The 902,822-nt window shown below is 66.0% G+C and carries 893 protein-coding genes, 17 tRNA genes, 3 other RNA genes and 9 pseudogenes (2 of these 922 running past the window's edge); 465 read left to right on the forward strand and 457 right to left on the reverse strand.

Annotated features, from left to right (window positions below):
• The 9 genes from secY to guaA all read left to right on the forward strand — a co-directional run.
• Nucleotides 1-256, forward strand: the end of a protein-coding gene (secY, locus tag FHY50_RS01160) for a preprotein translocase subunit SecY (RefSeq protein ID WP_140046582.1). Its footprint begins 1,118 nt before the window's first position; the window shows 256 of its 1,374 coding nt (coding positions 1,119-1,374); its start codon lies beyond the left edge, outside the window; its stop codon occupies nt 254-256.
• A gap of 33 nt (nt 257-289) precedes the next feature.
• The gene (locus FHY50_RS01165) at nt 290-946 is read left to right on the forward strand and encodes an adenylate kinase (RefSeq protein WP_140046583.1); all 657 of its coding nucleotides are present in this window, start codon (nt 290-292) and stop codon (nt 944-946) included.
• A gap of 220 nt (nt 947-1,166) precedes the next feature.
• Complete coding sequence (gene rpsM / locus FHY50_RS01170) at nt 1,167-1,535, forward strand: 30S ribosomal protein S13 (RefSeq protein ID WP_140046584.1); 369 nt, start codon at nt 1,167-1,169, stop codon at nt 1,533-1,535.
• A 92-nt stretch (nt 1,536-1,627) separates the two neighbouring features.
• Entirely contained in the window at nt 1,628-2,017 is a 390-nt protein-coding gene (rpsK, locus tag FHY50_RS01175) for a 30S ribosomal protein S11 (protein ID WP_140046585.1), read from the forward strand.
• A gap of 101 nt (nt 2,018-2,118) precedes the next feature.
• Nucleotides 2,119-3,186, forward strand: a complete 1,068-nt coding sequence (locus FHY50_RS01180; RefSeq protein WP_140046586.1) for a DNA-directed RNA polymerase subunit alpha — start codon at nt 2,119-2,121, stop codon at nt 3,184-3,186.
• Nucleotides 3,187-3,339: 153 nt separating this feature from the next.
• Nucleotides 3,340-3,762: a 50S ribosomal protein L17 gene (gene rplQ / locus FHY50_RS01185; RefSeq protein ID WP_140046587.1), complete on the forward strand. Its 423-nt coding sequence runs from the start codon at nt 3,340-3,342 to the stop codon at nt 3,760-3,762.
• An 80-nt stretch (nt 3,763-3,842) separates the two neighbouring features.
• Entirely contained in the window at nt 3,843-5,996 is a 2,154-nt protein-coding gene (locus FHY50_RS01190; protein ID WP_140046588.1) for a prolyl oligopeptidase family serine peptidase, read from the forward strand.
• 200 nt (nt 5,997-6,196) lie between these two features.
• Nucleotides 6,197-6,625: a hypothetical protein gene (locus FHY50_RS01195; protein WP_140046589.1), complete on the forward strand. Its 429-nt coding sequence runs from the start codon at nt 6,197-6,199 to the stop codon at nt 6,623-6,625.
• A 50-nt stretch (nt 6,626-6,675) separates the two neighbouring features.
• Nucleotides 6,676-8,232 carry a glutamine-hydrolyzing GMP synthase gene (guaA, locus tag FHY50_RS01200; protein WP_140046590.1) on the forward strand — a complete coding sequence of 519 codons (1,557 nt, stop codon included), beginning with the start codon at nt 6,676-6,678 and terminating at the stop codon, nt 8,230-8,232.
• Between the two features lie 11 nt (nt 8,233-8,243).
• Here the strand turns inward: guaA and FHY50_RS01205 are convergent.
• From FHY50_RS01205 to FHY50_RS01215, 3 genes are all read right to left on the reverse strand, one after another.
• Nucleotides 8,244-8,317, reverse strand: a tRNA-Gly gene (locus tag FHY50_RS01205).
• Between the two features lie 59 nt (nt 8,318-8,376).
• Entirely contained in the window at nt 8,377-9,162 is a 786-nt protein-coding gene (locus tag FHY50_RS01210; protein WP_140046591.1) for a 3-hydroxybutyrate dehydrogenase, read from the reverse strand.
• A 22-nt stretch (nt 9,163-9,184) separates the two neighbouring features.
• Nucleotides 9,185-10,327: a patatin-like phospholipase family protein gene (locus FHY50_RS01215; protein ID WP_140046592.1), complete on the reverse strand. Its 1,143-nt coding sequence runs from the start codon at nt 10,325-10,327 to the stop codon at nt 9,185-9,187.
• A 125-nt stretch (nt 10,328-10,452) separates the two neighbouring features.
• On the opposite strand from FHY50_RS01215, the gene ypfJ reads away from it, so the two are divergent.
• Nucleotides 10,453-11,340, forward strand: coding sequence for a KPN_02809 family neutral zinc metallopeptidase (ypfJ, locus tag FHY50_RS01220; protein WP_140046593.1), 888 nt, complete (start codon nt 10,453-10,455; stop codon nt 11,338-11,340).
• The gene (locus FHY50_RS01225) at nt 11,337-11,786 is read left to right on the forward strand and encodes an acetyltransferase (RefSeq protein WP_166745464.1); all 450 of its coding nucleotides are present in this window, start codon (nt 11,337-11,339) and stop codon (nt 11,784-11,786) included. Before ypfJ ends, FHY50_RS01225 begins: the two co-directional genes overlap by 4 nt.
• Here FHY50_RS01225 and FHY50_RS01230 read toward each other — a convergent pair.
• Together FHY50_RS01230 and FHY50_RS01235 are read right to left on the reverse strand one after the other, a co-directional pair.
• Nucleotides 11,783-12,766 (reverse strand): NADP-dependent oxidoreductase, encoded by a 984-nt coding sequence (locus FHY50_RS01230; protein ID WP_140046595.1) that lies wholly within the window; start codon nt 12,764-12,766, stop codon nt 11,783-11,785. The genes FHY50_RS01225 and FHY50_RS01230 overlap by 4 nt on opposite strands.
• 142 nt (nt 12,767-12,908) lie before the next feature.
• Nucleotides 12,909-13,898, reverse strand: a complete 990-nt coding sequence (locus tag FHY50_RS01235) for a DUF2171 domain-containing protein (RefSeq protein WP_140046596.1) — start codon at nt 13,896-13,898, stop codon at nt 12,909-12,911.
• Nucleotides 13,899-14,129: 231 nt separating this feature from the next.
• On the opposite strand from FHY50_RS01235, the gene FHY50_RS01240 reads away from it, so the two are divergent.
• Nucleotides 14,130-14,205 (forward strand) — tRNA-Ala (locus tag FHY50_RS01240).
• A gap of 179 nt (nt 14,206-14,384) precedes the next feature.
• On the opposite strand, the pseudogene FHY50_RS14510 reads toward FHY50_RS01240, so the two are convergent.
• Nucleotides 14,385-15,482, reverse strand: a pseudogene (locus tag FHY50_RS14510) (tyrosine-type recombinase/integrase); the annotation flags it as partial.
• Nucleotides 15,483-15,792: 310 nt separating this feature from the next.
• On the opposite strand from FHY50_RS14510, the gene FHY50_RS01250 reads away from it, so the two are divergent.
• A complete protein-coding gene (locus tag FHY50_RS01250; RefSeq protein WP_140046597.1) occupies nt 15,793-16,392 on the forward strand; it encodes a helix-turn-helix domain-containing protein in 600 nt (199 codons plus the stop codon).
• Nucleotides 16,393-16,611: 219 nt separating this feature from the next.
• The gene (locus FHY50_RS01255; protein ID WP_140046598.1) at nt 16,612-17,601 is read left to right on the forward strand and encodes a hypothetical protein; all 990 of its coding nucleotides are present in this window, start codon (nt 16,612-16,614) and stop codon (nt 17,599-17,601) included.
• Between the two features lie 40 nt (nt 17,602-17,641).
• Here the strand turns inward: FHY50_RS01255 and FHY50_RS01260 are convergent.
• The 9 genes and pseudogenes from FHY50_RS01260 to FHY50_RS01295 all read right to left on the reverse strand — a co-directional run bounded on the left by FHY50_RS01260 (nt 17,642) and on the right by FHY50_RS01295 (nt 24,681).
• A pseudogene (locus FHY50_RS01260) lies at nt 17,642-18,767 on the reverse strand (IS3 family transposase).
• Nucleotides 18,768-19,689: 922 nt separating this feature from the next.
• Nucleotides 19,690-20,319, reverse strand: coding sequence for an SOS response-associated peptidase (locus FHY50_RS01265; RefSeq protein ID WP_140046599.1), 630 nt, complete (start codon nt 20,317-20,319; stop codon nt 19,690-19,692).
• A 55-nt stretch (nt 20,320-20,374) separates the two neighbouring features.
• The gene (locus tag FHY50_RS01270) at nt 20,375-21,037 is read right to left on the reverse strand and encodes a JAB domain-containing protein (protein ID WP_166745465.1); all 663 of its coding nucleotides are present in this window, start codon (nt 21,035-21,037) and stop codon (nt 20,375-20,377) included.
• Nucleotides 20,965-21,378: a hypothetical protein gene (locus FHY50_RS14105; RefSeq protein ID WP_166745466.1), complete on the reverse strand. Its 414-nt coding sequence runs from the start codon at nt 21,376-21,378 to the stop codon at nt 20,965-20,967. The genes FHY50_RS01270 and FHY50_RS14105 overlap by 73 nt, the downstream gene beginning before the upstream one ends.
• Nucleotides 21,379-21,404: 26 nt before the next feature.
• Nucleotides 21,405-21,764, reverse strand: coding sequence for a hypothetical protein (locus FHY50_RS01275; RefSeq protein WP_140046601.1), 360 nt, complete (start codon nt 21,762-21,764; stop codon nt 21,405-21,407).
• A complete protein-coding gene (locus tag FHY50_RS01280; RefSeq protein ID WP_140046602.1) occupies nt 21,730-22,311 on the reverse strand; it encodes a helix-turn-helix domain-containing protein in 582 nt (193 codons plus the stop codon). The genes FHY50_RS01275 and FHY50_RS01280 overlap by 35 nt, the downstream gene beginning before the upstream one ends.
• A gap of 22 nt (nt 22,312-22,333) precedes the next feature.
• Nucleotides 22,334-22,513 carry a hypothetical protein gene (locus FHY50_RS01285; RefSeq protein ID WP_140046603.1) on the reverse strand — a complete coding sequence of 60 codons (180 nt, stop codon included), beginning with the start codon at nt 22,511-22,513 and terminating at the stop codon, nt 22,334-22,336.
• A 31-nt stretch (nt 22,514-22,544) separates the two neighbouring features.
• Nucleotides 22,545-22,904: a hypothetical protein gene (locus FHY50_RS01290; RefSeq protein ID WP_140046604.1), complete on the reverse strand. Its 360-nt coding sequence runs from the start codon at nt 22,902-22,904 to the stop codon at nt 22,545-22,547.
• A 10-nt stretch (nt 22,905-22,914) separates the two neighbouring features.
• Complete coding sequence (locus FHY50_RS01295; protein ID WP_166745467.1) at nt 22,915-24,681, reverse strand: DUF262 domain-containing protein; 1,767 nt, start codon at nt 24,679-24,681, stop codon at nt 22,915-22,917.
• A 966-nt stretch (nt 24,682-25,647) separates the two neighbouring features.
• Between FHY50_RS01295 and FHY50_RS01300 the strand changes: the two genes are divergently transcribed.
• The 7 genes and pseudogenes from FHY50_RS01300 to FHY50_RS01325 all read left to right on the forward strand — a co-directional run bounded on the left by FHY50_RS01300 (nt 25,648) and on the right by FHY50_RS01325 (nt 30,183).
• Nucleotides 25,648-26,037, forward strand: coding sequence for an antitoxin Xre/MbcA/ParS toxin-binding domain-containing protein (locus FHY50_RS01300; protein WP_140046606.1), 390 nt, complete (start codon nt 25,648-25,650; stop codon nt 26,035-26,037).
• Entirely contained in the window at nt 26,018-26,731 is a 714-nt protein-coding gene (locus FHY50_RS01305; protein ID WP_140046607.1) for an RES family NAD+ phosphorylase, read from the forward strand. Before FHY50_RS01300 ends, FHY50_RS01305 begins: the two co-directional genes overlap by 20 nt.
• Nucleotides 26,732-27,161: 430 nt before the next feature.
• Nucleotides 27,162-28,508, forward strand: coding sequence for an anti-phage deoxyguanosine triphosphatase (locus tag FHY50_RS01310; protein ID WP_140046608.1), 1,347 nt, complete (start codon nt 27,162-27,164; stop codon nt 28,506-28,508).
• A 146-nt stretch (nt 28,509-28,654) separates the two neighbouring features.
• Nucleotides 28,655-28,786, forward strand: a complete 132-nt coding sequence (locus tag FHY50_RS14500) for a DCC1-like thiol-disulfide oxidoreductase family protein (RefSeq protein WP_337250262.1) — start codon at nt 28,655-28,657, stop codon at nt 28,784-28,786.
• A 47-nt stretch (nt 28,787-28,833) separates the two neighbouring features.
• Nucleotides 28,834-28,932, forward strand: a pseudogene (locus FHY50_RS14515) (DUF393 domain-containing protein); the annotation flags it as partial.
• 88 nt (nt 28,933-29,020) lie between these two features.
• A pseudogene (locus FHY50_RS01320) lies at nt 29,021-29,512 on the forward strand (DUF427 domain-containing protein).
• A 143-nt stretch (nt 29,513-29,655) separates the two neighbouring features.
• A complete protein-coding gene (locus FHY50_RS01325; protein ID WP_140046609.1) occupies nt 29,656-30,183 on the forward strand; it encodes a hypothetical protein in 528 nt (175 codons plus the stop codon).
• Between the two features lies 1 nt (nt 30,184).
• Here FHY50_RS01325 and FHY50_RS01330 read toward each other — a convergent pair whose 3' ends face one another.
• The 4 genes from FHY50_RS01330 to FHY50_RS01345 all read right to left on the reverse strand — a co-directional run bounded on the left by FHY50_RS01330 (nt 30,185) and on the right by FHY50_RS01345 (nt 35,963).
• Entirely contained in the window at nt 30,185-33,550 is a 3,366-nt protein-coding gene (locus FHY50_RS01330; protein ID WP_140046610.1) for a TM0106 family RecB-like putative nuclease, read from the reverse strand.
• Between the two features lie 100 nt (nt 33,551-33,650).
• The gene (locus tag FHY50_RS01335; RefSeq protein WP_140046611.1) at nt 33,651-34,133 is read right to left on the reverse strand and encodes a ubiquitination-like system serine protease family protein; all 483 of its coding nucleotides are present in this window, start codon (nt 34,131-34,133) and stop codon (nt 33,651-33,653) included.
• The gene (locus FHY50_RS01340; RefSeq protein WP_140046612.1) at nt 34,130-35,326 is read right to left on the reverse strand and encodes a ThiF family adenylyltransferase; all 1,197 of its coding nucleotides are present in this window, start codon (nt 35,324-35,326) and stop codon (nt 34,130-34,132) included. Before FHY50_RS01340 ends, FHY50_RS01335 begins: the two co-directional genes overlap by 4 nt.
• The gene (locus FHY50_RS01345) at nt 35,301-35,963 is read right to left on the reverse strand and encodes a multiubiquitin domain-containing protein (RefSeq protein ID WP_140046613.1); all 663 of its coding nucleotides are present in this window, start codon (nt 35,961-35,963) and stop codon (nt 35,301-35,303) included. Before FHY50_RS01345 ends, FHY50_RS01340 begins: the two co-directional genes overlap by 26 nt.
• Nucleotides 35,964-36,184: 221 nt before the next feature.
• Between FHY50_RS01345 and FHY50_RS01350 the strand changes: the two are divergent.
• A pseudogene (locus tag FHY50_RS01350) lies at nt 36,185-36,373 on the forward strand (DUF1330 domain-containing protein); the annotation flags it as partial.
• Nucleotides 36,374-36,685: 312 nt separating this feature from the next.
• Here the strand turns inward: FHY50_RS01350 and FHY50_RS14275 are convergent.
• The 5 genes from FHY50_RS14275 to FHY50_RS01375 all read right to left on the reverse strand — a co-directional run bounded on the left by FHY50_RS14275 (nt 36,686) and on the right by FHY50_RS01375 (nt 41,653).
• Nucleotides 36,686-37,756: a CBS domain-containing protein gene (locus tag FHY50_RS14275; protein ID WP_166745468.1), complete on the reverse strand. Its 1,071-nt coding sequence runs from the start codon at nt 37,754-37,756 to the stop codon at nt 36,686-36,688.
• Between the two features lie 438 nt (nt 37,757-38,194).
• On the reverse strand, nt 38,195-38,755 hold the full coding sequence (locus tag FHY50_RS01360; protein WP_243846666.1) for an SRPBCC family protein: 561 nt from the start codon (nt 38,753-38,755) through the stop codon (nt 38,195-38,197).
• A 92-nt stretch (nt 38,756-38,847) separates the two neighbouring features.
• Nucleotides 38,848-39,609: an enoyl-CoA hydratase/isomerase family protein gene (locus tag FHY50_RS01365; RefSeq protein ID WP_140046615.1), complete on the reverse strand. Its 762-nt coding sequence runs from the start codon at nt 39,607-39,609 to the stop codon at nt 38,848-38,850.
• Nucleotides 39,610-39,835: 226 nt separating this feature from the next.
• On the reverse strand, nt 39,836-40,618 hold the full coding sequence (locus tag FHY50_RS01370; RefSeq protein WP_140046616.1) for an NAD(P)H-dependent oxidoreductase: 783 nt from the start codon (nt 40,616-40,618) through the stop codon (nt 39,836-39,838).
• A 27-nt stretch (nt 40,619-40,645) separates the two neighbouring features.
• Nucleotides 40,646-41,653 carry a zinc-dependent alcohol dehydrogenase family protein gene (locus tag FHY50_RS01375; RefSeq protein WP_140046617.1) on the reverse strand — a complete coding sequence of 336 codons (1,008 nt, stop codon included), beginning with the start codon at nt 41,651-41,653 and terminating at the stop codon, nt 40,646-40,648.
• A 119-nt stretch (nt 41,654-41,772) separates the two neighbouring features.
• Between FHY50_RS01375 and FHY50_RS01380 the strand changes: the two genes are divergently transcribed.
• From FHY50_RS01380 to FHY50_RS01395, 4 genes are all read left to right on the forward strand, one after another.
• A complete protein-coding gene (locus tag FHY50_RS01380; RefSeq protein WP_140046618.1) occupies nt 41,773-42,669 on the forward strand; it encodes a LysR family transcriptional regulator in 897 nt (298 codons plus the stop codon).
• A 434-nt stretch (nt 42,670-43,103) separates the two neighbouring features.
• Nucleotides 43,104-43,520, forward strand: coding sequence for a secondary thiamine-phosphate synthase enzyme YjbQ (locus FHY50_RS01385; RefSeq protein WP_140046619.1), 417 nt, complete (start codon nt 43,104-43,106; stop codon nt 43,518-43,520).
• 228 nt (nt 43,521-43,748) lie between these two features.
• Nucleotides 43,749-44,366: a hypothetical protein gene (locus FHY50_RS01390; protein ID WP_140046620.1), complete on the forward strand. Its 618-nt coding sequence runs from the start codon at nt 43,749-43,751 to the stop codon at nt 44,364-44,366.
• A gap of 146 nt (nt 44,367-44,512) precedes the next feature.
• On the forward strand, nt 44,513-44,914 hold the full coding sequence (locus FHY50_RS01395) for a hypothetical protein (protein WP_140046621.1): 402 nt from the start codon (nt 44,513-44,515) through the stop codon (nt 44,912-44,914).
• Nucleotides 44,915-45,167: 253 nt separating this feature from the next.
• Here FHY50_RS01395 and FHY50_RS01400 read toward each other — a convergent pair whose 3' ends face one another.
• Nucleotides 45,168-46,778, reverse strand: a complete 1,611-nt coding sequence (locus FHY50_RS01400) for an alpha-N-arabinofuranosidase (protein WP_420030869.1) — start codon at nt 46,776-46,778, stop codon at nt 45,168-45,170.
• 35 nt (nt 46,779-46,813) lie between these two features.
• Here FHY50_RS01400 and FHY50_RS14110 point away from each other — a divergent pair.
• Nucleotides 46,814-47,019: transfer RNA gene (locus FHY50_RS14110), tRNA-Ala, on the forward strand.
• A 12-nt stretch (nt 47,020-47,031) separates the two neighbouring features.
• On the opposite strand, the gene FHY50_RS01410 is transcribed toward FHY50_RS14110, so the two are convergent.
• From FHY50_RS01410 to FHY50_RS01420, 3 genes are all read right to left on the reverse strand, one after another.
• Nucleotides 47,032-47,478 (reverse strand): CHRD domain-containing protein, encoded by a 447-nt coding sequence (locus FHY50_RS01410; protein WP_166745469.1) that lies wholly within the window; start codon nt 47,476-47,478, stop codon nt 47,032-47,034.
• A gap of 55 nt (nt 47,479-47,533) precedes the next feature.
• A complete protein-coding gene (locus tag FHY50_RS01415; RefSeq protein WP_140046623.1) occupies nt 47,534-47,737 on the reverse strand; it encodes a hypothetical protein in 204 nt (67 codons plus the stop codon).
• Between the two features lie 72 nt (nt 47,738-47,809).
• The gene (locus FHY50_RS01420) at nt 47,810-48,019 is read right to left on the reverse strand and encodes a cold-shock protein (protein ID WP_140046624.1); all 210 of its coding nucleotides are present in this window, start codon (nt 48,017-48,019) and stop codon (nt 47,810-47,812) included.
• A gap of 218 nt (nt 48,020-48,237) precedes the next feature.
• Between FHY50_RS01420 and uvrB the strand changes: the two genes are divergently transcribed.
• On the forward strand, nt 48,238-50,436 hold the full coding sequence (uvrB, locus tag FHY50_RS01425) for an excinuclease ABC subunit UvrB (RefSeq protein WP_140046625.1): 2,199 nt from the start codon (nt 48,238-48,240) through the stop codon (nt 50,434-50,436).
• A 155-nt stretch (nt 50,437-50,591) separates the two neighbouring features.
• The gene (locus tag FHY50_RS01430; RefSeq protein WP_140046626.1) at nt 50,592-51,380 is read left to right on the forward strand and encodes an SDR family oxidoreductase; all 789 of its coding nucleotides are present in this window, start codon (nt 50,592-50,594) and stop codon (nt 51,378-51,380) included.
• A 105-nt stretch (nt 51,381-51,485) separates the two neighbouring features.
• Here FHY50_RS01430 and FHY50_RS01435 read toward each other — a convergent pair whose 3' ends face one another.
• Nucleotides 51,486-52,121 carry a peptidylprolyl isomerase gene (locus FHY50_RS01435; protein ID WP_420030870.1) on the reverse strand — a complete coding sequence of 212 codons (636 nt, stop codon included), beginning with the start codon at nt 52,119-52,121 and terminating at the stop codon, nt 51,486-51,488.
• A gap of 10 nt (nt 52,122-52,131) precedes the next feature.
• Nucleotides 52,132-54,387 carry an NADP-dependent malic enzyme gene (locus tag FHY50_RS01440; RefSeq protein ID WP_140046627.1) on the reverse strand — a complete coding sequence of 752 codons (2,256 nt, stop codon included), beginning with the start codon at nt 54,385-54,387 and terminating at the stop codon, nt 52,132-52,134.
• A 117-nt stretch (nt 54,388-54,504) separates the two neighbouring features.
• Between FHY50_RS01440 and FHY50_RS01445 the strand changes: the two genes are divergently transcribed.
• The 3 genes from FHY50_RS01445 to FHY50_RS01455 all read left to right on the forward strand — a co-directional run bounded on the left by FHY50_RS01445 (nt 54,505) and on the right by FHY50_RS01455 (nt 58,960).
• A complete protein-coding gene (locus FHY50_RS01445) occupies nt 54,505-55,257 on the forward strand; it encodes an SDR family oxidoreductase (protein WP_140046628.1) in 753 nt (250 codons plus the stop codon).
• A gap of 84 nt (nt 55,258-55,341) precedes the next feature.
• Entirely contained in the window at nt 55,342-57,921 is a 2,580-nt protein-coding gene (mutS, locus tag FHY50_RS01450) for a DNA mismatch repair protein MutS (RefSeq protein WP_140230974.1), read from the forward strand.
• A gap of 169 nt (nt 57,922-58,090) precedes the next feature.
• Nucleotides 58,091-58,960 (forward strand): class I SAM-dependent methyltransferase, encoded by an 870-nt coding sequence (locus FHY50_RS01455; protein ID WP_140046629.1) that lies wholly within the window; start codon nt 58,091-58,093, stop codon nt 58,958-58,960.
• Nucleotide 58,961: 1 nt separating this feature from the next.
• Here FHY50_RS01455 and FHY50_RS01460 read toward each other — a convergent pair whose 3' ends face one another.
• The 6 genes from FHY50_RS01460 to aceA all read right to left on the reverse strand — a co-directional run bounded on the left by FHY50_RS01460 (nt 58,962) and on the right by aceA (nt 64,743).
• Nucleotides 58,962-59,552, reverse strand: coding sequence for an NADPH-dependent FMN reductase (locus tag FHY50_RS01460; RefSeq protein ID WP_140046630.1), 591 nt, complete (start codon nt 59,550-59,552; stop codon nt 58,962-58,964).
• Nucleotides 59,553-59,936: 384 nt separating this feature from the next.
• Nucleotides 59,937-60,476, reverse strand: a complete 540-nt coding sequence (locus tag FHY50_RS01465; RefSeq protein WP_140046631.1) for a hypothetical protein — start codon at nt 60,474-60,476, stop codon at nt 59,937-59,939.
• A complete protein-coding gene (locus FHY50_RS01470; RefSeq protein ID WP_140046632.1) occupies nt 60,473-61,021 on the reverse strand; it encodes a hypothetical protein in 549 nt (182 codons plus the stop codon). Before FHY50_RS01470 ends, FHY50_RS01465 begins: the two co-directional genes overlap by 4 nt.
• Before the next feature lie 32 nt (nt 61,022-61,053).
• Nucleotides 61,054-62,097: a hypothetical protein gene (locus FHY50_RS01475; protein WP_140046633.1), complete on the reverse strand. Its 1,044-nt coding sequence runs from the start codon at nt 62,095-62,097 to the stop codon at nt 61,054-61,056.
• 60 nt (nt 62,098-62,157) lie between these two features.
• Nucleotides 62,158-63,270: a glycoside hydrolase family 5 protein gene (locus FHY50_RS01480; protein ID WP_243846669.1), complete on the reverse strand. Its 1,113-nt coding sequence runs from the start codon at nt 63,268-63,270 to the stop codon at nt 62,158-62,160.
• A gap of 177 nt (nt 63,271-63,447) precedes the next feature.
• A complete protein-coding gene (aceA, locus tag FHY50_RS01485) occupies nt 63,448-64,743 on the reverse strand; it encodes an isocitrate lyase (RefSeq protein WP_140046634.1) in 1,296 nt (431 codons plus the stop codon).
• A 158-nt stretch (nt 64,744-64,901) separates the two neighbouring features.
• On the opposite strand from aceA, the gene FHY50_RS01490 reads away from it, so the two are divergent.
• A complete protein-coding gene (locus tag FHY50_RS01490; protein ID WP_140046635.1) occupies nt 64,902-66,278 on the forward strand; it encodes a helix-turn-helix domain-containing protein in 1,377 nt (458 codons plus the stop codon).
• A 64-nt stretch (nt 66,279-66,342) separates the two neighbouring features.
• Here FHY50_RS01490 and FHY50_RS01495 read toward each other — a convergent pair whose 3' ends face one another.
• Complete coding sequence (locus FHY50_RS01495) at nt 66,343-67,041, reverse strand: energy transducer TonB (protein ID WP_166745470.1); 699 nt, start codon at nt 67,039-67,041, stop codon at nt 66,343-66,345.
• A 202-nt stretch (nt 67,042-67,243) separates the two neighbouring features.
• On the opposite strand from FHY50_RS01495, the gene FHY50_RS01500 reads away from it, so the two are divergent.
• Complete coding sequence (locus FHY50_RS01500; protein WP_140046637.1) at nt 67,244-69,106, forward strand: ABC-F family ATP-binding cassette domain-containing protein; 1,863 nt, start codon at nt 67,244-67,246, stop codon at nt 69,104-69,106.
• A gap of 69 nt (nt 69,107-69,175) precedes the next feature.
• Nucleotides 69,176-69,625, forward strand: coding sequence for a hypothetical protein (locus tag FHY50_RS01505; RefSeq protein ID WP_140046638.1), 450 nt, complete (start codon nt 69,176-69,178; stop codon nt 69,623-69,625).
• A 46-nt stretch (nt 69,626-69,671) separates the two neighbouring features.
• On the opposite strand, the gene FHY50_RS01510 is transcribed toward FHY50_RS01505, so the two are convergent.
• On the reverse strand, nt 69,672-70,628 hold the full coding sequence (locus FHY50_RS01510) for a serine hydrolase domain-containing protein (protein ID WP_140046639.1): 957 nt from the start codon (nt 70,626-70,628) through the stop codon (nt 69,672-69,674).
• 114 nt (nt 70,629-70,742) lie between these two features.
• Between FHY50_RS01510 and FHY50_RS01515 the strand changes: the two genes are divergently transcribed.
• From FHY50_RS01515 to FHY50_RS01630, 24 genes are all read left to right on the forward strand, one after another.
• Nucleotides 70,743-71,069, forward strand: coding sequence for an Mpo1-like protein (locus FHY50_RS01515; RefSeq protein ID WP_140046640.1), 327 nt, complete (start codon nt 70,743-70,745; stop codon nt 71,067-71,069).
• Nucleotides 71,070-71,161: 92 nt separating this feature from the next.
• Nucleotides 71,162-72,154 (forward strand): cysteine synthase A, encoded by a 993-nt coding sequence (locus FHY50_RS01520; RefSeq protein ID WP_140046641.1) that lies wholly within the window; start codon nt 71,162-71,164, stop codon nt 72,152-72,154.
• Nucleotides 72,155-72,198: 44 nt separating this feature from the next.
• Entirely contained in the window at nt 72,199-72,546 is a 348-nt protein-coding gene (locus FHY50_RS01525; RefSeq protein ID WP_180345082.1) for a hypothetical protein, read from the forward strand.
• Nucleotides 72,547-72,849: 303 nt separating this feature from the next.
• On the forward strand, nt 72,850-73,335 hold the full coding sequence (locus FHY50_RS01530; protein WP_140046642.1) for a division/cell wall cluster transcriptional repressor MraZ: 486 nt from the start codon (nt 72,850-72,852) through the stop codon (nt 73,333-73,335).
• Nucleotides 73,332-74,297 (forward strand): 16S rRNA (cytosine(1402)-N(4))-methyltransferase RsmH, encoded by a 966-nt coding sequence (gene rsmH, locus FHY50_RS01535; RefSeq protein ID WP_140046643.1) that lies wholly within the window; start codon nt 73,332-73,334, stop codon nt 74,295-74,297. Before FHY50_RS01530 ends, rsmH begins: the two co-directional genes overlap by 4 nt.
• Complete coding sequence (locus FHY50_RS01540) at nt 74,276-74,860, forward strand: hypothetical protein (RefSeq protein ID WP_243846671.1); 585 nt, start codon at nt 74,276-74,278, stop codon at nt 74,858-74,860. The genes rsmH and FHY50_RS01540 overlap by 22 nt, the downstream gene beginning before the upstream one ends.
• On the forward strand, nt 74,857-76,560 hold the full coding sequence (locus tag FHY50_RS01545; protein WP_243846673.1) for a peptidoglycan D,D-transpeptidase FtsI family protein: 1,704 nt from the start codon (nt 74,857-74,859) through the stop codon (nt 76,558-76,560). The genes FHY50_RS01540 and FHY50_RS01545 overlap by 4 nt, the downstream gene beginning before the upstream one ends.
• A complete protein-coding gene (locus tag FHY50_RS01550; RefSeq protein ID WP_140046644.1) occupies nt 76,557-77,972 on the forward strand; it encodes a UDP-N-acetylmuramoyl-L-alanyl-D-glutamate--2,6-diaminopimelate ligase in 1,416 nt (471 codons plus the stop codon). Before FHY50_RS01545 ends, FHY50_RS01550 begins: the two co-directional genes overlap by 4 nt.
• Nucleotides 77,969-79,366 carry a UDP-N-acetylmuramoyl-tripeptide--D-alanyl-D-alanine ligase gene (locus FHY50_RS01555; RefSeq protein ID WP_140046645.1) on the forward strand — a complete coding sequence of 466 codons (1,398 nt, stop codon included), beginning with the start codon at nt 77,969-77,971 and terminating at the stop codon, nt 79,364-79,366. Before FHY50_RS01550 ends, FHY50_RS01555 begins: the two co-directional genes overlap by 4 nt.
• Entirely contained in the window at nt 79,366-80,436 is a 1,071-nt protein-coding gene (gene mraY, locus FHY50_RS01560) for a phospho-N-acetylmuramoyl-pentapeptide-transferase (RefSeq protein ID WP_140046646.1), read from the forward strand. The genes FHY50_RS01555 and mraY overlap by 1 nt, the downstream gene beginning before the upstream one ends.
• The gene (gene murD, locus FHY50_RS01565) at nt 80,433-81,728 is read left to right on the forward strand and encodes a UDP-N-acetylmuramoyl-L-alanine--D-glutamate ligase (RefSeq protein WP_140046647.1); all 1,296 of its coding nucleotides are present in this window, start codon (nt 80,433-80,435) and stop codon (nt 81,726-81,728) included. Before mraY ends, murD begins: the two co-directional genes overlap by 4 nt.
• Nucleotides 81,725-82,948 (forward strand): FtsW/RodA/SpoVE family cell cycle protein, encoded by a 1,224-nt coding sequence (locus FHY50_RS01570; protein WP_140046648.1) that lies wholly within the window; start codon nt 81,725-81,727, stop codon nt 82,946-82,948. The genes murD and FHY50_RS01570 overlap by 4 nt, the downstream gene beginning before the upstream one ends.
• The gene (murG, locus tag FHY50_RS01575) at nt 82,945-84,081 is read left to right on the forward strand and encodes an undecaprenyldiphospho-muramoylpentapeptide beta-N-acetylglucosaminyltransferase (protein WP_140046649.1); all 1,137 of its coding nucleotides are present in this window, start codon (nt 82,945-82,947) and stop codon (nt 84,079-84,081) included. Before FHY50_RS01570 ends, murG begins: the two co-directional genes overlap by 4 nt.
• A complete protein-coding gene (gene murC / locus FHY50_RS01580) occupies nt 84,078-85,496 on the forward strand; it encodes a UDP-N-acetylmuramate--L-alanine ligase (RefSeq protein ID WP_140046650.1) in 1,419 nt (472 codons plus the stop codon). The genes murG and murC overlap by 4 nt, the downstream gene beginning before the upstream one ends.
• A complete protein-coding gene (locus FHY50_RS01585; RefSeq protein WP_166745471.1) occupies nt 85,493-85,687 on the forward strand; it encodes a hypothetical protein in 195 nt (64 codons plus the stop codon). The genes murC and FHY50_RS01585 overlap by 4 nt, the downstream gene beginning before the upstream one ends.
• The gene (murB, locus tag FHY50_RS01590; RefSeq protein WP_244935272.1) at nt 85,684-86,610 is read left to right on the forward strand and encodes a UDP-N-acetylmuramate dehydrogenase; all 927 of its coding nucleotides are present in this window, start codon (nt 85,684-85,686) and stop codon (nt 86,608-86,610) included. The genes FHY50_RS01585 and murB overlap by 4 nt, the downstream gene beginning before the upstream one ends.
• Before the next feature lie 31 nt (nt 86,611-86,641).
• A complete protein-coding gene (locus FHY50_RS01595; protein ID WP_140046652.1) occupies nt 86,642-87,589 on the forward strand; it encodes a D-alanine--D-alanine ligase in 948 nt (315 codons plus the stop codon).
• The gene (locus tag FHY50_RS01600; protein ID WP_140046653.1) at nt 87,586-88,497 is read left to right on the forward strand and encodes a cell division protein FtsQ/DivIB; all 912 of its coding nucleotides are present in this window, start codon (nt 87,586-87,588) and stop codon (nt 88,495-88,497) included. Before FHY50_RS01595 ends, FHY50_RS01600 begins: the two co-directional genes overlap by 4 nt.
• Before the next feature lie 23 nt (nt 88,498-88,520).
• Entirely contained in the window at nt 88,521-89,780 is a 1,260-nt protein-coding gene (ftsA, locus tag FHY50_RS01605) for a cell division protein FtsA (RefSeq protein WP_140046654.1), read from the forward strand.
• Between the two features lie 109 nt (nt 89,781-89,889).
• Nucleotides 89,890-91,338 carry a cell division protein FtsZ gene (gene ftsZ / locus FHY50_RS01610; RefSeq protein WP_140046655.1) on the forward strand — a complete coding sequence of 483 codons (1,449 nt, stop codon included), beginning with the start codon at nt 89,890-89,892 and terminating at the stop codon, nt 91,336-91,338.
• A gap of 264 nt (nt 91,339-91,602) precedes the next feature.
• Nucleotides 91,603-93,459: an SPOR domain-containing protein gene (locus FHY50_RS01615; RefSeq protein ID WP_140046656.1), complete on the forward strand. Its 1,857-nt coding sequence runs from the start codon at nt 91,603-91,605 to the stop codon at nt 93,457-93,459.
• Nucleotides 93,411-94,622 (forward strand): deoxyguanosinetriphosphate triphosphohydrolase, encoded by a 1,212-nt coding sequence (locus FHY50_RS01620; RefSeq protein ID WP_208402857.1) that lies wholly within the window; start codon nt 93,411-93,413, stop codon nt 94,620-94,622. The genes FHY50_RS01615 and FHY50_RS01620 overlap by 49 nt, the downstream gene beginning before the upstream one ends.
• 91 nt (nt 94,623-94,713) lie before the next feature.
• The gene (locus FHY50_RS01625; RefSeq protein ID WP_140046657.1) at nt 94,714-96,099 is read left to right on the forward strand and encodes a DUF1800 domain-containing protein; all 1,386 of its coding nucleotides are present in this window, start codon (nt 94,714-94,716) and stop codon (nt 96,097-96,099) included.
• A gap of 3 nt (nt 96,100-96,102) precedes the next feature.
• Nucleotides 96,103-97,257, forward strand: a complete 1,155-nt coding sequence (locus FHY50_RS01630; RefSeq protein ID WP_140046658.1) for a DUF1501 domain-containing protein — start codon at nt 96,103-96,105, stop codon at nt 97,255-97,257.
• 96 nt (nt 97,258-97,353) lie between these two features.
• Here the strand turns inward: FHY50_RS01630 and FHY50_RS01635 are convergent, their stop codons facing one another.
• From FHY50_RS01635 to FHY50_RS01690, 12 genes are all read right to left on the reverse strand, one after another.
• On the reverse strand, nt 97,354-98,778 hold the full coding sequence (locus FHY50_RS01635; protein ID WP_140046659.1) for an aldehyde dehydrogenase family protein: 1,425 nt from the start codon (nt 98,776-98,778) through the stop codon (nt 97,354-97,356).
• A 74-nt stretch (nt 98,779-98,852) separates the two neighbouring features.
• Nucleotides 98,853-99,461: a flavodoxin family protein gene (locus tag FHY50_RS01640; protein ID WP_140046660.1), complete on the reverse strand. Its 609-nt coding sequence runs from the start codon at nt 99,459-99,461 to the stop codon at nt 98,853-98,855.
• Between the two features lie 58 nt (nt 99,462-99,519).
• Nucleotides 99,520-100,194 carry an orotidine-5'-phosphate decarboxylase gene (pyrF, locus tag FHY50_RS01645; protein WP_140046661.1) on the reverse strand — a complete coding sequence of 225 codons (675 nt, stop codon included), beginning with the start codon at nt 100,192-100,194 and terminating at the stop codon, nt 99,520-99,522.
• Nucleotides 100,191-100,571: a lipopolysaccharide assembly protein LapA domain-containing protein gene (locus FHY50_RS01650; RefSeq protein WP_140046662.1), complete on the reverse strand. Its 381-nt coding sequence runs from the start codon at nt 100,569-100,571 to the stop codon at nt 100,191-100,193. The genes pyrF and FHY50_RS01650 overlap by 4 nt, the downstream gene beginning before the upstream one ends.
• 102 nt (nt 100,572-100,673) lie before the next feature.
• A complete protein-coding gene (locus FHY50_RS01655) occupies nt 100,674-102,962 on the reverse strand; it encodes a patatin-like protein (RefSeq protein WP_140046663.1) in 2,289 nt (762 codons plus the stop codon).
• Nucleotides 102,963-102,978: 16 nt separating this feature from the next.
• Entirely contained in the window at nt 102,979-103,671 is a 693-nt protein-coding gene (locus FHY50_RS01660) for an endonuclease/exonuclease/phosphatase family protein (RefSeq protein ID WP_140046664.1), read from the reverse strand.
• Nucleotides 103,668-105,020, reverse strand: a complete 1,353-nt coding sequence (locus tag FHY50_RS01665; protein ID WP_140046665.1) for a sensor histidine kinase — start codon at nt 105,018-105,020, stop codon at nt 103,668-103,670. The genes FHY50_RS01660 and FHY50_RS01665 overlap by 4 nt, the downstream gene beginning before the upstream one ends.
• Before the next feature lie 13 nt (nt 105,021-105,033).
• On the reverse strand, nt 105,034-105,753 hold the full coding sequence (locus tag FHY50_RS01670; protein WP_140230980.1) for a response regulator: 720 nt from the start codon (nt 105,751-105,753) through the stop codon (nt 105,034-105,036).
• 108 nt (nt 105,754-105,861) lie between these two features.
• Nucleotides 105,862-106,380, reverse strand: coding sequence for an EF-hand domain-containing protein (locus tag FHY50_RS01675; protein WP_140046666.1), 519 nt, complete (start codon nt 106,378-106,380; stop codon nt 105,862-105,864).
• 115 nt (nt 106,381-106,495) lie between these two features.
• A complete protein-coding gene (locus FHY50_RS01680) occupies nt 106,496-107,266 on the reverse strand; it encodes a thioesterase family protein (protein WP_140046667.1) in 771 nt (256 codons plus the stop codon).
• Nucleotides 107,263-108,780: a class I adenylate-forming enzyme family protein gene (locus tag FHY50_RS01685; RefSeq protein WP_140046668.1), complete on the reverse strand. Its 1,518-nt coding sequence runs from the start codon at nt 108,778-108,780 to the stop codon at nt 107,263-107,265. Before FHY50_RS01685 ends, FHY50_RS01680 begins: the two co-directional genes overlap by 4 nt.
• 74 nt (nt 108,781-108,854) lie before the next feature.
• Complete coding sequence (locus FHY50_RS01690; protein ID WP_140046669.1) at nt 108,855-109,547, reverse strand: glutathione S-transferase N-terminal domain-containing protein; 693 nt, start codon at nt 109,545-109,547, stop codon at nt 108,855-108,857.
• A 131-nt stretch (nt 109,548-109,678) separates the two neighbouring features.
• Between FHY50_RS01690 and FHY50_RS01695 the strand changes: the two genes are divergently transcribed.
• The 4 genes from FHY50_RS01695 to FHY50_RS01710 all read left to right on the forward strand — a co-directional run bounded on the left by FHY50_RS01695 (nt 109,679) and on the right by FHY50_RS01710 (nt 116,338).
• A complete protein-coding gene (locus FHY50_RS01695; protein ID WP_140230981.1) occupies nt 109,679-110,893 on the forward strand; it encodes an acyl-CoA dehydrogenase family protein in 1,215 nt (404 codons plus the stop codon).
• A 27-nt stretch (nt 110,894-110,920) separates the two neighbouring features.
• The gene (locus FHY50_RS01700; protein WP_140046670.1) at nt 110,921-111,994 is read left to right on the forward strand and encodes an acyl-CoA dehydrogenase family protein; all 1,074 of its coding nucleotides are present in this window, start codon (nt 110,921-110,923) and stop codon (nt 111,992-111,994) included.
• Nucleotides 111,995-112,168: 174 nt separating this feature from the next.
• Complete coding sequence (locus FHY50_RS01705; protein WP_140230982.1) at nt 112,169-114,967, forward strand: TonB-dependent receptor; 2,799 nt, start codon at nt 112,169-112,171, stop codon at nt 114,965-114,967.
• Nucleotides 114,968-115,039: 72 nt separating this feature from the next.
• Nucleotides 115,040-116,338: a spinster family MFS transporter gene (locus tag FHY50_RS01710; protein ID WP_140046671.1), complete on the forward strand. Its 1,299-nt coding sequence runs from the start codon at nt 115,040-115,042 to the stop codon at nt 116,336-116,338.
• Nucleotides 116,339-116,632: 294 nt separating this feature from the next.
• On the opposite strand, the gene glnA is transcribed toward FHY50_RS01710, so the two are convergent.
• The 4 genes from glnA to FHY50_RS01730 all read right to left on the reverse strand — a co-directional run bounded on the left by glnA (nt 116,633) and on the right by FHY50_RS01730 (nt 120,857).
• Nucleotides 116,633-118,045 (reverse strand): type I glutamate--ammonia ligase, encoded by a 1,413-nt coding sequence (glnA, locus tag FHY50_RS01715; protein WP_140046672.1) that lies wholly within the window; start codon nt 118,043-118,045, stop codon nt 116,633-116,635.
• 96 nt (nt 118,046-118,141) lie between these two features.
• Nucleotides 118,142-118,480 (reverse strand): P-II family nitrogen regulator, encoded by a 339-nt coding sequence (locus tag FHY50_RS01720; protein WP_140046673.1) that lies wholly within the window; start codon nt 118,478-118,480, stop codon nt 118,142-118,144.
• A gap of 131 nt (nt 118,481-118,611) precedes the next feature.
• Complete coding sequence (locus FHY50_RS01725) at nt 118,612-119,517, reverse strand: HpcH/HpaI aldolase/citrate lyase family protein (RefSeq protein WP_140046674.1); 906 nt, start codon at nt 119,515-119,517, stop codon at nt 118,612-118,614.
• Complete coding sequence (locus FHY50_RS01730) at nt 119,514-120,857, reverse strand: UDP-glucose dehydrogenase family protein (protein WP_140046675.1); 1,344 nt, start codon at nt 120,855-120,857, stop codon at nt 119,514-119,516. Before FHY50_RS01730 ends, FHY50_RS01725 begins: the two co-directional genes overlap by 4 nt.
• Nucleotides 120,858-121,299: 442 nt before the next feature.
• Here FHY50_RS01730 and FHY50_RS01735 point away from each other — a divergent pair, with 442 nt between their 5' ends.
• The 5 genes from FHY50_RS01735 (at nt 121,300) to FHY50_RS01755 (ending at nt 127,300) form a co-directional block, all read left to right on the forward strand.
• Entirely contained in the window at nt 121,300-122,703 is a 1,404-nt protein-coding gene (locus tag FHY50_RS01735; RefSeq protein ID WP_243846674.1) for a putative bifunctional diguanylate cyclase/phosphodiesterase, read from the forward strand.
• Nucleotides 122,696-125,200: a tetratricopeptide repeat-containing sensor histidine kinase gene (locus tag FHY50_RS01740; protein ID WP_244935273.1), complete on the forward strand. Its 2,505-nt coding sequence runs from the start codon at nt 122,696-122,698 to the stop codon at nt 125,198-125,200. The genes FHY50_RS01735 and FHY50_RS01740 overlap by 8 nt, the downstream gene beginning before the upstream one ends.
• Nucleotides 125,201-125,265: 65 nt before the next feature.
• Complete coding sequence (locus FHY50_RS01745) at nt 125,266-125,658, forward strand: response regulator (RefSeq protein ID WP_140046676.1); 393 nt, start codon at nt 125,266-125,268, stop codon at nt 125,656-125,658.
• 47 nt (nt 125,659-125,705) lie between these two features.
• Complete coding sequence (locus FHY50_RS01750) at nt 125,706-126,557, forward strand: diacylglycerol/lipid kinase family protein (RefSeq protein ID WP_244935274.1); 852 nt, start codon at nt 125,706-125,708, stop codon at nt 126,555-126,557.
• Nucleotides 126,554-127,300, forward strand: coding sequence for a metallophosphoesterase family protein (locus FHY50_RS01755; RefSeq protein ID WP_140046677.1), 747 nt, complete (start codon nt 126,554-126,556; stop codon nt 127,298-127,300). Before FHY50_RS01750 ends, FHY50_RS01755 begins: the two co-directional genes overlap by 4 nt.
• 3 nt (nt 127,301-127,303) lie before the next feature.
• Here FHY50_RS01755 and FHY50_RS01760 read toward each other — a convergent pair whose 3' ends face one another.
• The 6 genes from FHY50_RS01760 to FHY50_RS01785 all read right to left on the reverse strand — a co-directional run bounded on the left by FHY50_RS01760 (nt 127,304) and on the right by FHY50_RS01785 (nt 131,531).
• The gene (locus FHY50_RS01760) at nt 127,304-128,053 is read right to left on the reverse strand and encodes a class I SAM-dependent methyltransferase (RefSeq protein ID WP_140046678.1); all 750 of its coding nucleotides are present in this window, start codon (nt 128,051-128,053) and stop codon (nt 127,304-127,306) included.
• A gap of 153 nt (nt 128,054-128,206) precedes the next feature.
• Nucleotides 128,207-128,767: a 30S ribosomal protein S9 gene (gene rpsI, locus FHY50_RS01765; RefSeq protein ID WP_140046679.1), complete on the reverse strand. Its 561-nt coding sequence runs from the start codon at nt 128,765-128,767 to the stop codon at nt 128,207-128,209.
• Nucleotides 128,767-129,246 carry a 50S ribosomal protein L13 gene (gene rplM, locus FHY50_RS01770; protein WP_140046680.1) on the reverse strand — a complete coding sequence of 160 codons (480 nt, stop codon included), beginning with the start codon at nt 129,244-129,246 and terminating at the stop codon, nt 128,767-128,769. The genes rpsI and rplM overlap by 1 nt, the downstream gene beginning before the upstream one ends.
• Nucleotides 129,247-129,389: 143 nt before the next feature.
• Entirely contained in the window at nt 129,390-130,181 is a 792-nt protein-coding gene (locus FHY50_RS01775; RefSeq protein ID WP_140046681.1) for a hypothetical protein, read from the reverse strand.
• Nucleotides 130,162-130,479 carry a divalent-cation tolerance protein CutA gene (gene cutA / locus FHY50_RS01780; protein ID WP_140046682.1) on the reverse strand — a complete coding sequence of 106 codons (318 nt, stop codon included), beginning with the start codon at nt 130,477-130,479 and terminating at the stop codon, nt 130,162-130,164. The genes FHY50_RS01775 and cutA overlap by 20 nt, the downstream gene beginning before the upstream one ends.
• On the reverse strand, nt 130,476-131,531 hold the full coding sequence (locus FHY50_RS01785) for a COX15/CtaA family protein (RefSeq protein WP_140046683.1): 1,056 nt from the start codon (nt 131,529-131,531) through the stop codon (nt 130,476-130,478). Before FHY50_RS01785 ends, cutA begins: the two co-directional genes overlap by 4 nt.
• A gap of 164 nt (nt 131,532-131,695) precedes the next feature.
• On the opposite strand from FHY50_RS01785, the gene FHY50_RS01790 reads away from it, so the two are divergent.
• Genes FHY50_RS01790 through dxs form a run of 3 tightly spaced genes read left to right on the forward strand, consistent with a single transcriptional unit; the run spans nt 131,696 to nt 134,523 of the window.
• On the forward strand, nt 131,696-132,043 hold the full coding sequence (locus FHY50_RS01790) for a MerC domain-containing protein (protein WP_140046684.1): 348 nt from the start codon (nt 131,696-131,698) through the stop codon (nt 132,041-132,043).
• Between the two features lie 43 nt (nt 132,044-132,086).
• Nucleotides 132,087-132,545, forward strand: a complete 459-nt coding sequence (locus FHY50_RS01795) for a Fur family transcriptional regulator (protein WP_140046685.1) — start codon at nt 132,087-132,089, stop codon at nt 132,543-132,545.
• 52 nt (nt 132,546-132,597) lie between these two features.
• Nucleotides 132,598-134,523, forward strand: coding sequence for a 1-deoxy-D-xylulose-5-phosphate synthase (gene dxs, locus FHY50_RS01800; RefSeq protein WP_140046686.1), 1,926 nt, complete (start codon nt 132,598-132,600; stop codon nt 134,521-134,523).
• Here the strand turns inward: dxs and FHY50_RS01805 are convergent.
• Nucleotides 134,520-135,380, reverse strand: coding sequence for a class I SAM-dependent methyltransferase (locus FHY50_RS01805; RefSeq protein ID WP_244935275.1), 861 nt, complete (start codon nt 135,378-135,380; stop codon nt 134,520-134,522). The genes dxs and FHY50_RS01805 overlap by 4 nt on opposite strands.
• 52 nt (nt 135,381-135,432) lie before the next feature.
• On the opposite strand from FHY50_RS01805, the gene FHY50_RS01810 reads away from it, so the two are divergent.
• The 5 genes from FHY50_RS01810 (at nt 135,433) to FHY50_RS01830 (ending at nt 137,810) form a co-directional block, all read left to right on the forward strand.
• Nucleotides 135,433-136,152: a ComF family protein gene (locus FHY50_RS01810; protein ID WP_140046687.1), complete on the forward strand. Its 720-nt coding sequence runs from the start codon at nt 135,433-135,435 to the stop codon at nt 136,150-136,152.
• A 33-nt stretch (nt 136,153-136,185) separates the two neighbouring features.
• A complete protein-coding gene (gene grxC / locus FHY50_RS01815; RefSeq protein WP_140046688.1) occupies nt 136,186-136,443 on the forward strand; it encodes a glutaredoxin 3 in 258 nt (85 codons plus the stop codon).
• A gap of 5 nt (nt 136,444-136,448) precedes the next feature.
• On the forward strand, nt 136,449-137,276 hold the full coding sequence (locus tag FHY50_RS01820; protein ID WP_140230987.1) for a carbon-nitrogen hydrolase family protein: 828 nt from the start codon (nt 136,449-136,451) through the stop codon (nt 137,274-137,276).
• Complete coding sequence (locus FHY50_RS01825; RefSeq protein ID WP_140046689.1) at nt 137,273-137,698, forward strand: DUF1178 family protein; 426 nt, start codon at nt 137,273-137,275, stop codon at nt 137,696-137,698. The genes FHY50_RS01820 and FHY50_RS01825 overlap by 4 nt, the downstream gene beginning before the upstream one ends.
• A 35-nt stretch (nt 137,699-137,733) precedes the next feature.
• A tRNA-Arg gene (locus FHY50_RS01830) sits at nt 137,734-137,810 on the forward strand.
• Nucleotides 137,811-137,925: 115 nt separating this feature from the next.
• Here FHY50_RS01830 and FHY50_RS01835 read toward each other — a convergent pair.
• Together FHY50_RS01835 and FHY50_RS01840 are read right to left on the reverse strand one after the other, a co-directional pair.
• Nucleotides 137,926-138,195: an SWIB/MDM2 domain-containing protein gene (locus tag FHY50_RS01835; RefSeq protein ID WP_208402860.1), complete on the reverse strand. Its 270-nt coding sequence runs from the start codon at nt 138,193-138,195 to the stop codon at nt 137,926-137,928.
• Nucleotides 138,196-138,338: 143 nt separating this feature from the next.
• Nucleotides 138,339-140,981 carry a TonB-dependent receptor gene (locus FHY50_RS01840; protein WP_140046690.1) on the reverse strand — a complete coding sequence of 881 codons (2,643 nt, stop codon included), beginning with the start codon at nt 140,979-140,981 and terminating at the stop codon, nt 138,339-138,341.
• A gap of 228 nt (nt 140,982-141,209) precedes the next feature.
• Between FHY50_RS01840 and folE the strand changes: the two genes are divergently transcribed.
• On the forward strand, nt 141,210-141,836 hold the full coding sequence (folE, locus tag FHY50_RS01845; protein ID WP_140046691.1) for a GTP cyclohydrolase I FolE: 627 nt from the start codon (nt 141,210-141,212) through the stop codon (nt 141,834-141,836).
• Nucleotides 141,837-141,860: 24 nt separating this feature from the next.
• Here the strand turns inward: folE and leuA are convergent, their stop codons facing one another.
• Nucleotides 141,861-143,525, reverse strand: coding sequence for a 2-isopropylmalate synthase (gene leuA, locus FHY50_RS01850; RefSeq protein WP_140230989.1), 1,665 nt, complete (start codon nt 143,523-143,525; stop codon nt 141,861-141,863).
• 283 nt (nt 143,526-143,808) lie between these two features.
• Between leuA and FHY50_RS01855 the strand changes: the two genes are divergently transcribed.
• Nucleotides 143,809-144,210, forward strand: a complete 402-nt coding sequence (locus tag FHY50_RS01855; RefSeq protein WP_140046692.1) for a BLUF domain-containing protein — start codon at nt 143,809-143,811, stop codon at nt 144,208-144,210.
• 17 nt (nt 144,211-144,227) lie between these two features.
• Here FHY50_RS01855 and FHY50_RS01860 read toward each other — a convergent pair whose 3' ends face one another.
• The 6 genes from FHY50_RS01860 to miaA all read right to left on the reverse strand — a co-directional run bounded on the left by FHY50_RS01860 (nt 144,228) and on the right by miaA (nt 150,231).
• Nucleotides 144,228-144,851, reverse strand: a complete 624-nt coding sequence (locus FHY50_RS01860) for a YceI family protein (protein ID WP_140046693.1) — start codon at nt 144,849-144,851, stop codon at nt 144,228-144,230.
• 109 nt (nt 144,852-144,960) lie between these two features.
• Nucleotides 144,961-145,647, reverse strand: coding sequence for a hypothetical protein (locus FHY50_RS01865; RefSeq protein WP_140046694.1), 687 nt, complete (start codon nt 145,645-145,647; stop codon nt 144,961-144,963).
• Between the two features lie 151 nt (nt 145,648-145,798).
• The gene (gene ilvC, locus FHY50_RS01870) at nt 145,799-146,818 is read right to left on the reverse strand and encodes a ketol-acid reductoisomerase (protein ID WP_140046695.1); all 1,020 of its coding nucleotides are present in this window, start codon (nt 146,816-146,818) and stop codon (nt 145,799-145,801) included.
• Between the two features lie 109 nt (nt 146,819-146,927).
• On the reverse strand, nt 146,928-147,443 hold the full coding sequence (gene ilvN / locus FHY50_RS01875) for an acetolactate synthase small subunit (RefSeq protein ID WP_140046696.1): 516 nt from the start codon (nt 147,441-147,443) through the stop codon (nt 146,928-146,930).
• A 2-nt stretch (nt 147,444-147,445) separates the two neighbouring features.
• A complete protein-coding gene (locus FHY50_RS01880) occupies nt 147,446-149,209 on the reverse strand; it encodes an acetolactate synthase 3 large subunit (RefSeq protein ID WP_140046697.1) in 1,764 nt (587 codons plus the stop codon).
• A 77-nt stretch (nt 149,210-149,286) separates the two neighbouring features.
• Nucleotides 149,287-150,231 carry a tRNA (adenosine(37)-N6)-dimethylallyltransferase MiaA gene (gene miaA / locus FHY50_RS01885; RefSeq protein ID WP_420030871.1) on the reverse strand — a complete coding sequence of 315 codons (945 nt, stop codon included), beginning with the start codon at nt 150,229-150,231 and terminating at the stop codon, nt 149,287-149,289.
• On the opposite strand from miaA, the gene serB reads away from it, so the two are divergent.
• The 3 genes from serB to FHY50_RS01900 all read left to right on the forward strand — a co-directional run bounded on the left by serB (nt 150,224) and on the right by FHY50_RS01900 (nt 153,400).
• Nucleotides 150,224-151,105 carry a phosphoserine phosphatase SerB gene (serB, locus tag FHY50_RS01890; protein ID WP_140046699.1) on the forward strand — a complete coding sequence of 294 codons (882 nt, stop codon included), beginning with the start codon at nt 150,224-150,226 and terminating at the stop codon, nt 151,103-151,105. The two genes, miaA and serB, sit on opposite strands and share 8 nt — an antisense overlap.
• Nucleotides 151,106-151,388: 283 nt before the next feature.
• Nucleotides 151,389-152,387, forward strand: coding sequence for a PQQ-dependent sugar dehydrogenase (locus tag FHY50_RS01895; protein ID WP_244935276.1), 999 nt, complete (start codon nt 151,389-151,391; stop codon nt 152,385-152,387).
• Between the two features lie 143 nt (nt 152,388-152,530).
• On the forward strand, nt 152,531-153,400 hold the full coding sequence (locus tag FHY50_RS01900; RefSeq protein WP_166745473.1) for an alpha/beta fold hydrolase: 870 nt from the start codon (nt 152,531-152,533) through the stop codon (nt 153,398-153,400).
• Nucleotides 153,401-153,468: 68 nt separating this feature from the next.
• Here the strand turns inward: FHY50_RS01900 and FHY50_RS01905 are convergent, their stop codons facing one another.
• A complete protein-coding gene (locus FHY50_RS01905; RefSeq protein WP_140046701.1) occupies nt 153,469-154,476 on the reverse strand; it encodes an SPOR domain-containing protein in 1,008 nt (335 codons plus the stop codon).
• 172 nt (nt 154,477-154,648) lie between these two features.
• Between FHY50_RS01905 and FHY50_RS01910 the strand changes: the two genes are divergently transcribed.
• From FHY50_RS01910 to FHY50_RS01920, 3 genes are read left to right on the forward strand one after another with little or no spacing between them, the layout of a single operon-like run.
• Entirely contained in the window at nt 154,649-155,359 is a 711-nt protein-coding gene (locus FHY50_RS01910; protein WP_140046702.1) for a ParA family protein, read from the forward strand.
• 10 nt (nt 155,360-155,369) lie between these two features.
• Nucleotides 155,370-155,897: a hypothetical protein gene (locus FHY50_RS01915; protein ID WP_140046703.1), complete on the forward strand. Its 528-nt coding sequence runs from the start codon at nt 155,370-155,372 to the stop codon at nt 155,895-155,897.
• A gap of 14 nt (nt 155,898-155,911) precedes the next feature.
• Nucleotides 155,912-157,231 carry an SPOR domain-containing protein gene (locus tag FHY50_RS01920; protein WP_140046704.1) on the forward strand — a complete coding sequence of 440 codons (1,320 nt, stop codon included), beginning with the start codon at nt 155,912-155,914 and terminating at the stop codon, nt 157,229-157,231.
• Between the two features lie 4 nt (nt 157,232-157,235).
• Here FHY50_RS01920 and FHY50_RS01925 read toward each other — a convergent pair whose 3' ends face one another.
• From FHY50_RS01925 to FHY50_RS01945, 5 genes are all read right to left on the reverse strand, one after another.
• Entirely contained in the window at nt 157,236-158,513 is a 1,278-nt protein-coding gene (locus FHY50_RS01925; protein WP_140046705.1) for an MFS transporter, read from the reverse strand.
• Nucleotides 158,510-159,823, reverse strand: a complete 1,314-nt coding sequence (locus FHY50_RS01930) for a dicarboxylate/amino acid:cation symporter (protein WP_140046706.1) — start codon at nt 159,821-159,823, stop codon at nt 158,510-158,512. The genes FHY50_RS01925 and FHY50_RS01930 overlap by 4 nt, the downstream gene beginning before the upstream one ends.
• 17 nt (nt 159,824-159,840) lie before the next feature.
• Entirely contained in the window at nt 159,841-161,277 is a 1,437-nt protein-coding gene (locus tag FHY50_RS01935; RefSeq protein ID WP_140046707.1) for an AMP nucleosidase, read from the reverse strand.
• A gap of 99 nt (nt 161,278-161,376) precedes the next feature.
• Nucleotides 161,377-161,742 (reverse strand): hypothetical protein, encoded by a 366-nt coding sequence (locus FHY50_RS14115; protein WP_180345084.1) that lies wholly within the window; start codon nt 161,740-161,742, stop codon nt 161,377-161,379.
• Between the two features lie 120 nt (nt 161,743-161,862).
• On the reverse strand, nt 161,863-162,345 hold the full coding sequence (locus tag FHY50_RS01945; protein ID WP_140046708.1) for a peroxiredoxin: 483 nt from the start codon (nt 162,343-162,345) through the stop codon (nt 161,863-161,865).
• Between the two features lie 157 nt (nt 162,346-162,502).
• On the opposite strand from FHY50_RS01945, the gene FHY50_RS01950 reads away from it, so the two are divergent.
• The 9 genes from FHY50_RS01950 (at nt 162,503) to trxA (ending at nt 176,010) form a co-directional block, all read left to right on the forward strand.
• Nucleotides 162,503-163,021 carry a YqgE/AlgH family protein gene (locus tag FHY50_RS01950; RefSeq protein ID WP_243846932.1) on the forward strand — a complete coding sequence of 173 codons (519 nt, stop codon included), beginning with the start codon at nt 162,503-162,505 and terminating at the stop codon, nt 163,019-163,021.
• Between the two features lie 122 nt (nt 163,022-163,143).
• Entirely contained in the window at nt 163,144-164,565 is a 1,422-nt protein-coding gene (gene ahcY / locus FHY50_RS01955; protein ID WP_140046710.1) for an adenosylhomocysteinase, read from the forward strand.
• 205 nt (nt 164,566-164,770) lie between these two features.
• The gene (locus tag FHY50_RS01960) at nt 164,771-167,101 is read left to right on the forward strand and encodes a sensor histidine kinase (protein ID WP_420030872.1); all 2,331 of its coding nucleotides are present in this window, start codon (nt 164,771-164,773) and stop codon (nt 167,099-167,101) included.
• On the forward strand, nt 167,098-167,541 hold the full coding sequence (gene tsaE, locus FHY50_RS01965) for a tRNA (adenosine(37)-N6)-threonylcarbamoyltransferase complex ATPase subunit type 1 TsaE (RefSeq protein ID WP_140046711.1): 444 nt from the start codon (nt 167,098-167,100) through the stop codon (nt 167,539-167,541). The genes FHY50_RS01960 and tsaE overlap by 4 nt, the downstream gene beginning before the upstream one ends.
• A complete protein-coding gene (locus tag FHY50_RS01970; RefSeq protein WP_140230992.1) occupies nt 167,538-168,506 on the forward strand; it encodes an aminoglycoside phosphotransferase family protein in 969 nt (322 codons plus the stop codon). Before tsaE ends, FHY50_RS01970 begins: the two co-directional genes overlap by 4 nt.
• A complete protein-coding gene (locus FHY50_RS01975) occupies nt 168,503-169,264 on the forward strand; it encodes a nucleotidyltransferase family protein (protein WP_244935277.1) in 762 nt (253 codons plus the stop codon). Before FHY50_RS01970 ends, FHY50_RS01975 begins: the two co-directional genes overlap by 4 nt.
• Nucleotides 169,257-172,223, forward strand: a complete 2,967-nt coding sequence (gene addB, locus FHY50_RS01980) for a double-strand break repair protein AddB (RefSeq protein ID WP_140046713.1) — start codon at nt 169,257-169,259, stop codon at nt 172,221-172,223. The genes FHY50_RS01975 and addB overlap by 8 nt, the downstream gene beginning before the upstream one ends.
• On the forward strand, nt 172,207-175,638 hold the full coding sequence (gene addA / locus FHY50_RS01985) for a double-strand break repair helicase AddA (protein WP_140046714.1): 3,432 nt from the start codon (nt 172,207-172,209) through the stop codon (nt 175,636-175,638). Before addB ends, addA begins: the two co-directional genes overlap by 17 nt.
• Nucleotides 175,639-175,689: 51 nt before the next feature.
• Nucleotides 175,690-176,010, forward strand: coding sequence for a thioredoxin TrxA (trxA, locus tag FHY50_RS01990; RefSeq protein WP_140046715.1), 321 nt, complete (start codon nt 175,690-175,692; stop codon nt 176,008-176,010).
• A gap of 39 nt (nt 176,011-176,049) precedes the next feature.
• Here the strand turns inward: trxA and FHY50_RS01995 are convergent, their stop codons facing one another.
• Both FHY50_RS01995 and FHY50_RS02000 read right to left on the reverse strand, forming a co-directional pair.
• On the reverse strand, nt 176,050-177,144 hold the full coding sequence (locus FHY50_RS01995; RefSeq protein WP_140046716.1) for a hypothetical protein: 1,095 nt from the start codon (nt 177,142-177,144) through the stop codon (nt 176,050-176,052).
• Nucleotides 177,145-177,390: 246 nt separating this feature from the next.
• The gene (locus FHY50_RS02000; protein WP_140046717.1) at nt 177,391-178,008 is read right to left on the reverse strand and encodes an SOS response-associated peptidase family protein; all 618 of its coding nucleotides are present in this window, start codon (nt 178,006-178,008) and stop codon (nt 177,391-177,393) included.
• A gap of 194 nt (nt 178,009-178,202) precedes the next feature.
• Here FHY50_RS02000 and FHY50_RS02005 point away from each other — a divergent pair, with 194 nt between their 5' ends.
• Entirely contained in the window at nt 178,203-179,351 is a 1,149-nt protein-coding gene (locus tag FHY50_RS02005) for an AAA family ATPase (RefSeq protein WP_140046718.1), read from the forward strand.
• The gene (locus FHY50_RS02010) at nt 179,348-180,064 is read left to right on the forward strand and encodes a DUF4435 domain-containing protein (RefSeq protein ID WP_140046719.1); all 717 of its coding nucleotides are present in this window, start codon (nt 179,348-179,350) and stop codon (nt 180,062-180,064) included. The genes FHY50_RS02005 and FHY50_RS02010 overlap by 4 nt, the downstream gene beginning before the upstream one ends.
• 138 nt (nt 180,065-180,202) lie before the next feature.
• Here FHY50_RS02010 and uvrA read toward each other — a convergent pair whose 3' ends face one another.
• On the reverse strand, nt 180,203-183,163 hold the full coding sequence (uvrA, locus tag FHY50_RS02015; protein ID WP_140046720.1) for an excinuclease ABC subunit UvrA: 2,961 nt from the start codon (nt 183,161-183,163) through the stop codon (nt 180,203-180,205).
• 159 nt (nt 183,164-183,322) lie between these two features.
• Between uvrA and FHY50_RS02020 the strand changes: the two genes are divergently transcribed.
• From FHY50_RS02020 to FHY50_RS02055, 8 genes are all read left to right on the forward strand, one after another.
• Nucleotides 183,323-186,130 carry a DNA methyltransferase gene (locus FHY50_RS02020; protein WP_244935278.1) on the forward strand — a complete coding sequence of 936 codons (2,808 nt, stop codon included), beginning with the start codon at nt 183,323-183,325 and terminating at the stop codon, nt 186,128-186,130.
• Nucleotides 186,127-187,008, forward strand: coding sequence for a restriction endonuclease (locus tag FHY50_RS02025; protein WP_140046722.1), 882 nt, complete (start codon nt 186,127-186,129; stop codon nt 187,006-187,008). Before FHY50_RS02020 ends, FHY50_RS02025 begins: the two co-directional genes overlap by 4 nt.
• Nucleotides 187,008-187,580 (forward strand): septal ring lytic transglycosylase RlpA family protein, encoded by a 573-nt coding sequence (locus FHY50_RS02030; protein WP_140046723.1) that lies wholly within the window; start codon nt 187,008-187,010, stop codon nt 187,578-187,580. The genes FHY50_RS02025 and FHY50_RS02030 overlap by 1 nt, the downstream gene beginning before the upstream one ends.
• A gap of 116 nt (nt 187,581-187,696) precedes the next feature.
• On the forward strand, nt 187,697-189,937 hold the full coding sequence (locus FHY50_RS02035; protein ID WP_166745474.1) for a M10 family metallopeptidase: 2,241 nt from the start codon (nt 187,697-187,699) through the stop codon (nt 189,935-189,937).
• 66 nt (nt 189,938-190,003) lie between these two features.
• The gene (locus FHY50_RS02040; protein WP_166745475.1) at nt 190,004-190,834 is read left to right on the forward strand and encodes an energy transducer TonB; all 831 of its coding nucleotides are present in this window, start codon (nt 190,004-190,006) and stop codon (nt 190,832-190,834) included.
• Nucleotides 190,835-190,887: 53 nt separating this feature from the next.
• Entirely contained in the window at nt 190,888-192,084 is a 1,197-nt protein-coding gene (locus FHY50_RS02045) for a dipeptidase (RefSeq protein ID WP_140046726.1), read from the forward strand.
• A 29-nt stretch (nt 192,085-192,113) separates the two neighbouring features.
• Nucleotides 192,114-192,521 carry a DUF3597 domain-containing protein gene (locus FHY50_RS02050; RefSeq protein WP_140046727.1) on the forward strand — a complete coding sequence of 136 codons (408 nt, stop codon included), beginning with the start codon at nt 192,114-192,116 and terminating at the stop codon, nt 192,519-192,521.
• Nucleotides 192,522-192,649: 128 nt separating this feature from the next.
• Nucleotides 192,650-194,575: a hypothetical protein gene (locus FHY50_RS02055; protein ID WP_140046728.1), complete on the forward strand. Its 1,926-nt coding sequence runs from the start codon at nt 192,650-192,652 to the stop codon at nt 194,573-194,575.
• Between the two features lie 84 nt (nt 194,576-194,659).
• On the opposite strand, the gene dmeF is transcribed toward FHY50_RS02055, so the two are convergent.
• Both dmeF and FHY50_RS02065 read right to left on the reverse strand, forming a co-directional pair.
• Complete coding sequence (dmeF, locus tag FHY50_RS02060; RefSeq protein ID WP_140046729.1) at nt 194,660-195,562, reverse strand: CDF family Co(II)/Ni(II) efflux transporter DmeF; 903 nt, start codon at nt 195,560-195,562, stop codon at nt 194,660-194,662.
• An 11-nt stretch (nt 195,563-195,573) separates the two neighbouring features.
• Nucleotides 195,574-195,849, reverse strand: a complete 276-nt coding sequence (locus tag FHY50_RS02065; RefSeq protein ID WP_140046730.1) for a metal/formaldehyde-sensitive transcriptional repressor — start codon at nt 195,847-195,849, stop codon at nt 195,574-195,576.
• 90 nt (nt 195,850-195,939) lie between these two features.
• On the opposite strand from FHY50_RS02065, the gene FHY50_RS02070 reads away from it, so the two are divergent.
• On the forward strand, nt 195,940-196,284 hold the full coding sequence (locus tag FHY50_RS02070) for a PilZ domain-containing protein (RefSeq protein ID WP_140046731.1): 345 nt from the start codon (nt 195,940-195,942) through the stop codon (nt 196,282-196,284).
• A gap of 4 nt (nt 196,285-196,288) precedes the next feature.
• Here FHY50_RS02070 and FHY50_RS02075 read toward each other — a convergent pair whose 3' ends face one another.
• From FHY50_RS02075 to FHY50_RS02085, 3 genes are all read right to left on the reverse strand, one after another.
• Nucleotides 196,289-197,059: an energy transducer TonB gene (locus tag FHY50_RS02075; RefSeq protein WP_140046732.1), complete on the reverse strand. Its 771-nt coding sequence runs from the start codon at nt 197,057-197,059 to the stop codon at nt 196,289-196,291.
• 231 nt (nt 197,060-197,290) lie between these two features.
• Nucleotides 197,291-197,740, reverse strand: a complete 450-nt coding sequence (locus FHY50_RS02080; RefSeq protein WP_140046733.1) for a vgr related protein — start codon at nt 197,738-197,740, stop codon at nt 197,291-197,293.
• Nucleotides 197,741-197,750: 10 nt separating this feature from the next.
• Nucleotides 197,751-198,188: a copper chaperone PCu(A)C gene (locus tag FHY50_RS02085; RefSeq protein ID WP_140046734.1), complete on the reverse strand. Its 438-nt coding sequence runs from the start codon at nt 198,186-198,188 to the stop codon at nt 197,751-197,753.
• Nucleotides 198,189-198,343: 155 nt separating this feature from the next.
• Here FHY50_RS02085 and dnaK point away from each other — a divergent pair, with 155 nt between their 5' ends.
• Both dnaK and dnaJ read left to right on the forward strand, forming a co-directional pair.
• Nucleotides 198,344-200,260 (forward strand): molecular chaperone DnaK, encoded by a 1,917-nt coding sequence (gene dnaK, locus FHY50_RS02090; protein WP_140046735.1) that lies wholly within the window; start codon nt 198,344-198,346, stop codon nt 200,258-200,260.
• A gap of 118 nt (nt 200,261-200,378) precedes the next feature.
• Nucleotides 200,379-201,494 carry a molecular chaperone DnaJ gene (dnaJ, locus tag FHY50_RS02095; protein ID WP_140046736.1) on the forward strand — a complete coding sequence of 372 codons (1,116 nt, stop codon included), beginning with the start codon at nt 200,379-200,381 and terminating at the stop codon, nt 201,492-201,494.
• Between the two features lie 48 nt (nt 201,495-201,542).
• Here the strand turns inward: dnaJ and FHY50_RS02100 are convergent, their stop codons facing one another.
• From FHY50_RS02100 to purB, 3 genes are read right to left on the reverse strand one after another with little or no spacing between them, the layout of a single operon-like run.
• The gene (locus tag FHY50_RS02100; RefSeq protein ID WP_140046737.1) at nt 201,543-204,128 is read right to left on the reverse strand and encodes an HWE histidine kinase domain-containing protein; all 2,586 of its coding nucleotides are present in this window, start codon (nt 204,126-204,128) and stop codon (nt 201,543-201,545) included.
• A complete protein-coding gene (locus FHY50_RS02105) occupies nt 204,080-204,673 on the reverse strand; it encodes a biliverdin-producing heme oxygenase (protein ID WP_243846685.1) in 594 nt (197 codons plus the stop codon). The genes FHY50_RS02100 and FHY50_RS02105 overlap by 49 nt, the downstream gene beginning before the upstream one ends.
• The gene (gene purB / locus FHY50_RS02110; protein ID WP_140046738.1) at nt 204,670-205,980 is read right to left on the reverse strand and encodes an adenylosuccinate lyase; all 1,311 of its coding nucleotides are present in this window, start codon (nt 205,978-205,980) and stop codon (nt 204,670-204,672) included. Before purB ends, FHY50_RS02105 begins: the two co-directional genes overlap by 4 nt.
• A gap of 237 nt (nt 205,981-206,217) precedes the next feature.
• Between purB and FHY50_RS02115 the strand changes: the two genes are divergently transcribed.
• On the forward strand, nt 206,218-206,715 hold the full coding sequence (locus FHY50_RS02115) for an EF-hand domain-containing protein (protein ID WP_243846687.1): 498 nt from the start codon (nt 206,218-206,220) through the stop codon (nt 206,713-206,715).
• Nucleotides 206,716-206,807: 92 nt separating this feature from the next.
• On the opposite strand, the gene radC is transcribed toward FHY50_RS02115, so the two are convergent.
• On the reverse strand, nt 206,808-207,503 hold the full coding sequence (gene radC, locus FHY50_RS02120) for a RadC family protein (RefSeq protein WP_140046740.1): 696 nt from the start codon (nt 207,501-207,503) through the stop codon (nt 206,808-206,810).
• A 128-nt stretch (nt 207,504-207,631) separates the two neighbouring features.
• On the opposite strand from radC, the gene FHY50_RS02125 reads away from it, so the two are divergent.
• The 14 genes from FHY50_RS02125 to FHY50_RS02190 all read left to right on the forward strand — a co-directional run bounded on the left by FHY50_RS02125 (nt 207,632) and on the right by FHY50_RS02190 (nt 222,551).
• Complete coding sequence (locus tag FHY50_RS02125) at nt 207,632-210,823, forward strand: intermembrane phospholipid transport YdbH family protein (protein ID WP_244935279.1); 3,192 nt, start codon at nt 207,632-207,634, stop codon at nt 210,821-210,823.
• A gap of 20 nt (nt 210,824-210,843) precedes the next feature.
• A complete protein-coding gene (locus FHY50_RS02130; protein ID WP_140230995.1) occupies nt 210,844-211,029 on the forward strand; it encodes a YnbE family lipoprotein in 186 nt (61 codons plus the stop codon).
• A 1-nt stretch (nt 211,030) separates the two neighbouring features.
• Complete coding sequence (locus tag FHY50_RS02135; RefSeq protein ID WP_140046741.1) at nt 211,031-211,417, forward strand: YdbL family probable chaperone protein; 387 nt, start codon at nt 211,031-211,033, stop codon at nt 211,415-211,417.
• A gap of 258 nt (nt 211,418-211,675) precedes the next feature.
• Complete coding sequence (locus FHY50_RS02140) at nt 211,676-211,993, forward strand: AtpZ/AtpI family protein (protein WP_140046742.1); 318 nt, start codon at nt 211,676-211,678, stop codon at nt 211,991-211,993.
• Between the two features lie 47 nt (nt 211,994-212,040).
• Entirely contained in the window at nt 212,041-212,820 is a 780-nt protein-coding gene (locus FHY50_RS02145; RefSeq protein ID WP_140046743.1) for a F0F1 ATP synthase subunit A, read from the forward strand.
• A gap of 49 nt (nt 212,821-212,869) precedes the next feature.
• On the forward strand, nt 212,870-213,097 hold the full coding sequence (locus FHY50_RS02150; RefSeq protein ID WP_140046744.1) for a F0F1 ATP synthase subunit C: 228 nt from the start codon (nt 212,870-212,872) through the stop codon (nt 213,095-213,097).
• A gap of 58 nt (nt 213,098-213,155) precedes the next feature.
• Nucleotides 213,156-213,650, forward strand: coding sequence for a F0F1 ATP synthase subunit B family protein (locus FHY50_RS02155; protein ID WP_140046745.1), 495 nt, complete (start codon nt 213,156-213,158; stop codon nt 213,648-213,650).
• Nucleotides 213,643-214,284 (forward strand): F0F1 ATP synthase subunit B family protein, encoded by a 642-nt coding sequence (locus FHY50_RS02160; RefSeq protein WP_140046746.1) that lies wholly within the window; start codon nt 213,643-213,645, stop codon nt 214,282-214,284. Before FHY50_RS02155 ends, FHY50_RS02160 begins: the two co-directional genes overlap by 8 nt.
• 190 nt (nt 214,285-214,474) lie before the next feature.
• Nucleotides 214,475-214,795 carry a DMT family transporter gene (locus FHY50_RS02165; protein WP_140046747.1) on the forward strand — a complete coding sequence of 107 codons (321 nt, stop codon included), beginning with the start codon at nt 214,475-214,477 and terminating at the stop codon, nt 214,793-214,795.
• 46 nt (nt 214,796-214,841) lie between these two features.
• Nucleotides 214,842-216,764, forward strand: coding sequence for an excinuclease ABC subunit UvrC (gene uvrC, locus FHY50_RS02170; protein WP_140046748.1), 1,923 nt, complete (start codon nt 214,842-214,844; stop codon nt 216,762-216,764).
• Nucleotides 216,765-216,839: 75 nt separating this feature from the next.
• Nucleotides 216,840-219,632, forward strand: coding sequence for a DUF3857 domain-containing protein (locus FHY50_RS02175; RefSeq protein WP_140046749.1), 2,793 nt, complete (start codon nt 216,840-216,842; stop codon nt 219,630-219,632).
• A gap of 8 nt (nt 219,633-219,640) precedes the next feature.
• Nucleotides 219,641-220,372: a DNA repair protein RecO gene (gene recO, locus FHY50_RS02180; RefSeq protein ID WP_140046750.1), complete on the forward strand. Its 732-nt coding sequence runs from the start codon at nt 219,641-219,643 to the stop codon at nt 220,370-220,372.
• A gap of 32 nt (nt 220,373-220,404) precedes the next feature.
• Nucleotides 220,405-221,451, forward strand: coding sequence for a 3-isopropylmalate dehydrogenase (gene leuB / locus FHY50_RS02185; protein WP_140046751.1), 1,047 nt, complete (start codon nt 220,405-220,407; stop codon nt 221,449-221,451).
• Nucleotides 221,448-222,551 (forward strand): glycosyltransferase family 2 protein, encoded by a 1,104-nt coding sequence (locus FHY50_RS02190; RefSeq protein WP_140046752.1) that lies wholly within the window; start codon nt 221,448-221,450, stop codon nt 222,549-222,551. Before leuB ends, FHY50_RS02190 begins: the two co-directional genes overlap by 4 nt.
• Before the next feature lie 3 nt (nt 222,552-222,554).
• Here FHY50_RS02190 and FHY50_RS02195 read toward each other — a convergent pair whose 3' ends face one another.
• Nucleotides 222,555-223,814, reverse strand: a complete 1,260-nt coding sequence (locus FHY50_RS02195; protein ID WP_140046753.1) for a phospholipid carrier-dependent glycosyltransferase — start codon at nt 223,812-223,814, stop codon at nt 222,555-222,557.
• A gap of 83 nt (nt 223,815-223,897) precedes the next feature.
• Here FHY50_RS02195 and FHY50_RS02200 point away from each other — a divergent pair, with 83 nt between their 5' ends.
• From FHY50_RS02200 to FHY50_RS02225, 6 genes are all read left to right on the forward strand, one after another.
• Complete coding sequence (locus FHY50_RS02200) at nt 223,898-225,106, forward strand: trans-sulfuration enzyme family protein (protein ID WP_140046754.1); 1,209 nt, start codon at nt 223,898-223,900, stop codon at nt 225,104-225,106.
• Nucleotides 225,106-225,504 (forward strand): Co2+/Mg2+ efflux protein ApaG, encoded by a 399-nt coding sequence (gene apaG / locus FHY50_RS02205; RefSeq protein ID WP_140046755.1) that lies wholly within the window; start codon nt 225,106-225,108, stop codon nt 225,502-225,504. The genes FHY50_RS02200 and apaG overlap by 1 nt, the downstream gene beginning before the upstream one ends.
• On the forward strand, nt 225,501-226,292 hold the full coding sequence (locus FHY50_RS02210) for a LysR family transcriptional regulator (RefSeq protein ID WP_140046756.1): 792 nt from the start codon (nt 225,501-225,503) through the stop codon (nt 226,290-226,292). The genes apaG and FHY50_RS02210 overlap by 4 nt, the downstream gene beginning before the upstream one ends.
• 65 nt (nt 226,293-226,357) lie before the next feature.
• Nucleotides 226,358-226,705: a TM2 domain-containing protein gene (locus FHY50_RS02215; protein ID WP_140046757.1), complete on the forward strand. Its 348-nt coding sequence runs from the start codon at nt 226,358-226,360 to the stop codon at nt 226,703-226,705.
• Nucleotides 226,706-226,740: 35 nt separating this feature from the next.
• Nucleotides 226,741-227,241: a GNAT family N-acetyltransferase gene (locus tag FHY50_RS02220; protein WP_337250276.1), complete on the forward strand. Its 501-nt coding sequence runs from the start codon at nt 226,741-226,743 to the stop codon at nt 227,239-227,241.
• Between the two features lie 72 nt (nt 227,242-227,313).
• The gene (locus FHY50_RS02225; RefSeq protein ID WP_140046759.1) at nt 227,314-228,813 is read left to right on the forward strand and encodes a CoA-acylating methylmalonate-semialdehyde dehydrogenase; all 1,500 of its coding nucleotides are present in this window, start codon (nt 227,314-227,316) and stop codon (nt 228,811-228,813) included.
• Between the two features lie 91 nt (nt 228,814-228,904).
• On the opposite strand, the gene FHY50_RS02230 is transcribed toward FHY50_RS02225, so the two are convergent.
• Nucleotides 228,905-229,234, reverse strand: a complete 330-nt coding sequence (locus FHY50_RS02230; protein ID WP_140046760.1) for a GIY-YIG nuclease family protein — start codon at nt 229,232-229,234, stop codon at nt 228,905-228,907.
• Nucleotides 229,235-229,294: 60 nt separating this feature from the next.
• Here FHY50_RS02230 and FHY50_RS02235 point away from each other — a divergent pair, with 60 nt between their 5' ends.
• The 6 genes and pseudogenes from FHY50_RS02235 to mmsB form a co-directional block, all read left to right on the forward strand.
• Nucleotides 229,295-230,194, forward strand: a complete 900-nt coding sequence (locus tag FHY50_RS02235) for a polysaccharide deacetylase family protein (protein ID WP_244935280.1) — start codon at nt 229,295-229,297, stop codon at nt 230,192-230,194.
• Nucleotides 230,191-230,754 (forward strand): hypothetical protein, encoded by a 564-nt coding sequence (locus FHY50_RS02240; RefSeq protein ID WP_140046762.1) that lies wholly within the window; start codon nt 230,191-230,193, stop codon nt 230,752-230,754. Before FHY50_RS02235 ends, FHY50_RS02240 begins: the two co-directional genes overlap by 4 nt.
• Entirely contained in the window at nt 230,751-231,899 is a 1,149-nt protein-coding gene (locus FHY50_RS02245) for an acyl-CoA dehydrogenase family protein (RefSeq protein ID WP_140046763.1), read from the forward strand. The genes FHY50_RS02240 and FHY50_RS02245 overlap by 4 nt, the downstream gene beginning before the upstream one ends.
• Nucleotides 231,896-232,933, forward strand: coding sequence for an enoyl-CoA hydratase/isomerase family protein (locus FHY50_RS02250; RefSeq protein ID WP_140046764.1), 1,038 nt, complete (start codon nt 231,896-231,898; stop codon nt 232,931-232,933). Before FHY50_RS02245 ends, FHY50_RS02250 begins: the two co-directional genes overlap by 4 nt.
• Nucleotides 232,934-233,071: 138 nt before the next feature.
• Entirely contained in the window at nt 233,072-233,848 is a 777-nt protein-coding gene (locus tag FHY50_RS02255; RefSeq protein WP_140046765.1) for an enoyl-CoA hydratase, read from the forward strand.
• Nucleotides 233,841-234,749: pseudogene (gene mmsB / locus FHY50_RS02260) on the forward strand (3-hydroxyisobutyrate dehydrogenase); the annotation flags it as partial. The gene FHY50_RS02255 and the pseudogene mmsB, both read left to right, overlap by 8 nt.
• 9 nt (nt 234,750-234,758) lie before the next feature.
• Here the strand turns inward: mmsB and FHY50_RS02265 are convergent.
• A complete protein-coding gene (locus tag FHY50_RS02265; protein WP_140046767.1) occupies nt 234,759-236,393 on the reverse strand; it encodes an alkaline phosphatase family protein in 1,635 nt (544 codons plus the stop codon).
• 78 nt (nt 236,394-236,471) lie between these two features.
• Between FHY50_RS02265 and FHY50_RS02270 the strand changes: the two genes are divergently transcribed.
• The 5 genes from FHY50_RS02270 to FHY50_RS02290 all read left to right on the forward strand — a co-directional run bounded on the left by FHY50_RS02270 (nt 236,472) and on the right by FHY50_RS02290 (nt 242,499).
• Nucleotides 236,472-238,529 (forward strand): protein-disulfide reductase DsbD family protein, encoded by a 2,058-nt coding sequence (locus FHY50_RS02270; protein ID WP_140046768.1) that lies wholly within the window; start codon nt 236,472-236,474, stop codon nt 238,527-238,529.
• A gap of 36 nt (nt 238,530-238,565) precedes the next feature.
• Entirely contained in the window at nt 238,566-239,171 is a 606-nt protein-coding gene (locus FHY50_RS02275; protein ID WP_140046769.1) for a redoxin domain-containing protein, read from the forward strand.
• 79 nt (nt 239,172-239,250) lie between these two features.
• Complete coding sequence (locus FHY50_RS02280) at nt 239,251-240,744, forward strand: circularly permuted type 2 ATP-grasp protein (RefSeq protein WP_140046770.1); 1,494 nt, start codon at nt 239,251-239,253, stop codon at nt 240,742-240,744.
• A gap of 22 nt (nt 240,745-240,766) precedes the next feature.
• Nucleotides 240,767-241,702, forward strand: a complete 936-nt coding sequence (locus tag FHY50_RS02285; RefSeq protein WP_180345128.1) for an alpha-E domain-containing protein — start codon at nt 240,767-240,769, stop codon at nt 241,700-241,702.
• Nucleotides 241,702-242,499: a transglutaminase family protein gene (locus tag FHY50_RS02290; RefSeq protein WP_140046772.1), complete on the forward strand. Its 798-nt coding sequence runs from the start codon at nt 241,702-241,704 to the stop codon at nt 242,497-242,499. The genes FHY50_RS02285 and FHY50_RS02290 overlap by 1 nt, the downstream gene beginning before the upstream one ends.
• A gap of 40 nt (nt 242,500-242,539) precedes the next feature.
• Here the strand turns inward: FHY50_RS02290 and FHY50_RS02295 are convergent, their stop codons facing one another.
• Nucleotides 242,540-243,325: an arginyltransferase gene (locus tag FHY50_RS02295; RefSeq protein WP_140046773.1), complete on the reverse strand. Its 786-nt coding sequence runs from the start codon at nt 243,323-243,325 to the stop codon at nt 242,540-242,542.
• Nucleotides 243,326-243,577: 252 nt separating this feature from the next.
• The gene (locus tag FHY50_RS02300; RefSeq protein ID WP_140046774.1) at nt 243,578-244,822 is read right to left on the reverse strand and encodes a threonine ammonia-lyase; all 1,245 of its coding nucleotides are present in this window, start codon (nt 244,820-244,822) and stop codon (nt 243,578-243,580) included.
• 77 nt (nt 244,823-244,899) lie between these two features.
• Here FHY50_RS02300 and FHY50_RS02305 point away from each other — a divergent pair, with 77 nt between their 5' ends.
• Genes FHY50_RS02305 through FHY50_RS02315 form a run of 3 tightly spaced genes read left to right on the forward strand, consistent with a single transcriptional unit; the run spans nt 244,900 to nt 247,766 of the window.
• Nucleotides 244,900-245,244 carry a hypothetical protein gene (locus FHY50_RS02305; protein WP_140046775.1) on the forward strand — a complete coding sequence of 115 codons (345 nt, stop codon included), beginning with the start codon at nt 244,900-244,902 and terminating at the stop codon, nt 245,242-245,244.
• 9 nt (nt 245,245-245,253) lie between these two features.
• The gene (locus FHY50_RS02310) at nt 245,254-246,120 is read left to right on the forward strand and encodes an NAD(P)-dependent oxidoreductase (RefSeq protein ID WP_140046776.1); all 867 of its coding nucleotides are present in this window, start codon (nt 245,254-245,256) and stop codon (nt 246,118-246,120) included.
• Nucleotides 246,117-247,766 carry an amidohydrolase gene (locus FHY50_RS02315; protein WP_244935282.1) on the forward strand — a complete coding sequence of 550 codons (1,650 nt, stop codon included), beginning with the start codon at nt 246,117-246,119 and terminating at the stop codon, nt 247,764-247,766. Before FHY50_RS02310 ends, FHY50_RS02315 begins: the two co-directional genes overlap by 4 nt.
• Before the next feature lie 97 nt (nt 247,767-247,863).
• Here the strand turns inward: FHY50_RS02315 and FHY50_RS02320 are convergent, their stop codons facing one another.
• The 4 genes from FHY50_RS02320 to FHY50_RS02335 all read right to left on the reverse strand — a co-directional run bounded on the left by FHY50_RS02320 (nt 247,864) and on the right by FHY50_RS02335 (nt 251,852).
• A complete protein-coding gene (locus tag FHY50_RS02320) occupies nt 247,864-248,724 on the reverse strand; it encodes a cupin-like domain-containing protein (RefSeq protein ID WP_243846688.1) in 861 nt (286 codons plus the stop codon).
• Nucleotides 248,714-249,853 (reverse strand): GNAT family N-acetyltransferase, encoded by a 1,140-nt coding sequence (locus tag FHY50_RS02325; protein ID WP_166745476.1) that lies wholly within the window; start codon nt 249,851-249,853, stop codon nt 248,714-248,716. Before FHY50_RS02325 ends, FHY50_RS02320 begins: the two co-directional genes overlap by 11 nt.
• 250 nt (nt 249,854-250,103) lie before the next feature.
• Nucleotides 250,104-250,823 (reverse strand): response regulator transcription factor CtrA, encoded by a 720-nt coding sequence (ctrA, locus tag FHY50_RS02330; RefSeq protein WP_140046779.1) that lies wholly within the window; start codon nt 250,821-250,823, stop codon nt 250,104-250,106.
• Nucleotides 250,824-250,922: 99 nt separating this feature from the next.
• Complete coding sequence (locus FHY50_RS02335; protein WP_140230997.1) at nt 250,923-251,852, reverse strand: LysR family transcriptional regulator; 930 nt, start codon at nt 251,850-251,852, stop codon at nt 250,923-250,925.
• Between the two features lie 97 nt (nt 251,853-251,949).
• On the opposite strand from FHY50_RS02335, the gene FHY50_RS02340 reads away from it, so the two are divergent.
• Nucleotides 251,950-252,672 (forward strand): pirin family protein, encoded by a 723-nt coding sequence (locus tag FHY50_RS02340; RefSeq protein WP_140046780.1) that lies wholly within the window; start codon nt 251,950-251,952, stop codon nt 252,670-252,672.
• A 57-nt stretch (nt 252,673-252,729) separates the two neighbouring features.
• Nucleotides 252,730-253,332: an NAD(P)H:quinone oxidoreductase gene (gene wrbA, locus FHY50_RS02345; protein ID WP_140046781.1), complete on the forward strand. Its 603-nt coding sequence runs from the start codon at nt 252,730-252,732 to the stop codon at nt 253,330-253,332.
• A gap of 129 nt (nt 253,333-253,461) precedes the next feature.
• Here wrbA and rplA read toward each other — a convergent pair whose 3' ends face one another.
• The 7 genes from rplA to FHY50_RS02380 all read right to left on the reverse strand — a co-directional run bounded on the left by rplA (nt 253,462) and on the right by FHY50_RS02380 (nt 260,037).
• Entirely contained in the window at nt 253,462-254,157 is a 696-nt protein-coding gene (rplA, locus tag FHY50_RS02350) for a 50S ribosomal protein L1 (RefSeq protein ID WP_140046782.1), read from the reverse strand.
• 4 nt (nt 254,158-254,161) lie between these two features.
• Nucleotides 254,162-254,593: a 50S ribosomal protein L11 gene (gene rplK, locus FHY50_RS02355; protein ID WP_140046783.1), complete on the reverse strand. Its 432-nt coding sequence runs from the start codon at nt 254,591-254,593 to the stop codon at nt 254,162-254,164.
• A 182-nt stretch (nt 254,594-254,775) separates the two neighbouring features.
• Nucleotides 254,776-255,312 (reverse strand): transcription termination/antitermination protein NusG, encoded by a 537-nt coding sequence (gene nusG / locus FHY50_RS02360; RefSeq protein WP_140046784.1) that lies wholly within the window; start codon nt 255,310-255,312, stop codon nt 254,776-254,778.
• A gap of 21 nt (nt 255,313-255,333) precedes the next feature.
• Complete coding sequence (gene secE, locus FHY50_RS02365; RefSeq protein ID WP_166745535.1) at nt 255,334-255,531, reverse strand: preprotein translocase subunit SecE; 198 nt, start codon at nt 255,529-255,531, stop codon at nt 255,334-255,336.
• Between the two features lie 186 nt (nt 255,532-255,717).
• A tRNA-Trp gene (locus tag FHY50_RS02370) sits at nt 255,718-255,793 on the reverse strand.
• A 55-nt stretch (nt 255,794-255,848) separates the two neighbouring features.
• Entirely contained in the window at nt 255,849-258,206 is a 2,358-nt protein-coding gene (locus FHY50_RS02375) for a putative bifunctional diguanylate cyclase/phosphodiesterase (RefSeq protein ID WP_140046786.1), read from the reverse strand.
• A 79-nt stretch (nt 258,207-258,285) separates the two neighbouring features.
• Complete coding sequence (locus tag FHY50_RS02380) at nt 258,286-260,037, reverse strand: fatty acyl-AMP ligase (RefSeq protein WP_140046787.1); 1,752 nt, start codon at nt 260,035-260,037, stop codon at nt 258,286-258,288.
• A 136-nt stretch (nt 260,038-260,173) separates the two neighbouring features.
• On the opposite strand from FHY50_RS02380, the gene FHY50_RS02385 reads away from it, so the two are divergent.
• The 5 genes and pseudogenes from FHY50_RS02385 to FHY50_RS14330 form a co-directional block, all read left to right on the forward strand.
• The gene (locus FHY50_RS02385; protein ID WP_140046788.1) at nt 260,174-260,722 is read left to right on the forward strand and encodes a regulatory protein RecX; all 549 of its coding nucleotides are present in this window, start codon (nt 260,174-260,176) and stop codon (nt 260,720-260,722) included.
• A 111-nt stretch (nt 260,723-260,833) separates the two neighbouring features.
• Entirely contained in the window at nt 260,834-261,385 is a 552-nt protein-coding gene (locus tag FHY50_RS02390) for a cold-shock protein (RefSeq protein WP_244935283.1), read from the forward strand.
• A 4-nt stretch (nt 261,386-261,389) separates the two neighbouring features.
• Entirely contained in the window at nt 261,390-261,893 is a 504-nt protein-coding gene (locus tag FHY50_RS02395; RefSeq protein ID WP_140046790.1) for a DUF192 domain-containing protein, read from the forward strand.
• Between the two features lie 60 nt (nt 261,894-261,953).
• Entirely contained in the window at nt 261,954-262,346 is a 393-nt protein-coding gene (locus tag FHY50_RS02400) for an NADH:ubiquinone oxidoreductase subunit NDUFA12 (protein WP_140046791.1), read from the forward strand.
• A 247-nt stretch (nt 262,347-262,593) separates the two neighbouring features.
• A pseudogene (locus FHY50_RS14330) lies at nt 262,594-262,827 on the forward strand (DUF2155 domain-containing protein); the annotation flags it as partial.
• A 35-nt stretch (nt 262,828-262,862) separates the two neighbouring features.
• Here the strand turns inward: FHY50_RS14330 and aat are convergent.
• The 6 genes from aat to FHY50_RS02435 all read right to left on the reverse strand — a co-directional run bounded on the left by aat (nt 262,863) and on the right by FHY50_RS02435 (nt 267,526).
• Nucleotides 262,863-263,630: a leucyl/phenylalanyl-tRNA--protein transferase gene (aat, locus tag FHY50_RS02410; protein WP_140046792.1), complete on the reverse strand. Its 768-nt coding sequence runs from the start codon at nt 263,628-263,630 to the stop codon at nt 262,863-262,865.
• On the reverse strand, nt 263,627-264,352 hold the full coding sequence (locus FHY50_RS02415; RefSeq protein WP_140046793.1) for a ParA family protein: 726 nt from the start codon (nt 264,350-264,352) through the stop codon (nt 263,627-263,629). The genes aat and FHY50_RS02415 overlap by 4 nt, the downstream gene beginning before the upstream one ends.
• Nucleotides 264,353-264,471: 119 nt before the next feature.
• Nucleotides 264,472-264,855, reverse strand: coding sequence for a hypothetical protein (locus FHY50_RS02420; protein WP_140046794.1), 384 nt, complete (start codon nt 264,853-264,855; stop codon nt 264,472-264,474).
• A 94-nt stretch (nt 264,856-264,949) separates the two neighbouring features.
• The gene (locus FHY50_RS02425; protein WP_166745477.1) at nt 264,950-265,432 is read right to left on the reverse strand and encodes an OmpA family protein; all 483 of its coding nucleotides are present in this window, start codon (nt 265,430-265,432) and stop codon (nt 264,950-264,952) included.
• A 26-nt stretch (nt 265,433-265,458) separates the two neighbouring features.
• A complete protein-coding gene (locus FHY50_RS02430; protein WP_140046796.1) occupies nt 265,459-266,064 on the reverse strand; it encodes a hypothetical protein in 606 nt (201 codons plus the stop codon).
• 58 nt (nt 266,065-266,122) lie between these two features.
• Nucleotides 266,123-267,526 (reverse strand): Y-family DNA polymerase, encoded by a 1,404-nt coding sequence (locus tag FHY50_RS02435; RefSeq protein WP_140046797.1) that lies wholly within the window; start codon nt 267,524-267,526, stop codon nt 266,123-266,125.
• Nucleotides 267,527-267,792: 266 nt separating this feature from the next.
• On the opposite strand from FHY50_RS02435, the gene map reads away from it, so the two are divergent.
• Entirely contained in the window at nt 267,793-268,563 is a 771-nt protein-coding gene (gene map, locus FHY50_RS02440; RefSeq protein ID WP_140046798.1) for a type I methionyl aminopeptidase, read from the forward strand.
• A gap of 81 nt (nt 268,564-268,644) precedes the next feature.
• On the opposite strand, the gene FHY50_RS02445 is transcribed toward map, so the two are convergent.
• Together FHY50_RS02445 and FHY50_RS02450 are read right to left on the reverse strand one after the other, a co-directional pair.
• Nucleotides 268,645-269,442, reverse strand: a complete 798-nt coding sequence (locus FHY50_RS02445; RefSeq protein ID WP_140046799.1) for a DUF2189 domain-containing protein — start codon at nt 269,440-269,442, stop codon at nt 268,645-268,647.
• 86 nt (nt 269,443-269,528) lie between these two features.
• On the reverse strand, nt 269,529-270,011 hold the full coding sequence (locus FHY50_RS02450; RefSeq protein ID WP_140046800.1) for a TspO/MBR family protein: 483 nt from the start codon (nt 270,009-270,011) through the stop codon (nt 269,529-269,531).
• A gap of 52 nt (nt 270,012-270,063) precedes the next feature.
• Between FHY50_RS02450 and FHY50_RS02455 the strand changes: the two genes are divergently transcribed.
• Genes FHY50_RS02455 through FHY50_RS02470 form a run of 4 tightly spaced genes read left to right on the forward strand, consistent with a single transcriptional unit; the run spans nt 270,064 to nt 273,798 of the window.
• Nucleotides 270,064-271,038, forward strand: a complete 975-nt coding sequence (locus tag FHY50_RS02455) for a magnesium chelatase ATPase subunit I (protein WP_140046801.1) — start codon at nt 270,064-270,066, stop codon at nt 271,036-271,038.
• Nucleotides 271,035-272,717: a magnesium chelatase subunit D gene (locus FHY50_RS02460; RefSeq protein ID WP_140046802.1), complete on the forward strand. Its 1,683-nt coding sequence runs from the start codon at nt 271,035-271,037 to the stop codon at nt 272,715-272,717. Before FHY50_RS02455 ends, FHY50_RS02460 begins: the two co-directional genes overlap by 4 nt.
• Nucleotides 272,714-273,613, forward strand: coding sequence for an alpha/beta fold hydrolase BchO (gene bchO / locus FHY50_RS02465; protein ID WP_140046803.1), 900 nt, complete (start codon nt 272,714-272,716; stop codon nt 273,611-273,613). Before FHY50_RS02460 ends, bchO begins: the two co-directional genes overlap by 4 nt.
• A complete protein-coding gene (locus tag FHY50_RS02470; RefSeq protein WP_140046804.1) occupies nt 273,610-273,798 on the forward strand; it encodes a hypothetical protein in 189 nt (62 codons plus the stop codon). The genes bchO and FHY50_RS02470 overlap by 4 nt, the downstream gene beginning before the upstream one ends.
• Here FHY50_RS02470 and FHY50_RS02475 read toward each other — a convergent pair.
• Together FHY50_RS02475 and crtD are read right to left on the reverse strand one after the other, a co-directional pair.
• Nucleotides 273,745-274,674 (reverse strand): hydratase, encoded by a 930-nt coding sequence (locus tag FHY50_RS02475; protein WP_243846690.1) that lies wholly within the window; start codon nt 274,672-274,674, stop codon nt 273,745-273,747. The two genes, FHY50_RS02470 and FHY50_RS02475, sit on opposite strands and share 54 nt — an antisense overlap.
• Nucleotides 274,575-276,134, reverse strand: a complete 1,560-nt coding sequence (gene crtD, locus FHY50_RS02480; protein WP_140046805.1) for a 1-hydroxycarotenoid 3,4-desaturase CrtD — start codon at nt 276,132-276,134, stop codon at nt 274,575-274,577. Before crtD ends, FHY50_RS02475 begins: the two co-directional genes overlap by 100 nt.
• A 76-nt stretch (nt 276,135-276,210) precedes the next feature.
• Here crtD and FHY50_RS02485 point away from each other — a divergent pair, with 76 nt between their 5' ends.
• From FHY50_RS02485 to FHY50_RS02545, 13 genes are all read left to right on the forward strand, one after another.
• Nucleotides 276,211-277,311 carry a methyltransferase gene (locus FHY50_RS02485; protein WP_140046806.1) on the forward strand — a complete coding sequence of 367 codons (1,101 nt, stop codon included), beginning with the start codon at nt 276,211-276,213 and terminating at the stop codon, nt 277,309-277,311.
• A 104-nt stretch (nt 277,312-277,415) separates the two neighbouring features.
• Complete coding sequence (bchC, locus tag FHY50_RS02490; RefSeq protein WP_140046807.1) at nt 277,416-278,345, forward strand: chlorophyll synthesis pathway protein BchC; 930 nt, start codon at nt 277,416-277,418, stop codon at nt 278,343-278,345.
• A complete protein-coding gene (locus FHY50_RS02495; protein WP_140046808.1) occupies nt 278,342-279,325 on the forward strand; it encodes a chlorophyllide a reductase iron protein subunit X in 984 nt (327 codons plus the stop codon). Before bchC ends, FHY50_RS02495 begins: the two co-directional genes overlap by 4 nt.
• Nucleotides 279,312-280,835 carry a chlorophyllide a reductase subunit Y gene (gene bchY / locus FHY50_RS02500; protein WP_140046809.1) on the forward strand — a complete coding sequence of 508 codons (1,524 nt, stop codon included), beginning with the start codon at nt 279,312-279,314 and terminating at the stop codon, nt 280,833-280,835. The genes FHY50_RS02495 and bchY overlap by 14 nt, the downstream gene beginning before the upstream one ends.
• Nucleotides 280,832-282,274: a chlorophyllide a reductase subunit Z gene (bchZ, locus tag FHY50_RS02505; protein WP_140046810.1), complete on the forward strand. Its 1,443-nt coding sequence runs from the start codon at nt 280,832-280,834 to the stop codon at nt 282,272-282,274. The genes bchY and bchZ overlap by 4 nt, the downstream gene beginning before the upstream one ends.
• Before the next feature lie 139 nt (nt 282,275-282,413).
• Nucleotides 282,414-282,647, forward strand: a complete 234-nt coding sequence (pufB, locus tag FHY50_RS02510) for a light-harvesting antenna LH1, beta subunit (protein ID WP_140046811.1) — start codon at nt 282,414-282,416, stop codon at nt 282,645-282,647.
• A gap of 14 nt (nt 282,648-282,661) precedes the next feature.
• A complete protein-coding gene (pufA, locus tag FHY50_RS02515) occupies nt 282,662-282,844 on the forward strand; it encodes a light-harvesting antenna LH1, alpha subunit (protein WP_140046812.1) in 183 nt (60 codons plus the stop codon).
• Nucleotides 282,845-282,988: 144 nt separating this feature from the next.
• Entirely contained in the window at nt 282,989-283,828 is an 840-nt protein-coding gene (pufL, locus tag FHY50_RS02520; protein WP_140046813.1) for a photosynthetic reaction center subunit L, read from the forward strand.
• A gap of 11 nt (nt 283,829-283,839) precedes the next feature.
• A complete protein-coding gene (gene pufM / locus FHY50_RS02525; protein WP_140046814.1) occupies nt 283,840-284,814 on the forward strand; it encodes a photosynthetic reaction center subunit M in 975 nt (324 codons plus the stop codon).
• A complete protein-coding gene (pufC, locus tag FHY50_RS02530; protein WP_140046815.1) occupies nt 284,811-285,968 on the forward strand; it encodes a photosynthetic reaction center cytochrome PufC in 1,158 nt (385 codons plus the stop codon). Before pufM ends, pufC begins: the two co-directional genes overlap by 4 nt.
• 49 nt (nt 285,969-286,017) lie before the next feature.
• Nucleotides 286,018-287,280, forward strand: a complete 1,263-nt coding sequence (locus tag FHY50_RS02535) for a DUF3422 family protein (protein ID WP_140046816.1) — start codon at nt 286,018-286,020, stop codon at nt 287,278-287,280.
• A gap of 293 nt (nt 287,281-287,573) precedes the next feature.
• Entirely contained in the window at nt 287,574-287,951 is a 378-nt protein-coding gene (locus FHY50_RS02540; RefSeq protein WP_140046817.1) for a cupredoxin domain-containing protein, read from the forward strand.
• Nucleotides 287,952-288,038: 87 nt separating this feature from the next.
• Nucleotides 288,039-288,686, forward strand: coding sequence for a TMEM175 family protein (locus tag FHY50_RS02545; RefSeq protein WP_140046818.1), 648 nt, complete (start codon nt 288,039-288,041; stop codon nt 288,684-288,686).
• A gap of 167 nt (nt 288,687-288,853) precedes the next feature.
• On the opposite strand, the gene hemA is transcribed toward FHY50_RS02545, so the two are convergent.
• The 14 genes from hemA to bchF are packed head-to-tail and all read right to left on the reverse strand — an operon-like array spanning nt 288,854 to nt 304,146.
• Nucleotides 288,854-290,074, reverse strand: a complete 1,221-nt coding sequence (gene hemA / locus FHY50_RS02550) for a 5-aminolevulinate synthase (protein WP_140046819.1) — start codon at nt 290,072-290,074, stop codon at nt 288,854-288,856.
• A 14-nt stretch (nt 290,075-290,088) separates the two neighbouring features.
• Entirely contained in the window at nt 290,089-290,868 is a 780-nt protein-coding gene (gene puhE, locus FHY50_RS02555; RefSeq protein ID WP_140046820.1) for a putative photosynthetic complex assembly protein PuhE, read from the reverse strand.
• Nucleotides 290,865-291,968, reverse strand: a complete 1,104-nt coding sequence (acsF, locus tag FHY50_RS02560; protein ID WP_140046821.1) for a magnesium-protoporphyrin IX monomethyl ester (oxidative) cyclase — start codon at nt 291,966-291,968, stop codon at nt 290,865-290,867. The genes puhE and acsF overlap by 4 nt, the downstream gene beginning before the upstream one ends.
• On the reverse strand, nt 291,965-292,255 hold the full coding sequence (locus FHY50_RS02565) for a hypothetical protein (protein WP_140046822.1): 291 nt from the start codon (nt 292,253-292,255) through the stop codon (nt 291,965-291,967). The genes acsF and FHY50_RS02565 overlap by 4 nt, the downstream gene beginning before the upstream one ends.
• The gene (gene puhC / locus FHY50_RS02570) at nt 292,252-292,719 is read right to left on the reverse strand and encodes a photosynthetic complex assembly protein PuhC (protein WP_140046823.1); all 468 of its coding nucleotides are present in this window, start codon (nt 292,717-292,719) and stop codon (nt 292,252-292,254) included. Before puhC ends, FHY50_RS02565 begins: the two co-directional genes overlap by 4 nt.
• A complete protein-coding gene (puhB, locus tag FHY50_RS02575) occupies nt 292,716-293,348 on the reverse strand; it encodes a photosynthetic complex putative assembly protein PuhB (protein ID WP_244935284.1) in 633 nt (210 codons plus the stop codon). The genes puhC and puhB overlap by 4 nt, the downstream gene beginning before the upstream one ends.
• Nucleotides 293,345-294,121, reverse strand: a complete 777-nt coding sequence (puhA, locus tag FHY50_RS02580; protein WP_140046824.1) for a photosynthetic reaction center subunit H — start codon at nt 294,119-294,121, stop codon at nt 293,345-293,347. Before puhA ends, puhB begins: the two co-directional genes overlap by 4 nt.
• A gap of 13 nt (nt 294,122-294,134) precedes the next feature.
• On the reverse strand, nt 294,135-295,562 hold the full coding sequence (locus FHY50_RS02585) for a BCD family MFS transporter (RefSeq protein ID WP_140046825.1): 1,428 nt from the start codon (nt 295,560-295,562) through the stop codon (nt 294,135-294,137).
• Complete coding sequence (gene bchM, locus FHY50_RS02590; RefSeq protein ID WP_140046826.1) at nt 295,559-296,245, reverse strand: magnesium protoporphyrin IX methyltransferase; 687 nt, start codon at nt 296,243-296,245, stop codon at nt 295,559-295,561. Before bchM ends, FHY50_RS02585 begins: the two co-directional genes overlap by 4 nt.
• Nucleotides 296,242-297,126 (reverse strand): ferredoxin:protochlorophyllide reductase (ATP-dependent) iron-sulfur ATP-binding protein, encoded by an 885-nt coding sequence (gene bchL / locus FHY50_RS02595; RefSeq protein ID WP_140046827.1) that lies wholly within the window; start codon nt 297,124-297,126, stop codon nt 296,242-296,244. The genes bchM and bchL overlap by 4 nt, the downstream gene beginning before the upstream one ends.
• Before the next feature lie 11 nt (nt 297,127-297,137).
• Nucleotides 297,138-300,809 (reverse strand): magnesium chelatase subunit H, encoded by a 3,672-nt coding sequence (locus tag FHY50_RS02600; RefSeq protein ID WP_140046828.1) that lies wholly within the window; start codon nt 300,807-300,809, stop codon nt 297,138-297,140.
• Complete coding sequence (bchB, locus tag FHY50_RS02605) at nt 300,799-302,355, reverse strand: ferredoxin:protochlorophyllide reductase (ATP-dependent) subunit B (RefSeq protein WP_140046829.1); 1,557 nt, start codon at nt 302,353-302,355, stop codon at nt 300,799-300,801. The genes FHY50_RS02600 and bchB overlap by 11 nt, the downstream gene beginning before the upstream one ends.
• A gap of 4 nt (nt 302,356-302,359) precedes the next feature.
• Nucleotides 302,360-303,640 (reverse strand): ferredoxin:protochlorophyllide reductase (ATP-dependent) subunit N, encoded by a 1,281-nt coding sequence (locus FHY50_RS02610; protein WP_140046830.1) that lies wholly within the window; start codon nt 303,638-303,640, stop codon nt 302,360-302,362.
• On the reverse strand, nt 303,637-304,146 hold the full coding sequence (bchF, locus tag FHY50_RS02615; RefSeq protein WP_140046831.1) for a 2-vinyl bacteriochlorophyllide hydratase: 510 nt from the start codon (nt 304,144-304,146) through the stop codon (nt 303,637-303,639). The genes FHY50_RS02610 and bchF overlap by 4 nt, the downstream gene beginning before the upstream one ends.
• Nucleotides 304,147-304,367: 221 nt before the next feature.
• On the opposite strand from bchF, the gene FHY50_RS02620 reads away from it, so the two are divergent.
• The 7 genes from FHY50_RS02620 (at nt 304,368) to FHY50_RS02650 (ending at nt 310,961) form a co-directional block, all read left to right on the forward strand.
• Nucleotides 304,368-305,264 (forward strand): cobalamin B12-binding domain-containing protein, encoded by an 897-nt coding sequence (locus FHY50_RS02620; RefSeq protein WP_166745478.1) that lies wholly within the window; start codon nt 304,368-304,370, stop codon nt 305,262-305,264.
• A 30-nt stretch (nt 305,265-305,294) separates the two neighbouring features.
• Entirely contained in the window at nt 305,295-306,731 is a 1,437-nt protein-coding gene (gene ppsR / locus FHY50_RS02625) for a transcriptional regulator PpsR (RefSeq protein ID WP_140046833.1), read from the forward strand.
• Nucleotides 306,732-306,801: 70 nt separating this feature from the next.
• On the forward strand, nt 306,802-307,704 hold the full coding sequence (gene chlG, locus FHY50_RS02630) for a chlorophyll synthase ChlG (protein ID WP_140046834.1): 903 nt from the start codon (nt 306,802-306,804) through the stop codon (nt 307,702-307,704).
• Nucleotides 307,701-309,035: a BCD family MFS transporter gene (locus FHY50_RS02635; RefSeq protein WP_244935285.1), complete on the forward strand. Its 1,335-nt coding sequence runs from the start codon at nt 307,701-307,703 to the stop codon at nt 309,033-309,035. Before chlG ends, FHY50_RS02635 begins: the two co-directional genes overlap by 4 nt.
• A complete protein-coding gene (locus FHY50_RS02640; protein ID WP_140046835.1) occupies nt 309,032-310,231 on the forward strand; it encodes a geranylgeranyl diphosphate reductase in 1,200 nt (399 codons plus the stop codon). The genes FHY50_RS02635 and FHY50_RS02640 overlap by 4 nt, the downstream gene beginning before the upstream one ends.
• Nucleotides 310,228-310,719 (forward strand): TspO/MBR family protein, encoded by a 492-nt coding sequence (locus FHY50_RS02645; RefSeq protein ID WP_140046836.1) that lies wholly within the window; start codon nt 310,228-310,230, stop codon nt 310,717-310,719. Before FHY50_RS02640 ends, FHY50_RS02645 begins: the two co-directional genes overlap by 4 nt.
• A 35-nt stretch (nt 310,720-310,754) precedes the next feature.
• Entirely contained in the window at nt 310,755-310,961 is a 207-nt protein-coding gene (locus tag FHY50_RS02650; RefSeq protein WP_243847045.1) for a hypothetical protein, read from the forward strand.
• Nucleotides 310,962-311,031: 70 nt separating this feature from the next.
• Here the strand turns inward: FHY50_RS02650 and FHY50_RS02655 are convergent, their stop codons facing one another.
• The 3 genes from FHY50_RS02655 to FHY50_RS02665 form a co-directional block, all read right to left on the reverse strand.
• On the reverse strand, nt 311,032-311,556 hold the full coding sequence (locus FHY50_RS02655; protein WP_140046837.1) for a c-type cytochrome: 525 nt from the start codon (nt 311,554-311,556) through the stop codon (nt 311,032-311,034).
• A gap of 187 nt (nt 311,557-311,743) precedes the next feature.
• Nucleotides 311,744-313,795 carry an NAD(+) synthase gene (locus tag FHY50_RS02660; protein WP_140046838.1) on the reverse strand — a complete coding sequence of 684 codons (2,052 nt, stop codon included), beginning with the start codon at nt 313,793-313,795 and terminating at the stop codon, nt 311,744-311,746.
• A 42-nt stretch (nt 313,796-313,837) separates the two neighbouring features.
• Nucleotides 313,838-314,482 (reverse strand): murein L,D-transpeptidase catalytic domain family protein, encoded by a 645-nt coding sequence (locus FHY50_RS02665; protein WP_140046839.1) that lies wholly within the window; start codon nt 314,480-314,482, stop codon nt 313,838-313,840.
• Between the two features lie 164 nt (nt 314,483-314,646).
• Between FHY50_RS02665 and FHY50_RS14440 the strand changes: the two genes are divergently transcribed.
• Nucleotides 314,647-315,423, forward strand: a complete 777-nt coding sequence (locus FHY50_RS14440) for a L,D-transpeptidase family protein (RefSeq protein ID WP_208402866.1) — start codon at nt 314,647-314,649, stop codon at nt 315,421-315,423.
• Nucleotides 315,424-315,441: 18 nt separating this feature from the next.
• Here FHY50_RS14440 and FHY50_RS02675 read toward each other — a convergent pair whose 3' ends face one another.
• Nucleotides 315,442-317,730, reverse strand: coding sequence for an FdhF/YdeP family oxidoreductase (locus FHY50_RS02675; protein ID WP_140046840.1), 2,289 nt, complete (start codon nt 317,728-317,730; stop codon nt 315,442-315,444).
• Between the two features lie 133 nt (nt 317,731-317,863).
• On the opposite strand from FHY50_RS02675, the gene fdhD reads away from it, so the two are divergent.
• Nucleotides 317,864-318,667 carry a formate dehydrogenase accessory sulfurtransferase FdhD gene (gene fdhD / locus FHY50_RS02680; protein WP_140046841.1) on the forward strand — a complete coding sequence of 268 codons (804 nt, stop codon included), beginning with the start codon at nt 317,864-317,866 and terminating at the stop codon, nt 318,665-318,667.
• Nucleotides 318,664-319,188 carry a molybdenum cofactor guanylyltransferase gene (gene mobA, locus FHY50_RS02685; RefSeq protein WP_140046842.1) on the forward strand — a complete coding sequence of 175 codons (525 nt, stop codon included), beginning with the start codon at nt 318,664-318,666 and terminating at the stop codon, nt 319,186-319,188. The genes fdhD and mobA overlap by 4 nt, the downstream gene beginning before the upstream one ends.
• Before the next feature lie 5 nt (nt 319,189-319,193).
• Here the strand turns inward: mobA and FHY50_RS02690 are convergent.
• Nucleotides 319,194-319,270, reverse strand: a tRNA-Arg gene (locus tag FHY50_RS02690).
• Nucleotides 319,271-319,330: 60 nt separating this feature from the next.
• On the opposite strand from FHY50_RS02690, the gene FHY50_RS02695 reads away from it, so the two are divergent.
• Both FHY50_RS02695 and FHY50_RS02700 read left to right on the forward strand, forming a co-directional pair.
• Nucleotides 319,331-320,062 (forward strand): queuosine precursor transporter, encoded by a 732-nt coding sequence (locus FHY50_RS02695; protein WP_140046843.1) that lies wholly within the window; start codon nt 319,331-319,333, stop codon nt 320,060-320,062.
• Between the two features lie 2 nt (nt 320,063-320,064).
• The gene (locus FHY50_RS02700) at nt 320,065-320,394 is read left to right on the forward strand and encodes a hypothetical protein (RefSeq protein WP_208402867.1); all 330 of its coding nucleotides are present in this window, start codon (nt 320,065-320,067) and stop codon (nt 320,392-320,394) included.
• Here the strand turns inward: FHY50_RS02700 and purQ are convergent.
• From purQ to FHY50_RS02735, 7 genes are all read right to left on the reverse strand, one after another.
• Nucleotides 320,377-321,042 carry a phosphoribosylformylglycinamidine synthase subunit PurQ gene (gene purQ / locus FHY50_RS02705; RefSeq protein ID WP_140046844.1) on the reverse strand — a complete coding sequence of 222 codons (666 nt, stop codon included), beginning with the start codon at nt 321,040-321,042 and terminating at the stop codon, nt 320,377-320,379. The genes FHY50_RS02700 and purQ overlap by 18 nt on opposite strands.
• Nucleotides 321,039-321,269, reverse strand: coding sequence for a phosphoribosylformylglycinamidine synthase subunit PurS (purS, locus tag FHY50_RS02710; protein WP_140046845.1), 231 nt, complete (start codon nt 321,267-321,269; stop codon nt 321,039-321,041). The genes purQ and purS overlap by 4 nt, the downstream gene beginning before the upstream one ends.
• A 65-nt stretch (nt 321,270-321,334) precedes the next feature.
• Nucleotides 321,335-322,690: a surface lipoprotein assembly modifier gene (locus tag FHY50_RS02715; protein WP_140046846.1), complete on the reverse strand. Its 1,356-nt coding sequence runs from the start codon at nt 322,688-322,690 to the stop codon at nt 321,335-321,337.
• Nucleotides 322,687-323,898 (reverse strand): transferrin-binding protein-like solute binding protein, encoded by a 1,212-nt coding sequence (locus FHY50_RS02720; RefSeq protein ID WP_140046847.1) that lies wholly within the window; start codon nt 323,896-323,898, stop codon nt 322,687-322,689. Before FHY50_RS02720 ends, FHY50_RS02715 begins: the two co-directional genes overlap by 4 nt.
• An 88-nt stretch (nt 323,899-323,986) precedes the next feature.
• A complete protein-coding gene (gene purC, locus FHY50_RS02725) occupies nt 323,987-324,766 on the reverse strand; it encodes a phosphoribosylaminoimidazolesuccinocarboxamide synthase (RefSeq protein ID WP_140046848.1) in 780 nt (259 codons plus the stop codon).
• 80 nt (nt 324,767-324,846) lie between these two features.
• Entirely contained in the window at nt 324,847-326,049 is a 1,203-nt protein-coding gene (gene kynU, locus FHY50_RS02730) for a kynureninase (protein ID WP_140046849.1), read from the reverse strand.
• Nucleotides 326,046-326,957, reverse strand: coding sequence for an alpha/beta hydrolase (locus tag FHY50_RS02735; RefSeq protein WP_140046850.1), 912 nt, complete (start codon nt 326,955-326,957; stop codon nt 326,046-326,048). Before FHY50_RS02735 ends, kynU begins: the two co-directional genes overlap by 4 nt.
• A gap of 47 nt (nt 326,958-327,004) precedes the next feature.
• Here FHY50_RS02735 and parC point away from each other — a divergent pair, with 47 nt between their 5' ends.
• Nucleotides 327,005-329,254 (forward strand): DNA topoisomerase IV subunit A, encoded by a 2,250-nt coding sequence (gene parC / locus FHY50_RS02740; RefSeq protein ID WP_140046851.1) that lies wholly within the window; start codon nt 327,005-327,007, stop codon nt 329,252-329,254.
• A 62-nt stretch (nt 329,255-329,316) separates the two neighbouring features.
• Complete coding sequence (locus tag FHY50_RS02745; protein WP_140046852.1) at nt 329,317-331,026, forward strand: putative bifunctional diguanylate cyclase/phosphodiesterase; 1,710 nt, start codon at nt 329,317-329,319, stop codon at nt 331,024-331,026.
• Here the strand turns inward: FHY50_RS02745 and FHY50_RS02750 are convergent.
• The 4 genes from FHY50_RS02750 to FHY50_RS02765 are packed head-to-tail and all read right to left on the reverse strand — an operon-like array spanning nt 330,996 to nt 333,874.
• Nucleotides 330,996-332,180: a CCA tRNA nucleotidyltransferase gene (locus FHY50_RS02750; protein WP_140046853.1), complete on the reverse strand. Its 1,185-nt coding sequence runs from the start codon at nt 332,178-332,180 to the stop codon at nt 330,996-330,998. The two genes, FHY50_RS02745 and FHY50_RS02750, sit on opposite strands and share 31 nt — an antisense overlap.
• Nucleotides 332,168-332,764, reverse strand: a complete 597-nt coding sequence (locus tag FHY50_RS02755; RefSeq protein ID WP_140046854.1) for a CoA pyrophosphatase — start codon at nt 332,762-332,764, stop codon at nt 332,168-332,170. The genes FHY50_RS02750 and FHY50_RS02755 overlap by 13 nt, the downstream gene beginning before the upstream one ends.
• Nucleotides 332,761-333,318, reverse strand: coding sequence for a DUF1285 domain-containing protein (locus FHY50_RS02760; protein ID WP_140046855.1), 558 nt, complete (start codon nt 333,316-333,318; stop codon nt 332,761-332,763). The genes FHY50_RS02755 and FHY50_RS02760 overlap by 4 nt, the downstream gene beginning before the upstream one ends.
• 37 nt (nt 333,319-333,355) lie before the next feature.
• A complete protein-coding gene (locus tag FHY50_RS02765) occupies nt 333,356-333,874 on the reverse strand; it encodes a GNAT family N-acetyltransferase (protein ID WP_140046856.1) in 519 nt (172 codons plus the stop codon).
• A 100-nt stretch (nt 333,875-333,974) separates the two neighbouring features.
• Between FHY50_RS02765 and FHY50_RS02770 the strand changes: the two genes are divergently transcribed.
• Both FHY50_RS02770 and FHY50_RS02775 read left to right on the forward strand, forming a co-directional pair.
• Nucleotides 333,975-334,361, forward strand: coding sequence for a dihydroneopterin aldolase (locus FHY50_RS02770; RefSeq protein WP_244935286.1), 387 nt, complete (start codon nt 333,975-333,977; stop codon nt 334,359-334,361).
• Entirely contained in the window at nt 334,358-335,104 is a 747-nt protein-coding gene (locus FHY50_RS02775; RefSeq protein WP_140046857.1) for an SDR family oxidoreductase, read from the forward strand. Before FHY50_RS02770 ends, FHY50_RS02775 begins: the two co-directional genes overlap by 4 nt.
• On the opposite strand, the gene FHY50_RS02780 is transcribed toward FHY50_RS02775, so the two are convergent.
• Nucleotides 335,094-335,954 carry a hypothetical protein gene (locus FHY50_RS02780; protein ID WP_208402869.1) on the reverse strand — a complete coding sequence of 287 codons (861 nt, stop codon included), beginning with the start codon at nt 335,952-335,954 and terminating at the stop codon, nt 335,094-335,096. The two genes, FHY50_RS02775 and FHY50_RS02780, sit on opposite strands and share 11 nt — an antisense overlap.
• A 226-nt stretch (nt 335,955-336,180) precedes the next feature.
• On the opposite strand from FHY50_RS02780, the gene FHY50_RS02785 reads away from it, so the two are divergent.
• From FHY50_RS02785 to FHY50_RS02805, 5 genes are all read left to right on the forward strand, one after another.
• The gene (locus FHY50_RS02785; RefSeq protein WP_140046858.1) at nt 336,181-336,855 is read left to right on the forward strand and encodes an energy transducer TonB; all 675 of its coding nucleotides are present in this window, start codon (nt 336,181-336,183) and stop codon (nt 336,853-336,855) included.
• Nucleotides 336,856-336,920: 65 nt separating this feature from the next.
• On the forward strand, nt 336,921-337,739 hold the full coding sequence (locus tag FHY50_RS02790) for a MotA/TolQ/ExbB proton channel family protein (protein ID WP_140046859.1): 819 nt from the start codon (nt 336,921-336,923) through the stop codon (nt 337,737-337,739).
• 103 nt (nt 337,740-337,842) lie between these two features.
• Complete coding sequence (locus tag FHY50_RS02795) at nt 337,843-338,328, forward strand: ExbD/TolR family protein (RefSeq protein WP_140046860.1); 486 nt, start codon at nt 337,843-337,845, stop codon at nt 338,326-338,328.
• A 28-nt stretch (nt 338,329-338,356) separates the two neighbouring features.
• Complete coding sequence (locus FHY50_RS02800) at nt 338,357-338,782, forward strand: ExbD/TolR family protein (protein ID WP_140046861.1); 426 nt, start codon at nt 338,357-338,359, stop codon at nt 338,780-338,782.
• A 145-nt stretch (nt 338,783-338,927) separates the two neighbouring features.
• Nucleotides 338,928-339,290, forward strand: coding sequence for a tetratricopeptide repeat protein (locus tag FHY50_RS02805; protein WP_140046862.1), 363 nt, complete (start codon nt 338,928-338,930; stop codon nt 339,288-339,290).
• 42 nt (nt 339,291-339,332) lie between these two features.
• Here the strand turns inward: FHY50_RS02805 and dcd are convergent, their stop codons facing one another.
• A complete protein-coding gene (gene dcd / locus FHY50_RS02810; protein WP_140046863.1) occupies nt 339,333-339,884 on the reverse strand; it encodes a dCTP deaminase in 552 nt (183 codons plus the stop codon).
• A 106-nt stretch (nt 339,885-339,990) separates the two neighbouring features.
• Here dcd and FHY50_RS02815 point away from each other — a divergent pair, with 106 nt between their 5' ends.
• Nucleotides 339,991-340,350 (forward strand): DUF4440 domain-containing protein, encoded by a 360-nt coding sequence (locus tag FHY50_RS02815; RefSeq protein ID WP_140046864.1) that lies wholly within the window; start codon nt 339,991-339,993, stop codon nt 340,348-340,350.
• A gap of 3 nt (nt 340,351-340,353) precedes the next feature.
• Here the strand turns inward: FHY50_RS02815 and FHY50_RS02820 are convergent, their stop codons facing one another.
• Genes FHY50_RS02820 through FHY50_RS02830 form a run of 3 tightly spaced genes read right to left on the reverse strand, consistent with a single transcriptional unit; the run spans nt 340,354 to nt 341,953 of the window.
• The gene (locus tag FHY50_RS02820; RefSeq protein ID WP_140046865.1) at nt 340,354-340,806 is read right to left on the reverse strand and encodes a cytidine deaminase; all 453 of its coding nucleotides are present in this window, start codon (nt 340,804-340,806) and stop codon (nt 340,354-340,356) included.
• Entirely contained in the window at nt 340,803-341,474 is a 672-nt protein-coding gene (locus FHY50_RS02825) for a GH25 family lysozyme (protein WP_140046866.1), read from the reverse strand. The genes FHY50_RS02820 and FHY50_RS02825 overlap by 4 nt, the downstream gene beginning before the upstream one ends.
• Nucleotides 341,471-341,953 (reverse strand): UPF0262 family protein, encoded by a 483-nt coding sequence (locus tag FHY50_RS02830; RefSeq protein WP_140046867.1) that lies wholly within the window; start codon nt 341,951-341,953, stop codon nt 341,471-341,473. Before FHY50_RS02830 ends, FHY50_RS02825 begins: the two co-directional genes overlap by 4 nt.
• Before the next feature lie 93 nt (nt 341,954-342,046).
• On the opposite strand from FHY50_RS02830, the gene FHY50_RS02835 reads away from it, so the two are divergent.
• On the forward strand, nt 342,047-343,564 hold the full coding sequence (locus tag FHY50_RS02835; protein WP_140046868.1) for a replicative DNA helicase: 1,518 nt from the start codon (nt 342,047-342,049) through the stop codon (nt 343,562-343,564).
• Nucleotides 343,565-343,579: 15 nt separating this feature from the next.
• Here FHY50_RS02835 and FHY50_RS02840 read toward each other — a convergent pair whose 3' ends face one another.
• The 7 genes from FHY50_RS02840 to FHY50_RS02870 all read right to left on the reverse strand — a co-directional run bounded on the left by FHY50_RS02840 (nt 343,580) and on the right by FHY50_RS02870 (nt 350,492).
• A complete protein-coding gene (locus tag FHY50_RS02840; RefSeq protein ID WP_140046869.1) occupies nt 343,580-344,347 on the reverse strand; it encodes a phosphoadenylyl-sulfate reductase in 768 nt (255 codons plus the stop codon).
• The gene (locus FHY50_RS02845) at nt 344,340-344,762 is read right to left on the reverse strand and encodes a DUF934 domain-containing protein (RefSeq protein ID WP_140046870.1); all 423 of its coding nucleotides are present in this window, start codon (nt 344,760-344,762) and stop codon (nt 344,340-344,342) included. The genes FHY50_RS02840 and FHY50_RS02845 overlap by 8 nt, the downstream gene beginning before the upstream one ends.
• The gene (locus FHY50_RS02850; protein ID WP_140046871.1) at nt 344,755-346,386 is read right to left on the reverse strand and encodes a nitrite/sulfite reductase; all 1,632 of its coding nucleotides are present in this window, start codon (nt 346,384-346,386) and stop codon (nt 344,755-344,757) included. The genes FHY50_RS02845 and FHY50_RS02850 overlap by 8 nt, the downstream gene beginning before the upstream one ends.
• Nucleotides 346,387-346,404: 18 nt before the next feature.
• Nucleotides 346,405-346,701, reverse strand: a complete 297-nt coding sequence (locus FHY50_RS02855; RefSeq protein WP_140046872.1) for a DUF2849 domain-containing protein — start codon at nt 346,699-346,701, stop codon at nt 346,405-346,407.
• Nucleotides 346,698-347,486: a uroporphyrinogen-III C-methyltransferase gene (gene cobA / locus FHY50_RS02860; RefSeq protein WP_140046873.1), complete on the reverse strand. Its 789-nt coding sequence runs from the start codon at nt 347,484-347,486 to the stop codon at nt 346,698-346,700. Before cobA ends, FHY50_RS02855 begins: the two co-directional genes overlap by 4 nt.
• A gap of 129 nt (nt 347,487-347,615) precedes the next feature.
• Nucleotides 347,616-349,031 (reverse strand): succinylglutamate-semialdehyde dehydrogenase, encoded by a 1,416-nt coding sequence (gene astD / locus FHY50_RS02865; RefSeq protein WP_140046874.1) that lies wholly within the window; start codon nt 349,029-349,031, stop codon nt 347,616-347,618.
• 84 nt (nt 349,032-349,115) lie between these two features.
• Nucleotides 349,116-350,492: a protein adenylyltransferase SelO family protein gene (locus tag FHY50_RS02870; protein WP_140046875.1), complete on the reverse strand. Its 1,377-nt coding sequence runs from the start codon at nt 350,490-350,492 to the stop codon at nt 349,116-349,118.
• Nucleotides 350,493-350,510: 18 nt separating this feature from the next.
• Here FHY50_RS02870 and FHY50_RS02875 point away from each other — a divergent pair, with 18 nt between their 5' ends.
• From FHY50_RS02875 to FHY50_RS02885, 3 genes are all read left to right on the forward strand, one after another.
• A complete protein-coding gene (locus FHY50_RS02875; protein WP_140046876.1) occupies nt 350,511-351,386 on the forward strand; it encodes an alpha/beta fold hydrolase in 876 nt (291 codons plus the stop codon).
• Entirely contained in the window at nt 351,386-352,522 is a 1,137-nt protein-coding gene (locus tag FHY50_RS02880; protein ID WP_140046877.1) for a glycosyltransferase, read from the forward strand. Before FHY50_RS02875 ends, FHY50_RS02880 begins: the two co-directional genes overlap by 1 nt.
• Before the next feature lie 63 nt (nt 352,523-352,585).
• A complete protein-coding gene (locus FHY50_RS02885) occupies nt 352,586-353,989 on the forward strand; it encodes an NAD(P)H-dependent flavin oxidoreductase (RefSeq protein ID WP_140046878.1) in 1,404 nt (467 codons plus the stop codon).
• On the opposite strand, the gene FHY50_RS02890 is transcribed toward FHY50_RS02885, so the two are convergent.
• The 3 genes from FHY50_RS02890 to FHY50_RS02900 all read right to left on the reverse strand — a co-directional run bounded on the left by FHY50_RS02890 (nt 353,986) and on the right by FHY50_RS02900 (nt 355,884).
• Nucleotides 353,986-354,510 carry a PilZ domain-containing protein gene (locus tag FHY50_RS02890; protein ID WP_279588171.1) on the reverse strand — a complete coding sequence of 175 codons (525 nt, stop codon included), beginning with the start codon at nt 354,508-354,510 and terminating at the stop codon, nt 353,986-353,988. The genes FHY50_RS02885 and FHY50_RS02890 overlap by 4 nt on opposite strands.
• 97 nt (nt 354,511-354,607) lie before the next feature.
• The gene (locus FHY50_RS02895; protein ID WP_140046880.1) at nt 354,608-354,802 is read right to left on the reverse strand and encodes a hypothetical protein; all 195 of its coding nucleotides are present in this window, start codon (nt 354,800-354,802) and stop codon (nt 354,608-354,610) included.
• Between the two features lie 83 nt (nt 354,803-354,885).
• Entirely contained in the window at nt 354,886-355,884 is a 999-nt protein-coding gene (locus FHY50_RS02900) for a 2-hydroxyacid dehydrogenase (protein ID WP_140046881.1), read from the reverse strand.
• A 97-nt stretch (nt 355,885-355,981) separates the two neighbouring features.
• Between FHY50_RS02900 and FHY50_RS02905 the strand changes: the two genes are divergently transcribed.
• Nucleotides 355,982-356,452, forward strand: coding sequence for an SH3 domain-containing protein (locus FHY50_RS02905; RefSeq protein WP_140046882.1), 471 nt, complete (start codon nt 355,982-355,984; stop codon nt 356,450-356,452).
• 10 nt (nt 356,453-356,462) lie between these two features.
• Here the strand turns inward: FHY50_RS02905 and FHY50_RS02910 are convergent, their stop codons facing one another.
• Nucleotides 356,463-358,199, reverse strand: coding sequence for an SLC13 family permease (locus tag FHY50_RS02910; RefSeq protein ID WP_140046883.1), 1,737 nt, complete (start codon nt 358,197-358,199; stop codon nt 356,463-356,465).
• 123 nt (nt 358,200-358,322) lie between these two features.
• Here FHY50_RS02910 and FHY50_RS02915 point away from each other — a divergent pair, with 123 nt between their 5' ends.
• Both FHY50_RS02915 and FHY50_RS02920 read left to right on the forward strand, forming a co-directional pair.
• Nucleotides 358,323-359,105 (forward strand): prepilin peptidase, encoded by a 783-nt coding sequence (locus FHY50_RS02915; protein ID WP_140046884.1) that lies wholly within the window; start codon nt 358,323-358,325, stop codon nt 359,103-359,105.
• A gap of 17 nt (nt 359,106-359,122) precedes the next feature.
• A complete protein-coding gene (locus FHY50_RS02920) occupies nt 359,123-360,532 on the forward strand; it encodes a coniferyl aldehyde dehydrogenase (protein WP_140046885.1) in 1,410 nt (469 codons plus the stop codon).
• Here the strand turns inward: FHY50_RS02920 and FHY50_RS02925 are convergent.
• Both FHY50_RS02925 and gntA read right to left on the reverse strand, forming a co-directional pair.
• Complete coding sequence (locus tag FHY50_RS02925) at nt 360,529-361,146, reverse strand: DUF1989 domain-containing protein (protein WP_140046886.1); 618 nt, start codon at nt 361,144-361,146, stop codon at nt 360,529-360,531. The genes FHY50_RS02920 and FHY50_RS02925 overlap by 4 nt on opposite strands.
• On the reverse strand, nt 361,101-361,799 hold the full coding sequence (gene gntA / locus FHY50_RS02930) for a guanitoxin biosynthesis heme-dependent pre-guanitoxin N-hydroxylase GntA (RefSeq protein WP_140046887.1): 699 nt from the start codon (nt 361,797-361,799) through the stop codon (nt 361,101-361,103). Before gntA ends, FHY50_RS02925 begins: the two co-directional genes overlap by 46 nt.
• Nucleotides 361,800-361,963: 164 nt before the next feature.
• On the opposite strand from gntA, the gene FHY50_RS02935 reads away from it, so the two are divergent.
• Nucleotides 361,964-364,090: a malate synthase G gene (locus FHY50_RS02935; RefSeq protein ID WP_140046888.1), complete on the forward strand. Its 2,127-nt coding sequence runs from the start codon at nt 361,964-361,966 to the stop codon at nt 364,088-364,090.
• Nucleotides 364,091-364,121: 31 nt separating this feature from the next.
• A complete protein-coding gene (gene alaS / locus FHY50_RS02940) occupies nt 364,122-366,770 on the forward strand; it encodes an alanine--tRNA ligase (protein ID WP_140046889.1) in 2,649 nt (882 codons plus the stop codon).
• Nucleotides 366,771-366,937: 167 nt separating this feature from the next.
• On the opposite strand, the gene edd is transcribed toward alaS, so the two are convergent.
• From edd to FHY50_RS02970, 6 genes are all read right to left on the reverse strand, one after another.
• Complete coding sequence (gene edd / locus FHY50_RS02945) at nt 366,938-368,758, reverse strand: phosphogluconate dehydratase (RefSeq protein WP_180345130.1); 1,821 nt, start codon at nt 368,756-368,758, stop codon at nt 366,938-366,940.
• Nucleotides 368,758-369,462, reverse strand: a complete 705-nt coding sequence (gene pgl, locus FHY50_RS02950; protein WP_140046891.1) for a 6-phosphogluconolactonase — start codon at nt 369,460-369,462, stop codon at nt 368,758-368,760. Before pgl ends, edd begins: the two co-directional genes overlap by 1 nt.
• A 145-nt stretch (nt 369,463-369,607) precedes the next feature.
• Nucleotides 369,608-371,065: a glucose-6-phosphate dehydrogenase gene (zwf, locus tag FHY50_RS02955; RefSeq protein ID WP_140046892.1), complete on the reverse strand. Its 1,458-nt coding sequence runs from the start codon at nt 371,063-371,065 to the stop codon at nt 369,608-369,610.
• 97 nt (nt 371,066-371,162) lie between these two features.
• On the reverse strand, nt 371,163-372,104 hold the full coding sequence (gene argC, locus FHY50_RS02960; protein WP_140046893.1) for an N-acetyl-gamma-glutamyl-phosphate reductase: 942 nt from the start codon (nt 372,102-372,104) through the stop codon (nt 371,163-371,165).
• Nucleotides 372,101-372,403, reverse strand: coding sequence for an SH3 domain-containing protein (locus FHY50_RS02965; protein ID WP_140046894.1), 303 nt, complete (start codon nt 372,401-372,403; stop codon nt 372,101-372,103). Before FHY50_RS02965 ends, argC begins: the two co-directional genes overlap by 4 nt.
• A 7-nt stretch (nt 372,404-372,410) precedes the next feature.
• Complete coding sequence (locus tag FHY50_RS02970) at nt 372,411-372,737, reverse strand: MarR family transcriptional regulator (RefSeq protein WP_140231006.1); 327 nt, start codon at nt 372,735-372,737, stop codon at nt 372,411-372,413.
• A gap of 250 nt (nt 372,738-372,987) precedes the next feature.
• Between FHY50_RS02970 and secG the strand changes: the two genes are divergently transcribed.
• A complete protein-coding gene (gene secG, locus FHY50_RS02975; RefSeq protein WP_140046895.1) occupies nt 372,988-373,389 on the forward strand; it encodes a preprotein translocase subunit SecG in 402 nt (133 codons plus the stop codon).
• Nucleotides 373,390-373,495: 106 nt separating this feature from the next.
• Nucleotides 373,496-375,133, forward strand: a complete 1,638-nt coding sequence (locus FHY50_RS02980; protein ID WP_140046896.1) for a CTP synthase — start codon at nt 373,496-373,498, stop codon at nt 375,131-375,133.
• Between the two features lie 84 nt (nt 375,134-375,217).
• Here the strand turns inward: FHY50_RS02980 and FHY50_RS02985 are convergent, their stop codons facing one another.
• Nucleotides 375,218-375,691 (reverse strand): Hsp20 family protein, encoded by a 474-nt coding sequence (locus FHY50_RS02985; protein ID WP_140046897.1) that lies wholly within the window; start codon nt 375,689-375,691, stop codon nt 375,218-375,220.
• Between the two features lie 215 nt (nt 375,692-375,906).
• On the opposite strand from FHY50_RS02985, the gene FHY50_RS02990 reads away from it, so the two are divergent.
• Nucleotides 375,907-378,360 (forward strand): TonB-dependent receptor, encoded by a 2,454-nt coding sequence (locus FHY50_RS02990; RefSeq protein WP_243846693.1) that lies wholly within the window; start codon nt 375,907-375,909, stop codon nt 378,358-378,360.
• Between the two features lie 305 nt (nt 378,361-378,665).
• Here the strand turns inward: FHY50_RS02990 and FHY50_RS14120 are convergent, their stop codons facing one another.
• Nucleotides 378,666-378,803, reverse strand: a complete 138-nt coding sequence (locus FHY50_RS14120) for a hypothetical protein (RefSeq protein WP_166745479.1) — start codon at nt 378,801-378,803, stop codon at nt 378,666-378,668.
• Between FHY50_RS14120 and FHY50_RS02995 the strand changes: the two genes are divergently transcribed.
• Genes FHY50_RS02995 through FHY50_RS03010 form a run of 4 tightly spaced genes read left to right on the forward strand, consistent with a single transcriptional unit; the run spans nt 378,802 to nt 381,791 of the window.
• Complete coding sequence (locus FHY50_RS02995) at nt 378,802-380,052, forward strand: lipoprotein-releasing ABC transporter permease subunit (protein WP_140046899.1); 1,251 nt, start codon at nt 378,802-378,804, stop codon at nt 380,050-380,052. The two genes, FHY50_RS14120 and FHY50_RS02995, sit on opposite strands and share 2 nt — an antisense overlap.
• A complete protein-coding gene (locus FHY50_RS03000) occupies nt 380,045-380,719 on the forward strand; it encodes an ABC transporter ATP-binding protein (protein ID WP_140046900.1) in 675 nt (224 codons plus the stop codon). Before FHY50_RS02995 ends, FHY50_RS03000 begins: the two co-directional genes overlap by 8 nt.
• The gene (locus FHY50_RS03005) at nt 380,716-381,315 is read left to right on the forward strand and encodes a GNAT family N-acetyltransferase (RefSeq protein ID WP_140046901.1); all 600 of its coding nucleotides are present in this window, start codon (nt 380,716-380,718) and stop codon (nt 381,313-381,315) included. The genes FHY50_RS03000 and FHY50_RS03005 overlap by 4 nt, the downstream gene beginning before the upstream one ends.
• Nucleotides 381,312-381,791 (forward strand): glutathione peroxidase, encoded by a 480-nt coding sequence (locus FHY50_RS03010; RefSeq protein ID WP_140046902.1) that lies wholly within the window; start codon nt 381,312-381,314, stop codon nt 381,789-381,791. The genes FHY50_RS03005 and FHY50_RS03010 overlap by 4 nt, the downstream gene beginning before the upstream one ends.
• Here FHY50_RS03010 and FHY50_RS03015 read toward each other — a convergent pair.
• The 3 genes from FHY50_RS03015 to FHY50_RS03025 are packed head-to-tail and all read right to left on the reverse strand — an operon-like array spanning nt 381,788 to nt 384,200.
• Nucleotides 381,788-382,681 carry a type II secretion system minor pseudopilin gene (locus FHY50_RS03015; protein WP_140046903.1) on the reverse strand — a complete coding sequence of 298 codons (894 nt, stop codon included), beginning with the start codon at nt 382,679-382,681 and terminating at the stop codon, nt 381,788-381,790. The two genes, FHY50_RS03010 and FHY50_RS03015, sit on opposite strands and share 4 nt — an antisense overlap.
• Nucleotides 382,678-383,232, reverse strand: a complete 555-nt coding sequence (locus FHY50_RS03020) for a type II secretion system protein GspJ (protein ID WP_140231007.1) — start codon at nt 383,230-383,232, stop codon at nt 382,678-382,680. Before FHY50_RS03020 ends, FHY50_RS03015 begins: the two co-directional genes overlap by 4 nt.
• A 2-nt stretch (nt 383,233-383,234) precedes the next feature.
• Nucleotides 383,235-384,200 (reverse strand): ABC transporter substrate-binding protein, encoded by a 966-nt coding sequence (locus tag FHY50_RS03025; protein ID WP_244935287.1) that lies wholly within the window; start codon nt 384,198-384,200, stop codon nt 383,235-383,237.
• Between the two features lie 56 nt (nt 384,201-384,256).
• Here FHY50_RS03025 and FHY50_RS03030 point away from each other — a divergent pair, with 56 nt between their 5' ends.
• The 6 genes from FHY50_RS03030 (at nt 384,257) to FHY50_RS03055 (ending at nt 393,290) form a co-directional block, all read left to right on the forward strand.
• Entirely contained in the window at nt 384,257-384,988 is a 732-nt protein-coding gene (locus FHY50_RS03030; protein ID WP_243846695.1) for a type II secretion system protein N, read from the forward strand.
• Nucleotides 384,989-385,070: 82 nt separating this feature from the next.
• Complete coding sequence (gene dnaE, locus FHY50_RS03035; RefSeq protein ID WP_140231009.1) at nt 385,071-388,571, forward strand: DNA polymerase III subunit alpha; 3,501 nt, start codon at nt 385,071-385,073, stop codon at nt 388,569-388,571.
• 117 nt (nt 388,572-388,688) lie between these two features.
• Nucleotides 388,689-390,281: a long-chain fatty acid--CoA ligase gene (locus FHY50_RS03040; protein WP_140046905.1), complete on the forward strand. Its 1,593-nt coding sequence runs from the start codon at nt 388,689-388,691 to the stop codon at nt 390,279-390,281.
• Nucleotides 390,282-390,372: 91 nt separating this feature from the next.
• A complete protein-coding gene (locus tag FHY50_RS03045) occupies nt 390,373-390,684 on the forward strand; it encodes an FtsB family cell division protein (protein ID WP_243846697.1) in 312 nt (103 codons plus the stop codon).
• Between the two features lie 109 nt (nt 390,685-390,793).
• A complete protein-coding gene (gene pdhA / locus FHY50_RS03050; RefSeq protein WP_140046906.1) occupies nt 390,794-391,846 on the forward strand; it encodes a pyruvate dehydrogenase (acetyl-transferring) E1 component subunit alpha in 1,053 nt (350 codons plus the stop codon).
• 1 nt (nt 391,847) lies between these two features.
• Nucleotides 391,848-393,290 carry a pyruvate dehydrogenase complex E1 component subunit beta gene (locus FHY50_RS03055; protein ID WP_140046907.1) on the forward strand — a complete coding sequence of 481 codons (1,443 nt, stop codon included), beginning with the start codon at nt 391,848-391,850 and terminating at the stop codon, nt 393,288-393,290.
• Nucleotides 393,291-393,310: 20 nt separating this feature from the next.
• Here the strand turns inward: FHY50_RS03055 and FHY50_RS03060 are convergent, their stop codons facing one another.
• The 3 genes from FHY50_RS03060 to FHY50_RS03070 are packed head-to-tail and all read right to left on the reverse strand — an operon-like array spanning nt 393,311 to nt 396,404.
• On the reverse strand, nt 393,311-393,967 hold the full coding sequence (locus FHY50_RS03060) for a TadE/TadG family type IV pilus assembly protein (protein ID WP_140046908.1): 657 nt from the start codon (nt 393,965-393,967) through the stop codon (nt 393,311-393,313).
• Nucleotides 393,967-394,530 carry a TadE/TadG family type IV pilus assembly protein gene (locus FHY50_RS03065; protein WP_243846698.1) on the reverse strand — a complete coding sequence of 188 codons (564 nt, stop codon included), beginning with the start codon at nt 394,528-394,530 and terminating at the stop codon, nt 393,967-393,969. The genes FHY50_RS03060 and FHY50_RS03065 overlap by 1 nt, the downstream gene beginning before the upstream one ends.
• Nucleotides 394,531-394,547: 17 nt before the next feature.
• Nucleotides 394,548-396,404, reverse strand: coding sequence for a pilus assembly protein TadG-related protein (locus FHY50_RS03070; protein ID WP_140046910.1), 1,857 nt, complete (start codon nt 396,402-396,404; stop codon nt 394,548-394,550).
• Between the two features lie 108 nt (nt 396,405-396,512).
• Between FHY50_RS03070 and FHY50_RS03075 the strand changes: the two genes are divergently transcribed.
• Both FHY50_RS03075 and FHY50_RS03080 read left to right on the forward strand, forming a co-directional pair.
• Nucleotides 396,513-397,181 carry a squalene/phytoene synthase family protein gene (locus FHY50_RS03075; protein WP_140046911.1) on the forward strand — a complete coding sequence of 223 codons (669 nt, stop codon included), beginning with the start codon at nt 396,513-396,515 and terminating at the stop codon, nt 397,179-397,181.
• 59 nt (nt 397,182-397,240) lie between these two features.
• Nucleotides 397,241-397,705, forward strand: coding sequence for an EF-hand domain-containing protein (locus FHY50_RS03080; RefSeq protein WP_140046912.1), 465 nt, complete (start codon nt 397,241-397,243; stop codon nt 397,703-397,705).
• 8 nt (nt 397,706-397,713) lie between these two features.
• Here FHY50_RS03080 and trmFO read toward each other — a convergent pair whose 3' ends face one another.
• The 5 genes from trmFO to moaA all read right to left on the reverse strand — a co-directional run bounded on the left by trmFO (nt 397,714) and on the right by moaA (nt 402,359).
• Nucleotides 397,714-399,078 (reverse strand): methylenetetrahydrofolate--tRNA-(uracil(54)-C(5))-methyltransferase (FADH(2)-oxidizing) TrmFO, encoded by a 1,365-nt coding sequence (gene trmFO / locus FHY50_RS03085; RefSeq protein ID WP_140046913.1) that lies wholly within the window; start codon nt 399,076-399,078, stop codon nt 397,714-397,716.
• Between the two features lie 4 nt (nt 399,079-399,082).
• A complete protein-coding gene (locus FHY50_RS03090) occupies nt 399,083-400,300 on the reverse strand; it encodes an amino acid aminotransferase (protein ID WP_140046914.1) in 1,218 nt (405 codons plus the stop codon).
• 67 nt (nt 400,301-400,367) lie between these two features.
• Nucleotides 400,368-400,442, reverse strand: a tRNA-Asn gene (locus tag FHY50_RS03095).
• Between the two features lie 69 nt (nt 400,443-400,511).
• The gene (locus tag FHY50_RS03100) at nt 400,512-401,291 is read right to left on the reverse strand and encodes an NAD kinase (RefSeq protein WP_140046915.1); all 780 of its coding nucleotides are present in this window, start codon (nt 401,289-401,291) and stop codon (nt 400,512-400,514) included.
• Nucleotides 401,292-401,336: 45 nt separating this feature from the next.
• Nucleotides 401,337-402,359: a GTP 3',8-cyclase MoaA gene (gene moaA, locus FHY50_RS03105; protein ID WP_140046916.1), complete on the reverse strand. Its 1,023-nt coding sequence runs from the start codon at nt 402,357-402,359 to the stop codon at nt 401,337-401,339.
• 105 nt (nt 402,360-402,464) lie between these two features.
• Here moaA and FHY50_RS03110 point away from each other — a divergent pair, with 105 nt between their 5' ends.
• The 3 genes from FHY50_RS03110 to FHY50_RS03120 are packed head-to-tail and all read left to right on the forward strand — an operon-like array spanning nt 402,465 to nt 405,291.
• Nucleotides 402,465-404,444, forward strand: coding sequence for a putative bifunctional diguanylate cyclase/phosphodiesterase (locus FHY50_RS03110; RefSeq protein WP_243846700.1), 1,980 nt, complete (start codon nt 402,465-402,467; stop codon nt 404,442-404,444).
• On the forward strand, nt 404,441-404,890 hold the full coding sequence (locus FHY50_RS03115) for a YybH family protein (RefSeq protein ID WP_140046917.1): 450 nt from the start codon (nt 404,441-404,443) through the stop codon (nt 404,888-404,890). The genes FHY50_RS03110 and FHY50_RS03115 overlap by 4 nt, the downstream gene beginning before the upstream one ends.
• Nucleotides 404,890-405,291, forward strand: coding sequence for a hypothetical protein (locus tag FHY50_RS03120; RefSeq protein WP_140046918.1), 402 nt, complete (start codon nt 404,890-404,892; stop codon nt 405,289-405,291). Before FHY50_RS03115 ends, FHY50_RS03120 begins: the two co-directional genes overlap by 1 nt.
• Nucleotides 405,292-405,296: 5 nt before the next feature.
• On the opposite strand, the gene mfd is transcribed toward FHY50_RS03120, so the two are convergent.
• Nucleotides 405,297-408,758 carry a transcription-repair coupling factor gene (gene mfd / locus FHY50_RS03125; RefSeq protein ID WP_140046919.1) on the reverse strand — a complete coding sequence of 1,154 codons (3,462 nt, stop codon included), beginning with the start codon at nt 408,756-408,758 and terminating at the stop codon, nt 405,297-405,299.
• Nucleotides 408,759-408,786: 28 nt separating this feature from the next.
• The gene (locus FHY50_RS03130) at nt 408,787-409,053 is read right to left on the reverse strand and encodes an FAD assembly factor SdhE (RefSeq protein ID WP_140231013.1); all 267 of its coding nucleotides are present in this window, start codon (nt 409,051-409,053) and stop codon (nt 408,787-408,789) included.
• 70 nt (nt 409,054-409,123) lie between these two features.
• Here FHY50_RS03130 and recG point away from each other — a divergent pair, with 70 nt between their 5' ends.
• On the forward strand, nt 409,124-411,184 hold the full coding sequence (gene recG, locus FHY50_RS03135; RefSeq protein WP_140231012.1) for an ATP-dependent DNA helicase RecG: 2,061 nt from the start codon (nt 409,124-409,126) through the stop codon (nt 411,182-411,184).
• A gap of 43 nt (nt 411,185-411,227) precedes the next feature.
• Nucleotides 411,228-411,668, forward strand: a complete 441-nt coding sequence (locus FHY50_RS03140) for a DMT family transporter (protein ID WP_140046920.1) — start codon at nt 411,228-411,230, stop codon at nt 411,666-411,668.
• On the opposite strand, the gene FHY50_RS03145 is transcribed toward FHY50_RS03140, so the two are convergent.
• Together FHY50_RS03145 and tyrS are read right to left on the reverse strand one after the other, a co-directional pair.
• Complete coding sequence (locus FHY50_RS03145; RefSeq protein ID WP_140046921.1) at nt 411,665-411,982, reverse strand: PilZ domain-containing protein; 318 nt, start codon at nt 411,980-411,982, stop codon at nt 411,665-411,667. The genes FHY50_RS03140 and FHY50_RS03145 overlap by 4 nt on opposite strands.
• 103 nt (nt 411,983-412,085) lie before the next feature.
• Nucleotides 412,086-413,312, reverse strand: coding sequence for a tyrosine--tRNA ligase (gene tyrS, locus FHY50_RS03150; protein WP_140046922.1), 1,227 nt, complete (start codon nt 413,310-413,312; stop codon nt 412,086-412,088).
• Nucleotides 413,313-413,387: 75 nt separating this feature from the next.
• Between tyrS and FHY50_RS03155 the strand changes: the two genes are divergently transcribed.
• Genes FHY50_RS03155 through FHY50_RS03170 form a run of 4 tightly spaced genes read left to right on the forward strand, consistent with a single transcriptional unit; the run spans nt 413,388 to nt 418,327 of the window.
• On the forward strand, nt 413,388-414,584 hold the full coding sequence (locus FHY50_RS03155) for an exo-beta-N-acetylmuramidase NamZ family protein (RefSeq protein ID WP_140046923.1): 1,197 nt from the start codon (nt 413,388-413,390) through the stop codon (nt 414,582-414,584).
• 49 nt (nt 414,585-414,633) lie between these two features.
• Entirely contained in the window at nt 414,634-415,812 is a 1,179-nt protein-coding gene (locus FHY50_RS03160; RefSeq protein WP_140046924.1) for a hypothetical protein, read from the forward strand.
• A gap of 35 nt (nt 415,813-415,847) precedes the next feature.
• Nucleotides 415,848-416,960 carry a DUF2336 domain-containing protein gene (locus FHY50_RS03165; RefSeq protein ID WP_140046925.1) on the forward strand — a complete coding sequence of 371 codons (1,113 nt, stop codon included), beginning with the start codon at nt 415,848-415,850 and terminating at the stop codon, nt 416,958-416,960.
• Nucleotides 416,957-418,327, forward strand: coding sequence for a sensor histidine kinase (locus tag FHY50_RS03170; protein ID WP_140046926.1), 1,371 nt, complete (start codon nt 416,957-416,959; stop codon nt 418,325-418,327). Before FHY50_RS03165 ends, FHY50_RS03170 begins: the two co-directional genes overlap by 4 nt.
• Here the strand turns inward: FHY50_RS03170 and FHY50_RS03175 are convergent.
• Genes FHY50_RS03175 through gltX form a run of 3 tightly spaced genes read right to left on the reverse strand, consistent with a single transcriptional unit; the run spans nt 418,324 to nt 421,280 of the window.
• Nucleotides 418,324-418,536: a hypothetical protein gene (locus tag FHY50_RS03175; protein WP_244935288.1), complete on the reverse strand. Its 213-nt coding sequence runs from the start codon at nt 418,534-418,536 to the stop codon at nt 418,324-418,326. The genes FHY50_RS03170 and FHY50_RS03175 overlap by 4 nt on opposite strands.
• The gene (locus FHY50_RS03180) at nt 418,526-419,809 is read right to left on the reverse strand and encodes a citrate synthase (protein ID WP_140046927.1); all 1,284 of its coding nucleotides are present in this window, start codon (nt 419,807-419,809) and stop codon (nt 418,526-418,528) included. Before FHY50_RS03180 ends, FHY50_RS03175 begins: the two co-directional genes overlap by 11 nt.
• A gap of 19 nt (nt 419,810-419,828) precedes the next feature.
• On the reverse strand, nt 419,829-421,280 hold the full coding sequence (gltX, locus tag FHY50_RS03185) for a glutamate--tRNA ligase (RefSeq protein WP_243846702.1): 1,452 nt from the start codon (nt 421,278-421,280) through the stop codon (nt 419,829-419,831).
• Between the two features lie 27 nt (nt 421,281-421,307).
• On the opposite strand from gltX, the gene FHY50_RS03190 reads away from it, so the two are divergent.
• On the forward strand, nt 421,308-423,476 hold the full coding sequence (locus FHY50_RS03190; RefSeq protein ID WP_243846704.1) for a ComEC/Rec2 family competence protein: 2,169 nt from the start codon (nt 421,308-421,310) through the stop codon (nt 423,474-423,476).
• Here the strand turns inward: FHY50_RS03190 and lexA are convergent.
• The 6 genes from lexA to FHY50_RS03220 are packed head-to-tail and all read right to left on the reverse strand — an operon-like array spanning nt 423,470 to nt 428,226.
• On the reverse strand, nt 423,470-424,153 hold the full coding sequence (gene lexA, locus FHY50_RS03195; RefSeq protein ID WP_140046930.1) for a transcriptional repressor LexA: 684 nt from the start codon (nt 424,151-424,153) through the stop codon (nt 423,470-423,472). The two genes, FHY50_RS03190 and lexA, sit on opposite strands and share 7 nt — an antisense overlap.
• Nucleotides 424,154-424,207: 54 nt before the next feature.
• Nucleotides 424,208-425,389: a molybdopterin molybdotransferase MoeA gene (locus FHY50_RS03200; RefSeq protein WP_140046931.1), complete on the reverse strand. Its 1,182-nt coding sequence runs from the start codon at nt 425,387-425,389 to the stop codon at nt 424,208-424,210.
• Nucleotides 425,386-425,856 carry a cyclic pyranopterin monophosphate synthase MoaC gene (moaC, locus tag FHY50_RS03205; protein WP_140046932.1) on the reverse strand — a complete coding sequence of 157 codons (471 nt, stop codon included), beginning with the start codon at nt 425,854-425,856 and terminating at the stop codon, nt 425,386-425,388. Before moaC ends, FHY50_RS03200 begins: the two co-directional genes overlap by 4 nt.
• Nucleotides 425,853-426,638, reverse strand: a complete 786-nt coding sequence (gene trpC / locus FHY50_RS03210) for an indole-3-glycerol phosphate synthase TrpC (protein ID WP_140046933.1) — start codon at nt 426,636-426,638, stop codon at nt 425,853-425,855. The genes moaC and trpC overlap by 4 nt, the downstream gene beginning before the upstream one ends.
• Entirely contained in the window at nt 426,635-427,630 is a 996-nt protein-coding gene (trpD, locus tag FHY50_RS03215) for an anthranilate phosphoribosyltransferase (RefSeq protein WP_140046934.1), read from the reverse strand. The genes trpC and trpD overlap by 4 nt, the downstream gene beginning before the upstream one ends.
• Nucleotides 427,627-428,226, reverse strand: a complete 600-nt coding sequence (locus FHY50_RS03220; RefSeq protein ID WP_140046935.1) for an anthranilate synthase component II — start codon at nt 428,224-428,226, stop codon at nt 427,627-427,629. Before FHY50_RS03220 ends, trpD begins: the two co-directional genes overlap by 4 nt.
• A gap of 103 nt (nt 428,227-428,329) precedes the next feature.
• Here FHY50_RS03220 and FHY50_RS03225 point away from each other — a divergent pair, with 103 nt between their 5' ends.
• Nucleotides 428,330-428,737, forward strand: coding sequence for a hypothetical protein (locus tag FHY50_RS03225; protein WP_140046936.1), 408 nt, complete (start codon nt 428,330-428,332; stop codon nt 428,735-428,737).
• A 4-nt stretch (nt 428,738-428,741) separates the two neighbouring features.
• Here FHY50_RS03225 and FHY50_RS03230 read toward each other — a convergent pair whose 3' ends face one another.
• Nucleotides 428,742-430,250: an anthranilate synthase component I family protein gene (locus FHY50_RS03230; protein ID WP_140046937.1), complete on the reverse strand. Its 1,509-nt coding sequence runs from the start codon at nt 430,248-430,250 to the stop codon at nt 428,742-428,744.
• A complete protein-coding gene (locus FHY50_RS03235; RefSeq protein ID WP_140046938.1) occupies nt 430,247-432,193 on the reverse strand; it encodes a peptidylprolyl isomerase in 1,947 nt (648 codons plus the stop codon). The genes FHY50_RS03230 and FHY50_RS03235 overlap by 4 nt, the downstream gene beginning before the upstream one ends.
• 152 nt (nt 432,194-432,345) lie before the next feature.
• Here FHY50_RS03235 and tpiA point away from each other — a divergent pair, with 152 nt between their 5' ends.
• Together tpiA and FHY50_RS03245 are read left to right on the forward strand one after the other, a co-directional pair.
• On the forward strand, nt 432,346-433,092 hold the full coding sequence (gene tpiA, locus FHY50_RS03240) for a triose-phosphate isomerase (RefSeq protein WP_140046939.1): 747 nt from the start codon (nt 432,346-432,348) through the stop codon (nt 433,090-433,092).
• Between the two features lie 116 nt (nt 433,093-433,208).
• A complete protein-coding gene (locus FHY50_RS03245) occupies nt 433,209-433,790 on the forward strand; it encodes a hypothetical protein (protein ID WP_140046940.1) in 582 nt (193 codons plus the stop codon).
• Between the two features lie 156 nt (nt 433,791-433,946).
• On the opposite strand, the gene FHY50_RS03250 is transcribed toward FHY50_RS03245, so the two are convergent.
• The 10 genes from FHY50_RS03250 to FHY50_RS03295 form a co-directional block, all read right to left on the reverse strand.
• Nucleotides 433,947-436,445 carry a M10 family metallopeptidase C-terminal domain-containing protein gene (locus FHY50_RS03250; protein ID WP_166745481.1) on the reverse strand — a complete coding sequence of 833 codons (2,499 nt, stop codon included), beginning with the start codon at nt 436,443-436,445 and terminating at the stop codon, nt 433,947-433,949.
• Between the two features lie 550 nt (nt 436,446-436,995).
• Nucleotides 436,996-437,355 carry a hypothetical protein gene (locus FHY50_RS03255; protein ID WP_140046942.1) on the reverse strand — a complete coding sequence of 120 codons (360 nt, stop codon included), beginning with the start codon at nt 437,353-437,355 and terminating at the stop codon, nt 436,996-436,998.
• Nucleotides 437,356-437,439: 84 nt separating this feature from the next.
• On the reverse strand, nt 437,440-437,799 hold the full coding sequence (gene csgH / locus FHY50_RS03260) for a curli-like amyloid fiber formation chaperone CsgH (protein WP_140046943.1): 360 nt from the start codon (nt 437,797-437,799) through the stop codon (nt 437,440-437,442).
• Nucleotides 437,800-437,826: 27 nt separating this feature from the next.
• Nucleotides 437,827-438,618: a hypothetical protein gene (locus FHY50_RS03265; RefSeq protein ID WP_140046944.1), complete on the reverse strand. Its 792-nt coding sequence runs from the start codon at nt 438,616-438,618 to the stop codon at nt 437,827-437,829.
• A gap of 23 nt (nt 438,619-438,641) precedes the next feature.
• Nucleotides 438,642-439,289 carry a hypothetical protein gene (locus FHY50_RS03270; protein ID WP_166745482.1) on the reverse strand — a complete coding sequence of 216 codons (648 nt, stop codon included), beginning with the start codon at nt 439,287-439,289 and terminating at the stop codon, nt 438,642-438,644.
• Nucleotides 439,290-439,383: 94 nt separating this feature from the next.
• The gene (locus tag FHY50_RS03275; protein WP_140046946.1) at nt 439,384-440,772 is read right to left on the reverse strand and encodes a hypothetical protein; all 1,389 of its coding nucleotides are present in this window, start codon (nt 440,770-440,772) and stop codon (nt 439,384-439,386) included.
• Nucleotides 440,773-440,841: 69 nt separating this feature from the next.
• Nucleotides 440,842-443,835 carry a hypothetical protein gene (locus FHY50_RS03280; RefSeq protein ID WP_140046947.1) on the reverse strand — a complete coding sequence of 998 codons (2,994 nt, stop codon included), beginning with the start codon at nt 443,833-443,835 and terminating at the stop codon, nt 440,842-440,844.
• 251 nt (nt 443,836-444,086) lie between these two features.
• Nucleotides 444,087-445,073 carry a CsgG/HfaB family protein gene (locus FHY50_RS03285; RefSeq protein ID WP_140231015.1) on the reverse strand — a complete coding sequence of 329 codons (987 nt, stop codon included), beginning with the start codon at nt 445,071-445,073 and terminating at the stop codon, nt 444,087-444,089.
• Complete coding sequence (locus FHY50_RS03290; RefSeq protein WP_243846706.1) at nt 445,073-445,555, reverse strand: curli assembly protein CsgF; 483 nt, start codon at nt 445,553-445,555, stop codon at nt 445,073-445,075. Before FHY50_RS03290 ends, FHY50_RS03285 begins: the two co-directional genes overlap by 1 nt.
• A gap of 342 nt (nt 445,556-445,897) precedes the next feature.
• Nucleotides 445,898-446,512, reverse strand: a complete 615-nt coding sequence (locus tag FHY50_RS03295) for a helix-turn-helix transcriptional regulator (protein WP_140046948.1) — start codon at nt 446,510-446,512, stop codon at nt 445,898-445,900.
• 239 nt (nt 446,513-446,751) lie between these two features.
• Between FHY50_RS03295 and FHY50_RS03300 the strand changes: the two genes are divergently transcribed.
• The 4 genes from FHY50_RS03300 (at nt 446,752) to FHY50_RS03315 (ending at nt 452,456) form a co-directional block, all read left to right on the forward strand.
• Nucleotides 446,752-448,254, forward strand: a complete 1,503-nt coding sequence (locus FHY50_RS03300; protein ID WP_140046949.1) for a DUF389 domain-containing protein — start codon at nt 446,752-446,754, stop codon at nt 448,252-448,254.
• Nucleotides 448,255-448,285: 31 nt separating this feature from the next.
• Nucleotides 448,286-448,678: a hypothetical protein gene (locus FHY50_RS03305; protein ID WP_140046950.1), complete on the forward strand. Its 393-nt coding sequence runs from the start codon at nt 448,286-448,288 to the stop codon at nt 448,676-448,678.
• A 141-nt stretch (nt 448,679-448,819) separates the two neighbouring features.
• The gene (locus FHY50_RS03310; protein ID WP_243846708.1) at nt 448,820-451,066 is read left to right on the forward strand and encodes a TonB-dependent receptor; all 2,247 of its coding nucleotides are present in this window, start codon (nt 448,820-448,822) and stop codon (nt 451,064-451,066) included.
• Between the two features lie 4 nt (nt 451,067-451,070).
• Complete coding sequence (locus FHY50_RS03315) at nt 451,071-452,456, forward strand: PepSY-associated TM helix domain-containing protein (protein WP_140046951.1); 1,386 nt, start codon at nt 451,071-451,073, stop codon at nt 452,454-452,456.
• A gap of 33 nt (nt 452,457-452,489) precedes the next feature.
• Here FHY50_RS03315 and FHY50_RS03320 read toward each other — a convergent pair whose 3' ends face one another.
• Nucleotides 452,490-454,133, reverse strand: a complete 1,644-nt coding sequence (locus FHY50_RS03320) for a ShlB/FhaC/HecB family hemolysin secretion/activation protein (protein WP_166745483.1) — start codon at nt 454,131-454,133, stop codon at nt 452,490-452,492.
• 160 nt (nt 454,134-454,293) lie between these two features.
• On the opposite strand from FHY50_RS03320, the gene FHY50_RS03325 reads away from it, so the two are divergent.
• From FHY50_RS03325 to FHY50_RS03350, 7 genes and pseudogenes are all read left to right on the forward strand, one after another.
• Nucleotides 454,294-456,102 carry a FecR domain-containing protein gene (locus FHY50_RS03325; protein WP_140046953.1) on the forward strand — a complete coding sequence of 603 codons (1,809 nt, stop codon included), beginning with the start codon at nt 454,294-454,296 and terminating at the stop codon, nt 456,100-456,102.
• Between the two features lie 61 nt (nt 456,103-456,163).
• Nucleotides 456,164-458,464 (forward strand): GGDEF domain-containing phosphodiesterase, encoded by a 2,301-nt coding sequence (locus FHY50_RS03330; protein WP_140046954.1) that lies wholly within the window; start codon nt 456,164-456,166, stop codon nt 458,462-458,464.
• 258 nt (nt 458,465-458,722) lie between these two features.
• Nucleotides 458,723-460,618, forward strand: a complete 1,896-nt coding sequence (locus FHY50_RS03335; protein ID WP_208403024.1) for a CocE/NonD family hydrolase — start codon at nt 458,723-458,725, stop codon at nt 460,616-460,618.
• Between the two features lie 66 nt (nt 460,619-460,684).
• Nucleotides 460,685-460,912, forward strand: a pseudogene (locus FHY50_RS03340) (tryptophan 7-halogenase); the annotation flags it as partial.
• Nucleotides 460,912-461,202, forward strand: a pseudogene (locus tag FHY50_RS14340) (LacI family DNA-binding transcriptional regulator); the annotation flags it as partial. The pseudogenes FHY50_RS03340 and FHY50_RS14340, both read left to right, overlap by 1 nt.
• Nucleotides 461,203-461,236: 34 nt before the next feature.
• Nucleotides 461,237-461,419, forward strand: a complete 183-nt coding sequence (locus tag FHY50_RS14345) for a substrate-binding domain-containing protein (RefSeq protein ID WP_243846710.1) — start codon at nt 461,237-461,239, stop codon at nt 461,417-461,419.
• Between the two features lie 146 nt (nt 461,420-461,565).
• Nucleotides 461,566-462,696, forward strand: a complete 1,131-nt coding sequence (locus FHY50_RS03350) for a cytochrome-c peroxidase (protein ID WP_166745484.1) — start codon at nt 461,566-461,568, stop codon at nt 462,694-462,696.
• Nucleotides 462,697-462,701: 5 nt separating this feature from the next.
• Here the strand turns inward: FHY50_RS03350 and FHY50_RS03355 are convergent, their stop codons facing one another.
• From FHY50_RS03355 to FHY50_RS03420, 13 genes are all read right to left on the reverse strand, one after another.
• On the reverse strand, nt 462,702-464,348 hold the full coding sequence (locus FHY50_RS03355) for a hypothetical protein (protein ID WP_140046957.1): 1,647 nt from the start codon (nt 464,346-464,348) through the stop codon (nt 462,702-462,704).
• Nucleotides 464,349-464,462: 114 nt separating this feature from the next.
• Nucleotides 464,463-465,269 carry a ThuA domain-containing protein gene (locus FHY50_RS03360; RefSeq protein ID WP_244935289.1) on the reverse strand — a complete coding sequence of 269 codons (807 nt, stop codon included), beginning with the start codon at nt 465,267-465,269 and terminating at the stop codon, nt 464,463-464,465.
• A gap of 813 nt (nt 465,270-466,082) precedes the next feature.
• On the reverse strand, nt 466,083-466,685 hold the full coding sequence (locus FHY50_RS03365; protein WP_140046958.1) for a hypothetical protein: 603 nt from the start codon (nt 466,683-466,685) through the stop codon (nt 466,083-466,085).
• A gap of 8 nt (nt 466,686-466,693) precedes the next feature.
• Nucleotides 466,694-467,890 (reverse strand): M48 family metallopeptidase, encoded by a 1,197-nt coding sequence (locus FHY50_RS03370; protein WP_243846712.1) that lies wholly within the window; start codon nt 467,888-467,890, stop codon nt 466,694-466,696.
• The gene (locus FHY50_RS03375) at nt 467,887-468,645 is read right to left on the reverse strand and encodes a hypothetical protein (RefSeq protein WP_337250263.1); all 759 of its coding nucleotides are present in this window, start codon (nt 468,643-468,645) and stop codon (nt 467,887-467,889) included. The genes FHY50_RS03370 and FHY50_RS03375 overlap by 4 nt, the downstream gene beginning before the upstream one ends.
• Before the next feature lie 853 nt (nt 468,646-469,498).
• A complete protein-coding gene (locus tag FHY50_RS03380; RefSeq protein ID WP_140046959.1) occupies nt 469,499-470,548 on the reverse strand; it encodes a 5-methylcytosine restriction system specificity protein McrC in 1,050 nt (349 codons plus the stop codon).
• A gap of 3 nt (nt 470,549-470,551) precedes the next feature.
• A complete protein-coding gene (locus FHY50_RS03385) occupies nt 470,552-472,792 on the reverse strand; it encodes an MrcB family domain-containing protein (RefSeq protein WP_166745485.1) in 2,241 nt (746 codons plus the stop codon).
• Between the two features lie 1,396 nt (nt 472,793-474,188).
• Nucleotides 474,189-475,355 (reverse strand): site-specific integrase, encoded by a 1,167-nt coding sequence (locus tag FHY50_RS03395; RefSeq protein WP_140046961.1) that lies wholly within the window; start codon nt 475,353-475,355, stop codon nt 474,189-474,191.
• Between the two features lie 594 nt (nt 475,356-475,949).
• Nucleotides 475,950-477,155, reverse strand: a complete 1,206-nt coding sequence (locus FHY50_RS03400; protein WP_166745486.1) for a VapE domain-containing protein — start codon at nt 477,153-477,155, stop codon at nt 475,950-475,952.
• Nucleotides 477,156-477,688: 533 nt separating this feature from the next.
• Nucleotides 477,689-478,072, reverse strand: coding sequence for a hypothetical protein (locus FHY50_RS03405; RefSeq protein ID WP_140046963.1), 384 nt, complete (start codon nt 478,070-478,072; stop codon nt 477,689-477,691).
• 79 nt (nt 478,073-478,151) lie between these two features.
• Nucleotides 478,152-478,523, reverse strand: coding sequence for a hypothetical protein (locus FHY50_RS03410; RefSeq protein WP_140046964.1), 372 nt, complete (start codon nt 478,521-478,523; stop codon nt 478,152-478,154).
• Nucleotides 478,524-478,622: 99 nt separating this feature from the next.
• Nucleotides 478,623-479,228, reverse strand: coding sequence for a DUF4230 domain-containing protein (locus tag FHY50_RS03415; protein ID WP_166745487.1), 606 nt, complete (start codon nt 479,226-479,228; stop codon nt 478,623-478,625).
• Nucleotides 479,229-479,245: 17 nt separating this feature from the next.
• A complete protein-coding gene (locus FHY50_RS03420) occupies nt 479,246-479,779 on the reverse strand; it encodes a DUF4352 domain-containing protein (RefSeq protein ID WP_140046966.1) in 534 nt (177 codons plus the stop codon).
• Nucleotides 479,780-479,917: 138 nt separating this feature from the next.
• On the opposite strand from FHY50_RS03420, the gene FHY50_RS03425 reads away from it, so the two are divergent.
• Nucleotides 479,918-480,145, forward strand: coding sequence for a helix-turn-helix domain-containing protein (locus FHY50_RS03425; protein WP_140046967.1), 228 nt, complete (start codon nt 479,918-479,920; stop codon nt 480,143-480,145).
• Between the two features lie 192 nt (nt 480,146-480,337).
• On the opposite strand, the gene FHY50_RS03430 is transcribed toward FHY50_RS03425, so the two are convergent.
• From FHY50_RS03430 to FHY50_RS03455, 6 genes are all read right to left on the reverse strand, one after another.
• Nucleotides 480,338-480,682 carry a hypothetical protein gene (locus tag FHY50_RS03430; RefSeq protein WP_140046968.1) on the reverse strand — a complete coding sequence of 115 codons (345 nt, stop codon included), beginning with the start codon at nt 480,680-480,682 and terminating at the stop codon, nt 480,338-480,340.
• Nucleotides 480,683-480,811: 129 nt separating this feature from the next.
• Nucleotides 480,812-484,216, reverse strand: coding sequence for a DEAD/DEAH box helicase family protein (locus tag FHY50_RS03435; protein ID WP_140046969.1), 3,405 nt, complete (start codon nt 484,214-484,216; stop codon nt 480,812-480,814).
• On the reverse strand, nt 484,213-485,157 hold the full coding sequence (locus tag FHY50_RS03440) for a hypothetical protein (protein ID WP_140046970.1): 945 nt from the start codon (nt 485,155-485,157) through the stop codon (nt 484,213-484,215). The genes FHY50_RS03435 and FHY50_RS03440 overlap by 4 nt, the downstream gene beginning before the upstream one ends.
• Before the next feature lie 2 nt (nt 485,158-485,159).
• Complete coding sequence (locus tag FHY50_RS03445) at nt 485,160-486,341, reverse strand: restriction endonuclease subunit S (protein ID WP_140046971.1); 1,182 nt, start codon at nt 486,339-486,341, stop codon at nt 485,160-485,162.
• On the reverse strand, nt 486,338-487,879 hold the full coding sequence (locus FHY50_RS03450) for a type I restriction-modification system subunit M (protein WP_140046972.1): 1,542 nt from the start codon (nt 487,877-487,879) through the stop codon (nt 486,338-486,340). The genes FHY50_RS03445 and FHY50_RS03450 overlap by 4 nt, the downstream gene beginning before the upstream one ends.
• Nucleotides 487,880-488,177: 298 nt before the next feature.
• Nucleotides 488,178-488,253 (reverse strand) — tRNA-Thr (locus FHY50_RS03455).
• Between the two features lie 172 nt (nt 488,254-488,425).
• Here FHY50_RS03455 and FHY50_RS03460 point away from each other — a divergent pair.
• Nucleotides 488,426-489,676 (forward strand): PAS domain-containing protein, encoded by a 1,251-nt coding sequence (locus FHY50_RS03460; protein WP_166745488.1) that lies wholly within the window; start codon nt 488,426-488,428, stop codon nt 489,674-489,676.
• Between the two features lie 84 nt (nt 489,677-489,760).
• Nucleotides 489,761-494,386, forward strand: a complete 4,626-nt coding sequence (locus FHY50_RS03465) for an NAD-glutamate dehydrogenase (protein ID WP_140046973.1) — start codon at nt 489,761-489,763, stop codon at nt 494,384-494,386.
• On the opposite strand, the gene FHY50_RS03470 is transcribed toward FHY50_RS03465, so the two are convergent.
• From FHY50_RS03470 to serS, 7 genes are all read right to left on the reverse strand, one after another.
• Nucleotides 494,387-495,778 (reverse strand): leucyl aminopeptidase family protein, encoded by a 1,392-nt coding sequence (locus FHY50_RS03470; protein ID WP_140046974.1) that lies wholly within the window; start codon nt 495,776-495,778, stop codon nt 494,387-494,389.
• Nucleotides 495,779-495,887: 109 nt separating this feature from the next.
• The gene (rimO, locus tag FHY50_RS03475; protein WP_140046975.1) at nt 495,888-497,222 is read right to left on the reverse strand and encodes a 30S ribosomal protein S12 methylthiotransferase RimO; all 1,335 of its coding nucleotides are present in this window, start codon (nt 497,220-497,222) and stop codon (nt 495,888-495,890) included.
• Nucleotides 497,223-497,262: 40 nt separating this feature from the next.
• Nucleotides 497,263-497,622, reverse strand: coding sequence for a DMT family protein (locus tag FHY50_RS03480; RefSeq protein ID WP_140046976.1), 360 nt, complete (start codon nt 497,620-497,622; stop codon nt 497,263-497,265).
• A complete protein-coding gene (locus FHY50_RS03485) occupies nt 497,619-498,644 on the reverse strand; it encodes a potassium channel family protein (RefSeq protein ID WP_140046977.1) in 1,026 nt (341 codons plus the stop codon). The genes FHY50_RS03480 and FHY50_RS03485 overlap by 4 nt, the downstream gene beginning before the upstream one ends.
• Entirely contained in the window at nt 498,644-499,714 is a 1,071-nt protein-coding gene (locus FHY50_RS03490; protein WP_140046978.1) for a M23 family metallopeptidase, read from the reverse strand. The genes FHY50_RS03485 and FHY50_RS03490 overlap by 1 nt, the downstream gene beginning before the upstream one ends.
• Before the next feature lie 10 nt (nt 499,715-499,724).
• On the reverse strand, nt 499,725-500,489 hold the full coding sequence (gene surE / locus FHY50_RS03495; protein WP_140046979.1) for a 5'/3'-nucleotidase SurE: 765 nt from the start codon (nt 500,487-500,489) through the stop codon (nt 499,725-499,727).
• A 27-nt stretch (nt 500,490-500,516) separates the two neighbouring features.
• Nucleotides 500,517-501,797, reverse strand: a complete 1,281-nt coding sequence (gene serS, locus FHY50_RS03500; RefSeq protein ID WP_140046980.1) for a serine--tRNA ligase — start codon at nt 501,795-501,797, stop codon at nt 500,517-500,519.
• Between the two features lie 94 nt (nt 501,798-501,891).
• Between serS and FHY50_RS03505 the strand changes: the two genes are divergently transcribed.
• From FHY50_RS03505 to FHY50_RS03520, 4 genes are all read left to right on the forward strand, one after another.
• Complete coding sequence (locus tag FHY50_RS03505; RefSeq protein ID WP_140046981.1) at nt 501,892-502,332, forward strand: host attachment family protein; 441 nt, start codon at nt 501,892-501,894, stop codon at nt 502,330-502,332.
• Between the two features lie 64 nt (nt 502,333-502,396).
• Nucleotides 502,397-503,029: a hypothetical protein gene (locus tag FHY50_RS14125; protein ID WP_166745489.1), complete on the forward strand. Its 633-nt coding sequence runs from the start codon at nt 502,397-502,399 to the stop codon at nt 503,027-503,029.
• A gap of 705 nt (nt 503,030-503,734) precedes the next feature.
• Complete coding sequence (gene dksA, locus FHY50_RS03515; protein WP_140046983.1) at nt 503,735-504,205, forward strand: RNA polymerase-binding protein DksA; 471 nt, start codon at nt 503,735-503,737, stop codon at nt 504,203-504,205.
• A 67-nt stretch (nt 504,206-504,272) separates the two neighbouring features.
• On the forward strand, nt 504,273-504,599 hold the full coding sequence (locus tag FHY50_RS03520) for a PilZ domain-containing protein (protein WP_140046984.1): 327 nt from the start codon (nt 504,273-504,275) through the stop codon (nt 504,597-504,599).
• Nucleotides 504,600-504,632: 33 nt separating this feature from the next.
• Here the strand turns inward: FHY50_RS03520 and FHY50_RS03525 are convergent, their stop codons facing one another.
• Nucleotides 504,633-504,788, reverse strand: a complete 156-nt coding sequence (locus FHY50_RS03525; protein ID WP_140046985.1) for a YdcH family protein — start codon at nt 504,786-504,788, stop codon at nt 504,633-504,635.
• Between the two features lie 152 nt (nt 504,789-504,940).
• On the opposite strand from FHY50_RS03525, the gene FHY50_RS03530 reads away from it, so the two are divergent.
• Nucleotides 504,941-505,138, forward strand: coding sequence for a YdcH family protein (locus tag FHY50_RS03530; protein ID WP_140231023.1), 198 nt, complete (start codon nt 504,941-504,943; stop codon nt 505,136-505,138).
• Between the two features lie 71 nt (nt 505,139-505,209).
• On the forward strand, nt 505,210-505,668 hold the full coding sequence (locus FHY50_RS03535; protein ID WP_140046986.1) for a DUF1465 family protein: 459 nt from the start codon (nt 505,210-505,212) through the stop codon (nt 505,666-505,668).
• A 17-nt stretch (nt 505,669-505,685) separates the two neighbouring features.
• Here FHY50_RS03535 and FHY50_RS03540 read toward each other — a convergent pair whose 3' ends face one another.
• Both FHY50_RS03540 and FHY50_RS03545 read right to left on the reverse strand, forming a co-directional pair.
• Nucleotides 505,686-506,645 carry an NAD(P)H-dependent flavin oxidoreductase gene (locus FHY50_RS03540; protein WP_140046987.1) on the reverse strand — a complete coding sequence of 320 codons (960 nt, stop codon included), beginning with the start codon at nt 506,643-506,645 and terminating at the stop codon, nt 505,686-505,688.
• Between the two features lie 44 nt (nt 506,646-506,689).
• Nucleotides 506,690-507,214, reverse strand: coding sequence for a gamma carbonic anhydrase family protein (locus FHY50_RS03545; protein ID WP_140046988.1), 525 nt, complete (start codon nt 507,212-507,214; stop codon nt 506,690-506,692).
• Nucleotides 507,215-507,386: 172 nt separating this feature from the next.
• Here FHY50_RS03545 and FHY50_RS03550 point away from each other — a divergent pair, with 172 nt between their 5' ends.
• On the forward strand, nt 507,387-507,998 hold the full coding sequence (locus tag FHY50_RS03550; protein WP_140046989.1) for a superoxide dismutase: 612 nt from the start codon (nt 507,387-507,389) through the stop codon (nt 507,996-507,998).
• A 4-nt stretch (nt 507,999-508,002) separates the two neighbouring features.
• Here FHY50_RS03550 and FHY50_RS03555 read toward each other — a convergent pair whose 3' ends face one another.
• From FHY50_RS03555 to mtaB, 3 genes are all read right to left on the reverse strand, one after another.
• Nucleotides 508,003-508,638, reverse strand: a complete 636-nt coding sequence (locus tag FHY50_RS03555) for a septation protein A (RefSeq protein WP_140046990.1) — start codon at nt 508,636-508,638, stop codon at nt 508,003-508,005.
• Nucleotides 508,639-508,744: 106 nt separating this feature from the next.
• The gene (gene ftsY, locus FHY50_RS03560) at nt 508,745-509,677 is read right to left on the reverse strand and encodes a signal recognition particle-docking protein FtsY (protein ID WP_140046991.1); all 933 of its coding nucleotides are present in this window, start codon (nt 509,675-509,677) and stop codon (nt 508,745-508,747) included.
• The gene (mtaB, locus tag FHY50_RS03565) at nt 509,674-510,903 is read right to left on the reverse strand and encodes a tRNA (N(6)-L-threonylcarbamoyladenosine(37)-C(2))-methylthiotransferase MtaB (RefSeq protein ID WP_140046992.1); all 1,230 of its coding nucleotides are present in this window, start codon (nt 510,901-510,903) and stop codon (nt 509,674-509,676) included. Before mtaB ends, ftsY begins: the two co-directional genes overlap by 4 nt.
• Before the next feature lie 27 nt (nt 510,904-510,930).
• Between mtaB and FHY50_RS03570 the strand changes: the two genes are divergently transcribed.
• Nucleotides 510,931-511,509, forward strand: a complete 579-nt coding sequence (locus FHY50_RS03570) for a DUF924 family protein (RefSeq protein WP_140046993.1) — start codon at nt 510,931-510,933, stop codon at nt 511,507-511,509.
• Here the strand turns inward: FHY50_RS03570 and FHY50_RS03575 are convergent.
• Nucleotides 511,484-513,124: a putative bifunctional diguanylate cyclase/phosphodiesterase gene (locus FHY50_RS03575; protein WP_140046994.1), complete on the reverse strand. Its 1,641-nt coding sequence runs from the start codon at nt 513,122-513,124 to the stop codon at nt 511,484-511,486. The two genes, FHY50_RS03570 and FHY50_RS03575, sit on opposite strands and share 26 nt — an antisense overlap.
• A gap of 218 nt (nt 513,125-513,342) precedes the next feature.
• On the opposite strand from FHY50_RS03575, the gene ffh reads away from it, so the two are divergent.
• Genes ffh through rimM form a run of 3 tightly spaced genes read left to right on the forward strand, consistent with a single transcriptional unit; the run spans nt 513,343 to nt 515,894 of the window.
• Nucleotides 513,343-514,830: a signal recognition particle protein gene (gene ffh / locus FHY50_RS03580; protein ID WP_140046995.1), complete on the forward strand. Its 1,488-nt coding sequence runs from the start codon at nt 513,343-513,345 to the stop codon at nt 514,828-514,830.
• Nucleotides 514,831-514,866: 36 nt separating this feature from the next.
• Nucleotides 514,867-515,415 (forward strand): 30S ribosomal protein S16, encoded by a 549-nt coding sequence (gene rpsP / locus FHY50_RS03585; protein ID WP_140046996.1) that lies wholly within the window; start codon nt 514,867-514,869, stop codon nt 515,413-515,415.
• The gene (rimM, locus tag FHY50_RS03590; protein WP_140046997.1) at nt 515,415-515,894 is read left to right on the forward strand and encodes a ribosome maturation factor RimM; all 480 of its coding nucleotides are present in this window, start codon (nt 515,415-515,417) and stop codon (nt 515,892-515,894) included. The genes rpsP and rimM overlap by 1 nt, the downstream gene beginning before the upstream one ends.
• Here the strand turns inward: rimM and FHY50_RS03595 are convergent.
• Nucleotides 515,891-516,799, reverse strand: coding sequence for an NAD(P)/FAD-dependent oxidoreductase (locus tag FHY50_RS03595; RefSeq protein ID WP_140046998.1), 909 nt, complete (start codon nt 516,797-516,799; stop codon nt 515,891-515,893). The genes rimM and FHY50_RS03595 overlap by 4 nt on opposite strands.
• Nucleotides 516,800-516,839: 40 nt before the next feature.
• Between FHY50_RS03595 and trmD the strand changes: the two genes are divergently transcribed.
• Nucleotides 516,840-517,571 (forward strand): tRNA (guanosine(37)-N1)-methyltransferase TrmD, encoded by a 732-nt coding sequence (gene trmD, locus FHY50_RS03600; protein ID WP_140046999.1) that lies wholly within the window; start codon nt 516,840-516,842, stop codon nt 517,569-517,571.
• A gap of 1 nt (nt 517,572) precedes the next feature.
• Entirely contained in the window at nt 517,573-517,965 is a 393-nt protein-coding gene (gene rplS / locus FHY50_RS03605; protein WP_140047000.1) for a 50S ribosomal protein L19, read from the forward strand.
• 81 nt (nt 517,966-518,046) lie between these two features.
• Here the strand turns inward: rplS and FHY50_RS03610 are convergent, their stop codons facing one another.
• From FHY50_RS03610 to FHY50_RS03620, 3 genes are read right to left on the reverse strand one after another with little or no spacing between them, the layout of a single operon-like run.
• Nucleotides 518,047-519,549 carry an efflux transporter outer membrane subunit gene (locus tag FHY50_RS03610; protein ID WP_140047001.1) on the reverse strand — a complete coding sequence of 501 codons (1,503 nt, stop codon included), beginning with the start codon at nt 519,547-519,549 and terminating at the stop codon, nt 518,047-518,049.
• Entirely contained in the window at nt 519,546-522,737 is a 3,192-nt protein-coding gene (locus tag FHY50_RS03615) for a multidrug efflux RND transporter permease subunit (RefSeq protein WP_140047002.1), read from the reverse strand. Before FHY50_RS03615 ends, FHY50_RS03610 begins: the two co-directional genes overlap by 4 nt.
• Before the next feature lie 6 nt (nt 522,738-522,743).
• Nucleotides 522,744-523,958 (reverse strand): efflux RND transporter periplasmic adaptor subunit, encoded by a 1,215-nt coding sequence (locus FHY50_RS03620; protein ID WP_180345087.1) that lies wholly within the window; start codon nt 523,956-523,958, stop codon nt 522,744-522,746.
• Nucleotides 523,959-524,257: 299 nt separating this feature from the next.
• Here FHY50_RS03620 and FHY50_RS03625 point away from each other — a divergent pair, with 299 nt between their 5' ends.
• The 3 genes from FHY50_RS03625 (at nt 524,258) to FHY50_RS03635 (ending at nt 528,084) form a co-directional block, all read left to right on the forward strand.
• Nucleotides 524,258-526,528 carry a S9 family peptidase gene (locus FHY50_RS03625; RefSeq protein WP_140047003.1) on the forward strand — a complete coding sequence of 757 codons (2,271 nt, stop codon included), beginning with the start codon at nt 524,258-524,260 and terminating at the stop codon, nt 526,526-526,528.
• A gap of 63 nt (nt 526,529-526,591) precedes the next feature.
• Nucleotides 526,592-527,617 (forward strand): aspartate-semialdehyde dehydrogenase, encoded by a 1,026-nt coding sequence (locus FHY50_RS03630; protein ID WP_140231025.1) that lies wholly within the window; start codon nt 526,592-526,594, stop codon nt 527,615-527,617.
• A gap of 2 nt (nt 527,618-527,619) precedes the next feature.
• Complete coding sequence (locus tag FHY50_RS03635; protein ID WP_166745490.1) at nt 527,620-528,084, forward strand: GFA family protein; 465 nt, start codon at nt 527,620-527,622, stop codon at nt 528,082-528,084.
• Between the two features lie 13 nt (nt 528,085-528,097).
• Here FHY50_RS03635 and FHY50_RS03640 read toward each other — a convergent pair whose 3' ends face one another.
• From FHY50_RS03640 to FHY50_RS03650, 3 genes are read right to left on the reverse strand one after another with little or no spacing between them, the layout of a single operon-like run.
• Entirely contained in the window at nt 528,098-529,678 is a 1,581-nt protein-coding gene (locus FHY50_RS03640; RefSeq protein WP_140047005.1) for a DHA2 family efflux MFS transporter permease subunit, read from the reverse strand.
• A gap of 1 nt (nt 529,679) precedes the next feature.
• Complete coding sequence (locus FHY50_RS03645; RefSeq protein WP_140047006.1) at nt 529,680-530,741, reverse strand: HlyD family secretion protein; 1,062 nt, start codon at nt 530,739-530,741, stop codon at nt 529,680-529,682.
• Nucleotides 530,734-531,183, reverse strand: a complete 450-nt coding sequence (locus FHY50_RS03650; RefSeq protein WP_140047008.1) for a MarR family winged helix-turn-helix transcriptional regulator — start codon at nt 531,181-531,183, stop codon at nt 530,734-530,736. The genes FHY50_RS03645 and FHY50_RS03650 overlap by 8 nt, the downstream gene beginning before the upstream one ends.
• Before the next feature lie 71 nt (nt 531,184-531,254).
• Between FHY50_RS03650 and FHY50_RS03655 the strand changes: the two genes are divergently transcribed.
• The 8 genes from FHY50_RS03655 to FHY50_RS03690 all read left to right on the forward strand — a co-directional run bounded on the left by FHY50_RS03655 (nt 531,255) and on the right by FHY50_RS03690 (nt 536,868).
• Entirely contained in the window at nt 531,255-531,698 is a 444-nt protein-coding gene (locus FHY50_RS03655) for a GFA family protein (RefSeq protein WP_140047009.1), read from the forward strand.
• Nucleotides 531,652-532,452: an alpha/beta fold hydrolase gene (locus tag FHY50_RS03660; protein ID WP_140047011.1), complete on the forward strand. Its 801-nt coding sequence runs from the start codon at nt 531,652-531,654 to the stop codon at nt 532,450-532,452. The genes FHY50_RS03655 and FHY50_RS03660 overlap by 47 nt, the downstream gene beginning before the upstream one ends.
• A 219-nt stretch (nt 532,453-532,671) precedes the next feature.
• A complete protein-coding gene (locus FHY50_RS03665) occupies nt 532,672-532,965 on the forward strand; it encodes a hypothetical protein (RefSeq protein ID WP_140047012.1) in 294 nt (97 codons plus the stop codon).
• A 149-nt stretch (nt 532,966-533,114) separates the two neighbouring features.
• The gene (gene rpsU / locus FHY50_RS03670; RefSeq protein WP_140047014.1) at nt 533,115-533,321 is read left to right on the forward strand and encodes a 30S ribosomal protein S21; all 207 of its coding nucleotides are present in this window, start codon (nt 533,115-533,117) and stop codon (nt 533,319-533,321) included.
• Between the two features lie 104 nt (nt 533,322-533,425).
• The gene (locus FHY50_RS03675; protein ID WP_140047015.1) at nt 533,426-534,049 is read left to right on the forward strand and encodes an FKBP-type peptidyl-prolyl cis-trans isomerase; all 624 of its coding nucleotides are present in this window, start codon (nt 533,426-533,428) and stop codon (nt 534,047-534,049) included.
• Nucleotides 534,050-534,236: 187 nt separating this feature from the next.
• Complete coding sequence (locus FHY50_RS03680; protein WP_140047017.1) at nt 534,237-535,742, forward strand: cytochrome ubiquinol oxidase subunit I; 1,506 nt, start codon at nt 534,237-534,239, stop codon at nt 535,740-535,742.
• Complete coding sequence (gene cydB, locus FHY50_RS03685; RefSeq protein WP_140047018.1) at nt 535,739-536,746, forward strand: cytochrome d ubiquinol oxidase subunit II; 1,008 nt, start codon at nt 535,739-535,741, stop codon at nt 536,744-536,746. The genes FHY50_RS03680 and cydB overlap by 4 nt, the downstream gene beginning before the upstream one ends.
• Nucleotides 536,746-536,868, forward strand: a complete 123-nt coding sequence (locus tag FHY50_RS03690; protein WP_140047020.1) for a DUF2474 domain-containing protein — start codon at nt 536,746-536,748, stop codon at nt 536,866-536,868. The genes cydB and FHY50_RS03690 overlap by 1 nt, the downstream gene beginning before the upstream one ends.
• 76 nt (nt 536,869-536,944) lie before the next feature.
• Here FHY50_RS03690 and trpS read toward each other — a convergent pair whose 3' ends face one another.
• Genes trpS through secB form a run of 3 tightly spaced genes read right to left on the reverse strand, consistent with a single transcriptional unit; the run spans nt 536,945 to nt 540,084 of the window.
• Nucleotides 536,945-537,949, reverse strand: a complete 1,005-nt coding sequence (gene trpS, locus FHY50_RS03695; protein ID WP_140047022.1) for a tryptophan--tRNA ligase — start codon at nt 537,947-537,949, stop codon at nt 536,945-536,947.
• Between the two features lie 11 nt (nt 537,950-537,960).
• Nucleotides 537,961-539,520 (reverse strand): murein biosynthesis integral membrane protein MurJ, encoded by a 1,560-nt coding sequence (gene murJ / locus FHY50_RS03700; protein WP_140047023.1) that lies wholly within the window; start codon nt 539,518-539,520, stop codon nt 537,961-537,963.
• A gap of 21 nt (nt 539,521-539,541) precedes the next feature.
• Nucleotides 539,542-540,084 carry a protein-export chaperone SecB gene (gene secB, locus FHY50_RS03705; protein WP_140047025.1) on the reverse strand — a complete coding sequence of 181 codons (543 nt, stop codon included), beginning with the start codon at nt 540,082-540,084 and terminating at the stop codon, nt 539,542-539,544.
• Between the two features lie 180 nt (nt 540,085-540,264).
• Here secB and FHY50_RS03710 point away from each other — a divergent pair, with 180 nt between their 5' ends.
• The 3 genes from FHY50_RS03710 (at nt 540,265) to FHY50_RS03720 (ending at nt 542,835) form a co-directional block, all read left to right on the forward strand.
• The gene (locus FHY50_RS03710; protein ID WP_140047026.1) at nt 540,265-540,930 is read left to right on the forward strand and encodes a Tim44/TimA family putative adaptor protein; all 666 of its coding nucleotides are present in this window, start codon (nt 540,265-540,267) and stop codon (nt 540,928-540,930) included.
• Nucleotides 540,931-540,935: 5 nt separating this feature from the next.
• Complete coding sequence (gene mltA, locus FHY50_RS03715) at nt 540,936-542,174, forward strand: murein transglycosylase A (protein WP_140047028.1); 1,239 nt, start codon at nt 540,936-540,938, stop codon at nt 542,172-542,174.
• Between the two features lie 115 nt (nt 542,175-542,289).
• Nucleotides 542,290-542,835, forward strand: coding sequence for a Smr/MutS family protein (locus FHY50_RS03720; RefSeq protein WP_140047029.1), 546 nt, complete (start codon nt 542,290-542,292; stop codon nt 542,833-542,835).
• On the opposite strand, the gene dapE is transcribed toward FHY50_RS03720, so the two are convergent.
• Nucleotides 542,832-543,974, reverse strand: coding sequence for a succinyl-diaminopimelate desuccinylase (dapE, locus tag FHY50_RS03725; protein ID WP_140047031.1), 1,143 nt, complete (start codon nt 543,972-543,974; stop codon nt 542,832-542,834). The genes FHY50_RS03720 and dapE overlap by 4 nt on opposite strands.
• A gap of 132 nt (nt 543,975-544,106) precedes the next feature.
• On the opposite strand from dapE, the gene FHY50_RS03730 reads away from it, so the two are divergent.
• Nucleotides 544,107-544,550, forward strand: coding sequence for a hypothetical protein (locus tag FHY50_RS03730; protein WP_140047033.1), 444 nt, complete (start codon nt 544,107-544,109; stop codon nt 544,548-544,550).
• A gap of 10 nt (nt 544,551-544,560) precedes the next feature.
• Here the strand turns inward: FHY50_RS03730 and FHY50_RS03735 are convergent, their stop codons facing one another.
• From FHY50_RS03735 to FHY50_RS03780, 10 genes are all read right to left on the reverse strand, one after another.
• Nucleotides 544,561-545,229, reverse strand: coding sequence for a glutathione S-transferase (locus FHY50_RS03735; protein ID WP_140047035.1), 669 nt, complete (start codon nt 545,227-545,229; stop codon nt 544,561-544,563).
• Between the two features lie 165 nt (nt 545,230-545,394).
• The gene (gene yihA, locus FHY50_RS03740) at nt 545,395-546,039 is read right to left on the reverse strand and encodes a ribosome biogenesis GTP-binding protein YihA/YsxC (RefSeq protein WP_140047036.1); all 645 of its coding nucleotides are present in this window, start codon (nt 546,037-546,039) and stop codon (nt 545,395-545,397) included.
• Entirely contained in the window at nt 546,036-547,739 is a 1,704-nt protein-coding gene (yidC, locus tag FHY50_RS03745; protein WP_140047038.1) for a membrane protein insertase YidC, read from the reverse strand. The genes yihA and yidC overlap by 4 nt, the downstream gene beginning before the upstream one ends.
• Nucleotides 547,740-547,761: 22 nt before the next feature.
• A complete protein-coding gene (yidD, locus tag FHY50_RS03750) occupies nt 547,762-547,974 on the reverse strand; it encodes a membrane protein insertion efficiency factor YidD (RefSeq protein WP_140047040.1) in 213 nt (70 codons plus the stop codon).
• Nucleotides 547,971-548,237 carry a ribonuclease P protein component gene (gene rnpA, locus FHY50_RS03755; RefSeq protein WP_243846717.1) on the reverse strand — a complete coding sequence of 89 codons (267 nt, stop codon included), beginning with the start codon at nt 548,235-548,237 and terminating at the stop codon, nt 547,971-547,973. Before rnpA ends, yidD begins: the two co-directional genes overlap by 4 nt.
• Nucleotides 548,238-548,293: 56 nt before the next feature.
• Complete coding sequence (rpmH, locus tag FHY50_RS03760) at nt 548,294-548,428, reverse strand: 50S ribosomal protein L34 (protein WP_140231026.1); 135 nt, start codon at nt 548,426-548,428, stop codon at nt 548,294-548,296.
• 90 nt (nt 548,429-548,518) lie between these two features.
• Entirely contained in the window at nt 548,519-549,268 is a 750-nt protein-coding gene (gene arsH, locus FHY50_RS03765) for an arsenical resistance protein ArsH (protein WP_140047041.1), read from the reverse strand.
• Nucleotides 549,265-550,299, reverse strand: coding sequence for an ACR3 family arsenite efflux transporter (gene arsB, locus FHY50_RS03770; protein ID WP_140047043.1), 1,035 nt, complete (start codon nt 550,297-550,299; stop codon nt 549,265-549,267). Before arsB ends, arsH begins: the two co-directional genes overlap by 4 nt.
• Nucleotides 550,296-550,658 (reverse strand): arsenate reductase (glutaredoxin), encoded by a 363-nt coding sequence (arsC, locus tag FHY50_RS03775; protein WP_140047045.1) that lies wholly within the window; start codon nt 550,656-550,658, stop codon nt 550,296-550,298. Before arsC ends, arsB begins: the two co-directional genes overlap by 4 nt.
• Nucleotides 550,655-550,996, reverse strand: a complete 342-nt coding sequence (locus tag FHY50_RS03780; protein ID WP_140231028.1) for an ArsR/SmtB family transcription factor — start codon at nt 550,994-550,996, stop codon at nt 550,655-550,657. Before FHY50_RS03780 ends, arsC begins: the two co-directional genes overlap by 4 nt.
• 121 nt (nt 550,997-551,117) lie before the next feature.
• On the opposite strand from FHY50_RS03780, the gene FHY50_RS03785 reads away from it, so the two are divergent.
• The 7 genes from FHY50_RS03785 to FHY50_RS03815 all read left to right on the forward strand — a co-directional run bounded on the left by FHY50_RS03785 (nt 551,118) and on the right by FHY50_RS03815 (nt 558,929).
• Entirely contained in the window at nt 551,118-552,287 is a 1,170-nt protein-coding gene (locus FHY50_RS03785; protein ID WP_140047046.1) for an isovaleryl-CoA dehydrogenase, read from the forward strand.
• A gap of 1 nt (nt 552,288) precedes the next feature.
• Entirely contained in the window at nt 552,289-553,890 is a 1,602-nt protein-coding gene (locus FHY50_RS03790; RefSeq protein WP_140047047.1) for a carboxyl transferase domain-containing protein, read from the forward strand.
• Between the two features lie 11 nt (nt 553,891-553,901).
• Nucleotides 553,902-554,369: a nuclear transport factor 2 family protein gene (locus FHY50_RS03795; protein WP_140047048.1), complete on the forward strand. Its 468-nt coding sequence runs from the start codon at nt 553,902-553,904 to the stop codon at nt 554,367-554,369.
• Nucleotides 554,366-556,279, forward strand: a complete 1,914-nt coding sequence (locus FHY50_RS03800) for an acetyl/propionyl/methylcrotonyl-CoA carboxylase subunit alpha (RefSeq protein ID WP_140047050.1) — start codon at nt 554,366-554,368, stop codon at nt 556,277-556,279. The genes FHY50_RS03795 and FHY50_RS03800 overlap by 4 nt, the downstream gene beginning before the upstream one ends.
• A gap of 263 nt (nt 556,280-556,542) precedes the next feature.
• Nucleotides 556,543-556,992, forward strand: coding sequence for a MaoC family dehydratase (locus FHY50_RS03805; protein ID WP_140047052.1), 450 nt, complete (start codon nt 556,543-556,545; stop codon nt 556,990-556,992).
• 11 nt (nt 556,993-557,003) lie between these two features.
• Complete coding sequence (locus FHY50_RS03810) at nt 557,004-557,783, forward strand: SDR family NAD(P)-dependent oxidoreductase (RefSeq protein ID WP_208402877.1); 780 nt, start codon at nt 557,004-557,006, stop codon at nt 557,781-557,783.
• A complete protein-coding gene (locus tag FHY50_RS03815) occupies nt 557,784-558,929 on the forward strand; it encodes an acyl-CoA dehydrogenase family protein (RefSeq protein ID WP_140047054.1) in 1,146 nt (381 codons plus the stop codon).
• A gap of 6 nt (nt 558,930-558,935) precedes the next feature.
• Here FHY50_RS03815 and trhO read toward each other — a convergent pair whose 3' ends face one another.
• The 6 genes from trhO to FHY50_RS03845 form a co-directional block, all read right to left on the reverse strand.
• Nucleotides 558,936-559,871 carry an oxygen-dependent tRNA uridine(34) hydroxylase TrhO gene (gene trhO, locus FHY50_RS03820; protein WP_140047056.1) on the reverse strand — a complete coding sequence of 312 codons (936 nt, stop codon included), beginning with the start codon at nt 559,869-559,871 and terminating at the stop codon, nt 558,936-558,938.
• A gap of 30 nt (nt 559,872-559,901) precedes the next feature.
• A tRNA-Glu gene (locus tag FHY50_RS03825) sits at nt 559,902-559,976 on the reverse strand.
• A 60-nt stretch (nt 559,977-560,036) separates the two neighbouring features.
• On the reverse strand, nt 560,037-561,410 hold the full coding sequence (locus FHY50_RS03830) for a class II 3-deoxy-7-phosphoheptulonate synthase (RefSeq protein ID WP_140047057.1): 1,374 nt from the start codon (nt 561,408-561,410) through the stop codon (nt 560,037-560,039).
• Between the two features lie 82 nt (nt 561,411-561,492).
• Complete coding sequence (locus FHY50_RS03835) at nt 561,493-562,428, reverse strand: NAD(P)-dependent oxidoreductase (RefSeq protein WP_140047059.1); 936 nt, start codon at nt 562,426-562,428, stop codon at nt 561,493-561,495.
• 82 nt (nt 562,429-562,510) lie between these two features.
• Nucleotides 562,511-563,938 (reverse strand): cysteine--tRNA ligase, encoded by a 1,428-nt coding sequence (cysS, locus tag FHY50_RS03840; protein ID WP_140231029.1) that lies wholly within the window; start codon nt 563,936-563,938, stop codon nt 562,511-562,513.
• Nucleotides 563,939-564,106: 168 nt separating this feature from the next.
• Nucleotides 564,107-565,717, reverse strand: coding sequence for a phytoene desaturase family protein (locus FHY50_RS03845; RefSeq protein ID WP_140047061.1), 1,611 nt, complete (start codon nt 565,715-565,717; stop codon nt 564,107-564,109).
• Nucleotides 565,718-565,832: 115 nt separating this feature from the next.
• Here FHY50_RS03845 and FHY50_RS03850 point away from each other — a divergent pair, with 115 nt between their 5' ends.
• From FHY50_RS03850 to FHY50_RS03860, 3 genes are read left to right on the forward strand one after another with little or no spacing between them, the layout of a single operon-like run.
• Nucleotides 565,833-567,995 carry a TonB-dependent receptor gene (locus tag FHY50_RS03850; RefSeq protein WP_208402878.1) on the forward strand — a complete coding sequence of 721 codons (2,163 nt, stop codon included), beginning with the start codon at nt 565,833-565,835 and terminating at the stop codon, nt 567,993-567,995.
• A complete protein-coding gene (locus tag FHY50_RS03855; RefSeq protein WP_140047062.1) occupies nt 567,995-568,528 on the forward strand; it encodes a hypothetical protein in 534 nt (177 codons plus the stop codon). The genes FHY50_RS03850 and FHY50_RS03855 overlap by 1 nt, the downstream gene beginning before the upstream one ends.
• 11 nt (nt 568,529-568,539) lie before the next feature.
• Nucleotides 568,540-569,964: a PepSY-associated TM helix domain-containing protein gene (locus FHY50_RS03860; protein ID WP_208402879.1), complete on the forward strand. Its 1,425-nt coding sequence runs from the start codon at nt 568,540-568,542 to the stop codon at nt 569,962-569,964.
• Between the two features lie 30 nt (nt 569,965-569,994).
• Here the strand turns inward: FHY50_RS03860 and FHY50_RS03865 are convergent.
• Nucleotides 569,995-570,068, reverse strand: a tRNA-Cys gene (locus FHY50_RS03865).
• 158 nt (nt 570,069-570,226) lie between these two features.
• Here FHY50_RS03865 and FHY50_RS03870 point away from each other — a divergent pair.
• The 9 genes from FHY50_RS03870 to FHY50_RS03910 all read left to right on the forward strand — a co-directional run bounded on the left by FHY50_RS03870 (nt 570,227) and on the right by FHY50_RS03910 (nt 579,481).
• Complete coding sequence (locus FHY50_RS03870; RefSeq protein WP_140047066.1) at nt 570,227-570,895, forward strand: protein-L-isoaspartate O-methyltransferase family protein; 669 nt, start codon at nt 570,227-570,229, stop codon at nt 570,893-570,895.
• A gap of 15 nt (nt 570,896-570,910) precedes the next feature.
• Entirely contained in the window at nt 570,911-572,413 is a 1,503-nt protein-coding gene (locus tag FHY50_RS03875; protein ID WP_140047068.1) for a TolC family outer membrane protein, read from the forward strand.
• 22 nt (nt 572,414-572,435) lie between these two features.
• Complete coding sequence (locus FHY50_RS03880; RefSeq protein ID WP_180345088.1) at nt 572,436-572,939, forward strand: DUF2497 domain-containing protein; 504 nt, start codon at nt 572,436-572,438, stop codon at nt 572,937-572,939.
• A gap of 80 nt (nt 572,940-573,019) precedes the next feature.
• The gene (locus FHY50_RS03885; protein WP_140047070.1) at nt 573,020-575,812 is read left to right on the forward strand and encodes a valine--tRNA ligase; all 2,793 of its coding nucleotides are present in this window, start codon (nt 573,020-573,022) and stop codon (nt 575,810-575,812) included.
• Between the two features lie 78 nt (nt 575,813-575,890).
• Nucleotides 575,891-576,682, forward strand: a complete 792-nt coding sequence (locus FHY50_RS03890; RefSeq protein WP_243846719.1) for a hypothetical protein — start codon at nt 575,891-575,893, stop codon at nt 576,680-576,682.
• A 46-nt stretch (nt 576,683-576,728) separates the two neighbouring features.
• An RNA gene (ffs, locus tag FHY50_RS03895) (signal recognition particle sRNA small type) lies at nt 576,729-576,822 on the forward strand.
• Between the two features lie 331 nt (nt 576,823-577,153).
• Entirely contained in the window at nt 577,154-578,782 is a 1,629-nt protein-coding gene (locus FHY50_RS03900) for a DNA polymerase III subunit gamma/tau (RefSeq protein ID WP_140047071.1), read from the forward strand.
• Nucleotides 578,779-579,102, forward strand: a complete 324-nt coding sequence (locus tag FHY50_RS03905; RefSeq protein ID WP_140047073.1) for a YbaB/EbfC family nucleoid-associated protein — start codon at nt 578,779-578,781, stop codon at nt 579,100-579,102. Before FHY50_RS03900 ends, FHY50_RS03905 begins: the two co-directional genes overlap by 4 nt.
• Before the next feature lie 97 nt (nt 579,103-579,199).
• On the forward strand, nt 579,200-579,481 hold the full coding sequence (locus FHY50_RS03910) for a hypothetical protein (protein ID WP_140047075.1): 282 nt from the start codon (nt 579,200-579,202) through the stop codon (nt 579,479-579,481).
• 51 nt (nt 579,482-579,532) lie between these two features.
• Here FHY50_RS03910 and mtgA read toward each other — a convergent pair whose 3' ends face one another.
• The 3 genes from mtgA to FHY50_RS03925 all read right to left on the reverse strand — a co-directional run bounded on the left by mtgA (nt 579,533) and on the right by FHY50_RS03925 (nt 582,258).
• Complete coding sequence (gene mtgA, locus FHY50_RS03915) at nt 579,533-580,255, reverse strand: monofunctional biosynthetic peptidoglycan transglycosylase (protein ID WP_140047077.1); 723 nt, start codon at nt 580,253-580,255, stop codon at nt 579,533-579,535.
• An 89-nt stretch (nt 580,256-580,344) separates the two neighbouring features.
• A complete protein-coding gene (gene rpoH / locus FHY50_RS03920; protein WP_140047079.1) occupies nt 580,345-581,247 on the reverse strand; it encodes an RNA polymerase sigma factor RpoH in 903 nt (300 codons plus the stop codon).
• Between the two features lie 60 nt (nt 581,248-581,307).
• Nucleotides 581,308-582,258 carry an RluA family pseudouridine synthase gene (locus FHY50_RS03925; protein WP_140047081.1) on the reverse strand — a complete coding sequence of 317 codons (951 nt, stop codon included), beginning with the start codon at nt 582,256-582,258 and terminating at the stop codon, nt 581,308-581,310.
• An 18-nt stretch (nt 582,259-582,276) separates the two neighbouring features.
• Between FHY50_RS03925 and FHY50_RS03930 the strand changes: the two genes are divergently transcribed.
• The 12 genes from FHY50_RS03930 to FHY50_RS03985 all read left to right on the forward strand — a co-directional run bounded on the left by FHY50_RS03930 (nt 582,277) and on the right by FHY50_RS03985 (nt 592,700).
• Nucleotides 582,277-582,774: a M67 family metallopeptidase gene (locus FHY50_RS03930; protein WP_140047082.1), complete on the forward strand. Its 498-nt coding sequence runs from the start codon at nt 582,277-582,279 to the stop codon at nt 582,772-582,774.
• The gene (locus tag FHY50_RS03935; RefSeq protein ID WP_140047084.1) at nt 582,771-583,415 is read left to right on the forward strand and encodes a histidine phosphotransferase family protein; all 645 of its coding nucleotides are present in this window, start codon (nt 582,771-582,773) and stop codon (nt 583,413-583,415) included. The genes FHY50_RS03930 and FHY50_RS03935 overlap by 4 nt, the downstream gene beginning before the upstream one ends.
• A gap of 54 nt (nt 583,416-583,469) precedes the next feature.
• The gene (locus FHY50_RS03940) at nt 583,470-585,788 is read left to right on the forward strand and encodes a chemotaxis protein CheA (protein WP_140047086.1); all 2,319 of its coding nucleotides are present in this window, start codon (nt 583,470-583,472) and stop codon (nt 585,786-585,788) included.
• On the forward strand, nt 585,785-586,240 hold the full coding sequence (locus FHY50_RS03945) for a chemotaxis protein CheW (RefSeq protein WP_140047088.1): 456 nt from the start codon (nt 585,785-585,787) through the stop codon (nt 586,238-586,240). The genes FHY50_RS03940 and FHY50_RS03945 overlap by 4 nt, the downstream gene beginning before the upstream one ends.
• A gap of 60 nt (nt 586,241-586,300) precedes the next feature.
• Nucleotides 586,301-586,666, forward strand: a complete 366-nt coding sequence (locus FHY50_RS03950) for a response regulator (RefSeq protein WP_140047090.1) — start codon at nt 586,301-586,303, stop codon at nt 586,664-586,666.
• Nucleotides 586,667-586,709: 43 nt separating this feature from the next.
• Nucleotides 586,710-587,762, forward strand: a complete 1,053-nt coding sequence (locus FHY50_RS03955) for a chemotaxis protein CheB (protein WP_280524728.1) — start codon at nt 586,710-586,712, stop codon at nt 587,760-587,762.
• Nucleotides 587,759-588,619: a CheR family methyltransferase gene (locus FHY50_RS03960; RefSeq protein WP_140047092.1), complete on the forward strand. Its 861-nt coding sequence runs from the start codon at nt 587,759-587,761 to the stop codon at nt 588,617-588,619. Before FHY50_RS03955 ends, FHY50_RS03960 begins: the two co-directional genes overlap by 4 nt.
• 60 nt (nt 588,620-588,679) lie before the next feature.
• Nucleotides 588,680-589,369: an N-acetylmuramoyl-L-alanine amidase gene (locus FHY50_RS03965; RefSeq protein WP_140047094.1), complete on the forward strand. Its 690-nt coding sequence runs from the start codon at nt 588,680-588,682 to the stop codon at nt 589,367-589,369.
• A gap of 11 nt (nt 589,370-589,380) precedes the next feature.
• Nucleotides 589,381-589,756, forward strand: an RNA gene (gene rnpB, locus FHY50_RS03970) — RNase P RNA component class A.
• 80 nt (nt 589,757-589,836) lie between these two features.
• Nucleotides 589,837-591,804, forward strand: coding sequence for a hypothetical protein (locus tag FHY50_RS03975; protein ID WP_140047096.1), 1,968 nt, complete (start codon nt 589,837-589,839; stop codon nt 591,802-591,804).
• Nucleotides 591,805-591,852: 48 nt separating this feature from the next.
• The gene (locus FHY50_RS03980) at nt 591,853-592,389 is read left to right on the forward strand and encodes a J domain-containing protein (RefSeq protein WP_140047098.1); all 537 of its coding nucleotides are present in this window, start codon (nt 591,853-591,855) and stop codon (nt 592,387-592,389) included.
• Nucleotides 592,386-592,700: a (2Fe-2S) ferredoxin domain-containing protein gene (locus FHY50_RS03985; RefSeq protein WP_244935292.1), complete on the forward strand. Its 315-nt coding sequence runs from the start codon at nt 592,386-592,388 to the stop codon at nt 592,698-592,700. The genes FHY50_RS03980 and FHY50_RS03985 overlap by 4 nt, the downstream gene beginning before the upstream one ends.
• Before the next feature lie 24 nt (nt 592,701-592,724).
• Here FHY50_RS03985 and FHY50_RS03990 read toward each other — a convergent pair whose 3' ends face one another.
• The 10 genes from FHY50_RS03990 to FHY50_RS14130 form a co-directional block, all read right to left on the reverse strand.
• The gene (locus FHY50_RS03990; protein ID WP_140047102.1) at nt 592,725-593,129 is read right to left on the reverse strand and encodes a SufE family protein; all 405 of its coding nucleotides are present in this window, start codon (nt 593,127-593,129) and stop codon (nt 592,725-592,727) included.
• Nucleotides 593,130-593,180: 51 nt separating this feature from the next.
• The gene (locus tag FHY50_RS03995) at nt 593,181-593,432 is read right to left on the reverse strand and encodes a hypothetical protein (RefSeq protein ID WP_140047103.1); all 252 of its coding nucleotides are present in this window, start codon (nt 593,430-593,432) and stop codon (nt 593,181-593,183) included.
• Between the two features lie 14 nt (nt 593,433-593,446).
• Nucleotides 593,447-593,701, reverse strand: a complete 255-nt coding sequence (locus FHY50_RS04000; RefSeq protein ID WP_337250264.1) for a hypothetical protein — start codon at nt 593,699-593,701, stop codon at nt 593,447-593,449.
• A 49-nt stretch (nt 593,702-593,750) separates the two neighbouring features.
• On the reverse strand, nt 593,751-593,873 hold the full coding sequence (locus FHY50_RS14445; protein WP_279588141.1) for a hypothetical protein: 123 nt from the start codon (nt 593,871-593,873) through the stop codon (nt 593,751-593,753).
• 8 nt (nt 593,874-593,881) lie between these two features.
• Nucleotides 593,882-594,154, reverse strand: coding sequence for a hypothetical protein (locus tag FHY50_RS04005; protein ID WP_140047107.1), 273 nt, complete (start codon nt 594,152-594,154; stop codon nt 593,882-593,884).
• Between the two features lie 14 nt (nt 594,155-594,168).
• The gene (locus tag FHY50_RS04010; RefSeq protein WP_140047108.1) at nt 594,169-594,471 is read right to left on the reverse strand and encodes a hypothetical protein; all 303 of its coding nucleotides are present in this window, start codon (nt 594,469-594,471) and stop codon (nt 594,169-594,171) included.
• A gap of 27 nt (nt 594,472-594,498) precedes the next feature.
• A complete protein-coding gene (gene pspC, locus FHY50_RS04015; protein ID WP_140047110.1) occupies nt 594,499-594,879 on the reverse strand; it encodes an envelope stress response membrane protein PspC in 381 nt (126 codons plus the stop codon).
• 3 nt (nt 594,880-594,882) lie between these two features.
• The gene (gene pspB / locus FHY50_RS04020; RefSeq protein ID WP_140047112.1) at nt 594,883-595,185 is read right to left on the reverse strand and encodes an envelope stress response membrane protein PspB; all 303 of its coding nucleotides are present in this window, start codon (nt 595,183-595,185) and stop codon (nt 594,883-594,885) included.
• Nucleotides 595,186-595,189: 4 nt separating this feature from the next.
• Nucleotides 595,190-595,858 carry a phage shock protein PspA gene (pspA, locus tag FHY50_RS04025; protein ID WP_140047114.1) on the reverse strand — a complete coding sequence of 223 codons (669 nt, stop codon included), beginning with the start codon at nt 595,856-595,858 and terminating at the stop codon, nt 595,190-595,192.
• A 68-nt stretch (nt 595,859-595,926) separates the two neighbouring features.
• Nucleotides 595,927-596,064 carry a hypothetical protein gene (locus FHY50_RS14130; protein WP_166745493.1) on the reverse strand — a complete coding sequence of 46 codons (138 nt, stop codon included), beginning with the start codon at nt 596,062-596,064 and terminating at the stop codon, nt 595,927-595,929.
• Between the two features lie 177 nt (nt 596,065-596,241).
• Here FHY50_RS14130 and pspF point away from each other — a divergent pair, with 177 nt between their 5' ends.
• Nucleotides 596,242-597,234: a phage shock protein operon transcriptional activator gene (gene pspF / locus FHY50_RS04030; RefSeq protein WP_140047116.1), complete on the forward strand. Its 993-nt coding sequence runs from the start codon at nt 596,242-596,244 to the stop codon at nt 597,232-597,234.
• A gap of 89 nt (nt 597,235-597,323) precedes the next feature.
• Here the strand turns inward: pspF and FHY50_RS04035 are convergent, their stop codons facing one another.
• The 7 genes from FHY50_RS04035 to FHY50_RS04065 form a co-directional block, all read right to left on the reverse strand.
• Nucleotides 597,324-598,598, reverse strand: a complete 1,275-nt coding sequence (locus FHY50_RS04035) for an MFS transporter (RefSeq protein WP_140047118.1) — start codon at nt 598,596-598,598, stop codon at nt 597,324-597,326.
• Nucleotides 598,599-598,729: 131 nt separating this feature from the next.
• A tRNA-Lys gene (locus FHY50_RS04040) sits at nt 598,730-598,805 on the reverse strand.
• Nucleotides 598,806-598,898: 93 nt separating this feature from the next.
• Entirely contained in the window at nt 598,899-600,023 is a 1,125-nt protein-coding gene (rodA, locus tag FHY50_RS04045) for a rod shape-determining protein RodA (protein ID WP_140047120.1), read from the reverse strand.
• Complete coding sequence (gene mrdA, locus FHY50_RS04050) at nt 600,020-601,960, reverse strand: penicillin-binding protein 2 (protein WP_140047122.1); 1,941 nt, start codon at nt 601,958-601,960, stop codon at nt 600,020-600,022. Before mrdA ends, rodA begins: the two co-directional genes overlap by 4 nt.
• On the reverse strand, nt 601,957-602,463 hold the full coding sequence (mreD, locus tag FHY50_RS04055) for a rod shape-determining protein MreD (RefSeq protein WP_140047123.1): 507 nt from the start codon (nt 602,461-602,463) through the stop codon (nt 601,957-601,959). The genes mrdA and mreD overlap by 4 nt, the downstream gene beginning before the upstream one ends.
• On the reverse strand, nt 602,460-603,344 hold the full coding sequence (locus FHY50_RS04060; protein ID WP_140047125.1) for a rod shape-determining protein MreC: 885 nt from the start codon (nt 603,342-603,344) through the stop codon (nt 602,460-602,462). Before FHY50_RS04060 ends, mreD begins: the two co-directional genes overlap by 4 nt.
• 8 nt (nt 603,345-603,352) lie before the next feature.
• Entirely contained in the window at nt 603,353-604,393 is a 1,041-nt protein-coding gene (locus FHY50_RS04065; protein ID WP_140047127.1) for a rod shape-determining protein, read from the reverse strand.
• Nucleotides 604,394-604,542: 149 nt separating this feature from the next.
• Here FHY50_RS04065 and mutL point away from each other — a divergent pair, with 149 nt between their 5' ends.
• Complete coding sequence (mutL, locus tag FHY50_RS04070) at nt 604,543-606,372, forward strand: DNA mismatch repair endonuclease MutL (protein ID WP_140047129.1); 1,830 nt, start codon at nt 604,543-604,545, stop codon at nt 606,370-606,372.
• A 270-nt stretch (nt 606,373-606,642) separates the two neighbouring features.
• Here the strand turns inward: mutL and rplI are convergent, their stop codons facing one another.
• The 4 genes from rplI to FHY50_RS04090 all read right to left on the reverse strand — a co-directional run bounded on the left by rplI (nt 606,643) and on the right by FHY50_RS04090 (nt 608,555).
• Nucleotides 606,643-607,272 carry a 50S ribosomal protein L9 gene (rplI, locus tag FHY50_RS04075; RefSeq protein ID WP_140047131.1) on the reverse strand — a complete coding sequence of 210 codons (630 nt, stop codon included), beginning with the start codon at nt 607,270-607,272 and terminating at the stop codon, nt 606,643-606,645.
• Nucleotides 607,273-607,283: 11 nt separating this feature from the next.
• Nucleotides 607,284-607,508, reverse strand: coding sequence for a 30S ribosomal protein S18 (gene rpsR / locus FHY50_RS04080; RefSeq protein ID WP_010543816.1), 225 nt, complete (start codon nt 607,506-607,508; stop codon nt 607,284-607,286).
• Entirely contained in the window at nt 607,508-607,927 is a 420-nt protein-coding gene (rpsF, locus tag FHY50_RS04085; RefSeq protein ID WP_140047133.1) for a 30S ribosomal protein S6, read from the reverse strand. Before rpsF ends, rpsR begins: the two co-directional genes overlap by 1 nt.
• A 178-nt stretch (nt 607,928-608,105) precedes the next feature.
• Nucleotides 608,106-608,555: an RcnB family protein gene (locus FHY50_RS04090; RefSeq protein WP_140047134.1), complete on the reverse strand. Its 450-nt coding sequence runs from the start codon at nt 608,553-608,555 to the stop codon at nt 608,106-608,108.
• A gap of 174 nt (nt 608,556-608,729) precedes the next feature.
• Between FHY50_RS04090 and fabD the strand changes: the two genes are divergently transcribed.
• Genes fabD through fabG form a run of 3 tightly spaced genes read left to right on the forward strand, consistent with a single transcriptional unit; the run spans nt 608,730 to nt 610,876 of the window.
• Nucleotides 608,730-609,665 (forward strand): ACP S-malonyltransferase, encoded by a 936-nt coding sequence (gene fabD / locus FHY50_RS04095; RefSeq protein ID WP_140047136.1) that lies wholly within the window; start codon nt 608,730-608,732, stop codon nt 609,663-609,665.
• Between the two features lie 39 nt (nt 609,666-609,704).
• A complete protein-coding gene (locus tag FHY50_RS04100; RefSeq protein WP_140047138.1) occupies nt 609,705-610,136 on the forward strand; it encodes a GxxExxY protein in 432 nt (143 codons plus the stop codon).
• Complete coding sequence (gene fabG / locus FHY50_RS04105; protein WP_140047140.1) at nt 610,136-610,876, forward strand: 3-oxoacyl-[acyl-carrier-protein] reductase; 741 nt, start codon at nt 610,136-610,138, stop codon at nt 610,874-610,876. Before FHY50_RS04100 ends, fabG begins: the two co-directional genes overlap by 1 nt.
• On the opposite strand, the gene FHY50_RS04110 is transcribed toward fabG, so the two are convergent.
• Nucleotides 610,830-612,056 carry a glycosyltransferase family 87 protein gene (locus tag FHY50_RS04110; protein ID WP_140047142.1) on the reverse strand — a complete coding sequence of 409 codons (1,227 nt, stop codon included), beginning with the start codon at nt 612,054-612,056 and terminating at the stop codon, nt 610,830-610,832. The genes fabG and FHY50_RS04110 overlap by 47 nt on opposite strands.
• Before the next feature lie 133 nt (nt 612,057-612,189).
• Here FHY50_RS04110 and FHY50_RS04115 point away from each other — a divergent pair, with 133 nt between their 5' ends.
• The 3 genes from FHY50_RS04115 to mltG all read left to right on the forward strand — a co-directional run bounded on the left by FHY50_RS04115 (nt 612,190) and on the right by mltG (nt 614,901).
• Nucleotides 612,190-612,426 carry an acyl carrier protein gene (locus FHY50_RS04115; protein ID WP_140047144.1) on the forward strand — a complete coding sequence of 79 codons (237 nt, stop codon included), beginning with the start codon at nt 612,190-612,192 and terminating at the stop codon, nt 612,424-612,426.
• Nucleotides 612,427-612,546: 120 nt separating this feature from the next.
• Entirely contained in the window at nt 612,547-613,809 is a 1,263-nt protein-coding gene (fabF, locus tag FHY50_RS04120) for a beta-ketoacyl-ACP synthase II (RefSeq protein ID WP_140047146.1), read from the forward strand.
• A 123-nt stretch (nt 613,810-613,932) separates the two neighbouring features.
• The gene (mltG, locus tag FHY50_RS04125; RefSeq protein WP_140047147.1) at nt 613,933-614,901 is read left to right on the forward strand and encodes an endolytic transglycosylase MltG; all 969 of its coding nucleotides are present in this window, start codon (nt 613,933-613,935) and stop codon (nt 614,899-614,901) included.
• Nucleotides 614,902-614,951: 50 nt separating this feature from the next.
• Here mltG and eda read toward each other — a convergent pair whose 3' ends face one another.
• From eda to FHY50_RS04145, 4 genes are all read right to left on the reverse strand, one after another.
• Nucleotides 614,952-615,560, reverse strand: coding sequence for a bifunctional 4-hydroxy-2-oxoglutarate aldolase/2-dehydro-3-deoxy-phosphogluconate aldolase (eda, locus tag FHY50_RS04130; protein WP_140047149.1), 609 nt, complete (start codon nt 615,558-615,560; stop codon nt 614,952-614,954).
• A complete protein-coding gene (gene glk, locus FHY50_RS04135) occupies nt 615,557-616,525 on the reverse strand; it encodes a glucokinase (RefSeq protein ID WP_140231034.1) in 969 nt (322 codons plus the stop codon). Before glk ends, eda begins: the two co-directional genes overlap by 4 nt.
• A 19-nt stretch (nt 616,526-616,544) precedes the next feature.
• Nucleotides 616,545-618,329, reverse strand: a complete 1,785-nt coding sequence (locus FHY50_RS04140; RefSeq protein WP_140047151.1) for a cation:proton antiporter domain-containing protein — start codon at nt 618,327-618,329, stop codon at nt 616,545-616,547.
• Between the two features lie 178 nt (nt 618,330-618,507).
• Nucleotides 618,508-619,728 carry an NADP-dependent isocitrate dehydrogenase gene (locus FHY50_RS04145; protein WP_140047153.1) on the reverse strand — a complete coding sequence of 407 codons (1,221 nt, stop codon included), beginning with the start codon at nt 619,726-619,728 and terminating at the stop codon, nt 618,508-618,510.
• Nucleotides 619,729-619,883: 155 nt separating this feature from the next.
• Between FHY50_RS04145 and FHY50_RS04150 the strand changes: the two genes are divergently transcribed.
• Nucleotides 619,884-620,612 carry a phosphatidylserine decarboxylase gene (locus FHY50_RS04150; protein ID WP_140047154.1) on the forward strand — a complete coding sequence of 243 codons (729 nt, stop codon included), beginning with the start codon at nt 619,884-619,886 and terminating at the stop codon, nt 620,610-620,612.
• A gap of 5 nt (nt 620,613-620,617) precedes the next feature.
• Nucleotides 620,618-621,421: a CDP-alcohol phosphatidyltransferase family protein gene (locus FHY50_RS04155; protein ID WP_140047156.1), complete on the forward strand. Its 804-nt coding sequence runs from the start codon at nt 620,618-620,620 to the stop codon at nt 621,419-621,421.
• On the opposite strand, the gene FHY50_RS04160 is transcribed toward FHY50_RS04155, so the two are convergent.
• A complete protein-coding gene (locus FHY50_RS04160) occupies nt 621,357-621,593 on the reverse strand; it encodes a hypothetical protein (protein WP_140047158.1) in 237 nt (78 codons plus the stop codon). The two genes, FHY50_RS04155 and FHY50_RS04160, sit on opposite strands and share 65 nt — an antisense overlap.
• 266 nt (nt 621,594-621,859) lie before the next feature.
• Between FHY50_RS04160 and rpsB the strand changes: the two genes are divergently transcribed.
• From rpsB to FHY50_RS04225, 13 genes are all read left to right on the forward strand, one after another.
• Nucleotides 621,860-622,705 (forward strand): 30S ribosomal protein S2, encoded by an 846-nt coding sequence (rpsB, locus tag FHY50_RS04165; RefSeq protein ID WP_140047160.1) that lies wholly within the window; start codon nt 621,860-621,862, stop codon nt 622,703-622,705.
• A 96-nt stretch (nt 622,706-622,801) separates the two neighbouring features.
• Nucleotides 622,802-623,734 carry a translation elongation factor Ts gene (gene tsf, locus FHY50_RS04170; RefSeq protein WP_140047162.1) on the forward strand — a complete coding sequence of 311 codons (933 nt, stop codon included), beginning with the start codon at nt 622,802-622,804 and terminating at the stop codon, nt 623,732-623,734.
• A 112-nt stretch (nt 623,735-623,846) separates the two neighbouring features.
• Nucleotides 623,847-624,581 carry a UMP kinase gene (pyrH, locus tag FHY50_RS04175; protein WP_140047164.1) on the forward strand — a complete coding sequence of 245 codons (735 nt, stop codon included), beginning with the start codon at nt 623,847-623,849 and terminating at the stop codon, nt 624,579-624,581.
• 10 nt (nt 624,582-624,591) lie between these two features.
• Nucleotides 624,592-625,149 carry a ribosome recycling factor gene (gene frr, locus FHY50_RS04180; RefSeq protein ID WP_140047166.1) on the forward strand — a complete coding sequence of 186 codons (558 nt, stop codon included), beginning with the start codon at nt 624,592-624,594 and terminating at the stop codon, nt 625,147-625,149.
• Between the two features lie 5 nt (nt 625,150-625,154).
• Entirely contained in the window at nt 625,155-625,901 is a 747-nt protein-coding gene (locus FHY50_RS04185; RefSeq protein ID WP_279588174.1) for an isoprenyl transferase, read from the forward strand.
• Nucleotides 625,898-626,689 (forward strand): phosphatidate cytidylyltransferase, encoded by a 792-nt coding sequence (locus FHY50_RS04190; protein WP_140047168.1) that lies wholly within the window; start codon nt 625,898-625,900, stop codon nt 626,687-626,689. Before FHY50_RS04185 ends, FHY50_RS04190 begins: the two co-directional genes overlap by 4 nt.
• Nucleotides 626,686-627,843: a 1-deoxy-D-xylulose-5-phosphate reductoisomerase gene (locus FHY50_RS04195; protein WP_140047170.1), complete on the forward strand. Its 1,158-nt coding sequence runs from the start codon at nt 626,686-626,688 to the stop codon at nt 627,841-627,843. The genes FHY50_RS04190 and FHY50_RS04195 overlap by 4 nt, the downstream gene beginning before the upstream one ends.
• Complete coding sequence (locus tag FHY50_RS04200) at nt 627,840-628,973, forward strand: M50 family metallopeptidase (RefSeq protein ID WP_140047171.1); 1,134 nt, start codon at nt 627,840-627,842, stop codon at nt 628,971-628,973. The genes FHY50_RS04195 and FHY50_RS04200 overlap by 4 nt, the downstream gene beginning before the upstream one ends.
• Nucleotides 628,974-629,037: 64 nt before the next feature.
• Nucleotides 629,038-631,863, forward strand: a complete 2,826-nt coding sequence (gene bamA / locus FHY50_RS04205) for an outer membrane protein assembly factor BamA (RefSeq protein ID WP_140047173.1) — start codon at nt 629,038-629,040, stop codon at nt 631,861-631,863.
• The gene (locus FHY50_RS04210) at nt 631,863-632,492 is read left to right on the forward strand and encodes an OmpH/Skp family outer membrane protein (protein ID WP_140047175.1); all 630 of its coding nucleotides are present in this window, start codon (nt 631,863-631,865) and stop codon (nt 632,490-632,492) included. The genes bamA and FHY50_RS04210 overlap by 1 nt, the downstream gene beginning before the upstream one ends.
• A complete protein-coding gene (gene fabZ, locus FHY50_RS04215) occupies nt 632,489-632,965 on the forward strand; it encodes a 3-hydroxyacyl-ACP dehydratase FabZ (RefSeq protein ID WP_140047177.1) in 477 nt (158 codons plus the stop codon). The genes FHY50_RS04210 and fabZ overlap by 4 nt, the downstream gene beginning before the upstream one ends.
• A gap of 90 nt (nt 632,966-633,055) precedes the next feature.
• Nucleotides 633,056-633,286 carry a 50S ribosomal protein L31 gene (gene rpmE, locus FHY50_RS04220; protein ID WP_140047178.1) on the forward strand — a complete coding sequence of 77 codons (231 nt, stop codon included), beginning with the start codon at nt 633,056-633,058 and terminating at the stop codon, nt 633,284-633,286.
• 61 nt (nt 633,287-633,347) lie between these two features.
• Nucleotides 633,348-633,680, forward strand: coding sequence for a PilZ domain-containing protein (locus tag FHY50_RS04225; protein ID WP_140047180.1), 333 nt, complete (start codon nt 633,348-633,350; stop codon nt 633,678-633,680).
• An 11-nt stretch (nt 633,681-633,691) separates the two neighbouring features.
• On the opposite strand, the gene FHY50_RS04230 is transcribed toward FHY50_RS04225, so the two are convergent.
• The 20 genes from FHY50_RS04230 to FHY50_RS04315 all read right to left on the reverse strand — a co-directional run bounded on the left by FHY50_RS04230 (nt 633,692) and on the right by FHY50_RS04315 (nt 644,516).
• Nucleotides 633,692-633,781: transfer RNA gene (locus tag FHY50_RS04230), tRNA-Ser, on the reverse strand.
• Between the two features lie 61 nt (nt 633,782-633,842).
• Entirely contained in the window at nt 633,843-634,955 is a 1,113-nt protein-coding gene (locus tag FHY50_RS04235; RefSeq protein WP_140047182.1) for a site-specific integrase, read from the reverse strand.
• Nucleotides 634,956-635,393: 438 nt separating this feature from the next.
• Nucleotides 635,394-636,020, reverse strand: coding sequence for an HNH endonuclease signature motif containing protein (locus FHY50_RS14520; RefSeq protein WP_140047184.1), 627 nt, complete (start codon nt 636,018-636,020; stop codon nt 635,394-635,396).
• Entirely contained in the window at nt 636,010-636,177 is a 168-nt protein-coding gene (locus FHY50_RS14135; protein WP_166745495.1) for a hypothetical protein, read from the reverse strand. Before FHY50_RS14135 ends, FHY50_RS14520 begins: the two co-directional genes overlap by 11 nt.
• A 181-nt stretch (nt 636,178-636,358) precedes the next feature.
• The gene (locus FHY50_RS04245) at nt 636,359-637,462 is read right to left on the reverse strand and encodes a DHH family phosphoesterase (RefSeq protein ID WP_140047186.1); all 1,104 of its coding nucleotides are present in this window, start codon (nt 637,460-637,462) and stop codon (nt 636,359-636,361) included.
• Nucleotides 637,452-637,685, reverse strand: a complete 234-nt coding sequence (locus tag FHY50_RS04250) for a hypothetical protein (RefSeq protein ID WP_140047188.1) — start codon at nt 637,683-637,685, stop codon at nt 637,452-637,454. The genes FHY50_RS04245 and FHY50_RS04250 overlap by 11 nt, the downstream gene beginning before the upstream one ends.
• A complete protein-coding gene (locus FHY50_RS04255; RefSeq protein WP_140047190.1) occupies nt 637,652-638,131 on the reverse strand; it encodes a hypothetical protein in 480 nt (159 codons plus the stop codon). Before FHY50_RS04255 ends, FHY50_RS04250 begins: the two co-directional genes overlap by 34 nt.
• A 7-nt stretch (nt 638,132-638,138) precedes the next feature.
• Nucleotides 638,139-638,570 (reverse strand): hypothetical protein, encoded by a 432-nt coding sequence (locus FHY50_RS04260; RefSeq protein ID WP_140047192.1) that lies wholly within the window; start codon nt 638,568-638,570, stop codon nt 638,139-638,141.
• Nucleotides 638,567-638,965 carry a recombination protein NinB gene (locus FHY50_RS04265; protein ID WP_166745496.1) on the reverse strand — a complete coding sequence of 133 codons (399 nt, stop codon included), beginning with the start codon at nt 638,963-638,965 and terminating at the stop codon, nt 638,567-638,569. The genes FHY50_RS04260 and FHY50_RS04265 overlap by 4 nt, the downstream gene beginning before the upstream one ends.
• A complete protein-coding gene (locus tag FHY50_RS14540; protein ID WP_140047195.1) occupies nt 638,952-639,356 on the reverse strand; it encodes a DUF968 domain-containing protein in 405 nt (134 codons plus the stop codon). The genes FHY50_RS04265 and FHY50_RS14540 overlap by 14 nt, the downstream gene beginning before the upstream one ends.
• A complete protein-coding gene (locus tag FHY50_RS04275) occupies nt 639,356-639,976 on the reverse strand; it encodes a phage replication initiation protein, NGO0469 family (RefSeq protein WP_140047197.1) in 621 nt (206 codons plus the stop codon). Before FHY50_RS04275 ends, FHY50_RS14540 begins: the two co-directional genes overlap by 1 nt.
• Before the next feature lies 1 nt (nt 639,977).
• Entirely contained in the window at nt 639,978-640,664 is a 687-nt protein-coding gene (locus FHY50_RS04280; RefSeq protein ID WP_140047199.1) for a hypothetical protein, read from the reverse strand.
• A complete protein-coding gene (locus FHY50_RS14140; protein WP_166745497.1) occupies nt 640,661-640,834 on the reverse strand; it encodes a hypothetical protein in 174 nt (57 codons plus the stop codon). The genes FHY50_RS04280 and FHY50_RS14140 overlap by 4 nt, the downstream gene beginning before the upstream one ends.
• Before the next feature lie 253 nt (nt 640,835-641,087).
• Nucleotides 641,088-641,705, reverse strand: coding sequence for a hypothetical protein (locus tag FHY50_RS04285; protein WP_140047201.1), 618 nt, complete (start codon nt 641,703-641,705; stop codon nt 641,088-641,090).
• Nucleotides 641,706-641,895: 190 nt separating this feature from the next.
• Complete coding sequence (locus tag FHY50_RS04290; RefSeq protein ID WP_140047202.1) at nt 641,896-642,231, reverse strand: DUF6197 family protein; 336 nt, start codon at nt 642,229-642,231, stop codon at nt 641,896-641,898.
• Nucleotides 642,228-642,497 carry a hypothetical protein gene (locus tag FHY50_RS04295; protein WP_140047204.1) on the reverse strand — a complete coding sequence of 90 codons (270 nt, stop codon included), beginning with the start codon at nt 642,495-642,497 and terminating at the stop codon, nt 642,228-642,230. Before FHY50_RS04295 ends, FHY50_RS04290 begins: the two co-directional genes overlap by 4 nt.
• Nucleotides 642,494-642,865 carry a hypothetical protein gene (locus FHY50_RS04300; RefSeq protein ID WP_140047206.1) on the reverse strand — a complete coding sequence of 124 codons (372 nt, stop codon included), beginning with the start codon at nt 642,863-642,865 and terminating at the stop codon, nt 642,494-642,496. The genes FHY50_RS04295 and FHY50_RS04300 overlap by 4 nt, the downstream gene beginning before the upstream one ends.
• A 293-nt stretch (nt 642,866-643,158) precedes the next feature.
• Complete coding sequence (locus FHY50_RS04305) at nt 643,159-643,434, reverse strand: hypothetical protein (RefSeq protein ID WP_140047208.1); 276 nt, start codon at nt 643,432-643,434, stop codon at nt 643,159-643,161.
• Between the two features lie 108 nt (nt 643,435-643,542).
• Complete coding sequence (locus FHY50_RS04310; RefSeq protein WP_140047210.1) at nt 643,543-643,845, reverse strand: hypothetical protein; 303 nt, start codon at nt 643,843-643,845, stop codon at nt 643,543-643,545.
• The gene (locus FHY50_RS04315) at nt 643,842-644,516 is read right to left on the reverse strand and encodes a LexA family protein (RefSeq protein ID WP_140047212.1); all 675 of its coding nucleotides are present in this window, start codon (nt 644,514-644,516) and stop codon (nt 643,842-643,844) included. The genes FHY50_RS04310 and FHY50_RS04315 overlap by 4 nt, the downstream gene beginning before the upstream one ends.
• Between FHY50_RS04315 and FHY50_RS04320 the strand changes: the two genes are divergently transcribed.
• From FHY50_RS04320 to FHY50_RS04510, 41 genes are all read left to right on the forward strand, one after another.
• Nucleotides 644,515-644,742, forward strand: coding sequence for a helix-turn-helix domain-containing protein (locus tag FHY50_RS04320; protein WP_140047213.1), 228 nt, complete (start codon nt 644,515-644,517; stop codon nt 644,740-644,742). The two genes, FHY50_RS04315 and FHY50_RS04320, sit on opposite strands and share 2 nt — an antisense overlap.
• Nucleotides 644,739-645,041 (forward strand): hypothetical protein, encoded by a 303-nt coding sequence (locus FHY50_RS04325; protein WP_140047215.1) that lies wholly within the window; start codon nt 644,739-644,741, stop codon nt 645,039-645,041. The genes FHY50_RS04320 and FHY50_RS04325 overlap by 4 nt, the downstream gene beginning before the upstream one ends.
• Nucleotides 645,038-645,358, forward strand: a complete 321-nt coding sequence (locus FHY50_RS04330; protein ID WP_140047217.1) for a hypothetical protein — start codon at nt 645,038-645,040, stop codon at nt 645,356-645,358. Before FHY50_RS04325 ends, FHY50_RS04330 begins: the two co-directional genes overlap by 4 nt.
• 175 nt (nt 645,359-645,533) lie before the next feature.
• Nucleotides 645,534-645,722, forward strand: a complete 189-nt coding sequence (locus FHY50_RS04335) for a hypothetical protein (protein ID WP_140047219.1) — start codon at nt 645,534-645,536, stop codon at nt 645,720-645,722.
• A gap of 68 nt (nt 645,723-645,790) precedes the next feature.
• Nucleotides 645,791-646,198, forward strand: a complete 408-nt coding sequence (locus tag FHY50_RS04340) for a helix-turn-helix domain-containing protein (RefSeq protein ID WP_166745499.1) — start codon at nt 645,791-645,793, stop codon at nt 646,196-646,198.
• A complete protein-coding gene (locus tag FHY50_RS04345; protein WP_140047223.1) occupies nt 646,195-646,968 on the forward strand; it encodes a DNA methyltransferase in 774 nt (257 codons plus the stop codon). Before FHY50_RS04340 ends, FHY50_RS04345 begins: the two co-directional genes overlap by 4 nt.
• A complete protein-coding gene (locus FHY50_RS04350) occupies nt 646,965-647,129 on the forward strand; it encodes an SANT/Myb-like DNA-binding domain-containing protein (RefSeq protein WP_140047225.1) in 165 nt (54 codons plus the stop codon). The genes FHY50_RS04345 and FHY50_RS04350 overlap by 4 nt, the downstream gene beginning before the upstream one ends.
• The gene (locus FHY50_RS04355) at nt 647,126-647,812 is read left to right on the forward strand and encodes a hypothetical protein (protein ID WP_140047227.1); all 687 of its coding nucleotides are present in this window, start codon (nt 647,126-647,128) and stop codon (nt 647,810-647,812) included. Before FHY50_RS04350 ends, FHY50_RS04355 begins: the two co-directional genes overlap by 4 nt.
• A complete protein-coding gene (locus tag FHY50_RS14145) occupies nt 647,809-647,979 on the forward strand; it encodes a hypothetical protein (RefSeq protein ID WP_166745500.1) in 171 nt (56 codons plus the stop codon). The genes FHY50_RS04355 and FHY50_RS14145 overlap by 4 nt, the downstream gene beginning before the upstream one ends.
• Complete coding sequence (locus tag FHY50_RS04360; protein WP_140047229.1) at nt 647,976-648,329, forward strand: RusA family crossover junction endodeoxyribonuclease; 354 nt, start codon at nt 647,976-647,978, stop codon at nt 648,327-648,329. Before FHY50_RS14145 ends, FHY50_RS04360 begins: the two co-directional genes overlap by 4 nt.
• Nucleotides 648,326-648,622, forward strand: coding sequence for a helix-turn-helix domain-containing protein (locus FHY50_RS04365; RefSeq protein ID WP_140047231.1), 297 nt, complete (start codon nt 648,326-648,328; stop codon nt 648,620-648,622). The genes FHY50_RS04360 and FHY50_RS04365 overlap by 4 nt, the downstream gene beginning before the upstream one ends.
• Nucleotides 648,619-649,452 (forward strand): hypothetical protein, encoded by an 834-nt coding sequence (locus tag FHY50_RS04370; RefSeq protein ID WP_166745501.1) that lies wholly within the window; start codon nt 648,619-648,621, stop codon nt 649,450-649,452. The genes FHY50_RS04365 and FHY50_RS04370 overlap by 4 nt, the downstream gene beginning before the upstream one ends.
• A 67-nt stretch (nt 649,453-649,519) precedes the next feature.
• The gene (locus tag FHY50_RS04375; protein ID WP_140047235.1) at nt 649,520-649,834 is read left to right on the forward strand and encodes a hypothetical protein; all 315 of its coding nucleotides are present in this window, start codon (nt 649,520-649,522) and stop codon (nt 649,832-649,834) included.
• Between the two features lie 166 nt (nt 649,835-650,000).
• A complete protein-coding gene (locus tag FHY50_RS04380; RefSeq protein WP_140047237.1) occupies nt 650,001-650,573 on the forward strand; it encodes a hypothetical protein in 573 nt (190 codons plus the stop codon).
• A gap of 208 nt (nt 650,574-650,781) precedes the next feature.
• Nucleotides 650,782-651,189 carry a terminase small subunit-like protein gene (locus FHY50_RS04385; RefSeq protein WP_140047239.1) on the forward strand — a complete coding sequence of 136 codons (408 nt, stop codon included), beginning with the start codon at nt 650,782-650,784 and terminating at the stop codon, nt 651,187-651,189.
• The gene (locus FHY50_RS04390) at nt 651,161-652,471 is read left to right on the forward strand and encodes a PBSX family phage terminase large subunit (RefSeq protein WP_140047240.1); all 1,311 of its coding nucleotides are present in this window, start codon (nt 651,161-651,163) and stop codon (nt 652,469-652,471) included. The genes FHY50_RS04385 and FHY50_RS04390 overlap by 29 nt, the downstream gene beginning before the upstream one ends.
• On the forward strand, nt 652,472-654,631 hold the full coding sequence (locus FHY50_RS04395) for a portal protein (RefSeq protein WP_140047242.1): 2,160 nt from the start codon (nt 652,472-652,474) through the stop codon (nt 654,629-654,631). It begins immediately after the preceding gene.
• A complete protein-coding gene (locus tag FHY50_RS04400; protein WP_140047245.1) occupies nt 654,624-654,974 on the forward strand; it encodes a hypothetical protein in 351 nt (116 codons plus the stop codon). Before FHY50_RS04395 ends, FHY50_RS04400 begins: the two co-directional genes overlap by 8 nt.
• A 48-nt stretch (nt 654,975-655,022) precedes the next feature.
• Nucleotides 655,023-656,003, forward strand: a complete 981-nt coding sequence (locus tag FHY50_RS04405) for a hypothetical protein (protein WP_140047247.1) — start codon at nt 655,023-655,025, stop codon at nt 656,001-656,003.
• Nucleotides 656,004-656,059: 56 nt separating this feature from the next.
• Complete coding sequence (locus FHY50_RS04410; RefSeq protein ID WP_166745502.1) at nt 656,060-657,022, forward strand: DUF5309 domain-containing protein; 963 nt, start codon at nt 656,060-656,062, stop codon at nt 657,020-657,022.
• Nucleotides 657,023-657,090: 68 nt separating this feature from the next.
• Nucleotides 657,091-657,621 carry a hypothetical protein gene (locus FHY50_RS04415; protein ID WP_140047249.1) on the forward strand — a complete coding sequence of 177 codons (531 nt, stop codon included), beginning with the start codon at nt 657,091-657,093 and terminating at the stop codon, nt 657,619-657,621.
• 15 nt (nt 657,622-657,636) lie between these two features.
• Nucleotides 657,637-657,948: a hypothetical protein gene (locus tag FHY50_RS04420; RefSeq protein WP_244935293.1), complete on the forward strand. Its 312-nt coding sequence runs from the start codon at nt 657,637-657,639 to the stop codon at nt 657,946-657,948.
• Between the two features lie 9 nt (nt 657,949-657,957).
• Entirely contained in the window at nt 657,958-658,614 is a 657-nt protein-coding gene (locus FHY50_RS04425; RefSeq protein ID WP_140047252.1) for a phage adaptor protein, read from the forward strand.
• The gene (locus tag FHY50_RS04430; RefSeq protein ID WP_140047254.1) at nt 658,607-660,022 is read left to right on the forward strand and encodes a hypothetical protein; all 1,416 of its coding nucleotides are present in this window, start codon (nt 658,607-658,609) and stop codon (nt 660,020-660,022) included. The genes FHY50_RS04425 and FHY50_RS04430 overlap by 8 nt, the downstream gene beginning before the upstream one ends.
• Nucleotides 660,019-660,597: a hypothetical protein gene (locus tag FHY50_RS04435; protein WP_140047256.1), complete on the forward strand. Its 579-nt coding sequence runs from the start codon at nt 660,019-660,021 to the stop codon at nt 660,595-660,597. The genes FHY50_RS04430 and FHY50_RS04435 overlap by 4 nt, the downstream gene beginning before the upstream one ends.
• Before the next feature lie 325 nt (nt 660,598-660,922).
• The gene (locus FHY50_RS14150) at nt 660,923-661,168 is read left to right on the forward strand and encodes a hypothetical protein (RefSeq protein ID WP_166745503.1); all 246 of its coding nucleotides are present in this window, start codon (nt 660,923-660,925) and stop codon (nt 661,166-661,168) included.
• Complete coding sequence (locus FHY50_RS04445) at nt 661,165-661,530, forward strand: hypothetical protein (RefSeq protein ID WP_140047260.1); 366 nt, start codon at nt 661,165-661,167, stop codon at nt 661,528-661,530. The genes FHY50_RS14150 and FHY50_RS04445 overlap by 4 nt, the downstream gene beginning before the upstream one ends.
• Before the next feature lie 97 nt (nt 661,531-661,627).
• A complete protein-coding gene (locus FHY50_RS04450) occupies nt 661,628-662,203 on the forward strand; it encodes an HNH endonuclease (RefSeq protein WP_140047262.1) in 576 nt (191 codons plus the stop codon).
• Nucleotides 662,204-662,323: 120 nt separating this feature from the next.
• Complete coding sequence (locus FHY50_RS04455) at nt 662,324-662,884, forward strand: hypothetical protein (protein WP_140047264.1); 561 nt, start codon at nt 662,324-662,326, stop codon at nt 662,882-662,884.
• Nucleotides 662,884-663,456 carry a hypothetical protein gene (locus tag FHY50_RS14155; RefSeq protein WP_166745504.1) on the forward strand — a complete coding sequence of 191 codons (573 nt, stop codon included), beginning with the start codon at nt 662,884-662,886 and terminating at the stop codon, nt 663,454-663,456. The genes FHY50_RS04455 and FHY50_RS14155 overlap by 1 nt, the downstream gene beginning before the upstream one ends.
• Nucleotides 663,457-663,460: 4 nt before the next feature.
• Nucleotides 663,461-663,799, forward strand: a complete 339-nt coding sequence (locus FHY50_RS04460) for a transglycosylase SLT domain-containing protein (RefSeq protein ID WP_166745505.1) — start codon at nt 663,461-663,463, stop codon at nt 663,797-663,799.
• Nucleotides 663,799-666,360, forward strand: a complete 2,562-nt coding sequence (locus FHY50_RS04465; RefSeq protein ID WP_140047268.1) for a TrbL/VirB6 family protein — start codon at nt 663,799-663,801, stop codon at nt 666,358-666,360. The genes FHY50_RS04460 and FHY50_RS04465 overlap by 1 nt, the downstream gene beginning before the upstream one ends.
• 122 nt (nt 666,361-666,482) lie before the next feature.
• Nucleotides 666,483-666,809 (forward strand): hypothetical protein, encoded by a 327-nt coding sequence (locus FHY50_RS04470; protein WP_140047269.1) that lies wholly within the window; start codon nt 666,483-666,485, stop codon nt 666,807-666,809.
• Nucleotides 666,810-667,266: 457 nt separating this feature from the next.
• Nucleotides 667,267-669,798, forward strand: a complete 2,532-nt coding sequence (locus FHY50_RS04475) for a hypothetical protein (RefSeq protein ID WP_140047271.1) — start codon at nt 667,267-667,269, stop codon at nt 669,796-669,798.
• Between the two features lie 164 nt (nt 669,799-669,962).
• Complete coding sequence (locus FHY50_RS04480) at nt 669,963-670,460, forward strand: hypothetical protein (protein ID WP_140047273.1); 498 nt, start codon at nt 669,963-669,965, stop codon at nt 670,458-670,460.
• A gap of 3 nt (nt 670,461-670,463) precedes the next feature.
• Nucleotides 670,464-670,892, forward strand: a complete 429-nt coding sequence (locus FHY50_RS04485; protein ID WP_140047275.1) for a hypothetical protein — start codon at nt 670,464-670,466, stop codon at nt 670,890-670,892.
• A 5-nt stretch (nt 670,893-670,897) separates the two neighbouring features.
• Complete coding sequence (locus tag FHY50_RS04490) at nt 670,898-671,557, forward strand: hypothetical protein (protein ID WP_208402886.1); 660 nt, start codon at nt 670,898-670,900, stop codon at nt 671,555-671,557.
• Nucleotides 671,554-671,889, forward strand: a complete 336-nt coding sequence (locus FHY50_RS04495) for a hypothetical protein (RefSeq protein WP_140047277.1) — start codon at nt 671,554-671,556, stop codon at nt 671,887-671,889. The genes FHY50_RS04490 and FHY50_RS04495 overlap by 4 nt, the downstream gene beginning before the upstream one ends.
• 11 nt (nt 671,890-671,900) lie before the next feature.
• Nucleotides 671,901-672,086: a hypothetical protein gene (locus tag FHY50_RS04500; RefSeq protein ID WP_140047279.1), complete on the forward strand. Its 186-nt coding sequence runs from the start codon at nt 671,901-671,903 to the stop codon at nt 672,084-672,086.
• Nucleotides 672,074-672,472, forward strand: coding sequence for a hypothetical protein (locus FHY50_RS04505; RefSeq protein ID WP_140047281.1), 399 nt, complete (start codon nt 672,074-672,076; stop codon nt 672,470-672,472). The genes FHY50_RS04500 and FHY50_RS04505 overlap by 13 nt, the downstream gene beginning before the upstream one ends.
• The gene (locus tag FHY50_RS04510) at nt 672,456-672,674 is read left to right on the forward strand and encodes a hypothetical protein (protein WP_140047283.1); all 219 of its coding nucleotides are present in this window, start codon (nt 672,456-672,458) and stop codon (nt 672,672-672,674) included. The genes FHY50_RS04505 and FHY50_RS04510 overlap by 17 nt, the downstream gene beginning before the upstream one ends.
• 388 nt (nt 672,675-673,062) lie before the next feature.
• Here the strand turns inward: FHY50_RS04510 and FHY50_RS04515 are convergent, their stop codons facing one another.
• The 6 genes from FHY50_RS04515 to FHY50_RS04540 all read right to left on the reverse strand — a co-directional run bounded on the left by FHY50_RS04515 (nt 673,063) and on the right by FHY50_RS04540 (nt 674,972).
• Nucleotides 673,063-673,260, reverse strand: coding sequence for a hypothetical protein (locus FHY50_RS04515; protein ID WP_140047285.1), 198 nt, complete (start codon nt 673,258-673,260; stop codon nt 673,063-673,065).
• A gap of 14 nt (nt 673,261-673,274) precedes the next feature.
• Nucleotides 673,275-673,601: a hypothetical protein gene (locus FHY50_RS04520; RefSeq protein WP_140047287.1), complete on the reverse strand. Its 327-nt coding sequence runs from the start codon at nt 673,599-673,601 to the stop codon at nt 673,275-673,277.
• 4 nt (nt 673,602-673,605) lie between these two features.
• Nucleotides 673,606-673,824: a hypothetical protein gene (locus tag FHY50_RS04525; RefSeq protein ID WP_140047289.1), complete on the reverse strand. Its 219-nt coding sequence runs from the start codon at nt 673,822-673,824 to the stop codon at nt 673,606-673,608.
• 14 nt (nt 673,825-673,838) lie between these two features.
• Nucleotides 673,839-674,195: a hypothetical protein gene (locus tag FHY50_RS04530; RefSeq protein ID WP_140047291.1), complete on the reverse strand. Its 357-nt coding sequence runs from the start codon at nt 674,193-674,195 to the stop codon at nt 673,839-673,841.
• A 121-nt stretch (nt 674,196-674,316) separates the two neighbouring features.
• Nucleotides 674,317-674,598, reverse strand: coding sequence for a hypothetical protein (locus tag FHY50_RS04535; RefSeq protein WP_140047293.1), 282 nt, complete (start codon nt 674,596-674,598; stop codon nt 674,317-674,319).
• Between the two features lie 2 nt (nt 674,599-674,600).
• Nucleotides 674,601-674,972: a DUF2493 domain-containing protein gene (locus tag FHY50_RS04540; RefSeq protein ID WP_140047295.1), complete on the reverse strand. Its 372-nt coding sequence runs from the start codon at nt 674,970-674,972 to the stop codon at nt 674,601-674,603.
• 257 nt (nt 674,973-675,229) lie between these two features.
• Between FHY50_RS04540 and FHY50_RS04545 the strand changes: the two genes are divergently transcribed.
• From FHY50_RS04545 to mazG, 10 genes are read left to right on the forward strand one after another with little or no spacing between them, the layout of a single operon-like run.
• Complete coding sequence (locus FHY50_RS04545; RefSeq protein WP_140047297.1) at nt 675,230-676,273, forward strand: lytic murein transglycosylase; 1,044 nt, start codon at nt 675,230-675,232, stop codon at nt 676,271-676,273.
• Nucleotides 676,257-677,201: a septal ring lytic transglycosylase RlpA family protein gene (locus FHY50_RS14160; protein ID WP_166745506.1), complete on the forward strand. Its 945-nt coding sequence runs from the start codon at nt 676,257-676,259 to the stop codon at nt 677,199-677,201. The genes FHY50_RS04545 and FHY50_RS14160 overlap by 17 nt, the downstream gene beginning before the upstream one ends.
• A gap of 28 nt (nt 677,202-677,229) precedes the next feature.
• Entirely contained in the window at nt 677,230-678,396 is a 1,167-nt protein-coding gene (locus tag FHY50_RS04555; RefSeq protein ID WP_140047299.1) for a D-alanyl-D-alanine carboxypeptidase family protein, read from the forward strand.
• Nucleotides 678,393-679,016 (forward strand): dTMP kinase, encoded by a 624-nt coding sequence (gene tmk / locus FHY50_RS04560; RefSeq protein ID WP_180345089.1) that lies wholly within the window; start codon nt 678,393-678,395, stop codon nt 679,014-679,016. Before FHY50_RS04555 ends, tmk begins: the two co-directional genes overlap by 4 nt.
• A complete protein-coding gene (locus tag FHY50_RS04565; RefSeq protein WP_140047302.1) occupies nt 679,013-679,990 on the forward strand; it encodes an AAA family ATPase in 978 nt (325 codons plus the stop codon). Before tmk ends, FHY50_RS04565 begins: the two co-directional genes overlap by 4 nt.
• Before the next feature lie 41 nt (nt 679,991-680,031).
• Nucleotides 680,032-681,591, forward strand: a complete 1,560-nt coding sequence (gene metG, locus FHY50_RS04570) for a methionine--tRNA ligase (protein ID WP_140047304.1) — start codon at nt 680,032-680,034, stop codon at nt 681,589-681,591.
• Nucleotides 681,592-682,368, forward strand: a complete 777-nt coding sequence (locus FHY50_RS04575; protein WP_140047306.1) for a TatD family hydrolase — start codon at nt 681,592-681,594, stop codon at nt 682,366-682,368. It abuts the gene before it with no gap.
• Nucleotides 682,365-683,129, forward strand: coding sequence for an MBL fold metallo-hydrolase (locus FHY50_RS04580; RefSeq protein ID WP_140047309.1), 765 nt, complete (start codon nt 682,365-682,367; stop codon nt 683,127-683,129). The genes FHY50_RS04575 and FHY50_RS04580 overlap by 4 nt, the downstream gene beginning before the upstream one ends.
• A complete protein-coding gene (locus FHY50_RS04585; protein ID WP_244935294.1) occupies nt 683,126-683,746 on the forward strand; it encodes a retropepsin-like aspartic protease family protein in 621 nt (206 codons plus the stop codon). The genes FHY50_RS04580 and FHY50_RS04585 overlap by 4 nt, the downstream gene beginning before the upstream one ends.
• 48 nt (nt 683,747-683,794) lie before the next feature.
• Nucleotides 683,795-684,535 (forward strand): nucleoside triphosphate pyrophosphohydrolase, encoded by a 741-nt coding sequence (gene mazG, locus FHY50_RS04590; protein WP_140047311.1) that lies wholly within the window; start codon nt 683,795-683,797, stop codon nt 684,533-684,535.
• A gap of 2 nt (nt 684,536-684,537) precedes the next feature.
• On the opposite strand, the gene hflX is transcribed toward mazG, so the two are convergent.
• The 7 genes from hflX to dusB form a co-directional block, all read right to left on the reverse strand.
• On the reverse strand, nt 684,538-685,824 hold the full coding sequence (gene hflX, locus FHY50_RS04595; protein ID WP_140047312.1) for a GTPase HflX: 1,287 nt from the start codon (nt 685,822-685,824) through the stop codon (nt 684,538-684,540).
• Nucleotides 685,821-686,387, reverse strand: a complete 567-nt coding sequence (gene hfq, locus FHY50_RS04600) for an RNA chaperone Hfq (RefSeq protein WP_337250265.1) — start codon at nt 686,385-686,387, stop codon at nt 685,821-685,823. Before hfq ends, hflX begins: the two co-directional genes overlap by 4 nt.
• 50 nt (nt 686,388-686,437) lie before the next feature.
• Nucleotides 686,438-687,814: a nitrogen assimilation response regulator NtrX gene (ntrX, locus tag FHY50_RS04605; protein ID WP_140047316.1), complete on the reverse strand. Its 1,377-nt coding sequence runs from the start codon at nt 687,812-687,814 to the stop codon at nt 686,438-686,440.
• A 1-nt stretch (nt 687,815) separates the two neighbouring features.
• On the reverse strand, nt 687,816-690,083 hold the full coding sequence (locus FHY50_RS04610) for a sensor histidine kinase (protein ID WP_140047317.1): 2,268 nt from the start codon (nt 690,081-690,083) through the stop codon (nt 687,816-687,818).
• Between the two features lie 70 nt (nt 690,084-690,153).
• A complete protein-coding gene (gene ntrC / locus FHY50_RS04615; RefSeq protein WP_140047319.1) occupies nt 690,154-691,596 on the reverse strand; it encodes a nitrogen regulation protein NR(I) in 1,443 nt (480 codons plus the stop codon).
• Entirely contained in the window at nt 691,593-692,681 is a 1,089-nt protein-coding gene (locus FHY50_RS04620) for a two-component system sensor histidine kinase NtrB (protein WP_343751167.1), read from the reverse strand. The genes ntrC and FHY50_RS04620 overlap by 4 nt, the downstream gene beginning before the upstream one ends.
• A complete protein-coding gene (dusB, locus tag FHY50_RS04625) occupies nt 692,657-693,655 on the reverse strand; it encodes a tRNA dihydrouridine synthase DusB (RefSeq protein ID WP_140047321.1) in 999 nt (332 codons plus the stop codon). Before dusB ends, FHY50_RS04620 begins: the two co-directional genes overlap by 25 nt.
• 90 nt (nt 693,656-693,745) lie before the next feature.
• Here dusB and FHY50_RS04630 point away from each other — a divergent pair, with 90 nt between their 5' ends.
• Genes FHY50_RS04630 through FHY50_RS04640 form a run of 3 tightly spaced genes read left to right on the forward strand, consistent with a single transcriptional unit; the run spans nt 693,746 to nt 696,012 of the window.
• Nucleotides 693,746-694,897, forward strand: coding sequence for a bifunctional 2-C-methyl-D-erythritol 4-phosphate cytidylyltransferase/2-C-methyl-D-erythritol 2,4-cyclodiphosphate synthase (locus FHY50_RS04630; RefSeq protein ID WP_140047323.1), 1,152 nt, complete (start codon nt 693,746-693,748; stop codon nt 694,895-694,897).
• A gap of 22 nt (nt 694,898-694,919) precedes the next feature.
• The gene (locus FHY50_RS04635) at nt 694,920-695,480 is read left to right on the forward strand and encodes a hypothetical protein (protein WP_140047325.1); all 561 of its coding nucleotides are present in this window, start codon (nt 694,920-694,922) and stop codon (nt 695,478-695,480) included.
• Between the two features lie 4 nt (nt 695,481-695,484).
• Nucleotides 695,485-696,012, forward strand: a complete 528-nt coding sequence (locus FHY50_RS04640; protein ID WP_140047327.1) for a CinA family protein — start codon at nt 695,485-695,487, stop codon at nt 696,010-696,012.
• Here the strand turns inward: FHY50_RS04640 and FHY50_RS04645 are convergent.
• Both FHY50_RS04645 and lipA read right to left on the reverse strand, forming a co-directional pair.
• A complete protein-coding gene (locus FHY50_RS04645; protein WP_140047329.1) occupies nt 695,946-696,434 on the reverse strand; it encodes a type II toxin-antitoxin system RatA family toxin in 489 nt (162 codons plus the stop codon). The genes FHY50_RS04640 and FHY50_RS04645 overlap by 67 nt on opposite strands.
• Before the next feature lie 2 nt (nt 696,435-696,436).
• Nucleotides 696,437-697,375 carry a lipoyl synthase gene (gene lipA / locus FHY50_RS04650; protein WP_140231040.1) on the reverse strand — a complete coding sequence of 313 codons (939 nt, stop codon included), beginning with the start codon at nt 697,373-697,375 and terminating at the stop codon, nt 696,437-696,439.
• A 65-nt stretch (nt 697,376-697,440) separates the two neighbouring features.
• On the opposite strand from lipA, the gene FHY50_RS04655 reads away from it, so the two are divergent.
• On the forward strand, nt 697,441-698,073 hold the full coding sequence (locus FHY50_RS04655) for a carbonic anhydrase (RefSeq protein ID WP_140047330.1): 633 nt from the start codon (nt 697,441-697,443) through the stop codon (nt 698,071-698,073).
• 3 nt (nt 698,074-698,076) lie between these two features.
• Here FHY50_RS04655 and eno read toward each other — a convergent pair whose 3' ends face one another.
• Nucleotides 698,077-699,354, reverse strand: coding sequence for a phosphopyruvate hydratase (gene eno / locus FHY50_RS04660; RefSeq protein WP_140047332.1), 1,278 nt, complete (start codon nt 699,352-699,354; stop codon nt 698,077-698,079).
• A 148-nt stretch (nt 699,355-699,502) separates the two neighbouring features.
• On the opposite strand from eno, the gene FHY50_RS04665 reads away from it, so the two are divergent.
• The 5 genes from FHY50_RS04665 to FHY50_RS04685 all read left to right on the forward strand — a co-directional run bounded on the left by FHY50_RS04665 (nt 699,503) and on the right by FHY50_RS04685 (nt 701,505).
• Entirely contained in the window at nt 699,503-700,039 is a 537-nt protein-coding gene (locus FHY50_RS04665; protein WP_140047334.1) for a hypothetical protein, read from the forward strand.
• A gap of 20 nt (nt 700,040-700,059) precedes the next feature.
• The gene (locus tag FHY50_RS04670) at nt 700,060-700,419 is read left to right on the forward strand and encodes a phage holin family protein (protein WP_140047336.1); all 360 of its coding nucleotides are present in this window, start codon (nt 700,060-700,062) and stop codon (nt 700,417-700,419) included.
• Nucleotides 700,416-700,691 (forward strand): hypothetical protein, encoded by a 276-nt coding sequence (locus FHY50_RS04675; RefSeq protein WP_140047338.1) that lies wholly within the window; start codon nt 700,416-700,418, stop codon nt 700,689-700,691. Before FHY50_RS04670 ends, FHY50_RS04675 begins: the two co-directional genes overlap by 4 nt.
• A gap of 54 nt (nt 700,692-700,745) precedes the next feature.
• Nucleotides 700,746-701,207 (forward strand): hypothetical protein, encoded by a 462-nt coding sequence (locus tag FHY50_RS04680; protein WP_140047340.1) that lies wholly within the window; start codon nt 700,746-700,748, stop codon nt 701,205-701,207.
• Nucleotides 701,208-701,286: 79 nt separating this feature from the next.
• A complete protein-coding gene (locus FHY50_RS04685) occupies nt 701,287-701,505 on the forward strand; it encodes a DUF4170 domain-containing protein (protein WP_140047342.1) in 219 nt (72 codons plus the stop codon).
• Nucleotides 701,506-701,508: 3 nt separating this feature from the next.
• On the opposite strand, the gene FHY50_RS04690 is transcribed toward FHY50_RS04685, so the two are convergent.
• From FHY50_RS04690 to carA, 4 genes are all read right to left on the reverse strand, one after another.
• Nucleotides 701,509-702,147: a rhomboid family intramembrane serine protease gene (locus FHY50_RS04690; protein WP_140047344.1), complete on the reverse strand. Its 639-nt coding sequence runs from the start codon at nt 702,145-702,147 to the stop codon at nt 701,509-701,511.
• 5 nt (nt 702,148-702,152) lie between these two features.
• On the reverse strand, nt 702,153-702,629 hold the full coding sequence (gene greA / locus FHY50_RS04695) for a transcription elongation factor GreA (RefSeq protein WP_140047346.1): 477 nt from the start codon (nt 702,627-702,629) through the stop codon (nt 702,153-702,155).
• Nucleotides 702,630-702,709: 80 nt separating this feature from the next.
• Nucleotides 702,710-706,033: a carbamoyl-phosphate synthase large subunit gene (gene carB, locus FHY50_RS04700; RefSeq protein ID WP_140047348.1), complete on the reverse strand. Its 3,324-nt coding sequence runs from the start codon at nt 706,031-706,033 to the stop codon at nt 702,710-702,712.
• 385 nt (nt 706,034-706,418) lie between these two features.
• Nucleotides 706,419-707,594 carry a glutamine-hydrolyzing carbamoyl-phosphate synthase small subunit gene (gene carA, locus FHY50_RS04705; RefSeq protein WP_140047350.1) on the reverse strand — a complete coding sequence of 392 codons (1,176 nt, stop codon included), beginning with the start codon at nt 707,592-707,594 and terminating at the stop codon, nt 706,419-706,421.
• A gap of 142 nt (nt 707,595-707,736) precedes the next feature.
• On the opposite strand from carA, the gene FHY50_RS04710 reads away from it, so the two are divergent.
• The 6 genes from FHY50_RS04710 (at nt 707,737) to FHY50_RS04735 (ending at nt 715,054) form a co-directional block, all read left to right on the forward strand.
• Nucleotides 707,737-708,192, forward strand: coding sequence for a GatB/YqeY domain-containing protein (locus FHY50_RS04710; RefSeq protein ID WP_140047352.1), 456 nt, complete (start codon nt 707,737-707,739; stop codon nt 708,190-708,192).
• Nucleotides 708,193-708,254: 62 nt separating this feature from the next.
• Entirely contained in the window at nt 708,255-710,123 is a 1,869-nt protein-coding gene (gene dnaG / locus FHY50_RS04715; protein WP_140047354.1) for a DNA primase, read from the forward strand.
• Nucleotides 710,124-710,136: 13 nt separating this feature from the next.
• Nucleotides 710,137-712,167, forward strand: coding sequence for an RNA polymerase sigma factor RpoD (gene rpoD, locus FHY50_RS04720; RefSeq protein WP_140047356.1), 2,031 nt, complete (start codon nt 710,137-710,139; stop codon nt 712,165-712,167).
• A gap of 330 nt (nt 712,168-712,497) precedes the next feature.
• Complete coding sequence (locus tag FHY50_RS04725; protein WP_140047358.1) at nt 712,498-713,382, forward strand: nitrogen regulation protein NR(II); 885 nt, start codon at nt 712,498-712,500, stop codon at nt 713,380-713,382.
• Between the two features lie 87 nt (nt 713,383-713,469).
• Nucleotides 713,470-714,144 carry a DUF6975 family protein gene (locus tag FHY50_RS04730; RefSeq protein ID WP_140047360.1) on the forward strand — a complete coding sequence of 225 codons (675 nt, stop codon included), beginning with the start codon at nt 713,470-713,472 and terminating at the stop codon, nt 714,142-714,144.
• 61 nt (nt 714,145-714,205) lie between these two features.
• Nucleotides 714,206-715,054 (forward strand): AAA family ATPase, encoded by an 849-nt coding sequence (locus FHY50_RS04735; RefSeq protein ID WP_140047362.1) that lies wholly within the window; start codon nt 714,206-714,208, stop codon nt 715,052-715,054.
• Nucleotides 715,055-715,063: 9 nt separating this feature from the next.
• Here FHY50_RS04735 and FHY50_RS04740 read toward each other — a convergent pair whose 3' ends face one another.
• The 3 genes from FHY50_RS04740 to FHY50_RS04750 form a co-directional block, all read right to left on the reverse strand.
• A complete protein-coding gene (locus tag FHY50_RS04740) occupies nt 715,064-716,128 on the reverse strand; it encodes a class I SAM-dependent methyltransferase (RefSeq protein ID WP_140047364.1) in 1,065 nt (354 codons plus the stop codon).
• A 146-nt stretch (nt 716,129-716,274) separates the two neighbouring features.
• Entirely contained in the window at nt 716,275-716,499 is a 225-nt protein-coding gene (locus tag FHY50_RS04745; protein ID WP_243846723.1) for a helix-turn-helix domain-containing protein, read from the reverse strand.
• Between the two features lie 5 nt (nt 716,500-716,504).
• Nucleotides 716,505-716,966 (reverse strand): DUF2975 domain-containing protein, encoded by a 462-nt coding sequence (locus tag FHY50_RS04750; protein WP_166745507.1) that lies wholly within the window; start codon nt 716,964-716,966, stop codon nt 716,505-716,507.
• Nucleotides 716,967-717,122: 156 nt separating this feature from the next.
• On the opposite strand from FHY50_RS04750, the gene FHY50_RS04755 reads away from it, so the two are divergent.
• Genes FHY50_RS04755 through FHY50_RS04765 form a run of 3 tightly spaced genes read left to right on the forward strand, consistent with a single transcriptional unit; the run spans nt 717,123 to nt 720,376 of the window.
• Nucleotides 717,123-717,713 carry a CHAP domain-containing protein gene (locus FHY50_RS04755; RefSeq protein WP_243846725.1) on the forward strand — a complete coding sequence of 197 codons (591 nt, stop codon included), beginning with the start codon at nt 717,123-717,125 and terminating at the stop codon, nt 717,711-717,713.
• 29 nt (nt 717,714-717,742) lie between these two features.
• Nucleotides 717,743-719,158, forward strand: a complete 1,416-nt coding sequence (locus FHY50_RS04760; RefSeq protein WP_140047371.1) for a hypothetical protein — start codon at nt 717,743-717,745, stop codon at nt 719,156-719,158.
• Nucleotides 719,159-719,197: 39 nt separating this feature from the next.
• Nucleotides 719,198-720,376 carry a vWA domain-containing protein gene (locus tag FHY50_RS04765; RefSeq protein WP_140047373.1) on the forward strand — a complete coding sequence of 393 codons (1,179 nt, stop codon included), beginning with the start codon at nt 719,198-719,200 and terminating at the stop codon, nt 720,374-720,376.
• 1 nt (nt 720,377) lies between these two features.
• Here FHY50_RS04765 and FHY50_RS04770 read toward each other — a convergent pair whose 3' ends face one another.
• Complete coding sequence (locus FHY50_RS04770) at nt 720,378-720,671, reverse strand: Hpt domain-containing protein (RefSeq protein WP_140047375.1); 294 nt, start codon at nt 720,669-720,671, stop codon at nt 720,378-720,380.
• Between the two features lie 82 nt (nt 720,672-720,753).
• On the opposite strand from FHY50_RS04770, the gene FHY50_RS04775 reads away from it, so the two are divergent.
• Nucleotides 720,754-723,054: a coiled-coil domain-containing protein gene (locus tag FHY50_RS04775; protein ID WP_140047377.1), complete on the forward strand. Its 2,301-nt coding sequence runs from the start codon at nt 720,754-720,756 to the stop codon at nt 723,052-723,054.
• A gap of 9 nt (nt 723,055-723,063) precedes the next feature.
• On the opposite strand, the gene FHY50_RS04780 is transcribed toward FHY50_RS04775, so the two are convergent.
• The 31 genes from FHY50_RS04780 to tkt all read right to left on the reverse strand — a co-directional run bounded on the left by FHY50_RS04780 (nt 723,064) and on the right by tkt (nt 752,850).
• Nucleotides 723,064-723,327, reverse strand: coding sequence for a DUF1467 family protein (locus tag FHY50_RS04780; RefSeq protein ID WP_140047379.1), 264 nt, complete (start codon nt 723,325-723,327; stop codon nt 723,064-723,066).
• A gap of 4 nt (nt 723,328-723,331) precedes the next feature.
• Nucleotides 723,332-724,969: a ribonuclease J gene (locus FHY50_RS04785; protein ID WP_244935297.1), complete on the reverse strand. Its 1,638-nt coding sequence runs from the start codon at nt 724,967-724,969 to the stop codon at nt 723,332-723,334.
• Between the two features lie 54 nt (nt 724,970-725,023).
• Nucleotides 725,024-725,800 (reverse strand): type III pantothenate kinase, encoded by a 777-nt coding sequence (locus FHY50_RS04790; RefSeq protein WP_140047382.1) that lies wholly within the window; start codon nt 725,798-725,800, stop codon nt 725,024-725,026.
• A 21-nt stretch (nt 725,801-725,821) separates the two neighbouring features.
• On the reverse strand, nt 725,822-726,526 hold the full coding sequence (locus FHY50_RS04795) for a biotin--[acetyl-CoA-carboxylase] ligase (RefSeq protein ID WP_140047384.1): 705 nt from the start codon (nt 726,524-726,526) through the stop codon (nt 725,822-725,824).
• 8 nt (nt 726,527-726,534) lie between these two features.
• Nucleotides 726,535-727,980: an NADH-quinone oxidoreductase subunit NuoN gene (gene nuoN / locus FHY50_RS04800; RefSeq protein WP_140047386.1), complete on the reverse strand. Its 1,446-nt coding sequence runs from the start codon at nt 727,978-727,980 to the stop codon at nt 726,535-726,537.
• Nucleotides 727,980-729,563, reverse strand: coding sequence for an NADH-quinone oxidoreductase subunit M (locus FHY50_RS04805; RefSeq protein WP_140047387.1), 1,584 nt, complete (start codon nt 729,561-729,563; stop codon nt 727,980-727,982). The genes nuoN and FHY50_RS04805 overlap by 1 nt, the downstream gene beginning before the upstream one ends.
• Nucleotides 729,560-731,620 carry an NADH-quinone oxidoreductase subunit L gene (gene nuoL / locus FHY50_RS04810; protein ID WP_140047389.1) on the reverse strand — a complete coding sequence of 687 codons (2,061 nt, stop codon included), beginning with the start codon at nt 731,618-731,620 and terminating at the stop codon, nt 729,560-729,562. The genes FHY50_RS04805 and nuoL overlap by 4 nt, the downstream gene beginning before the upstream one ends.
• 7 nt (nt 731,621-731,627) lie before the next feature.
• The gene (gene nuoK, locus FHY50_RS04815) at nt 731,628-731,933 is read right to left on the reverse strand and encodes an NADH-quinone oxidoreductase subunit NuoK (RefSeq protein ID WP_140047391.1); all 306 of its coding nucleotides are present in this window, start codon (nt 731,931-731,933) and stop codon (nt 731,628-731,630) included.
• A complete protein-coding gene (locus FHY50_RS04820; protein ID WP_140047393.1) occupies nt 731,930-732,541 on the reverse strand; it encodes an NADH-quinone oxidoreductase subunit J in 612 nt (203 codons plus the stop codon). The genes nuoK and FHY50_RS04820 overlap by 4 nt, the downstream gene beginning before the upstream one ends.
• A gap of 53 nt (nt 732,542-732,594) precedes the next feature.
• Nucleotides 732,595-733,080, reverse strand: coding sequence for an NADH-quinone oxidoreductase subunit NuoI (gene nuoI / locus FHY50_RS04825; RefSeq protein WP_140047395.1), 486 nt, complete (start codon nt 733,078-733,080; stop codon nt 732,595-732,597).
• On the reverse strand, nt 733,077-734,135 hold the full coding sequence (gene nuoH, locus FHY50_RS04830; protein ID WP_140047396.1) for an NADH-quinone oxidoreductase subunit NuoH: 1,059 nt from the start codon (nt 734,133-734,135) through the stop codon (nt 733,077-733,079). Before nuoH ends, nuoI begins: the two co-directional genes overlap by 4 nt.
• A 328-nt stretch (nt 734,136-734,463) precedes the next feature.
• A complete protein-coding gene (gene nuoG / locus FHY50_RS04835; RefSeq protein ID WP_140047397.1) occupies nt 734,464-736,464 on the reverse strand; it encodes an NADH-quinone oxidoreductase subunit NuoG in 2,001 nt (666 codons plus the stop codon).
• A 165-nt stretch (nt 736,465-736,629) separates the two neighbouring features.
• Nucleotides 736,630-737,373, reverse strand: coding sequence for a hypothetical protein (locus tag FHY50_RS04840; protein WP_140047398.1), 744 nt, complete (start codon nt 737,371-737,373; stop codon nt 736,630-736,632).
• 112 nt (nt 737,374-737,485) lie between these two features.
• Nucleotides 737,486-738,790: an NADH-quinone oxidoreductase subunit NuoF gene (gene nuoF / locus FHY50_RS04845; protein WP_140047399.1), complete on the reverse strand. Its 1,305-nt coding sequence runs from the start codon at nt 738,788-738,790 to the stop codon at nt 737,486-737,488.
• Nucleotides 738,791-738,952, reverse strand: coding sequence for a hypothetical protein (locus FHY50_RS14165; protein WP_166745508.1), 162 nt, complete (start codon nt 738,950-738,952; stop codon nt 738,791-738,793).
• Nucleotides 738,949-739,620, reverse strand: coding sequence for a complex I 24 kDa subunit family protein (locus FHY50_RS04850; protein WP_140047400.1), 672 nt, complete (start codon nt 739,618-739,620; stop codon nt 738,949-738,951). Before FHY50_RS04850 ends, FHY50_RS14165 begins: the two co-directional genes overlap by 4 nt.
• Nucleotides 739,621-739,800: 180 nt before the next feature.
• On the reverse strand, nt 739,801-741,036 hold the full coding sequence (locus FHY50_RS04855) for an NADH-quinone oxidoreductase subunit D (protein ID WP_140047401.1): 1,236 nt from the start codon (nt 741,034-741,036) through the stop codon (nt 739,801-739,803).
• On the reverse strand, nt 741,036-741,875 hold the full coding sequence (locus tag FHY50_RS04860; RefSeq protein ID WP_140047402.1) for an NADH-quinone oxidoreductase subunit C: 840 nt from the start codon (nt 741,873-741,875) through the stop codon (nt 741,036-741,038). The genes FHY50_RS04855 and FHY50_RS04860 overlap by 1 nt, the downstream gene beginning before the upstream one ends.
• A complete protein-coding gene (locus tag FHY50_RS04865; RefSeq protein WP_140047403.1) occupies nt 741,872-742,423 on the reverse strand; it encodes a NuoB/complex I 20 kDa subunit family protein in 552 nt (183 codons plus the stop codon). Before FHY50_RS04865 ends, FHY50_RS04860 begins: the two co-directional genes overlap by 4 nt.
• Nucleotides 742,414-742,788 carry an NADH-quinone oxidoreductase subunit A gene (locus tag FHY50_RS04870; RefSeq protein ID WP_140047404.1) on the reverse strand — a complete coding sequence of 125 codons (375 nt, stop codon included), beginning with the start codon at nt 742,786-742,788 and terminating at the stop codon, nt 742,414-742,416. Before FHY50_RS04870 ends, FHY50_RS04865 begins: the two co-directional genes overlap by 10 nt.
• Nucleotides 742,789-742,897: 109 nt before the next feature.
• The gene (locus tag FHY50_RS04875; protein WP_140047405.1) at nt 742,898-743,719 is read right to left on the reverse strand and encodes an inositol monophosphatase family protein; all 822 of its coding nucleotides are present in this window, start codon (nt 743,717-743,719) and stop codon (nt 742,898-742,900) included.
• Nucleotides 743,720-744,097: a hypothetical protein gene (locus tag FHY50_RS04880; protein ID WP_180345091.1), complete on the reverse strand. Its 378-nt coding sequence runs from the start codon at nt 744,095-744,097 to the stop codon at nt 743,720-743,722.
• Nucleotides 744,098-744,101: 4 nt separating this feature from the next.
• On the reverse strand, nt 744,102-744,665 hold the full coding sequence (gene efp, locus FHY50_RS04885) for an elongation factor P (RefSeq protein WP_140047407.1): 564 nt from the start codon (nt 744,663-744,665) through the stop codon (nt 744,102-744,104).
• A 37-nt stretch (nt 744,666-744,702) separates the two neighbouring features.
• Entirely contained in the window at nt 744,703-745,317 is a 615-nt protein-coding gene (locus FHY50_RS04890) for a M23 family metallopeptidase (protein ID WP_140047408.1), read from the reverse strand.
• A gap of 4 nt (nt 745,318-745,321) precedes the next feature.
• Nucleotides 745,322-746,383: a L,D-transpeptidase family protein gene (locus FHY50_RS04895; protein ID WP_243846728.1), complete on the reverse strand. Its 1,062-nt coding sequence runs from the start codon at nt 746,381-746,383 to the stop codon at nt 745,322-745,324.
• A 75-nt stretch (nt 746,384-746,458) separates the two neighbouring features.
• Entirely contained in the window at nt 746,459-747,148 is a 690-nt protein-coding gene (gene thiE, locus FHY50_RS04900; RefSeq protein ID WP_140047409.1) for a thiamine phosphate synthase, read from the reverse strand.
• A 48-nt stretch (nt 747,149-747,196) separates the two neighbouring features.
• Nucleotides 747,197-748,084 (reverse strand): fructose bisphosphate aldolase, encoded by an 888-nt coding sequence (locus tag FHY50_RS04905; RefSeq protein WP_140231042.1) that lies wholly within the window; start codon nt 748,082-748,084, stop codon nt 747,197-747,199.
• Between the two features lie 103 nt (nt 748,085-748,187).
• Nucleotides 748,188-749,387, reverse strand: coding sequence for a phosphoglycerate kinase (locus FHY50_RS04910; protein ID WP_140047410.1), 1,200 nt, complete (start codon nt 749,385-749,387; stop codon nt 748,188-748,190).
• The gene (locus FHY50_RS04915; RefSeq protein WP_140047411.1) at nt 749,384-749,842 is read right to left on the reverse strand and encodes an MOSC domain-containing protein; all 459 of its coding nucleotides are present in this window, start codon (nt 749,840-749,842) and stop codon (nt 749,384-749,386) included. Before FHY50_RS04915 ends, FHY50_RS04910 begins: the two co-directional genes overlap by 4 nt.
• On the reverse strand, nt 749,839-750,843 hold the full coding sequence (gene gap, locus FHY50_RS04920) for a type I glyceraldehyde-3-phosphate dehydrogenase (protein ID WP_140047412.1): 1,005 nt from the start codon (nt 750,841-750,843) through the stop codon (nt 749,839-749,841). The genes FHY50_RS04915 and gap overlap by 4 nt, the downstream gene beginning before the upstream one ends.
• A gap of 36 nt (nt 750,844-750,879) precedes the next feature.
• On the reverse strand, nt 750,880-752,850 hold the full coding sequence (tkt, locus tag FHY50_RS04925) for a transketolase (RefSeq protein ID WP_140047413.1): 1,971 nt from the start codon (nt 752,848-752,850) through the stop codon (nt 750,880-750,882).
• A 146-nt stretch (nt 752,851-752,996) separates the two neighbouring features.
• On the opposite strand from tkt, the gene FHY50_RS04930 reads away from it, so the two are divergent.
• From FHY50_RS04930 to FHY50_RS04940, 4 genes are all read left to right on the forward strand, one after another.
• On the forward strand, nt 752,997-753,206 hold the full coding sequence (locus FHY50_RS04930) for a hypothetical protein (RefSeq protein WP_140047414.1): 210 nt from the start codon (nt 752,997-752,999) through the stop codon (nt 753,204-753,206).
• 1 nt (nt 753,207) lies between these two features.
• Nucleotides 753,208-753,510 (forward strand): cell division protein ZapA, encoded by a 303-nt coding sequence (locus tag FHY50_RS04935; RefSeq protein WP_140047415.1) that lies wholly within the window; start codon nt 753,208-753,210, stop codon nt 753,508-753,510.
• Between the two features lie 11 nt (nt 753,511-753,521).
• A non-coding RNA gene (ssrS, locus tag FHY50_RS14545) (6S RNA) lies at nt 753,522-753,679 on the forward strand.
• A gap of 28 nt (nt 753,680-753,707) precedes the next feature.
• Nucleotides 753,708-753,917 carry a DUF2842 domain-containing protein gene (locus FHY50_RS04940; RefSeq protein ID WP_140231043.1) on the forward strand — a complete coding sequence of 70 codons (210 nt, stop codon included), beginning with the start codon at nt 753,708-753,710 and terminating at the stop codon, nt 753,915-753,917.
• A gap of 59 nt (nt 753,918-753,976) precedes the next feature.
• On the opposite strand, the gene FHY50_RS04945 is transcribed toward FHY50_RS04940, so the two are convergent.
• Together FHY50_RS04945 and FHY50_RS04950 are read right to left on the reverse strand one after the other, a co-directional pair.
• Nucleotides 753,977-754,053: transfer RNA gene (locus FHY50_RS04945), tRNA-Asp, on the reverse strand.
• Nucleotides 754,054-754,096: 43 nt separating this feature from the next.
• The gene (locus FHY50_RS04950) at nt 754,097-755,266 is read right to left on the reverse strand and encodes an AI-2E family transporter (protein ID WP_244935355.1); all 1,170 of its coding nucleotides are present in this window, start codon (nt 755,264-755,266) and stop codon (nt 754,097-754,099) included.
• A gap of 123 nt (nt 755,267-755,389) precedes the next feature.
• On the opposite strand from FHY50_RS04950, the gene FHY50_RS04955 reads away from it, so the two are divergent.
• Entirely contained in the window at nt 755,390-756,856 is a 1,467-nt protein-coding gene (locus tag FHY50_RS04955; protein ID WP_140047417.1) for an FGGY family carbohydrate kinase, read from the forward strand.
• 67 nt (nt 756,857-756,923) lie between these two features.
• The gene (locus FHY50_RS04960; RefSeq protein ID WP_140047418.1) at nt 756,924-757,250 is read left to right on the forward strand and encodes a PilZ domain-containing protein; all 327 of its coding nucleotides are present in this window, start codon (nt 756,924-756,926) and stop codon (nt 757,248-757,250) included.
• Nucleotides 757,251-757,256: 6 nt separating this feature from the next.
• On the opposite strand, the gene FHY50_RS04965 is transcribed toward FHY50_RS04960, so the two are convergent.
• Nucleotides 757,257-759,026, reverse strand: coding sequence for a class I adenylate-forming enzyme family protein (locus FHY50_RS04965; protein ID WP_140047419.1), 1,770 nt, complete (start codon nt 759,024-759,026; stop codon nt 757,257-757,259).
• A gap of 133 nt (nt 759,027-759,159) precedes the next feature.
• Between FHY50_RS04965 and FHY50_RS04970 the strand changes: the two genes are divergently transcribed.
• From FHY50_RS04970 to FHY50_RS05000, 7 genes are all read left to right on the forward strand, one after another.
• Nucleotides 759,160-760,389, forward strand: a complete 1,230-nt coding sequence (locus tag FHY50_RS04970; RefSeq protein ID WP_140047420.1) for a serine hydrolase domain-containing protein — start codon at nt 759,160-759,162, stop codon at nt 760,387-760,389.
• Between the two features lie 107 nt (nt 760,390-760,496).
• The gene (locus FHY50_RS04975) at nt 760,497-762,524 is read left to right on the forward strand and encodes a 3-hydroxyacyl-CoA dehydrogenase NAD-binding domain-containing protein (protein ID WP_140047421.1); all 2,028 of its coding nucleotides are present in this window, start codon (nt 760,497-760,499) and stop codon (nt 762,522-762,524) included.
• A 141-nt stretch (nt 762,525-762,665) separates the two neighbouring features.
• Nucleotides 762,666-763,979 (forward strand): amidase family protein, encoded by a 1,314-nt coding sequence (locus tag FHY50_RS04980; protein ID WP_140047422.1) that lies wholly within the window; start codon nt 762,666-762,668, stop codon nt 763,977-763,979.
• On the forward strand, nt 763,973-765,157 hold the full coding sequence (locus FHY50_RS04985) for an acyl-CoA dehydrogenase family protein (protein ID WP_140231044.1): 1,185 nt from the start codon (nt 763,973-763,975) through the stop codon (nt 765,155-765,157). The genes FHY50_RS04980 and FHY50_RS04985 overlap by 7 nt, the downstream gene beginning before the upstream one ends.
• 93 nt (nt 765,158-765,250) lie before the next feature.
• Entirely contained in the window at nt 765,251-766,378 is a 1,128-nt protein-coding gene (locus FHY50_RS04990) for an acyl-CoA dehydrogenase family protein (protein WP_140047423.1), read from the forward strand.
• Nucleotides 766,378-767,268: an acyl-CoA thioesterase gene (locus tag FHY50_RS04995; protein ID WP_140047424.1), complete on the forward strand. Its 891-nt coding sequence runs from the start codon at nt 766,378-766,380 to the stop codon at nt 767,266-767,268. Before FHY50_RS04990 ends, FHY50_RS04995 begins: the two co-directional genes overlap by 1 nt.
• Before the next feature lie 37 nt (nt 767,269-767,305).
• On the forward strand, nt 767,306-767,707 hold the full coding sequence (locus tag FHY50_RS05000; RefSeq protein ID WP_140047425.1) for a DUF4174 domain-containing protein: 402 nt from the start codon (nt 767,306-767,308) through the stop codon (nt 767,705-767,707).
• Here FHY50_RS05000 and FHY50_RS05005 read toward each other — a convergent pair.
• Genes FHY50_RS05005 through FHY50_RS05025 form a run of 5 tightly spaced genes read right to left on the reverse strand, consistent with a single transcriptional unit; the run spans nt 767,704 to nt 772,990 of the window.
• Nucleotides 767,704-768,783, reverse strand: coding sequence for a TonB family protein (locus tag FHY50_RS05005; protein ID WP_140047426.1), 1,080 nt, complete (start codon nt 768,781-768,783; stop codon nt 767,704-767,706). The two genes, FHY50_RS05000 and FHY50_RS05005, sit on opposite strands and share 4 nt — an antisense overlap.
• A gap of 49 nt (nt 768,784-768,832) precedes the next feature.
• Nucleotides 768,833-769,636, reverse strand: a complete 804-nt coding sequence (locus FHY50_RS05010) for an SDR family NAD(P)-dependent oxidoreductase (RefSeq protein ID WP_140047427.1) — start codon at nt 769,634-769,636, stop codon at nt 768,833-768,835.
• Complete coding sequence (locus tag FHY50_RS05015; RefSeq protein WP_140047428.1) at nt 769,633-770,676, reverse strand: phosphotransferase family protein; 1,044 nt, start codon at nt 770,674-770,676, stop codon at nt 769,633-769,635. Before FHY50_RS05015 ends, FHY50_RS05010 begins: the two co-directional genes overlap by 4 nt.
• Nucleotides 770,673-771,758 carry a Zn-dependent alcohol dehydrogenase gene (locus FHY50_RS05020; protein WP_140047429.1) on the reverse strand — a complete coding sequence of 362 codons (1,086 nt, stop codon included), beginning with the start codon at nt 771,756-771,758 and terminating at the stop codon, nt 770,673-770,675. Before FHY50_RS05020 ends, FHY50_RS05015 begins: the two co-directional genes overlap by 4 nt.
• A complete protein-coding gene (locus FHY50_RS05025; protein ID WP_140047430.1) occupies nt 771,755-772,990 on the reverse strand; it encodes an acyl-CoA dehydrogenase family protein in 1,236 nt (411 codons plus the stop codon). Before FHY50_RS05025 ends, FHY50_RS05020 begins: the two co-directional genes overlap by 4 nt.
• A 152-nt stretch (nt 772,991-773,142) precedes the next feature.
• Here FHY50_RS05025 and FHY50_RS05030 point away from each other — a divergent pair, with 152 nt between their 5' ends.
• Entirely contained in the window at nt 773,143-774,387 is a 1,245-nt protein-coding gene (locus FHY50_RS05030; RefSeq protein ID WP_140047431.1) for a TetR/AcrR family transcriptional regulator, read from the forward strand.
• Here the strand turns inward: FHY50_RS05030 and FHY50_RS05035 are convergent.
• From FHY50_RS05035 to aspS, 3 genes are read right to left on the reverse strand one after another with little or no spacing between them, the layout of a single operon-like run.
• Nucleotides 774,384-774,800 carry a VOC family protein gene (locus FHY50_RS05035; protein ID WP_140047432.1) on the reverse strand — a complete coding sequence of 139 codons (417 nt, stop codon included), beginning with the start codon at nt 774,798-774,800 and terminating at the stop codon, nt 774,384-774,386. The genes FHY50_RS05030 and FHY50_RS05035 overlap by 4 nt on opposite strands.
• On the reverse strand, nt 774,790-775,578 hold the full coding sequence (locus FHY50_RS05040) for a polyphosphate kinase 2 family protein (RefSeq protein ID WP_140047433.1): 789 nt from the start codon (nt 775,576-775,578) through the stop codon (nt 774,790-774,792). Before FHY50_RS05040 ends, FHY50_RS05035 begins: the two co-directional genes overlap by 11 nt.
• Before the next feature lie 15 nt (nt 775,579-775,593).
• Entirely contained in the window at nt 775,594-777,393 is a 1,800-nt protein-coding gene (gene aspS / locus FHY50_RS05045; RefSeq protein ID WP_140047434.1) for an aspartate--tRNA ligase, read from the reverse strand.
• 176 nt (nt 777,394-777,569) lie between these two features.
• Between aspS and rnd the strand changes: the two genes are divergently transcribed.
• Together rnd and FHY50_RS05055 are read left to right on the forward strand one after the other, a co-directional pair.
• The gene (gene rnd, locus FHY50_RS05050; protein WP_140047435.1) at nt 777,570-778,745 is read left to right on the forward strand and encodes a ribonuclease D; all 1,176 of its coding nucleotides are present in this window, start codon (nt 777,570-777,572) and stop codon (nt 778,743-778,745) included.
• Nucleotides 778,742-779,041 carry an I78 family peptidase inhibitor gene (locus FHY50_RS05055; protein WP_140047436.1) on the forward strand — a complete coding sequence of 100 codons (300 nt, stop codon included), beginning with the start codon at nt 778,742-778,744 and terminating at the stop codon, nt 779,039-779,041. Before rnd ends, FHY50_RS05055 begins: the two co-directional genes overlap by 4 nt.
• Here FHY50_RS05055 and FHY50_RS05060 read toward each other — a convergent pair whose 3' ends face one another.
• Genes FHY50_RS05060 through FHY50_RS05075 form a run of 4 tightly spaced genes read right to left on the reverse strand, consistent with a single transcriptional unit; the run spans nt 779,042 to nt 784,639 of the window.
• The gene (locus tag FHY50_RS05060; protein ID WP_140047437.1) at nt 779,042-780,541 is read right to left on the reverse strand and encodes a Ppx/GppA family phosphatase; all 1,500 of its coding nucleotides are present in this window, start codon (nt 780,539-780,541) and stop codon (nt 779,042-779,044) included.
• A complete protein-coding gene (locus tag FHY50_RS05065; protein WP_140047438.1) occupies nt 780,538-782,718 on the reverse strand; it encodes an RNA degradosome polyphosphate kinase in 2,181 nt (726 codons plus the stop codon). The genes FHY50_RS05060 and FHY50_RS05065 overlap by 4 nt, the downstream gene beginning before the upstream one ends.
• Nucleotides 782,715-783,353 (reverse strand): P-loop NTPase family protein, encoded by a 639-nt coding sequence (locus FHY50_RS05070; RefSeq protein ID WP_140047439.1) that lies wholly within the window; start codon nt 783,351-783,353, stop codon nt 782,715-782,717. The genes FHY50_RS05065 and FHY50_RS05070 overlap by 4 nt, the downstream gene beginning before the upstream one ends.
• Nucleotides 783,350-784,639 carry a heavy-metal-associated domain-containing protein gene (locus FHY50_RS05075; protein WP_140047440.1) on the reverse strand — a complete coding sequence of 430 codons (1,290 nt, stop codon included), beginning with the start codon at nt 784,637-784,639 and terminating at the stop codon, nt 783,350-783,352. Before FHY50_RS05075 ends, FHY50_RS05070 begins: the two co-directional genes overlap by 4 nt.
• A gap of 65 nt (nt 784,640-784,704) precedes the next feature.
• Here FHY50_RS05075 and purM point away from each other — a divergent pair, with 65 nt between their 5' ends.
• The 3 genes from purM to FHY50_RS05090 are packed head-to-tail and all read left to right on the forward strand — an operon-like array spanning nt 784,705 to nt 786,738.
• On the forward strand, nt 784,705-785,811 hold the full coding sequence (gene purM / locus FHY50_RS05080; protein WP_140047441.1) for a phosphoribosylformylglycinamidine cyclo-ligase: 1,107 nt from the start codon (nt 784,705-784,707) through the stop codon (nt 785,809-785,811).
• Nucleotides 785,804-786,373 carry a phosphoribosylglycinamide formyltransferase gene (purN, locus tag FHY50_RS05085; RefSeq protein WP_140047442.1) on the forward strand — a complete coding sequence of 190 codons (570 nt, stop codon included), beginning with the start codon at nt 785,804-785,806 and terminating at the stop codon, nt 786,371-786,373. Before purM ends, purN begins: the two co-directional genes overlap by 8 nt.
• A complete protein-coding gene (locus FHY50_RS05090) occupies nt 786,358-786,738 on the forward strand; it encodes an MmcQ/YjbR family DNA-binding protein (protein WP_140047443.1) in 381 nt (126 codons plus the stop codon). Before purN ends, FHY50_RS05090 begins: the two co-directional genes overlap by 16 nt.
• A 94-nt stretch (nt 786,739-786,832) precedes the next feature.
• Here the strand turns inward: FHY50_RS05090 and ndk are convergent, their stop codons facing one another.
• Nucleotides 786,833-787,255 (reverse strand): nucleoside-diphosphate kinase, encoded by a 423-nt coding sequence (ndk, locus tag FHY50_RS05095; RefSeq protein ID WP_140047444.1) that lies wholly within the window; start codon nt 787,253-787,255, stop codon nt 786,833-786,835.
• Nucleotides 787,256-787,375: 120 nt separating this feature from the next.
• Between ndk and FHY50_RS05100 the strand changes: the two genes are divergently transcribed.
• The 6 genes from FHY50_RS05100 to FHY50_RS05125 are packed head-to-tail and all read left to right on the forward strand — an operon-like array spanning nt 787,376 to nt 792,741.
• Nucleotides 787,376-788,014 (forward strand): phosphoribosylanthranilate isomerase, encoded by a 639-nt coding sequence (locus FHY50_RS05100; RefSeq protein ID WP_140047445.1) that lies wholly within the window; start codon nt 787,376-787,378, stop codon nt 788,012-788,014.
• Between the two features lie 39 nt (nt 788,015-788,053).
• On the forward strand, nt 788,054-789,283 hold the full coding sequence (gene trpB, locus FHY50_RS05105; protein ID WP_140047446.1) for a tryptophan synthase subunit beta: 1,230 nt from the start codon (nt 788,054-788,056) through the stop codon (nt 789,281-789,283).
• A complete protein-coding gene (gene trpA / locus FHY50_RS05110) occupies nt 789,280-790,077 on the forward strand; it encodes a tryptophan synthase subunit alpha (RefSeq protein WP_140047447.1) in 798 nt (265 codons plus the stop codon). The genes trpB and trpA overlap by 4 nt, the downstream gene beginning before the upstream one ends.
• On the forward strand, nt 790,074-790,934 hold the full coding sequence (gene accD / locus FHY50_RS05115) for an acetyl-CoA carboxylase, carboxyltransferase subunit beta (RefSeq protein ID WP_140047448.1): 861 nt from the start codon (nt 790,074-790,076) through the stop codon (nt 790,932-790,934). The genes trpA and accD overlap by 4 nt, the downstream gene beginning before the upstream one ends.
• A 13-nt stretch (nt 790,935-790,947) precedes the next feature.
• Nucleotides 790,948-792,255 (forward strand): bifunctional folylpolyglutamate synthase/dihydrofolate synthase, encoded by a 1,308-nt coding sequence (locus tag FHY50_RS05120; RefSeq protein ID WP_140047449.1) that lies wholly within the window; start codon nt 790,948-790,950, stop codon nt 792,253-792,255.
• 30 nt (nt 792,256-792,285) lie between these two features.
• Entirely contained in the window at nt 792,286-792,741 is a 456-nt protein-coding gene (locus tag FHY50_RS05125) for a DUF6628 family protein (protein ID WP_244935298.1), read from the forward strand.
• Here FHY50_RS05125 and FHY50_RS05130 read toward each other — a convergent pair.
• The 4 genes from FHY50_RS05130 to mutM form a co-directional block, all read right to left on the reverse strand.
• Nucleotides 792,738-794,081 carry an AmpG family muropeptide MFS transporter gene (locus FHY50_RS05130; protein WP_140047450.1) on the reverse strand — a complete coding sequence of 448 codons (1,344 nt, stop codon included), beginning with the start codon at nt 794,079-794,081 and terminating at the stop codon, nt 792,738-792,740. The two genes, FHY50_RS05125 and FHY50_RS05130, sit on opposite strands and share 4 nt — an antisense overlap.
• Nucleotides 794,082-794,212: 131 nt before the next feature.
• A complete protein-coding gene (gene dnaA, locus FHY50_RS05135) occupies nt 794,213-795,616 on the reverse strand; it encodes a chromosomal replication initiator protein DnaA (protein ID WP_140047451.1) in 1,404 nt (467 codons plus the stop codon).
• Between the two features lie 431 nt (nt 795,617-796,047).
• Nucleotides 796,048-796,311: a 30S ribosomal protein S20 gene (rpsT, locus tag FHY50_RS05140; RefSeq protein ID WP_140047452.1), complete on the reverse strand. Its 264-nt coding sequence runs from the start codon at nt 796,309-796,311 to the stop codon at nt 796,048-796,050.
• 101 nt (nt 796,312-796,412) lie between these two features.
• The gene (gene mutM, locus FHY50_RS05145; protein WP_140047453.1) at nt 796,413-797,225 is read right to left on the reverse strand and encodes a bifunctional DNA-formamidopyrimidine glycosylase/DNA-(apurinic or apyrimidinic site) lyase; all 813 of its coding nucleotides are present in this window, start codon (nt 797,223-797,225) and stop codon (nt 796,413-796,415) included.
• Between the two features lie 92 nt (nt 797,226-797,317).
• On the opposite strand from mutM, the gene FHY50_RS05150 reads away from it, so the two are divergent.
• The 9 genes from FHY50_RS05150 to FHY50_RS05190 are packed head-to-tail and all read left to right on the forward strand — an operon-like array spanning nt 797,318 to nt 804,532.
• A complete protein-coding gene (locus FHY50_RS05150) occupies nt 797,318-798,049 on the forward strand; it encodes a class I SAM-dependent methyltransferase (protein ID WP_140047454.1) in 732 nt (243 codons plus the stop codon).
• Entirely contained in the window at nt 798,046-799,581 is a 1,536-nt protein-coding gene (gene ubiB, locus FHY50_RS05155; protein WP_140047455.1) for a 2-polyprenylphenol 6-hydroxylase, read from the forward strand. Before FHY50_RS05150 ends, ubiB begins: the two co-directional genes overlap by 4 nt.
• Nucleotides 799,578-800,705, forward strand: a complete 1,128-nt coding sequence (locus FHY50_RS05160; protein ID WP_140047456.1) for a DUF2079 domain-containing protein — start codon at nt 799,578-799,580, stop codon at nt 800,703-800,705. The genes ubiB and FHY50_RS05160 overlap by 4 nt, the downstream gene beginning before the upstream one ends.
• The gene (coaBC, locus tag FHY50_RS05165) at nt 800,702-801,880 is read left to right on the forward strand and encodes a bifunctional phosphopantothenoylcysteine decarboxylase/phosphopantothenate--cysteine ligase CoaBC (RefSeq protein WP_140047457.1); all 1,179 of its coding nucleotides are present in this window, start codon (nt 800,702-800,704) and stop codon (nt 801,878-801,880) included. Before FHY50_RS05160 ends, coaBC begins: the two co-directional genes overlap by 4 nt.
• The gene (locus tag FHY50_RS05170) at nt 801,867-802,619 is read left to right on the forward strand and encodes an alpha/beta hydrolase family protein (RefSeq protein ID WP_243846730.1); all 753 of its coding nucleotides are present in this window, start codon (nt 801,867-801,869) and stop codon (nt 802,617-802,619) included. Before coaBC ends, FHY50_RS05170 begins: the two co-directional genes overlap by 14 nt.
• Entirely contained in the window at nt 802,616-803,062 is a 447-nt protein-coding gene (dut, locus tag FHY50_RS05175) for a dUTP diphosphatase (protein WP_140047458.1), read from the forward strand. The genes FHY50_RS05170 and dut overlap by 4 nt, the downstream gene beginning before the upstream one ends.
• The gene (locus tag FHY50_RS05180) at nt 803,059-803,460 is read left to right on the forward strand and encodes a hypothetical protein (RefSeq protein WP_140047459.1); all 402 of its coding nucleotides are present in this window, start codon (nt 803,059-803,061) and stop codon (nt 803,458-803,460) included. Before dut ends, FHY50_RS05180 begins: the two co-directional genes overlap by 4 nt.
• On the forward strand, nt 803,457-804,215 hold the full coding sequence (locus tag FHY50_RS05185; protein ID WP_140047460.1) for a HesA/MoeB/ThiF family protein: 759 nt from the start codon (nt 803,457-803,459) through the stop codon (nt 804,213-804,215). The genes FHY50_RS05180 and FHY50_RS05185 overlap by 4 nt, the downstream gene beginning before the upstream one ends.
• Nucleotides 804,212-804,532 (forward strand): DsrE family protein, encoded by a 321-nt coding sequence (locus FHY50_RS05190; protein WP_208402892.1) that lies wholly within the window; start codon nt 804,212-804,214, stop codon nt 804,530-804,532. Before FHY50_RS05185 ends, FHY50_RS05190 begins: the two co-directional genes overlap by 4 nt.
• A gap of 20 nt (nt 804,533-804,552) precedes the next feature.
• Here FHY50_RS05190 and FHY50_RS05195 read toward each other — a convergent pair whose 3' ends face one another.
• Nucleotides 804,553-804,996, reverse strand: coding sequence for a (deoxy)nucleoside triphosphate pyrophosphohydrolase (locus tag FHY50_RS05195; protein WP_140047461.1), 444 nt, complete (start codon nt 804,994-804,996; stop codon nt 804,553-804,555).
• A gap of 13 nt (nt 804,997-805,009) precedes the next feature.
• On the opposite strand from FHY50_RS05195, the gene FHY50_RS05200 reads away from it, so the two are divergent.
• Complete coding sequence (locus tag FHY50_RS05200) at nt 805,010-805,216, forward strand: Flp family type IVb pilin (RefSeq protein WP_140047462.1); 207 nt, start codon at nt 805,010-805,012, stop codon at nt 805,214-805,216.
• 122 nt (nt 805,217-805,338) lie between these two features.
• On the forward strand, nt 805,339-805,512 hold the full coding sequence (locus FHY50_RS05205) for a Flp family type IVb pilin (protein ID WP_140047463.1): 174 nt from the start codon (nt 805,339-805,341) through the stop codon (nt 805,510-805,512).
• 63 nt (nt 805,513-805,575) lie between these two features.
• Here FHY50_RS05205 and FHY50_RS05210 read toward each other — a convergent pair whose 3' ends face one another.
• Genes FHY50_RS05210 through FHY50_RS14170 form a run of 4 tightly spaced genes read right to left on the reverse strand, consistent with a single transcriptional unit; the run spans nt 805,576 to nt 809,379 of the window.
• Complete coding sequence (locus FHY50_RS05210) at nt 805,576-806,523, reverse strand: acetyl-CoA carboxylase carboxyltransferase subunit alpha (RefSeq protein ID WP_140047464.1); 948 nt, start codon at nt 806,521-806,523, stop codon at nt 805,576-805,578.
• A 12-nt stretch (nt 806,524-806,535) separates the two neighbouring features.
• Nucleotides 806,536-807,441, reverse strand: coding sequence for a tyrosine recombinase (locus FHY50_RS05215; protein ID WP_280524716.1), 906 nt, complete (start codon nt 807,439-807,441; stop codon nt 806,536-806,538).
• Complete coding sequence (locus tag FHY50_RS05220; protein WP_140047465.1) at nt 807,438-809,261, reverse strand: hypothetical protein; 1,824 nt, start codon at nt 809,259-809,261, stop codon at nt 807,438-807,440. The genes FHY50_RS05215 and FHY50_RS05220 overlap by 4 nt, the downstream gene beginning before the upstream one ends.
• Nucleotides 809,242-809,379 (reverse strand): hypothetical protein, encoded by a 138-nt coding sequence (locus FHY50_RS14170; protein WP_166745510.1) that lies wholly within the window; start codon nt 809,377-809,379, stop codon nt 809,242-809,244. The genes FHY50_RS05220 and FHY50_RS14170 overlap by 20 nt, the downstream gene beginning before the upstream one ends.
• 82 nt (nt 809,380-809,461) lie before the next feature.
• On the opposite strand from FHY50_RS14170, the gene FHY50_RS05225 reads away from it, so the two are divergent.
• The 3 genes from FHY50_RS05225 to FHY50_RS05235 are packed head-to-tail and all read left to right on the forward strand — an operon-like array spanning nt 809,462 to nt 811,291.
• Complete coding sequence (locus tag FHY50_RS05225; RefSeq protein ID WP_140047466.1) at nt 809,462-810,001, forward strand: shikimate kinase; 540 nt, start codon at nt 809,462-809,464, stop codon at nt 809,999-810,001.
• Nucleotides 810,002-810,011: 10 nt separating this feature from the next.
• The gene (gene aroB, locus FHY50_RS05230; RefSeq protein ID WP_140047467.1) at nt 810,012-811,118 is read left to right on the forward strand and encodes a 3-dehydroquinate synthase; all 1,107 of its coding nucleotides are present in this window, start codon (nt 810,012-810,014) and stop codon (nt 811,116-811,118) included.
• Nucleotides 811,118-811,291 carry a DUF2256 domain-containing protein gene (locus tag FHY50_RS05235; RefSeq protein ID WP_140047468.1) on the forward strand — a complete coding sequence of 58 codons (174 nt, stop codon included), beginning with the start codon at nt 811,118-811,120 and terminating at the stop codon, nt 811,289-811,291. The genes aroB and FHY50_RS05235 overlap by 1 nt, the downstream gene beginning before the upstream one ends.
• A gap of 64 nt (nt 811,292-811,355) precedes the next feature.
• Here FHY50_RS05235 and FHY50_RS05240 read toward each other — a convergent pair whose 3' ends face one another.
• The 6 genes from FHY50_RS05240 to FHY50_RS05265 all read right to left on the reverse strand — a co-directional run bounded on the left by FHY50_RS05240 (nt 811,356) and on the right by FHY50_RS05265 (nt 816,177).
• Entirely contained in the window at nt 811,356-811,667 is a 312-nt protein-coding gene (locus FHY50_RS05240) for a DUF423 domain-containing protein (RefSeq protein ID WP_180345136.1), read from the reverse strand.
• A 35-nt stretch (nt 811,668-811,702) separates the two neighbouring features.
• A complete protein-coding gene (locus FHY50_RS05245) occupies nt 811,703-813,466 on the reverse strand; it encodes a cation:proton antiporter domain-containing protein (protein ID WP_243846732.1) in 1,764 nt (587 codons plus the stop codon).
• A 14-nt stretch (nt 813,467-813,480) separates the two neighbouring features.
• Nucleotides 813,481-813,921, reverse strand: a complete 441-nt coding sequence (locus FHY50_RS05250) for an iron-sulfur cluster assembly scaffold protein (RefSeq protein WP_140231049.1) — start codon at nt 813,919-813,921, stop codon at nt 813,481-813,483.
• Between the two features lie 75 nt (nt 813,922-813,996).
• Nucleotides 813,997-814,533: a CvpA family protein gene (locus tag FHY50_RS05255; RefSeq protein WP_140047471.1), complete on the reverse strand. Its 537-nt coding sequence runs from the start codon at nt 814,531-814,533 to the stop codon at nt 813,997-813,999.
• An 11-nt stretch (nt 814,534-814,544) separates the two neighbouring features.
• The gene (gene radA / locus FHY50_RS05260; protein WP_140047472.1) at nt 814,545-815,918 is read right to left on the reverse strand and encodes a DNA repair protein RadA; all 1,374 of its coding nucleotides are present in this window, start codon (nt 815,916-815,918) and stop codon (nt 814,545-814,547) included.
• 40 nt (nt 815,919-815,958) lie between these two features.
• Nucleotides 815,959-816,177: a hypervirulence associated TUDOR domain-containing protein gene (locus tag FHY50_RS05265; RefSeq protein ID WP_140047473.1), complete on the reverse strand. Its 219-nt coding sequence runs from the start codon at nt 816,175-816,177 to the stop codon at nt 815,959-815,961.
• A gap of 93 nt (nt 816,178-816,270) precedes the next feature.
• Between FHY50_RS05265 and FHY50_RS05270 the strand changes: the two genes are divergently transcribed.
• The 4 genes from FHY50_RS05270 to FHY50_RS05285 all read left to right on the forward strand — a co-directional run bounded on the left by FHY50_RS05270 (nt 816,271) and on the right by FHY50_RS05285 (nt 819,723).
• On the forward strand, nt 816,271-817,422 hold the full coding sequence (locus FHY50_RS05270; RefSeq protein WP_140047474.1) for a glycosyltransferase family 4 protein: 1,152 nt from the start codon (nt 816,271-816,273) through the stop codon (nt 817,420-817,422).
• A gap of 30 nt (nt 817,423-817,452) precedes the next feature.
• Complete coding sequence (locus FHY50_RS05275; protein ID WP_140047475.1) at nt 817,453-818,769, forward strand: replication-associated recombination protein A; 1,317 nt, start codon at nt 817,453-817,455, stop codon at nt 818,767-818,769.
• Nucleotides 818,770-818,908: 139 nt separating this feature from the next.
• Nucleotides 818,909-819,628, forward strand: coding sequence for a hypothetical protein (locus FHY50_RS05280; protein ID WP_420030873.1), 720 nt, complete (start codon nt 818,909-818,911; stop codon nt 819,626-819,628).
• Between the two features lie 19 nt (nt 819,629-819,647).
• Nucleotides 819,648-819,723, forward strand: a tRNA-Thr gene (locus FHY50_RS05285).
• 66 nt (nt 819,724-819,789) lie between these two features.
• Here FHY50_RS05285 and FHY50_RS05290 read toward each other — a convergent pair.
• Nucleotides 819,790-819,866 (reverse strand) — tRNA-Arg (locus tag FHY50_RS05290).
• A gap of 82 nt (nt 819,867-819,948) precedes the next feature.
• On the opposite strand from FHY50_RS05290, the gene FHY50_RS05295 reads away from it, so the two are divergent.
• A complete protein-coding gene (locus FHY50_RS05295) occupies nt 819,949-820,455 on the forward strand; it encodes a hypothetical protein (RefSeq protein ID WP_140047477.1) in 507 nt (168 codons plus the stop codon).
• A gap of 2 nt (nt 820,456-820,457) precedes the next feature.
• On the opposite strand, the gene FHY50_RS05300 is transcribed toward FHY50_RS05295, so the two are convergent.
• Genes FHY50_RS05300 through FHY50_RS05335 form a run of 8 tightly spaced genes read right to left on the reverse strand, consistent with a single transcriptional unit; the run spans nt 820,458 to nt 829,139 of the window.
• A complete protein-coding gene (locus FHY50_RS05300; RefSeq protein WP_140047478.1) occupies nt 820,458-822,689 on the reverse strand; it encodes a fused MFS/spermidine synthase in 2,232 nt (743 codons plus the stop codon).
• Nucleotides 822,690-822,695: 6 nt separating this feature from the next.
• Nucleotides 822,696-823,232, reverse strand: coding sequence for a GNAT family N-acetyltransferase (locus FHY50_RS05305; RefSeq protein WP_140047479.1), 537 nt, complete (start codon nt 823,230-823,232; stop codon nt 822,696-822,698).
• Nucleotides 823,229-824,218 carry a porphobilinogen synthase gene (gene hemB, locus FHY50_RS05310; RefSeq protein ID WP_140047480.1) on the reverse strand — a complete coding sequence of 330 codons (990 nt, stop codon included), beginning with the start codon at nt 824,216-824,218 and terminating at the stop codon, nt 823,229-823,231. Before hemB ends, FHY50_RS05305 begins: the two co-directional genes overlap by 4 nt.
• 39 nt (nt 824,219-824,257) lie before the next feature.
• A complete protein-coding gene (locus FHY50_RS05315) occupies nt 824,258-825,706 on the reverse strand; it encodes an ATP-binding protein (protein ID WP_140047481.1) in 1,449 nt (482 codons plus the stop codon).
• 43 nt (nt 825,707-825,749) lie between these two features.
• Nucleotides 825,750-826,613, reverse strand: a complete 864-nt coding sequence (bla, locus tag FHY50_RS05320) for a class A beta-lactamase (RefSeq protein ID WP_140047482.1) — start codon at nt 826,611-826,613, stop codon at nt 825,750-825,752.
• Nucleotides 826,613-826,948, reverse strand: a complete 336-nt coding sequence (locus FHY50_RS05325) for a 2Fe-2S iron-sulfur cluster-binding protein (protein ID WP_140047483.1) — start codon at nt 826,946-826,948, stop codon at nt 826,613-826,615. Before FHY50_RS05325 ends, bla begins: the two co-directional genes overlap by 1 nt.
• On the reverse strand, nt 826,945-828,033 hold the full coding sequence (locus FHY50_RS05330; protein ID WP_140047484.1) for a cysteine desulfurase family protein: 1,089 nt from the start codon (nt 828,031-828,033) through the stop codon (nt 826,945-826,947). The genes FHY50_RS05325 and FHY50_RS05330 overlap by 4 nt, the downstream gene beginning before the upstream one ends.
• Nucleotides 828,030-829,139: a cysteine desulfurase family protein gene (locus tag FHY50_RS05335; protein ID WP_140047485.1), complete on the reverse strand. Its 1,110-nt coding sequence runs from the start codon at nt 829,137-829,139 to the stop codon at nt 828,030-828,032. Before FHY50_RS05335 ends, FHY50_RS05330 begins: the two co-directional genes overlap by 4 nt.
• 95 nt (nt 829,140-829,234) lie before the next feature.
• Here FHY50_RS05335 and FHY50_RS05340 point away from each other — a divergent pair, with 95 nt between their 5' ends.
• Nucleotides 829,235-829,891 carry an alpha/beta hydrolase gene (locus FHY50_RS05340; RefSeq protein ID WP_140047486.1) on the forward strand — a complete coding sequence of 219 codons (657 nt, stop codon included), beginning with the start codon at nt 829,235-829,237 and terminating at the stop codon, nt 829,889-829,891.
• Nucleotides 829,892-830,122: 231 nt separating this feature from the next.
• Here FHY50_RS05340 and FHY50_RS14175 read toward each other — a convergent pair whose 3' ends face one another.
• Both FHY50_RS14175 and FHY50_RS05345 read right to left on the reverse strand, forming a co-directional pair.
• Nucleotides 830,123-830,290: a hypothetical protein gene (locus FHY50_RS14175; protein ID WP_166745511.1), complete on the reverse strand. Its 168-nt coding sequence runs from the start codon at nt 830,288-830,290 to the stop codon at nt 830,123-830,125.
• A 9-nt stretch (nt 830,291-830,299) separates the two neighbouring features.
• A complete protein-coding gene (locus FHY50_RS05345; RefSeq protein WP_244935299.1) occupies nt 830,300-831,277 on the reverse strand; it encodes a threonine ammonia-lyase in 978 nt (325 codons plus the stop codon).
• 149 nt (nt 831,278-831,426) lie between these two features.
• Here FHY50_RS05345 and FHY50_RS05350 point away from each other — a divergent pair, with 149 nt between their 5' ends.
• The gene (locus tag FHY50_RS05350) at nt 831,427-832,656 is read left to right on the forward strand and encodes a type III PLP-dependent enzyme (RefSeq protein WP_420030874.1); all 1,230 of its coding nucleotides are present in this window, start codon (nt 831,427-831,429) and stop codon (nt 832,654-832,656) included.
• Nucleotides 832,657-832,780: 124 nt separating this feature from the next.
• Here the strand turns inward: FHY50_RS05350 and FHY50_RS05355 are convergent, their stop codons facing one another.
• The 3 genes from FHY50_RS05355 to FHY50_RS05365 all read right to left on the reverse strand — a co-directional run bounded on the left by FHY50_RS05355 (nt 832,781) and on the right by FHY50_RS05365 (nt 835,920).
• Entirely contained in the window at nt 832,781-833,227 is a 447-nt protein-coding gene (locus FHY50_RS05355; protein ID WP_140047489.1) for a hypothetical protein, read from the reverse strand.
• A 122-nt stretch (nt 833,228-833,349) separates the two neighbouring features.
• Entirely contained in the window at nt 833,350-834,522 is a 1,173-nt protein-coding gene (locus FHY50_RS05360) for a carboxynorspermidine decarboxylase (protein WP_140047490.1), read from the reverse strand.
• Nucleotides 834,523-834,714: 192 nt separating this feature from the next.
• Nucleotides 834,715-835,920, reverse strand: a complete 1,206-nt coding sequence (locus FHY50_RS05365) for a saccharopine dehydrogenase family protein (RefSeq protein ID WP_140047491.1) — start codon at nt 835,918-835,920, stop codon at nt 834,715-834,717.
• A 136-nt stretch (nt 835,921-836,056) separates the two neighbouring features.
• On the opposite strand from FHY50_RS05365, the gene FHY50_RS05370 reads away from it, so the two are divergent.
• Nucleotides 836,057-837,031, forward strand: a complete 975-nt coding sequence (locus tag FHY50_RS05370; protein WP_140047492.1) for an alpha/beta hydrolase — start codon at nt 836,057-836,059, stop codon at nt 837,029-837,031.
• A 68-nt stretch (nt 837,032-837,099) separates the two neighbouring features.
• Here the strand turns inward: FHY50_RS05370 and FHY50_RS05375 are convergent, their stop codons facing one another.
• The 12 genes from FHY50_RS05375 to FHY50_RS05430 form a co-directional block, all read right to left on the reverse strand.
• Complete coding sequence (locus FHY50_RS05375) at nt 837,100-838,986, reverse strand: XrtA/PEP-CTERM system amidotransferase (RefSeq protein ID WP_140047493.1); 1,887 nt, start codon at nt 838,984-838,986, stop codon at nt 837,100-837,102.
• A 4-nt stretch (nt 838,987-838,990) separates the two neighbouring features.
• Nucleotides 838,991-840,523 (reverse strand): exosortase A, encoded by a 1,533-nt coding sequence (gene xrtA / locus FHY50_RS05380; protein WP_140047494.1) that lies wholly within the window; start codon nt 840,521-840,523, stop codon nt 838,991-838,993.
• Nucleotides 840,520-841,716 (reverse strand): TIGR03087 family PEP-CTERM/XrtA system glycosyltransferase, encoded by a 1,197-nt coding sequence (locus FHY50_RS05385; RefSeq protein ID WP_140047495.1) that lies wholly within the window; start codon nt 841,714-841,716, stop codon nt 840,520-840,522. The genes xrtA and FHY50_RS05385 overlap by 4 nt, the downstream gene beginning before the upstream one ends.
• The gene (locus tag FHY50_RS05390) at nt 841,713-842,783 is read right to left on the reverse strand and encodes a FemAB family XrtA/PEP-CTERM system-associated protein (protein ID WP_140047496.1); all 1,071 of its coding nucleotides are present in this window, start codon (nt 842,781-842,783) and stop codon (nt 841,713-841,715) included. The genes FHY50_RS05385 and FHY50_RS05390 overlap by 4 nt, the downstream gene beginning before the upstream one ends.
• Nucleotides 842,780-843,637, reverse strand: a complete 858-nt coding sequence (locus tag FHY50_RS05395) for an XrtA system polysaccharide deacetylase (protein ID WP_140047497.1) — start codon at nt 843,635-843,637, stop codon at nt 842,780-842,782. The genes FHY50_RS05390 and FHY50_RS05395 overlap by 4 nt, the downstream gene beginning before the upstream one ends.
• A 13-nt stretch (nt 843,638-843,650) precedes the next feature.
• Nucleotides 843,651-844,697 (reverse strand): ExeA family protein, encoded by a 1,047-nt coding sequence (locus FHY50_RS05400; protein WP_140231050.1) that lies wholly within the window; start codon nt 844,695-844,697, stop codon nt 843,651-843,653.
• Between the two features lie 25 nt (nt 844,698-844,722).
• Entirely contained in the window at nt 844,723-846,327 is a 1,605-nt protein-coding gene (locus FHY50_RS05405; RefSeq protein WP_244935300.1) for a hypothetical protein, read from the reverse strand.
• On the reverse strand, nt 846,324-847,235 hold the full coding sequence (locus FHY50_RS05410) for an AAA family ATPase (RefSeq protein ID WP_140047498.1): 912 nt from the start codon (nt 847,233-847,235) through the stop codon (nt 846,324-846,326). The genes FHY50_RS05405 and FHY50_RS05410 overlap by 4 nt, the downstream gene beginning before the upstream one ends.
• Nucleotides 847,236-847,246: 11 nt before the next feature.
• Entirely contained in the window at nt 847,247-848,794 is a 1,548-nt protein-coding gene (locus FHY50_RS05415) for an XrtA system polysaccharide chain length determinant (protein ID WP_140047499.1), read from the reverse strand.
• A 10-nt stretch (nt 848,795-848,804) separates the two neighbouring features.
• Nucleotides 848,805-849,422, reverse strand: coding sequence for an XrtA/PEP-CTERM system exopolysaccharide export protein (locus tag FHY50_RS05420; RefSeq protein ID WP_140231052.1), 618 nt, complete (start codon nt 849,420-849,422; stop codon nt 848,805-848,807).
• A 127-nt stretch (nt 849,423-849,549) separates the two neighbouring features.
• Nucleotides 849,550-850,782 (reverse strand): pyridoxal-dependent decarboxylase, exosortase A system-associated, encoded by a 1,233-nt coding sequence (locus FHY50_RS05425; protein ID WP_140047500.1) that lies wholly within the window; start codon nt 850,780-850,782, stop codon nt 849,550-849,552.
• Nucleotides 850,779-852,287: an AMP-binding protein gene (locus tag FHY50_RS05430; RefSeq protein ID WP_140047501.1), complete on the reverse strand. Its 1,509-nt coding sequence runs from the start codon at nt 852,285-852,287 to the stop codon at nt 850,779-850,781. Before FHY50_RS05430 ends, FHY50_RS05425 begins: the two co-directional genes overlap by 4 nt.
• 56 nt (nt 852,288-852,343) lie before the next feature.
• On the opposite strand from FHY50_RS05430, the gene FHY50_RS05435 reads away from it, so the two are divergent.
• From FHY50_RS05435 to FHY50_RS05450, 4 genes are read left to right on the forward strand one after another with little or no spacing between them, the layout of a single operon-like run.
• A complete protein-coding gene (locus FHY50_RS05435) occupies nt 852,344-853,342 on the forward strand; it encodes a GNAT family N-acetyltransferase (protein WP_140047502.1) in 999 nt (332 codons plus the stop codon).
• Between the two features lie 36 nt (nt 853,343-853,378).
• Entirely contained in the window at nt 853,379-853,651 is a 273-nt protein-coding gene (locus tag FHY50_RS05440) for an acyl carrier protein (protein ID WP_140047503.1), read from the forward strand.
• Nucleotides 853,652-853,661: 10 nt separating this feature from the next.
• Nucleotides 853,662-854,357, forward strand: a complete 696-nt coding sequence (locus FHY50_RS05445) for an alpha/beta hydrolase family protein (protein ID WP_140047504.1) — start codon at nt 853,662-853,664, stop codon at nt 854,355-854,357.
• The gene (locus FHY50_RS05450; RefSeq protein ID WP_140047505.1) at nt 854,345-855,130 is read left to right on the forward strand and encodes a hydrolase 1, exosortase A system-associated; all 786 of its coding nucleotides are present in this window, start codon (nt 854,345-854,347) and stop codon (nt 855,128-855,130) included. The genes FHY50_RS05445 and FHY50_RS05450 overlap by 13 nt, the downstream gene beginning before the upstream one ends.
• Before the next feature lie 39 nt (nt 855,131-855,169).
• On the opposite strand, the gene trxB is transcribed toward FHY50_RS05450, so the two are convergent.
• The 5 genes from trxB to FHY50_RS05475 all read right to left on the reverse strand — a co-directional run bounded on the left by trxB (nt 855,170) and on the right by FHY50_RS05475 (nt 859,465).
• Nucleotides 855,170-856,141 (reverse strand): thioredoxin-disulfide reductase, encoded by a 972-nt coding sequence (gene trxB / locus FHY50_RS05455; RefSeq protein ID WP_140047506.1) that lies wholly within the window; start codon nt 856,139-856,141, stop codon nt 855,170-855,172.
• 110 nt (nt 856,142-856,251) lie between these two features.
• Nucleotides 856,252-856,328 (reverse strand) — tRNA-Met (locus FHY50_RS05460).
• Nucleotides 856,329-856,385: 57 nt separating this feature from the next.
• Nucleotides 856,386-856,916: a 2'-5' RNA ligase family protein gene (locus FHY50_RS05465; protein WP_140047507.1), complete on the reverse strand. Its 531-nt coding sequence runs from the start codon at nt 856,914-856,916 to the stop codon at nt 856,386-856,388.
• Nucleotides 856,913-858,856 carry a potassium transporter Kup gene (locus tag FHY50_RS05470; protein ID WP_140047508.1) on the reverse strand — a complete coding sequence of 648 codons (1,944 nt, stop codon included), beginning with the start codon at nt 858,854-858,856 and terminating at the stop codon, nt 856,913-856,915. The genes FHY50_RS05465 and FHY50_RS05470 overlap by 4 nt, the downstream gene beginning before the upstream one ends.
• Before the next feature lie 138 nt (nt 858,857-858,994).
• A complete protein-coding gene (locus FHY50_RS05475; RefSeq protein WP_140047509.1) occupies nt 858,995-859,465 on the reverse strand; it encodes an Lrp/AsnC family transcriptional regulator in 471 nt (156 codons plus the stop codon).
• A gap of 129 nt (nt 859,466-859,594) precedes the next feature.
• Between FHY50_RS05475 and ald the strand changes: the two genes are divergently transcribed.
• Nucleotides 859,595-860,707 (forward strand): alanine dehydrogenase, encoded by a 1,113-nt coding sequence (gene ald / locus FHY50_RS05480; protein ID WP_140047510.1) that lies wholly within the window; start codon nt 859,595-859,597, stop codon nt 860,705-860,707.
• Nucleotides 860,708-860,744: 37 nt separating this feature from the next.
• On the forward strand, nt 860,745-860,963 hold the full coding sequence (locus FHY50_RS05485) for a DUF3072 domain-containing protein (protein WP_140047511.1): 219 nt from the start codon (nt 860,745-860,747) through the stop codon (nt 860,961-860,963).
• Nucleotide 860,964: 1 nt separating this feature from the next.
• Here FHY50_RS05485 and FHY50_RS05490 read toward each other — a convergent pair whose 3' ends face one another.
• The 3 genes from FHY50_RS05490 to FHY50_RS05500 form a co-directional block, all read right to left on the reverse strand.
• Nucleotides 860,965-861,609, reverse strand: a complete 645-nt coding sequence (locus tag FHY50_RS05490) for a tetratricopeptide repeat protein (RefSeq protein ID WP_140047512.1) — start codon at nt 861,607-861,609, stop codon at nt 860,965-860,967.
• A gap of 11 nt (nt 861,610-861,620) precedes the next feature.
• Nucleotides 861,621-862,670 carry a Glu/Leu/Phe/Val family dehydrogenase gene (locus FHY50_RS05495; RefSeq protein ID WP_140047513.1) on the reverse strand — a complete coding sequence of 350 codons (1,050 nt, stop codon included), beginning with the start codon at nt 862,668-862,670 and terminating at the stop codon, nt 861,621-861,623.
• A gap of 27 nt (nt 862,671-862,697) precedes the next feature.
• Nucleotides 862,698-862,774, reverse strand: a tRNA-His gene (locus FHY50_RS05500).
• Between the two features lie 95 nt (nt 862,775-862,869).
• Here FHY50_RS05500 and FHY50_RS05505 point away from each other — a divergent pair.
• On the forward strand, nt 862,870-863,541 hold the full coding sequence (locus FHY50_RS05505) for a prolyl hydroxylase family protein (RefSeq protein ID WP_140047514.1): 672 nt from the start codon (nt 862,870-862,872) through the stop codon (nt 863,539-863,541).
• A gap of 151 nt (nt 863,542-863,692) precedes the next feature.
• On the opposite strand, the gene FHY50_RS05510 is transcribed toward FHY50_RS05505, so the two are convergent.
• Nucleotides 863,693-865,294: a phosphoenolpyruvate carboxykinase gene (locus FHY50_RS05510; protein ID WP_140047515.1), complete on the reverse strand. Its 1,602-nt coding sequence runs from the start codon at nt 865,292-865,294 to the stop codon at nt 863,693-863,695.
• Nucleotides 865,295-865,455: 161 nt separating this feature from the next.
• On the opposite strand from FHY50_RS05510, the gene FHY50_RS05515 reads away from it, so the two are divergent.
• The 8 genes from FHY50_RS05515 to FHY50_RS05550 are packed head-to-tail and all read left to right on the forward strand — an operon-like array spanning nt 865,456 to nt 870,977.
• On the forward strand, nt 865,456-866,166 hold the full coding sequence (locus FHY50_RS05515; protein WP_140047516.1) for a response regulator transcription factor: 711 nt from the start codon (nt 865,456-865,458) through the stop codon (nt 866,164-866,166).
• Nucleotides 866,135-867,709, forward strand: a complete 1,575-nt coding sequence (locus FHY50_RS05520; RefSeq protein ID WP_140047517.1) for a sensor histidine kinase — start codon at nt 866,135-866,137, stop codon at nt 867,707-867,709. Before FHY50_RS05515 ends, FHY50_RS05520 begins: the two co-directional genes overlap by 32 nt.
• Nucleotides 867,710-867,740: 31 nt before the next feature.
• Nucleotides 867,741-868,175 (forward strand): HPr kinase/phosphorylase, encoded by a 435-nt coding sequence (locus FHY50_RS05525; RefSeq protein WP_140047518.1) that lies wholly within the window; start codon nt 867,741-867,743, stop codon nt 868,173-868,175.
• Nucleotides 868,172-869,092 (forward strand): RNase adapter RapZ, encoded by a 921-nt coding sequence (gene rapZ, locus FHY50_RS05530; RefSeq protein ID WP_140047519.1) that lies wholly within the window; start codon nt 868,172-868,174, stop codon nt 869,090-869,092. Before FHY50_RS05525 ends, rapZ begins: the two co-directional genes overlap by 4 nt.
• Before the next feature lie 37 nt (nt 869,093-869,129).
• On the forward strand, nt 869,130-869,537 hold the full coding sequence (locus tag FHY50_RS05535; protein WP_140047520.1) for a PTS sugar transporter subunit IIA: 408 nt from the start codon (nt 869,130-869,132) through the stop codon (nt 869,535-869,537).
• Nucleotides 869,534-869,806, forward strand: coding sequence for an HPr family phosphocarrier protein (locus FHY50_RS05540; protein WP_140047521.1), 273 nt, complete (start codon nt 869,534-869,536; stop codon nt 869,804-869,806). Before FHY50_RS05535 ends, FHY50_RS05540 begins: the two co-directional genes overlap by 4 nt.
• A gap of 4 nt (nt 869,807-869,810) precedes the next feature.
• Nucleotides 869,811-870,614 carry a TrmH family RNA methyltransferase gene (locus FHY50_RS05545; protein ID WP_140047522.1) on the forward strand — a complete coding sequence of 268 codons (804 nt, stop codon included), beginning with the start codon at nt 869,811-869,813 and terminating at the stop codon, nt 870,612-870,614.
• 12 nt (nt 870,615-870,626) lie between these two features.
• On the forward strand, nt 870,627-870,977 hold the full coding sequence (locus FHY50_RS05550; RefSeq protein ID WP_140047523.1) for a COG3650 family protein: 351 nt from the start codon (nt 870,627-870,629) through the stop codon (nt 870,975-870,977).
• A gap of 23 nt (nt 870,978-871,000) precedes the next feature.
• Here the strand turns inward: FHY50_RS05550 and FHY50_RS05555 are convergent, their stop codons facing one another.
• From FHY50_RS05555 to recR, 3 genes are all read right to left on the reverse strand, one after another.
• Entirely contained in the window at nt 871,001-872,392 is a 1,392-nt protein-coding gene (locus FHY50_RS05555; RefSeq protein WP_140047524.1) for a DNA recombination protein RmuC, read from the reverse strand.
• 95 nt (nt 872,393-872,487) lie between these two features.
• Nucleotides 872,488-873,015 (reverse strand): peptide deformylase, encoded by a 528-nt coding sequence (gene def, locus FHY50_RS05560; protein ID WP_140047525.1) that lies wholly within the window; start codon nt 873,013-873,015, stop codon nt 872,488-872,490.
• 31 nt (nt 873,016-873,046) lie between these two features.
• The gene (gene recR, locus FHY50_RS05565) at nt 873,047-873,643 is read right to left on the reverse strand and encodes a recombination mediator RecR (RefSeq protein WP_140047526.1); all 597 of its coding nucleotides are present in this window, start codon (nt 873,641-873,643) and stop codon (nt 873,047-873,049) included.
• A 54-nt stretch (nt 873,644-873,697) separates the two neighbouring features.
• On the opposite strand from recR, the gene fmt reads away from it, so the two are divergent.
• Complete coding sequence (fmt, locus tag FHY50_RS05570; protein ID WP_140047527.1) at nt 873,698-874,612, forward strand: methionyl-tRNA formyltransferase; 915 nt, start codon at nt 873,698-873,700, stop codon at nt 874,610-874,612.
• Nucleotides 874,609-875,358: a tRNA pseudouridine(38-40) synthase TruA gene (gene truA / locus FHY50_RS05575; protein WP_140047528.1), complete on the forward strand. Its 750-nt coding sequence runs from the start codon at nt 874,609-874,611 to the stop codon at nt 875,356-875,358. The genes fmt and truA overlap by 4 nt, the downstream gene beginning before the upstream one ends.
• On the opposite strand, the gene FHY50_RS05580 is transcribed toward truA, so the two are convergent.
• The 8 genes from FHY50_RS05580 to FHY50_RS05615 all read right to left on the reverse strand — a co-directional run bounded on the left by FHY50_RS05580 (nt 875,300) and on the right by FHY50_RS05615 (nt 885,046).
• Entirely contained in the window at nt 875,300-876,541 is a 1,242-nt protein-coding gene (locus tag FHY50_RS05580) for a class I SAM-dependent RNA methyltransferase (protein WP_140047529.1), read from the reverse strand. The two genes, truA and FHY50_RS05580, sit on opposite strands and share 59 nt — an antisense overlap.
• On the reverse strand, nt 876,532-877,914 hold the full coding sequence (locus tag FHY50_RS05585; RefSeq protein WP_337250266.1) for an NAD(P)H-hydrate epimerase: 1,383 nt from the start codon (nt 877,912-877,914) through the stop codon (nt 876,532-876,534). Before FHY50_RS05585 ends, FHY50_RS05580 begins: the two co-directional genes overlap by 10 nt.
• Entirely contained in the window at nt 877,911-878,315 is a 405-nt protein-coding gene (locus FHY50_RS05590; RefSeq protein WP_208402895.1) for a hypothetical protein, read from the reverse strand. The genes FHY50_RS05585 and FHY50_RS05590 overlap by 4 nt, the downstream gene beginning before the upstream one ends.
• The gene (ilvD, locus tag FHY50_RS05595; RefSeq protein ID WP_140047530.1) at nt 878,296-880,017 is read right to left on the reverse strand and encodes a dihydroxy-acid dehydratase; all 1,722 of its coding nucleotides are present in this window, start codon (nt 880,015-880,017) and stop codon (nt 878,296-878,298) included. The genes FHY50_RS05590 and ilvD overlap by 20 nt, the downstream gene beginning before the upstream one ends.
• 9 nt (nt 880,018-880,026) lie before the next feature.
• Nucleotides 880,027-880,761, reverse strand: coding sequence for an N-formylglutamate amidohydrolase (locus FHY50_RS05600; RefSeq protein ID WP_140047531.1), 735 nt, complete (start codon nt 880,759-880,761; stop codon nt 880,027-880,029).
• A 202-nt stretch (nt 880,762-880,963) separates the two neighbouring features.
• Complete coding sequence (locus FHY50_RS05605) at nt 880,964-881,791, reverse strand: 4-(cytidine 5'-diphospho)-2-C-methyl-D-erythritol kinase (protein ID WP_140047532.1); 828 nt, start codon at nt 881,789-881,791, stop codon at nt 880,964-880,966.
• Nucleotides 881,788-883,377: a tetratricopeptide repeat protein gene (locus FHY50_RS05610; RefSeq protein ID WP_140047533.1), complete on the reverse strand. Its 1,590-nt coding sequence runs from the start codon at nt 883,375-883,377 to the stop codon at nt 881,788-881,790. The genes FHY50_RS05605 and FHY50_RS05610 overlap by 4 nt, the downstream gene beginning before the upstream one ends.
• 7 nt (nt 883,378-883,384) lie before the next feature.
• Nucleotides 883,385-885,046, reverse strand: a complete 1,662-nt coding sequence (locus tag FHY50_RS05615; protein ID WP_140047534.1) for an electron transfer flavoprotein-ubiquinone oxidoreductase — start codon at nt 885,044-885,046, stop codon at nt 883,385-883,387.
• A 116-nt stretch (nt 885,047-885,162) separates the two neighbouring features.
• Between FHY50_RS05615 and FHY50_RS05620 the strand changes: the two genes are divergently transcribed.
• Genes FHY50_RS05620 through moaB form a run of 3 tightly spaced genes read left to right on the forward strand, consistent with a single transcriptional unit; the run spans nt 885,163 to nt 888,159 of the window.
• Nucleotides 885,163-885,873 carry a uracil-DNA glycosylase family protein gene (locus FHY50_RS05620; RefSeq protein ID WP_140047535.1) on the forward strand — a complete coding sequence of 237 codons (711 nt, stop codon included), beginning with the start codon at nt 885,163-885,165 and terminating at the stop codon, nt 885,871-885,873.
• Nucleotides 885,870-887,642, forward strand: a complete 1,773-nt coding sequence (locus FHY50_RS05625) for a lytic transglycosylase domain-containing protein (protein ID WP_140047536.1) — start codon at nt 885,870-885,872, stop codon at nt 887,640-887,642. The genes FHY50_RS05620 and FHY50_RS05625 overlap by 4 nt, the downstream gene beginning before the upstream one ends.
• Nucleotides 887,632-888,159: a molybdenum cofactor biosynthesis protein B gene (moaB, locus tag FHY50_RS05630; RefSeq protein WP_140047537.1), complete on the forward strand. Its 528-nt coding sequence runs from the start codon at nt 887,632-887,634 to the stop codon at nt 888,157-888,159. Before FHY50_RS05625 ends, moaB begins: the two co-directional genes overlap by 11 nt.
• A 3-nt stretch (nt 888,160-888,162) precedes the next feature.
• Here the strand turns inward: moaB and FHY50_RS05635 are convergent, their stop codons facing one another.
• The gene (locus tag FHY50_RS05635) at nt 888,163-888,498 is read right to left on the reverse strand and encodes a VOC family protein (protein WP_140047538.1); all 336 of its coding nucleotides are present in this window, start codon (nt 888,496-888,498) and stop codon (nt 888,163-888,165) included.
• A gap of 55 nt (nt 888,499-888,553) precedes the next feature.
• Here FHY50_RS05635 and FHY50_RS05640 point away from each other — a divergent pair, with 55 nt between their 5' ends.
• Nucleotides 888,554-889,624: a PA0069 family radical SAM protein gene (locus FHY50_RS05640; RefSeq protein WP_140047539.1), complete on the forward strand. Its 1,071-nt coding sequence runs from the start codon at nt 888,554-888,556 to the stop codon at nt 889,622-889,624.
• A gap of 11 nt (nt 889,625-889,635) precedes the next feature.
• Here the strand turns inward: FHY50_RS05640 and FHY50_RS05645 are convergent, their stop codons facing one another.
• Nucleotides 889,636-890,076, reverse strand: a complete 441-nt coding sequence (locus tag FHY50_RS05645) for a DNA polymerase III subunit chi (protein WP_140047540.1) — start codon at nt 890,074-890,076, stop codon at nt 889,636-889,638.
• 71 nt (nt 890,077-890,147) lie between these two features.
• Here FHY50_RS05645 and FHY50_RS05650 point away from each other — a divergent pair, with 71 nt between their 5' ends.
• Nucleotides 890,148-890,663, forward strand: a complete 516-nt coding sequence (locus tag FHY50_RS05650; RefSeq protein WP_140047541.1) for a DUF421 domain-containing protein — start codon at nt 890,148-890,150, stop codon at nt 890,661-890,663.
• Nucleotides 890,664-890,673: 10 nt separating this feature from the next.
• Here the strand turns inward: FHY50_RS05650 and FHY50_RS05655 are convergent, their stop codons facing one another.
• Entirely contained in the window at nt 890,674-892,137 is a 1,464-nt protein-coding gene (locus FHY50_RS05655; protein WP_140047542.1) for a leucyl aminopeptidase, read from the reverse strand.
• Nucleotides 892,138-892,297: 160 nt separating this feature from the next.
• Here FHY50_RS05655 and FHY50_RS05660 point away from each other — a divergent pair, with 160 nt between their 5' ends.
• The 4 genes from FHY50_RS05660 to rsmA all read left to right on the forward strand — a co-directional run bounded on the left by FHY50_RS05660 (nt 892,298) and on the right by rsmA (nt 897,797).
• On the forward strand, nt 892,298-894,547 hold the full coding sequence (locus FHY50_RS05660) for an LPS-assembly protein LptD (protein WP_244935301.1): 2,250 nt from the start codon (nt 892,298-892,300) through the stop codon (nt 894,545-894,547).
• Nucleotides 894,548-894,649: 102 nt separating this feature from the next.
• Nucleotides 894,650-895,984, forward strand: a complete 1,335-nt coding sequence (locus tag FHY50_RS05665) for a peptidylprolyl isomerase (RefSeq protein WP_140231055.1) — start codon at nt 894,650-894,652, stop codon at nt 895,982-895,984.
• Complete coding sequence (gene pdxA / locus FHY50_RS05670; RefSeq protein WP_140047544.1) at nt 895,981-896,982, forward strand: 4-hydroxythreonine-4-phosphate dehydrogenase PdxA; 1,002 nt, start codon at nt 895,981-895,983, stop codon at nt 896,980-896,982. Before FHY50_RS05665 ends, pdxA begins: the two co-directional genes overlap by 4 nt.
• Nucleotides 896,973-897,797, forward strand: coding sequence for a 16S rRNA (adenine(1518)-N(6)/adenine(1519)-N(6))-dimethyltransferase RsmA (rsmA, locus tag FHY50_RS05675; RefSeq protein ID WP_244935302.1), 825 nt, complete (start codon nt 896,973-896,975; stop codon nt 897,795-897,797). Before pdxA ends, rsmA begins: the two co-directional genes overlap by 10 nt.
• A gap of 19 nt (nt 897,798-897,816) precedes the next feature.
• Here the strand turns inward: rsmA and FHY50_RS05680 are convergent, their stop codons facing one another.
• From FHY50_RS05680 to FHY50_RS05695, 4 genes are all read right to left on the reverse strand, one after another.
• Nucleotides 897,817-898,329 carry a hypothetical protein gene (locus FHY50_RS05680; protein WP_140047545.1) on the reverse strand — a complete coding sequence of 171 codons (513 nt, stop codon included), beginning with the start codon at nt 898,327-898,329 and terminating at the stop codon, nt 897,817-897,819.
• Nucleotides 898,330-898,364: 35 nt separating this feature from the next.
• Nucleotides 898,365-899,540, reverse strand: a complete 1,176-nt coding sequence (locus FHY50_RS05685) for an RsmB/NOP family class I SAM-dependent RNA methyltransferase (protein WP_140047546.1) — start codon at nt 899,538-899,540, stop codon at nt 898,365-898,367.
• A gap of 6 nt (nt 899,541-899,546) precedes the next feature.
• Nucleotides 899,547-901,004 (reverse strand): IMP dehydrogenase, encoded by a 1,458-nt coding sequence (gene guaB, locus FHY50_RS05690; protein WP_140047547.1) that lies wholly within the window; start codon nt 901,002-901,004, stop codon nt 899,547-899,549.
• A gap of 94 nt (nt 901,005-901,098) precedes the next feature.
• Nucleotides 901,099-901,914, reverse strand: coding sequence for an HpcH/HpaI aldolase/citrate lyase family protein (locus FHY50_RS05695; RefSeq protein WP_140047548.1), 816 nt, complete (start codon nt 901,912-901,914; stop codon nt 901,099-901,101).
• Between the two features lie 41 nt (nt 901,915-901,955).
• Here FHY50_RS05695 and FHY50_RS05700 point away from each other — a divergent pair, with 41 nt between their 5' ends.
• Nucleotides 901,956-902,822, forward strand: the 5' portion of a protein-coding gene (locus FHY50_RS05700) for an SPFH domain-containing protein (RefSeq protein WP_140047549.1). The gene runs 114 nt beyond the window's last position; 867 of the gene's 981 nt are visible here — the first part of the coding sequence; its start codon is at nt 901,956-901,958; its stop codon lies off the right edge, out of view.

Genomic DNA, 902,822 nt, shown 5'->3' on the forward strand with positions numbered 1-902,822 from the left:
GAACACCGAGACCTATTTCGATTACGTGCTGACCCGCATCACCGTGATCGGCGCGGCGTATCTGACGGTGATCTGCCTGTTGCCCGAATATCTCGTCTCGGCGATGTCGATCCCCTTCTATCTGGGCGGCACTAGCCTTCTCATCGTCGTCAACGTAACGATGGATACGGTGACGCAGATCCAGTCGCATTTGCTGGCACATCAGTATGGCGACCTGATCAAGAAGGCGAAGCTCAAGGGCGGCCGCGCGCGCTGAGGCGCGGGGTTAGCGACGAACGGGGGAGGGCGCGTGGACATCATTCTCTTGGGGCCGCCGGGAGCGGGCAAGGGCACCCAGGCGAGCCGGCTCGAGGACGAGCGCGGCATGGTCCAGCTGTCGACCGGCGACATGCTGCGCGCGGCGGTGAAGGCCGGCACGCCGACCGGCGTCCAGGCTAAGGCGGTGATGGAAGCGGGCGAACTGGTTTCCGACGCGATCGTGTCGGGGATCATCGGTGAGCGGCTCGACGAACTGGGCAGCGGGCCGGGGCTGATCTTCGACGGGTATCCGCGAACCGCGGCGCAGGCCGAGGCGCTGGACGGGTTGCTGACGGCGCGCGGGCGCAAGCTCGATCAGGTCATCGAACTGGTAGTCGACGAGGACGCGCTGGTCGAGCGGATCACCGGGCGCTTCACCTGCGCCAAATGCGGCGCCGGCTATCATGACGTCTTCAAGCTGCCGATAGTGGCCGGGGTGTGCGATGTCTGCGCATCGACCGAGTTCAAGCGCCGTCCCGACGACAATGCCCAAACCGTGCGCACCCGGATGGCCGAATACCGCGCCAAGACCGCGCCGATCCTGCCGGTCTACGAGGCGCGCGGGCTGGTGCGGCGTGTCGATGGAATGGCCGATATCGGCGAGGTGACCGCGGCGATCGAGGCGATATTGGACGGCAGCGCGCGCTGAGATATGCGCTTTGCCGAAATGGTTCCACAAATCATGGTTGACACTGGCCGCATCGCTTGACAGCGGCCTCGTCTCAGCCTAATTGACGGCTCTTCCGAAACCCCGGTCGTTCCGGCGGCGCTATTTCGCGTCCGCCGATTCCGTGCGTTTCGGAATAGCAACGCTACGAGATGGGGCTCGCTGCCATGCGGTGCCTCGTGGAGCTGGGAGAAAATATTTCATGGCACGTATCGCGGGTGTGAACATCCCGACCAACAAGCGCGTTGTCATTGCGCTTCAGTATATCCACGGCATCGGCCCGGCCAAGGCCAAGCAGATCACCGACACGCTGGGCATCGTTCCCGAGCGCCGGGTGCAGGACCTGACCGATCAGGAAGTCCTGCAGATTCGCGAGACGATCGACGCGACCCACACGGTCGAGGGCGATCTTCGCCGCGAAACCGCGATGAACATTAAGCGGCTGATGGACCTGGCCTGCTATCGCGGGCTGCGCCATCGCAAGGGCCTGCCGGTCCGTGGCCAGCGCACGCATACCAATGCGCGCACTCGCAAGGGCAAGGCCAAGGCGATCGCCGGCAAGAAGAAGTAAGCGCGGCGCGCGAACTTCTCCGCGGGAGGCCGGTTTGAGGTTGAGTGCCTCCCGGTCTTCGCATCAGGATATCAAGGTCAGGATATACTCCAATGGCACGTGAACCGCAGCGCCTTCGTCGGCGCGAACGCAAGAACATCACCGCAGGCGTCGCGCATGTGAACGCCAGCTTCAACAATACGATGATCACCATCACCGACGCGCAGGGCAATGCCATTTCCTGGTCGTCCGCGGGCATGATGGGGTTCAAGGGATCGCGCAAGTCGACCCCCTATGCCGCGCAGGTCGCAGCCGAGGACGCCGGGAAGAAGGCCGCTGAGCACGGCGTCCGCACGCTCGAGGTCGAGGTCAAGGGTCCGGGTTCGGGCCGCGAGTCGGCGCTGCGCGCACTGCAGTCGGTGGGATTCCAGATCACGTCGATCCGCGACGTGACGTCGATCCCGCATAACGGCGTTCGCCCGTCGAAGCGCCGCCGCGTCTAATCCAGCGATTGGACGTCGAGGCGGGGCCGGCTGCGGCGTCGCCTCAAAACGCATTTCCGGCGGGAGCCTCCCACTCCTCCCGTCCAACCTAGGGGAAGCCCGTGTCCGTCAACGCTAAGAATTGGCAGGAACTCAAGAAGCCCAGTGGCCTCGAGAAGAAGTCCGGCGGCGATCCCAAGCGCAAGTCGACCTTCGTTGCCGAGCCGCTCGAGCGCGGCTTCGGCCTGACGCTCGGCAATGCGCTGCGCCGCGTGCTGCTGTCGTCGCTGCAGGGTGCCGCCGTTACGTCGATCAAGATCGAGAACGTCCTCCACGAGTTCAGCTCGCTGGCGGGCGTTCGCGAGGACGTCACCGATATCGTCCTCAACGTCAAGCAGATCGCGATCCGCATGCAGGGCGAAGGCCCGAAGCGGCTGCAGCTTTCCGCGACTGGCCCGGCCGAGGTCAAGGCAGGCGACATCGCCGTTTCGGGCGATATCGAAGTGATGAACCCCGAACTGGTGCTGTGCCATCTCGACGAAGGCGCGACGCTGAACATGGAACTGACCGCCGATGTCGGGAAGGGCTATGTCCCAGCCGCGGGCAACCGTCCGGCCGACGCGCCGATCGGCCTGATCCCCGTCGATGCGCTGTATTCGCCGGTGCGGCAGGTGTCGTACAAGGTCGATCCGACCCGCGTCGGACAGGACCTTGATTACGACAAGCTGACGCTGACCATCGAGACCGACGGCACCGTCACGCCGGACGACGCGCTCGCCTACGGTGGCCGCATCCTGCAGGACCAGCTGGCCCTGTTCGTCCACTTCGACGATTCGGCAGTGACGCGTTCGGCACCTGCGGCGATCGGTGGCATGCCCCAGGCTGCACCGGAAGCATCGGGCGACACCGCGACGATCAACCGCTATCTGCTCAAGAAGGTCGACGAGCTCGAGCTGTCGGTGCGCAGCGCCAATTGCCTCAAGAACGACAACATCATCTATATCGGCGACCTGGTCCAGAAGACCGAAGCCGAGATGTTGCGCACGCCGAACTTCGGGCGTAAGTCCTTGAACGAGATCAAGGAAGTGCTGTCGTCGATGGGGCTGCGGCTGGGGATGGAAATCCCGGGCTGGCCGCCCGAGAATATCGAGGAAATGGCCAAGAAGCTCGAGCAGGAGATCATGGGGTAATCGCAGCGGACCAGCGCAAGCTGATCCGCGCCGCGGCCGATGATAACAAGCTGGATTCCCGCCTTCGCGGGAAGGACGAGAATGGGTGGGCCGCGTCCCCACCAGGTCTGGGGTTTCCGTGAAACGGCCCCTTAACGAACGAAGGAAATTTCCATGCGTCATAAAGTCGGCGGCCGAAAGCTGCAGCGTACCTCCGCCCATCGCGCGGCTCTGTTCCGCAACCTGTCGGCAGCGCTGATCAAGCACGAGCAGATCACCACCACCGTCGCTAAGGCCAAGGAACTGCGGCCGTGCGTCGAAAAGCTGGTGACGCTGGCCAAGAAGGGCGGGCTTTCGAACCGCCGCCTGGCGCACGCACGGCTGCTCGACGATGTGCAGCTGGTCAAGCTGTTCGACGTGCTGGCGACGCGCTATGCCGACCGCGCCGGCGGCTATACCCGCATCATCAAGGCCGGCCCCCGCGCGTCCGACCAGGCGCAGATGGCGATCATCGAGTTCGTCGATCGCGACGTCAGCGCCAAGGGCCAGGATTCGGGTCCGGTGATGGGCGACGAGGAGTATGAAGACGCGGCGTGATTGCCACCGTCGTTCGACCGCTTGAGACAAAGGCCGTGCCCGCATAGGGTGCGGCCTTTATCGTATCCGAAGGACGACCCATGCGCCTCGCTTCGCTGTTGCTGCTGCCGCTCCTGTTCGCTGCGCCGATCGCAGCCACCCCCGTGACCGAGGATCCTACCAGCCCGATGCCAATGCCGTTGACCTATCCGACCACCGAGCGCGGCGACGTGACCGAAACGCTGTTCGGCGAGGCGATCGCCGATCCCTATCGCTGGCTCGAGAACGACGTCCGCAACGATCCCAAGGTGGCGCAGTGGGTCGCTGCGCAGAACCGCGTGACCGACGCCTATCTCGATACGCTGCCGGGGCGCGATGTGTTCAAGGCGCGGCTGACCGCGTTGTTCGATTACGAACGGTTCGGACTGCCCGAAGCGAAAGGCGGCCGCTATTTCTATGCGCACAATTCGGGGCTGCAGAACCAGGCGGTGCTGTATGTTCGCGACACGCTGGCAGGCGAAGGCCGCGTGTTGATCGACCCCAACACATGGTCGAAGGACGGCGCGACGGCATTGGGCGAATCGCAGCCGTCGGAGGATGGCACAAAGCTGCTCTACACCATTCAGGACGGCGGCAGCGACTGGCGCACGGTCAAGGTTCTCGACGTGGAGACCGGAAAGCCGCTCGAGGACGAGCTGAAATGGGTCAAGTTCTCTGGCTTTGCCTGGGCGAAAGACGGATCGGGCTTTTTCTATTCGCGCTTTCCCGAACCGGCAGGCGGGCAGGAGTTCCAGGCGCTCAACGAGAACCAGGCGGTCTATTTCCACAGGCTCGGCACGCCGCAGAGCGCCGACGTGCAATATTACGCGACGCCCGAAACGCCCAAGCGTGGGCACAGCGCGGGCGTCACCGACGATGGCCGATGGCTGGTGATCTATACCACCGAGGGGACCGACAACAGCAACGAGGTCACGCTGATCGACCTGGAAGATGCCGACCGGACCCCGCGCAAGCTGATTTCCGGCATCGACCATGAATGGAGCGGCGTCGGCAATCAGGGGACGACCTTTTACTTCCTGACCAACAAGGACGCGCCGCGTTCCAAGATCGTCACCATCGACGTGGCGCAGGCGAACCCGGTACCGCGCGACCTGATCGCGCAGGACGACGCGGTGCTGCAGGGCGCCGGGATCGTCGGCGGGACCATCATTGCGTCCTATCTGGTCGACGCCAAGACCGAGGTGCGGCGCCATAGCCTCGACGGCAAGCCGCTCGGTGCGGTGGCGTTGCCGGGGATCGGCACCGCGGCGGGGTTCGGCGGCGATCAGGACGATGCCGAAACCTTCTTCGCCTTCACCAGCTTTGCGACGCCGACGACGATCTATCGCTACGACGTCAAGACCGACCGGGCGACGCCGTGGGCCACGCCCGACGTCGATTTCGATCCCGCGCTCTATGACGTCGCGCAGCGCTTCTACGAATCGAAGGACGGCACGCGGGTGCCGATGTTCGTGGTCAAGCGCAAGGACGTCACCGGCCCCGCGCCGACGCTGCTGTACGCCTATGGCGGGTTCAACATCTCGATGCTTCCCGCGTTCAGTGCTTCGCGGGTGGCGTGGATGGAGCAGGGCGGCGTGCTTGCGGTCGCGAACATTCGCGGCGGCGGCGAATATGGCAAGACGTGGCATGACGGCGGTCGGCTCGCCAACAAGCAGAACGGCTTCGATGATTTCATCGCGGCGGGCGAGTATCTGATGGCGCAGGGGATCACCGGCAAGGACCAGCTGGCGATCCAGGGCGGATCGAACGGGGGCCTGCTGGTCGGCGCGGTCGTCAATCAGCGGCCCGACCTGTTCGCGGCGGCACTGCCCGCGGTGGGCGTGATGGACATGCTGCGCTTCGACCGCTTCACCGCCGGGCGCTATTGGGTCGACGATTATGGCTATCCGTCGAAAGAAGCCGATTTCAAGGTGCTGCGCGCCTATTCCCCCTATCACAACATCGCGTCGGGCAAGGTCTATCCGGCAATCCTCGCGACCACGGCGGACACCGACGACCGGGTCGTGCCGGGGCATACGTTCAAATATACCGCAATGCTGCAGGCGTCCGATATCGGTGACAAGCCGCATCTGGTTCGCATCGAGACGCGCGCCGGGCATGGGTCGGGCAAGCCGACCGACAAGGTGATCGAGGAGACCGCCGATCTGTGGGCTTTCGCGGCGAAATGGACGGGTCTGGAGGTTACCGCTCCGTGACGGCGCAGCGACCGCGAAAGGCCGAGGGTTTGAGTGTGATGCGGATGATGGTGTCGTCCGCCGCGCTTCTGCTTGCCGCTTGCGCGGACGATAGCGGGCCCGCGAACAACGCGTCCGAGGCAGAGCCGGTCGCGGACGCCTCGCCGCCTTCGCGTCAGGAACAACCGCCTGCGCCGACTTTGCCCGCGCCGGGTCCGGTCGTGGTGCCGCCCTCCGACAGCGACGGCGATTCGAGCGCGACGACGGGCGGCGACGGATCGGCGGTAATGCTGGTGGCGCTGCAGCCGGAGGACACGCGCGGGCTGGAGGGCGAGCTCGGCTGCGACTTCGTCCGGCGCAGCGGCGATACGGTCTTCATCGCCCTGGGCTACGTCGCCGATGCGGGCAAGGCGCAAGGCGTGTACCGGGTCGGCGACAGTTCCGAGAAGGTCGTGATGACCCGCCCCGGCGGATTTAATGCCATGTCGGCGGGAGGCACGTTCGCAGGGCGCGGCATGACGCTTACCATCGAACGCGGCGAGGCGATTCCGACCGACAGCGAACAGACGTCGCACATGGCGACACTGCGCGCGCAGCGCGGCGACGGGGCCGAACGCAGCTATGACGGCAGCTGGACCTGCGGTCCCTGACCGCATCCGAAACCCTTTCCCCGCTGGCATGGCAAGGCTATGCGCGAGCGATGCAGACGCCATCGCACTCCATCCTGATCGTCGACTTCGGTAGCCAGGTCACCCAATTGATCGCGCGGCGCGTGCGCGAGGCGGGGGTCTATTCCGAGATCGCGCCGTTCACCACCGCGGCCGACGCGTTCGAGCGGATGCAACCGGCCGGCGTCATCCTGTCGGGCAGTCCGGCATCGGTGCTCGACGACAGCAGCCCTCGCGTGCCGCAGGCGATCTTCGACAGCGGGCTGCCGCTGCTCGGCATCTGCTACGGCCAGCAGGTGATGATGGAACAACTCGGCGGCCAGGTGACGCTGGGCGACTCGGGCGAGTTCGGTCGTGCCTTCATCGAGATCGGCGATGGCTGCGTGCTGTTCGACGGGCTGTGGCGCGAAGGCGAAAGCCATCAGGTCTGGATGAGCCACGGCGACAAGGTCACCGAGCTCGCGCCCGGCTTCCGTCCGGTCGCTGCGAGCGCGGGCGCGCCATTCGCGGTCATCGCCGACGATGCGCGGCGCTATTACGCGATGCAATTCCATCCCGAAGTCGTACACACCCCCGACGGCGGGCGATTGATCGCCAATTTCGCGCGGCATGTTTGCGGGCTTCCCGGCGACTGGAGCATGGCCGAGTTTCGAGATGCCAAGATCGCCGAAATCCGCGCGCAGGTCGGAAGCGGCCGGGTGATTTGCGGGCTGTCGGGCGGAGTCGATTCGGCCGTCGCGGCGGTGCTGATCCACGAGGCGATCGGCGAGCAGCTCACCTGCGTGTTCGTCGATCATGGCCTGATGCGCAGCGGCGAGGCCGATCAGGTCGTTTCGCTGTTCCGCAACCATTACAACATCCCGCTGGTGCATGTGAATGCCGAGACGCTGTTCCTGAGCGGGCTGGCCGGCGTCACCGACCCCGAGGCCAAGCGCAAGTTCATCGGCAAGACCTTCATCGACGTGTTCGAGGACGAAGCGCGCAAGATCGGCGGCGCCGAATTCCTGGCGCAGGGCACGCTCTATCCCGACGTGATCGAGAGCGTCAGCTTCACCGGCGGGCCGTCGGTGACGATCAAGAGCCACCACAATGTCGGCGGCCTGCCCGAACGCATGAACATGAAGCTGGTCGAGCCGCTGCGCGAGCTGTTCAAGGACGAGGTCCGCGCGCTCGGCCGCGAACTCGGGCTGCCCGACATCTTCGTCGGACGCCATCCGTTTCCGGGGCCGGGACTGGCAATCCGCATTCCCGGCGAGGTGACCAAGGAGCGCTGCGACATCCTGCGCAAGGCCGATGCCATCTACCTCGAGGAGATCCGCAACGCGGGCCTCTACGATGCGATCTGGCAAGCGTTCGCGGTGCTGCTCCCGGTGCGCAGCGTCGGCGTGATGGGCGACGGGCGCACCTATGACAATGTGCTGGCGCTGCGCGCGGTGACATCGACCGACGGCATGACCGCCGAGGTGTTCGGCTTCCCCGGAGATTTCCTGCCGCGGGTCGCGACGCGGATCGTCAACGAGGTACGCGGCGTCAACCGCGTGACGTACGACTATACGTCGAAGCCGCCGGGCACGATCGAGTGGGAGTAGGGGAGTTGCGTTGGAGCGGGTGAAGGGAATCGAACCCTCGTCGTAAGCTTGGGAAGCTTCTGCTCTACCATTGAGCTACACCCGCGTGGCCGTTCGCTTGCCACGGCGATGGCGGCGGCGTCAATCGGGATTGGTGCCGATTGGCTATGCCGCGGTCCAGCCGCCATCGACCGACAGGTTGGCGCCGGTGATGCCCTTGGCTTCGTCGCGGCACAGGAAGACCGCGAGCGCGGCGACGTCTTCGGGCAGGATGAATTCCTTGGTCGGCTGCGCGGCGAGCAGGACGTCGTTCATCACCTGCTCGCGCGTCATGCCGCGCGCCTTCATCGTGTCGGGGATCTGCTCCTCGACCAGCGGCGTCCAGACATAGCCGGGCGAGATGCAGTTGACGGTGATGCCGTCGGTCGCGGTCTCGAGCGCGATGGTCTTGGTGAGGCCGGCCAGCGCATGTTTGGCCATCACATAGGCCGACTTGCCGGGACTGGCGGTCAGCGAGTGGGCCGACGCGGTCGAGATGATCCGGCCCCAGCCGCTGGTCTTCATGTGCGGCACCGCTGCGCGCATCATGTGCCACGCGCTCGCCATGTTGATGGCGATGATCGCGTCGAACTTTTCGGGCGGAAACTCTTCGATCTTGGCGACATGCTGGATGCCGGCATTGTTGACGATGATGTCGGGGCCGCCGAGTTCGGCATGGCAGCGCTCGACCATTGCCGTGATCTGGTCGGGCCGGGTCATGTCGGCGGCGTCGTACAGCGCGGTGGCGCCGCTGGCTTCCTGCAGCTTGGCGCGCTCAGCCTCGATCGCGTCGGCATCGCCGAAACCGTTGATCATCACGTTGGCGCCCTCGGCGGCGAACGCCTTGGCATAGGCAAGGCCGATGCCAGAGGTGGAGCCGGTGACGATGGCGGTCTTGCCCTTGAGGAACATGGATGTCTCCTTGCGTGGATGGTCAGCGGCGGGCGAGGTCGAACGCCGCGGTCTTGCCGTCGAGGATGTTGCGCGCGATCACTTCGGAATTGGCCATGGTCTGCGACACGTCGTGACGCCCGGCATCCCAGTGCTCGTGCATCGTGCGCTGCGAGAATTCGAAGTCGCGGCTGCCGCCTTCCCAGGCATTGGCGCGGTAGATCAGGTGGACGAGGTTGACCGGCATCTCGGCGGCACGCGCCGCCAGCGCCTTGACGTCGGGGTCGTCGCACATCTCCTTTGGCAGCTTGGCGAGCACGCGGCGGATTTCCTCGCGTTCCTGGCGCAGGCGCATCATCTCGAACGACACCTGGCGCGTGCGGCTCGAATAGCGGATTTCCTTCTCGCGCGTCATCACGTCCATCAACGTGTGCGGAAGGTCGGCGCGCGCGGAGAACAGATCGACCTGAAAGATCAGCATCGCCCGGTCCTGTTCGTCGAGCACGTGGGTCAGCGGGGTGTTGGAAACGAGCCCGCCATCCCAGTAGAATTTGCCGTCGATCTCGATCGGCGGCAGGCCCGGCGGCAGCGCGCCCGATGCCATGATGTGGCGCGCATCGATGCGGTCCTTGCTGGTGTCGAAATAACGGAAATTGCCGCTTTCGATCTCGACCGCGCCGACCGAGAGTCGCACCGGCCCTTCGTTGAGCAGGTCCCAGTCGATCAATCCGTCGAGCGTGTCGGCGAGCGGCGCGCTGTCATAGAAGCTCATCGCGCCGCACGTGCCCGGTGCCGCAAAGGCGGGCGGGAGCAGCCGCGGCTTGAAGAAACCGGGCACGCCGCCCAGCGCGACCATGCCGGCGGACCATTCGTGCACGAATTCGCGCACCCGGTCGTCATGCGGCATTGGGAAGCTCGGCAGCCCGCTCGCCGTCAAGTCCCAGAAGGCGCGCAGCCGTTCCAGCCGGCGTTGGGGCGGATTGCCGGCGATGATCGCGGCATTGACCGCACCGATCGAAATGCCGGCGACCCAGTCGATCTCGATCCCCGCCTCGTCGAGCGCCTCGATCACACCTGCCTGATAGCTGCCAAGCGCGCCACCGCCCTGCAGGACCAGCGCGACGCACTCGGGGAGCGGCATCGCCTGACGGCTCTTGCGGCGGGAACGCGGTTCGATGTCGGCCATCCGGACAAGATGGCGGCGATGCTGCGGTGCATCAACCGCCGCGCATCGGAAATATTCGTCCGCGGTGCAACGTGTCTTGCCGCTGCGCATTATCGTTGCGCCCTGTCAACGAGCCGGACCCTGCCATGCGCCTCGACGATTTCGACCCCAGCGACAATGTCCGCGATCTCGGATCGGGCGGGGGCGGGGGAGGCGGCGGCTTCGGCCTGCTCGGCCTGCTGCCGCTGCTGTTGGGGCGCGGGCGGATGGGCTGCGGCAGTATCGCGCTCCTCCTGATCGTCGGAGCGGCGTATCTATTCATGTCGGGCGGCGGCGGGCTGCTGAGCGGCGGCAGCGCGCCCTCCGCGCAGACCGGCGGGCAGTCTGGCGCGGCGGTGTGCAACACCGCCGAGCGCCGCTTCGCCTGCCAGGTGCTGGCATCGACCGAGCAGACCTGGGGGCAAATATTCCAGGAGCAGGGCGCGCGCTATCAGCCGCCGACGCTCAACTTCTACACGCAGGGTGCCCGCTCGGGCTGCGGCTATGCCTCGTCGGCGGCGGGGCCCTATTATTGTCCGCCGGATCAGGGCGTGTTCCTCGACACGACGTTCTTCGACGAACTCGCCAGCCGCTATGGAGCGCAGGGTGACTTTGCGCAGGCCTATGTCATCGCACACGAAATCGGCCATCACATCCAGAACCTGACCGGCCAGGCGGGTGAGGTCACGCGGCTGCAACAGCGCGCCAGCGAAGCCGAGGGCAACGCGCTGTCGGTGCGGCTCGAACTACAGGCGGATTGCTATGCCGGGGTATGGGCGGCGCGAAACCGCGACCGGCTTGAGCCCGGGGATATCGAGGAAGGCCTGACCGCCGCCAACGCGATCGGCGACGACACGCTGCAGCGCCAGTCGCAGGGCTCGGTAGTGCCGGACAGCTTCACCCACGGTTCGTCGGCGCAGCGGATGGAGTGGCTCAAGCGCGGACTGGCGTCGGGCGACCCCGCGGCGTGCGATACGTTCAGCGGAGCTGTGTGATCAAGCTGCGCGCGAGCCGAAGGGGCGACGGCGCCGCATTGTTCGATGTCTGGTACCGTGCGATCGTCGGGTCGCACGATTTCCTCAAGCCTGACGATTTGGCGACGATCGTCGAGATGGTCCAGCGCGACTATTTCCCCTCGACGCAATTCACGGTGGCTGTGGATGACGCCGATCGGCCGGTCGGATTCATCGAGGTCGACGGCGACTCCATCGGTGCGCTGTTCGTCGATCCGGACATGCAAGGGCGGGGTGTGGCCCGGGCGCTAATCGCTGCGACCATGCCCACCGATCGTGCCTGGACGGTGGAGGTCAATGAGGCCAACAGCCGGGCACGCCGATTTTACGAGCAGCTAGGGTGCGTGCTGGTGGGCCGACGGGAGACGGACGATCTCGGTCTCCATTATCCGCTCCTCCGCCTCGAACACTCCGCGGCTGCCGTCTAGAGCCGCACGAGCATCTTGCCCATGTTCCGGCCGCTGAACAGGCCGAGGAATGCGTCGGGCATGGCGTCCAGTCCGTCGACCACCGTTTCCTCGCGCTTCAACCGTCCGACCATGGTGGCCATTTCGCGATAGAAGTCGCCGACATGCGCCATGTGGTCGCTGACCAGAAAGCCCTGGATGCGGATGCGCGCGGCGATGATCCGGGCGATGTAGCGAAGCCGGGTCGGTTCGGCGCTGTTGTAGATGTCGATCATGCCGCAGATCGCGAACCGCGCGCGCTCGCGTGCCGTCGCCAGAGCCGCGTCGAGGTGCGCGCCGCCGACATTGTCGAAATACACGTCGATACCGTCCGGGGCGGCGGCAGACAGCGCTTTGACCAGCGAACCCTCGGCCTTGTAATCGAGGACATGGTCGGCGCCGAGCGAGCGCACCCAGTCGCATTTTTCGGGCCCGCCGGCCGAGCCGATCACGGTCATGCCCTTGGCCTTGGCAATCTGGACGACCGTCGATCCGACCGCTCCCGCCGCAGCGGACACGAACACCGTGTCGCCGGGCCTGGCCTCGGCAACGTGCAGCAGCCCGAAATAGGCAGTCATGCCGGGCATGCCGAACTGGCCCAGAAACGCCTGTGGCGGCACGTCGATCGGCGGCAGCTTCGTCGCCTCGCGCGCGACGATCACCGCTTCGTCGCGCCACCCGGCCATGTGCTGGACCATGTCGCCGGGCGCGAAGCCGTCGGCATTGCTCTCGATCACCTCGCCTACTGCGTGGCCGCCCATCGGTTCGCCGAGCGCGAATGGGGCAGCGTAGCTCTTCGCGTCGTTCATCCGCCCACGCATATAGGGATCGACCGAGAGCCAGCGATTGGCGATGCGGAGCTGACCAGCCTCCAGCGGCGGGGAAGGATGATCGATTAGGGCGAAGTCTTCCGCGACGGGCATGCCGTCCGGACGGCGGGCGAGGGTCCAGGCGCGGGGCATCGGTCTCTCCTTGAAAATACGCCCTGCTTGTGCGGCAACGCGTTGCAGGGAGCAACCGAAGCTGACGAAAAAACGGCCCGGGCGTTGCCGCCCGAGCCGTCGTCCACTTGGGTGGCAACCTCGCCACCCGACATTCAGGGCGTCAGTAGGTGCCCTTGAAGCTGCGATTGAGGTTGGTCGATCCGAAACCCGAAGTGCCGCCCTGATCGTGGCTCTGGCCATATCCCGGCTGATTGTCGCGATCGCGGAACATGGCCTGGTTGCGCTCTTCGTCGCGCCATTCGTCCTTGGCCTGGTCCGCGGTCTTGCGGATCGTTACCTTGTCGTCGACGCTCTGGATCCAGCGCGACGGGATCGAATGGTGGCGCCCGCCGGCATCCGGATCGCTCTTGGTCAGGATGATGCGGTCGCCGCGCACCTTGTCGACGGTGCCGACATGCGCGCCGTCGGAGCCGACCACTTCCATATGCTCGGTCACCTTGTTCAGGCTCGAACGCTGCGTTTCGCGCTCGCTGCGGAAGGTGGCGAACTCGTTGTGGAACTTGCTCGCATTCTCGCGGCGATATTCATCGTAATCGCGATCGAGTTCGCCGATCCGCTCGCGTCGCCAGCTGTCGTAATGGCTGTCGGTGGCGTTGCCGTAGCGCTCGTCATAGCGCCGGTCCATTTCGCGGCGGCGCTCGGCATCGTCGTCGCCGAACCAGGACCGAACCTCGTCGCCGGCGCGGTCGAAGAAGCCGCGATCGTCATAGTCATAGCCCTGCGGCTGTCGGCCATAGCCCTGCTGCTGCTGACGGCCGTAGCCCTGTTGCGGCTGGCGGCCATAGCCGCGCTGGCCGCGGTCCTGATCGTACATGCCGCGATTGCGCCCGAAATCGGTGTCGCGATGGCCGTCGTGCATGTAGCTGCCGCCATAGGGGCGGGCATAGCCGCGATCCGGTCCGCCGCGCTCCTGTCGCGCGCCATAGCCGCCGCGGTAGCCGCGGTCGTCGTCATCGCGGTCATATCCCGACGTCGCATAGTCGCGCGCGCCGGAATAGCTGTCGCGCGGCGCACCATAGTCGCGTCCATAATCCTGGTCGCGGTCCGGGCGATAGCCGGGATTGCCGCGGGGGTAGCGATCATAGCCCATTGTCATCCTCCTGATCGGTGGTGAGTGGCCGCGGCCGCGTGGGAGCGCGTACGGCCATGCCCTGACAAGAGACGAAAGCGTCAATGGTTCCGGGGGGTTATCGGTCTGATCGGCCGTGCCGCCGCGGCCTTGCGACGAGATGCAGGGGCTCGATCGAAGAGGCGCACAGACCCTTGCGCCAACGAATTCGGCTCGCTAGATCGCGGGCTTCCGGCGACGCCGGGCGGGTGCGGGGCTGTAGCTCAGATGGGAGAGCGCTGCAATCGCACTGCAGAGGTCAGGGGTTCGATTCCCCTCAGCTCCACCACCCGTTCTCGTTGAATTCGTTATGGAAATCGCTTCTCCGAATTGCTCGATGGCAAGGCTTTCATCGGGATCCGTATCATTCGCGTATCGCAGATGCACTTTAGTGTGTGCTGTCAGCATCTCGAAAAAGGCATCGATCTCTTGGATCGCAGCCGTTAGATAAGCCGGTGAGAGATGTTCGTAGTTTCGAGCCGTAGTATCTTGGGCTGCATGCCCTGCCAGCGCCATACGCTGCTCTTTCGGTACACCGCGGCAAGCCAGCCACGTCAGCATAGTATGGCGCAGCGTTTTCGGTGTGGCTCCTCGTACCCCAGCTTCCGCGCAAACGGCATTCCAGACAGTCTTTACAGAGCGCGTTTCTCGCTCGAACCAGGTTGGCCCGTTGGCAGTACGATTGCGTTGCGCAATCGGAACGCGGTACTTGATCAGCTTTCCTTCGATACCGGTCACCCACGGAAGCACGTGCCTCGCGATTGGTATCACTGGCCGTCGCTTTCGAGTGTGCACCTTCCCAACGCCGTTGAGAAATATAAGATTATTCTTGAGGTCGATATTTTGATCGGTCAGTTCGAGAACTGCCTCGGGACGCCCTGCGGTGCCCAGCTCGACCACAATAAAAGCGATCAAGTGCTCACGCTCTGGCCGGCCGGCACAGTGGGATAGCATCGCGGCGATCTCCTGAAACGTAAGCACTCGGCTCCGAGCCGGCGCTTTATTTTGCGGGGCCACGTCTGCTATAAACGGCGCGTGGGCAAGCCGTTGGTTCTTCCAAGCCCAGTTTAGCGCACCACGTAGCGCGGAAAGATCGCGGCTGATCGTATGACCGCCGGCACCAGACTTGGATCGTTCCGCTCGGAAGCGCGCTTGAAGCGCTGGCGTAAGATCGGTGACAAGTGCCGCTGATCCTAACCTTCCAGCTTTCCGTTCATTGTCGAAAAAGTTGATCCAATGAACGACTGAAACCGCGTATCGGTCCGGCGCCGCGAGCGACGCCACGTGGTATTTAAGCCAGTCAGCCATGATATCTTCGACGAGTGCCTCGTCTTTGCTGACCCGAACCGGGTTGCTGTTTTCGAGATAGTGCGCAGCTAAAGCGTCTTTAGCCGCAGAGGGCGGCTGATCTGGCGCACCTCCCCTAACAGTCGTTGCCTTGCGCCTCGTGACATCGCGTCCTGTTCCGCGTCGTTCAAGCCAGCAGATGTTCCAGGTGCCGCTGTCCGGGCGCTGCCATAGCCAGAATTGACCAAGCTGTTGTCGTTTGCCGTCGCGCTTCCGCATAATTCTCTCATCGCTTGTGCTTCCAGACGGGCGAGCACATCGTAGACATCGCTTCGCAACAGCACCTGCACTGCGTAGGCTGGAAGGTGCAATTTGCTGCCGGCCGTCTTGGCGGCGCGTCTGAGTCGCTTCATTACCTCAAAGATGGGATCCTCCTGTTGCATTAGGGCGCGCCTCTGGCCGCTCTAACTGCAGAGCGAACAAGAGCAGAGGCTTGCCCGCGCCCTAACGGACGCCCAAAATTTAGGGATAGATCGAGGAGGATTGACATGGTGCGTGTTATATCGCACACAACTAGCCGTGTCGACTGGTGATTTTGAAGGATATGATGAACGGCCATTTGAAGATAGCAAAGGATGATGCGGCGTATCGAGACACCGCTGCAGCCAAGCTCCTGTCGCAAGGGCTGATCATGGCGGCAACGGAGCGAGGGCTCAGCCAGCGCGCAATAGCGAAATTGCTAGGTTACAAACAGTCTGTCGTGTTGAGCCACATGGCGCTTGGCAGAGTCCCAATCCCATTGGATCGCGCACAACAGCTTGCCGAAATCCTTCTGCTCAGCCCCGAGACTTTCACGCTTGCCGTTTTGCAGCAGCGCCACCCCTCAGTGAGGTGGGTAGAGATGTTTGGCACTACCGAAGCACGGCGAAGGGATGGCAAGCTCGTCCGAGATATTGAGGCAATCCTCGATACGACTATCGATCATTTGAGCGACGAGCAAACCCTAGTAATGCGCGAGGTTGCCGCCGATAGGAACGCAGCAAATCGGTGGTTATCCGTTCATGAGATCCCAGTCATCGCTCTTCTTAGGACGATCCGACCCCGGATGTGCGTCGATGGAATATCGTCGGAAGATGTCGAAGCCTTAAGGAAAGCGCTAAGTGAGCATGGCGACACCGGCCCATCTTGATAAGCACCGTGTGTTATATCACACATCCAATTAGAGTTAGAGGGCCGAGATTGATAGCGGCGTAAGTAGGGAGGCGTTAGTTGATGCTCCTCGGCGCTGGCGCACCATTCTTTTCTCTCAGGCTCTTCTGTTAGCGTACGGCATACTATTGTCGGCGCTGATTCGGCATGCTGAGCCCTAGACGCTCGAAGCACAACTAAACAGAGACAGGAATTTCACGTGGAAGATCCGACAAAAAACATGAGCGTCGAAGATGCGCTGTTTTATTGGATGACCAAGAAGGATCCATGGCTAATAAACAAAAAGCATGGTAGATTTCCATACAAATATAGTATTGACCCAAATTCGGTCGAGATCAATCCAGTAGGATTTGTTACCAAAATGCCGGCCCTATCCGGGGTTCCTTGCTTTGGACAGCCTGCACCATATCTCCGTTTCTTCTACACGTGGATATATCAGTCAAGTAGCGGCAAAGCGCGCCCCGGCCGTTGTAGGACTTGTGCGCTTAATGCTGCCTGCCGTAAGATCGTAATGGCCCGTTGCGCCTCTAATGATACTCTTAACGAGCTCGCCATCGAGTATGTGAACGCTAGAAAAGGTTTGTCATATGCGAGCTTACGAAATGGAGAAGTGAAGGCAAAGGGTTATTATAGTGAAAAGCACCGTGACCAATACGACATCGCAAAAAAAATAGAAAGGAGGGCTAGCACCTATCTGAGGTATGAGCTTCAACAATACCGCTGGCCCAGTGTGAATGATCGAAAGGGTACTGCTGAAACCTGGGAAGCAAATAGAGCGGCCTTAGCGGCGGCTAGGAAGGCTCGACAGCGGCAGATGCGGCGGGGGTTAGTACCTGAGGCATACCGCCGTGCCGTGGCAGAGGGTGCAGAACATCGAGAGCTCATACTGAAAAATTATGTTCAGCAGCCAAACGCTGATCACCGGACAAAGCGGTTACCAATGGCAAGCTTGAGCAGGGATGTTATGGTCTGGAAGATGGCGGAGGAGCTGCGACTAAGTCGTGCCGCGGTCACCGCATATGCGATTGCCAGACAGGCGGGTGCTGAAGGTACCGAGCTCAACCGGACGCGGCAATGGGTTGCCCGGTCGCTAGGCCGCATTATTCGCTATGAGAGCGAAATCTTGCTCAGCGATGGATCGCCGCTGTGGGAGCGTTTTAACCCCGAAGAATGGATTGCTCGGCGTTGATTTGCTACATCGCCTGACGTTCTCCCCAAAGCTCCTCCACTCATAAGTAGAGTCCGGGGTTGCCAGAGTGCTCTGGCGGGTGGTGTTGCACAACCTGCCCGGCAGCATTGGCGGGCGTCAGCCCGCCTATCCCGCTGTGCGGCCGCACATGGTTGTAGTCGTCGCGCGACGCCCGCAGCACCGATCGGGCATGGCTGAGCGATGCGAACAGCGTCTCGTTGAGGCATTCGTCGCGCAAGCGACCATTAACACTCTCGACGAAACCGTACTGCTGCGGCTTGCCCGGCGCGATGTAGTGCCACTCGATCCGCCGGTTTTGTGCGCAGCGCAGGATCGCCAGACTGGTCAGTTCCGTTCCGTTGTCGCCCACGATCATCAGCGGCTTGCCGCGAACGGTGATAATTGCATCGAGCTCGCGAGCAACCCGAGCGCCCAATGGCGACGTGTCGACCACCAGTGCGAGGTTCTCCCACGTGAAGTCATCGACGACGGCAATCATGCGAATACGCCGGCTGCAGACCAGCGTGTCGCTGACAAAGTCGAGGCTCCAGCGCTGGTCCGGTCCTTGCGGCAGCGTCATCGGTGCCCGCGTTCCCATCGCTCGCTTGCGACCACGCCGCCGCCGCACGCGAAGGTTGTCCTCGCGATACAGCCGCAGCAGCTTCTTATTGTTCATGACGATGCCCTCGCGTGCCAGCATGATCCCCAGCCGCCGGTAACTGAACCGGCCACCCTCAAGCGCGATCTCACGAAGACGCGACTGCAGGTCGCCAACATTATTACGCCGAAGCGTATAGCGCATCGACGATCGATCCACGCTGAGGATGCTACAGGCTCGATGCTTGCTGATCTCGAAGATCTGCCGAACATGCTCGACAGCCTTCCGTCGAACGGCAGGCCTCGCCAGCTTTTTGACGCCACCTCTTTCAGCACCGCGTTATCGAGCATCGCGTCCGCCAGGAGCCGCTTCAACCGGCCGTTCGCGTCCTCGAGCACCTTCAGCTTGCGCGTCTGCGACACGTCCATGCCGCCATAGGTCGCCTTCCACGTGTAGAATGTCGCACTGCTCACGCCGTGCTTGCGGTACACATCCGCCGTCGCCGATCCAGCTTCTGCTCTCGCAGAACCGCGATGATCTGCTCCTCGCTAAACCTGCTGCGCTTCATCGTCGTCCCCCTTCATGAAGGACTTTAGCTCAGAATGGCGGAGTTTTAGGGAAGCACGTCACGCCCCATACGGCTTGATGGCAGCGGCGTCAGAAAAAACCAACCGTATCAACCACATAACCCAAGATTGTTTGGTGTCGGTATGTTCCGAATATCTCCTAGTGCTTACAGCACCGCTCAGAGCGAGCGGAGAGAAGGGAGTATAAGAAAAGGGGGGTAAGTGAGGATCAAATGGAATTGGGGAAGCGCCATTTTGGTCGTGCGTTGCACGACCGAAAGTAAGACCGGCAAGCCGGTCATACTTTCTAACTTCGTCACGGCTACTGAATGGTCTCTAATGTATGTTAAAGATACCGGTGATGAGGCCTTAGGCTCAAATGCCGTTCAGTAAGCGGCGATTATCAACGTGCAGGACGTCCCACGGCTCGTTTGGCAGCAGGGGCTCGATCACCTGTCACTCCTAGTCGGTCAGTTCATGCCGATGCTGAATCATAATCCGGGCTCCCGCGAAAGCAGCAACCTGCGGCAGCCTCTGCATATGCCATCCTGCGCGTAATATTTGTAGGCAATCCTGCTGCCGTTTCAGCTTTGCACCATCGCGTCAGCGATCCTTTGCGGCACCGTCGAACGAGCCAGCTTCATTCCCCTGATATTGGCCTTGCCCGGCGTGCTCGCGCTTTTCACAACCGCATACGCTGGTGTCGCTGAACGATGCCGACCGATGGTCTGGCGTTACGCGGCACTGATCGTGATCGGTGTTATAGGCGGCAACTTGATGCTAGGCTTCATCTCCATCGCAGGCGGCAAAAACACCGCCATGGGCAGCTTCTAGGACATGTCCACAGCCCTATGCCGGATCGCGCCGCACGCTCTAACTCGGCCGCGGACGCGTCCCATCATCAATGAGTCCACAACCTAATCCTCAAAGGGTGCGCATCAACTGCGACGGATACGGCGCCACCAGCGCCAGCGCCTCGTCGAGCGGCGCGCTCAACCACATCCCCTCGTCCTCGTCGTGCAACAGCACCGGCATCGCCTTGGGATGGATCGGCGCGACGATCGCGTTGGGCTCGGTCGTCAGGAACGCGAACACCGCCTCGCCCCCGTCTGCCATCGGACGCCAGATACCGGCGAAGCTGACGATTGGCCTCGACGGGACATCGAACCAGTGCAGTGGAAGCTTGCCGTCGGCGCCGCGGGTCTGCCCATATTCGCTGAAGGCACTGAAGGGCACCAGGCAGCGCCGCGCCGGGTTGACGAGCGCCGATCGCCAAAATGGGCTCGACAGGTTGCGGACGTTGGTCACTTCCTTTGACAGCATCACCGGCTTGCCGGTGGCCTTGTCGATCCGCTTGCCCGGCAACTGATGCGGAAAGCCCCACGCCATCACGTCTAGCACTCGTTCGCCATCGTCGGAGCTGCGCACTACCCAAGCGGACTTCTTGGGGAATAGCTCACCCTCGGGCAGCCGCCCATACTCGCCAAGCGCCGACGCGCCATAGCGCTCGATCAGCGCGGCCTGGTCGGCTGACAGGCGATAGCGGTTGCACATCGTAACAGACTCTATCGCTGCCAAGCCAAGGGCGCCAGCGGGTCGGTCGAACCGTTCACCAGACGGTACCCAGGGATCGCATACTGCTGCACCCTGATCTCGTTACGATAATATGATCGTGAAGGATGATGTCGAGATGTCTCGCGCCCATGGCCAGCGCATGCGTAATGGCGACGTCGGCCTTGCTCGGCGTCGCGTCGCCGCTCGGGTGATTATGCGCGAGAATGATCCCATTGGCCCCCAACGCGAGCGCGCGCGCCAGAACCTCGCGGACGTGTAACGGGCATTGGTCCGTGGTGCCTCTTTGGAGCACTTCGGAACGGATCAGTTGGTTCCTCGAATCGAGGAACAAGGCGCGGAGCACTTCGATGCGTTCGCCGGCATGAAGCAAATGCAGATAATCATTGACCGCTTGCCAGTTGCCGAGTGGCAAGCGCTTGTCGATCTCCCGCCGAAGTGCTGCTTCGAATAGATTAGATAAAGCCCTGATGGCTTCGCGATCCCGCGCGGCTATCGGGCCGGACGTCTCGGCCGCGCCACCTGCCCCGAGGATGGCGGTCAGGCTACCAAAGCGATCTAGAAGCTGCTGTGCGCGCTGCTGTGGCTTGGCAGGGTCGATGAGATAAAGCGCCGCGCTGAGCGCCGCTATATCGTCTCGCTCGCCGCACTCGGCACCCTGCGCAGAGACCCGATCAGCAGCGTCAGAACGATCAGCCATGTCCAGACTTGGAGCAGCAATGCGTAGGACCAGGCTGGCATCGTCGGATCGAGAACGCGCGCAAGATGCGCGAGCACGCAGTCGATCTGCAGCCCCATTGCGATCGGTAGCCATAACCGCGTCGATCGCAGCGTCAGCCAGCAAAGCGCCGTCAGAAATGCCAGGTCCAGCAGCAACAAGCTCGGGTGCATCTGGTCGAGGTCGATGTCGATCGACACTACCGAATATGCCACCGAGTAGATCACCAAGGTGCAGACCGCGCGCTTCTCGGCTCTGCCCCCCCGCTGGAACGCGAGCGCTCCAGCGGAGAGAAGCAGCACGTAGAAGGCGATCGCATACACCGCGATAGCTATGCATCCTCACCCGATCAGCGCAACGTGCTCGCCTCCGGGAGTTCGCCGGTCGTGAAGATCATCGGAGCTTTCTCCGGGCAATCCGTGATCGGACCCGCCGTTACTTGCAGTCCCATTTCCTCAACCTTCGCGCGAAGCCCGACATGCGCGGAACACATTTTGCGCCGCATTTCGAACCCCAGCGCAGTCGCATCACCAATCCTGTTGATGATGCCGGCACCCTCTCCGATGGGTAAATTGAGCTGCCCATGTGCGCGCATCAGCGTAGCGCCCAGCGCCAGCAGATGGGTAAGCGTCTCGTCGACCGCTGCCTCAGCAGGGATCAGCTTCGCTGCAACGTCATTCGCGATACGGTTCTTGATCTTCTCGCCCATTGGCATCGCCGTCCGCCACCTGCGTGGCAGCCCCCTTGTTCTTGCCGGGCGGTAAACCATCGATCGGAGAGAAGTAGGCTTCTCGCCCCACCACTATGATCCCCGTTACAATGAGCGGGGCGATCACAGCCGTGGCCAGCGCGATGAGCAGCTTCTTGCCTAAAGATAGTCGACCTACTCCTGGCAAAGTTTGGCCGACGGGAACCGGATGCCCCAAGTCGAAGCGTGCTAAAGTTTCTCGAACCTCGCTCGCTCTACCCCCGGGATTGATCGGCAGATCGCCCCCGACGTCTGGGCAGATTGGTGTGGTCGGGCCGTCCGTCTCAGCAATCGCTGGCGAGCCACTAGTGGTTTTCAGGGATGCCATAATGGCAGTCGCTTCCGACCGCGAACGGCTTCCCAGCGCGATCTTGGCGGCGGTGATATGACTTTCGACGGTATGGTGGGAGATGCTCAGCCGCCGACCAATTTCCTTGGAAGTCAGCCCTTGCGCCGAAAGGCTGAGGCACTGTTGCTGGCGTTCGGACGGCAGTTTAGGTCCGGGCATGTCATCAGAGGTACGCCGCAGATCAGTTCGTGTGAAGCGCCTCTTTACCTTGCTCGACGAGCCAGGCGGAAAGCCGATGATAGGCGAGGTCGAGGTGCGCGGCGATCTCGAAGTAACGAAGCTGGTCGGCGGTATCCCGGCAGCCGGCGATCCGATCGAGCAGATCGACGGCCTCGGGGGCCGGATTAATTTGGATCAACATGCTCGCGCACGTAGGGCAGGAGCTTCGCTTTTCATATCGCTTTGCTCGGTTGTGGACACTTCTCGCCCATCGACGCGAGTTTCTGGATCTTGGCGAAAGCTTTGATGGTCTCAGGATAACCGCAATTCAGTGCGATGATCGACCATTGCGTCATAGCCTTGGTTCCACGCTCGTAATTGGATTGTGACTCGCTAAATCCATGCGCAATAGGGTCGCCGAGAATGCGCCACAGGGTATCGAACGGTTCGCGCCCCAAGCCGCTTGCCTCATGGAGGACCCATACCCCCCCGCCGGTTCCTCGCGCTTCAGACTTGTCGGCTGGCCGATAGATAGGCGACGTTGGCAAACCTTGTCGGTCGGTGTTCGTTTCTTCATTTTCGCTGGATTTCATGTTGATCGCCTCATGCGACTTCGTCGATTATCAGGAAGCGCTGTAGCGCCTTCTTCATGATATCCTCCCGCGCTTCTAGAAACTCCAAGAAAGCCTCGGGTTCCCACAAAGAGGGATCGTCGGGGATCATGTGGCGCTCGCGGAAGCTGTGTCCGCGGTCTTCGAGCCATGGTGCAAGTGCACCATCGGACTTGTTGAGGTTCTCCCGGTCGATCAGCAGCTGCAAATTGCCGAGCCGATTTGCCGACGCTCGGATGCGTTCGATAACAGCTCCTGGCACCCCGCGCTCGCGAAGCGCGCGTTCGCTGAGCGATGCAGTGGAGACGACATGATCAACATGGTAGCGCGCCCGGAACTGGCGACCATCGTACAGCATGCTCAGCGCCAGGCTAGTTTGCTTCGAGCCATAGTTCATGCCCAAGAGCCGCTTCACGCCCTCCTCATCGAACGCGATGTAGCGGTTTCTTCTAGTGCGCAGATCGCGCGCCAGCTCTCTCAGCGGGAAGTCGCGGCTTGTGCGGCTCGCCTCCCGGATGGTGTCACGGCACGCAGCAATTGTCTGATCTGAGTTGCCACCGAATACGCCATTGATCAGCGATGAGAATAGCCACCGGCGGATGCGTTCGCGATTGTTCACATCGAATGAGGAGGTGCCGTCGAGCGAATGGCCATCAAGCCGCGAGAGGTAATAGGCAATCGGGATGATTGTGTTGGTGCTGGTGAGCATATTGCTATCGAGCCCGAACCGAGCTGCCAGCGCCACGGCGCCTTCAAGCGAGCGCCGGACCAGCGGCCAGTTTTCGCGCATCACGTCCATATTGTGCGCGTTGAAATTAGCCACGCTGTAGACCGTCGGCAGCTCGGACAGCACCAGACATGCCCGCATCACCAGATCCTTGTCGAACGAGAACTCGCTGCCCATGCCCTTGTTGAGGCGGTTCACGAGCCCCAGAACTTCCTCGCGGACGTAGTTGTCGCCCCATGTGGTCGTGACGACCGACATCAGTAGATCAGCTTTTGACAGCTTTGTGCCGCCGTCATTGGCTCGAATGAAGATTGCCAGCACGCGCTCGATGTCCTGGCTGGTCTCGACGTGGAACGAGACCGGCCGATCGAGCCAGATGCGCTGGTGAAGGCGGCGAAGGTTGGCCTCCGCGACGACAAGCTGGTCCGTTGTTACACGGTCACCGGCCGCAACAAATCGCTGGTCCATATACGATGCAAGTCGCTCCTCATGCTCAAGGTCGAGGATATCGCCGATCTTGATCCAGAGATGCCGGTGATCGCTCCGCGGCGCGACGTCAGAGAACTTGATACCGTATCGGTTGGCGGTGACCTCGTCATCATTATCGAACGCTTCTGGATCCTGAAACAGGTCGAGATACAGATGGTGCGCCCGAAAGCTGGCGGCCTTGTCACGCCGGCCGTAGCGCTGGCGCGACGTATAACTGCCCCGCAGACCGATAAGTAGGGAAGTCAGGCGCTGCTGTCCGTCAAGGACAAACATGACATCGCGGCCATCTGGCTCAACCTTGTCGTTCCACGGCTCGCCTTGGCGATAGCGCTCATTGAACTTGAAGATGCTCCAATTGCGGCGATTATCTCGCTCGACAGACCAGAACAGGAAGCTGCTAATCGGGTAGCCTTGCAAAAGACTGTCGAAGAGACTGACGATCGCTTCCTGCTTCCAGACGTAGGGGCGCTGGATCGCGGGGAGAAACAGCGACTGATTCACACGGGAAATCGCATCGGCGATGGTGATCGACTGGTAGGACATGCGCACGCTCCGGTAAGCGGACGGCGTCATTGTTCCGGTGCCGCCCCTTTTTCTGAGGAAGGAGGCGACACCCGAAACCGGGAGTTCGAAACTCGCAGCAACCCACGAGCGCGGACGCCTTTGGACCCCGAAGAGCCTTGGACATGCGCGCCCGCCTCCCGGTCGAACGGGTCGACCAGGGCGGCTGCTGGAGAGGTTTCGACGCCTTAGCCCGCGGGTTCACGCGGGTTGGCACATCGATGGCAGAGCTCGCGATACGCCGCAACCATCGTAGTGAACGCTATGCGGCTGCATGTGTGGTGGATACCGGAAGTCCTAGAAGGGGCGAACGGCTTTGATCCGGGTGCCGCCTATCGGCGGCAGGTTAAATCAGCCTGAGCCATCCGCCGGTCCGGGGTAGGCCAGAAATTGGTGAATTCATGCACCAGCACTGGAGAGACGGGACATTTGCCTGTCTGCTATTGGGCGATGATCGGCGCGATCGAAATTTCGTTCGGGCGGCAGGGGGGCGGATCGACCGCTTTGGGTGGGAAGCGGGCCGTCCGCTATCGGGCGGCGCTCGCGGTCAGTTGCCGTTTGTTCAGGTTTCCGCTGCGCGTCCAAAGAAACCGTTGCGGAAAATGCGGTAGGTTTGAGCAATGCGGGTACCCTCGTCGAACAGGCCGTGGCAACCTCTCGGCGCGGCGACATCCCGGGAGTACTGGCGCTTTATCCTCTCGCCAGCGCGAGACGTCGTCGCCGGTGACCGGTCGTCACGCAGCAGCGGAACGCCGCGTAAGGCGATATAGACATCCAAAATACCACCCGGGCCACCGCAGTTGCCAGGCTAGTTTCGGTCGGCTGGCTTCCCGAGCAATACTCTTGACCAATCCGTCAGGCGGACTAGATTTGTTCCCTGGTCCCGATCTGGACGTCTGGTCAGCCATCCCCGGCGACCGGGTCAAGGTCTGGGCGTGGAGGTGCGTCATGGTGGAGATCGCGCCCGGTGCTCGAACGAGCACTGGGCCTTCCGGGATTCCGGCCGAGCTTGAGGCCTTCTTTACGATCGCCGATCGATGGCGACTCTCGACCGACGACCAGATCAGGCTTCTAGGCTCGCCCGGCAGGTCGACGTTCTTCAAGTGGAAGAAGGAGGGCGGCTCGCTGCCCGCGGACACCGTCGAGCGGATATCGCACCTCCTGAACGTCTGGAAGTCGCTGCGCATCCTGTTCACCATTGACGAGCGGGCGGAGCAGTGGGTGCGGCGCCCCAACGAGTTCTTCGACGGCGAGGCGGCAATCGACGTCATGCTCCATGGTGGCGTCTCCGACATCTACCGCGTCCGGCAGTACCTCGATGCCCAGCGGGGAGGCTGAGTTCGCAAGGGTCGACATCGCGATCGACCTGTTCCGCCTAATCCCGTCGCGGTTCCCGCCCGTGGAAGTCTATAACGGGATCGTCGCCAACGACAGGGTCGATGAGCTGGCGGAGGTCGAGACGCGCACGAACCCGCGGCTGCGGTCGGAGAGCCGGTTGCTGCAGGCTGCGGGAGGCCCGCGTCCACCGCAGTTGCAAAACTGGAACCTCGCCCCTTTCAAGTACCTTAATCCTGAGGGAAGCCGCTTTTTCGGGCCGGCGAGGCCGGCGCTTGAGATGGCGGAGGACAGGCAGACCGCTCTCGCCGTCTCGGTCGAGAGGCGGCAGCGCTTCCTCGCGCGGACGGGTGAACCGCCGATCGGACTCGACATGCGTATGCTGAAGACGCCGGTCTGCGGGCAGTTCCTCGACCTGCGCCATGTACCTGCCGACGCGAGCCATGATGACCGGCGCCGGATCGGCGACAGGATCGCTGACGGTGTCGACGGCATACTCTACCGGCCGCCGGAGCGTCCGAGCGCAATGTGCGTCGCCGTCCTGCGCGGCGAGACGCTGGGCCACTCAATCCAGACCGTGCACTACCGCTTCGTCTGGAACGGCTCGTGCGTCGACACGCTCTATGCGTTCGACGGAGAAGGGAGGGAGATTCCGGCCGATATCCTCGGCTCCGTCGTGGACGCGCTGGCCGCTTAGCCGATCGGTCGCGACGGTGGTCATCCCGACAACGCAACGGTCTCGCGGCGGGGCCAGTGCCGAGGCGTTCCTCGCGGCGCCCGATAGGGAGATCGGGACCGAACCGGTCGCGCCCTGACTACAGCACCCCCTGCACGCGTGCGCGATCGAGAAGGGGCTCGTTCCGAGGAAAGCCATGCCCGAGACCCTCCTGAACTCGGCGCAGATCGACGCGCGAGCGAGCAATCGCCCTAGTGAAGGGGGCCAGGACTAGGGCAGGCCGTCACCTGAAAGGCCAAGCCTGCGGAAGCGCGCTTGGAGGGCATCCGTCCCGCATGGTATCCGTCGCGACCAAGCCGGTCGACACTGGCACCAACCGCCAGGACGTCACGTATGCATCCAGCCAGAGTGAACGCAACCCCAGTTCAAATCGAATGCCGGGAGGTGTCCATTGTCCTGGCTTGACCGGCGCGAGGGATGGAGCCCTCAGGCTGAGGACGCGCGCGACGAGGCGGCGGTCGACTACGCGCGGGTCATCCATTCCGCCTCGTTCCGGCGGCTGCAGGGCAAGACGCAGATCCTTAACCTTGGCGATGGCGACTTCTACCGCACGCGGTTGACCCACTCGATCGAGGTCGCCCAGATCGCCGGCGGCATCGCGCGGCAGCTCCAAAAGGATTTCCCCGAGCATTCCGCGCAGCCCTCGATCCCCGACCTGAGCCTGATCCAGGCGATCGGCGCGACACACGATCTCGGACACCCACCCTTCGGCCACGGCGGCGAGGTCGCCCTCAACTACTGCATGCGCGACGCGGGCGGGTTTGAGGGGAACGGCCAGACGCTGCGCATAGTCGCTAGGCTGGAACGCTTCTCCACCGACGCCGGCGCGAACCTGACCCGTCGCACGCTCCTCGGCGTGCTCAAGTATCCCGCCGCCTTCTCGGTCGTCGCCAGCACCGATCAGGACATGAAGCCACGGCTGGCCACCGGCACCACCGCCGTGCACTTGATCGACCGGAAGGCGTCGAAGCCGCCGAAGTGCTATCTCGACGCCGAGGCCGACGTCGTCGACTGGATGCTCAGGACGCTGGGCGATGCGGACCGAGATCGCTTCGTCCGCTGGAAGGCCGTCGACGGCGGGCACGGCAAGACGCTCCACAAGTCGTTCGACTGCACGATCATGGACGTCGCCGACGACATCGCGTTCGGCGTGCACGACCTCGAGGACGCGCTCGCGCTGAGGCTGATGGACGAGAGGGACATCTGCGCCCTGGTGCCCGAGGAGGACTGCGCCTGCTTCCTCGACGGGCTGAAGGAGCGCTATCCGCAGGAGTTCGCGAACAACGTGTACGAAGGATTTGTCCAGGCGCTCTGCGGCGAGCCCGGGCGCCGCAAGCGGTTCGTAAACCGCATGGTCCACCACCTCATCACGCACTGCCGCATCGAGACCGATGATGCCTTCGTGGAACCGCTGCTGCGCTATGGCGTGGCGCTGCCGGCGCCGCAGCGCCGGTTTCTCGACGCCCTTAAGACCGCCGTCGCCAAGCGCGTGATCAAGAGCGCGTCGGTTCAGCATCTCGAATTCAAGGGCCAGAACATGGTGGTGGCCGTGTTCGAGGCGCTGTCCTCCGATCCGAAGTCGCTGCTGCCCGAGTCGACGCTGGAGCGTTATCTCGCCTCCAGCGACCCGGTCCGGGTCATCTGCGACCATATCGCCGGCATGACCGACGCTTTCCTGCTGAAGACCTACGAGCGGCTGTTTAGCCCGCGGATGGGCTCGGTGTTCGACCGCATCTGATCGCGCTAGACACGGCGCGGCATGGCGGCCAACGCGCACGGGTCGGCAAAACGGCACGAACCAGGGGGGCGAAGGCCGCACCACTGAAGGATCGGGGAGATGTTCGACCAAGCGCGACGGATGCGCCGAGGACAATGCGACCCCATATGTCCGTCATGGACACACTCAAGGTATGGCACGACGGCGCGTGCCCGCTGTGCCGGACGGAGATCGCGGCGATGCGACGCCTCGACGCACGCGGCGCGATACGCTTCGTGGACGCCGCGACCGCGGAGTAGAGCGACTGCCCGATCACAGGCGTGAATTCCTGACTCGATTCCACGCCATGGAGAACGGCGAGCTGCTGTCCGGCGCCGCTGCGTTCGCGGCCATGTGGCGGGCCATACCACTCTTGCGGCCGCTCAGGCTGCTCGCGCGCCGTCCGATCGTGCTCGCGATCCTCGAGCGTGCCTACATCCGCTTCCTGAAGCTGCGGCGGGGCCTACGGCGCCTCGCCGCAAGGCGTCGCCGGCATGAGGCCGGTACCGGATCCCGCCGGCCCCGGACAGGAGAGCGTCTGGAGCTACCCGCGTCCGGCCATCGCGCAGGCCACAGGCGCGCGCATCGTGACCGAGCATCGAGGTCGCGTCGTCGCTGGCACCCGCCGCGCGGTCCAGACGCTCGAGACCAGCCATTCGCCGAGTTACTACATCCCCCCTGCCGACATCGCGCCCGACGTGCTTCGCCGTGCCGACGGCAGCTCCTTCTGCGAGTGGAAGGGCGCGGCGATATCCTGGGACGTCGTCGTGCGCGGCGTCGTGCTGCCCCGCGTGGGCTGGAGCTAACCGAAACCGACCGCGCCGTTCGCGGTGCTGCGCGACCACGTCGCGTTCTATGACGCGCCGTTCGACCGCTGCAGCGTGGACGGCGAGACGGTGGTACCGCAACCGGGCGAGTTCTACGGCGGCTGGATCACCTCGAAGGTGGCGGGTCCGTTCAAAGGGATTCCGGGAAGCCGCGGCTGATGAACGCGTGATCGACGCGGTCGGACTGGCGGCGCGGCGCTTGCCGAAGTTCGCACTCGATTGGACGAACCGCTTTCCGGCCCCGGCCAGCGGGCGAGGACGCGAACACCGTTTCTCAACCGGCCGCGCGTATCCCTGCGGTCGTGAACGCGCTGACACCGATCGTCGCGGCGACACCGCCATCGCATCTGGACGCGGCGTGCGTGCGGCTCAACCAGTGGCGTGGCCAGATGGTCGAGAACTTCGCACGCTCGGAGCAGGCCGTGACGGAGACGCTCGCGCTGCTCAACGACACCGCCCCGCAGGGCAGGGGAGTGAAACTCCCGCACCTGGTCGGCCAGCGATACGGTCGCCTGATCGCGTTGCTCTCGTCGGATGCGACGCCGTCCGGGCACACCAAGGTGTCGCTCGCCGCGCTGCAGAAGTTTCGCGAGCACGACGCATTGCGTACCATGCTCTGCCACGGCGTGACCAAGGCCGCAGTGGACCGCGGCGGCGAATGGGTAGCGCTGATGACGCTCACCAGCTTCAAGGCCAACGCGGTGACGATCGACCGCATGACCCTGCTCGAAGCCGAGGGAGGTGCACTCCTCGGCCAAGTCGTCGACTACCGCAGACGAGTCTGCGCCGCGCTCGGGCAGGTCCGCCGCGAGGCGAGGGTGCCGAAGTAGCTCACAGCGCGGCCGCCCGCTGCGCATCAGCGAAGCTCCGTGCCCAGCATAGGCCGTTGACGAGCTCCATCTGTGCGATCGTGTTGCACGGTATCTCGAGCAGCCGCGGGTTGGCGTAGATCACGGCCAGGCAGCGGGCGCGGCTGATCGCCACATTCAGGCGGTTGCGGCTGTAGAGGAAGTCGATGTTGCGCGGCAGGTCCTCGCCGCTCGACGTCGCCATCGAGACCAGCACGACAGCCGCCTCCTGACCCTGGAACTTGTCGACGGTGCCAACCCGCGCGCCGTCCGGCAGCGCGCGCTTCAGCAGCTCGACCTGCATGTTGTAGGGGCTGACGACGAGGATGTCGTCGACGCCGATCCGCCGCTCCTGACCGTGCCGGTCGCGCCACATGCCGCCAAGCAGGGCGCGATACGTCCGGTCCAGCCGCTCGGCCTCGGGGCGCGAGCGCTGCGTGCAGCCGACGCTCGCCACGTCCACGAAGCGCAGGCCGGCAGTGGCGATCGCCTCGGGGTCTGCCGCCGGATCGACGAGCACGGCCTGCACCTCCATGCCCGGCGCGGAGCGCAGTCGACCCTCGTAGATGGCGGCGGACACGAAAGCGCAGAGGTCCGGGTGCATGCGCCGGGTCTCGGCGAGAAACACGCCGCGGTCGGCCGGGACGGTGGGCTGATCCTCGAGGATGTGCAGGAGCGCCGACACCCCGCTGCCACCCGGATGCGTGCCCTGAATCGGCTGCGCGAGCTGCATCTGGTCGCCGATCAGGACGATGTTGCGCGCCGCCACGCCCATCGCGACGACGTTGGCCAACCCGACCTGTCCCGCCTCGTCGACGAAGAGATAATCGAAGGCGCGGTCGTGCTCCTCGCGCGCGAACAGCCAGGCCGTCCCCGCGACCAGCTGGTGCCCCGTCGTCACGGCCTTGTTGTCGAAGGTCTCCTGGATCCACCGGCCGGTGCCGAGGATCTGGTGCTCGTAGCTGTTCTTCTTGATGCCGCTGAACGCCAGACCGTTGGCGGCGGCGAGCGCCTCGACCTCACCGAGCAGCTGGTTGATCGCCTTGTGGCCGTTCGACGCGATGCCGACCCGCTTGCCCTCGGCGAGCAGCGCCACGATTGCGTGCGAGGCCGTGTAGGTCTTCCCCGCGCCCGGCGGCCCCTGGATCAGCAGATGGCTGTCGCGCAGCGCCAGCAGCGCCGCGATGGTCGACGCGAGATCCTGGCCATCCACCACCGGCGCGCCCGGCGCATGGCCCTCGATCGACGGCTTGTCGCGGCGCAGGATCGACAGCACCGCGGCATAGCGGCCGAGATCGCCGTCGCGGATGGATTCAGCGAACCGGTACACGGCGGCGCGCAGGGGCTTGTCGCCGACCGGTCCGGACGGGATCAGCGCGGTGCCGTCGACGATGGCGCTGCGGCTGGGCCCGAGCTTGAGCTCGATGATCAGCCCGTCCTCGTCGATCGCGACGACGTCGCCGGCAGGCTCCAACGTGCCGGCGCGCTTCGGGCTGTCACCGATCTTCAGCTTGAAGTCCTGCGCCGGGAACCGGAACGTGTGGATGAGGGACCGCTTCTCGGGACGGGGCGGCACGTCGGGATGGGCGGTGAGGCCGGCTAGGCATTCCGCGTCCTCAAGCAATTCGGCATGCGGCAGGTCCTGGCGCGAGAAAACCGACCACCAGCCGGGCTTGCTCTCGCGGCGGTGGAACTCGAGCAGGTCCACGAGCAGCCGCCGCCATCCCTCGGTGGCGTGGTCGCCCGCGAGCAGCGCGGCGGACATCGCCGCCACCCTCTCCTCCGCCTCGGTGCGGTCCTCGGCGGCGCCCCGCGCGTCGTCCTCGGGCGCCCAGACGCTCCACGGCGCGTCCGGCACCCTCATGCCGACGAGCCAGTCGCGGCAGCTGAGCGTCGAACTGCAGTCCACGCGGTTGTACTCGCCGATGTCGGCCAGCAGCTGGTCGCCGCCGATTCGCCGCCAGCGCTCGTAGATCACGATGCTGTCGCCGGCGTTGGTCACCTCGCCGCCGCGGGCCGCGCCGAGGTAGAACTTCTCCATGTTCTTGATCGAGTAGGCCGGCTCCGACGTTCGGATCGCCTCGCGCACGACGCGGTAGAGGTCGACCAGCCGATGCTGGCGCAGGAAGTCGTCGACCGCGCCCTCGCGCGTCCCGTGGAGCATCGCGAGCCGCTTGAGCGCGGTCTCCTCGTAGGATGCGTAGTGGTAGATGTGGGCGCCCGGAAAACGCTGAATGCGATCGACCATGAAGTCGACGGCGCGCTGGAAGGCCACCTTCTCCCCCTCTCGGTCATGCGCCCAAAACTCGTGGAAGCGCTCCTCGCCACCGTCGACCGTGACGATGCCGAACAGATACTCGAGGCCGCCCTCGAACAGCGGGTCGCCCTCCATGTCGAAGAACATGTCGCCCGCGTCGGGTTTCGGCAGCCGGGCCAGGCCACGGCCCGGCTCGGCATCGAGCAGCTCGACGACGCGCTCCCCGGTCGCGCGCTGGTGGGCCTGGAGACGGGCCTGCTCGCGCAGCCGCGTCAGTGGCTCGGACCGCACACCGTCGACGCGCGCGTCCATCGGCATCGCGGCGAGCGCGATCAGGTCGGGGACGCCGGCGGCGCGGAGCGCGTCCGCCTGTCCACGGGTCATGCCGGCGACCAGGCTGAGGTGGCTGGCCGCGTCCCATTCCGCCTTGCACGCCTCCGCCCAGCGGCAAAACAAGCAGTGCCCGCAGGGTGTGCCGGCCGAGACCCCGACCGCCGCGCCGGCGAAGCCGAGGAACCGCTGCTGGGCGAAGCGGAAGTAGTGGAGCACGGCGTCCACCCGGACGCTCGCGACGGTGCCGTCACCCAGCACGACGTGCATCGTCTCGGGCGCGACCCCCTGCTCACGCTCGAGGATGTCGCAGTACACGCACATCTGCAGAATGTGCTTCGGCTTGGCCGAGCGGGCGAGCTTGGTGTCGGCGACCTCGTATGCGTGATCGCCGAGCCTGGAGGGCCGATCGACCTTCAGCAGGAAGTCGGAGTATCCGAGCCAGGGCATGTCGAGGAACGCGCCCTGGTAGATCACGTCCGCGCCATCACGAAGCGCCGCCCGCGTGCGCTCGGCGCGGCCCTCAATCCCGCCCTCGCCGTCGATCTCGACGACCGTCCGGCCCTCGGCACGGAGCCGCGCGAGATAGGCGCGCTCGTGCTCCATCCCCTTCTCCTGCAGCAGCCTGGCCTGCTCCCCGTCGGGCGCCAGCTCGACCGGGTGGTCGAGCTGACGGAGGTCGAGCGCGGTCGCGTGCGTGCAACCCATGAAGTTCACTAGATCGCTTGCCGAGAATAGCGTGGTCCCGTCGAGCCGCTGCATGTTCTTCCTCCTGTTGACGCCGACGACAGGCCCCCCCCGGCCGTTCGCACCGTTCATACTAGCCCGGATGGCCGTGCCGCCAAGCGAAAGCCTCCATCTGTCAGTCCCTTGGCCACAGCGCCGACAGCCACCGCCGCGCGGCGGCGAACGCTCCTGACGCCCCGTCCTTGGGCGTCGAAACCTCGCCGGCGGCCGGCATCTGCCCGGCCGGCACCGTCGCGGGCTCAGCCGCCCCGACCTCGTGCGCTTCATGCGACTCGCGCCGTCGTCGGTCGCGGCGGCGCCCCGCGGCGACCTCCTCCTCGGACCAGTCGGAGGCCCAGCGCACCCGCCCGCGGTCGACCACGTAGTGCGACCGGCACGGCAGGCTCCAACTGCCCACGGACGGCCACACCGAGATGTCCTCGCCATCGTAGGTGAAGTGCCAGTCGAGCGGCGTCAGCGGCAGCGACACCTCCTCGCCGCAGCCGCACGCGCACAGGTGGAGCATGGAGCGATGCTCCAGCGAGACATAGAAGAAGCCGGGCTCGAGTGGCTCCGGCATCTCCTCGACGAAGCGCGGCTCGAGCCGGGCGACGCTCACGCCGCCTCTCCGGGGCGATCCTCGTTCAGCAGGTGGTTGCCGTCGAGGGTGTAGAGAGAGAAGTGCTCGCGCTCGAGATCGACGTAGAACCCGCGGAGGCGCTTCCAGCGCATGACGGCGAGCCCGGCGTTGACCATGTTGAGATCAGCCACCTGGATGTTGCGGGCGTACAGGTCGTCGAGTCCGGCGCCCTGCAGCGGTATCCGGCCCTTCGAGCGTACCTGCTCGCGCATCCCCGGCGTGCTCGTCGTCACCCGCAGCTGGCCGACGAGCGCGCCGTCGACGAGGTGGAGACCCATGCCCACGTCGATGAAGGGCAGGTCGAGACGCTCGAGCTCGGCGATGATGGCGGCCTTGGCGTCGCCATCGTCTAGGCAGAGGAACACGAACGTCGCGCCCGCGAGCAGGCCGAGGTTGTCCGGCTCGAGCCTGACGGCGTGGGGCACGACGTTGCGGTGCATCCGCGAGTAGATCGCCGCCAGATAGCCGACCTTGGTGGGGCGGACGTGCAGTTCGTCGAGCGAGGCGGCGCCCGGCGCGCGGAAGGCGTTGTGCTGCAGGAAGTCGTCGCCATCGAACAGGTCGATGCGGTCGACGGGAGTCTTGGCGACCTGGTCCAGCACGTACGAGCCGGTGCCGCCGAGCCCAACAATCGCGACCCGTTCGCCCACCAGCCGCTGCGCCACCTCGCCGATGCCGGCGCGGGACGTGGCGGTGTCGAGATAGACGAACGGCGAGCCCGGATCGTCGTTGGCGACCACGCGGCGCGTGCGCGCCGTCGCCTCCGGCTCAATCGCGGCGGCCTCGTTCGCGAGGATCGCAGCGTAGGTCGACATCTTCTCGTGGTAGTCGGCGTAGTAGCCGACCGCCGGCTTGCTCGAGAACATGTGGTCGACGGCGAGCCCACCGCCCAGCACCTGCCGCGCGCTCGAGTTGATGATCCGCGACAGCGGCACCCCTCGCGAGTCGCAGGGCGTGAGCCCCGCGAACATCGCGACGTGGGTGTCCGGACGCTGGGTCCGCTCGCCCGCCAGCGTCAGCGTCGAGACAAGCGACCCGCGCGCCACGGTTCCCGCCGGGGTGACGTAGGGAACATTGCCCACGACCAGATGGCCGGCGACGACGGCCACCTCGTATCCATCCTCCTGCAGGCGCAGGAGGTCGGGACTACGACTTATCAGTTGCTGTGACATGGAACGTCATCCCCTCGATCACGTGGACGGACTGGCCGGGGACGAGCGATCCCTCGGGGCGGGGCGGCGGGCCCTTGCGGTAGCTGACCGTGAACGCGACCTGCGCTCCCGTCGGAGGCGCCGGGAAGGCCAGCGCCACGAGCTGCTCGAAGCTGATCGTGCCGGGCTTCACCTCGCGGCGGCGGGCGTTGACAAGGATCGAGATCGTCGCAGGGGCGGCCTTACGCGAACGAACGCGCTCGACGCCGCCGCCGGAAAGACGGACCATTGCCCCGCGGGCGATCGGCCGGTCGCCGTCGGAGTCGAGGATCAGCTCGTGGTCGTCCGCGATACGGGCGATCGACCGGATGTCCGTCTCGGAGATCGCGTCCGCACCCCACTCCCAGCCGCGTTCGTCGACCTCGAGCGTGTTGACGTGATCGCTGTCGAAGGAGCGGAACACCGGCCGCAGGCCCCCCGAAAGCGTGACCGGTTCCTCCAGACCGACGGACTGTGCAAGGCCACCGTCGGTGCGGATGAGCACGAACGCGCTAGCAGGCACCAGGCCGGCCGCGACGCGGACCGCGCGTCCATCGACCCTCTCGTCATCGGTGACCAGCGCCGACCCGTCGACTTCGTATTCAATCAGTTTAGACATCACCAATCTCCCTCCAGCACGACCCGGGACGATTCGGAGCTGGACTGATTACGGCTTTCGGTCCCGATGCGGACTATCTACGGTTGGACCATATTGGATTGCAAGTCCGAATTTGGACTATTTGAGCGTCGGCGTCTTTTTCGCGCTTCCAGGCAGTGGTGGATGGGCCACATTCAAAAGCGCCTGAGCCAGCTGAATGAGTCTGTGATCATCCTGCTACCCCGCTTGCCTTCTACGGTGCGGTCGAGACGTTGGAGGGAGCGCCAGTGGACGGCGCGGTCATTGTCGAGTTCCCGAGTATCGCTGCCGCCAAGGCGGCCTATGAGAGCCCGCTTTATCAGGAAGCGCTAAAGCACCGGCTGAAAGGGGCCGAATACAGGGTATTCATCATCGAGGGCATGGCCGCCTGAAAGCAGGAATGGCGCTGCTGGTCGCTTCCTCTCGGTGTCACAACCGTCCAGTTGTGACACCAACACGCAAACGTCCGTTTTCCGCGAGGTTCGCGGTGTCAGAAGTCCGCGTCAGATCGCCTGCGCGAGGAATGACCGGCCATCTGGTGCAGGCGCACCATCTGCACTCATTTCGTACCTGCCGAGATGAACAAGCGTCCGCTTCCGGGAAGTGGAAAGATGCCTCTGAACGACTGGAAGTGGGTCTGGTCAGCGGGGAACAGTGTCCAAGCGGACTTAGCTACCGCAGCTGGCTGTCTATGCTAGCCCGCCTCAGCCGCCGATCGCCTCGACCCGCTTCAGGAAGACAGAAAATTCCTGAAGAACCTGGATGTCACTTTCGTCTAAGCCGTCCGGGTCGAAGTGCATCACTTGGTTGCGGATGGCGCGGATCCGATCGAGCTGCTCGCAGAACGCCGCGCGGTCGATCCGTACGCCGAGGCGTCTCCAGTTCGCTGGCTTACGCAGCAAGAAGACGTATTCGCCGAAAGTGAGGTCCGCGACCGAGTGGACCTCGTGCGTGCTGCCGGGATCGCGGGCTGCGACTAGCTCCGGGACCGTGAAGGTCTGTCCGATCATATTGCGCACATGCGTTTCGATCTCGCTCAGCAGGAGAAACGGCTCTGAGAGCGCGCGGAACTGAAGGCTAAGGTCGGCGGCGGTTACTATGCCCGCGATCCGCCGCTCGCGGTCGCGTACCAGCACGAAATCGTGCTGTACGATTGCTTGGATCGCGTCAAAAATCGACGCATCGCCGTCGAGCACTACTGGCGTGGCCGCGTAGTCGGCGATCCGCCCGCCGGGCTCGCCCAGCACCGAGCGCATCGCGATCGAGGACCAAGTCACGACGCCTTTCACCTCCCGTTCGCCCACCATTACTGGCAACTGGCTGAAGTCATTGAGCATCATCGTCGTGACCGCCTGCTCGAGGCTCGCGTCAGGCGTGACTGAGACGACCGGCTTGTTAGCCGCTTGGAAGCGGCTTAGTCGGTAGCCCGCTTCGCGGTGCTCCCAAGTGGGTTCTGGTTCCGGTTCCGCTTGCACTGCGTCTGACGCGTGCAGCGCCACTCCTCCGGCCGTCGCGATGGAGCTGCCCGCGGCGTGCCCCTCCGCCTCAACGACGCCAACTAAGTGGAAGGCGATTAATCCGTCGATCCACGGCTCCTCGAAGTCAGGCACCGTAGAGAGCTGAAGCGACTCCAGATCTTCGCGGATGCGTGCGACAATCGAGATGCCGCGACGCTTCGCATCGAACCAAGATAGAAACTCGCGCACGGTGACCGGATTGACAGCCCGTCCCTCGCGGAGCGTGTCGCGGATGGTGGTCAGTTCGGTCGGCGGCACGTCGTCCCTCCAAATAGCGGCTCCCGCCACGGGCTGCTCGCGGCCGGGCTTTTGCCGGCTACTCCAACTCTGTCACTGCAACCGTTCGCGGTCGATGCCTAGTTGGAGAGGTGAGCAGGCAAGCAGCGAAAGTTTTACGTCCACCCTGGATGAACGAGTGGCGGGAGCTGGGAGCGAGCCGTTGGCTCTGTAATGACCGCATGTGGGTCGCTTACGTCAGACATTATGTTCTCCTGAGCGGTATTGGCGATGCTTATCCCGCACGAATGACCGCGCGTCGCCCGAGCCCGGGCTGGGGATTTTTGAATAGGTCGGCGGCGTTCGTCCGGATGGTCACATCGGTTCAGCCCATGCGCGACATCGCAGTGCTAAGCAGATGGCAGGACCGGAACGTTGGCGGCGCTGCGGGCCGCGGCGCCGCCAATTATGCTTCGAAACTTAATGACCGACAACCCTAGGCCCAGCCGAGGCATTAATGGCGCGGCCGTCGCCGCTGGTGCCGCGAGCTGCGGCAACCAGCCCGTCAAGCCATTCCTGGTGACCGTTGAGCATGGGATTCGGCACGGTCGTCGCCAAGTCCTTGGCCGGCGCACCGTTCTGCGTCTCCTGCGTCAGGATGCGGACACGGTCGCCCTGCAGGTCCTCGATCAACCAGGCGTGGTGGACGTCCAGGCGGCCATCCCCTTCGCCGCCCCATCCGTGCCAACCAACCCGGCCGGGCTGGCCGCCCACCGGGGCGACGTACTCCACCACCTCGGCGTTGATCAGGAAGCCGAACGTATCAAAGGAGAAGCGGCGGCCGAGTGTGAGCGCCGGGCCATCGCCGTTAGGGAAGCGCACGTTGGCGCTGTTGGCATAGTAGCTCGGCCAGCGCGTCGGCTCGGTGAGGAATGGCCAAATCTCGGCGGCGGTCAGGCCGGCGACGATTGCTTCGTTAGAGGCGAAATTGTCGGCGTAGCCGGGGAGGTAACTTTCCGGCCATTCGATCGCGTTCATCATCGTATATGTTTCCTTTGTGTTGCGAATTTCGTTGTTGGTCGTTGCCGCCGGGGTCGGCGGGTGACGCGGGGGGGGGAAAAGCCCTCGCCCGATTAGGCCCCCTGCGTCCTGGCGACCTCCAACGCACTGATCCCCTCCAAAGCCAGCCCGTACCCGACACCCTCGTCGATGATGCGGCGGAGCTTCTGCGTGAGGCAGATGCGAGCGTAGCTGGTGGTCAGGTTGGGCAGCGCGGCGAGCGTTTCCGCGATCTCGTGGGCTCGCGGCAGGAGCGCCTCCCGCGGCAAGACCTCGTTGACGGCGCCCCACTCCTTCGCGGTGGCGGCATCGAGCTCCTGCCGCGTCAGGATGAAGTATCTGCCCCTCACGCTGCCGATGACCTCCGGCCACATGAGGTTCACGCCGTCACCGGCCGTCACCCCCATCCCGAGGTGCGGCTTGTCCTGGAAGACCGTCTCGGGGGTCGCCAGGACGATGTCGGTGAGGAGCACGTATTCGGAATGGACTCTCGTCGGCCCGTTGACCGCCGAGATCATCGGCACCTCGATGTCGAGGATGTTCATGAGGACCTTCCGGCCCTCGCGGAAGATCTTGTTGTAGCCCTGGGGGGAGAAATCGATGCCGTCCGGCGAGAACTCTTCCATGAAGGCGTCGCCGGTGCCGGTAAGAATGACGACCCGGTTATCCTGATCCTGCCCGACGTCGTGGAAGAGGTCCACGAACTGCTTGTGCGTGTGCCCGTTGAAGACCAGGCTGTTACCATCGGTATGGAGCGCTATCTCGAGCACGCCACTATCCGATCGCGTCAGCCGGGCATTCGGAAATCCGTCCCGGTAATTGCTGAAGTTCGTCATGCCCGGCTCATTCCATCCGTAATGCGATCGCAGCGCGAACTTGTTTGGTGTCGCGGATCGGTTCCATTCGATGCCGGCACTCGCCGGCGCTCAGTTTCTGCAGGCTCTGTGGGCCACGACATGAGCCTGGCCTTCGATGAGTCGCCCGCCCTTCCGGTCGGCGCGTCGATCATGGGGATCTGGCCGCCGCCGCAGGCGGCCTGACCGACCGACATCGCTGAGCTCTCTATGCGTCGCCCGGATCGGCGAAGTGCGCGACGAGACCGGTCTGCCCCGGCGCGACGTGGTCGGCCAAGGTGTGGCGATCGGGGTAGTCACCGCCATTTTGCGAGCGGAAGGAAATTGGCGTGTCGGTGAACAGTCCGGCTAGACGCTCACGCCACGCGTCCTTGATGGCCTCCACCTTCTCCGCCGTGGTCACGCTCATCGTGCTATGGACCGCGTGCGTTGGGAGTACGTCCATGCCGGCGTAGAACAGCGCGCCATGGGTGAGCGGGAACAGCAGTTGCTCGATCGGGCCATTGATACCGCGCGGGCCATAGTCGGCCGCCCCGCCGCCTGTCTGCACTTCGACCAGCGCTCGCTTCCCCTTGAGGGCGCCGTCGCCGAAACGGTAGTTGTTGGTACCGTCCTTGTAGCCGAAGCCGAAGCCCCAGACGAAGACCCGCTCTATCCAGCTCTTCATGATCGCGGGCACCGAGTACCACCACATCGGGAACTGCAGGATGACGGCATCGGCCGCGATCAGCTTCTGCTGCTCGACCGCCACATCCGACAACTGGTGCCCGCTTGCGTAAGCGTGGCCGCCCTCATGGATGAGTGACAGACGTTCGGGGTTCGCACGCGTCGGGAAGTCATGGGCGTCGTACACCGCCTTCCACCTCATGCCGTAGAGGTCCGAATGCATCACGGTATGCCCCGCTGCCGACAACGTCTCGGCGGTCACGTTGACCAACTGCCGTGTCAGCGAAGTGGGTTCTGGGTGCGCGTAGACGATGAGAACCTTCATGATGTCTTCTCCTGATGGTTGGGGTTGCTAGAATTCGACGACGATCTTGCCGAAATGGCCGCCGGATTCCTGGAACCGGAAGGCGTCCGCGATTTCGGCCAGCGGAAAGGAGCGGTCGATCACCGGGAGGGCGTGAACGGCGTCGAGACCGCGGATCAGGTCCAGTTGGTGCCGGCGACTGCCGACGATCAGGCCTTGAAGCCGCTGCTGCCGCGCCATGAGCATGGCTGTCGGCACGTCACCCGTCATCCCGGTCAGCACGCCGATCAGGGAGAGGTGGCCGCCGACGCGGGCTGCCTTGATCGACTGCGCCAGTGTTCCTGGGCCGCCTACCTCCACGACATGGTCCACGCCCGTGCCGCCCGTCAGGTCCTGCGCGCGGTCGCCCCAGTTCTCGTCCTGGCGGTAGTTGATGACGTGCGCAGCGCCCATCGCGCGGAGCCGCTCCAGCTTCTCGTCCGAGGAGGAAGTCGCGATCACCGTGGCTCCCATTGCCCGCGCGATCTGCAGCGCGAAGATCGACACGCCACCGGTTCCGAGAACCAACACGCTGTCGCCGGCCTTGAGGCCGCCATTGACCACCAGGGCCCGCCAGGCCGTCACCCCAGCTGTGGTCAGGGTCGCTGCTTCGGCGTGGCTCCAGCCTGTCGGGGCGCGCGTGAAGGCCGTGGCCGGCGCCACCACGACCTCCTGGGCGAAGCCGTCGATCCCGTCGCCCGGAGTGGTGGCGAAGTCGGCGATGGTGGCCTCACCGTTCAGCCAGGTCGGGAAGAAGGTGGATACGACGTGGTCGCCGGGCTTGAACTCCGTGACCCCGGAACCGATCGCCTCCACCACTCCGGCGCCGTCGGCCATGGGGATGCGACCGTCGATGGACGGCAGCCGCCCCGTCACTACACCCAGATCGTGGAAGTTCAGGGAAGTGGCGTGCACGCGCACGCGGATGGCGTCCGGCCCGGGTTCACCGGGGTCCGGGAGGTCCACCAGCGTCAGGCCGTCGAGCCCCCGCTGCGGATAGGCCTGAATAGCTCTCATAAGGAAACTGATATCCGTCCCGTCGATTTAAGCGTCGCGGGGCTCGACCCGCGCACACCTTAATGGTGGGACCAGCGTGGGTATTGAAATCTAAAGTTTTATGTGGAGTCATCCAAACGATGGATACCAAGAACCTCGATCTCGGGCTTCTCGTGACGCTTGAGACCCTCCTTGCGGAGCGTAACGTCTCACGCGCCGCGCGCCGGCTGAACCTCAGCCAACCTGCCCTGTCGGCACGGTTGGCGCGGCTCCGTGATGCACTGGGCGATCCGCTACTGATCCCGGGACAGCGCGGGATGGTCCTGACCCAGCGGGCACTCGAGATGATGCAGCCGCTTCAGGAGGCACTGGAGAGTGTTCGCCGCGTCGTCGAGCGAGGAGCGCCGTTCGATCCGGAAACCCTGCGCTCGACCGTAGTGATCGCGGCGAGTGACTACGCCCAGTATGCGCTGCTCGCACGCTACTCGGTCGCCCTGCGGACCGAGGCGCCGATGATCCGCATCGCCTGGCGTTCCATGCCCGACCTGCTGGCACTCGCGACGCAGCTAGAGCGTGGCGAGGTGGACTTGGCCTTGGCGAGGCCCGAAACCGCGCCGGCGGGGATGCGCCAGCGCCACCTCTACGAGGAGGAGTATGTGGTCATCGCGCGACAGGGGCATCCGGCCGTGCGCGGTACCCTTGATCTGGACGTGTTCTGCGCGCTGGACCACGTCGTCGTTTCGACTCGGGGCGGAGGCTTTGCCGGGCCCACCGATGCGGCACTCGAAGCGATCGGCCGCCGTCGCACCGTCGCCTTGTCCACGTCGGGCTTCCTGATCGTGCCGGAGATCGTGTTACGATCCGACATGATCGCGGTGGTTCCACGTCGGATCGCAGACGGTTGGTCAGAGCGGGTGCAGGTGCTGGAACCGCCGCTCCACATATCCGGATTTGCCATTACCTGTATCTGGCACGAACGCACGACCAACCATCCGGCACAGAGTTGGCTACGTGACAGGCTCGCTGCGTTAGCTTGACGTTTCGCCCGGCGTATTAAGGACTGGGCCCATTTTTCCGCACACGATCACTTTTAAAACGGCTGACGGCACAACGAACGGCCGCTATCTTCTTCGGAGTTCTCGATGGCTGCGGGGCAGGAAAGTGCCCATAGTCGGTCTTCCAATCGCGGTAGCAGCGAACGGCAGCTTTCAGGATCGATTGAGCGGGTGCGGAATGACGGGCTTGGGGCGCTTAGCTGTCATCTGAGATCGAGATGAACGAGCGACCGCTTCCAGGAAGAGGGCAGAGGTGTGTGGATGTCCGCCTTTGGGTCTGTGCGGACCCGCTGGATGCCTGCACTATTGGACATCGTTCCGACACAGCGGTTGTAAAAATGGTGAAAACGTCGCGGCGAAGCCTAAAAATCCACAACGGCATACCGCCGACCTGATTAACCGCTTTCGGAGCCCTGATGCGCCAATCATCCGCTATCCTCACTATCGACACCCGCGGGCAAGGCCTTCTCGAGGTCACCGATCGCGTTGAGATTTGGCAGCGTGCACAGGGCGCCGACACCGGTCTGCTGACAATCTTCTGCCGACATACGTCAGCGTCACTGCTGATCCAGGAGAACGCAGCCCCCGAGGTTCGCGGCGACATCGAGCGCTATTTCGCGAGGCTCGCGCCGGAGAGCAACGCCTATGCGCATGACGATGAAGGACCGGATGATATGCCGGCGCATCTGCGCACGGCACTGACGCAGGTCCAGCTGACGATCCCGGTGATGCACGGCGATCTGGCGCTGGGAACATGGCAAGGCATCTATCTCTTCGAGCACCGCCGCCTCCCGCATCGCCGCCAACTGGCGCTGCACCTTCTAGGGGAATAGTCGCTTCCGCGGAATGTAGATGAGCACCTGAACGAATTGCAGTCGACGGGAAGCGGGCTGGGGGGTGCCCAATGACCGGGAATGGGTCTTCCTATCCAAAAGCGGCAAGTCGCCTCCCGCCCAATTGTGGACGTTAGCTCGATCATCCAGCATATCTAAAAGCAGACAGAGATAGAGCGACCGTACCGTGGGTCTGATCGGGGAGAGTGTATGCTTGGATACCGGCTGATGTTAGTGTTGGCTTGCGCTACGACAGGTGTCAGCGCTGCCGCATTTGGGCAATTTTCTGCTCCCAATCCCGAAGTGTTCGCACGCGCGGAAGATCAGGAGCGCGCACGCCTGCTCAGTAAGCCTTGCGCCGAAGCCGACGAAGGGCGTGCTTGCTATCGCTACAATGGCCGACTGATACGAGAATTCCCTTGCGCCTATTATATCGAGGCCAGAGTGATTGGCTCGCTGCCTACCGACCAATGCTACAAGATGGAGGCTGCACGCCGGTATAGGGGTATCTGGGTGGACGAGTTCGAAGGCCAAGTTTTCATACCAGAAGGGACCAAGGCACCCGAAGGGCCGCGCGGTGATTCAAAATCACCTGAATGGAGAGAGGAAGCCGACCGGGCCATTGCTGCGACAATCTGGCTCGACGTCGGACGTACGAACATAGGGCACAAGTGGCAGCGAGGCGGCCGCAGGGCATTCATCGAGTTCATCGGCCGTAAAACGATTTATCCAGGCAACTACGGCCATATGGGAATGTCAGGGCAAGAGATCGTTGTCGATCGCGTGATCTCGCTGCGAGAATGTCCCGAAACAAGGGATTGTGGCTCTAAGCAGCCTGGCAACTAACCACCCACGACCGGACGTTCCGCACACCGCTTTCCACCTATTTCCGGCCGCTCAGATGGTGGCCGCGGCGGAGGAAGCGTCCGCCGTGCCGGGGAGGCCGCTTACGCCCAATTGCGGACGTTAGGCAGTTGTGTGACCATAGCAAAATGCGGTCATTCAGACTTTCGCTGCTCAGCGTCATCGCGCTGGCGTCGTGCGCTTCCAAGCCGGTCGAAATCGATGCTAATCAGTGTTGGTCTTTGTCGCTTGGCGACAAGGTCAAAGGCACTGCCGTTCTCTTCGCTCACGCAGCCAAAGACGGCTGCATTGAATGTGGAGCATCGGTATCCGGACGCGGCTGCCCCGGTGTAGGTTTCGCCACAGCCAATGACAGTGTCGATCAGGCCTATGAACGCATTTTGCAATCTGAGCGGCCGGATGCGTTCGGCAACGTCCGACCCGTTGTTTATCTGTCCGGCGAGGTGATCCCAAACGGCGCCACCGGAAAGCCGATGATACGCGCGAGCCTTTTGCGTCTCGCAAAGCCGGGTCTACCCAACGGCCGCTAATCGCGCCCACTCACTGCAAAGCTGCCAGCCCGCTTTCCACCTAACACCGGCCGTTCGGAAAGGCTCGCGCAGATCGTAGGAGAAGCATCCGACTGAGGTGAACGTATGTCCGCTTGCGGTTACGCCCGGAGAGCGCGTGGATGTCCGCTCACGAGTCTGGTTTGCGCGCTCCAAGGTTCCGACAGTATGTTGTGAGCTTTGCAACGCGTTAATCCGCGTCGAGGATCGGCGCTGCGCCCCTAGCGTCCTTGCGCTATGGGGTAACCGCCAACACCGTGACGGATTTTGGCGGCAATGTGAGGGTCATCCGACCGTCCGTCACACGAGCGGCGGCCGGCTTTGGAATGACGGCATTTGGCCTGTTATATGTGTTGACGGCATCGACTTGGTCGGCGGTCAATACGGTGCCGGAAGCGTTTTGAAACCGAGTACCGTCGATCTGCGCGTCGATACGTGCCGGCTCGTTAGGATCGATGTTGGTGAGCGCGATCCACAGCTTTCCGTCCGCGGCGCGCGCGGCGATCGCGTCGATGCGCGGCAGGCTGACATCGCCATAGCGATAGGTGCCAGCGTCGAAGGAGATCGGCAACCGCGTGGCATCCTGGAACGGCAGGTACATCTTGAACAGATGATAGGTAGGCGTCAGCACCATTTTCGGCCCGTCCGTGAGGATCATCGCCTGCAGCACATTCACCATCTGGGCGATCGCCGTCATGCGGACGCGTTCGGCATGGCGCGCGAACATGTTGAGGTTGATCGAAGCGATGATCGCATCGCGGATCGAATTCTGCTGATGGAGGAATCCGTCCCGGCTTCCTGGTAGCTTGGCAAGCCACACTCCCCATTCGTCGATGACCAGCGGCACCTTCTTTTCCGGGTCGTATTTATCCATTACCGCCGAGTGGATGGCGATCATGTCCTCCATCTTCAGCGTATCTTTGATCAGCGTGGCATATTCGCGCTCGCCGAAGCCGGTGCTGGCGTAAGCCGGCGGCCAGGCGACCCAGGTATATTGGTGCATCGACAGCCCTTCGATGTTCCAGCTCCAGTCGTGGCCCTTCCATGCGCGCATCACCGCTTCGGTATAGTCGGTACCAGGTGTTCCCGGCCCGACGGCGATCCGCTGCATCGGGTCCGATCCTGCGACCGAACCGCCAGCGGGGTTGTCGGTCCCCTGCTGCTTGAGGTTCAAGTTGCGGACGAAGCGGGCGTACCGCTTCATCTCATCGACATAATATTCGGCGCGATATGCGCCACCGCAGCTCCAGCTCTCGTTGCCGATACCCAGAAACTTGACGCGATAGGGTTCCGGATGACCGTTGGCGGCGCGCTCTGCTCCCGCGGTCGTGCGGGGATCGGCAGTCATATAGGCTAGCCAATCGGCCGCCTCCTTGACGCTACCTGACCCCATGTTGACCGAAATATAGGCCTCTGAGCCTATCTGTTCGACGAAGTCGAAAAATTCATCGGTTCCGAAATCATTCCTCTCGAGTGCATTGCCCCAGCTGCCGTTGACGGTCACGGAGCGCTTCGATCGCGGACCGATGCCGTCGCGCCAATGATATTCGTCAGCAAAGCAACCCCCGGGCCAACGGACGCTGGCCACCTTCAAAGCTTTGAGCGCGGCGACCACGTCCGTGCGGATGCCGCGCACGTTCGGAATTGACGAATCCTCGCCGACCCAGACGCCCCCATAGATGCCGGTCCCCAGATTCTCCGCAAACTGCCCGAAGATATTGCGATCGATCCGGGGGCCGGTGGCGTCCGCCACGATCGTCACTTTCACCGGCAGTTCTTGTGCAGATAACGTCGTCGCCGCTGTCACAGCTAGTATCGCGACCGCGCTGAAAAGATTCTTCAACAAGCGGTGCCTCCTTAAGGTAGCGTAGTTTAGCGGCGGAAGCTGTTGTCGATCACAAAGGTGATGAGTGGCATGATCTCCAGAACCTAGCACTAGCGTATCATTCGCGTAGCGCTAAACCGCTATCGAGGCGGAATTGATAGCAAGTGCTGGGTCGATTTACGACGGTTTTTCGAGATTTGCACGCCGGTTCTCTGCAATCGCACTGCAGAGGTCAGGGGTTCGATTCCCCTCAGCTCCACCACCACCCGCCAGCTCAGTTCGCCGCCAGCTGCCCGCGAATGGCGCCCGCCGGGAAATCGGCAGTGTGGACATTGACATAATAGTCGTAGGGCGCGGCGATGATCGCCGCGGCGAGCGCCTTTTCGACATTGAGGCATTCCTTGGTCGATCCGTCGACCGGGGCGGTCAGCGGAAGCACCGGCGGTCCGGCGACGCCCAGCGCGCCGCGGTGGATGTGCGCCGCGGTCGGCGTAGAGATGCCTCGCACCTGGATATCCACGCATACAGTGTTCGTGGTCGCATCGGCGGTCACCTTGGCGGTGCCGGTGCCGTCGCGATCGCCCGGGCCGGGCACTTCCTGATTTCCCACCAGCGCGGTCGTCCAGGTCTGGCCGACGGTACCGGCGATGGTCGCGCAAGCCCCGAGCGAGGCGGCAGTGAGGATCGGGACGGCGATGCGGCAGACGCGGACAATAATCATGTGCCGCACGCTAGCCTGCACCGCAGCGCTAGGAAAGGGATTCGTGCGCGGGCGTTCAGTGGTCGGCGAGCGCGCGTTCGGCAGTCGCGGCCTCGCGGGCTTCGCGCAGTTTCTGGGTCCGCTCGGCGCGATCCGCCATCTGTTCCCAGGCACGTCCGGCGCGCTCGCAGCGGTCGCGGACATTATCGAGCGTCGCGGCAGCGGCGGCTTCGAGCTCGGCAGCGGCGCGAGCGCGGTAGAATTCGGGGTTGTCGGCCATGCGATTCGTCACTCCACACAAGGGGATGGACAGAAACGGCGGCCCGCGAACCGGGCCGCCGTCGCATGGATGTCAGTCTGCAGCCTGGAGATTGACCGCGGCCTGCTTGCCGCGCTTGTCGTTCTCGAGCTCGTACTGCACGCGCTGGTCCTGCTGAAGCGTGACCATGCCTGCACGCTCGACCGCGCTGATATGGACGAAGGCATCGTTGCCGCCGCCATCCGGCGCGATGAAGCCATAGCCCTTGTCGGCATTGAAGAACTTGACGGTTCCGGTGATCATAGAAGGTCTCCTTGTCTTTCGGGGGCGAGCCAATGCAGCGCGCCCGGTGCCGTGGCAGCAGGGAAAGAAGGAGAAGGAGCCGCAAAGCGCCGTAGACCGTCGATATGCGACTGTAGCCACCCGCATATGGGGCAAGGCCGCAGAAATAGCAAGGAAGCTGCCAGTTTCCCTGCCTGCTGGTCATTTGTTCGCGTCGCGCGCATTCCTATATCGCGGCGATGGCAATCCAGATCCGCACGTCGCTCGACGAGCCCGATACCGGGCAGAACTTCATCCCGCATCGTCCTGCACGTCCCGCCAAGGCGGAGGGCGGGCGCCCGTTCAAGCTGGTGTCGGACTATCGGCCGGCAGGCGACCAGCCCGAAGCGATCCGCGAACTCGTCGAGGCCGCGTCGGCCGGCGAGCGCGACCAGGTGCTGCTGGGGGTAACGGGCTCCGGCAAGACGTTCACGATGGCCAAGGTGATCGAGGAATTGCAGCGCCCGGCGCTGATCCTCGCGCCCAACAAGATCCTGGCGGCGCAGCTTTACGGCGAGTTCAAGTCGTTTTTCCCCGACAACGCGGTCGAGTATTTCGTCAGCTATTACGACTATTACCAGCCGGAGGCCTATGTGCCGCGGTCGGACACGTATATCGAGAAGGAAAGCTCGGTAAACGAGGCGATCGACCGGATGCGGCACAGCGCCACCCGGTCGCTGCTGGAGCGCGATGACGTCATCATCGTCGCGTCGGTTTCGTGCATCTATGGCATCGGATCGGTCGAGACCTATTCGGCGATGATCTTCGACCTGAAAAAGGGCCAGGTCGCCGACCAGCGCGAGATCATCCGCAAGCTGGTCGCGCTCCAGTACAAGCGCAACGACGCCGCGTTCGCGCGCGGCAATTTTCGTGTGCGCGGGGACAGCCTGGAGATCTTCCCCTCGCATTACGAGGACAGCGCGTGGCGCATCAGCTTCTTCGGCGACGAGATCGAGGAGATCACCGAGTTCGATCCGCTGACGGGCTCGAAGGTGGCGAGCCTGGCGTCGATTCGCATCTATGCCAACAGCCATTATGTAACGCCGGGCCCCACGCTCAAGCAGGCGGCGGGCGCGATCAAGCATGAGCTGACCGAGCGGCTCAAGGAGCTGGAGGTGGAGGGAAAGCTGCTCGAGGCGCAGCGGCTGGAGCAGCGCACCAATTTCGATCTCGAGATGATCGCGGCGACGGGAAGCTGTGCGGGCATCGAGAATTATTCGCGCTTCCTGACCGGTCGCCTGCCGGGTGAGCCGCCGCCGACCCTGTTCGAATATCTGCCCGAGAACGCGCTGCTGTTCGTCGATGAGAGCCACCAGACGATCGGCCAGATCAATGCGATGGCGCGCGGCGACCACCGGCGCAAGATCACGCTGGCCGAATATGGTTTCCGCTTGCCCTCGTGCATCGACAACCGCCCGCTGCGCTTCAATGAATGGGACGCGATGCGGCCGCAGACCACCTATGTCTCGGCGACGCCGGGCGGGTGGGAGATGGAGCGGACCGGCGGCGTATTCGTCGAGCAGGTCATCCGTCCTACCGGCCTGATCGACCCGCCGGTCGAGATCAAGCCGGTAGAGGAGCAGGTCCAGGATCTGATCGTCGAGGCCAAGAAGACGGCCGAGGCGGGCTATCGCACGTTGGTGACGACGCTGACCAAGCGCATGGCCGAGGACTTGACCGAGTATATGCACGAGGCGGGGATCAAGGTCCGCTACATGCACTCCGACGTCGAGACGCTGGAGCGCATCGAGCTGATCCGTGACCTGCGCATGGGCGTGTACGACGTGCTGGTGGGCATCAACCTGCTGCGCGAGGGGCTGGACATCCCGGAATGCGGGCTTGTCGCGATCCTCGACGCCGACAAGGAAGGGTTCCTGCGTAGCGAAACTTCGCTGATCCAGACAATCGGCCGCGCCGCGCGCAACGTCGACGGGCGCGTGATCCTGTACGCGGACCGCATGACCGGCAGCATGGAGCGTGCGCTGGGCGAAACCAACCGGCGGCGCGAGAAGCAGGAGGCGTACAATGCCGCGCACGGCATCACTCCGGCGACGATCAAGCGCGACATCGGCGACATCATCGCGCATGTCGCGTCGAAGGACCAGGTGACGGTCGAGATCGATGCCGACCGCCCGCACATGGTCGGCCACAATCTGCGCGCCTATATCGAAGACCTGGAGAAGCAGATGCGCAAGGCAGCGGCGGACCTGGAGTTCGAGACTGCGGGACGGCTGCGCGACGAGATCCGTTCGCTGGAGGCCGACGAACTGGGGTTGCCCGATCACCAGAAGCGCGCCCCGGTGATGGGGCGCTCGAACGAAGGCAAGCCGGGCACGCGCAAGACCCGCTATGGCAAGCAGAGCAAGATGCGCATGGGCGGCGGGCCACGCGGGCGGTGACGCCTTTGCAGCACTGCGCATGGCGCGCAGGGCATCGCCTGCCTGCTTTCAGGCGGATCAGCGGGTAGCAGCCGTTGATTTTGGAAGTCCGGGTACGGCTTGCCGTAGCCGACTGCCGGGTCTAGCAACAACGTCCAGACACGGGAGTCGACAGTATGGACACAAGCACCCTTTTTCGCCTGGATGGGCGCGTTGCGCTGGTCACCGGCGGCTCGCGCGGGATCGGGCGGATGATCGCGGCGGGCTTCGTCGCGCAGGGTGCCAAGGTGTATATCTCGTCGCGCAAGGCCGACGCATGTTTCGAAACCGCCGAGGAACTGGGCTCGAACTGCATCGCGCTGCCGCAGGACGTGTCGACCGTCGCCGGGTGCAAGGCACTGGCAGCGCAACTGGCAGAGCAGGAAGCGCGGCTCGACATCCTCGTCAACAATGCGGGCGCGGCGTGGGGCGAACCGTTCGAGGATTTTCCCGAGAAGGGCTGGGACAAGGTCATGGACTTGAACGTGAAATCGCCGTTCTTCCTAACCCAGGCACTGCATCCCGCGTTGAAGGCGGCGGGGTCGCGCGAGCGGCCCGCCAAGGTGATCAACATCACCTCGATCGATGGGCAGCGGCTCAATCCGTGGGAAACGTACAGCTATCATGCATCGAAATCGGCGCTAATCTATCTGACGAAGCGGATGGCGGCGCGGTTGATCCGCGACGGCATCAACGTCACCTCGATCGCACCGGGAGCCTTTGCCAGCGACATGAACAAGGCCGCGCGCGACCACGGCGGTGACGTTGCCCGCCGTATCCCTGCGCAGCGCATCGGCGTGGACGAGGATATGGCAGGCGCGGCGATCTACCTGGCCAGCCGCGCGGGGGATTATGTGGTCGGCGACACGATCACCGTCGATGGCGGGCTGGTCAATGCGTCGCTGGGGGGCAGCATCGACGCGTGAGGCGGCTCAAGAAGCGCTGGTTTCGAGCGTAATCGAGAAACCGCCAATTCCCGTCCAGCCGCGTTTCTCGACTTCGCTCGAAACCAACGGGTGGAGGGAGCCGACCTACCGCTCGAACAGCTTCCACACTTTGGGCCGCCCGGTCGGCTTGGCCGTGCCGTCGATCCGCCGGGCGCGCAGGATACGGATCGGTTTCAGGATCATCTGCCCCTTCATCGCGTCGCGGCCGCCGCCGGTCGGCAGGGCGAGGATGCGTTTGACCGTTGCCATGCCGCCGATCACGCGACCGAACGCCGCGTAGCCGCGAAATTCGCCGCGTGCGTCCATCGACGGGGCAGGGCCGACGGTCAGGAAGAAATTGCCGCCCGCCGCCGCGGCGCCGCCGCCGCGCGCCATCGAGATCGTCGCATCAAGGTGGCGGATACCTGTCTTGGCGGTGGTTTCGAGTGGGAAGGTCGGCAGGATGCGGCGCGCGTCCATGCGGATGCCGCCCTGGATGAAGCCGGTCTGCGGATCGCGCTTGCGCCGCGTCGCGCGGTAGAAGGTCGTCCCGTCGAAGCGGCCATCGTCGACATAGGCCAGGAAATTGGCGGTGGTCGCCGGGGCGCGGCGGGCATCGAGCGCCAGCAGGATCGGACCTGCGCTGGTGTCGAGCCGGACGCGCACGACCGGCGGCTCGGCAGGTGCGGCGCCGAGCAGCAGCGCCAGCGGTGCCAGCAGCAATGTACGACGGAAATTCAATGGAGATTGCTCAGCGCGCGATCCCGCTCGCCGCGAGCACCGCCAGCGTGACGAGATCGCCCGCGGTCGAGGTCATCGGCGCGATCTGGACGTTCTTTTCCATACCGATCAGCATCGGCCCGATCATCTGGTCGCCGCCGAGCTCGCGCAGCAGTTTCGCCGAGATATTGGCCGATTGCAGCCCCGGCATGATCAGGATGTTGGCGGGGCCGGACAGCCGCGCGAACGGATAATTCTTCATCTGGCGGGCATTGAGCGCGACATCGGGTGCCATCTCGCCTTCATACTCGAATCCCACCTCGCGCCGATCGAGCACGCGCACCGCCTCGCGGATATTGTCGAGCCACTTGCCCTCGGGATTGCCGAAGGTCGAATAGCTTAGAAACGCGACGCGCGGCTCATGCCCCATGCGGCGCGCGACCTGCGCGGTCTGTTCGGCGAAGTCGGCCAGTTCCTCGCCGTTGGGGCGTTCGTTCACCGTGGTGTCGGCGATGAACACCGTGTGGCTCTGCCCAACCAGGATGTGGATGCCGAACGGCGTGCGCCCTGGCTCGGGATCGACGACGCGGCGTACCTCGCGGATCGACTGGGCATAGGCGCGGGTGACGCCGGTGATCATCGTGTCGCCTTCGCCGAGCTGAAGCAGCAGCGCGGCGAAGATGTTGCGATCCTGATTGACCATGCGCTCGACCTCGCGGCGCAGGAAGCCGCGCCGTTGCAGCCGCGCATAGAGGAAATCGACCATCCGCGGCACCAGCGGCGAGACACGGCTGTTGTGCACCTCGAAGCTCTCCGGATCGGGAACGCCCAGCGCCTTCAGCCGGTCATAGACGTCGTCGCGGCCGACCAGCACCGGCGTGCCGTAGCCGCCGTCGCGAAACGCGATCGCTGCGCGCAGCACGACTTCTTCCTCGCCCTCGGCGAAGATCACCCGCTTGGGCCGTGCGCGCGCGCCGTCATAGGCGAGGCTGAGCACCGATGTCGTCGGGTTGAGCCGCTGGCGCAGGCTCTGGCGATAGGCGGCCATGTCGAGGATCGGGCGCGTCGCCAGTCCCGTATCCATCGCCGCCTTGGCAACCGCCACCGACACCAGTTCCATCAGCCGCGGATCGAACGGCGCCGGGATGATGTAGTCCGGGCCGAAATTGTGCTGCACCCCATATGCCAGCGCCACTTCCTCGGGCACCCGCTCGCGCGCCAGCTCGGCGATTGCGTTGGCGGCGGCGATCTTCATCGCATCGTTGATCCCGGTCGCGCGCACGTCGAGCGCACCGCGGAAGATGAACGGGAAGCCGAGCACGTTGTTGACCTGGTTGGGATAATCCGACCGGCCGGTGGCGACGATCGCGTCGGGCCGTGCCGCCTTGGCCAGTTCGGGGCGGATCTCCGGCTCGGGATTGGCCATCGCGAAGATGATCGGCGCCTTGGCCATGTCCTTGACCATCTCGGGCTGGAGCGCGCCTGCCGCGGAGAGGCCCAGGAACACGTCGGCTCCGTGCAGCGCCTCGGTCAGCGTGCGCGTGTCGGTCTTGGCCGCATGCGCCGACTGCCATTGGTTGACGTCGTCGCGCCCTTGCCAGATCACGCCCTTGCGATCGCACAGGATGACGTGGTCGGCGCGCACACCCATCGCCTTCATCAGTTCGGTGCACGCGATCGCCGCTGCACCCGCGCCGTTGACGACGACCTTGATATCGCCCAGCCGCCGTCCGGTCAGCAGGCAGGCATTGATGAGGCCGGCGGCGGTGATGATCGCGGTGCCGTGCTGATCGTCATGGAACACCGGAATGTTCATGCGTTCGCGCAGCGTCTGTTCGATGATGAAGCACTCGGGCGCCTTGATATCCTCGAGGTTGATCCCCCCGAAGCTCGGCTCGAGCAGCGCGACGCAATTAATGAACGCATCGACGTCCTCTGTATCGACTTCCAGGTCGATCGAATCGACGTCGGCGAAGCGCTTGAACAGCACCGCCTTGCCTTCCATCACCGGCTTCGATGCCAGCGCGCCGAGGTTGCCGAGGCCCAGGATCGCGGTGCCGTTCGAGATGACGGCGACCAGATTGCCCTTGGCGGTATAGTCGTAGGCGGTCGCCGGATCCTCGTGGATCGCCTTGACCGGCACTGCGACGCCCGGCGAATAGGCCAGCGCGAGATCGCGCTGCGTCGCCATCGGTTTGGACGAGATGATCTCGATCTTGCCGGGACGCCCTTCGGAATGGAACAGCAGCGCTTCGCGGTCAGAAAACTGGTTGGTCTCGTCGGACATCCGGGCGCCTCTCCTCGTCGTTGCCCAGCCTTTACGCAGCGTCCGTCGCCGCGTCACCCCTTCCCGGCGCGGCATGCGCTTCCTAGCTGTGGCGCGACCCCTTCAAGGAGACGGCACATGAAGCTGAGCGGTAACACCATCCTCGTCACCGGCGGGGGCACCGGTATCGGCCGCGCGCTGGCCGAAGCGCTGCATGCACGCGGCAACAAGGTCATCGTCGCCGGGCGCAGACGTGAGGCGTTGGAGGAGGTCGCCGACGCGCATGCCGGGATCGCAACGGCAGTGCTCGACGTGTCCGATGCGGGGGCGATCATCGACGGAGCTGCGCGGATCGTCGCCGACCATCCCGACCTCAACGTCGTCGTCCACAACGCCGGGATCATGATCGCCGAGGACATGGCCGCTAGTGGCTATTCCACCGACACCGCCGAAGCGATCGTCGCCACCAACCTGCTAGGTCCGATCCGCCTGACCGCCGCGCTGCTGCCGCATCTGCGCAGCAAGGACGCGGCGGCGATCGTCACCGTGTCGTCGGGGCTCGCCTTCGTCCCGCTGGTCGCGACGCCGACCTACAACGCGACCAAGGCGGCGATCCACAGCTGGTCGCAATCGCTGCGCGCGCAGCTCGCAGATACGGGCATCGACGTGGTCGAGATCGTGCCGCCTGCAGTCGCGACCGACCTGATGCCCGGCCATGCCGACAATCCCAATTCGATGCCGCTCGACGCCTATATCGACGAAGTCATGGCCTTGCTGGAGGCCGATCCGGAGCGACACGAAGTGTGCGTCGAACGCGTCCGCTTCCTGCGCGAGGCCGAGCGCCGCGGCGACTATGATCAGGTGTTCGCGGCACTCAACTCAAGGCACTGAGGCGCCGTCACGGGCTGGCGGGCCGTTGCCTTCGGCGCGTCAGTCTTTATGCGCGGGCAGATGACGTTGCCCGCGCAAACCCCGATGATGGCGCAATACCAGGCGCTCAAGGCGGAAGCGCAGGATTGCCTGCTGTTCTACCGCATGGGCGATTTCTTCGAGATGTTCTTCGAGGACGCGCGCATCGCCGCTGCCTGTCTCGATATCGCGCTTACCGCGCGCGGCGAGCATGAGGGGGACAAGGTGCCGATGTGCGGCGTGCCCGTCCATGCCGCGACCGGCTATCTCCAGCGGCTGATCAAGGCAGGGCACCGCGTCGCCATCGCCGAGCAGATCGAGACACCCGAGGGGGCGAAGAAGGCGCGCGGATCGAAGGCGCTGGTCGCGCGCGCGATCGTGCGTGTGGTGACCGCCGGCACGCTGACCGAGGAAGCCTTGCTCGACACGCGCGCCGCCAATTGGTGCGCAGCGGTCGGCGAAGCGGGCGGCGGCATCGTGGTCGCTGCCGCCGACGTCTCGACCGGCCGGTTCGAGCTGTTCGAGGCCGACGCCGGTGCCTTGGGAGCAGTCCTCGCCCGGCTCGACCCGGCCGAAGTGGTCGTGTCCGAAGCCTCGCCGCATGCCGACGCTGCGACCGTGCTGCGCCCGCGCGGGGAATTCGACAGCAGCCGCGGCGAAGAACGGCTCAAGGCGCTGTTCGGTGTCGCGACGCTCGACGGGTTCGGGCAGTTCTCGCGCGCGGCATTGGCGGCGGCGGGCGGGCTGATCGCGTATCTCGACCATACTGCGAAAGGCGCGCTGCCGTTCCTGCGCCCGCCGCGCATCACCGCCAGCAGCGCGTCGATGGCGATCGATGCGGCGACGCGCGAGAGCCTGGAACTCACCCAGAGCGTAGGCGGCGTACGCAAAGGCAGCTTGGTCGACGCGGTCGATCGCACCGTCACCGGGGCAGGAGCGCGGCTGCTCGCCGCCGACATCGCCGCGCCGTTGATGGACCGAACTGCCATCGACGCGCGGCTCGACGCCGTGCAGCGCTTCCATGACGACCCGGCGATGCGCGACGCGGTGCGGCAGGCGTTGCGGACGCTGCCCGACATCGGCCGCGCGCTGGGGCGGCTGGCGGCAGGGCGGGGCAGTCCGCGTGATCTGGGCCAGTTGCGCGACGGACTCGACGCGGCATGGCATCTGGGCGAGCGGCTCGGCCGCATGGCGGCGCCGCCGCCGTTGCTGGTCGAACTGGCGCCGCAGCTTCGCGGGCATGGCGCGCTGATCGACCTGCTCAAGCGCGCGCTGGTGCCGACCCCGCCGATCGAGACCGCGCAGGGAAACTATATCGCCGAGGGCTATGACGCGGCGCTCGACGACCTGCGCGCGACCGGGGCGGGTGGCCGCAGGGCAATCGCCGCGCTCGAGGCCGAGTATCGCAAGCGCACAGGCATCGCCGCGCTCAAGGTACGCCACAATGGCGTGCTCGGCTATCATATCGAAGTACCGGCGCGTGCGGCCGATGCGTTGATGGCAGAGGGCAGCGGCTTCACCCATCGCCAGACGCTGGCCGGCGTGGTCCGCTTCAATGCCGCGGATCTTCACGATGCCGCGCTCAAGGTGACGCAGGCCGGGAGTCACGCGCTTGCTGCCGAGGCCGCGCATCTCGAGGATCTGACCGCCGCCGCGCTCGACCGCCGCCTCGCGATCGCCGAGACCGCCGACGCACTGGCGCGCATCGATGTCGCCGCGGCACTCGCCGAACGCGCGGCAGAAGGTGGGTGGGCGCGGCCGGTGCTGGTCGACCACGCCTGTTTCGACGTCGAGGGCGGACGCCACCCCGTGGTCGAGGATGCCATTGCCCGCACCGGCGGGCGCTTCGTCGCCAATGACTGCAGCCTGTCGGCAGCGTCGCGGCTGTGGCTGGTCACCGGGCCGAACATGGGCGGCAAATCGACCTTTCTACGCCAGAACGCGCTGATCGCCGTGCTGGCGCAGGCGGGAAGCTATGTCCCCGCGGCGCGCGCGAAGCTCGGCCTGGTCGACAGATTGTTCAGCCGGGTCGGCGCGTCGGACAATCTTGCGCGCGGGCGGTCGACCTTCATGGTCGAGATGGTCGAAACCGCCGCGATCCTCGCGCAGGCGACGCCCGACAGCTTCGTCATCCTTGACGAGGTCGGGCGCGGCACCTCGACCTATGACGGACTTGCCATCGCCTGGGCGGTGGTCGAGGCGATCCACGAGGACAATCGCTGCCGCTGCCTGTTCGCAACGCATTACCATGAGCTGACGCGGCTCGCCGAACGCTGCGAGGCGCTGTCGCTGCACCATGTCCGCGCGCGCGAGTGGAAGGGTGACCTCGTCCTGCTCCACGAAGTCGCCGACGGACCGGCGGATCGCAGCTATGGTCTCGCGGTCGCGCGGCTGGCGGGGATGCCGCCCGCCACGGTCCAGCGCGCCAAGGCGGTGCTCGCCAAGCTCGAAGCGGGGCGCGCCAGCACCGGAGGGCTGGCGGCGGGTCTCGACGATCTACCGCTATTCGCCGCCGCGATGCAGGTCGAGGAAGCGGCGGGCGATCCGCTGCGCGACGCGCTGGAGGCGCTGGAGATCGACGCGCTGAGCCCGCGCGATGCGCTGGACGCGCTGTATCGGCTAAAGGATATCGCCCGGGCGGACTGAAGCGGTGGGCATCGCCGCCGCGATCTGGTACCCGGGCCCCTCAGCCACGCATTCGGGCCATTTTTGGCCCACCTGTCGCGCCGTTCGGCGCGCGCGTGGCATGCCGGTCGTCCGGCGCGGATCGCGCGCCCTTCATTCTGCGACCGGCGAAAAATGGGGGAGAACCATCATGACGACCGTCGCCATCCGCGATGACGCCACGGGCACCAAAGCCAATATGAGCGCGATCTACGACCAGGCTGACCCGCGTGCCTATTTTCGCGAACTCGGCAAGCTCGATTATGCCATTCCGGCCGCGGCGCAGCCCGTATTCCAACGCATGGTCGATGCCATCCGTGCCCGGCGCAAGGGGACGGTCCATGCGCTCGACCTCGGCTGTTCCTATGGGATCAATGCCGCCCTGCTCAAATATCCGCTCGCGATGGCGGACCTGCAGGCGCGCTGGACCGATCCGGTGCTGCACGGCATCGACAGCGATGCGGTACGCGAGGTCGATCGCGCCTATTTCGATGCGCAGCCGTGCGCGGACGTGCGCGTCATCGGGCTCGACCCGTCCGAACCGGCGATCGCCTATGCCGAGGATGTCGGTATTCTCGACGACGGGGTGACGCTCGATCTCGAGCGCAATGCCGTGCCGCCGGCGCTTGCCGAGACGCTGGCGCCGATCGACATGATCGTCTCGACCGGCTGTGTCGGCTATGTCACGCAGCGCACCTTTGCAGCGCTGATGCCAGCGGTCACCGCTGGCGCCGCACCGTGGATCGGCAATTTCGTGCTGCGGATGTTTCCCTATGACGCGATCGAACAGACGCTGGGCGGCTGGGGCTATGTCACCGAAAAGCTCGAGGGCGAGACGTTCGCTCAGCGCGCCTTTGCTTCGGATATCGAGCAGGAGCGGGTGATGGCACAGGTCGACCGGCTGGGGCTCGACACCGCGGGGCTGGAGGCGGACGGCGCGCTCCACGCCGAGTTCTTTCTGTCGCGGCCCAAAAACGAAGCCGATATCCCGCTTGCCGACCTGATCGACCAGGCGACCTGACTCAATAGGGCGGCGCGCGGCGCTGGCGCTGCGCGCGCGCCGCCTCTGCCCACCAGGCGAGATCGTCGGCGAAGCGCGGAAACGCCTTGTCGAGCGCGGCGCCGCCCTCGCCGACGGGATTGCCGCCGGCATCGAGGCTCGCGCCGATCGTGCCGACGGTCAGGGTGCTCGGCACCACGACCATGCCCATTTCGGACAGCGTCGGGTGCCACATCGAATTGCTGCGCGCACCGCCCAGCCGTCCGGCCGAATAGCTGGCGATAGCCGCGGGGCGCCAGAACCATTCCTCGAGGAAATGATCGGTCAGGTTCTTGAGCCCGGGCTGCATGCCCCAATTATATTCGCCGGTGACGAAAACGAAGCCATAGGCGCTGCGGATCTTGCCCGCCAGCTCGGCCATCGCCGCCGGTGCTTCGCCCTCGGCATATTCCTTGAACATGCGATCGAGCATGGGCAGACCGACGGCCTGCGCATCGATCAGTTCCGCCGCCGCGCCGCGCTGCGCGAGGCGATCGACCAGGTAGCGCGCGAGCCGGATGCCCGCGCGATCGGAGCGGTACGATCCATACAGGACAAGGATGGTGTCGCGCATTCACCTGCTCCAGACATGAAAGAGGCCGCCGAGCCCCGTCAGGGACCCGGCGACCTCCGACATGGTCAGCGGCCGGAACTTCCAGCGCGGGAGACCATGCGGGCCGCTTGCCGTTCGGGTCGGACGTTGATTGGAGGAAAGATCCTCCCGTCGTCCCCGGTCAGGCGATCAGCGGCGCGTCTCCCGAACGAACTGAACCGACCCCATTGCTGAACCATGAGACATCGGATCACCTCCTTTCGCTGGTTGAAACACAATGTACCGTGCTCGGTACGCGTCGATATGTGAGTCATCCCGCAATCAAGAACAAGACTTGTAATTCGAGAAAAATTGGACGATTCTCGTCGGCCTGCGCAAATCGGCCCGACACCGATCGGACTGGGTTCAGCGCGGTCCCGAACAGCCTTGGATAACGTCACGGACCCTGCGATCGGTGGGGATAGACAGTGGCGGTGCGGTATCGATCTGCACTGCCAGTTGACCATCGGCGCGCATCAGCGTGTCGGCGACGAAGCGGTCGTCGGCGGTGGTTTGCGCGACCAGCGTGCCGCCCTCGTTAATCGCCGGATAGGTCGCCGCTCCTGATGCCGCAACGATCCGGATCGCGGCGCCGCGCGCGCCGGGGCGGATGAACGCGATGGAGCGCGCGGCGGGGTCGCAGCGGATCGCGAACGTCGCCGGGCGGGCTTTGGTGCCGAACCGGGCTACGGCGCCGGCCTGCTCCCAGCTGCCTGTGGCCGGCACGGCACCGTCAAGTTCGGGCGCGGGCAATTCGCCGGGCGCGAGCGGGGCGGCAGGGGAAACGGGCGCGGCGGGCGTTTCGGTCGCGGGGACGGCGATCGTCACCGCGTTTGCCGCTGGCTCGGGCTCGGCGGAACATCCGGCGAGCAGCGCCGCGCAGCCTAGCGCGGCGCGGCGGATCACGCGCGGCAGTCCTCGGTCACGCGCAGGATCTCCGCCCAGGACGGAAGCACCAGTTGCGGCATTGCCGACACCGCCACCAGCACTCGGCCGCGGCTGAAGCCCATCGCATCGAGCAGGCTGTCGCGCGGCGTCACGGCGGCGGCGACGTAGGCCGGGGTTCCCCCGGTCGGACGCGCGGTCAGCGCACGCGTGGCGCTGGTGGTGCGGATGGTCATCGTTGCCGGCCCGGTGGCGCTACCCCGGCGCGACAGGAACAGCTGGCCGGCAGCGCGATCGCAGCGGATGGTGAAATCGGCATCGGCGCCGCTGCGCCCGAACAGCGCGATCGATCCGCGCTCGTCGCGGCGATAGACCCAGTCGCCCGGCGTCGGCGGAAGATCGGCCCAGTTGACTGCGGCCGGGGCCGGCGTGGGCGGCGGGGTCGGTGCCGGCGCGGGGGCAGGCGTCTCGACCGGCGGGGGCGGCGGCTCGGCGCGCGGCACGCAGGCTCCGAGTGCGAGGAAGCCTGTGGTGACAAGGGCAAGACCCGGAAAGCGACGCGACATGCCGGCGGTTATGCGCGATGCGTGGCCGGCGCTCAACCGCTGTCTCCCGCTGCTCGCGGATTTCGGACGAAACCGCTGCACCGCCCGGCGAAGCGCAGCGCCACGTCGGCAGCCCGGCCGCTGGCAACCACTTGGCCGCCCTTACGCACGGCGATCGTTCCCGTCGCCCCGCGTAGCGCGCCCAGTGCTCCCAACGGGTCGTGCAGCGCCGCGATCACCGCCGCCGCCCCGGATTCGGATGGGTCGGTTCGGGCGGGAGCGGCAGTGAACCAGGCATCGCCGATCGCTACTGTCAGGCGGGCTCCGGGCGCGCCTTGCCACACGAGATAGGGCGGTTTTTCCCGTGTGCACACCAGCGCGACGCCGTCACCCTCAGGCGCTGGCAGGAACAGCGCGGTCTCGGTCGGCGCATTGAAGCTGCGCGCCACGTCGCGGGGCAGCGTGCGGCCGGGATCGAGCACGCCTTCGAGATCAGCAGCGATCGCCGCTCCCTCGATCGTGCCGAGCGCCGCCTGGCGCGCCCGTTCCGCCTCGATCCGCGCGCGTCGCGTCGCCTCCGGCCCATCGGCGAGGGTAAGGTAGCGCTCGACCGCATGGACCCAGATGTCATCCGGCCCGTCCACCGTCTCGAAGGTCCGGGCAAAGGCGTGGAATGCCGGCTGGATGCCGTCGTCGCCTTGCTCGAACATCACCACCACCAGTTCGCCCAGCGCATAGAATTGGCGGATGCATCCGCCGATGCCGGTGCTGAAATGCGCCTCGCTTAGCGGTGTGACGATCGCCGGAACCGGATTGCCGTTCCATGCGGTCAGCCCGAACAGTTTTAGCCGGTCGGGCGGGACGCTGCCCCTGAGAGCCCGCACCAGCTCGACCTGCAGTTCGGGCGCGAAGTCGTCCGGTTCGGGGCCGTGTTCGGTCGGACCGCCGACGACACGCACCAGCATGATCGCGTCGGCCTGTTCGACTAGCTCGAGATTGTCGGGTACGCGGTAGCCCTCGCGCATCGAGCATGCGAATGCCGGGGCGGTCCAGGCGATCATCGCGACCGCAGCCGCGATCAACTTGCGTATCGTCATCGTCCGGCTCCCCGACCCTGCACGGGAGATGGTAGCGTCGCGACCGGGCCGCGCCGCCGGCTATTCGAGCGTGGTCGTCGTCTCGATCGCGTCGAGCATCCCGGGAAGCCAGGCGTCGCCGTCGCGCAGGCGGAAGCTGTTGGTGTAGCCCCAGGCGCAGCTCTGGACGCCGACCGACGCGAAGGCGGCGCTGACGGTGTTCATATAGGCGACGCGCTCTGCCAGTGGCACTTGCGGGTGGTCGATCGCGCCATATTCGCCGACGAACGGCACCCGGCCGGTGCGTTCGATATAGGCGGTAACCTTGTCGAGATCGCTGCGCAGCGCGGCGATGTCGGCGTCACTGCCGAAGCTGCGGCCCAGGGCAGGTGCCGGCGACACCCAGTTCGCGCCCTGATGGGTGAACGCGAACGGATCGTAGTAATGGAAGGTCGGCACGAGATACGGGTCGTCGGGCATCGGCAGGCTGGCGAGCGAGCCGATGCCGCTGTAATTCTCGCCGCCGATCACTACCGGGCGGGTCGGGTTGCTCGCGCGGACCTGGGCCAGCGCCGGGGTCAACACCGATAGCAGATTGTCGTCGTCTAGGACGTCGTGCGGTTCGTTGAGCAGTTCGAACCAGACGCTGTCCGGTGCGTCGGCGAACGTCGCCGCGATCTGGCGCCACATCGCGGCGAAGCGCTCGCCATGCGCGGGCGGGTCGGCGAAAAGCTCGTCATAATGATGCATGTTGAGCATGACGTTGAGCCCGGCGTCGGTCGCGGTCTCGACAAGGTGCTCCACGCGGGAGAGGAATGCCGGGTCGATCGCATAGGGCGGCGTGGTCGCGGCATGGGCCGACCAGCGCACCGGCAAGCGGATGCTGTCGAAGCCGCCCGCCTTGATGATCGCGAAGTCGGCATCGACGATCGCGCGGCCCCATTCGCCTTCGGTCGGCGCCTCGAGATGGTTGGCCATGTTGACGCATTTGCCGAGCGGCAGCGCGACGCCGGTCATCGCGCGCGCGGCAGGCCCGGGGACGAATGCGGCGGGGGCGGGGGTCGGCGTCGCGGTCGGCGTGGGAGTCGCGGTCGGCGTGGGCGAGGGCGGCGCGATCACGCTGCCGCCGCCACCGGCCCCGCCGCTGCACCCGGCGACACCGGCGGCCAGCGCTGCAAGGATCCATCGCCGCATCTGCCCGCTCCCGTGTTGCTCTTATTGCAAAACGATATCGAGATTATGCGCATGCCGCAACCGTGCGGCCTGTGGCTGGCAACGGAAATGCCCGCCGGAACGCGTCCGGCGGGCACCTTTCCTCCCCAGGAAACAAAGGGCCGGCGCAGCAAAGGGGGACGCGCGCCGGCCAGGACGCTACGCGGCGGCGCGGATCGGCACCTTGGCCTCGAATTGTGCTGCCTCGGTGGACTCGGCGAGTGCGGTCGTCGAACTGGCGCCGCCCGCCAGCGTCGTCGCTACCAGGTCGAAATAGCCGGTGCCGACTTCGCGCTGGTGGCGGGTAGCGGTGTAGCCATCGGCTTCGGCGGCGAATTCGGCCTGTTGCAACTCACTGTAGGCCGCCATCCCGCGGTCCTTGTAGCCGCGCGCCAGTTCAAACATGCCGAAGTTGAGCTGATGGAAGCCCGCCAGCGTGACGAACTGGAACTTATACCCCATCGCGCCGATCTCGCGCTGAAAGCGGGCGATGTCATGCGTATCGAGATTGGCTTCCCAATTGAAGCTGGGCGAGCAGTTATACGCCAGCATCTTGTTCGGAAACTCCGCCTTGATCGCCTCGGCGAAGCGGCGGGCATCGTCGAGATTGGGTTTCGACGTTTCCCACCACAGCAGGTCGGCGTGCGGTGCGAAGGCGAGGCCGCGCCGGATGCAGTGATCGACGCCAGTGCCTTCCTTCAGGCGGAAGAAGCCTTCGGGCGTGCGCTCTCCGGTCAGGAATTCATGGTCACGCGCGTCGATGTCCGAGGTGATGAGCTTCGCGCTCTCGGCATCGGTGCGCGCGCAGATGAGCGTCGGCACGCCCGCGACGTCGGCGGCGAGGCGCGCGGCGTCGAGATTGCGAATATGCGCCTGGGTCGGGATCAGCACTTTTCCACCCAGATGGCCGCACTTTTTTTCCGATGCCAGCTGGTCTTCGTAATGCACGCCCGCAACGCCGGCGGCGATGTACGCCTTCATGATCTCGTAGCAGTTGAGCGGCCCGCCGAAGCCAGCTTCGGCATCGGCGACGATGGGTGCGAACCAGTCCCGCGTCGCGCCGCCCTCGCTATGCTCGATCTGATCGGCGCGCTGGAGCGTCGCGTTGATCCTGCGCGCGAGTTCCGGCCCGGCATTGGCGGGATAGAGCGACTGGTCGGGGTACATCTGGCCCGCGGTGTTGGCGTCGGCGGCGACCTGCCAGCCTGACAGGTAGATCGCCTTCAATCCGGCGCGCACCATCTGCATTGCCTGGTTGCCGCTCAGCGCGCCGAGCGCGTTGATATAGTCCTCCGACTGGAGCAGTTCCCACAACCGGTTCGCACCGCGCGTCGCCAGCGTATGCTCGATCGTCACCGATCCGCGGAGCCTCTCTACATCGGCAGGCGAGTAGGGCCGCTCGATGCCTTCGAAGCGGCCGGCGGGGGCGGGGACAAGGCTCTCGAAGGTCGTCATGTCAGTTCCTTTACAGCTCCGCGGGCAGGAGGTGCATCTGGTTTAACCTGACGAAGCCCAAGAATACGAGCAACGACGCTCGACAATCACGTGCGCTAGTCGGGCAAGGATAGACCATAGCTTGAAACCCTGTCACAACATGACAAAGGGGATAGGCGATGGCCGACGACAAGCTGTACGCGGGACACGCGGTGCGCAGATTGCGGCGCGGAGCCGGGCTAACCCAGGCGGCGATGGCGGAGATGCTGGGCATCTCGCCAAGTTATCTGACGCTGGTCGAGCGCAACCAGCGGCCCTTGTCCGCGACATTGCTGCTCAAACTGGCGCAGGCGTTCGATTTCGATCCGCGCCAGCTGGCCGCGCGCGATCCCGGCGGCGGCGCCGATGCGCTGCGGCGGCGGCTCGCCGACCCGCTGTTCGCCGATCTCGAAATCGACCGCGCCGAATTGGCTGAATGGCTGGCCGCCGCTCCCGGGGGTGCCGAGGCGTTCGCGCGCGCCTATGACCGCGGCGGCGCGGACACTGTTCTTGCCGCCGATCCCGCCAGCGAGGTCCGGCGCGAGATCGAGCGCTGGGGCAATCATTTCGCCGACCTCGACGCGCAAGCCGAAGCGCTCGCCGACGAGGTGCGGCTGAGCGCGGGCGATCCGGCGTCGGCGCTGGGCGAGCGGTTGCGCGGCCGGCACCAGATCGCGGTCCGCATCCTGCCGGCCGAGATACTGCCGGGCACGCTGCGGCGGCTCGACCTGCATGCGCGGCAATTGCAGCTGTCCGAAATGCTCGACGCGGCGTCGCGCTGCTTTGCGCTGGCGCAGCAGATCGGCGTGCGCGAGGCGCGAGGCGAGATCGACGCGCTGGTGCGCGGCGCGGGGTTCGCCGACCGGTTGAGCGAGCGGCTGTATCGCCGCCACCTCACCAGCTATTTCGCCGCCGCGGTGATGATGCCCTATGCCCGCTTCCTGCGCGCGTGCGAGGCGACGGGGTACGACATCGAACTGCTGCAACGCCGCTTCGGCGCGGGCTTCGAGCAGGTGGCGCACCGGCTGACCACGCTGCAACGGGTGGGCGCGCGGGGTCTCCCGTTCTTCATGCTGCGCATCGACCGCGCGGGGCAGGTGTCGAAACGCTATGCCGGAGCAAGCGGAGCGGCGCTGGTCGAGGGGCCCGGCCTGTGCCCGCTCTGGAACCTGTTCGACGCATTTTCACGCAGCGGCGAGATCGTCACGCAGCTGGTCGAGACGCAGGACGAGGCGCGCTGGTTCACCCTGGCACGCACGGTGCAGCCGCAAGGGACCCGCGCCGGGGCGGTGCGCGCGCGCTTCGTAGTGGCGCTGGGCGTCGCTGCGGAGCGCGCCGGCGACCTGGCGCTTGCTCGAGGGGGCGATGCCGAAGCCCGGGCGATGCCGATCGGCCGCGGATGCCGGGCCTGTACCCGGCTGGACTGTCCGCAGCGCAGCGCCGCCCCCGCGGGCCGTGCGCTGGTCGTCACCGAGCATGAGGCAGGAGTGACACCGTTCACCTTCGTCGCCGATTGACGCGCGGCCCGTCCCCCTTTGCGCTGACGAAGCGACTGAAGGGCATCCTGAGAGGAAGCCGACGTTACAGCCCAATCGGCGCGATGCTCCAGACGATACGTCGCGATTCGAACCAGTCCATCGGTTTGCCGCTCTTGGCGATGGCTGGGCGATATCGCCCGCGCGCCACGAGCTGCTCGCAGGCTGCGCTGTCCAGCACGGAATTGCCGCTCGACCGCAAGACCGCGCAGTCCTTGGCACGGCCATCAGTCGCGATGCGCCAACGGATGATCGTTTCGCCATGTTGGCCCTCACTAGCCGCGCGGAGCGGATAGGCATACCAATCGCTCATGTCGCCGATTGGCACCGGGCGAGTGGCGAGCATATCGGGATCGATGCCCCAGCCGCGAATCTGGTCGGACTCGCATTTCCGGAGCGCTGCAACGGCCTTGCCCGCGGAGGTCAGTGTCATGGCGACCGGCGGCTGGCGATGCTCCTCGATCGTGACCGCACTTTCCTTGCCAAGGGTTTCAAGCCCGGAGCGGGAGATGAAGAAGCGGAGCAGCCGTTGGTCGGTATTGGGAACCGGAAGGCTCACGCCGTTCCTGCTCGACAGCAGCTTGTCGGCGCCGAACGACATCGAGACGCTGCCGCGCCGCCACCCCTTCGTGGGCTGTTCGAAGCGGAGTAATACCACCTCTACCTGATCATCGCCCGGCGCGAGCCGGAAGCCCAGTTCCGCCTTTTCCGCGCCGTCGGCATAGCTGCGCGTCAGCAGGCACAAGTCCTGCTGATAATCGAGTACCCATTTGCCGTTCGGGACGTAGGATGGATCGGCAGTGGCTATCAGCGCGACCGCAAGTCCCCAGATTGCCGACATTGTATCCCCCGACACAGGCGCGCAGCGCGTGTATGCCGATCATAGCGTCGGCGATGACATACGCTACTCCCCAAGATGGCGTTCACCTGCTACGGCCCCGCGCATCATGCTCAACCTCAACACTATCACGGTGCGCCTCGGCGGGCGCACGATCCTCGACGGCGCGACCGCGGCGTTGCCGCCGGGCAGCCGCGTCGGCCTGATCGGGCGCAACGGCGCGGGCAAGTCGACGCTGGTGCGGGTCATCGCCGGCCTGCTCGAACCCGATGGCGGGTCGGCGGAAATGCCCAAGGCGGCGCGATTGGGCTATATCGCGCAGGAAGCGCCGTCGGGTACGGCAACGCCGTTCGAGACGGTGCTAGCGGCCGATACCGAGCGCGCGCGGCTGCTCGACGAGGTCGAGGGGCTGGAGGACATGGACCGCGTGGTCGAGATCCACGAGCGGCTGATCGCGATCGACGCGCATGCTGCGCCCGCGCGCGCTGCGCGCATCCTGGTCGGGCTGGGCTTCGACGAGGAGGCGCAGGGGAGGCCGCTCGACAGCTTTTCGGGCGGATGGAAGATGCGCGTCGCGCTGGCGGCGCTGCTGTTCAGCCAACCCGACCTGCTATTGCTCGACGAGCCGTCGAACCATCTCGATCTCGAAGCGGTGATGTGGCTCGAGGACTTCCTCAAGAGCTACAAGGCGACGATCGTGGTCGTCAGCCACGAGCGCGATTTCCTCAACAACGTCGTCGATCACATTCTCCACCTGCAGGGCGGAAAGGTGACGCTGTATCCCGGCGGCTACGACGCGTTCGAGAAGCAGCGGGCGGAGCGGATGGCGCAGCTCGCAGCGGCCAAGGCCAGCCAGGATGCGCAGCGCGCCAAGCTGCAGGACTATATCGCGCGCAATTCCGCCCGCGCGTCGACCGCCAAGCAGGCGCAGTCGCGGCAGAAGGCGCTCGCGCGGATGGCGCCGATCGCGGCGATGGCGGAAGATCCGTCGCTGAGCTTCGACTTTCCCGATCCTGACGAGCTACGTCCGCCGCTGGTGACGCTCGATCTCGCCAGCGTCGGTTATGGCGATACGGCGATCCTCAAGCGGCTGAACCTGCGGCTCGATCCGGACGACCGCATCGCGCTGCTCGGCCGCAACGGCAACGGCAAGACGACGCTTGCCCGGCTGCTCGCCGCGCAGCTGACGCCGATGGACGGCGACATTACCGTCAGCGGCAAGATGCGGGTCGGCTATTTCACCCAGTATCAGGTCGAGGAACTCGACGTCGACGATACGCCGCTGGCGCATATGACGCGGGTGATGGACGGCAAGTCGCCGGGGGCGGTGCGTGCGCAACTCGGGCGGTTCGGGTTTTCGGGCGACAAGGCGACGACGCGGGTCGGCAAGCTATCGGGCGGCGAGCGCGCGCGGCTGGCGCTGGCGCTGATCACTCGCGATGCGCCGCACATGCTGATCCTCGACGAGCCGACCAACCATCTGGACGTCGATGCGCGCGAGGCGCTGATTCAAGCGCTCAACGCGTATAGGGGCGCGGTGGTTGTGGTCAGCCATGATCGCCACATGCTCGAGACCACGGCGGATCGGCTGGTGCTGGTCGATCAGGGCACGGCGCGCGAGTTCGAAGGGTCGCTCGACGACTATATCGCGCTGGTGCTCGGGCAATCGGCGGCGGAAAAGGCGGCCAAGAAGGACAAGAAGGCCGATCGCAAGGCGGCAGCGGCGGCGCGCGAGAAGGAAGCCGAGCTGCGCAAGGACGCCAAGGCTGCGGAGGCGGAAATCGCGCGGCTGACCAAGGAGAAGCAGGCGCTGGACCATGCGATGTTCGCGCCGGCCGAGGCGCAGGCGGCGCTTGCCAAGCTGTCGATGTCGGAACTTATGAAGCGGCATTCGGAAACGGTCACGGCACTCGACGCGGCCGAGGCGCGGTGGCTTGCGACAAGCGAGGCGATGGAGCAGGTGCAAGCGTAGCGGGCGGTTCCCGGCTTGCGGTCGCGGTCGTTTACCGGCAGCATTCGCGCGCCGATGTGGGAGAGAGCCATGCTGTTGCTGTTCACTGCACTTTTCCTGCAGACTGCGGCCGCGCCTTCGGCCGAGGCGGAGGCGCTGGGATTGCGTCTGGCCCAAGCCGGAACGCTGGCGTCGATCGCGCCGATGCTGATCGAGAAGGACTTAGGCGAGCTTGCTGCCGAGGATAGCAGCCTGACCCCCGCCGAGCGCGACCGGCTGCTGGAGATCGGCCGCACGCAGGGCCGCGCCGGATATGCCAGGGTGACCGCTGCGATCGGGCATGCCTATGCCAAGCGGCTGAGCGTCGCCGACCTGACGCTGCTGGTGGCACATGCCGAGGATCCCGCGGCGCGGCGCTTCTCGGCCGCGGTTCCCGGAGCGCTTGCCGAGGCGATGCAGGGCATCGGTACGATCGACCTGAAAAAGGATGTTGCCGCCGCGTTCTGTCGCGACACCGGGAAGCTGTGCGATCGCGACTGATACGGGACCGGCATCGCCGCTATCTTCAGAACGGCTGCTCGGAGGGTTATGGCCGGCGCATTGCGCGGGTCAGAGACCGGATCAACGCTTCCGAAGTCGCCTCGTCGTCGAACGGGCGACCGTTCGTGAGCAGCACGGCCGCGTGCGTCGGTGTTCGCACGACGAGCGCGAAGATACCCGGAATGGCTCCGAAATGGGTCAGCGTTCCGTCCGGCCGGATGCGCCACCCCAGTCCGTAATGGCTCTGCCCTGCAACGGCGAAGGGGGGCCTGAAGCGCACCAGCGGATCGACCGGCCCTGCGGCGAACCGCCAGTAATCCAGGGCGGACCCGGTCCATCCACCCGCCGGCCCCAATGCGCGCCATGCATTGGGTGAAAACCGGCTGGGATGCGTGACGCTGGGCAGCCCAAGATAGGCCAGCCCCGACCGCCGCGGGCGCAGGATGAGACGTGCAACGGCTTCGGCATAATCAAGTCGGGCCGCACGTTCGATCGCCTGCCCGATGCGGCAATAGCCGATGTTCGAATAGGCATAGCGCTCGCCGGGGCGGAAATCATTCGCAGGCATGCGATTGGCGATGACACGGCAATCGTCTGGATCGGCAAGCCCGATCCGCTGAGCGCTGACAGGGTCGCCGATCGGGTCGAAGGTGAGCGCCCGGTCCCAGCCGCCGCTATGTGAAAGCAGCTGGCGAAGCGTTGCCCCGTTTGCGGTTTCGGGAAGCGGTCGGTCGAGCCGAAGCTTGCCCAAGCGGACCAGCGCCAACGCAGTAGCGGCGGTAAGCGGCTTTGCCAGACTGGCGAGGCGGAAGCGGTCGCCGACCCGCATCGGCTGGCCCGGCGCCGCTTCACCCCAGGCGACCAGTCGCACGGGTCCGCCGATCGGCCCGATCGCGAGCACCGCGCCGCCGATGCCTTCGCGCGCCAGCATGCTCGGGATGGCGCGCTCCGGCGCAGGCGGCAGGTGCGCGCATGCGATCACGGATCCGAGCAGAAGCGCCATCGGGAGGGCCAGCAGCAGCAAAGCGCGCCGGCGCCACCGCGGGCGGAGTGGGGGCAGGGGCGGGCGGGGCAGGACCACGCTGGCGCGCTACCGCGAAAACGCTAAGATAGCGTGATGGCACGCATCGCGACCTATGCCGAATTCTGGCCCTTTTACCTTCGCGAGCATGCGAAGCCGGAAACGCGGCGGCTGCATTATATCGGCACCGCGCTCACGTTGCTGTTGCTGCTGGTCGCGCTCAATTCGGGCGGGTGGTGGTGGCTGGCGATCCCGCTGGCCGGGTACGGCTTTGCTTGGTTCGCCCATTTCCGGGTCGAGAGAAACCGGCCGGCGACGTTCACCCATCCTTTATGGTCGCTGGTGAGCGATTACCGCATGTTCTTCCTGGCAGTGACGGGTCGATTGGGGCCGCATCTGCGGGCGGCCGGCGTGGCGACCTGAAGCGCGTGTCGCCGCGGATCGGGCCCGACGCTTTCGGGCGGCAAAGGCGAGCTACCTTGCGATCCGCCTGAAGGCGACCCTATCTCGCTGTCATGCCCATCGCGCCCAACACCCTCGCCCTGATCGGAAATACGCCGCTGGTTCGCCTCAATGGACCGAGCGAGGCGGCCAATGCCGACATCTTCGGCAAGTGCGAATTCGCCAATCCGGGTGCCAGCGTGAAGGATCGCGCGGCGCTGTTCATCGTCGAGGATGCCGAAGCGCGCGGCTTGATCCGGCCGGGGGGGACGATCGTCGAGGGGACCGCGGGAAACACCGGGATCGGGCTGGCACTGGTCGCCAATGCCAAGGGGTATCGCACGATCATCGTCATGCCCGAGACCCAAAGCCGCGAGAAGATGGACACGCTGCGCGCGCTGGGCGCCGAACTGGTGCTGGTGCCCGCCGCGCCTTATTCGAATCCGGGGCATTTCGTTCACACCAGCCGCCGCATCGCCGAGGAAACGCCCAACGCGATCTGGGCCAACCAGTTCGACAATATCGCCAATCGCCGCGCGCATATCGTCGGCACGGCAAGCGAGATCTGGGAGCAGATGGACGGGCGGATCGACGGGTTCACCTGCGCGGTCGGCACTGGCGGGACGCTGGCAGGCGTCGGCCTCGGCCTCAAGGAGCGCGACGGCGACGTTCGGATCGCCCTGTCCGACCCGCATGGCGCCGCGCTGTACGAATATTATGCGTGCGGCGAGCTCAAGTCCGAGGGCTCGTCGGTTGCCGAGGGCATCGGCCAGGGACGGATCACCGCCAATCTGGAGGGGGCGCCGATCGACACGCAGTTTCGTATTTCCGACGAGGAAGGTCTCGAATGGGTCCGGCGGCTGCTCGACGAGGAAGGGCTGTGCCTCGGCCTCTCGTCGGGGATCAACGTCGCCGGTGCGGTGCGGCTGGCGCGCGAGATCGGCCCGGGTGCGCGCGTGGCGACGATCCTGTGTGACACCGGGTTCCGGTATCTCTCGACGCTCTACAACCCCGAATGGCTGATTTCCAAGGGGCTGCCGGTTGCTGAAACGCTTCGCGGCGATTGAACGGTCGACAAGCGGGCCCAGTTCGTACCATATATGTCACAGCCATGAAGAGCCGGTCGCAGGAATCTCCCCAAGCAATGCAGCGCGTTCGTGTCGGTGTGACCGGCCTTGCGTCGGTCGTCCTGCTGATCGGCGTCGCCGCGGCGGTGTGGAGTTCGGCAAGCCGAGAAGCTCCGGTGACGGCGGTCGGCGCGTCCAATTCGGCCGTAGTCGCCAATATTACCAGCCCTATCGACGCGACCGGTGACGCCGCCGCCGTGGAGACCGAGCCTCTCGCCGAGCTGGGAGCCGCGCCGAGCACCGCATCGACCGAAGAGGTCAATGCCGCGGATATCGAGCGAGCGCTGAACATCTACGACGAGGCTGTCCCGCCCGCCCCGCCGCCCCGCTGAAAGATCCTCACAGTATCGGTCTGATCGCGATCGCACGAGTAGTGCGACGGTGACCGCGCGCGCATACCCGCCAGAGCTGCTCGTAAGACCATACCAAGAACATAACCAGAAAAATCCGCTATTTGGGGAGAGAGTGGGGCTTTTTCCCCTAAAATCCCCATCTGAGGCATTGTTTCCCAGTCGCGCTTTTGGTACGCCAAAGGCTCAAGGGGGGCACGCCCTTACCATCGATGATTCCGGTCGGACGGCGACGCGTAACTGCGCCTTTCGAAGCGGAAAGGGTGTGCCCCCTTCGAACAGGGGATGGTCGTGTCGAGGGTATTGTTCGAGGGGTTCGCGCTGCAGGCGGTCGACGAGAAGGGTCGCGTCGCGATCCCCGCCGATCTGCGCGCGGCGCTCGACGCCAATGCCGACACGCGCCAGATCGTCGTGACGACGCACCGGGCCGATCCGTGCCTGTCGGCCTATGACACCGAATGGTCGAAGGTCCAGCACGCCAAGCTCGAGCTGGAAGAGCGGATCGCGCTCGAACAGGGGCGCGAGGTCGATACCGACACTCGCCGCCGCCTGCGGGGTATCGTCGAGAAGGCGCCGTACGACGCCAGCGGGCGGTTCGTGCTGCCGCCCTATTTCCGGCAAAAGGCGAAGATCGAGCGGCTGGCCTTCTTCGCCGGATCGCTCGATACTTTCGATATCTGGGCGCCCGAGCAGCTGCTCGCGCTGGACGGCATCGACGAACAGCTGCGTGACATCTGCGCCTTTTACTATCATCGCAAGGTGAAGGGGTGAACGCCCGCTTCGCCCCGGTCGCCGACGCGCCGCACGTGCCCGTGCTGCTCGCCGAAGTGCTCGACGCGCTCGCCATCGTGCCCGGCGAGCGCCATGTCGACGCGACCTTCGGCGCCGGCGGCTATACCCGCGCGATGCTGGGCCGGGGAGCGATGGTGGTGGCGTTCGACCGCGATCCCGATGCAATCGCCGGCGGCGCAGCGCTGTCGGCAGAGGCGGGCGAGCGCCTGATGCTGATCGAGGCGCCGTTTTCCGGGATGGCGCGCGAGCTGGACGAACGCGACCTGGTGCCGGTCGATGGGGTGGTGATGGACATCGGCGTGTCGTCGATGCAGCTCGACCAGGCCGAGCGCGGTTTTTCGTTCCAGGCCGACGGACCGCTTGACATGCGCATGAGCCAGGCGGGCGAGAGCGCGGCCGATTTCGTCAACGAAGCCGACGAGGCGGTGATCGCCGACGTCCTGTTCCGTTATGGCGAGGAGCCGCGATCGCGCCGGGTGGCGAAGGCGATCGTCGCCGCGCGCCCCTTGTCGCGCACTGGCGAACTGGCCGACGTCATCCGCCGCGCGCTGGGCTATCGCGCGCATGACAAGAAGGACCCGGCGACGCGCTGCTTTCAGGCGATCCGCATCCACCTCAATCGTGAACTCGACGAGCTGGTCGAGGGGCTGGCGGCTGCAGAGCGCGTGCTGGCGCCGGGCGGGCGGCTGGCGGTGGTGACGTTCCACAGCCTCGAGGACCGGCTGGTCAAGCGCTTCCTGCGCGAGAGATCGGGCAGCGAGCCGGCGGGATCGCGGCACTTGCCGCAAGTGCGGGCGCTGCACGCGCCGAGTTTCGAGACCCCGGCGCGCGCGGTGCGGGCGGGGGAGGCCGAGGTGTCGCGCAATCCGCGGGCACGATCGGCCACGCTTCGGGTCGCGCGGCGTACGAGCGCGGCACCATGGCAACAGGGGACGATGTGATGGCGATGCAGCGGATGAAGGGGTTCGGGTGGTTTCTGACCGGCGTCATCGTGGCGCCGGGCTGCTATCTGGTTTCGTCGCAAGTCGCCGCCGAGCGGGCGCGGGTGCAGTCGGTCGAGCGCGCCATCGCCGCGGCAGAAGCGGATATCCGCGCGCTCGAGACCGAATTCGGGACGCGCGCCAATCTCGCGCAGCTTGAACGCTGGAACGGCGACGTGCTCGCGCTGGTGGCGCCCCGGCCCGACCAGTTCGTCCAGGGCGAGATGGGGCTAGCGGCGCTGCACGCGCCCAAGCCGGGCGAGGCGGGCTACCGCGTCGCCGCCTATGTCGTGCCGTCGGGCGTGCCTGACCTCCCTGCGCCGCTGCCAGCGGCCCCCAAGGCGGAAGCGGTCGAGCTTGCCAGCAACGACGTCGCCCGGCCCCGGCCCGTCGTCGCGGCCGCTGCGACGCCGCGGCCGGACAAGGCGCAGGCGGTGGCGATGCTCGACGATGCCCTGCTCAGCGAGAATACGCTTGGCGACATCCTCAAGGGCGCGCGCCGCGAAGCGGTGTCCGGCCGTTGATCGTCCTCGCTGCGCCCCGCGCCGCCGACCGCCGCTTCACCGATCAACGGCATTCGCTGGTCGCGACCGCGCAGGTGCGCCTGATGATCCTGCTGCTGCTGTTCGCGGCGGGCATCTCGCTGGTGCTGGCGCGGCTCGCCTGGCTCGGCATCGTGGCGACGCCAGACAGTGTGGCCGCGGGGACGGCGGTTGGGATGGCGCGCGGCGATATTGTCGATCGCAATGGCGCGACGCTGGCGCGGACCATCGACGCGTGGTCGATCGGCGTGCATCCTGACAAGGTCATCGGTGACAAGGTTGACCTCGCACGGCGGCTTGCCGAGATGATGCCAGAGCATAGTGCGGCCTATTATCACAACAAGCTGATGCTCGATGCGTCGTTCACCTATCTCAAGCACCGCGCGATGCCCGAACTGGTGACGCAGGTGAACGCGCTGGGCGAGCCCGGCATCGCATTTGCCCGCGAACCCGAGCGGCTGTATCCGCAGACGACATTGGCGGCACATGCGCTCGGCATCGTCAATTTCGACGGGCAGGGGGTGCGCGGGATCGAGCGGCATCTCAATGATCGGCTGACCAACCCCGCGCTCAATTCGGAGCCCGTGGCGCTGTCGATCGACCTGCGCGTGCAGGGTGCGCTCGAAAGCGAACTCGGGCACGCGATGGCGACGTTCCAGGCACGCGGCGCAGCGGGGCTGATCCTCGACGTCGCCACCGGCGAGGTCATGGCGATGACGTCGCTACCAAGCTTCAATCCCAACAAGGCGCGCGGCGGCGAAGACGAGCTGCGCAACAACGTCACCCAGTCGGTCTATGAGCTGGGTTCGACTTTCAAGCCGCTGACCATGGCCGAGGCGATCGAGACCGGGGTGGTGCCGTCGATGTCCAAGCGCTTCGACGCGACCGCGCCGATCCAGGTCGGTCGATTCCGTATTCGCGACGATCACGCGCAGAATCGCTGGCTCAACGTGCCAGAAACGCTGGTGCATTCGTCGAACATCGCCACCGCGCGGATCGCCGACGAGATGGGTCAGGCGCGGATGGAGCATCTGTTCCGCAAGCTCGGATTCAACACTGCGCCCGACATCGAGATCGAGAAATCCGGAACGATCTGGCCGAAATTCTGGGCGCGCACGACGACGATGACGTCGGCCTATGGCCATGGTATCGCGATCACTCCGCTGCACCTTGCCAGCGCCTATGCGGCGATGGTCAACGGAGGCATCTGGCGGCCGGCGACGCTTATGAAGATCGCGCCTGGCAAGGCGCCGGCGGGTCGCCGCGTGTTTTCGGAAAGCACCAGCGCGCGCATGCGCCAGTTGCTGCGGCTGGTCGTGCTCGAGGGAACCGGGCGCAAGGGTGACGCTCCCGGCTTTCGCATCGGCGCCAAGACCGGCACGGCAGAACGTCCCGATGGCGGCGGATATAACAAGCGGGTCAACGTATCGACGTTCGCAGCGGCTTTCCCAATGGACGCACCACGCTATGTGGTGGTCGCCATGCTCGACTCACCCAAAGGTACCGCCGAGACATTCGGCTTCAGCACCGCGGCATGGAATGCGGCGCCGGTCGTCAGTCGCCTGGTGATGCGCACCGGGCCGATGCTGGGCGTCATCCCCGACATGAACCGCGACATCGACGTGTCCGAACTGATGCCGCTGCTGTGGAAGGCGCCCGGCGAGCGCAAGGCCGCGCAATGAAGCTGGGCGCCATCACCGGAGGCGCCGAAAGCGCGACGATTACCGGCTTCGCGATCGACCATCGCAAGGTCGCGCCCGGCACGATCTTCGGCGCGTTCCAGGGCACACGCGTCAATGGCGAGGACTATATCGCCGCCGCGGTCCAGGCCGGTGCGATCGCGGTGGTCGCACGGCCCGAGGCGGTGGTGGAGGGCGCGGTACATATCGCCGACCATCATCCGCGCGAGCGCTTTGCTCGCGCAGCCGCGCAGTTCTTCGCTCCGTTCCCGCCGATCGCGGTCGCCGTCACCGGCACCAACGGCAAGACGTCGACGGTCGAGTTGACCCGGCAATTGTGGCGGATGGCCGGGCACCACGCCGCTTCCATCGGCACGCTGGGGGTGACCACCGCCGACGAGCGGGTGTCGACCGGGCTGACCACGCCCGACGTCGTCACCTTCTTGAGCAACGTCGCCGGGCTCGCGCGCGAGGGCGTGACGCATCTGGCGTTCGAGGCGTCGAGCCACGGCCTGTCGCAATATCGCACCGAAGGGCTGCCGGTGCGCGCGGCCGCCTTCACCAATCTTAGCCGCGACCATCTCGACTATCACAAGGACATGGCGGAATATTTCACCGCCAAGCTGCGACTGTTCGCCGATGTGCTCGATCCCGACGGGACGGTGGTGGTGTGGGCCGACGACGCCAATCACGAGCGCGTCGTCGATCTGGCGCATGCGCGCGGCAACGCGCTGATGAGCGTCGGCGTCCACGGCCAGACGTTGCGGCTGGTGTCGCGCGATCCGACGCTGCTGGGCCAGGGGCTGGTGATCGAGGCCGAGGGCAAGCAGTACAAGGTCACCTTGCCGCTGATCGGCGCGTACCAGGCCGCGAACGCGCTGGTCGCCGCCGGGCTGGTGATCGCGACCGGCGGCGACGTCGCGACGACGCTGCTGTCGCTCGGGCGGCTGGCACCGGTCCGCGGGCGGCTCGAACGTGCGGTCATCACCCGGGCGGGAGCGCCGGTCTATGTCGATTATGCGCATACCGCCGATGCGCTGCAGGCGGCGATCTCGGCATTGAAGCCGCATGCCACCGGGCGGCTGATCGTGGTGTTCGGCGCGGGCGGCGACCGCGACGTCGGCAAGCGCGAGGAAATGGGCGCGACGGCGGCGCTCCATGCCGACCTCGTCATCGTCACCGACGACAATCCGCGCACCGAGGATGCCGGGCAGATCCGCCGCCACGTGCTGAAGGGCGCACCGGATGCGATCGAGATCGCCGGGCGGCGCGAGGCGATCGCCTATGCGCTGCGCGAGGCGGGGCAGGAGGACATCGTGCTGCTGGCGGGCAAGGGGCACGAGCAGGGCCAGGTGGTCGGCGATCTGGTGCTGCCGTTCGACGACGTCAGCGTGGCACGGGAGTGCGCAGCGTGAGCCTGTGGACCTCCGCCGAAATCGCGGCCGCCACCGATGGGGCTGCATCGAGCGATTTTGTCGTCAGCGGCGTCACGTTCGATTCACGCGAAGTCGGCCCCGGTGATCTGTTTATCGCATTGAGCGGCGAGGCTACCGATGGGCATCGCTATCTCGACCAGGCGTTCGCGCGTGGTGCCGCCGGGGCAATTGTCTCCGAGCCCTGCGCGCATCCGCATGTCCGCGTCGCCGACACGATGGCCGCGCTCGAGGCGCTTGGCCGCGCCGGGCGCGATCGGTCTGCAGCCAGGATCGTCGGGGTAACCGGGTCGGTCGGCAAGACCGGCACCAAGGAAGCCCTGTTCGCCGCGCTCGACCGAAACGATCCGGGCTGCGCGCATCGGTCGGTCAAGAGCTACAACAACCATACCGGGGTGCCGCTGAGCCTGGCGCGGATGCCGCGCGACGCGCGGTTCGGCATATTCGAGATGGGCATGAACCATGCCGGGGAGCTGGCCGCGCTGACGCGGATGGTGCGCCCGCACGTCGCGATCGTCACCGCGATCGCGCCTGCTCACGCCGCCTATTTCACCGGCGAGGAAGCGATCGCCGACGCCAAGGGTGAAATCTTCCAGGGGCTCGAGCCCGGCGGCTTCGCGATCGTTCCGCAGGACAGCCCGCATCGCGATCGGCTGGTGTCGGCCGCGGCTCCCCATGCCGCCCGGGTGGCGACGTTCGGAATCGGCGACGGCGCCGATATCCGTGCGCTCGAGACGATGCCGTCGATCGCCGGCGGCAGCTTCGTCAGTGCCCGGCTGGGGACGCGCGAGCTGACCTTTACCGTGCGCCAGCCCGGCGCGCATTGGGTTAGCAATGCGTTGGCCATCATCGGCGCGGTCGATGCGGTCGGCGGCGACCTGGCGCTGGCGGGCCTCGCGCTGGCCGACATGGGCGGGCTTCCGGGGCGCGGACAGCGGTTCGTGACTCCGGTCGATGGCGGCACCGCAGTGGTGATCGACGAAAGCTATAACGCCAACCCGTCGTCGATGCGCGCGACGCTGGCGGTACTGGGTCAGATGGACGCCAACCGCCGGATCGCGGTGCTCGGCGAGATGCGCGAACTGGGCGAGGGCAGCGACGCCTATCACGCGGCGCTGAGCGAGCCGATCGTGGCGGCACGCGTCGAACTGGCCATATTGGTCGGCGAAGCGATGGCCGCGCTTGGCCAAGCGCTTGAGAAGCGAGTCGAATTCGTCCATGTCGCCGACGCCGCGACCGCGCGCGACCGCCTGATGGCGGCGCTAGCGCCGGGCGATGCGGTGCTCATCAAGGGTTCGAATGCGGTCGGGCTTTCGGGTGTCGTTGCGGCACTTGCAGGCGGGGGCGCGGCAGCCGGGTCGGGGTCACACGGATAATGCTGTATCTGATCGCCGAGTATCTCGGCTTTCCGGGCATTCTCAACCTGGTGCGCTATTTGAGCTTTCGCACCGGCGGCGCCGTCGCGACCGCGCTGGTGGTCGGCTGGATCATCGGGCCGAAATTCATTGGCTGGCTGCGCGTGCGGCAGGGCAAGGGTCAGCCGATCCGCGCAGACGGCCCACAAAGCCACCTCGCCAAGCGCGGCACGCCGACGATGGGCGGGCTGATGATCCTGACCAGCCTGGGGCTGTCGGTGCTGTTGTGGATGGACCTGTCCAACCCGTTCGTCTGGGCGTGCCTGTTCGTGACGCTGGGGTTCGGGTCGATCGGGTTCCTCGACGATTACGACAAGGTCCGCAAGGCGAGCAGCGCGGGCGTGTCGGGCCGCATCCGCCTGCTCGCCGAATTCCTGATTGCGGGCATCGCCAGCTGGATCATCATCCAGCAGAACGGTACCCAGCTGTACCTGCCGTTCGTCAGCGGCGTGTCGATCGACCTCGGCTATTTCTACGTCGTGTTCGCGGCGTTCACGATCGTCGCCTTCGGCAACGCGGTGAACCTGACCGACGGGCTCGACGGTCTGGCGACGATGCCGGTAATCATCGCCAGCATCGCGTTCATGCTGATCGTCTATCTGGTCGGCAACGCGATCTATGCCGACTATCTGGGCATCCCGCACGTATTCGGCGCGGGCGACCTGGCCATATTCTGCGGCGCGATCGTCGGCGCGGGGCTGGCATTCCTGTGGTTCAACGCGCCGCCGGCGGCGGTGTTCATGGGCGATACCGGCAGCCTGGCACTGGGTGGCGCGTTGGGCACGATCGCGGTGGTCGCGCATCACGAGATCGTGCTGGGGATCATCGGCGGGCTGTTCGTGGTCGAAGCGATGAGCGTCATCATCCAGGTGTTCTTCTACAAGCGCACCGGCAAGCGCGTGTTCAAGATGGCGCCGATCCACCATCATTTCGAACAGCTCGGCTGGAGCGAGCCGACGGTAGTGATCCGGTTCTGGATCATCGCATTCGTGCTGGCGCTGGCGGGCCTGTCGACGTTGAAGCTGCGGTGATCGCGGCGCGCGCCTGGGCGGGCAAGCGCTTTGCGGTGCTGGGGCTGGCGCGATCGGGGGCGGCGACGGTCCGGGCATTGCTGGCCGGCGGCGCGCAAGTGGTGGCGTGGGATAGCAGCGAGGCTGCACGTCGCTCTATCACTGCCGGGGACGGGGAGCTGGAAATAGGCGATCCGCTGACGCTCGACCTCTCCGGGTTCGACGGTGTCGTCGTCTCCCCCGGAGTGCCGCTCAACCGGCATCCGATCCGCGGGCACGCGGGCGACGTGCCGATCATCGGCGACATCGAACTGTTCGCGCAGGCGAGGGGTGAGTTGCCCCCGCACAAGGTGGTCGGGATCACCGGCACCAACGGCAAGTCGACCACGACGGCGCTGGTGCATCATATCCTGGAGACGGCAGGCATCCCCGCACGAATGGGCGGGAATATCGGCTTGCCGATCCTGGCGCAGGAGCCGCTGCCGGAGGGGGGCGTCTATGTGCTGGAACTGTCGAGTTACCAGATCGATCTGACGCGCAGCCTCGATTGCGATGTCGCGGTGCTGCTCAACATCACGCCCGACCATCTCGACCGCTATGACGGGTTCGACGCATACGCCGCTTCCAAGGCGCGGTTGTTCGCGATGCAGTCGGCCGGGCATGCCGCGATCATCGGCATCGGGGACGACGCCTCGGCAACGATCGCCAAGCAGGTCGCGCGGTCGGGGCGCAGCGAGGACCTGACCAGGATCGCGCCGGGGGTGTGCATGGACCAGTCGCGCTGGCGCGCATTGCAGGGGCCGCACAATGCGCAGAACGCGCTGGCGGCGATCGCGGTGTGCGAGGCGCTCGGGGTATCTAACGACGCCATCGATGCCGGTCTGGCGAGTTTCGCCGGGCTGGCGCACCGCATGGAACGCGTCGCGACCAGGGCGGGGGTGCTGTACGTCAACGACAGCAAGGCGACCAATCCGACCTCGACCGCGCCGGCATTGTTGGCGTTCGATCGCATCCACTGGATTTTAGGCGGGCAGGCCAAGACCGACGACCTCGAGGCATGCCGCCGGGGGTTCGGCAATGTGCGGCGCGCCTATACGATCGGCGAGGCAGGCGAGCGGTTCGCGGCGCTGCTCGCCCCCGATATGGCGGTGGAGCAAGCCGGTACGCTGGCGCAGGCGGTGACACAGGCGGCGGCACGGGCAGAGGCAGGTGACACGGTGCTGCTGTCGCCGGCATGTGCGTCGTTCGACCAGTTTCGCGATTACGAGGATCGCGGCGAGCAGTTTCGCCAAGCCGTGGGGGCGCTGACATGACCGATACGATGCGAGGCACTGCGCTGGCGAAACGGTCGAAGATGGCCGATCGGCTGGGCCGCGGCAGCCAGTCGCCATTGGCGACGTGGTTCTGGGAAATCGACCGGGTGCTGCTGTTGCTGGCGCTGGTGCTGATCGCGATCGGGCTGGTCGCGGTCGCCGCCGCGTCGCCCGCCAGCGCGCTGCGCTATTCCGACGGCGAGAGCCGGGTCGCGGGGATGTATTATTTCTGGCGGCAGGCAGGCTGGGTGGCGGCGTCGTTGCCAGTGATGCTCGGCGTGTCGATGCTGCCGATCAAGGCGGCGCGGCGGCTGGCGCTGCTCGGCACCGCGGTCTGCATCGCGTGCCTGCTGGTGGTTCCGTTCGCGGGCGCCGAGGTCAACGGCGCGCGGCGGTGGATCGGGCTGGGCTTCATGAAGTTCCAGCCATCCGAGTTCCTCAAGCCGCTGTGGATCGTGACCACGGCATGGCTGCTGAGCTTCAAGGCCAAGGATCCCGAACTGCCGGTGATCGTCATTACCGGTGCGCTGACCGCGGTGATCGGCGCGCTGCTGATGCTGCAACCCGATTTCGGGCAGACGATGATCTTTGCGAGCGTATGGGTGATCCTGCTGATGATCGCCGGCATCTCGCCGCGCGCGATCGGAATGCTCGGCGGGGCGGGCGTGGCAGGAGTAGTCGCCGCCTATTTCTTCTACGACACCGCGCGTATCCGGATCGACAGCTTTCTGTTCCCCGATCCCGACAAGGCGATGAGCGACCATTACCAGACCGATATGGCGCATGCGACGCTGACCGGCGGCGGCATCACCGGCACCGGGCCGGGCGGCGGGCAGGCCAAGTTCCGGCTGCCCGAGGCGCATACCGACTATATCTATTCGGTCGTGGGCGAGGAATTCGGGCTGATCGCGTGCGCGATCATCGCGATCCTGTTCCTTGCCGTGCTGGTCCGCGTGTTCGTCAAGCTGCTCGACGAGGAGGATGCGTTCCGGCTGCTCGCGGCAGGGGGGCTTGCCTCGCAGTTGGGCGTGCAGGCGCTGATCAACATGGCGGTCAATACCGGCATCGCGCCGTCGAAGGGTATGACATTGCCTTTCATCAGCTATGGCGGGTCGTCGATGGTCGCCTTGTCGATCGGCATGGGCTTGCTGCTCGCCTTTACGCGGCGCAACCCGTATCTCAAGCGCTCTCCATACAGCGCAAAGTGGAAGGGCGGATGAGCAACGGACGGCATTACGTACTGGCGGCGGGCGGAACCGGCGGGCACATGGTCCCGGCCGCGGCGCTGGCGGCCGAGCTGACCGCACGCGGGCATCACGTCGCGTTGGTCAGCGACGCGCGCGGGGTGCGGTTTCCCGACCTGTTCGACGATATCGCCACGCACGTCCTGCCTGCCGGGCGGTTTTCGGGCGGACCTCTTGGCTGGCTCAAGGCCGGGCGGCAGATGGTGGCGGGGCGTCGCATGGCGATCCAGCTGTACCGGGGGTTCAAGCCGGCCGCGGTGATCGGCTTTGGCGGCTATCCGGCGTTTCCGGCGCTGGCGGCGGCGTTCCACCTGAAGATCCCGACGATCGTGCACGAACAGAATGCGGTGCTGGGGCGGGTCAACCGGCTGGTCGCGGGCAAGGTCGATGCGATCGCGACATCCTATGGCGACGTCGAGCGGATGAAGCCCGCGCATCTGGGCAAGGTGCATCTGGTCGGCAATCCGGTGCGCACGTCGGTGCTGGAATTGCGCGACCGCCCCTATCCCGTGCTCGACGAGGACGGCATCTTTCGCGTGCTCGTCACCGGCGGCAGCCAGGGCGCGAGCGTGCTGAGCCAGGTCGTGCCCGATGGCCTGGCGATGCTGCCGGTGCATTTCCGGCGGCGGATGCAGGTGACGCATCAGGCGCGCGTCGAGGATATCGACATGGTGCGCCAGAAATATGCCGCGCACGACATTCCGGCCGAGATCGCGACGTACCTGCCCGACATGCCCGAGCGCCTGGCCTGGGCGCATGTGGTGATCGCGCGCGCCGGTGCCTCGACGATCGCCGAGCTGACCGCGGCGGGGCGGCCTGCGATCCTGGTCCCGCTGCCGAGCGCGACCGACGACCACCAGACGGCGAACACGCGCGAGATCAGCGCGGCGGGCGGGGCGCGGACGATCCGGCAGGATCAGTTCACCGCGACCGAACTGGCCAAGCAGATGCAGAAGCTGGGCCTCGACACACTGGCGCTGGCCAATGCGGCAGCGCGAGCGAAGGATTGCGGGCGGCCGCACGCGGCGCGCGATCTCGCCGATCTGGTCGAGGGGATCGACAGCCCGCGCGTTCCGCTGCCGCCTGCGCTGGTGCGGGAAGCGGCATGAAGGGTGTCGGCACCGACATCGGCACGATCCATTTCGTCGGCATCGGCGGGATCGGCATGTCGGGCATTGCCGAGGTGATGCACAATCTTGGCTATCAGGTGCAGGGTTCGGACGTAGCCGAGGGCTATGTCGTCGAGGGGCTGCGCAAGCGCGGGATCGGCGTTACGATCGGGCATTCGGCCGCCAATGTCGAAGGCGTCGCGGTGATCGTGACCTCGACCGCGATCCAGCGCGGAAATCCCGAGGTCGAGGCAGCGCTCGCCAACCGCATACCGGTGGTACGGCGCGCGGAGATGCTGGCCGAGCTGATGCGACTGAAATCTACCGTCGCGGTGGCGGGGACGCATGGCAAGACGACGACGACCAGCATGATCGCGGCGATCCTCGATGCGGGCGGGGTCGATCCGACCGTCATCAATGGCGGCATCATCAACAGCTATGGATCGAACGCGCGGCTGGGTACATCCGACTGGATGGTGGTTGAAGCCGACGAGAGCGACGGCAGCTTTCTGCGGCTGGACGGCACGATCGCGGTGGTGACCAACATCGATCCCGAGCATCTCGACCATTATGGCTCGTTCGACGTGGTCAAGGAGGCGTTCGTCGAGTTCGTCGAGAACGTGCCCTTCTATGGCGCGGCGCTGCTGTGCCTCGACCACCCCGAGGTCCAGGCGATCATTCCCAAGGTGCGCGACCGCCGCATCGTCACCTATGGCTTTGCGGCGCAGGCCGATGTCCACGGCGTCAACGTCGTGCCGCATCCCGGCGGCAACCGCTTCGACGCCGCGGTGCGCGCGCGTGACGGGCAGGTGCGAACGATCGAGGGCATCGAACTGCCGATGCCGGGGCGGCACAACGTCCAGAACGCGCTGGCGGCAATCGGCGTGGCGCTGGAACTGGGCGTCGACGATGCGACGATCGCGCAGGGCTTCGCCAAGTTCGGCGGGGTCAAGCGGCGCTTCACCAAGGTCGGCGAAGTCGCGATCGATGGCGGGCTGCTGAGCGTCATCGACGATTATGCGCATCATCCGGTCGAAATCCGCGCGGTGCTGTCGGCGGCGCGCGAGAGCGCGGCGGGGCGGGTACTCGCAGTCATGCAGCCACACCGCTTTTCGCGGCTGGGCAGCCTGATCGACGAGTTCGCGCAGGCGTTCAACGATGCCGACATGGTGGTGGTGACGCCGGTCTACGCGGCGGGCGAGGCGCCGGTCGAAGGCGTCGATGCCGAGGCGCTGGCGGAAGCAGTGCGCCAGCGCGGGCACCGATCGGTGCTGACCGTGGCCGATGCCGACACACTGGCCGCGCTGATCGCGGTAGAAGGGCGCGCCGGCGATCAGGTGGTCTGCCTGGGCGCGGGGGATATCACCAAATGGGCGGCCGGGCTGGCCGGCGCGATATCGGAGAAGCGGGCATGAGCGACTGGTTCTCGGCCGCGGTCAAGTTGCAGGGCCAGATGCTCGATGCGCAGCGCCAGCAGATGGCGGCAACGAAGAAGATGCTCGATGCAGGCGAGCAAATGGCGAAGTTCCAGGAAGCGGGCACCAGGGCGGCCGAGGCGAACATGGCGGCCTGGCAGAGCTGGGCGAAGCTGTGGGGGATGCGGTGAGCGCACCTGCTAACCTGGTTGACGGTTTCTCGACGTGGCTTGAAACGAGCGGGGTCAGGGGAAAGCTGTCGTCCGCAGTACCGCTCGCGCCGCTTGTCTGGTTCAAGGCGGGCGGGGCGGCGGAATGGTTGTTCGAGCCCAAGGACGTCGACGATCTCGCGCGGTTTCTGGGCGATCTCGACCCCGCGGTGCCGGTGATGGCGCTGGGGCTGGGATCGAACCTGATCGTGCGCGACGGCGGGGTGCCGGGGGTGGTCGTGCGGCTGGGCAAGGCGTTCGCCGCAGTCGAGGCGGTCGATGCGACGACGCTGCGCTGCGGCGGCGGTGCAAGCGGAATATTGGTATCGTCGACCGCGCGCGATGCGGGGATTGCCGGTGTCGAGTTCCTGCGGTCGATCCCCGGGACGGTCGGCGGGTTCGTGCGGATGAACGGCGGGGCCTATGGCCGCGAAGTCGCCGATGTGCTGACCGAGTGCGAGGTGGTGCTGCGCTCGGGCGAACGGGTGACGCTGGGCAAGGATGCGCTGGGATACAGCTATCGCCACAGCGCCTTGCCCGAGGGCGCAGTGGTCGTGAGCGCAACGTTCCGGGGCGAGCGCGGTGACCCGGCGGCGATCCAGGCGGAGATGGACCGGATCGCGGCGGCGCGCGAGGCGTCGCAGCCGCTGCGATCGAAGACGGGCGGATCGACGTTCAAGAATCCGGCGGGGCACAAGGCGTGGGCGCTGGTCGATGCCGCGGGGTGTCGGGGGCTGCGGCGCGGGGATGCGCAGGTTTCGGAGAAGCATACGAACTTCCTGCTGAACCTTGGGGCCGCGACGAGTGAGGATATCGAAGGGTTGGGTGAGGACGTGCGGGCGCGGGTTCTAGCGCATTCGGGAGTGGCGTTGGAGTGGGAGATTCAGCGGGTGGGTGTCTCGTGAGAATCACAGCCGGGATACAGGGAGTGCGCGCGTGACCGTCCCGCTTCACGTTGCTGTCCTGATGGGCGGGTGGTCGGCCGAGCGCGAGGTTTCGCTGATGTCGGGCGCGGGGGTGGCCGAGGCGCTGGAGAGCCTGGGGCACCGGGTGACGCGGATCGACATGGATCGTGACGTCGCCGCGCGACTGGCCGAAGCCAAGCCTGACTGCGTGTTCAATGCGCTGCACGGCACGCCGGGGGAGGACGGCGCGGTGCAGGGGATGCTCGACCTGATGGGGTTGCCCTACACGCACAGCGGACTAACCACATCGGTTATTTCTATCGATAAGCAGTTAACCAAGATGCTATTGACCCCCTTTGGTGTTCCGATGCCGGGGGGGCATGTGGTGCAGACGCAAACCCTGTTCGAACGCGATCCGCTGCCGCGCCCCTATGTGCTCAAGCCCGTCAACGAGGGGTCCTCGGTCGGGGTGGCGATCGTCACCGACGAAAGCAATTACGGCAATCCCATCTCGCGCGATGCGCGCGGGCCGTGGGGCGAGTTCGACGAGCTGCTTGCCGAGCCGTTCATTCGCGGGCGCGAGCTGACGACGGCGGTGCTGGGCGATCGGGCGCTGGGCGTTACCGAATTGAAGCCCAAGAGCGGTTTCTACGACTATGACAGCAAATATACCGACGGGCTGACCGAGCATGTCTGCCCGGCCGAGATCCCCGACGATGTCGCGCAGGCGTGCATGGCCTATGCGGTGGAGGCGCATCGGCGGCTGGGGTGCAAGGGGGCGTCGCGTTCCGATTTCCGCTGGGACGACGAGCGCGGGGTGGACGGGCTGTTCCTGCTGGAAGTGAATACGCAGCCGGGGATGACGCCGCTGAGCCTGGTGCCCGAACAGGCACGACATGTCGGGATGAGCTATCCGCAGCTGGTGCAGTGGATCGTCGACGAAGCGCTGGGCACGCATGGCGGGAAGCACGCAGCATGACGCGCACCACTACCCGCCGCGCCTCGGCGCGCCGTTCGGTCAAGCCGAAGCGCAAGGCGCAGCCCAAGCGGCCGCGGCCATCGGCGCTCGACCACGCGGTCGCGGCCCTGCCGGTCGACGAGCACACGCTGCGCAAGGCGATGGCGTGGACGATCGTCGCGCTGGTCGGCCTGACGCTGGCGATCGTCGCGGTGGCGAGCGGCGGCCTGACGATGGTCGGCGTCGCGATGGCGGAAGTCGCGGGCAAGGCCGGGCTGCGGGTCGAGCAGATCGAGATCACCGGATTGAAGCGGATGGAGCGGATGTCGGTCTATGCCGTCGCGCTCGACCAGCAATCGCGGGCGATGCCGCTGGTCGATCTGGACGGAGTGCGCGAGCGCCTGCTGGATTATGGGTGGATCGCCGATGCGCGGGTGTCGCGGCGGCTGCCCGACACGCTGGTGGTCGATATCGTGGAGCGGCAGGCTGCGGCGGTGTGGCAGCATAATGGGCAGCTGATGCTGATCGACAAGGACGGCGTGCTGCTCGAGCCGGTCGCGGCGAGCGCGATGCCCAACCTGCCGCTGGTGATCGGCGAGGGGGCGAATGCACAGGAGCCGGCGTATCAGACGCTGATCGAGGCGGCGCCTGCATTGAAGCCGATGGTACGCGCGGCGACGTGGCTCGGCAATCGCCGCTGGGATATCACCTTTGTCTCGGGTGAGGTGCTGATGCTGCCAGAGGGAACCGAGCGCGCGGCGCGGGCACTGACCAAGTTCGCCGAGCTCGACGGACGCGACCGGTTGCTGGGCAGCGACTATGTGCGATTCGACCTGCGCAATCCGGAGTTCATGGCGATGCGGAGGCGCGGACCGGAAACGCGGATACCGCTGGGTCCACCAGATAGCGACACGGCAACGGGCGAATAGGCTTCAAACGAGGGAATGGGGACATGGCCAAGGCTGCACCCGAAGGACTGATTACCGCACTCGACATCGGATCGTCGAAGGTGTCGGCGCTGATCGCGCAAAAGGGCGACGGCGGCGAGCTGGTGGTGCTGGGCACCGGGCAGCGCGAGAGCCGGGGCGTCAAGCGCGGCTATATTGCCGACATGGCCGCGACCGAGATCGCCGTGCGCGAGGCGGTCGAGCAGGCCGAGCGGATCGCGGGCACCAATATCGAGGACGTGTGGGTGAGCTTTTCGGCGGGCGGGCTGGTGTCCGACCATGTCAAGCTGGAGATGGACCTGGGCGGGCACCGCGTCGAGCAGAGCGACATCGATACGCTGCTCAAGGACGGCCACGCCGCGATCCGGATGGACGGGCGGATGGTGCTGCATGCCCAGCCGACGCGCTACATCGTCGACGGCCTGGACGGGGTGAAGGCGCCGCTGGGGCTGCACGCCGATCGGCTTGGCGTCGAGATCCACGTCGTCGGCAGCGAGGGCTCGCCGGTGCGCAACCTCGACCTGTGCGTGCGGTCGGCGCATCTGGAAGTGAAGTCGATCATCGCCGCGCCGGTCGCGACGGGCCTCGCCTGCCTGTCCGACGAGGAGCGCGAGCTGGGTGTGGCGCTGATCGAGATCGGCGCCGGGGTGACCAATGTATCGACGTTCGAGGGCGGAGTGCTCAAAGGGCTGGCGTCGATCGGGATGGGCGCGGCCGACATCACCGACGACATCGCCGCGGCGTTCGGAACACGTCGGGCGCAGGCCGAGCGGCTGAAATGCTTCTATGGCTCGGCGAACATGAGCCCGCGCGACAATCATGAGATGATCGACGTCGCGCCGATCTCGTCCGACGACGATGCCGAAGGATCGCGGATCACGCGCGCGCAGCTGATCGCGGTGATCCGTTTGCGGCTCGACCGGCTGATGGCGGAAATCCAGAAGGAGCTGCGCAAGCTCAAGACCGACGATCCGGTCGCGCGGCAGATCGTGCTGACCGGCGGCGGCGCGGAGTTGAAGGGCATCGCCGATTATGCGCAGCAGGTGCTGGGGCGCACGGTGCGGGTCGGGCGTGCGCGCGGGCTGACTGCGCTGCCCGACGCGCATTCGGGCCCGGCATTCGCGACGCTTGCCGGGCTGGCGATGTATGCGGCCGCCGATCCGGTCGACCTGCGCAGCGTCGAGCCGACGCAGCAGCTGGTGATGCGGAGCAGTCCGCTTGCGCTGGTCCGCCGCCTTTTTGCGACGTTTCGAGCCAATTATTAAAGATTTCCTACGCGGCCCAGAATTGGGCTAGAGTCAGACGGTTGGTTAGGGCAGAACGCGAGGGAGTTTACGTGCTCCCGGGTGTTTGGGGGCACAGGGGAGACCTTAAATGAGCATCGATTTCCTTCCGCCTGAGGTGGACGAGCTGACGCCGCGCATCACCGTCATCGGCGTCGGCGGCGCGGGCGGCAACGCGATCGCGAACATGATCCGCGCCGAAGTGCAGGGGGTCGAGTTCCTGGTCGCCAACACCGATGCGCAGGCGCTCAAGCAGTCGAACGCTTCGCAGCGCATCCAGTTGGGTGCCAAGATCACGCAGGGATTGGGCGCCGGATCGCGGCCCGAGATCGGGCGCGCGGCGGCGGAAGAGACGATTGAACAGGTGCAAAAGGCGCTCGAGGGCGCGCATATGTGCTTCATCGCGGCGGGCATGGGCGGCGGCACCGGCACCGGCGCTGCCCCGGTCATCGCCAAGGCAGCGCGCGACATGGGCATCCTGACGGTGGGCGTCGTCACCAAGCCGTTCGCGTTCGAGGGCAAGCGCCGCACGCAATCGGCGGATGCCGGCATCGAGGAGCTGCAGAAGTTCGTCGATACGCTGATCGTCATCCCCAACCAGAATCTGTTCCTGATCGCCAACGCCAACACGACGTTCAAGCAGGCGTTCGAGATGGCCGACGAGGTGCTGCAACAGGGCGTGCGCGGCATCACCGACCTGATGGTCATGCCCGGCCTGATCAACCTCGACTTCGCCGACGTGCGCAGTGTGATGCAGGAAATGGGCAAGGCGATGATGGGCACCGGCGAGGCCGACGGCGACAGCCGCGCGATCGAGGCGGCGCAGAAGGCGATCGCCAATCCGCTGCTCGACGGGGTGAGCATGAAGGGCGCCAAGGGCGTGATCGTGTCGATCACCGGCGGCGAGGACATGCGCCTGATGGAAGTCGACGAGGCCGCCAACCACATCCGCGAGCTGGTCGATCCCGATGCCAACATCATCTGGGGATCGGCGTTCAACCCCGAGCTGGAAGGCAAGATCCGCGTGTCGGTGGTCGCCACCGGCATCGAGGCGGACACGTCGGCACCCGCGCTGGCGGCGCCCGAGGCGCCGCGCGTCTTCTCGTTCAACACGCCGCGCCGTCCGTCCGAGCCTGCGCCGATTGCTCCCGATCGCGACGAGGCTCCGGCCGCTGCCGAGGGGACCGCGCCCGAGCATGACGAAGAGCCGCTCGAGCTGTCCAGCGAGATGGCGGGCGACGAGCAAAGCGGCGACGAGGGCGGCGAGCTGGTACTCGACAGCGAGACCATGGTGCCCGAGAATCCGGCGCCGATCCGCGGCGATGCGGCGCAGCCCGAAGGCGGGGCGCCCTACCGGTTCGTGTCGGACGACGTCGCCGACGAAGCCGACGCGCCCGAGCCGGCGCCAACGCCGCGCGGCAAGCCGGGCGGGACGTTGTTCGAGCGGATGTCGAATGCGGGGCGCGGCATCGGCAAGGGCGACGACGACAAGGCGCCGCTGGACATTCCCCGGTTTCTGCACCGCCAGAACAACCAGTAAGGCGTCCGGTCGGCGGCTTGGCGGGCGTGGGCTGACCCGATCGGGTTCGCGTGCGGCGCGCCCGCAAGTCCAGGCGGTCCGTCACTTTCATCGAGCCCCTCGCGGAAATGAAGCCGCGTTGCCGCGTTCGTGGGAAGCGCGGGCCGGTGGCGCGGCGGCTTGCGATGGAATATCATGCGTTCGTCGTCGCATTGGGGCGGTTGAACGCCGGATTTGGCTTCGGCCATTGCCGGGAGCCGGGCGAACAGGCTTAATGGCCTTTCAATGAAGCATTTTGTTACCCGAGCCATGGGGTGCGCCGCGTTGCTGGTCGCAACGTCGGTCCCGGCCGCCGCGCAGGTATTCGTTGCGCCGCCCACCCCCAATGCCGATCGGCTCGCAGTCGAGATGCGCGCGCTGGCGGCGAATCCGGAAGACCTCGGCGCGCTGCTCAATGCTGGGGAACTAAGCGTCAAGCTCGACGATCCGGCCGCGGCGCTGCAGTTCTTCGCGCGGGCCGAGAAGATCGATCGCAACAATCCGCGCATCGCCACCGGGCGCGGCGGGGCGTTGGTGCGATTGGGGCGGCCTGGCGAGGCGCTGAAGCTGTTCGCCGAGGCGGAGCGACGCGGGGTTTCGGCGAACCTGCTCGCGCCGCATCGGGCGCTGGCCTATGACCTGATCGGACAGCCGGGCTATGCGCAACAGGAATATCGCCGTGCGCTGGCGGCGGCTCCGGGCGATGCCGACCTGACGCGCGCTTATGCCCTGTCGCTCGGCATCAGCGGGGACAGCAAGCAGGCCTATGCCGCGCTCGACCCGCTGCTGCGCGACCGCGATCGTGCGGCGTGGCGCGCGCGTGCGTTCATCCTGGCGATGGAAGGCGAGACCGCCGAGGCGCAGCAGATCGCCACCAACATGATGCCGGGGTTCGGCACCGCCTTTTCGCCGTTTTTCCAGCAGCTGGCGCAATTGCGCGACCCCGCCGACCGCGCCTTTGCGGTGCATCGCGGCGAGATCGGGCGGACCCCGGCACGGATGGCGGATGCCACGATGGCACCGAGCCTGCCGCCCTATGTCGCGCAGCAGCCGGTGCGGATGGCGTCGGTCGATACCGCGCCCAAGCCGAAGCGCGAGACGCGGCGGTCGCGGCGTGCCGAACGCAGCGCGCGGGTCGGCAAGCGCTCGCGCGGATCGCGCACGCCGATCGCAAGCGAACCGGCGGTCGTAGTGGCAGCGGCCACTCCTTCCCCGACGCCGGCACCCGCGCCGGCCGCAACGCGGGTCGAGGTCGCAGCGGCAGTTCCGACGCCGCCCGCTCCGGTCGGGCTGGTGCTGCCGAACTCGCGCCCGGCTGCAGAAACGCGCGTCGCAGTGGCCGCGAAGGCGCCAGCCGGGATGGAGATCGATCCTGCCAGCGTGGTGCGCGTCGCCGTGCCCAACAGCGGCGAGGACGAGTTGCGCGCGGCGGCGGCGCGGGCCGTCAATCCGATCCGGTCGACGCCGCTTGTCGCGCCCGCAGCGACGCCGTCTGTGCCTGTGGTACCGCCTCCGGTCATGGCCGACGCCCCGGCAGCGGCGTCGAAAATCAAGGTCGGGTCGGAGGACGATGTGCTCGCCTCGATCCTGAGCGGCATTGCAATCCCTGCGGAAGAGCTGGGCGTCGGCGTTGCGCCTGCTCCTGCACCGGTTCAGCCTGAACCCGCCAAGGTGGAGATCGCGAAGGCCGAGCCTGCGAAGGCGGAGCCCGCAAAGACCGAGCCCCCAAGAACCGGGGCGGACGAGCCGCCGGCCAAGCCGGCGCCGGTGAAAGCGGTCGCCGCCAAGAAGGCTGAGGCCAAGAAAGCCGAAGCCAAGCCGCCGTCCGATCCGGCGCGGCACTGGGTGCAGGTGGCGGGCGGCGCGAACAAGGCCGACCTGCCCAAGGAATGGAAGCGCTTGACGGGGATCGCTCCCGATGCGCTCAAGGGCCAGTCGGCCTGGACGACGCCGCTGCGCTTCACCAATCGGCTGCTGGCGGGGCCGTTCAAATCGACGCAGGACGCGCAAGGGTTCGTCAACACCCTGGGCAAAGAGGGAATTTCGGCATTCGCATGGACCAGCGACACCGGCCAGAAGATCGAGAAGCTGTCGCCGAAGTGACGCTGCCGGCGCGGTATGCGTCGCATCCCGCCGCGAGCCGGGGACGGCTCCACCCCGAAACCGAGCGCGGCGAGCGCGGACCGCGCGATGCCTTCCAGCGCGATCGCGACCGCATCATCCATTCGATCAGCTTTCGCCGCCTGCGCCACAAGACGCAGGTGTTCATGGCGCCGGACGGCGACCATTTCCGCGTGCGGCTGACGCACAGCCTGGAAGTCGCGCAGATCGGACGGACGGTGGCGCGCACGCTGGGGCTCAACGAGGACCTGACCGAAGCATTGTGCCTGGCGCACGATATCGGGCATCCGCCGTTCGGGCATGCCGGTGAGGACGCGCTCAAGGCGGCGTTGGCAGGGGCGGGCGGCTTCGATCACAATGGCCACACGCTGCGCGCGCTGACCCGGCTGGAATGTCCGTATCCGCGCTGGCCGGGGCTCAACCTGAGCTGGGAAACGCTCGAGGGATTGGCCAAGCATAACGGGCCGGTAACGCGGCCCGGTTGGGCCTTGTCACAGGCGGACGCGGCGTTTGCTCTCGACCTGACGCGCTGGCCATCGCTCGAGGCGCAGGTGGCGGCGATTTCCGACGATATCGCCTATGACAATCACGACATCGACGACGGGCTGCGCGCGGGGCTGTTGAGCCTCGACCAGATCCTGTCGGTGCCGATGGTCGCGCGCGGGTTCGACGCAGTGCGGGCGCGCTATCGCGATCTTCCGGAGAGCGCGCTGCTGGGCGAGATGGTGCGGTCGCAGATCGGAGCGATGGTCAACGACTTGATCGCCGAGACCGCGCGGCGGATCGATGCTGCCGGGATCGACACGGCGGACGATGTCCGCGCGGCAGGCGCGTGCCTGGCGGGGTTCTCCGAGCGGATGCGCGACGAGGAGCGCGAGCTCAAGCGCTTCATGTACGCCAATCTCTATCACCATCCTCGCCAGATCGAGGCGGCGCAGGCGGCGGGCGCGGTGGTCGCGGGTCTGTTCGCGGCCTATGCCGCCGATCCGCAGGCGTTGCCCGCGCCGTGGCGCGCCGGGATGCCGGACGACGAACCCGGGCGCAGCCGCCACATCGCCGATTTCATCGCCGGGATGACCGACCGCTACGCCGTCACCCGCTATCGCGAGGTGGTGGGACCGATCGATCTACCCGAGGGCTTCTGACGAAGCGCCCGCTGAGTGCGACCAGCCGGTACGCTGGCACATTGTTGCGACAGATGGGGAGTAGAAGCGACGCCAGAGGATGGAGGTGTCGATGACCCCGACAGTGATTGCATGGAACCGCTTCGGCCTGGGCGCGCGGCCCGGCGCCGTCGCGCCTGCCGATGCGAAGCGCTGGCTGATCGACCAGTTCGACCGCTACGAAGCGCGACCCCCGGTGATTGCCGCGCAGGCGACCACAGCGCAGGCGGGTGCGGCCTTTGCCGAATATCGCGCCGAGCGCCGCGCTGCGCGGCGTATGGCGACGGATGCCGGCCCACTCGACCGATCGGCGCGGATGGCGATGCGCGTCGATGGCCGAGACCGCTATCGCGACGCGATCGGCGCGCGCGCCAATGCTGCTATCGTCAGCGACACGCCGTTCGCCGAGCGGCTGGTGCATTTCTGGGCGAACCACTTCGCGGTGTCGGCCGAAAAGCTGGCGGTGGTGGGACTGGCGGGAGCGTTCGAGTTCGACGCCATCCGGCCGCATGTGCTGGGCAGCTTCGGCGCGATGCTCGGTGCGGTCGAGCGGCATCCGGCGATGCTGCTCTATCTCGATCAGGCGCAATCGGTGGGCCCCGGCAGCCGGGTAGGCCAGCGGGTCGCGGCGGGCGGCAAGCGCAAGCGCGGAATCAACGAAAACCTGGCGCGGGAAATCCTCGAGCTGCACACGCTGGGTGTCGGATCGGGATATGACCAGAGCGACGTCACCGAATTCGCACGCGCGCTGACGGGGTGGACGGTTGCCGGGATCGGCGGCCGGGCGAACGGCGATCCGGGCGGATTTGCCTTTGCGCCGGCGATGCACGAGCCCGGCGCACGTACGATCTTGGGCGCCCGCTATGCCCAGGATGGCGAAGCGCAGGCGGATGCGGTGCTGGCGGCGCTCGCCGTGCATCCGGCGACGGCACGCCACGTCGCGACCAAGCTCGCTCGGCACTTCGTCGCCGATACACCGCCGCCGGCGCTGGTGACGCGGATTGAGCAAGCGTTTCTGGAATCGAACGGGGATCTGCCGACGATATACCGCGCGCTGATCGACGCGCCCGAAGCCTGGGCACCGATGCCTGCCAAGTTCAAGACGCCGTGGGAGTGGTCGATATCGGCGATGCGCGGGCTTGGACTGCGCGAGATTGCTGCGCAGCAATTCGCCGGCCTTCAGCAGCAACTGGGGCAGCCCGTGTGGCGACCGGGCGCGCCTGCGGGGTATGACGACATTGCCGGGCGCTGGGCGGCGCCCGACGCGCTGGTACGCCGCGTCGAGGCGGCCGAGCGGCTGGTGTCGCGCGCGCCGAGCACGATCGACGCCCGCGAGCGATCGCAGGCGCTGTTCGCGGACAGCCTTTCGGCAGCGACGCAGCAGCAGCTGGCGCGCGCCGAGAGCGCGCAACAGGCACTGGCGCTGATGCTGGTGTCGCCCGAATTCCTGCGGAGATAAACCATGTTGGATCGTCGTACCTTCGTTACCACCGGTGCCGCCGCGGCATTGTCGATGGGCTTTGCACCGCGGATGAGTTTCGCGAGCGCCGCCACGACCAAGCGGTTCGTGTTCATCATCCAGCGCGGTGCCGCCGATGGCCTCGGTACGCTGGCGCCGGTGGGCGATCCGGCATTTGCCGGCGCGCGCGGCGTCCTGGCGCAGGACTTCGCGGATGCGCCCAGGCTCGACGCGATGTTCGCGCTGCATCCCAACCTCGCCACCGTGTCGGGGCTGTACAAAGGCGGCGAGGCACTGTTCGCGCATGCCGTCGCGTCGCCCTATCGCGACCGGTCGCATTTCGACGGGCAGAATGTGCTCGAGAGCGGCGGAGCGGCGGCGTACCGGATCAAGGACGGCTGGATGAACCGGCTGCTAGGCGTGCTGCCGCGCGATCAGGCACGCGCGATCGCGGTGGCGGCAACGGTGCCGCTGGCGCTGCGCGGGTCGATCGACGTCGCATCCTATGCGCCGTCGGCGCTCCCCGATGCGTCCGACGACCTGCTGGCGCGCGTCGCCACGCTCTATGCGCAGGACGAGCAGTTGCACGCGATCTGGCAGCAGGCGACGGCGACGCGGGCGCTGACCGGGGATATGGCGGCGGACGATGGCCGCAACGCCGCGGCGACGGGTGCGCTGGCCGCACGGCTGATCGCGCCCGACAACGGCGCGCGGATCGCGATGATCGAGACCGGCGGCTGGGATACCCATGCCGGGCAGCGCGGGCGGCTGGGTGCGCAGTTGAAGGGGCTCGATGCGATGGTCGGCGCGCTCAAGCAGGGATTGGGGCCGCTCTGGGCAGAAACGATGGTGCTGGTCGCAACCGAGTTCGGCCGCACGGTCAAGGTCAACGGCACGCAGGGGACCGACCACGGCACTGCGTCGGCAGCAATGCTGCTCGGCGGAGCGGTCAAGGGCGGGCGGGTAATTGCCGACTGGCCGGGGCTCGGCGAGGCGGCGCTATACGAGGGCCGCGACCTCAATCCGACGCTGGGGCTGGACGCTTTCATCGCGGGCGCGGTGGCGGAGCATTTCGCGATCGATCCGGTGCGAACCGCGAGCGCGCTGTTTCCCCAAAGTGGAAAAGTGGCGCGGGTCGAGGGGCTGGTGCGGGTGTGAGCCTTCTGTGCCGAGCGAAGTGGTCTGACGTGCAGGGTGTCTCGACTTTGCTCGACACGAACGGATTTCTTTCGTGTCGTTGGGAAAGAAGCTGCGCTAAGCCATCGCGCCCACCAGCGACTTGACCTCCATGAATTCGGCGAGGCCGTATTTGCCATATTCGCGGCCGTTGCCCGACTGTTTGTAGCCGCCGAACGGGACCATCGGATCGGGGTTGCCGCCGTTGATGTAGACCATGCCTGCGCGCAGCTTCGCCGCCACGCGGCGGGCGTCGTCGGGTGCGCCGAACACCACCGCCGACAGGCCATAGTCGGTGTCGTTGGCGATGCGGATCGCGTCGGCTTCGTCGTCATAGCCGATGATGGTGATGACCGGGCCGAACACTTCCTCGCGCGCGATCGTCATCGTGTTGGTGACGTTCGAGAACAAGGTCGGCTTGACGAACCAGCCCGACTCGACGCCATCGGGACGGCCGGGGCCGCCGACATCGAGCGTGGCGCCTTCGGACATCGCCGTCGTGATGAGGCCCTGGATCTTGTCCCACTGCGCCTTGTTGACGACGGGGCCGATATGGCGCCCCTCGGTCATGGGATCGCCGGTCTGGGTGGCGCCGACGACCTGTTTGGCGATCGCGACCGCCTCGTCCATGCGTGCCTGAGGCACGAGCAAGCGGGTCGGGGCGATGCAGCTTTGTCCGGAATTCATCAAGACTGCCATCAGCGTGCCGGGGATCGCCTTGACGAAATCGGCGCTGTCGAGGACGACCGACGGGGATTTGCCGCCGAGTTCCTGATGCACGCGCTTGACGGTATCGGCGGCGTTCTTCGCGACCATGATCCCGGCGCGGGTCGATCCGGTGAAGCTGACCATGTCGATGCCGGGATGCCGCGCGAGCGCGGTGCCCACGCCCGGGCCGTCGCCATTGACCAGGTTGAACACGCCGGGAGGCACTCCCGCCGCATCCATCACTTCGGCAAAGATCGCGGCGCAGCCGGGCGCTTCCTCCGACGGCTTGAGGATCATGGCGTTGCCCGCGGCAAGCGCGGGCGCGACCTTGGCGAGGATCTGGTTCATCGGCCAGTTCCACGGGGTGATCAATGCGACGACGCCGATCGGCTCATGGACGACTTGCGACTGGTTGATGACCTCTTCGAATTCGAACGCCTTGAGCGCGGCGATCGCAGCCATCAGATGGCCGATGCCCGAGCCGAATTGCGCGGTTTTGGCCATTCCGATCGGGCAGCCCATCTCCTGCGCGATCGCTTGTGCGATATCGGCGGCGCGGTTCTTGTATTCGGCGAGGACCCGTTCGAGCAGCGCGACGCGCTCGTCGACGCTGGTCTGGCCGAAGCTGTCGAACGCACGGCGCGCCGCTGCCACGGCCTTGTCGACGTCGGCAGCGGTGCCGAGCGTGATCTCGCTGCAGGGCTGTTCGGTGGCGGGGTCGATGACTGCGTGACGAGTACCGCCCTCGCTGTCGATCCATGCGCCGTCGATATAGTGCTTGAGATAACTGCGCATCCTCGCCTCCGCTGATTGGGTTTGACCCGAGTGTGGCGCCGGCAAGGGTGCGTTTCAACCTGAGCCCGACTGCTTCACCCCGGATAGGGCGCATCCTTGAGCAGCTTTGCGAGGTGCGCGGCGTTCGAGGCGACCATCCTGGCGGTCGTGGTAACCTTGTCCGGGGTCTGGTCGAGGTCCTTGAAATCGATGCTGCCCATCGCCTCGCCGACCCAATAGCAGGCGGCCACCGCGGGGACGGTAAAGCCGACATCGTTGAGCGACTGAAAGATCTGCGCCGACGAGAAATGCGCGCCGTCCTCGTTGCCGACGATCGCCGCGACGGCGACCTTGCCGTAGCTCGGCATGCGGCCCTGATCGTCGGTTTCGGAAATGAACGCGTCCATGCGCTCTAGCACGCGCTTAGCCACGCTGCCGACCTGGCCCATCCAGATCGGCCCGCCCAGGATGAGGATGTCGGCGGCAAGGATTTTGGCGCGTATAGCGGGCCAGGCATCGCCGTCGCCCTCGTCAGAGGAGACGCCCGGTTTCACATCGTGCGCGGCGACCCGGATGGTTTCGGAAATGGTGACGTCGTGCCCAGCAAACGCGTCCTTCAGAACGGCGATCATCGCGTCGGTCGAGGATTCCTCGGACGCGTCGGCCTTGAGCGTGCAGTTGAGGGCGAGGGCGGTAAGGGCCATGACATCACTCCGGAAATGAACGTTCCGGACTACGCGTGAGCCGCACGGGCGTTCCGACCTACAGCGTCGCTTCGATCGCTCTCGCTGCCTGGTCGGGGTCTTCGGCCTGGGTGATCGGACGGCCCACCACCAGAATCGAGGCGCCGGCGTCGAGCGCGGCGCGGGGGGTGACGACGCGCTTCTGATCCCCGGCCGCGCCATCGGCGGGGCGGACGCCGGGGACGACGAAGAAGCCCTGCGGCCATGCCCTGTGCGCCGCCTTCACCTCGGCACCCGAGCAGACGATGCCGTCGATCCCCGCCGAACGCGCCAGATCGGCGAGGCGCTCGACATGCTCGTGCGGATCGCCGGACAGGCCGATCGAGCCGAGATCGCTGCCGTCGAGGCTGGTGAGCACCGTCACCGCCACGACCTTGGTGCCGGTCGGTGCCGCCGCCTTGGCATCCTCCATCATCGCGCGGCCGCCGGCGGCATGGATCGTCAGGATCGCCGGTTCGAGCGGGCGCAGCGCCTGGATCGCCTTGGCCACGGTATTGGGGATGTCGTGGAATTTGAGGTCGAGGAAGATCGGCAGGCCGATCTCGGCCATCTCGCGCACCCCGGCGCGGCCGTTGGCCATGAAGAATTCGAGGCCCAGCTTGATCCCGCCGACATGGTTGTGGACCCGGTGCGCGATCGAGCGCGCGCGGGCGAGGTCAGGGGTGTCGAGCGCAACGTAGAGCCGCGAGCTCACAGTAGCCCCCCCGGCGGCGGCGGGGGAGGTGGCGAAGCAGTTGCCGGGGCGGGGCCGGGGGTCGGCGCGTCGACCGGATCGGGCAGAACGTCCGGCACGATCGGCGGGGGCGGCGGCGCCATGGTAGCGGCACGCAGTTCGGCGATGGTGCGCTCGTGCGCGGCGATGCGCGACTTGGCCCGCCACCGCGCGGTCGCGTGGAGCAGGTAGAGCGGCACGAAGCCGAGCGCGAAGGCCAGCCCCATCAGCAGCGGTAGGTTGATGTCGGCGATCAGTCCGCCCCACAGCCGCACCGGCACCGAAACCCAGTTGTTGAATGCGAAGGCGGCGACGATCACCGCCAGCAGCACCCAGATCAGCGTGCGCAGGAACTGCATCGCCGGTCGTCTCCCTTTGCCGTACCAGCGATCGTTCTAGGCGCTCGTTTCGGCGTTGGCCAGCACGGGTTCAGGCGAGGAAGCTGGCCTGGGGCGCAGCGATCACCCGATTTCCGCGCGCAGCTCGGCGAACAGCTTCGGGATCGCGGTGAGCTTGGCTTCCTCTTCGTCGAGGATGGCAAGGAAGGCGGCGCGCTTGATCGAACGGACGCGGCCCGGGTTCATGCGCACCGTCGGCGGCAGGGTCGATACGACAATGTCGACCAGCCGGTCGGCACCGTGGAGGCGGCCCCACAGATAGTCGTTTTCCCGATAGGCGCGGCTGAAGAACGCTCCGAAGCTGTTGAACTGGATTCCCTTTAGCGTGGCTTCGGCGCCGCCGCTGCGGATCGCGCAGGCATCATCGGGAGCGATGCGATCGACGCGAATGGGATCGAACTCGTCGAGCCCCTCGCCCTGGAGCAGCGGCAGCGTGGCGATGTCGAAGAACGGAAAGCCGAGATAGGCGAGCAGCAAGGGGCGGCGCACGTCGCGGCCGAGCTTGCTGAGTGCTGCCGACAGCGCCGCGTCGGTCTCGGCATCGAGGCGCGTCAGGTCCATCGCGGCTTCGAGGCGGTCGAGCAGCGGGTCGGCGCCGTCGGGGAGATCGCGGACGGCGTCGCGAAGCGCGCCGAACGTGCCGGCGCGCTGGCATTCGAGATAGGCGGCGAGCGCGCCATAGACTGCGTCGCGCACCTCGGCCAGTTCGGCGCGGTCATGATCGGCGTCGAGCTCGGCGATGCGGCGGACCAGCAGCCGCAGGCGGCGGATGCGAAAGCCGAGGTCGAATCCGCGCAGGAATGCGATGGTGGCGGGCGATGCGCCGGTGTCGTGCGACGAGGCGAACTGGCTGGCCCCGCGTGCCTCGATGCAGGCTGCGAGTGTTTCCCGGATGCGGCGCCAGCGCTGCTGTCCCGGTTGTTCGCCGACGCCGTGCAGCAATGTGGCGATGCGGTCGAGGACGCCGTCGATCTTGAGCAGGCCATAGGCGGCATGGCCGAAGCCGGCCTGCTTGCTGGCGCCGACCTGCGCGCGCTGGCGCCAGGCCTTGAGCCGCTTGGGCGTGGGATAGTCGAGGAACAGGGTATAGCCGAACAGCGTGTCGATCTGCGCCTCGACCTCGCCGCGCAAGCGCTCGAGGATCACGAGCATGCGCTCGATCTGGTCGGACCGGTCGGAGATCGCCTCGAGATTGTCGCGGATCGGCTGCTGGCGGGGGATTTCGGACAATGCCCCGATCAGCGTCTGGAAGAAACCGGGGCGGCCGTCGACCTTGCCGCCGAACGCGAATTTGAGGCCGGGCCAGGGGTCGATGAACACGAAGCGGCGGTCGATCTGGCGGCGGGCGGGGCGCTGGCGCAGCGCGTCGATCGCCGGACGGAACGGCGCATTTGCGAGCACCGAGCCGTCGATCAGCGCCGCCTTGTCGACCGAATTGGTCGCGACATGCCGCGGCAGCACCTGTTCGAGGAACGCGTCGCGGCCGGGCCAGGCGATCTCGCGGTCGGCGATCACGCTGTCGAGCTCGGCAACGGTGAACGGGGGAAATGCGCCAGGAAAGCTCGAGGTCGCGCGCGCGGCGAAAGCGAGCTCGGCGCGGTCGGCGAGCACATCGCCGCGATTGCCGCTGTCGATGAAGTCGATGACGAGGCGATGCTCGGTTTCGACGACCTCCTCGGGCGAGTTGAGCCGCAGCCGCTCGGGGTGGCCGGAAAAGTCGGTAACGGTGACGAACAGGTCTAGCGGCTGGCCGTCGGGGAGCAGTCTGGGGCCTGCCGGCGCCGCCGCCATCGCATCGAATGCGTCGAGCAGCATGCCCAGCAGCCGCTCGCCGCCGAACGGCGGTTCGAACCAGCGCGAGCGGACGAAATGGTCGAGCTTGGCGCGCACCTCGTCGCGCGCCGCCGCTTCGACCGTCTCATCGACCACCCGGTGTCCCATCGCCATCCACGCGATCGGCCGGGCCCAGAATTTGGTCAGCGCCGAATTGGGAGCATGGTCGGGATCGGTCAGCTTCTCGACATCGGCGAGGTCGAGCCACAGATCGGTAAGCGGTTCGAGGCTCTGCCCGCTGCTGATCGCCTGTGCCAGGAACACGCCGTTGATACCCCCCGCGCTGGCTCCGGCGACGATATCGACCAGCACGCGCACGCGCAGCCCGGTCTGCTCGGCGATCTCCTCGAGCATGGCGCGGTACACGCCCTGGCTTCCGGTGGCGGCCGGTGTGCCGTCGCAGAATGCCTGACTGGCGCGGGCGAGACGCCAGATCTCCTTGGTGATGCCGTGCATGTAGACGGCAAGGCTGATGCCGCCATAGCAGACCAGCGCAAGCCGCAATTCCTTGTCGCGCATGCCGCGTTGCGTCCCCTCAGCCAAACTCGATATCCGCCCAGATCGGCAGGTGATCGGACCCGGTGCGCGCGGCATGGCTGTCGTGCACCCCGCAGGCGGCGATGCGCAGCCCACGCGACACCATGATGCGGTCAAGCCGCCCGACCGGATGGCGGGCATGGAAACTGGGCCCGGTGTCCGCAAAATCATGGGTACGACCGAAATCGAGCAGGCAGCCGCGACGGCCCCATTCGTTGAGATCGCCCATCATCACCGACGGCATCGCTTCGTCGCAGCCATCGAGATGCGCGAGCACCGCCGCCGCCTGCTTGCGCCGCCACAGGCCGGAAAGGTCGAGATGCATGCCGACGACGCGCAGCATCGCCCCATTGATGCGCAGTTCGCACGCGACCGCGCCGCGCGGTTCGAGCGCGGGCAGATGCAACGCTTCGCACGCCGTGATCTCGGCCTCCTTGCGCACCAGCACGACATTGCCGTGCCAGCCCATTGAGCGCGCGCGCTTGGCGGCGGGCACCGCCTTCCACGGGCTATGCTCGTCGAGCAGATGCGCGGTGATGACGGCGGCGCGGGCACCGAAACGACGATCGGCTTCCTGCAGCGCGATGACGTCGGCGTCGATCTCGCGCAGGACGTCGAGCGTGCGCTCCGGGCTGCGACGGCGGTCGGTGCCGATGCCCTTGCGCATATTGTAGCTGGCGACGCGGATCATCGCGGCAGCTCGATACAGGCGAGCAGCCCGCCGCCGTCGCGATTGGCGAGGTGGATGGATCCGCCGGCGTCGCGAACGATCGCCTGGGCGAGCGCAAGGCCGAGGCCGACGCCGCCGGTCTCACGATTGCGCGAGGTTTCGAGGCGGGTGAAGGGGTCGAATACCGCGGCGAGCTTGTCGGCAGGGATGCCGGGGCCGCGATCGGCGATTTCGATGCGGACCGACGATCCCAGGGGAACCAGCCGCACCTCGACGCTGCCGCCGCCATATTTGACGGCGTTCTCTATCAGGTTGCGGACCGCGCGCCGCATCAGCGACGGGCGCAGACGCACCGGGGTACGCGGTGCTTCCTCCAGCACAACGTCATGGTCGAGGTCGCGAAAGTCGTCGACCACCGCATCGACCAGGGCCGCGAGGTCGGTGTCGGTCATCGCTTCGCTGGGACGCCCGAGGCGAGCGAGCGACAGGATATCCTCAAGTGTGCCGTTCATCTCGTCGATGATGTCGGCCATGCGCTGCCGATCGGTATCATCGTCGACCGATTCGATGCGGACGCGCAGCGCGGCCAACGGCGTGCGCAGATCATGGCCGATCGCACCGAGCATCCGGTCCTTCTCGTCGAGCATGACGGTGACACGGTCGCGCAGCGTGTTGTACGCGGCGATCACCGCGCGGACGTCGCCGGGGCCACGTTCCGCGACCGGCGCGGCGTCCTCGCCGGGACGGAAGCCGCGCGCAGCGGTAGCGAGAGATTGCAGCGGCTCGGCGATGCGGCGGCCGAGCCACAGGATCGGGATCAGCGTGACGACGTAGAGGATCAGCGTCTGCGCGATCAATTGCCAGATCAGGCTGCGTTCGGTGCGCGGCCAGGGGCTGTCGAGCGCGAGCCAGCCGCGCCCGGGCATCTCGACGCCGACCAGCAGCTCGCCGCCGAAGCGCGCCAGGCGATCGGCGCGGCGCGGGCCGAGCTTGCGCAATTGCAGCGATTTGGGGTCGATGTCGCGGATGCCGGTGACGATCCGGCCGAAGCGGATACCCGATTCGGACAGCCCGGCGCGGATCCCCTCTTCGACATCGCGGGCCGGGTGCAGCTGTGCCGGCACGGGATTGGCGGCGACCAGCCGGGTGCGGGCGCGCGGGCGTTCGGGCGGCAGGCGGCCACTGGCCATGCGCTCCGCTGCATCGACGACGCGGGTGATCGCGGGCACGGTGACCTGGGCGAAGCGCAGCGCCTGCCGCTCGCGGTAGAGCATCGCAAAATTGATCGCCTGCGCCACGAACAGCGCGACTGCGACGAGCAGCGCGATCTGGCCGGGCAGACTGCGCGGCCATAGCGAGCGTGCCGTCACGACGCGTTCACGCTCACAGACGGGTCACCTCCGCCGACAAGGTATAGCCGCCGCCCCAGACGGTCTTGATCAGCGACGGGTTCTTGGGATCGGGCTCGATCTTCTTGCGCAGGCGGCTGACCTGATTGTCGATCGCGCGATCGAATGCAGCGGCTTCGCGGCCCTGCGTCAGGTCGAGCAGCTGGTCGCGGGTGAGCACCTGGCGCGGGCGGGTAACCAGCGCGAGCAACAGATTATATTCCCCGGTCGATAGCGGCACCGACACGCCTTCGCGATCGACCAGCGCGCGCTCGCCGGTCTTCAGCACCCAGCCGGCGAAGCTGTACGATCCGGTTTCGGGCGCGTTCTGGCGCGCGCCGCCCGCTGCGGTGCGGCGCAGCACCACCTTGATGCGGGCGGCGAGTTCGCGCGGGGAAAACGGCTTCACGACATAATCGTCGGCGCCCATTTCCAGACCCACGATGCGATCGGTCTCCTCCGACTTGGCGGTCAGCAGGATCACCGGCGTCTCGCCATGCGCGCGGATGTGGCGGCACAGGCTGAGCCCATCCTCGCCCGGCATCATGATGTCGAGGATGGCGAGGTCGATGGCGTAGGCCGAGAGCCGCGCGCGCGCACCCTCCGCATCGCCGGCCTGAGTGACTCGAAAACCCTGCTTGGTGAGATATTGCGCGAGCGGCTCGCGGATCGAGCGCTCGTCATCGACCAGCAGCAGGTGGGGCTGTTCGGACATGTCCATGCCGGTAGCATAATCCATGAGCGGTCCAAGAGGTTCGTTGGTGCGGAAAAAGCCGGGCGGGCGAGGAGGGCAAGCCCGCCCGGCAACGCTGGATGCGATCGATTACTGGTCGAATGCTTCCGGCGGGGGAGCCATGTCGCCGCGGCGGGCCATGCGCTGTTCCCGCTTCTCGGCACGCTCGGCGGTATCGATGCGGCCGTCGCGATTGGCATCGACCCGGTCGAAGCGCAGCGTCGCCATCGCGCGATGCTCGTCGAGGCTGATCTGGCCGTCCTTGTTGGCGTCGATCCGGGCGAGCATGCGTGTGCGCATGCCGCCGTGCTTGCCCGCCGGCTTGCCGCGCGCTTCGCGGCGTTCGGCGCGCTTGTCGTGCATCGCCTCGCGCTCCGCCGCGGTGATCTGGCCGTTGCCGTCGGCGTCGAGCCGCTGAAACATGCGGTCGGCCTGGGCGATCGCCTCGGCGCGGGTCTGCACGCCGTCGCCATTGGGGTCGAGCCGCGCCATCTTCCCGGCCGGGGGCGGCGTCATCGTCTGCGGCACCGGGGCCGGGTTCTGCTGCGCCAGTGCGACGCCGGTCAGCGCGGTCGCGCCCAGCGCGGCGGCCATCAACATGCGTTTCATCGTCATTCCTCGCATTCAGGACGTCGGGATGATCCCGTCGTTGGCAGCAATATGAGCGCCAGCTGTCGCGGCGATTTGTCAGCCAAGGTTAAACTTGTCGCAAAATGTCGCGGTCTCACGCGAAGATGGCGACGCCCTGCATCGCATCGGCGACGAGGCCGCCGCGCGCATTCCAGACCGCCATGCGCTGGCTGGAGTAGCCGTCGGCGGCGCGGTCGGCACGCGCCGAAAGCAGCCACCAGCCATCGGTCGTGGTCGGCGCCGGATCGACCAGATTGATCGTCCAGGTAAGGCTGGAAAGCGGTGCGAAGCCGCCGATCAGGCGCAGCGCGGCGGGCGGCAGTGCGTCGCCGATCGCGAGCAGCTCGACCATAGCGTCCAGCCCGTCCCGCGCGCGTAGCCGGGTCCAGCGCAGCCATTCGGCGGGCGAAAGCGGCGACTTGTCGTCGAAGAATTCGAAGTTGTTCGTGAAGAAACCGGGATCGCCGACATAGAGCGGCGCGTCCGGCGGCGGCGGCTGTCGCGGGGCGGGCGGGGCGGCGTCGTGCGCGATCTTGGAGGCGAGTGGCGCCATGAACACGAAGCTGGCGCGCAGGCCCAGCCCCGCCTCGCTCGTCACGTCGGCCTGGACGAACGCGGCGTTGCGGCCGCGGCGCAGGCGGGTCGCCGTGACCGTCACGTCACCCGCGAGCGGACCGATGAACGCGATCTGCGCCGAGCGCAGCGGCGGCAGGTCGGGCTCGGACTGCTGCGCGGCATGCAGCGCGAGCGCCGCGGACAGCCCGCCATAGGTGGTCCGCCCCTGCATCCAGTCGCCGGGGATGGCGACGCGCATGCCGGTATCGGTCGCGGTAGCGGCGGCGAGGATTTCCGCGATCGGGGTCATGCGGCCGGGCGTTCCGGCCAGCGGTCACGCAATTCGCGTTTCAGCACCTTGCCGATCGCGCTGCGGGGAAGTTCGTCGATCGGCTCGAGCGCGGACAGCCGCTGCGTCTTGCCGACGCGGGCGTTGAACCATGCGAGGATCTCCGCCGGATCGCTTTGCCCGCGCGCCACATAGAAGCCCACCGGGGTTTCGCCCCATAGCGGCGACGGGACGCCGATGACGGTACAGTCGGCGACCTGCGGATGCCCGGCAAGGATCGCTTCGAGATCAGAGGGATAGAGGTTGAAGCCGCCCGAAATGATCAGGTCCTTCTTGCGGTCGAGCAGGGTCAGGAACCCGTCCTCGTCGAAGCGGCCGATATCGCCGTGGCGGATGTAGCGCCTGCCGTCGGCGTCGAACCATTCGGCCTGTGCCGTGGCATCGCTGCGGCCGTGATAGCCGGTCATCATCGCCGGCGATCGGCCGACGACCTCGCCGGTGTCGCCTTGTGCGACCTCGCGGCCGTCATCGTCGATCAGGCGGATGTCATGCCCCTCGATCGGCTGGCCGACGCTGTGCAGCTTGTCGGGATGGGCATTGGCGACGAGCATGGTCGTGCCGCCGCCTTCGGTCATGCCGTAATATTCGACCAGCAGTCCCGGACAGCGCGCGACGATGTCGGCCTTGAGTGACGCGGCGAACGGAGCGCTGGTGCAGGTCTTGAGACGGAAGCTGGTGAGGTCGAAAGCATTGAAATCGGGAAGCGCCATGATGCGCTGATATTGCACCGGAACCAGCATCGCGTGGGTGGCGCGGTAGCGCTCGGCAAGCGTGCAGAACGCACGCGCATCGAACCTTGGCATCAACACGGCGGTGCCGCCCCACGCGATCGTCGGCAGGAAGCTGACCAGTGTGGTGTTCGAATAGAGCGGGGTGGCGATCATCGTCACGGCGTCGCCGAAACCGGCGGCGGCGTTGCGCGCGATATGCGCCCAGCGCATCGCGTGCGGCTGGACGATGCCTTTCGGCGTGCCGGTGGTGCCCGACGAATAGATGATGTTGAACGGGTCGGCGGGTCCGATCGGGATCGGGGTGAGTGCCGTGCCGCCATGCCCCATCCAGGCCGGATCGCCGAGGCGGACGATCCTTGCCGCCGCGCCGGTCAGCGCCGCGCTGCCCGCTTCGTCGGCAAACGCGATCGGCGCGCCGCAATCCGCGATCATCGCCGCAAGCTGATCGGGTGTGGCCGATGCCGCCAGCGGCGTCGGCACCGCCCCGGCGCGCAGGATGGCAAGGAATGCGGCGGCGCTCGCCACCGAATTGGCGGCGAGGATCGCCACCGGCTGATGCGGTCGCACTCCGGCCTGCTGAAGGGCCGCGGCGGCACGCGTCATTTCTGCATCGAGGCTGGCATAGGACAGCGATTGCTCGCCATCGACGAGCGCCAGCTTGTCGCCGCGCTCGCGAGCGTGCGCGGCGATCAGGTCGGGCAAGGTGGCGAAATCGCCGGCGAGCATCGCCGCGCTGTCGGGCATCGGCATTTTCGCTGGCTACCCGCAAAATACGGGCAGCACCATACGCGATGTTCGAATTCGTCGGACGGGAGCGGCTAGCGCTTGCTAGACTGGCCAAATAGGATCGCCTTTTCTTCTTCGCTCAGCGGCTTGGCCTCGCCGCGGATCTCGTCGCCCTTGCGATAAGCCTCGACCACCGCGGGACGGTCCTTGATCGCATCGAACCAGCGCTTCAAGTTCGGGAAATCGGCGATATCCTGGTGATGGCTCTCATAAGGAACGATCCACGGATAGATCGCCATGTCGGCGATCGAATAGTCGCCGGCGACGAAATCGCGGCCGTCGAGACGGCGGTCGAGTACGCCGTAGAGGCGGTTCACTTCATTGTCGTACCGGGCGATCGCATACGGCACCTTTTCCGGCGCGTAGATGTTGAAATGCCCGTTCTGCCCGGCCATCGGACCGAGCCCCCCCATTTGCCACATCAGCCACTGCGTCACCTCGGCCTTGCCGCGCGGATCGCCCGGCAGGAAGCGTCCGGTCTTTTCGGCAAGGTAGAGCAGGATCGCGCCCGATTCGAAGACGCTGATCGGATCGCCGCCATCGGCCGGGTCGTGATCGACGATCGCGGGCATGCGATTGTTCGGCGCGATCTTGAGGAAATCGGGCGCGAACTGGTCGCCCTTGCCGATGTTGACCGGGTGGATGGTGTAGTCGAGCCCGGATTCCTCGAGAAACAGCGTAATCTTGTGGCCATTGGGCGTGGGCCAGTAATGCAGGTCGATCATGTCGGAGCCGCTCCCTTGTCTTGGTCGTGGCAGAACATGGGTTGCGCGGTCGGTGCCCGCAACCGCGCGAACGTGGCTTGACGCAGCGGCCTCCGTACCGCAGTTTCGAAACAAAGAGCTGGAGAGTGATGATGGCGACCGTGGTCGAACCCGAGATCGACGCGCTGGAGAGGTTCCGTGCCGAAGCGCGCGCGTGGCTTGCCGAGCATTTCCCCACGGCGCTCAAGGGTAAGGATAATGCGCTGTCGGCGCTGGAGGGGCCGACCGAGCAGTCGCCCGACGAAGCGGCGTGGCAGCGCGCGATGGGCGAGAAGGGCTGGGGCGTGCCGACCTGGCCCCGCGAATATGGCGGTGGCGGGCTGAGCCGGGCGGAGGCGCGTGTGCTGCAGGAGGAGATGCAGCGGATCGGCGCGTGGAATCCGATCGGCGGGATGGGCGTGATGATGTTCGGGCCGACACTACTCGAATATGGCAGCGAGGAGCAGAAGCGCGAGCACATCCCGGCGATCGCCAAGGGCGAAGTGCGCTGGTGCCAGGGCTATTCCGAGCCGAATGCCGGCTCCGACCTCGCCAACCTCCAGGCGTTCGCGGCCGACGCAGGGGACCATTATATCGTCAACGGGCAGAAGACCTGGACGTCGGGCGGGCAGTGGGCCGACAAATGCTTCTGCCTCGTCCGCACCGACAAGACCAAGAAGCACGAGGGGATCAGCTTCGTCCTGATCGACATGCATGCGCCGGGAGTCGAGGTGCGACCGATCAAGCTGATCTCGGGCAGTTCGCCGTTTTGCGAGACGTTCTTCACCGACGTGAAGGTGCCCAAGGCGGACCGTGTCGGCGCGGAAGGGCAGGGGTGGACGATCGGCAAGCGGCTGCTCGAGCATGAACGCTCCAACCTGTCGGGCGCGGGCGGCGGCGCGAGCCGGTTGTTCGCGGGCAAGCCGCTGGGCCAGATGGCCAAGGAATATCGCGGCACCGATGATCGCGGGCGGATCGCTGACAGCGACCTGCGCATGCGGATCGTGCGGCACGAGATGGACCTGCGCGCATTCGCGCTGACGCTGCGGCGTTCGGCGCTCGAGGCGAAGTCGAACCAGGGGCCGTCTGCAGCGGCGTCGATCATGAAGAATGTCGGCGCGCGCATCACCCAGACCCGCGCCGAACTGGCGGTCGAGACGATGGGGATGCAAGGGCTCGGCTGGGAAGGCGAAGGGTTCAGCGAAGCCGAGATCGACCAGACCCGGACCTGGCTGTGGGGCAAGGCCGTGTCGATCTATGGCGGGTCGAGCGAGATCCAGAACAACGTCATCGCCAAGCGCATCCTCGGGATGCTCGATCACCAGTGAACGCGGCGGCGGTTTAGGGGCAGGCAGATGGCGATACTGAACGAAGACCAGGTAATGCTGCGCGACATGGCGCGAGAATGGGCCGATAACGAGGCGCCGGTGACGGCGTTTCGCACGTTGCGCAACGCCGGGTCGCCTGCCGGCTATGACGCAGCGCAGTGGCAGGCGCAGGCCGAGATGGGCTGGGCGGGGATCGTAGTGCCCGAGGCCCATGGCGGCGCGGGCATGGGCTATCTCTCGCTCGGGCTGGTGCTGGAGGCGTTGGGTCGCAATCTCGGCGCGTCGCCTCTCGCGGCGACCGCGGCGGCGACCAGCGCGCTGGTACTGGGCGGATCGGATGCGCAGCAGGCCGAATGGCTGCCGCGCATCGCCAGCGGTGAGATCGTCGCGACGCTGGCGATCGACGAGGGCCCGATATTCGCGCCCGAAGCGATTGCGACGAGGGCGGCGGACGGCAAGCTGAGCGGGACCAAGCGGTTCGTTGCCGAAGGGGATACGGCGCAGCTGTTCATCGTAGCGGCCGCCGACGGGCTGTACCTCGTCCGCGGCGACGAGGGCGTCGCCCGAATGCACCGCGCGATGGTCGATCATCGCAGCCATGCCGATATCGTGTTCGAGGCAGCGCCCGCCGACAGGCTGGCAGGCGGCGGCGACGGCCTGCTGGCACAGGTGGCCGATCGCGCGGCGGCGGCGACCGCGGCGGAGATGCTGGGGCTTGCCGAGGCGGCGTTCGAGATGACCAACGATTACCTCAAGACGCGCGTCCAGTTTGGGCAGAAACTGTCGAGCTTCCAGGCACTGCAGCACCGCATGGCGGCATGGTTCACCGAATTGCAGCTGATGCGATCGGCGGTCGAAGGCGCGCTCGAGGCGATCGACGCGGGGCGGTCGGACATTGACCAGGCGGTCAGCCTCGCCAAGGCGATCGCGTCCGACACGCTGCACCTGTCGAGCCGCGAGATCGTCCAGTTGCATGGCGGCATCGGCATGACCGACGACCATGATGCCGGCTTCTATCTGAAGCGCGCACGGGTGCTGGAGACGATGTGGGGCAATGCCGCCTATCACCGTGAGCGCTTCGCGCGGCTCAATGGCTATTGACGGCAGGATTCGTCGGTAAAGTATGCTGCGGCGCAACTATGACAAATTGGCAACACCGCCGGTCAACTGGCGGAGACGACGACGAAGTCGCTTGACGCCGCTGCGGTAAGTGCTTCAATTCGAGGATACGGTATGTGCGCGCAATGACCGCATGACCGAGGTGGGGAGAGGATGATGGTCAAGCTGCAGCTTTTGACGGCGTGTGCGGTGCCCGCGATGATGCTGGCCTTGGCGTTGCCCGCGCATGCGCAGGATATCGCGGCCGGAACGGTATCGGACGAACCGGTGGCGGAGGTGCCGCAGGAGGAGATCGGCGCCGACATCGTCGTCACCGCTCAGGGCCGCTCGCAGTTGCTCGCCGACGTGCCGATCGCGGTGTCGGCGGTGAATTCGGAGAGTCTGGCGCTATCGGGCGCCAACGACATTCGCCAACTCAACCAGCTCGCACCGTCGCTGCTGGTGTCGTCGACCGGGTCGGAGGCAAACGGCTCCGCGCGCATCCGCGGCATCGGCACCGTCGGCGACAATCCCGGGCTGGAAAGCTCGGTGGTGACCTTCATCGACGGCGTCTATCGCTCGCGCTCCGGCATCGGCCTCAACGAGCTTGGCGAGATCGACCGCATCGAAGTGCTGCGCGGGCCGCAGGGGACGCTGGGCGGGCGCAACTCGTCGGCGGGCCTGATCAGCATCGTCAGCAAGCAGCCGGAGTTCACGCTCGGCGGCAATGTCGAGGCGACCTATGGCAACTATGATTTCTGGCGGTTCGCCGCGGGGCTGACCGGACCGATCATCTCCGACGTGCTCGCGGCGCGGATCGACGGCGTGTATGTGAAGCGCGACGGTTTCTACAACGACGAAGCCAACGACACCAGGATCAACGATCGCGACCGTTATTTCGTGCGCGGCCAATTGCTGTTCCAGCCGAGCGCGGACATCAACGTCCGGCTGATCGGCGATTACAGCAAGCGCGACGAGAATTGCTGCGCCGCTACCTATGTCGATTCCTCGGTCAACCCGTTCATCGGCAACCTCAACGAGTCCGGTGCGCCGTTCGCGACCAATCTGGGCAACGGCAACAACATGGTCGATGTCCTCACCGCGCTGGGGCAGGACCCGGCGGCGTTCAACCAGGGCTATAGCCGCGACGTGTCGGTGACACCCGGCCGCAGCTACGCCAGCGGTTCGGAGGATTGGGGGGTTTCCGGACAGATCGACTGGACGCTCGGCGATGTGACGCTGACGTCGATCACCGCCTATCGCAATTATTACAACACCCAGGCGTCGGACACCGACTACAGCACCGTCGATATCCTCTATAATGGCGGCGGCGACAGCAATTCGCGACTGTTCAAGACGTTCACCCAGGAACTGCGCCTGCAGGGCAGCCTGTTTGACGATCGGCTCGACTGGCTGATCGGCGGGTTCTACCTCGACGAGAAAATTCGCGTGAACAGCGATCTGCGCTTCGGCAACGATTACGGCCGCTTCGCTACCTGCCGCATCGTATCGGGCGGCGGGCTTTCGGGACTGTACGATCCGACCAGCCCGGGCTGCGTGTTTCCCGGCGTCGGCCCGGCGACGCTGGCGGCGGCGGGGAGCCCCGACATCGCCGCGGGCTTTGCGACGCTCGACACGCTCAACGACCGGGGGTCGATCGTCGACACCTATCGCCAGAACACGCGCAGCTTCGCCGCTTTCACGCACAACATCATCCATATCACCGACAGCGTCGATCTGACGCTGGGGCTGCGCTACACCGATGAGCGCAAGCGCTTCTCGGCCAACTTCACCAACGACAATACCGTCTGCACGACGCTGCAATCGACCGTATCGGACGAGGCGTTCAGCCCGACATCGACCGCGACGCAGCGCGCTCTCGCGCAGGCGCTGCTCGGGCTGGGCTGTCAGGGCAATGCGACCGCCGAACTGAACGGCGTCAGCATCAACGACGAGCGCAACGAGAGCGAGTTCACCGGCACCGGCATCCTGTCGTGGAAGGCGACCGAGGATCTGCTGCTCTACGGCAGCTATTCACGCGGCTACAAGGCGGGCGGGTTCAATCTCGATCGCTCGGCGCTCAAGCTCCCGGTGTTCTCGTTCGCATCGCAGGGCGGGGCGCAGGCGCTGGTCAGCAACCTTCAGTTCGACCCCGAGACCGTCAATGCGTTCGAGATCGGTGCGAAATATGCCACCGGGCCGTTCACCGTGTCGGTCGCAGCGTTCCGGCAGGAGTTCGAGAACTTCCAGCTCAACACCTTCGACGGGACGGTATTCATCGTCCAGAACGTCAATGGCTGTACCGACGACCTGAACGGTGGCGACCGCGACCAGAGCAAATTCCCGGGTGCGCCGAACTACGACGCCGCGGCGGCAACCACGGGGGCGTGCGACACCGACAATCTCGGCTATGGCGTGCTGTCGCAGGGCGTCGAACTCGAGGCGCAGTTGGTCCCGATCCGCGACCTGCGCATCGCGATGGGGCTGACCTATGCCGACACCAAGTTCCGCGACAATCTGGTCGGCAATGCCAGCGGCGCGCCGCTCAACCAGGCGCTTCGCAAGCTGCCCGGCGACAACCTGTCGAACGCGCCCGAGATCGTGGTGACGTCCTCGGTCGGCTGGACGCCCGACCTCGGCAATTCGGGACTGTCGGGACTGTTCTATGTCGATGGCCGCCTGGCCGACGATTACAACACCGGGTCCGACCTGTTCCCGCAAAAGGAGCAGGACAGCTTCTTCATCCTCAACGCGCGTGTCGGCATTCGGGGGCCAAGCGAAGCCTGGTCGCTCGAATTCTGGGGACAGAACGTCCTCAACAAGGATTATGCGCAGGTCGCGTTCAACTCGCCGTTCCAGGAAGGCGGCAACACCGCGGCGTTCCAGGACCCGCAATATCCGGGGGGACGCCAGCTCTTCTCGCAATTCCTCGCGGAGCCGCGGACCTATGGCGTGACGCTGCGCGGTAAATTCTGATCGCGCCGTCCGGTGCGGCGGGCGGCGTAAGGCCGGCCGCACCGGTTCCTCACGCCATGGAGCATAGTGTCGATGGCTGAGGCGGTACCCTGGACCGATCCAGTGACGCAGGGCGACGACCGGGCGATGCGGCGACGGACGCTGACGCTTGCCTTGCTCACCGTAACCTATTTCTTCAGCTACATGGACCGGCAGATCCTGGCGATCCTGCAGGAGCTGATAAAGGCGGACCTCAGCCTGTCGGATACCCAGTTGGGTCTGTTGTCGGGGCTGGCGTTCGCGATCTTCTATGCGACGCTGGGCATTCCGGTCGCGCGGCTGGCGGATCGGACGAACCGCAGGAACATCATCGTCGCCAGCCTGACCGTCTGGAGCGCGATGACGGCGGCAGGCGGGCTGGCGATGAATTTCTGGCAGCTGCTCGCGGCGCGGATCGGCGTCGGTATCGGCGAGGCGGGGTCGTCGCCGCCGAGCCATTCGATCATCGCCGACCTGTATCCGCCCGAGCGCCGCGCCGGGGCGATGGGAGTCTATTCGCTCGGCGTCGTGCTGGGTGCGGCGATCGGCACCTTCATCGGCGGCACGGTGGCGAGCTTCTATGGCTGGCGCGCGGCGATGTTCGCGGTGGGGTTGCCGGGGGTGGCGCTGGCGGTGATCGTCTATCTGTTCGTCGTCGAGCCGCGGCGTGGGCTGTCCGATCCGGTGCCGGAAACGCACAAGGGGCCGATGCCGGGGCTGGCCGCAGGGTTCGCGACGATGCTGCGCAGCGGCCCCGCCTTGCATCTGGTCATCGCGGTCACGCTGACGTCGATGATCGGCTATGGCCTGACCGCGTGGGGGCCGAGCTATATGCAGCGCTCGCTCGGCATCTCGATCCTTGAGATATCTCTGTACGTCGCACCGATCGGGGCGGTGGTGGGGACCATCTCCGCGGTCGGGGGCGGGCGGCTCGCCGATCGGCTGGCGCGGACTCGCGGGCTGTATGCGCAGCCGTGGATGGTGGCGTGGCTCAAGCTGATCGCGCTGCCGTTCACGCTGGGGTTCTTCATCCTCGACATGCCGGTTGCGGCAGTGGTGTCGTATTTCCTTTACGTGCTGTTCGCGAACAGCTATCTCGGACCGACCTTCGCGTTGATCCAGGGACTGGCACCGCTGCGGCTGCGCGCCTTGTGGGCAGCGATCACGCTGTTGGTGATCAACCTGATCGGGCTGGGGCTAGGGCCGACGCTGGTCGGCGTGATCAGCGACCTGCTCGAACCGACGCTGGGCGCGGAGTCGCTGCGCTGGTCGATGTTCCTGTTCGCCGCGGTGACGCCATGGGCGATCTGGCATTACTGGCGCGCGGGGGTGCTGCTGAAGCGGGCGGGGTAGTTCTACAAACTCTCTTTCCCGTTCGTGTCCAGCCCCTCGGCTTCGCTCGGGATAAACTTCGGCGCCTGCGCCGAAGTCGAGACACCCTGCGCAGCGCTCGCGACACGTCCCTCGACTTCGCTGGGGACGAACCGAGCGGTGGCGGTTCGAACGGAAAAAGGGCGCCCGGACAATCCGGGCGCCCTTCTTTTTCACACAGGCCGTCGCGGCGAAGCCGCGCCGTCGGTCCTCGCTCAGCGAGGCCGGCCGACCGCAGCGGTGCGCTTGTGCGACCGCCGCGGTCGTGGCCGCGGCTCAGCTGCTGTAGTACATATCATACTCGACCGGGCTCGGCGTCATTTCCCAGCGCATGACATCCTCGAACTTGAGTTCGATGTAGCTCTCGATCTGATCCTTGGTGAACACGTCGCCCTTGAGCAGGAAATCGTGATCCGCCGCGAGGCTCTCCAGCGCTTCGCGCAGCGAGCTGCACACGGTCGGCACTTCGGCGAGTTCGGCAGGCGGCAGGTCGTAGAGGTTCTTGTCCATCGCCTCGCCGGGATGGATCTTGTTCTGGATGCCGTCCATCCCGGCCATCATCAGCGCTGCGTAGGCAAGATACGGATTGGCGAGCGCGTCCGGGAAGCGCACTTCGACCCGCTTGGACTTTGGCCCCGATCCATAGGGGATGCGGCACGATGCCGACCGGTTGCGCGCGGAATAGGCGAGCAGCACCGGCGCTTCATAGCCAGGCACCAACCGCTTGTAGCTGTTGGTCGAGGGATTGGTGAAGGCGTTGACCGCCTTGGCATGCTTGATGATGCCACCGATGAAATAGAGGCACATGTCCGAAAGGCCGGCATAGCCGTTGCCAGCGAACAGCGGCGTCTTGCCATCCCAGATCGAGAAATGCGTGTGCATCCCCGATCCGTTATCCTCCTTGATCGGCTTGGGCATGAACGTCGCGGTCTTGCCGTACGCATGCGCGACCTGGTGGACGACATACTTGTAGATCTGCATGCGGTCGGCGGTCTGCGTCAGCGTGCCGAAGGTCAGGCCGAGCTCATGCTGCGCGGCGGCGACCTCGTGGTGGTGCTTGTCGCAGGGAAGGCCCATCTCGATCATCGTCGAGACCATCTCGCCGCGGATGTCGACGGCGCTGTCGACCGGCGCCACGGGAAAATAGCCGCCCTTGGCGCGTGGGCGGTGACCCATGTTGCCGCCTTCGTACTCGCGGCCCGAATTGCCGGGGAGTTCGACGTCGTCAATCTTGTAGTAGCTGGTCGAATAGCTGTTCTCGAACCGGACGTCGTCGAACATGAAGAACTCGGCTTCCGGCCCCACATAGACGGTGTCGCCGATGCCGGTGTTGACAAGATACGCCTCGGCGCGCTTGGCCGTCGAGCGCGGATCGCGCGAATAGAGTTCGCCAGTCGAGGGTTCGACGACATCGCAGAACACGATCAGCATCGGCGTTGCCGAGAACGGGTCGACATAGACCGCATCGAGATCGGGCTTGAGCACCATGTCGCTCTCGTTGATCACCTTCCACCCGGCGATCGACGATCCATCGAACATCAGGCCGTCGGTCAGCTCATCCTCGCCGATCAGCGACGCCACCATGGTCAGATGCTGCCATTTGCCCTTGGGATCGGTGAAGCGCAGATCGACCCACTCGATTTCCTGCTCTTCGATCATCTTCAGGATCTTGCCAGCGTCATTGGCCATCGGAAACCAGTCCTTTCGTGTTCGAAACGTGAAGCGCGCGAATCGCGCAATCAAATTACCCGTACGCAGCAGATGTCTCTGATTTGCTGCGCTGCGTCAAATAGCGTCGTCGTCACGCTCGCCAGTGCGGATGCGCAGCGCAGTCTCGATATGGGTGACGAAGATCTTGCCGTCGCCGATGCGCCCGGTCTGCGCGGCGGCGGCAATCGCCTCGACCACACGCGAAGCCAGCCCATCCTCGACGACGACTTCCAGTTTAACCTTGGGAAGGAAGTCGACGACATATTCGGCGCCGCGATACAGTTCGGTATGCCCTTTCTGGCGTCCGAACCCCTTCGCTTCGGTGACGGTGATGCCGGAGACGCCGACTTCGTGCAGTGCCTCCTTCACCTCATCGAGCTTGAACGGCTTGATGATGGCCTCGATTTTCTTCACGCCGACGCGTCCCCCCGAATTTGGCATGCGGCTCGTTCCCGCATCACGACCTTACAACAAGCATGCCAGCCGCGCGACCGGCGATTTCGCGCGGTTGTCCGCGCAGCAAACCTGCCTCGTCTGCCTATGCTTTAGGCAGGCGGGGCGCGGTTGCCCGCCACGTCGGCAGCATGCGCGATGGCGAGCAGCGCCTGCGCCTGCTTGAGATGCGGAAGATCGATCATCGCACCGTCGAGGCCGATCGTGCCCGCGCCGGGATTGTCCGCGAACAGCGCGACCACGCGTTCGGCATGTGCGATCTCGGCAGCGGTCGGCGAAAAGGCGGCGTTGATGATAGCTACCTGGTCAGGATGGATCGCCATCATCCCGCGATAACCCGCGCGCCGCGCGGCGGCCGCCACATCGGCGAGCCCTTCGCTGTCGCGGAAATCGGTGTGGATCGTCTCGATCGGGGTGACGCCCGCTGCGCATGCGCCCGCCAGGGTCAGCGCGCGCAGCATCTGATAGGGGAAATCATAGCTGCCGTCGGGCGCGCGGTTGCTCGAAGCGCCGAACGCGGCGGCGCTGTCCTCCGCGCCCCAGGTTAGTGCAGCGAGCCGCGGAGTTCCGGCATAGTCGCCGAGCCCAAACGTCGCCTTCGCGGTCTCGGTGGCGACGACCATCGTCGCGATACCGCCGATCGGCAGGCCCGCGGCCGCTTCCAGCGCAGTGAGATACTGGTCAAGCCGGTCGGCATCCGCGCGCATCGCCTTGGGCAGCATGATCCCGTCGGGCCGCGCGGGGACGATCGTGACGAGGTCGGCAAGCGCATGCGCGCCGTCGAGCGGATTGATCCGCACCCATTGCGCATTGCGGCGCTCGGTCGTGCGCAGATGCTCGGCGACGAGATCGCGCGCTGCCGCCTTGTTGGCCTCGGCAACCGAATCCTCGAGGTCGAGCAGGACGAGATCGGCGGCGCTCGCCGACGCCTTGGCGATCTTGCGCGCACTGTCGCCGGGCGCGAACAGCAGCGAACGTGCCGCCAGCGGCGCGGTCACTCGGCAGCCCTGGCGACATCGGCCGCTTCTGCATCGGCGGCGCGTCCGATGCCCGCATAGCGAAAGCCCAGCCGCTCGAGTTCGGCGGGCTTGTAGATGTTGCGCAGGTCGACCAGCACCGGCGCGGCCATTACTGCCTTGATCCGGCCAAGGTCGAGCGCGCGGAACGCATCCCATTCGGTGACCAGCGCCAGCGCCGCCGCGCCCTCGGCCGCTTCGTAGGGCGATGCGACATAGGTGATGTCGGGCAGCAGTGCGCGTGCCGCGTCCATGCCCTCCGGATCATAGGCGCGGATCGTCGCGCCGGCATCCTGCAGCGCCTGAATGATCGACAGCGAGGGCGCCTCGCGCATGTCGTCGGTATTGGGTTTGAAGGTGAGACCGAGGATGCCGATGGTCTTGCCGCGCACGTCGCCGCCAGCCGCAGCGATCACCTTGCGCGCCATCGCCCGCTTGCGCGTGTCGTTGACCGCCACGGTCGTCTCGATCAGCCGTAGCGGCGCGTCGTGGTCCTGCGCGGTCTTGACTAGCGCCAGCGTGTCCTTGGGAAAACATGAACCTCCATAACCGGGACCGGCGTGGAGGAATTTGGAGCCGATGCGATTGTCGAGGCCGATGCCGCGCGACACGTCCTGGACGTCGGCACCGACCTTTTCGCACAGGTCTGCGACCTCGTTGATGAAGGTGATCTTCATCGCGAGGAACGCGTTGGCGGCGTATTTGATCAGTTCGCTGGTCCGGCGCCGGGTGAACAGGATCGGCGAATGGTTGAGGAACAGCGGGCGATACACCTCGGTCATCGGGCCGCGCGCGCGCTCGTCCTCGATCCCGACGACGATGCGGTCGGGACGCTTGAAATCCTCGATCGCGGCGCCTTCGCGGAGGAATTCGGGGTTGGAGGCGACCGCGAACTCGGCGCTCGGATTGGCCTCGCGGATGATGCGCTCCACTTCGTCGCCGGTTCCGACCGGAACGGTCGATTTGGTCACGACCACGGTGAAACGTTTGAGCGCCGCCCCGATCTCGCGCGCGGCGGCATGAACGTAGGAGAGATCGGCATGGCCATCGCCGCGGCGGGTAGGCGTGCCGACACCGATGAAGACGACGTCGGCGTCACCGACCGGTCCCGACAGGTCGGTGGTGAAGCGCAGGCGCCCCGCTGCGACATTCTTGGCGACAAGCTGATCGAGCCCGGGTTCGAAGATCGGAATGCCGCCCGCTTCGAGCTTGGCGATCTTTTTCGCGTCCTTGTCGACACAGACCACGTCGTGGCCGAAATCGGCAAAGCACGCGCCCGAAACGAGGCCGACATAGCCCGAGCCGATCATCACGATACGCATTACGCGGTCTCCGCTGGTAGAGTTGTCGCGATCGCCAACGGCAATCGACGGTCGCGTGCCGCTATAGCTTCACGCGAGAAGGTCGCAATGGCGGGGGCGGCAAAAGCCTGGAGACGCGGAGCAGGAACAGGAAGCCAGTATGGCACACGGTCAAATAATCAGGCAGAAAAAGCGGCCCGGACGCGATCGGAGGACAAACCTGACCAATCAGCGCCGGGCCACCCTCGCGATTACCAGGGACGAACCGTGTCGCCCCAACCGTCGCGAAAAACCACGTTCATCATGGATTTTCTCCCATTTGGCGGCCAACGGCCGCACCCTTATCCTTAATGCAATATTAATCATCATACAAGGCAGCTTGTCCGAGGCTCCTGGCGAACATCAAGCCAGGAAATTGGTCATTTAACGGTTCTTAACTGTCCTCCGCCAAAACGGGCGCGCAATGGCGGACGGTACTAACCCTGAGAAACTCAGGCGCGATGCGGGTGATGCCGCCGCCGGGTCCAGCGCGCCCGCCGCCGACGCCGCTGTTGCCGATCGTTCCAACCGGGGACAGGGTCGCCAAGATTCCGTTGCGTGCGCTCGGCTTCCGGACGACTCAATGTCAGGCTGGTACTTGCTCACCATGTGCGAGATCGGGAATTTTCGGGAGATTCGACAGCAACTGGGCCGCATCCGAAGCAACCAGGTCATTGCCGTCGTTCGAAACCGCGTCGAATCTCTGGTGCCCGGAATGACGATCAGTGCGACTGGTCGCTCGACGCTGGAGATTGAAGGCGACTTGGCTAGCGCAGCGATGGCGCAGCAGGTGCTCGACGCTGTGCAGAACGGCTTTCGCGACCCGCTTCTGGTCGATGGACAACCAATTGCGGTCCGGGTGTGCGCTGCCGGCGCGACCTGCCCCCGGCACGCCTGCGACGAAATGGCGCTGGTCGAAGCGGCCGAAACGGCCCTCAAGCGTGCGCGAGGCACCACGGTGACCGAACTGATCGATCTGACCCGGCCGGATGCGGCGATCGATCGCAGGGCGCTGATGCGCGAATTGCCTGCGGCGATCGAGGCGGGGCAGCTGTTCCTGGCCTATCAGCCGAAAATACACCTACGCCGTCAGTGCATCGCCAGTGCCGAAGCGCTGATCCGCTGGCGCCATCCAAGTCGCGGGCTGATCCTGCCGAACGATTTCATCCGCGCCGCAGAGGAAAGTGGCGGAATTGCCCCCCTGACCGTGTGGACGCTACGTCAGGTGATCGCCGACCAGCGCCTGTTGCGTGCGCGGGGCCACGATTTCACGATCTTTATCAATATTTCCGGTCAGTTGCTCGCCGATCGGGGATTTGTCGACACCGTCCGCGAAATCCTTTTGGGTAGCGGTGCGGCGATAGGTTTCGAGATCACCGAGACATCGGTGATTCGGGACCCTGACAGCGCGATCGCGCATCTTCGGCTATTCGCCGATCTCGGTATTCCGCTTGCGATCGACGATTATGGGGCCGGACTCTCGTCGCTGTCCTATCTGAAGCAATTACCTGCCCGCGAATTGAAGATCGACAAGCTTTTCGTGACGCAGTTGACGAGCAGCAATCGCGACCCGCTGATCGTCCGTTCGACCATCGATCTGGCGCATGCGCTCGACATGGAGGTCACCGCGGAAGGCGTCGAATCGCCAGCGGCGCTGGCGCTGCTCAGCGTGATGGGCTGTGACATGGCTCAGGGGTACCTGATCAGCCGGCCGATCGAAATCGCCGCTTTCATTGTCTACTGCGACGACGAGCGTCACCTCGACATCGCTAGCGCTGCGCGACCCGGGTTCGGAAACCCTGCGAGTTTCTGGCGCCGTAGTGGTTAGATTTTTTCCCATAGCTGCCGCAACGGATGCGCTGAAGTGGAAGTGGACGCCGCTGCTGTGCGCGACGTGTTTCGTGGTTGCGCTGCTTCACCTGATGATCGTACCGGCACTTGCCCGACCCATAGCCGCCGACGCGCAAGTTACGGCAGCTATCGACCGCGCAAAGGTCGCCATGGTGGGCGACCCGCAGCGTGCCTTCGCCGAGGCCCGATCTGCGGAGCGAAATACCGCAGCCATTGCCAACGATCGTGATCGAGCAGTTCTTCTTGCAACTGCGCTGTGGCTTCAAAGCGAGGCGATGCTTCGTATTGGACGCGACCAGACCGTGGATCAGTTGGTTGCGCGTGCCATTGCCGCCCTTGAGACCGTTTCCGAAACAACTAAGCTCAAAGGTGACCTCTTGCTCACGCGCGGCGCGCTGCAAATTGAGCGTTCCCGGCCATCTGAGGCTCTAGAGTCCTTTCAGGAGGCCTACCGGGTTTTTCAAGGAGTGTCGGAGGCTCGTGGGCAGGCACTGGCCCTTCAGAATATCGCCGTACTCTATACCGCGGCTGAGGACTTTGATCGTGCGGTTCGGTATTATTCGATGGCCGACGAAGCATTTCGTTCGGACGAGCGGCTGGAGCTGTTTAATGCCTTGAATAGAGGTGTCCTCTATTATCAAATGGATCGGTACGGATCGTCGATTCTGGAGTCGAGAAAGGCGATCGGACTCGCTCAAAAGGTAAACAGTGCTGCTCTTGAAGCGACCGCGGCCGCCAACCTTGCCCGGTCACAGATACGGCTGGAACGCCTGGAGGACGCAGAGGAGTCAATCGAGCAAGGAAGAAGAGCGGCAGAAACGGCAAAATCCGTTCAGGAGATGTCGAGGCTCGATACTGTGGCAGCGCAACTGGCATTCAAGCGGGGTAGACTCGCCGATGCTGCTGAATTGATTCAAAAGATCTTCGCTGGCGTCGATCTCGATCGAACTCCCGTCTCCCTTCGCGACGCGCACTACACCGCCTATAAGGTCTATTCCGCGCTCGGCGACACCGCGCTGGCGCTGCGCCATCTGGCGGCCGAGCGACGGCTGGACGAGGAGGCGAGCAAGGTTGCGATCTCGACGAGCGCGGCGCTGATGGCCGCGCGGTTCGATTACGCCAATCAGGAATTGCGGATCGCCAACCTCAAGGCCGAGGAGTTGCGGCGCAGCATCGCCTATGAGCGCGAACAGGCGCATACCGAACGGCTGATCTTCGGCGGCCTCGCGGTCGCCACGGTGATCGTGCTGGCGATGCTCAGCTTCGGGCTCGTCACCATTCGGCGCAGCCGCAACCAGGTGCGTGAGGCCAATGTCATCCTCGCCGATACCAACGTCGCGCTCGAAAAGGCATTGCGCGCCAAGACCGAGTTCCTCGCGACCACCAGCCACGAGATTCGCACCCCGCTGAACGGCATCCTTGGCATGACGCAGGTGATGCTCGCCGATGCGCGGATCGAACCGGCGATGCGCGAGCGGATTGGCGTGGTGCATGGCGCGGGGCTGACGATGCGCTCGCTGGTCGACGACATTTTGGATGTGGCGAAGATGGAGACCGGTAATCTTACGGTCGAGATGGCGGCGATGGACCTTCCCGCGACGCTTCGCGACGTGTGCCGCATCTGGGAAGAGCAGGCGCGCGGCAAGGGCATCGGCTTTGCGCTCGATATCGACGATGCGCCGGTATGGATCGAAAGCGATGCCGGTCGGCTGCGCCAGATCGTGTTCAACCTGCTGTCCAACGCGCTCAAGTTCACCAGCGCAGGCGAGGTCGCCGTGGTTGCGCGGCGCGCGGGCGACGAGGTGACGATCGCTGTGTCGGACAGCGGCATCGGCATTCCCGAAGATCGGCAGGCCGACATCTTCGAATCGTTTCGCCAGGTCGATGCCGGAACCACGCGGCAGTTCGGGGGCACGGGTCTTGGCCTCACCATCTGTCGCAATCTCGCGGTCGCGCTGGGCGGGGACATCCACGTCGTAAGCGTGCACGGGCAGGGCTCGACCTTCATCGTTGCCATTCCCTATCGCCCTGCCGTCGGACAACCCATTGCCGCATCTCTCGCCGAACGCTGCGGCCTGGCGGTGCTCGATCGCAACCCGATCGCGCGCAGCATGCTCAAGGCGGTACTGGAACCACGCTGCGGCTCCGTCCGCTTCGTATCGACCGAGGACGAATTGCTCGCGATGATCGAGGATGGAAGCGTGGACCGTATTCTGATCGACGAGGCGACGTTGAAGGCGCTGGGCGACGATCCCATTGCGATATTGGGCAATATCGCGGGCCGTGCCCGGCGGGCGCAGGTGGTCAGCGCGGCGCTGTGGACCCAGCCCGACGCAGCCACGTCGGCAGCGATCCAGGCAACCGGCATCGGCCAGATTCTCGTCAAGCCGATCGCGGGCAGCGTGCTCGCGGATCGGCTGCTGGCTCAGCCCGTCGCGTCCATAAAAGACCGGCTTGTTTCGCAAGCGGCATAGCGCGATAGGCCGGTTGATATGATCGCGTTCCCCCTTCGAGGTTCGCGGCCGCGGGCGACCCGGTCGTGAAGATACTGTTCATCGAGGACGACCCGATGAATCGCCGGGTCGTGCGCGATATGCTCGACGTCGCCGGTGCGACGATGGTCGATGGTGAGAATGCCGAGGACGGGCTGGCCAAGATCGACCAGGAGGATTTCGACGTCGTGCTGATGGACCTGCGCATGCCCGGCATGGACGGGTTCGAAGCGATCCGAAGGATTCGCGCGCGCGACGATGCTAAGGCAGGGCTGCCGATCATCGTCGTCACCGCCGACACCGCGATCGATCTCACCGAACGCTGCATGGCGCTGGGTGCCGATGAAGTGCTGTTCAAGCCCGTGGCGATGGATGCGCTGTTTGACGCGATCGGCCGCATCCTCGTCAAGCGCTCCGACGACGGCGGCATGATCCTGTAAGGAACCGGCAGGACGGTGCGGCATTGTCGCAGCGGATGGCGCACCCGGTGCCGCGCGGGGACATGATGCACAGGCTGTGGTTCATTACCAACCCCGGATCGGGCACTGCGACCCAAGCGAAATGCGACGCGATCGAGGCGGCCTTCCGCGAACGCGGGGTGGACCTGGTCGGACGCACCGGCTTTCCCGAAGACGCGTTGCCGACTGCTACGCAACTGGACGAGCATAGGGTCGATACCGTCATATTGTTTGCCGGCGACGGGACCATCAACGCCACCCTGGATGCCCTGCGCGATTGGCAGGGCAAATTCCTGATCCTTCCGGGCGGGACGATGAACCTGCTCGCCAAGGGACTGCACGACACCCTCGATCCGGGCGAGATCATCACGGCCGCGTATCGCCGTTCGGCAACGGTTGCGCTGCCGTTTGTCGAGGCGGGACCGAACCGCGCCTATGTCGGGCTGATCCTCGGTCCGGCGGCGCACTGGTTTCGCGCACGCGAGGAAGTTCGCAAGCGGCGCTTCGCGCGGCTGTGGCGCGTGGCGCGGCATGCCTGGACGCGGACCTTCGGACGCGGCCTGCGCATCGTCGGCGTTCCGGGGCTGCGACGCGGCTATCAGGCAGTGTTTGCGCATCCCGATCCGCACGGGATCGAGCTGTCCGGCATCGACGCGCGCGACTGGCGGTCGATCATCGAACTGGGCTGGACCTTTGCCAGTGGCGAATGGGCGACGGCGGCGCCCGTCACCCGGGTAATCGTTGCGCAATTTACCCTGGGGGGATCGAAACCCGTACTTGGGCTGTTCGATGGAGAGCCGGTTACGCTCGATCCGGGCACGCGAATCGGCTGCGGCATCAGCGCCCAGATTTTTATCGACACCCGGAAGGAGGACATGTGATCCGGCTGTTCCACGTCAGCGACATTCATTTCGGAGCCGAGGACCGTGCCGCGCTCGACTGGTTCGCGGGCATCGTGCGCGACGAGGTGCCCGATGCGCTGATCGTGACCGGCGACTTGACCATGCGCGCACGCGCCCGCGAATTCGAAGCGGCCGGCGACTGGCTCGAATCGCTCGACCGGCCGGTAACGGTTGAGGTGGGAAATCACGATCTGCCCTATTTCAATCCGCTGGCGCGGGCCTTCACCCCGTATCGGAGATACCGCAAGATCGAGCGGATGATCGAGCAGCCGCTCGAAGTGGCGGGCGTGGCGGTCGTACCGCTGCGCACCACCGCCCGGTTTCAATGGCGGCTCAACTGGTCGAAAGGCCATGTCAGCCGCGGCGAGCTGGCCAAGACGCTGGCGGGCATTGCGGCCGTGCCTCGTCACGAACTGATCCTGGTGGCGGCGCACCACCCGCTGATCGACACCGGCACCGAATCAACGGCGAAGACCCGCGGCGGATCGGACGCCCTGACCGCTTTGGCCAACGCTGGAGCGCATGCCGTACTGTCGGGGCATGTCCACGACCCATTCGATGTCGAACACCGGGTCGGCGATCGCAGCGTGCGGATGATCGGCGCCGGGACCTTGTCCGAACGTGTCCGGGCATCGCGGCCGTCGTTCAATGAGATCCGCGTAAATGGCGGTGCATTCGAGACCGTTGCCCGGGTGATGGGCGCGCCCGACTATCCTGTTTGAACCTTAACGCAGGCGGGTCCCGATCAACGTGCCCTTGGTGCCGCGATTCACCAGCTCGAACGCGAAGTTGGGCCAACGCTGACGCCAGCGACGCGCGACGACGCGTTCGCCGGGACGCGCACCGTCGTCGAGCATGATCGTGCCACCCACCGGCAGGCGGTCGAACAAGGTTTCGGCCGAACCGCGCACGAAGGGATGGATGGTCCAGGGCGGTCCGTCGATCAGCAGCAGATCGATCTGATCGGGCAGCTGGCCGTGATCGTACCAGATGCCGGGCCAATCGCCCGGTGCCTTCGTGAACGGCGTTGCGCGCATATCGGCATCGAGACCGTGCTCGTTCAGCCACGTGCGAGTCGCCTGGATGAAGCCGGCATGCTGGTCGCAGCTGGTGAGGCTGCCGCCGCCGAACTTCTGAAGCGCGCGCGCGACCACCAGGCTCGACGCGCCGGCGCCCAGCTCCACGACGGTCTGCGGCCGGTTGCGTTCGATATGATCGACGATCAGCGACAGGAACCCTGTGTCGGCTTTCCAGCTGCCCAGATTGGGCAGCGCGTCGGCGGGGAGATCGAGCACGCGCATCAGCGCCGCCTTGTCCCGTTTCGATCCGCCCGAAAGACTGCGCGCGAGCCACGGCCACTGGATGGCGAAGAAAGCGATCGTGAAAAGCTTGTCCGACAGCTTCTTGGGCACGTCGGCGGGCCAGGGATCGGCATCGGCCAGCGGCATGAACTGGGTGGTTTCGCGGGTCGTCATGGCAGCGTCTTTCCGGGGACTGCGAGAGTGCCGGCCTCTACGCTTCGGCGCGGCACGTCAATGCGGCTGCGACGAGTTGGCCGCGCGGGCAACCGAACGGAAAAAGGGCGGCCCGCACGCGGACCGCCCCTTTCACCCGATGGCGAAGCGCGCTTAGCGCTTCGAGAACTGGAAGCTGCGGCGTGCCTTGGCCTTGCCGTACTTCTTGCGCTCGACCGCGCGGCTGTCGCGGGTCAGGAACCCGGCTGCCTTGACGGGCGCGCGGAGCACCGGCTCATACTTGGTCAGCGCCTGGCTGATGCCGTGCTTAACCGCGCCGGCCTGGCCCGAAAGGCCGCCGCCCTTGACGGTGCACATCACGTCATACTGGCCGTTGCGCTCGGCGACGTCGAACGGCTGGTTGATCACCAGACGCAGCGTCGGACGCACGAAATAGACTTCCTGATCGCGGCCGTTGATGACGATCTTGCCCGAGCCCGGCTTGAGCCAGACGCGTGCGACGGCGTCCTTGCGGCGGCCGGTGGCGTAAGCGCGGCCGAGATCGTCGATCTCCTGCTCGCGCAGCGGCATGGTCGGCGCGGCGGGAACGGGGGCAGAAGCCTCCATCACCGTCTCAGTGCCTTCGGACGGTGCCGGCGCAGGGGCAGCGGCGGGAGCGGGCTGACCCGACGCGATCGCGCCGAGATCGGAAAGCGATTGGCGATTGTCGGACATCAGTTGCCCACCTTGTTCTTGCGGTTCATCGAGCCGATGTCGAGGACCTCGGGGTTCTGCGCTTCGTGCGGATGCTCGGCGCCCTTGAAGATGCGCAGGTTGCGCATCTGCTGGCGACCGAGCGGGCCGCGCGGGATCATGCGTTCGATCGCCTTTTCCAGCACGCGCTCGGGAAAGCGCCCTTCGAGCAGCTTCGCCGCCGTCACTTCCTTGATGCCGCCGGCATAGCCGGTGTGCTTGTAATAGACCTTCTTGGCAGCCTTGCCGCCGGTGAAGCGGATCTTCTCGGCATTGATCACGACGACATTGTCACCGCAATCGACATGCGGAGTGAAGCTGGTCTTGTGCTTGCCGCGCAGGACATTGGCGATGATCGTCGCCGCGCGACCGACCACCAGGCCGTCGGCATCTACGATATGCCATTTCTTCTCCACCTCGTGCGGCTTGACCGACTTGGTGGTCTTCATGAGCGCCTTCATGGGGCTTGGACCTTCATCTGGGGAACATGCGTTCGTAAATGCAGTGCGCCGCCCCTGATGGAGCGGCGCGAACGGCTGCCTATTGTTCGATTATCGCGGCAAAGTCAAGCTGAGTGCGCGATTGCCGACGGGTATCGGGATACCTAATAGCTCAGATCGAGTGATGTGATTGTGGTTTCCCGCTGGCCGCTCGTCAGCGTGACGCTCCGCGTCTCGCGGCTGGTGCGTATCAGTCCCGTCTGAGGGTCGATTTCGGTGCGGTCGTCGATGGTCATCTCCGCTTCGCCCTGTGGCGATTCCACCGGGAACGCCGCGGATGTCGTCGCGACCAGAGCGTCATCAGCGGCGGTGACCGCATAGCGCGCGGTCACGGGCCTGGCGCTGGTATAAGGCGGGCGCGGACGCATCGGGATGCTGTGCTCGGCCTGGACTCCCTTCCCGGCCAGCTCGGCGAGGATTGCCGTCTCCAGCGCCGAAGCCAGCATCGCCCGTCGTTGCTCCGCGGGCAGGGTGCCCAGCTGCGCGATGATCGCGGGCGGTGCAGCGACCCCGTCGACAGGTCCGGCCAATGCTGCAACAAAACGTGTCCAGTGAGCGTCGAGATCGTCGATCGACACGATGGCACCATCGCGATCAAGCGCGACATGCATCGGCACGTCGCGAAGCGCAGCCATTGCCGCATCGAACCGCGCACCGGGTCCGACCGCGTCGCTATTCGACCGCTCGAGCGTCATTTCGGCGCGGAAACCGTCCGCCGTGCGCGTGAAGACGATGCGCCGCTCCGCCGAGAAGCGAAACGTCGCCGCATCGGTGCGCTGTATGCGCTCGATCCGCAGCGTCAGTGGGATGCCGAGCGGCGGGGCGAAGACCGGCGCAGGGTCGGGTTGCTGCGCACCCGCCACGAGTGCCGCAAGCTCAAGCGCCGGTCGCAGCATCGACCCATGCAAGCACATCGTCGGTCGAAGCGGCGGGCCACAACTCGATCACCGGCAACTCATAGCTGTGCAGTTCGGCGATGCGGTCGCGCAGCCGCAGCGCATGGACCATCGCCGTCTTGAACAGCACCGGCACCTCGACATCCTGCTCGATCGAATCGCCCCAGCGATAGATCGACGTGCACGACGCCATCACGTTGGCGCACGCCGCCAATCGCTCTTCGATGACGATGCGCGCCACCTGCTCCGCTTCCTCGGCAGAGGCGAAGGTGACCTGGAGCAGCGCGAGGTCGCTCATGCGGGCACCGCCGCACGCACGTTCGAGCCGACCGCATGCGCGCCCCAGGCGGTCGCTGTGACCAGCAGCGCACCGACGACCTGATGCGATGCGGCGAGATGCAGCGATACGCCGGTCATCACCGTGGCGATGCCGAGCAGGATCTGGATACCGAACAGGCTGTGGATCGCGACCGATGCCCGGCGTGCGCCGGCGCGCCTGACGCTGCGCGCGAGCCAGATCAGCGCGGCGACCGCGACGAACGCCCACCAGCGGTGCAGCCAGTGCAGCACGAACGGATCATTGAGCGCGGCGAGCACCCAGCCATCGGGTGCATCGACTCCCGCAGGGAAGAGATGACCGTTCATCAACGGCCATTCGCGGGTGACATGGCCCGCATCGAGACCTGCGACAAACGCGCCGAGCAGCAGTTGGACGAACAGCACGCCGCCCGCGATCGCTGCGACCGGGGTCAGGCGCGCGGGGCGCGCATGCGGATTGGCGGCGAGCGCGCGCAGGTCGAGCGCCGTCCAGACGGTGCCCGCCAGGATGAACAATGCGGTGAGCAGATGCGCCGCCAGCCGGTAATGGCTGACATCGGTGCGTTCGCTGAGGCCCGAGGTGACCATCCACCAGCCGATCGCTCCCTGGAACCCGCCGAGCAGCAAAAGCGCCGTCAGCCGGACGCCATAGCCGCGCGGGATCGCGCGCCGGATCGCAAACCATGCCAGCGGCAGCGCGAAGGCGAGGCCGATCAGACGCCCGAGCAGGCGATGCAGATATTCCCAGAAGAAGATCGTCTGGAACTGCGCGAGCGTCATGCCGCGGTTGAGCAACTGATACTCCGGGATGGCCTGGTATTTGGCGAACTCGGCCTGCCACTGCGCAGTGTTCAGCGGCGGGATCGTGCCCGACACCGGTTTCCATTCGGTAATCGACAGACCCGACTCGGTCAGCCGGGTGATACCGCCGACGCCTACCATCAGCACGATCAACGCGGCGACGGCGAAAAGCCATCGCGCGAGCGCCTGCGGTCGTGCGGTGGCAGGCTGAAGGGCGGTTCGTTGCAACACGCACGCGCCTTAGCCGCTTCGCCAGGCCACGCCAATCACACGAAGCCGCTTGCAGTGATCGGCTGCTCCAAAACCGTCCGCACCACGCAAATGATATGTTGTAACCTGCCACGATTTGTCCTAGATGGCCAAGTATGCAGCGCGCCCTTTCCTTGAATGCGACGATGGCAGCGATCGACCGCTGGGCGATCGGCCTGTCGGGGCTGTGCATGCTGCATTGCATTGCCAGTGCGGTGCTGCTGGCGCTGGTGTCGTCGCTGGGCGGCGTGCTGCTCCATCATTCGATCCACGAAGTCGGACTGGTGCTGGCGATCGCGTTCGGCGTGCTGGCGCTTGGACGCGGAATCGTCACGCATGGCTATATGATGCCGTCCGCGGTGGGATCGCTTGGGCTGGGTGTGATGGCGGGCGCGCTGACGCTGCCGCATGACGGCAGCGAGGTGCTCTCGACCTTGTTCGGCGTGGCGTTGCTTGCTCTGGGCCACGACCTGAATCGCCGCGCCGCCGCCTGACGACCTGCTTGCCGCGCCCCTTGCGAGCGCCTAACTTGTAACAATGTCCGCGCACCATCATCACGACAAGGCAGGAGAGGCACTGACGCTCGCCGCTCGCACCACGCTCGAGCAATCGGGCGAGCAGTGGACGTCGATGCGCGCGCGCATTTTCGACGCACTGGCGGGGTTCGACAAGCCGGCATCGGCCTATGACATCGCCGAAGCGGTATCGAAGGCGGAAGGCCGCCGAGTCGCCGCCAACAGCGTGTATCGTATCCTCGACCTTTTTGTGGCGTCGAACCTGGCGCGCCGCGTCGAAAGCGCCAACGCCTATGTCGCCAATTCGCATCCGGGATGCCTGCACGATTGCATCTTTCTGGTGTGCGACACGTGCGGTCAGACCACGCATATCGACGACGACGCGATCACGCGATCGGTACGCGGTGCCGCGGAGCAGACCGGATTCGCGCCCAAGCGCCCCGTGATCGAGGTACGAGGGACCTGCAGCGACTGCGATTGAACGCGTTACGGTATCAATCGACACGATTGCGGGCTTCGGCTAGGTTGGTGCGATGGTAGATTTGCCCTCGACGCCGTTGCTCGACACGGTCCATAACCCCGCCGACCTGCGTACGCTGAAACCCACGCAATTGCGGCAGCTCGCCGATGAGCTTCGCGCCGAGATGATCTCCGCGGTCGGCGTGACCGGGGGGCATCTCGGCTCCGGCCTGGGTGTGGTCGAGCTGACCACTGCGATCCATTATGTGTTCGACACGCCGCGCGACCGGCTGGTGTGGGACGTCGGCCACCAATGCTATCCGCACAAGATCCTGACCGGGCGCCGCGACCGCATCCGCACGCTGCGCATGGGCGGCGGGCTGAGCGGCTTCACCAAGCGCAGCGAAAGCGAATATGACCCGTTCGGCGCGGCGCATTCTTCGACCTCGATCTCGGCCGCGCTGGGCTTTGCCATCGCCAACAAGCTGGGCGAGGCGTCGGGCAAGGCGATCGCGGTGATCGGCGACGGGTCGATGTCGGCCGGCATGGCGTATGAGGCGATGAACAACGCTGCGCAGGCGGGCAACCGGCTGGTGGTGATCCTCAACGACAACGACATGTCGATCGCGCCGCCGGTCGGCGGGCTGTCGGCCTATCTCAGCCGGATGGTGTCGAGCCGCGAATTCCTGTCGCTGCGCGATCTGATGAAGAAATTCGCCCGGCGGCTGCCGAGGCCACTGCATTCCGCGGCGCGCAAAACCGACGAGTTCGCGCGCGGCATGACCATGGGCGGCACGCTGTTCGAGGAGCTGGGCTTTTATTACGTCGGGCCGATCGATGGCCATAATCTCGATCACCTGATCCCGGTGCTGGAGAATGTCCGCGACGCCGAGGAAGGCCCGATCCTGATCCACGTCGTCACCAAGAAGGGCAAGGGCTATGCCCCGGCCGAAGCGGCGGCGGACAAATATCACGGCGTCCAGAAGTTCGACGTGATCACCGGCACCCAGGCCAAGGCGCCGCCCGGACCACCGCAATATCAGAATGTGTTCGGCGAGACGCTGGCCAAGCTCGCCGAGACCGACGACCGCATCTGCGCGATCACCGCGGCGATGCCATCGGGTACCGGTGTCGACAAGTTTGCCAAGGCGCACCCGACGCGCGCGTTCGATGTCGGTATCGCCGAACAGCATGCGGTGACTTTCGCAGCCGGGTTGGCGGCACAGGGGATGCGGCCATTCTGCGCGATCTATTCGACGTTCCTGCAGCGGGCGTACGACCAGGTCGTGCATGACGTCGCGATCCAGAACCTGCCCGTCCGCTTCGCGATCGACCGCGCCGGGCTGGTAGGGGCGGACGGCGCGACGCATGCCGGCTCGTTCGACGTCACCTATCTGGCCACCTTGCCCAATTTCGTGGTGATGGCAGCAGCCGACGAGGCCGAGCTGGTCCACATGACCTATACCGCGGCGCTCCATGACAGCGGGCCGATCGCGCTGCGCTATCCGCGCGGCAACGGCACCGGCGTTGCGCTGCCGGAGGTTCCGCAAGCGCTGGAAATCGGCAAGGGTCGCATCGTTCGCGAAGGCAAGAAGGTCGCTATCCTGTCGCTCGGCACGCGGCTGGCCGAGGCATTGAAGGCTGCCGATGCGCTCGACGCCAAGGGGCTGTCGACTTCGGTCGCCGATCTGCGCTTCGCCAAACCCCTCGACGAGGACCTGATCCGGCGGCTGCTGACTACCCATGAGGTCGCGGTGACGATCGAGGAGAATTCTGTCGGTGGACTCGGCGCGCACGTGTTGACGCTGGCGAGCGATCAGGGGTTGATCGACAACGGGCTGAAGCTGCGCACGCTGCGTCTGCCCGACGCGTTTCAGGACCAGGACAAGCCCGAGAAGCAATATGCCGAAGCCGGGCTGGATGCCGAGGCGATCATCGGTACGGTGCTCAAGGCGCTGCGCTGGAACGAAAGCGCCGATGTCGGCGGAGCGCGAGCCTAGGCTTTCGGCACCCGTAGCGCGTCCGCAAGCGACGTGCTTCCCGATCCGCGCCGCGCGGGCTTGGGCTGCGACGGATCGGGCGCCCAGCCGGTGAGGAACAGCAGGTCGAACTGCTCCGCGGTCTTGCCATCGGGATCGGCGCGATCGGCGAAAGCGGTTGCCGCGCGCGCAAGGGTGGCGCGCGATAGCGGCGCGGGTGCGGCGAGGAGGTTGGTCCCGGCCATCGCGCGCAGGTCGTCCAGCAGTCCGAACAGGTTCGCATAGCGCACACGAAGCGGCTCGAGGTCGGCGACCGGCAGCGTAAAGCCCGCGCGCATCAGCAGGTCGCCCGCCGAGCGTACGTCGACCTGGGGATGGAGCCGCGCGGCGGGGCGGTCGGCTTCGGCATCGCGCAGCACCGAGCGCAATGTGGCCAGCGATCCCGCTCCGGCAAAGGCGCCCAGAAACAGTCCGTCGGGCCTGAGCGCGCGGCGGATCAGCGTGAGTGCGCCGGGCAGGTCGCTGACGGTGTCGAGCGTCCCGACCGCAAGGACGAGGTCGAACGAAGCGTCGGCGAAGGGCAGGTGATCCTCGTCGCATTGAATGCCGCCCGCCGCCCGTGCGAAGGCAAAACCGGGATCGGCGCGGACGATGCGCGCCCCGGCCAAAGTATCGGTCGGCGCGGGGAGGCTGGCGTCCGTGCAGCCGAGATCGAGCACGGCACCGAACGTGCGCGTGACCATCGCCAAGCGGTCGAGAACGCCGTCGAGCATCGCTTGCCGCAGAAAATCGGCCCGCGCGAAGCCGGGGGCGGCACGATCACGCGCCAGCCGTCGGCGAGCGCGATCGAACAGGTCGGGGGGCGGGGCGGCGTCCACTGGCGCGCTTGTGCCGCGCTGTGCTTCGATCGACAAGGGGGCGATGGTATCGATGCTGACCTCGCTCCCCGCGCGAATCGTCGCGCTTGCGCTGCCGCCGCGCTGCCCGGCGTGCGGCGCGGTGACCGGGGCGGACCACCGCTTTTGCGTCGATTGCTGGGCAGCGCTGCGCTTCCTGGGGCCGCCCTGGTGCGCCGGCTGTGCGCTGCCGTTTGAGTATGACCGTGGTGCAGATACGCAGTGCCCGCAATGCCTGTCCGATCCGCCGCGACATCGCGGCGTTCGTGCGGCGGTGGCGTATGGCGACGTCGCCCGCGATGTCGTGCTCAAGCTGAAATATGGACGCAGGCTGGGTCATGCCGCGACGATCGCGCGGCTGCTGGTGCGGCATCTGCCGGAAGAGGCCGACCTGATTGTGCCGGTGCCGCTGCATCGCTGGCGAATCTGGACACGCGGCTACAACCAGTCGGCGCTGATTGCCACCGCGCTCGGGTCGGCAGGTGCGCGACGCGTCGATCTGCACGCGATCAAGCGGACCAAAGCGACCCCGGTGCTGCGCGGGCTCGGCCGGTCGGGGCGGCGCAAGGCGCTTGCCGGAGCCTTCGCGATTACTCGGCGCGAGACAGTGGCAGGACGCCATGTTGCGCTGATCGACGACGTTTATACCACCGGCGCCACCGCCGACGCGTGTACCGCCGCGCTGCGCAGGGCGGGCGCCGCGAGCGTCACCATATTGTGCTGGGCGCGGGTGCTCGGCAGCGAGGATGGTTGACAGCGCCCGCCGCGGCCCACACTTCCTAACGCCATGGTGACCGTAGAAATCTATACCAAGGCGTTCTGCCCCTATTGCACCCGGGCCAAGCGGCTGCTCGCCGAGCGCGGCGCGGTCGTCAGCGAATATGACATTACCATGGGCGGGCCAAGGCGCACCGAAATGGTCCAGCGCGCGGGAGGACGCACCACCGTGCCGCAGATCTTCGTGGGCGACCGTCATATCGGCGGCAGCGACGACCTGGCCGCGCTCGACCGCGATGGCGGGCTGGAGCCGCTGCTGGCGCAGTGACCGCCGTGCCGACCGCCGCGCTGGTGCAGATGACCGCGGGGATCGATCCCCGCGACAATGCCGCGACCCTTTCCAGCGCGATCGCGCGGGCCGCGGAGGGCGGCGCGGCGATGGTGTTCACACCGGAAATGTCCAACCTGGTCGATCGGGATCGCGCGCGCGCTGCGGCCAGCATCGTCGCTGAAGCCGACGACCGCGCGCTCGCGGCGGTGCGCGAGGCAGCGGCGCGTCATGGCATCTGGGTCCAGCTTGGCTCGATCGCCGTGCGGCGGGACGATGGGCGCTTTGCCAACCGTGCATTGGTGATCGACGCCGACGGTGAAATCCGGGCGCGCTACGACAAGCTGCATCTGTTCGACGTCGATCTGGCATCGGGGGAAAGCTGGCGCGAATCGGCGGTCTATGCCCACGGTGAGGCGGCCGTGGTGGTGGCGACGCCGATCGGCATGCTGGGGCTGTCGGTCTGTTATGATCTTCGCTTTCCGGCGCTGTATGCGGCGCTGAGCGCGGCCGGAGCCACCGTGCTGGCGGTGCCGTCGGCCTTTACCAGGCCAACCGGCGCGGCGCATTGGCAGACCTTGCTATGCGCCCGCGCGATCGAGAATGCCGCCTTCGTCATCGCCGCTGCGCAGACCGGGCAGCATGAAGACGGCCGAGTGACGCACGGCCATGCGCTGGCGATCGATCCGTGGGGGGCCGTGCTGAGCGATGCCGGAGAGGCGCCCGGGGTGCAATTCGCGAAAATCGACGTCGCGCGCGTGGCCGACGTTCGTTCGCGCATCCCGGTGCTCGCCCATCGCCGCGCAATTCCGACAGTGACGGTGATCGAATGATCGTGTTCGATCTGCGCTGCGCCAACGACCATGTCTTCGAAAGCTGGTTCGGGTCGAGCGCCAGCTATGCCGACCAGCGCGACCGCGGCCTGATCGCCTGTCCGATCTGCGGCGTGTGCGACGTCGACAAGGCGGTGATGGCACCGGCCATCGGCGCCAAGGGCAATCGCGCGTGCCAGCCGATCGATCCGCGCAAGGCGATGCTGGCGGCGCTGGCCAAGGCGCAGGCCAAGGCGCTCGAGGGGTCGGAATATGTCGGGCCGGCGTTTTCGGATCGTGCGCGTGCGATGCATCTAGGCGAGAGCCCCACCGCGCCGATCCACGGCCAGGCATCGCTCGAACAGGCGCGGGCGCTGGTCGATGAAGGAGTCGCGATCGCGCCACTGCCATTGCCGGTGGTGCCACCGTCGGCGCGCAATTGACCGGGGCGGGGGCGTCTTATACCACCGCCGGCGCCGCCCCCGTAGCTCAGCAGGACAGAGCAACGGTTTCCTAAACCGCAGGTCGGGAGTTCGAGTCTCTCCGGGGGCGCCAGCGCTGGATGTGCGGTTTCCCGGCGGTGCGTCGGACCTCGCGGCTATGCGGGCCCGGGAAGGTCGGCTGGATGGAGCCGTCCATCTGCAACGCGGCTCGCTCGATCCGCATGCCGTCAGCGCAGTTGCGCGTCGAGCAGCCCGGGCAGTTCGAACATCGTCACGCGCGACTTGCCGAGTGCGGCCTCCAGCGCGGGATCGGCGATGATCTCGCGCTTGTCGTTGGGGTCCTGGAGATTGTTCGCCTTGATATAGGCCCAGACGCGGCCGGCCACCGCGCTGTGCGGCAAAGGGTCGGCGCTGCCGAGGATGAGGGCGAGCGCGGGCGAAGGAGTAACAGTGCCCTCGCTCGCCTCCATCCCAACCTTGTTCGACCCGTCCGTCATAAGCCCCCCGAGCCGAACAGTGTTATCGCTGCCGTCCCGGTATTATGCTTACAAATCAAACGCTTTGTCGAGCTAAAACGCTTGCGTAACGAAAGCGGCGTCCGGTGGCCGTCGGACGCCCTTTTGTTGCGCGCACAGCGCGATCAGAAGCCGATGCGCGCCTTTACGCCATAGAAGCGCGGGGTCGAGGGATAGCCGGCGAAGGTGCCGGTCTGTTCCGGAACCGCGAAGCCGGTGATGTTGTAATATTGGTTGGTGAGGTTCTCGACGAAGAATTCGAGGCTCTTGGTGCGATCGTCGGTCTGCACACCGATGCGCGCGGCGATCAGCGGATAGGGTTCGTTATAGACGATCGCAGGCATGCCGCCGAGGATGCGCGGATCACAGCCGGCGGGACGCGTCGTCGATACGTTGGGGCAGGCGATGTTGACGCCGCTGTTGAAGCGCATGTCGACATGCAGCAGCCCGTTGAGCGTGTTGGTGATCGGCGGCGTCCAGGTGCCGGCCATGCTGACGACGTGGCGGGGCTGGTTGAGGAACTGCTCGCCTTCCTGTCCGGCTAGCGGCGTGCCGGTGAAATCGTTCGAGCTGTCATAGCTGCCATCGAGATAGGTGTAGCCGAGGCGGAAGATCAATTCGCGGACCGGTTGCAGGATGGCTTCGGCCTCGACGCCCTTGCTGGTCGCGTCGGGGACGTTCTGAACGACGAAGCTGGAGCCGGCGAAGATCAGCGATTGCAGGCCCTTGAACTGCGAATAGAACACCGCCGCGTTGAAGGTGAATTCGTTCGACGGCTGCATCTTGACGCCGAGTTCGAAGGCATCGACGGTTTCCTTGTCGAAGGCGAGGTCGGTCGCCTGTGCGCCGTCGCCGCCGAGCAGGACGGTATCGAACGACGCCTGATCAAGGTTGTAACCGCCCGATTTGAAGCCGCGGTCGTAGCTGATGTAGCTCAGCACCTCGTCCGACAGCTTGTAGGCGAGCTTTGCGGTGCCGGTGAATTCGCTCTCGTCGCGATCGTCCGCGTAGTTGCCGTTGAATTCGCTGCTGACCGCCGGGTTGCAGCTGAGCAACGTGAAATTGGCGTAGAGCTCGGGGTTTGCCTGCTGGATCGCGCCACGCAGGATTTGGGCGCGCGGGTCCTGGCTGAAGAAGAAGCCGCAGGTGCTGGTATTGCTGTTGATCGAGGCGGTCAGGTCCTTCTTTTCGTAATTGTAGCGAAGGCCCAGGGTCAGCGAGAGATCGTCGGTGAAGTTGATGATGTTGTGGGTGAAGGCCGCAAATGCGTTGGTCTTTACCTCGAAATCGTCATTGTTGTTGCCTTCGCCCGACACGAAGCCGGGCAGCGGCGTGTTGAGATAGGCGAACAGCGCCGGATTGGCCGCGGCGGCGGCCTGGAGCTGCGGCGACTGCGCCAGCAAGACCTGGCTGAACAGCGGCACGGTCGGCCCGAGGCTGCCGTAGAACTGGGCGCCGGTCGGCAATGCGCCGCCGCTTGCCTGCGCGATGGCGCCGGACAGCACAGCATCGACATAGGCGGTGGCGTCGTCGCCGACCCGCACGGTGTCGCGCAGCCGGTTGGTTTCGTTGAGGTAGAAGCCGCCGATCAGGAAATCGACCGCGCCGTCGAACGCCGAGCCCTGGAAGCGTAGTTCCTGCGTGAAATCCTTGAGCTCGTTGCGATAGCCCTCGCGATAGGCGCGATCGATGCCGGAGAAGTCGATGTCCTGGTTCCGCAGCGCGCGCCAGTCGCGATAGGCGGTAATCGAGGTCAAGTTGAACTCGCCGAGTTCTACGTTGAATTCACCAGACACGCCCCAGTCGCGAACCTTTTCCGCCAGGTCTCGATTGGGGGAGATTGCCTGGATGCGATCCGATGGCGGGCCGGAATAGACGCCGTCATTGCCCGAGAAGCTGGCAACCAGATCGATCGCGTCAGCCGTCGGCCCACGCACGAAATTGATCGCGCCGCAGCATTGCTCATCCGTTTCGGAATAGTCGCCGATCAGGCGAAAGCTGAACCCGGCGGTATCGTACAGCGCCTGGCCGCGGGCGTAATATCGGTCGATATTGTTGACCGCGCGGTCGCTATTGGCGTCCTTGATATAGCCGTCGCGCTTGCGATAGCCGCCGTCGACGCGCAGCGCGAGCGCTTCGGTGACGGGACCGGTGAGCGCACCCTTGATTTCATAGGCGTCGTAATTGCCGTAGCTGCCCTCGACATAGCCGCCCAGGTCGAATTGTGGCTGCGCGGTGAAGATCGACAGCGCGCCGGCAGACGTGTTGCGGCCGAACAGCGTCCCCTGCGGCCCGCGCAGGATTTCGACGCGCTCCAGTTCGGGCAGTTCGGCCAGCGCGACGCCCGCGCGCGAGCGGAACACGCCGTCGATGAACACGCCTACGGCCGGTTCGAAGCCGGGATTGTCGCCGGCAGTGCCGATGCCGCGAATCGACAGCGAGGAACCGGTCGCGGCAGACTGGCCGGTGGTGGTCTGAAGCGACGGAGCGAGCTGCTCGAGCCCGCGGATATCGACGACGCCGGCATTGTCGAGCAGCTCGGCACCGACCGCGGTGACCGCGACCGGGATTTCCTGGACCGTTTCGTTGCGCCGCGTGGCCGTGACGACGATGTCGTTGGCCGACGTGTAATCGCTGTCCTGATCGACCGATCCCGATGCGACCTGATCGCTGGCCGTCTGGTCGGCGCTGGTGGTGGTCTGGGCGGCGGCGGGAGCGGCGATGGTGATCGCCAAGGCGCTCGCTGCGAGCAGTTCGAACTTCGTCATGGCATCATCCCCTGTGTTCGGCTGCGATCGTTGTCGCCGCGATATGGATTATTCTTGTTATCGCCGAGCTAACGCCCCATTTCGACCGGCGTCAACGGATTAAAGCGCGGGTTTGTGCGGGTTTGCGATGCACTATGGCATTGCGGCAACGCGGCTTCCCAAGCTCGTTCCAGGAAAAGGCGCGTTGCCGTAGCGTCCATGCCGCGCGGCAGGCCGAAAGGGGTTGCAATGCACAAGGATGACGATGCCGCGCCGGGCGACGGCGACCTGGTGGCAGGCCCGCCAAAGATCGCGGTGCCCGAAGACGTCGCTGCCGCGGTCGCGACGCTGATCCGCTGGGCCGGGGACGACCCCGCGCGCGAGGGGCTGGTCGATACGCCCAAGCGAGTGGCGCGCGCGTGGAAGGAATATTGCCAGGGCTATGGCGAGGACCCGGCGCGCCATTTGTCGCGCGTGTTCGAGGAAGTCGGCGGCTATGACGAGATCGTGCTGCTCAAGGATATCCCGTTCCAGTCACATTGCGAGCACCATCTCGCGCCGATCATCGGCAAGGCGCACATCGCCTATCTGCCCGCCAATTGGGTGGTCGGCATCTCCAAGCTCGCGCGCGTGCTGCACGGCTACGCCCGGCGGTTGCAGGTGCAGGAACGGCTGACCGCGGAGGTCGCCGATTGCATCTGGACCCATTTGAAGCCGCGCGGCGTCGCCGTGGTGATCGAGGCGACGCACGCGTGCATGGCGGCGCGCGGCGTGCGGACGCCCGGCGTCGCGATGGTCACCAGCCGGATGATGGGCGTGTTTCGCGACGACGAACGCAGCCGCAAGGAAGTGCTGGCGCTGATGGGGTGCGGCTGAGGCTTCGCACCCCTTAGACGACCGTCAGCGCGCGGCGTTGGCAGCCGATAGCACCGCGCGAACGCTGGCGGTGGCGACGTCCTCGTCGATCCCGACGCCCCAATGGGTGCGGCCCTGTGCATCGGTGGTCTCGACATAGGCCGCGGCGCGCGCGTCTGAGCCGTGGCCGATGGCATGTTCGGCATAATCGACGACGTCGAGCGCGATGCCGCAGCCGTCGGCCAGCGCGGCCAGCACGCTCGAGATCAGGCCGTTGCCACGCCCGCTGACCGATTGCGACGCGCCGCCGGCATCGACATGCCCGGCAAAGATGCGGTCGCCATTGGGCGCGCGGGTTTCCTCATAGGCCTCCAGCGTGAAGAATTGCGCATCGTCGAGGCGATAGGCGCGCTGGAACGCCTGCCAGATATCGTTGGCGTCGAGTTCCCGGCCAGCAGTGTCGGCGAGCGCCTGGACATGGCGACTAAAGTCGGCCTGAAGCCGCTTGGGCAACTTCAATCCCTTGTCCTGTTCGAGCACCCAGGCGACGCCGCCCTTGCCGCTTTGCGAATTGACGCGGATCACCGCTTCGTAGCTGCGGCCCAGGTCGGCGGGATCGATCGGAAGGTAAGGGACCCGCCACAGTTCGTCGTTGCGCTGTGCCTGCGCCGCGAAACCCTTCTTGATCGCGTCCTGATGCGAGCCGGAGAACGCCGTGAACACCAGCTCCCCCGCATAGGGATGGCGGGGGTGGACCGGCAGCTGGTTGCAATATTCGACGGTGCCGATGATCCGGTCGATATCCGAAAGATCGAGTTCGGGATCAATGCCTTGCGTGTACATGTTGAGCGCGAGTGTCACCAGATCGACATTGCCGGTCCGCTCGCCGTTTCCGAACAGGCAACCTTCGATCCGGTCGGCTCCGGCCATCAACCCAAGCTCGGCGGCGGCGACGCCGGTGCCGCGATCATTGTGCGGATGCAGGCTGATGACGACGCTATCGCGGTTCGGCACGTTGCGGCAGAACCATTCGATCTGGTCGGCATAGATGTTGGGGCTGGCAGCCTCGACCGTTGCGGGGAGGTTGAGGATCAGTGGGCGTTCCGGGGTGGGCCGCAGCACGTCCATCACCGCCGCGCACACCTCTACCGAGAAATCGAGCTCGGCGGTCGAGAAGGTTTCGGGACTGTATTCGAAATGCCAGTCGGTGTCGGGCTGGGCCGCAGCGCCGTCGCGCAGCAGCTTTGCGCCCATCACGGCGATGTCGCGGACTTCCGCGCGGGTCATGCCGAACACGATCTCGCGCCAGGCGGGCGAGACCGCGTTGTAGAGGTGGACGATCGCCTGCCGGGCACCGCGAAGGCTGTCGAAGCTCGTCGCGATCAGGTCGGCTCGAGACTGGGTCAGCACCTGGATCGCAACGTCATCGGGCACGCGGTTCGATTGGACGAGGCCGGAGATGAACTCGAACTCAGTCGCGCCGGCGCTGGGGAAACCAACCTCGATTTCCTTGAGTCCGATTTCGACGAGCAGGTCGAAGAACCGCGTCTTCTTTTCCGCGCCCATTGGATCGATCAGCGCCTGGTTGCCGTCGCGAAGATCGGTCGATAGCCAGCGCGGCGGCGCCGTGATGGCACGCGACGGCCATTGCCGGTCGGGCAAATCGACTTGGGGGAACGGCCGGTATTTGGCGGCGGGGTTGCGCAGCATCACGTGTCGTCACTTTCCGATCGGCACCGGCACGGCGGTGGTGCCAAGGCCTCAGGGGCCAGAAGATTGCGAGAGGATCACCCTTAAGGGACAGGCGGCAGCCAATGCCGCATCGACGCCCTTAAGGGCGGATAAGTCGTAGGGCGAGGTGGCGCGCAACAAACACGCGATTTGCATAGGCCGGACTTTGCATTCCTGTCCAGCGACGAATTTTTCCCGGCCAACAATGAAGCGTTAGGCTTTTGCAATTAGGCTCTTTTCTGAATGATCAAAGGAGAGCCCGATGCTCCAACTCGTCTACGTCAGCAGCGTGCATCCGGTCGGCTCCAAGCCCGACATCGATAGCATCCTGACCGTTTCGCGCCGCAACAATCGACGCGATGCAATTACCGGATTGCTCTATTGCGACACGGCGCGCTTCCTGCAGGTGCTGGAAGGGCCGGACCGCGCGGTCGAGACGGCGTATGAACGCATCCGCCAGGATGATCGCCACCGTGCGGCGGTTATCCTGTCCCGACGCCAGATCGAGACCCGCGAATTCGGTAGCTGGGAGATGGCACACCGCTCGGCCGATATCGACGCCGAAACCTTTATCCTGCGCATTTCCACGATGGTCGAGAACGCCGCACCGCGCGTGCGTGCCACTTTCGAGAGCTTCGCGCTGGTTCGTAACGCCGCCGCCTAAACGGCGGCGCCACCCCCTTATTTTTCGAATGCGGCGACGATATCAAGCTCGACCTCATCGGACACCACCGGAATCGCGGTAAGGATGCCGAACTCGCTGCGCTTGATCGTAGCATCAGCCGTGAAGCCGACGGTTTCCTTCTTGGACATCGGATTGGCACCCGCGCCGAACAATTCGGCCTCCAGCGTCACCGGCCTGGTCACGCCGTTGAGTGTCAGATTGCCGGCGATCTTTGCTTCGTCGCCATCGACGGTGACCGAGGTCGATACGAACCGGGCATCGGCAGGGGAGGGCCCGAAGAAGTCCGGCTTGCCGCCGTCCTTGCCTGCGCGCAGCAGATGGTCGGTCAGCCCGGCGCTGGCGGTCGTGACCTTTGCGACGGGAATGGTGATATCGACCTTGGCGGCGCCGGGGTTCTTCGGATCGAGCGTCAGCGTGCCGGTGGCTTCGCCGAACAGTCCGAAATAGGGGGTGAAGCCGAAATGGTTGACGCTCCATTCAACGAGCGTGTGGCCAGGATCGACGGTATAGGTGCCGCCGGTGATGCGGCTGGCATCGCGGGCGCCGGGCAGTTGCGGCGTGGACTGCGCGAACAGCGGCGTGGCGGCGACGAGGGCAAGCGTGACGAGGGCGGCGCGCATGGGACTCTCCTGAAGCGGTGGAACGCAGCCAACGTGTAGACCGCCGCTAGCCGAGTCAAACCCCGCAAATGCGAAAGCAGCGTTTCGCGATCGAGCGCCTCCAGTGTCATCAGCGCGCAATTCCACGATTCAGGTCGAAGCGGATGCGCACCCATGCCCCCATCACCGGCTGTCCGTCGATCCGCGGAGGGAGCACGAGGAATTGCCACGCCGCCTCTCGCATCCCGCGCGCGATGCCCGAGCCCGGCGTCTCGTCGAGGATGCGGCAGTCGGTGACGCGGTTGCGCGGCGCCGTGCGGCACGCGATCAGGCCCCAGCCGGCGCGCGACCGTTTGGGCATGTACATTGCCAGTTCGGCATCGGTCGGTTCACGTTGCCAGTCGGCCGCGAACAAGGTCGATCCATCGGGCGCGGTGCCGACGCCGCGTGCACCGGACTCGTCCGCCAGTCCGCGCCCGGCCGAAGGGGCATCGGCGGGAGCCGAGGCGATCTTGCCTATATCGGCTGCGGCGAAGTCGGCGCGCGCCATCGGGATGACGCCGGGCAGCGTGTATTCGGTCGGCGGGCGTGGCGGTGGCGGAGGTTCAGGTGGCCGCTCGGGTCGTTCGGCGGCGGGGGGCGGCGCCGATTTCGGGCGGGCCGCGGCGGGCGCCCGCTCGGCCTTGGGCGCCGGGAGATCGACGTCGAACGCGGTCAGCACGGCCTCGGCATCGGTGCGCAGTTCGGGCATGATGCCGAGCGTCAGCAGCCCCAGGAACATCAGCAGCCCGAGCGCGAGCGCGAGGCCGGCGGACACGATTCGCTGTTTCAGCGGCGCGTGCGATCCGTACGCTGCAACTCGATAGGTGGCCGGACGCATGCCACGCCGTTACTGCAGCGGGGCAGGGGCCGCAATCACGCGCGGACGGATGGGGGGCGGACCTCGCCACCCCCATCCGTCACGTCGCTCAGTTCTTGTCCTTGTCGACCAGCTTGTTCGCCCCGATCCACGGCATCATCGCGCGCAGTTCGCTGCCGACCTGTTCGATCGGATGCGCCTGCGCCCGCTTGCGCGCGGCTTTCAGTTCCGGCTGTCCGGCGCGGTTGTCGAGGACGAAGTTCTTGACGAAGCGGCCCGACTGAATGTCGTCGAGCACGCGCTTCATCTCCGCCTTGGTCTCATCGGTGATGATGCGCGGGCCGGTGGTGATGTCGCCATATTCGGCGGTATTGCTGATCGAATAGCGCATGTTGGCGATGCCGCCCTCGTACAGCAGGTCGACGATCAGCTTGGTTTCGTGGAGGCATTCGAAATACGCCATCTCCGGCGCATAGCCGGCTTCGACAAGCGTTTCGAACCCGGCCTGGATCAGGTGGGTGATGCCGCCGCACAGCACCGCCTGCTCGCCGAACAGGTCGGTTTCGCACTCCTCGCGGAAATTGGTCTCGATGATGCCTGATCGACCACCGCCGACGCCCGAGGCATAGGCAAGCGCGATGTCGTGGGCGTTGCCCGATGCGTCCTGGTGGATCGCGATCAGGCACGGCACGCCGCCGCCCTTCACATATTCGCTGCGCACGGTGTGGCCCGGCCCCTTGGGCGCGACCATGATGACGTCGATGTCGGCTGGCGGCTCGATCAGCCCGAAATGGACGTTGAGGCCGTGGGCAAAGGCGATGGCGCTGCCCGGCTTCATATTGCCCTTGATGTCTGCGTCCCAGATCGCCGCCTGATGCTCGTCGGGCGCGACGAGCATGATGAGGTCGGCCCACTCCGCGGCTTCGCGGTTCGACATGACCTTGAAACCGGCGGCTTCGGCCTTTGCGCGGGTGGCAGAGCCTTCGCGCAGCGCGATCGCGACGTCCTTGACCCCGGAGTCGCGTAGATTCTGGGCATGGGCGTGGCCCTGCGAACCATAGCCGAGAATCGCGATCTTCTTGTTGGTGATGAGGTTGAGATCGGCGTCACGATCGTAATAGACACGCATTCTGTTGGTCCTTTTGGTCGTACGTGCTCCTGCGGAGGCAGGAGCGCTGGGTGGCGGGTGCTGCCGCTGGTTGCCAGGGTTCCTGCCTGCACAGGAGCACGCTGAGGTTTTACGCCGCCTCTTTCCCTCGCGAGATCGCGACGATTCCGGTGCGGGCGACTTCGACCAGGCCGACTTCGCGCATCAGCTCGACGAACTTGTCGATCTTCTCGGACCCGCCGGTCACTTCGAACACGAAGCTGGTGGTGGTCGCGTCTACCACGCGCGCACGATAGACGTCGGCGAGGCGCAGCGCCTCGATGCGGTGATCGCCGACCCCGGCGACCTTGACCAGCGCGAGCTCGCGCTCGACATGCTGGCCGAGCACGGTGAGGTCGATGACGCGGTGGACCGGCACCAGCCGGTCGAGCTGGGCGATGATCTGCTCCATCACATGCGCCGACGCGCTGGTGACGATGGTGATCCGGCTGACGCTCTCGTCTTCCGAGATGTCGGTGACGGTCAGACTCTCGATATTATAGCCGCGCGCGGTGAACATTCCGGCGATCCGCGCGAGGATACCGGGCTCGTTGTCGACGATGACCGCCAGCGTGTGGCGCTCGGACGTTTCCTGGGTGATGTGCATCGTCAGACCAGCGCCCTGGCTTCGTCGTCCATCGTGCCCGAAACCTCGTTGGCCTGCAGGATCATCTCGGTATGTGCCGCCCCCGAAGGAATCATCGGGAAGCAGTTGGCAAGCTGCGTTACCAGGCAATCGACGATCACCGGGCCATCGTGCGCGAGCATCGCCGCGATGCCGTCATCCAGTTGGTCGGGCCGCTCGATGCGGATGCCTTTCCAGCCATATGCCTCCGCCAGCTTGACGAAGTCCGGCAGGCTGTCGCTGTAGCTCTCCGAATAGCGGCTGGAATAGGTCAGTTCCTGCCACTGGCGGACCATGCCCATATACTGGTTGTTGACGATGAAGATCTTGACCGGAAGCCGGTACTGGGTCGCGGTCGCCAGTTCCTGGATATTCATCTGGATCGACGCTTCGCCGGCAATGTCGATCACCAGCGCGTTCGGATTGCCGAGCTGCGCACCGATCGCCGCAGGCAGGCCATAGCCCATGGTGCCGAGCCCTCCGCTCGTCAGCCACTTGTTCGGCGCCTCGAAGCCGAAATGCTGTGCTGCCCACATCTGGTGCTGGCCGACTTCGGTGGTGATGATCGGCGCGAGATGCTTCGTCGCGTCGTAGAGATTGCGGATCGCGCGCTGCGGCATGATCGCATCGGGCTGGTCGTCGAAGTCTAGGCAGCGCTTGGCGCGCCAACCGGAAATGCGCCGCCACCATTCGTCGAGGTCGGGTTTGGGATGCTGCCGCGCCTTCCAGATGCGGATCATGTCCTCAAGCACATGCCCGACATCGGCGACGATCGGGAGATCGACGCGCACCGTCTTGTTGATCGACGAGCGGTCGATATCGACGTGGATCTTCTTGCTGTGCGGGCTGAACGCATCGAGCCGCCCGGTAACGCGATCGTCGAAGCGGCTGCCCAGCGCGATGACGAGGTCGGCGCGATTCATCGCCATATTGGCTTCGTAGGTGCCATGCATGCCCAGCATGCCGAGCCATTGGTCGGACGAAGCGGGCAACGCGCCGAGACCCATCAGCGTCGAGGTGACCGGCGCACCGGTGATGCGGGCCAGTTCACGCAGCAACTGGCTTGCCTGCGGTCCGGCGTTGATGATCCCGCCGCCGGTGTAGAAGATCGGGCGCTCGGCCGCGGCGAGCATGTCGACCGCCGCCTCCACCAGCGTCTTGTCGGCCTTCAGCGCGGGGCGATAGGTCTTGTGCTGGATCGGGCCGGGCTTTTGATAGCGCGCGGTCGCAACCTGGACGTCCTTGGGGATGTCGATCACCACCGGGCCGGGGCGGCCCGACGTGGCGATGTGGAACGCCTCGTGGACGATCGCACCGAGCCGGGCGGGATCCTTCACCAGATAATTATGCTTGGTGCAGTGGCGGGTGATGCCGACGGTATCGGCTTCCTGGAACGCGTCGGTGCCGATCAGCGCGGTCGGCACCTGGCCGGTGATGACCACCATCGGGATCGAGTCCATCAGCGCGTCGGTGATGCCGGTGACCGCGTTGGTCGCGCCGGGGCCGGACGTCACCAGCACGACGCCGGGCTTGCCGGTCGAGCGGGCATAGCCCTCGGCCGCGTGCGTCGCGGCCTGTTCGTGGCGGACGAGGATGTGGCGGATGCGTGGGCGATCGCGGCCGGCGCCGTCCTGGAACAGCGCGTCGTAGATCGGCAGCACCGCGCCGCCGGGATATCCGAACACGACTTCCACGCCGAGATCGACCAGCGCCTCGATCAGGATGTCGGCTCCACTCTTCTCGGTCACGAACCTGCTCCTCGATATTACGCCGCACTGCAATAGCATCGTGCGAGCGGGGCTGCTACCGATTACAAAACTACGTGTCAACGACAACTATTGTAACAAGATTCCAAAATGACGGTGCGTTCTGTGGGATCATGTGCGTGTAGCCTCGGCCAATCGAACGGCGGCTGATTGCGGAACCAGGTATATTGCCGCTTGGCATAGTGCCGCGTCGCAGCCTTTGCGCGCGCGACCGCTTCAGCGCGATCCATCGTGCCGCCGATCATTCCGGTAAGTTCCGGCACACCGATCGCTCGGCGGACCGGCGCGCTGGCCGGAATGTCCGAGCGGGCCGCAAGCGCGCGGACCTCGTCGATCGCACCTTCGGCCAGCATCGCGTCGAACCGCGCGTCGCAGCGCTGCATGAGCCACGCGCGGTCAGGCAGGAGGATCAGCGGGACGAGCCGAACCCGATCGGCGATGCCGCCGACGCGCTCGCGCTGCCAGTCGACGAGCGGACGTCCGGTCGCGCGCACGACTTCCAGTGCGCGGGCGACGCGGGTGGTGTCAGTCGCGAGCAGTCGCGCAGCGGCGGCGGGGTCTTCGCGAGCGAGCGCGGCGTGCGCGTCGCCGACCGCGAGCGCGCGCACCTGCGCACGGATTTCAGGGTCGATCTCCGGCACCGGAGCGATACCGTCGAGCAGCGTGCGCAGATACATGCCGGTGCCGCCGACCAGCACCGGAACGCCGCCATCGGCATGGATCCGGGCGATAGTCGCCGTCGCCTCGCTGGCCCAGCGCGGCGCGGAATAGGCTTCCGCGCCATCGACATGACCGAACAGGCGGTGCGGCGCGCGCGCTTCTTCGTCCGGGGACGGGCGCGCCGTGACGACGCGCAGGTTGCGATAGACCTGCGCCGAATCGGCATTGATGACCGTACCTGCGTGTTTCTCGGCAAAGGCCAGGCCAAGCGCGCTCTTGCCGCTGGCGGTCGGCCCTGCAATGACGACCAGCGGGAGCCGCTGGGGGAATTTGGCCATGTTCATCGCCACGCTGATAGCATCGGAGCGTCTGAGCGCGGGCGATATTTCGGAAGCCAGCGACCGGTTGATCCGCGCAGGTCTGCGTGTCGAGCGTTCGCACTGGATCGACGAGGGCATTGCCGCCGATATCGCATTCAACGGCGATCCGCTGGCGGCGCGCGGCGCGCTCGAACGGTCGCTTGCCGCCACGGACATTGTCGTGCAGCCCGCCGAGGGGCGGCGCAAGCAGCTGCTGGTCGCCGACATGGATTCGACGATGATCACGGTCGAGTGCATCGACGAGCTGGCCGATTATGCCGGGATCAAGCCGCAGATCGCCGACGTCACCGAGCGCGCGATGCGCGGCGAGCTCGATTTCGCCGATGCGCTCGACGCCCGCGTTGCCTTGCTCAAGGGGCTTGACGAGGGGGCGATCGCGCGCTGCCTTGAAGAACGGGTAGAAATTATGCCTGGCGCAGAGCTGCTGGTGCGCACGATGCGCGGCTGGGGAGCGACGACAATTCTGGTGTCGGGCGGCTTCACCCGCTTTGCCGAACCCGTCGCCGACCGCATCGGCTTCGAACGCGTTCTCGCCAATCGCCTGCTGATCGAGGACGGCGTGCTGACCGGCAAGGTCGAGAAGCCGATCGTCGATTCGTCGACCAAACAGGCCACGCTGGAGGCGGCGATCGGACATCTCGACATCGACGACCACCTCTCGATGGCGGTCGGCGACGGCGCGAACGACCTGGCGATGATCCGTCGCGCGGGGCTGGGCGTGGCGTATCATGCCAAGCCGATCGTAGCGCAGGCGGCAGGGGCGCGGATCGATCATGGCGACCTCAGCGCCTTGCTGTATGCGCAGGGTGTGCCCAGAAGCGGCTGGGTGGCCGATTAGAACTGGCCGTCGCAGCGAAAGGCGATCGGCGATTGACGCTGGCCACGGTACGGGCCGAAGATGCCAGCAGTTAGAGTACGGTAAGAGGGATAGATTGATGCGGTATGGATCGGGTTTTGCGCTGGCGACGATGCTCGTCCTGTCGGGTTGCGACGGGAGCTCCGACACGCCCGATCCCACGCCGACGGCTACGCCCACGCCTTCTCCGACGCCTACGCCTACCCCGACACCCACCCCCACTCCGACGCCATCCGGGCCGCCGACCACGGCGGTTTCGAGCGCGGTGGTCGCGACGCTGGACAACCCTTGGGCGATGACCTTCCTGCCCGATGGCAAGATGCTGATCACCGAGCGGACCGGATTGCTGCGGATGGTGACGAACACCGGGACGGTGACGACGGTGGCGGGGACCCCCGCTGTGGTCGCTGCCGGGCAGGGCGGGCTGCTCGACGTCATCCTCGATCCGGGCTTCGCGTCGAACCGGCGCGTGTATCTGAGCTTCACCGAGAGCGCAGGCGGCGCCACCGGGCTGGCGGTCGCTCGCGGGCTGCTGGCGCTGGATGGCAGCGAACTGGTAGATGTCAGCGTGATCTGGCGCCAGGTGCCCAAGGTCGACAATGAAACCCGGCACTTCGGCGGGCGCATGGCGATCGCGTCGGACGGCCGCCTGTACATCACCTCGGGCGAGCGTCATCAGGGCGCGCCGGCGCAGGACAAGGCGGTGACGCTGGGCAAGATCGTGCGGATCAACCGCGACGGGTCGATCCCCGGCGACAATCCGTTTGTCGACACGGACGGCGCCAATCCCGAAATCTGGTCGCTGGGGCACCGCAATCCCTACGGCCTGGTCTTCACCAGCGACGGCAAGCTGTTCGAAAGCGAGATGGGGCCCGAAGGCGGCGACGAGTTCAACCTGATTACCAAGGGTGCGAATTACGGCTGGCGCGTGGTGTCGGAGGGCGACGACGGCGAGCCGCTGCCGCGCCATGCCACGCGCCCTGACTTCGCCGCGCCGCTATTCAGCTGGACCCCGGTGATCGCGCCGGGCGGAATGATCCAATACACCGGATCGCGATTCTCGGGCTGGTACAATGACTTCGTGCTGGCCGGGCTGGTCAGCCAGGGGCTGGTGCAGGTTCGCGTGACCGGCAACACCGCCACCGAAGTCCGCCGCATCCCGCTGGGCGCGCGCATCCGCGAAGTCGAGCAGGGCCCGGACGGGGCGATCTGGGTGCTTGAGGACGGTGCGAGCGGAAGGCTGCGCAAGCTCGATCCGGCGTGAGCAGAACCGTAGCGTTCCCAAGCATCGGGGAGTGGTCGATGCCGATATTCGACCGACGCACCATAATTCGTGGCGTTGTGGGCCTTGGCGCATGTACTGCGATGCCGTCCGGGATATGGGCAAAAGCTGATAGTGGTCGGCTGTTGCCAGTACGAGACACCCGGCTTTGGGTCGATGACAGCGGCCCGCGCGATGCGCCGGTGCTCGTGTACATGCATGGTGGTCCCGGGGTCGGCGCTCTGGAGTTCGAAACCTACATGAAGCCGGCGCTGGCCGACCGGGTGCGGTTGATCAGCATCGACCAGCGCGGTGTCCTGCGATCCGATCCGATCGCGAAGGATGCCAAGATCAGCGTAGCTGACCTGGTTGCGGATTTCGAAGCGGTTCGCGCGGCGCTGGGCATCGCGCGGTGGCAGGTGCTGGGCCACAGTTTCGGCGGCATGTTGGCGATGCACTACGCACTGGCGCATCCCGACCGGGTCTCTCGGCTCTCGCTGGAAAATCCGGCCTATGACGCCGCGGCGAGCGGGCATTGGGTCGCGGCGGCGACCGCGCAAGCGTTGAACGGCGCGTCGCCCGAGGCGGCGGTCGCTGCCGACCGCCTGGCCGATCGAGCGACGGTCGTCGATCCGACCTTTTTCGACAAGCTGGGTCCGGCCATGGCTGCGCTTGGCGATCGGCGACAGGATCTGTACGTCGTGCAGGCCAAGCACCGCGACATGTTCTCGCGCCTTGCAACGACGTCCGGGCTGCCCGATGCCCGGTGGGAGCAGGGGCAGATACCGGGCCTAGCGCTGCTCAAGTCGCCGGATTTCTACACGCCGATGATCCCGCGGGTGCAGGGCCTGAAGATGCCGATCCTCTATGTTCGCGGATCGGGCGATCACACGACCAGCCCGGAGGAGATCGCGGCATTGCTCGCGGCGGGCGCCAGGATGGAGACGGTCGCCAATGCCGGGCACTTCATCCACGTCGAGGAACCGGCGGAGCTTGCAGACCTTTTAGCAAGCTGAGCCGCCCGGCCGTGGCAATTATCTTGTTCGATCGCTCCGCGTCGCAAATGACGCAGAGATAGTCCGCACTATTTTCGCACCGGCAGACACTGCCCGCCCGCGCGCTTGACGGCTGCGCACGCCTGGTTCGCCTCGGCGCTCGATGCGAAGGGGCCGACCACGAGGCGGGTGACCGCACCGGCCTTTTGATAGTCGGGCTGCGTGCCTGACAATGCGGACACCTTGGACATCGACGACCACAGGTCGCGTGCGTTGCCTGCGTCGCGGAACGCGCCGAGCTGGATGCGCCAGCCGCCGTCGGTCCGCGCTGCCGGAGCCTTCGGGGCAGATGCCGCAGCCGGCTTCGGCGCAGCGGGCTTGGGCGTCGGTGCGGGCGGCGGTGTCTTCTTTTCGGCCCAGTTGGTAAACGGGGCGGGGGCTGCCTTGGATGCGGGGACATCGGCCTTGGCCACGGCCGTCGGCTTGGGCGCGGGCGCGTCGTCACCGACCGAGCCGGTGGGAAGCGGCGAGCGCTGCGCCTGGGTTTCGAGCTGGCGCGCCAAGGCCAGCCCCGCCTGGCGATCCTTGAGGCTGACATATTTGTCCATCTGGGCAAGCGACGTCGCCGCCTGCGGCAGGCCCGATCCCGATGCGCGCGTCACCAGCGCATAGGCGCGGGGCCAGTCCTTGGTGACGGCATCGCCGTTGAATAGCATCGTGCCGAGCACGAACTGCGCGCGCGGCTCGCCGCGGGCGGCGGATTTCTCGAGCCATTTGAGCGCCTCGTCGCGCTTGTTGTTCTGGAACAGTGCGAGGCCGTAATTATCCTCGGCCTGGGCATGTCCCTGCAACGCGGCCTTGCGATACCAGACTTCGGCCATGCCGAGATCGGCGGGCACGCCGCGGCCCAGCTTATATGCCTGCCCCAGGTTGAACTGCGCGTCGGGATCGCCGGCAACGGCAGGGCCGCGCCATTCCTCGACCGCCTTCTTGAATTCGCCGCGGCTCCATGCATCGACGCCCGCCTTGACGTCCGCCATCGCGGGCGCTGCGCAGACCAGCGCCACGATTGCCGTCAGTCGCCCAAAGCTGTTCATCGTCCGTCCCCGCCTTCGTTCGCGTCAAAGATAACGCGGCTTAACCTTGAATGGCAAAGGTTTCCTAAACACGCCGCCGCGCATCCCGGTCGATGCCGCAGTGGCGTTAACCGCTTCTTATGTCCTGGCGTGGCAACCGGTGCACTGGACTGGGCGGCGAACAGGGGAACTCATGCGCGTTCTGGCGATGGCATCGCAGAAAGGTGGCTCCGGCAAGACCACGCTTTCGGGACATCTGGCGGTGCAGGCACAGATTGCCGGCGCCGGGCCGGTGGTGCTGATCGACATCGATCCGCAAGGCTCGCTGTCCGACTGGTGGAACGAGCGCCAGACCGAATATCCGGCCTTTGCGCAGACCACGGTCGCGCGGCTCGCCGCCGATCTGGAAGTGCTGCGCCAGCAGGGCTTTCGCCTAGCCGTCATCGATACGCCGCCGGCGATCACCATGGCGATCCAGAGCGTGATCCAGGTCGCCGAGCTGATCGTCATCCCGACCCGGCCGAGCCCGCATGATCTTCGCGCGGTCGGCGCAACCGTCGATCTGTGCGACCGGGCGGGCAAGCCGCTCATTTTCGTCGTCAACGCGGCGACGCCCAAGGCGCGGATCACCTCCGAAGCCGCGGTCGCGCTGTCGCAGCACGGCACCGTGGCGCCGGTCACCATCCACCACCGCACCGATTTCGCGTCGTCGATGATCGACGGGCGCACGGTGATGGAGATCGATCCCAAAAGCAGGTCGGCGGCCGAAGTCGTCACCTTGTGGTCGTACATCTCCGACCGGCTCGAGAAGAATTTCCGCCGCACCGTATTCTCGGCTCCGGCCGCGAACGGGTTCGCCGCCGCCCGACCCGCTGCTGGCTTCGGCCGCCGCGTGATGAGCTGAGGAGGTGGGCATGTTCTCGAACTCCAAACCCACCGCGTCGCTGTCCTCGGGGCTGCTCGCGCGCAAGGGTCAGGCACGCCCGGCAATGCGGCCGCAGGGCTTTGTCGGCATGACGCCGACTGCGCTCGAGGATCTCGGCTGGAACGACATGGGCGACGCGCCGGTCGCGGCGGTCACGCCTGATCAGGTGGTCGCACCGCCCGCGGGTGTTCCCGCCGTGCTTCGCCAGCGCGAGAAGTTGACCGAGGAAGTCGCAGCGCCCCAGCCGGTGGCGGAAGCGGCTGCCGCGGAGCAGGCGCCCAAGACCGTTCCGGCCGCGAAGGTGGCGCGTATCAAGCGCGAGGCCACCGCCAAGGGATCGAAGGCGGCATTCACGCTGCGGCTCGACACCGACCGCCATTTGCGGCTGCGGCTGGCATCGGCGGTGTGCAACCGCTCGGCACAGGCGATCGTCACGCAGGCGCTCGACGCATTTTTGACCACGCTTCCCGACGTCGAGGAGCTGGCGCGCCAGCTGCCGTCGGGCGGCGATCGTTGACTGGGGGGAAGACGATGAACGTCCGGACCATATTGACCTTTGGCGTATCGGCGCTGGTGATGGGCACGACCATGGTCGGCTGCGCATCGACCAAGGGACCGCTGGCCCGCGCGAGCGCGAGCGCCGACCGGATCGCCGCCAATGCCGGCAAGGAAGCCGATGCCGCGCGCAAGGCTCTGGGCAAGCGACAGACCGCGGAAGCGGTCGTCCATGCCGAAGCGGCGGTGGCGGGAGATCCGAATAATGCTGCGCACCGCGCATTGCTGGGAAAGGCCTATCTCTCCGCGGGCCGGTTCCAATCGGCGAGCCAGGCACTGTCGGACGCGCTGACGCTGGCACCGGGCGATGGGCAGGTCGCGCTCAACCTCGCGCTGGCGCAGACTGCGCTCGGCGATTGGGACGGCGCGCGCGCCACGCTTAATCGCAGCGCGGCGATCGACGCGGCGGACAAGGGGCTGGCGCTGGCGTTGGCCGGGAACCCGATGGGCGGCATCCAGCTGCTCGGCGAAGCGGCGCGTGATCCCAGAGCTCCGGCCAAGGTCCGGCAGAACCTCGCTCTCGGCCTGGCGCTTGCCGGCAAATGGCAGGAGGCCAAGGCGGTCGCCGCCATCGATTTGTCGCCGGCGGATGTCGATAAGCGGATCATGCAATGGTCGGTGTTCGCACGACCCGCCCAGGCGTCCGATCAGGTCGCCGCGCTGCTGCACGTCACTCCCGTCGCCGACCAGGGTCAGCCGATGCAACTTGCACTCAACGCTCCGGTGGCCAGCGATGTCGCAGTCGCCGAAGCGGAGCCGCTCGATGCGTTCATGCCGGGGCCGGTGGGCGAGATGGCCAGCACGGCGCCGGTCGAGGTGGCCGTTGCGGCGATGGCGGTAACTCCCGACGGAACGGCGGTCACCCGGTTCGTTTCGACCGGCGAGATCGTTCAGCCGCTTCCAGCAGGCTATGTTCCCGCCAATCTTCGCTCCGCCCCGGTGATGGTCGCTGCGACCGAGCGTGCCCGACCGGTCGTGTCGAAGCCGACGGGCGGCACCAAAGCGTCGCTCGAACGCGGCAGCTATTTCGTTCAGCTCGGCGCCTATGACAGCGCCGGGGTGGCCCGCGATGCCTGGGGGCGGATGGCACGGCGCGTGCCGACGCTGGCGTCGCTGGCACCGCAGGGGATGAGCGCTGGCAGCTTCTATCGCCTGTCGGTAGGCGGTTTTGCCCGCGGCGATGCCAATCGTCTGTGCGGACAGGTCAAGGCGCGGGGCGGCAACTGCTTTGTGCGGACAAGTGCGGGCGAGCAGACGGCAAGCTGGGCGCGCGGCGCGCAGATGGCGTCGCGCTGAGCCTTTAGTCCTCGACGATCAGGCTGTGATCGCGCGTGTCGCGCATCGTCGCATAGGTGACGAGCGACACGCCGATCATCGCGGTGACGTACCAGTAGAACCCCTCTTCGAACCCCGAGTCCTTGAACCATAGCGCGATATATTCAGCGGTGCCGCCGAACAGCGCGTTGGCGATGGCATAGGGCAATGCGACGCCGAGCGTGCGGATGTGCGCGGGATACATTTCCGCCTTCACCACGCCCGAAATCGCGCTGTAGCCGCTGACGATGACCAGCGCCGCCAGGCAGATCGCGAATGCCGTCGCCGGATCGCGGGTGGCCGCCAGCGTCGAGAAGATCGGATAGGTGAAGAGAACGCCGAAGACGCCGAATGCGATCATCACCGGCTTGCGCCCGATCCGGTCCGACAGCGCGCCGACCACGGGTTGGAGGCACATGAAGATCAGCAGGGTACCGGCGCTGATTGCCGAAGCGGTCTCGCGGCTGAACCCGCTGGTGTTGACCAGGAACTTCTGCATGTAGATCGAATAGGCGTAGAAGGCGAGCGTGCCGCCCGCGGTCAACGCCAGTACGGTGACGGTTTCGCGTGGATGATGGCGCAGCAGCGGCCAGAAGCCCGAGCGGGTTGCCGCGGCTTGATCGACCTTGGCAAAGCTCTCGGTCTCGGCGAGCCCTTGGCGGAGCCAGAACACGCCGATCGCCAGCAGCCCTCCGATCACAAACGGGATGCGCCAGCCCCATTGGTCGAGTGCAGCTTCGCTCAACAGATTTTGCAGCAGGATCAGCACCGCGAGCGCGACCAGCTGACCGCCGATCAGCGTGACATACTGGAAGCTGGCGAAGAAGCCGCGATGCTTCCTGCCGCCCATCTCGGACAGATAGGTTGCGCTCGCGCCATATTCTCCGCCGACCGACAGTCCCTGCAGCAGCCTTGCGGTCAGCAGCAGCGCGGGGGCCGCGACGCCGATCGTCGCATAGGTCGGCGTGATCGCGATCAGCAGCGATCCGAAGCACATCAGCGTCACCGACAGCGTCAGCCCGGCCTTGCGACCGCGACGGTCCGAATAGACGCCCATCAGCCAGCCGCCGATCGGCCGCATGAAGAAGCCGAGCGCGAACACCGCGGCGGCCTGGAGCAGTTCGACGGTGGGATCGTCGGACGGGAAGAAATGCGGCGCGAAGTAGAGCGTGAACGCCGCATAGGCATACCAGTCGTACCATTCGACGAGATTGCCCGCGGAGCCGCCGATGATCGAGCGGAGGCGGGAGCCGGAATGGGTCATGCCGACGGTTCGGGATACACGTCCGCCTCGACATAAGGCGCGCTTCGGCGTGCGAGCGCTGCTGCCAGCATGCCTTTGTCCAGCTGTCCTTCCCAGCGCGCGACCACCACCGTGGCCACGGCGTTGCCGATGAAATTGGTCAGGCTGCGGCATTCCGACATGAAGCGATCGACGCCCAGGATCAGCGCCATGCCTGCGACGGGCACGGATGGCACGATCGACAGCGTCGCGGCCAGCGTGATGAACCCTGCGCCGGTGACACCTGCTGCGCCCTTCGACGACAGCATCGCGACACCGAGCAACAGCAACTGCTCGCCAAGTGTCAGGTCGACGCCGGTCGCCTGCGCGATGAACAATGCCGCCAGCGTCATATAGATGTTGGTGCCGTCGAGGTTGAACGAATAGCCGGTCGGCACGACCAGGCCGACGACTGCCTTGGCGCACCCCGCCTGTTCCATCTTGGTGATGAGCGCGGGCAGCGCAGCTTCGGATGACGACGTGCCGAGCACGAGCAGCAATTCGGCCTTGAGATACGCGATCAGCTTGAAGATCGAGAAGCCGGCGATCCGCGCGACGATGCCGAGCACCACGATCACGAACAGCAGGGACGTCAGGTAATAGGTGGCTACCAACGCGCCGAGATTGGCGAGCGTGCCGATGCCATATTCGCCGATGGTGAAGGCGATGGCGCCGAACGCACCTATGGGTGCGAGCCGCATCAGCATCCCTACGATGCGGAACACTACCGCGCTGAGCTGTTCGAGCAGGTCGAGGACGGGCTGAGCGCGCTTGCCGACCAGCACGAACGCGACCCCGAACAGGATCGACACCAGCAGTACCTGCAGGATGTTGCCGCCGGTGAACGGGCTGACCAGTGTCGTCGGGATGATGTCGAGCAGGAAACCGGTCAGGCTGCTGTCGCCTGCCGCCTTGGTGTAGGTATCGACCGCGCCGCCATCGAGCGTCGCCGGATCGATGTTCAGACCGGCGCCGGGCCGCACCGTGTTGGCGACGATCAGGCCGACGATTAAAGCCAGCGTCGAGAAGAACAGGAAATAGACGAACGCCTTCAATGCGACGCGGCCGACTTCAGCAAGGTCGCGGATGCCGGCGATGCCGGTTACGAGCGTCAGAAAGATCACGGGCGCGATGATCATCTTGACCAGCTTGATGAACGCATCGCCGAGCGGTTTCAGCGCGGCGCCGGTGTCGGGCGCGAAATGTCCCAACGCCGCCCCGGCGGCGATCGCGACGAGCACTTGCAGATAGAGGTGCGACCACCACCGGCCCGGCGGCGCCACCGACGTCATTTCCGCCTCCGCCCCGATCACCGGAACGGCGGCTCGTTGAACGCGCGCAGCTTGCGGCTGTGCAGGTTGGCGCCTTCGCTACGGAGCAGCTCGCAGGTCTCGATGCCGATCCGCATATGCTCGCTGATCGCGCGTTCGTAGAAGCGGTTGGCCTGGCCGGGCAGCTTGAGCTCGCCGTGGAGCGGCTTGTCCGACACGCACAGCAGGGTGCCGTAGGGAACGCGGAAACGATAGCCCTGCGCGGCGATCGTCGCCGATTCCATGTCGATCCCGACCGCGCGGCTGAGCGAGAAGCGCAGCGCCGATGCCGAAAAGCGCAATTCCCAGTTGCGGTCGTCGGTAGTGACGATGGTGCCAGTGCGCAGGCGGCGCTTGAGCTCATCGCCCGACTGGCCCGAGACATTGGCGGCGGCACGCGCGAGCGCCTGTTGCACCTCCGCGATCGCGGGGACGGGGATTTCGGGCGGCAGCACATCGTCAAGGACATGGTCGTCGCGCAGATAGGCATGCGCGAGGACATAGTCGCCGATCCGCTGGCTGGGACGCAGGCCTCCGCAATGGCCGATCATCAGCCACGCCTCGGGCCGGGTGACGGCGAGATGGTCGCAGATCGTCTTGGCGTTGGATGGGCCGACGCCGATATTGACCAGCGTGATCCCGGCGCGCCCGGGCGCCATCAGGTGATATGCCGGCATCTGGTGCCGCCGCCACGCGCTGTCGGTGACCAGCCGGTCGGGATCGTCCCCGGCCTTGAGCATCACACCGCCGGCGCCGGACACGCCGGTGTAGAAGCTGCCATCTCCCAGCTGATCGACCGCCCAGCGCACGAATTCGTCGACATAGCGGTGATAGTTGGTGAACAGCACATATTGCTGGACATGCTCGGACGGAGTGCCGGTGTAGTGCCGCAGTCGCGCGAGCGAGAAGTCGGTGCGAAGGCCGTCGAACAATGCCAGCGGGCGGACCGCGTCGGCGGCTTCCCAGATGCCATCGGCGATCTCGTCGCCGATATTGGCGAGCTCGGTCGCGGGAAAGAAGCGGGCAAGGTCGAGCGCGGACACTTCGTCGAGCTGGAGCGCGTGGCCGGGATCGAGCACATAGGGGAACGGGATTTCCTGGCGCCCTGGCACCGCATCGACCTCGACGTCATAATCCTCGATCAGCAGCGTCAGCTGTTCGATCAGATAGTCGGCGAACTGCGCCGGCTTGGTGACGCTGATCCGATAGTCGCCCGCCGTGACCAGCCGTCCGAACGAGCGGGGCGGGGCGGGGCGGTCGGGCCCGCCGCGATAGCGCAGCCGGATTTCGGGATAGGCGAACGATCCGTCGCTGCGCGACGCCGCAGGCGGTGGCGTGCGATCGGCGAGATAGGCGGTGAGCGCAGCCTGCAGGTTGCTGACCGAGGCGGTGTAGAGCCGATCGAGCTCGGCGACGATCCGGGATGCTTGCGTCATCCCAAGCGGCTAATGCGGCTGGACGATCGAGGCAAGGGGCGGACGCGCAAACGGCGCGCCCGATCCGAGGGCGCGCCGTTCAAGTCGTGGGGAACCGTGTCAGCTAGCCGGCTTAGCCGCCGCAGGCGCCCTCGGCTTAGCAGCGGCGCGCGGCTTGGCCGGAGCACGCGGCTTTGCTGCTGCCTTGGGCTTGGCCGCCGCTTTCGGCTTTGGCGCCGCCTTCGGCTTGGTCGTCTTGGGCTTGGCAGCCGCCTTCTCGCGCAGCTTGGTCGCGCCATAGGCAGCGCCGGCAACGGCTGCGACGGCGGCAACGCCAATCGCGGCGGCGGCGGCGGGATGCTTCTTGGCAGCGTCGGCAGTGGTGTTTGCTGCGCTGGTCACCGCATCCTTCGCCTTGTCGACGCGCGAATCTCCGTTCGCGTCATTGCTGGCGCCGGCAAAGCCCTGGCCATTATTGGTCGTCATCGCGTTGCTCCCTCGATCAATTCAGGTGGAATTGCATCGCTCAACTCCGCTGCACCTGCGGTGGTTCCGCAGGCGCAACGGACAGTGCTTGTCGGAAGCCGCGCTGCCAGCGTCGATCGATTACAATTGTTCGAGGACGTGCTCTGCGGAACTCACCTTAAATTCACCAGGCGCCTCGACGTCGAGTGCCTCGACCACGCCGTCGTTGACGATCATCGCATAGCGCTGACCGCGCACGCCCATGCCGTAGCTTGAATTATCCATTTCCAGCCCGATCGCCTTTGCGAAGCTGGCATTGCCGTCGGCGAGCATCGTCACCTTGCCCGACGCGTCGTTTGCCTGCTCCCACGCGCCGAGTACGAACGCGTCGTTGACCGCGGTGCAGGCGACCTCGTCGATGCCCTTGTCCTTGAACGCATCGATCTTGTCGACGAAGCCGGGCAAATGCTTGACCGAACAGGTCGGAGTGAATGCGCCGGGGACCGAGAACAACGCGACCTTGCGGCCCTTAAAGAATTCCTCGGTCGTGACTGGCTCGGGGCCGTTGGCGGTAGGCTTGATGAAGGTAGCGTCGGGCAGGCGGTCGCCCACGGAAATAGTCATGCTCGAAATCTCCAAGCGCGGCAAAGGCCGCCGCGCTGCGCGCAAGGTCGGGCGGGGGGGGCGCCTTTTCAAGCGTGGCGCAGTCCGTCGGAGATGCTTATGTTCGTCCCTCGTGACTGCCCGAGGCGCCTTTCTCTCCGGACAATTCCTGCTCGCGATGCCGGGTATCGGCGATCCGCGTTTCGAACGGTCCGTCATCGCAATGTGCGCGCACGATAGCGAAGGCGCGCTGGGCATCGGGCTGGGCGCGACGATAGACGGCCTGGGCTTTCACGACCTGCTCGACCAGTTCGAGATTGCGCATGGCGTGGCCGAGGACAAGCGGGTGCATTTCGGCGGGCCGGTCGAACCGCGGCGCGGCTTCGTCATTCATTCGTCGGACTGGGGCGGGCAAGATACGATCGATGTGGCGGGACGCTGGGCCTTGTCGGGCACGGTCGATATCCTCCGCGCGATCGCGGGAGGGACGGGGCCGGCGCAGTGGATCGCGGCGCTTGGCTATGCGGGCTGGGGTGAGGGTCAGCTGGACGCGGAACTCACCAGGCATGGCTGGTTCAGCACTAAGGGCGATATCGCGCTGCTCTATGACACGGCGGCGGAGGACCGTTGGTCCGCTGCCTATGACGGGGCAGGGATCGACCCGCGTATGCTCGCCAATCGCACCGGCACCGCGTGATGCACATATAAAGATATCTTTATATTAGGTTTGCGTTGGCGTCGCTAACCCGGTATCGAGACCCCATTCGCGGCGGCGCAGAGCGTGTGCCGCATTTTTTTCACGACCCAGGAGACCTTCCAGTGGCTACCGCCCCCGTTCTCGACACCAACGACTATGTCATCAAGGATATCGGCCTCGCCGAATTCGGTCGCATGGAGATCGATATCGCCGAGACCGAGATGCCCGGCCTGATGGCGCTTCGCGAGGAATTCGGCGCTTCGCAGCCCTTGAAGGGCGCGCGCATCACCGGTTCGCTGCACATGACGATCCAGACCGCGGTGCTGATCGAGACGCTGACCGCATTGGGCGCCGACGTGCGCTGGGCGACCTGCAACATCTTCTCCACACAGGATCATGCCGCCGCCGCGATCGCCGCGACCGGCGTGCCGGTGTTCGCGGTGAAGGGCGAGAGCCTGGCCGATTACTGGAACTATGTCGGCGACATCTTCAGTTGGGATGGCGACGCGGATGGCCAGACTGCGAACATCATCCTCGACGACGGCGGCGATGCGACGATGTTCGCGCTGTGGGGCGCCAAGCTCGAAGCTGGGCAGACCATGCCCGAGCCGGAGAATGAGGAAGAGGTCGAGATGCAGCGCGCCTTGAAGGCGTTCATCGCGCGCAAGCCGGGTTATCTGACCGAGACGGTCAAGAACCTGAAGGGTGTTTCGGAGGAAACCACCACCGGTGTCCACCGTCTGTACGAGATTTCGAAGAAGGGCGAGCTTCCCTTCCCGGCGATCAACGTCAACGACAGCGTCACCAAGTCGAAGTTCGACAATCTCTACGGCTGCAAGGAATCGCTGGTCGACGCGATTCGCCGCGCTACCGACGTGATGCTCGCCGGCAAGGTCGCGGTCGTCGCCGGCTTCGGCGATGTCGGCAAGGGCAGCGCGCAGTCGCTGCGCAACGGCGGCGCACGCGTAATGGTGACCGAAGTCGATCCGATCTGCGCTCTGCAGGCGGCGATGGAGGGCTTCGAAGTCGTGACCATGGAAGAAGCGGTCAAGCGCGCCGACATCTTCTGCACCGCGACCGGCAATGCCGACGTCATCACCGCCGATCACATGAAGGCGATGAAGCCGATGTCGATCGTCTGCAACATCGGCCATTTCGACAGCGAGATCCAGATCGCGGCGCTGTCGAACTACAAGTGGACCGAGGTGAAGCCCGGCACCGACCTGGTCGAGTTCCCCGACGGCAAGCAGATCATCGTGCTGGCCAAGGGTCGCCTCGTGAACCTGGGCTGCGCGACCGGCCACCCGTCGTTCGTCATGTCGGCCAGCTTCACCAACCAGACGCTGGCGCAGATCGAGTTGTGGACCAAGGGCGACAACTACAAGAACGAAGTGTACGTCCTTCCCAAGCATCTCGACGAGAAGGTCGCGGCGCTGCACCTCGAAAAGCTCGGCGTGTCGCTGTCGAAGCTGACACCCAAGCAGGCGGGCTATATCGGCGTGCCGGTCGAAGGCCCGTTCAAGCCGGATCATTACCGCTACTGAGCCGGCAAACCGCCGCGTTACGAGGGCGCCGGGCAGCCGGCGCCCTTTTTTTCGTCTCGCTCAGGCCGATCGGGCCCGGACGGGGCGGCGCAGTGATGCGCCGCCCCGATGCCGCTATGGCATTCCGTCGTCGCAGCTTCTGGCCTAGGAGGGGCGTCACGTTGCGTGGAAGGGCTCCGCGCGTCAGGGGCGGGGCACACGCAGGTTGACGGGCATTTCGACACTCGACGCTGTTCTTGCGGGCGTGATGCTGGCGCTGCTGGTCGGCGCGGCGGGCTGGGCGCTGTATTCCGGCCTGGCGCAGCGCAGCGCAGCGCGGGCGGCGCGCGATGACAATGGTCGGTTGTGGGCGATGCTGAGCGCATCGCCGGCGCTGGCAATGACGGTACGCGGCGATGGCCGGACCGAAGCGTCAGGCAAGCTGATCGACTGGCTGGGATTGAGCGAGCCGCCGCGCTCGCTCGGCGATCTCGATCCCGGACATGGCGGGATTGAGAGCGATTCCGCAGCTGCCTTTACCCAGGCGGTGACCGCAGCGCAGCGCGGCGGGCGACCGTTCCGGATCACGGTGCGAGCGCGCGGTTCGCAGCGGCTGCTGCTCGCGGTTGGCGATCGCGCCCCGGCTGCGCTGATGGCGCCGGGCGGGGTGCTGGTGTGGTTCTTCGACGCGACCGAGATGCAGGGTGAGGTCCATCGCCTCACCGACGAGCGCGATCGGCTGCACGGCGCGTTCGAAGCGCTGACCGGGCTGATCGAGGCGGCGCCGATGCCGATGTGGTATCGCATGCCCGACCTCAGCCTGGCGATGGTCAACACCGCCTATGTCCGCGCAGTCGATGGCGGCGATGCAGATCGCACAGTCGATCGCGGGCTTGAGCTGATCGAGGGGCCGGTGGCGGGTGCAGCGATCGCGCGCGACACCGGCCAGCCGCAGGTCGCGGCGGTGCCGGCGACGATCGGCGGGCAGCGCCGCATGCTGCGCGTCCACGATGTGCCGCTGGGCGATGGCGGGATCGCAGGTTATGCGATCGACATCGACGATCTCGAACAGGCGCGGTCGGGAATCAAGCGGTTCGGGGTGGCACAGCGCGCGCTGCTCGACCGGCTCTCTGCAGGCGTGGCGCAATTTGCTGCGGATCGAACGCTGACGTTCTGCAACCAGCCGTTCCGGCGGCTGTTCGCCATGCGCCAGGAATGGCTCGCCGACCGGCCCGAGTTCGACCGCGTGCTCGAACGCATGCGCGAGGCCAAGCGCCTGCCCGAAGTGCGCGACTTTCCGGGATGGAAGGCAGAGCGGCGCGACTGGTTTCGGGCCGCGGAGAACGCGATCGAGGAGAATTGGCATCTGCCGGGAGGGACGCACCTGCGGGTCGTGGCGCAGCCCCTGCCCGAAGGCGGGCTGCTGCTGATCTTCGAGGATCGCACCGAACAGGTTCAGTTGGCGAGCGCCCGCGATACGCTGCTCAGGGTGCGGACGGCGACGTTCGACAATCTGTTCGAGGCATTGGGCGTGTTCGCCGCCGACGGGCGGTTGCAGTTGTGGAACACCAAATTCCGGGCGGTATGGGGGTTCGATATCGAGTTTCTCAACCAGCATCCCCGCGTCGATGCGCTGGCGCGGGAGGCAGCGGGGCGGCTCGCCAACCCGGCGCGTGCGGCGCTGATCGGCGAGCTGGTGCGATCGGCGACAGTCGAACGGCTGCAGCGCGGCGGACGGGTGGCGTTCGCCGACGGGCGGCATTTCGAGTTCGCCGCGGTGCCGCTGCCCGATGGCAACGCGCTGCTGACGATGATCGACATTTCCGACAGTCGCCGCATCGAACAGGCGCTGCGCGATCGCAACGACGCGCTGGAGGCGGCGGATCGCGTCAAGACCGCGTTCGTCGCCAATATGAGCTATGAACTGCGCACGCCGCTGACCTCTATCCAGGGCTTTGCCGAGATGCTGCATGGCGGCTTTGCGGGCGAATTGAGCGCGAGCGGCACCGACTATGCCGAAGCGATCCTGACGTCCGTCGACCGGCTGTCGGTGCTGATCGACGACGTTCTCGACCTGACGCAGAGCGAGGCGGGCGTTCTGGAACGGGGTCCGGTCGATCTCGAGCGCCTGGCGCATGAAGCGGCCGAGGCGGTGCTGCCGATCGCACAGCCCAAGCGCATCGACTTGGCGGTCGAGGTGCAGGGCAGCGCCGGCGCAGTGACGGGAGATCCGCAGAGACTGAAGAAGGCGGTCGAGCATCTGCTTCGCCACGCGGTCGGGGGATTGCCCGAGGGCGGACGGGTGCTGCTGCATGTCGACGGCGACGCGAAACGCGCGCGCATCGTGGTGTCCGACGACGGTCCGGGGATGGATGCCGACACCGCGGCGCGCGCTTTCGATCGCTTCGCCCAAGGCCAGATCGCACGGGGATCGGATCGCGCGCTCGGGCTCGGCCTGCCGATCGCGCGGCAGTTCGTGGAGGCTCATGGCGGCACGATCGCGCTGGTATCGGAACCGGGGGCGGGGACGCTGGTGACGGTGGAGTTGCCGCGGTGATTCTGCGTGACGCAGACGCGTCGGACAGGCTTGGCCGCGCACTCGCCAAACGGGTCCGCCCCGGCGACGTCATCGCCCTGTCGGGGCCGCTCGGCGCGGGCAAGACCAGTATCGCGCGCGGGGTGCTGGCCGGGCTGGGGCTTGCGGGAGAGGCCCCTTCCCCAAGTTTCGCGATCGTCCAGCCCTATGATCCGCCCGAGGTTGCGCTGCCCGTGCTGCACATCGACCTCTATCGGATCGAGCATCCGGATGAGGCAGAAGAGCTCGGGCTGGACGAGCAGCGGGGCGATTCGCTGCTGCTCGTCGAATGGCCGGAACGCCTCGGCGCGGATGCGTGGCGCGATGCGCTGTGGCTGACGCTGGAGACGAAGCCGGAGGGAGGGCGCGGCTTGACAGCGCGAGTGCCGGAGGCATGGAGGGCGCGATGGCCCCTGACATGAATCCGCCCGCCGCTGCCGCTGCGTTCCTTGCCGCGGCGGGGTGGGGCGATGGTGAGATCCGGCCGCTCGCCGGCGACGCGTCGTTCCGCCGCTATTTCCGCGTCCTCGCGCCGGGGCGCAGCGCGGTGCTGATGGACGCTCCGCCGCCTGAGGAGGACCCGCGCCCGTTTCTCGATATCGCCCGCTGGCTCAAGGCGCGCGGCTTCGCGGCCCCGGAAATCCTTGCCGATGATCTCACCCACGGGCTGGTACTTATCGAGGATTTCGGCGACGCCCGGATGCGCGAGACCGTCGATGCCGCGCCCGAAAGCGAACTCAGGCTATACGAGGCGGCGGTGGATCTGCTGATCCGGCTCCATCAGGAGGATGCCGCCCCGGTCGCAGACTATGGCGCGGCGGTCTATTCCCGCGAGGCCAATTTGCTGACCCAGTGGTACTGTCCGGCGGTGGGCGTCGATGCTGACCAGCCGGGGTATCGCGCGGCGTGGGACGCCGTGCTCGCACCGGTGCTGGCCGATCCGCGCGTCACGGTTCTGCGCGACTATCACGCCGAGAACATCATGCTGATCGACGGGCACGAAACGCTGGGCCTGCTCGATTTCCAGGATGCACTGGCCGGGCACCCGGCCTATGACCTCGTCTCGCTGCTTCAGGACGCGCGGCGCGACGTTCCTGCCGCGCTCGAGGCGGCGATGCTCGATCGCTATCGCCGGATCACCGGCGCGGGGGAAGCGTTCGACATCGCCTATCACGTGCTCGGCGCGCAGCGGAACGCCAAGATCGTCGGCATCTTTACCCGGCTGTGGCAGCGCGACAGCAAGCCGCGCTATCCCGCATTGTGCCCGCGGGTATGGGGGTATCTCGAACGCGATCTCGCCCATCCCGCGCTCGCGCCGGTCGCCGAGTGGTTCGATGCCAACATCCCGGCGGCGCTGCGCGGCGATCCGATGGCCGTTTCGGCGTGAGCACCGCGCATACGCTGGCGCTGCGGCCCAATCCGGCGGCGCGCGTTCCCGAAGTGGCGATGGTGATGGCGGCAGGGCTCGGCAAACGGATGCGCCCGCTGACCGCGACCCGGCCCAAACCGCTGGTCGAGGTCGCGGGCAAGCCGCTGATCGACCATGTCTTCGACCGCTTGCGCAGCGCCGGCGTGCCGCGGGCGGTGGTCAACGTCCATTATATGGCCGATGCGCTCGAAGCGCATCTGCGCAGCCGCGTCCACGATATCGCCATCGACGTGTCGGACGAACGCACGCAACTGATGGAAACCGGCGGGGGACTGATGCAGGCGCGGGCGCTGCTCGGCGATGCGCCGTTCCTGTGCGTCAATTCCGACAATCTGTGGATAGACGGGCCGATCGATGCGATCCGGGCATTGGCGCAGCATTGGGACGATGCGCGGATGGACGCCCTGCTGCTGCTGATCCCGCTGGCGCGTGCGCACAGCCACCGCGGGCAAGGCGATTTCCACCTCGACCCGTTCGGGCGGATCACGCGGCGGCGGCAGGCGGGGCGGCTGGCGCCGTTCGTCTATACCGGCGTGCAGATGCTGCATCCCCGCATGCTCGTCGATGCGCCGGCGGGGCCGTTCTCGACGATGTTGTTCTGGGAACGCGCGATCGCTGCCGGGCGGGCGTTCGGCGTCGTGCATCAGGGGCTGTGGTTCGATGTCGGCTCGCCTCCGGCGATCAAGGCGACCGAGACCGTGCTGGCTGATGGCTGAGCGCCACGCGCTCCGCCTCTATTCGATCCCGCCGCACCGGGCGTTCGCCGACGCGCTCGCGATCGGACTGCTGCGACGGTTCGGGAGCGATCCGATCGCCATGGCGCGCGGCCTGGTACTGGTGCCGAACAACCGTGCCAAGCGGGCGATCACCGACGCATTCGTGCGCGCGAGCGGCACTGGGTTGCTGCTGCCGCGGCTGGTGGCGATCGGCGACCCTGAACTCGACGAGGCGTCGGGTGCGCTGTTCGATCCGGTGGACGGAGCGGAACAAGTGCCCCCCGCGGTCGATCCGCTGCAACGCCGCCTGATCCTGGCGCGACTGGTGTCGGAGGAGCGCGCACGCACCGGCGAGCCGATCGATGCCGGGGAAGCGGTGCGACTGGCGGGCGACCTGGCGCGCACGCTGGACCAGCTGCTCGTCGAGGAGATGCCACCGTCGCGGCTGGGCGAGATCGAGATCGCGCAGGAGCTTTCCGAGCATTGGCAGCGCTCGCTGGCGCTGTTCGAGGTGATCCTCGATCGCTGGCCGCGCGAATTGAAGCGGCTCGGCCGGATCGATCTGGCCGAGCGGCGGACGCGGCTGATCGATCGGACCGCACAGGCGTGGACCGCCAGCCCGCCGGCCGGCTTCGTCTGCGCCGCGGGCATCACCACGTCGGCCCCGGCGATTGCGCGCATGTTGCGCAGCATCGCGGCAATGCCCCAGGGAATGGTCGTGCTGCCTGGGCTCGCCATCGACATGTCCGATGCCGAGTGGGACTCGCTGGGGCCGCACCCCGTGGACCCGGTGACGGGCAGGCGGCGACGCGGGCACGAGACGCATCCGCAATTCGCGCTCAAGGTGCTGATCGAGCGGATGGGCGTATCGCGCGGTGAGTTCGATCCGTGGCGCGTTGCCTCCGAGCTCGACGCCCCGCCTGCGCGCAGCAAGGCGATCGCCAGCGCGCTGACCCCGGCCGAATTCACCGCAGGCTGGACCGCGCTGCCCGCTGCCGAGCGCCGATTGAGCGGCGTGCGCAGCTTAGAGGCGGCGACCCCGGCGGAGGAAGCGCAGGCGATCGCCATCGCGCTGCGCGAAACGCTGGGGACGTCAGGCAAGACCGCGGCGTTGGTGACGCCCGACCGGATGCTGGCGCGGCGCGTCGCGGCACATTGCGCGCGCTGGGGCATCGCCATCGACGACAGCGCCGGGCAGCCTTTGTCGGAGTCGCTTCCGGGAACATTGCTGCTGGCGATCGCCGATGCCGGGGCACAGGCGTTTGCGCCGGTGCCGCTGCTGACGCTGCTCAAGCATCCACTCGTGCGAATGGGGGACGGACGGGGCACGTGGCTCGATGGTGTACGCCTGCTCGACCGCGCGCTACGCGGGCCGCGCCCTGCGGCTGGTCTTGACGGGATCGACGCGTATCTTGCCGACCAGTCGGGCCGCGACGGCGGCATCCGACGTGCGGCGCAGCATCGCTGGAAGGAAATGCGCGACCTGCTCGCGTCGATTGAAGCGACGTTCGCGCGCAGTTTGCGACTTACCGAATTGATCGGATGCGTCCGAGAAGCGGCGACGACACTCACTGGCGACGCGTCCTGGGCCCGTAGCGAGGGCCGCGCAGCAGCCGAACTGCTCGCCGGGATCGAGGAGCGAGCCGGCGAGGCGCCGGCGCAGGTCGATCCGGCCAGCATAGGGCCGATGCTGCGCACGCTGATGGACGAGATCGCGGTCAGGCCGCCGCAGGGCGGGCATCCGCGGTTGGCGATCTATGGTCTGCTCGAGGCGCGGCTGCAGACCGCCGACCTGATGATCCTGGGCGGCTTGAACGAAGGCGTGTGGCCCGGGCTGCCCGCGCCTGACCCGTGGCTGGCACCGCGCATCCGGTCCGAACTCGGGCTTCCGGGGCTCGAGCGCCGGATCGGACTGTCGGCGCATGATCTGGCCGGGGCGCTCGGCGCGCGCGAAGTGCTGCTGACGCGGGCACGGCGCGATGCCAGCGCTCCGACCATCGCGTCGCGATTCTGGTTGCGGCTCGAGGCGCTCGCATCGGGACTCGATCGCGCCGAAGCGCTGGGGGATTGGGCGCACGCGATCGACGACCCCGGCAGCTATGCCCCCGCCGCGCGCCCCGCTCCGGAGCCGCCGTCCGAGCTACGGCCCAAGCGGATTTCGGTTACCCAGGTCGACCGCCTGAAAGCCGACCCCTACGCATTTTATGCGCAGCGCGTGCTGGGGCTGGCGGCGCTCGATGCGATCGATGCCGATCCCAGCGCGGCATGGCGCGGGACCGCTGTTCATGGCGTGCTCCAAATCTGGGCGCAGGAAGATGGTTGCGATCCGACCAAGCTGCGTCCGCGGGCCGAGGCGATGCTCGCCGATGCGCGCACCCATCCGCTGATCCGCGCGCTGTGGCGCCCGCGGCTGATCGCCGCGATCGACTGGATCGCGGAGGAACTGGCGGACAGGGTCGCCGAGGGACGCGCGGTGCTGGGCGCCGAACGCGCTGGCGCGATCGAGATTGCGGGGGTGACACTGTCGGGTACGTTCGACCGGATCGATAGTCTAGCCGATGGCGGACTGGCGATCATCGACTACAAGACCGGCAAGGCGCCGAGCCCCGCGGCGGTCAGCGCGGGTTATTCGATGCAGCTGGGGCTGCTCGGGCTAATCGCCGAGCGTGGTGGGTTCGAGGGGATAGCGGGCACTGCACGCGCGTTCGAATATTGGTCGCTCGCCAAATACCAGGATCGCTTCGGTCACGTCACCACCCCGGTCGATCCGGCCGGAGCGCGCGGCAAGATGCTGCCCGAGGCCTTCGTGCCTCGCGCTGCCGAAGTGTTCGCCGAAGCCGCGGGTGACTGGCTGACCGGGACCGCGCCCTTCACCGCCAAACTCCATCCCGAATATGCGCCCTATGCCGAATACGACCAGCTGATGCGGCGCGACGAATGGTATGGCCGTGAGCGTTAGGCCGCTCGAGATCCTCAAGGGCGACCAGCGCCGGGCCAGCGATCCGGCGCGGCACGTCTGGCTGTCGGCGTCGGCGGGCACCGGCAAGACGCATGTGCTGACTGCGCGGGTTTTCCGCCTGCTGTTGCGGGGCACCGATCCCGGAGCGATCCTGGCGCTGACCTTCACCAAGGCGGGCGCGGCCGAAATGGCGGAACGGATCAATGCCCGGCTCGCCTTGTGGGTGCGCATGTCGGACATGGCGCTGCACGCCGATCTTGCCGCGCTGGGCGAGCGGGTGACGCCGGCGCTCAAGACGACCGCGCGGACACTGTTCGCACGCGTGCTCGATGCGCCGGGCGGGGGCCTGCGCATCCAGACGATCCACAGCTTCTGCCAGACGCTGCTCGCCGGCTTTCCGGTCGAGGCGGGTCTGGTGCCCGGCTTTCGTCCGATCGAGACGCGCGAGGAGCACGTGCTGCAACGGACCGCGCTGTCCGAACTGCTCGAGGACGAGGCGGCGGCGGGGCGTGCCGGACTGATCGAGGCGATCGGCGCGTTGTCGCGGCGATTGGGCGAGGGAGCGGCCGAGGCGTTCCTGGTTGAATGCGCGCGCAGACCCGATGCGATGGCTGCGCTGCCGAGCGGCATCAGCCCTTATCTGCGCCGCGCCCTCGACTTGCCGATCGGCGACATCGGCACGGAACTCGAACGGTCCTGCAGCGATGCCGAGTTCGAAAACGCCGCGCTGGAAGCGGTGATGGTGGCTAATCGCAGCTGGGGGACGGCAACCGGGCAGAAAGCGGCAGCAGTCGCCGAGCGCTGGTTCGCGGCACGTCCGCACGAGCGTGTCGCGATGCTCGCCGACATCGCTTCGCTGGTTCGCACGGCCAAGGGCGATCCGAAGAAGTCCTCGGCCAAGCTCATTGCCGTCGATCCCGACTACGACCTCCACGCCGCAGTGCTCGGCGACCGCTGCGGCGCGTTGCTGGCGATGCAGGCACGCGCCAACTATGCCGACTGCCTGGCCGGAGCGCTGGACGCGGGGCGGGCATATGCCAGCGTCTACGTCCGCGCCAAGCGCCGCACCGGGGCGGTCGACTTCGACGATCTGATCCGCGCCACGGTCGCGTTGCTGGCGCAGCCCGGCATGGGCGACTGGGTGCGCTACAAGCTCGACCAAGCGACCGAGCATGTCCTGATCGACGAAGCGCAGGACACCAACCTTGCGCAGTGGCGGATCGTCCGCGCCATTGCCGACGAGTTCTTCACCGGGCGCGGTGCCGCCGACGATGCTGTGCGCACTCTGTTCTCGGTCGGCGACTACAAGCAGGCGATCTTCGGCTTCCAAGGCACCAGCCCGCTCTATTTCCAGTGGGCGCATCGCAGCTTCTCGGAGCTTGCCGACATCGTGCCCGACGACCGTTTCGAGCGCGTGACGCCGTTCGAGACGCTGTCGCTGACGCAGAGCTTTCGCTCGACGCTGCCGATCCTCGAATTCGTCGATGCGGCGGTCGCGGGGCTGCCTGAGCCCGGCATGGGCGAGATGAGCGCGGCCGAGCGTCATCGCAGCGAAGTTCCCGGGCCCGGCACCGTGACCCTGTGGCCCCCGGTGGTGGCGGGCGGTAGCGACGAGGACGAGGAAGGCTGGATCGACGATGCGACGCGCGCGCTGGCCGATCGCACCGCTGCCACGATCGCGCAGTGGCTGCGCGAGGGGCGAATGCTCGGCAGGCTCGGCCGCGCGGTCCGACCCGAGGACGTGATGATCCTGGTCAAGCGCCGCGGCGAGCTGGCATCGCTGTTGGTCGCGCGGCTGTACGCTGAAGGCGTGCCGGTGGCGGGCGTCGATCGGTTGCGGCTCAACGCGCCGCTGGCGGTGCAGGACCTGCTCGCCGCGGTGCGTTTCGCGCTCCAGCCGCACGACGATCTCAGCCTGGCCAGCCTGTTGGTCTCGCCGCTGATCGGGTGGAGCCAGGATGCGCTGATGGCGGCGGCGCCGCGCGGCCGGGTCAGCCTTTGGAGCCATTTGCGCGATACCCAGCCCGATGCGGCGCTGGCGCCGTTGCGGCTGATCCTGGCGCGCGCCGACATCGCCACGCCGTATCGCTTTTTCGAGGAACTGCTGTCCGGCGAGCTCGACGGGCGGCGCAAGCTGCTGCTGCGACTGGGCGAGGAAGCGCGGGATCCGATCGAGGAACTGCTGTCGGCAGCGCTCAATTTCGAGAGCGTGGCGACGCCGTCGCTGCAGCGCTTTCTCGACTGGTTCGATCGCGGCGAGGTCGAGATCAAGCGCGATCCGTCCGCCGCCGGTGCGGCAGTGCGGGTGATGACCGCGCACGGTGCCAAGGGGTTGCAGGCGCCGGTGGTTATCCTGGCCGATGCGACGGTCGACCCGGCACAGGCGCGGCGCGACATCATCCAGTGGAGTCCCGATGGGGAACCGGGAGCCGGGTTCCCGGTGTTCCGCCCGCGCAGCAGCGAGCGCGGCAGCGCGCTCGACGAGGCGATCGCAGCGGCCGACCAGCGCGAACTGGAGGAGCATTGGCGGCTGTTCTACGTCGCGGCGACGCGTGCCGAGGAGGAACTAGTGATCGCCGGGGCATTGGGGCCGAAAGCGAACGGGGTGCCGCCCGCGCTGAGCTGGTATGCCGCGGCGGCGGCGGCGTTCGATGCGCTGGGTGTGTTGCCCAGCGACGAGGAGCGGCGGTTCGAAGGGACGGAGCCTGGAAGCACGGGGGCCCGCAGCGGGGGAGCGCGTGATGTGCCCGCCCCGCCGACTCCTGCCCCCGACTGGTTGCGGAGGGCAGCGCCGGTCGAGGCGCGGCCGCCGCGGCCGCTTGCGCCGTCGGCGATCGGAGACGATGCCGTGGCCGATCCGCCGCCGTCGCCGCAATTGCGCGCCGCCGCCGAGCGCGGGCGGCTGCTGCATGCGCTGTTCGAGCGGTTGCCGGGGGTCGCGCCCGAGCGCCGCGCGGCGGCTGCCGAGCGCTGGCTGGCGGCGGCGGGGGGTGTGGCCGAGCCGGAGCGGCGCGAGGAGATCGCGGCGGCGGCGCTGGCGGTGCTGGGCGATCCGCGCTTTGCCGCGCTGTTCGGGCCGGAGGCGCTGGCCGAGGCGCCGATCGCGGCGGTCGTCGGGGGCGAGGTGATTGCGGGGACGGTCGACCGGTTGCTGGTCAGCGACACGCAGGTGACGGTCATCGATTTCAAGACCGGGCGGCGCGCGCCGGGGTCACTGGCGGCGATTCCCGATTATCACCTGGCGCAAATGGGCGCCTATGCCGCGGCGCTGGAGGCGATCTTTCCGGGGCGCGAGGTGCGCGCGGCGCTGCTCTATACCGCCGCGCCGGTGCTGTACGAACTGCCCGCCGCCCTGCTTGCCGCGCACAAGCCCGGCTTTGCCGCGGGGGAGCAAAGCTTGACGTCGGACGCTTGAGCCGCACGGGCCGCGTCCATAGATGTGGACGAGATATTCAGGAGACTTCCCATGGCGACCAAGGCGATCACCGATTCGAGCTTCGAAACCGACGTCCTCAACGCGGACGGGCCGGTGCTGGTCGATTTCTGGGCGGAGTGGTGCGGGCCGTGCAAGATGATCGGCCCCGCGCTAGAGGAAATCTCCGACGAACTGGGCGAGAAGGTGACGATCGCCAAGCTCGACATCGACGCCAACCCCGAAGCGCCGGGCAAATACGGCGTGCGCGGCATCCCGACGATGATCCTGTTCAAAAACGGCCAGCCGGCCGCGACCAAGGTCGGCGCCGAGCCCAAGAGCCGGTTGAAGGCGTGGATCGAAGGCGAGATCTGATCGCGCAAGCCCAGGCCGCCGCCGCCGCGCCGCAGCGCGCTATCCGGAGTCGGCGCGCCTGATATCGCGCGGCGGCACGTCGCCCGTATCCGGATCGTCGGCGGGACCGGCGGCGAGCGCGGCGAACCAGCGGTCGCGCTCGCGCGCCTCGGCAACCCAGCGCAGCGCCGTGTCGCAATAGCGGCGCGCTTCGAGCGCCGCCCGCTCTTCGGCGGTCAGCGCGCGTTCGTAGAATACATCGCCGAACGCGCCGATCTGGTCGCCGGCAAAGCCGTCGGGCGGGGGGAAGCGGGTGCGCCAGCCCGGCGCATCGTCGTCCCACCACACCGGATCGTCGGCGTCCTCCGCATCGTCGTCGCCGTCCTCGTCCGCGTCTGTGCCCGCGTCCGCGTCATCGCCCTGAAGTGGAGAAAGTGGAGAGTGTCGCACGGTGTCGCCGGGAGGGGCAAAGGCAACGAGGCCGGCGGCTTCGGCGCGCATCCATTGCTCGGCAGTCCAGCCGGCGCGGGCGTCAGGATCGAGATCGGCGGTATCGACCTCCCCCGCGATCCCCGCGCCGGTGCGCAGCCAGCGATCGGCGCGGGCAAGGCCGACGATCGCGCCGAGATCGGGATTGGGCGCGTCCTCGTGAATGCGCGCGGCGAGGAACATGCCGGTGCGCGCGGGGCCCTGGTCGCGCTCGATCAGGTCGAGAAAGCCGTCGAACTCGGCCGCGACGAGGCGCGCGGCGTGATGCGTCGATTCGCCCGCATCGACATCGGCGAAGCGATCGAGGCGAGCGAGCATCGTCGAGGCGAGGCGGTTGTCGTAGCGGTGGCGCGTGTAGCTTTCGCCATCGGGGCGAGTCAGCGTTTCGACCTGCCCCTCGATCGCGCGGGCAAGCAGCGTGTCGGCGACCTTGTCGCGCGCGATGAGGTTGGCGGCGCGCCAGCCGAGCGCGAAGCCCGCCCCCGCCGCACGCCGCCGTAGCGCATAGGCCGAGGACGGCGCCATGCCGACCAATGCGCAGGCGGAGGTGACGCTGTGCCCCTCGGCAATCGCTTCGAGAAACAGGCGCTGGCGGGCGGGCGTCCAGCCGTCGTGGCGCTGCGCGCGATCGGCGAGCGCGGGGAGGGAGGCAGGTGACAGGTCCATGGCGTTCCCCATGCTATGAGAACAAAACAGGACCAGAGCGATATACCGAAACGGGGGGTGTAGGACAGCCCCGGCGGCAAGAAATGTTGCGCGGGCAGGATCGGGGTCGGCACGCAGGCGGCGGGCGGGGTCGGCGAGCGGGCGCGGGGGGCGACCGACGGTGAGGGGGGCGGCAGAGGCGTTCTTTGCCGCGGTGCGCGGATCGCGGCGCGGATCGGCCCGGCGCTGCGAGGAGAGGCTCGCGCCCTATCGCTCGACCTTTTCCACCACCAGCGTCCCCGCCGGGGCCGGCCGGCACAGCTGCTGCGACGCGCCCGACCCGTCGAGCCACGCCGCCCAGTCGGGACGCGGCATGACGACGACCTGGCGCGCGTGATAGGGCGCGACGTCGGGGCCGGGCGGGCAGGTGAGCATGGTGAAGGCTTCGCCGATTTGCGGATCGGCGCGCCACAGCCCGGCGATGCACAGCCAGTCGGCATCGGCGGGGGAGAAGCGCCACTTGTCCTTGCGCTTCTGCTTGGGGTCCGTGGAGGCGGTGAATTCGAAGAAGCTGTCGACCGGGATCAGGCAGCGGCCCCCTTTCGCGCCGTGGTTGCCGAGGTCGCGGCCGTCGGAGCGGTAGTTGTAGACCGGGCGGCCGCCAGCGCCGGGCCACGACCAGCGGCGCGAGACGAGGTCGGCCGCCGCGTCTGCACCGACAGGGTCGGGGGCGGCGCGGACGATGACGGTGGTGTCGGTGATGCGGACGCTGTCCAGCGGCGGCATGTTGGGCGCGCCTTCGGGGAAGGTAAGCGTGATGCGGACTTGCGAGAAATCGTTGCGGAGTTCTCCAAGCGCGATCCGACGGGCGACTTCATTGCACATGGCGCGCGGACGCTAGGATTTAGCGAAGCCTAAATCCAGCGCCGCGCGCAGGCGCGGGCAAGCCCGGCCGGCGGGTGGCAAAGCCAACCCGTCCGACAACGCGGTCGCCTTGACTTTGGCACTGCGGAATTGGCTTATACGCCCAAGAGGGGTAACACCCTGCGGAGCGTTTTTTTATCTATTTAGGGGGTGTGATGCGACTTCTACGAGCTGAGATCGTAGGCCTTCTCGGAAAAAGCGATCCAATCAAGATTTCGTTTAACGAAGACCTAAATATCACCACCGGAAAGAATGGTGCCGGTAAAACAACACTTATAAAACTTCTTTGGTATGTAATCAGTGGCAATGTCGGAACTGCTATTGCAGAAGTCCAGTTTCAGCGCGTTTCGATTACTACTGACAAATATCGAGTTAATATCACAAAGGTTTCCGACGACACATGCAAAGGGGATTTTACCGAGAGCGGTAAAACTGTTAGCATTGAAGACTTTTATGATGATGAATCCGAAGAGCTGAGCGATGCTAGAGAAAAATTTAATAGAATTTTAGCTCCACATGGTCGGTCACTTTTTTTTCCCACCTTCAGAAGAATCGAAGGGGGCTTTACAATTGGATCTTCCGAGAGGTTCTCTTCGCCGTCGCTCTTCAATGCTCCTCGAGCTCGCAGTGAACTTCAAGATGCTGTACTCTCGATATCAAGGCGATTGTCAGAGCTAGAGCATACCTTCGTGACTTCAATTTCAACCTTTGACGTCGCAGAGCTTCTTCTGCGACGTTATACGGAGATGTCAGAAGAGGCTAGCTCTCTCCAGCGGCAAATGTCTCAAGACGTCATCGAAAGAATTAAAGACTTTAAAAATGAGTCTTATACTGCCCGATCTGATGATACTATGGACTCAGCTGTAGGCGTAATCGACAATATTCGCTCTATGATTGAAAATAACGACCGAATACGGGATTCTATTATGGCTCCACTCAAAGCTGTACAGGGAGTCGTAGCACAGCTTCTTGAGCATTCAGGCATTCAGATAGGTAGAAGAATAAACTTTGGTGACGCGGCTAATGCAATAAACTCTGAATCCCTATCGGCGGGTGAGAAGCAGATGCTTAGCTTTATCTGCTACAACGCATTCAGTGAAGACTCTATAATATTCATAGATGAACCTGAGCTAAGTCTACACATCGACTGGCAGAGAATGCTTTTTCCGACGCTGTTGCGTCAGAAGAAGAACAATCAATTCATCATAGCGACACACTCCCCGTTCATATATAGTAAATATCCTGATAAAGAGATTATGCTTTCTCCATCGAGAGGAGATAGTGCGGAAAATCTTGCGTCATGAAGCGATATCCGTCGCCGTTCGAAGCGGCGTCAGTAATTATTCGATCTTCATTGCCAACCGTGGTGACGGAAGGCGCAGACGACTACACTGCTTATCGGACTATCGAGGAAAACCTGACGGATATTGGTGTTTCACTTCTACCTCTAACGGGTAAAAATGCTGTACTTGAAACGTGGCGGTTCTTACCCGATAATTGTCGCCACAAAGCATTGTTTATAGTAGATAAAGACCTTTGGATTTACACGTCAGTTCCTATGGAAATCCAAAACGAACCACGCATATTGACTACGCATGGATATTCTATTGAGAATGATCTCCTACAAGACGGTGAGCTTGAAAATATAATGACCATTGCGGAACGAGCGAAGTTCCAGAACGAGTTAGACTTGATTTGCAAAGCCCACTCGATCGAAGTGCGTAAAATAAGAGAAGGTGCTGAAGGTATCCTAGCTACGCATGTTAATCGAGTAATCGAGGAGGAGGGTGCTCTTTGGAAGGAGGATGACGTTTGTGATATGACGGCTAATGAACTTAGAATTGACTATCAAAATATGGTTCGAGGTAAAACGATATTTGAGCTGTTGCTGCGTCAACTTTCTGCGCCAAAGAGGCGTAGCAAGTATAGCAGAAATTCGCTAATGGAGATCGGAGCCGTTCGGGGCGGTCAGAAAATCAGCGAATTAGAAAAGCAAATTAGGGATTTATTCTCGTAATGATAGTTACAACTTTAGTCGTTCCTACTGCTTTTCTTCACCTCTAGCCGCACTCTATTATCCACCATCTCGATCAACAGCGCAAATATCGCCCCGTTATGCCCCAATATTCCTGGGCTACGTCCGTCGACCCTTTGACTATTCCGCCGCGCCCACGGCAGCTTCGGTCCGGATAGGCTCGTCCTTGGTGACGCCTTTCAAGAGCGGTGCGAGATAGCGGCCAGTGAAGCTCCGCGGCTCCTTTGCCACATCCTCCGGCGTCCCCTCTGCCACGACCTTGCCGCCCTTGACCCCCCCCTCCGGGCCGAGGTCGAGCACCCAGTCCGCCGTCTTGATGACGTCGAGATTATGTTCGATCACCACCACGGTATTGCCCTGGTCGACCAGCGCGTGGAGGACCTCGAGCAGCTTGCGGACATCCTCGAAATGGAGCCCGGTGGTGGGTTCGTCGAGGATGTAGAGCGTCTGGCCGGTGGCGCGCCTGCTGAGTTCCTTGGCGAGCTTGACGCGCTGCGCCTCGCCGCCGGACAGGGTGGTCGCCTGTTGCCCGACCTTGACGTAGCCCAGGCCGACTTCGGCGAGCATCGCCATCTTCTCGCGGATCGAGGGGACGGCCTTGAAGAACTCGACCGCGTCCTCGACGGTCATGTCGAGGACGTCGGCGATCGACTTGCCCTTGAACTTCACCTCCAGCGTCTCGCGATTGTAGCGGGCGCCGTGGCAGACGTCGCACGTCACATAGACGTCGGGGAGGAAATGCATCTCGATCTTGAGCACGCCGTCGCCCTGGCACGCCTCGCACCGCCCGCCCTTGACGTTGAAGCTGAAGCGGCCGGGCTTGTAGCCGCGCGCCTGCGCTTCGGGGAGGCCGGCGAACCAGTCGCGGATCTGCGTGAAGCTGCCGGTATAGGTCGCCGGGTTGCTGCGCGGGGTGCGGCCGATCGGCGACTGGTCGATGTCGATGACCTTGTCGAGATGCTGGAGGCCGGTGACCTTGTCGTGCTTGCCGGCCAGCATCCGCGCGCCGTTGAGCGCGCGCGCGGCAGCGGCGTAGAGCGTGTCGATGGTGAAGCTGGACTTGCCCGAGCCCGACACGCCGGTGACGCAGGTGAAGGTGCCGAGCGGGATGCTGGCGGTGACGCCGGTGAGGTTGTTGGCGACGGCGTTGTGGACGGTGAGCTTCTTGCCGTTGCCCTTGCGGCGCTTGGCCGGGACGGGGACTTCGCGCGTGCCGTTGAGATAGTCGGCGGTGACGCTGCCCTTTGCCTTGAGCAGTTGCTTGAGCGTGCCCTTGGCCACGATCTCTCCGCCGTGGACGCCGGCGCCGGGGCCCATGTCGATGACGTAATCGGCAGTGCGGATCGCGTCCTCGTCATGCTCGACGACGAGGACGGTGTTGCCGAGATCGCGCAGGCGGCGCAGCGTCTTGAGCAGCATGTCGTTGTCGCGCTGGTGCAGGCCGATGCTGGGTTCGTCGAGGACGTAGAGCACGCCCGACAGGCCGCTGCCGATCTGCGACGCGAGGCGGATGCGCTGGCTCTCGCCGCCGGACAGCGTGCCCGAGGTGCGGTCGAGGTTGAGATAGTCGAGGCCGACATTGTTGAGGAAGCCGAGGCGTTCGAGGATTTCCTTGAGGATGCGCTCGGCGATTTCCTTCTGCTGGCCGGTCATGGTGTCGGGCAGCGCCTGGAAGAAGGCGAGCGCGTCGACCACCGAGAGATGCGTGGCATAGGCGATGTCGTGGCCGCCGATCTTCACCGCCAGCGCCTCGGGCTTGAGGCGGGCGCCGTGGCAGACTTCGCAGGGGTGCGAGGCCTGGTACTTGGAAAGCTCCTCGCGCATCCAGGCGGATTCGGTCGACAGCATGCGGCGATTGAGATTGCCGATGACGCCTTCGAACGGTTTCTTGACGTCGTACGACTTGCGGCCATCGACGAAGGTCAGCGTGACCGGCTTGCCCTTGGTGCCGTAGAGGATGGCATCGCGGTGCTCGGGGGCGAGATCGGCCCAGGGTGTTTCAAGCGAAAACCCGAAATGGCGCGCGAGGCTGCCGAGCACCTGCATGTAATAGGGCGAGGGCGGGTTGGACTTCGCCCACGGCACGACCGCGCCCTTCTTGATCGACAGGGCGTGGTTGGGGACGACGAGGTCCTCGTCGAACAGCAGTTTCTCGCCCAGGCCGTCGCAGGCGGGGCAGGCGCCCTGGGGAGCGTTGAACGAGAACAGCCGCGGCTCGATCTCGGCGATGGTGAAGCCCGAGACGGGGCAGGCGAATTTTTCGGAAAAGACAATGCGGTTGGGTGGGATGCCCGCGCCCTTCAGCTTCTGATCCGGAGCGCCGGCGTCAGCGGCCGCGTCCTCGCGCCCGGGCACGACGCCGTCGACCAGATCGACATAGGCCAGCCCCTCGGCCAGCTTGAGCGCGGTCTCGAAGCTCTCGGCGAGCCGGGTGGCCATGTCGCCGCCGACCACGAGGCGATCGACCACCACTTCGATGTCGTGCTTGTACTTCTTGTCGAGCGCGGGGGCGTCCTCGATCATGTGCGTCTCGCCGTCGATGCGGACGCGCTGGAAGCCGGCCTTCTGCCACTCGGCGAGCTCCTTGCGATACTCGCCCTTGCGCCCGCGCACGACGGGGGCGAGGAGGAGCAGGCGGGTGCCCTCCGGCAAGGCGAGGACGCGATCGACCATCTGGCTGACGGTCTGCGCGCTGATCGGCAGGCCGGTGGCGGGCGAATAGGGAATGCCGACGCGTGCCCACAGCAGCCGCATGTAATCGTAGATCTCGGTGACGGTCGCCACGGTCGATCGCGGATTGCGGCTGGTGGTCTTCTGCTCGATCGAGATGGCGGGCGACAGCCCCTCGATATGATCGACGTCGGGCTTCTGCATCAGCTCGAGGAACTGGCGCGCATAGGCCGACAGCGATTCGACGTAGCGGCGCTGCCCCTCGGCATAGATGGTGTCGAAGGCGAGGCTCGACTTGCCGCTGCCCGACAAGCCGGTGATGACCGTGAGGGTGTCGCGCGGGATGTCGATGTCGACGCCCTTGAGATTATGCTCGCGCGCGCCGCGGACGGAGATGTGGGTTAGGGACATGGGGGAGCGTTCTATCTTCGTTCTGGAGCGGGCGCCAGAGGGGGAGATAGGGGTGAGGGACGGGTTGTAGAAGGGCGGTTGCGGTTTGCGACGGGCGCGATGTGCCGCTAGCGTCGCGCAGCGGGGGAAGCGATGCGACTGAGCTGGCAGGAAATTCGGGTGCGAGCACGGCGCTTTTCGGAGCGCTGGGCCGACGCGCATTACGAAAAGGGCGAAACGCAGTCCTTCTACAATGAGTTCTTCGACGTGTTCGGCGTCGATCGCAAGAAGGTCGCGATCTTCGAACGCAAGATCGAGATGATCGACAGCAACAAGCGCGGCTTCATCGACCTGTTCTGGCCGAGCGTGCTGCTGGTCGAACAGAAAAGCGCCGGGAAAGACCTGCTGCGCGCCGAAGGGCAAGCACTGGATTATGTGCTGGGCCTGCGCGATCGCGACGCGCCGAAATATGTAATGACCTGCGATTTCCAGCGGTTCCGGCTGCTGGAACTGGAAACGCGCAAGGAAGTCGCCTTCACGCTGCCGCAACTCCACAAGCATGTCGAGGAATTCGGCTTCATGCTGGGCGTCCAGCGCCGTTCCTATGGCAACCAGGCCGCAGTCAACATCAAGGCTGCCGAACTGCTGGGCACGATCCACGACGCGCTGGAGGCGAAAAATTATCGCGGCATCGACCTGGAACGGTTGATGGTGCGGCTGTTGTTCTGCCTGTTCGCCGACGACACTGGCATTTTCGGCAACAAGGACGATTTCCTCTATCTGATCGAGGAGCGGACCGACGCGGATGGGGGCAATGTCGGGCGCGTGCTGAACGAGTTGTTCGAAGTGCTGGACACGCATGCCGACCAGCGCGTGACGGGGATGGACCCGGAGTTCGGCAAGTTCCCCTATGTCAACGGCGCGCTGTTCACCGGGGCGCTGCGCACCGCGGTGTTCGATGCGCAGATGCGCGACGACCTGATTGCGGCGGCGAAATTCGACTGGGGCAAGGTCAGCCCGGCGATTTTCGGATCGCTCTTCCAGTCGGTGATGGACAAGGGCGAACGGCGCAAGAAGGGCGCGCATTACACCACCGAGCCGAACATCATGAAGGTGATCGGCCCGCTCTTCCTCGATGAACTGTGCAGCGAGCTGGACCGACTGAAGGCGGGGCGTGACGGCGGCAAGCGGCCGGCGCTGCTGGCGTTCCAGGAACGGCTGGGATCGCTCGACTTCCTCGACCCGGCATGCGGGTGCGGCAATTTCCTGGTCGTCACCTATCGCGAGTTGCGCGCGATGGAGCAGGAGGTGCTGGAGGCGGTCTATGACGTCAATTCGCCGATGCTGTACGATGTCGAGGCGCTGAGCGTCGTGCGGCTGGCGCAGTTTCACGGGATCGAGTTGGAGGAATTTCCCGCGCATATCGCCGAGGTGGCGATGTGGATGACCGAGCATCTGGCGAATATCGAGCTGGGCCGGACGTTCGGGAAAGTATTCGCCGACATCCCGCTGACCGACAGCGCCAATATCGTGCATGGCGACGCGCTGGAGATCGACTGGGACACGGTGCTGCCGCACGAGCGGTGCTTCGCGGTGATGGGCAATCCGCCGTTTGTTGGCCAGAGTTATCAATCGCCCGAACAGCGGATTCAGATGGCGAGGATTATCGACGCCAAAAGTGGGAAACCCGGTTCTCTGGATTTCGTCTGCGCGTGGTTCATCAAGGCGGGCGCCTATATTGCGAGCGGGCCAACACGGATCGGATTGGTATCGACCAATTCGATCACACAGGGCGAACAGGTCGCACAGCTATGGCCGATCCTGTTCGAACGCCATGGGCTGGAGATCGCCTTCGCCCATCGGACCTTTGCCTGGGGATCGGACGCGCGCGGCAAGGCGCATGTCCATGTCGTTATCATAGGCCTGACGCATCGCAGCGTGCAGCCGAGGGAAAAGCGGCTGTTCAGCTATGACGACATCGATGGCGAACCGGACGAGACGGTGCATGACGCGCTGACAGCGTATCTGTTCGATGCGGGAAGCGTCGGGAACCGGCATATGGTTATCGCGGAAGCTACGCGTCCTCTCAGCGCGCCAAAGCCACTTCGCATGGGAAGTAAGATCGTCGATGGAGGTCACTACATATTCTCGCCGGATGAGAAACGGCAATTCGTTGAAGATGAGCCGGCTTCGGCCGAGCTCTTTGTCCCCTTGATCGGCTCCTTGGAGTTTATTCGGGGTTCGAAGCGATGGCTGCTACTCTTGCAGCAGGTTTCTCCGTCGACTTTGCATACGCTGCCCAAGGTGTTGGAGCGAGTCCGTGCGGTGCGTGACTTTCGTGCCGCCAGTAAAAAGGTGGCAACTCAGCGATTAGCGGCCTTTCCGCTTCGCTTTGAAGTGAATACGATACCGCGAGGCGCCTATCTGGTGGTGCCCGAAGTAAGTTCCGAAAGAAGGGCTTACGTGCCTATCGGATGGCTCACACCCCCCACCGTGCCGACAAATCTAATTCAGACTTTGCAAGAGGCAACGAAGTGGGACTTCGGCGTCGTTACTAGCGCGATGCACATGGCGTGGTTGCGCCACATGGGTGGTCGCTTGAAGAGCGACTACCGTTACTCAATCGGCCTCGTCTACAACACCTTCCCCTGGCCCGAAGCCTCCCCCGCCCAGCGCGCGCAGATCGAGGCGCTGGCGCAAGCCGTGCTCGACGCGCGGGCGGAATGGCCGGCGTCCAGCCTGGCCGATCTCTACGATCCCGACACCATGCCGGCCAATCTGCGCAAGGCGCATGCCGCGCTCGATCTGGCGGTGGACCGGCTGTACCGGACCAAGGCGAAGGGCGCGCCGTTCGCCACCGACCGCGACCGGGTCGAGCATCTGTTCGGGCTGTACGAAGCGCTGGTGAACCCGATGGCGAGCGAGGCGGCAAAACAGAACAAGCGCGTGGCGCGCAAGGCGGCGCGCAAGACGGGGGCAGTTTCGTGAGCGGGTTCAAGATCAGCAAGGACGACTTCTACCTGCCGACCCTGGAAGTTCTGGACGAGCGCGGCGGATCGGCGTCGATCGAGGAGATCGAGGCTGCGCTGATCGAGCGTTTCGGTTTTTCGCAAGAACAGCTCGACGCAACCTATGCGGTGAGCGGCGACACCATCGTGACGGACAAGATGTCATGGGCGCGCAGCCACCTGAAATTTCCCGGATATGTCACGAACGAGACGAAGGGCGTGTGGGTTCTTACCGAGAAGGGGCGGGATGCCCTGGCAGCCGGCACCACTCGCGAGCATTTGCGCCGCGAGGTTCTGGCGGCGAAATCGGCGCGGCGGGCAGAGCAGGTGGCGGCGCAGGCTGCGGTGGATGTCTCAACGCTCGAAGTCACCGAGGAGCAGGAAGCTGCTGAGCAGGACTGGACCGACACTCTCCTCGCCAGGCTCAAGACGATGCCACCCGACGGGTTCGAGCGGCTGGCGCAGCGGCTGCTGCGCGAAAGCGGCTTCGTGCGGGTCGAGGTGACGGGCAAGTCGGGCGATGGCGGCATCGACGGATCGGGCGTGCTGCGCATGAACCTCATCAGCTTCCAGGTGCTGTTCCAGTGCAAGCGCTATGCAGGGTCGGTTCCGACAGGAACGGTGCGGGATTTTCGCGGGGCGATGCAGGGGCGCGCGGACAAGGGGCTGATTATCACCACCGGCACCTTTACCGCCGATGCGCGCAGGGAAGCGACGCGCGACGGTGCGCCCGCGATCGACCTGATCGACGGCGAGGCGCTGTGCCAGCTGCTCAAGGAGCGGCGACTGGGCGTGCAGGTGCGCGAAGTGGTGCGTGAGGAGATCGCGATCCTGCCGGACTTCTTCGACGAAATCTGATGATGCGCCTGCCTGCCATCACCGCGTTGTCGCTCTCCCTCGCCGCCTGTGCCGGGCGCGACTATCGGCCGGTGGCGGATGTGCCGGTGCGGATCGGGCCGCCTTATGCAATCCGGGGGCAGACCTATGTTCCCGCCGCCGACCCGGCCTATGACGAACTGGGCTATGCCAGCTGGTACGGACCGGAATCGGGGAGCCAGACCGCCAATGGCGAACGCTTTCGCCCCGACTGGATCACCGCTGCCCACCGGACCCTGCCGCTGCCGACCTATGTCGAGGTGACGGCGCTGGACAGCGGGCGAACGATCCTGGTGCGGGTCAACGATCGCGGGCCGTTCGCGCGTGGGCGGCTAATCGACCTGTCGCGCGGGGCGGCCGATGCGCTCGGCATCCGCGCGGCGGGGCATGCGGCGGTGCGGGTGCGGCGGGTCGATCCGCCCGAGCGCGACCGGGAGCGGCTGCGCGAAGGCGAGGCGGCGCGCGAGCGGCCGCGGGTCGATGCGCGGGTGCTGGCGAATTTGCGCGCGCAACTGGCGGCAGGGGTGCGGGCTGGACTGGTGACGGCGCCGTAGGGACAGGGCTGCGACGCTGGCAAACGCTTGCCTGAACGCGGAATTTCGGCTTAGCTGGGATGTGGCCTGCGCCGCGCACCGGGGGGTGCGCGGGACCGGGCCGGGGGGCACGAGACATGAATGCGGACCAGCGCGGGGGCACCGGCCCCAACGGCAAGCGATCGCTGACGGTCGAGGAGGCGGCGGCCAACCTGCTGCGGGACGGGCTGTCGTGGACGACGGGCGGGGCGCCGCTCGAGATCACTTATGCGTTTCGCGCCAGCGCTGCCGCGAGCATGCCGCCGGGCGCGGGCCAATTCTCGCGGGTGAACGACCAGCAGATGGACGCGATCGAGGACGCGTTGCAGCAATGGGCAAATGTCGCCAACATCACGTTCGTCCATGTCAGCGACGCCGGTTCGGAGTTTTCGAACAATGCGACGATGCTGTTCGGCAACTATGCCGGGGGGCTGTCCGATTTTTCCGCATACGCCTATCTGCCGGGCGACCGCGCCGCAGGATCGCCGGCCGGTGACGTCTGGATCGACGACACGTATGTCGAGAACGTCTCCGTCACGACGGGATACTATGGCTACCTCACGCTCGTCCATGAGATCGGGCACGCGCTGGGACTGCAGCATCCGTCCTACTATATCGGCAGCGAAGTCACCTATGCCCGCGACGCCGACTATTACGAGGACAGCAACCAGTTCACGGTGATGAGCTATTTCGACATCACGGAAACGGGCGGAAGAGCGGGCGATTCCAACTATTATCCCGAAAGCCCGCTGCTCGACGACATAGCCGCGATCCAGCAATTATATGGTGCCAATCCGGACTATCTGTCGGGGAATACCGTCTATGGCAATTTCTATGGCGGCGACGCGCAATCCGAATATCCCGCGAACCATCTGCGGAGCGGCGCGGGCGTATATGGAGTATATGGCACGGTCTACGACACTGCCGGGACCGACCTGTTCGACTTTTCGCTGGCAGAGACTGCGCAGGTCATCGATCTTCGCGCCGGTAATTTCAGCGATGTGCACGGCGATGTCGGCACGCTGTCCATCGCCCTGGGCACGGTTATCGAGAATGCCATCGGGGGCTATGCACGCGACGAGATCATCGGCAACGCGGCCGCCAATCACCTCGACGGGCGCGATGGCGACGACACGCTGTCGGGCGGCGGCGGCGGCGATGTCCTGGCCGGCGGTGACGGCGACGACGTGCTGACCGGCGGCGCGGGGCGGGACGTGTTCGAGTTCGGTAGCCTGGATGCCGGCCGTGACCGGATCACCGATTTCGCGATGACCACTGATCGCATCGATTTGTTCGGCAACCGGTTTACGGGAATTGCAACCAGCGGTTCTGCACTGATAGCGACGCACGCTGGCGGCAGCGTGACGTTCGATGGATTAGGCGGGACGACGCTGGCGGCGCTCAACGGACGGCTCGTGCCGAGCACGCCATTGGTCGAGCCGATTCCGCCAAGCTATTTCCTTTCGGCGGCGGATGGCTTCGCCGGTTCGATCAGCGGGTCAGGGCTGGTGTTCGGAACCGCTGGTGGCCAGCAGATCAGCCTTCTCGAATCAGCGGGCTATGTCAGTTTCGACGCGTCGTTCAACCGTGGCGGCGACCTCATTTACGTTCCGGACGTATCGAGCGCGTTCACCGTGCTGCGCAGCGGATCGTCCGCGCAGATCAGCGACGGCGAGACCACGCTGATCGTGCCGATCGGCTACACCGCAACCACCATTCAATTCGACGACGCGCTGCTGGGTCTGCGCGCCGATCCGACGACCGGTGCCGTGATGCTCGGCGACCAGATCGTCACGACCCAACCGACCGCGATCACCAGCGGCTGGGCATTTTTTGATTTTCCGCGCCCAGATCACGAAGCGAGCGCGCGGCTGCGGCTGGTCGAGGATGTTTCTCTGACGGTGCAGGGACGCTTCACCGTCTTCGGCAACGATGGCGACGAGAGCGTCACCTTGCTGCCCTATAGCAGCGCCGACTTCGACGCGTCGTTCAACGCCGGCGGCGACCGGATCGTGCTGTCGGGGGCGATGGCCGAATTCGACGTGCTGCGCAGCGGCAGCTCCGCGGTGTTCGAGAATGTCGATCGGGAGTATTCCGGCGAAACCTTCGTCGTTCCGGTCGGTGTCGCGGGCGCCGTGATCGCGTTCGATGACGGCGAGGCGGTGCTGCGCTTCGACACGGTTACAGGGCAGGTGCTGTTCGGCGCGCAAGTGATCGGAACCACCGCCGCCGAGGTGAGCGGCGCGCCTATCGAGTCGGTCGGCGACGTGGTGCCGCCGATGATGGCGGCGGCGGCGTTCGATGCGCTCCCCGGCGACTATGCAACCTTTGCATTGTGAGGCGGGCACGGTGCCGAGGGAAGTGACCGGATCGAGAGGCTGAGTTTCGAAAGTGGGATGAGGACCATGACGATCGCTGAGGCACTGTGGATCGCGGGACTGTCGGCATGCGCTTTCAGCGCAACGGCCGTCCACGCTTCGTCGGCCTTCGCCCCCGTCACTCTGCAACAGGCAAGCGGCGCTTCTACCTCGCCAGCTGGTTCCCCCGATTGCAAGAGCGGGCGGCTGTTCGGCAGCGAGAGCGAGGGGATTTTTGTTCTCGTTCACGGATCCGACGAGAATGCGGTCATCGAACTGACGCGCCTGCCCGCCCGTGGCGACGACGCGGACTTGAGGCTCTGGATCGAGCCGAACGACCGGGAGATCGCCAAGAGCCCGACGCCGGCAATGTTTCAGCGCGGCGAAGCCAAGGCACTGGCGTTCGCGGCCGATGCGGATGACCTTGCCGCGATTGACGGCGCGGACGCGATCGCGTTGCGCAGGGGATCGGAAATGGTCGCGCGGCTTCCGGGGCCTGCCATCGCCGAGGAACTCGCAAAGGTTGAGGCATGCTACCGATCGAAGCTCGTCACATGGGGCGTCGATGTCGAAGCGCGTAGCCGGCTGTCACGGATAGCGGCCACGATTCCGGGCAAGCATGGCTTCACGTATGAGAATTATCCCGCTGAAGCGATCCGCCAGAGACTTTCGGGCACCGTGGTCTTGCGACTTGTCATCGATGAGACCGGGCGCGTGTCCAATTGCGAGATCGCGGAATCGAGCGGCAGTCCCATTCTCGACCGTGCACCCTGTCCGGCTGTGCGGCGGGCTGCGCGATTCACGCCCGCGCTGGACGCCAACGGGAAACCCACTGTTTCGCAAGCGATTCGGAAAATTACGTACAATATCCTGTCGTAGCTTGCGCAACGAACTTTCGTGTTCCGGACTAATCTGGCTGATTGGGGGAGTGCATGACGCGATGGTTGTTGGTGGCCGGAGTATTCCTGCTCGCTGCCCCCGCCGCGGCGCAGGACAGTGCCCGGCTCGATCGGTTCCTCGCCGCCGCGCCGGTGATCGACGGGCATAACGACCTGCCGTGGGAGCTGGGCGACCAGCATGACGGGCGGGTCGAGGGGGTGGACCTGTCCGCCGGTGCCGACCGGCTCGATCCGCCGCTCCAGACCGATATCGCGCGGCTGCGCGCCGGGGGATATGGCGGGCAATTCTGGTCTGTGTGGATCCCGACCGACTTTTCCGGGCCCGCGGCGGTGGTCCGGACGCTGGAGCAGATCGACATCGTGCGGCGGATGGCGGCGCGCTATCCGCGCGACCTGACGCTGGTCGGGACTGCCGCCGAACTGGACGCGGCGCGCAAGGGCGGGCGGATCGGGTCGCTGATGGGGGTCGAAGGCGGGCACCAGATCGATGGGTCACTGGCAGTGCTGCGGCAATATTATGCGCTGGGCGTGCGCTATATGACGCTAACGCATTCGAAGAACGTGGCGTGGGCGGACAGCGCCACCGATGCGCCGGCGGTGCGCGGCCTGACGGACTTCGGGCGCGAGGTCATCGCCGAGATGAACCGGATCGGGATGATCGTCGACCTGAGCCACGTCTCGCCCGACAGCGCCAAGGCGGCACTGGCGGTGACGAAGGCGCCGGTGATCTTTTCGCACTCCAACGCCTTTGCGGTGAACCCGCATCCGCGCAACGTGGCCGACGACGTGCTGCGCCTGACCGCCAAGAATGGCGGGGTGGTGATGGTCAATGTCTATCCGGTGTTCGTGTCGGCGGACTATGCGGCGTGGCACCAGCGGCGCACGCCGGTGCCGCAAGCCGAACGCGCCGCGTGGGACAAGGCCAACCCGCCACCGCGCGTCACCGCCGCCGACGTCGCCGACCATGTCGAACATATCGCGCGGGTGGCGGGGCGCGACCATGTCGGGCTGGGCGGCGATTACGACGGGATCGGCGGGACCGGGCCGGAAGGGATGCGCGGCGCCGACGGCTGGCGGCTGCTCTTCGCGGAGTTGATGCGGCGCGGCTGGAGCGACGGCGACCTTGCAAAGCTGGCAGGCGGCAACGTCCTGCGCGTGCTGCAGGCGGTGGAGGCGGTGGCGGCACAATCTGCGGCGGCGGGCGCACCCAATCGCGCGGTGGCTCGTTGAGCGGACATCCGCCAGCAGGAGCAGTTCGCATGAGCATTTTCGGCAAGATCAAGGACGCGATTTTCGGGGGCGATGCCGCCGCCCGGCCAGTGCCGCGGCTCGCGCCGGTCCCCGCCCCGACGGCGCAGGCCCCGCATCCGGCGCCGATTGCTCTGGCCGTGCCGCCCGCTCCGGCGACGGCCGCGCCCTCCGCACCGCCGCAGACCGCGCAGCAGCGGCTGATCGAACTGGCGGCGTTCAAGGGTAACCCCGAGCTCAACTGGCAAAGCTCGATCGTCGACCTGATGAAGCTGCTCGACCTCGATTCGAGCCTTGCCAACCGCAAGGAGCTGGCGACCGAGCTTGGCTATACCGGGCCGAAGGACGGATCGGCGGAGATGAACATCTGGCTGCACAAGGCGGTGATGCGGCAGCTTGGAGCGGATACCGCGGGCTGAGAGCCTTCGCGGCGGTGCGCGGCTGCGACAGATTGCGACAACAATTCTGTTCGATGAACGATGCGGCCACCGGCAATTCAGGTGCGGTCCGGCAGTATTGCGCGAGACCAAGAATTTGGAGTCGGACCATGATCAGGACCAATCGCCTGCGCTGGCAGATCGCCGGCACGCTGACCGCCGCCCTCGCGCTGGCCGCGTGCAATCCCGAAAGCGCGCGCGTCGCGCAGCAGGAGGTCGGCGATGTGACTGGTAATGCCGAGGCCTATGACGGGCTCGGCCTGGCCGATGCCGCGGTGACGCCGATCGACCCGGCGTCGCTGCCGCCGGTGCCCGAAGCGCTGCCGCTGGTCGCGAGTTCGGCGCCGGCACCGATGGCCTATGCCCCCGCGGCGGCGCAATTGCCCGCCGCGCAACCGCTCGATTATGGCGCGGTGCCGGCGAGCTATTGGGAAGATCAGGGGTATCCCGAGGAATATTCGGACGCCGGCGACTATGCGTGGATCGACCAGGCGGCGCAGGTTCTGGGCGTGATCGGCGATGCGCCGCCAGACTATGGCTTCGACTATGGCGGCGCGCAGCCCTATGGCTGGGACACGGCGGGCGGCTATTCGACCTATTACGAGCCGTATGACGGCGGCTATCGCCAATATTATTACGAGCCGAACGCGCAGACGCCGTTCCTGGTGCGCGATCCGCAATATAGCTATGCCTATGCGGACGATCGCATCGTGTCGATCTATGACGCGGGCGGCGCCGTGCTGCCGCTGGCAAGCTATGGCAGCTATCGGTCGAACGCTTCGCGCTATTATGCGCGGGCGCGGGCACTGCGTCAGGCGGCGCGGGCGGATCGGCGGCAGGCGGTGGCGGCACGGCAATGGGCGGCGCGGCGCAGTGCCATCGTGCAGTCGCGCAACCAGTGGAACAACGCACGCCAGCAGCAGGTCGCGTGGCAGCGCTGGGACCGGGTGCGCGACCAGCGCGTCGACAATCGCCGCCTGCGCGCCGAGCGGCAGGCCAGGGCCGAGGCCGCGCAGCGCTTTGCGACGTGGCAGCGCGACGATTTCCGCGGGACGTCACCGCGGCTGTACCGGGCAGCGGCCGAGCGCCGCCAGCGCGAACTGGTCCAGCTTCGCCAGCAGCGCCGCGTGCAACAGGCGCAGGCACAGCGGCAGCGCCGGGTAGCGGCAGCCCGCCGCGACGATCGGCAGGACGCGCGCGCCGCGCAGCAACGTCAGCAGGTCGCGCAGGCGCAGCGTCAGCGCGCTCAGCAACAAGCCCAGCGTGAGCGTGCGCAGCAGCAGGCCCAGCGCCAGCGCGCGCAGCAGCGCATCGCCGACCGCCGGGACGAGCGCGGCGACCTTCGCCAGCGTGAGCAGCAGGCCCAGCGTCAGCAGCAGCTTCGCCAGCAACAGCAGCAGCGCCAACAGCAGGTGGCCGAGCGGCGGCAGCAGACCCAGCGCGCGGAGCAGCGCCAGCAGCGAGTGCAGCAAGCGCAGCAGCGGCAGGCGCAGCAACGTCAGCAGGCGGCGCGGGAGAAGCAGCGGACGCAGCAGGCAAACGCAGCCAAGCGGACGCAGCAGGCTGTCGCGCAGCGTCGCCAGGCACAGCAGGCAGCGGAAACGCGGCGCACGCGGCAGGCCTCGGCACAGCGGGCACAGGCCGGACGTCAGCAGGCCCAGCGCGCCACCGCCAGGCAGCGCGAACAGGCCAAGGCGCGGCAGCAGACACAGCGTGCCACGGCTCAGCGTGCCAGCGAGCGGCGAGCCGCGACGCAGCGCGCGGCAGCGCAGCGGGCCAGCGCTCAGAAGGCGTCGGCGCAGCGTGCTTCGGCACAGCGCGCCAGCGCACAACGCGCCTCGGCCCAGCGCGCCAGCGCCCAGCGTGCGTCGGCGCAGCGTGCGAAAGCGCAGCGGGCGACGGCTCAGCAGGCAACGGTACAGCGCGCGACGCAGCGCCGTGCCGCGGCGCAGGCACGGCCGGCGCGCCAGCAAGTCGCGCGCAACCAGGCGCGGGCGCAGCGGGTCGCAGCGCGGCAGGAGCGCCGCGAGCGCTAGGGCTCGATCGTATAACGGGGGAAGGGGCGTGCCGGGGTATCTGGCGCGCCCCTTTTTATGCGGCGGCGCAACCGCGTGGCCGCACTAGCGCCGTTCGATCGTGAGGTGCTTGATCGCGGCGATCGTCACCAGCCGCTCGCGCAGCTGCGCCGCCGTCGCGGTCCCTGCCACCGTCAGCATCGCCGCTTGTGCCTGCGGGCCGATCCGCCAAATGTGAAGATCCTCGACCCGGGCATCGCCCGATGCCTCGACCCGGCTGCGGACGTCGGCGGCGAGGGCGGGATCGGCGACGTCGAGCAACATGTCCGCCGTGTCGCGCATCAGCCCCCACGACCAGCGCGCGATGACGATCGCGCCGAGAATGCCGACCGCCGGGTCGAGCCACGCCCAGCCGAGATAGCGCCCGGCCAGCAGCGCGGCGATCGCCAGCACCGAGGTGAGCGCGTCGGCGAGGACGTGGAAATAGGCGGCGCGCAGATTGTTGTCGTGGCCGTGGCCGTGATGAGGTTCATGCGCATGGCCGTGCCCGCCGCCCAGCAGCCACGCGCTGACCAGGTTGACGGCTAGTCCGAGCACAGCGACCCAGATCGCCTCGACAAACGCGACCTGCCCAGGATCGGCGAGGCGGCGGGCGGATTCGAGTGCGATCGCCCCGGCAAAGATGGCAAGCACCAGCGCCGATGCGAACCCGGCGAGATCGCCGACCTTGCCCGTGCCGAAGCTGTAGCGCGGGTTGCGGGCATGCTTGCGCGCGAAGCGATAGGCGAGCGCGGCAACACCGAGCGCGCCGGCGTGCGTCGCCATGTGAAACCCGTCGGCAAGCAGCGCCATCGAGCCGGTCAGATAGCCCGCGACGATCTCCGCCACCATCATCGCCGCGGTCAGCGCCACGACCCAGGCGGTGCGCCGGGCATTGGCGTCGTGCGCATGGCCGAGATAGTCGCGCGGGTGCTCGCACGGATGCGGGGGCTGGGGGGCGGTCGACATGGGTAGTGGCCTCAGCGGAAATGGCGTTTCAGGACGATGGCGAGTTCGGCGGCACCCTCGGCGCGCGCGGCATCCGACAGGCCGGGCGCGGCGACATGCTCGCGCAGGTGCTCCTCGACCAGTTCGTCCATCAGCCCGCCGATCGCGCCGCGGACCGCTGCCGCCAGATGCAGCGTCCGGGCGCAGGGTGCCCCGGCGCCGATTGAGCGTTCGATCGCCGCCACCTGTCCGGCGATGCGGCGGACGCGGGCGAGCAACTGGTCCGAGTGAGCATGAAGATGCGACATAGGATAGGGGGGTACCCTATTTTCGCGCGCGCGTCCAGTCGGGAGGCGGACATTTACCCGTTGGTAACGATGTACCGATATCGCCGCACCATGGCCGAAGTTGAACCCAAGGCGCGCGAACGGCGCGAGAGCGTGTTCCTGAAGGCGCTCGTCACGCGGTTCGGCGATCCCGGCGCGACGACTCACCGCGTGCGCAACCTCTCGCCCAACGGCGCGTGCATCGACCAAGCAGCGATGCTGCGCCAGCGCCAGACGGTGCTGATCGACGTCGGCGTTCTCGAGGAGGTCGGCGCGACGATCATGTGGGTGACGGGCGATATGGCGGGGCTCAAATTCGCCCACCCGATCGCGATCGACGCGGCCAAGACGCGCAGCAAGCCAGCGCATGTCGAGACCGGCTGGAATGCCGATCCCTGGTCGATTCGGCAGCGCTGACGCGTCAGAACACGCGCCGGGTTCCCCGGTCGATCAGCCGCAGGTCCATCTCCCAGCTGTGATCCTCGACGATCGTCGACGGTACCGCGCGACCCTGCGCATCGCGGGCGGGATCGAAGCGGAACCGCTGGCGGATCAGGCGACAGATCAGCGCGTCATAGGCGCGGTTGCCGCTCGACCGGTCGATGCCGCAATCCGAGACGCGTCCATCCGCCTCGACATCGAACCATACCGACACGGTGCCGCGAAACGCCTGATCGGGCAGCGCTCGGGCGATTTCGCGGCTGCTGATCGCGCCGGCGATCTGACGCGGGGGGATTTCGGCGCGGCCACCGCCGCCGCTGCCGTCGCCCGATCCGCCGCTGCCGGTGCCATCGCCGCTGCCGCCCGCGCCGGTGCCGGGACCGGGGATGTCGGCAGCACCCTGGCTGGCGTCGCTGCCGGTGCCCGCGACCGGAGCAGTGACGACGGGCGGCGGCAGACGGATCGGGATCGGTGGCGGCGGTGCGACGATCGGGGTGGCTTGCGAACGCAGATTGGGCGGAGCGGCCTCGCCTTCGGGCTCGGCGCTTTCGACCGGGTCGGGCGGCGGCTGTTCGACTGGGGGCGGGACGGCTTCGGGCAGCACGGTGAAGGTAGCGAGGCTGTCGGCCACGGCGCGCTGCACATCGATGCCGAGCCCGGCGACGAGCGCCCATCCGGCAAGCCCGGTCAGCGCGACCGCGAGCGCGGCGGACTTGATGCGATCGGCGGGAGAGGGGGCGTAGGTGGGCATCAAATGAACAATGGGGTCCGAGCCGCAAAGCGCAAAGCCTTAGCTGCGGGGCGATGAACCCGTGCTGTCGCTATGGACCGGTTGCGGCATTTGCCGGGAGCGTCGAGACCTGCGCCTGCTCCGTTTGCCTCCAGCGGAATCAGGCGATGCGCCATCGGCGTTCTGCAGGGTGTCTCGACTTCGCTCGACACGAACGGGGAGGGATGGCTTCCTTTCGAACGCCTCCACGACCTAGAACGGGAATATCCCGCGATATTGTTCGAGTGCCGGCGCTCCCGGCAGCGACGCGCCTTCGCGCAGCAGGAAGGCGTGGCGGACGATTTCGGCCTGTTGTTCCAGCCCGTAGCGTTCGAGCGTCCAGCCAGGTTTCAGGCTGTAGTCGTAGCGGCAGAAGGGGTGGCGCCTGAGCGGCAGGAAGATGCCCTTTTGATGCTGCCACACATGCGTCATCTCGTGAATGAAAAGCCCCTGCGCGGCGCGCGTGGCACAGCCGAAGTCCTCGCAATAGAGACCGCCGCCGGGGTGGAAATGGATGGTGCCGAGCGGTGCCATCGTCACCCGCCTGGGCTGGAAGAACGCCCATTTGCGGTTGGCGATGCCGACCCGGGCATAGTCGATCGCATCGCCGAACACCGATCGCGCCAACGCGACCTCGTCGGATGTCAGCGCGCGGCCCTTCATTCGGACGCCTTCATTCGAACGGAGGCTCCTCGCCCGCCTTGACCAGCGCGGCGTCGACGTCGAGCGCGCTGCCGTCTTCGAACCGAAGGGTCAGCGTGGTGCGCGCGTCCTGCATCGCCTGCGGCGTGAGATCGAACAGCATGACGTGCTTGCCGCCGGGGGCGAAGCGGACCGGCATGTCCGGCTCGACCGGAACCGAGGCGAGCGGTCGCATCGCCATCATGCCGCCGTCGTTACTACTTTCGTGGAGTTCGCTGCGCTCAGCGACGGGGGTGGAGACGCCGACCAAAGTTTTCGCATTGACGCTTTCGAGCGTGAAATAGGCGGCGGCGGGGCGACCGGGAACGGCGGGCAGGCGCAACCATGCGTCGCGCGCGGCGGTTTCTGGCGCAGGCTGGCACGCGGCGAGCGCGGCGGCGGCGGACAGGGCGGCGACGGAGAAACGCATGGACAGCCTCAAAGCGGGATAGCGTGGACGGTTCCCGCGGCTTTCGCAAAATCTTGTCGCCAGCGATACCCCACCTATATCGCGGTCTGGATCAGCCCTGGTCACGCGGCCGGGGCAACGCTTTGTTTTGGAACGCGGGGGCCGCAAGAGGAACTATGGCAAAAGTAATCGGTATCGATCTCGGCACGACCAACAGCTGCGTCGCTGTCATGGAGGGCGGCAAGCCCAAGGTCATCGAAAACGCGGAAGGCGCGCGCACCACGCCGTCGATCGTCGCCTTCGCCAAGGACGGTGAGCGGCTGATCGGCCAGCCGGCCAAGCGCCAGGCGGTGACCAATCCCGACAATACCGTATTTGCGGTCAAGCGCCTGATCGGCCGCCGCTTCGACGATCCGGTGACCAAGAAAGACACCGAGCTGGTGCCGTACGACATCGTGCGCGGCAGCAACGGCGACGCATGGGTCAAGGCAGGCGGCGAGGAATACAGCCCTAGCCAGATCAGCGCGTTCATCCTGCAGAAGATGAAGGAAACTGCCGAGAGCTATCTCGGCGAGACGGTGACGCAGGCAGTCATCACCGTGCCTGCCTATTTCAACGACGCGCAGCGTCAGGCCACCAAGGACGCCGGCAAGATCGCCGGCCTCGAAGTCCTGCGCATCATCAACGAGCCGACCGCGGCGGCGCTCGCGTATGGGCTCGACAAGGACACCAACAAGACGATCGCGGTCTATGACCTGGGCGGCGGCACGTTCGACATCTCGATCCTCGAGATCGGCGACGGCGTGTTCGAGGTGAAGGCAACCAACGGCGACACCTTCCTGGGCGGTGAGGATTTCGATTCCAAGGTCGTCCAGTTCCTCGCCGACGAGTTCAAGAAGGCGGAAGGGATCGACCTTACCAAGGACAAGCTGGCGCTGCAGCGGCTGAAGGAAGCGGCGGAAAAGGCCAAGATCGAGCTGTCGAGCGCGGCGACGACCGAAGTCAACCTGCCGTTCATCACCGCCGACGCCAATGGCCCGAAGCACCTCGTCAAGTCGATCAGCCGCGCCGATCTGGAGCGATTGGTCGACGATCTGATCCAGCGCACGCTCGAGCCGCTCAAGAAGGCGATGGCCGACGCCGGCGTCAAGAATGACGGCATCGACGAGGTCGTGCTGGTCGGCGGCATGACGCGCATGCCCAAGGTCCGCGAAGTCGTGAAGAATTTCTTCGGCGGCAAGGAACCGCACACCGGCGTCAATCCGGACGAAGTGGTGGCGATCGGTGCCGCGATCCAGGCGGGCGTGCTGCAGGGCGACGTCAAGGACGTGCTTCTGCTCGACGTGACGCCGCTGTCGCTGGGCATCGAGACGCTGGGCGGGGTGTTCACGCGGATGATCGATCGGAACACGACGATCCCGACCAAGAAGTCGCAGACCTATTCGACCGCCGACGACAATCAGGGCGCAGTCACGATCCGCGTGTTCCAAGGCGAGCGTGAGATGGCGGCGGACAACAAGATGCTCGGCCAGTTCGACCTGGTCGGCATTCCGCCAGCACCACGCGGCGTGCCGCAGATCGAGGTCACGTTCGACATCGACGCCAATGGCATCGTCAACGTGTCGGCCAAGGACAAGGGCACCGGCAAGGAACAGCAGATCCGCATCCAGGCCTCGGGTGGCCTGTCCGACAACGACATCGAGCAGATGGTTCGCGATGCCGAGCAGTTCGCCGATGAGGACAAGAAGCGCCGCGCCGCGGCCGAGGCCAAGAACAACGCCGAAAGCCTGGTGCACACCACCGAGCGGCAGCTCGAGGAGCATGGCGACAAGGTCGACGCGTCGCTCAAGTCCGAGATCGAGGGCAAGGTCGCCGAGACCAAGGCCGCGATCGAGAGCGGCGATGCCGAGCAGATGACCGCCAAGAGCCAGGAACTGGCGCAGGTGGCGATGAAGCTGGGCCAGGCGATCTATGAGAAGGAGCAGGCGGCACAGGCTTCGCCCGACGCGGGGGCTGCGGCGGGATCGGAGGCTGGCGGCGAGGAAGTCGTCGATGCCGAATTCTCGGAAGTGGACGATAGCCAGAAAGCGTAAAGGCTATGCATTTCCCCCGTCATTCCCGCGAACCCGGGAATCCGGCTTGTCTTGAAAGCGAGAACAAGCTGGCCCCCGGCGTTGGCGGGGATGACGGGGGAGAGCGTAGGGGGCGAGTATGACCACCGAAGTCGATTTCTACGAGCTGCTCGAGTGCGACCGCACTGCCGACGCGGCGACGATCAAGAGCGCGTACCGCAAGCTCGCGATCAAATATCATCCCGACAAGAATGCCGGGTGCCAGAATTCGGAAGCCAAGTTCAAGGCGATCAGCGAAGCCTATGACTGCCTGAAAGACCCGCAGAAACGCGCCGCCTATGATCGCTATGGCCATGCCGCGTTCCGACAGGGCGCGGGCAGTGGCGGCGGCCAGGATTTCTCCGGCTTTTCCGACATCTTCGAGAGCGTGTTCGGCGAATTTATGGGCGGCGCGCGCGGAGGCGGACGCCAGCAGCGCCGCGGTGCCGACCTGCGCTACGACATGGAGATCGGGCTCGACGAAGCATTTTCCGGTAAGGCGACGCAGATCACCATCGACGTGTCGGCGCCATGTGATACCTGCGACGGATCGGGCGCGCGTGCGGGAACGGTCGCCAAGCCGTGCGCGACCTGCGCCGGGCATGGCAAGGTACGCGCGCAGCAGGGCTTCTTCGTGGTCGAGCGGACCTGCCCGTCTTGCCACGGCGCGGGCCAGGTCATTGCCGACCCGTGCCCGTCGTGCCGGGGCGAAGGCCGCGTCGACAAGACCAAGACGCTGTCGGTCAACGTGCCGCCGGGCGTCGACGAAGGCACGCGCATCCGCCTGACCGGCGAAGGCGAGGCGGGCGCGCGCGGGGCTCCTCCGGGTGACCTCTATATCTTCCTGCATGTGCGGCGGCATCCGATCTTCGAGCGCGAGGGCACGACGCTTTTCGCGCGCGCGCCGATCAGCTTCACCACCGCGGCGCTGGGCGGGTCGATCGACATTCCCGGGCTCGACGGCGAAGTCCATTCGATCCGCATCGCCCCGGGCACGCAGGGCGGGCGCGAGCTGCGCCAGCGCGGGGGCGGCATGCCCGTCCTGCAGGGACGCGGCCGCGGCGACATGGTGATCCGCATCGAGGTCGAAACGCCGACACGGCTGTCGGCGCGGCAACGCGAGCTGCTTCAGGAGTTTCGCGAGACCGAGACCGGCGACGAGTGCCCCGAGACGAGCGGTTTTTTCGCCAAGATGAAGTCCGCGCTCGGCGGGTGAGCAGAGCGCGTCGGCGTGTGGCGGTGACGTGCGCCGACCGGCCTCGATTCAGCTGCTGACCAACGCCGACAGCACGCGCCCGACATTGGCCGCGGTGTAGGGCTTTTGCAGGATTGCGACCTCGGCAAGTTCCTCCGGCAAGGCCAGTTGCTCGCCATAGCCGGTGGCGAAGACGAACGGGATGCCGCGGGCGAGCAGCAGGCTGGCGATCGGCAGGCTGGTCTCGTTGCCGAGATTGACGTCGAGCAGCGCGACGGCGATGTCCTCGCGGCCGATTTCCTCGATCGCCTGTGCCACGCTGGCGGCGGTGACGACGCGCTCGGCGCCGAGCGCGGTCAGGATATCCTCGGCATCCATGGCGATGATCAGGCTGTCCTCGACCAGTAGCGCGGTGCCCGACAGCGGGCGGTCGGCGGCCTGCTGTGCCGGCTCGATCGTGTCGAGCGTCGGCCGCGCGGCTTCGGGCGTGCCGGCGGCTGCGAAGGCGATGTGACGCGCGGGAATGCACAGATCGACTTCCAGCCCGGTGACGGCGAAGCGGACGTCCGCCTTGCCGCCAAGGTCGTAGGGCACCGAGCGCTGGATGATCGTGGTGCCGAAGCCCTGGCGCCGCGGCGGCTGGACCGCCGGGCCGCCGCGTTCCCACCAGCGCAGCCGCAGGTCGAGTTCGTCGTCGAGGTCCCAGCGCACCGACACCGTGCCGCTGTCGGACAGCGCGCCATATTTGGCGGAGTTGGTCATGAGCTCGTGCAGCACCAGCGCGACGGTCGAGAACGCCTGGGGGTGGAGTAGCACCGCATCGCCCTCCAGCTCCAGCCGTGACGCACGGCCGCCGAGATAGGCCGCAGCCTCGGTCTCGATCAGGCGGCGCAGCGGCGCGGGCGACCAATTGTCCTGGGTGATCTGGTCATGCGCGCGCGCGAGCGCCTCGATCCGCCCCTCAAGCATCCGCATGTAGGTTTCGGTGTCGGCGGCGGGATCGCGCGACTGGCGCACCAGTCCGCGGATCAGCGAAAGGATGTTGCGGACGCGGTGGTTGAGCTCGGCGATCAGCAGTTCCTGGCGCTCGCCGGCGCGCTTGCGCTCGTCGCTGGCGGCGTCGGACAGGCGCAGCACGACTTCGATCAGCGAGGCGCGCAGCATTTCCGCCACGCGCACCTCGGGTTCGGCGAAGGGTTCGGAGCGGCCTCGGACTTCCTCGCGCCAGGCATCGAAGCTCTTGCGCGGGGACAGGCGGCTGCCATTGGGGCCGTAGTGCGCGACCTTGTGTGGATCGCCGCCCCAAGTGACGGTGCGGATGCGCTCCTGCCGGAACAGCAGCACATAGTCGCGCGGGCTGCGCGAGATCGGGATCGCCAGCAGCCCGGCGGCGACGTCGGCATAGCTGTCGGCAGGGGGGTGGACCCCGGCGAGATGGTCGGTCGCATAGACCCGCCCCGACGCCATCGCATTGAGGCGGCGCACCAGATCGGGGAGTGCGCCGATCGGCGGCGCCTCGCCCGAGATCGCGACGCGTCCGTCGAGCCAGATGGCGATGCCGTCGCACGGGACCACCGAGCTCAGCATCTCGCCGAGATAATCGGGATTGTCGAGCAGCGAGGCATTGCCGGCGATCGCCGCGAGCATCCGGTCCGCCGTGGCGCGGGCGGTGATCTCGTACGCGCCCTGCGCCTTGCGCTCGCGGCTTTCGAGCTTGAAGGCGAACATCTGGCCGAACAGCTCGGCGATCGAGCGGCGTTCGAACCCGACGCTGCGCGGCGAATAATGGTGGCAGGCGAACAGCCCCCACAGCTTGCCCTCGACGATGATCGAGATCGACATCGACGCGGCGACGCCCATGTTGCGGAGATATTCGATGTGGATCGGCGAGACCGAGCGCAGGATCGACAGCGACAGGTCGATCGGTGCGCCGGTTTCGTCGCGCTGCGGCACGATCGGCACCGGTTCGTCGTCGATGTCGGCGATGATGCGGAACGGCGTGCGCAGATACAGCTCGCGCGCCTGGCGGGGGATGTCCGACGCGGGATAGCGCAGGTCCATGAAGCTGCCCAGGCCCGAGCGCACCGCTTCGGCCACGACCACGCCCGACCCGTCGGGATCGAAGCGATAGACCATCACCCGATCGAACCCGGTCAGCGCGCGGACCTGTCGCGCCCCTTCGCGATAGAAGCCGGGCAGATCGCCGGCCATGTCGAGGCGGCCGATCATCGCGCGGATCGTGCTTGCGGGGTCGCTCGCCTCGGCATCGTCGCTGCGTTCGCCTTCGATGACGATCAGGTCGCCCGACATGTGCACCGCGAAGTCGAAGCGGCGCTTGGGACGATCGTCGTCGATCGGGACCGCGAAGATGCGCTCGACCGCATCGGGCCCACGCAGCATCGTCAGCCGGTTGCGCAGCGTGTGCACCGCGCCGTCGCTCAGCAGGTCCTGGACCGGACGACCCAGCAATTCATCGGCGGGGATGCCGAAGATCGCCTCGGCATTGGCGCTGGCGCGGCGCACCAGCCAGTCGGGCGACAAGGCGATCAGGAACCCGAACGGCTGGATCGCCCCGAGCGCGTGGATCGGTTCGCGATCGCAGTTGGTCAGATCGACGTCGAAGGAGGAGTCGGGGGCGACTTGGTCTGCGGACACGGATACTCTTTCGACAACCAGCGCCGTCCCGACTGCTCGAACGTGCTGAAGACATGATGCGCAGCCGCGATCGCCGCGTCCTGCGCAGCGGGTTGGTACAGGATCGTATCGAGCTTTGCCAGCAATTTGGCCCAGTTCCCCGGTGCTTGGGGCGCATCGAGAAACGCGGTGGGAAGCCCGGCTGGGACCAGCCGCCGCAAATGCCGCGCGCCGTGGCGCGATCCTTCGAGCACATAGAGCGCGGCGCCCAGCGAAGCGGGGTCGCGGGGCAGCGCGAGCGGCGACGGTTCGGGTTGCGGGAGCGCCAGCGCGGCGAGATCGGCGCGCAGCAGATCGCCGCGGCGGCGCTGCGGCCAGTCTTCGAGTACCGACTGCGCTCCGGCGGCGTCGAGTGCGGCCTCGCTCGCCAGCATGGCATCGGCCTGAGCACCGATGAAGCGAGCATAGCCGTCGGCGGTGCCGAGATCGAAGCCGGTGAACAGCGCGTCGAGCCGCTCATGCGCGTCGCGGGTGGCGTCGCGCAGCAGCCGGTGCGCGTCGTTCATGCCGCGTCCGGCCCGAACACCCGCGCGAAGATCGTATCGACATGCTTGAAATGATAGTCGAGGTCGAACCTGGCTTCGATTTCCGCGGGGGAGAGTGCTGCGGTCACGTCCGGATCGCCCTTGAGCAGGTCGAGCAGCGACAGGTCGCCGTCGCTTTCCCAGACCTGCATGGCATTGCGCTGAACCAGCCGGTACGCGTCCTCACGGCTGACGCCTGCCTGGGTAAGCGCGAGCAGCACGCGCTGCGAATGGACGAGGCCGCCCATCCGATCGAGATTCTTCTGCATCCGCGCGGGATAGACGACGAGCTTGTCGATCACCCCGGTCAGGCGGGCGAGCGCGAAGTCGAGCGTGATCGTGGCGTCGGGGCCGATATAGCGTTCGACCGAGGAATGGCTGATGTCCCGTTCGTGCCACAGCGCGACATTCTCGAGCGCGGGGGTGACATAGCCGCGGACCATGCGGGCGAGGCCGGTCAGATTCTCGGTCAGCACCGGGTTGCGCTTGTGCGGCATCGCCGACGAGCCCTTCTGACCCGGCGAGAAATATTCCTCGGCTTCGAGCACCTCGGTGCGCTGGAGGTGGCGGATCTCGGTGGCCAGCCGCTCGATCGACGACGCGATGACGCCCAAGGTCGCGAAATACATCGCGTGGCGGTCGCGCGGGATGACCTGGGTCGAGACGGGTTCGACGGTGAGGCCCATCTTCTCCGCGACATGCGCTTCGACGGCGGGGTCGATATTGGCGAAGGTGCCGACCGCGCCCGAGATCGCGCAAGTGGCGACGTCGGCACGTGCCGCGACCAGGCGGGCGCGGTTGCGGTCGAACTCGGCATAGGCCTGGGCGAGCTTGAGACCGAAGGTGACGGGTTCGGCGTGGATGCCGTGGCTGCGGCCGATGGTCGGGGTCAGCTTGTGCTCGATCGCGCGGCGCTTAAGCACCGCAAGCAGCGCGTCGAGATCGGCGATCAGGATGTCGGACGCGCGGGCGAGCTGGACGGCGAGGCAGGTGTCGAGCACGTCCGAGCTGGTCATGCCCTGGTGCATGAAGCGCGCTTCGGGGCCGACATGCTGGGCGACGTTGGTGAGGAACGCGATGACGTCGTGCTTCACTTCCGCCTCGATCGCGTCGATGCGATCGACCTCGAACTTGCCCTTCGCCCAGATCGCGGCAGCGGCGTCGCGCGGGACGACGCCGAGATCGGCGAGCGCATCCGTCGCATGCGCCTCGATCTCGAACCAGATGCGGAACTTCGATTCGGGCTCCCACAACGCCGTCATTTCGGGGCGGGAATAGCGCGGGACCAAATTAATTTCCTTTCGGGCGCGGAATCATCTCGTCGCACGCTGCCAACCGAACCGCGACGAGCCGCGCCGTAGCAAGGACGGGTTAACGCTGCAAATCACCAGCGTGCGGAACCTGAACCGCAAGCAACGCATTGACCTGTTGCAATTACGCAACGCTTGTTTTGCGTCCTAGCTGGATAGCGACAAGCATAGCAACAGGAGAATGATATGTTGAAGCATGTTTTGATGGCGGGTGCCATGACGATTACTGTTCCCGCACTGGCACAAGAGGTGCCGGCTCAGGAAACAAGCGCGCCGACCGAACAAACTGTCGCGCCGACGACTTCGACCGAGCCGTCGACGACCATGGGTCAGACGACGCCGACCGAGCCGGTTCCCGCCAGTCCGGCGCAGACGGCGGAGACAATAGCACCGATGGATGAGGGCCAGGAAGCGCCGGTCGCTAGCGCCGAGGCGGCACCGACCGAGGCTCCCGCGGCAACCGGAACCGAGGTCGCCGATGTGGTGAACGCCGAGTTCCCCACCTATGACAAGGACGCCGATGGGGAGCTAAAGTCGGAAGAGTTCGGGCAGTGGATGATCGCCTTGCGCTCGGCGAGCGATCCTGCGACCGACGCGCAGAGCGCAGAGGTTAAGAGCTGGGTCGATCAGGCATTCACCTCGGCCGATGCCGACAAGTCGGACACGGTCGACAAGACCGAGCTGACCGGTTTTCTGTCGCAGGGCGCATCGTAAGCTTGCGCTACCCGCAGGGGTGTGGAGGCGGCCGTCGGGGTTCCCCGGCGGCCGTCTTCGTGCTGGTCGGGCTTGGGGCATGGATGGGCCGGTCAGATCAGACCTTGCGCGCGCAGGCTGACATGGCCCTCCGTACCGATGATGAGATGGTCGTGGAGCGCGATGCCCATGCGCTTGCCGGCTTCGGCGATGGCGCGCGTCAGTTCGATATCGGCGCGGCTCGGGGCGGGATCGCCCGAGGGGTGATTGTGGACGAGGATGATCGCCGCCGAGCCAAGGTCGATCGCGCGCCGAATCACCTCGCGGACGTGCAGCGCGGCCTCGTCGATCGAGCCTTCGCTCATCAGCTCGTCGCGGATCAGCATGTTGCGGGTGTTGAGATGGAGCACGCGGACGCGTTCGACCGGGTGGTGCGCCATGTCCGCACGCAGATAGTCGAGCAGCGCCTGCCAGTTGGCGAGAACCGGACGGGCGGCGACGTCGGATTGCAGCATGCGCAGCGCCGCGGCGTGGACGATCTTGATCGCGGCGACCGATGTTTCTCCCATCCCCTTGACGCGTTGGATAGCCTCGGGTGTGGCAGTCAGCAGGCCGCCAAGACCTCCGAATTCGCGCAATAGCGTTTTGGCGAGGGGCTTGGTGTCGCGGCGCGGAATGGCGAGCGCCAGCAGATACTCGACCAATTCGTGATCGAGCAGCGCGTCGCCGCCCGCTGCCAGCAGCCGCTGGCGCAGCCGTGCGCGATGGCCGGTGCCGTCATGTCGATCGCTTGCCGCTTCCCCGGTCATGGATGCGGGGTACGATGCGCGCCTGCGTCGTGCAATCGTCGACCATGGTGCGGCGCCGATGTCCGCACAACGCTTGACCCGGCGTGTGCGCGGCGCAACGATCGGCGGGTGCAGGAGTTTGAGGCCGCGTGACGGGCGAAGAGGGGACCGATCCAGCCGCGCGATCGGCCAGCCGGGAACGGCGACGCTGGCGGCGGATGATCCGTGTGCCGCGGCGGGGGCGGCCATTTTTCGTCGGCGGATCGATCGTGCTGGTGCTGCTGATCGGCACCTGGGTGCAGCGCCGCCCGATCGCCGAGGGCTTCGTCGACAATGCGCTGGAAAGCCGAGGGATAGAGGCGCGCTACACGATCGATGACGTGGGATTCACGACGCAGCGCCTGACCGACGTTGTGATCGGCGATCCGGCCAATCCCGATCTGGTCGCCGACTGGATCGAGGTGGAGACCAATGTCGGGTTCGGCAGCGCCGAAGTCACCGGGCTGTCGGCGGGCAAGGTGCGGGTGCGAGGGCGCTGGGCAGATGGGCGGCTGAGCCTGGGGCAGCTCGACCGACTGCTTCCGGAACCGAGCGGCAAACCATTTGCGCTGCCCGCGCTCGAGGCCGCGATCGACGATGCGCGGATGCGGTTGGAGACGCCGCTGGGTGTCGCCGGGCTCAAGCTGAGCGGACGCGGGCGCCTCGACGACGGGTTTCGCGGGACTCTGGCGGCGATCGCGCCGCGCCTGGCTGGCGGCGGCTGCGCCGGCGAGCGTGTTGCCGCGGTGCTGGCGATCCGCATCGTCGATGCCGCGCCGCGGGTGCAGGGGCCGATCGAAGCCGGACGCGCCATATGCGACGGGTATGACGTCAGCAATGCGCAGGCGCGGGTGTCGCTCGACCTATCGGCAGCGCTCGACCGCTGGAACGGACGCGCCGGAGTGCGAGCAGCCCGGGTGCGCGCGCCGCTGGGCGGCGGGCGCGCCCTGGGCGGCAGCGTGACCTTTGCCGGCACCGCGGCACGGACGGCGGGAAGGATCGACCTGGCGGCGCGCGACTTTGCGGTGCCGGGCGCTTCGGGTCGGGGGCTCGCGATCGGGGGCAATTATGTGGCGGGGCAGGCGATCGGTTTCGACGGCAGCATCACCGCCGAGCGCGCGACGCTGGCGCGGCAACTGGTGCGATCGGTCGAGAACCTGCGCGGGCAGGGCACCGCCACGCCGGTCGGGCCGCTGAGCGACGCGCTTGCCGAGGCGCTGCTGGCCGCAAGCCGCGACGTGCGCGTCCGGTCCGACGTGGCGCTTCGGGTGGACGGCGGGCAGGGTGCGCTGGCGATAGCCCGGCTCGATGCCGCTGCGGCGAGCGGCGCGCGCGTGACGCTGTCGGGCGGCGATGGTCTGTCGGTTCGCTGGCCGGATGCAGGCGTCCGCATCGACGGGACGCTGGCGATGCGGGGTGGCGGATTGCCGACCGGCACGGTTGCGCTGGCGCAGGCGCGCGCGGGGGCGCCGATCACCGGAACCGCGCGGTTCGAGCCCTATGCGGCAGGCGGCGCGCGGCTGGCGCTGACGCCGGTGGAGTTCAGCGCGGCGCTGGACGGCGCGACGCGGATCGCGACGCGCGCGGTGCTGTCGGGGCCGCTGGGCAACGGCCGGGTCGATGGGCTGACGCTTCCGATCGACGCGCGGTGGAACGGCGCCGGGCGGCTGACCGTCAATCCGGGCTGCGTCCCGGCGGGGTTCGAGCGGCTGGCGGTCTCCGGCCTGCAGCTGGAGCGCGCCGCGATGACATTGTGCCCACAGGGGGCGGCACTGGTGTCGGTGTCGGGCGGGGCAGTGTCGGGCGGCGCGCGGATCGCCACGGCGCGGCTGGCGGGCACGCTGGGCGGAACGCCGCTGACGCTGGGGCTGAGCGATACCGTGTTCCGGCTGCGCGACCAGGGCTTCACGCTCGCCAATGTCGAGGCGCGGCTGGGCGCGCCCGAACGGCTGTCGCGGCTCGACATCGCCGCACTTGACGGGCGGATCGTCGGCGGCACCGTTGCAGGCAGTTTTTCGGGCGGGGCGGGGCAGATCGGCAACGTGCCGCTGCTGATGTCGAATGCCGCCGGCGACTGGTCGCTGGAGGGCGGAAAGCTGGCGCTTGGGGGAAGGCTCGACATCGCCGATGCCGCCGAGGACGCCCGCTTCGAGCCGGTCGCGAGCGAGGATTTCGCGCTGACGCTGATCGGCGGCACGGTCGCGGCGACCGGCACGTTGCTGCACCCCGAAACGCGCACCGAGATCGCCGACGTCGCTATCGCGCACGAGTTGGGCAGCGGCACCGGGCAAGCCGATCTGGACGTCGCAGGCATCACCTTCGGACCCGGGTTCCAGCCCGACCAGCTGACCGACCTGACCTTTGGCGTCATCGCCGATGTGGTGGGGACGGTGCGAGGCAAGGGACAGATCCGCTGGTCGCCCGACGCGGTGACCAGCGATGGCGTGTTCGAGACACCCGGCACCAGCCTGGCGGCGGCGTTCGGGCCGGTCACCGGCATCCAGGGCGAGATCCGCTTTACCGACCTGCTCGGGCTAGTCTCCGCACCCGCGCGCACCGCCACTATCGCCGAGCTCAATCCCGGCGTGCCGATCCGCACCGGCGACGTGACCTATCAGCTGATCGGCGACAATCGCGTGGCGATCGAGGGGGGGCGCTGGCCGTTCGCGGGCGGAGCGCTGACGCTCGAGCCGACCGTCCTCGACTTCAGCGGCGAAGCGGCGCGGCGGATGGTGTTCCGCGTCGAGGGCGTCGATGCGGCGCGCTTCCTCGACGAGTTCGACTTCGACAATCTCAACGTCAGCGGCGTGTTCGACGGGGTGCTGCCGATGGTGTTCGACGCCGATGGCGGGCGCATCGTCGACGGCAGACTGAAGGTGCGGCCGGGCGGCGGCAACATCGCCTATGTTGGCGAGGTGACCAAGGAGGATGTCGGCTTCTGGGGCAATCTGGCGTTCGATGCGCTCAAGTCGCTCGACTATGAGTCTCTCGACCTGGAGCTGTCGGGGCCGCTGTCGGGCGAGATGGTGACGGCGATCCGCTTTGCCGGGGTCAGCCAGGGCGAGGGCACGCGGTCGAACTTCATCATCGACCGCATCGCCAGGCTGCCGCTGGTGTTCAACGTCACCATCCGGGCGCCGTTCCGGCAGCTGCTCGATTCGGTGCAGAGCTATTACGACCCGAAACGGCTGATCGAGCGCAACCTGCCTGCGTTGCTCGAGCAGCAGAACGGCGATGTGCCGCGTGACCCCACCCCAGATCCCGCCCCCATTCAGGGTGGCGAAAGCGAGGATGTGCCATGACCGACCCAGGAACTTTGCGGATGCGGACGATGGCGGCGATGGCGGCGATGGCGGCGGCGATGATGACGGCAGGTGGCTGCGTTAATGTGAGCGCGCCCGACAAGCCGATCGTCATCAACCTCAACATCAACATCACGCAGGAAGTCGTGTATCGTCTGGATGGCGAAGCCAAATCGCTGATCCAGGAAAACCCGGGGATTTTTTGACATGAAGACGCGAACCTTGATCCTTGCCGCGCTGGCCGCCGTTGCCGTGGTCGGCGGAGCGACTGCCGCCAGCGCCTATGTCCAGCGCGACCCGGCGTATGCCAAGGCGCGCGCTGCCGGGCAGGTCGGCGAGCAGACCGACGGCTATCTGGGCGTGGTCGGCGGCGGCGACGACAATCTCCGCAAGCTGGTGCAGAGCATCAATATCCAGCGCAAGGCGGCGTACATTCGCGGTGCGGGCAGCAGCGCGACGGCCGAGCAGTTCGCGTTCGTATCGGGCTGCAACCTGATCGCGCAGACCAAGCCGGGCGAGAAATACCAGGCGCCCGACGGTAGCTGGAAGACGCGCGGAGCAGGCCCGGCGGAGCGCGATCCGCGATGCGTTTAAGTCGCGGAACTGCTTCGACGCGTTGACATGCCGCGGTCATGCGCCAGGCGAACGAATCCGCGCATTTGATCTGCGATGCAGCTTGGCTGGCGTCACGAAAGCGGGTGCAGTGGACCGCGGTTCCGCTTCGACAGCGCGCCGCCGCATTCTCCCACCGGTTGACTCGGACACGCGCGCTTTCTAAACGGCCGGTGCCTTGGCGGGCTCGCCCTTGGCATATGCGCTTGGCCCTGCCGAACCTGGTAGCGGAGAAGTGGCATGGCCGAGAAAGAGCCCGGACTGGACCCCCTCTCAGAGGATGCACGGCTGACGTCGCTCGATGCGCGATTGAAGCAGGCAACCGATGACGAGGCGATCCGATCGGGGGCGGGGCGCGACAAGGGCGATGACGATTATCGCCTGGGCAACCGCGTGCTGGCCGAACTGATCGGGGGAATGGTTGGAGGGGCGCTGATCGGGTGGGTGCTCGATCGGTTGCTGGGAACCTCGCCGTGGCTCCTGCTGACGCTGCTCGCCCTCGGGATCGTGGTCGCGTTCAGGAACATCATACGGATTTCAAACCGGCGCGCGAAGTGACCTTCGGGCGCTTTGGTCGCATCGGGTAGAAGGGACGGACAACGGGCGTGGCGACTTCAACCAAGATCGACCCGATGCACCAGTTCGAGGTGCAGACGATTTGGGAAGGCTTTTCGCTGGGCGGCCAGCAGATCGCATTCACCAACAGCGCGCTTTGGATGTGCGTGACGGTCGTCGTGCTGTGGGCGTTCATGCTGGGCGGGATGAAGCAGCAGGTCGTCCCCGGCCGCTGGCAGATGCTGGTCGAAAGCTTCACCGGCTTCGTCAATTCGATGCTGACGCAGAATATCGGCAAGGAGGGCAAGAAGTACCTTCCTTATGTGTTCTCGCTGTTCATGTTCATCCTGTTCGCCAACCTGCTGGGGCTGTTGCCGCTGGGTCTGGTCGGCATCCACCCGTTCACCTTCACCAGCCATTTCACCGTCACCGGCATCCTGGCCATCCTGAGCTTCTCGATCGTGCTGATCGTCGGCTTCTGGCGGCATGGTCTGCACTTCTTCTCGCTGTTCGTGCCGCACGGAACGCCGTTGTGGCTGATCTGGCTGATCCCGGTGATCGAGTTCGTGTCGTTCATGGTGCGCCCGTTCTCGCTGGGGCTGCGGCTGTTCGTCGCGATGACCGCGGGGCACGTGCTGCTCAAGGTGCTGGCCGGGTTCGTGATCAATTCGGGCAATGCCGGAATGATCTATGGCCTGGGCATCGGCATCCCCAGCTTCGTGCTGATGATCGGCATTTCCGCGCTCGAGGTGCTGGTTGCCGGCATCCAGGCATATGTCTTCGCGCTGCTGACATCGCTGTACATCAACGATGCCGAGCATCTGCACTGAGTTTCGTTTCATCCTTTCAACGCAACATCTTATTTTCGGGAGTTAGATCATGGACGCAGAAGCAGCAAAGCTTATCGGTGCAGGCCTGGCGGCGATCGGCGCGGGCATGGCCGCGATCGGTGTGGGTTCGGTGTTCGGCCAGTTCCTCGAGGGCGCGCTGCGCAATCCGGGCGCGGCCGACGGCCAGCAGGGCCGGTTGTTCATCGGCTTCGCGGCTGCCGAATTGCTCGGCCTGCTCGCATTCGTCGTCGCGATGATCCTGATCTTCGTCGCATAATTTCTGGCGTCCGCGGCGGCACGTTCCGCCGTGGACGCCATGAGTTCAAAGGGCGCCAATGCCTCAGATTTCCCAGCTCGTCGCGACCTTCGCTTCCCAGTTCTTCTGGCTGGCGGTGACGTTCGGCCTCGTCTTCTTCGTCATCGGACGGGGCATGGTCCCCAAGGTCCAGGCGACGGTAGACGCGCGCGACCAATCGGTCGCCGATGATCTGAAGGCTGCCGAAGCCGCACGCGCGCAGGCCGATGCGACCGAGGAGCAATGGCGCGCGCATGAAAATGCCGCGCGCGAGGCGGCGCAGAAACGCATCGCCGAGGCACGCGCCAAAGCGACTGCGGCGACCGAGGGCAAGCTGGCGGCGGCCAACGCCGCCAACGATGCCAAACTGGCCGCGGCGGAAACGCAGATCGCGTCGGCCAGCGCGTCGGCGATGACCGAGATCGAGACGGTCGCGGCCGAGGCGGCACGCGACATCGTCGCACGGCTGTCGGGAGTCGAGGTGCCGGTCGCGGATGCGCAGGCAAAGGTGAAGGCGGTACTCGCGCATGGCTAACGCACCAGCACTCGATCCGGGATCGGCCGAGGTCGCGCAGAATCTCGATCACGCCGCCACCGCCGAGGGCATGCCCAACACCGGCATCGAGGCGATCGAGACCGAACATGGCGGTATCGCGCCCGAAGCGCATGCCGAACCGGCATTGCTGGGCGTGCTCGACGCGACGGTGTGGGTCAGCATCGCGATGGCGGTGTTCATCGCCATCCTGCTGTGGAAGAAAGTCCCGGCGCTGATCGTCGGCGGGCTCGACAAGCAGATCGCGGCGATCCGCGAGCGGCTCGACGAGGCCAAGGCGATCCGTGCCGAAGCCGAAGCGCTACGCGACGAATATGCGCGCAAGATCGCCTCGGTCGAGCAGCAGGCTGCGGCGATGATCGCGCATGCCGACGAGGAAGCCGCCGCGCTGCTCGCCAAGGCCGAGAGCGACGCCGCCGACCTGATCCGCCGCCGCACGCGCATGGCCGAGGACAAGATCGGCGCCGCCGAGCGTCAGGCGGTCGCCGACGTACGCGCGAAGGCGGCAAATGCGGCAGCGACCGCCGCGGCGGCGATCATCGCCGAGCGGCACGGGGCCGATGCCGACCGCACGCTGGTCGATCGCACGATCGCCGGGCTGGGCCGGCTGAACTAGCTGAGGCGCCGACCGCCGGTTGCGAGGGAAGTCTAGGCAACAAGCCCAGCGCTTCATCAAGGTTTCTCGACTTCGCTCGAAACGAGCGGGGTGGGGTTTGCGCTTTTACCATCCCGCCGCCTCTTTGCCGGGTTTCCGGCGGTGTGGATGTCCTGAACGAGCCCTGCCTTTTCGCAAGAGGGAGGCTCGCATGGCCTGGATCATCCTGTTCGTCGCGGTGTTCACCGAAATCTGCTGGGCGCTGAGCCTGAAATGGGCGGCGACGCAGGCGACGTGGCAAGCGTCGGTCGTTCCGATCGTGCTGAGCTTCGTCAACATGGGCCTGCTCGCGCTGGCGATGCGCGGCATTCCGGCGGGGACTGCCTATGCGGTGTGGACCGGCCTGGGCGCGGTCGGCGTTATTCTGGCGAGCACGGTGTTGTTCGGTGACAAGGTGACGCCGGTGCAGGCTGGTTTCATGGCGCTGATCGTCATTGGCGTGGTGGGGACGAAGCTAACGGCGGCGGTGTGAGCAGAGACGGTAGCGCAGTCGCGCTGCGAGTCCTAAATCCCGTTCAATGTCCTCCCCCAATGCTCCCGACCGGTTCAACGAAGACAAGGCGACCTATTCGGTTCGCGGTTCCGACCTGCCCGATCTCGAGACCGGGGTCGCGGCGATCCGCAATGTCGTCAAAACGCTGCCCACGCGGCCCGGGGTGTACCGGATGCACGATGCGCGGGGCGACGTGCTGTATGTCGGCAAGGCGCGGGCGCTCAAGAACCGGGTGACGAACTATACGCAGGTGTCGCGGCTGACGCGGCGGTTGCAGCGGATGGTGGCGCAGACGCGGTCGATGACGATCGTCACGACCAACAACGAGGCCGAGGCGCTGCTGCTCGAGGCGCAGCTGATCAAGCGCTATCGCCCGGCGTACAATGTGCTGCTGCGCGACGACAAGTCGTTCCCGTTCATCCTGCTGCGCGCCGACCATGACTTTCCGCGCATCCAGAAGCATCGCGGCGCGCGGCGGGCGAAGGGCAATTATTATGGGCCGTTCGCGAGCGCAGGGTCGGTGACGCGGACGCTCAACGCGCTGCAGAAGTTGTTCCTGCTGAGGAGCTGCACCGACAGTTTCTTCAACAATCGCGACCGCCCGTGCCTGCTCTACCAGATCCAGCGTTGCTCGGCGCCGTGCGTCGATCGCATCTCGAAGGACGACTATGCCGAGCTGGTCGGCGATGCCAAGGACTTCCTGGCGGGCAGGTCGACCAAGGTGCAGGCCAAATTGGGCGCGGCGATGCAGGATGCCGCCGAGAAGATGGATTTCGAGCTGGCCGCGGTACTGCGCGATCGGCTGAAGGCGCTGACCTTCATCCAGGGCAGCCAGGCGATCAACGCCGAAGGGGTCGGCGACGCCGATATCTTTGCGCTGGCGTGCAAGGAGGGGACGATGGGCATCCAGGCGTTCTTCATCCGCGGCGGGCAGAATTGGGGGCATCGCAGCTTTTTCCCCGCGCATACCAGCGACGTGCCCGAGGACGAGGTGCTCGCGGCGTTCCTCATGCAATTCTATGAGGAAGTGCCGCCGCCCAGGAATGTGTTCCTCGACCGTGCACTGGAGGAAGGCGATCTGCTGGGCGAGGCGCTGGGCGAGCGGGCGGGGTTCAAGGTCGCACTGTCGGTGCCGCAACGCGGCGCGCGCAAGCGGCTGATCGAGCAGGCCAAGCGCAATGCGGTCGAGGCGCTGGAACGGCGGCTGGCGGAATCGACGACGCAGGCCAAGCTGCTGCGCGAGGTGGCCGAGCTGTTCGGGCTGGCCGAGCCGCCCGACCGCATCGAAATCTATGACAACAGCCATATTCAGGGGACCAATGCGCTGGGCGCGATGGTCGTCGCGGGGCCGGAAGGGTTTCGCAAGGGCCAGTATCGCAAGTTCAACATCAAGCGCGCGGAGACCGCGCCGGGCGACGACTTCGGCATGATGCGCGAGGTGTTTTCGCGGCGGTTCGCCCGCGCGCTCGACGAAGACCCCGATCGCGACCGCGGCGACTGGCCCGACCTGGTGCTGGTCGATGGCGGGCGCGGCCAGTTGAACGCGGTGCGCGAGACGCTGGAGGAACTGGGCATCGAGGATGTCTGCGTGGTCGGCATCGCCAAGGGGCCGCACCACGGCCGCGACGGGCGCGAAGTGTTCCACATGCTCGACGGACGCGAGTTCCAGCTGCCGGTCAACGCGCCGGTGCTGTTCTACCTGCAGCGGCTGCGCGACGAGGTGCACCGCTTCGCGATCGGCGCGCACCGGGCGAAGCGCGCCAAGGCGATGGGGGCGAGCCCGCTCGACGACGTGCCCGGCATCGGCCCGGCGCGGAAAAAGGCACTGCTGATGCACTTCGGCACCGCCAAGGCAGTGCGATCGGCGAGCCTGGAGGATCTGCAGAAAGCGCCGGGGGTGTCGAAGACGATGGCGCAGGGGCTGCACGATTTTTTCCACGCGCGGTGATCGACACGCGATTCTGCTTTGCCGGTGGCGGGACTGCGGATAGGCTCGCTGCTTCAGGTCGCGCGGGGGCGTAGCATGTTGAGAAGTTTGGTGGTTTCGCTTGCCGTCGCGGCGAGCGTCGGGACGGCTTGGGCGGACGACACGCCGAAATACGCGGCGGTGCCCGAATGGGTGAAGCCAGCCCCGCCGATCGACCTGGCGAAGCTGCCCGACGACAAGCCGCAGTTCCTTATCTTCGACCAACAGCAACGGATCGAGGACGGGACGGTCTGGCGCTATTTAGATAGCGCGCGCGCGATCGGCACCGCGGAATTGCTGCAACAGGCGGGCACGATCACGCTACCTTGGGCGCCCGAGCATGGCGACCTGACGATCCACCGGGTGGAGATCCTGCGCGGGGCGGAAACGATCGACCTGTTGAAGGATGGTGACGCGTTTCAGGTGATCCAGCGCGAAAAGGGCCTGGAGCAGCGAATGCTGGACGGCGAACTGACCGCGACGATGGCGGTCAAGGGACTGCGGATCGGCGACGTGCTGCGCGTCGCATTCTCGACCAGCACCAAGGACCCGGCACTGGCCGGCAATGTCCAGACATTCGTTCCGCTGCTGACTGCGCCAGCGCGCGCCGCGTTCGGCCGCAGCCGGGTGATGTGGCCCGAAGCGGTTGACCTGAAGCTGCGCGCGCATGTCGATGGGGTGGTGCTGACGCCGACCACGGCGGACGGGTTCCGCGAGGTCGAGGTGTCCATGCCGCTGCCCAAGCCTCTCGACATGCCCGGCGATGCGCCGGTGCGGTTCCGCCCGATGCCGGTGATCGAGGCGACGAGTTTTGCCGACTGGAACGCGGTTTCGAAAGTGATGGCGCCGCTATACGCCACGCAGGGCACGATTGCGCCCGACAGCCCGATCGCCGCGGAAGTCGCGCGGATCGCGCGGGCGACCGGTGATCCGCGCCTGCGCGCAGGAATGGCGTTGCAGACGGTGCAAAGCGAGATCCGCTATCTGTTCCGCGGAATGGACGGTGGCAATTACGTACCGCAATCGCCCGCGACGACATGGACCGCGCGGTATGGCGACTGCAAGGCGAAGACGTTGTTGCTGCTGGCGATGCTGCGCGCGCTCGACATCGAGGCTGAAGCTGCACTGGTGAACACGTCGATCGGCGACGCCCTTCCCCGACGGTTGCCGAGTGCGGGGATGTTCGATCATGTGATCGTTCGCGCAACGATCGGAGGGGAAGATTTTTGGCTCGACGGCACCGGCACCGGCGCACGGCCGGAGGACATCGGCGACACGCTGCCATTTGGTCACGCGCTGCCGCTGCGTACGGCCGGATCGGGGCTGATGCCGGTGGCGCAGCGCGTGCCGGAACGCGCGGTCGGGACGATCGACGTCGCCTATGATCAGAGGGCGGGTATCGATTTTCCGGCGCCCTTTAAACTCACGCTGCGCGTTCGCGGTGATTCCGCGGCGAAGCTTCAGGAGATCGGCCAGCAACTGACTGGTGAGCAGCTTTCGGAAGTCGTCGATGTGATGGCCGGCAAGATCGTCGATACCGGCACGCTGTATGACGAAACCATCCGCTATGATGACCAGAGCGGCTATGCCGCCGTCACCGTATCCGGGCTGGCCTATCCAGATTGGGAAACGATCGGCACCAGCCGGCGCTTCACGATCGACAACGGCGCCGGCAGCTTCGAATTTTCGCCTGATCGTACGCGCACCGCGTGGAAGTCGGTGCCGGTGCTGATCGGCGCGTCCGGGTACCAAATGATGACAACCACGGTGCGATTGCCGGAGGGCGGCAAGGGATTTGGATTTGAAGGCGATCCTGCACGATCGGTAACGCTGCCCGGTATCACCTTTGCCCGCACGGCCAGGATAGAGGACGGCAGCCTGACCGTCGAGGAGGTCCAGACGGGTGCAGGCGGTGAAGTAGCTGCCGCAGCCATCGGCCGTACCCGCGATGCAGTGGCACGCGCAAAGGCGCGGCCCCTGCGCATCGTGGCCGAGGGGAAGCCGCGCTTCGGCCTGGTTGACAGGGCGCGCAAAGCCGGTGCGTTCGTGCCGATCCTGGCGGCGTACGATGCCGACATCGCGCAGACTCCCGACAAAGCGCGACCCTATTTCAACCGCGCGTGGTTCAAGGGTTCGATTTATGACCGTCAGGGCGCGATCGACGATCTCACCCGGGCGATCGCGATCGAGACCGATGGAGATTACTATGTCGCCCGCGCGCGGCACCACATCGCGCTCAAGCAAGAGGATGCCGCATTGGCCGACCTGCACGCAGCGCAGGAGATCGATCCGGGCAGCTATGAGGTCATCTCTGCGCTCGCATTGTTGCATGCGGACCGCGGGGAGGGTGACGCCGCGCTCGACGTGGTCGGCGATCGCGCATCGGCGGACGATGTAGAGGGTCGAAACTTTCTGGCGCTCAAGGCCGATGTGCTGGGACGTGCGGGCGTAGCCGACGATGCGCTGGCCACGATCGACCAGGCGGTGGCATCGAGCCCGCGCGACGCCAATCTGTTGAACCAGCGGTGCTGGCTGAGGGGAACGCTCAACGTCGGCCTGGAAGACGCGCTGAAGGACTGTACCCGGTCGATCGAGCTTGGCGAGTCGCCCGCTTCGGCGCTCGATAGCCGGGCGATGGTCTATTTCCGGATGGATCGGCTCGACGAAGCACTGACCGACCTCAATGCTGCGCTCGATATTGCGCCCGAACAGGCAGCGAGCCTGTACATGCGCGGCGTGATTGCGAGGTCGAAAGGAAATTCGGCGGCCGCCGAGGCCGATCTGGCGGCGGCGCGCATGATGGCACCGCGGATCGACGAGGACTATCGGCGCTGGGGTGTCGTCCCCTAGACAGCGGCATGCACCTGACCGCGCCCGCCATCCTGCTTTCCTCGCGCGCGCATGGCGAGCATGGGGCGATCGTGCGGGCGTTGACGCGGGAGGCCGGGTTGCAGGCGGGCTATGTCCGCGGCGGGCGGTCGCGGCGGGTGCGGCCGGTGCTGCAGCCGGGCAATCTGGTGCAGGGCGAATGGCGCGCGCGGACCGATGCGCAACTGGCCGCGCTGACGGTCGAGCTGCTGCACAGCCGCGCGCCGCTGTTCGCCGAGCCGCTGCCCGCCGCGGCGATCGAGTGGGCCACCGCGCTGACCGCGAGCGTGCTGCCCGAGGGACAGGCGTATCCGAGAGTGTACGACGCGCTGGAGGCGGTGATCGATGCGGTTGAGGCGGCACCGGCGGCGCGCGGCTGGGCAGTGGCGCTGGTGCGGTACGAATTGCTGTTGCTGGCCGAGATGGGGTTCGGGCTGGCGCTGGATGCGTGCGTGGTCAGCGGCTCGCGCGACGACCTGGCATTCGTCAGCCCCAGGAGCGGCGGCGCGGTGAGCCGGAGTGCGGCGGCGGGATATGAGGGGCGGCTGCTGGCGCTGCCACGGTTCCTGATCGAGGGCGGCGCGGCGGACTGGGATGCGCTGGACGCGGGGCTTCGGCTGACCGGGCATTTCCTGGCGCGCGACCTGGCGGTCGGGCGCTCGGCGGAAGTGCTGGCGGCGCGCGAGCGGCTTGTCGAGCGGTTGCAGCGCGCGGGCGGGTGAGGCATGGCCGCGGGGCCAATTGGGGAGCTGCCATGCCGTTGATCGCCATCCTGCCCGGTGACGGGATCGGACCCGAAGTGTGCCGCGAGGCGCAGCGGGTGCTGGAAGCGGTCGCGCCGGGGCTGGCGTTCGAGGAAGCGGCGGTCGGGGGCGCGGGCTATGACGCGGCGGGGCATCCGTTGCCGCCGGCGACGCTGGACCTGGCCAAGCGGTCGGACGCGATCCTGTTCGGGGCAGTGGGCGACGCGCGCTATGACCGCCTCGACCGGGCACTGCGGCCCGAACAGGCGATCCTGGGATTGCGCAAGGAACTGGGGCTGTTCGCCAATCTGCGCCCCGCCAAGCTGTTCGCCGGCCTGGAGGATGCGTCCGCGCTGCGGCCCGAGATCGCACGGACCATCGACCTGGTGATCGTGCGCGAGCTGACCGGCGACGTCTATTTCGGCGCGAAGGGGCGGCGGACGACCGAGGACGGGCGCCGCGAGGGGCATGACGTCATGGCCTATGCCGAGGACGAGGTGGCGCGGATCGCGCGGGTCGCCTTCGCCACGGCGCAGGGTCGCAACGGACGGCTATGCTCGATAGACAAGGCCAATGTGCTCGAGACGTCGCAGCTGTGGCGCGACGTCGTGATCGAGGTCGCAGCAGAGTTTCCCGAGGTCGAACTGAGCCACATGTATGTCGACAACGCGGCGATGCAGTTGGTGCGCGATCCGGGGCAGTTCGACGTGATCGTCACCGGGAATCTGTTCGGCGATATCCTGTCGGACCAGGCGAGCATGTGCGCGGGATCGATAGGAATGCTGCCGTCGGCGGCGATCGGGTCGGGGACTCAAGGGCTGTACGAGCCCATCCACGGATCGGCGCCCGACATTGCCGGGCAGGGCAAGGCCAACCCGCTGGCGGCGATCCTGTCGGGGGCGATGCTGCTGCGCCACTCGCTGGGCGACGAGGCGGGCGCGGCGCGGATCGAGGCGGCGGTGGCGCGGGTGATCGCAGGCGGCGCGCGGACGCCCGATCTGGGCGGGACGATGACGACCGCGACGATGGGCGATGTCGTTCTGAAGGCGCTTGCGTGAGCGACCTGCTCGACCTGGCGATAGTGATCCCGACGTTCAACGAACGCGGCAATGTCGCTGTACTGATTGCCAAACTGGATGCGGCACTGGCGGGGCGCAATTGGGAAGCGATCTTCGTCGACGACGACAGTCCCGACGGGACCGCGGCGGCAGTGCGCGACCTAGCGCGGGTCGATCGGCGCGTGCGCGTGATCCAGCGCATCGGGCGGCGCGGGCTGTCGAGCGCGTGCATCGAGGGCATGTGCGCGACCGCCGCGCCCTATGTGGCGGTGATCGACGGCGACCTGCAGCATGACGAGACGCTGCTGCCGGCGATGCTCGACACGCTGGCAGGGGATCGCGGCCTCGACATCGTCATCGGCTCGCGCTTCGTCGATGGCGGGGGAACCGGCGACTGGCAAAGCGACCGCGTCGCCAAGTCGGCGCTGGCGACGCGGCTGTCGCGCCGGGTGCTGCGCGCCGAGCTGAGCGACCCGATGAGCGGGTTCTTCATGATACGCAGCGACATCCTGCGCGCGCTGGCGCCGTTGCTGTCCGGGATCGGATTCAAGATCCTGCTCGACATCATGACCGCCAGCCCGCAACCGCTCGAATTCAAGGAGTTGGGATACGTATTTCGCACGCGCAGCGAGGGGGAGAGCAAGCTCGACCATGTCGTGGCGATGGAATATCTGATCGCGCTGTACGACCGCATGTTCGGCAAGGTGGTGCCGGTGCGCTTCGCGATGTTCTCGGCGATCGGCGGTCTGGGGGCGGGGCTGCATCTGGGGGTGCTGTCGCTGCTCTATATCGGGCTGGGCACGAGCTTCTTGGCGGGAAGCATCGTCGCGACGATCGTGGCGATGACGTTCAACTTCTTCCTCAACAACGCGCTGACCTATCGCGATCGGCGGCTAGTCGGGGCGAAGGCGCTGTTCGACGGTTGGGTATCGTTCTGCGTGGTGTGCTCGGTGGGCGCGGTCGCCAATGTCGGGGTGGCCGCGTTCCTGCACGACGCGCAGCAGGGCTATTGGGCGCTGTCGGCGATCGCCGGGATCGTCGTGGGCGCGGTGTGGAATTTCGTGCTTTCGTCGCGGTTTACGTGGGGACGCTATAAATGATCCTCAGCGCCAGCCGGGGAACCAGGTCCAGACGGTGAAGGCCTGGTCGCCGGGCAGCGGCGCGGCGGACAGGATCGGGTAGAAATAAGCGAACAGGCCGACCGCAAGCGTGCCGAAGATCAGGTCGGCATGCGGCCAGCGCGCGCGCCAGCGATGCGCGGCCGCAGCCAGCGCAAGCGCGACAAAGATTCCGGACAGGTGATAATAATAATAGAACCCCAGAGACTTGGGAATGATCGCGAAGATCAGCAGCGAAAAGGTCCACAACATCGCGATCAGCAGATGGGCGGGCGAATGGCGCGCCGCCGCCCAGCATGCCGCCACCGCAGCGAGGCCGGCCCACATCACGGCGGGGTTGCCGATCAGCAGCACGCCGCGCACCGCGCCCTGGTCGGGTTCGTAGAAATACCAGATCGGCCGCAGCATCAGCGGCCAGCTCCACCAGTCCGACTGGTAGCTATGCGGCGACAGGACCTGGGTCTGCGCGGCGAGCATGTCGAACTGGAACGGGACGAGTCCGGCAAGCGTGAGCGGGTCGCGCGCGTAGAAGAAGGCGGGGGCGAAGCTGGCGAGATAGGCGGCGATGGCGATCAGGCCAAAGCCGAGGAGGAGATCGGCGGTGCGGACGCCGGGCCAGTGCGGCTGCCCCCGGCCAGTCAGCAGTCCGGCGCCGCCGTGCCAGCGCGTCCAGACGATGCCGAGGCATGCCAGCGCGACATAGGGGATCGCAGCCCATTTCACCGCCACCGCGCAGCCCGCCAGAACCGCGGCGAGGATCAGGCGCCGCCATATGTGGCCGGGCGGAGCCTGTGCCGACCAGATCAGCGCAGCGATGGTGGCGACGACGAAGGCGCCGAGAAAGCCGTCGAGCATGCCGATCCGCGCCTGGACGAATACCGTCTGGTTGACGAGCACGCACAGCGCGCCGAACGCGGCGGTGCGGACATTGCCGAGCAGCAGCATCAGCACCGCGAAGCTGCCGATGACGGTGGCGGTGCCAGCGATCGTCGACATCGCGCGCCAGCCGATCGGACCGTCGCCGAACAGCGCGATGCCCGATGCGATCAGCAGCTTGCCGAGCAGCGGATGTTCGGTGTTCACCGGTCCCGACAGGTCGAGCAGCGCGCGCGCGGCCGGGACGTAGTGAACCTCATCGAAGGTCAGCTTCGACGGGCGGCCGAGATGCAGGGTGAACAAAGCCTGCGCGGCGATCGCGATCAGAAGGGCGGCGAGCCACGGGCGGTCGCGAAGCGAGGCGAACATGCCGGCGGCTTAGCCGATCCTGTGCGCCGCGGGTAGCATGCCCGTCCTTGCGTCCCCGCGCGCATCGCGGCAAAGCGAGCGCCATGAAGCGCATGACCGGCCAGGACCGCTCGATCACCCGTAACTGGCGTCCCGCGACGCAGGCCGTGCGCGGCGGTACCGCGCGCAGCGAATATGGCGAGACGTCCGAAGCGTTGTTCCTGACATCGGGCTATGCGTACGACTGCGCGGGCGATGCCGCCGCGCGCTTTTCCGGCGATCAGGCCGGGATGACCTATTCGCGCCTGCAGAATCCGACGGTCGAGATGCTTGAGCAGCGGATCGCGCTGATGGAAGGTGCCGAGGCGTGCCGCGGGACCGCCAGCGGCATGGCGGCTATGACCGCGGCGTTGCTGTGCCAGCTCGAGCAGGGCGACCATGTCGTCGCCGGACGCGCGCTGTTCGGATCGTGCCGCTGGCTGACCGACACGCTGCTGCCCAAATTCGGGATCGAGACGACGATCGTCGATGCGCGCGACCCGCAGGCGTTCGCCGACGCGACCCGGACCGGCACCAAACTCTATTTCTTCGAGACGCCCGCCAATCCGACGATGGATATCGTCGATCTGAAGGCAGTTTGCGACATTGCGCGCGCCAAGGGTGTCGTCACTGTCGTCGACAATGCCTTTGCCACCCCGGCGTTGCAGCGGCCGATGGAGTTCGGGGCCGACATCGTCGCCTATTCCGCGACCAAGATGATGGACGGGCAGGGCCGCGTGTTGGCAGGCGCGGTATGCGGGACCGAGGATTTCATCCTGAACACGCTGCTGCCGTTCACGCGCAATACCGGGCCGACTTTGTCCGCGTTCAATGCCTGGGTGGTGCTCAAGGGGCTCGAGACGCTCGACCTGCGCATTCGGCGACAGTCGGAGAATGCGCTGCTGGTCGGCCGTTTTCTCGAGGGGCGGGTGCCGCGGATCAATCATCCGGGACTGCCGAGCCATCCGCAGCACGATCTCGCGCTCAGCCAGATGGCGATGACCGGGCCGATCTTCTCGTTCGAGCTCGATGGCGGGCGGAGCCAGGCGCACGGCCTGCTCGACGCGCTGCAGCTGATCGACATCTCGAACAATATCGGCGATTCCCGCTCGCTGATGACGCATCCCGCCTCGACCACGCACTATGGCGTCGCTGAGGACAAGCGCATCGAGATGGGCGTGACCGAAGGGCTGATCCGGCTCAACGTCGGGCTCGAAGACCCGCAGGATGTCATCGACGATCTCGATCAGGCGCTGCGGCAGGTCGGGCTGTGATGAAGGCGCTGTTCGCGCACGAGGCGGAAACGCGCGGGATCACTGTGCGGGTATCGGTGAGCTTTCTGCCCGAACAGTCCGAGCCGGCACGCGGGCGCTGGTTCTGGGCCTATCACATCCGCATCGAGAATGACGGCGCGCAGGCGGTGCAGTTGCTGATGCGGCACTGGGTGATCACCGACGGCCGCGGGCACGTCCATGCCGTCGATGGCGAGGGCGTGGTCGGCGAGCAGCCGATGCTGAGCCCCGGGGAGAGCTTCGACTACGTGTCGGGCTGTCCGCTGTCGACGCCGACCGGGTCGATGGAGGGCAGCTATGCGATGCTGGGCGAGGACGGCGCGGCATTCGACGTGGCGATCCCGAAATTCGCGCTGTTCGCGCCTGCGGTGGCGGGGTGAAGCGCACCCATCTCCCGCTCAACGGCTTGCGCGTGCTCGACGCGGCGGCGCGGCATCTGTCGTTCACGCGCGCCGCGGACGAACTGGCGGTGACGCCGGCGGCGGTGGGGCAGCAGGTGCGCGCGCTCGAGGATACGCTGGGGGTGGTGCTGTTCCGGCGGACCACCAAGGGGCTGGAGCTGACGCCGGAAGGCGAGGCCGGCCTTGCCGCGCTGCGCGACGGGTTCCTGCAGTTCGAGGAAGCGGTGCGGGCGATGCAGGCAGGGCAGACGTCGCGGTCGCTGACCATCGCGGCACCGCGCGACCTGACCCACAAATGGCTGATGCCTCGGCTGGCGGAAATCGCCGCGGCGGATGGCGCGATGCGCTTCGTACTGGTCGCCGCTGACGAGGATGTCGATTTCACTCAGGCCAATCTCGACCTGGCGATCCGCTGGGGCGCGGGGCCGGGAGAGCATGAGGGCGAGGCGCTGGAAAGCGACGGCATGGTCACGGTCGAGCAACCGGGCGGCGGCGCCGACACGCGGATTTCGTGGCCTGGATGCCTGTCCGAGCCCGACGTCTCGCTGGTCCGTGTCGGCGACGCCGGGCTGGCGATCGACGCCGCCGCGGCGGGGCTGGGCCGCGCCACGGTTCCCGAACTGCTGGCACGCGGCGACATCGCCGACGCGAGGGTGGCGGTGGTCGGCGAGCCGAAGCCGTCTGCCAACGGATACTGGCTGGTCGCGCCGCTGCCGCAGTGGCGGCAGAAAAAGGTCAAGGTGCTGGTCGACATGCTGGCCAGCTGAGCCGGGGCAACTTGCCGAAGCAGCGGCGTTATGTTTGAATAATACACCGTATCGAGGAGGCTATGATGAGTCGCGACGTCCGCTTGTTTCCGCACCCGGTCTATGCCGCCAATCGCAAGTCGATCCGGGTGGCAGCGGCGCTGTGGCTGGTGCTGGGCGGGCTCGGCGCGCATCGCTTCTACCTCGGGCGTACGCTGAGCGGCGCGCTGCAGGCGATGTTGTTCGTGCTCGGCTGGGCGACGCTGATCATCGTCATCGGCGGGGTCGCGCTGGCGGCGTGGTTCCTGTGGTGGCTGGCCGACCTGGCGATGCTGCCGGGCATGGTGCGCGCGCATAATGGTGACCTTGCCGCGGCGATCGCCGCGCCCGATCCGGCGCGCGCGTCGTTCGGGCAGCACCGGCTCGCCCGCTGACCGACACGCCGGTTCTCGCCACGCGGCGACTGCGCCTGCGCGCGCTGCGCGGTGACGATGCCGATGCGCTGCACCCGATCCTGTCGGACGCAGCGCTGATGACATGGTGGTCGAGCGCGCCGCAGGCCAGCGTCGAGACGACGCGCGACTATATCACGCCGCGCGCCAGCGACGGGCCGTGGCGCAGCTGGGCGATCACGCTGGATGGCAGCGATACCGCGATCGGCTGGGTGTCTGCAGGGCTGCGGCGTGCGAAGGTGATCGAGCTCGGATATCTTCTCGGCCGGGCGCACTGGGGCGGGGGCATCGCGCGCGAGGCGGCGAGCGGGCTGCTCGACTATCTGTTCGAAGTCGAAGGCATGCGCCGCGTGTTCGCCGACATCGACCCCGACAATCGCGGTTCGGTGGCGCTGATCGAAGCGCTCGGCTTCAAGTTGGAAGGCGTGCTGCGCGAGGAATGGGAAACGCACATCGGCGTTCGCGACAGTGCGATCTATGGCCTGCTCGCGCGCGAATGGGCGCAGCGGCAGCACTAGATCGGCGCATCCGCGGTTGCCCTTGGCCCGCCAGCGGCTAGATAGGGCGCAACAATATTTCAGGAGAGCGACATGCGCACGATCGACCATCTGATCGTCGGCGGTGCGGGCGGCGGCGGTGGACGGACTTCACCGGTGTATGATCCGAATACCGGCAAGATCCAGGCAGAGGTCCGGCTCGGCGACCAGACCACACTCGACGCCGCGGTAGCCGCGGCACAGGCGGCGCAACCAGGCTGGGCGGCCACCAACCCGCAGCGACGCGCGCGGGTGATGTTCGAGTTCAAGCGGCTGGTCGAGGCCAATATGGACGAGCTCGCCGCGCTGCTTTCGTCCGAACATGGCAAGGTCATCGCCGATTCGAAGGGCGACGTTCAGCGCGGGCTGGAGGTGATCGAATTCTGCTGCGGCATCCCGCACGTGCTCAAGGGCGAATATACCCAGGGCGCGGGGCCGGGGATCGACGTCTATTCGATGCGCCAGCCGCTCGGCATTGGCGCGGGCATCACGCCGTTCAACTTTCCGGCGATGATCCCTCTATGGATGTCGGGGGTGGCGATCGCGACCGGCAACGCCTTCATCCTCAAGCCGAGCGAGCGCGACCCGTCGGTGCCGGTGCGGCTGGCCGAGCTGTTCCGTGAGGCCGGGTTGCCCGAGGGTATCCTCCAGGTCGTGCATGGCGACAAGGAGATGGTCGACGCGATCCTCGACCATCCGGCGATTGCGGCGGTGAGCTTCGTGGGAAGCTCGGACATCGCGCATTATGTCTATCGGCGCGGCGTCGCGGCGGGCAAGCGCGTGCAGGCGATGGGCGGGGCCAAGAATCACGGCATCGTCATGCCTGATGCCGATCTCGACCAGGTGGTGCACGACCTGTCGGGCGCGGCGTTCGGATCGGCGGGCGAGCGATGCATGGCGCTGCCGGTGGTGGTGCCGGTCGGCGAGGAGACCGCCGATCGCCTGCGCGAAAAGCTCATCCCGGCGATCGAGAAGCTGCGCGTCGGAGTCTCGACCGACAGCGAGGCGCATTACGGCCCGGTGGTGAACGCCGCGCACAAGCAGCGCATCGAGACCTGGATCCAGACCGGCGTCGACGAAGGCGCCGAACTGGTCGTCGACGGGCGCGGGTTCAGCTTGCAGGGGCATGAGGAAGGTTTCTTCGTCGGCCCGACGCTGTTCGACCGGGTCACGCCGGAGATGTCGGCGTACAAGGAGGAGATTTTCGGGCCGGTGCTGCAGATCGTGCGCGCGCCCGATTTCGAGACTGCGGTGCGGCTGCCGAGCGAGCATCAGTATGGCAATGGCGTCGCGATCTTCACCCGCAACGGCCACGCCGCGCGTGAATTCGCGGCGCGGGTCAATGTCGGAATGGTCGGGATCAACGTGCCGATCCCGGTGCCGGTCGCGTATCACACCTTCGGCGGATGGAAGCGCAGCGCGTTCGGCGACACCAACCAGCACGGCATGGAAGGCGTCAAGTTCTGGACCAAGGTCAAGACGGTGACGCAGCGCTGGCCGGATGGCGGGGTCGGCGACGCCGCCAACGCGTTCGTCATTCCGACGATGGGGTGAGGGCGTTGGCCGTTTCCGTCATTTCCGTCATCCTGACGAAGGTCAGGATCCAGAGTCGCTGGCGTGATCGCTTGCGGCTCTGGATCCCGGATCAAGTCCGGGATGACGGCTGGGGCGCAATGAGCGGCTCGAAGCCGAGGGTCTCGGCAAGGTCGTACCAGCGTGGATTATCCTGCTCGATCAGCGCGAGTTTCCAATCGCGTCGCCAATTCTTGACCTGCTTTTCGCGCAGGATCGCCGATGCCATCGTCTCGTGGACTTCAAACCAGACGAGTCGGTCGCAGCTATGTTTTGCGGTGAAGCCTTTGAAAGCCTTTGTACGATGCTGATGAATGCGCGCCATGAGGTCCGAGGTCACGCCGGTGTAGACCGTGCCGTTACGCTGGCTGGCGACGATATAGACGGTCGGGACCTTTTCCACATCGATAGGCTAATCAGGTTTTTCGGTTTCGTACTCCTGATTTTGGCTTTGGCAACCTTGGTGCCCGGCCCCGCCGCCGCGCAGAAGCGCATCGCGCTCACCTTCGACGACGTGCCGCGCGGGGCGGGGGCGTTCATGAGCGTCGAGGAGCGCGGCGCGCGATTGATCGCGGCGCTCGACGAGGCGGGCGTCGAACAGGCGGCGTTCTTCGTCAATCCGGGGTCGCTGGCCGATCCGGCGGTGGCCGGCGGCGAGACGCGCATCGCCGCCTATGTCCGGGCGGGGCATGTCATCGCCAATCACAGCTTCTCGCACCCCGCGCTTACCGATCTCAGCGCGGCCGAGTATCTCGCCAACATCGATCGCGCCGAGGAGTGGCTGAAGCGGCAGCCGGGACATCGGCCGTGGTTTCGCTTTCCGTTCCTGAACGAAGGCCGCGACGACAAGGCCAAGCGCGACGCGGTGCGGGCCGGGCTGGCGCAGCGCGGGCTCGCCAACGGCTATGTCACTGCCGACGCGTCGGACTGGCATATCGAGGCGCTGACGCTGGCGGCAAAGGCGGCGGGCAAGCCCATCGACATGGACGGCTTGCGCGACCTGTATGTCGAGAGCCATGTCGAGGCGGCCGAGTTCAACGAGGCGCTGGCGATCGAGACCGTCGGGCATCCGATCGCGCAGGTCATGCTGCTGCACGAGACGGATATTGCGGCACTGTACGTCGCCGATCTGGTCGCGGCGCTGAAGGCCAACGGCTGGACGATCATCACCGCCGACGCCGCCTATGCCGATCCGATCGCGGCGCGCGCGGCGGACGTCGATGTGCCGTCGGCGCAGGGAACGCTGACCGAGGCGATCGCCTGGGAGAAAGGATTGCCCGCGCCGCGTTGGTACGAGCGCAACGACACGCGCGTGCTCGACGCCCTGTTCGCGCAGCGCGTGCTGAAGGAGGAAGCTCCGTGATCCGCAGCCTTGCCATTCCAGCCTGCCTCGCGCTTGCGGCGTGCGGCGGAACTGCCCCCGAGGAGCCGCCAGTGCCCGAACCCACCGCCCAGCCGGACAGCGCGCAGCCGCAGAGCACGACGCAGCAGGGCACGTCGCCGATCATCGAGAACCAGGCGGCGCTCGATTTCGTGCCGCCAATGGCGAACGACGCTGCGCCCGCGCCCGCGCCTAGCGCCGAGCCCGATCGCGTCAATGCGGACGGCAGCCTGGCGGCGATCCCGGCGGCTTGGCGCGGACGCTGGGCCGGGCAGGGCGGGTCGTGCGCGGATTCTTCGGACCGCCGCCTCGATATCGAGGCCGACCGGCTGACCTTCTACGAATCGGTCGCGGTGCCGCAACGGATCGAGCGCGTGTCCGAGCGCGAGTTGCAGCTCGACCTGAGCTTCACCGGCGAAGGTCAGACATGGCAGCGGCGCACGATGCTGGTGATCGGCGACGACGGCCGCACGATGCGGCGCAGCGAGAAGGACACCCCGCTCATCACCTACACCAAATGTCCCGACGGAAGTGGCGCATGACCAATCAGTTCGACCTCACGGACGACCAGCGCGAGATCCAGGAGCTCGCGCGGCGTTTCACCGCTGACCGCATCACTCCGTTCGCGGCGGAATGGGACGAGAAGCACCTGTTTCCGCGCGACACGATCAAGGCGGCGGCGGAGCTTGGCTTTGCGGCGATCTACGTCTCCGAGGAGTCGGGCGGGATCGGTCTGGGGCGGCTCGAATCCGCGCTGATCATGGAAGCCATGGCCTATGGTTGCCCATCGACCAGCGCGTTCATTTCGATCCACAACATGGCGGCGTGGATGCTCGACCGGTTCGGGAGCCAAACGGTCAAGGAGAAGTATCTGCCGCGGCTCGTGGCGATGGACTGGATCGCGTCCTATTGCCTCACAGAACCGTCGTCGGGGTCCGACGCCGCCGCGCTCAAGACGCGCGCGGTGCGCGACGGCGACCATTATGTCGTGACTGGCAGCAAGCAGTTCATTTCCGGCGGCGGCGAGAACGAGCTGTATCTGGTGATGGTGCGCACCGGCGAGGACGGTCCGAAGGGCATTTCGTGCCTGGCGATCGAGAAGGACATGCCGGGCGTCAGTTTCGGTGCGAACGAGAAGAAGCTCGGCTGGCATTCGCAGCCGACGCGCCAGGTTATCCTCGAGGAGGTCCGCGTTCCGATCGAGAATCTGGTCGGCGGCGAGGGCGAGGGCTTTCGCATCGCGATGATGGGTCTCGACGGCGGGCGGCTCAACATCGGCGCGTGCTCGCTGGGCGGGGCGCAGCGCTGCCTCGACGAAAGCATCGCCTATACCAAGGATCGCCAGCAATTCGGCCAGCCGATCGCCGAGTTCCAGAATACGCAGTTCATGCTGGCCGACATGGCGACCGATCTGGAGGCGGCGCGCGCGCTGCTCTACGTCGCTGCGGCCAAGGTGACGGCGAACGCGCCCGACAAGACGCGGTTCGCGGCGATGGCCAAGCGGCTGGCGACCGATTCGGGATCGAAGATCGTCAACGACGCGCTGCAACTGCACGGCGGCTACGGCTATCTGCAGGACTATCCGATCGAACGCTTCTGGCGCGACCTGCGGGTGCATTCGATCCTGGAAGGAACCAACCAGGTGATGCGGATGATCGTCGGACGCGATCTGGTGCGGCAGGGATGACCGACGTCCTGATCGATACCGACGGCAAGGTCGGCCGCATTCGGCTCAACCGGCCCAAGGCGATCCATGCGCTGACGACGGCGATGTGCGAGGCGGTGGTCGACGCGCTCGAGGCGTGGCGGGACGATCTGGCGATCGAGGCGGTGCTGATCGACCATGCCGAGGGCCGCGGGTTCTGCGCGGGCGGCGACATCCGCATGATCGCCGAGAGCGGGGCCGGCGACGGAGCGGCGGCGCGCGCTTTCTTTCGCGCCGAGTACCGGATGAATCACCGGCTGTTCACCTATGCCAAGCCGATCGCCGCATTCATGGACGGGATCACGATGGGCGGCGGGGTCGGCATTTCGCAACCCGCCCGCTTCCGCGTCGCGACCGAGAACACCAAATTAGCGATGCCCGAAACCGGGATCGGGCTGTTCCCCGATGTCGGTGGCGGCTGGTATCTGTCGCGGCTGCCGGGTCGGATCGGGCAGTATCTGGCGCTGACCGGTGCAAGGCTCGATGGGGCGGAGTGTCTCGCGCTAGGCCTGGCGACGCATTATTGTCGTGCCGAAGCGCTCGATGACGCGAAGGCGCGGATCGCGGGCGATCCTCAGGCGATCGAAGAAATATTGGCGGAAGCGTCTTCCCCCGCGCCGGACGCCCGCATCCTGACGCACCGCGACGCGATCGACCGGCTGTTCGCCAGCGATCGGCTGGAGGATATCTATGCTGCGCTGCGCGAGGATGGCGGGGAGTGGGCGACGCAAACGCTGGCCACGCTGGATACCAAGTCGCCGCAGACGATGAAGGTGTCGCTCAAGCTGCTGCTCGACGGCAGGACGATGCCGACTTTCGAAGACGAGATGCGGCAGGAATTCGCGGTGGCGAGCCATGTCGTCCAGCGGCACGACTTCATCGAAGGCGTGCGCGCGGTGATCGTCGACAAGGACAATGCGCCGCGCTGGCAGCCCGAGACGCCGGAGGACGTGACCGGACATCTGATCGACCAGATATTTGCGCCGCTTCCGGCCGATCAGGAATGGAATCCCTGATTTGGAGCTAAGATACATCGGTACTCCTGCGCAGGCAGGAGCCTTGGCCACGAATGGCGCGCACGCCACGCAACGCTCCTGCCTGCGCCGGAGCACGGCTTGCCGTGACGGCGCGGCCATTTGAGACTGGAGACTGACATGTCCGCTTACGAAACCATCCACGTCGAACAGCGCGAGCGGGTTACGCTCATCACGCTCGACCGGCCCAAGGCGCTCAATGCGCTCAATGCGCAGGTGCTGGCCGAACTGCTGGATGCGCTGGCGGCATTCGACGCCGATGAGGGGCAGGGCTGTGCCGTCATCACCGGCAGCGAAAAGGCGTTCGCGGCCGGGGCCGACATCAAGGAGATGTCGGCGATGGGGTTCGCCGAGATGTACGGCAGCAATCATTTCTCGGGCTGGGAACAGTTCGCGCGCACGCGCAAGCCGGTGATCGCGGCGGTCGCCGGCTATGCGCTGGGCGGCGGATGCGAACTGGCGATGATGTGCGACTTCATCCTCGCCGCCGATACCGCGCAATTCGGGCAGCCCGAGATCAAGCTGGCGGTGTCGCCGGGCATGGGTGGGTCGCAGCGGCTGGCGCACGCAGTCGGCAAGGCCAAGGCGATGGAGATGGTGCTGACCGGGCGGATGATGGGCGCCGAGGAAGCCGAGCGCGCCGGGCTGGTGTCGCGCATCGTGCCCGCTGCCGATCTGGTCGAGGAAGCGGTGAAGACGGCGGCGACCATCGCCGGAATGGCGCCGCTGGCGGTGCTCGCGAACAAGGAAATGGTGAACGCCGCGTTCGAGATGCCGCTGGCGCAGGGGGTGCAGTTCGAGCGGCGGCTGTTCAACGGGCTGTTCGGCAGCGACGACCAGACAGAAGGCATGGCGGCATTCGTCGAGAAACGCCCCGGCCAGTGGAAGGGCAAATGACATGGCACGCGTAGGGTTTATCGGGCTGGGCAATATGGGCGGCGGGATGGCCGCGAACCTGGCGAAAAATGGCCATGACGTGCGCGCGTTCGACCTGTCGGAAGACGCGCTGGCGCGGGCCAAGAAGGCGGGGTGCCTGCCGGTCGCCAGCGCGGCCGAAGCTGCCGAGGGCGCCGAGGCGGTGGTGACGATGCTGCCCGCGGGGACGCATGTCGAGCAGGTCTATCAGGATGCGGTGTTCGGCATCGCCGATACCGCGGCGGTGCTGATCGACTGCTCGACGATCGACGTGGAGACAGCCAAGCGCGTGGCCGAAGCAGCATCCGCCAAGGGGTTGACCGCGGTCGACGCGCCGGTGTCGGGCGGGATCGCGGCGGCAGCGGCCGGGACGCTGACCTTCATGGTCGGCGGCAGCCAGGCCGGGTTCGAGCGCGCCGAGCCGTTCCTGTCGAACATGGGCAAGGCAGTGATCCACGCGGGCGCGAGCGGTGCGGGGCAAGCGGCGAAGGTATGCAACAACATGCTGCTGGGCGCGACGATGATCGCGACCTGCGAAGCGTTCCTGCTGGCGGACAAACTGGGTCTCGATCCGCAGAAATTCTTCGATATCGCCAGCGTGTCTTCCGGACAGAGCTGGTCGATGACGAGCTATGCGCCGCTGCCGGGGGTCGGGCCGGAGACGCCCGCCGACCACGACTATCAAGGCGGGTTCGCGGCGGCGCTGATGCTCAAGGATCTGCGGCTGGCGATGGAGGCGGCAACGCAGGTCGGGGCCGATACGCCGATGGGTGCGCGCGCCGCCGAACTCTACCAGCGCTTTGCCGAGGCGGGGAATGCGGGGATCGATTTCTCCGGCATCATCCGGATGCTGGGGGACGGCCAGAACCCGACCCCCGGGTGATGGATTCGATCAGCGGCAGCTGCTCTGCGGGCCGGCGATCAGGTCGCGGCAGGTGCCGTCGATCTCGTTGGACGGCACGGTGATACCGGCCCAGCCGGCCAGGCTGGGCAGGATGTCGGCGACCTGGACCGGCACCGGCTGCTCGAACCCGACCAGCCCCTCGCGCCAGAACAGGATCGGTACGCGGCGGTCATAGTCCCAGAAGCTTCCGTGCGTCGCCACCGATCCGCGCGAGCCGTGGGGGATCGGCGTGACGTGGGGCTTGAGCGCCAGCATCAGGTCGCCGGAACGGTCCGGGACATAGGTGGCGCGCGCGCGCTCGGCGACGGTCCACAATTCGGGCGACGCAGTGGGGCGCGGCGTCGCCTCGATCTCGGCGCGGGTCAGGATCGCCGCGACCTGCGGCTGGGCGCGATAATGAGCGACGGTCGCCGCGGTGATCTCCGCGCGCTGATCGCTCGTCAGCTTCGGATCGATCCAGATGTCGCCGCCGGTGCCGCCGAACAGCGGATTTTCGGCGAGCCCGAGCTTTCCGGCGACGATCTTTCCGACCGCGGACGGCGCCAATGCCGGATCGACGCGCTGGGCATCGGCGATGCCGAGCTGGCGGTTGCGCTCGGGCAGGTCGTGGCCGCCATGGTCGGCGGTGAGGACGACGGCATAGTCGATCCCGGTGGCGTCGAGCACGTCGAAGAAATTGCCGAGATCGCGGTCGAGCGATGTCAGTTGAAGGCACATCTCGGCGCCGTTGGTGCCATAGCTGTGGCCGACATGGTCGGTCGCCGACAGGCTGACCGCGAGCAGGTCGGTGGTGCTGCGCTGGCCGAGCTGCAGGTCCTGGACGAAGGCAGCCGCCAGCGCGAGGGTCGCGGCATCCTTTTCGGGAGAATTGGCGAAGGCCGACGCGTTGCCCGCCGCTCGCGCGAATCGGCCCGTGCCGACGGTCCTGCCGCCGCCGACAGGGATCGCACGGTCGAGCGGCTGGCAATAGGCGGGCAAGGCGAGCGCGGGCTGCGCGGTCGCGATCCGCTTGGTCACCGCGGCATTGGTCCGGGTGACGGTGTTGGGCACCGGTGCACCGACATAGCCGACAAAGCCCTTGCCGCCCCACCACCAGGTCTGGTCTGCGCCTTTGCCACCCATCGCGACGGCGCCGCGATCCTTGCCCGAAACCGCCACGACGCGCGTGGCGGGCGCGACCGCCTTCATCCGGTCGCCCAAAGTCGGCATGCGCAGATGCTTCGGCGAGACGGTGTAATGATCGGAGTTGCTGCCGGGAACGCTCTCGTCCTCCAGGCAATAGACCGTCTTGTCCTCGCGTGCTGTGTCGAGGTCGATCCAGTCGTTGGCGATGATGCCGGTGCGCGACGGCCAGCTGCCGGTCAGGATGGTGGCATGACCCGGACAGGTCTCGGTCGCCGAATGCGGCTGGTAGCCCGAGGGAAACACCACGCCCCGAGCCAGCCGTGCCAACCCGCCGGTAACATGGCTGCGATATTGATCGAACAGGTCGGCGGAGAATTGATCGACCGCGATCGCGACGATCAGCCGGGGTCGTTCGGGAACGGGCGCTTCCTGCGCGGCGACAGGCGAGGCGACCGCAGCGCACAGCGAGGCGGAGAGAATCAAGGTGAGGCGGGACATGGGTGCTCCGGGAGTGGCAAAGGAGTGCGGGGTCGCTATGGTCGAACGACGGCATCGGGTGCGAATGACGGGCGAGTGATGGGTGGTATGCGTTTCAGCTTCGTGACATTTTTGTGCGCGTTCGTCACGCTGGTGCTGGCGAGCCCGGCGGCGGCGCAGGTGCCCGGGAACACGCGCCACATCGCCATCGAACTGATCGCCGAGACCGATACCCCCGCCGCCGGCAGCGAGGTGGCGCTGGCCTTCGCATCGGTACCCGAACCCGGCTGGCACGGATATTGGAAGAATCCGGGCGATGCCGGGATCGAGACGACGCTCGACTGGACGCTGCCGCAAGGCGTCACGGCGGGGCCGCTCGACTATCCGGTGCCGCAACGGCTGCTGATCGCCGGGCTGATGAACTACGTCTATGAAGGGCCGTTCGCACAATTCGCGACGCTGAAGATCCCGGCGGGGCTGGCGCCGGGAACGCGGCTGCCGGTGCGGGTCAAGAGCGACTATCTGGTGTGCACCGACGAGATCTGCGTGCCGGAAAGCGCGCAGCTGGAGACGGTGCTGACGATCGGCGACGGCGCGATCGCGCCCGCACGGCGTGCGCGTTTCGACCGGTGGCGCGCGGCGCTGCCCAAGCCGCTGGGAAGCGAGGCCACCTATCAGGTCGCCGAGGGCGGGTTTCGTCTTGCAGTGCCGTTCCCCGCCGAAGCGGCGGCGATCGATGCGTATTTCTTTCCCGCCAGCGCCGGAACCGTCAATTTCGCGGCGCCGCAGGCCGTCACGCGAAGCGGCGACCTGTTGTTGATCGAGACTGCCGCGTCGGGGGCGGGCGGACCGCCGATCGATGGCGTGCTGTCGGTCGGTGGCGGCCGAGGGCTGTCGTTGCGCGCGGTGCCCGGCATCGTCGCCGCCGGGCCGGAGCATGCGGCAGAGATCGACTGGGCGTCTGCGCTGCTGGCGCTGGGCGGGGCGCTGCTGGGAGGGCTGATCCTCAACATCATGCCGTGCGTGTTCCCGATTCTGAGCCTGAAGGCGCTGAGCCTGGCGCGCGGCGGTATCGATGAGGATACCGCGCGCGGCGAAGCGCGAGCCTATACCGCAGGCGTGATCCTGACCTGCGTGGCACTCGGTGCGGTGCTGCTGGCGCTGCGCGCGGCCGGGGCGAGCGCCGGATGGGCCTTCCAGCTCCAGGATCCGCGCGCGATCCTGATCCTGTTGCTGCTGACGACTGCGATCGCCTTCAACCTGGCGGGACTGTTCGAGCTGTCGGCGCCGGGCGCGATCAACCGGGCGGCGGCGAGCGGCAGCAGAGGCGGCACCGGCGGGGCGTTCGCGACCGGCGCGCTCGCGGCATTCATCGCGACGCCGTGCACCGGGCCGTTCATGGGCGTGGCGCTGGGCGCGGCGCTGGTCCTGCCGTGGCCGCTCGCGCTCGGCATCTTCGCCGGGCTGGGGCTGGGGCTCGCATTGCCGTTCCTGCTGCTGGGATATGTTCCGGCGCTACGGCGGCGATTGCCGCGGCCGGGTGCGTGGATGGACCGGTTCCGCAAGGCGCTGTCAGTGCCGATGTTCCTGACCGCGCTGGCGCTCGCCTGGGTGCTCGGGCGGCAGGCGGGAGTCGACGGCATGACGCTGGGGCTCGGCGCTGCGCTGATCGTAGCGGTCGGGCTGTGGTGGATGGGCAGGCGCCAGGCGCGCGGGGCGCAGCGCGCGTGGGTACCGAGCGCCGCCGCGGCGCTGCTCGCGCTGGGTGCGGTAATGCTGGTCGAACGCGAGCCGGCGGCGGCGGCACCGATGCTGGCGGCCAATGCGCAGCCCTTCACCCAGGCCAAGCTGGACCAGCTGCGCGGCGAAGGGCGTCCGATCTTCGCCTATTTCACCGCCGATTGGTGCATCACCTGCAAGGTCAACGAGAAGAGCGCGATCGAGACCGCCGACGTTGCCAAGGCGTTCGCCGATGGCGAGGTGCAGGTGCTGGTCGGCGACTGGACTGACGGCGATCCGGCGCTGGGACGTTTCATCGAGCAGCATAACCGCGCGGGGGTGCCGCTGTATCTGTGGTATGAGCCGGGCGAGCCGGGGCCGCGTATCCTGCCGCAACTGCTGACCAAGGCGATGCTGACCGACTTGCCGGGAAGATGACGACGAGGACGTGACCGCAAGCGAGGAGATTGCGTGATGACCAAGCTGATCTGGATCGGTGCCGCCGCACTGGCACTGGCAGTGCCGGGCACCGCGCAGCAGACGACTGGGCAGAAGGCCGGCAATTTCAAGCTGACCGATGTCGATGGCCGCACCGTCGCGCTGTCGGATTTCGCCGGCAAGACCGTGGTGCTCGAATGGCACAATCCCGGCTGTCCGTTCGTGCAGAAACATTATGGCGGCGGCAATATGCAGAAGACGCAAGCGGCGGCGCGGGCGCAGGGCGCGGTGTGGCTGACGATCAATTCGGGTGCGCCGGGCAAGCAGGGGCATATGTCGGGCGCTGAGGCCAAGGCGCTGATGGCCGAGCAGAAGGCGGAGCCGACCCGCTATCTGCTCGATCCCCGGGGCGTGGTCGGCAAGGGCTATGCCGCCAAGACGACGCCGCATCTGTACGTGATCGATGGCCGCGGCACGCTGGTCTATCAAGGCGGGATCGACGACAAGCCGACCGCGGACCAGGCCGATATCGCCGGCGCGCGCAACCATGTGCTGGCGGCCCTGGGCGAGATGCGCGCGGGCAAGCCAATATCGGTAGCGGAGACGCGGCCCTATGGGTGCTCAGTCAAATATGCCGGATAGCCTGACCATTTAGCCTTGTGCGGCGCAGCAATATTGATCAGCATGGACCCCAAGCCACCTGTGTGGGTTGGGAGATCGGATGGGAACACTCGGCGCGTTCGATGAGCTTTGGGGGCACGGGGAACCGGGCAACCCGCGCGATGCGCTGGCGGCGCTGGCGACGTGGGTCGCCGACACGCCGGCCGACGAACTGCATCGCCGTCGCCAGTCCGCCGAAACCGCGTTTCGCCAGTTGGGCATTACCTTCGCCGTTTACGGCGATGCCGAGGCGGCGGAGCGGATCATCCCGTTCGATATCGTGCCGCGCATCTTCCTTGCCGACGAATGGGCGCGGCTCTCGCAAGGGTTGATCCAGCGCGTCGAGGCGATCAACGCGTTCCTCGACGATATTTATGGCGATCGCCGCATCGTCGAGGAGGGCGTGCTGCCGCCCGACCTGATCTTCGGCAATCCGCAATTCCGCCCCGAGGTCGCGGGGATCAAGCCGTCGCACGATATCTGGGCGCACATTTGCGGCATCGATCTGGTGCGGACGGGGCCGGACGATTTCTTCGTGCTGGAGGACAATGCCCGGACCCCGTCGGGGGTATCGTACATGCTGGAAAATCGCGAGGCGATGATCCGGCTGTGCCCCGAACTGTTCCGCGCCTTTCGGGTGGCGGCGGTGGACAGCTATCCCGACCGGCTGCTGGAGACGATGCGATCGGTGGTGCCGCATCGGTGCGGTTCGGACCCGGTCTGCGTCGTGCTGACCCCCGGGCATTTCAATTCCGCATATTACGAGCACAGCTTCCTGGCCGACAGCATGGGAGTCGAACTGGTCGAGCCGGCCGACTTGGTCGTCGACGACGACGTGGTGTGGATGCAGACCATCGCCGGGCGCGTGAAGGTCGATGTGATCTATCGCCGGATCGACGACGATTTCCTCGACCCGCTGGTGTTCCGTCCCGATTCGCTGCTGGGGGTGCCGGGGCTGATCGCGGCGTACCGTGCCGGCAACGTCACGGTGATGAACGCGCCGGGCAACGGCATCGCCGACGACAAGGCGATCTACAGCTACATGCCCGAGATCGTGCGCTTCTATTCGGGCGGCGAGGCCAAGCTGCCCAATGTCGAGACATGGCGCTGCCGCGAGCCGCAGGCGCTGAAATATGTGCTCGAGCATCTGGACGAGGTCGTGGTCAAGCTGGTCGACGGGTCGGGCGGATATGGCATGTTGGTCGGTCCGACCGCGAGCAAGGCCGAGATCGAGACGTTCCGGGCGGCGCTGATCGCGCATCCCGAGCGCTATATCGCGCAGCCGACGCTGGCGCTGTCGACCGTTCCGACGATGGTGGAGGCCGGGCTCGCACCGCGGCATGTCGATTTCCGGCCGTTCCTGCTGACCGGATCGAACGGCGTGCAGGTGGTGCCGGGAGGATTGACGCGCGTGGCGCTGCGCGAAGGGTCGCTGGTGGTCAATTCCAGCCAGGGCGGCGGGACGAAGGACAGTTTCGTGCTGTTGCCCGACGATGCCGCAAGGCAGGTGCAGATGCTGGGAGCGATGGTGCAGCAACAGGAATTGCCGTCATGAGGGGGGCACGCCCGGCATGTTGATGCTCTCACGCGCGGCGTCGTCGCTCTACTGGCTCGGCCGGTATGTCGAGCGCGCGGATTTCGTCGCGCGACTGGTCGAGGCGACGGTGCGGCTCGACGCCTTGTCGGCGCGGCCGGCGGGGGAGGCGGCCTGGGACAGCGCGCTGGCCGTGACCTATGCCAGCGACGCGTTCAAGGCGACCGGCATGCCGATCAACCAGGCCAATGTCGCGCGCTTCCTGACGATCGATCGCGATCAGAAGGCGTCGATCGTGCGCTGTCTGGAATCCGCGCGCAACAACGCGCGCGCGGTGCGCACTGCGCTGACGCGCGAGGCGTGGACCGCGATCAACCGCGCCTGGCTGGTGTTCCACAACCGCGCCGGGCCGGGCGGGACGATGGCGACGCTGGGTCTGGTCGAGGCGATCAAGGCCGAGACGCGCGGGTTCGAAGGCGCGGTGTTCCGGATGATGCGCAACGAGGCGACGTGGTTCATCCGGCTGGGCGCGGCGGTCGAGCGCGCCGACAACACCGCGCGGCTGGTCGATGTCAAATATCACCTGCTGCTGCCCGAAGGCGAGCCGGTTGGCGGGGTGGTCGATCGCGACCAGTGGACGACGATCCTGCAGACGGTGTCGGCGGTTACGGCATATCGCTGGCTCTACAGCGAGGGGCTGAAGCCCGGGCTGGTCATCGACCTGCTGCTGGCGCGGCCCGAACTGCCGCGTTCGCTGGCGGCGTGCGTCGAGGAGACGGTCGAGATGCTGGGATTGCTCGGCAAACGGACGGGACTGCAGGGCGAGGCCGATCGCATGGCGCGGGCGCGATCGGCGCGGTTGCAGCGGACGCGATCGCATGAAGTGATCGTCAGCGGGCTGCACCAGTATCTTCAGGCGTTCATTCGCGAGAATGCGCTGCTCGACGCGGCGATCAAACGCCAGTTCAGGTTCTTGTGATGCGGCTGAAAATCCATCATCGCACCCGTTACAGCTTCACCAAGGCGCAGTTGCGCCTGGTGCAGATGCTGCGCCTCACCCCCGAGGACACCGACGGGCAGACGGTGATCGACTGGCGCATCGATGTCGACCGCGACGCCCGGCTGCGGCAGGGGCGCGATGGCTTCGGCAACCGGGTGACGATGCTGTATGCCGACGGGCCGATCGATGCCATCGAGATCGAGGTGTCGGGCGAAGTGCTGACCGGGCAAGGCGACGACGGCATCGTCAGCGGCGCGACCGAGCCGTTTCCTCCGGAGCTGTATCTGCGCACGACCGACCGGACGCTGGCCGACGACCATCTCGTCGCGTTCCTGGCGCCGCTGATGCAGAGCAGCGACCCGCTCGAACGCCTGCACGGCGCCAATCGCGGGCTGTTCCGGCACATCACGCTCGACGGCGATGGTCCCGATGACGGGCGCAGCGCGCGCGAAGCGTTCGACGCCGCCACCCACGCTCCGCGCGATGCCGCGCACATCCTGATCGCCGGGCTGCGCGCGATGGGCGTACCCGCACGCTATGTCTGGGGATATCGCTCGGTCGAGGGAGACGCGCTGGCGGTGCCGCACGCCTGGACCGAGGCGCATGTCGCAGGGCGCGGCTGGATGGCGTTTGATCCCAGCTGCGGCGAATGCGCGGGCAGCGACCATGCGCGCGTCGCCATCGGCCTCGACAGCCTGACCGCGGCCCCCGTGGCAGGTTCGCGGCTGGGGCCGGGGCGCGAGCGGCTGGCGGTCGATACGGGGGCGGAGGAGTAAGGGCCTTCGCCCAAGCGGCGCGCAGCGTTGTGCGGAATCGCTATACCAGTTCCGCGAGCACCGGCGGATGGATGCGCTGCGGAGCGGGGACATCGGGATCGAGCGGCGCCCAGCCATTGGGGCCGAGCGCCTCGAGCGGCTTGTAGCGGACCTTGTACGCCATCCGCGCCGACCCGCGCACCCAATATCCGAGATAGACGTAGTTGAGACCGGCAGCGGTCGCGCGCAGGATATGGTCCATGATGATGAAGTTGCCGAGCCCCTGCCGGGTGGGATGATCGGCGTCGAAGAAGCTGTAGATCATCGACAGACCATCGGCCTGCTGATCGGTGATGCAGGCGCCGACCAGCTTGCCGGGGCGGCCATTGACCGCGGGTTCGCGATATTCGACCATGAACGATTCGACCGGGCTCTGCTCGACCATGTCGGCGAAATCCTGCTCGTCCATCGTCGCCATGCCGCCACCGGGATGGCGCGAACGCAGATAGCGCCGCAGCAGCTGGAACTGCTCGTCGGTCGCCCAGGCGCGGCACGCCGACACCTCGAGGTCGCCGTGGCGGCGCAGCAGCTTGCGCTGTGTGGCATTGGCGACGAAGCGATCGGCGACGATGCGGACCGACACGCAGGCGGTGCAGCCCGCGCAGCTCGGCCGATAGGCGACCGACTGGCTGCGGCGAAAGCCGATCCGGCCGAGCGCGTCGTTCAATTCGGTCGCGTGCAGGCCGCCCAGCTCGGTGAATACCTTGCGTTCCTGACGGCCGGGCAAATAGGGGCACGGCGACGGGCTGGTGACGAAGAATCGTGGAAAACGAAACGGTGCGCTCACCCGGTCAGGCCCCTTCCGATCACCCGTTCCGGATGACCTCTGCCGCCACTATGCGTCGCCGATTCCATGATGAAAAGGCGCTTTACCATGATTGAAGGTTAACGGAGGCGCATTTCTGTGGACGAATGTCCGCGCGTTCGAAGCGTACGCTGGCGCACTATAGGTCGGGCTGAATCGCGGGCCAAGGCGCGGGGGACTCGGCTCGGCGCGGTGGGGATTCGGTTCGACGAAATCGCCCGGGTGCGGTGGATGCTATGCCAGTTCGACCAGGCTCGCCTCGAAGCCGCTCGCCTTGAGCGCGACCATCAGCCGGTCGAGATGCGCCGCGTCTCGGGTTTCGCATTCGATGTCGGTGATCAGGCCCTTGGCCGGAAGCGTCGTGAACACCCGCTGGTGGTAGACCTCGATGATGTTGACGCCCTGTTCGTGGAAGATCTTGGCGACGTTGAACAGTGCGCCGGGGCGGTCCTGCAAACGGACACGCAGGCGCGCCAGACGGCCCGAGCGGGCAAGGTCGCGCAGCAGCACGTTGGCGAGCAGCCGCGTGTCGATGTTGCCGCCGCACAGCACGGTGCCGACGGTGCGCCCCTTGAAGCGTTCGGGATGCGACAGCAGCGCGGCAAGGCCGGCGGCACCGGCGCCCTCCACCACGGTCTTTTCGATCTGGAGCAGCAGCGACACCGCTTCCTCGAGGCTGCGTTCGCCGACCAGGACGATGTCGTCGACCAACGCCTCGACCATGCGCGCGGTAATGCCGCCGGGTTCCTTGACGGCGATGCCTTCGGCCAGCGTGTCGCCGCCGCACGGATAGTCGGTGCCGTTGATGCGGTTGTACATCGACGGGAACAGTTCGGCCTCGACCCCGACGACTTCGATCGGGTGGTCCGCCGCGCGGGCGACGGTGGCCATGCCCGAGATCAGCCCGCCGCCGCCGATCGGCACGACCAGCATGTCGATCGAGGGGATGTCGGCCAGCATCTCGACGGCGACGGTGCCTTGCCCGGCGATGATGCGCGCGTCGTCAAACGGGTGGACGAAGCTGTAGCCGTTCGATGCCTCGAGCTTGCGCGCATGGGCATAGGCGGCGTCGAACGTCTCGCCTTCGAGGATGACGGTGGCACCATGGCCTTCGGTCTGGGTGATCTTCACCGTCGGCGTGTTGCGCGGCATCACGATGGTCGAGGGGATGCCCAATCGCGTGGCGTGGTAGGCCAGCCCCTGCGCGTGGTTGCCGGCCGACGCCGCGATCACGCCCTTGGCGCGTGCTGCGTCGTCCAGCTGCATCAGCGTGTTGAGCGCGCCGCGCTCCTTGTACGCTGCGGTGAACTGCAGGTTCTCGAACTTGAGATAGACCTCGGCGCCGGTCAGCTGCGACAGGGTGCGGCTGTGCAGCGTCGGGGTACGCACGATCGACGGCGCGATCCGCTGGTGCGCGGCCTCGACATCGGCGAGGGTGACGGGCAGCGCAGGCGCCGATGGAGCGGGGTTGGTAGCCATCTTGTGCGCCTAGCCGATCGCGCGGGCACGGGAAACCGTCTTGCGCGGCGGCGGCGCGATGGCGATCATGGCAGGGCATGCATCGGTATTTCTTTTCGCTGAGGATCGCGGGGCTGGTCGTGCTGGCCGCGATCGCGGTGGCGTTCGTCGATCTGTGGCTTCGCGGCTTTGCGGTGGTCTATGATCCGGACAATCGCCTGGCGAGCGCGGCGCTGGTTTCGGCGGAGAGCGAGCGACCGATGCGCGAGTTCGCCGAACATTACTGGGCCGGGCGCGCGGACGGCGACGCGCACTTCCTGCTGCGCTGTCACAATGGCGGCGAGCGGCGGGTGGGGTACGTCACGCCGGGGTTGCAGGTGACGCACGAAGTGAGCGCCGCCGACTGCGTACCGCCCGTTGCCGCGCCGCGCCTGCCTGCGTAAGGCACTGCCATGGCAGCAGTCGCATTTATCGGAATGGGCGTGATGGGCGCGCCGATGGCGGGACATCTGGTCGCCGCAGGGCATGACGTCACCGTCTATAATCGCACGCGTGCCAAGGCCGAGGCCTGGGCGCAGGCGCATGGCGGCGCGGTCGCGGCGAGCCCGGCACAAGCGGCGGAAGGCAAGGACGTCGTCCTTGCCTGTGTCGGAAACGATGCCGATCTCGAGCGCGTGACGCTGGGTTCCGACGGCGCATTCGCGGCGATGCGCGAGGGTGCGGTGTTCGTCGATCACACGACGGTATCGGCGGCGATCGCGCGGCGGCTGGCGGGGGAAGGCGAGGCGCGCGGGCTGCTGGTCGTCGACGCGCCGGTTTCGGGTGGTCAGGCCGGGGCCGAGAAGGGCGCGCTGTCGATCATGTGCGGCGGCAGCGGCGCGGCAATGGCGGCGGCGGAGCCGGTGATGCAGGCCTATGCTGCGCGGATCGTCCATGTCGGCGGACCGGGCGCGGGACAGACCACCAAGATGGTCAATCAGATCGCGATCGCAGGCGTGCTGCAAGGGCTGAGCGAGGCGCTACGCTTCGCCCAAGCGGCCGACCTCGACCTCGACAAGGTGTTCGAGGCGGTGTCGGGGGGCGCGGCGCAAAGCTGGCAGATGGTCAACCGCTGGCAGTCGATGAGCGAGGACCGCTTCGACTTCGGCTTCGCGATCGACTGGATGCGCAAGGATCTGGGGCTCGCACTTGACGAGGCGAAGCGCAACGGCGCGGTGTTGCCGGTGGTGGCGCTGGTCGATCAGTTTTACAGCGAAGTGCAGAAAATGGGCGGCGCGCGGCAGGACACGAGCGCGCTGGTAAGGAGATTGCCGAAGTGAAGCGTTTGATTGCAGCCACTACCGCCCTTGGTCTGATCGCGACCCCCGCGCTTGCCGACGCACTGGTCGATAACGTCAACGGCATGACGCTCGACGAGAATGGTCGGGTGGTGCGCTTCGACGGCATCCTGATGTCGCCCGACGGCAAGGTCACGCGATTGCTGCGGCGCGGGGACAAGCGACCGCAGAAGCTCGACTGGCGCGCCGACATGAAGGGGCGGATCGTGATCCCCGGCATGATCGACGGGCATGGCCATGTCATGGACCTGGGGTTCCGCGCGCTGTCGCTCGACCTGTCGGACACCCGATCGCTCGACGAGGCCAAGGCGAAGATCGCCGCCTATGCCGCCGCCAATCCCGACCGGCCGTGGATCACCGGCGGCGGGTGGAACCAGGAGCAATGGGGGCTGGGGCGCTTTCCGACCGCGGCCGAACTCGACCAGGTGACGGGCGGGCGCCCGGCGCTGCTCGAGCGCGTCGATGGCCATGCGTCGTGGGCCAATTCGGCCGCGATCAAGGCGGCAGGCATCACCGCAAAGACGGCCAGCCCGGGCGGCGGACGGATCGAGAAGGCGGCGGGCGGGGCGCCGGCTGGCGTCTTCGTCGACGCGGCGATGGACCTGGTGAAGCGCGCGCTGCCCGCACCCAGCGCGCGCGACCGCAACGCCGCGTTCCTCAAGGCGCAGGCGATCCTCCTGGGAATGGGCGTCACTGCCACGGCCGACATGGGCACGACGATCGACGACTGGATGACCTATCGGCGGATGGCCGACATCGGCAATCTGCGGATGCGGGTGATGAGCTATTCGATGGGGATCGAGCCGGCGCAGGTGATCGGCGGCAGCGGCCCCACGCCGTGGCTGTATGACGACAAGCTGCGCATGGGCGGGATCAAGCTCTATCTGGACGGCGCGCTCGGATCGCGCGGGGCATGGCTCAAGGCGCCCTATGCCGACGCGCCGGGCAATACCGGACTGCCATTCCTCAAGGACGACCAGCTGCTCAACCTGATGAGCCGGGGGTCGATGGACGGGTTCCAGATCGCGGTCCATGCGATCGGCGACCGCGCCAACCAGCAGGTGCTCGACGCGATCGACGAGATGGCGCCGACCTATACCGGCGATCGGCGCTGGCGGATCGAGCATGCCCAGATCATCGCGCCCGAGGACCTGTCCCGGTTCGGCAGGAACGGCGTGATCGCGTCGGTGCAGCCGGTCCACCAGACGTCGGACCGGGTCATGGCGGAAGCGCGGCTGGGGCAGGAGCGGCTGGGCGGCGCCTATGCCTGGCGCACGCTGATGGCGAACGGCGCGCGGCTGGCGCTGGGGTCGGACTTTCCGGTGGAGAACCCCAATCCGTTCGTCGGCTGGGCAGTCGCGTTCACGCGGACCGATGCGCAGGGGCAGCCGGTCGGCGGCTGGCGACCGCAGGAAGCGCTGACCCGCGAGCAGGCGTGGAAGGGGTTCACCGTCGATGCGGCCTATGCCGGGTTTGCGGAAGGGAAGTTCGGGCGGCTGGCGCCGGGGCTGCGCGCGGATTTCATCGTGGTCGATCGCGACGTGACGCAGGTGTCGCCGCAGGAGTTGCGGGCGACGCGGGTGCTTGAGACGTGGGTGGGCGGTGAGAAGGTGTTCGAGGCGAAGTAGGGCGCCTCGCCCCCTGCCGTTCGTCCCGAGCGACGTCGAGGTTCGCGGTACGCTCGAGCATGCGTCTCGCCTTCGCTCGACACGAACGGAAACCCGGTTACTTGCGCGCGCCGGTCATCCGCTTGACCTTGTCGATCGCGCGATAGGCGGTCGATTTCACCACATTCTGGTCCGGAAAGCGCTTCGGCGCGGCCGGATTCATCCCGGCATCGCGCAGGATCGCGTTGAGATTGTGGGCATATTGCTCGCGATAGCTCCATTCCGACCGCCAGGTGATCGAGAACGACACCGAGGTCGTCGGCCCGTTCTGGACCCAGTGCGGCGCCTTGACCGGAACGTAGATCGCCTCGCCCGGCTCGAGCGACACCGGGGTGCCGCGGTCGCGCACGGCTTCGTCGAAGGGCAGGTTGCGGTGCGCGCCGCGGTGGAATGCCTCGTGCGCTTCGGTCCTGACGACGTCGGTGTCGGTGGGATCGAACACCGTCATCACCTTCGATCCGCGGATCTGCAGCAGGATATTATGTTCGGGATCGAAGTGGAACGGCGTGACCGCGTTCGGCGACGACACGAAGATGAAGCCCTCGCGCTTGAGCATCTTGCCGGTACGGCGCGCGACCAGCGGCTCGATCTCGTCGAGAACCCGGTCGAGCAGCGCCTTGTAGATCGGATCCTGCTCGACGAACTTGAGCACCATCCAGGAGCCATTCTCCTCGATCGAGCGGATCGAATCCGCGATCGACAGCCCGTTATGCTCGAGCTGGTCGGGATCGATCCCGACCGGGATGTTCGCCAGATTCTGTTCGACATCGACCGGCCGCATCCGCCCGGCCAGCGCGATCAGCGCTTCGAGCTCGAACAGCTCGTGCCCCGACAGCCGGTGCGTGATCCGGCCCGCAATCTCGGGATAGAGGGTGAGAAACGTGGCGCGGCTGCCCGCATCGAAGACATCAGTCATCATCGTCGACCTGCTTGGGAGGGGAAGGGGAGGCGCGCCGCGCCTTGAGCGACGCATAGCCGGTTTCGAGCGCGCGCGCGGCGGCGAAGCGGATGCGGCGGTGCCAGCCCGCCAGCGGGATCGACACGCGCACGATACCGCGTCGCTCTGCCCACAGGCTGTTGATCATCGGATGGTTCTCGGCCGCGCAGCTGTCCATCCAGGCGATGTCGGGGCGGTCGAGGATCGCGTAATTGTCGAGCTGGACGAGGACGCCGGGGGAAAAGCGGGCAAATTCCTCGTCGAACGCGATCTTGAACGATGCGCTGCCGGGCGGGCTGAGGAAATTGACCAGCATCGCCAGCGGGCGGCCGTCTAGTTCGAGCCTGAGGATCTCCAGCCTCCCCATCGCATGCGCCTGTGTTAGCGCGGCGCGAAAGAAGCCGTCCTTAGCCGGATCGCTGCCAAGCGCGGAGCCGGCGCGGCCTTTCCAGCCCGAGCGTTCGAGCGCGAGAAAGGCGTCGCACCATTCGTCGATATCGTCGTGCGCGGCGATGCGGCGCGTGGTGACGGTGCCGAGTTCGCCGAGGCGGTTGGCGAGCCGCTTGAGCTCCTTGCGCTTCTTCTTGCGCACGGTGGTTTCGTAATAGCGCGCTGCATCGAGATCGCTGGCGAGCAGCGCACGTTCGACGCGCTGGACGACGTCGCAGCGGCGGCCGCGTGCGGCGGCGACGGTGCACATCGCGCGATGTACGGGACCGTCCTCGACGATTGCGGTACAATGGAGCAATGCCGCCGGTCCAGCGGATGCGTCGAGCGCCGACAGCATCGCGTCCCACGCGGCCTGTTCCTGCCCCGCACGCAGCAGCGGCCCTCCGAGGAATGCGTTGGCATGGACCCAGTTTTGGAGATTGGCGACGGGTAGGCGGTAGTAGCTGCGATGCCGCTCGATCGGCATCAGTCCGGCGATGCGCGGGCCGTCGAACGCAACTACGGCCTGGATCGTGGCCGCACCGGGCAGATGGTTGACGCCGGCCATCGTGAACCAGCGTTCGGTGAAGGGATTGGGCTCGGCGGCATTCGCGGCGCAGTCGTCCCATGCCGCGGCGTGTTCGCGGCCGAGCTCGGCCAGCGACACGATCGCGCCGCGCATCGCGGGCGCGGCAATGCACGGCGCGGGGATCGCATCGCGCGGCTCGGCAATGGCACGGGTCGAGATGGCGTGCTGGTAGATCGTGGCCTCCGGCGGTGGGTTTAGGCCGGGAGCGGTTAAGAAAGCGCGACTTGTCCTGCTCGGAGAGAAAGCTGGATTCCCGCTTTCGTGGCAATGACGGGGGCCACAACGAAAACGGCGCCGGTTTCTTCCAACCGGCGCCGCTTCATTTCCCGCTCGGGTGATCGGTTCAGGCGACAGCCGCCAGCGGCGTTGCCATGGCCAGCGGCACTTCCTCGGCATCGCGCAGCACATAGCCGCGTCCCCAGACGGTCTCGATATAGTTCTCGCCGTCGGTCGCCATGCTCAGTTTCTTGCGCAGCTTGCAGATGAACACGTCGATGATCTTGAGCTCTGGCTCGTCCATGCCGCCGTAAAGGTGGTTGAGGAACATTTCCTTGGTCAGCGTCGTGCCCTTGCGCAAGCTGAGCAGCTCGAGCATCGCATATTCCTTGCCCGTCAGGTGCACGCGGGCACCGTCGACCTCGACCGTCTTGGCATCGAGATTGACCGCGAGCTTGCCGGTCTTGATGACCGACTGGCTGTGGCCCTTGGAGCGGCGCACGACCGCGTGGATGCGCGCGACCAGTTCCTCGCGGTGGAACGGCTTGACCACGTAATCGTCGGCGCCGAACCCGAACGAGCGCACCTTGCTGTCCATTTCGGCGTTGCCCGACAGGATCAGCACCGGCGTCGTCACGCGGGCGACGCGCAGCTTCTTGAGCACGTCATATCCGTGCATGTCGGGCAGCTGGAGGTCGAGCAGGATGATGTCGTAATCATACAGCTTGCCGAGATCGAGGCCTTCTTCGCCCAGGTCGGTCGTGTAGCAGTTGAAGCCTTCGGACGAGAGCATCAGCTCGATCGCCTTGGCCACCGTGGGTTCGTCTTCGATCAGCAATACGCGCATCGGCTTGTTCCCCCTCATGCCGAGCCGCCCCCCTGTTGGACGCGCTCAATGGCATTTCATTAACCTAAGCACATCTGAAGGCAAAAGGTTAATTTCTTCTTATCCCGCCTGACTCCACGAGTCGCGGGCCAAGCACAGCGATTTGAAGCGGCCGGCGAGGAAATCGAGCAGCAGTTCGACCCGCGCCGGGCGGAGCGTTCCGGGCGGCGTGACGAGATGCAGCGCGCCGCTGCTGAGCGACCAGTCGGGCAGGATTTCCTCGAGCGTGCCTGCCGCCAGATCGGCGTCGACGATGAAGTCGGGGAGCCGGGCAATGCCGAGCCCGGCGCGCAGCGACGGCAGCATCGCCTCGCCATTGTCGGTGCTGAGCGGACCGGTAGCGCGCACCGCCGCTTCCTCGCCCCCGGGGCCGCGAAAATGCCATAGCGCCGGATTGGCGACGTTGGTGTATCCGAAACAGGCATGCTCGCCGAGTTCGGCCGGGTGCCGTGGACGCCCGTGCCGGTCGAGATAGTCGGGGCTGGCGACGATGTGGATGCGGACCGGGGCAAGGCGGCGGGCGCGCAGTGAACTGTCGGGCAGGTCGGCGATGCGCAGCGCAATGTCGATTCCTTCCGCGACGATGTCGATGCGGGCGTCGGACAGCGTCAGGTCGATCTCGATCCCGGAATGCGCGGTGAGGAACTCCGCGATCGCCGGCGCGACGTGATGGATGCCGAACGTCATCGGAGCCGCGACGCGAATGCGCCCCGTCGGCAGCGTCGCGGTATCGCGCGCAACTTCCTCCGCCGCCTGTCCGCTCAGCAACAGCTCGCGGGCGCGCTCGGCGAGTTGCTGGCCGCTGTCGGTGAGGGTGAGGTTACGTGACGTGCGGTGGAACAGGCTGGTGCCCAACCTCGCCTCCAGGCGAGTGATCGCCTTCGACACCGTCGCTTTGGAAATGCCGAGGGCCGCGGCGGCGCCGCTGAACGAGCGATGCTCGACGACGCAGGCGAAGATCGCCCATGCTTCGAAATCGGGAAGTTTGATCATTCGAAACGATCTGTTTCTGGCGTTTCCATTTACGTTCCGATCGTGCCGCCTATCTTTGCGACAATCAACCGCAGTCTTTGTCCGGAGAAGTCCGATGCCAGATACCATGACCGCCGCGCGGATCGACCGCCGCCCGTTCGCCAGTTTGGGCCATGCCGACCATGGCTGGCTGAACGCGCGCCATCATTTCAGCTTTGCCAATTATTACGATCCTGCCCGGATGGGCTGGGGATCGATACGGGTGTGGAACGACGACGAGATCGCCGGCAATAACGGCTTTCCGCCGCATCCGCACAAGGACATGGAGATCGTCACCTATGTCCGCAGCGGCGCGATCACCCATCAGGACTCGCTGGGCAACAAGGGGCGCACCGGTGCGGGCGACGTCCAGGTGATGTCGGCCGGGACCGGCGTGCGCCATGCCGAATATAATCTCGAGCCCGAGACGACGACGCTGTTCCAGATCTGGATCGAGCCGAAGCGGACGGGCGGCGCGCCGTCCTGGGGTGCCAAGCCGTTCCCAAGGGACGACCGCAGCGGCCGGTTCGTCGTGCTGGCGAGCGGCTTTGCCGAGGACGCCGACGCGCTGCCGATCCGCGCCGATGCGCGGGTGATGGGAGTGGCGCTCAAGGCCGGCGAAAGCGTCGAGCATCGCGTGGGGGAGGGGCGGCACGCTTATCTCGTCCCCGCGGTCGGCGCGATCGACATCGACGGTGTCCGGTTCGAGGCGCGCGATGGCGCCGCGCTGTCGGGCGGACAGTCCGTCACCATCACCGCAATCGACGATGCCGAGATCGTCCTGGTCGACGCCGAATAACGCTCGGCCGTCACCCCGGCTTTCGCCGGGTGACGGCTATCTGAAGGGAATTGCAAAATGCCGAAAGTCCTCGTTCTCTATTATTCTTCCTATGGCCATATGAGCATCATGGCCGATGCCATTGCCGAAGGAGCACGCGCCGCCGGTGCGCAGGTCGATGTGTTGCGCGTGCCGGAAACCGCTCCGCAGGCGGTGGTCGAAGCGGCGTATTTCAAGCAGGATCACACGCATCCGGTCATCGAAGGCATCGACAAGCTCGCCGAGTATGACGCGATCGTGATCGGATCGCCGACCCGGTTCGGACGGATGGCCAGCCAGATGGCAAGCTTTCTCGACCAGGCCGGGGGCCTGTGGATGCGCGGCGCCCTGCACGGCAAGGTCGGCGCGGCGTTCAGTTCGACCGCGAGCCAGCATGGCGGGCAGGAGACGACGTTGTTCTCGATCATCACCAACATGCTGCACTTCGGCATGACGATCGTCGGGCTCGACTATGGCTTTCAGGGCCAGATGGGCGTCGATGAGGTCAAGGGCGGTTCGCCCTATGGCGCGACGACGATCGCCGACGGCGACGGCAGCCGCATGCCGAGCGCGGTCGAACTCGACGGCGCGCGCTATCAGGGACGCCGGGTGGCAGAGACGGCTGCGAAGCTGGCCGCCTGACCCGGCAGCATCGCCGCTCGCCCGTTCCCTCCGCGGGCGGGCGGCCGAAGGGTGGCCCTGCCGCGAACGCAAAAAAAAGGGCCGGGGATCGCTCCCCGGCCCTTTCGTGTCTTGAAACCGCTTGGATACTCAGGCGGCGACTTCGCTGGTGTCGACCTTGATCCCCGGGCCCATTGACGAGCTGACCGCGATCTTGCGGACATATTTGCCCTTGGCGCCGGTCGGCTTGGCCTTGACCACCGCGTCGACCAGCGCGTCGAAATTCGCGCGCAGGTCCTCGGCCGGGAACGATGCCTTGCCGATACCCGAATGGATGATCCCGGCCTTTTCGACGCGGTATTCGACCTGGCCGCCCTTGGCCGCCTTGACCGCTTCGGCGACGTTCATCGTCACGGTGCCGAGCTTGGGGTTGGGCATCAGGCCCTTGGGACCCAGCACCTTGCCCAGACGACCGACGATGCCCATCATGTCGGGCGTCGCGATGCAGCGGTCGAACTCGATCTTGCCGCCCTGGATGGTTTCCATCAGGTCTTCGGCCCCGACGACATCGGCGCCCGCTTCGCGCGCCTCGTCGGCCTTGGCACCCTTGGCGAACACGCCGACGCGCACCGTCTTGCCGGTACCCTTGGGCAAAGTCACCACGCCGCGGACCATCTGGTCGGCATGACGCGGATCGACGCCCAGGTTCATGGCGATCTCGATCGTCTCGTCGAACTTCGACGTCGCGTTGGTCTTGGCCAGCGCGATCGCCTCGTCGATGTTGTACAGCTTGGCGGTATCGACCGAGGTCGCCAGCGCCTTTGCCTTCTTGCTCAGCTTAGCCATCGGATCAGCCCTCCACCACTTCGAGGCCCATCGCGCGGGCGGAGCCTTCGATGATGCGGGTCGCCGCATCGATGTCGTTGGCGTTCAGGTCCTTCATCTTGGCGTTCGCGATCTCGCTCAGCGCCGAACGCTTGATCTTTCCGGCCGATACCTTGCCCGGCTCCTTCGAACCCGACTTGAGGTTCGCGGCCTTCTTGATCAGATAGCTCGCCGGCGGGGTCTTGGTCTCGAACGAGAACGACCGGTCGGCATAGACGGTGATGACGGTCGGCAGCGGCGTGCCCTTGTCCTGGTCGCCGGTCTGCGCGTTGAACGCCTTGCAGAATTCCATGATGTTGACGCCGCGCTGACCCAGCGCCGGGCCGATCGGCGGCGACGGATTTGCAGAGCCCGCGGGCACCTGCAGCTTGATATAGCCTGTAATCTTCTTTGCCATCTCACTCACTCTGTAATGGACGGCGGGCCGAGACCCGCGATCCGGTTCAAGTTTAGCGGTTCATGCGGCAGCGAACTGCCTCCCGCACTTTCTGCTCGCTTCGTGCCCCGACGAAGGCCGGGGCTCAGGCGCCGCGAGCGCAGCGCCTGAAACCAGGACCCCGGCCTACGCCGGGGCCCCCGTTATTTCGATCGCTCGACCTGCTCGAAGTCGAGTTCGACCGGAGTAGCGCGCCCGAAGATCGAGACCGAAACCTTGACCTTGGACTTGTCGAAATCGAGCTCCTCGACCATGCCGTTGAAGCTGGCGAACGGACCGTCGAGCACCTTGACGTTGTCGCCGATCTCGTAATCGACCTTGATCTGCTGCTTGGGGGCGGCGGCGGCTTCCTCCTTGGTATTGAGGATGCGCGCGGCTTCTGCCTCGCTGATCGGCTGGGGCTTGCCCATCGATCCCAGGAAGCCGGTCACCTTGGGCGTATTCTTGACGAGGTGATAGACGTCGTCGTTCATGTCGAGCTTGGCCAGCACGTAGCCGGGGAAGAACTTGCGCTCGGACTGGATCTTCTTGCCGCGGCGCACCTCGGTGACGGTCTCGGTCGGGACCTCCACCGACTCTACCAGCGTGTCGAGCCCCATGCGGGTAGCGTCGGCGAGGATCGATTCGCGGACCTTGTTCTCGAAGCCCGAATAGGCGTGAATGATGTACCAGCGCGACATGGGCGTAAAATTCCGTTTCTGTTATTCGGCGAGGCTGAGCAGCGCCTTGACCAGCGCGTCGAACACCGAATCGACGCCGAAGAAGAACAGCGCGAGCAGCGTCGTCATGACGACGACCATGACCCCGGTCATCACCGTCTCACGCCGCGTCGGCCACACGACCTTGGCCGTCTCTGCGCGGACCTGCCGCATGAATTCGAGAGGGGACGTCTTGGCCACCGGCTTCACCTGCTGTTCGATCTGCCCACCGCCGGACATGAGGCCGCTGCCCGATCCGGGGACCGGGGCCGCTTCATCCAGGCTGTAGGATAGAAGCGCGCTATCTAGCGGCTGTGGCACCCTTGCGCAAGTCGCGAGTGCACGCGTGCGAAGCGGCGGGCAGCGGAAAATCCGGCGATGCGGCAATGGCAGGAGTGCACGGACTCGAACCGTGGGCCCTCGGTTTTGGAGACCGATGCTCTACCAACTGAGCTACACTCCTGTGCGCAGCAGCGCTTAGCGCCGCGCGTGTCGGGGCGCAAGCGCCAGCGAACCGCTCAGGCGGCGGCGTGGTCGCGCCGTTCGTGGCTGGCGAGTGCGCGTGCTTCCTCGACCGGGAGCGGGCGGCCGAAATAATAGCCCTGGACCTTGCTGCACCCCAGCCCCTCGACCATGCGGTGTTCTTCCTCGGTCTCGACGCCTTCGGCGGTGGTAGCCATGCCCAGGCTCTGCGCCAGCGCGACGACGGCGCGGATGATCGCGATCGCCTCGCGCACGCCTTTCGACGCGGACTGGACGAAGCTGCGGTCGATCTTGATCGACGAGAAGCGAGTGCGCGACAGATAGCCGAGCGACGAATAGCCGGTGCCGAAATCGTCGAGGCTAAGGCGGCAGCCGAGATCGATCACGCGGTCGAGCACCTGTACCGCGCCGGTGCCCTCGCGCATGAACACGCTTTCGGTGACTTCGAGCTCGAGCCGGTCGGCGGGCAGTCCGCTCTGCGACAATGCCTGTGCCACGACGGTGACGAAATTGGGGTTATGCAGCTGTTCGGGGGATACGTTGACGGCGATCCGCACGGGCTCGTCCCAGCTTGCGGCTTCCTCGCACGCCGTGCGCAATACCCATTCGCCGATCGGCGCGATCAGCCGCGCATCCTCTGCCAGCGGCACGAATTTGGCCGGCGAGATGACGCCGAGTTCGGGATGCGTCCAGCGTACCAGCGCCTCGAACCCGGTCAGCCGCCCCGACACCGCATCGACCACGGGCTGGTAGTTGAGGTGAAGCTCGTCATTGGCGAGCGCATTGCGCAGTGCGATTTCGAGCACGCGGCGTTCCTCGGCAACCATGTGCAATTGCGGTTCATAGGCGTGGTAGACGCCGCCGCCCGCGTCCTTCGAGCGATAAAGCGCGAGATCGGCCGAGCGGATCAGCATCTCTGCGGTGCGGCCGTCGCGCGGACCGACCGCGACGCCGACGCTGGCGCCGATATAAAGGGTGTGCTGATCGACTTCATACGGAACCGACAGCCGCTCGATGATGGCGTTGGCGAGGCGTTCGACGCGCGCGCTGTCGGTCGCATCGCGCATCACCACTGCGAACTCGTCGCCGCCGAGCCTGCCGATGACCTCGTTTTCGCTGACCAGCTGCTGCAGCCGTTCCGACACGCGGCCGAGGAGGCGGTCACCGATCGGGTGACCGAGCGAATCGTTGACCGCCTTGAAGCGATCGAGATCGATCATCATGAACGCGCAGCGCGAGCCCCATTTGTCGGCCTCCGCCATCGCCCGGCCAAGTGCCTCGTTGATCAGCAGTCGGTTGGGAAGTCCGGTCAGCGTATCGTAGCGGGCCATGCGGTTGATCTTGTCGGCCGAGCGACGCGCTTCGGTCTGGTCCGATCCGACGCCGCGAAAGCCGATGAAGCTGCCGTGATCGTCGAAGCGCGGCGATGCCGCCATTTCCCACCAGCGTTCCTCACCATCGACATAGACCGGCACCAGCAGGTCGCGAAACGCTTCGCGATTCTTGAGCCGGTCGGCGAGCGTGCGCAGCCCGGCGGCGAAATTGCCCGATTCCCAAGTCGGTCCGGCAATGACCTGCAGGAACGGCATGCCGTTGATCGCGCCAGGGTCGATCCCGACCGAATAGGCGAAGCGCGGGCTGGCGCGAACCACACGGCGCTGGACGTCGATTTCCCACAGCCAGTCGCCGCTATCCTCTTCCGATTCGCGCAGCAGCAAGCTGACGGTTTCGTCGCGTTCGAGCAGCGCGATCTCGTTGGCGCGAATCACCACCAGCGATTTCGCACGCATGAAACAGACCAGCATCAACAGCGCGCTGTAGACCAGCACTGCGGCCGCGAGCGCCGCCGATGCGTTGATCGCCATCGCCGCCGCGCTTGATGCGCCCACGATCAGCAGGAACGCCATCGTCGCCAGCGGCAGCGCCGCCATCGACACCGCGGAGGCAACCATCAGGATCGACAGCGCGATCCACAGTCCGAGCGCCGCCATCGGCCCGGCGCCGGACGCGAACAGCAGCGAGGGAACCGACCAGATTACGCCGAGCGCGACCCCCTCCAGCACCGTGTCGCGCACTTCACCGACATCGGCGCGGCCCGCATCGCGGCGGCGATGCGTCAGTCGGCGGAACGTCACCGTAAGGCTGACCGCCGCTACGAAACCGCCCCAACAGGCCAGCTGCCACAGCGGCGTAACCGAGGCGAACAGGAACGCTACCGCAAGCGCAGCGACCAGATTGGCGGCGAACAGGAACAGCGCGAGCGCCCCCCCGGCCTGAAGCTGCGCGGCACGGATCGGACCCCAATCTACCGAGTCCGCAGGATCGTAGAGACCGAGCAGCGCACGCGCGTCGATCTGGGGCCGGGCGAATTGGGTGTCGGACGGGGTGCTCACCCGGTCGGCATAGCGCGGCGGTGGTTAGCGATCGGTTGCCGCCGCCACCGGTCCGGACGATTTTTCTTGGGCGCCGCGTTCAGGCCGCGATGTCGTAGGGCTTGATCTCTCCGGCGAGATAGAGATTGCGCGCCTTGGCCCGGCTCAGCTTGCCAGAGCTGGTGCGGGGCAGGGTGCGCGGCGGGACCAGTTCGATCACGCAGTTCATGCCGGTGACCGATCGCACGCGTTCACGAATCTCCTCGCGGAGCCGCGTGCGCTCGTCCTCGTCGGAGGCGCGGCACTGGACCAGCACTGCCGGTGTCTCCTCACCGCCCGGCGTGGTGATCGCGAACGCGGCAATGTCGCCGGCCTTGAACCCGGGGAGTTGCTCGACCGCCCATTCAATGTCCTGGGGCCAGTGGTTGCGGCCGTTGACGATGATCATGTCCTTGGCGCGGCCGACGATGTAGACATAGCCGTCGGACAGATATCCCATGTCACCGGTGTCGAGCCAGCCGTCGGCCATGCATGCGGCGGTGGCCGCGTCGTCGCGGAAATAGCCGGTCATCAGCGACGGGCCCTTGCACCACATCTTGCCGATCGCGCGCTCGGGCAGCGGGGTGCCATCCTCCTCGCGCACTTCGACCAGCATGTCGCGCACCGGCTTGCCGCAATTGACGATCGCGCGGAACCGCTGCGGCCGGTTTGCTCCCTGCGGCACACCCGACAGCTGGGTCTCCTCGACCAGTTCGACGACGATGCCTTCGCCCGGCGGCATGATCGATACCGCCAGCGTCGCTTCGGCAAGGCCATAGCTCGGCAGAAACGCCGATGCCTTGAACCCGCAATCGGCGAACGCATCGACGAACGCCTGCATCACGTCGGGGCGGATCATGTCGGCGCCGTTGCCCGCCACGCGCCAGCGCGACAGGTCGAAGCGATCGGTCGCCCGCGTCTGGCTGGAGATGCGCCGCGCGCAGATGTCATAGCCGAAGGTCGGCGAATAGGAGAGGGTCGTACCCTCGTTGCGGCTGATCATGTCGAGCCATGCCAGCGGCCGCCGCGCAAAATCCTCGGTCTTGATGTAATCGACCGAGACCTGGTTGGCGACGGGCGACAGGAAACAGCCGACCAGCCCCATGTCGTGATACCAGGGCAGCCAAGATACGCAGCGGTCGCTGTCGATCAGCTCCATGCCATGCGCGTGCGCCGCCAGATTGTTGAGCAGCGCGAGGTGGGTGATCGCGACGCCATGCGGGAATCGCGTCGAGCCGCTGGAATATTGTAGATAGGCGATGTCGTCCGGCCGTGCCTGCGCGAGCGGCGCATCGGGCGCGGCACGCGCGGCGAAGCTTTCCCAATCGATGCCCTCGATGCCCTTTAACCGCGCAGCTTCGCCCGCCATCGCGGCCAGCTCGGCAGGGTAGAGCAGCATCTTTGGATCGCAACTTTCGAGCTGGACGCTCAACTGGTCGATATAGTGCTGCGCGCCGCCGAACGAGGTGGGCAGCGGCAACGGCACCGGCCATGCGCCGGCATAGACGACACCGAAGAACAGGCTGGCGAATTCGGCCCCGGTCTCGGCGACGAGCGCGATGCGGTCGTGCGGCTTGACGCCGGCAGCGATCAGGCGGCGGGCCTGATCCTGCGCGTCGCGGCGCAGTTCCGCATAGGGATAGGCGCGCACCAGCGTGCCACGCGGATCATGGAAATTGAGCCCGCGCGTGCCGCCGGCGGCATAATCCAGCGCCTCGCCCAACGTGGCGAAGTCGGAAAAGCGGCGCGCAAGCCCGTCCTGCGTCGCGGTCGGCAAGGGCTGCTCAGCCGGGTCGATGGCGGCATTCTTCAAGGTGCGATCCCGAATTTCATGTGATCAACAACGCATAAGCTCCCCGGATGCGGGCAATCTCCGCCGCGGGCAAGCCCCAACCGACAACAGGTGCAGCGCACTATCGTTCAAAATTGGGTTCGACTGTGGCACAAACATGACGATGGCTCGCGCCGACCGCCACGACCGCCCTCGAACGCCGCCGCCTCCGCTCGACCGCGAGCGGCTGGATCGCCTCGCCCTGCGCTATGTCGAACGCTATGCGACGACGCGCGGGCGGCTGGTCCAGTATCTGACGCGCAAGCTGCGCGAGCGGGGCTGGGAAGGCGATACCGGGCCGGACCTGCAGGCACTGGCCGACAGGTTCGCGCAGCTCGGCTATATCGACGACCGGCTGTACGGCGAGGCGAAGGCGACGGCGATGGCGCGCCGTGGCCTGGGCAAGCGCCGTATCGCCGACACGCTGCGCCATGCGGGGCTGGACGTCGAGGATCGCGACGCATTGGCCCCCGATATCGCGCAACGCGAAGAGGAGTCGGCGATGACGTTCGCGCGGCGCAAGCGCATCGGACCGTTCGCCATGACCGCTCCCGACCGGGCGCAGGCGCAAAAGCAGATTGCGGCGATGTTGCGCGCGGGGCATTCGTTCGACACCGCGCGCAGGATCGTCGCGATGGTCCCGGGACAGGACAGCATCGAAGGTTAACGGTAGCGTTGCGAAAACATGTTTTCATTCCGCAACCGCGCTGTGGTACGAAAATGCGGGGGAAGGAGCTCTATGCGTATCGATCCGCAACGTAGGCCGGATGAGTTCGACGTGGCAAACGTCGATGCGGCACCAACCGCCGACACTGTCGGCGACGGGGAAGTGCGGCTGTCGGGGACGGTCAAATGGTTCGACGTTACGCGTGGGTTCGGCTTTCTGGTCACCGAGGACGCCGAGATAGGCGATATCCTGATCCATTTTTCGGTGCTCGAGGAACATGGTCGCCGCAGCCTGCCGGAAGGCGCGCGGGTGGAATGCATCGCCATGCGCCGCCAAAGGGGGCTGCAGGCGCGGATCATCACCGACATCGACCTGTCGACCGCGGTCGAACCGGTGCGCCCGCGCGCCGCGCCCGAACGCACCGATCGAACCCGGCTGGTCGATGCCGCCGGCCCGTTCGAGGCGGTCAGCGTCAAATGGTTCAATCGCTTGAAAGGCTATGGCTTCCTGGTGCGCGGCCAGGATGCAAAGGACGTGTTCGTGCATATGGAGACGCTGCGCCGCGCCGGGATCGAGGAAGTCGAACCCGAACAGCCGCTGCGGGCGCGCATCGTCGATGGCGAGAAGGGGCCGCTGGCAGTGGCGGTCGAGAAGGACGGTTGATTTGATGCGAGCTTCGAGAAGGGTCGGCGCGGCGCTGGCGGCGGCGTTCGCCATTGCCGGGTGCTCGGCCGATGGCACGTCGAACAGCGCGGCGACGGCGGCGGCGGCCGACGAACTGGTCGAGGTGACCATCACTACAGCCGATGGCGACAAGCGTTTCCGCGTCGAGACGGCGCGGACAGCGGCGGAGCAGGCGCAAGGACTGATGTACCGCACCGACATCCCCGACGACGGCGGAATGTTGTTCCATCCCTATCCCCCCGACGGCACCGGCCCGCGCGAGGCCAGCTTCTGGATGAAGAACACGCCGACCCCGCTCGACCTCCTCTTCATCCGCGCCGACGGTTCGATCGCACGCATTGCCGAGAATGCCGCGCCGTTTTCCGAAGCGCAGATCCGTTCCGGCGAGCCGATCGCAGCCGTCCTCGAGCTCAAGGGCGGCAAGGCGGCGGAGAACCTGATCTCGCCGGGCGACAAGGTGCGATTCGCCGGCGGACCGGGCACCTGATCCCGGCGAGCAGGCGGTTGGCGATTGTCACGCAGGGCCGGGGACGCTAGTCGCAGCCGCATGGGCATTCTCGGTTCGATCTTCACCTGGTGGAACGGCGCCACCATCGGCACGTCGCTCGCATTGCGGGGGAAAAAGGCGATGGGCGAGGATGCGCTGGGCAACCGCTATTTTATGGGCGGCAAGGACACGGCCGGGAATCCGCGTCGCTGGGTGATCTACAACGGATCGAACGATTCGAGCCGGGTCCCGCCCGAATGGTTCAGCTGGCTGCATGGCCAGGTCGACGACGTGCCCGATCGCGCGCTGCCGCCGCCGCGCGTCTGGGAAAAGCCGGCGCTGGCCAACGCCACCGGCACCGCGCTTGCCTATCGTCCGCCCGGTGCGCTCGAACAGGGCGGCGCTCGGGTGCGCGCTACCGGCGATTACGAGGCGTGGACGCCCGACGCATGACGCTTCGGCACTGGGCCACCGCATGACCATGCGGCACTGGATCGCCGGCGGCGTGGGCATCGCCGCGCTTGCAGCGGTCGGCATCTGGCAGGGGTCGGCATGGTTCGATCACGACCGCGCCGAAGCGTCGGCGACCGCAGCGGCTCCGATCCAGTCCACGCCGAGCCCGCGGCAGGGCGGGGAAGCGACGGCGGTACAGACAGTATCCGATGGCAATGAGACGATCGTGTCGGCTGGTGCGACGCCGATGGGCGAGCGAGTCGCGGTGATCGGCCTGCTCAACAAGCGCAACGGCGAGAGCCGCGACTTGAAGCTCAGGCCGGGGCAGGCGGTGCGCGTCGGCGACGCGATCGTGCGGCTGCGCGCATGCGAACGCACCGCGCCATGGGAAACCGAGCAATATACCGGGGCGTTCGTCCAGCTCGATGTCGAAGGATCGGATCGCCGCTGGCGCCGGGCATTTTCGGGCTGGCTCTACGCCGAGCGGCCGTCGCTCAACGTGGTCGAGCACCCGATCTACGATGTCTGGCCCAAGAGCTGCACGATGTCGCGGCCCGAGACCGGACCCGATACGGTCGTGCTGGGCAAGGACGGCGCCGCGCCGAAGGCGGGTGCCGCGCCCAAACGATCGAGCGCCCCCCAATCGGCGTCTACCGACGCTGCTCCGGTGGCCAGCCCCGCCGAGGATGCGCCGAGCGCCGAGGACAGTAACGCCGAATAGTCGTCGCGGGGCACTTCGACGGTGCCCATCGTCTGAAGATGTTCGGTCTGGAACTGGCAGTCGAGCAACCCAAAGCCGCCCACCCGCAAGCGCGCCACCAGCCAGGCGAGCGCGACCTTCGATGCGTCCCGCCCGCGGCTGACCATGCTTTCGCCGAAAAAGGCGCGGCCCAGAGCCAACCCGTACAAGCCGCCCGCCAGCCGATCGCCGTCCCAGACTTCGACCGAATGCGCGAAGCCGATCCGGTGGAGGTGCGAGAACACATGCGCGATCGCGGGGTTGATCCAGGTTTCCGGGCGATCGTCGGCGGCCTGCGCGCACAAAGCGAGGATCGCGTCGAACGCGGTGTCGGTGGTGACGCGATAGCGGTCGGCGCGGATCGTCTTGCGCAGCGAGCGGCTGAGGTGGAAGCGGTCGAGCGGCAGCACGCCGCGCAGCTTGGGCTCGACCCAATAGACGCCGGTGGCATCGCGATTGTCGGCCATCGGAAACACGCCCATCGCATAGGCGCGCAGCACCAGATTGGGATCGAGCTCCTCATGCTGGGGGCGCGGATGGCTCATCGGGCGAGCTGCCGCTCGATGGCGCTCCACAGGCCGTCGAACGCCTTGGCAGGTGCGGTACTTGCGGCGAACTGGCCCACCGGCGCGCGGCGCACCGACATGGCTTCGACGATGCTCGCCATCGGGATCACCGGCCAGCCCGGGTTCTCGGCGATGGCTTGGGCATGCAGCTTGCGGCGGCGATCGACCATGACATGCACCGGCAGCAATGGCACTGCCGGTCCCTTGCGATCGAGATGTGCGGCAAGATCGGCAAAGGCGCGCGCCGAGAGCGGCGACGGCACTACCGGCACCACGATCAGGTCCGCGGCGCGGATCACCTGCTCGGCGGTCTCGGTAAGGCCGGGTGGGCAATCGAGGATGACGCGGTCATAGCCGTCGGCGACGGTGCCGAGCAATTTGGCCAACCGCTTCTTCTTGGCGAGGTCGTGGAACAGCTGGTCGAGACCGCGCAGCGACGCGTCGGCGGCAATCAGGTCGAGCCGGGCAATGCCGGTCGGGCGGATCGCCTTGGCGGCATCGATGTCCTTGGCAAAGATCGCCTGCGCGCCATCCTTCACGCCCTTGCCGGTCGGCAGCAGATAGGTCGAGGCGGCTTGCGGGTCGAGGTCCCAAAGCAAGGTGCGGCGCGACGAGCGCATCGCCGAGCACCAGGCGAGGTTGACCGCCATCGTCGTTTTTCCGACGCCGCCCTTCAGGCTGTAGATCGCGATCGCCGCCATGCTTGCTCCCGATCGCCAAGGTGGCTGGCTGCGGCGCGGAGCGCAAGCCGCCGGGCGACGAAAAAGGGGCCGGTGTTGCCACCGGCCCCCTGGTTAAGCGGGATATGGATCGGGACCGATCAGGCCGAGCAGCTGAGCTCGCCCTGTCCGGTTTCTGCGATCGTCGCCTTGTTCGGACCGCCGGTGACGGTGATGCCCTCGGCAGTGAATGGCTCGCCGGCCGCGGGTGCCTTGAGGCGGATCGGCGTATCGCCCTGTTCAGCGCGGTAATTGGCCTGGGTGTCGCCCTGGAAGAAATCGACGTAGCGGAGCACGTTGCCAGGCTGGCACCGGAACGTCACCGACGCCTTGACCGGCGGTGGCAGTTCGACCGGCGCGGCCTTGGCCTTTTCGTCGGCGAGCGGATCGGGTGCGCGCGTGGTGACCGTTTCGGTCTCGGGCTTACAAGCGGCGAGCGACGTGGATAGCGCTACCGCGGCGAGCAGGATTGGGAGGTTTCGCATACAGGCGGCTGCTTCGCGCACGCGGGAGACAAGGTCAAGCGATACGTTGTAACCTATTGTTTCCCATGTTGCACCGCCGCGATTCAGGTTTGGTTCAGCGGCCGAGGATGACCTCCACCCGGCGATTCTTCTGCCTCCCCTCGGCATCGTCGCCGCCGGTCGGACCGGCATTGGGTGCGATCGGTCGCAACTCGCCAAGTCCGATAGACTTGAGCCTGGCGCGATCGACGCCGCGCTGAGCCGCGAGATAGTCGAGCACCGCTTCGGCGCGCGCTTCGGACAAGCGCTGATTGTAGGCGTCATCGCCCTTGGCGTCGGTATGGCCTTCGACCGACACACTCGGAGGATTCTGTGCCGCGATCAGCGCTGCGAGCTTGTCGAGCGTCCCCCGTGCGTCCGGCTGGATCGTCGCCTTGTCGAAGTCGAAGGTCACGTCGCCCGGCAGCGACACCAACGTGCCGCGATCGGTCTGCGTGGCACCAAGGTCGGACTGGAGCGACTGAACCTGGCTCAACTGGGTCTGCCCCGAGCCATTGCCCGCCGCAAGGCCGCTCTGCACCCCGCCGGCGCTGCGCAACTGCGAATTGCCGGCGGCGAATGCCCTTAGGCTACTGACTTTTTTTTTGAGCCGTCGTCGGAATAGGCCGCAGTCGTCACCGGGATGTCGACGACGAATTTGGGATTGTAGGAGCCTTCGCTCGTGCCGCCATTCTCGTTGATGACCAGTTGCACCTGCGGGCCTTCGGGCACCGCGCCGATGAAGACGAGATCACCGGTGACGGTGGCGCCGCTGGCGATCTTGACGTCTTCGTCGGTGATCGGCGGCGACAGGAAGAATTTGCGGTTATTGGCAAGCAGATAGGTGTGCTTGCTGTAATTGGCCCAGTTCAGCTGAACCTCGCGGCGGTGGCCGTTGACATAGGTCATGTTGACCACGGTCTCGGTCGGCTTGACCTGGATCGAGTTGAGCCGGAGCACGCCACCATTGGGGTGAATCTGCTCCACCGACAGCTTCATCGGCGTGCCGTTGTTGAGCAGCTTGTCGAAGATGCCCGCTTCTTCCGGCGTCAGGTCCGCCGCGTTGTCGCCGCTGGCGGCTGCGGTCTCGCCGTCCAAAGCGGCCGCCTCTTCGTCCGAACGGACGTTGCACGCCGACAGCGCGAACGCCGCGGCAAGGACCATCGTCATCGGTATCAACGCTGGCTTCATCGCTCGCTTCTCCGGATCGTTGCGTTGCAGCAATAACTCGCTGGCAGGACGCAGGTTCCTATTCGTGGAACTCGTCGAGGTCGGGGATGCGCCCGAACGCGATCTTGGTGCCGACGCGGTCGAGGCGGCCGCCGCCCAGCGGGCCGACCGTGACGGCGTTGCGCCCGAAGCGTTCGTTCATGCGGTCCATCGCGCGGCTGAGCGCCAGCGTGCGCGTCTCGCGCGCAAGCGGATCGTCGGGGTCGAGCGCGGCGAACAGCGAACCCTGCTCGCCTACCACCGGCTCGATCTCGCACAGCGTGACGCCGACCATGCGCAGCCGAAACCCTCCGGGACGCTGCCGCCCCGCGCCTGCAAGGCGCGGAAACAGGGCGTCGAGCGCCGACAGGATGACAAAGCTGTCCTGCGTGCTCGGCAATTTGACCGATGCGTGCCAGTTGCTCTTGTCGTCCTCGAACTTGCCGTGAAGCACCAGCAGCCGGCAGCGATAACCCTTTCGCCGAAGCCGCGATGCCGCCTTGAGAGCGAGGCGGCGGGCGGTCAGCCGGGTCGGTTCCAGCCCGCGCTTCTGCGGGCTGAGCACATGGCTGTGGCCGATCGATCGGCTCTGCGTCGGCTTTTCCGGCAGGTCGACGCCGTGGAGCAGATACCACAGGCGATCGCCATTGGTTCCGCCCCACGCCGTGCCCGCATCCCGCGGACGGCGGCGGCAAAGCTCCTCGATCTCGTTGATCCCGTCCTGCGCCAGCCGCCGCTCCATCTTCGCGCCGATCCCGGCAATGTCGCGCAGCTTGAGGTCGAACAGGCGGTGGGGCAGGTCGAGTGCCTCGAACACGGTCAGTCCATCGGGCTTTTGCAGATCCGACGCGAGCTTGGCGAGCAGGCGGTTGGGGGCGATGCCGACCGAGCTTTGCAGGCATTCGCCGACCCGCGCACGGATCCCCGCCTTGATCCGCCGCGCGAGCGCCATTGCCGTGTCGCGGTCATTCTCGTTGTCGAGCAGGCGGCAGGCGACCTCGTCGATCGAGCAGACCTTCGTGACCGGAATATGGGTCCAGATCTCGGCAACGATGGCGTCGTGGAACTCGACATATTTTTCGTGCCGCGCGGGCGTGACGATCAGGTCGCGGCACAGGCGGCGCGCTTCCCAAACCGGCGTGCCGGTCGAGATGCCGTAGCGCTTCGCCTCGATCGATGCGGCGATCGCCACGGTGGTGTCGCTGTCGACCGGCGCGACGATGACCGGACGACCGCGCAGGTCGGGGTTCAGCTGCTGCTCGACGCTGGCGAAATAGCTGTTGAGATCGAGGAACAGCCAGCGCAGCGGACGCGGTGGAAATGCCAGGGTGGCGGAGTGAAGTTGAGAAAGTTCACACCTACGTTCGGGGTTGCCGAGGGCGGGCGCGAGGGTGCTGGCCGCAGGGGCGGAGACGAGTCCGGCAGAGCGAGTCGCAACGGGCATAGCCGGGGAACAATAGCAGAACATCTGCGCGTAGGACAGCGATGCATACACCCTCTTGCTGGCGCAGGCTGGTATCTCGTGCTGGAGGGGCTAAGGCTGACGACATGGCGGGCGTGGAAAGGTTCGTTGATCGAAAAGGGGTAGCCGGTGTTCCGGGACCTAATTCGATACCTTCGAGCGAGGTTTGAGACCCCAGCGTTCGCCGAGGTGACGGTTCGGGAGCTTGGCGGTACAAATGATTGATCGATACAAGGCGGCCGCCTGACATGGTCAAGACGTCCGAAGAATTGGCGCTGATGCGGGTATCGGGCAAGCTGCTGGCGGCAGTGTTCGAAATGCTCGACCGGCTGGAATTGGCGGGGATGTCGACGCTGCAAATCGATACGTTGGTCGAGCGCTTCATCACCGACGAACTCGCCGCGCGGCCAGCAAGCAAGGGGCAATATGGATTTGGCCATGTGCTAAATTGCTCGATCAATCACGTCGTCTGCCACGGAGTACCTGATCCGCACGCGACCCTGCGCGACGGCGACATCGTCAATTTCGACATCACGCTGGAAAAGAACGGCTTCATCGCGGATTCGAGCAAAACCTATCTGGTCGGTAGCGCCTCGCCTGTGGCCCGGCGGCTGGTACGCGTCGCGCAGGAGGCGATGTGGAAGGGCATCGGCCAGGTGCGGCCCGGCGCGCATTTGGGCGATATCGGCTTCGCGATCGAGCGCCATGCCAAGCGGCACGGCTATTCGGTGGTACGCGAATATTGCGGGCACGGCATCGGGCGCGAGATGCACGAGGAGCCGCAGGTACTGAACTTCGGAAAGCGCGGGACGGGGATGCGGTTGCGCGAGGGAATGGTGTTCACCGTCGAGCCAATGATCAACCAGGGCACCCGCCGCACCGCGACCGAGGAGGACGGATGGACGGTGGTGACCGGCGACGGCAAATTGTCAGCGCAGTTCGAGCATACCGTGGCGGTAACGCGCGGGGGTGTGGAAGTGCTAACGCTGCGGAGCGACGAGGCAGCGCGCCTGGCGTGACGCCTCTTTACCCGTCCATTTCAGACGTAATCGACCCACGTCACGAAGCGTCTGAAACGAACGGGGACGGGCGTCCTTAGCTCACCGAACCACCAGCCGCGTGTAGAGATGCCACGTCGCATAGCCGAGCCACGGCAGCACGATCGCCAGCCCGATCGCGAAGGGCAGCGTGCCGGCGACGAGCAGCAGTCCCACGCGGATGCCCCACCCGATCGCTTCTTTGGGGTTCCTGCGCGCGGCGGCGATCGAGGTGCGCACCGCGGTGGCGGCATCGACCGGCTGGTCGACGACCATCGGGAACGACACCCACGCTAATACCAGCGCGATCGCTGCGAAGACCAGGCCGACGAGATGGCCGAGCACGATCATCGTCCAGCCCGAAGCGGTGGTGAACAGCCGGCCGATCTCGCTGAGCCGCATCGGCGCTTCGGCGCCCAGCGTCAGCGTGTAGAGGACATAGGCGGCGATCAGCCAGCCGATGAACAATCCGGCGAGGCCGAGCGTGAGGATCGCGATCGGGGTGCGGCTGCGCCCTTTCAACGGATCGAGGAAATGCCACCAGCTCGATTCGAGTCCTTCCTCGCGGCGGCGGGCGAGTTCGTAGAAGCCCGAGGCGGCGGCGGGCCCGGCGATCGAGAGGCCCGCGACCAGCGGGAAGAACAGCGGCAGCAGCGGATCGTTGAAGGTGACGAAAGCCGCGACCAGGCAGACGATCGGGTAGAGCAGGCCGATGACGATCAGGTCGCCGCGCTTCTCCCGAAAATCCTTCCACCCTTCCGCCAGCGCCCAGTCGATATCGGCCTTGCCGATGCGCCGGACTTCGGGGTCGGCGGCGGACGGAGATGCGGGGGCGGAATGCGGAGACGTCGTGACGGCCATGACACTTCCTTCAGCGGTTCGAGAGCGGCGGACTTCCTTTCGTGACTTGCACCGATGCTACACCCGTTCGGCGCAGACGCGAAGACTCAACGCGCAAAGGGCGCGTTGAGCCGCACGATGGCGTGGTTGAGCACTGCCGCGAAGCTGACCCAGGCGAGATACGGAGCGACCAGCCACGACGCCGTCGGCGAGATCGGCCGCAGCCCGATCGCCAGCGCGAGCACTGATCCCCACAGGAAAACTACCTCGATCCGTGCCCAGTCGGGACGCTTCGCCACGAAGAACAGCGGGCTCCACAGCAGGAAGAACAGGGCGTTGACGGCGTAGAGGATCAGGATGTCGGCGCGCTCGGCCGGAGTGTCGGCAGCGTTCCACGCGACCACCGCGGCGCTGGCGGCGCAGGTCAGGATCACGCTCCACGCCGGGCCGAACGCCCAGTTGGGCGGCTGGAAACTCGGCTTGCGCAGATCGGCATACCATTGCCCGATCGGGGTGGTGGCGCCGCCGATCCCGCCCAGCGCCAGCGCCGCGCCGCCCGCCGTCACGATCGGGGTCCAGTCGATTGCCATGATCTTCCCTGTCTAGCTTGTCGAACGTCCAACGCATGATACACGTTCGGGGATGCGTTCCCCATTTCCTTTCAGCGCGATCGTCGGCCAGGACGAGATGAAGCTGGCGCTGCTGATCGCCGCAGTCGATGCGCGGGTCGGGGGAGTGATGGTGTTCGGCGACCGCGGGACGGGTAAGTCGACCGCGGTGCGCGCGCTTGCCGCGCTGCTGCCGCCGGTGCCTGCGGGACAGGTAGGCTATCATGCCGAGGGGGCCGCCCCGGCCAAGGGCAAGGCGGCGGTGCCGTTCGTCGACCTGCCGCTGGGCGCGACCGAGGACCGGGTAGTGGGTGCGCTCGACCTCGAACGCGCGCTGGGGGCAGGGGTCAAGGCGTTCGAACCGGGGCTGCTGGCGCGGGCCAATGGCGGGTTCCTGTATATCGACGAGATCAACCTGCTCGAGGATCATATCGTCGACCTGCTGCTCGACGTCGCGGCGTCGGGCGAGAATCTGGTCGAGCGCGAGGGACTGAGCGTGCGGCATCCGGCGCGGTTCGTGCTGATCGGCAGCGGTAATCCCGAGGAGGGCGAACTTCGCCCGCAGTTGCTCGACCGCTTCGGATTGTCGGTCGAAGTGCGCACGCCGCAGGCCATCGCCGACCGGGTCGAGATATTGAAGCGCTGCGACGCGTTCGAGCGCGATCCGGCGGGGTTCGCGCAAGGCTGGGCGGCGCAGGAGAAGAAGACGCTCAAGCGGATCGCGCGCGGCCGCGATCTGGTCGGCAAGGTCGAGATGCCCGACAGCATTCTGTCGCGCGCGGCGCGGCTGTGCAGCGCGGTCGGCGCGGATGGCCTGCGCGGGGAATTGACCCTGATGCGTGCGGCGCGCGCGCTGGCGGCGCTGGAGGGGGCGAAGGTCGTGGCGGACGCGCATCTCGACCGGGTCGCGGCGCTGGCGCTGCGCCACCGGCTGCGGCGCAATCCGCTCGACGACACCGGATCGACCGCACGGATCGAACGCGCGATGGGCGAGCTGGCGGCGGCATGAGCGGGGCGGGCGATCCGGCGCCCGATGTGCTTGGCGATGCGCTGCTGGCGATGGCGCTGCTGCGGATCGATCCGCTGCTGGGAGGAGTGGTGTTGCGCGGCGACGGACCTGCGCGCGATCGGGTCGTCGAGACGATCGGGGCGGCGCGCACGCTGCCGCGCAACGTCGACGTCGATCGTCTGGTCGGCGGGCTCGACCTGGGCGCGACGCTGGCGCTGGGGCGGCCGGTCGCGCAATCGGGGCTGCTGGCACAGGCCGATGGCGGCGCAGTGCTGCTGCCGGGCGCCGAGCGGACCGACGACGTGGTAGTGAGCGCGCTGTGCGCCGCGCTCGACAGCGGCATGGTTGTAGCGGAGCGTGACGGCCTGAGCCGGCGCGATGCGGCGCGGTTCGTGGTGGTGGCGCTCGACGACGGGATCGAGGACGAGGCCGTGGCGGCACCGCTTGCCGAACGGCTGGCGTTTCGCTTCGATCTGGAGGGGGCCGGGGACGGCCTGCCGCCTGCTTGCGATATGAGTGCCGCGGCGACGCAGGCCATTATCGACGAGGTGCAGATCGAGGCGATCGCGTCGGTCGCGAGCGCGCTCGGGATCGACTCGATGCGGGCGCAGCTGTTCGCGGTGCGGGCGGCGCTGGCGCTGGCGCGGCTGGAAGGGCGTGATGCGGTGTCGGACGGCGATGTCACGGTGGCGGCGCGGCTGGTGCTGGCGCCGCGCGCGACCCGGTTGCCGCAACCCGATGCGGCGGAAGAGGACGAGGCGCCGGAACCGTCGCCGCCGAGCGACGCGCCGGGGGACGAACCGCAGGGCGAGCCGCGCCAGCTCGACGACGTCGTGCTCGAGGCGGTGCTGGCGGCGCTGCCCCCCGACATGCTCGCGGCGATCGCGCAGGGCAGCGCGCGCGCGGCCGCGACTCGGGCGCGCGGCAAGGGAGAGAAGCGCCGCTCGCCGACGCGGGGACGTCCGGTGGGCACGCGCTCGGGCGTGCCACGCGGTGGATTGCGACTGAGCCTGATCGACACGCTGCGCGCGGCGGCGCCGTGGCAGCGATTGCGCGGGCGCGAGGACGCAAGAATCCGCATCCGCAAGGACGACCTGCGGATTCGCCGCTTCGAAAGCCGGGCCGAGGCGACGACCATCTTTGCGGTCGATGCGTCGGGATCATCGGCGCTGGCGCGGCTGGCCGAGGCCAAAGGTGCGGTCGAGCTGATGCTGGCCGAAGCCTATGTAAAGCGGGCGCAGGTCGCCCTCGTGGCGTTTCGGGGTGAGGGTGCCGAGTTGTTGCTGCCGCCGACGCGCAGCCTGGCGCGGGCGCGGCGGGCGCTGGCGGAACTGCCGGGCGGAGGGGGAACCCCGATCGCGGCAGGGCTAACACTGGCGCGCGAACTGGCCGAAGCTGCCGTAGCGCGCGGGCGCACGGCATTTGTGGTGGTGCTGAGCGACGGGCGTGCCAACGTCGCGCTGGCAGGCGGGCCGCGCGGCGCGGCGCAGGGCGATGCGCAGGCCGCGGCGCAGGCGATCGGCGCGGCCGGGATCGACGGGGCATTTGTCGACATCTCGGCGCGACCGCGCGCGGAAGGGGCGGCGCTGGCGGGGGCGATGCGCGCGCGCTATCTGCCGCTGCCGCGCGCCGATGCGCGTGCGATGCACGCGGCGGTCAGGGAGGCCATGCCGAAATGACGCTCCGCTTCGATCGCGAAGGCGCCGATTGGCCCAACCGCTCCGCCAGCCGGTTTGTCAGCGTCGGCCGCATTCGCTGGCACGTGCAGGTGATGGGCAGCGGCCCGGTGCTGCTGTTGCTGCACGGCACGGGCGCGGCGACGCATAGCTGGCGCGACGTGATGCCGCTGCTCGCCGCGCGGTTCACGGTGATCGCACCCGACCTGCCGGGACATGGCTTTACCACGGGGCGTCCGGCAGGCGGGCTGTCGATGGCGGCGATGGCGGGCGCGCTCGCCGAGCTGCTCGCTGCGCTGGAGGTCGGCCCCGGCATGGTGGTCGGACATTCGGCAGGCGCGGCGATCGCCATTCGCATGACACTCGACCGCGACATCGCGCCGCGGGCGATGATCGGTCTCAACCCCGCGCTGCTGCCGTTTCCGGGGATCGCCGCGAAGCTGTTCCCGACGCTGGCCAAGCTGTTGTTCGTCAACCCGTTCGCGCCGCACATCTTCGCGCAGATCGCGCGCGGGCCGGGCGAGGTCGGGCGGTTTCTGGCGCGCAGCACCGGTTCGGCGATCGATGCCGCCGGGGCTGATCTCTACGGCCGCGTGTTCCGCGACGCCGGGCATTGCGGCGGCGCGATCGCGATGATGGCGGAATGGGACCTCGATTCGTTCGCGGCGCGGCTCGGCGAGGTGCAGGTGCCGGTGCTGCTGGTCCACGGCGATCGCGACGCGGCGATCCCGGCCAGCGCAGTCGATGCCGCCGCGGCCCGGATCGACGGTGCGCAGGTCCGGCACCTTTCCGGGCTGGGGCATCTGATGCACGAAGAGCGGCCGGTCGATATCGCCGACATCGTGATCGCATTTGCCGAGGCTAGCGGCGCGCTGGCGCATGCGGAGCAACCGGCATGATCGATCCGAACTATTACGGCCTGGTCGACCTGGGCATCGTCGTCGTCGCGGTGGTCGGCTTCGCGATATGGCAGCTGGTGTCGATCAACCGCGAGATCGCGAGGGACAAGTCGGCCAGGGACGCGTCCGGGTCAGAAGAGCGCGCGCGGCATGCGGTAGGGGAGCATCGAGAGGACGACAGGTGACGCGAACCGCGTCAGCGACAGGCTTTCGTGGACCGCGAACGCATCCTCGCCGAACAGCCGCGTCGCCAGCCCCGAACGGGCGTAGAAGGGGGCGTCGATCCAGGTCTTGACCACTTTCGCCGCGCCGTGGTCGCTGCGGGTGCGGCGATCGATCGCCCAGCCGGTGCGCGGCAGCCGCTGGGATGCGGGCGGCTCGACATCGCGCCAGCGGCCCTGGCGGTCACAGCGCAGTGCGAGATCGAACGGGCGGCCGTCGTCGCACACACCTTCGTACAGCACGGCGACGTCGTTGCGCAGATGCGCGCGCGACCAGTGCCAGCTGCGAAACCCCGTCTCGAGCGGTTCGTCGCCGAAATTGGAATCGAGATAGGCGCTGCCGGTCCACGCCACCCCGGGGCGGCCCATTTCGACTTCAATTCGGGCGCGCGGCGCGATCGGATGCCAGCGGTGCGTCGCCTGCGGGTCGAGCGCGAAGGCGGTGGTGGCGAGCATGTCGGGGTAGAGCTTGACCCGGCCGCGCACCCGATAGGGGATCGGCGCGGAAATCTCGTCGATCTCGATCGTCAGGCAGTCGCCGTCCCACGCCATCGAACTTGGCCCGACGCGGAAATGATCCGCGTCGCGGGTGACGTGCCTGCGTCCCCGCTCGGTCATCGCCCAGGCGCTGCTGCGCGGGCCGTTGAGCGCGATGTTGATCGCGCAGTGATTGTCGGGACGCCTGCGACCGGACAGCTTGTAATAAGGGGAGAACACGCTGCCGACGAAGGCGATGAGGGTCAGGCCGTGCTGGCCGTCCGCGCTGGTCGCGTCGATGTACCACCAGGCATAGCCATTCGCATCGACGCGGACGTCGAAGCGCGGTCCGCTTCCAGGCAATCGACGGCAAGGCTGGCGGACAGTGCGGCCATCGGCAGGCCCGCGCCCGGATGGCAGCTCCCGCCCGCGCAGTAGAGCCCAGGGATCCGCGTCCGGCTGCCCTGGCGCAGGAAGGACGCCGCCCATCCGTGCGAGGCCCGTCCATACAGGGCTCCACCCGTCGACGGACAAAGGCTCTCGAAATCGCTCGGCGTCAGCAGCCGGGTTGCCGGCGGCGGCAAATCGAGCGAAAGCCCGGCCTGCGACAGCCGATTGCGCATCGCCTGGGTGCATGTCTCGATCTCCTGCTGGGAAAAGCCGCCGCGGTCGCCGCGCGGCGGGGCGTTGACGATGATCTGGAAGCGTTCTTCGCCACTGCGGGCGTCGGCGGCGGTGTCGTCGCGGTCCTGCGCGCAGACATAGACGCTGGCGTCGGCGGCGAGGCGTCCGGCGGCGAGTGCGGCAAACTCGGCACGATAGTCCGGCGAGAAGAACACGTTATGGCGCAGCAGCGGGAAGCCGGCGGCGCGGCCGCGCGTAACCCACACCATCGCCGACAGCGAGCGGTTGCGGGGCCGGATGCGGCGCACGGCGCGCGCGGCGTCAGGGCCGAACCGGCCATCGCCGAGGGCAGCCGGATCGGCGTTGCAGACCACGGCATCGGCGGTTAGGTGCTCGCCCGACGCGAGCGTGACCCCGGCCGCGCGCCCACGCACGATGTCGATCGTCGCCACCGGCGCGGCATAGCGGAACTGCGCCCCGTTCGCCTTTGCCAGCGCCTCCAGCGCCGCGGCGAGGCGGTGCACGCCGCCGTCGATCAGCCACACGCCGCGCGCCTCGACATGCGCGATCAGCATCAGCGTGGCGGGGCAGGCGAAGGGCGACGATCCGCAATAGGTGGCATAGCGGCCGAACAGCTGGCGCAGCCGCGGATCGGCGAAATGCCTGCCGAGCCCGCTCCACAGCGAGCGATAGGGATTGAGCCGGAACGCGCGCGCCGGCGCGGTGGCGAGGATGCGCGCGGTGAGGCCGAGCGGATTGGTCGCCTGCGCGCGCAGGAAGGTCGTATCGAGCGCGTCGAAGATGCCCTGTGCCTCCTCGCGAAAGGCACGATAGCCGGTGACGGCACCGGGGCCGGCGAACCGGCCGATGGCGTCTTCGCTGGCGGCAGGATCGGCGAACAGGTCGAGGCGGTCATCGCCCCACGCATGGCGGGCGAGCACTGCCGCAGGCCGTGCGCTGACGTGATCGGCGAGGCGCGCGCCGCAGCGCTCGAAAATCTCCTCGAACACATCGAGCATCGTGAACACGGTCGGACCCGCGTCGATCGCGGTGCCATCGACATCGAGCGCGCGCAGCTTGCCGCCGGGGCCGGACTGCGCTTCGACCACGGTCACCTCGTCCCCGCGCGCGGCAAGCAGCGCGGCCGTGACCAGCCCGCCCATGCCGCTGCCGAGGATCGTCACCCGTTGCCGGGGCATCGCTTACCCCTTTCAGGATCGCCGTTGACGCGATCGTAGCAGCTGTCCAAACCCTTGGACATATGGATTGTCAATCATGAGCGACGGATGGCGCAGGGCGCTGGTGCAACGGCGCAATCGACTGCTGGCCGATCCCCGGTTCCAGCGCTTCGCCGCGCGCTTTGCGCCGACACGACCGGTGGCACGCAGCGAGGCCCGGGCGCTGTTCGACCTGGTGGCGGGATTCACCTATTCGCAGACGCTGGCGGCATTCGTCGAGAGCGGAATGCTGGCGGCGCTCGAACCCGGTGCGATGGACGCGTCGGTGCTCGCCGAGGCGACGCAGTTGCCGGTGGAGGCAAGCGAACGGCTGGCGCGCGCCGCCGCGGCGCTGCGGCTGGCGGAGCGTGTCGGGACGCACTGGATGCTGGGCAGTGCGGGCGCGGCGTTGCTCGGCAATCGCGGCATCCTCGAGATGATCGCGCACCATCGCCTGCTCTACGCCGACCTCGCCGATCCGCTGGCGGCGCTGCGTTCACGCGGGGGCGGCGCGCTGGCGCGATACTGGCACTACGCGCAGGACAGCGGGCAGGGGAGCGCTGACGAGGTGGCGGGCTATTCGGCGCTGATGGCGGCGTCGCAGCCGCTGGTCGCCGACCAGGTGATCGACGCCTATCGCTTTGGCGCACATCGCCGCGTGCTCGACATCGGCGGCGGCGAAGGGGCGTTCGTCGAACGGCTGCAGGAGCGGCACCCGGCGATTCGCGCGACGGTGTTCGACCTGCCCGAAGTGGCCGAGCGCGCGCGGGCGCGATTCGCGGCGAAGGGGCTTGGCGGGCTCGACGCGGTCGGGGGGGATTTCCTGGCAGGGGAGCTGCCGCGAGAGCAGGAGTGCGTCACGCTGGTGCGCATCCTGCACGACCATGATGCCGACCCGGCAGCGCGATTGCTGCGCAACATTCGCGCAGCATTGCGCCCCGGCGGGCAGCTGGTGATCGCCGAGCCGATGGCGGGGACGCCGGGTGCCGTGGCATCGGGCGACGCGTATTTCGGCTGGTATCTGTGGGCGATGGGTTCGGGGCGGCCGCGAAGCCCGAGGGAGATCGGGACAATGCTTGCCGACGCCGGGTTTGCGAGGTCGCGGCTGTTGCGGACGCAATTGCCGATCACGGCAAGGGTGGTTGTCGCCACCGCCTGACGATGACCATCGTCAATCAACATTGACAACATCAACTGTCCAGTTAGGATGACAGGTGCGGAAGAGGTCCGGCCTGGACCCTTCGCCAATCAGGGGAGCGCGCAATGCAGGCGCTGGCGATCATATTGGAGGCTCCCGAGCGCCTCTCGCTGCGTCCGCTGACCCTGCAGCCGATGGGCAGTAGCGACCTTTTGATCGAAATCGCCTGGAGCGGCGTCAGCACCGGGACCGAGAAACTGCTGTGGAGTGGCAGGATGCCGCCCTTTCCGGGGCTCGGCTATCCGCTGGTGCCCGGATATGAGTCGGTCGGGCGCGTGGTCGACGCCGGCGCCGAAGTCCGCGGACGGATCGGCGAATGGGTCTTCGTTCCCGGTGCGAACTGTTATGTCGATGCCCGCGGCCTGTTCGGGGGCAGCGCGCGCCGGGTCATCCTTCCCTCGGCGCGCGCATTGCCGGTCAGCGAGCGGCTCGGCGCCCGCGGCACGCTGCTGGCGCTGGCCGCAACCGCCTTCCATGCGGTCGATGCCGCGGCTCCGCCCGAGCTGATCGTCGGGCACGGTATCCTGGGCAGGTTGATCGCACGGATCGTCATCGCGATGGGCAAACCTGCGCCGATGGTGTGGGAGATCCGGTTCGACCGGCGCGACGGCGGCGGAGCGTACCGGGTGATCGACCCGATCCGCGACGAGCGCCGCGACTATCGCGCGATCTGCGACGCGAGCGGCGCGGGCGAGATCCTCGATACGCTGGTGATGCGGCTGGCCAAGGGCGGCGAGATCACGCTGGCGGGATTCTACGACAGCCTGACCTTTGCATTTCCGCCCGCGTTCATGCGCGAGGCGCGGCTGCGGATCGCCGCCGAGTTCACCCCTGCCGACGTCGCCGCGGTCACCGCGCTGATCGATGCCGGCAGCCTCTCGCTCGACGGGCTCATCAGCCATGTCCGACCCGCCGCCGACGCGGCCGATGCCTATCCGTCCGCCTTTACCGACCCCGAGTGCCGCAAGATGGTGCTCGACTGGAGTGCGCTATGACCATGCTCGACATCGGCGCGCTGCGCGAAGAGGCGAGCCATGAGCCCGATCCGGTACCGAGCGGCCCGGTCACGAAGGAAACGCAGATCATCGCGATCTATGGCAAGGGCGGCAGCGGCAAGTCGTTCGCGCTCGCCAATCTGAGCTACATGATGGCGCAGCAGGGCAAGCGGGTGCTGCTGATCGGTTGCGATCCCAAGAGCGATACCACCAGCCTGTTGTTCGGCGGCAAGGCGACGCCGACGATCATCGAGACCTCGTCTGCCAAGAAGCTGGCGGGCGAGGAGATCGGCATCGAGGACGTGTGCTTCCAGCGCGACGGGGTGTTCGCGATGGAACTGGGCGGGCCGGAAGTCGGCCGCGGCTGCGGCGGGCGCGGGATCATCCACGGGTTTGAGACGCTCGAGAAGCTGGGCTTTCACGAATGGGGCTTCGACTACGTCCTGCTCGATTTCCTGGGCGACGTGGTGTGCGGCGGCTTCGGCCTGCCGATCGCGCGCGACATGTGCCAGAAGGTGATCGTCGTCGCGTCGAACGACCTGCAATCGCTCTACGTCGCCAACAATGTCTGCAAGGCGGTCGAGTATTTCCGCAAGATGGGCGGCAATGTCGGCGTGGCGGGCATCCTGATCAACAAGGACGACGGGTCGGGCGAGGCGCAGGCATTTGCCGATGCGGTCGGCATCCCGACGCTGATCTCGATTCCCGCGCACGAGGATATCCGCAAGAAATCGGCGAACTACCAGATCATCGGCACGTCGGACAGCCAATGGGGTCCGCTGTTCGCCGAGCTTGCCGACAATGTCGCGACCGCTCCGCCGGTACGCCCGACCCCGCTCGACCAGGACGGGCTGCTGGGGCTGTTCAAGCCCGAGGATACCGGCGGCAACGTCACGCTTAAGCCCGCGACGCAGGCGGACATGCGGGGCAAGCCGTTTGTCACCAAGCCGAGCCTCGAAGTCGTCTATGACGCAGTCTGACGCCTTTGCCACGCCACCGCGCGAGCGCGATCGGATCGCGCCTGCCGAGGGAGGCTGCGCCAGCGGCGAGACATTGCGCGCGGCGGCGGTCGAGGCCGGGAAATCGGATGTCCTCGACCGGTACGCCGCGGATTACCCCAAAGGCCCGCACGACCAGCCACAGTCGATGTGCCCCGCCTTCGGATCGCTGCGCGTGGGACTGCGCATGCGGCGTACCGCGACGGTGCTGTCGGGGTCGGCGTGCTGCGTCTATGGCCTGACCTTCACCAGCCATTTCTACGGCGCGCGGCGCAGCGTCGGCTATGTGCCGTTCAGTTCGGAGACTTTGGTCACCGGCAAGCTGTTCGAGGACATTCGCGACGCGGTGCACCAGCTCGCCGATCCGGCGCTGTACGACACGATCGTCGTGACCAATCTGTGCGTGCCGACCGCGAGCGGCGTGCCGCTGCAATTGCTGCCCGACAGCATCAACGGCGTGCGGGTGATCGGCATCGACGTTCCCGGATTCGGCGTGCCGACGCATGCCGAGGCAAAGGACGTGTTGGCCGGCGCGATGCTGGCCTATGCCCGCAAGGAAGCCGAGATCGGCCCGGTCGCCGCGCCGCGCGAGCGGTCCGATCGCCCGACGGTGACGCTCCTGGGCGAAATGTTTCCTGCAGACCCCCCGGGTATCGGGCAGATGCTCGAGCCGCTGGGCCTCGCCGCAGGGCCGGTCGTGCCGACGCGCGAATGGCGCGAGCTGTACGCTGCGCTCGACTGCGCCGTCGTCGCGGCGATCCATCCCTTCTACACCGCCAGCGTCCGCGAGTTCGAAGCGGCCGGGCGCAGCGTCGTCGGGTCCGCGCCGGTCGGCGTCGACGGCACCGCGGCATGGCTCGACGCGATCGGCTCCGCCTGCGGGATCGCCCGGGACAAGGTGGATGCGGCGAAGGATCGCTTCCTTCCGGCCATCGCCGCGGCACTGGCGGCCAAGCCGATTGCGGGGCGGATCACCGTGTCGGGCTATGAAGGATCCGAGCTGCTCGTCGCGCGGCTGCTGATCGAGAGCGGGGCGGACGTGCCCTATGTCGGCACCGCCTGCCCCCGAACGCGCTGGTCCGATCCCGACCGCGAATGGCTGGAGGCGAAGGGCGTTCGCGTCCAGTTCCGCGCCAGCCTCGAACGGGACATCGCCGCGCTCCATGAATTCGGCCCCGACCTTGCGATCGGCACGACGCCGGTGGTGCAGCATGCCAAGGCGCGCTCGATCCCGGCGCTGTATTTCACCAACCTGATCTCGGCGCGGCCGTTGATGGGGCCGGCGGGGGCGGGCAGCCTGGCGATGGTGGTCAATGCCGCGATGGCCAATCGCGACCGCTTTGCGAGGATGACCGAGTTCTTCGAAGGCGTCGGGGCGGGGCCGAGCGCCGGGCTATGGACGGAGACGCCGGTCGAGCGGCCGGACTTCAAGGCGAAATATGCGGCGCGGCGGATCGCGGCGGCGAAGGCCGTCGAAGCGGTGGGATCGTGACCCTCATCCTCGATCACGACCGTGCGGGTGGCTATTGGGGGGCGGTGTACGCGTTCACTGCGATCAAGGGGTTGCAGGTCATCATCGACGGACCGGTCGGGTGCGAGAACCTGCCGGTGACGTCGGTTCTTCACTACACCGACGCACTGCCGCCGCACGAACTGCCGATCACCGTCACCGGGCTGTCCGAACAGGAACTGGGCCGCGACGGCACCGAAGGCGCGATGCGGCGGGCGTGGCAGACGCTCGACCCCGACCTGCCTGCGGTGGTCGTCACCGGATCGATCGCCGAGATGATCGGCGGCGGGGTGACGCCGGAAGGGACCAACATCGCCCGCTTCCTGCCGCGCACCATCGACGAGGACCAGTGGCAGTCGGCGGATCGCGCGCTCACCTGGCTGTGGACGCAGTTCGGGCCCAAGAAAGTGCCGCCGTTCCGCCGCAAGGAAGGGGCAAGGCCCAAGGTCAACATCATCGGCCCGATGTACGGCACCTTCAACATGCCGAGCGATCTCGCCGAAATCCGGCGACTGATCGAGGGGATCGGCGCCGAGGTCGCGATGGCGTTCCCGCTCGGCAGCCACCTCGCCGACGTGCGGCGGCTGGCCGAGGCCGAAGTCAATATCTGTATGTACCGCGAGTTCGGACGCGGGCTGTGCGAGACGCTCGAGCGCCCGTACCTGCAGGCACCGATCGGGCTGGAGAGCACGACGCGGTTCCTGCGCAAGCTCGGCGAACTGCTCGGGCTTGATCCCGAACCGTTCATCGAGCGCGAGAAGCACACCACGATCAAGCCGCTGTGGGACCTGTGGCGGTCGGTGACGCAGGACTTTTTCGGCACGGCGAGCTTCGGCATCGTCGCCACCGATACCTATGCGCGCGGCATCCGCAATTTCCTCGAAGGCGACATGGGACTGCCCTGCACCTTCGCCTTTTCGCGCAGCGCCGGGATCAAGCCCGACAATCACGCGGTGCGCGACGCGATCCGCGACACGCCGCCGCTGGTGCTGTTCGGCAGCTTCAACGAGCGCATGTACATGGCCGAGGCGGGCGGGCGCGGAATGTATATTCCCGCGAGCTTCCCCGGCGCGGTGATCCGCCGCCATACCGGCACGCCGTTCATGGGCTATGCCGGCGCGACCTATCTGGTCCAGGAAGTGTGCAATGCGCTGTTCGATGCGCTGTTCCACATCCTCCCGCTGGCCAGCCAGCTCGACGCCGTCGATCCGACACCGGCGCGCGATCAGGCGGAGATCGGCTGGGACGACGCCGCCAAGGCCGGGCTCGATGCCGCGGTCGAGCGCGAGCCGGTACTCGTGCGCATCTCCGCCGCCAAGCGCATCCGCGATGCCGCCGAACGCGCCGCGCGGCGCGCGGGCGAAACCCGTGTCAGCGAACGCCGCCTGGCCGACGCGCTTACCGAAAGCCGCGGACGATGACCGCGACAATGCCATTCCCGCCTGACCCCGCACGGGGACCAAGCGGTGCCAAGATCGCTGCCGGGCTTTCCCGGCCGCGATACCGCCTGGGAGCATGTTCCGGGCTCCCGTCCTCGTCGGGAACAATGGAGACGAAGATATGAGTGACATCAGAGACGAAAGGATGGGGCCAGGAACCTACCTGACCCCGGAAGAAGCGAAGGAGTTCCACAAGCTCTTCATGGCGAGCTTTCTGGGCTTCACGATCGTCGCGATCATCGCGCATTTCCTGGTATGGTCGTGGCGGCCGTGGCTGCCCGGTCCCAACGGCTATGCGTCGATCAATGACGGGGTGCAGGTGGCGCAGGCCGTCCTCACCTCGTTCCTGGCATAAGGGAGGAAGCGGTCATGTGGAGAACCTGGCTCATCTTCGACCCGCGCCGGACGCTGGTCGCGCTTGCGATCTTCCTGTTCGTGCTGGCAATCCTGATTCATTTCATCCTGCTCAGCACCGACCGGTTCAACTGGCTTGACGGCCCGCGCACGGCTCCGGCCGCCGCGACGGCGCCGATGGCCGCTCCGGCGACGTAGCGCCGGTCTGCGTACCCCGCGCCGCGCCGTCCCGGCGCGCGCGGGTCGGGGCAGGCGGGGTCGTCCGGGGGATGACCTCGCTACCCGGTCCAATATTGCAACGGCAACGACGCAGGGCTCCGGTCCGCGCGCGGAGGAATGGTCATGGCTCTGCTGAGTTTCGAGCGGAAGTACCGGGTGCGCGGGGGGACGCTGCTGGGCGGCGACCTGTTCGACTTCTGGGTCGGGCCTTTCTATGTCGGCTTTTTCGGCGTGACGACGGCGTTCTTCGCCGCGCTCGGCACGCTGCTCATTTTCTACGCGGCGTCGCTGGGGCCGACCTGGAACCCGTGGCTGATCTCGATCGCGCCGCCCGACCTGAGCTACGGGCTGGCGCTCGCCCCTCTGCGCGAGGGCGGGTTCTGGCAGATCATCACCATCTGCGCGATCGGGGCATTCTGTTCGTGGGCGCTGCGCGAGGTCGAGATCTGCCGCAAGCTCGGCATCGGCTATCACGTACCGGTGGCGTTCGCGGTGGCGATCTTCGCCTATATCAGCTTGGTGGTGATCCGCCCGGTATGGCTCGGCGCCTGGGGGCACGGCTTTCCCTACGGCATCTTCAGCCATCTCGATTGGGTGTCGAACACCGGCTACCAATATCTCCATTTCCACTACAACCCGGCGCACATGCTGGCGGTGAGCTTCTTCTTCACCACCACGCTGGCGCTGGCGCTGCACGGCGCACTGGTGCTGTCGGCGGTCAACCCGGCGCGCAACCGCGACGGCAGCCCGGGCGAGGTCAAGACGCCCGAATATGAGGACGCGTTCTTCCGCGACACCATCGGCTATTCGATCGGCACGCTGGGCATCCACCGGCTCGGCCTGTTCCTGGCGCTGTCGGCGGGATTTTGGAGCGCGGTCTGCATCATCATTTCCGGCCCGTTATGGACCCGCGGCTGGCCCGAATGGTGGACGTGGTGGCTCGACCTGCCGATCTGGAGCTGAGGGGAAACGTCATGGCACGCTATCAGAATCTCTTCACTCAGGTGCAGATCCGGTCGCTTCCCGAACTCGGCCCGCCGCTGCACGGCGCGACCTTCGGGCGGACGGGGCGCGGCGGGTTTTCGTACTGGCTCGGCAAGTTCGGCGGTGCGCAGCTGGGGCCGATCTATCTCGGCCGGCTCGGCATCGCCTCGCTGGTCTGCGGCTTCCTCGCCTTCGAGATCGTCGGGCTGAACATGTTCGCCAGCGTCGGCTGGGACCCGGTCCAGTTCGTGCGGCAGCTGCCCTGGCTGGCTCTCGAGCCGCCGGGGCCGGAATGGGGCTTCACGCTGTTCGTGCCGCTTGCCGAAGGCGGGTGGTGGCAGTTTGCGGGCTTCTTCATGTCGGCCAGCGTGCTGCTGTGGTGGCTGCGCACCTATCGCCGCGCCAAGGCGCTGGGCATGGGCACGCATGTGTCGTGGGCGTTCCTGTCGGCGATCTGGCTGATGCTGGTGCTCGGCTTCATCCGGCCGCTGCTGATGGGCAGCTGGGCGGAGGCGGTGCCGTTCGGCATCTTCCCGCACCTCGATTGGACCGCGGCGTTCTCGATCCGCTACGGCAATCTCTTCTACAATCCGTTCCACGCGCTTTCGATCGCGTTCCTCTACGGATCGACGCTGTTGTTCGCGATGCACGGCGCGACGATCCTGGCGGTCGGGCGCTATGGCGGCGAGCGCGAGATCGAGCAGATCACCGACCGCGGAACGGCTTCCGAGCGCGCGGCGCTGTTCTGGCGCTGGACGATGGGGTTCAACGCGACGATGGAATCGATCCATCGCTGGGCCTGGTGGTTCGCGGTGCTGACCACGCTGACCGGCGGCATCGGCATCCTGCTGACCGGTACCGTCGTCGACAACTGGTATCTGTGGGCGATCGAGCATGGCTATGCGCCTGCCTATCCCGGCACCGGCGTCGTCGATCCATCGACCCTAGTGGGAGCATCGCAATGATCGCGCGGGCACGTTCCTCCATGCTGCTGATCGGCGGCGTCACCGGCGCGGCGCTTGCGCTGGCGGGATGCGAGCTGGGGCCGAAGCAATCGACGCAGACCGGATATCGCGGCACCGGCATGGCGCAGGTGATCGACGTGAGCACGGTCGGCGAGCAGGCGGCGATCCCGGACGATCCCTATCCGTTGCCGCCCGACACCGGACCGCGCGCGCGCGAGGTCTATCAGAACGTCCAGGTGCTGGGCGACGTGTCGGCGGAGCGCTTCAACCACCTGATGGCGCAGATCACCCAGTGGATCGCGCCGCCCGAGGCGGGGTGCAATTACTGCCACAATCCGGCGAACATGGCGTCGGACGAAGTCTATACCAAGCTGGTCGCCCGCCAGATGCTGCGCATGACGCAATCGATCAATTCGAAATGGTCGACGCACGTCCAGCAGACCGGCGTGACCTGCTATACCTGCCACCGCGGCAATGCGGTTCCGCAATATACCTGGGCGGTGCAGCAGGGCACGCCCGATCCGCGCTCGATCCTCAACAACAAGCGTGGGCAGAACACGCCCAATGCCAATGTCGGCTATGCCTCGCTGCCATACGATCCGTTCGTCGCCTATCTGCAGGGCGGGCTGAGCTCGCGCGTGGCCGGCAAGACGTCGCACCCGATGGGCACCGGGAAATCCACCAAGGAGACTGAGGCCAGCTATGGCTTCATGATGCATCTGTCGCAATCGCTGGGGGTCAATTGCACCTTCTGCCACAACACCCAGTCGCTGGGCGCGTGGAACCTCAGCCGGCCGCAGCGCGCGACCGCCTATTACGGCATCCGCATGGTCAACGACATCAACGACGCGCACATCAATCCGCTCGCGCCGGTATTCCCGGCCAATCGCAAGGGGCCGCAGGGCGATCCGTACAAGGTCAACTGCATGACCTGTCATCAGGGGCTGAATAAGCCACTGGGCGGACAGAGCATGCTGGCGCGATCGCCGACGCTGCGCGGCCCGATCGGAGTCGCGGCGGCGGAGGATGTCGGCGGCGTCGCCGGACGCGTTGCGACCGAACGCGCGTTCGACGATCCGCAGGCGGTCAACACCGGCCCGGCGGCGGCACCCGCCGACCGGCCGAGCGCACCGGTGGAGGAACCCGCCCGGTAAGTCTTGCCCCAAGGCCCCGGCACGTACGCCGGGGCGGACCGGAGGTGCGATGCACGATCTGAGCGCGCGCAGCCATCCGCTGCGCGCCAGCCTGTCGGCCGAGATGCATGTGCGGCGCCTGCCGCGCTTTGCCAGCCCGTGCCGGTTGCTGCAGGTGGTGACGCTGCTCGGCGACCAGGCCGCGCGCGAGAGCCGCGCCTATGTCGAGGACATCGCCACCGCGCATGGGCATCGCATCGCGCCCGCGTCGCGCTATGCGGTGCTGCCGGTCGGCGGCTTCACCCTGGTGTGGGAGGGGCATACCGAATTCGCCAGCTTCACGCTGATCCGGCAGGGAAGCTTCGGCGATCCGTTCGATACGGCGGTGTTCGACGGCGAGGCGGCGTCGATCCTGATCGGACTGCCGGGCGAGGTGATCCGCGCGACCCAGATCGCAGTGATCCGCCATGCCGGCGGAATGCCCGATCGGGCCGCGCTGGGCGAATGGTTCGATCCGTCGGCGCTGACGGTATGCAACGTCGCGCAGGGCAAGGCGCGGATCGCGTCGGATTTCATGCTGCACGGCGACGGCTTCGGGCGGCTGCTGGTCGAGGACATCGCGCTGGAAGGCGACGAGACCGCGCAGGTGGTGGTGCGGATGCAGGAGCTGGGCAATTACCGCAACATGGCGCTGCTCGGCCTGCCGCTGGCGCAGCAGCTGACCCCCGAGGTCACCGCGATCGAGCAGCGGCTGTCGGCGCTGACGCACCAGGTGTCCGAGCGCAGCACCAGCGACGACGCGCTGCTCGACGAGCTGACGTCGGTATCGGCCGAGCTGGCGCGGCTGGTCGCGGCGACGCGGTATCGGATGAGCGCGACGCGCGCCTATGCGCAGCTGAGCATGGAACGGCTCGCCAGCCTGGCGGTCGGCGCGGTGCGCGGTTTCCAGACGCTGGCCGATTTCACAGAACGCCGGCTGGCACCTGCGGTGCGAACCTGTGAGAGCTTTTCGGCGCGGTTGGAGGATCTGTCGCAGCGCACGGCGTGGACCAGTTCGCTGCTGCGCACCCGGATCGATATCGCGCTCGCCAAGCAGAACCGCGACCTGCTCGAATCGATGGACCGCCGCGTGCGGCTCCAGCTGCGGCTGCAACAGGCGGTCGAGGGGCTGTCGGTGGTGGCGATCAGCTATTATCTCGTCTCGCTGATCGGCTATCTGGCGTATCCGGCTGGGGCGGAGGCCAAGCCGTATATCGTGGCCGCGGCGGTGCCGGTGGTGATGCTCGCGGTATGGGTCCTCGCCCGGCCGCTGCGCCGGGGACTGGAGGAGTAAGTGCGTGCCGCGTCGGTTGCGAGCCGAAGCGGAACGTCGGGCTGTTTCCCAAGCGCACTGCACAATACGATCTATAAATTCCGGATCGAGCCCGTTGCGGCATCGATGACTCGGCGCGCGGTTCGAAGTGGCCGTCGTGGAATGGGTGGCAAATGGGACAGTCCTTGATGCTATTCAGGGGCACCATTGCAACACGTTCGCCAAGGTGGGCTCGTTCGATTGAGGACGCTCGACAGTCCAAGCGTAGCGGGATACGCTCACTGAGCGAGGGCCAAGGGCCCAGGAGAGCGACAATGCGCATTTTCATCCTAGCAACGCTTCTTCTCGCTGCCGGCACCGCAAGGGCCCAAGATGGCGAGCGTATCGAGATCGAGATGTCGAACTTCAAGTACTCGCCAGCCACCATCACCTTGGCCCATGACAAGCCGTACGTCCTGCATTTCGTGAACCATTCTGGCGGGGGTCACGACTTCGTCGCCGAAAACTTCTTCACCGCCGCGAATGTCGCGCCTGCGGATCGTGTATATGTCAAGACGGGTGGAATAAGGCTCAACGGTGGCGAAGGGCTCGACATTCACATCGTCGCGCCAGCGCCGGGCCGCTACAAAGCGCATTGTTCGCATTTCATGCACTCCACCTTCGGGATGACGGGAACGATCGTCGTCAATTGAACGCAGCTTTCGCCGCGAAAACGCAGGGGGCATATACAGCATGAGGAGCGTCGACACGGGCAGGGTGGGTTTGGCTGGGTCAACGCAATGAAGCGTAAGGCGGCCGATGAAGATCGCGACAAACAAGGCCTTGAGCGGACCACATTCTTTTCGGATGCGGTGTTTGCGATCGCGATGACCCTTCTGATAGTCGAGGTGAAGCTGCCGCACATTCCCCATGCCACCGGGGAAGAGTTGGGTCAGGCGCTGCTCAACCTGATACCAAATTATATCGGGTTTCTGGTAAGCTTTTCGGTACTCGGAAGATTCTGGATCGTGCATCACGAAGTGATGGGCGTTCTAAAAGGTACCAATCGGCGGTTGATCGCAGTCAATTTGCTTCTGCTGCTTGCTGTGGCCTTTATGCCGTTCCCGACTGCGGTGATCAGCGAACACGTGCAATTAAGAGTTGCTGTCGGTTTCTACACCGGCTGGCTGGTAGTGCTCGGAGTTCTGAACCGACAGCTAATCCGCAGCATCATAGCTTCTCCCGAGCTACTCGACGAGGATGTTGCCGTGGACGACATGCTGCCGATCTTGCGGCGGAGCTGGACCTCGATCGCTATCGGCGTCAGCGCCTTCGCTGGCGGCATGGTCAGCTGGATCGCAGCTTTGGCGGTGCTCACGGTGGGTAGCCCGCTAATCAGCATTGCAATCGGTCGCTACGCGTCCTTGAGGTCCGCTTCAGCTAAGTAAAATTGTCTTTGCGTGCCAGTCGGCGTGGGGGGGGCGAACCTCGCACCAACGGCAAGGTCGCGACGCCGCGCGGGATGGGCGCGGCCGGTCGTCCAAGTACCCAAGGTCAACGATCGGCGCGCCTACTGCTGTGTCCCGACAATGCGTTCCCGGTCCTCTCGCCGGCTTCAGGCCGCCATCTCGCGCCGCGCCAGCTCGCACATCGACCAGATTTCGCTCAGGCCCCGCACCAGCTTGTCGATGTCGTCGTCAGTGTGGACCGGCGAGGGGGTGAGGCGCAGGCGTTCGGTGCCTACGGGCACGGTGGGATAATTGATCGGCTGCACATAGATGCCGTGATGCTCCATCAGCCAGTCGCTGATGCGTTTGCACTTGTGCGCATCGCCGACCATCACCGGGATGATGTGGCTGGGATTGTCGATCGTCGGGATGCCGATCGCGTCGAGGCGGCGTCGGACATAGGCGACGCGTTCCTGATGGCGATCGCGCTCGACCTGGCTGGCCTTGAGGTGGCGGATGCTCGCCGCCGCGCCCGCTGCCAGCGCGGGCGGGAGTGCCGTCGTGAAGATGAAGCCGCTGGCGAAGCTGCGCACAAAATCGCACATCGCGGCGGACCCGGCGATATAGCCGCCCATCACGCCGAACGCCTTGCCCAGCGTGCCTTCGATCACGGTGATGCGGTCCATCAATCCGCGAGCCTCGGCAACGCCGCCGCCGCGCGGTCCGTAGAGGCCGACGCCGTGGACCTCGTCGATATAGCTCATCGCGCCGTGCTTTTCGCAGACGTCGAGGATTTCCTCGATCGGGGCGATGTCGCCGTCCATCGAATAGACGCTTTCGAACGCGACCAGCTTGGGCCGCGCCGGATCGAGCGCCGAGAGGCGGCGGTCGAGATCCTCGGGATCGTTGTGCGCGAAGCGATGGCATTCGGCGCGGCTGTGGCGGATGCCCTCGATCATCGACGCGTGGTTCAAGGCGTCGGACAGCACGATACAGCCGGGGATGCGCGCCGCCAGCGTGCTGAGCGCCGCCCAGTTCGAGACATATCCGCTGGTGAACAGCAACGCCGATTCCTTGCCGTGGAGGTCGGCAAGCTCGCGCTCCAGCTCGACATGCGCGTGGGTGGTGCCGGAGATGTTGCGGGTGCCGCCCGCGCCCGCGCCGCAGCGGTCGAGCGTCTCGTGCATCGCCTTCAGCACGGCGGGATGCTGGCCCATGCCGAGATAGTCGTTCGAGCACCATACCGTGACCTTGTCGACGCCGACATGGTTGAAGCATTCGGCATGCGGGAAATTGCCCGCCTTGCGCTCCAGTTCGGCGAACACGCGGTAGCGCCCGTCGTCGCGCAGCATGTCCAGTTCGACCTGGAAGAATGCTTCGTAGTCCATGTTCGTCCTCCCCCTTATTCCGTCGTCGCGGCGGGCAGTACCGCCGGCTTGCGCTCGGCCGAAGCCCAGCGCCACAATGTCCCGTCCTTTAATGGCAGCATCAAAAACAGATGCTCGACCAGTCCCAGCACCGCCAGCCCCGCGAGCAGCGTCGCGGTGACTGCGCCGCCGCCGCTTCCCGCCTCGGCCGCGCGCCACGCGAGCGTCGCGAGCAGCATGCAGCCGAGCAGCGACACCGGATAGAGCCAGCTGATCCGCCGCGTCCCGAAATAGGTCTTGAGATAGGCGAGATGCGCCGGGAAAATCTCGTCCGACAGGTTCGCCACGCCGAGGAACAGGTTGAGCTTTGCGCTCAGCCGCAGTGCGAACAGCAGCGCGAAGGTCAGCGGCGCGGCCTGGTTGGGCTGTCCCCAGCACAGCGCGAACAGCGCGAGCACCGTCGCCGCCAGCGCGACTTCATGATGGATGACGGTGGCGGTTGCGGCGCTGAACCGTGCCCAGCCATGCAGGCCGGGCGGGCAGGGAGTGCGGCGCGGGCCGGCGACGAAGCCCATCAGGAACCCCATTTCGTGCCAGCCCCAGATCACGATCGCCGCCGCGAAGCCGAGATAGGCGCCGCCGGGCGAGGTATCGCCGGCGATCCACCACAGCGCCACCATTGCCGCCAGCGCCGCGATTCCGCTCCACGCGAAACTGCGCGCGAAGGTCGCGCGCGGGCGGCTGTCGAGCCACACCACCGCAGCGGTGCCGACGAACCACATCAGCAGCGCGAACAGGAGCGGCGGCGCGCTCACCAGGCGGGGACCATCCGTACGCTCGCCGGGGCCTCGTTGCGCTCGGCGCGGTGGAAATAGAGCCGGATGAACGCGAGCCCGGCGCCCGCCATCCCGGTCAGGCGCTTGAACGCGCCGCCGATCCCGCCCTGGCGCTTGCCGTCGTCGATGCGGGCGGCGGCGTTGCGGATCGCTTCCAGCCCCGCGCGGAAACCCGGCGCGTCGGTGTCGAGCACCACCGGGAACACTTGCCGCGTGATCGCCGAACAGACGCGATAGACCTGAAGGTCATAGTCGGTCGGGTCGATGCCGAGCCCCTTGTGAAACGCCGGGCGGTTGTGATCGCGCACGTACATCGTCGCATATACCGCAACGAGGAAGAAACGGATCCACAGCCGGTTGTGCCCGGCGAGCAATTTGGGGTCGGCGCGCATCAGCAGCGCGAACGCCTCGCCGTGGCTGAACTCGTCGTTGCACCATTCCTCGAACCAGTTGAAGATCGGGTGGAAGCGGTGGTCGGGGTGGGCGGCGAGGTGCCGGAAGATGGTGATGTACCGCGCATAGCCGATCTTTTCGGACAGGTATGTCGCGTAGAAGATGAATTTCGGCCGGAAATAGGTGTATTTCTTGGCGCGCGTGAGGAAGCCCAGGTCGATGCCAATGCCGGCGTCCTTGAGCGTGTCGTTGATGAACCCGGCATGGCGGCTCTCGTCGCGGCTCATCAGCTTGAACAATTGTTTGACGTCCGGATTGCTGGTGCGCTTGGCGATCTCCGCATAGAGGATGCAGCCCGAGAATTCGGCGGTCAGCGAGCTCACCAGAAAGTCGATGAACTCCTCGCGCAGCCCGTCGGGCAGTCCTTCGATCACGCCTTCGAAGGCGCGGGTCCGCTTGAAATGCGCCTTGCGCGGATCGGCGGCCATCTCGGCGATCAGCGTATCCCATTCCGCCCGGACGCTCGACACGTCGATCGCGTCAAGCGCGTCGAAATCGGTCGTGTAGAAGCGCGGGGACAGCGCGGTGTCTTCCCGGGCGATCGCCATCGTGTCGGGGTTCCCCCGCGCAACAGTGTTCTGCGGGGACCCCGTGTCGGCGGCGATGGTGGGCGTCACGGCGTTCATGGCATGCTCCGCGATGAAAAGCTGACTTCGTAGAGTTCGGTCATCTCGAAATGACCGGCGAACTTGGTCCACAGCCGCTCGACCGCGCCGGCGCGCTCGACCGTGGCGGTGCGGTGGAAGCTGCGGCGCTGCCCGAAATCGACATGGATCGGCGCGCCGTGGACGCGCACGCTGTCGCCGGGCCGAAGCGCGACGCCGTTCGCCAGCTCGACATGCGCGCACAGGAACTCGTCGCTATGCTCCACCTCGATCCGGCAGGGAGTGTCGAAACGCGTGCGACCGATCATGCGGCGGGCTCCAGCAGCTTGGCGAAGGTTGCGCGATTGTCGAGGCCGAAGCCGTTGAGCTCGATGATCCGCCCGGTCGCGGTATCCGTCAACGACAAACCGCCATTGGCCCATAAGGTCAGCGTGAAGGGCGGTGTGCTGCCGATACCGCGCATGCGGCGATCGCGCGCCATCCCGCGCATCACGCCGCGCACGAAGCCGCTCTGCTCGCCGGGATGGATGATCGTGCTCGCCCCGCCGACGCGATCGATCCGCACGCCGCCATCGTCCATGTCGGCAAAGCGCAGCGTCTGGCTCTCGACCGCCGCAACATGCGCCGATGCGCGTTCGAGAACCGGCGAGGCCGCCGGGGGCAGGTCGGCGATACGGAAGGTCGCGGTGGCGAGCAATGCGAAGCCGACCAGTCCGCCGACCAGCAGCAGCGCGCCGCGCGGCACGGTGTTTTCGTGGCTATGCGCGGTCATGCCGCCGCCGCCTCGGCATAGGCCGGGGCATGGCTGCGCGAAGCCTCGGGAGCGTGCAGCTGGCCGTCGGGATGTGCGGTCAGGCAAAGCCGGGCAAGCATCGCACCGACCCGCTCGGCATCAACGATGCTGCGCAGCATCGGCTGCGGCCGTGCCAGCATCCATGGGCGAGCGTGCGGCCACAAGGCGACGAAGCCGAGCGACTGCGCGCCCCTGATCCGCACCGCTATGTCGCCGCTGCCGTCGGGCCGCGCGGCGAAATCGACCGCCTCGATCAGCGGCAGCGGCAGGTTGATGCACTTGGGCAGCGCCATGCCGATGCGCAGCACCAGCCTTTTGTCGGTCAGCGTATAGACCGCGCCGCGCGCCGTGCCCCATGCCAGCGCCGAAAGCAGCGCGACGGCGGCGATGCCCGACACGGCCGTCATGGCGATGCCGAACAGGCTGCCGCCCGATCCGATCGCTGCCACCACCGTCAGCACCGCGAAATAGCCGCCGACCAGCCGGGTGTGGAATGCGGTGCGGGCAAGGGCGCGCCATTGCGGCTTTCCCTGCCACAGGATGCGCTCGCCTGGCGGCAGCGCGGCGGGAAGGCCAGGGATCGGCTCGATCTCATATTCGGTGATCACAGGAACGGCTCCTGACGATTGGCATTGGCGTAGAGATAGCCGCCGCCGAAATAGGCCTGGATGCGCTCTTCCTCGTACAGGGTGAGCGTGCCGTCGGCGCCGGCGGTGGGGGCGCGCTCGAACTGCTCGGCGTTGATCGCGTCGATCACCACCCGGCCCTTGCGGCGCTCGATCGAGGCCATGAACATCGGCGCCAGCACGACGCGGCCCGGCGCCCCGCCGATCTCCACCGACAGATAGCGAATCAGCCGGTCGGCCTTGTCGATCCACACTTCGCTGACGGTGCCGGCGACCTGGCCGTCGGCGGCGGTCACTGGCATGCCGCGCGGATCGGGGTCGCCCTTGACGATCCAGAATTCCGAAGCGCCGCCGAGCGGAACGATGCGCGGATGCCCTTCCATGTCGAGATCGGGACGCTTGGCGCGATCGGCCCAGGCGGCGGGACCGACCCCGTCGACCAGCGGATCGCCGGTCGGGGCATAGGGCGCACCGGCGAAGCGGTCGGTGCGGCGCGCGGCGATGTCGACCGGCTCGCGCCCCTTGGTCGGCGCCGAGACGATGCCGTGGCCGAACGGGAGGCGGAAGAATTTGGTCTCGGCCTGGAGCAGCACGCCGCCCGGCGTGTCGAGCCGACCCGACATCTCGTCCTCGAGCGGATAGCCCTCGCGGCGGTCCTCGCGACGCAGATAGAAGAGCAGCCCGATGAAGAACAGGAAGAAGGCGTTGAGCGTGAGCAGCGCAACGTCGATTCCGGGAGTGATGATGACGTTCATGTGCCTTCCCCTTCTAGATCGGAAACTGGCCGAGGCCGAAGCGACGCGGTGCCGGGCCGGGGGCGTCGCCGCGTCCGCGCACCAACGGCCCGAGCGCGATCAGCGTGCCCAGCAGCAACAGGATTTCCAGACAATAGACGACGCCGTAGCCGGTCGCCGGATCGGCGAGCGCCCGGCCGAAATCGGCCGCGACCGCCGCTGCCGAAACCAGGTCGCGCGAGATGCCGCCGATGGCGATGGCTAGCCCCGCACAGCTCGCCTGCACCGATCCCCATGCGCCGAGCGCCAGCCCCGAGCGCCCGGCCTCGGCCAGCCCCATCGCCTCGACCATCGTGCCGACCGAGAACAGTCCGCCGCCCAGCCCGATCATCGCCGCGCCGATCGCCAGCAGCGGCACCGCTTGGAGTGGCGCGGCGAACAGCACGCACAGGAACGCGGCGATCCCGGCGACGCCGCCATAGCCTGCGAGCCGCAACGGATCGGCGCCGCGCGCCATCGCCCGTGCGGCCAGCGCGAAGCCGGTGAGCATGCCCGCAGCCCACAGCGCGGTGAGCGACGTGGTCGCGCCGACCGACAGCCCGAGGATCGCGCCGCCATAGGGTTCGAGCAGCACGTCCTGCATGCTGAATGCCGCCGCGCCCAGGCCGACCGCAACCAGCAGCCGCCGCGTGCGCGGACGCGCGACGAATTCGGCCCAGAGCTGCGCGAACGGGGGGCGGGGGGTATCGGCGGAGGTCGCGGCGCGATTGCGTGCTTCCTGTTTCCACAGCGCGACGATGTTGAGCAGCATCGTCATCATTGCGACGCCCGAGATCACCTGCACCAACCTGGTCGGCGTGAAATCGCTCAGCAACCGCCCGATCACCACCGCGCTGATCAGCATGCCGATCAGCAGCATCACGTAAAGCAGCGCGACCACGCGCGGGCGCGTCTCCTCGGGTGCGAGATCGGTGGCGAGGGCGAGCCCGGCGGTCTGCGTCATGTGCATGCCCGCGCCGACCATCAGAAAGGCGAGCGCACTGCCGAAATGCCCGGCCCAGGCGGCGCCCGGGCCGACACCGCCGCCCGACATCACCAGCATTCCGAACGGCAGGATCGCGAAGCCGCCGAACTGGAGCAGCGATCCGAACCAGATATATGGCACCCGCTTCCATCCCAGTACTGAGCGGTGATGGTCCGAGCGGTGCCCGATCAGTGCGCGGAAGGGCGCGAACAGCAGCGGGATCGCGACCATGCCGGCTACGACCGATGCCGCCATGCCGAGTTCGACGATCATCACCCGGTTGAGTGTGCCGGTCAGCAGCACCGCGGCCATGCCCACCGATACCTGGAACAGCGACAGCCGCAGCAGGCGGCCCAGCGGAAGCTCCGCGCTCGCCGCGTCGGCGAACGGCAGGAAGCGGGTGCCGATCCGGGTCCACAGGGCGGCAGCGCTGCTCATGCCGTGACGATCTCCATCGCCTGACTGGTGTAGAAGCCGCTGGCGATGCGCTGCGTGCGACCGACGCGCGCATGCGGCATCGCGTTCGACGCGAGCGTGCGCAGCAGCCGCTCGGTGGCCGGGATGATCGCGGGCGCGCGATCACTGCGGGGGAACAGCTTGCCGACATTGTGCATGGCGGTCAGCATCGGCGTGGCGGGGGCGAAGGTGTAGACGATCGACCCGGAGGTGCGATCGGCCAGGCTGCGCAGCACGTCGACGATGTCGAAGGCGGGATAGTGGATCAGCGAGTCCATCGCGACGACATGGTCGAACCGGCCCAGCGACGGATCGAGCATGTCGCCGACCTTCCAGTCGATCGACAGCCCCGGCGGCGAGCGATCGCGCGCGACGTGGACCAGGCTGCCGGCGATGTCGATCGCCACCACCTGCGCGCCGCGCTGCGCCGCTTCGACCGCCAGCGCGCCGGTGCCGCAGCCCGCGTCGAGCAGCCTCAGGCCGGAAAGATCGGCAGGCAGCCACGACAGGATCGTCGCGCGCATCCGATCGCGTCCGGCGCGGACGGTGGCGCGGATGCGGCTGACCGGCGCATCGGAGGTAAGCTGCTCCCAGGTCTTCGACGCGGTGCGGTCGAAATAGGTTTCGAGCTTGCTGCGGTACGAGGCGTAGGTCGCAGTCATCACTCGAACCCCAGAAATTCGAAGATGTCGCGATCCTTCATCGCCTTGGCATCGAGCGCGTCGGTTCCGGCCCACATATGCGCGGCGAGGCGCTTATATTCGTTGCACGCGGCCTCGACCTCGGGGGTCTGTTCCATCTCGAACAGCGTGCATTTCTTGAGCCGCGAACGCCGGATCGCGTCCAGGTCGGGAAAATGCGCGAGGCGCTTGAGGCCCGTCGCTTCGTTGAAGCGATCGATCTCGTCGGTCGCCGCCGAGCGATTGGCGATGACGCCGGCCATGCGCACGTCGTAATTCTTGGACTTGGCCTGGATCGCCGCGACGATGCGGTTCATCGCGAAGATGCTGTCGAAATCGTTGGCGGCGACCACCACCGCGCGCTCGGCATGCTGGAGCGGCGCCGCGAAGCCGCCGCACACCACGTCGCCGAGCACGTCGAACAGTACGACGTCGGTATCCTCGAGCAGGTGATGCTGCTTGAGCAGCTTGACCGTCTGACCGACGACATAGCCGCCGCAGCCGGTGCCCGCTGGTGGCCCGCCCGCCTCGACGCACATCACGCCGTTGAAGCCTTCGAACATGTAATCCTCGGGACGCAGTTCCTCATGATGGAACTCGACCGTTTCGAGGACGTCGATCACTGTCGGCATCAGCTTCTTGGTCAGCGTGAAGGTGCTGTCATGCTTGGGATCGCAGCCGATCTGGAGCACGCGCTTGCCGAGCAGCGAGAAGGCGGCGGAGAGGTTCGACGAGGTCGTCGACTTGCCGATGCCGCCCTTGCCATAGACCGCGAAGACCTTGGCGGTGCCGATGCGGTCGCGCGGGTCGAGCTGGACCTGGACGCTGCCGTCGCCGTCTGGACGGATGGGATCGTGAAGGGCCATTCTGTTGTTCCTTATGCCGCGACCGCGACGACGCCTTCGAGGCGGTCCTCGATGTCGTCGCTGGCGGCGTGGAGGGCGGCGAGGGTAGCGGCGTCGGGATGCCAGTATTGGCGCTCCGAAGCCTCGATCAGGCGATTGGCGACGCGGGCGGCGGCGCGCGGGTTCATCGCGGCGATCCGCGCGCGCATCGCATCGTCGAGGACATAGGTTTCGCTGATCCGCTGATAGACCCAGGGATCGACTTCGCCGGTCGTCGCCGACCAGCCCATCGTCGTGGTGACGTGCGCCTCGACCTGGCGCACGCCTTCATAGCCGTGGCGCAGCAGGCCTTCGGTCCATACCGGATTGAGCAGCCGCGTCCGCGTTTCGAGCGCGACCTGTTCCTGCAGACTGCGCACCTTGCCCGACCCCTGCGTCTGGTCGCCGATATATACCGGTGCCGCGACGCCCCTCGCGCGAGTGACGGCGCGGCTGATCCCGCCGAGCGTATCGACATACTGGTCGATGGCGGTGATGCCGAGTTCGACCGATTCGAGGTTCTGATAGGCGCAATCGACCGTCTTCAGCGCCGAAGCGAGCAGTCCCGCCTGGCGCACCGGCGCGCCGCGCACGCCATAGGCGAAGCCCTTTTGCCGCTCGAAGCAGTCGGCGAGCTCGTCGGGATCGCTCCAGCCGCCATTGTCGATCATCAGGTTGACGTTGGCGCCGTACGCCCCTTCGGCGTTCGAGAATATGCGCAGCGCCGCGGTGTCGAGGTCGCAGTCCTGCTCGGCCTGCCAGGCGAGCGCGTGCTTGCGCACGAAATTGAGCGCGTCGGGTTCGTCGGCCTGCGCCGCGAGCAGCGCCGCCTCCGCCATCATCCGCGTCTGCAGCGGCAGCAGGTCGCGGAACACGCCCGACAGGGTGACGATCACGTCGATGCGCGGGCGGCCGAGTTCGGCGAGCGGGATGAGTTCGGCCCCGGCGAGGCGGTTATAGCTGTCGAAGCGCGGCCGCGCGCCAATCAGCGCCAGCACCTGCGCGATCTGTGCGCCCTCGCTCTTGAGATTATCGGTGCCCCACAGCACCATCGCGACGGTTTCGGGCAGGTGCCCGGCATCGGCCACGCTGCGATCGAGCAGCCGCTGCGCCTGCTGCGCCCCGTCGCGCACTGCGTATGCGCTGGGCAGGCGGAACGGGTCGAAGCCGTGGATATTGCGCCCGGTCGGCAGGATCTCGGGCGAGCGCAGCAGGTCGCCGCCCGATACCGGACGGATGTAGCGGCCCGCCAGCGCGGCGACGATGCCGTCGAGTTCGCCATTGCTCGCCAGCGCCGCGTCGAGCGCGGCCATGTCGGCGAGCAGCGGCGTATCGGCCGCGATACGGTGATCGACCAGCGCCTCGATGGTGTCGCGCGGTAGCGTCTCGCCGCGGCTTTCGGCGGACGCGAGCAGCATGTCGATCCGCTCGGCACGCGTCGCTGCCTGACCCGCGACGTGCAGTCCCTGCGGGATCAGCTCGCGCTCGATCTCGTAGAGGCGCGCCGAAAGCGCGGCGATGTCCGATCCGTCGAGGTCGAGCGCGGATGCCTGATCGGCGATCATTTCCGCCAGCGGCTGGGCATGGTCGTCGCCTGGGGGCAGCGCGCGCCAGCGCTCGACCGACGCCTTGAGATTGGCGAACCCCTTGTACACGCCCGACCTGGTCAGCGCGGGGGTGAGGTAGCTGATCAGGGTGGCGCCCGAGCGGCGCTTGGCCAGCACGCCTTCGGACGGGTTGTTGGCGGCGTAGAGATAGAGGTTGGGCAGATCGCCGATCAGCCGGTCGGGCCAGCACCGGGCGCTCAGGCCGGCCTGCTTGCCGGGCATGAATTCGAGGCTGCCGTGCGTTCCGAAATGCAGCACGGCGTGCGCGCCGAAATCCTCGCGCAGCCAGCGGTAGAAGGCAGCAAAGGCGTGCGTCGGGGCGAAGCGCCCTTCGAACAGCAGCCGCATCGGATCGCCTTCATAGCCGAGCGCGGGCTGGATGCCGACGAACACCTTGCCGAACTGCGCGCCCAGGATCTGCACCGCACCGCCGTCAGACTGGATGCGGCCGGGGGCGGGGCCCCATTCGGCCTCGATCTCGCGCAGATGCGGCTCGCGCGCGACGATAGTGTCGGCGGTGACGCGGGCATGGACGTTGGCTTCGCTGCCGTAGCGCGCGGCGTTGCCGCCGAGGATGCGCTCGCGCACGGCGTCGGCATCGGCCGGCACCTCGACGTCATAGCCTTCGCTCGCCAGCCGCACGAGCGTGGCGTGGAGCGATTCGAACACCGCTAGGAACTGCGCAGTGCCCGCCGCGCCGGCATTGGGCGGGAAGTTGAACAGCACGATCGCGACCCGGCGCTCCGCTTCCTCCGCGCGGCGCAGATCGACCAGCTTGAGGATGCGGCCGGCCAGTGCCTCGGCACGTTCGGGGCAGCTTTCCATCGCCCGGACCGCACCGGCGGCGGGAAAGGAACAGCGGCGTTCGCAGCCGGTGCACGGCGTCTCCGCCCCGTCGGAGCGCCCGCCGAACACCATCGGCACGGTGCCGCCGTCGAGTTCGGGGATCGCGACCATCATCGTCGCCTCGAGCGGCAACAGCCCCTGGCGGTTCGCGCCCCACGCCTGCAACGTCTGGAACTCGAGCGGATGCGCGGCGAGATAGGGCCGGTCGAGTCGCGCCAGCATCTCCTCCGCCAGCGCGGTGTCGTTATAGGCGGGGCCGCCGACCAGGCTGAACCCGGTGAGGTTGACGACTGCATCGACCACCGGCCTGCCGTCGCGCAGGAACAGCGCCTCGATCGCCGGGCGCCCGTCGAGGCCGCCGGCAAAGGCGGGGATCACGTCGAGCCCCCTGGCCTCGAGCGCGGCGATCACGCCGTCATAATGCCCGGCATCCTTGGCCAGCACGTAGGAGCGCAGCATCAGCAGCCCGACCGTTCCGCGCGCATCGCGGCGGCGCGGCAGTTCGGTGGCGGTATGCGCAATGCGATCGGGGAGCGCCGGGTGATAGACGCCGACATCGGGATAGTCGCGCGGCGGCTGCGCCTTCATCGCACCGCGCAGCCCGCGCCGCTCGCCGTCGGCATAGCGGTCGATCAGCGCGCGGATCATGTCGACGACATTGTCGTCGCTGCCCGCCAGCCAATATTGCAGCGTCAGGAAATAGGCGCGCACGTCCTGCGCGGTGCCCGGCACGAAGCGCAGCAATTTGGGCAGGCGGCGCAGCATCGCCATCTGCCTGGCGCCCGAACTGTTGCCGGGCTTGGGCGAGCCGCGCAGCTTCTTGAGCAAGGCGAGTGGGCCGCTGGCGGGCTTGTCCATGCGATACTCGCCCATCCGGGTGAGCTTGACGACGTCGCTTGCCGACATCAGCCCGACGATTGCGTCGCACGCCTCACGACGCGCCTCGAGGTCGGGCAGGATCGCGCGGATGTGGTCCTCGAGGAACAGCATCGTCACCAGGATGATGTCGCCGCGGGCGATGTCGGCGCGTGCCGCGGCGAGCATTTCGGGCTGGTCTTCCCAATCGGCGGCGGCGTGGAAGGCGAGCGTGACGCCGAGCCCTGCGCGATCGAACTGTTGCTGTGCCCGCTGGAACGCGCCCGACAGATGATTGTCGAGGGTGACGATCACCACCCGCACCGGCGGGGTCGGGGGAGGGCCGTCAGCGCGCATAATGCGCCTTGGCATCGTACAGCGTGTCGAGGGTGATCGTCGCCAGACCCTGCTCGGCGGCGAACGCCTCGGTATTGCGGCGCGCCTTGCCACGCACGAAGAACGGGATCTTGCGCAGTTCGGCCTCGGCCTGAGGGGTCCACAGCTCCGTATCGGCCGGAGTTTCGCCGGATGGTGCCTGAGATGGATCGGCGGGCTCCGGAGCTACATGGACTGCGTGAAGATGGCTCGCGCCGCTGGCATCCGAGAACTCGAAGTCATCGCGGAACATGGTGAGGAGGTGCTCCTCCAGCCCCATCACCAGCGGGTGGACCCAGGTGTCGAACAGGACGTTGGCGCCCTCGAACCCCATTTGCGGCGAGTAGCGCGCAGGGAAATCCTGGACATGGACCGGCGACGAGATCACCGCACACGGGATGCCGAGCCGCTTGGCGATGTGGCGCTCCATCTGCGTGCCCAGCACCAGTTCGGGTTGCAGCTCGGCGATCGCAGCCTCGACTTCGAGATAGTCGTCGGTGATCAGCGCTTCGACGCCGCATTCCTTGGCAGCGTCGCGCAGGTCGCGGGCGAACTCGCGATTGTAGCAGCCCAGGCCGACGACCTTGAAGCCCAGTTCGTCGCGCGCCACGCGCGCGGCGGCGATGGCGTGGGTAGCGTCGCCGAAGATGAATACGCGCTTGGCAGTGAGATAGGTCGAATCGACCGATCGGCTCCACCACGGCAGGCGCCCAGAGCTCTCGACGCTATCAAGGACGGCGCTGGCATCGACGCCGGCAATCGCGGCGACCTCGGCGATGAAATCGCGGGTCGCGCCATGCCCGATCGGGACAGTGCGCACCGTCTTCTGGCCGAAGCTCTTCTCCAGCCAGCGCGCGGCGGTGTCGGCGGTTTCGGGGTAGAGCGAGACGTTGAAATCGGCCGCGCCGAGATTGGCGATGTCGGCCGGGCTGGCGCCGAGCGGAGCGACGCAGTGCACGTCGATGCCCATCGCACCCAGCAGCCGGGTGATCTCGACGACGTCGTCGCGGTGGCGAAAGCCCAATGCGGTCGGACCGAGCAGATTGGCGCGCGGACGGCGGCCTTCGCGCGGGGCGGGGCGGACATCGCGGTCGGCGAGGGTGCGGACGATCTGGTAGAAGGTCTCGGCCGCGCCCCAGCTTTCCTTGCGGCTGTAGCTGGGCAGTTCGAGCGGGATCACCGGGATCGGCAGCTTCATCGCCGCCATCAGCCCCGACGGATCGTCCTGGATCAGCTCGGCAGTGCAGGACGCGCCGACGATCATCGCGTGCGGCCGGTAACGCTCGAACGCATCGCGCGCGGCGGTCTGGAACAGCTCGGCCGTGTCCTTGCCCAGATCGCGCGCCTGGAAGGTGGTGTAGGTGACCGGGGGACGTTTCCCGCGCCGCTCGATCATCGTGAACAGCAGGTCGGCATAGGTGTCGCCCTGCGGCGCGTGCAGGACGTAGTGGACACCCTCCATCGCGGTCGCGACGCGCATCGCGCCGACATGCGGGGGGCCTTCATAGGTCCAGACGGTCAGCTGCATCGCGCTACACCCGCAACACGTCGCGCCGCCGCAGCGGGCGGGCGAACAATTCGGCGAGGTCGCCGGCCTGGTCGAAGCCGTGGATCGGCGAGAACACCAGCTCGATCGCCCACTTGGTGGTCAGCCCCTCGGCCTCCAGCGGGTTGGCGAGGCCTAGGCCGCACACGGTGAGATCGGGTTGATGTGCGCGGACGCGGTCGAGCTGTCGATCGACATCCTGCCCTTCGCTGATCAGCGTCCCCGCGGGGAGCAGCGCCAGTTCCTGGGCAAGGTGCGCGCGGTGGAGATAGGGCGTGCCGACCTCAACCGGGACCATCCCCAGTTCGTTCGACAGGAACCGCGCCAGCGGCACTTCGAGCTGCGAGTCGGGCAGGAAGAAGATGCGCTTCCCCGCCAGCTTCTCGCGGCTATGCTCGATCGCCCGCTTGGCGCGTTCGCGCCCGGGAGCGACGGTGCGGCGGAAATGCATCTCGTCGATGCCGAAGGCTCGCGCCGCGGCGTGGACCCAGGCGGTCGTTCCCTCCGCACCGAACGGAAAGATCGCGTCGATCCGCTGCGCGCCGCGGTTCTCCAGCGCAGTCGCGGTCGCGCCCAGAAAGGGCTGCGCGAGCAGGAAGCGGGTGTTGGGGCCGACCGGCGGCATCGCCCCGGCGCGGCGCGCGGGCAGGCAATGGACAGGGCCGATGCCCAGTTCCGCGAACAGCCGCAGGAACTGGTCCTCGACGATGTCGGGCAGCGCGCCCACGATCATCAGTGCGGGCGCGGCTCCGGCGGGTTCGTCGGCGAGCTCGGGGACCAGCGCCGCGAGGCACGCGTCCTCGCCCTCGGTAAAGGTCGTCTCGATGCCGCTGCCCGAATAGGCGAGGATGCGAACATCGGGGGTGTGTTTGGCCGACAGCCGCTGCGCGGCGCGCGACAGGTCGAGCTTGATGACTTCGCTGGGGCAGGATCCGACCAGGAACAGCATCCTGATATCGGGACGCCGCGTCAGCAGCCGATCGACGACGCGGTCGAGTTCCTCATTGGCATCGGCGAGGCCGGCGAGATCGCGCTCCTCGATGATCGCGGTACCGAAGCGCGGTTCGGCAAAGATCATCACCCCCGCCGCCGATTGCAGAAGGTGCGCGCAGGTCCGCGATCCGACGACGAGGAAGAACGCGTCCTGCACCTTGCGATGCAGCCAGACGATGCCGGTAAGGCCGCAGAACACCTCGCGCTGCCCGCGCTGCCGCAACACCGGCGCGCAATCCGCGCCTGATGCGGGCAGGGGCAGCGCCGGGCTCATGCCGGGGCCATCCCGCGGGGCTGTTCGACCCGGGCGATGCGCAGTTTCCACAGGAACTGCCCGGCATTGATGATATAGGCGGCGTATCCGGCAAGCGCGACGGTCATCTGCTGCGCGGTGGTGCCGATCCCGGCTAGCAGCATCGCAAGATAGGCGGTGTGGAGCGCCAGCACGACCATGCTGAACAGGTCTTCCCACCAGAAGCCCTCGGCGAACAGCCATTTGCCGAACACGACCTTTTCCCAGATCGAGCCGGTGACCATGATCGCGTAGAGCGCCAGTGTCTTGACGACGATCGACACGGTAGCAGCGACCGCGCCGTCGCCGGTCGTCAGATACCGGACGACGAGAAACAGGCTGACCGCGAAAATCATGAACTGGACGGGGGCGAGGATGCCCTGGACCAACGTCCAGCGGCTGGCGTCGCGGCGGGCGCGTTGCTCGGGCGTGTACAGCGATCGTGTCCGCTGCTGCTGCCCATTACTGATGCCCGCTTCCGGCCGCATCGTCCCCGCCTGCCTCTCGTGCTAGTTGCCCCGAGTATGGCAGCGATCCACCGAGTGTCAAACCAAATTGACGTCCAATAATAATGACACATGGTGCGCTGCAGCGTGTTTCCGCGCTTGTCGAGACGGCGGAACAGGCATAGCATCCGAGTCGTCGGGGGACACCAAAAATGGCGGCCGCGTCGTGTCGGAGTAAGGCTCCACTGCCGGGAGAGCGGCGCATGGCTTCCAGTTACCGTGTCGGCCAAGCGGCCACCGCCTACGCGCCACCGACGCGTCGCGCATCCGGCTCCGGGGCCGAACGCCGTCGCAAACCGGGCGCGCAGGTTGGTCCGATCGTCCCCGCAAGTCTGTCGGCCCTGATCGAGTGCGAGGTCATTCCGCGGCTGATGGTCGCGCACCCCGCACACCGTTTCGGACGACCGACCGAGCAAGGAGCGCAGATCGACCCGCTCGAAGTAGCGATGTTCGCGCCGCTGACGATGCAGGTCGAGGCTGACGAGCTGCTCGCGCAGATCGAGGCGATGCTCGATCGCGGCATCGGTGTCGAAACGCTTCTGCTCGACCTCCTCGCGCCCACCGCGAAAGCGCTGGGCGAATATTGGGAGCAGGATCGTTGCGACTTTGTCGACGTGACGATGGGGCTGTGGCGGCTTCAGGAAATCGTCCACGAGCTGTCGGACCGCATCCCCGCCGAACGGGCAGGCGGCGAGGCAGCGTCGGCGCTATTCGCACCGGTCCCGGGGGACCAGCACAGCTTCGGCACCGTCGTCGTCGAGGAATTGTTCGCGCGCAATGGCTGGAGCACCGACCGGCTGTGCGATGCGACCCACGCCATGCTCGCCGACCGGCTGGCGGACGAGTGGTTCGACCTGATCGGATTGACCGCAAGTTGCGAGTGCCATATCGCCGCGCTGCCGTCGGCCATTGCCGCGCTGCGCAGTGTTTCCCGCAATCCGCATCTCTGCGTGATGGTCGGGGGGCCCGTCTTCACCCGAGATCCGTCGCTGGCGGACCAGGTTGGTGCCGACGGCACGGCGCGCGATGCCCGCGCGGCACTCGAAGTGGCCGAGGCATTGCTCGGCGCGGCAACGCGCAAGGCATGTTGTACCGGCTGAGGATCTTGCCAGGAGCTCCGCGGCTCGTCGATGAATAGCCACCATGTCCCTCCCGCCCCGCAGGGTTTCGCCGATCCGGAGGTGCATCCCGGAGCGTTGAGCGCGGCAGCGGCGGCGTCGATCCTGGGCGCGGTCGGCGACGTCACGTTCATCCTCGACCGCGACGGCACCATTCTCGACATGGCCGTGTCCGACCGCGACCTGGCGCGGATGGGTGTAAGCGGCTGGGTCGGGACGCGCTGGGCTGCCAATGTCACGATCGAGAGCGTGCCCAAGGTCGGGGAGATGCTGGCCGACGTCGATGCGGGCGCGCCCCCGCGTTGGCGACAGGTCAATCACGCCACGCCCAATGGCGACGTTCCGGTTCGGTATCTGGCAATGGCGCTGGGGCAGCACGGCCGCATCATCGCGATCGGGCGCGACATGCGCGCCGCGGCGGCGACTCAGCAGCGCCTCCTGCAGACGCAGCAATCGCTCGAGCGCGACTATATCCGGCTGCGTCAGGCCGAGGCGCGCTATCGCATGTTGTTCGACCTCGCGCACGAGCCGGTGCTGATCGTCGATGCCGCGACGCGCCGGATACGCGAAGCCAACGCGGCTGCGCATCGGTTGCTCGGCGTACGCGACGGCGCGCTTGCCGATCAACCGGCGAGCATGCTCGTCGATGCCGATCAGCGCGAGGCGCTGGTCGCCTTCTTCGGTGCAGCCGAAGCGGCCGCCGCGCCCGCGCCGCTGACCGCGGCGCTGCGCAAGGGGCTGGGCGAGGCCCGCATTAACGCAACGCTGTTTCGCCAGGCGCGGATCGCACTGTTGCTCGTACGGATCGAACCCGTCGAGAGCGCGGCGCCCGTGGAAGCCGAACCCGATCGCCTGCGCGATGTGGTCGAGCGCATGCCCGATGCCTTCGTGCTGGCGGATGCCGACATGACCATCCTGACGGCCAACGCCGCGTTCGTCGATCTCGCCGAAGTGGCCTCGCCCGAGCGCGTAACCGGCGCGGCGCTCGACGCGTGGCTGGGTCGGCCCGGCATCGACCTCGAACTCATCGCCGCGCAGCTTCGCGAACACGGCATGGTGCGCAACGTCGCGACGGTGCTGTGCGGATCGGGCGGCGGCGAGGAGGAAGTCGAGGTTTCGGGCGTGGCTGTGCCGGGCGAAAACGGGTCCGGGCAGTTCGGATTCACGATCCGTACGGTCGGCCGGCGGTTGCGCGAGGTGGCCGATCCCGGCCGGGACGTTCCGCGATCGGTCGAGCAGCTTACCGACCTGGTCGGGCGCATGTCGCTCAAGGAGATCGTGCGCGAGAGCACCGACCTGATCGAACGGCTGTGCATCGAAGCGGCGCTTACCTACACTTCCGATAATCGCGCATCAGCCGCTGAAATCCTGGGGGTCAGCCGCCAGAGCCTTTATTCCAAGCTGCACCGGCACGGACTGGGCAGTCTGGTCGCCAGCGACGAGGCCTGATCCGACAATCTGGACACGGTGAGTGTCAAATTGGTTTGACGGCATGCAGCGGCAGGCATAGCCTTCGGGCATGGCAGGTTCGACGACTCCGCTGCGCCGCGCGCCGATCCCGGCGCCGCGCGATGTCGTAGAGTTGCTCAAACCGATCACCTGGTTTCCGCCGATCTGGGCATTCGTCTGCGGCGTCGTGTCGTCGGGCGTACCGGTCGGCGAGCGCTGGCCGTTCCTGATCGCCGGCATCGCGCTGACGGGGCCGTTGGTGTGCGGCACCAGCCAGGCGGTCAACGACTGGTTCGACCGGCACGTCGATGCGATCAACCAGCCCGAGCGGCCGATTCCGTCAGGCCGGATCGGCGGGCAATGGGGATTGGCGATCGCCGTGTTCGGGACGCTGCTGTCGGCGGCGGTGGCATGGGCGACGGGGCCGTGGGTGTTCGCCGCGACCTTGCTCGGGCTGGCGCTGGCATGGGCGTACAGCGCGCCGCCGCTGCGCCTCAAGGTCAATGCCATCTGGGGACCGGGCGCGGTCGCGCTGAGCTATGAAGGGCTGACCTGGTTCACCGGGGCCGCCGTGATGGCGGGCGCCTTGCCGAGCGGTCAGGTGCTGGCGGTGCTGCTGCTCTACAGCCTGGGCGCGCACGGCATCATGACGCTCAACGATTTCAAGGCGGTCGAGGGCGATCGGCTGACCGGAGTGCGATCGCTGCCGGCGATACTGGGGATCGATCGCGCCGCGCGCATTGCCTGCGCAACGATGCTGCTCCCGCAACTGGCGGTGCTCGGGCTGCTGCTGGCCTGGGGCATGATCGCGACCGCGGGTTTCGTCACGCTGCTGGTGCTCGGACAGCTCTGGGCGATGCGGCGGATGCTCGGCGATCCGCAGGCGCGGGCGCCGTGGTACAACGCCACCGGCGTCGCGATGTACGTGACCGGAATGCTGGCGACCGCGTTCGGCCTGGGCAGCGCGGCGTGACGCAGGCGCTTCCCCACGCTTCCAGGCTCGGCTGGCTGGGGGTCGTCCGGCTCGGACTGGTGCAAAGCGCGATCGGCGCGATGGTGATGCTGGCGACGTCGCTGCTCAACCGGGTGATGGTGGTGGAGTATGCGCTGGCCGCGGCGCTGCCGGCGGGGCTGGTGGCGTGGCATTATGCGGTGCAGCTGACCCGGCCGGCATGGGGCCACGGATCGGATCGTGGCGGGCGGCGCACGCCGTGGATCACCGGCGGGATGGCGGTGCTGGCGCTGGGCGTGCTGATCGCGATCGATGCGCTGCCGCTGCTGGCATCGGGGTCGGCGCTGGGTCTGGCGTTGGCCATCGCGGCGTTCGCGATGATCGGGGGCGGGGTCGGCGCGGCGGGCACCTCGCTCCTCGCCCTGCTGGCGACGCGGGTCGCGCCCGAGCGGCGTCCGGCCGCGGCGGCGCTGACCTGGGTGATGATGGTTGCCGGAATCGTGGTGTCGGCCGGCACGGCGGGGGCGCTGCTCGACCCCTTCTCGCTGCAACGCCTTGCGCTGGTCGCAGGCGGCGTCGCCATGATCGCGTTCGTCGTCGCGCTGCTTGCGGTGCGCGGCATCGAGGGGAAGGCAGAGCCGATCGCCGCCGTCCCGTCCAGGCAGGAGCGCAGCCTGCTCGATGCCATGCGCGCGATGCTGCGCGATAGCGACGCCCGGCGCTTCACCGTTTTCGTGTTCATGTCGATGCTCGCCTATTCGATGCAGGACATGATCCTCGAGCCGTTCGCGGGGCTGGTGTTCGCCTATACGCCGGGGCAGTCGACCCAGCTGGCGGGCGTGCAGCATGGCGGCGTGCTCGCGGGGATGATCCTGGTCGGCATCGGCGGCAATGCGTTCGGCGGGAAGGGTGCGGCCGGGCTGCGGAGCTGGACGGTCTGCGGCTGCTGCGCGTCGGCACTGGCGCTGGGAGGGCTGGTCCTGGCGGCGCAGAGCGGTCCCGGCTGGCCGCTGGCGGCGAACGTGGCGCTGCTCGGCTTTGCCAATGGCGTGTTCGCGGTCGCCGCGATCGGATCGATGATGGCGCTCGCAGGAGCGGACGGCGACGGCAGCGCCGGGCTGCGCATGGGCGTGTGGGGCGCGGCGCAGGCGATTGCGTTCGGGCTGGGCGGGCTGATCGGCGCGCTCGGAGTAGACTGGGCGCGCGCCGCGATCGGCGATGACGCAGCGGCGTTCCGGCTGGTGTTCGCGGGCGAGGCGCTGCTGTTCCTCGTCGCCGCGGTGCTTGCCATCGGGGCGACCGGACGGACGCCGCGGCCCGCGATCGGACCCCTGGGGGAGTTGGCACGATGACCGAAAGTTCTCGCTTGGCAGGCGACTTCGACGTGGTGGTGGTCGGCGGTGGACCGGCGGGTGCGACCGCCGCGACCGATCTGGCACGCGCAGGGCGGCACGTCCTGCTGCTCGACCGGGGCGGGCGCATCAAGCCGTGCGGCGGCGCGATCCCGCCGCGCGCGATCGAGGATTTCGCCATCCCCGACCATCTGCTGGTCGGCAAGGCGCGGTCGGCGCGCATGGTATCGCCGTCGAACACGATCGTCGACATGCCGGTCGGCGACGGCTTTGTCGGACTGGTCGATCGCGAGACGTTCGACGAATGGCTGCGCGCCCGCTCCGCGCTGGCCGGGGCCGAGCGGCGCACCGGCATTTTCGAGAGCGTCGAGCGCGACCCCGACGGCTGCGCCGTGGTCGTCTATCGCGAGGGGCGCTCGGGCGAGGCACGGCGGGTGCGCGCCAAAAGCGTGATCGGCGCAGACGGCGCGCGATCGGGCGTGGCGCGCGCGACGCTAAAGGGCGGGGGCAAGACGCCGTGCGTATTCGCCTATCACGAGATCATAGCATCGCCCTCGGGCGACAGCGACGCGTTCGACCGGTCGCGCTGCGACATCTATTATCAGGGGCATCTGTCGCCCGATTTCTATGCGTGGATCTTTCCGCATGGCGACACCGCCAGCATTGGCGTCGGCAGCGCCAACAAGGGATTCCCCTTGCGCGACGCGGTCGAGCGGCTGCGGGCGCAGACGGGGCTCGATGGCTGCGCGACGATCCGGCGCGAAGGCGCGCCGATCCCGCTCAAGCCGCTCAGGCGCTGGGACAATGGCCGCGACGTGGTGGTCGCGGGCGACGCGGCGGGGGTCGTCGCGCCTGCGTCGGGTGAGGGCATCTATTATGCGATGGCAGGAGGGCGGCACGCCGCCGATGCGGTCGAGACGTTCCTCGCGACCGGCAATGCGCGTGCGCTTCGCCGTGCCCGCCGGGCGTTCATGCGCGAGCATGGCCGGGTGTTCTGGATCCTGCGGATGATGCAGCATTTCTGGTATCGCAGCGACAAGAGGCGCGAGCGCTTCGTTACGATCTGCAAGGACCCCGACGTCCAGCATCTGACGTGGCAAGCCTATATGAACAAGCGGCTCGTGCGCGCGCGACCGATGGCGCATGTTCGCATCTTCTGGAAGGATGTCCGCCACCTGCTGGGGTCGGCGGCGTGACCGCGCTTGGCCGCGCCTGGATCTTCCCTGTCGCGATCGCTGCGGCGGCGGCACTGATTGTCGCGATGCTGGGCGCGACGATGACCGATATCGGGCCGTGGTATTATAGCCTTGCCAAGCCCGACTGGGCGCCGCCCGATGCCCTGTACGGGGTGGCGTGGACCGCGATCTTCGCGATCACCGGACTGGGCGGAGTTACCGCATGGCGAGCGATGCCCGACCGGCGCGAAAGCGAGATGCTGATCGGGCTGTTCGCGTTCAACGGGTTCCTCAACATCCTGTGGAGCCTGTTGTTCTTTCGGATGCAGCGGCCCGACTGGGCGGCGATCGAGGTGATCGTGCTGGGTGTGTCGGTGGTGATGCTGATGCTCTATGCGGCACGGCGCTCGTGGCTGGCGGCGGCGCTGCTGGTGCCGTATCTCGCCTGGGTGACGGTGGCCGGGTTGCTCAACTGGCAGATCGTCGCGCTCAACGGACCGTTTTCCTGAACGCGCTGTTCGCGAGCGGCCATGCCGTCGACATCGTGCTCGCGGTGATCGCGGTGGAGTTTGCCTATCTGGTCGGGAGCGGACGCTGGAGCGCGCGCGACGCGTTCCTGCGACTGGTGCCGGGAGCGCTGATGCTGCTGGCGCTGCGTGCGGCGCTGATCGGAGCCGATTGGACCTGGATCGCCGCGCCGCTCTTGCTGTCGTTCCCTGTCCACCTTGCCGACTTGCACATTCGGCGCTGACCGGGCCGCCAGATGAGAACGGGCCGCCCGGATGGTCCGGACGGCCCGCCTGTCCAACCTGACGAGACGCTTATTGCTGCTCGAGATAGGCGATCACGTCGGCGCGCTTCTGCTCGTCGGGAATGCCGGCAAAGGCCATCTTGGTGCCCGGGACGACGCGCTGCGGATTTTCGAGATACTGGAACAACTTTTCCTTGGTCCAGGTGATGCCGCTATTCTTGTTGGCGGGCGAATAGTTGAATCCGGCGATCGTGCCCGCGGCGCGGCCGACGATCCCGGCCAGCGACGGGCCGATCTTGTTCACGCCCGCCTGGACCTCGTGGCAGGTCTTGCACTGCAGGAACACGGTTTCGCCGCTCGCGGGGTCGCCGGTGAAGCTGGCAAGCGTCGCGCCGCTGACCGTTGCGGTGTCGCTGGCGGCGGGGGCGGCAGCAGCCGCCGGCGCTGCGGGTGCCGCAGCCGCCGTGTTGGCAGCCGGCGCAGTGTCGGCGGATTCGGAACTGTCGGAGCCGCCCGAACAGGCAGCCAGCGTGAGCGCGGTGGCTGCCACGCCGAGGGAAAGCCAACCAGTATGCTTGATCGATCGCGATTGCATTCGCCTGCTCCTAAAACTGCTGAACCGGTACGCTTGAAGACTACGGTACTAGGCACTCTATTCAGGTCGATCGGCTGCAAACGCGCGAGACGAAAAAGGGTGCCGTCTTCGGGCGAAGGCCTTGATGTCGATCATATCGGCGCGGACCGGGAGCGCAACGGCAAATTCCCACCGTCGAACGCGGCGTTCAAGGGAGATTGGCGGCGATCTCGTCGAGCCAGACGCGCGCCGTCCCGTCCGATGGCGCACGCCAGTCGCCGCGCGGCGAAAGCGCGCCGCCAGGCGTTACCTTGGGACCGTTCGGAAGCGCGGAACGCTTGAACTGACTGGTCGCGAAGAAGCGGTGAACGAACTTCTCCAGCCAATGGCGGATCGTGGGAAGGTCGTAGGCAACCTTGTCGGCATCGGGAAAACCCGTCGGCCACTGACCCGCGTCGATATCGCGCCAGGCATGCCATGCCAGAAAGGCGATCTTCGACGGCGCAAGGCCGTGGCGGATGAGGTAGTGGGCGAAGAAATCGTTGAGCGCATACGGCCCGATCGCCGCCTCGGTCGACTGGATCGCGCCGTCGGCTCCGGCGGGGATTAGCTCGGGCGAAAAGTCGGTGGCCAGGATCGCATCGAGCACCCGGTCGGTCTCGCCATCATACTGCGCCGTCTTGATCGCCCAGCGGATCAAATGCTGGATCAGCGTCTTGGGGACGCCGGCGTTGACGGCGTAATGGCTCATCTGGTCGCCGACGCCATAGGTACACCAGCCCAGCGCCAGTTCGGACAGGTCGCCCGTGCCGAGCACCAGGCCCTCACGCTGATTGGCGATGCGAAACAGATAATCGGTGCGCAGCCCGGCCTGCACATTCTCGAACGTCACGTCATAGTGCGGTTCGCCATCGGCAAATGGATGGCCCAGGTCGCCGAGCATCTGGCGTGCGGCGGGGCGAATGTCGATCTCGTCACCGGCGATGCCCAGCGCCTTCATCAGCGCCCACGCATTGGCCTTGCTGTCCTCACCGGTCGCGAAGCCGGGCATGGTGAAGCCGAGGATGTCGCTGCGCGGTCGTCCGAGCCGGTCGAACGCCTTGGCCGCGACGATCGCGGCGTGCGTCGAGTCGAGGCCGCCGGAAATGCCGATCACCAGCCGCTTCGTTTCCGACGCGACGAGGCGCTTGCGCAGCCCTTCGACCTGGATGTTGAACGCCTCGAAACAGTCGTCATCGCGGCGGCCGGGATCGTTGGGCACGAACGGAAAGCGGCGTACGGCGCGCTGCAGCCCGACATCCGCAAAATCGGGCCGATGTTCGAACAGGATGCGGCGAAACCGGGTTTCGGGATGGCCCGCTGCGGCGGCGGCGTCGTTGAACGTCCCCATCCGCATCCGTTCCAGCCGCAGCCGCGCGACGTCGATGTCGGCGACGACGATCTCGGTCGCGAGATCGAAACGCTGCGACGTGGCGAGCTGCTCGCCGAGCTCGTGGATCATGCCCTGGCCGTCCCACGCCAGATCGGTGGTGCTCTCGCCCGGACCCGTCGCCGAATAGACATAGGCGGCGACCGCACGCGCCGATTGCGACGCGGCGAGCATCGCGCGTTCGCGGCCCTTGCCGATGACGATGTTCGACGCCGACAGGTTGGTCAGGATCAGCGCCCCCGCCAGCGCGCCAGCGGTAGATGGCGGGGCAGGCGCCCAGAAATCCTCGCAAATCTCGGCATGAAAGATGAAGTCGGGAAGGTCGGCGGCGGCAAAGATCAGGTCGGTGCCAAATGGTGCGGCGGTGCCGGCGACATCGATCGTCAGGCCTACGAGGCCGGCCCCTGCAGCGAACCAGCGCTTTTCGTAGTATTCGCGGTAATTGGGCAGGAAGCTCTTTGGCACGACGCCGAGGATGCGTCCGCGAGCGATCACGACCGCGCAGTTATAGACTCGGCCATTGCGACGCAGCGCCGCACCGACCAGCAGCACCGGCCGCAATTCGGCAGTCGCCGCCGCGATGCGCGCCAGCGCCGCGTCGGTGGCGGCAAGCTGTGCATCCTGGAGATGCAGATCGTCGATGGCGTAGGACGTGACGCTGAGTTCCGGGAACACCAGCAGGTCGATCGCCTGGCAGTCGGCATGCCGGGCCAGTGCGATGCTGCTGTCGGCGTTGGCCGTGACATCACCGACGCTGGCGGCGGGAGTGGCGGCGCCGACGCGGACAAAACCCTGCGCGTGGTGCGAGTAGAAGCGATGCGACCGGCTCATGCCCGCTGCTCTATCGCGCTTTTGGTTACGATGCCATTCGCGTCACGCCTTGGCCGCGTAGATCAGGCGCCCTTTGCCGAGATGATCGAACAATGTGGCGAGGCAGCTTTTGCCGACCGCGAAACAGCCCTGGCTGCGTCCGAGCTTGCCATGCTGTGCGACCATGGTCGGTTCGGCATACCATGCCCCGTGGACGACGATCGCCCGGGCCAGTGCCTGATCGTTGGTCGGATCGAGCCCCACCAAGCGCTGCGAGCGGCCGTGCTTGCCGACATAATAATCGGCGGTGCGGAACGCGCCTTCGCTGGTCGCTTCCGAGCCCATTTCGTTCGAGAAATGCTGGAGGTAGCCGGTATGGCCGCGGTCGGACCCGCTGCCGTGCGACACCAGCAGACTGCGCTCGCGGCCGTTGTGGAGATCGACCAGTCGCAGCCGCGCCTGATCCGATGCGGCGTCGAAATCGACCAGGGCAAGCCGGTCGCGGCGTTTGAAGCGATGGCTGTCGAGCGCGGCGCGGGCGCGGGCGAGGAGCACGTCGCCGGGCGCCGACGGTGCTGCCGGAACTTTCGGCGCGACGCGGGCGATCGGGCCGCTGCCGTCGCCGAGCATCGCCGGAACCATCAGCCCGCCAAGCGCGAGCGCGCCGCCGCGCAGCAATGTGCGGCGAGATGAAATCGGATTGAGCATGAGCGGGTAACTAGCACGATTTGCAGGCAAAGTTCCGCCGCGATGTGCCCGGCTTCGTCCTTGGTCGGGAAAAAGCGGCGCCTCGTCCGACTTGTTCGCGAGCGGCAGCGGTGGCACGATGCGGTGAACGCGCCGTTAACCAAGCGGAGTCGGAGCCTGTTAAGATGCGGATGAAATGGCTGACCTTCGTCGCGTGTCTGTGGTCGCTCTCGACCGCCGGTATTGCCAGTGCGCAGCAGGCGGCGCTCACGCCCGCGAAGCTGGAGAGTGCCGCGCTGGAACTCGGCAGCGGCGAAGCGCTGTGGCATGATCCCCAGCCGACGGCCGGGCCGGTGGCGATCGTCGTCAGCCTGCCGCTGCAGGTCGGCTATGTCTATCGCGCCGGGACGCTGATCGGCGTCGCGAGCGTGTCGACCGGAAAGCCGGGCAAGGAAACGCCCACCGGGACGTTCGAAATCCTCCAGAAGAAGACGTTCCACCGCTCGAACCTCTACAGCAACGCGCCGATGCCGTTCATGCAGCGGCTGACCTGGGACGGTATCGCGCTGCATGCCGGCGACAATCCGGGATATCCGGCGTCGCATGGCTGCATCCGCTTTCCAACTGCCTTCGCCAAGAAGCTCTACGCCGCCACCGCGATGGGCGGGGCGGTGGCGATCACCGACGACGTCGCGGTCGCGCCGCCGGGGGTCAAGGTGCCGCGCATCGTACCGCCGCCGGCGTCGTTCAGCTTCGGCAGCGAGCCGGTGATCGCGTCACGGCCGCCTGCACCTGCGGTTGCGCCGGCGCGGGTTGCCCAGCGCACGCCGGTCACGCCGGCCGCGCCGGCCGGGGCGGGGATCGGCCCGCGTTCGACACCGCCCGCTGAAGTGCAACGGGTGGCGCAGGCTGCTCAGGAGCCGCGGCTGGTGGCGCTGGGGTTCGAGCCGGTCGGGCGTTGATCCTGGCGGCTGACCGGATCAAACGACGATTCGCACCGGCACCGACTTCGCGGCGGGGACGTGGCTCTCTTCGGCGAAATGCTCGACCGGCATCAGCACATTGGCTTCGGGATAATAGGCGCCGAGGCAGCCGCTGGGGATCGCATAGGGCGTGACGATCAGGCCGTCGCGGCGGCGATGCGCCCCGTCCTCCGCGTCACTTTCCAGCGCCACGACCTGACCGGCGCGCAGACCGCGCGCCGCCATGTCGCCCGCATTCATGAACAGCACGTCGCGTGTGCCCTTCACCCCGCGGAACCGGTCGTGATAGCCATAGACGGTGGTGTTGAACTGATCGTTCGATCGCAGCGTCATCAGGCGGAAGCGGCCGTCGGTATCGCCGAAGCCGGTGGCGCAGAGCCCGGTGGGGGCGAGGAATTCGGCCTTGCCGCTCGGCGTCTGCCAGATGCGCTGCGACGCCTTGTTGCCCTTCCAGAAGCCGCCGGGGGTGAACAGCCGTTCGTTATACTTCGCGAACATCTCGGGGTAGGTTCGTTCGATGGCGTCGCGGATGCGCGCATAGTCGGCGACCCAGTCGTCCCACGGCGCCAGCGCCGGATCGGGCAGGCAGGCCTTGGCGAGCGCGGCGACGATTGCCGGTTCGGACAAGAGATGCGGGCTGGCCGGGGTGGCCTTGCCCCGCGACCCGTGGATGCAGCTCGTCGAATCCTCGACAGACACGGCTTGTGGTCCGGTCGCCTGCACGTCCTGCTCGATGCGGCCGAGGCAGGGGAGCAGATAGGTCTGCTTGCCGGCGAACAGGTGGTTGCGGTTTAGCTTGGTCGCGATCTGGACCGACAGGTCGAGGCGCGGCCATGCGGCTTCCATCGGCCCGGTCTCCGGCACCGCACGCAGGAAATTGCCGCCCAGGGCGACGAATGCCTTGACCGAGCCGTCGAGCACGCCGCGGCATGCCCCGACCGTGTCCAACCCTTTTTCGCGCGGCGCGCTAAAGCCATATTGCGCCTCGATCCGCTCTACCGGGACCAGTTCGGTCTTTTCGGTGATGCCGACGGTGCGCTGGCCCTGGACGTTGGAATGCCCTCGCACGGGGGTCGGTCCGGCACCGGCACGGCCGATATTGCCGCGCAGCAGCAGCAGGTTGACGAGCATGCGGACATTCTCGACGCCCTTGACGTGCTGCGTCAGGCCCATGCCGTACACCGCCATCACCGCCTTTGCCTTGGCATAAACCCGCGCCGCAGCCTCGATCGCGCTCAGCGTCAGCCCGGATTCGCGCGCGATGGCGTCCCAGTCGGCGGCCCGCACTGCTGCGACGAACGCATCGAAGCCGTGCGTGTGCTCGTCGATGAACGCGGTATCGAGCACCTCTGGCTTGCCAGCGGCGAGTGCGGCGTCGTGCCATTCGACCAGGAACTTGGCGATGCCCATCATCGCGGCGAGGTCGCCGCCCGCCTTGACCTGATGATATTGGCTCGACATCCGCGTCTCGCGCAATGTCGCCATCTCGATCGGGTTCTGCGGATCGGTGAAGCGCTCGAGCCCGCGTTCGCGAAGCGGATTGAAGGTGATCACTTCGACCCCGCGCTTGCGGCACGCGCGCAGGTCGTGGAGCATGCGCGGGGCATTCGATCCGACATTGTGGCCGAAGATCAGGATCGCGTCGCAGCGCTCGAAGTCGCTGTGGCGCGTCGTGCCGACCGGCACGCCGATCGCGGCCTTGAGCCCGACCGACGTCGATTCGTGGCACATGTTCGAACTGTCGGGCAAATTCTGGTTGCCGTACATCCGCGCCATCAGGCCGTACATGTACGAAGCCTCGAGGCTGGCGCGCCCCGATGCGTAGAATACTACCGACTTGGGATCGAGCGGGCGTAGCGCGGCGCCGATCTCGGCAAAGGCGGTTTGCCACGAGATCGCGGCGTAGCGGTCGGTCGTCGGATCATAGCGCAGCGGGTGGGTGAGACGGCCATGCTCTTCCAGTTCATAGTCGCTCCAGCCGCGCAGTTCGGTGAGCGTGTGGCGGGCGAAGAATTCGGGCGTGGTGCGGTGGCTGGTCAGTTCCCAGGCCGTCGCCTTGGCGCCTTCCTCGCAGAATTCGGCCGGGTGGTGATTGGCGGGCTTGGGCCAGGCGCAGCTGACGCAGGCGAACCCCTCGGGCTTGTTCTGGCGGGCCAGCTCGCGCAGCACTTCGGGCGAGCCCCCCTCACGCGGCAGGATCTCGGCGAGCGAGCGCACCGATCCCCAGCCGCCGGCCGGACCCTTGAACGGCTTGATCTCGGGCTTGTCGTCGCGCTGCTCGGCCATGCGATTTGGTCCTTTCATCCGCGGCGGCATACCCGTGTCGCGGGACGGGGTAGGGAACGGGTCGATCCGCGATTGGTTCAGCCTGTTCGACGTGTCGACACCGGCGCCGGTTCCGCATAGCCCGGGGGGCGGAATGCCTCTTGAAGAAAATCTCGCCAGCACGGTTGCGATCGCGATCGACCGTATCGCTGATGACGGCAGCGTCATAGCGGGCATGCGTCCGATAGCAGTCGAATGTCCGGTCGCGATCGAGTTCAACGGGATCGGCTATGCGGTGATGATGGCGACTCCCGATCAGCTCGAAGCATTCGCGGTGGGCTTTGCGCTGGGCGAGCGGCTGATCGAGCGTTGGGAGGACATCGTCGATGTCGATCTCCACGAGCATATCGCAGGTTGGATCGTTCGCGTGACGCTTGCGCCGGATCGGCTTCCCCGGTTGCACGAACGGGTGCGCCATCGCATTTCCGATTCGTCGTGCGGTCTGTGCGGTATCGAGAATCTCGAACAGGCGCTGCGGCCGTTGCCGCGGGTGGCTTCCCGGTCCGACGCAGGGCCCGCCGCGATCTTTCTGGCGCTTGCCGCACTGCGCGACAGTCAACCGCTCAACCAGCGCACCGGTGCGGTACATGCCGCGGCGCTGTGCGGAAGCGACGGCGCGATCCGGACGGTGCGCGAGGATGTCGGGCGGCACAATGCGTTCGACAAGCTGATCGGCGCGATGGCGATGGACGGGCTGGGGTGGGACGGCGGTTTTGCGCTGCTGAGTTCGCGATGCTCGTACGAGCTGGTCGAAAAGGCGGCGCTGGCGGACTGTCCGATGCTGGTGACGATCTCCGCCGCGACCGACCTTGCAGTCCGGCGCGCGTCCGAGGCCGGATTGAAGCTGGTGATGCTGGCGCGCAGCGACGCGATGCTCGCCGTGGCCCCGGCGCCGTGACGCTGCTCGGCGTGGTGCTCGCGGGTGGTCGGTCGCGGCGGTTTGGAAGCGACAAGGCGGCAGCTCTGCTCGATGCGCGGTCATTGCTGGAGCACGCGGTCGCGAGCCTGACGCCGCATGTCCGCGAGATCGTCGTGGCCGGGCGCAGCGACCCGCGGTGGTGTTCGGTCGACGATGCGCCGCAACCGGGGCTGGGGCCGCTCGGCGGCATCTGCGGCGCGCTTCGACATGCCCGCGTGCGGGGCCACGCGGCGATCCTGTGCGTGCCATGCGACATGCCGCGGCTCCCGCCCGGGCTCCTCGCGCTTCTCGCGCATGCCAATGGCGCGGCCTATACCGCGCAGGCGCCAGTGATCGCGCGCTGGCCGGTGACGGAACTGGATCGGCTGGAAGAGCATATGGCGGCGGACGGCGATCGCGCGCTCACCCGATGGGCGCGCAGCATTGGCGCGCAGGCGATCGCTTGGCCCGAGCCGCTCGCCAACATCAATCGCCCGGCCGATCTGGCGGCGCTGTCGTAAGCGATTGGCGCGCCCGGAGGGATTCGAACCCCCGGCCAAGGAGGTAGAAGCTCCTTGCTCTATCCAGCTGAGCTACGGGCGCGCGCGCTTCGCCTCGTAGCGCGGATTGCACGGCGGTGAAATGGCGATCATAGCGCCGGGAATGAGCGATGGGTACGGACAGGCTGCGCCGCGTGCGGTGGCGGCGGCGCAGGTGACGAGCGGGCAGTTCCGCCATTTCGACCTGGTGATGGCGGCGTTCGTCACCGTGCTGGTGTTGTCGAACGTGGTCGGCGCGGCCAAGCTCGCGGCGGTCGGCGGGTTCGTGTTCGGTGCGGGCATCCTGTTCTTTCCGGTAAGCTATGTACTCGGCGACGTGCTGACCGAAGTCTATGGCTATGCGCGGGCGCGGCGGTGCATCTGGGCCGGGTTCGCGGCGCTGCTGTTCCTGGCGGTGATGTGCTGGGTGGTGGTCAGCCTGCCGCCCGCTCCCGGCTGGGAAGGGCAGGCGGCGTACGAGGCGGTGTTCGGGCAGGTGTGGCGGATCGTGGTGGCGTCGATCGTCGCCTTCTGGGCCGGCGAGTTCGTCAACAGCTTCGTCCTCGCCAAGCTCAAGGTCGCGACCGGCGGCAGGCACCTGTGGACGCGCACGATCGGATCGACGGTGGTCGGGCAGGCGATCGACAGCCTATTGTTCTATCCGATCGCGTTTCTCGGCATCTGGTCGACCGAGCAAGTGCTAACGGTGATGGTCACCAACTGGGCGCTCAAGGTCGGCTGGGAAGTCATGCTGACGCCCGCCACCTATCTGGTCGTGGGCCGGTTGAAGCGCGCCGAGGGGGTCGATCTGTTCGACCGGGACACCGACTTCACGCCGTTCAGCGCCAAGCTGTGAGCATGTCAGGATTTCAGGATGCCAAGCTGGCGATGCTCGCATTCACCGGGCTGCCGAAGGATGCGCTGCACATCTATGTGGGCCTGAGCGTGCTGTTCGCCGCGTCGCTGCTGCTCAAGCGCCGCGTCGGTACGGCATTGCCGGTCGCCTTCGTGGCGGTTGCGGCGCTGACGGGGGAGGCCTGGGACATCATCGATCGCTGGGGGCTCGGCAAGTCCGCCGATCCGCCTGCCCACTGGCACGACATCTGGAACACGCTGTTCTGGCCGGTCGCGATCACGCTGCTGGCGCGCTACAGCCACCTGTTTCGGCCCTCAGCTAACCGCCGCTAGAAGTCCCTCAAAGAGGCGGCGGCCGTCATTGCCACCATGCGCGGCCTCGATGCGGCGTTCCGGATGCGGCATCAGGCCGAGCACCGTGCCGCGTTCGTCGACGATCCCGGCGATGTCGCGCGCCGATCCGTTGACCGCCTCGGCATAGCGAAACGCGACGCGGCCCTCGCCCTCCAGCCGGTCGAGCACGGCTTCGTCGGCGACGTAATTGCCGTCGTGATGCGCGACTGGGAAGCGCACCGCGTCGCCCGCGGTGTAGCCGCTGGTGAAGGCCGATCGGTCGTTTGCTACCGTCAGCGCGACGTCACGGCAGACAAAGTCGAGCCCCTGGTTGCGGATCAGCGCACCGGGAAGCAGTCCGATCTCGGTGAGGATCTGGAAGCCGTTGCAGATGCCGAGCACCGGTACCCCGCGCTCGGCCGCAGCCTTGACCGCCGCCACGATCGGTGAGCGCGCGGCGATCGCGCCGCAGCGCAGATAATCGCCATAGGAAAACCCGCCGGGCAGCGCGATCAGGCCGATATCGCCGGGCAGGTCGCTGTCGCCGTGCCACACCATCGTCGGCGCGGTGCCGGTGACCTCGCGCAGCGCGACCGCGACGTCGCGATCGCAGTTCGAGCCAGGAAAGACGACGACCGCGGTCTTCATGCGCGCTCGATCCGGTAATTCTCGATCACCGTGTTGGCGAGCAACTGGCGGCACATCGCGTCGATCGCGGCATCGTCGGTGTCGTCGGCGACGTCGATCTCGAACAGCTTGCCGGCGCGCACATCAGCGACGCCGGCAAAGCCGAGCGAGCCGAGCGCGTGTTGGATGGCCTTGCCCTGCGGATCGAGGACGCCGGGCTTCAGGGTGACAATGATGCGGATTTTCATGCGGCTGTCCCGGCGGTGAGGGGTTCGCCGCTGCCTATGCCGCCCCGGCGCGCTGCCCGCAAGGATCAGAAATAGCGCGCGAGCTGGAAGGTGAAGCGGCTGCGCGTCGCATCGAAGAAGCCGATCGACGATTCGGCGCGGGTGTAGGTCCAGCCGATCTGCGGCGAAAAGCCCAGCACGCGGATCTTGCTGTTGCCGAATGTCGCGCGCGCGACATAGCGCCAGTCCTTGCGCGGCTTTGGAGAGAAAAGCGCGATCGGCGCGTCGTAGATCGCGCGCGACACGGTACCGCTCAGCCCGAAATTGATCCCCAGCGGCATCGCACCGCCCAGGCCGAGCGTGAATCCGCCCTCCTTGCTCGAATAGGCCGGCTGATCGAGCCAGTCGCGGCGGCCGAACAGCCCCGCCGACGCCACCAGCGTGGGTGCGACCGCGCGTTCATAGGTGGCGAACAGGCCGGCCTGTGTCCCGTCATAGCCGTCGTCGAACAGGGCGTCGGTGCGGCGCACGTCGAGCTGGATGCCGAGCCGACCGCGCGTGCCGATCCCGTGCTGCATGCCGATGCGCGTTCCGAACTGGCGGCTGACGACGTCACCGCCGAACCAGCGCTGCGCACCGACCGCCTGTACCGAGACGCTCGATTTCGGGGAAAGCCGCACTTCGGGGCCGGCCGCGGCCTGGAGCTGATAGTCGTCGTAATCGGCGCCGTCATAGTTCGTCCCGGTGGCATCGAGATCGACCAGCATCGTCGTCGCCTTCGCGATCGGCAGCCGCAATCCGGCCGATGCCGTCGCGGTCAGCCCGGTGCCCGACCGTGCCCGCGCCGCGTCGTCGAGTTCGAGCGGAATCGGAATGCCGCCGAAATCGACGGTGATCTGGTCGGCGCTGGTCGCGTTGTTGATGTTGGTGTCGGGCGCGATGCCGGCGCTGAAGTCGAAGCTCCACGCCCTCTGCGACCGGATGACGTCGCGGACGGTGCGGATCGTGCGCGCGACGTCGGGCGGCAGATCGGCGTCCTGCTGCGCGATCGCGAACTGGCGGTCGGCGGATTGCGGGCGGCCGCTCAGCAGCATCGCCTTGCCCAGTTCCAGCCGGACGCGGGTCTGGCCGGGATCGTCGGCCAGGATCGCCTGATACTGGGCGATCGCGGTTGCGTGATCGCCGGTTTCGGCGGCGAGCATCCCGGTCAGATAGCGTGTTTCGAAACGCCGGTCGGGCAATTGTTGGAGCGCGGCAAGCATCGGCCGCGCCTCGTCGAAGCGCTTGGCCGCGATCAGCGCCTGGACCTCGCCGAGCAGCTGGTCGGGCGTCAGCCGCGCCTTGCACGTCTGTGCGACGCAGCGGTCGAGCAGCGTTTGCGCCTGCGCCCCCGGGGCCGACACTGCCGCCGCGAGCGCGAGCGCTCCGGCGGCGCGCATCATTTCTTGCCCGTGAACGCGCCGACGATGTCGATGCGCTCGTCAGGCGTACCGCCGACGATGCGGAAGCCGGCGCCGATCTCCTCGCCGTTCGGCCCGAAAAACGCCCCGTCGAGGCTTGAGCCCGCGATCGACACGGTGAAGTCGTCCATGCCGGGGCGCGTGAAGCTGGCCTTGTCGAAACTGCCGGTAAAGCCGCCCTTGTTGATCAGGTCGAGCGTGGCGGTGGCAGACGCGGCGAAGCGCGAACCGGCCGGCAGCGCTGAAGCCCAGCTGGTATAGGCATCGAGCGTCGGCGCGTGGACGGTGCCGGTCAGTTCGGTGGTGACCGCCAGCGAGGCGAAATCGACCGACGTCGTGTTCGATCCCTCGATCCATTGCAGGTAGCTCGGGAAGCCGGGATCGGTGTCGCCCATCGGATTGAACACCATGCTGGCGATCATGTCGCCGGTGAAGCTGGCCGATCCGGTCTTGGGCACGGCGCCGTTTGCGGTGCGCTCGCCGAAGACGAACGCGGCGCGGTCGAGGCCGTAATTCTGTTGCAGTGCAGGTGGCGCCCCGTCCTCGCTGACTTCATTGGCCGACAGCACATTGCGGACGAATCCTGCATAGGTGACGTATTTGGTCGTCGTGCCGGGCTTTTGATAGAACAGCGTGTTGACCGTGGAGGAGGAGCCCGCCGCGCCGACGAAATAGTCGCTTCGCTCCGCGCCATCGGCAAGCGGATCGTTGCCAGACAGCGCGCTGCCGGTGTCTGTCGCTGCGTCCGCCTGGAGATACTGGATCTGCTTGTTCGCGGCGAATTCCGGGACGCCTGCCTGCGGTCCAACCGCGCCATCGAAGTCCGTGCGGTGCTGAGGATCCTGGAAGCGGAAAGCGGCGACCTCGACATTGCCGAGCGGCTGGCTGATCGTCAGTTCGAAGATCGCGTCGCGCGGGTTATAGGCGACGGAGATGCCGCTCGAACGGGCGGTGTTGGCGTCGGCGGCATAGAGCTGACCGTCCTGGTAGCCTTGGTCGGACCGCGTCGAATAATCGTAGCTCTGGACCCCGCCCAGCCCCTCATAGGTCTTGGTCTCGGTGGGGTTGACGAAGCTGTGGGTCGCCGCCGGTCCGGTCGGCGGAGCGACACTGCCCGCCGATTGCGCGCCGGTATCGCCGCCGCACGCCGCCAGCATCGTGGCACTGCCCAAAATCACCAGAGTACGCATCGTCAGTCCCCCGCGACGGAATGTCTATCCGTGGATGCGGGGGGTGGTAGCCTGCCGATGGTTAAGACCTGCTTTAGGTCGGGCGCGATTATTTCCCGCGCAGCTTGCGGTGGCTTTCGAGGTCGAGCACCGACGAATCCGCACCTTCCGGCAGCAGGCCCAGCCGCCGTGCGACTTCCTGATATGCCTCGACTTCGCCGCCGAGGTCGCGGCGAAAGCGGTCCTTGTCGAGCTTCTCGTTGCTGGTCATGTCCCACAGCCGGCAGCCATCGGGGCTGATCTCGTCGGCAAGGATGATCCGGGCATAGTCATTATCCCAGATGCGTCCGAATTCGAGCTTGAAATCGACCAGCCGGATGTTGACGCCCGCAAACAGGCCCGAGAGGAAATCGTTCACGCGGATCGCCATGTCCGCCATGTCGTGCAGTTCCTCCTGCGCGGCCCAGCCGAAGGCGAGGATATGCTCGTCGGTGACCATCGGATCGCCGAGCGCGTCGTCCTTATAATAATACTCGATGATCGTGCGCGGCAGCTGCTGGCCCTCCTCGATCCCCAGCCGCTTCGACAGCGATCCGGCGGCGACGTTGCGCACCACGACCTCGATCGGCACGATCTCGACCTGGCGGATCAGCTGCTCGCGCATGTTGAGGCGGCGGATGAAGTGCGTCGGGATGCCGATATTGGCGAGCAGGGTGAAGACATGCTCGGAAATGCGGTTGTTGAGCACGCCCTTGCCGCTGATCGTGCCCTTTTTCTGGGCATTGAACGCGGTCGCGTCATCCTTGAAATACTGGATCAGCGTGCCCGGCTCGGGACCCTCGTACAGGATCTTGGCCTTGCCCTCATAGATTTGGCGGCGGCGAGCCATCGTGGCGAAACCCCTGGAAAATGAGCAGCCCCGGCGGCGCGGGCGGGCCGCATCCTGCCGGGGCGTGGAAGCCTGCGGCCTTACGCGATCGGGCCGGGGGGTGCAACGCCGCGATGGTCGGCAACGATCTCCGCGAGTGCCAGCGCCGCGCGGGCGACATCCTCGAAGCCGACATAGAGCGGTGTCAGCCCGAAGCGCAGAATGTCGGGATCGCGAAAGTCGCCGATCACGCCGCGCTCGACCAGAGCCGCCATGATCGCGCAGGCATGGGGATGGCGGAACGCGATATGGCTGCCGCGCTCGGCCGGATCGCGCGGGGCGATGCATTTGAGGCCGATAGCGTCGCCCGCCGCCGCGAACGCGTCGAACAGCGCCGCGCTCTTGGTCGCGAGCGCCTCGATTGGAACGTCGGCAATCGCGTCGAGACCGGCCTCGAGCGCGGCCATCGCCAGCATCGGGGGGGTGCCCGCTCGCCAGCGCTCCATGCCGGCGCCTGCTTCATAGGCGTCGGTGAAAGCGAAGGGCCGGGCATGCCCCATCCAGCCCGATATGGGGTTGGCGAGCTGCGCCTGATGCCGCTCGGCGACATACAGGAACGCGGGAGCACCGGGGCCGCCGTTGAGGAATTTGTACCCGCAGCCGACCGCCATGTCGGCGCCTGCACCGTTCAGATCGACGGGAATTGCCCCGACGCTGTGGCTGAGGTCCCAAAGGATGAGCGCGCCTGCGTCGTGTGCACGTCTGGTCCAGGCGGCCATGTCGAACCGCGCGCTGGTCTTGTAGTGGACGTGGCTGAGCAGCACGAGCGCGGTGCGGTCGTCGATCGCGTCTGCCAGCGCATCGCGCGGAACCGCGCGCAGCGTGCCGCCGGGCACGCATGCCACCGCGCCCTCGGCGATATGCAGGTCGGTCGGGAAATTGCCCGTTTCGCTTATTACCACGGTCCGCGCCGGATCGCGGCGCAGCGCGGCGACGATCAGCTTGAACAGATTGGCCGAGGTCGAGTCGGTGACGATGACCTCATCCGCGTCGGCGCCGATCCACGGCGCGATCTTGCCGCCGATCCGTGCGGGGCTGCCCATCCAGCCCTCGTCCCAGCTGCGGATCAGGCGTTCGCCCCATTGCCGCTCGACCAGATCGCGATTGGCGGCGAGCGTGGCGCGCGGCAGCGGACCCAGCGAATTGCCGTCGAGATAGATCACGCCATCAGGCAACACGAAGCGATCGCGCAAAGGACGTAGCGGGTCGGCGGCGTCGCGCGCGCGTGCCTCGTCGAGAGTCACTTGGCGAAGCCCGCGGCGATGCGGCGCTTGGCCTCTGCCCATGCGGGCGTTTCGGGCGCGATCAGCTCGACATGGCCGGTGTCGGGCACGATGGTCAGCGTCGCACGATCCCCGGCGGCTTTGGCCCTGGCATCGAAATCGCGCGGCAGCCGCAGCGGAATGATGCGATCGTCGCGCCCGACCACCTGGTCGAACGGCACGCCGACCGGCAGCAGCCGCGTGACCGAGGTGTCGGCATAGAGGTCGGCGCGGCCGCTTCCGACCAATTGCCCCACGACGTCGGTTCCGCAGCCATTGTCGCTCGCGCCTGCCGTCGCCTCGAGATCGGGCAATCCGCCCAGGCTGATGACCCGTGCGATTGGCAGGGGATCGGGCGAGCGCAGCGGACTGGAGGCGGGAAGTCGCGCCCGCGCGGCCAGCCACAAGGCGAGATGCGCGCCGGCGGAATGGCCGACGGCGACCACCTTGCCGGCGTCGAGGCCGAACCGTTTCGCATGCGTCCGGAGCGCATCGGCTGCGGCGGCGGCGTCGGCGAAGGTGCCGGGATAGCCCCCGCCGGGAATGTCCACCCCGCGATAGTCGATGTTCCAGACTGCGTAGCCGTCGCGCCGCAGATCGTCCGCGATCCAGTGCATCAGCGTCCGATCGGCGATGCTCGTCGTCCAGCAACCGCCATGCACCATCAGCACGGTGCGATGCGGACCGGGGCCCGACGGCAGCCAGACATCCACCTTTTGCGGCGCATCGCTGCCATAGGCGATCGTCGCATCGGGGTCGGGGCGCGCTCGCTCGGTCAGGTCGGGCCAGCTGAGCGGGACGAAGCGCGATGCGGTGGCCGGGGGCGGCGCCGCCGGTTCGGAACAGGCGCCGGTCAGCAGCAATGCGGCAAGCAGCGGGAAGCGGATCATGCGGGGGTTCCTAGCGCAGCGCCGCCCGGCTTGCTATCGCCCGCGCAATGGCTACCGACCTCACCGACCCCTTCAACGCGATCGTGGACGCGCCGTTCGATAGCGCGCTGTCCGAACGCTACCTCGTCTATGCGATGTCGACGATCACGGCGCGGTCGCTTCCCGACGTCCGCGACGGGCTGAAGCCGGTGCATCGGCGGCTGTTGTGGGCGATGCGGTTGCTGCGGCTCGATCCGGCGTCGGGGTACAAGAAATGCGCGCGCGTCGTCGGCGACGTCATCGGCAAATATCATCCGCATGGCGACCAGTCGGTCTATGACGCGATGGTCCGCCTCGCGCAGACCTTCGCCCTGCGCTACCCGCTGGTAGACGGACAGGGCAATTTCGGCAATATCGACGGCGATAACGCTGCCGCCTACCGGTACACCGAAGCGCGGCTGACCCAGGTCGCGATGGACCTGATGGCCGGGCTGGACGAGGACGCGGTCGAGTATCGGCCGACCTATAATGGCGAGGAGAACGAGCCCGAGCTGTTTCCCGGCCTGTTCCCCAATTTGCTCGCCAATGGCGCCTCAGGCATCGCGGTCGGCATGGCGACCAGCATTCCGCCGCACAATGCCGCCGAGCTGTTCGATGCGGCGATCCTGCTGATCGACCAACCCGGCGCCGACGACGCCGCGATCCTCGGCCATGTGCAGGGCCCTGATTTCCCGACCGGAGGGATCGTCGTCGACAGCGCCGCGGCGATCGCCGAGACCTATGCCACCGGCCGCGGCGGTTTTCGTGTGCGCGCCCGGTATACGATCGAACGCGAGAAGGGCGGCGGATGGTCGGCAGTGGTCACCGAAATCCCGTATGGCGTGCAGAAGGGCAAGCTGATCGAGGCGATCGCGGCGCTGGTCAACGAGCGCAAATTCCCGATCCTCGCTGATGTCCGCGACGAATCGGATGCCGACATCCGCATCGTCCTCGAACCGCGCAGCCGCACGGTCGATGCCGGCACGCTGATGGACGGATTGTTCCGGCTGACCGACCTGGAAACGCGGTTCTCGCTCAACCTCAACGTGCTCGACGCCACGCGGACGCCGCGGGTGATGTCGCTGCGCGAGGCACTGGCGGCATGGATCCAGCACCAGTTCGTGGTGCTCAAGCGCCGCACCCAGCACCGGCTCGACAAGATCGTTGACCGCATCGAGCTGCTCGACGGCTATATCGTCGCCTATCTCAACCTCGACCGGGTGATCGCGATCATCCGCGCCGAAGACGAACCCAAGCCAGTGCTCATCGCAGAGTTCGCGCTGACCGACCGCCAGGCCGAGGCGATCCTCAACATGCGACTGCGAAGCTTGCGCAAGCTGGAGGAGATGGAATTGCGCCGCGAACGCGATGCATTGGAGAAGGAGCAGGCGGACCTCACCGCGCTGCTCGGTTCCGATGCGCGCCAGCGCACGCGGCTGAAGCGCGACCTGGCCAAGCTGCGCGAGCGCTACGGGCCCGAGACGCTGCTCGGCAAGCGGCGCACGCTGATCGAGGAGGCGGCGCCGGCGCGCGACATTCCGCTCGAGGCGATGATCGAGCGCGAGCCGATCACCGTCATCCTGTCGCAGCGCGGCTGGATCCGAGCCATGAAGGGGCATGTCGATCTGGCGTCGGCCGATACGCTCAAGTTCAAGGAAGGCGACGGGCCGCGCTTCGCCTTTCATGCGCAGACCACCGACAAGCTGCTGCTGGCGACCGCGGCGGGCCGCTTCTACACGCTGGGCGGCGACCGCCTGCCCGGCGGACGCGGGTTCGGCGAGCCGGTGCGATCGATGATCGACCTCGACCACGATGCCGCGATCGTCGCGCTGCTGGGCGCTGGGGCATCCGAGCGCATGCTGATCGCCGCCAGCGACGGGCGCGGCTTCATCGTGCGCAGCGCCGATGTCGTCGCCGAAACGCGCAAGGGCAAGACGGTGATGACGCCGCGGCCCGGCGCGACGCTGGTGGTCGTGCGGCCGATCGCTGCGGAGGACGATTATGTCGCGGCGGTCGGCGACAACCGCAAGCTCGTCGCGTTTCCGCTCAGCGAGCTGCCCGAAATGACTCGCGGGCAGGGGGTTCAGATCCAGCGCTTTCGTGATGGCGGGCTGTCCGATGCGCGCACGCTGCGCTTCGCCGACGGCCTCAGCTGGACGATGGCGGGCGCGGAAGGCCGTGTGCGGACCGAAAGCGACCTGGCACCGTGGCGTGCGGCGCGCGGCGCTGCGGGCCGGATGCCTCCGATAGGCTTCCCGCGCGATAACCGATTCAAATAGGCGCTGCGCCGCACATGACGCTTCACGCGGCTTTAAGGAAATCGCTCTAGCGCCGTTTGCAAATGGTGTTGCAATCGCCCGCTGCCGCAACGGCCGAGCGTCCGCACGACGCGGAGGGCGATGCGATTGCTTTCGGGCCGGGCGGATCGGCGTTGCTGCTCAACCTGCTGCCCATACCCGCTGTCATTGCGGTGCTTCGCGACGGCGAGATCGTGTTCGAGGCGATCAACCAGAATTTCCGCCGCGCCGGCCTGGGCAGCGTTGCCGGACAGTCGCCTTTGGTGGCGGCGCACGGCCCGCTCGTCACCGAATTCCTGATGTCGCGCCGCCGCGAATGCGAATTTGACTGGCAATTGGGAGAAGCAGTCGATGCCCGCCATTTTCGCGTGAAGCTGGCCCGGCGGGTCACCGACAGCAATCCGCATCGCGCGCTGATCTCGCTGGTGGATCACACTGCCGAGGCACGCACCGGCGAGAGCCTGCGCCGCGAGATGATGACCGACAGCCTGACCGGGCTGCTCAACCGGCCGGGCTTTTCGGAGCTGCTGGAGACGACCATCACGCCCGAATGCTGCGCACAGCATGCGGTGCTGGTGGTCAATCTCGATCGCTTCAGCCGGGTCAATGCGTGCCTCGGGTCGCTGTCTGGCGACGAGCTGCTCATTTCGGTGGCGCGGCGGATGAAGGGCGCGCTGCGAGCGCACGACCGGCTGGCGCGCACCGGCGGCGACGAGTTCGCGATCCTGATGACGGTCGAGGACGGGATCGGCGATGTGCTCGAGGTCGCCAAGCGGATCGAGGGCGCGCTTGCCAGTCCGTTTCGCCTGTCCGATTTCGAAATCCGCGTCGAATGCTCGATCGGGGTGGCGCTGGGGTCGCAGGACATCGCCGATGCCGAGGACCTGATCCGCCACGCCCAGTTCTCGGTCAAGCGCGCCAAGGCGACCGGGCGCACCGAAACCTATCAAAGCCGCACCTTCGACCTCGCACGGCGCCAGTTCAGCATCGAGACCGAGCTGCGCCAGGCGATCGAAAGCGGCGCGATGCGGCTGCATTTCCAGCCAATCAGCGATCTGGCATCGGGCAGGATCGTCTCGTTCGAGGCGCTGGCGCGCTGGAAGAACCTGCGCGGCGTCGAACTGTCGCCGGTGGACTTCATTCCCGTCGCCGAGGAATCGGGGCTGATCGTGCCGCTCGGGCGCTGGGCGATGCACGAGGCGGCACGCGTTCTGGCCGAGTGGGACCAGAAGGCGGGCGGATGCTGCGACGTGTCGGTGTCGGTCAATCTGTCGGCGATCCAGCTGCAGCGCGATCACGTCGCCGGAATGGTCCGCGAGGCGCTCGACACCTATGACCTGACCGGCGACCGGCTGACGCTGGAATTGACCGAGAGCGCGATCGTCACCGATCCCGATCGCATCGCGCAGACCATGCGGGCGCTCAAGGATCTGGGCACGCGGCTGGCGATGGATGACTTCGGCACCGGCTATTCGAACCTCGCCTATCTGCAGAAGCTGCCGATCGACGTGCTCAAGATCGACCGCAGCTTCATCTCGGGGCTGCTCAGCGATCGCGACAAGGTGGCGATCGTGCGCGCGGTGCTCAGCCTTGCCTCGGCGCTGGGCATGGAAACGACGGCGGAGGGCATCGAAACCAACGAACTGGCGCAGACGCTGGCGGCGCTGGGCTGTACCTATGGGCAAGGCTATCTCTATGCCCGTCCGCTACCCGCCGACCAGGCCTATACGCTGCTGTCCGCCTCGCGGACCTGAGCATCGGCGATCTGTCCGACGCGGTCGGCATTCGGAAACCCTTCGGCGATCCATTGCTCCTCGATCGCGCGCAACAGATGCGCGACCTGTGGCCCGGCCTTGATCCCGCGCGCTACCAACGCGCCGCCGGTGAGCGGCAGCGTCGGCGGCGTCCAGTGCGCCAGCGCGCGGACGTCGCCGGTGCGATCCGCCTGTGCGAGCAACAGCCGGTCGGTCGCTGCCTCCGGTCCGATGCGATAGGCCAGCGCCCGTGGCTCCGCATCGAGCGGCCGCGCCGCCGAGATCAGCCGCTTGCGCTGCAGCTTCGACAGTTTGAGGCGGGCGCCGACCGATTCGGCGACATCGGGATCGCCCGGCAGCAGCGCGGCCAGGCGCCGGATCGCATCGGGCGCGATCGCGCTCGTCGCTTCGCGCCCGGCCAACCGCGCAAGCGCGTCGACGCCGGCGATCTCAGGCAGCACCGGGCGCAGGATCCCGCGCTCGATCATTACGGCGACGACGTGCACCGCATGCCGCGCCACCAGCAGCTTGAGCAACTCATCGGCGATCCGCTCGCGCGACAGGGCCATCAGGTCGTTTGCGCGCGCGGTACAGGCGTCGAGCCCGGCGGGATCCGGGGCATCGCCGAACCGCGCAAGAAAGCGGAAGAAGCGCAGGATTCGCAGATGGTCCTCGGCGATGCGTCGATACGGATCGCCGATGAAGCGCACGCGCCGGGCGGCAAGATCGTCGAGACCGCCGAAATAGTCGAAAACCTCTCCCGAAATCGGGTCGGCATAGAGCGCGTTGATCGTGAAATCGCGGCGGGCGGCGTCGGCGCGCCAGTCGTCGGTGAAGGCCACCTGCGCATGGCGCCCGTCGGTCGCGACATCGCGGCGCAGCGTCGTCACCTCGACCGGACCCTCTGGCAGCACTGCGGTGACCGTGCCGTGCGCGATGCCGGTCGGCACCGTCTTGATCCCGGCCTCGGTCGCCAGCTCGACGACGCGCTGCGGCGGGTGCGGCGTGGCGATGTCGATGTCGGACACCGGGCTGCCGAGCAGGGTATCGCGCACCGCGCCGCCGACGAACCTCGCGGCCCCCAGCGCGCCAATCAGCGCATCGAGCCCCGGCCGCCTGCGCCAGGGTACATCGGGAAGCGTCACGCGCTCCATCGCAGCCGCTGCGATAGGTTGATCAGCATTGCCGCGGTCGCACCCCAGACGCGGCGCTGTTGCCAGAAGATCTCGAAATAATGCCGCTCGCGGCCCTGCCACTCGATGCTCCCCTGGAGATGGTTGGCGGGATCGAGCAGGTGGTCGAGCGGAATCTCGAAGACGTCGCCGACTTCGCCGGGCTGCGGCGTGAACGGCAGGTCGGGTGCGATCACGCCGACCACGGGGGTGACCTCGAAGCCACTGACGGTACGATAGCGGTCGGTCGGGCCGATGATTGTGACGGCGGACGGCGGCAGCGCGATCTCCTCCTCGGCCTCGCGCAACGCGGCCGCCACGACATCGGTGTCGCCGGGATCGACCCGCCCGCCGGGAAAGGCGATCTGGCCGGCATGGCTGCGCAATTCCTGCGTTCGCTGGGTCAGGATCACGCCCGGCCGCGCACGGTCGGTGATCGCGATCAGCACGGCAGCGGGTGCCAGCGACGCCGGGTCGCCCCATTCGTCGCCGTCGCCGATCAGCAGCACCGGCGCATGCTCGTGCTGCGCGCCCAGCGCCGTGCGCAACCGATCGGCAAGCGTCACGCCGCGTCCATCGCGAAAAAGACGCCGTTGCTCCACACCCCCGGCCGGTCGGCGCCGAGCGCGCGTTCGGCGAGTTCGTAATAGACCGGGCGCGCGATGAGCGCATCGAGCCCGCCGCGGACATGGAGATAGGGGCGCGGCCCATCCTCGCCGCTGTCGAAGCGCAGCGCATTGTCGGGCCCGGCAGTGACGAGGTCGCCCGTGTTGAGGCGAAAGGCGAGGCGGGCATCGCGACCGCTCCCTTCCGCCTTCATCTCGACCGCCACGAACGGCGCGTCGTCGACCGCGATCGACAGCTTCTCGACCGGCGTCACTAGTACGAACGACCCGTCGGCCTCACGGCGCAAGATCGTCGAGAACAGCCGGACCATCGCCGGGCGCGTGATCGGCGACCCCTGATGATACCAGGTCCCGTCGCTGGCGATGCGCATCTCGCTGTCGCCGCAATGCTCGGGGTTCCATTGCGCGACCGGGGGAAGTCGCGCTTCCTCGGCAAGCGCCGCGATCGCGGCCAGCGAGAGGTCGGCAAGGTCGGGCAGGGGAGGCATCGGCATCCCGCCCCGTTAGGCGAGAGCACCCGCGCCGGGCAAGTCAGGCGAGCGCCGGCACCCGGGGTACGACGATCCCGGCGCCCGTCGGCACCATCCCGCGCGCGAGCAGGCGGCGCCGCTCGAACGGGCCGGGTAGCCGCCAATCGCGCGTTGGCGAATCGGAGAAGCCGAAGAAGCGCGCATAATATTCGGGGTCCCCGACCAGCATCTGCGCCTGCGCTCCCGCCAGCGCCGATCGATCGGCCATCGCCAGCGCATGGTGCGTCAGGCGCTGGCCGAGACCTGCGAGCTGGCGCGCAGGATCGACCGCGATCGGGCCGACCATCACCATCGGCACCTGTTCGCCCGCATCGAGGTGCAACGCCACCGGCCAGCATTGGATCGTCGCTGCCAGATGCCCGCCATCGCCGATCGCCGCGAAGCTGAGCGATGCGATCGGTGCCAGCCCCTCGCGGACGCGATAGGCGGTCTTGGCAAGCCGGTCGGTGCCGAACGCACGGTCGAGCAGCGCCTCGACCGCATCGGCATCGACATCGGCAATCGGCACCAGCGGCAACATCGCTTCCATCCTCGCGCGGGTCGGCATAAGTCGGGCGCCGCATAGAGCGATTGGAGCGTGACGCAATGCTGAACTTGGGGCCAACCCCTGGAATTCGCGAGTGAGCGCGGCACCCCCGCTTCGCGATACGCTGCTGCTCGAGGTGCGCGACCTGGAGGTGCAGGTCTTGACCGGCGTCTATTCCGAGGAGACGCACCTGCCGCAGCCGCTGCGGATCTCGATCACTGCCGACCTGGACATCCCAGAGCATTTCGATCCGGATACGCCGCTGGATGCGTCGAAATCCTATCTCGACCTCAAGGCGGCGGCGACGGGATTGCCGCGCGGGGTGCATTTCACGCTGATCGAGGCGGTCGCCGAGCACATCGCCGATACCCTGTTCATCGGCGACGATCGCGTCCGGTCGGTCACGGTGCACATCGTCAAGCTGGCGATTGCCGAGCATGGCGAAGCGATCGGCATCACCATGACCCGGCATCGCCGGTGACGCGTCCCGTCGCGCTGGTCACCGGCGGGTGCCGGCGCCTCGGCGCCCATATCGCCGCGCGGCTGGGCGAGGCGGGCTACGACGTCGCCTATCATGGGCGAAGCGCGGCCGTGCCGGATCGCTGGCTCGCGCAGCGGCTGAATGCGGCGGGCGCGCGGCATCACGGCGTCGCCGCCGACCTCGACGATGCCGCCAGCGTCGCGGCGCTGGTCGGCTCGGTCGCGGATCGATTCGAAGCGCCGGTCGATCTGCTGGTGAACAATGCCTCGCGATTCGATGTCGGCGATCCCGGACTGGCATCGATGGCGGCGATGACCCGGCACTTTACCGCTAACGTCGCCGCGCCGGTGATGCTGGCGGAAGCGGTCGCGGCGCAGGGGGTCGAGGCCGCGGTGGTCAACATCCTCGACCAGCGAATCGCGCATCCGCCGCGCGACCAGCTCGCCTATACCTTGTCGAAACAGGCGTTGGCCGAGGCGACCCGGACGCTCGCGACCAGCCTGGCCCCTCGGGTGCGCGTCAACGGTGTGGCGCCGGGGCTGACGCTGCCGACCGGGGATTACGCGGCGGCACAGCTTGCCCGGCTGGCCGAGACGATGCCGCTTCGGCGGTTGCCCGATCCCGACGATGTGGCCGACGCGGTGCTGTTCCTTGCCCGTGCGCGCAGCACGACAGGGCAGATCATTTTCGTCGATGGCGGCGCCGGGCTGACCCGGTTCGACCGCGACTTCGTCAATATGTAGCGGTTGCCCCGCGGCCGGGGCAGGGGCCGAGCGCGCGCCGGACGAACTGATAATCCTCGCGCGCCAGCATCGCCGCATCGGGCTCGGTCGACTGCAGCGCGGTTTCGGGCAGCGCATCGGGAAGGCCGCATGCCAGCCGATACCAGAGCAAGGTGTCGCGGCGCGGCGGTTCGGCCGAATCATCGACGATCTCCCCCAGCGCCACGCCCCAGCGCGGGGCTTGGCCGGGGCGGCGCAGGATCGACAGCGACACCGGGTCGTTGCGCGCGGTGGTCAAGAAAATCTGCGTCTCGCCTTCACCGGGAAGCGTGCCGGGGACGTGGAAGGCGTTGCCGATCCCGGTGATTTGCGGCGGCGCGTCGGGCGCGACGACTTCGCGGGCGATCGCGCGGACCTGGGCGTCGAGCTCGGGCGACCAGGGTTGCTGGGCGTCGAGCGAGACGAGCTGGACCTGCGCCGGCCGTCCCGCGACGGGACGCGCGAACGCGATCATGCGCAGCCCCTTGAGCCGCGGCGCGCGCCCCCGCGCATCGAGTGGAACATCAACGAGATAGCCGACGCGCGGCGGCAGTCCGCCGGTGCCGCGCACCAGACCCAGGACATCGACCTCGACATAATAGCGCTCGCGCCCGGGCGCGACGCCCAACGCCTCGGCGCCGCGGATGCGCGCGGCGCTGCGGATTGCGCCGTCGATCACGAGCGGCGCCTGCAGCACCAGGTCGGCAATCGTGACGTAATCAAGGCGCGGATCGTTCCGGATCGCCGCGAGTTGCGGATTTTGGGACGGAATTGCGGTGGGCGGCACAGGCGCCGACAGCGCGATCGCCAGGGATATGGTTACCAGGGACATGGTGCAGGCGATACGCGATCAGCGCTTTGTGATACAGAAATAAATCTGCCACGCAGCGACTGTACGTTTATTGCGTTCGACAAAGCGTTTGCGTCATCCCTAACGCCACGATAGAAACGCGCGCTCTGCCTTAAGAACGCGATTGCGATGGGTGGAAAGGATGGCGAACGTGCCTTGTTTCGGGCGCAATGCTGCCCTTGTCGGGATAGAGGAGTTTCGTTGCTGAATGGCTTATGCTGACCAAAAAGCGGGACCTGCCCGAATCGTAGCGTTGGTGATCGTGGCGTTGATCCACGCCGTCATCGGCTATGCATTCATCACGGGACTCGCGTACAAATATGTGAAGGAAGTCCAGGAGAATCTGGAGACCTTCGAAGTCGAGGAGCCACCGCCCCCGCCCGAGGAGGAGCCGCCGCCCCCGCCGCCCGAAGAGGTCGCGACGCAGCCGCCGCCGGTGGTGACGCCGCCGCCGATCGTGCGGACGAACACGCCGCCGCCGGTGCAGATCCAGGCGGTTCGGACGCCGCCAGCGGTCTATAATCCCGTGCCGATCGCAGCGCCTCCCGCGCCTCCGGCTCCGGTCGCGCCGCCAGCGCCGAAGGCTGTGGTCAGCAAGGCTGCACGGGCCAAGGGCAATCTGGGCCGGTTCTTTGGTGCCGATAACTATCCTGCTTCGGCAATTCGTGCCGAAGCAGAGGGTCGGGCCACTTTCCGGATCGGAATCGGCACCAATGGCCGCGTGACGTCGTGTGAGATTACGGGCAGTACCGGCAACTCGGCGCTCGACGATGCAACGTGCAGAGGCGCCCGTCGAGCGACCTTCGAGCCCGCACAGGATCAAGCGGGTAATCCGATTGCTTCTACTCTAACGCAGAGCATCACTTGGCAGCTCGAACGCTGATTGCTTTTGAGGGCGGGCGCTCCGGCACCCGCCCGCCCCCATCTCTTTGAAGGAAAGATTCGACTATGCTGACCACCATCTTTGCCGCCGGGGCTGCGCCCGTGAGCGAGAATCCGTACGGTTTCTGGGAAGCGCTGCAACAAGGCGGCGTCATTGCCTGGACTGTGTTCATCATCCTCGCCGGCATGTCGGTGATCTCGTTCTACATCATGTTCACCAAGCTGTTCGAGCAGCAGAAGATCATGAACCAGTCCAAGCGCGTGCGCACCGACTTCTGGAAGTCGAACAGCCTGCGCGAGGGCGCGGCCAAGCTCGAGAAGAACTCGGCCTATCGCCAGATCGTCGACGACGGCATCGACGCGCAGGAGCAGCACCAGAAGCTGACCGATCCGGTCGAGGCACATGACTGGCTGCATGGTTCGCTGGCGCGTTCGGAAGCAGCGATCAACTCGAAGCTGGGCGGCGGGCTCGCTTTCCTCGCAACCGTGGGTGCTACCGCACCATTCATCGGTCTGTTCGGTACGGTGATCGGCATCTACCGCGCACTCATCAAGATCGGTTCGGCCGGCCAGGCGTCGATCGACGCGGTCGCAGGTCCGGTCGGTGAGGCACTGATCATGACCGCGCTCGGTCTGGCGGTCGCGGTTCCCGCGGTGCTCGCGTACAACTGGCTGCAGCGCCGCAACAAGGCGATCGCCGAGGATATGAGCGCGTTTTCGAACGATGTGCTCGGCTTTCTCGCGTCGAACGGTGCGGTGCGCCCGATGGTGGGCAAGACCGCCGCGGCGACCAAGCCGGCGACCCCCGTCGCCAAGCCCGCGGTTGCAGGTGCGGCCGGGACGGCGACCGTCGGCCAGACCGGCGGCGTGCAGACGCGCAGCTGATTGATTGGGGGCGGCATCCCGCGGGATGCCGCCTTCCGATCCGCCGGCAGCGTCCAGGCGACGTTCGGCGGCGGGTCATGAGTAAAGGATAGGATAGCGCGCAATGGCGATGAGCGTTGGTGGAGATTCCACCGAAGAAAAGCCGATGTCGGACATCAACACGACGCCCCTGGTGGACGTCATGCTGGTGCTTCTCATCATCTTCCTGATCGCGATCCCGGTCGTGGTCCAGTCGGTCGAGGTCGAACTGCCCGAAGTGCTGTTCGAACCAACCACCACCAAGCCCGAAAATGTGTCGCTGTCGATCCGCGGCAATGCCAGCGGATGCGAGGTATTCTGGGGCATGACCCAGGTCGGCGCGGGCGAACTGCTCGAGCGCGGCGTGACCAAGCTCAAGGCGGACATCGAGCGCCAGGGCGGCATCGGCAACCCCAACCTCGAACTTCCCGAAGTCCACATTCGCGGCGACGTCAACACGCCGTATCGCTGCATCGGCGGGACGATCTACACCATGCAGTCGGCGGGCTATGCCAAGGTCGGGTTCATTTCCGAACCGGCGCCGGGCAGCACCGTGACCAAGCGCCTGTAAGTGGCCGGACGGCCAAGGAGTATTTGATATGGCTATGAGCGGCGGCAACGACGACGGCGAGCCGATGATGGAGATGAACACGACGCCGTTGATCGACGTCATGCTAGTGCTCCTCATCATGTTCATCATCACCATCCCGATCCAGACCCATGCGGTGAAGGTCGATCTTCCGCAGGATTCGAACCAGCCGCTGACCGATGTCGATCCGGTCAAGAACAAGGTGACGATCGATGCGCAGGGCAATATCGGCTGGAACGGCAGCCCGGTGAACGAGGTGGTTCTGGCGCAGTATCTCGACCAGACGCTGCAGCTGCCGACCGAGCCGGAACTGCATTTCCAGCCCGACCGCGACGCGCGGTACGAGACGGTCGATCAGGTGCTCGCGATCATCAAGCGTGCGAACATCACCAAGCTCGGCTTCATCGGCAACGAACAGTATCGCAACGACTTCTGACGCCTGCGATATCGATGGTCAGGAAAGGGCGGCGCGAGCCGCCCTTTTTTTGCGCCTGCAGCATGCCGACTTTGCACTTGTCGAGGTTTCATAAAAGTGACACACCTGTGTCATCAAACTGTAACTTTGCCAATTGGAGGGGACGATGCTGCAAGCTCTCAAGGTCGTGATGGCGGTCGCCGCCGTGGCCGCGCCACTGGGCGCCGTCGCCGGCCAGGATCGCAACCGCTTCGGACATGACGCGATTGAGGCAGGGCGCTACGACGAGGCCGAGGCGATGCTGCGTGCCGATCTGGCGATCAATCCCGACATGCCCGAAGCGCTTATCAATCTGGCGGCGATCTACGCCCGCACCAACCGTGGAGACGCAGCGCAGGCACTGTACGCGCGGGTCCTTGCGACCGACAATGTATCGATGCTGCTGACGCCGACCACGGCACTTGATTCGCACGCCATTGCCCAACGCGGAATGCGCAAGCTGGAGACCGCACGAATGGCGGCGCGATAAGCACGTGTAGTCCGTCGGTGGCCAATTGCAGGCGGCGGCGCGCTACAGGCGCGGCAGCGTCACCCCGCGCTGGCCCATATATTTGCCCGCCCGGTCGGCATAGCTCGTCTCGCACGGGCGATCGCCCTTGAGAAACAGGAACTGGCACGCGCCTTCATTGGCGTAGATCTTGGCGGGCAGCGGTGTGGTGTTGGAAAACTCCAGCGTCACATGGCCTTCCCATTCGGGTTCGAGCGGGGTCACGTTGACGATGATCCCGCAGCGCGCATAGGTCGATTTGCCGAGGCAGATGACGAGCACATCGCGCGGTACGCGGAAATATTCGACCGTCCGCGCCAGTGCGAAGCTGTTGGGCGGAATGATGCAGCAGTCGGTCTTGCGATCGACAAAGCTGTTGGCGGCGAAATCCTTGGGATCGACCACCGCCGAATCGACATTGGTGAAAATCTTGAACTCGTCGGCGACGCGCGCGTCATAGCCGTAAGAGGACAAGCCATAGCTGATACAGCCTTCGCGGCGCTGAGCCTCGACGAACGGCTCGATCATGCCGGTGGTGGTGGCGGCTTCGCGAATCCAGGCGTCGGACAGAATCATGGCATCCCCTTTCGCCGTGTTGTCGCGATTGCGGCGCAGCTCGGCAAGCGGAACCGCGCCGCTCCTCCAAACGCTTGAACGCGTGGTACAAATCGAGAGGACCACCATGGACGACGACCGCATCCGCGAATTCGAAACCAGCCTGTGGACCGGGGATGCAGAGCAGTATCGCCGTCTGATCGACGACTCCTGCGTGATGGTGCTGCCGGCCGAGCCGTACATCTTCTCCGCATCGGCGGCGATCGCTGCGGTGTCGGAAACGCCGCGCTGGGACAGCGTCGATCTTGCCGACCTCCAGATCGCGCGGCCGCAGGAAGGGGTCATTGCGATCGCCTATCATGCCACGGCACGTCGGGGCGAGGAGCGCTACAGCGCGCACTGCACCTCGGTCCTGCGCCGCTGCGAACATGAAGTGTGGCGGGTGATCCAGCACCAGCAGACGCCGCCGATCACGTCCCAGGGGTAGGGGTCAGCCGATTCCGAGATCCGCAGGGCCGAAAGCGTGCGGAAGCAGGTCGCTGAGGCGGTGGAACTCGACCGCATCGCCCTCGGCCGCGCCGCAGATAACGGTGATATCGCGGCCGCCGATCTGCGCTGCTTCGTTGAGGACCTGGCGGCAGCGGCCGCACGGGCGGACGGGGGCGTGGCCAACCGCTCGGCCATGCTCGCCCATCGCCCCGCCGATGACGCCGATCGCGACAACGTCGGCGATCCGGCCGCTGGCGCTGGCGGTGGCGATCGCGACCGTTTCGGCGCACAGCGACAGGCCGTAGCTGGCGTTTTCGACATTGGCGCCGGTGACGAGACTGCCGTCGGTCAGCAGCAACGCCGCGCCGACCGCGAACCGGGAATAGGGGGCATGCGCGTTGCCCGCCGCGCCGCGCGCCGCATCGATCAGCATGCGTGCCGTCGCATCGTTCATCGTGGCACCACGTTCCATTCCACCCGTCCGTCCACCCCGTCCACCGCGGCAAGGTCGCTCGCCTGCCACATCCGCCACGGCTGCGCGAGATAGGCGGGCGCGAAGAAGCGCCGCACGCCCCATATGTTGCGCGGGATCGACGCGCTCGGGCGATAGATGGCCTCGAACGGCTTGTCGATCTTCAGCAGCACGGGCTTGCCGGTATGGCGCTCGACCGTCGCGATCAATGCAACCAGACCCGCGATCACGCCGCGCACCGGCGGGCGGGCAGCGCAGTCGGACCGGATCGAAAGCTCGATCGCAGCAGGCAGTGCGTCGTCGGTACGCGGCACGGTGGCGACGAACTGGTCGGCCTGATCCTGCGCCGGCGCGCACAGCGAATAGCGCAGGATCGCTCCGCGGCGGATCTCGGCCTGGTGCATCGCCATCCAGTGGCCGGCAAATGCGGCGTCTCGTACTTCGGCACCATCGGTTGCCAGCGCATAGGCGAAATCGACGCCATCGGCCTTTGCACGCGGCCAGTCGATTGCCTCATTCTGTGCGCTGATCGACATTCCCTGCAGCGGATAGGCGTCTATCGGTGGCCGCCAGTTGCGCGCGAGGATCGACACGCCCAGGACGACGATGCCGATGCCGAGAAGCCAGCCGATGAGCGCGGCGATCCTCATCCCTTGATATGCAGGACGCAGATCAGCGTGAACAGCCGCCGCGCCGTGTCGAAATCGATCGCGATCTTGCCGTCCAGCCGTTCCTTGAGCAGTTCCGCAGCTTCGTTGTGGATGCCGCGGCGCGCCATGTCGATCGTTTCAATCTGCGCCGGCGTCGCGTTGCGTATGGCCTGGTAATAGCTGTCGCAAATCGCGAAATAGTCCTTGATAGGCCGCCGGAAGCGGCCAAGCGCCAGCACTAGCGTTTCGAGCGGGGTGCCATCTGCGCGCGCGATGTCGAGCGCCAGCCGGCCTTCCTCGACGCGCAGCGCCAGCTTGTACGGTCCGGCATAGCCGTCGGGATGGGTTCGCTGCGGCTCGAAATAATTGCCTTCGAGCAGGTCGAAGATCGCGATTCGGCGTTCCTGCTCGATATCGGCGCTGCGCCACAGGATCGTGCGTTCGTCCAGCGTGACGTCGATGATGCGCGGATCGGCCATGGTCGGGGGACGCTTACCCGAAACCCGCGGTCGATCAACACGATCCACAAGCGCTCGGCATTGATGGTCCGCTTGATGGGGGTAAGAGGGGGGATGGCCACCGCTTTCCTGTCTCCGCCCGCCACGCCCGAAATCGTGCGCCTGCCGCAGAATATCGAGGCGGAGGCGGCATTGCTCGGCGCGATGATGATCGACAACCGAGTCGCCGACGACGTCATCGATTCGCTCAAGGCCGAGCATTTCCACGAGCCGGTCCACGCCCGCATCTTCGACGCGATCGTGCGATTGCGGCGCGAGGACCTGATCGCCAGCCCGGTGACGCTGCGCCCGATGTTCGATGGCGATCCGGGGATGAAGGAACTGGGTGGGCCGGGCTATCTGGCGCAATTGACGGGATCGGGCGCCGGACTGATCGGGGCCAAGCAATTCGCGCGGCAGATCTACGACCTGGCGATGCTGCGCACCTTGATCGAGGTCGGCCGCGGGCTGGTCGAACGCGCGATGGATACCTCGGAAGCCGTCGATCCCGTGTCGCAGATCGAGGATGCGGAGAAGGCGCTGTTCGACGTGGCCGGCGACGGCAACTCGACCAAGACCGTCAAGTCGTTCGCCGAGGCGGCGACGGCGTCGGTGGCGATGGCCGAACGGGCGCTCAATTCGGGCGGGCATCTGTCGGGCGTCACCACCGGGCTCGACAGCATCAACGCCAAGATCGGCGGGATGCATCACAGCGATCTGATGATCCTCGCCGGACGTCCGGGCATGGGCAAGACGTCGCTTGCCACCAACATCGCCTTCAACGCGGCGCAGCGGTGGATGGACGACATGACCGCCGGGATCGCGCCCGAAAAGTCGGTGGGCGCCAAGACTGCCTTCTTCAGCCTGGAAATGTCGGCGGATCAGCTGGCCACGCGCATCCTGGCCGAACAGTCGCGGATCAGTTCGGAAGCGCTGCGCATGGGAAAGATCAGCCGCGCCGAGTTTCGCCAGCTGGCCGACGCAGCCACGGACCTCCAAAACCTGCCGCTGTTCATCGACGATACCGCCGGTCTGACGATCGCGGCGCTGCACACCCGCGTGCGGCGGTTGAAGCGCAACCTGAAGGACCAGCTCGGGCTGGTGGTGGTGGATTATCTTCAGCTGCTGCAGGGCTCGGCAAAGGCTTCGGGCGACGGGCGCGTCCAGGAGATCTCGGAAATCTCGCGCGGATTGAAGACGCTGGCCAAGGACATGAACGTGCCGGTGCTGGCGCTGTCACAGCTCAGCCGCGCGGTCGAACAGCGCGAGGACAAGCGCCCACAGCTGTCGGACCTTCGCGAATCGGGTTCGATCGAGCAGGACGCCGACATCGTCATGTTCGTCTATCGCGAGGACTATTACGTCGCCGCCAAGGAGCCCAAGCGCCCCAAGGAAGGCGACGACGCGCGCATCTTCGAGGACCATGCCAAGTGGCATATGGAAATGGAGCGCGTGTTCGGCCTTGCCGAGCTGATCGTAGCGAAGCAGCGCCACGGTGCGACCGGCAAGGTGATCCTCAAGTTCGAGCCGACCATCACCCGTTTCAGCGACTATGTCGGCGAGGGGTATGCGGTCGGCGACTATGGCAGCTGATCGAGACCTGACGGATCAGAAGCTGGGCTGGTCGGGATCACCATCATCGGGCACGGTGTGGATGCCGCATTCGGTCTTGTCCCACCCCGCCCAACGTCCCGAACGCGGGTCTTCGCCCGGCCTGACCTTGCTGGTGCATGGCGCACAGCCGATCGAAGGATAGCCCTCGGCCTCCAGTGGATGCCGAGGCAGATCGTGCTCGGTGAAATAGGCGTCGATCGCCGCCTTGTCCCACCCGATCAACGGATTGAACTTGAGCCTGTCGCCATCGAGTTCGAACCGCGGCAGCGCTGCCCGCGTTTCGGCCTGGAACGCCTTGCGGCCGGTGATGCTCGCGTCGAATCCGGCCAGCGCAGTTTCCAGCGGAAGCACCTTGCGGATTTCGCAGCATCCGTCGGGGTCGAACGACCAGCGCAACCCATTGCCATCCTTGCGCGCCAGCATGTCCGCATCGGGCGTCAGGTTACGCAGGTCGCGCAGTCCCAGCCGTGTTTCCAGCGCGTCGCGATAGGCCAGCGTTTCCGCAAAATGCTTTCCGGTTTCCAGAAACAATACAGGGATTTGGCGATCGATGCTCGCAACCAGATGCAGCAGAACCGCGGACTCCGTGCCGAACGAAGACACCACTGCGACGTCGCCCAGCATCGCTTCACCAAGCACGGTGCGCAGCATCTCGGCTGTGTCGGTTCCCCGGAACATATTGTTCAGCCGGTGCGCGTCGGCACTCGTCCAGCGCGGGGCGAGATCGATGCGGTCGATGCGGCGGAGCGCTGCTTCAGCCATGCCGCAGCCTCCACACCGGCACCGCATCGTCGGCCGCGGCCTGATAGACGTGGCCATAGCGTTCGACCGCCCGCGCCACCGCGTCCAGGTCGAGCGGAGACGCCGGCGCGAAGCTGTCGAATCCGCAGCGACGCATTAGCGGGATCTGGTCGACCAGAACATCGCCCTCGGCGCGCAGTTCGCCGGTATATCCTGCCTCGCGAAGCACCCGCGCCGCCGAATAGCCGCGTCCGTCGCGGAACGCGGGAAAGCTGACTTCGATCAGCGCCAGCCGATCGAGATACGGGATCAGCGCGCGCGCGTCCTCGCCGGCCTCGATCCGCACTGCGGTCGCATTCGATTGATCGAGAAACGCGTCGAGCGTCACCGCCGGCTCGTCGTGCGGGGGATGGTCGCGAAAGTTCAACTCAACCATAGAGCACCGCCTTGAACGGCTCCATGCCGACGCGGCGATAGGTGTCGACGAAGCGTTCGCCGTCCTCGCGCAGCGAGAGATAGCAGTCGGTAACTTTCTCGACCGCATCGACCACGCCGTCTTCGTCGAACCCGGGGCCCGTGATCTTGGCGAGCGACACGTCCTCCGCCCCCGATCCGCCGAGCGACAGCTGGTAGTTTTCGGTGCCTTTCTTGTCGACGCCGAGAATGCCGATGTGCCCCGCATGATGGTGTCCGCAGGCGTTGATGCAGCCGGAAATCTTGAGCTTGAGTTCGCCGAGTTCGCGCTGTCGACCAAGATCGGCGAAGCGCGTCGCGATCTTCTGCGCGACGGGGATCGAGCGCGCATTGGCGAGGCTGCAATAATCGAGCCCCGGGCAGGCGATGATGTCGCTGATCAGGTCCAGATTGGCCTCCGCCAGTCCGGCGTCGCTCAGCGCGCTCCACACCGCATGGAGATCGCTCTTGCAAACATGCGGCAATACGATGTTCTGCGCATGCGTGACCCGGCATTCGTCGAAGCTGTAGCGCTCGGCGAGGTCCGCCATGACGTCGATCTGCTCGGCGGTGGCGTCGCCTGGAATGCCGCCGACGGGCTTGAGACTGATCGTCGCCACCGCATAGCCCGGGACCTTGTGCGCCGACACATTCTGGTCGAGCCAGACGGCGAAGTCAGGATCGCTGCGGTCGAGCACGTCGCTCGCGCTCACGTCGAACGGCGGCGGGGCAAAGAACGCGGCGATGCGGTCGAACTCGGCCTGCGGCGGATCGATGCCGAGCGCTTTCACCTGGGTGAACTCCGCTTCAACCTGATCGCGATAGGCGTCGGCGCCGATTTCGTGGATCAGGATCTTGATCCGCGCCTTGTAGATATTGTCGCGGCGGCCGTGGCGATTGTAGACGCGCAGGCATGCCTCAAGATAACTCAGCAAATCAGCAAGCGGCACGAAGTCCCTGATCTCAGGAGCAATCATCGGCGTACGGCCCATTCCGCCACCGACGAAGATCCGCGCACCGTGCTCGCCATCGCGATCGACGATCTCGATGCCGATATCATGCAGTCGCATCGCCGCGCGATCCTGAGCGGACGCGATCACCGCGATCTTGAACTTGCGCGGCAAATAGCTGAATTCAGGATGGAAACTGCTCCACTGGCGCAGCAGCTCGGCCCAGGGACGCGGATCGGTGACCTCGTCGGCGGCGGCGCCGGCGAACTGGTCGCTCGAGATATTGCGGATGCAATTGCCCGATGTCTGGATGGCATGCATCTCGACCGTCGCCAGCTCGGCAAGAATGTCCGGCGCGTCTTCCAGCTTGATCCAGTTATACTGGATGTTCTGCCGCGTGGTGAAATGCCCGTATCCACGATCGTATTTGCGCGCGATGTGGCCCAGCATCCGCATCTGACGGCTGTCGAGCGTACCATATGGCACGGCGACGCGGAGCATGTACGCATGCAGCTGCAGATACAGCCCGTTCATCAGCCGCAGGGGCTTGAACTGGTCCTCGGAAAGCGCGCCCGACAGGCGGCGCTCGACCTGATCGCGAAACTCGGCGACGCGAGTGTCGACGATCGACTGGTCATACTGGTCGTACTTATACATGCGGTGGTCCCGAAATCATCATATCACCCAGCTTCCGGCAGCGGGATCGGCGGGCTTGAGCGTCAGATCGATCCGCACCGTCGGCCCGAGCGCGCGGACGCGGTCCTTGATATGCGCAGGGCGAGGTCCCTCGGGCGTCGCCACCGCGTCGATCACGTACGGCACGTTGACGCGCCGCGCCGCTTCCTCTTCGCGCGCAATGCGCTCGCCATTCTCGCCGACGTCGAAGGCGTCCTCGACATGGCGAGACCAGCGGGCGCCGGTCCACCACACGACGTCACCCGATCGCAGGTCGTTCCCGGTCAGGATCTTCACGCCAGGTTCTCCGCGACCTGCGCCCACGCCACCAGTCTGTCCTCTGCATCCGACAGCAGGACGACTTCGCCGACGACGATGATCGCCGGGCTCGCGACCGCCTCGCGTTCGACCATCGGCCCGAGATCGGCGAGCAGCGTACGCATCGCCCGCGCGCCAGCGAGCGTGCCGCGTTCGAGCACCGCCGCCGGCATGTCCGGCGCAACCCCGTCGAGCATCAGCTTTTCGGCGATTTCGGATGCGGTGGCGACGCCCATATAGATCACCAGCGTGCGGCCGACCCCGGCCAGCCCCGACCAGTCCTGATCGCTCAAGCCCTTGCACTGGCCGGCGACGAAGCTGACCGCCGACGACCAGTCGCGGTGCGTCAGCGGCAGCATCGCTTCGGCCGCGCAGCCCAAGGCCGCGGACACACCGGGGATGACTTCGACCGGAAGGCCGGCCGCGCGCACCGCCTCGACTTCCTCGCCGCCGCGCCCGAACACGAACGGATCGCCGCCCTTCAGGCGCACGACGATCGATCCGGTGCGGACGTGCGCGACGATCAACGCGTTGATCGCATCCTGCGGCAGCGTGTGGCGCGCCCGCTGCTTGGCGACCGAAATCCGCTGAGCATGCGCGGGCGCGAGATCGAGCACGCGGGGGTCGATCAGGCCGTCATGCACGACGACATCGGCCATCTCCAGCGCGGCGACCGCGTGTACCGTCAGCAAGCCGGGATCGCCCGGGCCTGCCCCGACAAGGATGACGCGGCCGCGTGCCGCCGGATCGAGAAGCGTAGCCATGCCAGCGAAAATGCGGACGGGGCGGTGCGACTACAACCGGGCTTTGCTTGTCGCGCCGCTAGAGAAACTATGCTTCTGCGATCGCCGCGGCGAAATCGGAACGTGCCGTGTCGCCTGGCGCGGAGAGGGTCAGCCTTCCTTCAAGCCGATGCCGATCGACGCACGGCTCGATTCCGCTTCGCTCGACACCACCGGATAGGCGCAGTAATCCGCGGCGTAATAGGCACTCGGGCGATGGTTGCCCGACCAGCCGACCCCGCCGAACGGGGCGCCCGACGATGCGCCGTTGGTCGGCTTGTTCCAGTTGACGATCCCGGCGCGGATGTTCGCCCAGAAGCGGTCATACAATTTGGGGTCCTGGCTGACGAGCGAGGCGGAAAGGCCGTAGCGGGTGTTGTTCGCCTGCGCGACGGCAGCGTCGAAATCGGTGGCGCGGAAGATTTGAAGGATCGGGCCGAACAATTCGGTATCGGGGCTGTCGCTGGCGTCGGTCATGTCGATCAGCGCCGGGGTCAGGAACGGGCGGCCGTCGATCGGACGCTGCAGATGCCGGATCGCGCGCCCGCCATTGGTCAGCAGCGTCAGGAAGCTCTCGGTAAGCCCATCGGCGGCGTCGTTGTCGATCACGGGTCCCATGAACGGAGTGGGGTCCGCGTGGGGCTCGCCGATGATCAGGCGATCGACCAGCTTGGTAACCTCGCCGACCAGCGGTTCGTAGAGGCGCTGATCGACGATCAGGCGGCGTGCGGCGGTGCAGCGCTGCCCGGCGGTGGTAAAGGCGGACTGGATGATGAGGACCGCCGCCGAATAGAGATCGGGCGTGTCCCAGACGATGATCGGATTGTTGCCGCCCATTTCCAGCGCCAGGATCTTTTCGGGATGCTCGGCGAACTGGCGGTTGAGCGCGATGCCGGTGCGCGCCGAGCCGGTGAACAGCAACCCGTCGATATCGGCATGTCCAGCCAGCGCGCGACCTTGATCCGGACCGCCGATCAGCAGGCGGATGCAGTTGGCGGGGACGCCGGCGTCGCGAAAGCACTGCACCAGCATCTCGCCGGTGGCGGGGGTCTTTTCCGACGGCTTGAACACCACCGCATTGCCGGCGAGCAGGGCAGGGACGATGTGCCCGTTGGGCAGGTGCGCCGGGAAATTATACGGTCCCAGCACCGCCAGCACGCCGTGCGGCTTGTGCCGCAGCGCCATGCGCGCACCCATCGGCGCGTCGAGGCGGCGCTGGCCGGTGCGCTCGGAATAGGCGCGCACCGAAATATCCACCTTGGCGATGACGCTGTCGACTTCGGTGCGCGCTTCCCACACGGGCTTGCCGGTTTCGCGCGCGATCAGGTCGGCGAACGCCTCGGCCTTGGCACGTACGACGTTGGCGAAGCGGCGCATCGTCTCGATGCGATAGGCGAGCGGGCGCGCGGCCCATTCGGACCATCCGGCTCGCGCCGCAGCGACCTCCTCGCCCGCATCCCCCGACATTTGCCGCCACAGGATCGCGCCGGTGGCGGGCTCGGTCGAAATCAGTTCCTGTACGGCCATTGTCGCTTTCTTGTTGCGGCCCAATCCCTCACGCAACGCTCTTGCCGCAAATTCGCGCGCGATGCCACTGTTGCTAGCGGTGGTTCAGGCAAGCGCCGCGCGCAGCTGTGCGATCGCATCGAGCTTGGCGCGGAGCAGCCCCCAGTCGTCGCGTTCGGCAATCGCGCGCCAGATCGCCTCGACCTCGTCGATCAGCATCGGACAGGGCTCTGCAGCGCGCCAATATCCGTGATCGCGCGATGACCGCGGGCGATAGTCGCGCAGCGATGCGCGCAGCCGGTCATAGGGTTCGCCGACATAGCTTTCCGCTATGGCTCCGCCGAATGCATCGAAGAAGAAGCGGTCGATTGGTGCGCCGGTCGCCGTGAGTGCGCCTTCGAGCGCCTGGACGAGCGCCTGGTCCTCGGCTGGGCCGCGCGGAGTGACGCCAAGCCGCCACAGCATCGCGTCGCATACCGCTCGTGTGTAGCGTTCGCCGAAGCAATCTAGGACCTCGATCAGCGGTTCGGCATCGCTGGCGGTGCGCAGCGCCACGGCCAGTTGCATGACGTCCCAGTGGATCGCTTCGGGCTGGCGGCCGAAACAATAGAGTCCGGCATGGTCGAAATAGGCGGCGACGAAGCCGGGGTCCCAGCTGGGAACGAACCGCCACGGCCCGTAGTCGAAACTCTCGCCGGTCACGTTGATATTGTCGGTGTTGAGCACGCCATGGACGAAGCCGGCCGCCATATATTGGCCCGCCAGCCGCGCGCCGCGCGCAACCACCGCATCGAGCAGCTGTACGGCGGCGTCGGCGCGGGGCGTCTCGTCGAACAGTCGGTTGAGAGTGTAGCCGATCAACCGGTGCATGCCGTCGGCATCGCGCAGATAGGCCAGCCGCTGGAACATGCCGATGCGGATATGGCCGTGGCTAAGCCGCACCAGCACCGCCGAGCGCGTGGGAGAGGGCTCGTCGCCGCGTTCGAGCGCTTCGCCGGTCTCGATCAGCGACAGCGTGCGCGACGTCGTCACGCCGAGCGCCTCGAGCATCTCGGTCGCCAGCAGTTCGCGCACGCCGCCCTTGAGTGTCAGCCGCCCGTCGCCGAACCGGCTCCACGGCGTCCTTCCCGAACCCTTGGTGCCAAGGTCCATCAATCGTCCGTCGGCGGCACGAAGCTGCGCGAAGGTGAAGCCGCGGCCGTCGCCGATGTCGGGATTGTAGACGCGAAACTGATGGCCGTGATAGCGCAGCGCCAGCGGCTGCGGCAGGGTTCCCGGCAGCGGGTCGAACCGGCCGAAATGGCGGACCCATTCATCGTCGCTCAGCGTATCGAGACCGACCTCAGCGGCGGCACGATCGTTGCGGAAGCGCAACGTGGTCTGCGGAAAATCGGCGGCCTCGACCCGGTCGTAGAAGGCGTCGCCCAGCTCGAGCAGCGCGGTTTCGGGGCGATAGCTTAGCGGTTGCGGGGAAGCGGCCATGCGGCGATATGGGTGGCGATGACCGACCGGCGCAACCAGCCCCTGTTCAATGACGGATATTGGTGGTCGAACGACGGCCTGCGCCTGCATTATCGCGACTATCCCGGACGCGCCGATCGCCCGGCGGTGCTGTGCATCCCCGGCCTGACCCGCAACGCCCGCGATTTCGAGGTGCTGGCGCAGCGGCTGTGCGGTGAGCGGCGTGTGATCGCGGTCGACCTGCGAGGCCGCGGGGAGAGCGGCTATGCCAAGGATCCGGCGACCTATGTGCCGATGACCTATCTTCAGGATGTCGAGGCGCTGATCGCGGAACTGGCGCTCGATCGCTTCGTGGTGATCGGAACGTCGCTTGGCGGCATCCTCGCGATGCTGCTGGCCGGGACCGAACGCGAGCGGCTGGCGGGCGCCGTGCTCAACGATGTCGGGCCGGAGCTCGACCCGGCAGGGCTGACGCGTATCCGCGGCTATGTTGGCAAGGCGGTATGGCACCCAACCTGGGTGCATGCCGCGCGCGCGCTGGGCGAGGCAAATGGCGACGCCTATCCCGGCTATGGGATCGAGGATTGGCTGGCGATGGCCAAGCGGCTGTACCGCCTCAATTCGAGCGGGCGTATTGTGCTCGACTACGACATGAAGATCGCTGAGCCGTTCCGGCTTCCGGGAAACGAGGCCGGACCCGACATGTGGAGTGCCTATCGCGCGTTCGGGGAGCGGCCGGTGCTGGTAGTACGCGGTGCGCTGTCGGATATCCTCGCCGAAGAACCCGCGCAGCGTATGGCGCAGGCGCTGCCGTCGGCGGAACTGGTGACGGTCGCCGGGGTCGGCCACGCGCCGACGCTCGACGAGCCCGAGGCGAGCGCCGCGATCGACCGGCTGCTCGCGCGGATCGCCTGATGCCCGCGCCGATCCGCATTCTCCACCTGCATTCGTCGTTCGCGCTGGGCGGCAAGGAAGCGCGCGCGGTTCGGCTGATGAACGCGTTCGGCGACAAGGCGCGCCATGTCGTCGTGTCGGGCGTGCCGGACCAGCTCGGCGCGCGCGATGCGATCGCCAAGGGCATCGCCTATAAGATTGCGCAGAACCCGCCGCCGCTGACCGGCAAGCCGTCGGTCGCGCGCTACGAGGCGATCGCACGCTTCATGGCGCGGTTCGATCTGGTGCTGACCTATAATTGGGGCGCCGTGGACGGTGTCATGGCACGGCGGGTGTTTCCCAAGGGCTCGCCGCCGGTCGTCCATCACGAGGACGGGTTCAATTCGGACGAGGCGCAGCGGCTCAATCCGGTGCGCAACATGTATCGCCGCTTCGCGATGCCCGCCGCACATGCCTTGGTGGTGCCATCGGCGCGGCTCGACCATATCGCGCGCAAGGTGTGGAAACAGCCCGACCACCGCGTCCACCGCATCGTCAACGGCGTTGCGGTCGAACGTTATGCGCAAAAGGTGTTCCCGGCGGCGATCCCCGGTTTCAAGCGGAAGCCCGGAGAGATCGTCATCGGCACCGTCGCCGGGCTGCGCGAAGTCAAGGACCTGCCGTTACTGGTGCGTGCGGTCGGCGGCGTGGCGGCGCGCGTGCGTCTGGTGATCGTCGGCGAAGGGCCGGAGCGGCAGACGATCCTCGGTGCGGCAGAGGCGATGGGGATCGACGACACCACGCTGCTGCCCGGCTTTCTGCCCGATCCGTGGACGTACATGGGCCTGTTCGACATCTTCGCACTGACCTCGCAAAGCGAGCAGCAGCCGATCGCGGTGATCGAGGCGATGGCGGCCGGGCTGCCCGTCGTGGCGCCGCGCCTGGGCGATATTCCCACGATGCTGAGCGAGGAGAATCTCCATTATCTCAGCCCCGATCGCAGCGAGGTGCATCTGCGCGACCGCCTCCAGGTGCTGGCGCAGCATCCCGATCACTGCCGCTATGTCGGGCTAAAGAACCGCGAGCGCGCGGCCGAGCGGTTCGACGAACGCATGATGATCGCCGCCTATGCCCGCCTCTATGGAGAGGCGATGGGCCGCCCCGACGCGCTGACCTAGCATTTCACTCGATTCGCCGCGGCCTTTTCGCTAAGCGTCGGGATCATTTTCGTCGGAGGTATCGTGTTCAAAGGCCTGTCGCCTATCGAGTATAACGGCCGCGAGGTCTGGCCGCTGGTCGAAGGCGGCAAGGGCGTCGCCGCGACCAACCACGCGTCGGCGGGCGCCTGGGCGGCGGCGGGCGGCATCGGTACGGTCAGCGCGGTCAATGCCGACAGCTATGATGCCGAAGGCAAGATCATCCCGCAGGTGTATCGCGCGCTGACGCGGCGCGAACGCCACGAGGAGCTGATCGACTATGCGATCGAAGGCGCCGTCCAGCAGGTCAAGCGTGCGTTCGAGATCGCCGGCGGCAAGGGCGCGATCAACATCAACGTGCTTTGGGAGATGGGCGGGGCGCAGCGCATTCTGCACGGCGTGCTCGAGCGCACTCGCGGTATGGTCGCGGGAGTCACCTGCGGCGCGGGCATGCCCTACAAGCTCAGCGAGATCGCGGCGTCGTACAATGTCCATTACCTGCCGATCGTCAGCTCGGGCCGAGCATTCAACGCGCTGTGGAAGCGTGCCTATTCCAAGGCTGCCGAATGGCTGGCGGCGGTCGTGTACGAGGATCCGTGGCTGGCGGGCGGGCATAACGGTCTGTCCAACGCCGAGGACCCCAAGAAGCCCGAAGACCCGTTTCCGCGGGTAAAGGCTCTGCGCGATGTGATGCGGTCGGGCGGGATTTCCGACGACGTTCCGATCGTGATGGCGGGCGGAGTGTGGTATCTGCGCGACTGGTCCGACTGGATCGACAATCCCGACCTCGGCAAGATCGCGTTCCAGTTCGGCACGCGCCCGCTGCTCACCCAGGAAAGCCCGATCCCGCAGGATTGGAAAGCGCGGCTGATGGACCTCGACGAAGGCGATATCCTGCTGCATCGTTTCTCGCCGACGGGCTTTTATTCGTCGGCGGTGCGCAATCCGTTCCTGCGCAGCCTGGAGGCGCGGTCCGAGCGCCAGATCCCGTTCTCACTGCAGGAAGCGGGCGATCATACCTTTCAGCTCGACGTCGGCGTAAAGGGCAAGAATTTCTGGGTGACGCGCGGCGACCTGCTGCGCGCGCGCGAATGGTTCGGGCTCGGCTTCACCGATGCGCTCAAGACCCCGGATAATACGCTGGTGTTCGTGACGCCCCAAGAGAAGCAGGTGATCCGCAAGGATCAGGCGGACTGCATGGGGTGTCTGAGCCACTGCGCCTTTTCGTCGTGGATGGACAGCGAGACCAATTCCACAGGGCGGCTGGCTGACCCGCGCAGCTTCTGCATTCAAAAGACGCTGCAGGACATCGCGCATGGCGGACCGGTCGACGAGAACCTGATGTTCGCCGGGCACAGCGCCTTCGAATTCAAGCGCGATCCATTCTATTCGAACGGGTTCGTCCCCAGCGTCAAGCAGCTGGTCGATCGCATCCTGACGGGAAACTAACTGCCGCCGAGCGCGCCACGTACCGCCGCAAACGGCACGTCGAGCAATTGCGCGACCTGCAAGGCGAGGAACGCGGCGACCCCGACGATCGCGACCAGTGCCAGCACGAACTGGAATTGCCGCGCCCGCTCCCGGTTGCGCTGCGCCGTTTCGTCCGTGCGCGGGCGGCTGCGGCGCTCTTCGCTCGGCTGAGGGGCAGCGGTGCGGGGCGGCGCCTTGCCAGCTTCGAGCAATTCACCCAGATCGATGCGATCCTGCGTGCGGATGCCGAACACACCGTCGCGCACCCACACGGCCCGCGCGACGATCACCAGCATTGCTTTACGGATCTCGATATACTCGCCGGCAGACGGCGGTGTTTCGGCAGCTAGCATCATCCCGCGCGACGAGACGTTGCGGATCGCGACGTCCTGCCACTGATTGCCTACCCGCATCCGTGCCGTGACACGTACCGGATGGCGGGGTTCGCGGTTCTTGTGGATGCTGACCTCGCTAGCGCTACGCCGAACGCGCCTCGTCAGCCGATCTAGCCGCGCATAGCTAACGCAACGTTATCGAGCATCGTTAAAGTGCGCAGAACCCCTTTGCGGCGAAGCACTTGGCCGACCCAGGTCCCGGTCAGTCGTCGACGACGGTGCCGACCACCGCGCCGCCGACGCCGCCGACTGCTGCACCCTTTTCCACGTCGCCGCCGGTCGCCGCGGCAATGCCTGCGCCGCCCGCACCGCCGATCGCGGCACCGCGCAGCGTCGCGCATGCCGACACCGAAGTGGTGGCGGCGAGGAGCATCGCGGTCGGGATGAGCTTGTTCATATGGAGTCTCCGAAGCGTCCGTTTCCGCTACGGCGAAAGCACGAGCGGAGGTCTGGGTTCCGCCAGCAACGCATCGTTACACTCTATGCCCAGCCGTCGAGCACCTGATCGGGCGGCCGGTGGCCATCGCACCACGCGCGGATATTGGCGATCACCTTGTCCCCGGTGTCGATACGGCCTTCGAGCGTCGCGGATCCCATGTGCGGGGTCATCACCACGTTGGACAGCGCCAGCAGTCGCGGATCGATCGCCGGCTCGTGTGCCCACACGTCGAGCCCGGCGCCGGCCAGCCGCCCGGCCTCCAGCGCGTCGCGCATCGCGTCCTCGTCGACGATGCCGCCGCGCGACGCGTTGATGAGGTAGACGTGCGGCCGCAGCAGCGCGATGCGGCGCGCGTCGATCAAACCCCGGCTGTCGGCATTGAGCGGCGTGTGGATCGTCAGGATGTCGATCGCGGCCAGCATCGCGTCGAGATCGGCGTGCCACACCGCGCCCAGCTGCGCCTCGACCACGGCCGGCAGGCGATGGCGGTTGTGATAATGGATCGTCAGTCCGAACGCACGCGCGCGTGCCGCGACTGCCTGTCCGATCCGCCCCATGCCGACGATACCCAGCGCCTTGCCGCCGATACGGTGACCGAGCATGCCGCCCGGGCTCCAGCCTTTCCACTTGCCCGACCGGACCAGCTTCTCGCCTTCGGCCAACCGTCGCGGGACGCTCAGGATCAGCGCCATCGTCATGTCCGCCGTATCCTGCGTCAGCACGCCTGGGGTGTTGGTGACGGGAATGCCGCGGGCGCGTGCGGCCTTGAGGTCGATATGGTTCACGCCCGCGCCGAAATTGGCGATCAGCCCGAGCCGCTGACCCGCGGCCTCGATCAGCGCCGCGTCGATGGTATCGGTCACGCTTGGGACCAGCACATCGCAATCCATCATCGCTGCTGCCAGCCCGGCTGCGGACATGGCGCGGTCGTCGGCGTTGAGTTCGGCGTCGAACAGCTCGCACATCCGATTTTCGGTCGCTGCGGGAAGGCGGCGCGTGACGACGACCTTTGGGCGAAGCGGGCGGGCACGGTCGGTCATGCCCTCCGATTGCGGCGTCGCGCGGATGCAGTCAACGGCTTGAAGCCCCGGCGCGATGCGCGGTAGAGGATGCGCCTGAGACGAAGGGGGAAAATCGATGCGGTGGCTGGGCTGGACGATGCTGGGTGCATGCGCGCTCGCGACCGCCGCCGAGGCGCAGAAACGCGAGACGCCGTATTTCGCCTCGATCGCCGCCGGAGAGGCGCGCATGCGCACCGGTCCCGGCAAGAATTATCCGGTCAGCTGGCTCTATGTCCGCGCCGACTTGCCGATCAAGGTGGTCGATATCTATGCCGACTGGCGCAAGGTCGAGGATCCCGGCGGCGTCCAGGGGTGGATGCAGGTCGGCCTGCTCAGTGATACCCGCACCGCGATCGTCACCGGCGGCATTGCCGAACTGTTGGCAGCACCGCGGGCGGGCGCAGCGGTGGCGTGGCGGTCGGAGCCCGGCGTGGTCGGGCGCATCCGCGACTGTACCGGCGGCTGGTGCTGGTTCGACGTGCGCGGACGTGCCGGCTATATCCAGCAGTCGCGGCTGTGGGGCGTCGCCCCCGGCGAGGAATTCTGAAGCGCGCCGGTCAGGCAAAGCTGACTGACAGTACGGCCGCTGAACTCAGCACCACCAGCACCACCAGCACCGCACCCATCCGGGCATAGTCGGTGAAGCGATAGCCGCCCGGACCCATCACCAGCAGGTTGTTCTGGTGCCCGATCGGGGTCAGAAAGTCCGACGACGCGCCGATCAGCACCGCCAGCAGCGCCGCGTCGGGACTGATGCCGAGCAACGTGGCCGCTTCGATCGCCAGGGGTCCCATGATGATCGCGGTGGCGATGTTGTTTAGAAAGATCGACAGCAGCATCGTTGCGGTGACCAGCAGCGCGAGCATCACGAACAGCGGCAGGCCGGTCAGCCATTCGCTGATCGTCAGTGCGGCAATGCTGGCGGCGCCACTCGTGTCGAAGCTCTGCCCGACCGGCACCATCGCCCCCAGCAGGACGATTACGCTCCAGTCGATCGAACGATAGGTTTCCTCCGCCGGGATCAGCCGGGTTGCCGCAAGAACCACTGCGGCGCCCAGGAACGCTATCGCGGGGGGCGCGATGTCGGTGACGATCAGCGTGATGGCGATGCCGAAGATCGCAAGCGTGAGGGCGGCGCGCGACGGCGCCACCACCGGTAGATCGAGCCGGTCGATCTCGAGCAACCGCGCCCGCGGCACGAAATCAGCGATGGCGTCATGCTCGCCGCGAATGAACAGCTGGTCCCCCGGAGCGATCCGCATCACCGACAGCGGCGTGCGCTCGCGGGCCGCACGCGGCCCTACCGCGACCACCCGCAGCGATCCGTCGCTGCGCATGCGCACCTCTTCGTGGCCGTGCCCGACCAGCGGCGATCCATGTGCCACCGCGACTCTCGCCGTTACGTCGCCGGGCCGGTCGAAACTGTCGTCGTGAAGCGTCAGCAGATCTGCCTTCTCGGCAACGACGGGCTGCGATTCGCGCGAAACCAGGAGCAGCCGGTCCCCAGGCTGGAATTGCGTGCCTGCATCGCGTGCCACCCTGAACCCGGAACGGAAAACCGCCAGCAGCCTGGCCGATGCGCCGCGCAATCGCGGCAGCAGTTCGGCCAGCGCAAGCGTTGCGTCGGTCGATGGGACCTCGAGCTCGAAAATCCGCCAGGGCGGGCGCGCTTCACGGTCATTTCCGCCGCGCATCGGCAGCAATCGCCAGCCGATCACTGCGAGATAAACGAGTCCGATCGCAGTGACGGTCATCCCGACCGGGCTCATCGTGAAGAAACCGAATGGTTCGCCCAGTTCCGCCTCGCGTACCGATGACAGGATCAGATTCGCTGGCGTGCCGATCAGGGTCGTCATGCCGCCAAGGATGGTGGCGAAGGCGATCGGCATCAGCGTCGCGGCCGGCGGCAGCTTGGCCTTGCGCGCGATGTCGGTTGCGATCGGCATGGTGATGACCAGTGCGGCGATGTTGTTCATGAACGCCGACAGCAATGCCCCGACCACCAGCAACAGCGACAAACGGACGGTAAACCCGGCGCTTTCGGGTATCGCCACCCGTGCAATCGTCGATGCGACGCCCGACAGCTCGACCGCGCGGCCCACCACCAGCACCGCCGCCACGGTCAGCACCGCGGGATCGGCGAAGCCGACAAACGCCTGGGCCGGGCGCACCAGTCCCAGCACCAGGCAGGCGAACAGCGCGATCAGCGCGACCAGGTCGTGCCGCACCTTTTCCGACACGAACAGGATCAGGGTGATGGCAAGGACGATCGTCGATAAGGCGGCCTCGCTCATCGCCACGCTATGGACCTGACCGGGCACGCTTGCCAACCCGAACGCCCGGGAGCGCTGCTTGGCGGTTGCACAACGATCGGGTTGGCGGGCAAGGACTCGCCATGACGCCGATCTTCAACGTGCATGGGTTCGCTGACCGCCCGGGCGCCGCCGGTGACTGACTTCTGGCTATGGCCGTCGCTGCTCGGCGTGTTGGGGCTGGTGTTCGGCAGCTTCATCGCGGTGCTGGCGATCCGCTGGAACGACGGGCGCTCGGCGCTGCGCGGGCGATCGGAATGCGACGCGTGCGGTGCCGAGCTGCGCGCCGCCGATCTGGTGCCGTTGCTCGGCTTTGCGCTGCGGCGTGGACGCTGCCGGTATTGCCGGGCGTCGATCGCGCGCGTTCACCCCGTGATCGAGGCGCTGGGTTGCTGCATCGGCGTCGTTGCGGGAGTGACCGCGCCGGGCTGGGAAGGCGTCGCCGGGGCGGTGTTCGGCTGGATGCTGCTGGCACTGGCGGCGATCGACGCGCTGGCATTCTGGTTGCCCAATCGCCTGGTCGCGGCGCTGGCGATCGGCGGGCTGGCGAGCGGGCTTGCCGGGCTGGCTCCGGGCATGACGGATCGCCTGATCGGCGGGGTGGCGGGGTTCGCGGCATTGTGGCTGGTGGCGACGCTGTACCGGCGCCTGCGCGGGCGGAGCGGGCTTGGCGGCGGCGACCCAAAATTGTTCGGCGCGATCGGGCTGTGGTTGGGGTGGCGCGCGCTTCCGCTGACGCTGCTGGCGGCGTGCGTCATCGGGCTCGGCGTCGTTCTGGTGCTGCGGCTTCGCGGCAATCGGCTCGGCGGGGGCGATCGGCTGCCGCTGGGGACGTTGCTGGCGGCGGCGGCATTTCCGATCTGGTGCATGCTCGCTATGGTTGCGTGACAGCATAGGAGAGCGCGATGCGTGACATACTCGATCGGCAACGAAGCGCGTTCATGGCCGAATTGCCGGTGTCGCTCGCCACGCGGCGCGATCGGTTGCGGCGGGCGATCGAGATGATCGCCGACAACTCAGGCCGGTTCTGTGCAGCCCTCACCGACGATTTCGGGCATCGCAGCCACGAGCAGTCGATGCTGACCGACATCGCTGCTTCGGTGGCGCCACTGCATCACGCGCTCAAGCATCTCGATCGCTGGGCGAAGCCGGAGAAGAAGCCGGTGCTGTTCCCACTTGGACTGCTGGGCGGACGCGGCTGGATCGAATATCAGCCCAAGGGCGTGATCGGCGTGATCGCGCCGTGGAATTTTCCGGTCAACCTGGTGATGAGCCCGCTTGCGGGCGTGCTTGCGGCAGGCAACCGCGCGATGATCAAGACCAGCGAATATACGCCGCGCGTTGCCGCCTTGTTCGAGGAACTGGGCGCAAGATATTTCGATTCCGAAGAAATTGCGTTCATTACCGGTGGACCCGAGGTGGGCAAGGCGTTCGCCGAGCTGCCGTTCGACCATCTGCTGTTTACCGGCGCAACCGGGATTGCCCGGCACATCCTGCACGCCGCGGCGGACAATCTCGTGCCGGTGACGCTCGAACTCGGCGGCAAGTCGCCGGTGATCGTCGGCAGGTCGGCGGACATGCGCCAAGCGACCGAGCGCGTGGTGATCGGCAAGATGATGAACGCCGGACAGATTTGCCTCGCCCCCGATTATCTGCTGGTGGCAGCGGATCAGGAGGGCGCCGCGATCGAGGGCCTCAAGGCGGCGGCATCGACGCTCTATCCCAGTCTGATCGCCAATCCCGACTATACCGCGATCATCAACGACCGCCACCATCAGCGGCTGACCGACTGGATCGACGATGCGCGCGCCAAGGGTGCCGAGGTGATCGTGGTCAATCCCGCCGACGAGGATTTCGCAGGGTCGAACGGGCGCAAGATGCCGCTGCACATCATCCGCAATACGACCAATGCGATGACGGTGATGCAGGAGGAGATCTTCGGGCCGATCCTGCCGGTGCGCCGCTACGACACGATCGACGATGCGATCGCCGAGGTGAACCGCCGCGATCGCCCGCTGGCGCTGTATCATTTCGGGAGCGACGCGGCCGAACGCCGCCATGTTCTCGATCGCACGATCACGGGCGGGGTGACGCTCGACGACGTCGTGTTCCACGTCAGCCAGGAAGAGTTGCCGTTCGGCGGCATCGGTCCGTCAGGGATGGGCGCCTATCATGGCGAAGTCGGCTTTCGCACCTTCAGCCACGCCAAGAGCGTCTACAAGCAGCCCCGGATCGATGTCGCCAGGCTCGCCGGGCTCAAGCCGCCCTATGGCGCGGCGACCCGCAAGTCGATCGCGCGCCAGATGAAGGGTTAGCGCTCGATCCGGTATGCGATCGGCTTGAAACTGCCGCCATTGGAGTCGGGCGCCGAGCAGGCCGTGAGTCCGATGATCAGGTCGCGGTGCGCGCGAAAGCTGATGTGATCGCCCGCCTTGCTGATCGGCGGCAATACGCGCAGCTTGCCGGTATCGCCATCGACCGGCACGTTCATGAAGCAGTTGAACGCGGTCGGGATCATGTCCGGCGTGACGCCGTACGACTCCAGCGCAGCCGCGAGATTACCGAAACATCCGCGATGCCGGTCCAGCGCCGGGTAGAAATGGTCGAACGTGTCGACCGAGCACGGCGTCAGCAGGAAATCATGCCGCCCGACGCTATCCTCGACGATCTCGAGCAGGACGTTTGAGCGGTTCGAATAGAGCTTGTGCCCTTTGGTCAGGTAGATCGTCTCGGCATAATCGAACGTCCGGCCCGACGAGATCACCTCGCGGATATCGCCGGCGTCGAATGCGAGCAGGTCGGCGACCTGTTCCCCGCGCGGGTCGATGACGACCAGCGTCTCGCCCTTGCTCAGGCGAAAAGCAGTGCCGCTGCGCTCGGGGATTATTTGCTCGGTGATGCCGCGTCTCCAGAATAGCGAAAAGGACATGCCCAGTCGGCGCCGACCATGCGGCCGCTATACTGGCGTGCCTCGCTGGTATCGCCGTGCCGCGACAGCATCGGATTGCGCGATCCGGCCAGCGCTTCGTCGCGGACGAGGATTTTCTCGCGCATGCCCTCATATCTGCCCTGAGCGCGCAGCGTTTCGAACTGATCGTGCAGATTGAACACCATCGTCGGACGCGCGAACCGCCGGGCCGGGCGGCTGGCATGGGGATGCAGCCCGACGATGAAGAACGCCTCGCCGCCGAAGCTCAAAGAGAAATGCGGGTTGTCGGGGTCGGCGCTGACGCGCGTGTCATACTCCTGGCCGCGCCAGACGTCCTTGTCCGACAGCGACTGGACGCGCTTCCATAGCGCAGCCTCGAAGTCCGCCTCGCCGAGATCGTCCGGTCCCTCGAAGATCACGGCGAAGCTGCGGAACAGCCCCGGCTCTGCACGATAGTCGGCGGCGAACCGGATCAGGCCGTCGTGGATGCGCAGATCGTCCCACGCACTGTCGATAGCGTTGCATGCCAAGACGTCGAGCGTTCCCTTGGCCAGTGCAGCCTTCGCGCCGACACAAGGGAAATTCGGTTGTTCGACATGCGCGAACATCTGGCGCTGGAGCTCGTCCTGCGCCTCATGTACCCAGTGAAACATAGATTAAGTGGCGCTTTTGCGTGAGTTTTGCATCGTTCGCACTACGTCTGGCCATCGCCTCGGTTCCCTGCCGTACCAAGCAATGCTTGATCGCGATGCGCCGACGCGGCTAGGCAGTGCGCGGGCCTCCCCAGGCGACGTCGAACTCTTCGAGGAGGCACGCCATGTCCACCATGCTCGATCGCGCCGGTCTTTCGGTGGCGCAGCCGCTTGTCGCGTTCATCGAACGGCACGTGCTGCCGGGGTTGGATTTCGACATCGACCGGTTTTGGGCAGGTACCGCCGCGATCTTCGCGGAGCTCGCCCCGCAGAACGTCCGGCTGCTGGCCGTGCGCGATCAGTTGCAGGGGCAGATCGACGACTGGCATCGCGCGCATGCGGGCGCGCCGATCGATACCGAAGCCTATCAGTCGTTCCTGCGCGAAATCGGCTATCTGGTCGCGGAGCCCGACGCCTTCACCATCGGGACGACCAATGTCGATTCCGAGATCGCATCGCTGGCGGGGCCGCAGCTCGTGGTGCCCGCACTCAACGCGCGGTTCGTGCTCAACGCCGCCAATGCGCGCTGGGGCAGCCTGTATGACGCGCTCTACGGCAGCGATGCGATCGCCGGACCGCCGCAGCCGGGCGGCTATGATGCGGCGCGCGGCGCGCTCGTGATCGCCCGGGCCCGCGAATTCCTCGACCAGGCCGTGCCATTGAAAGGTTGCAGCTGGCGGGACTTTCGCGGTGGGCTGGTCGATCTGGAAGACCCTGCCCAGTTTCAGGGCTCGCGGGGCCGATCGCTGCTGTTCCGACATCACGGGCTGCATATTGAAGTGGTGATCGATCCCGATCACCTGGTCGGCCGGCACGACCCGGCGAACATTGCCGACGTGATGATCGAATCGGCACTTACCACCATCGTCGATCTGGAGGATTCGGTCGCTGCGGTCGATGCCGACGACAAGGTCGCGGCCTATGCCAACTGGCTGGGGCTGATGCGCGGCGATCTGGAGGAGAGCTTCGACAAGAACGGTCGGACGCTTCGGCGCACGCTGGCTCCTGATCGCGAATATGATGTCGGCGGGCAGCACCGCCTGACCCTGCCGGGCCGCGCGGTGCTGTTCGTGCGCAATGTCGGGCATCTGATGACGACGCCTGCGCTGCGGCTGCCCGGCGGGGACGAAGCGCCTGAGGGCATATTGGACGCGATCGTCACCAGCCTGATCGCGCTGTACGACCTGCGCGGGCTGGGGCGGTATCGCAACAGCCGCACGGGATCGGTCTATATCGTCAAGCCCAAGATGCACGGTCCCGAAGAGTGTGCGTTCACCGACCGGCTGTTCGATGCGGTCGAGGACCTGATCGGGGTCGAGCGTCACACCATCAAGGTCGGGGTGATGGACGAGGAGCGGCGGACATCGGCCAATCTGTCGGCCTGCATCCACGCGGTCAGGAATCGCATCGTTTTCATCAATACCGGCTTTCTCGATCGCACCGGCGACGAGATCCATACGTCGATGCACGCCGGGGCGATGATCCCCAAGGGCGAGATGAAGACGGCATCGTGGCTGACGGCATATGAGGACCGCAACGTCCTGATCGGGCTCCAGCACGGCTTCGCGGGCAGGGCGCAGATCGGCAAGGGCATGTGGGCGGCGCCCGATCGCATGGCCGACATGCTCGACCAGAAGCTCGCGCATCCCCGCACCGGCGCCAACACGGCCTGGGTGCCGTCGCCGACCGCAGCGACGCTGCACGCGCTGCACTATCATGCCGTCGATGTCGCGGAGCGGCAGCGCGAACGTATCCGCGACGCTGTTCCCAGCCTCGACGCCCTGCTGACCATTCCGCTCGCGACCGCGCGCAACTGGACGCCGGACGAGATCGCGCGCGAGCTCGACAATAATGCGCAAGGGATATTGGGCTATGTCGTGCGCTGGATCGACCAGGGTGTCGGATGCTCCAAGGTTCCCGACATCAACGACATCGGCCTGATGGAAGACCGCGCGACGCTGCGTATTTCCAGCCAGGCGCTCGCCAACTGGATGCTGCACGGCATCGCGAGTGCCGAACAGGTCGATGCCGCGCTGGTGCGCATGGCGGCCCGGGTCGATGCGCAGAATGCCGCCGACCCGGCCTATCGGCCGATGGCCGGAAACGAAACCGCCAGCCTGGCATTTCAGGCGGCGCGGGCGCTGGTGTTCGAAGGCGCAGAACAACCGAATGGCTATACCGAACCGTTGCTGCACGCATGGCGGGCCCGGGCCAAAGCGGCCGGCGTTCCGTCGGGGGCCGCGCAGGCTTGAGCGCGCCCGATACCTCGCCTAAGCCCGCGCGATGACATCGACCAACGACATCCGCCGCTCGTTCCTCGACTATTTTGCCGGGGAAGGGCACGCGCGCGTGCCGTCGGCGCCGCTGGTGCCGCAGAACGACCCGACGCTGATGTTCGTCAATGCCGGGATGGTGCCGTTCAAGAACGTCTTCACCGGGCTGGAGACGCGGCCGTACAAGACCGCGGTGTCGAGCCAGAAATGCGTGCGCGCCGGCGGCAAGCACAACGACCTCGACAATGTCGGCTATACCGCGCGGCATCACACCTTTTTCGAGATGCTCGGCAATTTCAGCTTTGGCGAGTATTTCAAGGAACAGGCGATCCACCACGCCTGGACGCTGCTGACCCGCGAATGGGGGCTCGATCCCAACCGGCTGACCGCGACGGTCTATCACACCGACGACCAGGCGTTCGACCTGTGGAAGAAGATCGCGGGTCTGCCCGAAGACCGCATCATCCGCATCGCCACCAAGGACAATTTCTGGGCAATGGGCGCGGACGGCCCGTGCGGACCATGCTCGGAAGTCTTCTATGATCACGGCGACCATATCTGGGGCGGCCCGCCGGGGTCGCCGGAAGAGGATGGCGACCGCTTCGTCGAGATCTGGAACCTCGTCTTCATGCAACATATGCAGGCCAGCGACGAAATCGTCGGCGACCTGCCCAAGCCGTCGATCGACACCGGCATGGGGTTGGAGCGCGTCGCGGCGGTGCTTCAAGGCGTCCACGACAATTACGACACCGACACGTTCAAGGCGCTGATTGCCGAGAGCTCGGCGCTGACCGGGACGGCAGCGACTGGCGACACCCAGGCGAGCCACCGCGTCATCGCCGACCATCTGCGCGCGTCGGGGTTCCTAGTCGCCGATGGCGTGCTGCCCGCCAACGAGGGGCGCGGCTATGTGCTGCGGCGGATCATGCGCCGGGCGATGCGGCACGCGCATCTGCTGGGGGCAAAGGATCCGCTGATGCATCGCATGGTGCCGTCGCTGGTCGCCGAAATGGGTGCGGCGTTCCCCGAACTGGTCCGCGCGCAGCCGCTGATCGAGACGACGTTGCTGCAGGAGGAAACGCGCTTCCGGCGGACGCTGGCCAACGGGCTCCGGCTGCTGGACGAAGCGACCGCGGACATGGGCGAGGGCGAGACGCTGGCGGGTGAAACCGCGTTCAAGCTCTATGATACCTATGGTTTTCCCTATGACCTGACCGAAGATGCGCTGCGCGGGCAGGGGCTGTCGGTCGACCGTCCCGGCTTCGACGCGGCGATGGCCGAACAGAAGCGCGCGGCGCGGGCGGCTTGGAAAGGGTCTGGCGAGGCCGCGTCGGACGAACTGTGGTTCGATCTTGCCGAGGAAGTCGGGACCACCGAGTTCATCGGCTATTCCGCCGAGGAAGGCGAGGGACAAGTCGTCGCGCTGGTCAAGGACGGTGCACGCATCGAGCGCGCCGGGGCGGGCGAGACGGTCGACCTGATCGTCAACCAGACGCCCTTTTACGGAGAAAGCGGCGGACAGGTCGGCGATGCCGGGACGCTGACCGGCGACCGCGGGCTGTCCGGCAGGATTACCGACACCGCCAAGCATCTGGGGCGCATCTTCGCGCACCGGTTGATGATCGAGGCGGGCGAAGTCGCGGTCGGCGACAGCGTCCACCTGACCGTTGACCATGCCCGGCGCGGCGCGATCCGCGCCAACCATTCGGCGACGCATCTGCTGCACGAGGCCTTGCGTCAGCGGCTGGGGCTGCATGTCGCGCAAAAGGGCAGCCTGGTCGCGCCCGATCGTCTGCGCTTCGACTTCTCGCAGCCCACCGCGATCGACGGCAGCGCGATGGCGCTGGTCGAGGCCGATGTGAACCGCGAGATCCGCGGCAACAGCGAAGTGGCGACGCGGGTGATGACCCCCGAGGATGCGGTGGCCGAAGGCGCGATGGCGCTGTTCGGCGAGAAATATGGCGACGAGGTCCGCGTCGTATCGATGGGTAGCGTCGAAGGCGGCAAGGCCTATTCGCTCGAGCTGTGCGGCGGCACGCATGTCCGCGCGCTGGGCGATATCGGGCTGTTCAAGGTGATCGGCGAAAGCGCGGTATCGTCGGGCGTCCGCCGTGTCGAGGCGCTTACCGGCGAGGCGGCGCGCGCGTGGCTGGCGGGGCGCGACGAAAAGCTGCGCGAAGCCGCGGCGGCGCTCAAGACGTCGCCGGACGAGGTGCCCGCGCGGGTCGCGGCGCTGGTCGAGGAGCGCAAGCGGCTCGAACGCGAACTCGCGGAAGCGAAGAAGGCGCTGGCGCTTGGCGGCGGCGCTGGCGCGGCGCCTGCCGGGCCGGAACAGGTCGGCGGGGTGAACTTCATGGGACAAGTGCTCGATGGCCTCGACCCCAAGGCGCTGCGCGGCGCCGTAGATGAGGCGCGGGCCAGGATCGGGTCAGGCGTCGTCGTGCTGGTCGCCGTGAACGAAGGGCGCGCGTCGGTCGCGGCGGGAGTGAGCGAGGATTTGCTCGGGCGGTTGAGCGCGGTCGATCTGGTCAAGGCGGCGGTTGTGGCGCTGGGCGGGCAGGGCGGCGGGGGCCGGCCCGACATGGCGCAGGGCGGCGGCCCGGATGGAGCGAAGGCAAGCGAGGCGATCGCTGCGGTAAAGGCCATTCTGGCGGGTTAGGCAGGCTTGTTGGCGCGGTTCGATTGCCCGTGCTCCGGCGAAGGCCCGAGCCGCGGCTGACGAAGCACGACGCCCGCCTGCGCTCCGGCCTTCGCCGGAGCACGATGATGATTCAAGCCGACCGGCCGGACCCTGCTGCCTAATCCGGTCTAAGCGGGGTACTGAATCTAAAGCCCCGCCGCAGCCAATACCGCCGACGCGCCTTTCTCGGCCTCGTCCGCACCCAACCGCATCATCGCGAACAGCTCGCGGCCGGTACCATCCGCGGCGGGCGGGGAGTCCGCCAGCGGGCGCGCATCCCATTCCGCTGGATCGATCAGCGCTTCCAGCACGCCGGCCTCGGCGTCGAGCCGGACTATATCACCGTCGCGGATCTTGCCGATCGCACCGCCGCCCAGCGCCTCTGGCGAGATGTGGATCGCGCACGGCACCTTGCCGCTGGCGCCCGACATGCGGCCGTCGGTGACCAGCGCGACGCGGAAACCGCGATTTTGGAGGACGCCGAGCGGCGGGGTGAGCTTGTGCAGCTCGGGCATGCCGTTGGCCTTGGGGCCCTGGAAGCGCACGACCACCACGACATCGCGGTCGAGTTCGCCAGCCTTGAACGCGTCCTGCACGGCCGCCTGGGTCGTGAACACGCGCGCCGGCGCCTCGATGATCCAGCGGTCGCGATCGACTGCCGACACCTTGATGCAGGCGCGGCCGATATTGCCGGCGAGGATGCGGAAGCCGCCTTCCTCGGCGAACGGCGCGTCGAGCGTCGCGACCACCGACGGATCGCTGCTCACGTCGGGCAGGTCACGCCATACCAGCGCGTCGCCTTCGATGTCGGGCTTTCTGGCATATTGCTCGAACCCGCCCTCGGCGATCGAGAGGATATCGGGATGGAGCAGCCCGCCCTTGAGCAGCTCGCGGATCACGAATGGCGGGCCACCCGCATCCTCGAACGCGTTCACGTCGGCCGAACCGTTGGGATAGACCCGCGTCAGCAGCGGGACGACTTTCGACAGCCGGTCGAAATCCTCCCAGTCGATGACGATCCCGGCAGCGCGCGCGATCGCAGGCAGGTGGATCAGATGGTTGGTCGATCCACCGGTAGCGAGCAGCACGACCGCCGCGTTGACGATCGCCTTTTCATCGACGCAATGCCCGATCGGGCGATAGTCGTTGCCGTTCCATCCGATTGCGGCGAGCTGGTGCACCGCCTTGCGCGTCAGTTCCTGGCGCAGCTTGGTGCCGGGGTTGGCGAAGGCGGCGCCGGGGACGTGGAGGCCCATCGCCTCCATCATCATCTGATTGGAATTGGCGGTGCCGTAGAAGGTGCAGGTGCCTTTCGAGTGATAGGCGGCGATCTCCGCGTCGAGCAGCTCCTCGCGCCCGACCTTGCCCTCGGCATAGGCTTCGCGGACCGCGGCCTTATCCTTGTTGGCGAGGCCCGAGCGCATCGGCCCGCCCGGGATCAGCACCATCGGCAGATGCCCGAAGCGCAGGGCACCGATCAACAGGCCGGGGACGATCTTGTCGCAGATGCCGAGCAGGGCCGCGCCCTCGAACGTACGGTGCGACAGCGCCACCGCGGTCGCCAGCGCGATGGTGTCGCGGCTGAACAGCGACAGCTCCATCCCTTCATAGCCCTGCGTCACGCCATCGCACATCGCCGGCACGCCGCCCGCGACCTGAGCGGTCGCACCCGCTTCGATAGCCCAGACCTTCATCTGTTCGGGGTATCGGTAATAGGTCGCGTGCGCCGACAGCATGTCGTTGTACGCGGTGACGATGCCGATGTTCATCGACCGCCCTTCGCGAAGCCGGTCGCGCTGCTCGTCGGTCCCGGCATAGGCGTGCGCCAGGTTGGCGCAGCCGAGCTTTGGCCGGTCGTTCCCCGATGCCGCCTCCCGCTCGATCAGCGCGAGATAGGCGCTTCGCGTATCGCGCGATGCGGCGATGATGCGATCGGTGACAGCGGCAAGCTCGGCGTGGATCGACATCATGCGCTCCAGTGAATATCGACGGGCAGTTCGGCGTCGGCGAGCACGCGGCCGATCGGATAGGGCGATCCGGCGCCTTCGGCGATCGCGGTTTCGATGACGTCACGCTTCGCCTGGCCGGTGACGGCGATCATCAGCGCCTTGGCCGACACGATCGCGGAGCGCGACAGGCTGATGCGGGGGACCGGCGCTTCGGGCGGAAGCGGATCGGGCATCACGCCGACCGCGCGGCGCTCCTTGGGCCCATTCAACGCCTCGTCGAAATCGGGGCCCGGAAAAATCGAAGCGGTATGCCCGTCCCCGCCGACGCCGAGCAGGCAGAGGTCGAGTGGCCAGTGCAGGTCCTGCAGCCTGGCGTCGGCAGCACGTCCCGCTGCCTTGTAGTCCGCCGCCTTGTCGCTCGTGATCGGAAAAACCCGTGCGCCCCTGGGCACGAACAATTTGCCGATCGCGGTGATGTTGCTGAGCGCATCGCCCATCGGCACCAACCGATCGTCGGTCGGCAGGATCGTAACGCGCTTCCAGTCCAGTTTCGCCTGGCTGAGCTTTTCGTAGGCTGGGAACGGCGTCTTGCCGCCGGCCAGCGCGATGACGGCGGCGCCGCGCGCGTCGAGCGCGCTTTCGATGACGAACTGGACGTCGCCTGCGACCGCGTCGGCAAGCTCGCCTGCGTCGTCATATTCCCACCATTCGATCTCGGTCATGCGCGTAGTTCCAATCGGTCTGTGTCCAACAGGGGTCGAACGTATCGAGACCCTCTATCGAAATATGGTCATCTGTTCCTCGACAAGCTCGAAGACCATGAGGGCGAACGGGGAAGGGAGTTCGAAGCTCCGCCCAATCCCGAATTTACTCGTGCCAGGTGACGCCGTCGCGCTCGGTGAGCGCGACGCTGGCCGACGGACCCCAGCTTCCCGAGGCATAGCCCTTGGGCTTGACGTCGTTGGCTTCCCAACCGGCGCGGATACCGTCGATCCACTCCCACTGCGCCTCGACCTCGTCGCGGCGCACGAACAAGGTAGGATCGCCTTCGATCAAGTCCAGTAACAGGCGTTCATACGCAATCCGGCGCCGCGTACCTGCAAACTCGGTATCCAGACTGAGGTTCAAGGGTACCTCGCGCAGCCGAACGCCCTCGCGGTCCAGCCCCGGCTGTTTGGCCATTACCAGCAGGCGGACATATTCCTCCGGCTGCAAGCGGATGACCAGCGTGTTGGGTTGCAGCATCCCGCCGCGCTCGGCGAAGATCGAATGCGGCACCGGCTTGAACTGGACGACGATCTCGCTGCGCCGTTCGGGCATGCGCTTGCCGGTGCGCAGGTAGAACGGGACGCCCTGCCACCGCCAGCTGTCGACATGCGCCTTGATCGCAACGAAGGTTTCCGTGCGCGAGTCCTTTTCGAGCTCGCCGTCATAGCTTTCGACGATCTTGCCGGTCACCGCGCCGTCGCCATATTGCCCGGTGACAGTCAGGTTCGGCGCTTCTGCAGCGGTGATCGGGCGCAGCGAGCGCAGCACCTTGACCTTTTCGTCGCGGATCGACGTGCCGTCGAAGCGCGCCGGCGGCTCCATCGCGATCAGCGCGAGCAGCTGCAACATATGATTCTGGACCATGTCGCGCAGCGCGCCGACTTCGTCGTAATAGCCCGCGCGCCCCTCGAGCCCGACCGTTTCCGATATCGTGATCTGGACGTGATCGATCCCGCGCGCGTTCCAGATCGGCTCGAACAGCGAATTGCCGAAGCGCAGCGCAAGGATGTTCTGGACGGTTTCCTTGCCGAGATAATGATCGATGCGGAACGTCCTCTCCTCGGGAAAGGCCTGGGCGACGATGTCGTTGGTTTCGCGGCTGGAGGCGAGATCCTTGCCGAGCGGCTTTTCCAGACCGATGCGGACGTTCTCGCCGGTCAGCCCGGCCGATTGCAGCCCCTTGATCGTCGGCCCGAACAGCCACGGGGCGGTCGACAAGAAGATGGCGAGCCCGCCGGAGATGTCGCCGATCTTGGCGGCGAGGTGGTCGAACCCTTCAAGCGTCGATGCGTCGAGCGGCTGGTAGAACAGCCGGTCGAGGAAAGCGGCGATTACCGCGGCGTCTTTCTGTTCGGGCTGAAGATAGGTGTCGAGCGCCTTGCCGGCGAATGCGCGGAAATCCGCGTCGCTCTGCTCCGATCGCGCGGTGCCGGTGATGGTCAGCCCGTCCGGCAGCAATCCGTCGGCATGCAGGCCGAACAGCGACGGGATCAGCATGCGCTGCGACAGATCGCCCGTCGCTCCGAACAACAGCAGTTTGCCGACTGGTTGGCTCATGCCCGCGCCTCTTTGCTTGCCCAACAGGATTGCGCGCTGCCTAGCAAGCTGAGCCGCAGGGGCAACCCGGCATCGCCATGCGCGGCCCGAAGTTTTGCTACAGCGTCAGCCCGGCGGTGGGTTCCAGACCGGCCATCAGGTTGAGATTCTGAACCGCCGCTCCGCTCGCGCCCTTGCCAAGATTGTCGAGCGTGGCGATCAGCCGCGCCTGGCCGCTTTCGGGATTGCCGCAGGCGTAGAGGGTCATCCGGTCCGTACCGGCATCGTCCTCGACCCGGATCGCGCCGGGACTGTCGCTGCGTACGCGCACGACCTCGGACCCTCGATAGGCGTCGGCCAGCGCGTCCCGAACCGCGTCCAGCGTCGGCCCGCCGGGCATGGCGTGAAGGTGGAGCGGCACCTCGACCAGCATGCCGCGCCGCGTGCGGACTACGCTTGGCTGAAAGATCGGCGCGTGATCGAGCCCGGCATGCGCGCGTAGCTCGGGAAGATGCTTGTGCGCCAGATCGAGGGCATAAGCGCGATGCGCGGTCGCGTCGGCGTGCGGGTCCGAGGGATCCTCGAACGCAGCGATCATCGCATTGCCGCCCCCCGAATATCCGGAAGTGGCGTTGACCGTCAGCAGCCAGTCGGACGGCACCAGCCCGGCGCGAACCAGCGGACGGACGAGCGCGAGGAAGCCGGTGGGGTAGCAGCCCGGATTGCTGACCCGGCTGGCGCTTGCAATCGCCGCGTCGTGACCGGGATCGAGTTCCGCAAAGCCATAGGTCCAACCCGCGGCCACGCGATGCGCGCTCGACGCGTCGATCACGCGCACCGCCGCAGTTTCGATCATCGCCACTGCATCACGCGCAGCATCGTCGGGAAGGCAGAGAATCACGATGTCGGCGTCGTTGAGCGCTGCGCTGCGGGCATCGACATCCTTGCGCTCGCGCTCCGGCAAAATGGTCAGCGCGAACTCTCGCCGTGAGGCGAGGCGCTGGTGGATCTCCAGTCCGGTGGTGCCGGCGGCGCCATCGATGAAGACGCGCAGGGTCAATCGCCGATACCCAGCGCCGATGCATCGACATAACCGACCAGCCGCGCATTCGGCGCGATGCCCCAGGCAAAGCGGCGCGTGAGTTCGAGCACTTCAAACGGGTCGCCGCCAGCAAGCTGCGCCAGAACCGGCGAATCGGCTTCGCGCGTTTCCCGCAGCGGCCCTGCGACACGCATCGTCATTGGCAGCGGCGCGGCATAATGCGGGGCAAACACCCGATCGGCCAGGCGGATATCGGCAAGGTCGGCGCGAACCGCGTCGGCGCGGGGATCGATGGTGGCGGATCGGCCGCCCAGCATGTGCCGCTCACGCGGTGGCGGTGCGGAGGCCTGGTCCACGGGCGTTGGTGCCCGTGAGGAAATGTCCGAACTCTGCAAGAAAATCTGCCCCTTCCGCGGTACGCGCGACAAAGATATTGCGTTTGTCGCTGTCGTCGCGCTGCCGACGCAGATAGCCGAGCGCACCCAGTCTGTTCAAGGCGCGCGTGACGACGGGCTTCGACACGTTCAGGGCGCGTGCCAGACCGCGAACGGTGTGGGGGCCAGGTTCGATATATACCACCAGCAGCAATGCCATCTGACGATTGGTGAGATCGGGTTCGCCCGACCGGACATAGTCCACCAGAGTGCGCATCCAGGAAGTCAGCGACTTGTTCTCAGGCAGTTTCACCAGGTCGTCCCGCACCGTTACATGACCGCAAGCATCGTGGCTTTGCGCGGTTCAGAACGCGGCTGGCGGCAAGGGGTTTCGTGGGACGTGGCGATTGTTACGATTTGCTGAATCGATCCTGGCCGAGGTCCAGGCGGGCAGGGCGGCCAGTGTCCGGTTGATTGCACCGCGGCGGTCGATTATGTGCCGCGCTTTCCAGCACGATCGGTAGCCCATGTTCACCTTCCTCCTCGTCGTTCACGCCATCATCGCCGCGTTGCTGGTGACGGTGATCCTGATGCAGCGATCGGAAGGCGGCGGCCTGACGTCGGGTGGAAGCCCTTCGGGGCTGATGTCGGCACGCGGCGCGGCCGATTTCCTCACGCGATCGACCGCGGTGCTCGCCGGCCTGTTCATCGCGATGAGCATCGCGCTGGCGGTGATCGCCGCCAATCGCGGGAACGACGTGATCGACACTTCGCTGGCACGCCAGCCTGCCGCCGGCAGCACCGCGCCGCTGACGCCGGGCGCGGGCGCGCCGCCGGTCGTCGATCCGCTCGGCGCCGCAGCCGGCAACATCGCCGGGGCGACCGACACGCCTGCGCCGGGCAACGACGCGGTTCCGCTCGCGCAATAGCCGCTAGGCATTGCGCCGGGCGGTCCAGTCCGCGCTCCTTTTTTCCGCGGCGCGGGGATTCGCGCGCTTGCAACGCATCCAATTTCGGCAGTAGGCCCCAATTCCCATGGCGCGGTATATTTTCATCACCGGCGGCGTGGTCTCGTCGCTTGGCAAGGGTTTGATGGCAGCAAGCCTGGCGGCGTTGCTCCAGGCGCGCGGCTATCGCGTGCGGATTCGCAAGTTCGATCCCTATCTCAACGTCGATCCGGGGACGATGTCGCCCTATCAGCACGGCGAGGTGTATGTCACCGACGACGGCGCGGAAACCGATCTCGACCTTGGCCATTATGAGCGATTCACCGGTGTTTCGGCGCGTCAGTCGGACAATATCACGTCGGGCCGCATCTATCAGACGATCATCCAGCGCGAGCGGCGTGGCGACTATCTGGGGGCAACCGTTCAGGTCATCCCGCACGTCACCGACGCGATCAAGAGCTTTGCGCAGGCCGAGACCGACGATCTCGACTTCGTGCTGTGCGAAATCGGCGGAACCGTCGGCGACATCGAATCGCTGCCGTTCATCGAGGCGATCCGCCAGCTGCGCAACGATCTTGGCCGCGGCAATTCGGTCAGCATCCATGTGACGTTGGTGCCGTACATCGCGGCGGCGGGCGAGCTGAAGACCAAGCCGACCCAGCATTCGGTACGCGAGTTGGCCGCGCTGGGCGTCACGCCCGACGTACTGGTGTGCCGCTGCGAACATCCGCTGCCGTCGAGCGAGCGCGCCAAGATCGCCTTGTTCTGCAACGTGCCGACCGCGGCTGTCATTCCCGCGCTCGATGCGCCGAGCATCTATGCGGTGCCGCTGCAATATCATGGCGAGGGGCTGGATCGCGAGGTGCTGCGCGCATTCGGCATCGATCCCGGCCTCGAATCCCCCGACCTGTCGCGCTGGTCGGATATCGTCGACCGGCTGACCAATCCCGAGGGCGAAGTGACCGTCGGCGTCGTCGGCAAATATGTCGGGCTGCAGGACGCGTACAAGTCGCTCAACGAAGCCTTGATCCATGGCGGCATCGCCAATCGCGTCCGGGTGAAGATTCGCTGGATCGACGCCGAACTGTTCGAGAATGACGACAGTGACGTCGCCGCAGCGCTGGAGCCATGCGACGCGATCCTGGTGCCCGGTGCGTTCGGCGAGCGCGGCGCGGAGGGCAAGATCGCGAGCGTCCGGTTCGCTCGCGAACGCGAGATCCCCTATTTCGGCATCTGCTTCGGGATGCAGATGGCGTGCGTCGAAGGCGCCCGGAATGTCGCCGGGATCGAAGCAGCGTCATCGACCGAGTTCGGTGCCACCGAAGAGCCCGTAGTCGGCCTCATCACCGAATGGATGAGCGCGAGCGGGCTCGAGAAGCGCGAGGCCGATGGCGACCTGGGCGGCACGATGCGGCTCGGCGCGTATCCGGCCACGCTCGCAGGCAACAGTGTCGTCGCCTCGATCTATGGCGCGCCCGAGATTTCGGAACGCCATCGTCATCGCTACGAGGTCAATACCGGCTATCGCGACACGCTGGAGCAGGGCGGGCTGGTGTTTTCGGGCATGTCCCCCGACGGCATGCTGCCCGAGATCGTCGAACGCCCTGATCATCCGTGGTTCGTCGGCGTACAGTTCCACCCGGAACTCAAGTCCAAGCCTTTCGACCCGCATCCGTTATTCGCCAGCTTCATCGCCGCGGCGGTGCGGCAGAGCCGCTTGGTCTGATCCAAGCAAAAGGCGCCCGGACCATCCGGTCCGAACGCCTCTGCTTCGCAGGCGCCCAAGGGAGCGAAGGCGCCGCGCAGTCCGTCAGGCCGCGGCCTGTTCCTCGCGATGCGGGATCGCCGCAGCGGCATCGCCGGTGCCGATCGCGATCTTCTTCGGCTTCATCGCTTCGGGAATTTCGCGGACCAGATCGATCGTCAGCAATCCGTCGCTGAGCCGCGCGTCCTCCACCCGCACGAAATCGGCGAGTTCGAAGCGGCGTTCGAAACTGCGATTGGCGATGCCGAGATGCACGAACGCCGCGCGCCCATTGTCGCCATCGTCGGCTTTCTTGCCGGTCACCAGCAGCAGGTTCTGCTGTGCGGTAATGTCGATCTCGTCAGCCTTGAAGCCGGCCACCGCCAGCGTGATGCGATAGCGATCATCGGACAGGCGTTCGAGATTGAACGGCGGGTAATTCTCGCTCGATGCGGCGCGGGCGCTGTTCTCGAGCAGGTCGAACAAGCGATCGAAGCCGATCGTCGAACGGCGATAGGGGGTGAAATCGAACTGACGCATGTCAAATCCTCCATTGAGCAAAATGTGCGTGGTGCCGGTGTCCGCTCATGCGCGACGTCGGCGTGGGCGACCCTGCTGAGGCGCCGCCTCAACGATATTTGGGATGGCTCCGCGCCGGTTCAAGAGCGTCGCGCCCTCCGCCAACGCATCTAAAATGAGTATTGCATATAATCCCGATCGGAATGATAGGGGAATGGACTTCAGGGGAAAGCTCCATGACCGTGACCGCCTTTTCGATCCTCTTGCTGAGCAGTGCCGCACAGCAGCTTGCGCCGCAGCCCGCTCTGCCCGTGGCGCCCGCGACTCAGCAGCAGACCGAGACCGAGGGCGCGCCCATCGAGACGCAGGCGAGCGCTGCGAACGATATCGTCGTGACTGCCCGTCGCCGCGAAGAGAGCGCGCAGGATGTGCCGATCGCGATATCGGTGCTGGGCGGAGCCGAGTTGGAGAATACCGGTACCTACAACGTCACCAAGTTGACGCAGGTGCAGCCGTCGCTGACGTTCTTCTCGACCAACCCGCGAAACTCTGCTGCGAACATCCGCGGGCTCGGCGCGCCGTTCGGGCTGACCAACGATGGGATCGAACAGGGCGTCGGCATCTATGTCGACCAGGTCTATTACAGCCGCATCGCCTCGGCGACGTTCGACTTTCTCGACGTCGAGCGGATCGAGGTACTGCGCGGACCGCAGGGAACGCTGTACGGCAAGAATACCACCGCCGGCGCGATCAACATCACTACCCGCCAACCGACGTTCGAACCCGAAGGACGACTGGAGCTGTCGGTCGGCAATCTCAGCTACGTCCAGGCCAAGGCGTCGGTGTCAGGACCGCTCGTCGCCGACAAGCTGGCGGTGCGGCTGGCGGCGTCGGCGACCAGCAGGCGCGGCACGATCTATAACGTGACGACCGGCAATTACGTCAACGAGCAAGACAATCTGGGCTTGCGCGGACAATTGCTGTGGCGTGCCACCGACGCGATCGATGTCACGCTGGCCGCCGACTATAATCGCCAGGACCCGGAATGCTGCGCCCAGATCTACGTGCGCACCGGGCTTACCCAGCGTCCGCTGAGCCGTCAGTTCGATGCGCTTGCGGCAGCGTTCGACTATGCCCCGCCAAGCACCGACGCGTTCGATCGCCTCACCGATCTCGACAGCGACCTGCAGGCGAAGCAGGAGATCGGCGGCGTGTCGCTGCGCGCCGAATGGGATGTGGGGCCGGGCAGCCTGACATCGGTCACCGCCTATCGCTGGTGGGACTGGCAGCCGTCGAACGATCGCGACTTCATCGGCCTGCCGATCACGACGGTGTCGGCCAATCCGTCGCAGCAGGAGCAGTTCACGCAGGAATTCCGCTACGCATCCGCAAGCGGCGGGAACATCGATTATGTCGTGGGCGCGTTCGCGTTCCATCAGACGATCGCCACGCAGGGCGCGCAAGAGCAGGGGCCTGCCGCGAGCCGCTGGCTGCTCAATCCGTCGAGCTGCGCGACCGACCCCGCGTGCGCCGCCAACGATCCGTCGGTGCTCGACGGGCTGCGGTCGGAAAACGACATCGATTTCAGCAACACCAGCGCGGCGCTGTTCGGACAGCTGACGTGGCGCGTCACCGACCGGCTGCGGCTACAGCCCGGACTTCGCCTGAACTACGACAAGAAGACCGGATCATATCTGGCCACGGTCACCACCGGCAGCGGCAGCACCGACCTTTCGAGCGACCAGCGCGGGGTGCTGGCGCCGCAATCCTATGATGCCGAATTCAGTGACTGGAATATTTCCGGCGATTTCACCGCGTCGTACGACTTTGCAGACGATGTGCTGGGCTATGCAACCTATGCCCGCAGCTTCAAATCGGGCGGTATCAACCTGTCGGGCCTGCCGCTGGACGGCGACAACAATCCGATCCTCAGCGCCGGGTCGGTGCGGCCCGAAACGGTCGATCATTTCGAACTGGGGCTGAAAACGCAGTTGTTCGCGCGCAAGGCTACCTTCAACGTCGCGGCATTCTGGACCGACATCCGCGATTACCAGGCAACGGTCACCAACGGGCAGCTGGGCGTATTGCGCGGCTATCTCGCCAATGCCGATCGCGTGCGCATCCGCGGGGTAGAAAGCGACCTTTCGGTGCGGCCGAACGATCGCGTCAGCTTCTACGTCAACGCGGCCTATCTCGACCATGAATATGTCCGCTTCGTCGATGCGCCGTGCCCGCCCGAGCTGTCGGGGGGCGCCGCCGCGACGGCAGACAATCCCGCCAGCGCGCCGGGGACGCCAGGGGGTTTCAGCCCCCCGAACTGCGATATTTCGGGACAATGGCTGCCGGGCATCTCCAACTGGAATTTCTCGGGCGGCGGCGAGGTCAATGCACCGACCACACTGCTCGGCATGAGCGGGGAGGCCTATGCCGGGATCGACGCCAGCTATCGCTCGAAATTCTCGTCCAACCCGTCGCGTTCCGCCTATACCGACATCGACGGCTATGGTCTGGTAAACCTGCGCGTCGGGTTCCGGTCGGGGCGCGAATGGAACATCTTCGGCTGGGTCCGCAACGCGTTCGATGCCGAATATTACGATGTGCTGGCGACGCAATCGGGCAATACCGGGCTGGTCGTCGGACAGCCCGGCGATCCGCGCACCTATGGGCTGAGTGTCAGCCGAGCGTTCTGAAGCTCGGCCACGCCGGACGACGATCCGGCTCCACCGTGCGGGAACGTGCCCCATCGGCTGGATGCTCGCGATGGTCGGCCTTCGCACGGGGAGCGGGGCGACAGTTTGAACAAGCTCCTGCCGAACGACAAACGCCCGGGCTGTTTCCAGCCCGGGCGCCTGCGTGACGATCGCTCGTCAGCCCCCTTAGTGCTCCCGGCCCGCACGCTTGCCCTCCCAGACAAACGGGGCCTTGAAGCCTTCCCCGAACCACGGCCGTTGCCTGCGTTTCAGTGATTGCCGGATAGGAAAAAATGGGCGGTTTGTCACCGCAAATGCGGCGACACCGTGACGAATCGCTTCACCCTGTGTTCATTCGGCAACAGCGCAATTGCGCCGACCGGCATCCCGCCGTAGAGCCTCGGCACCGGGCCGCTCGCGCTCGCATGGGAAAGACGCTTCATGTTCCTCACGCGCTATGAGCGGATGATCGCGCGCCGCTATCTGCTGCCGGGTAGGGGAGAGGCGTTCATCTTCCTCGTCGCCTCGATCAGCCTGGTCGCGGTAATGCTCGGCGTCGCCGCGCTCGTCATCGTGATGAGCGTGATGAACGGGTTTCGGGCCGAACTGTTCGACAAGATCGTCGGCCTCAATGGCCATGCGGTGGTGCAGGGCTATGGCGGCCAGTTGCGCGACTGGCGCGACATCGCCGACGAAATCCGCAAATCTCCGGGCGTGACCGGCGCGACGCCGCTGGTCGAGCAGCCGCTGATGGCGAACTTCAACGGGCGTGTCGAAGCGGTCCTGACCCGCGGCATGCGCGTCGAGGACATCCGCAGCAACCCGACGATCCGCGACAATGTCATCCTCGGCGACCTGTCGCGGCTGACGCCGAGCAGCGGCAACATCGCGGTCGGCTCGCGGCTCGCCCAGAATCTTGGTGCTACGGTGGGCAGCGACGTCTCGCTGATCAGCCCGCAAGGGCCGGCAACGCCGTTCGGCACGGTGCCGCGGATCGTGTCCTACCGCATCGCCGCGATCTTCGAGGTCGGCGTCTATGATTACGACAAGGCGTTCGTGATCATGCCGATGGAGGACGCGCAGACCTTGCTGCTGATGGGTGATTCGGTCGGCATGATCGAGATCGACACGGTCGATCCAGACAATATCGACGAGATCATGGCCCCGGTCGCGCAGATCGTCGGATCGCGCGGCGTCGTCAACGACTGGCGCAACATGAATGCGCAGCTGTTCGAGGCGCTGCAGGTCGATCGACTGGTGACGTTCACCGTGCTGTCGATCCTGATCCTGGTCGCGGTGTTCAACATCCTGTCGTCGCTGATCATGCTGGTGCGCGCCAAGACCCGCGACATCGCCATCCTGCGCACAATGGGTGCGACTCGCTACGGCCTGATCCGCATCTTCGTGACGGTCGGCACGATCATCGGGTCGCTGGGCATCCTCGCCGGGCTGGTGCTGGGGTTCGTGACGTTGTTCTTTCGCCAGCAGGTGCTCGGTTTCCTTGGGCTGGTTACCGGCCAGAATATCTGGGACCCGTCGATGCGCTACCTGACCGAATTGCCGTCCAAGACCGACCCGGTCGAGATCGCTGGCATCGTCGCGATGGCGTTCGTGTTCAGCTTCCTCGCGACGCTGTATCCTGCGTTCAAGGCGGCGAGCACCGATCCGGTGCAGGTGCTGCGCTATGAATGATCCGGTTCTCTCGACCCGCGGTCTTCAGCGCAGCTTCACCCAGGGCGGCGCGACCATTGAGGTGCTGCGCGGCATCGACCTCGACGTCCATTCAGGCGAGATCGTCGCACTGCTCGGCCCGTCGGGGTCGGGCAAGTCGACGTTGCTGCAGGCGGTCGGACTGCTGGAAGGCGGTTTCGACGGATCGATCCGCATCGCGGGGGTCGAGGCGGCGAAGCTCGATAGCCATGGCCGCACCGAAATGCGGCGCGACCGGCTCGGCTTCATCTATCAGTTTCACCATCTGCTGCCCGATTTCAACGCGATGGAGAATGTCCTCCTGCCGCAGCTGATCCACGGCGCGCAGCGCAACGAGGCCGAGGAACGGTCGAACACGCTGCTCGGTGCTCTGGGATTGGCGCAGCGCCTGACCCACCGCCCCAATCAGCTTTCGGGCGGTGAGCAGCAGCGCGTCGCAGTCGCGCGTGCGCTCGCCAACCGGCCGATGCTGGTGCTGGCGGACGAGCCCACCGGCAATCTCGACGAGGCGACCGCCGATATCGTGTTCGACGAGTTTCTGAGGCTGGTGCGCGGTGAGGGGTCGGCGGCGCTGGTCGCGACGCATAACGAGCGCATCGCCCGGCGGATGGATCGTGTGCTGCGGCTGCACGAGGGGCATCTGGAGTGAGCGCATGGACGACCGTGCCCACGCTTCCGGGACGGCACGTTACGCTGCGCCCGCTCGAGCGGCACGATCGATCCGCCCTGCTCGAAGCCTTTGTCGGGCTGGAAGGCAGTTTCGCCACTACCGTACCGAGCGCCGCCACGATCGACGAATGGTACGACCGGATCGAGCACGAACAGGCGGCGGGGCGTGCGTTGCCCTTCGCGGCGTTGGACGAGCGAGGACGGGTGGCGGGCACTACCCGCTTCCTGAGAATGAACGAGCGCCACCGCCGCGTCGAAATCGGCGGCACCGTGTTTGCGCGACGCGTGCAGCGCACCGGCTTCAATACCGAGGCCAAGCGGTTGATGCTGGGCCATGCGTTCGAGGTGATGGATGTGCTGTGCGTGCAATTGCGCACCGATTTCCTGAATCGCCAGTCGCGCGCCGCGATCGAGCGGCTCGGCGCCCGCCTTGATGGGGTCTTGCGCGGGCACCTGATCCTGGGCGAGCATCGACGCGACACGGTGGTCTACAGCATCCTTGCGCATGAGTGGCCGGGGGTGCGGCGCAATCTCGATGCGCTCATCGCCCGTCATCAGCAGGAGCCGACACGATGACCGAGTTGACCGCGATCCCCGTCACCGCCGCCGACGGCACGCCGACCACGCTCGCCGAACATGCCGGCAAGGTGCTGCTGATCGTCAACACTGCGTCCAAATGCGGCTTCACGCCGCAATATGAGGGGCTGGAGGCGCTGCATCGCCGCTACGCGCCGCGCGGCTTTGCCGTGCTCGGCTTTCCGTGCAACCAGTTCGGTGCGCAAGAGCCTGGCGATGCCGAGGAGATCGCCAGCTTCTGTTCGCTGACCTACGACGTCACCTTTCCGATGTTTGCCAAGGTCGACGTCAACGGCGACGATGCCGCGCCGCTCTACCGCCACCTCAAGGACGCCGCGCCGGGCCTGCTCGGCAGCAAGGCGATAAAGTGGAACTTCACCAAGTTCCTGGTCGATCGCTCCGGCAAGGTCGTCGATCGCTATGCACCGCAAACCACCCCCGAGGCGATCGCGGCGGATATCGAACGCCTGCTCTAACCGTCCGTGACCGCCGCGAAGCCCGGAGCGTCGGGCGGGACGGCGGCATTGCGCCAGCGCTCGACCGTCGCCACGCGGACCGCCCCGTCGACCTGACGCCGCTGGATCAGCGCCGCTGCCTGCTGGCTGGTATCGCCGATCGTCGCGCGGGTCCGAACCCAGAAGATGTTCGATCTGAACCCCGTCCCCGGCGGCATCGTTACGTCCTGATCGCTGAGGTCGTCTGCGGTGAGGAAACCTTGCCGCTCGCGGATCGCCACTAGCCGCTGCGCGACGTCGGGATCGCGCAGCAGCAGCGCCAGCATCTGCTCGGTCGCGGCATTGAGGTTGATCTGGGTGACGCCCGGCAACGCGGTGGCAAGCTGCTCGAGCCGCTGCGCCGCCTCTGGCGGCACCCCGGCGAGGCGGATCGGGCGCAGGTCGGTGACGGGGCCGGCCTCGCGGACGAACAGAATCGCCTGTGCGGTCTGCTCGGGGGTGAGCCCCGCTTCGCGGGCGATCGTCTCGAACAGGATCACCGAGGCGATCTGGCCCGAACGGATATTGTTGATGTTGAAGCGGCCCTGCGCATCGGCGATCGCCAGATCGAACGTGCCGCCTTCGATCGGGGCGCCGCTTTCGGACAGCGCGGCCCAGGGCTCGCCGCGGTGATCCTCGCGGTCCGAGGCTTCGGCATCGCGGCGCAGTGCGACGATCGCTGAAACCTCGCCGCCGCGCACCACCGCCATCGCCCGCGCCGCTTCGCGATTGCGCAGGCCGCGGTCGAGCGCGATTTCCTCGCGGGTGATCATCAGCAGCACCATGCCCGCGGCGATCGCCACGAACATCAGCACGTTGATGAGGATCATGCCTTGTTCCGGCACTTCGACGGCAGGGCGTTCGCGGTTCATCGCACTTCGCCATAGGCCGGCGCAGCGGGCAGCGCGACCACCCGCCGCAGCATACCGCCCGGGGAGGCGGAAACGCTGAGTTCGACTGCGACCGCGCGCGGCCATTGCTCGGCGGTTTCCTCGCTGAGCGGCCAGCGTGGCTGCCAGCCGGCACCTTCATAGAAGCCCCAGCGCGCGCCCTGCACGCCGGTCAGGACGACCTGCGGGATGCCCTGGACGGTGCGGATCAGCGAGCCTGCAGCCAGCGTGTAGCGGATCTCGACGGGCGGACCGCCAAAGCCGGGCGCAGCGCGGGTGAAGATGAGCTCACTGCCGCCGCCGATGATCCTGCCGCGCGCGACCTGATCGATATCGGTGGACATCAGCAGCATCGCGCGCTGGAGGTCGGCCATGCGGTCGAACCGCACCTCGGTGCGCCGCTCCACGCCCAGAATCGAATCGACCAGCGCCAGTCCCGCCACTGCGATCAGCGCGAACAGGCCAAGCGAGATCATCAGCTCGATCAGCGTGAAGCCCGCCGCCGCGTCGCGCTGCTCCCCGGCTTGCGGCATGGTCACGCGCCCTGGCTGACGGCCACTTTCTCATAGCCTGCAGGGCCGGCAACGAGGATTGCCATGTCACGCGCCACGCTGCCGTCGGTGCGGAAACGCAAGGGACCGGTCACGCAGTCGAAGCTGGTTTCGGCGAGCAGCCCGCCGCGGCTGAGCATGTCCTTGGCGCGCAGCTGCTCCGCCACGAAGGTGGCATCGTGCGCCAGCGCCGCGATCGCGCCCGGACTGCCGCCGTTGCGGGAAGTGAACGCGCTGGCGAAATCGCCGAAGCTGTCTGGGTCGGGCGCTGCGATCCAGGCGCCGTCGAGCGCCTCGAGCGAGGCGGGGCGATGGTCGAGCCCCTGGACGGTGGCGAGCAGTTGGATCCCCGTGGTCTGGAGGTTGCGCGCTGCCGCCAGCAGCGCATCGCCGCCGCCGGGCACCAGGATGGCGTCTGGCGCATCGCCCGCAGCGGGAGCCGGTTGGCCGGAGACGACTTCGATCGTGCGTACGTCCATCCCGATGCTGCCCTGCATGTTGCGCGCGGTACTGGCCGACAGGATCGACCATGGGGTGCCGTCGGAAATCACCGCGATCTTGCGTACCCCGCGTGACCGGGCATAGCGCAGTACCGCGCCGGTTACCGATGCGGCGGTAATGCCGAACACGAATGCGCCGGTCGATCGGATCGCGGGATCGTTGGTAAAGGCGATCACCGGCAGGTCGGAGGGGACTGTTCCAGCCACGGCGCGCGCCTCGGCCTGGGTGAGCGGCCCGAGGATCATCGCGGCCTTTTTCTTTTGTGCCGCCTGCGCGGCTGCGGTGGCGCCGGCCGGCGTACCAGCGGTATCGAACACCAACAGGCGCGAGGGGTCGTTTTGCGCGAGCATGGCGGCATTGCGCATGCTAAGCCCCAGTTCGGCATGTTCCCCGGTCATCGGGACGAGCAGGGCGAGCGGGCGCTTGTCGACCTTTTTCGCCGCAAACACAGGGGACGCGACCCATGTCGCCGACGATACGACTAGGGCGGACTGAAGAAACTGCAATGCACCGCGTCGATTCACCGGTCGTCCCCGATATTCCAAGGCTCCAGGCCCGGCGCCGTATTATCCTGTTCGCGGGGCTAGGCATAGCCGCTTACCTGATCGCGATGGTCTGGACGATGCCGGCCGGAGTATTCCTGAAAAACCGTCAGTGGCGCAGCGGCATCGCCGGCACGATCTGGAACGGCGAAGTCGGCATCGCCGGCGGCACCGTCGTCGAGTGGCGATGGGCGCCGCTGCGTTCGATCACCAGCCTGGGCTTTGCGGTCGACTGGACGGCAACCGGCGCGGACACCGCGATGGGCGGCCGCGCGCTGATCAAGCCGGGGCGGGTGGTCGTCGAGAATGTCAGCGGGTCGATGGACGCGGGGATGCTCGCAGCGCTCGCGCCATCGCTGCCCTTCACCTGCGCCCTGACGATGCAGGTCGAAGCGCCGCTGTTCGCATCGGGTGGAGGCGCGGCGATCGACGGCACCGCGACGACCGATCCCGGCACCTGCACGACAAAGGCAGGCAATGTCGCCACGGCGGTCGGCCCGTTGCTGATCGCATCGGAAAAGATCGGCACCGAAAGCCGCATCCGCGTCGCCCCCGCGACCATGCGCCGCCAGACGCTGATCGATGCGCGGCTCAGCGAGGGCGGGGCGCTGAGCGTGACGCTGACCGGGGACGGCGCACGCGCCCTGCCGTTCATCGGCCTGCCGGCGGGGGCGGCGATCGAACTGGAGCTGTGAGGGGCGGCGGGGCGCTGTGCTAAGCTGTGGATAAGCCAGCGGCAGGGTTTCAATCGTGCCGTCTGCGCCCTACCGTCGCACCATGCCGCATTCCGGGTTCGTACCGCTTCGCATCTTCTCGTCCTTCACCATGCTCGACGGCGCGATTGAGCCGAAGGCGATCGCCAAGCATGCCGCGAAGCTGGCCTTTCCCGCCGCCGGACTGACCGATCGCAACGGCCTTTATGCGGCGATGCCGTTTTCGGACGCGTGCCAGGACAGTGGCGTCCAGCCGATCGTCGGTGCGATGCTGTCGGTGGCGCGGCCGGGTACGCCGGAGGGCACGCCGCCGCTGCTCGATTGGCTGGCGCTCTATGCGCAGGACGAAGCGGGATATCACAATCTGTGCGCGCTGGTGTCGCAGGCGCATCTCGATCGCCCGATCGAGCAGGATCCGCATGTGACGCTCGATGCACTCGAAGGCCGCAGCGACGGGCTGATCGCATTGACTGCCGGCGGCGAGGGCGCGCTCGCACGGCTGCTCGCCGATGGGCAGGACGGGCCAGCGGAGGCATATGCCGACCGGCTGACGTCGCTGTTCGCCGACCGCCTCTACATCGAACTGGTCCGCCGCGACGATCCGGTTGAGACTCGCGCCGAAACCGCGCTGATCGACCTCGCCTATGCCCGCGACCTGCCGCTGGTCGCCACCAATCCGTGCTGCTTCGCCGAGGCGACGTTCCACGAGGCGCATGACGCGATGCTGTGCATCGCCGCCTCGAGCTATGTCTCGTCGGAGGACCGCAAGCGCAGTTCGCCAGAAGCATGGATGAAGCCCGCCGACGAAATGGCCCGGCTGTTCGCCGACCTGCCCGAGGCGGTCGCCAACACGCTGGTCGTGGCACAGCGCTGCGCGGTCGCGGCACCCAAGCGCAAGCCGATCCTGCCCAGCCTTGCCGGAGATCGCGACGGCGAATCGGCGATGCTGCGACGCGAGGCGACCGACGGGCTGGTCGATCGATTGTCCAAGATGGCCGCGCTCGATTCCCATGCATCGAACGAGGCGGACCTACGCACCCGTTTTCCCGATTATTTCGCTCGCCTCGATTTCGAACTCGACGTCATCATCCAGATGGGCTTTCCCGGCTATTTCCTGATCGTCGCCGACTTCATTAAATGGGCCAAGGCGCACGACATTCCGGTCGGTCCCGGCCGTGGTTCGGGAGCGGGGTCGGTCGTGGCCTGGTCGCTCACCATCACCGATCTCGACCCGATCAAGCTGGGCCTGCTGTTCGAACGCTTCCTCAACCCCGAGCGCGTGTCGATGCCCGATTTCGACATCGATTTCTGCGAAACCCGGCGCGAGGAGGTGATCCGCTACGTCCAGGGCAAATATGGCCGTGATCACGTCGCGCAGATCATCACCTTCGGACGGTTGAAGGCGCGCGCGGTGCTCAAGGATACCGGCCGCGTGCTGCAGATGAGCTATGGCCATATCGACCGGCTCGCCAAGCTGGTGCCCAATCACCCGACCGATCCGTGGACGCTCGATCGCGCGCTCAATGGCGTTAGCGAACTTGCCGCCGAGTACAAGAACGATCCCGCCGTGCGCCACCTGCTCGACCTGTCGATGCAGCTCGAGGGATTGCCGCGACATTCATCCACTCATGCGGCGGGCGTGGTGATCGGCGATCGTCCGCTCGCCGAATTGGTGCCGCTGTATCGCGACCCGCGCTCCGACATGCCGGTCACCCAGTTCGACATGAAATATGTCGAGGGCGCGGGGCTGGTGAAGTTCGACTTCCTGGGCCTCAAGACGCTGTCGGTACTCAAGCGCGCGGTGGAGTTGCTCGCGAGGCGCGGCGTGACGGTCGATCTCGATGCGCTCGAATGGGACGACGAGGGTGTGTATGCGCTGCTCCAGCGCGGCGACACGGTCGGCGTGTTCCAGCTCGAATCCGAAGGCATGCGACGCACGCTGGCGGCAGTTCGGCCATCGAACTTCGGCGACATCATCGCGCTCGTCTCGCTCTATCGCCCGGGGCCGATGGACAACATCCCGATGTTCGGCGCGCGCAAGAACGGGCGCGAACCGGTGGAGTATCCGCACCCGCTGCTCGAGCCGATCCTGTCCGAAACCTACGGCATCTTCGTCTATCAGGAACAGGTGATGCAGGCCGCGCAGGTGCTGGCCGGCTATTCGCTGGGCGGCGCCGATTTGCTGCGCCGCGCGATGGGCAAGAAGGTCAAGGCGGAGATGGACGCACAGCGCGCGATCTTCGTTGCAGGTTGCGCCGAGCACCACGCGATCCCGGAGGGTAAGGCCAACGAACTGTTCGATTTGATCGACAAGTTCGCTGGCTATGGCTTCAACAAGTCGCACGCCGCCGCCTATGCGCTGCTGGCGTACCAGACCGCGTGGCTGAAGGCGCATTACCCGCATGAATTCTATGCTGCGTCGATGTGTTTCGACCTTGCCCAGACCGACAAGCTGGCGATCTTCGTCGATGATATGAAGCGGCTGGGCACCCAGTGCCTGCCGCCCGACGTCAACGCTAGTGAAGCCGAATTCACCGTCCAGCCGCACGGCGAGGGGCTGGCGGTGCGCTACGCGCTGGCGGCGCTGAAGGGGGTGGGCGGCCGTGCGATGGAGCTGATCGTCGCCGAGCGCGAGGCGAACGGCGAATTCACCTCGCTCGACGACATCGCCATTCGCGTCGATCCGCGCCTGCTCAACAAGCGCCAGGTCGAGACGCTGGCGGCGGGCGGTGCGTTCGATGCGATCGAGCCGAACCGCGCCGGGGTCCACGCCGCCGCCGAGACGATCCTGGCGGTGGCGCAGCGCACCCATGCCGGCAAGACCAGTGGGCAGGGCGGGCTGTTCGGAGACGCCGAACCGGTCGGCAACGCGATCCAGCTGCCCCGAAACGCCCGATGGACGCTGACCGAAGCGATCCACGCCGAGCGCGAGGCGTTTGGCTTCTATTTCTCGGCGCATCCGCTCGATCGCTACGCCCATCTCGCCAAGAGCCATTCGGCGCGCGCGATCGCGGCGCTGGGTCAGGCGCATATTCCCGATGGCGAGCGCGCCGGGGCGATGCTGTCGGCACTGGTCGAGGATGCCCGCTGGCGCACATCGGCGCGCGGACGGCGATACATGATGCTCACCCTATCGGATTCGTCGGGTCAGGTGGTCGCGACCTGCTTCGACGACGATGTCGCCAAGGATCTTGAGGAGGCGTCGCGCGCAGGCGGCTGCGGCCTGCTGACGGTCGAACTCGATCGCCGCCCGGGCGAAGACGCGCCGCGCGTCACCGTCAAGCGCATCCAGCCGTTCGAGGCGCTCGCCAGCACGACCCGGCTGCTGCTGACCTGCTGGGTCACCGAACCGGCGGCGATCGCGTCGCTTGCCTTGCTGGTTGGCACCGAGCGCGGCGGTCGCGGGCAGATCCGCGTGATGGCAGTGCTGCCCGGAGGCGGGGAGGCGCAGGTCGAACTGGGCGCCGACTTCCGGCTGGACGGCGAACTGATCGAGCGCATCGAGGCGATTGCCGGGGTGAACCGGGTTGACCTGATGAGCCCCAAGGTCGCGTTGGCCGGGTAAGGGTCGCTTCCGCCCGGACATCGGTCGCTCGGAAACATTCGGTAACATCCCGCCACTGGACCACGCCGCCAATCGCGATACACTCCCCGACAAATCAGAATGTCGGGAGAGCGTGCGATGCTGGGCGGAATGCAGGATTTCGAACTTCGGGTACCGCGCCTGATCGAACATGCCGAGCGCGAGCATGGCGATCGCGAGATGCTGACGCGCTGGGCCGACGGATCGGAGACGGTCACGACCTGGGGTCAGGTGGCGAGGGATTCGCGCAAGCTGGCGCAGGCGCTCGAGCGTATGGGACTCCAGCCCGGCGACCGCGTCGCGACGCTCGCTATGAACCACAGCCGCCATCTCGTCGCCTGGTATGGGACGATCGGAATGGGCGGTATCGTCCATACCATCAACCCGCGCCTATTCCCCGATCAGCTCGCCTATATCGCCAACCATGCCGAGGACCGCGTCCTGTTCTACGACAGGATGTTCGCTCCGATCGTCGAGAAGATGAAGGACCAGTGGACGACGATCGACCATTATTTCTGCTTCGACAGCGACGGCCCGGACTCGTTCGAAACACTGATAGCCCCGGAAACCGGCGACTATGCCTGGGTCGAGGGCAGCGAGCGCGATCCGTGCATGCTGTGCTACACCAGCGGGACCACCGGCAATCCCAAGGGCGTGCTCTATTCGCACCGCTCGTCGATGATCCACGCGCTTGCCGAACTTCAGCCATCGGTATTCGACCTCTCGGCGCGATCGGTGGCGCTGCCGATTGTGCCGATGTTCCACGCGGTTGGCTGGGGCATGCCGTTCGCCGCACCCGCCGTTGGCCTGAAATTCGTGTTCTCGTGCGTCAACGAGCCCAAAGTCCTGTGTGACCTGATGAACCGGGAAAAGGTCACGCATTCGGCCGGCGTGCCTACGGTTTGGTTCGCGATGTTCCAGCACATGGACGCGACCGGGGGTGCACCGAAACACCTGCAGGTCGTGACCATCGGCGGTTCCGCGGCGCCGCGTTCGATGATCGAGCGGTTGATGAAGATGGGGATCCGCGTCAATCACGCCTGGGGAATGACCGAAACCTCGCCGATCGGCACCATCGGCGCCAAGAGCTACGACTGGGACGACCTCAGCTTCGAACACCAAGTCGATCAGGTCTGCAAGCAGGGCCGCGCGCCGTTCGGGGTCGAAATGCGGGTGATCGACGACAGCGGGGCGGAGCAGCCGCGCGACGGCGAAAGCTCGGGCCGGCTGATGGTACGCGGCCCGTGGATCATCCACCAGTACTTCGGAGAAGAGGCGCCGTGCGTCGATGCCGACGGCTGGTTCGACACTGGCGACGTGGCAGTCATCCATCCCGACAACACCATGCAGATCACCGACCGCGCCAAGGACGTCATCAAGTCCGGCGGCGAGTGGATCAGCTCGGTCGAGCTGGAAAACGCGGCGGTCGGCTGCCCCGGCGTTGCCGAGGCGGCCGCGATCGGCGTCCATCATCCGCGCTGGGAAGAACGCCCGATCCTGCTGGTGATCCGAAAATCAGGAAGCGACATCACCGCCGACGCGATCCAAGCGCATCTTGCGCAGCATGTCGCGAAATGGTGGCTGCCCGACGAAATCCACTTTGTCGACGACCTGCCGCACACTGCGACCGGCAAGCTGCTCAAGACCGCGATCCGCGCGAAATACAAGGATTTCTCACTCGCGGCCGCCTGAGCGGTCTACGCCAATTCGCGGCGCCGAAGGTTTACGAGCCGATTAACCAAATAGCTTGATTGCGGGCCGATTGTGGCCCTAAAGTCGCGCCATGTCGCATCTCGCCACCGTCACCGGAACGCTGCGCCGCGCCGGGCTGCCTGCGCTCGCCATCATCGTGATGGGCTTTTTCGTCTATTCTGCGGTTGTCGGCCCCAATGGCGTGATCGCCTACCGCGATTATCATCGTCAGCTTGACGCCAAGAATCAGCAGTTCGCGGCGCTCGACCAACAGCGTGCCGAACTGCGCAATCGCGTGGCGCAGATCGATCCGCGCCACGCCAATCCCGATATGGTCGACGAACTGGTGCGCAAGGAGCTCAACGTCGTCCATCCCGACGAGGTCATCGTTCCGCTCGATTGATGCTGGACCCGTCAGGCCCTCGCGGCGTTGACGTTGCACCGGGGTTGATTGTGCGCTTATAGCCCCGGCAGACCATTCCTCCCCCTTACGGAAACGGAGAGTATCGCCCGTGGCCAAGACACCGGCTCGCACCGAATCGACCCCGCCGCCCGCCATTCCCAATCGCGAACGGCCGGCCGAACCGACCCGGTACGAAGCGGGCAAGGACGAACTGCTCGACCTGTACAAGCAGATGCTGCTGATCCGCCGCTTCGAGGAGAAGGCGGGGCAGCTGTACGGGCTGGGCCTGATCGGAGGGTTCTGCCACCTGTATATCGGGCAGGAAGCGGTTGCGGTCGGGCTGCAATCGGCGCTGGAGGTGGGCAAGGACAGCGTCATCACCGGCTATCGCGATCACGGCCACATGCTCGCTTACGGCATCGATCCCAAGGTGATCATGGCCGAGCTGACCGGGCGCCAGGCCGGAATTTCCAAGGGCAAGGGCGGGTCGATGCACATGTTCTCGACCGAGCACAAGTTCTTCGGCGGGCACGGCATCGTCGGCGCGCAGGTGTCGCTCGGCGCGGGGCTCGCCTTCCAGCATAAGTACAAGGACGATGGCGGCGTCTGCCTCGCCTATTTCGGTGACGGCGCGGCGAACCAGGGCCAGGTCTACGAAGCGTTCAATATGGCCGAGTTGTGGAAGCTGCCGATCATCTTCGTGATCGAGAACAACCAGTACGCGATGGGCACGTCGGTCAACCGATCGAGTGCCGAGGATCAGCTCTACAAGCGCGGCGAGAGCTTCCGCATTCCCGGTATCCAGGTCGACGGCATGGACGTGCTGGCGTGCCGCGGCGCTGCCGAGACGGCGCTCGAATGGGTACGCGCCGGCAAGGGGCCGGTGATCCTCGAGATGAAGACCTATCGCTATCGCGGCCATTCGATGTCCGACCCGGCCAAGTACCGTTCGCGCGACGAGGTCCAGTCGGTCCGCGACAAGTCCGACCCGATCGAAGCGGCCAAGCGCGAGCTGGAGAAGCTGGGCGTCAAGGAGGACGAGCTCAAGACCATCGAGCAGGCGATCCGCAAGACCGTCAACGAATCCGCCGATTTTGCCGAGAACGCGCCCGAGCCCGAGGCGCCCGAACTATACACCGACGTGCTGGTGGAGACCTATTGAGATGGCGATCGAACTGAAGATGCCGGCGCTGTCGCCCACGATGGAAGAAGGCACCTTGGCCAAGTGGCTGGTCAAGGAAGGCGACACGGTCAAGTCGGGCGACATCATGGCCGAGATCGAGACCGACAAGGCGACGATGGAGTTCGAGGCGGTCGATGAAGGCACGATCGCCAAGATCGTGATCGACGAAGGCACAGACAATGTGAAGGTCGGTGCCGTGATCGCGCTGCTCGCCGAAGAAGGCGAGGACGTCGCTGTCGCAGCATCGGGTGGCGGGAGCGCCGCTCGCGCAGGCGATGCCGCCGCTGCTCAGCCCAAGGAGGAGACCCGTAACGACGACGACAAGCCGTCGACCCCCGAAGGCACCACGCCGCAGCACGCCGAAACCGGGGCACGGCAGATGTTCGACGCCGCCGAAAATGCCGGCAAGCGCGATCCCGAAATCCCCGCCGGTACCGAGATGGTCAAGACCACCGTACGCGAGGCGCTGCGCGACGCGATGGCGGAGGAGATGCGGGCCGACGACCGCGTGTTCGTGATGGGCGAGGAAGTCGCAGAATATCAGGGCGCCTATAAGGTAACGCAGGGCCTGCTCGAGGAGTTCGGCGCCAAGCGCGTGATCGATACGCCGATCACCGAATATGGTTTTGCCGGGATCGGCACCGGGGCGGCGATGGGCGGCCTGCGCCCGATCGTCGAATTCATGACGTTCAACTTCGCGATGCAGGCGATCGACCACATCATCAACTCTGCGGCCAAGACCAATTATATGTCCGGCGGCCAGATGCGGTGCCCGATCGTATTCCGCGGCCCCAATGGCGCGGCGTCACGCGTCGGCGCGCAGCACAGCCAGAACTACGGTCCCTGGTATGCCAGCGTTCCCGGGCTGATCGTGATCGCGCCCTATGACGCGAGCGATGCCAAGGGGCTGCTCAAGGCGGCGATCCGCAGCGAGGACCCAGTCGTGTTCCTCGAGAACGAGCTCATGTACGGGCGCAGCTTCGACGTGCCCAAGCTCGACGACCATGTCCTGCCGATCGGCAAGGCGCGGATCATGCGCGAGGGCAAGGACGTCACCATCGTCAGCTATTCGATCGGCGTCGGCCTCGCGCTCGAAGCTGCCGAGAAACTGACGGGCGAGGGCATCGAGGCGGAAGTCATCGACCTGCGCACGCTGCGCCCGCTCGACCGCGAAACGGTGCTGGCCAGCCTCAAGAAGACCAACCGCATCGTCGTGGCGGAGGAAGGCTGGCCAACCTGCTCGATCGCCTCGGAGATCGCGGCGTTCGTGATGGAGGACGGCTTCGACGACCTCGACGCACCGGTTCTGCGCGTCACCAACGAGGACGTGCCGCTGCCCTATGCGGCGAACCTCGAGAAGTTGGCGCTGATCGATGCCGACCGGATCGTGGCGGCGGTGAAGAAGGTGACGTATCGGGCGTAGTCACTAAGTCGGTTCCGCCATTACAGGCCATCAGCTGTGTTGCAGTTTCGCTTGGGCGGAAATCCGTTGACGGAGCTAGGTGACTGAAAGCTGGTGCTGCGAGCACGAAACATCGCAACGCGGGTAAAGGCAGTGGGCAGATCAAGCCATTCGAATGGCACTCGACTAAAAATCGGCTCATATTCGTAAGTCACTTGCGCGTGGAACAGAATCTCGTCGAGAGACAGCAGACGATTTTCCGGTAGCGTAGCGAACACCGTATTTTGGGCGCAGCCCAGAACTGCTGCCGCCGCAACATACTGACCATCGACCCGTTGCCACAGGATACGATTTTCGACGACCCTGTCGTTATTGGCGTCGGTACCGCGTACTGCGGTGATGTAAATGCGCCCGTCGCGACGGAGGTCGAATGGCTTTGCTGTCAGATCGATCGCTTCGAAGAGGTCGTAGATCTGACGTTCGGTCGCACCGACGCTGCCCGCGCCGCTTTGTGCAACCAGATCGGCGACCATCGCCGACAATCGCTGTACCCGATTGTTCGCAAGCACGTAATTCGCAGTTTCCAGTCCGGTAAGGACAAATCCCAGAAACAACGGCAGCGAGAGACCGAACTCGAGAAATGCGGTGCCGCGAACGGAGCCAAGCAGTGCGGTAATGCCGCGCAACAATCTGGTCATCACGGTGTAGCCCGGCGCACAACGGATTCATTTCGTACGACCGTCGTCGATCGGACGTTGAATGTTTCCTGCATACCCATGAAGTCTACCAAGAAGCCGAACAGAATCCGCTTCGGATACACTGCAGTATAGCTCACGACATCACCCGGACCACCGAGCTCGCCGGCAATTGGGGTTGAGGGGTCCCACTGGCCGTTAGCATTCCGATCGGTGAATGATTCGCCCAGATCGTACGTGCCGTTACTGTTGGCATCGTCGAAATATTCGGCGGTCACGCTGCCAAAGTCGCGATACACCGCAGTCTCGATCGCGATCTCGCTGCCTGGCTGGAGCGGAAACGGGCGCATCGTTTTTCGAATGCTCTCGCGCATTAGGTCAGCACGGTCGCCCTCGCTGGTTTCCAAGCTGGCAGTGGCCGACCGCGCTGCATCGACGACCGCCCCATCCAGCACCGTTCGAGCGAACACAAGATGGGCAAGCTCGATCGTTCCGCACAGAAGGGTGAACAACGCGGGGATCAGGATTGCGAACTCCACGGTGGTAACGCCGCGGCGATCGGTCATGAATGGAGAACCAAGCATCATTGCACCAAGTGCAGATCGACTAGTTCGGCTGCGACGTCCTGAAATGCGCGACGAAGCTCGTCGGTACTACTGGTGCGGTACACCCGACCAGGCGCACATGCGTTGAAAGCGTTGCTGATCGCCGTGCTGTTGGCGACCAGCGCAATAATGTACACTTCAGGCGGATTGGCTTCACGCTGGATGTTGGCGCAAACTTTTTCAAAGCGCCGCAGCATTTGCGTTTCGGTGTTGGACTGGTTGGCAGCGATCCGGCTATCCGACCAACGTCCGTACCAAGTGAAGGTGCGGTCGAGAAAGCCATTCTGGCTTTCGCCGATTTCATTGACGCCGTCGGTCATGAAAACGATTGCGCGGCGCGGTGCTTCGTTCGTAGGATTGCTTCGCGTGAACACATCGTCGCGCACCAGCAGGCGATATCCCCAGAGCAAACCGGCATGATGGATTGTGCCGTTGGCAGGGTAGATTGCGCCGTGGTCGTTGGCGATATGGTTGAGGTATGCGCTTCGTTGACGACCGTAGGCCACTGGCATCGCCGGCTCCGGGCATTGCCAGTTTGGCGAGGGCATCGGTGTCGTGTTCTGATTGCCGTTATCGGTGATGCCGCCATTCGCGTTGACCCGCGCGCTGGCGGGGTCGAGCCAATGTGTCGCGTCATAATAATGTGGGATCCGTTGCCAGTTCACGACCCAATCGTTCGCAGCACGATTGGCAGCAGATGGCGTGTAGTAGCTGCCGTCAATCCGGCGAATCACATCGTCGGTCGCCGTGGCTGCGCCATTGTTCAACCCGATATAATAATCGTAAAGGTACTGTCTATAAAGTTCGGTACGAACCAAATAATCGGCGCCTGTAGTACCAAAGGCGGATCGGTCGAGGCGATAAAGATTATTGTCTGGCTCGACATTAGCTATGTTGTAATAGTTGCTTGTGGGATCGGCATTGCCTGTCGTCGCTTTAGGGACGTACATAGGTGGGACAAAATATGGCTGAACACGCGGATGGGAACCTTCGCCAGGCAGCGAGCGAACGAGGTCCCACGCACCAGGCTCTGAGGTAGTACGCGTCGCGTTGACGTCACGTACTGTCTGATCTGCCATGACGCAGCCCTTCCAGGCCAGAAAATTTCCGCTGGCATAGTTGGGCACGGTGATGCCCCAGGCTGCCGCTTGCGAGAAACTGTTGAAACCCTCCACGGGAGCAACTGCGCTTGCAGGAAGCAACCCACCCACATTGACCGTGACGTCATAGCCGATGAAGCCGATGGCGAGATCGCGTCTGCTGTCTGCGCCCTGATGCAGGATATTGACGAAATCGGATGCCGCCTCCTTCAGCGCAGTCATTCGGGTGCGACCGCCACTGAGATTGGCCTTCATCGAACCGGTGTCGTCAAGAACGACCATCGCCTCTAGCGGCCGCGGCTGAAGTTCCGCTTTTGCGACCGCTTTGATAACAGTGTCGTCAAAACCGAATGCCCGCATAAACGACATCGGTAATGTTGCTTCGGCCCGAACCGTCGTGAGGTTGATGCCCCCTCTGACTTCGAATGTCGGGGTGAGAACGAGATCGGTAACGCCCATATAGGCGGGATCATCGGGGAAGTTGCCGTAGAAATATGCGTTGACTTGAGCCGTTCGGGAACTGCTGCTGCCGTCCGTGACCGCGAAGGCGCGTGCGCCGGCAAGCGCCGCGGCGTCGACACCGGTTTGCAGTTGTGACTTCACCACATACATGCGGCCGGTGTCGATCGCAGCGCCAAGACCCGCGATGGCGGGGATGAGCCCCGCCGCCATCATGGCGAGCGTCGACGCGCGACGATCTTCGCGAAGCGTCCTAAGAAAGGATGTAAACCCCATTTCTCTGTCGTATCCCGGTCGTCATACTATTCCCTGCGATCCGGATACTGCGCTTCTTGGTAAAATCATTTGAACGTATATGGTTAATGGGTATTCAGGAAATGCACTATGAAAGCGGAAGGTCTCGGCGATGCCGAACGCAGCCTTGCGCTGACCTACGCTCCGGCCTCGGCCCGGCCCGCTGTGCGCGCACTGTTCGCGCTCGACGACGCGCTGTCTGGCGTGTTGCGGACCGCCGCCGAGCCGATGATCGCGCAGATGCGGTTCACCTGGTGGCATGCCGAACTCTCTGCGCTCGACCGAACTTCGCCGCCGTCGGTGCCGGTCCTGCGCGACCTGGCGGAACATGTCGTCGAACGTGGGGTGACGGGGGAAGCGCTTGCCCGGCAGGTCGAGGGGTGGGAAGCGCTGTTCGAGGATCCGGCGCTGGGAGAAGCCGCGATGCTGGCGCATGCCCGGTTGCGGGGAGGCGGGCTGTTCGCGGCAGTCGCGGCCTGCTCCGGATATGCGGGCGACGGCGTCGAGGCAGCGGGGCAGGGCTGGGCGCTGGCCGACCTTGCCGCGCATGTGCGCGAACCGCACCAGCGCGACGCCGCCTTTGCGCTGGCGCGTCCGCTGCTCGACGTCGCCACCTGCCAGCGGTGGGGGCGGGGTGGCCGGACTTTGGGCGCCTTGGCGCACCTTGCGCGCATCGATGCCTCGGCGGCAACGCCGTCAGCACCCGGATCGCCGCGACGCGTCGCGCGGATGGCCTGGCACGCGCTGACCGGCCGGTGAGGCGTTGCATACGGGGATCGAGACATTAGTCTCGACGCGGTCGCAACGGGGGATGAGGGATGTGGCGCTTCCTGGCAGGGGTGGGATCGGCACTGGCGTTGATGGCTGCGGGAATATTGCTGTTCGGATCGGCAAGTGCCGAGGACCCGGTTCTGCCTCCGCCTCCGCCGGCCGAGGCCATCGCGGTTTCGGAAGCCCGCGACGACTTGCCCGAGCGCGTGCCCGAGGCATCGGCGCGGACGCGCGAGGAAAAGCGCTTCGACCGCTACGACAAGGACCGCGATTCGCGGATCACGCGTGATGAGATGCTGGCAACGCGGCGCAAGGCATATGCCAAGCTCGACAGCAACGGCGATGGCCGGCTGTCGTTCGAGGAATGGGCGATCCGGACCAGCGACAAGTTCGCCAAGGCCGACGCCGACAACAGCGGCATTCTCACCCGGGCGGAATTCGCCACCACGAAAGTGCAGCGCAAGACGCCGTCACGCGTCAACTGTCCTCCAGCGGGCGACGACGACGACTGACGCCAGCGTTATTCGGCAGCGACCGCGAGGTCTGCCTGCTGGGACCTCCACGCCGCGAAGGCATCGCGGGCGCGGGCGGTGTATAGCAGCTTGCGATCGGCCTTCTTGGTCTTCTTCCCCTCCGACACGATCGGCGGGAACAGCCCGAAATTGACGTTCATCGGCTGGTAGGTCTCGACCTCGGCGTCGCCGGTGATGTGCGCGAGCAGCGCGCCGAGCGCGGTCTCGCGCGGCGGCGGCGGCATGTCCCGACTGGCGATCTCGGCTGCCGCGAACCGCCCGGCGAGAAGCCCGATCGCGGCGCTTTCGACATAGCCTTCGCAGCCGGTGATCTGTCCGGCAAAGCGCAGATGCGGCCGCGCCTTGAGCCGCAGGCTGCGGTCGAGCAGTTCGGGCGAGCGGATGAAGGTATTGCGGTGCAGTCCGCCGAGCCGCGCGAATTCGGCATGTTCAAGGCCGGGAATGGTGCGAAAGATGCGAACCTGCTCGGCATGCTTGAGCTTGGTCTGGAACCCGACCATGTTCCACAACGTCCCCGAGGCGTTGTCCTGGCGCAGCTGGACGCAGGCATAGGGCCAGCGGCCGGTGCGCGGATCGTCCAGCCCGACTCCCTTCATCGGGCCGAAGCGCGGCGTATCGACCCCGCGCTCGGCCATCACCTCGATCGGCATGCATCCGTCGAAATAGGGCACGTCCTCCCACTCGCGAAATTCGGCCTTGTCGCCATCGAGCATCGCTTGGTGGAATGCCAGATACTGATCCTTGTCGAGCGGGCAGTTGATGTAATCCTTGCCGTTTCCGCCCGGCCCCGCCTTGTCCCAGCGCGACTGGAACCATGCCACGTCCATGTCGATCGAATCGAAATGCACGATCGGCGCGATCGCATCGAAGAAGGCGAGGCTGTCCGACCCCGTCGTCGCGCCGATGCTTTGCGCAAGCGCTTCGGCGGTCAGCGGACCGGTCGCGACGATGGTCACGCCGCGCTCGGGCAGGCGATCGACGCGTTCGCGCACGATCTCGATATTGGGATGCGCCGCGAGACGCGCCGTCACGCCGTCGGCAAAGCCGTCACGATCGACCGCCAGCGCCGATCCGGCGGGGACCTGCGCGCGGTCGCCCTCGGCCATGATGATCGAGCCCAGCTGGCGCATTTCGGAATGGAGCAGTCCGACCGCGTTGCGCTCGGCGTCGTCCGATCGAAAGCTGTTCGAGCACACCAGCTCGGCCAGCCGGTCGCTCTGGTGCGCAGGCGTCATGCTACCCGATCCGCGCATCTCCGACAGGCGCACGCGAAGGCCCGCTTCGGCGATCTGCCACGCCGCCTCGGACCCGGCGAGACCGCCACCGATGATGTGAACGTGAGGATCGGTCATGGCGTCACGGCGCAAGGTGCGGCCGCAGCGCATCGACGAACGGCGCAACGTCGTCGATGCCGAGTCCGGCGACGTTGATGCGCCCGCCGTCGGTCATGTAGATGCCATGCGCATCGCGCATCGCGTGAACTCCCGTCTTGTCGACCGGTAGCAGCGCGAACATGCCGCGCTGCTCAGCCAGATAGGCGAGCCGCGGATCGGCGGAGGCCAGCGCCTGGCGCAGCCCGCCCAACCGCTCGCACATCGCGCTGAGCTCGGTGCGCCAGTCCGCGGCGAGCTCGGGATCGTCCAGCACGATGCGTACCGCGGCAGCGCCATGATCGGGCGGCATCGACCACAAGGTGCGCGCGAGCGCGAGGATATTGCCCCGCGCGATCGCAGCGGTATCGGCATCGGCGAAGCGTCCCCACATCGCGCCGGTGCGCTCGCGGTAGACGCCGAAATTCTTGTCGCAGGAATAGGCGAGAAGCACTTCGGGCAACGCAGACCACGCCTTGCGCAGTCCGGCAGCGTCGGCATCTAGCCCGTCGCCCAGCCCCTGATAGGCAAGGTCGATGAACGCGACGAGATCACGCTCTGCGATACGCTCGATGACCGCGTCCCACTGCTCGATCGACAGATCGGCGCCGGTCGGGTTGTGGCAGCAGCCGTGCAGCAGCACGACGTCGCCAGGCGCGGCCTTGCCCAGTGCCAGCATCATCTCGTCGAACCGGATCGTCCGCGCGCGGGGATCGTAAAAAGGGTGCGACGCGACGGTCAGGCCGGCGGCACGCAAGATCGGCGTATGATTGGGCCAGGTCGGATCGCCGGTCCAAACCGTGGCGTTTGGCCGCGCGCGCGCGATCAGTTCCGCGCCCAGCCGCAAAGCGCCGGTGCCGCCGGGCGTCTGGATACCGATACGGCGGGCAGGATCGCCCAACGCGTCGCCAAACACGATCGGCTCGAGCAGTTCGACGAAGCGGATGTCGCCGTCGCCGCCCAGATAGCGCTTGCTGTCCTGATCGGCGAGCAGGCGCGTTTCGGCGGCCTTGATCGCGCGCATCACCGGCGTCTTTCCGTGTTCGTCCTTGTAGACGCCGACGCCCAGGTCGAGCTTGGCGTCGCGCGGATCGGCGCGGAACGCGGTCATCAGTCCCAGCAGCGGGTCGGAGGGGCGAGGTTCGAGGCCGGAAAACAGCCGCGCGGCGGCATCGGTGCCGCGATCGATCGTGATACTGGTCATGCGCTCGCTATCGCACGAACGCCCGAGAAAGCGAACCCCGCGAGGGTAAACCGGCGATGCTGGAAAATGGCTCCCTGAGTAGGATTCGAACCTACGGCCGCTCGATTAACAGTCGAGAGCTCTACCGCTGAGCTATCAGGGAACATGTCGAGGGCGCGCGTATAGCAGCGGGTTTTCGGCGATGGCAAGCGCCGTTTAGCGGATTTTCGGATCAGGCGACGAACTGTTCCATGGTGATCCGGTCATCGAGCGCATGTTCGGGATCGAACAGCAGCGACAGGTCGCGCGTGCGGTCGATCGCTACCTCGACGCGCGTCACGTCGCGCACTTCGCGCTGGTCGGCGACGGCGCTCACCGGGCGCTTGTCGGCTTCGAGCATGGTGATGACGATCCGCGACTTTTCCGGAAGGATCGCGCCGCGCCAGCGCCTCGGGCGGAACGGGCTGATCGGCGTCAGCGTCAACAGCGCCGAGCCGAGCGGGAGGATCGGGCCGTTGGCCGAAAGATTATACGCGGTCGACCCAGCGGGCGTCGCAACGAGGATGCCGTCGCATACAAGCTCTTCGAGGACGACGCGATCATTGACCGCGACCTGCAGCTTGGCGGTCTGGCGAGTCTCGCGCAGCAGCGACACCTCGTTGATCGCTGGCAGCACACGGGTCTCACCGTCGATCGTCGTCGCCGTCATCTCGATCGGGCTGACCGTGAAGCGCTTCGCCCGTGACAGCCGCGCCCCGAGCCCGTCGAGCCGCCAGTCGTTCATCAAAAAGCCGACGGTGCCGAGGTTCATTCCGAACACGGGGAGGATGCGGCGCCGCTCGACCATGGTGTGCAGCACCTGCAGCATGAAGCCGTCGCCGCCGAGCGCGACGACCTGATCGGCTTCGCTAAGCGGCACCCAGTCATGCGCCTGCGACAGGTCGGCGTAGGCCGCCTGCGCCGCTGGAGTTGGCGAGGCGAGGAGCGCGCGACGCGGCGGTGGATCAGCCACGGTCGCTCACGAATGGGATAGGCCAGGATGCCACCGCAACCCGCATCACCCGCCGGTTACGCTCATGTGGCGCCCGACGGCGGGAGCGCTAGCGGCGATATCGAAATCGTGCCGCGCCGGTTTGGCGAGCAGCGCGGCGTCGATCGCCGCATCGACGGCACCGAGCCCGCCGCTGCGGATCGCGGCCTTGAGATCGACGCGATCGTCATGGCCCAGGCAGGAATAGAGATGTCCCTCGGTCGTCAACCGCACGCGATTGCAGCTATCGCAGAAATTGCCGGTGAGCGGCGAGATCAGCCCCAATCGCGTGCCATACTCGCCGACGTTCCAATAGCGCGCCGGACCTCCGCTGCGATGCGCATCCCGGGTCAGCGTGAACTGATCTGCCAAGGTGTCGAACACAGCGCCGAGCGGTACGAAGCGATCGGTGCGGTCTTCATCGATATCGCCCATCGGCATGGTCTCGATCAGCGTCAGGTCGAGCCCGCGTTCGCCGCACCACGCCAGCATCGCCGGGAAGGCGTCGTCGTTGAGCCCCTTGAGCGCGACCATGTTGATCTTGACGGCAATGCCCGCCGCGCGCGCCGCTTCTATCCCGGCCAGTACCCGGCCAAGATCGCCGGTGCGGGTGATGAAGCGGAAACGGTCGGGATCGAGCGTATCGAGGCTGACGTTGATGCGGCGAATGCCTGCATCCGCCAGCGGCCCCGCAAACTCGTTCAGCCGGGTCGCGTTGGTCGTCATGGTCAGTTCGTCGAGTCCGGCCGGATGCGTACTGACATGCCGCCCGAGCCGCCGGACCAGGTCGACGACATCGCGGCGCACCAGCGGCTCGCCCCCGGACAGCCGGATCTTGGTGATCCCGCGCGCAATGAACCGCTCGGCGATCAGTGCGATCTCTTCGAGCGACATCAGCGCGCTGCGCGGCAGAAACGTCATCTTCTCGGCCATGCAATAGCGGCAACGCAGGTCGCAGCGGTCGGTGACGGAGATGCGCAGATAGGTGATCGCACGGCCGTGGCCGTCGATCAGGCCAGCAGCAGGGGCCGAAGAAGCGCTGGACAGCATAACGATCAGCTAAGGCTTGCGCGCTAGGGGTACAAGTCACGATTGGCGGCGGACTCGCCGCACGCTACGCTCGATCATTCCGAACCACGACCGCTTGGGGGGTCCTTGAACCGCGCCGAACCGATCGCCGAGCATGCCGCCCCACTGTTCATCCTGTCGTTTCGGCAGCGTGACGAACTGGCGGCGCTCGCCGCCGGGGCGGGGTGGCATGTCGTCGCGGCGCGGCGAGCGGAGGGAGCGCCCCGGCGATGGCTGGCGAGCGGATCGCCGGTCGCGGTGGTCGACGCCCGCGGCGCGTTCGACGACGGGCTTGCCGCGACTGCCGCGCTGGCTGAAGTCGGCCAGCCGGCCGGCGGCGCGATCCTCGTGCTGGTGTCGAGCAGCGATCAGCATCGGTTAAGCGCGTTGTACGATGCGGGGGCGACGCAGTTCCTGGTCAGCCCGATGCGCGACGCGGTGCTGCTCCAGGCGATCCGCTTTGCCGCCCGCCAGGCCGAACGCGGCGGCAGCGACTGGCGTCGGGCGCCGCTTTCGAGCGCCGAGCCACTGGGCTGGCGCTATGACCCCAAACGCAGGTCGCTGCAGCTGACGCCGGGACTGGCGACGATCGTCGATTTGCCGGAGTCGACCGCTCCGCGCGCTGCGTTGCGCCGCCTGAACCCGATCGATCGCATCGCCGGGGTGGCGGCGCTACGCCGACTGGGCGACGGGCTTGCTACGACTGCATTCGCCCACGACATCCACGGGCTGGGACGCGTGGTCGAGCATGTCCAGCGCGACACGCGCACGGGGAGGGTGCACGCCTTGATCGAGCCGATCGGCAGCGTGCCCGATGCCGGCGCAGCGCTGCGCGACGCGTTCGGCGGCATTCGCGACGAGATCGGAGCGCGGCGCTGGATCGGCGATCATCTCGGCGATGGGCAGGTCACGCTGGCGCTGGTCGGGCTCTCGCGGCTCGATCGCATCAACACCGAACATGGCAGATCGGCGGGCGACGCGGCGCTGCGGGCGGCATCGCGGCGGATCGGCGACATCGCACGCGAACTTCTGGGGCGCGACGGCATCGTCGCGCGGCTGGGGGGCAGCGAATTCGTGGTCGCGACCGCGACGCAACCCGATCGGCTGCGGCTCGCTGCCGGACGCATCGAGACCGCACTGGCGCGTCCGTTCGTCGCCGGCGATGCGATCGCGCCGCTCGGAGTGCGCGTGATGGTCCTGTCGAGCCGGGCAGGCGATACCGCATCGGACCTGCTGCGCCGGGTCGGTGAACAGCTGGCCGAGCGCGCCGGCGGGCAGACGCCGTCGGGGGATCATCCGCTGGACGGCCTGGCGCTCGATCTACGCGGAGCACTCGATCGCGACGAGATCGCCATCCGCTTCCAGCCGCAGGTCGCGGTTACCAGCGGCGCGATCGTCGGGGTGGAAGCGCTGGCGCGATGGAATCACCCCTCGCTGGGCGAGCTCGGTGCCGAAACCCTGCTCGCCACCGCACAGCGCGGCGGGATGGATGTCGCCTTGTCGGACCACCTCCAGACGCAGGCGCTGCGGTCGGCTGCGCGCTGGCCGGCGGCATTGTCGCGCTTGCGGCTGGCGATCAACATTACCGCCGACGATGTCGCGCGTCCGGGCTTTGCCGACATCCTGCTCGACCGGATCGACAGCAGCGGGTTCCCGCGCGCCCGGCTGACCATCGAAGTCACCGAAAGCGGGCTGATCGACGATCTCGGTTCCGCGGCGGCATTGCTGTCGGAACTTCGCGCCGCTGGCTGCCGCGTGGCGATCGACGATTTCGGCACCGGCTATTCCAGCCTCGCCTATCTCAAGGCGCTGCCGCTCGACTATCTCAAGATCGACAAGAAATTGTCGCAGGATATCGCCGGGACCCCGCGGGACCGGGTAGTCGTGCGCGGGGTCATCGACATGGCGCGCTCGCTCGGACTGGCCGTCGTGGCCGAGGGGGTCGAGACGGCCGAGCAGCTCGATCTGCTCGCCAAAGAGGGCTGCCAATATTATCAGGGGTTCCTGTGCGCCGAACCGCTCGATGCAAACGGGCTGCTCGCGCTGATCGAGGGGATGACGACATGATTCGATGGTTGAGTGCAATCGTCCTGCTGGCGCTGGCGGTTCCGGCCGCTGCGCAAGGCGACGAACCGCGCGCCGCGATCGAGGCGGCGATGACGCAATCGGCCAGGGGCTGGAACGCCGGCGATCTCGACGCCTTTCTCGGGGTCTATTCAGACGACCCCTCGACCAGCTTTACCGGCAGCACCGGCGTCGTGCGCGGCAAGGCGGCGATCCGCAAGAAATACGTCGCCGATTACGCCGCAGTGTTCGGCCCGTCGGCGAACCGCGCCGCGATCCCGCCGCTTAGTTTCGAATATGTCGATTTCAGGCCGATCGGGGCCGATCACGTCCAGGTCATTGCGCGCTGGCGGCTCGGGAGCGGCGAATGGGCACAGTCCGGCATGACCACCGTGCTGTTCCGCCGCGAGGCGGCGGGTTGGCATATCGTTGCCGATCACAGCAGCTGATGCCCAACGACCGCGACGTATCGGGCGTGTGGTACGGTAGCTACAGCTCGACGAACCGATGGGTTCGGCCGAACCGGTTCATCGCCCTGCTCAGCGAACAGGGCGGCGCTTTCGCCGGCACCATCACCGAACCCGACGCTGAGGGGATCACCGATATCCTGCGCGCGGACGTCACCGGGACGCGGAGCGGGGCGACCGTGCACTTCACGAAGCGCTATGACGGCGCGTCCTGGACCCGCAACATCGTCCAGTATTCGGGTCGCATCGATGATGCGGGGACCGAGATTACGGGCGAATGGTCGTTTTCGCATTATTCCGGAGGCTTCGTGATGACCCGCGAGAATTTCGCCACAGAGCAGCTGGAAGACGAAGCCAGCGACCTGATGCCGTTCGATTCCTGACGGCGCTACCCCGCGGCCGCCTTGGCCAGACCCCGCGAAATCTGCAACGCGGCGTTCAGCCGCGCTTTCGACGTCGCCCATTGCCGCGCCACGACCAGCTTCATGTCGGGGCGCAGCTTTGCGGTTCCGTCGAGCCGTTCGACATAGGCAAGCAGCCCGTCGACATTGGAAAACTTGTCCTCGTGGAAGCTCACCAGCGCGCCCTTGGGTCCGACATCGAGCTTGGCGACGCAGGCCTTCTTCGCATTCAGCTTGGTCTCGATCAGCGTCAGCAGGTTCTCGGTCGGCTCGGGCAGCTTTCCGAAGCGGTCGATCAGCTCGGCCGCGAACGCCTCGACGCCCTGGCGATCCTCGACCTCGTTGATGCGGCGGTATAGTCCCATGCGCAGATCGAGATCCGGAACATACTCTTCCGGAATCAGGATCGGCGCATCGACGGTGATCTGCGGGCTGAATTCCTTCGGGCGGTCGTCGCGAATGCCGCCGGCTTTGGCGTCGAGGATCGCTTCCTCGAGCATCGACTGATAGAGTTCGTAGCCGACTTCCTTGATATGCCCCGATTGTTCGTCGCCGAGCAGGTTGCCGGCGCCGCGGATGTCGAGATCGTGGCTGGCGAGCTGAAACCCCGCGCCCAACGATTCCAGATCGGCCAGTACCTTCAGCCGCTTTTCCGCCGCTTCGGTCATCAGCCGCTCGGGCGGCGTGGTCATATAGGCATAGGCGCGCGTCTTGGCCCGCCCGACGCGGCCGCGCAGCTGATAGAGCTGCGCGAGGCCGAACTTGTCGGCGCGGTTGATGATCAGCGTATTGGCGCTCGGGATATCGAGCCCGCTCTCGACGATGGTGGTCGAGATCAGCAGATCGTAGCGCTTGTCGTAGAATGCCGACATGCGCTCCTCGACTTCGGTCGGCGCCATCTGGCCATGGGCGACGACATAGGTGATCTCGGGAACGTCCTCGCGCAGAAACTTCTCGATATCGGGCAGGTCGGCGATGCGCGGCGTCACAAAATAGGCCTGGCCGCCCCGATAATGCTCGCGCAACAGCGCCTCGCGCAGCACTACCGGATCCCACGGCATCACATAGGTGCGCACCGCCAAACGGTCGACCGGCGGTGTCTGGATCACCGACAGGTCACGCAGGCCCGACATTGCCATCTGCAACGTGCGCGGGATCGGCGTCGCGGTCAGCGTCAGCACATGCACGTCGGCCTTCAACGCCTTGAGCCGTTCCTTGTGGGTGACTCCGAAGCGCTGTTCCTCATCGACCACCACCAGCCCGAGCCGCTTGAACTCGATGCTCTTGCTCAGCAACGCATGGGTGCCGATGACGACATCGATCTGGCCGTTGGTCAGACCTTCCTTGACGGTCTTCGCTTCCGCCGCGGTCACCAGCCGTGACAGGCGGCCGACATTGATCGGAAATCCTTCGAACCGCGCGCGGAAATTGGTGTAGTGCTGGCGCGCGAGCAACGTCGTCGGGCAGACGATCGCAACTTGCATCCCTGCCATCGCCGCGACGAATGCGGCGCGCAGCGCCACCTCGGTCTTGCCGAAGCCGACATCGCCGACGACCAGCCGGTCCATCGGCTTGCCCGCGCCGAGGTCTTCGAGCACGTCGTTGATCGCGCGGTCCTGATCCTCGGTCTCCTCGTAGGGAAAGCGGTCGAGGAACGCCGGATAGCCGCTGGCATCGGGCTCGACGACGTCGGCGGGGCGGGTCGCGCGGACCGCAGCGGTGACGATGAGCTCGCCCGCGATCTCACGGATGCGCTCCTTCATCTTCGACTTGCGCCGCTGCCACGCTTCGCCGCCCAGCTTGTCGAGATGCGCGCCTTCCTCGTTCGCGCCATAGCGCGACAGCACGTCGAGATTCTCGACCGGGACGTAGAGCTTGTCTCCGCCCGAATAGCTCAGCGCGACACAGTCGTGCGGGCTGGTCCCGACGGGAATCGAGGTCAGCCCGTCATAGCGGCCGATGCCGTGGTCGACATGTACCACCAGGTCGCCCGGCGACAGCGTCGCCAGTTCGTTGAGGAACGCGTCGGTCGATTTGCGGCGCTTCTTGCGGCGGACCAGCCGGTCGCCAAGCATGTCCTGTTCGGTCAGCACCGCCACGCCCGGCGCGGTGAAACCGTGGTCGAGCGGCAGCACGATCAGCGCGGTCGCCGTCGCCGCCTTGGCGATCGCCGCCTGCCACGTGTCGATCTGGACCGCGCCCTTCAGCCCATGATCGGCGAGCAGCCCGCCAAGCCGCTCGCGCGCGCCTGCCGAATAGCTGGCGAGGATAGTGCGGCGTCCGCCCTTGCGCAGTGCGGCGAGGTGTTCGATCACCGCTTCATAGACGTTGGTACCGCCCGCGCGTTCGGGCGCGAAGTCGCGCGCGTTGTCGACCTCGAAATCGAGCACGGTCGCGCTTTCCGGTTCGTGGAATGGCGACGTCAGATGCGCGGGCGCTTCGGCGAGCCGCTTCTTCCATTCGTCGGGCAGCAGATAGAGCTGGTCTTGGCCCAGCGGACGGTAGCTGCCCGGATCGCTCGACTGCGCGCGCACGCGGTTCGCCTGGTAATCGGCGATCGCCTCGAACCGCTGCTCGGCAGCGCCGGGCGTACCGGAATCGCGCACCATCACCGCATCGTCGGGCAAGTGGTCGAACAGCGTGTCGAGCCGCTCCTCGAACAGCGGCAGCCAATGCTCCATCCCCGCCAGCCGCCGCCCGTCGCTGATCGCCTGATAGAGCGGATCGCCGGTCGCGGTCGCGCCGAAGCGCTCGCGATAGCGTGCTCGAAAGCGCTTGATGCTGTCTTCGTCGAGCAGCGCTTCCGATGCCGGAAGCAGGGTGAACCCATCGACCCGGCCCGACGTGCGCTGGTCGTCGGGATTGAAGGTGCGGACCGTTTCGATCTCGTCGCCGAAGAAATCGAGCCGCAGGCCGTGTTCGGACCCCGACGGAAACAGGTCGACCAGCCCGCCGCGGACTGCGAATTCGCCGGCGTCATGGACGATATCGACGCGGACATAGCCGTTCGCCGACAGCAGCGACGTCAGCCGCTCGAGCGAAATGCGCTCGCCGGGGGCCAGCCTCGCCACCAGTTGTCGAACGCGAAACGGCGTCAGCGTGCGCTGCGTCGCGGCGTTGACCGTGGTCAGGATCAATCGCGGCTTTTTCGAACCGGCCTGAAGCGCGTGCAGCGCCGCAAGCCGCTCCGACATGACCCTCAGCGTCGGCGACGCGCGATCATAGGGCAGGCAGTCCCACGCCGGATACTGGATCACGTCGAGTTCGGGCGCGAAGAAGGGAGCGGTCGAGGCCACCGACCGCATCGCCGCTTCGTCCGGCGCGATGAACACGCATCCGCCCTTCGCCGCGCGCGCAAGGTCGGCGAGCAGCGAGGGCAGGAACCCGGTCGGGACGCCCGACAGCGTCAGCGCGGTCTTGGCGGAAATGATCTTCGAAAGGTCGGGCATGCAATCCTGTCTGCTTGCTGGAGACGCGCTATCGCGCAATCGGCACGTAGTTCAGCGTTCTCAGCGCCGCCATGATCGGCCCTTCATAGGCTGCGGGAACTGCTTGCGTCCCCATTGCCCACGCCATGATATCGACATCCTGTTCCTCGATCAGCGCCTCGAACGCGGCGACCTCGGCCTCGCTCCACTCGGCATGATGGGCATCGAAGAACCCGCCGATCAGCAGGTCGGCTTCGCGGGTGCCGCGGTGCCAGGCGCGAAAGCGCAGGCGCTTGATGCGGGAGTTTCGGTCCATGGGCTCCAACGGCGAATGGCCGATGGCGCTGGCGGCGCGATCGGCGACGGGGTAGATGCGCCAGATAGTCATGCGCCCCGATCTTCTCAATCCATTGTTCGCCGAAGTCACGGCGCTGAAGGGCGTGGGGGCAGCGCTCGCCAAGCCGCTGGAAAAGCTCGGCCTCGCCCGGGTCATCGATGTCGCGTTCCATTTGCCGAGCGGATGGATCGACCGGCTGCCGCGCGACGAACTCGATATTGCCGATGCGGGGCGGGTGATCGCGATCACGCTGACCCCGACCGACTATCGCATCAGCCGGGGGCGGGGGCCCACGCGGGTGCATGCCGTCGATGCCAGGGGCAATTCCGTCAGCATCGTCTTCTTCGGCGGCAATGCCGGCTGGGCGAAGAAGCTGCTGCCGCTCGGCGAAGCACGGCGCGTTTCCGGCAAGCTCGAAACCTATGGCGACGAGCTGCAGATCGTCCACCCCGACCAGGTGCTGCCCCTGGAGGAAGCGGGCGAGGTGGCCGCGCGCGAAGCGGTGTATCCGCTTTCCGAAGGCATGACGTCGAAACGCCTGGCGCAACTGGCGGCGCAGGCGATCGAGCGCGCGCCCGACCTGCCCGAGTGGATCGAGCCGAGCGTCAGGGCCAAGCATGGCTGGCCGTCCTGGCGCGCTGCGCTGGCGGCAATCCATGCCGATCCCGCCGACGAAAAGGCACGCGCGCGGCTCGCCTATGACGAGATGTTCGCCAACCAGCTGGCATTGCTGCTGGTGCGCGGCGCGGCGCGGGCCAAACGTGGGCGGCCGTTGACCGGGGACGGGCGACTGCGCGATGCGCTGGTGCTGCCCTACGCCCCTACCGGCGCGCAGGCACGCACGATCGGCGAGATCGAGGGCGACATGGCGCAGACGCGCCCGATGCTGCGGCTGCTGCAGGGCGATGTCGGTTCGGGCAAGACATTGGTCGCGATCATGGCGTTGCTGATCGCGGTCGAGGGTGGCGCGCAGGGAGCATTGCTGGCGCCCACGGAGATTCTGGCGCGCCAGCATTTCGAAACGCTCAGCCGAACCCTGTCCGGCCTCGACATCCGGGTTGCGATCCTGACTGGGCGCGACAAGGGACGGGCGCGCGAGGCGACGCTGATGGGACTGGCCGCCGGCGAGATCGACATATTGATCGGTACCCATGCAATCTTTCAGCAGGGCGTGTCCTACCGCGATCTTGGTCTGATCGTCGTCGACGAGCAGCATCGCTTCGGCGTCGCGCAGCGGATGATGCTCCAGGCCAAGGCGGAGCGCCCGCCGCATCTGCTGGTGATGACCGCGACTCCGATCCCGCGCACGCTGACGCTCGCGCAATATGGCGAGATGGACGTCAGCCGCCTCGACGAGATGCCACCGGGACGCCAGCCGATCGAGACGCGGGTGATGTCCGACGAACGGCTCGGCGAAGTCGTCGACGCGCTCGGGCGTCACATGGACAGCGGCGGGCAGGCCTATTGGGTGTGCCCGCTGGTCGAGGAAAGCGAGAAGACCGACCTCGCCGCAGCCGAGGGACGCGCCGCGGCACTGCGCGCGCGCTTCGGCGACAAGGTCGGGCTGGTCCATGGCCGCATGAAGGGGCCGGACAAGGATGCGGTGATGGCCGACTTCGCAGGCGGACGCACGTCGGTGCTGGTCGCGACCACGGTGATCGAGGTCGGCGTCGATGTCCCCAACGCGACGCTGATCGTGATCGAGGCGGCGGATCGCTTCGGCCTCGCCCAGCTGCACCAGCTGCGTGGCCGGGTCGGACGCGGTGGCGGGCGCTCGGTATGTCTGCTGCTGCGCGGAAGCCAGCTCAGCGAAACGTCTCGCGCGCGGCTTGCCCTGATGCGCGAGACCAATGACGGCTTCCGTATTGCCGAGGAGGATCTGCGCCTGCGCGGCGCGGGCGAGTTACTGGGGACCCGCCAGTCCGGCGATGCGCAGTTCCGGCTTGCCACGCCGGAAGCGATGGTCGAACTGCTCCCGGCCGCCAATGGCGACGCCCGGCTGCTGATCGATCGCGACGGGGGCCTGCACGGCGATCGGGGACAGGCCGCGCGAATTGCGCTGTATCTGTTCGAGCGCGATGGGGCGGTCAATCTCTTGCGGTCCGGATGAACGCGAACCCGGCTATAATCGCCGAGCTTTAGGAACCAGCGAGATGAACGCGTTGCTACCCCTGATGGTTGCCGTGCTGTCGGGCATCGGCGTTGCGCTGCAGCCGCCGACCAACGCGACGCTGTCGCGCGCATCGGGATCGCCGCTGCTCGCCGCGCTGATCTCGTTCGCAGCGGGCACGCTGATCCTGCTGATCGCGTGGGCAGCCGTCGATCGCACGTCGCCCGCCACGTTGAAGGGGCTGCCGGCCTGGGCGTGGTTCGGCGGCGCATATGGCGCGTTCTTCGTGGCGGCAACCGCCTATGCCGCGCCGCGCCTCGGCCTTGCCCAGCTCCTGACGATCATGATCGCGATGCAGTTGATCACCGCGCTGATCCTCGACCATTTCGGTCTGCTTGCGCTTGAGCGGACGCCGGTCAGCGCGTCCCGGATCGTCGGCATCATGCTGGTGCTCGGAGGGGCAGTGCTCGTGCGCCGCGGCTAGCGCTGCATGAGCCCGGCGAGCAGCTCGTAATAGCTGGCAAGATCGATCGCCTGATCGAACTGGCATCCCATGCGCCCGCCCAAGCACCAGCGAATTTCCGCGGCAATCACGCCCGTCACGGGAAGTATGACCCTGATCCGCTGCCCTTCGGAAAAATCGCCTTCGACGCGCGCCATCAACCCGTGCGGAGACAGGTTGACGATCAGCAGCGTCAGCGTTTCCGCATTCGGGCCATATCCGCGCGCACGATAATGAACCGCATCGCGATCGACGGCGCGGGCATCGGCAATGGCGTGGCTGCTCGGTCGGTACACGGCGCTTCTCCCCTGCTAGAAGCGGTTACGTTTCAGCAGCCTAGCGCAGCGGATGTGAAGCGACCCGAAAGGAGCAGCCTCAACGGATCGTTGCGATCGCTGGTTAACCGCGCGTCAGCAATCCGTGATGCTTCTTCCCGGCGGAGAGGCGCAGCGGTGCGTCGGCGACATCCAGGACCAGAGCATCGTCGTCGACCTTGGCCCCGTCGACCCGGGCGCCGCCGCCCTTGATCAGCCGCCGAGCCTCGCCTTTCGACGCCGCCAGGCCAAGCGCGACGAGCGCATCGACCACGCCGATCGGCCCTGTCACCTTATGGGTCGGCAATGCGTCGCCCGCCGATCCTTCCTCGAACGTCCGGCGCGCGGTTTCCGCCGCCTCGTCCGCTGCGGCGCGGCCGCGGCAAAGCGCCGTGGCCTCGTCCGCGAGAATCTTCTTCGCCTCGTTGATCCCGGCGCCCTCGAGCGATTCGAGCCGCGCGATTTCTTCCAGCGGCAGGTCGGTGAACAGCCGCAGGAAACGGCCGACATCCCGGTCGTCGGTGTTGCGCCAGAATTGCCAATAGTCATAGGCGGAAAGCTGCGCTTCATTTAGCCAGACCGCGCCTGCCATGGTCTTGCCCATCTTGCCGCCATCCGCCGTGGTGATCAGCGGCGTGGTCAGCCCATAGACTTCGGTTCCCTCGACACGTCGCGCGAGCTCGATGCCGCCCACGATGTTGCCCCACTGATCCGATCCGCCCATCTGCAGACGGCAGTCGGCCCGGCGCGCCAATTCCAGGAAATCATACGCCTGGAGGATCATGTAGTTGAATTCGAGGAAGCTGAGCGACTGTTCGCGCTCGAGCCGCAGCTTGACCGAGTCGAAGCCGAGCATCCGGTTGACCGAGAAATGCTGGCCGATATCGCGCAGGAACGGGATATATTCGAGCGCATCGAGCCACTCGGCATTGTCGAGCATCACCGCGTCGGTGGGACCGTCGCCGAAGGTCAGGAAGCGCTCGAACACGGTCTTGATCGAGGCGATGTTCGCGGCGATCGTATCGCCGGTCATCAACTTGCGTGCTTCGTCCTTGAAGCTCGGATCGCCGACCTTGCCGGTGCCGCCGCCCATCAGCACGATCGGCTTGTGGCCCGCCTGCTGAAGCCGGCGCAGCATCATGATCTGGACCAGGCTGCCGACATGCAGCGACGGCGCGGTCGGATCGAAGCCGATATAGCCCGGCACGATCTGACGCGCGGCCAGCGCGTCGAGCCCCGCCGCATCGGTCATCTGGTGAATATAGCCACGCGACGCGAGGAGGCGCAGCAGGTCGGAAGAAAAGTCGGTCATGACGGCGCCATATCGTCGATGCGCGGCGGCGTCATCCCTTGCGCCGCGCGGCGGATCGCGGCACGTCGCTGGATCATGGATTTCGGTATCGATCGGCTGCTCGCCAGCCCGCAACTGCTCGGCGAACTCAAGGGGCGGCGGGTCGCGCTGCTGGCGCATCCCGCGTCGGTGACACGCGACCTGACGCATTCGCTCGACGCCCTGGTCGAGGCGGGGATCGACGTCACCGCCGCGTTCGGTCCGCAGCACGGGCTGCGCGGAGACAAACAGGACAATATGGTCGAATCGCCGGATTTCGACGATCCGGTGCACCGCGTCCCGATCTTCAGCCTCTATGGCGAGGTCCGCCGTCCGACCGGACAGTCGATGGGCACCTTCGATGTCGTGCTGATCGATCTGCAGGACGTGGGCTGCCGCATCTATACCTTCATCACGACGTTGCTCTACATGCTCGAGGCCGCGGCCAGGCACGGCAAGGAGGTGTGGGTGCTCGACCGCCCCAACCCGGCCGGGCGGCCGGTCGAGGGGATGGCGCTGCGCCCCGGTTGGGAGAGCTTCGTCGGGGCAGGGCCGATGCCGATGCGGCACGGCATGACGCTGGGCGAACTTGGCCACTGGTTCGTCGATCACTACCGGCTCGACGTCGCCTATCGCGTGGTCGCGATGGAGGGATGGCAGCCCGACGCGGCGCCGGGATTTGGCTGGCCCGACGATCGCATCTGGATCAATCCCAGCCCGAACGCCGCGAACGTCAACATGGCGCGGGCCTATGCCGGGACCGTGATGCTTGAAGGGACGACGCTGTCCGAAGGCCGCGGCACCACCCGGCCGCTCGAACTGTTTGGCGCACCCGACATCGACGCGCGCAGCGTGATCGCGGCGATGCGGTCGCTGGCGCCCCAGTGGCTTGCGGGATGCAGCCTTCGCGATTGCTGGTTCGAGCCTACATTTCACAAGCATGTCGGGCAGTTGTGCGCAGGTGTTCATATCCATGCCGAAGGTCCGCACTATGACCACACGGCATTCCGGCCATGGCGATTGCAGGCGCTGGCGTTCAAGGCAATCCGGGGCGCTGCGCCGGACTATCCGCTTTGGCGCGATTTCCCCTATGAATACGAACTCGGCAAGCTGGCGATCGACGTGATCAACGGGGGTCCCGGGCTGCGCGAATGGGTTGACGACCCACGGGCGACCCCGAACGACCTCGACGCTGCGACCGACCCGGACGAGGCGGCGTGGCGCGCGCTGCGCCAGCCCTTCCTGCTGTATTGACCGACCTCATGCCGCATTGCCTGCCGCGTGACATCGCCGTATCGCCCGCATGATGCTGGCGGGGCTCATTTTTGCGACCGAAGAAGCCGACGACAAGCCGGGTGCGCTTGCCGCGACGCTGCCGTTCGGGGGCATGACGCTGATCGAATATCAGGCGCGGCTGCTCATCGCTTGTGGCGCGGGGCACCTGATGATTGCGGTCGCGCGCGTGACGCCGGCGTTGCTGGGGGCGGTCAATCGCATCGCCAAGCGCGGCGTGGCGATTGACATCGTGCGCTCGGCCGAAGAGGCGTCGGCCAAGGCGCACCCGCTCGCCGCGGTGATCGTGCTCGCCGATGGTCTCGTGACGACCGAGGCCGCGGTGCGGCTCGCGGCGGGAAGCGCACCCGACACGCTGATCGTCAGCGAGGATGCGGGCAGCCAGATCGCGGTCGAACGGGTCGACGCCGGGCATGTCTGGGCAGGGATCGCCGCGATCGCCGCGCAGCGCCTCGCCGATACCGCCGCGCTTCCGCGGGAATATGACTTTCAATCGACGCTGTTGCGGGTCGCGGTGCAGGCCGGCGCGCATCAGGTGCAGCTGCCGACTTCCGCCCGGCGCGCGGGGCACGGGGTGGAACGCAACTCCTCGACGCTGGCCAGCCGAAGCAACGCCGTGCTTGCGGCGCTGGCGACCCGGCGGACGTCGTGGGCGGACCGTTTCGTGTTCACGCCGATCACCCGCCTGGCACTGCCGCTGCTGGTCAGTCGCGGCATTCCCCCGTGGAGCGTGGTGGCGACCGGCGGCGTGGTAGCGGTCGGCGCAGTGGCGATGATCCTGCTCGACTGGACGATCGCCGGTGTCGTCGGCGCGGTCGCTGCTGTTGCGACGTTGTCGACCGGGTCACTGCTGGGATGGCTGCGCGGCGACGACCGGCTCGCCCGGCGGCAGGAGGCGGCGATCGCGATCGTCTCGGCGCTGGCGGCGATCGCGCTAGGCGCGATGACGGCCCGCGCGGAAATGACGCTGACGGCGCTGGTCCTTGCCATTGCCCTGGTCGTCACCGGTGCGATCGGCGAACGCGCCCGCGCCCGACCGGCATTCTGGTGGGGCAGCCCGGCGGGATATCTGCTGCTGCTCGCCGTCGCCACGATCGCCGGCTATCCCGCGATCGGGCTGGCGATCGTCGCGAGCTATGCCGCCGCCACGCTCGCTGCCGCGGTTGAGGCGCTTCGCGAAAAGGCTTAGGGCCGTCTTAACGACATTTCCGCTAGCTGGAGACCATGTCGCTCGATCCCGTCGATCCGCCCGGCGGCGCTCCCTACAGCGCCGAGACGTTGCTCGCCGCCGCTGCGGCGGCATCGATGCGCGTGCGCGGGCGATCGGCGGATGCGGCGCACGACCTGTTTCGCGCAGAACAGGATCGCATCGACGATGCGGTGCGCGCGGCATTCGGGCTCCAGCTTGCCCGCATCGTCGATACTGTCGCGACCGAATTGATGGCGTATGCGGGCCGATCGCTCGCTGCCGCGGGGCATCCCGAACTCGCCATGGCGCTGACCGCGGGCGATCGGCCCTATGACCTGCTCGTCGCGCATGAGCTTCTTGGCGACGCCGATCTCATCGAACAGTTGCTCGGCCGTATCGAGATAGACGCGATCGCCGACCGATTGCAGGGAGCTGCCGACGACGATCCCGAGCGCCCCAGCCTGCTCGCACGGATGGTCGAACATCCCGATCGCGTGGTCGGCAATGCCGCTCGCGCGCTGCTGGCGGCCGATTCGCGCCGCCGCGATGCGCAGGAGGGCTATCCGATCGCCCACAGCGATTTGTCGGCCGAATGTCAGCATCGGCTGACGTGGCAGATCGCCGCCGTGTTGCGCGGACGCGGCGCACACGCCGATCGCTCCGAGCTTGCGGCGCTTGATTCGGCCCTGGCGGATGCAGTTCGGCGCAGCCTGCGCGCCTATGACGAGGGTGATCGCATCGAGACGGCTGCGATGCGGATGGCGACGGCGCTCGATCCCGCTCCCGCCGAGCTCGGCACCTTGCTGCTCGAAGCGCTGGGTGATCGGCGCATCGCGCTGTTCATTGCATTCGTCGCACGCGCGCTCGGCAGCGATTATGCCGCGGTCCGGGCGCTTGTGCTCGATCGCGACGGCGATCGGCTGTGGGTGGCGCTGCGTGCGCTCAATCTTCCTCGGACGACGCTGGCGCAGATCGGGTTCGTGCTGAGCGAAGCCGATCCACGCCGTGATCTCGACCGGTTCGTCGACCGCCTAGATCCGGCGATGTTGCTGAGCCCCGATGATGCGCGCGCGGCGCTGATGATCCTTCGCGCCGACCCGGTCTATCGCGATGCGGTCGCGGCGATGGCGCAGGGGCGGGGGGTATGAACGCCCCCGATCACTTGCAGCCGATCGCGACGGCGTCGATCGATATGGTGGGCCGCCTGGTCGCGGCCGATCCCCGCATCGCCGAACTCAACGATCATGCCGGGGGCACGATCGGCGACACCTGCGCGCTGCCGCAACTCGCGGAAATCGCGCGACTCGCCAGCCGACTTGGCATCATCGTATCTCGAGCGATCGTGGTTGCGGATGGCGAAGAGGACCTGGAACTCTGGGTCCGCGCCGAACCCGGCGATAGCGGCGTTCGGCTCGAAGTTACCGGCTGGCGCCAGCGCAGCCCCTGGCGGCAGGTCGGCGACGTGGCCAGTCGTGAACGCGATCATTTCCGCTCGGATGCAGACTTTCTGTGGGAAACCGACGCGGCGCTTCGCATCACTGCACTCGCTTCGGAAGCAGGCGCGCGCTTCGGCTTCGACGCTACCGCCCTCGCTGGTCAGCCGATCACGCGGCTGTTCGCGCTCGCCGAGGCGGGCGATGGCGAACTGCCGCTGCTGCGTGCAGTGTCGGGGCAGGGGCGGTTCGACGATCAGCTCGCCGAAATTCGCGGGACCGGCCAACATGTTACCCTGTCGGCCAGTCCGCGCATCGATCCTGCGGGACGGTTCGCCGGGCTGGTAGGCGCCGCCACTCGCCTGCCGGCACCCGAGCCGGCGCCGCGTCGGTCGAATTCGACGGCCGGGCTGCCCGATCGCTTTACCGAACGGCTCGAATCGGCATTGCGCACGCCGCTCGACAAGATCATCGCCAATGCCGATAGCATCAGCGCCCAGGCCGAGGGCCCGTTACGGCAGGACTATGCCGAATATGCGGTCGATATCGCCAATGCGGGGCGGCATCTGCTGGCGCTGGTTGAGGATCTGGTCGATCTCGATGCGGTCGAACGGCCCGATTTCCGGCTCGATCCCGAGCCGATCGACCTTGCCGATGTCGCGCGCCGCGCCGCCGGGCTGCTTTCGGTGCGCGCTTCGCAAAAGGGCGTGCGCATCGATCGCCCCGATTTCGAAGCCGTCCTCCCTGCTCGCGGGGATTTCCGCCGGGCCCTGCAGATCGTCGTCAACCTGATCGGCAATGCCGTCCGCTATTCGCCGCAGGACGCGGCGGTGATGATCGAACTGGCGCAGGATGGCGACCATGCCGCGCTGACCGTCACCGACGAAGGCAAGGGCATCGCTTCCGAGGACCATGCCCGGATCTTCGACAAGTTCGGGCGCGTCGATCCCAGCGAGCCGGGCGGCAGCGGGCTGGGGCTGTACATTGCGCGGCGTCTGGCGCGGGCGATGGGCGGCGACCTGACGGTGGCGAGCGCGCCGGGGCAGGGTGCCAGCTTCACGCTTCGCCTGCCCGCAGGCTAGCGCCGCACCCGACGACCGATCAGCACCAACGCCAGCCCGAGCGCGGCGATCGCCGCGCCCTTGGTGACCCAGGGCGACCGGTCGATCATGAAGCTCGATTCCGGCCAGCGGATCACGCCCATCCCCTGACCGACGAACAGCAGTCCGAACGCGGCGATCACCAGCCCGATGCCGATCAGCAACCGCCGCAGCAGCATTTCAGCGCTCACCCACCGCGACATATTCGCGCTCGGCCGGACCGGTATAAAGCTGGCGCGGACGGCCGATCTTCTGCGCAGGGTCGGAAATCATCTCGTTCCACTGCGCCACCCAGCCGACCGTGCGGGCAAGCGCGAACAGCGCGGTGAACATCGTCGTCGGGAATCCGATCGCTGACAGGATTACGCCCGAGTAGAAATCGACATTGGGGAACAGCTTCTTTTCGACGAAATATTCGTCCTTTAGCGCCATTTCCTCAAGCTGCAGCGCAACGTCGAAGATCGGATCGGTGACGCCCAGTTCGCCCAGTACCTCGCGCACCGTCTTTTGCATCACGGTCGCGCGCGGATCGTAGTTCTTGTAGACGCGGTGGCCGAAGCCCATCAGGCGGAACGGGTCGTTCTTGTTCTTGGCACGATCGATATAGTGCGGAATCTTGTCGGGCGTCCCGATCTCGCGAAGCATGTTGAGCGCGGCTTCGTTGGCGCCGCCATGTGCAGGGCCCCAAAGGCACGCGATGCCCGCCGCGATACAGGCGAACGGGTTGGCGCCCGACGAGCCCGCCAGCCGCACGGTCGAGGTCGACGCGTTCTGTTCATGATCGGCGTGGAGGATGAAGATGCGGTCGAGCGCGCGTTCGACGATCGGGTTGACCTCGTACGGCTCGGCCGGGACGCCGAACGTCATGCGCAGGAAATTACCGGTATAGCTCAGGTCGTTCTGTGGATAGAGGAACGGCTGACCGATCGAATATTTATACGCCATCGCCGCGATCGTCGGCATCTTGGCGATCAGCCGGTGGCTGGCGATCAGCCGATGCGTCGGATCAGTGATGTCGGTCGAGTCGTGATAGAAGGCCGACAGCGCTCCCACGACCCCGCACATGATCGCCATCGGATGCGCATCGCGCCGGAACCCGCGATAGAATTGCGCGAGCTGTTCGTGCAGCATCGTGTGACGGCTGATCGTGTAGGTGAAGGTGTCGAGTTCGTCCTTTGACGGCAGCTCGCCGTTGAGCAGCAGGTGGGCGACCTCCATGAAGCTCGAATGCTCGGCCAGCTGGCCGATCGGATAGCCGCGGTGGAGCAACACGCCCTCGTCACCGTCGATATAGGTCAGCGCCGAATCGCAGCTCGCCGTCGAGGTGAAGCCGGGGTCGTAGGTGAACATGCCGGTCTGGGCATACAGCTTGCGGATGTCGACGACCTCGGGGCCGACGGTGCCCGAAAGCACCGGGCAATCGATCGCATTGCCGGGAAGCTGAAGCGTCGCGGTCTCTGGCATCGGCGGGAAATCCTTTCGTTCAGTCGGCGGCCGAAACGGCCATCTGGTCGGCGATGCGGCCCAGGCTCTCTTCGCGTCCCAGCAGGACGAGCACATCGAAGATGCCCGGTGAGGTCTTGCGGCCGGTCAGGGCCGCGCGAAGCGGCTGTGCGACCGCGCCGAGTTTCGCCCCGGTCTGCTCCGCAACCTCGCGTACCGCGGTTTCGAGCGCCTCCGTATCCCATGTGGGCAGCGCGTCAAGGCTCGCATGGGCAGCGGCCAGCAGCGCGCGGCCGTCCGCGGTGAGCAGCCCGGCGGCGGCGTCATCGAGCGTGAGCGGCCGCTTCGCCCACAAAAAGGCAGTCGCGTCCGCCAATTCGTTGAGGTTCGCCGCGCGCGGCTTGAGCGCGGGCATCGCCGCCTCGATCTGCGCCATCGAGGCCGGATCGGATCGGCCGAGCCGCAGCGCCGTCAGCGCCGCCAGGCGCGTGTCATCGGCCATCCGAATATACTGGCCGTTCAAATTCTCGAGTTTCTTGGTATCGAACCGCGACGGCGATCGGCCGATCGCTTCGAGCGTGAACCACTGCGTCGCCTGATCGCGCCCGATCAGTTCGGCGTCGCCGTGGCCCCAGCCCAGCCGCAGCAGATAGTTGGACAAGGCTTCCGGCAGGACGCCCATCTCGTCGCGATACGCCTCGACGCCCAGCGCGCCATGCCGCTTCGACAGCTTCGCGCCATCGGCGCCGTGGATCAGCGGCACATGCGCGTAGACCGGCTCGGGCCAGCCCATCGCACGGAGAATGCCGAGCTGGCGAAAGGCGTTGTTGAGGTGATCGTCGCCGCGGATGACGTGAGTGACGCCCATGTCGTGATCGTCGACCACCACCGCGAGCATATAGGTCGGCGTGCCATCGGATCGCAGCAGCACGAAATCGTCGATCTCGGCGTTCTGGACGGTGACGTCGCCTTGTACGCGGTCGGCGATCCGCGTCGCTCCGGTCTGTTCGGCCTTGAGCCGCACGACGTACGGGAGATCGGGGGTGCTTGCCGGATCGGCGTCGCGCCACGGGCTGACCACCTTGAACGGTCGCTTTTCGGCCTGCGCCGCCGCGCGCATCGCCGCAAGCTCTTCCTGCGTCAGATAACAGCGATAGGCGTGGCCGCTGGCGAGCAGCTGCCGCGCCACCTCGGCATGGCGATCGGCGCGGGTGAACTGGAACACCGCCTCGCCGTCCCAATCGAGTCCCAGCCAGCGCATGCCGTCGAGGATCGCGTCGATCGCGGGCTGCGTCGACCGCGCGCGATCGGTATCCTCGATCCGCAGCAGGAAACGGCCGCCATGATGACGCGCGTACAGCCAGTTGAACAGCGCGGTGCGCGCTCCTCCTATGTGGAGGAAGCCGGTCGGCGACGGGGCGAAGCGCGTCACCACGGGGCGCGGCTCGGCAGGCGTCGCGGCGCCGGTGTCGATATCGTCGGTTGCGCCCAAGCGCGCTTGCTCCCAAGCTGTAAATGAATGGCTCGTTTCGCCGCGCCCGCCCCTAGCACGGGGTTTCCCGCGCTTCAAACCGGCAGCGTCGGCCGCTGGCGGTACCCTGCGATCGAGCGCTGGCTGGAAGCGGAACGCGATCAGCTGCCGCTTTGGATTCCGGTTTTCCTGGGGGCAGGCGTCGCTGCATGGTTTGTGTTGCCCGATGCCGTGCGCTGGGCCGGCTTCATCGCGCTGGCGCTGGCGATCGCCGGGGCAGGTGCGGCGACGATGCGTGGCGGCCGAGCGGGACCGGCGGTCGCAATTGCCGGACTGGCGATGGCGCTTGGCTGCGCGCTGGTTTGGGGCCGGGCTGAACGGGTCGCTGCGCCGGTCCTCTCGCGTCCCGCGGTGGTCGCCTTTACCGGCAGGGTCGAACGCATCGAGGCACTGTCGGCGCGCGAACTGGTCCGCGTGCGATTGCGCGTGCAGCAGGTCGATGGCGAAGTGGAAGGCGGCTTGCCCCCGGTGGTCCGCGTCAACATCGCCGAACGCGATGTGCCCGATGGCCTGGCGCGCGGCGCGATTCTGCGCTTGCGGGCAAGGCTGATGCCGCCTGCCCCGCCGGCAGTGCCCGGCGCATATGATTTCGCACGCGTCGCATGGTTCGATGGCTTGGGGGCGAGCGGGCGCGCCTTTGCCCCGATCGCTATCGTCGCACCCGGCGACCAGCCGGGCAGAGACCTGCGCAATCGCGTCGCGCGCCATATCGAACGCCGGGTCGAAGGCAGCGCCGGCGGCATCGCGTCGGCACTGGCCACCGGCGACGAAGGAGCGATCAGCGAGGACGATGCCGAAGCGATGCGCCGTTCGGGCCTCGCGCATCTGCTGTCGATCAGCGGGTTGCATGTCACCGCCGTCGTCGGGGCGACCATGGTGCTGGTGCTAAAGCTGCTGGCGCTGAGTCCCGCGCTGGCGCTGCGGGTGCGGCTGCCGATGGTCGCCGCGGGAGCCGCCGCTGCGGTCGCGGTCGCCTACACGCTGTTTTCCGGCGCGGAAGTCCCGACGGTGCGCTCGTGCATTGCCGCATTGCTGGTGCTGGCGGCCTTGGCGCTGGGACGCGAAGCGATCACGCTCAGGCTGGTTGCCGCCGGCGCGACCATCGTGCTGCTTCTATGGCCCGAATCGATCGCTGGGCCGAGCTTCCAGTTGAGCTTCGCCGCGGTCACCGCGATTATTGCCCTGCAGGAATATCCGCGGGTGCGGGGCTGGTTCGCACGGCGCGAGGAAGGCGGCATCCGGCGGATCGGGCGGGGCATCGCGTCGCTGCTGCTGACCGGCGTCGCGGTCGAACTGGCGCTGACGCCGATCGCGCTGTTCCATTTCCACAAGGCCGGGCTGTATGGTGCGCTGGCTAATATCGTCGCGATTCCGCTGACTACTTTTGTGACGATGCCGCTTGAGGCGCTGGCGCTGGCGCTCGATCTGGTGGGGCTGGGCGCGCCGGTGTGGTGGCTGGTGGCGGCATCGCTCGAACTGCTGCTGTGGATCGCGCGGACCGTCGCGGCGGCGCCCGGAGCGGTGACCGCATTGCCGGCAATTCCCGCGGGTGCGTTCGCGGCGATGCTCCTGGGCATGCTGTGGATCGGTTTGTGGCGGACTCGCGTGCGGGCGTTCGGCCTGGTGCCGCTGGCAGTGGGGGCGGGCTGGGCGCTGACGACTCCGCGGCCCGACCTGATCGTCACCGGCGACGGCCGCCACCTCGCGCTGCGCAGTGCCGATGGCGGGATGGCGTTGTTGCGCGATCGGGCGGGCGACTATGTCCGCTCGATGCTGGGCGAAACCGCGGGCACCGACGCAGAACTCGGCGCGCTTGCCGATCGCGGCGACGTGCGCTGCAGCGCCGACCTGTGCATCGCCGATTATCGCAGTGCCACGCGGACCTGGCGCATCCTGGCGACGCGCAGCGGTTATTTCGTCGATGCGGGCGAGTTGATCGCGGCCTGCCGACAGGCAGACATCGTCATTGCCGACCGCGGCCTGCCCGCGGGGTGCGTACCGCGCTGGCTAAGGCTGGACCGCGCCGCGCTGGTGCGGACCGGCGGCGTTGCCATCGCCCTCCACGCCGGGCGCCTCGTCACCGTGCGCAGCCCCGGCGACCGCCACCCCTGGGTCACGCCGCCGATCGTCCGGCCGCCGCGCTATCGCCCTCAATAACGGCGCAGCAATCCGGCGAGCCTGCCCTGCACGCGCACCTGATCGGGGCGATAGCGCTGCGGATCATGGCTGCGATTGGCGGGATCGAGCCGAACCATCGCGCCTTCATGCCTGAAATATTTCAGCGTCGCTTCATGATCGTCGATCAGCGCAACGACGATCTCGCCCTCGCGCGCCTCGTCCTGCCGCCGGATCAGCGCATAGTCGCCGTCGAGAATGCCGGCATCGACCATCGAATCGCCCGCAACCTCAAGCGCGTAATGATCGCCCGAACCGAGCAGCGCGGCGGGGACGGGCAGCATCGTGGCGCCCTCCATGGCCTCGACCGGCATGCCAGCGGCGATGCGGCCGTGCAGCGGAATCTCAATGACATCGTTGGCGGGGGACGGGGGTGTGTTGCGTGAAGTGGAGGAAGGTGACACCTGCGACAGTGTTTTCGCATTTGCCTTCTTGACGTCACCGCGCTCGGGCATGCGCAGCACCTCGAGCGCGCGCGCGCGATTGGGCAGGCGGCGCAGAAACTGTCGCTCCTCCAGCGCGCTGATCAGACGATGGACGCCCGACTTCGACTTGAGATCCAGCGCATCCTTCATCTCCTCGAACGAGGGCGATACGCCGGTTTCGGCAAGGCGGTCGGAAATGAAGCAGATCAATTCGTGCTGCTTGCGCGTGAGCATGGCGTACCTCCGTCGGAACAGACGCGGAACACCCTAGCAACGCCTGCGGACAAGTCAAGCGATGGGCAGAATATCCACGCGTTCGCCTTTGGCCATGGGCGGCGCATGGGGTTGTCGAACGATCAGGCATTGCGCCCTGGCGAGCGTCCGCAGCATCGAACTGTCCTGTGCGTCGGCAGGGGTGGCGACACCGTCTGCCAGCGTAGCGCGCATGTAATCGAGCCGATCGCCATTGGCGGGAAGCGCGCTGCCCGCCACCGCGGGAACGGGAGTCGGCCACGGCATCGCCGCGCCGCCGAGCGCACGCACCATCGGCAGCACGAACAGATGCGCGGTGACGAATGCCGACACAGGGTTGCCCGGCAGTCCCAGCACGACGGTGTCGCGCATCCGCCCCGCCAGCATCGGCTTGCCGGGGCGCAGCGCGATCCGCCAGAAATCGATCTCCGCGCCCGCTGCGGTCAGCGCGGGACAGATCAGGTCGTGGTCACCGACCGAGGCGCCGCCCGTCGTCACCAGCATATCCGCATCGATGCCCGCAAAGGCCTCGACCATCACTTCGAGCCGATCGGGCAGGATGCCGAGATCGACGATATCGACAGGCAGCGCCGCGAGCATTGCAGACAGCATAACGCCATTCGATTCGGGTAGCTGGTCGGGCCCGAGGTCGCTTCCCGGCGCGACCAGTTCGTCGCCCGTCGCCGCCACCGCCACGCAAACCCGGCGTCGCACTTCCACCTGCGCGTGCCCGGCGACTGCAGCGAGTCCCAGCAGCTGCGGCGTCAGCTGTTCGCCCACCGCGACGAGCGGATCGCCGCAAGAGAAATCGAGCCCGCGCCGCCGGACATTGCCGCCCGGCCCGCGCGGACCGTCACCGGCCAGCGTCAGCACTGCGCCGTCGCGGCGCGCTTCCTCCTGAACCAGCACGCAGTCGGCACCGCTCGGCATCGCCGCGCCGGTGAAGATGCGCACCGCGTCCCCCGCCGTGATCGCCCCGTCGAAGCGGTGTCCGGCAGCGCTTTCGCCGACCACGCGCCATGGGCCGGGCAGGTCGGCATGGCGGATCGCATAGCCGTCCATCGCCGACAGGTCACTCGCGGGCTGGGTGCGAAGCGCCGCCAGCGGCTCGGCCGCCCAGCGGCCCGCAGCGTCGCGCAGCGCCACGGGCTCGGTCGCCAGCAGCGGCAGCAGCGCCAGCAGGCGCGCCTGTGCTTCGGCGACGGGGAGCAGGCTCATGGCCGCGTCCAGTCGCCCGATTTCCCACCGCGCTTGGCCAGGACGCGGATGCCGTCGATGACCATCGCCTTGTCGATCGCCTTGGCCATGTCGTGGATCGTCAGCAGCGCGACCGAAACCGCGGTCAGTGCTTCCATTTCCACCCCGGTCTTGCCGTCGGTGGCGACGGTCGCGGTCGCGGTGACGCCGGCGTCGTCGATCGTGAGGTCGATGGCGGCGCGGGTGATCGGCAGCGGATGGCACAAGGGGATCAGGTCGCTGGTGCGCTTCGCCGCCATGATCCCGGCAATCCGCGCGGTGGCGAGCACATCGCCCTTTGCCACCGCGCCGTCGCGGATCGCCAGCGCCGCCGCGCGCGACATGCTGATCCGGCCGCTGGCGACCGCTTCGCGCGCCGTGGCCGCCTTTTCCGACACGTCGACCATGCGCGCGGCGCCGGTGGGGTCGAGATGGGTGAGGTCGGTCATGCGATCAGCGCACGGGTCGCCGCGGCGAGGTCGGCTTGGCGCATCAGCGTCTCGCCGACCAGAAAGCGGCGCACGCCGCGCGCGGCCATCGCGTCGAGATCGCCGCGCCCGGTAAGGCCGCTCTCGGCGACGAAGCTGCATTCCGGCGGCGCGCGATCGACCAGATCATAGGTTCTTTGAAAATCGACCGAGAAGTCCCTGAGATCGCGGTTGTTCACCCCGATCAGGCGCGACCGCAACCGCAACGCGCGGTCGAACTCCGCAGCGTCGTGGACTTCGACCAGCACGTCCATGCCATGGTCGATCGCCGCCGCCTCGATCTCCGCCATCGCGCCGTCGTCGAGCGCGGCGACGATGATCAGGATCGCGTCCGCCCCAATCGCGCGCGCCTCGTCGACCTGCCATGGATCGACCATGAAATCCTTGCGCAGCACCGGCAGGTCGCAGGCGGCACGAGCGGCGACCAGATACTCCTCATGCCCCTGAAAATACTCGGCATCGGTCAGTACCGACAGGCACGCCGCTCCGCCCTCTGCATAGGCGCGGGCATGCGCGGCGGGATCGAAATCGGCGCGGATCAGACCCTTGGACGGGCTGGCCTTCTTGATCTCTGCGATCAGGCCGTATCCGTCGGCTGCCTTGGCATCCAGCGCCGCACGAAAGCCGCGCGGCGGCATCTGCGCGGCGATCCCGGCGGACAGATCGCCGCTGCCGATGCGCGCCCGCCGCTCGGCGACTTCGGCGCGCTTGGTGACGAGGATGGTGTCGAGCATGTCGGTCATGGATAGGCGATCCAGGCGTCGAGCAGTCGCTGCGCCGCGCCATCGTCGATCGCCGCGGCGGCGCGTTCGGCACCGCTCTTCAGATCGTCGTCGCGACCGGCGACGATCAGCGCGGCGGCGGCGTTGAGCAGCACCGCATCACGATAGGCGCCGGGCGCTCCGCCGAGCAGCGCCCGCAGCGCCGCGGCATTCACATGTGGATCGCCGCCGCGGATCGCGCTGACCGGATGGATGGCGAGGCCTGCGTCTTCGGGGGCGATGCGCGCGGGCAGTCGCGCACTGCCGACACTGGCAACGACACTCGCTCCGCTGCCCGACAATTCGTCGAGACCTTCCTCGCCCGACACGACGAACGCGGCTTCGGTGCCGAGCTGCTCGAGCGCGTCGGCATAGATCGGCACATAGTCGGGCCGGGCGATGCCGATCAGCTGGCGCGAAACGCGCGCCGGATTGGCGAGTGGACCCATCAGATTGAATATCGTACGGCGCCCGAGCTTCTGACGGATCGGCTGGATACGCTTCATCGCGGGATGATGATTGCCCGCGAACAGGAAGCAGATGCCGAGATCAGCGAGGGTGGCTTCGGCCAGTGCCCCGGCACGCGCCATGTCGAGCCCCAGTGCCTCAAGCGTATCGGCAGCTCCGGCTTTCGATGACGCGGCACGATTGCCATGCTTGGCGACGGGAACGCCGGCGGCAGCGACCACCAGGCTGACCGCGGTCGAGACGTTGAGCGTATGGTGGCCGTCGCCGCCGGTGCCGCACACGTCGATCGTGCCGGGCGGCGCGGCGATCGGGATCAGGCGCTCGCGAAGGGCACGCGCGGCTTCTGCAATCTCGATGCTGGTCTCGCCGCGCTCGGTGAGGCCGATCAGGAAGCTGGCGATCGCGTCCTCGCTGGTGCGTCCGTCGAGCAGGTCGGCAAAGGCCTGATGCGCGCTTTCGCGGCTCAGCGGCGTGGCGGGATCGGGGAGGAGGGCGAATGACGTCATGCCGCCGCGTCCCTCGTCATTGCCCGAACCGGCAGCCCTGCGATCCGCAGGAAGTTGGCGAGCAGCGCATGGCCATGTTCGGTGGCGATGCTCTCGGGATGGAACTGGACGCCGTGGATCGGCAGCTTGGCATGGCGCAGCCCCATCACCGAGGCATCGCCGGCAGTCGCGTTGACGATAAGGCAGTCGGGCACGTCCTCGACGACCAGTGAGTGGTAGCGCGTCGCGGTGAACGGCGAGGGCAGACCGGCGAACAGCCCGGTAGCATCATGGTCGACCGGACAGGTCTTGCCGTGCATCAGCCCCCCGCGAACGACGCGGCCGCCGAAATGCTGGCCGATCGCCTGATGCCCCAGGCATACGCCGAGCAGCGGGCGACGCGCCTGCACGCACGCGGCGACTAGGTCGAGGCTGATCCCGGCTTCGTTGGGGGTGCACGGACCGGGCGAGATCAGGAACGCGGCGGCCCCGCTGGCGATCGCGTCGGCGGCGGTCAGTGCGTCGTTGCGCACGACCTGTACCTCTGCGCCCAGTTCCATCAGATAATGGACCAGGTTCCAGGTGAAGCTGTCATAATTGTCGATGACCAGGATCATGGATGTGCCTTAGCTGCTCAGCCGCATGGTGCAATCGCGCAGGTGTGCGTTCATGCTAGCGCAAGGCTTCCGCGCCGACAGTGCCGAGGGTACAGGAGATCGAATGCTTCGCTGGTTCATGCTCGTCGCGCTGGTCGCATCCCCGGCAGTGGCGGCCACGCAGGACAGCGAACAGGTCGCCAGCGCGCCGCCCGAACGCATCCGCAACGTCCAGGTCGTCGGCGACGAACCCTGTCCCAAGGCGGTCGGCGAGGAGATCGTGGTGTGCGCGCGTATCGACCAGGAGGATCTGTACCGCATCCCCAAGAAGTTGCGCAAAGCCAAGTACCACCCCGCCAGCACCGCGTGGGCCGCGCGCGCGGAGACGGTGAGCGAGGTCAACCGGATCGGCCTGCCCAACAGCTGCTCGCCCGTTGGGACGGGCGGGCAGACCGGATGCACGATGCAGTTCATCCAGCAGTCGCGCGCGGCGCGGCGTGCGGACGACGCGGCGGCGCGGGCGATTCCCTGACGCCTTACTGGCCGAAACCGGCGTTTCCGGCCGTGGCCATCGCTTCGCGGGCAGCGGCGAACAGGGCGCCGGCCTTGGCCTCGCATTCGCGCTGCTCATAGGCTGGGTCGCTGTCGGCGACGATGCCGGCACCCGCCTGGACGTGCATGACGCCGTCCTTGACCACCGCGGTGCGCAGCACGATGCACGAATCCATCGATCCGTCGGGCGAGAAATAGCCGACTCCGCCTGCATAGGCACCGCGCGTCTCCGGCTCGAGCTCGGCGATGATCTGGCATGCGCGGACCTTGGGTGCGCCCGATACGGTTCCCGCCGGAAAGCCCGCGAACAACGCGTCGAGCGCGTCGTTGCCCGGCGCCAGCTCCCCGACGACGTTGGAGACGATGTGCATGACGTGGCTGTAGAATTCGACGCCATAGCTGTCGGTGATGCGCACACTGCCCGGCGCGGCGACGCGGCCGACATCGTTGCGGCCGAGGTCGAGCAGCATGAGATGCTCGGCGCGTTCCTTGGGGTCGGCAAGCAAATTGTCGCGGTTGGCGCTGTCCTCGCTGGCGGTGCGCCCGCGCGGACGCGTGCCCGCGATCGGGCGGATGGTGACTTCGCCGTCGCGGGCGCGGACCAGGATTTCGGGGCTCGAGCCGGTCAGCGCAAAGCCCGGCAGGTCGAGATGATAGAGGAACGGCGACGGGTTGATCCGGCGCAGGGCGCGGTAGAGCTCGAACGGCGCGAGCGGGAAAGGCGTGGTGAAGCGCTGCGCCAGCACGACCTGAAAGATGTCGCCCGCGGTGATATAGGCCTTGGCGCGATCGACCATCGCGGCATAGGCCCCGTCCGCCAGGACGGGGGTCGGCGCGACCTCGGTGGCGGCGGCGCGGGCCGGGGCGGGGAGCGGTGCGTGCGCCAGCCGGGAGAGCGTCGCCTCGATCCGTTCGGCCGCAGTGTCGACACCATGCAGACCCGATTCCGCGCCCGGCCAAACCGGCGCGACGACGAACAGCGTGTCGTCAAGCCGGTCGAACACCAGCAGCACCGTCGGGCGGACGAACATCATGTCGGGCAGCGCCAGCGGATTGGCGGGCGGCCTCGGCAGGGTCTCGACGAGGCCAACCGTTTCGTAGCCGAAATATCCGACCAGACAGGCAAGCGCGCGCGGCAGCTCTGCCGGGACTTCGGCGCGGCATTCGGCGACCAGGTCGCGGAGCGCCGCCAGCGCAGGCTTGCCGCAGGGCGCGAAGGCATCGCGATCGGCCAGCCATGCGGAATTGATCTCGGCGCGGTCCTGTTCGGCACGAAACACCAGGTCTGGGGCAAGACCGATCAGGCTGTGACGCCCACGTACCGACCCGCCCTCGACCGATTCGAGCAGGAAATCGCCGCGGCCGGGTTCGATCAGCTTGAGCGCGGCAGCGACCGGGGTCTCGGTGTCGGCGACGATCCGGCTCCACAGCAGCGCCGGGCGCCCCTCGCCGAGGGCCCTGCGCCCCTCGGCGATCCCCTGGACGACCGTCAGGGCCGGACGCCCTGTCCGGCGAGCTGCGCCTTGACGCGGGCCAGCGCGGCCTCGTCACGGCGGACGCCGACGCTGCGCTGCGCGGCCATGGCGAATTGCTCGGCATATTCGCGACCGATGACGCTTCCCAACCCGGCGCGGGTCGACGCGATCGCGCGCTCATTGCCCTTGGCATCGCCGCTTTCGATCGCGTCGAGATAGACCACGAACCAGCCGCCATTGTTGGGCGCCTCGACCAGCTTTGCGGTCTTGGGCGCCATCGAGAACATCAGCGTGACCGGCGGCGGCAGTTGCTGACCCTGTGCGGCGAGCTGGGCGCGCGTGGCATCGAGCGCTTCGGGCGCCGGCGCACGCACGCCCGACGTGGCGATCGCCTGCGCCAACGACGTCCCGCGATTGACCTTGGCGATGACGCCGAGCGCGATCTTGCGTGCCGCTTGCTTGGCCTGTTCGGATGTCCAGTCGGCGACGACGCGGTCGCGGATCTGCCCGAGCGGGCGCGGCGCGGGCGGCAGGACATTGGCCAGCCCGACCAGCGCGAAGGTGCCGTCCTGCGCGGTCTGGACCAGCTGCGGCGAGTCGCCCGGCTCGGTGGCGTAGGCGGCCTGAACGACGCGGGTCAGCGCGGGATCGATCTCCGCCTGCGGATTGTCGGGGTTGCGACCGTCGGCAGTGAGCGGCGGCGTGGTCACTGCCTGCAGCTTGGCATCGGCGATCAACTCGTCAAAGGTCGATCCGTCGGTGATGCCGTTGTCGAGCTGTTCTTGGAGCGCGGTCAGCGCCTCAAGTGCCTTCGTCCTCCGCAATTCGGTCACAAGCGTGTCCCGAACGTCGGCGATCGACCGGCCGGCGACCTGTTCGACATCGGCCACGCGCAGCACGACGAAGCCGAGCGTGCCACGCACAGGTCCGACAACCGAGCCTTCGGGCGCGGCGAATGCGGCATCGGCGACCGCTGGCGAGCTTTGCGCGGCATAGGCCTGCTTGCGCACCGCGGTCTGGGTCGAGGCTTCCAGCCCGATCGCCTGCGCGGCCGCGGCCAGCGGCGTACCGCCCTGGACCTTGGCGGCGAGCTGGCTGGCGGCGTTCTGATCCGCGACGATCACCTGTTCGATAGTCCGCGTCTCGGTCGCGGCGAATTCGGCGCGGCGCGCCTGATACGCCGCCTGAAGCTCGGCGTCGGTGGGATTGATCCCGGCGGCGAACCGCTCCGGCGACACCAAGGCATAGCGGATCGCGCGGCGCTCCGAGACGGTGTAGCGCGACCGATTTGCGGAATAATAGCTTGCGAGTTGCTGATCGGTCGGTGCCGCGGGGGCGGGGACCGCGCTGCTGGGAATGATGCCGACCGAGCCCTGGCGCCGTTCGAGCAGCAGCGAAGCATAGGGCAGCGCGAGCCTGGGCGAGACCTGGCTGGCGCCGATGGTCGGAGCGATCAGCCATTGCGTCAGGATTTCGCGGCGGATGTCGGTGCGAAGCTGCTCGGTCGTGATGCGGCGATCGGCGAGCAGCCGTTCATAGGTATCCTGGTTGAACTTGCCATCGAAACCCTGAAACGCCGGGATGCTGGCAATCTGACCATCGATCGCGGCCTGGCTTACTTCCATCCCGGCCATCGCCGCGAATTCCTCGAGCGACAGCGCCTGGATGACCTGCGACACCACGCTTTCGAAGCCGCCCGCCGCCACCAGCGCGCCCATGTCAAGCGTCGGCTGCTGCTGGCGCGCCTGATCGAGTGCATTTTGCGCGCGGGTCGTCAGTTCGGCGTCGGTGACGGTGGCATCGCCGACCTCGACGACGGTGCCGCCGACCAGCGCCGCGCCCTGCGGCCGCAAGCCGCTGATGTCGCCCGCCGCAAAGGCTAGTGCGATCAGGACAAGCACGATCAGCGTAAGGACTACGCCGACGCGCGAACGGACGAAGCTGCGAAACGAAGCGAGCATGAAGCCCCAATCAACCAGGAACAGGAAGCAAGCGCTTTAGGGTGCGTCGTTCGTGCCATCAAGCGCTCCCGCGACTTCCACGGCGTCGTTTCAATCTCTAAGCCCGGCAGCAGCAAATGATTGAACGGGCAATGGCTCGACGGGGGATGCCGATGACGCGACGCAAGCTGGTGGTAGGAAACTGGAAGATGTACGGGCTGCGCGCCGATCTGCCGCAGGTTCGCGCCATCGCCGACGCTGCCGCCGCCAACCCGTCGGTCGATGCGGCGCTGTGCGTGCCGTTCACGCTGATCGAGCGCGCGGTGGCGGTCGCGGGCGCGCTGACGATCGGCGCGCAGGATTGTCACGAGGCGGATGCCGGGCCGCACACCGGCTGCACGTCGGCGGCGATGCTGGTCGAGGCGGGGGCGCGCACCGTCATCGTCGGCCACAGCGAACGCCGCGCCGACCAGCACGAGACCAGCCAGGATGCGTGGGCCAAGGCGGCGGCGGCGCGGCGCCACGGACTGAACGTCATCCTGTGCTGCGGCGAAACCGAGGCGGAGCGCGATGCGGGGCGCGCCGAGCGCGTCGTGCAGGCGCAGATCGAGAAATCGGTTCCGGAAGATGCCAGCGGTGACTGGTTCACGCTCGCCTATGAGCCGCGTTGGGCGATCGGCACGGGGCGGACGCCAACCCCCGACGAGATCGCCTCGATCCACGCGATCGCGCGCGCCAAGATGCGGCAGTTGGTCGGCGACGCCGCGCAGGGTATCCGCATCCTCTATGGCGGGTCGGTGACCGGAGCCAACGCCGCGGCGATCCTGGCGATGGACGATATCGACGGGGCCTTGGTCGGGGGGGCGAGCCTAACAGCGGAAAAGTTCGTGCCAATCATTCGGGCTGCCGCGTGCAACTGACGTCGCTGGTCGTGGAACTGTCTCGGTTCGTCTGTTTCGAAACGATTCGGCGGGTCGAGTGTTGCTATATCGAACCAGTTGAACCCAGGAGAACGACGTTGATTAAGAAGACGAGTATGATTGCTATCGCCGCCGCGCTGTCGGTCAGTGCGGCAGCGGCACAGACCCGTACCCCGATCCCGACCCCCGCGCCGCAGGCCGCCGCGACGCCGACCGTCGGCGCAATGCTGTACGATCCGCAGGGGATCGAAGCCGGCACGATCGACAGCATTCAACCGAACGCGATCATCGTGTCCACCGGAACCGCCAAGGTCGCGGTGCCGACCACTGCGGTCGGCCCGGGCGAAAAGGGCCTGGTGGTGTCGCTGACCAAGGCGCAGCTCAACGCCGCCGCGGCGCAGGCCGAGCAGCAGGCGCAGGCTGCCCTGCAGGCGCAGCTGGTGCCGGGGGCTCAGGTTCGCGGCGCCAATGGCACGACCGTGCTGGGCACGGTCAAGTCGGCGGGTGCGAATATCGTTCTGACGACGCCGAAAGGCGATGTCAGCCTTGCGCCGAGCGCGTTCGGGATGAGCCCGCGGGGAATCATCGTCGGATTGACGCCCGAGCAGTTCGACGCTGCTGTCACGGGTGCGCAGACCGGGGCGGCACCTGCCGCGGCATCGACGGCGACCCCAGCCGCGGACGCGGCGACGCAATAACCGCCGGCCGAAGGTAGGCGCTGCGATCCGGCGCGTGCCCCACGCCATCCGATGCGATTCAAAAAGAAAAGACCCCGCATGCCCCCTGATCGCTAGGGACGCGTGCGGGGTCTTGATCGTTCGGCCCGGCGAGATTGTCTCGCCGGGCCGTCCTGATCAGGCGAAGATGATGTCGGTCTGAATGATCGCCGCATTGCTCTGGATGACGAAGTCAGCGACGAGATCGCCGTCGGTATCGCCCGCGACGAAGTAGCTGCCGCCCTGCGCATAAGTGCGCAGTTCGCCGGCTGCACCGCTGAATGCGGCGCCGTCGATCCAGGTGAAGGCATCCTGCCCGCCGCCATCGACGGCATCGATTCCGCTGACGTCGATCTTGTCCTGGCCGCGGCGGAAGTCGCCGATGCGATCGGTTTCGCCGAGATCGCTGAACACGAACGTATCGCTCCCGGTGCCGCCGGTGAGGAAGTCGGCACCGGCACCGCCGTCGAGCACGTCGTTACCGATGCCGCCGTCGAGCACATCGTCACCAGCACCGCCGAACAGGGTGTCGTTGTTGGCACCGCCGAGCAGGCGATCGGCACCGGCGCCACCATCCAGCGTGTCGTTGCCGGCACCGCCGTCGAGCAGGTCGAGCCCCTCACCGCCGAGCAACGTGTCGTTGCCGGCGCCGCCGGACAATGTGTCGTCACCGCCATTGCCCGACAGGCGATCGTTGGTGGTGCCGCCGGTGATCGTGTCGGCGAAAGCGCTGCCATCGACCGCTTCGATCGCGATCAGCACGTCGCCGGCCGCTTCGCCGCCGCTGCCGCCGCGCGTGGCAAGCGATACGGTCACGCCGGACCCGGAGTTGAGGTAGCTCGCCGTATCATAGCCGGCACCGCCGTCGAGACGATCCGCACCGGCACCGCCGAGCAGCATGTCATCGCCGCGACCACCGGTCAGGACGTTGGCGACGTCGTTGCCGAGCAGCACGTCGTTGCCGTTGCCGCCGCTGGCATTCTCGATGACAACGCCATTGGCGATGGTGAAGCCGCCAAAGATGCCGTCGGCGAACGAGATCGCACCGCCGCCGGTCGGCGAATAGTCGAGCGTCGCGGCAAGCAGGTCGATCCGTGCGTCCCGATTGCCGGTGTAGCTGATCGTGTCGGTGCCGCCGGTGTCGTAGATCGTCTCGTAATAGGTACCGCGATCGTTGACGTCCTTGAGCGTGTAGGTGGTGTTGCCGGTCGCGTAGTCGGGACGGACGTCGTACCGCTCCTGCAGCTTGGCGATGTCGAAGGCGCTGAGCGTGCCCGACCAGCCCTGATCGATCGTCGCGCCGGTATAGGGCGAGGGACCGTCGGGGTTGAGCTGCCACGCGTCGTTGTACGACATGACCGTGTAGACGCCCTGGTTGAGGTCAAAAAGACCCAGCGACCCCTGCGCCGCGGTGACACCGAGCATGACGTCGGACCCGCCGCCGCGATCGTGCGGATGCGCCAGGCCATGGGCATGGCCGAACTCGTGCAGGATGACCGCGAACGAATAGCCTCCCTGTTCGAGGCTCTGCTGCTGATCGAAGTCCCAGCCGCCGCTCAGGACGTTGAACGCGCCGATGCCCTTGGCATCGCCGTAAGCCGGATCCTGCGGATAGAAATAGGCGCCATATTGTTCCGACTCGGTCGTGATCAGGCGGAAGGTCGCCTGCTCGACATCGGTGGTGATCTCGTAATTGGTGCCGAGGATTTTCTCATACTGCTCGAGCGCCTCCATCACCTGCTGCTTCTCATAGTCGTTCCAGCCAAGCGACAGGATCGGACTGACGCCGTCGTCTGCCGTCTCGCCAAAGGTCTCGCCTTCCATCGCGAAATAGACATAGGCGGTGTTGGTCTCGTCGAACGGGACGTTCTCGGCGTTGACCCAGTCGATCGAATCGAGCGGATCGAACCCTGCCAGGTCGATCTCGTTCGCGGTCAACGAATATCCACCCGTGGTCCCCGAATATGCGAGCGCATCGATGTAATATGTGCCGGACTCGGTCGCGAAGAAGCTGGCGGCCGAGCTGATATCGCCGGGGAATGCGACGTCATCGTTGAAGGCGACGACATTGCCCTCTTCGTCGTAGATCTGCAAAACGGTATCAAGTTCGCCATCGACCAGGTCGAAATAGTTGGCACCACCGCCGGCGAGTTCGATCGAATAGAGCTTACCCGCCTCGACCTCGATTTTGTAGGTATCGACTTCGGAATAGGTCGCGCCGAATGGCCCAGCACCGGGGTCGATGAAGCCGTAATTCACCACCCCCGCCTCGATCTCGACTGCGCCCGCGAACGTGTCCGGAACTTCGTCCACGCCCGAATACAGGATCGCGTCGAGCGTGTAGGTGCCGGTCGCGCCCTGGCCCGGAAATGCGCCGACGCCGATGATGTGGGTGCCGGTATAGTCCGCGGTGTAGGTCAGCAGCGAGTTGGTGGCGCTGCCGCCGTCGTCATCCTCGCCGAGCAGGGCGGTGGCGTCCTCGTTGAACACATAGAGATAGGTGTCGCCGAGTGGATCGGCTCCCGATCCGTACGCGGAGAAGAGATAGGTCTGGCCCGCGACCAGATCGATCTCATAGCCGTCGATCTCGGACCCGTCGATATCGCCATCGACCAGGATTTCCGCCGGAACCGACACTGCTGGCGCGGTCGTCGTCAGGCGGCCCGCAACGTCTGCCAGGTGCGACTCGGTCGAACCGACCGCGAACGGTTCCGCAAGCGATTTCGGCGAAGTGCAGGCAGCGCAACCGCAACCCCATGTCTCCGATTCGCCAATGAAAAATGATTGACCGGTTTTCATGAAACTATCCCCTCTGCAAATAGCGCACGCCGAGCGCGATTCGCAGAGAAGATCATAAAATATGCGCCGCGACAATCATTATTAACCAGATATTGCCAAGTCCCGAGTCAATGGCGGAAAGCATCCCAAAGCTGACGAGGGGATAGGCCGGAGTCGCGCTTGCTTAAGGGCTTGTGCGCAATATCGCGATGCTTGTGCCATGCCGATCGCATCGCGGATGAAGGCGATCAGCTTGGCATGAGGTCATAAAGCGTTTCAATTCGACCCATTCGACCATGAGTCGACGTCGCGGATCTACATGCGCAGATCGCCAAACCACGGGAAAAGGCGCCGCGCTGAACAAAAGCAACGGACGCGATCACACGTAATACATCTGGACTAGGCGACTTTACTTCAAGAAACCAAACCTTTCCATGAGCTGTTCGCGCGTAGCGATCTCCCGTTTGGCATTCGGCATCCGGACGACGTGCTCGTAGACGCCTGGTTCGATTTCCCGCCACCACGGCAAATCGATCGCACCCTGTTGCTTAAGATGGGAAAGATAGGCGTCGAGGGTGCGGAACGCCTTGCCGCGCGCGAATGGGAGGTTCTGGACACCCTCGGCCGATTGCATGGCACTTGCCCCTGGCTTGCGCGCCGGCAGACGCGGCATGGAGGAATTGTCCTGGGCGAAAATACCGGTAGCCGCCCCGGTTCCGACGGGAGCGGCGGCCATCGCCAGCGCCGCGATCAGGATCATTCCGGCCATCCGCAATTCCTTTCCATCATCCCCGAGCTATCGCGGTCTGTCCGATATGCCGATCGACCGTGGGTCGGGCAGCGGCCATGGCGATCATCCCTGTGGCCCGCGCTCTTGCGTGTAGCTTGCCGAGCTGGTCGGAGTGACGTCGAGCTTTGCCGACCAGTCGTCCGATCCGCCGCGGCTGACCTTTAGGTTGATCAGCGTGACGCGGCGGCCGGGTTCCAGTCGGGCGCGCCCGCTCTGCACCGACCGGTTGCTGCCGGAGCCGCCGCTCGACACCGCCAGCGTGTACGTCGCGTCGGTCGCCGCGTCGGCATTGCCGACCACGCGGACGCTGACCATGTCGCCGTCGGTCTCGGTTTCCAGATAGATCGGCGCGTGCGCCTCCTGCGCGGCGGAAAGGGGGGCACCGATCGTCATGAGCATCGCTCCTGCAAGGATCAATTTCATCTCAGGCACTCCTTGGCCAATCCGGGTTCATTGCGGCACAGCACCTTGCGCGTTCTGGACGATCGCCTCGATCAGATTGACCGTTTCGGGGCTGAGGCCATCGGTCGGATCCTCGGCATCGACCGGTGCCGACTGGGTGGGATTGCCCGGCAACACCAGGGATGCGACGCTTTGCGCATCGCGCGCATCGGCATCGACGTCGCTGCGGCCGAGCCGCCGGACGATCGCCGCGGGATCGCCGGTCACCTCGCGCTGCTGCTGATCGATCAGCAGCCGCTGTTCGGGTGACAGCACCGGTGCGGTGGCGCTGCGATATTCGGAGGACCGGTTTTCGATCACGCGCGCGCAGGCCTCCGAGCCTGCCGCCGGTGCGCCGGGATCGCAGGCGTCGGCGCCTCTGAGGCGGACGACGGCTTGCGGGCGGCTCTGGCCGCGGCTGGACAGCGGCGCCGCCGCCTGTGCGCTGCGTCCGCCGGTTGAAAGCTGGCTGCCGCCGGTGGCGCGATCGCGGCCGCCGACCTGAACCAGCGGGAGGGCGGGGGCCGATCCCGTCGGAACCTGCGCCATCGCCGGATCGGCGGGGGCGGTTCCCAACTGATCGACACCGGTTGAATCGGTTTGCGGTTCGGCGGTCGCCGATGCCGTGTCCTCTTCAGCGGCGCTTTCGATCTGGCGGATATTGGTTCGGCTATCCCGATCCGCATCTGCGGCCTGACGCTGTCCGGCCGACGCCGCGGTCGCCGCAAGCACGAAGCAGACCAGTGGGAGCGTCCAGCCGGTCAAGCCGTTCGATCTTGGCACCAGGGTCGCTTCCGCCATTGCCTGCCCTTACCGGTTGCGCCTCAGCGCGTTTGCGTGATCTGCATCGCCTGGCCACCGCTCTGCACGATGCCGAGGTCGCTCAAGCCATTACCCGTCTGCGTCCACATCAGGCGGTTTCCGCCGCCGTCCTGGCTCGCCGTCATCGCGTTTCCGTCGCCGTTCTGGACCAGCACCGCCTGGTTGTCGGCACCCTGCTGCGACAGCGTCATGTCGTTGTCGTTGCCCATCTGGGCAAGGATCGCGCCGTTGTCGGTCGCCGCGACAGCATCCTGTAGCGCGCGCAGCCGGTTCGCTTCGCCTTGTTGTTGCACGAACAGCGTGTTCGCGCCACTGCCGCGTTGCGCGATGACGGCATCGTTGTCGTTGCCGGTCTGGCGCAGTTCGGTGAAGCTCGCCGCCGATTCACGCTGCTCGACCTGCGCCGAGTTGCGGTCGCCGTTCTGGCGAAGGTCGCTGCGCGCCAGCGATGCCGACTGTTCGACGGTCGCGGAATTGCTGGAGCCGATCTGGCTGATGAACACGCTGCGTCCGCGCAACACCGGTCGCTCGACAGCAATCACGCCCGGCGCGGAATAGAATATGCTTTCGGCAGGGGGCGTTTCGCCGACCGGCTCGCCCGTTTGCTGCGCGAGCGCGGGGGAGGCGGCGCACAGCAGCGCGGCGCTCATCGCAGTCGCTATCCTGGTTCGCATCATCGCCAATCCTCACGCATTCGAACAAGTAACCCGGCCGGCATCCGGACGATGCCGGCCGGGTGCGACATCAGGGACGACCCTGCGTCACCGAGGCCGTCAGGTTGCTGCCATCCTGAGTGACGGTCGAGAAGTTGCCGCTGCTGTACTGCGCGACCGACGCGCTGTTGTCCGCGCCATATTGCTCGATCGTCGAGACATTGTCGTCGCCGTCCTGGATCGTCGCGGCGTCATGACCGTCGCCGCGCTGGAGGATCGACGAGAGGTTGCGATCGCCGCCCTGGGTGATCGACGCGAACTGGTCGATGCCCATGCCGTCACCCTGATCGACGGTGCCGGTATTGCGGTTGCCGATCTGCTCGACGAATGCGACCTGCGTTTCGCCGCGCTGCTGGACGTCGGCAAAGTTGACGTCGCCCGACTGGATCACGTCGGCATCCTGCGTGTCGCCGCGCTGGAAGGTGAGGGCGGTGTTGCGGTTGCCGCTCTGATCCACGGTGGCGAGGTGGTCGTTGCCCGCCGCGGCGCCCTGATCGACGCCGGCGAAGTTGCTGTTCCCCGACTGATCGACATAGCCGATGTCGGCGGTGCCCCGCTGCAGCATGGTAGCGGCATTGTTGTTGCCGCCCTGGACGATCGTGCCGATGTGGTCGCCGCCAGCCGCGCCGCCCTGATCCATGTCGGCGAAGTTGCGGTTGCCCGACTGCTCGACCAGCGCATCTTGGAAGCCGCCGCGCTGGCGGATGTTCGATTCGTTGTTGTTGCCCGACTGGATGACGCCGCGAACGGTCGCCGAATAGCCGGTGCTGTTGAAGAAGCCGCCCTGATCGACGACCGACTGGTTGTTGCGACCGGTCTGCTCGACGCTGGCGAGGTTGAGCACGCCGTCCTGCGTCACGATCGAGGTGTTGCCGCTTTCGGCCTGTTCGACATAGGCATAATTGATGCCGCCGCCCTGATCGATCTGCGACATGTTGGTGCTGCCGGTCTGCATCACGTCGGCCGTGCCGAACGATCCGGTCTGTGCGACCACCGAGTCGTTGTCATTGCCGTCCTGCGTGACGGTGGCGACATTGTCGCCGTCGCCGCCCTGGTCCAGCTGGCTGTTGTTGCCGGCGCCGGTCTGGTCGACGGTGGCGTCGTTGCGGTCCGAGGTCTGGTTGACCACCGACGTGCTGTCGCCGGCCTGGGTGACGGTCGCTGTGTTACGATTGTCGCCGTCGCCATCGTCCTGAGTGATCGTCGAATCGGCGCTGTCGCGCGACTGGGTGACGGTAGCTTCGTTGCGATTGCCACCCTGCGTGACCGTCGAGAGATGATTCGAGCCGGTCTGGCCGACCGTGACGACACCGTTGGAGCCGGTCTGGGTGACGGTCGATTGGCTGTCCTGCGCGAACGCGGGAACAGCAGCGAGGAGTGCGAGCGCCGAGACGCCGCCGAGCGTGAGATGCTTGATCATGATCTGTTATCCTTTGACGAAAGAAAAAACCGGCGCCTTCGCAAAGGAAGGCGCCGGTAATTCCAGTCGTTACATGCCGCCCTGCGTGACCATCGCCGAGTTGTTCGAACCCGACTGCATGATCACCGAGTCGTTCATCATGCCGGTCTGCAGCACGGTCGCCGTGTTGTCGGTCCCGCCCTGATCGATCGTCGACATGTGGTCGCTGCCGCGCTGCGTCACGTCGGCAAACCCGCCGGTGCCGGTCTGGCTGATGCTCGACATGTTGTCGAAGCCGACCTGCAGCGAATAGGCGGTGTTTGCGTCGCCCGCCATCGCGGCATAGCCGGTCTGGCTGATAGTCGAGCTGTTGCCCGAACCGTCCTGACGCGCCTCGGCGACTGCGCCCATCGCGAATTCGGCCGGGCTTGCAGCGAAGCCGTCCGAAATCTGGTCGATGAACACGCTATTCTCAGCACCGCCGCCGTTGTTCTGGCGGACGTCGGCGCGTGCGCTGCCGTTCTGGAAGTCCTGCTGGACGTCCGAACGGTTGCCCGTGCCGGTCTGGACGATACGCGCGTCGTTGTCGGTCGAGGTTGTCGATGCGTAGTTCGAGATGTTGTCGCCGCCGGTCTGGCGGACGACGACATCGCCGTTCGAAGCGTTGCGACCCTGGGTCACGTACGATTCGTTGCTGAGCGGGCCGTCATTCTGCATCTGGTTCACATCGACCGTGCTGCCCAGGTTCACATTGTCCTGGAACACGTTCGAGATGTTGGCCTGTCCAGGCGAACCCGCCATGCCGGCATCGTTCTGCACCACGCGGACCGTGTTGGCCGGAGGAGCGAGGTTCGAATCCGCCAGCGTCGTCACGGTCGAGGTCGAGCCGCTCCAGCCGCTCTGCCGCACGACGACGTCGCCGCCGGCCTGCTGCGTCACGGTCGAGGTGCTGTTGTCACCGTCCTGAACGACATTGGCGGTCGCGAACGAACCGGTCTGATCGATCCGCGAGACGTTGTCGTTGCCGTCCTGACGCGAAACCGCGTCGTTGGTCGAGCCGCCGCTCTGGAAGATGCGGCTCTGGTTGCTGGCGCCGTCCTGAACGATGGTCGCGATGTCGAGGTTGCCCGACTGCGAGATCTGGCCGATGCCGTCGGTGCCGGTCTGGACCAGGCGGGCCTGGTTGTCGCCCGACGAAGCGACGTCGGTCGTCGGCTGGCTGTCATGGCCCTTTGGCGGGAACACTTCGGGATCGGACACGCCGCCCTGGGTGACCTGTGCCATGTTGCCGTCGCCACCCTGGCGCAGCGTCAGCTGGTTGCCGCCGGCGCCGCCCTGATAGGTGTAGCCCTGGGCGTTGTCGCCGTTCTGGACGACCACCGCACCCTGTGCGCCCGCGCCGCGCTGGAAGCCTTCCAGCTTGTTCGCGTCGCCGTCCTGCGTGATCGAAGCCGACGAACCGGCGGCATTCGAGTTCTGCTGGAAGAAGGTGTAGTTGTCGTTGCCGGTCTGAGCGATGTCGAGCGCCGACCCGTCGACGCCGCCTTCCTGCTTGGCGATCGCGCCGTTGCGGTCGCCGTCCTGGTCGATCGACACCGTGCCGCCGATCGAGGACTGCTCGATCGACGCGCTGTTGTCGTCGCCCAGCTGCGCTACGTCGCCGTTCGAACCCGAAGCGCTACCGGTCTGGTTGACGTACGAGCTGTTGCTGAAGCCGTCCTGCGACACCGTCGTGAAGGCGCCCGACGACTGGAGCACGTTCGATTCGTTGCCATCGCCGATCTGGCGGACATCGGCATCGGCGAACGCTCCCGACTGGTTGATGAGCGAGGTGTTGGTCGGCGCATTGGCCGGTGCACCGATGTTGGCGCCGCGCTGATACACGCGAGCGTTGGCGTCGCTGGCCGACTGGGTGATGCGCGACGCGTTGCGACCGAAGTCGTTGGGCGCGACGCTGCCCTGGTTGACGGTGGCGGTCGCTTCGGCGGTCTGGTCGATCACCGAGGTGTTGTAGACGTCTGCCTGACGGACATCAGCGGTCGCCGCTGCCGACTGGTTGATCGCCGAGCGGTTGAGCGTGCCGTTCTGGACCAGCGACGCATCGGCGCCGTCGGCATCCTGGTCGATCAGCGAGACGTTGTTGGCATACGACGTGCCAGCCGACGACGGAGGCAGCGTATCGCCGTCCCAGTTACGTGGGCCAAGGCCGTTCGGGCCGCCGCGCTGTACGACATTGGCGGTGGCGCCGGCCGACTGGTCGATGACCGAGGTATTGTCGTCGCTGCGCTGGGCGACGGTCGCGCTGGCGCCGGCGCCCGACTGGGCGATGTCTGAAACGTTGCCGTTGCCGACCTGGGTGGCGGAAGCGAAATTGTCTTCGCCGGTCTGCTCGACGTCGGACAGGTTGTCATCGCCATTCTGGACGACGAATGCTTCCTGGCTTCCGTTCTGGATCACGCTGTTCTGCAGCACGTTCGAATCGTTGCGGTTGCCCGACTGGGACACGTCGGCGCTCGTCAGGTTGGCACCCGCTCCGCCATTCTGCTCCTGCTGGACGAACGACGCGTTGTCGTCACCGTTCTGGCTGACGGCAGCACGCGAATAGGCCGAAGGATCCTGATCTATGGTCGACGTGTTGCGATCGCCGCGCTGGATGACGCCGCCACGCGACGTGTTGAGCGCATTGCCGACGCCGTTGCTGTTGCCGTTCTGGAGCACTTCAGAGAAGTTCTCGGTGCCCACCTGATAGACTTCGGCTTCGCTCGACGTGCCGGCCTGGTTGACGCGCGAGGTGTTGTCGCCGTTCTGGAAGACCTGGACTTCGTTACGGTCGGAGCCCGACTGCACGACTTCCGAGTCCGCGCTGTCGCCGCGCTGCTCGACGACGACTTCATTCTGGCGCGCCAGGTTGGTGCCGTTGCCGGACTGGGTAACGGTCGAGGTGCCGTTGCTGCCGTTCTGCGTCACGACGGCGTCGTTGAACGCGCCGCTCTGCGTAACCGTGGAGGTGCTGTCCTGCGCCATCGCCGGCATTGCGGCGAAGAGTGCGATCGATGAGACCGACGTCAAAATAGTGCGTTTCATGGTTGTCTATCCTCTGTTCGGACGTGATAACCATGTCGCCCCCGCAAGCGGGGCCAACATGATAGCTAAGTGCAACCCAGACTTCCTGCGCGCATCGGAGCTGCAACTCCGGTGCGCGCTTCGTTGTGGGGTTGGCGCCGACTGCAACCGGTCGTGCCCCACCCTGGAATTTCGTTTCCGAAAGGGACGCCAGGACGCCCCGTTCCGGTATTCGATCCGTTCCGGCGCAATTGCCGGTCCGGGGAATCTCGTCAGCGCGAACCGCCTGCGCTTGCCCCTCCTTCACGCCGTTCGGGAGGGGGAACATCGCGCGGCCGTACCTTTTCGGGCGGGGCCGCTTCGGCGCGTTTCATCGCCGTTTGAACCTGTGCCGCGTCGAACACGCCGTCGCGCTCCTGGCGATAGCGCCACAGCATCGGCCAGCCGGCGGTCTGGTCCGCGAAATCCCACAGCTTGAGATCGACGCCTTCCATCACCAGGCCATAGACAGCCTTCTCGACCGCCTGCTGCAGCGCGAGCTGGTCGGGTTCGTTGGTGGTGACGCCGGTCTCGGCCTCGAGCAGCTCCTTGAACGCGACGAACTTGAATACGCTGGCTCCGATCGAGCGCGAGGCGATCGTCTTGGACGCGGTGACTGAGGTCAGCACTTCGCCGGTGCGCACGGAAACCGCGCGCAGATAGACGGTGACGGTGTCCTGCCGATACTCGCCGCGCGCGCCGATGCCGAGGAACGCGGCGCCCGCACCGCCGGTGACGGTGTTGGTGTCGTAGCCGACAATGCCGCCTTCGATCAGCACGCCGGCGAACAGCAGCGCCGGCAGCGCCTGCGCATTGACGCCGGTCTCGCCCAGATAGCGTTCGCGCATCTCGCGGATGATCTGGCGCTCGCTCAGCAGGTTCTTGAGCGATTCACGCTCGACGATCGTGAACCACTGGCGGTTGCCGACATCCTGCAGCGCCTTGACCAGGATCGATCCGCCGCCCTGCGATACCGCGCGCGACAGCGTCTGGCCGACGTCGCTCGGCTTGAACTGGCCGGTCTGGTCGGTGAAGCCATAGACCGCGACCGCGACCGGGCGGGCAGGGGGCGGGATCGCCTCGAGCGCCTTTTGCGTCTGGGTCTTGGCGGGATAGACCGCCAGGCTGCTGGTTTCGGGGATCAGGTCGCGGCCGGAATTGCCGATCGTGGTGCACGCGGACAGCGATACGCCCGCGACGAGAAGCGCGAGCAGCCGCATCACTGGACCTCTAGGAAGGTCGGGATCACGATCGTCGTGATCTCGCCGGTTGCATCGTTGGTGATGGTCAACGTGACTTCGTCGAGCGAGCGGAAGAAGTCGATGGTCTGCCCGCCGAAGCTGATCGTGCCGCTTTCCTGGGGATTTTCACCGAAGATCGCATCGACGATCTGCGAGGAGAGCGACGACAGCAGCCGCGATTGCAGCTGGCGCGCGAAGATGTCGGCTTCGGTGCTGTTCGACGCGACCGACGACGGGTCACGGAAATCATTCTGCGCGTTGGCGATGCCGAGCAGGTGCGACGAGTTGAACGGATTGCCGCCGAACGATGGATTGATCGGCGTATAGGTGATGTCCTGGGCGGCGGCCGGTGCGGTCATTGCAATCGCCACGATCGGCAGGGCGATCACGACCAGCGTGCGACCGCTCAGCCGACGACGAATTGCGCGCCAAAAGGCGCCGGTTCGAACGAATTGCCCCATCTTACCCCCTCGGAATCCGCGGTGCACCCCATGCGACTCGCGGACCTGTTCTGTTAATCGCTTATTAACGACCGTCACCTTGGGGCCGCATCCCCAACCTGGAGTAGGGAGGTGGTTAACGAACCCTTTCTTTTGAGTCGTTCGGATTCGGGACAACGATGGGTGGCGATAACGGAATCAAGCCGATCGTTTCGAACATAGTAAACAAAGCGGAATAGGATATGATCTGCGCGATGTTTACTACATCGACCGGACGAAATTATTCATATCGGTTGGTAGCTTACACCGATTTCAGGAAGGAATAGTTGCTCTGGTCCGGGAAGGCCCAAAATCGGCCTCGCCTCACAGAATGCGATAGGGCCGCAGCCTGCTGAACATCTCCTCGCGCGACCGGACCCCGACCTTCGAATAGATCCGTCGGACATGCGTGCGCACCGTATCGACCGAGATCAGCAGATCGGTGGCGAGCTGGCTGGCGGTGCGGCCGTTGAGCAGGCCGACCACGATGCGGTGCTCGGCGCGAGTCAGCGAAAAGACGCGGTCGATGTCGCTGTAGTTCGCCATGAATCCAGCCGTATCGCGCGTGAATTCAAGGCATGCCGCCGATCGGCCGTCGACGCCGATCCGTCGCCCGCGGAACAAGAGATGCGCGGAGCGGTCGGGGTAGGGGATCGACACGGTCCCAAGCTCTTCCCCCAGCGCTTCGATGAAGTCGGTGAAGTCGCGCTGTGCGGTGGCGGAGGCAAAGGCCAGCGCGCCATCGCGCAGGACGACGCCCGCATCGTCGCCAAGCTGCTGCGATGCCGGCCGGTTCGACCAGAGCACCTGCAGATCGGCCGCCACGATCAGCCTTGGGCGCGAATCCGCGCCCAACCAAGCAAGCGCCAGCGTCGCCAGGTCGGGCGCCTCGGCTGCATCCTGTTCGGCGATCCGTTCGTTGAGCACATCTTTCCCCATCGATGGCGTCCGTCAGCGCTGCGATCCTACCCCGCACGCCGATCGCACGGCCCACGAAACAATCGGGGATAGTGCAGATTAGGGACAGCCGCGCAACTAAAGGATCGTCATCGTCCCAATCGTGGACGCCGCAATTGACTATAGAGTCTTTGGCACAGGGTGAGCGCCCGCGCCGAGCCCGCCGCCAGCACAGATGGCACGGCTGGCATCGCGCGACGTCACCGCCTAAACCGCCCACGATGACGACCAGTATCGCCCCGGCGCACCCCATCCTCCATTGGTGGCGTAACCACGTCGTCGCGACGGTCGATCATTCGGTCGTCGTGCAAAAGGTCGATTCGGACAACGGCTTCAACGGCCGATACGTGTTCATGACGCTGATGTCGGCCGGGATCGCGGTGCTCGGCCTGCTGCTGTCGTCGCCGGCCGTCATCATCGGCGCGATGCTCATCTCGCCGCTGATGGGTCCGATCATCGGCCTTGGGTTCGGCGTCGCGCTGTTCGACGCGGTCGAAATCCGCCGCGCGCTGACCGCGCTGGCGCTCGGCACAATCCTGGCGATCCTGTTCTGCGCCATGGTCGTGCTCGTGTCGCCGTTGCAGACCGTGACCAGCGAGCTGGCAGCGCGCACCCGGCCCAACCTGTTCGACCTGCTCGTCGCATTGTTTTCCGGGCTGGCGGGCGCCTATGCGATGATCCGAGGGCGCGAGGGCGCGATCGTCGGCGTGGCGATCGCGACCGCGCTGATGCCGCCGCTCGCCACGGTCGGGTTCGGCCTGGCGACCTGGAACGGCACCGTCTTCTTCGGCTCGCTGCTGCTGTTCTTCACCAACTTCATGGTGATCGCGCTGTCGGCGGCGATCATGGCGCGGCTTTACGGTTTCGGGCCGCGATTGTCGCCGCGACAGACGGTGCTGCAGACGCTGCTGATGCTGAGCGTGTTCATCGCGCTGGCGGTCCCGCTCGGCTTCACGCTGCGCCAGATCGCGTGGGAAGCGACGGCGTCGCGGCAGGCGCGCGATGTGGTTTCGGCGCAATTCGGCGATTCGGCGCGCGTCAGCCAGATCGACGTCGATTATGCCGCGCGGCCGCTGCGCGTGACCGCGACCGTTTTGACGCCGCAATTCGTGGCGCAGGCGGAACGTGCGGCAGCGGCGGAGCTGACCAAGGCGTTCGGACGGCCGGTCGGGGTGGCTATCGAGCAGTTCCGTGTCGAGGTAGGCAATGCCGAGGCGGCGCAGCTCGCGCGGGCGCAAGCGAACGAGCGCGCCACGCTCGAGGCGCGCATCGTCACGCAGGTTGCCGAGCAGCTCGCACTGGTCGCGGGCGTGCCGGCGGAGCAGGTGCTGGTCGATCGCGATCATCGCCGCGCGCAGGTGACCGCGACGCCGCTGCCTGGTGCCGACCTGGCGGCCTATCGCACGCTGGAAGCGCGCGTTGCCGCGGTCGCCGACGGCTGGTCGGTCGAGCTAATCCCGCCGGCAGTGCCACTGCCATCGGTCAGCGTCGGCGAGGACGGACCCGATGCCGAGGGGCAGGCGGCGCTGCGAACGGCGATCTGGGCGGCGCGGCGGCTGCGGTTGCCGCTCGGGGTCTCTGGCGCGCAGGCGGAGGCCGTGGCGGCGGCGCTTGCCGACGCCGGGATCGCGGCCGAGCGCCTGCCCGGCGAAGGTGCCGAGGTGGAACTGGAATGGCTGGCGCCGGGTCAGCCGTCCGAAGCGCAATTGGCGACGCAGGGATGACAGCGCCGCGCGGCTGGACTAGGGGCGCGGCATGACGGGGTGGATTCGGCAGTCAGGGGCAGCGCGCGGCATTTTCGTCGCGGCCGCGTTCCTCGTCCTGCTGCTACGCACGCTTGTGCCGTCGGGGTTCATGCCGGTCGAGACGGGCGGCACGATCGTTGTCCAGATCTGCTCGGGCTACGGCCCCGCCAGCATCGAAATCGATCTCGGCAAGAAGGCGCCGGGCAAGCATCATAAGGCATCCGACCAGCCGTGCAGCTATGCGGGCTTCGCCGGGCCGCTGCTCGCGCAGCTGGGGCCGGCGGTGCTGTCCGCGCCGCTGCCCGTCATCATGCTTTCGTCGGGCGCGGCGATTGCCGACCTGACCGTCCACCGGCTTGCCGCGCCTCCGCCACCCGCGATCGGCCCCCCGCAAGATATCTGAGTGCGTTCGCGCGACAGGCTTTCCTTGCCTGCCGCCATTTCGTGACCAGCGTCCGCGATCAGCTGCCGTTCGAGCACTGAGTGAAGCGGCGTCCGGCGCGGCTCTCGATATCTGAGGATCGTTCCATTGCATATTCGCACTTTGGCCCTCGCCTCTGCGCTGGCGGCGCAGCCCGCGCTTGCCCAGCAGGCGCCCTCGAATGAAACTCCCGACGACGATGCGATCCTGGTGGTCGGGCAGCGTGATGCCCCGATCACCGTCGTTCCGCGCGGCCTGTCGGTATCGCTCGGTGCCGAGGAGTTCGGCGCGATCAACGCCATCAACGTCGAAGACCTGATGAAATATGCGCCCAATTTCTATGTGCGCAAACGCTTTGCCGGCGACGACAATGCCGTCGTCGCGTTGCGCGGTGCCAACACCATCCAGAGCGCGCGCACGATCGTGCTGGTCGACGGCTTCGTGGTGTCCAACTTCCTCGGTAACCGCTGGGACTATCCACCGAAGTGGAACGTCGTAGGTCCGTCGGAAGTACGCCAGTTCGATATCGTCTATGGCCCGTATTCGGCGCGCTATGGCGGCAATTCGATGGGCGGGGTCATCTCGGTCACGACGCAGGAGCTCGAGGGAACGTCGGTAAATGGCTCCGTGCAGGGGTTTGCGATGCCGTTTCGCGAATATGGCTATGACTACACCTTCACCGGCTACAGCGCCGAGGGGAGCGCCGGGTGGAAGCAGAGGGACGGACCGTGGAGCGTCCGAGGCGGGATTCGGCATTTCGAGAATATCGGCCAGGCGCAGACCTACAATCTGCTCAGCCGGGCGACCGGGGACGCGCCGTCGGTGCCGGTAACCGGCGCCTATGTCGACGAGCGCCTTGCCGCGCCGGTGTTCGGCGGCGCGTCGCCGGTCGATGTCGTCCAGGATCAGGGCCGCCTCCGCATCGGGTATGAAACCCGGGGCGGGTGGAAGCTCGAGGCGCTTGGCTTCGTGTGGAAGACGAGGCAGGAACTGACCGACCCGCGCAGCTTCCTGACCGATGCCGCCGGCGATCCGGTCTACCAGGGGCGCGTGCTGTTTGCCGGGGAGCAGTGGAACGCCACCGGCCTCAATTTCTCCACGACCAGCCGGACCGAGTATCTGGTGGGCGCGAAGCTCGCCGGACCGATCGCGGGCTGGGATGTCTCGGCGAACCTGTCGCGCTACTGGATCCCCGAGCAGGACAGCCGGACATCGGCAAACTACCTTGCCGGGGAATCCGGCGGCGCGGGAACGCAGACGGTGCAGGACGTGCCAGGCTGGTGGACCGGCGACATCGCAGCCGAGCACGAAATAGGGGCGCACAAGCTGGCGCTTGGCGTCAACGCGAACCTGTACGCGACTGCGCAGGAGACCTTTGCCACCGCGAACTGGCGCAGCGCCAGCGCACCGGTGTTTACCGCTGCCACGCGCGGCAAGACGAGCCTTTGGGGAATATGGGTCGAGGATGCCTGGTTGATCGGTCCAGACGTCACCCTGACCGGCGGTATCCGCTACGACCGCTGGCGCGCGTTCGGCGGCGGTCTCTCCGGGCTGGTCGCTTGTGTGCGCGAAGATGAGCGCTATGCCGAGCGAACCGACGATTCGATCAGCCCCAAGCTGAGCATCCAAGGCGAACTGCCGGGAGCGATCGCGGCGCAGTTGAGTTTCGGCACCGCGACCCGGTTCCCGACCGTGGGGGAGCTATTCCAGGGGCGGTTCGACACCGATCTCGGCATCATCGATCCCGATAGCTTCGATCCCGACCTGCGGCCGGAAAAATCCCGCGACGTCAACCTGATCCTCGCGCGCAACTTCGGCAAGCTGCGGACCACTGCCAGCATCTTCTATCAGGATGTCGAGGACGCGATCTTCAGTTTCCAGGGGCTCAACCAGTTTGGCACGGTGGTCAGTTCGTACAAGAATGTCGATCGCACGCGGCAGGTGGGCGTCGAGCTGATCGGCGAGATCCGCGATCTGCTGCCGCGGCTCGATGTCGATGCCAATGTCGCGTGGACCGACGCCCGGACGCTCCGCAACACCCCCGACCCGCGCGCCGAAGGCGTGCAGTTCCCGCGCATTCCCCGCTGGCGGGCGAACGGCAATATCCGCTACCAGATCGCCGACCCGGTCAAGCTGTCGGCGGGATGGCGTTTTGCGACGCGACCGAACTCGGACCTGCTGGGGCAGGTGCGCGGCGGAGCCTATGGCTTCCAGACCGAGTATTTCTTCATCGACACGCGTGCGTCGGTGGCGCTCAGCGAGACGCTCGATCTGAGCGTCGGGATCGACAACCTGTTCAATGATCAAGCCTATGTCTCGCATCCGCTACCCCAGCGGACGTTCGTGGCCGATATCAAAGCGAAATGGTGACGTCATGGTGCTGACTATTGACCGCGCTGCCTTTCACCGGACGATCTGGCGCTGGCATTTCTATGCCGGGCTGTTCGTCATTCCGTTCGTGCTGTTGCTGGCGGTCACCGGCAGCTTCTACCTGTTCAAGCCGCAGGTCGAGCGCTGGGAAGAACGGGCGTTTCAAGGGTTGCCCACCACCGCGTCAGTCGGCCCGCGCGCGCAGGTCGATGCCGCGCTCGCGGCATTTCCGGGCGCGCGCTTCGCCAGCTATCGCTTGCCTGAACGCAGCGGCGACGCGGCGCTGGTGCATGTCGCGCTGCCGGATGGCGCGGGAATGCGCGACGTGTTCGTGGCACCGCAAGGCCGGGTGCTGGGCAATATCGCGCCCGACGACCGCCTGATGGAGATCGACAAGCGCATCCACGGCGAGCTGTTGCTCGGCAAGCGCGGCAGCTGGCTGGTCGAACTGGCGGCAAGCTGGGCGATCGTACTGGTGCTGACCGGTCTCTATCTATGGTGGCCGCGCGGACGCGGGCTCGCTGGCGTGGTTTGGCCCAGATTGCGAGGCGGCCGGCGCGTCTTCTGGCGTGATTTGCACGCTGTGACGGGATTCTGGATTTCGGGCCTGGTGCTGGTGCTGCTCGTGACCGGGCTGCCCTGGGCTGGGGTGTGGGGCAGCGCCTTCAAGGCGGCGCGGGGCGAGCTCGGCTGGGTGCAGGGTCCGCAGGACTGGACGCTGGGTGGCGCCGCGCCGGTGGCAGCCGCGGCCGATCTCCACGCTTCGCACGATCATGCAGCGATGGTGGCCGGGGTAAGCAGCGCGGCCGCGCCGCAAGCTGCCGGCATCGGGATCGACGCGGTCGTCGCCAGGGCGGCTGCCGAGCGGCTGGCGTTTCCGGTAATCGTCACCCCGCCGGGCGGACCGGGTCGCTTCGGAAAGCCGGGCGCACCGGTATGGACCGTGCGATCCGACGCACAGAACCGGCCGCTGCGCAGCACCATCACCTATGATCCGGCGACCGGCCGCGAGATTTCGCGGGAGGGCTTTGCCGACGGGCACCTCGCCGACCGCGTCGTCGGTTATGGCATCGCCTGGCACGAGGGCGCGCTGTTCGGATGGGTCAATCAGCTGATCGGCGTGCTGACCGCGATCGGACTGGCGACGATGGCGGTGAGCGGCTTCGTGCTGTGGCGGCGGCGCAAGCCGCCCGGGTCGCTCGGCGCGCCGCCCGCGGCAGCGCTGCCCGCGCGGATGGGAGGCGTCGCGGCCATCCTGATCGCGTTGGCCGCGCTGCTGCCGCTGCTGGCCTTGTCGCTGGCCGGATTGTGGCTGTTCGAGCGGTTGCTGCTGCCGCGCCTGCCGGGGCTCGCGCGGTGGTTGAGCCAGGCGGCGCCGGGGGCAGCGTAATCGCTGCGACCCGGCGCGCGCCGAGGCGCTGGGTCAGAAGCTCTTGGCGATGCGGAAATTGATCTGCGGATCGGCCTGGCCGCTGTCGAAGCGGTCGCCGGCCATCGGCACCGCTACCTCCAGCTCGACATTCAGCCCGCGCGTCACATAGCTGCGGATACCGCCGCCGCCCGAGGCAAGCGATCCGCTATTGCCGTCAGGGCCCAGATTGGTGACCCGGCCGCCGTCGAGATACGCGAACAGCTGGGCGCGGCGCGCGATGCCAAGCGGCTTGGCAATATCATAGCGCAGTTCGGCGCTCGCCATCGCGCCTTCGTCGCCCGAGCGTTCGTTATAGTCATAGGCGCGCAGAAACCCGGTCCCGCCGAGCCCGATTTCCTCGGACAGCAGCAGCGGATCGGACGATATCTGCCCGCGTGCGGCGAGCCGGGTGCTGAAATCGCTGCCAAGATCGCGGATCCAGTCGGTCCACACATAGAGCGCGGTGAAGGTGCCGTCGGCATCGTCGCGAGACCGCATCGGATCGCCGGCGCGCGACGCTCCCAAACCGTCGAGCCCGCGCGTCACCGTCGCGTTGATGCGCAGGCGTCCGCCGGCCGCGAGCGCATTGCCCGAAAGCCCCGCGCGGAACGTCGTCACGCGATCTTCGCGGACACGGATGTCGCGGCGCGACTGGCGCAGGTTGCGTACCGCAAATTCGGCGTCGAACCACAGGCTGGCGGTACGGCGGCGCCAGATCGGCTGGAGCAGGCTAATGCCGGTCGACCAGCTCTGCCCCTCGATCTCGCGATCGGTCAGATACGCGCCCGGCGCTGTCGACGAGATCGACGCGACGACGCCAAGTTCGGTGCCCTGATCAGTCATCCGCTTGGCATAGCGCACGCGACCGTATTGCAGTTCTTCGGGTTCGAACGGAGTGGTCACATAGGTCACCGCCAGCGTGTCGTCGGAAAACAGCAGCGCGTTCGCCGCGACGTCGAGCTGCAACTTCTCCGGACCGATCGGTGCCGACCCGTCATTTTCGAGCACGGCGCGCGCGACGACGCGCGATGCATCGACATCGACCACCAGCACGCCGCTATTCGCATCGCGTACGAAGCGGCTTCGGCGCACGTAAATGCCCTCGATATCGCCGGCGATCAGCAAGCGACGTTCGACCTCGTCAAGCGTCGGCGCGCGGCCGTTGGCGAGCGGGGCCAGCGTGGCGGCGACGGCGGCGTTCTGGTCACCTTCAATGCGGATGCGGTCGATGCGGCCTTCATCGATATGCACTACCAGCACGCCGGCGGTCATCCGCTGCGGCGCGATCCAGGCAGAGGCGAAGACCAGCCCGCGCGCGCGCGCGCGCTGAGCGATGCGGGTGGCAAGGCGCGCCAGCTCGTCCCCCGGCAGCGTCCGCCCGACATGGTCGGCGATGATGTCGGTGAAGTCGGCGGGGGTCAGCCGGTCGAGCCCGACCAATGTGACTGCGCCGACCGCGACCGCCGTGGTTGTGGCGGCGCTGGTTCCGCTTGGCGCCTCGACGGTTATCGGCGGCTTCGGATCGGGTGTCGGCAGATCGGGCGAAGGGACGGAGCGCTCCTGCACGCTCGGGTCGGTGCGATCGAGCACTTCCTGGCTCCAGCTCGGCGCCGCCATCGTCAACAGCACTGCCGCCGCCACGGAAAATTTCACCATGTTACGCATCACCTGACCGTCATCCCCCTTTGTCTCGATCGGACGGGTAGCGGCCAAGGCATTACGAAAGCGTGAGTTTATTTGTCGGTAACCATGACGGCGAACAGCATGGAAAGGGTGGGACGCTAATGCCGCATGCTCCAACAAGGGGGCGTTCAGGATGAAGATGGGGCTGAAGATGCTGTGCGGCACGGTGCTGCTCGCCAGCAGCAGCGGCGCACTGGCGCAGACCGGACCCTGGACGGTCAGCGAGGCGAGCGGGCGCGTCCAGGTGCGCGACGCCAACGGCACCCGCGCCGCGCGCCGCGGCATGACCGTCTCGCCCGGAGCGATGCTGCTGACCGATACGGGTGGCCGGGCCGTGGTGGTGCGCGGGCAGGAATTCGTCACGGTCGCGTCGAACAGCCGCATCCGGGTGCCGATGGCAGGCGAGGCCAAGGGCTTCGTCCAGATCCTGCAAGACTGGGGCAATGCCGTGTTTCGGATCGGCAAGCAGCCCAAGCCGCATTTCGCTGTCCAGACCCCGTATCTGGCCGCCGTGGTCAAGGGCACGACCTTTTCGATCACGGTGACCGGCGAAGGCGCATCGATGCAGGTCGTCGAAGGCGCGGTGGAAGTCGAGACCAGCGACGGCGGCGCGTCCGACCTGGTCCGCCCCGGCGCGATCGCCATGGTGTCCGCAACGGATCGCTATCGCCTTACCGTCCAGGGCAGCGAGACGAGGGTGATCGATTCGCCGGCACGCTCGGGCGCCCCCGGAGCCACACCGCCGGCGGCAGCGCCGACCGCACCCGCCGCGCCGGCAGCGTCGGCCCAGCCCAGCGCTCCCACGCTTGCCGCCACAGTGCCGGTTCCAATCGCGCTTGCGCCCGAAAGCATGGCGAGCGGCGGCGACGTCATCGACACCGTGATCACCAGCGAGCCGGGCAACCTGGGCGACATGACCGATGGTCTCGTCGCCGGGAGCGTCGCGGCGCTCGCAACCGCGATCGTGGCCGATGAGGCCGATGACGGCAAGGAGCCAACTCCGGAGACGCCACCTGCGACGGTGCCGGATCCCGAACCCCAGCCTGAACCGGAACCCCAGCCCGAGCCTGAACCACAACCGGAGCCGGAACCCCAACCTGAGCCTGAGCCACAACCGCAGCCTGAGCCTGAGCCCCAGCCTGAACCGGAACCACAGCCTGAGCCTGAGCCCCAGCCTGAGCCTGAGCCACAACCGGAGCCGGAACCACAACCGGAGCCAGAGCCCGAGCCGCAGCCACGGCCGGAACCAACCCCTGATCCGGAACCAACCCCTGAGCCCGAGCCCGAGCCCGAGCCCGAACCACAACCGGAGCCAGAGCCAGATAACGACCATGACGGTGACGGTGACGGCGACGGCGACGGCGACGGCGACGATGGCGATGACGACGGTCCCAAGCCGCCGAAGCCGGACAAGGACAACGACGACGATCCCAAGCCGCCGAAGCCGGATAAGGACGACGACGACGATCCCAAGCCGCCAAAGCCGGACAAGGATGACGACGACGATCCCAAGCCGCCGAAGCCGGACAAGGACGACGACGACGATCCCAAGCCGCCAAAGCCGGACAAGGACGACGACGATGATCCCAAGCCGCCGAAGCCGGACAAGGACGACGATGATGACCCCAAGCCGCCGAGGCCGGACAAGGACGACGACGATGACGATCCCAAGCCGCCGAAGCCGGACAAGGACGACGACGACGACGATGACGACGATCGGAGGCCACCAAGGCCAGATCGGGACGACGACGATAGCCGCGAGGAGGGTAATCGTATTGCCGCGCCAGAGATGCGTGCCGATGCAGTGGACGTCGAAGCCGACTTCGATCGGGTCGGTACGCTTGGCGGGGGGTTGTCGCGCAATGAAGAGGGCGCGCTGGTCAAACCCAACGGTGTCGTGATCGGCGGGAGCGATTTCGGCGGCGCGCCCGAGATCCGGTGACGATATGTTGACGAACCGGCGTTAAGGTGCGGCGCTGCGCCGTTGCGCGGGGGAGTTAGGGTTGCCGGGACGTGCATTCGGACGCAGCGTGGTGTGGGCGATCGCTGCGCTCGCCGGGGCGGTTGCCGGCAGCCTCGGCTTCGGTGCCGGGATCGAACGCGGGTTGCAGGATCTGCGCTTCGAGGTGCGCAGCCGCGCAGCCAGCGGGGACGTGCATCTCGTCGAGATCGATGCCCGCAGCATCCAGGCGATCGAACGCTGGCCCTGGCCGCGGCGCAACCATGCGGCGCTGGTCGAGCGCCTGGACGCGGCAGGCGCCGAAGTCATCGCCTTCGACGTCGATTTCTCGTCACGATCGAACGCGGCGGACGACGCGGCATTCGCGCGCGCGCTGGACGCGTCGCGAACGCCGGTGATCCTGCCGACGCTGCGCCAGTCGGCGGGAGGCGGACGCAGCGGTGTGATCGATTCGCTGCCGATCCCGCAATTGCGCCGGTCGGTAGCGCTGGCGGCGGTCAGCGTGCTGCCCGATGGCGACGGGCAAGTACGCCAGGCGCCGCTGGGCGTGGTCACTGCCGGCGTGCCGCGACCGTCGTTGTCGGCAATGCTGTCGGGGCGCGCCGGAGTTGCCGATGCGGCATTCCCGATCGACTATGCGATCGATCCTGCGACAATCCCGCGTCACAGCTTCATCGATATTCGCGATGGCCACTTCGACCCGTCGGCATTGGCCGGAAAGCGGGTGATCGTCGGCGCGACCGCGGTCGAGAATGGCGATCGCTATGCCGTGCCGCGCTATGGCGTCATCCCCGGCGTCGTCATCCAGGCGCTGGCGGTGGAGACGCTGGCGCGGGGCGTGCCGATCGCCGCGGGTTGGCAGGGTCCGTTGCTGCTGGCGATGCTGCTCGCCATCGGGTTTGGCATGGCGCGCTCGCGCGTCGCGCTCGGCACGCTGTTGGCGGCCGCACCGATGGGGATGCTGGCGGCGGCGATCGCCTGCGAAGCGTGGTGGCAGGTCCAGTTTCCGATCGTGCCGGCGCTGATCGGCCTCGGCGTTGCTGGCGGCGGGATGGTCGCGCTGCGGATCGCCGCTGCTGCACGCGCGCGCCGCGGAATCGATGCGGCGACGGGGCTTCCCAACCGCGTCGCGCTGGGCCGCGACCATCCGGGGGGAGCACCGGTCGCGATCGCAACCGCGCGCATCGCCGATTTCGACCGGCTGGTGGCGAGTATCGGTCCCGGCGACGTCGCGGCACTGGTCGCGCGCATTTGCGATCGTATCGCGCTGACCACCGACGCTGCAACGCTCTACCGGATCGAGGACCGGCTGCTCGCCTGGCGCGTATTGGAGGATGCCGAGACGATCGGCGATCGCTTTGCGGCACTGCGCGCGACGATGCTGTCGCCGGTCGAGGTCGCCGGTCGCCGCATCGATGTGACGCTGGCGATGGGGTTTGCCGAGGATGAAGCGGGCGACGCGCTGCGCGCCGCAGGGAATGCGGCGCTGGCCGCGGACCAGGCGATCGCCGCGGGCGAAAGCTGGCAGGTCCATGCCGCGGGCAGCGAGGCTTCGCTCGAGCAGGAACTGTCGCTGATGAGCGAACTCGACGAAGCAATCGACCGCGGCGAGCTCGCGGTGGTCTATCAGCCCAAGCTCGACCTTGCCTGCGATCGTATCACCAGCGTCGAGGCGCTGGTGCGCTGGAACCACCCGGCGCGCGGGTTCCTGAGCCCCGATCACTTCATTCCGATGGCGGAGCGCAACGGCAGGATCGAGCGGCTGACGCTGGCAGTGGTGCACCAGACGATCGCCGATCTCGAACGCTGGGCTGCCGCCGGCCATGCCATTACCGGCGCGGTCAACCTGTCGGCAAATCTGGTCAGCGACCAAGCGTTCAACCAAGCGCTGCGCGAATTGCTGGCCGATGCCAAGGTCGATCCCGCCATGCTGACGTTCGAAATCACCGAATCCGCGGCGATGATCGATCCGGAGGGCGTCGCCCGCGCGCTGGCGGAGTTCCGTAAGCTCGGCGTGCGGATATCGATGGACGATTACGGGACGGGTCAATCGACGCTGACCTATATCAAGCAGTTGCCGCTCGACGAGCTCAAGATCGACCGCATGTTCGTCCAGTTCGCGCATCAGGATCGCGGCGATGCCGTGCTCGTGCGGTCGACGGTGGCGCTCGCGCATGAGTTGGGGATCAAGGTGGTCGCGGAAGGGATCGAGGTCGCCGAATGCCTCGCCTTCCTGCGAGCTGCAGGCTGCGACATGGCGCAAGGCTATTTCATCAGCCGCCCGTTGCCGCCGGATGCGCTGCTGGCGTTGCTGGCGTCGGGCGAGCGCCGCTGGGCAGCTTGAGGGGCGGGGCGTACACACGCCGAATTTGTCATCAAGTGCGCCGGGCCGAGCAGGCATTTGACGCTGCTGCATCCTGCGAACGCCATGTAATCTGCGAGGAGCGCCTGTGGGCGCGGATCAGCCTTATTGACTCCCGCTTCCCGCTTTCCGTCCGCCTGCTTTCACCACTGGCATTCGACGGTCGATCGCGCGTATTCGATGGTCCTACAACCGGGAGCCGCAGCCATGGACAAGCCAATCCGACCGACGATCTTGACCATGAGCGCGCGCGGCGCCGTGGCCGTCCTCGCTGCAATGCTGGCGGGAGTGCCGGCCGCGGCGCAAGACGCGCAGGCGCCGCAGACCGACACGATGCTCAACGAACAGGTGGCCGAATATGACTGGGTCCGCCCCCAGGCGGATTACGTGCGGCGCACCGTCATGATCCCGATGCGCGACGGCACCAAGCTGTTCACGGTCATCATCCATCGCAAGGGCGTCACCGACGCGCCGATCCTGTTCACGCGGACGCCGTACAATGCCGACGGCATGAGCAGCCGCAATCGCAGCCAGAAGATCGAGGAGGTGCTGCCGGTCGCAGACGCCGAGTTCGTCAACGACGGATATATCCGCGTCTATCAGGACGTGCGCGGGATGTACGGATCGGAAGGCGACTATGTCATGAACCGGCCGCTGCGCGGGCCGCTCAATCCCACGCAGGTCGATCACGCGACCGACGCCTACGATTCGATCGACTGGCTGGTGAAAAATGTGAAGGAGAGCAACGGCAAGGTCGGGATCACCGGTTCTTCGTATCTCGGCTTCACGTCGCTGATGGCGCTGGTCGATCCGCACCCGGCGCTCAAGGCTGCGGTGCCGCAAAGCCCGATGGTCGACGGCTGGATGGGCGACGACTGGTTCCACAATGGCGCATTCCGCGTGTTCGGGTTTGACTTCGGGTTGGGCCAGACCGTCGCCAAGGGCGGGGGCGCGGTGCCCAAGGGGACGGGCGACGAGTACGCCGCCTATCTCGCCGCCGGTTCCGCGAAACACTACGCCGAGAGCTATGGGCTGCTGCAATTGCCCAACATCCGCAAGATGCTCGAGCATCCGTCCTACGACGCGTGGTGGCAGGGGCAGGCGGTCGACAAGCAGCTCGCGGCGCGCAAGCTGACGGTGCCGACGATGCTCGTGGTCGGCCAGTGGGATCAGGAAGACAGCTATGGCGCCCCCGCCGTCTACCAGGCGCTGGAGCCGCAGGATACCAACAACGACATGGTTAGCCTGGTGATCGGGCCATGGCGGCACAGCCAGGTGAATTACGAGGCGCGTTCGCTGGGGCCGCTCGAATGGGAGGGCGATACCGGGCTGCAGTTCCGTACCCGCTATATGAAGCCGTTTCTCGACTGCCATTTGAAGACAGTGGCACCGCCCTGCGACACGCCGCCGGTCCTGACCTACGCCACCGGCGCGAACCGGTGGGAGGTGTCGCAACAATGGCCGGCGGGCACCTATACGCCGCTGTACCTGGCGGGCAATTTCGGGCTTTCGTGGACGAAGCCGGCGGCGGGCAGTGACAGCTATGTCTCCGATCCCGCCAAGCCGGTGCCGATGCTGCCGCGCCCGATCCACATGCAGGGCGACGAATGGCGCAACTGGCTGGTCCACGATCAGCGCTTCGTCGACGGTCGTCCCGACGTGCTGAGCTATACGACCGGCGTGCTCGACAAGCCGGTCCATATCAAGGGCGCGCCCAAGATCGATCTGCGGGCGGCAACCAGCGGACGCGACGGCGATTTCGTCGTCAAGCTGATCGACGTCTATCCCGAAGAGAATGCCGCCGAACCGGAAATGGCCGGGTATCAGCTCGGGATCGGCATCGAGATCTTCCGCGGACGCTATGTCCATGGCTTCGCGACGCCGGCACCGCTCAAGCCGGGCAAGACCTATGCGTTCGAATGGGCGCTGCCCAATGTCGATCATGTCTTCCAGCCGGGGCATCGGATCATGGTCCAGGTGCAGTCGAGCCTGTTCCCGCTCTACGACCGCAACCCGCAAAGCTGGACGCCGTCGATCATGGAGGCGCAGCCGGACGATTATGTAAAGGCCACCCAGACGATCCATCGGGGAGGCAATGCGGCAAGCGCCGTGCTGCTGCCGATCGCGACGGATTGATCGACATCTTCGCTCGCGCAGAAAGTCGAGCTTTTTCGGGAGAGCGGACGCGTATGCCGCCGCAACGAGGAGCTGTTCGGCGAGAATAGCTGGGTGCAGGTGATGATGGGGCAGGGGATCCTGCCCGAACGCCATCGCCCGATCGCGGCCAAGCTGCGACGACGAGCTCGATCGTCTGCTTGCCCTGTTGCGCCGCAATGTGGCCGATGCGGTGGCATCGATGCCAAGGCACGCCGATTACCTTGCCAGCTACTGTCCGGCATCAGGCCGTCCGCATCGGCGCGGGCGGCCTGATGCCGCAACGCGGGCCAGGGGTCACGATCAAGCACGTGGCGGCGGATGCGGGCGTTTCGCTGCAGACCGTAAGCCGCGTCATCAACAAGGCTCCCAATGTCAGGCCGGAAACGACCGCGCGCGTCCAGGCGTCGATCGACAAGCTCGGCTATGTTCCGCTGATCGCCGCGCAGCGCATGGGCGGCGCGGGCTCGCGCCTGATCCTGGCGCTGAACGACCGGGATCGTACGATCGCCGACTGGCGCAGCCGCCAGGGGGCCGACTGGGTCGATCAGATGCTGCTGGGCGGACGATCTGTCGCTCATCAGCTTCGACGACACGCCGATGACCCGGTTCGTTCAGCCGAGCCTGACTGCGATCGTTCAGCCGATCGCGGCCGTGACCTCGCGCGCCGTGGAACTGATCATCGCCGAACAGAATAGCCGGTCGATCGCGTGCGATGCGATCTCGATCCCGGCCACGCTCGTTGTGCGCGACTCGACGGCACCGCGCGCAGAGCACCGGTAGGAGGTCGCTGATACCGAAGGGGTAAAGTGCATGCTCGCTCGGCAAATGCGCCGTCACAGCACCATCGCCCTCAACCGCAATTGTCGTTACGACAGGTGCGCGACAAAGGGCTGGCCATGCGACAGAGGGATACAAGGGCGCTTGCCTTGGGCGCTGCGATACTGATGCTGGCGGGGTGCGGACGTTCCGAAGGGGAGCGATCCCCGGTCACTCCGGACGCTGTCGCACAGCGCACGACCATCGATTTCGCAACCGTCGCCGATTACTCCGCGCGCAACCTTCCTGCCTATTTCGACGAGACGGTGAACGCGCTCGATCATAGCCCGTCTTCGAGCGCGAGCAACGATCGGGTGGCGACGCTCGGCCGGGTATTGTTCTACGACTTGCGGCTCAGCACCAACGACAGGGCGTCGTGCGCTTCCTGTCATCAGCAGGCGTTCGGCTTTACCGATCCGATGCGCTTCAGCAATGGCATCAGCGGGGCTGCCACTACCGATTTCCACGCGATGCGACTGGGCAATGTCCGGTACTGGAAGCCTGGGACGGCGTTCTGGAACCGGCGTGCCGCCAGCGTGGAAGCGCAGGTGAGCCAACCGTTTCACAGCCTCGTCGAACTGGGTTGGGGCGGCGCGGCGGGCGGTTTCGACACGCTGATCCGCAAGATGGGCGCGACGACCTATTATCCGGAGCTATTCGGCTGGGCTTTCGGCAGCCCTGCGATCACCGAGCCGAGGATCCAGCGGGCGCTGGCTCAGTTCGTGCGCGCGATGGTGTCGAGCTCGAGCCGGTGGGACGCGGGCTATGCGCAGGTCTTTTCGCCCACCGCACCCAACCGTGCGCTCGATATCGACCTGCCCAACTTCACCGCGCCGGAAAATCGCGGCCGACATCTGTTCATGACGGGCGTCGGGCAGGGCGGCGCCGGTTGCTCGTCGTGCCACATGCCGCCGACTTTCGCTCTGGCTGCCGACGCGCGGAGCAACGGCCTGGATGCCGGCGAGACGCGCGTGTTCAAGGCGCCGTCGCTGCGCAGCGTCGGCCTGACCGGGCCCTATATGCACGACGGCCGCTTCGCGAGCCTCGCGGAAGTGATCGACTTGTATAGCGATGGTGTTCAGGAAGGCCCGGCGCTTGACCCCCGGCTGCGACAGGGTCGCATGCCTCAGCGCCTGAAGCTGAACGCGGCGGATCGTGCCGCGTTGGTGGCTTTCCTCATGACGCTGAACGATGGCGACCTTACGACCGACGATCGGTTCGGCGATCCGTTCCGGCGGTAAGCCGATCAGGCGCGGATCGAATACAGGGTCGCATTGCTGATCGCGTACACCGCGCCGTCGGCACCGACCAGCGTCGGCGTGTAGGCCTGGCCCAAGCCGGTGGTGAGCCGCACGCCCTGCGACAGCGAATTGGTCGTGAGGTCCCAGCGGTACAGCATGCCATCCTCGTTGTTGGCGAGGACGGATTTGCGCTGCGGATCGGCGGCCATGGTGTTGATGCACCATTCGCGCCGCGCGCTGGAGGAACTGCCGTCGAGCGTCGGTCCGAGGATGGTCAGCACCTCGCGCATCACCTGAACGCCCGGGACGATCGGGTCGGACTGGCTGGCCGACGGATCCAGAACCGCAAGTCGGTTGAGCCCGTCGCCCGTCCCGACGCCGATATAGTTGTTGTACTTCTGAACGAGCAGATAGGTTGACGTGCCGGTATAGGCAGGCACCATCTCCGCCGGGATCACGGTGGGCGACACGTCCCACCCGAAGCTGCCCGGGACGCTCACCGGATTGAGCATCGCATCGAATTGCAGCAGCCAACCGCGCGCATTGTGCGTGGGAAACTGCGCTTCGAGGACGCCGTAGAAGACATGGCCATCAGGGCCGACCACGGGAGAGGCCGTGCCGTCGTCGCTGATGCGCGCCGGGGCGAGCAGGTTCGGGTCGGTCAGCGCAGCCTTGGCGCGGGTGGCAAGCGTCGTGCTGTCGAGTGCCAGCAGATAGCCGTTTTGCGTCGTGTTGGTCGCTCCGCGGTTGACGGCGATATATACCAGCCCCTCGTCGAGCGAGAGTGCCGGCGCGCAGTTCATCGCCGGCTTCTGGACCGAAGCATCGCCTGCCGCGGCGGCGGCTCCGACCCATGCCCCGGTGCCGTCGGGGGAAATGCGCGCGATGCCGCTGACCAAGCCAGCCGGGTTCGCGCCGGTGACCTGAAAGCCGAAGAAGATATTTCCCTGCGCATCCGCAGTCAGCGGAGTGTTGATGAATACGCTGGCGTCGAACGCGGACGGATTGCCGTCATAAGCGGCGGCGCCATAGAAAAATTGCGGCGCGAAGGTCCCGTCGGTCGCGTCCGGATCGGTGCGCATCAGCAGCTTTCCGCCGGCGCCCGGGACGTAGAGCAGCCCCTGCTGCGTCAAGAGCGGGTTGTAGGGCGGCAGCCAGTTACGTGGCGGCGTGACATAGTCGGTGCTCGCCATCCACAACCGCGAACCGGTCGCACCGTCGATCGACTCGATGCGATAGCCGCCGATCGCGCCGGTCTTGACCGGGACGATCACCGCGTTGTTCTCCGTCACGACCGGCGAGCCATAATGCGTAAGCAGCGCGCCACCGGGCGTATATTGCGGGGCAAGGTCGACAGGCGACGTCCAGGCGATGCGTCCGAGATCCTGCGACGCGATTTCGCTCACGCCCGTATGCTGCGCATCGCGGCCATAGCCGAACCACGCCGGACCCGACACCGGCATCGGCGTGGGAGCAGGCGTCGGCGTCGGGGAGGGGGTCGGCGCCGGGGTTGGTGTCGGTGATCCACCCCCGCTGCTGCCCCCGCCACTGCAGGCGGCGAGCACCGCGGACGACGACAGCATCGCCAGCGCGCTCCGACGCGAAACGAGCGTGGGGACAGGCGGAGTGGGGAGTATCGGGTCGTCGCTCATGGCACAATTTACTCCGTCATTCGGCAGAATGCACTGCCCGGGATATTGACCGGGTCTACAACTGGCTGTTCGTACGACAGCGAGCCTCCCGGTTCGCCGCGTGCAAGTCGGGCATCACTCGTGGCGCCGTGCTTTGGGCGAGCGGGCTGCCCAGCGGACGGCGTTGGCGAGGATGCGGCGATAGTTTGGATCGTCATATGCCGCCGGCATGTGTCCCAGCGCCGAATAGATGATCCGACCCTTTGATCGCGGATTGGTCCAGATGACCGGGTGTTCGCCCATCGCCAGCTTCTCGCCAGGTCGGTAGCTCGCCTCGTCGATACTGGCCAGTACGGTCATGCCGCGCACTTCCGGGTCGCTTGCGAAGGAGTACCATTCGTCCGTGGGCAGCCAGGGCAGCTTCACGCCGGCCATGACAGGGTGATCAGGCCGGTCGACTGCGACGCGTGCCGCCTGAAACTGATCCTCGCCGCCGGGATGGCCGATGAAGCGCGTTCCGATAATGGTGTCGACGTACCATGGCGCCTTGTGACTGTCGTCGCCCGCCGCATGCAGGGCAACGATCCCGCCGCCCCGCGCGACGAACCGCGTAAGCGCCTCACCCTGTTCGGTCGTCAGGAAGTCGCCGCTCGCGCTGTTGAGCACGACGACCGAGAAGCGGCGTAACTGCGCGTCGTTGAAGACGGCGGCGTTTTCGGTGACGTAGCTCTGCCGGCCCTGCTCGCGCGCGATCTCGGCCAGCACGGAATTGGAATGCGGAATGTGCTCGATATGTCGCCAGCCGTTCGTCTTCGACACGATCAGGACCGCCCGGTCGAGGCCGGCGGGCAGAACCGGCGCGACCCGGTCATAGGTGGGCTTCGGCAGGTGAGGGTCCGACAGCGGCGTGAGCAGACCGATCAGCGCTAGCAGTCTGTACACGATGCACCCTCCTCGGTCGCCGCCAGACTGGAAGCTAACGGTCTTTGGCGCAAGCATATTTGCTGTCCCCGGATGTCTTCGGAGGTGCGCCACGCGCGCACGCTTGGTCGCGAATTCGCACTCTGCGCTTGAAGCATCCCGCCCGGCCCATTCGCGTGAGTGGCGGCGAAGCGGGATACGCTGGCGCGCTGGGGTCTTTGGAGGCGTTTTGAAGGAGCCCTGGTGCCGCTTACAGGACTCGAACCTGTGACCCCCGCATTACGAAGGCTACTCACGTCGCCCGAAGAAGGCAGGACTTCTATGTCTCCGGGGCCGATATGCGCGCCTCAGCTACCTGTGACCCAATGGGTCCCCAAATTCAGCCAATAGCGCGCCAAGGCAGCATCCTATCGAAAGTCTATTGGTAGGACGCGCCGCCCGAAATTGACCTACTCCAGACCCGGCCAGCCTCGCGCTTAGCGCATGGTGGAAACAAATTCCCGCTACAGTGTCGATCGCGGCGCGACGCGCTGTGGGACAACGAGACGGCCTAGCTTACGACCCGACCGGGTGGTAGCCGCCCGACCGATTTGGGGCGACGAGGTGAGGTAAGCGGCCTTTCGTTTCTTCTGATCGTAACGTCCGCTACGCGCCCCAGTCTCGGCCGTTCGGGTGCCGCTGCTGCCAGTCCGAAAGCGGACGTGGCTATGAACGGGATTGCGTGCGGCTCTTTCGATTGAGACTTTTCCAGATTAGCTTTCCCAGACGGCGCCGAGGTGCCGCCTACCTCCGACGTTGCGGTCCGCCGAGTTCGTCCCTAGCCGCGGGCGAGCATCACATGATTTTCGCAGTCGAGATCAGCGCACGATAGTCGGCGATGTTGCGCTGGAAGAAATGGATCTTCGGCGCGTCGTAGGTCGCCATGTAGAGCTTGCCGCCGATGATCGCGGCATGCGCCTCACCCTGTCGCCGGATCTGATCCCCGTCGGTGTAGTCGTACGTGAACTCGACGCCCTTGACGCCGAGATACGATCCAGGTTTAGAGCCGGTGAGCCTGAATTCACCGATTTCCTTGTAGGCTCGATAGGTGCCCTCTAGCAGTTCCGGCACCTCGACGAGAAGTGTCTCGGCTCCGAATTTCGGAAGCGGTTTGCGCTTCTTGTTGCGCTCCTTGACCAGCGGCGCCCCGGGCTCGACGCCCGTGTAGAACGTCACGTCGTTGAGCTGCTCACCATCCAGTGTCCAGGTTTCCGCGAACTTGCCCGGCCTGATATCGAGCTTGTTCCAATCGCGGGGCGGCGTGATCGATACGGCGGAGGCGGACAGCTTCGCCGCCTTGCCCCGTTCACGAAAGTCATTTGCCGACGCCATCTCGAGGATGGGCGCGGCAGTGAGAAGGGCAGCCGCGAGGCTGAAACGAACGATCTGCATGTTCATCGATCCGATCAGTTCAATGATGCCGTCGTCAGTTCGATCATTGCTCGATCGTCCGCTTCGGGCTTGAGTTCAAGGTAGCGGGCAAGAGCCGCGCGGCCTTCGGTTGGCCGCGCCGTCTTGATCATCGCAAGGCCGAGGCCTCGATAGGCGTCGGCATAAAGCGGATCGAGCGCGATCGCCTGCGAGTAGAAGTCGGCGGCGTGCACCAGGTCGCGCTGGCCACCGCGCGCGCGGAAGAGTTCGCCGCGATGGAACCACAGCGTCGATGTCCATCCGTCGGACGCCAGCGAGTTTATCAGGTATTCGGATCCGCCGAAGTCGTTCAGTCCGATCTGGTCCTTCAGGAAAACCGGGGTCCATGGCCCCATCGCCTGACGGTATCGATCCGCGCCATCCGGCCGATCCGCCGCCTCGGGCAGCGCCAGGGCACCGAGGTACGCCGCGCGCTCCCCTTCAGGCGGATGGCTGGCGAAATACGCCACGCGGTCGAATCGAGGACGTTTCATGCCCTTGGCGACGGCGGAAGCCTCGGTTTCGGCCATGAGGTTTTGCCAGACCCGTGCGGCCGCCTGGGGGCGGAGCGCGCTAACGTTGAGATAGCCTAGACCGACGAGATCGGCCTCCCGCTCATTGTCGCGGTTGAAGCGAAGGAGCGATCCGTAAACTGAGAGCTCGAGATCGTCGAACGAGCGCCGCGCGTAGGGGTTGTTATTAAAGGAGGAGAGAACGGCGGCCCAGCTCAGGAGATCGGTTCCCCGCCGTTGCGCCTTGAAACGCTCGAGCGTGTGGCGCCGTTCGAAGTGGCCGAACTCGTGTCCGAGCACCGCCGCGAGTTCGGCCTCGCTCCGCACTCGCAGAAGAAGACCGCTGAATACGCGCATCGTGCCGTTCGGCGACATCGTGGCGTTGAAGCTGGGTTCGCGGACGATATAAACGCGCACGCTGTTGCATCGGTCGTTTCCGACGGCGGAGCAGAGCACGTTCTTCACGTATGCGGTCAGCGCCTCGTCGTGGATGACGGCCCGGGAATTGGAGAGCTTACTTTCGTTCTCGTCGTCTACCTTCCACAGGCCTATCTCATCTACGCCCTGCGGCTGATAGACGCCTTGGAACGGCGGCGGCGGCGGGGCGGTCCGCGTCTTCGACTGCGGCGCGGCGCCGGCCATCAGTATCGCGCCGATTACACCCAATGCGGAGAGCATCATTGTGCTGATGCTGTCTGCTGGTCCGCGACGCTTCCCGGGAATCCTTCGAGAAGCTGCCGAACGCGTTTCTGGGCACCATCCGCCTCGCGCACGTCCCCTCCCATGGCAAAGTCCGCGTTCAGCCACAGGAGGTCTCCGGTCCGCAGATCGACGAGACCGGCGGCGCCCTTGTGCTCGCCGGACTTCACGGCGATGCCGGGACCCAGCAGCGCGGCGATCTGCAGGAGCTTGCGGCCTGTCGAACCGTAGGCGTCCTTGTTGTAGATGAAGAGGGCGTAATCCGCCGTATCGGCGCCGGGCAGGTCGCGAACGCCTTCCCCTAGCGACCATTCGAACACGCCGGTCTTGTTGTCGCGCTTCTTTGTCGGAAGCCTGTTGCCGACGAAGAACTGGTAGTTGACGACCGCTTGCGACACTGCGTCAAAGAGATTGACGTATTCCTCGACGAGCAGGGCCTTCTCGCCCGACGCGTCGGGGGCCTCGACGACGGTATTGCCCAGCGATGCCTGATGCTCAGTCAGCGCCGCCTCGATGTTGCGTTTCGCCTGTTCGGTCCATTCCGCGTTCGGTTCGAACATGGCGCCGGTGGATTGGCTTCCGACGCTGACCTTCGGCTTGAACACGAGAACGCGCTTGCCGCTCTGCGATCGCAGATCGAAGCCCTGCTTGACCGCGGTCCGCTCCTGCCCTGCGGCCGACGGCGCGCAAGCCATCGCGAGCAGCGCCGCTGCTCCCAATCCCATCAATGTCTTCACGTTGACCCCCTCGGCGACTCCCCAGTCGCCATTCAATCCTGCACTAGATCGATCGAATTGAAAATATGCAAAGCGATGGTGTGCGGAACGATACGTCCGAACGGTTCTGAACATTAGCGAGCGGAAAGGCTCTCGATGGTGCGCGACGTCTGCTCTCGCTACCTGCCAGCCAAAAGCGGTCTGTCTGCAGACGGCCCATTCCAGGCCGCCGCATCTCGCCTGAATGGCTGTCCGGTTCAGGTAACGGCGGGGCTGGGGTAAGCGGTCGAATAAGGTGTGAAAGCTGACAGTCAGCTTCATGGGTTTGCGGCTTAGCTACCGGCGATGCGTCCCTGACGCAAAAGTTCAGTCACTGCCGCTGCGACGCTCAAGCAGCAGGCCGCGTGTCGAAAGCCAGGCGCAGTCCCGGTCCGTCCGCTGTCAACATCCGCATTTGCGGCTTGCCCGAATCGTTCCCGCTGTGTTCCTGATGCGGAGTGTCATACAAGCCGATCCGAACGCTCGCCGATGCCGCGCGGCATAGCCTGTACCTGCGCGTCGTGTGCCCAGGATGTCAGCGCGAAGTGATCTTTTCGCCGGGTTCTCTGATCGGTTTTGATTTCAGGATGGGGCACAAGCCGCTCGAGCGATTGGCAACCAAGTTCGTTTGTAAGCCGCCGGAGGGTTGCGGCCGCAGGGGAGCGGAGCTGAGCGTCATCCAATGGCCTTCAATCCGGGCGCGTCCCGCCGCTCCCACGCCGATGCTCAGCAAGGCTCCACGTGGGATCGAACAGGACGCTTGGGACAAGGCCGACGTCGGCGAGAAGCGGCGTTTGATCCGGCAGGCGCGAGGGTGACTGTCGGGAGCGGTTACTTATTTGGTTGCCGTCAGCGCTTTGAGATCCGCTGCAATCGCCGCCCAGCTCTGGTCGAGGTTGATGCTGGCGAGCTGCAACACGTGACCTGCAATCTCATAGTGCGCCGCGATTTTGTCGCCGACGGTGGGATAGAGCAGCATCCCCTCGGTTTTTAGGAAGTTAGGACCTTTGGCTTCTGCGTTCACCAGATAGGCGAATATTTGGTACAGATTTCCCGAGTGAAAGCTCTTCGATCCGAACCGCCCTTCCTGAAATGCCTCAGCGTAATATTTCGTATCAATGATGATTTGACGGGTCGGCGCCGTGAGAAAAATGTCGGTGATCATCACCGGCAGCTGGACAGTATCATCCAACGTTAATGGCGTCGCGTTCCAGCGGATTTGGAGCGACTCTACGCGAAAGATGTTCTGCTCTGCACGGTAGAAATTGCGAACGAATGCCTCGAACACGCCCGCCATCTTGCGCTCATCGCGTAGGACATCTTGGAACTGATAGCCGGAGCCGCCCGGCGTTGGCAGCATAAGGTCGAAAGCTAGTCGGCATATGCGGAGCAAGAGATCGTAATATGCATTGTTGCGGTGGAGCTGCACCCGACCAAACACCGCAGCCGTCATCCGGATATCCGTTACGTCGCCAAGCATCCGGCTTGTTGCACGGAGCTCGTGCGCAAGGCCTTTATCAAGCGATGCTGCACGCGAGAGCCGCAGCATCGTCGCTTTGATGATGCGGTTATGCAGGACGTCGTGGCTTAGCTCGTCAAACTCGCAGACCAATCGCTGCACTCGTTGTGCGCGCAGTAAAAGGCTATCGTTAAGCGATATGCGGCTGCGAACAGTCTCGAGCTCTTCAAGCTTGGGTTGATAGCCACGATCCAGGCCACGGCGCAGCAAATGGTGCACGCCGTTGTGCAAAACGCGCGCGAGCAAGTTAGGTAGATCTGGGCTATCTTCAGCACCCGCTGAGATTGCGCGCGCTTGTTCAAACCGGTCCCATGCATAGCAGAACAGATAATAGATGTTGGCGATCGGGATCTTCGGAGATGGCATCGCCTAACCGAGCAGCCGCTGCGCCCAAGTCTCGGCATTCGATGGCGCGTCGAACCAATACTCGCGCAGCAGCGGCAAGATCTCAGTTTTGATGATCCGCCGATACCAAGCATCCGAACTCTCTTCTTCCATCGGCCCCCCACAGAAAAAACTGTGCCCAATCTCAAAGCCTGGACCAAGATTGGCGTTGTCGCCGATAATCTCCGCGTTCAAACTGCCAACCCGGTCGCGAATGCGCGCAACGACCTCGGATGAAACCCCGCGTCGGTCGAGCTCGGCGCTGAATTTGTCGCCATCAATCCGGGAGCTGAGGCCCACAAAAGCGAATCTCCGGCGCAGCGCGTAATCCACGACCGCCAGCGAGCGGTCGGCTGTGTTCATTAGCCCGAGAACCGAGACGTTGGGAGGCACGAAGAATTTTGCGTCGCTATAGGCGAGCGCGGTTGCCCACTTTGCGTCTCGCTTGTCGGGCTCGACGAGCAGCATTAGTTCGCCAAGAATGCGGCTGAGATTGCCGCGATTGATCTCATCGATGACGAAAACAAACTGTTTGGCGGGTTCAACAAGCGCCTTGAGACAGAAGTCGACAAACTTGCCCTGTCGCAGCGCGAAGCCCTCGCCAGAGGGGCGATAACCTTGGACGAAGTCCTCATAGGAATAGGATTGATGAAACTGGACCATATTGACGCGGGTTGGGTCGGCTGCGCCAATCAGCGCATATGCCAACCGTTGCGCAGCGAAGGATTTCCCAACGCCCGGCGGCCCCTGTAGGATTAGATTCTTTTTAGCTCTCCAGAGCAGCAAAAGCTCTTCGATCTCCTCACGCTCGAGAAAGAGATCCTCCAGCGCGTCGTCGATCGTAAACGACTGCACGTCCTCGATATTGGGCATGTCCTCGATTTCAGGAGCGTTGGGCGCCCCATCGATAATCAGATCATAGGCAGCGATCAGCGCCGAAAGCGCGCCGCCCAGCTCACCGTCAGTCGGCAGATCGTGACGCGGGATCGCCAGGTGCGCAATGGTCCCGGCCTCGTAGTTTCGCGCTGCCGTCGTGTCGGACTTGAGGTCGATGGCACTGTCCAAGCAGAATTCGTTGCCTATGGTCTCTGCGATCTGCGGGCGCGAGGCGAGGCTCACGCGCTGCATCTCGTCAACCGCTTGGCGCTGCCCCATGGTTCGCACGAGGTCGGTCATCCCCTGGTTAAGCGTAAGATAGGTCATCGACAGGTCTTCAGCGATCAAGAAGACTATGTAGATCCCGCGCTGCGTCGAGGTCGTCACGCGGTCGTCAAGAAGTGCGATCCAGGGAGTTTTGGTCCATCCGCCCTGACCGACGCTGACTTTCACCTTTAGCGTCGGGCTCTTTGCGACTGGTGAGCATGACTCAAGCCATGCTTTCAACCCGGACATCGCCTGACCGACTGGACCGACTGTCGTAAAAGGACCAGCCCTTGCGGCCGCAAACGCATCAAGAAAGTTCGAAAGACGCGCAGCGAAACTACTACCGCCGCTGTTGTCGGGCACTTTAACATTAGCGGGTTTCCACTGCCGCTTTAAGTCGTCATCATAGAAATCGATCGGAGCGCCTTTTTCAGTTTCCAAGCCTCGACGCCGATCGAGAAGCTCCCTGTCGAGCGCAGCATTTTTGCGTTTACGGAGTTGCCTTTTAGAAACCCCGTCCGAGAAGTGCTCCAGCACACTGACCTTATCTCCACGCGAGCTAATACGCTCGAACTCATCCGGAAATAGCAGGTGTGGAAGAATGTTCAGGAGCTGGCGGTTGCCCGCGCCAGGCTGATCCTCGAACCAGGTGACGAACCGCTCGCTATTGATTGAAATTGCGCGCTGCTCAGTTTTCTCGAGACCGCGTAAGGCGCGGAGGCTTTCGATAAGGAAGGCGACCTCGCGCCAGCGTTGTGTATTGTACGCAGTCCCGGCCGATCCGATCCCTCCGAGCACGTCATCTGCGAGATAGGGACTGCTAAGGTCCAGCTGCAAACCGGACCACGACCAGATTTCAGCGACTGACTTGCGCTTTTTCGAAGCGCCGATTCCCGATGGGAACAACAGTATCACCCAGAGTATTTCGGCCATGAGCTGAATGGCCTCGGGCGCGGCGTCGGCGAGCTGAGAGCGAAGTTTGTTTTGGAAGTCGCCTTCGCCCTCGTCTGGGCTTTGCACGAAACGCAGATAGAGCTCATCCAGGTTGACCTTCGTCCATAACTGGAGCGCCGGATCGAACAAACCACCAGCGTTTACGAGGCATCGATCAGACCAAACGCTTACTGCCTCGTACAACGCACCTGTATCATGATTTGGATTATATCTCGACATTACCGCCCCTGACGTCCGTTCCCCCACGAAGCTAGCTTGTTTAGGATACGAATGTGAATGGCTCGCGCTCAGTTGGCAGTTTTTGAGCGGAAGTCGAACGGCGACTTATGCCGCTTCGGCCGAGCTTGATGACCCACGCTGAAAGGCTTTCCTACTCAGCAAACATATGGCATTCGGAACGAATGAAGAACGGCCCGGATCGAAAGACGCGTTTCGTCAACCTCGAGTTCGGCGCTTTGGCGCTGCTCCTCTGCGGTACCTTCATTGCGGGCTTCGTCGGCTTAGTGAAGGCCATCTGGTGATCGCCGCGGCGCTGCTTCAGGTTGTTGCCGCCGGTCAGGTGTTCGCATGCACTCCGACCCGGGTTTGGGATGGCGACGGCCCGATATGGTGCGCCGAGGGGCCGCGCATACGCCTCGCGGGGATCGCCGCACGGGAAATCGACGACACGTGCCGCCGTAACCAGCCGTGTCCGGGCATTGCCGCAGCGGACTCCCGCGATGGATTGGTGCGGCTGGTCGGAACCGACATCGGCCGGTCACAGCAAGGTCACGTGCTTGTTCGCGGTGCGGCGATGTCGTGTCGATCGACTGGCAGTGCAGGGGGCAAGCGCACAGGTGCCTGGTGCGTGTCGCCCAAATCAGGTGACGTGTCATGTTTGATGGTGAAACGGGGGTTGGCGCTCAAGTGGCGGCGGTACTGGAAGTCGCACCGCTGCTAACGCGCCGCTCGACAATTGATCCTGGCCAGGGGCTAAGTCGGAAGCGTAGCTCGACCTTAAACCACTGATCGTGCAGGGTGGTTGCAGGGGGAAGCTGACATGAAGTTTATGATTGCGTTCGCACTGCTGGCCGCGGGGCCATCGGCCGGAACGCTGTGCACGACCGCCGCCTATGCGGCTGGAGCGTGTTGCAAAACATGTTCCAAAGGCAAGGCATGCGGAGACAGCTGTATCGCCCGGGATAAACAGTGCCATAAGCCCAAAGGCTGTGCCTGCGACGGTTGAGCAAGTCAGCCCCAAGGTGATCCGTCGGGCATGCCGTTTTGACAGGCTGCAGGGCCGCTGGCTGCTAGGGTGGGCCTGACCCGCGTTATCGACCGGGCGGTGCTGTAGCCTTAGCCCAAATGGTCTCTCGCCAAGGGTGCCCGCGACCACCGCGGCTGAGCCCCGGATCAGGCTCGAGGAGCTGGCGAGGCCATCGATAGCTTTGTTCTTTGATGCCGGCCGTCGAACAGCAAAAAAATATGGAAGAAGCTCGGCCCCGCCCGCGAACCAGCCGAAGCCAGAACGCGAGCGGGGTGAGGTCTAAGGTGCGGTCCAATCGACCTCTTGGCGTGCCGCTCCCGCCTCGACGGCGGCAAGCAGGGTATCGTTGGCGAGATGACTGTACCGCATGGTGGACTTGTGGTCGGCGTGACCAAGCACCCGACCGACCGCGAACAAATCGACGCCAGCATTTATCATAAACGATGCCGCGGAATGGCGCAGATCGTGGATGCGCAAGCCGGGCAACACCGCTTCACGCCGGGCGGTGTCCCAAGGGTGCTTGATATCAGTGAATGGCTTGCGCGTTCGGGGATTGGGCAGAAGGTAGGGGCAGGTCCCAAACCGTGGAACCTGCTCAATCAAGTCGACCGCCGCCTTTGATAGCGGCACGTGTCGCGGTTTGCCCGTTTTCGAGGTCGGTATAAGCCAGGCCCGCCGTTCAAGGTCGACATGCCGCCACTCGGCGTGCAGTAGCTCGGACACCCTGGCGCCGGTCAGCAGCAGCAGCCCCACGATAAACTTGAGCTGCGTGTTGCGGGAGTTGGCGACCGCAGCCTGGAGTCGCTTCGCTTCGGCCACATTCAGGAAGCGTTCGCGAGCATTGTTGATGGGCGGGCGAGGGATCCCCCGGGTAGGGTTCTTCGACACGCCCGGAATGTCCCAGCGGGCGGCCAGTTCGAACGACCGGCCGAAGATAACCCGGATCTTCTCGACCGTGGCTGGTGCCAACCCCTCGGCAGTCTTGTCCGCCAACCATAGGGCGACATCGCGCTGATGGATGTCGCTTAGGCGATGCTTCCCCCAGCGCGGAAGGATGTGCAGCCGCACGTACATTTCGGTAGTTTCATAACTGCGCTGGTACGACTTGGCGTTGGCCAGATGCTGAACTGCGAGCTCGGCGTAAGTCGGTATCGCCTTGATGTCGGCCTTTGCCGCAGCCGGGTCGCCGCCCAGGACAACTTCAGAACGCAGTCGCTGTGCCTCTCTTCTAACCTTGTCGACGGTCAGGTCTCCGAGCGCGCATATCTTATGCTGACGTTGGCGCCCGTGCTGATCTTGATAGCGCAGGTAAAACGTCTTGCCGCCTGACGCCCGAACTTCGAGCACCAGCCCGCGAATGCGAGTATCCCAATAGTCGGTCTTCTTGCGACCGTCCTGGCATCGGGCGAGCAGGACGCTTGAGCTATCGATCTTCAGCTTTGGCATGCGGAAGCTCCAAGCTGGAAGTGCGATAGCTGGCGATCGCCACGCGGCGCGGCCGGCCGGCGGGGGGCAAGGGCCGCACGGACCTCGACCGGTGTCTGGAGTTCAGTAGGATTGACCGCTCGGCGGCCGACGGAGGCTGAGGCGGGTCGCCGGAGCGGGGCAGGGGATGTTGATTGCTTCATTGTGGAGACCTCGTTGGTGGACGACGCAGTGAGCCCGCAAAGGCAGGACGCGTCGAAGGTTGTTGGGAAGGCCCAACCTCGTCGGTCGGGCGCAGGTATGGCGTTACAGCCGGTAAGCTGTGCAATTCGATGACACTATTCACGACGCCGGACGCCGAACACTCAGCTTCGCGCCGGTGTTGCGGTCAGCTCTCGTAGGTGCGAGCCGGGAGCTACCCAACGCCGCTGTTACTCCACAGATGGCGGATAGCTGTCGATCTGGCAGGATCACACTCGGTGGTATGTTCAGCAAATCACTGAATCGGGGCAGTGGGGGCAGGGGGCAGCAGTCGGCCAATCGGCCGAAGAGTCGTCTTCAGCTGTACGACAGGTACAAAAATATGTTTGCTAAGTTGCCGCCCCCTCCACCCACCTAATCGAAGAAGTTTGGTCGACCCTTTTGTTCTTGACTATATTCTGGTTCTTGCAAGGTAACGTCCGCTTCACGGATATAAACGCGCCATTTGTCTCGGCCATTAAGCCGCCGTGGCCCACCGTACATGCCTCGAAGAAGCGTTCCACACTCCTTAGCTTGAGCATTGGATGGGTGATCAAATCCTGCAGCTTGGAGTAGTTCAGTTGCAGTGACTGCGCATGACTGTTGCCCATCTTGGGGTGTCGTATCTATAATCGCCAGCAAACGATCAGCCACAACACTGGTGGAGCGGTGCTGAGCGTTTTGACGCTCCAACCTCGCCTCCTCCTCGGTCGAAAGCCACCACGGTTCACCTGCCCTAAAGTCAACGGCCAGCTGAGCAAAAAGCTGTTGCATATCGATATCGTGTTGGTGGTCGAGTTCGAGGACCTCGATCGTCCACCAACGGCTGTTGCCAGTATCGTCTAACAAAAAGTCGTGTGAGTTGACGGTAGCGTAAAATACCGTCCGGCGTGGGTAGTCACTTTCAGATCGGGCGTAAGGCCTCCGGATTTTATCACGATCGCTTGTCAAGAAGCCCTTCAAGCGCGACACATCGCGCCTAAACGAGCTCTCAAGTTCGCCCACCTCGACGATCCAATGCCCCACGGCGCCCAACATGCTGTCCTTGTTTCCACCATCCAAATGGTGATCGACCTTCACGACTTCGTCGCGGAGAAGCGGATTAGAAACTAAGCGGGCTCCCCAGCGGGTCTTTCCGATGCCTTGAGGTCCCTGAAACGTCAGGACGCCGCGGCATCGAAATCCGTGTGGCATCAATGCGGCCGCTACCGCGCTGAGCGCCCATCGCCGCATCAGCGTCTGCTTTAGCTGCTCTGGGTAACCGTCGGCGGCGATGACGGTGGCGTAAAATTGCGGAAGCCGGTCCACACCGTCCCATGGGACGCCGGAGATCCATTCCGCAACGGGGTTATAAGCGTGAGCGTCGGCGATTGCTTCCACGTAAGCCGGAACTGGGCCGATCGCGATGCCGTGCTGCGCGGCTAAGCTGACAACGTGGGTCATCGAAACATTATCGGAGTTATCGGAGGTCAGCGGCATGCCGGGGAACGATATCTCCAGCTTCTTCTTGATCACATTGTAGCGGGCTGTGATGCCATTTCGTTCGAGCATGAACTGAACGTTCGCGATGGTGGCAGCCAAGCCACCGCCATTCGCCGCTCGATCGGGAAACCCAGTCAAATCGATCTTTCGGGGTGTCCACCGCAGGGTGGTAGCCCCAGAGCGCTCATCCGGTGGGGCTGGGCGCATTATCGGTCTTCGGTTCGCCATTCTGATGTGCTTGGCGCTTTGCTTCGGCGCCGGGGTGGGGGAGGGGTTCTCCGGTAAGGAGGGGGGGGTAGATTTGTCAGTGCCCATATTCCATCATCCTTTCAAAAGAAGGGATAATTCAACGGGTTTTAAAACGACGTTTTGTCAGAGACTTAGCGCTACCATACGATGCGCTCAAAGCGACTAATTTTGACGTCATTTTGAGCTTAGAGCGTCTCAAACGATATTCGTTTCACCATCGCTTTTAAGCCGACCTATTGCGAATTGAATGTTGATAGTACCTGCCCCCTCCCTCCCCCCAGCGACCACTGCGTGGATGCAAAAGGATAGGGTTCTATTTCCAGCCATATAGAGCTCGGATGTCCGGCTATGCGTCGCCACTCCCGCCGGCTCGGGACGCTTAGTCACTGACCATGGCGTCGGCAAAGCGCCAGAAAATGTTCTGGCACCCCGTCAATATTTTGCACGAACAGCACGTACGCAAACGTCGATCCGAACGTGAATACGATCTCGAACCAAGCGCCATGGTCAATGAGAAGATCCCAGTGGGGTTCGAACCCAGGGTCGTTGAACCGAAGACCGTGCATCGGCTCGATCAGCGGCGACAGGCCAATGGCCCGAACGATGTCGTCTTCGCTGTCTCCGGCTTCCACCACAAGGTATTCGGTGTAGTCCAGAAGCTCGTCCGACAAAGCGGCGATCCGCCGGGCCAGCAGCGCTTGAAGCTGAGGTTCGAGGTCAAGGGTGAGCGCCCGAGCAAAACCGGCGCGATCGTAAAAGTGCAGCATAGGGTTGATCCTTCAGGCATAAAAAAAGCGCCCGAGGGTGTGCCCCTGGACGCTTGCTCAGCATGGTTATGGAATGACGTCAGGCGTTGGCGCGGAGCAGCCGGGGCAAAGGCGGTGCCGCGTTCGGGTCATCGAGCACGAACAGCGCCAAGGCGAAGCCGTCGTCGTCGAGGATCATCACCACTTCGAACCAGCCGCCGGAATGCCGTTCTATGAACTCGAACGATGAAGTGAAGTCGGGCTGTCCAAAGTCGGTGCCATCGACAAGATTGGTGGCGATCGGCATCCCGACCTCGGCCTCGACGGCGGCGAGGGTATCTCCCGGCTGGACCGCGACGAAGTGAGCTATGTCCGCCAAATCCTGGTGGCCCCCGTCAATCAGTTGGTCGCGGCGCAACGTGAGCAGCGCCCTGAGGTCGGCGTCCAAAGCGGTGGCGAGTGCGTCCGCCAAGTCGGCGGAGGTACGAATAGAAAGCATTGTCTTTCTCCAAACGGAAAAAGCCCCCCGGATTTCTCCGGAGGGCTGAGTGAGCAGGTCTTTTCGGTCGGGTTAGCGGAAGGTGGCGACGACCTTGACGTCGGGTCGCCCGGCCATGCGCAGTGGTATTTCGAAGTAGCTCGAGACGTTGCGCACGGCTTGACGCTTGGCGGCGTTCAGGAGGCCGGGTTGCTGGGCTTGCGCCACCATTGCCCGGCGGGCGCTTCGATAGTTCAGTTTACGCAGCGCTTCGACCTGATCGTCATCCCAGCTCAGGATGCCACCGTTGATCGTGGTGGCCGCCTCGGGCTGGAAGGCGATGTCGCCCAGCGTGATCTTGGGCAAGCGAACGGTGACGACCTTCGCCGCGTCATTATAACTGACGTCAGCCAAAGTGAGGTCGGACAGGTCCAGAAAGTAGCTTGCCGCGGCGGGCACAATCAGCTCCTGGCGCCCGCCGAACACCCATAACATCGTCCGATCCGTCCTAACGCTGGCGGTGCCCTTGTAGCTGAACACCAGCAGCTTGTTCTCTTCGCGCAGACTTTCGACGGTGGTCGCCAGCACCTTTGTCGTGTCGACCTGGAAGAATCCGGTGTTCTCGACCTCGGTGTCCACCGGCCGCTTGTCCGCGGCGGCGAATCCAACCCCGACGGCACCCAGATGCGTCAGGATCAACGCGGGGACTGACGCCTTCACTGAAGCGCGTACGTTAGCTGCGGATCGCTTCCGACGACCAGCCGCCAAGCGCTTTTGTCGAATGCGGCTTTGTCGACTTTCCAAGCCACCTTTGCCTTGGTGGACACGTTGGGGTTCAGGTCGATCGCCATCCCGCTTGGATCGGCCATTGTCGCGGCGCTCATGCCGGTGCCCATGAGGTCTTCGGCGTAGGTCTGCCCGTTGCCATCGACCAACGTGATGGTGGGTCGTTTCATAAGGGGCAGGGGGCGGTCGGCAGTGTTCTTCAGTGTGTAGCTGGCGACGACGAACGTTTCGCTGGGCTCGGCGCTGGCGCCAGCGCCGGCCGGTCCGATCTGCCCAGTCGTTTCCACTTCGGTGACGGTAAGCTCGACGCCTTCGGCGTTTCCTGCTTCGCCGATCGCGATAGGGGCTGCGGCGGCTGGGGTGGGCTCATTGGTTGCGGCCGTATTCGAGGTGGGGGTGGGACTTTCTCCGCATGCCGCCAACAGTGTGGCGAAGGCGATCGCGCAATACGTGTAGGGTTTCATGGTACTCTCCTGTTGTTGCCCTTAGGGCGCGTTGAGGCCGTCGCCGCCGGATCACGTTACCGACGACGAGGACCAAAGCTAGAAAAATGACACGACTGGTCTACAGACCGGGGTGCGCGGTTGCGGCCAAGTCTGTGCATGGATGTGGTGCAGCTTCTCGGCGCGAACGTGCGCCATTACCGGAAGCTGAAGGGCTTATCGCAGGAGCGATTGGCGCTCGATGCCGGGATGGAGCGCAGCTATGTCAGCGATCTCGAACGCGGGACGCGTAACCCCTCTGTGCGGGCACTGGGCAGACTGGCTGAGGCCTTGGGTGTCGAACCGCAGATGCTGCTAGGCACGCCAGAAAACGGGTCTTCCATATAAGATACCGCAAATTGCGCGGCCGTCTTTGGACGCTTGGAAATTTAATACGCCGATAATTGCTGGTTGCGAGTGGCGGTCAATGGCCTGTCTCTGTAACTCGCGGTTGACGTCGATCTAGACGTCCGTATCGCGCTGGAAGACATTGAAGATCCGGGCTTGTGCGTTATCAACGAGAAAGAGGTTTGACATCAATTACTTACTTATACCTAATTTGCCTATCTTTAAACCATACCTCTTCCGTAATTCCCGGCAAATATCCCTTATTATAAGTTCATTTCCTGCTCCCCTGGTTACCTCTATTACATAGAGCTCAGCTTCATTGATATTTTCTCTAATAAAAACAGCTGCCTTATGTGAGTTGGCTTTCTGTAGTATATTGGATCTGAAAGTTTGCAGTATTTTGGAGAGACCACCCCTACTAAAGTCTGTTGCATAGCCCATAGTCATCATTTTTCCATTCAGATCGGCCCGCCACAAACCAGAAACACCGTGTACACTGTCGTGGACGGCACCAAAACCTCCCGGCAGTTTTTCCATTCGAGATGCCATTCGTCTAAGGTCTTTCCAGAGTATTTCCTATTGCTATTGCTGACCATAAATCGGTGCTCCCCACCTTTCTGCCACTAGTTTGAATAAAACTTGTTAACTGCCATTTCAGCGTAATAATTAAGCTACGGCCCTTTGCCTGACGTTACTCAAAACCTTTACAATGTTGTGCACATCAGCTTGCGGGAACAGCCCACTGACGCCCTGATCGTCGAGGTCGGTGAACGGGCTTTCGTACAATCGGCGAGGGTCCATTGCGCCGCGTTCGGTCAGGTGCTCGATAATCAGGTTGATGAACTCGATCTGATTGCCGTTGAGATTCTTGCCAGCCATGAATTCCGCAAACGCATCCTTAGCGGCATCGCGTTCCAGGCCGACCAGCGAGCGGACGAACAGACCTAGTCCGGCTTCGCCGCTGGCTTCAACAAGGTCGTTATCGGATGCCCCCGCTTCCTCGATCATGATCCGTTCTAACTCCGCCAAATCCTGCGGCGTGAGTTGTTCGTTACGGCGGAGCTTTTGGATCGTGATGTGGTCGGCGTGTTGCTTTAGGAAGTGGCGCACCTTCATCTGAAAGCGTGCCTTGTCGGTGCCGACACCGGCATCGGGTAGAACGATGGTGGTGCCAACGCCGATTTCGTCCTCGAAGTCCGTATAGACGATAATGCGCTCGTCACCTTCGATCAGCTTGATCAGCGCACGTAACTGGCGTCGCATCTGCTCCAGCGTCCAGGCATCGATGTCCTGCCAATACTCGTCTGTCTGAACTTTAAGGATGAGTGGCATCTGGGCTGCGACCATCGGCACATTGCCCAGCTCTTCGAGCCGCGCAGCGATAGCCGCCACCTTCTCGTTGCAGATGATGAAGCTCGCCTGATTTTGCAGCAAAGCAAGCTGGCCGGATAAGACGATGTAATCGAACTGCTTGGCGGTGATGTCATTGTCTTCAAGGGCGGAAGGCAATCCCGCTACTTCGTGGATCAGTGTGTCTCGGTCTTCGGTAGAAAGCCGCTCCCATGCATCGGCCTGCTGGAATTGCTCCACTGCCTTACGCTTTGCCCGTACGAGGAAGTTGTCGAGCGTCATGCCGTTTACCTCATCGAACAGGCGTGTCCGCAGATCGCGATCCAGCTGAGAGAGGCCGTCGGATAATTCGCTCTCAGGCAAGTCCTGCAGGATGCCCGCAAGCTGGACGCGCGCACCAAACAGACGCTGCCCGAGCGATATGCCGAGCGCGCCATCGGTGACGTTCGGATTTTGATTGAAGAACTCAAAATTCTGGCAGAAATCGAAGATCAGGAATTCGTCCTTGTGTCGGCCTGGGCCGAACAAATCGGGGCGCAATCGAGTGCCGCGCCCGATCATCTGCCAGAACTTGGTCTTCGAGCGAACGATCTTAAAAAACACGAGGTTGACCACCTCGGGCACGTCGATTCCGGTGTCGAGCATATCGACCGAGATCGCGATGTGGGGGTCTCTCTCTGGAATCGACAAATCGTCGATCAGCGACTGGGGATACTCAATTTTGAAATCAATCACGCGGGCAAACTGGCCAGCCAGGTGCGGATAGTTCGCGTCGAACCGTTTGGCGATGAACATCGCATGGTCATGGTTTTTGGCGAAGACGATGGTCTTGCCCAGCCGATCGCCTTCGGCGACCTTCAGGCCGTGGGTCATCAGGTGCTCCAGCACCTTGTCCACGGTGTCCTCGTTAAACAACCACTTGTTGACAGCGTTCGCGTCAATGTCGCCCTTGGGAAGCTTCTCCTCCCATTCGAGCATGTCCCATTTCTCTTTATCTTCGTCAGACAGTTCATCGTACCTGATGCCTTGACGCACAAATTTGAGTGGAACTGACACTGCGGTCGGCGGGACAAGGAAACCATCGGCAACGGCCTCATCCAGGTCATAAGCATCGGTCGGAACACCGCGCTCCAGCTCGAACAGCGAATATGTATCGCGGTCGATCTCATCGCGCGGCGTGGCGGTGAGGCCGATGAGCAGACTATCAAAATAATCGAAGATCGCACGGTATTTTCGGTAAATCGACCGGTGCGCCTCGTCGATTACGATCAGGTCAAAATGCCCAGGACCATACTTGCGCTGGCCGTTCTGCATCTCGTCGATCAGCCCCATCATTGTGGGGTAAGTGGCGACGCAGACGCGCGCGCCATTGTGATCGTTCTTTTTAGGATCGTGTTTTTCGATAAGGTTTGCGCTCGGCGCGCTCGGCAAATGCGCTTTGAAATTGTTGTGCGCCTGCTTCACGAGTGCGACGCGGTCGGCGAGGAAGAGAACCCGCTTGCACCAGTTGGCGCGCATCAGCTGGTCGATCAGGGCGATGACCGTCCGGGTTTTGCCCGATCCCGTCGCCATAACGAGCAAGGCCTTGCGCTGCTGATCTTTCTCGAACACTTCGCCAACCCGGCGGATGGCGCGGGTCTGGTAATAGCGTTCGACAATGTCGGCATCGATGCTGGTAGTGGTTAGCGACCGTCGGTTGGCCTTGCGCTGGCGCCACAGTTCCAGCTCATCCTTCTTCAGGAATCCATACACAACGCGCGGCGGATAACGCTCATCATCCCAGAGCCAATGCTCGTATCCGTTGGTGTAAAAGATCAGCGGGCGGACGCCGAATTCCGCTTCCAGACAATCGGCATAGAGCTTGGCCTGCTGCTGCCCGACCCGGGCATCGCGTTTCGTGCGCTTCGCTTCGATGACAGCGAGCGGCTTGCCGTCATCGCCCCAAAGCACATAGTCGATGAAGCCATCGCCAGATGTGCTCGGCATCCCCTTGCATGGATATTCGCGATCACGCGACTGGTCGAGTTGCCAGCCAGCTTCGGCGAGCAACAGATCTATGAAGGCATCGCGGGTTTCGGCTTCGTTATAATCGTGTGTATCGGCGGCCTTTTCGTTGGCGGCTTTGACGGCGGCGATTTCGGCCTGAAGACGTTTGACCTCGGCGTCGAGCGTAGAGCGATCCTCCTCGCTCCTGATCCGCGCGGCCTGTTCTTCAGCCAAGGCTTTTGCGGAAGCCTCGCGCTCTTTCGCCAGTGCTTGCAACTTGGCCAAGGTCGAGGCTTCAACCTGCACCGCGTGCGGCAACGCATCGGGATTGAAGGCCAGTGCCGCATCCGGTTTCCCGCCGCGCGCATACGTGCGGACAAGCCAATAGCTGAAATGAAACAGCTCGCGCACGCAGGTGATGGCGTTCTGCGGCGGGACTGCGCGCGTCTCATGGACCGCCTTGTTGCCCAGATCCTTGATGATCCGCGCTTTGGTGACCAGCGCATTGCCGACTGCCGCGCGGAACGTGCCTTCGTGGATCAGCGCGGACAAAGCCGTGTCATAGGGAGATCGCAGGCTGCGGTCGTTATCGTACATCCACTTGACTGCGCTCTCCAGCGCTAGTCGCGCATGGAAGCACGCCCCGCGTGGATCGGACAGGGCAAGCGTCTCCGCCTTCCTTGCAAGGCCATAGACCTCGGCAAATTCGACTTTGAGGAAGGCAAACTGGCTCATGCGACCTCCCCGATCGCATAGATGTCATCCGAATTGAGTTGGTCGGTGAGATAAGGAGAGAAACCAAACATCACCACGCAGACAGCAACGAGGTCGCGCATCTCAATTTCCCGAAGCTGATTTGCTGGCGTTCCGCCATGTCGAATTCCGGGGTAATCGGAAGCGAAGCCGTAAATCCCTTTTACGGACTCCTTCAGTTTTTCATGCGGCCAAGTGCCGACCTGATTGCAAATAGCACCCAGAGTGTTGCCCGTGACGTTGGGGGCCAGTTGCCCGATCGCTTCCAGGAAGTTGGTCTGCTTGGATATGCAGGTCTTGATCCGGTTCGGTGTTTGCTCGGCAGTCAGGTCACGCAAAGCATCTTCGAATTCATGAAAGGAAGATGCCAGATGGGCGTCTGTCTGGGCAGCCAGTTTAAGGTTTCGCACCATTCGGGCGAATATGCCGGGCAAAGTTGGGTGGAGTGAAAACGGCCTGCGCAGATCATAGCGCAAACTATATTTGTCAATAAAGCCTTCAACAAGCTGAAAATATCGATTTACCAAGGCATCATCGCTGATGTCTCGCAACTTAGCATGGACTTCTGCCAAGGCGAAAAGGGCTTTGCTTTCGCTTGTAACGTGTTGGGGAAGTTCAATTCGCAGCCAGCGGCGCGCCTTTGCATTGCCGGAAATGGCTTGCTCGTAATGCGACCGTGCCGCGTTGAACGCTTCTAGGGCGACTTTATATGCCGCTTCGGCAGCGATCTCGTCGGGGTCGATCAGCAATCCGTTTTCGTCATATTGGGTCGGTTCAGCAGGCTCGATAGGCAGCACTGGGGCACGAATGATGGCTTCATACAATTCGGAAAACAGCTCGTCTGGGGCGTCTTTATGTTTCGACAGTTTGACAAAAACGTCAGGCCAGACCTTGTCCCAGACATTCAGGAGTTCGCCGCGCATGGTTACAGCTCTCCAAGGAATGCGCGATGTTGCAGGGATGATAATAGAGCGTCTTGTTTCGCAGCGTGCTTGATAAGACTTACAAGGGTTTCTCTAACGACTGAGTTTCTGTCCGCGAATTTTCTCTGGTCTGATATTGGTGGTAGAATAATGGGCGCGCTAACGATCAGTCCAATATTTAATGTCGGCTGCGCGACCGTTCGTGTTTCAGCGGCAAAATAGTTTTGAACAGCAGGAGATTTGATCTGCTCGGCGACAAATTCTCTCGTGGCAACATTTGTATCGACAGGAACGCGGGCGACGGCTCTTGCGATATTTGCGCCGCGCAATCCTTCATGCGCGAGGGCGACAGTTCCAATCGATCCAACGCATCCAATTAGAATTTCATCCCCCGCCAGACGGGAGCGTTTGTAGTTTGCCTCTATATCCGGATCGATCTGCTTAACCTTTCTCGGGTCGATATAGCCTGAGAGCAAATCACCAACACGAACAAGCGGGATGCCTACCTCAACTTCTTCGCCTGGCTGGACGACGCCATAATTGATCTTGTCGCCCGAGCGAACAATGTCTCCAAGGAGAGCGGTCTTCCATCCCATTGGGTTAGTCACGGCGTCGCCAAACATCTCATGAAAGATGGATTGGCCAAGCTGGTTGAGGCGCTCGATGGTGCGCTGGCGTTTGCGGCGAAGATCGTCCGCCTGATCAAGGATCGCTGCAATCCGCTTTTGCTCGACGAGTGGCGGTAGCGGGATTTCAATCCGCTCTACAATCGCTTTTGAGACTTCCTTGAACGTCGCGCCGTTGCCCAGCAATTCGAGCTGCGCGCGATTGCTCTTCAACCACCAGTAAAGGTAGGAGGCATCAATGCGGGGTCCTGGGACCATGCTTTTGAAGCCTTGGTTCGTTGCCATCGGGACGGTATTGATCGCAACATGCCCAATCGGCGCACGCGAGCTGAACAAAACAGAATTCGGCGGGAGTAACTCTGCCGAGCAACCTTTCAGTCCCGAAGCCGTGATCTTGCGAGGCGTGTCGCTCAAAAATTTGCCACTTAAATCTGACAAGTCTTTGGGGGTCGTCCACGGGACATCACCATCCCAAAACTCAGCAACTCCGCTCTTTGGCGTGGCTCCACCTACAACGCGCACGCAATCCTTCAATGCGACTGTCGGCCACGCAATCATGCTAGCATCGCTTCCAGCTTGGTGAGCCCGTCGCTGATTTCCTGCTCCAGCGTCCGCAACGCCCTGATGATCTCGGCTGGGCTGTCATGGGTGACCTCGTCATGCTCGACGACCTTGTAGCGGTTGAGCGACAGGTCATAGGTGCCGGTGGCGGCAATATCGTCCTTTGGCACGCAGAAGCTTTGCGCCGTCCGAGAGTTGGCACGTTCGGTGCTATCGCGCTTCAGCCAGCGCGTCAGCACGTCGGGCAAGTTGTTTTTGAGGTGCTCTTCCGCAGATAGGGGCAAGAGCGGCTTTGGGCCTTGCTTGTCAGAAGGAAGCAAGTCGGATCGCTTATCATCCAAAGACAATCCATCGGCCTGCATGTCGTAGAACCATACCTGATCGGTGCCGCCAACCCCGGTCTTGGTGAACAGCAGGATGGCGGTGGACACGCCCGCATAGGGGCGGAAGACGCCGGACGGCAGTTTCAGGACGCCTTCGAGCTTGTGCTTTTCGACCAGAAGTTTGCGCAATTCCTGATGCGCTTTCGATGAACCGAATAACACGCCGTCCGGCACGACTACGGCAGCACGCCCACCGGTTTTCAGCAAACGCAGAAACAGGGCGAGAAACAGCAATTCGGTTTTTTTCGTTTTGACGATCTGCTGAAGGTCTTTGGCCGTCGCGTCATAATCGAGCGATCCGGCGAAGGGCGGGTTGGCGAGGATCAGTGAATATTTTCCCGCATCGCGGTCGTGCTCCTGCGCCAAGCTGTCGCGATAGCTGATATCGGGGTTGTCCACGCCGTGCAGCGTCATGTTCATGCTGCCGATGCGCAGCATGGTGGGGTCGAAATCAAACCCGTTAAACATGCCGTTGTGGAAGTGCTTGCGCAGCTTTTCATCGCGGAACAGCTGCGGGTGGTTGTCGCGCAGATATTCACCCGCCGCCACGAGAAAGCCTGCCGTGCCCAACGCCGGATCGCAAATCACGTCTTGGGGCGTGGGCTGCATCATTTCGACCATCAGGCGGATGATATGGCGCGGGGTGCGGAACTGGCCGTTGGTACCTGCGCTGGCGATCTTACCGAGCATATATTCGTAGAGATCGCCCTTGGTGTCGCGATCCTCCATCGGAATTTTGTCGAGCATATCGACGGTTTTGGCGAGCAGCGCGGCATTGCTGAAACCGAGCCGCGCATCCTTCATGTGCTGGCCGTAGCTGGAGCCTTCCTCGCCCATGGCGCGAAGGAACGGGAACACGCGCTCGGCGACGACATCCATCATCTCACGCGCTTCAAAATTCTTGAAACGCGACCATCGAAGATCAGAATATGGCCGCCCTTGATCGTCATTACTGTCGGGGAAAATGCACCGCTCGATCGGGAAGCCGAGGTTAGCCGCCTTTTTCTCTTCAAGCATTTGCAAGTCATCGAGCCGCTTGATGAAAAGCAGATAGGTGATCTGTTCAATGACCGATAGCGGATTGGATACGCCACCTGACCAGAAGGCGTTCCAAATCTGATCGACTTGATTACGGATTTCGCTCGTCAGCATAGATCACCTCAGTCACGGCAAGGCTTTTTCCGTAACTTCCCACCGGACGCAGGTGATAGGCGGATGATCGACCTATTCGCAATGTGAGATTATCCGAAAAGTCCCGTGCGCCTCCATTCAGGCGAGATGGTGGTTGCGGGAGCGATCTCCAGCTCAGACGCTGGCTGCTCGCCAGCTCAAAGGGATTTAGCGTGGGTCGGCTTCGTTTTCTTTCCCAAAGCGTCCCATGCAGGACCCAACCGTGCACCTAGCCGAACGGCCCGAAGCAACCAAACTGTGTATTTGCCTTGTGAAGGACTGGTGCCGCTTACAGGACTCGAACCTGTGACCCCCGCATTACGAATGCGATGCTCTACCAACTGAGCTAAAGCGGCGCGCCGGCCTGGGCCGTCGACGGCGCGGCGATTAGCAGCAGCGACCGCGACTGACAAGCGGCATCGCGCCGCCGCTGCGAAACGATCCGCCGCACGCTTTACGCATCGTTTACCAAGCAGCGTGCACAAGCAGGCGGCGTAGGGGCGGGGTGTCCCGATCGAAGGATATCGCATGGACACGGCGCACGGCATCGACAAGCATCCCGACGATCACGGCCACGACGCCGAACCCGCAGGTCGTCCCGACGGCATCGGCACCGACGAGCGGCGCATGCATGTCCGCGCCTATAATCACTGGGTGTCGCTGCTCAAGGCGCGCGCCTATCCGTCGATCGAGGATCTGGAGCCGGGGAACATCGCCGATTTCGGCCCGCACAGCGTTCTGCTCGACTTCTCGATGGGGATCGACGATCCGGCTATCCAATTCCTGGGCCGCGCGCTTCGCGAGGAATGCGGCGTCGATGCGTCGATCACGCATATCAGCCAGGTGCCGGGCCGTTCGCTGCTGTCGCGGCTCACCGATCATTACCTGCAGATCATCGCCAATCGCGCGCCGATCGGCTTCGAGGCCGAATTCGTCGGCCAGCGCGGGCATAATACCTTGTATCGCGGCATCCTCATGCCGTTCTCGTCTGACGACGACACGATCGACTTCATCTACGGCGTGATCAACTGGAAGGAGATGGTCGACGCCGAGACGCAGGCCAGCCTCAACGCCGAGATCGAGGAGGCTTGCCGCACGGCTGCACCGCGGCATGTGCCGTCGGCGCCAGTCTGGGCGGACGGTCCGAGCGCGCAGTTCGATGCGCCTGCTCCGGATCCCATCGAGGACGTACTCGGGGACGATGCCGGACTCTGGGATCATCTGGCCCATGCCCGCGCGGCGGTGGTCGAGCTGGGCGATACCGATACCCGGTCTCGGCTGGCGCTCTATCGCACGCTCGATCGCGCCTATGGATTTGCCGAGGCTGCCGATCGCGATGTCGAGGGCTATGCCGAACTGCTCGAGGATTGCGCGATCAAGGCGCAGGCGCGGGCGCCGATGACGCCGATCGTCAAGCTCGTGTTCGGCGCCGATTACGACAAGACTCGGCTTACCGAATTCGCAGCGGTGCTTTCGCATGCCCGCCGCATCGGAATTCCCAGCTCTGGTTTCGGCGACTGGGTCGCCGGGTTCGACGGCGGGATCAAGGGCATCGTCAAGGCGGAGCGCGCCGCGCGCCGACCAGCCGTGGCCCCGGATCGCTACGCCCGCGCCGCCGCCGAACTACGCGCGCGTCCGTCGCTGGCGCAGGTCGCGATCGATGCCGGCGACAGCGAATTCGTCGTACTGCTCGGGCGATCCGACGGCAGCGGCGGGGTCGATATCGTCGCTTCGATCGACGGCCTGACCGATCAGGCGGTGCGCCGCGCCGCAGCCTGACCCGGGCGAAGTTCTGACCGACAGAACTGGTAGCATTCGTTACAAGACTTGAGCGGCCACGCGGAGCGGCGCATAGCGCACGGAATGAAGCGCAACAGTTCCAAAACGCTCGCCGCCATGCTCGACGCGCACCTCGTCGATGGCGCTCTTCCCGCCGAGCTCGATGGGTTCGATACCGCCGCCCGCAGCGACGCGGCGAGCTTCGTCGCGACCCTTGCCGAGGTCCGCAAGCCGGGACGGCCGCGGATCGGGCTGGAGACCTTTCTGCGCGGCGAACGGAGGCGGATGCGGTTGGCGATCGTCAACGACGACATGCCGTTCCTGGTCGATTCGATCGCGGCCACGATCGCCGCGCACGACATCGCGATCGAGCGCATCATCCATCCGGTGTTCAAGGTCGAGCGCGGCAGCGACGGGCGTTTCTTGGCGAGTGGAGGTGAAGGCGCCGCGGAATCGATGGTCTATGTCGAGATGGACCGCGCCGATGCGCGGTCGCGCCGGGCGCTGGTGTCCGAGCTCGAACGCAACCTCACGCATGTCCGCCACGCGGTGAACGACTGGCCGAAGCTGCAGGAAGCGATCGGCAGCGATGCCGATACGGTTGCCGCCGAGGAAGGCGCGGCATTGCTGCGCTGGTTCCTCGACCGCAATTTCACCCTGCTTGGGCATGAGCGCTGGTATCGCGACGGCCGGTCGACCGATCGGCTCGGCCTCGCGCGCCAGCCGCTCGACGTGCCGTTGCTTGCCGAGGCGTCGCGCGAACTCGCGATCCGGTTCTTCGAAAAGGGCAATGCCGCGCCGCTGCTGCTCAAGTCGAACTGCATCTCGACCGTGCATCGCCGCGTACCGCTCGATCTGGTATTGGTGCCGGTGCGCGAGGGCGATGCGGTGGTCGGGCTGTCGATCCATGCCGGATTGTGGACCAGCGCCGCGCTCAACGCCGACCCGGACGAGGTGCCGGTGCTGCGCGCCAATCTGCGGGCGCTCGAAGGCAAGTTCGGCTTCGATCCCAAGGGGCACACCGGCAAGGCGATGGCGCATGCGCTGGCTGCGCTGCCGCACGACCTCACCACCGCCTTCACCCTCGATGCGCTCGAACGCGTCGTGCTGACGACGATGTCGATCGCCGATCGCCCGCGGCCAAAGCTGGTGCTGATCAAGAGCACGCTGGGGCGCCATCTCTTCGCGTTCGTCTGGCTGCCCCGCGACGACGTCACCACGGGGCGGCGGCTGGCGATCGGCGACATGCTCGCCGAAACCGCCAATGGCACGCTGCTCAACTGGTCGATCGAGCTTGAGGATGGCGAAGCGGCGTTGCTTCGCTACACCGTCGATCTGCGCGGCGAGGGGCGGATGCCCGATGCCGCGGTGCTCGACGACCGCCTCGAGAAAATGGTGCGCGGCTGGGGGCCCGCGGTCGAAGCCGCGCTCGCCGCCCATGCAGGCGCCCGATCGACGCGGCTTGCGCTGCGTTTCGCCCAGGGATTTCCGGCCAATTACCGGACCAGCGCCGGGCCGGACGAAGCGGCGCTCGATATCCTGCGCATCGCCGATCTGGCGGACGAGAATGACCGGTCGGTACGGATCATCCCCGATGACGATCCGAGCGATGGCCGGTTCCGGATCAAGCTCTATCGCCTGGGCGGCGCGCTGCCGCTGTCGGACGCAGTGCCCGTCTTCGAGAATTTCGGGTTCCGCGTCATCGAGGAGATGCCGACCGAATTGAGCGACGCCAGCGGCGCGTTCATCCACGACTTCCTCGTCGAAGTTCCGGGCGCACCCGACGCCGAAGCGCGGCTCGACCATGCGATGGTCGAAGGCGCGATCGAAGCGGTGCTCGAGAACCGTGCGGAGAATGACGGGTTCAACCGCCTGGTCGTCGAGGCCGGGATGCAACCCGCTTCGGTGGTGCTGCTGCGCGCCTGGTTCCGCTATCTGCGTCAGACCGGCATGGCCTATGGTCTGGCGACGGTCGTCGACGCCTTGCGGCGGGCGCCCAAGGTCGCGGCGGCGCTGATCGCGCGGTTCGGGGCGGCGCACGACCCGTCGCAGCGCAAGACCGCCGATGCCGCGATCGCCAGGGCCGACGCCGCGATCGATGCCGGCCTCGACAAGGTCGTGGCGATCGACGACGACCGCATTCTGCGCAATCTGCGCGGTGTCGTAGTGGCGACGTTGCGAACCAATGCGTTCGCACCGGCAGCCGCTGAAGCGCTGGCGTTCAAGCTCGACAGCGCGCGGGTGCCGGGACTGCCGCAGCCGCTGCCATGGCGCGAAATCTGGGTCTACAGCCCGCGGATCGAGGGCATTCACCTGCGCGCGGGACCGGTCGCCCGCGGCGGCTTGCGCTGGTCCGATCGCCGCGACGATTTTCGCACCGAAGTCCTCGGCCTGATGAAGGCGCAGCGCGTCAAGAATGCGGTGATCGTCCCGACCGGTGCCAAGGGCGGCTTCTATCCCAAGCAGTTGCCGTCGCCCGGCGATCGCGATGCGTGGCTGGCAGAAGGTACCGAGAGCTATCGCATCTTCATCCGTTCGCTGCTGTCGATCACCGACAACATCGTCGATGGGGCGGTAGTCCATCCGGACAAAGTCGTCATCCATGACGGTGAGGACCCTTATTTCGTGGTCGCCGCCGACAAGGGCACTGCAACATTCAGCGACGTCGCCAACGCGATCGCGCTCGATCGCGGCTTCTGGCTCGGCGACGCCTTTGCCAGCGGCGGGTCGGTCGGGTACGACCACAAGGCGATGGGAATCACCGCCAAGGGCGGGTGGGTCTCGGTGCAGCGCCATTTCTTGGAGCGCGGCGTCGACGTCCAGGTCGATCCAATCCGCGTCGTCGGCTGCGGCGACATGTCGGGGGACGTGTTCGGCAACGGCATGCTGCTGTCCAAGGCGATCCGGCTGACCGCGGCGTTCGACCACCGCCACATCTTCCTCGATCCCGACCCCGATCCGGCGGCAAGCTGGGAGGAGCGCCAGCGGCTGTTCGACCTGCCGCGATCGAGCTGGGCGGACTATGACCCCAAGCTGATCTCGAAGGGCGGCGGCGTGTTCGCGCGGACCGACAAGTCGATCAAGCTGAGCAAACAGGTCCGCGCGATGCTTGACGTCGATGCGGAAAGCCTGGAGCCGTCGGCACTGATCTCGGCGATCCTGAAGGCGCCGGTCGATCTGATCTGGTTCGGCGGCATCGGCACCTATGTGAAGGCGCTGACCGAGAATCATATCGAGGTGGGAGATCCTGCCAACGACCGGCTGCGCGTCAATGCCGAGGAAGTTCGCGCGATCGCGATCGGGGAGGGGGCCAATCTCGGCGTTACCCAGGCCGCCCGGATCGCCTTTGCCAAGCGCGGCGGACGGATCAACACCGACTTCATCGACAATTCGGCGGGCGTCGATTGTTCGGACAACGAGGTCAACATCAAGATCGCACTCAATCGCGAGATGATCGAGGGCCGGCTGGCCGAGCCCAAGCGCAATGCGCTGCTCGAGAGCATGACCGACGATGTCGCGCATCTGGTGCTCGAGGATAACCGGCTGCAGACGCTGGCGCTGTCGTTCATGGAGAATGACGGCGCGGTCGCGGTGCCGAGCTATGTCCGCGTCATCGAAATCCTCGAGGCGTCGGGACGGCTCGACCGCGCGGTCGAGGGGCTGGCGAGCAACGAGGACCTGCTGCGGCGGGCGCAGGATGGCAAGGGGTTCACCCGGCCCGAGCTCGCGGTGCTGCTGGCGACGGCGAAGCTGGCGCTACAGGATGCCGCCGAGGGCGCGGAACTTGGCCGGGACGACGCGCTGCTGCCCGATCTCCATGCCGCATTCCCGGCGGCGATGCGCAAGAAGTTCAAGGCGGCGATCGAGGCGCATCGCCTGCGCAACGAGATCGTATCGACCAAGCTCGCCAACCGGATCGTCAACCGGCTTGGCGTGCTGCACCCGTTCGAACTGGCCGAGGAGGAGGGCGCGGCGCTGTCCGATATCGCGGCGATGTTCGCGGTGACCGAGCGGCTGTTCGACCTGCCTGCGCTATGGGCGGAGATCGAGACCGCGAAAATTACGGAAGCGGCTCGGATCGCGCTGTTCGAGGAAGTCGCGGTGGCGGTACGGTCGCAGATCGCCGACCTGCTGCGCACCGCCGCGCCCGGAGCCGGAATCGGCGAGGTGATCGACCGCATCGCGCCGGGCGTGCACCAGCTTGAAAAGCGGGCGCGCGACCTGCTGGTCGAGGAAGCCAAGGCGCAGAGCGACCGGATCGCCGGGCGGCTCGAGGATGCCGGAGCGCCGCGCGCGCTGGTGCGCAAGGTCGTGCGCATCTTCGAGCTCGACGGTGCGGTCGGGCTTGCCGATCTCGCGCGCGAACAGGCATCGGACGAGATCGTGCTGACGCGCGCCTTCACCCATCTCGGCGCGACGCTGGGGCTGGACTGGGCGCAGACCCAGGCCGCGCGCCTGTCCACAGGCGATGTCTGGGAACGCCTGCTCATCGCCGGGCTGGCTCGGGATTTCCAGCAGCTGCGGCTCGATTTCCTTGCGCGCCATAGCGGCAAGGACCCCGAAGCAGCCGTGGCGGCGTGGATCGAAGCCAACCGTCCGCGCGTCGATCAGTTCGTGGCGCTGGTCCGGCGCGCGCGCCGGGCGGCGGTACCGAACGCGGCGATGCTGGCGCAGATCGCGGGACAGGCGCGCGTGCTGCTGGGGCGGTGATCAGCGCGGATAGCGCTGCTTGAGCATCCCCCACGCCGCTCGCAATCCAAGGGCTTCGCCGCCCTTGGGCCGTCCTGGCCGGGCCGCGGGGCGCCATGCGAAGGTGTCGAAATGCGCCCAGGCGACGTCCTTGGCAACGAAGCGGCGCAGGAACAGTGCGGCGGTGACCGACCCGGCGAACCCGCCTTCCGCCGCGTTGACGAGATCGGCGATGTCGGACTTCAGCATCTCGTCATAGCCATCCCACAAGGGCAGCCGCCACACTGGGTCGCTCACCGCCTTGCCCTGCGCCGAGAGAGCGTCGGCGAGCGCATCGTCATTGGCGAACAGCGCCGGCAGGTCGGGGCCCAGCGCTACCCGTGCCGCACCCGTCAGCGTGGCGAAATCGATCAGCAGCTCGGGGGCCTCCTCGCAGGCGCGGGCAAGCGCGTCCCCGAGGATCAGCCGGCCCTCGGCATCGGTATTGGTATTCTCGACCGTCAGTCCCTTGCGCGTCGCCAGCACGTCGCCCGGCCGGAACGCCTTTGCACCGATCGAATTTTCGACGGCGGGAATCAGAAGGTGGAGCTGCACCGGCAGGCGGGCGGTCATCACCAGTTCGGCGAGCGCCAGCGCATGCGCCGCTCCGCCCATGTCCTTCTTCATCAACCGCATTCCGGCCGAATTCTTGAGGTCGAGCCCGCCGGTGTCGAAGCACACGCCCTTGCCGACGATCGCAATCTTCGGTTGGTCGGCGCGGCCCCAGGCGAGCTCGATCAACCGCGGCTCGCGCCCCTTGGCAGCAGCCTGTCCGACAATGGCGATCATCGGAAAGCCGCGCTCGAGCTCCGTCCCACGCGTCACGGTGAGCTCGGCACCCTGTTGTTTCGCGAGTTCGGCCGCGGCCGCCTCAATCTCGCCCGGTCCCATATCCGCGGCGGGGGTATTGACCATGTCGCGCACCCGCAGCGTTGCCGACCCCTGGCGCAGCGTCTCCTCGATCGCGACAGGATCGCTGCTCAGCAGTACCCGCGGCCCGGTAGCGCGATCTTCCTTGCGATAGCGTTCGAAGCGATATTGGCCGGTCACCCAGCCGAACATCGCCGCGCCGGGATCGCGGCCCTCGACGCGATACTGGCCTTCGGGCAGCGTCTCTGCGAGCTTGGCGAGGCACCACGGCGACAGGCTGTCGACATTGGCGACGACGGTGACGACCGACCAGTCCTCGGCACCGTCTCCGGGAAGGATCGCGCTCGAAAAGCCGCTGGGCGTGAGCTTCTGCGCGGTGGCTGCGGCGCGGTGACGGGGCGGTTGCTGGTTCAGCCAGGCGTCGAAGCCGTTCGGATCGACGATGTGGATCATACGGGCGGACTGACCGCGATCGGGTTGCAGAAGGTGCGAGAGGTCGGTCATCAATCACTCCGTCTTGCCGGGCCTGTCCGGCTTCCACGGTATGACAAGCCAAGAATGGCAGGATGTGCAGCACGGTGGACCCAGGGACAAGCCCACGGTGACGAATATGTCAGCCCAGCGGCACCCCGAACAGGTCGTGGTCGTCGGCATCCTCCACCCGGACCGCGACGATGTCGCCCTGCACCAGGTGGCCGGCATCGCGCAGGTGCACCTCGCCGTCGATCTCGGGCGCGTCTGCCTTGGATCGGCCGGTGGCACCGCCGCTTTCGGTATCGACGGCGTCGATGATGACATCCAGCGTCCTTCCGACCTTTGCCGCCAGCTTTTCCGCGGAAATCCGGGCCGTCAGTTCCATCAGCCGCGCGTAGCGTTCCTCCTTCACCGCCTCCGGCACCGGATCGGGCAGCGCGTTGGCAGCGGCACCCTCGACCGGTTCGAAGCGGAACGCGCCGACACGGTCGAGCTGCGCCTCCTCGAGCCACTCCATCAGATACTCGAAATCGGCATCAGTCTCGCCGGGGAAGCCGACGACGAAGGTCGAGCGAATGGCGATGTCGGGGCAGATCGCGCGCCAGCCATGGATGCGTTCGAGCACCCTGGCCTCGTTGGCGGGACGGCGCATCCGGCGGAGCACGCTGGGCGCAGCATGCTGGAAGGGGATGTCGAGATAGGGAAGCACCAGCCCGTCGGCCATCAGCGGAATGACCTGATCGACATGCGGATAGGGATAGACATAGTGCAGCCGTATCCAAGCACCCAACTGCCCAAGTTCGCGCGCCAGGTCGGTCATGTTCGGCACCACCTCGCGGCCCTTCCACGCGCGCGGCTCCTTGCGGATGTCGATGCCATAGGCCGAGGTATCCTGGCTGATGACGAGCAGCTCGCGCGTGCCGGCCGCAATCAGCTTTTCCGCTTCGCGCAGGATGGCGTCGGGACGGCGGCTGACGAGATCGCCGCGGATCGACGGGATGATGCAGAAGCTGCAGCGGTGGTTGCAGCCTTCGGATATCTTGAGATAGCTATAGTGCCGCGGTGTCAGCTTGAGCCCGCTGTCGGGCACCAGGTTGAGGAACGCGTTGGGCGGCATCGGCGCGGTTTCGTGCACGGCGCCGACCACGTCCTCATAGGCGTGCGCGCCGGTGATCGCGAGCACCTGCGGAAACCGCGCGCGGATCGTCTCCGCTTCCTTGCCCATGCAGCCGGTGACGATGACGCGGCCATTCTCGGCGATCGCTTCGCCGATCGCCTCGAGGCTTTCCTCCTTGGCGCTGTCGAGAAAGCCGCAGGTGTTGACCAGCACGATATCGGCGCCGGCATAGTCGGGCGACAGCGCATAGCCGTCCGAGCGCAGCTTGGTCAGGATGCGTTCGCTGTCGACCAGATTCTTGGGACAGCCGAGCGACACCATGCCGATGCGCGGCGCTTCAGGAAATATCGTTGCCATGATTGCCGCGCGACATAGCGATTTTCGTGGCAAATGCCAGTCAGTGCAGCGCCGCACCCCTGAACAGGAAGAACGCACCCGCCGCGATCAGCACGAAGCCGATCGCGTGGTTGGCGGTAATTTTCTGGCCCAGATACGTCACCGAGAAGATCGCGAAGACGGTCAGCGTGATGACTTCCTGCATCCCCTTGAGCTGCGCGGCCGAATAGACGCCGCTGCCGATGCGGTTGGCGGGGACCGCGAGCAGATATTCGGGCAGCGCGATCAGCCAGCTGACCAGGATCACCGCCACCAGCGGCGCGGCCTTGTATTTGAGGTGGCCGTACCAGGCGAAGGTCATGAAGACGTTCGATCCGATCAGCAGCAGGATCGGGGCGATCCGCGCCCAGTCGAGCGTCATGCCGCCGCCAGCCCGCGCTTGGGGACGATCTCGACCACGACGTCGCCGCGCGCCAGCGCCTGCGCTTCCGGGGCGCTGAAGCCGAACGGCTGCCCGCCCCGGTAGATGCGCAGGCCGAGCCCGGTGGTGATCGCCGACAGCGGTTGCCCCACCTCGGCATCGTCGATCGCGCGTTCGGACAGTTGCACGCGTCCGTCGAACGAGGCGAGGTCCATCATGTAGTCGGCGATATGGCTTCCGCTACACGAACTGGCGAGCAGCAGCCCGGCGAAGCTGACCGGGTTGATGACCGTCGTCGCGCCTGCCGCGCGGGCGGGAAGCTCGTTATCCTCGGCCTTGACGATGATGCTGATCGGCAGGTCGGGCGCCAGGTGCCGCGCGGTCAGCACGATCAGGATTGAGGTGTCGTCGCGCCCGGCGGCGACGATCAGCGAGCATGCGCGCGCAATCTTGACGTCCTGCAGCGTCGTGTCGCGCGTCGCGTCGCCGATCAGCACGTTGCACCCGCACGCTTCCGCCCGCGCGATGTTGTCGGCATCCCCGTCGATGACGACGATGCTCGATGGATCGCGGCCACGGGCCATCAGTTCGTCGACCGCTTCCGATCCCGTCTTGCCGAACCCGGCGACGACGATGTGGTCATGAAGATCGCGTTGGATGCGTGCCATGCGCCATTTGTCCCAGGTGCGTTTCAGGATGAAATTATAGGTCGTGCCGATGAACAGCAGAACGATGAAGATGCGGATGGGAGTGACGATCAGCGCATCGAACAATCGTGCGCGATCGGTGACCGGCGCGATGTCGCCATAGCCGGTGGTGGTAATCGAGATCATCGTGAAATAGACGACGTCGTTGAAGCTGACCACGCCGTCGTAATTGTCACGCAGCCCGGCGCGGTCGAACCAGTGGACGGCGATGGCGAGCGCGATCAGCGCGACCACACCCAGCACGCGCCAGCTGATCGACACCCAGACGGGAACGCCCGATTTGCGGCGCAGCGTGTCGGGGAGGACCGGACGCATCAGCGCGGCGGCAAGCGGGTCAGCGGATCGACCGGGGTGCGGCCCTGGCGGATCTCGAAATGCAGCTCCGGGCGCTCGGCCGAACCGCTGTCGCCCGACAGGGCGATGCGCTGCCCGCGCTTGACCGCCTGGCCGCGCTGGACGAGCAACTCGCTGGCATGGCCATAGACCGAGGTAAGGTTGCTGCCGTGCTTGAGGATCACGAGACCGCCCAGCGAGGGGATGTCGCTGCCGACATAGGCGACGACGCCATCTGCAGCAGCAGCGATCGGCGTGCCGTTCGGCACCGCCAGCTTGATCCCGTCGTTGCGCTCGCCACTGCGGCCGGGGCCAAAGCGGTCGGTGATCCGTCCATCGACTGGCCATTGAAAGCCGCCCTTCGACGCGCGCACCGGCGTTGCCACGGCGGTCGTCGCGGAGAGCACCCGCTTCGGCGATGTCGACGGAGCCGCGGGTCGCTGGCTGTCCGCGATCGCCGGTTCGCTGCCGGTGACCAGGTCGTCGATGTCGAGCTCGAATGCGCGCGCCCGTTCGGCATAGGAGACGGGCGCGGCGCCCGGCTCGCCGCCGGGGATGAGGATGCGCTGGCCGATACGCAGGATGTACGGTTCTTCCAGCGCATTGTCGGTCACAATGCGCGACCAATCGACACCGTACGCACGGGCAATGGCGATGCCGGTCTGGCCTGCGCGCACCAGATGGTAGCGGCCACCGGGGATGACCAGGCGCTGGCCGGGAAAGATCGTGAACGGAGGCGTGAGGGCATTGGCGCGTGCGATCGCTTCCGACCCTGCACCGAACCGCTCTGCGATGCCGCGCAGCGTGTCGCCGCGTTCAACGCTATAGGTCGTTGCAGCGACGCTTCGCGCATCGGCCGCGATCGATCCGGTCTGCCATGCCGGACGCGGGGCAGGCAGCGCCGGCACCGGATCGACACGCTGCGGCGATGCGGACGCGACAGGGGCGGCCGGCGGTGGCGGGCTCCGATCGCCCGGAATGCACCCCGCCAGTCCCGAAGCGATACCGATCGCGGCCCCCATCGCTGCGATGCGCGCGCCTGTGCTCCCCATGCCGCCCCCCTTATCGATAGCGTGCGGCGAGCATATCGAGCGATTCGCGATGCGTCAGGTCCAGATGCAGCGGCGTCACCGAAATATATCCGTCCGCGATCGCTTCCAGGTCGGTCGAATGAGCGGGCGTTCCCACCGCAGGTCCCAGTCCGAACCAGTGATATTCATAGCCGCGCGGATCGCGATTGCTGACGATCTGGAGCCGGCCATAGTCCCGCAGCCCCTGTTCGGCGACGCGGACGCCCTTCACCGCGTCCGAGGCGAGCGGCGGGAAGTTGATGTTGACCAGCGTGCGTGGTGCCCAGTCCATGTCGATCAGCGGCGCCAGCACGCGCTGGCCCCAGCCACGCGCGGCATCGAACGGCACCGTGTCGCCCATGCCTTCGCGCGCATAGACCTGGCTGAGCGCGATCGAGCGCACCCCGGCAAGCGCGCCTTCCATCGCCGCCGACACCGTGCCCGAATAGGTGACGTCCTCGGCCAGATTGGCGCCGCGATTGACGCCCGACAGGATCAGGTCGGGAGGATTGTCCTTCATAATCCTGGCGATCGCCATCATTACCGCGTCGGTCGGCGTGCCGCTGACCGCAAAGCGCCTGTCGCCGAACCGGCGAATCCGCAGTGGACGTGTCAGGGTGAGCGAATGACCCGCACCCGACTGTTCCTCGGTCGGCGCGACCACCCACACGTCGTCGGAGAACCGGGCAGCGATCTCCTCGAGCACGGCGAGGCCGGGGGCGTGATAGCCGTCGTCATTGGTGACGAGAATGCGCATGCTAGCGCTCCGTGGGCCGAGTGGCGATCACCGGTCGGCCTTAAGCCGTTCGAGCCCGCCGAGATACGGGCCGAGCACCGGCGGCAACGTCACCGATCCATCGGCCTGCTGGTAATTTTCCAGCACCGCCACCAGCGTTCGCCCGACCGCTAGGCCCGAGCCGTTGAGCGTATGGACGAAGCGCGTGGCCTTTTCCCCGGCCGGTCGATAGCGCGCGTTCATGCGGCGCGCCTGGAAGTCGCCGCAATTGGAGATGCTGGAAATCTCGCGATACGCATTCTGGCCCGGCAGCCACACTTCGAGGTCATAGGTCTTGCGCGCGCTGAATCCCATGTCGCCGGTGCATAGCAGCATCCGGCGATAGGGCAGGCCAAGCGCCTCCAGCATCGCTTCGGCATGACCCACCATCGCCTGATGGAGGCTTTCGGAGCCCTCGGGTGCGGCAATCGCGACCAGCTCGACCTTTTCGAACTGGTGCTGGCGGATATAGCCGCGTGTGTCGCGGCCCGCCGCGCCCGCTTCGGAACGGAAGCACGGCGTCAGCGCGGTGAAGCGCAGCGGCAATCTATCGGCGTCGAGGATCTGCTCTCGGACCAGATTGGTCAGGCTGACCTCGGCAGTCGGGATCAGCCAGCGGCCGTCACCGGTCTGGAACAAGTCCTCGGCGAACTTCGGCAGCTGCCCCGTGCCGAACAAGGCATCGTCACGCACCAGCAGCGGCGGCGCGATCTCGGTATAGCCGTGCTCGGCGGTCTGGCGGTCGAGCATGAACTGTCCGAGCGCGCGTTCCAGCCGCGCCATCTGGCCGCGCAGCACCGTAAAGCGGGCCCCGGACAGCGCCGCCCCGCTTTCGAAATCCATGCCCAGCGGCGGTCCGAGATCGGCATGCTCGCGCGGCGTGAAATCGAAGCTACGCGGCACGCCCCAGCGCTTTTGCTCGACATTGCCGCTCTCGTCCGTGCCGTCCGGCACGTCGGTATCGGGCAGGTTGGGGATTGCCGACAGCCGCGCGTCGAGGTCGGCGCTGACCGCCTTTTCCTCCGCCTCGCGCGCGGGCATCGTTTCCTTGAGCGCGGCGACTTCGGCCATCAGCATTTCGGCAGTGGCATGGTCGCCCTTGGCCTTGGCCGCGCCGATCGCCTTTGACGCGTCGTTGCGGCGCGCCTGGCCCGCCTGCAATTCGGTGACCAGTGCCCGCCGCCGCTCGTCGAGCGCGATCAGTTCGGCGGCAGCAGCAGCGGCTCCCCGGCGCGCCAGCGCGGCGTCGAACTGGTCGGGGTGGTCGCGGATGAAGCGGATGTCGTGCATGGCTCGGGCTATGGCGTCCGGCGCGATGCTAGGCAACCCGGGCGCGGCCCTGCGCGTTCGCTACCCAGGCACACAAGCATAAGGAGAAGCCGCCATGCACATAGCGCACAAGGCATTCGTCGTCGTCGCGGACGGGCGCAAGATGCTGTTCTTCCGCAACGAAGGTGATGAGGTCCATCTCAACCTCGTTGTCGAGCGCGTCCGGGAACAGGATAATCCCCCCGACCGCGAGCAGGGCACCGACACGCCCGGACGGACGTTCTCCAGCAACGGCGCGGGGCGCAGCGCCTATGAAGAGACGGATTTCCATCAGCTCGAGGAGGATCGCTTCGCCGCGGAAACCGCTGATCTTCTCAAGAAACGCGCGCTGCGCAACGATTTCGACCAGCTGGTGATCGTCGCCCCGCCGCGGACATTGGGCGAGTTGCGCAAACATTATCACAAGGAAGTCGAGCAGCGATTGGCGGGCGAGCTCGACAAGGACCTGACCGGGCACCCGGTGCCCGACATCGAAAAGGCGCTGATCGCGGCGTAACCGCAACCAGCGCCTTCACGCAGCAATATCGATAGGGAAGAGGGCGGCTCAGGCCGCCTTCTTCTTGAGCAGGCGTCCGCGCGCGACCAGGGCGGCCGCTGCGCCACCGAACAGCAGCACGATCGGGGGTGCGGGGACCGGCGTCGGATTGCCGGGAGGCGTGCCGCCCGAGCTCGAGGCGCTGGAAGCGCTCGATGCCGACGAGGCGCTCGATGCCGAAGACGCGCTGCTGGCGCTCGACGCCGACGAGGCGCTGCTGGCCGACGAAGCGCTCGATCCGCTGCTGCCCGAGCTGCCGTTCGAGCTCCAGCCGCCGTTCGAGCTCCAGCCGCCATGCGACGACCCGCCCTTGGACGAGCCATCATGCCCACCCTTGGACGAGCTGCCGCTGCTGCCCGACGACGCCGACGACGCGGAGGATGCGGACGAAGCGCTCGATGCCGAGCTGCTCGACGATCCGCCGGTGGAGGTCGACGACCCGCCAGTCGATGTCGACGAGCCCCCGGTCGAGGTCGATCCGCCGCTGGTGCTGCTGGAACCGCCGCTCGAGGTCGACGAAATGATCACGCTGCCGCTGCTTCCGCCGCCGCCGCCAAAGAAGCCGCCGCCGAAAAAGCCGCCGCCGCCGAAGCCGCCGGTGCCACCAACCATCACCGGAACCGCGCCGCCGCCCGATACGATCGGGACTTCGCCCTGATAGGGCGGGGGCAGGGGCACTGGTGCGCCCTGATTGGTGACGGTGACGACCGTCGGCGGCGGGCAGGTCTTGGCGGTTTCGACCCGCTTGACCAGCTTCGACCGCATCAGCCGCTTGTCCCCGGCCGCCTGGGCGATCGTGGTGGGGCGCTGCATCGCCCGCTTCTTAATCACGCGCTTGGTCGCGACCTGATCGGGCTGCGACGATTCGGCCATATGCACCGCGCCGCCACCAAGGACCGCGCCGCCGCAAGCAACCGCACATAATTTAGCCAGAGCCATGCGTACCGACATCTCGACCTAACCTCGCTTTGCGTTGTCCCTTGACCTCCAACCCCGAAAGTCACTGCAACGCCGATAGCCAGTAAAGGGCAGAAGCGAATATTAAGTTCAAGCGCGTTTACCAAGGTTTAGCGTCCCGAAACGGATAAAGTCGCGGAAGGCCGGGCGCTGATTGAGTTAACGTCCTGTTGTGGGACAAACTGCCCGGATATTACCGGGAGTCTGGCGCCTTATTGATCGGCATCGACGTGAACGCGATGCAGGGCACCCGCCCGACCGTATCGCCCGAGTCGCGCGAAGTGGCTTCAAAATGCTGATTCCCCACGCTTGTCCTCTGCGTCCTGCGCCCCTATAGGCGCGGTGGGCAAATGGCGGTCGATTGGCGCGCGCGACGCTTTCCGACGAACCGGTGTGGAGAGTGTATATGGCTACTGCGTTGGACAGGTTCGATGAACCGAAGCGGGACTTCCCCGCAGCCGCGAACGACTTTGGCATGAACGGCTATCGGCCGAGCAGCGACGAGCCGTTCATGAACGATCGCCAGCAGGACTATTTCCGGGCGAAACTGCACGCCTGGAAAGATGCCATCCACCGCGAAGCGCAGGGGACGCTGAGCCACCTTCAAAGCGAGCCGCTGCGCGAGGCCGATCTTACCGACCGCGCGTCTAGCGAGACCGACTGGTCGATCGAGCTGCGCACCCGCGATCGCCAGCGCAAGCTGATCTCCAAGATCGACGCTGCGCTGCGCCGGATCGACGACGGCGAATATGGCTATTGCGAAGTCAGCGGCGAGCCGATCTCGCTCGCGCGGCTGGAGGCGCGGCCGATCGCGACGATGACTGTCGAGGCGCAGGAGCGCCACGAACGCCAGGAAAAGGTGTCGCGAGACGAATAGCCGGTTAACGCTTTCGTCAACGATTGCTGGTGTACTTCAGCCTACCCCGAATGGATTTCGCGCCGGAATGGATCAGCACGCTCACGACCCGACTCCTGTTGCCGATGACGATGCAAGCCAGCGGAGCGGTTCGCGCGATAGCCTGCTGCTCACGGCATTGATCGAGATCGACGGCACGCGGACCCAGGTGCGCGTGCGCAACCTGTCGCCGGGGGGGATGATGGCCGAATTGCCGCAGCCGGTGGCGATCGGCTCGGAGGTCAAGGCGGAGGTGCGCGGGCTGGGGCTGGTCCCCGGGCGGGTGGCATGGTGCACCGACGGCCGGATCGGCATCGCCTTCGATCGCGAGATCGATCCACTCGCGGCGCGCAAGCCGGTGGGCCCGCGCCGCTGACCTGAGTTCGGTCACCGGCGCGGAGCGCTGGCGTCAAAGCTGTTCGAGTTCTTCCTTCACGCGCAATTTCTGTCGCTTGAGATCGTGCAGCACCACCTCGTCGGGTAGCGGCCGCCGCGATTCGTCTGCGATCTTGCGATCGAGTCCAGCATGCTTTGCCTCAAGCGCGGTAAGGTGCGCGGTCTGCATGGCTGCGTTCTCCGTGTTGGTTGAAGGGAGAGCGAGTAGATCATGCTTCGGGGCGCTTGTCGCCTATCCAAAAGGATGCGATCGATGGACCGTGCCGAGCATCGGGACCAGGCGAGACGGCGTTCGACGGAGCGCCCGTGAAGGACGATCGAATGGACGAGGCCGAGGCCCGGCGGAGGCTCGAATTGCTGCGCACCGAGCATCGCGACCTCGATGCCGCGATCACTGCATTGCTCGAGGCCGCGAGCCTCGATCAGCTGCGTGCCGCACGTCTCAAGAAGCGCAAGCTGCTGCTGAGGGACGAGATCGCGGCGCTGGAGGACGCGCTCATTCCCGACATCATCGCCTGAATGGGCCGAAGCGGGACGGCGCCCGCGACAATGCGCTGGCGGCGGATAAATCGCTATGGCATCGAAGCGTAATGCAGGGGTCGGGGACAGCAGCCATCCAGTCGCGATTGATCGACTCGCTCTATGTCGAGGCGATGCTGCTTGCCGACGAAGCGCGATGCTATTTCGATCAGGGCGGCAAGGATGAGCGCGACCGGCTCGATCCGGTGGCGCGGGTCGCATTCTCGTGCGAATCGCTCAAGGTGACGACGCGGCTGATGCACGTCATCGCCTGGTTGCTGACGCAGCGTGCGGTTCAGGCCGGTGAGCTGCGCGAGCGCGACGCGCGTGATCCCTCGCGGCGGCTCGGCGCGGCGCCCGAGACCGATGCCGCCATGCTGGCGACGATGCCCCGCGACGCGGGCGCGCTGATCGCGACCAGCATCGACCTGTATCGCCGCGTCGCCCGCCTCGATGCGACTGCGGCGGATGCGCAGCGCGTGCCCAGCCCGGCGCGCACCATGATCGAAAAGCTTGCGCTGAACTTCTAAGGCAGCGCGGCGGCGTGTCAGTCCAGCAGGCGGCTGCGCGCGGCGTGATATTCCGCCTCGATCCGGTCGACCCGATCCGCCACGCTCTCGACGATCGTCACCGCGCCGATACCCTGGCCCGATCCCCAGATATCGCGCCACGCCTTGGCCTTGGCATTGCTGCCCGTTCCGAAATTCATCTTCGACGGGTCGCTGACCGGCAGGTCGTCCGGGTCGAGCCCTGCCGCCTCGATCGACGAGCGCAGATAGTTGCCATGAATCCCGGTGAACAAATTGGTGTAGACGATGTCGCCCGCGCTGCCTGCGACGATCGCGTCCTTGTATTCGCCGGGGGCGTTCGCCTCGGTCGTGGCGATGAACGGCGATCCGATATAGCCGAGGTCGGCGCCCATCGCCTGCGCGCCGAGCACCGCGCCACCGGTGGCGATCGACCCCGACAATGCGATCGGCCCGTCGAACCAGGTGCGAACCTCCTGCGTGAACGCGAACGGATTGATCAGCCCGGCATGGCCGCCCGCACCGGCGCACACCAGGATCAGGCCATCCGCACCTTTTTCGACTGCCTTGTGCGCGAAACGGTCGGTGATGACGTCATGCAGCGTGATGCCGCCCCAGCCATGGACCGCGGTGTTGAGTTCCTCGCGCGCGCCGAGCGAGGTGATGACGATCGGCACTTGCCATTTGGCGCAGGTGGCGAGGTCCGCCTCGAGCCGATCGTTCGATTTGTGGACGATCTGATTGACCGCGAACGGCGCTGCCGGGCGGTCGGGATGCGCGCGGTTATGGGCTGCCAGTTCCTCGGTGATGCGGTGCAGCCATTCGTCCAGCTGGCTTTGCGGGCGCGCGTTGAGCGCGGGAAACGAGCCGACGATCCCGGCCTTGCACTGCGCGATGACCAGGTCTGGACCCGAAATGATGAACAGCGGCGATCCGATGATCGGAAGCCGCAGGCGATCGAAGAGCGAGGGCAGGGCCATGTCGGTTTTGTAGCGCAACCGATCGGCCTGTCCAGCACCTGGCCTCAGTCGATGCGGCGCAATCCGGCAGCAAAACGGGCCGCGCGTTCGACATAGTGCCGCGCGGAAAGTTCGAGCATCGCTGCCGCCGTAGCGTCGAGCGTGCGGATAGCGCGCGCCGGGCTGCCGACGATCAGGCTGCCGGGTTCGAAGCTTTTTCCTTCGGTCACCAGCGCGCCGGCGCCGACGATACAGCCATCCGGGACATGCGCGCGATTGAGGACGATCGCGCCCATCCCGATCAGGACCCGGTCGCCGATCGTACAGCCGTGCAGGATGGCATGGTGGCCCACGGTACAGTCGGCGCCGATCGTCAGGGGCGCGCCAGGGTCGGAATGGAGCATCGCCCCCTCCTGCACATTGCTGCGGTCGCCGATATGGATCGTGGTATTGTCGCCGCGCGCGACGGCACCGAACCAGATACTGGCCTGAGCACCGATCCGGACGTCGCCGACGATCTCGGCGGTCGGCGCGATCCATGCGCGGTCGCCAAGCGACGGTGCGACATCATCGATTGCATAGAGCGGCATGAAACGTCTCCCGATCGCAGGTGTGAACCGTCATGCCCGCTGCGACGACCATGCGAAAGGGACGCATCGGCGATGCCAGCAGGAGACGGTTGCGAAACGAATGCGGCGGACCCATTTGCCGGGCCTCGCGTTCCTTGGGGCGTTACCACATCCCGAATTCAGGAGATTTCCGATGGCTTTCGAACTCCCGCCGCTGCCCTATGCCTATGACGCGCTGGAGCCGGTGATCGACAAGGAAACGATGACCTTCCATCACGACAAGCATCACAAGGCCTATACCGACAAGCTCAACGAGGGCGTCGAGAAGGACGGGTTGCAGGGCAAGTCGATCGAGGACATCCTTGCCAACATCTCGAGCGCATCGCCGATGGTCCGCAACAATGGCGGCGGCTTCTGGAACCACGATTTCTTCTGGAAGACCATGGCACCGGAAGGCGGACGCGGCGAGATGTCGGCGGAACTCAAGGCGGCAGTCGATGAATTCGGTGGGCTCGACAAGCTCAAAGAAGAATTCAACACCAAGGGAGCCGGGCAGTTCGGCTCGGGCTGGGCATGGCTGATCGTCGATGATGCCGGCAAGCTCAAGGTCACATCGACCCCCAATCAGGACAATCCACTGATGGACGTCGCCGCCGACAAGGGCACGCCGCTGCTCGGCAATGACGTTTGGGAGCACGCCTATTACCTGACCTATCGCAACGACCGGCCGGGTTATCTCAAGGCATGGTGGGACGTGGTGAACTGGGACATGGTGTCCAAGCGGTTCGCCAGCGCGGCCCGGTAACGCTTCACCCCTCCGGCGGCAGCGGCACGTCCTTGGCTTCGGCCTGAAGGCCGTGCCGCAGCAGCATCGGAATGTTGACCAGCGCAAACACCATCGTCAGCGGAATCGCGCCCCACAGCTTGAACCCCGCCCAGAAGGTGAGGTCGCTGTCGGGATTGGGCGCGGTGGTGCGCCACACCGCTTCGTTCACCACTGCCATGAACACGAAGAAGCAGGCCCAGTTGATCGTCAGCTTGCGCCAGCCGGCTTCGCTTAAGCCCGGATAGGCGGTTTCGAGCAAGGTCCGCAGCAGCGGCCTTCCCGTCGCTGCGCCGAAGCCGAGGATCGCGGCAAACATCGCGTAGACGACGGTCGGCTTCATCTTGATGAAGGTCGAATCGTGGAAATACAGCGTCAGGCTGCCGAACACGAGCACCAGCCCGCCCGACAGCCACAGCATCGGCGAAATCCCGCCTGCCTTCCATTTGGCCACCGCCATGGACATGACGATCGCCACCATGAACCCCGCCGTCGCCGCGAGGATGCGTTCGATCGCCGATCCCGGCAGCAGCGTGTTGATCGCGAAGAACACTGCCAGCGGTCCGAAGTCGAGCGCCATGCGCAATCCGGGAGAGAGCGGCGGTTTGGCGTTTTGAGTCATAGCGACAGAAACATCCGTTGGTTTCGAGCGTAATCGAGAAACCTGATTGCGTACCCTGCGTGAGCGCTTCTCGACTACGCTCGAAACCACCGGCACGATGCTAGCCTCATCGCACCAGTTCCTCGACCCCGGCGATGATCCGCGACACTTCGTTGGCATCGAAGCCGCGCAGGTCGTCGATCTTCTCGCCGACGCCGATCGCGTGGATCGGAAGACCGAATTGCTGGGCCGCGGCCACCAGCACGCCGCCGCGGGCAGTGCCGTCGAGCTTGGTCATCACCAGTCCGGTCACGCCCGCGACCTCCTTGAACACCTCGATCTGGTTGAGCGCATTCTGTCCGGTAGTGGCGTCGAGCACCAGCACTACGTCGTGCGGCGACTCGGGGTTGATGCGCCCCAGCACGCGGCGGATCTTGGACAGTTCGTCCATCAGCTCGCGCTTGTTCTGCAGCCGCCCTGCGGTATCGACGATCAGCACGTCGATGCCGGTCGCGGTCGCTTGCTTGACCGCCTCGAACACGATGCCGGCCGCGTCGCCGCCTTCCGCGCCCGACACGATCGGTACGCCGACGCGCTCCGCCCAGGTGCGCAGCTGGCCGATCGCGGCGGCGCGGAACGTATCACCCGCCGCCAGCATCACGCCGTAATCCTGATCGACCAGCGTTTTCGCCAGCTTGGCGATCGTCGTCGTCTTGCCCGATCCGTTGACGCCGATCACCAGGATCACCTGCGGACGCGGAAACGCCTCGACGACCAGTGGCCGGGCGACGGGCTCGAGCACCCTCTCGATCTCCTCGGCGACGACCAGCCGGATACCGAGTTCCTCCAAGTTGCGCTCATATGCACCCTCGGCGAGCCGCGCGCGGACGCGGCCGGCGGTCTGCGGGCCAAGATCGGAAGCGATCAGCGCTTCTTCGATATCGTCGAGCACCGCGTCGTCGAGCCGCGCCGCCGACAGGCCGGCGAGGTTGCCCATCAGCCGATCCGACGTCTTGCGGAATCCACCGAGCAGGCGGTCGTGCCACGAAGGAGCGGTCATGCGGGGGTTCCGATCAAATTGCTTCCGTCACGCGCCGCTACGTCAACTGCGACGATTTCGCCTGCGCGCGCCGGTCTTGTCATCCGGACCTTGGCAAAGCTGGCGGCGTATCCCTCGCGTCCCGAACGCTCGACCAGTACCTGCTGCCGGGTTCCGACTTGCTCGGCAAGCCAGCGGTGCTGCCGCTGCCTAGCACGCTCCCGCAGCGCGGCGGCACGCGCCTTGGCGACCGTTGGATCGACTTGCGGCATCCGGGCGGCAGGCGTTCCGGCGCGGGGCGAGAAGGGGAAGATATGCGCATGAACGATGTCGCAATCGTCGATCAACGCCAGGCTGCGCGCAGCCATCGCCTCATCCTCGGTGGGAAAGCCCGCGATCAGGTCGGCGCCGATGGCGATCTCGGGGCGCGCCGCCTTGAGCCGCGCGACCATCGCCACTGCCGATGCCCGGGTGTGACGGCGCTTCATCCGCTTAAGAATCATGTTGTCGCCCGCCTGCAGCGACAGGTGGACGTGCGGCATGACGCGTGGCTCCTGTGTCAGCAATGCGAATAGCCGCCCGTCGATCTCCTCCACGTCGAGTGACGACAGCCGCAACCGTTCGAGACCCGGCACCATCCGCAGGATCCGTTCGACCAGCATGCCGAGCGTGGGAATACCGGGAAGGTCGCTGCCGTAACTGGTCAGATCGACCCCGGTCAGCACGATCTCGCGATGCCCGGCGTCAACGAGCGCGGCAATCCGCTCGACCAGCGCCCCTGCGGGGACCGACCGGCTGTTGCCGCGTCCGAACGGGATCGCGCAATAGGTGCAGCGATGGTCGCAGCCGGTCTGGACCTCGACGAAGGCGCGTGCGTGGTTCGAGAAGCTCGCGGCGAGATGCGGTGCCGTGTCGGCAAGCGCAAGGATGTCGCGCACCACCACCGGTCTGGCCGAATTCCACGCGGCCGGCGACAATTTGTCCGAATTGCCGATCACGCGATCGACCTCGGGCATCGCCGTGAAAGCCGCCGGGTCGATCTGCGCTGCACAGCCGGTGACGACCAGCTGCGCCGAGGGCCGATTGCGGCGTGCCCGGCGGATCGCCTGTCGCGTCTGGCGCACCGCTTCGTTGGTGACGGCGCAGCTGTTGACGACGACAATATCGCGATCGCCGACGATGGCGCGGACCGTTTCGCTTTCAGCGATGTTGAGACGGCAGCCCAGCGTGATGATATCGGCGGTCATCGCTGGACGGCTGAAGGGGTTGAAACCATGCGCGACGATCTAGGGACAGGCGACGGCGAAGTCCACGCACAGGCGCGCGCCGTGCTCGCCTTCTGGTTCGACGAGATCGACAAAGAGCAGCGCTTCGCCAAGGACGACGCGGTCGATACCGTCATCGCGCAGCGCTTCGGCGGCTTGCGCGATCGCGTGCTGGCGACCCGGGCAGAGGGTTGGCGCGACGATCCGGAGACGTTGATGGCGGCGATCGTCCTGCTCGACCAGTTCTCCCGCAACCTGTGCCGCGGCAAGGCGGCGGCGTTCGACGCCGATCCGCTGGCGCGCGAGCTGACCCGGATCGCGCTGGACCGCGGCTGGCATGCGGCCATGCCTGCGCTCTGGCGGCAATTCGCCTATATGCCGCTGATGCATGCCGAGGACCCGGGGCTGCAGGCTGAATCCGTCGCGTTGTTCGAAGCGCTGGGCGATGCGGAGGCGCTGACCTTCGCGCGCGACCATGCTGCGGTTATTGCAAGGTTTGGCCGCTTTCCCAGCCGCAATGCGGCGTTGGGGCGCATCTCGACACCGGCGGAAAGGGAGTATCTCAGCCGGCCCGGCGCTGGCTGGTGACTTCGGCGGTGCTGTCGGGCTCGGGCGCGGCAGTGCGCAGCATACCGCGTTCGGCGAGCAGCCGGCGCACGGCCGTCGTCGACAGGGGACGGCCGTAAAGCCAGCCCTGGCCCTTGGCACAGCCCAGCAGCTTGAGCCGTTCCTCGATCGCCTGGTCCTCGATCCCCTCGGCGGTGACCGGCAGGTTCAGGCTTTCGCCGAGCCGCGCGATCGCATTGACGATCGCGGCCGAATCGGCGCTTTCGTTGATCGAGGTGACGAAGCTCTTGTCGATCTTGATGCGATCGAAGGGCAGTGCTCGCAAATGTGCGAGCGACGAATAGCCGGTGCCGAAATCGTCGAGCGCGATGCGAACCCCCTGGTTCTTGAGGCTGCCGACGATCGACTGGGCGAGCGCGAGATTGTCGAACAGCGAGCTTTCGGTGATCTCGACCTCGAGGCGGCTCGACGGGAAGCCGGTTTCGACCAGCACCTTGATGATCTTCTGTGCAAGCCAGGCGTCGCGCAACTGCCACGGTGAGATGTTGACCGAGATGGTGAGCGAAGGATCCCAGTCGCGCGCGACCAGGCAGGCCTGGCGCATCACCGACATCGACAGCTCGGCAATTAGCCCGGTCTCTTCCGCGATCGGGATGAATCGCTCGGGCGAGATCAGCCCGCGCACCGGATGCTCCCAGCGCGCCAACACCTCGAACCCGTTGAGGTCACCGGTGGCAAGATCGATCTGCTGCTCGAAATAGGGCACGATCTCCTGTCGCGGAATCGCCACGCGCAGCCCGCTTTCGAGTTCGTTGCGTGCCTTGAGTTCACGCTCCATCGACTGGTCGAACCACTGATAGCGATTGCGACCCGATTTCTTGGCCGCATACATGGCGATGTCGGCCGACCGCATCAGCGCGTCCATGTTCGGACAATCGAAGTCGGAACGGGCGATGCCGACCGACGCGCTGACGTGGAGCGCCAGCCCCTCCGCCTCGAACGGTTGCGCCATGCGGCTGACCAGCCGCTCGGCGATGCGCTCGATGGTCTCGGGGGCCTGCGGATCGAACAGGAAGGCGCAGGCGAATTCATCGCCGCCCAGCCGCGCCATGATGCCGCCCTGGGGTATCAATCCCGCGATCTCGGCGGCAACGGTGCGCAGCAGCGCGTCGCCGACGGCGTGGCCGTGCATGTCGTTGACCGTCTTGAAATGGTCGAGGTCGAGCATGACCAGCGCCATCGCCTTGTGGCGGCGATCGGCGCGCACGAACATCGCACCGCCCTCTTCGGCAATGCTGCGGCGATTGAGAAAGCCGGTAAGCGGATCGCGCGACGCCAGCGTCTGCGCCCGCTCCTCGGCAGCGGTGCGGGTGGCGACTTCGACCGCCAGCGCGCTGTGCCGCCGCCAGCCGAACAGGATCAACGCGACATTCAGCAGCATCGCGATGACCAGCGTTCGATCCGCCGGGGCGCCGCCATTGACGTAGTAATCGACCGTCCTCGACAGGACCGAACTTCCGGTTCCGACGAACAGCAGGATTGCCGCGATGCTGATCGCGCCGGTGACGATATCGGACCGACCCGCGCTGTTGCGCAGCGTCGGCTGTGTCTCGATTTCCATCCGCATACGGCCCATCCCCGTCCCTATCGACCGGGCATCTTCGCAGCACGGGGTATAGAAGCGGTTAAGGCGCCCGGCTTGCCAAACCGGATCGACCGGGCTAGGGAGCGCGCCTGTTCCGCATGAACGCAGGAACGCCGTCCACTTTCTTCCGGGACGGTACACGCTGGCCGACGAGGTTTCGTCCGCCGGCGTTTTGTGCGTTTCTGGGGCGGAACGATGAGGAGTCGGTGATGTTCGAAAGTCTGAGCGATCGGTTGGGAGGCGTGTTCGATCGCCTGCGCGGCCGCGGCGCGCTGACCGAAGCCGACGTCCGCACCGCGATGCGCGAAGTTCGCATCGCGCTGCTCGAGGCCGACGTCGCCTTGCCGGTTGCGCGCGAATTCGTCGATCGCATCACCGAACAGGCGGTGGGTGCGCAGGTGCTGCGCTCGATCACGCCGGGGCAGCAGGTCGTCAAGATCGTCCATGACGGACTGGTCGAGATGCTCGGCAGCGACACCAGCGAGCTCGACATCGACGTCACTCCGCCCGCGGTGGTCATGCTGGTCGGCCTGCAGGGGTCGGGCAAGACCACCACCACGGCGAAGCTGGCCAAGCTGCTGGCGGGCAAGCAGCGCAAGAAGGTGCTGATGGCGTCGCTCGACGTCAATCGTCCGGCGGCGCAGGAACAGCTGGCGGTACTCGGTACCCAGATCGACGTCGCGACGCTGCCGATCGTGCAGGGTCAGCAGCCCGTCGACATCGCCCGACGCGCGCTGCAATCGGCGAAGCTGCAGGGCTATGACGTCGTCATGCTCGACACCGCCGGTCGGTTGCACGTCGATCAGGCGCTGATGGACGAGATGAAGGCGGTTGCCGACATCGCCACCCCCAACGAGATCCTTCTCGTAGTCGACTCGCTGACCGGGCAGGACGCGGTCATCGTCGCGCGTAACTTTACCGATCAGGTGCCGCTGACCGGCGTGATTCTGACGCGCATGGACGGCGATGCGCGCGGCGGCGCGGCGCTGTCGATGCGCGCGGTCACCGGCAAGCCAATCAAGTTCGCGGGCATGGGCGAGAAGCTCGACGCGCTCGAGCCGTTTCATCCCAAGCGTGTTGCTGGCCGCATTCTCGGCATGGGCGATGTCGTCTCGCTGGTCGAACGCGCTGCGGAATCGATCCAGGTCGAGGACGCCGAGAAGATGGCGTCGCGGCTCGCCAAGGGGCAGTTCGACATGAACGACCTGCGCCAGCAACTCGCCCAGATGAGCAAGATGGGCGGGCTGGGCGCGCTAGCCGGCATGATGCCGGGGATGAAGAAGGCGCAGGCGGCGATGGCGCAAAGCGGCGTCGACGACCGGATCCTGATCCGCATGGATGCGATCATCGGATCGATGACGCTCAAGGAGCGCCTCAAGCCCGAACTGCTCAACGCCAAGCGCAAGATCCGCGTTGCCAAGGGTAGCGGCGTCACCGTCCAGGACGTCAACAAGCTGCTCAAGATGCATCAGGAGATGCAGTCCGCGATGAAGAAGCTCAAGAAGATGGGCGGGCTCAAGGGGATGATGGCGATGCTCGGCAAGGGCGGGGCGGGCGGCGGCATGGGCGGCGTCGGCAATGCGCTGGGCGGCCCGGCCATGGGCGATTTCATGAATCAGGCGGGCGGCGGCCTGCCAGGACTGGGCGGAGGCAAGGGCCTGCCGCCGGGGTTCGAAAATCTGGTCAAGAAAAAGTAACAACCTGTTCAACTATAAACCGAAAGAAGGAATATCATGGCACTCAGCATGCGTCTGTCGCGTGGCGGCTCGAAGAAGCGTCCCTATTACCGCATCGTGATCGCCGACGCGCGCGCGCCGCGCGACGGCAAGTTCATCGAGAAGATCGGGACGTACAACCCGCTGCTCGCCAAGGAGTCCGAGGACCGCATCAAGCTCGACGGAGAGCGTGCGAGCCACTGGCTCAAGATGGGTGCGCAGCCGACCGATCGCGTCGCGCGCTTCCTTGACGCAGCTGGCCTGCGCGAGCGCGCCGCGCGCAGCAACCCCAACAAGGGCAAGCCCGGCGAGAAGGCGACCGAGCGCGCCGAGGAACGCGCCGAAAAGGCCAAGGCAGCTGAGGATGCCCGCGCCGAGGCCGAGGAAGCCGCCAAGGCCAAGCCTATCGAGGAAGCGCCTGTTGAGGAAGCTGCGGCTGACGAAGCGGCTCCGGCCGAGGAAGCATCGACCGAGGAGGCCGCTCCCGCCGAGGAAGCTGGCGCCGACACGGCGACCGACGACGTCACCAATGACGGCGAAAGCGCCAAGGCCCCGGCCGAAGGCTGATGCAGGCGGACAAGCCCGTTACGCTGGCCGTCGTGATCGGCGCGCACGGCGTGACGGGCGAGGTGCGGCTCAAGGTCTTCGCCGAGGACCTTGCGCCGCACCGCATCTTCAATGACGGGGAGCTGACGCTCAAGTCGCTGCGTCCGGGCAGCAATGGTGTGATCGCCCGGATCGAGGAAATCACCGATCGCAACGCCGCCGAGGCGCTGCGCGGCACCCAGCTTACCGTTCCGCGTTCGGCGCTCCCCGAACTTGCGGAAGGCGAATATTATCATGTCGACCTGATCGGTCTCGCCGCGGTATCGACCGACGGCGCCGAGCTCGGCACGGTCGTCGCGATCGACGATTTCGGCGCGGGCGACGTCATCGAGATCGAGAAACCCGGCGGCAAGCGCTTCATGGTGCCGATGCGCGCCGACGCGGTGCCCGAGTGGGACGACAGTCAACTGGTCGTCGCGGCGGATTTCGTCGAGGATTAGCGGCGCAGGGGCCTGATCTCGCTCAGTGCATTGCGGATCGTCGTCGCCGCGACGCCTGCCTGCCCCATCGCGTTGGAAATCTGGTCGAGCCCCTTGACCACGTCGCCCGCGGCGAACAGCCCGGGGATCGAGGTGCGCTGGTGCGCATCGACTTCGAGGCAGCCGTCCTCTGTCGCCTTCGCCCCCGCCGCGATCGCCAGCCGTGAGCGGATGGTGGAGCCGAGCGCGGGATAGACGCTGTCGAACTCCATCGGGCCGTCCGCGGTTTCGACGCACAGGCGATCGCCGCGGATTGCGTAGCTTCCGCAGGGGCCATCGGTACGGACGATCCCGGCAGCGTCGAGGTCGGCCAGACATTCGCTAGCCAAATCGTGTGCGCTGTCGGGGGATATCAGCGTAAGGTCACGGGTGAAGCCGCGCAGGAACAGCGCCTCCCTGGTGCCATGATCGCTGGTGCCGATCACTGCCACGCGCGTGTCGGTCACCTCATATCCGTCGCAGATCGGGCAATAGCGGAGCAGTCCGCGTCGCAATGCTTCGTCGTGCATTTCGTCGTCCATGCCCTTCGGCCGCAGGTTGACGACGCCGGTGGCGAGCAGGACGGTGCGGGCAGGGTATTCGCGGTCGCCGACGCAGACGACGAAACCCTCGTCGCGCGGCACGATCGCGGTCACCTCCGCTGCTTCGCGCACCGCGCCGAACTCGCGCGCCTGGGTCAGCATTCGCGCCAGCAGGTCGGTGCCGACGATGCCACCCGGATACCCGGCGTGGTTATGCGTCCGGGGGATCAGCGCCGCCCGGCTCGATCCGCTGTCGAACAGCCGGATCGATAGGTGAAACCGTGCCAGATAGATGGCGGCCGTGAGTCCGGCGGGTCCGGCGCCGATAATGATGCAATCGTCCATGGCCTTGCCTGTAACCCGTGTCACGACGCATGGGAACGCGATGGCGTTTCCTGTCACGATCCTCACTTTGTACCCGGAGATGTTTCCCGGCCCGCTCGGCGCGTCGATCGCGGGGCGGGGGCTGCGCGAGGGGCTGTGGAGCCTCGACACCGTACAGATCCGCGACTTCGCGACCGATCGGCATCGCTCGGTCGATCATACGCCGGCGGGCGGCGGCGCGGGCATGGTGATGCGCGCCGATGTCGTCGCCGCCGCGATCGACAGCGTGCCCCCGGGGCGCCCGGTCCTGGCAATGACGCCGCGCGGCGCCACCCTCACGCAAGCCCGCGTCCGCGCGCTCGCCAGCGGTCCCGGCGTAACTATCCTGTGCGGTCGATTCGAAGGCATCGACCAGCGCGTGTTCGAGGCGCGCGATATCGAGGAAGTGTCGATCGGCGACTACATCCTGTCTGGTGGGGAGATGGCAGCGCTGACGCTGCTCGATGCTTGCATTCGCCTGCTTCCCGGCGTAATGGGCGCGGCTTCCAGTGGGGATGACGAGAGCTTCGAAACCGGGCTGCTCGAATATCCGCATTATACCCGACCAGTGACATGGGAAGGGCGCACGATCCCGCAAGTGCTGCGATCGGGGGATCATGCGAGGATCGACGCCTGGCGAAAGCAGCAGGCGGAGATCGATACACGGTTACGGAGACCGGATCTTTGGGAGCGCCATGAGGGTGCTCGGGTCCAGCCTCCCTCTGGCGCGCGGCAAAAGAATGGGAACGAATGAGATGAATCTCATCCAGACGATCGAAGCCGAACAGATCGCCAAGTTCAACGAGGCGAAGAAGATTCCCGAATTCCGTCCCGGCGACACGCTCAAGGTCGGCGTCAAGGTGGTCGAAGGCGAGCGCACCCGCGTCCAGAATTTCGAAGGGGTGTGCATCGCCCGGTCGAACAAGGGCATGGGTTCGAACTTCACCGTCCGCAAGATTTCGTTCGGTGAGGGCGTCGAGCGCGTCTTCCCGCTCTATTCGCCCAATGTCGAGTCGGTGGAAGTCGTGCGCCGCGGCGTCGTGCGGCGTGCCAAGCTCTATTATCTGCGCGGTCGCACCGGCAAGTCGGCACGCATCGCCGAGCGCCGCGATCCGCGTCCGGCCAAGGCCACAGCGCCGGCCGAGTAATCGGTTCGCGATGGGTATGAACAAGGGCGCGGAGGCGATTGCTTCCGCGCCCTTTTCATTTGTTCGGCGATCATGGCTCGATCAGGATTGCGGTTGGTCGCCTACCGGCACGGGCCCGTTCTCGGTCGCGACGATCTGCGCATCGCCGCCAAGCGTGCGATATAGCGTCACCAGATTCGTCGCCTGCGTCAGCCGTGTCGCCACCAGCGTCCGCTGCGATTGATACAGCGAGCGCTGGGCATCGAGGCTGGCGAGAAAGGTGTCGATCCCACCGCGATAGCGGGCGTCGGTCAGCGTGAAATTATCCTGCGACGCGGCGACCTGTGCCGTATCGGCGCGCAATTGCTCGGCGATCGTGCCGCGCCGCGCCAGCCCATCCGACACCTCGCGGAACGCGGTCTGGATCGCCAGCTCATAGGTTGCGACCGCGGCGTCGCGCTGCGCTTCGGTCAGCCGGACATTGGCGCGCCCTGCACCCGCGCGGAAAATCGAGTAGTCGACATTGGGCGACACCGACCAGTTGAACGCATCGCCCGAGAACAGCGAACCAAGCGCCGTGCTCGCCAGCCCCAGCACGCCGGTCAGCGAAATCCGCGGGAACAGCTCGGCGCGCGCGGCTCCGATATCGGCATTGGCACTGCGCAGCTGATATTCGGCCTGTACCACGTCGGGACGTCGCAGCAGCACCGTCGAATCGAGCCCGGCCGGAACCTCCGAAAGCGTTCCCGCCGCTTGCTCGATCGATGTCGGCAGCTGCGCGGGATCGATCGGCGCGCCCACCAGCAGCTGCAGCGCGTTTACGTCCTGCGCCAGCAGCGTCTTTTGCTGCACCAGATCGGACTGCGCCTGGGTCAGGATCAGCTCGGCCTGACGCAGGTCGGTGCGCGGTGCGATCCCGCCCTCGAGCCGGGCACGGGTCAGCGACACGCTGCGCTGGGCGCTGGCCGCGGTCTGTTCCGCGATCGTCAGCAGGCTGCGGTCGGATGCATAGGTCAGCCACGCGGTGGCAATATCGCCGACCAGCGTCAGCCGCGTCGCGCGCGCCGCCGCCTCGGTCGCGAAATACTGGTTGAGCGCGCTGTCCGAAAGCGAGCGAATGCGCCCGAACAGATCGAGCTCGAAAGCGGTGATGCCGACATCGACCGAATAGACTTCGCTTACGCCCGAACCGGACCCGGTGGTGCCGGTTCCGCCCGTTCCGGTTCCGCCGGTTCCGGTTCCGATACCCCGGTTGACGCCGCTATTGCCCCGGTCGGCGATCGTCGCGCCGCCGCCCACCGTGACTTCGGGGAACAGCGCCGAACGCTCGATGCGGTATTGCGCGCGGGTCGCTGCGATATTGGCCGCGGCAATGCGCAAGTCGCGATTGTTGACAAGCGCCTGTTCGATGATCGCCTGCAATCGCGGATCGCGGAAGATCTGCGTGTACGATACGATCGGCAGCCCCGCTTCGCTTTGCGCCAGATAGGCGTCACCGCTGGGAAAGGCGGGTGGCACGGGCGCGGCTGGGCGCTGATAGGCGGGCTGCATCGAGCATGCTGCAAGTGCCGACAGCGCGGCACCGGCCAGGAGACGTCGGATCATGCCGGTTTCTCCTGCACGGGCGGCTCGTCGCGATGCCGGTGCAGCTTGCTCAATGCTCCGCGGGTGCCGCGGCGGACAAGCACGAAGAACAGCGGGATGTAGAAGATGGCGAGGATCGTCGCGGTGATCATCCCGCCGATCACGGCGGTGCCGATGGCGATGCGGCTGTTGGCGCCTGCGCCGGTCGCCAATGCGAGTGGCAGGACACCAAAGATGAACGCGAACGACGTCATCAGGATCGGTCGCAGCCGCAGCTTGGCCGCTTCGAGCGCGGCATCGATGATCCGCGCGCCCTTCTTCTCTGCCTGCTCGGCGAATTCGATCATCAGGATCGCGTTCTTGGCAGCGAGGCCCATCGTCGTCAGCAGCCCGATCTGGAGATAGACGTCGTTCTCGAGCCCGCGCAGCGTCACGGCGAACACCGCGCCGACCAGCCCGAGCGGAATGATGAGGAGCACCGCGACGGGGATCGACCAGCTTTCGTACAGTGCGGCGAGGCACAGGAACACGACCAGCAGCGACAGGCCATAGAGCAGCGGCGCCTGACCCGACGACAACCGCTCCTGGAACGACTGACCGCTCCACGCCACGGTGGTTCCGGGGATCTGGTCGGCGAGTTCCATCATCCGATCCATCGCCTCACCCGAGCTCACCCCTTCTGCGGGTTGCCCCTCGATCTCGAATGCCGATACGCCCTGGAAGCGCGACAGCGTGGTCGGCGCCTGCGACCAGCTCGACGATGCGAAGGCATCGAACGGCGCCATCGATCCGTCGGAATTGCGCACGAACCACTGGCCGATATCGTCGGGTGCCGAGCGATAGGGGGCGTCGCCCTGCACATAGACGCGCTTGACGCGGCCGCGATCGATGAAGTCGTTGACATATTGCCCGCCGAACGCGGTCGAAAGCGTCGAATTGACCGTGCTCTGGTCGAGCCCCAGCACCGCCAGCTTCTGCTGGTCGAGATCGACGCGCAGCGTCTGCACCGGCGGCAGGTCGGTCGGCCGAACCGACGTCAGCATCGAATCCTGCTCGGCAGCGGCGATCAGCTTGTCGCGCGCGGCGGCGAATTGCTCGCGCGACAGCCCGCCGCTGTTCTGCAATTGCATGTTGAATCCGCTCGAATTGCCCAGGCCGCGGATCGCGCCGGGGACGAGCGCGAAGACCTGCGCATCGCGCAGGCCCGACAGAGCCGCGCTTGCAGAGCGGGTGATGGCCTCGGCACCATCGCCTTCGCCGGTCCGCGCCGACCAGTCGGCAAGCGACACATAGGCCTGACCGGTATTCTGGCCCGATGCGCCGCCGCCGCCGCCTGCGACGCTCAGGATCGTGTCGGTATTCGCGCCCTGCTGACCCTGGAAATAGGATTCGACGGCCTTCTGTACCTCGATCGTCCGCTCCTGCGTCGCGCCGGCGGGGAGGCGGAACTGGACGAGCACACGCCCCTGATCCTCGGTCGGCAGGAACCCGGTCGGCAACCGGAAGAACAGCAGTGCGAGAATGGCGAGAATGCCGATATAGATGAGCCCGAACAGGATCCGCCGATCGACGATCTTGCGCGTCGCGCTCAGATAGCGGTCGGTGGTGCGTTCGAACCCGCGATTGAACTTGTCCTTGGCCTTTTCGCCGAAGCGGCCGAATGCCGGATAGCGCTTTGTCAGCCAGCCCTCGCGCTCGTCCTGCTTGCGCTTGAGCATCGTAGCGGTCAGCGCCGGGGTCAGCACCAGCGCCACCACCACCGACAGCACCATCGCCGCGATCACGGTGACCGAGAACTGGCGATAGATCACGCCGGTCGATCCGCCGAAAAACGCCATCGGAAGGAACACCGCCGACAATACCAGTGCGATCGCGATCAGCGCGACGGTGATTTCGTTCATCGATTCGATCGTCGCGTCGCGCGGCGACATTTCCGGATTTTCCTCCATCAGCCGCTCGACATTCTCGACCACGACGATGGCATCGTCGACGAGCAGGCCGATCGCCAGCACCAGTCCGAACAACGTCAGCACGTTGATGCTGAACCCCGCCAGATAGAAGACGGCGAAGGTCCCCAGCAGCACGACCGGCACGGCGATCGTGGGGATCAGCGTCGCGCGCCAGCTCTGCAGGAACACGAACATGACGATCACCACCAGGATGATCGCCTCGATCAGCGTCTTGACGACTTCCTCGACCGACAGGCGGATGAACGTCGTGGTATCGACCGGAAACGAATATTCATACCCGGGCGGAAAACTCGCCGCCTGACTCTCGATTTCCTTCTTGACGAGTTCGGCAGTGGCGAGCGCGTCGGCGCCGGGCGCGAGCGAGACGGCGATACCCGCGCCGGGATGACCGTTGATCCGGCTCGACGCCGAATAATTCTCTGCGCCCAACTCGACGCGCGCGACATCCTGAACGCGCACGGTCGATCCGTCGGGCTGGGTCTTGAGCACGATCTGGCGGAACTGTTCGGGCGTAGTCAGCCGCGATTGCGCGGTGATCGTCGCGTTGAGCAGCTGGCCGGGGGGCGAAGGGAGGCCGCCGACTTCGCCCGCCGCGATCTCGGTATTCTGCGCCTGGATCGCGGCGGTGACGTCGCCCGGCACCAGCTGATAGCTCGCCAGCCGGTCGGGGTTGAGCCAGATCCGCATCGCATATTGCGATCCGAACACGTTGGTTTCGCCGACACCGGGGATACGCGCCAGCGAGTCCTGGAAATTGGAGACGAGATAGTCCGACACGTCGCGATTGGTGTCGCGGTCGGTCGAGTCATAGACCGCCGCGATCATCAGGAAGTCGGGGTTCGACTTGGTGACGGTCAGCCCCTGCTGCTGCACCTGCGCAGGGAGCCGTGAAATCGCTTGCTGTACGCGGTTCTGGACCTGCACCTGAGCGATATCGGGATCGGTACCCTTGTCCAGCGTGACGCTGATCGACACGCGCCCTCGCGAATCCGACGTCGACGAGAAATAGAGCAGCCCATCGATGCCCGTTAGCTGCTGCTCGATGATCTGGGTGACACTGTTTTCGAGCGTTTCGGCGGAAGCTCCGGGAAAATTGGCTCGGATATTAACCTGTGGCGGCGCGACGTCGGGATATTGCTCGATCGGCAGGCTCAGGATCGCGCCGACGCCGCCGAGCATGATGATGATCGCGATGACCCAGGCAAAGATCGGCCGGTCGATGAAGATGCGCGAGATCATGCGCGGTCAGTTCGCATTCTGCGGGGCGTCGGCGTTGCCTGACTCGGCTTTGGGCGGTGGACCGATGCGCTGCGGCGTATTGGCCTCGACGGGACGCACGACGGTGCCCGGCTGGGCGTTGGCGGTGCCCTGGACGATGATCCGGTCTCCCGCCGCCAGCCCCTTGGTGACGACCCAGTAGCGCCCTTGCGTGCGATCGGTAGTGACCGCTTTTTGAACGACCTTGTTGTCCGGCCCGACCACCAATGCCGAGGCGCGGCCGCGGGCATCGCGGGTCACGCCCGATTGCGGCACCAGGAACGCTTGCGTGTCGATCGCCTGGGCAAAGCTGGCGCGCACGAACATTCCGGGCAGCAACAGTCCCTGCGGATTGGGGAAGCGCGCGCGCAGCGTCACCGTTCCGGTGCCGGGATCGACCATCGCCTCGGAGAACTGCACGACGCCGGTCAGCCCGTAATCGCTCCCGTCCTCGAGCGCGAGGCGCACGGTCGCCTCGGCGGCAGTAGTCCCTTCCTGCGCCAGCGAGCGGCGGAGCGCGAGCAATTCGGCGCTCGACTGTTGGATATCGACGAAGATCGGGTCGAGCTGCTGGATCGTGGTCAGTGGTTCGGTCTGGTTCGCGGTAACCAGGGCGCCGACGGTGAACAGCGACCGGTTGATCCTGCCGGAAATCGGAGCGGGCACGCGCGTGAAGCGCAGGTTGATCTGTGCCGTCTGCAGCTGCGCCTGCGCCTGCTGAACTGCGGCAGTCGCCTGGCGCGCGGATGCCGCAGCATCGGTATAGTCCTGCTTGGCGACCGCCTCGATCTCGGCCAGCGGACGCAGCCTTTCGGCACGGACGCGCGTCGCCTCGGCATTGGCGCGTGCGCTGGCGAGGGTCGCCTGAGCCTCGTTGACTGCCGCCTGATAGATGCTCGGGTCGATCTGGTACAAGGTTTGGCCGGCGCGGACGAACGATCCTTCGGTGAACAGCCGGCGCTGGATCACCCCGGACACCTGCGGCCGCACTTCCGACATGGCATAGGCGGAGGTGCGCCCGGCAAGCTGGATGGTGAGCGGCACGCTCGTGACGCGGGCGGTGACATATCCCACCGTCGGCGGCCCCTTCGCCTTGGCCGCGTCGCCGCCCTCCTCGCTTCCCCCGCACGCTGCCACGGCCAGACAGAGCGCCATCGCGCCGGAGAAGAAGGCGCCGTATTGCGCCGAGGATCGGGATTGCATTCGCGCACAAACTCCGCGCCGCGGTTTTGTGTCCGCGGCGGTACAAAAAGGATAATCCAGATCAAGAACGGCCAGCGACGCGCCCCTCTCGCAAAAAATCGATTACTCGACGTCGCCGTTCAGCTACCGGCGCCCCGGTAGCGCGGCAAGGCAAGATGTGTCGCAAAATGTCGCAGGCATCTTGGCACCACAGGGCAATATCGTCGGCTCCCTTGCCGTTCGGCCCGTCGCCCGCAATAACCGCGTCATCTTGCCCGGCCGCGACCGCTGCCCGGGTATACGCACAAATGGGAGCAGGCATGCGCACATGGATGATCGGATGGGCTTTGGCATCGGCAAGTACGCTGGCATGGGGCGCGCCGGCGATGGCGCGTGATCCGTCGGTACCAGTGCAGACCGCGGCGACGGAGCAGGGCGGGGAACTGACGCTCGACCGACTGTACGCAAGCCCGGGGCTCAACGGATCGCAGCCCAGCGCGCTGCAGCTGTCGCCCGACGGCAAGCTGCTGACCTTCCTGAAAGCGCGCGAGGACGAGCGCGACCGCATCGATCTGTGGGCGCGCGACACAACCACCGGGCAGGAACGGATGCTGGTCGATTCCAAGAAGGTCGGCACCGGCGCCGAATTGTCCGAGGTCGAAAAGATGCAGCGCGAGCGGCTGCGTATCGGCGGAATCAAGGGGATCACCCGCTATGACTTCGCGCCCGATGGCAACACCATTCTCGTGCCGCTCGACGGCGATCTCTATTCGGCCACCCTCGACGGTGATGTCCGCCGTCTGACCGACACGCCGGGCGGCGAGATCAATGCCGTGGTCAGCCCCGCGGGCGGCTTCGTCAGCTTCGTTCGCGATCAGAATCTCTATGTTCAGCCGCTGGGCGGCGGAGTCGAGCGGGCGCTCACCACCGACGGCAAGGGTACGGTCCATTGGGGCGAGGCCGAATTCGTCGCCGACGAGGAAATGGGCCGCCGCACCGGCTATTTGTGGGCGCCGCAGGACCAGTATGTCGCGGTCGAACGCTATGACGAGGCGCAGGTCGGCGTGTTCAGCCGCGCGGCCATCGGCGCCGAAGGCACCAAGGTCTATGACCAGCGCTATCCCGCTGCAGGGACGCCCAACGTGCTCGTCGACCTGTATGTCATGAGGCCCGACGGCTCGGGCAGGGTGAAGGTCGATCTAGGCTCCAATCCCGACATCTATCTTGCGCGCGTCAACTGGCTGCCCGACGGATCCGCGCTGCTCGTACAGCGCCAGAGCCGTGACCAGAAGACGCTCGACATGCTCAAGGTCGATCCGGCGACCGGCAAATCGACCGTGTTGTTCACCGAAAAGTCGGGCGACAGGAGCTGGCTGAACCTCAACGACTCGCTGCGCACGCTCAAGGACGGCAGCCTGATCTGGGAATCGGAACGCGACGGTTTCGCGCATCTCTATCGCTGGAAAGACGGGAAGTGGACGCAGCTGACCAAGGGCGACTGGGTCATGCTCGGGCTGGTCGGCGTCGACGAGGCCAAGGGCCGGGTCTATTTCATGGCCAACAAGGACACCCCGCTCGAGCAGCATCTCTATACCGTCGATCTCGCTAGGCCGGGGGCGGTGACGCGGTTGACCGAGCCAGGCTGGTGGTATGGCGCATCGATGGACCCGGGCGCCAGCCGCCTGATCCTGACCCGCTCGAACGACAGCCAGCCCAGCCAGACCTATCTCGCCGACACCAGCGGCAAGCGGATTTCGTGGATCAACGAGAATGCGCTGGCGGAGGGGCATCCCTATTACCCGTATCTCGCCAGCCACGAGCCGACGAAATACGGAACGATCAAGGCCAAGGACGGGACGACGCTCTACTGGAGCATGATCACGCCCAAGCTCGAGGCCGGCAAGAAATATCCGGTGTTCTTCGAACATTATGGCGGCCCCGGCACCGGCCAGAACGTCACCCGGCGCTGGGCGGGCGGCCGCGCGCAATGGCTGGTCGACCAGGGCTTCGTCTATTTCCAGATCGACAATCGCGGCTCGTTCAACCGCGGCACCGAGTTCGAAAACGAGATCTACCGCGCGATGGGAACGGTCGAGGTCGAGGACCAGCTGTCGGGTGCCGAATTCCTCAAGAGCCAGTCCTTCGTCGATCCCGATCGGATCGCAACCTATGGCTGGTCGTACGGCGGTTACATGACGCTCAAGATGCTGGAGGCGGCGCCGGGCGTGTTCGCGGCCGGTATCTCGGGCGCGCCGGTCAGCAAGTGGGAGCTCTACGACACCCATTATACCGAGCGCTATATGGGCAATCCCAAGACCGACGCCGCCGCCTATGCCGCATCGAACACGATCGGCGACGCGGGCAAGATCGTCGATCCGCTGCTGATCATCCACGGCATGGCCGACGATAACGTGTTCTTCGAGAATACGACGTCGATGATGACCGCGCTGCAGCAGGCCGGACGTCCGTTCGAGGCGATGGTCTATCCGGGTCAGACGCATGCGTTCGGCGACCAGCTGCTCGCCAAGCATACTTGGATCAATATCATGGACTTCCTCGACCGGCGCCTGGGCGGCATGCAGCCGAAGTAAAGCTTGCTTCCCCGATGGCGGCGTTGACGTTAAGTGCGCCGCCATCGGATATTGGAGTGAATGATGGGCTATCGGATCGTGGTTGCGGGCGGCACGGGCAATGTCGGGCGCGAGGTGCTCAACATCCTGGCGGAACGCGAATTTCCCGCCGACGAGATCGCCGTGCTGGCCTCGTCCCGCTCCGCGGGCGAGCAGGCCGACTATGGCGAGACCGGCCGCAAGCTCAAGATCCAGAATATCGAGCATTTCGACCCGACCGGCTGGGACATGGCGATCTTCGCCATCGGATCCGATGCGACCAAGCTGTACGCGCCCAAGTTCGCTGCTGCGGGCTGCGTCGTCATCGACAATTCGTCGCTCTACCGCATGGACCCCGACGTTCCGCTGATCGTGCCCGAGGTCAATCCCGAGGCGATCGACGGCTACACCGCGAAGAACATCATCGCCAATCCCAACTGCTCGACCGCGCAGATGGTGGTAGCACTGAAGCCGATCCACGACGCCGCGAAGATTACCCGCGTCGTCGTTGCGACCTACCAGTCGGTATCGGGTGCGGGGAAGGCGGGGATGGACGAGCTGTTCGAGCAGAGCCGCAACATCTTTGTCGGGGACAGCGCCGAGCCCAACAAATTCACCAAGCAGATCGCGTTCAACGTCATCCCGCACATCGACAGCTTCCTCGACGACGGATCGACCAAGGAAGAGTGGAAGATGGTTGTCGAGACCAAGAAGATCCTCGATCCCAAAATCAAAGTGATCGCGACTTGCGTGCGCGTGCCGGTGTTTGTCGGCCATTCCGAGGCGATTACGATCGAGATGGAGGGCGAGCTGTCGGCGACAGATGCCCAGGCGCTGCTGCGCGAGGCACCGGGCATCATGCTCGTCGACAAGCGCGAAGACGGCGGATACGTCACCCCGATCGAGTGCGTCGGCGAATATGCAACCTATGTCAGCCGCGTGCGTGAGGACCCGACCGTCGAGAACGGGCTGGCCCTGTGGTGCGTGTCCGACAATCTGCGCAAGGGCGCCGCGCTCAACGCCGTGCAGATCGCAGAATTGCTCGGGCGGCGCCATCTCAAGAAGGATTGAGGGTGTCATCGCAACCCGCGGGGGCGCTGACCGGCGGCTGCCAGTGCGGCGCAGTGCGCTATCGGATCTCTGGCGCACGTCTCGTCGTCTATGCCTGCCACTGCCGTGAGTGCCAGAAGCAGTCGGCGAGCGCGTTCGGTCTCTCACTTCCGGTTCTGCGCGAGAATTTCGAGGTTAGCGGGCGGCTGGAAAGCTGGGAGCGCAGCTCCGATCTCGGCTCGCGTACACGCTGTCATTTCTGCCCGGAATGCGGGAGCAGGCTATTCCACGTGGCCAGCCTGACGCCGGACCGGTTGACGGTGAAGGGCGGTTCGCTAGACGATACCTCGTGGCTCGAGCCTCAAGCGCATCTCTGGGTCACACGGAAGCAGCGCTGGGTCGTGCTCGACCCGGCGATCCCGGCGCACGATACGCAGCCGGATGACCTCGCGGCGTGGCGCGGTGCGTTGCCCGGGGAGATCGAGTAAGCCTGCGCCGATCTCAATGCCCCGCGGCGGCCGGGTCATTCTCGATCGGTCCCTTGGGCTTCTTGAGCAGCACCACCAGCGGCACCGAAAGCGCCGTCACGATCATCATCGCCTTGAAATCGTTGAGATAGGCGATCATCGCCGCTTGGCGCGTCACCTCGGCATTGAGCATCGCCAGCGCGCTGTCGCCGGTCGCACCAAGCACCTGGAGCATCGAGGCGTCGATGCTGCCCATCCGCTCGGCGGTCACGTTGGCGGCCAGATCGGCATGGCTGGTCTGCATGCTGCGCGCCAGCACCGTCGTCACCAGCGAGATGCCGATCGACGCGCCGATGTTGCGCGACAAGTTCATCAGGCTTGACCCTTCGGTGCGGAATTGCGGCGGCAGCGTCGCGAACGCCATCGCGTTGAGCGGCATGAACACCAGTCCCATGCCGAGCCCCTGGATGAATCCAGAGATGATGAACGGCGTCGATCCCATCTCCAGCGTCCAGCGCGTCATGTCCCATAGCGAATAGGCAGCGAGCGCCAGCCCGATCCCTACCAGCCACCGCGGATCGACCCCGCGCTGGCCGAGTTGCGCGGCGACTGCCATCGTCAGAAGCACGCCGATCCCGCGCGGCATCAGCAGCAGGCCGGTGTCCATCACCGGATACCCGAAGAGATTCTGGAGCATCGGCGGCAGCAGCGCCATCGTCGCCATCATCACCACCCCGATCACCAGCATGAAGCCGATCGCGGTGACGAGGTTGCGGTTCTTCCACATCGAGCGGTCGAACATCGGGTTCCTGCCGGTGAACAAATGGACGCCGAACATCCACAGCGCGATGCCCGCGACGCCTGCCTCCAGCCAGATCTCGCCCGACTGGAACCAGTCCTCGCCCTGGCCGCGATCGAGCAGCAACTGGAGCGCGGCGATCCCGACCGCGAGCAGCGAGAAGCCGAACAGGTCGAACGATCTCCGCCGGATCGGCCGCGAAGGCAGCAGCCACCACAGCACGCCGAAGCACAGTACGCCGACGGGGAGGTTGACGTAGAATACCCAGCGCCAGTCGTAATTCTCGGTCAGCCAACCCCCGATCACCGGCCCCAGGATCGGTCCGATCATGATCCCCATGCCCCAGATCGACATTGCCTTGGCCTGGCGTTCGGGCGGATTGATGTCGAGCATCACCGTCTGGCTGAGCGGATTCATGAACGCCGCCGACACGCCTTGCAGGATGCGAAACGCGACCATTTCGGGCAACGAGGTGGCGATGCCGCACAGCGCCGACGCAAGGATGAAGCCCGCTATCGATGCGAGAAACAGGTTGCGCGATCCGACCCGATCCGAGAGCCAGCCGGTGATCGGGATCGCGATCGCGGTCGCGACGATATAGCTGGTCAGCACCCAGGTGATAGTGTCGGCCGTCGCGCCCAGCGCCGTCTGCATGTGTGGCAACGCGACATTGGCAATGGTCGTGTCGAGGATCTGCATGATCGTCGCCAGCATCACGCCGACGGTCAGCAGCCCGCGGTTGCGAACCGGAAGCGCCGCGACGCCGTCGGGGGGACGCGGAGCCGCCGGCCCCTGGGTGGCGGCTGCGGTCGCCATGTCAGCGGATGTCGACCGTCACGTCGGCGGTCAGCCCGGCGATCATCGGCCGCGGGCTCTTGCCGTCGATCGCGATCCGCACCGGTACGCGCTGCGTCACCTTGACCCAGTTGCCATTGGCGTTCTGCGCCGGGAGTACCGAGAATTCGGAACCGGTGCCCGCGCCGATCGAGGCGACATGACCCTTGAGCTTGAGCTCGGGATAGGCGTCGAAGCCGATCTCCGCTTTCTGTCCGACGCGCATGTGGTCGAGGTCGGTTTCCTTGAAATTGGCCTCTACCCACGACCTGCCGTCGGCAACCACTGTTACCGCGGGCAGCCCCGCCATCATCATTTGGCCGCGTTGCAGCCGATCGGACTGGGCGATCGTGCCGGCGACGGGCGCGCGCACTTCGGTGCGGGCAAGGTCGAGCAGCGCTTTCTCGCGCTTGACCCGGGCCGCCGCGATCGCCGGGTTCTGGCCGGGCACGGCGGCCCCGGTGGCAAGCGCGGCGCGTGCCTCGGCAGCGTCGGCATTGGCGTTTGCGAGCGCGGCGCGTGCCTGTTCCAGCGCGTGTTCGGACTGCTGCAACCGCGCGCGCGTGGTGAAGCCGCGCTGCATCAGCTCGGCCTGGCGGTCATAATCCTGCTGCGCTGCGCTGATCTGGTCGCGTGCCGCAGCGATGTCGGCGCCGGTGCCCTGATAGCTCGCCCGCTGCGTGCCAAGCTGGACCTGCGCTCCGGCGATCGCGGCGTCGGCGTCGGCGACGGCAATGCGATAGGGTTCGGGGTCGATGCGGAACAGCAGGTCGCCCGCTGCAACTTCCTGGTTCTCGGTGACGGAGACCTCGACGATCCGCCCCGCCACTTCGGCCGACACCGATACCTTGTCCTGCTGGACATAGGCATTGTCCGTCGAAACGGTGCGCCCCGACGTGGCCCACAGCCATCCGGCGATCGCCAGCACGATCAACGGCACGCCGAACATCAACGCTGGGCGCAGCCATCGGCGCTTGCGGGCGACGACAATGGGTTCGGCCTCAGCGCGGGTTTCAGGGTGGAGCTGGGGATCTGCGTCAGCCATGGGCGGTCTCTTTGTCGTCTATCTCGGCGGGTGTCAGGTTGCGGCGGATCGTCTCCAGCCGCGCGGCCAGTGCATCGCGATCGGCGGGACCGATGCTGCCCAGCGCTTCATCCTGCAAGGCGTCGGCCAATGTGCGCAATTGTGCCAGCAGCGGCTGCGCCTTGTCGGTAAGATGCAAGCGCCAGGTGCGGCGATCTGAGGGATCGCGGCGGCGTTCGACCAACCCTGCCTCCTCAAGCCGGTCGATCATCCGGCACGCGGTGATCGGCTCCACTTCAAGCAGTTCGGCAAGGCCGCCCTGATGGATGCCGTGATGGCGCTTAAGCATGCTGAGGGTGCGCCACTGCGCGCGAGTGACGCCGATCCGCTGCGCGCGCTCGTCGAAGCGGCGGCGCATCAGGCGCGAGACATCGCTGATCAGGAAGGCTAGGCTCTCGGACATGTGGTGGGATATAATAAGCACGCTTATCGATTTCCAGCGATCATGACGCGGTGCGGCAAAGGGAGGCCAGGTTGATGGAGGAAAAGGCCGGTGGCTGCCAATGCGGGCGTATCCGCTACAGCGTGCGGATCGAGGATCACGACGCCTATCTTTGCCACTGCCGCATGTGCCAGCGGGCGACCGGCGGCGTCTCGATCGCGTTCAAGAGCGTCGCCAAGGCGGCGCTCACCTGGCAGCACGAGCCAGACTGGTACCGGTCTTCGCTGATCGCTCGGCGGCCGTTCTGCTCGGCTTGCGGGACGCCGCTGGGCTTTGCCTTTCCCGACAGCGACGCCATGGACTTGACCGTCGGGAGCTTCGATGACCCTTCGGCGTTTCGCCCGGTTCGGCATTATGCGACCGAGAGCATGCACGAGGCGTCGATCGATACGCGCACGCTGCCGCGGATACGAAGTGAGGAGAATGCGAATGTCGTCCAGCGCTGGATCGACGCCTGCGGCAAGCCGCCCGATTGAGACGCACGGCTATGCCGGGTTTGACGGCGCGCCGCTGGTCTATCATGAAGTCGGGGAGGGGCGGCCGGTGGTGCTGCTCCACGGCTATTTTTCGGACGCACGGACCAACTGGATCCGATACGGCCATGCCGAGACGATCGCTGCGGCGGGTTTCCGGGTGATCCTGCCGGACCTTCGAGCGCATGGCGAGAGCGCCCGTCCGCACGATGCGGCCGCCTATCCGGCCGATGCGCTGGCAATGGATGGCGAAGCGCTGATCGCAGCGCTTGGCATCGAGGACTATGATCTCGGCGGCTATTCGCTCGGCGCGCGGACGGTGGTGCGCATGCTCGATCGCGGTATCGCGCCGCCGCCGCGCCGGGTCGTCCTGGCGGGAATGGGCCTGGAGGGCTTGCTTGACACCCAGGCGCGTGCCGGCCATTTCCGTAACATTCTGACCAATCTTGGAAGTTTCGAGCGGGGTACGCCGGAATGGATGGCCGAGGCGTTCCTGAAGACCACCAAAGGCGATCCCCAGGCACTGCTCGGCATTCTCGACACCTTCGTCGATACCCCCATCGAGCGGATCGCAGCGATCCGGCAGCCGGTACTGGTGCTCGCCGGTCGCGACGATGCCGATAATGGCAGCCACGCTGCGCTCGCCGCCCGGCTGCCCATTGCGGAATTGGTCGAGGTGTCGGGCGGGCATATGAGCGCCGTGGTCGAGCGCGAGCTGGGGACGGCGATTGCTCGATTTGTTTCAGGCGATCGATGATCCTCGGGTTCGCTCAGCTGTGGCTCAATTGCCGCATCGCAACAAAAAACGACGAAACGATTGATAGGCCGGATCAAATTGTCGGCAGCAGGGATCGATTTCCAAATGCGGTGAGTTATGGTGAGGCGTCGGGATCGGGCAGCGGTCCCGGCGTTTTTAAGCTTTTGACCGTCGGGAAGGGCGGCTCGGGAGTTGGCTTACAGTTCATCAGGGAGTTCGATGATGACCCACAAAACCACAATCCTGCGCGCCGCCATGATCGCGGGGCTGCTCGGCTCGACCGTAGCGGTGGCATCGGCGCAGCAGACGCGCTCGGCTTCGGCACTGCCGTCGGCCAACCAGTCGGCTCCGACATCGGGTGTCCGCTCGGCCACGACGCTGCGCAAGAAGAGCGCACTGGGCGGTGAAGCCGTCGTTCCAGCCATCGCAGCTGCGGCGATTGTCGCTGGCGGGATCTACATCGCGGTCGATGGCAGCGATGACGAGGACGACGGCGTCGACAGCCCAGGCTGATCGTCGTCTGGCATGCCCGCCCCGATCCAAGGGGCGGGCATTCCCCTTGTCACACGGTAAATGCGCTGGTACATGCGCCACGTCACGCTGCGGGCAATGCCTGCGGCGTTTTGGTTTTTACGATCTTTCGACTGGAGTTTCTCGCCCTCATGCAGATCATCGTTCGCGACAATAATGTCGACCAGGCTCTCCGCGCGCTGAAGAAGAAGTTGCAGCGCGAAGGCGTGTATCGCGAGATGAAGCTGCGCCGGCATTATGAGAAGCCCAGCGAGAAGCGGGCTCGCGAGCGTGCCGCTGCGGTCCGCCGCGCGCGCAAGATGGAGCGTAAGCGCATGGAGCGTGACGGCGCCCGGTGATTCAGCAAGCCGCCCGGTCCGGGCGGCTTTGCGTCCCGCATGCCAGGGTGCCTTTCTCAGCGGCAAACCCTCACGTCTTTTCTGCCTTTAGCGAGTAGCGTTCGATGTCGGTAACTGCCGTTCCAATCGCGCCCACCAAGCGGGGCTATGTCGTCTGGCTGTGGATCGGCATCCTCGTCGCGGCGGTCGCGGCGGTTTTGCTGGCGGTGACGGGCACCGCGGCGGTGGTCGCCAGGCAGGGCGACAACGCACAGTTCCTCGCCTGGAATGCTGGGCAGCCGGGGGTAGAGACCACGGCGTCGGGCCTTCAATACCGGGTGATCGAAGCCGGCGATGGGGCGACACCCACCGATACCGACATCACCCTAGTCAATTACGCCGGATCGCTGCGCGATGGGACGCCGTTCGACGCCAGCCAGCAGCCCACGCCGATGTCGCCCAAGCAGGTGGTGCCGGGGTTCGGCGAGGGTCTGAAGCTGATGCCGAAGGGTTCAAAGTATCGGTTCTGGATCAAGCCCGAACTGGCCTATGGCGCCGATCCGCAGACCGATCCGCAGACCGGACGCGATGTCATTCCCGGCAATTCGGTGCTGGTATTCGATGTCGAGATGGTAGATTTCGTGTCGGAAGCCCTCCTTCGCCAGACGCAGATGCAGCAGCAATTGCAGCAGCAGCTTCCCGGCGGCACGTCCGGCGCAGGCACACCGCCCATGCCGGGCCAGCGCTGATCGTCCCAGGTTGAACCGATCCGCCAAATCGCGGATCGTCGGTTGAGTTTTGTGTCGCACTGCACCATATGACGGGCACTGCGGAGCCGGCCACGGGGCGCGACCGATAGCGCGGAAGATAAGACCGGACACCGTTCAAGCGAACCTCCCTCGATCCCGGGGGAAATGACCGCCTGCGGAGTCTGACATGTTCGACGGTTTCGACGCCCTTGTGCTCGCGCGCATCCAGTTCGCGTTCACCGTCAGCTTTCATTTCATCTTCCCCGCCTTTTCGATCGGGCTCGCCAGCTATCTGATGGTGCTGGAGGGTCTGTGGCTGCGCACCGGCAAGGCGCTCTACCTCGACCTGTTTCGCTTCTGGGTGAAGATCTTCGCGGTCGCGTTCGCGATGGGCGTCGTTTCGGGCATCGTCATGTCGTACCAGTTCGGCACCAACTGGTCGGTATTCTCGGACAAGGCCGGGCCGGTGATCGGCCCGCTAATGGCCTATGAAGTGCTTACCGCCTTCTTCCTGGAAGCGGGCTTTCTCGGCGTGATGCTCTTCGGGATGAACAAGGTCGGGAGGAAGCTGCACTTCGCTGCCACCTGCATGGTCGCGCTGGGCACCTTCATTTCCGCCTTCTGGATTCTCAGCGTCAACAGCTGGATGCACACGCCGACCGGCTTCGCGATCAACGACGATGGCCAGTTCGTCGTCGCGGGATCGTGGTTCGACGTGATATTCAACCCCAGCTTCCCCTATCGTCTCGTGCATACGGTCATCGCTGCCTATCTGACGACGGCGCTGGTCGTCGGCGGGGTAGGGGCATGGCATCTGCTGCGTGCGCGAGCAGGCAAGGGCGCCGCAGATACCGATGCCGACGATCCTCCCGCCACCAAAGGCGATGGCGACCATCCGTCGATCGTCGGTGCGCGCAAGATGTTCTCGATGGCGATGTGGATGGCGGCGATCGTCGCGCCGATCCAGATCGTCGCCGGCGACTTCCACGGCCTCAACACGCTCGAGCATCAGCCTGCCAAGGTCATGGCGATGGAAGGCCATTATGAGAGCCATCCCAACGGCGCACCCCTGATCCTGTTCGGTATTCCAAACCCCGCCGAGAAGCGCGTCGATTACGCGATCGAGATTCCCAAGGCGTCGTCGCTGATCCTCAAGCACGATCCCGACGCCCCGCTGGCCGGGCTCGATACCGTGCCCGACGATCGCGAACCGCCGGTATGGATCGTGTTCTGGTCGTTCCGGATCATGGTGGGGATCGGCATGGCGATGCTGGCGCTGGGCGTATGGAGCCTGCTGGCACGGCTGCGCGGACGGCTGTACGAATGGCCGTGGCTGCACCGCGCGGCGGTGGCGATGGCGCCGTCGGGCTTTGTCGCGGTGATTGCCGGATGGATCACCACCGAAGTCGGGCGCCAGCCATTCACCGTCTATGGCTTCCTCACCACCGCGCAAAGCGCGTCGCCGCTCGCCGCGCCTGCGGTCGGCGCATCGCTGATCGCCTTCGTCATCGTCTATTTCGCCGTGTTCGGTTTCGGCACCTGGTACATCCTCAAGCTGATGGGCAAGGGCGTGCAGCAGCACGAGGACGACCTGGCCGATGACGGTCCGATCCGCAGCGCCGGCATCACCCCCGGTCCGCATCAGGGGGCCGGACATGGCGAAGCGGCTCCGCGCATGGTGCCCGCCGAATGACCTATGACTTCGATCTCGCCACGGTCTGGGCGTTCATCATCGCCTTCGCGGTCTTCGCCTATGTCGTGATGGACGGCTTCGACCTTGGCATCGGCATCCTGTTTCCGGCATTCGATGTCGGCGAGGAACGCGACAAGGCGATGAACTCGATCGCGCCGGTGTGGGACGGCAACGAAACCTGGCTGGTGCTGGGTGGCGGCGGATTGTTCGCCGCGTTCCCGCTGGCCTATGCGATCATCCTGCCGGCGCTGTACCCGCCGCTGATCGCGATGCTGCTCGCGCTGGTGTTCCGCGGCGTCGCGTTCGAGTTTCGCTGGCGCGATCCCGGGCATCGCCGCTGGTGGGATTTCGCCTTCACCGCCGGATCGGTGATGGCCGCGTTCGCGCAAGGCGTGGCGCTGGGCGCGTTGCTGCAAGGTATCGACGTCGACGGCCGCGCCTATGGCGGGGCGTGGCTCGACTGGCTGACACCGTTCAGCGTGCTCACCGGAGTGAGCGTGGTGATCGGCTATGGCCTGCTCGGCGCGACGTGGCTGATCTGGAAGACCGACGGCCGTGCGCAGGAGCATGCCTATCGCCTCGCGCGCAGGCTGTTCCCCGCGACGCTGGCAGCGATCGTCGCCGTCAGCCTGATGACGCTGACGCTGGACTTCGAATATCGTGCCAAGTGGCTAGACTACCCCGCCATCCTGCTGACCGCGCAGGTGCCGATCCTGACCGCGATCATCGCCTTCGCCTATCAGCGCTCGCTGAGGAAGAAGCGGGAGGGCAGGCCGTTCCTGCTGGCACTGGCGCTGTTCCTCATGAGCTTCATCGGGCTGGGCATCAGTATGTTTCCGTACATCGTTCCCGATCAGGTAACGATCTGGGACGCCGCCGCGCCGGAGGCAAGCCAGTGGTTCATGCTGGTCGGCGCCGGGGTGCTGATCCCGGTCATCCTCGTCTACACCGCGTTCGCCTATTGGGTATTCCGCGGCAAGGTCGATGCGTCGGGCTATCATTGATGCAGGGGGACGCGCCGGGGCCGCTGTCGAAGCGGCTCGCCTGGATGGCCGCGATCTGGGCGATGAGCGTCGCGGTGCTGGGGGTTGTCGCCTGGGGGATACGGACGTGGCTCAACCACTAATTCTACGCGATTGAAGCGCTCCCGTTCGTGTCGAGCGAAGTCGAGCCATGCTGTGAAATGTGTGCAGGATCGCGCTCTAAACCTGCAACCCCACGGCCTCCTGCGCCGCGCGCAGCGTGGGCGCCGCCACCGCCCGCGCCTTCGCTGCACCCTTGGCGAGTTCCGCCCCGACCATCGTTCGATCGTCCAGCAACCGCACCAGCCGCTCGCGGATCGGCCCCAGCACGGCGATCGCGAGGTCGGCGAGGGCTGGCTTGAAGCTGCCGAAACCTTGCCCGGCAAACTCCTCGACCACCGATTGCGGCGACCGGTCGGCAAGTGCCGCGTAGACCGTCACCAGGTTGCGCGCCTCGACCCGCTCGCCCAGCGCATCGAAGCTGTCGGGCAGCGGTTCCGCGTCGGTGCGCGCCTTGCGAAACTTCTGCGCGATCGCATCGTCGGCATCGATCAGGTTGATGCGGCTCATGTCCGATGGATCGGACTTGGACATCTTCGCCGTCCCGTCACGCAGGCTCATGATCCGCGGCGCCGCTTGCGACACCAACGGCGCGGGTAGGGGGAACAAATCGACCTCGAAGTCGGTGTTGAACTTGGTGGCGATGTCGCGTGCCAGCTCGAGATGCTGCTTCTGGTCCTCGCCCACCGGCACATGCGTTGCGCGGTAGACCAGCACGTCGGCCGCCTGCAGTACCGGATAGGTGAACAGTCCGACACTCGCACCTTCTCGGTTCTTGCCGGCCTTGTCCTTCCACTGCGTCATGCGGTTCAGCCAGCCCATCCGCGCCGTGCCGCCCAGGATCCAGCACAGCTCGCTATGCTCGGGCACGCGCGCCTGATTGAACAGCACGGCCCTGTCCTGGTCGATGCCCGCCGCGAGCAATGTCGCGGCCATCTCGATCGTGGTGTCGGCAAGCAGCTTAGGGTCGAGCGTCACCGTCAGCGCATGCAGGTCGGCGAGAAAGAAGAACGCATCTTCGCCCGGTGCCAAGGCGTCCTGCATCGCCACCCACTGCTTGATCGCACCTAGATAGTTGCCAAGGTGGAGATTGCCGGTGGTCTGGATGCCGGAGACGATACGCATGGGCTCTCTCTTCACGATGAACGGCGCCGGAGCGCCTTGAGGTCGGCGAGGCGGAACGCGCCGGTGGCGAAGCACGCGATGGCGTAGAGGAGCGTGCCGCTGCCGACCAGCACGATCAGCGGCAGTAGCGATTCGACCAGGTTGCCGCGCAAATACGGATCGAACAACGGGGTCAGCAGAACCAGCACCGCTCCCATCACCACGGCCGCCAGCGCCAGTCGCGGCAGCCGCCGCTTCAACCGCGCATCCCCTGCGAAATGCCCACGGCCGCGCAGCGTGCGATAGAGCAGGATCATGTTGACCCACGCCGACACCGCGGTCGCCAGCGGCGGCCCGATATGGCCGATGGTCGGGATCAGCGCGAGATTACCGATCAGGTTGACCGCGACCGAGATCATCGCGAACCGCACCGGCGTGCGCGTATCCTCGCGCGCGTAGAAACCGGGCGTCAGAACCTTGATCAGGACATAGGCAGGCAGGCCGAGCGAGAAGACCGCAAGCGCCTGTGCCGACGCCAATGTGTCGGCGGGCGTGAATGCACCATGCTCGAACAGTCCCCGGACGATCGGCACCGCGCAGGCGAGAAAAGCCACCATCGCGGGCAGCGTCAGCAGCAGCGCGAGTTCGACGCCGCGGTTCTGGGTCTCGATCGCTTCGGCATCGCGCCCGCCGCCCAGCTGCCGCGCGATCGTCGGCAGCAGGATCGTGCCCAGCCCGATGCCGATCAGCCCCAGCGGCAACTGGTTCAGCCGGTCGGCATAATAGATGTACGAGATCGACCCGGCGCTCAGCAGACCGCCGGCCAGCGCGGTCGATACCGCCAGGTTGATCTGCATCGCCCCGGCCCCGACCGCGGCGGGCAGGATCAGCCTGAGCAACTGGCGCATGTCGGCGTCGATCTTGGGCATACGCAGGCGGAGCGAGATCCCCGCCATGCGGCACCCGGCGATCATCCACAGCAGTTGCAGCACACCGCCGACCGTGACGGAGATCGCCTGTACCCGCGCAGTCTCCTCCGGCGTGCCGTGGAACCACAGCAGCGCGGTGACCATCGCCACGTTGAGCAGGATCGGCGCGGCAGCGTTGACCCAGTAGCGCTCGACCGAATTGAGGATGCCGCCCAGCAACGCCACCAGCGACATCAGCATCAGATACGGCATGGTGATGCGCGACAGCAGCACCGCAAAGTCGAACTGCGCCGCGGTCGGATTGTCGAACCCGCCCGACAACGCCAGCGTCACGGGCCAAGCCGCAGCGATCATCACTGCGGTGAACACCACCAGGATCGGAAACAGCACCGCCAGCGCGGCTTCGGCGAAGCGCAACCCGACCGACACGTCGCCGCCGGCTTCGCCGACCTTGCGGCTGAACATCGGCACGAACGCAGCCGAAAACGCGCCCTCGGCAAAGAAGGCGCGGAACATGTTGGGGAGGCGGAACGCGACCAGAAACGCATCGGATGCGAATCCGGCGCCGACATAGGTGGCCTGCAGCGCGTCGCGGGCCAGCGCCAGAATACGGCTGGCGAGCGTCAGCCCGCCTACCGATCCCAGCGCCTTGACGAGTTTCACCCTAGCGCCCCCCGGCCGGGATCAGGCTTGGCCAAAGCCTTCGGGCAGCTGACCCGCTTCGGGCTGCGCACCCCCCTGTGCCTGCTGGAAATAGAGCTGCGCGAAATCGATCGGCTCAAGCAGCAGCGGCGGGAAGCCCCCGTCGCGCACGGCGTCGGCGAGCACCCGGCGCGCGAACGGGAACAGCATGCGCGGCGCTTCGGCGAGCAGGAACGGCTGGAGCTGGTCGTCGGGAATGTTGCGCAGCCCGAACAGCCCGGCATAGCTCAGATCGACGAGGTACATGACCTGCCCCTCGACCTCGCCGCGCGCTTCGATCTTGAGCACCACCTCGTGGATGTCGGGGCCAATGCGGTTCGCACCGATGTTGAACTGGACGTCGAGCTTGGGCGTTCCGGTCGCCTGATAGACCGCGGGGGCGTTGGGATTCTCGAACGAGAAGTCCTTCACATATTGCGTGATCACACTCGCCATCGGCGCGGTATCCTCGCCATTGGCCATTGCATCGGCCCCGCCCGAATTCTGGTTGGAATTCGGGGTGGCGCCATTGTCGGCATCGGTCATCGACAGTCCCTCTTGCTCGGAAACGAAAATGCCGGTGGGCTGTGTCGGTGTCACCGGCCGGTCAAGCCGCCGCGCCTAGCAGGCGGCGTTTGCCAGTTCAACGTCGGGCAGCCTGCATCATCTCGTGCGCTGCCGCCTGCGCGTTTGAATGTCTGCGCGCTTGTGCCTATGTTGGCGTCGATGATTTTTGCCGGAGGCAGGGTGCTTTACGTAATTCTTCTCGCGATGGTGGCAGGCTTTCTGGCGCTGCGGCTGTATTCTGTGCTCGGCAAGCGCACCGGGCATGAGCAGCCGCTTCCAAAGGCCGCCGACGAGCGGATCGGCGTCCCTGCCTCGCAGCGCACCGTCGATGTCGCTCCCGAACCGCGCGACGCCGCGGCCCGAGCGGTCGATGCGGGCGCAGAACCGGGTCTTCGCAAGCTGGTGGCGGCAGATCCATCGTTCGACCTTGGCCAGTTCGTCGAGGGATCGAAAAGCGCATATCGCATGATCCTTGAGGCATTCTGGAAGGGCGATCGCGAAACGCTCGACTGGCTGGTCGAAGCCGATGTGCGCGACGCGTTCGGCCGGGCGATCGACGAGCGGGAGGCGGCCGGGCATGTCCTCGACAACCGACTGGTGACGATCGAACAGGCACAGGTCTCTGATATCGCCGTCGACGGCGGACAGGCACGGATCACGGTGCGTTTCGATGCCGATATCGCGGCGGTCACGCGCGACGCCGAAGGCAATGTCGTGGCCGGGTCGATGACCGATGCGGTCGAGACGCACGACGTGTGGACCTTTGCGCGGCCGCTGCGCAGCGACGACCCCAATTGGAAGCTAACCGAGACCGACGAGGCCTGACGCCGATGCGACTATTGGGGGGATTGGCGCTCGCGGCGCTGCTCGGCGCGTGTTCGAATGCGATTGTTCCGCGGCCGGTAGGGGCGGGGACGCCGCCGAGGCTCGACGCTTCGCTCGATACGCCGGTCGCGGTGCGCCAGCCGACTCCCTCTACTCCGATCGCGCCGATGCCCGCGCGGGCGTTGCCGGGGACCAGCGCCGCAACCGCTGGACTGGTGGCCGGTCCCGCTATCGACAGCTTGCCGATCGACGATGCCGCAGCCGCGCGGGCGCTCGACGCATTTCGCCTTAGTTGCCCGACGCTGCAGCGACGCACCGACGCCAGCGGGCTGACACGCGGCGCCGACTGGAAGCCGGCGTGTGACGCCGCCGCGGGAGCGGGTGACGCGCGTGGCTTCTTCACCCGCTGGTTCGAAACCGTCCAGGTCGGCGAGGGCAGGGCCTTTGCGACCGGCTATTACGAACCCGAGATCCGCGGATCGCGTACGCGCCGCTCGGGCTATGAGGTACCGATCTACGGCGTCCCGGGCGATCTGGTCGAGGCTGATCTCGGCCTGTTCTCCGACGATCTCAAGGGCAAGAAAGTGCGCGGCCGAGTCGCCGATGCGAAGTTCGTGCCCTATTTCGACCGCACCGCGATCGAACAGGGTGCGCTTGAAGGCCGCGGCCTGGAGATCGCCTGGGCTGCCGACCCGGTCGAGCTGTTCTTCCTGCAGGTGCAGGGATCAGGCAGGCTGCGGTTGCCCGACGGCGGCGTGATGCGGATCGGCTATGCCGGCCAGAATGGCCGCGCCTATACCGGCATCGGCGCACTGATGAAGGAACGCGGGCTGCTCGCCCCCGGACAGGCGTCGATGCAGGGGATCATGGCCGCGCTGCGTGCCGATCCGGTGCAGGGCGCGGCGATCATGCGCGAGAACAAGAGCTGGGTGTTCTTTCGCGAACTGACCGGGGCGGGGCCGCTGGGCGCCCTCGGCCTGCCGGTTACGCCGCTGGGCACGGTCGCCGCCGACCCGGCATTCATCCCGCTCGGTGCGCCGGTGTTCCTGTCGATGGATCGCGCGGACGCGACCGGACTATGGGTGGCGCAGGATACCGGTGGCGCGATCAAGGGTGCCAACCGCTTCGACACCTTCTGGGGCGCAGGCGACGATGCGCGCGCCATTGCCGGCGGAATGTCGGCGCGGGGCACGTCGTGGCTGTTGCTGCCCAGGGGTACGCTGGCGCGGCTTGGGGTGCGATAACGATCGCTCGGATCGTTTCGAACGAAGCCGTGAAACCTCGGCGAATTCGGTGCGGCGTCTCTCGACTTCGCTCGAAACCAGCGCATTCAGGGTGTCGGGCAGGGAGAGCACGTTAATGACCCGCCGTCCGCTCAGCCCGGAAGAAGCCGCGCTCTGGGCTCGCGTGATGGCAAGCGCGCGTCCGATCGATCCCAGGCGCCCGGTCGCCGCTCCCGTCGATCCGGCTCCGGGCAAGTCGGTGCCGAAGCCCGCGGTTGCCCTGCCGCCTGCCGTCATCCCCACCCGCCGCATCGGCATTCCGCCAAAGCTCCCCGGAACCACGCTTGACCGCAGCTGGGATCGCAAGCTCGCACGAGGGCTCGTCGCGCCGGAGAGCATGGTGGACCTGCACGGTCATACGCTGGCGTCGGCACACAGCAACCTCGACGCGGGGCTCGACCGTGCTATCGCGCGCGGCGACCGTGTGCTGCTGCTCGTCACCGGTAAGCCGCCGCGCCCAGAAGCGGAGCGCCCCTATGCCCGCGGGGCGATCCGTGCAGCCGTCGGCGACTGGCTGGCCGGATCGCGCCATGCCGACCGCATCGCCGCGGTACGCGGCGCCCATCCGCGCCACGGCGGCGCGGGGGCGTTGTACATCGTGCTGCGCCGGCTGCGCGACTAGGCCGGTGGCTGCGATGCCACCCGGCGCAGGATCTCGGCATAGACCGAGGTCAGCGCGCGCAGGTCTTCGAGTGCGACCGCTTCGTCGATCTTGTGCATCGTCGCGTTGATCAGCCCGAATTCGACCACCGGACACAGCTTCGACAGAAAGCGCGCGTCCGATGTTCCGCCGGTCGTCGACAGCTCGGGCGTGACCCCCAGCACGTCCTCGATCGCGCCGGCGACCAGCGTCGACAGCGGACCCGGCGGAGTGAGGAACGCCTCGCCCGAAACCTTGCCGGCGACGATCGCGCCAGGGGCATGCCGCTCGGCGATCTCCGCGACCCGAGCGACCAGCGCGTCTCCGCTCTGAAGGTCGTTGAAACGGATGCTCAGCCGCGCCGAGGCTTTGGCAGGGATGACGTTATGCGCCGGATTGCCGACGGTCAGATCGGTGACCTCGATATTCGATGGTTGGAACCAGTCACTACCGGCGTCGAGGAGGATCGCGTCGATCTCCGCCAGGATGGCGACCAGCCTACGAATCGGATTGTCGGTCAGATGCGGATAGGCGACGTGGCCCTGCCGCCCGGGAACGTCGATCCAGATATTGACCGATCCGCGCCGCCCAATCTTGATCATGTCGCCCAGCCGCGCCGCCGACGTCGGTTCGCCGACGATGCAGAGCTGCGGCTTCACCCCGCGCTGCTCCATGCGTTCGATCAGCGCACGCGTGCCGTGGACGGCCGGCCCTTCCTCGTCGCCGGTGATCAACATGCTGACGGTGCCCCCCGGCACCTCGGCGCATGCCGCGGCGCATGCCGCGATCGCACCCTTCATATCGACCGCGCCGCGGCCGTACAGCATCCCGCCGCGCACTTCCGGTGCGAACGCATCGCTGGTCCACCCGTCGCCCGGCGGCACCACGTCGAGATGTCCGGCAAAGGCGAAATGCGGGCCGCTTCCCTCCCGCAGCGCCAGCAGGTTTTCGACCGGTCCGTCGGGCGCAACGCCGCTCACGAAGCGATCGACCGAGAAGCCGATGGCTCCCAGTGCCGCTTCGAGTACGTCGAACACGCGCCCCCGCGCCGGGGTCACGCTCTCGGCGGCCAGCAGGTCGCGAGCCAGCGTCACGGGGTCGAGCGGATGAGAAACAGTCATGGCACAGCCTTCAGCGAAGTGCCGTCGCGACACAAGCGTCTCCCCACCGCCATGTGTCGCATCCGTCCAATCGGCAGATCGCGAAAAGGCGTATCGCCGAATCGCGACATTCGCATTCGAAGGGGGGAATCGATGAGCAAGTGGACGTTAGCGCGGGATGCGGCCGTATGCTGCCTTGCTGTCGCGGCATTGCCAGCCGCAGCGCAGGACATGAAGGCCGAGCGAACGGAGAATGTTCGATACAAGACGGTCGAGATGGTGAAGTTCAAGCCGGGGTCCGGCGATCGCGCCTTCGCGATCATCAAGGACCATTTCGTGCCGTCCGCAAAGGCTGCCGGGATACCCATGCCGGTCACGCTGCACCCGCAGAGTGGCGAATGGGACGAGATCACGATCTTTCCGCTATCCGGCGGGATCGAGGATCTGGGCTACAGCACGACGCCGGACGAAGCCAAATGGCTGAATGCGCTGACAAAGCAGCAGGGCAGCAAGGAAAAGGCGATGGCGCTTGTCGCCGAATATAACGGTCTGGTCGAACGACGCGACCGCATCATCGTGCACGAGCACACGCAATAGCCCCGCCGGGCTAGACCGACGCCTGCTCATATTGTTCGAGCACCCAGTCCTCTTCCTGCGCGCCCGCGATCCAGTCCTGCATCCACGGATGGCTGATCACCGCGTGCATATAGGCGGGGGCGAAGCGCGGGATCGGCAGCGAGTAGGTGATGATGCGCGTCACCACCGGCGCGAACATGATGTCGGCCGCGCCGAACTGGCCGAACAGGAAGTCGCCGCCACCGCCGAAGCGCGCGCGTGCCTGTGCCCAAAGCTCCATGATCCGCGTCAGTTCGGCGAGCACGTCGTCGTCGGGGCGCTTTGGCGGATAGACCTGGCGGATGTTCATGCTGTGCTTGCGGCGCAGTGCCGCGAACCCCGAATGCATTTCCGCCGCCATCGAACGCGCCATCGCGCGCGCCGCCGGCTGTTCGGGCCAGAAGCGCGTGCCGCCCGATTTCTCGTTGCAATATTCGATGATCGCCAGGCTGTCCCACACCACGACGTCGTCGCCGTCCCACAGGATCGGCACCTTGCCCGACGAGGGCGCGAATTCGTCGCCTTCGCGCCGCTTTTCCCAATTCTGGTCGTATAGCGGGACGACCACCTCCTCGAACGGCAGGCCCGACTGCTTGCAGGCGAGCCAGCCACGCAGCGACCAGGAGGAATAGGCCTTGTTGCCGATGATGAGCTTGAGCATGGGCAAGGGGGTAGCGGGGCCGCGCGTACCGGGCAACTGCTATGGAGTGTCGGGTCGTCGACCCCCTGATCCGTCGGTTTGGAGCAATGTCGAGAAACGGGGCTGGGTACCGCTTGGCAGCTTCCCGGCTTCGCTCGAAACCGACGGGTTCTTTGGGAAAAGGCGCTACCCGATCGCTTCGAGAACCGCCGCGCGCAATTCGGCGATCCCCATGCCCTTTTCGCTCGACGTCGCGATTATGTCGGGATGCGCGGCGGGGCGCTTGCGCGCTTCCTCCTCGGTGCGTGCCGTCACGTCGGCAAGATCGCTCGCCTTGATCTTGTCGGCCTTGGTCAGGACGATGCGATAGCTGACCGCGGCATCGTCGAGCATCTTGAGGATATCGCGATCGACGTCCTTGATGCCGTGCCGCGCGTCGATCAGCACCAGCGCGCGCTTGAGCACCTGCCGTCCGCGCAGGAAATCATTGATCAGGAAGCGCCATTTCTTGACGACGTCCTTGGGCGCCTTGGCAAAGCCGTATCCCGGCATATCGACCAGCCGTAGCGTCAGCGGATCGCCGACCTCGAAGAAATTGAGCTCCTGCGTCCGCCCTGGCGTGTTCGACGTCCGCGCCAGATTGCTGCGATTGGTCAGCGCATTGAGCAGCGACGACTTGCCCACGTTCGAGCGGCCCGCGAACGCCACTTCGGGGACGCTCGGATCAGGCAGATATTCCAGCGTCGGCGCCGATTTCAGGAACTCGACGCGACCGGCGAATGCCTTGCGGGCGGTCTCGATCAAGGCGTCGTCGAAGCGCGGCTCGCTCATTTCGCCGGGGCCTGCCTGAGCGCGGGATGCTTCGAATATAGCCATTGCTGCTGCGCGATCGTCAGCACGTTGGTGGTGATCCAATACACCTGCAACCCGACCGCGAATGGTGCCATCACGAACATCAGCACCCACGGCATGATCGCAAACACCTGCTTCTGCACGTCATCGGTCGGCTGCGGGTTGAGCTTGAACTGGAAATACATCGAGATGCCGAGCAGGATCGGGAACACGCCGATCGCGATGAAGCTCGGCGGTGTGAACGGCAGCAGCCCGAACAGGTTGATCGGCGTCAGCGGATCGGGCGCCGACAGGTCCTTGATCCACAGGATGAACGGCTGGTGCCGCATCTCGATGGTCAGCATCAGCACCTTGTACAGCGCATAGAAGATAGGAATCTGCAGCAGCATGGGCAGGCATCCGGCAAGCGGATTGACCTTCTCGTCCTTGTAGAGCTTCATCATCTCCTGCTGCAGGCGGGGCTTGTCGTCCTTGTACCGCTCCTGCAGCGCCTTGAGCTTGGGCTGCACCGCGCGCATCCCCGCCATCGACGCGAATTGCTTCTGCGCGATCGGGAACATGATGAGGCGTACCGTGAGCGTCAGCAGGATGATCGCCAGCCCGAAATTGTTGACCATCCGGAACACCCAGTCGAGATAATAGAAGATCGGCTTCTCGATGATCCGGAACCATCCCCAGTCGATCGCCTTGTCGAACTGCGCGATGCCCAGATTGGCCTCGTAATCGTCGATCGCCCGGACTTCCTTGGCACCCGCAAAGAAGCGCGAAGTGTGCGTGACCGCAGACCCGGCGGCGAGCTGCTGCGGCTGGACGGTATAATCCGCCTGATAAGCGCCATTCGCGCCCGAGCGGAACTGCCCGGCCATGTCCTTGCCCTGATCGGGGATCAGCGCGGTCAGCCAGTATTTGTCGGTAAAGCCGAGCCAGCCGCCGGTCGAATCGAACGTCTCGGGCGCTTCGTCGAGCTCGTCGAAATCGGTGTCGTAATTGGCGACGCCGTTGGCGACCGACATCGGCCCGATATGGATCGTCCAGCTGTCCTTGTCGTGGAATACGCCGCTGCGATTGACCAGCGCGTAGGGCGCGACCGTCACCGGCTGGCCGCCAGCGTTGGCGACGGTCTGCTTGATGGTGAACATATATTGGTCGTCGACCGCCAGTTCGATGCGGAAGCGCTGGCCCGCCGCATTGGCCGCGTCGAGGATGACGGGCTTGCCGGGCGCGAGAACGTCGCCGGTCGCGCGCCACACCGTGTCGGGTCCGGGCGCCTGCAACCCGGTATCGCGCCAGCCGAAGCCGGCGAAATACGCATCGGGCGCGCCCGACGGCGACAGCAGTCGGATCGGCGCCGAATTGTCGGCGACCGTCTCGTCATATTTCTTGAGGATCAGGTCGTCGATCCGCGGCCCGCGTAGGTTGATCGATCCCGACAGCGTCGGCGTGTCGATACGGATACGCGGCGTTTCGGCGAGCACCACGGCGCGGCTGCGCACCGCGGCCGGCGAATCGGCAGTCGGGTCGGCCGACGGGGCAGGGATCGCCTCGGACTTGCCCTGCTCGATCCTCGTCGCGGGGGGATTGGCGGTCGGGAAGAACGTGCCCGCTAGGTACGGCCAGCCGAACAGGATCGCGGCCGCAAGCAGCGCGAAAAGCAGAAAGTTCTTCTGTTCGTCTTTCACCGGAAATCCTCAGGCTTGGGCATCAGGGAACGGGGTCATAGCCGTGCCCGCCCCAGGGATGGCAGCGGACGATGCGTCGAAGCGCGAGCCAGCCGCCCTTGGCAGCCCCATAGCGGCCCACCGCCTCGATTGCATAGGCCGAACAGGAGGGCGCGTAGCGGCAAGTGGACGGAAGCGCCCGCGACGGCCCGACCTGCCAGCCGCGGGCGACTAGGATGAACAGGCGCGCGATCATCGCCGCACCTTGGCCAGCGCCTTGTCCAGTTCCGCCCGCAACAGGCAGTACTCGCGCTCGATACCGCCTTTGCGGCCGATCAGCACATGGTCCGCCCCCGGTTGGCCGGCGCCCGGCAGCAATTCGTCGGCCAGCGCGCGCAGCCGCCGCTTCATGCGGTTGCGAACGACGGCATTGCCGACTTTCTTGGAAACGGTAAAGCCGACCCGCATTCGCGGATCGGCATCATCGCGCGGCCGCATCAGCAGGACGAAACCGGGCATCGGCGCCCGCCGTCCGCTGTTCGCCGCGAGGAAGTCGCTACGCTTTTTAAGGCGTGTCAGGCCGAGAGTTTCTTGCGGCCCTGCGCCCGGCGCTTGCGGATGATGTTGCGCCCGCCCGGCGTCGCCATCCGCGTGCGGAAGCCGTGACGACGTGCACGCACGAGGTTGCTCGGCTGAAAGGTCCGCTTCATCGTTCATTCCTCGAAACTGTCATAACGTAAAAAGCCGCCCCGACGGACGGCCCTTGCTGTCGCTCCCCTTATGGAAAGCCTGCGGCTTAGTCAATCGGGGCGCGACGTCGCGATTGCGGAGAGGTCCCGAGCCGCATCGATCGCAATACCCGCTGCCTTGCGCTCGGAATAGCGATCCGTCAGAACTTCGCCATGCGGTCGCAGTAGCACCGTGAAGCGGACCAGTTCCTCCATCACGTCGACGATGCGGTCGTAATAGGGTGAAGGCCGCATTCGTCCGGCCACGTCGAACTCGTCGAACGCCTTGGCGACGCTCGACTGATTGGGGATCGTCACCATCCGCATCCAGCGCCCCAGCAGCCGCAGCGTGTTCACCGCGTTGAACGACTGCGATCCGCCCGAGACCTGCATCACCGCCAGCGTGCGACCCTGCGTCGGGCGCATCCCGCCCATATCGAGCGGCAGATGGTCGATCTGTGCCTTGAGCACGCTGGAAATCGCGCCGTGGCGCTCGGGGCTGCACCAGACCTGCCCCTCCGACCACATCGCGTGCTCGCGCAGTTCGGCGACCGCCGGGTGGTCATCGCCCGCCACCCGATCGGGAAGCGGCAGGTCGGCGGGATCGAAGATACGGGTTTCCGCCCCGAAGAAGTGGAGCAGGCGCGCTGCTTCCTCGATGCACAGCCGCGAATAGCTGCGGTCGCGCAAACTGCCGTATAGCAGCAGAATGCGGGGCGGGGGCAGGTCCGTCTCAAGTCCACTCGCCGGATGCCGATGCGCGAACGCACGGTCGAGCGCGGGCAGGTGATCGGGATCGGGCAATTCGCGCAATCGGGTCATGCTACGGTCTCCGGGAACCAGCGTCGCCCGAGCCGAAGCGCGACATGGACCAGCGCCAGCAATACCGGCACGGCGGCGAACGCCACCGGCGATGCGAGCCCGTACGCGGCGATGGCCACCGCGATCGCCAGTTCGAAATTATTGCCAGACGCGGTGAATGCGATGGCGGTGGTCCTCGGATAATCGGCCGCGATCACCTTGCCCATCCAGAAGCTGACGCCGAACTGGATCACGAAGTACAGCGCAAGCGGCACCGCGATGCGCAGCGCGTCGAACGGCAGCGCGACGACATCGCCGCCTTTGAGCGTAAACATCGCCGCGATGGTGAACAACAGCGCGATCAGCGTGATCGGCCCGATGCGCGGCAGGAAGCGGCGCTCGTACCAATCCTCTCCCTTCTGCGCGACGAGGATGCGGCGCGTCAGATAGCCGGCGGCAAACGGGATACCGAGATAGACCAGCACCGCCTGCGCTATCGTTCCGATACCAACGTCAAGAACGCCGCCCTCGACCCCGAACAGCGGCGGCAATACCGTCAGGAACAGCCAGGCATAGACGCTGAAAAAAAGGATCTGGAACAGCGAATTGAACGCGACCAGCGCTGCGACATATTGATTGTCGCCCCTGGCAAGCTGATTCCACACCAGCACCATCGCAATGCACCGCGCCAGGCCGATCAGGACAAGCCCGGTCATGTAGCCGGGCTCGTTGCGCAGGAAGATCACTGCCAACGCGAACATCAGCACCGGCCCGATCAGCCAGTTCTGCACCAGCGATAGCGCCAGCACGCGGCGGTCGTCGAACACGCGCGGCAATTCTTCGTATCGCACGCGCGCGAGTGGCGGGTACATCATCGCGATCAATCCGATCGCGATCGGCACGTTGGTGGTGCCAACCGACATCGCATCGATCGACTGCGGCAGGCCGGGAATCAGCGTGCCCAGCGCGATGCCGGACGCCATCGCCAGCAGGATCCACAGCGTCAGCCAGCGGTCGAGGAACGACAGCCGCTCGGGTTTCGGCGCGGTCATGCCCGGGGGATGAGCGGCAGCACGGTTTCGGACGGGCGGCACAGCTTCACGCCCAGCGGCGCCACCACCAGGGGGCGGTTGATGAGGATCGAATGTGCCATCATCGCATCGATCAGCGCGGTGTCGTCAAGGCTCGGGTCGTCCAACCCAAGCTCGGCATAGGGTGTACCTTTCTCACGCAGCAGGTCGCGCGGACGCATTCCAGCGCGTTCGATCAGAGCGATCAGTAGAGCGCGGGTCGGCGGAGTCTTGAGATACTCGACGATATGCGGTTCGATGCCGGCCGCGCGGATGAACCCCACGACGTTGCGCGACGTCCCGCAATCCGGGTTGTGATAGACGATGATGTCGGGGATCATGGCTGTCCTCGGCAATTGGAAAGTTCGGCGACGATCGGCGCACACAGCGAGCTGTCGCCAGCGCAGCAATCCTTGAGCAGGAACGTCACGAGATCGGCGACACGATCCAGTCGCGCACGAAACAGGATCGAGCGGCCTTCGCGGGTCGAAGCGACCAGTCCCGCCCGCTGCAGGATCGCCAGGTGGCTCGACAAGCTGTTCTGCGGCACCTTGAGCAATTCGGCGGCTCGTCCCGCCGCCAGTCCGTGCGGGCTGTGCCGGACCAGCAGACGGAACGCGTCCAGCCGGGTCGGTTGGGCCAGCGCTCCGAGCGCATCCATTGCGTCCAATGAATCCATATATCCGGAAATATCGATATAATAATATTGTGGCAAGTCGATTTGCTTCGACATCCGCACCGCTTGCCTCGCTCGCGCCCGGCGTTAGTGTCGCGCCAAAATATGCCCCTTTGGAGAGGCCATGACCCCCGATTTCGACTTCGCGCTCGGCGAGAATGCGGACATGATCCGCGACACGACCCGGCGTTTCGCGACTGACCGGATCGCGCCGCTCGCGACCCGCATCGACGCCGACGACTGGTTCCCGCGTGACGAACTATGGTCCGCGATGGGCGAACTCGGCTTGCACGGCATCACCGTCGCCGAGACCGATGGCGGCCTTGGCCTCGGCTATCTCGAGCACGTCATCGCGTGCGAGGAAGTGAGCCGCGCCTCGGCATCGATTGGCCTGAGCTATGGCGCCCACTCCAACCTGTGCATCAACCAGATCGCCCGCTGGGCCAGCCCCGAGCAGAAGGCAAAGTACCTGCCAAAGCTCATCTCCGGCGAGCATGTCGGATCGCTGGCGATGTCGGAGGCCGGCGCGGGTTCCGATGTCGTTTCGATGAAGCTCAAGGCGACGCGCGTGCAGGGCGGCTATGTCCTCAATGGCACCAAGTTCTGGATCACCAACGCCGCGTATGCCGACACGTTGGTGGTATACGCCAAGACCGGCGAGGGAAGTCGCGGCATCACGACCTTCCTGATCGAACGCGGCATGCCCGGCTTTTCGATCGGGCAGAAGATCGACAAGATGGGAATGCGCGGTTCGCCGACCTCCGAACTGGTGTTCGACGATTGCGAAGTGCCCGATGCGAACGTCATGGGCCCGGAAAATGGCGGTGTCGGCGTTCTGATGTCCGGCCTCGATTACGAGCGCACCGTGCTCGCTGGCATCCAGCTCGGCATCATGCAGGCCTGCCTCGACGTCGTCGTGCCCTATCTTCGCGAGCGCAAGCAGTTCGGCAAGCCGATCGGCAGTTTCCAGCTGATGCAGGCCAAGGTGGCCGACATGTATGTCGCGCTCAATTCGGCCCGCGCCTATGTCTACGCGGTGGCGAAGTCGTGTGACGCCGGCCGGACGACGCGGTTCGACGCCGCGGGCGCGATCCTGTTCGCCAGCGAGAACGCGTTCAAGGTCGCGGGCGAGGCGGTGCAGGCGCTGGGCGGAGCGGGCTATACCAAGGATTGGCCGGTCGAACGCTTCCTGCGCGACGCCAAGCTGCTCGACATCGGCGCGGGGACGAACGAGATCCGCCGCATGCTGATCGGACGCGAACTGATCGGGCACGACGCCCCGGCGGCGCAATGACATGAGTGCGCCCGTCCTGCCCACCGGGGTCCAGATCGAAAGCGAAACGTTTCGCGCCAACGCCGCGCACAATCGGGCGCTCGTCGAACGCCTGCGCGCCGACGTCACCACCGCGGCGCTGGGCGGCACCGACAAGGCGCGCGACCGCCATACCGCGCGCGGCAAACTGCTCCCCCGCAACCGCGTCGAGCGGCTGCTCGACCCCGGCTCGCCGTTCCTGGAGATCGGCCAGCTTGCCGCCAACGACCTTTACGATGGCGAAGTTCCCGGTGCCGGCGTGATCGCCGGGATCGGCCGCGTGTCGGGCCGGACCTGTATGATCCTGTGCAACGACGCCACGGTGAAGGGCGGCACCTACTTCCCGATGACGGTGAAGAAGCATCTGCGCGCGCAGGAGATCGCCGAGGCGAACTGCCTGCCGTGCATCTATCTCGTCGATTCGGGCGGCGCCAACCTGCCGCATCAGGCCGAGGTATTCCCCGACCGCGACCATTTCGGCCGCATCTTCTTCAACCAGGCGAACATGTCGGCCAAGGGCATTCCCCAGATCGCCTGCGTGATGGGCAGCTGCACCGCGGGCGGCGCCTATGTGCCCGCCATGTCCGACGAGAGTGTCATCGTTCGCAACCAGGGGACGATCTTTCTGGCCGGGCCGCCGCTGGTCAAGGCCGCGACCGGCGAGGAGATCAGCGCCGAGGATCTGGGCGGCGGCGATCTGCACGGTCGCAAGTCGGGCGTGGTCGATCACGTCGCCGAGAATGACGAACACGCGCTGACGATCGTGCGCGACATCGTCAGTCACCTGCCGGGCGACCGCAAGCACGACCTGACCCTCAAGGACCCGCGCCCGCCCAAATACGATGCCGAGGAGCTGTACGGCATCGTTCCGCAGGACGTTCGCGCGCCCTATGACGTCCATGAGGTCATCGCCCGCCTGGTCGACGCATCCGAGTTTCACGAGTTCAAGGCGCTCTACGGCACCTCGCTGGTATGCGGTTTCGCGCATATCTGGGGGATGCCCGTCGGCATCATCGCCAACAACGGCGTGCTGTTCAGCGAAAGCGCGGTCAAGGGCGCGCACTTCATCGAGCTTGCCTGCCAGCGTCGCGTGCCCTTGCTGTTCCTCCAGAACATCTCGGGCTTCATGGTCGGCGGCAAATATGAGGCGGAGGGCATCGCCAAGCATGGCGCAAAGCTGGTGACGGCGGTCGCCACCGCCACCGTGCCGAAGATCACGATCCTGATCGGGGGCAGCTTCGGCGCGGGCAATTACGGCATGTGCGGACGTGCCTATTCCCCGCGCTTCCTGTTCAGCTGGCCCAATTCGCGCATCAGCGTGATGGGCGGCGAACAGGCGGCGAGCGTGCTGGCGACCGTCCACCGCGACGCCGACAACTGGACGCCCGAGCAGGCCGAAGCCTTCAAGCAACCTATCCGCGACGACTATGAAGCACAGGGGAACCCGTGGCATGCCACCGCGCGGCTGTGGGACGACGGCATCATCGACCCCGCGCAGACCCGCGATGTGCTAGGTCTCGCCTTTGCTGCGACGCTCAACGCCCCGATTTCGGACCGTCCGGCGTTCGGCGTGTTCCGGATGTGAGGAGAATTGAAATGCGCATGTTGCTGACCGCCGCCGCTTTGTGCGTCGCCACCCCCGCCGCGGCGCAGGAGCATGCGAACGACGCCGATACCAAGGCCGTCCTGACCGCGATCGACGCGCTGTTCACCGGCCTGACCACGAAGGACGCGGCAGCGATCACCGCCGCGACCTGGCCGGAGGGGCGTGCGACCGGGACATCGACTTCCGCGTCGGGGGAAGCCCGCGTCACGGGCTCCGACTGGGCGACCTTTGCCGGCCGCATTGCGACGATCCCTGGCAAGCCGGTCGAGCGCAACGTCGATCCGCACGTCCATGTCGATGGCGACATCGCGATGGTGTGGACGCCCTACGTCTTCACGCTCGACGGCAAATTCTCGCATTGCGGCACCAACCATTTCGACCTGGTGCGCAAGGCGGGCGTGTGGAAGATCCTTAACGTCACCTGGACCCAGCGTAAGACCGGATGCCCGCCCGCATGATCCAGTCGCTGCTGATCGCCAACCGCGGTGAGATCGCGTGTCGCATCATCCGCACCGCGCGGGCGATGGGCGTGCGCACCGTCGCGGTCTATTCGGACGCCGACGCCAAGGCGCTGCACGTGCGCCAGGCCGATGAGGCGGTCCATATCGGCGCCTCGCCGCCGCGCGAAAGCTATCTGGTCGGCGCAAAGATCATCGCCGCCGCCAAGGCGACCGGGGCGGAGGCGATCCACCCCGGCTATGGCTTCCTGTCCGAAAACGCCGATTTCGCGCAGGCCGTGCTCGATGCCGGGCTGATCTGGGTCGGTCCCAACCCCGACAGCATCCGCGCGATGGGATTGAAGGACGCCGCCAAGGCGCGGATGATCGCCGCGGGTGTGCCGGTGACGCCGGGTTATCTCGGCGAGGACCAGTCGCCCGAACGCCTGCAGGCAGAGGCGGATGCGATCGGCTATCCGGTCCTGATCAAGGCGGTCGCGGGCGGCGGCGGCAAGGGGATGCGGCGCGTCGATGCTGCGCAGCATTTTGCCGAAATGCTGCAATCCTGTCAGCGCGAGGCGGCGTCGAGCTTCGGAGACGACCGCGTCCTGATCGAGAAATACATCCTCTCGCCGCGCCACATCGAAGTGCAGGTGTTCGGCGATACGCATGGCAACGTCGTCCACCTGTTCGAACGCGACTGTTCGCTCCAGCGCCGCCACCAGAAGGTGATCGAGGAAGCCCCCGCACCCGGCATGGACGAGGGCACCCGCGAAGCGATCTGCGCCGCCGCCGTGCGCGCGGCCAAGGCCGTCGATTATGTCGGGGCAGGCACGATCGAATTCATCGCCGACGCCAGCGAAGGGCTGCGCGCCGACCGCATCTGGTTCATGGAAATGAATACCCGGTTGCAGGTCGAACATCCGGTGACTGAGGAGATCACCGGAGTGGACTTGGTCGAGTGGCAACTGCGCGTGGCGAGCGGCGAGCCGTTGCCGAAGCGGCAGGACGAACTGGCGATCGATGGCTGGGCAATCGAGGCGCGGTTATATGCGGAGGACCCGGCTAAGGGGTTTTTGCCTAGTCCGGGGCGGATCGATCACCTCATACTTTCTGAATTTCTGCGCACTGAGACCGGGGTGGAAGAAGGAGATACAATAAGCTCGTTTTACGACCCTATGATCGCAAAGCTTATAGCCTGGGGAGAAACGCGCGACGAGGCGCGCCGCGAGCTTCAGCGGCTGTTGAACGAAAGCTTTGCGGGGCCATCGCGGACCAACAAGGGCTTTCTCTTCGCCTGCCTTGGTGACAATGACTTTGCCACCGGCGAAATCGATACTGGTCTGATTGCCCGTCGGGGAGATGCTCTGCTGCCGCCGGCTGCCCCCTCCCTTCAAGCCATCGACAGAGCCGCGAGCTGCTATCGGCAGAACTGGCTCGACTGGAGTGAGGCATCGACCACTCGTGTGATGCTCAACGGACTGTTCGGGTACAGAATGAATAGTTCGCCCAATCTGAGCGTTCATCTCTTTGTCGAAGGTCAGCATGTCCGCGGCGACGCAACTCTGCCAAAAGGCTTGACCGGCATTCCCTGCGACATGGACCCGAAAGGCGAATTGCTAGTCACTGAGAACGGACAAAGCTGGGTCTTCCGGCTTCGCCCGGATGCGGGTGCTGGTCTGGCAACTACCGCCGATGGCGCGATCCTCGCCCCGATGCCCGGTCGCATCACCGCGGTCGAGGTCACGCCCGGTGCCGCCGTCACCAAGGGCCAGCGCCTCGTCACGCTCGAGGCGATGAAGATGGAGCACAGCCTGACTGCGCCATTCGACGGGACGGTCGCGGAGTTGAATGCAGAGGCGGGCGGGCAGGTGAGCGAGGGAACGCTATTGGTGCGGGTCGAGCGGGCGCGCGAGGGCGAACCCGGATGACGTGCGCCACCCCACCCCGTTCGTGTCGAGCGCAGTCGAGACACGTTACAAGGCGCGCCGGCCGCATGCGTCAGAAGCCTCGCTCCGCTCGGCCAGGGTTCTCTACTACGCTCGAACCGAACGGATAGGGGAGTGCTACGGCCAGCTCGTACCCCGGCGAAGGCCGGGGTCGAGTTGGGAAGACGGGAATAAGGACGAGCTTCGCTCGGTGATAATTTGGACTGAACCCCGGCCCTCGGCGGGGTATGGCAAGGGAATTTTGAGTGGCCGGTAGAACCTACGACCAGTGGCAGATCGGCGACCAGATCGCCCATGACCTGCGCCGTACGGTCACCGAAACCGACAACCTGCTGTTCTCGACTATGACCCACAATCCGCAACCGCTCCATCTTGATGCGGAAGCGGCGATGGCGTCGGAGTTCGGCCAAATCCTGGTCAACGGGACGTTCACCTTCGCGCTGATGATCGGCCTCAGCGTTGGCGACACCACGCTCGGGACGCTCGTCGCCAATCTCGGCTATGACAAGGTGGTGATGCCAAAGCCGGTGTTTATCGGCGACACGCTGCGTGCCACGACCGAAGTCACCGACAGGCGCGAGAGCAAGTCGCGTCCCGACGCCGGGCTGGTCACCTTCGCCCACGAACTCCTCAACCAGCGCGGCGAGGTCGTCTGCAACTGCCTGCGCACCGCATTGCTCAAGCGATCGACCTGAAGGGAATAGACATGGACTTCAACGGAACCGCCGCCGTCGTCACCGGCGCCGCATCGGGGCTCGGCGCCGCCACTGCCCGCGCGCTCGCCGCGCAGGGCGCGAAAGTCGCGATCTTCGATCTCCAGGCCGAAAAGGGCGAGGCGCTGGCGGCGGAGATCGGCGGCGTGTTCTGCGAGGTCAACGTGACGCAGGACGACAGCGTCGACGCGGGGTTTGCCAAGGCGCGCGCCGCACATGGCCAGGAACGCATCCTCGTCAATTGCGCCGGCGTCGGCAACGCGATGAAGACCGCCAGCCGCTCGAAGGAAGACGGATCGATCAAGCATTTCAGCCTCCAGGCGTTCGACTGGGTGATCCAGATCAACCTGGTCGGCACATTCCGCTGCATCGCCAAGTCGACGGCCGGGATGCTGACGCTCGACCCGCTCGCCAATGGCGAGCGCGGCGCGATCGTCAACACCGCCAGCGTCGCGGCCGAGGACGGACAGATCGGTCAGGCTGCCTATTCGGCGTCGAAGGGCGGCGTCGTTGGCATGACCCTGCCGATCGCGCGCGACCTGTCGGGGGAGGGCATTCGCGTCAACACGATCCTGCCCGGCATCTTCGAAACGCCGCTGATGCTCGGCGCGCCGCAAAATGTGAAGGACGCGCTTGCCGCGTCGGTGCCGTTTCCCAAGCGGCTCGGGGATCCGCAGGAATATGCCAGCCTCGCGCTCGAAATGCTGCGCAATCCGTATTTCAACGGTGAGGACGTCCGCCTCGACGGGGCGATCCGGATGGGACTGCGCTAGATGGCGCTCGACCCCGAGACGCTCGACGCGCTGATCGATACGGTCCGGCGGTTCGTGTCCGAACGGCTGCGGCCGCTGGAGGCGCAGGTCGAGGAGGACGATGCGATCCCCACCGATGTCGTCGCCGAGATGCGCGACATGGGGCTGTTCGGGCTGTCGATCGCGGAAGAATTTGGCGGTCTCGGCCTGACGATGGTCGAGGAAGTGCGCGTGGCGATCGAGCTCGGCCGGACCACTCCGGCGTTCCGCTCGACCTTCGGCACCAATGTCGGCATCGGCAGCCAGGGCCTGGTGATGGCCGGCACGCCCGAACAAAAGGCGCAGTGGCTGCCGAGAATCGCCAGCGGAGAGATCGTCACCAGCTTCGCGCTGACCGAACCCGATGTCGGCTCGGATTCGGCGGCAGTGAAGACGCGCGCGGTCCGCGACGGCGACGTCTATCGGCTGACCGGGACCAAGCGCTACATCACCAATGCCGACAAGGCCGACCTGTTCACGGTGATGGCGCGCGTCGGCGAGACGCCGGGCGCCCGGGGCGTATCGGCGTTCCTCGTCCCGCGTGATCTGCCCGGCCTGACCGTCGGCGCGCCGGAACGCAAGATGGGGCAAAAGGGCGCCAAGGTCGCCGACGTCACCTTCGACGATGTGGCGGTGCCCGCCGTCAACCGGCTGGGCGAGGAAGGCGAGGGGTTCAAGATCGCGATGCGCGTGCTTGACCGCGGGCGATTGCACATCTCGGCGGTGTCGGTCGGAGTGGCCGAGCGGCTGATCGCTGATTGCGTGGCCTATGCGACGACGCGGATGCAGTTCGGAAAGGCCATTTCCGACCACCAGCTGATCCAGGCGATGATCGCCGACAGCAAGACCGAAACGCTAGCCGCGCGCGCGCTCGTGCTCGAGACGGCCGCCGCCAAGGACCGCGGGGAGGACGTCGTGCTCGAATCGTCGGCGGCCAAGCTGTTCGCCACCGAAATGGTCGGCCGCGTCGCCGATCGCGCGGTGCAGATCTTCGGCGGCGCGGGGTACATCGCCGATTACGGCATCGAGCGCCTGTACCGCGACGTCCGCCTGTTCCGCTTGTACGAGGGCACGACCCAGATCCAGCAGCTGATCGTCGCGCGGGAAACGATCAAGCGCGGGGGCTGACGTCGCTCATTTCTTTGCGAACACCGCCCCGACATGCGCGTCTCCGCGCTCGGCCGCGAGCCGCGCCTGCCGCTCGCGCTCGGCATAGCCTGCACGCTGCCTGGCATCGCGACTATCGTGACATGCCGGGCAGACCACCCCCTCGACAAACTGCGGCGATGCCCGCTCCGCCGCGCCGATCGGCATCCGGCAGGCATGGCACAGGTCGTAGCTGCCCTGCGACAGCCCGTGCGTCACCGCCACCCGCTGATCGAACACGAAACATTCGCCCTGCCACAGGCTCTCCTCCGCAGGGACTTCCTCCAGATAGCGCAGGATGCCGCCTTGAAGGTGATAGACCTGGTCGATCCCTTCCGCCTTGGCGAACGCGGTCGCTTTCTCGCAGCGGATGCCGCCGGTGCAGAACATCGCGATCTTCGGCGCCTTGCCAAGCTGCTCGCGCTGCTCGCGAAACCAGCGGGGAAAATCCCGGAACGTCGCGGTCCGCGGATCGATCGCCCCGGCGAAGCTGCCGATCGCGACCTCATAATCGTTGCGCGTGTCGATGACGACCGTGTCGGGATCGGCGATCAGCGCGTTCCAGTCCGCCGGTGCGACATAATGGCCGACGCTTTGCAGCGGATTGATGTCGGGCTGCCCCATCGTCACGATCTCGCGCTTCAGCCGCACTTTCATGCGGTGAAACGGCAGTGACTCGGCACGTGATTCCTTGACGTCCATGCCGGCGCAGCCCGGCAGCGCGCGGATATGTCCGAGGACGCTGTCGATCGCACCATCGCCGCCTGCGATCGTGCCGTTGATTCCCTCTGGCGCGATCAGCAGCGTGCCCTTGATCGCCTGAGCCTCGCAAAGCGTGGCAAGACCCAAGCGGATCGCAGCGCAATCGTCGAAGCGCGTGAAGCAATAGAGCGCGGCGATGCGGATCGGCAGGGATTGGGTCATCGATGCAATCTGGTTCCGACTGCGCGCCGCTGGTGACCCCTACGAGAATCGAACTCGTGTTTTCGCCGTGAGAGGGCGACGTCCTAACCGCTAGACGAAGGGGCCGTGCGCGGATGATGCGGAAGGCGAGCGCTTACGAGTGTCGCGCCAATCCGTCAACCGCGATCAAGCCGCGACCTTGCGCCGCTCTGCCATCTCCGCGTTCAGCATCTCCGCCAGCAGGAACGCCAGTTCGAGCGACTGACCGGCGTTGAGCCGCGGGTCGCAATGCGTGTGATACCGATCCGCCAGCGACTGTTCGGTCACATCGACTGCGCCGCCGGTGCACTCGGTGACGTTCTGCCCGGTCATCTCCGCATGGATGCCGCCGCCGAAGCTGCCCTCGGCGCGGTGCACCGCGAAGAAGCCGCGGACTTCGGCCAGGATGCGGTCGAAAGGCCGGGTCTTGTAGCCATTGGCGGCCTTGATGACGTTGCCGTGCATCGGGTCGCAGCTCCACACCACCGGGTGCCCCTCGCGCTGGACCGCGCGGACCAGCGGCGGCAGCCCCTTCTCGATCTTGTCGTGGCCATAGCGGGTGATGAGCGTCATCCGGCCGGGAATGCGCGCAGGATTGAGCGTGTCGAGCATCTTGAGCAGCGCATCGGGCTCGAGGGTCGGCCCGCACTTCATGCCGATCGGATTGTCGATGCCGCGCAGGAACTCGACATGCGCCGACCCTTCGAACCGCGTGCGATCGCCGATCCACAGGAAATGCGCGCTGGTATCGTACCAGTCGCCGGTCAGCGAATCCTGCCGCGTCAGCGCCTGTTCGTACGGGAGCAGCAGCGCTTCGTGGCTGGTGTAGAAATCGGTCGCCTTCAACTGCGGCACCGTTTCCGGATTGATCCCGCACGCTTCCATGAACTCGAGCGATTCGCTGATGCGGTCGGCCATCTCGGCATATTTCTTCGCCCAGGGCGACCGGCCCATGAAGTCATGCGTCCAGCGATGGACCTGGTGAAGGTTGGCGTACCCCCCTTGCGCGAATGCGCGCAGCAGGTTGAGCGTCGCGGCCGACTGCGAATAGGCACGGATCATCCGCTGCGGATCGTTGACACGGCCGGCCGGGGTGAAGGCGATGTCGTTGACATTGTCGCCGCGGTAACTGGGCAGCGTGACGCCATCGATCGTCTCGGTATCGGCCGAACGCGGCTTTGCGAATTGCCCCGCCATCCGGCCCAGCTTCACCGTCGGCAGCTTCGACGCAAAGGTCAGGACGACCGCCATCTGCAGGATGACGCGGAACGTGTCGCGGATATTGTTGGCGCTATGCTCGGCGAACGATTCGGCGCAGTCGCCGCCTTGCAGCAGGAATGCCTTGCCCTCGCTGACCCGCGCCAGATCGGCGGTCAGGTTGCGCGCCTCGCCCGCGAACACCAGCGGCGGAAAGGTCGCAAGCTGGTCCGTCGCGGCGGTCAGTGCGGCGGCGTCCTCATAGTGCGGCAGCTGGCGAGCCTCTGCCTGTGTCCAGCTGTCGGGGGCCCATTTGGCGGCCATGGCGTTCTCGTCCACTCGTTGCGATGTCTGATTTTCCATGCGCCACGCGCGCGCTCGGCGCAATCAAGGAAAGGTTCGCCGCTCAGTAGCCCGCGCCGAGATCGACGACATTGCGCATCGGCTTGCCGCCCACGAACGCCGCCAGGTTTTCGAGGAACAGCGCGGTCGCGCGCTGGAACATCGTCGTCTGGCTGCGCCCCGACAGGTGCATCGAATGCAGCGTGTTCGGGGCGCTCCACAGCGGGTGCTCCGGCGGCAGCGGCTCGGGATCGACGGTATCGAGGAACGCGCCGGCAATCTGCCGCGCCTCGAGCGCCGCGACCAGCGCATCCTGATCGACCATGTCGCCGCGTGCGAAGTTGATGAGCCAGGCCGAGGATTTCATCGCCGCCAGTTCGCTCGCACCGACCAGCGCCTGCGTCGCACTGGTCGATGGCGCCACCAGGATGATCCAGTCGAATTCGCCGATCCGCGACTTCCAGGCATCGGCGGCAAGCGTGCCTTCGCGGCCCGACCGCGTGATGCCGGTGACGTCGACATCGAACGCTGCCAGCCGCGTGCCAATCAGCCGCCCGATCGTGCCATAGCCGACGATCAGCGCGCTCGATCCGGCAAGCTCGACCTTGCCTGGCGCGTCGGTGCTCCACTGCCGGCGATCGGCCAGCCGCACGACCTCATCATAGCGCTTCGCCGCGGCGAGCATTCCCAGTACCGCGTATTCGGCGACGGCGTTCGCATTGATGCCGGTGCCGTTGGTCAGCACCGTGCCGCGCCGTTCGAGAAGCGCGGTGTCATACGCATCCACTCCCGCGCGCAGCGTGAACAGCCACTTCAGCCGCGCGCCCGCCGCGGCGATCGCCGCACTGTCGCTGGAAGACTGGACGTCGACCCAGGCGATGTCGGCATCGGCCATCGCCGCTTCTGCGTCGGCGCGACTGGTGAACCAATGCGGCGTGATCGACGCGGGGAGGCGAGGTTCGAGCAGCGGGCGGGCAATTGCTGGAAGAACGGCTTTCATGGGTTCAATCTGGCAAGCCCACCGGCCGATGTCGAGCGAGCGTCAATCCACCCGTACCCGGCCTGCGCCGGGGTACGGCGCGCTACAGGCCGAGTTTCCAGTCCCAGCCGAGCGGATCGCCGTCCATCATCTCTACTCCCGCAGCCGCCAGCTCATCGCGGATCGCATCGGATGCCGCAAAGTCCTTCGCGGCGCGCGCGGCCTTGCGGTCTGCGAGGCGTCCGGCAATCGCAGCTTCGTCGATCGTCGCATCAGCAGGGCGCAAGCGCAGGTCAGCGCGGGTGAGCGCTGCCAGGGTCATACCCAGCGTCTCATCGAACCGCGTCAGCGTCGCGATGCGATCGGCAGCGGACAGTCGCTTGTCCGCCAGCAACTCGTCCAGCAGGGGCAGCGCCTTTGGCGTATTGAGGTCGTCGGCCAGTGCCTCATCAAGCCGGGCGACATAGGCGTCGGAAACGGCACCCGCGCCCTCGGCACGCGCGCGCAGGGTCTCGACCGCCATCACCAGCCGCTTCAGCCGGGTCAGCGCCGCCAGCAGATTGTCGCCCGAGAACTCCAGCTCGCTCCGATACTGCGCCGACAGGCACATCAGCCGGTACGCCAGCGGATGCACCCCGCGCGCGACGAGCGCATCGAGCGTGGCGATGCCGCCCTTCGATTTCGACATTTTTCCGGTACGGTCGACTAGGAAGTTGTTGTGCATCCAGAACCGCGCACCAGTATCCGCGCATCCGCAATAGGCCTGGTTCTGCGCGATTTCGTTCACGTGATGGATCTCGCGGTGGTCGATGCCGCCGGTGTGGATGTCGAAGGGCGAGCCCAGATATTTGTGGCTCATCACCGAACATTCGAGGTGCCAGCCGGGAGCGCCGCGCCCCCAGGGCGAATCCCATTCCATCTGCCGCACCTCGCCCGGCGGGGTGGTGCGCCAGATTGCGAAATCCTGCGGATGCCGCTTGCCCGCGACCGGATCGATCCGCGCTTCTCCGACATCGTCGCTCGATCGCGCAAGACGACCGTAATCCGGCACGGTGGTGCTGTCGAAATACAGGCCGCTGCCGAGCTGGTAGCAATGCTCGGGCGCGATCTTCTCGGCAAAGGCGATCATCTCGGCGATGTGATCGGTCGCCACCGACCAGCGCGTCGGGGAAACGATGTTGAGATCGGCCAGGTTGCGCTTGAACACAGCGGTGTAATGCGCGGCGATATCCCACGCGCTTTGCCGGGTTTTCTTCGCCGCCGCTTCCATCTTGTCGTCGCCGGCATCGGCATCTGACGTCAGGTGCCCGACATCGGTGATGTTGATGACATGGGTGACGTCATATCCCTGCCACCGCAGCACCCGCGTCAGCGTGTCGGTGAAGATATAGGCTCGCAGGTTGCCGAGATGCGGGTCGGAATAGACGGTCGGCCCGCACGAATAGACGCGCACGCCGCGAGCCGCATCGAGCGGCTCGAACGGCTCCAGCTGTCGGGTGAGGCTGTTGTAGAGAGTGAGGGGTGACGACATGGGGGCGGCATAGCCCGACCAGTACACACCGGCAATCGATGCGGCGTGCATGGTCGTTGTCATCGCGATTTGGATCAGGCAGCATCTCGGCCATACGGCACTAGTTGTGGAGATGTGGAATGCGCCGTGCCCCCAACAAATTGGCGATGGCCGGCGCGATGATCGCTATCATTGCCGGCTGTCTGATCGTTTTCGGCGTCCTCCGATAGTTCTCAGCATCGCCTTGGCGGCATTATGCCCCGGGGCGCCGGTGACGCCGCCGCCGGGATGCGTGCCCGATCCGCACAGCCACAGCCCGTCGATCGCACCCTTGTAACGGCCTTGCCCCAGCATCGGCCGGGACGACCACAATTGGTCGAGCGACATCTTGCCGTGAAAGATATCGCCGCCGATCAGCCCGAACTTGCGTTCGAGATCCAGCGGGGTGTGGACTTGCCGCGCGATCACCGAAGCCTTGAATCCCGGCGCGAAGCGTTCGACGACATCGAATGCGGCATCGGCGGCGGCGTCGCGGGCGTCGTCCCACGAACGGCCATCGGGCAGGCTCGGCGCGAATTGCTGGCAGAACAGACTGGCGACATGGCTTCCGGCCGGGGCGAGGCTGTCGTCGAGCGTCGAGGGGATCAGCATCTCGACGATCGGCGCGCGTGACCAGCCGTCGCGTTTCGCGTCGAGATAGGCGCGGTCCATGTAATCGAGGCTGGGCGCCAGCACGATCCCCGCGCTCAGATGCGGCCCCGGCTCGGGCAATGCCGTAAAGCGCGGCAATTGCGACAGTGCGACATTCATGCGCAGCGTGCCCGATCCGACCTGATACCCCTTCATCCGATCGCCGAACGCCGCGGGCACGTCGCCGGCATCGCACAACCGGTCGTACAGCAATCCGGGTCCGACATTGGCGACCACGCGCTTGCCGCGCACTTCCTCGCCCGATGCCAGCAGGGCGCCGACCGCGCGGCCGCCCTCGACGAGGACTTTGGTGACAGGAGCATCGGTGCGCAGCGTGACGCCCGCCTCGCGGCAAGCGCTCGCCATCGCCTGGGTGATCGCGCCCATCCCCCCGATCGCGTGGCCCCAGGCCCCGCGCTCGCCATTGACCTCGCCGAACACGTGATGGAGCAGGACATAGGCCGAACCCGGCGTGTCGGGGCTCGCATAATTCCCTACCACAGCATCGAAGCCGAACAGCGCCTTGACCGCATCGCTCTCGAACCAGCGATCGAGCACCGCCCGCGCCGGCTTGGCGAACAGGTCGATCAGGTCGCGGCGGGTATCGAGGTCGAGGTGCCGCAACCGGTTGGCCGTGCCCAGCGCCTCGATCATTCCCGCCCAGCCGCCGCCGCTGTCGGGCGGAATGCGCAACGCCAGATCGCGCAGCACGTCCGCGATCCGGTCGAGCGCGGCAGAATAGGCGGGCAGGGCGGCCGCGTCCGCCTTAGAGAATTTCGCGAACTCTGCCTGCGTCGCCGCGGTGCCGCCCCCCGACAGCAGATAGCGGCCATCCTCGGTCGGCAGGAAATTGGCGAACGGCCTCAGCACCGCGCGATAGCCGTGACGATGCAGCGCCATGTCGGCGATCACTTTGGGCTGGAGCAGGCTGACGGTGTAGCTGGCGGTCGAATTGCGAAAGCCGGGGTGAAATTCCTCGGTCACCGCCGCCCCGCCCAGCACGTGCCGTGCCTCGAGCACGCAGACGTCGAGCCCCGCTTTGGCAAGGTAGAAGGCACAGACCAGGCCATTGTGCCCGCCGCCGATGATGACCGCGTCCCATCGCTTCATCGTGCGACGCTAGCGTCCCGGATCGCCGCCGTCACCCGTCACGGATCCAAAGTCAGCCTTGCATCGCCATCGATATGCGAATAGCTCGCATTAGCGAAACGATCGGGGATTCGAGTTGAAGCAGGTTGATGGTGCACTGGCGGCGGGCACGCTGGCGATGATGCTGGTCGCGGGACAAGCGGTAGCACAAGAGCGCGATACGGCGTCCGACGACATCGTCGTCACCGCGCGCGGGTCGCAGGTCGAGCTCGTGCCGGAATATCCGGGCGGCCAGGTCGCGCGCGGTGCCCGCGCAGGCTTGCTCGGCAACCTCGATTACATGGACGCGCCTTTCTCGACGACCGCCTATACCGAAAACCTGATCCGCGAGCAGCAGGCAGAGAGCGTCGCCGACGTGCTTCAGAACGATCCGGGCATCCGCGTCGCGCGCGGCTTCGGGAATTTCCAGGAACTCTATTACCTGCGCGGCTTCCTGGTCTATTCGGACGACCTCACCTACAATGGCCTCTACGGCATCCTCCCGCGCCAATATGTCGCGGCCGAGATGCTTGAGCGCGTCGAGGTCTTCCGCGGCGCCAACAGCTTCGTCAACGGCGCCGCCCCCGGCGGCAGCGCGGTCGGCGGCGCGATCAACCTGGTGCCCAAGCGTGCGCCCGAGGACGATCTCAACCGCGCGACGATCGGGATCGGTAGCCGGTTGCAGGGCTATGCGACGTTCGATTTCGCGCGGCGCCTCGGCCGCGACGACGCGCTTGGCCTGCGCGCCAACGCCGCGGTGCGCGGCGGCGATACCGAGGTGGACGGACAGAAAAGGCTGCTGACCGTCGCATCGATCGGCACCGATTATCGCAGCGGCGATTTCCGCTTTTCGGCCGACATCGGCTATCAGGACCAGCGCATCGACGCACCGCGGCCCAGCGTCACGCCCTTGGGCGCGATCCCGGCTCCCCCTGAAGCCGACGCCAATTTCGCGCAGCCCTGGACCTATACCGAGGAGCGTCAGCTGTTCGGTGTAGCCCGGGCCGAACTCGACGTGACGCCCGGGGTCACGCTGTGGGCAGCAGGCGGCGGGCGCATCGGCGAGGAGGAGAATGTCCTCGCCAATCCCGATGCGCAGGCGGACGGCACCACGACCGCCTATCGCTTCGACAATACGCGAGAGGATCGGGTGCTGTCGGCCGACGCCGGCATCCGCGCCGATTTCGACACCGGCCCGATCGGCCACCGCGTCATCGCCTCGGGCGCGATCTACGCGCTCGATTCGAAGAACGCCTATGCCTTCTCGAACTTCGCGGGGTTTGTAGGCGATCTCTACGATCCCTTCACGGTGGCGCCGCCGGCCACCGATTTCTTCGTCGGCGGCGTCCTTGCCGATCCGCTGACCACGCTGACCACCGATACGCGCAGCGCTGCGATCGCCGATACGCTCAGCCTGTTCGGCGGCAAGCTGCTGACGACGGCGGGCGTGCGCTGGCAGAGGATCGACACCGCTTCGTTCGACTACAACACCGGTGCCGAGCTGCCCGGCCGCAACGACAAGAGCGCGTGGACGCCCGCGTTCGGATTGGTCGTCAAGCCTGACGAGCGGCTGTCGCTCTATGCCAACTATGCCGAATCGCTGGTGCCCGGCGAAATCGCGCCGGCCAGCGTCGGCACTACGCCGGTGCTCAATGCCGGCGAGGTGTTCGCGCCCTATCGCGCCGACCAGCTCGAATTCGGCGCCAAGCTCGATCTCGTTCGCTTCGGTGCGACGCTCGGCGTGTTCACGACGGCGCTCCCCAGCGCCTATGTGATCGACCAGCGCTTCACCATCGCCGGCGAACAGCGACATCGCGGGATCGAGGCGACCCTGTTCGGCGAGCCGGTCGATGGCGTGCGGCTTGTCGGCGGCATGACGGTGATCGACGCGGAACTGGTCGATACCGGAGATGCCGCGATCGACGGCAACCAGGCGATCGGCGTGCCGGGGCTTCAGGCCAATCTCAACGCCGAATGGGACGTCGCCGCAACCGGGCTGACGCTCGAAGGACGCGCGATCCATTCGTCGTCGCAGTTCGTCGATGAGAGCAACAGTCGCACCATTCCCGACTGGACCAAGTTCGACCTCGGCATCCGCTATGCTGTCGAGGCGGGTGGCAAGCCGTTGACGCTGCGCGTTCGGGCCGAGAATTTGACCGACGAGGCCTATTGGGCGTCGGCCGGCGGTTTCCCCGGATCGAGCTATCTCGTGCTCGGCAATCCGCGCAGCATCTTCGTGTCGGCAACGGTCGGACTGTAATGCTGGCAGCGGGCCTCGCGATCCTGCTTGGCCTCGGCGGGGGCTATGCGCTGTTCGCCGCGTGGCGGCGGCGCGGCGGATGGGGCCTCGTGGCGCTCGGCTGGGCGCTGCTGCTCGCGGCCACGCTCGCCAGCGTCGCGGCGGCCGGGCCGGAGTTCGGGATAGCCTACGCGCTGCTCGGGCTGTCGGCGATCGGCACCGTTTTCGTCGGTTGGGGAATGGAGACGCGCCCGGCCCGGCGCGCGCCGGTGGAGCGTGACCGGCTGCCCGGTGACGGCGCCGACTGGCGCGGCGCGCTCGCCCGCTTCCTGCTTGCCGTTCCGCTCGCCGGAATCGCGGCGGCGCTGGCCAGCGTGATGGTCACCGGCTGGCTGCCGGGCGAAAATGCCGATCGCCACGCACTGGCGATCCTCGGCATGCCGGTAGTGTGGGGCGCCGCCGCCTGGTGGGTGCTCGCCGATGCCCGGCCATGGCGGGCCGCCTCGGTCCTCACGGGAACCGCCGCAGTTGCGGCGCTCGCGGTGCTGGCGTGAACCCCGGCTTCGTGAAGCGCTCGCTAGCCAGCCATTCGTGGCTGGGGCTGCTGGTCGGCGCGCTGCTCTATCTGGTCTGCCTGTCGGGCACGATCGTGGTGTTTGGGCACGAGCTTCACCGCTGGGAGCAGCCGGGAGTCGCCGAATTCGACCGCGCCGATCCGGCGATGGTCCAGCGCGCCTATGCCACCCTGGCAAGGCGCAACGATCGCCCCACGCACCATGTCTATATCGGTCTGCCCACGCCAGAGACCCCGCGCATGACCGTCTCCGACGACAGCGGCGGCTTCTATGTCGAACCGGGCGGCGCGCTGGCCGAGCGGGCCGAGCATCGCTGGACCGACATGGTCACCAATCTGCACCTTTACCTGCATCTGCCGAGCAGCTTCGGGATGATCGTCGTCAGCATCCTCGGCGCGATGCTGTGCGGGCTGATCGTGTCCGGCCTGTGCGCGCACCCGACGATCTTTCGCGATGCGTTCCGCTTTCGCCGCGGCGGCGCGCGGCGGCTCGAACAGGCCGATCTGCACAATCGGCTGAGCGTGTGGGGCGCGCCGTTCCACCTCGTGATCGCGGTTACCGGCGCGTATTTCGGGCTGGCGGCACTGATGACCTCGCTGATTGCCACCAGTGAGCATGGCGGCGACACCGCCGCGGTCGAGGCGGCCTTGTTCGGCGCGCCGCCGAGCCTCGAACAGCCGGTGCGCCCGCCCGGGATCGACCGCGCGCTGGCGGCGATGCCGCGCGTCGCGCCCGGTGCCGATCCCTTCTTCGTGACGGTCGAGGAAGCAAATTCGCCCGAGCAGTATATCCTCGTCATCGCGCGGGTGGCGGGCAAGTTCATCTATTCCGAACAATATCGCTTCGACGCCGCCGGACGCTATCTCGGCCGCGCCGGTTTCGATGGCGGCGCTGTCGGCAAGCAGGCGGTGTTCTCGACCTTCCGGCTACATTTCGGCCAGTTCGGCGGTTTCGCGGTCAAGCTGGCCTATGCCGCGCTGGGGCTCGCGCTGACGATCGTGTCGGTATCCGGGGTCAATGTCTGGCTGGCCCGCCGCCGGTCCAGCGACTGGATCGACCGGGTGTGGCCCGGCTTCGTCTGGGGCACGCCACCCGCGCTGGCGCTCGCCGGGATCGCGGCGCTCGCCACGCCGCTATCGCCGCTGGCGGTGTTCTGGGTCGCGCTGGTGGCCATCGTCGGCACAGGCGCAACCCGGCCCGACCCCGTGCAAACCGCCCGCGCGCTGCGACTGGTCGGAGGATCGGCGCTGCTGGCGATGGTCGCCGTCCATGTCGCGGTCCATCGCGACGCCGCGTTTGGCGGCGCGGCGATCGGGGTCAATCTGGCGCTATTGGCATTGGCGCTGGCGCTGCTCGCGAGCGTGCCGATGCGCTTTCTGCGGCACGCGCGAACCCGTCCGCTGCCCGCCGAGTGACGCGCTGCTGCAGGTCGCAAGAAAGAAAGGTGGAGGCCCGAGCCGGAATCGAACCGGCGTGCAAGGATTTGCAGTCCTCTGCGTAACCACTCCGCCATCGGGCCACAGCGCAGGCAGATGCGCGGGCGGCCGCGCGCTGTCAATGCCGCGCCCGGCAAATTTCGCGCCCGCCATTGCTTGGCGAAGCGTTCCGGGCGCGATACATAGCGCAACGACAGCAAGTGTATTGCATCACTAAAACAGTTGTGCGACAGGAAGCGACATGATGGCCGCGATCGACAATCCCACCCGGTTCGAAGAGATGCGCCACGCGATGGTGGCCAGCCAGCTGCGCACCAGCGCGGTTAGCGACGCCCGCGTCGTCGATGCGATGGCGAACGTCGCCCGCGAGGATTTCGTGCCGGAGGCGCTGCGCAGTCTTGCCTATCGCGATCGCCCGCTGCCGCTGGGCGGGGGGCGTGAGATGAATGCGCCGCTCGCGACCGGACGGCTGTTGACCGAGGCGGTGATCGGCCCGCGCGACGCGGTGCTGCTGATCGGTGCGGCGACCGGCTATGCCGTGGCGGTGATCGCCCGGCTCGCCGCACGCGTGGTCGCGGTCGAGGAGGATGCGGCGCTGCTGGCGATGGCGCCGCCGTCGCTCGCCGGCACTGCCGCGCTGCGGATGGTCGAGGGGCCGTTGACGGCGGGGGCGCCCGATCAGGGCCCCTATGACGTGATCGTTGTCGATGGCGCGGTCGAGCGGCTGCCCGATGCGCTGGTGGCGCAGGTTCGGGTGGGTGGACGCATCGTCACCGGACTGGTCGATCGCGGGGTAACGCGGCTGGCGTCGGGGGAGCGCAGCGAACACGGCTTCGGCCTGTTCGATTTCGCCGACATGGATTGCGTCGTGCTGCCCGGGTTCGAAACGCCGCGCGGCTTTCGGTTTTAAGGAGCGGGTGGGGGCATGAAGCGGCTGATTTCCTGGGGCGTCGGCGTCAGCCTGATCGCGCTCGCGCCGGGGGCGCAGGCCGATACGCTGCGCGAGGCGCTGCTCAAGGCCTATCGCGACAACCCCTCGATCGCGCGCGAACGATCGAGCCTGCGCGCGATCGACGAAAATGTGCCGCTGGCCAAGGCCAATGGCCGGCCCGACGTGTCGCTGACCGGCGACTATGTCGAGTACCTCAAGCAGGCGGAGAACAGCTTCGTCGCGCCGGAGCGCCAGCTTTCTAGCAACGCGCAGGTGACGGTGCCGCTGTTCAACGGTGGTCAGGTGCGCAATTCGGTGCGCGCGGCGGAAACCCGGTCGCTTGCCGGGCGCGCCAATCTGCGCTCGGCCGAGGCCAACCTCTTCACCAACGTCGTCGCTGCCTATAACGACGTCATCCGCGACGAGGCGATCGTCCAGCTCAACCAGCAGAATGTCCGCGTTCTCGACGTCAACCTTCAGGCGACGCGCGATCGCTTCGAGGTCGGCGACCTGACCCGCACCGACGTCGCCCAGTCCGAGGCGCGGCTTGCCGTGGCAGTCGGCCAGTTGCGCGGCGCCGAGGCGCAGCTGGTGACGAGCCGCGAAACCTATGTCCAGCTGGTCGGCGATACGCCCGACACGCTCGAGGCCCCGCCGGCGCTGCCCAACCTGCCAGCGGAGACGACTACGGCAGTGGCGACCGCGCTCAACAACAATCCGGCGCTCGCCGCCGCCGAGCGCGAGCGCGACGCCACGCGGTTCGACACGCGCGCTGCCAAGGGCGCGCGGCTGCCACAGGTCAGCGCTTTCGTCGGCGGAAACTATTTCAACTATCTCAACACGTTGGGGTCCGCGACCGTCGGGGGCAGCATCCCGCAGACCGGAACCGCGGCGCAAGGGGGGCTGTCGCTGACCGTCCCGCTCTATCAGGGCGGACGCCCCGCCGCGCAGGTACGTCAGGCGCAGGCCCGCGAAAGCGTCGCGATCGAGACCGTTACCGAAACCGAACGCGGCGTCATCGCACAGGCGCGCTCTGCCTTCGCCAATTGGCAGTCGTCGCTTCGCGTGATCGAATCGGCGCAAGTCGCGGTCGATGCCAACCAGCTTTCGCTCGAAGGCGTGCGCGCCGAGAATACGGTCGGCACGCGCACCATCCTCGACATCCTCAACGCCGAGCAGGAACTGCTCAATTCGCAGGTCACGCTCGTGACCGCGCGCCGCGACGCCTATGTCGCGGGCTTTGCGCTGCTCGCGGCGATGGGCAAGGCGGAGGCGCAGGATCTCGGCCTCGACGGCGGCGCGCTGTATGATCCGATCGCCAATTACGACCGCGTCGAGGGCAAGTGGTTCGACTGGGACGACGACGAAACGCCGGTGGCGGTCGGCACGCGCACCGTCGACGTGCCCGCGCAGACGCCGGTCGTCGCCAAGCCGCTCGAGCCCGAACTGCAACGCGACGTTGACACCGACCCTGCAAACCCTTCAGTTGACGAATAACTAACCAACTGGGGCGGGCCGAATGGGGGATTTGAGCAACGAGCCGTCGATGGAGGACATCCTGTCCTCGATCAAACGGATCATCGCCGAAGAGGGCGACGCGCCCGCAGCAGGCCGCGCACCGCGGCGCCCGCCGCCGCGCGCTGCGGCAACCGCGCCTGCGCTCCACGACCTGCCCGACGGTTCGGAGGATGAAGGCGACGCCATCCTCGAACTGCGCGAATCGATCGAGGCGGCACAGCGCAATGCCGCTGCCCGCGCCCAGCCCGAACCAGAGTCCGAGCCTACGCCCCGCGCGTCCGAAACGATCGTGTCGCAGCGCGCCGCCGAAGCGAGCCGCGGCCAGCTCGAGGCGCTGTCGCGACTGATCGTGCGCCCCGACACGCCAGGTGCCGACACGCTCGAAGGGCTGGTGCGCGAAATGCTGCGCCCGATGCTCAGCAGCTGGCTCGACGCCAATCTCCCGCGCGTCGTCGAGACGATGGTCGCGCGCGAGATCGCCCGGATCAGCAACCGCGAGGGTTGAGCTGACCTGGCCGATGCGGTCCAGCCGAAACCGGATCGACCCGGGTTGTCATATTCGATCGCTCGGATATGGCAGGCGGCATGACCGAACTGCCCAAAACCTTCGACCCCGCCGCCATCGAGACGCGCTGGTACGCGCATTGGGAGGGGGCAGGGCTGTTCCATCCGGATCGCTCCGGTGCCGAGCCGTTCACGCTGGTCAATCCGCCGCCCAACGTCACCGGTTCGCTGCACATCGGGCACGCGCTCGACAACACGCTGCAGGACATCCTCGTCCGCCATGCGCGGTTGCAGGGCAATGATGCGCGCTGGGTGGTCGGCACCGACCATGCCGGCATCGCGACGCAGATGGTGGTCGAGCGCAACCTCGCCAAGGACGGCATCAAGCGCACCGACCTCGGCCGTGAGGCGTTCGCCGCCAAGGTCTGGGAATGGAAGGCCGAGAGCGGCGGCGCGATCACGCGCCAGCTGCGGCGGCTCGGCTGTTCGATGGACTGGACCAACGAACGCTTCACGATGGACGAGGGCTTTTCAAAGGCCGTCCTGAAGGTATTCGTCGATCTCTACCGTCAGGGGCTGCTGTACCGCGACAAGCGCCTGGTCAACTGGGACCCGGGCCTGGGCACCGCGATCAGCGATCTCGAGGTCGAGACGCGCGAAGTGCAGGGCGGCTTCTGGACGCTGCGCTACCCGCTCGAGGACGGCAGCGGCCATGTCGAGGTCGCGACGACGCGGCCCGAGACCATGCTCGCCGACATGATGGTCGCGGTGCATCCCGACGATCCGCGCTACACCGCGCTGGTCGGCAGGAAGCTGCGCCTGCCGATCACCGGGCGGCTGGTCCCGATCGTCGCCGACACCCATGCCGATCCCGAACTCGGCTCGGGCGCGGTCAAGATCACGCCGGGGCACGACTTCAACGACTTCGAAGTGGCCAGGCGGCAGGGCGTCGAGGCGCGAGACATGCTCAACATGCTCGATGCCAAAGCCGCCGTCTGCCAGGCCGCAGATGGTCTGGTCCCTGCCGATCTCGTCGGCCTCAACCGCGCCGATGCCCGCAAGCGCGTGGTCGCGCTGCTGGAGGCCGAGGGCGCGCTGGTCAAGGTCGAGGATCGCGTGATCCAGGCGCCCTATGGCGACCGATCGGGCGTGGTGATCGAGCCATGGCTGACCGACCAATGGTATGTCGATGCCAAGACGCTGGCAAAGGGTCCGATCGAGGCGGTACGCGACGGCCGCATCCAGGTGGTGCCGAAAACGTGGGAGAAGACGTTCTTCAACTGGATGGAGAACATCCAGCCCTGGTGCGTGTCGCGGCAATTATGGTGGGGGCACCGGATACCGGCTTGGTTCGCCGAGGATGGCCGGGTGTTCGTTGCCGAGACCGAGGAGGAAGCGCAGGCCGAAGCCGGCGAGGGGGTGGCGCTGAGCCGCGACCCCGACGTGCTCGACACTTGGTTCTCCTCCGCGCTCTGGCCCTTCGCGACGCTCGGATGGCCCGACGACACCCCCCACACGCCGTTCGTCCCGAGCGAAGTCGAGGGACGTGCCGCGAGCGATGCGCTGGGTGTCTCGACTTCGCTCGACACGAACGGGGGGGGGACGGACCTTAGCGAAGCGGGGGCTGGACCAGGGAAACGCCCAACCCTCGCTGGCCGCTACCCCAACGACATCCTCATTTCCGGCTTCGACATCCTGTTTTTCTGGGACGCGCGGATGATGATGCAGGGGATGCATTTCCTGGGCGACGTGCCGTTCCGCAAGCTCTACCTTCACGGCCTAGTCCGCGCCACCGACGGGTCGAAGATGGCGAAGTCGAAGGGCAATACCGTCGATCCGCTGATCCTGATCGACAAATACGGCGCCGACGCGCTGCGCTTCTTCATGGCGGCGATGGAAAGCCAGGGCCGCGACATCAAAATGGATGAGAAGCGGGTCGAGGGATATCGCAACTTCGCGACCAAGCTGTGGAATGCGACGCGCTTCGCGATGGCCAACGGCATCGGCGCGTCGGCGGGGCTGGAGCCGCCTAAAGCGACGCTCGCGGTCAATCGCTGGATCATTGCCGAGACGGTGCAGACGGTGCAGGCACTCGACCTCGCACTCGCCGACCTGCGTTTCGACGGGGCGGCGAACACCATCTATCAGTTCGCGTGGAGCCGGTTCTGCGACTGGTATCTCGAACTCATCAAGCCGGTGCTGTCGCCCGAGCCGGGCGTACGCGGCGAGGGCGGCGACGCCGATGAAACCCGCGCGGTGGCGGGATGGGTGCTCGACCAGATCCTGGTGATGCTTCACCCGTTCATGCCGTTCGTCACCGAGGAGCTGTGGCACGCGCTCGGCGAGCGGGAATATGATCTTATCGTCGCGAAATGGCCGATGCCAGATGCTAGGGCGCTGGATGCGGAGGCGGTCAAGGAGATCGACTGGCTGATCCGGCTCGTCGGTGAAGTGCGGACCGCGCGGACCGAACTGAATGTACCACCGGGCGCGCGCCTGCCGGTGCATGTCCGCGATGCCTCGCCGGAAACCATGGTGCGCTTGGGAAGCCAGGCGACGACCCTGGCCCGGCTGGCGCGTGTCGACAGTTCGCCTGGCGAGCCCGAACCGGGTGGCGCGCTCCAGATCGTGGTCGACGAAGCGACCTACGTCCTTCCCCTCGAAGGCGTGATCGATCTCGACGCCGAACGCACGCGCCTCGCCAAGGCGATCGCGGCTGCGGAGAAGGAGCGTGACGGCCTCGCCGGGCGCCTCTCCAATCCCAGCTTCGTAGAGCGGGCCAAGCCCGAAGCGGTCGACAAGGCGCGCGCGGACCATGCCGAAAAATCGGCCGAGGCGGAGCGGCTCGCGGCGGCGCTGGCACGGCTCGGCTGACCGGCGGCCCGCCGGGGCTCCCGCGACGGAGCCATCGCCGCGTCGCTGCGCTTGGCGTCGGGTGACTGGAGGAACGTCATGACCGCATCTCGACGGACCATGCTGCTGGCCGCAGCGCTGCTGTGCGCGCCGCTTGCTGCTTGCGGAGGCACGCCCGATACCGCATCCGACGCGGAAACCGCCGGGCCAGTGCAGCGAGCTCCGGTATCGCGTCCGTCCCCCACCGAAGCTGCGATCGCGCCGGCGGACGACGCGATCGACGCCAAGCCTGCTGGCAATGCGGCGGCATCCCACATGGAGACCGCCAATCCCATCTCGTGCGCTAGCGAGCGCGGTCAGCCCGCCGCCGATCGCCTTGCGCGGCTGTGCCGGTCGGTTTCGCCGGCGACACGCCCGCCGTGCAACGCCGCCAACAGCTGCGCGCTGATCGAGGACGAGATTGCGCGCGGCTGCGCGTTGTTCGACGACGCTGCCGATCCAATGCCGGGCTGCGATGTCGATCCGAAGGGTGAGGCGGCGGCAGTCGCGGTGGTGCGGCGCTTTTACTCCGCGCTTGCCGCGCACGACTATGGCACCGCCTGGCAGCAATGGGGTAATGACGGCCCCCCGGGACAAACGCTCGACGCGTTTCGCCGGGGCTATGCCGACACCCGCTCGACCAAGGTGACGATCGGCAAGGTCGAGCCGGGCAGCGGCGGCGCCGGTTCGATCTACCAGCCGGTCCCCGTCACCGTAGATTCGGTGCTTGCCGACGGCACCCGCCAGCGCTTCTTCGGCGAATATGTCGTGCGCCGCGTCAACGGCGTCGACGGAGCGAGCGCAGACCAGTTGCGGTGGCATATCGACTCGGCAACGCTGCGCGCGCGCTGACCGCCCGGCGCTGGACATCGCGCAGGCGATCGACCATATCGCGCGGCGAGAGTCGGGCGGACGGCGCCGTCGCCAACCTGGTCAGGTCCGGAAGGAAGCAGCCACAACGATTTCGTGCCGGGTCGTTCCGGCTCTCACCGCCTGCGGCCTGCCGCGCAAGGATCAGCGCAGCTGATCCGCGCAAAGACGGCAGGCCCGGCCGGCGGGGCCAATAGGCCCGACCGACGGCGCGGCTTCGCCGCGACGCGCCCCCGAAATGCGGCCCCACGGTAATAGGGGTCACCTTCAGAACTTTCCTACACCCCTCGACGTGTGCGATGCTCCGCTCATGCCGACCCACTGCCTCGCCCCCGGAAAACGTCGCTCCGCAGCCGAAAACCCCCTCTCCCGATTTTCGATGGAGAGTCTCCACTTTCTCCACTTCACCCCCGCCTTCGACACGCGCAAGCGGCTCGGCTAAGGCGTCCGGCAATGTCCGATTCCTTTGATCTCGGCGAACCGCCACAGCCGCCAAAACCCGAAGCGTATCGCGTGCTGGCGCGCAAATATCGGCCGCAGACCTTTTCGGAACTGATCGGCCAGGACGCGATGGTCCAGACGCTGGGCAACGCGATCAAGCGCGATCGGCTCGCGCATGCCTTCCTGCTCACCGGGGTACGCGGCGTCGGCAAGACATCGACTGCGCGGCTGATCGCCAAGGCGCTCAACTGCATCGGGCCGGACGGGCAGGGCGGGCCGACGATCGATCCGTGCGGGGTGTGCGAACCCTGCCGCGCCATCGCCGAGGGACGCCACATCGACGTGATCGAGATGGACGCCGCCAGCCACACCGGCATCGGCGACATTCGCGAGATCATCGATGCGGTGCGCTATGCGGCGGTGTCGGCGCGGTACAAGATGTACATCATCGACGAAGTGCACATGCTGTCCAAGCCGGCCTTCAACGGCCTGCTCAAGACGCTCGAGGAGCCGCCCGAGCACGTCAAGTTCCTGTTCGCCACGACCGAAGTCGACAAGATCCCGGTGACGGTGTTGTCGCGCTGTCAGCGCTTCGACCTGCGCCGCATTCCGTCCGACAAGCTGACCGACCATTTCGCCCATGTCGCCGCGGCGGAGGGTGCGGAGGCGGAGCCCGAGGCGCTGGCGCTGATCGCGCGCGCGGCGGAAGGGTCGGCGCGCGACGGCCTGTCGATCCTCGACCAGGCGATCGCGCATGCCGGGCTCGAAGGCGGCGCGGTCCGCGCTGACGCCGTGCGCGCGATGCTGGGATTGTCCGATCGCGGCGCGATCCGCGCGCTGTTTGGCATGCTGCTGGAGGGTGACGCTCCCGGCGCGCTGGCGGCTCTGCGCGCGCAATATGATCTCGGGGTCGATCCGCAGGGGGTGCTTCGCTCGCTGCTCGAAACCGTCCATGCGGTTACGTTGGCCAAGGTCGGCACGCCGTTCGATCCCGCCCAACCCGCCGAGGAGCGTGAGGCGCTGACGCGCTGGTCGTCGCGGCTCGGCTATCCACTGCTGCACCGGCTTTGGCAATTGTTGCTGCGCGGGCATGGCGAGGTCGCGGCGGCGGCGCTGCCGATCGAGGCCGCCGAAATGGCGCTGCTGCGCGTGATCCACGCCTCGACGCTGCCCGATCCCGGCGAGTTGGCCAAGCTGGTGGCGAACGGGGCGCCGATTGCGGCGACAACCGCGGCTCCCGCTGCCGATCCTGCGGATGCGCCGGCCGCGTCGCTGCCGACCACGGTCGAGCAGCTCGCCGCGCTCCTCGAAGCTGCCAAGCGCCCCGGCCTTGCCGATCAAGTGCGCAACCATGTCCGCCCGATCCGCTTCGAAGCGCCCGAGTTGGTGATCAGCGCGGCCAAACCGCTGCCCGCGGATTTCACGCGCGAACTTGGGCTGGCGCTCAAGGCGATCACCGGCCAGAACTGGCGGATCGGCACCGCCGACGGCCCTGCGCAGCCCAGCCTGCGCGAGACCGAGCAGGCCGAGGCGGACGCCGAGCGCGCGCAGGTGCTGGCATCGCCGGTGGTCGCGGCGGCGTTGCACGCCTTTCCCGATGCCGAACTTGTCGGCTGGACCAAGACACGGAGCACATCATGAAGAATATCGAAGACATCATGGCAATGGCGCAGAACGTCCAGGCCGAGCTCGAGAAGGCACAGGCCAATCTCGACACGATCGAGGTCGAGGGTCAGTCGGGCGGTGGGCTGGTCAAGGTGCGCGCCAGCGCGAAGGGGCGCATCCTCGGCGTCGAGATCGATCCGTCGCTGTTGCAGCCGAGCGAGAAGGGCATGGTCGAGGATCTCGTCGCCGCGGCGTTCAACGATGCGCGCGCCAAGGCCGATGCGGCGTCGTCGACCGAGATGTCCAAGCTGACCAGCGGCATGCCGCTGCCGCCGGGATTCAAGCTGCCCTTCTGAGCTTTCACTTAACCCGGCTCGGTAACCGTTTCACAACGGGAACAATTATTTGGGTCACCACGTTGACGCGCGCAGTATCAACGGAGGGAAGAGTATCATGGCCGAAGAACGCATCACCGAAACCACCGTGACTGATCACGCCGGGCAGCCGCATACCACCGTGGTCGAACGCCGCAGCGGCGGCGGCGGCGGGCTGCTGATCGGACTGGCGCTTTTGATCGCCGTGATCGTCGGCGCGTTCTTCCTGATGAACCAAAGCCGCAACGACGCGGTCAAGACTGATGCGATCGCCGGCGCTGCCGATGCCGTCAGTGACGGCGCGACCAAGGTGGGTGATGCGGCGGAAAAGGCCGGAGACGCGGTGACCGGAGGCGAATAAGCTGTTGTGCCCTCGTCGCTCCGGCTGACGGGGGCGGGGCGTCGGACTGGATCAGCGAATACAGCTATCCAGTCCGTCGCGCCGAACTACGCCGATCCGCGCAGCGATCGAATTGGCATAGCGCCGGGTAAACCCGCTCGGCGACTTGCCGGGCCGTTTTTTGGGCAACGGCAGCACCGCCGCGATCTGCGCCGCCTCGCGCGTCGTCATTCGGCTGGCACCGTGATCGAAATAACGCCTCGCGCCCTGCTCGACGCCATAGGTGCCGATGCCGGTCTCGGCGACGTTCAGATAGACTTCCATGATCCGGCGCTTGCCCCATATCTGCTCGATCAACAGGGTAAACCAAGCTTCGAAGCCTTTGCGGATATAGCCGCCATTCTGCCACAGGAACACGTTCTTCGCCGTCTGCTGGCTGATCGTCGATCCGCCGCGGATGCGCCCGCCTTCGGCATTGCGGACCATCGCCGCGCCGATCGCCTTGTAGTCGAAGCCGCTGTGCGCGCAGAACCTCGAATCCTCCGCCGCGATCGCAGCGCGCGGCATATCGATGTCGATCTCCTCGAGAGGCTTCCACGTCTTCGTGATGCTACGCCCGGCGAGAACGTCCCCCAGCATCGTTAGCGTGAACGGCACAGGCACGAACCGCAGCACCGCGACCCATATGATCGAGATCGCGATGAACCATGCGGCCAGCTTCAACAGGAATTTGAGAAACGCGCCGCGGCCACGACGGGCACGCCGCGATTTGGTGGGGGTTGCTGCTGTGGCCAATCCGAACTTCCGAATTTCAGTTCAACGCCGAACTGGAACTGCCGTTACTCCCGTCGTGACGAGTATCAAAGGTACGAACGTCTCGACGATCAAGCAGTCAACAGTCGCCGGTCGCCAGCGATCCGCATCATCGCCTTTTGCAGCTTCTCGAACGCGCGCACTTCGATCTGGCGCACGCGTTCGCGGCTGACACCATAGACCTGGCTCAGTTCCTCGAGCGTCTTGGGATCGTCGGTCAGGCGGCGTTCGGTCAGGATGTGCTTCTCGCGATCGTTGAGCGCGTCCATCGCCTCGGTCAGCATGTTGTGGCGGACATCCGCTTCCTGTGCCTCGGCAACGGTCTGATCCTGCAACGGGCTGTCGTCGGCGAGCCAATCCTGCCACTGCGCTTCGCCATCTTCGCGCATCGGCACGTTGAGCGAGGTGTCGCCGCCCATCGCCATGCGGCGGTTCATGCTCGTTACTTCATCCTCGGTGACGCCTAGATCCTTGGCGATCTTGGCGACGTCCTCGGGGCGAAGGTCGCCATCCTCGAACGCGTCGAGCTTGGCCTTCATCCGGCGCAGGTTGAAGAACAGCTTCTTCTGCGCGGCGGTAGTGCCCATCTTCACCAGGCTCCAGGAACGCAGGATATACTCCTGGATCGACGCGCGAATCCACCACATCGCATAGGTGGCAAGGCGGAAGCCGCGATCGGCCTCGAACTTCTTCACCCCCTGCATAAGGCCGATATTGCCCTCGGAAATGAGCTCGCTGACCGGCAGGCCATAGCCACGATAGCCCATCGCGATCTTCGCGACGAGGCGCAGGTGCGACGTCACCAATTGCGCGGCGGCATCGGGATCTTGATGCTCCTCGAACCGCTTGGCGAGCATATATTCCTGCTCGGGCGCGAGGATCGGAAATTTCTTGATCTCGGACAGATAGCGATTGAGGCTCGCCTCGCCGCCAAGGGCGGGAACCGTCGCAGGGACGTTGCTTCCGCTTGCCATGATCGTATCTCCCTTCAAATCAGCGCCGCCGTCCATTCGGATCGGTTGCGCCGCAAAACCTTAACCGCAAAGCTGCTCGAACAGTTCCTGCATGTCTGCAGGCATTTCGCTTTCGAACGCCAAAGCGTTACTTCCCACCGGATGGATGAACCCCAACCGCGTGGCGTGCAACGCCTGACGGCGGAAACCCAAGGTTTCCAGAATCCCGCGATGGGCTGCCTTTGTTCTGCCATAGGCCGGATCGCCAAGCAAGGCGTGACCGATCGAGGCCATGTGCACCCGCACCTGGTGGGTGCGACCGGTTTCCAACCGACATTCGATCAGCGCCGCTTCGCGCAGCGGCTTGATCAAGGCGTAATGGGTGATCGCGTGCTTGCCGTTCTGGACTATCGCAACCTTCTTGCGGTTGGCCGGCGAGCGGCCGAGCGGAGCATCGACAGTACCCGACGGCTGTTGAAGGCGACCCGAGACGAGCGCCCGATACCGCCGGTCGATGCTGTGAGCCTTGAACTGCCGCGCCAGACCCTCGTGCGCGCGGTCGGTCTTGGCTGCGACCATCAATCCGGACGTGTCCTTGTCGATGCGGTGGACGATGCCAGGCCGCGCGACCCCGCCGATCCCCGACAATTGCCCGGCGCAGTGATGCAGCAGCGCGTTGACCAGTGTTCCGTCGGGATTGCCGGCCGCGGGATGCACCACCAGACCCGCCGGCTTGTCGATGACGATAAGGTGCTCGTCCTCATAGACGACATCGAGCTCGATCGCCTGCGCCGCGTTGTGGGCCGGCGCGGGATCGGGGATGGTGACCGTCAGCAACGTGCCGCCGACCGCCTTTTTGGCAGGATCGCGGTGCAGCATGCCCCCCGAATCGGCAACTTGACCGGCAGAGATCAGCGCCTTGAGCCGTTCGCGTGACAGGGTAGGCAGCGCCTCCGCCAGCGCGCGATCGAGCCGCCAACCCGTGGCGGCGTCGGCGATGCGCGCATGCAGTGTAGAAACCCCCCGGTTCATCAGGCTAGGAATGTGGGCATGATCCTTCGCGTTTCAAGCCGTGCGCTGCACTGCGTCATCACCGAAGCGAGCATCGATGGGCAACGCGAATCATGCGGTTTGTTGTGGGGAACATCGGATCGCATCGTGGCGGCGCAGACCGCCGACAATGTTTCACCAAGCCCTCGAACGGCATTCGAGATCGATCCGCGCAGGGTGATCGCTGCCCATCGCCGGGCGAGACGGATGAAGCACCTGGCCCTGGTCGGCCATTGGCATTCGCATCCCCGAGGGGAGCCGGTGCCCTCGCCGCGGGACGCCGATGCGGCCATGTCCGACGGGAGCCTGTGGTTGATCGTCGCGGGAGATGTCGCGCGGCTGTGGCGAGCGGTGAAAGGCGGCCGTGTCCATGATCGGTTCGATCCGGTGCCATTCGCGATCGGCCGCGACATCCGCGTCGACAAGGTGGGGACGGGTGTGCGAATGCACCGCAGCGGGCCGGATGGGGGGCCGCCATTGTTGGAGAGTATCGCGTGAGCATGTCGTCGACCGATTTCGCCAGCCTGTTGTGCTCGCGACTGTGCCACGACCTGCTCAGTCCGGTCGGGGCGCTCAACAACGGGCTCGAATTGCTTGCCGACGAGCATGACCCGGAGATGCGCGCGCGCTGCCTGGAATTGCTGTCCGACAGCGCTCGCGCCTCGGCAAACAAGCTGAAGTTTTTCCGGCTGGCATTCGGCGCGGCGGGGGGCTTCGGCGAAACAGTCGATACGCGGGAGGCCAAGTCGGCGATCGAGGGGCTGTTCGGCGACAATAGCCGGATGACGATCGGCTGGCTGGTCGATGCGCAGGTATTGCCCAAGACGGCGATCAAGGTACTGCTCAACCTGGCGCTCATCGCCGGGGATGCGCTGGTGCGCGGCGGTCAGCTCGATATCGGTGCCGAGGTCCATGACGGAATGGCAGAGATCGTCGTGCGCGCCAGCGGACCGCGGATCGTCCTCGACGGCGAGCTTCGCGGCGCCCTTTCGGGCAGCAGCGGCGACAGCGGTATCAGCCCGCGCGCGGCAGCGGCGTATCTCGTGCGCTCGCTGGTCAACGAAGGTGACGGCACCTTGCAGGTATCCGATCCGGATGCCGAGATCCTGCTGTTCGGCGCGGCGCTGCGCCTCGGGTAAACCCCACCTTAACCCCGACCCGCCAAGGTGTCCGCGCCGAGCGTGCGGGGAACCATGGACGAGCTGCTTCAGGACTTCATTGCCGAAACGCGCGAAACGCTCGAGGCGGTTTCGAGCGAGATCGTCGCGTGGGAAGCCGCGCCCGACGATCGCGCGCGGCTCGATTCGATCTTTCGCTTCGTCCACACCGTCAAGGGAAGCTGCGGGTTCCTTGACCTCCCGCGGCTGCAACGCCTCAGCCACGCTGCCGAGGATGTGCTGTCGCAGGTGCGCAGCGGCGAGCGGACCGCCGATGCCCCGTTGGTCAGCGCCGTGCTGGCGATTATCGATCGCATCGGCGAGATCGTCGAGGCAATCGACGCGGGCGCCGCACTCGACGACAGCGGCGAAGACGCACTGATCGCCGGCCTGGCGCCGGGCGCCGGGGCGATCGCACCGGTCGTGGTCGCATCCAACGGTAACCAACGCGCGGCGAGCCGCAGCGTCCGCCTGAATGTCGATCTCCTCGACCGGATGATGGGCGGAATGTCCGACATGGTGCTGGCGCGCAACGAATTGGCCCGGCGGCTACGCGACCTGCCCGGCGAGCCGGGTATCGAAGCGGCGCTCGATCGCCTGTCGGCGACCGTGGCGGAGATGCGCGACACGGTGACGCGCACGCGCATGCAGAAGGTAGAAAGTCTGTTCTCGGCCCTGCCGCGGATCGTTCGCGATACCGCTGCCGAACTCGGCAAGTCGGTCGCGCTGAGCATCGAAGGGTCGGATGTTGAGCTCGATCGGGAAATGATCGAGGTAATGCGCGATCCGCTGGTCCACATCATCCGCAACGCCATCGATCATGGCATCGAGACCCCGGCGGTGCGCAGGGCGGCGGGCAAGCGTCCGACCGGGCGTCTGTATGTCGCGGCGCGGCAGGCCGGGAACCAGATCGTGCTGGAAGTATCCGACGATGGCGCGGGCATAGACACCGATCGGATCGTCGCCAAGCTGATCGCGCAGGGCCGTGATCCTGCCGAACTCCGCGGCTTGTCGGAACGCGCGAAATGCGCGCTGATCTTCGAGCCGGGTTTCACCACCAAAACTGACGTCTCGACCATTTCTGGCCGTGGTGTCGGCATGGACATCGTCCGCGACAGCGTCGAGCAGATCGGCGGGCGCATCGACTTGCAGAACCAGCCGGGCGTCGGATTGACGCTGACGGTGCAAGTGCCGCTGACCCTCTCGATCCTGTCGACCATCATCGTCGAGGTCGGCGGACATCGCTTCGCGATCCCACGGCTGGCGATCGAAGAGATCGTATCCGACCGCAATGCCACGATCCGGATCGACCGCATCGGCGACACGAGCGTGGCGACGGTGCGCGAGCGGCGGCTCCCGGTCGTCGATCTTGGGATTATCCTGGGTTTGGTGCGCCGGCCGGGCGAACGCGAGGAGCCCGCGATGCTCGTGATCGCCAATGTGGGCGCGAGCAGCATCGCCATCGAAGTCGATCAGGTCATCGATAACGAGGAATTGGTGATCAAGCCCGCCGCACCGGCGGTGATGGCGGCCGGCGTCTATGCCGGGCAGACCCTGCCCGATACCGGTCTGCCGATGCTGCTGCTCGACTGTGCGGGGATTGCGGCGGTCGCCGGCGTGCGCATCGGTCTGCGCGCCGAGATCGAAGCGGAGGCAGAACCCGAACCGGCCGATGACCAACAGGCGATGTTGCTGGTCGAAGACCTCGATGGCGCGACCCGGCTGGTACCCTTGGCGATCGTCGACCGGATCGAGACCGCGCGCGGTGATGCCGTGTCCGACGTTGCCGGGCATCTGCGCCTCACGATCGATGGTGAAATCTATCCGCTGGTGGCACGGTCTCCGATCGCCGCGGACGCGATGTTCACCGTCCTGCGGCTGCGCGACGGCGCGTCCGAAGTCTCGATGGCAATCCGCAAAGCCGACGATATCGTCACTATCTCGGACGCGATCACCTTGGCGACTACCCCCGGGCCGATTGCGGGTGCGACAGTGATCGAGGGTCATGCCGTCGAAATAATCGATGCGCATTGGCTGTTCGCGACCCATGCCGGCCCGCGTGAAATCGGGGATCGGCCACGGTGCATATTCGCCGGGGAACAATCGGAATGGATGAACAGCTTTCTGCGGCCGCTGGTTGAAACCATGGGGTATCGCGTCGATCCGAGTTCTTTCGCGGCCGATCAGGCGTCGCTCGTGGTGGCGCTGGACATTATGGTTGATGGGGTTGCCGAAGACAGGCTGCTGCGGCTGCGCAGCAATCCCAGCGCTGCCGGCGACGATAGCTCGATCTACCGCTATGACAGGCCAGCCCTGCTGGCCGAACTGGCACGGCACCAAGGGAGGGCGGCATGAACGAAGATCTGTTTCTGATCGCCCATATCGCAGGGCATGCGCTCGCTTTTCGCTCGTCGCAGATCGAATCGGTCGTCGATCTCGGGCAGATCACGCCCGTGCCGCGCGCGGCGGCGCACATTGTCGGACTGGCCGCGCTGCGCAGCCGGGTCGTGACGGTGATCGATACGTGGTCGGCGCTGGGCCTGAAGGGCGGGGCGGGGGTCCGGTCGCGCGCGGTCATCGTCGCGCAGGGCGGGCATCATTACGCGCTGCTTGTCGATACGCTCGACGATGTGGCGAGCTTCGCCGCGCTTCCTCTCGAATCCGGTCTGTCGCTGTCACCGCGCTGGCATGCCGCCGCGCGAGGACTGATCGAACGCAATGCCGAGCCGATCCTCGTCATCGACCCCGTCGCGCTCATTCCTACGGGCGCCGATGCCCCTGAAAAGACTGCTGCGGTAGTGCATTAACGCGCTGCTTACCCGTCCGTGGCAAACGGGATGGGCGACACCAAACCGAATGGGAATTTCATGAAGAGCTGCCTAGTCGTCGACGACTCCAAGGTGATCCGGAAAGTCGCACGTCACATCCTCGAGACGCTGGCGTTCGACGTGCGCGAAGCCGCGGACGGTCGCGAAGCGCTGACGAGTTGTCTCGATTGCCCGCCCGACGTGGTGCTGCTCGACTGGAACATGCCGGTGATGAGCGGCATGGATTTCCTGCGCGCGCTGCGCGAAACCGACCTGGCGGTGAAACCCAAGGTGGTGTTCTGCACGACCGAGAACGGCATGGCCTATATCCGCGCGGCGATCGAGGCCGGGGCCGACGAATATGTCATGAAGCCGTTCGACCGCGAGACGTTGGAGAGCAAACTCCAGATCGTCGGCATGGCCTGAAGCGGTGCCGAACCGGGCGCTTCGTGCGACCTCTCCGGACAAGGTGCCCTCGTCGGACGCTGTAGCGCGCGTTCTGATCGTCGATGACTCGCTCGTGGCGCGGTCTATCCTCGCGCGACTGGTGGATGCAGTCCCGCGATTTGCCGTCGCGGCGGCGGTGGGAACCGCCGAGGCTGCGCTTGCCTATCTGGAGACCGAACAGGTCGCCGTCATCCTCCTGGACCTGGAAATGCCCGGCGTCACGGGGCTGGCGGCGCTGCCCGATCTGCTCGCTGCCGGGCGCGGCGCACGCGTGCTGGTGGTGTCCTCGACGGTGGATGCGGGTGCCGCCACGACCATTCAGGCGCTTGCGTTGGGAGCTGCCGGAACCCTGGTCAAGCCGGGCATCGGCAGCTTTGCCGGGCGTTTCGGGGATATGCTGGCCGACCAGCTCCAACGCCTGATCGATCCTCCGGCCGAGGCAGCAACCCTTCAGCCGGCCCACCCGGCCGAAGCCTTTCACGGACCGTTGGCCATCGGAAAACAGGCCTTCTCCATCGTCGGCATCGGCGCCTCGACGGGCGGCATCCACGCGCTAAGCCAGGTATTGCGGCCGCTGACGGCCACGTTCCAGGCGCCGATCGTGATCACCCAGCATCTGCCGGTCACCTTTTCGGCCTATTTTGCGGCGCAGGTCGCGTTGCTCGCCGGGCGCCCGTGCGATGTCGCGGAAGATCGCATGCGCCTGCAGCCGGGGCGCGTCGTCGTCGCGCCTGGCGATGCTCATCTCGTGCTCACCCGCATGACCGACGGAGTGGCGGTTCGGCTCAGCAGGCAACCGGCGGCTTCGCGATGCATGCCGTCGGTCGATCCGATGTTGCAATCACTCGCCGCGCTGTATGGCGACCGCGCACTCGGCATCATGCTGAGCGGGATGGGCCGCGATGGCGCGCAGGGTGCTGCCGATCTGGTAAGCGCAGGCGGTACGATCGTTGCGCAGGACCGCGCATCCTCGGTCGTGTGGGGCATGCCCGGCGCAGTGGCGCACCTCGCCAGCGCGGTGCTGAGCCCCGATGCGATCGGCGCGCTGATCGCGAAGCAGCGGTGCCCGGCATGACCGCGCCCGCCATTCCTGCCAGCCGCTCCACCGCTGCGACCAACCTGATCGCCGCACTGCTCGAAGCGCGCACCGGCCAGCAGATCGGCGCAAATCGGGTGTGGCGCATCGAATCCGCACTCAAGCCGCTGATGCGCCAGCAGGGCATCGACACGATCGACCTGCTGGCCGCAGCGCTGACCACGCGAAGCGGTGGCTCGCTGGCCGACCGCGTCGTGGAGGCGTTGCTCAATCAGGAAACGTCGTTCTTTCGCGATGCCGGGGTGCTCGAACAGGCAATCGAGGCCGTCCTCAAGCGCCTCGACGCCGCCCCGTTCGTGCGGCCGCGCATCTGGTCGGTCGGTTGTTCGACTGGCCAGGAGGCGCTGTCGCTGGCGATGTTGCTGGACGAGCGCACCCCTGCGGCTGCGCCGCGCGTGGAGATCATCGCCAGCGACGTGTCGCAGCGTGCGCTCGATCGAGCGCGGGCGGGTCGCTATTCACAGTTCGAGATACAGCGCGGCCTGCCGGTGCGGCGGATGCTACAATGGTTCGATGCCGTCGGCGAGGAGTGGACCGCGAAGCCGGGCCTGGTGTCGCGCATCCAGTATCGGCGTCACAACCTGGTCACCGAACCGCCGCCCGGCGGACGGTTCGATCTGATCCTGTGCCGCAACGTGCTGTTCTATTTTTCGCCCGCCGTGCGTCGCGGAGTGTTCGAACAACTGGCGGGTGCGCTGCGCCCGGGCGGCCTGCTGGTGCTCGGGGCGGGCGAAACCGTGATCGGTCAGACCGAGCGGCTCGCACCTTCGCCGCATTGGCGCGGCTTCTATTCGAGCTGCCCCGACACAGCCTTACCCAGAGCCCGCGCCATCTGACCTTGCGTTTCGGTCGGGCACCCCGCATCCCTGTGGCATGAGTTACGGCCGGAGCGCTGCGTGCAACTGATCGAGACCCCATCGCCCAATTTCGACGAGCGCGACGCGGCGGTTTCGATCATCGTCCTGCACTATACCGGAATGCAGGACGCCGAATCGGCAATCGCACGGCTGCGCGATCCCGAAGCCAAGGTGTCCGCGCATTATCTGATCGCCGAGGATGGCGCGGTGCTGAGAATGGTCGCCGAGGACAAGCGCGCCTGGCACGCCGGGCAGTCCTATTGGCGCGGCATGCGAAACCTGAATGCAGCGTCGGTCGGGATCGAGATCGTCAACCCGGGGCACGAATGGGGCTATCGCCCGTTCCCCGAAGAGCAGATCGCGTCGGTGGTGCGGCTCGTAGCGCAGATCAAGGACCGCTACGCCATCACGCGCGGCAACATCGTCGGTCATTCCGACATCGCACCGGCGCGCAAGAAGGATCCCGGCGAGCTGTTTCCCTGGGGCACGCTGGCGCGGCTGCGTCTGGCGCTGCCCCGCCCGACGAAGAACCTGCTCGATCCGCAATGGACGCAGGGCGGGTTCCTGATGGCGCTCGAACGCTTTGGCTACGACGTCAATGATCCGATCGCGGCGATCATGGCGTTTCAGCGGCGGTTCCGTCCGGAATTGGTCGATGGCGAGATCGATGCCGAATGCCGCATGATCCTGCTTGCGTTGCTGCTTCCCAAACCGATGGGGGATGAGTAGGAGCAGCGATACCAGAGGGTCGGGCGGCCGCGTCGGGGAAACTCGCCGAGGAAAGTCCGGGCTCCGCGGAACGACGGTGCCGGGTAACGCCCGGCGGCCCCGGACTGGATCCGAGGTCAGGGAAAGTGCCACAGAGAGCAGACGGCGACCGTTTCGACGACGCCACGGTGAAAGGGTGCGGCAAGAGCGCACCGCGCGGCTGGCAACAGCTGCGGCACGGCAAACCCCACCGGGAGCAAGACCGAATAGGGACGGCATATGCGCCTCGTTCCGGCGCGTCGTCCGGGTTGGTCGCTAGAGGCGGCGCGCGAGCGTCGTCGTAGAGGAATGGTCGCCCATCCCCGGCAACGGGGTGGACAGAACCCGGCTTACAGACCCTCTGGTATCGCTTTGCCACCCGCGAGCAGCGCCTTGCGCTTGTCACAACTCCGCGCCAAGCTGTTGAAAACAGACAGTGGGGACATGCGATGCGGACCATGACGATGCTGGCGGCGGCGGCCGTCATCCAGATCGCCGCGCCGGCGGCGCATGCCGGACAGGCGACGACCGTACAGCAGGATTTCGATTCCGCTGCGCGGTTGACCGACGCGCGGGAGTGGGCGCCCGCGCTCGCGGCATGGGAAGCGCTCGAGCGCAGGGTGGCGAAAAGCCCGCGCAACCTGGCGCTGGTTCGGGTGCGCAAGTCGACCGTGCTCCTCGGGCTGGACCGTCGCGACGAGGCAGCCGCGTCCGCACAGGCCGGGCTTGCAACCATGCCGGAAACGGACGCCACATTGCAGCGCGATCGCTATGACGGGCAGATCGTGCTGGCCCGGATCGCTACGTCTGCCCTCGATTACGCCAGTGCAAACGAACATTTCGCCGCGGCGCGAAAGATCGCCGCCGATCCGACCGAACGCCTGGCGTCGTGGTGGGGCGTGGTCGAAACCGGTACCTTCGTCGATCCGGACGCCGCACTCGCCGTCGATGGCGAGTTCCCGGCGCTGTTCGGCAATACGGAGATCAGCGACACGTTGCGCGGCCAGATCATGACCACTCGCGCGCAGCTTTACCTTAATGCAGGCGATGTCGAGAAGGCCCGGGCGATGTCGCGCGACGCGGTCAAGGCGCTGGGCGGGCTGACGTCGAAGACCGACCTGGTCGACGTCTCCGCGCGATCGCTGGCTGGGCTCGCCGCGCTGCGGGCGGGGGACCGCGATGATGCGCGTCGCTACCTCGCCATGACCGGCGCGGGGCGGGCGACGCAGGGACGTTTTTCTGCACCGGCGGAGATGGCATCGCCGTCCTGTGGCGGGGACACGGGTCTGCAACCCGACGATGTCGCGGTCATCGAATTTTCGGTCGGCGACGACGGGTCGGTGATCGACAGCAGCCCGATCTGGTCGAGCCGCAAGGGCGACGCGGCATTGGCGTTTGCGCGGGCGGCGCGCGACTGGTCCTGGACCCCTGGCGAATTCGCCAAGCTGCCGTCCTTTTTCCGCAGCCGGGTTCGCGTGGAAATGCGCTGTTCGACCGCATTCCAGCGGCCGTCGCTCCAGGGATATTCGAGCGATGCGCTGGCGGCATGGCTGGGGAGCAGGGGCGTTACAGCGTCGTTCGGGGATAGCGGTCAGGCCCGGCTCGCGGCGCAGTTGCGCGAGCGGCTCGGAGCGCTCGACGCCAACGGTCCGGCGGCCGGCGTGGCGGCCGTGCCGGTGCTCTACGCGCTTGCCACCAATGCGGTGACGCCGCGCGACGAGTCGCATGGCTGGGCGACGCGGATGAGTGCGATTCTCGAGCGCGAGGAGGCGCCGCCAATGGCCCGGCTTGCGGCCGATCAGGTGATGTGGGCCACGGCAGAGGCCGATCGCAACCAGAGCAGGCAGTATCGCGCCGCGCTGACCGCAGCGCTTTCCGACCCGCTTTATGCCGCCGATCCGGAGGCGCGTGCCACCATCGCGCTGATGATCGCCGACGCGGCGCGCGGCGACGACCGCACAGTCCGCACCTATGCCCGGCGCGTGGCGGACGATGCCGCGCTGCCCGCAAACCACCCGCTCAAGGTCGGCGCGCTGATCCGTATCGCATCGCTCGATTTTCAGCAGGGCGATGTCGCCGCCGCCCGCACGGCGTTCGAACGCTCCGGGCTGGGCGCCGAACAATGCGCGTTGCTCGACGCCGTTCCGCAGATGCGCCGCACCAATTCCAACTCGTCCGATTTCCCGCGCGAGGCAATGTACTGGCGCATGGAAGGCTGGACGCGCGTGCAATATGATATCGCCGCCGACGGCAAGACGCAGAACGCCCGCACCGTCCTTGCCTACCCACCGTTCGTGTTCAGCGAATCGGGGGCCGAGGTCGTGTCCGGCGCTCAGTTCGAAGCGAGTTTCCGGCCGGGCAATACGCTGGGGTGCGGTGGGACGATCTCCGGCGTCAATTTCCAGCTGCCGTCCTGAACCGCTTCGCGCTTGCGATAAGGGCGCTACGGCCTATGTCGGGCGACAATGGCGCGTTCTACCCGATCCGACGACTGGGGCTTTCCCCGCTGGCGCGAATATGGCTCCACGCGCGCCGCCACCACGGTCCGGCTGTGCGATCGCCACGGCTGCGAGGAAGTCGGCGACCGGCCAGCTCCCAAATCTCCGAACAGTCCCGAGCGCTGGTATTTCTGCGAGGCGCACGCCGCCGAATATAACCGCGGCTGGAATTACTTCGAGGGGCTGAGCGCCGAGGAAGCCGCCGCGCGAGAAGCCGAGGAGCGGCGCGACACTTCGGGATATTCGGAATCGAAGCACAATAGCTGGGCAGGGCCGGGCGACGGAACGCGATCGCGCGACGAGATTCGCGCGCTCGACGTGCTCGAGCTGGACGTTGACGCAGATTTCGACACGGTGCGGATCGCATGGCGCCGCCTCGCCAAATCGAACCATCCGGACATCCGCCCCGGCGACAAGGATGCCGCGATGCGCTTTCAGGCGATCCAGGCGGCGTACGACGTGCTCAAGGCTGCCGAAGAGCGCCGCCAATGGCGACCAGGGTGACACGGCACGTTCGCGCGCACTGGACGAACGCAATTCTGGTCTGCGGCAAATGTTCGAAGAAGCTCGGCGGCGGGTTCGGTAAAGGCGGCAAGCTGCCGCTCGCCAAGGCGCTGCGCAAGCATCTGGGGATCGCCAAGGGGCGCAAGGCCGTAACGGGCATCGTCGAGGTCAAGTGCCTGGGCATCTGTCCGAAACGGGCGGTGTGCGTGATCGACACGGCCAATCCCGGGGCGTGGAAGCTGGTGCCGGATGGGTCGGATGTTGTCGACGTTGCGCGCGACCTGGGCTTGTCCGGACGCGCGGCCGACTGACCGCGCAGGGCCGTGATCGCCGTTTCACCGATACCGTTCGGCAACCTGCCGGATCAGCGCGATCATGTTCGGAATGCCTTGAGTACGGTTGGAGCTTAGCTGGTTCTTCAGGTCGAACGGCGCCAACTCGGCCGGGATGTCCGTCGCCAGGATGGCGGAAGGCTTCGTATCCTGAACCGCTGCCAGCACCAGTGCGATAATTCCCTTGGTGATCGCCGCATTGCTGTCGGCAAGGAAATGCAGCGAGCCGTCGTCCCGGACGGTGGGATAGACCCAGACCGATGCCGAGCAGCCTCGCACCAATGTCGCATCGGTCTTCAGCGCGTCGGGCATCGGTTCCAGTCCGCGGCCCAGGTCGATCAACAGGCGATAGCGATCGTCGCCATCGAGGAAGCTGTATTCGTCGGCAATTTCAGCGAGGCTGGACATGCTGCGCGGTATAGCGCGCCGCCGACACTTGGGAAGGGCAGGGGCGACCGATCAGAGGTCTACCCCCGCGGCGATCGCTTCCAGCTTGCGGATGCGCTCCTTCAGGTCGGCGATCTCGATCCGGGCGCTGGCATTGGGCAGGCTCGGTTCGCGCGAGGGTGCGTGATCGGCATCGCCGACGGCGAATTGCTGGGCCTTGAGCGCCAGCCACCCTCGCCATCCGGCCAGCCCCGCCAGCGTGACGATGGCTACGCCGACCAGCCCTTCGGTGGCCAGGATCAGATAGAGGTTGGGATCGGTCATCGGGACGTCTCCTGTCAATTGGCGTTGGGGTCGCGCAGCCGCTCGATCTCGCGGTCGAGGCGCAGGCTGCCTTCGTTGTCGGTGACGACGCGCTCGAGCACCTGAACACGCTCCTTGAGCGCTTTCACTTCATCGCGCAGCCGGGCGTTCTCGGCCGCATTCGCGGGCGTCGCGACTTGGGTCTCGTTACCCCATTTGTCCCTGCGCACGCCCATCTTCGCCTGCACGACCTTGCCGATCGTGATGATGGCGATGATCGCGACGACCATCTGGAACGGATCCATGGCTTGCTCCCTCTTGCTTGCTTGCGGGCCGCGATCAGGCGGTCGCTGTGGTGGCTTCGGACCGCGCCTGGCGTCGCCGCGGCGCATCGACCCGTTCGGTCGCCCAGCAGCCGATCCCGGTCAGGACGGCCATCACTCCCACGAACACGATCATCATCGTTCCTTTCAGTTGAGCGGCGCGTCGCGCAAGCGCTCGATTTCGTCTGCCAGGCCCAGCCCGCGGTCGGTCACGATCCGTTCGAGCACGCGCACCCGCTGTTCGAGCCGCTCGGTCTGGGCCGCATATTGCGCTGCCTTCTCGGCGGTTTCGGCATTGAGCGCCCTGGTCATCGCTTCCTTGTGCTTCAACCAGCGCTTGAACATGTCCCCGCCGATGCCCGCGATCACGGGAATGCCGACCACGATCATGAAAAAGCCGAGCACGAAAAATCCGTCCATGATCCGATCCTTCCTCAGTTCGCCGGGCCGCGCAGCGCTTCAATCTCGCGCGACACGCGCTGGCCGGGATCGGTTGCGATCCGTTCGAGCACCGCGATCCGCTCCTCAAGCCGGCCGATCTGTCCGGTCAGGCGGTCATTCTCGTTGACCAGCAGTTCGATCTTGCGCTCGGCGGCGGGGTCACCCTTGACCGCCTGGCCGCTCCATTCGTTCTCGACCGGATAGCCATGCTTGGCGCGGGTCCAGGTCGTGAACATCCATCCGGCCGTCGATATCGCGATGATCGCGAGGACGAACCCTGGGCCACTCCAATCCATTGTGCTTCTCCCCTGTTGCAGCCGCGCTCAGCGCAGGCTGTCGATTTCGTCGGCCAGGCGCGTGTTGCGGCTGGTGTAGAACATTTCGATGTCGGCGAGGCGGCGGTCGATGTCGCGAAACTTCGATCGCACTTCGTGCGTCGTCCGCTTCGGGTTCGATCGCACCCGTTGCCAGAACTTGGCATCCTCGGGACTTTCATACAGGCCGTAGGGCTTCACCGGCGCCATCCAGGCGATCATGAAATAGGCGATGACCGTCCAGGGAAATCCCCCGAGCAGCGTCAGCACGACCGCACCGATGCGGACCCACATGACGTCGACCCCGGTATAGTCGGCGATGCCGGCGCAGACGCCCGACCATTTGCCGTTCTGCTTGTCGAGATAGAGCTTGGTGCGGCTGGCGGACATGGCTCAGTTCCTCTTCGAATAGTCGTAGTCGGGACGATCCTCGCGGCGCGGCTCGGCGCGATAGTCGGGTCGTTCCTGACGGTTGTCGGGGCGGAAATCGGGATTGTCGGCCGCGACGATGCGCTCGATCGTCACCAGACGCTCCTCCAGCCGGCGGGCGGTGAGGTGGAGATCGTCGAGCAGCTGCTCGTCCTCTCCGGTCAGCGACGGGCTCTGCTTCCACTTGGTGATGTAGTGGAGGATGACCCACGGCATCCCGATGAACAGCATGCCGACGATGACGATCGGCAAGAATACGTCTTCCATGGCGTCAGCCCTCCTTGCCGAGGCGAGCCTTCAGGGCGGCAAGTTCGGCATCGACCTTCTCGGACGACTTGAGCTCGGCGATCTCCTCCTCGAGGCTCTTGGGCTCGTGGCCCAATCCCAGCGCATCGGCACGCCCTTCGGCCATGTCGACGCGGCGCTCCATCAGATCGAAACGCGAGAACGCGTCCTGCATCCGTTCGCCGGCATACATCTCGCGCATCTTGACGCGGTTGTTGGCACTTTCGAGCCGTGCCGAGATCGAGTTCTGGCGCGTACGCGCTTCGCGCAGCTTGCCCTGCAGCTTGGCAATGTCGGTCTCCGATGCCTTGAGCGCATCGTCGAGCACCGCAATCTCCCGTGTCAGGTGATCGCCCATATCGGCGGCCTTCTGCTTTTCGACCAAGGCTGCCTTGGCGAGGTCCTCGCGGCCCTTCGACAGCGCCAGCTCGGCCTTTTCGGTCCAGCTTTCCTGGAGCTTGTCGAGCTTGGCGATATGGCGGCGCATCTCCTTCTGATCGGCGATGGTGCGGGCGGCGGATGCGCGCACCTCGACCAGCGTTTCCTCCATCTCGAGGATGATCATGCGGATCATCTTCGCCGGATCCTCTGCCTTGTCGAGCAGGTCGGTCATGTTCGCGGCGATGATGTCGCGGGTGCGGGAAAAAATACCCATTACGTTACTCCTTCGGGAACCGGATAAGGGACCGGGGCGGGCGGGGGACCCGCCCCGGCAGGGATCGGTCAGGCTTGCACCTGGCCGACGGGAACGACGGTGGCGATTGCCTCGGCTGGTGCGACGGCGCTGCTGACGAGCGCGGCACTGCACAGCAGGGCAAGGGCGAAACTGGCGAACATCGCGGGGCTTTCACTGGTCTTCATAGCGGTTCTCCCTGAACCTCGGCGGTTTGGCACCACCGCTATCGGGTGGTTGCAATCAGCTCTGCAGGTGCCGTGCCAATTTAAAAAACGGCGGCAGTCTGCGCTTCGCTGGCGCCAGTGCCATTGGTCTCCAAAAAGCATTTGCCAATAGTTGGGATTCTGCGCCAAGCGTCCCTTATGGAGCGCACTACCCAGGTCATCGGCCAATCGGCCGCGTTCATCGAGACGCTCGAATTGGCGAGCCGCGCCGCCGCGCTCGATCGCCCGGTGCTGGTGATCGGCGAGCGCGGCACCGGCAAGGAGCTGGTCGCCGAGCGGCTCCATCGCCTCAGCCCGCGCTGGGATCAGCCGTTGGTCATCATGAACTGCGCCGCGCTCCCCGAGACGCTGATCGAGGCCGAATTGTTCGGGCACGAGGCGGGCGCCTTCACCGGCGCGACCAAGGCGAGGGCAGGGCGGTTCGAGGAAGCGCATCGCGGCACGCTGTTCCTCGACGAACTGGGCACATTGTCGATGGCGGCGCAGGATCGCCTGCTGCGCGCGGTCGAATATGGCGAGGTCACCCGCATCGGATCGTCGCGCCCGCTGCAGGTCGACGTCCGCATCGTCGCCGCCACCAACGAGCATCTCCCCGATCGCGTCGAAAGCGGCACATTCCGCGCCGATCTGCTCGACCGGCTCAGCTTCGAGGTCGTGACCCTGCCACCGCTGCGGGCACGGCCCGGTGACGTCATGGTGCTAGCCGAACATTTCGGCCGCCGCATGGCCGCCGAGATCGGCTGGGACGACTGGCCGGGCTTCGGCCCCACCGCGACCGACCTGTTGCTGCGCCATCGTTGGCCCGGCAACGTTCGCGAACTGCGCAACGTCGTCGAGCGCTCGGTTTATCGCTGGAACAGCGGGGACCCGATCGATGCCATCGACGTCGATCCGTTCGCTTCACCCTATCGGCCCGGGGCCGTGCCGCCGACCGCTTCGGAAACCCCGGCCGTCGCGACCGCGCCCGAACCCTCCGGCGGCGACTTCAAGGAGCGGGTCGATCGGTTCGAACGCGATCTGTTGTCGCGCGGGCTTGCCGACAACCGCTTCAACCAGCGCGCGACCGCCAAGGCACTCGGCCTGAGTTACGATCAATTGCGCCACGCGCTCAAGAAGCACGACCTGCTGTAAAGTGTGGAACAGCAGCAACTGTATTTCAGGTCACGATCCAGCGCCTGGCGTGATTGCCATCGACTACCGGTGCTGCCACGTCGGCCGCGCTAGCGCCCAGGCAGGCGGCGTTCGATCGCCAGCACCGCGACCGCGGCAAGCGTGAGGCAGGCCGCCAGGAACAGCATCGGCGTCAGGTCGCTTCCGGTTTCGTCGCGGATCCACGGCACCACCGCCTGCGCCACGAACCCCCCGAGGTTTCCGATCGAGTTGATCGCGGCGAACCCCGCCGCGGCGCTCGCCCCGGTCAGGAAGCGCGGCGGCAACGACCAGAACACCGGCTGACCCGAAAAAATCGCCGCCGCCGCCAGGCACAGCGCCGCGAACTTGAGCGGCGCTCCTGGCAACACCACGCTCGCGACCAGCAGGGCCGCGCCGATCAGCGCGGGACCGGCGATGTGCCACTGCTGACGCGCGCGCCCGGCGGCGTGGCGCGGGACCAGCCACAGCGCTAGCGCGACGAGCAGCCAGGGAATGACGTTGAGCAGCCCGTTGACCGTGTTCGAGACCCCGAACCCGCGCACGATCGTCGGCAGCCAGTAGCTCAGGCCATAGGCGGCCAGGGGAAATCCGACATAGGCGCCGCACAGCGCCAGCACACGGGGATCGGTAAGCGCCCGCAGCGGGTTGCCGTGATCGCTCGCGCCGTCGTCGCCGCGCTCGGCGGCGAGCGTGCGCGCCAGCCAGTCCTTTTGCGCATCGGTAAGCCAGCGCGCCTGCGCGGGTGCACGCGGCAGCCCGAAATAGACCGCCGGTACCATCAACACTGCCGGGATGCCGGTGGCGATGAACACCCATTGCCAGCCGCGCAGTCCTGCCAACCCGTCAAGATCGAGCAGCGCTCCGCCGATCCCTGCGCCAACCGCATTGGCCAGTGCGCTCGCCACCATGAAGAGCCCGACCGCGCGCGCCCGGTGGGCCTGCGGGAACCACAGGGTCAGCACATAGAGCGCGCCTGGAAAAAATCCCGCTTCGGCCACGCCCAGCAGGAACCGCAGGATATAGAACATCGTCGGGCTCTGGGTGAACCCCAGCAGGATCGTGACGACGCCCCAACTCGCCATGATCCGCGCGAACCAGATATGCGCACCGACGCGTTCGAGCAGCAGGTTGCTGGGGATCTCGAACAGGCAATAGCCGATGAAGAACAGCCCCGCGCCCAACCCGAACGCCGCCTCGCTGAGCCCGAGGTCGGACACCATCTGCAGCTTGGCGAACGAGACGTTCTGGCGATCGATATAGGCGATCATGTAGATCAGCCCGAGCAGCGGTATCAGCCGCCAGGTAATCCGGCGCAGCGTGGCGGGTTCGATGTCGTCGGCCATGCTGCACCCCCGTGACGGCGACGGCCGCGCATATCACTGTCCGCGCGCGTCTTGCCGACCGACCTAACCGATGCTGGCCAAGCGTCAACCGGTGACGGCCGTCCCCTGGCAGTATCACGCGATAAGAGGAATGGTGGACGCACTTGGGCTCGAACCAAGGACCCGCTGATTAAGAGTCAGCTGCTCTACCAACTGAGCTATGCGTCCACATCCAGAACCGCGCGGCACGCCGCTGCGTTCGGGAGCGCGGCTGCTAGCATCCGATCGGGGCGATTGCAAACCCCTTTCGCGGCGAAATCGCTACCAGCTTTCCTTGATGCGGTTCTGGCGGTCGATCGCCATCAATATGCCGATGCAGATGAGCACGGTCATCTGCGCCGATCCGCCGAAGCTGATGAAGGGCAAGGGGATGCCGACCACCGGTGCCAGTCCCATCACCATGCCCATGTTGATCGCCACATAGAAGAAAATGGTCGTCGCCAGCCCGGCCGCGGTCAGCCGGGCGAACTTGCTCTGCGCCCGCACGCCGACCTGGACGCCCCAGCGGATGAGCAGGAAAAAGGCGATGACGGTGAGGATACCGCCGACCAGCCCCCATTCCTCCATCATCGTCGCCAGCGCGAAATCGGTATGGCCTTCGGGCAGATAGTCGAGATGGCTTTGCGTGCCGTTGAGGAAGCCCTTACCGAACAGCCCGCCTGATCCGATCGCGATCTTCGATTGGCTGATGTGATAGCCCGTGCCGAGCGGATCGTTTTCCGGATTGAGGAAGATCAGCACGCGATTGCGCTGATAGTCGTGGAGGAGATAGTTCACCGCGATCGGCACGAACAGCGCCAGACCAAGCGCACCGCCGATGAACAGCCGCAGCGGGATACCGGCAAGAAACATGACGGTGATCCCACCGGCGGTGATCATCAGCGCGGTGCCCAGGTCGGGCTGGAGCATCACCAATGCGGCAGGCATGCCGATCAGCAGCACCGCGGGCCAGATCGCACCGAACCGCCGCGTTTCGTTGGGCGGCATCATGTCATAGAATTTGGCGCAGGCGAGGACGATGAAAATCTTCATGAATTCGGACGGCTGCAAGCGGATGAACCCGAGGTCGAGCCAGCGCTGGCTGCCGCCGCCGACCGCACCGATCAGTTCGACCAGGATCAGCGCGACCAGCACCGCGACATAGCCCGGCAGCGCGATCATCGACCAGAACTCCTCGCGGATCCGCGACAGCACGATCGCCATCCCGAGAAACGCCACGAAGCGAATGCCCTGCGAAAACGCCCAGGGGCGAACATTGCCGCCTGCCGCGGAATACAGCACGACCAGGCCGAACCCACCGATCAGCAGGATCAGCAGCAGCGTCTTCCACGGCAGCTGCGCGAGCGGTGCGGGGACGAAACCCGGACCGGTGCTCCCGCTGCTCATCGCGATGCGCTCCCGCCTTCGATCGAGGCAGTCTCGGTTTCGGGCGGGGCGGGGTTCAGTCTGGCCAGCCGGTATTCGCGCTCCTTGGCCGCCATGCGCGTCTCGATGTCGCCGCCCCAGCCCTTTTCGAGGGCGTCGAGCGATGCATAGGCCTTTTCGCGGTCGTACAGATAGGTGATGCAATCGCGCGCGACCGGTGCTGCCGCGCCCGATCCCGACATGCCGTGTTCGATGACCACCGACACCGCGTAACGCGGCTGTTCGACCGGAGCGAAGCCGATGAACAGGCCGTGGTCGCGATATTTCCACGGCACGCCAAGTCCACCGCGTGCGCCGCCGACGATGCGCCGGACCTGCGCGGTGCCGGTCTTGCCGCCCATGCGGATGCCGTCGAGCTGGAGACGGCTGCGCACCGCGGTGCCCGCGCCGTTGACGACTTCGTCCATCCCCGACCGGATCATCCCCATGCGTTCGGGGGGAACATCGAGTGCGGGGCCGATCACCGGAGCGTCGGCAAGCAGGCGCGGCACCAGTCCGCGGCCGCTGGCGATGCGCGACGCCTGTACCGCCAGCTGCAGCGGGCTGGTCAGGATATAGCCCTGGCCGATCGAGGCGTTGAGCGTGTCGGCCTGCGTCCAGGCCTCGTCATATTTGCGCTGCTTCCACGCCGGATCGGGAACGGTGCCATAACGCTGCGACGGCAGCGGTAGCGGATATTCGGCGCCAAGCCCCAGCTGGCGCGCGGCTTCGGCCACCGCGTCCATCCCGACCTCGCGGCCCATGGTGTAGAAATAGGTATTGCAACTGCGCGCGATCGCCCGGTGCAGGTTGACCGGGCCGTGACGCCCCAGGCATCGGAAGAAGCGGTTGCCGAGCTGATAGCCGCCCGGGCAATTGACGGTGCGTTCGGGATCGATGCCGGATCGCAAAGCGGCGATCGCGGTGGCCGGCTTGAACGTCGATCCCGGCGGATACAGCCCCTGCAGCGCCTTGTTGGTGAGCGGCAGGTGATCGTCCTCGGACAACATGCCCCATTCGATCTGGCTGATCCCGTCGGAAAAGCTGTTGGGGTTGTAGGCCGGCATCGAGGCGAGCGCGAGGATGCTGCCGTCGCGGCAGTCGATCACCACCACCGCGCCCGATTCATTGCCCAGCCGCCGCGCCGCGAACGCCTGCAACCCGGCGTCGATGGTCAGCTTGATCATCTGCCCGGGACGGTCGGGCCGGGTCTCGAGTTCACGGACCAGCCGTCCGCGCGCGGTCACTTCGACGCGCTTGGCGCCTGGCCGGCCGCGCAGGTCGGGCTCGAGCGTCTTTTCGAGGCCGTCCTTGCCTAGTTTGAACCCCGGCGTGACGAACAACGGGTCCTTGGTTTCCTTATATTGCTCGGCGGTTGCAGCGCCGACATAGCCGACCAGATGCGCTACCGCCGCGCCGCTGGGGTAATTGCGTGCGAAGCCGCGCGTGGGGGCGACACCGGGCAATTCGGGTAGCCGTACCGAAACGGCGGCAAACCGCTCCCAATCGAGATTCTCGGCGACCTTGATGGGCTGAAACCCCGATGCACCTTCCAGGTCGCGCTGCAGCCGTTCGTAATCGTCGGGCTCGATCGCCAGAAGATTGCGTAGCAGCGGCAGCACGCGCTCCTTGTCGGTCAGCCGGTCGGGGATAATATCGACGCGGAAATCGGTGCGGTTGTTGGCGATGGGGATGCCGGCGCGATCGACGATCCAGCCCCGCCGTGGTGGCATCAACGTCAGGTTGACGCGATTGCTCTCCGACAGCAGCTTGTAGCGCTCGTTCTCGGCGATCGACAGCCACGTCATGCGTCCGGCCAGCGCGAGGCCGACCGCACCCTGGCCGATGCCGAGCAGCGTCGCCCGGCGCGAAAAGCTGAACGCCTGGGAAGCGCCGTTGACGGGGCGACCACCGTTCACAGCCGGTCCGACCTGCGATCGAGCCCGGCGCACATCCGCGTTACCAGCGGATACAGCGCGACCGAGGCCAGCGCCTGGAGCATCAGCAGCGTATCGACGTGCGCACCCAGCGGCACCGCGATCAGCCGCCCGCCGATCAATGCGAAGCCGATCGCCCCGGCGGCCACCAGCCAGTCCTGTTTGAAGTCACGCCACACAAGACGCGTATCTATCACGTCCACCGCCAGAAAGCACAGGGTCCACAGCATCGTAGCGCTGCCCAGCGGCTGACCGCTGACCAGGTCATCGAACAGTCCGAGCGGAACGCAGGCCCAGGTGCGGAAGATATCGGGACGGTGCAGCCGCCAACCCATCAGCATCAGCAGGCCGAACGGCGGCAGGACCGGAATGGTGGCGACCACGGGAACCAGCGTGATCAGCGATCCCAGCATGACCGACAGCGGCGCTACCCAGCGCGTTCGCGTCCGGGGCGGGGCCGGGGTGGCGAGCGTGTCGACGCTCATGGTGTCGAAGCTTGCAGCGGTGGAACCGGCGGTCGCGGCGCGGGGAGGTAGGCTGCCTGGACCAGCGCGAAGTCGAGTGCGTCGGGGTCGGCGAGCGTCCTTGCCGGGGCGGTATCGCGCTGCGACTTGAGCACGCGCGCCACCGGAATGCCGGGCGCATACAGCCCGCCGGTGCCGGTGGTGACGAACATGTCGCCGGCCAGCAACGGGGCGTTGGCGATGCTGGCAGTGCGGATATCGACCAAGCCGTCGCCGCGCCCGACGACGATCGCGGGCAGGTTGTCGCGAATCCGCCGCACCGGCACGACGCTTTCTGTGTCGGTCAGCAGCAGCACGCTGGCGGTGTTCGGGCTGACCTCGATGATGCGCCCGATCAAGCCATCCGGCCCCCGCACTGGTTGCCCGAGCGCTACCCCATGGCGGCTGCCCGCGTTCAGGGTGGCGAATCGGCGCGTGCTGGAGGCGGAAGAATTCACCAGTCGCGCGGCGGCCACCGTGGTCGGCTCGCGTTCGCGGACCTGTGCCAGAGCCCGCAGCCGCCGGTTCTCGACGATCAGCAGGCGGGCCGCTGCGATCGCCTTTGCATTCCGCGCGGCTTCGGCGCGCAGTGCGCGGTTCTCGCCAACGACGCCGAAATAATCGCCGAAACCGCCAGGCAGGTCGAGAATGGCCCGGCGCAGCATGTGAAGTCCGCTCGATACCGGCGTCGTCGCTTCGCGTACGCCGCTGCGGAGCGACGCGAACAGCGGCGGATTGACGGTCGAGATCGCCAGCAACACCGCGCCCGCGACGACACCCAGCGCCGCGAGCACATAGCCGAGGAAGACCCCATATTGCGCCCGCCGCGAAAATCCCGGGCGCCGGTTACGTTGCGGCGCCATCGTTCCCCTCAGCCCGCGAGCAGCACGCCGCGATAGATCGGATCCTCGAGCGCGCGGCCGGTGCCCAGCGCCACGCACGTCAGCGGATTCTCGGCGACCGTGACCGGCAGTCCGGTCTCGTCGCGCAGCACTTCGTCGATGCCGTGCAGCAGCGCGCCGCCGCCGGTCAGGACGATGCCCTGATCGACGATGTCGGCGGCGAGTTCGGGCGCGGTGTTCTCCAGCGCGATGCGCACGCCTTCGACGATGGTGCCGACCGGCTCGGACAGCGCCTCGGCGATCTGGCCCTGGTTGATCTGGATTTCCTTGGGCACGCCGTTGACCAGGTCGCGACCCTTGATGAAGATCGTCGCCCCTATGCCATCGGCGGGCGGCTTGGCGGTGCCGACCTGCTGCTTGATCCGCTCGGCGGTCGCTTCGCCGATCAGCAGGTTATGGTTGCGGCGCACATAGCTGACGATCGCCTCGTCCATCTTGTCGCCGCCGACGCGCACCGACGTCGAATAGGCGAGCCCGCGCAGGCTCAGCACCGCGACCTCGGTCGTGCCGCCGCCGATATCGACGACCATCGAGCCGATCGGCTGCGTCACCGGCATGTCGGCGCCGATCGCCGCGGCCATCGGCTCCTCGATCAGCCATACCTGGCTCGCGCCCGCATTCGATGCCGCGTCGCGGATCGCGCGGCGTTCGACCTTGGTCGATCCCGAAGGCACGCAGATCACAATCTGCGGCCACCGCAGGAACTTACGCTGTCCGTGCACCTTGTGGATGAAATGCTTGATCATCTGTTCGGCGACGTCGATGTCGGCGATGACGCCGTCGCGCAGCGGGCGAATCGCCTCGATCGTGCCGGGGGTCTTGCCCATCATCAGCTTCGCGTCGTCGCCGACCGCCTTGACCTTCTTGACGCCGTTCAACGTCTCGACCGCGACTACCGACGGTTCGTTGAGGACGATGCCGCGCCCGCGCAGATAGACGACGGTGTTCGCCGTCCCCAGGTCGATCGCCATATCGTGGGACATGAATCTGAAAAAACGGGAGAAAATCATCAACCAATCCGTCCCTGGCCGCACCGTGGGCACCATGCGGCATGTTCGCACCTGTACCCGTGATCGCATCCCCCCGGCGCTGAGTGTCCAGCGCCGGTCGGGTCGGATGCGGGTCGCGGGATGCCGTCGCTTGGGCTAGGACCACACCCATGTCAATACGCCGACTTCCCTCGCATCTCGTCAACCGGATCGCTGCCGGTGAAGTGGTCGAAAGGCCTGCCAGCGCGTTGAAGGAGCTGATCGAGAACGCGATCGACGCGGGTTCGACACGGATCGTCGTGCGCCTGGCAGCAGGCGGGATCGACCTCGTCGAGGTCACCGATGACGGTTCGGGCATGACCCCGGCCGATATGGAGCTGGCACTCGAACGCCATGCGACGTCGAAACTGCCGGAGAGCCTGTGGGAGCACGGGGCGATCGAGAATGTCGCGACGCTCGGCTTTCGCGGCGAGGCGCTGCCTTCCATCGCCAGCGTCGCGCGATTGACGATCGACAGCCGCGTGCGGGGCGCGGAAGGCTGGTCGCGCAGCATCGACAACGGTGCGCAGGTGGCGGAGGGCCCGGCCGCGCTGCCCCCCGGTACCCGGGTGCGGGTCGAAGCGCTGTTCGATCGCGTACCCGCGCGGCGCAAGTTCCTGCGCACCCCGCGCGCGGAATATGCTGCCTGTCTCGACATCGTCCGCCGCCTGGCGATGGCCCGGCCGCACATCGCCTTCTCCGTCGAACACGATGGACGCCGCACCCTGGCGGTGCAGGCGGTCGAAAGCGCGCCGGATCGCGTCGCGGCATTGACCGACCGCGCGCTGATCGACAACAGCGTTGGCATCGATTTCGCGCGCGAGGGCATGAGCCTGACGGGCGTCGCTGCGATCCCGACCTTCAATCGCGGCGTTTCCGATCATCAATATCTGTTCGTCAATCGCCGCCCGGTAAAGGATCGGATGCTGGTCGGCGCGGTGCGCGGTGCCTATGCGGAAATGCTCGCGCGCGATCGGCACCCGGTGGTTGCGCTGTTCCTCGACATTCCCGCCGATCAGGTCGACGTCAACGTCCATCCCGCCAAGACCGAAGTCCGCTTTCGCGATCCGGCATTGGTGCGCGGCCTGATCGTCAGCGGCCTGCGGCGTGCCCTCGACGAGGCAGGACATCGCAGCCAGCGACCGACGGCTGCGGTGCTGGCGGCCTGGACCAGCGAAACAGCTTCATCCGGTGGTCATCCAGGCGAAAGCGCGGATACCCCGGTTGGAGAATATGGATCGGCACCTACCGGGACGCCCGCCTTCTTCGGGGCTGCCGCAGGGGCGGGCAACAGCCTTCACGATCGTCGTCCGACGTTCCTGACGCCGCCGCCGCAGGCACGCGCCGAGGCTGCCGTCGAACCGATCCCTGACACCGCGCAATTCCCGCTAGGCGCCGCGCGCGGGCAGGTCGCCCGGACCTATATCGTCGCCGAAGCCGCCGATGGCCTGGTGCTGGTCGATCAGCACGCCGCGCACGAACGCCTGGTTCTCGAACGCATGCGCCGTGCGATGGCACTGGGCGGCGTCGCTTCGCAGGCGCTGCTGCTGCCCGAGGTGATCGAACTGGACGAACCGGCGTGCGATCGGCTTGAGTCCCGGATCGACGAACTCGCTGAGTTCGGCCTGACGCTCGAACGGTTCGGGCCGGGCGCCATGCTGGTTCGGTCGGTGCCGGCGATGCTCGGGCAAGCCGACGTGTCGGGCCTGGTCACCGACCTTTCCGACGAACTTGCCGCCTATGACGATGCGCTCAGCCTGAAGGAACGCCTCGACCATGTCGCCGCGACCATGGCCTGCCACGGATCCGTCCGCGCGGGGCGCATCCTGTCGGTCGCCGAAATGAATGCGCTGCTGCGCGAGATGGAAGTGACGCCCCATTCCGGCCAGTGCAATCACGGTCGCCCCACCTGGGTAAAGCTGGCGCACGGCGATATCGAGAAGCTGTTCGGGCGGAAGTGAACGGAACGTACGGACGCCGGTACGTTCATCTCGCGGAAACCTTATCGCCGCCCGCGCATTCTACTTGCCAAGCACCTGATTTGGCAGAGCAACCATGAGCAAGATCGTCCCCGTATTCTTCGCACTGATTCCCCTGGCTGCGGTCGTGACCGCGTGCGTCGCCGTGCCCTGACACTGCCACCACCTTCCCGAGCCGAAATACGCACCGACATACGAAAAGGGCCGCGCGGTACGCACCGCGCGGCCCCTTGCTGTCTTCGGCTAGTGAAATCAGCCCTGTGGGGCTGACTCCTCGTCCGACGCTTCGGTCGAAGCCGCATCCCCCGCGGCTGCCTCGTCGCGCGGCAATTCGCCGGGCTCGGCATTGGGATCGAAGTCCTCAGTGAAACCGGCGGTGTCCTGTTCGAACATCGCCGCCATCACGTCGACGCCCTGCGCCTGCATCTCGGCCTCTTCCGGCGAACGCGCGACGTTGACCTTGACCGTCACCGCGACCTCTGGGTGCAGCGCGACCTTGACGTCGTACAGCCCGATCGCCTTGATCGGCTTGCCGAGGACGATCTGCGCCTTGTTGACCTTGTGGTCTTCGGCAACCAGCGCCTCGACCAGATCGCGCACCGCGACCGAACCGTAGAGCTGGCCGGTGTTCGACGCCTGACGGATCAGGGTCACCGAAACGCCGTCGAGCGTTTTGGCCTCGGCCTGCGCTTCGGTGCGGCGGGTGGCGTTGTCGGCCTCGATCCGCTCGCGATTCGCCTCGAATACCTTGCGGTTCGATTCGTTGGCGCGCAGCGCCTTCTTGTTCGGCAGCAGGAAGTTGCGGGCGAACCCGTCCTTCACCGTGACGACGTCGCCGATGCCGCCGAGCTTCTCGACGCGCTCGAGCAAAATGATCTGCATGCGACCGCTCCTTACTTAACGATGTAGGGCAGCAGGCCCAGATGACGGGCGCGCTTGATGGCCTGAGCCAGCTCGCGCTGCTTCTTGGCGCTCACCGAGGTGATGCGCGACGGGACGATCTTGCCGCGCTCGGACACGAAGCCCTGCAGCAGACGAACGTCCTTGTAGTCGATCCGCGGCGCGTCCTTCGCAGAGAAAGGGCAGCTCTTGCGGCGGCGGAAGAATGGGCGTGCCATCAGTTGTTCTCCCCTTCGTCGCGGTCGCGGCGCGGGCCGCGGTCGCCGCGATCGTCACGGTCGCGGCCGCCGCGGCGCTCGCCGCGGTCGCTGCGCTCGCTCTTGCGCATCATCACGGTCGGGCCGTTCTCCAGCTCGTCGACGCGCACGGTCATGTAGCGGATGACGTCCTCGTTGATCGACGTCTGGCGCTCCAGCTCGGCGACCACGCCGGCGGGCGCGTCGATCTCGAGCATCACGTAATGCGCCTTGCGGTTCTTGGCGATCTTGTACGCCAGGCTGCGCAGGCCCCAGCTCTCGGTCTTTACGACCTTGCCGTCGTGCTCTTCGATAATCTTGGTGGCGGCTTCCGCCAGGGTGTCCACCTGCGCCTGTGCCAAATCCTGGCGCGCAAGGAACACGTGCTCGTACAGAGCCATGTCGCTTTCTCTCTCTTGGCCGATCGCTGACGCCGCACCATGCGGTCGCCCCTCCGGCTGTCGTCGTAAATGCAATCAGGGCGGAAGGACGCTGCCTTCCACCCCGATGCGAGTGCTCCATACCGGTTTCAGTGGGGAAGGCAAGGGGGCCGGGGCCCCCAAGCCCGCTTCCCGGCGCTTAGAACAGTACGCCGCCCAGCACTGCTCCGATCAGGCCGCTGGCAACGGCGACCAGCACCGCGTCATTGCCCGACTGCACCCACTGATAACCCTGCGGCGGGGCGTACAGGCCGCGGCCGCCATAGCTGCGATAGTCGATCTGGCGATAGTTGGGCGCATAGGCCCGGTTGAACCGCTGACCGCGCTGCCAGCTATTGTAGCTGTAGGTCGGCCGATTGACGATCACCCGCTGCTGCTGGCGGACCACCGGGCGATTGACCCGGACATTCTGCCGCACCACATTGCCGCGGCGGTTCACCACCGTCCGCTGCTTGACCCCGCCGCCGCGCTGGACGACGACCGTCTTGTTGCCGCGCTCCTTGACGACGGTGCGCTGCGGAGCTGCGCTTGCCACTGTGGGGACCGCGACCATTGAGGCCGCGACGGCTGCGAGAACCAACTTCTTCATCTTGCGTCTCCTCTGTCACGCCATCAGCGGCGTTGAAGACAATCTAGGAGGAGGGTGTCGCGGCGATGTGTCGAAGCCGGAACAAAAGCGTCACAAACTGTCGCAAGCCGGTCGGGACTTGAAAGGTTTCGCCGTTCGGGCGTACCGCCCGCGGCTTCCAGCGGGAGAAGTCAGATGCGCGCATTCGTGTTTCCGGGTCAGGGCAGCCAGTCGGTCGGGATGGGCAAGGCGCTCGCCGACGCCAGCGCGATTGCGCGCGAAGTGTTCCAGGAAGTCGATGACGCGCTCGGCCAGAGCCTGTTCAAGCTAATGACCGACGGGCCGGAGCAGGACCTGGTCCTCACCGAGAATGCCCAGCCCGCGATCATGGCGCACGCGATCGCGGTGCTGCGCGTGCTCGAACGCGAAGGCGGCGTTCGCCTCGCAGACAGGGCCGACTATGTCGCCGGGCACAGTCTCGGCGAATATACCGCCTTGTGCGCAGCGGGTGCGATCGACCTTGCGACGACGGCGCGGCTGCTCAAGCTACGCGGGCGCGCAATGCAGGCTGCGGTCCCGGTCGGCGAGGGCGGGATGGCGGCGCTGCTGGGTGCGGACCGAGACAAGGCGCAGGCGATCGCCGACGCTGCAGGACAAGGGCAGGTCTGCACCGTTGCCAATGACAACGATCCGTCGCAGGTGGTGATATCCGGCGCGCTCGCCGCGATCGAGCGCGCGATCCCGCTCGCCAAGGAGATGGGGGCCAGGCGCGCGATCCTGCTCCCGGTTTCCGCTCCGTTCCACTGCGCGTTGATGCAGCCGGCTGCCGATGCGATGGAGGCGGCGCTGGCGGACGCGGCGATCCGCGCGCCGCTGGTCCCGGTCTTCGCCAACGTCACCGCGGCCGCCGTCGCCGACCCCGACACGATCCGCGCGCTGCTCGTCGAACAGGTCACCGGCATGGTCCGCTGGCGCGAGTCGGTGCTGGCGATGCACAAGGCCGGCGTCGAACGCTTCGTCGAACTGGGCGGCAAGGTGCTGGGCCCGATGGTCAAGCGCACGGTGCCCGAGGCGGACGCAGTCAGCGCAGTGACGATGGACGACATAGAGGCTTTGGCTAGCGTGCTTTAGGAGAAGTTTTTTCACGCGGAGGCGCGGAGACGCGGAGATATGCCGGATCTGGAAGCAATTTCGGGGGACGTCGTAGACGTGGCGCTGCGCTTGCATCGCGAGTTGGGGCCGGGCCTGTTGGAGAGCGTGTACGAGATGCTGCTTGCCGGACGCCTTGCTCAGATGGGATATTCGGTCGCGCGCCAGCGCGCTGTTGACATCGAGTTCGACGGTTTGAAGTTTGACGGCGCCTTTCGTATCGACCTCCTTGTAGACGAGCGATTGCTCGTCGAGATCAAGTCGGTCGAGCGGTTGAGGGCAGTCCACGGCAAGCAGCTTCTTACCTATTTGCGCCTTACCAATCAGCCCGTAGGGCTGCTCATCAACTTCGGCGGGGAAACGCTCAAGGAAGGGCTGCGACGGATCGTCAACGACTATCGCCCCTCCGCGTCTTCGCGCCTCCGCGTGAACCAGAATCCACGGAGACATTAATGTTCGACCTCACAGGCATGACCGCACTCGTCACCGGCGCGTCCGGCGGGATCGGCTCGGCGATCGCAAGGGCACTGGCCGGGCAGGGGGCAAAGCTCGCCGTGTCTGGCAGCAACGCCGACAAGCTCGACGCCTTCCGCGCCGACCTCGGCGGCGACCATGTCGCACTTCCCTGCAACCTGTCCGACGGCGCCGCGGTCGATGCGCTGGTGCCGCAGGCAGTCGAGGCGCTGGGCGGCACGCTCGACATCCTTATCAACAATGCCGGCGTCACCCGCGACAACCTGGCGATGCGGATGAAGGACGACGAATGGGACCAGGTCATCCGCGTCAATCTCGAAGCCGCGTTCCGGCTGTGCCGCGCCGCCGCGCGCCCGATGATGAAGGCGCGCTTCGGTCGCATCGTCTCGATCACGTCGGTGGTCGGTGCGACCGGCAATCCCGGCCAGGCCAATTATGCTGCGTCGAAGGCCGGGCTGGTCGGCATGTCCAAGGCGCTGGCACAGGAGCTTGCCAGCCGCGGCATCACCGTCAACTGCGTCGCGCCCGGCTTCATCCGCTCGGCAATGACCGATGTCCTGCCAAATGCGCAAAAGGAAGCGCTCATGGCCCGCATCCCCGCAGGCGCGTTGGGCGAGGGCTCGGATATCGGCGCCGCAGTCGTCTATCTCGCCAGCCGCGAGGCCGGGTACGTCACTGGGCAGACGCTGCATGTAAATGGCGGCATGGCGATGCTGTGAGCGCAGGACTTGACCTCGCAAGCGCGACGGCCAGGACAACCGCGATCGCGATCAGGTTGACCGGAACGAGCGTCGCAGCCGCAACGGCGCGGCCGAATAGCGGAGCACAATAGGCGAAGGCGAGCAGCGCGCGCTCGCCTCGCCGCCAGCCGTTCGTTTCCGCGTCGCGCGCCAGCCATGCGATCGCGATGCCCAAAACGACCATGTCGTAATCGAATGCATAAGGGGTGGCGAGCAGCGACGCGGTCATTGCGACCGCCCCGCGAAGTGCTGGACGGCAGCGGCGCGTCCGTATGATGACGGCCGCCAGTCCGGCGATCGCCGCGCTCTGGATGATCCACGCGATCCAGGCAGCGCCGCCAAGCAGGCGGACTGCCCCAAACGGTGTCACGAGCTTTGCCGCGCCGGTCTGTGCGTCCTCGACCACCGCCGATCGCGTCAGTTCGAGCGATTGCGCAAACGCTTCCCACGCGCCCGTCCCAAGCACCAGTGCGCTGGTGGCCGACATAACTAACAGGGTCGCTGCCGCCACCGCAAAGGCGCGCCAGTGCCCGCCGGCTGCGAGAACCAGCGGCAGCAGCACGCCGAGCTGCGGCTTGTAGGCCAGCAGTCCGATCAAAATGCCCGCGGCGATCGGCCGTCGATCGAGCAACAGCATGCCTCCGCCCAGTAGCGCAGCGGTCAGGAAGCCGTTCTGGCCGTGACCCAGGCAGACGAACACCGCAGGAAAGCCAAGCGCGATCACCCAGTCCCCCGGCCGCGTCAGAAGCGGGCGAACCGCTGCCAACGCTGTCGCAAGACCCGTCACCTGCCATAGGATCAACGCAGGCAGATAGGGGATGCTCGCCAGCGCCATGGCGACGATCAGGAATGGCGGAGGATAATGCCAGCCGTAAAAGGGGATATCGGCGCGCCCATGGACCGCCTGCTGCATGGCGAAGTGGCTAGGCCAGTCCCAGGCAAGCTCGGGCGCACCGGCCAATGCGAGGCGCCCGGCCGCATAGACGTTGGAGAAATCGGTGCCGACCGGTCGCCCGAGCGCGTCAAGCGTTTGCATGCCGCTGCCCGCCAGCAGGACCAGGCCAAACGTGGTCACGACCGTCAACAGCGCCGCCACCCGTATCGCCCGGCCACGACTGACCAGCCGGTCGATCGATTCGAGGGCGGGGAGTATGCGCATCGCGGGTCACCTTGGCGTAGCGGCGGTTAGCATCGCCCTAACCATGCGGCTACGCGCTCGGGGGACTTGTCAGCCGGAAGCACCCGTTCTACGTGCGTTCAGGAATTTAAGACCTTACGCAAAGGAACAGGGAATGAGCGAGACCGCCGATCGCGTGAAGAAGATCGTCGTTGAGCATTTGGGCGTCGAAGCCGAGAAGGTCACCGAGGATGCCAGCTTCATCGACGATCTCGGCGCCGACAGCCTCGACATTGTCGAACTGGTGATGGCGTTTGAGGAAGAGTTCGGTGTCGAAATCCCGGACGATGCCGCCGAAAAGATCACGACCGTGAAGGACGCGATCACGTATATCGACGAGCATCAGGCCTGATTACAGCTGCGATCTGCCGCCCTTTTTCGGGCCGGAATGCGTGAAACGGCTCCCTGCCCAGGGCTATGATTCGGGGCAGGGGGCCGTTTTCATGTCGAAATTGACCAACGGAGATTTGCGATGCGCCGCGTAGTCGTGACCGGGCTGGGGCTGGTGACCCCGCTGGGTGCCGAAGTGGAAACCGTCTGGAGCAACCTGCTGGCGGGCAAGTCCGGCGCGGGCCGGATCACGCGCTTCGACCCGACCGACTATGCCTGCCGCATTGCCTGCGAGGTCAAGCCGGCGGACCACGAATACGGCTTCGACCCCAATCTGCGCGTCGATCACAAGGTTCAGCGCCAGGTCGACCCCTTCATCGTCTTCGGCATCGACGCCGCCGGGCAGGCGATCGAGGACGCCGGCCTGACCGAGATGACGGAGGCGGAACGCTATCGCGCGGGCTGTTCGATCGGTGCCGGCATCGGCGGACTTCCGGGGATCGAGAGCGAGTCGCTGGTGCTCGCGGCGAAGGGTCCGCGCCGGGTCAGCCCTCATTTCGTGCACGGGCGACTTATCAACCTGATCTCGGGCCAGGTCAGCATCAAATACGGGCTGATGGGTCCTAACCATGCTGTCGTAACCGCCTGCTCGACCGGGGCGCATTCGATCGGTGACGCCGCGCGGATGATCGCGATGGACGATGCCGACGTCATGCTGGCGGGCGGGGCGGAAGGTGCGATCTGCCCGATCGGCATCGCCGGGTTCAGCCAGGCGCGCGCGCTTTCGACCAACTTCAACGACACCCCCGAAAAGGGCAGCCGCCCGTACGATGTCGATCGCGACGGCTTCGTGATGGGCGAAGGCGCCGGCGTCGTCGTGCTCGAGGAATATGAGCGTGCCAAGGCGCGCGGCGCGAAGATGTACGCCGAAGTCATCGGCTACGGCTTGTCGGGCGATGCCTATCACGTCACCGCGCCGCACCCCGAGGGTTCCGGGGCATTTCGGTCGATGGAAATGGCGATGCGCAAGTCGGGCCTAGCGCTTGAGGATATCGACTACATCAACGCGCATGGCACCTCGACACCGCTTGGCGACGAGCTCGAGTTGGGCGCGGTGCGGCGCCTGTTCGGCAGCGCGCTCGACGATGTGTCGATGAGCTCGACCAAGTCGGCGATCGGGCATCTCCTCGGCGGCGCAGGCGCGGTGGAGAGCATCTTCTGCATACTGGCGATGCGTGACCAGATCGTCCCGCCCACGCTCAATCTCGACAATCCCAGCGAGAATTGCGTCGGCGTCGACCTCGTCCCGCATGTCGCCAAGCAGCGCCGGGTGCGCGCGATCCTCAACAACTCGTTCGGGTTCGGCGGCACCAACGCGTCGCTGGTGATGAAGCCGGTCGAGTAAACCCTCCCACTCTGCCGGGCACATCCCCATGCCCGTTTGTTTCGAGCGAAGTCGAGAAACCGCCACGCTATGCCCCAGCCAAGTTTTTCGACATCGCTCGAAGTGAACGGATAGGGTGGAGCGATGAGAAAACTCGGTTGCCTCGGATTTGTCGCCGCGCTCGGCATCATCGCCACCCTGTTTCTGCTCGTCCAGAGCTGGGGCGGAGCCGGGCCGCTCGAAAAGAACACCACTGTCCTGGTTCCCCGCGGGTCCTCGCTTGCCGGCGCCGCCGACGAGTTCGAGCGGGCGGGCATCATCAACTCGGCGACCCGCTTCACGCTGCTCGCGCGCGTTCTGGGCTCTGACGAGCCGATCCGCGCCGGCGAATACCGCATCCCCGCCGGCCTCAGCCAGTCGGACCTGCTCAAGCTGCTCCAGGGCGGCCGCACGCTGCAGCGCTTCGTGACGGTTCCCGAAGGCTTCCCGTCGGTCATGGTCCACGATGCTTTGATGAAAGCGCCCGAACTGGGCGGAAAGGTCGCGGTCCCGGCCGAAGGCAGCGTGCTCCCCGACAGCTACAGCTACGAACGCGGCGGCACTCGCGCCGAAGTGCTCGCCCGCATGCAGCGCGCGATGGACCGGTACCTCGAAGAAGCGTGGAAACGCCGCAAGCCAACGACCGTGGTCACTTCCCCGCGCGAGGCGATCATCCTTGCCTCGATCGTCGAGAAGGAAACCTCCAAGCCCTCCGAACGCCGCACCGTCGCCGCGGTCTACTCCAACCGCCTGCGCGCCGGCATGCCGCTCCAGGCCGACCCGACCGTGATCTATCCGGTCACCAAGGGCCGCCCGCTCGGCCGCCGCATCCTGCGCTCCGAACTGCAGACACGGAACGGGTACAACACCTATGCGAGGGCGGGATTGCCCGAAGGCCCGATCGCCAACCCGGGCCGCGAATCGATCGACGCGGTGCTTGACCCGGCGCAGTCGAGCGCGCTGTATTTCGTGGCGGACGGGACCGGCGGGCACGTGTTCGCGGATACGCTGGAACAGCACAACGCAAACGTAGCAAAATGGTATGCGATCCGGCGGGCGCGAGGGGAGATGTAGATCGGCGCCGCTCCGCGACGATTTTGACGTCGGTTCGTCCAGAAGCCGCCTTACGCCCGCAACCCGGCCGCAGCCCTTGCCTTCGCCTCGACATCCGGCATCGCCGCTCCGCTCGGCGTCACCCAGCTCCCGCCGACGCACAGCACCTTTTCGAACGCCAGCCATTCCGGTGCGCTCGCCTCGGTAATCCCCCCGGTCGGGCAGAAACGGGCTTCGTGGAACGGTGCGGCCAGCGCCTTGAGCGCCTTCAACCCGCCCGACGTCTCCGCCGGAAAGAATTTGAAGTACCTCAGCCCCAGATCATACCCCCGCATGATGTCGCCTGCGGTCGCGATCCCCGGCAGGAACGGCACTCCCGAATCGACGATCACCCGGCCAAGGCCTTCGGTGAGCCCCGGCGAAACGATGAATTCGCCGCCCGCGTCCATCACCTGTTCGAACTGATCGGTCGACACCACCGTACCCGCGCCGACGATCGCGCCGGGAACCTGCTTCATCTCGCGGATCGCATCGAGCGCGGCGGGGGTGCGCAGCGTCACCTCCAGCACGCGCAATCCGCCTGCGACCAGCGCCTCGGCCAGCGGGCGCGCAATCGCGGCGTCGTCAATGACGAGGACGGGGATGACCGCGCTGGTGCGCATGATGGTTTCGATGTTCATGCGGTGTGCTCCTGCGCAAATGCCGCCGCGGCGCCGTAGAGGCCGGGCTGGGGGTGGGTAATGAGTTTGACCGGAACCGAGGCCATCAGCGACTGGAACCGCCCCTTGGCAACGAACCGCTCGCCAAAGCCCGACGAGATCAGGTGATCCTTGAGCCGAAGGCCGAGCCCCCCGGCGATGACGACGCCCTTGGGTCCGTGCGCGAGCGCGAGGTCGCCCGCGATCGCGCCCAGGCTCAGGCAGAAGCGGTCCATAGCCGCGCTTGCCAGGCTGTCGGTGCCGCTAAACGCCATGTCCCAGATGTCGCGATCGCTGCGCGACTTGACCGGCTCTCCCTCCATTTCGGCAAGCGTTTCATAGATCGGAACGATCCCCGGCCCCGACGCGATCCGCTCCGCCGACACGCGGGTATAGGTCTTGCGCAAGCGCTTGAGCATGGCGTCCTCGATCCCGTCGAGCGGGGCGAAATCCATGTGCCCGCCCTCGGTCTCGATCACATTGTACCCCCGCGCATGCCGGAACACCTGCGCCACGCCGAGCCCGGTACCGGGGCCGCAGACCGTCAGCGAACCCTTGGCCGGAAGCGGCCCTTCCGGCCCGCACACGTGCAGGAACGCATCGTCGCCCAGTTGCGCCACCGCATGTCCGATCGCGCCGAAATCGTTGATCAGCGTCCATTGATCGACGCCCAGCCGTTCGGTGATCAGCCGCGGCCGGATGATCCACGGATTGTTGGTCAGCTTGATGAGGTCGTCGTTGATCGGCGAAGCCACCGCAATTCCCGCCATCCGCGGCAAGGGTCGGCCAAGCGTACGCCCGAACGCCTGCCAGGCGAGTTGCAGGCTGCCATGCTCCGCGGTCTTGAGCGTCGTCGGCTCGCCCAGGCGCACGACATGCCCATCCTTGACCTCGGCGATCGCGAAGCGGGCATGGGTGCCGCCGATATCGACCGCGATCACTTCCATCATCTGCTTTCCCTTGAATTCATGCCGGGCCGCGCGGCGATCCGGCGGCGCGCACCCTGCGAATCCGCGGTTCGCGATCGATCCCCGCGGCGTTCTTGATCTCCTGACGCATTTCGTCGCGCTTCTCGTGGATCGACGCGATCACCGGCCCGACCGCGACGCCCAGGTCCACCAGCACGGCTTCGGACAATTGCAGCGAGCTTTCGAGCGTCTCGGGGATCGCATCGGTCGCTCCCGCCCGGTAGAGCAATGCGGCATGCTCGGAATCGCGCGCGCGCACGATGATCGGCAGGTCGGGCACCCAGCCGCGTACCCGCCGCGTCAGCTGCACGCTCAGCACCGGATCGTCCATGGTGATGATCAGCGCCTTGGCATGGCCCAGGTTGAGCCGATCGACCATGTCGCTGCGCGCGACGTCGCCGAACTGGACATTATATCCCTCGCGCCGCGCTTCGTTGGCGGCATCGATATCGGCGTCGATCGCCAGATACGGCTTCTCGTGCGCGTTGAGCATGTCCGCCACGGTGCGCCCGATCCGACCGAACCCGACGATGACGGTGCCATGCGCCACGCCGGTTGCGGGGGCATCGGCGCTTTCGCCCAGCCGCCGCTCGATCCGCCGCGCGATCACGCGCCCGCCCTTGGCCAGCAGCGGCGTGATGGTCAGCCCGATCGCCGTCACCGTCGTCCAGAACGCGGCCGTCGATGGCTGGATCAGCCCCGCCAGCGTCGCCGTGCCCAGTACGATCAGCGTCGTCTCCGACGGGCTTGCCATCAACACGCCGGTTTCCGCCGCGGTGCCCGGTCGCGCGCCCGACACGCGCAGCAGCAGGAAGGTGACGACGGTCTTGACCAGCATCACGCCTGCGATCGCCGCCAGCAATTCGGGCCAGTATCGCGCGACCAGCCGCAAATCGAGCTGCATCCCGACCGAGATCAGGAACACGCCCAGCGCCAGTCCCTTGAACGGCGCGGTGATCGCCTCGACCTCGCCGTGATATTCGGTTTCGGCGATCAGCAGCCCGGCGAGCAGCGCGCCGACGATCGGCGACAGACCCGCGGCAGCGGTGGCGAGGCTGGCGACGATCACCACCAGCAGCGACGCCGCCAGGAACAGCTCCGGGCTCTTGGTGCGCGCCGCCTGAGCGAACATCCGCGGCAGGATCAGCCGGCCGCCGACGAACAGCACCGCCACGGTGATGCCGCCGGCGATCGCCACGTCGGTCAGCCCGCGCCAGCCCTCGCCATCGGCAGTCGGGGCGAGCGCTCCGAGCATGAAGATGATCGGCACCAGCGCCACGTCCTCGAACAGCAGCATCGCAAAGGCGCCGCGCCCGACCGCGCTGGTCATCCCGGCGATCGGCAGCACCAGCGCGGTCGACGACAGCGCCAGCGCCAGCCCCAATCCGATCGCGCCGCCCCACGGCTGCCCCAGCAAGTGCAGCGCGACGCCGATGATCAGCCCCGAGCCGATCAGCTCGGCCGCGCCGACTCCGAAAACCAGCCCGCGCATTGCCCATAGCCGCTTGAGCGACAGCTCGAGCCCGATCGAGAACAGCAACAGGATGATCCCGAACTCGGCGAACGGCTCGATCGATTCCGGGTCGGAGATGGTGAGGTAATATAGCCAGCGCTGCTCACCGACGAGGCTGCCCAGCGCATTCGGCCCGACTAGGATGCCGACCAGGATGAACCCGATCACCGGGCTCACCTTGAACCGCGCAAATGCCGGAATCACGAGGCCCGCCGCGCCGAGGATCACCAGCGCGTCGGAAAGTCCGCTATTTTGGAGGTCTAGCGCCATGTCCTAGCGAATAGGCCGAAGCGCAGCGGGTGTCATTCAACGATCCTCCCCGGCACGGGGAGGGGGACCGCCCGCAGCGCGGGTGGCGGAGGGGGGCTTCCTCCAGCGACCCGCTTGCGGCGATCCCCCTCCACCATGCCTTGCATGGTCCCCCTCCCCGTGCCGGGGAGGATATGGGTTACTTCCAGCTTCCCATCGCGGTTTCCAGGTTCACCCGGATCGCCTCGAAGAACTGCTCGGTCGTCATCCACGGCTGGTCCGGGCCGATCAGGATCGCCAGATCCTTAGTCATCGCGCCGCTCTCGACGGTCTCGACGCACACCCGCTCAAGCGTCTCGGCAAAGCGCGTGACATCCGGCGTCCCGTCGAACTTGCCGCGATATTTCAGGCCGCCGGTCCATGCGAAGATCGACGCGATCGGGTTGGTCGAGGTCGCCTTGCCCTGCTGGTGCTGGCGGTAATGCCGCGTCACCGTGCCATGCGCGGCCTCTGCCTCGATGGTCTTGCCGTCGGGAGTCATCAGCACCGACGTCATCAGGCCGAGCGAGCCGAAGCCCTGTGCGACCGTGTCCGACTGCACGTCGCCATCATAGTTCTTGCAGGCCCACACGAACTCGCCATGCCATTTGAGGGCGGAAGCGACCATGTCGTCGATCAGGCGGTGCTCATAGACGATGCCCAGTTCCTTGAATTGCGCGGCGAACTCGGCCTCGAACACTTCGGCGAAGATGTCCTTGAAGCGTCCGTCATACGCCTTCATGATCGTGTTCTTGGTCGACAGATACACCGGCCATTTCCGGTCGAGCCCGTAGTTTAGGCTTGCGCGCGCGAAGTCGCGGATCGAATCGTCGAGATTGTACATCGCCATCGCGACGCCCGGCGACGGGAAACGGAACACTTCCTCGTCGATCACCGTGCCGTCGTCACCTTCGAACACCAGTCGCAGCTTGCCGGGGCCGGGAACACGATAGTCGGTCGCGCGGTACTGGTCGCCGAACGCATGGCGACCGACGACGATCGGCTTGGTCCAGCCGGGCACCAGCCGCGGCACGTTCGAAATCACGATCGGCTCGCGAAACACCACCCCGCCCAGGATGTTGCGGATCGTACCGTTGGGCGATTTCCACATCTTCTTGAGGCTGAATTCCTCGACGCGCTGTTCGTCGGGCGTGATCGTCGCACATTTCACGCCGACGCCGTATTTCTGGATCGCCTTGGCGCTGTCGACGGTGATCTTGTCGTCGGTCTCGTCGCGCTTCTCCACGGAGAGGTCGTAATATTCGAGGTCGATGTCGAGATAGGGGAGGATCAGGCGCTCGCGGATCCATGCCCAGATGATCCGCGTCATTTCGTCGCCGTCGATCTCCACGACCGGCGTCTTCACCTTGATCTTCGCCATGTGTTCGCTTTCCTGGGGATTGGGGGAGGGTTGTCCCAGGCTCCTAAGCACATGCAGCCACGCGATCAACCGCTCGCAACCGCCTCCGCCCGATCCACTCTCTCTCGTGCCAAGCGCCGTTGTGTTGCCCCCGCGACACAGCTACATCCCTCGTCATGGCATCCTTAGAAAAGCCGACCGTCGGCACCTCGACGGTCAAGTGGCGCTTTCCCGGCATGCACCCGGAAGGCCGCAAATACGTCCTGATCGCGCTGGCGCTCACATTCCTGATGTGGCTGGTGCTGCCCGTCCTGACCTGGCCGATGCTGGGACTGACCGTCTGGGTAGCGGCGTTCTTTCGCGATCCGGTGCGCGTCACGCCCCAGGGCGACGACCTGATCGTCGCGCCCGCCGACGGGCTGGTGACGATGATCCAGCGCGTGCCGCTCCCGCCCGAGCTGGTCGGACCGGACGGTCTGGGCACCGAGCCGCTGATACGCGTGTCGATCTTCATGTCGGTGTTCGACGTCCATATCAACCGCACCCCCGTGCCGGGAACGATCCGTCAGGTCGTCTACATCTCGGGCAAATTCCTCAACGCCGATCTCGACAAGGCGAGCGACGAGAATGAGCGCCAGCACATCGTCGTTGAGGACAAGCACGGCCGCCGCGTCGGCTTCACCCAGATCGCCGGGCTGGTGGCGCGGCGTATCGTCGGGTTCGTCAAGCCGGGGGACATCGTCGCCACCGGCCAGCGCGTCGGCCTGATCCGCTTCGGCAGTCGCGTCGACGTCTTCCTTCCCGAGGGCTGCGAACCACAGGTGATTCTCGGCCAGCGCAGCATCGCCGGCGAAACCATCATCGGTCGGCCCGGTGTGTCCCGTCCCGCCGGCGTGACTCAGTAAAGCCGATGGCACTTGGCAGACGTGCGCGCATCGAGCGCGGCATCCCGCTGCGCGCGGTAGCGCCGAATGCGGTGACCGCAGCGGCCCTGTGCTCGGGGCTGACCGGCATCCGATTCGCGATCGCTGGCGATTGGGAGCGGGCCGCGCTGATGATCCTGATCGCCGCCGTTCTCGACGCGATGGACGGCAGTGTCGCGCGCATGGTCCGCGGCGAAAGCAAGTTCGGCGCCGAGCTCGATTCGCTGTCGGATGCGATATCGTTCGGCGTTTCGCCCGCGCTGATCATGTATCTCTGGGCATTGATGGCCGCGCCCAAGATCGGCTGGATCGTCGCCTTGCTCTACGCCGTCTTCACCGCTCTGCGGCTGGCTCGTTTCAACGCCCGCATCGACATCGCGGACCAGCCGCACAAATCGGCGGGTTTCCTCACCGGCGTGCCCGCTCCAGCAGGCGCCGGCATCGCGATGCTGCCTTTATATCTGTGGATCGCTACCGGAGAAGAAGTCTTCCGTTCGCCGTGGCTAGTCACGCCATGGGTCGCGCTGGCGGCGTTCCTGATGATCTCCAGCCTGGCGACCTATTCCTGGTCCTCGCTCAAGCTGCGTCGCACGATCCGGTTCGAAGCGATCGTCGTCGTGGTGATCCTCGCGGCTGCCCTGCTCAATGCCCCATGGCAGACCCTGTCGATCGTCACGCTCGCCTATCTCGCCACGATCCCGCTCAGCGTTCGCAGCTACGGCAAGGTCAAGCGGCTTCGCGCCAGATCCGCGGTCCCGCAAGCGAACTCGGACCCGCCTGCCGCAGCGTGATCCGGCGGCCGGGCACTGTCCGGATCGCCGCCATCTCGACCGCGCCGATCATCGGGCCGTGGCGGAGCAGGCGCACGATGCGATCGGCTTCCGGCCGAAGCGTGGCAACGATCACCGTCAGCGCGAACAGCCCGGCGAATGCAAACAGCATCATCGAAAGAGCAGCAATCATGGTCCCGAACCTCTTCAAAAAGTTACGGATTTATTAACGAACCCAGTCGCGGAAACGGCGCATCGCCGAATCGGTTCCGGGTTCCACTTACGAGCATCGTATGTTCCTTGTCCGTTCCGCTGTCAAGGGTTGATTCGGCGCAAACGTTGCGCTAACGCCCCGCGCTCAACCCACATGGGAAGCACATCACCCGGTGCCGCGGCCGCCTTTCAGGCGATCCCGCGGTCCTTCGCTTCCCAGAGGAACAACCGGAAAGGAACTTCTCTATGGCGGCACCAGTCGTCTCGATGCAGCAGCTCATCGAATCGGGCGCGCATTTCGGACACCAGACGCATCGCTGGAACCCGAAGATGAAACCGTACATCTTTGGCGACCGCAACGGCATCCACATCCTCGACCTTTCGCAGACCGTGCCGCTGTTCGCGCGCGCGCTCGAATTCGTGTCGGCCTCGGTCGCATCGGGCGGCAAGGTGCTGTTCGTCGGCACCAAGCGCCAGGCGCAGGAGCCGATCGCGGAGGCGGCACGCCGGTCGAACCAGCATTTCGTCAACCATCGCTGGCTGGGCGGCATGCTCACCAACTGGAAGACCATTTCGGGCTCGATCAAGCGTCTGAAGGCGCTCGAAGAGCAACTGTCGGGCGACACTACCGGCCTGACCAAGAAGGAAGTCCTCCAGCTCACGCGCGAAAAGGACAAGCTCGACATGTCGCTCGGCGGCATTCGCGATCTGAACGGCATCCCCGACATCATGTTCGTGATCGACGCCAACAAGGAAGAGCTGGCGATCAAGGAAGCCAACACGCTCGGAATTCCGGTCGTGGCGATCCTCGATTCGAACGTCTCGCCCGACGGCATCGCGTTTCCGGTGCCGGCGAACGACGACGCCGCCCGCGCGATCCGGCTCTATTGCGAGGCGATCGCCATTGCGGCGACGCGCGGCAACAATGAACAGGCGATGCGCGGTCAGGACTTCGGTGCGATGGCCGAACCCCCGGTCGAACCCGCGCTCGAGACGGCAGCAGTCACGACCGACGCCGCAGCCGCGGCCGATGTCGAAACCGCCACGGCCGATGCCGATACTGCGGGAAGCGATCGCCCGGTCGACGCCTGACCGCCCGCGCGCTTCGGCGCGTCACCGATTTGTCATCCGGGCGGGGCAGGGCGTGATGCGCTTCCCCGCCCAAAAGCATAGTCAAAGGAACCGAAAATGGCCGAGATCACTGCCGCTGCGGTGAAGGATCTGCGCGAGCGCTCCGGCGCTGGCATGATGGATTGCAAGAAGGCGCTGACCGAGAATGGCGGCGACATGGAAGCCGCCATCGACTGGCTGCGCACCAAGGGGCTTGCCGCCGCCGCCAAGAAGTCGAGCCGTACCGCGGCCGAGGGTCTGGTGGGGATCGCCGTCGCCGGCACCAAGGGCGCTGCGATCGAGGTCAATTCCGAAACCGATTTTGTCGCGAAGAACGACCAGTTCCAGGCGTTCGTCCGCGACGTGACCAATCTCGCGCTTGCGCAGGGTGACGACATGGACACGCTCAAGGCGGCAAAGATGCCTTCGGGCAAGACCGTCGAGGAAGCGCTGACCAACAACATCGCCACCATCGGCGAGAACCAGTCGCTCCGCCGGGTGCGCCAGCTGTCGGTGAGCCAGGGCGCGGTGATCCCGTACGTTCACAACCAGGCGTCGCCGGGTCTTGGCAAGATCGGCGTTCTGGTCGCGCTCGAGAGCTCCGCGGGCGTCGACGTGCTTGAGCCGCTCGGCAAGCAGATCGCGATGCACATCGCTGCGGCATTCCCGCTGGCGCTCGACGAAAATGGCCTTGATCAGGACGTGATCGAGCGCGAGCGTGCGATCGCGACCGAAAAGGCCAGCGAGAGCGGCAAGCCCGCCGACATCATCGCCAAGATGGTCGAAGGCTCGGTCAAGAAGTTCGCCAAGGAGAATGCACTGCTCAGCCAGCCAATCGTGATGGACGGCAAGACCCCGGTCGCCGACGTGGTCGCCAAGGCGGCGAAGGACGCCGGTGCCGAGATTGCGCTGGTCGATTACGTCCGCTTCCAGCTCGGCGAAGGCATCGAGAAGGAAGAAAGCGATTTTGCCGCCGAGGTCGCAGCGACTGCAGGCATCAACAAGCCCTGATCGCCTGGGCACCGGATCGCCGCATCGGCGTCCGGTGTAACAGGTTGGCAATGCGGCGCGGTCCTTCTAAGGTCCGCGCCGTTTTGGTGCTCCCTCCGACCTTCTGGATTGCATGACCGTCGTTCCGCGTTTCAATCGTATTCTGCTCAAGCTGTCGGGCGAGGTCCTGATGGGATCGGGCCAGTTCGGCATCGATCCCGACACCTGCGATCGCGTCGCCCGCGAAGTGAAGGGCGTTACCGACACCGGCCTTCAGGTGTGCATGGTGGTCGGCGGCGGAAACATCTTTCGCGGTCTTGCCGGCGCAGCCCAGGGCTTCGACCGCGCGAGCGCCGACTACATGGGCATGCTCGCCACGGTGATGAACGCGCTTGCCATGCAGAACGCGCTGGAAAAGACCGGGGTTCAGACCCGCGTCCAGTCGGCGATCCCGATGGCCAGCGTGTGCGAACCCTATATCCGTCGCCGCGCAGAGCGGCATATGGAAAAGGGCCGCGTCGTGATCTTTGCCGCGGGCACCGGCCTGCCGTTCTTCACCACCGACACCACCGCCGCGCTGCGTGCCGCCGAAATGGGCTGCGACGCGCTGTTCAAGGGGACCAGCGTCGACGGTGTCTATGACGCCGATCCCAAGAAGGTCGCGGATGCCAAGCGCTACGATACGCTGACCTTCGATCGCGTCCTCGCCGACAATCTGCGCGTGATGGACGCAAGCGCCGTCGCCTTGTGCCGCGACAATCACATCCCGATCGTCGTCTTCAATATCCGTGAGGAAGGCAACCTCGCCGCCGTGCTGCGCGGTGAAGGCGTTTCGACGATCGTCCAGAACACCAACGACAAGCACTAGGGGAGCCGACATGGCCGCATATGACAAGGCCGATCTCGAACGCCGCATGGCGGGCGCCGTGGAATCGCTCAAGGGCGATCTTTCGGGCCTGCGTACCGGTCGCGCATCGACGTCGCTGCTCGATCCGGTCACGGTCGAGGTGTACGGTGCCAACATGCCGCTCAACCAGCTTGCCACCGTTTCGGCGCCCGAGCCGCGGATGCTGAGCGTGCAGGTGTGGGACAAGAGCAATGTCGGCCCGGTGGACAAGGCGATCCGTTCGGCAGGGCTGGGGCTCAATCCGATCGTCGATGGCCAGAATCTGCGCCTCCCGATCCCCGATTTGACCGAGGAACGGCGCAAGGAACTCGCCAAGCTTGCCAGCCAATATGCGGAAAAGGCACGTATCGCCGCGCGCAACGTCCGCCGTGACGGGATGGACGGGCTCAAGACCGACGAGAAGAAGGGCGTCTATTCCGAGGATGAGCGCAAGCGGCACGAGACCGAGGTGCAGAAGCTGACCGACGCCACGATCGCCGATATCGACGCCGCAGCCAGTGCCAAGGAAAAGGAAATCCTGGGCAAGTGACCGCATTGGCCGCGCCCACGTCGGCGCCCGATCCGGGGCAGGGCCTGGGGAAGACGGGCATCCCGCGGCACGTCGCCATCATCATGGACGGCAATGGTCGCTGGGCGCATGCGCGCGCGCTGCCGCGCATCGCCGGGCACAAGCAGGGGGTCGAGGCGGTGCGCCGCGTTGCCCGCGCCGCGCGTGACATCGGCATCGATGTGCTGACGCTCTATGCCTTCTCGTCCGAGAACTGGCGCCGACCGGCCGAGGAGGTCGGCGACCTGATGGGGCTGCTGCGGCTGTTCCTCAAAAACGAAGTCGACGATCTGATCCGCGAGAATGTGCGTCTGCGCGTCATCGGCGACTATCGCGCGCTGTCGGACGATCTGGTGCGGATGATCGACACCGCCATCGTGCGCACCGCGGACAATAGTGGTCCGCGGCTGGTAATCGCGCTCAATTACGGCGCGCAGGCGGAGATCGCCGCCGCCGCGCGCCATCTCGCCCGCGAAGTCGAGCAGGGCAGCCGCGCCGCCGACACCATCGACGAAGCTGCGATCGAAGGCGCATTGGCGACTCGCGACCTGCCGCCGCTCGACCTGTTGATCCGCACTTCGGGCGAGCAGCGTCTCTCCAATTTCCTGCTGTGGCAGGCGGCCTATGCCGAGCTCGCCTTTGTCGACACGCTTTGGCCGGACTTCGACGAAGCCACGCTGCGCGGGGCAGTCGCCGATTTCGGTCGCCGCCAGCGCCGGTTCGGTGGTCTGTGACACCCGATCAAGCCGCACAGCGCAAGGCCGACCTCAATCAGCGCCTGGCCGTCGGCGGCGCCTTGCTCGCCGTGGCGGCGGCGGCGATCGCGATCGGGGGCATCCTGTTCTGGCTGCTGGTCGTGATCGGTGCGCTGGTGATGATGGCCGAATGGGCCGACATGCTGCGCGTCGATCGCAAGGCCAAGCGCATCGCGCTGTTCGCGCTGTCGGTGCCGCTGGCGATCCTCGCCCCGATCGCGTCCGGCGCCAGCTTTTTCGCGCTCGGCCTGGTCGTCGCCGCAGCAGTGTTCGTCGCGACGATCACCCGGCGCGGCGATCTGGCGCGCGGCGTGCTGTATGTCGGGCTGCCGGCATTGGCGATCGTGTTCATCCGCGGGCTCGAAGACGGCCTGTTCCTGTCGCTTTGGGCGATGGGCCTGGTATGGGCGTGCGACACCGCTGCCTTTTTCGTCGGACGCTCGGTCGGCGGCCCCAAATTCGCGCCGCGGATCAGCCCCAACAAGACCTGGTCGGGGTTCGTCGGTGGCGTATTCGCCGCGGCGGTGCTCGGCGGGGTGATGATGCACTATGGCCTATCCCCGTGGCTTGCGGTGGCGACGCCGTTCCTGGCGGTCGTGTCGGCGCTCGGCGATCTCTACGAAAGCTGGCTCAAGCGGCAGGCGGGGATCAAGGATTCGGGCACCCTGCTGCCCGGTCATGGCGGCATGCTCGATCGGCTCGACGGGCTGGTGCCGGTCGCGCCGCTCGCCGCGCTGGCGATCCTGATGGTACAGGTCGCGGCATGAAGCGCGTGACGATCCTTGGCGCCACCGGATCGGTCGGCAGCTCGACGCTCGACCTGATCGAGCGCGATCCGGGCGCATTCGACGTCGTCGCGCTCACCGCCAATTGCGACGTCGCCAAGTTGGCCCAGGCGGCGATCCGCACCGCTGCGAAGGTCGCGGTGGTCGCAGATCGATCCTGCCTTGCCGCGCTCGAAGCCGCGCTGGCGGGGACCGGGATCGAGGCGTGGGGCGGCGCCGACGCCGTATGCGACGCTGCCCGCTTGCCGACCGACTGGACCATGGCCGCGATCGTCGGCACTGCCGGACTGCGGCCGGTGATGGCGGCGATCGAGGCGGGCGGCGCGGTTGCGCTGGCCAACAAGGAAGCGCTGGTCTCCGCCGGGTCGGTGATGACCGCGGCGGCGCAGCGCAGCGGCACCATGATCCTGCCGGTCGACAGCGAGCATAACGCGGTGTTCCAGTGCTTCGACTTCGCGCGGCCCGGCGGGGTCCGCCGCGTGATCCTTACCGCAAGTGGCGGGCCGTTCCGCGAGCGCAGCCTGGCCGACATGCGCGGCATCACGCCGCAGCAGGCGGTCGCCCATCCCAACTGGTCGATGGGCGCCAAGATTTCGGTCGATTCGGCGACGATGATGAACAAGGGGCTCGAACTGATCGAGGCGTTCCACCTGTTCCCGATCGCCGCCGATCAGCTTGACATCCTCGTCCACCGCCAGTCGGTGATCCATTCGATGGTCGAATATGTCGACGGTTCCGTGCTCGCGCAGCTCGGCGCGCCCGACATGCGGACACCGATCGCCCACGCGCTGGCGTGGCCCGATCGCATGGCCACGCCTGTCGATGCGCTTGATCTGGCGCGCATCGGCCGGCTCGATTTCGAGCAAGCCGATCCGGTACGCTTCCCGGCGCTCGGGCTGGCCCGCGCTGCGCTGGCTGCAGGCGGTGCCAGACCTGCGGTCCTCAACGCCGCCAACGAGGTTGCCGTCGCGGCGTTTCTCGAGGGGCGCGTCGGCTTCCTCGAAATTGCCGCAATCGTCGCCGATACGCTGGAGCGCTATGCCCCGGATGCGCCGGACAGCCTCGACGCGGTGCTCGCGATCGACGCAGAGGCGCGCCGACATGCGGGCGAGCGAGTGAAGGATTGCGTGCATTGACCGAAAATCCCGGACTGCTGCTATCGGTTCTCGCCTTCGCCTTGCTGATCGGACCGTTGGTGTTCGTGCACGAAATGGGCCATTATCTCGCCGGCCGGTGGTTCGGGGTGAAGGCTGAGGAATTCGCGGTCGGCTTCGGGCGCGAGATCGCCGGGTTCACCGACCGCCGCGGCACGCGCTGGAAATTCGGCTGGCTGCCGATGGGCGGCTATGTCCGCTTCGCCGGCGACATGAACCCTGCCAGCCAGCCTGATCCGGAATGGCTGGCGCTACCGGCCGACCAGCGCGCCCGAACCTTTCAGGCAAAGCCCCTGTGGCAGCGCGCGATCATCGTTGCGGCGGGCCCATTCGTGAACCTCGCGCTGGCAGTGTTGATCCTCGGCGGCTTCGCGGTCGCCTATGGCGCGAGCAGCACGCCGCCGGTAGTCGGAGGGATCGCCGAGGGTGGCGCCGCGGCGAGCGCGAGTCTGGCCGAGGGCGATCGGATCGCCGCGCTGGGCGGTCGGACCGTCGAGACATTCGACGATATCGTGAACTATGTCCAACTACGGCCGGACGAAACCGTCCGTGTGGATATTGTCCGCGACGGGGTTCCTCGCGCGTTGGACCTGACGATCGGCGTCGAGCGCCAGGCGGATCGCTTCGGCAACGAATATCGCATCGGCCGCCTGGGCATTACCCGAGCCGCAGCGGAACGCCGTCCGGTCGGGCTGCTTGAAGCGCCATTGGTCGGAATCCAACGCACCGGCGACATCATCACGATGATGGTCGAGACATTGACCCAGATCGTGACTGGGCGTCGCTCGCTCGACGAACTGGGGGGCCCCCTGCGCATTGCCGAAGCTTCCGGACAGGCTCTGTCGCTGGGCTGGCCGGAGTTCGTGACGCTGATCGCGCTGATCTCCATTAATCTGGGATTCATCAACCTGTTGCCAGTCCCGATGCTGGATGGCGGGCATCTGCTATTCTATGCGGTCGAGGCGATCCAGCGAAAGCCTGTCGATCCGCGTGTCATGGATTGGGCGTTCCGGGGAGGGCTGGCGGCGCTGCTCGCGCTGATGTTCTTCGTGACGATTAACGATCTCGGCGCATTTGGCGTATGGCGAGGCCTCGCCGGGTTGATCGGCTGACACGGTTAGGGCAGGGGCGAGCCGGCCCGATTTGGGCTCGCCGGGTTTTCGGTATTTGGGGTAGATGGTGACCGCGATCAATATTTCCAGACTCGGCGGAGGCGCAGCGACGCTGCTGCTCGCGACGACCATGTTGTCCGGCCTGGCACATGCCCAGACGAGCGAGACCGCCCCGGCGAATGCCGATCCTGCGGTAACTTCCGACGCCCCGCCGGCCACGCCCGTCGCCGCCACGCCTGCTACCAGCGCGGCTTCGCCCGCATCGCAGGAAGCTGCGCCGGTGGTTCCCCAGCGCACGATCCGCTCGCTGCGCGTCGAAGGATCGCAGCGCATCGAACCCGAAACGGTACTGTCGTACACCAAGCTGCGCGTCGGCCAGCCCTACAGCAACGAAACGCTCGACCAGGCGCTCAAGGACGTGCTCGCGTCCGACTTGCTGGCGACCGCAGAGATCGCCGGCGTCGAGACCGGCGACATCATCATCCGCATCCAGGAAAACCCGATCATCAACCGCGTCATCCTGGAAGGGAACAAGCGGCTGAAGAACGACAAGATCCTGCCCGAGATCAAGCTCGCCCCGCGCCAGATCTTCACGCGTACCGCCGTTCGCGCCGACGTCGCGCGCATCGTCGAGCTGTACCGCCGCCAGGGCCGCTTCGCTGCGGTGGTCGAGCCAAAGCAGGTGGCGCTCGACCAGAACCGCGTCGATGTCGTGTTCGAGATCACCGAGGGGCCCAAGTCCAAGGTCCGACAGATCAACATCATCGGCAACGAGCTGTTCTCCGACGATGACCTGCGCGAACAGATGGCGACCAAGCAGGCGCGCTGGTTCCGCTTCTTCAGTTCGAACACCAGTTACGACCAGGATCGCCTGGCCTATGACCAGCAGAAGCTGCGGCAGTTCTACCTGACCGAAGGCTATGCCGATTTCCGCGTGATATCCGCGGTGGCCGAGCTGACCCCGGACAAGGAAGACTTCATCATCACCTATGTCGTGGAGGAGGGGCCCCGCTATAAGTTCGGTGAGGTCACCGTCGAAAGCGCGATCCGAGACTTCAATGGCGAGGCGCTGGCCAAGGCGGTTCCGGTCAAGGAAGGCGAGTGGTTCAACGCCCAGCTCGTCGAGGATTCGGTCGATCAGCTGAGCGAGACTGCCGGCCTGTTCGGCTATGCCGCGGCGGACATCACGCCCGACTATATCCCCGACCGCGAAGCGCTGACCATGGGGATCGCCTTCTCGATCGGCGAGGCGAACCGCACCTATGTCGAGCGCATCGACATTACCGGCAACACGCAGACGCAGGATAAGGTGATCCGGCGCGAGCTGCGCATCGCCGAGGGCGACGCGTTCAACTCGTTCCTGGTGCGCCGTTCGCAGGATCGCATCAATTCGCTCGGCTATTTCCAGGACAAGTTCGAGATCGAACAGCAGGAAGGCTCGTCCCCCGATCGCGTCGTGCTGCTCGCCAATGTCGAGGAACGCTCGACCGGCGAGCTGTCGCTTTCGGCGGGCTTTTCCAGCCTCGAGCGGTTCATCATCCAGGCGTCGATCCGCCAGCGCAACTTCCGCGGCAAGGGTCAGGACGCCCAGGTCTCGGTCAATTATTCGACCTATTCCAAGTCGATCGAGGCGAGCTTTACCGAGCCGTATCTGTTCGACAAGAACATCGCGCTCGGCGGCACGCTATTCCGGCGCGATTACAACTCGTTCAACTTCATCGGCCAGGATCGCAACACCACCTATCAGCAGGTATCGACCGGCGGGCAGCTCAGTACCGGCATCCCGCTCACCGAATATTGGACCGTGTCGGGCCGCTATCGCCTCAGCCAGGACAATGTCTCGCTCGACGAAGCGACCTTCTTCACCAACGGCGTGTGCGATCCGCTCAAGGCCGGGCGCTATCTGTGCGAAGCGATCGGCGATCGGCTGACCTCGCTGGTCGGTACCTCGCTGATCTACGACAGCCTCAACAGCCGCCTGCGTCCCAGCGCGGGTCAGCGCGTCGTCGTCGGCACCGACTTTGCCGGACTGGGTGGCGACGTTCGCTATGTGCGCGCGACCTTCGACGCCGACAAATACTGGAATGTCGGCAGCGGCTTCATCTTCTCGCTCGGCGCCGAGGGCGGATATATCCACTCGCTTGAGGAAAGCCGCGGCCCCGGCATCGACAAGGTGCGCATCGTCGATCGCTTCTATCTTGGCGAACCGCAGTTCCGCGGCTTCGACATTCGCGGCGTCGGGCCACGCGTGCAGCGTATCCCGTTCACCCAGGATGCCGACGGCAACACGATCCTGGTCACCGATCGCGACCAGATCATCGATGACGCGCTGGGTGGCCGCGCCTATTATCTCGCCAAGGCCGAGCTGGAAATTCCGCTGGGTGCAGGTGCGCAGGAACTGGGGCTGCGGCCATCCGTGTTCGTTCAGGCCGGCGCGCTGTTCGGCATCACCGAACCGCGCAGGACGGTCGACTTCGAACAGGCCACCGACGCCACCGGCAATCTGCTGTTCAACGTGGATGGCTCGCCGACGCTGCTGGCGCTGAGCACCCCGGTCAACACAACCGATGGGCTGCCGCTGTATGTCAACGAATATACCAGCGACGCCGGGGCCGAACTCACGCGCCTGACAACCTGCGCTTCGGGGTATGCCGACACCTATGGCGGCACCTGTTCGGGAACCGCCGACAATGACCGCGCCGTCAACACGACGCAGCCGTTCTTCGAACGCTTCGTCGGCAATTCGGCGAAGCCACGCATCACCGTCGGCATCGGCGTCAACTGGAACTCGCCGTTCGGACCGCTGCGCATCGATCTCGCCAAGGACATCATATCGGTCGAGGGCGACGATCCCAAGCTCTTCACTTTCAACGTAGGGACTGCATTCTGATGACGATTTCCAAGACGCTTCTCGCCGCACTGCTGGTTGCGCCCGCAGCGCTGCCGATGGCCGCTGCCGCGCAAACGCTGCCCGACGTAAAGGTCGCGGTGGTCGATTCCGACCGCATCTTCCGCACCTGCACCGCATGCGTCGCGGCCAATGCGCAGTTGCAGCAGCAGCAGCAGACGCTGCGCACCAGCGCACAGCAGCTTGCGACCCCGCTCCAGACCGAAGGCCAGGCGATCCAGGCCGCAGTTCAGGCCGCACGCGGCAATCCCGATGCGGCGCTCCAGACGCGCATTACCGCGTTCGAACAGCGCCAGCAGACCGCGCAGCAGCAGATCGCCACGCAGGAGCAGACGCTGCAGCGCAATGCTGCCTATGTCCGCCAGCAGATCGGTCAGCGCATGGGCCCGATCATCACCCAGATCGCGCAGCAGCGCGGCGCCACGCTTGCGCTCGACAAGCAGAGCACCTTCTTCAACGCACCTGCGCTCGAGATCACCGACGCGGTGCTGGCGTCGCTCAACTCGGCGCTGCCCAGCGTCAGCGTGACCGCGCCTGCGCCACAGCAGCCTGCAGCCGGCACCGCGCCTGCCGCCGCTGCCCCGACGACCCCGGCCCCACAGGGCCGATGATCGAGACCGGCGACGAGGGCCGGGTGCTCGGCCCGCTGGACATCCAGCGGGTCATGGCAGCGCTTCCGCATCGCTATCCGATGCTGCTGGTCGACCGCGTCGAGGAACTGCACCTCGACCGGTCGATCGCCGCGATCAAGGCGGTGACGATCAACGAAGGGTTCTTCCAGGGTCATTTCCCGGGCCGTCCGATCATGCCGGGCGTATTGATCGTCGAGGCGATGGCGCAGGCCGCGGGCATCCTGGCGGTCGAGTCGCTCGGGCTCGCCGGATCGGGCAAGCTCGTCTATTTCATGGCGATCGACGATGCCAAATTCCGCAAGCCGGTCGAACCCGGCGTCCTGCTGCGGCTCGAGGTCGAGTTCGTGCAGAAGCGCTCGAGCGTGTGCAAGTTCGCCGGCCGCGCGCTGATCGACGGCCAGCTCGCGGCGCAGGCGAATTTCACCGCGATGATCGCCGATCCACCCGCCTGAGCGCGGACGCTTGCATCTATCGGGCGGCGCGTGTACCGCGCCGCCTTTCTCCGGCTGGTCGGAAACCAGCCACTATTGGAGCCTATAGCCGTGAAAAAGAACATCCATCCCGACTATCACATGATCAAGATCCAGATGACCGACGGCAGCACGTTCGAAACGCGCTCGACCTGGGGCAAGGAAGGCGATCTGATGACGCTCGACATCGATCCGCTCGCGCATCCGGCATGGACCGGTGGCACGGGTCGCCTGCTCGACGCCGGCGGCCAGGTCGCACGCTTCAATAAGCGGTTCGGCGGGCTTTCGCTCGGCAAGAAGTAAGCAACGTCACGGCGAAATGGTGTTAACGCGCCGTTAGCCGCGCGGGCCTATTCCGATCTGCATGCTCGCAGGTCGGACCTTTTCCCTTCCCGCAGAATTCGAACCCGCCGTTCTGCCGGTCGGTCGCCGTGCTCCGCGCGCGCCGGTTTCGCTTGACGCGAAGCTGGGCCGCGGCGGCCTCGACCGAACCTTGTGCCGCGTTACCGACCTGTCGCCGCACGGCGCGCGCATTCAGACCTATTCGATGCTGCGCGCGGGATCGACGATCTGGCTGACGCTGCCTGGCGGGGCTCCGATATCCGCCCACATCGCGTGGGCCGACGACTATGCCGCAGGGCTCGCTTTCGACGATGCGCTGCCAGACGGACAGTTTGAAGCGCTCGCTCACGGCTGAGCGAGAGCGCGTGGCGGAGAGGGTGGGATTCGAACCCACGGTGAGCTTGCACCCACGGCGGTTTTCAAGACCGCTGCAATCGACCTCTCTGCCACCTCTCCAAACTCTAGCATTTCTGCCAATTCCCTCGCTATATCACACTCGAAACCGCTGCAACAGTACCTATATTTGTGCCGACCCTCTTTTTGCTGCTTCCTGCGTCTCAGGGGTCAGGTAGTCCAGATATTGCTCAGTCTGCCGGATCGATCCGTGGCCGAGCGCCTTTTGCAGAATGTAGATCGAACCGCCGCTTTCGAGATACCGAATCGCGTACTCATGCCGCAGATCGTGGAACGTCATGGCGGTGATCGTTCGGCCGTCTCGCTGTGCCATGCTTTGTGCCCGGATGACGATCTCGCGCCACATCTCGGTCGCGCGCTTGTACGGTCCACCATTGCGGGTGTTGAACACATATTGCGATCCGGGCAGCCTCGGTTGCTTCTCGACCAGCAGCCGCGCGAGGGGCAATAGTTGCACCGTGCGCGGAGTGCGGTTCTTGGTATCGGTGAAGCTGATCCGGCCATCACGGACCTGATCCCAACGCAATTGGACCAGCTCGTCCTTGCGAGCGCCGGTCAGCAATGCGACCCGCGCCAGATCCCCGAACGTGCCGGGCGCGCGGGAAAAGAACGCCTCGATGTCGCCGAACGGCGGGCGGACGTAGCGCAGCCGAAATTCCTTGCGGGCCTTCTTGGGCAGCAGCGACACGGCGTTGATGTCCGGCCAGCCCTCCAGGTCCTTGACGTGGTTCGATATGCTGGACAACACGGACAGATAGCGGTTGATCGTCGCGACCCCGCTTTTGCGCTCGCGCCGCTGCTGGATGAACCGGCTCAATTCGCCGCGATCGACTTCATCCCAATAGAGCGACCCGAAATGCTCGATGATGCCCCCGGCGCTGTTCAGCAGCTTGGCATAGCCTACGCGGGTCTTGGGCTTCCACTGCCCGGCATCCATCCACAGTTGCAGGGCCTCCGCGAAGGTGTGTCGGGTCGTGCCGAAATACGGCGACCGTTCGGCGAGGAAGGCTTTCAAGCGGCGCTCAGCTTCTCGGCGACTAGTCGTTTTAAGTGACTTACGCTGCTCGCGGCCGTTGACGGTGATGCGAGCGTAAAAGACACCGTCCCTCTGATAGAGGTTTGACGGCTGCCGCTTGCCGCTTCCTTTGCCCGCACCCATGCCCGCAACCTTTGTCTGTCGAATGTCCAGCGCCGGCCTAGTTTGGCCGCGCCCCATATTTCACCGCGCGCCGACATGCTTTGCAAGGTACGCTCGGGCAGGCCCGTTATCATGCGTGCCTCGTCTATCATGACGCGCTCGGGCTGTGTCACTGACACGCCTCCAGCTTGTACCGCCGAGCCCAGACAGGCTCCCAAGCAGCCGCACCAGACGCCACCAGAGCGCAGCCGACATCCTGACCGCTAGGTAAGGTGCAGCGTGCCACCACGCGCTCCCACGACTTCCCCACCGGTTCACAGCGCAATGTCTGGCGGTGCAGCAGCTTCGTTGCTATCGCCTTTGCCTGTGCAGGGGGCATGACGGGACAGACAGCGCCGGTGCGGCATGATCCGTCGCGCTCGCGGGCGTTGATCGCACCAATTCTCAGAGCCGTGCCTGAGCAAATGATGGTATCCGCATCGACAATGCGCTCAACGACGCAGCCAAAATCAGCTATCATTTCGGCCTCCGGATGGCAGCGCAACCAGACTGTTGCCGCTCAACGACTAACCCGATCATGCGGCGCTGTGCCGACTGTGACCGAACAATAGGCCCGCCGGTAAGATGCGCCCAATTCGATCCTTGGCGAATCCTTAGAACCGTGGACAGGTTGACGCCGTAGCTGTTGGCGATATCCGAAGGCAAATCACCAGCCAGTAGGCGGTCCTTGATGTTAAGAACGTCGATATTGGTTAGTTTATTGCGCCCCATCCCTTCACCGACCCGGCGCAACTTACGAATTGAGTCCTGAGTATTCTCCTTTGGGGTTCCTGGCCAAATATGTTTGGGGTTGCAACACGATGGGTTGTCACACGAGTGGCAAGCAAAAAGCTCCGAGGGCATTGGACCATTTGCCATTTGCCATGCAACTCGTGGTGAAGACGAACCGTAGAACCGGCCATAACCTCGAACTTGACTACCACCAGTCCACGGCCAACATTTGCCGATGCCTTGCATATCTACCTTTGACCAAAATAGGCACAAGCGGCTACAATGTTTGCTGGCAGCGTTGGTATAAGTGAAATCTGCTTCACAGAAAGCACAGGCGCGCTGCCGAGGTTTGGAGACACCCTTACCCATCATTCGTCTCTGCGTTCAGCTTTGCTACAATCGCCAGCGCCCCACGCATGAAAGGGCCGTCATCCTGCTCGCCTTCGCGGACCTGGCGGATGAACTCTTGGTTATCGTGCGTGCGCTCAAGATCGTCGGCAACGGTCGCGCGGGTTTGCTCGCGGGTCATGGACGAGGCTCCAATTTGGGAAGGTCGCGATCGCCCATTAACGCCACAATCGTCACACCGAATACAGCGCACACTATCACGCGACTATCGGGCGAAGCCGGCAAATAACCGCCGATGCGTTCGATAACGATCATGATTATGTTCGTCGTCACGCAAGCGATGCAGAACAAGCGACTGTTGCTCACTTCCCGCCCTCCCGCTGTACGAGGGCTAGGATTGCGTCGGCGGCGGCTTGCGCGCCGCCAGTGTTCGCGGCCCCATGATCCGCTTCTTGCTGTGTTTCGACGGCATCCGCCACCTTCGCGCACATCTCAATCGTTGCAGCGACCGCAGCCGCTACATCCTGGGATGCGAGGGCTTCCGAAAAACCTGCCGCGTTGCGATGGCCACCGCCGCCCCATAGCGCAGCAATCTCCGACACGTCCTGCCGATCATCTCGGCTGCGAAGGCTCCACATGCGCTTGTTGTGCGAGTCGTAGAACATTGCGGCGAACGGGGCGGCGGGATGCTTGTCGAGCAGCGCGTGTCCGACCTCGCTTGCGAACATCGGCGGGCAGTTCACCACGATTGGTGAATGCTCAGCCATAGCTCTAACGTGCGCAAACGATGCGATTTCCTCGACCTTGGCGTCGAAGAACCGCTGCATTGCCTGCGCCTCGTTCATTATCCGATCGCAGTCCCGAGCATCGTTCAACTGTTGATCCAGCAACTCGAACCGGTAGAAATCGAATGGCTCCGAGCGCAGCCAAAGCGAGAAAGGTTTCGTGTCCTCGTATTGGAAGCGCCAAAGGTCACGATCTTCAACGAGTTCGATCAGGCGAGGCGCGTCCGCGTCGTGGCAGAACTCCCACGCGAGGCGCGCACCCGACTTCCCCATGTCGAAGATTGCTGCAATCGGTTGACCAATGTGGTCGTCGTTATGACGAACCGACTTCATCGGATCATCGCCAGCCCAAAAGTCACCAGCAACGTCGTCGATAGTCCAATCCGCCAGTTCAGCAGCCGCTGTTTTGTGGTGATCCAGTACGATAACCGAGCGGGCTTTTTGCCCCATTGAACGCAGGACATCGCGCTTGTAGCTGAAATCGACGATCAGCACGTTCAGACCATCGACTTGCGGCGGTTCCTCGCCGTAATTGGCTGGTACGTAGCGGCACTGATCGCGCCAACGCATCCAGCACGCCCACGCTGCGGCAAAACCGTCTGCGCAATGGCCGTGATAGATCACCAAGTCCGGCGTATAGTTCTGCTCCACCGTCACCGGTGCTTGTGCTTCAGTCGTCATTGCGGGCCTCGTTGAGTAGATGGTTGCGGAGTGGACGCGGGCGGTATGTCGCGAGCGCCTTTTCGCGCCGTCGTTGCATTTCTTCTGGCGTGCATCTGGCGCCGTACTTGGCGAAGCAGGTATCGCCGTCGATCCGGGCTTTGCACCACGCGCAGTAGCGCCGTTGCAAAAACCGACGTTGGCCTTTCGTCAGCTTCGCCACCTCTGCCACGTCAGCCGACATGATCGGTGTCCTTGGCAGGCCGGGTCGCGCTCAAGGATGCGCAGGCCACCGGCGGTGCGTCGCTTGAGCAATCGCCACCCAGCGGCCACAAAGCAGAACCCCGGATGGCTACCCCGGATCGCTTCCTGATCCACGAAGGTGTAGTGCCGCGCACCAGGCCAGACGAAATCAGCAACGGCGTCAGCCTGTCGGACAAGCTCGGACGATAGGATCGGCCCTTCGTTGCGGAAGAACGCGCAGTTGACCCCTCGCTCGCCGCTATCGTCGATGAAGCGACGCCAAACAAATCCAGCGTCGGCGCGATCGGTGCGTAGGACGATGCACTCGCCGGGGCCGACGAACTGCAATCGTTCGCGGCCGTCCGCATAGTGGTAGCAGCTGTAATGCCGCTCATAGAGGGCAACGAGCGACCGATCGCCGTCTTTGGTGATGTACCAGTGTGGCATGGCAGGCTCACTTCCCCGCCTCCTGTGCATGGGGAGGGGATAGAAGGGCGCTGAGGACATCGTACACGCCGCGTCGCTTCGAACTATGGTCAATCATCGGCGCGGCGAGCGCTATGCTTACACCCAATTCCAGCGCCGCAATCCGCGCATCCTTCGCCTCTATCTCAGCGAGTAGGGGAGCGGTGGATGCGATGCGGTGACGGGCGACGATTTGAACAAGCGGGTGGCAATCAAGCATGTTCTTGAGGACATACTCTTTGTCATTGCCCCATCCGCCAGTGCCGAGATATTCCGCAGCCGCCTCCCGATCGCACTGTTCCACGATTACCGTGTCTGCATTTACGTTCGTCACAGGGTTGTCCTTTCTGGAGGGGCGGGGCAGTCGGAGGGCACCGCCCAGCCCCTCCTTTCGCTCAGCATTGTGCTGGCGGTTGTTCATGCTGCGCGCTCGACAGGCTCGGACCATCGAACGTCGTTCTTCGCGCCAAACTGGTAGAGAAGCTCGACCAAGCCACTGAATTGCTCGACCGTAAGCGTGGACGATCGCAGCCCGACCGGGAAAAGCCCTTGGCCCTCAAGCGCTGGTAGGAAGCGCAACTCTTCCCCGAGCGCGTTCAGGAACCGCAGCTTGATATCGTCGAGCGTGTAGGTGGCGAAGCCTTCGACCTGGCGCTGGATATCTCCGAGCATGGGCCAGAGCTTACGGTTCTGAGCATCCCGGCGCGTCTCTGCACCGAGCTTCATCACCCAGCCCAAAGGCGCTGCGTCGATCAGCTGCTTGGCGTAGGCGCGCTGTGTGTCGCCGACGATGCGGACCTGTTCAGCCTTGGCCATTGCCAGCCTCCCATTTTGCTCGACCCGGCCAGAGCCGCCAGTATTCGCTCGCGATCTGAACGGCATTGAAGCCGTATTTTAGTTCGAACGATCGCCATCCGGCGCGCTGGCGGAAGGTGCCAATCTTGCCGCCTTGTTCGTCATGGTGACGCTGGCAGAGAGGCAGAGCGAACCGGTCGCTCGCCTTGGTCTGCATCCCCTTGTCGCCAGCGTGATCGACGTGGGCAGCTTCGACAGGCGAGCGCCGGGGTATATCCGCCAAGCCGCACCCGCCTGCGCGGTGTCCGTCCAAATAGCAGGACCGACCGCGTAGCCATTGCAGATAGCGGGGAGCCGACTTTTCAGGCGGACGGCCAGCATTCTGCTTACGAGGGGCGACGTTGATGCCCATCAGAACGGCACGTCGTCGTCGAGTTCGTTGTTCCGCCAGCTATCCGGATCGTTGGCATCCGTCTTGCCGGTCGGGATAACTTGCCCTTCTATCTTCTCGCGAAGCCATTTCGGCAGATCGTTGAAGGTGCCCTGATTGTCGGGGTCGTAAAGGATCGCTCCATTCTCGACCTGGAGCTTCTCCATGTTTTTGGGCAGTCCGCCGATCGCGCCGATGTTGGCGTAGGTCTTGCCTTCTTTGTGATTGTGGACGATCGAAATAGTCGCCCCGACGCCGAGCAGCTTTGAAATGTCAAAGCCTTTCAATTCGGCTTCGGTGAAAGCCCGGCCCCGCCACGATTGAAGGTCTTTGCGAAGGTTTGCCTTTTCGCCAAGCGATGCCGTGTAGGTCTTGCCGATGACAACCGGACCTTCGCGCTTCACGTTGTCGGCATCGGTCCATTCCGTGCGTTCGGCAGGAATCTGCCAGCGGATGTAGATTTGATCCTTGAGGCTTTCGACGCCCTGATAGGACGTGCGCTGCTTACCGAGATCGACCACCATGTCACAGACGCCGAAATGGGTTCCTTCGGGCGCCGGGGTGAAATCACCCCCGCCGCTATCGGATACGATCAATGCCATGTTATGCTGCCTTTCGTTCGATGTTGAGTTTCAGTCCTGGGATCGCATCGGCACCGCGCCCTTCGGCGCTCGCGAGTTCGCAAAGCATTGCGAGGTATTGCTCGTTGCGGTTGGTCCACGCCCAGCGCGCGTAAGCGAGCGCGTCGACCATCTCGACGACGTAGGACGTGCGCAGGCCGGTAGCGGAGCGATCGACTTTGTTGGCGACCGCCTTGAGCTTGCTCGCCTGCTTGATCTGCTCTTCGGCGGCGAACCGGGTCTGTAGATTGTCCGACTGGCGCAAGGCGTCCTGTGCGGCCTTTTCCTTCGCCGCCGCTTCCTCGCGGGCCTTGCGCGCCGCTTCGTCCTTCGCCGCCTGCTTGGCGACGCGGTACGGGGTCAGCAGGCGCTTGATCTCAGCCGTTGCCAGATCGCAACGTTCGAGCAGCGGCTTCCATTTGGTCTGGACCGCCTTAGCCGCTTCGTCATGTGGGCGCTTTTCATCAGCGCGAGCAGCATCAGCCGCCTTGCGAGCGTCGCGGGCATTGTCGAGCAAGCCGTCAAGCGCTGCTTCCTGTTCGTCGGTGGTGACGGTACCACCGGCTACGGTGTCCGATATCAGCGCGAACAGGTCTTCGATGTTGATGGCGTGAATATCGAACACGGGAGGATTGTTGCCCCCGATCGCGAGGCGCGGATCGTCGGTCATGCCGCCAGCCTTTCGTCATGTTGCCGCTGCTGATCGCGGTAATCCGCGATGATGGTGCGGACCATTTGCCGCCAGAATGATGCCCGAGCGGGATTGGCGCGGACCATGAACCGGTAGTGCTGGATCATCCGGGCAAGCGAGATATCCTGCCCCATGTGACGAACGATCATCACAGCAGCCCCCAAAAGCACGCCCCACCGATCGCGAACGACAGCAGAGTAAAGAACGGGCTGAACGCGAACCGCTGGACTGGCGCGAGAGGCGCTAGACCCGGCTGTGCAGTCGGTTGGAATGCGCCATCGCCGACGCGGAACCCCTCGTGCGTGCTATGCGACTTGCGAGCTGCACGAACCCGCTCGACTAGCTCATGGTCAATGCGGTTGGCGGGGCGTTGAGCAATGGCCAAACTGGCGCGTGCAAGCGTCATGCCTCCGCACTCCCTGCTGCTGCCCATGCAAGGGCGCGCTGTGCCTGTTTGACAGTGATACCGATGTCAGATGCCATGCGTTCGGCGGGGGTGGCGAGTTCGTCGGCAATAGCCTTCGTGCGAGAGACGAAATCCTGCACGTAGTCGTGCGCGCCGTGCTTGATATGGTCGGCTCGCAAGTCGCGGATCAACGCCACCATGCGCTCGACAAGCGCCGGATCATAAGTCGGTAGCGATGCGGTGGGGGCTTCGGTGCGGGGGCGGTAGCCAATTATGTCGTAATCGTGGGGATCGTGCTCCCAACCCGTAACACGCGCGTCGCCATCTACATCGCCGCACCGATACAGAACCTCGCCACCATCCCAATCCGATGGCGCATCATCCCCGCCCGCCCACGGCACGAACGGCACGGCGTCAGGGTGATCGTTGTTCCACTGCTGGACCTTGCTGGCGAAGTGGTCGGCGGGGAGATGGTAGCGCTGGCCTTGGAAGCCAAAACTCCAATCCCTTGCAGTGGCATGAGCACCCTCGAACTGGACGGGCGTATCGCCCGGCAAATCCAGCGCCCGCATCTGTTCGCCAGTCAGTCCCGGCCCCCAGCTAATCTCCGTCATGCGTCGTCTCCCTCAAGAGCGCGCTCGGCACGAATGCGAGCAAGCGCGCCGGATTGTGCGGCTAACCAGCGGGTGTTCGGCCCAAGCTCGAACAGCGGCTCACAAGCGCCGTGGATCACTGCCGAGCGGTCCTGATCAGCCTGGGACCAGTCGTTCGTGACTGTGGCAAAGGTTCGGAGTGCAGAGCCGGTCATGCGCCTTGCTCACGGGCAAGGGCAGCGGCTTCACGTAGTTTGGCGACTACTTCGGCTTGGGTACGCTCGGGAGCGTCATTCCACTCCGAAATCGGCACTGCTCCAATCAACTTCCAAAGGAGCTTTTGAGGACCCGTGCCTTCTTCTTCGCTAGGCTCAGCGCCACAAGCCACGCTTATCGCGCCCAATGCACAAAAGCATGTCGCCTCTTTTGCGTAATACGTCTCACGTCCATATGCATCGAGCGCATAATAGTATTGCGTCCAAGCCCCTTGCGGCTCGATCAGGTCAGCGGCGCGGTCCAGCACTTCGGCTACGGTCAACTCGCTCATCGCACGCCCTCCGCGACCTTCCAGTCGTAACCGGACACAGCGTTGGCAGCGCGGATCGTACCGGCCTGCTCTACCAGCGCATCGCACTCGGTCAGAGCGCCGATCGCATCCAGCAGGTCTGCGTAGTCGTCGCTTTCAATGTACCGCAGCGGGTCGCGATGCAGACCAAGCCGCTCATGTACCGAGATAATCTCGCGTACCGTTGCCAGCTCGCGCTTGAGGCGAAGGGCGGGGGCGGACAGGGCTATGGTGGTGTGAGCGTTCATGCTGACACCTGAGAAAGTTCACAATCAGCGAGTTCCAGCGCCTCAAGAGCATTGCGCAGAGACTGGTCAATCCCGCTTTCGCTATTCTGGCAAAGTAGATGGCGCAGGTTGTCGATCGCTACATATGCGCGACCGAGCGTCGGCGACGCCCACTTCTCAGAACCGGGGAACGCATTGGCGTTATCGAAAGTGAAACGCAGAACTTCTCGGGCTTCGGCAACCGTCATTACGTGGGTGCCGTAGCGGTTGGCAGATGGGACGGTGGCAACCAGATCGGCGGCGACCGTATCAGGCAATGGCGCGCGGCAAAACGCTTCGGCCATCGCGTCAAGATCAAAAAACGTTTGGTGAGTGCACGAATGTGCCATCGTCTGCCTCCATCATCAAAACCTGAACTCATCCGTTCCGTGCGCGGGGTGACGCACGGTTGGGGGAGGTCAGCAGTGGCAGTTGCCGGAAATCGCGGGGTTGCCTCGCGGGCTACCGCACATTCCGCAGCGGCCTTGAGCGTAAAGCTGGCGTGCACGCAGAACGGCGGCCGAGTGCTGATGGTGGGTAATTGCCTCACCACAGCTGGCGCATTGGCTTCCCATGCTTGCCGTCTGGCAGCAGCTTGAGAACGGCGTCGAGTTGAACTCGTTGGCGCAGTAGGTGTGCGCCATCACGCTGCCTCCGCCATATCAATGGCAGGAAGCGCTTCGATTTCAGCTACAGGCGGCGTGCGATCAGCGGCGACATTACCGAGTGCGCGAGCAACCGCCTCAGCAATGCTGATATTGCTATGACCGCTTTTGCAGGGGTTGCCCGAACGCGAATAGCCTACCCAATGGAGGGTGGCGGTCCAGACCACGCGGTCGCCGACCGGCATGCGTCCGACATCAACGGTGCTAAGCCCGTTCGCCGTCGCGATCTGTTCGAGGGATTGTTCAAGACCCATTCTGTCCTCCATCATCACCAAAGGACCGATGCCCTTGGGGTGTGATGAGAGGTGTATGCCCATAGTGGGCAAGCGTCAAGAACTATTTTGCCCTTTATGGGCAAGGTGTCATTCGTAGCGCAGGTGGTCGTTGTACGTTCGGATTATCTCGGCTTGCTTGGTTTCAAGCGCGTCAATCGTGTCGTTGGCAGCGCTGAGGTCGCTCTTTGCCGTCGCCAGGTCGGCGGTGAGGTCATCGACAGCGGTTTCGAGATCGTCGAGCCGGGCGCGGTCCTGCTCGATCGCCGCCAGCGCGGAGCGGGCGTTAGCTAGAGCGACGTCGGCATGATCGTATGCCTCGCCTGCTGGTCCCATAGGGCGGTCACCGCACGCCGCCAGCGCGAGCGCCAGCAACAGCGCCGCCAGCTTCATACCGCCGACATGACGCCGACAATGCGCCCGATGACGGTGAAGGGGGTTTCGCCGATCAACATGGCGACGTGTGCCGGATTATTCGACGCGGGTTCAAGGCGGGGTGGATCGGCGCGATAGACCTTAGCGGTCGCTTCGCCGTCGCCATTCATCACCACGAACGCCTTGCCGCTTTCGAGCGCGAGCTGGTCGGGATCGACGACTATATACCCGCCCTGAGGTAGCAGCTTGTCCATGCTGTCGCCGTCTGGTTCGAGCGCGAAAGCATTGCGCCCGCCGAAAATAGTGGGGACGTGGCGGTTAGCGACCTGAACCGCTTCCTTCCAATTTCCGCACGCGACGCTGCCCAACATAGGCACCATGCGTAGCGCCTGCGGCACGCCTTCGGGAAGCATTAATTCATAGGGCTGGACGCCAAGCGGCCCGGCGAGACGCTCTGCCCAATGGTCGCTTAACCGCCGATCGCCGTTCTCCAACTTTACAAGCTGGTTCGCCGTCGTACCTGCCATTTCGGCTAAGGCTTTGCGGCTGAGACCCTGATGGTCGCGAAGCTGGCGGATGCGGTTCGACATACTGCATCGCTGGGCCAACGGCGAATATCTTGGAAGATACCCCGTCGGGCAAACAACGGCGCTTGACAGGTTGCCCACAATGGGCAAGATAGTCGCCATGACGCTCAAGGATTATCTCGCACAGCAGTCTGAGACGATTGAGGCGTTCGCCGCCCGCGTCGAGGCATCCTCCGGCATGATCCACAAGATCGTGTACGGCTCGCGCCAACCTTCACTGGAATTGGCATCGCGCATCGCAGTCGAGACGGGAGGCAAAGTACAGCCCCTCGACATGTTGATCGCACGTCCCGCCGCCCGCCCCTCTGGCGAGAAGGCAGCGGCATGAGCGGGGGCTATGTCATCAAGACGGTCGGTGAAGCGTGGGAACTCGCTCATGCTGGCGCGGTGGACGCGGCGAACAGGCAAATGCGCGCCGCCGGTCGCTCCAAGTGGAATCAGGACGACAGAGACTTTCATACCGGCAAGCTCCTGTCGATGCTCACTAGCATGGGCTTCCGCAATGACGATGGCGTGCCGACCAGCTTGTATTTCGTCATGCGCGAGGACCGCTCGGCACCGTATATTCTCGGTAACGCGCCTACGGACGCTCGCCCCTCTGATGAAGTGAGAGGAAAAGCGGCGTGAGCTTCTACCGCGAACGCAAGATCGTCGCGACGCGTAAGCCGCATCGCTGCTACGGTTGCTCGCATCTGATCGCCGCAGGAAATGGCGCTCTCTACATCGCTGCCAGCGACGAAGAGAATGGCGGTATCTGGCACGGTCATTACCACGCCGATTGCCGACAAGCGGAAATTGCCCTGAACGATTTGTTGGGTTTCTGCAACGGCGACGACTGGACAATTCTTTCAAATATCGAAGGCGAAGATCGTCCTTGGCTTGAAGCTGAATATCCTGCCGTATTTGCTCGCATGTTTCGCGCATCGCAACCGGTGCCCGCATGATCTCCCACCCCGCACATACTGCCACCCCCGTGCGGGCCAACTCGGGCGGCGTCGTCACCCCTGACGCCGCCCTTTTGTCTGATCTCGCTCGCGTCAAGGCGCTGTTCCAGCTTCGCGCTGTCGTCGCTGTGATGGGTGTGAGCCCCGATAGCATCGATCACGATCGGACGCCCGCATGAACGGCGCTTTGGTCCTCATCATCGGCCTTACATCGGCAGCGGCGATCGTCCTGATCCTGCTCTTCATGAACGCCTGCAAACTTAGCGGCGACGATTCCGACCAGCGCGTAGGCGAGCGCGAGCCTGAACGGCTTGGCATCGGTGGTGGCGCAGATTTCATTCCTCATGGGGAGCTAGATGCATGACGCACCGCAATACGTCTGTGGAACAAAGCGGCATAGTCACTCGCGATTGCGTAATTAACGCAGTTCGCATGGCCCTGCGCAACGCGACTATGGTGCAGCGGCATTTCACGGTCGAGCAGGTAGCGGCGACGTCGGGCGTCCCGGTACGCACCGTGCGATCGTACATGGCGAACGACGAAACCGAAGTGCGCGAGCCCACGCTGTCCAACGCGCTGTCGATAGCTTGCGTCCTGGGGCCGGTCGCAGTGAACGGCGTCCTGGCGCTGATCGGTTACGGCGGTGCCAAACCACTGGACGAACCCGACGCGATACAGCCGATGCAGATCGTCGCGACCGGGATGCAGCACTTCGCTGTGATCGCCGAAGCCGCTGCCGACAACCGCATCGATCATACCGAAGAGCAGCGCACCACGGAAGCGGCCGATGGGATCATCGCCACGTTCCTGCCGCTGTCGAGCGCGGGGAGGGCGAAGTGACCTACCAGCGCAAGGAAGTGATCGGAAACGCTACGCTTTACCTGGGGGATTGCCTTGAGATAATGCCTGCACTGCAGCGTCCATGCGCGATTTTTAGCGACCCGCCTTATGGGCAGGCTGTCAACACCAACGTCGTCAGTGCTGGCGGCAGTCGTAGGGCGGTGATCTACGACAAACGCCGCGAAGGTGCGACGCATCGTTATGCTGGTGGCGGCCTTCACTCGACAGGGCTTGCTCGTCAATGGCCTAAAGGCATCAAGGGTGATGATAAGCCGTTTGACCCTCGGCATCTAATCGACGCCACAGACAAGTGGTTACTGTGGGGCGCTCATAAGTTTGGCCATCGTCTTCCGAAAGCGCGCACTTTAGTCTGGGACAAGGTGCCGACCGGCAAAGTCCGCGATCAAGGAGATGGCGAGACTGCCGCCTGCAGCGTAGACCCGAACGCGGCATTGCGCATTTATCGTTTGCTGTGGGACGGCGTTTGCGTCGGTTCTGCCGCACGACATGAAGTCACGGCAGGGCAGCAGCGCGAACATCCAACACAAAAGCCCGAAGCACTAATCGCGTGGTGCCTGCCATTCCTGAAATTGCAGCCCGATAGCCTCGTATGTGACCCCTACATGGGCGCGGGCAGCACCGGCATGGCGGTTGTAAAGGCTGGGCACCGCTTTGTCGGGATTGAGCTAGAGCCTCTTTATTTCGATGCCGCCTGCCGCCGCATTGAGGACGCCCAGCGCCAAGGCTCTTTGTTCGGAGCCGCAGCATGACCGCCCCCGCATGGACCCCCGCCGAGGACAAGCTGCTGCTCGCTGCTGCCGAGCATACCGACCTGTCATGGGCGATCCTTTCGCTGGACCACTTCCCCCGCCGCACGCCGATGGAGCTTCAACAGCGCCACAGCGAGCTTAGCCGGGAGAGCGTGGGATGACGTATCCAACGCCCCCTGAGACAGTCCGTCGCGTCGAAGCGGCGCTGAGGACAACGACTGATTCCTACAGTCAGATCGCTTTGGTTTACGGCATCGCTCGCAAGACGGTAGCCGCAATTGCGAACCGTATCGGCTGCGTCCGCGAGGCTCCGCAAAAGCGGATGCTGCCCGAAGACTTCGGCCAATACGCGCCCTCCGAAAGCAACGACGAGCTGATGCAGCGTTACAATGTCGCGATCGGCGTTGTTTATCGCTGGAGGGTCGAGTCAGGAATTAGCGGTTTGGACCGTCTTGCCCCTCGCTCGGCCCCGAAAAGCCTTGGGCTGGCTGCAACGACGATGACGCGCAAGGAACTGTGCGATCACTTCAAGGTCGGCGATGGCACCCTTCGCCGCTGGCTTGCCGAGACAGGCGTAAAGCCGCGTCGCCCTCAGGTGAAGAAGGCCCACCGCCCCGCAGTAACGCGCCTATGCAAAAACTCTGACGGATCACTGGCCGGTCGAGCTGTTGAGGAATGCCTGCGGTTCTACGGTCCAGTGCATCGCTGCAATGCCGATGGTCGCACCAACGATGCCGGTACTCACTGGCGGCGCGGCATGGCGGTGCTGACCGATGCCGACGTGATCGAGCGTGCCGAGCGCCTGGGCTGGTCTGCCGACGAATGGCGGAAGGTGGCAGCATGATCCGCAAGATCATCGCCAAGCTGTTTCCAGCCTCACCACAGCCCGACGCCAGAACCAAGCGCATCATGGAGCGCAACACCCGCTTGCAGCCCCGTAGGGACCGTGAGGCGGCACGCGAGGCACAAAGGCTACGCGAGTGCCGCGAACGGATGGAGCGGGCGCTGTGATCGAGCTGGGCTGGCCCGCCAAGCCATTGTGGCCGAACTTCCGGTCTCGTTCCCATTGGCCAAAAACGCAGGCGCTCAAGGTGGCGAGGGCGGAAGCGTACTATGCGACCAAAGCTGCACGGTTAGGGCTGATCGCGGGCGACGGTATCATTCCGGTGCAGGCAACGTTCAATCCGCCCGATCGCCGGACCCGAGATTACGACAACTGCTCCTCGACCCTCAAGCCGTTCTTCGACGGTATCGCCGATGCGCTTGGGGTGAACGATAGCTCGTTTCGGCCGCAGCCGATCATCGTCGGGGACGTCGTCAAGGGCGGCCGGCTAACTGTCACGATCGGAGAGGTGGCATGACCCGTATCACCACCGCCCAAGCCAACTCGGTCTATCAGCAGGTAGCAGACGCAGCCGGGATGGAGTTGGACAAGTTGCTCAGCGAAAGCAAGCAGCCTTCGGTCTGCCGTATCCGCTACATCGTTATGCGCGCGCTGCGGGATGCAGGGGCTTCGCTCACCAATATCGGCCGCTTGATGCTGCTCGACCACAGCACGGTCCTTAGCGGGCTTTCCCGGTACGAGCAGTTGCGCGACGACGATGCGGACTATGCTGCTCTGGCGGACCATGTGCTGGCGAGGTGCCGGGCATGAGCGGGTATGCTTGCTTCCACCGTAGCCTAGTTGGGCACCCGGCGTTCCGCAACGACGCCGAAGCCATGGCGTTTGCCTACATGGTGCTGCGCGCCTCGTGGAAGCCAACACGCGTCCGATACAAAGGGCGAGCGGTAGACCTGAAGCGCGGACAGCTCTCAATCTCGCAAAGAGACATGGCGACCGCGCTCGACCGCGACAAAGCATGGGTCGAGCGGCTGTGGAAGCGGTTGCGAGACGAGGGCATGATTGCGCTAAAAAACGAGGCATCACCCGAGGCAGGGGTAGGGGGAGCTGGCAAGGCAAGGCGTGAGGCAGGACCGTCCGTCATAACCATCTGCAATTACGACAAATATCAGCATTCTAACGATGAGCGTGAGGCACCAAACGAGGCAGGTAGTGAGGCAGAGGCAAGGCAGGCGCAAGGCACAGAACAAGTAAGGGAAAAAGGGAAGAAAGAAGATACACTCCCTAGCGGGAGTGTTGCGCACGCACGCAAAGCCGATCCCTTTCCTCGACCCGACTGGGCTGATCCTCAAGTCTGGTCCGACTTCCTCGCCAACCGCAGGAAGAAGCGGCTCACCAACACACCGACCGCCCACAAGGGCTTCCTCGCCGATATCGCTCGCAACACCGACGAATGCTGGCCCCCTGGTCGGCTGCTCGAAGTGGCGACGCGCAAAGGCCATGGCGCGATTTATCCATCCATCAAGGACGGCGACAATGGACGACAGCAGCATCATTCCAACGGGCGATCGGCAAGCGGTTACGGTGCAACCGTCGATGCAGCGGAGCTTGCAATGCAGGATTTCGGATATCACCGACATTGACCCTGCCAACCCTGCCGAGATCATCCAGGAACTGACGCCGTGCCTCGCGCTAGTCGCCGGATCGGGGATGGACACCGACACCCGCCGCCTGTGGTACAACGCCGCCGTCCGCGCCCTCGAGGGGATGCCGATTGGCCTAGTTCGTCGGGGAGCCCAAGCGGCGATGGTCAAGGCCGACCACCCGAGCAAAATCATCCCGGCGATCATCAAGGAAGTCGAGAGCGATTGGAACTGGCGCAAGCGGATGAAGTCGCCAGCGATCACTGCGATCCCGTACCGCCCTGAGCGCCCGATGATGTCGGAAGCCGAGCGCACCGAAGTGGGCGGCATGATGCGCCAGCTGGTCGAGAAAATGCAGCGCACGGCACCGCAGTTCCCATGAAGAACACCGGCCATCCACCATCCCATGAGCTGGTCGATATCCGACTGGAGACGGGACACACCCGCCGCGCGGTAAGTTCGTCAAAGTACGACTGGCGACTAGCAGGGAAGTGCGCAGGCATCCCGATAGCGTCGTGGCGCATTTCCGATGAACCAAGAGGGGGGAAGTGATGGGCAAGGCGACAGCACAGCGGAAGCCGCCGGTAATCACCCCGAGCGGAGAGGATGCGACGCCGTTTCGGCTCAATCACAACGAGGCTTGCGTTGTCGAGGCATTGCGCGTTGGCAGGGAGCGCATGGGCAAAGCTCGTTGCATCGTGCCGCCGATCGAAACCCTCTATGCCAGTGGGAAGCTATCGGAAGGCCAATACTACGCTTTGCGGTATTATGGCGAGCAAGCGCGACTAGCGCAGCGGTCTTTGATCAAAGATAGCCTTGACCGGGAGATAGGCGGCGGAGGCGATCATTATTCAGCAGAGCTTATCTCGGCCGAGATCGAGACTGGCAGGATCGAGCGTGAGCTGGGCGCGCTTCGAGAGATCGCCTATCACGTCGCGGTTGAGGAAAAGACGCTAGCTACTTGGTGCATCCAACGACATGGGGGTCGCGAACGGTATGGGCCTGGCGGGAAGTTCGTTGCGCTGGTGCCGATCCGCGAAAAAGAGAACATGCGATTGGCGTTGATTGAACTGAAATCCGCAGCCGGAAAGATCGTGCATAAGGTCCAGTTCCGCTATTGACCTTTGGCGGATAATATGGCAGTGCACAGGCAAGCTATTCGAGCCGCGCCTAGAGATGGGTCGCGGCTTTTTTCGTATTCGCGCAGCCCCGGCATTCTAAGGCACTGCGCGAACCCGCCAGCGGAAGCACCCGACGCGATCACAGCAAAGCGATGGCGCATAGCGATCGGCACTGTTCGCGCTGGCGGGATATATTCAGGAGAGAGGCATGGGACGGCCCACCGACTACACGTCGGAGCTGGCTGACGCGATCTGCGATAGGCTTGCCGCGGACGAAAGTTTGGTGAGCATTTGTCGCGACGATGCCATGCCTTCGACCACTACTGTTCATCGCTGGAGGCAAGAGCGCCCCGAGTTTCGGGCCAACTACGCGCGCGCGAGAGAGGAGCAGGGTCATACGGTAGCGGACATGCTGGGTGATATTCGCCGCATGGTTCTGAGCGGCAAAATCGAACCGGCTGTAGCAACCGCGGCTGCCAGCATTGCTAAATGGGAAGCGGGCCGGCGAGCACCGAGGGACTTTGGCGATAAGCTCGAATTGGCAGGCGATCCAGACAGGCCACTAGTTCACAAGATTGAGCGCCAGATTGTCCGTCCTGCAAATTCCGACAGCTGAGGTCTTTGTTCCGCTGCTGGCACCGGCAAGGGACAAGGTGGCGCATGGCGGTCGAGGATCGGGAAAGTCGCATTTCTTCGCGGGGATGATGATTGAGGACAGTCTTGCGCATCCCGGCGACAATGCGGGCGAGGGTCTTCGATCGGTCTGCATTCGCGAGGTTCAAAAGGATCTGGCGCAGTCGTCCAAACTGCTGCTCGAAACGAAGCTATCCGACTTCGGGCTAGGCGAGGCGGACGGATTCAAGGTTTTCCGCGACGTGATCCGCACGCCGGGCGATGGGCTTATCATCTTCAAGGGGATGAACGACTACACCGCCGACAGCATCAAGTCGCTGGAGGGTTTCAAGCGGGGCTGGTGGGAAGAGGCCCACGGCGCGACGCAGAACAGCATCGGCCTGTATCGCCCGACAATGCGCGCCAGTGGTTCGCAGATGTGGTGGAGCTACAACCCTAGGCGCAAGACCGATCCGGTCGATGTGATGTTTCGAGGATCGGAACGACCGACCGGTGCTGTGGTGGTCAAGGCGAACTATCGCGACAACCCGTGGTGGACCGCAGAGCTTGAGCAGGAGCGACAGGACAGCCTGCGGATGCGGCCTGATGATTACCCCCATATTTGGGAAGGTGATTATGTTACGGTCATCGAAGGGGCTTACTACGCCAAGGTTCTGAACGCGGCGAGGGCGGCGGGCAGGATCGGTAAGGTTGCTGCTGACCCGCTGATGACGATCCGGTTGTTCGCCGACATCGGTGGCACCGGGGCAAGGGCTGATGCCTTCACGATGTGGGCGGCACAGTTCATCGGCCGCGAAGTCCGGGCTCTGGATTATTACGAGAGCGTCGGACAGCCGCTCGATGCGCATTTGGCGTGGATGCGGTCTAAGGGCTTCACGCCTGATCGCGCGCAGATTTGGTTGCCGCACGATGGGGCAACGCAGGACAAGGTTTACGCGGTAAGCTACGAAAGCGCGCTGCGGCAGGCTGGTTACACGGTCACGGTTGTTCCGAACCAGGGCAAGGGCGCTGCATCGGCTCGCATCGAAGCAGGACGCAGGCTGTTCCCGTCAATCTGGTTCAATGCTGACACCTGCGATGCAGGATTGGACGCGCTGGGCTGGTATCACGAGCGCAAGGACGACAGCCGGGGCATCGGCCTTGGTCCTGAGCATGATTGGGCATCGCACGGCGCTGATGCCTTCGGGTTGATGGCTGTTGCCTACGAAGCGCCAAAGCAGAGCGCACCGCTTGATCTAAGCAAATTAATGAGGGGGGTGGTGTAAATGGCAACGCGCCCGATCGACCCCGCTCTTGATCCCGTCAACGCATGGCCAGTCGAGGAAGAGCAGGGCAAGCCCGCCATTGATCTTATCGAGCTGACCGCCGCTTTGCAGCGCGAGTATGAGGCTGCGGATAGCGAGTGGGATCGCCTTCGCGACGTTCATCTTCTGGCGCACAAATATTACGAGGCCAAGCCGTTCGGCAACGAGGTGTTCGGCCGCAGTCAGATCGTCCTGCCCGACGTGCAGGAGACGATCGACTATATGGCGGTATCGGTCCTGCGCACGTTCGCCAGCGGTGACCGCGTTGTCGAGTTCGAGGCGACCGACGAAGAGGACGAGCAAGCTGTTGACGAGGCCACGGCGGCGATCGGCTACAACTTCATGCGGCAACAGGACGGCTATCGCGTTTTGCATGACTGGTGCGTGGCGGGGCTGCTGGAGCGATACAGCGTCACCAAGACGACGGTAGTCACCGAAGAGCGTGTAACCCGCGAGCGCATCCAGATCAGCGACCCTGTCGAGCTAGAGGGCATCGACGCCGAAATCGAGGATATCGAGGAAGGCGAGCAGGGGCTGATCGTTTCGATAAAGCGCGAGCGGCGTGAGAAGCGGTTTGTCGATCTGGCCATTCCGGCAAGCGAGTTCCGGTTTTCGCCAATGGCTCGGCATGAGGACGAATCCGACTATCTCGCCCACTGTCCCGCAAAGTCACGTTCCGATCTGGTGGACATGGGTTTTGACCGCGAGCAAGTTTATTCGCTCCCGGCGTATTCGAAGATTCCCGACGATCTCAAGAACGACGATCATTGGCCTGCTGCGGAAAGCACGTCGGCGCTGGAGCTTGTCCAGCTTTGTGAGGAATATGCCCGCATCGACATCGACGGCGACGGCATTGCCGAGCGCATCAAGGTGTTTCGGGTCGAAAACGAGATACTGCGCTGGGCTGACGGCGAGCTGGCGATTGAGACTGTCGAGGAACAGCCTTTCGCGGTGTTCTGCCCATTCCCCCGCCCGCATCGGCTCGTAGGATACAGCCTCGCCGACAAGGTGATGGATATCCAGTTGGCCCGCTCGACGGTGGCCAGGCAATTGTTCGACGGTATGTACAACGCGAACATGCCGCGTCCCGTGGTCGACACCAACATGATGGACGAAAACACGATCGACGATCTGCTTTCGCCGATTGCTGGTTCCCCGATCCGGGCAAAGGGTCCGAACGCGGTCACGCCGTACCAGACGGCTTTCGACGTCGGAAAATCGTTGTCGGTGCTGGAGTGGGCTACCGGGGAGCGTGAGAGCCGCACTGGCATCACGCGGCTTAACCAGGGCCTTGACGCAGACACGCTGAACAAGACTGCTACCGGAACGGCGCTGATGCAGGCGCAGGGTCAGCAGCAGGAAGAGTTTATCGCCCGCAATCTGGCGGAAGCATTTTCGCGGCTTATGGCGAAGAAGTACCGTTTGATGCGCCGTGAGGGTGAACCGTTCAAAGCCAAGGTCGATGGCCGGTATAAGATGATCGACCCGGGCAAATGGCCCGAGGACATGAACGTCACCATCCGGGTCGGTTTGGGTACGGGTAGCAAGGAAAAGCGCATCCAGGCTCGCATGGCGCTGGCACCGATTATGGCAGAAGGTTTTGCCAACAAGCAGGTCACTCCGAAGCACCTGTTCAACGCGGTTGATGGGCTCATTCGCGATCTGGGGCTTGGGCAGGGCGATGATTACTGGGTGGACCCCGATGCTCCGCCTGAGGTCGATCCTGCCACTGGTCAGCCTGTTGAAGAGCAGGAGCAGCCGGACCCAGAGGCGCTTGTTGCTCAGGCGGAACAGCAGCGCGAAGACGCTAAGTTTCAGGCTGAGCAACAGCGCGAGCAGGCAAAGCTACAGGCTCAGCAGCAGTATGAAGCCGCCAAGCTGGAAATCACTCGCCAGACCAACGCAGCGAACATCGAGGCGATGCGCGAAAAGCACGGTCTGGAAATGGAATTGGCACGCGATCGGGCAGCGTTCGAGGCACAGCAGGCGCGAGAAACGGCCGATCGCGAGTTCGAGCTGGAGGTGTACCGCATCGAACGGCAGTCGGAGCTTGGTCGCATGAAGGCTGAACATGAGGCTGGTTTGCGGAAAAATCGACCGGGAGGCGCGCTAGATGCGTAAGATGATCGACCGCATCGCCGCATATTTCGGGTTCGTCCGCGCCACGGCTCGCGAATATTCCCGCATCAACAATGGGGCGGACTCAGTTGCTCGCGGCCAGCGTTGGGAAGTGTTCTACGCCGAAGACGGTGGCATTCGCGATATGATCGCGGGCCTGCGTCGTGGCTATTTTGAGAAGGTCGGGGGCCTCAAGCCCGGCGACACAGAAAGTTTGATCGCTCTGGGCATGGCGGATCGCATCGCACGCGAGATCGACCGCGAGGTTCAGACGATTATCGAAACCGGTAAGCTGCGTCAGTTTGACGAGCAGCACGCCAACAAGATCGCCGCCATTCGGCGATAGCCGCCCCCGTCGCGATGATGGTGGCAAGCCCACAGAAGGAAGCAACTCATGGCCCATCCGGAAACGGAAGCCGTTGATGCGCCTGTCGACGACATGGACAGCGCGGCGGCGGCAATCGGTAAACTCATGGGCGGGGATGATGAGCCCCGCGACGATGACGAGGATTCAGAGCCCGATAGCGAAGGTGAACCGGAAGACGGCGACCTGGACCTTGAGGGTGACGAAGAGGAAGGCGAGGACGACGAACCGGAAAGCCCGGCCATCGAAGCCCCCGCCAGCCTTAGCGCGGAAGAAAAGGCTCGGTATGCGCAGCTTCCACCGGAAGCCCAGCGCCTGATTGCCGAAGTCGAGACGCGCAGAAACGGCCAGGTACAACAGGCCACCACGAAGGCAGCGGAAGCCCAGCGTGTAGCGGAAGCGCGCGCAGCCCAAGCCGACGCACAGGCGAAGGCGGTCTACGCCCAGCAGTTGAAGGCATTTGCGGACGGCATTGCCCCGCAGCGGCCCGATCCTCGCTTGGCTCAAGCCGATCCTGCGACCTACATTGCCATGCAAGCGCAGTATGAGGCGGCACGCGCTCAGCACGACGAGTTCGTGCAGCAGGTGCAGTCTCTTGAAAGCGAAGCCGCAACTCAGATGACGGAAACCGAGATTGCCGAGCGCAACCGTGCGTTGCTGGCAATTCCGGAAGTCCAGAACGAGGAAACCCGAGCGGTCTTTTTCGAAAAGGCCGAGACGGCGGCGAAGCGAATTGGTCTCGATATTGGCGAACTGACCCGCAAGGCGTCGGCGAGCGAACTTAAGGCGCTGCGGGATATCGCGGACGCTTTCGAGAAGGCCGACAAGTACGACACGGCCATGACCAAGCAGATGCAGCGCGTGCGCGATGGCAGGAAAGTGAAAACCGCAAAACCTAATGCTGCCCAGCCCAGCAGCAGCGAAGGTCGCGGGTATCGCGAAGCAAGACAACGGCTGAGCAAGAGTGGCGATGTGCGTGATGCCGCCGCCGCGATTGCCGGACTCCGCTAACCCAAGAGGCTTCCACGTCGGACGACGTTGACCCTCCCTTTGATGGAACCTTTATCATGGCAGTACCAAGCAACACCATTCAAACGGTGACCCGCGTCGGTAACAGGGAAGACCTGTCCGACATCATCTACAACATCAGCCCGACCGAAACCCCGTTCGTTACCGCGATCGGGCGTGAATCGGCCAGCGCCGTTTATCACGAGTGGCAGACGGACGCGCTGGTTTCGGCCAACGCGAACAACTTCGCGGTTCAGGGCGACGATCTGTCGAACGAGAACCGCCCGGCGACCACGCGCCTGGGTAACTACACCCAGATTTTCACCAAGGTCGTCGGCACTTCGACCACCCAGATGGCCACCAAGTCAGCGGGTCGGTCGAACGAGCATAGCTTCCAGCTTGCCAAGGCGGGCAAGGAGATCAAGCGCGACATGGAGGCTCGCTATACGGGCAACTATGCGGCGGTGCCTCCTGCGGCCTCCACGGCGGGTCAGTCGGCAGGTGCGCTAGCGTTCATGCGTACCAATACCTCGCGCGGTGTCGGCGGCGTCAATCCGACGCTTTCCGGCACCACCACCGGCTATCCCAACGCCGCAGCTACCAACGGCACGCAGCGGGCTTTCACCGAAGCGCTGTTGAAGGCGTCGATTGCGTCGGCATGGAATGCGGGCGGTGATCCTACGCTGGTCATCATGTCGCTTGGCCAGAAGCAGATCGCAGCGACGTTCACCGGGCTTGCTCAGCAGCGTCGCGAGACGGGCAGCAAGCGCCTGACGATCGTCGCCGGTGCCGATGTGTACGTTTCGGACGTCGGCGAGTTGCAGTTCGTGCCTGACCGGTTCTGCTCGGCCCGTGATGCTTTGATCATCGATCCGGAAATGTGGGCAATCGCCACGCTGGACCCGATGCAGAAGCGCAAGCTGGCCGTCACTGGCCTTGCCGATCGCGATGCGATGTACACCGAGCAAACGCTTGTCTGCAAGAACGACGGAGCGTCGGCGGTGATCGCCGATCTGACCTGATCCACGGGGCTTTAGGCCGGGGTGCCGAGCGGGCGTCCCGGCCATTTTCGTTTTGAGGAGAGTACATCATGGCACGCAAGCCGAACGAGGTTGAGAAGACCGACGAAGACAAGATGATTTCGGACAGCCAGGGCAAGAATCTGCCCGAAACCAACGAGGCTGGCGAACGTGCACCGGCAGTTCGCGATCTGCCACCGGCCAATCCGTTGGGTGAGCCGGTTCGGCCCGCCGAAGAGTATCCGAACATTTCGGAAGCCGGAAAGCAGGCTGCGGCGCTCGGGATCAAGACCGAGGAATCGAACGGTGATTTTCCTTTCGGGGAAACCATCGTCGAGCATCCGGTTTCGCCGACCGACGCAGTTCCGAACCCGCATGGCCAGCGCAGCAATCCCGACGCTGAAATGGTCATCAACACCGACGTCAAGGGTCGTGCCACTCGCGAACCGCGCGACGAAAGCGGCGACGTCGAGGTCACCGGTTCCGACACGCTGACCGAGCCGGTTCACCTGGGTGACGGACGTACGCTGGCCAAGGGCGACAAGGCCAAGGTCAGCAAGGACGTGGCCAAGACGCTGCGCGACAACAAGCAGGTCAGCTAATCCATGACTGAACGCTTGCTCGACTTCGATCCCTCAACGGGGATGAAGACATGGTTTTCGAGCAGCGACGATGACGGGGGGACGTGGAACCTGCGTTATGAGCAGGACACGTCCCCTATCCTCGATCGCAATAAGGAAAGCCAGGCAGAGGGGTTCGATAAGCGCGCCGACATGTGGCACGCGGCGTCGATCCCCAACGTCGTGTTGATGGAATGGCTGACAAAGCACGGCGTGCGATATTGGGATCGCAACCATGCGCCCGCAGTCAAGCGCCTGCTGAACAGCGACGAATACCGCCACCTGCGCGTCAAGAATTTCATCATTTAGGAGCGCGTCATGGCTTTCATCATCCCATCCTATGTCGCTGGCGCGATCCGCAATTACTCCGATCTAATCGAAGAATTGCGCGATATGCTGGATGATGAGACCTACGAGCAATCCAAGCTGGACCGAGCGATCCGCAAGGCAGAGGCGATGTTCAATCGCGAGCTGCGGACACCGCAGATGGAAACCAGGGTTGAGATCACGGCGGCGAGCGAAATCGTAACGCTGCCAGAGGACTTCCTTTCGATGCGGGGCCTGTTCATCAGCGGACAGCCCGAGCGCCAGTTTGTCAGCATGTCGCCAGCGTCGGTGACGGGCGGATATAGCGGCATCGCGGGCACGCCGGGGGCTTACGCTATCGAAGGCGAGACGCTGCGCGTTGCCCCGGTCGGCACTGCCGCGCTGGTGATGAATTACTATGCTCGCATTCCGGCACTGTCGGAAGCAATTGCGACCAACTGGCTGCTGGAAGATCATCCCGACGTCTACGTGTCCGGGGCGATGTACTATTTGGCGCGGCGCGAGCGGGACGCGGAAGGCATGGCGCAGGCGTCTTCGGAGGTTTCCGAAATGCTGGCGTCGATCAATTCGGTTGGGATGCGCAATCGCTGGGGGGCGGGTCCGTTGGTGCCAAGCGGCATGCAGCAGGTTCGCGGCGTTCGTGCGTAAGCGAGTAACTTGGCCAGCCTATCTGCCCGATCAGATAGCGCGGGACAATCTCAACGTCGCCGTGAACGTGTTGCCAGCGGCGAACGGCTATCGACCGGTCAAGTCGGTGGCGGCGATCAGTGAGCCCTTGTCGGCGACGTTCAGGGGAGGGGCGGCGTTCATTTCGACGGACGGTACGGCGTATCTGTTGGCAGGGACCGCGAACGGGCTTGAGCGTTATTCGGCCGGCGCATGGTCGGTGCTGCTGACGGCAATGAGCGTGTCGGGCCGTTGGCGCTTCGCTCAGTTTGGCGATGCGGTGATTGCGGTCAACGATGTCGAGACCAAGGTTGTCGATCTGAACGCTGGCACGGCTGCGGCATTGACCGATGCACCAAACGGAACGTCGGTGGCGATCGTCGGGCCGCATGTCGTCATCGGGCAGGCGGACGGCAATAAGCTGCTGGTCCAGTGGAGTGCATTCAACGATCACACGGCATGGACGCCTGCGGTCAATCAGGCGGGGTTCCAACCCATGCTTGACGGCGGGGAGGTCATGGGGCTTGCCGGGGGTGAGTACGGCATTGTCCTGCAACGCTTCGCGCTAACCCGCATGAGCCTGTCGGGCGATGCCACCGCCCCGTTCACGTTCCAGCAGGTGACAAACAACGTGGGGTGCGCGTCGAAGGCCAGCATTGTGCAGGCGGGGCGCACGGTATTTTTCCTGTCGGATCGCGGCTTCATGGCGCTGGACGATGGCGCGGCGCTGCGGCCGATCGGGAATGAGAAGTTCGACCAGTCGTTTCGCGAGACGGTAGCGACCGACGATTACGAGCGGCTTTGGGCCGCAGTCGATCCGAAGCGCAGTCTGGTGATGTGGGGCATCCCTGGATTTCCGGGGCGTATTTGGGTTTATAACTGGGTTTTGGACCGGGCATCAACGATCGAGATTGCGTTTGCTGGTCTGTTCTCGGGCTATGAAAGCAGCGTCACGCTCGAGGAATTGTCGGTCCTGTATCCCGACCTCGACACGATGACGATCAGCCTGGACGATCCCCGTTTCTCGGGCGGGGATCCGCGATTGTACGTGGTGACCGATGCGCAGGAAGTAGGGGCGTTGACGGGTCCGAATCTGGAGGCGACGCTATCGCTAGGATGGTCGGAGCCGTTCGCATCGCAGGTTGCGCGGATGCGGTCGCTATGGCCGGAAACCGATGCAACCGACGGGGTGACGGTCACGATCGACGCTCGCCAGCGCATCGGCGACGTGATGGACGTCCAGACCGGTGCGGTGATGCAGTCGAGCGGGCGCGTGCCGATCCGCTGCCGGGGCCGATATATGACGTTCACCGTCACGCACGCGGCGGAGAGCGATTGGTCGTTCGATCAGGGTTTTGATTATGACGCGGACGCTGGCGGCACGCGATGAGCGGCGAACTGCTGGTCCCTGTTGATGGCAAGGGTATAGACTGGCCTCGCCGGGTGGCGAACGCGATCAACGCGTTGCAAGCCAGTCTAGCCGCGCTGCAACTGCGCGTCGATGACAAGAGTGGATGGGCAAATTATCGCGACAGCACAGCGGGACAGGCATTGGTCGCCGACACGCGGGCCCAGTGGACCAACAATGCCGCGACTATCGACGACAGTGAAAAGCCGACCGACGTAGCGACCTATTGGGATGCCGCCGACAACGCGGTGCCGGGTATGGCGGGGGACGCGGTGGTGCTGCGCATTCAATCGACCTTCACGCCATCGGATGGGACGGCGTCGATGTTGACAATGGACTTGGACATTGGCGGCGGGACTCTCGTCGATCAGCAGTCGATAGCGATTACGGGAGGTGCAGGGGTGCCGCAGCGTATCAGCTTCACCAGCCTGGGGTTCCAGCGAGATACGTGGGAGGCCAACGGGGCAAAGGTCTATGTCACGGCGGACGGTCCCGGCGATCTGACGAACAAGCGTATTCTCGTGGCGCGGATGCACAAGGCGAATGCCGGTGTCTGACGGCTATCACGGCGAGGACGGACTAAACGATCTTCGCTATCGGCTTCGGACGGTAGAGGCGCGGACGCCGCTTGCCGGGGAAAAAGGGGACAAGGGCGATAAGGGCGACAAAGGAGACACAGGCGCTGCGTCCACCGTCGCCGGTCCAGCTGGGCCTCAAGGTGCCACGGGCGCTACAGGGGCAACGGGAGCAACTGGACCTGCCGGATTAGGCACGGTTGCCCCGTCAGTGCCCACCAGGGCGCTAGGAACAGCATTCCGGCCCAGCACTACCAAAGCGGTGCTTTGCTCCTACAGCGTCCGCACACAGGTAACCAACCCTTTGTTGATCGGGACGTCGACGGCAACGGTTACGCTGCTGAGCGATGCGAGCAACCCGCCGACGACGGAACGGGCGCGGGTCGAGGCAACGTCTGGCGTTGGCCTCACGGTATCGATCGCGCTGACCGCGTCGAACGTCGCGCCGCTGACCTACATCGTTCCTGCCGGTCATTACGTGCGGCTCGTTTCAACGACATCGGGAACGGCAACGACGGCGATCGTATCGCAGGTGGAGGAAACGCTCGGATGACGCCGGGCGATAGCTACCTGAAGCATCGCCAAGCCTTCGCTGAACTGTTGGACCCGCGTTTTTACTCCATTGAATGGCTCGATAGCGAAGTCTGGTCTGGCGCGATCCGCACGTTCGGCAATGAGCGGGGCTGCATCCTGACGCGGCTCAAGCAGTACCCGACCGGTGCTTTGGAGATTCACGGCGAAGCGGCGGCGGGGGACATGGCCGCAATTCTCGAACTGATTGAACAAGCGGAAGAGTGGGGGCGTCAGATGGGCTGCGGAACTGCAACGATCGCAAGCCGTCCGGGATGGGCGCGGGTGCTGAGCGAGAAGGGGTGGGCGCTCCACCAGACCGAACTTCGAAAAGGATTGCTCTGAAATTCCTTGTTTTGTGATGGAGCAGGTTTAGAACAGATGGGCCGGAACGCTGCGTCAACAGCGCCCGGCCCTAACCAAAGCGAAAGGTGACTTCGCCATGGCTAACAAGCCAAATCCTACGGTTGAGCAGCTACGTCAACTGCTGCGTTACGATCCTGCAACGGGCAATCTTTTTTGGGTGCGCAGAGGGCCACAGTGGTTCGCTGATGGGTGCCGTTCGGCGCAACGCCGATCCAGCCAATGGGATGCTAAGTGGGCGGGGCGTTTAGCCCTGCATTGCATATGCGGCGATTACCGAAAAGGCGCGGTTTTAGAGAAGCAACTCATGGCTCATCGGGTGGCATCCGCCATAGCTAATGGCATCGAATTGCGCGATCTGCGTGAGATAGACCACATCAACGGGGTCAAGACCGACAATCGTCTTATCAACCTGCGTCACGTCACGCACGGCGAGAATGCGAAGAACGTCGCTGTATATCGTTCGAACACAAGCGGATTTCACGGTGTGATGTGGGAAAAGTCGCACAAGGCTTGGGCGGCAAAAATCAACATCAACGGCCGCCAGTGTCGCATCGGTAGGTTCAAGAAGTTTGATGATGCAGTAGCTGCGCGGAAGGCGGCGGAAGTCCGATATGGTTACCATGAAAATCATGGTCGCCCCGGCCGAAAATAGGAGGTTCCCATCGGATTATCATCCAGCAAATCGTCGTCGACCACAAAGCCGATTTACTCGGCGCAGGTCGAGGGAGCGGCGCGCAACGTGACCGGTGCGTATAATCAGCAGGCTCCCAAGTTGACCGCGATCACCGATCAGCTTGGCTCATTGGTTCCGGGGCTGCTCGATCAGTACAAGACCGGCGACCCGAACGTGAACGCCGCCAAGTCCTACAACATGGACGTACTGAGCGGGAAGTATCTTAACGGCAACCCGTATCTCGATGATATCGTGCAGCAGACCGGCGACGACGTGCGCAACGGCGTCTCGGCATCGCTTGGCACGCGGGGGCTTGTTGGCGGATCGGCGCAGTCGGACATTGTCTCGCGCAATCTGGCCAACAACTCGAATACGCTGCGGTACACCGATTATAACAACCAGATGCAGCGCATGGACGGCGCGGTGGGACAGGCTACCGGTTTGAACGCCGCCAGTCAGTTGCCCTTGGCTTCATTGCTTGAGATCGCACAGGCGCAGCAGATGCCGGTTCAGGCCGCATCGGGCGCAGGATCGGCGATCGGTGGGTTGCTCGGTCAATATACGAACCAGACGCAGAAATCGTCGCCATCGCTAGGGGCTATCCTCGCTCAGATCGCGGGCAACGCCGCCAACACCTATGCATCCGGAGGGTTCGGCTAATGGGTATTTTCGGCGCATCGATCATGCCGGGCGTTGGCAAGGTCGGGCTGAACAGTCTGGCGGCACTACACCAAGGTGATGAGCAGCCGCCCGTAATACAGCCGTTCAAGCCCAACACTACGCAGAAGATTTTCGGCGTGTTGGGGGATAGCCTTTCGATCGCAGGCGGGGGGAGTCCATCGTTTGGCCCCATGCTCCAGCGGCAACGCGAAATGGCAATGCAGCAGCAGCAGGCGCAGCTTGAGCGCGCAAACGATTATGCCGATTGGCAGCGCAAGCAGGAATACCAGGCGGCTAATCCGGGACCGCAGCGTCCGACCGCGCTCCAGCAAAACTACGAATATCTCAAGGGCCTGAACCCGGCGCTTGCCGAGCAGTTCATTCAGAACGAAGCGACTGCGCCCCCGGTGGTTGTCCAGAACCCGGATGGCACCCGCACGGTCTATCCTAGCGGCGCAATCCCGCGCGGTCCCGCCCCACAGCGCCCGCCAGTCGGCGCGCGCGTTTCCGACCCTCGCACGGCAGGAGGTCCGACGCCCACAGCGTCGGGTACCTTTCGCCAGCCCTTTTGACGCAGTGATCCAGCAGGAAAGCGGCGGGCGTCCCGGTGTGCTTGGACCGCCAACGAAATACGGACGCGCGCAGGGCCTTACGCAGATGCTTCCCGCCACCGCTCAAGAAATGGCGGGCAAGCTCGGCGTGCCGTGGCGACCTGACCTGATGACCGGCAAAACCCCGCAAGCCGCGCAATATCAGCGGGCGCTCGGGGAAGCGTATTTCCAGCAGGGTATGCGCGAGACCGGCAATCTACCCGATGCGATCAAATACTACCACGGCGGGCCTGATCGTCGCCAGTGGGGACCAAAAACCCGCAACTATGCCGACCAGGTTCTAGCCCGGATGGGAACGCGATAATGCAGCAGACTTTTACCCATGAAGGCGTGGTTTATCGCGATCTGGGCAATGGCGAAGTCGAGGTCGTCGGCTATGCCGATGCGCCCGCGCAGCAAGACCCGTACACCATCGGCACGCCCGATCCTGCGGCGGCGTATGCCGCTCCCAAGGCGCAGTTGGATATCGCACGTGGGCAGGCTGATCTCGCCGCCAGCGCCCGCGACGCCGCACTTGCGCCCTATGCTCAGCAGAAGGCGGCGGCAGACGCGCGCAGGGCAGTCGCGGAAGCCGAAAAAATCGAACGCGAGTTGACGTCAGCGCCACCCGCCAAGACGCAAGCGGCTCGCCAGCAGCGCGCCGCGAAGTTGCAGGCACTTGTCGGTCAAATCCAGCGCGTCGAACAGCTTTACCAATCGACCGTTGGGCAGACCAGCGGCGTGGGAGGCTTGGCGGACTATCTGCCCACCGAGGCCAATCGGCAGTTTGACACGGCGGCGGCGGGATTGGCTGAGCAAGGGCTGGCGGCGTTCCGTGTGCCGGGCGTCGGCGCGCAGTCGGACACCGAGTTGCGGCAGTTCGTGCAGGCCAACAAGCCGCAGGCGTCAGACTATGACGTAGCGATCGAAGAAAAGCTGCGCCAGCTTCGCGGCCGGGTCGATGCCGAGCGGCAGGGTATCGGGCTTGAGCCGGTCAACTGGAATGGCACTGAGCCTAACCGGGACACCGCTCCCGCTGCGAATATGGCGGCACCGGGCGGCGTAGATCGCAGCACGACGTTCTATGGCGATGGCGGTTCAGGCGGCAGCATGGGACTGTCTGGCGGCGGTACCCGCTCCGAAACCGATCCGGCGCGTGCAGGGGTCGCAGCGCGGCTCAACCGGCTGCTGACGTCGGGTGCTGCTGACGAGGAAATCCTACGCTATGCGTCGGGGGTTGGTGCAGACCCAGCGTCGGTTCGGTCGGTGCTGGAGTTTCGCCGCCAGAACCCGAATTATCGCGGAAGCTACAACGCCGCCGATCTGGAGATGCGCGACGTGCCGCTGTCTGGATTGGATGCAGCGGTCAACAGTGCGGCGCAAAGCCCAGGCGGCGCATTCGCTATCAGCGCGGGCGATATCGTCACGCCGGGTGGCCTAGCATCTTGGACCGGAAACACTGATCTGGCGCGTGCGGGCATCGAAGGCGTCCGCGAGACCAACCCGATGGCCTCGACGCTCGGTTCGATCGCTGGCGGCGTTCTAGGCGCCGGTATGGCTGAGCTTGGCGCTGCTCGATTTGGCCTGTCCGGTATCAACGCCGCTCGCGCTGGCGATGCCGCTTTCGGGGCATATGTTGGTGCAGGACAGGCAGACCCCGGCAATCGTCTGATGGGAGCCGGTGAAGGCGCTCTGGCTGGCACTGTGGGTGGCATGTTCGGTCGCGGTGTCACTCGCGGCGCTGGCGGCGCGGTGTCGGGCGTGCGCAATGCCGCAATCGATACGCTTCGCGCTCGCGGGGTGCCACTGACTGCCGGGCAAGCGCTATCGCAAAGCGGTCGCGTCGGCGCAGCGGTGAAGGGGATCGAAGACCGTTTGAGCGGGGTTCCGGTCATCGGGGATATGGTCAACGCTCGCCGCACCGAAGGGCTCCGCGAGTTTAACCGGGCAGCGTTCGACGAAGCGCTTATGCCGATTGGGGAAAACTCTGCCGGGATGATTGCAGAGGATGGCGTTGCCCGCGCTCGGGGATTGGTGGGCAATGCCTACACCAACGCACTGGACGGCGTGCAAGTGCAGGCCGACGCTCCGTTTATCGGAGACATGCAGAACACAATCGGTCGAGCGGCGGGACTTCCCGACCCCTTGAACGGGCAGGCAGCGTACACGCTGCGAACGCGCGTTGGTGAATCGTTCGACCCGCAAGGCGGCATGACCGGCAACAATTTTCAGCAGTCGTTGCGCGGCCTTCGCCGGGACGCTGGAGCGGTACGAAACCAGCCCTATGGCTACGACTTCGGCGAAGTGACGCGGGGCGCAGAGGATGCGCTGAACGGCATGGTCAATCGCCAAGCGCCCGACGTCGTTCCTGCCCTTCGCAGCGCCAACGAGGCATATGGCCGGGTTGGCATTGTCCGCGATGCGGTGACAGCTGCGCGCAATGGCACTCGTTCAGGGGAAGGAGGCACCTTCGCGGCGTCTCAGTTGAGCGATGCCGCCGCTCGAAATGCCCGGCGCTATGGGGGCACCCAGGCTACACCTGACCAGCCCTTCTATGATCTGACGTCGGCTGCACGCGATGTGTTGCCAAGTCGTATTCCTGATAGCGGCACAGCGGGCCGGTTGGCGACGCTGGCATTGCCCGGTGCCTTCGGCGGTGCGGGGTATGGCTTGGATCAAACCGGGCTTACCGAAGGCGCAGGCGCAGGCGGGCTTGCCGTTGGCGCGCTACTGACTGCTGGCGGAACGCGGCGCGGGCAACAGGCACTGACCCGCGCTTTGACCGAACGCGGCCCCCGCGCTCAAGCGGTGGGGCGTGCAATCCGTGACAACGCTCGGCTCGGGGGCATCTTCGGTGCCAGCCTCGTGCCGGTTCTTACTCAGTGAGCGCTGTTTCCACATAGCATAGCCGGTGAACAAAGCGCCTTTAATCGCGCACGACACCGCAATTTCAAAAGCTCCCATGTCCGAAAGCTACCACGGTTCAGCCCCGTGGGAAAGGAAGCCCCATGCCCTTTTCCGAATATTCTACGAACCCCTCGGCGAACACCACGATCGGGGGAAAGTTTGTCGGCGAGGACTGCCCGCCCGGCAATATAAATGATGCAATCCGCCAGCTCGCAGCGGACGGCAAGGATCTGTCGAACACGGTAGGCGCCGGATCGGCGGCGATGCCTAAAAGCGGGGGCGAGTTCACTGGTGATATCGTTCGGGCGGGGCGGGGAGGGTACCTTCACCATGCCAATCCGGCACAAAGCGATGGTCGGCTTGTCTTCAAAGCGCAAGGATCGTCGCGACCCGCTGCGGCCGAAGGCATGATCGTCTTCTATTACTGATGGAGATTTTTACAGGGGGGGCATGGCGCTCCGTGCAATCCGCCGAAGTATTTATCGGCGGTGCCTGGAGGCGGCTACGCTACATCGAAGCATACATAGGCGGGAATTGGGAGCGTGTCGCGACCTTTGCCGCAACTTTGTCGGCGACCGTCTCACCAAGTCTAGTCACCGGTAGCGAATACTCCCCTCTTTCCAAGCCAGAACCCGTGACCAGCGAACCCGCATCAACGGTGGTGGTCGGCGGAATCGGCCCGTTCAAATATTCTTGGTCCTGTCCCCTCGCAACACCTTTGTCGCCAAGCATGGCACAAAGTCAATTTCGCGCAGTAGTTCCGCCAGATGCTGAAATCCGAACAATTGCCAATGTTACCGTAACAGACGCTCTTGGTTCAACTGCAACTGCCTCAGTGTCCATAATCCTGAACAATTCGAGCAGTCCAATACTTTAGGGGGCGACATGTTTCATTATTACCAAGCCTTGATCGATCAGGCAGGAAATGCCCGTATTGGTTATTACGTGCGCCTCGTGAACCCTGACACATTTGCGGCCGTGGAATTGTTTTCCGACGACAGTGGGACACCGATTGTCGGTGAAAGCGGAATTGAAAATGCCGCCCGATCCGATGATGACGGCAATCTATCGCTATATGTCGCTCCCGGGACGTATCATTTCGATGTCTATGCGCCAGACGGCGAGACGTTCATTATTCGTTTTGAAGAAATCCCCATGTCGGGAGAAGGGCCTCCCGGGCCGAAGGGTGACCCAGGCGGCAGCGTTGCTTTCGTCGGTCTATTCCCGCAAATCCCAGGTTTTCTGATTGAAGGTTCCGACGTAATCCAGACGTCGGGATACGACCAGGTGGGCGTGGGCATCGCTCAATATGCCGCGTTCGATTTTGGCAGCGAGGCTGCAAACGACGCGTATGTCGCGGCAAACCCCCGTATTGCAGTCAAGTCTTCGAACGCTCGGTTCTTCCGCTTGACAACCGATCAGTCGGTTGCGTTTCAGTCTTTCGGAGCGAGGCCGAACGCGGCGGACAACAGCGACGCTTGGAATGCCGCAGTCGCTTTTTGCCAATCAGCCGGGGTTATCCTGTCTCTGGCAGGTGGCGGCACCTATGCGATTCCGAACGCGACTACTCTGTCGCTCACTTCGCAGCTGACTGTCATCGGCGACGGCAAAACTACGCTCGACGGTGGCGACGGGGTGACGCTGTTCAAGCCGGTTTCGGCAGGCTTCACCTTCCGGGACGTGCGAACGGTCAACGTGACGCTATGCTATTCGTTCAACGAGATCACCACCAATATTCCCCTGATCGATCTGACGGGATGGCAACCGAACAACACTTTGGACGTCTTGGGAGCCGTACTTTACAGCCGCAATGATGTCGGCACGAACTTCACGCTCGACAAGCTCTATCTTGACAACATCCGAGGACTGGGCGGCGTCGGAGGGGTGCACATGCGCTGTCAGGTGCTCGGGGGGTCGCTGGATAACTCGCGCTGGGAAAACATCAGCGTCCCGAATACTGACAAACATTTCAGCGGCAATAACATGATTGGCACCGGATATAATTCCGGGTTCAACATCGGCATCGAGAACACAATCAACGACTTCCCGACATTGCCGGGCGGGTTCGTCGTCGGCGACGTTACGGTGCGCAACGTGATGGACAACCGGGTCCAGCGGGTCGGCGGGACGACCACTAATTGCGACGGCGTTCGGATCATCACGCCGTACACTCAAGCCGGAAGCATCGAAGTCTATAACGTCAACAGCGCTTACCGCGTCGACACCACAGGGGTTTACACCAAAGCACTATTCGGCGGTTCGCGGCGACTATTGCTGATCGATGCAGGACGTCACGAAGCGGCGCTGACCATTAAAGGCAACACGCGAGAAGGGCCGGAAGTCGCAAGCCCTCCCGGTTACGGGACCAAGTGGGATAGCGTCACGATCGCTTGCCGTGCCACCGGTTACAATCAGCGCACCGCGATCAGCCTCAACAGCGATGACGTGACGATTGGCCGGGCGCTGATCGAGAACATGGGCGGTGATATCGAAGACCCTGCGACGCCTGGCATGGCCGCCAGCGGCGTTCGCGGATCGATCTACAGCACCAGCGGATTGAAGCGTAAGCTCAATCTCGGCGACATCGACATTTTCAACAACGTCCTAGCCGGTAGCTGCCGCCTGATTAGTTTGGACGGCTATCGAGTGATCTACATCGACCGCCTGTATATTGACGGCGCGAGCAATGCCGGGCGGTTCGCCGGGGTACCTACAGGAACGGAGCAGGCGCTCCAGCTTATCCGCACAGTGGCGACGCTAGTCCCCATCGACGATCTGGTCATCAACTCGCTGGTCGTCAAGAATCTGGTGAAGGTGAACGGGCAGTTCGCTTCGGCTATTCGAGTGCCCAGTACGGCGGTCGGGATCGGCCGCATTTCCATCCTTGGCGGGTCGGCGGATAGCACGCTCGACAGGCTGATTGATACGCAAGCCGGTGGTCCGCCGATCGGCAGCCTGCGCATCGCCAATTTCGACTTGTCGGCTGTCGGGACGCCGTTCGCGCTCGACACACAACCCACCGAGTTCATTTTCAACGGGGCCATGATCGGGCCATCCACGAACATTGTCACAAATGGCGGGTTCACGGATGGCACAGGCTGGACGACCAGCGGCAGTTGGACGATCGGCGGGGGCGTCGCCACGCACGCAACGGGTTCGACCGGCAACCTCGACACCACTGTTCCGCTGGTCGCCGGACAAAAATACATGCTTCAGTTCACCATCACCGGCAGCGGCGGCAACATCATCCCGTCATTCCAGGGCGGGACCGCAGTTGTCGCAACCCCGATCAGCACTTCCGGCAAGGTCACGATCTTCATGCGGGCGCTGACCGGCAACAACCTGCTGCGCATCGCCGCCAGCTCGTCGGCAAACAAGTTCGTCGACGACATCGGCCTGTATGCGGTCGGAAACTGAACCCCTGTTTCAACCAAGGAGAACGACATGACCGTACTAACCGACCCTGACCCGATCGATCCGGTTCCGGCACCAACCCCGCCGCCTCCAGCAGCGCCACCGGGTGGTGGCAGCGGCGGTTCGGGCAACCCAACGCCACCCCCAGGTCCGCCGAAGCGCTGACTGTGGAGAACAGCCACCTTTACGGCATTCTGAGCGTCCTGAGCGTCTTTGCGGCGCTTGGGGCACCGGAAGGACAGCGGGGGCGTTCATTCGTCTCTGCTGGCCTGCTATGCGCCGGGTGGTGGCTGTTCATCGCATCATGGTCGGACACGCCACCGGCGAGCCTGTTTTGGGCGATCGGGCTTCCCGTCGAACCGGTCGATATATGGGCAGTCACCGACGCTCTGTGCGCAGCGATCATTCTGGCGCTGGCGTATCAATATTGGTGGGGCAAGGCGCTGTGGGCGCTGCTTGTTTGCCAGCTCGCGCTTCACGTCATCCACCAGCACGGGGGCTTGGGGTTCGCACCGTACAGCGCTGCCCTTGATGTTCTGTTCCTAGCGCAACTGGCGGTGCTTTTCCTGCTTGGGGGAGGCGGAGTTGTCGCTGCTGTGTCTGATCGTAACCGTCATGTCCGGGATGCTCGTCATCCGTATCGGACAGCATCGCAGGAAGAATAAGCGGTGAGCCTGTGGGATCACCTTGGCGCGGGTTGGACCCCCGGCGCTGTCGGTGTCTGGTCGCTGCTCGGGGCCGTGCTGCTGGGGTGGTGGAAGGGGCTTCCCGCTGTTCTGGACGCTTTCGAGCGCAGGCAATCCGGGATCGAACTTCGCACCGAAGCTCTGTTGGACGCGCAGGCCAAGCGCTTTGCCGAGCAACTCGCCGCTGCCGATGATCGCCATGATGAGTGCATGGAAGGGCAGAAAGCCTTGCGCGCCGAGATGACCGAAATCCGCCGCGAGAACGGGGAGCTTCGCAGCATCATTCACGCGATGCAGCAGGCTGGCAGTTCGATGCAAGCCGTGGTCGCTCGCGCGATCACCGATGGCCACGAAAGCCACATGCCGCGCGCGCTGGACAAGCTTGACGAATTGAAAGGGGCGAGGGAATGACGAGCTTGGCAGCTATCCAAAAGCACGTCGGCGTTACGCCAGATGGTGCGTGGGGCCCGAACACCGCCAATGCCATTGCGAAGGCGCTGGGGATGCTCGGCAAGCCGCGCGAGTTGACGAACCCGGAAGCGTTCTACGCCGGCGTGCGGGGCGTCACGGGATCGCTTGACCAAGTGCAGGTCAACGTCATCCAATCGCTGCTGTCCAGCGCTGCGGATTGGTCCGTCGCATGGATGGCCTACGCGCTCGCAACAGGATGGCATGAAGCGCGCCTGCGCCCGATCGAGGAAATCGGCAAGGGCAAGGGGCGTAAATACGGCGGACCCGGCAAGCATGGCCAGATCGCCTATGGCCGGGGACTGGTTCAGCTAACCTGGGATTACAACTACGCCAAAGCCGATGCCGAGCTGGGGCTGAACGGCGCGCTGCTCGCCGACTATGCGAAGGCGCTCGAACCTTCGATCGCGGTTGCCATCATGGTGCAGGGCATGGCGGAAGGCTGGTTCACCGGTAGATCGCTGGCGACGTACCTGCCCGACGAACGTGGGACGTTCGAACAGTTCAAGGCAGCGCGCCGGATCATCAACGGGACCGATCGCGAAGAACTGATCGCAGGCTATGCGCAGTCGTTTCAGGCGGCGCTTACCGCAGGGGGCTGGGCATGAACCTTCGCGACGCTCTTGGCGTATCCCTGATCGGCGGTTTTCTGCTCGCGCTCGGCGTGCTGTTCTTCAAGGCCATCCCTCAATCCAACGAGCAGTTGATCGTCTACATGCTCGGGCAGCTATCCGGCTTTGCGGGCGGCATCGTCGCATATCATTACACGCTGTCGAAGCAGTCTGAGAAGGCGACCGAGAACACCGGCGATGCTTTCAAGGCGATTGCCGCTGCCGCAGCCTCGCGCCCTGCTGACGACGGCCCCACCGGCAACGCAGGCGATCCGCTGCATACCGTAGAGGAAGAATCCGGGCCGCGCGGTTCAGCGGCATTAGAGTGAAGGATACGCAGATGACTACCAAGGTGACGATTGACGCGCACGCGGGCTGGCCTGTGCTGGTTACTATCAAGAACGGCGAACCGGCATATCCTAAGTCGGTATCAACTGAGACCGTCGAAGCCAACACTGTCCGGGATTTCTACATTCACAGCGGCATGCAGATCGTCGGCATCGAAGAACAGCCATGGCCGGAGTGATAGCCATGATCTCCGCAGCCCTCGCCAGCATCCGCGCCAACGTCCTGCCCTATGCTCTGGCGGCAGCGCTGCTCGCCATCATGGGGGTGTATCTCATGGGCGATCACGTCGGTGCGAACCGGGTCAAGGAGCGCCACCAAGCCCAACTGGAGCGCATCCAGGCGGAATCCGACCGTCTGCAACGCGCCGCAGACCGCCTGCTCGTTGCCCGCCAGCAGCAGGCCCGCACCACCATCGCCACCGATCGAAAGGCCCTCGACGATGCTATCTCGCAGATCCCGGATCGCCCTACTGACGATCGTCAGTCTATCATTGCCTGCCGCGAGCTGCGGCGAACGTCCCCGGCCCTTGCTGACACCGCCTGCGCAGGTGTTCCAGCGCCCTGAGCGGCCCGTACAGACCGCAGAGACAGTCACCAGCGCCAAGGCTTACGAGGACTGGCGCAACGACTGGATGGACTATGCCAAGACGCTTGATGCGGGCTGGTACAGCGCGTGCCGGTGGTTCGCCGATGCTGACGTGCCGGTGACTTGCGGCGACGCTCCGCCAGAGGTCAGCGATCTTCCCGCCGCCGCACCGCCTCGATAATCTTCGACACGTCCCGCTCGCGTTCGGGATTGCGCTTCGACGCTGCTCGCTTGCCGTGGAAGTAGGCGACAACTGCCTTTTCCATCTCAGTGGGCACAGCGTCGTACGATAATGCAGGCGGCGATATCAGCGCCTCGTTCGCGTGTCTCTCGGTCCTTGCTGGCGAGCATGTCGCGAACGGGCTGGCGAAGGCGGGATAGCTGCTGGCGTAGGGTGGCGGGGTCCATCGAATCGGCTCCTATGGTGGAGCGAGAACAGACCACGAATCTATACCTGTAGGAAAACGATTACGTCACCAGGTCGAGATACCCCAGCGCGATCACCAGCAGCAGGACCGTAGCGCCGACCCCTAGCCAATACTCGCGGGATGCGAACAGGCCCTTGCGTTTCAACATTTCGAAATGGCTTGACCGCTGATAAGGCCGAACATCGCTAAGTGGCGAAACGCTGCCGCAGCGCCTATCACAAGGAAAGCGGTGGCGGCGATAATGTCGCCCGCCTCGGCTCGGTCAGCGCAGGCTACTATTGCCATCGCGACAAAAGCGACTGCCATCATGAAATGGCCAAGCGCGCGAACGATCTCCATCGGGCTACCCTTCCTCAAAAACCCCGCACCAAAGTGCAATCTTGAATTATAAGATGGCGCGAAGGGTCAGCCTCTTTGACGACGAAATCGTCCGGCCCAAAGTCATCGGGCACAGGTGTCGTTTTGCCCACAATACATAGCCGCTGCGACAGATGCAGATCACGCCCGATCACTGCTATTTCCTCGCCCTGTTCATAGACGCGCTCATCAAACAGCACGCGCTCATTACGAATCGCCGCTGCCAATCCTGCAAGGTCGTCGTCGGTGCCGTTGGCGAAGATCACCGACACGAACATCGTACCCAAGTCCGTCCGCGGGCGCTCAAGCGTGTTGGTCGTCATCGGGCTATCCTTCCTTGGCAGCGCGGATCATGGCGGTGAATACGTCCTCAACCAAGCTGCTTTCGCAATCTCCGGCTGCGCGCAACATCGCCTCACTTACATTATCTGCTAGAGCGTCAAGGGCATTGGCCATCGCGTCGGTGGGGCTGTAATAGTCGGTGAAGCCGCGCGGATTGTTCGGGTCGGGCAGGCGCACAATCCCGCTGTTGAACGCCGACAGCATCGCTCTAATCGGTGTCATAGCTTGCTGACCTTATCCAGAGCGGCGCGGGCGACGTTGCCGAAATCGGTGCTGTCCACACCCCACGGTCCTTCGTTCGGCCATTCGTGGTTCGCCGAGTAGAAGTCCAGCGCCTCTCGCATGATCTGGATGGCGTCGGCTGCGGAAACCATCGCCAATCCGTCCCTTCCGCCCACGCAAGCAGTATTGCCGCTCCCATCGTCAAGCATCCATTGTCCCCATCGCCGCAGCCGTTCTTCCAGCTTCTCAGTCATGGCAAGGCGCTCCATCGTTATCGGGAACCGGGTCATGGTGTCGGCGAAAAGAACATCGACATCGGCCTCCCGCGCACGGCTCTCCAGCTTATCGGTCATTGGGATTGCTCCTGAGGGTGGGGAGACGGCGGGGCAGGGTCGCAATATTTGGTATCGCAGACCGGACAGCGCCCGTCGATTAGTCGGCCAACGTATTGGCAGTATCCGCAGCTTTCGGCCATCACACCCCTCCATTGGATTGAGTAAGGCGGGCGATCTCAGCGCGAGCTTCCCACAGCATGACCACGGTAATCTCTAGCGATTGCGCCCAATGATCCGGTTCGTATCCTGCGTCGATCAACATGCGACGGACAGTCGACCGCTTGCTGCGCAGAATGTCATGCGCGATGACCTTGGCGTGACGCGAGCAGCCGTCCGTGTGGGCAGGAAAGTGCTTGACGTACAACTTCGACCAGCGCGGCGGCTTACCGTAGTCTGGATCGTGTGCGTACTGGTCGCTCATATCTATGCCTCCACATCGTTTGGTAGGGGCCGGGCGGGCACCTCGATAACAGCGACGCCTGCACGTTCGGCACGGCGCACCATGTCGGCGGTGCCGCGACCACCGGGGAACGCGATGACGATGCTAGGCTTGCCTTCGTCGATCATGCGTTGATTGCGGATAGGACCGGCAGCGCGGCCATGGTCCTTCCAATGGGCGCGATAGGTCTCGACCGGCAGCCGGTTGCGGGTCGCCCACATGCGAGCCTCGTGATCTGCTCCGGTCGCGCCGCCGTCGATGATGACGACCGGGCGGGTCAGGCTGTCGAGTATCTCCGCAACTCGTTCGCTGTCGTTGAAGTCACGACCGCCACAAACCAGAACTCGGTTCGCCATCACTGTGCCGTCCTTCGTGCCTGCATGTTCTTCGCGAACGAACGCGGAACACGGCTGCTGCGGTTCGAGAAATGCTGGCTTTCAAGGGATAGCGCGGGCTGGGCGGTGTTCTCGCAAGCGGTTTTCAAGACCGCTGCCTTAAACCACTCGGCCACCTCTCCGCGCTGCGATGCGCGATAGGCCGGGCGCGCCCTTTTGTGCAAGGCTTGCGCTCGAAGGGGGTTCATGTCGCTGCGCGGCTGTGGCAGACAAGCGGCATGTCGGGGTGGAACAGCGTATCGCGTCGGGCAGGGGCCGTCGGTCTTGCAGCCTTTTTTGCAGTGGCACTTGCCGGCCCCGCGCCGGCGCAGTCGGAGGCGGGGTTTCAGTCCTATCTCGGCGAACTGCGCGCGCAGGCGCTGGCGCAAGGGGTCAGTCGCCGTACCGCCGACGCGGTGTTCCCCACGCTGACGATGAATCCGCGGGTCATCGAACTCGACCGGCAACAGCCGGGCAGCAGCAGCAATGCGATCCCGCGCTTCGCCCCGTACCGGGAAACCCATGTCGATGCCGCGCGCATCCGGCGCGGTCGATCCGCCTATGCCGAGAACCGCTCGCGGCTGGCGTCGATCGAGCGCGAGACGGGCGTTCCCGAACAGATCATGGTGGCGATCTGGGGGCACGAGACCAATTACGGATCGTATACCGGTGATTTCGATCTCGCCCGCTCGCTTGCGACGCTGGCCTATGAGGGTCGGCGGCGACCGCTATTCTCCGGCGAGTTCATCGCTCTGCTCAAGATCATGGACCGCGGCGTTCCGCGCGAGCGGCTGAAAGGCAGCTGGGCGGGTGCGATGGGCTATCCCCAGTTCCTGCCATCGGTCTATCTGCGCCTTGCGCGCGATGGCGACGGTGACGGACAAGCCAATATCTGGAGCAATTCGGCGGATGCGTTGGCGTCGATCGCCAACTACTTCGTTCACGCCGGCTGGCGGCCGGGGCAGCCCTGGGGCATTCCGGTCAACGTCCCTGCCAGCCTCGATCGCGGCAGCCTGAGCACGCCGGCGGTATCGCCGCGCTGCCCGCGCGTGTTCGATCGCCACACCCGCTGGCGCACGATGGACGAATGGCGCGCCCTGGGCGTGACGTCGCAGCGGGGAAGCTGGCCCGGCGGCACTATCCAGGCGACGTTGCTCGAACCCGATGGTCCGGGGCAGACCGCCTATCTGCTGACCGGGAATTACCGGGTCATCCTCGATTATAATTGCTCCAATTTCTACGCGCTTTCGGTGGGATTGTTGGCAGATGAAATTCAGCGCTAGCCTGTTGCTGCTCTCCGCACTGGGGGTCGGCGGCGGCGCCAATCCGCCGACCGGCGACGAACCGCTGCAATCGGCAGGAGCACCGTATCGCGCACCGCCGCAAGCGGCGCCGGGGACGACGCCCGCCAATCCGTTGCCGGCGCCGCCGATGACCCCGCCGATTGCGGGAGACGGCCCGCGCGCCACGTCGGGCGAGAGCGAGAGCCGCTATGACGAGGTCGGCTTCGCCAGCTGGTATGGCGAGGAACTGGGGCCGAACGCACGCACCGCCTCGGGCGCGGCGTTCGACCCGGCACGGCCGATCGCCGCGCACAAGACGCTGCCATTGGGGGCGTTCGTCGAGGTCACCGCGCTTGATACCGGGCGCACCATCCTGCTCGAGGTCGCAGATCGCGGGCCGCATCGCGCCGATCGCCTGCTCGATCTGTCGCGCGGCGCGGCACAGCAGCTCGGAACGCATGCGGGGTCGGTTGCAGCGGTGCGCGTGCGGCAGGTGACCCCGAGTCCACAGGATATCGCCGCGCTGCGGGCCGGCGGCCTCGCGCCGACCCGGCTCGACGCGCCCGAGATATTGCTGACCGCGCTGCGCAAGCGCCTGCCCGGAACGGTTTCGCCAGGGAGCACGTCGGCCGCGCCAGCGCCGGCCGCTGTGCCCGCATCGCCGGCCGTCGTCGCTCCCAAACCACCCGTTGCCACCTCGACACCGCAGCCCGCCGCTGCGGGGCGCTACCGCGTTCAGGTCGCAACCTTCTCGACCGATGACCGCGCCCAGGCGCTGGCCAAGCGCATCGACGGCCAGGTCGAACGCGCGGGGTCACTGTACCGCGTCCAGCTAGGTCCGTTTCCGACCAGTGCCGATGCCAAGCGCGCGCGTGACCGCGTCGCCAAGCAAGGCTATGGCGACGCCCAGATTCGCATCACCGATTGACCACCCTCCTGTTCGAGTATCGCATTCCATGAAGAAGCTGACGTTCGGCGCCCTGATCGCGATTGCCATCGCTGCCCCCACTACTGCCGCCGGCCCGACCTTCACCACGCCAGCGCCGGTCGCGTTCATCCAGGACCTGTCGTCGGGCGCGGTTCTGTACGCCAAGGATGCCGATCGCCGCATGCCGCCGGCGTCGATGGCAAAGATGATGACCGCCTATGTCGCGTTCGATCTGATCCGCAAGGGCGAGCTCAAGCTGGACCAGATGATCCGCGTGCGCCCCGAGACCTGGCGCCAATGGCACGGTCCCGAGGCGGGTTCGACGATGTTCCTGTCGCCCAACGAGGAAGTCAGCGTCGAGAATCTGCTCAACGGCATCATCGTGCTGTCGGGCAATGACGCCTGCGTCGTCCTGGCGGAAGGCATCGCCGGGACCGAGGAAGCGTTTGTCGAACTGATGAATCAGCGCGGCAAGGCGCTGGGGCTCACCAACAGCCGGTTCGGCAATTCGAACGGCTGGCCCGACGAAGGCCGTACCTATGTCACCGCGCGCGATCTGGCTCATCTGGCAGCGGCGACGATCGAGGATCATCCGCAGCTCTACAAGAAGTTCTATTCGCGCGAGAGCTTCACCTGGGGCGAGACGCTGGGAGCGGGCAATCCGATCACCCAGGCCAATCGCGATCCGCTGCTCGGCCGCGTATCGGGCGCCGATGGGCTCAAGACCGGCCATACCGAGGAAGCCGGCTATGGCTTCACAGGATCGGCCGAACAGAACGGTCGGCGCCTCGTGATGGTCATCGCCGGCCTCACCAGCTCGAACCAGCGGATCGCCGAATCGGTGCGGCTGATGGAATGGGGCTTCGGCGCCTGGCGCGCCCGTCCCGTGGTGGCCAAGGGCAAGCGCGTCGAAACCGCCGACGTACAGCTTGGCAGCGAAGGTGAGGTCGGCTTGGTGGCGCCCAAGGACCTGACCGTGACCGTCCCTGCCGGCATGTCGGACACGTTGACCGCTCGCGTGGTGTATCAGGGACCGATCAAGGCTCCGATCGCTGCCGGGGCGCATGTCGCCGATCTGGTGATTTCCTCGCCCGGGATGGACGATCAGCGGCTGCCGCTGGTCGCCGAAACCGCGGTCGAGGAAGCCGGCTTCTTCGGCCGGGTATGGGCTGGACTGATGTCCTTCTTCGCGTGACTGGCATCTTCCTCTCGCTTGAAGGGGGGGAGGGGGTTGGCAAATCGACTCAGCTGCGCCGGCTTGCCGGTGCGCTGGAGGCGCGCGGGATCGACGTGCTCGTCACGCGGGAACCTGGCGGCAGCGACGGGGCGGAAGCGATCCGCTCGCTGCTGATGCAAGGTGATGTGGCACGGTGGAGTCCACATGCCGAGACGCTGCTGTTCGCGGCCGCGCGCGCCGATCATGTCGAACGCACGATCCGCCCGGCCCTGGGCACGGGACGCTGGGTCTTGTGCGATCGCTATGTCGACAGCACGCGTGCCTATCAGGGTGCGCAGGGGATCGACGATGCCGCAATCCTGGCGCTGCACGGGTTCGGGGCGAAAGGCCTGCTGCCCGATCGCACCTTGCTGCTCGATCTGCCCGTTGCGGACGGCACGGTCCGCGCGATCGGCCGTGACGCCGGGGTCGCCGACCGGTTCGCGGCGCGCGGTTCCAATTTTCACGACGCGGTGCGGACGACCTTTCATGGGATCGCCGCAGCCGAACCCGAACGGGTGCGGGTCATCGATGCGACCGGCACTCCCGAGACGGTAACCGATCGTCTGATCGCCGCGCTGGCCGACCTGCTGCCATGACGTCGATTATCGGCAACGCCGCAGCACAGGCGGAACTGCGCGCAGCCCTGGCGAGCCCGAAGCTGCATCATGCGTGGCTGTTCGCCGGGCCGGAGGGGGTGGGCAAGGCGACGCTTGCGCGTGCAACCGCGTTGCGGCTGCTGGCGCAGGCGGCCGATCCGTTGCTGGCGCCTGATGTCGACATTCCGCCGCAGCATCGTATCCGCTCGCTGGTCGAGGCGGGCTCCCATCCGGACTTTCGCATCCTCCAGCGCCAGCCCAAGGATCCGGACAAGCCCGACCAGGACATCGCGCGCAGCATTCCGATCGCGCAGGTCCGCAGCTTGGCACCGTTGTTCGCGACCAAGCCGTCGCTGTCACACCGCCGCGTCGTGCTGATCGACGCGATCGACGATGTCGAGCGGCCCGGCGCATCGAATGCGCTGCTCAAGATGCTGGAGGAGCCGCCCGAGGGAACGGTCTTCCTGCTGATCAGTCATGCGCCCGGCAGGCTGTTGCCGACGATCCGCTCGCGATGCCGGACATTGCGGTTCGAGCCGCTGGCGAACGAACAGGTCGAACAGGTGGTGCGTGCCGCGTTGCCCGAGGCGAGCGATGCCGAAACCAGGGCCGTGGTCCGCGCCGGAAATGGGTCGCCGGGACGCGCTTTGGGATTTGCCGGCCTCGACATGGCCTCGCTCGAGCGCGACCTCGAGGCTGCGGCGACCGGCGGCGATCCCGACAATGCGATCCGCACTAGGCTGGCAAAAGCGCTGTCGGGCAAGGCGGCGCAGCCCCGATATGAGGCATTTCTCGCCCGGGTACCCAGCTTCGTTGCCGCGCAGGCGTGCGACCGGACCGGCGACGCCCTGGTCGCGGCGATCGATACCCAGGCGGCGACGCGGGAACTGGGCAGCGCATCGATCGGACTGACGCTCGATCCCGCGACCACGGTGTTCCAGATGGTCGGCCACGTCGCTTCGCTGGCGCGTTGACGGGGATGTATTCGGTCGGAAAGATCGCCTAGAGCCCCGACATGGCCGAACCCTATTACATCACCACCGCGATCCATTATCCCAATGGCCGGCCGCATATCGGCCATGCCTATGAAATGATCGCCGCCGACGCGATCGCCCGCTTCCAGCGTCAGGCCGGGCGCGATGTGCGATTCCAGACAGGTACCGACGAACACGGTCTCAAGATGGTCAAGACTGCCCGCGAACGCGGCGTCGCAGTGCGGGCCCTCGCCGACGAAATGTCTCGATATTTCAGCGACCTGGTCGAAAGGCTGAATATCTCGTGCGATCGCTTCATTCGCACGGTCGAGCCTGCGCATTATCGGGCCAGCGAAGCGATCTGGCAGGCGATGGCCGATGCCGGCGACCTGTATCTCGATCGCTACGAGGGCTGGTACTCGGTGCGTGACGAAGCCTTTTACGAGGAAAAGGAACTGACAGGAGAGGGCGATGCCCGCCTGTCGCCGCAAGGCACACCGGTGGAATGGACTGCCGAGGAAACATGGTTCTTTCGCCTGTCGAACTATCAGCAGCCCCTGCTTGATTTCTATGCCGCCAATCCGGACTTCATCCGCCCGGAAAGCCGCCGCAACGAGGTGTTGCGCTTCGTCGAGGGCGGCCTGACCGACCTGTCGGTGTCGCGCACCAGCTTCGATTGGGGCGTACCGGTGCCGGGCAGCGACGGACACGTGATGTACGTATGGGTCGATGCGCTGACCAACTACATCACCGGCCTCGGCTACCCCGATCGTGCCGGCGACTTTGCCAAATATTGGCCCGCCGACGTGCATCTGATCGGCAAGGATATCGTCCGCTTCCATGCCGTCTATTGGCCCGCATTCCTGATGTCGGCTCAGCTGGCGCCGCCGAAGCAGGTCTACGGCCACGGCTTCGTGCTCAATCGCGGGGCCAAGATGTCGAAATCGGTCGGCAATGTCGTCGATCCGCTCGATCTGGCGGCGGCATTCGGCGTCGATGCGCTGCGCTATTTCCTGCTGCGCGACATCAGCTTCGGGCAGGACGGCAGCTATTCGCCCAAGGCGATCGCCACGCGCGCCAACGCCGATCTGGCCAACAGCTTCGGCAATCTCGCCCAGCGCACCTTGTCGTTCATCGCCAAGAATCTCGAAGGGGCGCTCCCGAGAGCCGGACGTTCGGAGCCTGCGGACGCTGCGCTGCTGGAAGCGGTAGCCTTGGCGAGCGAGGAGTTTCGGACTGCATTCGGCGATCTCGCCCTGACCCAGGGATGCGAGGCCTGGATGCGCGGCGTCGCGGCATGCAATCAATATATCGATGTCCAGGCGCCGTGGGCGTTGCGCAAGACCGATCCGGACCGGATGCATGCGGTGCTGGGGACGCTGGTCCGCGCCATCCATGATCTGGCGATCGTCATCCTGCCCGTCGTGCCCGACTCTGCCGCGAAGATCCTCGACCTGCTCGAGATCGACGATCGCGGCCACTCGGCGCTGAGCCACCATGACTGGTATGCGAACAAAAGCGCGTCAGGCTTTCGCATTTCCGCACCGACGCCGATCTTCCCGCGGCTCGAAGTGCCCGAGGATGACGAGGAGGCCGCCTGAATGCTTGCCGACAGCCATTGTCACCTCAACTACAAGGGACTCGCCGAGCAGCAGGATGCGGTGCTGGCGCGGGCACGGGCGCGGGGCGTGACCGCGATGCTCAACATCGCAACACGCGAGGGCGAATGGGCCGATGTGATCGCGGTCGCCGAGCGGGAGCCGGACGTCTGGGCGACGATCGGCGTGCATCCGCATGACGCCGACCAACACGCACATGTCGATACCGCACGGCTCGTCGCCGCCGCCGCCCATCCGCGCGTGGTCGGTATCGGCGAAAGCGGGCTCGACTATCATTACGACCGCAGCGACCGCCAACGCCAGCAAGCAAGTTTTCGCGCGCACTGCGCCGCATGTCGCGAAACCGGCCTGCCGATCGTCGTCCACACCCGCGATGCCGAAGAGGATACCGCGGCGATCCTGCGCGAAGAACTGGGGAAGGGGGCGTTTCCCGGCGTGATCCATTGCTTCACCGCCAGCGATGCCTTTGCCGACGTGGCGCTGGAACTGGGCTTTTTCATCTCGATCTCGGGCATCGTCACTTTCAAGAATGCCCGCGAACTGCAGGCAACGGCGAAGCGGGTACCGATCGACCGGCTGTTGATCGAGACCGACGCGCCGTTCCTTGCGCCGGTGCCGCACCGCGGAAAGCCCGGCGAGCCGGCGTTCGTCGCCGACACCTGCACGTTCCTGGCTGAGCTGCGCAGCGAGGATAGTGAAGAACTGGCGCAAGCGACCGCCGACAACTTTCACAGATTGTTCGCGAAAACGATGCGATGAGGGTTCGTATCCTGGGCTGCGGCACATCGTCGGGCGTGCCGCGCATCGGCAATGACTGGGGGGCGTGCGATCCCACGGAACCGCGTAACCGGCGCACACGCGTATCGGCACTGATCGAAACCGAAAGCACCCGGATCCTGATCGACACCGGCCCCGATCTGCGCGCCCAGCTAAACGACGCCAAGGTCGCGACAGTCGATGCCATCATCTGGACGCACGACCACGCCGATCACACGCATGGCATCGACGATGTCCGCCAGCTGTTTCACAATGGCGGGAGGCCGGTGCGCGGGCTTGCCCGGGCGACCACCATGCACGCGCTGCGCCAGCGCTTCGGCTATGTGTTCGCCGGGGCGGAAGGCTATCGGCCGACCGCGACCATCGACGTGCTTGAAGACGAGCTGACGATCGGTGACATTCGCATCCGCTGCGTCGATCAACCGCATGGCACGATAACCTCGGCGGGGCTGCGTTTCGATCATGCCGATAGCTCAATCGTATATTCAACGGATTTCAACATTTTGACGCCTATCATGCACAAACTGTATGAAGGAGCTGATGTCTGGATTGTCGATTCCTTGCGAGAGCAGCCGCACCCGAGCCACCCGCATCTGTCGGCGACACTGGGCTGGATCGAGTCTTTGCGGGTCGGCAGGGCGGTGCTGATCCACATGGACAATTCGATGGACTATGCGACCCTTGCGGCGCGTCTCCCGCCTCATGTCGAGCCGGGATATGACGGGTTGGAGATCGCGCTGTGAACGACGATCAGACGATCAACCTGCTATGGGGCATCGGTGCGCTGGTGCTGGTGGTCAGTGCGCTGACGGCGCGCCGGGTATCGTTCGGCATGCTGGTCCGCTCGTTTCTGGGCTGGGCGGCGGTAGCTGCGATAGCTTGGGTTGCCGTCGTCCACCGCTATGAGATCGAAAGCGCGTTCATCGCTGCGACTGAACGGATGGGCCTGGCCGAACAGACCACCGACGGCGAGACCGTCCGCATCCGCCAGGCACCAGACGGACATTTCTACGCGTCGGTCACGCTCGACGGCACGCCGCTGCGGATGATGGTCGACAGCGGCGCCACGATCACCGCGATCTCGGCCGAGACTGCCGCCAATGCCGAGATCGACACCGACGACAGTCGGTTTCCGGTAATGCTGACCACCGCCAATGGCACGATCGCTGCCAAGCGGGGCAATGTCGATCGCGTGACCCTGGGTGCGATTACGACGCACGATCTTGGTGTCGTCGTGTCGCCGGCATTCGGGGACGTCAATGTTTTGGGGATGAACTTCCTGTCGCGACTGGCGAGCTGGCGAGTCGAGGGAGGCACGTTGATCCTCGTGCCGCCACCGCCAAACCCGTCTGCGATTTAACATAATGTATATTATCGAACTGGCTGACGGACCGTTGTGGAGGGCGCCGTGATCGACCGCCTCGTCTCGATCATGGCGCGGCTGCGCGACCCCGAGCATGGATGTGAATGGGATCGTGAGCAGACATTCGCGATGATCGCGCCATATACCATCGAGGAAGCCTATGAGGTCGCGGACGCGATCGCGCGCGGCGATCTGAGCGACCTTAAGGACGAGCTTGGCGACCTGCTGCTTCAGGTCGTGTTCCACAGTCGCATCGCCGAGGAAGCCGGAGCGTTTGCGCTGTCCGATGTCGTCGCGGCGATCTGCGACAAGATGGAACGTCGCCACCCACATATCTTCGCATCGAGCGCGGCTGCCCCCTCCTCTTTCGACTGGGAACAAATCAAGGCCGACGAACGCGAGGCCAAGGCGGTGACTGGCGCGCTGGATGGCGTTGCGATCGGCTTGCCCGCCCTGCTTCGTGCCGAAAAGCTGCAAAAGCGTGCTGCGCGCGTCGGGTTCGACTGGCCCGACGCTGCCGGTCCACGTGCCAAGATCGACGAGGAACTTGCCGAAGTCGAGGCGGCTGACCCATCCGAGGTCGAAGGTGAGATCGGCGACCTGCTGTTCGCCGTTACAAATTGGGCCCGGCATCTCGGCGTCGATGCGGAAGCGGCGCTGCGCTCGGCCAATACCAAGTTCGAACGTCGCTTCCGCGGCATGGAAGCCAGGGCCGGTGCCGAATTCGGCAGCCTGTCGCTCGATGATAAGGAAGCGCTGTGGGACGCCGTCAAGCGCGCAGAATAGGCTCAGCGCTGCAGAAAGCGCGCATGATCGGCGGGCGCCATCCGTACTTCATACACCGCCGCTTCGCCCTCAATGGTCTGCTCGATCACTTCACCATGCTGGTGCAACCACGCCGCCCCCGCCCCGTCGCCTGCGTCGAGGGTGATGCGATATCGACGATGTGCGGCGGTCAGCCTGGCGGCGACCTTTGCGACCAGCGTATCGAGCCCTTCCCCGGTCAGCGCCGATAATGCCACCACATCGTCGCGCGCGTCGGCATCGGCCAGCGCCGTAGCCCTGCGCTCATCGTCGAGCAGGTCGAGCTTGTTCCAGACCTCGAACCGCGGCGTTGTTTCGGCGACACCGATGTCCTCGAGCACCTTTTCGACATCGCTGCGCTGCGCGTCGCTGTCGGGATGCGCAACGTCGCGGACGTGGATCAGCAGGTCCGCCGACACCACCTCTTCCAGCGTCGCCTTGAACGCGGCGACCAGCTGGGTCGGCAGCTCGGACACGAACCCGACCGTGTCGGACAGCATCGCCTTGTCGATGCCCGGCAGCGCGATCTGGCGAAGCGTCGGATCGAGCGTGGCGAACAACAGGTCTTCCGCCATGACGTCGGCACCGGTGATGCGGTTGAAGAGCGTGGACTTGCCAGCGTTGGTATAGCCGACCAGCGCAATCACCGGCCACGGCGCGCGTTGGCGGCGATCGCGGTGGAGGCTGCGCGTGCGGCTGACCTGGTCAAGTTCGCGCCGCAGCCGCGCCATGCGATCGCGGATCAAGCGACGATCCGCCTCGATCTGCGTTTCGCCGGGACCGCCCAGAAAGCCGAATCCGCCGCGCTGGCGCTCGAGATGGGTCCAGCTGCGCACCAGACGCCCCGCCTGATAATCGAGATGGGCGAGTTCGACCTGCAGCCGCCCCTCGGCGGTGCGAGCACGTTCGCCGAAAATCTCGAGGATCAACCCGGTCCGGTCGATCACCTTGCATTTGAGCGTGGTTTCGAGATTGCGCTGCTGGATCGGCGATAGCGCGGCGTCGAACACGGCGAGCTGCAGGTCCTTGTCGCGAACCAGTTCGGCAAGCGCCTCGACCTGACCGCCGCCGATCAGCGTCGCCGCCCGCGGCGCCCGCACGCGCAGCGCGACTCTGTCGACAACGGTCACGCCAATCGCCTCGGCCAACCCTGCGGTTTCAGAAAGCCTTGCCTCGTTATCGCGGATGTTGCCGCCCTGGTCGGGCAGGACGATCAGCGCCGACGCGCCGCGGGCAAACTCGTCGGCGTCACGCTCGAACCCGGCGCTCAATCGGCTTCCATCCCGGCCTGTTCCTCGGCCAGGTTGAGCGGGTTGGCCGGCTGCACCGTCGACACCGCATGTTTGTAAACCAGCTGCGACATGCCATCGCGCTGAAGCAGCATGCAGAACAGGTCGAACGCCGCGATCTGCCCCTGCAACATCACACCGTTGACCAGAAACATGGTCACATTCTCATGCTGGCGGCGGACGGCACTCAGGAATATTTCCTGTAATCCCGGCGACTTGGAGACGTTCGTTTCGAGCGATGCGATGATCGGCTCAAGCTCGATCGGGCCTGCCGGCATGATCGTCGAGATGGCGTGCTTGTAGATCAGCTGTGACTGTCCGTCGCGCCGCAGCAGCACCGAGAAATTGTCGAACCACGTCACGATGCCCTGCAGCTTGACGCCCTTGACCAGGAACATCGTCACCGGGGTCTTCGATCGGCGCAGCGCGTTCAGAAACTGGTCCTGGAGCGAGGTCTGCTTGTCGGCCATGTGTTCAGCCTCTTGTTCTTGGCGGGAATTGCCCGCGACGCGCCGTTCCGCGGCGTCGGATCGCCGCGCCACCACGGCCCGGACATCCGTAATCTAGGGACGCGAGCGCCGGAAATAAACCGGTCTCACTCGTCGCCGCGCACCTCGGTGATGCCGAGCAGCTTCAACTTGCGATGCAGCGCCGAGCGTTCCATGCCGATGAAGCTGGCGGTGCGGGAAATGTTGCCCGAAAAGCGGCGGATCTGAACGCGCAGATATTCGCGTTCGAACGATTCGCGAGCCTCGCGCAGCGGCGCGCCCATGATCGCGCTGGTTCCGCCGCCATCGCCTTCGCTGCGGCCGAGCACGTCGGGCGGCAGCAGGTCGAGGTCGATGCGGCCAATGCGATTGCCCGGCGCCAGGATCACCGTCCGCTCGACGACATTGCGCAGTTGGCGCACATTCCCCGGCCATTCATAGCTTTGCAGCGCGACCATCGCATCGGGAGCGACCTCGGGCGTCGGCACGCGGCGTTCGGAAGCGTAGTGCGCGACGAAATGCTCAACCAGCGGTGGAATATCCTCGCGGCGGTCGGTCAGCGGCGGAATCACTACAGGGACCACGTTGAGCCGGTAATACAGGTCCTCGCGGAACCGCCCTTCGGCAATCTCTTCCATCAAGTCGCGCGCCGTCGCGGACACCACGCGGACATCGACCTTGACGATGCGCTGCCCACCGACCCTGCTGAAACTCTGGTCGGTCAGCACGCGCAGGATCCTGCCTTGCGTAGCAACCGGCATATCCGCGATCTCGTCGAGGAACAGGGTTCCGCCATGCGCCTGCTCGAGCAGCCCCGGCCGGACGAGGTCGCCGCCCTCCTCCACCCCGAACAGCTCTTCCTCGACGCGCTCGGGCGTCATTCGCGCCGCGCTGACGATCATGAACGGGGCGTTCGCGCGCTGGCTCCAGCCATGCAGCAAGCGCGCGGCCACTTCCTTGCCGACCCCCGCCCCGCCCGAAATCAGCACGCGACTGCCCGTCGCCGCGACCCGCTTGAGCGTGGCACGAACGGTGTTGATTGCCCCGGAACTGCCGGTCAGGTCATTGTCGCGACCCGCCGAGGCGCGCAACGACGCGACTTCGCGTTTGAGCCGTTCGGTCTCGGTCGCTCTTTGAACCAGGAAGAGCAAGCGCTCGGCTTCGAAGGGTTTTTCGATGAAGTCGGAAGCACCGCGACGGATCGCGGCAACCGCGGTGTCGAGATTGCCGTGCCCTGAAATCACCAGCACCGGGATCGAGGGGTCGCGGCGCTTGATCTCCTCGAGCAGCTCGAGCCCGTCCAGCTTCGACCCCTGCAACCACACGTCGAGCAGCACCAGCGACGGGCGCCGCGTCGCGATCGCTTCAAGCGCGGAATCGCTATCCGCAGCATCGCGCGTCTCATACCCCTCGTCCTCGAGCACGCCTGCCACCAGCTCGCGAATATCGCGCTCGTCGTCGACTACCAGGATATCGAGGGTCATTTCATCCGTTCCGATTGCGAGTCAGCATGGTCAGGCCGCCGTCCGAAGCAGCGGTGTCGGCACTTGCCGACGCGTTGAGCGCGTGAAGTTCAAGATTGCCCGGATCGAGCGCGATGGTCACGACGGTGCCGCCGCCGGCCCGGTCGGCGAAGCCGATCGAGCCGAAATGCTCCTCGACAATTTTCTTGACGATGGCGAGGCCGAGCCCCGTGCCGCGGCTGCGCGTCGTCATATACGGCTCGACGATGCGGTCGCGCTCGATCGGCAGTCCCACACCGTTATCGGTGATCGCGACTGCGACGCAGCCATCGTCCCTGAGCGCGATTGAGGTCGCGACCAGCCCGCGCGGCGCATCGGCACCGCGCGCCTCGACCGCCTCGACGGCGTTCTTGACGATATTGGTCACCGCCTGCCCCAGCTGACGGCGGTCGCATACCAGCGGCGGCACTCCCTCTGCGACCTCAACCGAAAAGTCGATCTCGGGATGCGCGACTTCGTGAAGGAATACCGACTGGCGGACGATATCGACGATCGATTCGGGCCTGAACACCGGCTTGGGCATGCGCGCGAACGACGAGAATTCATCGACCATCCGCCGCAGGTCGCCGACCTGGCGGACGATCGTGTCGGTCAGCCTGGCGAAAGTGCCGTCCTGCGGATCGATGGTCTTGCCATAGCGACGCTGGAGACGTTCGGCGGCAAGCTGGATGGGGGTCAACGGGTTCTTGATCTCATGCGCGATGCGGCGCGCGACATCGGACCAGGCGGCGCGGCGCTGATCGAGCAATTGCTGCGTGATGTCGTCGAAGGTCAGGATCTGCCCGCCGGCATCGCGCGTGATCTTCACCGCCAGCGTCTTGGCCTCGCCGCCGGCATTGAGTTGGACGATCGCCTCGCGCGCGTCGCCGCCGAGCAGGTCGTCGAGCTCTGGCGCCACGTCGCGCAGCGGACGCCCGACCGGACTGCCCCCCCCCGCTCTCAGCAGTCCGATCGCCGAACTGTTGATCAGCCGAACGGTGCGGTTGGGACCGATCGAGATCACCCCCGCCGAAACCCCCGACATCACCGCCTCGATCAGTGCGCTGCGGCTTTCGAGCTGGGCATTGGCGGTAACGAGCGCGCCGGTCTGCTCCTGCAAGCGCCCGGTCATGTCATTGAACGCGTTGGCGAGCGTGCCGACCTCGTCGTTAGACGTCGGTGCGGGCACCCGCGCGGTAAGGTCGCCCCCGGTGATCCGCCGCGCGGCATCGACCAGATCGCCGACCGGGCGGACGAGACGATCGGCGACGGCGAGCGCGACGAAGACGGCAAGCCCGACCATCAGCAGCGACATCACCATCAGCGCAGCGTTGAACTGCAGTTGCAGCGAGCGCGATCGCCCGACCAGCGCCCTGTAATCCTCGAGCACCGAGCGTGCGCGGCGGGTCTGGGCACTGATCTGGTCGAGATTGTATACGCGAGCGGCGTACAGATAGAGATCGGTGCCGGGTATTCTGGTAACCGACCGCGAGCGATCACCAGCGGTGTCGGTCACGCTTGTCTCACCGGCGTTGAGTCGGCGGATCACGTCTCGCCCGATCTCGTTGGCCAATTCGCGCTCATATGGGTCGACCAGCGCCAGGGCCATGATCTCGCCTGAAGGCGTGACTGAAAACACGATTCCTTCCGACAAGTTTCGATAATATACCTGCTGGCCGAAATACGCTCCAAACTCAGGATTGTCGGTTTCCACCTGCTTCATCGCGGCGGACAAGTCTCCAGCCATGGCCAGCGTCTCGTTCTCCACAAAACTGAGCAGTTGCTGGTACGATTCCTGCGCCAGCGCATTGGCATTCTCGAGCATCCCCCGTGCGCGGTCGGAGAGCCAGAACTCGACGCCATATTGGAACAGCAGCGACGCAAAGATCGTCACCAGCAGCATCGGCACGCTCGCAAGGACCGAGAAGATCGCGACCAGCCGGACGTGCAGCTTGCCGCCGCCGCCGACGGGTGACCGCTCGGCGCGTTGGTGCGCCACGCGCCGCCCGATCAGCACGAGCAACGCCATCCACGGCACCAGATTGGCGACCAGCAACAGGGCGACGAGTGGCGGATTGAGCAGCCGCCTCGGCTCCGCTGCGGCCTCGCCGCCCACACCGGCGATGGTAAAATAGGTTGCCGCGGCGATCGCGATGCCCCCGGCCACGACCGCCAATTCGATGGCCGGCGTGGCGGCAAGCCAGCGGCGCCGGGTCATGGGTTCGTCGATCGGCTCGGTGACGGCATCCATCGTTGCCGCGATACAACAGAAACCGTGACCTCGAAAACACATAATCGTGCGCTTGGGCGGCGGGCCGTCGTCAGTCGCTTTCGCCCTGTCGCGCCGCCGGGGCGCCAATACCGAGCGTATCGAGCCGCTTGCGCAAGGTATTGCGATTGATGCCGAGTGCGCGGGCGGCGCGCAGCTGGTTGCCCTGGAAGCGGGCAAGTGTGGCTTCGATCAACGGCCGCTCGACTTCGCCGATGATCCGGGCGTGCAGGGTGCCGTCATCGAGCCCCGCCGGATGCTCGCGCGCCAGCCGGTTGAGCCGCCCGAGTACCGCAGCAGCCAGATCCTCGTCGCCGATGGTTGCAGAGGGCGCTGCGCCCCCCAGCGTCGCGCGCAGTTCGCCAGCGGTGATCCACTCGTCGCGGCCGAGCGCGGCAAGGCGCCGCATGAGATTTTCCAGCTCGCGGACATTGCCCGGCCAGTCATGCCCTTCGAGCACTGCCACTCCCTCGCGGTCGATCGACTTGCGCGGCAGCCCGTCCTCGACTGCGCGGTCGAGGAAATGGCGGGCCAGCAGCGCGACGTCCTGACGCCGTTCGCGCAGCGCAGGCAGTGCGATGGGCACGACGTTGAGGCGGTAGAACAGGTCTTCGCGGAACTGCCCCTGCTGCACCAGCCCGGTCAGGTCCTTGTTGGTCGCGGCGACGATGCGGACGTCGGCGCGGATCGTGCGCGCACCTCCCACCGTCGTGAATTCCCCCGACTGGAGCACGCGCAACAGGCGTGTCTGCGCATCCATCGGCATGTCGCCGATCTCGTCGAGAAACAAGGTGCCTCCCGCCGCCTGCTCGAACTTGCCCGCAACGCGCGCCGCCGCGCCGGTGAACGCGCCGCGCTCATGGCCGAACAATTCGGCCTCGATCAGCTCGCGCGGGATCGCCGCCATGTTGAGCGCGACGAACGGCGCGTGGCGGCGGGGGCCGAGTTCGTGGATCGCGCGCGCAACCAGCTCCTTGCCGGTGCCCGACTCGCCCGAGACCAGAACGGTGAGATCGTTCGATACGACGCGGGCGATGACGCGATAGACATCCTGCATCGCCGGCGATCGCCCGATCAGCGGCATCCCCTTGTCTTCTTCGCCAAGCGGTTCGGCCTGGCGGCGCTGGCCGCGACGCAGCGCGCCTTGGACTGTGGAGGCGAGCACGTCGAGGTCGAACGGCTTGGGCAGATATTCGAACGCTCCCGCCTCGGTCGCGCGAACTGCCGTGGACAGCGTGTTCTGCGCCGACAGTACGATCACGGGCAGCCGCGGATGGTCGCGCAGGAGCTGTGCGACATGGTCGAGCCCGTCGCCATCAGGGAGCACGACATCGGTGATCAATACGTCGGGCAGTGCGCTCGCCAGTTCGATCTGCGCCGCGCCGAGCGTCGCCGCCAGCATCACACGGTGGCCAATGCGGCGCAGCGACTGCGCCACCACGGTGCGGATCGCGGCATCGTCGTCGACAACCAGAATCGTGCCAATCGCCGTCATGCATCCCCTCTTGGTAGCAGCAATCGCAGCACGGTCGCCTGCGGCTCACCCTCGCGGGCATATTGGATGATGCCGCCCATGTCTCCGACCAGCTTGTCGACCAGCGGCAGCCCGAGCCCCTGCCCGTCAGGCTTGCTCGATACGAACGGTTCGAACAAATGCTCGGCGATATCTGGGGGTGCACCGGGACCGTTGTCGATCACCAGAATCTCGATCGGCAGCGGCAGCTTCGGCCGTCCGGGCGCCGGGCGCACCGACATGCCGTGGCGATACGCGGTTGCCAGCGTGATCCGTGCGGCGGGGACATCGCGCAATGCCTCGGCCGCATTTTTGAGTAGGTTGAGCATCACCTGCAGGAACGCGTCGCGATCGACCAGCACCGGGGGCAAGGACGGGTCGAAGCGATCCTCGATCGGGATGTCGCGCGCGAAACCAGCACGTGCGACCCGGCGGGCATGGTCGAGCAGCGGATAGATATTCGCGGTTTCCGCGCGCAGCGGCCGGGTATCGGTGAAATCCTGCATGCGATCGATCAGTGCGGCGATGCGATCGACCTCGGTGGTGATGAGCCGCGTCAGCTCCCGGTCGCCGCTACCGCCGGTCTCGAGCAGCTGCGCCGCGCCGCGGATGCCCGACAACGGATTCTTTATCTCGTGCGCCAGCATAGCGGCGGCACCGATCGCAGCGCGCGCGCCGCTCGATCGCTCGCCACTCTGCGCGCGCCGCCGCGTCGTAGGGGCATCGTGCATCGCCAGGATCCGCCATCCGGGGTGATCGACCAGCAGCGTTTCGATCAGGTCGATGCGCAGCCGCTGCCCCCGCGCCGTTGCGACTTCGATATCGAAAGCGGCAAAGCCATGCCCGTCCCGGCGCTCCAGATAGTCGGCGGGAAGATCGAAAATGCGCGCCAGATCGATCCCGAGCATCGAGCGTTCCGACAGGTTGAGCAGCAGTTCCGCAGCGGCGTTGGCGCGGGCGACGCTGCCGACTTCATCGATCAGCAGCACCGCGACCGGCAGCGCCGCCAGCACTGTCGCCGACGACGGGACGCCGGGCTGGGTCACGCCGCCGCGCGATTGCGCCACGGGGCGTAGAATTCGGCAAGCATCGCCTGGACCACCCCGGCATCGGCGATCTGGTTGATCTTGTTGCGGAATTCCGCCGAACCATGCAGGCCGCGCGTGTACCAGCCGATATGCTTGCGCGCCATATTGACGCCGGTTTCCTTGCCATAATGGCTCAGCATCGCATCATAATGCTCTGCGATCAGGCAATATTGTTCGTTCAGCGATGGATCGGCGAGGCGGCGCCCCGTCGCCAGCCACGCCATCACCTGTCCCAACAGCCACGGCCGACCATAGGAACCGCGACCGATCATCAGCCCATCCGCACCCGACTGCGCGAGCGCCGCTTCGGCGTCCTCGATCGAATTGATGTCACCATTGACGACGACCGGGATCGACACAGCATCCTTGACGCTGCGCACGAAGGCCCAGTCGGCGCTGCCCTTGTACATCTGATTGCGCGTGCGACCGTGGACGGTGACCATCTTGGCGCCGAGCTGCTCGGCAATGCGGGCAAGCTCGGGCGCGTTGAGGCTGGCATGGTCCCAGCCCATCCGCATCTTCACCGTAACCGGCACCGACACCGCGCGCACCGTGGCATCGATCAACTGCCCGGCCAGGTCGAGATCGCGCATCAACGCCGATCCGGCGTCGCCATTGGTGACCTTGCGCACCGGGCAGCCCATGTTGATGTCGATGATCGCTGCGCCGCGATCCTCACTCAGCTTGGCCGCTTCGCCCATTTCATATGGGGTGCAGCCGACCAGCTGCATCGACACCGGTTCCTCGATCGGATCCCATGCCGCTTTCTGGATCGACTGGCGCGTCTCTCGGATCGCGGCCTGGCTCGCCACCATCTCGGTGACATTGAGTCCCGAGCCATAGCGACGCACGACCTTTCGGAACGGCAAGTCAGTCACGCCGGTCATCGGCGCGAGCAGCACCGGCTGGTCGATCCGGACGGGTCCGATCTGGATAGGAGCTAGCATTCGCATCGGCCTGCCTGAAAAACAGGCAGCGTCTACGCCAGACGATGCCGCGGTGCAAGGCTGGCGGGCGGCGCTCCTCTGCGCTAGGCGCAGGCAATGGTTGCTCCCCGCATCGTCGCGCTGATCGTCGCCGCCGGCACCGGTACGCGCTCGGGCTCATCCACCCCCAAGCAATTCGCGCCCGTGGCCGGGCGGCCGATGCTGGCGTGGAGCCATGCCGCGCTTTCGAACCATCCGGCGATCCGCCAGGTGGTCGTCGTCCACGGCGAAGGACAGCGCAGCGCTGCCGAATCTGCTGCCCCGGGCGCCGTGTTCGTCCCGGGCGCTGCGACGCGGCGCGACTCGGTGCGCGCCGGGCTTGAGGCGATCGCGCGGGAGGGCGGTGCCGATCGGGTGCTGGTGCACGACGCGGCGCGGCCGTTCGTTCCGGCTCGTATCATCGAAGCGCTGCTCGCTGCTCTGGACGGCGCGCCGGGCGCGGTTCCGGTGCTGCCATTGGCTGATACGCTGGCGCAGGGCGGGGATCAGTTGGGCGAGGTCAGGCCACGCGATGGCCTGGTCCGCGTGCAGACGCCGCAGGCATTCGACTTCGCGACGCTGCTTGCGGCGCACCGCGCCTGGCCCCATGATGCCGAAGCTACCGACGACGCGCAGGTGGTGCGCGCGGCCGGCGGACAGGTCGCTCTGATTACCGGCGATCCGGCGCTCGACAAGATCACCTTTCCCGCCGATTTCGATCGCGCCGAGCGGCTGGTTCCGCGCGAAACCCGCAGCGCCGCAGGATTCGACGTCCACCGTCTCGAGGCCGGCGAGGAATTATGGCTGGGCGGCGTGCTGGTTCCACACGACAAGGGCCTGTCGGGGCATAGCGATGCCGACGTCGCGCTCCATGCGATCACCGACGCGCTGCTCGGAACCATCGCCGCGGGCGACATCGGCACGCATTTCCCGCCGAGCGATCCGCAATGGAAGGGCGCTGATTCCGCGCGGTTCCTCCAGCATGCCGCATCGCTGGTCGAGGCGGAAGGCGGGCGCATCAGCTTCATCGACCTGACGCTGATGTGCGAAATGCCCAAGGTCGGTCCGCATCGCGCGTCGATGCAGGCGCGGATCGCCGAATTGTTGCGGCTCGACGCTCATCGCGTCAGTATCAAGGCGACGACGACCGAACGCCTGGGCTTCACCGGTCGCGGCGAAGGGATCGCTGCACAGGCGATCGCGACGATCACTCTGCCGGCGCCGTTCTAACCATGAAAAGGGGATGCGTATCATGACCCGTTCGAAATTGCTGGGCACGGCCGCCGCGATTGCCGCGTGTATTGCCGCGCCAATCGCCGAAGCGCAGACCGGCCAGTGCGTCACCCAGCGCGAGGCGGAGGCGCTGTTCCTCTATGTCGCGCCCGACCTGATCCGGACGACCACCGCGCTGTGCGGTCCCAGATTGCCGGCGAATGCGTTTCTGCGCACCGGCAACGCTCGCCTCACAGCCAAATATCGTGCCGAGAGCAGCGCTGCCTGGCCCGGTGCGAAGGCGGCATTGCTCAAGATCGTCGGCCCGGACGCCGGCCAGATGCTCGATTCGCAATTCGCCGGGACGATGGTGTCGACGATCGTCGCGCCGCTGGTGAGCGGGGCGATCAAGCCTGCGGACTGCCCGGTCGTCGATCGCATTCTTGCTCAGATGGACCCCCTGCCCGCACGCAACACCGCCGCTCTACTCGTGACCTTCGCGCAACTCGCCGATCGCGAGCGGCGTGCAGGCGATGCGCGGGCGATGCAATTGCCGCTCTGCCCGCTCGACGCACCGCGCTCGGCCTCTCCCACAGGATAGTCATATGGATACCACCCTCCCCGCCGAGCTCGTGGCCGCCGCGCGGCGCGTCGTCGATGCCAACCGCACCGCCGGGCGCCGCATCGCACTGGCCGAGAGCTGCACCGGAGGGCTTGTCGCCGCCGCGATTACCGAGATTCCGGGATCGTCCGACGTGTTCGAGGTCGGCTTCGTCACCTATTCCAATGCCGCCAAGCAGAAGCTGATCGGAGTCGGCAGCGACGTCCTCGAAACCTTCGGATCGGTGTCGGTGGCGTGTGCGTGGCAGATGGCGCAAGGGGTACTTGCCAAGACCGGCGCGGACGTCGCGGTGGCGATCACCGGTATCGCGGGTCCCGACGGCGGATCGGAAAAGAAGCCGGTCGGGACCGTGGTATTCGCGCGGGCGGAAAAAGGCGCCGATCCCCGCGACGTGGTCGCCGATTCGCGCCATTTCGACGTCGAAGGGCGCGGCGCAATCCGGCTTCAGGCGGCGCTGTGCGCGCTCGAATTGCTGATGCCGGGAGCGCCTGCCTCGGACGAGGAGGCGTAGAGCACCGCAGCGCGCTCTTCGAAGGCGCCAATCATCTTGCGCAGTGCGCGGTCGAACACCTGCCCCGCCAGCATTTCAAAAACCCGGCTCTTGAAGGCGAAGTCGACGCGGAAATCGACGAGGCAGCCGCCCTTGCCGTCGGGGCGGAACGTCCAGTCATTGTGAAGATATTTGAGCGGCCCGTCGATGTAGTCGACGCGAATATGGTCCGGCCGCTGCTTCTGGACCTTCGACGTGAAGGTCTCGCGCAACCCCTTGAAGCCGACGATCATATCGGCGACCATTTCGGTATCGCTGTTCGAGCGCACTCGGATCGCCGTCACCCACGGCAAAAACTCGGCATAGCGCGCAACGTCGGCGACCATGTCGAACATCTGTTCGGGGCTGTAGGGCAATTGCCGCGTCTCGCTATGCTTGGGCATGGTCAGCGCGCCGCGGCCAGCTTCGCCTCGCGATTGGCGCGCAACCGCTCGAAATCATCGCCGGCGTGATAGCTCGATCGCGTCAGCGGCGACGAAGCTACCAACAGGAACCCCTTGGCACGCGCGATCGCCGCAAAGGAATCGAACGCCTGCGGCGTTACGAAATCCTCGACCCGCGCATGGCGCGGAGTGGGCTGGAGATACTGGCCCATTGTCAGAAAATCGATATCGGCGGACCGCATATCGTCCATCACTTGATGCACCTCGAGCCGCTGTTCTCCCAGCCCAAGCATGATCCCCGATTTGGTGAAGATCGACGGATCGCGCTTCTTGACACCCTCGAGCAGCCGCAGCGACGCGTAATAGCGCGCACCGGGGCGGATGGTCGGATAAAGGCGCGGAACGGTTTCGAGATTGTGGTTGTAGACGTCCGGCCGCGCGGCGACGATCATGTCGATCGCCGCATCGGCCTTGTTGCGGAAATCAGGAGTGAGGATCTCGATCGTTGTCGCGGGTGCCGCGGCGCGGATCGCCTCGATCACGCGCACGAATTGCCGGGCGCCGCCGTCGGGCAGATCGTCGCGATCCACCGATGTGATGACGATATGCTTCAATCCCATCTGCACCGCCACTTCGGCGACGTGCTGCGGCTCGGCGGCATCGACGGCGCGCGGCATGCCGGTCTTGACGTTGCAGAACGCACATGCCCGTGTGCAGGTATCGCCTAGGATCATCACCGTGGCGTGCTTCTTGGTCCAGCATTCCCCGATATTCGGGCAGGCAGCCTCCTCGCACACCGTCGTCAGGCTCTTTTCGCGCATCAGCCGCTTGGTCTCGGCAAAGCCGGCGCTGGTCGGCGCCTTCACCCGAATCCAGTCCGGCTTGCGCAGGCGCGCGGACGCAGGCTGGGGCGGATTGGCGAGCGTGGTCACATCGTTCATCCCCGCCAGATAGCGATCCGCGGCCAGGGTTGCCACCCCTTCGAAGCGGTGCGAAAAGCGGCGGCATGACCCCATATTTCAGCGATCTCGTCGGCGGCTATCGCCGTTTCCGCAGCGAAGGCTATCAGCGCGAACGCGCGCGCTGGGAGGAACTTGCCGCGGGCCAGGCGCCGAGGGTAATGGTGATCGCGTGTTCAGACAGCCGGGTCGAACCCGCGGAGATTTTCGACACGCGCCCGGGCGAGATTTTCGTCGTGCGCAACGTCGCCAACCTCGTTCCGCCAATCGAACTCGACGGCGGCCGACATGGCGTCTCCGCTGCACTTGAGTTCGCGGTGACCCAGCTCGAGGTCGAGGAGATCGTGGTGCTCGGTCACGGCAGCTGCGGTGGTGTATCGGCCGCCCTGTCGCAGAAGTTCAAGGGCGCGGAGCCCGGCCGCGGTGGGTTCATCGCGCATTGGATCGACCTGCTCGACGACGCGCGAGAACGCATCGTCGCCGAGCATGGCGACGGGGCGGAAGCGGTGCGCCGGATGGAGCACGAAACGGTACGCGTCTCGATCGCCAACCTGCGCACCTTCCCGTGCGTTCAAAAGCGCGAGGCGGATCGCCGCCTGACGATCCACGGCGCATGGTTTTCCATCGCCGGCGGCGAGTTGCACGTCATGGACGAGGACGGCGCCTTCCGCGCCGCCTAGGCGTCACCGCCGCAGCACACTGGTCCCCGCGTACCGCGCGGTATCGCCCAGTTCCTCCTCGATCCGGATCAACTGGTTGTACTTTGCGAGCCGGTCCGACCGCGCCAGCGACCCGGTCTTGATCTGCCCGCAATTGGTCGCGACCGCGAGGTCGGCGATCGTCGCATCCTCGGTCTCGCCCGAACGGTGCGACATGACCGCGGTATAGCCCGAACGCTGCGCCAGGCTGACCGCTTCCAGCGTCTCCGTAAGCGTGCCGATCTGGTTGACCTTGACCAGCAGCGAATTGGCCAGTCCCTTTTCAATGCCCATCGCCAGCCGTTCCGGATTGGTGACGAACAAATCGTCTCCGACGATCTGGACGCGATCGCCGCACAGGTCGGTCAGCGCCTTCCAGCCATCGAAATCATCCTCCGCCATGCCGTCCTCGATCGACAGGATCGGGTAGCGCTTGGCGAGGTCGGCGAGATACGCAGCCATTTCCTCCGGCGTCAGCGAAATCCCCTCGCCCACCATCTCGTACTTGCCGTTCTTGAAGAACTCGGTCGCCGCGCAGTCGAGCGCCAGCATCACGTCCTCACCCGGGCGATAGCCCGCCGCCTCGATCGACTGCATGATGAAGTCGAGCGCGTCGGCCGTTGATGCCAGCGCGGGCGCGAAACCGCCCTCGTCGCCGACCGAGGTCGAAAAGCCCTTGGCCGACAGCGCCTTCTTCAGCGTGTGGAAGATCTCCGATCCGCACCGCACCGCTTCCGCGATGCTGTCGGCGCCGATCGGCATCACCATGAATTCCTGGAAATCGATCGGGTTGTCGGCGTGTTCTCCGCCATTGATGATGTTCATCATCGGCACCGGCAACAGGTGCGCCGCGACGCCGCCGACGTAGCGATAGAGCGGCAGCCCGCGCGCTTCCGACGCGGCCTTTGCCACAGCCAGGCTGACGCCCAGGATCGCGTTCGCGCCGAGCCGCGACTTGTTGGCCGTGCCGTCGAGTTCGATCATCGCCTGGTCGACTTCGGCCTGATCCTCGGCATCGATGCCCAGCACCGCCTCGGCAATGTCCGAATTGACCGCATCGACCCCGCTCTGCACACCCTTGCCCATCCAGCGATCCGTGTCGCCATCGCGCTTCTCGACCGCCTCGTGCTTGCCGGTCGAGGCCCCCGACGGCACCGCAGCGCGGCCGAAACTGCCGTCGTCGAGCAGCACATCCACCTCGACCGTAGGATTGCCCCGGCTGTCGAGGATCTGACGAGCATGGATGTCGATGATTGCGGTCACGAAACGATCTCCTTATGGTGGCACTGCGGCGCGATCGGTGGTTGGCGGCGCCTCTACCGGCTTCGACGCCGCGGGGCAATTGACGGTGGACGATGGAACCTGCCCCGGTCGCCTGTGTTGTTCGAGGCGAAGCTAGAAAGGGCAGATCATGGCCGACGAGACCAATTCCACGACGCCGACGGATGCGACCGTCGCCTTCACTCCGGCAACCGACAGCGACGTCGCGTTCAAGCCGTCCGACACGCTTGAGGCTGCTGCCACGGACGAAACCCTGGCGGGCAAGCGCAGTGCCAAGGACACGATCAAGCAGGAAGCCGCCAAGTTGCAGACGCAGGCGGCGGACAAGGCGCGATCCTTCGCCGGGGACGGCAAGGCCAAGGCGACGGGAGCGCTCGGCGAGTTCGCGCGGATGATGACCGATGCGGCCGGCACGGTCGATGAGCGTCTGGGATCGCAGTACGGGAATTATGCCCGGTCGGCGGCAGGGTATGTCTCAGGCTTTGCCGATACGCTCGACAAGAAGGATGTCGACGATTTGGTCGCCGACGCTCGGGAATTCGTGCGCAACAGTCCGATGGTCGCAATCGGCACCGCCGCTGCGCTCGGCTTCGTGATCGCCCGGGTGGTCAAGGCCGGGATCGATGGCGTCGCCGACGCGTCCGAGAATACTCCGCCGCGCGTTTGATCGTGAACGTTTCAGGGGGAATGCAAGCGCCGGGTCCCGACGCGGACGAGGGAGTAGCAACGCTCGTCACGCGGCTGGTGGCCGAGGCGAAGGACTACGGCCGTGCCGAGATGGCCTATGTGCAGGCGATTGCGCGCGAACGGACCGGCGACGCCGCCCATGGCGTCGGCCTTCTCGCCGCGGCAACGTTTCTCGGTCTGGCTACGCTTACGACGATGCTGGTGGGACTGGTGCTGATGCTGACGCCGGCGATCGGTGCAGCCGGGGCGACGACGGTCGTCGTGTTTGGCGCTGGGCTTATCACCGCGCTCCTTGGCAAGATCGGCATCGACAGGATGCGGCACGCCGCGCGCAAGTCCGACCCGGGACCGCCGTCATGACGCCGACGGAAGCCCGCATGCAGCGCGATGCAGCTCGGATGCGGCTGCGCGAAACGGCCGCTACGGTCGGCAGGCGCCTGAATCCGCGCTCGATGGCGCAGGACGCCGTCGAGGGTGTCCGCGACAAGGCGGTCGCGGTGGCGGGCGATGCGGCAGACGAGGTCCGGCGGCGTCCGGCGATGGCGGTAGCGGGCATCTCGCTTCTCCTCGCGTTCATTGCCCGCCGTCGCATCAGGCGTCGGCGAGCCCTCGAGGAAAATGAAACCGGGTAGGCCTTGGACGGTTATCCACTCGATCGGGCCATGCGCCCCAGGAAAGGAAATGTGATGAGCAACGCCAGCGACCGGACCGCCGCCAATGATCGAGACCGCCGCGGCTCGATCCTCGACAAGACGCGCAACAGCGCTGCCCAGGCGGTCGACAAGACCCGCGATACCGCGACTCATGCCGCTGAGGTCACTCGCGACGGCGCGCGCGACGCTGCGACCAAAACCGCCGAAGCGATCGAGAATAATCCGGTCGTCGCGTTGGTCGGCGGCATCGCGGTCGGCGCTGCGCTGGGCGCTTTGCTCCCCAAGACGTCGATCGAGCGGCAGCATCTCGCGCCGCTGGGCAAGCGCATCACCGAGAGCGCAGCCGCTGCCGCGCGGGCAGCGCGCGACGCGGGTCGCGACGAACTCGGCGCTCTGGCGCCGGACAAGGACATGGCTAAAGCGAAAGCCTCGTCGTTCCTGGAAACCGTGGCGGCAGCGGCGAAGGATTCTGCCAAGGCCACGGCCAAGGCCTGATTGCCGACCCCGATGGGGTTGAGAAACGCGCCCCGGCCGCTATGCGGCTGGGGCGTTTCATGATCCCCGGGAGTTACCAGTGAGCAAGCTGCACCTCGTCTTTGGCGGCCGCGTGGCCGATCCGCGGACGCTCGATTTCACCGACCTCGCCTCGCTCGACATCGTCGGGCTGTTTCCCGACTATGCCAGCGCCGAAAAGGCCTGGCGCGGCGCGGCCCAGCGCACCGTCGATGACGCCGAGATGAAGTATGTCGTCGTCCACCTTCACCGACTGCTCGAACCACCATTGGAAGGGTGAAGGTCAGGCGGTGCGCCAATGCGCCGCGAGCAGCGGTCGCGCGAGCAGGATGCCGGCGATGAAACCGCCGATATGTGCAACGCCCGCGATCGGCATGCCCGATCCGCTGGTGACGAGTTGCAGGATGATGTTGATCGCCGCCCATGCGACGATAAGCCAAATCGCATGCAGGAACCCGGCCGAAAACGGTCCGATCGCCTTGGTGCGGCTCTTAGCGAACAGTAATGAATATGCGCCGATGAGCGCCGATACCGCGCCGCTTGCCCCGATCAGCGGCGAATGGCTTCCCGGATCGACCAGCCAATGCGCCGCCGCCGCCGCATAGGCGCCGACGACATACAGGATCATGATACCACGCGGCCCGATCGGGCGCTCGATTGCGTTGCCGGCAAAGACCAGCATCAGCAGGTTCGACCCCAAGTGCAACACGCTGCCGTGGATCAGCGTCGCGCTGAGCGGCGTCAGCCATACCGGCAGTGTGCCGTCGGTGAGCATGTACGGCGGCGTCCCCGCCACCCGTATCGAAATGAAACCGCCCGCGAACGCAGCCCAGTCCAGCCGTGCCAGCCAGAACAACAGCAGCGATGCCGCCGCGATGCCGCCCGCCAGCGCAAGCGTGACCGGCGCGCGCAGCGACCGCATCGCGATCAGATGAACTCGATCTTCGACACCACGTAGTAGCGATCGCCCGACGGTACCGTGACCTCGACCTCGTCATCGACCTTGCGCCCGATCAGCGCGCGGCCAAGCGGCGAGTTGTACGAGATGCGGCCGGTCTTGGCGTCGGCCTCGGTCTGACCGACGATCTGGTACTTGATCGGCTTGTCGTCCTCGTCGAGCAACGTCACCGTCGCACCGAACACGATCTTGTCGCCCGACAGATCCTTGGGATCGATGATCTGCGCGCGGCTCAGCTTGTCTTCGATGTCGCCGATCGATGCCTCGATCTGCCCCTGACGCTCCTTGGCGGCATGATATTCGGCATTTTCGGACAGGTCGCCATGCGCGCGCGCTTCCTCGATGGCGTCGACGATGGTCGGACGCTCGATCTTCAACCGCTTGAGTTCGGCAGTCAGCGTTTCATAGCCTTCCGCCAGCATCGGCATTTTCTCTACCGTCGCCATACGCCCAGTCCCTTGTCCAATAACCCCTTTTCGCGCAGCCCGTGGGGACCGCCCGCACATCGACACCGATTTGGGGGTACTTATTTGTGCGAGCGCAAATAATAGGACTGGAGCGAGCGTACTTCAAGGGACTGGCCGGACAGCGCCGCAATCGCCCGCGCCGCCGCGACACTGGCCGGGGCAGTGGTGAAATAGGGGATGCGCAGGGCAAGTGCCGAGCGCCGGATGCTCGACGAATCCTTGAGCGACTGCCAGCCTTCGGTGGTGTTGAAGATCAGCGCGATGTCACCGTCGAGAATCCGGTCGACGATGTGCGGCCGCCCCTGCGCGACCTTGTTGACGCGCTCGATGGCGATGCCCTGCCCCGCCAGGAAATCGGCGGTGCCCCCGGTCGCGACGATTGTGAAGCCCAGATCGGCCAACAGCTTGACCCCTGGCAGGATCACCGGTTTGTCGCTGTCCTTGACGCTGACGAACACAGTGCCCGAAGCCGGCAGCATCGTCCCCGCCCCCAGCTGTGCCTTGGCAAACGCGATCGCGAAATCGCTGTCGATTCCCATGACTTCGCCGGTCGATTTCATCTCGGGCGAAAGGACAGGATCGACCCCGGGGAAACGGGCGAACGGGAACACCGCTTCCTTGACCGCGATATGGTCGATGTGGCGATCGATTGCGCCCAGGTCGGCCAGCTTTTCGCCCGCCATCACCCGCGCCGCGATCTTGGCGACCGGGACGCCGATCGCCTTGGCGACGAACGGCACCGTCCGGCTGGCGCGCGGATTCACCTCGATCAGATAGACGTCGCCATCCTTGACCGCGAACTGGATGTTCATCAGCCCCTTGACCGACAGCGCGCGCGCCAGTGCCTCGGTCTGGCGCTCGATTTCGGCGATGACATCGCCGGGCAGGCTGTAAGGCGGGATCGAACAGGCACTGTCGCCCGAATGGACGCCGGCCTCCTCGATATGCTGAAGCACACCTGCCACTACCACATCGGTACCGTCGGCAATCGCATCGACATCGACTTCGATCGCATCGCGCAGATACTGGTCGATCAGCACCGGCGAGCTGCCCGACACCTGCACCGCGGTCGCGATATAGTCGTCGAGCTGCTGCGGCCCATCGACGATCTCCATCGCGCGCCCGCCCAGCACATAGCTTGGCCGCATCAGCACGGGATAGCCGATCCGCTCCGCCACTGCGACCGCCTCGTCCCGGCTGCGCGCGATACCGTTGGCAGGCTGTTTGAGGCCCAGCTTGGCGACCATCGCCGCGAACCGCTCGCGATCTTCGGCCAGGTCGATCGCGTCGGGCGAGGTGCCCAGGATCGGGATGCCCGCATCCTCCAGCGCCTGCGCCAGGTTGAGCGGGGTCTGCCCGCCGAACTGGACGATCACCCCAACCAGCTCGCCGTTGGACCGCTCGACATCGAGGATCGCGAGTACGTCCTCGGCGGTGAGCGGCTCGAAATACAGCCGGTCCGACGTGTCGTAATCGGTGCTCACCGTCTCCGGATTGCAGTTGACCATGATCGTCTCATAGCCGGCATCACCCAGCGCGAAGCAGGCGTGGCAGCAGCAATAATCGAACTCGATCCCCTGCCCGATCCGGTTCGGCCCGCCGCCCAGGATGACGATTTTCCTGCGATCGGTCGGCGCGCTTTCGTCCTCCGGCTCGCCGAAGCTTGGCGCTTCGTAGGTCGAATACATATACGGCGTCTTGGCGTCGAATTCCCCCGCGCAGGTATCGATGCGCTTGAACACCGGCCGCACGCCCAGCTTGTGGCGGAGTTCGCGCACTTCGGCCTCGTTGACCCCGCCCGACATCGCCTTGACCGCTTCGTGGATCAGCCCGCCGCGGGCGGAGAAGCGATCGCGCAGGCCGACCGACTGCACCGCCAGATAGGCGAGGCGTTTGTCGCTGAACCCCATCGCCTTGAGCTTGCGCAGGCCCGCGGCGTCGCGCGGCAGCCCCTGCTGCGCCACCACCGCTTCGGCCGCGACGATCTCGGCGATGCGCTCGAGGAACCACGGGTCGTATTTGGTCAGCGCATGGATCTCGCCGACCGAAAAGCCCTCGCGCATCGCCTGTGCGGCCACCAGCAGCCGGTCAGGCGTCGGCTGGCTCAGCGCGGCCTCGATCTCGGCGCGCGGCGCGCCCGCGAGATGCTCGACGTCATTGAAGCCGGACAGCCCGGTCTCGAGCCCGCGCAAGGCTTTCTGCATGCTCTCGTGGATGTTGCGCCCGATCGCCATCACTTCGCCGACCGACTTCATCGCGGTTGACAGCAAGGGCTCGGCACCCTTGAACTTCTCGAACGCAAAGCGCGGGATCTTGGTCACGACGTAATCGATCGTCGGTTCGAACGCGGCGGGGGTCGCGCCGGTGATGTCGTTGGTAATCTCGTCGAGCGTGTAACCCACCGCCAGCTTTGCCGCGACCTTGGCGATCGGAAAGCCGGTCGCCTTCGAAGCCAGCGCCGACGATCGGGACACGCGCGGATTCATCTCGATCACCAGCAGCCGGCCATCCTTCGGATTGACGGCGAACTGGACGTTGGAACCGCCTGTTTCGACGCCGATTTCGCGCAGGCAAGCGATGCTCGCATTGCGCATGATCTGATATTCCTTGTCGGTCAGCGTCAGCGCCGGCGCGACGGTGATCGAATCGCCGGTGTGGACCCCCATCGGGTCGATATTCTCGATCGAACAGACGATGATGGCGTTGTCGGCGCGGTCGCGCACGACTTCCATCTCATATTCCCTCCACCCGAGCAGCGATTCCTCGATCAGCACTTCGGTGGTTGGCGAAGCGTCGAGGCCGCCGGTGACGATGCGGACGAACTCGTCCTTGTTGTACGCGACACCGCCGCCGGTGCCGCCCATCGTGAAGCTGGGGCGAATGATCGCGGGCAATCCGGTATGCTCAAGCGCGGCCAGCGCCTCCTCGACCGTATGCGCAATCGCCGAGCGGGCGGATTCCAGCCCGATCCGGTCCATCGCATCGCGGAACTTGATGCGGTCCTCGGCTTTGTCGATTGCCTCGGCATCCGCGCCGATCATCTGGACATCGTATTTGGCCAGCGTGCCGTCGTTGAACAGCGCCAGCGCGGTGTTGAGCGCGGTCTGCCCGCCCATCGTCGGCAGGACGGCGTCCGGCCGCTCCTTCTCGATGATCTTGGCGACGATCTCGGGCGTGATCGGCTCGACATAGGTCGCGTCGGCCAGCTCGGGATCGGTCATGATCGTCGCCGGGTTCGAATTGACCAGGACGATGCGATAGCCCTCTTCCTTGAGCGCCTTGATCGCCTGCGTCCCCGAATAATCGAACTCGCACGCCTGCCCGATGACGATCGGCCCCGCGCCGATGACGAGGATGGAGGAGATGTCGGTACGTTTGGGCATTATTCGGCACTCTCAATGTAGAGGCGAACGTAAGGCGGACGGACAAATTGCGTTAGGCAATTAAAGCTCTTGGCAGACAGCTGATCCGGGTCGAATCGAATCCAAGTTGTTACGTCCACGTCCGTAGTGTCCATGTTATCAGTTAAGGTCCAAGCGGGTATCTCGCAGCGCGCTGCTATCTGGCTCACGTATTCTCCGGTGCTTCTTGCCTTGGGGGCAGGATTTGTCACGCCGGTATCTGGCCACCTGTCCCAGCCGGTGTTCAATCGATAGTCCAGCACCATCATTTCCGATGGGCGACGAGCTTCATTTACGGCCCAAGCCGCAAGAAAGAATGCCGCACTAGTAGCAACCCCGGCGGCGAAAGCCCTGAGCCCTGAGTGGCTCAACCCAACATTCCCACAAACCGCTCGAACAAATAAAAACTATCCTGCGGTCCCGGACTTGCCTCTGGATGATACTGCACCCCGAACGCTGGTCGGTCGGTCAACTCGAACCCGGCATTGCTCCCGTCGAACAGCGACACATGGGTCTCGCGCGCGGTTTCGGGTAGCGTCTCCGTCACCACCGCGAAGCCGTGATTCATGCTGGTGATCTCGACCACGCCGTCGGCCAGCCGCTTGACCGGATGGTTCGCGCCGCGATGGCCCTGGTGCATCTTGGTGGTCTTCGCCCCCACCGCCAGCCCGAGCAGCTGGTGGCCGAGGCAGATGCCGAACATTGGCAGTTTGTCGTCGAGCAGGCGGCGGATGACGGGGACGGCGTATTCGCCGGTTGCGGCGGGGTCGCCGGGGCCGTTCGACAGGAACACGCCGTCGGGCTCGAGCGCCATCACCTCGTCATAGGTCGCGGTGGCAGGGAGGACCGACACGCGCGCGCCTGCCGCGACTAGGTTGCGGAAGATGTTGCGTTTGGAGCCGTAGTCGATCGCGACGACGTGGGGATGTTGAGAGTCCGTAGTCTTACCATCAGACGACACCGCATAGCCTGCGCCAAGCGTCCACAGACCGCCTTCCCAGCCATGGTGCATTTCGCACGACACCGACTTGGCAAGGTCCATCCCCTCCAGCCCCGGCCAGCCGCGCGCCATCGCCAGCAGCGCGTCAACGTCGAGTTCACCCTTGGCCGAATGCGCGATCACCGCATTGGGCGCGCCCTGCCCCCGGATCCGCCGCGTCAGCGCCCGCGTATCGACCCCGGCCAGCCCGATCCGCCGGTGCGCCGTCATCCACTCGTCCAGCCGCTCGACCGATCGGAAATTCGATGGTTCGGTCACATCCTCACGCACGATGATGCCCAGCGCGTGGGGGTCGTCGGCCTCAATATCCTCGGCATTGGTCCCGACATTGCCGATATGCGGAAAGGTAAAGGTGATGATCTGCCCGGCATAGCTGGGGTCGGTCATCACTTCCTGATATCCGGTCATCGCGGTGTTGAAGCACACCTCGCCGACCGCCGCCCCTTCCGCGCCGAAGCCGCGGCCCCAAACGACTTCGCCCGATGCCAATACCAGCACCCCCGTCGCACCTTCGGGCATGGGCATGGGTTTGGCGTCGGCCATGAGGGCGGGCACTCCGAAAGCGGGTCAGCAATGTCGCTAAGGGTCGGCGGCTAGACCCCCTTCCCCGCGCCGTCAACCGGGTGACGGCGGGCGCGCGCTCAGCTACGCTTGCCGTTTCCGATTTCGAACGAGAGAGCTCCGCATGATTCGCGACGATATCAAGGCTGCCCTGATCACCGCGATGAAGGGCGGCGACAAGGCCACCACCGGCACGATCCGCCTGATCCAGTCGGCGATCAAGAACCGCGATATCGAGGGGCGAACCCAGGCGGCCGTCACCGACGACGACGCCCTGGTGGTCGAGGTGCTGCAAAAGATGGTCAAGCAGCGCCGCGAATCGATCGAGATGTACGAGAAAGGCAACCGCCCCGAACTCGCCGCAGCCGAAGCGGGCGAAGTCGCGGTGATCGAACGCTTTCTCCCCGCACAGATGGACGACGCGCAGACCGCGGCGGCGATCGAGGCGATCAAGGCCGACCTCGGCGCGACCGGCATGAAGGACATGGGCCGCGTGATGGCCGAACTGAAGGCGCGGCACGGCAGCACGCTCGACATGAGCAAGGCAAGCAGCGCGGTGAAGGCGGCGCTGGCGGGGTAGGCCAATCGAAGGGATACGCCCTCCCCGTTCGTTTCGAGCGAAGTCGAGAAACCAGCAACCCCATGACCCTCACCCCCCAATTCCTCGACGAACTGCGCGCACGGACCACGCTCTCCGCGCTGGTCGGCAAATCGGTCAAGCTCCAGCGTGCCGGGCACGAGTTCAAGGCGTGCTGCCCGTTCCACAACGAGAAATCGCCGTCGTTCACGCTCAACGACGACAAGGGGTTCTACCATTGCTTCGGCTGCGGCGCGCATGGCGATGCGATCAAATGGCTGACCGAGCATCAGGGCCTGCCGTTCATCGACGCGGTCAAGGAACTGGCCGCCGCCGCCGGGATGGATATGCCCGCCCCCGACCCGCGTTCGGCCGAGCGCGCGGAACGTGCCAGGGGGCTGCACGAGGTCTGCGCCGACGCCGCCGCGTGGTTCACCGAACAATTGTACGGGATCGGCGGGGCAGAGGCCCGCGCGTTGCTGGAAAGGCGCGGGATCGCCGGCGACACGGCACGCGATTTCGGCCTCGGCTTCGCGCCGGACTCGCGCGGGAAATTGCGCGCGGCGCTCAAGGACTATGGCGATGCGCTGCTGGTCGAGGCCGGCCTGCTGATCCAGGTCGAGGGCAAGGAGCCCTATGACCGTTTCCGCGGCCGCCTGATGATCCCGATCCGCGATCCGCGCGGGCGTGTCATCGCCTTTGGCGGCCGCATTATCGGAGACGGCGAGCCGAAATATCTCAACTCGCCCGAAACTCCGTTATTCGACAAGGGACGCCAGCTCTACAATCTCGATCGCGCGGCGGCGGCATCGCGCAAGGCCGGGCGGGTGATCGCCGTCGAGGGCTATATGGACGTGATCGCGCTGGCGCAGGCCGGGTTCGGCGAGGCGGTCGCACCGCTCGGCACCGCGATGACCGAGGCGCAGCTCGATCGGCTATGGCGGCTGAGCGACGTGCCGCTGCTGTGCTTCGACGGCGATGCTGCGGGACAGAAGGCTGCGGTCCGGGCGGCGCACCGCGCGATGCCGATGCTCGCGCCCGGTCGCAGCCTGGCATTCGTGACGCTGCCCCAAGGCCAGGACCCCGACGATCTGGTCCGCGCTTCCGGCTCCGGCGCGTTCGAGAAACTGCTGCGCCAGCCCGAGCCGCTAGTTGATCGGCTGTGGACGCACGAGGTCGCCGCCGAATCGCTCGATACTCCCGAGCAGCGCGCCGGGCTCAAGCGGCGGCTCGCTGATCTTGCCCAGAACATCGCCGATCCTTCCGTCCGCTCCGAATACCAGTCCGAATTTCGCCGCCGCTTCGACGATCTGTTCGCCAGAGCCCCCCGTGCCCCGTTCCAGCCGCGCTCGCCGGGCAAGGTCCGCGACCGCCGCACCGGGACCTGGAAACTCCCCGATCCGCCTCCTTCGGCAGCCGCACGGGGGGTCGGTACCAGTGGGATCGATCGCGCGCTTGCCCGCGCGGTGCTCGCAGGATTGATCCGCCACCCGGCAGAGATCGCCCGCCATGTCGAGGTGCTCGGCTCGCTCAGCGCCGGCGACGGAGCGCTGGCGCGGCTGTTCGGCGCGGTGGTCGATGTCGCGCTGGAAGATCAGGCGCTTGATAGTGCCGGGGTGCTCACCATATTGGCGAAGTCCGGGTTCGACCAGATAGCAGCCGATCTCCTGCGTGCCGACACCTTGCCCTTTTCGTTCACCCAGCCGGGGACCGACGCCGCGCTCGCCGCGGCGGACCTTAACGAGGCGATCATGGTGATGGTGACGCGGCCGCAAGTCGATGCCGCCCTGGCCGACGCAACGACCGCGGTGCAGGCGCGTTTCACCGACGAAGCGTTCGCGCGGCAGGTGGCGCTGGTGCAGGAGCGGCAGGCACTCGATGCGCGGCTTGCAAATCTGGTGCTTGCGGACGAAGACGGCAAAACTTTTGCGTGATTGAGGGCGATTGATGGCGAAGACGAACGGTGGCGGCGGCGACGACACGATCGAAGTGGGCGACGCACCGCTGATCGACCTCAACGAAGGGTCGATGAAAAAGCTCGTCGCGCGTGCCAAGAAGCGCGGCTACATCACCGTCGATCAGCTCAATGAGATGCTGCCGCAGGATCAGATGTCCTCGGAGCAGATCGAGGACGTGATGTCCGCGCTCAACGACATGGGTATCAACGTCGTCGAGAACGAGGACGCGGGCGAGGACGCCGAGCCGGAAGAGGACGCGCCCGAGGAAGTCGATGCCGCCGACAGCGGCGAGGCCGCGGCGCCTGCGCTCGAAACGAAGAAAAAGGAGACGATGGATCGTACCGACGATCCCGTCCGCATGTATCTTCGCGAAATGGGCGCGGTCGAGTTGCTCAGCCGTGAGGGCGAAATCGCCATCGCCAAGCGGATCGAGGCCGGCCGCGATACGATGATCTTCGGGCTGTGCGAATCGCCGATCACCTTCAACGCGATCATCGGCTGGTCGACCGCACTCAACGAAGGGACGATGCAGCTGCGCGAGATCATCGATCTTGATGCAATGCTGTCGAAGGATCCCGCGCCCGAAAGCCTGTCGGACGACGCCGAAGACGGCGATGGCGAGATTTCCGAGAAGAACGCCGGCCCCTCGTTCAAGGAAGAGGAAGAGCCCGAAGAGGCATCCGCCGACGACGACGAGGACTCGATGACCGAGCGCCGCACGCCGCGGCCTTCGGACGACGAGGAGGAGGACAATACCCTCAGCCTCGCGCAGATGGAGGAAACGCTCAAGCCGCAGGCGCTCGAGAAGTTCGCCAGCATCACGTCGCTCTACAAGAAATTCTCGAAGGTTCAGCAGAACCGCCTCGACGCGATGGCGGCGGGCGGCGAACTGTCGAATGCGGACGAAAAGAAATATCACAAACTGCGCGAGGAACTGACGGCCGAGGTCGAGAGCGTTCAGTTCCATCAAGGCAAGATCGAGTATCTGGTCGATCAGCTCTACAGCTTCAATCGCCGTCTGACCGCGCTAGGCGGGCAGATGCTGCGCCTTGCCGAGCGGCACAAGGTCAATCGCAAGGCCTTCCTCGACAGCTATGTCGATCACGAGCTCGATGAGCAGTGGCTGACGTCGGTCGCGAGCATCGACAAGAAGTGGAAGGCCTTTGCCGAGAACGAAGGCGACGCGGTCGATCGCATCCGCACCGAAATCGCCGAGATCGCGCAATCGACCGGTATGGCGCTCGGCGAATTCCGCCGCATCGTCAACATGGTGCAAAAGGGCGAGCGCGAGGCGCGCATCGCCAAGAAGGAAATGGTCGAGGCGAACCTGCGCCTCGTCATCTCGATCGCCAAGAAATACACCAACCGCGGCCTGCAATTCCTGGATTTGATCCAGGAAGGCAATATCGGCCTGATGAAGGCGGTCGACAAGTTCGAATATCGCCGCGGCTACAAGTTCAGCACCTATGCGACTTGGTGGATCCGTCAGGCGATCACCCGCTCGATCGCGGACCAGGCGCGCACGATCCGCATTCCGGTGCACATGATCGAGACGATCAACAAGCTGGTGCGCACCTCGCGCCAATTCCTCCACGAGCAGGGGCGCGAGCCCACGCCCGAGGAAATGGCCGAGCGGCTTTCGATGCCGCTCGAAAAGGTCCGCAAGGTGATGAAGATCGCCAAGGAGCCGATCAGCCTCGAGACGCCGATCGGCGACGAGGAGGATTCGCATCTCGGCGATTTCATCGAGGACAAGAACGCGATCATCCCCGTCGATGCCGCGATCCAGGCGAACCTAAAGGAGACCGTGACACGCGTGTTGGCGTCGCTCACCCCGCGTGAGGAACGCGTGCTGCGGATGCGCTTCGGCATCGGCATGAATACCGATCACACGCTCGAGGAAGTCGGCCAGCAGTTTAGCGTGACCCGCGAACGCATCCGGCAGATCGAGGCCAAGGCGCTCAGGAAGCTCAAGCATCCCAGCCGCAGCCGCAAGATGCGGTCGTTTCTCGACCAGTGACGAAATGCCCGGCGGCAGGGGGATGGCCTGCCGCCGGACGTCGGCCGCATTCGGGATCGGTGCCGGGATGGGCTGATGCGGCCGATACACTGAGCGTCCCGGGCCGGGATTGCCTGAACGCCTGACCCAAATTTAGCGTCGGCGCGTTATCATTCGGCAACGGCGGACGCTTTGGCTGTCGCGTAATTTGCGTAATAGCTTGCCTATATCCGACGAAAACTTGGGTATAAACCCGCCGGATCGGTGGGATTTTGCGCAGAATGTGTGGAAGTGCGTCCGGATCGGACCGGCCCCCTTCCGCTTCGCAATGGTTCGGCATTTGCTGCGTCGGTGTCTAGGCAATCCCCCATCCCGACCGAGCGCAACAGCGTCAGCGCTTCCGAGCTCGTCCGTCAATTCGGCCTGTGGCAGGAACAGGCAGCGCGCGAGCCTGTCTATGTGATGCATCGCGGCCGCGCGCGCCTCGTGCTGACTTCGGTTGATCTCATGAAGCGGCTGTGCGCGCCGCGCGACACGGCGGCGGCAATGTCGATCGAGCACGCGTTGCTCCTCGACATGATGCGCGAACCGGTTATCCGGCTCGATTCCGATGTCCGCGTCATCGGCATCAATCCGGCTGCGGAAGCATGGCTCGGCCAGGCCGAGTCGGACGCCGCGGGCTCGACGCTGTCGGAAATCATGAGCGATGGCATCGGCACCTATTGCGACGCGCTGGTGCGCCGTTCCTGCCGTTTCGCCACGATCGAGACGGCAGAGCTTCCGCTGGGATCGCACCATATGACGGTCACGATCGCCCCGACGTCTCCGGGCGCACTGCTGGTCGGCGTCGAACATTCGTCCGTCCGCGACGCGGATCCGGTGGTCACGGTGCAGCATCCGATGGTGGCAGCGATGGCAGCGATCGAAATCGGTAACTGCCGGATCAACCTGCGCGGCTATGTCGATGCCGCCGATGCGGCGCTGGCCGAGCTTACCGGCTTGTCCGCTGACATGCTCCAGACCGCCCGCTTCGTTTCCCTGTTTGCGGTCGGATCCCGGGTGGCGATCGGCGACGCGCTCGACCAGGTGCTGCGAGACGGGGTGACGCGCAGCGTCGATGCCACGCTTCACCGCAATCGCGCCGCCGATCTTCCGGTTGCGATCGGGATCGCTCCGGTGCGGCCGCGCGCGGCGATCGAAGCCGCAATTGCGGTAGTCCGAGCGCAAAGCTGCTGACCGATACACCATGTGTTTACGCACTTCGCCCTAGGATCGTGCGGAAGGGCCGCGCGGGATCATCCGGTGCCGGCAAATGGGGCAATAATGGGCATCGACGCCGTCTCGATCGGGTCGCATTCGAATCCGTGGTCGCTGGTCACCGCGCTGGTGACGGCTGACGGCAGCCGGACCCACCGGGCATATGCCGCGCTGATGCGCCCCGATGCGCCGGTCCGCGACCTGGCCGACGCGATCCACATGATCTGCCTGCTGCACGGCGGCCATCCCGGCGTGCTTGATCGCGCGCTCGAACACGCCGATTCTCCGGCAATCGCCAGCTGGCTGGCCGAAGCGAATAGCGGGTTCGCCGCCGAGCGTACCCGCCTCGCGCGGTTGCTCGCGATTGCCGGTCCATTGCCCAGCACCCCGGGCCAGGCCGAGACCGAAGCCGCGGTCGCGGCGCAGCGCCATGCCCTCGACACGCTCGGGCTTTCGGATCGCAGCGGTTGTGCGCTCGGTGCCTCGGTCGCGCTCGCGATCGACTGGGCGGCGATCGGGGCCTTTCTCGATCACGCCGCGCAGTGCTTTGGCGAAGCGCTCGATCCCGCGGCGTTTCCCGACCTCCTCGCCACCGAACTGGTGATCGCCACGATCGCGGGACAGCCGGCCGTCGAACGCGCGACGATGTTCGGGGTCCAGCAGCTCGCCGCACAGCATCGCGGGCTGTGGGACCTGATCGAGGCGCGTGCACTGGCGCGCAAGCATGGCGGGTCGGTCTAGGCGCTTGCGCTTCCTCGCCCACCCCGGCTAGCGCGGGGGTTTCTCCGGCGGCGAGAGCAAGATGCGCTTCGAAGGCACCAGCAACTATATTGCAACCGACGACCTCAAGGTGGCGGTCAACGCCGCCGTCACGCTCAGGCGGCCATTGCTGGTCAAGGGCGAACCAGGAACCGGCAAGACCGTGCTCGCGTACGAGATCGCCCGTGCCGTCGACGCACCGCTGATCGAATGGAACGTCAAATCGACGACCAAGGCGCAGCAGGGCCTGTACGAATATGACGCGGTTGCCCGCCTGCGCGACGGCCAGCTCGGCGACGAGCGCGTCCACGATATCGCCAACTACATCCGCCGCGGCAAATTGTGGGAAGCGTTCACTTCGCCTGCCCTCCCCGTGCTGCTGATCGACGAGATCGACAAGGGAGATATCGAATTTCCCAACGATCTGCTCCAGGAACTCGATCGCATGGAATTCCATGTCTACGAGACCAGGGAAACGGTGAAGGCCGCCGATCGCCCGATCGTCGTCATCACGTCCAACAACGAAAAGGAGCTGCCCGACGCGTTCCTGCGCCGCTGCTTCTTCCACTATATCAAGTTCCCCGATCGCGACACGATGCAGGCGATCGTCGATGTCCATTTTCCCGGCATCCAGAAGATCCTGGTGAGCAAGGCGATGGACATCTTCTACGACTTGCGCGAAGTCCCCGGCTTGAAGAAGAAGCCCTCGACCAGCGAGTTGCTCGACTGGCTCAAGCTGCTGATGCACGAAGATATGCCGCTCGACGTGCTCCAGAACCGCGATCCGACCAAGGCGATCCCGCCGCTCCACGGCGCGCTGCTCAAGAACGAGCAGGACGTGATGCTGTTCGAACGCCTCGCCTTCATGGCGCGGCGTCAGGGGAAGGGCTGATCCGCCCGTTTAGTGGCGTGCTTCCAGCACCATGTTGAACGGACCTTCGGTAGCGCGTCGAACCCGGGAGAAGCCAGCTTCCCGCAGGATCGCGGTGATCGCAGCCTCACCCGCCTGCGCGCCCAGCGCCGCCCCGACTTCCTGTGCCAGCGACGTCGGCACGCAGATCATTGTCGAAGCATTGTAATATAGGCGGCCGACAGGGCTGGCGATGTTTTCCGCCGGCCCGGCACCTGCGATCGGCTCGACGATCATCCACAGTCCATCGTCATTGAGCATCTGTCCCACATGCTTGGCGCACCCCTGCGGATCGCCCATGTCGTGCAGGCAATCGAACACCGTCACCAGGTCGAAATCGCGCTCGGCAATCTCCTTGGCAGCGACGGCCTCGAACCGCACGCGATCGATCAGTCCGTGGGCCTGCGCATGCGAATTGGCCTGTGCGATCGAAGGTTCGTGAAAATCAAACCCGACGAACCGGCTTTGGGGATATGCTTCGGCCATCAGCAAGGTGGAGAAACCAACGCCGCAGCCGACGTCCGCCACCCGTGCTCCGGCCTTTAGCCGCGCGTCCGCCCCGTCCAGAGCGGGCAGCCATTGCTGAACCAGATTGTTGACATATCCTGGTCGAAAGAACGCCCCGACGGCGCAAAACAGGCAACTTGCCGATTGGCCCCATGCGACCCCGGCCCCGCTGCGAAACCCCTCCTCCACCTTCGCCTCACCTTCGATCATCGCCGCTGCCAGGTCGAATGCGCCGCACAGATAGACCGGACTGTCCGGGATGGCGAAAATCATCGCTTGTTCTGGGTTCAGCGAAAAGCGTTCGGTCGCCGGATCATAGTCGACATATCCGTTGGCGGCCTGCGCAAGCGCCCATTCGCGGACATAGCGCTCGGCCAGTCCGTCGGCCCGCTCCGCCAGCTCCGCTGCAGTCGCCGGACCCGCCGCATGGAGAGCATCGAATAGGCCAAGCCGAAAGCCGATCCGCGCCGTCGGAACGCTGTATGCGCCTCCCAGGTCGCCCAGCATCTTGCCCACCATCTGGTGCAGGCGGTCCATATCGACGGCCATGCCACGATCCTTTGCCTCGGCTCGACAAACCGGCGTCCGGGTTGGAACGAAGCTTGGCATTGCGGACGGTCGCTGCCTATCCGGGATACCCCGCCGGGGACGATACCTGAGGCCAGACCACTGCCACTACCCCGCGGGGCCCTTCCTCACCCGCTCGCTTCCAGATCGGCCGCCTCGGGCTGATAAGCAATCAGATCGCCCGGCTGGCATTCGAGCACCAAGCATAATTTGGACAGTGTGGAGAACCGGATACCGCGCACCTTGCCCGAGCGGAACATCGACATTTGGGTTTCGCTAAGCCCCACCCGCTGCGCCAGTTCCTTTCCGGTCATCATCCGCGCTGCCAGCATCGCGTCGAGTGTGATCCGCATCGGCATTACAGGATTTGGCCGAGTTCGGTCCGCATCGCCGCGGCATCGCGCAGCGGGCCGGCGACCAGCACCAGCAACAGCCCAACGGTGCCCAGGGTGACTGCGCCGATGTCGAAATTCCCGACCGGCCACGGCCCAGCACTGACCCAGCGCATCAGGAATGGTTCGACGAAGACGCGCACCAATCCGCCGAGGAACAGACATGTCCCAACGCGCGCCAGCAGTTCCGATAGTGTCTTCTCGACGGCGTCGCCTTTGGCGAGCGCGCCGAGAGCGCGGTGGACCGTCCAGATCGCGACCAGATAGAACAGCGCCGGCAATGTCGCGACGATCTGTGCGTAGCGGACCGTGGTGTCGCTTGGACCGATCACCAGCCCTGTACTGTTCAATGCGATTCCCAGCGTCACGGCAGCAAGTACCAGCCCGGTCAGTATCTGCGCGATCCTCGCATGTTTCGATATCGACATCGGCACAGCGTCCTTCCTCTCCCGCACTTTACGTCTTAATTGCATCAGTGATCAATTAAAGCAACAGTTAAATTGGTCGCGGGCGGCCTGCGGGGTAGCAAAGGTTTAACCAGATTCGGAAACCCAGCCGCAGCATCGCGGCGCTATCCCGGCGCTATGCATCGCAGCATCCTGTCCATGCTTTGTGCCGCGCTTCCGCTGGGATTGGTGCCAGCCGCGCCCGTCGCCGCCACACCGCGCGATGCCGCTACCTCGATTCTCAACTATGTCGGCGAATGCGTGCCTTTCGCCCGCCAGGTGTCGGGTATCCAGATCTGGGGCAATGCCTGGACCTGGTGGGATCAGGCCCGCGGAAAATATGCGCGCGGCAGCCGGCCCAAGGTCGGCGCGGTACTGGTGTTCGCAAAGACCGATCAGCTTCGGCTCGGCCATGTCGCGGTGGTCAGCCGGATTATCGAGGACCGCACGGTGATGGTCACGCACGCCAACTGGTCGCGCGTGGGCGGCAAGCGCGGTCATGCCGAACAGGACGTGACGTTGTTCGACGTGTCGCCGCGCGGTGACTGGAGCCGCGTCAAGGTCTGGTACCGCGACAATACCGGCCTCGGCGGCAGCTCTTACCCCGTCTACGGGTTCATCTACGGCACGCCCGAAGCCGGACGCGTCGCCCCTGCCCGGCCGGTCGCCGAACTGACCGGCGCACGTCCCGACTATGTCGGATCGCTCATCGACGCCTACGCAAAATGACGAAGGGTTAGCGCGGCTTTAACTGTTGCATGCGAATCGTAGTGCCGATGACGCTGCCCGATGCCGCACCGCTCTCCCGCCGTGATTGGGCGATTATCGTAGCGATCACCGCCGCGGGCTGCGCACTGCGCATCGCGATGGCGCAAGGGGCGCTGTGGCTCGACGAGGCATGGTCGGCGATGCACGCGCATGAGGTGGCGACGCCGCTCGGCATCTTCCTCGGGATCAACCACGACAACAACCATCACCTCAACAGCCTGTGGATGCAGGCGGTCGGGATCGACGCACCGCCGCTATTGCAACGCGCGCTGGCAATCGCGACCGGCACCGCGTCGATCGTCGTTGCCGCCCGGCTGATGGCACGCTCGGGCAACGTCGCCGCCATCGTCGCCGCAGCGCTATTCGCCTTCTCTCCGTTCTTCGCCAATTATGGGTCGGAGGCGCGCGGTTATGCGCCGATGATCCTGGCGCTGCTGATGGTGATGCTGCACGTCGATCGCTGGCTGGCCGGGGCACCGCGACCAACGACGTCGCTGATCCTGTGGGCCATGATCGGCATGCTGTCCCAACTGATGATGGCGATCGGCCTGGTCGCTGTCGCAGGCTGGGCCTTCGTGACGCTGCGGCAGCGTGACGGCTGGCGAAGCGCGGTGCGGGAGACGCTGCGCAGTTTCGCGCCGGCTGCTGTCGCCGCCGCGGCGGTACTCGGCGGCATCCTGCTTGCGGCGAGGATCAACTCCGGCGGCATGCGGTTCGGCAATCTTGAGCCCTTCACCTATTTCCACCAGCTCAAGGCGCTGTTTTCGGTCGTCGGATACACGATCGGCGTGCCGGAGATCGAGCTATGGCCGGGGCTCGCGCTGCTGGTCGCGCTGGGCGTCGCGATCCGGATCCGCATCGATCGCCTGCCGCTCTACTGGCTGGCGCTGATCGGCTTTCCCATCGTCGTCGCCATCGTCCATCCGGCCAATCCCGGCCATGCTCGCTACTACACGCTGATCGCAGTGGCGATGCTGCTGATGATCGCCGACATCGCCGCGCGCGGTTGGTCGGCCCGCGGCTGGCTGCGCGCTGCCGCCGCAACCGGCATCGCCGCGATCCTTGTCGCCAGTGTGGTCGAGGACATCCGGCTGATCGCCAACCAGCGCGGCGACCCCGGCCGCGCCATCACCGCGATGGCCGCGCTGACCCCCGACGGAGCGACCGCCTTCGTCGAGCGCGACAGCGCGGTACCCGTGCTCGCGACCGCCGCGCGGACCGGGCAATATCCACTGGCTATCCGGCGCAGCCCCTGCCCCGCTCCCGACTATTTGTTCATCGATCGCTATAACGGCGAGTCGCTGCCGGGACCGCAGCGCCGCTGCGGCCGCGACTATGTGCCGATCGCGACGATGCGCGCGCGCGGAATGACCAATTTCCACTGGCGCCTCTATCGCCGCCGCTGAGCGCTTGCGCCGCGTCATGGCGCAAGGCACATCCGCGTCATGTTCCACGGTTTCATCGACGAACTGCGCGCCGCCGGCATCCCGGCCAGCCTCAAGGAGCATCTGGTGCTGCTTGACGCGCTCCGACAGGACGTGATCGAGCACACGCCCGAGCAATTCTATTTCCTGTCGCGCGCGATCTTCGTCAAGGACGAGGGCCTGCTCGACCGCTTCGACCAGGTCTTCGCAAAGGTATTCCGCGGCGTCGCCACCAGCTTCGGTGCCGCGCCTGCCGATGTTCCCGAGGAATGGCTCAAGGCAATCGCAGAGAAATACCTGACGCCCGAGGAAATGGCGCAGATCGAATCGCTGGGATCGTGGGAAGAGATCATGGCGACGCTCCGGCAGCGGCTCGAGGAGCAGCACGAGCGCCATCAGGGCGGCAGCAAGTGGATCGGCACCGGCGGCACCTCGCCCTACGGCAATTCCGGTTACAATCCCGAAGGCGTTCGCATCGGCGGCGAGAGCAGGCACAAGCGCGCGCTCAAGGTCTGGGACCAGCGTGAGTTCCGCAATCTGGACTGCAGCCGCGAACTGGGGACGCGCAACATCAAGGTCGCGATGCGCCGCCTGCGACGTTTCGCCAGGGAAGGCGCTGCCGACGAACTCGACATCGACGCGACGATCGACGGCACCGCCAGGCAGGGCTGGCTCGACGTCCGCATGCGGCCGGAGCGACACAATGCGGTCAAACTGCTGCTGTTTCTCGACGTTGGCGGGTCAATGGATCCGTTCGTGACGCTATGCGAGGAGCTGTTCTCCGCGGCGACATCGGAATTCAAGAATCTCGAATTCTACTATTTCCACAACTGCCCCTACGAAGGCGTTTGGAAGGACAATCGCCGCCGCTTCGCCGAGCGCACCCCGACCTGGGACGTGCTCCACAAATTCGGTCATGACTACAAGCTGGTGTTCGTCGGCGACGCCTCGATGAGCCCGTACGAGATTACCCACCCCGGCGGCTCGGTCGAGCATTTCAACGAGGAAGCCGGCGCGGTATGGATGCAGCGGTTGGTCAGCACCTATCCGTCCGCGGTCTGGCTCAACCCCGTCCCCAAGGAGCAATGGGACTATTCGCAGTCGGTCCGCATCCTGCGCGACCTGATGCACGATCGCATGTACCCGCTGACCCTGTCGGGGCTGGACGAGGCAATGCGCGAACTCAGTCGCAAGAAATAGGCTAGAGCCGCTCCACCGCGCGGTGCAGCTTGCGCAGCATCGTCACGTCGCCCGCCGGGGCATCTGCCGCCTCGCCAGCCAGCGCCATCAACCGGACCGCACCGAAACTCGCTGCCAGCCCCTTCAGCCGGGACGCCGCCGCGCGCCACTGCGTGGTTTCACCGGCAAGGTCGAGCGTTGCCAGACTGCGCTGCACACCGTCGAGAAATGCCTCGCGCAACTCGGCGATCAGCGCGGGTTCATCGCCCACCGCTGCCGCCAGCGTCGCATCGATTGCTCCGGGATCATAGGCCATGCGTGCGACGTTAGCGCCAAGGTGCTTAACGCTTCGTAGCTATTTAGTTGGTGCGCTTCCGAAACATGGTAAACATGTGCCCATGAACGGGGGTTCTCAGATCATCGGTATTCGTCCTCCCCAGGAAGACGACGGCGCAACCCTTGGCGAAGCGGCGATCGAATCGCCCGCGCCAGAGACGATCGGCGATCCCGATTATTGGGAAGACCCGGTCGAAGAACCGCCGCGCGAAGGGCCTGCTTGGCTGCCGGCGCTGGCGATCCTCGCCACCCTCGCATGGATCGGCGGCATGGTTGCGCTCAGCTGGACGGCGCTGATCGCGATGGACCCGGTCGGCGTCGTCCAGTTCGCCGCCGCCTTGCTGGTTCCGCCGCTCGTCCTGGGCATGCTGTGGCTGATCGTTCAGCGCAACAGCCGCGCGGAGGCGCGCCGTTTTGGCGTCACCGCGCGTGCCATGCGCGCCGAGGCGAGCGCGCTCGACCATGTCGTCGCCGCATTGTCGCATCGTATCGAGGCGAGCCGCAGCAGCCTTGCCGCGCAGAGCCACGAATTGCTGACGATGGGCGATCGCGCGGCGGGCCGGCTCGAAGCGGTCAGCAGCGGGATGGCGCAGGAAGCCAAGGCGCTGCACGGCGCCGCGCGCGTCCTGGTCGATTCGGCCGGACAGGCGGAACAGAAGCTCACTGTCACGCTGGCGATGATGCCGAAGGCGCATGGCGAACTCGGCCAGATGGCGACGACGCTCGAATCGCTGGGCCTGTCGGCAAGCGAGCGGGTCGCGGGCCTTGACGCGCAATTCGCCGCGCTGGCGGAGCGTGGACGCGAGGCGGATACCGTCGCGGGCGGCGCGGCACAGCGGCTTGCGGCGCATATCGCGCGGATGGAGGCGATGTCGGAGACCGCAGGCGCGCGGCTCGAAGCGGTGGCGGGCGAGATGTCGGCGACCGTCGATGGCGTGCTCGACCGCGCGGCGCAGGCCGTGGATGAAGCGCGCAAGGGCATCACGGCCCAGGGCGACGCCACGCTGGCAATGCTCTCGGCCAGCCATGACGCAATCGAACGCTCGGGACGCGAGGGCAGCGACGCGCTCGCCGAGCGCATTGCCGCGGTCGAGGCAGCGATCGACCGAATCGCTGCGCGGCTCGGCGACGAACAGGCGCGCAGCGACGCACTGTTCGCTTCGCTCGACCACGGACTGGTCGAGACCTCGGCGCAGTTCGACGTGCTGCACCAGATCGGGCTGGATCGCACCCGAGATCTGTCCGCGTCGGTCAGCGCACTGACGCAGGGCGCCGATGCCGCCACCCAAGCGATCCGTCAGGGCCACGAAACTGCCGATGCGATGATCGGGTCGGCCGACGCGCTGTTGACCGCGCTCGATGCGGCGACACGCGAGATCGACGAGACCTTGCCCGAAGCCTTGCGCCGCCTCGATACGCGCATCGGCGAAAGCCGCGCGGTCGTCGCCGCGTCGAAGCCCGAATTGCTGGCGCTCGTCGCCGCGGCCGAGAGCACGCACGACGCGATCGAGGCGATCGCCGGCGTCATCGCCGACCAGCGCCGGGGCATGGAAGCGCTCGGCCAGGAACTGACCGCCACGCTCGACGATGGCCGCGTGCGCATCGACGGGATCGAAACCACCGTCGCCTCGACGATCGAGCGTACCGACGCGTTCGTCCAGCGCAGTGCGCCAGCGTTGGTTCAGGCGCTCGACCAGATGCGCGACAGCGCCGCCCGCACGGCCGACCAGGCGCGCGCCGCGCTGGCATCGGTGATCCCGCAGGCGGCGCAGCGGCTCGAGGCGGAAGGCACCGCAGCATTGTCGCGATCGATTGGCGCTGCGGTGTCGGAACAGATCGCGGATCTTACCGCCGCCGCCGATCAGGCAGTGATTGCCGCGACGCGTGCTTCCGATGCGATTGCGGAACGGATGCTGACGATCCGCGAAACCACCGCTGCGATCGAGGCGCGCATCGACGACGCGCGCGAGGCGATCGAGACCGCCGATCACGACAATCTCTCACGCCGCGTGTCGCTGCTCATCGAAGCGCTCAACTCGACCGCGATCGACATCACCAAGTCGTTCGCGCACGACGTGTCCGACAGCGCCTGGGCAGCCTATCTCAAGGGCGATCGCGGCGTGTTCACCCGCCGCGCGGTGCGGCTGATCGACAATGGTCAGGCGCGGGAAATCTCGGCACTCTACGATACCGACGACAATTTCCGGGCGCAGGTCAATCGCTACATCCACGATTTCGAAGCGATGCTGCGCCAGATCCTTGCCACCCGCGACGGCTCGCCGCTCGGCGTTACGGTGCTGTCGTCGGATATGGGCAAGCTCTACGTCGCGCTGGCGCAGGCGATCGAGCGGCTGCGCGCGTAGCGGCGCGCATCATCGGTGGGCGAAGTCGAACATCTCCGCCGTCACCCAGCCATTGACGTAGTTGAGGTAGAACAGCGCGAACAGCGCCGTCGCGACGATCGTGCCCCATTTGACCACGCGCCACGGCCGGAACAGATGCGGCGCGCTGTCCGCCTGCCCCGGCACCAGCGGCTCGCCCAGCTCCTGCGACGTGCGCACCCCGAACGGCAGCACGATGAAGGCGCTGAACACCCAGAACAGGAAATAGATCGCCAGCGCCGACTGCCACTTCATACGGTCAGACCTCGATCACCATGACGTCGACGACGGGCTTCTTGCCGGTCCAGCGCGTCGCCACGCGGCGCACGCTCAGTCGCACGCTTTCCTTCAGCGCATCGATGTCCTTGCTGCCCGACCGCACTGCCTCGCGCGCCGCATCGCCCGCTTCGGCGATAAACGGATCGCGATCCTCCTCTACCGGGATGCCCTGGATCCGGACTTCGGGAGTTCCCACCAGCTTACGTCCCTTGCCGAGTGCGAGCGCGACCGAGATCAGCCCGTAATTGGCGATACGCCGCCGCTCGTTGATCGTCCCGCCGTCGGCCGGCAGGATCACGTCGCCGTCGAGCACCAAACGTCCGACCGGCGCGTCGCCGATCTTGGCGGGCTTTCCCGGCGCGAGCCGGACGATCGCACCATCGGCCTGAACGATGCTGGAGGGAATGCCGCATTCCGCGCCGAACCGCGCCTGCTCCATCAGATGGCGCATCTCGCCATGCACCGGCACCAGCACGTCAGGCCGGATCCAGTCGTACATCGCGCGCAATTCGGGTCGTCCGGGATGCCCCGACACATGGATATGCGCCTGCTTGTCGGTGACGAGGTGGACGCCCTTGCCGGCCAGGATATTCTGGATACGGCCGATCGCGACTTCATTGCCGGGAATCTGCTTCGACGAGAACAGCACGGTATCGCCCGCCTCCAGCTTGATCTGGTGCGTGCCGTCGGCAACGCGCGCCAGTGCCGCGCGCGGCTCGCCCTGGCCGCCGGTGGCGATGATCATCACCTTGTCGCGTGGCAGCCGCATTGCCGTTTCGAAATCGACCGTCTCGGGGAAATCGCGAAGATACCCCGTCGCCTTGGCAACCTTGAGAATGCGGTCGAGCGAACGCCCGGCGACGCACACGCGGCGCCCGGCGGCGGTGGCGACCTCACCCAGAGTGTGCAGCCGCGCGGCATTGGAGGCAAAGGTGGTAACCATCACCCGGCCCTTGGCCTTGGCAACCTCGGCATCGAGTCCGGGCCGGACGCCGCGTTCAGAACCCGAGGCTTCGGCGTTGAACACGTTGGTCGAATCGCACACCAGTGCCAGCACGCCCTCGTCGCCGATCGCGGCGAGCTCCGCTGCGCTCGAAGGGCGCCCCATCACCGGAGTTTCGTCAAGCTTCCAGTCGCCGGTATGGAATATCTTGCCGTGCGGCGTGTCGATCAGCAGCGCATTGGCTTCGGGAATCGAATGCGACAGCGGCACGAACGTCACGCCGAACGGCCCGATCTTTACCGGCTTGGCTGGATCGACGATCTTGAGCTTGACCTGGTTGGAAATGCCTTCCTCGTCGAGCTTCCCGCGGATCAGCCCGGCGGTAAACGGCGTCGCATAGAGCGGCACGCCGAGGTCCGCGGCGAAATAAGGCAGTGCCCCGATATGATCCTCATGCCCGTGCGTCAGCACGATACCGACCAGATCGTCGAGGCGGTCTTCGATGAACTGCAGGTCGGGAAGGATGACATCGATGCCGGGATAGGCCGGGTCGGCAAAGGTGATGCCGCAATCGACCATCAACCACTTGCCCTTGGTGCCATAGAGATTGACGTTCATGCCGATCTCGCCCGATCCGCCGAGCGCGACGAAAACCAGTTCGTTCTTGGGAGTCACAATTTTCCTGTTCTATTCTGGGCGGGGGCACAAGATGGTGCCGCTTCCCGCGTGTCAAATATGGGTACGTAGCCGCAACAATGCCAGCCCCTGGATGGTCAGGTCGGGCTCGATCGCATCGAAGATGTCGGTCTGCTGCTCGAACAGGACGGCAAGGCCGCCCGTGGCGATGACCTTCGTCGGACGCCCGACCTCGGCCTTCATGCGGCCGACCAGCCCCTCGATCATCGCCACATAGCCCCAGAAGATACCGATCTGCATCTGATCGACCGTGTTGCGGCCGATCACGCTGCTGGTCGCCGGTGCCTCGATCGCGATACGCGGTAGCTTGGCGGCGGCGGTCACCAGCGCGTCGAGCGACAGGTTGATCCCCGGGGCGATGATGCCGCCCTTGTACGCTCCGGTATAGTCGGCCAGGTCGAACGTCGTCGCGGTGCCGAAATCGACGATGATCAGGTCGCCGGGATGGCTGTCGTGCGCGGCGAGGATGTTGAGCACGCGATCGGCACCGACGCTGTGCGGTTCGTCGACATCGAGCGAGATTGGCCAGGCCATCGCGCCCTGCCCCGCGACCAGCGCTTCGACCGCGAAATATTTTTGCGCCAGCACCTGAAGATTGTGGAGCGCGCGCGGCACCACCGTGCCGATGATCACCGCATCGACGGCGCCGCGCTCGAGCCCCTCGAGTTGAAGCAGCTGGTTGAGCCACACCGCATATTCGTCCGCCGTCCGCCTGGGGTCGGTCGCAATCCGCCAGCGCGCGCGGATTTCCCTGCCTTCGACCAGCGCGAAGACCATGTTGGTATTGCCGGCATCCACCGCGAGCAGCATTTGTTCGTCCCAGAGTTCAAGTCAGTCCAGCAGGAAGACATCGCCGGCGTGCATGACATGCCGAGACCCGTCGGCCAAGCGCAGCATCAATGCGCCGCTTTGATCGAGGCCGTCGAACAATCCTTCGAGCGTAGTGCCATCGGGCTGGCGTACGGACAATGCGGAACCGGTCGGGTGCGCACGCGCTACCCAGCGGGCGCGGATTGGTCCCAGCCCTTCGCTCCGCCACCGCGACAGCCAGCGGGCCAAGGCCTCTGCAAGCGTTTCGAGCAGCGCTTCCGGGCTCAGCTCGATGCCGTGGGAAGCCAGACTGGTGGTCGGTCGATCCGGCAGGGCCGGATGCGCAGCGAGGTTGACGCCGAAGCCGATCACCACTGCATCGTCGGCACGCTCGAGGAGAATACCGGACAGCTTCTTCCCACCGACGATGAGATCGTTGGGCCATTTCAACTTCACATCATCATTCGCACGAAGATAGGCGGAGACGGCTTCTTCCAATGCGACCGCCGCGACCAGCGCGAGCGTGGCGGCGGGCGGATCGCCAGCCAGCACCCGCACGATGGTGCTCGCGTACAGATTACCCGGCGGCGACGCCCATGCCCGCCCCAGGCGCCCACGTCCTCCGCTCTGGACATCGGCGCGCAACCACGTCCCGTCGGCTACGCCACCCTGCGCGAGCGCCAGCAAGTCCGCGTTGGTCGATCCGGTCTCGGCGACGTGGACGATGTGCGGCGTCAGAACAGTGCCCGCGCCGCGTTCAGGCTCCAGCCGCCGAGCAGCGGGATCGCCAGATAGCCGAGCGGCGAAATGAACGCGGCGGTCAGCCCGATCAGGCCGCTTTCGACCATGCTGCCCGCGGGCGCGAAGGCCGGTGCCGGATCGTCGAAATACATCGTCTTGATCACGCGCAGATAGTAATAGGCCCCGATCACCGACGCGGCGATGCCGACCACCGCCAGCGGGAACAGCCCGGCACTGACCGCCGCCTCGAACACCGCGAACTTGGCGTAGAACCCGAATAGCGGCGGGATCCCCGCCAGGCTGAACATGAACATCGCCAGCGCCAGTGCGAGGCCGGGCCGCGTCGACGACATGCCCGACAGGCTGGCAACCGTCTCGACCGGCTGTCCATCGGCACCGCGCATTTGCAGCACCACCAGGAAACTGCCGAGCGTCATCGCGACATAGATCGTCATGTACATCAGCACGGCGGCGACGCCTTGTTGCGTGCCTGCCGCCAGCCCGATCAGGGCAAAGCCGATATTGTTGATCGACGAATAGGCGAGCAGCCGCTTGATGTTGGTCTGGCCGATTGCCGCAACCGCACCCAGCACGATCGAGGCCAGGCTCGCGAAGATCACGATCTGGCGCCAGTCGCTCGTCGCCGGCCCCATCGCCTCGATCGCGACGCGGATGGCGAGGCCAATCGCGGCGACCTTGGGTGCCGACGCGAAGAACGCCGTCACCGGCGTAGGTGCGCCTTCATAGACATCGGGCGTCCACATGTGGAACGGCACTGCGGAGATTTTGAACGCCAGCCCGGCAAACACGAACACCAGCCCGAACAGCAACCCCGTCGATGTCCCGCCAGCATAGGCCGCGGCGATGCCGGTGTAGAGCGTCGTTCCGGTGAACCCATAGACCAGACTGACGCCGTACAGCAGGATACCGCTGGCAAGGGCGCCGAGCACGAAATATTTGAGGCCGGCTTCCGCCGACCGCGCGTCCTGCCGCATGAAGCTCGCCAGGACATAGGCTGCCAGGCTCTGGAGCTCGAGCCCGACATAGAGGCTGAGCAGATCGCCCGACGACACCATCATCCCCATGCCGACCGCGGACAGCAGGATCAGCACCGGATATTCCGGACGCAGGTCGTCCCCCGAAGTCTGCTCGAAAAAGCGCGGCGCAATCACGATTGCGACCGCGGCGGCGATATAGATCAGCAGCTTGGCGAACGCTCCGAACGCATCGGCGCGGTACAGGCCGTAGAACGCCTCACCTCCGCTCGACGCCGGGCCGATCAGCGCGATCGCGGCGCCGCCGAGCACCGCGATCGAGGTCCAGCTAACCGCGCGCGTCGACGCCTGCCCGCCCCATGCCGCCACCAGCATCAGGATCAACGCACCGCCGGTGAGCACCAGCTCGGGCAGCGCCATCGCGAGTTGGGCCGAATAATCCATCAATGGCCTTCCCCGTGCGCTTGCGCGGCACTTTCAGAATGTCCTTCGGCCGCCACGATACGCGCCTCCTGCGCTGCGATGGCCTCCGGCGTACCGAGTGTAGGCCGCGAGTCGCCGCCCGGATTGGCGCGGTCGATCCGATCCAGCAGCGTCGCGACGTCGGCGCGCATCGGTGCCAGAAACGGTTCCGGATAAACGCCCATCCACAGCACCACTGCGGCGATCGGCGCCAGCAGAGCCAGCTCGCGCTTCGAAAGGTCGGGCATCGCGCGGACGTCGTCCTTGGTCAGCTCGCCCCACACCACGCGGCGGTACAGATACAGCATGTATGCGGCGCCCAGAATGATGCCGGTCGTGCACAGCAGCGCGATCGTCGTCGATACCTGATACGTCCCCGCCAGGCTCAGGAACTCGCCGACGAAGCCGCTGGTGCCCGGCAGACCGATCGACGCCATCGTGAACAGCAGGAACAGGATGGCATATTGCGGCATGTTGTTCGCCAGCCCGCCATAGCGCGCGATCTCGCGGGTATGCAGCCGGTCATAGATGACGCCGACGCACAGGAACAACGCGCCCGAGACGAGGCCATGCGACAGCATGACGATCATCGCGCCTTCGATACCCTGCTGGTTGAACGCGAACAGACCGATCGTGACGATCGCCATATGCGCGACCGACGAATAGGCGATCAGCTTCTTCATGTCTTGCTGCACCAGCGCGACCAGCGAGGTGTAGATCACCGCCACCGCCGACAGCCCGAAGATCAGCCAGGTCAGCTGCCCCGACGCTTCGGGAAACATCGGCAGGCTGAAGCGCAGGAACCCGTATCCGCCCAGCTTGAGCAGCACGCCCGCCAGGATAACCGATCCCGCGGTCGGCGCCTGAACATGCGCGTCGGGCAGCCAGGTGTGCACCGGCCACATCGGCATCTTGACCGCGAACGATGCAAAGAACGCCAGCCACAGCCAGGTCTGCACCCCGGCCGGGAAGTCATACTCCATCAGGTCCGGGATGTACGACGTCCCCGCATTGACGCTCATATAGAGCATCGCGATGAACATCAGCACCGATCCGAGCAGCGTGTAGAGGAAGAACTTGTAGCTCGCGTAGATTCGGTTCGCCCCGCCCCAGATCCCGATGATCAGGTACATCGGGATCAGGCCGCCTTCGAAGAAGATATAGAACAGGAACAGGTCCTGCGCGGCGAAGGTGCCGATCATCAGCAGCTCGACCATCAGGAACGCGGCCATATATTCCGGCACGCGCTTTTCGATCGCCACCCAGCTCGCGCCGATGCAGATCGGCATCAGGAACACGCTGAGCATGATCAGCATCAATGCAAAGCCGTCGATGCCGAGCGCCCATGCGAACCGCCCGAACAGCGGCGCATATTCGGTGAACTGCCACTGCGGCGCCGAAGCGGCGATATCGAAATTGGCCCACAGCATCAGCCCGAGCGCAAGGTCGATCAGCGTGGCGATCAATGCCGTCCAGCGCGCGGTCCTCGCATCGACGAACAGGCATGCGATCGCCGCCAGTGCAGGCACCAGCAACATGATCGACAGGATTGGGAACCCGTTCATCGCGTGATCGCCCAGGTCACGGCCGCGGTCAGGCCGATCAGCATGATGAAGGCATAGCTATAGACATATCCCGATTGCAGCCGCCCGGCGATCCGGCTCGAAAGGCCCACGAACGCGGCGGAGCCATTGGGCCCGAAGCGGTCGATCGTCCCTTCGTCGCCCGCCTTCCAGAACAGCCGCCCGATCGCGAACGCCGGACGCACGAACAGCAGGTCGTACAGTTCGTCGAAATACCATTTGTGCAACAGGAAGCGGTGCAGGATCCGGAAGTGTCCGGCAAACGTCGCCGAGAAGCCGGGCCGCAGGATGTAGGTGTAGAATGCCGCGACGAAGCCGATCACCATGACGATGCTCGCGGCCAGCTTCACCAGCAACGGCACTTCGTGCATCGCGTGCGCCAGCCCGGCGTCGAAATAGAGCGCGCCTTTCCAGAACGCCTCGCCCGCCTCCGGCTCGATGAACCAGTGGTGGAAGACATAGCCCGAGAGCACAGCGCCCAGCGTCAGCAGCAGCAGCGGGATCAGCATCGCCAGCCCGCTCTCATGCGGATGATAGCCCGCGGTCCCGGTCGCCACCTGGCTCGCATGCGCGGCTTGCGTCGATGGAGCGTGTCCGGCGTCTTCCTGCGCGGGGTCGTCATGGTCATTCGCATCGTGCGCCGCATGCGCCGCGTGCTGGATATGCTCCGACCCTGCCCAGCGCGGCTTGCCCCAGAAGGTCAGGAACATCAGCCGCCACGAATAGAAGCTGGTCAGCAGCGCCGCGATCGTGCCGACCCAGAACGCGCCCTGTCCCTCGGCGCCCGCGGCCCATGCCGACTCAAGGATCGCGTCCTTCGAATGGAACCCGGCAAATCCGCCGAAGCCGTAGATCCCGACGCCGGTGATCGCCAGCGTTCCCGCCAGCATCGTCCAGAACGTCACCGGGATATGCTTCCTGAGGCCGCCATAGAAGCGCATGTCCTGTTCATGATGCATCGCGTGGATCACCGATCCCGCGCCAAGGAACAGCAGCGCCTTGAAGAACGCGTGGGTGAACAGGTGGAACATCGCCGCGCCATACGCGCCGACGCCCGCAGCGAAGAACATGTAGCCGAGCTGCGAACAGGTCGAATACGCGATGACCCGCTTGATATCGGTCTGCACCGTGCCGATCGTGGCGGCAAAGATACAGGTCGCCGCGCCCACTCCGGTCACGACCGCCAATGCCACCGGCGACACCTCGAACATCGGCGACAGGCGGCACACCATGAACACGCCCGCCGTCACCATCGTCGCGGCGTGGATCAGCGCGGACACCGGTGTCGGCCCCTCCATCGCGTCGGGAAGCCAGGTGTGGAGGCCAAGCTGCGCCGACTTGCCCATCGCGCCGATGAACAGCAGCAGGCACAGGATCGTCATCGTATCGAGACGGTATCCCAGGAAGCCGATCGTCGATCCCGCCATCTCGGGCGCCATTTCGAGGATTGCCGGGATCGAGATGGTGTCGAACACCAGATAGGTGCCGAAAATGCCGAGCATGAAGCCGAGGTCGCCGACGCGGTTCACGACGAATGCCTTGATCGCAGCCGCCTGCGCTGACGGCTTCTTGTACCAGAATCCGATCAACAGGTAGCTGGCGAGGCCCACGCCTTCCCAGCCGAAGAACATCTGGACCAGATTGTCGGCAGTCACCAGCATCAGCATCGCAAAGGTGAACAGCGACAGGTACGCGAAGAACCGCGGCTGGTCCGGATCCTCCTCCATATAGCCCCAGCTATAGAGGTGGACGAGCGCCGACACCGACGTGATCACGACCAGCATCACCGCGGTCAGCGCATCGACGCGCAGCGCCCAATCGACGGTCATGCTGCCCGACTGCATCCACAAAAGCACCGGGGTCACCGTCGCTTCGCTGGTACCGCTCAAAAAGCCGAGGAAGATCGGCCACGAAAGCGCACACGAAACGAAAAGCGCTGCGGTCGTCACGGCCTTGGCCGCGACGCTGCCGATCGCGCGATTGCCCAGACCAGCGACGATCGCGGCCAGTAGCGGCAGGAAAACGAGTAATTGGATCACCAGAGGATCACCCCTTCATCCGGCTGGGATCGTCGACCGCGATCGAACCGCGGCCGCGGAAATAGATGACGAGAATGGCGAGCCCGATCGCAGCCTCGCCCGCCGCCACGGTCAGCACGAACATCGCGAACACCTGGCCCACAAGGTCGCCCAGATACGCTGAAAACGCCACAAGGTTGAGGTTCACCGCCAGCAGGATCAGCTCGATCGCCATAAGGATGACGATCAGGTTCTTGCGATTGGCGAAGATGCCTAGCACCCCCATCGTGAACAGGATCGCCGATACGACGAGATAATGGGTAAGCCCGATCACAGCTCCACTCCCTGCCCGACCGGCGGATTGACGTTGCGCGTCGCATCCTTGGCGCGGCGGTTGATCTGGCGGTTGATATCCTGCTTCAGCACGCCCGACCGCTCGCGATAGGTCAGCACGATCGCGCCGATCATCGCGACCAGCAGCACGAGCCCGGCACCCTCGAACACGAACAGATAGCGTGTGTAGAGCAGCCGCCCGATCGCCTCGATATTGGCAACGCCCGGATCGATCGGCGCGACCCGCGCGGCAAGATCGACGCCGCCCGCACTCCAAGCTCCCACCCCGATCAGAATCTCGGCGACCAGCACCGCCGCCAGCAGCAGCCCGAACGCCGCATAGCGCACGAAGCCGGCGCGCAGCTCGGCGAAATCGATGTCGAGCATCATCACCACGAACAGGAACAGCACCGCGACCGCGCCGACATAGACGATGACCAGCAGCATCGCGATGAACTCGGCACCGACCAGCACCATCAGCCCGGCTGCGTTGAAGAACGCCAGGATCAGCCAAAGCACCGAATGCACCGGATTGCGCGACGATATCGTCATCGCGCCCGACAGCAGCACGACGCCCGCGAACAGGTAAAAGGCGATGGCCTGGATCAATGCCCAGTCCCTTGCGATGCGTGAATCATTCGAACCCCTTCGGTGGCGGTCGCTTAGCGATACGGGGCGTCGGCGGCAAGGTTCGCGGCGATCGCGCGTTCCCAGCGATCGCCGTTCGCGAGCAGCTTGTCCTTGTGATAGATCAGCTCTTCGCGCGTCTCGGTGGCGAACTCGAAATTCGGCCCCTCGACGATCGCATCGACCGGGCATGCCTCGGCGCAAAGTCCGCAATAGATGCACTTGGTCATGTCGATGTCGTAGCGCGTCGTGCGCCGCGATCCGTCGTCGCGCGGCTCGGCCTCAATCGTGATCGCCAGCGCCGGGCAGACCGCCTCGCACAGCTTGCACGCGATGCAGCGCTCCTCGCCATTGGGATAGCGGCGCAGCGCATGCTCGCCCCGGAACCGCGGCGAGATCGGGTTCTTCTCGTACGGATAGTTGATCGTCGCCTTGGCCTTGAAGAAATAGCGCAAGGTCAGCGCGTGCGCCTTGAGGAACTCCCACAAGGTGAACGAACGAATGGTCTGGGCGAGGCTCATGCGGCCACTCCATAACGGGTAAGCATCAGATACCCCGACACCAGGAATACGAACAACAGCGACATCGGCAGGAATATCTTCCAGCCCAGCCGCATCAGCTGGTCATAGCGATAGCGCGGCACCGTCGCCTTGATCCACGAGAAGATGAAGAAGAAAACCAGGATCTTGGCGAACAGCCACAGGATACCCGGAATGTCGAACCACGGGATCAGGTCGATGTTGAGCGGCGGCAGATACCCGCCCCAGAACAGCACCGCATTGAGCGTGCACATCAAAATGACGTTGGCATATTCGCCCAGCCAGTAGAGCGCGAACGCCATCGACGAATATTCGGTCTGATATCCTGCGACCAGCTCGCTTTCCGCCTCGGTGAGGTCGAACGGCGCGCGCTGCGTCTCGGCCAGGGACGAGATCAGGAACACCACGGCCATCGGGAACAGCAGCGGGTTGAAGCCGAAGCCGTTGAACAGCCCTAGCACATGTCCCTGCTGCTGTGCGACGATTTCCGACAGGTTGAAGCTGCCTGCCCACAGCACGACCGAAATCAGCACGAAGCCGATCGCGACTTCATAGCTGACCATCTGCGCCGCCGCACGGATCGCCGAAAAAAACGGGTATTTCGAATTGGACGACCACCCTGCCAGGATGATGCCATAGACCCCGAGCGACGACGCCGCGAGCACGTAGAGCAACCCGACATTGATGTCGGCCAGCACCACGCCGACATCGAACGGCACCACCGCCCACACGATCAATGCGACGGTAAAGGTGATGATCGGCGCCAGCAGGAACAGCCCCTTGTTGGCACTGGTCGGGATGATCGTTTCCTGCAGGAACACCTTCAGGCCATCGGCGAAGGACTGCAGCAGCCCGAACGGCCCGACCACGTTCGGTCCCTTGCGCAGCGCCATCGCCGCCCAGATCTTGCGATCGGCATAGATGATCATCGCCACCGCCAGCATCACCGGCAGAGCGATCAACAGGATGCCGGCGATCGTCGCGGTGAACCACGCGCCTTCGTAGCCCATGCCGATCGACTGGAAGAATGTGGTCATTGGCGAACCCCTTCCCCCGTTCGTGTCAAGCGAAGTCGAGACACGGTGAGGGAGCGTGACTGTGCCGTTTCTCGACTACGCTCGAAACAAACGGCATCCCAAGGAGAATGGATCACTCCGCCGCCTCCGCGAAATCCTGTCCGTGGACCAGCTCCGCCGAGCATCGCCGCCTTCGGACGATTAATCAAAACCATCCAGTCCAAAGCGGCAGCATAAGCAGCGCAAGACAGATCGATCCTAAAGCGATGATCGTCCCGATCCGTACCAATCGCGATTTCGCGCTCGTCAGCGACTCCAGCAGCGCTACGAAAATCTGGTCCATAACCCATCACTCCGCCGCCTCCGCGAAATCGTCGCCGTGGACCAGTTCCGCCGAGCAGCGCTGCATGGTCGGGCTGGCGCGGCAGATCACATTGGTCATGTAGAAATCGGCAATCGGGTAGGTGACCTCACCAGTCGCGGTGGCATCGAGCGCAGGCGGGTTCCAGTCGAAACCGACCAGCCCCTCCGCACCCAGTGCGGGCACGTCGGCAACCATTGCCGCGCGCACCTGATCGAAACTGTCGAACGGCAACCTGACGCCCAGCCGTTCGCCAAGCGCACGGAAAATCGACCAGTCCTCACGCGCATCCCCGGGCGGGAATACGGCGCGATCACCGCGTTGGACGCGCCCTTCCAGGTTCACATATGTCCCCGCCTTTTCGGCGTAGCTGGCACCGGGCAAAATCACGTCGGCATGATGCGCGCCGTGATCGCCGTGATGCCCGACATACACTTTGAAACTGTCGGCAAATCCGCTGAAATCGACCTCGTCGGCACCAAGGAAGAACGCCAGCTTTGGCCTGGCGGCGACAATGTCGGCAATTCCGCCCGGCTGCGCATAGCCGAGCATCAGCCCGCCCATACGCGCCGCGGCGGTATGGACGACGCCGAAGCCGTTCCACTGATCGCGGACCACGTTGAGGCTCTTGGCCAGAGCCAAGGCTCCGCCGAATCCGGTCTTGAGCGCTCCCGGTCCGACGATCAGCAACGGTCGCCCGGCCTTGGCGAATGCGTCGCCAACCTCGTCAGGCAAGTCGCCCAACAGCGACAGGTCGTTGCCAAGCCACGTCGCGCGGTAGGTAAGATCGACTTCGGGCCCGATCGCGAACACCTTCGCCCCGCGCTTGATCGCCTTACGCACGCGCGTGTTGATGAGCGGCGCCTCGTGGCGCAAATCGCTGCCGATCAGCAGGATGACGTCGGCATCCTCGACCCCGGCGATCGTCGGGTTGAACGCGACCGCTCCCAGGTTGGTGACGTCGTACGCCAGCCCGGTCTGGCGGCCCTCGAGCAGCGAAGATCCCATCGCCTTGACCAGCGCCCCGGCGGCGAACATCGTCTCGCAATCGAGCAGATCGCCCGCGATCGCCGCGACGCTCGATCCGGCTTCGACTGCCGCGATCGCATCGAACGCTTCATTCCATGTCGCGGGAACCAGCGTGCCGCCCTTGCGCACATAGGGTTGGTCGAGCCGCCGCCGCACCAGCCCGTCCACGGCATGCCGCGTCTTGTCGTGCGCCCACTCCTCGTTGACGTCCTCGTTGATCCGCGGCAGCGCGCGCAGCACCTGGCGACCCCGGCTGTCGAGCCGGATGTTGGTGCCGACCGCGTCCATCACGTCGATCGCCAGCGTCTTGGTGAGTTCCCACGGCCGCGCTTCGAACGCATAAGGCTTCGAGGTCAGCGCCCCGACCGGGCAGAGGTCGACCACGTTTCCCGACAATTCGCTGGTCACCGCGCGCTCGAGATACGACGTGATCTGCATGTCCTCGCCGCGCCCGATCGCGCCGATCTCCTCGACGCCTGCGACTTCCTCGGCAAAACGGATGCAGCGCGTGCACTGGATGCACCGCGTCATCACCGTCTTGACGATCGGGCCCATGTACTTCTCGGTCACCGCGCGCTTGTTCTCGGTATAGCGCGAATGCCCGCGGCCATAGGCGATCGACTGGTCCTGCAGGTCGCATTCGCCGCCCTGGTCGCAGATCGGGCAATCGAGCGGGTGATTGATGAGCAGGAATTCCATCACCCCCTCGCGCGCGGCCTTGACCATCGCGCTGTCGGTGCGGATCTCCTGATTGTCGGCGGCAGGCAGCGCACAGCTCGCTTGCGGCTTGGGTGGCCCCGGCTTCACCTCGACCAGACACATCCGGCAGTTGCCCGCGATGCTCAGCCGTTCGTGATAGCAAAACCGCGGGATTTCCTTGCCCGCAGCCTCGCACGCCTGAAGCACGGTGGCACCCTGCGGGACTTCGACTTCAACCCCGTCCACGGTTAGTTTAGGCATGCAATTCCGTCCCAGATCACCAACTTCATTGCAGCGCATTTCATACTGCGCCGATCTGCGCTGCGCAGCCTCTCTGTGCGACTGAACACTTCAGCGCAACCGTCGTCCGAGTCCTTTGATACACTTTCGAGATGCGGCGCTCTACGGGCCACATCTCTCGCGCAGCTAGCGATCCCGATGCGCCCAAGCATACATCCCGTCAACCAGCGCCATGCGCTGAGCCGTCGATGGGATCCCCTCTGGAAGGCCTGTTAACCCGCATTGCGGGGTTTGAGAGTAAAGCGTGCTAAGCGCGCTAGATTCTGCCGCCGAGCCAGACTCTGTCTCCATCACTTTACGCACCAAGTCGGGGGAATAGATCGCAATACAACGCCCGATATTGTCAATGGTTACTTCACCTTTCAGGTCACCGTGAAACGCATTCGAACTATCAGCATTGACATTAACCGCCTTGACACCGCCTCCTGCGGCGCCTTCGTCAATCAAAAATCGCTCTGCGATCGCGGAACTGAGAAAACGGGGTGACAAGCCGTTAAGTTCACCCGCATCTATGCATGCGGGATATCTTCCACTATTCATCGCTCGAATGAGATTGGAATAACTCGGATCATTAGTGGTTGGACCACCGACCAGCTTGCTAGCGCGTTTTCCACTCACATTAACCACGCAGCTGGCGATCGTCAACGAGCGATCATAAGCGTGCGACGCTGCACTTGGATTTTGAAAGAGGCGTTCCATGTCGAGCCGGCGTCTGATCGGGCCCTCTACGCCGTTCGACATAATCCCGGGCGCTCGCGCTTGCGGGACACTCTGCGGCGAAGGAGCAGGTGGCCGCTGAGAGGATTGAGCAAGTGCTTCCGTTGCAAAAGTCGTCAGAGATAATGCGATTGCCAAACTTAGATGTTTCATTGGCTGTCTCCTACACTCTCGGTTACGCGGAAGCCGATGCTGCACCCCTTTGCTCGAGAATTGCAACCCTGATACGATTACACTGAGCAATCGTCCGTCGTTGTCGCGCACTTCACTCCGCCGCCTCCTGCATCGGGCTCACATCGCCCCCGCGCCGCGCGACGATCCGCCGCTCCATCTCCGGCCGGAAATGCCGAATCAAGCCTTGGATCGGCCACGCCGCCGCGTCGCCCAGCGCGCAGATGGTGTGGCCCTCGACCTGCTTGGTCACTTCGTACAGCGTGTCGATCTCGGCAATGTCGGCGTCGCCGGTGCGCATCCGCTCCATCACCCGCCACATCCATCCGGTGCCCTCGCGGCACGGCGTGCACTGGCCGCAGCTTTCATGCTTGTAGAAGTACGACAAACGGCTGATCGCGCGGACGATGTCGGTCGACTTGTCCATGACGATGATCGCCGCGGTGCCGAGGCCGGATCCCAGTTCCTTGAGACCGTCGAAATCCATCGGGCAATCGATGATCTGCGCCGCCGGGACCAGTGGCACCGACGATCCGCCCGGGATCACCGCCAGCAGATTGTCCCACCCGCCGCGAATGCCGCCGCAATGCGTCTCGATCAGCTCGCGGAACGAGATGCTCATCGCTTCCTCGACCACGCAGGGCTTTTCGACATGCCCGCTGATCTGGAACAGCTTGGTGCCCTTGTTGTTCTCGCGCCCGAAGCTCGAGAACCATTCCGGTCCGCGCCGCAGGATCGTCGGCACCACCGCGATCGACTCGACGTTGTTGACCGTCGTCGGGCACCCATAGAGCCCCGCACCGGCCGGAAACGGCGGCTTCAGCCGCGGCTGGCCCTTCTTGCCCTCCAGGCTCTCGAGCATCGCGGTTTCTTCGCCGCAGATATACGCGCCCGCCCCGCGATGCGCGAACACGTCGAAGTCATAGCCCGAACCACACGCGTTCTTGCCGAGATACCCGCGATCATATGCCTCGGCGATCGCCGCGAACAGCACCTCGGCCTCGCGGATATATTCGCCGCGGATATAGATATACGCCGCCCGCGCGCGCATCGCGAAGCCGGCGATCAACGCGCCCTCGATCAGCTTGTGCGGATCGTGGCGGATGATCTCGCGATCCTTGCACGAACCCGGCTCGGACTCGTCGGCATTGATGACCAGGAAGTTTGGCCGGTCGGGCTTGGGCTCCTTGGGCATGAAGCCCCATTTCACGCCGGTCGGAAACCCTGCCCCGCCGCGCCCGCGCAAACCCGACGCCTTGACGCGATCGATGATCGCATCCTGGCCGATCTCCATCAGTTTGTTGGTCGCATCCCAATCGCCCCGCGCCTCGGCCGCGCCGATGTTCCACGGCTGGAACCCATAGACGTTGGTGAAGATGCGGTCCTTGTCGGCGAGCATCTACTTGCCCCCCAGCAATTTGCGGCCACCGGCGAGGATGGCGATGACGATTGCGGCGCCGATCAGGATGCCGAGCAGCTTGAAGCTCAGCTTCAGCAGCCAGCCAAGCATCACGATTCCGCCGATAACGGCGAGGATGGTGATAATCGTGTTCTTGCTCATGCGGTCCACTCCGCGCGATAGTCATGGTTGGCATCGACCATCGCGGTCAGGTTGGTGGGACCGCCCTCGCTCTCGCTGGTATGCCGCCCGTTCTGCGGCCCCGGCTTGGGCGTTTCACCGTTCGCCAGCGCTTCGAGGATCGCAACTGTGCGATCATAGTCGAGATCCTCGAAATTATCGTCGTTGATCTGCACCATCGGCGCGTTGGCGCAATTGCCAAGGCACTCGACCTCGGTCAGCGTGAACAGGCCGTCGGGCGTGGTCTTGCCCTTGGCCAGCCCGCGATTCTTGCACGCCGCCAGCACATCGTCCGACCCGCGCAGCATGCACGGCGTCGTCCCGCACACCTGCACATGATAGCGTCCGACCGGAGCCATGTTGAACATGGTATAGAAGCTCACGACCTCGAACACGCGCATGTACGGCATGTCGAGATAGGCGGCGACATATTCGATCACCGGAACGGGCAGCCAGCCTTGCGTCTGCGTCTCCGCCCCGACCTGCCGCTGGGCCAGGTCGAGCAGCGGAAGCGACGCCGATTGCTGGCGACCGGCAGGATAGCGTGCGACGATCTCCTTGGCCGTGGCGGCGTTCGCATCGGTCCACGCGAACGCGCCCCAGCGCGCACGGGTTTCGGCCTCGTCGGGAATGTGTGGTGCGTCAGCCATGCCTGTGTCGTCCAAAATGCGGGCGGAGGGAAGGGACGAACCATTGCACCGCAGCCAGGATTATGGCGAGCGATCCGAACCAGATCACCTCAACCTGTCGAATCCCGGCTACGTCAACCACCAACATCCCGAACAGCGCCACAGCGCCCATCCAGAAAGCAAAATGCCCGGCCGATAGTGTCACCGGTCGCACTCCCCGAACACGATGTCCATCGCCCCGAGAATAGCAGTCGTATCCGCCAGCATGTGCCCGCGCGACATGAAGTCCATCGCCTGCAAATGGCTGAACGCGGTCGGGCGGATCTTGCAGCGATACGGCTTGTTCGAGCCGTCGCTGACTAGATAAATGCCGAACTCGCCCTTGGGGCTCTCGGTCGCGACGTACACTTCGCCCGCGGGAACGTGAAAGCCCTCGGTGTACAGCTTGAAATGGTGGATCAGCGATTCCATCGACCGTTTCATTTCGGCGCGCTTGGGCGGCACCACCTTGCGGTCGGTGCTGGCGATCGGCCCCTCGGGCATTTCATTGAGGCACTGCTTCATGATCCGCGCCGACTGGTACACTTCCTCGACCCGCACCATGAACCGGTCATAGCAATCGCCGCGCGTGCCGACCGGCACGTCGAACTCCATCCGGTCATAGACGTCGTATGGCTGCGACTTGCGCAAATCCCACGGGATACCCGCCGCGCGGATCATCGGGCCGGAAAAGCCCCACTTGATCGCATCGTCACGGCTGACCGTGGCGATATCGACGTTGCGCTGCTTGAAGATGCGGTTCTCGGCGACCAGGCTGATCGCGTCGCCGAACAGTCGCGGCAACCGGGTGTCGAGCCAGTCGGCTATGTCGGTCAGCAGCTTCAACGGCACATCCTGATGCACCCCGCCCGGCCGCAGGTAATTATGGTGCATCCGCGCACCCGACATGCGCTCGAAAAAGCCCAGGCAATCTTCGCGGATCTCGAACATCCACAGGTTCGGCGTCATCGCGCCGACGTCCATGACGTGCGAGCCGAGGTTGAGCATGTGATTGCAGATGCGAGTGAGCTCGGCGAAGAACACGCGCAGATATTGCGCGCGCACCGGCACCTCCAGGTCAAGCAGCTTCTCGACCGCCAGCACGAAGCTGTGCTCCATGCACAGCGGCGAACAATAATCGAGGCGGTCCATATAGGGCAGCGCCTGCGTGTAGGTCTTGTACTCGATCAGCTTCTCGGTGCCGCGGTGGAGCAGCCCCACATGCGGGTCGATCCGCTCGATGATCTCGCCGTCCAGCTCCATCACCAGCCGCAGCACGCCATGCGCGGCGGGATGCTGCGGGCCGAAATTGATCGTATAGTTCTGGATAGCGACATCGCCGGTCGTCGGATCAGCGGCGTCGGTCTTGCGCTCCAGTTCGTCGAGATACTCAGCCATTACTGGTTCTGACCCCCATCCTTGTCCTTGGGCACGACATCGGGATCGATCGGCTTGTCTTTCGGCTGGTTGCCGGGATCAGGTTCGCCCGCGCCGGTCTGGCCGGTGTGCTCGCTGGTCTTGACGTCCTTCGCGTTGGCATCGGTGTCCTTGGTCGCCGCCGCATCGGCCTTGACGATCGTGTCGGCCCTGAGCGGCGTCGGCGCGCCCTTGGCCTCGGGGACCGCTGCCTTCTCGTCGCCGGGCAGCACATATTGCGCGCCTTCCCACGGCGACATGAAATCGAACGTGCGGAAATCCTGCGCCAGCTTGACCGGCTCGTACACCACACGCTTGGCTTCCTCGGAATAGCGCAGCTCGGTAAAGCCGGTCAGCGGGAAATCCTTGCGCTGCGGGTGGCCGCGAAAGCCGTAATCGGTGAGGATCCGGCGCAGATCGGGATTGCCGTCGAACAGCACGCCGTACATGTCGTACACCTCGCGCTCCAGCCAGCCCGCGACCGGCCAGATGGCGGTTACCGACGGCACCGGCATTTCCTCATCGGTCGTCACACGGACGCGCAACCGGTGATTCCGCGTCAGGCTGAGCAGGTGATAGCAGACGTCGAACCGCTCGGCGCGCTCGGGATAATCGACTCCTGCGATCTCGACGAGCTGCTGATATTCCAGGCCCGGCGTGTCGCGCAGCGCAATCATCGCGTCGACCAAATTGTCGCGCGCAACGGTCAGCGTCACTTCGCCGACCTTGTCCTGCGCCTCGACGACCATTGCGCCCAGCGCGTCCTGCGCAAGTTCGATCGTGCCGTCATTGGCGGCATAACGGGGAGCAGGCGCCCTCATCGCTCGACCGTCCCGACCCGCCGGATTTTCCGCTGCAACTGCATCACGCCGTAGAGCAGCGCCTCGGCAGTCGGCGGGCATCCGGGCACGTAGATATCGACCGGAACGATCCGGTCGCAACCGCGCACGACGCTATAGCTGTAATGATAATAGCCGCCGCCATTGGCGCACGACCCCATCGAGATCACGTATTTCGGCTCCGACATCTGGTCGTAAACGCGGCGCAGCGCCGGGGCCATCTTGTTGCACAGCGTGCCCGCCACGATCATCACGTCCGACTGGCGCGGGGAAGCGCGCGGCGCGGCGCCGAACCGCTCCATGTCGTATCGCGGCATGTTGACGTGGATCATCTCGACCGCGCAGCAGGCGAGGCCGAACGTCATCCACCACAGGCTGCCGGTGCGCGCCCATTGGAACAGGTCTTCGGTGGTCGTGACCAGAAACCCCTTGTCGCCAAGCTCGGCGTTGAGGTCGGTCAGGAATTGCGGGTTGGGCAGCGTTCCGGGTGGCGGCGCTCCAACGGGCTGCGGGCTTAGTTCTACTCCCAATCGAGAGCTCCCTTTTTCCAGGCATAGATCAGGCCAAGCGCGAGTTCGGCGATGAAGATCATCATCGAGAACCATGCGGTCCAGCCGAGATCGAAAACGCTTACTGCCCAGGGATATAGGAACGCGGCTTCCAGATCGAAGATGATGAACAGGATCGCGACCAGATAGAAACGCACGTCGAACTGGCTGCGCGAATCCTCGAACGCCGGGAAACCGCATTCATATTCGGTAAGCTTCTCGGGCGTCGGCTTGTGCGCCCCGGTCAGCCGCCCGACCGCCATCGGCAGGAATACGAACGTCGCCGACAACGCCAGCGCGACGCCGAGGAACAGCAGGATCGGCAGATATTGCGACAGGTCGACCAACGGGCTTCTCGCAGTTGCGGAAATATGAGCGGCTTCTAGGCCGCGATATCCTACTGGGCAAGGCTTTGGCGGCTGAGAATGGCTCGCAACAGGAGCCGTTTCACGTACGTCAAGCGTTGCGCAGCGCCCCGCCGACCAGCTTGTGCAGCTTGGAGTGCAGCACGTCGTTGGCCGCCAGATACTGGTTGCGTTCGACCGCCATGTCCTGGCCGCGGAAATCGGTAACGAAGCCGCCGGCTTCCTTGACCAACAGGATGCCCGCCGACACGTCCCAAGGCTTCAGGTCGGATTCCCAAAAACCATCATACCGCCCCGCCGCGACCCAGGCGAGGTCGAGCGCCGCCGACCCGAACCGGCGGATGCCCGCCACTTCCGGGGCTACCGCACCGAAGATACGGCTCCACTCGGCAAAATTGCCGTGGCCCAGAAACGGAATGCCCGTCGAAATCAGCGCATCGGGCAAGTCGCGCCGTGCAGACACGCGCAGCCGCTGCCCCTGCAACCACGCCCCGCGCCCCTTTTCGGCCCAGAAGCCTTCGTCGGTCAGTGGCTGATAGACCATGCCGTGCGTGATCTCGGGCTTGCCCATGACCCCACGCGGATCCTCGACCGCGATCGAGATCGAGAAATGGGGAATGCCGTGAAGGAAATTGGTCGTGCCGTCCAAGGGATCGATGATCCACCGCGGCTTGTCGGGATCGCCTTCGATCGTACCCCGTTCCTCGACCAGGAAACCCCAATCGGGCCGCGCATGGCGCAGTTCCTCGATCAGCGTATCCTCGGCGCGGCGATCGGCCATCGACACGAAATCGGCCGGCCCCTTGCGGCTGACCTGCAGGTGCTGGACCTCGTTGAAATCGCGGCGCAGGCGCGGCGCGGCCTTGCGCACCGCGCGCTCCATCACCGAGATCAGGCCGGAATGCGAAACCATCTAGCGTCCTTCGCCTAGCGGAGGCCCGTCATCGTCGGCATCCGCCGCCGGCGTGGCTGCTTCGGCGGGTTTGGGCATCGGTGCTCCGCAAACCCCTGCCAGCACGATCAGCTGCTGCGTCGCGTCGGTCTCGTCGACCTTCGGGTTCTTGTCGAGCACCTGCTTCGTCGCCTGCGCGATCGTGCTGAGCGAGCGCTCGTACAGGCAGCCGAAGATGCCCTGCTTGGTTTCCGTCGGCACTTCCTTGGAATTAAGCGCGCTGACGATCAGCCCCAGCGTCCGCGACGCGTGTGCCGCCTCTTCCTTGGTCGGCGCGGCGTCCTGTGCCGCTGCGGGCGATGCCAGCAGCGCGGCGCCGACGATGGCGATCGATCGCATCATCTCAATCGGCCCGCTTCACATAGGTGCGTTCATAGACATCGACGACGATCCGGGTGCCTGCGCCGATATGCGGCGGCACCATGACGCGAACGCCGTTCTCGAGGATCGCCGGCTTGTACGACGACGATGCGGTCTGTCCCTTCACCACCGCGTCCGCTTCGGTGATCATCGCCTCGATCGTGTCGGGCAACTGAACGCTGATCGGGCGTTCGTCGTACAGCTCCATGACCACGTCCATGCCGTCCTGCAGGAACTCGGCCGCGTCGCCCAGCACGCCCTTGTCGAGCGTGATCTGTTCATAATTGTCCTTGTCCATGAACGTCAGCGTGTCGCCGTCCGCAAACAGATACTGGAAATCCTTGGTATCAAGCCGCACCCGCTCGACGCTCTCTGCGGAGCGGAAGCGCACGTTGTTCTTGCGGCCGTCGATCAGGTTCTTCATCTCGACCTGCATATACGCCCCGCCCTTGCCGGGCTGGGTGTGCTGGATCTTGACCGCGCGCCAGATGCCGCCTTCATATTCGATGATATTGCCGGGACGAATGTCCACGCCGCTGATCTTCATGGGACCATACCTGTCAGAAAGAGCTGAGCGCGCGGCTTTAGCGGCGCGGCGCTCCGCCCGCAAGCAGCGGGTAGGGATCGATCGGCTGCCCGCCCGACCAGTTCTCGTCCGGGCGCATCCGCGACACGCCGAAATGCAGGTGATAATTGCCGGCCCCGGCGTTTCCCGTATCGCCGACGAAGCCGATCGGCGTCCCCGGCGCAACCGGCTGCCCTTCGGCGAGACCCGGCGCATAGCCAGCCAGATGCGCGTAATAATAGCTCCAGCGTTTGTCCGGAGAACGCACATAGGCGGTGATGCCGCCACCGCCATCGCTGTAGAAAAGCTTCTCGACCGTCCCCGCCGCCGCAGCGACCACCGGTGTCCAACCCGCCGCCATGACGTCTAACCCGGTATGCGCGCGAGCCCCGTCGTCGCGGGCGTCACCGTAATTGGGCGAAAGCGTCTCCGCGCGAACTCCCAGCACCGGGATTGCCAGCTTTCCCGAATATATGACGGGCAGCGATCCGCCACGTGCTCCGTCGGGCTGCGGCGCGGATACGGAAGGGGCGCGCATGGCCCGCGTATCGGGACCGCCAAATCGCAGCATCGACCCGAAAATCGCGATCCCCAGCACGATCAGCGCCAGGATCGCCCAGCCCAGCCGTGTCATCGCGTCACCGCTGAAAAACCGCCTTGGTGCCGGGCTTGATCATCAGCGACAGCCGCGCCGCGTCCCAGTTGGTCAGCCGGATACAGCCATTGCTCTCGGTCCGGCCGATCTTCTCGGGCTCGGGCGTGCCGTGGATGCCGTAATGTTCCTTCGACAAGTCCATCCACACCACCCCCACCGGCCCGTTCGGACCTGCGGGAAGTTGCGCCTTCTTGGCGCCCGGCTTCGACGTGCTGAGCAGCGACGGCGTGTAGGCATAGGTCGGGTTGTACGACGACCCCTTGATCGTCCACTCCCCGATCGGCAGCGGAAACTCGCTCGATCCCATCGTCGCTGAAAATTGCGCGACGAGCCGGTCGCCGTCGAGCACCTTGAGCACGCCTTCCGACTCGTCAACCACTACCCGGTCGCCGCTCGGCTGCGTCGCATCGACGTTGAGCGTGCGCAGCGTCGCGCGCCAGTCCTCCGGCAGCTTCGAATCGTAATCGCGTGAGGTCGGCAGCGCGTTGGGGAATACGATCTTCGTCCCCGGCTTGAGCGGCGTCGCAGCGCTGTTCAGTTCGAGCAGCACCGACGGCTTGGTGTGGAACATCTCGGCCAGCTTCTCCATCGGCGAGCGATAGGAAATATGGTCGAGTTCCGCCTGTTCGTTGAGGTCGCTCGGCAATTCGGGATTGTACGGACCCGCCAGCGCGCCCGGCGTCAGGGTCAGCGTGCGCGTCGGCCGCAGCTTGGCGAAGGGATGCAACGCGCGTAGGGTCGCCTGGTCCATCTTGCCGGTGACGGGCAGGTTACGCGACGTTTGGAACCCGCGCAGCGCCGCGGTCAGCGATTGTCCCTCGCGTCCATCAAGAACCCCGGGACCGAAGCCAAGATGATCGAGGATCACCTGGACGTGCAGGACGCTGCGGTCGATTACCGTTTTCGCGATCTTTGTCTGAGCCGGGGCGCTGACCGTGGCCGAGGTGGTATCGGCCGCTTCGCCACGATCGGGTACTGCGAACACCATTGCAGCGGCGGCGGCCGTCGCGACCCCGGCGGTCCCGATCAATACGCGGTCGAACATGCCACCCTCCTTACGCTTTTACCTGAATGGGATAAGCGTTTGAGGCCGCAGTTGTTCCGTGAACGATCCGAAAGCCTAGCGTGCGATTGCCTCGCCGAAGCGGCGAACCGCGTCGGCCTCGTCCCCGCCCCACACCGCATTGCACACCGCGATGAAATCCGCCCCGGCCTCCACCAGCGGGCGGGCGTTATCTGGGGTGATGCCGCCGATCGCCACTGCCGGGATCTCGAACATCGTTGCCCACCATGACAGGATCACCGGGTCGGGTACGTGTCGCACGTCCTTGGTCGTGGTGGGATAGAAGGCACCGAAGGCGACATAGTCGGCACCCGCTTCGCCTGCTTCCATCGCGAGATGTCGGCTGTCGTGGCAGGTCACGCCGATCTGCGCGGTCGGCCCGAGTGCCGCCCGCGCATCGCGCGGATCGCCGTCGCTCTGCCCGAGATGCACCCCGTCGGCGCCGAGCCTCTTGGCCAGCGCGACGTCGTCGTTGACGATGAACGCTACCTCCGCGTCGGCACAGATGCGCTGCAGCGGTTCGGCAAGCGCCGCCGCCTTGTGCTGGTCGATGCCCTTAACCCGGAACTGGAACGCCGCGACCGGCCCTGCGTCAAGCGCGCGGATCAGCCGGTCCGCGAACCCGCCCGACACATCGAGCGGCGAGATAAGGTAGAGCTGGCATGGCGGTCGCCGGTCGTCCCGCCGAAACTGCTCGGCAAAATCGGGGGCGAGCGGGCCAAGCGGGTCCTGTTCGAGTTGGGTCATGGCCGCGGCGATAGCCGTCAACGCCCGCCGGTCAACCTCGGACGCGCGTCACCCGGCTTTTGCCGCGGCGGTCGACGCCGCATGGATGTCGTCGATCGCTTCGCCCAGCGCTGCATCGAAGGCATCGTCGCTCATCCCGTCACGCAGATCCTCCAGCAGGGCGCGGCTGAAGCTGGCGATGATACCGTCGTTCCTGGCGAGTTCGGCACATGCCTCGCGGCGAGAAAACCCGCCCGAAAGCGCGACGACGCGCAGCACGCGCGGGTGATCGACGAGCGGCTTGAACAGGTTGGCAGTCTCCGGCAGCGACAGCTTGAGCATCACCCTCGCTCCGCCCTGCATCGCATCAAGCGCATTCAGCAGAGCGTCGCGCAGCAAGCGGTCCGCCTCTCCCCGCTCGGCGCTGCGGACGTTGACCTCGGGCTCAAGGATCGGGACGAGGCCGCCCGCCAGCACCTGCTGCGCGACCGCCATCTGCTGATCGACGATCGCCGCGATGCCGTCCGGGTCGGCAAGATGGATCACCGAACGCGCCTTCGTGCCGAACACCCCGAGCGCCTTCGCCCTTGTCAGCAGGGCCTCAAGATCACGGATCGGCTTCATCACCTGCACGCCGTCGCGCTCGGGCTCGAGCCCCTTGTCGATCTTGAGAAACGGGACCACGCCGCGAGCGATCAGCGCCTCGGGCACCGGAATGCCGCCGATCTCTCCGTCCATCGTGCGTTCGAACAGGATCGCGCCGATCACCTTGCCACCGCCGAAGCAGGGCGACGTTATGATCCGGCTGCGCATCGCATGGATCAGCGCGAACATCTCCTCGTCCGACGTCCATGCGGCTTGTTCCACGCCATAGCCGGTCAGCGCTTTCGGGGTTGAGCCGCCTGACTGGTCGAGCGCGGCGATGAACCCCTGCCCATGCGCGATCCGGTCGGTCATCTCGGAAAAGTTCACGGCAAACCCCCTGCGCTGCGCTGTCAGGAGCCGCGGATACCGCGCACCCACCAGTGCCGCAACGCCAACAAACGGCAATCCGATTGGGCTATTCGCGGTCGCGGCGCAGCGCCGCCACGCCGGGCAGATCCTTGCCTTCCATCCACTCCAGAAACGCTCCACCGGCGGTCGAGACGAAAGTCATCTCGCCCGCCACTCCAGCCTGGTTGAGCGCCGCGACGGTGTCGCCGCCGCCCGCCACCGACACCAGCGAGCCTTCGCGGGTGAGCGCCGCCGCAGTCCGCGCCAGCGCCATCGTCGCGGTGTCAAATGGCGACGTCTCGAACGCGCCGAGCGGGCCGTTCCACACCAGCGTGCGGCAATTTTTCAGCACATCGGCCAGTGCCTCGGTCGCGGCGGGGCCGATGTCGAGGATCATCTCGTCCGCCGCCACCTCGTGCACGTTGCACGTGCGCAGTGATGGCGGATTGGCAGCGAATTCCTTCGCGACGACGACATCGTAGGGAAGATGGATCGTGCAACCGGCCTTGTCGGCAGCCTCGAAGATCGCCTCCGCAGTATCGGTCAGGTCATGCTCGCACAGCGACTTGCCGACATCGACCCCGCGCGCGGCGAGGAAGGTGTTGGCCATGCCGCCGCCGATGATCAGGTGATCGACCTGCCCGACGAGATGGCGCAGCACGTCGAGCTTGGTCGAAACCTTGGCCCCTCCGACCACCGCCGCGACGGGATGCTCGGGATTGCCGAGCGCCTTGTCGAGCGCGTCGAGTTCGGCCTGCATCTGGCGCCCCGCGAAGGCCGGCAGGCGATGTGCCAGCCCTTCGGTCGAGGCATGCGCGCGGTGCGCGGCGGAAAAGGCGTCGTTGACGTACAGATCGCCGAGTGCGGCGAAGCGCGCAGCCACCTCAGGATCGTTCCGTTCCTCCCCGCCGAAAAAGCGCGTATTTTCGAGTAGCCCGATATCGCCCGGCGACATCAGCGCGATCGCCTCGGTATCGCTCTCCCAATCGATATAGCGTACTTGACGGCCAAGCACTTCGGACAGCGGCCGGGTGATCAGCGACGTCGAATATTCGGGGGACGGCACTTTGGGCCGCCCGAAATGCGCCAGGATCAGGACGATGGCGCCCTGGTCCGACAGCTCGTTGACGGTGGCGACTGCCGCGCGCAGCCGCGTATCGTCGGTCGGCGACCCTTCGGCCATCGGTACGTTGAGGTCCTCGCGCACCAGCACGCGCTTGCCGTGGATGTCGCCCATGTCGTCGAGGGTCTTGAAATTGCGTGTCATGTCTCGATCCCGATTGCGTCACCGATGCGGAGCTCGCCGCCCTCGATCACTCTGCCCAGTGCCCCGCCCCGCCAGTCCGAAGCGAGCGCCGCCTTCAATCCGGCGGCGATTTCTTCCATCCGGCTGCACGGATCGCATTCCTGTGTGATCTCGATCAGCACCGCGCCGATCCGCAGCCGCGTGCCCGCGAGTTGCGGCAGGTCGAACTGATCGACCAGCAGATTCACCCGGCGCGCCGACCACGGCAGCGTATGACCGATCTCGGCCATCGCCGCATCCCAGTCGCCCGCTTCCATCAGCGACACCTGCCGCTTGCCACGCCCGCCCGGCTTGATCGCCCCACGAAAGTCGCCGTCGAGGCCCCCCTCGACCGTAACGCGCACCGCATCGAGCGTCTCGATCGGCCCGCGCGGCCGGGCATGCCGCGCGATGCCCGCCAGCCGGCCTTGGTTCACCCCAGCTTCGCCATCACGCTGGCGGTATCGACCATGCGGTTCGAAAAGCCCCACTCATTGTCGTACCAGCTGACCACGCGGACCAGCTTGCCGTCGATCACAGCGGTCTCGAGGCTGTCGATCGTCGAGGAAAACGGCGTGTGGACGATATCGATCGAAACCAGCGGCTCGTCGCTGAACTCCAACACGCCCTTCATCGGCCCCTCGGCCGCGTCCCTTAGCAGCTTGTTGACTTCGTCCTTCGTGGTCTCGCGGCCCGGCATGAAGGTCAGGTCGATCAGGCTGCCGTCGGGCACCGGCACGCGCACCGCCGAACCGTCGAGCTTGCCCTTTAGTTCGGGAAGCACTTCGCCGACGGCGCGCGCCGCGCCGGTGGTGGTCGGGATCATCGACATGCTGGCAGCGCGGGCACGGCGCAGATCGGGGTGGATCTGATCGAGGATCTTCTGGTCGTTGGTATAGGCGTGGATCGTCGTCATCAGCCCACGTTCGATGCCGATCGCGTCGTTGAGCACCTTGGCAACCGGCGCGAGGCAGTTGGTCGTGCACGACGCGTTCGAGACGATCACGTGATCGGCCGTCAGCTTGTCGTGATTGACGCCGTAGACGACGGTCAGATCGACGCCCTTGCCCGGCGCCGAGATCAGCACCTTGCGCGCGCCCGCATCGATATGCTTCTGGCATGATGCCTTGTCGGTGAAGAAGCCGGTGCATTCGAGCACCAGCTCGACGCCCTGTTCGCCGTGCGGCAGGTCGGCCGGATCGCGCTCGGCGGTGACGCGAATGCGCTTGCCGTCGATCACCAGGTCGTTGCCCTCCGCCGAAACCGCGCCCGGATAGCGGCCGTGCACCGAATCGCGACTGAACAACCATGCGTTCGACTTGGCGTCGGCGAGGTCGTTGATCGTCACCAGTTCCAGCCCGCAATCGGGCCGCTCGAGGATCGCGCGTGCCACCAGGCGACCGATGCGCCCGAACCCGTTGATCGCAACCTTCGTCATGTACCGTGTCTCCCGATGGAAATTCCGTGTCGCGCCCTAGTTCGCGAGCGAAGCCTTGACCTTCAAGGCGATCGCGTCGGCGGTGAGGCCAAAATGTCGGTAGAGATCCTCGGCCGGTGCCGAGGCGCCGAACCCGTCGATGCCGAAGCGAAGCCCGCCCACCATCGTGTAGCGTTCCCAGCCCATCGTCGTTCCCGCCTCGATCGAAACGCGCAGGATTTGGTCGGGCTGGACGTTCGGCAGCACCTCGTCCCGATAGTCGGCGGGCTGCGCGTCGAAGCGCGACCAGCATGGCATGGACACTACGTCGGCGCCGATGCCGTCTGCCTCGAGCTGCTCGCGTACGCCAGCCGCGATTTCGACTTCCGACCCGCTGGCGATGAGGATGACGCGCCGCGGCGCTTCGGCGGCAATCAGGCGATAGGCGCCCCGCGCGCTCCGGTTCTCGCCGTCCCAGCTCCGCAATTGCGGCAGGTTCTGGCGGGTCAGGGCAAGCAGTGAAGGCCCGTCGCTCCGGCCCACCGCCAGCGCCCATGCCTCGGCGGTCTCGACGATGTCGCACGGGCGATAGACGTCGAGATTGGGGATCACGCGCAGCGACATCAGATGCTCGATCGGCTGATGCGTCGGTCCGTCTTCGCCGAGTCCGATCGAATCGTGCGTCATGACATAGATGGCGCGCGCCTGCTGCAGCGCCGACAGCCGGATCGCCGGGCGCGCATAGTCCGCGAACACCAGGAACGTCCCGCCATAGGGGATGACCCCGCCGTGCAGTGCCATCCCGTTCATCGCCGCCGACATGCCGAACTCGCGGATGCCGTAATAGATATAGCGCCCGGCATAGTCGTCGCGCGTGAGCGGTGCCTGCGCCTTGGCCTTGGTGTTGTTCGACCCGGTCAGGTCGGCCGATCCGCCGAGCATCTCCGGAACCGCATCGGCGAGCAGGTTGAGCACGATTTCCGACGCCTTGCGCGTCGCTACCTTTTGCGGCTCGTCGAACTTGCCCGCGAATATGCTGGCGAGGTCGGGCAGATCGCCCGACATGCGGCGCTCGAACTCCGCCCGCTGTCCGTGATCGGCAAGCCGTCGCACCCAGTCTGCGTTGACAGCGGCGCCGCGGCGTCCTGCTTCCGCCCAGCGCTCGGCGACCGGCTCGGGAATGACGAACGGCTCGTGCGTCCATCCCATCGCCTCGCGCGTCTTGGCGACGATGTCGGCCCCCAGCGCCGCGCCGTGGACGGCGCTGGTGCCTTCCTTGCCCGGCGCGCCCTTGCCAATGATCGTGCGACACGCGATCAGCGACGGGCGCGGATCGGCGAGAGCCTCCTCGATCGCGCGTGCGATGTCGTCGGTGTCATGCCCGTCGCATGCCACCACATGCCAGCCGCTGGCACGATAGCGTGCCGGAATGTCCTCGCTCGACGACAGCGATACCGCGCCGTCGATGGTGATGCGGTTGTCGTCCCACAGCACGTTGAGCCGCCCCAGCTTCAGATGCCCGGCGAGCCCCACCGCCTCGTGGTTGATGCCTTCCATCAGGCAGCCGTCGCCGGCAACCACCCAAGTACGATGGTCGACAAGGTCGTCGCCGAACCCTGCGTTGAGATGCCGTTCCGCGACCGCCATGCCGACCGCCATCGCAAACCCCTGCCCCAGCGGACCGGTGGTGCACTCAATGCCGGGCAGCTCGAAATTCTCGGGGTGGCCTGCGCACGGGCTGCCGAGCTTGCGGAAGTTGCGGATGTCGTCGAGCGTCGGCCGCGCGAACCCGGTGAGGTGCAGCAAGCTGTAGATCAGCATCGATCCGTGCCCCGCCGACAGGATGAAACGATCGCGATCGGGCCAGTGCGGATCGGCGGCGTCGTATTTCAAGTAGCGGGTCCACAGCACCGTCGCGACATCGGCCATTCCCATCGGCATGCCCGGGTGACCCGAATTGGCCGCTTCGACGGCGTCCATCGACAGCGCGCGGATCGCGTTGGCGAGATCGAGGTCGGTGGCGGCCATGAGCATCCCTTGGATCGGGCCGGTGCGCAGCAGCAGCGCTCGCAAACCGGGAGATTCGACGATGGCCACGCCTTTGCGGCGACGGCCCGGGTTCGTCAACCGGCGAGCCGCCTTGCCGCGCCCCGACGAGTTGCTAAACCATCTGGATGACACAGCAACTCGAACACCCCGCCGTGCAGCGCATCGAAAAGGCCGTCGCGCGGATCGAAAAGGCTGCCGGCGCCCGCGCCTATTCGGCCGACATGCTGGCGCGCCGCCACGCCGCGCTACGCGAACGCATGGAGCAGGCTGTCGAGGCGCTCGACGCGCTGATCGCACGCGAAGAGGCCGCCCCGGCCGAAACGAAGGCGGATTGAGATGGCGCAGGTAACGATCGAAGTCGCCGGCCGCTCGCACACCATCGCATGCCGCGACGGCGACGAATCCCATCTTCGCGCGCTGGCTGCGACGCTCGACGCGCACGCCGACACCGCGCTCAAGGCGTCGGGCGGGCTGAGCGGCGAGCGGACCCTGCTCTACATCGCGCTGATCCTCGCCGATCAGGTGGCCGAGGCCGAGCGCAGCCCCCCTACCGGGATCCCGCCCATGCTGCTCGATCGCATCGCCGATCGGCTGGAGGCAGTGGCCGCGGCCCTTGAGGAAACGCCGCAACCCTCCTAGATTGGTTGCGGCGGGTACTGCCCGGTGCGAGCTTTAGCGAAAATCCCTGAGGCGATAAATCATCCAATGGGGGCTGTCCCTGCTAGGATCCTGGTCCGAAGCACATGGTTCCCACCTGACGTACGTGGCGTCAGAGGATATTCCAGCAACCGGCCATGGCGGTCCCGCCACCTTACTGCCGTCCGACAGGAGCGATGATGACGCCTAGCTGGCGCAAACCCGCGGGGATGTTCGCCATCCTGACGCTGATCCTGGTCTGGGTGGTGCTGATCGCCAGTTTTGCCGAGGCTATCGGTGCGCTCGCCTGGCCGCTGCAGGCTGCCATCTATCTGATTGCGGGCATCATCTGGATCGCTCCGCTGAAGCCGCTGCTGCGCTGGATGGAAACCGGGCGCTGGAGCGCCTGACGCCGCAACCTTCCCAAAACGGAGAACCGGAGAAAGCGCGCCATTTCCACAGCGGAAAATGGCGCGAGTGACGGGACTTGAACCCGCGACCTCCGGCGTGACAGGCCGGCGCTCTAACCAACTGAGCTACACCCGCTCTCTAGCGAGGAGGCGGGCATTAGGCGAGGGTTTGGGGGGTGTCAACCCGATTGGTCGCGGCTGCGCGGACGAAATTTCGGGCCGGTCCGCGGCTCGTGCACCAGCGTCCCGTGCTCGAACAGGAACCCGGCGATATCCGGGCGTCCCGCTGCATTGAGCACGGTCTGGATAATGATCAGCAGTGGCACCGCGAGCAGCGCGCCGGGCGTTCCCCACACCCATCCCCAGAAGCTCAGCGACACCAGAATCATGATCGGATTGATGGTCAACCGGTGGCCGACGATCAGCGGGGTGATCGCATTCGCCTCGACCAGGTGCGCACCGACCATGATCGCCGCAGGCAACAGCGCCCCCCACACGTCGCTGAACGTCATCAGCCCGCCCAGCGCCAGCAGCACTGCCGCGATCACCGGTCCGAAATAGGGCACGTAATTGAGCAGCGCGACGATTCCTCCCCACATCAACGGGGTCGGCATGTCGATCACGTACAGCGCCCCGGCGACGATCAGCCCCAGCATGACGTTGATCAGCGTGATCGTTCCCAGATAGGCCGAGGTGTCGTCGACCACGTCCTGGATGACTCGGGCGGTCGCCATTGCGCCATCGAAGCTGGTCCGGCTGGTGATCGCCTTCTTGCGCAGCCGGGTCCATCCCGACAGCAGGAAGAAGATCACCAGGATCGCGAAGAACATCTCGATCAGGGCGGTCGGCGCCGAGGTCGCAGCGAGATCGAGGATCGAGCGCGGCGGCGCCGATACCGTGTCGGGGGTCGGCACCGGCGTCGAGGCGATATTCTCGATCGTGCGGTTGAGGAAGCGCTGTGCGCTCGAATAGAAATCGATCAGCGGCGCGATGTTGCTCTGGATCTGGTCGATGCGTTCGGGAAGGATACGGATCCACCCCCAGGCAGGCACCACGATCGACGCCAGCGCGACGTTGACCGCGACCAGGAATGCCAGCACGCACAGCAGCGCGGCCAGCGCGGCGGGAACGCGCCGGCGCTCGAACCATTCGAGCATCGGCACCAGCGCCACCGCGATCACGATCGCCGCGGTGAGCGGCAGGAAGAACTGCGATCCGGCCTGCAGCGCGAACGGCACTGCCAGCACCAGTCCAATGCCGGCGATCAACGTCAGCGCGGCTAGCAGCCGGTCGCGGCGCAGTTCCTCATGCGCCGTCGCCGAAAGCTCGTCGTCGTCCAGCGCCGCAATCCGCGACCGATCGGCATCGTCAATATGTTGGCCCACCGGCTGATCCACGCGTCGAACCTCCTCGATCCCTGTCCAATCCTAATCGCCTTTCCCCGGCAATGGTATCCCGGCTAGCATCGCGTCATGGAAAGAGAGATACTGGTGATCGACGCGGGGACGACCTCGACCCGCGCGATCCGCTTCGCGCCGGACGGAGCCTGCCTCGGTCAGCACAGCGCGCCTATCGCCCAGCACTATCCCTGTCCCGGCTGGGTCGAGCATGATGCGAACGAAATCCGCGACGCATCGTTCGCCTGCGCCCGACAGATGATCGACGCCGCGGGCGGCTCCGACCGCATCGCGGCGATCGGGATCGCCAATCAGCGCGAGACCGTCGTGTTCTGGGATCGCAGCACGGGCGAAGCCCTCGCCCCTGCGATCGTCTGGCAGGATCGCCGTAGCGCCGATCTGTGCGCCGCGCTGATCGATCGCGGCGAGGAAGCGGGGGTGCAGGCGCGCAGCGGGTTGTTGCTCGATCCCTATTTCTCGGGAACCAAGATCGCCTGGGCGCTCGAGCACTGGACGCACTTGCGCGAGGCGGGGGATCGCTTGGCGATCGGTACCGTCGAAAGCTGGCTGATGTGGCATCTGACCGGCGGTGCGCACGTCAGCGACGCCACCAATGCGTCGCGCACGCTGCTGATGGCGCTGGGTAGCGGTAGCTGGGACGACGGTCTGATCGACCTGTTCGGCGTCCCGCGCGCCGCACTGCCCGAGATCGTCGATTGCGCCGGGCAGTTCGGAACGACGTCGCGGTTCGGCGGCAGCATCGCGATCACCGGGATGGCGGGCGACCAGCAAGCGGCAACGATCGGCCAGTCCTGCCTCGCGCGCGGCGAGACCAAGGCGACCTATGGCACCGGCGCATTCGTGCTCGCCAATTGCGGCACCACCCCGCCGGTGTCACGAAACCGCCTGCTGGCGACGGTTGCGTGGCAGATTGGCGGGCGGCGCACCTATGCGCTCGAAGGGTCGGTGTTCGTCGCAGGCAGCCTGATCCAGTGGCTGCGCGATTCGCTCGGGCTGCTGGCGAGCGCCGACGAGAGCGAAGCGCTGGCGCGTTCGGTGGCCGACAATGGCGGAGTATATTGCGTCCCCGCGCTGGCAGGGATCGGCGCGCCGTGGTGGCGCCCGGAAGCGCGCGCCGCGATCACGGGCATGAGCTTCGCCACCACGCGCGCGCATGTCGCCCGCGCCGCGCTGGAAGCGATGGCGCACCAGACCCGCGACCTCAAAACCGCTTTCGCAGCGGATGGGGCGGACTGGAAGACGCTGCGCATCGATGGCGGGATGGTTGCCAACGACTGGATGGCGCAGGATCTGGCCGACATGCTCGACATTCCAGTCGAGCGCCCCGGCTTCGCGGAAACCACCGCGCTCGGGGCGGCGATGCTGGCGGGGGTCGGCGCGGGCATTTTCGCAACGCTCGAGGATGCCGCTGCAATGCGCGGACCGATCGAGCACTTTCTCCCGACGATCGCCGATTCCGAGCGGACGCGCCGGGTGGAGGGATGGTCGGCGGCTGTGCAAGCGGTTGTTGTCAAACGCTGATCTTGGGCAGTAAGGCTTTGCTTACGGCTCTTCGCTAGCATCTCGTCGTGCGGTGCGGAGTGCAGTCATGCCGGATGCCCAACCAGAGAGTGAAGTGTTCAACAAGCGTATCAAGTCCCGCGTGGAGCTTTCCGCGCCCGGAAAACTGTCGGAACCGTTCGCCGGCAATCATGGCGTAGAATTGCTCGACATTTCTGCCAGCGGCGCCCGGATCGCGACCTTTCGCAATTTCAGCGTGGACCAGACGCTGTATCTCACCATCGACAAGCTGCAGTCGCTCAAATGCGTCGTGCGCTGGGTCAAGCATGGCGAGATCGGCGTCGCCTTCGATCGCGATCTCTATCCGGCGGTCGTCGAGCATATCGCCGCCGCGCATCGCGCCCGCACCCGCTAGCTCAAATCAGGCGGGCGCAGGCTCCGCGAAGAGCGCGCGGAGTTCCTGTTTGAGAATCTTGCCATTGGCGTTGCGCGGCAGCACGTCGCCGACGAAGCGGATCGCCACCGGCACCTTGAACCCGGCAAGGTGCTTTCCGACCCAGGCCTGCAGTTCCGCTTCGGTGGCCGAACAGCCGGAGCACAGATGCACCACCGCCGCCGGCTCCTCGCCTAATATCCGGTGCGGTATCCCGACCAGCGCCGCATCAGTGACCGCGGAGTGGGCATAGAGGACATTCTCGACCTCGATCGAATAGATGTTCTCGCCGCCGCGGATGATGATGTCCTTGGCGCGATCGACGATATAGCAGAACCCTTCCTCGTCGAGCCGCGCAAGGTCGCCGGTGCGGACCCAACCGTCGATGAAGGTGGCGGCGGTCGCTTCGGGCTTGTTCCAATAGCCCTTCACGATCATCGGCCCCTTGGCCCATAGTTCCCCCACCTCGCCGACCGGAATCGCCTGCGCGCCATCGGGAGACATCACCTTGAGTTCGGCCACCGGCACCGGCGGGCCGCAGCTGTCGGGACGATTGAGATAATCCTCGCCCTGATGGCTGGTCACGGTCGCCATCGTCTCGGTCATGCCCCAGCCATTGCCGGGCAGCGCCCCGAATTCCTGGTAGATGCGCCGCACCAGTTCGGGCGCCGACGGAGCGCCGCCATAGGAGATGTTCTCCAGGCTCGAGAGATCGTACTTGCCGCGATCGGGATGCTCCAGCAGCTGCCACGCGATCGTCGGCACGCCGCCGGTGGCGTTGATGCGCTCCTTCTCGATCAGCTTGAACGCTTCGACCGTATCCCATTTGCGCATCAGCACGATCGTCCCGCCCGCGACGATATTACCCATCAGGAACGCGCTGCACGCGGTTACGTGGAAGAACGGAATCACGATCAGATGCGTCTTGTGCTCGGGCGTCGCGGGCGGCACCTCGCCGCGGCGCAGCAGCATCCGCGCCGCGCCGTACCCGGTCGAAAAGATGTTCGACAGCATGTTGCGGTGAGTGCCGATCGCGCCCTTGGGATGGCCGGTGGTTCCGCTGGTGTAGAAGATCGCGACCTCATCGTCGGGCTGGATCGTCATCGCGATGTCCGGCAGGCCGACATCGGTCAGGGTCGCCCAGCCCGAGGTCGGGCCGACCAGCGACGCGAAGTCGGCGGCGCCGCCCTCAAGCGGGCCCGTCGGCCGCGCCACCAGCACCTGCTCGACCGCGGGCATCGCCGCGTAATGATCCCTGAGCCGGACATGGCGCTCGCCGTCGAGGATGACGAGCTTCGCGCCCGAATCGACGATGCCATATTCGAGCTCGTCGCCGCTCCACCATGCGTTGAGTGGCACCGCGATCGCGCCGATGCTGGTGACCGCGAAGAAGATCTGGGTCCATTCGGGCAGATTGCGCATGGCGAACGCCACCCGGTCGCCGCGTCCGATGCCCATCGCGATCAGCTTGTGCGCCAGCGTCGCCACGGCCCGAAAATGCGCGTCATAGGTGACGCGCTCGTCTTCGTGGATCAGGAACTCGCGATCGCCATGCGTTCGGGAAAACAGCATCAGCATCGCCAGGCTCGCCGGGGCGTGCTTCCAGGCCTTGGTCGGCACGCCGCGAATCTCGACCGTCTCGATCTCGAACTTCTGGCCCGGTGCGGTCAGCAGCCCTTCGATCTGGGCAAGCGACATTTTCGGCCAGGCTGGGTCCAGCACGACGAGCGGATCGGTGGCCAAGGCGGAATTCTCCATAAGTTGAATATCGGGTTTGTGTCGTCACCCGGTTTCGGCAAGGTTAGTGTTGATTCGATCGGCGCTCAAGGCAATAGGAGATTGCCATGGCGCACAGTGCGCATGATGGACGGTTTCGAACGAGAGGTACGCTTTGCAGGCCAGCAGCATCGCCCGCCCGGCGCGGCAGGGTTTCGACGCCGACCGGCTTGCACGGATCGACGCATTCCTGGCCGACCGCTATCTCGACAGCGGTCGGTTGCCGCACGCCCAGCTGCTGATCGCGCGCGATGGGGAGATCGCGCATTTCTCGCATCAGGGCGCCGCGCGCGAAGGCGGTGCGGCGATCGGCGAAGGCTCGTTGTTCCGCATCGCGTCGATGACCAAGCCGATCACGTCGCTGGCGTTCATGATGCTCGTGGAGCGCGGGCTGGTCGCGATCGACACGCCGGTCCACCACGTTCTTCCCGAATTCAAGGGGGGCGGCGTCTATGCCGGCGGCGGTGGAGGGGTCCCGTTCGCAACGACCGCAACCGCGCAGCCGATGCGGATGATAGACCTGCTGCGGCATACCTCGGGGCTGACCTACAGCTTCCAGAACCGCAGTAACATCGATGCCGCCTATCGCGAGCACCGGATCGAGAATTGGCACGGCAATCTGAATCTCGACGGGTTCGTCGCGGCGCTCGGCGAACTCCCGCTCGAATTCTCGCCGGGCGAGGCGTGGAACTATTCGGTATCGACCGATGTGCTCGGCGCCGTCATCGAGCGCGTCTCGGGCATGCCGCTCGATCGCTTCCTCGACACGCATCTCTTCGGCCCGCTCGGAATGGACGATACCTTCTTTCAGGTGCCGACGGACAAGCTTGACCGGCTGACCGATTGCTGGACGCTCAAGCCTGGTCAAGGCCGGATGCTGTACGATCGCGGGGCCGACAGCGCCTGGGCGCATCGGCCGAAATTGCTGTCGGGCGGCGGTGGGCTGGTATCGAGCGCGTTGGATTATCACCGGTTCTGCACGCTGTGCTTGAACGGTGGCGAGCTGGACGGAGTGCGGATCGTCGGGCGCAAGACGCTCGATTTGATGACGCAGAACCACTTGCCCGGCGGCGGCGACCTTGCGAGCATGTCGCGATCGCTGTTCAGCGAGGCGACCAATGCCGGTGTCGGCTTTGGGCTTGGCTTTGCCGTCACCCACGACGTGGCAAGAACGATGGTCCCGGGCAGCGTCGGCGAATATTATTGGGGCGGAATGTTCTCGACCGCCTTCTTCATCGACCCGGTCGAGCGGTTGCACATGATCTTCATGACGCAGTTGAGCCCGTCGAGCACCTATCCGATCCGCCGCGAGTTGAAGACGATGATCTATGCGGCGCTGACATAAGCCACCCTGCTCCCGCAAAGGCGGGAGCCAGGAGATTTTCCGTGCTGCGCGTGCAGCCCTCGGCTCCCGCCTTCGCGAGAGTACAAGCAACAGGAGAGACCCGACCCATGACCTCGCCCATCACCACTACCCGCGACGGCGACGTGCTGATCGTCGTATCGAACAACCCACCGGTCAATGCGCTGAGTGCCGCCGTCCGCATTGGGATCGACGCCGCGATCGATGAAGCGGCGGGCGATGACGGCATCAAGGCGGTGGTGATCGCCTGCGACGGCCAGACCTTCTTTGCGGGTGCCGACATCACCGAATTCGGCAAGCCGCCGGTCGAGCCGCTGCTCCCCACGCTGGTCGACAAGATCGAGGCTTCGGAAAAGCCGGTCGTTGCCGCGATCCACGGCACCGCCTTGGGTGGCGGATGCGAGGTCGCGATCGCCTGCCATTACCGCATCGCCGTGCCCAGCGCGAAGCTCGGCACCCCGGAGGTGAAGCTCGGCCTGCTCCCCGGTGCTGGGGGTACACAGCGCCTGCCGCGTCTTGCCGGTGTCGAACTCGCGCTGGAGATGGTCGCAAAGGGCGATCCCATCCCGGCGAGGAAGGCACATGAGGCCGGATTGGTCGATCGCCTCGCCGACGAAGGTGCGTTGCGCGCCGAGGCGGTCGCCTTTGCCCGCGAAGTCGCCAGTGTACGTCCCCTCCCGCGCGCCAGCGAGAAACAGGCCAAAGCCGAACCCGGCGTGTTCGACGCGTTCCGCAAGACCAACGCGCGCCGCTTCCGCGGTTTCGACGCGCCCGAGGCGAACATCGCCTGCGTCGAGAAAGCGACGCAGTCACCCTATGCCGAAGGCGTCCAGTTCGAGCGTGAAAGCTTCATGAAGTTGATGTTCGGGGTCCAGTCGGCCGCGCAGCGCCACATCTTCTTTGCCGAGCGCAAGGCGTCGAAGATCGACGACATCCCCGCCGACATCCAGCTGCGCGACATCAAACGCGTCGGCGTGATCGGTGCGGGCACGATGGGCGGCGGCATCTCGATGAACTTCCTGTCGGCGGGCATCCCCGTCACGATTGTCGAGATGCAGCAGGAAGCGCTCGACCGCGGCACCGGCGTCATGCGCCGGAATTACGAGGCGTCGGCCGCCAAGGGCCGGATGAAGCCTGAACAGGTGGAAGCGGCGATGGGCGCGCTGAAACCGACGCTCGCCCTCGCAGACCTCGCCGATTGCGACCTCATCATCGAAGCGGTCTATGAGAATATGGACGTCAAGAAGGAGCTGTTCGGCAAGCTCGACGCGATCGCCAAGCCCGGCGCGATCCTGGCGTCGAACACCAGCTATCTGAATGTCGACGAGATCGCCGCCAGCACCTCGCGCCCGCAGGATGTCGTGGGGATGCACTTCTTCTCGCCCGCCAACGTCATGAAGCTGCTCGAAGTCGTGCGCGGCGCCAAGACTGCGCCTGACGTGCTCGCGACCGTCATGAAACTGGGCAAGACGATCAAGAAGGTCGCGGTCGTCGCAGGTGTTTGCCACGGCTTTATCGGCAACCGCATGCTGATGCCGCGCCAGGTCGAGGCGATGAAGCTGTTGATGGAAGGCGCGACGCCCGAGCAGATCGACCGCGTCCATGTCGAATTCGGCATGCCGATGGGACCGTTCCAAATGAGCGATCTGGCCGGCGTCGATATCGGCTGGCACCGCGACCCGACCCGCATCGAAAGCATCCGCGATGCGCTGGCTGCGGAGAAGCGCTGGGGCCAGAAGACGCAAGCGGGCTTCTACGATTATGACGAGAAGCGTACCCCCTCGCCTTCTCCGCGCGTGGCCGAGATCATCGAGGACTTCCGCAAGCAGACGGGCACGCCGCAGCACGAAATCACGGACGAGGAGATCGTCGAGCGGACATTATACCCGATGGTCAACGAAGGCGCGTTGATCCTGGAGGAAGGCATGGCGCAGCGCGCATCGGACATCGATGTCGTCTGGATCTACGGCTATGGCTGGCCCGTCTATCGCGGCGGGCCGATGTTCTGGGCCGATACCGAAGGGCTGAAGAAGATCGTCGCCGGATTGGAAAAGCATGGGTTCGAGGTTTCCACGCTTCTAAAGGACAAGGCCGAGAAGGGCGAGCGGTTCAATTGAGGCCGCTGGCGGTCCCATATTCCGATCGGTCCGAGCGTAATCGAGAACCGCTGTCTAGCGAAGCCGAGGCGCGGGTTGCGATCTCGCTACGCTCGAACATGCGCCTCGACTTCGCTCGGGACGAACGGAGCGGGTGAGCTAGTGGAGCCCTCGACCGCCTTCGAGATCGCCGCCGCGATCCGCGCGGGCAATACCACCGCGCGCGCGGAAACCGACGCCGCAATCTCGCGCATCGAAACGCGCGATGCGGCGATCAACGCAGTCGTCGTCCGCGACTTCGATCGCGCGCGCTCCGCCGCCGACGATGCCGACAGCCGCCTTGCCGATGGTGACGCCTCGCCCCTTCTCGGCGTACCGATGACGGTGAAGGAAGCCTTCGACGTCGCGGGTCTTCCGACGCATTGGGGCTTGCGCGAGCATTCTAACACCATTGCGCCCAGCGACGCGGATGCGGTCAGCAAGCTGAAGGCAGCGGGCGCGATCATTCTTGGCAAGACCAATGTCCCCAAAGCCTTGGGCGACTGGCAATCGGTCAATTCCATCCACGGCGTGACCAATCACCCTTCCGATCCGAGCCGCACCTGTGGCGGAAGCTCGGGCGGCGCGGCGGCCGCGCTGGCGACCGGCATGGTCCCGCTGGAATTGGGCAGCGATATCGGCGGGTCGATCCGTATCCCTGCGCATTTTTGCGGCGTGTGGGGATTGAAGCCGAGTCGGGGGGCGCTTTCCAGCTACGGCCACCGCTATCCCGGCAGCGACAGTGCCGAAGACCCTCTTGGCGTCATCGGCCCAATGGCGCGCTGCGGCGAGGACCTGGCGCTGGTACTCGACCTGCTCGCCATGCTGCCGATGCCGCGCAGCAATTGCGCCCCCCAGCGCGTGCTGATGCTAACCGGACATCCCGAAACACGCACCGCGTCCGCGTGCATCGAAGCGGTCGAACGCGCCGCCGAGGCGCTGGCACGCACCGGTGTCGAGATCGTCCGGACCACGCCGCTCCTACCCGACCTAGCGCAGCAACATTCGGATTATGGGAGGATGCTTGGGGTGAGCTTCGCTCGCTTCGAGCCCGACCTGCATTTCACCCTGCCCAGCTTGCTCGACTGGTTCGCGCTGCAGGACGTACAGGCGCGCAACGCCCGGGCCTGGGCCGCATTGTTCGCCGAATTCGACGCCGTGCTGGCCCCGCCGGCCGCGACCCAGGCTTTCCCGCACGACCACAGCCCACAGGCGAACCGCCGCCTGTCGATCGACGGCGTGGATAGCCCCTATGACTCGCATCTTGCCTGGGCAGGGCTCGCGACGTTCCCCGGCTTGCCGTCGACATGCGTACCGGTCGGCGTCCTCGAAGGACTTCCTGCCGGCGTCCAGATCCTCTGCGCCGCCAACCGCGATCATCAGTCGATCGCAATCGCCACGCTCGTCCACAACGCCCTTCACGGAGCGCAATCATGACCGATCTCGACCAATTCCGCCGCGATACGCGCGCGTGGCTGGAAGCGAATTGCCCCCCCGAAATGCGGCAGCCCGTGCGCTCCGAAAAGGATGCCTGCTGGGGCGGGCGAAATCCCGACTTCCAACCGGGGCAAAAGGAATGGATGGACGCGATGGCATCGCGCGGCTGGACCGTGCCCGACTGGCCGACGGCCTATGGCGGCGGCGGCCTGTCGGCGGCACAGACCAAGATCCTGCGCGAGGAGATGGCGGCGATCCACGCGCGCAATCCGCTCAACAGCTTCGGCATCTCGATGCTTGGCCCGGCGCTTCTGAAATATGGCAACGAGGAGCAGAAGCTCGAACATCTGCCAAAGATCGCACGCGGTGAAATCCGCTGGTGCCAGGGCTATTCCGAGCCCAATGCCGGGTCCGATCTCGCCAGCCTTGCGGCATCGGCCGAGGATGCGGGCGACCACTATATCGTCAACGGGCAGAAAGTCTGGACCAGCTACGCCGACAAGGCAGACTGGATCTTCTGCCTGGTCCGAACCTCGAAGGAGTCCAAGCAAGGCGGGATTAGCTTCGTGCTGTTCGATATGGCCAGCGAAGGCGTCTCCACGAAGCCGATCCTGCTGATCTCCGGCTATTCGCCCTTTTGCGAAACCTTCATGGACAATGTGAAGGTACCCAAGGCGAACCGCGTACACGCGGAGAACAAGGGCTGGGACGTCGCGAAATATCTGCTCGGCCATGAGCGTGAGATGATCTCGGGGATGGGGCTGGGATCGACCGGGGGAAATCCCCTGATCGAAGGTGCCATCGCCACGATCGGGCTGAACGACCGCGGCGAACTGGCCGACCCGTTGCTACGCGCGCACCTCGCCCTGTTCGACGTGCGGTCCAAGGCATTTGCGGCCATGTCCGAGCGCTTCATCGACGAATTGAAGGCCGGTCAGGCCCATCCGGCGCAACCGAGCATGATGAAATATTACGGCACCGAGCTGAACAAGGCGCGCCACGAACTCGTCATGGCAGCGGGTGGATCGGATGCGCTGGAATGGGAAAGCCGCGGGTCTTCGGGCGGCGCGAAGGCGCGCGCGTGGCTCAGGACCAAGGCCAACTCGATCGAGGGCGGGACCAGCGAGGTCCAGCTCAACATCATCGCCAAGCGGATCCTGGAATTGCCCGGCGCCTAGCCATGCCGTGCTCCGGCGCAGGCCGGAGCGCTGGCCGGCTTGCCTGTCTCTAACCCAGCATTCCGACCTTCGCCGGAATACGGAGCGTTTGAAATGCCTCTCTACCTCAACGACGAACAAGTCATGCTGCGCGACACGACGAAGCAATTCGTCGCCGAGCACGCGCCGGTCAGCCACCTGCGCGCACTGCGCGACGCCAACGACTCGACGGGCTTTTCACGCGACCTGTGGAAGCAATTCGCCGAGATGGGATTCACCAGCATTCTGATCGGGGAGGATCATGGCGGGCTTGGTCTCGGCCATGTCGAGGCGGGCGTCGTATTGGAGGAGATCGGGCGCAACCTGTCGCCCTCCCCCTTCCTGACCACCGCCGTCGCCGCGGTCGAGGCGCTGAAGGGCACCGCCCATGCAGAGCGCTGGTTTCCCGGCATCGTCGCAGGCGACACCGTCGCAGCGCTCGCGATCGACGAGCGCGCCAAGCATGGCGATGCCATTGCGATGACGGCCGAACGGTCGGGCAATGGGTTCAAACTGTCGGGTGAAAAGCGGTTCGTCACGCACGCCCATGTGGCGGACTTGCTGATCGTCGCGGCGCGCACTTCTGGCGCCGACGTCGATGACGCTGGCGTCACGTTGTTCGCGGTTCCGAAGGATGCCGACGGCCTCTCTCACGAAACCGAGCGCCTGGCCGACTCCAGCCTCGCCGCGCGCAGCAGATTCGATCGGGTCGAGGTCGATGCCGATGCGGTGATCGGCGAGGTCGACAATGGCCGCGTCGTGCTCGAGCGCCTGCTCGCAGCCGGACGCACCGGCGCATCCGCCGAGATGCTCGGCGTCGGTGGCGGCGCGATGGACATGACCGTCGCTTATATGAAAGAGCGCAAGCAGTTCGGCGCGCCGATCGGCAGTTTCCAGGCGCTCCAGCACCGTGCTGCGCATCTCTATTCCGAAATGGAGGTTGCGCGTGCCGCCGTGCTCAAGGCACAGCAATTGCTCGACGCCGATGACGCGCGTGCCGACGAAGCGGTATCGGTGGCAAAGGCGATGACCGGGCTAGCCGCCACGCTGGCGGTGCAGGAGGGAATCCAGATGCACGGCGGCATTGGCATGACCGACGAATATGACATCGGCTTCTACATGAAACGCGCCCGCGTGCTTGCCGAAATGTTCGGCGACAGCAATTTCCACGCGGATCGACTGGCGCGAAAGGCAGGGTATTGATGAGCCAGGATACCGAGCGCGCAACCACGCCGGAGGCCCTTGTTGCCCAGCTCACCGCCCTGCTCGACGTCGAGGAGATCGACACCGACCTGTATCGCGGCGCGCGTCAGCCCGGCGGCGTCGGGCGCGTGTTCGGCGGACAGGTGATCGGGCAGGCGTTGCAGGCCGCACAGCGATCGGTCGAGGCGCCCAAGGTCGCGCATTCGCTCCACGCCTATTTCATGCGGCCGGGCAACGAAGACCATCCGATCGTCTATCGCGTTGTGCGCGACTTCGAAGGGCGCAGCTTCGCCAATCGCCGCATCATCGCGATGCAGCGCGGGCAGCCGATCCTCAACATGATCGCCTCGTTCCATGTGCCCGAGGATGGCCTGCACCATCAGGACCGCATGCCCGACGTGCCCGATCCCGACACGCTGCGCCCCGACAGCGAATTGCGAGAGGAAATTCGCGAACAGGTTCCCGAAAAGCTCCGGCGTTTCTTCCTGCGCGCGCGCCCGATCGAGATTCGCCCGACCAATCCCGCCCGCTGGTTCGCGCCCAAGGCGTCGGAGCCTGTCCAGCACAGCTGGTTCCGGGTCTGCGCTCCGCTGCCTGACGATCCCGCGCTGCACCGGGCAATGCTCGCCTATGCCAGCGACATGGCACTGCTCGGCACGTGCATGTTGCCACATGGCGTCAACTGGATGACGCACAAAGTGCAGACCGCCAGCCTCGATCACGCAGTCTGGCTGCACGAGCCGTTTCGGTTCGACGAATGGCTGCTCTACACCACCGACAGCCCATGGAGTGGCCATGCCCGCGGGTTCAACCGCGGTCGCATCTTCACGCGCGACGGACGGCTGGTGGCGAGCTGTGCGCAAGAGGGATTAATCCGGATGCGGGACTGAGCGCGGAGCCGAATGCTGCGCCGGACGTTTGCAGCATATGATCGTCGATGCGCTCCCGCCCGCCCACATCGCCCCCGCGCCGGTGCGCCAATCGATCGACGCGCTGCGCTGGGATCGGCGCGTGCTGATCGTGTTTGCGGGCGCGGCCAGCGACCGCAGATTGTCGGAGCAGCGCGATGCGCTGCGGGCGGAGCGATCGGAAATCGGCGATCGCGACCTGACGGTCGTCGAAGTTGTCGCTGACAGCGTGTCCGGCATTCGCGACTACGCTCCCCGGCTGCGCGCGCAGTTCGGGGTCGGCAGAGCGGACTTCGCGGCAATCCTGATCGGCAAGGACGGCGCGGCGAAACTGCGTTCGCCGCGACCGGTCAGCACCGCGACGCTGTTTGCGACGATCGACGCGATGCCGATGCGCCGCCGCGAGATAACGGAGCGCTAGTAGCCGCGGTCGAGTTTGAACTGCACCATCACTGAGCAGTTGCTCGCCCCCTGGTTGGACTTTGGCTTCGTCGCACTGCGCGCCACCCCCAGGGCCGCTTCGCCGAACTCGAATGTCGGTTCGGCGTGAAGCACTCGCAAATTGCCCAGCGCTCCCCACGGTGCGACATCGAATCCAATGAGTGCCCATCCCTCGATCCTGCGGCGCTTATAAGCGGCCGGGAATTCGAGCCGCGGCGGGGTGGCCCATTCGTCGGGCAGCCCGCACTCCGCGCCGCCCCCTCTCGGAGCATCGGGCGCGCCCAGCGTATCGCTCGACGAGCGCCACAGTGGATAGGCACATCCGCGGCGCGGCCCGTCGGCATAGCGCCACTGCGCGACTGCCTTGGCCGCGGCGCGGTCGAGCGCAACATTGTCGCGCCCGCTGAAGGTCCGAACATCGGTTGGTCGGCCATCGGCATCGATGTCGAACGCGACGGCGGTGGTAGTGATGGTGCCCGGGTCGCCGGGCAGATCGGCGAAGCGCGGCGTCACCTGCGTCAACAATTGCGGCCAGCCCCGGATGCAGTCCGATCCGGCGGGTACTATGCGGCGGACCAACTGCGCAGTCATCGGACTGCCATAGCCGCCACCTGCCGCAAAGTACCGCACCAGTGTTGCCTGGTCGGTGTCCGCGATCGGCTGGCTGACCGGATATAGCGTGATCGCGCATTCGCTGCGCTGCTCGTCCGGCTGGAAGCGCCACGCGACGAAGCTGGGGATGACGTCGGCAGTCTGATAGTTGCGGCCATCGACGCCGTCGATGCTGACCGGGCGGCCACGCGCGTCGATGCGAAAGCGCAGCGCAAGCGGCGCGATGCCGCTTTGCCCGCCAAAATGCGCGAAGGGCACGGGCGGCTCGACATGAACGGGCGACACCGGCGTGCCGCCGCAACGCGCCTGACTACCGCGATAGGTCACGATCAGCGGCTGCGGGTCTCGCGCCGCGGCGAACTGCTCGACCACCACCGGCGGCGGCGGCGGGCCTGGCGGAGGGGGTGTCGCCCCGACCTGCACCATCAGCATCAGCATCGACATGGCCGCATCCTGTCGGCGGTATGCGACAGAAGCAAGTCAACCGAGCCACTTACGCCGCAGTCTTGCCGAACTCCTGCCGCGTCACGGGATGACTCGACGACAATCCGCCATCGACCACGATCGCCTGACCGTTGACATAGCTGGCTTCGTCCGACGCAAGGAACAGCGCGACCCGCGCGATCTCCTCGGGCTCACCGCCGCGGCGCAGCGGATTTAGCCGACCGATGCGGTCTTCCTTGCCGACCTCGCGGGCATGTTCATAGGCACGCGCGGTCATGCCGGTCTCGATCAGGCCGGGACAGATCGCATTGACGCGAACGTTGCTCCCGGCCAACTGCTGCGCCGCGGTCTGGACAAGGTTGATGACGCCTGCCTTGGATGCCGAATAGGGCGGGCACCCCGCGCCCGATCGCAACCCCGCGACACTCGCCGTGCAGAGGATCGCGCCGCCGCCGCGCTCGATGATGCGCGGCGCGGCATGTTTGATCGCGAGGAACGGGCCTATCAGGTTGACGCGCAGGATGTCGGCCCATTGTTCGGGCGTGCCCTCGAGCAAGCCGGTCAGCCCACCGGAAATCCCGGCATTGGCGTACATCACGTCGATCCCGCCATGTGCCGCGCCGGCAAGTTCGACCATGTGTACGACATCTGCCTCGCGACCGGCATCCAGCGTGATCGCGCGCGCCGTGCCGCCGTCAGCGACGATCGCCGCCGCGGTCGCATGCACCGCTTCGTCGAGGTCGGCGCAGACCACCGCGCCGCCTTCGGCTGCAAACGCCATTGCCGTCGCACGGCCGATGCCGGACGCGGCACCGGTGACGATGATCGACTTGCCCGCGAACCGTGCCCTCACTGCGTCGCTCCCGCCTTCACTGCAAAGCTCCACGCTGCATCGACCAGCGCCGGCAGCCGTTTGACGGTTCGCGCGGCCTGCGCGCTGGAAGCGTTGCCGTCGCGCAGCCGCTGCTTGATGCCCTGGACGATGCCCGCGAGCCGGAACAAGTTGTACGCGAAATACCAGTCGAGGTCCGGCACCCCGTCGCGCCCAGTCGCTGCGCAATAGCGTTCGACCACCTGTTCCAGCGTCGGAATGCCGGTCGCCTCCCCGGTTCGGCCCATCACGCCCGAGCGGCCTTCTGGCTCGGTCACCCAGCTCATCAGGAAATAGCTGAAATCCGCCAGCGGATCGCCGAGCGTCGACAATTCCCAGTCGAGCACCGCCGCCACGCGCGGAACGTCGGGGGCGAAGATAAGGTTGTCGATGCGGAAGTCGCCGTGCACGATCGCCGTGCGCGTCTGCGGCGGCACAGTCTGCGGCAGCCACTCGATCAGCCTGTCCATCGCCGGCAGATCATCGGTCTGGCTGGCGCGATACTGCCGCGTCCAGCGCGCGACCTGGCGCTCGAAATAATTGCCCGGCTTGCCATAATCGCCCAGGCCCACCGCCTCGGGATCGATCGCGTGCAGCGCCGCGAGCGTGTCGATCATCGCATGATAGTGCGCCGTGCGTTCCGCCGGGGCGAGACCGGGCAAGGTGCCGTCCCACAGCGTCCGGCCCTCGACCAGTTCCATGACGTAGAACATCGAACCGATCACAGTGTCGTCGGTACACAGTCCGAAATAGGGCTTGGCCACCGGAAAGCCTGTGGGGTGCAGCGCCGCGATCAGACGGTATTCGCGATCGACCGCATGTGCCGACGGCAGCAGCTTGCCGAACGGCTGACGGCGCAGGACATAGCTTTTGCCCGGCGTATCCACCCGGTAGGTCGGGTTGGACTGGCCGCCGGGAAATTTTTCGAGCGAAACCGGCCCGCCGAACCCCGGCATGCGATCGGCCATCCAGCGTTCGAGCGCGGCGGTATCGATCGGCGTATCGCCTGCATCACCGGTCATGGGAACACGATCACCGATCGCACGCTGTCGCCGCTGCGCAGCTTCGCCAGCGCTGTATTGACGTCATCTAGCGCGATCGTCTCCGCTACCATCGTGTCCAGATCGAGCTTGCCGTCCAGATACATCCGCACGAGCCGAGGCATGTCGAGCGGGAACTGCGTCGATCCCAAAAGCGATCCTTGCAGTTTCTTGCCGGTCAGAAAGGTCGGGCCAGCGATGCTGACCGACTGGCCGGGGGCGATCATGCCCAGGATCGTCGCGGTTCCGCCGCGGCGCAGGATCGTCCAGGCGAGTTCTGCGGTATTCGGCCGCCCGACCGCTTCTATCGCATAGTGCACACCGCCACCGGTGAGCGTGAGCACCGCCTTGGCAAGGCCCTCGGCGCCGGCGTCGAACGCGTGGGTGGCCCCCATGCGCTTCGCCAGCTCGCGCTTTTCGGCGACCGGATCGATCGCGACGATCATCCCCGCGCCGGCGATTTTCGCCGCGTTGATCGCCGCCAGCCCGATGCCTCCGGCGCCGATCACCGCGACGCTTTCGCCGGGCTTGACCTTGCTGTCGTTGAAGACCGCACCCGCCCCGGTAATCACCGCGCAGCCCAGCAGCGCTGCCCGGTCGAGCGGCATAGCCTTGTCGATGGCGACACAGGCGTTCTCGTGCACCAGCATCCGTTCGGCGAAGGCCGACAGGTTGAGGAACGGTGCCAGCGGCGTGCCGTCCGCCAGGCTCAAACGCGGCGGAGCGTCGGCGGGACGGCGGGTGGATGGGTCGATGCACAATGACGGCCGCCCGCTGGTGCAGAACTCGCAGGATCCGCAGAACACCGTGAAGAAGGTGATGACGGGATCACCGGGCCGAACGCTCGACACGCCATCGCCGACCACTTCGACCACGCCTGCCGCCTCATGCCCCGGCACGGTCGGCACCGGGTGCGGAAAACTGCCATCGACGAAATGCAGGTCCGAGCGACACACCCCGACGGCGGCAGTACGGATCAGCACCTCGCGCGGACCCGGCGCGTCGATGCGAACGTCCTCGATCGACAGCGGCGAACCCGCCTCACGTAATATTGCAGCCTTCATGCGTGCTTCCCGAACTCCGCGCGCGCGATCGTGCGGTTGTGGACCTCGTCCGGGCCGTCGGCGAAGCGCAGCGTGCGCATTCCTGCCCACGCGCTCGCCAGTTCGAAATCGTCGGACACGCCGCCGCCGCCATGCGCCTGGATCGCGTCGTCGAGGATCTTGAGTGCCATGGTCGGCGCCTGCACCTTGATCATGCTGATCTCGAGATGCGCCGACTTGTTGCCCGCACGGTCCATCATGTCGGCGGCCTTCAGGCACAACAGCCGCGTCATCTCGATATCGATCCGCGCCCGCGCGACCCGCTCTTCCCAGACCGAAAAGTCGGCGATGCGTTTGCCGAACGCTACGCGCGACTGAAGCCGCCGCGCCATTGCCGCGATCGCTTCCTCGGCGACGCCGATCGTGCGCATGCAATGATGGATGCGCCCCGGCCCGAGCCGCCCCTGCGCGATCTCGAACCCACGGCCTTCGCCCAGCAGCAGGTTCTCCGCGGGGACGCGCACATTGGTGAGCGACACCTCGCCATGTCCGTGGGGAGCGTGGTCGTACCCGTAGACTGACAGCATGCGCTCGATCTTGACCCCGGGCGCATCGAGCGGAACGAGGATCATGCTCTGCTGCGCATGTCGCGACGCATCCGGGCTGGTCTTTCCCATGACGATCGCGATCTTGCAGCGCGGATCGCCGGTGCCCGACGACCACCATTTACGGCCGTTGATGACATAATCGTCGCCGTCGCGAACCATCGACGTCTGGATGTTGGTCGCATCCGACGATGCCACTGCCGGCTCGGTCATCAGGAACGCCGACCGGATCTCGCCCTGCATCAGCGGACGCAACCAGCGCTCCTTCTGCTCGAGCGTACCGTAGCGATGAAACACTTCCATATTGCCGGTATCGGGCGCGGAGCAGTTGAAGCATTCCGACGCCCAATGGACGCGGCCCATCTCTTCGGCGCACAAGGCATATTCGAGATTGGTGAGCTGCTCTCCCTCGAACACGAAGCTGTCGTCGACATGGGTCTGCCCGGAATGCGGCGGCATGAAGAAATTCCACAGCCCCTGCCGCTTCGCCTCTGCCTTGGCCTCCTCGATCACCGCGACTGGCTGCCAGCGGTCTCCGGAGGCGATCTGCGCATGATATTCGTGCGTGCGCGGTCGGATGTGCTGGTCGATGAAGCCGCGAACGCGGTCGCGGAAATGCGTTTCGCGGGCGCTTAGCGTGAAATCCATCGTCGCACTCTCCCGATCGTGGTCGGCTATCGACTAGAACATACCCGATCTTCGGTAAAGCGATGGTCCGCATAAAATGCACGGGCGAAGGGCGTGTAACGTGAGATTACAATAACACTGTTTCTTCGAAAAGAATCGGTTAAGCTCGGCCTATGCAGCTTGTCGACGACGCGGGGGCGACTGGAGCGGACCGCAGCACCAAACGGTTTCAGGCCAAACGGGACGCGATCCTCGCGGCGGCGGCGGACGCCATCAACGAGGCGAGCGCAAAGGGGATGACCTTTGCCGACGTCGCGCAGCGTGTCGGGCTCAATACCACCAGCGTCACCTATTATTTCAAGCGCAAGGAAGACCTTGCCGCTGCGGCATTCGAAGCGACGCTGGCGACGCTGCACGCCATGCTCGACGAAGCGCTCGCCGAGCCCGACCCGCCTGCGCGCGTCGATTGCTTCCTTAGGCTCAACTTCGCCCGCTTGGCGCGGGTCCGCCGCGGCGAGCAGCACGCGATCGCCATCCTGTCCGACCTGCGCGCGATGGAGGAACCGATCAAGGGTCGCCTGTTGACAGGCTGGCGCGACGTGTTCCGCAAGACGCGCAGACTGTGGGCGCCCTGCCCCACCCGCGCGCATACTGATCTGGCCGGAGCGCGCGCGCATGTGCTGCTCGAGAACAGCTTCTGGTTGACCGCCTGGCTCGATCGCTACGAACTCGACCAGTATGATCGGGTCGAGGCGCGGCTGATGGACGTGTTCCGCCACGGCCTAGCGATGCCCGACGACGACTGGGCACCGCAGCCGCTCGACCTCAGCCACGAAACCCCCGATCCGGCGCGGGAGAATTTCCTGCTGGCGGCGACGCGGCTGATCAATCAGCTTGGCTATCGCGGAGCCTCTGTCCAGCGCATCGCTTCCGAACTCAACGTGACCAAGGGCAGCTTCTACCACCATCTCGATGCCAAGGACGACCTAGTCACCGAATGCTATCGTCGCAGCTTCGATACCATTACCGACGCCCAGCGCGCCGCCGACCATGCTGGCGGCAGCCATTGGCAGCGACTGGTCAGCACGATGGCGGCGCTGCTCGACGTCCAGTTCGCCGAACGCGCGCCGCTGCTGCGCACGACGGCGCTGTCGGGACTGCCGCCGCGTGTGCGCCAGACGATGATCGACCGGTCCAACCGCATCGCGCGGCGCTTCGCGGGCACGATGAGCGACGGGATCGCCGAGGGATCGATCCGCGCGGTCGATCCGCTGGTGGCCAGTCAGGCGCTGATGGCGCTGCAGAACGCCGCCTTCGACATGCGCAAATGGGCCAGCACCATGCCGCGCGACCGCGCCATCGCGATGTACGCCTCGACACTGGCATTCGGGCTGTTCGACGATCGGACGATCGCCTAATCCGGCGCGTCCGACGCCTTGGGCCAATAGCTACCGAAATTCCACAGGTTGCCTTCCGGATCACGCGCCGAGAAATCGCGGCTGCCATAATCGGTGTCGGCGGGCGGCGTGGCGATCGTCGTACCCGCCGCCGCCAGCCGAGTGTGCAGCGCGTCAGGATCGTCGACCGCGACATAGATCGCGTCGGTCCGGCGACCATCGAGATCGCCGACCATCGCGCCATATTCGTCATCCCGATGCTGACCGAGCATGATCATCGACGATCCGTAGGCGAGCTGGGCATGCATCACGACGCCGTCGTGGCGATAGACTGCATGTTCGACGAACCCGACGGTGCCAACCAGCCAGGCGATCATCGTGTCCGCATCGCGACAGCGCATCGTCGGAAATATCCGGGGAGCCTCAAGCATCATCGTCAGATCCTCCTTTCAGGGCAGCACGCGCCATCTTCTCGACATCAGGATCGAGTTCGGGCGGCGTCATCGACACGTTCGCTTCCAGGCGGTCGGCGATCGCCGTCAGGGCGGCAATTCGCGCTGCCTTGCGATTATTGCCGTCGATCACCTTCCACGGCGCGTCCGGGGCGTGGGTACGCGCCAGCATCTCCTGTATCGCATCGAGATAGGCGGCGCGCTGCGCCCGGTTGCGATAATCCTCTGCGCCGGTCTTCCATCGCTTCCAAGGATCGTCGAGACGCTGACGGAACTGCTTGTCCTGAAACGCTTGGGTGATGTGGACGAACAGTTTGACGATCGTCGTTCCGCAATCGGCCTGCTGCGCTTCGAAATCGTTTATCTCGCCATAGGCGCGTCGCCAGTCCGCCTCCGGCGCAAAGCCTTCCACGCGCTCGACCAGCACCCGGCCGTACCAGCTACGGTCGAAGACATGAATGGTGCCATTGGCTGGCAGCCGCGTCCAGAAGCGCCACAGATAATGCCGCGCCTTCTCCTCGGCGCTGGGCGCGGCGATCGGCAGCACCTCGAAAAAGCGCGGGTCCCATTCGGCAGTCAGCCGCTTGATGATCCCGCCCTTGCCCGCCGCATCCCATCCTTCGAATACGATGATAGCCGGCTTTTTGTGGACGATGTGCGCGACCTGGATCCGGTCGAGCCGCGCCTGCACTTTCTTCAGCGCATCCGGATAGTCGCCGTCGAACTTCTTGCCGGCTTCATAGTCGCTGAGGTCGAACACGCGCTTCTCCCGATGTTAGGATTTCGCAGGTCCCGGCGCTTCCACCAAGCGGATGTTCAGCTCGCGCAGTTGCTTGGCGCTGACCGGTCCCGGCGCAGCCATCATCAAGTCTTCGGCCTTCTGATTCATCGGGAACAGCACCACCTCGCGAATATTGGGTTCGCCGGCCAGCAGCATGACCATGCGATCGACGCCGGGCGCCGACCCGCCATGCGGCGGTGCGCCGAACTTGAATGCGTTGATCATGCCGGCGAAATTCGTATCGACCTCTTCCTTGGAATAGCCCGCGACCTCGAACGCCTTGTACATGATCTCGGGCCGGTGGTTCCGGATCGCGCCCGACGACAGTTCGACGCCGTTGCAGACGATGTCGTACTGATACGCCAGGATATCGAGCGGGTCCTTCGTCTCCAGCGCTTCCATCTCGCCCTGCGGCATCGAGAAGGGGTTGTGGCTAAAATCGACTTTCTTGGCGTCCTCGTCATATTCGAACATCGGGAAATCGACGATCCAGCAGAACTCGAAACGGTTCGGATCGATCAGACCGAGTTGCTCGCCAACCCGCGTGCGGGCAAGCCCCGCCAGCTTGGCCGCCTGTGCTTCCTTGCCCGCGGCAAAGAACAGCCCGTCATCGGGGCCGAGGCCGAGCGCATCGGCCATCGCAGTCATCTTGTCCTCGCCGTGGTTCTTGGCGATCGGGCCCCCCCATTCGCCGCCCTTGCGCGTGGCATAGCCGAGCCCGGCAAAGCCTTCGCCCTGTGCCCAGCTATTCATGTCGTCGAAGAACTTGCGGCTCTTTTCCGCGGTGCCCGGTGCCGGGATTGCGCGCACGACGTCTCCGCTATCGACGATCGAAGCGAAGCGGCCGAACCCCGATCCGACGAACTGCTCGCTGACGTCGGAAATCAGGATCGGATTGCGCAGGTCGGGCTTGTCGTTGCCGTATTTCAGCATCGATTCGCGATACGGGATGCGGCGGAACGGCAGCGCCGAGACTTCCCGTCCCCGTCCCTGCCAGTCGGCATATTCCTCGAACACGCCGTGCAGAACCGGCTCGATCGCAGCGAACACGTCTTCCTGCGTGACGAAGCTCATCTCGAAATCGAGTTGATAGAATTCGCCGGGCGAGCGATCGGCGCGCGCATCCTCGTCGCGAAAGCACGGCGCGATCTGGAAATATTTGTCGAAGCCCGCGACCATCAGCAGCTGCTTGAACATCTGCGGCGCCTGCGGCAGCGCATAGAATTTGCCGGGATGGACGCGGCTGGGCACCAGATAGTCGCGCGCGCCCTCGGGACTGCTCGCGGTCAGGATCGGGGTCTGGAATTCGGTGAAGCCCTGGTCGATCATGCGGCGGCGCAGGGATGCGATGACGTTCGAGCGCAGCAGCATGTTGGCGTGCAGCCGCTCGCGCCGCAGATCGAGGTAGCGATAGCGCAGTCGGATATCCTCGGGATATTCGGCGTCGCCCGCAACCGGCATCGGCAGTTCCTGCGCATGACTCTGTACCGTCGCCCCGCGCGCGAACACCTCGATCGCGCCGGTCGGCAGATTGGCATTGATCGTCGCGTCGGAACGCTTTTTGACGGTGCCGTCGATGGTCACGACCGATTCGACGCGCAGCGCCTCGAATGTCGGCAGCGCAGGCGAATCCGCATCGGCGACGATCTGGGTGATGCCGTAATGGTCGCGCAGGTCGATGAAGAGCACGCCGCCATGATCGCGCTTGCGGTGAACCCAGCCCGACAGGCGGACGTCGCTGCCGACGTCGGTTTCGCGAAGGGCGGCGCAATGGTGCGTGCGATAGGCGTGCATGGTCGGATGTCTTCCAATGATCGCCACCCCGACGAAGGCCCGGGTCTCGTGCCGCGAGCGCGACGCCTGAGGAACGAGATTCCGGCTTTCACCGGAATGACGGCTGAATATGAAGCCGCGCGAATCCCTGTCCGCCCCCTCTTTGTCAAGCGGCGCGGAACCCCTATGGGGGGGCGATGCACATTCATGGCCTGATCGAGGACAACGCCGCCCTCGCCAATCTCTGCGCGCGACTATCCAATTCGGACTATGTCTGCGTCGATACCGAGTTCATGCGAGAGAACAGCTATTGGCCGGAACTCTGCCTGATCCAGATCGCCGACGAACACGAAGCCGCAGCGATCGATCCGATGCTGCCGGGGATCGACCTCAAGCCGCTGCTCGACCTGCTGACCGAGAATGAGGATGTCCTGAAGGTATTCCATGCCGGCGGGCAGGACCTCGAGATCGTCTACAACCTGACCGGCAAGACCCCGCATCCCCTGTTCGATACCCAGGTCGCGGCGATGGCACTGGGACAAGGCGAGCAGATCGGCTATTCGAACCTCGTCGAGAGCTATCTCGGCATCGTCGTCGACAAGGGTGCGCGCTTCACCGACTGGTCGCGTCGTCCGCTCGATACTCGCCAGATCGATTACGCCATCGCCGACGTAACGCATCTGGCGAAGATCTTTCCCAAGATGGTCGACAAGCTGCGCAAGACCGAGCGTGGCGCGTGGCTCAACGAGGAAATGGAACGGTTGGGGGACCCCGCCAACTATTTCAACGATCCCGAACAGGTCTGGCAGCGCATTCGAGTCTCCAGCCGCAAGCCCGAGGCGCTGGGGCGGCTGAAGGCGCTGGCGCGGTGGCGCGAGATCGAGGCGCAGAACAAGAACCTGCCGCGCGGCCGCATCGTCAAGGACGAGACCATCGCCGATCTGGCGGCCAATCCTCCCAGGAAGCAGGGCGATCTTACCCGCGTGCGCGGGCTGTCGGCGAGCTGGGGCGGGAACGACATCGGCGGGCGGATGATGGCCGCGCTCGCCGACGCGGTACCGATGTCTGCCGACGAGATGCCGAGCCGCGACGATCGCAAGCCGTCGCTCGGCAAGGAAGGATCGCTGGTCGCCGACCTGCTCAAGCTGCTGCTCAAGATCCGATCGCGCGACATCAACGTCGCCTCGCGGCTGCTCGCGCGATCGGACGATCTCGAGGCGCTGGCTGCGGGACAGCGCAGCGATCTCGCGATCCTCGAGGGATGGCGGTATGAACAGTTCGGGCGCGACGCGCTGGCGCTGGTCGAAGGGCGACTCGGCTTCACCGTCAAGGAAGGCAGGCTCAAGATGACGCGCACGGAGGACGAGCAGTGAGAGGGTCGCTGACAGTTTCAATGCTGCTGTTGGGGGCGTGCACCGCTGCGAACCAGCAAACGCCATCCGCACCGTCCGATGCCGAGCAGGCAGGCGCGCAGTGCGATGCAGGCGCCATCCAGGACCTGATCGGAAAGCCGGCCGATGCCTTCGCCGATGATGCCAAGGCTCGGTCAGGCGCGGCTGCCGTCCGCCGCTATGTCACCGGTTCGCCCGTAACGATGGATTTCAGGGCGGACCGCCTCAACGTCGAAACCGATCCCACCGGGACGATCGTCAAGCTGAGCTGCGGCTGATCAATCGGCAAGCGCGGCGGAGCGTCCGACCGCGTTCGCCAGCGCCTTGTGCCGCTTTTCGACCGCTTCGCCGTAGAGCGCGCGATCTACGGCGTCCAGATGCAGGAAAACCGCGGCGTCGTCGCCGCTCAGCCGCGATCGCAGCAGCGGCGCGGCGACGCCGCCGCTCAGTCGCTGGCCCAGGCGCATCGCCAGGCCCCAGTATTGCGCGCGCTGGAGCGATGCCGCATCGGCAAGACGCCCGAGCGGATCGGGCGTCTCGATGCCGCCCCCTAGCGAGGTGAACAATGCCTGCGCGATCACCGCGCGGCCGTGCGCATCGACCCCTACCCAATTTCCGTGCAACGCTACCTCTAGTCCGCGCTCCGCCCGAAACTCGGGATTGGCATGCCATCCGACATCGGCGAGCAGGCAGGCGGTGTGGCGAAGCCGTGCCATCGCGTCATCGTCGTCGAACAGGGGCGCGACCCAGTCTTCCAACAGGTCGCCATGTTCCGCAAAGCGGCCGAGCAGCCGCCCCTCCTCGCGTGCCGCCACGATCAGTGGGTCCTCGATACGATGGGCGTCGTTCAGCCGCTGGTACAACAATCCCTCGCGAAGCCCGAATGCCGAAACCACCGTGGTGAAGCTGCCGAGATGGCGCAGCAGGCACGACAGCAACACCGCTCCGTCGCCAAGCGTGCTGACGCGCCCTCCCGACAGATTCGGGATCGCCTTGAGCGTCGCTTTCGAGACATGCCCCAGCGTTCGCACCAGACGCGAGACGGCTTCGGGCGCCATCGCATATTCGTGAATCACGGGCAGCGGATAGCCGGTGACATGCATGTCGAGCCGGGCCAGCGACCGCCACGACCCACCAACGAGATAGAGCGGCAACTCGGCGCCGCGGCCGGCCCAGCCCGCTTGCGTCAACAGCTGCTGCACCGTGCGATCGAGTGCGCCCTTGCCGCGCGCACGGATCGCCGCGATGCGCAGCACGCCGAGTGGAAACGACACGCGATCGCGCACGGCGCCATCGCCGATCCGCACAAGTTCGAGGCTGCCGCCACCGAGATCGCCGACAATGCCGTTCGCCGTCGGGATTGCCGACAGCACCCCGCATCCCGCCGCGATCGCTTCCTCCTCGCCCGACAGCAGCTCGATCGGCAGCCCGGCTTCGCGCGCGATCTCCATCAGCTCGCTGCCGTTCGACGCCTCACGCACCGCGGCAGTCGCGACGGTGCGAATACCGGCGACCTGCATTTCGCGCACTACCGCCGCAAAGCGCGCCAGAGCCTTGCGCGCGGCGACCATGCCCTCTTCGGCAATCGCCCCATCATCGGCCAGGCCGCGCCCCAGCCCCGCCATCACCTTTTCATTGAACAGTACGGCCGGCATCCGCGCCGGCCCCTGATAGACCACCAGCCGGATCGAGTTCGATCCGATATCGACGATCGCCGTGCGCGGTCGATCGCCGACGGTGTCCGCGCGCGGACGCCGAAGCAGCGTTGCGATGCTCATCCCGCCTCGCGCGACGCGGCGCGGCGGCGACGCAGCGACAATTTCGGCACCGACTCGCTGGTCTTGAGCGACGCACCGCGCCCCGACAGCGAAGGGTTGGTCATGAAATAGCGGTGCAGGTTGAACGGCTCCGGCCCGGCCTCGTCGCGCGTGTAACGGCCGTCGGGCTGCAATTCCCAGCTCTGCTCGGTGTCGAGCAGATTGGCGACCATGACCTGGTCGAGGATCTGGTCGTGAACCGTGGGATTGACGATCGGCAGCATGAATTCGACGCGGCGGTCGAAATTGCGCTGCATCCAGTCCGCCGAAGAGATGTAGAGCCGGGCGCCGTCATTGGGGAGCGCATTGCCGTTGCCGAACGCCCAGATGCGGCTGTGTTCCAGAAAGCGGCCGACCACCGATTTGACGCGGATATTCTCGGAAAGGCCCGGCAGTCCCGGACGCAGGCAGCAGATGCCGCGGATGATGAGGTCGATCTGCACGCCTGCAGCGCTCGCCTCGTATAATTTGTCGATCGTAGCGGGATCGACCAGCGAGTTCATCTTGGCCCAGATCGCCGCCGATCGCCCGGCGCGCGCGTGCCTGATCTCGGCATCGATCAGGTCGGAGAGCTTGTTGCGCAGATCGCGCGGGCTGATGCTGAGCACCTCGAGCGCCTGCGGCTCGACATAGCCGGTGACATAGTTGAAGATCTGGGCGGCATCACGCCCGAACCGCGGGTCGGCGGTGAAGAAGCTGAGGTCAGTATAGATCCGCGCCGTCACGGGATGATAGTTTCCCGTCCCGAAATGGCAGTAGGTCCGGAACGCGCTATTCTCGCGCCGCACGACGAGCGAGATCTTGGCGTGGGTCTTCCAGTCGATGAAGCCGTAGACGACCTGGACGCCGGCGCGTTCGAGCGCGGACGCCCATAGCAGGTTCTGCTCCTCGTCGAAGCGTGCCTTGAGCTCGACCACCGCCGTCACCGACTTGCCCGCCTCGGCCGCGGCGATCAGGGCGTTGATCACCGCCGACTGCTTGCCGGCACGATACAGCGTCTGCTTGATCGCCACGACGTCGGGATCGGCCGCGGCCTGCTTGAGAAAGGCGAGCACGACGTCGAACGATTCGTACGGATGATGGACGACGATGTCCTTGGCCTTGATCGCCGCGAAACAGTCGCCGCCATATTCGCGGATTCGTTCCGGGAAACGCGCGGAAAACGCCGCGAACTTCAGGTCGGGGCGGTCCTCTTCGACGAACAGCTCAAGATCGCCGATGCCCAGCAGCCCGCCGGTCTCGGACAGGATCGCATCGCTGCCGCCCAGTTCCTCCTTGAGCACCGCTTCCAGCTCGGGCGAGATGCCGTCTTCCATCTCGAGCCGGATCACCCGGCCGCGGCGGCGCCGTTTGATCGCGGTACGAAAATAGAGAACCAGGTCCTCGGCTTCTTCCTCGATCTCGATGTCGCTGTCGCGAAGCACCCGGAACGACGCCGATGCCTTGACGTCATATCCCGGAAACAGCAGCGCCGAGAAACGCTTGAGCACCGTCTCCACCGGCACCCAGCGCGCTGGATCACCGGCCAGACGGATGAAGCGCGGGGCGGTGGCGGGCAGCAGCACCAGCTCGCGAATCGCTTCGCCGTCCGACTTGCGGACCAGATCGAAAATGACGCTGGAACCCTTGTTGGGGATGAACGGAAACGGGTGCGCCGGGTCGAGCGCTTGCGGGGTCAGGATTGGAAAAATCTGGTCGCGGAAATGGGCTTGTAGGTGCTCGGCGACGTCGCCGACGATATCCGCTTCGCCGAGTACCGCGATGCCCTGTTCGGCGAGATCGGCGCGCAGGTCGGCCCAGATTCCCTGTTGCGCATCGACCAGCTCCGCGACTTCGTCGACGATCGCCGATAATTGCTGGTTCGGCGTCAGGCCATCGACCGATCGCGCCTCGACCTCCTGCATCTGCTGGCCCTTGAGTCCCGCGACCCGAACCATGAAGAACTCATCTAGGTTTGACCCCGAAATCGACAGGAACCGGACGCGCTCGAGCAGCGGATGCGCGGGGTTGCAGGCTTCCTCCATGACCCGGCGGTTAAAGGCCAGCCACGACAGCTCGCGATTGAAATAGCGTCCGTCTTCGCGCCCGGCGGAAAAGGGGTCGTCGTCATCGAAGCGTTTGGGGGCAAGCAGCGTCATTCGGCCTCGTTCCGTGCATCGGTATCACCGTCGATCAACAGCCGCGCTTCGATCAGGACGGGCTTGGCAAGCGGTATCGACAGCTTGCGACTATTGCGCGACGTCGCCAGTTGTTCGAGTGTATCGACGACCCGGTGGATCGTGACATAGCTGCGTTCGATGCGCCGCGACAGCCATCGCACCAATTCGCTTCTGGCATCGAGCTCGCGGCGCCGGAACAGTTCGGTCAACAAGTCGCCGATCAACGCATCATCGGGAATGCCGATCCGCAGCACCGGGGTTGCCGCGAGGCGCGAGCGCAGGTCGGGCAGGCGCACGCGCCATTCGGGCGGCGGCGCATCGACGACGATCAAGAGCGGACGGCGCTCGACCTGCGCGATGTTCCAGGCGTGGAACAGATCGGTCTCGGCCACGCGCTCGGCATCGTCGATCATGCTGCCGCCGGCCTTTCCGACGAAATAGCGCGCCAGCATCGAGCGGCCCGACTTGCGAGGGCCGGCCAGCATCGCCGCCATCACCGGCCAGGTTCCCCAGTGATCGAGTTGATGCACCGCGCGGGCATTCGCGTCGCTGATCAGGAATTCGGCTTCGCGCGCATCGGCCGGCTTGACGAGCGGCAGGCCAAGCTGGGTCATTCCGGCTCCGCGGCGCCTTCGGCATCGGCGGCGGGAGCGGGCGGTGGCGCCGCACGGCGAATACGCAGCGTGGTCCCGCCCTGATCGACTTGCCAGCCGCGCGCCTCGAGCGCGGCCCGCAGCACGGCAATATCGGCATCATAGGCAACGCGCATGACCGAGACACCGCCGAGCGCCAGACTGCTGGTCAGCGCCGAGCGCACGCCGGGGATCGCCTGTACCGCCGCCTCGGTCGCCGACACCGCCGCCGCCGATGGCGTATCGAACTGGATCGTATAGCTGGCCGTGGCAACGCCGGGCAGCGCCGACTCGACCATCTCCAGGCTGTCCTCCAAGCCTGCCGCGGCTTCCGCGGCAGCGGCGGCAGCTGCAGCGGCGGCGGCGGCCTCGGCTTCCGGATCGGGCGGAGATACGCCGAGCAGGCGGTCGGGCCGCAGCACGCCGTTCCGCAGCGCAGCCTGATACGCTTCATCGATGCGGGCGACCCCGGCGTCGAGCAGAGCCGGCAGCCCGTCGCCATTCTCGACCCGCAGAGAAAAGCGGGTGAGTTCGCGATTGTCGGGCCCGTAGCCAGCGCGGAACGCACCGATCACCGGCCCGCCGGGCCACGAGCGATATAGCCGCACCTCGGGAAACACGACGTCGTCGGCACCGTACTGATCGACGATCGCACGCCACCAGCCGCGCCCCCGCCGTCCCTGCTGGCCGACATTGAGGAGCAGCGCATCGGGGCCGGTGCCGGACGGGCGGATATAGTCGAGCGTCGAATTGCCGGTGCGAAAGCGTGCCCAAGCCTGTTGCCACGGGCTGACCCGCTCGAACGCCGAACCCGCGCCGCCCGACCACATCACCGGCACCACCAGCGTCGGCGGCGAGCGCTCGGCAAAGGCAGTGACGCCCAGGATCGACCCCGCGCGTCCGCGATCGAACATCACGCCGAGCCTGGCGATATAGCGCTTTGGCCCGATCTGCTCCTGCTCGACGATGATGCCGGTCGTGATCGCGTCGAGCGCCGAATCGGGCAGGCTGCCGGGCCGCCCGGTCAGCCGCTGCGACAGTTGCGACCACCCCTTGCGCTGAGCGAGTTTCCATCCGCCGAGCCGAGCCGCCTCGGCGGTGTCGGCGGCGACATCAACCGCGACGCCCGCCACTTCGAAACTGCCCGAACTGTCGATCGGCGCGACCCCGCCGCCGCCCTCGATCTGCGCGACCGCGACCGCCGCAACACCGAGCAGGGCGGCCGCGGCAGTGGCGCGGAACAAGCGGGGTAGCGGGCGTGATTGCATGGTCGTCGCCCTTCTGGCGAAGCGGGCGTGGAAATCCAAGCGCGAAACGACTAGGCGCTTGGCGCATGAGCGAAGAACCGACGGGCACGCGCCCCTATACCTATGCCCAGGCCGGCGTCTCGATCGACGCGGGCAACGCGCTGGTCCGCGCGATCGCGCCGCTGGCCCGTGCCACGCGCAGGCCTGGAGCGGATGCCGACCTTGGCGGCTTTGGCGGTGTGTTCGACCTAAAGGCCGCAGGTTTCGTCGATCCGCTGCTGGTGGCGGCGAATGACGGTGTCGGCACAAAGTTGAAGTTGGCGATCGAGCATGCCGCGCATGACGGGGTGGGTATCGACCTGGTCGCAATGTGCGCCAACGATCTTGTCGTGCAGGGCGCCGAGCCGCTGTTCTTCCTGGATTATTACGCCAGCGGAAAGCTCGATCGCGCGGTGGCCGAGCAGGTCATCGCCTCGATCGCCGAGGGGTGCCGCATCGCCGGGTGCGCGCTGATCGGCGGCGAGACGGCCGAGATGCCCGGAATGTATGCGCCGGGCGATTATGATCTCGCGGGCTTCTGCGTGGGTGCGGTCGAGCGCGAGCGGTTGCTCGACGGATCGCGCATCGCGGCGGGCGACGTCATCTTGGGGATGGCGTCGTCGGGAGTGCATTCCAACGGCTTTTCGCTGGTCCGCCGCCTCGCCGCCGACAAGGGCTGGAAACTCGATCGCCCGGCGCTGTTCGATCACGAGGTCCGGCTGATCGATGCGCTGATGGCACCGACGCGGATCTATGTGCGCAGCCTGCTCCCTCTGCTGCGCACCGGTCGCATCCACGGCCTCGCACATATCACCGGCGGCGGACTGCTGGAGAACATCCCCCGGGTGCTGCCAAGGGGCTGCCACGCCCGGATCGACGCCGATGCGTGGCCGCAACCCCGGCTGATGGCGTTTCTGCAGGCACAAGGCGCAATCGAGCCCGAAGAGATGGCGCGAACCTTCAATTGCGGAATCGGAATGGCGGTGGTGGTGCCGCATCACGACGCCGAAGCGGTGCGGCTGGCGCTCGAGGATGCCGGGGAAACGGTATTCGCGATCGGTGACGTCGTTGCCGGGGAACGCGGTTGTACCGTCACCGGGTCCGACGAAGCCTGGGGCGCTCGCAGCGCCTGGCAGGCCGTGCATCATGGCTAAGCGCCGCGTCGGCATCCTGATTTCGGGCCGGGGCAGCAACATGGCAGCGCTGGTCGAGGCTTCGCGCGCGTCCGACAGTCCGTACGAAGTGGTGATCGTGGCGTCTGACAATCCTGACGCGCCCGGACTGCGCTGGGCGCAGGAGGCCGGGATCATGACCTTCGCGATCGCCGCGAAGGGAATGCCCAAGCAGCAGTATGAAGCGGCGATCGAGACCGCGCTCCTCGGACGCGAGGTCGAGGCGATCGCGCTGGCGGGCTATATGCGCTTGCTCTCGGACGACTTCGTCGCGCGCTGGCGCGGACGCATCGTCAACATCCACCCGTCGCTGCTGCCGAACTACAAGGGCCTCGACACGCATGCCCGGGCCATCGCCGCGGGTGATGCGATCGCCGGGGCATCGGTGCATCTCGTGACGGAGGAGCTAGACGGCGGCAGCGTGCTCGGCCGAGCCGAGGTTGCGATCGAGCCCGACGACACGCCCGACACGCTGGCCGCGCGTGTGCTTGCCGCGGAACATGAACTCTACCCGCTGGTTCTGGCGCAATGGCTCTCGCACTAGATCCGCAGGCCGCGCTCGACAGCGTTCGCGCCGCCGCGCAGGCGCTTCCCGAAACCGGCGAGAAGATCTCGCACGGCATTCCGGCGTTCGAAGTGGCGGGCAGGATGTTCGCCTATTTCCGCCACGACCATCATGGCGACGGCCGCACGGTGGTCTGCGTCAAGACGAGCGGACGCGAGGAGCAGGACCTGCTGATCGAGGCCGATCCCGACCTCTATTCCTGGCCCGCCTATATCGGCCCGTCGGGCTGGATCGCGATGGCGATCGGGCAGCCCGATACCGAATGGGCGCATGTCGAGGACCGCATCGCGCGCAGCTGGGAATTGGCCGCACCCAAGCGATTGCTGGAGGCGGGCGGGCGGTAGATCCCGTCCGTTCCCCCGAGCAAAGCCGAGGCCCCCCAGCATCTCGCTTCGTCCGGAAACGTGCCTCGACTACGCTCGACACGAACGGAAGAAATTATCCCACGATCTCTTCGGGCTTGAAGAAGAAATCGATCTCGATCCGGGCATTTTCTTCGCTGTCCGACCCGTGAACCGAATTCGCCTCGATCGATTCGGCCAGTTCCTTGCGGATCGTGCCGGGCTCGGCATTGGCAGGGTTGGTCGCGCCCATGATGTCGCGATTGGCCTGCACCGCATTCTCGCCTTCGAGCACCTGGACGACCACCGGGCCGGAGATCATGAAATCGACCAGCTCTCCAAAGAAGGGACGTTCCTTGTGGACGGCATAGAAGCCTTCGGCCTGCTCGCGCGTCATGTGAATGCGCTTGGAAGCGACGACGCGCAGCCCCGCCTCCTCCAGCATCTTGGTGACCGCGCCGGTCAGGTTGCGGCGGGTGGCATCGGGCTTGATGATCGAAAAGGTCCGGGTCGCGGCCATGCCGTGCGGCTCCTGTAGGTTCGGTTGTGGAAAGTCGCGCTCCCCTAGGCGGGCGCGCGCGGCGATGCAAGCGGAGCGCCATGGCTTGCGTTCGGCGCGGACCTGCCCGACATGCGCCCAATGCCGACCACAGCAAAGATTTGCGGCCTGTCGACGCCAGACACGCTTGGCGCGGCGATCCGCGGCGGGGCAAGTCATGTCGGATTCGTGTTCTTCGCGCCCTCACCGCGCAACCTGGGATTCGACCGCGCCGCGCAGCTCGCGGCGCTGGTGCCGCAGAATGTCGGCAAGGTCGGGGTCTTCGTCGATCCCGATGACGCCTTGGTCGAAGCGGCATGCGCAGCGGGCCGGCTCAATGCGCTGCAGCTGCATGCCACCGCGCCCGAACGCGTCGCGGCGATCCGCGAGCGGCATGGCCGCGAGATATGGGTCGCGGTAGCGGTCCGCCGCCGCGCCGACCTCGATACGGCGGCAGGCTATCGCGGGATTGCCGACCGCATCCTGTACGACGCCAAGACCCCGGAGGGATCGGCGTTGCCCGGCGGAATGGGGCTGCGGTTCGACTGGAATTTGCTGGCCGATTTTCGCCACCCGTTGCCTTGGGCGCTGTCCGGCGGGCTCGATGCCGCAAGTGTCGGCGACGCGATCCGCCAGACCGGCGCGCCGATCGTCGATATATCGTCGGGGGTCGAACGGACGCCCGGCGACAAGGATGCGGGCAAGATCGCGGAGTTCCTTGCCGCCGTCGCCGCGGCCTGACCCCTTCCCACGCCGCCCTCGCATGCTAAAGCCCACGCCATGAACGCCCCCAACAGCTTTCGCACCCAGCCCGACGAGCGCGGCCATTTCGGCGCCTATGGGGGCCGCTATGTCGCCGAGACGCTAATGCCGCTCGTCCTCGACCTGGAGCGCGAATATCGCGCGGCCAAGCAGGACCCGGCGTTCCAGGCGCAGTTCGACGACCTGCTCGAACATTATGTCGGGCGCCCAAGTCCGCTTTATTATGCGGAGCGGCTGACCGAGGCGCTGCGCGAGAATGCCCCGGACGGCATGGGCGCCGAAATCTGGTTCAAGCGCGATGAGCTCAACCATACCGGCGCGCACAAGATCAACAATTGCATCGGCCAGATCCTGCTGGCGATGCGCATGGGCAAAACCCGGATCATCGCCGAGACCGGCGCCGGCCAGCATGGCGTCGCCACCGCCACCGTCGCCGCCCGCTTCGGCATCCCGTGCGTCATCTACATGGGCGCGCGCGACATGGAGCGGCAGGCGCCGAACGTGTTCCGCATGAAACTGCTCGGCGCCGAGGTGGTCGGTGTAACGAGCGGCGCGCGCACGTTGAAGGACGCGATGAACGAGGCGCTGCGCGACTGGGTCGCGAACGTCCACGATACCTTTTACATTATCGGCACCGCGGCAGGGCCGCATCCCTATCCCGAGCTCGTCCGCGATTTCCAAAGCGTGATCGGGCGCGAGGCACGCGAACAGATGCTCGGCCGCACCGGCAAACTGCCCGACCTGCTGGTCGCGGCGATCGGCGGCGGATCGAACGCGATCGGGCTGTTCCACCCGTTCCTCGACGATGCCGACGTGGCGATGCTGGGCGTCGAGGCGGCGGGGCATGGCTTGAACGACCTCCACGCGGCCAGCCTGGCGGGCGGATCGCCGGGCGTGCTGCATGGCAACAAGACCTATCTGCTGCAGGACGAAGACGGCCAGATCGCCGAAGCGCATTCGATCTCAGCTGGGCTGGACTATCCCGGCATCGGTCCCGAACATGCCTGGCTGAAAGACATCGGCCGCGTCGAATATACCAGCGTCACCGACACCGAAGCGCTCGACGCCTTCCAGCTGCTGTGCCGCACCGAAGGCATCATCCCCGCGCTCGAACCAGCCCATGCCATCGCCGCGGTCGCGGCCCGCGCCCGGACGATGCCGCGCGACAAGGTGATCCTGGCCAACCTGTGCGGGCGCGGCGACAAGGACATCTTCACCGTGGCCGAAGCGCTCGGAGTGGCGATGTGACTCGGCTGTCCGCAGCGTTCGGCAAAGGCCGAGCGGCGCTCGTCGCCTTCGTCACCGCGGGCGACCCCACCCCTGCCGCCACCCCCGCCATCCTCGACGCGCTCGTTGCGGGGGGCGCGGACGTGATCGAACTGGGCATGCCGTTCACGGATCCGATGGCGGACGGCCCGGCGATCCAGGCGGCGAACCTGCGCAGCCTGGGCGCCGGCACGACCGCCGCCGACATTCTGTCGATCGCCAAGGGATTTCGCGCGCGCCATCCAAACACGCCTTTGGTGCTGATGGGCTATGCCAACCCGATGTTGCGGCGCGGACCGGAGTGGTTCGCCGCTGCCGCACGCGATGCGGGAGTCGACGGCGTGATCTGTGTCGATATTCCGCCCGAAGAGGACGATGCCCTCGGCCCTGCCCTGCGCGCCGCGGCCATCGCGCCGATCCGCCTCGCCACCCCGACCACCGACGCGGCGCGGCTGCCCGCAGTCCTCGATGGCGCGGCAGGCTTCGTCTATTATGTTTCGGTCGCCGGGATCACGGGCAAGCAGCAGGCGGCGCAGGCATCGATCGATGACGCGGTCGCGCGGCTAAAGGCCAGCACCGACCTGCCGATCGCAGTCGGGTTCGGCATCCGCACGCCCGAGCAGGCGGCGGGCATCGGCCGCGTCGCCGATGGCGTCGTCGTCGGTTCGGCTATCGTCGAACTGGTCGCACAGCATGGCGCCGATGCCGCAGAGCCGGTTCGCGCCTATATCCAATCGCTACGCATGGCGCTGGGCGCCGCAAGGGAAATCGCATGAGCTGGTTGAACCGCGTCCGCAACGCCATCGCCTCGGTCGTTCCGACCACCAAGGAGACGCCCGATAATCTTTGGCACAAGTGCAAGGGCTGCGGGCAAATGGTGTTCATGAAGGAATTCGAGGAGAATCTTCACGTCTGCCCGCTGTGCCAGCACCATGATCGCATCGGCCCCAAGCAGCGCTTCGCGCAACTGTTCGACGATGGCAGCTGCAAGCTCGTCCCGGCGCCGCGGGTCAGCGACGATCCGCTGAAATTCCGCGATTCGAAGCGCTATGTCGACCGGCTCAAGGCGGCACGCGCCGACACTGGCGACCAGGACGCGTTCGTCAATGCGCGCGGCACGATCCTCGGCCGCCGCGCGACGATCGGCGTTCAGAACTTCGCGTTCATGGGCGGTTCGATGGGTCAGGCGGTCGGCGAGGCGTTCATCGCCGGGGTCGAGGCCGCGATCGCCGCGCGCACGCCCTACATCGTGTTCACCGCCAGCGGCGGCGCGCGGATGCAGGAGGGCATCCTCAGCCTGATGCAGATGCCGCGCAGCACCGTCGCGATCCAAATGCTGCACGACGCCGGGCTGCCATATATCGTCGTGCTCACCGACCCGACTTCGGGCGGGGTGATGGCCGCCTATGCCATGCTCGGCGACGTCCAGATCGCCGAGCCGAAGGCGACGCTGGCGTTTACCGGACGCCGCGTGATCGAGAGCACGATCCGCGAGAAACTGCCCGAGGATTTTCAGACTTCCGAATATTATCGCGACCACGGCCTGATCGACATGGTGGTCGATCGCCACGACCTGAAAGCGACGCTGGCGCAGCTGATCGGCTATCTCTGCGCCGCCCGCGCTGCCGCCTGACCTCCGTCGCCGCATGGACCATGCGCGATCGTCGGACCCTGCGGTCCAGGCGCAGCTCGACCGGCTGAGCGCGCTCGGGCCGGGGGCGGACATTTTGGGCCTCGATCGCATCACCCGGCTGCTCGCGCGGCTCGGCGATCCGCATCGCGCGCTGCCGCCGCTCTTCCATGTCGCCGGAACCAACGGCAAGGGATCGACCTGTGCGTTCCTGCGCGCCGCGTTCGAAGCCGACGGAAAGCGCGTTCATGTCTATACCAGCCCCCATCTGGTGCGCTTCAACGAACGCATCCGGATCGCCGGGTCGCTGATCGACGACGCTGCGCTGGCGCCGCTGCTCGAGGAAGTGCTCGATCGCGGAGGGGACATCGGCGCGAGCTTCTTCGAGGTGACGACTGCGGCCGCCTTCCTCGCATTCGCGAGAACGCCTGCCGCTGCCTGCATCGTCGAGGTCGGGCTCGGCGGAAGGCTGGACGCCACCAATGTGGTGTCCGACCCGGCGGTGTGCGGAATTGCGCAACTCGGTGTCGATCACGAAGCATTTCTGGGCAGCGATATCGTCGGGATCGCGCGGGAAAAGGCTGGGATCGCCAAGCCCAGCCGCCCGCTAGTGACGATGGCGTATCCGGCAGCGCTGCGCGCCGCGATCGCACAGGTAGCTGGCGAGGCGGCGGTGGTTGCCGCGCCCGATGCGTGGGATATCGATACGCAGGGCAACGCAGCGCGGTACCGCGATGCGCAAGGGGCGCTCGGCGTTCCCCTGCCCTCCCTTCCCGGTGCGCACCAGCTCGGCAATTACGGCCTCGCCATCGCGATGCTGCGGCATCAGGACCGCCTACCGGTATCGGACGCCGCCATCGTTGCCGCGGCGACCGCCGTGCGCTGGCCGGCGCGGATGCAGCGACTGTCCGCCGGACCGCTCACCCGGCTGCTGCCGCCGGGGAGCTTCGTGTGGCTCGACGGCGGCCATAACCCGGCCGCCGGTGCTGCGATCGCCGAGGGGCTGGCTGGTGATCGGCGACGCCCGCTCCACCTCATCCTCGGCATGCTGGCCAACAAGGACCCGGCCGGGCTGCTTGCCCCGATCGCACCCCACGTCGCCAGCTTGACCGCGGTACCGATCCCCGGTCATGCGCATCACGCTCCGCAACGCCTGGCGGCGATTGCCCGCCAGCTTGAAATCGCCACCGCACGCACCGCCGGAGATGTCGAGCAGGCGCTGAAGACCATCGGCGCGGAGGAAACGGATGGAGACGTGCTGATCCTCGGGTCGCTGTACCTTGCGGGCACCGTGCTTGCCGGCAATGATGAACTGCCCGACTGAAAACTATTGAGATTGACTATCAATAGCGAAGTGGCAAGACTGCTCCGCATGACGCAGCACCCTTCCCCGACTCGCTTCTTCAGCCAGAGCCTCACGATGCTTCAGCCCGCCGATCCGGCGCGGCGACTCCTGCTGTTCGCGATCCGCCAGATCGGCGCGCACGGGCTTCAGGAAGCCAGCGCCGCACAGGCGATGCTGACCGCGTTCGGCAAGGATTTCCGCCGTCCGCTGGTGCTGATGCGCACCTTCATGTTCGATATGTCGCAGGCCGCGGCCAACCCGATCCAGATCGCGCCGTGGTGCTGCTACCGAATGACCGGTGGCGAGGCGACGCTGCTCGACATTCTTGGCCGGATCGAGCGCGAGCCGGAAATCGCGGCGATGCTGCTCGCCGACCTGATCGGCGTGCGCGATGCCGACTCGGTCGCGGTCACGGCGAACCTGCTCGCAAGCGCGTTCCGCGATCTCGGCCTGCCGATCGACTAGCCGGGCTGCGGCCCGCCTTCGGCATTGCCCTCGCCTTCGACCCCGGCCGAGCCGATCGAGCGATCAACCATTCCGGAAACCATCATCCAAAAGAACAAGGCGATACCCGGTACCGCCGCGAGTGTGGTGAGCAGGTAGAAATTGACATAGCCGATCGCCTCGATCAGCCCGCCCGCAGTGGTTCCGGTGACGAAACGCCCGACGATACTCGCCGCTGCCGAGATCAGCGCGTATTGGAAAGCGGTGAAGCGCAGATCACACAGCGCCGAGAAATAGGCGACCACGACCACTCCGCCGAAACCGCTGGCAAAATTCTCGAACGCCATCGACGCGGCCATTCCCCAGTTCGAATGCCCGACCGACGCGAGAGCCGCAAAGCTCAGGTTCGACACCGCCATCAGCACCAGGCTGAGCAGCACCGAGCGCTTCATCCCCATCTTCGCATAGAGGATACCCCCGACGAAGATGCCGACCAGATAGGCGACGAACCCAAACCACACGTCGTAGATCGCGATCTCGTCGTTGCTGAATCCCAGATCGTCGAACAGCAGCCGCAGCGTCAGATTGGCGAGCGTATCGCCGATCTTGTGGACGAGGATGAACAGCAGCACGACCAGCGCTCCCTCGCGGGAAAAGAACTGGGCGAACGGGCTCCACACGGCGTTGACGGCGCGCGCCAGCCCCTTGCGCACCATGGGATCGCGGCGGCGCTTGGGTTCGCCCACGATCAGGCCCGCGAGCATCGCCGGCAGTGCGAACAGCGCGCAGGCGATATAGGCTGCTTCCCACCCGACCCTGGCGGCGAGGATCAGCGCGAGGCCCCCGGCCGTCACCGACCCGATCCGCCAGCCATATTGCGACATGCCGGATCCCACGCCGAGCTGGCGCGGCTCGAGGATCTCGATGCGATAGGCGTCGATGACGATGTCGAATGTCGCACCGGCAACGGCGACCAGGATCGTCGCGATCACCGTCCACCAGATGTCCTGCGTCGGCTCTGCCAGAGCCAGATTGGCAACCGCCGCCATCACCAGCACGCCGGACAGCAGCAGCCAAGACACGCGCTGGCCCAGCCTCCCCAGGAACGGCAACCGGACGCCGTCGACCGCCCATGCCCATAGCCATTTGAAGTTGTAGACGAGGAACGCGAGGCTGAACGCGGTGATCGTCGATTTCTCGATACCGTCCTGCGCCAGCCGCGTGGTCAGCGTCGATGCGATCATCGCGAACGGAAAGCCGGAGGAGATGCCCAGTGCCAGCGCCGCCAGCGGGGCCTTTTCGAGATACGGGCGGATGCTCGCTGCCCAGTCGCTCCGCACCTCCCCGCCTGCTTCGGTCATTCGTCTTGGTCCTCTACGCCACTCGCCGTCGTGGCATAGCGCAAAACTGCGGGCTGCATAGACCGGCTATGGACGGCGGTCGCTCGTGGGCAGCCGCCCGGCGCCTTCGCAGCAGGTAATCCGCTGTTGGCTCAACCCTCGAGCTGCATCAGCAGCGAGCGCACCGCTCCGTCGATCTCGACATCCTTGGTACGCAGATCCTCGATCCGCTTGACCGCGTGGATCACCGTCGAATGATCGCGATTGCCGAACTTTCGGCCGATCTCGGGCAGCGAGCGCGTGGTTAGCCGCTTGGCGAGGTACATCGCGATCTGGCGCGGGCGCGCGATCGCGACGGCGCGGCGGTCGGAGACGAGATCGAGCTGCTTGACCTCGAAATGGCTCGACACCGCTTTCTGTATCTCGTCGATGGTGATGCGCCGCTGGGTGCCGCGCAGCATGTCGCCAAGTGTCGCCAGCGCGAAATCCATCGTCACCGGCGAACCGATCAGTTGCGCATAGGCGACCAGGCGATTTAGCGCGCCTTCGAGTTCGCGGATGCTGCTCGAAATCCGCGTCGCCAGCAGGTCGAGCACCTCGGCGGGAACGCGCGCACCCGGCATCGCTGCGCATTTGGCGGCGAGGATCGCGCGGCGCAGCGCCAGTTCGGGCGCTCGAATATCGGCGACGAGCCCCGAACCCAGGCGTCCGACCAGCCGGCTCTCGACGCCTTCCAGCGCCTGCGGGCTGCGATCGCATGCGATCACCAGCCTCTTGCCCATCGTCATGAACTCGTTGACGGTATGGAAACACTCTTCCTGCGTCGAATCCTTGCCGGCGATGAATTGCAGGTCGTCGATCATCAGCATGTCGACGCTGCGCAGCCGCGCCTTGAACGCATAGGTGTCGCGTGCGCGCACCGCCTGCACGAACTCGAACATGAAGCGCTCGGCAGGCATGTAGATCGCACTGGCGTTCGGCGACGACGCCAGGAACGCATGGCCGATGGCGTGCATCAGATGCGTCTTGCCGAGCCCGGTCTGCGAATGGAGGTACAGCGGGCTGAACTGCGGCGCGCCCGGTTCAGCGAGCTTGCGCGCGGCGTTGAACGCGACCTGATTCGACTGGTCGGTGACGAAGCTGTCAAAGGTGAAGCGCGGGTCGAATGCGTAGCGCTCGCGCGGCGAGACCGCCGCGCCCGGCACCGTTGCCCCCTCGGCAGGCGTTGCAGCCGCCTTGAGCTCGGGAGCGGCGGTATCGAGCGTCCGGCGCACGCGCGAATCGGTCAGCGTCTCGATCGATACGCGGACGACGCCCGGCACCTGCGCGCGGAATTCGTGGAACAGCCGGTCGGCGAAATGACTGCGGACATAGTTGGTCATGAACGCCGAGGGCAGACCGATGCGGATGAGGTCGGGTTCGCTGTCGTCGATCAGCACGGCCGGTTCGAGCCACTGGTCGAACACGCGCGGGCCCGGAGAGACACGCAGGTTCTTGCGGACCTGGCCCCATGCGGCATCGAGCGTCGTGCGCCGGGACTGTTCTTCGTCGTTCACGCGAACACACCTCTCCCACGGCGAAACCAGTGGCTTCGCCCCCCGGTCGTCTCTCAGCCGAAGACCCCCTGAAACCGAATCGAATGCGCCCTGAAGCGCATCGCTACGGTCGATCCGGCGCGTCGGACGATGCGCCGGGAAGGACTGTTTAGAAACCGGATGGGGATTCGATCAAGGGCCGCAGGTGTAAACAATCTGAAATAAACAATGTTGACTCGCCTCCCCCCAAGGAAACGCGTCGGATATCTTACAAACCTTTGATTTAGCTGCGATTATTGCCCCGCGCTTTCGGGAACGCGGCACCGACTCGCGGCTTCCTGCGCGGTTGATCCAAGTTGCCTTTTCGTTCCGGACAGACGCAAAAACAAACCCCGCCGGAATGCCCGGCGGGGTTGCTGTTCGATCGTTACCGACCCGTCAACCTTGAGCGATCAGCCCAGCGCGACGAGGCGCTTCGTCAACCGCGAAAATTTCCGCGAAGCGGTGTTCCGGTGGACCACACCCTTGGCGACGCCGCGCGCCAGCTCCGGCTGCACCGCCGCGAGCGCCAGCGTCGCCGCATCCTTGTCACCCGATTCGAGCGCGGCTTCCGCCTTCTTGACGAAGGTCCGAATACGGCCGACGCGTGCGCCGTTGATCTCTGCGCGACGGTCGTTGCGCCGAATGCGCTTTTTCGCCTGTGGCGTATTCGCCATGCCTGGTCCAAGTCCCTATCAATGCTGGATGGGCGCGGAGAACAGGTCGCAGCGCCCGGGAAAGCGCGGCCATTAGCGGCTTGGACGGGTTCGGTCAACCATCAACGCTGGCAGGTTCGGCACCAAAAGGTTGACCGCCCGCCTTGCGCGATCCGTGCGATCGATGCGCCGCACGCACACGGCTCTCCCTCGCGTCCGTAGACGAGGAACTGCTTGGAGAAATAGCCGAGCTCGCCATCGGGGCGGGCATAGTCGCGCAATGTCGATCCCCCGGCCTCGATCGCCGAGAGCAGCACCGCACGAACGGCGTCGGCCAGCGCTCCGAGCCGCTTGACCGAAATCCCTCCAGCAGGGCGGATCGGTGCGATCCCGGCCATATGCAGCGCTTCGCAGACATAGATATTGCCGAGACCTGCGACGATCCGTTGATCGAGCAGCAGCGTCTTGATCGGCGCGGTGCGGCCTTCGAAGGCCATTGCCAGATGCGCGCCGTCGAAATCGCCCGAGAGCGGCTCGGGGCCGAGTGCGGCAAAGGGCGGCCATGCTGCGACCTGCGCCGTCGCCATGAGATCGAGCGAGCCGAATCGCCGCGCATCGTTGAGGGCTAGGCGCCGCCCCGCCTCTGTCTCGATCACCACATGATCGTGCGGCAGCAGCGTTTCCGGATCGACTCGCCAGCGTCCCGACATGCCTAGGTGAAAGATCAGCGTATCGCCGCGGTCGGTGTCGATCAGGCCGTATTTGGCTCGCCGGCGAACGTCCGTCACAACCGCGCCGGTCAACCGCTGGCCGAGGTCCACCGGAAAGGCCCGGCGCAGATCGGGACGCCGAACCAGGATCGACGCGATGCGCTGCTGCGCGAGCACCGGGCGCAGCCCGCGGACGGTGGTCTCGACTTCGGGAAGTTCGGGCATGAAGATTTCCAGCTAGGCAGCGTTTGCTCCCCCCACAAGCCTTGGCTAAGGCCGGGCGACCAACCATCTTGGGGTGGAGATCAGGGGCTTTCATGACCGACACCGTATCCTTCGGCTATCAGGACGTGGCCCCTGAGGAAAAGACGCGCCGCGTCGGCGAGGTGTTCGCCAATGTCGCGGCGAGCTACGATCGCATGAACGACGCGATGTCGGGCGGGCTGCACCGGATCTGGAAGGACGTGTTCGTCAAGCGGGTCAAGCCGCGGACTGGCGAAACCATTCTCGACATGGCCGGCGGGACCGGCGACATCGCGTTCCGGATGGAGCCTTCAGGCGCGGCGATCACGGTCGCCGACATCAATCCCGCCATGCTCGAGGTCGGCATGCAGCGCGCGGCGGCGCGCGGCATCGACGGACTGGTCTGGACGGAGGCCAATGCCGAGACGCTGCAATTCCCCGACCGGTTCTTCGATGCCTATACGATCGCGTTCGGTATCCGCAACGTGACCGACATTCCCAAGGCGCTGCGCGAAGCGCACCGCGTACTCAGGCGCGGCGGGCGCTTCTTCTGCCTCGAATTCTCGACCACCCTGTGGCCCGGCTTCGACACCATCTATGATCGCTACTCGCACCATCTGGTGCCCAAGCTCGGCAAATGGATCGCCGACGACGAGGAAAGCTACCGCTATCTCGTCGAATCGATCCGCCGTTTTCCCGACATGGCGACATTCGAATCGATGATCGGCGATGCCGGCTTCGTCCAGACCCGCGTCGAGCCGATGCTGGGCGGATTGGTCGCCATTCATAGCGGCTGGAAGATTTGACCGCTCCCGCCGTCCATTTCTGGCGCCTGCTCAAATGGGGTCGCATCCTCGCGCGCCACGGTGCGCTGCGCGGGATCGAGCGCAATCCCAACACGCCGCCCGCAGTGCGCCGCATCGTCCGCATTGCGCGGTTCGGCGCGCGCGTCCCAAAGCAGCCCGCCTACGCCGACGCGTTCCAGGCGATCGGCCCGGCGGCGATCAAGCTGGGCCAGACGCTGGCGACGCGGCCCGATATCGTCGGGGAGGAAGCGGCGCGCGACCTGCTGCGGCTGCAGGATACTTTGCCGCCTGTCCCCTATGCGGTGATCTGCGAGGCGATGAAGGCGAGCTTCGGCAAGCCGCTCGAGACCATGTTCGCGTCGATCGACGAAGTGCCGATCGGTGCCGCGTCGATCGCGCAGGTCCATGCCGCGATCACCACCGACGGACGCAAGGTCGCGATCAAGGTGATCCGCCCGGGCGTGGAGGCGGAATTCCTGTCGGCGATCGACACCTATGAATGGGCCGCCGCGCAGATTGAGCAGATGGGCGGCGAGATTGCCCGGCTGCGACCGCGCCTCACGATCGAGACGTTCAAGCGCTGGACGCTGCGCGAACTCGATCTCAGGCGCGAAGCTGCCTCAGCATCCGAACTGCTTGACGCGATGCAGGCCGAACCGGATTTCACCGTGCCGACGATCGACTGGGCGCGCACCACCGGCCGTGTGCTGACGCTCGAATGGGTCGATGGCATCAAGCTCTCGAACCGCGCCGCGCTGATCGAAGCCGGGCATGATCTGCCGGCGCTGTCGCAGAAACTGGTCAAGGCGTTCCTGCGCCAGGCGATCGCGGAAGGCTTCTTTCACGCCGACATGCACCAGGGCAATCTGTTCGCGCTGGCCGATGGGCGGATTGCGGCGATTGATTTCGGAATCATGGGCCGGATCGACCGGCGCGCGCGCGTGTGGCTGGCGGAAATCCTCTACGGCCTGATCACCGGCGACTATCGCCGCGTCGCCGAGATTCATTTCGAAGCCGGCTATGTTCCCGCGCACCACAATGTCGCCGAGTTCGCGACCGCGCTGCGCGCCGTCGGCGAGCCGGTGCGCGGCGTGCCGGTCAAGGACATGTCGGTCGGCACGATGCTCGATTCGCTGTTCAACATCACCCGCGATTTCGACATGCAGACGCAGCCGCACCTGCTGCTCCTGCAAAAGACGATGGTGATGGTCGAGGGTGTGGCCACCAGCCTCGATCCCGACGTCAATCTGTGGGAAGTCGGCGCGCCGTTCATCGGCGAATGGATCCGCACCGAACTGGGCCCGGAAGCGGCGATCGCCGACCGGCTGGTCGAAGACCTGCGGACGTTCGCGCGGCTGCCGCAGCTGATTCGCAACATCGAACGCGCCTATCCCAACCCCGGCGGAGCACCCCCCGCCCCCCCGCTGCGCGAAATCGAGGTCGTGCGCGTCGGCGGCGGCTGGCGCTATGCCGCCGTGGCGGTGGCAAGCGCGGGCATCTCCGCCGCGGCAATCCTGCTGGCCACCGGATGATCGACCTGCCCCCGCCTCCGCCTCGCGGCGACGCCCCGCTGTGGCTGGCGCGGCCGACCCGGTTTGCCCGGCTGTCGCCGCGCACGGCCCTGGCAGCAGTGTTCGTGGTAGCGATGCTGCTCGCGATCGCGGTGGCCACCGCAGACATCGACATGACCGCGTCCGCATCGGTCGGCGCTGGCGACATGACCGATCTGATCCTGTACCAGACGATTATCGAGGGCGTCCGCGTCGGGGACAATTACTACCCGGTCGCGGTCGATGCACTGCGGGCCGGAAGTTTTCCGCTGCGCCCGTTCCTTACCTTCCGCCTGCCTACCCTTGCCGTGATGCTGGCGACGCTTTCGCCCGTCATCGTGCCGCTGCTGCAATGGGCATTGGCCGCGGCGGTCGCGGGCGCCTGGCTGTGGCGGCTGCGCCCGGCGCTGCCCCGACCGCCTGCGCGGATCGTTGCCGCGATCCTCATCGCGGGCGGAATGGTGGTGTTCGTCGATAGCGACCTTGCCGCATTCCACGAATTATGGGCGGCAATGCTAGTGGCACTGTCATTGGCGCTGCGCCGACAGGATCGCTGGATCGAGGCGGTCGCATTTGCGCTGATGGCAATGCTGGTGCGCGAGACGGCCGCACTGTTCGTGGTCATCATGGGCGCGCTCGCCTGGCTCGAAGGCGCTCGCCGCGAAGCCGCCGGCTGGGGCGCGGCGCTGGCAGTGTTCGCGATCGTTATCGGCTTTCATGCGGCAGCGGTGGGCGCGGTGACGAGCCCGCTTGATGCCGCGTCGCCCGGATGGTCGGGGCTGCACGGCTTCGGACTGTTCGTCCGGTCCGTGACGCTGGCGACCGCATTGCAGGCCCTGCCGTTGGCGCTGGCGGCGATGCTCGTGGCACTGGCGCTGCTTGGCTGGGCGGCGTGGGATGATCCGATCGCACTGCGCGCGTTGGCGACCTTCAGCGGATATGCAGCGCTGATCGGCGTGTTCGGGCGGATCGACACCTTTTACTGGGGGCTGATGGTGGCACCCATATTGCTCGTCGGCCTGGTCTTCGTTCCCGACGCTGCACGCGATCTGGCGCGCCGTGCGCTCGACAGGCGGCGGGTGCGTGTGGTTAGGACGCCGGGATGAAGCGCATCCTCCTGATCGTCGGTGGCGGCATTGCGGCGTACAAGGCGTGCGAGCTGATCCGGCTGCTGCGCCGCGCGGACATCGCCGTGCGCTGCGTGCTGACCGACGGTGGAGCAAAGTTCGTTACGCCAATGACGCTAGCGGCGCTCAGCGAGACGCCGGTGCATACCAGCCTATGGGATCTGAAGGACGAGGCGGAGATGGGCCATATCCAGCTCAGCCGCGAGGCCGATCTGGTCGTCGTGGCCCCCGCCACCGCCAACCTGCTGGCACGCATGGCGGCGGGGATCGCCGACGATCTCGCAACGACGCTGCTGCTCGCTACCGACAAACTGGTGCTGGCGGCACCCGCGATGAACGTGCGCATGTGGCAGCACGCCGCGACGCGCCGCAACGTCGCGCAGCTTCGCGGCGACGGCGTCACCGTGCTCGAACCCGACGAGGGCGCGATGGCGTGCGGCGAATATGGTCCGGGCCGTCTGCCCGAACCCGAAGCGATCTTCGCTGCCATCGAGGATGCGCTGCGCCCCGGCGAACGCCGTCTGGCCGGCAGACACATCGTCGTGACCGCCGGTCCGACGCATGAGCCGATCGACACGGTGCGGTATATCGCCAATCGATCGTCGGGGCGGCAGGGTTTCGCGATCGCGCGGGCGCTGGCGGCGCAGGGCGCGCGCGTCACACTGGTCGCCGGTCCCGTCGCGCTCGCCACGCCGGCCGGGGTTGCGCGGATCGATGTCGAAACCGCGCTCCAAATGCGCGACGCCGTGAACGCGGCGATGCCGGCGGACTGCGCGGTGATGGTCGCCGCGGTCGCCGACTGGCGCAGCGCCGATCCGGCGACGAACAAGCTCAAGAAGGACATCGGCGCGCCCGACCTGACGTTGGTCGCGAATCCCGATATCCTCGCCGAACTCGCGGTGCATCCGAACCGTCCGCAGCTGCTGATCGGTTTCGCCGCCGAAACCGACCGGGTCGTCGAACATGCGGTTGCGAAACGGCAGCGCAAGCAGGCGGACTGGATCGTCGCCAACGACGTGTCGGGCGACGTGATGGGAGGGGAGGAAAACGCTGTTCACCTGGTCACCCCCGAAGGTGTCGAGACCTGGGCGCGGGCACGCAAGGATGCGATCGCCAGGCGGCTCGCCGATCGGATCGCCGATGCGCTGGGCTAATTCGGCGCTTGCCGCGCTGCTGCTGCTTGGCGGTTGCGCGCAGCTGCCCGGACCGGGGCGATCCGCCGCGACTCCGCTGCCGATCGAGGTCTATGGCCCGAAGCGCGGGTCCGACGTGCGAACTGTCGTCGCCATCGTCGACGGTGGCGACGGCATGAATGCCGAACGCTCCGCCTTCGCGCGCAATGCGTCGCAGCAGCTGCCCGACAGCGCCGCCGTTACCATCCTTCCCCCGATCGCCGGCGGCGGCAGCGAGGAGACGCTGTCGATCGGGCGCATCCGGGCGATCGGCGCGACACTGGCGGTGCTGCGCCAGCGCTATCCCTCAGCCAGGCTCGTCTTGCTCGGCGACGCCACTGGGGCGGCGCTGGCCGCCGATGTAGCGGGGACGCACCACGCGCTGATCGACGGGCTGGTGCTGCTGTCCTGCCCTTGCACCTTGCCCGAATGGCGCGAGCATAATGGCGGCACCGTATCGACCGGCGCGCCCGACCTCGATCCGCTACTGACCGCGGGAGGCATCGAGCCCGACATGCGGGCCGCCATTCTGGTCGGCGCTTCCGACGAGCGCACCCCGGTGCGCTTTTCGCGTGCCTATGCCGAAGCACTGGCACTGCGCGGGATCGCCACCGATTTCCGCGTCTTGCCGGGTCAGACCCACGATATCCTCGGCGCCCCCGAGACGCTCGATGCGGTGCGACGCATTGTCGCATCGCTCAGCGGACTACAGCCGACATGACGGCGCCGATCACGATCGCACTGCAGCGCCTGCCGCATGGCGAAGGATTGCCGCTGCCGCGCTACGCAACCAGCGGGGCGGCCGGGATGGACATCGTCGCCGCCGAGGATCTCGACCTGGCGCCGGGTGCGCGCCGTGCAGTCGCGTCCGGCTTCGCGATCGCAATTCCTTCAGGGTATGAAGTCCAGGTGCGGCCGCGTTCCGGGCTCGCGCTTAAGCACGGCATCACTTGCCTCAACACCCCGGGAACGATCGACAGCGACTATCGCGGCGAAGTGAAGGTCATCCTCGCCAATCTGGGGGCCGATCCGTTTGCCATCCGCCGCGGCGATCGCATCGCGCAGCTCGTGCCTGCCCCAGTCCAGCGTGCGGTGCTGACAGAGGTCGCCGCGCTCGACGAAACCGAGCGCGGTGCAGACGGCTTCGGATCGACCGGACAATGATCGCGGCGCTCGCCCTGATGTTCGAAGCGGCGCAATTGATCGCGCCGGGGCGTCAGTCGGTAATCGACTGGCGCGCACTGCCGATGCTACCGTATCGCCAGGCACCCACGTTGCCACCCGCGGTTCATGATTATGTCGCACGCGAGACCGCAATCCGAGCCTGTCCGGTAACCCGGCGCGCCGACGGACAGGCGACGGTGCAGGCCGATGTCGCGGTGCTGGTCGGCGAAGACGGAGCGATCCGCGTGATCATTCCGCGCGCGATTGACTGCCCGACCGTCGAACAGTTCGCCGTCGGCTTCGTCAAGAGCAGCGCCCGCGACAACCTGCGCGCGCAAAGTCTGCGCAGCGAGGGCGGCTGGTATCGCGCCACCTTGGTCTTCAATTGGCGCGAGTGACCCTCAGCGACGATCAGCTTGAGCGCTATGCACGGCATATCGTGCTCAAGGAGATCGGTGCCGCGGGCCAGAGGGCGCTGCTGGAAGCCCATGTCGCGATCGTCGGTGCGGGCGGTATCGGCGCACCGGTGCTGCAATATCTCGCCGCGGCAGGGATCGGCCGGATCACGCTGATCGATGACGACCGGGTCGAGACGTCCAACCTCCAGCGGCAAATCGTGTTCGGGACGGGCGACATCGGACGCCCGAAAGTCGCCGCGGCAAGCGAAGCCATCGCGCGCCAGGCGCCCGACACCGCGATCACTGCGGTGGCCGAGCGCATCGGCACGGCCAACGCCGCGGCGCTGCTCGCGGGCGCCGACGTGATCGTCGATGGCACCGACAATTTCGCGACGCGCCTGGCGGTCGCCGACGCGGCGCTGGCGCTGCGCATCCCCCTGGTTGCCGCCGCGGTCGGGGAGTTCGAAGGCCAGATCGGCGTGTTTCGCGGGTGGGAGCCAGCGCTGCCCTGTTACCGCTGCTGGGTGGGCGATGCCCCCGAACGGCCCGATGTCAGCTGCGCGGCCTCCGGCGTGCTGGGCGCGCTGACCGGTGTGGTGGGCAGTCTCGCAGCGATCGAGACGATTCGCGCGCTCGTGCCATTCGGTGAAGACCCGGCGGGAACGATACTCCTCTGTGACCTGCTGGCGCTGCGCTTTCGCACGATCGCCCTGCCCGCCGACCCGGGCTGCCGCGCATGCGGCGGATCGCGATGAGCGGCCTGACGATCCTGATCATCAGTGCCGACCGCGAGCGGGGGCATGCTGCACTGCTGACCGCGCTCGCCGCCGCAGCGCTCGGCACTTCGGTGCGCATGTTCTTTCAGGGCCATTCGGTACGCCTGCTCCAGCCCGGGGCCGAGCTGACGCCGCTGCTCGCAGAGACGAAAGCGGCCGGCGTGAAGCTGGTCGCCTGCCAGACAGGCCTGGCCGATGCGCGCGTCCCCTTCGACGCGCTGATCGAGGGTGTCGAACCGGGCGGGCTTGTAAGCATGCTCGCGGACGGTCCTCACGACCGGCTGCTTGCCTTCTGACGCGGCACCCGGCCCTTGTCCTAGACCAGCGCCTCCAGCAACCCGATCAGAGGGCGGTCGGCCGGCGGCATGTCCAAGCGGTGCAGCGCCACCGGGCGATGCCATGCCAGCGCACTGGCTGCCAGCGGTTGCGGCTGTCCCGACCATTTGCGGCAGACATATAGCAACAGCACCAGATGTCCGTCCGCGCCGGTCGCCCGGCTCGCAAAGATCGCCGGGGCAAGGCAGGATTGCTCGACATCGAGCGCCAGTTCCTCGGACAGTTCGCGGATCAGTGCCGCTTCCGGCGCTTCGTGGCGCTCGACCTTGCCGCCGGGAAACTCCCATAAGCCGGCATGCGCCTTTCCGGGCGGCCGCTGCTGCACCAGCGCCCGTCCGTCGGCGTCGATCAGCGCGGCTGCCACCACCAGCGAAATCTTGACCGGGGCGGTCCGCGGCAGCGGTTCGTTAACGCTTTTGCTCATAGAAAGGCGACCCATGACCGGGGAAGATTCCACCGTGCGACCAGAACGCCCCCGCCTGCCCGCGATCCTGCGCGATCGCAAGGGCGCGACCGCCGTCGAATACGGCCTCATCGTCGCACTGATCGTGATCGCCATCATTGCCAGCATTCAGGGCGTCGCAAGCGCGACGATCGGCATGTGGGACGATGTCGATACCAAGGTCACCGAAGCGACGACCTGACCGCCGAGAAAAACGTCGGTCCTTAAACCTTTTCTCAACCAGCACGGCGCTACGCATGGCGTGCTGGTCGGGAGCTCCCGGTTCAGCCGGGTAACGAAGCAGTTGGATCGATGGAGACCGGAATGACTCAGATTCGCAAGATTATTGGTAACAAGAAGGGCGCCACCGCAATCGAGTACGGCCTGATCGCCGCACTGATCGCAGTCGCCGCAATCGCCGCCATGCAGGGCCTCGGCACCAACCTGAAGAACACGTTCAACAACGTGTCGTCGAACATGGTTGTGACGGGCGGCTAATCTCGACGTCGAATGGGAAAGCGGGCGTCGGAGGCAACTCCGGCGCCCGTCCGCTTTGGGGGATCAGACGCGGCCCATCTTGAGGAACTTGCTACGTCGGTCGCGCCGAAGCGCGTCCGCGGACAGCGGCTCCAGCGCGGCCAGTTCCGCCTCGATCGCATCGCCCAGCGCGGCGATAGCCGCGGCAGGATCGCGATGCGCTCCGCCCAGCGGCTCGCGCACGATCGCGTCGATCACGCCCAGCGCCTTCAGATCCTGCGCGGTAACCTTCATCGCTTCCGCCGCATCGGCGGCCTTGTCGGCGGTGCGCCACAGGATCGACGCGCAGCCTTCGGGCGAGATCACCGAATAGACCGCATGTTCCAGCATCAGCACGCGGTTGCCGCTGGCCAGCGCGATTGCGCCGCCTGATCCGCCCTCGCCCAGGATCGAGGCAATCAGCGGCACGCCCAGCGCCAGGGATTGCTCGGTCGAGCGGGCGATCGCCTCGGCCTGCCCGCGCTCCTCGGCCTGGACGCCCGGAAACGCGCCCGAAGTGTCCACCAGCGTCACCACCGGCAGCCCGAAGCGGTCGGCGAGCTGCATCAACCGGATAGCCTTGCGATAGCCCTCGGGCTTGCCCATGCCGAAATTATGCTTGAGCCGCGTCGCGGTATCGCTGCCCTTTTCGTGCCCGATCACCATCACCCGCCGCCCGCGCAACGTGCCGAGTCCGCCCAGGATCGCCTGGTCGTCGGCAAAAGCGCGATCTCCGCCCAGCGGCAGGAAATCGTCGATCAAGGCGGTGACGTAATCGAGGAAATGCGGGCGTTCGGGATGCCGGGCGACCTGCGTCTTCTGCCATGGCGTCAGCCGAAGGTAGGTATCGCGCAGCATCTTGTCGGACTTGACCTGCAGCTTGCCGACCTCGGCATCGATGTCCATCGCGCCGCCGTTGGCGGTTTCGCGCAGTTCATCGATCCGGCCCTGAAGCTCGGCGATCGGCTTTTCGAAATCGAGAAAGGTTGCCATCAGGCCGGTCGGTTAGGGCCGCTGCGCCAGCGCGTCAACGAGCGGGTGACGCTGGTTGACCAGCTCGACCAGATGGCGGCCGTCGACATGGGTGTAGATTTCGGTGGTGGCGATGTCGGCATGACCCAGCATCGCTTGCAATGCCCGCAGATCGGCTCCGCCTTCGAGCAGGTGCGTGGCAAAGGCATGGCGCAGGACGTGCGGGCTGACCCGCGCCGGATCGATCCCGGCCGCGGCGGCCAGCGCCTTGACGATCTGGTAGAGACGAACCCGGCTGAGATGCGCTTTTCCCGAAGGAAACAGCCACGGTTTTTCTTCGGGCACATGCATGCGCCAAGCCGCGACGGCCGCGCGCGCACGGTCGGAGATCGGCACCAGCCGCTCGCGCCCACCCTTGCCGCGCAGGATCACGAACGGGCGGTCGGGGGCGATCGCGTTTCGGGGCAGGCTGACCAGTTCGGTGGCGCGCAGGCCCGACCCGTAGAGCAGTTCGATCAACGCTGCGGCCCGCAGGTCGAGCGGATCGGCAGGAACTCGCGCGATTCGCTCGGCAATCGCCGCGAACAGCCCGTCGATCTCGGCATGCGACAGGATGCGGGGCAGACCCCGCTCCGATCCCGGCCGCGGCAGCGCGCGGGACGGGTCGTCGCCGCGAAATCCCTCATCGCACAGAAAAGCGTAGAAGCGCCGCAGCGCTGCCGCCTTGCGCGCTACCGTCGCGCGTGAAAGCGCCAGCCACTGTTCCGCAAGCGCCGCAATCGCCGCGGCGTCGGCCTGAACCAGTTCGCCCGACAATGCCTGCGACGCGAGTGCGAGGTCGCTGCGATACGCTGCGATCGTGTTCGCCGACGCTCCCGCTTCGGCAGCCATCATTTCCAGGAACCGGTCGATCAGTTCGCGGTCCCCGCCCGCGGTCACAGCCCGCTCAACGCCTCGGCCGCGATCATTCGCGCGGCGCCCTCGCGCCCGACCGCGCGCAAAGCGGCGGTGATGTGGAACAGCGTGGCGGGAGCCACCCCTGCCCAGCCCGGCGTCTGCATGCCGGTGGCGGCAAGCAGGATGACGGTGCCCGCTTCGCCGCGCTGCGCCGCCTGCGCGATCGCGCGGGTCCAGGCATTCTGATCTCCGATCGGCACGTCGAGCGAGTCGGCGAGCCCCTCGATCGAGCCTTCGTCGATCCGAGCGAGCCCCGCCACGCCGGCAAAGAACAGCTGGCGTCGGCGCTCGGACCACTGATCGTCGCCGCCGCTATAGCCGCGGACATCGCTGGCATCGTAGGGTTGCGAGCGCGAGGCATCGCTCAGCGCGATCAGCGCCCAGGCGGTGCCCGACGCCGGCACCAGCGGTGCCCATCGCGCTGCCGCGGTGTCGAGACCGGCAGTCAGCATCGCCGCCACCAGCCGGTCGGCATCGGCGAGCGACGCCTCGTTCGGTACGATGCGCGCCGCCGCACGCGCGGTCAGGATCAGCCGCGCCGCGCGTTCCAGCGGATCACCGCTGTCCCCCCACAGGCCGCGCAATACTTCCAGACGTCCGGCGGCGGTGTTGTCGGTATAGGCCGCGCGAAGATCGCGCGCGAGCGACACCTCCGCAGCGCCCGAATCGTCCGATTGCTCGACCGCGCCGTACAGATCGACCAGCGCGAGGTTCGATAGCACGCCGCGCGCCGCGGCATATTCGGCCGGGGCAAGCCGCTCGTGCGGAAGCAATTGCGGCGCCTGCGCCTGCCATGCGCGCACCTGGGGTCGTACCGTGCCAATCAGCGATGCCGGAATCTCGACCCCGGTCGCGGTCGCCAGGCCATAGCGCCATGCGTCGAGTTGATCGATGCCGTCCCATTCGATCGTCACCGCCCGGCGGCCACCGGCACCCGCGCCAAGCACCTTCTCAGCCAGATCGACATCGATCCCCTCGCGGTTGCGATTGGCGCGGCGCGCCTGGTCGATCAGCCGGCCCGCCTCGCGCGGCCTGCCTTCCAACCCGGCGCACATCGCCTGGGCCATGACCCAGCCGCGCTCGTTCGACACGCGCATCGCGCCATCGACCAGCGGGCACATCGCCGCGGGATCGGCGGTGGCGAGCGCGACCTGCATTGCCACTTGGTACATTTTAGGCGTGTAGTTCTCGGTATCGACCGATTGCACGACGTCGCGCGCGGCAACCGATTCGCCCATACGCAGCAGCAGCCATGCCCGTTCGGCCGCGAAATCGGCGCCGTTGACGTTCGATGGCGTATCGACGCGGGAGAGCAAGGCGCGCCGCAGCACGATCGACAGCCAGCGCGAGGCGATCGGCATTCCGGTGCGGCGCATCAATGTCGTCAGGAAGCGCCCGTCGCTGCGCCCGAACCCGTCCGCCGCGATCCCGTCGCTGTCGGTTCCGATCGCACCGACCCGGTCGAGCGAGCGCCGCGCATAATCGGGCAATTCATATTGCGCGAGCACTTCGGGGTCGATCGGCGTTGGCGTGCCGCTGGGGGTCGGCGTCGGGGTCGGACTCGGCGTGGGCGATGCCGTGCTGCTGGGCGGCAGCGGCTGCACGGTGCCCGGTGCCGGCCTCGCCGGACGCGGAGCGGCGGCCGGCGGCGGCGGAGCTACCGGATCGCCGAACCCTTCGGGCAACAGCGATTCGGGTGCGTCCTGATCCTGGACCAGTGCATGTCCCACCACCGGCACGGCGACGCTGGCAATCGCGACGGCTAGCGCCGCCAGCGCGATCTCAGCTCGAAAGATTTTCAAGCGCGACCGCCTTCTCGACTGGAACCGCTGGTTGTTCGGTCGCCTGCTGCGACAGCAGGAACATGCCGCCGACGATGGCGACCAGCACGACGATGAGGATGACGATGGAGCGTGACATGATGGCGTTGGGAAATCCCGTGTGATGAAAGCGCCCGCGCCTTTTGCCCGACGCACCCTTGCGCTGTATAGCCCCGTTTCCGATGCTGCAAACGCCCCATCCCATTCCCCGTTGGACCGGACGGCCGATCGTCCTGGTGGGACTGATGGGCGCGGGAAAATCGACGGTGGGACGCCGCCTCGCGCTGCGGCTCAAGCTTCCCTTTGTCGATGCCGACAGCGAAATCGAGGAAGCCGCGGGGATGAGCATTCCCGATATCTTCGACCGGTTCGGCGAGCCCTATTTTCGCGACGGCGAGCGCCGGGTGATCGCGCGGCTGATCGACGGCAGCGCCAAGGTGATCGCCACCGGCGGCGGCGCGTTCCTCAACGAGGAAACCCGTGGGCTGATTCTAGACGAGTCGATCGCGATCTGGCTCGACGCCGATCCCGCGGTGCTCGCAGAACGGGTCAAGCGCCGCGACACCCGGCCGCTGCTGCGCGGGCGCGATCCGCTGACGGTGCTCAGCGAACTCGCTCAACAGCGCAATCCAGTCTATGCGCTGGCGCCGATCCGCGTCACCAGCCATGACGCGCCGCACGACCTGACGGTCAACGCGATATTGGAGGCGATCGGCCAATGACGGTGGGCAGATGACGACGATTCCCGTGGCACTGGGGACCCGCAGCTACGACGTGCGGATCGAGCAAGGCCTGCTCGCTCGCGCGGGCGAGGTCCTGGCGCCGCTCGCCGGGGGACGGCGAATGGTAATCGTCACCGACCGCAATGTGCTCGGTCATGCCGAGACGCTCGAGGCATCGCTGACCGCCGCCGGCGTCGACCACGCGCGCATCGCGCTGTCGCCGGGCGAAGCGACCAAGAGCTGGGACACCCTCGCCTTCGTCACCGACCGGCTGCTCGAACTGGGCGTCGAACGTTCCGACCATGTCATCGCGCTGGGCGGCGGCGTCATCGGCGACCTGACCGGATTCGCCTGCGCGATCCTCAAGCGTGGCTGCCGATTCGTGCAGATTCCTACCAGCCTGCTTGCTCAGGTCGATTCGTCGGTCGGCGGCAAGACCGCGATCAACAGCCAGATGGGCAAGAACCTGGTCGGTGCATTCCATCAGCCGTCACTGGTGCTGGTGGATCCGAGCGTGCTCGACACGCTGCCCCAGCGCGAGGTCGCGGCGGGCTATGCCGAAGTCGTCAAATACGGCCTGATCGACGACCCGGAGTTCTTTAAGTGGTGCGAAGCGCATGCCGAGCGGCTGCTCGCCGGCGACCCAGCCGCACGCGCGCATGCCATCGCGCACTCGGTCGCCGCCAAGGCGCGGATCGTGGCGGAAGACGAGGAGGAGCGCAGCGGCAGGCGCGCGCTGCTCAACCTGGGCCACACTTTCGGCCATGCGCTCGAGGCCGAGACCGGCTTTTCGCAGGCGTTGCTCCACGGCGAGGCGGTCGCCGCGGGCATGGCGCTCGCGTACCGCTATTCCGCCGATCGCGGGCTGTGCCCGGGTGAGGACGCGAAGCGCGTCGCCGCCCATCTGCGCTCGGTCGGATTGCCCGATGGGCTTGCGGCGGCGGGCGTTGCCGCTACCGGCGCGACGCTGGTCGGGCACATGCTGCATGACAAGAAGATGGAGGGCGGGACGCTGCCGTTCCTGCTGACGCAGGGCATCGGGCGCAGCTATCTCGACCGCGACGTCGATCTGGCCGACGTCGCCGCGTTTCTCGATCGCCAGTACGCCGCCGCCTGATGCCGCAAGGCGTCGCCAAGCGCGATCTGCCCACCAAGACCTGCCCGGTGTGCAAGCGTCCGTTCGCGTGGCGCAAGAAATGGGCGCGCGACTGGGAAGCGGTGGTTTACTGTTCGGAGCGATGCCGGCGCGGCGGGAAGTGCCACCCCGCATCGTCGGTTCGCGCCGACTAGGCACCAGGCAGCGACGTCGGGGGTTTATAGCAGGCTCGGAACGATCCCCCTTTGCGGCCTCCCGTCAGTCAGGACGGACCTGCAAGCGGATGGCGCTCCATCCCAGCCATAACCATCCGGCAATCAGCAGCAGTCCGCCGATCGGCGTCACCGCGCCGAGCCACCGCGGCAAGCCCAGCGCCATCAGATAGAGCGTGCCCGCGAAACCCAGCCCGCCGGCCAGGAACAGCGCCGACGGCACCCTGCTGTCGATCAGCCACAGCACCGCGAGGGCAGCGACGGCATGCACCATCTGATACTGCGCACCGGTCCGCAGCCATTCGGCCGCCTGCCCGCTCGCCCCATGCGCACCAAAGGCACCCGCGGCCACCGCCATCGCACCCGACAGCGCCGCCGCCAGCACGACCGCCTTCACGCCTCCGCCTGCCGCGCTTCGCGAGCAATGCGCTCTTGGGTGAACATGTCCTCGCGCCCGGCATAGAGATCGCCGGCCTCGGTCTGGATGCCCAGCCTTTTCGAATCCATGCGCCGATAATCGCTCTCGGTCCGGTCGATCTCGCTATCATCGACGCCGACACAGACCATCGCCTGGCGCGCCATCTCGATCGCGGATTCATAGACTTCGCGGACGATACCGTCGACGGGAGCGTTCTTGAGCTTGAGCACGCTGCGGCGGTCATAGGCGCGCAGGAAGATGCCGGCATCGGGGAAAGCCGCGCGCACGCTGTCGAGCAGTTCGCGGTCAAGCTGGTCGCCATCGAGGCAGAACAGGATCAGCTCGGCATCGGCCGCACCCGCCTGGCGCAGCATGTCCAACCGGGTACCGTCGCCATAATAGACCTTCATGCCGAAATCACCGGCAACCTCGATCGTTTCAGGATCGGTGTCGATCAGCGTCACCGAAATGCCCTGTCCGATCAGCAACTGCCCAACGGTCTGGCCGAACCGGCCATAGCCGACCACCAGCGCGCTGGCGCCGTCGTGCCGCGGACCTTCCAGCCCCTCGCCCGCCCCGCCCGCGGCCGGCTCGGCGCGCAGGCCCTTGGTCAGCATCATCAGGAACGGCGTCGTCGCCATCGACAGTGTGATGATCGCCCCGAACACGCTAGCCGCGGCAGGCGCAATCAGGAAGGCACTCTGCGCCTGCGCGAACAGGACAAATCCGAATTCGCCGCCCTGGCTGAGCAGCAGCCCAAGCGCGAATGCCTGCCGCCACGGCATTCGGAACGCGAGCGCCAGCAGGAAGATCACCCCTGCTTTGGCGACGATCAGCGCCGCCGCCATGCCTATCACGAAGCCCGGCCGCTCGGCGATCGCATTGAGATCGAGCATCATCCCGACGGCGAGGAAGAACAGCCCGAGCAGGATCGATCGGAACGGCTCGACATCGGCCTCCAGCTCGTGACGATACGGGCTGTCGGCGAGCATCACGCCGGCGATGAACGCGCCGAGCGCGGTCGAAAGCCCGAGCGATTCCATCAGCGCGGCGCTGGCGATGACGGTGAACAAGCCCGCGAACACGAACATCTCGCGCTCGCCGAGATTGCCAATCAGGCGGAATAGCGGGCGCAGCACGAATCGCCCGGCCAGGATCAGCCCGGCGATCGCCAGCACCGTGTAGATTCCGAGCAGCCAGCCCGGCGGCCCCGCCGCGTCGGCCGGATTGCGCGACAAGGCGGCGATGATCGTGATCAGGGGAACAATCGACAGGTCCTGGAACAGCAGGATCGAGAAGGCGCGCTCGCCGAACGGAGTCTTCAGCCGCCCGCCCGATTGCAGCAATGGCAGCACCTGCGCGGTCGACGACAATGCCAGCGGCAGGCCGAGCGCCAGCGCGGCGGCGATCGAAAACCCTGCGCCACCCCAGATGATGGCGGTGACGGCCAACCCGCACAGCACCACCTGCAACAGTCCGAAGCCGAAAATATCCTGCCGCATCCGCCACAACCGCGACGGGCTGAGTTCGAGACCGACGAGGAACAGCAGCAACGTGATGCCGAGTTCGGCGATGCCCATCTTCGATTCGGCACCTCCGACCAGCCCAAGCATCTGCGGTCCGACAACGGCGCCTGCGACCAGATAACCCAGCGTCGCACCGAGGCCGAGCTTTCGAAACACCAGGACCGAGATCAGCGCGGCACCGAACAGCGGAGCGAACTCGCTCACCACCGACATGCCGTGCGCTTCCATCAGCGCGGAACCGGCTGCGTCGCGGCCGCCTGCGCGGCAGCTTCGGCGACGGCTTCGAACGCCAGCCGGATCGACGCATGGCGCGCGCTGTGCGGCAGCGCCGGCACGAAGATGTCCAGTCCGGGCCAGTCGGGGGTCGCTTCGGCCCCGGCGAGCCACTCCGCAAGCGAATCACGGGCAGCGCCCAATTCGGCTGCCGTCTTGCCCACCGCGTGCGACGCCATCAGCGACGCGGATGCCTGACCCAGCGCACACGCCCGGACCAGCAGCCCGATCCGTTCGATCCGGCCGTCCTGGTCGGTATCGACATCGACCGTCACCCGACTGCCGCAGATCGGCGAGCGTTTCTCGACGCTGGCCATCGGCGCCTCCAGCCGCTGCTGATGCGGGATGGTGGCCGCGAGGCGCAGGATGCGGGTGTTGTAGAGCGGAGCGTTCACCCCCCGCATGTAGGCGAGCGCCTCAACAAGTGCGAGGGGGATTGCCGGGTCCGCTGCGCGTGCCCGAGGGTCGTTCTACTCGTCGGCCTGCTCGCGCTCGAACAGCGGTTCGCCGCGCCGCCGCTTGTCGACGAAGTCGGCGACCTCGGCGCTCGTCGCGTTGAGCAGCGGATAGGTGCGCGACTGTGTCATCCAGTCGGGGCGCTGGAGCGGCCCACCGCTCAGCGTGTCGAGCACCAATACCAGCAGCAGAAAGGCCAGGCTGACCAGGATCACCCCCTTGAGCAGGCCGAAGCCGAACCCCAGCGCGCGGTCGATCGGGCCGAGTATGGAACTGCGCGTGCGGCTGCCGACCATGTTGGCGACCAGCCGTCCGGCAAAATAGGTCACCCCGGCAATGATCGCGAAGGCCAGCGTGGCCGCGCCCGCGGCGGTGCCGACGCTGCCGAGAAACATCGCGGTCAGCGGCGTGTGGAACAGGCGTACGGCGAACACGACGAACACCCACGCCATCAGCGACAGCACTTCGGTGACGAACCCGCGCAGAAACCCGAGCACGGCGGCACCGCCGACGATCAGCAGCACGAGGATGTCGAGGCCGGTCAGGTCCATGCAGCGCGCCGCTACCCGCGCCCGAGCATATGGTCAACGAATTGCGCGAGCGTGCGAAAGCCGGACAAGGTCATCGCCTTGCCATCGGCCGCTTGCGCCGACGGGGCGAGCGCGCGGGTAAAGCCCAGCTTGCCCGCCTCGCGCATGCGCAGCGCGCCGTGCGCGACCGGGCGGACCTCGCCCGACAGCGCGATCTCGCCGAATGCCACAGCGTCGGCCGCGACCGCGCGCTCCGACAAGGCCGAGACCAAAGCCGCCGCGACCGCTAGATCGGCGGCCGGGTCCTGAACGCGATAGCCGCCGGCGATGTTGAGATAGACCTCGCATGTCGAAAAGCTGAGGCCACAGCGCGCCTCGAGCACCGCCAGGATCATCGCCAGCCGCCCCGAATCCCAGCCGACCACCGCACGGCGCGGCGTCGCGCCCGACGCCAGCCGGACCACCAGCGCCTGTACCTCCACCAAGACCGGACGGGTGCCTTCGAGCGCGGGGAATACGACGGTGCCGGTGACGCCCTCGTCGCGCTGCGTCAGGAACAGCGACGACGGATTGGCGACTTCGCTCAACCCCTGCGTCTCCATCGCGAACACGCCGATCTCGTCAGTGCCGCCGAAGCGGTTCTTGATCGCGCGAAGGATGCGATACTGATGGCTGCGCTCGCCTTCGAACGCCAGCACGGTATCGACCATATGCTCCAGCACGCGCGGCCCGGCGATCGACCCGTCCTTGGTGACGTGGCCGACGAGCACCACCGCCGTGCCGCGCTCCTTCGCAAAGCGAATGAGCTCGCCCGCCGACGCGCGCACTTGGCTGACGGTGCCGGGGGCGCCCTCGATCAGGTCGCTGTGCATCGTCTGGATCGAATCGATCACCAGCAGCGCGGGCGGCGGCCCCGACCCGAGCGTGGTCAGGATATCGCGCACCGACGTCGCCGCCGCGAGCAGCACCGGAGCCTCGCCGAGCCCCAGCCGCCGCGCGCGCAGCCGCACCTGGTCGGCCGCCTCCTCACCCGACACATAGGCGACCGAAAGTCCGCGCAGCGCGATCTTCGCCGCTGCCTGGAGCAGCAGGGTCGACTTGCCGATTCCCGGATCGCCGCCGATCAACGTCGCCGACCCTTCGACGAAGCCCCCGCCCAGCGCGCGGTCGAACTCGGCAATGCCGCTGGGCATGCGCTCGGGCAGCGCGATGTCGGTATCGAGCTTCGACATCAGGATGGTGCGCCCGCCCGATTGCAGGTGGTGCTTCGCCTGGAAGGGCGTCACCGCCGCACCGGCATCCTCGACCAGACTGTTCCATTCGCCACAATCGCCGCATTGCCCCGCCCACTGGCTGGTTGAGGAACCGCATTGCTGGCAGACATATCGTTTGCGGGGCTTGGCCATGACGCGGCCTATCCCACCGGGAACGAAAAGGGAATATGCTTCAACCGGCGGAGAGTTCCGAACCGCGTTTGAGCGCGCGATCGCCGTCTTCCTGTTCGACCAGATAGGCGGGATTGTCCTTGGTACCGTTCTTGACGATCTTCGACCCCTTGATCGTCCGCTGGACGCGACGGTCGAAGCGTTCGGCCACCTTGCCCTTGGCAGTGCCGCTGCCCCACGACCATTTCACCGCCTGACCCTTGCGAAAAGCGTTCGACATCAACTACCTCCTCTGGCTCCGGCGCGGGAGCGCGCGACGCGGCAAATCGTTCCGATGGCCAAAGCCCGCGCGCCCCGCTAAGCGGCTTGCCCCATGAAGGCCTCCGACCTCCGCATCGCGATGTTCAGCGGAAACTATAACTATGTCCGCGACGGTGCGAACCAGGCGCTCAACCTGCTGGCGCGCCATCTGCTCGACCGGGGCGTAACACTGCGCATCTATTCGCCGACGGTGGACGAGCCCGCGTTCGAGCCGACCGGCGACCTGGTCGATGTACCTGCATTCGGATTGCCGGGCGGACGCGGCGAATATCGGCTTGGATTGGGCTTGCCGGGCAAGGTCAGGGACGACTTGGCCGCGTTTCGCCCCAATATCGTGCATTGCTCGGTGCCCGACGTGACCGGTCACCGAGCAGTGAGCTGGGCGCGCGACCACGGCATCGCGTCGGTGGCATCGCTGCACACCCGCTTCGAAACCTATCCGCGCTATTACGGCATCGGCTTCCTCGAGCCGCTCGCGGTCGCCCTGTCGAAGCGGTTCTACAACCGCTTCGATCATGTCGTCGTGCCGGGCGAAGGAATGCGCGACCTGCTGCACGAATGGGGGGTGACGACGCCGATCGACATCTGGTCGCGCGGGGTGAACCACGACCGGTTCAATCCGGGCATGCGCAACCTGGCGTGGCGGCGCTCGCTGGGCATCGGCGACGACGAGGTCGCAATCAGCTTCCTCGGGCGACTGGTGCTGGAAAAGGGCCTCGACATCTTTGCCGAGGTGGTCGCCGAATTGCAGCGGCGCGGCGTCCGCCACCGCGTGCTGGTGATCGGCGACGGCCCTGCGCGCGATTGGTTCGCGCAGCAGGTCCCCGAAGCGGTGTTTGCCGGGTTCCAGTCGGGCGACGATCTTGGCCGGGCGGTCGCGTCGATGGACATCTTCTTCAATCCGTCGATCACCGAGACGTTCGGCAATGTCACCCTGGAAGCGATGGCGGCGGGCGTGCCGGTGGTCGCCGCGCGCGCAACCGGCGCGGTCGGGCTGGTCGCTGACGGGACGACCGGCCGCCTGGTGGGGCCGCGCGACGTGGCCGCCTATGCCGACGCGATCCAGGCCTATTGCGAGGACGACGAACTGCGCAGGAAAGCCGGGGCAGCGGGGCATGCTGCGGCGCAGGCCTATCAGTGGGACCGGATCAACCAGGTCGTGCTCGACACCTATTGCGACGTGCTGGAGCGCCGCGCGCGCTGACATCGCAGCGCAAGTGCTTATGTTGCGCCCATGCCCGACCTTCTTGCCGGTCTCGAACCGACCTCTCCCGATCCTGCGCCGACCGGCCCGCTCGCCGATCGGCTGCGCCCGGCTGCTTTGGACGAGGTCGTCGGACAGGAGCATCTGACCGGTCCCGACGGCGCGATCGGGCGGATGGTGGCGGCGGGCAAGCTGTCGTCGATCATCCTGTGGGGACCGCCCGGCACCGGCAAGACGACGATCGCGCGATTGCTGGCGGACGCGGTCGGGCTGCGCTTCGCCCAGATATCGGCGGTGTTCTCGGGCGTCGCCGACCTCAAGCGGGTGTTCGCCGAAGCGCACGACCATGCCCGGATCGGGCAGAAGACGCTGATGTTCGTCGACGAGATCCACCGCTTCAATCGCGCGCAGCAGGACGGGTTCCTGCCGTTCGTTGAAGACGGCACGGTCACGCTGGTCGGCGCGACCACCGAGAACCCGTCGTTCGAACTCAATGCCGCACTGCTCAGCCGCGCGCAGGTGCTGATCCTCCACCGGCTCGATGCGGCGGCGCTCGGCACCCTGCTCGATCGTGCCGAGGCGATCGAGGAGCGTGCGCTTGCGCTGACGCCGGAGGCACGCGCCGCGCTTGTCGCCAGTGCCGACGGAGACGGACGCTTCCTGCTCAACCAGGCCGAGACCCTGTTCTCGATCGCGCTCGATGAACTGCTCGATCCCCAAGCGCTGTCGGAGCTGCTCCAGCGCCGCGTGGCGGTGTACGACAAGGATCGCGAAGGGCATTACAACCTGATCTCCGCGCTCCACAAATCGCTGCGCGGATCAGACCCGCAGGCCGCGCTCTATTATCTCGCGCGGATGCTGACCGCGGGCGAGGAACCGCTCTATGTGCTGAGGCGGATCGTCCGCTTCGCCAGCGAGGATATCGGGCTGGCCGACCCCAACGCGCTCGTCCAGTGCCTGGCCGCCAAGGATGCGTACGAGTTCCTAGGATCGCCCGAGGGCGAACTGGCGATCGCGCAGGCATGCCTCTATTGCGCGACCGCGCCCAAGTCGAACGCCGCCTATAGCGCGCAGAAGGCGGCCTGGAAATCGGCGAAGACCACCGGTTCGCTGATGCCGCCGCAGAATATCCTCAACGCGCCGACCAGGCTGATGAAGGATATCGGCTATGGCAAGGGCTATGCCTATGACCACGACACGGCCGAGGGCTATTCCGGCGGCGACTATTGGCCCGCGGAGATGACGCCCGAAACCTTCTACACCCCCACCGACCGCGGCATGGAGAGGCGCATTGCCGAGCGTATGGCATGGTGGGCGCAGTTGAAGGAACGCGGCGATCGTTCCTGATCATTTCCGGCACTTCGCCGCGATCGACTGGTCAGGGGCCAAGGGCGAGCGACATCGCGGGATTGCCGTCGCGATCTGCACCGGCGGTAGCGCCCCGCCCCAGCTCGTCGAGCCCGACCGACGCTGGTCGCGGGCCGAAGTGGCGGCATGGCTGACGTCGGACATGCCTTCCGACACGCTGGTTGGCCTCGATCTTGGCCAGTCGCTGCCGTTCGTCGATCGCGGTGCCTTTTTCCCCGGTTGGGAACGCAGCCCGCCCGACGCGCGCGCGCTGTGGCGGCTGGTGGATGCGCTATGCGCGCGCGATCCGCATCTGGCCGCGTGCAGCTTCGTCGATCATGCCGATGCGGCCGAGCATTTCCGCCGCCATGGTGGACGCAAGGGCCGATGGTTCGAGGGCCGCGGCCGGTTGCGCGCGACCGAGCAGGCGCAGCGGCTCCAGGGGCTCAATCCATATAGCAACCTCAATCTGGTCGGGGCGGCACAGGTCGGCAAGTCGAGCCTGACGGGGATGCGCGTGCTGCACCGGATCGGGGCGGAGCTGCCGATATGGCCGATCGACCCGGCGCCGCGATCGGGTTCGTGCGTAGTGGAAATCTATACCAGCATCGCCGCGATCGCCGCCGGGCGCACCAAGGGCCGGACCAAAATCCGCGATGGCGCCGCGCTCGACTCCGCGCTGGCGGCGCTCGGCAGCGAGCCGTTCGGCCATGACGGCCCGATCGACGATCATCGCAGCGATGCGCTGCTCACCGCGGCGTGGCTGCGCGCCCATGCCCGCCGCGCAGAGCTGTGGAATCCGCCCACGCTGACCCCCGACATCGCCCGCACCGAAGGCTGGACCTTCGGCGTCACCTGACGCATGGAAGCGCAGACATGCCGGGTTAGCTCAGCTGGTAGAGCAACTGATTTGTAATCAGTAGGTCGTCGGTTCGAGTCCGACACCCGGCACCAGCCCAGAACCGCTCTCATCCGTAATACAAAAACCCCGGCAAGCCATTGGCCTACCGGGGTTTTCGTTGGTGCGCCCGGAGCGATTCGAACGCCCGGCCCCCAGATTCGTAGTCTGGTGCTCTATCCAGCTGAGCTACGGGCGCAACGGAAGTGGGTCCATAGAAGCGTGTTTCCACAAGCGCAAGCCCGTTGCGCTTGGTTTCGCCGCGCCATAGACGCTGCGCGATGAACCGCCGCGCTTCGCACGTACTCGCATCCGCCTTCGGGCTATTAGCGCTGGTGCCCGGCTGCGCGCCGACGCGCACCGATTTCCCCTCCTTGATGCCGCGCGCGATCGAGGAGCGCAGCGATGCGATCGCAGTGGTGCCCCCCGCGCCGGTTGCGCCCGACCCGGCACTCGACCGGCAGATTTCCGGATATCGCGAGGAACTGGCGCAATCCGACCGCTCCTTCGATGCGGTCGCGGCGCGAGCCGAGCGGCTTGCCTCGGCGGCAGGTGCGCCGGGCAGCGAAAGCTGGATCGCCGCGCAAGTCGTGCTGGCCGAGCTCGATACGCTGCGCGCTCCGGTAGTCGGCATCGTCTCATCGCTTGAGGCGCTCGCGATCGACCGCGGCGTGGAGGGCAAGCCACCCTACCCCGCGCTCGATGCGGCAATCGCCGATGCCCGGACGCGCGACGCTGCCCAGGCGGCGCGGGCGGCCGCGATCGAGACGCGGCTCGGTCCGGCCTGAATTCAGGGAAGATCGGGGTCGAGGCTGCGCAGCACCGGCAGGATCGTCGCATAATCGTCGGTCCACGGCGCGAATTCGCGATAGCTGGGCAGCGGCCGCCATTGGTCGTTCTGGATCATCAGCACCGCCAGCGACGCCGGATCCTGGGTAAGTGCGATCCAGTCGGACATGGTCGCGTCGCCGGTGGCGTCGGGTTCAGGTACATAGCTGAGCATCGCCCCCCACCATTTGCCCGACCGCGCGGTCGCCGAAACGATCGGCTCGAGCGACAGAAACCGGTTCGAGATGTGAACCAGCAGCACACCTTCGGGCGAAAGCACGCGGGAATAGGTGGCAAAAGCCTCCTCCGTCATCAGGTGCATCGGCACGGCATCGGACGAGAAGGCATCGAGCGCGAGCAGGTCGAGGCTATCGGGCGCCGCTTCCTCCAGCCGCAGCCGCGCATCGCCGATGACGATCGGCACGTTCGGCGCGCAATTGCGCAGGAAGCTGAATTTGCCCGAATCGCGCGCGATCTCGACCATGACCGGATCGATTTCATAGAAGCGCCACCGTTGATCCGGCTGCTTGTAGCAAGCCAGCGTGCCGGTCCCGAGCCCGACCACGCCGACCCGTGCTCCGGGGCCGAACAGCGGGCCGAGCGCCAGCATCGCCTGCCCCACGCCCGATCCAGGGACGTAATAGGTCGTCGGCTGCCGCTCGCGCTCGGCGCTGCCGACCAGTTGCGTGCCATGCAGCGTGGTGCCGTGCGCCAGGGTGCGCTCGGAGGGATAGTCGGTGATCGTATAGACGCCGAAATAGCTGCGCGTGCGCGAATCGCCGTCGATGCTGACAGCCAGCGCGCGATATCCGCCGAAGATGAAGAGCGCGCCGGTCAGCGCGATCACAAACGGGACGCGCGCGCCGATCGCGGCGAGACCGAGCACGCCAACGCCGAGGAACGCGAGATTTTCGGCCTTCGGACCCAGGATTTCGCCCGGATTGGCGATGCCCAGCCACGCCAGCGCCGCCACGGCCGCGGTGAACGCCGCGACACGCCACGCCATGCCTGACTGCCACAGCTGCGCGACGGCCGGCAGCAGGAACGCCTGCGGCACCAATGCCCCGCCGGCAAGGATCAGCAATGGATATTCATAGGTCCAGTCGAACACCACCGGTGCGATCAATCCGGCGAACACGCCCCCCAATGCTCCGCCAAGCGACATTGCGAGGTAGAAGCCGGTCAACCGGTCGGGCGCAGGCCGCAGATCGTACATCCGCGTGTGGAGCGCCACGGCGACCATGAACAGCAGGACGAGCGCGACGCCCGCGTTGAGGAACGGGTTCTCGTGCGTGCACGAAATCACCAGCCCGCCAAACAGCAGGATCGTGATCGGCGCGACCTTGGTCAGCAGGTCGGCGATCGTACGCCCGCCGGCGAAGGCGATCGAGAAACTCAGCAGGTACAGCCCCAGCGGAAGCACCCAGAGCAAGGGCACCGCGACGATGTCGGTGGTGAGGAAGGTCGAGGTCGCGAGCATCAGCCCGGACGGCACGAACGCCAGCGCGATCCACAGAAGCACGCGCGTTGCCGTCGGCGTCTCGCTGACCCGCGCGGCTACCTCTGCCGCAGCACCCTTGGGAAGCAGCAATGCGCAGGCGGCGACCAGCAGGAAAAGCGCGCCGTAGCCGATGCTCCACAGCACGCTTTGCCCGTCGAGCGCCAGCGCCGGTTCGACGATCAGCGGATAGGCGATCAGCCCACCGAAACTGCCGAGGTTCGATGCGGCGTACAGCGCGTAGGGATCGCGCCCTCCCGATGCGGCATTGTACCATCGCTGGAGCAGCGGCGCCTGCGCTGAGACCGCGAGGAACAGCGGCCCGATCGACGCGGCGAGCAGCCACGGCACCCAGAGCGCGGGCTCCCCCCCCGGCGGCATGCGGAAATCGCCGAGCCCGATCGGCAGCCACAGGGCGGCAATTGCGAGCAGCCCGAGATGGATCGCCGCCTGGGTGCGGATGCCGATGCGCCCCAGCCAGTGGGCATAAGCATAGCCGCCGAGCAGCAGCGCCTGATAGACCAGCATCGCCGAATTCCATACCGCCGGCGCGCCGCCGATGCGGGGCAGCGCCATGCGCGCGATCATCGGCTGTACCAGGAACAGCAGGAACGATCCGGTGAGGATCGCGACGACGAACAGCGCACCGCCCCAGCGAGTCGCGCCGCGCTGCGCGGGTTCGGTGACGGCGTCCATGCTGCGCTAGATCTGGGCCGGCCGGGCGATGCGAAAGGTCACGTGGCGCTTGAGCGGGCTGCCGTCGGGAACCACGGGATGGTCGAAATCACCATCGATGTCGCGAACCATATCCAGCCGTTCCATCACGGCGCGGCTGCGGACGTTGATTGCCGAGGTGATCGCGACGACTTCGGCTTCGCGGCGGTTCGCCCATGCCCAGCCAAGCGTGGCGCGCGCTGCCTCGAGTGCATAGCCCTGTCCCAGCCCGGCACTGCCGAGCGCCCAGCCGATTTCGAGCAGACCCTCGATCGGGGTGCCCTCACCGCCGGGCTTGAGCCCACACTGACCGATCAAGGCTCCGTCGGCGCGGCGCTCGACTGCCCAGAAGCCAAGGCCGTGGCTGGCGCGATAGTCGATATGCCTGTCGAGCGCGGCAAGGGGATCGTCTGCGAATGCCGGCCCGAGAAACTGGACGATATGCGGTGCCGCCATCATCTCGACGAATGCGCCGCGATCACCATCCTGCCACGGCCGCAGCACCAGTCGTTCGGTCGCGATCACGCGCCGAGCAGCCGCGCCGCATGGCTTGCGTGATAGGTCAGCACGCCCGAGCAGCCGGCGCGCTTGAACGCCATCAGCGTCTCGAGCACCAGCGCGTCGCGGTCGCCCGCGCCTGCCGCAGCAGCCGCCTCGATCATCGCATATTCGCCCGACACCTGGTACGCGAATACCGGCACTTCGAACGCCGCCTTCACCCTGGCGACGATGTCGAGATAGGGCAGCCCGGGCTTGACCATCACGCTGTCGGCGCCCTCGGCGAGATCGAGCGCGACTTCGCGCAGCGCCTCCTCGGCATTGGCGGGGTCCATCTGATAGGTCTTCTTGTCGCCCTTGAGCAGCCCGCGCGAACCCACCGCGTCGCGGAACGGGCCGTAAAAGGCGCTGGCGTACTTCGCGGCATAGGCCATGATCTGGACGTTGGCGTGCCCCGCCCCCTCCAGTGCCTCCCGGATCGCGCCGACGCGGCCATCCATCATGTCGGACGGCGCGACGATATCGGCGCCGGCATCGGCCTGTACCACCGCCTGCTGCACCAGCATGTCCGAGGTCGCGTCGTTGAGGACATAGCCTGCGGCATCGACCAGCCCGTCATGGCCGTGGCTGGTATAGGGGTCGAGCGCGACATCGGTCAGCACGCCGACCTCGGGCACCGCTTCCTTGATTGCGCGGATCGCGCGGCACATCAGGTTGTCGGGGTTGAGCGCCTCGCGCCCATCGTCGCTGCGCAGGCCGTGCGGTGTGTTCGGGAACAGGGCAACGCATGGAATGCCGAGCGCGCGGGCCTCGCGCGCGCGCTCGACGATGCCCGCTATCGGCCAGCGCGACACGCCGGGCAGCGATGCGATCGGCTCTTCCGCATCGCCTTCGCTGACGAACATCGGCCAGATTAGGTCTGCGGGGGTGAGTTGCGTCTCGCGGTGCAGCCGCCGCGACCAGTCGGCGGATCGCGTGCGACGGAGCCGGAGCGCGGGGTAGGAGGCGTGCATCGCCGGTGTCTTGGCGCATGCGCGCCCGGGTAGCAAGGTTCAGGCGGGCGCGGTGGTCCATCCCAGCCGCGGCAGCGTGATCGAGCGTTTGCCTGCCATATCGACGCGGGTGACGAACAGTTCGCGCTCCTCGATATAGGCGAGCAGGCGTTTCACCCGGCCCAGCGAATGCGTGCCATAGGTCTGAGCGATCCGCTCGTCGGGCGGGGTCGGCGCACCTTCGCGGGCGGCACGGGCGACGAGCAGATACGCGCCGAGCATGTCGTCGGGCAGGTCGCGTGCAAGCGCGATGGCGTCGGTATAGCCCTCGCCTGCCGGATCGACGATGCCCGCCCTCGCGCACGCCAGCCGCCGCTGGAATCCCGACAGGTCGAGCGGCGGCCTGGCCAGCCCCAGCATCCGGCAGCGCACCTGAAAATCCTGGAACAGCACGCTAGCCGACTGGAACGCCGAATCAGCGTCGGCGACGATCGTGCGCAGCGCCTCGGCCATGATGGGATCGGCCTCGGCATCCCCGGGCGGCGGCGGCAAGTCCAGTTCAGGTGCGGTTTCGCCAGTCGGGCGGGTAATCGCCCACAGCACGTCGTCGCTGCTCGGCTTCGGGGCGGGCGGCGGCGGCAGCGGCGGGGCTTCGTCGGCAGCAGGGGCGAACAGCAGGTCGCGCACGCCCTCCTGCGCCTGCGGCAGCGGTGTCAGCTTGGGCGAGGACGACCGCGCCGAGGTCTCGACCGCACCGATCGTCACCGACAGCGGGCGTCGCGATACGGCCGGGCCTAGCGCCAGGAACGTCCCGCGCTGAAGGTCGCGGATCGCCTCGGCCTGGCGTCGCTCCATCCCGAGCAGGTCGGCGGCGCGCGCCATGTCGATGTCAAGGAATGTGCGCCCCATCAGGAAGTTGGAAGCCTCCGCCGCGACGTTCTTGGCGAGCTTCGCGAGGCGCTGCGTCGCGATCACCCCGGCCAGCCCGCGCTTGCGGCCGCGGCACATCAGGTTGGTCATCGCCGACAGCGATGCGCGGCGGGCGTCCTCGGCGACTTCACCGGCCGCGGCAGGGGCGAACAACTGCGCCTCGTCGACCACCACCAGCGCCGGATACCAATGGTCGCGCGGGGCGTCGAACAGCGCCATCAGGAACGCGGCGGCGCAGCGCATCTGCGCCTCCGCCTCCAGCCCCTCAAGATTGAGCACCACCGACGCGCGATGTTCGCGGATGCGCGTGCCGAAGCGGATGATCTCGCGCTCGCTATGGTCGACCGCCTCGATGACGATGTGGCCATAAGCGTCGGACAGTGTCGTGAAATCGCCCTCGGGATCGACGATTACCTGTTGCACCTGCCCGGCACTGCGTTCGAGCAGGCGGCGCAGCAAATGCGACTTTCCCGACCCGGAGTTGCCCTGGACGAGCAGCCGCGTCGCCAGCAATTCCTCAAGGTCGATCGGGACGGGCTTTCCCGAACCGTCGTTTCCCATGTCGACGAGAAAGGTCATCGGCGCAGCGTTTGGACGAAGCGGGCCGGTTCGGGCAAGCGGATTAGGCGAACACCTGCCCGACCAGTTCTCCGACCGCCGCATGGGCGGCGTTTGCGTTGGCGTCGGAGAGGCCGGCCGCGTCGAGATAGCAGGCGATCACGATCGGCTTGCGCCCCGGCGGGATGGCAAAGGCGACGTCGTTGAAACAGCCTTCGCCGCTGGTCCCGGTCTTGTCGCCGCACTGCCAGTCGGCCGGGAGCCCGCCGCGCAACCGCGCCCGCCCGGTGGTGCTCGCCGCCATCCAGCGCTGTAGCAGCGCGTGCGATTGAGGCATGAGCACGTCGCCGAACAGCAGGCGGTCGATCGTCATCGCGATCGCCATCGGCGTGGTGGTGTCGCGCAGATCGCCGCCGCGCACGATATTGAGCGTCGGCTCGTCGCGGTCGAGCCGCGTGGCCGGATCGCCGATCGAGCGCAGCCAGCGGGTCAGCCCTGCCGGTCCGCCGAGCTGCGGCAGCAGCAGGTTGGCGGCGGAATTGTCCGACACCTCGACCGCGGCGCGGCACAGTCGCTCGACCGACAGCGCGCCGGTGGCGAGGTTCTCGCGCACCACCGGAGCATAGCCGAGCAGATCCGCCTCGCCGAAACGGATCGTACGATCGAGCGTGAGCCGCCCCGCATCGACCTGCGCCAGGATCGCGGCGGCGAGCGGTGCCTTGAAGGTCGAGCACAGCGCATAGCGCGCGCCTGCGTCGAGGCTCAGTCGCCGACCGGTGCCGGTGTCGTAAGCGAACACGCCAAGCCGCCCGCCGGAAGCGCGGGCGATGTCGCGAAGCGCATCCCGCGCGCGCGCTTCTGCCGTACCTGACATGCCGAGCAATGACGCGGCCCCCGCACCGAGCAGCAGCGCTCGCCGAGTCGGCATCACCGCCCCTGCATGTCGCGGTGCCCCGGCGGCATCCGCACGGTCAGCGTGCCGAGATCGGCGTTCAGCGTGATCTGGCACGCCAGGCGGCTGGTGCGCGTCGCGCCGACGGCGAGGTCGAGCATGTCCTCCTCGTCCGCGCTGGCGGGCGGCAATCGTTCGAAATCCTCCGCAGCGACGATGACGTGGCAGGTCGAGCATGCCATCTGACCCTCGCACGTGCCCTCCAGCGGTTGGCCGTCATTCTGGGCGACGTCGAGCAGCCGGTCGCCGGCCGCCGCATCGACTTCGCGCATGCCGATGCCGTCGGACGCGACGAAACGGACGCGGATCATGCGGCGATCCGCTGCGCACGGGCGGCGGTGTCGATGCGATCGAGCGCGGCGATCAGTTCTTCGCTGGTGGTGTAGCGGCCGAAGCCGATGCGGACGCTCGACCGCGCCTGCGTATCGCTCAGCCCGATCGCGCGCAGCACATGGCTCGAGCGGCCCGAGCCACTCGCACACGCCGATCCGGCTGAGAAGGCGATGTCGCGGCATTCGCTCATCAGGCGTGCAACGTCGAGGCCGTCGCGGCGCAGGTTGAGATTGCCCGGATAGCGCGCGTGCCGCGAGCCGTTGAGCATCCAGTCGTCACCCAGCCGTTCGCGTGCGACATCGAACAGCGCGGCGACGTGCGCCGAATCCGCATCGCGGCGCTCGATCGCGATCCGCGCGGCCATACCGAAGCCGGCGCACAGCGCGGGCGACAAGGTGCCCGACCGGCCATCCTCCTGATTGCCGCCGTGCAGCAGCGGCTCGATCGCCACGCCGTCGCGAATCCACAGCGCGCCGATTCCTTTAGGTCCGTGCAGCTTGTGCGCCGAGATCGCGATCAGGTCGCAGGTCTCGGGAATCGCAACGCGGCCATAGCCCTGGACGGCATCGCACAGCATCATTGCCCCCGCCGCGTGCGCGAGGTCGGCAAGCTGCGCGATCGGCTGAATGACGCCGATCTCGTTGTTGACCAGCATCGCCGCGACCAAGCCGGTGCCGGGAATGATTGCCGTTGCGGCGCGATCGAGATCGACCAGGCCGTCGCGTTCGACCGGAAGGATCGTCACCTGCCGGCCGCGCGCACGCTCTGCCGCGACCGTATCGAGCACGGCGGCATGTTCGCTGGCCAAGGTGACGATCGGACCAGCGCTACCCTTGATCGCCCAGTTGAGCGCTTCGGTGGCGCCACTGGTGAAGGCCAGCCGTCCTGTGGCCGGCAACAGCCCTTCGATCCAGTCGCGCGCCACCTCGACCGCGGCCTTGGCGGCACGGCCGGGGGCATGCGCCGAATGTGGATTGGCATGCTGGCGCTCAAGCCACGGCAGCATCGCCGCCAGCGCTTCGGGCGCGAGCGGAGTCGTCGCCTGATAGTCGAGATAGGTCATGCCAGGGTCGGGCCGAGGTCCGGGGTCGGCGCGTCGCGCGTGGCATGGGCGATCGCGGACCATTGCTCGACGAAGCGCTCGACATCCTCCTCGCTGGTGTCGAGGCCGAAGCTGACCCGGACGACTTCGCCCGCGGCCGCCGAATCGATCCCCATCTGCGCCAGCACGTGACTCGGGCGCATGCTGCCCGACGAACAGGCGGCACCGGCAGATACGGCGATCCCCGCCATGTCGAAGCGGATCAACTGGGCCGCGGCGCTGGTGCCCGGCATCCGATACGAGCCGATCGCAGGATTGCGGGGGCTGGCGCGCGCGATGACGGTTCCGCCCGCCGCCTCGACGCCTTGGTCTAGCATCGCACGCAGCTCGGCCATGCCCTCAATGTCTTCGGGCGCGCACAATGCCGCCGCAAAGGCGATCGCGCCGGGAACATTCTCGGTACCGCCGCGATACCCGCGTTCCTGCCCCCCGCTCGGGCGCAGATGTGCGAGATCGCGCACGAACAGCGCACCGATGCCGGGCGGACCGCCGCGCTTGTGGCCAGACACCGCGATCATATCGGCATGGTCCACGGGAAGGTCGCCATCGTCCCAGCCCACCGGCATTTGCGCGGCATCGACCACCAGCAGGCCGCTGCGCGCATGCACGCGCTCGGCGATCGCGGCGAGCGGCTGCAAAACGCCGGTCTCGTTATTGCCCCATTGCACCGCGACCAGCGGCTCCTCGCCGATTTCAGCCAGTTTCACGTCGAGGGCGGCGAGATCGACCAGCCCGTCACCCCCCACCGCCAGCCGGTCGGCCTTGGTCGCAGCACGCAGCACCGCGTCGTGCTCGACCGAGGATACCAAGCATCCTTCGCTGTCGCCGCGGGCGAGCGCGATCTGGATCGCTTCGGTCGCGCCGCTGGTGAAGATGCATTCCCCTTTCCAGCCATAGGCCGATCGCACGCGCGTGCGCGCATCCTCCAGCGCCGCACGTGCCACGCGGCCTTCGTGATGCGGCGACGACGGGTTGGCCCAGCGGGTCAAGGCGTCCGTCAGCGCCTGGCGCGCGACCGGACGCATCGGGGTGGTCGCGGCATGGTCCAGATAGAGACGGTCGGCCATGGGCGCTCCGAATGATTGCGCGGGAAAGGCAGACGCCTATATAGCCCACACTTTGGCGCGCGCCAGCGAGCGTCCGTCCAGCCAAGCAGGATATCATGCCAGAAGTCATCTTCCCCGGTCCCGAAGGCCGTCTCGAAGGCCGGTTCGTTCCCGGCCCCCGCCCGCGCGCGCCGGTCGCGATGATCCTGCACCCGCATCCCGCATCGGGCGGCACGATGAACAATCGCATCGTCCAGGAGCTCTACAAGACCTTCCAGCGCCGCGGCTTCGCGACGCTGCGCTTCAATTTCCGCGGCGTCGGGAAGAGCCAGGGGACGTTCGACAACGGCGTCGGCGAATTGTCGGATGCCGCCTCCGCGCTCGACTGGGTGCAGAGCTTTCATCCCGAGGCGCAGACGACCTGGATCGCCGGCGTCAGCTTCGGTGCGTGGATCGGCATGCAGTTGCTGATGCGGCGGCCGGAGATTCGCGGCTTCATCTCGATCGCCCCGCCCGCCAACATGTACGATTTCACCTTCCTCGCGCCCTGCCCGTCGTCCGGGATCATTATCCAGGGCGATGCCGACGAAGTGGTGACGCCAGGCGCCGTGCAGAAGCTGGTCGAGAAGTTGCGCACGCAAAAGCACATCACCATCCATCACGACGTCATTCCGGGCGCGAATCACTTTTTCGAACACGAGATGCCGGAATTGATGGGATCGGTGGACAAATATCTCGACATGCGGCTTGACCCCAACTCGCCGATCCGCTGAACCACCTTATCGCGACAACAAGACGGAACGAGAGGGTGTTTAATCGACTGAAATGCGTGTTCGGCCGCCATGTCCGGTCGAAGGCGCATGCGGTAGCCGATGGAAGCTCCGCCTATCGCAGCATCTGCATGTATTGCGGCGTGGCGATGCGGCAGGACCATCGCCGCAGGTGGAAGGTCGACCGCCGCAAGACTTCCCGCCGCAGCGTCGACGGAGCAGCCCGCTAGCGGTTCAGATCGTCAGGATGACGATGTTGCCGACGAATACCGCCGCGCAGGCGAGCATCAGCGCGCCCTTTCTGCGATCCTTGCGGCGCAGGATCAGATGCAGTCCGCCCGCGATCAGCGCGAAGCTGGCGAGCATCAGCAGCGTCAGGATCGTCGGCAGCATGTCGGTCATCGCCGCCGTCTAGCGCCCCGTGCCGTCGGAAGCCAGCACACGCGCATAGGCTGCGCGATCGACATTGCCGCCCGACAGCAGGACCAGCGTGCCAACCCCGGAAACCACCGCGCCGCTCAGCACCGCCGCCAGCGCGACCGCTCCGCCCGGCTCCAGTACCAGCCGCAGGCGCTCGGCAGCCCAGCGCTGCGCGCTGGCGATCGCCGGCTCGCTGACCGCAACGCCGGTCGCGCCGCGGCGTGACAAGACATCGAAGGTGCGCTGGCTGACTTCCATCGTCTGCAGCGCATCGCACGCCGTCGGCGGCGGATTGGACCCGACCGGCTCGATCCAGCCAGCCTCGAGCGAGCGGCGCATATCGTCCCATCCCACAGGCTCTACCACGGTGATGCGCGCACCGGGCAGCGCGAGCGCCAGCCCGGCGGCCAGTCCGCCGCCGCCGCATGGCACGACGACATGCGCCACCTCGCCCAGGCCCGCCGCCGCCATCTGCGCCGCCGCCTCGATCCCGGCGCTGCCCTGCCCCTCGATCACCCAGGGGTCGTCGAAGCTGGGGACCAGCACCGCGCCGCGGGCATGCGCGAGGTGCGCGGCGATCCGCTCGCGGCTTTCGGTGGCGCGGTCGTAGCTGACGACTTCCGCGCCAAGCGCAAGCGTCGCATCGCGCTTCACCCGCGGTGCATCGGCAGGCATGACGATCACCGCGGGCATGCCGAGCCGCCTTGCCGCCCAGGCAACCCCTTGCGCATGATTGCCCGACGAGAAGGCGACGACGCCGCGCGATCGCTGCTCGGGCTCGATCGCGGTCAGGCGGTGCCACGCGCCGCGCAGCTTGAACGCCCCGACCGGTTGCAGACATTCGGCCTTGAAACCGACGCCATGCCCCCCAAGGTCATGGACGAGCAACGGTGACGGCGGCAGGATCGCCGCGATCTTGGAAGCTGCGTCACGGACCCCGGCTCGCGTGGGTTGTCGCAAAATCGTCACACACCATCCCGCCTGCGGAAAACCGTTGCCATAAGACTTTACATGGGGGGTCATGGACCCTAGATGCACCCCCCGCTGCCCCATGGGACTTCCAACCGCAAGGCAGCTTTTGTCACACGATGCCGAAAGGCAATTGGAGGTCCCTTGAATTGGCCAAGCACGATAGCGCGCTGGGGTTAGCGACTGCCCCGTTCGCCAACGCGGTTCGCGTTGCAGATCATCTCCGTCCGGTTCAGCCGGTAACGCTGCTGAGACCGCACGCCGCCCGGCGTGCGGCGCGATTCTTCGTCGAGAATTTTCCCGGCACGTCGATGTATGCGGTCAAGGCGAATCCATCGCCCGACCTGCTGCAGATCCTGTGGCACAGCGGCATCACCCATTACGACGTGGCGTCGATCGGCGAAGTGCGCCTCGTCGCACGCACGCTGCCGGACGCGACCTTGTGCTTCATGCACCCGGTCAAGGCCGAGGAGGCGATCGCCGAGGCGTATTTCACGCACGGCGTTCGCACGTTCTCGCTCGATACGATCGAGGAGCTGGAGAAGATCGTCCGCGCGACCAATGCCGCCGACGACCTTACCCTGTGCGTGCGGCTGCGCGTGTCGTCCGACCTGTCGAAGCTGAGCCTCGCCGCCAAGTTCGGTGCGGCGCCCGGCGAGACCAAGGAATTGCTCTTCGCAGCGCGCCAGGCGGCGGATGCGCTCGGCATCTGCTTTCACGTCGGCAGCCAGGCGATGTCGCCCGACGCTTACGCCCAGGCAATGGAGCGCGTCCGCGCGGCGATCGTCGAGGCGGCGGTGACGGTCGACGTGATCGACGTCGGCGGCGGGTTCCCCTCGGCCTATCCCGGCATGGAACCGCCCCCGCTCGAACGCTATTTCGACGTCATCCACCGCGCGTTCGAGGATCTGCCGATCTCGTACTCGGCCGAGCTGTGGGCGGAACCGGGCCGCGCGCTGTGCGCCGAATACAGCTCGCTGATTGTGCGCGTCGAACAGCGCCGCGGCGACGAGCTGTATATCAATGACGGCGCGTACGGCGCGCTGTTCGATGCGGCGCATGTCGGCTGGCGCTTTCCGGTCGAACTGCTACGCGAGCCGGAAAGCCGCGCCCGTGATCTCGAGTTCAGCTTCTACGGCCCGACCTGCGACGATCTCGACCATATGGCGGGGCCGTTCCTGCTCCCCGCCGACACGCAGGCGGGCGATTATATCGAGGTCGGCATGCTAGGAGCCTATGGCTGCGCCATGCGCACCGCGTTCAACGGCTTCGGGGCGGAGCAGGCGGTAATCGTCGAGGATGCGCCGATGGCGACGCTGTACGACGAGGCAGCCGACGAGACGCGCGACAACGTCGTCCGGCTCGGCGCGCGGGGCTGACGGTTTCGCGATCAAATGTAAGGGCGGGGATCGGATCGGTCGCCGCCCTTCTTGTTTCGACCGGTTCGTTTAAGCGACAGCCGCTCGCGCCTATGACTAATCATATCGGAAGCGACCTGGTGCTTCACGCCTTGCACATGTTGAGGTCGAACAGGCGGTACTCCATGCTGTCGGTAGACACTGCTCCCCCGACCTCTCCTTCTTTTCCCGAAACCACTGCGACCAGCTTCAGGCTGATCTCCGTAAGCTGAAATCCCATCACAGCAGCATTGGGTAGCCGATTGGAAGATGGATCGCGCTTTGCCGCTTCTTTGGTCATATTTGAGGGCTCTACTGTCAGCCCGACCTGGCCGTTATCATACTCCTGCACGTCGACTATGTTGCCAAAGTCGTAATCGCCATTGGGATAATGAAAGCGGATGACGTTTTCATCGAACGTCACGAAAGTCTTGCTACAATCCGCGCCGGTATTAGTCCACTTGTGGGCAGCCATTCGATCAAAGGCTTTACTGCCGTTGCCGCACGCAGTTAAAGCGATCGAAACGAGAAAGAGAGCCGGGACGCTGCGCATGACGTGCGAGCTAACTCCTCTCCATTGATTTCAGCTTAAGATGCGCCCAACCGCGGGACGGTAGCCTTCGATCACTCCGTTCCGGAAGTTGCCCGGACAGCTATCCACCAAAAGTCGCCCCGTCACGACAACCGATCGCGGAACGTTTCCCAGCCGAACTCGCGGACCATCGCCAGCGTATCGTCGCGGCTGTCCCACAGGTGGATCGACGGGAGCGGCACGCCGTTGAAGGTGGTCGTCTTCACCATCGAATAATGCGCCTGGTCAAGGAACGCGACGCGGTCGCCGGGGCGCGGCACGAGCTCGAACCGGTAGTCGCCGATGATGTCGCCGGCGAGGCATGAGGGACCGCCGAGGCGCACGGTGATCCCTTCCGCAGGTTCGCCGAGCAGCGCGGGGCGATACGGTGCCTCGATCACGTCGGGCATGTGGCAGGTGGCGGAAATGTCGAGGATCGCGACGGGCATGCCGTTGTCGATCACGTCGAGCACCTCGCCCACCAGGATGCCCGCGTCGAGCGCGATCGCCTCGCCGGGTTCGAGATAGAGGTCGAGGCCGGTTTCACGGCGGATGTTGTTGAGGAACGCGATCAGGTCGTCGCGCTGGTAGTCGTCGCGGGTGATGTGGTGGCCGCCGCCGAAATTGAGCCATTTGAGCTGGCCGAAATACGGTGCGATGCGCGGATGCAGCGCTTCCCAAGTACGCCGGAGCGGCGGAAAATCCTGTTCGCACAGCGAATGGATGTGGAGGCCGTCGACCCCGTCGAGGTCGGCAGCGACGAGCTGGTCGGCGGGATGGCCGAGGCGCGAATGCGGTTGGGCGGGGTCGTATTTGGCGACCTCTCCCTCGGCATGCATGGGGTTGAGGCGCAAGCCGACGTCGAACCGGCTGCCGTCGCTGCGAGCGGCTTCGAGTAGATGGGCGAAGCGCCGGTGCTGGCCGGGCGAATTGAAGATCACATGGTCCGACAGACGCGCGATCTCGGCGATGTCCGCCGCCTTGTAGCCGGCGCAGAAGGTCGCAACTTCGCCGTTGTACTGCTCGGCCGCGAGGCGCGCTTCCCACAAGCCCGACGTCGCCGTGCCGTTGAGATATTTGCCGACGAGATCGCCCAGCGACCACATCGAGAATGCCTTGAGCGCGAGCAGCAGCTTGATACCGCTCGCGTCGCGGACATCGGCGAGGATCGACAGGTTGCGTTCGATCGCGGCCTTGTCGACGACGAAGGCGGGCGACGGCACGCGCGACAGGTCGAACTTCGTGAAGGCGCCGGGGCCGCCGGATTTGGTGGTCATGGGCGCGGAGGACTGAGTCAATTTGCGGTCACCATTGACACTTTCACCAGATGGGTTATATGGGGCGAACTTGAACGGCGCTTTTTCACATCGTTAGTTAAACGCTCCGGCGTTACGCGGGGTGTCTCGACTTCGCTCGACACGAACGGTTCGGGGTGTGGTTCCGAGTGTGGTTCGGGTCAGCCGGAATAGTCAGAACTTGAGCGGTTCGGGCAGTTCCTTGACCTGCCAAGGCAAACCATGCTGGTTCAGCATGTCCATGAACGGGTCGGGATCGAACTGTTCCATGTTGAACACGCCCTCTCCCTTCCACGTGCCGTTCAGCATCAGCGCGGCGCCGATCATCGCCGGGACGCCGGTGGTGTAGCTCACCGCCTGATTGCCGGTTTCAGCGAAGGCGTCCTCGTGGTCGCAGATGTTGTAGACGTAGACCGTCTTTTGCGCGCCGTCCTTTTCGCCGGTCGCGATGTCGCCGATGTTGGTCTTGCCCTTGGTCGTGGTGCCGAGCGTCGAGGGTTCGGGCAGCACCGCCTTTAGAAACTGCAGCGGCACGATCTCGCGGCCCTCGTACAGGACCGGCTCGATCGAGGTCATGCCGACATTCTGCAGCACTTCGAGATGCTTGAGATACTGGTCGCCGAACGTCATCCAGAAGCGGATACGCTTGATCTCGGGCAGGTGCCTGGCGAGGCTCTCAATCTCCTCATGATACATCAGGTACATGTTCTTCGCGCCGACCTGATCGAAGTTGAACACCTGACGCTTGCTGAGCGCCGGGGTTTCGATCCACTCGCCATTTTCCCAGTGGCGCGCGGGCGCGGTGATCTCGCGGATGTTGATTTCGGGATTGAAGTTGGTCGCGAAATGCTGGCCGTGGTCGCCGCCGTTGCAATCGAGGATGTCGAGCGTGTCGATGCGATCGAGCAAGTGCTTCTTGATGTAGGTGGCGAACACACTGGTGACGCCGGGGTCGAAGCCCGAACCGAGCAGCGCCATCAGCCCGGCGTCCTTGAAGCGCTGCTGATAATCCCATTGCCAGTGATATTCGAATTTGGCGACATCGCGCGGCTCGTAATTGGCGGTGTCGAGATAATGCACGCCCGCCTTGAGACAGGCGTCCATCAGGGTGAGATCCTGATAGGGCAACGCGAGGTTGACGAGCAGCGCCGGCTTGACGCGCTCGATCAGCGCGGCGGTGGCATCGACATCGTCGGCATCGACCTGCGCCGTGGCGATGTCGACGCCGAAGCGCTCCTTCACCGACTTGGCGATCGCATCGCACTTGAACTGGCGGCGGCTGGCAAGCGTGATCTTGCCGAACAGGTCGGGGTTCTTGGCCATCTTGTGGACCGCGACCGACGATACGCCGCCCGCGCCGATTACCAGAACATCCTTCACGCGCTTCTCCCGGGTAGATGTGATGCGGCTCCCATATGGGAGCGGCGCAGTGGATGCAAAGCTTAGCGATCAAGGGTGGCAGGCGGATGACAAGCATGGTCCGCGCCGTTACCTCCAAGCGGCAAAGGAGCGCAGGATGATCGATCGCCGACAGTTGATGGGCCTTGGCCTTGCCGCGACCGTCGCCTCGACCGGGGCGCGTGCACAGAGCAGCACTGCGAAGGTCACGCCCTGGCCGGGGTCCGAAAGCTTTCCGCTATGGCCCGGCCCTCCGCCCAATTCGCCCCCTACCCCGCCCCGGCAGCGCGGCGAGATGTCGGGAAATCCCGCGAATCCGGAATTGTGGATGCGCGGAGTCGCGGTGCCGACCGTGTCGGTGTTCCGGCCCGAACGCCCCGACGGGCGCGCGGTGCTGTCGATCCCCGGCGGCGGCTACAGCTTCGTTTCGGTCGAGAATGAAGGGATCAACGTCGCCAAGGCGCTCAATCCCAAAGGCATCACGGTGTTCGTGCTGACCTATCGCCTGCCGATCGACGGATGGAAGAACCCGGCCGACGTGCCGCAGCAGGACGCGATCCGGGCGATGCGGCTGATCCGATCACGCGCGGGCGAGTTCCGCATCGATCCAGACAAGCTGGGCATCGTCGGGTTTTCGGCAGGCGGGCATCTGGGTGCGACGCTGGCGACGGGATATGACGACGTGGTCTACGCGCCGGTGGATGCCGCCGACCGGCTATCGGCGCGGCCGGCCTTTGCCGGATTGGTCTATGCCGTCACCACGATCGCGGTGGCCGGGCCGAAGAGCCAGTCGCGCAAAAACCTGCTTGGTGAGAACCCGTCGCCGGCACTGGTCGCGCGCTATGCCGCGGAGAGCCGCATCGATCACGAGACGCCGCCGATCTTCCTGGTCCATGCGATCGACGACGATCTGGTGCCGGTCGAGATGAGCCTGTCGACGCTGGCGACGGCACGAGCGGCGGGAGTGCCGGTCGAGGCGCATCTGTACGAGAAAGGCGGGCACGGGTTCGGGGTCGGCAACGGGCCGGATCACCCGGCGGCGGGGTGGACCGATATCTTCGACCGGTGGATCACGCGGCAATTGGCAGAATGATTTCTGGCGTCCGAGCAGGGTGTCTCGACCTCACTCGACACGAACGGTTTTGGGTCTGGGCAAACGCTCTAAACGAACATCCGACCCAGCGCGCGGTCGAGCATCAGCAATTGCCACAGCGTCCGGCCGTGTTCGGCACGGGCGAGCGTATGGTCGCTGGCGAGACGCTCGATCGCCTTGGGATCAAACCAGGTCGCGAGGATCGGCGAGCGTGCGAGGCCGGCGGCTTCGCCTGAGAGCCTCCCCCGGAACCACGCGCTGACGGGGGTGACGAAGCCCATTTTCGGACGGTAGAGGATATCGCGGGGGAGCCACGGCTCCATCGCCTTCTTCATCAGCCACTTGCCCTGCCCGCCGCGGATCCGCAGCGATGCGGGCAAGGTCGCGGCGAACTCGATCAGGCGGTGATCGAGCAGCGGCTCGCGCGCTTCTAGGCTGACCGCCATGCTGGTGCGATCGACCTTGGTGAGGATGTCGCCGGGCAACCAGTGCTTGAAATCGGCATATTGCGCGGCATCGAGCCCATCGCGCGCGGGGGCCGAGGCCATCGTCGCGATGTAGCGGTCCTCGCCGCGATAGGCGCCAAGGCCGCGTCGCATGCCATCGGCGTAGAGCGCGATGCGCAGCGCCGGAGACGTGACGCCGACGCTCCTGGCATAGGCCGCACCGCCGCTGTCGCCGAGCGCGAGCAAGGTCGTCTTGGCACGGAACTGCTGGGGCGCCCAATCGGCCTTGGGATACCAGCCACCAAGCGTACCGAATACCGAAGCGCGAAGATGCTCGGGCAGCAGACCGCGCACGCGTTCCTCGGCGCGGTGGAAGCGATAGCGGCGATACCCGGCCAGCGCCTCGTCAGCGCCGTCGCCCGACAATGCCACCGTGACCTGTTCGCGCGCGAGTTCGCAGACGCGGTAGGTGGCAAGCGCCGAAGCGTCGGCGAAGGGCTCGTCGAAGGCGTGCGCCAGCGTGTCGATCAGCGCGAAGTCGTCGGCGGCGACGGTGCGGACGCGGTGATCGGTGGCGAAGCGGTCGGCGATCGCCTGCGCATGGCTGCGTTCGTCATAGCCTGTCTCGTCGAAGCCGATCGTGCAGGTCTTGACCGCCTGCCCGCTCGCCTCGGCCATCAGCGCGACGACCGCCGAGCTGTCGACGCCGCCCGACAGGAATGCGCCCAGCGGCACGTCGGCGACCATGCGCGATCGCACGGCGGCGCGCAGATGCTCGGTCAGCTCCGCCTGGAGATCGCGGACCGACCCCCGGGCCCGGCGACTGAAATCGACATCCCACCAGCGCGCCGGTGCCGGGATCGCCTTACCGCGCTGGAGATGGAGATAGTGGCCCGCCGCCAGCTTGCGCACGCCGGCGACGATACAGGCGTCGTCGGGCACGTAGCCAAGCGCCATGAAGTCCTCGATCGCGGCAGGATCGACCGATCGTCGCAGCAGCGGATGCGCCACGAGGCCCTTGAGCTCCGACGCGAAGGCGACGCCGCCGTCGGAAAGCTCGACATAATGGAGCGGCTTCACCCCCAGGCGATCGCGCGCCAGGAACAGGCTTTGCGCGCGGGCATCGTGGAGCGCGAAGGCGAACATGCCGTTCAGCCGATCGAGCAGCGCCGGTCCCCAGGCCTGCCAGCCGTGGAGCAGCACTTCGGTATCGCTGTTGGTGGCAAACTGCGCGCCGCGCTCTTCGAGCTCGGCGCGGACCTGCGCGAAATTGTAGATTTCGCCGTTGAAGGTGACCGTCAGCGCGCCGTCGGCACTCGCCATCGGCTGGGCCCCGCCGGCAAGGTCGATGATCGACAAGCGGCGATGGCCAAGCCCGACGCCGGGCGCGGTCCACACCCCCGAACCGTCGGGGCCGCGATGCGCCATGACGTCGGTCATTGCGGTGATGCGCGCGGGATCGACGGGCTTGGGCGTGGCCGGATAGAACAATCCGGCGATCGCGCACATCGGTTCAGCGGCCCGCAGCGGTGTCGGCGACGCGATCGATCGGGCCGAGCGCATCGAGGAAACGGGCAAGCGTTGCGCGGCTGTCGGTGCCGGGAACGGTTTCGGCGGAGGCGACCACCGCGACCGCCGACTGGCGTCCGCCGAGCAGCCTTGCCTTCAGCGTCTCGAGTTTTACGATGGTCTCGCTTCCCGTCACCTTGTCCCCCACCCGATACCAGGTCGCCGTCTCGCGCTCGACCGGGCCCGGCGCGGTCATCCGGATGACGTGCCCGCCGCGCAGATCGGGCCGATCCTCGATCCACACCCATTGCGAGTCCTCGCCGATCGCCCCCTGGCCAAACGCGGCGAGTTCCCTTCCCTCGCCCTGCCGCGCATAGACGGCGATGGCAAGATCGACGGTGGCGCCGGTGCCGTCGGCATAGCGTCCGTGCAGGAAATGATCGGCGCCGCGATAGACCGGAACCCACGGCGCGCGCGTGCTCATGGCCGTACGCTGCCATCCCGCGACATCGGGAAGCGTGATCGCGGCGGGCAGGCGATCGAAACGGCCGGCGATGACCGCGTTCCAGCCGATCGCGGCAAAGGCGCAGGCCACCAGCGCACATGCCGCGACACTTGCCGGGAGGCGGTGGCGCACCGGCCGCTGCAGTGCGCCGGGATCGAACCATGCCGCACGCGGATCGCGATCGAACCAGCGCCACGCCCCGGCGATCACCGCGGCGAGCACGAAGGCGAAGAAGAACCAGCCATAGACGATGTGGTCGAAGCCGGTCGCAGCCTCGATCGACGTGAGGTGCGCGGCCACGATCGTCGAGAAGGCGCGAACGCCGTTGGCGAGGATCGGCACCGCGATGGCGAAGGCGAAGAAGATGATGCGGCGGTGCCACGTGACGAAGCCGACATGCGCGCCGAGCGCACCAAAGGCGATCATCGCGATCACGAAGCCGGCGCCCGAACAGGCCTCGGCAACTTCGAAATATCCCGCCGAAGTCGTGATCAGCACGCCGTCCGACACGGCGTCGATGCCGGAGAGCGCGAGCAGTTGCATCGCCATTGCCGCGGTCAGCTGTTGCAGCGGTGCCTGGAAGCTGTCGCCGAACGGAACGAGGAACCAGCAATAGGCGAGCGGGAAGGCAATCGCGCGCGCGACGCGGGGTCCGAGCAGCGTCACCACCGCCGCCTGCAGCATCGTCACCAGCGCGAGATGGCGCAGGATGCCCGCTCCGGCGGCGGCGCCGATCACCCACAGCGCAGCGGCGGCGAGCGCGAGCGCAAGGCCCGGCGCCCAGGGCTGCGGCGTCAGCTGTGCCAGCCCTTCGCGCCGCTGCCATACCAGCCATGCGGCGATCGGCAGGATGAACAGGCAATGCCCGTAATCCGAGCTGTTCCAGTAGATGTCCGCAAGATCGGCGACGTCGCTGCGAAACAGCAGCAGCAGCGCGAAGACGGCGAAGCCGAGCGCGGTGCCGCAGGTGATCCATGCACGGCGCCGGTCGTCGGCGGGCGCGGCGCGCGCGATCGGGAGGACGGCGTTCATGCGGCTGCGCGCCGCGACGGATCGACGATCGCATCGAGCACGGCCAGCCGGGCGTCCCAGCCATAGCGGTCGCGCACCCGCTCGCGCGCTGCGCGGCCAAGCGCCGCCGCCGCATCGGCGTCGCCGAGCAGCGTGTCGATCGCGGCGGCGAGCGCAGCGGGATCATCGGCGACGCGCAACGTGCCGCCATGATCGATGCCCTCGGCAGCGACGGCGGAGACCAGCACCGGGCGCGCCATCGCCATCGCTTCGAGCACCTTGTTCTGGACACCGCGCGCCACGCGCAGCGGCGCCACCGCGACCGCCGCCGCCGCCAGCCAGCCGCGGACGTCATCGACTTCGCCGGTGACGGTGATGCCCGGGCGGTCGGCGAGTCGGCGTACCGCCTCGGTCGGAGCGCGGCCAACGATGACGAAGCGCGATCCCGGATGGCGTGCGTGCACCGCCGGCCACACCGCGTCAGCGAACCAGGTCACCGCATCGACGTTCGGCGGATAGTCCATCTGCCCGGTGAAGACGATCGCCGCGCTGCCGAGATCGACCTGCGCGAACGCGGCCGCTGGGTCGAAGCGCTCGGTGTCGATGCCGTTCTCGACGACGGTCGCGGTGTGGCCGGTCGCCTCGGCGAACAATGCCGCTTCGGCCGCGCTGACGAACAGGCTAGCGTCGACGCGCGCCGCGACGTCGCTTTCGAACGCCTGCAGCCGCCGGGCCTCGCGCGCCATCAGCCAGCGCATCGGCGCGCTGCCGCTGGCGGCGTAGGATGCGAACTTGGCCGAATCCATGTCACAGAAATCCATGACGATCCGGCAGCCGCTGTCGCGGGGCAGATACTGCGCCATCTGGCCCGAGAACACGACGATGTCGTCGAGCGCGGGACGGGCCATCACAGCAGCAACCGCGCGGTGCATCGCCGGATCGTCGAACGCGGTCAGCGAGATCGGCTTGCCCGACGCCAACGCCTCGACCCCGGCGCGCCATTTCGGCTTGGTGCGCGGCACGATGGTGCAGCTTGCCGTCCATTCGGCGAGCGCGCCGCGATGGCCCAAGTCGCGCGGATCGTCGGCAAAGGCGACCAGGTGGACACGGTGCGTGCGCGCGAGATGCTTGAGCAGGTGGAACGCCCGGATCTTGTCGCCGCGATCGGGGGGATAGGGAATGCGATGCGCGAGGAACAGCAAGTCCCCGCTCACCCCAGCCCCCGGGCGATCAGCGGGCCGACGCGGTTCGCGACCGCCAGCGGCAGACGCTGCCACAGCGCGACGCCAAGACTGAAGCGGGGGTCGAGCGGATTGATCTCGCGCGGCGCCGTGCCGGCGGCGCTTTTCTTGAAATAGACCAAGGGACGCGCGGGAAAGCCAAAATTCTTCTTGAACGCTGCCGCGCCGGTGCCGACTTTCGACCGGCCCAGATCGAAGCGCGTGCAGCCGCGCGCGAAACCGTGGCGGATCATCGCGAAATACATGCGGTCGTTCGCGCGCCAGGTGCGCGCGTCGCGGGTGCCGCCACCCCAATAGGGATACATGGCACCGCGCCAGTAGAGGCTGAGCGTGCTCGCCAGCGGCACGCCGTCCTTCCAAACCGTCAGGATATCGACATCCCCGCCGAATTCATGCAGCACCGCATCGAACAGCGCGCGCGGGAATACCGGCGAACCGAGATTGCGCACCGATTGCGCATAAACGGCATAATGTGCGGCGCGGTCGGTGGCACCCGATCCGATCGTGACACCGAGGTCGAAGGTGAAGGAACGGCGCACCTCGGCACGCTGGCGGCGCGGGATCGCGCGAAGCTCGGCATCGTCGTCGGCAGCGATCGGCCGGGCGAAATAGCAATAATGCTCCGCATCTACCTGCCAGCCGCTACCGTGCACCTGTCCGCCGCGCAGTTCGAGGGTAGAACAGGCGAGCCGCTGCGCGAGCAGCCACGCCTCTGTTTCGAGCACGCGGGCGGCGGCATCGCTGTCGGCGAGGATGCCGCCTTCGACCGCGAACCCGCTCGACACCAGCGCGCGTCCGAACAGCGGCGAGTGGACCTCGGTCAGCGGAAGCACGCCAACAAGCGCCCCTGCCCGCTCGGCAACCAGATATTGTGCCGCCTGCCCGCACCCGGCAGCGATGGCGCGGCTCCATGGCGGCAGGTGAAAGGGCGTGCCGTCCGGATGGGCATCGACAAAGGCGCGGATGCGGGCGGATTCGTGGCGGTCGTCCAGCGAGGCGGTTCGCACGCAGGGCGCCAGCGAGGCGAATGGCGCGTTCATGCGAGACGAGCGGCTTCGCGCGCGACCACGGCATCGACCCGGCCCCAGCGATGCCGCGCGACCAAGCTCGACAGCTTGCCTGCCATCGCCCCGAGCCGGCTGTAATGGCGCAGCCGCGACTTGAACGGGGCATTGCGCACGCGCGGCTGATCGGGATCGACTTCCCACGGATGGAAGTAGAACACCGCCGGGCGCTGCTCGTCCCGGTTGACGCGGCGCACCGCCCAATCTGTGAAGGCGCCCGGAAACAGGCGGAAAAAGCCGCCGCCGGTAGCGAGGTTGCGCCCCCATAGCTGCGCCGTGGTCACCGGCAGCTCGATCAGATCGCTGTCGGCCAGCGGACGATGCGCGAAGCGCGGGGCGCCCGGCCAGCCATAATGGTCGTGCCGCACCGGCGCGACGCTCGAGGAATAGGCATAGCCGGCCTCCGCCAGCACGGCATGCGCCCATGGGGTGCGCTGATCGATCGAGAAGCTGGGCGCGCGATAGCCGGTGACGTCCTGCCCCGTGCTGTCCTCAAGCACCGCGCGCGCCTTGGCGAGATCGGCGCGGAACTGGTCGGGGGTCATGGTGAAGACGCGTTGGTGGTCCCAGCCATGGCTGGCGATTTCGTGCCCTGCATCGGCGATCCGCCGCATCAGCGCCGGATGACGCTGTGCCACCCAGCCTAATGTGAAGAATGTCGCCTTGACCCCGCCTGCGGCGAACAAGTCGAGCACCGCATCGGTATTCGCCGCAACCCGACTGTCGAGCGTATCCCAGGCGCGCTTGTCGATGACGGTCTCGAACGCGCCGACCTGGAACCAGTCCTCGACATCGACCGAGAGGCCATTCAGCAGCTGGCCGTTCAGCATCGTCGCTCTCCGGTCAGGCGGCGGTTCCGCGCAGCGGCTGCCGCTCGGGACGCAGCGCATCGCCTTCGACCCAGTCGACCAGCAGCGTCAAGACCCGGCGCAATGCCGCGTCCTGCACCTCGAGCCGGGCTTCGAGTTCGGCGATGCGATCGTCGATGCGCGGGTCACCTTGCGGCGACGATGCGCGGACGGCGAACGCGGCGGGCTGTTGCGTTTCGAGCGGCGGCGGCGCGGACGCCGGCATGCGCGCGTCGCCGTCGAGATCGCCGGCGACCGTCGCGACGTCGTCTGCATCGATCAGGTCGATTCCCTCGACCGCACCGTGGAGCAGCACGCGGCTGGCCAGCTGGTTGAGGCGGCGCGGCACGCCTTCGGACCAGCGATACATCGCCGCGACCGCTTCGGTCGTGAAATCGGGGCGCCCCTGCCACCCGACCACCGACAGCCGGTGCATCAGATAGGGTTCGACTTCCTCCTCACCCATCGGATCGAGATGGTGCATCGCGATCACACGCTGGCGAAGCTGTTCGAGGCTGCCCTGCTTGTTGAGCAGATGGCGGAATTCGGGCTGGCCGAGCAGGAAGATCTGCAGCAGCGGATGCCCGCTCGCCTGGAAGTTCGACAGCATGCGCAGTTCTTCGAGGCTGGCGACCGGCAGCGACTGCGCCTCGTCGACGATCAGCAGCGTACGCCTGCCGGTGCGCGCCACGGCGTGCAGCCCGCGCTCGATCGCACCGAGCAGCTGCGCCTTGGTCATGCCGGTGGCATCGACCTCGAGACCCTGCGCGACGAGCCGCAGCAGGTCGTCGGCATCGATCTGGGTAGTGACGATGCGGATCACGTTGAGGCGGCCGCGGTCGATGCGGTCCATCAGATGGCCGACGAGCGTAGTCTTGCCCGCGCCGGGATCGCCGGTGATGACGATGAAGCCCTCGCCCTGGCTCAGGCCATAGCCGAGATACGCCATCGCCTTGCGGTGCGTGGCTGTGTCGAACCAGAAGCGCGGATCGGGGGTGAGCTGAAACGGCCGCTCCGCCAATCCGTAATGGGTGTCGTACATCATGCGTCTCCGCGGGGGTCGCCCGTTAGAACCGGTAGCCGAGCGCTGCGAGCGCCTGGAGATAGGTCTGGTTGTTGAGCCCTTCCTGTTCGAAGGTATAGAGCCCACCCGACAGCCCGGCGTTGATCCGGCCGAAGCTGCGGAAATAGCTGCCGGTCGCGCCCGCGCCCCATACGTCGGGAGCGGCGCCCAGCCCGCTGTCGAAATAATTGACGTAGACATTGCCCGCCAGAGTCGATTGCGGATCGAGCGTGGTCTGGCCGAACGCCTGCGCATAATAGCTTTCGTCGATAACGCCGTCGATCGAGAAGCCCTGGCCGCGATCGGGCGCGTAGAAGCGGCGGCTAGCATAGCCCGCCCCCAGGCCGTAGCGCAGGTTGCCCGACGTCACCGCATAGATCGCATCGACCCCGCGCGCGCGGTAGTTGGCGGTGGCGATCGACTGGAACACCGGCGCGAGGCAGCTGCCGGTAGCGCCGTTGGAGCCGCCGGTGACGCAGCCATTATACTGACCACCGAACGGATCGCTGGGCGAGACGAAGTTGGTCGGCAGGGCCGCCAGCGAATCATTGAGCTGACGCCCGAAGCTCTGGATGCCGTCATAGACGCCGACCTGAAGCGACGCGTTCGAGCGCACCGCCCAGCTGAGCGAGCCGGTATAGATGGTGCTGCCATAGCGTTCGCCGACCCGCGCCTCGAGCATGGTGCGGATGCTGGGGCGCCACACCACGCCGGCGTCCCAGATGAAGCCATCGAGATCATAGGCCAGCCGCACCGGTGAATCGGGGTCGGTGACGAAGCGTCCGTTGCGGTCGGTGACGGGAAAGCCATCGGCGTCGAACAGCGGATCGCGCTGGCCGATCTCGATATCCTCATAGCCCGCGCCGCCGACTACTGCGAGCGTGCGCGACACCGGCTGGACCAGGTCGATGCGGGCGTATTTGCCGTCATAATATTGGTCGAGCTGCGAGGCTTCCTCACGCTCCCACGCGCCGCTCAGCGTGATGCCGAACGGGGCGATCGTGCCTGCCCGCGTGCCGACGCTTCCGAACAGCAACTGGCTGGTGGCGTCGTCATATAGGTCGAGCGGCTGGAAATCGTCGCCGACGCTGCGAAAGCCGGGCGTCTCTACCTTGGTGTAGCCCAAGCGGTAGGCGGCGTTGAGCGAGAACGGCCCGCTGGTGGTCGCCACGGTCGGGCCGACATAGAGCGAATAGAGCTGGCTGACATTATCGACACCTGCGCCGAACACCGGGCCGGCGTCGCCGCGGATGTCGGAGCGCGCGCGGGTGGCGATCGCTCCGCCTTCGATACTGACGCCGTTGGCGACGCGCACCGCGGCGCGGGCTAGTCCGTTATGGACGTCGTCGTCGCCAATGTCGTCGTCCCACGAGAAACGGTGCTGGTAGTTGTAGTTGAGCTGGACCTCGACCCGGCGGGTCTGGATGCTGGCGTCGACGCCTGCCGACAGCGTCGTGTAGGTCAGCACGTCGTCGTTGGTGAGGTCGGCCGATAGAATCTGCCCCGCCTCGATATAGGGCGAGATCACCACCGCCTGCTGCGCCGCAGCGGGCGTTGCGGCGAGAACGAACAGCGCCGCAGCGCCGCCGCCGATGAGGATGCGCGTCACTTGGGCTGTTCCCCGTAATAGGTGCCGAGGCGGCGGCCGCCCGGCTGATAGGTCACTGCATTGAGCGTGAGATGAATGTGCTCGCAGGTGTCGATCCCGGCGACGGCGTCGCGCAGGTCGCTTTCGCTGGTACCGTCGGCACGCACCACCACGAGTACCTGCCCGACGAGGCTCGCGAGCACCGATGCATGCGACGCGGCCAGGATCGGCGGCGAATCGAACAGGACGATGCGGCGCGGATCGGCCGCGGCGAGCGATTCGATGACCTGACGGCCGCGCTTACTGGCGAGCAACTCGGTATCGCTGTTGCTGCGCGCGCCGGCGGGCAGCACCGACAGCTGCGCGATATCGGTGGCGAGGATATGATCTTCGACATCGGCCTGCGGATCGGCAATGGCGTCGAGCAGGCCGGGGCCATCCTCAACGCCCAGCGTCGCGACGATGTCGGGCTTGGCGAAGTCGGCATCGACCAGCAGGATCTCGACATCCTTTTCGGCGGCGAGCGACATCGCCAGATTGATCGCGCAGAAGGTCTTGCCTTCGTTGGGCTGGGCCGACGAGACCAGGATCATTCGCGACCGCGCAGGATCACCGGCGGCCAGCGCCTGCGACGTCAGCAGCAGCTGGCGCTTGACCATGCGGAACTCCTCGGCGAGCGCGGTGACCGGGCCGCCGGGCAGGAGCATGCCGCGCTCGGCCAGCTGGTCGCGATCGATCGCGACGCGGCGCTGCGCACCACGCACGCGCGGCGGAGGCGTGGCCGTCCGGGTCGCAAGATCGGTCTGCGGCGGGGCGGTCGGCGCCGGATCGGCGATCGGCGGCGCGCTCGGCGGGGCGGAGAAATCGTACAGCGATCCGGCTCGTTCGAGCAGCGATCCGCGCATCTTTCCGGGAGTCATCTGGTTCATCTCGCCTGCCTTCACGCGATCATGCCGAGCTGGACGAACTCGATGCCGAGCAGGACCAGGAATGCGACGCCCAGCCCGCCAGCGGCGCCGGCGAAGGTCTTCATCCGCTTGCGGCGGAGCGCGGTCTGCGCCTCGGTGACGACTTCACCGATCGACCCGATCACCGGCATGCCGCTGAGTTTCTCGAGCCGCTGCGCGGTCGGGAAGGTCGAGTTGAGGCGGCTCAGCGCAAAGGCGATGGCAACGCCGAGGCCCAGCGCGACGATCAGCACCGCCGCCATCAGCAACGGCCGGTTGGGCGCGATCGGCGCGCGCGGGCTGGACGGAGGATCGAGCACGGTGAACTTCACCGCGTCCCCGCCGCTCTGCACCTGGCTGCGCAGCCGCATCTGCTCGCGATCGGTCAGCAGCTTGTCGTACTGATCCTTGAGCACCTGGTAATTGCGGTCGATCTCGGCCTGCTCCGCGGCGACGCCGGGCTCGGACGCGATCTTGTCCTGTAGCATCTGCAGGTCCGACTGGAGCTGAGCGCGACGCTGTTCGAGCGCGGCGACCTGCGCCCCGCGCTCGGCCTGCATCGAGCGCAGCGACAGATAGAGCGGGTTGGCCGAGCCGCCCGCGCCGCCCTGGATTGTCGTCGGTTCGCGCTGGGCAGCGGCGCGTGCCGCCGCCAGCTGGTTGTTGAGCGCGATCACGTCGGGATGCGACGCGGTCCAGCCGCGGCCGCGTGCTTCGGCAAGCTGACCCTCGATCGCCGCGAGCCGGGCGCGTGCGGGGCCAGCCACGGCGATCCCGCCGCTGCCGCCGACCGCGGCGTCGGTGCCCGACATCTGGCCGGCCACTGCGGCGAGGCTGGAACGCGCGGCGGCGAGGTCGTTCTCGACCTGCGCGATCTGCGCGCGCGCCGCGTTGACGCGTTCGTTGAGCGTGCCGGTACCGGGCAGCGTTCCCAGGAACTGGTTCTGGAAATCGGCGCGCTTGAGATCGGCCTCCTGCAGCGCCTTTTCACGCTCGGCGACCTGTTCATCGAGGAAGCGCAGCGACTGGCCGGTCTCGTCGCGACCGCTCGCCAGATTGCCCTCGACGAAGATGTCGATCAGCTTCTGGACGACGGCACGGGCGAGCGCCGCATTTTCCGAATCGGACAGGCTTGGCGCCGCGACGGTCGCCGAGATGTCGAACAGATTGTCGGGCTGGGCGGTGATCTTGATGTTCTTCTGCAGCGTGGCGATCCGCGCGGCGACGTCGCGGTCGCTCGACACGGTCTTGGCGAGGTCGGTGCCTCGCACGACCTTTTCGAGGCTGATCGCCGAGGTCAGCGTCTGGCGGACGCGGTCGATGTCCTTGGTCGCTTCGGCTTCTGCGTTGACGCCGGTCTGCTGCGGCAGGATCGAGCGGAGTTGCACCGAGACCTTGGCCGTCGATTCGAAGCGGTTGGGAATCTGCGTGACGACCAGCCAGCCGACCAGGCACAGCCCCCAGGCGACGCCCAGCGCCACCCAGCGGCGTGCCCAGACCTGATGCAGCGCAATGCGCAGCTCGTCGATCAGCCCGTTCATGCGCGCGTCCTCAGAACATGCTCTCGGGAATGATGATCACATCCCCGGGCGACAGGCGGACATTGGCGCTGGTGTCACCGTCCTTGAGCAGGTCGGACAGGCGCACCGCATATTCGCGCTGCTTGCCGGTGTCGCGGTCGAAGCGAACCAGCCGCCCGCGATTGCCCGCCGCCAGTTCGGACAAGCCGCCGACCGCGATCATCGCGTCGAGCAGCGTCATGTTGGCGCGGTAGGGGATCGAGGCCGGCTTCTCGGTCGCGCCGACGATGCGGATCTGCTGGCCGTAGGTGCCCGAGAAATTCTCGACGATCACCGACACGATCGGCGCCTGGATATATTCGGTCAGGGCGATCTTCAGGTCGTCGGCGAGCATCGCCGGAGTCTTGCCGACCGCGGGCATGTCGTTGATCAGCGGCGTGGTGATGCGGCCGTCGGGGCGCACCTGGACCTTTGCCGACAATTCGGGATTGCGCCACACGAACACCTGGAGCGTGTCGAGCGGTCCGATGACATATTCCTCGCCCGGCCCTTCCTGGCTGGCGACGAACGACGCCGGCGGCAGTTCGGGGCGGTTGCCGCCCGCACAGCCCGATACCAGCAAGGCCGCTGTCGCCGGGGCGAGCACCATGTTCCTGACCGTCTTCGTCACACGCATCACCCACACGTCCCCTGCCGTTCGCTGCGCGCCCCGCCGAACTTCGACCGGGCAGGCATCGGATCGCCAATGCTATGGGGCTGTGGGGGTTAAATTAGCGTTAGGTCTGCGGCATGATTAGCAATTCTCGCGCCGCCGGATGCCCCAGGAAAGCCGAAGGACTGGCGGTGGCACCATAAGCGCCCGCGAGGAAGATCGCGACAACGTCGCCAACGGCGGTGTCCGGAAACGAGACACGGTCTGCCAGCCGGTCGAGCGGGGTGCACAGCGAGCCCACCACCGATACCGTGCCGGTCGGATCGGCGCCCAGTTTCGCGGCATTCGCGACCGGATAGTTGCGCCGCACCACCGTGCCGAAATTGCCCGAGGCGGCGAGCTGATGGTGCAGTCCGCCGTCGACGACGACGAAGGTCTCGCCTTGGCTTTGCTTCACATCGACGACGCGGGTCAGGTAGACGCCCGCTTCGCCGACCAGATAGCGGCCGAGTTCGATCGCGAACCGGGTCGGGCCGCTGGCGAGCCGGGTCGATGTCAGCGCCTCGCCGAGCGCGGTTCCCACCGCCGGGAGATCGACCGGGGTGTCGCCCGGGAAATAGGGAATGCCGAAGCCGCCGCCCAGATTGACCAGCGGCGGCACCGCGCCCGCTTCGTCCGAGAGGCGATCGGCAAGCGCCAGCGTCGCTGCCTGCATCTCGGCGATCGCTTCGGCGTCCAGCGCCTGCGACCCGGTATAGATGTGAAAGCCGTGCCAGTCGGCGCCGTTCGCGATCAGATCGCGCACCAGTATCGCCGCCCGGTCCGCATCGACCCCGAATGGCGAGGCGCGCCCGCCCATCCGCATCCCCGAGCCGCGCAATTCGAAGTCGGGATTGACCCGCACCGCGACCCGCGGCGCGATGCCGAGACGATGGCCGATCGCCAGCGCGCGCCGACCTTCACCTTCCGATTCGAGGTTTAGCGTGGCGCCGGCGACGATCGCCGCTTCGAGTTCGTCGTCGCGCTTGCCGGGGCCGGCGAAGCTGATCGCCGCCGCGTCCTTGACCTCCAGCGCCTTTGCCAGTTCGCCCCCCGACGCGACGTCGAGCCCATCGACCAGCGGAGAAATCGCGGCAAGCAACGCGGGCAAGGGATTGGCCTTGATTGCATAATGCAGGTCGATGCGATCGGGCAGCGCCGCGCGTACCTCGGCCACGCGCGCGGCGATCAGCGCAAGGTCGTAGACGAAGAGCGGAGTGTCTCCCGCCCTTGCGATCCAGTACTCGGCATCGTGCCCGGCGATCGTCAGCACCTGGCGTCCGGCAAAGGCGGGCGGGATCGGGCCCATTGGTTTCATGACGTCACCTGCGTTTTCAGGGCTGCGCGATCGAGCTTGCCATTGGCATTGCGCGGCAGCGCGGTCAGCCAGACATATCGCTGCGGCTGCATGAAGGCGGGCAGATCGCGCCGCAGCCGTTCGCGCAGTGCCGCCTCAACAGCACCCGCATCGCCCCGCGCGCTGGCGACGACGGTGATCGCCTGGCCGAGGCGGGGATCGGCGACCCCGAACGCTGCCGCCTCGACGACGTCGCCTCCGGCCATCACCGCTTCCTCGATCTCGGTCGGGCTGATGCGGTTGCCAGCGCTCTTGATCATCTCGTCATCGCGGCCGACGAAGCGCAGCAGGCCGCCCTCGTCCTCGATCGCGGTGTCGCCCGACCAGACTGCCATGCCGCCATGTTCGGAAAAGTCGGGCGCCGGCCGGAAGCGTAGCGCAGTGCGCTCGGCATCCTGCCAATAGCCCTGCGCCACTAGCGGGCCGGCATGGACCAGCTCTCCGGGCTCACCCGGCGCGGCGCGCGTGCCGTCGGCGCGGACGATCAGCACTTCGGCAAAGGGAATTGCGCGGCCGATCGATTGGGGATGCGCGTCGACCAGGGCGGGGTCGAGATAGGTCGAGCGGAACGCCTCGGTCAGGCCGTACATCGGATAGAGATCGGCGCGCGGGAACCGTTCGCGAAGCCCGAGCACCAGCCGCGGCGTGAGCGCGCCGCCGGAATTGGTCAGGCGGCGCAGCTTCGCGGCGATGTCGCTTGGCCATTCCGCTTCGAGTAGCTGCACCCACAGCGGCGGAACGCCGGCGATGGTGGTGATGTCGAAGCGATCGACCGCCTTGATGACGTCGCGCGCGGTGAGGTAATCGAGCGGCACCACGCACCCGCCGGCGGCCCAGGTCGACAGCAGCTGGTTCTGGCCATAGTCGAAGCTGAGCGGAAGCACGCCGAGCACGCGGTCGTCGGGCGTGATCTTCAGATAGCGCGCAACGCTGATCGCGCCGAGCCAGAGGTTGGCGTGGCTGAGCATCACTCCCTTGGGCCGCCCGGTCGAGCCCGACGTGTAGAGGATCGCCGCAAGATCGTACGGGCCGGCATTCGACGCGCCGAGCCCCTCGCCTTCCAGCGGAACGCCGCCCTCATCGACCAGCACACAATCGTCGGGCAACTCGCCCGCGCCGAGCGTCCCTGCCCGCGCGGCGCCCGCGATCAGCAGCTTTGCGCCGCTGTCGGCGAGGATGTGCGCCACCTGTGCATGCTTGAGCATCGGGTTGACCGGGACATGCACCACCCCAGCCCGTGCCGCCGCCAGCGGCAGCACGCAGGCGAGCCTCGTCTTGGCGAGCCAGCTCGCGACGCGGTCGCCCGGCGCCATGCCCTGCGCGCGCAGCCATGCCGCCACCGCACCGACCGCCGCGTCGAGTTCGGCATGCGTCCACATGCCGGCCTTGTCCACCAGCGCGGGAGCGCCGCGTGCGCCCGCCAGCGCGAGATGGTCGAGCGGCAAGGGGGTTAAATCTTTGGTCATCGCCATCCTGCTACAGCCAACCGGTAAACAGTCCGATTACGAGCGGGGCAAGCACGATGTCGGTCGAAGTGACAGTGTTCGACGATCTGGGCGCGGTGGCGCGCGATGCGGGCGGAGCGCTCGATCGCGAGGCACAGCCGAGCCTGTTCGACCGCCTCGACTGGTTCGACCGAACCGCCGCGCATTGTCCGCCCGGCGGCAAGCCGATGATCGCGCGTGCCCGCAACGGGCTCGGCACGGCATGGCTGTTCCTGTCGCGCGAGGGTTCCAGCGCGCAGGCGCTGGCGAGCTGGTACACGCTCGATTTCGACATCGTGCGCAGCGGCGACGCCAAGGCGGCGGTCGCGGCATTGGCGCGCAACCTGGACGGCATCAGCCATATCTCGCTCGCTCCCGTCGCCGATCCGGCCGAGATCGCCGACGCATTCCTGGCGGCGGGCTGGCAGGTGTTCATCGAACCGACGACGGTCAATTGGCGCACGCAGCCGCCCGCAGATTTCGACGTCTTCTGGGAATCGCGCCCGAGCCGCCTGCGCAACACGGTCAAGCGCAAGGCCAAGAAGGCCGATCTCGACATCCGCATCCACCGCAGCTTCGACGCCGACGCGTGGGAGGCGTATCGGGCGATCTATGCCGCCAGCTGGAAGCCCGAAGAGGGGAGCTGGGATTTCATGCGCAGCTTTGCCGACGCGGAGGGCGCGGCGGGCACGCTGCGGCTCGGCATTGCCTATCATGACGGCGCACCGGTCGCGGCGCAGCTGTGGCATGTCGAAAACGGGCGCGCGACGATCCACAAGCTGGCCTATGTCGACAGCGCGAAGGACCTGTCGCCGGGGTCGATCCTGAGCCATGCCATGTTCCGTCACGTCATCGAACAGGACCGGCCCGACCTGATCGATTATGGAACCGGCGATCAACCTTACAAGGCCGACTGGATGGACGAGGCGCTGCCGCTGTATCGCATCGAATGCTATCACCGCCGCCGCCCCTCGGCCTGGCCGCGGCTGGCGCGGCGGATGCTGTCGGAGCTTGTCCGGCGTCCGGCGACGCACTAGGCGCCTGCAACGCATTGATTGCATGGGACCGGCAGAATGATTCCCGAAGGTAGCGCTGAGATCGAGACCACCGTTCGCGCCGTGCTGGCCGACGTGCTGGGGATCAGCGCCGATCGCGCCGCGGCGTTCCGCGCCGAGACGCCGCTGTTCGGCGCGCTGCCCGAACTCGATTCGATGGCGGTCGCGGGCGTTCTCACCGAGCTGGAGGACCGGATCGGCATCGTCATCGAGGATGACGACATCGACGGCGAGACACTCGAGACGTTCGGTGCGCTGGTCCGGTTCGCAGCCGACAAGGCCCTGAATTGATGGCACGGACTTGATCGAAACCTATGACTGGGCCGGGGGAAGCGAAGCGTGCCTGCGCTTTGGCCCCGATGACGGCCCGGTAGTGGTCGCCGCGCTGCCGCTGTTCGAGGAAGCCAACCGGACCCGCGCCTTCACGGTCGCAATCCTGCGCGCGCTTGGCGAGCACGATGTCGGCGCCCTGCTGCCCGACTTGCCCGGGACGGGCGAAAGTTTGCTGGCGACCGAACATGCCACGCTCGCCGACTGGCGCGCGGCCTATGCCAGCGCAGTCAAGACAGCCGGCTATCCGGCATTTGCCTTTGCGATCCGCGGCGGGGCGCTGATCGACTGTTCGGCCGCGGTCGAGGGGCGGTATCATTTCGCCCCGGCAAATGGTTCGGCGATCGTGCGCGAACTGGTGAGGGCTCGTCAGGCTTCGGCACGCGAGGATGGCGACGCGTTCGATCCGGCGATGCTCGACGAGGCCGGTGCTCCGATAGAGCTGGCGGGCAACCGCCTGTCGCGCACGCTGATCGCGGAGCTGAAGGTGGCGGAACCGGCGACGACGCTGCGCCGCGTCGTGCGCCTGGAAAGCGACGCTCAGCCCGCCGACCGCAAGCTGCCGGGGGCACCGCTGTGGCGGCGCGCCGAACCCGACACCGATGGCCCGCTGGCCGCGCTGATCGCCGCCGACATCGCCGATTGGGTGCACGCATGCGGCGCGTGATCGCCTTTGCCTGCGGCGAGGATACGCTGGTCGGAACGATCGACAGCGCCGACCGCGCGACAGGACTGGTAATCGTGTCGGGAGGCAACGAGATAAGGATGGGCGCGCATCGCGGCATGGCGTCGCTTGCCGCCGATCTGGCCGATCGCGGCGTTCCGGTGCTGCGCTTCGATCGCCGCGGGATCGGCGATTCGACCGGAGCCAATCGCGGGTTCGAGGACGAAGGCGACGATATCGCCGCGGCGGTCGCCGCGTTCCGGTCGGAAGTGCCGCAGCTGACGCGGGTGATTGCGTTCGGCAATTGCGATGCGGCCTCGGCGCTGGCATTCTATGACGGCGGTGGCATCGACGGCTATGTCCTCGCCAATCCGTGGGTGATCGAACCGACCGACGAATTGCCGCCCGCCTCCGCGATCCGGGCGCGCTATGTCGAGCGGTTGAAGGACCCGCGCGCGTGGCTGCGGCTGGCCAAGGGCGGGGTCAATCTGGCCAAGCTGGCGCGCGGGCTCAGAAAAGCCACCGCGAGCGCTGCGCCCAGCGGGCTGGCGGACCGGGTGGCGGCGGGGATGACGGCCAAAAGCGGATCGATGACACTGCTGATCGCCCGGCGCGACAACACCGCGGTGGCGTTTCAGGAGGCGTGGAAGGGAGCGGCGTTCGATCCGGTGCGGCCGCGGGTCAAGCTGCATGCGCGCGATACCGGTAGCCACAGTTTTGCCAAGGACGGCGACCACGCGTGGCTGCTGGAGCGGTTGCTGGCGGCGCTTGGATAGCACCAGCACCGGCCTTCCCGGTAAGGGTATGCTGCTACCCTACTCCGCTGCTTCGGCAACCTGCTCGAAATCGGCTTCCGCCAGAAACCGCTCCGCGTCGAGCGCGGCCATGCAGCCGGTTCCTGCCGCGGTCACCGCCTGGCGATAGACCTTGTCCATGACGTCGCCGCACGCGAACACGCCGGGCACGCTGGTCCGCGTCGATCCGGTCTCGACCTTGAGATAGCCGTCGTCGTCGAGATCGAGATGGCCGCGGAACAGCTCGGTCGCAGGATGGTGCCCGATCGCGACGAACCCGCCATCGACCTCGATCGTCGACAGCTCGCCGGTGACCGTATCGCGCAGCTCGATGCCAACCAGCCCTTCGGGCGATCCGCCGCCGACGAAGCGCTCGACGGCCTTGTTCCACAGCACGTTGATGCGCTCGTTGGCGAACAGACGGTTCTGCAGGATCTTTTCGGCGCGAAAGCTGTCGCGGCGATGGATCAGCGTGACGTCATGGCTGTGGTTGGTGAGGTACAGCGCCTCCTCGACCGCAGTGTTGCCGCCGCCGATCACCGCAACCTTCTTGCCGCGGTAGAAGAAGCCGTCGCACGTCGCGCACGCGGATACGCCCTTGCCCTTGAGCAGTTCCTCGCTGTCGAGGCCGAGCCATTTGGCCTGCGCACCGGTGGCGATGACCAGCACGTCGCCCGAATAGACCGTGCCGCCGTCGCCGACGAGGCGGAACGGGCGGCGCGACAGGTCGATCTCGGTGATGGTGTCGTACATCATCTGCGCGCCGACATGCTCGGCCTGCGCCTGCATCTCGTCCATCAGCCACGGCCCCTGGATGACGTCGCGGAAGCCCGGATAATTCTCGACATCGGTGGTGGTGGTCAGCTGGCCACCGGGCTGGATGCCTTGCACCACGATCGGCGCCATCCCCGCGCGCGCGCCATAGATCGCCGCCGACAGCCCCGCCGGACCCGAGCCGAGGATGAGCATGCGCGTCGAATGGGTAGCGGTCATGGGGTCTGCCTGAATGGAGAGTTGGCGATGCCGCATCTAGGGGAACGGCACCGCCGCTTGCAACATGGGCAGGTGGACCTGAACCTGCGCGAAACGAAAACTTGTCGCCTTGGTAGCGGAGGAGGGACTTGAACCCCCGACCTACGGATTATGATTCCGCCGCTCTAACCAGCTGAGCTACTCCGCCCCTTTTCGGGGGTTGCCCCAAAGCGAAGCGGCGACATAGGTCGGTGCCGCGAAGCGGTCAAGCGAACATGTGGCGCGACAGCGGCTCCCACGGGCCACCGCGATACCACCAGCTGGCGAGGCCGGCGATCGCGACGGGGCGCGGTGCGAAATCGGCCTCGAGCTGGGCCTTCAGCGCCTTTGCCGCTGTGGGTTCGACCTTGTTCTGGATGGTGACGTGGGGTCGCCATCCGGCGCGGTCCTGCGGCGTCAGCATCGGCGCGAAGGCGTCGGCGAGGCGCGCGCGGATGTCTTCGAGTTCGGAAGATTCGATGCGGTAGGCGACGCCGCGGCCGAGATTGAGCAGACCGGCGATGCGCGCGCGCGGTGCCGGCACTCCGCGCGTCTCGCCCGCAAGCCGCTGCTTGAGTTCCGCAGCAAGGTCGGGCGCCAGATGGTGGAACAGCGTCAGATGCGCCGACAATATGTTGCGCTCGGGCGGGAAGTGGCGCTTGCGCAGGCCATCGAAGAAGGCGAAATCCTCCGCGCCGAATAGCGCCGTGACGATGATCGGCGCTCCCGCGGGGGCGATCGGCTCGGCCTCGCTCAAATCTCGACCTGGCTGCCCAGCTCGACGACCCGGTTGGTCGGCAGGCGGAAAAACTCCATCGCGCTTTCGGCGTTGCGCAGCATCCACGCGAACAATTTCTCGCGCCAGATCATCATCCCGGGCCGCTCGGCGGCGAGCAAGGTTTGGCGCGCGAGGAAGAAGCTGGTTTCCATCATCCGGAAATCGGCGCCGCAGCTATGCACCTGCTTGAGCGCCATCGGCACATCGGCATCCTGCATGAAGCCAAAGCACAGGATCATGCGGTGGAACCCCTGGCCCAGATCCTCGAGCTCGGCGCGATGCGAATCGGGTACGAACGGCACGTCGAGAATGCGCACGGTCAGCAGGATGACGCGTTCGTGCAGCACCTTGTTGTGCTTGAGATTGTGGAGCAGCGCATGCGGCACGCCTTCGGGCGTCGAGGTCATGAACACCGCAGTGCCCGACACCCGGGTGGCCGAATTGGCGGCGGAGGTGATGAAGATCTTGATCGGCATCGCCGCCTCGCGCAGCCGCTCGATCATCAGCTTGCGACCCTTGGCCCAGGTGGTGAGGAACGCGAAGATGACGAACCCGACCAGCAGCGGAAACCAGCCGCCATCGGGAACCTTGGTCAGGTTGGCAGCGAAATAGGCGCCGTCGACGATGAAGAACACCGCCAGCAGCGGTGCGGCCTGCCACCATTTCCACTTCCACAATCCGAACAGCACGACGCCGAGCAGACACGAATCGATGAACATCGCACCGGTCACCGCGATGCCGTACGCCGCGGTCAGGTTGGACGATGTTTGGAAGGTCAGCACCAGCAGGATGACCATCACCATCAGCAGCCAGTTGATCAGCGGAATGTAGATCTGTCCCGCCGCCGCCGCGCTGGTATGTTCGATGCGCAAGCGCGGCATGAATCCCAGCTGGATCGCCTGCTGCGTGACCGAGAAAGCGCCCGAGATCACCGCTTGCGACGCGATTATCGCCGCTGCGGTGGCGATGAACACCAACGGCAGCTGGAACCCCTCGGGAGCGAGCATGTAGAACGGGCTTTCGAGCGCGACCACGCCTTCGCGGATCAGTAGCGCACCCTGCCCCATGTAATTCGCCATCAGCGCGGGCAGCACGAACCACAGCCACGATACCCCGATCGGCCGACGTCCGAAATGGCCCATGTCGGCATAGAGGGCTTCGGCGCCGGTCACGGCCAGCACCACCGAGCCCAGCGCGAGGAAGGCGGCGAGCGGATCGATCGCGAAGAAGTTGAACGCGTGCCACGGGTTGAGCGCCCACAGCACCTGCGGCGTCTGGATGAAGCTCATCACGCCCAGCGCCGCGATGGTGAAGAAATAGACCAGCATGATCGGCCCGAAAAAGGTGCCGACGCGCGCGGTGCCGCTGCGCTGGATCGAGAACAGGAAGATCATGATCGCCACCGCGATCGGAACGACGAGGCCGCCGAACGCCGGTGCCGCCACCGCAAGCCCCTCGACCGCGCCGAGTACCGACACTGCCGGGGTGATCATCGAATCGCCGTAGAACAGCGCGGTCGCGAACACCCCGAGCATGACGATGCCGCGCGTCCAGCGCTGTTCCTGGGTGCGGCCCGAGATCAGCGCGAGCAACGCGAGGCTGCCGCCCTCTCCCTTGTTGTCGGCGCGCATGATGATGGTGACGTATTTGAGCGTGACTACGATCATCATCGACCAGAACATCAGGCTGATGACGCCGAGGATGTGCGCGGTGTCGAGCGTCAGCTTGTGATGGCCGTCGAAGGTTTCGCGAAACGCGTAGAGCGGGCTGGTGCCGATGTCGCCGAACACGACGCCGACCGCGCCGACCGCGAGTTTCCAGAAACCCTGACGACGGTGGCCGTGCGCGTCGATCTCGCCGTCGCGCTCGTCGGGAAATCCGGGGGTATCTGCGGCACCGGCGCCGTCGCTATCAGTCATGCGCGCATCGCCCGCGCACGTTTCGCCCGATAGCCGGTTCCCGCGCCCCTGTGCCCCAGCCTGTCCATCGCCGCGCGGGTAGCACCGTCGCTGCACCGCCGCAACGGTCCGCCGGCGCGAGGGAACGGTCCCGACCGTCTAGGCGGCGAACAGCGCATCGGCCTCCCCCCGCGTCGCGACGTCACGCAGAACGAAGCTGCTGGCGATGGTAGTCACGCCGGGCAAGCGCCCGAGATGCTCTCGGTGGAGCCGCTCGTAATCGTCGAGGTCGCGGCAGATGATGGTCAGTCGGTAGTCCTGGTTGCCCGAGATCAACGCGCAGGCGACGATCCCGTCGATCCGCGCGACCGCGCGCTCGAACGCGGCGAGATCCTCCTCGACCTGGGTCGACAGCGTGATGTCGACCAGCGCGGTGACATGAAAGCCCAACCGCTTGCGATCGACGCACGCGGAATATCCCAGGATCAGCCCGGCACCCTCGAGCGCCTGGACCCGCCGGCTGCACGCCGACTGCGAGAGCCCGACCCGCTCGGCGACCGTGCTGATCGCCATGCGCGCGTCCCCCGACAGAAGTTTCAGGATTGCACGGTCGATACGGTCGGTTTGCATGGTGCATGCGCCTAGCAGGATTGCGGCACATGATCCATGCATCGATTGGGCCTCTGCCGCTGGCATTTGCAGGGATTCGCTGACCGGTGGTGCGCTATGCGAGACGCATAGCCAGAGCAGGAGAGCGTCATGCGAGTCGGTGTCCCCAAGGAAATCAAGAATCACGAATATCGCGTCGGCCTCACGCCGCCCTCGGTCGCCGAGCTGGTCGCCGCCGGGCACGAGGTGGTCGTCGAGACTAAGGCCGGCTGCGGCATCGACTTCGAGGATCAAGACTATGTCGAGGCGGGCGCCAGCATCCTGCCGACCGCCGCGGAGGTGTTCGCCGCCGCCGACATGATCGTGAAGGTCAAGGAGCCGCAGCAACAGGAAATCGCGATGCTCGAATCGCGGCATCTGCTGTTCACCTATCTCCACCTCGCTGCCGACAAGCCGCAGGCCGAAGGCCTGATGCGGTCGGGCGCGACCTGCATCGCCTATGAAACGGTCACGTCGGACAATCGCGGGCTGCCGCTGCTCAAGCCGATGAGCGAGGTGGCCGGGCGGATGTCGGTGCAGGTGGGCGCGCATTATCTGGAAAAGGAACAGGGCGGCCGCGGCGTGTTGCTGGGCGGCGTCCCGGGCGTGGCGCCAGCCCGCGTGGCGATCCTGGGCGGCGGCGTTTCGGGCGTCAACGCGGCCCAGATGGCGGTCGGCATGCGCGCCGACGTCACCATCTATGATATCAACAATGATCGCCTCGCCGAGCTCGACATGTTCTTTTCGAGCCAGATCAAGACCGCCTATGCGAGCAAGGCGGCGATCGCCGCGGCGGTGAAGAACGCGCATCTCGTCATCGGCGCGGTGCTGGTGCCGGGGGCGGCCGCGCCAAAGCTGGTGACGCGCGACATGCTCAAGACGATGAAGCGCGGGTCGGTCTTGGTCGATATCGCTATCGACCAGGGCGGCTGTTTCGAGACCAGCCATGCGACCACGCACGACGATCCCGTGTACGAGATCGACGGCGTCATCCATTATTGCGTCGCCAACATGCCCGGCGCGGTGGCGCGGACTTCGGCGTTCGCGCTCAACAATGCGACGCTGCCATTCGTGCTGAAGCTCGCCAACCACGGCGCCGACGCGGCGATGGCGGCGGATCGCCATCTCGCCAACGGCCTCAACGTGTCGGCCGGCAAGATCCGTCATGCGGCAGTCTGCGAAGCGCTCGACCTGCCATTCGACGCCTGGATCGGAACGAATTAAGAACAACTGGGTTGGACATCGCGAAAGGAATTTCGCGATGTCCGATACTGCCAACCCCAAGGCCGAACCCTTCTCCAATGCTGAGAAGGATCCCGACGACTGGACTACCGGCGACGAAAGCATGACCGGCGCGCAGGCCAGCTATCTGAAGACGCTGAGCGAGGAAGCCGGGGAGCCGTTCGACGATACGCTGAACAAGGCGGATGCGTCGAAGCGGATCGACGAGCTGCAGGCGAAAACCGGCCGGGGCAGCTGATTCAGCCCGGCGGCATGCCCTCCAGCATTGCCAGCAGCTGGTCGAGTTCGGCGAGTCGCGCAGCGATCTGCGGTCGATACTCGCGGCCTGCTGGTGCCAGCATCAGCGCGCGCGCCCACATCGGCCGCGCGGCCGCGAAGTCGCCGGCCCGGATCAGCGCCAGACCCACGAAGAAGGGCGGCGCCGGTTGTTCGGGCGCCAGTTGCATCGCCCGCGCGAAAGCGAAGCTGGCGGCGGGCGACAGCGTCTGGCCATCACGCTCCGACAGCGCGGTGCCCAGTCCCATCCACAAGGCATAGTTGTCGCGCGCCTTGTTGATGCCGCTGAGCATGTACGTCGCTGCCGCTTCGGGCGCGCCCGCACGCAGCATCGCGTCCGACAGCACGAAATAGTCGTGCGCAAAGGTGAAGCGCCCGAGCATCGCATCGCGCAGCGCGATCGTGTCGGGATCGATCGCCATCGGCCGCTGTCCGGCCGCTCCGGCGACAGTCGCGCCGGGCAGCGCGGGGCTGCCCTGCAGGGCATATCCGGTAGCACCGAGCGTCAATGCCGCGGCGATCGTGGTCAGCAACATGCGCGGCGCGCCGAGCAGCCAGCTCGCCGCGATCGCCGACGCCGCCAAGATGGCGAGGAGCGCCCAGCCCATCGCCGCCGCGATCAGCCCCGGCCGATCAGACGGCGCGCGATGGCGTCGGCGACGGCCGCTTCGGGCTCGCCAGTGCGGTCGCTTTCGTCCCAGACCTCGATCAGACGATCGGGAATGCGTGCGATCCGCGCCTCGACTTCTGCGCGGTCGCCCTGTCCCAGATACTCCAGGCCGACGTTGATGATGCCGCCCGCATTGATGACATAATCGGGCGCATAGAGGATACCGCGGTCATGCAGACGCGCGCCGTCCGCGCGGGTTGCCAGCTGGTTGTTCGCGCCGCCCGCGATCGCCTTGCACTTCAGCGCGGCGATGCTGCCTTCGGTCAGGATCGCGCCGAGCGCGTTCGGGCTGACGATATCGGCATCGACCGCGAGCACTGCGTCCGGTTCGGCCGTGGCTGCGCCCAACTCGGCCGCGAACGTCGTGAGGCGGTCGCGGTTGACGTCCGCCAGCGTGAGCTTCGCCCCGTCTTTGGCAAGCAGCCTGGCAAGCCCGCCGCCGACGCTGCCGATGCCCTGGATCGCGACGTGGACGCCGGCCATGTCGCTAGTCCCCAGCGCCCGCCTGGCCGCCGCCTTTACGCCCAGATACACGCCCATCGCAGTGAACGGCCCGGGATCGCCGCCGGCGCTGCCGGCCGCCACCGGCAACCCCGAGACGTGGCGCGTGGAGCCGGCGATCGTCGTCATATCGGCTTCCGACATCCCGACATCTTCGGCAGTGACATAGCGTCCGCCCAGCGATTCGACGGCGCGTCCGAACGCGGCGAGCATCTCGGGCGCTTTGGTGCGGGCGGCGTCGGCGAGCACCACGCCCTTACCGCCGCCCATCGGCAGGCCCGCCATCGCGTTCTTGAAGCTCATCCCGCGCGACAGCCGCAGCGCGTCGGTGATCGCCGCGGAATGATCGGCGTAATGCCAGAAGCGCACTCCGCCCGCCGCCGGGCCGAGATGCGTCGAATGCACCGCGATCACTGCCTGCAGCCCCGTTGCCGGGTCGCTGAACAGGTGAACGCCTTCATGCTCGTCAAAATCGGGGAAGCCCCAGTCGGTGATCACGTGTGGCGTTCCCGCGTGCTGGATGAATGGGGCGACCGACGGGACTTGAACCCGCAACTTCCGGCATCACAAGCCGGTGCTCTAACCAATTGAACTACGATCGCCGTGGGATGGGCGCGATTAGCGGGCGGACGTGCCATCCGTCAAGGAGTGCGGCTAAACACTGGCACACACTCCACTGTTTTGGCAGAAAGGAACGATGTCGACCCTCAGACCCGTGCTGCGCTATCCCGGTTCCGGGCTTCCGCCCGAGCCGGTCATCGCCAGCATCCTCGCCCAGCCCGGCGTGCAGCGCGTGCCGTCGCCCAAGCTCAATCTGTTCATCCGGCGCGGCTTCCTGACGCCCGAGCAGTGCGCCGGCTTCATCGAACGGATCGACATCAACCGACGCCCGTCGACGATCGCCGACGCCAATGGCGATCCGACCTTTCGCACCAGCGAGACCTGCGACCTCGATCCGAACGATCCGCTGGTCGCCGAAGCGGAGGCGGCGATCATCGCGTTCACCGGCCTCAACCCCGCGCACGGCGAACCGCTCCAGGGCCAGCGCTATGCGGTGGGCCAGGAGTTCAAGGCGCACACCGACTATTTCGCGAGCAAGGGCGAGGACTACAAGAAATACTGCGCCAAGACGGGCAATCGCACCTGGACGGTGATGCTCTATCTCAACGCCCCCGAAGCCGGCGGCGCGACCCGGTTCAAGGCGATCGACAAGATCGTCCAGCCCGAAACCGGCAAGCTGCTGGCATGGAACAATCTGCGCCCCGACGGCCGCGGCAACCCGTCGACCATCCATCACGGGATGAAGGTGCGCGCGGGCACCAAATATGTGCTGACCAAATGGTTTCGCGAGCGCCCGTGGACGTGGTGAGCCAACGGCGAGCAAATCCCTAGCGTCTGATCTAGCCGATCTCACATATCGTGCTCCGGCGCAGGCCGGAGCCTTGGCAATCGATTGCGCACGACCGGCAGCGCTCCGGCCTTCGCCGGAGCACGGCTTTCCTTCTGAGCGCAATGCTAACTCAGACTGGTTCCACTATTCGTGGTCCGGCGCGCACCACGCTTTCTTCGACATAGGCCTCAAACCCGGCAAAATTCTCCACGAACAGATCGACCAGCTTCGCCGCGGCGGCATCATATTCCGCGCCATCCTCCCAGGTCGCACGCGGATCGAGGATCGCCGGATCGACGCCTGGCGCTGTCATCGGAACGGCAAAACCGAAATGCGGATCGGTACGGAACCCGGCATCGTCGAGATCGCCGTCCAGCGCCGCGCTGAGCAACGCACGAGTCACCGCGATCGGCATGCGCTGGCCAACGCCATATCTTCCGCCGGTCCAGCCGGTATTGACCAGCCAGCACTGGACGTTGCCGCGCGCGATCCGGTCCTTCAGCAGTTTGCCATAGACGCTGGGATGCCGAGGCATGAACGGCGCGCCGAAGCAGGTGGAAAAGGTCGCTTCCGGCTCGGTGACGCCGATCTCGGTGCCGGCGACCTTGGCGGTATAACCCGACAGGAAATGATACATCGCCTGATCGGGTGTCAGCCGCGCGATCGGCGGCAGCACTCCGAACGCATCGGCGGTCAGCATGACGATGGTCCGCGGCGCCGGTCCCATATTGTCGGCGCTGGCGTTGGCGATGAAGTCGATCGGATAGGCACCGCGCGAATTTTCCGCGAGCGTCGCGTCGTCGAAATCGATCTCGTGCGTGACCGGGTCCATCACCACATTTTCGAGCACCGTGCCGAACCGCCGCGTGGTCGCGAAAATCTCGGGCTCGGCGCTTGGCGACAGGCGGATCATCTTGGCGTAGCAGCCGCCCTCAAAATTGAACACGGAGTCGTCAGACCAGCCATGCTCATCGTCGCCAATCAGCGTGCGGGCGGGATCGGCGCTCAGCGTGGTCTTGCCGGTGCCCGACAGCCCGAAGAAGATCGCCGTGTCCCCCCTGGCCCCCACATTCGCCGAACAATGCATCGGCATGACACCGCGCTCGGGCAGCAGATAGTTGAGCAGCCCGAACACCGATTTCTTCATTTCGCCGGCATAGGCGGTGCCGCCGATCAGAATCAGTTTCTCGGTGATGCCGACCGCGATTACGGTTTCGCTGCGGCAGCCGTGGCGGGCCGGATCGGCGCGAAAGCTGGGCAAGTCGATGATCGTATAGTCGGGCACGAACCGCGCCAGCGCCTCGATCTCGGGCCGGACCAGCATCGTTCGGATGAAGAGGCTGTGCCACGCCAGTTCGGTGACGACGCGGACATTGACGCGATGCTCGGCCTGCGATCCGCCATGAAGATCCTGCACGAACAGCGTCTCGATGCCGGCGATCGCGGTCAGGAAATCGGCCTTCAGCCGGGCAAAGGCGGCGGGATCGAGCGGCTGATTGGACTTGCCCCACCAGATCGCCTGTTCGGTGTCGGCATCGCGGACCGTGAACTTGTCGCGCGCCGACCTGCCGGTATGCGGCGCGGTTTCGACGACGAGCGCGCCGTGCCGGGACAGGCGCCCCTCGCCCCGCGCTACCGCCGCCTCGACCAGCGGCGCGGTCGAAAGGTTCCAGTGAACCCGGGCGGCAGTATCGATCCCCTGCATGGCAAGGGTATGCGCAGGTTCGCGCATCGTCACATCCTGTCTCCCCGTGCGGCGCTCTGTCGGCGCCTGCATACGTATTCGTTGCAAGCGCGCTTATGCGCCCTGCCCGTCCGGGTCAATGACATGGATGCAATTGAGCACGCCGCCGAACTCGGCTAGTTGCGGGTCCACCACTGGCGGGAGAGCCCATGTCCGCGACGATCGCGCTGGTCGATGACGACCGCAATATCCTGACCTCGGTTTCGATCGCGCTGCAGGCGGAAGGGTTCACGACGCGCGTCTATTCGGACGGCGAAACCGCGCTCAAGTCGCTGATCGACAATCCGCCCGACCTCGCCGTGCTCGACATCAAGATGCCGCAGATGGACGGGCTCGAACTGCTGCGCCGCCTGCGCGAGAAGGCCGCGATTCCGGTGATCTTCCTGACCAGCAAGGATGACGAGCTCGACGAGGCGCTCGGCCTGGCGATGGGCGCCGACGACTATATCGCCAAGCCGTTCTCGCAGCGGCTGCTGATCGCCCGTATCCGCGCGATCCTGCGCCGTACCGAACACGCCTCTCCTGCGCTCGCCGGGCAGCCCAACGAGCCGGTCGCGCTGCCGATCGAGCGCGGGCGGCTGACGATGGACCCACAGCGGCACCGGGTGACCTGGGCCGGCGCGCCGGTCACGCTGACCGTCACCGAGTTTCTGATCCTCGAGACGCTCGCGCAGCGGCCCGGCATCGTCAAGACGCGCAACCAGCTGATGGACGCGGCGTATCACGACGACATCTATGTCGATGATCGCACCATCGACAGCCACATCAAGCGCGTCCGCCGCAAGTTCAAACAGGCCGATCCCGAATTCGACGCGATCGAGACGCTTTATGGTGCGGGCTATCGCTTCGCGGACGACTGACGACGGCGAGCTGCCGCTGCGCTGGACCGGGCGCATCTCGCTCACGCCGCGCATCCTGTTCGTCAACATCTTCGCGCTTGCGCTGCTGGCGGGCGGCTTCTTCTACCTCGATTTCTATCGCACCCGCATCATCGACGGACGGCTGATCCAGGCGAGCCGCGAAGCGCGCGTCATCGGGCAGGCGTTACTGGCGATGCCGCGCGACGGCCGCGACGCGCTGCTCGCCCGGCTGGCCGACACCACCGGCCGCTGGATCCGCGTCTATGGCCCCGACGGCGTGCTGAGGATCGACACCCGCGCGCTCGGCGTCGCCAATTTCCGGCTGCGTGATCCCGATCGCGATCCGTGGGGACAGGACGCCGCCCGCTTCCTCGACGCCGCAATCGACACCGTCGTCGGTGCCGACCGCGCGCCGCTCTATCGCGAGCGCGCCGCCGACAAGGGCTTCGACTGGCCCGACGTCGCCACCGCGCGCGACACGCATACCTCCCCCGCGACCGTGTGGCGCGCACCCGACCGGACGCCGGTGATCACCGCCGCCAGCCCGCTCGGCGCCGAGGGGGTGGTGCTGACCACGATCAACGCCCGCGACATCACGCAATATGTCCGCGTCGAGCGCTATCGCCTGAGCATCGTATTGGCGGTGGTATCGCTGGTATCGGTCCTGCTATCGCTGTTTTTGGCGCGCACGATCGTTCAGCCGCTGCGCACGCTGGCACGCGCCGCCGTTCGCGTGCGCCGCGGACGCGACCGCGAAGTGGTGGTGCCGCGCCTGCCCTCGCGCCGCGACGAAATCGGCATGCTCGCGCGCGCGCTGTCCGACATGAGCCAGGCGCTGCGTGCGCGCATCGATGCGACTGAGGCCTTCGCCGCCGATGTCACGCACGAACTCAAGAATCCGCTGGCGTCACTGCGCTCTGCCGTCGATACGCTGTCCAACGTCAGGGATCCGGCGCTGCAGGAGCGGCTGCTGGCGGTGGTGCACGACGATATCCACCGGCTCGATCGCCTCATCACCGACATCTCGGATGCGTCGCGGCTCGACGCGCAATTGAGCCGCGCCAAGTTCGAACCCGTCGACCTGTACGCGATGGTCGCCGCGCTCGTATCGGCGCGCGAGCAGCGCGGCATGGCGCGCGGCATCCGGATAGTGGTCGATCCGCTGCCGGGCGAAGGCAGCTGTGTCATCCTGGGCGAGGACGCCCGGCTCGAACGCGTGATCGAGAACCTGCTCGACAACGCGATCTCCTTCTCCCCCGATGGAGGCCTCGTGACCATCGCCTTCGAGCGCCGCGGCGACAGCATCGCGATGCATTTCGAGGATGAAGGCCCCGGCGTCGCCGACGATGCCCGTGAGGCGATTTTCCGCCGGTTCCATTCGATTCGCCCGCACGGCGAACAGTTCGGCAAGCATTCGGGGCTAGGCCTTGCCATTGCACGCACCGTCGTCGAGGGGCATCAAGGCGCTATCCGTGCCGAATCGCGTCGCGACGGCAGGACCGGCGCGCATTTCGTCGTCGAACTGCCGGTATCCGGGGGCTGATCCGGGGCAGCCAGCAAGGGACTGAACCGTCATGAGCCAGGTCTCGTCCGAAACCGTGCACGCCTCGAGCGTGGCCGTGGACGGCGTTGCCGTGCTGATCGAGGGACGATCGGGCAGCGGCAAGTCCGACCTGGCGCTGCGTCTGATCGACCGCGGCGGCCTTCTGGTCAGCGACGACTATACGCTGTGCCAGCGCAAGGACGGCGGCATCGTCGCTTCCGCGCCCGCGACGATCGCCGGACAGATCGAGGTCCGCGGTGTCGGAATCGTATCGATGGAGCATGCACAGCAGGTGACGGTCGCGTTGATCGTCACCATCGTCGATACACCCGAGCGCATGCCCGAGCCGGTCTCGAGCCGCTTGATCGCCGGGGTCCCGCTGCCGGTGGTGACGCTCGCCGCGCTCGAACCGTCGGCGCCGATCAAGGTCGAGATCGCGCTCAAGCGCGCGCTGGCGGCAGGATGACGATCGCGCAGAAGCCGATCCTGCTCGTCACCGGGATGTCGGGCGCCGGCAAATCGACGGTGCTGCGTACGCTGGAGGACCTGGGCTGGGAAGTGGTCGACAATCTGCCGCTGCTGCTGCTCGACCGGTTGCTCGCGACGGCGCTGCCCGAGGGCGCCGATTCGGCCGATACGCGGCCGCTCGCGCTGGGCATCGATGCCAGGACGCGCGGATTCGACGCGGAGCGCATCGTCAAGCGCATCAAGCAGCTGCGCGAGGACCATGGCCGCGAACTCGGCGTCCTGTTCCTAGATTGCGGCGGCACCGAACTCGAGCGACGCTATTCCGAAACCCGGCGGCGGCATCCGCTGGCGCTGGACCGGCCGGCCCCCGACGGCATTGCCCGCGAGCGCGAATTGCTGGGTCCGCTGCGGCGCTGGGCCAATCGGTTGATCGATACGACCGACCTGCACGCCAGCGCGCTGGCGCAGCAGATCCGCGACGATTTCGGTCGTGATAACGATACCGAGCCGACGCTGTCGGTGCTGTCCTTCGGCTATTCGCGCGGCGTTCCGCGCAATGCCGACCTCGTGCTCGACATGCGCTTCCTGCGCAATCCGCACTGGGTGACGCAGCTGCGCCCGGGAACCGGCCGAGACGACGATGTCGCCGCCTATATCGCAGACGATCCCGCCTATGCCGAGGCGATGGCGGCAATCGAACGACTGCTGGTGCTGCTGCTCCCGCGCTATCGGGCCGAAGGCAAGGCCTATGTCACCATCGCCTTTGGCTGTACCGGCGGGAGACACCGCTCGGTGCACGTCGCCGAACGCATGGCGTCAAGGTTGCGCGAGGCAGGATTTTCGCCCACGGTGACGCATCGCGACCTCGGGACCGCACCACAGGATGCGCTCGAAGGGACGCAACCCGTGCGATGAGCCTTGCCTGCATGCCCTTTCGATGGATGATGGACTGATGATCGGCCTCGTACTCGTCACCCATGGGCGGCTCGCCGAGGAATTCGTTGTCGCGATGGAACATGTCGTGGGTCGTCAGGAGCATATCGCCACCGTCGCGATCGGCCCCGATGACGACATGGAAGGACGCCGTGCCGACATCGCCAGCGCGATCGGCGATGTCGATCAGGGCGCAGGGGTGATCCTGCTCACCGACCTGTTCGGAGGGACTCCGTCCAACCTCGCCATCTCGCTGATGCAGCCGGGCAAGGTCGAGGTTATCGCGGGCATCAACCTGCCGATGCTGATCCGGCTGGGCGGCGCGCGCAAGGCGATGAAGGTTCGCGAGGCGGTCGCGGCGGCGCGCGACGCCGGCAGGAAGTATATCACCGTCGCATCCGAGGTGCTGGGCGAGGCCGCCGCGTGACGGCTGCCGCGCGGACGGTCCGCATCGTCAACAAGCGCGGCCTCCACGCGCGCGCCAGCGCCAAGTTCGTCACGCTCGCCGCCGCACAGCCGACCAGCGTGACCGTCGAGAAGGACGGAGCGAGCGTGACCGGCACGTCGATCATGGGATTGATGATGCTGGGCGCGGCGATGGGCGACGACGTCACCATCCGTGCCGAAGGCGACGGCGCCGAAGCGGCGGTGGCCGCGCTCGCCGATCTGGTCGAGGCACGCTTCGGCGAGGATTGACCCGGTGCCGCGTGTCATCACCGCTTTTTCCAACCCGCTGATCAAGCGCGCCCGCAGCCTGCGCGACAAGCGCCACCGCCGTGCAGAATCTGCGTTCCTGGCGGAGGGGCTGCGCATCCTGACCGAAGCGCGCGAGGCGGGGTTTCTGCCCGAAACGCTGTTCCATGCCGCCGACAGCGCGCAGCACCCGCTGGTCGTCGCGCTTGCGCAAGCTACCGAAGCAGCGGGCGGTGAAGTGATCGAGACCAATGCCGACATCCTGTCCAAGCTGTCGGGCAAGGACAATCCTGGCGCAGTGGTCGGCATCTTCGCCGAGTTCGCGACCGGGCTGGCGAAGCTGGACCGCAGTGCCGCCGACCTGTGGCTGGTCGCCGAACGGCTGCGCGATCCCGGAAATCTCGGCACGATCCTGCGCACCGCCGACGCGGTCGGCGCGGGCGGGCTGATCCTGATCGACGAATGCGTCGACCCGTTTTCGGTCGAGGCGGTGCGCGCGAGCATGGGCGCGCTGTTCACCGTGCCGATCGCGCAGGCGCCGTGGGAGGAGTTCCTCCCCTGGTTGCGATCGGGTCCGGGACAGCTCGTGGCGCTCAGCCTCGACACCGATCTCGACTATCAGACCCCGCGATACGAGGCACCGACCTTCCTGCTCACCGGCAACGAAGCGCAGGGTTTGCCAGATGCTTATGCGGATGAGTGCGATCTGCGCGTGAAGATGCCGATGCTGGGCAAGGCCGACAGCCTCAACGCCGCCGTCGCGACCGCGGTGATGGCGTATGAAGTCCGCAACCAGCGGCGGCATGGCTGATTGGAAGGGCCGATGCGCATCGTGCTCCTGTCGATTGCCGCATTCGGGCTTGCCGGCTGCCAGACGCCTCCGCCGGGGCAAGGTCCACCTGCCGCGTCGTACCGCGCGATCGGCACCGATCCGTTCTGGTCGCTTGCGATCGAGGGATCGACGATGCGGTTCGAAGGCGTCGGGCTCGCGACGCTTACCCTGCCGCGCCCCGAACCGCGCACCAGTTTCAATGGCCACCGCTATACGACCCAGCGGATGACGGTGGATATCACGCACGGTGCATGCGGCGACGGGATGAGCGATCGCGTATATCCCGACACGGTCGCGGTCACCGTCGATGGGCGCACCTACAACGGTTGCGGAGGGCATTAAGGCCCTGCCCCCGAAGACCGCCCTTACTCCGCGGCTTCCGGTAGTTCCGCTGCCACTGCCAGTTTCGACAATGGCCGCGGGGTGCTCTCGACCATCGGCAGCGGATCGAGCGTCTTGCTGCCGGTATCGACGTTGAGCGTTTCGAAGCGCTTGGCGGAAGTCATTACCTGGCTCTCGATGCTCCCGACAAAGGCGTTGTACGCGCTATTGGCGGTTTCCAGATTCTTGCCCAACCGCGCGATATGGCTGCCCATCGTCGCGATGCGGGCATGAAGTTCGCGGCCGAGATCGGCGATCTGCCGGGCCTCGCCCGCCAGTTTTTCCTGCCGCCATACCGCCGAAACGGTCCGCGCGATCGCGATCAGGTTCGTCGGAGTGGCGATCAGCACGCGGCGCTCGAACGCGTAATCCCAAAGGTCGGGCGCGTGCTCGAGCGCGGCGGAGACGAAATGCTCGCCCGGGACGAACATGATGACGAATTCGGGGGTGTTGTCGAACTGGCCCTGATACGCCTTGCTGCCGAGCGCGTTGACGTGCGCCTTCATCGACGCGACATGCGCGTTCAGGTGCCCTGCCCGCTCCCCTTCGTCCACCGCAGCATAGGCGTCCTGATAGGCATTGAGCGACACCTTTGCATCGATCACGAGCAGCGAATTGCCCGGTACGCGGATCGTCGCATCGGGGCGCAGCCGCCCGCCTTCGGTATCGACCGACACTTCCATCGCGAAATCCGTGTGCTCGGTCAGCCCACAGGTTTCGAGGACGTTGCGCAGCTGCTGCTCACCCCAGCGCCCGCGCGCCTTGGGCGCGGCGCGCAGCGCGTTGACCAGCTTGGCGGCTTCGCTCTTCACCGACTCCTGGCCGATCCGCATCGCGTCCATCAGGCCCTTGAGCGTGCCGTACGCTTCGGTGCGCTCCTTTTCGACCGTCGCCACCGTCGTCTCGTAGCGTTTCAACGTCTGTTCAACCGGCGCCAGCAACGCCTTGATCTTGATCTCATTATTCTCGCCCGCCTGGTGAAAGCGCTCGTCGGCGCGCGCGAGGAAATTCTTCTGCGCATCGCCGAGCAGGCGGTTGGCGACATCGGCGAACTGCGCCGCCATCGCATCCTTGGCGGCCTTGAACTCCTCCAGCCGCGCTTCGAACGCGCGCGCGTCGGCTTTCAGCGTGGCAAGATCGATCCGCGCGGTGTCGCGCTCGACACGCAGGGCTTCGTTCTCGTCGATCAGCGCGGTGACACGCGCCGCTCGGTCGCTGGCGACGGCAAGATCGCTGATCGCCGCCTTGAAATCCTCCTCGCGCCTGTCGCGCTCGGCGCGGACATCTGCGACGCCCCGCTGGCCGAGAAACCAGCCAAGCAGCACGCCTGCCGCCACGCCGACGAGGACTAGGACGATGACGAGCGCGGGATCCATCAGGCGATGCTTTCGGCAGGGGAACGAACCACGAACCTAGCCGAGCGGCGCTCGCGGCTCAACCCCGCCGGCGCGATCGGCGCCCGAGGACCACCTCAGGCCGCCGTCTTGCGCATCTTGGCCAGCTTCTTGAGCACCATGTCCCGCTTCAACCGCGACAGATGGTCGGTGAAGACGATGCCGTTGAGATGGTCCATCTCATGCTGCAGGCAGGTCGCGAGCAGCCCGTCGAACTCCGTTTCATGCGCCGTGCCGTCAAGATCGAGCCAGCGCGCGCGGCATGTCGCCGGACGCTCGATTTCGGCATATTGCTCGGGGATCGACAAGCAGCCTTCGTTGTAGACGCGCGTCTCGTCCGACACGCTGAGGATTTCCGGGTTGATGAACACGCGCGGGTCGCGGATCGGCTTGCCCTCTGCGTCTTCCTCCTCCTGCAGGTCGATGACCAGGATGCGCCTGGGCTCGGCGACCTGGATCGCCGCAAGGCCGATGCCGGGGGCATCATACATCGTCTCGAACATGTCGGCGACGAGCGTCTTGACGGTATCGTCGATGCGCTCGACGGGCTCGGAAATCAGCCGCAGTCGCGGGTCGGGGATCTCGATGATCGGAAGGATGGCCATGGGCCGAAAATATGGACGGCGCGCGATCCGGTCAAGCGACGGGACGCCGCGCACGCAGCGCCTGCGCCAGCGTACCCTCGTCGAGATAGTCGAGTTCGCCGCCGACCGGCAGGCCGTGCGCGAGCTGGGTGACGCGAACCGGATAGCCTTCGATGCGCTCGGCGATGAAATGCGCGGTGGTCTGCCCTTCGAGCGTGGCGTTCATCGCCAGAACGACCTCGTCGATGCCGCCCGCGGCAATGCGGCGGATGAGGCTGTCGATCGCAAGGTCTTCGGGCCGGATGCCCTCGAGCGCGGACAGCCGCCCGCCCAGCACATGGAAGCGGCCAGGAAACAGCCGCGCGCGATCGAGCGCCCACAGGTCCGATACTTCCTCGACCACGCACAGGGCGCGCGCGTCGCGGCGCGGATCGGCGCAGATCGCACACGGATCGCTGGTATCGACGTTGCCGCAGATCCCGCAGGTCGCGAGCCGCTCGCGCACGCTGGCCAGCGCGGCGAGCAGCGGATCGAAGGCGGTCTCGCGCTTTTTCAGCAGATGGAGCACCGCGCGCCGCGCCGAGCGTGGGCCAAGACCCGGAAGCCGCGACAGCGCCTGGGTCAGCGTCTCGATCTCGTGCGAAGCCATCGCCGCCCGAGATAGGGGGTTGCGCGGGGCGGCGCCAGCTTGTTGAGAAGCGGCATGCGGATCGTCTTCATGGGAACGCCGGGCTTTGCGGTGCCGGTGCTCGATGCCCTGGTCGCGGCGGGGCATGATGTCGCCGCCGCGTACAGCCAGCCGCCGCGGCGGGCCGGGCGCGGCAAGGCGCTGACCCCCTCGCCAGTGCAAGCGCGGGCGGACGCGCTGGGCATCGCGGTGCGGACCCCGGTGACGCTGCGCGACCCGCAAGCGCAGGCGGAATTTGCCAGCTGGGACGCGGATGTCGCCGTGGTCGCGGCATACGGGCTGATCCTGCCGCAAGCCGTGCTCGACGCGCCCCGGCTGGGGTGCCTCAACGTCCACGCCTCGCTGCTGCCGCGCTGGCGCGGGGCGGCGCCGATCCAGCGCGCGATCCTGGCGGGGGATGCCGAAACCGGCGTCTGCATCATGCAGATGGAGGCGGGGCTCGATACCGGGCCGGTGCGGCTGGAAGGGCGCACGGCGATCGGCGGCAAGACCGCCGGAGCGTTGACCGATGAACTGGCGGCACTCGGCGCGCGGCTGATGGTCGAGGTGCTCGCCGATCCGGACGCCTATCCGCCAGTCGCGCAGCCGGCGGATGGCGTCACTCATGCCCCCAAGATCGACAAGGCCGAGGCCAGGCTCGACTTTTCGCGAAGCGCTGTCGAGGCCGAGCGGCAGGTGCGCGCGTACAACCCGGCCCCCGGAGCGTTCTTCGAGATTGATGGAGAGCGCGTGCGGGTGCTGGAAGCGTCGGTGGCGCCGGGTAGTGAAGGAGCGGCTGGTATCGTCGCTGCACATCCCGGCGGGTTCGCTATCGTCACCGGCGAAGGAGCGCTGATCCCCACGCTCGTGCAGCGCGCCGGACGCGGCGTCATGACTCCCGCAGAGCTGCTGCGCGGCTTCCCGATCCCGCCGGGAACGCTGCTCGCGTGACCCGGTTCGCGCTGACAATCGAATATGACGGACGCCCTTTCATGGGCTGGCAGCGGCAAGCACATGGCCCCAGCGTGCAGGCGGCGATCGAGCGGGCGCTCAAGCAGATCACCGGCGAGGAGATCGTGGTGCATGCGGCGGGGCGCACCGATGCCGGGGTCCACGCGCTGGGCATGCGCGCGCATTGCGACGTAGCTAGGCCGATCACCCCGTTCCGGTTGATGGAGGCGATCAACGCCCGGGTGCGGCCCGATCCGGTGGCGATCCTCGATTGCGCGGTCGTTCCGAACGACTGGCATGCGCGTTTTTCGTGCACCGCGCGGCATTACGAATATCGCATCGAAGTGCGCCGCGCGCCGCTGACCCTCGACCGCGGACTGGCGTGGCGCGTGCCGACACCGCTCGATGCGGACGCCATGACCGCCGGCGCATCCCGGCTGATCGGGCGGCACGATTTCACCACGTTCCGGTCGGCGCATTGCCAGGCGGACAGCCCGCTGCGCACGCTCGACCGGCTCGATGTCGAACGCGACGGCGATGTCATCGCCGTGTTCGCGTCGGCGCGATCGTTCCTGCATCATCAGGTGCGCTCGATGGTCGGGTGCCTGGCGCTGGTCGGCCAGGGCAAATGGTCGCCCGACGACATGACTGCGGCGCTCGAGGCGCGGGACCGCGCGGCGCTTGGGCTCAATGCGCCGCCCGATGGATTGTATTTCCTGCGCGCGGACTATCCGTCCAGCGGCTGAGGCACCCGACCAGCTCGACATGCGTCGACCAGCGAAACTGCCCGACCGGCTGGACCCAATCGAGCACGTATCCGCCCTCGCACATCGTCTTTACGTCGCGCGCGAAGCTGCTGGGATTGCACGAGACATAGGCGATCCGCGGCGTGGTCGCCTTGGCCAGTTCGGCCGCCTGATCGCGGGCCCCGGCGCGCGGCGGATCGAGGATGATCGCATCGAACCGGCCAGCTTCCTCGGCAGAGAGCGGGCGACGGAACAGGTCGCGATGGTCGGCGAACAGCGCCCTGCCCGCACGCGCAGCGGCACCCTTGAGCGCAAGGATTGCCTCCCGCCCTGCTTCCGCGGCATAGACGCGTGTCTGGGGTCCCAATGCCAGCCCGAACGTCCCGAGCCCGGTGAACAGGTCGGCGACAGTCCGCGGCGTGCCGACGATCGCCTGTACTGCGGCGACCAGCACCGCCTCGCCTTCGGGTGTCGCCTGAAGAAAGGCGCCAGGTGGCAGCGGTACCGCGACCCCGCCCAGCGTCACCGTGACCTCATCGGGCTCCCAGCGCGGCTCGGCACCAAGCCCGTCGTCAAGCGACAGCCGCGCGAGGCCCTGTCGCCGCGCGAATCCCGTCAACGCCTCCGCGCTGGCGAGCGTGTCGGCACTCAACCCCTTGATCACGACATCGACACCCTGATCGCACAGCGCGACATGGACGTCGGCGCGGCGCCCGGTGGGCAGCGTCGCGGCGAGCAGCGCGCGCAGCGGCGCGACCAGCGCGAACAATTCGGGCGCGAGGATGTGGCATTCGGCAAGGTCGATCACGCGGTGGCTTGCGGCCTGCGCGAACCCGAGCAGGACCTGCTTGCCCGCGCGCTCTCCGTGCAGCGTCGCTCGCCGGCGGGTGCGCGGCGGCGAGACGATCGCCGGGCGGACGTCGCTCGCCAACCCCTGCGCGGCTAGTGCGCCGACCACCCGGTCGCGGACGAAATCGGCATAGGCGGCGTCGTCGAGATGCTGGAGCTGGCACCCTCCGCATTCCGGAAAATGGCGGCACGGCGGCACGGCGCGGTGCGGACCCGCTGTAATGGCCCCATCCTCGCCGACCTGATCGCCCGGCGCGGCGAAGGGGATGTGGCGACCATCGGCGGTCACCCCCTCTCCGCGCGCGGCGACGCGGATGATTTCGCTCACCGACATGATGCGATCGCCTCGCTCAGGTGGTCGGCCAGCGTGTCGGCGGCGAAGGCGGGGCCGGCGAGAGATGCAGCACGGCCATGCAGCCAGACCGCCTCGTCAGCCGACCCGCCAGTAGCGATTCGCGCGGCGATCAGCCCGGCGAGCACGTCCCCCGTGCCCGCCGTCGACAGCCATGACGTCAGATCGGCGGCCACAAGGATCTTCCCGTCGGGAGTGGCGATGACAGTGCCGGCGCCCTTGTGGACGATCGTTGCACGCGATTGTCGGGCAGCGGAAAGCGTCCGCTCGATCTTGCTCGCGGCGCTCGCGCCGAAGCAGCGGTCGAACTCGGCGGCATGCGGGGTCAGCACGCTGGCAGCACGGCGCGCGGCCACGGCCGAAGGCAGATCGCGGCCGAGCAGGCTGAGCGCGTCGCCGTCAATCACCAGCGCGCGGTCGCTGGCGAGGACCCGGTCGAGCCGGGCGCGCGCCGCGTCGTCGCGGCCAAGTCCCGGGCCGATGACGATCGCTCCTACTCGCTGGTCCTCGAGCAATGCATCGAGATCGCCATGCGCGCGGTGGACGATCGCATCGGCACCACCGCTCGCGCCGCACAATACGACATAGCCCGCGCCGCCGTGGAGCGCGCCCGACGCCGCAAGCCGTGCCGCGCCGGGCATTTCGCCCGCGATCACCGCAACCATGCCGCGGCTGTATTTGTGCGCATCGCTGGCTGGGGCGGCCAGAGACGGCCGGGCGACGCTGCGCCAGTCGCCTTGCGCCTCCAGGCCAAGCGTATCGAGCAGCACCGTGCCGCAGCGTGTGCTGGCCGGATGCAGGACATGCGCCGGCTTGAGCGCGCCGAGCGCGAGCGTCAGCGTGTAGCCGTCCGCCGCGCCCCGTAGCGCGCCGCTGTCGGTGTCGAGCCCCGACGGGAGATCGATCGCCAGCGCGACGTCGGCGGCCGCAACCAACCAGCAAAGCGCGGTAGCCGTATCGGCATCGAGATCGCGGTCGAGCCCGATGCCGAACAGCCCATCGACCACCACCGGACGTGAGGCGGCCTGTGAAAGCGCTACGGTAGCTCCGCCCCAGCGCTGCGCCATTGCCGCAGCAGCTCCCGATTTGGGTGTGCCGAGCGCGGCGACCGTCACTTCATGCCCCCAATCGCGCAGCAGCGCCGCCGCACCATAGGCGTCGCCGCCATTATTTCCCGGTCCGGCCAGCACCAGGATCGGCCTGCCGAGCGCGAAGCGCGCCGTCTGATGCGCGACTGCTGTGCTCGCACGCTCCATCAACGCTTGTTGCGAAGTTCCTGCTTCAAAGGCGCTATCCTCCAGATCGCGCATCGCTGCGGCGGTCAGAATCGGCGCTCCGGGCGGCAGTCGCCTCACGATCCGGCGAGCGGCGCACCCGTGGCGGGCAGACGATAGCGAGCGCCGCCGATCGCGACCTCGATCTCGCCCGCGTCGAGCACCGTCACCTTGGCCGGTTCGGCCCCGTCCGCAGCGACGATGCCGCGCCCGTCGCTGGTCACCAGCAGGCGGTGGAACCCGCCATCGGGCTGGCGCACGGTCAGCACCGCGCCTTCGGTGCCGGCCACGCGATCGACCGAGCAGACCCGCTCGAATTCGCGCGAGCCGATCGGCGCGCACAGGATGCGCCCTTCCTCGGCCCCGCTGGCATCCGCCGCTGCGGCGGGCTCGCCCTCCGGGATGACGACATTGTCGCTGTCGCTGCCGCACGCGCCGAGCAACAGCAACAGTGCAGCGACGCTAGATATCCGCGTAGACATGGGTTTCGGCGCTCCCCCCCGGATGCGTGACCGCACCCTTATAGGCAGGCCCGACCGTCGCCGCATAGCGCCACAATGCCCCTGATTGATAGTCGGTGGTTCGGGGACGCCAGTTCGCGCGCCGCGCGGCGAGCATTTCGCCGGGAACGTCGAGGTCGATCGTCCCCGCTTCGGCGTCGATGGCGATGATGTCGCCGTCCTCGACCAGCGCGATCGGCCCGCCTTCCGCAGCCTCGGGACCGACATGGCCGATGCAGAAGCCGCGCGTGCCGCCCGAGAAGCGTCCGTCGGTGATCAGCGCGACGCTTTCGCCCAGTCCCAGGCCATAAAGCGCGGCAGTGGTCGACAGCATCTCGCGCATCCCAGGCCCGCCTTTGGGCCCTTCGTAGCGGATCACGACCACCGATCCTTCGGCGATGTCGCGCGCCTCGACCGCGGCAAAGGCATCCTCTTCGCAGTCGAACACGCGTGCCGGCCCGCTGAACTTCAGCCGCGCCAGCCCGGCGACCTTGACGATCGCGCCGTCGGGCGCAAGGCTTCCGCGTAGCCCGACCACGCCGCCGGTCGGCGAGAGCGGCGTGCGCACATCGTGGATCACCTTCTGGTCGGGGTTCCACATGACCTGGTCGATATTCTCGCCCAGCGTCCGCCCGGTCACGGTCATGCATTCGCCGTCGAGCAGCCCCGCGCCCAGCATCGTCTTCATCAGCATGTAGACGCCGCCGGCTTCGTGCATATCCTTTGCGACATACTTCCCGCCCGGCTTCAGGTCGGCGATGTAGGGCGTTGATTTGAATGCCTCGGCCACATCGAACAGGTCGAACTCGATGCCTGCCTCATGCGCCATCGCCGGCAGATGCAGCGCGCCGTTGGTCGACCCGCCGGTCGCCGCCACTACGCGCGCTGCGTTGACGAAGGCGGCGCGGGTGCAGATGTCGCGCGGGCGGATATTGCGCTCGACCAGATGCATCACCGCCTCGCCCGCCGCGACCGCGATCTCCTCACGGCTGCGATAGGGTGCGGGCACCATGTTCGAATTGGGCAGCGACAGCCCGATCGCTTCGCCGACACACGCCATGGTGTTGGCGGTGAACTGCCCCCCGCACGCGCCGTGTCCGGGACAGGCGACCTTTTCCAGCGCGGTCAGCGCCGACAGCGGGCAGGTGCCCGCGGCATAGCGACCGACTGCCTCGAACACGTCGACGACGGTGACGTCGCGATCCTCGAACCGCCCGGGCAGGATCGAGCCGCCATAGACGAAGATCGACGGCACGTTGAGCCGCAGCATCGCCATCATCATCCCCGGCAGCGACTTGTCGCATCCCGCAAAGCCGATCAGCGCATCGTAGCAATGCCCGCGCACGCTCAATTCGACCGAATCTGCGATGACCTCGCGGCTGACCAGTGACGATTTCATCCCCTGGTGCCCCATCGCGATGCCGTCGGTGACGGTGATGGTGTTGAAGCGGCGGGGCATGCCGCCCCCTGCGATCACCCCGCCTCGCGCCGCATCGGCCTGTGCGTTGAGCGTGGTGTTGCACGGCGCGCTGTCGTTGCCCGCGCTGGCGATCCCGACGAACGGCTTGGCGATATCCTCCTCGGATATGCCCATCGCATAGTAATAGCTGCGATGCGGGGCGCGTTCGGGGCCGACCGAGACGTGACGGCTCGGCAGGCGGTTCTTGTCGAATCTGCTGGTCATGACGAACGCCTATGTCGCGGGCGGCGCCATCGGCGCAACCCTGTTGCGGACATGGTCGATCATGTCGGCCAGAATCCCCGCCCACCACACCACGCCGTCGTCGTTCGCGATGAGATCGTTGCGGACCTCGATCGTCAGATACGGGATGTCGTGCGCTTCGGCATGCCGGTCCTGCGTCGCGTTGAGCAGACGCCCCGAATAGGGTTGATTGTCACCGACGACATGGCCTCGCTCGGTGAGCCATTCGATCGCGATCCGCGCGGCGCGATCGTCACGATTGTACAGCAACCCCACCTCCCACGGACGCAGGCTCGGCTTCGATTCCAGCGACGGCGTGAAACTGTGGAGCGCCGCGATCAGCACCGGACGGTTTCGCTGCCGCATTGCGTCGATCGCGGCATGGTGCGGGACATGGAAACGGGCGATGCGCGGCGGGATGTCGGACGCCACATTGCCGGGAATGGGATAACCGTCGCTGGCGACCGGGACCAGTCCGACATGCGCGGGGTCGCGGTGCAGGTCGATCACCAGCCGCGACACCACCGCGATCACCGCTGGCGCGGCGAGTCGCTTCGCCAGCAGCCGCGTCAGCCGCTCGGTGCCGATATCCCAGGCGATGTGCTTCGCAAGCAAGTCGCAGGGGATTTCGAGATCGATATCGGGCGGGACCCGGTTCGAGGCGTGATCGGCGATTAGCAGGACCGAAGAGTCTTCGCCCTCAAGGATCTCGGGAAGCTCGATCATTGGAACGATTGGGGCGGCGCGCGCATCGCCCGCCGCCCCGTATCGTTCGCACGGTGCCGGTTTCCCGGGACCATCGGCGGACGTTGCGCTCCCGGCGTGCGATCCGCTGAGCCGGACGCAGCAAGCATCGGGCCATTCCCGCAATAGCGTGCATTGCCCCACGAGTCCGGCGCAGCGAGTCCCGCAATGGCGCGCAAACCTGTCACGTCAGTGCCGTTTCGGCACACCACCACCCGGGTTGCGTCGCCCCAACAATGCCTGCCGCTTTCGAACATGCCGCCGAGTCGTCGAACAGCGCAAAGCACGTCGCGCCGGATCCGGACATGCGAGCAAGCCGCACGCCGGGCTGCGAGGCGAGCCAGACCAGCACCTCGCCTATGGCGGGGGCGATCGCGCGCGCGGGCGCCTCGAGATCATTGCGCGAGGCCGCGGCCGCCTCGATCAAGTCACCCGGCGCGATCGGTCCGCGATCGGTCCCGTCCCAACGCGCGAACACTTCCGCCGTCGCCACCGGCACGCCGGGATTGACCAGCAACACCGGCGTTCCGGAAGCGGCCGCGATCTCGGTCAGCCGTTCGCCGCGGCCGGTGCCGAGTGCGTTTCTACCGAACAGGCAGGCAGGAACGTCCGAACCGAGCGCGTCAGCAAGTGCGAACAGTCGCGGATCATCGCCTTCGATCCCGGCCAGATCGGCGCAGATCGCCAGCATCGCCGCTGCATCCGCCGACCCGCCGCCGATCCCGGAAGCGACCGGCAAGCGCTTGTCGAGCGTGATGTCGAGCGGCGGCAACGGCGCGATCCGGTCGCGAAACGCCCGTTCAGCGCGCAGTACCAGATTGTCCGGCTCGGCATCCAGTCCGGCAGCAAAAGCACCGGTCACGGCGAAGCGTCCCGCCCCGGGCGCGACGCGCAGCACGTCGCCATGCTCGACGAACGCGAACAGCGTCTCGATCGCATGATAGCCGTCGCTGCGTCGCGCCCGGACATGCAGCGCCAGGTTCAGCTTGGCACGCGCGATGCGCTCAATCATCGCTGTGCGGACGCCGCCACCAGCCCGCCGGCAATCTTGTCGGCGATGCGGTCTGCGGCTTCGCCCTCGGCGTAGACCGCGGCGGCGCGCCATGCATAGCGTGCCTCGTAGCGGCGGCCGATGCGCCAATAGACGTCGCCGAGATGCTCGTTGATCGTCGTGCTGCCGGGATCGTCGCGCGCCGCCCGCTCGATCAGCGGCACCGCGCGCGCGGCGTCGCCGCTGCGATAATAGGCCCAGCCGAGCGAGTCGGCGATGGAGGGATCGCCGGGCACCAGCGCGCTTGCCTTTTCGAGCATCGCCACGGCCTGCGACAACTGCTCGCCGCGCTCGGCCTGCGCATAGCCCAGATAGTTGAGCGCGACCGGCTGTTCGGGCGCCAGTTCGACGGCGCGGCGAAGATGCGGAAGTGCCTCGTCCCAGCGTCCGGCCTGTTCGAGCGCGCCGCCGAGCTGGATCTGGACGATCCAGTCGTCCTCGCCGCCGCGTGCAGCTGCCAGTCGATAGGCGTCGGCAGCAGCGTCGTAGCGTCCTTCGCCGACCAGTAAATCACCTAGATTCTGCGCGTCCGCGGCTGTGGCGGTCGGGGAATCCGCCACTCGCGTCGCCGCGGCGAGCGCTTGGGCGGCATCGCCGCCGCGCGTCAGTACCGTGACCCGCAGCGCGCGTACCTGCGATGCGAACGGGCTGTCGGGTGCGATCGCGTCGAGCGTCGCCAGGGCGCGCGTGTCGGCGCCGTCGCGTGACAGTGCGTCGGCGAGCAGCAGCTTCGCGCGATCGCTACCGGGTTCGAGCAACAGCGCGGCGCGCGCCAGCAGGATCGACAGCTGCGCCGTCTCTTCGCGATTGAGGTCGGCGCCCAGCCGCATGAACAGCCGCGCGGCGCCAAAGGCCGGGCTCGGCCTGACGCCGCGTCCCAGCGCTTTGCGCTGCGCAGCGATTGCCGGATCGCTGCCGCCGAGCAGCGCCTGCGCCAACCGTTTCTCACGCCTGCCCGCCAGCAGCTGCGCCGCGTTGACGCGCAGGTCGAAACTCGCCTCGTCGCTGCCGAGCAACGCCTGCAGCGCCTCGACACCCTGCTGCGTGTTGCCGGTGGCGATCAGCAGCAGCGCGCGGTTCTCCGCGGCATAGCGCCGCGTCAGCGCATTGGGCTCGGCGGCATCCAGCACCGCGAACGGATCGCCCCCGCGCATGCCCAGCGCCAGCCAGGCGCGCAGCACCGGGCCGATGAAATCCAGCGGGCCTTCGCCCAGCCGATCGGTCGCGGCGATCGCAGCGGCCGTGTCGCGGGCGACCAGCGCATCGGCAAAGCGCAGCAACGCGCTGTCGGGCGGCGCTACGTCGGATTTCTCGAGTACGGACAGCGCGCGCCGCGCCAGCGCGAGATCGCCCGCGGCGATCCCTTCGCGAAACGCCCGGATCGCGATCAGCGGATTGGCCGGGTCCGCGGCGAGCGCGGTGGCATAGCCTGCCGCCGCGACCTCGACCGCGCCCGCCTCGGCGGCGGCGCGCGCGCGCACATATGCTGAGAGATTGCCGTCGGCGTGCGCCGGGGCGGCGAACGCGGCCGCGGCAACGGCGATCAACAGGGGCCTACATATTGGGATAGTTCGGTCCTCCACCGCCTTCGGGCACTACCCAGTTGATGTTCTGGGTCGGGTCCTTGATGTCGCAGGTCTTGCAGTGCACGCAATTCTGCGCGTTGATGACGAATTGCGGGTCGCCGGTATCCTCGCCAACCACTTCGTAGACGCCGGCCGGACAGTAACGCTGCGCTGGCTCGTCATAGAGCGGCAGATTATGCGCGATCGGCACGTCGGGGTCCTTGAGCGTCAGGTGGACCGGCTGATCCTCCTCGTGATTGGTGTTCGACACGAATACCGACGACAGCCGATCGAAGGTCAGCACGCCGTCGGGCTTGGGATAGGCGATCGGCTGGACCAGATCCTTGCGCCACAGACTCTCGTGATCGGGATGGTGATGCATGGTGAAGGGCATCTTGATACCCCAATGCTCCATCCACATCGCCGCGCCCGACAGGCCCGATCCGATCAGCTCGCCATATTTCTTGACCATCGGCACGACGTTGCGGACCTTGCTCAATTCCTCGCGCACCCAGCTTTTGTCGTAAGCGGCGGAATAGGCGGTGAGTTCATCGCCGCGGCGGTCGGCCGCGACTGCCTCGAACGCCGCCTCGGCGGCCATCATCCCCGACTTCATCGCGGTATGCGTGCCCTTGATCCGCGGCACGTTGAGGAAGCCGGCCGAACAGCCGATCAGCGCGCCACCGGGAAAGGTCAGCTTGGGCACCGACTGCAGCCCACCATCGTTGATCGCGCGCGCGCCGTACGACACGCGCTTGCCGCCCTTGAGGATCGCGGCGATCGCCGGGTGCGTCTTCCAGCGCTGCATCTCGTGGAACGGCGAGACATAGGGATTGGAATAGTTGAGCCAGGTGACGAACCCCAACGCCACCTGCCCATTGGCCTGATGATAGAGGAAACCGCCGCCGTTCGATCCCTTGGTCTCGCTGAGCGGCCAGCCCTGGGTATGGATGACCCGACCGGGGACGTGCTGCGCCGGATCCACGTCCCATAGTTCCTTGACGCCAAGGCCGTAGACCTGCGGATCGCAATCGGCGCGCAGGTCGAAGATGCGCATCAGTTCCTTAGAAAGATGCCCGCGAACCCCCTCGGCCAGGAAGGTGTAGCGCGCATGCAGCTCGAGCCCGGGCTGCCAGTCGGGCTTGCGCGTGCCGTCTTTGGCCACGCCCATGTCGCCGGTGGCGACGCCCTTGACCGATCCGTCGTCGTTGAACAGGATTTCCGCCGCGGCGAAACCGGGGAAGATCTCCACCCCCAGTCCCTCAGCCTGTTCGGCGAGCCAGCGGCACAGATTGCCTAGCGACCCTGTATAGCAGCCGTCATTGTGCATGAACGGCGGCAGCGCGAATTCGGGAATCGCCGACTTGCCGGTCTTGCTCAGCGTCCAGTGATGGTTTTCGGTGACGGGCGTCTGTGCGAGCGGACAGCCCTGCTCGCGCCAATCCGGAAGCAATTCGTCGAGCGACTTGGGATCGATCACCGCACCCGACAGGATGTGCGCGCCGACTTCGGAGCCTTTTTCGAGGATACATACCGACAGGTCGGACCCGGCATCCGCGGCGAGTTGCTTCAGCCGAATCGCCGCCGACAGGCCCGCCGGCCCGGCGCCGACGATCACCACGTCATAGGGCATCGATTCGCGTTCGCTCATTCCCGTCTCCGTATCCGGTCGCTTTACCCGGCACCGTCGCAGCGCCGCCACGCCTCGTCGGTTCGTGCGTGCAGGATGATTGACCGCGCCGTCAACCCGGTGCCCAAGCTGGATGCATGGGGGTTCATCAGCATATCGACCGACGCGCGCAGATCGCCTCGACGCTGTTGTGGTGGCACGACGCCGGGATCGATGCGCTGGTCGACGACGATCCGCGCGACTGGCTCGCGCCTGCCGTAGCGTCGCCGCCGGCCCAGGACGCAGCGGCGGTTCCTGTTGCCCCCTCCCTGCCCGGCACGGTGGAAGACTTTCTTGCCTGGCGCAGGAGCGGCGATGCGATCGAGCGCCGCTGGGGCGCTGCGCCGATCGCTCCGGAGGGCGATCCCGCCGCCGCCATTCATATCGTCGTCGATTCGCCCGGCGATGGCGAGGCGTATCTGGGTGGTGATGCCGGACGGCTGTTCGATCGCATGCTCGCGGCAATCGGGCTCGACCGCGGCACGGTGTGCATCTCCGGCGTTGCCTGGGCACCGGTGACCGCAGGGCGGCTGTCGGCGGACGACGAACAGGCGTTGGCGGCGCTCACGTTGCACTTCCTCGGCCTGGCGCGGCCGAAGCGGGTGTTGCTGTTCGGACAGTCGACGAGCCGTGCGCTGCTCGGGACGGACGGCGCTCGCCGCCGCGGGCTTTTACATGCCATTAACCATCGCGGCGCAGAACTAAAGTTGGTCGCGAGCTGGCATCCGCGCTTCCTGCTCGAGCGACCGGTGGCGAAGGCCGACGCCTGGCACGACCTGCAATTGCTGATCGGGGGAATGAATTCGTGAGTATCCGCGTAATCCTGGCGGCGGCATCTCTGGCTTTGCCCTTCGCGATCCCCGCGCACGCCGCCGATGGCCGCGAACCCAGCGCAGCGGCCGCGCCGGCACATGGCGTGCCCGCGCTGCTCGACGCCGCACAGCGCGCGGGATATCGTTCGGTGTTCGCCAATATCCGTTCGGGCAACTGGACCGACGCGCAGCTCCAGCTCGACGCGATGCAGCACGGACCGCTGCACAGCATCGCCCGCGCCGAACTCTACACCGCCAAGGGATCGCCGCGGATCGAATTGCAGCCGCTGCAGGCCCTGCTGGCCGAAGCGCCCGAATTGCCGCAGGCGCCCGATATCGCGCGGCTTGCAAAGGTGCGCGGCGCCGAAATGCTGCCGCCGCTTCCGGCACAACAGCGACTGATCTGGCAGAATGGCGCCCCGAACCGCCTTCATGTTGAAGCCGCGCGGACCGACGCAGCCGCCGCGCGGCTGGCCGGCGACATGGCTTCGCATATCAAGGACGACAACGGCCCTGCCGCAGAGACGCTGGTCGAAAGCCGCGCGCGCGAGCTGAGCCCCGAAGCGCTGACCGCGTGGCGCCACCGCGTCGCGTGGATCTATTATCTGATGGGCGACGACAGTTCGGCCCGCCGTGTCGCGGCCAAGGCGCAGACCGGCAGCGGCGATTTCGTCGCGCAGGCCGATTGGGTGCAGGGGCTCGCGGCATGGCGCCAGCAGGACTGTGCAGCTGCGCAGATCGCGTTCCAGCGCGTCTCGGAACGCGCTGCCGACATCGACCTGCGCGCCGCGGCACTCTACTGGGCGTCGCGCGCGGACATCGCCTGCGCCCGGCCCGACCTCGTCCAGGCGCGGTTGCAGCGTGCCAGCCAATATGGCGAGACGTTCTACGGCATGCTCGCGCGGCAGGCGCTGGGACTAAAGCCCGCCCCTGTCACAGGCGCCGGATCGGACGTCGTCGACGATTGGCGCCTGCTCGAAAAGCGGCCGAACGTCCGCGTCGCCGCTGCGCTGGCGGAGATCGACGAGGACAGTCTTGCGGCAATCGTCCTTCGCCATCAGGCGCGGATCGGCGACGCCGGCGAATATGCCGCGCTGACCCGCCTCGCGGGACGGCTCGACCTGCCGCAGACGCAATTGTGGTTGTCGCACTACAGCCCGCGCGGCGCCCGCAGCGAGATGGCGACCCGATATCCCGCACCCAACTGGACGCCCGACGGCGGCTGGCGAGTCGACAAGGCGCTAGTCTATGCCCACGCGCTCCAGGAGTCGAAGTTCGACTCCGACGTCGTCAGCCCGGCGGGCGCCTACGGCTTGATGCAGATCATGCCGGCCGCGGCGGTCGATATTGGCCGCGCCAAGGGGCGGACGATCGCGCGCGCCGATCTGTCGCGGCCATCGACCAATATCGAGGTCGGGCAAAGCTATCTTGAGCAATTGCGCGACCTGTCGGCGACAGGCGGCCTGCTGCCCAAGGTGATCGCGGCGTATAATGCCGGTCCTTCGCCGGTCGAGGCGTGGAACGTGGCGACACGCGATGGCGGCGACCCGCTGCTCTACATCGAATCAATTCCCTATTGGGAAACGCGCGGATACGTGATGACCGTACTGCGCAACTATTGGATGTACGAGGCCAAGGACGCCAAGGAATCGGCCAGCCGCAAGGCGCTGGCGCAAGGGATGTGGCCGCGCTTTCCGGGGATGAAGGGCGACACGGCGATCAAGCTCGGCAGCCGCGGCCGAGCCCGGACGACGCGTGCCAATTGACGAAGCCATCGCGTTCCGGCCGGTCCGGATCGCGGTGCTGACGATTTCCGACACCCGCGGCCCTTCGGAGGATCGGTCGGGCGATATCCTCGTCGAACGGTTGCTCGGCGCTGGCCACGCGCTGGCGGAACGCGCGATCGTCCGGGACGATGTCGAGACGATCGTGTCGCGGCTGCATGCCTGGATCGACGACGCCGCGATCGAGGTGATCGTGACTACCGGCGGCACCGGGGTCACCGGCCGCGACGTCACCCCGGAAGCGATCGAGCGCGTCGCCGACAAGATGATCCCGGGCTTTGGCGAACTGTTTCGCTGGCAAAGCTACCGGACGATCGGCACCTCGACGATCCAGTCGCGCGCCTGCGCCTGCGTGACGCGCGGCACCTATATCTTCGCCCTGCCCGGATCGACCGGTGCGGTGAAGGATGGCTGGGACGGGATCCTCTCCGACCAGCTCGATATCCGGCACAAGCCCTGCAACTTCGTCGAGCTCATGCCGCGGCTGGGCGAAGGCTAGGCGTCAGCCTGCCACCATCGCCGCCAGTTCATGTCCGTGCGGATCGCGGAAATGGAAGCGCCGCCCGCCGGGAAAGGCGAAGATCGGCAGCGTGACCGCACCGCCCGCCGCCTCGACCGCGGCCTGGGTGGCCTCGAGATCAGCGACCTCGATCACGGGCAGCAAATGCGCCGTCCACTCCGCCGGGTCGCCGCTCAGCCCGACATCGACATCGCCGGTCGTCGTCGCGGCATAGTCGGGGCCATAATCGGTGAAGCTCCAACCGAAGGCGCGCTCATAAAAGGCCTTCTGCGCCGCGACATCGCGCACCGGCAGTTCGACATAGTTCAATCGCGCCACGGCATCCTCCGTCAATGTTCTTGCTGTGTTCTAGTCGATCCGCTACGCTTGGGCAATGTCGAAAACTCGGGCGATGCGCGGCGCGACGGTCAATCGCGAAAGCACGCGGTTCGGCCTTGCAGTGCGCGAGGCGGATGGCGATTGGCTCGACGCCCAGGGCGCGATCGATGGCGATGCGGCGCCGCTGCGGACGACCGTCACCGTCGAGACGCCGCGAACCATCCTTGCCCGCAACACGTCACCGGACATCCCGTTCGACCGCTCGATCAACCCGTATCGCGGGTGCGAACATGGCTGCGTCTATTGCTTCGCGCGGCCGACACACGCCTTTCACGATCTTTCGCCGGGGCTCGATTTCGAAAGCCGGCTATTCGCCAAGCCGACCGCGCCCGCGCTGCTGCGCGCCGAACTCTCCAAGCGCGGCTATGTCTGCCAGCCGATCGCATTCGGCACCAACACCGATCCGTACCAGCCGATCGAGCGCGACTGGGCGATAACGCGCGGGTGCCTCGAAGTGCTGGCAGAGGTCGATCATCCGGTCACCATCACCACCAAATCCGACAGGGTGCTGCGCGACATCGACCTGCTGGCGCCGATGGCCGCGAAGGGGCTTGCCGCCGTCATGGTGTCGGTTACCTCGCTCGACCCGAGGATCGCGATGACGCTCGAACCGCGCGCTCCGCACCCCGAACGGCGGCTGAAGGCGGTCGCGGCGCTGGCGGCGGCAGGTATTCCGACCTTCGTATCGATCTCTCCGGTCATCCCGGCAATCACCGATCACGAGGTCGAGCATATCCTCGAACGCGCCGCCGAGGCGGGTGCGCGGGCGGCGTTCTTCATCCCGGTACGCTTGCCGCATGAAGTCGCCCCGCTGTTCCGCGCGTGGCTCGACACGCATTTCCCGGATCGCGCCGGCAAGGTTATGGCGACGATCCAGAGCCTGCGCGGCGGGCGCGACAACGACCCCAATTTCGGCACGCGCATGCAAGGGCAAGGTCCGTGGGCCGAACTGCTGCGCACCCGCTTTCGCATCGCCTGCCGCAAATACGGGCTGGACGGGGAGCGGCTGACGCTGCGCACGGATCTGTTTCGCGCGCCAACTGGAGCGCAGGGGGAATTGTTTTAAGGCAAACGGTGCTATGCCACCTGTTGCCAGCGCCCGCCTTCGTCTTGCTTCCAATAGCGCCGATCGACCCCCTCGCGGTCGGCGAGCGATTTCCATGCCGCGCGCGCAGCGGCAATCGAATCTTCCCCGAAAAAGTGGAACACTCGCGCGAAGCTAAGTGCTTCTTCCCGCCAGACGCCATCGACGATCGCGATGTTGGTCGCAGCATTGGCGGCAGCCGGATTACCGGAAATCAGCACCGGCTGTTCGGCGTCGCGCTCACCCCCTGCCTCGCCATGCGGCAGAAAGCTGGCGGCGGAATAGCTCCACAGCAGCTTGTCGAGGGCCGAGCGCTGCGCCTGGTCCCCGGCCACGATCAGCAGCCGCTCGCCCGAGCCCAGCACCTTCTCGGCGATCACCGGCAGTACCCGGTCGAGCGGCTGCGCTGTGAGGTGATAGAAATCGGCTTTCATCGAATGGTGCTCCGCGAGCGGAAAAACCGCTGGGTCTATTTTAGATTGGCCGGGCTTGTTAGGCCAACGCCATGTTCAGTTCCGACCCCCTACTCGATACGTTGCTACGTGGGACTCTCCTGCCCCTGACGGCGCTTGTGGCGATACTGCTGCTTGTTCGCTGGCTCGGCCTGCGAACCCTGTCGAAGATGACCGCGATCGATTTCGTCGTAACGCTTGCCACCGGATCGTTGCTGGCGACGGCCGCAATGGCCGAACGCTGGAGCAGCTTCGCGCAGGCGCTGCTCGCCCTCGTCGCGATCAATCTGATCCAGTTCTGCTATGCACGCGCGCGGCGTTTCGCATCCGTCCGGAAACTGGCGGAAAATGAGCCGCTATTGCTGGTGCGAGGCGGCAAGTTCGTTGATGCCGCACTTGGCGGCGCCCGCATCACCCGTGAAGATATATACGCCAAACTACGCGAAGCAGACGTCCGTGACCTCTCGGTCGTGGCCGCGGTCGTGCTCGAGACTACCGGTGACCTGTCCGTATTGACGAACGCCGACTGCAACGCGAGCGACCTTCTGCACGACGTACGGCGAGGCTGATCCCAGCCCGTCACCTTTCGAAATGCGCCCGCACGAATTGGTCGAGCAAGCGCACGCCGTACCCTGTCGCGCCCTTGTCCCACGTCGTTCCGGGCTTGTCCGCCCAGACCATTCCGGCGATGTCGAGATGCGCCCAGCGTACGTCGGGCTCGACGAAGCGCTGGATGAACTGCGCGGCGGTGATCGATCCCGCCCCGCGCGGGCCGACATTCTTCATGTCGGCGATCGGCGAATCGATCAGCTTGTCGTAGGCATCGGTCAGCGGGAAGCGCCACAGCGGATCGCCCGCCGCCTTGCCCGCTGCCAGGAGTTGCTCGGCCAGCGAATCGTCGTTTGCGAACAATCCGCCATGCTCGCTGCCCAGCGCGATGATCATCGCCCCGGTCAGCGTGGCGAGATCGACGATCGTCGTCGGGCGGTAGGTGCGCTGGACCCAGGTCAGCGCGTCGCACAATACCAGCCGCCCCTCGGCATCGGTGTTGATGACCTCGACCGTCTGCCCGGACATCGACGTCACGACGTCGCCGGGGCGCTGGGCGTTGCCGTCGGGCATGTTCTCGACGAGCCCGCATACGCCGACGACGTTGACCTTGGCCTTGCGGAGCGCGAGCGCCTTCATCGTGCCCGCGACGGCGCCCGCACCGCCCATGTCCCACTTCATGTCCTCCATGCCCGCGGCCGGCTTGATCGAGATGCCGCCGGTGTCGAAGGTCACGCCCTTGCCGACCAGCGCCAGGTCGGGATTGCCGTCCTTGCCGGTGCCGTTCCAGTGCATCGCCAGCAGCCGCGCCTCGCGCCGCGACCCCTGACTGACGCCGAGCAGCGCGCCCATGCCGAGTTCGGCCATCGCGGCTTCGTCGAGCACGGTGAAATCGACACCGAGCGCGCGCAATTCGTCGCAGCGTTCGACGAAGCTCTCGGGAAACAGGATGTTCGCCGGTTCCGCGACGAGCGTCCGGGTGAACGCGATTCCCGCCGTGACATGCGCCTGGTCGTCGTTCCATGCCGCCGCGGCGTCGTCCGACGCGCCGACGATCACCAGCGTCTCCAGCGTCGGCTTCAGGCGTTCGGGCAGCTTGGTGCGATAGACGTCGTGCCGCCATCCGCGCTGACTGGTCGCCGCGGCCAGTCTCGCGACGCCGTCCGGCGCGGCATCGGCGGGCAGTTCGACCGCGATCTTCGCAATCCCGGCGGTCAGGTAGCGCGCCGCAAGCGCGCCGCCCGCCTTGGCATAATCGCCGGCATCACCGGTCCCCAGCCCGAGCAGCAGAACACGGCCGACACCGCCGTCGCGTGGCACGAACACTTCGGCGATCGTCCCCGCCTCGCCGTCGAAGCGCGCTGCCTTGGCCGCGCCGCGCACCAGATCGGCGACGCCCGGATCGAGCGCCGCGCTATCCAGCGCGTCCTTTTCCACGGCATAGGCGATCGTATCGATATCGGCGGGACGGCTGGCGGCGAACTGGACCTGCATGCGAAAGGCACCTCGGTATCTGGGGAAAGAATGGTATGTCCGCCATCTAGGGACTCGATCCCGCGCTGGCAAAGGAAGACGCGCGTTGCGGGATGGCCGCTGCGGTGCGATAGGGCTGGTGAAGGGGGCCGCGGTCGGCCCTGACGGAGATCGACCGAAGGTGAGCCGCCCGGCCCTGTTGTGTACCGCCGCGCTGTCGCTGACGCTGCTGGCCTGTGGAGCTGCGCGCGGGCAGGACCTGCAGGACCGCGCCGCCGCACCGCCGCTTCCCGACCAGACCGAAGCCGCGCCGCGCAGCGACGACGAGATCGATTTTTCCGCCGCCACGCTGGAATATGACAGCGAAGCGGAGATCGTCACCGCCAGCGGCGACGTCCGCCTGTTCCGGCAGGGCGAGCGGTTGCGCGCCGATCAGGTGGTGTGGAACCGTCAGACCGGCCAGGTGGTCGCCACCGGCGACATCGCCGTCACCAATCCCCAGGGCGACGTGGCCTATGGCGACCGTATCGAACTGACCGACACGCTGCGCGACGGCCTGGTCGAGAACATGCTGGTCGTGCTTGATCAGGGCGGACGACTGGCCGCACGCCGCGGCGAGCGCTCGGAAGGCGGCGTCATCACCGTCACCGACGCCGCCTACACGCCCTGCGCGGTGCGCAATTCACAGGGCTGCCCCAAGGAGCCGTCGTTCAAGCTGACCGCGGTGCGCGTCGTCTATGATCCGCAGCGCGAACGCATTCGCTATTCGGGCGCACAGCTCAGCCTGTTCGGGCTGCCGGGCATCCCGCTGCCGTCCTTCTCGCACCCGATCGGCGGCGCGGCGGCGCAGGGGGTGCTCACCCCCGATATCCGCATCGACCGGGTCAACGGGCTCGCCATAGCGGTGCCCTATCATTTCGATCTCGCGCCCAACCGCGACCTGACGATCACGCCGCGCGTCTATACCAATGCGCTGCCGATGCTGTCGGCCGAATATCGCCAGCTCACCGACAAGGGCGCGTTTCGCGTGCTCGGCTACGGCACCTATAGCCGCCGCAGCGACGATCTGCTCGTCTCGGCGACGCCCGACACCAGCGAGCAGGCATTTCGCGGCTATTTCGACGCGATCGGCCGCTATCAGTTCTCGCCGCAATGGTCGGCGAGCGCATCGATCCGGCTGGCGAGCGACCAGACCTTCCTGCGCCGCTACGACCTGTCGCGCGACGACCGCCTGCGCAACAATGTCAAGGTCGAGCGGATCGACTCCGACAGCTATTTCGCGATCAACGGCTGGGCGGTGCAGACGCTGCGCGTCGGCGACAACCAGGCGATGCAGCCGATCGCCTTTCCCGAACTCGATTATCGCACGCGATTTTCCGATGGGCTGGTCGGCGGCAAGGTGACGCTTCAGGTCAACACGCTGGCGATCGGCCGGGACGAAGGCCAGGATACGCAGCGCGCCTTCGCCTCGGCGCAATGGGACATCCGCCGCGTCACCGATTGGGGCCAGGAGGTCACGCTGACCGGCTATGCCCGCGGCGACCTCTACAACAGCGTCGATACGCTGCTGACCAGCGTCGAGTCCTATCGCGGCGACGAAGGCTTCAATGCGCGTGCGATCGGCGCGGTCGCACTCGACGTCAAATGGCCGCTGGTTGGCGAGTTCCTGGGCGGCACCCAGCGCATCACGCCGCGGGTGCAGGTCGTCGCGTCGCCCAGGATCGACAATCTCGGCGTCCCCAACGAAGACGCACGCGCAGTCGATCTCGAAGATTCCAACCTGTTCGCGCTCAACCGTTTCCCCGGATATGACCGGTTCGAGGATTCGACGCGCTTTACCTATGGCGTCGACTATGCGCTCGACCTGCCCGGTATCGCGATCAGCGCCAATGTCGGGCAAAGCTATCGCCTGACCGACCGCCAGACGCTGCTTCCCGACGGCACCGGGCTCGACGACCAGTTTTCCGATTTCGTCGGCCGCACCGACATACGATTCCGCGACTTCGTCAGCGTGATCCATCGTTACCGGCTCGACAAGGACGGCTTCGCCATCCGCCGCAACGAGGTCGATGCGACGATCGGCACGCGGCGCACGTATATTCTGGCCGGCTATCTCCGCCTCAACCGCGACATCACCGCCGCGCTCGAGGATCTGCGCGATCGCGAGGAGGCACGGGTGGGCGCGCGGGTGCAGTTCGCGCGGTTCTGGTCGGCATTCGGATCTGCGACGGTCGACCTCACCAACCGCGACGAGGATCCGCTGTCGATCGCCGACGGTTTCGACCCGGTTCGCCACCGCCTGGGTGTCGCCTATGAGGACGATTGCCTGCGGCTTGGCGTCACCTGGAAGCGCGATTATGTCGACACGGGCGACGCGCGCCGCGGCAACAGCTATCTGCTGACGCTGGCATTCACCAACCTTGGACGCTAAACGCGCATTCAGGCCCGGTGCGCTAAGCGCGCATTCAGGTTCGAAGATACACAAGTTGGGCGCCGCGTGGACGGCGTGTGATGGGGTTTCGATTTGAAGAAGATGGTTCGCAAGACTGCGGCTGCGCTGACCGCGATCGCCGGTGCGATCGCGATGGCCGGTGCCACCGCGCAGACGGTGCAAGACACCCAGACGCCTTCGAACGGGCTCAACATTCCCGATGGCGTGACGGTTTTCGGCACCAATCCGGACATCCGCAAGCCGACCGCGGTGGTCAACGACACCGTGATCACCGGGACCGACGTCGATCAGCGCGTCCAGCTCATTCTCGGCCTGCGCGACCTCAAGGTCAGCGAAGAGGAAAAGGCGCAGCTACGGCTTCAGGTGCTGCGCGCGATCATCGACGAGACGCTGCAGATCCAGGAAGCCGCGGTCAACGAGATCACGATCACCAAGGCCGAGATCGACCAGGGCTTCAATCGCGTCGCCAGCAATTTTCAGCGCACTCCCGAGCAGCTCAAGACATATCTCGATGAAGTCGGCGCGTCCGAGCGCACGCTCCGCCGCCAGATCGAGGGCGAACTGGCGTGGCGGCGGCTGCTCAGCCGCCAGGTGACGCCGTTCATCAACGTCGGCGAGGAAGAGGTGCAGGCGGTGCTCGCCCGGCTCGAAGCGGCCAAGGGCACCGACGAATACCACCTCAAGGAAATCTACATCTCGGCGACGCCCGACCGGGCGGCCGAAGTAACCGCGGCGATGCAGAAGATGCTCGAGCAGCTGCGCGGCGGCGCGCCGTTCGAATATCTTGCCAGCACCTACTCGGAGGCATCGACCAAGGCGGTCGGCGGCGACCTCGACTGGGTGCGGTTGCCGATGCTGCCCGCACCGTTGCAACAGGCGGCGCAGGAGATGAACGTCGGCCAGATCGCCGGGCCGATCGAGGTGCCGGGCGGATATTCGATGCTGTACCTCGTCGACAAGCGGCAGGTGCTGACCGCCGATCCGCGCGACGCGCGGCTGTCACTGCGCCAGATCTCGCTCGGCTTTCCCGATGGCACGACGCAGGAGCAGGCTTCGGCACGTGCGGCTGCCTTCGCCAAGGCGACGCAGGCGATCCGCGGCTGCGGCGAAGTCACCAAGGCAGCGGCCGAGCTCAATGCCGAGGTCGTCGACAACGATTCGATCCGCATCCGCGAATTGCCGCCGCAGCTTCAGGAAATCGTCCTCAAGCTGCAGATCGGCCAGGCGACGCCGCCCTTCGGATCGGCTGCCGACGGCATCCGCTCGCTGGTGCTGTGCGGACGTGACGAAGCGACCGGCGGGGGGCTGCCCAGCGCGCAGCAGATCCAGTCGGGGCTGGAGGAACAGCGCGTCAACCTGCGCGCACAGCGGATGCTGCGCGACCTGCGCCGCGACGCCGTGGTCGAATATCGGTGATACAGCCGCTCGCCGTCGCGATGGGCGACCCGGCGGGGATTGGGCCTGAGATCATTGCCAAGGCATGGGCCGCGCGAACGCACGAAGCGCTGCCGCCCTTCTTCGCGGTCGGCGATGTCCGGGCATTCGCGCGCGTGTGGGACGGACCTACCGCCGCGATCGATGACCCTTCGCAGGCGGCAGCGCGGTTCGACGATGCGCTGCCGATCCTGACCGTCGCCGATGCCGGTGCCATCGAACCCGGTGCGCCCGACCTGAGCGGGGCGCATTGCGCGCTGCAGGCACTCGAACTGGCGGTGGGACTGACCCGATCGGGTGCGGCTGGCGCGCTGGTCACCGGCCCGGTCGCCAAGGCGCAGCTCTACGCGATCGGCTTCACCCACCCGGGCCAGACCGAATTCGTCGCCGAACGCTGCGGCGTGTCGGCAGACTCGGCGGTGATGATGCTCGCCGGGCCGACGCTGCGCGTGGTGCCGGTGACGACGCATATCGCGCTGACCGACGTCCCTGCCACGCTGTCGATCGATCTGATCGCGGCCAAGGCGCGGACGACGCTCCGCGGACTGACCAAGAATTTCGGGATCGCCGCGCCTCGGCTCGCGGTGTCCGGGCTCAACCCGCACGCCGGCGAAGCCGGATCGATCGGGCTCGAGGAGCTGGCGATCATCGCGCCAGCGGTAGCGATGCTCCAGGCCGAAGGGCTCGACGTGGTCGGGCCGCTTGCCGCCGATACGATGTTCCATCCCCGCGCACGCGCGCAGTTCGATGCCGCCTTGTGCATGTATCACGACCAGGCACTGGTCCCGATCAAGACGCTGCATTTCGACGAAGGCGTCAATATCACGCTCGGACTGCCGATCGTGCGCACCTCCCCCGATCACGGCACCGCATTCGGAATTGCCGGACAGGGAGTGGCCGAGCCCGGCGCGATGATCGCGGCGATTCGCATGGCGTCCGAGGCGATCGGCCATCGCGCCGTCTATTCCGCGTGCTCCTGAACGTCGCGCTGCCTCCGCTGCGCGATGTCGTCGCGCGCCACGGGCTGGCGGCGAGCAAGGCGCTCGGGCAGAATTTCCTGTTCGATCAGCAGCTATTGGCGCGTATCGCGGCGGTGCCAGGTGATCTGAACGGCGCCGAGGTGCTGGAGATAGGGCCGGGCCCCGGCGGCCTCACGCGCGCGCTGCTGGCGGCGGGTGCGCGCGTGGTTGCGATCGAACGCGACCGGCGCTGCATTCCCGCGCTCTTCGAGCTGGCCGAAGCCTATCCCGGGAAGCTCGACGTGATCGAGGGCGACGCGATGCAGGTCGATGCGCGCAAGCTGTTCACCGGCAAGCCGCACATCGTCGCCAATCTCCCCTACAATGTCGGCACCGCGCTGCTGGTCGGATGGCTGTCGGCGGACTGGGAACCGTGGTGGGCGAGCATGACGCTGATGTTCCAGCGCGAGGTCGCCGACCGCATCGTCGCGGCTCCGGGGAGCGACGCCTATGGGCGGCTCGCGGTGCTGGCGCAGTGGCGGTCGGTCCCGCGCATCGCGATGACCGTGCACCGCTCCGCCTTCACCCCGCCGCCCAAGGTGATGTCGGCGGTGGTCCACGTCGTTGCCGCTCCTGCTCCCAAGGGCGTCGCGCTGGGCAAGCTGGAGACGATCACCGCTGCCGCATTCGGGCAGCGGCGCAAGATGCTGCGGCAGAGCCTCAAGGGGGTTCCGGGCGCGCTGGCGGTACTCGAAACGCTGGGCATCGATGCGTCGCGGCGGGCCGAAACGGTTACGATCGAAGAATATATCGCGATCGCGCGGGCCTTGAGTTAGGTCCCGGCCAGAGCCAAGCCTAGTTCTCGCCCGTCGCCTCCGCGGTGGCCGCGGGCGCCTTTTGCGCGGTTGCCGTGACCGGCGGTCCCTTGGCGATCACCCCGGCGAGTTGCGTCGCATCGGCGCAATCGCCGCCGCAGATCGTGCGGATCTTGGTGAGGTTCTCGTTCGCCTTCGCCACGGCTCCCTTCGACACCAGCGCCGCACCCTGTCCGCGCAGCACCGCAACGTCGTTGGGCTCGATCACCAGAGCCTCGCGGTACAGCCGGATCGCCTTGCCCGGCAGGTCGCGCGCGCGGGCAACTTCGGCCAGCTCGACGAACGCCTGGCGATTGCGCGGATCGACGACCAGCGCGGATTCGAGCGCATCGGTTGCGGCATCCAGCTTGCCCGCCGCCTTAGCCGCCTTGCCCTGTTCGAGCAGCGCCAACGAGCGTGCATCGATCTGGTCGTCGGCGCGCTGGCCGTTGACCGACGTGGCGATGCTGACCAGCGCCAGTGCGAGCGCGACCGAGACGCTAGTGAACCGCATGATACTCTCCGTAGCCAATGTTCTTTGTGAAGCTATCATGGCGCACGCATCGTCGCGACAAAAAAGCCGTCGGTCGAATGGCTCGCCGGGGTCAGCCGCATTCCCGCGCCGTGCGGACTACCCGCAATTGCCGGGCGCTCGGCCTGCCAGCCAGGATGGCGCTCGAGAAACGCCGCGGCTTGGTCGGCGCCCTCGGCATCGAGCAACGAGCACACCACGTGCACCACCATGCCGCCCGGCCTGACCAGCGAGGCGCCGAGATCGAGCAGCCGCGCCTGCGTCTCGACCAGCCGGTCGAGACGGGCGGGCGTCAGGCGCCAGCGCGCCTCGGGATTGCGCCGCCACGTGCCCGTGCCCGAACAGGGCGCGTCGATCAGCACCACGTCGGCCCTGCCCGTCAGATCGCCGAGCGCCTCGATCTCGCGACCGGGATCGAGCAGGATCGTCTCGGCGATCGCCACCCCGGCGCGGATCGCGCGCGGCGGCAAGCGCGACAGGCGCCCGCGATCGGTGTCGCACGCGACGATACGTCCCTCTCCAGCCATGTCGGCGGCGAGCGCGAGCGTCTTGCCCCCTGCCCCTGCACACAGGTCGATGACAGTCATGCCGGGACGCGCGGCGCATGCCCGTGCCACCCACTGGCTGCCGGCATCCTGCACCTCGATCGCGCCGCTGTCCCATTCGGGCAGCTTCTCGATCGCGGTGTCGGCAGGCAGCCGCAATGCATCGGCAAGCCCTTCGACCGGTTCAGCGCCTTCGATAACGATCGGCTGCGCGTCGGCCTTGATCGGATTGATGCGGATATCGAGCGGTGCCCGGTCGAGCAGCGCGGCCTGCTCGGCACCGCCGATCCCCGACTTCTCGAGTGCGTCGATCAGCCACGCCGGGGCCAGTCCAGGCACCGCGCGTCGCTCCTTCGAACCAATGACGGGCGGGCCATAGCCGCTACCGTCGAAGGTCGCGGCCAGCTCCGCATCGGCGTCGGCCAGCGCGAGCATCGCCGCGCGCCCGTCGCGCGGCGGCTCGCCGAAGCTGCGGATCGCGCGATAGACGAGGTCGCGGACGGCTCGGCGATCCTTCGACCCGGCATAACGCCGCGCCGCGAAGCCGCGCGCGATTAGCGTATCTGCCGCCGCGCCGCCGTCGCGGGCGGCGGCGACGATCTGGTCGAGCAGCTCGATCGCAGCCTGGGTGCGCGCGGCGGGGGTCAATGGCTGTTACCGGGTCGGATAATTGGGCGCTTCCCGTGTGATGGTGACGTCGTGGACATGGCTCTCGCGCAGGCCGGCACCGGTGATCCGCACGAAGCGGGCGCGCTGCTGCAACTCGGCGATCGTCCGCGATCCGGTATAGCCCATCGCCGCCTTCACCCCGCCGACCAGCTGGTGAATGACGTCGCGCGCCGGCCCCTTGTACGGCACCTGCCCCTCGATCCCCTCGGGAACCAGCTTCAACTGGTCGCTGATATCCTGCTGGAAATAGCGGTCGGCGGATCCGCGCGCCATCGCGCCGACGCTTCCCATGCCGCGATAAGATTTGTACGCACGCCCCTGATACAGAAAGGTTTCGCCTGGCGCTTCTTCGGTCCCGGCGAGCAACGACCCGATCATCACGCACGACGCGCCCGCGGCCAGTGCCTTGGCGATGTCGCCCGAGGTGCGGATGCCGCCATCGGCGATCACCGGCACACCCGACTTCGCCGCCTCGCGCGCGCTTTCCATGACCGCGGTCAGCTGCGGCACGCCGACGCCCGCGACGACGCGGGTGGTGCAGATCGATCCGGGGCCGATCCCGACCTTGATCCCGTCCGCACCCGCGTCGATCAGCGCGCGCGTCGCCTCGGCAGTGGCGACGTTGCCGGCAATCACCTGGACGTGGTTCGACAGCGCCTTGACCCGCTCGACCGCGCGGGCGACGTCTCGGTTGTGGCCGTGCGCGGTGTCGATGACGATCAGGTCGACTTCGGCCGCGACCAATTGCTCGGTGCGGTCGAAACCCTTGTCGCCCACCGTCGTCGCCGCCGCGACGCACAGCCGCCCGGCGCGGTCCTTGGTCGCATCGGGATAGGTCACCGCCTTTTCGATATCCTTGACCGTGATCAGCCCGACGCAGCGATAGGCATCGTCGACCACCAGCAATTTCTCGATCCGCCGCTGATGAAGCAGCCGCCGGGCTTCCTCCTGCGTCACGTCGGCCGACACCGTCGCCAGCTGCTCGCGCGTCATCAATTCGGACACCGGCTGCTGCGGGTTCTCGGCAAACCGCACGTCACGGTTGGTCAGGATGCCAACCAGCTTGCCCGAGGGCTCGACCACCGGGATCCCGCTGATCCTGTGCCGCGCCATCAGCGTCTGCGCTTCGGCGAGCGGCGCGTCGGGCGTGATCGTGATCGGGTTGACCACCATCCCGCTTTCGAAACGCTTGACCTGACGCACCGCCGCGACCTGATCCTCGACCGACAGATTGCGGTGCAGCACGCCGATCCCGCCCAACTGCGCCATCACGATCGCCATGTCGGCCTCGGTCACGGTGTCCATCGCCGACGACACTACCGGGATATTGAGCGACAGCCCGCGCGAGATCCGGGTGCGGGCGTCGGCCTGGCTTGGCACCACGTCCGACTCGCCTGGATAGAGCAGCACGTCGTCGAAGGTCAGGCCGAGGGGGATGTCCATGAAGCGCGCAATCCTGCCGGAAGGGAGAGTTGGCGGCTCATGTAACCGCATGGCCAGAGATGCGCTAGGCCCTGATGCGCTAGAGCCTGATACGCTACCGGCGCCCTGCCCGCGCCAGCAGCGTCCGCGCGGCATCGACGTGCATCGCCTCGATCATCCGGTCCCGAAAGCGCTCGGCACCGCCGGATGCCGCCGCGACCAGCGCCTCGGCTTCCTCGATCTCCGCTTCGCCGGGGCCAAAGGCGCGCGCGGCAATGGCGATCTGGTCGGGATGGATCAGCGTCTTGCCATCGAAGCCGAGCGAACGGCCATGCCTGCACTCCGCCTCCAGCCCTGCGGCGTCGTCCAGCGCGTTGAACACCCCGTCGATCGCCCACACGCCGTGCGCGCGCGCCGCCAGCACGATCACCTGCAGCGCGTGGCCGATTGCCTCGCGTCCGGCGCCGTTCGGGATGCGAAGCTCGGCGCGCAGGTCGTTGGTGCCGGCGATCAGTGCCATCACGCCCTGCGTCGCTGCGATCTGTGCCGCCGCCAGCACCCCGCGCGGCGTTTCGATCATCACCAGCAGCGGCTTGCCGACCGCACGCGCGATCGCGGCGACGATCGCCGGATCCTCCGCCTTCGGCAGGATCGCGTGGGTCGCCGCCGATCCGCCGATGCCTGCGACGTCGGCGGCGTGCGACGCGGAGCCGAAGACGTTCATCCGGATCGCCACCGGGCGGCCAAAGCCCGTTCGGGCCGCCGTTACCGCCGCATCGCGCGCGGCATCCTTGGCATCGGCAGCGACCGCATCCTCGAGGTCGAGAAAGATCATTTCCGCTGCCGATTCCCGCGCCTTGGCAACCGCGCGTTCACGGTTTGCGGGCAGGAACAACAAGGTGCGCGGCGGCAGGGAAGATGCTGCGGTCATGGCGCGACTATGCTAGCTAAGGCCGACATTCGCCAGAGGAGATGCCCGTGGAATTGTTCACTTTCCTGATCGCGCTGGTGGTACTGGTGATTGTCTACCTGTTCGCCAGCCTCAAGATCGTGCGGCAGGGGCATCAATATACCATCGAGCATTTCGGCCGCTTCACCGCGGTCGCGCGCCCCGGCCTCAATTTCTATCCGGCATTTTTCTATCGCGTCGGCCGCAAGGTCAACATGATGGAACAGGTCATCGACATTCCAGGCCAGGAGATCATTACCAAGGACAATGCGATGATATCGACCGACGGAGTCGTGTTCTTCCAGGTGCTCGACGCGGCCAAGGCGGCATATGAAGTCTCCGATCTTTATGTCGCGCTGCTCCAGCTGACGACGACCAACCTGCGCACGGTGATGGGGTCGATGGACCTCGACGAGACGCTGTCGAAGCGCGACGAGATCAACGCCCGGCTGCTCAACGTCGTCGATCACGCCACCACGCCGTGGGGCGTCAAGATCACCCGCGTCGAGATCAAGGACATCCGCCCGCCGGCCGACATCGTCAACGCAATGGGCCGGCAGATGAAGGCCGAGCGCGAAAAGCGCGCCAACATCCTCGATGCCGAAGGCGCACGCGCATCGGAAATCCTGCGCGCGGAGGGGCAGAAACAGGCGCGTATCCTCGAAGCCGAGGGCCGCAAGGAATCGGCGTTCCGCGATTCCGAAGCGCGCGAGCGTGCCGCGCAGGCAGAGGCCAAGGCGACCGAGCTGGTGTCGGTGGCGATCGAGCAGGGCTCGCCGCAATCGCTAAACTATTTCATCGCGCAGAAATATGTGGAGGCGGTCGGCAAGTTCGCGACCTCGCCCAATGCCAAGACCATCCTGTTTCCGGTCGAGGCGACGCAGCTGATC

This window comes from Sphingomonas japonica (assembly GCF_006346325.1).
Lineage (GTDB): Bacteria > Pseudomonadota > Alphaproteobacteria > Sphingomonadales > Sphingomonadaceae > Sphingomonas > Sphingomonas japonica.

Bases quoted from the DNA above. Each gene is read 5' to 3' on its own strand.
- rpsM (WP_140046584.1), top strand. From the start codon at position 1,167: ATGGCACGTATCGCGGGTGTGAACATCCCGACCAACAAGCGCGTTGTC.
- rpsK (WP_140046585.1), top strand. From the start codon at position 1,628: ATGGCACGTGAACCGCAGCGCCTTCGTCGGCGCGAACGCAAGAACATC.
- rplQ (WP_140046587.1), top strand. From the start codon at position 3,340: ATGCGTCATAAAGTCGGCGGCCGAAAGCTGCAGCGTACCTCCGCCCAT.
- FHY50_RS01190 (WP_140046588.1), top strand. From the start codon at position 3,843: ATGCGCCTCGCTTCGCTGTTGCTGCTGCCGCTCCTGTTCGCTGCGCCG.
- guaA (WP_140046590.1), top strand. From the start codon at position 6,676: ATGCAGACGCCATCGCACTCCATCCTGATCGTCGACTTCGGTAGCCAG.
- FHY50_RS01210 (WP_140046591.1), bottom strand. From the start codon at position 9,162: ATGTTCCTCAAGGGCAAGACCGCCATCGTCACCGGCTCCACCTCTGGC.
- FHY50_RS01215 (WP_140046592.1), bottom strand. From the start codon at position 10,327: ATGGCCGACATCGAACCGCGTTCCCGCCGCAAGAGCCGTCAGGCGATG.
- ypfJ (WP_140046593.1), top strand. From the start codon at position 10,453: ATGCGCCTCGACGATTTCGACCCCAGCGACAATGTCCGCGATCTCGGA.
- FHY50_RS01230 (WP_140046595.1), bottom strand. From the start codon at position 12,766: ATGCCCCGCGCCTGGACCCTCGCCCGCCGTCCGGACGGCATGCCCGTC.
- FHY50_RS01235 (WP_140046596.1), bottom strand. From the start codon at position 13,898: ATGGGCTATGATCGCTACCCCCGCGGCAATCCCGGCTATCGCCCGGAC.
- FHY50_RS01265 (WP_140046599.1), bottom strand. From the start codon at position 20,319: ATGTGCAACCGCTATCGCCTGTCAGCCGACCAGGCCGCGCTGATCGAG.
- FHY50_RS01270 (WP_166745465.1), bottom strand. From the start codon at position 21,037: ATGGCTGATCGTTCTGACGCTGCTGATCGGGTCTCTGCGCAGGGTGCC.
- FHY50_RS01275 (WP_140046601.1), bottom strand. From the start codon at position 21,764: ATGGGCGAGAAGATCAAGAACCGTATCGCGAATGACGTTGCAGCGAAG.
- FHY50_RS01280 (WP_140046602.1), bottom strand. From the start codon at position 22,311: ATGCCCGGACCTAAACTGCCGTCCGAACGCCAGCAACAGTGCCTCAGC.
- FHY50_RS01285 (WP_140046603.1), bottom strand. From the start codon at position 22,513: ATGTTGATCCAAATTAATCCGGCCCCCGAGGCCGTCGATCTGCTCGAT.
- FHY50_RS01290 (WP_140046604.1), bottom strand. From the start codon at position 22,904: ATGAAATCCAGCGAAAATGAAGAAACGAACACCGACCGACAAGGTTTG.
- FHY50_RS01295 (WP_166745467.1), bottom strand. From the start codon at position 24,681: ATGTCCTACCAGTCGATCACCATCGCCGATGCGATTTCCCGTGTGAAT.
- FHY50_RS01300 (WP_140046606.1), top strand. From the start codon at position 25,648: ATGGTGGAGATCGCGCCCGGTGCTCGAACGAGCACTGGGCCTTCCGGG.
- FHY50_RS01305 (WP_140046607.1), top strand. From the start codon at position 26,018: ATGCCCAGCGGGGAGGCTGAGTTCGCAAGGGTCGACATCGCGATCGAC.
- FHY50_RS14500 (WP_337250262.1), top strand. From the start codon at position 28,655: ATGTCCGTCATGGACACACTCAAGGTATGGCACGACGGCGCGTGCCCG.
- FHY50_RS01330 (WP_140046610.1), bottom strand. From the start codon at position 33,550: ATGCAGCGGCTCGACGGGACCACGCTATTCTCGGCAAGCGATCTAGTG.
- FHY50_RS01340 (WP_140046612.1), bottom strand. From the start codon at position 35,326: ATGTCACAGCAACTGATAAGTCGTAGTCCCGACCTCCTGCGCCTGCAG.
- FHY50_RS01345 (WP_140046613.1), bottom strand. From the start codon at position 35,963: ATGTCTAAACTGATTGAATACGAAGTCGACGGGTCGGCGCTGGTCACC.
- FHY50_RS01360 (WP_243846666.1), bottom strand. From the start codon at position 38,755: ATGATGAACGCGATCGAATGGCCGGAAAGTTACCTCCCCGGCTACGCC.
- FHY50_RS01365 (WP_140046615.1), bottom strand. From the start codon at position 39,609: ATGACGAACTTCAGCAATTACCGGGACGGATTTCCGAATGCCCGGCTG.
- FHY50_RS01370 (WP_140046616.1), bottom strand. From the start codon at position 40,618: ATGAAGGTTCTCATCGTCTACGCGCACCCAGAACCCACTTCGCTGACA.
- FHY50_RS01375 (WP_140046617.1), bottom strand. From the start codon at position 41,653: ATGAGAGCTATTCAGGCCTATCCGCAGCGGGGGCTCGACGGCCTGACG.
- FHY50_RS01380 (WP_140046618.1), top strand. From the start codon at position 41,773: ATGGATACCAAGAACCTCGATCTCGGGCTTCTCGTGACGCTTGAGACC.
- FHY50_RS01385 (WP_140046619.1), top strand. From the start codon at position 43,104: ATGCGCCAATCATCCGCTATCCTCACTATCGACACCCGCGGGCAAGGC.
- FHY50_RS01390 (WP_140046620.1), top strand. From the start codon at position 43,749: ATGTTAGTGTTGGCTTGCGCTACGACAGGTGTCAGCGCTGCCGCATTT.
- FHY50_RS01395 (WP_140046621.1), top strand. From the start codon at position 44,513: ATGCGGTCATTCAGACTTTCGCTGCTCAGCGTCATCGCGCTGGCGTCG.
- FHY50_RS01410 (WP_166745469.1), bottom strand. From the start codon at position 47,478: ATGATTATTGTCCGCGTCTGCCGCATCGCCGTCCCGATCCTCACTGCC.
- FHY50_RS01415 (WP_140046623.1), bottom strand. From the start codon at position 47,737: ATGGCCGACAACCCCGAATTCTACCGCGCTCGCGCCGCTGCCGAGCTC.
- FHY50_RS01420 (WP_140046624.1), bottom strand. From the start codon at position 48,019: ATGATCACCGGAACCGTCAAGTTCTTCAATGCCGACAAGGGCTATGGC.
- uvrB (WP_140046625.1), top strand. From the start codon at position 48,238: ATGGCAATCCAGATCCGCACGTCGCTCGACGAGCCCGATACCGGGCAG.
- FHY50_RS01430 (WP_140046626.1), top strand. From the start codon at position 50,592: ATGGACACAAGCACCCTTTTTCGCCTGGATGGGCGCGTTGCGCTGGTC.
- FHY50_RS01440 (WP_140046627.1), bottom strand. From the start codon at position 54,387: ATGTCCGACGAGACCAACCAGTTTTCTGACCGCGAAGCGCTGCTGTTC.
- FHY50_RS01445 (WP_140046628.1), top strand. From the start codon at position 54,505: ATGAAGCTGAGCGGTAACACCATCCTCGTCACCGGCGGGGGCACCGGT.
- mutS (WP_140230974.1), top strand. From the start codon at position 55,342: ATGATGGCGCAATACCAGGCGCTCAAGGCGGAAGCGCAGGATTGCCTG.
- FHY50_RS01455 (WP_140046629.1), top strand. From the start codon at position 58,091: ATGACGACCGTCGCCATCCGCGATGACGCCACGGGCACCAAAGCCAAT.
- FHY50_RS01460 (WP_140046630.1), bottom strand. From the start codon at position 59,552: ATGCGCGACACCATCCTTGTCCTGTATGGATCGTACCGCTCCGATCGC.
- FHY50_RS01470 (WP_140046632.1), bottom strand. From the start codon at position 61,021: ATGTCGCGTCGCTTTCCGGGTCTTGCCCTTGTCACCACAGGCTTCCTC.
- FHY50_RS01475 (WP_140046633.1), bottom strand. From the start codon at position 62,097: ATGACGATACGCAAGTTGATCGCGGCTGCGGTCGCGATGATCGCCTGG.
- FHY50_RS01480 (WP_243846669.1), bottom strand. From the start codon at position 63,270: ATGCGGCGATGGATCCTTGCAGCGCTGGCCGCCGGTGTCGCCGGGTGC.
- aceA (WP_140046634.1), bottom strand. From the start codon at position 64,743: ATGACGACCTTCGAGAGCCTTGTCCCCGCCCCCGCCGGCCGCTTCGAA.
- FHY50_RS01490 (WP_140046635.1), top strand. From the start codon at position 64,902: ATGGCCGACGACAAGCTGTACGCGGGACACGCGGTGCGCAGATTGCGG.
- FHY50_RS01500 (WP_140046637.1), top strand. From the start codon at position 67,244: ATGCTCAACCTCAACACTATCACGGTGCGCCTCGGCGGGCGCACGATC.
- FHY50_RS01505 (WP_140046638.1), top strand. From the start codon at position 69,176: ATGCTGTTGCTGTTCACTGCACTTTTCCTGCAGACTGCGGCCGCGCCT.
- FHY50_RS01510 (WP_140046639.1), bottom strand. From the start codon at position 70,628: ATGGCGCTTCTGCTCGGATCCGTGATCGCATGCGCGCACCTGCCGCCT.
- FHY50_RS01515 (WP_140046640.1), top strand. From the start codon at position 70,743: ATGGCACGCATCGCGACCTATGCCGAATTCTGGCCCTTTTACCTTCGC.
- FHY50_RS01520 (WP_140046641.1), top strand. From the start codon at position 71,162: ATGCCCATCGCGCCCAACACCCTCGCCCTGATCGGAAATACGCCGCTG.
- FHY50_RS01525 (WP_180345082.1), top strand. From the start codon at position 72,199: ATGAAGAGCCGGTCGCAGGAATCTCCCCAAGCAATGCAGCGCGTTCGT.
- FHY50_RS01530 (WP_140046642.1), top strand. From the start codon at position 72,850: ATGGTCGTGTCGAGGGTATTGTTCGAGGGGTTCGCGCTGCAGGCGGTC.
- FHY50_RS01540 (WP_243846671.1), top strand. From the start codon at position 74,276: ATGGCAACAGGGGACGATGTGATGGCGATGCAGCGGATGAAGGGGTTC.
- FHY50_RS01550 (WP_140046644.1), top strand. From the start codon at position 76,557: ATGAAGCTGGGCGCCATCACCGGAGGCGCCGAAAGCGCGACGATTACC.
- mraY (WP_140046646.1), top strand. From the start codon at position 79,366: ATGCTGTATCTGATCGCCGAGTATCTCGGCTTTCCGGGCATTCTCAAC.
- FHY50_RS01570 (WP_140046648.1), top strand. From the start codon at position 81,725: ATGACCGATACGATGCGAGGCACTGCGCTGGCGAAACGGTCGAAGATG.
- murG (WP_140046649.1), top strand. From the start codon at position 82,945: ATGAGCAACGGACGGCATTACGTACTGGCGGCGGGCGGAACCGGCGGG.
- murC (WP_140046650.1), top strand. From the start codon at position 84,078: ATGAAGGGTGTCGGCACCGACATCGGCACGATCCATTTCGTCGGCATC.
- FHY50_RS01585 (WP_166745471.1), top strand. From the start codon at position 85,493: ATGAGCGACTGGTTCTCGGCCGCGGTCAAGTTGCAGGGCCAGATGCTC.
- FHY50_RS01600 (WP_140046653.1), top strand. From the start codon at position 87,586: ATGACGCGCACCACTACCCGCCGCGCCTCGGCGCGCCGTTCGGTCAAG.
- ftsA (WP_140046654.1), top strand. From the start codon at position 88,521: ATGGCCAAGGCTGCACCCGAAGGACTGATTACCGCACTCGACATCGGA.
- ftsZ (WP_140046655.1), top strand. From the start codon at position 89,890: ATGAGCATCGATTTCCTTCCGCCTGAGGTGGACGAGCTGACGCCGCGC.
- FHY50_RS01615 (WP_140046656.1), top strand. From the start codon at position 91,603: ATGAAGCATTTTGTTACCCGAGCCATGGGGTGCGCCGCGTTGCTGGTC.
- FHY50_RS01620 (WP_208402857.1), top strand. From the start codon at position 93,411: ATGGACCAGCGACACCGGCCAGAAGATCGAGAAGCTGTCGCCGAAGTG.
- FHY50_RS01625 (WP_140046657.1), top strand. From the start codon at position 94,714: ATGACCCCGACAGTGATTGCATGGAACCGCTTCGGCCTGGGCGCGCGG.
- FHY50_RS01630 (WP_140046658.1), top strand. From the start codon at position 96,103: ATGTTGGATCGTCGTACCTTCGTTACCACCGGTGCCGCCGCGGCATTG.
- FHY50_RS01635 (WP_140046659.1), bottom strand. From the start codon at position 98,778: ATGCGCAGTTATCTCAAGCACTATATCGACGGCGCATGGATCGACAGC.
- FHY50_RS01640 (WP_140046660.1), bottom strand. From the start codon at position 99,461: ATGGCCCTTACCGCCCTCGCCCTCAACTGCACGCTCAAGGCCGACGCG.
- FHY50_RS01650 (WP_140046662.1), bottom strand. From the start codon at position 100,571: ATGCAGTTCCTGCGCACGCTGATCTGGGTGCTGCTGGCGGTGATCGTC.
- FHY50_RS01655 (WP_140046663.1), bottom strand. From the start codon at position 102,962: ATGCGCGACAAGGAATTGCGGCTTGCGCTGGTCTGCTATGGCGGCATC.
- FHY50_RS01660 (WP_140046664.1), bottom strand. From the start codon at position 103,671: ATGATCCGCGTCGCCAGCTACAATATGCGCAAGGGCATCGGCACCGAC.
- FHY50_RS01670 (WP_140230980.1), bottom strand. From the start codon at position 105,753: ATGTCCGAACAGCCCCACCTGCTGCTGGTCGATGACGAGCGCTCGATC.
- FHY50_RS01675 (WP_140046666.1), bottom strand. From the start codon at position 106,380: ATGAAACGCATGTTGATGGCCGCCGCGCTGGGCGCGACCGCGCTGACC.
- FHY50_RS01680 (WP_140046667.1), bottom strand. From the start codon at position 107,266: ATGACCCCGATCGCGGAAATCCTCGCCGCCGCTACCGCGACCGATACC.
- FHY50_RS01685 (WP_140046668.1), bottom strand. From the start codon at position 108,780: ATGCCCGACAGCGCGGCGATGCTCGCCGGCGATTTCGCCACCTTGCCC.
- FHY50_RS01690 (WP_140046669.1), bottom strand. From the start codon at position 109,547: ATGATCGACCTGCATTACTGGCCCACGCCCAATGGCCACAAGATTACG.
- FHY50_RS01695 (WP_140230981.1), top strand. From the start codon at position 109,679: ATGGCGACCGTGGTCGAACCCGAGATCGACGCGCTGGAGAGGTTCCGT.
- FHY50_RS01700 (WP_140046670.1), top strand. From the start codon at position 110,921: ATGGCGATACTGAACGAAGACCAGGTAATGCTGCGCGACATGGCGCGA.
- FHY50_RS01705 (WP_140230982.1), top strand. From the start codon at position 112,169: ATGGTCAAGCTGCAGCTTTTGACGGCGTGTGCGGTGCCCGCGATGATG.
- FHY50_RS01710 (WP_140046671.1), top strand. From the start codon at position 115,040: ATGGCTGAGGCGGTACCCTGGACCGATCCAGTGACGCAGGGCGACGAC.
- glnA (WP_140046672.1), bottom strand. From the start codon at position 118,045: ATGGCCAATGACGCTGGCAAGATCCTGAAGATGATCGAAGAGCAGGAA.
- FHY50_RS01730 (WP_140046675.1), bottom strand. From the start codon at position 120,857: ATGCGTATCGTGATGATCGGCTCGGGCTATGTCGGCCTCGTTTCGGGC.
- FHY50_RS01735 (WP_243846674.1), top strand. From the start codon at position 121,300: ATGGCGGACGGTACTAACCCTGAGAAACTCAGGCGCGATGCGGGTGAT.
- FHY50_RS01760 (WP_140046678.1), bottom strand. From the start codon at position 128,053: ATGACGACCCGCGAAACCACCCAGTTCATGCCGCTGGCCGATGCCGAT.
- rpsI (WP_140046679.1), bottom strand. From the start codon at position 128,767: ATGTCCGACAATCGCCAATCGCTTTCCGATCTCGGCGCGATCGCGTCG.
- rplM (WP_140046680.1), bottom strand. From the start codon at position 129,246: ATGAAGGCGCTCATGAAGACCACCAAGTCGGTCAAGCCGCACGAGGTG.
- FHY50_RS01775 (WP_140046681.1), bottom strand. From the start codon at position 130,181: ATGCTGCGACCGGCGCTTGAGCTTGCGGCACTCGTGGCGGGTGCGCAG.
- cutA (WP_140046682.1), bottom strand. From the start codon at position 130,479: ATGAGCGACCTCGCGCTGCTCCAGGTCACCTTCGCCTCTGCCGAGGAA.
- FHY50_RS01790 (WP_140046684.1), top strand. From the start codon at position 131,696: ATGGCAGCGATCGACCGCTGGGCGATCGGCCTGTCGGGGCTGTGCATG.
- FHY50_RS01795 (WP_140046685.1), top strand. From the start codon at position 132,087: ATGTCCGCGCACCATCATCACGACAAGGCAGGAGAGGCACTGACGCTC.
- dxs (WP_140046686.1), top strand. From the start codon at position 132,598: ATGGTAGATTTGCCCTCGACGCCGTTGCTCGACACGGTCCATAACCCC.
- FHY50_RS01810 (WP_140046687.1), top strand. From the start codon at position 135,433: ATGCTGACCTCGCTCCCCGCGCGAATCGTCGCGCTTGCGCTGCCGCCG.
- grxC (WP_140046688.1), top strand. From the start codon at position 136,186: ATGGTGACCGTAGAAATCTATACCAAGGCGTTCTGCCCCTATTGCACC.
- FHY50_RS01825 (WP_140046689.1), top strand. From the start codon at position 137,273: ATGATCGTGTTCGATCTGCGCTGCGCCAACGACCATGTCTTCGAAAGC.
- FHY50_RS01835 (WP_208402860.1), bottom strand. From the start codon at position 138,195: ATGACGGACGGGTCGAACAAGGTTGGGATGGAGGCGAGCGAGGGCACT.
- FHY50_RS01840 (WP_140046690.1), bottom strand. From the start codon at position 140,981: ATGACGAAGTTCGAACTGCTCGCAGCGAGCGCCTTGGCGATCACCATC.
- folE (WP_140046691.1), top strand. From the start codon at position 141,210: ATGCACAAGGATGACGATGCCGCGCCGGGCGACGGCGACCTGGTGGCA.
- leuA (WP_140230989.1), bottom strand. From the start codon at position 143,525: ATGCTGCGCAACCCCGCCGCCAAATACCGGCCGTTCCCCCAAGTCGAT.
- FHY50_RS01855 (WP_140046692.1), top strand. From the start codon at position 143,809: ATGCTCCAACTCGTCTACGTCAGCAGCGTGCATCCGGTCGGCTCCAAG.
- FHY50_RS01860 (WP_140046693.1), bottom strand. From the start codon at position 144,851: ATGCGCGCCGCCCTCGTCACGCTTGCCCTCGTCGCCGCCACGCCGCTG.
- ilvC (WP_140046695.1), bottom strand. From the start codon at position 146,818: ATGCGTGTCTATTACGATCGTGACGCCGATCTCAACCTCATCACCAAC.
- ilvN (WP_140046696.1), bottom strand. From the start codon at position 147,443: ATGCACATCACCCAGGAAACGTCCGAGCGCCACACGCTGGCGGTCATC.
- serB (WP_140046699.1), top strand. From the start codon at position 150,224: ATGTTCATCGCCACGCTGATAGCATCGGAGCGTCTGAGCGCGGGCGAT.
- miaA (WP_420030871.1), bottom strand. From the start codon at position 150,231: ATGAACATGGCCAAATTCCCCCAGCGGCTCCCGCTGGTCGTCATTGCA.
- FHY50_RS01905 (WP_140046701.1), bottom strand. From the start codon at position 154,476: ATGAACAGCTTTGGGCGACTGACGGCAATCGTGGCGCTGGTCTGCGCA.
- FHY50_RS01910 (WP_140046702.1), top strand. From the start codon at position 154,649: ATGCGCGTTCTGGCGATGGCATCGCAGAAAGGTGGCTCCGGCAAGACC.
- FHY50_RS01915 (WP_140046703.1), top strand. From the start codon at position 155,370: ATGTTCTCGAACTCCAAACCCACCGCGTCGCTGTCCTCGGGGCTGCTC.
- FHY50_RS01920 (WP_140046704.1), top strand. From the start codon at position 155,912: ATGAACGTCCGGACCATATTGACCTTTGGCGTATCGGCGCTGGTGATG.
- FHY50_RS01925 (WP_140046705.1), bottom strand. From the start codon at position 158,513: ATGACCCATTCCGGCTCCCGCCTCCGCTCGATCATCGGCGGCTCCGCG.
- FHY50_RS01930 (WP_140046706.1), bottom strand. From the start codon at position 159,823: ATGACGTCGGTGGCGCCGCCGGGCCGGTGGTGGTCGCACCTCTATCTG.
- FHY50_RS01935 (WP_140046707.1), bottom strand. From the start codon at position 161,277: ATGACGCAAGCATCCCGGATCGTCGCCGAGCTCGATCGGCTCTACACC.
- FHY50_RS14115 (WP_180345084.1), bottom strand. From the start codon at position 161,742: ATGACGACCAATAATGGCCAGGGCTTTGCCGGCGCCAGCAATGACGCG.
- FHY50_RS01945 (WP_140046708.1), bottom strand. From the start codon at position 162,345: ATGACTATTTCCGTGGGCGACCGCCTGCCCGACGCTACCTTCATCAAG.
- FHY50_RS01950 (WP_243846932.1), top strand. From the start codon at position 162,503: ATGCCGGGTATCGGCGATCCGCGTTTCGAACGGTCCGTCATCGCAATG.
- FHY50_RS01970 (WP_140230992.1), top strand. From the start codon at position 167,538: ATGAATCCGCCCGCCGCTGCCGCTGCGTTCCTTGCCGCGGCGGGGTGG.
- addB (WP_140046713.1), top strand. From the start codon at position 169,257: ATGGCTGAGCGCCACGCGCTCCGCCTCTATTCGATCCCGCCGCACCGG.
- addA (WP_140046714.1), top strand. From the start codon at position 172,207: ATGGCCGTGAGCGTTAGGCCGCTCGAGATCCTCAAGGGCGACCAGCGC.
- trxA (WP_140046715.1), top strand. From the start codon at position 175,690: ATGGCGACCAAGGCGATCACCGATTCGAGCTTCGAAACCGACGTCCTC.
- FHY50_RS01995 (WP_140046716.1), bottom strand. From the start codon at position 177,144: ATGGACCTGTCACCTGCCTCCCTCCCCGCGCTCGCCGATCGCGCGCAG.
- FHY50_RS02000 (WP_140046717.1), bottom strand. From the start codon at position 178,008: ATGTGCAATGAAGTCGCCCGTCGGATCGCGCTTGGAGAACTCCGCAAC.
- FHY50_RS02005 (WP_140046718.1), top strand. From the start codon at position 178,203: ATGCGACTTCTACGAGCTGAGATCGTAGGCCTTCTCGGAAAAAGCGAT.
- FHY50_RS02010 (WP_140046719.1), top strand. From the start codon at position 179,348: ATGAAGCGATATCCGTCGCCGTTCGAAGCGGCGTCAGTAATTATTCGA.
- uvrA (WP_140046720.1), bottom strand. From the start codon at position 183,163: ATGTCCCTAACCCACATCTCCGTCCGCGGCGCGCGCGAGCATAATCTC.
- FHY50_RS02030 (WP_140046723.1), top strand. From the start codon at position 187,008: ATGATGCGCCTGCCTGCCATCACCGCGTTGTCGCTCTCCCTCGCCGCC.
- FHY50_RS02035 (WP_166745474.1), top strand. From the start codon at position 187,697: ATGAATGCGGACCAGCGCGGGGGCACCGGCCCCAACGGCAAGCGATCG.
- FHY50_RS02040 (WP_166745475.1), top strand. From the start codon at position 190,004: ATGACGATCGCTGAGGCACTGTGGATCGCGGGACTGTCGGCATGCGCT.
- FHY50_RS02045 (WP_140046726.1), top strand. From the start codon at position 190,888: ATGACGCGATGGTTGTTGGTGGCCGGAGTATTCCTGCTCGCTGCCCCC.
- FHY50_RS02050 (WP_140046727.1), top strand. From the start codon at position 192,114: ATGAGCATTTTCGGCAAGATCAAGGACGCGATTTTCGGGGGCGATGCC.
- FHY50_RS02055 (WP_140046728.1), top strand. From the start codon at position 192,650: ATGATCAGGACCAATCGCCTGCGCTGGCAGATCGCCGGCACGCTGACC.
- dmeF (WP_140046729.1), bottom strand. From the start codon at position 195,562: ATGTCGACCGCCCCCCAGCCCCCGCATCCGTGCGAGCACCCGCGCGAC.
- FHY50_RS02065 (WP_140046730.1), bottom strand. From the start codon at position 195,849: ATGTCGCATCTTCATGCTCACTCGGACCAGTTGCTCGCCCGCGTCCGC.
- FHY50_RS02070 (WP_140046731.1), top strand. From the start codon at position 195,940: ATGGCCGAAGTTGAACCCAAGGCGCGCGAACGGCGCGAGAGCGTGTTC.
- FHY50_RS02075 (WP_140046732.1), bottom strand. From the start codon at position 197,059: ATGCCCACCTACGCCCCCTCTCCCGCCGATCGCATCAAGTCCGCCGCG.
- FHY50_RS02080 (WP_140046733.1), bottom strand. From the start codon at position 197,740: ATGAAGGGCCGCGCGCTGACATCCGACGAGGTCGCGTTGGCGCGATCG.
- FHY50_RS02085 (WP_140046734.1), bottom strand. From the start codon at position 198,188: ATGCGTTTCTCCGTCGCCGCCCTGTCCGCCGCCGCCGCGCTCGCCGCG.
- dnaK (WP_140046735.1), top strand. From the start codon at position 198,344: ATGGCAAAAGTAATCGGTATCGATCTCGGCACGACCAACAGCTGCGTC.
- dnaJ (WP_140046736.1), top strand. From the start codon at position 200,379: ATGACCACCGAAGTCGATTTCTACGAGCTGCTCGAGTGCGACCGCACT.
- FHY50_RS02105 (WP_243846685.1), bottom strand. From the start codon at position 204,673: ATGAACGACGCGCACCGGCTGCTGCGCGACGCCACCCGCGACGCGCAT.
- FHY50_RS02115 (WP_243846687.1), top strand. From the start codon at position 206,218: ATGACGATTACTGTTCCCGCACTGGCACAAGAGGTGCCGGCTCAGGAA.
- radC (WP_140046740.1), bottom strand. From the start codon at position 207,503: ATGACCGGGGAAGCGGCAAGCGATCGACATGACGGCACCGGCCATCGC.
- FHY50_RS02130 (WP_140230995.1), top strand. From the start codon at position 210,844: ATGCGGACGATGGCGGCGATGGCGGCGATGGCGGCGGCGATGATGACG.
- FHY50_RS02135 (WP_140046741.1), top strand. From the start codon at position 211,031: ATGAAGACGCGAACCTTGATCCTTGCCGCGCTGGCCGCCGTTGCCGTG.
- FHY50_RS02140 (WP_140046742.1), top strand. From the start codon at position 211,676: ATGGCCGAGAAAGAGCCCGGACTGGACCCCCTCTCAGAGGATGCACGG.
- FHY50_RS02150 (WP_140046744.1), top strand. From the start codon at position 212,870: ATGGACGCAGAAGCAGCAAAGCTTATCGGTGCAGGCCTGGCGGCGATC.
- FHY50_RS02155 (WP_140046745.1), top strand. From the start codon at position 213,156: ATGCCTCAGATTTCCCAGCTCGTCGCGACCTTCGCTTCCCAGTTCTTC.
- FHY50_RS02160 (WP_140046746.1), top strand. From the start codon at position 213,643: ATGGCTAACGCACCAGCACTCGATCCGGGATCGGCCGAGGTCGCGCAG.
- FHY50_RS02165 (WP_140046747.1), top strand. From the start codon at position 214,475: ATGGCCTGGATCATCCTGTTCGTCGCGGTGTTCACCGAAATCTGCTGG.
- uvrC (WP_140046748.1), top strand. From the start codon at position 214,842: ATGTCCTCCCCCAATGCTCCCGACCGGTTCAACGAAGACAAGGCGACC.
- FHY50_RS02175 (WP_140046749.1), top strand. From the start codon at position 216,840: ATGTTGAGAAGTTTGGTGGTTTCGCTTGCCGTCGCGGCGAGCGTCGGG.
- recO (WP_140046750.1), top strand. From the start codon at position 219,641: ATGCACCTGACCGCGCCCGCCATCCTGCTTTCCTCGCGCGCGCATGGC.
- leuB (WP_140046751.1), top strand. From the start codon at position 220,405: ATGCCGTTGATCGCCATCCTGCCCGGTGACGGGATCGGACCCGAAGTG.
- FHY50_RS02195 (WP_140046753.1), bottom strand. From the start codon at position 223,814: ATGTTCGCCTCGCTTCGCGACCGCCCGTGGCTCGCCGCCCTTCTGATC.
- FHY50_RS02200 (WP_140046754.1), top strand. From the start codon at position 223,898: ATGAAGCGCATGACCGGCCAGGACCGCTCGATCACCCGTAACTGGCGT.
- apaG (WP_140046755.1), top strand. From the start codon at position 225,106: ATGAAGGCGCTGTTCGCGCACGAGGCGGAAACGCGCGGGATCACTGTG.
- FHY50_RS02215 (WP_140046757.1), top strand. From the start codon at position 226,358: ATGAGTCGCGACGTCCGCTTGTTTCCGCACCCGGTCTATGCCGCCAAT.
- FHY50_RS02225 (WP_140046759.1), top strand. From the start codon at position 227,314: ATGCGCACGATCGACCATCTGATCGTCGGCGGTGCGGGCGGCGGCGGT.
- FHY50_RS02245 (WP_140046763.1), top strand. From the start codon at position 230,751: ATGACCAATCAGTTCGACCTCACGGACGACCAGCGCGAGATCCAGGAG.
- FHY50_RS02250 (WP_140046764.1), top strand. From the start codon at position 231,896: ATGACCGACGTCCTGATCGATACCGACGGCAAGGTCGGCCGCATTCGG.
- FHY50_RS02255 (WP_140046765.1), top strand. From the start codon at position 233,072: ATGTCCGCTTACGAAACCATCCACGTCGAACAGCGCGAGCGGGTTACG.
- FHY50_RS02265 (WP_140046767.1), bottom strand. From the start codon at position 236,393: ATGTCCCGCCTCACCTTGATTCTCTCCGCCTCGCTGTGCGCTGCGGTC.
- FHY50_RS02270 (WP_140046768.1), top strand. From the start codon at position 236,472: ATGGGTGGTATGCGTTTCAGCTTCGTGACATTTTTGTGCGCGTTCGTC.
- FHY50_RS02275 (WP_140046769.1), top strand. From the start codon at position 238,566: ATGACCAAGCTGATCTGGATCGGTGCCGCCGCACTGGCACTGGCAGTG.
- FHY50_RS02280 (WP_140046770.1), top strand. From the start codon at position 239,251: ATGGGAACACTCGGCGCGTTCGATGAGCTTTGGGGGCACGGGGAACCG.
- FHY50_RS02285 (WP_180345128.1), top strand. From the start codon at position 240,767: ATGCTCTCACGCGCGGCGTCGTCGCTCTACTGGCTCGGCCGGTATGTC.
- FHY50_RS02290 (WP_140046772.1), top strand. From the start codon at position 241,702: ATGCGGCTGAAAATCCATCATCGCACCCGTTACAGCTTCACCAAGGCG.
- FHY50_RS02300 (WP_140046774.1), bottom strand. From the start codon at position 244,822: ATGGCTACCAACCCCGCTCCATCGGCGCCTGCGCTGCCCGTCACCCTC.
- FHY50_RS02305 (WP_140046775.1), top strand. From the start codon at position 244,900: ATGCATCGGTATTTCTTTTCGCTGAGGATCGCGGGGCTGGTCGTGCTG.
- FHY50_RS02310 (WP_140046776.1), top strand. From the start codon at position 245,254: ATGGCAGCAGTCGCATTTATCGGAATGGGCGTGATGGGCGCGCCGATG.
- FHY50_RS02320 (WP_243846688.1), bottom strand. From the start codon at position 248,724: ATGATGACTGATGTCTTCGATGCGGGCAGCCGCGCCACGTTTCTCACC.
- FHY50_RS02325 (WP_166745476.1), bottom strand. From the start codon at position 249,853: ATGCGCGGCGCGATCGTGTCGCTGGCCGAGCTCGGCCGCGAACACGCC.
- ctrA (WP_140046779.1), bottom strand. From the start codon at position 250,823: ATGCGCGTATTGCTGATCGAAGACGAACCCACGGTGGCCAAGGCGATC.
- FHY50_RS02340 (WP_140046780.1), top strand. From the start codon at position 251,950: ATGCCAGATACCATGACCGCCGCGCGGATCGACCGCCGCCCGTTCGCC.
- wrbA (WP_140046781.1), top strand. From the start codon at position 252,730: ATGCCGAAAGTCCTCGTTCTCTATTATTCTTCCTATGGCCATATGAGC.
- rplA (WP_140046782.1), bottom strand. From the start codon at position 254,157: ATGGCTAAGCTGAGCAAGAAGGCAAAGGCGCTGGCGACCTCGGTCGAT.
- rplK (WP_140046783.1), bottom strand. From the start codon at position 254,593: ATGGCAAAGAAGATTACAGGCTATATCAAGCTGCAGGTGCCCGCGGGC.
- nusG (WP_140046784.1), bottom strand. From the start codon at position 255,312: ATGTCGCGCTGGTACATCATTCACGCCTATTCGGGCTTCGAGAACAAG.
- FHY50_RS02385 (WP_140046788.1), top strand. From the start codon at position 260,174: ATGACGATGGCTCGCGCCGACCGCCACGACCGCCCTCGAACGCCGCCG.
- FHY50_RS02395 (WP_140046790.1), top strand. From the start codon at position 261,390: ATGCGAGCTTCGAGAAGGGTCGGCGCGGCGCTGGCGGCGGCGTTCGCC.
- FHY50_RS02400 (WP_140046791.1), top strand. From the start codon at position 261,954: ATGGGCATTCTCGGTTCGATCTTCACCTGGTGGAACGGCGCCACCATC.
- aat (WP_140046792.1), bottom strand. From the start codon at position 263,630: ATGAGCCATCCGCGCCCCCAGCATGAGGAGCTCGATCCCAATCTGGTG.
- FHY50_RS02415 (WP_140046793.1), bottom strand. From the start codon at position 264,352: ATGGCGGCGATCGCGATCTACAGCCTGAAGGGCGGCGTCGGAAAAACG.
- FHY50_RS02420 (WP_140046794.1), bottom strand. From the start codon at position 264,855: ATGCGAAACCTCCCAATCCTGCTCGCCGCGGTAGCGCTATCCACGTCG.
- FHY50_RS02430 (WP_140046796.1), bottom strand. From the start codon at position 266,064: ATGAAGCCAGCGTTGATACCGATGACGATGGTCCTTGCCGCGGCGTTC.
- FHY50_RS02435 (WP_140046797.1), bottom strand. From the start codon at position 267,526: ATGCCCGTTGCGACTCGCTCTGCCGGACTCGTCTCCGCCCCTGCGGCC.
- map (WP_140046798.1), top strand. From the start codon at position 267,793: ATGGTCAAGACGTCCGAAGAATTGGCGCTGATGCGGGTATCGGGCAAG.
- FHY50_RS02445 (WP_140046799.1), bottom strand. From the start codon at position 269,442: ATGGCCGTCACGACGTCTCCGCATTCCGCCCCCGCATCTCCGTCCGCC.
- FHY50_RS02450 (WP_140046800.1), bottom strand. From the start codon at position 270,011: ATGGCAATCGACTGGACCCCGATCGTGACGGCGGGCGGCGCGGCGCTG.
- FHY50_RS02455 (WP_140046801.1), top strand. From the start codon at position 270,064: ATGCGTTCCCCATTTCCTTTCAGCGCGATCGTCGGCCAGGACGAGATG.
- FHY50_RS02460 (WP_140046802.1), top strand. From the start codon at position 271,035: ATGAGCGGGGCGGGCGATCCGGCGCCCGATGTGCTTGGCGATGCGCTG.
- bchO (WP_140046803.1), top strand. From the start codon at position 272,714: ATGACGCTCCGCTTCGATCGCGAAGGCGCCGATTGGCCCAACCGCTCC.
- FHY50_RS02470 (WP_140046804.1), top strand. From the start codon at position 273,610: ATGATCGATCCGAACTATTACGGCCTGGTCGACCTGGGCATCGTCGTC.
- crtD (WP_140046805.1), bottom strand. From the start codon at position 276,134: ATGCCCCGGCAACGGGTGACGATCCTCGGCAGCGGCATGGGCGGGCTG.
- FHY50_RS02485 (WP_140046806.1), top strand. From the start codon at position 276,211: ATGAGCGACGGATGGCGCAGGGCGCTGGTGCAACGGCGCAATCGACTG.
- bchC (WP_140046807.1), top strand. From the start codon at position 277,416: ATGCAGGCGCTGGCGATCATATTGGAGGCTCCCGAGCGCCTCTCGCTG.
- FHY50_RS02495 (WP_140046808.1), top strand. From the start codon at position 278,342: ATGACCATGCTCGACATCGGCGCGCTGCGCGAAGAGGCGAGCCATGAG.
- bchY (WP_140046809.1), top strand. From the start codon at position 279,312: ATGACGCAGTCTGACGCCTTTGCCACGCCACCGCGCGAGCGCGATCGG.
- pufB (WP_140046811.1), top strand. From the start codon at position 282,414: ATGAGTGACATCAGAGACGAAAGGATGGGGCCAGGAACCTACCTGACC.
- pufA (WP_140046812.1), top strand. From the start codon at position 282,662: ATGTGGAGAACCTGGCTCATCTTCGACCCGCGCCGGACGCTGGTCGCG.
- pufL (WP_140046813.1), top strand. From the start codon at position 282,989: ATGGCTCTGCTGAGTTTCGAGCGGAAGTACCGGGTGCGCGGGGGGACG.
- pufM (WP_140046814.1), top strand. From the start codon at position 283,840: ATGGCACGCTATCAGAATCTCTTCACTCAGGTGCAGATCCGGTCGCTT.
- pufC (WP_140046815.1), top strand. From the start codon at position 284,811: ATGATCGCGCGGGCACGTTCCTCCATGCTGCTGATCGGCGGCGTCACC.
- FHY50_RS02535 (WP_140046816.1), top strand. From the start codon at position 286,018: ATGCACGATCTGAGCGCGCGCAGCCATCCGCTGCGCGCCAGCCTGTCG.
- FHY50_RS02540 (WP_140046817.1), top strand. From the start codon at position 287,574: ATGCGCATTTTCATCCTAGCAACGCTTCTTCTCGCTGCCGGCACCGCA.
- FHY50_RS02545 (WP_140046818.1), top strand. From the start codon at position 288,039: ATGAAGCGTAAGGCGGCCGATGAAGATCGCGACAAACAAGGCCTTGAG.
- hemA (WP_140046819.1), bottom strand. From the start codon at position 290,074: ATGGACTACGAAGCATTCTTCCAGGTCGAACTGGACATGCTGCGCGAC.
- acsF (WP_140046821.1), bottom strand. From the start codon at position 291,968: ATGAACGCCGTGACGCCCACCATCGCCGCCGACACGGGGTCCCCGCAG.
- FHY50_RS02565 (WP_140046822.1), bottom strand. From the start codon at position 292,255: ATGATCGGTCGCACGCGTTTCGACACTCCCTGCCGGATCGAGGTGGAG.
- puhC (WP_140046823.1), bottom strand. From the start codon at position 292,719: ATGACCGCGCATAGCCACGAAAACACCGTGCCGCGCGGCGCGCTGCTG.
- puhA (WP_140046824.1), bottom strand. From the start codon at position 294,121: ATGAACGTCATCATCACTCCCGGAATCGACGTTGCGCTGCTCACGCTC.
- FHY50_RS02585 (WP_140046825.1), bottom strand. From the start codon at position 295,562: ATGAGCAGCGCTGCCGCCCTGTGGACCCGGATCGGCACCCGCTTCCTG.
- bchL (WP_140046827.1), bottom strand. From the start codon at position 297,126: ATGGCCCTTCACGATCCCATCCGTCCAGACGGCGACGGCAGCGTCCAG.
- FHY50_RS02600 (WP_140046828.1), bottom strand. From the start codon at position 300,809: ATGCGCGCTGACGGCCCTCCCCCGACCCCGCCGGTGCGGGTGGTGATC.
- bchB (WP_140046829.1), bottom strand. From the start codon at position 302,355: ATGCAGCTGACCGTCTGGACCTATGAAGGCCCCCCGCATGTCGGCGCG.
- FHY50_RS02610 (WP_140046830.1), bottom strand. From the start codon at position 303,640: ATGAGCCCGGCGCTGCCCCTGCCCGCATCAGGCGCGGATTGCGCGCCG.
- bchF (WP_140046831.1), bottom strand. From the start codon at position 304,146: ATGCGGCCGGAAGCGGGCATCAGTAATGGGCAGCAGCAGCGGACACGA.
- FHY50_RS02620 (WP_166745478.1), top strand. From the start codon at position 304,368: ATGGCTTCCAGTTACCGTGTCGGCCAAGCGGCCACCGCCTACGCGCCA.
- ppsR (WP_140046833.1), top strand. From the start codon at position 305,295: ATGAATAGCCACCATGTCCCTCCCGCCCCGCAGGGTTTCGCCGATCCG.
- chlG (WP_140046834.1), top strand. From the start codon at position 306,802: ATGGCAGGTTCGACGACTCCGCTGCGCCGCGCGCCGATCCCGGCGCCG.
- FHY50_RS02640 (WP_140046835.1), top strand. From the start codon at position 309,032: ATGACCGAAAGTTCTCGCTTGGCAGGCGACTTCGACGTGGTGGTGGTC.
- FHY50_RS02655 (WP_140046837.1), bottom strand. From the start codon at position 311,556: ATGCAATCGCGATCGATCAAGCATACTGGTTGGCTTTCCCTCGGCGTG.
- FHY50_RS02660 (WP_140046838.1), bottom strand. From the start codon at position 313,795: ATGAGCCGGTCGCATCGCTTCTACTCGCACCACGCGCAGGGTTTTGTC.
- FHY50_RS02665 (WP_140046839.1), bottom strand. From the start codon at position 314,482: ATGCTCAATCCGATTTCATCTCGCCGCACATTGCTGCGCGGCGGCGCG.
- FHY50_RS14440 (WP_208402866.1), top strand. From the start codon at position 314,647: ATGCGGATGAAATGGCTGACCTTCGTCGCGTGTCTGTGGTCGCTCTCG.
- FHY50_RS02675 (WP_140046840.1), bottom strand. From the start codon at position 317,730: ATGGCCGAGCAGCGCGACGACAAGCCCGAGATCAAGCCGTTCAAGGGT.
- fdhD (WP_140046841.1), top strand. From the start codon at position 317,864: ATGCCTCTTGAAGAAAATCTCGCCAGCACGGTTGCGATCGCGATCGAC.
- FHY50_RS02695 (WP_140046843.1), top strand. From the start codon at position 319,331: ATGAGCGATGGGTACGGACAGGCTGCGCCGCGTGCGGTGGCGGCGGCG.
- FHY50_RS02700 (WP_208402867.1), top strand. From the start codon at position 320,065: ATGTCAGGATTTCAGGATGCCAAGCTGGCGATGCTCGCATTCACCGGG.
- purQ (WP_140046844.1), bottom strand. From the start codon at position 321,042: ATGAAGACCGCGGTCGTCGTCTTTCCTGGCTCGAACTGCGATCGCGAC.
- purS (WP_140046845.1), bottom strand. From the start codon at position 321,269: ATGAAAATCCGCATCATTGTCACCCTGAAGCCCGGCGTCCTCGATCCG.
- FHY50_RS02715 (WP_140046846.1), bottom strand. From the start codon at position 322,690: ATGATGCGCGCCGCCGGAGCGCTCGCGCTCGCGGCGGCAGTGTCGGCC.
- FHY50_RS02720 (WP_140046847.1), bottom strand. From the start codon at position 323,898: ATGCGTACTCTGGTGATTTTGGGCAGTGCCACGATGCTGGCGGCGTGC.
- purC (WP_140046848.1), bottom strand. From the start codon at position 324,766: ATGGCTCGCCGCCGCCAAATCTATGAGGGCAAGGCCAAGATCCTGTAC.
- FHY50_RS02735 (WP_140046850.1), bottom strand. From the start codon at position 326,957: ATGATCCGCTTCCCGCTGCTTGCCGCATTGCTGCTGACCGGCGCCTGT.
- parC (WP_140046851.1), top strand. From the start codon at position 327,005: ATGGCTACCGACCTCACCGACCCCTTCAACGCGATCGTGGACGCGCCG.
- FHY50_RS02745 (WP_140046852.1), top strand. From the start codon at position 329,317: ATGGTGTTGCAATCGCCCGCTGCCGCAACGGCCGAGCGTCCGCACGAC.
- FHY50_RS02750 (WP_140046853.1), bottom strand. From the start codon at position 332,180: ATGGAGCGCGTGACGCTTCCCGATGTACCCTGGCGCAGGCGGCCGGGG.
- FHY50_RS02760 (WP_140046855.1), bottom strand. From the start codon at position 333,318: ATGCCGATGCCTCCCCTGCCCGACCTTGCCGACCTCTCGCTGGCCGCG.
- FHY50_RS02765 (WP_140046856.1), bottom strand. From the start codon at position 333,874: ATGTTGCCGCTGGTGCCGATTGCCGATGTCGATGCCGATGCGGTCGAG.
- FHY50_RS02780 (WP_208402869.1), bottom strand. From the start codon at position 335,954: ATGTCCCTGGTAACCATATCCCTGGCGATCGCGCTGTCGGCGCCTGTG.
- FHY50_RS02785 (WP_140046858.1), top strand. From the start codon at position 336,181: ATGGCTTATGCTGACCAAAAAGCGGGACCTGCCCGAATCGTAGCGTTG.
- FHY50_RS02790 (WP_140046859.1), top strand. From the start codon at position 336,921: ATGCTGACCACCATCTTTGCCGCCGGGGCTGCGCCCGTGAGCGAGAAT.
- FHY50_RS02795 (WP_140046860.1), top strand. From the start codon at position 337,843: ATGGCGATGAGCGTTGGTGGAGATTCCACCGAAGAAAAGCCGATGTCG.
- FHY50_RS02800 (WP_140046861.1), top strand. From the start codon at position 338,357: ATGGCTATGAGCGGCGGCAACGACGACGGCGAGCCGATGATGGAGATG.
- FHY50_RS02805 (WP_140046862.1), top strand. From the start codon at position 338,928: ATGCTGCAAGCTCTCAAGGTCGTGATGGCGGTCGCCGCCGTGGCCGCG.
- dcd (WP_140046863.1), bottom strand. From the start codon at position 339,884: ATGATTCTGTCCGACGCCTGGATTCGCGAAGCCGCCACCACCACCGGC.
- FHY50_RS02815 (WP_140046864.1), top strand. From the start codon at position 339,991: ATGGACGACGACCGCATCCGCGAATTCGAAACCAGCCTGTGGACCGGG.
- FHY50_RS02820 (WP_140046865.1), bottom strand. From the start codon at position 340,806: ATGAACGATGCGACGGCACGCATGCTGATCGATGCGGCGCGCGGCGCG.
- FHY50_RS02825 (WP_140046866.1), bottom strand. From the start codon at position 341,474: ATGAGGATCGCCGCGCTCATCGGCTGGCTTCTCGGCATCGGCATCGTC.
- FHY50_RS02830 (WP_140046867.1), bottom strand. From the start codon at position 341,953: ATGGCCGATCCGCGCATCATCGACGTCACGCTGGACGAACGCACGATC.
- FHY50_RS02835 (WP_140046868.1), top strand. From the start codon at position 342,047: ATGGCCACCGCTTTCCTGTCTCCGCCCGCCACGCCCGAAATCGTGCGC.
- FHY50_RS02840 (WP_140046869.1), bottom strand. From the start codon at position 344,347: ATGGCTGAAGCAGCGCTCCGCCGCATCGACCGCATCGATCTCGCCCCG.
- FHY50_RS02845 (WP_140046870.1), bottom strand. From the start codon at position 344,762: ATGGTTGAGTTGAACTTTCGCGACCATCCCCCGCACGACGAGCCGGCG.
- FHY50_RS02850 (WP_140046871.1), bottom strand. From the start codon at position 346,386: ATGTATAAGTACGACCAGTATGACCAGTCGATCGTCGACACTCGCGTC.
- cobA (WP_140046873.1), bottom strand. From the start codon at position 347,486: ATGGCTACGCTTCTCGATCCGGCGGCACGCGGCCGCGTCATCCTTGTC.
- astD (WP_140046874.1), bottom strand. From the start codon at position 349,031: ATGGCCGTACAGGAACTGATTTCGACCGAGCCCGCCACCGGCGCGATC.
- FHY50_RS02870 (WP_140046875.1), bottom strand. From the start codon at position 350,492: ATGGCCGCTTCCCCGCAACCGCTAAGCTATCGCCCCGAAACCGCGCTG.
- FHY50_RS02875 (WP_140046876.1), top strand. From the start codon at position 350,511: ATGACCGACCGGCGCAACCAGCCCCTGTTCAATGACGGATATTGGTGG.
- FHY50_RS02880 (WP_140046877.1), top strand. From the start codon at position 351,386: ATGCCCGCGCCGATCCGCATTCTCCACCTGCATTCGTCGTTCGCGCTG.
- FHY50_RS02895 (WP_140046880.1), bottom strand. From the start codon at position 354,802: ATGAACAAGCTCATCCCGACCGCGATGCTCCTCGCCGCCACCACTTCG.
- FHY50_RS02900 (WP_140046881.1), bottom strand. From the start codon at position 355,884: ATGACCGACCGTGCCCGCCCGCTTCGCCCAAAGGTCGTCGTCACGCGC.
- FHY50_RS02905 (WP_140046882.1), top strand. From the start codon at position 355,982: ATGCGGTGGCTGGGCTGGACGATGCTGGGTGCATGCGCGCTCGCGACC.
- FHY50_RS02910 (WP_140046883.1), bottom strand. From the start codon at position 358,199: ATGAGCGAGGCCGCCTTATCGACGATCGTCCTTGCCATCACCCTGATC.
- FHY50_RS02915 (WP_140046884.1), top strand. From the start codon at position 358,323: ATGGGTTCGCTGACCGCCCGGGCGCCGCCGGTGACTGACTTCTGGCTA.
- FHY50_RS02920 (WP_140046885.1), top strand. From the start codon at position 359,123: ATGCGTGACATACTCGATCGGCAACGAAGCGCGTTCATGGCCGAATTG.
- FHY50_RS02925 (WP_140046886.1), bottom strand. From the start codon at position 361,146: ATGTCCTTTTCGCTATTCTGGAGACGCGGCATCACCGAGCAAATAATC.
- gntA (WP_140046887.1), bottom strand. From the start codon at position 361,799: ATGTTTCACTGGGTACATGAGGCGCAGGACGAGCTCCAGCGCCAGATG.
- FHY50_RS02935 (WP_140046888.1), top strand. From the start codon at position 361,964: ATGTCCACCATGCTCGATCGCGCCGGTCTTTCGGTGGCGCAGCCGCTT.
- alaS (WP_140046889.1), top strand. From the start codon at position 364,122: ATGACATCGACCAACGACATCCGCCGCTCGTTCCTCGACTATTTTGCC.
- edd (WP_180345130.1), bottom strand. From the start codon at position 368,758: ATGTCGATCCACGCCGAGCTTGCCGCTGTCACCGATCGCATCATCGCC.
- pgl (WP_140046891.1), bottom strand. From the start codon at position 369,462: ATGACCGAGATCGAATGGTGGGAATATGACGACGCAGGCGAGCTTGCC.
- zwf (WP_140046892.1), bottom strand. From the start codon at position 371,065: ATGAGCCAACCAGTCGGCAAACTGCTGTTGTTCGGAGCGACGGGCGAT.
- FHY50_RS02965 (WP_140046894.1), bottom strand. From the start codon at position 372,403: ATGCTGGGCGGCCGATCCGCCACCATCGATCCCCGCGCCGACGCGGTT.
- FHY50_RS02970 (WP_140231006.1), bottom strand. From the start codon at position 372,737: ATGCGCACTCTGGTGGACTATGTCCGGTCGGGCGAACCCGATCTCACC.
- secG (WP_140046895.1), top strand. From the start codon at position 372,988: ATGTTCACCTTCCTCCTCGTCGTTCACGCCATCATCGCCGCGTTGCTG.
- FHY50_RS02980 (WP_140046896.1), top strand. From the start codon at position 373,496: ATGGCGCGGTATATTTTCATCACCGGCGGCGTGGTCTCGTCGCTTGGC.
- FHY50_RS02985 (WP_140046897.1), bottom strand. From the start codon at position 375,691: ATGCGTCAGTTCGATTTCACCCCCTATCGCCGTTCGACGATCGGCTTC.
- FHY50_RS02990 (WP_243846693.1), top strand. From the start codon at position 375,907: ATGACCGTGACCGCCTTTTCGATCCTCTTGCTGAGCAGTGCCGCACAG.
- FHY50_RS02995 (WP_140046899.1), top strand. From the start codon at position 378,802: ATGTTCCTCACGCGCTATGAGCGGATGATCGCGCGCCGCTATCTGCTG.
- FHY50_RS14120 (WP_166745479.1), bottom strand. From the start codon at position 378,803: ATGAAGCGTCTTTCCCATGCGAGCGCGAGCGGCCCGGTGCCGAGGCTC.
- FHY50_RS03000 (WP_140046900.1), top strand. From the start codon at position 380,045: ATGAATGATCCGGTTCTCTCGACCCGCGGTCTTCAGCGCAGCTTCACC.
- FHY50_RS03010 (WP_140046902.1), top strand. From the start codon at position 381,312: ATGACCGAGTTGACCGCGATCCCCGTCACCGCCGCCGACGGCACGCCG.
- FHY50_RS03015 (WP_140046903.1), bottom strand. From the start codon at position 382,681: ATGAACCGCGAACGCCCTGCCGTCGAAGTGCCGGAACAAGGCATGATC.
- FHY50_RS03020 (WP_140231007.1), bottom strand. From the start codon at position 383,232: ATGCCGCAAGCCGGGGAGCAGCGCGACGCGGCGGCGGGCTTCACGCTG.
- FHY50_RS03030 (WP_243846695.1), top strand. From the start codon at position 384,257: ATGCACCGCGTCGATTCACCGGTCGTCCCCGATATTCCAAGGCTCCAG.
- dnaE (WP_140231009.1), top strand. From the start codon at position 385,071: ATGCCGCATTCCGGGTTCGTACCGCTTCGCATCTTCTCGTCCTTCACC.
- FHY50_RS03040 (WP_140046905.1), top strand. From the start codon at position 388,689: ATGCTGGGCGGAATGCAGGATTTCGAACTTCGGGTACCGCGCCTGATC.
- FHY50_RS03045 (WP_243846697.1), top strand. From the start codon at position 390,373: ATGTCGCATCTCGCCACCGTCACCGGAACGCTGCGCCGCGCCGGGCTG.
- FHY50_RS03055 (WP_140046907.1), top strand. From the start codon at position 391,848: ATGGCGATCGAACTGAAGATGCCGGCGCTGTCGCCCACGATGGAAGAA.
- FHY50_RS03060 (WP_140046908.1), bottom strand. From the start codon at position 393,967: ATGACCAGATTGTTGCGCGGCATTACCGCACTGCTTGGCTCCGTTCGC.
- FHY50_RS03065 (WP_243846698.1), bottom strand. From the start codon at position 394,530: ATGACCGATCGCCGCGGCGTTACCACCGTGGAGTTCGCAATCCTGATC.
- FHY50_RS03070 (WP_140046910.1), bottom strand. From the start codon at position 396,404: ATGGGGTTTACATCCTTTCTTAGGACGCTTCGCGAAGATCGTCGCGCG.
- FHY50_RS03075 (WP_140046911.1), top strand. From the start codon at position 396,513: ATGAAAGCGGAAGGTCTCGGCGATGCCGAACGCAGCCTTGCGCTGACC.
- FHY50_RS03080 (WP_140046912.1), top strand. From the start codon at position 397,241: ATGTGGCGCTTCCTGGCAGGGGTGGGATCGGCACTGGCGTTGATGGCT.
- trmFO (WP_140046913.1), bottom strand. From the start codon at position 399,078: ATGACCGATCCTCACGTTCACATCATCGGTGGCGGTCTCGCCGGGTCC.
- FHY50_RS03090 (WP_140046914.1), bottom strand. From the start codon at position 400,300: ATGACCAGTATCACGATCGATCGCGGCACCGATGCCGCCGCGCGGCTG.
- moaA (WP_140046916.1), bottom strand. From the start codon at position 402,359: ATGCTGTCCAGCGCTTCTTCGGCCCCTGCTGCTGGCCTGATCGACGGC.
- FHY50_RS03115 (WP_140046917.1), top strand. From the start codon at position 404,441: ATGATTCGATGGTTGAGTGCAATCGTCCTGCTGGCGCTGGCGGTTCCG.
- FHY50_RS03120 (WP_140046918.1), top strand. From the start codon at position 404,890: ATGCCCAACGACCGCGACGTATCGGGCGTGTGGTACGGTAGCTACAGC.
- mfd (WP_140046919.1), bottom strand. From the start codon at position 408,758: ATGCCCGACCTTTCGAAGATCATTTCCGCCAAGACCGCGCTGACGCTG.
- FHY50_RS03130 (WP_140231013.1), bottom strand. From the start codon at position 409,053: ATGGACCGAAACTCCCGCATCAAGCGCCTGCGCTTTCGCGCCTGGCAC.
- recG (WP_140231012.1), top strand. From the start codon at position 409,124: ATGCGCCCCGATCTTCTCAATCCATTGTTCGCCGAAGTCACGGCGCTG.
- FHY50_RS03140 (WP_140046920.1), top strand. From the start codon at position 411,228: ATGAACGCGTTGCTACCCCTGATGGTTGCCGTGCTGTCGGGCATCGGC.
- tyrS (WP_140046922.1), bottom strand. From the start codon at position 413,312: ATGACCGACTTTTCTTCCGACCTGCTGCGCCTCCTCGCGTCGCGTGGC.
- FHY50_RS03155 (WP_140046923.1), top strand. From the start codon at position 413,388: ATGGATTTCGGTATCGATCGGCTGCTCGCCAGCCCGCAACTGCTCGGC.
- FHY50_RS03160 (WP_140046924.1), top strand. From the start codon at position 414,634: ATGATGCTGGCGGGGCTCATTTTTGCGACCGAAGAAGCCGACGACAAG.
- FHY50_RS03165 (WP_140046925.1), top strand. From the start codon at position 415,848: ATGTCGCTCGATCCCGTCGATCCGCCCGGCGGCGCTCCCTACAGCGCC.
- FHY50_RS03170 (WP_140046926.1), top strand. From the start codon at position 416,957: ATGAACGCCCCCGATCACTTGCAGCCGATCGCGACGGCGTCGATCGAT.
- FHY50_RS03180 (WP_140046927.1), bottom strand. From the start codon at position 419,809: ATGCCAGAGACCGCGACGCTTCAGCTTCCCGGCAATGCGATCGATTGC.
- FHY50_RS03190 (WP_243846704.1), top strand. From the start codon at position 421,308: ATGGCTCGTTTCGCCGCGCCCGCCCCTAGCACGGGGTTTCCCGCGCTT.
- lexA (WP_140046930.1), bottom strand. From the start codon at position 424,153: ATGCTCACGCGCAAGCAGCACGAATTGATCTGCTTCATTTCCGACCGC.
- FHY50_RS03200 (WP_140046931.1), bottom strand. From the start codon at position 425,389: ATGAGCCTGCTCCCCGTCGCCGAAGCACAGGCGCGCCTGCTGGCGCTG.
- moaC (WP_140046932.1), bottom strand. From the start codon at position 425,856: ATGACCGACCTCACCCATCTCGACCCCACCGGCGCCGCGCGCATGGTC.
- trpC (WP_140046933.1), bottom strand. From the start codon at position 426,638: ATGACCGACATGCTCGACACCATCCTCGTCACCAAGCGCGCCGAAGTC.
- trpD (WP_140046934.1), bottom strand. From the start codon at position 427,630: ATGACGTCATTCGCCCTCCTCCCCGATCCCGCCACGCCGCTGAGCCGC.
- FHY50_RS03220 (WP_140046935.1), bottom strand. From the start codon at position 428,226: ATGATCCTGGTCATCGACAATTATGACAGCTTCACCTGGAACCTGGTC.
- FHY50_RS03225 (WP_140046936.1), top strand. From the start codon at position 428,330: ATGCTTCGCTGGTTCATGCTCGTCGCGCTGGTCGCATCCCCGGCAGTG.
- FHY50_RS03235 (WP_140046938.1), bottom strand. From the start codon at position 432,193: ATGCTCGCTTCGTTTCGCAGCTTCGTCCGTTCGCGCGTCGGCGTAGTC.
- tpiA (WP_140046939.1), top strand. From the start codon at position 432,346: ATGACGCGACGCAAGCTGGTGGTAGGAAACTGGAAGATGTACGGGCTG.
- FHY50_RS03245 (WP_140046940.1), top strand. From the start codon at position 433,209: ATGATTGCTATCGCCGCCGCGCTGTCGGTCAGTGCGGCAGCGGCACAG.
- FHY50_RS03255 (WP_140046942.1), bottom strand. From the start codon at position 437,355: ATGGCCGGAATGATCCTGATCGCGGCGCTGGCGATGGCCGCCGCTCCC.
- csgH (WP_140046943.1), bottom strand. From the start codon at position 437,799: ATGAAATTGATCCTTGCAGGAGCGATGCTCATGACGATCGGTGCCCCC.
- FHY50_RS03265 (WP_140046944.1), bottom strand. From the start codon at position 438,618: ATGGCGGAAGCGACCCTGGTGCCAAGATCGAACGGCTTGACCGGCTGG.
- FHY50_RS03270 (WP_166745482.1), bottom strand. From the start codon at position 439,289: ATGAGCGCCGCGCTGCTGTGCGCCGCCTCCCCCGCGCTCGCGCAGCAA.
- FHY50_RS03275 (WP_140046946.1), bottom strand. From the start codon at position 440,772: ATGATCAAGCATCTCACGCTCGGCGGCGTCTCGGCGCTCGCACTCCTC.
- FHY50_RS03280 (WP_140046947.1), bottom strand. From the start codon at position 443,835: ATGAAACGCACTATTTTGACGTCGGTCTCATCGATCGCACTCTTCGCC.
- FHY50_RS03285 (WP_140231015.1), bottom strand. From the start codon at position 445,073: ATGCGGCTGCTCGCGCTTCTCGTCGCGGGCGTATCGCTGTCCGCGTGC.
- FHY50_RS03290 (WP_243846706.1), bottom strand. From the start codon at position 445,555: ATGGGGCAATTCGTTCGAACCGGCGCCTTTTGGCGCGCAATTCGTCGT.
- FHY50_RS03295 (WP_140046948.1), bottom strand. From the start codon at position 446,512: ATGGGGAAAGATGTGCTCAACGAACGGATCGCCGAACAGGATGCAGCC.
- FHY50_RS03300 (WP_140046949.1), top strand. From the start codon at position 446,752: ATGACGACCAGTATCGCCCCGGCGCACCCCATCCTCCATTGGTGGCGT.
- FHY50_RS03305 (WP_140046950.1), top strand. From the start codon at position 448,286: ATGACGGGGTGGATTCGGCAGTCAGGGGCAGCGCGCGGCATTTTCGTC.
- FHY50_RS03315 (WP_140046951.1), top strand. From the start codon at position 451,071: ATGGTGCTGACTATTGACCGCGCTGCCTTTCACCGGACGATCTGGCGC.
- FHY50_RS03320 (WP_166745483.1), bottom strand. From the start codon at position 454,133: ATGGTGAAATTTTCCGTGGCGGCGGCAGTGCTGTTGACGATGGCGGCG.
- FHY50_RS03325 (WP_140046953.1), top strand. From the start codon at position 454,294: ATGAAGATGGGGCTGAAGATGCTGTGCGGCACGGTGCTGCTCGCCAGC.
- FHY50_RS03335 (WP_208403024.1), top strand. From the start codon at position 458,723: ATGAGCGCGCGCGGCGCCGTGGCCGTCCTCGCTGCAATGCTGGCGGGA.
- FHY50_RS14345 (WP_243846710.1), top strand. From the start codon at position 461,237: ATGACCCGGTTCGTTCAGCCGAGCCTGACTGCGATCGTTCAGCCGATC.
- FHY50_RS03355 (WP_140046957.1), bottom strand. From the start codon at position 464,348: ATGAGCGACGACCCGATACTCCCCACTCCGCCTGTCCCCACGCTCGTT.
- FHY50_RS03365 (WP_140046958.1), bottom strand. From the start codon at position 466,685: ATGAACATGCAGATCGTTCGTTTCAGCCTCGCGGCTGCCCTTCTCACT.
- FHY50_RS03370 (WP_243846712.1), bottom strand. From the start codon at position 467,890: ATGATGCTCTCCGCATTGGGTGTAATCGGCGCGATACTGATGGCCGGC.
- FHY50_RS03380 (WP_140046959.1), bottom strand. From the start codon at position 470,548: ATGCCATCTCCGAAGATCCCGATCGCCAACATCTATTATCTGTTCTGC.
- FHY50_RS03395 (WP_140046961.1), bottom strand. From the start codon at position 475,355: ATGCCAAAGCTGAAGATCGATAGCTCAAGCGTCCTGCTCGCCCGATGC.
- FHY50_RS03405 (WP_140046963.1), bottom strand. From the start codon at position 478,072: ATGCTGCACTTTTACGATCGCGCCGGTTTTGCTCGGGCGCTCACCCTT.
- FHY50_RS03420 (WP_140046966.1), bottom strand. From the start codon at position 479,779: ATGAAACCCTACACGTATTGCGCGATCGCCTTCGCCACACTGTTGGCG.
- FHY50_RS03425 (WP_140046967.1), top strand. From the start codon at position 479,918: ATGGATGTGGTGCAGCTTCTCGGCGCGAACGTGCGCCATTACCGGAAG.
- FHY50_RS03430 (WP_140046968.1), bottom strand. From the start codon at position 480,682: ATGGAAAAACTGCCGGGAGGTTTTGGTGCCGTCCACGACAGTGTACAC.
- FHY50_RS03435 (WP_140046969.1), bottom strand. From the start codon at position 484,216: ATGAGCCAGTTTGCCTTCCTCAAAGTCGAATTTGCCGAGGTCTATGGC.
- FHY50_RS03440 (WP_140046970.1), bottom strand. From the start codon at position 485,157: ATGCGCGGCGAACTCCTGAATGTCTGGGACAAGGTCTGGCCTGACGTT.
- FHY50_RS03445 (WP_140046971.1), bottom strand. From the start codon at position 486,341: ATGATTGCGTGGCCGACAGTCGCATTGAAGGATTGCGTGCGCGTTGTA.
- FHY50_RS03450 (WP_140046972.1), bottom strand. From the start codon at position 487,879: ATGCTGACGAGCGAAATCCGTAATCAAGTCGATCAGATTTGGAACGCC.
- FHY50_RS03460 (WP_166745488.1), top strand. From the start codon at position 488,426: ATGGACACGGCGCACGGCATCGACAAGCATCCCGACGATCACGGCCAC.
- FHY50_RS03465 (WP_140046973.1), top strand. From the start codon at position 489,761: ATGAAGCGCAACAGTTCCAAAACGCTCGCCGCCATGCTCGACGCGCAC.
- FHY50_RS03470 (WP_140046974.1), bottom strand. From the start codon at position 495,778: ATGACCGACCTCTCGCACCTTCTGCAACCCGATCGCGGTCAGTCCGCC.
- rimO (WP_140046975.1), bottom strand. From the start codon at position 497,222: ATGGCAACGATATTTCCTGAAGCGCCGCGCATCGGCATGGTGTCGCTC.
- FHY50_RS03480 (WP_140046976.1), bottom strand. From the start codon at position 497,622: ATGACGCTCGACTGGGCGCGGATCGCCCCGATCCTGCTGCTGATCGGA.
- FHY50_RS03485 (WP_140046977.1), bottom strand. From the start codon at position 498,644: ATGCGTCCGGTCCTCCCCGACACGCTGCGCCGCAAATCGGGCGTTCCC.
- FHY50_RS03490 (WP_140046978.1), bottom strand. From the start codon at position 499,714: ATGGGGAGCACAGGCGCGCGCATCGCAGCGATGGGGGCCGCGATCGGT.
- surE (WP_140046979.1), bottom strand. From the start codon at position 500,489: ATGCGCATTCTCGTCACCAATGACGACGGCTATCACGCCCCCGGCCTC.
- serS (WP_140046980.1), bottom strand. From the start codon at position 501,797: ATGCACGACATCCGCTTCATCCGCGACCACCCCGACCAGTTCGACGCC.
- FHY50_RS03505 (WP_140046981.1), top strand. From the start codon at position 501,892: ATGCACATAGCGCACAAGGCATTCGTCGTCGTCGCGGACGGGCGCAAG.
- dksA (WP_140046983.1), top strand. From the start codon at position 503,735: ATGGCTACTGCGTTGGACAGGTTCGATGAACCGAAGCGGGACTTCCCC.
- FHY50_RS03520 (WP_140046984.1), top strand. From the start codon at position 504,273: ATGGATCAGCACGCTCACGACCCGACTCCTGTTGCCGATGACGATGCA.
- FHY50_RS03525 (WP_140046985.1), bottom strand. From the start codon at position 504,788: ATGCAGACCGCGCACCTTACCGCGCTTGAGGCAAAGCATGCTGGACTC.
- FHY50_RS03530 (WP_140231023.1), top strand. From the start codon at position 504,941: ATGGACGAGGCCGAGGCCCGGCGGAGGCTCGAATTGCTGCGCACCGAG.
- FHY50_RS03535 (WP_140046986.1), top strand. From the start codon at position 505,210: ATGCAGGGGTCGGGGACAGCAGCCATCCAGTCGCGATTGATCGACTCG.
- FHY50_RS03540 (WP_140046987.1), bottom strand. From the start codon at position 506,645: ATGGCCCTGCCCTCGCTCTTCGATCGCCTGCGGCTTCCGATCATCGGA.
- FHY50_RS03545 (WP_140046988.1), bottom strand. From the start codon at position 507,214: ATGCCGCTCTATGCAATCGATGATGTCGCACCGTCGCTTGGCGACCGC.
- FHY50_RS03550 (WP_140046989.1), top strand. From the start codon at position 507,387: ATGGCTTTCGAACTCCCGCCGCTGCCCTATGCCTATGACGCGCTGGAG.
- FHY50_RS03555 (WP_140046990.1), bottom strand. From the start codon at position 508,638: ATGACTCAAAACGCCAAACCGCCGCTCTCTCCCGGATTGCGCATGGCG.
- ftsY (WP_140046991.1), bottom strand. From the start codon at position 509,677: ATGACCGCTCCTTCGTGGCACGACCGCCTGCTCGGTGGATTCCGCAAG.
- mtaB (WP_140046992.1), bottom strand. From the start codon at position 510,903: ATGACCGCCGATATCATCACGCTGGGCTGCCGTCTCAACATCGCTGAA.
- FHY50_RS03570 (WP_140046993.1), top strand. From the start codon at position 510,931: ATGCGCGACGATCTAGGGACAGGCGACGGCGAAGTCCACGCACAGGCG.
- FHY50_RS03575 (WP_140046994.1), bottom strand. From the start codon at position 513,124: ATGGGCCGTATGCGGATGGAAATCGAGACACAGCCGACGCTGCGCAAC.
- ffh (WP_140046995.1), top strand. From the start codon at position 513,343: ATGTTCGAAAGTCTGAGCGATCGGTTGGGAGGCGTGTTCGATCGCCTG.
- rpsP (WP_140046996.1), top strand. From the start codon at position 514,867: ATGGCACTCAGCATGCGTCTGTCGCGTGGCGGCTCGAAGAAGCGTCCC.
- rimM (WP_140046997.1), top strand. From the start codon at position 515,415: ATGCAGGCGGACAAGCCCGTTACGCTGGCCGTCGTGATCGGCGCGCAC.
- FHY50_RS03595 (WP_140046998.1), bottom strand. From the start codon at position 516,799: ATGGACGATTGCATCATTATCGGCGCCGGACCCGCCGGACTCACGGCC.
- trmD (WP_140046999.1), top strand. From the start codon at position 516,840: ATGGCGTTTCCTGTCACGATCCTCACTTTGTACCCGGAGATGTTTCCC.
- rplS (WP_140047000.1), top strand. From the start codon at position 517,573: ATGAATCTCATCCAGACGATCGAAGCCGAACAGATCGCCAAGTTCAAC.
- FHY50_RS03610 (WP_140047001.1), bottom strand. From the start codon at position 519,549: ATGATCCGACGTCTCCTGGCCGGTGCCGCGCTGTCGGCACTTGCAGCA.
- FHY50_RS03615 (WP_140047002.1), bottom strand. From the start codon at position 522,737: ATGATCTCGCGCATCTTCATCGACCGGCCGATCTTTGCCTGGGTCATC.
- FHY50_RS03620 (WP_180345087.1), bottom strand. From the start codon at position 523,958: ATGCAATCCCGATCCTCGGCGCAATACGGCGCCTTCTTCTCCGGCGCG.
- FHY50_RS03625 (WP_140047003.1), top strand. From the start codon at position 524,258: ATGCGCACATGGATGATCGGATGGGCTTTGGCATCGGCAAGTACGCTG.
- FHY50_RS03630 (WP_140231025.1), top strand. From the start codon at position 526,592: ATGGGCTATCGGATCGTGGTTGCGGGCGGCACGGGCAATGTCGGGCGC.
- FHY50_RS03640 (WP_140047005.1), bottom strand. From the start codon at position 529,678: ATGGCGACCGCAGCCGCCACCCAGGGGCCGGCGGCTCCGCGTCCCCCC.
- FHY50_RS03645 (WP_140047006.1), bottom strand. From the start codon at position 530,741: ATGGCTGACGCAGATCCCCAGCTCCACCCTGAAACCCGCGCTGAGGCC.
- FHY50_RS03650 (WP_140047008.1), bottom strand. From the start codon at position 531,183: ATGTCCGAGAGCCTAGCCTTCCTGATCAGCGATGTCTCGCGCCTGATG.
- FHY50_RS03660 (WP_140047011.1), top strand. From the start codon at position 531,652: ATGTCGTCCAGCGCTGGATCGACGCCTGCGGCAAGCCGCCCGATTGAG.
- FHY50_RS03665 (WP_140047012.1), top strand. From the start codon at position 532,672: ATGATGACCCACAAAACCACAATCCTGCGCGCCGCCATGATCGCGGGG.
- rpsU (WP_140047014.1), top strand. From the start codon at position 533,115: ATGCAGATCATCGTTCGCGACAATAATGTCGACCAGGCTCTCCGCGCG.
- FHY50_RS03675 (WP_140047015.1), top strand. From the start codon at position 533,426: ATGTCGGTAACTGCCGTTCCAATCGCGCCCACCAAGCGGGGCTATGTC.
- FHY50_RS03680 (WP_140047017.1), top strand. From the start codon at position 534,237: ATGTTCGACGGTTTCGACGCCCTTGTGCTCGCGCGCATCCAGTTCGCG.
- cydB (WP_140047018.1), top strand. From the start codon at position 535,739: ATGACCTATGACTTCGATCTCGCCACGGTCTGGGCGTTCATCATCGCC.
- FHY50_RS03690 (WP_140047020.1), top strand. From the start codon at position 536,746: ATGCAGGGGGACGCGCCGGGGCCGCTGTCGAAGCGGCTCGCCTGGATG.
- trpS (WP_140047022.1), bottom strand. From the start codon at position 537,949: ATGCGTATCGTCTCCGGCATCCAGACCACCGGCAATCTCCACCTTGGC.
- secB (WP_140047025.1), bottom strand. From the start codon at position 540,084: ATGACCGATGCCGACAATGGCGCCACCCCGAATTCCAACCAGAATTCG.
- FHY50_RS03710 (WP_140047026.1), top strand. From the start codon at position 540,265: ATGATTTTTGCCGGAGGCAGGGTGCTTTACGTAATTCTTCTCGCGATG.
- mltA (WP_140047028.1), top strand. From the start codon at position 540,936: ATGCGACTATTGGGGGGATTGGCGCTCGCGGCGCTGCTCGGCGCGTGT.
- FHY50_RS03720 (WP_140047029.1), top strand. From the start codon at position 542,290: ATGACCCGCCGTCCGCTCAGCCCGGAAGAAGCCGCGCTCTGGGCTCGC.
- dapE (WP_140047031.1), bottom strand. From the start codon at position 543,974: ATGACTGTTTCTCATCCGCTCGACCCCGTGACGCTGGCTCGCGACCTG.
- FHY50_RS03730 (WP_140047033.1), top strand. From the start codon at position 544,107: ATGAGCAAGTGGACGTTAGCGCGGGATGCGGCCGTATGCTGCCTTGCT.
- FHY50_RS03735 (WP_140047035.1), bottom strand. From the start codon at position 545,229: ATGCTCAAGCTCATCATCGGCAACAAGGCCTATTCCTCCTGGTCGCTG.
- yihA (WP_140047036.1), bottom strand. From the start codon at position 546,039: ATGAGCGAGCCGCGCTTCGACGACGCCTTGATCGAGACCGCCCGCAAG.
- yidD (WP_140047040.1), bottom strand. From the start codon at position 547,974: ATGATCGCGCGCCTGTTCATCCTAGTCGCCCGCGGCTGGCAGGTCGGG.
- rnpA (WP_243846717.1), bottom strand. From the start codon at position 548,237: ATGCCCGGTTTCGTCCTGCTGATGCGGCCGCGCGATGATGCCGATCCG.
- rpmH (WP_140231026.1), bottom strand. From the start codon at position 548,428: ATGAAGCGGACCTTTCAGCCGAGCAACCTCGTGCGTGCACGTCGTCAC.
- arsH (WP_140047041.1), bottom strand. From the start codon at position 549,268: ATGACCCGATTGCGCGAATTGCCCGATCCCGATCACCTGCCCGCGCTC.
- arsB (WP_140047043.1), bottom strand. From the start codon at position 550,299: ATGACCGCGCCGAAACCCGAGCGGCTGTCGTTCCTCGACCGCTGGCTG.
- arsC (WP_140047045.1), bottom strand. From the start codon at position 550,658: ATGATCCCCGACATCATCGTCTATCACAACCCGGATTGCGGGACGTCG.
- FHY50_RS03780 (WP_140231028.1), bottom strand. From the start codon at position 550,996: ATGGATTCATTGGACGCAATGGATGCGCTCGGAGCGCTGGCCCAACCG.
- FHY50_RS03785 (WP_140047046.1), top strand. From the start codon at position 551,118: ATGACCCCCGATTTCGACTTCGCGCTCGGCGAGAATGCGGACATGATC.
- FHY50_RS03790 (WP_140047047.1), top strand. From the start codon at position 552,289: ATGAGTGCGCCCGTCCTGCCCACCGGGGTCCAGATCGAAAGCGAAACG.
- FHY50_RS03795 (WP_140047048.1), top strand. From the start codon at position 553,902: ATGCGCATGTTGCTGACCGCCGCCGCTTTGTGCGTCGCCACCCCCGCC.
- FHY50_RS03800 (WP_140047050.1), top strand. From the start codon at position 554,366: ATGATCCAGTCGCTGCTGATCGCCAACCGCGGTGAGATCGCGTGTCGC.
- FHY50_RS03810 (WP_208402877.1), top strand. From the start codon at position 557,004: ATGGACTTCAACGGAACCGCCGCCGTCGTCACCGGCGCCGCATCGGGG.
- FHY50_RS03815 (WP_140047054.1), top strand. From the start codon at position 557,784: ATGGCGCTCGACCCCGAGACGCTCGACGCGCTGATCGATACGGTCCGG.
- trhO (WP_140047056.1), bottom strand. From the start codon at position 559,871: ATGACCCAATCCCTGCCGATCCGCATCGCCGCGCTCTATTGCTTCACG.
- FHY50_RS03830 (WP_140047057.1), bottom strand. From the start codon at position 561,410: ATGGCCGCCAAATGGGCCCCCGACAGCTGGACACAGGCAGAGGCTCGC.
- FHY50_RS03835 (WP_140047059.1), bottom strand. From the start codon at position 562,428: ATGAAAGCCGTTCTTCCAGCAATTGCCCGCCCGCTGCTCGAACCTCGC.
- cysS (WP_140231029.1), bottom strand. From the start codon at position 563,938: ATGTCGTCACCCCTCACTCTCTACAACAGCCTCACCCGACAGCTGGAG.
- FHY50_RS03845 (WP_140047061.1), bottom strand. From the start codon at position 565,717: ATGAAGCGATGGGACGCGGTCATCATCGGCGGCGGGCACAATGGCCTG.
- FHY50_RS03855 (WP_140047062.1), top strand. From the start codon at position 567,995: ATGCTGGCAGCGGGCCTCGCGATCCTGCTTGGCCTCGGCGGGGGCTAT.
- FHY50_RS03870 (WP_140047066.1), top strand. From the start codon at position 570,227: ATGATGGCCGCGATCGACAATCCCACCCGGTTCGAAGAGATGCGCCAC.
- FHY50_RS03875 (WP_140047068.1), top strand. From the start codon at position 570,911: ATGAAGCGGCTGATTTCCTGGGGCGTCGGCGTCAGCCTGATCGCGCTC.
- FHY50_RS03880 (WP_180345088.1), top strand. From the start codon at position 572,436: ATGGGGGATTTGAGCAACGAGCCGTCGATGGAGGACATCCTGTCCTCG.
- FHY50_RS03885 (WP_140047070.1), top strand. From the start codon at position 573,020: ATGACCGAACTGCCCAAAACCTTCGACCCCGCCGCCATCGAGACGCGC.
- FHY50_RS03890 (WP_243846719.1), top strand. From the start codon at position 575,891: ATGACCGCATCTCGACGGACCATGCTGCTGGCCGCAGCGCTGCTGTGC.
- FHY50_RS03900 (WP_140047071.1), top strand. From the start codon at position 577,154: ATGTCCGATTCCTTTGATCTCGGCGAACCGCCACAGCCGCCAAAACCC.
- FHY50_RS03905 (WP_140047073.1), top strand. From the start codon at position 578,779: ATGAAGAATATCGAAGACATCATGGCAATGGCGCAGAACGTCCAGGCC.
- FHY50_RS03910 (WP_140047075.1), top strand. From the start codon at position 579,200: ATGGCCGAAGAACGCATCACCGAAACCACCGTGACTGATCACGCCGGG.
- rpoH (WP_140047079.1), bottom strand. From the start codon at position 581,247: ATGGCAAGCGGAAGCAACGTCCCTGCGACGGTTCCCGCCCTTGGCGGC.
- FHY50_RS03925 (WP_140047081.1), bottom strand. From the start codon at position 582,258: ATGAACCGGGGGGTTTCTACACTGCATGCGCGCATCGCCGACGCCGCC.
- FHY50_RS03930 (WP_140047082.1), top strand. From the start codon at position 582,277: ATGATCCTTCGCGTTTCAAGCCGTGCGCTGCACTGCGTCATCACCGAA.
- FHY50_RS03940 (WP_140047086.1), top strand. From the start codon at position 583,470: ATGGACGAGCTGCTTCAGGACTTCATTGCCGAAACGCGCGAAACGCTC.
- FHY50_RS03945 (WP_140047088.1), top strand. From the start codon at position 585,785: ATGAACGAAGATCTGTTTCTGATCGCCCATATCGCAGGGCATGCGCTC.
- FHY50_RS03950 (WP_140047090.1), top strand. From the start codon at position 586,301: ATGAAGAGCTGCCTAGTCGTCGACGACTCCAAGGTGATCCGGAAAGTC.
- FHY50_RS03960 (WP_140047092.1), top strand. From the start codon at position 587,759: ATGACCGCGCCCGCCATTCCTGCCAGCCGCTCCACCGCTGCGACCAAC.
- FHY50_RS03975 (WP_140047096.1), top strand. From the start codon at position 589,837: ATGCGGACCATGACGATGCTGGCGGCGGCGGCCGTCATCCAGATCGCC.
- FHY50_RS03980 (WP_140047098.1), top strand. From the start codon at position 591,853: ATGGCGCGTTCTACCCGATCCGACGACTGGGGCTTTCCCCGCTGGCGC.
- FHY50_RS03990 (WP_140047102.1), bottom strand. From the start codon at position 593,129: ATGTCCAGCCTCGCTGAAATTGCCGACGAATACAGCTTCCTCGATGGC.
- FHY50_RS03995 (WP_140047103.1), bottom strand. From the start codon at position 593,432: ATGACCGATCCCAACCTCTATCTGATCCTGGCCACCGAAGGGCTGGTC.
- FHY50_RS04000 (WP_337250264.1), bottom strand. From the start codon at position 593,701: ATGGTCGTCGCGATCATCGCCATCATCACGATCGGCAAGGTCGTGCAG.
- FHY50_RS14445 (WP_279588141.1), bottom strand. From the start codon at position 593,873: ATGATGATCGTGTTCGTGGGAGTGATGGCCGTCCTGACCGGGATCGGC.
- FHY50_RS04005 (WP_140047107.1), bottom strand. From the start codon at position 594,154: ATGGACGGATTTTTCGTGCTCGGCTTTTTCATGATCGTGGTCGGCATT.
- FHY50_RS04010 (WP_140047108.1), bottom strand. From the start codon at position 594,471: ATGGATTGGAGTGGCCCAGGGTTCGTCCTCGCGATCATCGCGATATCG.
- pspC (WP_140047110.1), bottom strand. From the start codon at position 594,879: ATGTCCGCCAGCCGCACCAAGCTCTATCTCGACAAGCAGAACGGCAAA.
- pspB (WP_140047112.1), bottom strand. From the start codon at position 595,185: ATGGAAGACGTATTCTTGCCGATCGTCATCGTCGGCATGCTGTTCATC.
- pspA (WP_140047114.1), bottom strand. From the start codon at position 595,858: ATGGGTATTTTTTCCCGCACCCGCGACATCATCGCCGCGAACATGACC.
- FHY50_RS14130 (WP_166745493.1), bottom strand. From the start codon at position 596,064: ATGAAGACCAGTGAAAGCCCCGCGATGTTCGCCAGTTTCGCCCTTGCC.
- pspF (WP_140047116.1), top strand. From the start codon at position 596,242: ATGGAGCGCACTACCCAGGTCATCGGCCAATCGGCCGCGTTCATCGAG.
- FHY50_RS04035 (WP_140047118.1), bottom strand. From the start codon at position 598,598: ATGGCCGACGACATCGAACCCGCCACGCTGCGCCGGATTACCTGGCGG.
- rodA (WP_140047120.1), bottom strand. From the start codon at position 600,023: ATGAGCAGCGGGAGCACCGGTCCGGGTTTCGTCCCCGCACCGCTCGCG.
- mreD (WP_140047123.1), bottom strand. From the start codon at position 602,463: ATGAGCGTCGACACGCTCGCCACCCCGGCCCCGCCCCGGACGCGAACG.
- FHY50_RS04060 (WP_140047125.1), bottom strand. From the start codon at position 603,344: ATGGCGCCGCAACGTAACCGGCGCCCGGGATTTTCGCGGCGGGCGCAA.
- FHY50_RS04065 (WP_140047127.1), bottom strand. From the start codon at position 604,393: ATGATTTTCTCCCGTTTTTTCAGATTCATGTCCCACGATATGGCGATC.
- mutL (WP_140047129.1), top strand. From the start codon at position 604,543: ATGTCAATACGCCGACTTCCCTCGCATCTCGTCAACCGGATCGCTGCC.
- rplI (WP_140047131.1), bottom strand. From the start codon at position 607,272: ATGCAGATCATTTTGCTCGAGCGCGTCGAGAAGCTCGGCGGCATCGGC.
- rpsR (WP_010543816.1), bottom strand. From the start codon at position 607,508: ATGGCACGCCCATTCTTCCGCCGCCGCAAGAGCTGCCCTTTCTCTGCG.
- rpsF (WP_140047133.1), bottom strand. From the start codon at position 607,927: ATGGCTCTGTACGAGCACGTGTTCCTTGCGCGCCAGGATTTGGCACAG.
- FHY50_RS04090 (WP_140047134.1), bottom strand. From the start codon at position 608,555: ATGAAGAAGTTGGTTCTCGCAGCCGTCGCGGCCTCAATGGTCGCGGTC.
- fabD (WP_140047136.1), top strand. From the start codon at position 608,730: ATGCGCGCATTCGTGTTTCCGGGTCAGGGCAGCCAGTCGGTCGGGATG.
- FHY50_RS04100 (WP_140047138.1), top strand. From the start codon at position 609,705: ATGCCGGATCTGGAAGCAATTTCGGGGGACGTCGTAGACGTGGCGCTG.
- fabG (WP_140047140.1), top strand. From the start codon at position 610,136: ATGTTCGACCTCACAGGCATGACCGCACTCGTCACCGGCGCGTCCGGC.
- FHY50_RS04110 (WP_140047142.1), bottom strand. From the start codon at position 612,056: ATGCGCATACTCCCCGCCCTCGAATCGATCGACCGGCTGGTCAGTCGT.
- FHY50_RS04115 (WP_140047144.1), top strand. From the start codon at position 612,190: ATGAGCGAGACCGCCGATCGCGTGAAGAAGATCGTCGTTGAGCATTTG.
- fabF (WP_140047146.1), top strand. From the start codon at position 612,547: ATGCGCCGCGTAGTCGTGACCGGGCTGGGGCTGGTGACCCCGCTGGGT.
- mltG (WP_140047147.1), top strand. From the start codon at position 613,933: ATGAGAAAACTCGGTTGCCTCGGATTTGTCGCCGCGCTCGGCATCATC.
- eda (WP_140047149.1), bottom strand. From the start codon at position 615,560: ATGAACATCGAAACCATCATGCGCACCAGCGCGGTCATCCCCGTCCTC.
- glk (WP_140231034.1), bottom strand. From the start codon at position 616,525: ATGGAAGTGATCGCGGTCGATATCGGCGGCACCCATGCCCGCTTCGCG.
- FHY50_RS04140 (WP_140047151.1), bottom strand. From the start codon at position 618,329: ATGGCGCTAGACCTCCAAAATAGCGGACTTTCCGACGCGCTGGTGATC.
- FHY50_RS04145 (WP_140047153.1), bottom strand. From the start codon at position 619,728: ATGGCGAAGATCAAGGTGAAGACGCCGGTCGTGGAGATCGACGGCGAC.
- FHY50_RS04150 (WP_140047154.1), top strand. From the start codon at position 619,884: ATGGCATCCTTAGAAAAGCCGACCGTCGGCACCTCGACGGTCAAGTGG.
- FHY50_RS04155 (WP_140047156.1), top strand. From the start codon at position 620,618: ATGGCACTTGGCAGACGTGCGCGCATCGAGCGCGGCATCCCGCTGCGC.
- FHY50_RS04160 (WP_140047158.1), bottom strand. From the start codon at position 621,593: ATGATTGCTGCTCTTTCGATGATGCTGTTTGCATTCGCCGGGCTGTTC.
- rpsB (WP_140047160.1), top strand. From the start codon at position 621,860: ATGGCGGCACCAGTCGTCTCGATGCAGCAGCTCATCGAATCGGGCGCG.
- tsf (WP_140047162.1), top strand. From the start codon at position 622,802: ATGGCCGAGATCACTGCCGCTGCGGTGAAGGATCTGCGCGAGCGCTCC.
- pyrH (WP_140047164.1), top strand. From the start codon at position 623,847: ATGACCGTCGTTCCGCGTTTCAATCGTATTCTGCTCAAGCTGTCGGGC.
- frr (WP_140047166.1), top strand. From the start codon at position 624,592: ATGGCCGCATATGACAAGGCCGATCTCGAACGCCGCATGGCGGGCGCC.
- FHY50_RS04195 (WP_140047170.1), top strand. From the start codon at position 626,686: ATGAAGCGCGTGACGATCCTTGGCGCCACCGGATCGGTCGGCAGCTCG.
- bamA (WP_140047173.1), top strand. From the start codon at position 629,038: ATGGTGACCGCGATCAATATTTCCAGACTCGGCGGAGGCGCAGCGACG.
- FHY50_RS04210 (WP_140047175.1), top strand. From the start codon at position 631,863: ATGACGATTTCCAAGACGCTTCTCGCCGCACTGCTGGTTGCGCCCGCA.
- fabZ (WP_140047177.1), top strand. From the start codon at position 632,489: ATGATCGAGACCGGCGACGAGGGCCGGGTGCTCGGCCCGCTGGACATC.
- FHY50_RS04225 (WP_140047180.1), top strand. From the start codon at position 633,348: ATGCTCGCAGGTCGGACCTTTTCCCTTCCCGCAGAATTCGAACCCGCC.
- FHY50_RS04235 (WP_140047182.1), bottom strand. From the start codon at position 634,955: ATGGGGCGCGGCCAAACTAGGCCGGCGCTGGACATTCGACAGACAAAG.
- FHY50_RS14520 (WP_140047184.1), bottom strand. From the start codon at position 636,020: ATGATGGGTAAGGGTGTCTCCAAACCTCGGCAGCGCGCCTGTGCTTTC.
- FHY50_RS14135 (WP_166745495.1), bottom strand. From the start codon at position 636,177: ATGACCCGCGAGCAAACCCGCGCGACCGTTGCCGACGATCTTGAGCGC.
- FHY50_RS04245 (WP_140047186.1), bottom strand. From the start codon at position 637,462: ATGACGACTGAAGCACAAGCACCGGTGACGGTGGAGCAGAACTATACG.
- FHY50_RS04250 (WP_140047188.1), bottom strand. From the start codon at position 637,685: ATGTCGGCTGACGTGGCAGAGGTGGCGAAGCTGACGAAAGGCCAACGT.
- FHY50_RS04255 (WP_140047190.1), bottom strand. From the start codon at position 638,131: ATGCCACACTGGTACATCACCAAAGACGGCGATCGGTCGCTCGTTGCC.
- FHY50_RS04260 (WP_140047192.1), bottom strand. From the start codon at position 638,570: ATGAACAACCGCCAGCACAATGCTGAGCGAAAGGAGGGGCTGGGCGGT.
- FHY50_RS04265 (WP_166745496.1), bottom strand. From the start codon at position 638,965: ATGGCCAAGGCTGAACAGGTCCGCATCGTCGGCGACACACAGCGCGCC.
- FHY50_RS14540 (WP_140047195.1), bottom strand. From the start codon at position 639,356: ATGGGCATCAACGTCGCCCCTCGTAAGCAGAATGCTGGCCGTCCGCCT.
- FHY50_RS04275 (WP_140047197.1), bottom strand. From the start codon at position 639,976: ATGGCATTGATCGTATCCGATAGCGGCGGGGGTGATTTCACCCCGGCG.
- FHY50_RS04280 (WP_140047199.1), bottom strand. From the start codon at position 640,664: ATGACCGACGATCCGCGCCTCGCGATCGGGGGCAACAATCCTCCCGTG.
- FHY50_RS14140 (WP_166745497.1), bottom strand. From the start codon at position 640,834: ATGATCGTTCGTCACATGGGGCAGGATATCTCGCTTGCCCGGATGATC.
- FHY50_RS04285 (WP_140047201.1), bottom strand. From the start codon at position 641,705: ATGACGGAGATTAGCTGGGGGCCGGGACTGACTGGCGAACAGATGCGG.
- FHY50_RS04290 (WP_140047202.1), bottom strand. From the start codon at position 642,231: ATGAGCGAGTTGACCGTAGCCGAAGTGCTGGACCGCGCCGCTGACCTG.
- FHY50_RS04295 (WP_140047204.1), bottom strand. From the start codon at position 642,497: ATGAACGCTCACACCACCATAGCCCTGTCCGCCCCCGCCCTTCGCCTC.
- FHY50_RS04300 (WP_140047206.1), bottom strand. From the start codon at position 642,865: ATGGCACATTCGTGCACTCACCAAACGTTTTTTGATCTTGACGCGATG.
- FHY50_RS04305 (WP_140047208.1), bottom strand. From the start codon at position 643,434: ATGGGTCTTGAACAATCCCTCGAACAGATCGCGACGGCGAACGGGCTT.
- FHY50_RS04310 (WP_140047210.1), bottom strand. From the start codon at position 643,845: ATGAAGCTGGCGGCGCTGTTGCTGGCGCTCGCGCTGGCGGCGTGCGGT.
- FHY50_RS04320 (WP_140047213.1), top strand. From the start codon at position 644,515: ATGACGCTCAAGGATTATCTCGCACAGCAGTCTGAGACGATTGAGGCG.
- FHY50_RS04315 (WP_140047212.1), bottom strand. From the start codon at position 644,516: ATGGCGACTATCTTGCCCATTGTGGGCAACCTGTCAAGCGCCGTTGTT.
- FHY50_RS04325 (WP_140047215.1), top strand. From the start codon at position 644,739: ATGAGCGGGGGCTATGTCATCAAGACGGTCGGTGAAGCGTGGGAACTC.
- FHY50_RS04335 (WP_140047219.1), top strand. From the start codon at position 645,534: ATGAACGGCGCTTTGGTCCTCATCATCGGCCTTACATCGGCAGCGGCG.
- FHY50_RS04340 (WP_166745499.1), top strand. From the start codon at position 645,791: ATGGCCCTGCGCAACGCGACTATGGTGCAGCGGCATTTCACGGTCGAG.
- FHY50_RS04350 (WP_140047225.1), top strand. From the start codon at position 646,965: ATGACCGCCCCCGCATGGACCCCCGCCGAGGACAAGCTGCTGCTCGCT.
- FHY50_RS04355 (WP_140047227.1), top strand. From the start codon at position 647,126: ATGACGTATCCAACGCCCCCTGAGACAGTCCGTCGCGTCGAAGCGGCG.
- FHY50_RS14145 (WP_166745500.1), top strand. From the start codon at position 647,809: ATGATCCGCAAGATCATCGCCAAGCTGTTTCCAGCCTCACCACAGCCC.
- FHY50_RS04365 (WP_140047231.1), top strand. From the start codon at position 648,326: ATGACCCGTATCACCACCGCCCAAGCCAACTCGGTCTATCAGCAGGTA.
- FHY50_RS04370 (WP_166745501.1), top strand. From the start codon at position 648,619: ATGAGCGGGTATGCTTGCTTCCACCGTAGCCTAGTTGGGCACCCGGCG.
- FHY50_RS04375 (WP_140047235.1), top strand. From the start codon at position 649,520: ATGGACACCGACACCCGCCGCCTGTGGTACAACGCCGCCGTCCGCGCC.
- FHY50_RS04385 (WP_140047239.1), top strand. From the start codon at position 650,782: ATGGGACGGCCCACCGACTACACGTCGGAGCTGGCTGACGCGATCTGC.
- FHY50_RS04395 (WP_140047242.1), top strand. From the start codon at position 652,472: ATGGCAACGCGCCCGATCGACCCCGCTCTTGATCCCGTCAACGCATGG.
- FHY50_RS04400 (WP_140047245.1), top strand. From the start codon at position 654,624: ATGCGTAAGATGATCGACCGCATCGCCGCATATTTCGGGTTCGTCCGC.
- FHY50_RS04405 (WP_140047247.1), top strand. From the start codon at position 655,023: ATGGCCCATCCGGAAACGGAAGCCGTTGATGCGCCTGTCGACGACATG.
- FHY50_RS04410 (WP_166745502.1), top strand. From the start codon at position 656,060: ATGGCAGTACCAAGCAACACCATTCAAACGGTGACCCGCGTCGGTAAC.
- FHY50_RS04415 (WP_140047249.1), top strand. From the start codon at position 657,091: ATGGCACGCAAGCCGAACGAGGTTGAGAAGACCGACGAAGACAAGATG.
- FHY50_RS04425 (WP_140047252.1), top strand. From the start codon at position 657,958: ATGGCTTTCATCATCCCATCCTATGTCGCTGGCGCGATCCGCAATTAC.
- FHY50_RS04435 (WP_140047256.1), top strand. From the start codon at position 660,019: ATGAGCGGCGAACTGCTGGTCCCTGTTGATGGCAAGGGTATAGACTGG.
- FHY50_RS04445 (WP_140047260.1), top strand. From the start codon at position 661,165: ATGACGCCGGGCGATAGCTACCTGAAGCATCGCCAAGCCTTCGCTGAA.
- FHY50_RS04450 (WP_140047262.1), top strand. From the start codon at position 661,628: ATGGCTAACAAGCCAAATCCTACGGTTGAGCAGCTACGTCAACTGCTG.
- FHY50_RS14155 (WP_166745504.1), top strand. From the start codon at position 662,884: ATGGGTATTTTCGGCGCATCGATCATGCCGGGCGTTGGCAAGGTCGGG.
- FHY50_RS04465 (WP_140047268.1), top strand. From the start codon at position 663,799: ATGCAGCAGACTTTTACCCATGAAGGCGTGGTTTATCGCGATCTGGGC.
- FHY50_RS04470 (WP_140047269.1), top strand. From the start codon at position 666,483: ATGCCCTTTTCCGAATATTCTACGAACCCCTCGGCGAACACCACGATC.
- FHY50_RS04475 (WP_140047271.1), top strand. From the start codon at position 667,267: ATGTTTCATTATTACCAAGCCTTGATCGATCAGGCAGGAAATGCCCGT.
- FHY50_RS04495 (WP_140047277.1), top strand. From the start codon at position 671,554: ATGAACCTTCGCGACGCTCTTGGCGTATCCCTGATCGGCGGTTTTCTG.
- FHY50_RS04500 (WP_140047279.1), top strand. From the start codon at position 671,901: ATGACTACCAAGGTGACGATTGACGCGCACGCGGGCTGGCCTGTGCTG.
- FHY50_RS04505 (WP_140047281.1), top strand. From the start codon at position 672,074: ATGGCCGGAGTGATAGCCATGATCTCCGCAGCCCTCGCCAGCATCCGC.
- FHY50_RS04515 (WP_140047285.1), bottom strand. From the start codon at position 673,260: ATGGAGATCGTTCGCGCGCTTGGCCATTTCATGATGGCAGTCGCTTTT.
- FHY50_RS04520 (WP_140047287.1), bottom strand. From the start codon at position 673,601: ATGACGACCAACACGCTTGAGCGCCCGCGGACGGACTTGGGTACGATG.
- FHY50_RS04525 (WP_140047289.1), bottom strand. From the start codon at position 673,824: ATGCTGTCGGCGTTCAACAGCGGGATTGTGCGCCTGCCCGACCCGAAC.
- FHY50_RS04530 (WP_140047291.1), bottom strand. From the start codon at position 674,195: ATGACCGATAAGCTGGAGAGCCGTGCGCGGGAGGCCGATGTCGATGTT.
- FHY50_RS04535 (WP_140047293.1), bottom strand. From the start codon at position 674,598: ATGAGCGACCAGTACGCACACGATCCAGACTACGGTAAGCCGCCGCGC.
- FHY50_RS04540 (WP_140047295.1), bottom strand. From the start codon at position 674,972: ATGGCGAACCGAGTTCTGGTTTGTGGCGGTCGTGACTTCAACGACAGC.
- FHY50_RS04545 (WP_140047297.1), top strand. From the start codon at position 675,230: ATGTCGGGGTGGAACAGCGTATCGCGTCGGGCAGGGGCCGTCGGTCTT.
- FHY50_RS14160 (WP_166745506.1), top strand. From the start codon at position 676,257: ATGAAATTCAGCGCTAGCCTGTTGCTGCTCTCCGCACTGGGGGTCGGC.
- FHY50_RS04555 (WP_140047299.1), top strand. From the start codon at position 677,230: ATGAAGAAGCTGACGTTCGGCGCCCTGATCGCGATTGCCATCGCTGCC.
- FHY50_RS04565 (WP_140047302.1), top strand. From the start codon at position 679,013: ATGACGTCGATTATCGGCAACGCCGCAGCACAGGCGGAACTGCGCGCA.
- metG (WP_140047304.1), top strand. From the start codon at position 680,032: ATGGCCGAACCCTATTACATCACCACCGCGATCCATTATCCCAATGGC.
- FHY50_RS04575 (WP_140047306.1), top strand. From the start codon at position 681,592: ATGCTTGCCGACAGCCATTGTCACCTCAACTACAAGGGACTCGCCGAG.
- FHY50_RS04580 (WP_140047309.1), top strand. From the start codon at position 682,365: ATGAGGGTTCGTATCCTGGGCTGCGGCACATCGTCGGGCGTGCCGCGC.
- ntrX (WP_140047316.1), bottom strand. From the start codon at position 687,814: ATGACCCTCGATATCCTGGTAGTCGACGACGAGCGCGATATTCGCGAG.
- FHY50_RS04610 (WP_140047317.1), bottom strand. From the start codon at position 690,083: ATGGATGCCGTCACCGAGCCGATCGACGAACCCATGACCCGGCGCCGC.
- ntrC (WP_140047319.1), bottom strand. From the start codon at position 691,596: ATGACGGCGATTGGCACGATTCTGGTTGTCGACGACGATGCCGCGATC.
- dusB (WP_140047321.1), bottom strand. From the start codon at position 693,655: ATGCGAATGCTAGCTCCTATCCAGATCGGACCCGTCCGGATCGACCAG.
- FHY50_RS04630 (WP_140047323.1), top strand. From the start codon at position 693,746: ATGGTTGCTCCCCGCATCGTCGCGCTGATCGTCGCCGCCGGCACCGGT.
- FHY50_RS04635 (WP_140047325.1), top strand. From the start codon at position 694,920: ATGACCCGTTCGAAATTGCTGGGCACGGCCGCCGCGATTGCCGCGTGT.
- FHY50_RS04640 (WP_140047327.1), top strand. From the start codon at position 695,485: ATGGATACCACCCTCCCCGCCGAGCTCGTGGCCGCCGCGCGGCGCGTC.
- FHY50_RS04645 (WP_140047329.1), bottom strand. From the start codon at position 696,434: ATGCCCAAGCATAGCGAGACGCGGCAATTGCCCTACAGCCCCGAACAG.
- lipA (WP_140231040.1), bottom strand. From the start codon at position 697,375: ATGAACGATGTGACCACGCTCGCCAATCCGCCCCAGCCTGCGTCCGCG.
- FHY50_RS04655 (WP_140047330.1), top strand. From the start codon at position 697,441: ATGACCCCATATTTCAGCGATCTCGTCGGCGGCTATCGCCGTTTCCGC.
- FHY50_RS04665 (WP_140047334.1), top strand. From the start codon at position 699,503: ATGGCCGACGAGACCAATTCCACGACGCCGACGGATGCGACCGTCGCC.
- FHY50_RS04670 (WP_140047336.1), top strand. From the start codon at position 700,060: ATGCAAGCGCCGGGTCCCGACGCGGACGAGGGAGTAGCAACGCTCGTC.
- FHY50_RS04675 (WP_140047338.1), top strand. From the start codon at position 700,416: ATGACGCCGACGGAAGCCCGCATGCAGCGCGATGCAGCTCGGATGCGG.
- FHY50_RS04680 (WP_140047340.1), top strand. From the start codon at position 700,746: ATGAGCAACGCCAGCGACCGGACCGCCGCCAATGATCGAGACCGCCGC.
- FHY50_RS04690 (WP_140047344.1), bottom strand. From the start codon at position 702,147: ATGCGGTCGCTGCGCGCGCCGGTCACGCTTGCGCTGGCGGGCGGCATC.
- greA (WP_140047346.1), bottom strand. From the start codon at position 702,629: ATGGCGACGGTAGAGAAAATGCCGATGCTGGCGGAAGGCTATGAAACG.
- carB (WP_140047348.1), bottom strand. From the start codon at position 706,033: ATGCCCAAACGTACCGACATCTCCTCCATCCTCGTCATCGGCGCGGGG.
- carA (WP_140047350.1), bottom strand. From the start codon at position 707,594: ATGGCCGACGCCAAACCCATGCCCATGCCCGAAGGTGCGACGGGGGTG.
- FHY50_RS04710 (WP_140047352.1), top strand. From the start codon at position 707,737: ATGATTCGCGACGATATCAAGGCTGCCCTGATCACCGCGATGAAGGGC.
- dnaG (WP_140047354.1), top strand. From the start codon at position 708,255: ATGACCCTCACCCCCCAATTCCTCGACGAACTGCGCGCACGGACCACG.
- rpoD (WP_140047356.1), top strand. From the start codon at position 710,137: ATGGCGAAGACGAACGGTGGCGGCGGCGACGACACGATCGAAGTGGGC.
- FHY50_RS04730 (WP_140047360.1), top strand. From the start codon at position 713,470: ATGGGCATCGACGCCGTCTCGATCGGGTCGCATTCGAATCCGTGGTCG.
- FHY50_RS04735 (WP_140047362.1), top strand. From the start codon at position 714,206: ATGCGCTTCGAAGGCACCAGCAACTATATTGCAACCGACGACCTCAAG.
- FHY50_RS04740 (WP_140047364.1), bottom strand. From the start codon at position 716,128: ATGGCCGTCGATATGGACCGCCTGCACCAGATGGTGGGCAAGATGCTG.
- FHY50_RS04745 (WP_243846723.1), bottom strand. From the start codon at position 716,499: ATGCGGATCACACTCGACGCGATGCTGGCAGCGCGGATGATGACCGGA.
- FHY50_RS04750 (WP_166745507.1), bottom strand. From the start codon at position 716,966: ATGTCGATATCGAAACATGCGAGGATCGCGCAGATACTGACCGGGCTG.
- FHY50_RS04755 (WP_243846725.1), top strand. From the start codon at position 717,123: ATGCATCGCAGCATCCTGTCCATGCTTTGTGCCGCGCTTCCGCTGGGA.
- FHY50_RS04760 (WP_140047371.1), top strand. From the start codon at position 717,743: ATGCGAATCGTAGTGCCGATGACGCTGCCCGATGCCGCACCGCTCTCC.
- FHY50_RS04765 (WP_140047373.1), top strand. From the start codon at position 719,198: ATGTTCCACGGTTTCATCGACGAACTGCGCGCCGCCGGCATCCCGGCC.
- FHY50_RS04770 (WP_140047375.1), bottom strand. From the start codon at position 720,671: ATGGCCTATGATCCCGGAGCAATCGATGCGACGCTGGCGGCAGCGGTG.
- FHY50_RS04775 (WP_140047377.1), top strand. From the start codon at position 720,754: ATGAACGGGGGTTCTCAGATCATCGGTATTCGTCCTCCCCAGGAAGAC.
- FHY50_RS04780 (WP_140047379.1), bottom strand. From the start codon at position 723,327: ATGAAGTGGCAGTCGGCGCTGGCGATCTATTTCCTGTTCTGGGTGTTC.
- FHY50_RS04790 (WP_140047382.1), bottom strand. From the start codon at position 725,800: ATGCTGCTCGCGGTGGATGCCGGCAATACCAACATGGTCTTCGCGCTG.
- nuoN (WP_140047386.1), bottom strand. From the start codon at position 727,980: ATGGATTATTCGGCCCAACTCGCGATGGCGCTGCCCGAGCTGGTGCTC.
- FHY50_RS04805 (WP_140047387.1), bottom strand. From the start codon at position 729,563: ATGAACGGGTTCCCAATCCTGTCGATCATGTTGCTGGTGCCTGCACTG.
- nuoI (WP_140047395.1), bottom strand. From the start codon at position 733,080: ATGAGCCTCGCCCAGACCATTCGTTCGTTCACCTTGTGGGAGTTCCTC.
- nuoH (WP_140047396.1), bottom strand. From the start codon at position 734,135: ATGACCACATTCTTCCAGTCGATCGGCATGGGCTACGAAGGCGCGTGG.
- nuoG (WP_140047397.1), bottom strand. From the start codon at position 736,464: ATGCCTAAACTAACCGTGGACGGGGTTGAAGTCGAAGTCCCGCAGGGT.
- FHY50_RS04840 (WP_140047398.1), bottom strand. From the start codon at position 737,373: ATGAAACATCTAAGTTTGGCAATCGCATTATCTCTGACGACTTTTGCA.
- nuoF (WP_140047399.1), bottom strand. From the start codon at position 738,790: ATGCTCGCCGACAAGGACCGCATCTTCACCAACGTCTATGGGTTCCAG.
- FHY50_RS14165 (WP_166745508.1), bottom strand. From the start codon at position 738,952: ATGAGCAAGAACACGATTATCACCATCCTCGCCGTTATCGGCGGAATC.
- FHY50_RS04850 (WP_140047400.1), bottom strand. From the start codon at position 739,620: ATGGCTGACGCACCACACATTCCCGACGAGGCCGAAACCCGTGCGCGC.
- FHY50_RS04855 (WP_140047401.1), bottom strand. From the start codon at position 741,036: ATGGCTGAGTATCTCGACGAACTGGAGCGCAAGACCGACGCCGCTGAT.
- FHY50_RS04860 (WP_140047402.1), bottom strand. From the start codon at position 741,875: ATGAGGGCGCCTGCTCCCCGTTATGCCGCCAATGACGGCACGATCGAA.
- FHY50_RS04875 (WP_140047405.1), bottom strand. From the start codon at position 743,719: ATGGTTTCGCATTCCGGCCTGATCTCGGTGATGGAGCGCGCGGTGCGC.
- FHY50_RS04880 (WP_180345091.1), bottom strand. From the start codon at position 744,097: ATGCGATCGATCGCCATCGTCGGCGCCGCGCTGCTGGCATCGCCCGCA.
- efp (WP_140047407.1), bottom strand. From the start codon at position 744,665: ATGAAGATCAGCGGCGTGGACATTCGTCCCGGCAATATCATCGAATAT.
- FHY50_RS04890 (WP_140047408.1), bottom strand. From the start codon at position 745,317: ATGACACGGCTGGGCTGGGCGATCCTGGCGCTGATCGTGCTGGGGATC.
- FHY50_RS04895 (WP_243846728.1), bottom strand. From the start codon at position 746,383: ATGTTCGACCGCGTATTGATCGGGACCGCCGGGGTCGCGACGGCCGCC.
- thiE (WP_140047409.1), bottom strand. From the start codon at position 747,148: ATGACCCAACTCGAACAGGACCCGCTTGGCCCGCTCGCCCCCGATTTT.
- FHY50_RS04905 (WP_140231042.1), bottom strand. From the start codon at position 748,084: ATGACCGACCGGATCGCGCATGGGCAGGGGTTCATCGCCGCGCTCGAC.
- FHY50_RS04910 (WP_140047410.1), bottom strand. From the start codon at position 749,387: ATGACACGCAATTTCAAGACCCTCGACGACATGGGCGACATCCACGGC.
- gap (WP_140047412.1), bottom strand. From the start codon at position 750,843: ATGACGAAGGTTGCGATCAACGGGTTCGGGCGCATCGGTCGCCTGGTG.
- tkt (WP_140047413.1), bottom strand. From the start codon at position 752,850: ATGGCCGCCACCGACCTCGATCTCGCCAACGCGATCCGCGCGCTGTCG.
- FHY50_RS04930 (WP_140047414.1), top strand. From the start codon at position 752,997: ATGACACAGCAACTCGAACACCCCGCCGTGCAGCGCATCGAAAAGGCC.
- FHY50_RS04935 (WP_140047415.1), top strand. From the start codon at position 753,208: ATGGCGCAGGTAACGATCGAAGTCGCCGGCCGCTCGCACACCATCGCA.
- FHY50_RS04940 (WP_140231043.1), top strand. From the start codon at position 753,708: ATGACGCCTAGCTGGCGCAAACCCGCGGGGATGTTCGCCATCCTGACG.
- FHY50_RS04955 (WP_140047417.1), top strand. From the start codon at position 755,390: ATGGAAAGAGAGATACTGGTGATCGACGCGGGGACGACCTCGACCCGC.
- FHY50_RS04960 (WP_140047418.1), top strand. From the start codon at position 756,924: ATGCCGGATGCCCAACCAGAGAGTGAAGTGTTCAACAAGCGTATCAAG.
- FHY50_RS04965 (WP_140047419.1), bottom strand. From the start codon at position 759,026: ATGGAGAATTCCGCCTTGGCCACCGATCCGCTCGTCGTGCTGGACCCA.
- FHY50_RS04975 (WP_140047421.1), top strand. From the start codon at position 760,497: ATGACCTCGCCCATCACCACTACCCGCGACGGCGACGTGCTGATCGTC.
- FHY50_RS04990 (WP_140047423.1), top strand. From the start codon at position 765,251: ATGCCTCTCTACCTCAACGACGAACAAGTCATGCTGCGCGACACGACG.
- FHY50_RS04995 (WP_140047424.1), top strand. From the start codon at position 766,378: ATGAGCCAGGATACCGAGCGCGCAACCACGCCGGAGGCCCTTGTTGCC.
- FHY50_RS05000 (WP_140047425.1), top strand. From the start codon at position 767,306: ATGATCGTCGATGCGCTCCCGCCCGCCCACATCGCCCCCGCGCCGGTG.
- FHY50_RS05005 (WP_140047426.1), bottom strand. From the start codon at position 768,783: ATGTCGATGCTGATGCTGATGGTGCAGGTCGGGGCGACACCCCCTCCG.
- FHY50_RS05015 (WP_140047428.1), bottom strand. From the start codon at position 770,676: ATGACCGGTGATGCAGGCGATACGCCGATCGATACCGCCGCGCTCGAA.
- FHY50_RS05020 (WP_140047429.1), bottom strand. From the start codon at position 771,758: ATGAAGGCTGCAATATTACGTGAGGCGGGTTCGCCGCTGTCGATCGAG.
- FHY50_RS05025 (WP_140047430.1), bottom strand. From the start codon at position 772,990: ATGGATTTCACGCTAAGCGCCCGCGAAACGCATTTCCGCGACCGCGTT.
- FHY50_RS05030 (WP_140047431.1), top strand. From the start codon at position 773,143: ATGCAGCTTGTCGACGACGCGGGGGCGACTGGAGCGGACCGCAGCACC.
- FHY50_RS05035 (WP_140047432.1), bottom strand. From the start codon at position 774,800: ATGATGCTTGAGGCTCCCCGGATATTTCCGACGATGCGCTGTCGCGAT.
- aspS (WP_140047434.1), bottom strand. From the start codon at position 777,393: ATGCACGCCTATCGCACGCACCATTGCGCCGCCCTTCGCGAAACCGAC.
- rnd (WP_140047435.1), top strand. From the start codon at position 777,570: ATGCACATTCATGGCCTGATCGAGGACAACGCCGCCCTCGCCAATCTC.
- FHY50_RS05060 (WP_140047437.1), bottom strand. From the start codon at position 780,541: ATGAGCATCGCAACGCTGCTTCGGCGTCCGCGCGCGGACACCGTCGGC.
- FHY50_RS05065 (WP_140047438.1), bottom strand. From the start codon at position 782,718: ATGACGCTGCTTGCCCCCAAACGCTTCGATGACGACGACCCCTTTTCC.
- FHY50_RS05070 (WP_140047439.1), bottom strand. From the start codon at position 783,353: ATGACCCAGCTTGGCCTGCCGCTCGTCAAGCCGGCCGATGCGCGCGAA.
- FHY50_RS05075 (WP_140047440.1), bottom strand. From the start codon at position 784,639: ATGCAATCACGCCCGCTACCCCGCTTGTTCCGCGCCACTGCCGCGGCC.
- purM (WP_140047441.1), top strand. From the start codon at position 784,705: ATGAGCGAAGAACCGACGGGCACGCGCCCCTATACCTATGCCCAGGCC.
- purN (WP_140047442.1), top strand. From the start codon at position 785,804: ATGGCTAAGCGCCGCGTCGGCATCCTGATTTCGGGCCGGGGCAGCAAC.
- FHY50_RS05090 (WP_140047443.1), top strand. From the start codon at position 786,358: ATGGCTCTCGCACTAGATCCGCAGGCCGCGCTCGACAGCGTTCGCGCC.
- ndk (WP_140047444.1), bottom strand. From the start codon at position 787,255: ATGGCCGCGACCCGGACCTTTTCGATCATCAAGCCCGATGCCACCCGC.
- FHY50_RS05100 (WP_140047445.1), top strand. From the start codon at position 787,376: ATGCCGACCACAGCAAAGATTTGCGGCCTGTCGACGCCAGACACGCTT.
- trpB (WP_140047446.1), top strand. From the start codon at position 788,054: ATGAACGCCCCCAACAGCTTTCGCACCCAGCCCGACGAGCGCGGCCAT.
- accD (WP_140047448.1), top strand. From the start codon at position 790,074: ATGAGCTGGTTGAACCGCGTCCGCAACGCCATCGCCTCGGTCGTTCCG.
- FHY50_RS05120 (WP_140047449.1), top strand. From the start codon at position 790,948: ATGGACCATGCGCGATCGTCGGACCCTGCGGTCCAGGCGCAGCTCGAC.
- FHY50_RS05130 (WP_140047450.1), bottom strand. From the start codon at position 794,081: ATGACCGAAGCAGGCGGGGAGGTGCGGAGCGACTGGGCAGCGAGCATC.
- rpsT (WP_140047452.1), bottom strand. From the start codon at position 796,311: ATGGCGAATACGCCACAGGCGAAAAAGCGCATTCGGCGCAACGACCGT.
- mutM (WP_140047453.1), bottom strand. From the start codon at position 797,225: ATGCCCGAACTTCCCGAAGTCGAGACCACCGTCCGCGGGCTGCGCCCG.
- FHY50_RS05150 (WP_140047454.1), top strand. From the start codon at position 797,318: ATGACCGACACCGTATCCTTCGGCTATCAGGACGTGGCCCCTGAGGAA.
- FHY50_RS05160 (WP_140047456.1), top strand. From the start codon at position 799,578: ATGATCGACCTGCCCCCGCCTCCGCCTCGCGGCGACGCCCCGCTGTGG.
- coaBC (WP_140047457.1), top strand. From the start codon at position 800,702: ATGAAGCGCATCCTCCTGATCGTCGGTGGCGGCATTGCGGCGTACAAG.
- FHY50_RS05170 (WP_243846730.1), top strand. From the start codon at position 801,867: ATGCGCTGGGCTAATTCGGCGCTTGCCGCGCTGCTGCTGCTTGGCGGT.
- dut (WP_140047458.1), top strand. From the start codon at position 802,616: ATGACGGCGCCGATCACGATCGCACTGCAGCGCCTGCCGCATGGCGAA.
- FHY50_RS05180 (WP_140047459.1), top strand. From the start codon at position 803,059: ATGATCGCGGCGCTCGCCCTGATGTTCGAAGCGGCGCAATTGATCGCG.
- FHY50_RS05190 (WP_208402892.1), top strand. From the start codon at position 804,212: ATGAGCGGCCTGACGATCCTGATCATCAGTGCCGACCGCGAGCGGGGG.
- FHY50_RS05195 (WP_140047461.1), bottom strand. From the start codon at position 804,996: ATGAGCAAAAGCGTTAACGAACCGCTGCCGCGGACCGCCCCGGTCAAG.
- FHY50_RS05200 (WP_140047462.1), top strand. From the start codon at position 805,010: ATGACCGGGGAAGATTCCACCGTGCGACCAGAACGCCCCCGCCTGCCC.
- FHY50_RS05205 (WP_140047463.1), top strand. From the start codon at position 805,339: ATGACTCAGATTCGCAAGATTATTGGTAACAAGAAGGGCGCCACCGCA.
- FHY50_RS05210 (WP_140047464.1), bottom strand. From the start codon at position 806,523: ATGGCAACCTTTCTCGATTTCGAAAAGCCGATCGCCGAGCTTCAGGGC.
- FHY50_RS14170 (WP_166745510.1), bottom strand. From the start codon at position 809,379: ATGTCACGCTCCATCGTCATCCTCATCGTCGTGCTGGTCGCCATCGTC.
- FHY50_RS05225 (WP_140047466.1), top strand. From the start codon at position 809,462: ATGCTGCAAACGCCCCATCCCATTCCCCGTTGGACCGGACGGCCGATC.
- aroB (WP_140047467.1), top strand. From the start codon at position 810,012: ATGACGACGATTCCCGTGGCACTGGGGACCCGCAGCTACGACGTGCGG.
- FHY50_RS05235 (WP_140047468.1), top strand. From the start codon at position 811,118: ATGCCGCAAGGCGTCGCCAAGCGCGATCTGCCCACCAAGACCTGCCCG.
- FHY50_RS05240 (WP_180345136.1), bottom strand. From the start codon at position 811,667: ATGGCGGTGGCCGCGGGTGCCTTTGGTGCGCATGGGGCGAGCGGGCAG.
- FHY50_RS05245 (WP_243846732.1), bottom strand. From the start codon at position 813,466: ATGTCGGTGGTGAGCGAGTTCGCTCCGCTGTTCGGTGCCGCGCTGATC.
- FHY50_RS05255 (WP_140047471.1), bottom strand. From the start codon at position 814,533: ATGGACCTGACCGGCCTCGACATCCTCGTGCTGCTGATCGTCGGCGGT.
- radA (WP_140047472.1), bottom strand. From the start codon at position 815,918: ATGGCCAAGCCCCGCAAACGATATGTCTGCCAGCAATGCGGTTCCTCA.
- FHY50_RS05265 (WP_140047473.1), bottom strand. From the start codon at position 816,177: ATGTCGAACGCTTTTCGCAAGGGTCAGGCGGTGAAATGGTCGTGGGGC.
- FHY50_RS05270 (WP_140047474.1), top strand. From the start codon at position 816,271: ATGAAGGCCTCCGACCTCCGCATCGCGATGTTCAGCGGAAACTATAAC.
- FHY50_RS05275 (WP_140047475.1), top strand. From the start codon at position 817,453: ATGCCCGACCTTCTTGCCGGTCTCGAACCGACCTCTCCCGATCCTGCG.
- FHY50_RS05295 (WP_140047477.1), top strand. From the start codon at position 819,949: ATGAACCGCCGCGCTTCGCACGTACTCGCATCCGCCTTCGGGCTATTA.
- FHY50_RS05300 (WP_140047478.1), bottom strand. From the start codon at position 822,689: ATGGACGCCGTCACCGAACCCGCGCAGCGCGGCGCGACTCGCTGGGGC.
- hemB (WP_140047480.1), bottom strand. From the start codon at position 824,218: ATGCACGCCTCCTACCCCGCGCTCCGGCTCCGTCGCACGCGATCCGCC.
- FHY50_RS05315 (WP_140047481.1), bottom strand. From the start codon at position 825,706: ATGACCTTTCTCGTCGACATGGGAAACGACGGTTCGGGAAAGCCCGTC.
- bla (WP_140047482.1), bottom strand. From the start codon at position 826,613: ATGCCGACTCGGCGAGCGCTGCTGCTCGGTGCGGGGGCCGCGTCATTG.
- FHY50_RS05325 (WP_140047483.1), bottom strand. From the start codon at position 826,948: ATGATCCGCGTCCGTTTCGTCGCGTCCGACGGCATCGGCATGCGCGAA.
- FHY50_RS05330 (WP_140047484.1), bottom strand. From the start codon at position 828,033: ATGACCTATCTCGACTATCAGGCGACGACTCCGCTCGCGCCCGAAGCG.
- FHY50_RS05335 (WP_140047485.1), bottom strand. From the start codon at position 829,139: ATGGCCGACCGTCTCTATCTGGACCATGCCGCGACCACCCCGATGCGT.
- FHY50_RS05340 (WP_140047486.1), top strand. From the start codon at position 829,235: ATGCCAGAAGTCATCTTCCCCGGTCCCGAAGGCCGTCTCGAAGGCCGG.
- FHY50_RS14175 (WP_166745511.1), bottom strand. From the start codon at position 830,290: ATGACCGACATGCTGCCGACGATCCTGACGCTGCTGATGCTCGCCAGC.
- FHY50_RS05355 (WP_140047489.1), bottom strand. From the start codon at position 833,227: ATGCGCAGCGTCCCGGCTCTCTTTCTCGTTTCGATCGCTTTAACTGCG.
- FHY50_RS05360 (WP_140047490.1), bottom strand. From the start codon at position 834,522: ATGACCACCAAATCCGGCGGCCCCGGCGCCTTCACGAAGTTCGACCTG.
- FHY50_RS05370 (WP_140047492.1), top strand. From the start codon at position 836,057: ATGATCGATCGCCGACAGTTGATGGGCCTTGGCCTTGCCGCGACCGTC.
- FHY50_RS05375 (WP_140047493.1), bottom strand. From the start codon at position 838,986: ATGTGCGCGATCGCCGGATTGTTCTATCCGGCCACGCCCAAGCCCGTC.
- xrtA (WP_140047494.1), bottom strand. From the start codon at position 840,523: ATGAACGCCGTCCTCCCGATCGCGCGCGCCGCGCCCGCCGACGACCGG.
- FHY50_RS05390 (WP_140047496.1), bottom strand. From the start codon at position 842,783: ATGAACGCGCCATTCGCCTCGCTGGCGCCCTGCGTGCGAACCGCCTCG.
- FHY50_RS05395 (WP_140047497.1), bottom strand. From the start codon at position 843,637: ATGCTGAACGGCCAGCTGCTGAATGGCCTCTCGGTCGATGTCGAGGAC.
- FHY50_RS05400 (WP_140231050.1), bottom strand. From the start codon at position 844,697: ATGTACGACACCCATTACGGATTGGCGGAGCGGCCGTTTCAGCTCACC.
- FHY50_RS05410 (WP_140047498.1), bottom strand. From the start codon at position 847,235: ATGAACCAGATGACTCCCGGAAAGATGCGCGGATCGCTGCTCGAACGA.
- FHY50_RS05415 (WP_140047499.1), bottom strand. From the start codon at position 848,794: ATGAACGGGCTGATCGACGAGCTGCGCATTGCGCTGCATCAGGTCTGG.
- FHY50_RS05420 (WP_140231052.1), bottom strand. From the start codon at position 849,422: ATGGTGCTCGCCCCGGCGACAGCGGCCTTGCTGGTATCGGGCTGTGCG.
- FHY50_RS05425 (WP_140047500.1), bottom strand. From the start codon at position 850,782: ATGAAACCAATGGGCCCGATCCCGCCCGCCTTTGCCGGACGCCAGGTG.
- FHY50_RS05430 (WP_140047501.1), bottom strand. From the start codon at position 852,287: ATGACCAAAGATTTAACCCCCTTGCCGCTCGACCATCTCGCGCTGGCG.
- FHY50_RS05435 (WP_140047502.1), top strand. From the start codon at position 852,344: ATGTCGGTCGAAGTGACAGTGTTCGACGATCTGGGCGCGGTGGCGCGC.
- FHY50_RS05440 (WP_140047503.1), top strand. From the start codon at position 853,379: ATGATTCCCGAAGGTAGCGCTGAGATCGAGACCACCGTTCGCGCCGTG.
- FHY50_RS05450 (WP_140047505.1), top strand. From the start codon at position 854,345: ATGCGGCGCGTGATCGCCTTTGCCTGCGGCGAGGATACGCTGGTCGGA.
- trxB (WP_140047506.1), bottom strand. From the start codon at position 856,141: ATGACCGCTACCCATTCGACGCGCATGCTCATCCTCGGCTCGGGTCCG.
- FHY50_RS05470 (WP_140047508.1), bottom strand. From the start codon at position 858,856: ATGACTGATAGCGACGGCGCCGGTGCCGCAGATACCCCCGGATTTCCC.
- FHY50_RS05475 (WP_140047509.1), bottom strand. From the start codon at position 859,465: ATGCAAACCGACCGTATCGACCGTGCAATCCTGAAACTTCTGTCGGGG.
- ald (WP_140047510.1), top strand. From the start codon at position 859,595: ATGCGAGTCGGTGTCCCCAAGGAAATCAAGAATCACGAATATCGCGTC.
- FHY50_RS05485 (WP_140047511.1), top strand. From the start codon at position 860,745: ATGTCCGATACTGCCAACCCCAAGGCCGAACCCTTCTCCAATGCTGAG.
- FHY50_RS05490 (WP_140047512.1), bottom strand. From the start codon at position 861,609: ATGGGCTGGGCGCTCCTCGCCATCTTGGCGGCGTCGGCGATCGCGGCG.
- FHY50_RS05505 (WP_140047514.1), top strand. From the start codon at position 862,870: ATGTCGACCCTCAGACCCGTGCTGCGCTATCCCGGTTCCGGGCTTCCG.
- FHY50_RS05510 (WP_140047515.1), bottom strand. From the start codon at position 865,294: ATGCGCGAACCTGCGCATACCCTTGCCATGCAGGGGATCGATACTGCC.
- FHY50_RS05515 (WP_140047516.1), top strand. From the start codon at position 865,456: ATGTCCGCGACGATCGCGCTGGTCGATGACGACCGCAATATCCTGACC.
- FHY50_RS05520 (WP_140047517.1), top strand. From the start codon at position 866,135: ATGGTGCGGGCTATCGCTTCGCGGACGACTGACGACGGCGAGCTGCCG.
- FHY50_RS05525 (WP_140047518.1), top strand. From the start codon at position 867,741: ATGAGCCAGGTCTCGTCCGAAACCGTGCACGCCTCGAGCGTGGCCGTG.
- rapZ (WP_140047519.1), top strand. From the start codon at position 868,172: ATGACGATCGCGCAGAAGCCGATCCTGCTCGTCACCGGGATGTCGGGC.
- FHY50_RS05535 (WP_140047520.1), top strand. From the start codon at position 869,130: ATGATCGGCCTCGTACTCGTCACCCATGGGCGGCTCGCCGAGGAATTC.
- FHY50_RS05550 (WP_140047523.1), top strand. From the start codon at position 870,627: ATGCGCATCGTGCTCCTGTCGATTGCCGCATTCGGGCTTGCCGGCTGC.
- FHY50_RS05555 (WP_140047524.1), bottom strand. From the start codon at position 872,392: ATGGATCCCGCGCTCGTCATCGTCCTAGTCCTCGTCGGCGTGGCGGCA.
- def (WP_140047525.1), bottom strand. From the start codon at position 873,015: ATGGCCATCCTTCCGATCATCGAGATCCCCGACCCGCGACTGCGGCTG.
- recR (WP_140047526.1), bottom strand. From the start codon at position 873,643: ATGGCTTCGCACGAGATCGAGACGCTGACCCAGGCGCTGTCGCGGCTT.
- fmt (WP_140047527.1), top strand. From the start codon at position 873,698: ATGCGGATCGTCTTCATGGGAACGCCGGGCTTTGCGGTGCCGGTGCTC.
- FHY50_RS05580 (WP_140047529.1), bottom strand. From the start codon at position 876,541: ATGTCGGTGAGCGAAATCATCCGCGTCGCCGCGCGCGGAGAGGGGGTG.
- FHY50_RS05590 (WP_208402895.1), bottom strand. From the start codon at position 878,315: ATGTCTACGCGGATATCTAGCGTCGCTGCACTGTTGCTGTTGCTCGGC.
- ilvD (WP_140047530.1), bottom strand. From the start codon at position 880,017: ATGACCAGCAGATTCGACAAGAACCGCCTGCCGAGCCGTCACGTCTCG.
- FHY50_RS05600 (WP_140047531.1), bottom strand. From the start codon at position 880,761: ATGATCGAGCTTCCCGAGATCCTTGAGGGCGAAGACTCTTCGGTCCTG.
- FHY50_RS05605 (WP_140047532.1), bottom strand. From the start codon at position 881,791: ATGATTGAGCGCATCGCGCGTGCCAAGCTGAACCTGGCGCTGCATGTC.
- FHY50_RS05615 (WP_140047534.1), bottom strand. From the start codon at position 885,046: ATGAGCGAACGCGAATCGATGCCCTATGACGTGGTGATCGTCGGCGCC.
- FHY50_RS05620 (WP_140047535.1), top strand. From the start codon at position 885,163: ATGGGGGTTCATCAGCATATCGACCGACGCGCGCAGATCGCCTCGACG.
- FHY50_RS05640 (WP_140047539.1), top strand. From the start codon at position 888,554: ATGTCGAAAACTCGGGCGATGCGCGGCGCGACGGTCAATCGCGAAAGC.
- FHY50_RS05645 (WP_140047540.1), bottom strand. From the start codon at position 890,076: ATGAAAGCCGATTTCTATCACCTCACAGCGCAGCCGCTCGACCGGGTA.
- FHY50_RS05650 (WP_140047541.1), top strand. From the start codon at position 890,148: ATGTTCAGTTCCGACCCCCTACTCGATACGTTGCTACGTGGGACTCTC.
- FHY50_RS05655 (WP_140047542.1), bottom strand. From the start codon at position 892,137: ATGCAGGTCCAGTTCGCCGCCAGCCGTCCCGCCGATATCGATACGATC.
- FHY50_RS05665 (WP_140231055.1), top strand. From the start codon at position 894,650: ATGGTTCGCAAGACTGCGGCTGCGCTGACCGCGATCGCCGGTGCGATC.
- FHY50_RS05680 (WP_140047545.1), bottom strand. From the start codon at position 898,329: ATGCGGTTCACTAGCGTCTCGGTCGCGCTCGCACTGGCGCTGGTCAGC.
- guaB (WP_140047547.1), bottom strand. From the start codon at position 901,004: ATGGACATCCCCCTCGGCCTGACCTTCGACGACGTGCTGCTCTATCCA.
- FHY50_RS05695 (WP_140047548.1), bottom strand. From the start codon at position 901,914: ATGACCGCAGCATCTTCCCTGCCGCCGCGCACCTTGTTGTTCCTGCCC.